Consider the following 900,479-nt stretch of genomic DNA (forward strand, 5'->3'; position numbering starts at 1 on the left):
TGCCATTGAAGTCCTGGCCCACGGACACGCCCGTCAGGCGCAGGTCGCCGGCCAGGTTGACCTGGACGTCATCGAAGCTGCGCAAGTCGCGCATGCCGCGCAGATCCATCATGCCGGCGTCCAGCACCAGGCGATGCCCGCGCTTGAGCCAGTCCGGCGCCACCATGCCGACCTGCACCACGCTGTCGGATCCCAGCGGCGGCGCATAGGCCGCGTGATTCAGGAACAGGTACGGGGCCGACAGGGCCACCACGCTGCCCTCGGGCGCGCTCTGGCTCAACATCAGCGGACCCGACAGGCGCAGGCTCTGGGGCATGGCCAGCGTCAGGCCGCTGTCGGCCCTTACCGACGCGAACAACGCCAGGTTGCCGAAGCCGCCGGCCTGGACCTGGTCCACGCCCAGGCCGCCAGCGCCATAGCGCAGGTCGGCGCCAGACTCGCCCGGACGCAGGCCGGCGGGCAGCAGCGAGGCCCCCTTCTGCCGCGACAGCGTCAGGACGCGCGGGGTCAACACCGCGGCCTCGGCCAGGTTCCTCTGGTAGAAAGCCGGCGCCAGCGCCACGCCCAGCGTTCCGCCCACCGCGCCGGGCCCGCCCGCCATGGCGCGCAGGTCGCCGTCCAGGTACAGGCTGTTGGCCGACGCCAGCACGATGTTGCCGCCGTTGTAGGCCAGCAGCGTGGCGCCGCGCCCGGGCAGGTCCACCAGCGCCTGCGCGCCCGACGCGTCCAGCAGCGAGCCGGGGCGCAGGATCAGGTGCCGGTCCATCGGCCGGCGCGGGGCGTAGGCATCGGCCTCCCAGTCCAGCATGCCGCCGATCTCGATGCTGCCGCCCGCGCGCGCCACGCCATAGCGGCGGCCGTCGGTGGCCAGCGCGACATGGCTGTCGCCGGCCACGTCCAGCACCGCGCGCTCGCCAATCCACACCGAGCGGCCGTTGGCCTGGGGCGTGTAGTTCTGCTGCGAGTCCACCCGAGTGTCCAGGATAGAGATCAGGCCGCCGGGCGCCACCAGGCGGCCCAGCACCGTGATCTGGTCGCCGCCGGCAAGGCGGATCGACTGGCCTGGATCCACCGCCACCCGCGCGCCCGCGCCGATCTCCAGCACGCCGCCAAGGGTGTCGCGGTCCGAGCGCAGCGCCAGGCTGGCGCCGCCACGCTGGGTCAGCCTGCCGCGCTTGGGATCTTCCGTGTACAGCGGCGGGGTCCACAGCAACAGGGCCTCGGCCGGATCGGTGCCCGTGAGCGGCAGCGCGCCGCCTTCCCGGCGCATGCGCCATACCGGCATGGCGACGGCGATATCCGCGCCATCGGCGACCCGCAGGCCGCCATGGCCGTTGAGGTCATAGCTGGCAAAGCCGGCCTGGAACAAGGACGGATCCAGCCGCACCGCATCGGCCGCCAGGCCATCGGCGGGGCCGCCCAGCACGAGGGCGCCGCCGCTGGCCAGGCTGAACGCGCCGCCGCCGCTCACGCCGTAACCGCGCACCGCGCCGGCCAGCGCCACCTTGCCGCCGGAGGCCGGCTGCGTGCTGACGGCGTTGGCTTCCAGCGTCACGCTGCCGCCGCGCCCGCCTTGCAACGCGCCGCTGGTCAGCAACGCCGCGCCCGACGACACATCGATCAGGCTGCCCGCCGCCAGCGCCACGTCGCCCGTGCCGCGCAGCGACACGCGGCCGCCGTCGATGAGGGCCAGGCCGCGCTGCGCGGAAGGATCTTCCTTCAGGTTGCTCCACACGCCGCGCGCATCCAGCACGACGTCGCCCGCCACGCGCAGCGCGGCCTTGGCATTATTGGTCGGCAGCAGCGAAACATCTTCGAGCCGGCCGGCCGTGCCCGGCTGGCGCAGCGTGTTGCCCGCCTGGATCAGGCCGCCGCGGCTGACCAGATCCGCATTGATGTCGACAGTGGGCGCGTAGAGCGTGATCTCGCCGCCGTCGGCGCTGCGCAAGCCGGCATCCACGCGGATGGCCCGTGTGGCGGCCAGGCGGATGGCGCCCAGGCTGAAGCCGTTCAGGCGATCGGCATCCAGGAACACCTTGCCCTTCAGGTCGGCGGGCAGCGCATCGCCCAGGTCCAGGCCGGCGGAGCGGCCCGCCAGATCCCGGCCCACCACCACTTCGGCGGCCGCGCCGCCGGCGCCCAGTTGATAGCGCAGGAAGTTGCCGGCGGTGTCGTAGAACGGCTTGTAGGTGCCCACCACGAACTGCGCCGCGCGCGCCGCGTTGCGGTGCGACTGGCTGTAGCCGTCCTGGCCGGTCACCGGCGCGCGCGTCTGGCGGTCGCCCTGATAGGTGTCGCTGATGACGTCGCCGTCGAGCACCGCGTTGCGGGTCGAGACCACCAGCGCGCCGGCGTCGCGGCCCACGGTGTAGCCCGATTCGTAGCGCGTCGGCGGCGCGATCAGCGGGTTGTAGAAGCGCCGCGTGGCGTTCTCGCCCCAGCGCCGCGACACCGCCTCGTAGCCCCGGTACAGGCCGGTGTACAGCAGGTCGCCCGGCGCGCGGTCGGCCAGGTACAGGCGGCCGTCCTCGCCGCGCAGCCAGCTCTGGCGGATCTCGCCGCTCTGCACGTCGAGCGTGCCGCCCGACAGGTTGATGGCCGAGCCGGCCTGCGTCACCACCTCGGCGCCATCGAAGCGCACCACGCCGCCCTGCGCCAGCCAGTGGCTCACCGGCACGCCGAGCGTGCCCAGGTAACCGCCCACTTCCAGCAGCCCGCCGGCCGTGTACCAGCGGTCGGCATCGTTGCCGCCGCTGCCCGCCGCCAGGCGCACCAGGTCGCGGCGATCGAGCCACACCTCGCTGTTGTTCAGCAGCTTGCTGTCGCGGTTGATCGGGGCGTCGCGCTGTTCGTTGCCCTGTAGGTTGATCTTGAGGTTGTTGGACTCCATCGACACGATCACGCCGACCGCGCCGCCCACGTCGATGCGCGCGCCGTCGCGCACCAGCGCGCGGCCATCGGCCTTGACCGCCACCTGCCCGCCCGTGGCCAGCGACAGCGAACCGCCCTGGAAGTCCACCGTGCCCTGGCTGCTGATGCGCAGCAGCGACAGGTCGCGGCGGAATTCGTCGCCGGGGATCAGCGCGGTGTTGCCGCCCACGGCCGGCTGCAGCAGGCTGGCGCGCTGGCCGTCCAGCGCGGTCGTCAGGCTGGCGTCCACCAGGATGGCGCTGACCGCGCCCTCGGCCAGCGTCACCGCCGCGCCGTTGCCGCGCGCGTCCAGATGAATGGTGCCGCGCGCATCCACCGAGGTGGTCGACACCAGCACGCCGGCCTGCTCCACGCGCTGCGCGGTCAGGGTCACATCGCCCTGCGGCGCCTGGATCAGCCCCGTGTTGCGCACCAGGCCGGCGCCGGCCGCCTGCGCCTCGTTGCCGCGCGTGGTGGAGGCGATGTTGCTGTCCGAGCCCTGGCCGCGGCGGATGATGAAGCTGTCGCCCGCCGCCAACAGCGCCTGGCCCTGCGGCGTGCTGATCTCGCCGGCGTTGCGGACTTCCTTGCCGGCCAGCAGCACGTAGCCGCCGCCGCGCGTGGCGCTGCCGGGCGTGGCCGTGGTCAGACGCGCGCCGGCCTGCACCTCGATCTTGCCGAGCGCGTCCTTGAAAGTGGGAATGGTGCCGTCGGCGTCGGCGTAGATGCCGCGTTCGCGGAACTGCGCGTCGCTCATGGTGGCGGCGGCCACCACCAGGTTGCGCGCGTTGACCTGGCTGGTGCCGCTGAAGATCACGCCGTTCTGGTTGACCACCATCACCGTGCCGTCGGCCTGGATCGCGCCCTGGATCTGGCTGGGCCGGGCCACCGCGCCCACCACCCGGTTCAGCACCGCGTCATCGGCGCCCTGCTTGAACCGCAGCGTGGTGTTGCGGCCGACGTTGAACGTGTCCCAGTTCAGGATGGCGCGCGATTGGGTCTGCTCGATCGTCACCAGCTGTCGGCCGCCGTCGGTGCCTGTGGTCGGCTTGTTGGCGCCTTCCCACTTGGCCTGCGCGCCCTCCGCGATCCACAGGCCGCCGCGCGCCAGTCCATCCGGCACGTCCGTGCCGTTGGCGGCCGCCGCCGCGCGCGCCGCCGCCTGCGCCGCCTGCTGCGCGGCCACCGCCGCCGCGGTGCGGTTCAGGTTGTCCAGCGAGCGCTGCAGCTGCTGGCGCGATTGCGCCTGCTGGCGGGCGCTGTTGCCAATGCCGGCCAGGCTGCCGTCGGGCATGCGGCCGGTGCGCTGCGCGGTCGATTGCACCGCGCCCTTGTCGGCGAACCAGCCGGGACTGAAGGCGCGCGGCTGGGCCTGCGCCGCGCCGCTCCAGCCGCCCGCCACCAGCAGCACCGCCAACGCCTGCGTCACCGGCGTCAGGCGCCAGGCGGGACGGCGCGAACGCCGCGGGGAACTGCGGGGGGCTAGGGCGTGACTACGGCTGGGCATGACGGCTTTTCCTTCCTGGAATCGGATCTGGCATCTGCAGCGCCAGGACCGGTTCGCCGGGAAAAACGGCGACGCGGACCGGGCGATTCTGCGCATGGGTGCCTAGACCGCTTCAAGCGTCATCGACTGCGCCTTTTCACAAAAAATTCATATTTCAAGTTTGGGACAACGCGCGCGACGGCGTTCAGCTCAGCAGCACAATGCCACCCGGCAGCGACGTGACCTGGGCGCCATAGGCATCGCGGATCAACAGCGCCGCGTCGGCCAGCTGATCCAGCGAAAAGCGCGCCTGCACCAGGCTGCCCGCCAGCCGGTCGCTCACCAGCACGATGCGGCCGGGGCGGTAGCGGTTGATCTCGTCGACCACCTGCGCCAGCGGCACGTTGTTGAATTGCAGCACGCCGCGGCGCCAGGCCGTGACCTGCTCGGGGTCGACCCGGCGCGGCCCGCTGGCGCCGCCCGCGCCCAGCACCACCTGCTGCGCGGCGGTCAATTCCATGGCGTCCTGGCGCAGACTGACGCGGGCGCTGCCCTCCAGGCAGGTCACCCGCACCTGCCCGTCGGTGTAACGCACGTTGACGCAGCCCGAAGCGGTGCTGACGCGGCCGGCCCCCGCCGTCAGGCTGACCGGCTGGCCGGAAGTCAGCAGCTCGACTTCGCCGGCCAGCAGATCGATCTGCTGCGCCGACCCGCTGCGCGACAGGTTGATGCGGGTCTGGGTATTCAGCTGCACGCTGGCGTCGCCCGCCAGCGCCACGCGGCGCTGCTCGCCGGTGCCGCTGCGCACATCCGCGGTCAATTCATCCACCGCCGGCCACAGGCCCAGCGGCGGCTTGAACGCCAGCCACGCGCCGCAGGCCGCCACCGCGCCGCCCAGGAAGGCGCGCCGCGCCGGCCGCGCGACGCGGGCGCGGCGCGCCTGCGCGGCCTGCAACTGGCGCGCCGCTGGCGCCAGCTGCTGCCAGGCGCCGCGGGTTTCCTGGAAGATGCGCGCGTGCTCGGCGCTCTGCGCGCACCAGCGGCGGAAGGCCTCGCCATCGGCCACGCTGGCCTGGCCCGAGGCCAGGCGCACGACCCATGCCTGGGCCTCGCGCTTGAGCGCGGCCGCGGGGTCGCCGCCGGGGCGGGAGCGTCTGAAAAGGGTCGTCATGGAACTAAGACGTTTCCCGGGCCTGGGGACCGTAGCGCTGGACATACTTTTTTTCCAATTTCCCGCAACAGTGCTCCAGCCCCGCGCGCAGTTCCTTTTCCACGGTCCGCACCGAAATGCCGAAACGCTCGGCGATCTCGCGGTGCGGCACCTCGTCGACCCGCGCCGCGATCACGATCGCCTGGCGCCGGCGCGGCAGCTCGGCCAGCGCCGCCTCCAGCGCCGCCAGCTGCTCGCGGCCCTCGGCCACCTGGGCCGGGCCGGCGGCCTCGTCGGCCATGTCGTACAGCTCCTCGATCTCGGCCATCGACAGGATGCGGGCATTGGCGCGGCGCTGGTCCTCGGCAACGTTCGCGGCGATCTTGAACAGATAGGCGGCCGGATACTCGACCGGTGCGCTCTCGGCCAGGCTGTCGACCCGCAGCCAGGCTTCCTGCATGGCGTCGTTGGCCAGGTCTTCCGACCCCAGCCGGATGCGCAGGCGCTTGCGGAATTCCTGGTACTTGGACAGGAACAGGTTGCGCAGGGCGTCGCCGGTCATGGACATGCGCGTCAGCCCGCGGCGCCGGCCAGCCGGCAATCGGTGCGCGGGTCCGGGCGCGGCGCCAGCACGATGGTCACCGGCTGCGGCAGGTCGGCCGGCGGTGGCGCGTCCATGATGAGTCCGGACAGCACCCCGGCCAGCGCCTCGTCGCGGCGCGCGTCGCCGGTGCCCGACAGCACCCGCGCCTGGCGCACCACGCCGTTGCGGCCGATCCACAGCTGCAGCGAGGCGCGGTAGCGGCCGAACTGCGCGCCGGTCCATTGGCACAGCGCCCGCGTCACGGTGTTCTGCAATACGCCGGCATAGCGCGTCACCGCGGCGGGCGACGGCGCGGCGCCCGCCGCGCGCGGCGCGGGCGCGCTCGCGGCCGACTCCACCAGCGTGAAGGCCGACGCGCTGGCATAGCGCGCCTGCAGCCCGGTGCCCGCCAGCAACTGGCGCAAGGCCTCGCGCGGCGCCAGCCGGCCGCGCACCGCGCTGCCCTGGCGGCCGGCCGTCAGGCGGCTGGTCACCAGCACCGCCATGCCGGTCGCCTGGGTGTACGCGGCCAGGGCCGCGTCCAGCGGCTGCGCGGCGATGTCGAACGCGATCGAAGCGCCGTCCGCGGCGCGCTGCTGCGCCAGCGCCGCCGGCGGCAGCACCGCCAGTCCAAGCGCGAACCAGCAGGCGAACGCCCAAGCGGCCCCAGGCGCCTGCGTGACTGTCATAACACCCCGATGTCTCTAAGATGGCGTGGCGACTGCGCCCCGGTGGTGGCCGGAGGCAGGGCGGAAGCGGCATGGTAGCGAGCGGATATGACGGTCGGGTGACGCGCTCGTGACAGTTGCCGGCCATCGGGCAGGCAACCGTCACGCACGCGTCACGCCCCCCCGGCGCGGCTCACATCGCCAGCTTGCCCCGCTCCTGCGCGCTCAGTTGCCGCATCTCGCTGTCGTCCAGCGCGCCGGCGCCCAGCACCTGCACGGCGCTGGCCGCGTCATAGCGGTTCGCGGCCGCGGTCGGCCCCGGCGGCGGCGCCATGCTGGCGCCGGCCACCGGCTCCTCGCCATACCCCAGGATCTGCACGCTGATCACCGACGGCTGGTTCTGCCGCGCCTGGCTCTGGGCGCGCTGCGCCGACTCCTGCGCCGCCCCCACCGCCGAGGCCGCCGCGGCGCTGGCCGAGGACATCGCGCCGGTATTGACCGACGCCGTCACCGGCACCCCCTTGCTCTCGCCCTGGGCCTGGATGTTGGCGGCGTTCACCACCTGCAAGGCCGCGATGTTGACGTTGCCCGACACCCGGATGCCGGCTTCGCCCGCGTCGATGGTGCCCAACGGCGCATACAGATCGACGTCGCCGGCCGGCACCTCCGGCAGCGGCGCCAGCGTCGCGATGCCCGCGCCGGTGCCGGGCGCATTGGGCGACAGCGTCACATTGCCGACCGTGTCGTAGACGCGCTTGGGCGGGGCGTACAGCACGGTCGTCTTGGCGCCACGGCCGGCGTTGATGTCGCCTTGCGCCGACCAGGCGGTGATGCCGCCGCCGAAAGTGGTCATGACCCGGCTCTGCCCCAGCAGGATGCTGCCCAGCGCGTAGAGCTGGATGCTGCCCTCGCCCTGGGTGATGATGCCGGCGCTGGCCGGCGGCGCGGCCCCTTCCAGGCCGAACACCTGCTGCCCGCCCGGCGTCAGCAACTGGATGTCGCCGCCGAAAGTGCTGCGGATGCCGGCGCCGCCATACAGCGTGATATCGCCCTGGTAGGCCCCGGGCGCGGTGTCCGGGAACAGCGCGGCAATGGCCTGGCGGCCGCGCAGGTAGCTGCCGTAGCGGGCGCTGGACTTGTCGTTGTATTCGCGGCCGCCGGCGCGCAGCTCGGCAAAGTACACCTGGCGCGCGAAGAGGTTGCGCTGCTCGGCGGGCAGCGCGTTGAAATAGGCGCGCGCGTCGTCCACGCTGCCGGCGAAATCATGGTGCTGCGTCAACCACAGCAACAGTTCCGCCTGATAGGTCTTGAACGCCACGCCCTGGTCCGTCAGCGGCCGGCCCGGATCCGCGGCCCGCGTATCCAGGTAACGCGCCAGGAATCCCGCATAGTCCGGCCCGGCCGCGCCGACGCCCGCCAGCACGGCGATCGATGCGCCGGGACGGCGGTCGCCGGGCATCACCGCGCCCAGGCTGGTGATCGAGGCCTGGTCGGCCATGAGCACCTGCCGGCCCGCAGACACTTCCAGCGCGCCGGGGCCGGCCACCTGGAACGAGCTGTAGAGAATGTCGCGGCCGGCGGACACCCGGGAAACCTCGCGCGCATCGCGGTGCAGGAACAGGTTGCCGCTCGATCCCACCCACGCGCCCCCGCCGCTGCCCAGGTTGTAGCCGTTGCTCGACGGCACGTCGAGCTGCACGCCCGGCCCGGTGCCCGACGCGACGATATCGCGCCCGGCCATCATCCAGACCGGCCCCGCCGCCTCAAACCAGGTCTGGCCCTGGCTGTCGCCCTTGAGCACGGTCAGCGTTTCACCGCTGCGCAACCCGACGATGTCGCCATCGCGGGCATACAGCCGGGTCACCGCGCCCGAGCCTGCTGCGCTTGCGGTCGGCGTGCCGAAATAGAACAGCGGGAAATGCAGATCGCGCTCCAGGAGGCCGCCGATCGAGCCCCGGTTGCTCAGGACAGGCGCCTGGCTGGCCTGCGAGGCATAGCCGGCAAAGGCGGGCGTGCGAACACTGGCCACGCTGGCGGGATCGGCGCCCGAGCGATTGATGGCGTAACCGCCCGCGTAGATCGAGTCGCCCGCCAGCAATTCCAGCAGCCCGCGCGCGCCCGGCGCCAACGTCAACGAATACGGCAGGCTGGTGTCTTCCGTGTTCAGATAGCCCGCCGACACCCCCGCATAGATACTGCCATCGTAGGCCGTCGCGCGCAGGATCGACGGATAGAGATAGCGCGCGTCCGACGCCGAGGTATTTAGCCCGGTCTGCAACGCCATGCCCTTGGCGCTGTGCGACGTCTGCCGGCTGGGCGTCAGGTTGCCGCCCGCGCTCGACAGGGTGATCGCGGTGTTGTCGGTCCAGAGCGAGAACCAGGTAGTGCCGCCTCCCGTCACCTGCGTGCCGTCGCGCAGCCGGAACGGCGTGCTGTTCGGCACGGCCACGCGGCCCGGATCGCTGGCCCCGCCAACCACCAGATCGCCGCGTGTATCCAGGCGGATCACCGCGTCGCCAGGGATCAGCGCCAGGCCGCCCGTAGCGCTGGCCAGGGTGGCGGTGTAGGGATCGTAGCCGCGGCTGTCCTTGGCGTCCTGCAGCGATGCATTATTGCCGTATTGCAGATCCAGGCCGCCGACCGCGCCGCCCGTCAGCCTGACGTTGCCGCGCAGGTTGATCAGGGCGCCCTGCAGGTCGATCGCGGGATCGCCGTAGTACGGCGTCGCCCCCCCGGTGGACGACACCCGTCCGCGCGCGCTCTGCGTCGGATTGAGGGCGCCGCCGATGCGCATGTCGATATCGCCGCCGCCCGTCAGCACCACGCTGCCATCGGCCGCGACGCGGCCGGTGCCGCCCACGGCGACGACCAGCCCCTGGCCGCGCGGATAGGCGATCGATCCGCGCGACTCGATGTTGCCAGCATCGCCGTCCGTGCGCACGCTGACGTTGCCGCCGCCCAGCGCGCCGAAGCCGGTGAAGCCCACCAGCACGGGCGTCGAATCCTTGAACTCGGGCCGCGCCGGCGCATAGCTGCCGAAGTTGATCCACCATGCCGTGGGCGTGTCGCCGCCATTGGCGCTGCCGCTGCCCTGGCGCCAGAGCCAGTTGCCGATGCCGACACTGGGGTCGATCACGCGCCCGTCGTAGTTGCCGGCCACGGTCTTGCCCCAGACGTCCCCGCGCAGCGCGCCGCCAGCGTACAGGCTGAAGTTGCCGCCCGCTTCGGGATACCAGGCCTGATAGCCGGCGCCAGCGGCGACAAAGGGTTCGTAGTTGCTGGCGTAGGCGTCACCCAGCACTGTGCTGCCGTAGCGGCCGCGCGGCAGCTGGTAGGCCGGCGCCACGTTGGCCGATTGCGTGCCGGCCGTGTAGACGCCATAGGCCGACATCAGGTTGATGTCGCCGCCGGCAGCCAGGTCCAGGTCGCCGGTGCCGGTGCGCAGCACGCTGAAGTTCTGCGTGTGCGTGGCGACGGTGGTGGTCTGCTTGTTCTCGACGCACTGGTCCGGGAATGCCTCGCAGGTCGCCAGGTCCGCGTCGGCCACCGGCGAACCTTCGGGCTGGCCCCACCAGTTGTCCTTGGCCCAGACCCAGCGCGGCGGCGGCAGGCACAGGCCCTCCACCACGTCGCACAGCCACAGCATGTCGTCCGGCACCGGCTTGCCGGGCTCGAAGCCCGACGATGCCCCGTCCGGCCCCCACACCAGGCCGGCCCCCTTCACCAGGGTGGCGTTGTAATGCGTGTCGGCCAGCGTCAGCTTGCCCGCGCCCGGCCCGGGCAGCACCTGGCGCCGGTCGGCCGCGTCCAGGTCCGCGCCCGCCGTCAGCTGCACGGACCACGACTGGCTGCCGGCGGGCAGCATCCTGGCCAGCGCCCAGTTGCGCCGCTGGTCCGCCGCGGTGCCCGGCCGCAGCTCCACGTAATCCGTGCCCTCCGGGAACACCAGCTTGGTCTGCGAGGGAATCAACGCCCCCTGCTGCAGCGTGATGGTGCCCGCCATCAGCAACACGTTGGCCTCGTAGGCCTGGGTGGTGTACCGATTCGGCAGGGCCACGTTGGCCGGCCAGGTGAATGCTTTCAGGGCCGTGCCACGGGTCAGCAAGGTGCCGGGGCCCAGGCGGGTCTGCGCCGGCAGGTCGAGCGCGTGCTCCAGGACCGTGCCCGCGGCGTACAGCAGTTGCCCGCCGGCGTCGCGCACGTCGCCCGACAGCACCGTACCGGCGGCCAGCGACAGCGGCTGGTCCAGCACCGCTTCCACGGGCAGCCGGGTGCCGGCCGCCAGCGTGGTGGCCTGCAGCGGCAAAGGGTAGTTCAGGGTCTTGCCGCCCGGGAACTCCGTGCCGTCGGCCAGTTGCACCCCGCCGCGCGGCAGCACCACGTCGCCGCCGAAGGGCTGCGCGCCGGGGGTCAGGACCCAGCCGCTCTCATCGTCCGGCGATGCCGGCGGCGGCGCGAAGCCGTCGTTGATGCTGCCGTAGACGTCCAGGTTGCCCTTGGCCCGCAGGATCAGCGCGCCCGCCTCGCCCGAGCCGTAGGCCGAGGTCATCTGCGATCGCGGATTCAGGCTGGCGTAGCGATAGCGCGACAGGTCCAGGTCGCCCTGCACCACCAGGTCGCCGTCGGCGGTGCGGCTGACGATTTCCACGCCGGGACGCAGATGGAACACGTCGCGGTAGGTCGCGTTGTTCAGGCCCGCCAGCTTGCCGTTCAGCAGATTGCCGTTGAGCAGGGCAAGGCGGATGAATTCCCGGCTGTCCGCGTGCTTGGCCTCCAGGTAGGCCTGGTCGATGATCTGGTATTCACGGCCGCCGGCGCGATCGGCCGGATCGCCCGGGCGGGCGTCGTCATAGCGCTGCATGGCGGTCAGGTTGATGGCCTTGGCGCCGTCGATCGTGAGCGGGCCGCGCGCGTCGATGGCGATGTCGCCGTAGGTCGCGGCCGACCCCGGCGCCCCGTCGCCGTTGAGCCCGGCATTGCCGGCGGCGTCGATGCGCGGCGCCATGAGATCCAGCGTGCCGCGCGCCGCGCCATCGTGCTGTCCGGCGGCGGCGCCCTGCGTGGCCCCGGTGCCATGGCGCAGGTCGATGCGGGCGCCGCCCGCCAGCGTCAGCACGCCCTGGCCCGAGCTCAACTCGACCACCGCGCGGTTGGGCGCGTCAATGATCCTGCCGTAGCTGTCCACCCGCAATACCGTGCCGTGCGCGTCCAGCACCGCGCTGGATGCCAGCGTCAGGCCATCGCGCGCCGCCAGCCGGATGCGGCCGACCCGTTCGCCGCTGGCATCGACCCGGCCGACCACGGTCAGGCTGCCGCCGTCGATCGACAGGTTGATATCGTTGGCCCGCAGCGCGTCGCCCAGCGTCAGGCTGCCCTGCTTGACCTGGAAGCTGCGCGCCCCCGTCACGCCGCCCTCGTTCAGGCGGTGGTTCAGGGCCTCGAAGTCGGCGTTCAGATTGCCGGGCGCGCCGAGGCGCTGCGCGCGGACCTCGACACTGCCCGCCCGATACGGCACCTCGGTGCCGCCCGCGTCGTAACGACCCGAGCTGCTGCCCAGGATGCGGCCCAGCAAGGCCACCTGGCCATCGGCGGCCGCCAGCGCCACCGCGCGCAGGTTGCCCGCGTCGTTGTCGCGCGCCGACAGGTCGATCAGCGACCCGTTCTCCTGGCGGATGCCGCCCTGGCTGCTTTCCAGCACCAGGTCGCCACCCCAGCTGTAGCGCAGCACGTCATTGAACGCGATGGCGCGACCGGCCAGGTCGAGCTTCGATCCGTCCGCCAGCAGCACGCTGTCGCGGCCCTGCAGCGTCAGCTTGCCGCTGGGCAGCGCGATCACGCCGTCGACCCGGACATTGGCGCCGGCCAGGCTCAGCTCCGCGCCCAGCGCCTGCACCGTGTCCTGCGCCGCGGGCGCCCCCACGGCGGCCAGCACACGCACGTCGCCGCCCGCCGTGATGCGGTTGACCGAGCCCGCCGCGCCGGTCAGCAAGGCGGTGTTGAGCGTGAGATTGCCGCCGCTGTAGGCATAGCCGCTGCCGCTGGTATAGGCGCCTTGCGATTGGTACACCGCCAGACTGCCGCGATGGTTCGCGGTGATGCGGTCGCTGGCGTTCAGCGTGACGCCGGCAAAGCCCAGCGCCAAGCGGGCGTTGTCATCCAGGCCATTCGGTTGCGCGCCCTGGCCGTAGCCGAACTCGATGCGCTCGGCCTCGATCCGCAGCGCCCCCCGGCCGGTGCCGGCCCCGCCCGCCGCGACCGCGCCGGGTGCCTGCACCGCGCCGTTCCAGACCAGATTGCGGGCGTAGATCGACGCCACGTCGCCGGCCTCGCCATAGCCATAGAGGGCCGGCGTGCCCAGCGCCAGCGTCGCCATGCGGTAGTCGCCGGTGACCGGGTCGCGCGTGTCCAGCGCCACGGTGCCGTAGAAATTCACGGCTTCGCGCGCCGTCAGCGTCAGCATCTCGAGCGCCGGGGCCCCGGCGCTGGCATCGCCGCGCAACAGGCGCGCCAGGATGGCCTGGTTCAGCGTCAGGCCGCTGGGCAGCACGCCGCGCGCGGCGGCCTGCCGCAGCGCTTCGGTAGTGCCGACATTGACGGTGCCGACGGCCAGCGCCAGGTTACGGGTGCCGTAGCGCGCCTGTTCGCCCAGATCGAACACGCCATTGGTGGCGACGGCGATGGTGCCCTCGGAATACAGCCGCGTCACCGCCTCGCAGGCGCCGGTCGCGCAGGTGCCGATGCGGATCGCGCCCGTGACCGTGCTGTCGGGGGCCAGCACATCCAGGCGGCCATTGGATAGCGCCAGCAGGCCGGCGCTGCCGGGCTGGAAGGCAAAGCCGCCGGTCGAGTCCACCGACGGCGCGCCGCGTCCGAGCGTGGAAATGCCCGCGCCCGCCTCGATCTCGATCACCCGTGACGAGATCAGCACCTCCGGCGCCGCCAACTGGGCGCCGGACCGCATCACCACCTCGTTGGCGCCGCCCTGGAAGGTATAGAAGCGCCCGCCCTGCCCGTACAGCACCACCGGCAGCGCGCCGATCACCAGGCGGCTGGCGCCCAGCGCGGCCAAGGCGTCGGCATGCACCGACGCGCCGCCAAAGCCGGCGGTCGGCGCCTGGCCCGCCGCCAGGATTTCGATACTTGAACTGCCGCCATTGAGCGCCGCGGTGCCGCCGAAACCGCCCGGCGCCCCATTGAAATTGGCCAGCCCCTCGAAGCGCAACGCCTGCCCGTCCTGCGAACCGGCATGGATCGCCAGGCGCAGGGTGCGCGCATCGGCCGGCAGCATGGCGCGCGGCACGCCGCGCGTCGTCGCGTCGGCCCGCACGAAACTGGCATAGCTCATTTCGTTGTACTGCGAATAGGTGCGCAGCACGTTCGCGGGCGTCAGGATCACCTGGCTCGCCAGGCGGTCCGCCGCGCCGGCCCCGGCGGTGGACAGTACGCCGCTGGCGGCCCACGACAGGTTGCGCATCCGCAGCGGCGCGATGGCCGCGCCGGCCGCCGCCTGGCCGTTGATCTCGACCCGAAAAGCGCCGGGCAGCAAGGCGTAGGTGGAAGGCATCAAGGTATAGGTGCCGGCCGGCAGGCCGGGAACGCCGTCGCCCAGCGTGATCTGCCGCCCCACGCCCGGCGTCGACGCGCCGGCCTCGCCGCCCGCCGGCGCATAGCCCGGCTGCGCGCCGGGCACGATGGCGTACACCGGATTGGTGGCCAGCCCCGGCAGCGTGAAGCCGCCCTTGGGATCGTTGCGCACCAGCGGAAAGTAGCGCGCGTCGGTCGAACCGCCACGGCCGGACACGAACCCCGCGCCGGTCAGTTCGCCGCCGCCCGACAGGTCCAGCAAGGACCCCGGCAGCGCGTCCACGTCGCGGAACCCCAGCGTGATGCCGGTGCGCAGCGACGCGCCCTGGCCCTGGCCGACCGCGCCGCCGGCGCCCGGCAAGGCCACCTCGGCGCCCTGGAATTTGTACGACACGCCATCGGTGGTGCCGCCATACGGCATCCACAGGCCGGCGCCGCTGACGGACGTGACGCTGCCGGGCAGCAAGGTCAGGCGCTGCGCGCCGACCGCTGAACTCAGGTCGCCCAGCACGATCGTGCCCAGCGGCGCGCGCAGCACGCCGCCCTGCTCCACGCTGGCCGCGGCCAGGCGCAAGGTGCCGAAGGCCGAATACGGCACGGCCGGCAGCGCGGCGCCCGCGTCGCCCGCGCGGCCCACCCGCAGCGTGCGGGTCGGATCGAAAACGTTGACGCCGGACTGCGGATTGCGGGTATAGCCGGCCAGCAGTTCGGCCTCGGCCCCCGTGACCGGATACAGCTGCGCGGCGGTCAGGTCGAGGTCGCCCCGGGTCCACAGGCGCGTGCGCGGCTGGTCGTCGTTGTGCCGCAGGAAGCGCAGGTCGCCGCCGCTGTTCAGCGCCACCCGGTCAAAGCCGCTGCGCGCCACGGTCAACAGGCCGCCCACGCTGCGGTTGATGCTGCCCTGGGTGCCGAACGACAGGCTGTTGCCCACCTCCAGCAGACTGCCGGCGCGCACCGTGAACACCCCCGCCCCCACATCGGGCGCATCGCCGAACAGCACCCGCGGCCGCAGCATGCCATTGGTGGCGAAGTACGTGCCCGGGCCGGACAGCCGCACATAGGGCGCCGCCAGGTTGACCCGGGTCCGCGCGGCGGCGTCCGGCGCCAGCGAATAGGCGCTGGCGTACAGCCGCATGCTGCCCGCCACCGCCACATCGACCGCGCCGTCGAACGACATCAGGCCGTTGGCCAACAGCCCCAGGTGATCGAAGCCGCCCGCGGCCGTCAGGCGCGCGGCGTCCAGCCTTGTCTGCCCGTAGCGCAGGCCGTCGGCCGCCGCGCCCGGCGTCAGGGCCGTATCCAGCAGGCCGCCCGCGCCCGGCGCCAGCACCAGCTCGCGCGGCACCTGCACCGGCATGCCGGCGACGCCATCGCCCCAGATGCGGTAGAGCGGCGTCTCCAGCGCGACATCGAGCGTGCCGCCCATGGCGCTGGCGCCGCCGGCGCGCGCGATGAAGGCGCCGTCCAGGTGCAGGCCGTTATACGAGCTGAGCGAAATGCGGCCGCCGTCACGCGCCAGCCGCAGCGGGCCGACCCCGTTGATGTCCACGTCCACGCCGGCGCCCGAGGCATCCAGCACCGCGCCCGGCCGCACGATCACGTAGGCGTCCGACGAGGTCGCGGTGGCGCGCGCATGGTCGATTTCGCCGCCGATCACGATCACGCCGCCCGCATCCGCCACGCCGTAGCGGCGGCCCTGCTCATCGATGCCGGACTGCGCCCGGCCGGCCACGTCCAGCACCGCCCGCTCGCCGATCCAGATCGAACGGTTGTGCAGCTGGCCATCCGCGGTCTCGACCGAGTCGGCGACATCGATGTCGCCCAGGCGCAATTGCCGGATGTCGATCTTGCCGCCCGCGGCCGTCAGCCCGCCCAGCACCGTGATCTGGCCGGCGCCGCGCAACGTGATGGCCTGGCCCGGGTCCACCGCCACCTGGGCCCCCTGGCCGATCAGCAGCGTCGTATCGCTGTCCGTGCCGACCGGGCCGAGCGTGCGCCCGCTCTGCAGCGACAGACTGGCGCCGCGCCGCCGCGTCGCCGTCCCCGCCACCGCGTCATGCAGATAGACGGGCGGCAGCCAGGCTTGCAGCGCCGTGGCGGCCTCGGCGCCGGTGGGCATGCCGCCCGCCTGCGCGACCGGCCGGTATACCGGCATCGACACCTCGATGCGGGCGCCGTCGGCCACGGTCACGCCACGGCTGCCGATGATCTCGTAGCGCGCAAAGCCGCGCTGGAAGAACGGCGCTGTCAACGCCAGCACGTCGGCGCCGGCCTGCGCCGGCGTCGCGCCCAGCGCCACCTTGCCCGCCGTCACCGCCAGGGTGCCGCCGCCGTCCACGCCGTAGCCGCGCAGTTCGGCGCCCAGGTCCAGGCGTCCCATGGCGGCGCCGCTCATCACCGTTTCGATCGTGACGTTGCCGCCCTTACCGCCGGTCAGCTTGCCCTTGGCGCGCAACGCCGCGCCCGAGCCGACGTCGATCACGCTGCCGCTCTCCAGCAGGATGTCGCCGCTGCCGCGCAGCGACACGCTGCCGCCATTCAGGTAGGGCATGGCGCCGGTCAGACCCGGCGCCAGCGCCAGGTTGGTCCACAGGCCCGACGTATCCAGCCGCCCGCCCGCGCCCAGCGTCAGGCGGTCGGACGCCGTGGCGCCGATGGAGGTATCGAGCATGCCCGACGAGGTCACCTGATTGAGCACATTGCCCAGGCGGATACTGCCGCCGCGCGCGCTCAGCGCGCCGTCCACCGTCACGCGGTTCGCGTACAGCGTGATCTCGCCGCCCGGCGCCACCGCCAGATCGGACTGCGCGGCGATGTCCTGGGCGGCGATGCGAACGGCGCCCAACCCGAAGCCGTTCAAGCGGGCGGTATCCAGCAACAGCGCGCCGCCTCGATCGGCGGGCAGCGCGTCGCCCAGCTCCAGGCCGGCGGCAATGGCCGCCACGCGCTCCGACAACACCACCTGCCGCACCGTGTCCTCGCTGCGGCCCAGCGCGTACTGCACCGCGCCGGTCGTCTTGTTGTAGTACGGCGTATAAGTGCCGACCACCAGTTGCGCGCCACGCGCCGCGGCCCGCTGCGATTGCTGGTAGCCGTCCAGGCCGGACTGCGGGGCGGCATTCTGGCGATCCCCCTGGAAGGTCGTGCCGATCAACTCCCCTTCCAGCACCGCGGCGCGGGTGCCGATCAGCAGTCGGCCCGCATCACGGCCCACGGTATAGCCGGTCTCGAAGCGTTCGAGCGGCGCAATCAGCGGGTTGTAGAAACGGCGCGTCTGGCCCCAACGCTCGCTGCGCGCCTCGTAGCCCTGGTACAGCCCGGTGTAGGCCAGGTCGCCCGGCGCGCGCGAGGCCTCGTACAGCTTGCCGTCCACGCCGCGCAGCCAGCTCTGGCGGATCATGCCGTCCTGCACGTCGAGCGTGCCGCCGGACAGGTTGATCTGCGAGCCGGCGCGCGTCACCACGTCGCCGCCGGTGAATTCGACATTGCCGCCCTGCGCCATCCATTCGTTGACCGCATGCCCCTGCGTGCCCAGATAGCCGCTGACCTCCAGCAGCCCGCCAGCCGTGTACCAGCGGTCGGTGGCGTAGCCATTGGTGCCGGCCGGCACCAGCACCAGGTCGCGGATATCCACCCACAGGTCATTGCTGTTGAGCTTGCCGCTTTCACGGTTGACCGGCGCGTCGCGCTGCTCGTTGCCCTGTACGTTGATCTTGAGGTTGTTGTTTTCCATGGCGACCGGCACGCCCACCGCGCCCGCCACGTCCAGGATGGCGCCGTCGCGCAGCAGGCTGCGCCGCGCCGCCTGCACGGCGATCTGGCCGCCGGTGGCCAGCGTGATGGAACCCGACGCGAAATCCACCGTGCCGCTGCTGCTGACCTCCACCCGCGACAGCTCGCGCCGGTCGGCGCCGGCCGACAGCCACGGCGAAGACGTCGTCGCCGCCGGCGGCGCGCGCAGGCCGTCGCGCTGGCTGTCCAGCGCCAGGGCGCCGCTGTGGTCCAGCAGGATCGCGGCGACGCTGCCTTCGGCCAGGGTGATCCTGCCGTCCGCGCCGGCGGCGGTCAGGTGCAGGGTGCCGCGCGTATCCACCGACGTGCTCGACAGCAGCACCCCGCGCTGCGTCACGTCGCCGCCGGTCAAGGTCACGTCGCCCATGGCGGCCTGGATCAGGCCGCTGTTCTCGACCCGCCCGGGCACGCCCGCCGGCGTGACCTCGTTGCCCTTGGTGGTCGACAGCAGGTTGCCCGCCGTGCCCTGGCCGCGCTTGATGACGAAACTGTCGCCAGCCGCCAGCAACGCCTGTCCGCCCGGCGTGTCGATCGTGCCGGCATTGGCCGCTTCCTTGCCCAGCAGCAGCACGTAGCCGCCGCCCGAGGTCGAGGTGGTGGACGCGGCGGTCGCGATGCGCGCGCCGGCCTGCACCTCGACGCGGCCCAGGGCGCCCAGGAACGTCGGCTGGGCGCCATTGTCGGCATACAGGCCCTTGTCGCGGAACTGCGCATCCGTGATGGTGGCGGCCGCGACCACCAGGTTGCGGGCGTTGACCTGGCTGGTGCCGCTGAAGATCACCCCGTTCTGGTTGACCACCATCACCGTGCCGTCGGCCTGGATCGCGCCCTGGATCTGGCTGGGCCGGGCCGCCGCGCCCACCACCCGGTTCAGCACCGCGTCGGCGGCGCCCTGCTTGAACCGCAGCGTGGTGTTGCGGCCAACGTTGAAGGTGTCCCAGTTCAGGATGGCGCGCGATTGGGTCTGCTCGATCGTCACCAGCTGTCGGCCGCCGTCAGTGCCTGTGGTCGGCTTGTTGGCGCCTTCCCACTTGGCCTGCGCGCCCTCCGCGATCCACAGGCCGCCGCGCGCCAGTCCATCCGGCACGTCCGTGCCGTTGGCGGCCGCGGCCGCGCGCGCCGCCGCCTGCGCCGCCTGCTGCGCGGCCACCGCCGCGGCGGTGCGGTTCAGGTTGTCCAGCGAGCGCTGCAGCTGCTGGCGCGATTGCGCCTGCTGGCGGGCGCTGTTGCCAATGCCGGCCAGGCTGCCGTCGGGCATGCGGCCGGTGCGCTGCGCGGTGGACTGCACCGCGTTCTTGTCGGCGAACCAGCCGGGGCTGAAGGCCCGCGCCTGGGCCTGCGCCGTGCCGCTCCAGCCGCCGGCGATCAGCAGCACCGCCAGCGCCTGGCGCAGCGGCGTCGGGCGCCAGTCCGGACGGCGGCGCCCCGTCTTGCGCGCCATGAATGCCTTACCGCCGCGTTGCGCCAACCGTGCCTGCATGATCGTCTTTCCTTATTCCAATCGCGGTGTTCGCCACCTAGAACAAGACAGACGGATGGAAAAATGCCGACCAGAACCCTGTCATAAATAATTCACGAACCCCGCCGGGCCGCGGCGCCAGCCGGCTCAGGACAGCAGCACCACGCCGCCCGGCAGCCGGGTCACCTCGGCCCCATAGGCGTCGCGGATCAGCTGCTCGGCGTCCGCCACCTGCGCCAGCGCGAAGCGCGCCTGCACCCGGCGTTGGCCAAGCTGCCTGTTGAGCAACACCAGCCGGCCGCGCCGATAGCGGTTCAACTCGTCCACGACGTCCGCCAGCGGCACCCGGTCGAACACCAGCCAGCCGCGCCGCCAGGCGGTCACGGCTTCGGTATTCACCTTCGCCGGCGGCATCACCCGGCGGTCGTCGTAGCGCAGCTCCTGGCCGGCGCCGACCTCGTAGGTGCCCTGCGCGTGCGCCAGTTGCACGCTGCCGGCCAGGCAACACAGGCTGGCCTCGCCGCCCAGATAGCGCAGGTTGAACAGCGCCTCGCGCGCCGAGACCCGTCCCGCCCCCGCCACCACCTGCGCCACCGGCGCCGGCAGCGCGGGATTCGCATCGGCCTGCCGGCCGACGCGGACCTCGGCCTCGCCCGCGGCCAGCTCGATCACCGCGCCCGCCGAAGCCGCCGCCGACCGCACATTGATGCGCGTCTGCGTGTTCAGTTCCAGTTCCAGCGCATCCCCCAGCGCCACCCGGCGCTGCTCGCCGGTCGCCGTGCGGTAATCGGCGCCCAGCTCGTCCAGCCCGGGCCACAGCCCCAACGGCGGCCGCCACGCCAGATAGGCGGCCGATGCCGCCACCGCGCCGCCCAGGAACGCGCGCCGGCCCGACCGCGACGGACGCCGCGTCGTGGCCCTCGCCGCCGCTTCTTCGCGCACCGCCGGCCCCAGCGCCTGCCACAGCTGCTTCTGTTCGGCGAAGGCGGCCTCGTGCCCCGGGTCCGCTCGCAGCCAGGCGCGGAACGCCTCCGCATCCGCTTCGGTGGCGTCGCCCGAGGTCAGCGTCAGCAACCAATGGCGCGCATCGTGGTCGTGCGACGCCCGTCCGCGCCCGCGCCTTCCCGGCAGCATCATCAGCGCCATGATTCGTCTTCCTCGCCCGCGCCCCGCGCGGGTCCTTCCTGCGCTTGCAGCGCCTTGCCGCAATGGGCCAAGGCGCGCTTGAGCTCCTTGGATACGATGCGCTCGGACACGCCGTAGCGCCGGGCGATCTCGGCATGCGGCACATCGTGCACCCGGGCGGCCAGCAGCATCTGCTGGGTCCGCTCCGGCAGCTGCCGCAGGGCGCGGCGAAACGCATCGATCTGGCTGCGGCCCTGCGCGATGCGCGCGGGGTCCTCCGTCTCGTCCGTCGCGCCGACCAGCTCGATGATCTCCACCCCCGTCAACAGGCGCGAATCGCGGCGGCGCTGATCCTCGGCGATGTTCACCGCCACGCGGAACAGATAGGCCGCCGGCTGCTGGATCGACGAGCTCGATGGCATGTCGTTCACTTTCAGGAAGGCTTCCTGCATGGCGTCGTGCGCCAGGTCGTCCGACCCCAGGCGGCGCTTGAGCTGGCTGCGAAAATCGTTGTAGCGCTCCAGGAACAAGGCGCGCAGGGAACCCGCCGGCTTGTCATCCCGCATGGCTTGCCCCTCGCAGCGCGGCGCAATCATCCGCATCGCTCGCCTGCAGCAGGATCGTCACCGGCTGCGCCATGCCGCCCGGCAGCGGTCCGGCCGTCACGCCGCGCAACGCGACCTCCAGCCGCCGATTCAGCGGCGCCGATCCGGTATCCGATACCCAATCCACGCGGTCGACGCGCCAGGCCTTGTCGAACCACAGCTTGACCAGGGCGCGATAGCGGCCCGGCTCGGCGCCCTGCCCTTTGCACAGCGCCCGCTTGAGCGCGCCTTGCAGCGCGGCCGCGTACGGCGTGTCGCGCAGCCGCGCCGCGGCAGCCGACCGCGCGGCCGCCGGCTCGCGCGGCGCCGCCACCAGCGTGAACGAATCCGCGCTGGCGTAGCGGATCGCCAATGGCGATCCCGCCAGCAGCTTGCGCAAGGCGTCCCCGGGGGTATAGGTGCCGACCACCGCGGGCGCATGGCGGCCGGCGGTCAGGGCGCTGTCGACCAGCACCGTCAGGCCGCTGTCCAGGCTGTATTGCGCCAACGCCTGGTCCAGCGGCTGCGCGGCAATCGCGAACGCCATCTCGCGCGGCGGCGCCTCGGCGCGGCTCGCGCCGGCCAACGCCCACACCCCCAACGCCAGGCAGGCGTGCCGCATCCAGCCCCTGCCCGGCGGACAGGCGAAGGTCATCGACGCCAACATGGAGGAAAAATGCCAGGCATGGCCATTGTCGCGGGCGCCCGCGCACCCGTCTCGTAGGAAAGGCGCCATGCTAGGACGCGCGAATGACGCAATCGTGACACGCCACATCCGCGTCACGGCAGGCCGCCACGCAATCGTCACCTGCGCGGCGTCATCCGTCCCTATACTGACGGCATGGCGGCCCCAGGCCGCCGGGCCTTTTCAAAGGAGCCCGCATGCGCACACATCGCCCCTCTTCGCGCCACGCCAGCCTGCTGTTGCTGGCGGCGCTGGCGGCAACGCCCCTGCTGGCGGGCGCCCAGGCGACGCCCACGCCGGCGCCCCCGGCCGCCCAGCCGGCAGCCAAGCCCGCCGCCCGGGCCTGCATCGACACCGAGGTCAACGGCTACCATGCCCTGTCGTATGACTGCCTGAACCAGAAAATGGCGCCCGACGCCGCGCCCAAGCCGCCGCCCACGCTCGGCTCGGAAGCGATCACGCAGCGGCCGCCCAACCAGATGGGCCTGCCCACGCCCGCCACCATCGGCAACCGCATGGGCAACACCTTCGGCACCTCGGCCTACCCGCAGCGACCCGCGCCGTAACGGGCGCGCGCCGTCACGCGTGCATGCCACGGCGCTGTTCGAGCCGTGGCGGCGATTGTCCAGCGGGCTTCAGGCGGTGCGGCTGATGAAATAGATCTTCTTGACGAACTGGTCCACTTCCCAGCGGCCGGTATAGCCCTCCGGCATCACGAAGGCCTCGCCCACGGTCAGTTCATGCACGGTGCCGTCCGGATCGACCAGGCGCGCCGCGCCTTCGACGATGTAGCCGAACTCGATGTAGCCGGTGGTGTTGGACTGGAAACTGCCGGCGGTGCTTTCCCACACGCCGGCCTCGGCGCGGCCGCCATTGCCTTCGAAGGCGGTCACGGTGCGGAACGCCGCGTCGCCCGAAATGGGACGCTTGGGCTTGCCCGGCACCGGATTCTTCATGGGGCCGGCATCGATGCGGACCAGCCGCGATTGATCATGCTTCACTGCATTTTCCTTGGAATCAATGCGCCGCCACCACCAGCACCTCGGCCGCGCCGCGGCTGACCGTGCGCATGCGATGCGGCAGTTCGGAATCGAAATAGAGGGAATCGCCGGCGTCCAGGCGGAACGCGCGTTCGCCCACCTGGACCTCGATGGCGCCTTTGAGCACCAGCAGGAATTCCTCGCCGGGATGCGGAAAGACCGCGGCGGCGTCGGGAAATTCACGCGGCGGGTGCACGATGAAGGGTTCCATGGCCTTGACCTTGCGGCGCCCGGCCAGCGACTCGTAGTGGTATTCGTTGCCCAGGTCGCGCCGTTGCAGCGCCTCGCGATCGGCCACACGCACCAGGCTGACGACCTCGTCCTGCGCCGCGCCGTCGCCGCCCACCAGTTGCGACACGCCCACGCCATAGGCCTCGGCCAGCCGCAGCACGGTCGAGATCGAAGGCTCGCTCAGGCCCCGCTCCAGTTTGGAGAGGTAGCTTTTGGTCAGGCCCGTGCGCTCGCCCAGCTGTTCCAGGGACAGGGATTGCTGGCGGCGCAGCGCGCGCAGGCGGTGAGGCAGGTCGATCATGGGCGGAAAAGGTCGCGATAACGACCGATAAGCATGCCCGAAAGCCGCCCCCGCGTCGAGCCGGCCCGCCCGCCATGCCCTTGGCCCCGTCCATTCGGCGGGCCCTCGCCGCAAGCCCCGCCGCCTTCGGCGGCCGCGGCAGTCGCTAACCCAGCACGTCCGGATGCTGGCGCAGCGCGCGCCGCGCGTAATACGAAAAGCCCACCTGCGAGCGCTTGGGCGTCAGGATCCAGTCGTGCGCCTCATGCCCCAGCGCCGGCGGAATCGGCTGGATCTTGCCGGCCGCCATCGCCAGCAGCTGCATGCGGGCGGCGCGCTCGAACTGCAGCGCCAGCACGCAGGCCTCTTCCACCGTGCCCGCGGCCACCAGCATGCCGTGGTGCGACAGCAGGATGGCGCGCTTGTCGCCCAGCGCCGCCGAGATGATCTCGCCTTCCTCGTTGCCCACCGGCACGCCCGGCCAGTCCTTCAGGAACGCCACGTCGCCGTACAGCGGGCAGTTGTCCATGTGCGAGACCTCCAGCGGCACCTCCAGCATCGACAGCGAAGCCGCGTGCAGCGGGTGCGTATGGATGATGCAGTTGACGTCCGGCCGCGCCCGGTAGATCCAGGAATGGAAGCGGTTGGCCGGATTGGGCATGCCGCCGCCTTCCTGCACCCGCAGGTCTTCGTCCACCAGCAGCAGATTGCCGGCCGTGATCTCGTCGAACCCCAGCCCCAACCGCTGCGTGTAGTAGCGGTTGGGTTCCGGCGCCCGCGCCGTGATCTGGCCCGCCAGGCCCGAATCGTGCCCGCCGTCGAACAGGATGCGGCAGGTCAGCGCCAGGCGCTCGCGCAGCGTCCAGTCGGGCGTGTCGAACTGGCGCTGCATCTCGGCCTTGGCGCGCGCGATCAGTTCATCCTTGCCCAAGTGCATCGTATCGGCCATCTTTGACTCCTCGCTATGCCGTTTCCAACAACGGCGTAAAGCCCGGCAGGGCGCGCATGCGCGCCAGCCAGGCGTGGATGTGGGTAAAGGCGGACAGGTCGTAGCCGCCCTGCTCCGCCATGCTGGTGTAGGGATAGAGCGCGATGTCGGCGATGGTCGGCGCCTCGCCCACCAGGAAGGCGCGGCCCGCCAGATGCGCCTCCATCCAGGCCGCCGCGCGCATGCCGATGCGGCGCCACTCCACCATCGCCGGGTCATCCACCCGCGCCGTGCCGCGCAGGTGGATCAGCAGCCGCGGCTGCGCGAAGGCGTGCATGTGCTGGGTCTGCTCGAAACTCAGCCAGCTGGCCACCTGCGCCTGCGCCAGCCGCCCCTCGGGCAGCCACGGCGTGCCCCGGCCCAGATACCACAGGATCGCCTGCGACTCCGCCAGCCACACGCCTTCGGGCGTGCGCAGCGCGGGCACCTGGCGCCACGGATTGATGCGGCCGAAGGCCTCGGTCTCCAGGTCGCCCTGCACGATGTCGAAGGTGCGGCGCGTCAGCGCCAGCCCCATGTAGCCGCAGGCCAGCCGGATCTTCCAGGCATTGCCCGAACGCAGCGTGTCGGCCAGTTCCAGCGGCTGTCCCGCCAGGGGATGCGTCGTCATGCTCAATCCATCCTGATATCGGCGCGCTTGACGATCTCGGCCCACTTCTTCTTTTCGGCCGCGATGAAGCGCTGGTACTCGTCCGGCGCGCCGGTATGGAGCTGCGTGCCCTGCGCCGCCAGCCGCGTCTTCAGTTCGGGCGAGGCCAGCGTCTGGCGCAGCGCCGCGTTGAGTTTTTCCAACACTGCCGGCGGCGTGCCGGCCGGCGCGAAGAACGCATTCCAGGAACTGATCTGCAGCCCGGCGTCGCCGGCCTCCCCCGCGGCCGGCACCTGCGGCGCCGACGGCAGGCGCTGGTCCGCCGCCACCGCCAGCGCGCGCAGCTTGCCCGAAGCCACGTGCGGCATGATCACCGGACTGGCGTCCATCACCACGTCCACCTGGCCGCCGATGGCCGCGTTGACCGCCTCGCTGCCGCTCTTGAACGGCACGTGCACGATGTCCACGCCCGCCGTCAGTTTCAACAGCTCCAGCCCCAGGTGCGGCGAACTGGCCGTGCCCGCCGAACCGAAATTCAGCTTGGCCGGATGCGCCTTGGCGTACGCCACGAAGTCCGCGAAATTCGCCGCCGGCAGATCGCCGCGCACCGCCAGCAGATAGGGCGAGCCGGACACCAGCCCGACCGGCGCGAACTTGTCGGGGTCATAGCTGAGCTTGGCGTAGATCAGCGGGTTCACCACCTGCGTGCCCACCGTGCCCATGAAAATCGTATACCCGTCGGCCGGCGCCGTCGCCGCCACCTGCGCCGCGATCACGCCACCGGCGCCGGGCCGGTTTTCCACCACGACGCTCTGGCCGAGCGCGTCGCCCATGCCCTTGCCCACCTGGCGCGCCACGATGTCGGTGATGCCGCCGGCGCCGAACGGCACCACCAGCCGGATCGGATGATCCGGAAACGCGGCCTGCGCGCCGCTGCTTGCGGCCAGCGCCAGGGCGGCGGCCATGATGATGCGCTTCATAGGATTCCCCTTGTGTCCGCCGCTGGATCGCGGCTATGACACAAAGTGTCCTATAGAGGATTGATTTTCCGCAAGAGGAATATGACTGGGGGAATCCCTGAGGGGCGGGAATAACGTTCGCTTATTTTGAAGTTCGCCTCATGGCTCTGGCCGGCCATGCCGGCCATTGCGCGAACCGTTCGGGAGACACCTGATGCCGAATTGGCGCGATGCGCCCAAGCCAGAACAACCGCGGTGTCGAACCTCAACCCGCTTGCACGTTGGCGGAACTACCGGTTATGGCACCTTGCTTGAGCCGTCCTGGCACGGACTGGAATAAGCGCATCGATCCCCTTGCCGCCTGCCGACGCTGGAGAGGTTTTTGCGCGACGCGCGCGTAGAGACGCAATGGTGTCGTCTTGCGTGGCGAACAATCGCCGTCAGGCATGCCTGCGGACTTGGCTGCGGACTTGGCGCGGCCAGGGCCGCTAAGCGGCCCGCAGCGCGGCGGCCTCGGCGGGATTCCAGCGCCGGCCCGGCACCGCCGCCAGCAGCGCCCGGGTGTAGGCGTGCGCGGGCTGGCCGAACACCTCGGCGCACGGGCCCTCCTCCACCACCTTGCCGTCCTTCATGACGGCCACGTGGTCGCACACCTGCGCCGCGACGCGCAGATCGTGGGTAATGAACAGGATCGACAGCCCCAATTGCGCGCGCAGGCGGCCCAGCAGGGCCAGCACCTGGGCCTGCACCGACACGTCCAACGCCGACACCGGCTCGTCGGCGACCAGCACCCGCGGCCGCATTGCCAGCGCCCTTGCCAGTCCCACCCGCTGGCGCTGGCCGCCCGAGAACTCGTGGGGATAGCGGTTCACCGCATCCGGCGACAGACCCACCAGTTCGAAAAGCTCGCGCGCCTGTGCCCACGCCTCGCGCCGCGGCATGCCATGCACGATAGGCCCGCGCGCGACGATCTCGCCCACGCGCTGGCGCGGGTTGAGCGAACCGTAAGGATCCTGGAACACCATCTGCACCCGCCGCGCGTGGGCGCGCCGCGCGCCGGCGCCCTTGAACACCAGCGGCTCGCCGCCCAGCGCAATGGCGCCCGAATCCGGCGGCAACAATCCCAGCAAGGTGCGCGCCAGCGTGGATTTGCCGGAGCCGCTTTCGCCGACGATGCCGAGCGTGTCACCTTCGCGCAGGGTCAGCGAGACACCGTCCAAGGCATGCGTGACGCGCCCCGGCCGGCCAAACCAGCCGCGCTTGCGATAGACCTTCGATAGCGCCGAGGTGGTGAGGATGGCCGGCGCCTTCGCCTCGGCTTGCGGCCGCGCGGGCGCTGGCGTCAGGGGCGGCACCGCCGCGATCAATGCCCGCGTGTAGGGATGGCGAGGATGCCGAAGCACCTCGTCGGCCAGTCCGCTTTCGACCAGTTCGCCGCGCTGCATGACAGCGACGCGGTCGGCGATCTCGGCCACCACGCCGAAGTCATGCGTGATGAAAAGCACCGCGGTGCCCTTGCGCCGCTGCAGGTCGTGTATAAGGCGCAGGATCTGCGCCTGCGTGGTGACATCGAGCGCGGTGGTCGGCTCATCGGCAATCAGCAGCGCCGGCTCCAGCGCGAGCGCCATGGCGATCATGGCGCGCTGGCGCTGGCCCCCGGACAATTCATGCGGATAGGCGCTCAGGGCCCGCGCCGGATCGGGCAGGCGCACCGAGTCCAGCAACGCCAGCGTGCGCTGGCGGATCTCGCCGCCAGCCAGGCGCGTATGGGTGCGGAACACCTCGCCGATCTGATCGCCGATGGTGCGCAGCGGATTGAGCGCGGTCATCGGCTCCTGGAAAATCATGCCGATACGCTGGCCGCGCAACCCGCGCATCGCCGCGGGCGACAGCCGCAGCAGATCCTCGCCCTCCCAAAGCACCTGCCCGCTGCTGGCGCGCACGCCCTGCGGCAGCAGGCCCAGGATGGCGCCCGCGGTCAGCGACTTGCCCGAACCGCTCTCACCCACGACGCAGACGATCTCGCCCGGTTTGATGGACAGCGACAGATCATGGATGGCGTGGCGCCGGTCGGCGCCCGCCGGCAGATCGACAGTAAGGTTCTGGATGCGCAATAGTTCGGTCATGGGGCCGATGCTAAGCCCGCGCGGCGTCCCGGGTAACGACAGATCGGCGATTAGCAAATCACCGATTGCCGGGTTGCCGGCCATTTCGCCGGCTGGCGCGGAATCCGCATATCGACATGCGAAAAACGTCCTTCTGGCCACCGCCCGGACTGCTTAGGATCGACGTTTTGCAAAGCGCGCCCAGCGGCGCCCCGCGTGACCTCCCCGCTTTCTTCTCTCCAGTCCACATGTCCCTCTCCCCCCCTGAGTCCGCCTCGACGGCGCCGGTGCGCGTTGCCGTCGACGTAGGCGGCACCTTTACCGATATCGTCCTCGAACAAGAACCGCGGCGCTGGTCCGCCAAGCTGCTGACCACGCCCGACGCGCCCGAGACGGCCGTGCTGCAAGGCATCGAAGAACTGCTGGGCGAGGCGGGCCTGGCGTGGCCCCAGGTGGATCTGTTGATCCTGGGCACCACGCTGGCCACCAACGCGTTGATCGAGCGCAAGGGCGCCCGCACCGCGCTGCTGACAACGGCGGGCTTTCGCGACCTGGTCGAGATCGGCCTGGAAGACCGCTTTGCCCAGTACGATATTTTCCTGGACAAGCCGGAACCCCTGGTGCCGCGCCCCTGGCGCTACGGCGTCACCGAACGCGTCGACGCCCACGGCCAGGTGCTGACGCCGCTGGACGAGGCGCAGGTGGTATCCCTGGCCGGCGAGCTGGTCCGCGCCGGCATCGAAAGCGTGGCGGTGTGCCTGCTGCACAGCTACGCCCACCCGGGCCACGAGCGCCGCATCCGCGAACTGCTGAAGCAACACGCGCCACGGCTGTGGGTGTCGCTGTCCTCGGACGTCTGCGCCGAGATCCGCGAGTACCCGCGCCTGTCCACCGTCAGCGCCAATGCCTACGTGCAGCCGCAGGTGTCGGGCTATCTGCGCCGCCTCGACCAGGCCGCGCGCCAGCGCGGTCTGCGCGACGAACCGTTCCTGATGACCTCGGGCGGCGCCATCGCCACGCTGCAGACCGGCATCGATGAACCCGTGCGGCTGGTCGAATCGGGTCCGGCGGGCGGCGCGATCCTGGCCCAGCACATCGCCGAACAGACGGGCGCGGCGCGCGCGCTGTCGTTCGACATGGGCGGCACCACCGCCAAGATCTGCTACATCGACGACTTCGAGCCACAGGTCAGCCGCAGCTTCGAATTCGGCCGCGTGCACCGCCACTTGAAAGGCTCGGGCCTGCCGATCCGCATCCCGGTGATCGAGATGGTGGAGATCGGCGCCGGCGGCGGCTCGATCGCGCGCGTCAACCACCTGGGCGTGGTGCAGGTCGGCCCGGACAGCGCCGGCTCGTCGCCCGGACCCGCCGCCTATGGCAACGGCGGCGAGCTGCCGACCGTCACCGACGCCCATGCCCTGATCGGCACCGTCACGCCGGAACGCTTTGCCGTCGGCAAGGTCAGCCTGCAACCCGAACGCGCGCGCCATGCCATCGAGACCCATCTGGCGCGCCCTGCCGGGCTGGAAGCGCCGCAGGCCGCCCAGGCCATCATCGAGGTGGTCAGCGAGAACATGGCCAACGCCGCGCGCGTGCATGCCTCCGAGTTGGGCAAGGCGGCCGAGGAACACACCCTGATCGCCTTCGGCGGCGCCGCGCCGCTGCATGCCGCCGGCCTGGCGCGCAAGCTCGGCATCGGCCGCGTCATCATCCCGGAATCGGCCGGCGTGGGATCGGCCGTGGGTTTCCTGTGGGCGCCGATCGCCTACCAGGCGGTACGCAGCTTCCACCAACGGCTGGCGGACGTCGACCACGCGGCGGTACAGCGCCTGCTGGACGAACTGACGGCCAGCGTGGACACCGTGGTGCGGCGCGCCGCGCCCGCCGCGCCGCTGCATCACAAGCGCGTGGTGTTCATGCGCTACAGCGGCCAGGGTCACGAGATTGCCGTGGACCTGCCGGACGGCCCCTTCGACGCCGCCGCCAGCGCCCGACTGGGCGCGGCCTTCGCCGAGCGCTACGCCCAGCTATACGGCCGCAGTCTGCCGCACGTGGCGCCCGAAACCGTCAGCTGGTCGGTGGCGGCGCAGGCCGGCGAGCGCCGCGCGCGGCCGCGCGACCACATCGCCAGCGGACCGGCCACGGCGGCGCGCCAGGCGGGCACGCGCAAGCTGTACGACTTCGACCGCAATGACTGGATCGAGGTGCCGACCTACGAGCGCCAGGCGCTCGACGCCGAGCAGAAGCTGACCGGCCCCGCCCTCGTCGTGGAAGACGAGACCACCACTTTCGTGCCCGCGGGCTTCGAGGCGCGGCGCAGCCGCCTGGGTTCGCTGGTGCTGGACGACATCAAGGCGGCCGCCGCGCGCGCCGCAAAGGACCCCGCATGAGCACCGCGCAACACACGCCCCAGCAACGCATCCGCTTTCAACTGGCCTGGAACCGGCTGCTGTCGGTGGTGGAGGAACAGGCCCAGGTGCTGATCCGCTCGGCCTTCGGCACCGCCACGCGCGAAGCCGGCGACCTGTCGGCGGGCGTGTTCCTGCCCGACGGCCGCATGATCGCGCAGGCCGTCACCGGCACGCCCGGCCACGTCAACGCCATGGCCGAATCGGTCAAGCACTTTCTCAAGGTGTTCCCGGCGGAAACGCTGAAAGACGGCGACGTGCTGCTGACCAACGACCCGTGGAAAGGCACCGGCCACCTGTTCGACATGACCATGGTGTCGCCGGTGTTCCATGACGGCGCCCTGGTGGCGCTGTTCGCCTCGACCCTGCACGTGATCGACATCGGCGGCATCGGCAGCAGCGCCGACGGCCTGGAGGTCTATCACGAAGGCCTGTTCCTGCCGATCCTGCGCTTCTTCCACCAGCACCAGGTGGACCCGGGCGTGCTGGCCATCATCCGCGCCAACGTGCGCGAGCCGGAACAGGTCGAAGGCGACCTGTACGCGCTGGTGGCCTGCAACGACATCGGCGGGCGCCGCCTGAAGTCGTTGCTGGCCGAGTTCCAGCTGGCGGACCTGGAATCGCTCGGCGGCTACATCATCGAACAATCGGCGCAGGCCATGCGGCAGGCCATCGCCGAATGGCCGCAAGGCACCTGGCACAACACCCTGGTGATCGACGGCTATGACGCGCCCATCACGCTGCAGACCAGTGTGACCGTGGCGGCGGGAAAGATCCTGGTGGATTTCACCGGCAGCTCGCCCAGCGTGGCGCGCGGCATCAACGTGGTCAAGGCGTACACCGATGCCTATACCTCGTTCGGCATCCGCTGCCTGATCGGCGCGGACGTGCCCAACAACGCCGGCTCGCTGTCGCTGGTGGAGGTGGCGGCGCCGGAAGGCTCGATCCTCAACGCCCGCTTTCCGGCCGCGGTAACGGCGCGCCACATCATCGGCCAGCTGCTGCCCGACGCCGTGTTCGGCGCGCTGCGCCAGGCGCGGCCCGACCAGGTGCCGGCCGAGGGCGCCTCGTCGCTGTGGAACCTGCATCTGGTCGGCGGCGAACCGCTGGCCGGCGCCACGCAGGAGGAACAGCAGGCGCTGCTGGCCGGACCGCGCTTTAACGCGGTCAGCTTTTCCACCGGCGGCACCGGCGCGCGCCCCGGCAAGGACGGCTTGTCCGTCACCTCGTACCCCAGCGGCGTGCGCAACGTCTCGCTGGAAATCCTGGAAAGCGCCAATCCGCTGGTGTTCGAACAGAAGGAATACCGCGCCGATTCCGGCGGTCCGGGCACGGTGCGCGGCGGCCTGGGCCAGACCATCGTGGTGCGCCACGCCGATCCACACGCGGCCATGATCATCGCCGCCGCCTTCGACCGCGTGGTGCATCCGGCCCGCGGCGCGCTGGGCGGGCAGGCCGGCGCCGGCGGCGCGCTGGGGCTGGCCAGCGGCCCGAGCCTGCGCGCCAAGGGCCGCCAGCTGGTGCCGGCCGGCGAACGCCTGGTGGTGCACACCCCGGGCGGCGGCGGACTGGGCGACCCGGCCCGCCGCGACGCCGCGCGCGTCGAGCGCGACGTGCGCTACGGCCTGGTCAGCGCGGAGCAGGCCGGCAGCGCCTACCGGCACGACGGCGCGCCCGCCTGACCGCTCTATTTTCCTGGATCGCCCCGGGCGCGGCCCGGGGCTCATCTCATCCCCTGTTTTCGCGACGATTATGAAGCCAACCCGCCGTTCCTTTCTCAGCCTGACCCTTGCCGGCCTGCTGCTGGCCGCCAGTCCGTATACCCACGCGGAACCCACCCGTGGCGGCACGCTGACGCTGCTGCTGCCGTCCGAGCCCACCGCGCTGGTCACCGTGGGCAACGTCGCCACGCCGATCCTGAGCGTCAGTGCCAAGGTCACCGAAGGCCTGCTCAAGTACGACTACGACCTGACCCCCGAACCGCAGCTGGCCACCGCCTGGACTGTCAGCCCCGATGGCACCGTGTACACCTTCACGCTGCGCCAGGGCGTCAAATGGCATGACGGCAAGCCGTTCACGTCCGCCGATGTCGCCTTTTCGATCGACCTGCTCAAGAAGATCCACCCGCGCGGCCGCAACACCTTCGCCAACGTCACCGCCATCGAAACGCCGGACGACCACACCGTAGTGCTGCGCCTGTCCAAACCGGCGCCCTACCTGATCCGCGCCTTCGTCGCGACCGAAACGCCGATCATCCCCAAGCACATCTACGAAGGCACCGATCCGCTGACCAACCCGGCCACCTCGGCGCCGATCGGCACCGGCCCGTACAAGTTCAAGGAATGGGTGCGCGGCAGTCACATCGTCTACGAGCGCAACCCGGATTACTGGGACAAGCCCAAGCCCTACATCGATCGCCTGATCGTGCGCATCGTGGCCGACCCGGCCGCGGCCGCCATCGCCTTCGAGACCGGCACAGCCGACCTGGGCTACCGCACGCCCGTGCCGCTGGCCGACCTGGCGCGCCTGAAGGCCGTGCCGTCGCTGCGCTTCGAGACCAAGGGCAACAGCTACTCGTACAACGTCACGCGCCTGGAATTCAACCTGGACGATCCGCATTTCAAGAATGAGAAGGTGCGCCAGGCGGTGGCCCACGCCATCGACCGCAACGTCATCCTGAAGGTGGTGAACTACGGCGTCGGCCAGGTGGCGTATTCGCCCATCGCGCCGGGCCTGAAGACCTACAACGACCCGACGCCCACGCCCTACCCCTTCGACCTGAAGCGCGCCAACGCGCTGCTGGACGAGGCCGGCTATCCCAAGGGCGCCGATGGCGTGCGCTTTCGCGTGCCGCTGGACTACAACCCGATCGGCGCCGATGGCCCGCGCCTGGCCGATTACCTGCGCACCACCCTGGCGCGCGTCGGCATCGCGGTGACCGTGCGGGCCCAGGACGCCTCGGCCTTCATCAAGCGCGTCTACACCGACCGCGACTTCGCCTTCACCACCAATGGCGCCAGCAACCTGTTCGACCCCACGGTCGGCGTGCAGCGGCTGTACTGGTCGAAGAACTTCATCAAGGGCGTGCCGTTCTCCAACGGCACGCACTACCAGAATCCGCGGGTCGACCAATTGTTGGAAGACGCGGCGGTCGAGAACGACCCGGCCCGCCGCGTGCAGCTGTTCAAGGAGTTCCAGCAGATCGTGGCGCGCGAGGTGCCCGACCTGAACCTGTACCAGCCGGAGTTCATCACCATCGCCAACCAGCGCGTGCACGATCACTCGCTGACCGCCGACGGCGTCGAGTCCAACCTGGCCGACGTCTATCTGCAACCATGACGGCGCATCGTTCGCTGAGCGTGGTGGGACGCTCGCTGCTGCAGGCGGTGCCGACCGTCATCGGCGTGGTGCTGCTGAGCTTCTTCCTGCTGAAGGCGGTGCCGGGCGACGCGGCCGACGTCATCGCGGCCGAGTCCGGCTCGGCCACCGAGGCCAGCATGGCCGCGTTGCGCAGCCACTTCGGACTGGACCAGCCGGTGCTACGGCAATTGGGCACCTACCTGCGCGACCTGGCCACGCTCAACCTGGGCGTGTCGCCGCGCTACAACCTGCCGGTGTCCGAGCTGATCTTCAGCCGCCTGGGCAACACCGTGCTGCTGATGGGCAGCGCGCTGGCCTGCGCGCTGGCGGCCGGCATCGCGCTGGGCGCGGTCATGGCCAGCTTCGCTGGCCGCTGGCTCGACCGCGTCCTGTCGCTGGCGGCGCTGCTGCTGTATTCCACGCCCGGCTTCTGGCTTGGGCTGATGGCCATCATCCTGCTGTCCGTCAAGCTGGGCTGGCTACCACCCGGCGGCGTGTCCACCATCGGCTCCGCCGCCACCGGCTGGGCGCATGTGCTGGACGTGGCGCGCCACCTGGTGCTGCCGACATTGGCGCTGACCGGTTTTTACGTGGCCATCTTCGCCCGCCTGACGCGCGCCTCCATGCTGGAAGTGAACCGCCAGGATTTCGTGCGCACCGCCCACGCCAAGGGCCTGACGCCGCGCGCGGTGGCGCTGCGCCACGTGTTGCGCAACGCGCTCATCCCCGTCACCACCGTGGCGGGCCTGAATGTCGGCACCCTGCTGGGCGGCGCCGTGGTGGTGGAAACGGTATTCAGCTGGCCAGGCCTGGGCCGCCTTGCCTATGAATCCGTGATGGCGCGCGATTACGTGGTGCTGCTGGGCATCCTGGTGCTGTCCTCGCTGCTGGTGATCCTGGCCAATATCGTGGTCGACCTGCTGCAAAGCGTGCTCGACCCGCGCATCCGCGCGCACTGAAAACCCTTTACCCGAACCCCATGACCGCTCACTCCGCTTCCGCGCCCGCGCCGGCCGCGGCGCCGTCACCGACGCGCCGCGGCGCGCTGGGCCAATTGCTGGGCAACCCAGCCGCCGTGGCCGGCGCGTTGCTGCTGCTCTTCATCCTGCTGGCCGCGCTGGCCGCGCCGTGGCTGTTCCCGCACGACCCGCTCGACATGGTGGGGCCGCCCATCCTGTGGCCAGGGCAGGATCCCGGCTTCTGGCTGGGCACCGACACCATGGGCCGCGACGTGGCCGCCGGGCTGGCGCACGGCGCGCGGGTGTCGTTGACCGTGGGCGTGACCGCCGCATTGCTCAGCCTCCTGATCGGCATCGCGGTCGGCGCGGCGGCCGGCTACTTCGGCGGATGGGTCGACGTGGCCCTGATGCGCGTGACCGAACTGCTGCAGACCATCCCCGCCTTCCTGTTGGTGGTGGTCATCGTGGCGATCGCCCGGCCTTCAGTGACGGTGATCGCCCTGTCCATCGGCGTCGCGTCCTGGCCCGTGGTGGCGCGACTGGTCCGCGCCGAATTCCGCACCCTGCGCGAGTCGGAGTTCGTGCAGGCCGCCCGCACCCTGGGCTATGGCCACGCCCGTATCGCGCTGCTGGAGATCCTGCCCAACGCCTTGCCGCCGGTCATCGTCACCACCTCGGTCCTGGTGGCCAACGCCATCCTGATGGAATCGGCGCTGTCCTTCATGAACATGGGCGATCCCAATGCCGTCTCCTGGGGCAGCATGATCGGCGATGCGCGCGAAATGCTGCGCACCGCATGGTATCTGGCGGCCCTGCCCGGGGTGTCGATCATCTTGACGGTTCTATCGCTGAACCTGCTCGGCGATGCGCTGAACGACGCATTCAACCCCAGGCTGTCGCGCTGAGCCGGCGCCAGGTCGGCGCGCCGTTGTCAGGCACGGGCGAAGGCGATGAGCCCCTGGCATGGCTTTGCACGCTCGCGCCTGCGCGTCGACGACGCCCGGGCGCGGCTTCGCCGCTCCCGTGTATACCCGCCTTTGCGCAAGCGACGCCGATCACCCCCAACTGATCGCGATGATTCCGACCAACACCACCAGCGCGCCCGCGATACGGCGGGCAAGATGGTTTTCGCGGAAAAGCCAGTACGCGAGCAACGCGCCGACAATGATCGATGACTCGCGCAAGGGCGCGACAAGCGCCACCGGCGCGCGCTGCATGGCGGTGAGAACAAGCAGGTAGGCCAGCGGGGAAAACACGGCCACGATGAGGATCGGCACGCGATCGACGCGCAGGGCGGCGGCAATCCGATGGCGGCGGCGCAGCGCAAGCGGGGTCAGCGCCAGGCCCTGCAGCAACAGCGTGCCGGCGTAGTAGCTCACGGGCGCCAAGTGCCACGAGGTCATCGAATAGCTGTCCCACAGCGTGTAGCTGGCGATGGCGGCGCCGGTCGCGGTGCCCCACAGCAAGCCCGGCAAGGGGCGCTGGCGCTGGCCGCTGAACGGATTGCCGGTGACGACGAGGATGCCCGCGACGATGAGAAGCGCGCCCAGCACGGCAACCGTATCGATCCGCTCCCCCAGCAGGAACACGGCGAACAACATCGTGAGCATCGGCCCCGTGCCGCGGGCGACCGGATAGACGACGCCCAGCTCGGCGCGGTCGTATCCGGCCTGCAGGGTCAGGGAGTAGGCGATGTGCAACGCCGCCGAGACGGCCGCGCCCGCCGCGAGCCGCCCATCGAAGGCCTGCTGGCCCGACGCCATGAGGACGAGCGCGATCGGAAGGCACCACAGCGCCGACACGCAGGTATAGGCCCAGACGAACAGCAAGGTGTCCCCCCGCTTGTACTTCGAGGCCAGGTTCCAGGCCGCGTGGGCCATTGCCGCGACAAGAACCATTGCGACAACGGCGGGCGGCATCAGGAGAGATCGGGCAGGTCGATGCCCGCGCGCTCTGCCTTGCGGCTGCGCTGCGGGTCGCGCAGGGCCAGGGCGGCCACCAGCGCGTCGATGACGACCAGCTGAGCCAACCGGCTGCCCGCCGCGGCCATCTGCGCCGGCAGGGGCGCGCCGCCGACGACCAGCGCAATATCGGCCAGGTTCGCCAACGGCGTGCCGTACTGGTTGGTGATGGCGATGAGCGCGGCCCCGGCGGAGGTCGCCGCATCGGCGATGGCAAGCGTGGTCTCGGTGCGCCCGGTCGAGCTGACCGCGATCACCGCATCGCCCGGGCCGAGCAGACGCGTCGCGATCATGGCCGACAGGTGGTCCTGGATACCGAGGGTCATCACGCCAACCGCGCGCAGCCGGAACACGGCATCGGCGGCGACCGTCGCGGACGGGCCTGCCCCGAATGCGAGCACCTGCCGCGCGGACAGGATCTTGCCGACCGCCGTGTCGAATGCGGCGAGGTCAAGGGCGCCGCCCAGCGCCGTCAGGGCGTCGGCGCCCGCGCGGATGGAAGTCTGCAGCACGGCGGCCGACGGCGCGTCCGCGGCCAGCGCTTCAGGCGGCGCGAAGAACCGGGTCGTGCCGCGCGCGCGAGCGATCTCCAGCTTGAGCTCAGTGAACCCGCCGAAACCAATGGCGCGCGCGGCGCGGACCACGCTCGGCGGCGACACGCCGGCACGGGCGGCCACCTGCGCCGCCGTGCTGGCGCCGACGAACAAGGGATCGGCAAGCAGAAGCGCGACCACCTTCGCCTCGCTGGCGGCAAGATCGCCACTGCGGGCCTGAATCGCGCCGATCCATTGCCCGAGCCGCCCCTCGCTTTCTGAAATTTCATTACCGTTAATTGATTTCATGTGTAATATATTACGTAACCACCCCCGAACACGCAAGCCCGCGCGCGCAGCCGCTCCGCCACGCCGCCATTGAAGGCCCCTCCATGGATACAGAAAACCTTGCGTCCGTTGCTGTTGTCGGCCCGGGCGCCATCGGCACCACGATCGCCGCGGCGCTGCATGAAGCCGGCCGCGCGCCGCTGCTGTGCGGCCGCACGCCGCGCGATCATCTGGCGTTGCAGGCCGGCGACCGCCGCATCACCGTTCCCGGTCCCGTACTGGCGGATCCCGCGCGGCTTGAACGCACGGTCGATCTCGTGTTTCTCGCGGTCAAGGCAACGCAGACCGAGGCCGCCGCGCCCTGGCTCGCCGCGCTGTCCGGGCCACGCACCATCGTGTGCGCGCTGCAGAATGGCGTCGAGCAGGTGGAACGGGTGAGCCCGCATTGCCCCGGCGGGCGGGTCGTGCCCGCCATCGTCTGGTTTCCCGCGCAAGCGCAACCCGACGGGTCGGTGCGACTGCGCGGCGAGGCGCGCCTGAGCGTGCCGGACCTCCCCGAGTCCCGGGTGATCGTCGAGGCGCTGCACGGCACCCGCTGTCTGGTCGAGCGGGCCGCGGATTTCAGATCCCTGGCGTGGCGCAAGCTGCTGCAGAACGCGGCGGCGGGGCTGATGGCGCTTACCCAGCGCCGCTCGGGCATGTACGCCCGGGCCGACATCGCGGCGCTCACCCTGCGCTATCTGCGGGAGTGCCTGAGCGTGGCGCGCGCCGAGGGCGCCGCGCTGGGCGACGAGGTGCCGCGGGCGATCCTCGACAAATTCCTGGCGTCGCCCGCCGACATGGGCACCTCGATCCTGGCGGATCGCGAAGCCGGCCGGCCGCTCGAATGGGACATCCGCAATGGCGTGGTGGCCCGTCGCGGCCGGGCCCACGGCATTCCCACCCCCATCAGCGACGTCGTCGTGGCGCTCCTGGCGGCGGCCAGCGACGGCCCGGGCTGACCCTCCCGCCACGCGCCCATGGCCGACGCGCCGCATGAGCGCCACCGGCCGCCGCGCCGAATCAGCGCGCCTGGACCTGGGCGCCGCCCTTCGGCTCTCGCGCGCCATGGCCGAACTTGTCGCGGTAGGCGGCGGGACTGGTCAGCACGATGCGCCGGAAATGCCTGCGCATCGACTCCTCGGATCCGAAGCCGGCCAACTCGGCGATGCGGCCGATCGGCAGGGGCGTCTGCGCTTCAAGCATCTCGCGCGCCGCGGCCACGCGTTCGCGCACCAGCCATTCATACGGCGCCATGCCGGTGGCCTCGTGAAATTGCCGTTGCAGCGTGCGCGGACTCATCGCCGCCCGCTCCGCCAGCGCGTGCAACGTGTGCGGCAGCGCGGCATGCTGGCGCATCCAGTCCATCAGCCTGGCCAGGCGCCCGCTGTCGTCCGGCGGCATGGGACGCGGCACGAACTGCGCCTGGCCGCCCTCGCGGTGCGGCGCCACGACGAGCCTTTGCGCGACCCGGTTGGCCACGGCGCCGCCGTAGTCGCGCCGCACCAGGTGCAACAACATGTCCAGCCCCGCGGCGGAACCCGCCGAAGTGATGATCTGCCCTTCGTCGACATAGAGCGCGTCCGGCTCGACACGCACGCGCGGATAGCGCTGTTGCAGCTTTTCGGCGTAGCGCCAATGCGTGGTCACCGTCTTGCCGTCCAGCACGCCGGCCGCCGCCAGCACGAATACGCCGGAGCAGATGGAGCAAAGCCGGGCCCCGCGCCGGTAGGCCTGGCGGATCTTCTTGAGCAATGCCTCGGGCGGCGCTTCGTCCGGGTCGCGCCAACCCGGCACCACGATCGTATCCGCGCGATCGAGCCGCCTGAGCGCGTAGGGCGCAACCACCGTGATGCCGCCCGCGGCGCGCAACGGGCCGGGCTCGCTCGCGCAGACCGCGAAACGATACCAATCCACGCCCAGCTCCGGACGTTCGAGCGCGAAGAGTTCGGTCACGCAGCCGAATTCGAAGGTGCAGAGCCGGTCGTAGGCCAGTGCGACCACGAGATGGTTTTCCATGGCGTAATGTTACCGGTATTTGTCGATTACGCCACTTACCGGCATCGCCGCCCGAGGCCAGAATGACATGCCTGGATCTGCTCCAGACACTTACTTCACCGCACGAACCGCTCAGGGTTGAAACATGCCGACCACCAATGCCGTTAACACCATCCCCGCCGCCGACGCCGCGACCGCGCTCGGCCATTTCCACGCCGCGCTGCAATTCGAAACCGACTGTTCCGATGTGGCCAGCGCGCTCGCGACAGGCACGCCCGGTTTTGTCCTGCTGGATGTGCGCAGCCCCGCGCTGTACGCGCAGGGCCACGTGCCGGGCGCGCGCAACCTGCCCCACGGCAAGATCGTCGAGTCGAAACTGGCGGACTATCCCGCCGATACGCTGTTCGTCACGTACTGCGCGGGCCCGCACTGCAATGGGGCGACGCGCGGCGCGTTGCGCCTGGCGCAACTGGGGCGGCCGGTGAAGGTCATGATCGGCGGGGTGACCGGATGGCGGGATGAAGGCTTCAGTCTCGCCACCTCCGCCGCCTGACACACAGCGGCTGGCGAGGTCACAGTTCGTTCAAGGACTTGGCGCGCAAATGCTGCGCCAGGAAATCCAGCAGCGACCGCACCTTGCCGGCCATGAGCCGCTGGTGGGTCATCAACGCGAACACCGGCCGTGGCGGGGTTTCCGATTCCGGCAACAGCACTAGCAGGCGGCCGGCCGCGACGTGATCGGCGATGGCCCAGGCGGGCGCATGGACGATGCCGGCGCCGGCCGCGGCGGCCGTGACCACGCCGTCAACGGTATTCGAGCGCATGCGAGTGGGCACCCGCACGACGGTGGGCCTGCCCTCGTGCATCAGGGTCCAGGCGTCGTCGGTCGCCAGATGGCTGTACACCAGGCCGTCATGCTGCGCGAGATCGCGCAGGCCGCGAGGCGTGCCACGCCGCGCCAGGTAGTCGGGCGCGGCGCTCAATACCCAGCGGATGGATCCCAGACGCCGGGCGACGAGGCTGGAGCTGGGTTGCTCGCCCACCAGCACCGCGAGATCGATGCCTTCCTCCAGCAGGTTGACGGGCCGGTCCAGCAAGTGCAGGTCGAGCGTGACCTTGGGATGCAGCACCAGGAACTTCGCCAGCAACGGCTGCAGGTGCACGCGCCCATACAGCGTCGGCGCCGTGACGCGCAGCCGCCCCGAGGGCTCGGCGGCATCGACCCGCATGCTGCTTTCCAGTTCGTCCATCTCGGCCAGCAGGCGCTTGGCCTCGGCGTAATAACGCTGGCCGGCCTCGGTGAGCCGCAGGACCCGGGTCGAGCGCACCAGCAGCCGGGTGCCGAGGCGTTCCTCCAGCGCGCTGATGTGGCGGCTGACCGAGGCCAGGGAGACCCCGCTGACGCGCGACGCGCCACTGAGACTGCCCTGGTCCACCGCCGCCACCAGCAGCGCCATGCCTTCCGATCGGTTCACCCTGCCCTCGCTTTGCGGCCCTTTCCGCCGCGAATCCTAGCGGCTCCAGTATTTCATATCTGCAAGGCTGCTTTACGGATTTTGCTATTCACCGCAAGAATCGCCGCTTCCATACTGGGGGCCGTTTTTTCAACCGCATGCCGCGATGTCCCTGCCTGCCACGCCCCCCTCCTCTACCCTGTCCCCTGCCGCGCGCCGCTACGCGATGCTGGCCGTGTCGCTATCGATCTCCATGGCGACGCTCGATACCTCGATGACGAATACGGCGCTGCCATCGATGGCGTCGCAGCTCGGCGTGAGCGCGTCCGATGTGATCGGGGTGGTCACCATCTATCAACTGGTCATGGTGGCGACGATGCTGCCGCTGGCCGCGCTGGCGGGAAAGATCGGGCACCGCCGGGTGTTCCTGCCGGCGCTGTGGCTGTTCCTGGCCGCCTCGGTCTGGTGCGGCGCGGCGCAATCGCTGTGGTCGCTGGAGGCGGCGCGCGCGGCGCAGGGCCTGGCCGCCGCGGCGCTGATGGGCTGCAACATGGCGCTAGTGAGCGCAATCTACCGCAAGGAGGAGCTGGGCCGCGGCATGGGCCTGAACGCCATGATCGCGGCGGCGTCGCTGGCCGGCGGACCGGTGCTGGCGTCGGCGATGCTGACCGTGCTTAGCTGGCACTGGCTGTTCTACGTGAATGTGCCCTTCTGCCTGGTGGCGCTGGCGCTGGCCGGCAGGCATCTGCCGCGCGCGCCGGGCGATGGCAAAGCGCTGGATGCCGGCGCGGCGCTGTTATGCGCGCTGGCGTTCGGGCTGGCCGTGCTGGGCCTGGAACGCGCGGCCCAGCCGGATTGGGGCACGGCCCTGGTCTGGGCGTTCGGCGCGCTGAGCTGGGCGCTGCTGCTGCGCCGCGAACGCCTGAGCCCGCACGCCATCGTGCCGCTGGACCTGCTGCGCCTGCCGCCGTTCTCGCTGGCCGTGCTGGTCTGCGTGCTGGCCTTCGCGGCACAGGGCGCGGCCATGGTGGCGCTGCCCTTCCTGCTGAACCTGACGCTGGGGCGCGACATCGCCGACGTGGGCATGCTGATCGCGCCCTGGCCGGTGATGGGCGCCTGCCTGGCGCCGTTCTCGGGCAAATGGTCGGACCGCATGTCCGCCAGCCTGCTCGGCGCGATCGGGCTGGCGCTGCTGGCGGCGGGCCTGCTGGCCGTAAGCCGACTGCCGGCCGGGGCGCCGATGTGGGCGGTGATGCTGCCCATGGCGCTCTGCGGCACGGGCTTCGGGCTGTTCCTGTCGCCCAACCAGCGCTTCATCATGTTCAGCGTGCCGGCCCACCGCGCCAGCGTGGCCAGCGGCCTGTCGGGCTTGGCGCGGCTGCTGGGCCAGACGATGGGCGCGGCCTTCGTGGCGGCATGCTTTGTCTTCAGCCCCCGCGGCGGCGCCACCTGGGCCTTGTGGGTGGCGGTGGCGTTCGCGTTGCTGGGGTGCGTGGCGAGCGCCGCGCTGGAGCATCTGGCGCGACGGGGCCGGCAGGCCTTGGCGAGAGTGTCGGGCGGCGACGCGCGGGCGCAATAGAATCGCTCGCACGGCGGCGGCCGGCGCTTGACAATCCTTGACGGTTCCGCGCTGGCGACACATTGCGACACACTGTAATCTTTTTCGACACAGATTGTGTCAGTCAGGCATGGGCCGGACTGCATGGGTTCAACGTCTCCGCCTGTCTATGCCCGTCACCCTGCTTGAATGGTCCGTGCCCGCCGCGATCCTGATGTGCGCCGCGGGTCTTTGCGCCGCGCGTTTCGCCGGCTTCGACACGCTCCCGTGGGGCGGCGCCCTGGCCTGCCTGGGCGCGGGCTACGCCATCATGCTGGTGCAGGCCAGCGCGCTTTCCCCATACAAGCAGGTCGTCGAAGACGCCTTCATCCTGGGCGGCGTCATCCTTGCCTGTCGCGCGCTGCAAGGCCGCCACCGCAGCCGGATTCCGCCCTATTTCGATATTGCGGTGCTGCTTGCCTCGACGGCAATGGTAGTGGTTTCGGTCGTGCTGTTCGCCAGCGCGAGGCTGGAGTCATTCTTCGTGCAGGCCTGTTGCGCGCTCGTGAGCTGGCGGACCATGCTGTCGTTCGCCAGGCAGGCCGTGAGCAAGTCGGACAGGCTGCTCGCCGCCGCCTTCCTCTTCATCGCGCTGGTGTTGACGGGCCAGTGCCTCCTGTACATCGCCGCCCCCACGCCCGCGCTCGCGGCGGGTGAATGGAGAACGTCCGTCTGGGGCATCCTGATCCAGTACACCGGATTGCTCGGCAGCATCGTGCTGACCTTCGCGGTCTTCATCACGACGAGCTACGACGCCATAGAGAAATACCGTCGCCATGCCCATACCGACGCCTTGACGGGCCTGCTGAACCGGCAGGGACTCGACAGTCTGCTGGCTGGCGCATCCGGGCGCCACCCGCATGCAGCGATGCCGACCGCGCTGATCATGGCGGACATCGACAACTTCAAGCGCATCAACGATGCGTTTGGCCACCCGTTTGGCGACAGGGTGCTGGCGCGATTCGGCGCCCTGCTCCGGGCGCGGGCGCCCGCCCCCGTTCACGCCGCCCGATTGGGAGGAGAGGAGTTCCTGTTGCTGCTGCCCGGCGCGGATCTGGAACGCGCCACCGCGATCGCCGAGCAAATTCGCGCGGACTTCGCCGCGCAGCGCTGGGCGCCGCACGCGCCCGACGCGTGTTTCACGGCGAGCATGGGGGTGACGCTGATACAGGCGAGCGAGTCGTTCACGAGCGCGCTCGAGCGCGCGGACCACCTGCTCTACACGGCCAAGCGCCGAGGCCGCAATGGCACGGTCGCGGGTCACGCGCCAGCCGGCGACGCGCACGGCCTGGCCGCCTTTGGCGGCGCGCGGGCCGGCGACGATTACTGTGCACACGCATGAAATCCCCGCCATTGTCCAGGGCAGGGAAATACCTATTAAAAAAGCGCTGCCGCGTGTCGTATCGCTCGCGTGCGGCTCGCATCTACCTCAGGAGGGGCATCGTGGTCGAAGAACATCGCCATCGCTCGGGATGGCCGAAATGGATAATCCTGGCCGCATCCGCGGCCAGCTTCGCGCCGCTCGCCGGCGCGCAAACGGTCTCCGGTACTGGCGACGTGCAGCCAGGGCCAGTGGCATCACCGGACTGGGTCGTGGGCGGAGACCTCATCGTCGGAGACGCCGCCGCCGGCACGCTGACCATCAGCAATGGCGGGTCGGTGCGGAACGATTGGGCCTTCATCGGCAACCTCAACGGCGGCGTGGGCACCCTGACCGTGACGGGCGTCGACGGCAGCGGAAATGCGTCCCGCTGGACCAGCCTCGGCCCCGTCTATATCGGGGCCGATCCGGGCAGCGACGGCACCCTGCGCATCCTGAACGGCGGCGTGGCGCAAAGCGAATCGGGCACTCTTGGCGCAAGTGCCGGCAGCGTCGGCACCGTTGTCGTATCCGGGCCGGGGGCGAACTGGAATCTCAATACGGTCAATGCCTTCCTGATCGGCTCGGACGGCAAGGGCACGCTGCAGATCGACAATGGCGGCGCCGTGCGCAGCGGCCAGGGGGTCATCGGCTGGAACGCCGGCAGCGAAGGACACGTTACGGTATCGGGCAGCGCGTCAGCCTGGAACCCGTTCAACAATATCTACGTGGGCTTCAACGGTACCGGCGAACTGCTTGTCCAGGATGGCGCCACCGTGCACACCGAGGCGACGACCGCGCCCGGCGCCCCGGCATCGATCTACATCGGCCAGAACGCGGGCGGCGCCGGCACGGTCACCGTATCGAGCACGACAGGCGCCATCTCGACCCTCTCGGCCTCCGACCGCATCAATGTCGGCTGGGCGGGCACGGGAGCGCTCACCGTGGCAAAAGGCGGCCTGGCCATCGCGGCCACCGATACGTGGGTGGCGATTGACGGCACATCCACCGGCACGCTGAACCTGAACGGCGATGCCAGCGGCCGTGGCGTGCTGGAGACCGGCTCGGTCATCAAGGGCGCGGGCAACGTCAACGTCAATCTGGACGGCGGCATCCTGCGCGCCAACCGGGACGAGGCCAATTTTCTGAACGGGTTTGCCACGCAGGCGGTGGCTGCCGGGGGCGCCTGGTTCGATACGAATGGCCGCGAGGTCGGCGTGAGCACGGCGTTCTCGGGCACGTCCGTCTTCAACAAGCTGGGGGCCGGCAGGCTGACGTTGTCGGGCAACAGCGCCGCCTTCACTGGCAACACCGAAGTGCAGGCCGGCACCCTGCAGGTCGATGGCGTCCTGGGCGGGCCGGTGGCGGTGCTGGCCGGCGCGCGGCTGACCGGGACAGGACGCGTCGGCGCGACGACCAACAAGGGCACCATCGCACCGGGCCCGCGCAGCGGTTTCGGCGCCCTGACGATTGCCGGCGACTACGCCGCGCAGGGCGGCAACCTGGAAATCCGCACCCGGCTGGGCGGCGATGACTCGCCGACCGACAAGCTGGTGATCACCGGCGCCACCACGGGCAGCACGCCCGTCACGGTGACGAACATCGGCGGCGCCGGCGCGCAGACCCAGCGTGGCATCCAGGTCGTGCAGGTCAACGGCCTTTCCTCGGGCCAATTCAATCTTGCCAACGGCGACTACGTGATCGGCGGCCGCCCGGCGCTGGTGGCCGGCGCCTACGGCTATGTGCTGCAGCAGGACTCGGGCGACGGCAGCTGGTATCTGCGGTCGGCCCTGACTGACCCGGGATCGCCGCAAACCGGCGGCGGCTCGCCGCCCGCCACGCCGGGCCCGCTGTACCAGCCCGGCGTGCCGGTGTATGAAGCCTACGCCAACACGCTGATGCAACTGAGCAAGCTGCCCACGCTGCGCCAGCGGGTCGGCGATCGTCGCTACGATCCGCAGGGCGCCGGGCGCAACGGCGCGTGGGCCCGCATGGAAGGCTCGACGAGCCGGCTCGATCCCGCCGTGTCCACCACCGGCCAGCGCCAGGACATCGACGACTGGAAGATGCAGATCGGCGTTGACCGCATCCTGGCCGGCCAACAGGACGGTTCGCGCCTGGTGGGCGGGCTGGCCCTGCACTATGGCGCCTCCGATACCCGTGTGTCGTCGGTGTACGGCAACGGCTCCATCGACACCACCCGCTACGGCCTGACGCCCACGCTCACCTGGTATGGCAGCGACGGCGTCTATGTTGACGCCCAGGCGCAGGCGACCTGGTTCGACAGCGACCTGAAATCCCGCCTCGCGGGCAAACTCAAGGATGGCGGCAAGGCCAGCAGCTATGGGTTCGGCATCGAAGCGGGCAAGGCGTACGGGCTGCGCGAAGGGCTGGCCCTGGTCCCGCAGGCCCAGGTGACGTACGTCTCGACACGCTTCGACCGCTTCAATGACAGATTCGGCGCGCGCGTCGAAAGCGACAAGGGCGACAGCCTGCAAGGCCGTTTCGGCGTCGCGCTGGACTACCGGAGCAATGGCCAAGGGGCGGGCGTCGACCGCCAGTCGAACGTCTATGGCGTGCTCAACCTCAAGCACGAGTTCCTGGACGGCTCGCGCATACAGGTCGCGGATGTGCCGATCGTCAGCCGCATGTCGCGCACCTGGGGCAATCTCGGCGTAGGCGCCGATTACGCTTGGGCCAAGCGGTACGCCGTTTATGGCCAGGTCGACGCGGACGCGGACTTCTCGGGCAGCTACGTCGTCACAGGCACGGTGGGTTTCAGAATGACGTTCTAGGTGTCTCAATGGAGCAGCGCGGCGGCGCTCACCATGGGCAGCGATACCGCCGGGCACGCCAATTGCTGGTTGCGGCATCCGTTCATGCCGCCTGCCACCCATGCCCGACATCGCGTCCTCCCCCCTGCCGACGTTCTCTCTCGACCGCCTGCGAGCCCTCCTGGTCGACATCGGACCAGACGTTGAACCGGCGGGCGTGCTGTGCGCCCTGGTGCGCGCCGGTTGCGACCGCCTGCCCCTGCCCGGCCATGGCGAGACCCTGACGCGATGGCGCGCGCTCGCCGCGGTGGCGGCCGTCGACCTGTCGCTGGCCAAGTGCTTCGAAGGCCACACCGATGCCCTGGCGATTCTGGCGGAACTGCACGGGCCGGCCGCGCCGGCGGGCAGCATCTGGGGCGTCTGGTGCGCGGAGCCGCCACGCCAGCGTCTGACCCTGACGCCCACGGCCGATGGCGGTGTGACGCTGCAAGGCACCAAGGCATGGTGTTCGGGCGCCAACGGCGCCAGCCATGCCATCGTCAGCGGCTGGACGCCGGCCGGCGCGCCGTGGCTGGCCGCGGTGGCGCTGGCGCAACCGGGCGTGGCGATCCGGCCCGGCGGCTGGGCCGCCCCCGCCATGCGCGGCAGCGGCACGGCCAGCGTCGCGTTCGACCAGGTCGGGGCGCTGCCGGTAGGGGCGCCCGGCGCCTACGTGGACCGGCCCGGTTTCCTGCACGGGGGCGCTGGCGTCGCCGCCTGCTGGTACGGCGGCCTGGCGCGCATCTTCCAGCGCCTGCAGGCCGGTGCCGGCGACACGCCCGGCAATCCCTTTCGCCTCGCGCATCTGGGCGCGGCCGATGTGGCGCTCGGCCAGGCCCGCTGGGCCTTGCACGCGGCGGCCGCGGCCATCGATGCCGACCCGAGCCATGACTGCAGGCTGGAAACCGCCCGCGCCCGGCTGGCGGTCGAGGCCGCGGCCGAAGACATCCTGGGGCGCGCGGCGCGCGCGCTCGGCGCCGGCCCGCTGTGCCAGGACCGGGCCTTCGCCCAGGCCATGGCCGACCTGCCGCTCTACATCCGCCAGAGCCACGCCGAACGCGACCAGGCCGCCCACGGCGCGGTGGTGGCCGGCGCGGGGGAATCGGCATGGACGCTCTAGCCCGCCATTTCGACGCCCTGTACCGTGCCAGCGACGACCCCTGGCACGTGCGCGATGCGTGGTACGAATGCCGCAAGCGCGCGCTGCTGCTGGCAAGCCTGCGGCTGGCCCGCTACGACCACGCGCTGGAGACGGGCTGCGGCAACGGCGGCATGACGGGCGCGCTGGCGGCGCGCTGCCGGCGCGTGACCGCGGTCGACCTTTCCCCGGCCGCCATCCGCCGCTGCCGCGCCCACCTGGCAAGCCAACGGGCGAGCGGCGTGCAAGCGCTGGCGTTGCGGCTGCCGGACGCCTGGCCCGCCGTTCCGCCCGGCGGCTTTGACCTGGTGGTGGTGTCGGAAATGGCCTATTACCTGGACGACGACGCGCTGGCGCGCTTCCTGGCCCGCGTCCGCGCCAGCCTGCGGCGCGGCGGCGAACTGGTGGCCTGCCACTGGCGCGGCGCCTTCAACGACCGCCGGCAGGACACCGAGGCGCTGCACGCCGCGCTGGGCGCCTTGCCCGGCCTGGCGCCGCTCCTGACACATCAGGAACCCGAGTTCCGGCTCGATGCCTGGGCCCTGGCCCCCGACACGGAAAACACCGCCCCATGATCGGCATCTGCATCCCCGCCCACAATGAAGAACGCCACATCGCCGCCTGCCTGCGCGCGGTCACCCTGGCCGCGCGCCATCCCTTGCTGGGGGACGAGCCGGTGCGCATCGTCGTGGTGCTGGACCATTGCCGCGACGCCACCGCCCGGCTGGCGGCCGCCTGGCCGGTGCAGCGCCTGGCCATCCGCGCGCGCAACGTCGGCATCGCCCGCGCCACGGGATCGCAGTTCCTGCTGGATGCCGGGGCGCGCTGGCTGTCGTACACCGACGCCGACACCATTGTTTCGCCGCGCTGGCTGGTGGACCAGCTGTCGCTGAACGCGGAAGTGGTGTGCGGCACGGTCGGCGTCGCCGGCTGGGCCGCGCACGGCCGCAATGCCGGCGCGGCGCACAGCCACTTCGTCTCCCGCTACCAGGACCGGGACGGTCACCGCCATGTCCATGGCGCCAACCTGGGCATCGCCGCCCACGCCTACCGCCGCAGCGGCGGCTTCGCGCCCCTGCCTTGCAGCGAGGACCAGGCCCTGGTCGACCGGATGGCGCAGGCGGGGTTCACGATCGCCTGGACCGCCCGGCCGCGCGTCATCACCAGCGCCCGGCCCTATTCCCGGGTGGAAGGCGGCTTCGCCACGGCGCTGCGCGCGGCGGCGGCGGGCGTGCCTGACTGCCCTGTCCCGCCCCCGGCGCCGCCAGGCTGAAATCAACCGCGCGGCGTGTTGCGCCCAGGCCGTTGCCGGTCCTCAATCGGCAGCGGGCAACCCGTACCTGGCCCGCGCTTCACGCTGGTACTTTTCGCGGATCGCGGCCAGGCGCTCCAGTTCGGCGGGATCATTGACCGTGGCCATCATCCGCACCCACTTGCCGCTCTCCTGCGAGTACTGGTAGGTGTTCAAGCCGTATTCCTTCAGAATGGCCTGCGGGTCCTTGCCCGCCCGCACGCCCGCGCTCATGTCCGCCTGCAGGCGCGCATAGTCGTCATAGGTAGCCAGCTTGCCCTCCACCTTGGGTTGTTCGGCGGCGTTGGCGAACCGTCCCACGGCCGGTTTGGCGAAGACTTCGCCGTAACGCATGAACGTGGGCGAACCGGGATCGCGCCGCTTCAGTTCCTCGACGAAGGCGGCATCGGCCTGCTTCCACTGGCCTTCGTCCACCTTCAGTATCTTAAGCACGCCGTCCAGGGGCTGATTGTTGGCCAGGCGGGCATTGCCCGCGGCCCACTCTTCGAAGGTGATGCCGTTGACCGGCGCGGGCAGTCCCTCCTGGGCCTGCGCGTGCATGGCCAGCAAGAGCAAGGCCGCGGCGACGGCTTGGCGGAACGGGTGTGCGTGCATGGCGGGTGAACCTCATGGGGAAGTGGGCGAACGGGTCTCCAGCGCGCCGGGACCCGCCCGCCGCGCGGCCAAGGCAGTGTCGACCAATCGCCGAAAAGCCGTCAACCAGATGCGCCATGACCAAGCGCAACAGATCTCTCAAGACGCAACCGGCAGCGCATCGCGCGCGCCTGCCTTACGGCAGGTTCTCGCGCAGGATCACCTGGCTGCGGTTCATCTCCACCCCGCTCATGGGGCTGCGCTTGTCGCGCACGTTGCAGAAGATGCGCACGCAGCTCATCAGCGCCTCGACCGGGCTCTGCGTGATGACGGCGTCCATGGTGCCGTCGATCAGCAGCGCCCGCGTGTCGGGCGTCAGGCCGTGGCCGATGAACACCACCCGGTGCTGCAGGCCGGCCTCTTTCAGCGCCCGCGCCACGCCGTCGGAGGCGCCGCCGATGTTGTAGATGCCGGCCAGTTGCGGGTATTGCTCCAGCAGCTGGCGCGTCTGCTCGTAATTGCGCTGCGCGTCGTCGTAGCCTTCGCGCAGGTCCACCACCTGCATGGCCTGGAACTGCTCGGCGTACAGCTGCAGGAAGCCGCCCTCGCGCTCCTCGTGGGCGCGGTAGTGGCGCGAACCGGCGATCAGCGCCACGTGCGCGGCGCGCGGGCCGATGAAGCGCGCGAGCAGGTAGCCGGCGGTGCGGCCGGCGGCGCGGTTGTCCAGGCCCACGTAGGCCACGCGGGCGCTGTTGGCCAGGTCGGAGATCAGCGTCACGGTCGGCACGCCCTGCTGCGCCAGCGCGTTGACGGCCTCGCGCACCACCGGATGCTCCAGCGCCATGAAGGCGATGCCGTCGGCGCGCTTGCCGTGATGCAGCAGCGCCTGCGCCAGGGCCTCGGGGTTGAAGCTCTCGACGTAATCCACCTGGCAGCGCGCGTTGAGCGGCGCGAAGTGCTCGTGCGCGTAGCTCACACTGTCGCCCAGCATGCGCAGGAAGCGATTGCTGCCGCGCGGCAGCAGGATCACCAGCCGCATAGGCTCGGGCGCCATCGCGGCGAACAGATCCGCCTCGGGCAGGTAGTCGAGCTCGGCGGCGGCCTTGAGCACGCGCTGCGCGGTGCTGCCACGCACGCCGGGGCGCCGGTTCAGCACGCGGTCGGCCGTGGCGGTGGATACGCCGGCCAGCGCCGCGACCTCGGCCAGGGTTGCCAGCTTGCGTTCGCGAGTGGGCTTGTTCACATCAAAAACCATCATTGTTGGGGTTTGACGATGCGGGCGCCGGTTCACTATTGTCCTTCATGCCTCAGCGCGATGGACTTCTGCGGCACCTCAAAAAACATCATAACCAAGATTCTGGAGACAACCATGAAGCTGCTCACCCGCCGCAGTGCCTTGCGCCGCCTGTGCGCCCTTCCCGCCGCGGCCGCCCTGGGCGGCGGGTTCCCGTTGATCGCCCGCGCCGCGGACTATTCCCTCAAGTACGGCAACAACCTGCCCGTCTCGCACCCGCTGAACATCCGCGCCCAGGAAGCCGCCGACCGCATCCTCAAGGAAAGCAACGGCCGCGTCGACATCAAGATCTTCCCCAACAACCAGCTGGGCGGCGACACCGACATGCTGGCCCAGGTGCGGTCGGGCGGCATCGACTTCTTCACGCCATCGGCGCTGGTGATCGCCACGCTGGTGCCGGTGGCCGCCATCAACGCCGTCGGCTTCGCCTTCAAGGACTATGGCCAGGTCTGGGGCGCCATGGACGGCGCGCTCGGCGCCCACGTGCGCGCCGCCATCGCGCAGCGCCGCCTGTATGCCTTCGAGAAGATGTGGGACAACGGCTTTCGCCAGACCACCAGCAGCAAGGCGCCGGTGACCCGCGCCGCCGACATGGACGGCCTGAAGATCCGCGTGCCGGTCAGCCCGCTGCCCATCTCGATGTTCAAGGGCCTGGGCGCGGCGCCGGCCAGCCTGCAGTTCAGCGAGGTCTATTCCTCGCTGCAGACCAAGGTGGTGGACGCGCAGGAAAACCCGCTGCCCATCATCCAGGTGGCCAAGCTGTACGAGGTGCAGAAGTACTGCTCGCTGACCAACCACATCTGGGACGGCTACTGGTTCATCGCCAACGGCCGCATGTGGGAAGGCCTGCCGCAGGACCTGAAAACGGTGGTGGCGCGCGGCATCAACGAGGCCGGCCTGGCGCAGCGCGAGGACATCAAGAAGCTCAATGCGTCGGTGCAGGCCGACCTGGAAGCCAAGGGCCTGACGTTCAACCAGCCCGGCGCCGACAGCTTCCGCGACCAGCTGCGCAAGGCCGGTTTCTACAGCGAATGGCGGCAGCGTTTCGGCCAGGAGGCCTGGGGCCTGCTGGAGCAGGCCGTCGGCAAGCTCGCCTGAGGCCGCGCCCATGTCCTCGCTCTCTTCTTCCCACGCCGCCGCGCCCGCGCTGCCGGCCCATCCGCTGCGACGCGCCGGCGATGCGCTGGACGCGGCGCTGGGCGGCCTGGTCGAGCTGGCGGCCGCCGCCATCGTGCTGATCGAGATCCTGGTGCTGTTCGCCGGCGTGGTGGCGCGCTACGTGTTCCACAGCCCGCTGGTGTGGTCCGATGAGCTGGCGTCCATCCTGTTCCTGTGGCTGTCGATGCTGGGCGCCGTGGTGGCGCTGCGCCGCGGCGAGCACATGCGCATGACGGCGCTGGTCAACCACATCGGCCCGGCGCGGCGCGCGCAGCTGGAGGCCGGCGCGCTGGCCGCCTCGCTCGCCTTCCTGTTCCTGATCCTGGCGCCGGCCATCGAATACGCGCACGAAGAACACTTCATCATCACGCCCGCGCTGGAGCTGAGCAACGCCTGGCGCGCCGCCGCCATTCCGGTCGGCATGGGCCTGATGGCGGTGGTGGCGCTGCTGCGGCTGCTGCGCACCCAGACCGTGCCGCACCTGCTGCTGGCGCTGGCCGGCGCGGCGGCGATGGTCGCGGCGTTCTGGCTGGCGCAGCCGCTGTTCACGGGACTGGGCAAGCTCAACCTGGTGATCTTCTTCGTCGGCATCGTCGCGGCCACCGTGTTCGCGGGCGTGCCGATCGCGTTCTCGTTCGCGCTGGCGACGTTCTCCTACCTGGCGCTGACCACCAACACGCCGATGCTGGTGATGGTGGGCCGCCTGGACGAAGGCATGTCGCACCTGATGCTGCTGGCGGTGCCGCTGTTCATCTTCCTGGGTTCGCTGATCGAGATGACCGGCATGGCGCGCGCCATGATCCAGTTCCTGGCCAGCCTGCTGGGCCACGTGCGCGGCGGCCTGTCGTACGTGCTGATCGGGGCGATGTACCTGGTGTCGGGCATCTCCGGCTCGAAGATCGCCGACATGGCGGCGATCGCGCCGGTGCTGTTTCCCGAGATGCGCAAGCGCGGCGCCAAGCCGGGCGACCTGGTGGCGCTGCTGTCGGCCACCGGCGCGCAGACCGAGACCATTCCGCCGTCGATCGTGCTGATCACCATCGGCTCGGTCACCGGCGTGTCCATCGCCGCCCTCTTCACCGGCGGCCTGCTGCCGGCCGTGGTGCTGGGGCTGGCGCTGTGCTCGGTGGTGTGGTGGCGCTACCGCAAGGAAGACCTGAGCCTGGCGCAGCGCTTCGCGCCGCGCGAGATCGGCCGCTTCTTCGTCATCGCCCTGCCGGCCGTGGCGCTGCCCTTCGTGATCCGCGCCGCGGTGGTCGAGGGCGTGGCCACCGCCACCGAGGTCTCCACCATCGGCATTGTCTATTCGGCGGTGGTGGGCGCGCTGATCTACCGGCGCTTCGACCTGGCGCGGCTCAAGCCCATGCTGATCGAGACCGCCTCGCTGTCCGGCGCCATCATGCTGATCGTCGGCTGCGCCACCGCCATGGCCTGGGCCCTGACGCAATCGGGCTTCTCCGGCGACCTGGCGCGGCTGATGGCCGGCATGCCTGGCGGCAGCTACGGTTTCCTGGCCGTGTCGATCGTGGCCTTCATCATCCTGGGCAGCGTGCTGGAGGGGATTCCCGCCATCGTGCTGTTCGGGCCGCTGCTGTTTCCGGTGGCGGCGCAGGCCGGCGTGCACGAGGTGCATTACGCCATGGTGGTCATCTTCGCCATGGGCATCGGCCTGTTCGCGCCGCCCTTCGGCGTCGGCTACTACGGCGCCTGCGCCATCAGCCGGGTCGATCCCGACGAGGGCATCCGTCCGATCTGGGGCTATATCGCCGCGCTGCTGGTCGGGCTGGTCATCGTTGCCGCCTTCCCCTGGATTTCCATCGGTTTTCTCAAATCCGCGTCCTGAACGCCGCGCGGCCCATCGCGGGCCGCGCCCCCGTCACTTCCTACACAAGAATCCATCATGAGTCGTTTCCTGGGCGAGATCCGCCAACTCGGTTATGTGGTGCCCGACATCGAGGCCGCCATGGACTACTGGAGCCGCACGCTGGGCGTGGGCCCCTGGTTCTACAACCCCAAGGTGCCCATCGTGAACTACCGCTATGACGGCGCGCCCTACGAGCCGCACAACTCGGTGGCGCTGGCCAATTCGGGCTTCGTGCAGGTCGAACTGATCCAGACCCGCAACGACGTGCCGTCGATGTACCGCGACTTCCTGCGGGCCGGCCGCACCGGACTGCAGCACGTGGCCTACTGGACCCAGGACTACGACGCCGACCTGGCGCGCCTGCTGGCGCAAGGCTTCGTGCCGAAGATGCAGGGCGAGGTCGGCGAGAACGGCCGCTTCATCTACTTCGACACCGAATACCACCCCGGCACCGTCATCGAGCTGTCCGAGGTGGCCGGCCCCAAGGGCCGCCTGTTCGACCTGATCCGCGACAGCGCGCGCGACTGGGACGGCCGCGATCCGGTGCGCCCCTTTCCCGATCTGGCACGGCTTTGAAACCGGGCCCCGGAACCCATCCATGAACACCCAAGTCATCCGCGCCACCTACCTGATCGAAACCCCGCTGGACCCGGCGCGCGTCGCCGAGGTGATGGCGGGCGAGCAGTCCTGCGGCACCTTCACCCGCGTCGAGGGCGAGACCGACGAACTGCGGGCGCGCGCCCGCGCCCAGGTCGAATCGGTGCAGGAACTCGAATCCACCGGCAACGCCAGCCTGCCCAATGCCTGGCTGGCGCGCCAGCCGGGCGGCCTGCCGGCCACGCTGCGCCGCGCCCGCGTGCGCATCGCCTTTCCGGTCGCCAACATCGGCCCCAACCTGCCGACCCTGGCCGCCACGGTCGGCGGCAACCTGTACGACCTGGGCGAAGTGACCGGCCTGCGGCTGGAACGGCTGGAACTGCCCGCCGACTACCGCGCCCAGTTCGACATGCCCCACGTCGGCGTCGCCGGCACCCGCCAGCTGACCGGCGTGGACCGCGGCGCGCTGGTGGGCACCATCATCAAGCCCAACGTCGGGCTCTCGCCCGAGCAGACCGCGCACCTGGTGGCGCGGCTGTGCGCGGCGGGCGTGGACTTCATCAAGGACGACGAAGTCTGCGCCAACCCCGCCCATGCGCCGCTGGCGCAGCGCGTGGCCGCCGTCATGGCGGTGGTGCGGGCGCACCGCGAACGCACGGGGCGCCAGGTCATGGTGGCCTTCAACATCACCGACGAAACCGACGCCATGCGGCGCCACGCCGACCTGATCGAGCGCGAGCAAGGCAGCTGCGTGATGGCCAGCCTGAACTGGTGCGGGTATTCCGCCATCCAGACCCTGCGCCGCCACACGCCGCTGGCGCTGCACGGCCATCGCAACGGCTACGGCGCGCTGTCGCGCCACCCCTTGCTCGGCATCGGCTTCCAGGCCTACCAGACGCTGTGGCGGCTGGCCGGCGTCGACCACATGCACGTGCACGGCCTGCAAGGCAAGTTCTCGCAGCCCGACGCCGAGGTAGTGGAGAGCGCCCGCGACTGCCTGGCGCCGCTCACCCCCGGCATCGACGACGCGGTGATGCCGGCGTTCTCGTCCGGCCAGTGGGCCGGCACGGTGCCCGCCACCTGGGCCGCGGTGCGCACCGACGACCTGCTGTTCATGTCCGGCGGCGGCATCCTGGCGCATCCGGACGGCCCGGCGGCTGGCGTGCGGAGCATCCGCCAGGCGTGGCAGGCGGCGCGCGCCGGCCAGGACCTGGCCGCCTTTGCCGCCGAGGCCCCCGAGCTGCGGCGCGCGCTGGAACACTTCGGATCGCGCGCATGACGGAGGGCCCCGCCCGCGCGCCGCGCGTCGCCTGGTATGGCGACGACTTCACCGGCGCCACCGATACCCTGGCGCACGTGGCGCTGGCCGGCTGGCGCAGCCTGCTGTTCCTGGGCGTGCCGACACCGCGGCAGCTGGAGCGCGCCGGCCCGCTGGACGCCATCGGCATCGCCGGCGCGGTTCGCGGCATGGCGCCCGACGCGATGACGGCGGAGCTGCGCATGGCTGGCCGCTTCCTGGCCGCCACCGGCGCCCGCATCCTGCACTACAAGTGCTGCTCCACCTTCGACAGCGCGCCACACGTAGGCAGTATCGGCGCGGCCGTGACCGAGCTGCGACGCCACGTGCTCAACCCGCTCGTCCCCATCATCGGCGGCCAGCCCGGCATCGGACGCTATTGCAGCTTCGGCAACCTGTTCGCGCGCGCCGGCGCCGCGCCCGAGATCCACCGCATCGACCGGCACCCGGTGATGCGCGCGCACCCGGTCACCCCCATGGCCGAGGCCGACCTGCGGCGCCACCTGGCTTCGCAAGGGCTGGCCAACATTGCCTCGCTGCCGCACACCGGCTATCCGCCGCTGCGCGCGGCCGACGAATGGATCGACGCGATTCTCGACACGGCCGACGGCCCCTTGCTGCTGGACCTGGTCGACGATGAGCAACTGCCGCTGATCGGCCGGCTGCTGTGGCGCGCCGCGTCGGTGCTGCCGCTGCTGGCGGTCGGCCCCAGCAGCGTGCAGCAGGCGCTGACGCGCGCCGCCGGACTCGGCCCGGCGCAGTCCCCGCCCGCGCTGGCGCCCGCCGAGGGCCCGGTGCTGGTGGTGGCCGGCAGCCTGTCGCCGGTCACGGCCCGCCAGATCGCCGCCTGCCAGCGCTATGCGCGGCAGCCCTTGAACGTGGCCCGCCTGCTGGGCGACGCCGCCTATGTCCACGCCTGCATCCAGGACGCGGCCGCGGCGCTGGCCCAGGGGCGCAATGTGCTGATGCACACCGATGCCCCGGACCAGGCCCCGTCGTCGGACCGGACCGCCGCCACCGCCCGCGCCACCGGACAACTGGTGGCCGGCATCGTCCATGCGAGCGCGGCCCTCGGCCGCAAGCTCTCGCGCCTGGGGATCGCCGGCGGCGACACTTCCAGCCAGGCTGCCCTGGCGCTGGGATTGTGGGGCCTGGGCTTTCACGGCACGCTGGCGCCCGGCGTCACCGTCAGCGTGGCGCGCGGCGACGATCCGCTCACCGATGGCCTGCAGCTGATGCTCAAGGGCGGGCAGATGGGCGGCGACGCGCTGTTCGACGATCTGGTGCGTGGCGTCTGAAGCGGGCTGACGGCGTCAGTACGGCGCATCGATGGCGCGCGTGACGCGGCATGGCCCCGCGTGTGGCGACTACGCCGCGCTGGGCTCGCGCGTCTTGGCGACCGCGACCGACAGCGTGGCCGGCAGCGCCACGCCGTTCTTGACGGCCAGGATCTCGGCCATGATGCTGACGGCGATCTCGGCCGGCGTGCGGCTGCCGATGAAAAGGCCGACCGGCGCCCGCAGGCGCCGCAGCGATTCCTCGGTTTCGTCGAAGTGCTCGATCAGCCGCTGGCGGCGCAGGTCGGTATTGCGCCGCGAACCGATCGCGCCGACATAGAACGCCGGGCTGTGCAGCGCTTCCAGCAGGGCCAGGTCGTCCAGCTTGGGATCGTGGCTCAGCGCCACGATGCAGGTGCGCGTGTCCGGCCGCAAGGCGCGCACGGCATCGTCGGGCATCTCGGTGGTCAGGTGCGCGCCGGGCACCGACCAGGCGCCCAGGTGCTCCACGCGCGGATCGCACAGCGTGACCGCGAAATCGTTGAACAGCGCCATGGTCGCCACATACTCGGCCAGCGCGCCGGCGCCGATGAGCAGCATGCGGTACTGCGGCCCCAGCGTGCTGGACAGCGTGGCGCCGTCGAAACGCAGGGCTTGCGGGGCGTCGGCCGGCGCCTGCCGCACCGCGCCCGTCGCACAGTCGACCGTGCGCTGCATCAACTGCCCCGCTTCCAGCTGCCGCACCAGGGCGTCCAGCGCGGCCAGGTCGGGATCGAACTCCAGCAGCAGTTCCAGGGTGCCGCCGCACGGCAGGCCGAAGCGGTGCGCATCGTCGGCATGGACGCCGTAGCGCACCAGCTCGGGCGCCGAACGCGGCATGCCGGCGCCGCCATGGGCGCGGGTATAGCGCAGCACCAGGTCGTCCTCGATACAGCCGCCCGAGACCGAGCCGACGCAGCGGCCGTCCTCGCGCAAGGCCATCATCGAGCCTGCCGGCCGCGGCGACGAACCCCAGGTGCGCGCCACGGTGGCCAGCAGCACCCGCTCCCCCGCCGCCGCCCAATCGCGCGCGGCGCGCAGTACGCGTACGTCCACACTTTCCATTCACCCCCCTCCCGGCGACCGCATCATGCCCATCCCGCGGGCTTCAGGCAACGCTGCGCACCGGCAGGCTGCGCACCCGCTTGCCGGTGGCGGCGAAAATGGCGTTGCACAGCGCCGGCGCCACCGGCGGCACCGGCGGCTCGCCCACGCCTCCCGGCGGCAGGGCGTGGTCGTCATTGACCAGGTGCGTGCGGATCACGCGCGGCGAGGCGTTGTGGCGCAGCACTTCGTAGTCATAGAAATTGTTCTGCCTGACGCGCCCCTTCTCGAAGGTGATCTCGCCCAGCAGCGCCAGGCTCAGGCCCATGATGGCGCCGCCTTCCATCTGCGCGCGGATGCGCTCGGGGTTGATCTGCGGGCCGCAGTCCATGGCCATGTCCACGGCCAGCACCCGCACCTCGCCCTTCTCGTCCACCGCCACCTCGACCACGGTGGCCGTGTAGCTCATGAAGCTGTAGCAGAACGCCAGGCCCAGCCCGTGGCCCTTGGGCATTTCGCGGCCCCACCTGGCGCCACTGGCGGCCGCCTCGATCACGCCGCGCAGGCGGCCGGTGTCGTAGGGATAGCGCTCGGGCGATTCGCTGTAGTTCCAGGTGTCCGCCAGCGTGCCCGGATCGATGCGGCGGGCCGGGCCGATCAGGTCCAGCGCATATTGCTTGTGGTCCTGGCCGGCGCGATGCGCCAGCTCGGCGATGAAGCACTGCGCCGCGAAGGCATGCGGAATGTTGGCCACCGAACGGAACCAGCCGATGCGGGCGTGGGCGGCGACCTCGGCCGTTTCGACCCGCACGTTCGGGATCACGTAGGGCATGTTGATGGCGGACATGGCCGATTCGAACAACTGCTCGCCCTTGGCGCCCTCGGTGAACAGCGAGGCGATGGTCGGCGCGGCGCTGCGGTGCAGCCACGACTGCACCTTGCCGTCCTGGCCCACCACGGCCTCCAGGTGTTCGGCCGACACGGTATGCAGATAGTCGTGGTGGATGTCGTCCTCGCGCGTCCACACCAGCTTGACCGGCGTGCCGGCGGGCATGGCCTGGGCCACGATGGCGGCCTCGTCGACATAGTCCGGCTTGGACTTGCGGCCGAAGCCGCCGCCCAGCAACAACACGTGGACCTTGACGTTTTCGGGTTTCAGCTTGAGGCGGTTGGCCACCGCCTCCTGCGCCGCGGCGGGATTCTGCACCGAGGTCCAGACCTCGGCCCCGCCGTCCTGGATGCGGACCGTCGCCACCGGCGTCTCCATCGACGCGTGGGCCAGGTGCGGGACGTGGTATTCGGCCGAGAAACGTCCGGCCTCGCCGGCCTTGGCCCAGGCCTGCGGCGTATCGCCCTGGTCGCGCACCACCTTGCCCGGCTTGCGGCTGGCCGCCGTCAGCGTCTCGCGGTAGGCGGCGGAGTCATAGTCCGCGTTCGGGCCGTCGTCCCACTCGATCTGCAGGGCGGCGCGGCCCTGCATCGCGGCCCAGGTATTGCTGGCCACCACCGCCACGCCCCCCAGCGGCTGAAACGCGGGCGCGCCGGCCATGGCGGGAATGTCCACCACCTTCAGCACGCCCGGCACGGCCAGCGCCTTGGCGCTGTCCACCCGGCGCGGCTTGCCGCCCACCACCGGCGGACGCGCCACCACGGCATAGACCATGCCCGGCAGCCGCATGTCCATGCCGTAGATGGCCTGGCCCTTGCCGATGGCCTCCAGGTCGACCAGGCGCACCTGCTCCTTGCCGATGTAGCGGAACTCGGCGCGCGTCTTGAGCTTGAGCGCGTCGCCCTTGGGCACCGGCAGCTTGGCGGCGTCGGCCGCCAGCTCGCCGTAGCCCAGCTTGCGGTCGGTGGGCACGTGGACCACCTGGTGCTGCGTGGCGCGCACCTCCGCCACGGGCACCGCCCAGCGCGCGGCCGCCGCCGCTTCCAGCATCTGGCGGGCCGCGGCGCCCACGCGCCGCATCGGCATCAGGAAGTGGCGCATGCTGCGCGAGCCGTCCACGTTCTGGTTGCCATAGCGCGCCTCGTCGGCATCGGCCTGCACCACCCGCACCCGGTCCCAGGCGGCCTCCATCTCGTCGGCCACCACCATCGGCAGGCTGGTGCGCACCCCGGTGCCCATCTCGGCGCGGTGCGCGATGATGGTCACCGCGCCGTCCGCCGCGATCGAGACAAACGCCAGCGGATCGTCCACCGTGCCGCCCGGCATGGAATCGGCGCCATACTTCCTGGGCGCGTCGGCCGCCCACACCGCGCTGACCAGGCCATTGCCCGTCACCGCCAGCGTCAGCGCGCCCAGGCCGCCCTTGAGGAACCCGCGCCGCGAGGCCTGCATCGTGGTCGTCATCATTTGCCTCCCTGGGCCAGCTGGGCCGCCGCCTGCTTGATGGCGGCGCGGATTCGGGGATAGGTGCCGCAGCGGCAGATGTTGCCGCTCATGGCTTCGTCGATCTGCTGTTCGGTGGGCGCTGGCGTGGTCTTGAGCAAGCCCACCGCCGTCATGATCTGGCCGGCCTGGCAATAGCCGCACTGCGCCACGTTGTTTTCCACCCAGGCGCGCTGCACGCTGCGGCCGACCGGGTCGGCCTCCATGCCCTCGATGGTGCCGATCGCCCGGCCCGCCGCGGCGGACACGGGCGTCACACAGGCGCGCGTCGGCTGCCCGTCCAGGTGGGTGGTACAGGCGCCGCACAGCGCCATGCCGCAGCCGAACTTGGTGCCGGTCATGCCGAGCTCATCGCGCAGCACCCACAGCAAGGGCATGTCGTCGGGAACGGAGACTTCCTTGGTCTGGCCGTTGACTTGCAATCGTGTCATGGCGAACTCCTCGTGGGTGGGGCGCGGGGCGGGGGGACGGCGGTCAGCCGTTCAAGGTGGCGTTGTCGATGACGAAACGGTACTTGACGTCGCCCTTGAGCATGCGCTCGTAGGCGGCGTTGATCTCGTCGGCGCGGACCATCTCGATGTCGGCGACGATGCCGTGTTCCGCGCAGAAGTCGAGCATTTCCTGGGTCTCCGGAATGCCGCCGATCATGGAACCGGCGAGCGAGCGGCGCTTCATGATGAAGTTGAAGACGTTGGGCGACGAATGCGGCGTGGCCGGCGCGCCCACCAGCGTCATGGTGCCGTCGCGCTTGAGCAGCGCCAGGAAGGCATCCAGGTCGTGCGGCGCGGCCACGGTGTTCAGAATGAAGTCGAAACTTTGCAGGTGCGCCGCCATGTCGTCAGCGTTGCGCGACACCACCACCTCGTCGGCGCCCAGCTCGCGGGCGGCCGCGCGCTTGCCATCGGAAGTCGTGAACGCCACCACGTGAGCGCCCATGGCATGGGCCAGCTTGATGCCCATGTGTCCCAGCCCGCCCACGCCGACCACGCCCACCTTCTTGCCCGGCCCCGCGTTCCAGTGGCGCAGCGGCGAATAGGTGGTGATGCCGGCGCACAGCAGCGGCGCCACGGCGGCCAGTTGCTCGGCGGGGTGGCGGATGCGCAGCACATAGCGCTCGTGCACGACGATCTTCTGCGAATAGCCGCCCAGGGTCCAGCCCGGCTCGTCGGCCGTGGGGCCGTTGTAGGTGCCGACCATGGCGTCGCAGTAATTCTCCAGGCCGTCGGCGCATTCAGCGCAATGCCCGCAGCTGTCGACGATGCAGCCCACGCCCACCAGGTCGCCCGGCTTGAAGCCCTGCACGTGCGCGCCAACGGCGGCGACCCGCCCGACGATCTCGTGGCCGGGGACACAGGGGTATTGGGTGCCTTCCCATTCCGAACGCACCTGGTGCAGGTCGGAATGGCAGATGCCGCAGAAAGCGATGTCGATCTGGACATCGTGCGCGCCCGTGGCGCGGCGGGTGATTTGCAGCGATTCGAGGGGCTGATCGCTGGCATGGGCGCCGTAGGCTTTAACAAGCATTGCAGACTCCGTGTGCTTGGCCAAAAAAGGCATTTTCCGCAATCGCGGCATGACTCCGGTAGCGCATTTCGCTGGATTTCTTGCCTGATCCTCTGGAACAACAACCGCTCTGGTATGCAAGGCCGCGGCCTGCGGGTACAGTGCCCCCGGAGGCTACCGATCCATGACACGCAACCCCGATGCGGCGGCGCACCACGCCCTTTCGTACCAGGCCCTGGCACGCGCCATCGACGCCCGCACCCATGGCACGGGCGACTTCGACACCGCCATTCCCGGCCTGGGCTTCTTCCGGCGCGAGGCCGTCTCGCGCGCCTGCAGCTGCCTGGTCGAACCCAGCCTGGTGCTGGTGGTGCAAGGCGCCAAGCAGATGTGGGTGGGCGGCGAGGCGTTTGCTTACGATACCTCACGCTTCCTCATTACGTCACTGGATTTGCCGGCCGACTCGGAAGTCACGCTGGCCAGCCCGGAACAGCCCTGCCTGGGCCTGGCCCTGAAGCTGGACCTGCGCGTGCTGGCCGAACTGATCGCGCAGGGCGGCATGCTGGCTCCGCGCGAGCGGGCGCTGGGCGTCGGCGCGGGCATCGGCACGGTCACCCCCGCCCTGCTGGCGCCGTTCGAGCGCCTGCTGGCCCTGCTGGACGAACCCGACGCGATCGAGGTGCTGGCGCCGCTGGTGCTGCGCGAACTGCATTTCCGACTGCTGCAAAGCGACCAGGCGGCCAAGCTGCGCCAGATCACCGCCGTCGACGGCCAGGGCCAGCGCATCGCGCGGGCCATCGAATGGCTCAAGCAGCACTACGCCCGGCCCTTGCGGGTGGAAGAACTGGCCGCGCGCGTGCAGATGAGTCCGCCGACGTTCCACCATCATTTCCGCCAGCTCACCGCCATGAGCCCCTTGCAGTACCAGAAATGGCTGCGGCTGAACGAGGCGCGGCGGCTGATGCTGAGCGACTACCTGGACGTGGCCAGCGCCGCGTTCAAGGTGGGCTATGAAAGCCCGTCGCAATTCAGCCGCGAATACAGCCGCCTGTACGGCGCGCCGCCCAAGCGCGACATCGCGGCATTGCGCGGGCAGGCCGATCTGGCGCGACAGGAATGAGCGTTCGAGGACCGATCGCGCTAGCATGAAGGTTCCGCAAGCCTTGCACTGACCGGAGCCATCATGGAAAAAGCCAAATGGGATTTCCAGATCGAACGCCCCTGGGAAGACCACGGCGTCTGGCGCATCGCGTACCTGCTCATCTCGCCTGTCGCCGGCACGCCGGACGAACGCATCACGCTCGACGAGCACTTCGCTTCCGCCCAGGTCGCCATCGACGAAGCCACGCGGCTGGCGCAGATCCACGCCGCCGACCTGAGCGGCGGCACCGCCACCTTCGAAGCGCCGACCGACGCCGAGGTGCCGTTCGGCAAGCACCCGCGCTTCTAGCGCCGCCGGCCGGGAGCGGCGCTTGCTGGTGACGGGTCCTGGCCAATCGCGGCCCCCGCCACCAGGAGCCATCATGTCCCCCTCGCGCATTCCCGACCCCGTCTCTTCGCCGCCCGCCGGTCCCAGCGACTCCTCGGACTCCCCCAGCGACCTGCCCGCGTCCGCGCCATCGACCGACAGCGACGCGCAAGGCACCGGCGCGCGGCCCGCGGCCGATCCCCTGGCCTCCGAGGACACCGGCCGCGACATCGCCCCCGACGAGGTCGTGGACGAGAGCGAAGCCGGCCTGGCGCATACGCGGCCCGATGCCGTCCGCAACGGCGGCCGGCCCGACGCGACGCCCGCCTCCCAGACTCCATCGGACGACGCATAAGCGGCCCCTGCGGAGGCGGCGCGCCGCCTCCACACGTCCGATTTCTCCGCCGACGGGCCGCGCGGCAGGCAACAAAACCTGGCACTTGCAACAGAGCGTGGCGCCGGCGCCAACGCTCGCCCCGTCGCGCGTATGCTCATGGCGGCACCACCAAAAAGCGATAAACCGGCAGGGGACATGCCTCTTTTCCATTCCGATGGCGGACATGCCATGGCCCTTGCGCATCCGGAGAGGAGAAGACAGTTGGCAAACACCCCCAATACCGAACTGAAGGGCGGGCTCAAGTCCCGCCATCTCACGATGATGTCCATCGCCGGCGTGATCGGCGCGGCGCTGTTCGTGGGGTCCGGCAAGCAGATCGCCCTGGCCGGCCCCGCCGTCATCCTGGCCTACATCGGCGGCGGCATCCTGGTCATCCTGGCCATGCGCATGCTGGGCGAGATGGCCGTGGCGCAGCCGGACACCGGCTCGTTCTCGACCTACGCCGACCGCGCCATCGGGCGCTGGGCGGGCTTTACCATCGGCTGGCTCTACTGGTACTTCTGGGCCCTGCTGATGGGCTGGGAAGCCTACGTCGCCGGGCAGATTCTGCACGGCTGGTTCCCGATGGTGCCGGCCTGGGGCTATGCGCTGCTGGTGACGGTGTCGCTGCTGATCGTCAACTTCCTGAACGTGCGCAACTACGGCGAATTCGAATTCTGGTTCGCGCTCATCAAGGTGGTGGCCATCGTGCTGTTCCTGGTGATGGGCAGCCTGGCGCTGGCGCACCTGTGGCCGTGGGGCGCCGCCAACGGCTGGGATCACCTGACCAGCCAGGGCTTCATGCCCAACGGCCCGAAGGCCGTGGTGGTGGCGCTGCTGGGCGTGATGTTCGCCTTCATCGGCGCCGAGATCGTCACCGTGGCCGCCGCCGAATCGGCCGACCCGGGCCGCGAAATCATCAAGACCACGCGCTCGGTGGTGTGGCGCATCTGCCTGTTCTACGTGGGCTCGATCTTCATCGTGGTCTGCCTGGTGCCGTACAACGCGCCCGGGCTGACACAGCCGACCCAGGGCACCTACAACGTCGCGCTCGACGCGCTCGGCATTCCGCATGCGCAGCTGATCGTCAACTTCATCGTGCTCACTTCGGTGTGCAGCTGCTTCAATTCGGCGCTGTACACCGCCTCGCGCATGCTCTATTCGCTGGCCAGGCGCGGCGACGCCCACCGCGTCATGCAGATCACCGGGCGCAAGACCGGCACGCCCTATGTCGGCGTCATCATCTCCAGCCTGTTCGCCTTCGCCGCCGTCTGGATGATGGCGACCTCGAAAATGGACGTCTATGACGTACTGATGCAGGCCACCGGCACCATCGCGCTGTTCGTCTACCTGGCGATCGCCTTCTCGCAACTGCGCATGCGGCAGCGCCTGCAGGCGCGCGGGGTGCGGCTGGAATTCAGGATGTGGCTGTTCCCGTGGCTGACGTATGCGGTGATCGTCTGCATCATCGCCGCCCTGGTCACCATGGTGATCGAAGGCACCTATCGCAACGAGGTGGTCTACACCTCGATCCTGGCCGGCGTCATCGTCGCCATGGGCATCGTGGCGCAGGTGTTCGGCATCGGCACGCGCGCCCGGGGCGAGGCGGAACTGGCGCCGGCGGGAGCCGAGTAAGCGGCAAGTCCGTACCCGAGGCCCGGCCCCGGTCAACGCGACCGGGCGCCGAGGCCGCCTACCCGCCCGAAGCCGGCTTGAAATCCAACGCCTTCATGGCCGCGCCAAGCGCCTGCGGGGCGTAGTCGTCCCACGGCGAGTCGCCGACAGCCAAGCGCTCATGGATGTTGGCGATGGTCCACTGGTCGCTGGCCCGGACCTCGTCCAGTTCCTCCCACGCCAGCGGCACCGACACCCCCATCCCCGGCCGCGCGCGCGCCGACCAGGCCGCCACCGTGGTAGCGCCGAAGCCATTGCGCAGGTAATCGGCGAAGATCCGGCCAACCCGGTTCTTCGGACCGCTCTTGGCCACGAACACCTGCGGCAGCGTGCGCGCCAGATGCTGGACGATAGCCTGCGAGAACGCCTTGACCGTGTCCCAGTCGTATTGCCGGCGCAGCGGCACCACCACGTGCAGGCCCTTGCCGCCGCTGGTCTTGAGCCAGGCCCGCAGGCCGATCTCGGTCAGCAGCACGCGCAGCAATTGCGCGCCCCGCCGCACCGCGTCCCAGGTAACGCCCTCGCCCGGGTCCAGGTCGAACACCATGCGGTCGGGCTTGCCGATGGCGCGCTTGACCGCATTCCAGGTATGGAACTCCACCACGTTCATCTGCGCGGCCGACATGATCGCCTGTGGCGTCGGCAGTTCCATCAAGGGCGGGTGGTCCGGATCCAGGGCCTGCGGCAATGCCTTCACGCCCGGCATCGGCGCCTCCAGGTGCTTCTGGAAGAAGAACTCGCCCTTGATGCCCGCCGGCGCGCGCAGGAACGATACCGGGCGGTCCTTCAGGTGGCGCAGCAGCAGCGGCGCCACCAGGCCGTAGTAGCGGGCCAGGTCCAGCTTGGTCAGGCCGGTGGACGGGTCGATGACGCGTTCGGGATGGGTCAGCTTGCCGGCGGCGGTGGCCGTCCTTGCGCGCTGGGCCGATGTGGCGGCCATGGTCTTGCGGGCCGTCTTGCCAGCCGCCGTTCCGGTCCCTTTGCCGGCCGCCGCGCCTGTCGCATTCTTCGCGGCTGTCGCGCTGCGCTTGCGGGCCGCCTTGCCCGCGGTGTTGCCGCGGCCATGCCGCGCCCCGGCGTCCCGCGTCGTCTCCGCGTCCATCGCCACCTCCCTGGTAATCGCCCGCGCCGGCTTGTCGGTGCGCAGCCCACGGAACACGGGATGGCGCACGTGGCCCGATTCCGTCCATTCCCCGAACGACACTTCCGCCACCAGCTCGGGCCGCACCCAGTGCGTGCCGCGACCGATGCCACGGGCGTCGACACTGGCCCGGCGTGTTTCCAGCGCCGCCAACCGGTCCCGCAGCGCGGCCAGTCCGGCGTCGTCGAAGCCGGTGCCCACCTTGCCGGCGTACACCAGCTCGCCGGCCTCGTCGTGATAGGCCAGCAGCAGCGCGCCCAGCCCCACCCGCGCCCCCTTGGGATCGGTGTAGCCGACCACGACAAACTCCTGCCGCCGCGCGCACTTGAGCTTGATCCAGCTGTCGCTGCGCCGCGATACGTACGGCGACGACAGGCGCTTGGCGATGATGCCTTCCAGCCCCATCTTGCAGGCCGATGCCACCAGGTCGGCCGGGGCCGCGTCGAACGCGTCGCTGAAACGCAGCGGGTCGCCCCCCGCGGCTTCCATCACCCGCGCCAGCACCGCGCGGCGCACCCGCAGCGGTTCGCCGCGCAGGTCGCGGCCGGTCACGTAAGGCAGGTCGAACACATAGAACAGGATGCCGCTGGTGCGCTCGCCGTCGAAGGCGTTCTGCAAGGCCTGGAAGCTGGGCGCGCCGTTGTCGGCCAGCATCACGATCTCGCCGTCGAGCCATGCGGTTTCCAACGGCATGCGCCGCAGCGCCGCCGCCAGGTGCGGCAGCTTCGGCGCCCAGTCGTGGCCGTTGCGCGTGTACAGGCGCACCTCGCCGTGGTCCAGCCGCGCCAGCAACCGGTAGCCGTCGAACTTCATCTCGTACAGCCAGTCATCCCGCGCCTGGGACGGCACGCCTTCCACCAGCGTGGCCAGCTGTGGCTTGAGTTGCCGCGGCAGGTCGGCCGGCTCGCCCGGCAGCTGGCCGGATGGCGGCGGATCGTCGGGCGGCGCCATCGCGGATGGGGCGGCGGCGGGCACGGGGCGCCCGCCAGCGGGTGGCGACGCCACGCTGTCGGGCTGCTCGTCCACCACGCTGAACTCGCTTTCGGCGCGGGCGTAGTCGTCGCGGTCCTTCACCAGCAGCCAGGGCGGCTGCTTCTCGGATCCCCGCCCCTTCATGCGGATCAGCGCCCAGCGCCCGCGCAGCTTGACGCCATGCAGGTCGAACTTGAGGTGGCCGCGCTCGTAGCCCTCGGCCGGATCGCCCACCGGCGACCAGGTGCCGCGATCCCAGATGATGACCTTGCCGGCGCCGTACTGGCCCTTCGGAATCTCGCCCTCGAAGCGGTTGTAGGCGATGGGATGGTCCTCCACCTGCACCGCCATGCGCTTGACCGACGGGTCGTAGCTGGGTCCCTTGGGCACGGCCCAGCTCTTCATGGCCCCGTCCAGTTCCAGCCGGAAGTCGTAGTGCAGGTGGCTGGCCCAGTGCTTCTGGATCACGAAGGCGCGCGCGGCCTCGTTGGCCTCGCCGCCGCCCGCCGGCTCCGAGGTCACCTTGAAGTCGCGCTTGGCGCGGTACTTCGCCAGGGTATCGGCCATGGTCACGCCGCCTTGCGGGTCTTGGCCGGGGCGCCAGCCTTGCCTGCCGCTTTGCCGGCCGCCTTGCCGCTGGCCGCCTTCGTGGTTGTCTTCGGGGTCGACTTGGAAGTCGCCTTGTTGGCGGATTTGGTGGCGGATTTGGTGGCGGACTTGGTGGCGGACTTGGCGGCCCCCTTCCTGGCAGTCTTCTTCGCCGCCGTCCGCGCCCCCGCCCCGTCCGACGCCTTGCCCGACGCGCGCCCCTTCAGGCTGCGCTGCAGCAATTCGGTCAGGTCGATGACGTTATCGGCATAGGCCGGCGACTCCTCTCGCGGCTCGATCACCGTCTCGGTCTTGCCCGCCTTGACCTTGCGCGCCACCAGGTCCATGACGGCGGCCTTGAACTCATCCTTGTACTGCTCCGGATCCCAATGGCCGGACATGTCGTCGACCAGCATCCGCGCCATCTTCAGTTCGCTGGCGCTGGGCGCCGTGGCCTTGGCGCCGGACTTGGGCAGGTCCAGGTCATCGGCGGCCTTGACCTCGTCGCCCCAGCGCATCAGGTTGAGCACCAGCGCATCGCCCGCCGGGATCAGCGCCGCCAGGTGCTGTTTGGTCTGGATCACCACCCGGGCAATGCCGATCTTGCCGGTCTTGGCCAGCGTATCGCGCAGCAAGGCGTAGACCTTCTGGCCCTTGTCGATCGGCGCCAGGTAGTAGGGCCGCTCCAGATAGACGAACGGCACCTCGCCGGCCTCGACGAACTGCTGGATCTCGATGGTCTGGGTGGTGCGCGGGTAGGCGTCGGCGATCTCTTCGGGCGAGATGATGACGTACTGGCCGTCCTCGTATTCCACGCCCTTGACGATGTTGTCCTTGTCGATCTCCTTGCCGGTGCGCTTGTTGATGCGCTTGTAGCCGACCGGGTCCATCGAGCGCTTGTCGAGCCAGTCGAAATCCACGCCGGATTCGGTGGTGGCCGTGTGCAGGCCCACGGGAATATGCACCAGCCCGAACGAGATCGCGCCTTTCCAGATGGTTCGCGTCGCCATGATGCCGCTCTCCTTCGGGGCGCCGCCGCCGCCCCGTCCAGTGGTTGGATTGACCGCCTGGCGCTATTGTCGCAGCGCTTGGCGCGCGCGCCAACGCCGGCATGATCCGGCCCGCCAGCAATTGCCATGCCTGGCGTCACGGTGGTCGAGCGGCGGCCTGGCACGGCGATTGCTGCCAGCCCCGCTACTGCCCGGCGGAGTCGCAGGATGAACAGCATCGAACGCGTGGCCCGATTCATGCAGGAACATCAATTGACCCTTGTGACGGCCGAGTCCTGCACCGCCGGCCTCGTCGCCGCCACCCTGGCCGACGTTCCTGGCGCCGGCGAGTTGCTCGACTGCGCCTTCGTGGTGTATTCAGTGGCGGCCAAGCGGCGCTGCCTGGGCGTGCCGCAATCGATCCTGGCGCGCCACAATCTCACCAGCGAGGCCGTGGCGCGCGCCATGGCGCTGGGGGCTGCCGCCAAAAGTCCGGCCAACGTCGCCGTCGCCAACACGGGCGTCACCGATGCCACCGACGATCGCATCGCGCCCGGCACCCAATGCTACGCCTGGGTCTTCAAGCAAGGCGGCGCCGATGCCCATCCTGTCATCTACACCGCCACGCGGCAATTCAGCGGCAGCCGCAATCGCATCCGCCAGGCCAGCGCCGAATTCGCCCTGCAAGGCATCGTCGATTGCTTCCTGCGCCACCGGCCAGCCGCCGCCGGCTGACCCGCGCCCCGCTCGACCCCGCATCGCGCGCGGGCCGCGCGGACACGGCCGCCTAGGAAGGCGAGCGATCGTCGTCGCGGGTCGCGCGCAGCTTCTTCCACAAGGTGGTGCGCGAAATGCCAAGCCGTTTGGCGGCGCTGCCCAGGTGACCGCCGGATTCGGCGATGGCCTGCTGGATCGCGCGCTGTTCGGCATGGGTGCGCCGGGTCGCCAGGTCCGGCGCGCCGCCGAGCTTGCGCTCGGGGAACAGATCGCCGGCGGACAACTCGGGGCCGTCGGCCAGCACCACCGCCCGCGCGATGCGGTTGCGCATCTCGCGGATATTGCCAGGCCAATCATGCTCGTCCAACGCCCGCAGCGCGTCGGCCGCCAGCCGCGCCCCGTTCGGAGGGGCCAGCTCGGCGAGCAGGCGGACGGCCAGCGCGGCAATGGCTGTTGGCCGCTCGCGCAGCGGCGGCAGCGCCAGACGGGCCACCGCCAGCCGGTAGTACAGATCCGGCCGCAAACGGCCCTCGGCGACCTCGGTGTCCAACGTACTGCAGGTGCTGGCCATGACGCGGCAACGGGTCCGCAGGCTGTCGGTCTGGCCCAACGGCCGGTATTCGCCGTTCTCCAGCACCCGCAGCAGCGCGGACTGCGTCTTGGGCGCCAGCTCGGCCACCTCGTCCAGATACAAGGTGCCCGCCTGCGCCTGCGAAAACAGCCCCTCGCGCGCCGTGTTGGCGCCGCTGAACGCGCCCTTGGCATGGCCGAACAGCAGACTCTCGGCAAGATCGGGCGGCAGCGACGCGCAATTGACAGCCACGAACGGCCCCGCCGCGAACGGCGAGCGCGCGTGCGCATAGCGCGCGGCCCGGTCCTTGCCGGTGCCGGTCTCGCCTTCCAGCAGCAGCGGCAAATCGCTCGCGGCCAGCCGTTCCAGATCGTGCGCCAACGGGCTGGCCGGTTCGTCCAGCGCGAACGGGTTTTCATGAACCTCGCGCGCCGCGCCCGCCGGTTGCGCGGCGATCACCGCGCGCATCCGCGCCACCAGCGCATCGGTATCGTAGGGCTTGGTCAGATAGTCATTGGCGCCCGCCGCCACCAGCCGCACCGCCTGGGCGATCTCGCCATAGGCGGTGGCGAACACCACGGTCGCCTGCGCCAGATAGGGAATCAGCCGGCGGTAGAGATCCTCGCCCGAGCCGTCGGGCAAGCGGATATCGGCCAGCACGAAGGCAGGCCGCTGGCGCGAGCGGCGAAACCATTCCACCGCCTGCGCGCAGCTCTGCACCCATTGCGCCGACAGCCCTTCCAGCCGCAAACGCTGCAACAGCGCGCCGCCCAGCACCGGATCGTCCTCGATCAACAATACCTGTGTCTCGTTCACTACGGTTTCCCCTCGGGCGGCAAGGGAATGCGGACGGATATCCGCGTTCCCGGGTCCAGGCCGCGGACGCGCAAGCGACCGTGCAAGGCCCCCACCAATTCGGCGACGATGCCCAGCCCCATGCCGTCGCCGCCGCGCGGACCGCCGGCCAGGGCCGCGCGCGCATCCGGCGGCAACCCGGCGCCGTCGTCCATCACATGCAGCGCCAGCGCGCGCCGGCGCACACGGGCCGCGATGCGCACATGCCCGCCGGGCGGCGACGCCTGCACCGCGTTCAGCACCAGGTTCAGCAGCACCTGGCGCACCGGCCCGGCCGGCCAAGGCAGCGCATCGTCATGCATCCCGGCGCACGTTAAAGACACCCGAACGCCGCCCTTGGCCGCCTGCGACCGGACCATCAGGCGGATGTCCTCGATGTCCTCGCGGCGCAGCCGGGCCGTGCCCGGCCGGAAGGTGCGCAGGCTGGCATCGACCACCGCCTGCAGTGCCTCGACGCCACGGTCGATGAAGCCGAGCGATTCCTGCCGCACCTCGGCGCGGTCGCCGAACTGCCGCAGGGTCTGCACCGCGGTGCGCAGGCCGCCCAGCGGATTGCGCACCTCGTGCGCCAGCGCCGCCGACATACGGCCCAGCATGGCCTCGCGTTCGATGTGCGCATGGCGTTGCTCGAAGGCCTCGCGTTCACGCACGCTGGCCACCATCCAATTGTAGGCCGCAAGCAGTTCCTGCAATTCCGGGTCGCCGGTGCGCACCGTCATCTCTCGCGGCCGGTCTTCGCGCCCGGCGCGCAGCGCTTCGGTCAGCGAGATGATGGGACGCTGCAGGCGGCGCGCCATGCCGTAGCACAGCATGGCCCCCAGCAGGCTGATGGCCAGCCCCACCAACCCCAGCTCGAGCGCCAGTTCGCGCCGCTGCAGCAGGAACTCGCTGACGTCCAGGTTGGCGATCAGGGTACCCAGTTGTGGCTGTTCGCTGTCGAGCAGCCGCCAGGTCCAGACGCCCTCGGAGCGCAGGCTGACCAGGCTGCCGGAGGGCTCGCGCAGGATCGCCAGCGGCACCGGCTCGACCTCGGGATAGCGCGCCACATGCGCCAGCAGTCGATGGTCGGCGGTGACCACCGCCAGCGTGCGGTCAACCACCCCCAGGTGCGTGTCGAGCGCGCGATTGAGCACCTCGGTCATCTGCGCGCCGTCGTTCGCGCGCACCGCGGGCAGGATGGCGGCCGACAGTCCGTCCAGGTAGACCTGGCCGAGATTGGAAACCTGGCTGTCGAACTGGCGCGACAGGCCGTGCAGCGCCAGCGAGATCAGCGCGGCCGAGATGACCAGGAACAACAGGGAGACCGCGAGCGGGATCCGCGCGGTGAGCGGCAAGCGAAGCATGATCGACGGCGCAGACAGCAAAACGTGATTATGCCGTGGTCAGTCGGGCCCACCAATTTGCAAGATTTCGAAAGCGCCGCGAGCGCGGGCAAGAATCATGCCGGGCGGTGATCCAGGCCATTTTTCGACGCGGATTGTTCACTTTCGTGAACATGAAGAATGAACGTTGTTAAGCCTTGCTTACGCCCCATGGCGGCGCGGCGGCCGGCCTTCTGGTTATCCCGTAATCCGGGCGCCGCCGCGCGAAAGCAAAATGCAAGGCGCCGTTCTTAAAGTCCCCGCTCCCCGGGTCATGCGCACGCACGGCCCGCGGTCTTGTCATCAACAAAAAACGGGGAGCACGCCATGGGCAGCACCATATTCTCTAGAAAGCGCGATCTGTGGGGAGGCGCGTTCATCGCCCTCTGCGGCGCGCTGACCCTCTTCGAGGCCACCACCTACAACATTGGCGAACTGGCGCGCATGGGGCCGGGCTATTTTCCGATGCTGGTGGGCTGCTTCCTGGTTGCCCTGGGCATCCTGATCCCGCTCAGTCCCGACCCCGACGAAATCCAGGAAGAACAGCTTGAAGAGCTATTGCCGCAACCCACGCGGCGCGAGCGCCTGCGCGGCATGGCCTGCATCGCCGCCGGGATCGCGCTGTTCATCGTGATCGGCCAGTATCTGGGCTTCCTGCCGGCCACCTTCGCGCTGGTGTTTGTGTCGGCGCTGGGCGACACCTCGAACACATACAAATCCGCCGCGATTCTCGCCGCCGCGATGACGCTGTTCGGCGCGGTCGTTTTCTCGTGGGCGCTGCAGCTGCAGTTCCCGATGCTGCGCTGGGGGTGATCCATGGAACTCTTCGATAACGTTTTGCACGGGTTCTCCGTCGCCTTCCAGTGGGACAACCTGCTCTGGTCGATCTTCGGCGTCTTCATGGGCAACATGATCGGCGTGCTGCCCGGCATGGGCGTGCTGGCCGCGATCTCCATCCTGCTGCCGCTCACCTACGCCATGACGCCGGTCGCCGCCCTGATGATGCTGGCCGGCATCTACTACGGCGCCCAATACGGCGGCGGCATCACCTGCATCCTGCTCAACCTGCCGGGCACGCCGTCCCATGCCGTCACCTGCCTGGACGGCAATCCCCTGGCGCGGCGCGGCAAGTCCGGCTCGGCGCTGTTCATGCTGGTGCTGGCCTCGTTCATCGGCGCGAGCGTCGGCATCATCATCATGATCCTGTTCTCGCCGGTGCTGGTGGAGGTGGCCTTCCAGTTCGGCCCGGCCGAGTATTTCTCGATGATGATGCTGGGGCTGTTCGCCGGCGCCACCCTGGCCAAGGGCTCGGCCATCAAGGGCGTGGCCATGGTGTTCCTGGGGCTGCTGATCGGCGTGGTCGGCACCGACGTCAACACCGGCACCATCCGCTACGCCTTCGGCGTGATCGAACTGAGCGACGGCGTGCAACTGGTGGCGCTGGCGATGGGCCTGTTCGGCCTGGCGGACTTCTTCGCCAACGTCAACCGCATCGGCAAGGCGACCACCGTAGGCAGCGCCACCAAGATGTCCGTGCGGCCCGAGCCGGGCGACATCAAGCAGTCGGCGATGCCGATCGCGCGGGGCAGCGCCATCGGCGCGATCCTGGGCATCCTGCCGGGCACCGGCGCGACCATCGCGTCGTTCATGTCGTATGCCGTCGAAAAGCGCGTGTCCAAGACGCCCAACCGCTTCGGCCATGGCGCCATCGAAGGCATCGCCGGCCCCGAAGCGGCCAATAACTCGGCGGCGCAGACCAGCTTCATCCCGACCATGAGCCTGGGCATTCCCGGCGACTCGGTCATGGCGCTGATGCTGGGCGCGCTGATCATCCATGGCATCCAGCCCGGCCCGCAGATGGTGACCGAGCATGCCGACCTGTTCTGGGGCCTGATCGCCAGCTTCTGGATCGGCAACGTCATGCTGGTCATCATGAACCTGCCCCTGATCGGGATGTGGGCCAAGCTGCTCAAGGTGCCCTACAAGTATCTCTTCCCGTCGGCGCTGTTCTTCGTCTGCGTGGGGGTGTACAGCACCAACAACAGCCTGTTCGACGTCGGCATGGTGCTGGTGCTGGGCATGGTCGGCTATCTGTTCCTGAAGCTGCATTTCTCGCCCGCGCCGCTGCTGCTCGGCTTCGTGCTGGGGCCGATGGTCGAAGAGAACTTCCGCCGCGCCCTGCTGCTGTCGCGCGGCCAGATGAGCATCTTCATCGACCGCCCGATCAGCGCCGCCTTCGTCTACGCGATCCTGGCGCTGGCCTTGTGGCTGGTCTACTCGACCGTGCGCAACCGCTACAAGGTCCGTGAGATGGAACAGGCCCGAACCTGACAAACCGCATGACATGGGGCCGCCATCCGGCGGCCCCGACGCATCACCAGGAGTACGCCATGAGACTGCACGACGGTCCCCAAGGCGCCGCGCCCACGTCGCCGATTGCGCGCGGCCTGTCTTTCGTGGAATTGATGGAATTGCTCGAGTTCAGCCGGCTGCGCTTCGAGGCGCCCGCGGCGGGCGCCAGCGCCACCCTCATCGGCACGCAGGAGTGGCACCTCGGCATCGACGCCGACGGCCTCCCCCCCTCCGACATCTATATCTGCTCGACGCTGGAAGCCTTGCGCGATGCCGTGTTGCCGCCGGCGGACGCGGAGCTGCGGATCGACACGCCGTCGCTCGACTTCATCCGCCTCATGGCCACGGCGCGCGCGCGGGCAACCCCGCTGCCCCAGCCGTGCCTGCGCGTGGACTTGCAGGCGTTGATCCGCCGGGTGCTGGTCGCCGCCGAAGCGCCGGCCCATTTGTACGACCTGGTCCGCCAGGTCGTCATGGCGCGCCTGTGGATCGACGTCGCGCGGGTATGAACCCTCTTTCAAGGAATCCCGGGCGTGACAGACAACCCGATTGAGATCATTGCCGCGATCGTATTCGCGATCGCCCTGCTGCATACCTTCTCCGCGCCGCTGTTCCTGCGACTGGCGCACCGCAGCAAGCGCCATCATGGCTTGCTGCACCTGCTCGGCGAGGTCGAAGTGGTGTTCGGCTTCTGGGCCGCCGTCCTGCTGGTCCTGATGGCCCTGGGCGCCTCCGGCGCCAGCGCCCTCGAATACGCCGAATCGCGCAACTACACCGAACCGGCCTTCGTCTTCGTGGTCATGGTCATCGCCGCCTCGCTGCCCGTCCTCACGGCGGTCATGCGGCTGGTGGACCGCCTCGCCAGGTGGATGCCGATCGCCGACCGGACCGCCAAGGCATGGCTGTGCCTGGCCCTGGTGCCGCTGGCTGGCTCGCTGATCACGGAACCGGCCGCCATGACCATCGCGGCGATGATGCTGGCGCCGCAGGTCTTTCACCGCGCCATGCCGGAGCGGCTGAAATATCTGGCGCTGGGCGTGCTCTTCGTGAATATCTCGATCGGCGGCACCCTGACCTCGTACGCGGCGCCGCCCGTGCTGATGGTCGCCGCGACCTGGGGCTGGGACAGCGCCTTCATGCTCAAGATGTTCGGCTGGAAGGCCGCGCTGGCGGTGCTGATCAATGCCACCGCGGTCACCTGGCTGCTGCGGCCGCACCTGCGCTCCGGCGATGTCATGGCCGTCGGCAACAGCGCCACGCCGATGTCGTCCACCGTCATCGCGGCGCACCTGCTGTTCCTGGCGTCGGTCGTCCTGTTCGCCCACCATCCGATCATCTTCCTCGGGCTGTTCCTGTTCTTCCTGGGTTATACCCAGGCCTACCCCGCGCACCAGAGCCGGCTGATCATCAAGGAAGCCTTGCTGGTCGGCTTCTTCCTGGCCGGGCTGGTGGTGCTGGGCGGCATGCAGCAATGGTGGCTGCAACCCATCGTCAGCGGACTTGAACCGCGCGTGCTGTTCTTCGGCGCCCTGGCCCTGACCGCCGTCACCGACAATGCCGCCCTGACCTACCTGGGGTCGTTGATCGACGGCATTCCGGCGCAGGCGCAGTACATGCTGGTGGCGGGCGCGGTCGCCGGCGGCGGCCTGACGGTGATCGCCAACGCGCCCAACCCCGCCGGGGTCGCCCTGCTGCGCGGCGGGTTCGACAACGGCGCGGTCAGCATGCCCGGGCTGCTGGCCGGCGCACTGGCGCCGACCCTGGTGGCCGCGTCGCTCTTGTTCCTGCTATGACCCGCCCCCTGGCGGACTGACCGGCGCCAGGGCATCAAGAGGCCGCAGCCGCAAAGTGGCTATATCAAATAACCCGGATTGGCTATTTTTCACCAATCCAATTTTCCCTAGCATGGCCGGGTTCCCTGTCAACCTCGAGCACATCCATGCCAGAACTGACCCCGGCGCTGCGCCAGCGCATCCTCCAAGCCGTGGACGCGGGCTTCGCGGCCCAGACCGAACTGACCGCGCAACTGGTGCGCCTGCCGTCGCAGCGCGGCGAAGAAACCACCGCGCAGGATTTCATGGCGGCGCGCTACGCCGAACGCGGCTACGCCGTGGACCGCTGGCGCATCGACGTCGAGGCCATCCGCCACCTGCCCGGCTTTTCGCCGGTGGCGGTGTCCTATGACAACGCCTACAACGTGGTCGGCGCGCACCGCGCCCGCAGCCTGAAAGGCCGCTCGCTGATCCTGAACGGTCACATCGACGTGGTGCCGGTCGGCCCGCTGGCGCAATGGAGCCGCGACCCGTACGACCCCGCCATCGTCGACGGCTGGATGCACGGCCGCGGCGCGGGCGATATGAAATCCGGCCTGGTCGCCTGCCTGTCGGCCATGGACGCGCTCGCCGCGATCGGCCTGGCGCCGGCCGGCGACGTGTTCCTGCAGTCGGTGGTGGAAGAGGAATGCACCGGCAACGGCGCCCTGGCCTGCCTGGCGCGCGGCTATCGCGCCGACGCCGCCTTCATCCCGGAACCGCTGCTGCCCATGCTGATGCGCGCCCAGGTCGGGCCGATGTGGTTCCAGGTGCAGGTCGAAGGCGACCCCCAGCACGCCTCGGCCGCTTTCACCGGCGCGGGCGCCAACGCCATCCAGAAGGCGATCTTCCTGATCCAGGCGCTGGACGAGCTGGAAACGCGCTGGAACGCCAACAAGTGCGACCACCGCCACTTCTGCGACCACCCTCACCCCATCCGCTTCAACCTCGGCAAGATCGCTGGCGGCGACTGGCCGTCCAGCGTGCCGGCCTGGTGCACCTTCGACATGCGCGTGGCGGTCTATCCGGGCCAGAGCCTGGAAGCCGCGCGCGCCGAGATCGAGGCCTTCGTGGCCCAGGCCGCGGCGCGCGATCCGTTCCTGGCCAAGCATCCGCCCAAGGTGGTCTACCACGGCTTCATGGCCGAGGGCTACGAACTGCGGAACGCCGACGAGGCCGAGGCCGCGCTGCGCGCCGCGCACGAGCAGGTGTTCGGCGAACCGCTGCGCGAATACGCCACGTCGGCCGCCACCGACGCCCGCTTCTACGGCCTGTACGCCGACACCCCGGCCATCGTCTACGGCCCGGAATGCCGCATGCCGCACGGTTACGACGAAGCGGTCAACCTGGAATCGGTGCGCAAGGTCACCCAGACCATCGCCCTGTTCATCGCCGAGTGGTGCGGCCTGGAAGAGCGTCAGGCATGAGCGGCGGCAACCTTCCCAGCGCCGGCCAGGCGCTGTTCGCGGCCGAGCCGCCCAAGCTGTCCCTGTCACAGGCCGAGGCCCTGGCGCAACACCACTACGGCTTGCTGGCCCAGGCCACGCTGCTGTCGAGCGAGCGCGACCAGAACTTCCTGCTGCGCGACGCCGCCGGCGGCGCCTACGTGCTCAAGGCCACCCACCCGGCCGAGGACCCGGCGGTCACCGACTTCCACACCCAGGCGCAACTGCGCCTCATGCGGGCCGGCGGCGAGCCGCCGGTGCCGCGCCTGGTCCCGGGCCTGCAAGGCGACTACGTGCACTGGCACGACGCCGGCGACGGCGCGCGCCGGGCATTGCGGCTGATGACCTTCGTGCAGGGCGTGCCGCTGCACCAGGTGGCGCGCAGTCCGGCGCAGTACCGCGCGCTGGGCCGGGCCCTGGCGCAGTTCGACCTGGCCCTGGCCGGCTTCGACCACGCCATGGCCGACCACGAACTGCTGTGGGACCTGCAGCACGCCGACCGCATCGCCGACCTGCTGCCGAAGATTCCCGAGGCGGACCGCCGCCGGCTGGCCGAGCGCCAGCTCGAACGCTTCGCCAATGACCTGCGGCCGCGCCTGGGCGGGCTGCGGCGCCAGGTCATCCACAACGATCTCAACCCCTACAACGTGATGGTGGCGCGCGACGATCCCGAACAGATCGCGGCGCTGCTCGACTTCGGCGACATGGTGCGCGCGCCGCTGGCGCAGGACCTGGCCGTGGCCGCCGCCTATCTGCTCGACGACGCGCCCGACCCGCTGTCGGCGGGCCTGCGCCAGTGCCTGGCCAGCTACCACCAGACGCTGCCGCTGACCGACACCGAAATCGCGCTGCTGCCCGACCTGATCGCCACGCGCCTGTTGATCACGGTGGCCATCACCGGCTGGCGCGCGCAGCAGCACCCCGAAAACCGCCAGTACATCCTGCGCAACAACGGCCTGGCCTGGACCGGCCTGGCGCGCCTGGACGCCCTGCCCCGACAGCAGGCCAGCGACATCCTGCTGGCCGCCAGCCAGACCCCGATGGAGACTCTTGTATGAGCCGAGACCAAGCCATGCTCAACGCCTTCGACCCCGCCGCGGCCGACGCGCTGCCGCCGGCCGAACGCGAGCTGATCGCCCGCCGCCAGCGCGTACTGGGGCCGGCCTACCGCCTGTTCTACGACCAGCCGCTGCACATCGTGCGCGGCGAAGGCGTGTGGCTCTACGGCGCCGACGGCGAGCGCTACCTGGACGCCTACAACAACGTGGCCTCGGTGGGCCACAGCCATCCGCGCGTGGTGCGCGCCATCGCCGAGCAGGCGGCGGTGCTGAACACCCACACCCGCTACCTGCACGACGGCGTGCTGGACTACGCCGAGCGCCTGCTGGCGACGTTCCCGCAACCGCTGTCGCAGGTCATCTTCACCTGCACCGGCAGCGAGGCCAACGACCTGGCGCTGCGCGTGGCGCGCAGCCACACCGGCGGCACCGGCGTCATCGTCACGCAGCTGGCGTACCACGGCGTCACCGCCGCGGTGGCCGCCGTGTCGCCGTCTCTCGGCCAGGCCGTGCCGCTGGGCGTGGACACCCGCGCCGTGGCCGCGCCCGACAGCTACCGCCACGACCCGGCCACCCTCGGACAATGGTTCGGCCAGCAGGTGCAGGCCGCCATCGACGACCTGCGGCGCCACGGCATCAAGCCGGCCGCGCTGCTGGTGGACACGATCCTGTCCAGCGACGGCGTCTACAGCGACCCGGCCGGCTTCCTGGCGCCGGCGGCGCAGGCCATCCGCGACGCCGGCGGCCTGTTCATCGCCGATGAAGTGCAGGCCGGCTTCGCCCGCACCGGCTCGTGCATGTGGGGCTTCCAGCGCCACGATCTCGTGCCGGACATCGTCACCATGGGCAAGCCGATGGGCAACGGCCACCCCATCGCCGCCATGGTCTCGCGCCCCGACATCCTGGAACGCTTTGGCCGCGAGGCGCGCTACTTCAATACCTTCGGCGGCAATCCGGTGGCCTGCGCCGCGGCCCAGGCCACGCTCTCGGTGATCGAGGACGAAGGCCTGCAGGCCAACGCCGCCCGCACCGGCCAGTACCTGCGCGACGGTTTCCGCGCGCTGGCCGAGCGCCACGCGCTCATCGGCGACGTGCGCGGCGATGGCCTCTTCATCGGCGTCGAACTGGTGCGGGACCGCGCCGCGAAGACGCCCGCCAGGGAAGAGACGCACCGCTTCGTCAACCTGATGCGCCAGCGCCGCGTGCTGCTCAGCGCCACCGGCCTGCACGGCAACGTGCTCAAGCTGCGGCCGCAGCTGCCGTTCGCGCGGGAACACGCCGACCTGCTGCTGGCGGCGGCGGATGAGACCCTGGCGCAACTGTAGGCGGCAGAACGGCGCGGCGCGCGTCCTCTACGCTGGCTCCAGTCACCACAACGGGGGCCGCGGGAGGCGGCGGGCCACCCCGTGATTCGCTGCCGAGTTGCATCATCGGGCGTCACCGCGGCGACCGGCCGCCTGGACGCAACGACAAGGCTCAACGACGCGCCCGGCGCGCGGGCCGGTTCTCCCCGGCCCGCCCCAGCGCCCGCGCAAAGCGCGCCACCCCGTCGTCGATGCGCTCGCATGGCACGCCGCCATATCCCAGCACCACCGCGGGCGACGCCACGCTGGCGGCATCCGGCAGGTAATGCGGCTGCCCCAGCACGATGCCCTCGTCGCGGGCGGCCTCGGCCAGGCGCGGCACCGACACCTTGCGATCGAGCCGCGCATACACATGCAGGCCGGCCCGCGCCTGCGACAACCGCACCTGATCGCCGACGCGCGCCGCCAGCGCGTCGCGCAGCACGATCTGGCGCTGCGCGTACTCGGTGCGCATGCGCTTGATGTTGTGCGAGAAATGGCCGTCCGCCATGAAATCCGCCAGCGCCGCCTGCAGATGCAACTGCCCCGGCCGATAGATGCTGGCGCAGGCCCGCGAGAACGACTCGGCCACCTGCGGCGGCACCACCATGTAGCTCATGCGCAGGCCGGCGAACATGGTCTTGCTGAAGGTGCCCAGGTAGATCACGCGGCCGTCGGCGTCCAGGCCCTGCAGCGACGGGATCGGCGCGCCGTCGTAGCGGAACTCGCTGTCGTAGTCGTCCTCCAGCACCCACAGGCCGCGCGCCCGCGCCGCCTGCAGCAGCTCCAGGCGCCGCGCCAGCGGCATCACCACGCCGGTCGGGTACTGATGCGACGGACTCGTGATCAACAGCCGCGCCCGGCGCGGCAGCTTGCTGGCCGCCAGGTCCAGGCCCTGGTCATCGAGCACGGCGGCATGCGCGCGCACGCCGGCCGCCGCCAGCACCGGCGGAAAGGCCCAGTGGCAGGGACTTTCCACCAGCGCGGCGTCGCCCCACTCTGTCAGCATACGGGCGCACAGATCAATCGACTGGTGCGTGCCCGCCGTGACGATGACCTGCTCCGGCTCGCACACCACCGCGCGCGCCAACCGCAGGTAGCTGGCGATGGCCTCGCGCAGCGGCAGGAAACCCGCGCCGTCCTTGGCGTAGCCCGACAGCGCCAGGTTCGACTTGCCCAGGTGGCGCGACACCAGCCGGCGCCACAGGTGGAACGGAAACAGGCTGGCGTCGGCCACGCCCGGCACGAACGCGCCGGTGTGCTGGCCCAGCCCCGCCGCGCCGCCGGCGATGCCTTCGCCGCGCGTGGACAGGCCCGGCACGTGGCGCTGCACGTGTTCGGGCGAGGCCGGCGGCAGCAGCGGCCGGTCCACGGTCTTCTCGACGAAGGTGCCGCTGCCGCCGCGCGCGCTCAGGTAGTTCTCGGCGATCAGCCGCTCGTAGGCCAGCGTCACCGTGATGCGTGAAATGCCCAGCTCCTGCGCCAGCACGCGCGACGACGGCAGGCGCTGCCCCGCCACCAGCGTGTGGTCCAGCACCCCGCGCCGCACGATGTCGTAGATCTGCTTTTGCAGCGGGTCGGCCGACTCGCGCGAGAGCGCGCCGGAAAGCAGGTCGGCGAGCAGGACTTCCTTCATGAAGTGGACCTATCTCTGATTGGATTGTGGCTATACAAGATATAGCCAGTAGTTGCTATCGTCAACGCCGTATCCAATGCGGCGCCACCGTGGAAAGCCGCGACAAACAAGGGGAATTCCATGCAAGACCAGAATGGCCGCAGACAGCCGGTCAGGGCGGCGGCCGCCGCATTCTTCGGCACCATGATCGAGTGGTACGACTTCTACTGTTATGCCACGGCGGCCGCCCTGGTGTTCGGCGACGTGTTCTTCGCCACCAACGATCCCTTCATGGGCACGCTGGCCTCGCTCGGCACCTTCGCCATCGGCTTTTTCGCGCGGCCGGTGGGCGCGGTGCTGTTCGGCCATCTCGGCGACCGCGTCGGCCGCAAGCAGAGCCTGGTCATCACGCTGCTGCTGATGGGCGTGGCCACCACGCTGATCGGCCTGCTGCCGTCATACCATTCGATCGGCCTGGCCGCCGTGGTGCTGCTGGTCGCGCTGCGGCTGGTGCAGGGCATCGCGGTGGGCGGCGAATGGGGCGGCGCGGTGCTGATCGCGGCCGAACACGCGCCGCCCAAGTGGCGCACCTTCCTGGCCTCGGCGCCGCAGTACGGCAGCCCCATCGGCCTGATCCTGGCCACCGGCGTGTTCCGCCTGGTGTCGGACCTGCCCAAAGAGGACTTCCTGTCGTGGGGCTGGCGCCTGCCCTTCATCATCAGCGGCGTGCTGGTGCTGGTGGCCTTCGTCATCCGCCGCGGCGTCAACGAAAGTCCCGAACTGGAAGCGCGCCTGAAGGAAAAGAAAAAGGAAAGCACCGCTCCCATCAGCATGGTGCTGCGCGAACGCAAGCGCGCGCTGCTGCTGGGCATCGGCCTGTGCCTGCTGGGCATCTCGGGGTTCTACTTCGTCACCACCCTGATGATCACCTACACCACCACCTACCTGAAGATCACGCGCAGCCAGATCCTGGACGTGGTGACCTGGGCCGGCGTGGTCGAGCTGATCAGCTTCCCGATCGCCTCGTACATCGCCACCCGCGTCGGCGAGCGCCGCTTCCTGATCTGGGTCACCGCGCTGTCGACGCTGTGGGCCGTGCCGATGATGATGCTGATCCTGACCGGCGACATCCAGAACATCGCCATCGGCATCCTCACCGCCATCTTCCTGATCGGCGCCTACTACGCGGTGCTGGCGCCCTACCTGCCGCTGGCCTTCCCGGTGGAGATGCGCTACACCGGCATCTCGCTCAGCTTCCAGCTGTGCGGCGCGATCTTCGGCGGCACCACGCCGCTGGTGGGCCTGTGGGTGGCGCATACCTTCGGCCTGACCTGGCAGCCGATGGCGCTGATGTTCGCCATCATTGCCGGCGCCAACCTGCTGTGCGCGATCTACCTGCCCACGCCGGAGCGCGAGGCCGCCCGCCAGCGCGGCGGCGCGCTGGGCGCCGGTCAGCATAGCCGCGCGCTGTAGCGGCGGCGCCGGCCGGGGCGGCAGCCCGCGCGCCCCGGCCGGCTTTACAAGAATTATTCTTATTTGCAATAATCGGCGGCTTCGTCCCTTCCACGTTGCCCCCGCATGCGCCGGACCCGCCCCGCCGAACATGGTTGGCTCGCCTACTATCGCGAGCTGCTGGGCACATGGAAGCGCAAGGGCCACGCCAGCGGCGACGTCGAGGACACCGCCCACGACGCCATCGCCAACATGCTGGAAGGCGACGTCTCGGCCATCCGCAATCCGCGCGCCTACCTGCACCGCAGCATCTACCACGGCCTGGCCAACCAGTATCACCAGCAGGTGCGCAGCGCCGCCGTGCCGCTGCACGACCTGGACGAAGACGAACACCCCGCGCAGGACAGCCCCGAGGCCGGCGCGCGCACCGCGCAACTGTCGCGCGCGCTGCGGCAGGCGCTGGACGAACTGCCCGAGCCCTGCGCCGCGGTCTTCGCCTGGCACCGCCTGGAAGGCTGGACCGTGCCGGAAATCGCCAGCCACATGGGCCTGTCGGTCAGCAGCGTGGAAAAATACCTGACCCGTACCATGCGCCACCTGCACACCCGGCTGCACGCTTATTCGCCATGACATCCGTTCCCAACCTGCCGAGCGATCCCCTGGACGCCGCCGCGTACTGGTTCGCGCGCGACCGCGGCGGCCTGATGACGGCCGGCGAACGGCGCCAGTTCGAGGCCTGGCGCCAGGCCGACGCCGCGCACGAACGCGCCTACCAGGAGATGCTGCAGGTGTGGGGCTTGACCCAGGCCGTGCCCGACCGCGACCTGCGCGCCCTGCTCTCGCGCCGGCCGGCGCCGCCCCCGCCATCGCCGCAACGCCGCCGGCTGACGTGGGGCCTGGCCGCCACCGCCTGCGCCGCCGCCGGCGCCGGTCTGGCCTGGCCGCTCTGGGGGCCGGCGCCGACGCTGTTCGAACAGGCCTACGCCACCGCCCGCGGCGAGCGCCGCCGGGTGGCCTTGCAGGACGACTCGGTCCTGACGCTGAACACCGCCACCCAGGCCGACGTGCGCTACACCCGCGACGAACGGCACGTGGCGCTGCACGCCGGCGAGATCCTGTTCGAGGTGTCGCCGGACAAGGCGCGGCCCTTCGTCGTCGACACCGACCTGGGCCGCGTGCGCGTCACCGGCACCCGCTTCAACGTGCGCTATGACCGCCAGCGGCTGGCGGTGGCGGTCGAATCCGGCTCGGTCGAGGTTGCCACCGGCGCCTGGTGGCGGCGCGAACGGGTGCTGCTGGCCGCCGGCCAGGGCGTCAGCCTGACCCACGCGGGCGACGCCTTGCGGGCCGAAGCCGTGGACGTGGCCACGCTCACCGCCTGGCGGCAGGGCAAGGCGGTCTTCGACAACGTGCCGTTGGCGCAGGTGGTGGACGAGATCAACCGCTACCGCGAACAGCCCATCCGGGTCGCCGCCGCGCTGCGCGGCATCCGCATCGCCGGCGTGTTCGACGTCGACGACACCCGCGGGTTCCTGGCCGCCCTGCCCGCCCTGATCCCCGTGCGCGTGACGCCGCGCGCCGACGGCGGCAGCGACATCATCGCCCGCTGACCCGGCGCCGCGTCTTCCGTCCAGGCCGCCCTCCGCGCCCCGCCCCCGCATTTCCGCTTTCCGCCCTCGCCAGCGCCGCGCGGCGACCGCCACCGCGCCGCTTGCAACGCCGCCCCCTCGCGCCGCCCGGCCGGCCCGGCCGGAGATACATCTTGTTTCCATTTTGGGTTGAGAATCATTACGGGGTTCGGCGTCCGATCCGCTCTTAGCAGGTAAGCGGAGGCTGTCGCCCCGCATGAACCCGCCGGCCGGTTTCCTAGCGGAAACCGCCGCCCCGATCGAGCGCCATCGTGACCCAGATTTCCGCCAGGCCCACCCGCCTCCCGCGCCCCCGCGCCACGCCGCTGCATGCCGCCCTCGGCACCCTGACCCTTGCCCTCGCCGTCGCCCTGGGCGCCGCGCCGTCCGCCGCCCACGCGCAAGCCGCCGCCGTCAAGATCAACCTGCCCGCCCAGTCGCTGGCGCAGGCGCTGCTGCAACTGGGCCGCCAGACCAATCTGCAGGTCTACTACCTGCCCGAAGCGGTGCAGGACCGGCGCGCGCCCGCCATCAGTGGCACCCTGACACCGCAACAGGCGCTGGACCGCCTGCTGGCCGGCACGGGCCTGGTCGCGCGCATCACCGGCAACACCGCGGTGGTGCAGCCGCCCGCCGCCGACACCGCCACGCTGCCCACCGTCTCGGTCTATGGCGACACCCGGGGCGACGCGATCGAAGGCCTGGTGGCGCGCCGCAGCCGCACCGGCACCAAGACCGACACCGCGCTCAACGAGATCCCGCAGACCATCAACGTGGTCACCGCGCAGCAGCTGGAGATGACCGGCGCCACCGACATCAACCAGGCGCTGCACTACGTGCCCGGCTTCTCCAGCTATGGCTCGGACAACCGTTCCGACTGGTATTCGGCCCTGCGCGGCTTCACCCCCACCGCCTACGTCGACGGCCTGCAGGTGCCCAACACGCTCAACCTGGCCAGCTGGCGCGTCGATCCCTACCTGATCGACAGCATCACCGTGCTGCGCGGCCCGACCTCGGTGCTGTACGGCCAGGGCGACCCCGGCGCCATCGTCGACGTGCAGAGCAAGCTGGCCAACGGCGAGCGCATCCGCGAAATCGAGACCCAGGTCGGCAACTACGCCCGCAAGCAGCTCAGTTTCGACCTCGGCGACAGCCTCAACGAGGACGGCACGCTGTCGTACCGCATCCTGGGCGTGGGCCGCGACGGCAACGCCCAGACCGGCCCCAACAAGGACCAGCGCGTGGTGTTCGCGCCGTCGCTGCGCTGGCAGCCCAGCGCAGCCACCAGCCTGACGCTGTCGGCCACCTACCTGGAAGACTGGGGCGACATCAACACCAATTTCCTGCCCGCCCAGGGCACGGTGCTGTCCAATCCCAATGGCCGCATTTCGCGCGACGTCTATACCGGCGAACCGGACTTCAACGACTATCACAAGAAGCAATGGTCGGTCGGCTACGCGCTGGAACACAAACTGGATTCGGTCTGGACCCTGCGCCAGAACACGCGCCTGATGCACCTGCAGCTGAATAACCGTTCGGTCTGGGGCGGCGGCCTGGATGACAGCGACCCGACCCAGGCCACGATCACGCGCTATGCCGGCCGCTTCCAATTCAACTACAGCCGTTTCGACATCGACAACCAGGCCGAGGCCAGATTCCGCACCGGCGCGCTCGAACACACGCTGCTGACCGGCCTGGAATACAGCCGCCAGTCCACCATCGACAGCGAATGGATGGCGCTGGCGCCGTCGCTCAACGTCTACCACCCGGTCTACACGCCGATCAACCGCTCGATCTTCTACGGCCCCAACGCCTTCCCGCGCACCGACACCTATACCGTCATGAACACGGTGGGCCTGTACGCGCAGGACCAGATCAAGTGGGACCGCTGGGTGCTGACGCTGGGCGGCCGCAAGGACTGGGCCCGCACCCGCCAGAACGACCGCGAGGCCGACACCCGCGCCGCGCAGCTGGACCAGGCCGTCACCGGCCGCGTCGGCCTGACCTATCTTGGCGATTACGGCCTGTCGCCCTACGTCAGCTATTCGACCTCGTTCAACCCGGTCTCCAACACCCGCCTGGCCGACGGCAACTGGGCCAAGCCGACCCAGGGCAAACAGATCGAGGCCGGCCTGCGCTGGCAACCCGACGGCAAGAACCTGACGCTGAACGCCGCCATTTACCAGATCAAGCAGACCGACGTCGTCACCAACAACCCGAACGACCCGACCAACAGCAGCTACGTGCAGACCGGCGCGGTGCGCTCGCAGGGCGTCGAGCTGAGCGCCGTGGGCAAGATCACGCCCGAACTGTCCATCGTCGGCGCCTACGTGTTCCAGAACGTCAAGATCACCAAGGCCAACGACGAGACCCAGGGCAAGTGGCCGGTGGACATCCCGCGTCCGCGCCAGATGGCCTCGCTGTGGGCCGACTGGACCTGGCGCACCGGGCCGCTGGAAGGCTTCGGCGCCGGCGCGGGCGTGCGCTACCAGAGCTCGGCCGCGGGCGCGGCCGACAACTCGCTGAAGATCCCCAGCTACACCGTCTACGACGCCGGCCTGCACTACGAAATGCCGAACTGGCGTTTCGCCCTGAACGCCGCCAACCTGTTCGACAAGCGTTATGTCAGCGGCTGCCAGTCGTACGGCGTGTGCATGTACGGCAACGGCCGCACGGTAGTGGCGTCGGTGAAGTACTACTGGTAAAAAACGGGCGTCCCGAGGCCGGGACGCCCGCCTGCCTGCGAGCGCGGCGCCTAGACCAGCAACAACGCGCCGCCGCTTCCCGCGACGATGCCCAGCCCCGCCAGGGCATAACTGTCGCGGCGCTCACACCCGGCGCGATGCGTGCCGATCGCCGCGTGCAGGCACACGGCGCCAAGAATGGCCAGGGCGATTCCAATTCCGAACATGAGGTCTTCCTTGATATATCAAGCGGAATGGCCGGCGGCCGATCCGTTGGCGATGGACCGGCGCGGCGGGGTTCGGTTCCCGCGACCGAAAAACGTCAAAACCGCGTCCGCAGCGTCAGGTTGAAACTGCGTCCCGGCTGCAGCAATGGATTCTGGTCCGTCATGGCGTAATTCACGTTCGAGGCCGTGGCCGCGCTACGGTAGGCGCGGTTGAACAGATTGCTGACGCCCAGCACGGCCTGGGTATTGCCGGCCCGCGGCAATCCGAGCTTATCCAGCTGGAGTTGCGCGTACAGGTTGACCACGCCGAAGCCGGCGGCCGGATATTCCTTGCGCTCGTCGTAGCGGCTCTGCCCCTTGGCCCACTGCAATTCCCCGCTCAGGGCGTAGGCCTCGTTCGGCCCCACATACTGCACCCCCATCAAGCCGCTGAGCGCAGCGATGGACGGCAACGGCCGGTTCGTCACCCGGTTGGTGGCGTGCAGATAGCTGGCGCTGCCATACAGGTTGAGCGCGCGGGTCACTTGCCAGCGCCAGTCGCTTTCGAATCCCTGCACGCGCGCCTTGCCCACGTTCGCGCGCTGCGTCGCCGGCAGCCCCAGATACATCGTGTCGACGCTTTCGATGAAATCGCGAAAGTCGCTGCGGAATGCCGTCAGGCCAACCGTGGCATCGTCGAAATGCAGGCGCGTCCCGGCATCCACGTTAACGCCGCGCTCAGGCTTGAGCTGGGGATTGGGAAAGGTGTAGCTGGTGCCCGTGAAGCCGGCATCGAACATGTCGAAAATCCATGGCATGCGGAATGAATTGCCAACGGTGCCGAGCAATTCGATCACCTCCGTGGCCCGGTATGACAGGCCCAGGCTACCGGTAGTCGCCGTTTGCTGATTGTTCTGCGCGGCCCGGAAGGCCGGCAGCAGATCGGGCGATGGCAACGGGCTCAGGCCGACGTCGGAACGGTACCAGTCGAAGCGGCCGCCAGCGCTCACCGTCCATTTTGGCGCGGGATTCCATTCGTTGCTCAGGAACAGGCCAATGTTGGTCTGGTAACGGGTCGGTCCGCTGCGGATCCAGTCGCCACGGTTGGTGGTGGTGCCGCCGTCGGGCTGGCGCACCGTCGTCCAGGTGCGCAGCTTCTGGCCCGGCCAGGTTTCATGCATGAAGTCCATGCCAAGCGTGGTGGCGACCTTGGCCCACGGGATGGTCGCCGCGAAATTGCCGCCGTAGACCAGCGGTCCGATGACATGACGGCGCACATCGACCACGCGCGCCGCATTGACCTCGTTGTGGGCCGCCAGGGTGGTGTCGAATTCGTTGACGTAAAGACTGGCCCGCAACTCGCTGATCAGGCCATCGAACTCGCCGCGATAGCCCAGCTTGCCCTGCTTGACGGCCAGCGGATCGCGGTGGCTGCTGGCCAGCGGATACGGCGGCACCGCGCCGGCGGCATCGTCGTTCACGTGCGCCATGCGGCCACTGATCTCGATGCGCTGGCGCGCGTCGGGCATGTAGCCCAGCACGATGCCGCCGCCCGCGCCGCGAAAGCCGCTGTTGGGCACTTCTTCGGCGGCGCTGCGGAAATTGCTGGCGCGCCGGCCGGTGGCATACACGCGCAGGTCGAAGCCGTCGCCGGCGGCTTCGAGCGCGGCGTTGGCCTGCAGCGCGTTGGCGTTGCTGCGCCACGAGGCCGACACCTCGCCGCCATTGAGCTGGAATGCATGATCCAGATTGCCGTGGGCGCGCCGGGTGACGAAGTTGATCAGGCCGCCCAGCCCATCGCTGCCGAAGCGCGCCGAATCCGGCCCCCGCACCACCTCGACCTGCTCCAGCTCGGTCGGGCTGATCAGCATGAATTGCAGGGTATTGCGGCCACGGAAGCGATTACCGTCGATGAAGACAGGCACCCGCATGTCATTGGTATTCATGCCGCGCAGGAATACCGTGCCGGCAATGCCGCCCGTGTGGTTGATGGTGGCGTTGGGAATCCGGCTCAATAGCTCCAGGGTGCTGATGGGGCTGAGCCGGTCGATGTCCTGGCGGTCGACCACCGACACCGATTGCGTCACCGCATGGTCCAGCGTCGCCGGCGGCGGCGTGGCGCCGATGGCGTGCAGGCGGCCGTCGTCCGCGCCGTCGCCGGCCGTGACGCGGATGGCCGGCAACTGCGCGGGTTCGGCGGCCACGGCGGGCGCGCCAAGGGTGGTGGCCGCGAGCAGGAAAGCGCGGACGAAGGGCGAAGGCGGAAAGGGATGAGTCATACAGGAAGGCAAAGGCAAAGCCCGAAGGCCGGAGAAACACCGCCGTGCGCGGCGGCGATGAAAGCCGGCGCGCGGGGCAACAGGGCCCCGCGCGCCAGGCTCAGAACCGCGTCCGCAACGTCACATTGACGCTGCGCCCCGGCTGCAGCAACGGATTCAGGCCCGTCATGGGGTAATTGACATTCGACGCCGTGGCGGCGGTGCGATACGCGCGGTCGAACAGGTTGTTGATGCTGAACACCGCCTGGGTATTGCCCACCTTCGGCAAGCCCAGCCGGTCCAGCTGCAATTGCGCGGACAGGTTGACCACGCCAAAGCCGGCCGCCGGGTATTCCTTGCGGTCGTCATAACGGCCCTGCCCCTTGGCCCACTGCAATTCGGCACCGAAGGCATAGGCGTCATTCGGGCCGACATACTGCACCCCCATCAGGCCGCTGAGCGTGGCGATGGAGGGCAACGGCCGGTGGGTGATGCGGTTGGTGGCATGCAGGTAGCCCGCGCTGCCATACAGGTTGAGCGCGCGCGTCACCTGCCAGCGCCAGTCGCTTTCCAGGCCCTGCACCCGGACCTTGCCCACATTCGCCTTTTGCGTGGCGGGCAGGCCGTTGTACTGGGTGTTGACGTTCTCGATGAAGTCACGGAAATCGCTGCGGAACGCGGTCAGGCCAACGCTGGCATCCTCGAAATGCAGGCGGGTCCCCACATCGACGTTGATGCCGCGCTCGGGTTTGAGCTGGGGGTTGGGGAAGGAATAGCTGGCGCCCGTGAAGCCGGCGTCGAACATGTCGAAGATCCACGGCATGCGGAACGAATTGCCGACGCTGCCCAGCAGTTCGATCACCTGGGTGGCGCGGTACGACAGTCCCAGACTGCCCGTGGTGGCGGTCTGCTGGTTGTTCCGCGCCGCGCGGAAAGCCGGCAGCAGATCGGGCGACGGCAAGGGGTCAAGGTCGACATCGGAACGGTACCAATCCAGGCGACCGCCGGCGGTCAACGTCCATTTCGGCGAAATGGTCCACTCATTGCTGAGGAATGCGCCGATATTGGTCTGGTAGCGGGCCGGTCCGCTGGGAACCCAAGCACCGCGATTGACGATCGTGCCGCCGTCGGGCTGACGCGCTGTTACCTGCGTTCGCCGCCCCTGGCCGGGCCAGTTTTCATGCATGAAATCCATGCCGACCGTGGTGGCGACAGTGGCCCACGGAAGCGTTGCCGCGAGACTTCCCCCGTAGGCCAGTGGCCCTGGCACGTGGCGCTGCACATCCAGCACGCGATTTGGATTGGCCTGGTTGTGCACCACCAGCGTGGTGTCGAATTCGTTGACGTAGACGCTGGCGCGCAATTCGCTGATCGCGCCGTCGAACTCGCCCCGATAGGCCAGCCTTCCCTGCTTGACGTTCAGGGGATTGCTGCGGGTGGTGGCCAGCGGATAGGGCGGCACCGTGCCGGCCCAGCCTTCGTTGACGTGCGCCATGCGGCCGCTGATCTCGACGCGCTGGCGCGCATCGGGCATGTAGCCCAGCACGATGCCGCCGCCCGCGCTGCGGAAATCACTGTTCGGCACTGCGCCCTCGGCGCTGTGGAAGTTGCCGGCGCGCCGCCCGGTGGCATAGACGCGCAGGTCGAAGCCATCGCCGGCCGCCTCCAGCGCCGCGTTGGCCTGCCTGCCGTTGCCATTGCTCTGCCAGGTGGTCGACACCTCGCCGCCATCCACGGTGAACCCGTGCTCCAGGTTGCCATGGGCGCGCTTGGTGACGAAGTTGATCAAGCCCCCCAGCCCATCGCTGCCAAAGCGCGCCGAATCAGGCCCCCGCACCACCTCGACCGCTTCCAGCTCGGTGGGGCTGATGAGCATGAACTGCAATTTGTTGCGGCCGCGAAAGCGATCGCCGTCGATGAACACAGGCACCCGCATATCGAGCGTGTCCATGCCGCGCAGGAACAGGGTGCCGCCAATGCCGCCGCCCAGATTGATGGTGGCGTTCGGAATCCTGCCCAGCAGCTCCAGCGTGCTGATGGCGCTGAGCCGGTCGAGGTCCTGGCGATCCACCACCGACACCGATTGCGTGACTGTATGGTCGAGCGTCGCCGGCGGCGGCGTGGCGCCAATGGCATGCAGGCGGCCGTCGTCGACGGCGGCGTCTTCGGCCGTGACGCGAATGGCGGGAAGCTGCGCGGCGGTCTCGGCGGCCATGGCGGGCGCGCCGAGGCTGGCGGCGGCCAGCAGGATGGCGCGGACGAAGGGCGAGGACGGGAAGGAATGAGTCATACGAAAAAAACGCAATAGCCCGGAGGCGGGAAGGAAGCCGCCTCAGGCGGCGGGCGTGGAGTCTTTCAGCCACGGCAGGAAGCCGCGCAGGAAGCGGCTGGTGGCCGGCATGAAATAGCTGCCGTGGTGGTACATCGGATCGAGCGAGGTGACGATCAGCCGGCCCGCGGTGCTGCACCGGTCCTCGTACAGCACCGATCCGGCGCCGACCTTGTCGACCAGCGAGACCGCGCCGGGCGGCGGCGCATAGGTGCCATGCTGGTGCCAGGTGACGTCGGCCAGCGTCAGGTAGCGAAACAGCGAATGGTCGGGCGCCGCCAGCCGCAGGCCGGGATCGGCCCCCGGCGTCTTCCACCACCAGAAATTCACTTCGCAATCGGTCCAGCGCACGCCATCCAGCCAGCGGTGCGAGCCGGTCTCGCCCATCGCCACCAGCGTCTTGCCCGCGGCCAGGAAGCGGGCCAGGCGCGCCCGCTGCGCCACCAGCAGCTCGGGGTTGATGCGGCACGACACGATCAAGGCGTCGCAGCCCTCCAGGGCGGCGTCATCCAGTTCCGGCAGGTAGATCACCCGGTCGATGTACGCCGCCAGTTCCGGCGTGCGGAAGGTGCGATGGTGGTAGTAGGTGCCGGCGTCCAGCGCGGCGATCACCGGCGCGCGCCGGTTCGAAACGGAATGGGCGTCGTGGATCATGCCGCCTCCCCGCGCAGCCAGTCGACCAGTTGCGGCACGATGCGGCGGGTGCTGTCCTCGCTGCCCGCATACATCCACATGTCGTTGCCGGAATGCGTGAACAGGCGGCCGCCGCCGGGCAAGGACAGCACCCAGTCCACCGGCACCGCGTCCGGCCCCAGCGTATGCAGCACGCTGGCGCCGGCCGGCGGCGGATTGCCGCCGCGCGCGTAGAAGCCGGCCACGCCGCGGCGGAAGGTCAGGTGTTCGGGATCGACGCCATCGAAAACGGGATGCGCCTGGGCGCGGTGCAGCCGCAGTCCCTCGATGCCGCGCGCCGGGCCCGGCACGAACGGCGCCAGCCAGCGCAGGAAGGGATAGGCCACGTGGCCGTTGAACACCATCGTGCCACCGGCCAGCAGCCACGCCTCCAGCCGCGCCTGCTGCGACAGCAGATAGCGCTGGTCGGTATTGGCCGGCACCAGCAGGGCCCGTACCGCCGCCAGTTCCAGACGATGCAGGGCGTACAGGGGTTCGGCGACGGCCGGCGGCGCATCGCCGCCGGTCAACGCGGCGGGACCGTCGCCGGTCCAGTGATTCAAATAGACGATGGTGTTCATCGGATTCAATGGAAAAGAGGAATCACGCCCGGCACCTCGCGGCGGTCGGCGGTGATGGTGGTTACCCGCACCGGCAATCCATACAGCCGGCTCAGGCGTTCGTCGGTGCACATCTGCCCGGTGGGCCCGGCCTCGCAGGCGTCGGGATGCATCAACAGGGTCTGGTCGGCGATGTGCTGCGCGTGCTGCGGCTGGTGGGTCGAGAACACCACCGTCATGCCCTCGCCCGCCAGCCGCCGCAGCAGCGTCAGGATCACGTCCTGGTTGCGCAGGTCGAGCGCCGCGCTGGGCTCGTCCAGCACGATGATGGGGCTGGCGCTGGCCATGGCCCGCGCGATGCAGGCCAACTGCTGTTCGCCGCCGCTGAGCGCGTGGAACGGCCGCGCCGCCAGATGCTCCAGCCGCACGGCGCGCAGGCACTCGCGGGCGATGTCGCGGTCGCCCGGGCCGGGCGAGGCCCACCAGCGCAGGTGCCGCACGCGGCCCATGGTCACCATGGCCAGCACGTCGTAGGCGAACAGCGAATCGGTGCGCTGCGGCACATAGGCGGCGTGGCCGCGCAGGCGCACCGCGCCAGCGGCCGGCGGCTGCACCCCCAGCAACGTCTTGAGCAAAGTGGTCTTGCCCCGGCCGTTCGGCCCCAGCACGGCCAGCACGCTGCCGGCCGGCACGCGCAGCGACAGGTCGGACAGCAGCAGGCGGCCGCCGGCCTGCACGGCAAGGCGATCCAGTTCAAGCATGGCCCGCCTCCCGGCCCTGCGTGCGGCGCAACAGCCACGCGAACAGGGGCGCGCCGACCAGCGCGGTGATCACGCCCAGCGGAATCTCGGCGCTGGTGGCGCTGCGGGCCACGGTATCGACCCACACCATGTAGGTGCCGCCAAGCAAGGCGCTGGCGGGCAGCAGCACGCGGTGATCGGGGCCGACCAGCATGCGCGCAATGTGCGGCACCACCAGCCCGACCCAGCCCACCGTGCCCGACACCGCCACGCTGGCCGACACCACCAGCGTGGCGCAGCCCAGCAGCATCCAGCGCAGCGGCTCGACCGCCAGCCCCATGGCGCTGGCCTGCTCGTCCCCCAGCGACAGCACGTTGATGCGGAACCGCAGCGCGAACAACAGCCCCATGCCCGCCGCGATGGGCGCCACCGCCGCCCCCAGCTTGACGTAGGACGCCGTGGCGAAGCTGCCCATCAGCCAGAACACGATCGCCGGCAGGCTGTCGTAGGGATCGGCGAAATAGGTGGCCAGCGAGATCAGCGCGGAAAAGAACGCACTGGTGACCACGCCCGCCAGCACCAGCATCAGAATGGTGGTGCGCCCCCGCGAACGGCCCAGCAGGTAGACGATGGCCACCGCCAGCAGGCCGCCCGCGAAAGCGAATCCCAACGTCGCCCACAGCGACGAGAACAGCAGGATCGCCGCGCACCCGCCAAACGCGGCGCCGGACGAAATGCCGAGGATCTGCGGCCCGACCAGGGGGTTGCGGAAGGCGCCCTGCAAGGCCGCGCCGCACAGCGCCAGGCTGGAGCCGGCCAGCAGCGCCAGCAGCACCCGCGGCAGGCGCACCAGCAATACCACCCGGCGCTCGGCGTCGGCGACGGCCGGCAGCCAGGATGCCAGGCCGTCGGGCAGCGCCCATCCGGCCAGCGCGGCGCCCACGTGAGAGGCCGGCAAGGCATAACGCCCCACGCACAACGCGGCCAGGGCCGACAGCGGCGCCGCGGCGATCATCAGCCACCAGGGCCAGGCGCGCCGCCGATCGTCGCCCCGCGCGGGATTCCGTTCAGCGCAGGCGGTCATAGCCGGCGGCTCCCTGGTTCAAGCGCATGCGCAGCACCTTGTCGATATCGGCCGCGTCGATGTCATAGCCGTACAGCCAGGCGTAGGCCTGCGCGATGCGCTCGCGCAGCGGCCAGTCGAATCGCTTCGGATGCAACAACTGGCTCAGCCACTGCCAGTACAACGGCGATTCCTGGCTGGGGGGATCCCAGATATAGCCGCCGGCCGGAATCATGTAGACGCGATGGCTGCGCACGGCCGGAATATCCGCGAACAGCGGATCGGCATAGATCATGGCGGGCGTCAGGCCCGACTCGAAGTTGTTCAGCAGGATCACATCGGGCGCCCAGGCCATGATCTGCTCGATGCCGACCGATTGGCCGGTGCCGACCACCGCCGCGGCCACGTTGCGCCCGCCAGTCAGCTGGATGTCGTCATCGAAACTGCTGCCCGCGCCCGACGTGCGCAATTGCGGCCGGTAGCGCGACAGGTACAGCACGCCCGGCCGCTCGTCGGCGCGCAGGCCGCCGGTGACGCGAAGGATCTGCGCGCGCACCTCGTCGCGCCACGCCAGCAGCCGGGCGGCTTGCGCATCCCGCCCGAGCGAATGCCCCATCAGCCGGATCCATTCGCGGGTGCGCACGTCGGTGCCGTACAGCAGCGCCGCCACCGGCAGGCCGGCGTTGCGCAGCGGCGCGATCAGGTCGTCGCCCATGTGACCCCACTGCCACACCATGTCGGGACGGATCTGCAGCAGGGTTTCCACGTTCGGCACGAAGCCCGACCGGGTAATGTCCGAGCGCACGCTTTCCATGTGCGGGAACAGGCGCGACGGCACCGGGTCCGCCATGCGCGCAAAGGAGTCGGGATGCATGCCCGCCAGGTGGCGCGACGAACCGCCGTCCAATGACATCAACAGCGTGCCGCCCGGCATCGGCAGCGAGACCGCGCGCGTCGAAGGCGCGGCCTGCGTGACCGGGTTGCCGAGCATGTCGGTAAAGCGCACGGGACCCTGCGCCGCCGCGCCAGACGACCATGACAACGCCGCCGACAAGGCGCTCAAGGCAATGGGAGAATTTATAAGACGGCGCGGTTGCGGCGCGGTCCAGGCCTTGTATTTTTTCACGGGGAGGGCATCTTGAACAGGAATCATTTTCGATTCGAATTCTAGGTATCCACCTCCGCCGATCAAATGACTATTGTCAATTCGTCTCAGTCGCTTCTGCTCGCCGCGTTGCGGCGCCATCCCTGGTTCGAGGGCATCGCCGACGCCGCGCTCGGCGCGCTGGCGGCGCGCGCCCATTGGCTGCGCTTCGAGGCGGGTGATACGCTGTTTTCCGAAGGCCAGCCGGCAACCGCGTGCCTGCTGGTGTGCGAGGGGCTGGTCCAGGGCCTGCGCTACACCGCCGATGGCGATGACAAGGTATTTGGCGAAGTCGGCCCGGGCGGCTGGCTGTCGGTGCTGGCCATGTTCGAGCCGACGCCGCGCCACCTGCATCATGTCCGCGCCCGCCGCGACGGCAATGGTTGCCTGCTGCATCAAGGCGCCTTCCTGCAGCTGTGTCGCGACGACGGCCGCTTCGCCTGCCGCGTCGCCGCCCACGGCGCCGCGCTGGTGCGGCATCACACCGACCGGATCGACTGGCTCACCTCCAGTTCGGCGCAGGAACGCCTGGCCGAATACGTGCTGCGCGCCGGCAAGCCTCAGGCCGGCCAGCCGCTGACCCTGCCGCTCAGCCACTCGCAGATCGCCGTCAAGCTCGGCATGCGGGCCGAGACCCTCAGCCGCATCTTCTCCAAGTGGCGCCGCGAAGGCATCATCGCCAGCCGCGCCGGCACGCTCTACGTGCTGCGGCTCGCGCCGCTCGAACAACTGGCGTCCGGATGCTGAAACGCCGCGTGTCCCGACGGACGCGCGGCGTTCATGCATGACCGCCCGATGTCACGTCCCCGGGCGGTCACAGCCCTCATTTCACGCTCGCCACCGCGTCCAGGATCACCCGCGCCACGGCGTCCGGCTGCGATTGCTGCGGCACGTGGCTGGTCTGCAGGTCGGTGACCTTGGCGCCGATGCGCTTGGCCATCTGGTGTTGCAGCGCCGGCAGGATCATGCGGTCGTGGTTGCTGACGACGAACCACGACGGCTTGGTCTTCCACGCGGCGGTCGACACCGCTTCGCCAAAGGCGCTGGCCTTGATCGGGCCCTGCGTGGCCGCCATCACCCGGGCCTGCGCGGCCGGCACATCCTGCGCGAAATCGCGCGCCAGGCCGGCGGGCGACAGGCTCAGCCAGCCGTGGCTGTCGGCGCCGATGCTGTCCGAACCCGGCGCCTTGGGCGTGCCCTCGGTCAGCGTCGCCACCGACTGGCCGGCATCGGGCGCGAAGGCGGCCACGTAGACCAGGCTGGCGACCTTGGGGTGGTTGCCGGCCTCGGTGATCACCGTGCCGCCCCACGAATGGCCGACCAGCACCACCTTGCCGGGCTGGTTGTCGATGGCGCGGTTGGCCGCGGCCACGTCGCCGGCCAGCGATTCCAGCGGGTTCTGCACCGCCTGCACCTGCACGCCCTTGGCCTGCAACAGGGCGACCACCTTGGCCCAGTCCGAGCCGTCGGCGAAGGCGCCATGCACGATGACGACGGACGGCCGCGCGGCGGCCGGTTCGGCGGCGAACGACTGCGAAACGGGCGCGGCGAACAGGCCGGCGACCAGGAGGGAGGCTGCGATAATATGGCGCTTCATGACGATTCCTTTTTCGGGGTCCAGCGCCGACGTGGCGCTTGGTTGACGCCAGTGTCGTTTTCCCGCCCGTCGCGCGGTATCGGATGATTGACCGATGCGCCGGTTCTCGCCTTCCCGCCCTCTCCTGCCGCCCCCATTCATCGCCCCGCCTGCCCCCATGATCGCCGATAGCGCCATAGAACTGACCGACGCCGTGCTGGCCATGGCCTTCATCGGCGACCTCAGCATGGGCCGCGCCACCGACCATTCGCGCCGCACCGCCTGCCTGGCGGGCCTGCTGGCCGCCGCGCACGGCCTGGATGCGGCCGGCCAGGACCACGCCCGCGCGGTGGCGCTGCTGCGCTGGTCCGGCTGCACCGCCAACGCCGGCGGCTTCGCCGAACTGCTGGGCGACGACATCGCCTCGCGCGAGGCCATGATGGCGCAGACCCTGCCGCCGCTGGACGCGCGCACGCAGTCGCTGATCGTGCCGCTGGCGCTGATCCATTGCGAGATCTCCGGCGACGTTGCCGTCAGCCTGGGCATGCCCGACGCGGTCGTGACCGGTCTGCGCCACGCCTTCGAGCGCCACGATGGCAAGGGCATGCCGCAGGCGCTGGACGGCGGCGCCGTCTCGCCGCTGGCGTTCATCGTCAACGCCGCCAGCGACCTGGAGATCCTCAGCCGCGCCCATGGCCGCGACAGCGCGCTGGACTTCCTGCGCCAGCAGGCCGGCGCCAAGTATCCCGCCGACATCGCCGCGCTGGCCGCGCGCCACGGCCCGGCCTGGCTCGACCGGATCGACGCCGATCCGCCCGACGGCGCCGACTGGAACCTGGCCGGCGGCCGCCCCGGCGCGCCCGCCGCGCTGACGCTGCTGGCCGACGTGGCCGAACTCAAGCTGCCCTGGCTGGCCGGCTATTCGCGCCGGGTGGCGGCGCTGGCGGTGGCCACCGCCGCGCGGCTCGACCTGGACGCGGCGACGCAGGCGCAATTGCAGGCCGCCGCGCTGGTCCACGGCATCGGCCGCGCCGCGCTGCCGAACCGCCTGTGGAACACCGCCGGCAAGCTGTCGCCGGACCAGTGGGAGCAGGTGCGCCTGATGCCCTACTGGACCGCGCGCGCGGCGCGCCAGATCAAGGGCCTGAGCGAGGCCGCCGAACTGGCCTCGTATGCCTACGAACGGCTGGATGGCAGCGGCTATTTCCGCGGCGCGGCGGGCGCGGCATTGGCCCTGCCGCAACGCGTGCTGGCCGCCTGTGTAACCTTGCAGGCGCTGCGCGAGGACCGTCCCTGGCGTCCCGCGCTTGCGCTGACGGACGCGGCGCGGCAACTGCGCCAGGAGGCCGCCGCCGGCCGCTACGATGCCGACGTGGCCGAGGCCGCCATCGCCGCGGCGGGCGGCGAAACCGCCGCCCCGCGCCGCGCCGTCTCGGCGCTGTCGCAGCGCGAACTGGAAGTGCTGCGGCAGATCAGCCTGGGGGCCAGCAACAAGGAAGCGGCGCGCGCGCTGAACATCAGCCCCAGCACGGTGCGCACCCACGTCGAAAGCGTGTTCCGCAAGCTGGAATGCTCGACCCGCGCGGCCGCTACACTCAAGGCGCTGACCTCGGGCCTGCTGTAGCGGGCGCCGCGCGACAGGCGCCGCCGCCCGACACGCCCGGGCGCGGATTCGCCCGACAGGGGCCGTGATCCGGCCAAACCCCTGCGCCCCACGCCACCGCCTCAACGATCGGCGATCGCCCGCAGCGCCCGATAGGTCTCGCGCTCGTCCTGGTTCTCGCCGTAGTCGCTGAGCTTGACGATCACCACGCGCCGGCCGGGATGCACGTACAGGTACTGGCCATGGATGCCGACGGCCGCGAAGTCCGGCCCGCCCGTGGGCTCAAGTTGCCACCATTGCGCGGCGTAGCCCCAGCCGTCGACCGGATGCGGGGCGGGACGCGCGATGCGCGCCACCCAGGCGGCCGGGAGCAGGCCTGCGCCCTGCCCGGACTCAAGCACGCGCTGCCCGACCCGCGCGAAGTCGCGCGCCGTGGCGTTCAGGCAGCAGAACGCCTTCTCGATGCCGCCGGGCCGGTCCAGGTTCCAGGTGGCGGCGGACTCCGCGCCCATCGGCCCCCACAGCCGCTCGGCGAGCAGGTCGGCCAGGGGCTTGCCGGTCACGCGCGTCAGCGCCATGCCCAGCAGCTGGGTGTCGACGCTGCGGTAGTCGCCCGCGCTGCCCGGCGTGAAATGCATGCGCCGGTGGTCGTGCACAAACCCGGCCAGATCGCGCGTCAGATACATGCGCGCGGTGCCGGTGAAAGGCCAGTAGGCCCGGTAATTCTCCGACACGTCGATGCCCGAGGCCATGTCCAGCAGATGCCCGAGCGTGACGCGGTCGTAATCGCCCGCGCCCGCCAGCTCGGGCAGCAGCGCGGCCAGGCGGTCGTCCTCGCGCAGCTCGCCGCGCGCGATCGCCTGGCCCACCAGCAGCGACACCACCGACTTGGCCATCGACCACGACGACTGCGGGTCGCTGGCGCGCACGCCCGGCCGGTACCACTCGTACTCCAGCCTGCCGTCGCGCAGCACCACCAGCGCATTGGTGGCGGTGCTTTGCAGGAACCGCTCGAACGGAATTTCGGCGCCTTTCCACGGCACCGTGGCGGGCGGTGGCCAGGCGCTGGCCGCCAGCACGGATGGCGTGGCCGCGGCCGGCACGACCCGCGCCGGCAACAGGTCGCCGCGGCGCGACGGCGCCGACGCCTCCAGCCGCCACAGCGTGTGCGGCGGCGGGATCTCCATCACGGCCGTGGCCGCATAGGCGGCGGCCGTCAGCGCGGCCAGCCCCAGGGCCAGCCGCACGGCGGCGCGGCCCGCGCGGCGGGCGCGCGGGCACGTGGTGCGGGAGGTCGGGTCCATTGCCATGGCGCGGATCATGCCAAGTCCGCGCCGAATGCACAACCCGCATCGCGCGCTCGTCATCCGCGCGCGACGCCGGCGGCGCGGACAAGGAGATTCAAGTCGCAATGTATCCGCCCGCCCGCGCCGTACATTGCGACACCCCCCACCCCGCCGGGCTGGCTACAACGGCGCCACACCCCGTCACTTCCCTTTCCCGGAGACCCGCCATGCCCGACCCCATCGACACCCGCCGCCGCCGCCTGCTCGGCACCACCTCGGCCCTGGCCGGCGCCAGCCTTCTGAACCTGGGCCTGGGCGCCAGCGCGCGCGCCCAGGGCGCCGCGCCAATCGCCCCCCGCGCCACCGGCACGGCCAGCTTCAGCGCCATCCGCCAGATCCGCGCCGGCGATTTGGACATCGGCTACGTCGACGCCGGCCCGGCCAACGGCCCGGTCGCCATCCTGCTGCACGGCTGGCCCTACGACATCCACAGCTTCATCGACGTGGCGCCGCGCCTGACCGCCGCCGGCTACCGCGTCATCGTGCCGTATCTGCGCGGCTACGGCTCGACCCGCTTCCTGTCGGCCGATACCGCGCGCAACGGCGAACAGGCGGTGGTGGCGGTCGACATCATCGCCCTGATGGACGCCCTGAAGATCGGCAAGGCCGTCATCGCCGGCTTCGACTGGGGCGCGCGCACCGCCAACATCATGGCCGCGCTCTGGCCCGAACGCTGCCAGGCGCTGGTGTCGGTCAGCGGCTACCTGATCGGCAGCCAGGAAGGCAACCGCAAGCCGCTGCCGCCGCAGGCCGAGTTCCAGTGGTGGTACCAGTTCTACTTCGCCACCGAACGCGGCGCGGCCGGCTACGCCGCCAACGTCGACGCCTTCAACAAACTGATCTGGCAACTGGCCTCGCCGCAATGGCGCTTCGACGACGCCACCTACGCGCGCAGCGCCCGCGCCTTCGCCAACCCCGACCACGTCGCCATCGTCATCCACAACTACCGCTGGCGCCTCGGGCTGGCCCAGGGCGAGGCGCGCTACGACGACCTGGAGCGGCGCCTGGCCGTGGCGCCGAAGATCGCAGTGCCCACCATCACGCTGGAAAGCGACGCCAACGGCGCGCCGCACCCCGCGCCCGCCGCCTATGCCGGCCAGTTCAGCGGCAAGTACCGTCACGTCGACGTGACCGGCGGCATCGGCCACAACCTGCCGCAGGAAGCGCCCGAGGCCTTCGCCGACGCGGTGCTGCAGGTGACGCGGCTGTGAATTTCAAAATCACTATCGTGATTCGAATGTGATAGCGCCGTGATACCGCGATACCGCCCGGCGCGTCCCTGCGCCGGGCGCAACGCCGCGTGTCCGCCGGACAACAACCGGCGGACGCGGCGTTGACAGCCTCATCATCGTTGCCTTAGGATGCGCCCTTGCTTTTCAACAACCCCTTTTCTTCCGGGTGCCAACGTGTCTGCCATTCGTCAATTCGCCTAAACGCCGACGACTACCTCCCGGTAATCGCGGTCAGCCTGCCCATTCACGCGGCTCGACCTTCCCGGTCTTGAGCACGACCCGCGGCAGGCGCGGTTCCGGAACGCGCAACACATCCCCCCTCGCTTCCCTGCCCCGCAAGACCGCGTCGTCGGCTTCCCCACTTTTCCTGGAGAAGACCCATGACGCCGGATTTCCGCGCCTGCGCGCAATCCCTTGAACTGTTCCGCTATCCCCGCACCCCGCACCTGGAAGGCTCGCGGCTGCAGGAGGGCGACCACGGCCACGACCACGTGCCTTACCGCGACCTGCGCGGCCTGCGCCTGGTGGTGGAAGAGAAACTCGATGGCGCCAACACCGGCATCAGTTTCAGCCCCGCGGGCGACCTGCTGCTGCAATCGCGCGGCCACTACCTGGTGGGCGGCGGACGCGAACGCCAATTCAACTTCATCAAGGCCTGGGCCCAGGCCCACGCCGGCTGGCTGCTGCAACGGCTGGAAGACCGCTACGTGATGTACGGCGAAACGCTATCGAAAAAGCACTCGGTGTTCTACGACGCGCTGCCGCACCACTTCTTCGAGTTCGACGTGCTCGACCGCCGCACCGGCGCCTTCCTGTCCACCGAGGCGCGGCGCGAACTGCTGGCCGGCGGCCCGGTGCTGTCGGTGCCAGTGCTGTACGACGGCCTGGCGCCCGCGCGCCTGGCCGACCTGAAGGCCCTGCTGCGGCCCTCGCTGGCCAAGACGGCGCGGTGGCGCGATGCGTTCGAGGCCACCGTGCGGCGCGAGGGCCTGGACCTGGCGCTGGCCTGGCGGCAATGCGACAAGTCGGACCTGTCGGAAGGCCTGTACATCAAGGTGGAGGCCGACGGCAGGACGCTGGGCCGATACAAATGGGTGCGCGCCGACTTCGTCCAGGCCATCCTGGCCGCCGACAAGCACCATTCCGAGCAGCCCTACGTCCCCAACCAGCTCGCGCCCGGCGTCGACCTGTACGCCCCGCGTCCGCGGGTCGATTGGGACACGCTGCGCGGCGACAAGGAGGCATCATGAACTTCGAACAATTGCGGGCCCTGGCGCCCGCCGCCGGCCAGGCGCCGGACTTCGCCGCCTGTCTGGCGGCCTTTCCGGCGCTGGAGCTGGCCAAGACCACGCCGCAGGACCCGCGCTACCACGGCGAGGGCGACGTCTGGACCCACACCCGCATGGTGGTCGAGGCCCTGCTGGCGCTGCCCGATTACCAGGCCGCCAGCCGCGCCGACCAGGAAATCGTGTTCCTGGCGGCGCTGCTGCACGACATCGCCAAGCACGCCACCACGGTGATCGACCCGGCCAGCGGCGCGATTTCTCAACCCGGCCATTCCGCCCGGGGCGCGATCGACGCGCGCATCGCGCTGTGGGACGCCGGCGTGCCCTTCGCCGTGCGCGAGGCCATCTGCCGCCTGATCGCCGTGCACCAGGTGCCGTTCTTCGCGCTGTCCGGTTCCCGTCGCGGCAAATCGGTGGAATTCATCGTGCGCGAGCTGTCGTGGCAACTGAGCATTCCGCTGCTGGCGATGCTGGCCGAGGCCGACATGCGCGGCCGCATCTGCCGCGACCAGCAGCAGGTGCTGGACAACATCGCGCTGTTCCGCGAGGCCGCGCGCGAGGAGGACTGCTATGGCCAGCCGCGGCGCTTCGCCGACGCGCACACCGCCGTCAGCTACTTTCGCGGCGCCGACGTGCATCCGGACTACGCCCTGTTCCAGGAGCCCGGCTCGCGCGTCATCGTCATGTCGGGCCTGCCGGCCAGCGGCAAGAACAGCTGGGTGGCGACGCATCACCCCGACCTGCCGGTCGTGTCGTTCGACGACGCGCGCGAGGCGCTCGGCCTGGCGCATGGCAAGAACGAAGGCAAGGTGGCGCACCTGGCGATCGACCGCGCCAAGGCCTTGCTGCGCGCGCGCCGGCCTTTCGTCTGGAACGCCACCAACCTCAGCCAGTTGATGCGCAAGAAAACGCTGGACCTGCTGTACGCCTACCACGCCGAGGTCGAGCTGGTGTACCTGGAGCAGCCGCGCGCCGAACTGCTCCGGCGCAACGCCCGGCGCGACACGTCGCTGCCAAACAAGACCCTGCTGGGCATGCTGCACCGTTGGGACCTGCCGCTGCCGACGGAAGCGCATCGGGTGGTGTACGCGGTGTAGGCGCGGCCCGGCATCCGCGGCGTTCCACGCAGGGGGGGGGGGGGGGGGGGGGGGGGGGGGCCAAGCGCGACCGGCAAGTCCCCTACGCCTGCTCCGGCAGATAACCGCTATACCCCATCAGCGTCGACAGCCGCTGGGCGACGTTGGCGACGATCTCCTGCACCTGGGCGATGCTGGGCGATTCCTTGCGGTCGATGCGCTCGATGTGGGGCACGTTGATGGCGGCGATGACCTGGTTGCCCACACCCATCACCGGATAGGCGACGTTGGTGATGCCGCGGATCTGGCGGCTGGCCATGCAGGCGCAGCCGTTCTTGCGCACCTCCGCCAGGATCGGGAACAGTTCGCCCGGGTCGGACTCCAGCTCGCCTTCCACCTTGATGTGGGCGGCCAGCATGCGGGTGCGCTCGACCTCGTCGCGGAATGCCAGCAACACGTGGCCCGAGGACGTGTCGGTCAGGCCCATCATCACGCCCACCTTCAGGCCGAACGACCAGCGCTCGGGGCTGTCGACCTGCGCGATCACCACCACCCGGCCGGCCTGGTAGACCGCCAGGTGGCACGACTGGCGCGCGCGGTTGGCCAGTTCGCGCAGCAGCGGCAGCGCCACGCTCACCAGCGATTTCAGCGGCTGCTGGCGGTGCGCCAGCTCGAACATCTTCAGCGTCAGCGTGTAGCGGTCGTTGTCGTCGACCTGCACGAAGCCGCGCCGCTGCAGCGTCACCGCCATGCGGAAGATCTCGCTGACGCTGCGGCCAATCTTCTGCGCCAGCTCGGCCAGCGTGTAGCCGGCCGGGCTGGCGGCCAGCGCCTCCAGGATGTCCAGCCCCTTTTCCAGGGCGGGCGCGGCGTAGCGTTGCGCGCCCGGCGCGTCGGCGGCGTCGGCCTCGGTCGGCGTGGAATCGGCGGGGGAAATCTTGGAAGCGGTCATGGCGTCGGCGTTGGAGTGAAACCCGATTTTATTCGGCCCGGCTCCAGGCCCGCAGGGCCTGCCGCTGTTCGCCCAGGCCGGCGATGCCCAGGCGCATCTCGTCGCCCGCCTTCAGGTAGACCGGCGGCTTCTGGCCCAGGCCCACGCCCGGCGGCGTGCCGGTGCTGATGATATCGCCCGGCATCAGCGACATGAAGCGGCTGATGTAGCTGACCAGCGTCTTCACGCCGAACACCATGGTGCGGGTGCTGCCGTTCTGGAAGCGATGGCCGTTCACTTCCAGCCACATGTCCAGGTTCTGCGGATCGGCGACCTCGTCGCGCGTCACCAGCCACGGGCCGACCGGCGCGAAGGTGTCGCAGCCCTTGCCCTTGTCCCACTGGCCGCCGCGCTCGATCTGGTATTCGCGCTCGGACACGTCGTTGACCACGGTGTAGCCGGCCACGTACTCCATGGCCTCGCTTTCTTCCACGTACGAGGCCTTCTTGCCGATGACCACGCCCAGCTCCACTTCCCAGTCGGTCTTGACCGAGCCGCGCGGGATGATCACCGGGTCGTTCGGGCCGCTCAGCGACGAGCTGGGCTTGAGGAACAGGACCGGTTCGGCCGGCACCGGCAGGCCGGACTCGGCGGCGTGGTCGGCGTAGTTCAGGCCGACGCAGACGATCTTGCCAACGCCGTTGACCGGGCAGCCGTAGCGCACCGCGCCGTCCACGCGCGGCAGGCTGGCGGGGTCGAGCTTGGCCAATCTGGCCAGCATCGCCGGGGCGATGGCGGCGGTGTCGATGTCGGCCACCACGCCCGACAGGTCGCGCAGCGCGCCCTGGGCATCGATCAGGCCGGGTTTTTCCTGGCCGGGCTGGCCGTAGCGTACGAGTTTCATGCGGAATCCTTGAAAGGGAACAAAGCGGAGCGGCGGCTCAGTTGGACCAGCCGCCGTCGATAACCTGGATGGTACCGGTAGTGAAAGCCGATTCGTCGCTGGCCAGGTAGACCGCCAGCGCGGCCACCTCCTCCACCCGGCCGACGCGGCCGATGGGCTGGCGCGCCACGAAGGCGGCGCGCACCGCGGCTTCGTCGCTGCCCTGCTGGCGCGCCTGCGCGGCGATGCGCTCGCGCAGCGAGGGCGACTCGACCGTGCCGGGGCAGATCGCGTTGCAGCGGATGCCGCGCGCCACGAAGTCCGCCGCCACCGCCTTGCTCAGCCCGATCACGGCGGCCTTGGAGGCGCCATAGACGAAGCGGCTGGGCACGCCCTTCACGCTGGAGGCGGCCGAGGCCATGTTGATGATCGAGCCGCCGCGTTCCAGCATCAGCGGCAGATAGGCGCGGATGGTGCGGTACATGGCCTTGACGTTCAGGTCCATGCTGAAGTCCCAGTCGGCCTCGTCGCAGTCCAGCACGGTGCCGGCGTGGACGAAGCCGGCGCAATTGAACAGCACGTCGACCGCGCCGGTCTCGCGCGCGCAGTCGGCCACGGCGGCGCCGTCGCGCACGTTCAGCACGCGGGTGCGCAATCCGTCCAGGCCGGCCTCGCGCGCCTCCTTCGCCAGGTCGGCCAGCGCCGCCTCGTTGATATCGGTGGCCCAGACCTGGGCGCCCTCGCGCGCCATGGCCAGGGCGCTGGCGCGGCCGATGCCGTTGCCGGCCGCCGTGACCAGCGCCCGCTTGTCCTGCAAACGTAGGGTCATGTCTCTTCCCGTGGGTGGATAGGCCTGGAGTGCCGGCCGGATGGCCGCCTTCATTTGCCTTATGAAAATCAAATTTCATTCATAAAAACAAATATACGGGATTTATGGCGCACCGCAAGCCAGCGGCATGCCGAACAACTCAGTAATTACCCGAATTTGAACCCTTTTTCCCTCACCCAAGGGCAAACGCGTGTTGACCACGAATATGAAACTTGCTTTTATATGCGAAACATCAACACATAAAAATCATGACGAGACAAGCCACCCTGGACCCTCAGCTCCTGCTGATCTCCCCCGAAGACAACTGCCTGATCGTGCGTCGCGCCCTGCCCGCCGGGACCCGCGTGCAGCTCGAAGACGGCAGCGCCGTCATCGCCGCGCCGCTGGGCCTGGGCCACAAGCTGGCGCGCCACGCCATGCCGGCCGGCGAAAAGATCCTGAAGTACGGCGCCATCATCGGCAGCCTGACCACCGCCGTCGCGGCCGGGGACCACATCCACACCCACAACCTCGACAGCGACTACACCCCCACCTACACGTTGGAAGAAGGCCGCGCCTTCACCGACCGGCACTGAGGTTTCCGCCATGACCGATCTGTCCCAGCCCTTGCAGGGCTATCCGCGCGCCGACGGCCGCAAAGGCATCCGCAACGTGGTCGTCGTCGCCTACCTGGTCGAATGCGCCCATCACGTGGCACGCGAGATCGCGCTGGATTTCCGCGACCTGGCCGGCGACGTGCAGGTACACCTGGTGGGTTTTCCCGGCTGCTACCCCAACGCCTATGCCGAACGCATGATGACGGCCATCGCCACCCACCCCAACGTCGGCGCCGCGCTGCTGGTGTCGCTGGGCTGTGAAAGCATGAACAAGCGCAAGCTGGAAGCGGCCATCGCCGACTCCGGCCGTCCGGTGCAGACGCTGACCATCCAGCAGCGCGGCGGCACCCGCAGCACCGTGGCGGAAGGCCGCGCCTGGGTGCGCGGCGCTGTCGCGCAACTGGCGCAACAGGCGCGCGTGCCCATGGGCATCGACGAACTGGTGATCGGCACCATCTGCGGCGGCTCGGACGGCACCAGCGGCATCACCGCCAACCCGGCGGTGGGCCGCGCCTTCGACATGCTGATCGCGCAGGACGCCACCTGTATCTTCGAGGAGACGGGCGAACTGGTCGGCTGCGAATTCCACATGCGGCGCCGCGCCGCCACGCCCGAGCTGGGCGAGGAGATCGTGGCCTGCGTCAACAAGGCGGCGCGCTACTACAGCATCATGGGCCACGGCAGCTTCGCGCCCGGCAACGCCGACGGCGGCCTCTCGACCATCGAGGAAAAATCGCTCGGCGCCTACGCCAAGAGCGGCGCCTCGCCCATCGACGGCATCATCAAGCCGGGCGATGTGCCGCCCTTCGGCGGCCTGTACTTGCTGGACGTGGTGCCCGACGGCGAGCCGCGCTTCGGCTTTCCCAACATCAGCGACAACGCCGAGATCGTCGAACTGATCGCCTGCGGCTCGCACGTGATCCTGTTCACCACCGGACGCGGCTCGGTGGTGGGCTCGGCCGTCTCCCCGGTCATCAAGGTCTGCGCCAACCCCGACACCTATCGCGCCCTGGGCGAAGACATGGACGTGGACGCCGGCCGCATCCTGGAGGGCCGCGGCTCGCTGCAGGAGGTGGCCGAGGAGATCCACGCCCAGGTCCGCGCGGTCGCCAACGGCGCGCCCAGCAAGTCCGAGGACCTGGGCCACCGCGAATTCATCCTCACCTACAAGGCATTCGAGCCGATCGGCCCGTCCTGCCTGCCCTTGAGCCGCGCGGCCTGAACCGGCCCCAGGGAGCGAGACGGTGAACTACACGTTTGATTTCGCCTCGGTGCTTGAACAGTGGCCCCTGCTTGCGCAGGGCGCGTGGGTCACGGTCAAGCTGTCGTTCTGCGCCACCGTGCTGGGCTTCATCCTCGGCACGCTGTGCGCGCTGGCGCGCAACAGCCGCATGGGCTGGCTGCGCGCCGTCGCCGGCGGCTATGTGGAACTGATCCGCAACACGCCGCTGCTGATCCAGGCCTATTTCCTCATCTTCGGCCTGTCCAGCGCCGGCCTCACCATGCCGATCATGGCGGGCGCGGTGCTGGCGCTGGTGATCAACATCGGCGCCTACACCTGCGAGATCGTGCGCGCCGGCATCGAATCAATCCCCAAGGACCAGCTCGAGGCCGGCGAGTGCCTGGCGCTGTCGCGGCTGCAGGTGTTCTGGCACGTGGTGCTGCGTCCCGCGGTCGAGCGCGTCTATCCGTCGCTGACCAGCCAGTTCGTGCTGCTGATGCTGGCCTCCAGCATCATGTCGGCGGTGGGTGCCGAGGAACTGCTGGGCGTGGCCAACCGCATCCAGTCGGACACCTACCGCAACTTCGAGGTCTTCATCTTGCTGTGGGGCGTGTACCTGGCGCTGTCGTGGCTGATGCGGCTGGGGTTCTGGCTGCTGGCCCAGATCGTGTTCCCGCGCCGGCGCAAGCTCGGCACGCCGCTGTAGGGGACGCGCCATGGCTTTCTTCATTCCCGAACAACACGCCTGGTATCTGGTGGAAGGCGCCTGGGGCACCGTCAAGCTGTCGGCCTGGACCTTCGCCGGTGGCGGCCTGGCCGGCCTGCTGCTGGCGCTGGCCCGCGTCTCGCCGCGCCGCGCCCTGCGCGCGGCCGCCGCCGGCTACATCCAGGTGATCCAGGGCACGCCGCTGCTGGTGCTGATGGGCCTGTGCTTCTTCGGCCCCAGCCTGTTCGGCCTGGGCGAGCTGTCGGCGCTGGCGGCGGCCGGCCTGGCCATGACGATCTACTCCAGCGCCTTCCTGGGCGAGATCTGGCGCGGCTGCATCCAGGCGGTGCCGAAGAACCAGTGGGAAGCGGCCGAATGCCTGGGCCTGTCGCGGCTGCAGCGCATGGCCAAGGTGGTGCTGCCGCAGGCGCTGCGCATCGCCACCCCGCCCACGGTCGGCTTCCTGGTGCAGATCATCAAGAACACCTCGATCGCCTCGCTGGTGATCGGCTATCCGGAGCTGGCCTACAACGCCAAGATCCTCAACAACTCGACCTTCCAGCCCTTCGTCTATTTCGGCTGCGCCGCCGTCCTGTACTTCCTCATGTGCTACCCGCTGTCGCGCTGGAGCCGTTCCTTGGAAAGGAGACTCAATGCATCCCGTCGTTGAACTGGACCAGGTCCACAAGCGCTTCGGCGGCACCCACGTGCTGCGCGGCGTGTCGTTTTCCGTCAACCGCGGCGAGGTCGCGGCCATCATCGGCAAGAGCGGCTCGGGCAAGAGCACCGCGCTGCGCTGCATGGACCGGCTCGAGACCACCGACGCCGGCACCATCCGCGTCTGCGGCCACGCGCTGCACGACAGCGACGGGCTGGACCTGCGCGCGCTGCGCAAGGACGTCGGCATCGTGTTCCAGAGCTACAACCTGTTCCCGCACATGACGGCGCTGCAGAACATCACGCTGGCGCCGCGCTCGGTCAAGGGCGTCAAGCCGGCCCAGGCGCGCGAACAGGCGATGCAGGCGCTGGCGCACGTCGGCCTGGCCGACAAGGCCGACGCCTATCCCGAGCAACTGTCGGGGGGCCAGCAGCAGCGCGTGGCCATCGCCCGCTCGCTGGCGATGCAGCCCAAGGTGATGCTGTTCGACGAAGTGACCTCGGCGCTCGACCCGGAACTGACCGGCGAAGTGCTCAAGGTGATGGAAAGCCTCGCCGCCGACGGCATGACCATGATCCTGGTCACGCACGAGATGGCGTTCGCGCGCGAAGTGGCCGACAAGGTCATCTTCATGCACCAGGGACAGGTCTGGGAGCAGGGGCCGGCCAGCATGCTGTCGGCCCCCGCCACGCCGGAACTGCGGCAGTTCCTGGGCAGCGGACTGTAGGGCCGCCGGCCCCGCCCCCTGCCCCGATGACAACGACAATGGAGACAACCCGCATGAACAAGTCCGTATTCCCGCCGCGGCTGCGCGCCGCTTTCGCCGGCCTGGCCCTGATCGGCGGCCTGGCCCTGTCCGGCGCCGCCCACGCCGACCAGCTCGACGACATCATGAAGGCCGGCAAGCTGCGCGTGGCCATCGACCTGGGCGTGCCGCCCTACGGCATGAAGGACGCCGCGCTCAACCCCACCGGCTCCGACGTCGAGACCGCGCGCCTGCTGGCCAAAAGCCTGGGCGTGACGCTGGAGATCGTGCCCACCACCGGCGCCAACCGCGTGCCGTTCCTGCAGACCGGCAAGGCCGACATCGTCATCTCCAGCATGTCGGTCACGCCCGAGCGCCAGAAGGTCATCGACTTCTCCACGCCCTACGCCGCCATCCTGGCGGTGGTCGGCGCGCCCAGGGACATGAAGCTGACCAGCGCGGCCGACCTGTCCAACAAGAAGGTCATCGCCACCCGCGGCACCACCAACGACACCGAGCTGACCCGGATCGCCCCCAAGGACGCGCAGATCATCCGCTTCGACGACGACGCCACCTCGATCACCGCGGTGGTCAGCGGCCAGGCCGACATCTTCGCCACCGCGCCGGCCCTGCTGCGCACCATCAACGAAAAAGCGCCGGCCAAGCAGATGGAATCGAAGTTCGTGATGCGCCTGAACATGCTGGCCATCGGCCTGCGCAAGAACGAGCCGGCACTCAAGGACAAGCTGGACGGCTGGGTGCGCGCCAATCTCAAGAGCGGCGAGCTCAACACCATCTACAAGCAGTTCCACGGCGTCGACCTGCCGCAGGAAGTCGGCAAGGCCGGCGGCTGATCCAGGAGACCCCATGGCCCGCATCGCTTCCGTCGAGATCCTGCAGGTCGACCTGCAGCCCAAGGTCCGGCGCACCGACGCCGTGCAGAGCTTCGAGCGCCAGGAAACGCCGATCGTGCGCATCACCGACACCGATGGCGTCACCGGCACCGGCTACAGCTACACCATCGGCACCGGCGGTTCGTCCGTGATCCGGCTGCTGGACGACCACCTGGCGCCGCTGCTGCTGGGGCGCGAGGCTGACGACATCGAACAGCTCTGGCGCGACCTGATGTACCGCGTGCACGCCACCACCGTGGGAGCGCTCACCTCGATCGCGCTGGCCGCCATCGACACCGCGCTTTGGGACCTGCGCGCGCGCCGCGCCGGGCTGCCACTGCACCGGCTGGCGGGCGGCGCCAAGTCGGACATCCCGCTCTACACCACCGAGGGCGGCTGGCTGCACCTGCCTCCCTCGCAACTGGTGGAAGAGGCGCTCAAGGCGCGCGAGGCTGGCTTCGGCGGCGCGAAGATCAAGGTCGGCCGGCCGCACGTGGCCGAGGACGTGGCGCGGCTGTCCGCGGTGCGCGCCGCCGTCGGCGCGGACTGGGACATCATGACCGACGCCAACCAGGGTTTCTCGCTACCCGAAGCGATCCGCCGCGCGCGCTGCTTCGAGCCGCTGGACCTGGCCTGGTTCGAGGAGCCCATCCACGCCGACGACGTGCAGGCCCATCGCCGCCTGAGCCAGTCCACCACCCTGCCCGTCGCCGTGGGCGAATCGCTCTACAGCCTGTCGCAATTCAAGGACTACCTTCAGGGCGAGGCCTGCTCCATCGTGCAGGTGGACGTGGGCCGCATCGGCGGCATCACGCCGTGGCTCAAGGTGGCGCACATGGCCGAAGCCTACAACGTGCCGGTGTGCCCGCACTTCCTGATGGAGATCCACGTGGCGCTGTGCTGCGCGGTGCCCAACAGCCGCTGGCTGGAATACATCCCGCAACTGGACATGGTGACCGAGCACGGCATGCGCATCGAGAACGGCCGCGCCATTGCGTCCGAAGATCCGGGCCTGGGCATCGCCTGGGACTGGGACCGCCTCGGCAAGCTGACGCTGCACCGCAGCCGCCACGGCTGAGGGCGCGCGGCGGACGGCGGCCGCCCCGCAAACCGCGCCGGCCCGCGAACCCGGCGCGGGCTTCTCCTTCGAGGTCGCCCTCCATCACGCCGCCGCAACATCCTCCAGGATCATCTCGGCGCCGCGCTCGGCCACCATCATCACCGCCGCCTGGGTGTTGCCCGACACCATCTTCGGCATCACCGAGGCATCCACCACCCGCAGGCCGTCAATGCCGTTGACCCGCAAGCGCGGATCGGTGACCGCGCCGCCATCCGAGCCCATGCGGCAGGTGCCGATCGGGTGATAGATGGTCTGGCCGTTGCGGCGCGCGAAATCCAGCCACTGCGCGTCGCTGTCCACGTCTGGCCCCGGACTCATCTCGCGCTCGATATAGCGCTGCAGAGCCGGCTGCTGCACGATGCGCCGCGCCACCCGCATGCCGCCCACCAGGCTGTCGCGATCGATCTGCGCGGACAGGAAGTTGGGACGGATCGACGGCGCGGCGAAGGGATCGGGCGACTTGATATGAATGGAACCCGTCGACTCCGGCCGCAGTTGCGCCACGCCGATGGTCATGCCCGGCTCGCGGTCGAGGATGCGCTCGGCCGCGTTGGCGTAGCTGGCATGCACGAAGAAATACTGCACATCGGCCGCCGGCAGGTCCGGCGCGCTCTTGACGAAGCCGTGCACCAGCCCCGTGCCCAGCGTCAGGATGCCCTTGCGGCGGGTGTAGTAGCGCGCCACCTGCCGCGCCAGGCGCCAGCCGCGCGACATCTCGTTGAGCGTCACGGTGTTCCGGACCCGCCAGTTCATGCGCGTGGCGAAGTGGTCGATGTAGTTCTCGCCCACCCGCGGCTGCGCGTGCACCAGCGGGATGCCGAAGGACTGCAGCAGCGCGGGATTGCCCACGCCCGACAGCTCCAGCAGTTGCGGCGACTGCACCGCGCCCAGGCACAGCAGCGTCTCACGCCGCGCGCGCACGGTGAACTCCTGGCCGTTCTTGCGATAGGCCACGCCGACACAACGCTTGCCCTCGAACAGCAGCCGCGTCACGTGCGCGCCGCACTCCACCGTCAGGTTCTTGCGGCCGGCGGCCGGTTTCAGATAGCCGTCAACCACGCTCCAGCGGCGCCCGTGGTGTTGTACCACCTGGTAGTAGCCGACCCCGTCCTGGCTGCCGGCGTTGTAGTCGGGGTTGAGCGGCAGCCCGTCTTCCTGCGCCGCGCGCAGGAAGGCGTCGGACAGCGGAAAGCGCTCGGCCACTTCCTCCACGTGCATCGGGCCGTCCTTGCCGCGGGTCTCGCCGCCGGGCGGATAGCACTCGATCTTGCGGAACACGCGTTGCGCCGTGACCGCGCCCCAGCCGCTGGCGCCGGCCGCCTCCCAGCCGTCGTAGTCCTGCGGCCGGCCGCGCACGTAGATCATCCCGTTGATCAGCGTCGAACCGCCCAGGCCCTTGCCGCGCGGCACGGCGATGGTGCGGCCATGGACGTTGTCCTCCGGCTCGGTGGCGAAGCGCCAGTTGTAGTCCGGGTTCACCAGCAGCTTGGAAAAGCCCGCCGGGATCGAGATCCACATGCTGCGCGCCTCGTGCCCGGCTTCCAGCATCAGCACCCGGTGGCGGCCGTCGGCCGTCAGGCGGTTGGCCAGGATGCAGCCGGCGGTGCCGCCGCCCGCGATAATGAAGTCGTAGTCGCCCATCGTCTCGTCCGTCGCGCCTCAGCGTTGCGCGGCCGGCGCCACGCCCATCATTTCCGCCATCAGCTCGATCTGCCCGGCCAGCATCGGCGCGCCGTAATGCACCTTGCAGCCGCGCGCCCGCGCCGCCACCAGCAGCGGCGTGTCGGCCGGCTGCATGATGACCTCGCACACCAGCTGGTCCGGCGTCAGCCGCGCCGCGTCCAGCGGCAGCGCGTCGTCCGGCTTCATGCCGAGCGAGGTGCCGTTGACCACCAGGTCATGGCCGGACGGATCGGCCGTGCCGACCGTGATGTCGGCCCCGGGATGCAGCGACAGGATGCGCGCCTTCAGGTCCTCGGCCTTGGCCGGCGTGCGGTTGGCAATCGTCAGCCGCGACACGCCCGCCTGCACCAGCGCGAAGCCGATGGCGTTGGCCGCGCCGCCAGCGCCGGCCAGATAGGCGCGCTTGCCCTCGGGCGCCACGCCGTGCGTGCGCAGGCCGCGCACGAAGCCCTCGCCGTCCAGCATGTGCGCCACCAGGCGGCCGTCGGCCTCGCGCCGCACCACGTTGGCCGCGCCGATCTTGCGCGCCACCGGCGTGGCCTCGTCGGCCAGGGCCAGGATCGCCGCCTTGTGCGGCATGGTGACGATCAGCCCGCCCAGGTTCTCCAGCCGGCGCAGTCCGGCCACCACCTCGGCCAGGTTGTCGGGCCGCGCATGGAACGGCACGCAGACGCCGTCAAAGCCGATGCGGGCGAAATGCTCGTTCAGGCGCTGCGGGGTTTTGACGTGGTAGATCGGGTCGGCCAGGATGCCGAACAGGCGGGTGTTGCCGCTGATTTCCTTCATTGCTCTGTCTCCTTGTCGGGGCGCCGGTGGCCGGCGCCCGTGAATGCTGGCACGCCCTATCGCGCGATGAGTTCGCGCGCCACCGCCTCGATGCCGGCGCCGTCGAGCTGGTAGTGCGCGTACAGCGTGGTGGGCGGCGCGATCAGGCTGTACTCGTCGTAGATGCCATGGCGCCGCAGCCGCGTGCCGCTGCCGGCATCGGCCAGCACCTCGGCCACCGCCGAGCCCAGGCCGCCCATCACATTGTGTTCCTCCACCGTCAGCAGCGCGCGCGCCTGGCCGGCCGCCGCCAGCACCGCCTCGCGGTCCAGCGGCTTGATGGTGGGCATGTCGATCACCCCCACCGACAGGCCGTCCTCGCGCATGCGGGCGGCCGCTTCCAGCGCCGCGTGCAGCGTGATGCCGCAGGCGATGATGTTCAGGTCGCTGCCGGCCGAATGGACGATGGCGCGGCCGAACGCGAACGGCGCGCCGTCCTCGTACACCTGCGGGTCGCGGCCACGGCCGATGCGGAAGTAGATTGGCTCGGGCCAGTCCACCGAGGCCTTGATGGCGGCGGCCAGCTGCGGCCCGTCGGCCGGCGACACCACGGTCAGGCCGGCGATGGCGCGCATGGTGGAAATGTCCTCGGTGGCGTGGTGCGAGGTGCCATAGAAACCCAGGCTGATGCCGGTGTGATGGCCGATCAGCCGCACCGGCAATTTGGTGTAGGCCACGTCCATGCGGATCTGTTCGCAACACAGCAGGCCCAGGAACGAGGCAAAGGTCGCCACGAACGGCATCGCGCCGGTGGTGGCCAACCCGGCCGCCGCCGACACCATGTTCTGCTCGGAAATGCCGAACTGCACGTAGCGCTCGGGATAGGCCGAGGCGAAGCGGTTCAGGCCGTTGGAATACTGCAGGTCGGCCGAGCCGGCCACCACCGGATGCCCGGCCCGCGCCAGGTCGATCAGCGCGTCGGAAAGATACGACAGCCCGGGGTTCACCGCGTTCAGCGCGCGGTACTGCCAGGAATCGGGGGAAAGCGTCTGTGCCTGTGCCATTCAGATCTCGCGGGTCATGATTTCGTCGATGGCGGCCTGCGCGTCCTGCGGCGCCAGGTAGCCCAGATGCCAGCCGGGTTCGGTTTCCATATAGGAAACGCCCTTGCCCTTGATGGTTTTGGCGATGACGCAGGCCGGCCGCGCGCGCGCCTCGTCCGCGCGCAACCGCCGCAGCAGCGCGGTCAGCGCCACCAGGTCATGGCCGTCGACCTCGTGCACCTCCCAGCCAAAGGCCTGCCACTTGTCGCGCAGCGATTCCACGCCGATCACGTCGTCGACCTTGCCGTCGAGCTGGTAGCCATTGCGGTCGATGATGGCCACCAGGCGCGACAGCTTATGGTGCGCGGCGAACAACGCGGCCTCCCACACCTGCCCTTCCTGCATCTCGCCATCGCCCAGCATCACGAACACGTTGAAATCGCGCTGGCTCATGCGGCCGCCCAGCGCCATGCCGGCGCCGTTCGAGAGCGCATGGCCGATGGAGCCGGAACTGAAATCGACGCCCGGCACCTTGGTCATGTCGGGGTGGTCGCCCAGCGGGCTGCCCAGGCGGGTGTAGCCGTCCAGCAGTTCATGCGGAATGAAGCCGTGGTCGGCCAGCACCGGGAACAGGCCCACGGCCGCATGGCCCTTGCCCATCAGGAAGCGGTCGCGATCGGGCCAGGCCGGCTCGCCCGGCCGCAGCCGCATCACGTCGTAATACAGGGCGGCAAAGATCTCGGCGCACGAAAAGACCGAGCTGTAGTGCCCGACCTTGGCGATCTCGATCAGCCGGATGGTCTCCAACCGGATGTGGCGGGCCTTTTCCCGCAGCATCCGGACCTCGTCTTCGCTTGGGTCTCCCCGGTCCTGGCGCATGGCGTCTCCTTCGCTTATCAGAATATATGATATATAATATACCCATCGCGCTTGAATTGGCCAGGGCGGGATAGAATTCAGCCGGGCGCCGTTTCACGGCCTCCGCCATTCCATCGAACCCAAGCCTCGACCGTCATGCCCAGCCTTAAACCGGTAAAAAAAGAGAACCTCTCCGTCAAGGTCTACAACGAGATCCGTAACGCCCTGATCAACGGGCAGTACGAACCCGGAGAGCGCCTCATCATTGGCGAGCTGGCCCAGGAAATGGGCGTCTCGATCACGCCCGTGCGCGAGGCCATCTTCCGCCTCATCAGCGAGCAGGGCCTGGAAATGCAGGCCGCCACCGCGGTCTACGTGCCCTATGTCAACTCGGAAAAGCTGCGCGAGATCCAACAGATCCGCTTCCACCTGGAAGGCATGGGCGCGGCCGAGGCCGCCAGGAACATCACGCGCAAGCAGTTGGACAACCTGATCGCGCTGCAGAAGGACTTCATCTCCTGCACCTCGACCGACCCCAAGCGCGCCAGCTACCTGAACCGCAAGTTCCACTTCGGCATCCTGGAAGCCAGTAACAAGCCCATCCTGCGCAACACCGTGGAATCGTTCTGGGTCATCACCGGCCCGATCCTCAAGGTGTTCCACATCAAGACGGCGGGGCTGGACTACTCCCAGGATGAACACCGCCACGAGGCCGTGCTGGCCGCGCTGGAGGCGCGCGACCCCGAAGCCGCCACCAAGGCGATCCAGGCCGACCTGGTGTGGGGCGGCAAGATCATGATCGACTGGCTGGTCGAACGCGAAAAAGAACTCGACTACCGCCCGCCCGGGCCTCGCAAATAGGAAGACTCGATGCTGAAGATTTTCGGCGCTCCCGGCCGCTACATCCAGGGAGCCGGCGCGCTCGACGCGCTGGGCGGATACGCCGCCCTGTTCGGCCGCCGCGCCGCCCTGGTCATCGACCGCTACGTGCAGGGCGTGCTGGGCCCGAGAATCGAGGCATTGTGCGGCGCCCACGGCGTGGCGCTGACGGCCCTGCCGGTCGAGGGCGACATCACGCCCGAATCGATCGCGGCGCTGCGCGCGCAGGCCGCGGCCGCCGGCGTCGACATGGTGATCGCGGTGGGCGGCGGCAAGGCGCTGGACGCCGGCAAGGCGGTGGCCAAGGCCGAGCACTGCCACCTGGTCACGGTGCCGACGGTGGCCTCCAACGACGCCCCCACCAGCAAGAACTACGTGCTGTACGACGCCCATCACAACCTCCTGGCGGTCGAGCACATGCTGTTCAACCCCACCATCGTGCTGGTCGACACCGCCGTCATCGCCACCGCGCCCGCGGCGTTCTTCCGCGCCGGCCTGGGTGACGCCATCTCCAAGAAATTCGAAGCCGAACAATGCGCCCGCAACGGCGGACGCAACATGTACGACGGCGTCCCGCCGCTGACCGCCCAGCTGATCGCCGACGGTTGCCTGCGCACGCTGCTGGCCGACGGCGCCGACGCGCTGGCCGTGGCCGGCAGCGGCCAGCCCACGCCCGCCTTCGAGCGGGTGGTGGAAGCGATGATCCTGATGAGCGGCCTGGGCTTCGAGAGCGGCGGCCTGTCGATCGCCCACGCCCTGACGCGCGGCCTGCCGAAGATCGCCGGCCTGGCCAGCGCGCCGCACGGCCTGCAGGTGGCCGTCGGCCTGCTGGTGCAGCTCGACCTGGAGGCGCGCCAGGACGGCATGCTGGCCACGCTGACACAGTGGTACGAACAGGTGGGACTGCCCACCACGCTGGCGGCGCTGGGCGCGGCCGCGCCGTCCGACGCCGAACTGGCGCGCGCGGCCGAGCTGACGCTGGCCGCGCGCCATGCCGCCAATTTCGATCGTCCGCTGGACATCAAGACCCTCGTCGCCGCCTTGCGCCGCCACGCCTGATGCCCCGCCGCTCGCGCTGGCGGCGTCCCGCGGGCGGCGCCCGCGAGCGCCGCGACCCGCATCCGGCGGGCCGCGCGCCGCCCCATCGGCGGGGGCATCAATCCGGCGGCGGCGCGCACGCCCTTGCCCGGCCTGGCGTCAGAACGCCACGTTGTCGCCGCCCTTCAGGCCCAGCTTGGCGCGCGTATCGGCGGGCGTGGCCACTTCCAGGTTGAGCGCCTCCAGGATGGTGCGGATGCGCTCGACCTGCGACCGGTTCGACTCGGCCAGTTGGCCCGGCCCGATCCACAGCGAATCCTCCAGTCCCACCCGCACGTTCGAGCCCATGGCCGCGCCGATGGTGGCCAGCGGCATCTGGTTGCGGCCGGCGCCCAGGATCGACCATTCGTATTCGTTGCCGAACAGGCGGTCGGCGGTGCGCTTCATGTGCATCAGGTCTTCGGGGTGCGGGCCGATGCCGCCCAGGATGCCGAACACCGACTGGATGAACGGCGGCGACTTCACCAGGCCGCGGTCGACGAAATGCGCCAGGTTGTACAGGTGGCTGATGTCGTAGCACTCGAACTCGAAGCGGGTGCCGTTGGCGTTGCCCAGCTCCAGGATCGACTCGATGTCCTGGTAGGTGTTGCGGAAGATCAGCGAACGGCTGTTCTCCAGGTGCTCGCGCTCCCACTCATGCTTGAAGTCCTGGAAGCGGCCCAGCATCGGGAACAGGCCGAAGTTCATCGAGCCCATGTTCAGCGACGCCAGCTCCGGCTTGAAGGTGGTGGCCGGCCGCATGCGTTCCTGCACCGTCATGTGCGGACTGCCGCCGGTGGTGATGTTGATGATGGCGTCGGTCTCGGCCTTGATGCGCTTGAGGAACGGCTCGAACAGCGCCGGGTCCTGCGACGGCTTGCCGGTTTCCGGGTCGCGCGCGTGCAGGTGCAGCACGGCGGCGCCGGCGCGGGCCGCGCCGATGGCGGCCTCGGCGATCTCGTCGGCCGTCACCGGCAGGTGCGGCGACATGCTGGGGGTATGGATGGCGCCCGTCACGGCGCAGGTGATCACGACCTTCTGTTTCGGCTTAGCCATTTTCGTCTCCGTTGTCTTGCTGTTGCTTGTGGCGCATCAGGCGCATCAGTTGTTCGTCGCGCCAGTAGCGGCGCGTCGTCAGGTCTTCGGCGGGCAGCAGGCCGCGCCGCTCGGCCGCCAGGGCCTCGACCAGCGCGCCGTCCCAGGGCACGGGTTCGCGCTGGCTGGCGCCGATGGATTGGTACAGCCCGCCGTAGCGCGCGCAGTAGTCGGCAAGGCCGCCGGGCGCGTTCAGGTCGATGGTCTCGAACGGCCCCATGAACGACCAGCGCAGGCCCAGGCCGTCCTTGACCGTGGTGTCGATGTCCTCGGCGCTGGCGATGCCGGCGGCGGCCAGGCGGAAGGCCTCGTGCAGCAGCGCGCCCTGCAGGCGGTTGAGGATGAAGCCCTCGATCTCGCGCCGCATCGTCACCGGCTTCTGGCCGATATCCAGCATGATGTCGCGCGCCGCCTGCATGGCGGCCTCGCTGGTCCAGGGCGCCGGGCACAGCTCCACCACCGGGATCAGGTACGGCGGATTGACCGGATGCGCCACCAGGCAGCGCGCCCGGCCGGGCAGGTCTTCGGTGAATTCGCTGGCGGGAATGCTGGACGTGGAACTGCCGATGATGGCGTCGGGATCGGCCGCCGCGTCCAGTCGCGCGAACAGCTCGCGCTTCAGATCCCGCCGCTCGGGCGAGTTCTCCTGGATGTAGCGGGCGCCGGCCAGCGCCTCGGGCAGGCTGGCGGCCACTTCGATGCGGGCGGCGGCCGCCGCCGCGTCGCGCAGCAGGCCGTGCGCCTGCAATGCATCGAGCTGGCGCCGGATCAGCGCGCCGGCCTCGGCCAGCATGGCGGCGTCGACGTCGTACAGCCGCACCTGCCAGCCCTGGCGCGCGAACACGATGGCCCAGGCCTGGCCGATCAGGCCGGTGCCGATGATGGCGGCATGGCGCCGCCGCGGATCGGCCGCCATCAGTAGAGCTTCTGCGTGAAGCCGTCCACCACGATGGCCTGCCCCGTGACGCTGCGGGCGGCCTCGCTGGCGTTGAACAGCACCATGTTGGCGATGTCGCGCGCGGTGACCATGCGGCCCAGCGCCGCCTGGTTCTCGTAGAGCGCGGCGATTTCCTCGACCGGCTTGTCCAGGGTCCTGGCCTTGGCCTCGATCACGGCGCGGATGCGCGGCCCTTCGACCGCGCCCGGAAGGATGGCGTTGACGCGGATGCCGTGGCCGCCCAGCTCGATCGCCAGCGACTTGGTGAAGCCGATCACCGCCCACTTGGACGCGGAATAGACCGAGCGCCCGGCAAAGCCCAGGTGGCCCGCGGCCGAAGACAGGTTGATCATGACGCCGGCGCGCGACTGCTTGAGCAGCGGGATGGCCTGGCGCGCGCACAGGAACTGGCCGGTGATGTTGACCGCCAGGGTGCGGTCCCAGTCGGCCTTGGACAAGGTCTCGACGAAACCGGTGGGGCCGGCCACGCCGGCGTTGTTGACCAGGATGTCCAGGCCGCCCAACTGCTGGCGCACGGCGTCGAACAGGGCGGCCACGCTGTCTTCATCCGACACGTCGGCATGCACCGCGCGCACGCCGGGCAATTCGGCCGGCAGCGCGGCCAGCCGCTCGCGGTTGACATCGCACACCAGCACCGACGCCCCGGCCCGGTGGAACACCTGGGCCATTTCCAGACCCAGCCCATCGGCGCCGGCGGTGATGAGTACTTTTTTTCCGGCGAAATCCACTTCCTCGAACATGCTCTTTGTCTCCTGGATTCTTATGCTCGAACGCCTTTTGATCATATAGGATATATGATTTAAAGGGGAATTTTCTTGCCATCAGAGCAGCCATGAAAAGGTCCGAGAAACAGCGCCCGGACAGCGGAATTTGACCTGCCACGCAGGCGAAAACCGCCCGCAAACGCTTTATTCATGCGGCTTGAGGGAAATCCCCGATTCAGCCGGCCAAGTCCGGCACTAGAATCCAGGACGAGGTTCTCACACCCCGCCGGCGCATATATCATATATTCAAAAACAGACGGACGACTCAGACAACAGTCCGCATCCAAACCCACAAAGGAGCGTAGACAGTGTTCAAGATCAAACAATTCGCCATCGCGCTGGGCCTGTGCGGCGTCATGGCCAGCGGCACCGCGGCGGCCGACATCAAGGTGGGCGCCCTCTTCCCGTTCAGCGGCGCGCTGGCGTTGCTGGGGCAGGAGAGCTATCGCGGCCTGGAACTGGCCGTCAACGAAATCAATGCCGCCGGCGGGATCAACGGCGAGAAGATCCAGATCATCAAGGCCGACGCGGTCGATCCGACCCAGGCGGTGTCCGAGACCAAGCGATTGATCTCATCGAACGTGGTCGGCGTGTTCGGCAGCTACGCCTCGGGCATCTCGTACGCGGCCTCGCCCGTGACCGAGCTGGCCGGCGTGCCCTACTTCGAGCTGGGCGCCACCGCCCACAAGATCACCACGCGCGGCTACAAGTACCTGTTCCGCAGCAACCCCAACACCGCGCTGTACGGCGTGTCGGTGGTCAACGCGCTGCACGACATCATCGGGCCGGGCATGGGCCTGAACCCGAAGGAAGTGCGCATCGGCATCATCCACGAGGACGGCCCCTACGGCACCGACGTGGCCGCCACCGAGAAAAAGCGCGCCCAGGAACTGGGCTACACCGTGGCCGAGGTGCTGCCGTACTCGGCCAAGACGGTCGACCTGTCCTCGCTGATCCTGCGCCTGAAGGGCGCCAAGGTCGACGTGGTGCTGCAGACCGCCTACCAGAACGACGCCATCCTGTACTTCAGCCAGGCGCGCGCCGCCGGCTTCAAGCCCAAGGTGGTGATCGGCGCCGGTGGCGGCTATTCGCTGGCCGACACCGCCAAGGCCGTGGGCGCCGACATGAACGGCGTGTTCGACCTGGACTTCCCGCAGGCGTCCATCAATCCGGCCGGCGCGCCCGGCCTGGACAAGTTCCTGGAAGCCTACAAGACCACCTACAAGAGCGACCCGCAGTCCGGCCACAGCCTGACCAACTATGTCGGCGCCAAGGCCTTCTTCGAAGCCATCGCCAACGCCAAGTCGACCGACAAGGACAAGATTCGCGCGGCCGTGCTGGCGTACAAGAAGCCGGCCGGCCAGACCGCCAACGGCTGGGCCTTCGACTTCGGCGAGGACGGCCAGAACAACGCCTCGACCTTCTACGTGATGCAGTGGCAGGATGGCAAGCTGGTCACCATCGCGCCTGACAACCTCGCGCTGGGCAAGCCCGTCTTCAAGAAATAGAACGCCGGGGCCGCCATCGGGCAGGCCCGGCACGGCAAGCCAGCAAACCGGACGCTCGGGGGCGTCCGGCGTTTCACTGGGGCCCGCGGCCCCGGCCCCGCCGGCGACGGCGCGCGGCCGGGACGCGCCCCGTTCCAAGAGGTTGCACCATGGATATCTTCATTCAACTGGTCATCAACGGCCTGTTGCTGGGCGGCGCCTATACCATCATCAGCCTGGGGCTGACGCTGATCTTCGGCGTGGTCCGCGTCGTCAACTTCGCGCATGGCGAATTCCTGATGATCGGCATGTACGCGGTCTACCTGATCGCGGCGCAGTTCGGCGTGCACCCGTACATCGGCCTGGTGCCGGTGGCGGTCATCCTGTTCGCGCTGGGCGCGCTGACGCAGAAGGGCATCATCCAGCCGCTGCTCAACGCCGACCAGCACATCCAGATCTTCGCCACGGTGGGCGTGTCCACCATCCTGCTGAACCTGGCGCTGGTGATCTTCGGCGCCAACGTGTTCCGCGCCCCGGTGCAGCTGGGCACCAGCACCCTGGACGTCGGCAACTACTCCATGGTCACCGGCCAGCTGGTGACCTTCGTGGTCGGCCTGAGCCTGGCCGTGCTGTTGCACCTGTTCATGCACCGCACCTACCTGGGCCGCGCGCTGCGGGCGGTGGCGCAGCACCGCTACGCCGCCACGCTGATGGGGGTGAACGTCAACAACGTCTACGCCATCGCCTTCGGCCTGGGCACCGCCTTCGTCGGCATCGCCGCGGGCCTCCTGGCGCCGCAGTATCCGGTGTTCCCGACGGTGGGCACGTACTTCGTGCTGACCGCCTTCGTGATCGTGGTGCTGGGCGGCCTGGGCAGCCTGTACGGCGCGGTGGCCGGGTCCATGATCATCGGCATCGTCGATACGCTGGCCGGCTATTACATCGCCCCCGACCTCAAAGAGGTCGTCTATTTCGGGATCTTCCTCTTGATCCTTGTCCTGCGTCCGACCGGCCTGTTCGGCGTCGGCACAGAGTGATCAGAGCCACAAGGAGCGAGACGTGTTTCCCGACTTTCGAAGCCCCAAAGCCTACGTCAGCCTGATTCTGCTGATCGTCATGTTCATCGTGCCCGTCGTCACGGGCACGCCGTTCTGGACCAACCTGTTCGTCCTGCTGTTCGTCTTTTCCGCGCTGTCGGTGGCCTGGAACATCGTCGGCGGCTACGCCGGCCAGTTGTCGCTGGGCCACGCGGTGTTCTACGGCATCGGCGGCTACACCGCCACCCTGCTGACGCAGAACTTCGGCATCTCGCCGTGGTTCGGCATGCTGGCGGGCGCGGCCATCTCGGCGGCCGTGGCCATCATCATCAGCTATCCCACGCTGCGGCTGCGCGGGCCGTTCTTCGCGCTGGCCACCATCGCCATCCTGGAAGTGGTGCGGCTGCTGGTGATCCACGAGGAAAGCTGGACCGGCGGCTCCAGCGGCATCAGCCTGCCGCTGAACATCGGCTGGGCCTGGATCGTGTTCCGCGAGAAGATCAACTACGTGATCATCGCCTTCGGCCTGTTCCTGCTGGTGACCTGGGTGTCCTGGTACATCCGCAAGTCGCGCATCGGCCATTACCTGATCGCCATCCGCGAGCGCGAGGACGCGGCGCTGGCGGTGGGCATCCACACGGTGCGCGTCAAGATCATCGCCGCGGTGGTGTCGGCCATGCTGACCAGCGTGATCGGCACCTTCCACATCACCTACCTGACCTTCGTCGATCCCAGTTCGGCATTCTCGCTGGAACTGTCGATCCAGGTGGCGATGTTCGCGCTGATCGGCGGCCTGGGCACGGTGGCCGGCCCCATCGCCGGCACTTTCCTGGTGCTGCCGATCGCCGAGCTGGCGCGCGGCTGGCTGTCCAGCGTGGGCAACGGCATGCACGGGCTGATCTACGGCCTGATCCTGGTGGCGGTGGTGCTGACCATCCCGCGCGGCCTGGCCGGCGCTTTCGGTCCGGCCATCGAGCGCGCCCTGGCGCGGCTGCCCTACCTGGGCACGCCGCGCGCCCGGCGCCAACTGGTCGAACCGGCCCGTCCGACCGACGCGGCGCGGCGCGAGCAGCCGGTGCTCAAGGCCGAGAACCTGTTCAAGAGCTTCGGCGGCCTGCGCGCCACCAACGACGTGTCGCTGACGCTGAACCAGTACGAGATCCTGGGCATGATCGGCCCCAACGGTGCCGGCAAGACCACGGTGTTCAACCTGCTGTCCGGCTTCCTGTCGCCCGACAAGGGCGCGGTGTCGATGATCGACGCCAAGGGCAACTGGGTCTCGTGCAGCACGCCGGACGAGTTCGCGCACCAGGGCCTGGGCCGCACCTTCCAGATCGCCAAGCCGTTCACCGGCCTGACGGTATTGGAGAACATCATGCTGGGCGCCTTCATCCGCACCGCCGACCGCGAGGAGGCCGAGCAGATCGCGCTCAAGGTGGCCGAGGAAACCGACCTGCTCAAGTACCTGAACACCGAGGCCCGCAGCCTGACGGTGGGCGGCATGAAGCGGCTGGAGATCGCCCGCGCGCTGGCGATCCGGCCGCGCATCCTGCTGCTGGACGAGGTGATGGCGGGGCTGAACCCCACCGACATCGAGAAGTCGATCAAGATGATCCGCCGCATCCGCGATTCGGGCGTGTCGGTGCTGCTGATCGAGCACATGATGCAGGCCACCATGGCACTGTCTGACCGCATCATCGTGCTGAACGAAGGCGCGGTGCTGGTGAGCGGCGCCCCCAAGGACGTGGTCGAGAACCCCGCCGTCATCGAGGCCTATTTGGGCAAGGAGTACCAGGATGCTTAAGGTTTCGGATCTGTCGTCGGGCTACGGCAAGAGCCAGGTGCTCAACGGCCTGAACTTCGAGGTCAATGCCGGCGAGATCGTGACGCTGATCGGCGCCAACGGCGCCGGCAAGACCACCACCCTGAAGACGCTGTGCGGCGTGGTTCCCGCCACCGCCGGCCGGGTCGAGTTCGAGGGCCGCGACCTGACCAACCGCACGCCCTACGACATCGTCGACGCCGGGATCACCATGATTCCCGAAGGCCGCCAGCTGTTCCCGCACTTCACGGTGCGCGACAACCTGCTGATGGGCTCGTACAAGCGCGCCGCCCGCCCCATCGTGCAGCGCAAGCTGGAGGAAGTGCTGCGGATCTTCCCGCGGGTGCGCGAGCGCCTGGGGCAGTATGCCGGCTCGCTGTCCGGCGGCGAGCAGCAGATGGTGGCGATCGCGCGCGGCATGATGGCCGACCCCAAGCTGCTGGTGTTCGACGAGCCCTCGCTGGGCCTGTCGCCGCTGCTGGTGCAGCAGATGTTCGACATCATCCGCGACGTCACGTCCCACGGCGTCACGGTGCTGCTGGTGGAGCAGAACGTGTTCCGCACCCTGCGCCTGGCCGACCGCGGCTACGTGCTGGAGAACGGCGCCATCGTGCGCACCGGCACCGGCGCCGAGCTGCTGGCCGATCCCCATGTCAAGAAGGCCTATCTGGGCCACTGAAATCCGAAGGACCGCATTCATGTCTCTACGCTGCACATTCATCGACCACGGCACCGGCGGCGCGCCCGATTGCCTGCGCCTGGCCGAACGCGAGATGGCCGCGCCCGCCGGCCGCCAGGTGCTGATCGAGGTGGCCTACGCCGGCGTCAACCGCCCCGACGTGCTGCAACGCTCGGGCTCGTATCCGCCGCCGCCCGGCGCCTCGCCCTACCTGGGACTGGAGGTCGCCGGCACCATCGTCGCCGTCGGTCCCGACGCCACGCGCTGGCAGGTCGGCGACCAGGTCTGCGCGCTGACGCCCGGCGGCGGCTACGCGCAGTACTGCCTGGCCGACGAGCGTCACTGCCTGCCGGTGCCGCGCGGCCTGGACCTGCTGTCCGCCGCCGCCATCCCGGAGAACTACTTCACCGTCTGGACCAACGTGTTCGAACGCGCCCGCCTCGCGGCCGGCGAGAAGTTCCTGGTGCACGGCGGCTCCAGCGGCATCGGCCTGACCGCGATCCAGCTGGCGCGCGCCTTCGGCGCCGAGGTCTGGACCACGGTGGGCAACCAGGAAAAGGCCGAGGCCTGCCTGAAGGCCGGCGCGCAGCACGCGCTGATCTACCGCGACACCGACTTCGAGGCCGACATCCGCGAGGCCACCGGCGGCCAGGGCGTGGACGTGATCCTGGACATGGTCGGCGGCGCCTATATCAACAAGAACCTCCGCCTGCTGGCGGTGAATGGCCGGCTGGTGCAGATCGCCTTCCTGGAAGGCAGCAAGGCCGAAATCGACGCCCTGCCCATCATGACCAAGCGACTGTCGTTCACCGGCTCCACCCTGCGTCCGCGTTCCGACGAAGACAAAGGCGCCATCGCCCAGGCGTTGGCCGACAAGGTGCTGCCGCTGATGGAACAGGGGCGCTGCCTGCCGCTGATCCACCAGGTGTTCCCGCTGGAAGAAGCGGCCCAGGCCCACGCGCTGATGGAAAGCAGCCGGCACATCGGCAAGATCATGTTGAAGGTGCGGGCATGAGCGCGCGCTTCCAGGATCAGGTCATCATCGTCACCGGCGCGGTCGGCGGCATCGGTTCGGCCATCGTCGAGGGCTTCCTGGCCGAAGGCGGCAAGGTCGGGCTGATCGACTTCAATTCGCAGGGCGGCCAGGCCTACGAGAAGGAACTGAAAAAGCGCGGCCATGCCGTGACCTTCGTGCACGCCGACGTCTCGCACTTCGACCAGTGCCAGGCTGCGTATGACCGCATCACCCGCGACCTCGGCCCGGCCACCATCCTGGTCAACAACGTCGGCATCTCGCCCAAGACCGACGGCCGCGCGCTGAAGGTGTGGGAAATGACGCCGGGTGAATGGGACAAGGTGGTGGCGGTCAACCTGAACAGCGTGTTCTACATGACCCACCTGGCCACGCCGCACATGGTGCGCCAGCGCCAGGGGCGCGTGATCAACATGTCGTCGGTGGCGGGCAAGGCTTATTGCGACATCGTCGCCGCGCACTACGCCGCCACCAAGGCGGCGCTGCTGGGGCTGACGCGCCACTGGGCCGCGGAACTGGGCGAGCACGACGTCACCGTCAACGGCCTGGCGCCGGGGCGCATCAGCACGCCGTTGTTGAAGAGCGTGCCCAAGGAGATCAACGACGCCGTGGCCGAGGTTACCGCGCTGCGCCGGCTCGGCACGCCCGAGGAAGTGGCCGACGCCTGCCTGTTCTTCGCCTCGGACCAGGCGCGGTTCGTGACCGGGCAGGTGCTGGACGTGGCGGGCGGCTGGTTGATGACCTGACCGCGGCACGGCCAGCCCGCGTCCTGGCGGGCGAGCCGCGGCGCGGCGGACTTCGTGCGAACCCGCGCGAACGCCGTGCGGGTAGGCGGACAGGCGCGCATCACATACCCGATCACGATGCCCGCCCGGCAGCGGGCGGGATGGCGATCAGAAGTCCATGCTGGCGCTCAGCGAGAAGGTGCGCGGGCCGCCCAGCACCAGGTAACCGTTGCCCGGGTAGCCGCCCACCGAGGCCCAGTAGTTGCGGTTGGCGATGTTCTCGACGCGGGCGCGCAGCGTCACCACGTGGCCGTCCACGTCCATCATGTAGCGCAGGCCGGCATCGAAGCGGGTCCAGCCGGGCACCTTGAGGGTGTTGGCGTCATCCGCGTAGGAGGCGCCGGTGTAGACCACGCGGCCGTCCACGGCCAGGCCCTGCACGCCGGGGATGTCCCATTCCGCGCCCAGGTTGGCCTGGAAGCGCGGCACGCCGATGACGCGGTTGCCGTCGATGGCGCTATTGCCGGTGGAACGCTGCTTGGCGTCCAGGAAGGTCAGGCCGCCCAGCACGCGCACGCGGTCGATCGGCTCGCCGAACACGGTCAGCTCGATGCCCTGGTGGCGGTCCTTGCCGGAGGCGGTGAACCGATTGGACGCGTCGTAGGCCGCGCGCGGCTTGTCGGTGGAGAACAGCGCCAGGCCCGCGCCCAGGCCGCCGCCGTCGTACTTGACGCCGATTTCCTTTTGCTTGGAAACGTAAGGCTGCAGGCTCTCGCCGCCGTTGGGCACGGGCTTGCCGTTGGCCGTCTGCGGCGCCGTATCGCCAGCCACCAGGGCTTCGATGTAGTTGGCGTACAGCGACACGCTCGGCGTCACCTTGAAGACGATGCCGGCGGCGGGCGAATTGCGGCTGGCGTCATAGGCGCCGTTTTCCGTGCCGGTGTTGTAGGCGTAGCTGCGCGAGGACAGGCGCTGGTGGCGGATGCCCAGCGTCAGCAGCACCTTGTCGTCCAGGAACGACATCGTGTCGCCCAGCGCATAGCTGCTCATGCGGGTGCGCCCCTGCAACGCCGGATCGTCCAGGTCGTTGCCGAACAGCGCCTTGGAACTGTAGGCCGGGCGGTCGTAGCTGACCGGATCGTAGATATTCGTGGAGAACGTGTTCAGGTAGTCCATGACATACGCGTTCTTCTTCTTGAGATCGAAGAAGGACGCGGACGCGACGAACTCGTGGCCGACCGGACCGGTGCGCACCTTGGCGCGCAGGCCCAGTTCGCCGGTGTTGACACTGTCCTTGCGGGTATTGTCGAAGCGGTAGAAGTTGCCATCGCCGGTGCTGCCGTTGGTGACGGTGACGTTGGCGAGCGAGTTGGCTTCGTCGCTGCGGCGCATGCCGAAGGCGGCCCAGCCGGTCAGCTTGTCGCTGAAGTCATGCTCGGCGCGCACGGTGCCGAACACGTCGCGCTCGTTCGAGTATGACCAGGGCTGGGCATAGTTGGAGCTGGCGTCCGGCGCGTCCGGCACGCTGGTCACGCCGCGCAGCGTCACGTTCGGACGCGCGCGCTTGAGCTTGTTCTCCTGCCAGCCGATATCCGCCGACAACCGCGTGTCGGCCGAACGCCAGTCCAGGCCCAGCGACACCAGGCTGGTGCGCGAGTGCTCGTCGTCGATGGCGGTGTCGCCGCTGCGGTTGGCCACGTTCAGGCGGATGCCGGTGCTGTCGCCAGGGCCGAAGCGGCGCGCGATGTCGGTGGAGACCGAGAACTGGCCGCCGCTGGAGATGCCGGTGGTGAAACGCGTGAGCGGATCGTTCGGGGCGCGCTTGGGCACCAGGTTGACCGTGCCGCCAATGCCGTCGCCGCCGGGCGAGGCGCCCGTCAGGAAGGTCGACGCGCCGCGCAGCACTTCGACGCGCTCGAACAGTTCCGTGGCGATGTACTGGCGCGGCAGCAGGCTGTACAGGCCGTTGTAGGCCACATCATCCGAACTGAGGATGAAGCCGCGGATGAAGTACGACTCCTGGAAATTGCCGAAGCCGCGCGCCACGCGCACGCCCGGATCGTTCTGCAGCACGTCGCCGACGCTGCGCGCCTGCTTGTCCTGGATCAGCTCGTTGGTATAGCTGGTGATGCTGAACGGCGTGCTCATGATGTCCTGCGTGCCCAGCACGCCGACGCGGCCGCCGCGGGCCACCTGGCCGCCCGCGTAGGGCTGGGCCAGGCCGCCGGCCGACGCGTCGGCGCTGGCCTCGACCTTGATCGCTTCCATCGAAACGACGGAGCCGTCGGCGGCGGGCGCGGCGGATTGGGCGTGGACCAGCGCGGTGTACGGCAGGGCCGCAACCACGCATGCAAGAGTTCGTATTTTCATATCGGGAATCGGTAGGCGGGCGCTTCGCGGGAAGCGGGGATCGCAACAATCCCGATGGGGGTCACGCGGGATAACGGCTTGCCACTCGAACGGCCGCAGCGCCAGCCATGCCGGTCTTGTGGAGTCCGTTCACAAAGGGAGATTGAGATCGTGCGGGGTTGATTCTATATAAAACGAAATCATTCTCATTGCGTCCCTTAATATAGATGACAGCTTTGTTGCCCGTTTACAACGATTGGTTTCCGATAACCGTCCGCGACGCCCGCTTGCGCCCGGCCCGCGGGGTCTCGTCAACCCGGCAGGTCCGCCGCGTCGCGCAGTCGGCCGAATTCCCCGGCTTCGTAGGCCGCCATGGTCTGTCCGAGGGCCCGCGCGTCCGCCATGACCAACGGCCCGCGCTGGATCACGGGCTCGTCGATGGCCCGCCCCGCCACCAGCAGGAAGTGGCCCGGCGCTCCGGCGGCCAGCAATTGCAGCAGCCCATCGCGATCCGCCGTGGCCGTCAGCGCCGCCCCCGGCGGCAGGATGGCAAAGTCGGGATCGGCGGGGCGCCTGTCCGCCACCGCCCCCCGGCCGCGCGGCCGGAACGGCGCCATCGGGCGCGTCCCGAGATCCGCCGGCGGGCGCGCCGGCGCCGTGATCTGGTGGCGGGCCCGCACCCCCAGTTCGCCGTGGACCGCGTATAGCCAGGCGTTCCAGCCGGCCGGCAGCATCACCAGCCGCGACGCCCCCGGGCGCAGCCAGCCATCCAGGATCAACAACGGCTCGGGGGTGGCCAGCGGCGCCTCCCAGCCATCGTAGCGGCCCGACACCACCCGCACGCGGCCGGCGTCACCCTGCAGGACCGGCATCTCCCAGGCGCGCAGCAGCGAGGCCTCGGGCGGCAGCGACTTGAGCCGCTGCGGCAGGTTGACGTACAACCGCACCCCGTTCAGGCGCGACTCTCCCACGGGCTGCTGGTCGTGAATCACGCCGTGTCCGGCCACGGTCCAATGCAGGTCGCCGGCCCGGATCTCATGGTCGTTGTCCAGGCTGTCGCGGCTGCGCAGGGCGCCGTGGCTGTCTTCCAGCAATAGCGTCACGGCCGACATGCCGGCGTGAGGGTGCGGCGCGAAGCTAGGGCCGGTCATAACGAAATGCTCCGCCAGCACCAGCGGCGACATGCCGCGCGGAAAATCGGGTTGGCGGAATTGCCGGAACGAACAGGCGTCGCCCGCGGGCTCGAACGGTTTGGCCACGGGCGGACTGAGGCGGATGGTCAAGGAGCTGCTGCCTGGATTTTTGGGTGGCGCAGAGCTTATGGGTTCCGCGTCCGACACAGTAGATGCCAATTTCAGGAATAATTGTCCTGCCGCACAGGACAATTCCCCAACCTGGCCCATGCACTCCTATATCCATCATCTCGACGACCTGCTGCTTTTCACCGAAGTGGTGGAAAAAGGTGGTTTCTCCGCCGCCGCCCGCGTGCTCAATATGCAACGCTCCAAACTCAGCCGGCGCGTGGCCGAACTGGAGACGCGGCTGGGCCTGCGGTTGCTGCAACGCAACACCCGCCGCGTCTCGCTCACGCCCATGGGCGAGCAGATCTACGTGCATGCGCTGGCGATGGCGCGCGAGGCCCGCAGCGCTTTCGACCTGGCGGCGGCGATGGGCGACACGCCCAGCGGCCTGCTGCGCATGACGGCGCCCTCCGCCCTGGCCGTGACCCTGCTTGGCGAATTGGTGTCGCGCTTCTGCCTGAAGCACCCGGGCGTGCGGGTATTGCTGGACACCCGCGACCAGATCATCGACCTGGTGGGCGAAGGCTACGACCTGGCCTTCCGCGCCCAGGGCGCCTCGCTCACCGATTCGAGGCTGGTGGCGCGCGAGCTCGCGCCGGTGCCGCTGATCCTGGTGGCGGCCCCGGAGATGGCCCGCGCCGCGCCGCGCCATCCGCGCGAACTGAGCGCGCTGCCGCTGCTGGCCCATGCCACCCAGGACAGCCCGCAAAGCTGGCATTTCACCGGCCCCGCGGGTGAAGCCGAGTCGATCGAATTCCGCCCCCGCTGCCTCAGCACCAACCTGGCGGCGCTGCGCGAGATGGCGCGCGCCGGCCTGGGCGTGGCGCTGCTGCCCCACTATCTGTGCGCCGGTTCCCTGGCCAGGGGCCACCTGGCGCAGCTGCTGCCCGCCTGGCGCGCCGCCCCGGCGCGCATCTACGCGGTCATGCCCGCCCGGCGCGGCGCGCCGCTGGCCCTGCGCCGTTTCCTGGATTTCGCGGCGGCGGAAATGCCGGCCTTGCTGGCCTGACGCGTGGCGCCTGGGTCACCAGGCCCTGCGCCTGGAAGCGGTCGCGGAAATCCGCCTGGCGCATCACCGCGGCCACGGCCTCGCGCAGCCTGTCCGCCTCGGCCCCGGGCGTGTCGCGCGGCACGGCCCAGCCTCCCGCCGCCATGCGCTTGTAGGACTTCTTTGTTAAAAAACGGGGGACTTGCAGGGACGACGCGGCTGCCGCACAGTAGGGGTTTGCGCGACCGGCGCGCAACCCGCAGGCCGGCGCGGGCGGGAACTTTGACGCGCCCCTCAAGTCTTATATAAGATACAAGACACAGACCGAACCCGCGCCGCTGTCGCCCGGAATGACAAACGCGCCGAAACGCCTGAAAATGCCGGCTTTACGCGGGCAAAACCACGGAGTCCATCATGCCGCACAACACCCTCGACACACTCAAGAATTTCAAGATCGGCAACAAGTCCTGTCAGTACTATTCGCTGCCGGCGCTGGGCAAGGCGCTGGGCGTGGATGTGCAGCGGCTGCCGGTCTCCATCCGCATCGTGCTGGAATCCGTGCTGCGCAATTGCGATGGCAAGAAGGTGACCGAGGAACACGTGCGCCAGCTCGCCAACTGGCAGGCCAACGCCAAGCGCGAGGATGAAATCCCGTTCGTGGTGGCGCGCGTGGTGCTGCAGGACTTCACCGGCGTGCCGTTGCTGGCGGACATCGCCGCCATGCGCTCGGTGGCCGACAAGATGGGCAAGAGCCCCAAGAGCATCGAGCCGCTGGTGCCGGTGGACCTGGTGGTGGACCACTCGGTCATGATCGACTACTTCGGCACCAAGAATGCGCTGGACCTGAACATGAAGCTGGAATTCAAGCGCAACCAGGAGCGCTACCAGTTCATGAAGTGGGGCATGCAGGCCTTTGACACCTTCGGCGTGGTGCCCCCGGGCTTCGGCATCGTCCACCAGGTGAACCTGGAATACCTGGCGCGCGGCGTGCACCAGGACAAGAAGAACAATATCTACTACCCCGATTCGCTGGTGGGCACCGACAGCCACACCACCATGATCAACGGCATCGGCGTGGTCGGCTGGGGCGTGGGCGGCATCGAGGCCGAGGCCGGCATGCTGGGCCAGCCGGTGTACTTCCTGACCCCCGACGTGGTGGGCGTGGAACTCAAGGGCAAGCTGCGCGGCGGCGTCACCGCCACCGACCTGGTGCTGACCATCACCGAAATGCTGCGCCGTGAAAAAGTGGTCGGCAAGTTCGTCGAGTTCTGTGGCGAGGGCACGGCCAGCCTGTCCGTGGCCGAACGCGCCACCATCGGCAACATGGCGCCCGAGTATGGCGCCACCATGGGCTTCTTCCCGGTCGACGGCCGCACCATCGACTACTTCCGCGGCACCGGCCGCACCGAAGACGAAATCGCCGCGTTCGAGGCCTACTTCAAGGCCCAGGACATGTTCGGCGTGCCCGCCGCCCAGGACATCAACTACACCAAGCTGCTGACGCTGGACCTGTCCACCGTCGCGCCGTCGCTGGCCGGCCCCAAGCGCCCCCAGGACCGCATCGAGATCGGCAACGTCAAGAGCACCTTCATCGACCTGTTCTCCAAGCCGGTCGCCGAGAACGGCTTCAACCAGCCGGCCGAAAAGCTGCAGCAGACCTTCACCACCAGCACCGGCACCAAGGTCAAGAACGGCGACATCCTGATCGCCGCCATCACCTCCTGCACCAACACCTCCAACCCCAGCGTGCTGCTGGCGGCGGGCCTGCTGGCCAAGAAGGCCGTGGAAGCCGGCCTGAAGGTGCCCAAGCACATCAAGACCTCGCTGGCCCCTGGATCGCGCGTGGTCACCGAATACCTGACCAAGACTGGCCTGCTGCCCTATCTGGAGAAGCTGGGCTTCGACGTGGCCGCCTACGGCTGCACCACCTGCATCGGCAACGCCGGCGACCTGACGCCCGACCTGAACGAGGTCATCACCAGCAATGACCTGGTGTGCTCGGCGGTGCTGTCCGGCAACCGCAACTTCGAGGCGCGCATCCACCCGAACATCAAGGCCAACTTCCTGGCCTCGCCGCCGCTGGTGGTGGCCTACGCGCTGGCCGGCACCGTGACGCGCGACCTGATGACCGAACCGGTCGGCCGCGGCAAGAACGGCGACATCTGGCTGGGCGACATCTGGCCGACCACCGAGGAAGTCGAGGCGCTGCTCAAGTACGCGCTGGACCCGAAGGCCTTCGAGGCCAACTATGGCCAGGTCAAGAGCAACCCCGGCAAGCTGTGGGAGAACATCAAGGGCGTCACGGGCGAGACCTACAACTGGCCCGATTCCACCTACATCGCCGAGCCGCCGTTCTTCGAAGGCTTCGGCATGACGCCGGGCGCGATGCCGACCGTCAAGAACGCCCGCGCGCTGGGCGTGTTCGGCGACTCGGTCACCACCGACCACATCTCGCCGGCCGGCTCCATCAAAGAAACCTCGCCCGCGGGCAAGTGGCTCAAGGAACACGGCGTGATGAAGGCCGATTTCAACAGCTACGGCTCGCGCCGCGGCAACCATGAAATCATGATGCGCGGCACCTTCGCCAACGTGCGCATCAAGAACCTGATGATCCCGGCGCGCCCGGACGGCAGCCGCTTCGAAGGCGGCGAAACCCTGTTCCAGCCCACCGGCGAACAGATGTCGATCTACGACGCGGCCATGAAGTACGTGGCGGCCGGCACGCCCACCGTGGTGTTCGGCGGCGAAGAGTACGGCACCGGCTCGTCGCGCGACTGGGCCGCCAAGGGCACCCAGCTGCTGGGCGTCAAGGCCGTCATCACGCGCAGCTTCGAGCGCATCCACCGCAGCAACCTGGTGGGCATGGGCGTGCTGCCGCTGCAGTTCAAGGGCAACGACAGCGTGCAGTCGCTGGGCATCACCGGCGAGGAAACCTACGACATCTCGGGCCTGGAAAACGGCATCAAGCCGATGCAGGACGTGACGCTGACGATCACCCGCAAGGATGGTTCGAAGCAGGACGTGACGCTGCTGCTGCGCATCGACACCCCGATCGAGGTCGACTACTACCAGCACGGCGGCATCCTGCCCTTCGTGCTGCGCCAGCTGCTGGCCGCGTAACGCGCGGGCCGCAAAGGCAAAGCCCCTGGAACCGCGAGGTTCCAGGGGCTTTTTTTCAGGGCCGCGCGCCGCCTGCCATCGCGGCGCGTGGCAGGCTCACCGCATCATTGCGCGACCAGTTCGACCCGGCGGTTCTTGGCGCGGCCGGCCTCGGCGTCGTTGGCGGCCACCGGCGCCAGCGACGCCACGCCCCGCGCCGACAGGCGCGCGGCCGGAATCTTGTAGCCCGACTCCAGCGCCTTGACCACGGCGTCGGCGCGCTTTTGCGACAGGTCCAGGTTGCCGGCCAGCGTGCCCTGGTTGTCGGTGTGGCCGACCACGTAGACCTTCAGCTTCGGGTTGGCGTTGAGCAGCTTGCCCATCTCGTCGAGCGCGGCCTTGGACTCGGGCTTGACCTCGGCCTTGTCGGTATCGAAGTAGACGCCGTAGACCGCGACCCGACCGGATTCGGCCAGCGATTTCTGCATGGCGGCCATGTCCAGCACCTTGACCTGCCCGGTCTGCATGGGCTTGGTCTCGATCACCTGCTGGAACACCGGCGTGATGTTGTTGGAGGTGTCGTCCATCACGTCCAGGAACACGTAGATGTCGCCGGTGGGCGCCTCTTTCTTGGCCAGCACCGCGTAGTACTTGCCGCCGAACGCCGCGTCGCCCTGCCCCGGCTGGCTGACCTTGCCGCTGTTCAGGACGAACGACTGGAAGTCGCCGCCGCACTGCTCGTCGCCCTTGCATTCGAACAGGGTCTTGAAGCCGCCGGCCTGCAGCGCGCCCTGGTAGTTGCGATAGACCTCCAGCGCCGACTTCTTGCCATCGATGCGATAGGCGATGCGCGTCAGCTTGCCTTCCAGCGTCATGCCCTTGGCCTCGCTTTCGCGGGTGATGGGCTGGTTGGGCATCACGGCTTCGTCGTAGTCCTTGAATTCGTAGGCACGGATCTCGGCGCCCTCGAAACGCGTCAGGGCGGGATGGTCGCGGGAACCCTTGACGTCTTCGGCCCAGGCGGACGAAGCCGCCGCCAGCGTGGCGGCGACGATGGCCAGACTCGCGGATTTCACGATATGCGCATTCACGATCTCTACACTCCCGACCGGCGGCGCCGGCATGCGTCCAGAACAAGGAAACGCCCGCGATGCGGGCGGCAGCCATTATGCATAGACGCAGCGGTGGTTGGAACCGCATGGGGTAACCAAACGTTGACGGCGGTAAGCGGCGTCAACAGGCCTCAGTTGAACGCATAGGCGTCCATCGCCAGCGCGCCGTACGAGATCTCGTCCGTCAGGCGGGTGGCCTGGCCGCCGCCCGCGCCCAGCGCCACGTAGAGCGGCATCAGGTGGTCGTCGTGCGGATGGGCCTGCGCCGCGCCCGGCGCGCGCGCCTGCCAATCGAGCAGCGCCGGCACGTCGTTGGCGGCCAGGTGTTCGGCATACCACGCCTGGAACGCCGGCACGTAAGGCGCCGGCGGCGCGTCCTGCGGCATGCGCACGTCGCGCAGGTTGTGCGTCAGCGACCCCGAGCCGATGATCAGCACGTCCTCGTCGCGCAGCGGCGCCAGGGCGCGGCCTAGTTCCAGCTGGCCGGCGGCGTCGCGGCCCATGTCCAGCGACAGTTGCACCACCGGCACGTCGACCTCGGGATAGAGGTAGCGCAGCGGCACCCAGGCGCCGTGGTCCAGCGGGCGGCGCGGATCGCGGTCGGCGGCAATGCCGGCCTCGGCCAGCAGGGCCTGCGTGCGCGCGGCCAGCTCGGGCGAGCCGGGCGCGGCGTATTGCAGCGTGTAGAGCTCGGGCGGGAAGCCGCCGAAGTCGTGCCAGGCCACCTGCTGGTCGCGGGTGGACAGGGCCAGGCCGTGGCCCATCCAGTGCGGCGACACCACCAAAATGGCGCGCGGTTTGCGGCCCAGGGACTGGCTCCAGGCGGCCAGCGCGGGGCCGGTGGAACCGGGTTCGACGGCCAGCATGGGGGAACCGTGGGAAACGAAAAGCGTAGGCCAGCGCATGGCGATGACTCCAGGAAAGCTTGATGATGGGTCCATTGTCGGTCGAATCCAATCAGCAATAAATCCCCTAAACAGGCACGATCTGTTGCCAGAACGGCACCAATCCCCGGCCAAGGCGGGGGCTCCGCCTGGCCGCCCTGCACGCCCTTGTCCCGCTCGATTCGCGGGCGCCAGAGCGCCACGGCGACCAGCGCCGTGGCGGGCGTTAAACTACGTCGTTACACACTTACTGGACGCCCTCCGAAGTCATGGCCCGAACCCGCAGCCAATCCGCTCCCCGCTTGACCCGCGACGCCACCCGCCTCATCACGCTTGCCCAATCGCTCAACCGCTCGGGCAGCCGCGTCGAAGACGTGTACTGGGAGAATCAGCTTGGCGAAGCGATTCCGAAACTGCTCAAGGCAGGCCAGGATGCCCCGCTGGAAGCCGCGCTGGACCATCTCGCCCAGGGCGACGTGGGCGCCTACGAAATCCTGATCGAACAGGCCGAGACGCTGTCCGAGTCGATGAAGATCGACAAGAACGGCGTGCGCCACGACGTCCTGCTGATCGTCGCGCCCGTGGTCGCCTGGACCCGCTACGCGATTCCCACCGGCCCGGTCCCGGCCGCCGCCCAGCAGGCGCTGCTGGCGCAGCTGCATGGCCATGTGCTGTCGAGCCAGGCCCGCAGCGCGCTGATGCCCTACCTGGTCAGCGTCGACCAGATGCCGCGCACGTTCTCGGAAACCTGGCAATGGCTGCAACGGCTGGGCACGCAGGCGCTGGGCGCCGAGACCACCAAGCCGGCGCTGAACACCGAGGCCGAAACCGCCAACATGCTGGCCGACACGCGCTATATCGTGGCGGCCGTGGCGGTGCCCGAGTTCGCGCCCGTGTTCCGCTGGCAGGAGCAGATCGGCGAAGCCGAGGCCAGCCGCGACGCCTGCCTGGCGCAATGGGCCGCGCAGGCCCAGCCGACGCTGGCCGGCCTGCTGCCGGGCTGCGGCTTCGAAGCCCTGCTGCCCGACGCCTACTACGTCAGCAACCGCGAGGCCGACCGCCGCGTGCGGCCGCTGTCGCTGCGCGCCGCCATCAGCTGGCTCGAAGGCGCGGTCAGCCTGGAAGCCTCGCAACTGCGCGCCGTGGTGGCCGGCTGCGGCGAAAGCCGCGTCGACGAATACCGCGTCAGCTTCACCGCGCGCAACAGCAACGACGTCTACTACGGCTGCGTCTGGCCGCTGTACGGCCGTGAAGAAGACCTGCCGGCCGACGAGGGCCAGCCCGACGTGGTCGACGAGATCGCGGCGCTGCTCAAGGAATACGGCGTGAGCGACGTGCGCCGCATTCCCGGCGTGCTGCCCCCGGAATACTGCGAGGATTGCGGCGCGCCCTACTTCCCCAACCCGCTGGGCGAACTGGTGCACGCCGAACTGCCCGAGGACGCCGAGGCCGCGCCCGCCAAGTTCCACTGAGCCGCGTCGATGCAAGCGGACCTCTTCTGCCGCGTGGTCGACAACTACGGCGACATCGGCGTCTGCTGGCGCCTGGCGCGGCGGCTGGCGCACGGCCATGGCTGGGACGTGCGCCTGTGGGTCGACGACCTTTCCAGCTTCGCGCGCATCCAGCCCGGCATCGACGCCGGCGCCGCGCGCCAGGTCTGCCAGGAAGTGGATATCGTGCACTGGTCGGCCGCGCCCGATCCGGCGCTGGCCGCGCGCGACGTGGTGATCGAGGCCTTCGCCTGCGATCCGCCCGAGGCCTTCCTGGCCAGCATGCGCCAGCGCCACCCGGTCTGGATCAACCTGGAATACCTGAGCGCCGAGGCCTGGGTGGAAAGCTGCCACGGCCTGCCGTCGCAGCGGCCCGACGGGCTGGTCAAACATTTCTTTTTCCCCGGCTTCACGTCGGCCACCGGCGGCCTGCTGCGCGAAACCGGCCTGTCGGCCGAACGCGACGCCTTCCAGGCGGATCGCGACGCGCAGGAGGCATTCCTGCGCGGCCTGGGCGTGGCGGACAGCCTGCTGTCGCTTCGCCGCAACGGCGCCCGCACGGTGTCCCTGTTTTGCTACCCGAGCGCCCCAGTCGACGCACTGGCCCGCGCGCTGGCGGCGACCCCTGGCGCCACCCTGCTGCTGGTGCCGGAAGGCGTCGCCCCCCGGCTGGAAGCGGCCTGCGCCGTGCCCGGCGGCCCGGCCGTGGCGCGCCTGCCGTTCGTGGCCCAGCCTGACTTCGACCGCATCCTGTGGTGCGCCGACCTGAACTTCGTGCGCGGCGAGGACTCGTTCGTGCGCGCGGCATGGGCGGCGCGGCCGCTGGCCTGGCAGATCTACCCGCAGGACGAGAATATCCACCTGGAAAAACTCGACGCCTGGCTGGCGCGCTATCCGGCCCCGGAACCGGCCGCGGATCTCATCCGCGCCTGGAATCAGGAGGATGCGGGCGCCGCCGCCGAGGCCGCGCTGGCGGCGGCCCTGCGACCCGGCCCCTGGCAGGCCTGGAACCAGGCGGCCCGCGACTGGGACGCGGCGCAGGCCGCCCGGCCCGACCTGGCGGAGAATCTGGCTGGTTTTTGCGCAGAGTTGGCCAAGAAACGCTAGAATAGAGAGTTTTCTGAGTCGCCCTGGATTGTCGGCGCCTCAACTATGACGCCTCCCGGGGTGTGCATGAAGCCAGATGCGCGGGCTCGTTCTGACGGGTTCCGCGCGAATCTCCAGGCTGATGTCGATGGGCCTCGCGGCCCGTCGCCAGGCGCCTTCGGCGGCTTTCTGCAAGCACGGCGAGTGCACCCTTTCCCCCCGGAGTTTTATCGATGAAAACCGCTCAGGAATTGCGAGTCGGCAACGTGGTCATGGTCGGCAAGGATCCCCTCGTGGTCCAGAAGGCCGAATACAACAAGTCCGGCCGTAACGCCGCCGTCGTCAAGCTGAAGTTCAAGAACCTCTTGACCGCCTCGGCCAGCGAATCGGTCTACAAGGCCGACGAAAAGTTCGAAGTCGTGCAACTGGATCGCAAGGAGTGCACGTACTCCTACTTCGGCGACCCGATGTACGTCTTCATGGACGAAGAGTACAACCAGTACGAAATCGAAGCCGAAAGCATGGGCGACGCGCTGAACTACCTGGAAGAAGCGATGCCCGTGGAAGTGGTCTTCTACGACGGCCGCGCCATCTCGGTGGAACTGCCCACGACCATCGTGCGCGAAATCACCTACACCGAACCGGCCGTCCGCGGCGACACGTCGGGCAAGGTGACCAAGCCCGCCAAGATCAACACCGGCTACGAACTGAACGTGCCGCTGTTCTGCGCCATCGGCGACAAGATCGAAATCGACACGCGCACCAACGAATACCGCAGCCGCGTCAACAACTGATCCGGCGGCAGGTACGAAAAAGCGCCAGCCCTTCGGGGTCTGGCGCTTTTTTTTGCCTGGCGCGGCGGACAAGGCCGGCCGCGGCTATTGCAGGCGCTCGTCGTCCAGGAAGTCGGGCACGGCCATGACGTCGATGCCATCCTCGGCCAGGGCCTCGCGCTCTTCGCGCGTGGCGGTGCCGCGGATGGGGCGGTCGTCGGCGTCGCCCTCGTGGATGCGGCGCGCTTCCTCGGCGAAGCGCGCGCCGACGTTTTCGGTATTGCGCAGCAGCGCGCGCACCTGGCGCATCACCACCGCCTGCAGCGCCGACATCTTCTCGGCGTCGGTGGCGCCGGCCGGCGCCGCCGACGGCACCGCGGGCGCGTGCAGGTGCGCCACGTTCAGGCGCGGCGCCGACAGGCGCTTGGTGATGCTGGCCGAGCCGCAGACCGGGCACGACACCAGTCCACGCGCCTGTTGCGCGTCATAGTCTTCGTGCGAGCCGAACCAGCCTTCGAAGATGTGGCCGTGCTCGCACTGGAGGTCGAAAACTTTGAGAGCCATGATGGGAATATGGGGGCTGGCATCCAGAATACAAGAAAGCGCGCACGCGCCGCCGGATACCGGGCCGCGAACGGGGTTTTCGGCCGATTCCGGGCGGTTTGGCGGCATTCGCGCCACACACCGGCGGCGGCTTCCGCCCCGCGCCCAACGAAAAGCGGGCCCGGGGGCCCGCTAGCTGGCGTGCGAGGCGCTTACTTGCCGCGCCTGGGCGTGGCCGGCGCCTGGCCGATCTGCGCCTGCTGCGCCTGCAAGGCGTCGATCTGGCGTTGCAGGTCGCGCAGTTGCTGGCGCACGTCCTTCTGCTGGTCGGCCAGCGCGGTGGCTTCCTGGCGCGACTGCTCCTGGCGCGCGGCGACCTGCTCTTCCTGCTGCATGCGCAGGGTGCGGTCGGCCTGCAGCGTGCTCAGTTCAGCGCTGCGGCTGGCCAGCAGCTTCTCGGCGTGGGTGTATTCGGCCTGCAGCTTGATGCGCTTGATGTCCACTTCGGCCAGGTCGGCCGACTGGGCCGCAAAGGCGCGGTAGGTGGCCTCGGCCTGCTTGTCCGACTTGGTCTTGAGCACCCGCCAGAAATCCTTCTGCTGGAACAGGGCCACGTAGTAGGTCAGATCGTCCGGCTTGAACAGCAGGCTGGCGCCGTACGTGCCGTTGTAGCTCGTACGCAGCTCGGAAACCTGGCGGTTCTGGATCAATCCCTGCAGCTCGGCCACCGTCGACGACGGGCGCGCGGCGGGCGCCGGCGCGGGCGGAGTCACCGGCGTGGAGGCAGCCTGCTTGTCCTCGACCTGCTGCACCGTGGGGCGCGGGGGCTCGGATTGCGCGCTGGCGCAGGCCGCCAGGCCGGACAGGGCCGTACCCAACAGCGCCATGCGCGCGGCGGCACGGATAAAGTGGACGTTCATGCCTTCCCCAAAAAAATCGTTGCGGAACTATAGCAATTTATTTCGCTCGCGGCTGACGCGCTTACATAGCACAGCGCGATACTGTCGCGCGCTAAGGGCCATTCCCTATTGCGCCACGCCGGGCCCACGGCAGAAGGCCTCATGAGGCCTCCACGATGCCATCGGCGGTTTCGCCCTGGCCGCCGCCCAGGTGCAGCTTGCGCATCTTTTCCCACAGCACCTTGCGGCTGATGCCCAGGGTGTTGGCGGTGTCCTGGCGGCGCCAGCCATTGACGTCCAGCGCCGCCAGGATACGGGCCCGTTCGGCGCGCTCGGCGTCGGTGAAGACTGGCGGTTCACACTGGCTGCTGGCGCCGGCCGCGGCCAGCGCGCCTGGCGCCCGCAGCGGCTCGGCCAACTGGTCGAAAATGCGCTCGATGCGCGGCTGGTCCCAGGCCTGGAACTGGCGACGCACGATGGCCACGCGTTCGGCCACGTTGGACAATTCGCGCACGTTGCCGGCATAGCGGGTGCGCGCCACCCGCTCGACCAGCCAGCCCGGCGGCTCGCCCTCGGCGCCCAGCCGTTCGAGCAGCGCGCGGAAGATCGCCGCCTTCTCCTCGGGGCCGCGCTGCTCCAGGTTGGGAATGCGCAGCTCGATCACCGCCAGCCGGTAGTACAGGTCGGCACGGAACTCGTCCTGGCCCACCAGCACCCGCAGATCCTTGTTGGTGGCCGCGACCAGGCGGAAATCGACCGGCACCTCGACGGTCGAGCCCAACCGCGTGACCGCGCTCTGCTCCAGCACCCGCAGCAGCTTGACCTGCTGGTAGAGCGGCAGGTCGCCGATTTCATCCAGGAACAACGTGCCGCCGCTGGCCTGCTCGAAGTAGCCCTTGTGCGCCCCCACCGCTCCTGTGAAGGCGCCCTTGGCATGGCCGAAGAAGTGCGCTTCGAACAGGCCCTCGGGGATGGCGCCGCAATTGACCGCCACGAACGGCCCGTCCGACCAGGCGGCGCGGTCGTGCAGCAGGCGCGCGATGCGTTCCTTGCCCACGCCGGTCTCGCCGTGGATCAGCACGTTGCTGCGGCAGTCGGCGAACATCTCGGCCTCGGCCAGCAGCGCCCGCATCGGTTCGGACACCGCGATCAGCGGCTGTTCGCGGCGCGGCGCGCCGCGGCTGAACTGGTCCAGCGTGCCGAGCAATTCGAACAACAGCTTGCGCAGGTCCGACGTGGTGAAGGCCAGCGGCAGTGTGTAGGAGTATTCGGGCGGGTAATAGCGCGGATCGCGGCCGCGCGCCTCGGCCGCCACCCAGATCACCGGCATGGCCTGCCCCGACAGCCAGTCGTAGCCGCTGAAACGGTTGTCGCCCATGACCGAGACCGAAACCAGCGCCACGGCCGGGCGCGACGGATCGCGCGGCGGGGGAAACGCGGTGCCGGCATCGGCCCGCACCAGCGAGACGTCCATGCCGGCCAGGCAGCGCTCGGCGCGGCTGGCGATGTCGGAGGTGCCCTCCCAGACATAGACGTCGAATTCTTCGCGCGAGAATTTCTGGGTCATGGCGACCACCGCGCCGGCCAGGGTTGGGCAGGAATCAAGGGCTTCATCATCAATACACCAGACGGGGCTTGCCGCAGTCCACCGACAGCAGCGATACATCGGTTTGGCCGACGCTCAGGCCAAGCAGGTCCAGCAACTGCTGCAGCAGGGTCGATAGCATGCCCAGCAGCGGCTGCAGCAGCGTCACCACGATCGACAGCACGCCGCCCACCTGGTTGCCGCCGCTCAGCGCCAGCGTGGACACCGCGTTGACGCGGCATTGGCGGATGGCGTCCGGCGTAATCGCCAGCAGACAGGTCACGTCGCTCAGCGGCGCCAGCAACAGCGAATTGAGGAGGTTGCCGACCAGCTGCAGCGTGCCGCCCAGCACCCCGGTCAGGCCGCCGGTGGACATGCGCTGGCCCAGCTGGTTGAGCGCGGTCGAGGACCACTGCATGTCGTTGACCACCTGCGAAATGGACTTGCCGGGATTGCTGCCCCCGCCGCCGACCAGGGTGGTGGCCAGCGAGGCGCGCTGTTCCGGCGTCAGCGGCGTGCCGGTGCCGATCAGGTCGCCCAGGATGCCGCCGACCACGGCGTCGGCCAGGTTCGAGGCCAGCGCGCCCAGGTTGATCGAGGTGGCGTTGACGGTGGCGGTGGAATTGGGCGACGGCGGTTCGGTCAGCGTGACCGACACGGGCGCGGTCGAATTGAAAATCGGCAGCGTGACCTTGCTGGTGAGCGGCAGGATGCCGAGCACGTTCAGCACCTGGTAGCGCTGGATCGCCGCGAACGAACTCGGCTGGCAACTGTTGGTGATGGACAGGAAATTGGCCTGCACGTTGTCGACGGCCGACGACATGCCGGGAAAGCGTCCCAGGCAGATGTTGGCGACGGACGAAGTCACGTCGATGGTGGCCTGCGACTCGGTCAGCGGCGCCTGGCACAGCTTGGAAACGGTGCCGGTCGATTGCGCCACGTCGATGATGATGGGCAGGTCGATCTTGGTGCCCAGCGTGTTGGCCAGCAGCGGCCCGACCAGCGGGATGTTGCTGGTGTTGGCCCGCAGATAGACGCGGATGCCGGCGCTGGTGGCCTGCGTGCCGACGCCGCCCACGCCGATGGAGGGCGGCTCGACGATGCGCACCTGCGACTGCACGCCCAGCAGCGGCACGTTCAGGCCCAGGTTCACCAGGTTCTGGCCGTTGGCGATGACCAGCGCGGTTTCCAGCACATTGAGCGCGTTGATGTTGGCCTGCAGCGCCGAATTGATGTCGCCGCTGATCACGTTCAGGTCGAGCACGCCGCCGTCGCCGAACAGCTTGACCGGCAGGTTCACCGGCATCACGTTCAACACCACGTTGATGGCGTTGGTCAGCAGCCCGAGGCTGGCGCCGGCGGTGTCGCCGGCCTTGTTCATGACCGTCAGGGTGGCCTGCAGCAGCTGGCCCAGCGTCAGGTTGTTGAGCGCGGCCAGCTGCGCCGGCGTGCCCACGCCGGTGGCCACCGACACCGGCAGGCCCAACGCTTCCAGCAGGCCGGACGGCGTGATGTTGACGCTCGCCAGGCCGGCGGCGTCGAGAATGTCCAGCTGCGCCGGCGTGGCGCCGACGGTGGCCAGCAATTGCGACAGCAGGCCGCCCTTCTGCAAACGCAGCAGGCGCGAGCCGACCGTGAACACGGCCACCGGCTGGGTGTTGGCCGCCACGGAGATGGTCTGCACCGGCGTGCCGCCCACGATGAACGCCGGCAGCAGGCTGCTCAGGGTCTTGTTGAGCGTGATGCGCAGCGCGTTCGGCACCTGCCCGCTGCTCGGATCGAACAGGTACATGCCGCTGGCGTCGGGGCGCGAGGTGTCCCAGAGCTTGCACTCGACCGTCACGTCGCCGGCGGCGAAGGTGTCCAGGATGTTGGGCACGTTGGCCAGCACCGCGGCCTGTCCGGCGGCCTGGGCCCGGGCGCAATCGGCGGGCGCGCCCATCCCCAGCACCTGCACCGCCGACAGCGCGGCCAGGTCCGTGGCCTTCTGCATCTCGCGCTTCATATAGTAGGCATAGCCCAGCTGGGCCACGCCCAGCAGCACCAGGCCGACGATGACCGCGAAAACGATGGCCACCGTCATGCTGCCTCGCTGCCGCGGGCAGATTGCAGAACGGGAATGCGTGGCTGGCATGATCGCGGCTCCGTGACTCGATGAGACAGGTCCTGCCCAATCAATTCGTGTTGTTGGTCTGCACCCGCTTGTCGAACCATTCGGGGATCGGCCGGGTGAAGCTGTCGATGTAGCGGTTCCAGGCGGCGGTGGATGCCGCGCCCAGCACCGGCAGCGCCGCGCCCGCGCGGCGGCCGTCGGCCTGGGCGGCCAGCAGGCCGCGCGTGATGTCGCCGAATTCCTCCCGGGCCTGCTCGGGCTGCGCGGCCGCCTGGGGCGCCGGCTGCGGCATGGGCGTCTGTACCTGCTGAACCACTGGCCGCGCCGGCATCTGCGCGGCCGGCGCGGCCGCTGGCGCGGTGGCGGGCACCGGCGCGGCCTGGGCCACGCCGCCCCCGCTCATGGCGCCGGTCAGGGGCGTATTCGATTGCGCCTGGCTGGCCCAGGGCGCGGCCCCGGCCAGGATCAGCAGCAGGGAAAGCGAAGCGTAGGAAGCGGTTCGAGACATGGTCGGGGTTCCTGGTTAGCGCACGATCGGGCCGTTGCCCAGTCTGTCCATCAAGGGGCTCATGACCGGCATCACGATGCCCTCGCCCCGCGACACGCGGGTGCTCGACGCGTCGGCCGCGGTGGCCCCGGCGCTCGCCGAGGTGACCGCCGGGGCGGAGGCCTGGCTGCGGATCTCGGTGGCCAGGCGCAGCACCTGGCCGCGCGCCTCGTCGCCGAGCTTGGCGCGGTCCATCACGTTCTGGGCCCGCACCGGTTCGCCTTCGACCAGCAGCAGCAGGGCCAGGTTGGCCAGCACCTTGGCGCTTTCCGGCGCCAGCTCGGCGGCCTGGCCCAGCGGCACGCGCGCGCCGGCCGGATCGCCGGCGCGCAGGCGCGCATAGCCCAGGTCGCCCAGGATGCGCGGGTCCATCGGCGACAGCTTGGCGGCGCGCGCGAAGTAGTCGGCGGCCTGGTCGAACTGGCCGCGCGAGCCGGCGATCAATCCCAGCCCGTGCCAGCCATCGGCCGCTTGCGCGGTGCCGATCAGGGCGCGGTAGGCCTGCTCGCTGGAGGCGGTCTGGCCCGTCTGGCGCAGCGCCTCGGCGCGCAGTACCGCGATACGCGGATCGTTGCCGAACTTCTGCTGGAATGCCTCGATATAGGCCAGCGAGGCGAAGTAGCGCTCCTGCCGCTGCGACTCGGCAATCATCGACAGCATCATGTCCGGCTCGGTCGGCTTGCGCCGGTTCTCGGCTTCGTCCTCGCGCTGGCGCATCAACGCCTGCTCCTGCTGCTGTTGCTGGATCAGCTGCCAGGCGGTCTCGGCGTTGTTGGTCTGGCACCCGGCCAACGTCCCGGCGCCCGCGGCCACCGCCGCCACCAGGGTCCAACGCCACGCGCACCGCGCATTTCCCATACCGCCCGCCATCACATGCCCCCCATGCGCGACAAACCGCGCAATACCGCCACGAAGCCCGCGCCGCCTGTCACGATCAACAGCGCCGGCAAAAGGGTCACGATCATGACCGCCGTCATCTTGACGGTGGTCTTGCCCACTTTTTCCTTCAGCTCCAGGCGGCGCTTCTCGCGCAGGCGTTCGCCAAAGCGGTTCAGCGGCTCCTGCACCGCGCCGCCGTGCTGGTCGACCTGCGCGATCAGCCGGCAGATGGCCGACAGGTCGTCGTTGTCGAAGCCGGCCGCCAGCCGCGCCAGCGATTGCTCGCGGGTGCGGCCGCGCACATAGAGTTCGGACGCCAGCCGCAGCTCGTACGCCAGCACCGGCAGCACCTGGTCGAATTCCTTGGTCAGCACCTGCAGGCTCTGGTCGATCGACAGGCCGACCCCTTGCAGCAGGCGCAGCAGGTCGATCAGCAGCGGCAGTTCGTTGGCGGCCTGCTTGCGGCGCCGCGACAGGCGCCGGCGCACGAACCACTTGGGCAGCATGTAGCCGATGGCGAAACCGAAAAACGCCGCCACGAACAGGCCCAGCGACGAACCGCCGACCTTGCGTCCCAGGTCCAGCGCCACCGCCGCCGCCGGCAGCAGCAGCGCCAGGGTGAAGCGCGCCACGATGAAGCGCAGCCGCGCCGTGGCCGGATTCTGGTAGCCCGCCATGTCGACCAGCTTGCGGTCCTCGCCCGCCAGCAGGGCCTCGGCGAAACGGCCTTCGCTCAGGCGCTTGCCGAACGAATCGGCGGCGCGCGTGGCCGCGGCCAGGCGCCCCTGCATGCCCTCGGCCGGCGGCGCGGCCGCGGCCTGCGCCTTGGCGCGCCCCTCGCGCGTGGCCAGGGCCTGGTCCACCACCTGGCGGCTGCGGTCCTGCCCGCGCAGGCGCCGGGTCATGCTCAGGCCCACCACCAGCATGGCGGCGGCGACCAGCATCAGCGCCACCGCCAGCACCGTCGAGACATTCCAGGATTCGATCGCTTGCATGCGCGGCGCCCTTAAATGGCCTTGGCCATGCGGTACAGGATGTACGAGCCGCCCAGCTGCAGGCAGACCGCCGTCATCAGCATCTTGAAGCCCAGCGGATCGACCCACAGTCCCATGAACAGGTCATTGTTGGCCACCATGATGAAGCCGGCGATGCCCAGCGGCAACAGCGCCAGGATCCAGGCCGACAGCCGGATCTCGGCCGAACTGGCCGATAGCTCGGCGCGCGCCTGGCCGATGTCGCGCATGAATGCGGCCATGCGCTCGAGCACCTGGTCGCTGCGGCCGCCAAAGCGCAGCGCCACGGAAACCACCGCCGCCACCATATAAAGCTCTTTCATGTCGTACTGGCGCGAAACCTGCACCAGCGCCGCGTCCAGTTCCTTGGCCGAACGGCTCAGCGCGGCCGCGGTCTCGACCACTTCGCGCAGCGGCTCGTCGGTGGCGGCGGCCGCGGTCTGGAAGGCGGAAGCCATGCTGTTGCCGATGGTGACCAGGCGCACGATGTTGTCCAGGAACGCCGGCAGTTGCGACACGCGCCGCCGCTGGCGCCGGTCGGCCCGCAGCCACAGCAGGAAATAAGCGAACACGGACAGCAGCACCAGCGCCACCAGGGCCGACAGCCAGCCCAGAAAGGCCCAGGCCAGCAGCGCGCCCGCCACGATGGGCAGGATCAGCCGGGCGTAGAAACCGGGACTCTGGCGCACGCCGCCCTGCAACAGCAGCATGTCCCAGCGCGAAAAGCCGCTGCGCAAGGCGCGCGCGCCCTGCGCGAACGGCAGCTTGCCGCTGACCGGCGCGCCGCGGCTGCGGCGCAACTGGTCTTCGAGGAAAGCGGAACTGGCGGCCCGCCGCTGGCCGCTATTGGCGTGCCGCCACAGCAGCACCGCCGCCAAGGCCAGCACCAGCGCCAGGCCACCGATCACCCCGGCTTGCAGCATCAGCGCCTCCTGCTCCAGAAGCCGCCGCCCTCCGACTCGGGCGGCGTGTTGTCGGCGGGACGTTGTTCGTTGCGCATCTTGGCCAGCTTGGGCGTGTGCGGATGGATGCCGAGCCAGTTCCAGCGGTCCTTTTCCTCGCCCTCGGGGGTGGCGAAGGTCTCATGGCGGTACAGTTCCTGGGTCGAGATCACGCTGTCGCCCATGCCGGTGACCTCGGTCACCGACAGCACCCGGCGCTTGCCGTTGGACAGGCGGCCGATCTGCACGATGAAGTCGAGCGCGCTGGCGATCTGGCGCCGCAGGCTGTCCTCGCTGCCCTGGAAGCCGGCAAACCCCGCCAGCATCTCGATCCGGTACAGGCATTCGCGCGGCGAGTTGGCGTGGATCGTGGCCATGGAGCCTTCGTGGCCGGTGTTCATGGCCTGCAGCATGTCCATCACCTCGGCGCCGCGCACTTCGCCCACCACCACGCGGTCCGGGCGCATCCGCAGGCTGTTGCGGATCAGTTCGCGGATGCTGACCGCGCCGCTGCCGTCAAAGCCGCCCTGGCGCGATTCCAGCCGCACCACGTGCGGATGGTTCAGCGACAACTCGGCCGTGTCCTCCACCGTCACCACGCGCTCGGTCTCCGGAATGAAGAAGGCCAGCGCGTTCAACAGCGAGGTCTTGCCGGAACTGGTGCCGCCGGACACCAGGATGTTGCAGCGGTTCTTCACCGCTTCGTGCAGCAGGCGGTAAATCTCCTCGTCGAAGGTGCCCAGCGTCAGCAGGTCGGCCGGCTTGAGCGGATCCTGGCGGAACTTGCGGATCGACACCATCGGGCCGTCGACCGCCAGCGGCTCGATCACCACGTTCAGGCGGCCGCCATCGGGCAGGCGCGCGTCGACCATGGGGCTGGACTCGTCCAGCCGGCGGCCGATCGGCGCCAGGATGCGGCGCACGATGCGCAGCACGTGCTGGTTGTCGGTGAAGCGCAGCGTCTCGCGCGCCAGCACGCCGCGGCGCGACACGAACACGTTGTCGTAGCCGTTGATCAGGATGTCCTCGACCGCGGGGTCGGCCAGCAGGTCCTCCAGCGGCCCCAGGCCGGCCAGTTCCTTGGTCAGCGCCTCGGCGATCTGGCGCATCTCGCCTTCGTTGATCGGCACGCGCCGCAGGCGCACGAAGCTGGCCACCTCGATGTCGACGAATTCCTGGATCGCCGAGCGCGCCCAGCGGCCGAATTCCGCCCCCAGCTCCTCGATGCGCGAGAGCAGGTGCTCGTAGGCCGCCGTCTTCACTTCCTGGAAGCGGTTGGACGACGCGAAACCCTTGTCGCCATCGCCGCCGAATTCTATGGTCGCTGTCATGATCATGTGGGATCCCGCCGCCTTGCGTTACTCGACCACCATGCGGCGGTGCACGCCGGGCAGCCAGGTGGCCAGCCAGCTTGCCCGCCCGCCGGGCGTGTTTTCTTCCGCGCTCAATTTCTCGGCCAGCGCCTGTACCGCGCGCACATAGACGTCGCGCTCGGCCTCCTCGTGCAGCAGGTGGCCCTGGTTGGTGCAGACCATCAGCGCCAGCGTGCGGTCCGGCAGCGTGCCCACCAGGTCGAGCTGGAAGCGCTCGGCGATCTGCTGGGCCGTCATGCCGTAGCGTTCGTCGTAGCGGTTAACGATCAGGCCCAGACTGCGGCGGTCCACATGCAACTGCTCCAGTTCCTGCAACAGCCCGGCCAGCGACACCAGCGCGCCCACGCTCTGGTCGGTGACGATCCAGTTCTGCTGCGAGGCGCGCGCCAGGCCGGCCACGAATTCGGGATTGGTGAACCCGCCCGAGTCGGCCACCACCACGCCGAAGTGCTGGCGCATGCGTTCGAACACCAGCAGCGAATCGGATTGCGACACGTCGCGCATCTGGCCCAGGTCGCGCGGCAGCGCCAGTACGCTCAGGCCATTCGCGGTATGCGACATGGCCGAACTCAACAAGGTCGAATCGAGACGGCGCAGATTGCGCGCGGCCTCGGCGAAATCGAAATCGCCGCCGATGTTCAGGTACAACTGGCAATCGCCCACCGGCCAGCCCAGATCCATCAGCGCCACCCGGCTGCCCAGGGGCAGGTGGCTGCCGCTGTCCGCGGCCGGCTTGGCGCTCTTGGCGCCCGAGGCCGCGGCGCGCGCGCCATGCTGCTGCTTCAACCGATCCTGCACCATGCCGGCCAGGTGCACCGCCAGCGTGCTGGTGCCCACGCCCGGCCGCGCGCCCAGCAGCAGCACGCTGCGGCGCGAGCCGTCCATGCGGCCGCCGCCGGCCGGCACGTCCAGCAGGCGCTGCACCACGTCCTTGACTTCCTGCGGCGCCACGGTCGGATCGACGAAGTCGCTGACCCCCGCGCGCAGCGCGGCGATGGCGCCTTCCGGCTGGCTCAGCAGGCCCACCGCGACGCGCGGGATCGTCGGCGCGATGCGCGCCAGCAGACGCGCCAGTTCGGCCGACTTGAACAGCTTGCCAGGTTCGTCCTCGCTCAAGGTGAAGTCCAGGAACACCACCTGCGGCTCGATTTCGGACAGGCGCCTGCCCAGTTCCTCGACGCCCGGGACTTCCTGGGTCAACAAGCCCATGTCGCCCAGCGCCTGCCCGAGCTGCGCGGCGACGCCGTCGCCCTTGGAACAAAACAGAAACCGATTGCCGTTCTGCAAGCCAACCCACTCCCTGGCATGTGTCTTCATATCGCTCACCGTGAGAAACCCGGCATTTGCTGCCCGCCTACTGGGCCCATCAGGTAATAACCCCAAGCATTGAACGCGGTGTCGGTCGCTTCCTGTTTGGCCCCCGGCAGCGGCAGGGTCACGCCGCGCGCAATGGGCCGCACCAGGCGCGGCGTCACCACGATCACCAACTCGGTGTCCTCCTGGGTGTAATCGACACTACGGAAAAACGAACCGATGATGGGCAGGTCGCCCAGCATGGGTACCTTGTTGACCAGCGCCTTGGTCTGGCGCGACACCAGGCCGCTGACGACGAAGCTCTCGCCGTCGCCCAGTTCCACCGTGGTGTCGGCGCGGCGCGTGCGCAGCGCCGGGATCAGCGTGGTCGAATTGGTGCCATTCGAGATCGCGATGGCGTTGCTGTAGTCGAGCTCGCTGGCCTCCGGCGCCACCTTCAACGCGATGCGCTCGCGCGACAGCACCGTGGGGGTGACCGTCAGGCCGATGCCGAACGGCTTGAACGTCACCGTGGTCGTGCCCAGGCCGCCGGCCTCGGGAATCGGCAGTTCGCCGCCGGCCAGGAAACTGGCGCTCTGTCCGGTCAGGGCCACCAGCGTGGGCTCGGCCAGCACGCGCGCCATGCCATTGTTCTGCAGCAGCCGCAGGCGCGCGCTGAAGTCATTGGAGTCGTAGAACAGCGAGAAGCCCGAGGCCAGGGCCGCGGTCTTGCTGAACCCCAGCGGCGCCGGGAAGCCGTCGGGCGTGATGGAGTTGGTGCCGCCCCACGGCCCGCTGCGGCCGGCGAAGCTGATGCCGGCCTGCTTCATGACCGAGCGCGACACCTCGACCACCTTGACCTCGACCTGCACCACGCCGCCGGTGCCGGCGGTCGACACGTCGACCACGTTCTTGTCGCCCACCACCGCGCCGGCCGCGGCCACCGAGGCCTGGTGCGACAACGGTGAATCGGCCTGGCCCGAGACCACCGCGCGGTCGCCCGCCACGTCGACGTTGGCGCCGCCGCTCATGCCGCGCCCGGCCATCACCTGCTGGACGTTGCCCGCCACCCGCACGTTCCACAGCTGCGGCGCGGCATTGGCGCCGGTCCAGACCTGCAATTGCGTGGTGCCGGGCTTCTTGCCGTACAGCAGCAGCGAGGCCTGCCGCTTGCCGGAAGCCGGCAGCACCTTGACGTCGGCCACGTCCGGATCGCCAATGGCGATGCGCGCCGGCGCGCCATCCAGCATGAGCGTCTGCTGGCCTTTGACCGCCACGGCGATGTCGCGGGCGGGCGCGGGCGCGCCCGGCGCGGTCTGCAAGGCGGTCTGCGCCAGGCCGGCCGCGCCGTGGGTCATTGCCGCTGCGGCCGACAGGACGCAGATCAGGGTGGTGCGCTGAAATCTCTTCATTTGCTGGATCTGGTTGACAGGTAAGGTCCAGCCGCGGGCGGCACCAGGCCACGCGCAGCCACGTTTCAATAGCGCACGCGCTCGGATTTGTCTCCTCGCAGTATTTCCACCGTGCGGCCGCCCGCGCCGCCGGCGGCGCGGGCCGGCGCGGGCCTGGCCGCGGGTGTCGGGGCATCCAGCTGCGCCAGGCTGTCGCCGGCGTAGGCGCGGTTCGGGCCGCTTTGCAGTTGTTCGCGCTGTTCCGGCGTCAGGTCGGCGCGCGCCGGCAGCACGGCGCTGCGCTGCGCGAACAGCTGGGTATCCGGCTTGCCCTCGTCGCCCACCGGCCGCAGCGCCAGTTGCAGGCGCCCAGAACGGCTGGCCAGCACCAGTTCATTGACCTGCTCGACCGGCACCGCCAGCACCGCGGTGCGGGCCGGCTGCCCGGGCGGGCCGGGCAGCGTGGACTTTTCCTCGGGACCGTCGACCGAGGCCGCGCCATACGCCAGCACGCGCACCTGCGATTGCAGCAGCCGGGCCTGTCCGCCCTGGATCTCGACGCCCTTCTCCAGCAGGAAGAACACATCCACCAGGTCTCCCGGCGCGATGCGGTTGCCGCCGCCCACCACCTCGTCAACGGCGATCGCCAGCGCGCGCTCGCCCGGCTTGAGCTGGCGCGCCAGGCCCTGCGCCAGCATGCTGGGCAGCAGCGGGTCGCCCGCGGCCACGTCGACCCGCGTGTAGGCGCCCTGCAGCGGCGTGGTCGCGCTGTAGCTGCCCGACAGCGCCACCTGCCACTGATCCACCCTGAGCATCTTGTCGCTGTCGATGCGCGTGCCGGCAGGGATCGCCGCGGCCGCCACCACCACCGGATAGCGCTTGACCGGCGTCTCGGCCGGCGGGGTCGCCGTGGCCGCCACCGGACCGGCCGGCGCCGCCGGCGGCGCCGACGGTTCCGACGCCAGGCGCCAGGCCACGAACGCCAGCACAATGCCCGCCGCCAACAACACGCCCGCGATGATCTTGCTCAGACTGCTCATGGTGTCCCTTGGGAGATTTGCACGATGGCTTTGGACGACAGCCGGGTCGGAATCCAGTTCTTGTCGGTCCCCGGCAACATGGCGATGAACGCCTGGAAGGTCGAGAGCACCGGCCAGGCCTGCACGTTGAAAGTCATGGCGACCGTGCTGCACTGAGCCGTCTGTCCGCCCGAGCCGCTCCACGCGCACGGCGCGCTGGTGGCGGCGCAGGCCACCGCCGAGCCGCTGCCGAACACGCTCATGGCCGCCGAGCAGGCCGCGCCGGGCACATCCGCCTTGCCGGAAAAGCGCGCGTAGACCGCGGCCCGCGCCCCTTCCGAGGCGGCCGAGGCCAGTTGCTGCTGCATCCAGAACAGCACGCCGTAGCCCACCACCGCGCAGACGAACATCAGCAGCATCGTCACCATCAACGAGAACTCGAGCGTGGCGATGCCGCGCTGGCCGTCTGCGCGGCGGCGGCCGGTGGCGGCATCGAAGGCGGCGCGCTCGTTCATGTCAGGGGCTCCCGTCCAGCGCGTTGCCCAGATGGACCGTGGCGCGCGCGCTCAACACGCTGGTGGGCGGCATCAGCGCCTGCGCCAGGAACGGAAAATTCGGGATCAGCGGGTTGGCGCCGTAGGGATAGCTGACCGTCACCTCGATCTGGTCGGCGCTCAGCGGCAAGCCGCTGCAGGCCCCGCCCGCGGTGCTGCTGAGCGTGCCGCTGGCGCCGCACACCGCCACCGCCACGGCGGCCGATGACATGGTGGTGATCCAGCCGGAGCGGTCCAGCGCGATATCACGGCCGGCATTGGCGCGCACGGTCAGCGAGGCGGCGCCCGGCTGCCATTGCAGGACCTTGCGGGCGCCGTCCTGCGCGGCCAGCGTGACGGAGTGCTGCGCGGTGAACACCAGGGCATACGTCAGGATCGCGTAGAACACCAGGAAAAACACCACGAATACCAGTCCGAATTCAAGGGAATAAACACCACGCTGAGCGCGGCCGCGCCCAGGTAGGCGCCGTAGGGGATCTGGCGAGCCCGAAGCGGCAGCGCCCGGCTTCGGGAAATGAACAGGTAGAGCAGCGCGTGCAGGCCGGCCAGCAGGCTGGCGGCCACCAGCGTCATGACCAGGGGCGCAAAACCCAACAGCAGCCCGAGGATGGCGATCGCCTTGACGTCGCCCGCGCCCATCAGACGCCGCGTCCAGAGGGGAAAGAATGGCAATGCCAGCGCGAAGCCGGCCAGGGCCATGGACCAACCGGCCCAACGCGGCGGGTAGCCCCATGCGGGCGCCAGCCAGGCCGCCAGCAGCCACAGCGCCTGTCCCGCGAATCCCGCGACGATGAGCGTGTTGGGTACGCGGCGATAGCGCAGATCGGTGTATATCAACACCAGATTCCAGCATGCGAACAACAGCCACCACAGCGCTTCCCCTGGATACAAGGCAGGACCTTCTGACGGTTTCGGATTCAACCTGGCAAGACATCCCCGCGCGCGATCCGGCGCGCCACGCCGTCAATCCGCAACCGCCCGAAGTCGCTGCGCGGGAAATGTGGTCAATAAGGGCTCCGCGCCCGGCGGAGCGGCAGGCCCGACCGTTCGACCCGCCCTGGCCGAAGCCAGGCGCGCCGAAGCGGCCGGGGCCTTCGGCTTCACTTGGACGCGTTGGCGAGCTTGGCCTGTAGCGACGTGAACAGGCCGCTGAGCGCGCCCGTGAATGTCGCCAACGCCGCTACCAGCGCCACCGCAATGGTGCCCGCGATCAGCCCGTATTCCAGGGCGGTGATACCTTCTTCTTCGTTCCAGAACTGCGCAAGTTTCGCTTTCATATCGAGCTCCTGAGGTCTCGCTTGATAATCGAGCCATGCCATCGAGATGGCGCTGGCCCCCTAAGCCCGGTGCTGCCGGCGCGTTGGCGTGTTCCACACCCCGCGCCCTCCGGGTACCGCAACAGACGCTAACTCGGCCCCAGGGTGGATCCGGGCGCCCTGCCCGGCTCCACCATGGGAGCCGATTCAATGATCGAGTCGATGCGCTGCGCCAGGCGCGCGCGGAACCGGCGCGACGCGCGCTGCAAATGCCAGCGCATCACCAGCAGCATGACGGCCGACAGCGCGAACGCGATGTACGGCAGCATCACCCCGCCGATCTGCATGCTGGAAAAATCCCTCGGCGTGGTGCAGACCACCGTTCCGGCCGCCGCGCCCGTGTAATGCATGCCGCACACGGCGATCGCCATCAAAATGGCCGCCGCGACGCGCTGTAGCTCATTGCGCGTATTGAAAGCGAGCCACAATGCGGCTGACGCGGCAATTACCGCTATCAATACCGATAAAACAACCATCGGCAGATTCCAGATAAATACGGCCGGCATGCGCATGGCGCTGATGCCGACATAATGCATCGCCGCTACGCCCAGACCCGCGGCCAGGCCACCCACCAGGCAGCGCATAAATGTGAAGCGCTCGCGGCCCACATACCAGAAGGCCCACCCGGAAAAACCCGCCGCCACCAGGAAGCTGATCGCCGTCAATCCAATCTGGTAACCCACGCTGAACGGCAATTCCTGTGCCTGCATGCCGATGAAATGCATGCTCCAGATCCCGACGCCGCCCATCGCCAGGGCGCCGATAAGGATGTAACCGATGCGGATCTCGCCGTCCTGCATTTCGGTACGGATGCCGACCGCCGCCAGCAGCGCGACATAGGAGCCCAAGGCCGCCATCAGGAACGACAGCGCGACCAGGCCGCCATGGAACGAGAGCGGGACGATATCGCCGGGGTTCATTCGCGGCCCCTGTGGGTGGGCCGCCGGCGAGCTGGCGCGGCCGGCGTGCGGGCAACGATTCCGTTGCGGTCATCCTGGTCCATCTGCGGACTCCCGAGAGCCTGTAAACCCGATGTGTTTTGAAACGTTTATATAGTCTTATCTATTAACAATTAATACACATCAGGGTTTATACCAGTATTCGCAACACTGCGACAGCTTACTTGTAACGAATACCCGGAAATTCGCCACCTTCATTTTCCGGAATACCGGTAAACCCTGTACCGCGCATTGCCAGGATTGCGTTTCATTGCCGTCTGTTGTTATATCCACGTTTCCAGGCAGTCACATGAAATAATTTGTCATTACCCAGATGCGCTGGCAACATACCGCCTGAGCGGCGCGCGACCCGTTTTATCCATATAGCGACCCCGTATATTTAAAGCCTTTATTCAGGCCATTTACCGGACACCTGTTTAAAACGGCCTTGGCGGCAAACGAGAGACAACACGGCATGAGACGTACGCTTCCTGCAAGTCCGCTTTCCCTCGCCCTGATCTGCACGCTGGCCGCCCTGGGCACTGCCCATGCCGATGGCCCGTTGCGTGGCAATCCCGTCGACGCCATGCCCCAGATAGAACGGCCGCCCACCGCCACCCAGCCGCCCCCGGTGGTCCAGGCGCAGACCCCGGAACAACTGGCCCTGCAGGCGCGCCTGGCGCAGCGCATCGTGCCGCGCAACTTCGACGTCACTGGCGTGCACGAAATGCCGTTCGAGGAGGTGGCCAACCTGCTCTCGCCGCTGTCCGGCAAGGAGATCAGCCTGGGCGAACTGGTGCAGCAGGTCGACAAGATCACGCAGCTGTACCGCGACCGCGGCTACCCGCTGTCGTTCGCGCTGGTGCAGAACCAGAGCTTCGCCAACGGCCTGGTGGTGGTCACCGTGGTGGAAGGCTATATCGGCACGGTGCGCATCGAAGGCGACATTGGCAACGCCCAGGACAGGCTGGAATCGCTGGCCGAGCCGCTCAAAGAAGAAAAGCCGCTCAAGCAGGCCACGCTGGAACGCGTGCTGAACCTGATGCGCACGGTGCCCGGGGTGAAATTCACGCCGTCGCTGGACCTGCCGCGGCGCGCCGACGGCGCCACCGAACTGGTGCTGGCGGCGTCGCGCCAGCCGGTCAGCCTGACCGGCGGCGTGGCGGACCTGGGCACCGGCATGCAGCCGCTGGTGAACCTGGCCACCAACAGCCTCACGCCGCTGGGAGAACAGGTCAAGCTGACGGCCTCGGTGCCGTTCAACACCGACGACGTCAAATACGTATCGGGCGAAATCCGCGTACCGCTGGGCAACGACGGCCTGGCCGTCAAGATCGACGGCTACCACTACGACGCGCGGCCCAAGGACGACGCCATCGACTACCTGGGCTTCAACCGCCGGGTCAAGAACGACCGCATCGGCATCGGTGTCAGCTATCCGTTCCTGCTCAACAACACCCGCTCGCTGACCGGCACGCTGGGCGTGTACGCCGCCAATTCCAAGGACCGCTACGAGGCCAAGGAATCCGACCGCTGGCTGCAGCAGGACGCGCAGGTACGCGCCGCCAATCTCGAAATGCGCTACATCCAGGTGTCGGAATCGGCGACCTCGGACGTGACGCTGGCGGTCGCCAAGGGCTTCAACACCGCTGGCGCCAAGAAGGAGATCAACACCAACTATGGCTACTCGGCGGTGCCGATCCTGGACCTGGACTTCACCCGCTACAACCTGAATGCCAAGCAGACCTTCGCCCTGCCGGCGCAGTTCGGCCTGACCCTGTCCGGCGCCGCGCAGTATTCAAGCAATATCCTGCCGTCCTCGGAACAGGTGTCGTATGGCAGCTGGCGGTATGCGATGGGTTATCCGCAAGGCGAGCAGAGCGGCGACAAGGGCGTCGGGGTTTCCGCTGAGGTCAATCGCCGTTTCGGCATCGGCTGGCAGTATCTGACCAACGTGCAGCCGTATGCGCTGATCGACTATGCCCGCACCTGGTACAACAATTCCGGCCTGCAGCAATTGAATCAGCGCCACCTGTCATCGGTGGCGCTGGGACTGCGATTTACCGACGACAAGTACTACCTGTTTGATTTCAACGTGGCCAAGCCGATTGGTTCGGCCACCGTCAACGACAACCGCAACGTGCGCTTCAACGCCAATTACTCGTTGTATTACGACGCGTTCTGATCCGCGGCGATATCCCGCGCCATGCCCTCGCGCCTGTTTCGACAGGCGCTTTTTCTTGCCCGTTCCATACACCGCGTTACGTAACGCGGCCCGTAACGTAACGGCTGATACGGGCTCGAACGTAACATTCGCAGGCGGCGCGTCATCGTAAAAATGGGGGATTCCCAATATTGGTACAAACCCTCTGTTTTTCTTTCAAGTCATTGATTTACATGAACTTTATTTTATTAGAAGAGAGACCAAACAGGGCCTGACATCGCGTTCGAAAAATATTGGCACGGTTTATGCATGTAGGGATGTATCGGGCAGTTTCCACGCCTGACACTTCCCCCCACAGGAGCTCGCCATGAATGCCAAGATTGAAACGCAGCGCGTACAACGTATTCTGACCTCCACCGTCATGGCGGCCGCGCTGATGAGCGCGCTGGCCGCATGCGGCGGGGGTGGCGGCGGCCACAAGAGTTCGGCCGCCCTGCCCGGCACGGATATTCCGACCAACCCCGGCGGTCCGAACAATCCCGGTAATCCCAATAATCCGAACAACCCCAACAATCCGAACAATCCGGTCACGACGGGCTTGCTGCAAACCACGTTGGGTAATACCGGCAACGCCGTCGACAACACGCTGCCCCTGAACCTGGGCACCACGCTGGGCGGCGTCGGCAAGGCGCTGGATCCCACCGTCAAGCCGGTGGTCGATACGGTGGTCGGCCTGACCCAGCAAGTGGGCGCCACCACCGGCCTGGGCCAACCCGTGGACGGCACGGTCAAGCAAGTGGGCGGCCTGGTCGAAGGCCTGGGCACCACGGTCAAGGGCACCGGCCTGCCCGGCGGCCTGAGCAGCGGCGTCGGCGGCCTGGTGGAAGGCCTGGGCAAGACGGTGGCCAGCACCGGCGGCCTGTTGAACGCCGATCCCAAGAACCCGCAGCCGCTGACCACGATCCTGGGCAACGCCACCAACGCGGTGGGCGCCTTGACCGGCGGCCTGTCCGGCCAGGGCGGCCTGCTGAACCCCGTCACCCAGCTGGTCGGCGGCGTGACTGGCGGCGTGCTGGGCGGACCGTCCAAGCCTTTGCTCGAACCGGCCCTGGGCAACGTCGGCAAGACCGTCGACAACGTATTGCCGCTGGGCCTGCAGCCGACCCTCGGCGGCATCGGCGCGGCGCTCGATCCGACGGCCAGCCCGCTGGCCGGCACGGTGGTCGGCCTGACGCAGCAGGTGGGCGCCACCACCAAGCTGGGCGCGCCGGTCGCCGGCCTGCTCAACACGCTGGGCGGCACCGTCAGCAACCTGGGCGGCCAACTGCCTGGCGGCAACGTGGCCGGCCTGAACGGCGTGCTGCAGGGCCTGGGCGGCGCGGTCAGCAGCGCTGGCGGCCTGTTGAATGCCACGCCGGGCAACACCAACCCGCTCGGCAACACCCTGGCCAATGCCACCGGCGCGGTGGCGTCCCTGACCAGCGGCCTGGGCCTGGGCGGCGCGGTGGGCGGCAACAACGGCGGCCTGCTCAGCCCCATCACCGGCATCCTGGGCGGCGTGACCGGCGGCGCCACGGGCGGCAACGGCGGCCTGCTGGCCCCGGTGACCGGCCTGCTTGGCGGCGTGACCGGTAACCTCGGCGGCGCCACGGGCGGCGCGGCCAACGGCGGTCTGCTGGGTGGCCTGCTCGGCGGCGTGACCGGCGCCACCGGTGGCGGCACGGCCGGCGGCACCACGGGTAACAACGGGGGGCTGCTGGGCGGCCTGCTCGGCGGCCTGACGGGCGGCGTCACGGCCAGCGCCGGTGCCAGCACCGGAGCGGGCGCGGGAGCCAGCGCGGGCGCCGGCGCCGGCACGTCGGGCACGGCCAGCAACGGCGGCCTGCTCGGTGGCCTGCTGGGCGGCGTGACGGCCGGCGTCAGCGGCGGCACCAGCGCCAACGGCTCGACCAACGGCGGCCTGCTCGGCGGCCTGCTGGGCGGCCTGTCGGCCAAGAAGTAATCAACCGGATCCGTGAGGGAGCGACGCCATGCTGCAACAAGAAACCATCGTCCACCACGAGCATGTGACCGTGATGCCTGAATCTCGCAATAATGATCTGCGGCCCGGAATGCTTGACGACATCGCCCTGATGCTGGGCCGGCAGTTCGCCGTGTACAACGCGGCGTGCCAGTCGGCCCTGGCGGAGAAACTGGGTATCCCCCTGGCGGATCTGAAAGCGCTGGAACTGGTGATGGAGTTCGATGCCCTCCCCACCGGCCAGCTGGCCCAGCTGATGGGCATCAGCTCCGGCGGCGCCACCGCCCTGATCAACCGGCTGGAAGCGGCCGGATATGTGCAACGGGGCCGCCACCCGCTGGACCGCCGCATGATCGTGATCCGGCCGGTCGAGGAGCAATGCCAGCAACTGGCCCAGGAACGCCAGTGGGTGGCCGAGGCGGTGGTGTTGATGGCCCGGCGCTACGACGCTGGCGAGCTGGAGGTGGTGCATGCCTTCCTGGCGCAATGCGTGCGCGCCCTGAGGCACGACACGCTGGTCTGGCTGGAAACCCGCAACGCCCACGACTGAGCGCCCGCGCGACAGGCACGCCGCGCCCCGATCCGCGAGGATCCGGGCGCGGTTTTCATTGGGGCGCGCCGAATTGCAGCCGCGGCACCGCGTCGAGCAGCCGGCGCGTCATGTCCTGGCGCGGCGCGTGCAACACCGCATCGGCCTCGCCCAACTCGACGATGCGGCCGCCGTCCATCACCGCGATGCGGTCGGCCAGGTACTCGACCACGCCGAAGTTGTGCGTGATGAACAGGTAGGCGATGCCGAGCTCGTCCTGCAGCTCGCGCAGCAGATCCAGGATCTGCGCCTGCACCGATACGTCCAGCGCCGAGGTCGGCTCGTCGCAGATCAGCACCTTGGGCTCGACCGCCAACGCGCGCGCAATGGCGATGCGCTGGCGCTGGCCGCCCGAAAACTCGTGCGGATAGCGCGCCAGCGTGTTGGCCGGCAGGCCGACGCGCTCGACCAGCCGCGCGGCGCGGTCGCGGCGCTCCTGCGCGCCCATGCCGCGGCGCAGCGATTCCAGGCCCTCGTCGAGAATGTCGCCGACCCGCATGCGCGGATCGAGCGAGGCGTAGGGATCCTGGAACACGATCTGGATGTCCTGGCGCAAGCGCTGCAGCCGGGCCCGATCGGCGGTCAGCAGATCCTGCCCCTGCAGCATCGCGCGCCCCGAAATGCGGGCGCCGTCGATCAGGCGTAGCAGCGCCTTGCCGGTGGTGGTCTTGCCGCAACCGGACTCGCCCAACAGCGCCAGGGTTTCGCCGGCGCGCAGGCTGAAGGTCACGCCGTCGACGGCCTTGACCCACGAGGCCACCCGCCGCAGGGGGCCCTTGCGCACGGGGTAGTGCACCTTCAGGTCCTGCACGTCCAGCACCACGCCGGGCTCGCGCGGCCGGCGCCTGGCGCCTTCCGCTCCCTGGGCGGCGCGGCCGCCCTCGCTGAGCGGCGCGCCGCGCTTCTCGAAGGTGGGAATGGCGTCGAACAACTGGCGCGCGTAAGGGTGCTTGGGCGCGCGGAAGAATTCCTCGGCGCTGGCGCTTTCGACGATCTCGCCGCCGCGCATCAGGGCCACGTGGTGGGCGACGTTGCGCACCACCGCCAGGTCATGGGTGATGAGCAGCACCGCCATGCCGATCTCGCGCTGGATGTCGGCCAGCAGGTCCAGCACCTGTGCCTGCACGGTGACGTCGAGCGCGGTGGTGGGCTCGTCGGCGATCAGCAGCAAGGGCTCCGCCGCCAGCGCAATGGCGATCATGACGCGCTGCTTCTGCCCGCCGGAGAACTGGAATGGGTAATCGTCCACGCGCCGCTCGGGCTCGGGGATGCCGACCCGCCGCAGCCAGTCGATGGCGCGCGCCCGCGCCGCGGCGCCGCGCAGCGGCGTGTGCGCCACCAGCGTCTCGATGATCTGGTCGCCGACCCGCATGACCGGGTTCAGGCTGGTGGACGGTTCCTGGAAGATGATGCCGATGCGGCCGCCGCGCACGCCGCGCATGGCGCTCTCGGGCAGGCGGTTGAGGTCTTCGCCATCCAGGTCGATCTGGCCGCCGACGATGCGCCCGGCATCCGGCAGCAGGCGCAGCAGCGCCAGCGCGGTCATGCTCTTGCCGCAGCCGGACTCGCCCACCAGGGCGAAGGTCTCGCGCTGCGAAATCGCCAGTTGCAGGCGCTTGACCGCGTGCGTGATGCCGCTGTCGCCGGCAATGTCCACGTCCAGGCCCTGCACGGCCAGCAAGGGCGAGTCCTGGCGGAGGTCCTGGCTCATGGCGTGTCTCCCGGCTTGGCCGCGCGGGCATCGGCCGCCAGCGCGGCGCCCGGACGGCGGCCGAACCAGCCCGTGCCGGGCACGCGGCCCGGCTTGTAGCGGCGGGTGCGCGGGTCGAAGGCGTCGCGCACCGCATCGGCGAACAGGTTGGCGGCCAGCACCAGCGCCAGCATGAAGAGAAACGCGGTCATCAGGTTCCACCAGATCATGGGGTCGCGCGACATTTCGAGGCGGGCGCCATCGATCATCGAGCCGAACGAATTCATGCTGGGATCGACGCCGATGCCCAGGTACGACAGCACCGCCTCGTACAGCACCAGCCCGGAGAATTCCAGCACCACGGTGATCAGCACCAGGTGGGCGACGTTGGGCAGCAGGTGGCGCGTCATGATGCGCCAGTGCGATACGCCGAAGGCGCGCGCGGCCTGCACGTATTCCAGCTCGCGCAGCTTGAGGGTCTCGGCGCGCAGCAGGCGGCACAGGCCGGCCCAGCCGGTGAAGCCGAGGATCATGCACAACAGGAACAGGCGCAGGTCGGCGCGCGCCGCCGAGGTGTCGAACAGGTCGGCGTGGTTGTCGATATAGACCTGCATCATCAGGGCGCAGGCGGCCACCAGCAGCACGCCCGGGATCGAGGTGATGGTGGTGTAGAGATACTGGATGGCGTCGTCCACCCTGCCCTTGAAATAGCCGGCCGCGATGCCGAAGATGATGGCCGGCGGCAGCATGGCGAGCGTGGTCAGGCTGCCGATGACGAGCGCGGTGCGGATGCTCTTGAGCGCCTGCCACAGCACGTCGTTGCCGATGCGGTCGGTGCCCAGGGCGTGGTAGCCGCTGGACAGCCCGGCCAGCGCCCCCGCCACCAGGCACAGCAGGGTGAAGGTGATGGCCATGGCGCGCCACGGCACCTCGGCGCGCCCGCCCAGAAGAGCCTCTACCGCGGCCGATGCGCCGCCGCGCCGCGCCAGGCAGGCGAACAGCAGGCCGGCGCCGACCAACGACACGGCCAGCCCCGCCGCGAGCCCCAGGCCGAGGCGGTAAGAGACGTCGCCCAGGTGGTCACGATCAGGATCGGCCAGGTGCGTGCCAGCCGCCCGCAGCCGCGGGAAGTCGCGCACCGGCTTGTCGTCGACCAGCAGGGTCTCCTTGGTGAACTGGCGCACCGCCAGCGGGCTGGAATAGGTCTTCTCGGGCTGGGTCAGCACGCTGCCGCCCAGCAGGCCGTCCAGCGCCGACTTGACCGCCGGCGCGTAGACCGGGGCGGCGTCGGCCGCCGCGCCCGGCGCGGGCGGCAACTGCGGCCGGTAGTGGACGGAATCGAGCAGGCCGACCAGCGCGAACGCCGCCAGCACCACGGCCGAGCACATCGCCGGCGTGTCGCGCGCCACCCGCGCCCAGGTCGCGCGCAGGTTCGGGCTGCGCCGCACGTGCCAGGCATAGGCCAGCGCGCCCAGCACCATGAGCCACAGCGCGATGTCGGTCCAGAGGAATACGAACTTGGGCATGGCGGCTACTCGAAACGGACGCGGGGGTCAGCCAGCGTGTAGGAAATGTCGGCCAGGATCAGCCCCACGATGTACAGCGACGCGCCCAGGAACACCATGGCGCGCACGATGGAGAAATCCTGCGCGTTGATGGCGTCGATGGTGTAGCTGCCCAGGCCCGGGATGCCGAAGAACGACTCGGCGATCAGGCTGCCCATGAACAGCAGCGGCAAGGCCGCGACGGTGCTGGTCAGGATCGGCAGCATGGCATTGCGCAGCACGTGGCGCAGCAGCACCACGCGCTCGGCCAGCCCCTTGGCGCGGGCGGTGCGCACGTAGTCCTTGCCGATTTCCTCCAGGAACAGGGTGCGGTAGAAGCGCGCCTCGGGGCCCAGCCGCGAGACGATCGCCACCAGCACCGGCAGGGCCAGGAACTTGACCATGTCCAGCCCGCCCTCGAAGCCGGAGAACGGCACCAGCCGCAGCAGCTTGGCGAACATCCACTGGCCGGCGATGATGTAGAACAGGCTGGAGATCGACAGCAATATCACGCACAGCACCACGCCCCAGAAATCCAGCCGGGTGGCGCGGAAATACACCAGCGTCAATGAAAACACGATGCTGGCGAACAACCCCAGGAAGAAGGTCGGCACCGCCAGCGCCAGGCTCGGGCCCATGCGGGTCTGGATCTCGCGGCCGATGTCGCGGCCGCCGTCGGACGCGCCGAAGTCCATCGCCAGGAGCGGCACCGAGCGCTGGTAGAACACGGTGTCGGTCAGTTGCGCCGTGCCCTTGGCCTGGCCGTTGTAGAACAGCGGTTTGTCGTAGCCGTGCTCGACCTTCCATTTCTCGACCGCGTCCTGGCTGATGCGCTGCCCGCCGATGGCCAGGCGCGCCATGTCGTCGGGCGTGTTGACGGCGAAAAACAGGATGAAGGTGAAGAGGTTCACGCCGATCAGAATCAGCACGCCGTACAGCAGCCGGCGGATGACGTAGCCGATCATGATTGATGCTCCTTGCGGGAAGCCTGGGCGAAGGCGGTCTGCCGCTCGCGCCGCTTGAGCGCCACGTACGACGGCCAGATCGCCAGCGCGATCAGCAGCGCGAACAGGCCCACCGGCCACCAGATGGGGGAATTCCACTCGTCGATCTTGCGTTCGCGCAGGACCGGGTCGATCTTCATGTACTGCAGCGTGTTGCGCACCATCTGGGTCGGCTTGGCGTTGCCGACCCACTGCTGATAGGCGCCGCCGGACATCGGGAAGTAGCCGAACATCCACGGCGCGTCGCGCTGCACGATGGCGACCATGCGCTGGATCAGGGCTTCCTTTTCGGGGCCGTCGTCCAGGAATTTCATCTGCTCGAACAGCTTGTCGTATTCGGGGCTGTCGTAGTTGGCGGCGTTCTCGCCGCCGCCCTTGGCCTTGGCGTTGGGGCCGTACAGCAGGAACAGGAAGTTCTCGGCGTCGGGGTAGTCGGCGTTCCAGCCCCACAGGAAGATCTGCGCCGACCCGCGCCGCATCTTGTCCTGGAAGCGGTTGTAGTCGGTCGAGCGCACGTCCATCTGCACGCCGAGCTTGGCCATCTGCCGCCGCATCCAGTCGAACTGCGGGTTGGAACCGCCGCCCGTCATGGAGTCGTAGTACAGCACCAGCGGCGCGCCGGTCACGGCGTTGCGGCCGTCGGGGTAGCCGGCCTCGGCCAGCAGCTTGCGCGCCACCTCGATCGGCTTGCGCACCGGCTTGCCATCGACCAGGTCGTAGACCACCGGGTTCACGCCCTCGGGCGGTTCGCGGTAGCCCAGCACGCCGGGCGGCACCGGGCCGTAGGCCACCGAGGCCTGGCTGTTCTCGAACACCGCCACGTATTCTTCCCAGTCGAAGGCGATGCTGATGGCCTGGCGCAGCTTGCGGTTCTTCTCGGCCTGCTCGGGCGTGTCGCCCTTGCCCACCACCGGATCGAGCCAGTTGAAGCCCATGTACCAGTTGGCGGTCTCGACCGTGGTGGGCAGGCGGATGCCGTGCTCGGCGTACTTGCGCGCCTTGTCCTGGCTGTCGCCGGCGGCCACCAGCATGGCCACGCCGTACTCGCCGCGCTCGATCTGCGGCACGTCGTAATAGCCCTGCATGAACTTGCCGGTCAGCGGAATGGCTTCCTTCTCGACGCTGAAGACGGCGCGGTCGATGAAGGGTGTGGGCTTGCCGCAATCGTCCAGCAGGCCGGCCGCGCGGTCGCCCGGCTCGCCTTCGCAGGGATAGGGCTCGCCGTGGAAGTTGGGATTGCGCGCCAGCACGTGGCGGCGGTTCTGCAGCGACTCGGCCAGCATGTAGGGGCCGGTGCCGACCGGCCAGGTGTTGAGCGACAGGTCGTGCTCGGCCATGCCGGGCTGGTTGTAGAAGCGGTCGGCCTCCCAGGGCACGGGCGCGGTGAAGGTCATGGCCAGCCAGTACTTGAACTGCGGGTACTTGCCGTTGACGCGGATGCGCAGCGTGTGCGGGTCGAGCGCCTGCACGCCGGTGAAGCCGTCGGCCTCGCGCAGGTCCAGCCACGAGGCGCCCGCCCCGCCCGGCAGATCGCGGCGCAGCGCCTTGTCGCGCTCGCGCAGGCGGTCGCCATATTCCTTGAGGCCGCTGACGTATTCGGCCATCAGCGAATAGATGGGCGACACCACGCGCGGGCTGGCCAGGCGGCGGAAGGCGTAGACGTAATCGTCGGCGGTGAGTTCGCGGGTGCCGGTGCGCGGGAAATCGGAGATGGCGTACTTGTCGGCCAGGTCCTCCGGCGCGATCGGGAAGTAGTCGTAGCTGCCATCGGTCTTGCGGGCGAAGGCCGGGTGCGGCGCGAAACGCATGCCGGGCTTGATCTTGATGTCGTAGACGCTTTCGGCGATCTGCTCGCCCGGCGCGTCGGCCGGCAGCACCTTGCCCTGCGCATCCAGGTAGACCGGCGGGTCGATCGAGGCCGCGGCGCGCGGGATCAGTTCGTAGGGCCGCTTGAGGTAGTGGTAGCCATACAGCGTCTCATAGATGTTGTAGGTATAAGGCGTTTCATCGCCGGAATAAGAACTGGCCGGATCCAGGTACTTGGGGGAGCGCTTGACGAAGGCGGAATAAAGCGTGTTCTGGCTTTCGGCGCCCGCCGGATAGGGGCTGTTGATGGGACTGCCCTCCCGGGAGCAGCCCGCCAACGCCAGCAACAGCATCATGGCCGCCGCCCAGAGCCGCATCAAAGCACGCATGGAAACCTTTCCTTCTATTCAGTGCGACAGAGAATAGCAAAGGTGCATCCGCCCCAGTACCCTGGCATCCCCCTAGGGAACTTGCCGGGGCGGATCCCCGCGCACAGCAGGACGGATTACCCTCGCCGGCCCGCGGCGATCAGCCGCACTGGCGCTGGCGCCAGCAGTCGTAGCGCCACTTCCAGGGCTGCATCGGGTCCTTGCCGGCCCACAGGCCGCGGCCGGCGGCCTTGGCCTGGCGCTGCAGGTCGGGCATGGCCTTGTCGTGCAGGTAATCGCCCTGGCGCGCGGTGTAGGCCCAGGCGTAGCCAGCCTCGACCTGCAGCCGGTTGGCCGAGCGGCCGTCTTCCAGGATCAGCGCGCAGACGTCGCGGCCATACTGGTCCTTTTCGTAGCACTGGGCGGTCAGGGTCTTGCCGGCCACCAGGCTGGCCAGGTGCTGGCGCGCGGCCTCGGCGTAGGGCTGCCCGGGCTGGTCGGCGCCATGGCCTTCTTCGGGCGCGTCGATGCTGTCCATGCGGATGCGGCGCTGGCCGTCGGGCGCGCGCAGCGTCACGGTGTCGCCGTCCGCCACGTTGACGATCATGCCGGTCAGGGTATAGCTGCCGGCGGGGACGCCGCCGGCCAGGGCCGCGCCGGCCTTGCCGGGCGACGCCGGCGCGCCCGCACCGGGACGTTCGGCGGGGCGTTCGCCCCCCTGCCGGGAAGGCTGCAGCCAGTTGACGATGGCGCCCGCCGCCGCCAGGATCAGGGCGACGATGAGGGCGGTCAGCTTGCTGCCGCCGCGAAAGGGGGAATTGCCGCGCACGGGCCGGGCTCCTGAGGGGAAAACGCAGGCAGTTTGCCACAGCCGCGCCGGCGCCGCGCGGCAAAGTGCGTCGCCGTCGTCACACTGCCGGCGGGCGTTGCGCTACAGCCAGCCCGACTTGCGGAAACGCCAGTACAGGAACGAACAGACCGACGCGATCACGCCCAGCGTGACCGGATAGCCGAACGGCGATTCCAGCTCGGGCATGAACTTGAAGTTCATGCCATAGATGCCGGCAATGGCCGTGGGCACCGCCAGGATGGCGGCCCAGGAGGCCAGCTTGCGGGTGGTGTCGTTCTGCGCCGCCTGGCCGATCATCAGGCTGGCTTCGAACGCGAAGGCCAGCGACTCGCGCAGCGCATTGAACAGTTCGTCGACCCGCAGCACGCGGTCGGCCACCTCGCCGAAATACGGCCGGGCGTGCTCATCGACCGCCGACATCTCGACCCGCGCCAGGCGGCGGCAGATCTCGGCCAGCGGCGACACCACGGTGTGGATGCGCAGGAGGTCGCGGCGCTGGCGGTACAGCCTGCGGATGTCGGCGTCCTTGGCGCCGCGGATCAGCAGCTTCTGCTCGGCGCCCTCGACCACCGATTCGATCTTGCCGGCCGCCACCACGTAGCGGTCCACCAGCCAGTCCAGCAGTTCGGAGGCGACGTAGTCGCTGCCGCGCTTGAGCAGGTCGGGCGAGGACTCCAGCCGTTCGCGCAAGGGGCTGTGGCCGGCGGTGGCGCCGCGCCGCACCGTGACCAGAAAGCCCTCGCCGATCAGGAACTGGGTCTCGCCGAAGATGGGCCGCTCGGCCTCGACCTCGACGGTGATGACGACGATCAGCACCATGTTGCCGTAGTCGATGATCTTGGGCCGGCGGTGCGACTCCAGCATCTCTTCCTGGTTCTTGTCGCAGGCGCCCAGCTGGTTGACGACGTCGGCCAGCCGTTCGGGGCTGGGATTGCGCAGGCCGATCCACACCATGCCGTGCTTGGGATCGACGTGCTTGCCCACCTCCTCGATGGGCACCTCGTGGTCGCGCCGGCCGTTCACATAGGCGATGGAGGCCACGACTTCGCCCTGGGGCGGCGCGGCGACGGCGGCGGTTGCTTCGGTAGACATAGACATCCTTTGGCGATGCGAGCCCTGCGGGTGCAGCGTATATCCAGCGTATCGGCCGATGATAGCCCACCGGCGCCGCCGCGCGGCGGCGTGCGCGCGGGGTCCGAGCCCCGGCGAACGCGCCCTACGCGAACAGGTTGCGCACGCGCTTGGCCACGTCCACGCTCGGCGCCTGCGGCGCCTTGGCCTCGCGCGCCGGCAGGTCCGGCAGCTTGGGCAGGTGGTCGAACAGCGGCAGCATGGCGTTGGTGATGTAGCGGGTGCGCGAGCCGTAGACGTGGCGGTCGCCCATGCCGGTCTGCTGGTGCACGTAGAAGCGCTGCGGCACGATCAGTTGCAGGCGTTCCTTGGCGCGCGTCATGGCCACGTACAGCAGACGCCTTTCTTCCTCGATCTCTTCGGCGGTGCCGGTGCTCATGTCGGACGGGATACAGCCGTCGACCACGTTCAGCACATAGACCGCCTTCCATTCCTGGCCCTTGGCCGAGTGGATGGTGGACAGGATCATGTAGTCCTCGTCGCGCGAGGGCGCGCCGGATTCGTCGCTGGTGGCGTCGGGCGGGTCCAGCGTCAGTTCGGTCAGGAAGCGCTCGCGCGACGGGTAGCCGGCGGCAATGCGCACCAGTTGGTCCAGGTCGGTCTTGCGCACGCGCGCATCGTCGTACAGCCGTTCGAGCTGGCCGGCGTACCAGCGCAGCGCCAGGTCGACGTCGGCCGGCCAGCGCAGCTTGGGGTCGGCCAGGGCCGCGTAGGTGTCGGCGAACGCGCCCCACTCCGCCTGCGCCGCCGCGCCCGGCTTGAACTCGCGCAGCGCGCGCAGCGGCTCGGCCGATTGCGCCATGGCGTCCATCAGCTTGCCGGCGGTGGCCGGGCCGATGCCGGGCAGCAGTTGCGCCACGCGGAACCCCGCCATGCGCCCGCGCGGGTTCTCGGCCCAGCGCAGCAGCGACAGCAGGTCCTTGACGTGCGCCGCCTCCAGAAAGCGCAGGCCGCCGAACTTGACGAAAGGAATGTTGCGCCGGGTCAGTTCCAGTTCCAGCGCGGCGCTGTGGCTGGAGGTGCGGAACAGCGCCGCCTGCGACTTGAGCGTGGCGCCGCCCTCGCGCTGCGCCAGCACCTGGTCGGCCACCCAGCGGGCCTGGCCGGCCTCGTCGCTGACGGTGACCAGCTCGGGCAGCTGCGACGATGGCCGGTCGCTCCAGAGATCCTTGGCATAGCGCTCGGCCGCCAGGCCGATGACGGCGTTGGAGGCGTTCAGGATGGGCTGGGTCGAGCGGTAGTTGCGGTCCAGCGTGATGACCCGCGCCGGCCGCGGGAACTGCGCCGGAAAGTCGAGGATGTTGCGCACCGTGGCGGCGCGGAACGAATAGATCGACTGGGCGTCGTCGCCCACCACGGTCAGGCCGCGGCCGTCGGGCTTCATGGCCAGCAGGATGGCGGCCTGCAGCCGGTTGGTGTCCTGGTATTCGTCCACCAGCACATGGTCGAAGCGCGCGCCGACGTCGGCGGCGATGGCCGCGTCGCCCATCATCTCGGCCCAGTACAGCAGCAGGTCGTCGTAGTCGAGCACCTGCTGGTCCTGCTTGGCGGCGACGTAGGCGCGGAACAGGTTCTTGAGTTCGTCCTCCCATTGCGCGCACCACGGGAAGGTGGCGTGCAGCACGTCGGCCACCGGCGTCTGGCTGTTGACCACGCGCGAGTAGATCGCCAGGCAGGTGCCCTTGAGCGGAAAGCGCGACTTGGTGGACGACAGGCCCAGTTCGTGCCGCACCATGCCCATCAGGTCCTCGGCGTCGCCGCGGTCGTGAATGGTGAAGGCTTCGGACAGGCCGATGCGCTGGGCGCAGTCGCGCAGCAGGCGCGCGCCGATGGCGTGGAAGGTGCCGGCCCACGGCAGCGACGGCGCCTGCTGGGTGCCGCGCAGGTTCATGACCCGCTGCAGCACGCTGCCGACGCGGCGCTCCATTTCCTGGGCGGCGCGGCGCGAGAAGGTCAGCAGCAGCATGCGCTGCGGATCGGCGCCGTTCAGGATCAGGTGGGCAACGCGGTGCGCCAGGGTGTTGGTCTTGCCCGAGCCGGCGCCGGCGATCACCAGCAGCGGGCCCTCGTCGCCCGCGCCGCCGACGCCGAATTCGGCGGCCTCGCGCTGGGCGGGGTTGAGGTCGGCCAGGGGATCGGGACGGCTGGACGGGTGGGCGGAATTCTGGTCGGACATGGGGCGTGGAATGGTCGGCGGCGGGCGCGGTCGGCGCGGCCCGATACCTGGGGATATATCCAGGTATCATAACCGCATCGCCCCCCGCTCCCGATACGCCTGTTTTCGCCATGCGCCTGCTTGCCGGCACCGCTTCCTGGACCGATCCCACGCTGCTGGCGTGCGGCCGCTTCTACCCGCGCGAGGCGCACGACGCCCAATCCCGGCTGCGCTTCTACGCCACCCGCTTCGGGCTGGCCGAGGTCGATTCCAGCTACTACGCCCTGCCCAGCGCCGACAACGCCTACCTGTGGGCGCAGCGCACGCCCGACGATTTCGTCTTCAATATCAAGGCCTACCGCCTCTTCACCGGCCACCAGACGCCGCTGGCCTCGCTGCCCGCCGACATCCGCCGCGAGCTGGCCGACTGGCCCGAACCCGTCATCTACCACCACGCCATGCCCGACGACCTGCGCGACGAGCTCTGGCGCCGCTACACGCTGGCGCTGGAACCCCTGCGCATGGCCGGCAAGCTGGGCGCGGTGCACTTCCAGTTCCCGCCCTGGATACGGCGCGACGCGCGCGGCCACGCCCTGGTGGCCGAATGCGCGCGGCGCCTGCCGGAACACCTGCTGTCGGTCGAGTTCCGCCATCGCGGCTGGTTCGAATCAGCCGCCGCCACGGACGCCACGCTGGCGTTCGAACGGGAACTGGGCGTGGTCCACACGGTGGTGGACGCGCCTCAGGGCTTCGACAACAGCGTGCCGCCGGTGTGGGCCTGCACCCACCCCGACCTGACGCTGCTGCGCCTGCACGGGCGCAACGCGGCCACCTGGAACGCCAACGGCGCCGCCTCGTCCGGGCGTTTCCAGTATGAATACTCCGAGGCCGAGCTGGCCGAACTGGCGCGCCGCTTCCAGGAGCTGGCCCGCCAGAGCGGGCAGGCGCACGCGGTGTTCAACACCAACTTCGAGGACCAGGGCATGCGCAACGCCGCGGCCTTCGCGGCGGCGCTGGGCGGTGGACAGGACCGCCCGGGTTGAGGCGTTCGGGCCGGGGGATCGCGGCGCTCGGACCGGGGGATCGCGGCGCTCGGGCCGGGGGATCGCGGCGCTCAGGCGGCAGGCGCCGGCATCCCGCCAGCGGCCGTCAAGGCCCGTGCCGCGCGGCCAGCCTTGACCGCCCGCGTCAGGCCGGCTGCGCGGCGACCGCCGGCGCGGCCGGCGTCGTGCGCGCCACCTCGGCCAGGCTTTCCAGCAGCACCTCGAACTTGCGCGCGATGTCGTGCTCAGGCACACAGGCATAACCCAGCAGCAGGCCGGGCCGGCGGCCTTCGGCGCCGACGTAGTAGCGCGACAGCGGGCGCGTCAGTACGCCCTTGCGGCGGGCCACTTCGACCACCCGCAGGTCGTCCATATGCGGCGGCAAAGTCAGCACCAGGTGCAGGCCGGCCAGGCTGGCGTCGCGATGCAGCCACTCGGGCCCCAGGCGCCGTTCGATCAGGTTGACCAGCATGGCGCGGCGCCGGCCATACAGCATGCGCATGCGGCGGATGTGGGCGGCGTAGTGGCCCTCGGCGATAAAGGTGGCCAGCGCCGCGTGCGTCATCAGGTGGCCTTCGCGGTAGAGCTCGGCGTGGGCCGCCTGGAACGCCGCGGTCAGCGGCTTGGGCAGCACCAGGTAGCCGACCCGCAGGCCCGGATACAGCGTCTTGCTGAAGGTGCCCATGTAGATCACGGGCGCGTCCGGCTCCAGGCCCAGCAGCGAGGCAATGGGCCGGCCCGAGAAACGGAATTCGCTGTCGTAGTCGTCCTCGATGATCCAGCTGCCATGCTGGCGCGCCACCGCCAGCAGCTGGCGGCGCCGCGCCAGCGACATCACCGGCCCCAGCGGATACTGGTGCGACGGCGTCACGAAGATGAAGCGCGGCGGCGCCACGGCGGGCGCGGCATCCGGATCCGGCAGCCGCATGCCTTCCTCGTCGACCGGCAGGTGCACCGTGCGCAATCCATTGGCCTGCAGCACCGTGCGCGCCCCCCAGTAGCCCGGGTCCTCGACCCAGGCGGTCTCGCCCGCTTCGCCCAGGATGCGGGTGGCCAGGTCAATGGCCTGGTGCGAGCCTTCGGTGATGAGGATCTGGTCGGGGTCGCAGTCGATCGAGCGCGTCAGCGCCAGGTGCTGGGCCAGCGCCTCGCGCAGCGCCGGCAGGCCGCCGCCATAGGCATAGGTCAGCAGATCGGGGGTGGGGTTGCGCCAGAGCGCGGAAAAGATGCGGCCGAACTTCTTGTGCGGGAATTCGGTCAGGTCGGGCACCCCCGGCATGAAGGCGCCCCATTGGTAGGGCGAGGCCGACACGCCGTCGACAATGGCCGCGCCCCGGGCCGACAGCGCCGGACGCTGCTGCGGCGGCGGCGCGCGGCGCGACTGGCGCCCGCTGGCCAGGTAGGAGTCGGGCTGCGAGGCATTGACGAAGGTGCCATTGCCCTGCAGGCTGCGGGTATAGCCTTCGGCCAGCAACTGGCCGTAGACGTGCACCACGGTGTTGCGCGCGATGCCGAGTTCGGCCGCCAGGTCGCGCGAGGCCGGCAGGCGCGAGTCGGCGGCAATCGAACCATCCAGGATGGCCTCGCGGATACCATGGTACAGCCGCTTGTTCATCGGCCCGCCCGCGGCATCGGCCAGGCGCAGCTGCAGCAAGTCTCCAACGATGGACCGCAATTGGTTCTACCTGATTTATAAAAGTGGTTCCCACCAATGGGGCCATAGTAGCATTAAAGTAAGGGTTTACCGCCCACTTGCCATCCGAGGCTGAGATGAAGAATCAGGATTTGAATACCCGCCGTTCCCTGGCCACGCCGCGCGGCGTCGGCGTCATGTGCGACTTCTATGCCGTGCGCGCCGAGAACGCCACGCTGTGGGACGCCAACGGCAAGGAATACATCGACTTCGCGGGCGGCATCGCGGTGCTGAACACCGGCCACCTGCACCCCAAGATCAAGGCCGCCGTCAGCGCCCAGCTCGACAACTTCACCCACACGGCCTACCAGATCGTGCCGTACGAAGGCTACGTCTCGCTGGCCGAGCGCATCAACCGCCTGGCCCCGATCGACGGACTGAAGAAGTCCGCCTTCTTCACCACCGGCGTCGAAGCCGTTGAAAACGCCATCAAGATCGCACGCTCGGCCACCGGCCGTTCGGGCGTCATCGCCTTCTCGGGCTCGTTCCACGGCCGCACCATGCTGGGCATGGCGCTGACCGGCAAGGTCGCCCCCTACAAGCTGTCGTTCGGCCCGATGCCGGGCGACATCTACCACGTGCCGTTCCCCAACGGCACGCAGTCCATCACCGTGGCCGACTCGCTCAAGGCGCTGGACCTGCTGTTCAAGGTCGACATCGATCCCAAGCGCGTCGCCGCGATCATCATCGAACCGGTGCAGGGCGAAGGCGGCTTCAACATCACCCCGCCCGAACTGATGGTGGCCCTGCGCAAGCTCTGCGACGAACACGGCATCCTGCTGATCGCCGACGAAGTGCAGACCGGCTTCGGCCGCACCGGCAAGCTGTTCGCCATGGAGCACCACTCGGTGCAGGCCGACCTGATCACCATGGCCAAGAGCCTGGGCGGCGGCTTCCCGATCTCGGGCGTGGTCGGCCGCGCCGACGTCATGGACGGCCCGGCCGCGGGCGGCCTGGGCGGCACTTATGCCGGCAACCCGCTGGCGGTGGCCGCGGCCCACGCCGTGCTGGACGTGATCGCCGAGGAAAAGCTGTGCGAACGCGCGGTGCAACTGGGCGACAAGCTGCGCGCCCACCTCGAGGGCCTGCGCGCCAAGGTGCCGGGCATCGCCGACGTGCGCGGCCTGGGTTCGATGGTGGCGCTGGAACTGAACGACGCCAACGGCAAGCCCGACGCCGAGGCGGTCAAGAAGGTGCAGGCCCGCGCCATCGAGCAAGGCCTGATCTTGCTAAGCTGCGGTGTGTACGGCAACGTCCTGCGCTTCCTGTACCCCTTGACCATCCCCGACGCCCAGTTCGATCGCGCGCTGGCCATCCTGTCCGAGGCCCTGGCCGCCTGAGGCCGCGAAACCCGATCATCCGGTTTTTCGGCTGGCAGGCATGACGATTGCGGGCGTGGCGAGCATTCCCGGCGGATTCCGCCCGGGGATGCGCGCCGCGCCCGCGTCCGCTTTGCCGGCCGTGTTCCCTTTGAGGAGACTATTGCAATGACTTCTTTGACCCATCCCCTGTCGCGCCCCGAACTGCTGCGCGACGCCTGCTACATCGACGGCAAGTGGGTATCCGCTGGCAACGGCCCGTCGATCCCCGTGGACAACCCCTCCACCGGCAAGACCATCGTGTCGGTGCCCAAGCTGGGCCGCAAGGAGACCGAGCAGGCCATCGCCAGCGCCCAGGCCGCCCTGCCCGCCTGGAGCGCCAAGACCGGCAAGGAACGCGCCGCGATCCTGCTGAAATGGGCCCAGCTGATGATGCAGAACCAGCAGGACCTGGCCGCCATCATGACCTCGGAACAGGGCAAGCCCGTGACCGAGGCCGCCGGTGAAATCGCCTACGCCGCCTCGTTCCTGGAGTGGTTCGCCGAGGAAGCCAAGCGCATCGACGGCGACGTGCTGCAAAGCCCCAAGGCCGGCCAGCGCCTGCTGGCGCTCAAGCAGCCGATCGGCGTCACCGCCGCCATCACGCCGTGGAACTTCCCCGCCGCCATGATCACCCGCAAGGTCGGCCCGGCCCTGGCCGCCGGCTGCACCATGGTGGTCAAGCCGGCCCAGCAGACGCCGCTGACCGCGCTGGCGCTGGCGGTGCTGGCCGAGGAAGCCGGCGTGCCGGCCGGTGTGTTCCACGTCATCACCGGCAGCTCGCGCGACATCGGCGCGGCGCTGTGCGAAAGCGAGGTGGTGCGCAAGCTGAGCTTCACCGGCTCGACCGAAGTCGGCCGCACGCTGATGGAGCAATGCGCCCCCACCATCAAGAAGCTGTCGCTGGAACTGGGCGGCAACGCGCCCTTCATCGTGTTCGACGACGCCGACCTGGACCGCGCGGTCGACGGCATCCTGGCCTCGAAGTACCGCAACGCCGGCCAGACCTGCGTCTGCGCCAACCGCATCTACGTGCAGGCCGGCGTGTACGAGGAAGTCGCCAAGCGCCTGGTGGCCAAGGTCAACGCCATGAAGGTCGGCGACGGCTTCGAGGACGGCGTGACGCAAGGCCCGCTGATCGACGCCAACGCCATCGAGAAGGTGCAGGAGCACATTGCCGACGCCACCGCGCACGGCGCCAAGGTCATCGCCGGCGGCAAGCCGCACGCGCTCGGCGGCACGTTCTTCGAGCCGACCGTGGTGCGCGACGTGACCCAGTCGATGCGCTTCGCGACCGAGGAAACCTTCGGCCCGGTGGCGCCGCTGTTCCGCTTCGAGTCCGAGGAAGAAGTCATCGGCATGGCCAACGACACCATCTTCGGCCTGGCCGCCTACTTCTTCACCCGCGACTACGCCCGCATCTGGCGCGTGTCGGAGGCGCTGGAATACGGCATCGTCGGCATCAACACCGGCCTGATCTCCAACGAAGTCGGCCCCTTCGGCGGCGTCAAGCAGTCCGGCCTGGGCCGCGAAGGCTCGAAGTACGGCATCGAGGAATACCTCGAGATCAAGTACCTCTGCGTCGACCTGGGCGCCTGAGCGCGTCCCGCCTCCCCCGGGCGCCCGCCCGGGGGAAGATAAACGGGGCTCCGGTCCCGTTTATCCCCAGGAATTGTGGACAACCTGGCAGATAACTCCTGCACAGGTGCAAAATCCCCTTTAAGTTCATGCGGTTATAAATCGCGATCAAATGCCGCCCAGGCGTGATAGATTTGCGCGTTCCCTGGACGAGCGACCATGAGCAGAACCTTTACCCGTGACGACACCCGCAAGCTGGCCGGCATCCTGGCCGAAGCCGCGCAGGCGGAGGTCATGCCGCGCTTTCGCAACCTGCCCGAAGGCAGCGTGCGCGACAAGAGCTCGCCGCGTGACCTGGTGACCGACGCCGACGAGGCCGCCGAGCGCCTGATCGCCGCGCGCCTGGCCAAGCTGCATCCGGGCGCGGTGCTGATCGGCGAGGAAGCCTCGACCCGCAACCCCGCCCTGCTGAACATGCTGGTGGACGCCGAGCTGGCGTTCCTGATCGACCCGATCGACGGCACCCGCAACTACGTCGCCGGCCTGCCGCTGTTCGGCATGATGATCGCGGCCTGCCATCGCGGCGACGTGATCGCTGGCGTGATCTACGACCCGGTCAACCGCGACAGCGCGCTGGCGGTGCGTGGCGAAGGCGCCTGGATGGAGTACGAGAACGGCAAGCAGGCGCCGCTGGCCGTGGCCTCCCCCGCGCCGCCCGAGGACATGGACGGCCTGATTTCCACCGGCGCCCTGCCCGAGCCGCTGCGCACCACGGTCAACGGCAACCTGTCGCGCCTGGGCAGCACCGCCAGCCTGCGCTGCGCCGCCCACGAATACCGCATGCTGGCGGCCGGCCACAGCCACGTCGCGCTGTACAACCAGTTGACCGCCTGGGACCACGCGGCCGGCTGGCTGCTGCACCGCGAAGCCGGCGGCTACGCGGCGCGCTTCGATGGCTCGCCCTACAAGCCCACCCACCGCAGCGGCGGCCTGCTGTACGCCCCCGATGCCGGCAGCTGGCACGCGGCGCGCAAGGCCCTGCTGGGCGACGCCATTGCCGACGCCGAAGGTTGAAATACCGGGACCAGATGACCACACAGGGGTCGAAAATAGCCCCAACTTGCTCGCAAAATCGGGGTAATCCCTAGGAATTATCCACAGTATCTGTGGACAACCCTTTGGAAAGGTCTGTAACGGCGCAAAAAAATCCTTACAGGGCGGGCACTTGGTTAAACCGGTCAAAAACCGGCCGCTGTCCGTCCCGCTTTTACGCCGCCGTCAGCGCTTCCAGCGCCACCGCGCTGGGCAGCTCGATCTTGAGTGTCAACAGGTTGTCGGCCCGGGTGCGGCCCAGGTTGATGGCCGCTATCGGCATGCCGTTGCGGGAGGCCGCCGTGACAAAGCGGTAGCCCGAATAGACCATCAGCGACGAGCCCACCACCAGCACCGCGTCGGCCGCCATCAGGCCGGCATTGGCGCGGTCGACCCGCTCGCGCGGCACGGTCTCGCCGAAGAACACCACATCAGGCTTGACGATGCCGCCGCAGACCGGACAGGGCGGCACCTGGAACGACGCGAAGTCCACGCCCTCCAGGTCGGCGTCGCCGTCGGGCGCGTCATCGGCCTCGAAGGCGATCCAGCCGGGGTTGTATTGGTGCAGCGTGTCCTGCCAGGCATCGCGGCGGCCGCGCCAGTCGCAGTTCATGCAGCGCACCTGGTCGAGCCGGCCATGCAGGTCGACCACGTCGCGGCTACCGGCGGCTTCGTGCAGGCCGTCGACGTTCTGCGTCACCAGGACCGACACCCGGCCGCGCTGCTGCAATTGCGCCAGCGCGCGGTGCGAGGCGTTGGGTTGCACCTGGCCGAAACGGCGCCAGCCCACCATGCTGCGGGCCCAGTAGCGGGCGCGCGCGTATTCGCCGCCCATGAAAGTCTGCAGCGTCATCGGCGGCGAGCGTTTCCATTCGCCGTCGGTGTCGCGGTAGTCGGGGATGCCGGAATCGGTGCTGACGCCCGCCCCGGTCAGCACGAACAGCCGCGGGTGGCGGTCGACGAAGCCGCGCAGCGCGGCCAGATCCGAAACACGTGTGTCCATCCAGGCTCCCGTATCGAGGCGCGGGCGAGCAGGCCGCCCGGGCCGGACGCGGGCGGCATCGAAGCCGCCCACCGCACCGCGGACCTCAGCCGCCCAGGCCGCAATCCGGCGTGTCGCTGACCAGGCTGGCCTGGGTCACGTTGCTGCCCGGCGGCACGCTGCGCGTGAGCCAGACGTTGCCGCCGATGGTCGAGCCCTTGCCGATGGTGACGCGACCCAGGATGGTGGCGCCCGCGTAGATGACCACATCATCTTCGATCAGCGGATGGCGCGCCAGGCCTTTCTTGAGTTCGCCGTTCTCGCCCGGCGGGAAGCGCTTGGCGCCCAGCGTGACCATCTGGTAGAGCCGCACGCGGTCGCCGATGATGGCGGTTTCGCCGATCACCACGCCGGTGCCGTGGTCGATGAAGAAGCTGCGGCCGATGGTGGCGCCGGGATGGATGTCGATGCCGGTGTCGGCGTGGGCGATCTCGGCCACGATGCGCGCCAGCATCGGCACGCCCAGGCGGTACAGCACGTTGGCCAGGCGATGGTGGATCATGGCGGCCACGCCGGGATAGCACAGCAGCACTTCGTCGACGCTGTGCGCGGCCGGGTCGCCCTGGTAGGCGGCGGTCACGTCCAGGTCGAGCGCGGCGCGCACGCGCGGCAGCTCGGCGCCGAACTGGCGCACGATCTCGATGGCGCGCGGCTGCGAATCGGCCAGCAGCGCCGGATCGTCGCGGCTGACGTATTGCAGCTCCAGGTTGACCTGGTGCAGCAGCGCGTCCAGCGCCGCGCCGATGGTGTGGCCGACGTAGAAGTCCTCGACCTCTTCGCGCAGGTCGATGGGGCCCAGCCGCATCGGGAACAAGGCGCCACAGAGGTCCTTGATGATCTGGCGCAGCGCCTCCTGCGACGGGAACTCGCGCAGGCCGGCGTCTTCGCGCAGGCGGCCGCGCGGGCCGCGCCAGGCCACGCGCGCCTGGCGCAGGCCCGAGACGATGCTGTCCAGGTTCCAGTGGGCGGTGGGAAGGTAGGCCGGGCCGCTCATCGGGACAGCCCCTGCGGGATGCCGGCCGGGCCGGCGAACGGATGAGAATCGAGCATGACAGTGCCTCGGTGACGGTGCATCGCGCGTGACGGCGGGGCCGCACGGCGATGCTGCTTCGCAATATTTCCGTCAACTGTAACCGCTCGGCCCGCTTCGCGGAACCCATCCGACACGCCGTTGGGGTTATGGCGCCGCGGACTCCGGGTCATAGCCATGCGGATTGCCCTGTTGCCAGCGCCAGCCATCGGCGCACATGGCATCCACGCCACGCGTGCTGCGCCAGCCCAACAGCGAGGCGGCCAGGGCCGGATCGGCCCACATCCGCTCGATATCGCCGGGACGCCGCGGCCGGGTGCGCAGCGGGATGCGGCACTGGTTGACCCGCTCGAAGGCGCGCACCAGCTCCAGCACGCTGGTGCCCTGCCCGGTGCCCAGGTTGACCGCCACGAAGCCCGGGTGGCCGGCCGCATAGGCCAGGGCCTGCACATGGCCCTGCGCCAGGTCCATGACGTGCAGATAATCGCGCACGCCGGTGCCGTCCGCGGTGGCGTAGTCATCGCCGAACACGTTCAGGAACGGCTGCCGCCCCACCGCCACCTGCGTGATATAGGGAAACAGGTTGTTGGGCACGTCGCGGGGGCTTTCGCCGATCTGGCCGCTGGGATGCGCCCCGATCGGATTGAAGTAGCGCAGCGTCACCGCGCCGAACGCCGGCTCGGCCGCGCACAGGTCGCGCAGCATCTGCTCGACCATCAGCTTGCTGCGGCCGTACGGGTTGGCCGGCGCCAGCGGATGCGCCTCGGTGAACGGCAGCGAGCGCGGCTCGCCATAGACGGTGGCCGACGAGCTGAACACCAGCCGCGTCACGCCCTCGTCGCGCATGGCGCGCAGCAACGCCACCGATCCGGCCACATTGTTGTCGTAGTACTTGAGCGGATCGGCCACCGATTCGCCGACCGCCTTGCAGCCGGCCAGGTGCAGCACCGCCTGCACCGGGTCGCCGCGCCGCGCCTCGCGCGCCAGCAGCGCCTGCACCAGCCCGGTCTGGCGGATGTCGCCCTCGACCAGCGGGATCGGCGCGCCGCACAGGCGCTCGACCCGCCGCACCGCCTCGGCGCTGCCGTTGCTGAAGTTGTCCAGCACCAGCGGCCGCTGGCCCGCCGCCAGCATCGCCACCAGAGTGTGGGCGCCAATGTAGCCGGCGCCCCCGGTGACCAGCACCCGCATGTCCGTCATGCCCGCTCTCCGTCAAAGGTGCGCCGCCACGCCCGGCACCCAGGCATGGCGCGGCCGCGGCGCCTGGGCATGGCCGCGATAGCGGTCGATCCAGTACGAGGTGGAAGCGTCGTGGCCCCAATCGACCACGCCGGCCGACACCGGCACCGCCAGCTCGCGCTCGATGCCGCTCGCCAGCCGCTTGCCCAGTTCCACGCCCCATTGGTCGAAGGGATTGACGCCCCACACCACGCTCTGCACGAACACCTTGTGCTCGTACAGCGCCAGCAGCGCGCCGAGGGCGCGCGGATCGAGCTGGCGCAGCACGATCAGCGTGGACGGCCGGCCGCCGGGATGCACCATGTGGTGCGCCAGGCTCAGCGCCTTGTCGGGATCGTCGATGTGGGCCACGTCCAGCAGCGCCTGCTCCAGGCTCTTGCCGCGCATCAGCGCCTGGCGCTGCGCCAGGCAGTTGGCCAGCAGCATGCGGTGGGCGTCGGGACTGTCGGGGTGGCCCTGCAGGCTGGCGATGAAATCGACGGGCGCGCCCTGGGCGCTCTGGTGCAGCCACTGGAAGAAAGTGTGCTGGCCGTCCGTGCCCGGCATGCCCCAGATGATCGGCGCGGTGGGCACGTCGACCTCGGCGCCATCGCCGCCGACGCGCTTGCCCAGAGATTCCATCTCCAGCTGCTGCAGATAGGTCACCAGGTGCAGCAGCCGCGCGCTGTAGGCCGCGATGTTGAGCGAACCGTGGCCAAGCACGCTGCAATTGACCAGCCCGGCCAGCGCCAGCTGCACCGGCGCATTGGCCGCCAGCGGCGCCTGCTGGAAGTGCTGGTCCATGGCCTCGGCGCCGGCGCGCATGCCGATCAGCACGTCGGCGCCGACGGTCAGCGCGATAGACAGCCCGGCCACCGACCAGACCGAATAGCGCCCGCCGACCCAGTCGCACATGCGGAACACCTGGCTCGACGGCACGCCCAGCGCGCGCGCCGCCGGCACGTTGGCGGTGACCGCCGCCAGGTGTTCGGACGGATCGGCCACGCCGCCCTGCTTGAGCCAGGCGATGGCGGCGCGGGCGTTGTGCAGGGTCTCGGCGGTGGTGAAGGATTTGGACGACACCACCACCAGGCAGCGGCGCGGGTCCAGCCCGGCCACCGCATCATGGAAGGCGTGGCCGTCGATGTTGGAGACAAAGCGGATCTGGCGGCGCTGCCCGGCGCCGCCGAAGGCCTGGATCGCCAGGCGCGGCCCCCAGTCGCTGCCGCCGATGCCGATGTGCAGCACCGCGGAAAAATCGGCGCTCTGATCGATGCGCCGCACGAAGTCGGTCATGCGCGCGTACTCGCAGACCGAGTCCTCGTCCTGCCCGTCCGGCTGTTCGCGGGTGCGGCCGGCGCGCAGCGCCGTGTGCCAGGCGGGCTTGCCTTCGGTCCAGTTGACCGGTCCGCCGCCGAACAGCGCCTGGCGCGCGGCATCCAGCCCGCGCGCGCGCAGCAAGGCCTGCGCCGCGGCGTCCAGCGCGCCGGACTGCCGCTGCATCGTCAGGTCCACGCACAAGCCGGCCGCCTCGATCACCTTCAGCGTGCTCCCGTCCAGCGCGGCGCCGCGCGCCGCCTGCGCGAATGCCTGCCATTCGGCGCTGGCGGCCAGGCTGTCCGCTTCTGCCCCGGCCCGGGCCTCTCTCGCAAAATTCGCCTTTCCCATCGCGTGATGCTCCTTAGAACGGTAAACGGATATGAGGGGCAACGCGCCGGAACGCATTGCGGAAGTCCTCCTCGATGCGGGCCAATGCGGCCACGGTGTCTCCTTCGAAACGCAGCACCACCGTCGGCGTGGTGTTGGACGGCCGCGCCAGGCCGAAGCCATCGGCGTAGTCGACCCGCACCCCGTCCAGGTCGTTGATGGACAGGGCGCCGGGGAACTGCCCGTGCTCGCGCAGCGCCGCGACCAACGCGAACTGTTCGCCCTCGGTGGTTTCCAGCTTGATTTCGGGGGTGGCGCAGGACTGCGGCAGGCTTTCCAGCAGCGCCGACGGATCGGGCGCCGCCGACAGGATCTCCAGCAGCCGCGCGGCCGCGTAGATGCCGTCGTCAAAGCCATACCAGCGCTCCTTGAAGAACACATGGCCGCTCATCTCGCCGGCCAGCAGCGCGCCGGTCTCGCGCATCTTGGCCTTGATCAGCGAGTGTCCCGTCTTCCACATGGTCGGCTTGCCGCCGGCCTCGGCGATGGCGCGCGCCACGTGGCGGCTGCACTTGACGTCGTAAAGGACCTCGGCGCCAGGGTTGCGCGCCAGCACGTCGCGCGCGAACAGGATCAATTGGCGGTCGGGCCAGATGATCTGGCCGGACTTGGTGACCACGCCCAGCCGGTCGCCGTCGCCGTCGAACGCCAGCCCCACCTCGCAATCGGAATAGCGCAGGCAATAGATCAGGTCCTGCAGGTTCTGCGGATCGGCGGGGTCGGGATGATGGCCCGGGAACGAGCCGTCCACCTCGCAGAACAGTTCCGTGACCTCGCAGCCGAGCGCCCGGAACAACGCCGGCGCCACCGCGCCGGCCACGCCGCTGCCGCAGTCGATGGCGATCTTCATCGGCCGCGCCATGCGGATGTCGCCCACCAGCCGCGCGGCGTAGCAGGGCTGGATCTGCATCTGGGTACGGCCGCCGGCCACGCTGGCCGACTCGATCGGCAGGCGCATCGCGTCGCGCAGCGCGGTGATGCCTTCGCCGTACAGCGAGGCGCCGTCCATCACGATCTTGAAGCCGTTGTGGGTCGGCGGGTTGTGGCTGCCGGTCACGGCGATGCCGGCGCCGGTGTCCATCAGCCAGGTGGCGAAGTACACCATCGGCGTGGTGGCCATGCCGATGTCGATGACGTGCAACCCGGCCGAGCGCAGGCCGGCCTGCAGCGCCGCCGCCAGCTCCACGCTGCTCAGGCGCCCGTCGCGCCCCACCACCATGGCGCGCGCGCCCAGTTCCAGCGCCCGCGCGCCCGCCGCCATGCCCAGGCTGTGGGCGAAGCGCGCGTCGATTTCCTCGGGCACCGTGCCGCGTATGTCGTACGCCTTGAAGACCGCATCCAGGATCTGCGGGGGTTCCCAGCCAAACGTTCCATGCATGCCAGTTCTCCGCGGGGTTTACTTGGGGCCGTTCTGCTTGAAGTCACCGTAATAGGCCGCCCGCGAATAGCGGTATCCGCCATATTTGGAACGGAACCCGAAGCGCTCGGGCATCAGCTTGAGACCGTTGAACAGCACCCCATCCACCGGCGCGCCCGCCTGGATCAGGCGCTTGGCGGTCTCGCGGATCTCGCCCACCGTGTTCATGCCCGACCGCACCACCACCATCACCGCCGCGGCATGCGTGCCGACCACCGCCGCGTCGGGCGAGGACAGCACCGGCGCCGTATCCAGGATGACCATGTCGTACTGGCTGGCCAGCTCGCGCAGGGTCTGGCCGAAGATCGGCGAGGCCAGCAGCTCCGATGGATCGAAGCTCACCGCGCCGGTGGCGATGAAGTCCACGCCCTCGGAGACGCTGTGCTTGCGCACCCGCTCCAGCGGCAGCGTGCCCGACAGCACCTCGAACAGGCCGTCTTCCTTGGGCACGCCGAAATAGCGATTGAGCTGGCCCTTGCGGAAATCGGCGTCGATCAGCAGCACGCGCTTGCCGACCCCGCCCTGGATGAAGGCGAAGTTGGCCGACAGGAACGACTTGCCGACGCCGGCCACCGGCCCGGTGAACATGACCATGTTGTTGGCCGACTGGCGCAGCGAGGCCTGCAACACGTTGCGGAACGACCGCAGGCTTTCGATCGGTGGCGCGTTGCTCTGGCTCTGCGCCAGCAATGCCGGCACGGTGGCGTTCTTGCGCCGGCTGCGGCGCCACAGCTTGTCCTGCAGATCGCTGTGGGGAATCGCGGCCAGCACCGGCAGGCCGGTGTAGCGCTCGACATCGTCCGGCTCGGACAGGCCGCCGAACAGCGCGTTGCGCACGAAGGCGCACAGCACGCCGATGATCAGGCCGATGGCCGTGACCACGGCGATGATGATGGCGGCCTTGGGACGCACCGGCTTGTCCGGCTGCACCGCGGCGTCCAGGATGCGCACGTTGCCGACCTTGCCGGCACGGATCAGGCGCAGTTGCTGGGCGTTGTTCAACAGGCCCGTGTAAAGCTCGGTGTTGACGCGCACGTCGCGCACCAGCCGCACCACGTCCTGTTCCAGGTCGGGCAGCTGCTTGATGTTGTTGCCGATGCGGTTGACATCGCCGGTCAGCGAGGCGATCTGGCGGTCGATGGCGACAATGCTCGGATGGGTCGGCGCGAACCGGGTGATCAGTTCCTGGCGCTTGGCGCGCAGCTCCATCACCTTGGTCTGGGCGTCCACCGACTGCGCCAGGATCAGCTTGGCTTCCTCGCTCAGATCGATGGTGCCGCGCTTGTTGCGCAGCGAGTTGTACTTGGTCTCGGCCGCGTCCAGTTCGCGCTTGAGTTGCGGCAGCTGCTCGTCCAGGAACGCCAGCGATTTCTCCGCCTGGGCCGACTTGCGATTGACGTTCTGCTGCACGTATTCCTGGCCGATCTGGTTCAGCACCGCGGTGGTCAGCGCCGGATCATTGCCCTCCAGCGTCACGCCGATCACGCCCGAAGTGCGCCCGCGTTCGAAGATCCCCAGGCGCGATTGCACGTCCTCGATCGCCGCCAGGCGCGAGGTGCGCGACACCGTGAATTCGGTGCCGGGCCGGCCGCTGAGCGCGTCGATGTGCACGTCCAGCGCGCCGCCGCCCGGCAGCACGAAATGCTCGGGCTTGCCGACCGTGCCCTTGAACGTGGCGCCGGTGATCTTATCGTTCAGGGTGTAGGCGCCTTCGCCCAGGGTGGTGATGCGAAAGGGCTTGCCCAGCCATTCATTGGGCACGTCCAGCTGCGAGATCGAGATCGACTCGCCGCCCCAGGCGTAACCGCCGCGCGGCAGCCCGGACGGGTACGGCAGGCTTTCGTAGTGCCGCGCCAGCCATTCGCCGACCACCGGGAAATAGCGCGGCTTGGCATGGATGTACAGCATGAACTTGTCGACGGCCGGTCCCACCACCATGCGCGAGCGCAGCACTTCCATCTCGCCGGAGGTCTCGGCCTTGGTGTCGAAGATGGCCGAGACGTCGCCCAGCAGGCTGCGGCTCTGGCCCTGCGGCAGTTCCTCCTCCACCTGGACGATGATGTCGGCCGAATAGACCGAAGGGGTGACCATGACATAGACCACCGCGCCCAACAGCGCGATCAGCGTGATGGCGATGATCAGCCAACGGTTGGAGAAAATGGCGTCCACGTGCGAGGACAGCGGGGTTTCCTGCTGGCGAGCCGGGACGGAGGGCTCGAACGATTCGATGGGCAACGACATGCAGCTCTCCAAGATTAGGCGCCGCCGCGGTCGCGGCGCCCCCAAAGGCGTGGGCCGGATCCCGGCCCCGCGCCCAGCGGCGCGGGGCGGGCCCCGAGGGTCGATTACTTGATTGAATGCACGGTCTGTACCGTTTGCGCGCTCGGGAACAGGTTGCTGATGAAGCGGTTCCACCGCACCAGCGCCGCCGTATCCACGAAGACGACGTCCTTGGGTTGCAACTCGAACTTCTCCGCCACCGCATAAGCCTGCGGCGAAGCGGCATTCAGATGGAACACCAGCGGCGTCGCCTGCTCGGTACTGCGCACCACAAACACCTGCGACGAGTCCGCGGTCAGCTGGTTGGGGCCTCCCGCCACGCCCAGCGCTTCGTTCAACGTCAACCTGCCGTCCCGCATCACGATCGAGGCCGGCGTGGTCACCTCCCCGGTCACGAACACCTTGCTTTCGTCGCGCGGCGTCACCCTGACGATGTCGCCCGACTTCAGCATCACCTGGTTCAGATCCTGGCCGCGGTCGATCAGCGCGGGCAGATTCACGCGCGTCTTCCTGCCTTCGCGGATGACATAGACGCTGCTGCGGTCACCGGTGGGCAGCACCCCGCCCGCGCGGTTGATCGCTTCCAGCAGCGTCATGGGAATGTCGTTGATCGCGACGGTACCCGGCGTCTTCACCTCGCCTTCGACGTAGACCCGCTTGCTGCGGTAGCCCAGCACGCGCACCGTGATCTGCGGATCCTGGATGTATTTACCCGAACTGTTGACTATGAGATTGCGCGCCTGAAGTTCCGTCAACCCCGCCACTTTCAGCAGTCCCGTATAGGGAAATTGGATATATCCGGAGGATGAGACCGTATACCCCGGAATGCCCGAGGCGGTATCCCCGAAGGCTAGTTCGGTCACCCCCGTGCCGATGGCGTAGGTTTGCGTCGGAAGCACGAGCTCGGGGTGGTCCCAGACCACGATAGAAAGAATGTCCCCGGGACCGATGCGATACGGCTCGGCCTTGTCGACCAGGCGCGATACCCCGTCGTTGTCCAGCAGCGCCTGGCGCGCGCGGTTGTCCTCCAGCACCAGGCTGGGCGTGATTTCCTTGATCTGCGCCACCGAATTCGGATCGAGCGGATCGACCAGGTGCTTGGCATCAAAGGTCATGCCGGGAGAAAGGGCGCAAGCGCCCAGCGAGGACACGAGCGCGATGGCAGCGATGGCTCGGCTCAACGTTCCGAAAAATGTCGTCATGGCAAATCCACTGTGAATGACTTCGTTGCTTGGAAAGGAGCCCGATGCGTAACGGGTTGCGACATTCCACTCCCTTTTCAAGCCCCCGCACATTCGACGGATGCCTTAAGCCTTCTCCTACATCGTTTGGAGGTTTCGGGTGCGCCGGGCACTCAATAAGATTTGGACGGTAGCCACATGCCTTGCGGCGGTGCAGCGTTTTTTTTCGCGGCCCCCAGGGCGCCTCCCCGAAGAACGAAGGAGTGCGCGATGGACCCGTCCCTCACGGACACGTCAAGCAGGTCGAACCGATCCAGCTATCTGTACCGGCTGCTGGACGCGGCGATCGTCGTTATCTGCGGCCTGGCCGTCACCGAGCTGAAGTTCGCGGATGAGGCGATGGCCGATCCGCCGCAGATCCATCTGTTCCTGATCTATCTGTGCGGCCTGGGCGTCATCGCGCTGTTTCCGGCGTTCAGCCTGTATGTGTCATGGCGCGGCCGCCGGCTGGCGGACCTGATCGTGCGCAGCCTGGCGGCATGGTCGCTGGTCTTCGCGCTGGGGATCCTGGTCAGCTTTCTCATGCACCAGAGCGCGTCGGTATCGCGCCTGTGGGCGGCGACCTGGTATGGCTGCGCGGCCCTGGCGCTGGCCGGCGTCAGGCTGGCCGTGTACGCGGTGCTGGGCGCGGCGCGGGATCGCGGCCTGAACCGCAAGCGCGTGCTGCTGGTCGGCTTCGGCGCGCTCGGCCATGACCTGTGGCGGCGCGTCGAACGCTACCGCGAAGCGGGTTATGAGGTCGCCGGCATCTACGCCGAGCCGCACGAGAACCTGCCGCCGCAAGTGCGGCGCCTGCACGACCTGGACAAGCTGCACGCCTTTGTGCGCGAGCACACCGTGCGCGAAGTCTGGATCGTGTTGCCGATGGAGGCCGGCCAGGAATTGCGCGAGGTCCTCTACCACCTGCGCAACGACCTGGTGGACATCCGCTGGATTCCCGACGTGATGTCGATCCAGCTGCTGGGCCACCGCATCGGCGAATTCCTCGGACTGCCCGCGATCCAGCTGAACAGCCTGCCCGCGGCGGGCGTGCGCGGCTGGGCCAAGGAAGCCTTCGACCGCAGCTTCGCGCTGTGCGCCCTCATCGGCCTGTCGCCGCTGATGTTGACCGTGGCCTGCCTGGTCAAGCTGACCTCGCGCGGGCCGGTGCTGTTCACCCAGCCGCGCCTGGGCGTGGACGGCAAGGTGTTCCACGTCTACAAGTTCCGCACCATGACCGTGCACCAGGAGCACGGCGTGGTCACGCAGGCCACCCGCAACGATGCGCGCGTCACCCGCATCGGCGGCTTCCTGCGCCGCACCAGCCTGGACGAGCTGCCGCAATTCCTGAACGTCCTGCGCGGCGACATGTCGGTGGTCGGCCCGCGCCCGCATGCGCTGGAGCACAACGAACTGTACAAGGACCTGGTGCAGCGCTACATGATGCGGCACCGCGTCAAGCCGGGCATCACCGGCTGGGCCCAGGTCAACGGCTTGCGCGGCCAGACCGACACGCTGCGCAAGATGAGCGACCGCGTCGAGCATGACATCTACTACATCCAGCACTGGACGTTCCGGATGGACCTGATGATCATCGCCCGCACGGCGATCTCCGGATGGACGGGGCGAAATGTCTATTGAACCGCTGGGCTGGCCCCTGATCGTCCCGTCGCGCGCGCGCCCGGCGCCCGCCCCCGCCGCGCCGCCGCCCGGCCTGCTGGCCGAGGATGACTTCCGCCGAGCGGTGGAGATGCTGCCGCTGGTGTCCATCGACCTGCTGTTGCGCGATGCCGACGGCCGCTACCTGACCGGCCTGCGCAGCAACCCGCCGGCCCAGGGCAGCTGGTTCGTGCCGGGCGGCCGCATCCGCAAGAACGAGCCCCTGTCGCGCGCGCTGCAGCGCATCGCCCGCGAGGAACTGGGCCTGACGCTGCCGCCACAGGCCTGGCGCCCGCGCGGCGTGTACGAACACTTCTACGGCACCAATTTCGCCGGCGAGACCGGCCGCTCGACCCATTACATCGTCCTCGCCTACGAGGCCGAGTTCACGCTGGACACCGCCAGCCTGCCGCTGGGCCAGCACCGCCGCTACCGCTGGCAGCCCGCGGCGGCCATCGCCGCCGACCCCGGCGCCCATCCGTACACCCAGGCCTACTTCAAGGAGTCAGCGCCATGACCAACCCCCATCCTCCGTACCGGGCCGTGATCCTTTGCGGCGGCTCCGGCTCGCGCCTGTGGCCGCTGTCGCGCGAGCTGCTGCCCAAGCAGTTCATCCGTTTGACCGATGACCGCAGCCTGCTGCAGAACACCCTGCTGCGGCTGGACTCGGCCGGCGCCCAGGCCCGCCCCATGCTGGTGTGCAACGACGCGCACCGCTACATCGCCGCCGAACAGGCGCAGGAGCTGGGCATCCAGGACGCCGAGATCGTGCTGGAACCGTTCGCCCGCAACACCGCCCCGGCCATCGCCGCCGCCACGCTGCGCGCCATGCGCGACGGCGAGGACCCGGTGATGCTGATCATGCCGTCCGACCACGTGCTGGAAGACGGCCCGGTGCTGGCCGCCGCGTTCGCCCAGGCCTACCAAGCCGCGCGCCAGGGCGCCCTGGTGACCTTCGGCATCACCCCCACGGCGCCGCTCAGCGGCTACGGCTACATCCAGGCGGCCGAACCCGGCGCCATGGCGCCCGCCCGCAAGGTGCGGCGTTTCGTCGAAAAGCCCTCGCCCGAAGTGGCGCAGCGCTTCATCGAGGACGGCAGCTACTACTGGAACAGCGGCATGTTCGCCTTCCAGGCCTCGGTCTTCCTGGCGGAACTGGAACGGCTGGCGCCACGCATCCTGGAACAGGTGCGCGCGGCGGTGGCCGCCGGCCATGGCGAGCCGGCGCTGTTCCAGCTGGACGGCCCGGCCTTCGAGGCCTGCCCCAGCGACTCGATGGACTACGCCATCATGGAGCGCACCGACAGCGCCGTGGTGATCCCCCTGGCCGCGCCGTGGAGCGACGTCGGCGCGTGGGACGCGGTCTGGGGCATCGCCCGCAAATCGGCCGAAGGCAACTCCACCAGCGGCGACGTAATGGTCGAGGACTCGCGCAACTGCCTGATCCATTCGACCAGCCGGCTGGTGGCCTCGGTCGGGCTGGACGACATCGTGGTGATCGAGACCGCCGACGCCGTGCTGGTAGCGCACAAGACCCGCTCGCAGGACGTCAAGCGGCTGGTGGAGGCGTTCAAGGTGCAGCATCGCAGCGAACTGAATCACCACCGCGAGGTGCAGCGTCCCTGGGGCTCGTACGACTCGGTTGGCCAGGGCCCGCGCTACCAGGTCAAGCGCATCACCGTGAAGCCGGGCGCGCGCCTGTCGTCGCAGATGCACCACCACCGGGCCGAGCACTGGGTGGTGGTATCGGGCACGGCGCGCATCTACAACGGCGACAAGCAATACCTGCTGACCGAGAACCAATCGACCTACATCCCCCTGGGGGAAGTCCACAGCCTGGAGAACCCCGGCAAGATCCCGCTGGAAATCATCGAGGTGCAGTCCGGCGCCTATCTGGGCGAGGATGACATCGTCCGCTTCCAGGACATGTACGGCCGTGTCTGACCCCCGGCGCGCGGCCTCATCCTTTTGGCGGCCGGGCCTGGCCCGGATATGCCTGCCGCTGGCGGCGCTGTTCTTCGTCACCCTGGTGACGGTGGGCAACCTGCCGGGGCTGGCCGCCGAGATGTCCGACGCGTTCGGCGACAAGCGCCTGCACCTGGCGGCCTACGCCTTCCTGACCGTGCTGGTCTACCTCTCGGTGCAGCGGCGGCCAGGGTTGACGGCGCTGCTGGCCGTCTCCGCCCTGGGTGCGCTGGACGAAGGCATCCAGTCCTTTTTTGCCTATCGACAGGCCGAACTCTTAGACCTTTTGGCCGATATCTCCGCGGCGGGTGCGACAGTAATCTCGTTGAACATCGGTTCCGCAGCCTTCGGCTCTTTTCGTGCAGTGACTAAGTCTTAAGGATAAAACCATGCCAAAACGGGCACTGATTACCGGCGTCACCGGCCAGGACGGCGCATACCTGGCCGAATTCCTGCTGGCCAAGGGCTATGAAGTCCATGGCATCAAGCGGCGCGCGTCGCTCTTCAATACCGCGCGCATCGACCACCTGTACCAGGATCCGCATGACCAGCCGCGCAACTTCGTGCTGCACCACGGCGACATGACCGACTCCTGCAGCCTGATCCGCATCGTGCAATCGGTGCAGCCCGACGAGATCTACAACCTGGCGGCGCAAAGCCACGTCGGGGTGTCGTTCGAGGAGCCGGAATACACCGCCAACGCCGACGGCCTGGGCACCCTGCGCCTGCTGGAAGCCATCCGCATCCTCAAGCTGGAGGACAAGGCCCGCTTCTACCAGGCCTCGACCTCGGAGCTGTACGGTCTGGTGCAGGAGACCCCACAGAAGGAAACCACGCCGTTCTATCCGCGCAGCCCCTACGCCGCGGCCAAGCTGTACGCCTACTGGATCAGCGTGAACTACCGCGAGGCCTACGGCATGTACGCCTGCAACGGCATCCTGTTCAACCACGAATCGCCCAAGCGCGGCGAGACCTTCGTGACGCGCAAGATCACCCGCGGCCTGGCGCGCATCGTGCTGGGACTGCAGGAATGCCTGTATCTGGGCAACCTGTCGGCGCTGCGCGACTGGGGCCACGCGCGCGACTATGTCGAAATGCAGTGGCTCATGCTGCAGCAGGACACGCCGGAGGACTACGTCATCGCCACCGGCATGCAATACAGCGTGCGCGAGTTCATCAATACCGCCGCGCGCGAGCTGGGCATCCTGCTTGCCTGGGAGGGCGAAGGTCTGGAAGAGACCGCCACCGTGCTGTTCAGCCCGGTGCACGACATCAAGCCCGGCCAGGTCATCGTGCGGGTCGACCCGCGCTACTTCCGCCCCACCGAGGTCGAAACCCTGCTGGGCGACCCGACCAAGGCGCGCGAAAAACTCGGCTGGTCGCCGCGCACCAGCTTCGCCCAGCTGGTCAAGGAAATGGTGGAGAGCGACCTGAAGGACGCCCGGCGCGATGCGCTGGTGGAACAGAACGGCTACGAAATCTACGCCTACAAGGAGTAGTCCGCCATGAGCAATCCGGACCAACGCGTGTTCGTGGCGGGCCATCGCGGCATGGTGGGCGCCGCGCTGGTGCGCGAGCTGCAGGAGCGCGGCTACCGCGACATCATCACGCGCAGCCATAGCGAACTGGACCTGGAAAACCAGAACCAGGTGCACCGCTTCTTCTCGACCACGCCGGTCGACGTGGTGTACCTGGCCGCCGCCAAGGTCGGCGGCATCCTGGCCAACCAGAACCATCCGGTGGACTTCCTCTACCGCAACCTGATGATCCAGTGCAACGTGATCCGCGCCGCCTACGCGGCCGGCGTGCGCAAGCTGCTGTTCCTGGGGTCGTCCTGCATCTATCCGCGCGAGGCGCCGCAGCCGATCCGCGAGGACGCGCTGCTGACCGGGCCGCTGGAGGCCACCAACGAACCTTACGCCATCGCCAAGATCGCCGGTCTGAAGCTGTGCGAGGCCTACCAGCGGCAATATGGCGCGCGCTTCATCTGCGCCATGCCGACCAACCTGTACGGTCCGCACGACAACTACGACCTGCACAGCAGCCACGTGCTGCCGGCGCTGATCCGCAAGTTCCACGAGGGCCGCGAGGCGGGCCAGGACAGCGTCACGCTGTGGGGCACCGGCAAGCCGCTGCGCGAGTTCCTGTACGTGGACGACCTGGCGCGGGCCTGCGTAATGCTGATGGAGACGCCGGCGGCCGACGGCATCTACAACATCGGCGCCGGCGAGGACCTGTCGATCGCCGAGCTGGCGCGGGTGGTGGCGCAGGTGGTGGGCTACCAGGGCAACATCGTCTACGACGCCAGCAAGCCCGACGGCACGCCGCGCAAGCTGATGGATTCGGCGCGGGTGCGCGCGCTGGGCTGGAAGCCGGAGATTTCCCTGACTCATGGCGTGACGCTGGCCTATAGCCATTTCCTGCGCGAGCAGGCGCGCCAACCGCTGCCCGTGGCCTGAGGCTCCTTTCAGTGTGAACAGGCCCTAACCACGCCTATCGAAAACAGGCATTCCGATGTACCGACTCATCAGAAAGCACGTCGCCGGCAATGCCTCGTTCTGGGGGCTGGTGGAATATGGCATCGGTCCCGTCGCGGCGCTGGTGGCGCTGCCCATCCTGTTCCGCCAGCTGGGCACGGTGGGCTTCGGCCAGTACTCGATGATCATCGCGCTGGCCGGCTTCGGCAACGCCGCCAACCTGGGGGCCGCCGTCACCGCCACCAAGCTGGTGTCCGAGCGCATGCACGAGCCCGGCGACGCCTATCGCGCGGCCGGCGTGGCCATGTCGCTGATCGGCTGCGCGCTGGGCGTGGTGACGCTGGTGGCGGCGCTGCTGTGGCTGGGCGTGTGGTGGGGCTGGCCCGCCGCCACCTTCGGCGGCGTGGCCGTCACCCTGCTGGCCATGCCGGCGCTGGCCGTCTACCTGACTCAGCAATACGACCAATTGATGTCCGGCTGCCTCAAGGGCCGCGAGGATTTCCGCGCCACCGCGCTGTGCGAACTGGTCAGCCGGAGCGGCACCATGGCCCTGGCCTGCGCCACCGCCTGGCTGACGGCCTCGCCCACCTGGACCGGCCTGGCCCAGGCGCTCGGCCTGCTGCTGGCCGGCTCGGTCAAGATGCGCGTATTTGCGCGCCGCTACGGCCACGTGCTGGTGCGCCCGGTGCGCGACCGCGGCGCCATGCTGGACGCGTTCCGGTTCTCGCGCTGGTCCTGGCTCAACAGCCTGAGCGCGCTGGCGTTCGGCTCGGTCGACCGGGTGCTGGTGGGCAGCCTGATGGGGCCGGCGGCGCTGGCCATCTATACCGTCGGCGTGCAGGTGGGCCAGATGATCCACACCGCCTCGGTGGCGATCTTCCAGAAGGCCATGCCGCGCGTCAGCCGGCTGAGCGCCGCGCCGCCGCATCCGGGCGCGGCCGAGGAAGAGATCCGCCGCCTGATGCTGTGGAACCTGCTGCTGTCGGCGGGCGCCACGCTGGCGGTGCTGGCGGTCAGCCAGCCGCTGCTGGACCTGCTGCTGGGGCATGCCGTGGCCGAGGGCCACCTGGGCACCTTCCGCCTGCTGATCATTGCCTCCGGCCTGCTGTCCTTGAACGCGGCCGCGCATTTCTCGCTGCTCGGACTGGGCAATTCCCGGGCGGTGGCGATCCTGAACGGCCTGGGCGGCCTGGCCATGCTGTGCGTCATGGCCGCCCTGGTGCACGCGGCGGGCGAACACGCCGCGGCCTGGGGCCGCATGGCCTACGCGGCGATCACGCTGGCCGGCGTGGCGCTCGCCATCCGTCAATCCCGGCCCGACTACCCGGGCGCCCTGCCTGCGGCCACCCGGTAGCCATCATGCTGAGGTCCTATATGCGCAAGCGCCACAATGAGTACTCGCGTCAGCTCATCGATTTCGTCAGCGAGCTGCGTCCCCCCGCGCCCATCGCCGGCGGCCTGCTGCCCAAGCTGACCATCGTGACGCCCTCGTACAACCAGGCGCGGTTCCTGGAGCGCACCATTGTGTCGGTGCTGAACCAGGGCTACCCGCGGCTCGAGTACATCATCATCGACGGCGGCTCGACCGACGGCAGCGTCGATATCATCCGCAAGTACGAACGCTACCTGACCTACTGGGAAAGCGCGCCGGACCGCGGCCAGTCGCACGCCATCAACAAAGGCTTCGAGCGCGCCACCGGCGACTACGTCGGCTGGCAGAATTCCGACGACCTGTACTACCCGGGCGCCCTGCGCAAGCTGGGCGCGGCCGCGGCCCGGGGCCGGGCGCCCATCGTCAGCGGCAACCTGTTCGTGGCCGACGCCGACAACCACATCTTCCGCAAGATCCACTACACCCCGGTCAACCGCGGCACGCTCACGGTGGTCAAGGCCTCGATCCCGAACCAGTCTGCCATCTTCCGCCGCGACCTGCTGCGCAAACACGGACTGCTGCAGGAAAGCATGCGCTACTGCATGGACCTGGAACTGTGGAGCCGGCTGCTGCGCGAGGGCAGGAACCTGATCGTGCCGGACGCCATGGGCGTGTACACCGCCCATGACGAAACCAAGACCGCCCTGATGCAGGACGTGCTGCTGGAGGAACGCGAACAGATCGTCGACCGCATCCGCCGCACCGAACCCGGCATGGGCAAACTGTTCGGCCTGTCGTGCCGGGCCTCGCAGGTGGCCGCGCATGCGCGCCAGGGCGACCTGTCGTATCTGGTCGAAAAGCTCGCCATCAAGCTGTTCGGGCGCGACGACTGGGCCGCGCACTGACCCCCCAATCCCCAGCCATGGAGCCGCCATGCATCCGCACCGCCGCCTTTCCACGCTGCACCTGCTGGGGCTGTTCGCGTTCACCGCGCTGGCCCTGAACGACGACCGTTTCATCCTGGGGGTCGGCAGCTTCAAGCTGTCGCCCTTCGATGTGCTGTTCGTGGCCATCCTGGTGGTCAAGGCGCTGCGGCTGGCCGATCCGGCCGCGTACGCGCTGCCGCGCGGCGCGCTCGGCATGCTGCTGGGCCTGCAGGTGCTGTCGGTGATCTATCTGCTGCTGGTGTCGCTGCATCATCCCGGCATCGAAACCGGCGACGTGGCGCGCGACCTGCGCATCGTCTTCTACTTCCTGAGCGTGCCGTTCCTTTGCTACAAGGACATCGACAGTCCGGCCGCCTACGCGGTGCTGCAGAAGTACATCGTGGCGGCCTGCCTGGCCGTGGCCACGCTGATGCTGCTGGAGCAACTGCAGGGCTTCAGCATTTCCAATCCGCTGCGCAATGTGCGCCTCGGGGTGTGGGCGATTCCGTTCGGCGTGGTGTCGCTGCTGTACTTCCGCAGGACGCTCAACGTGTCCGGGCCCAAGGCCTACGCGCTGACGGTCTACATGCTGCTGGCGCTGGTGTTCTCGCTGAACCGCAGCCAGTACCTGCAGTTGATGGTGGCGGTGCTGCTGGCGATGATGCTGGGCGCGGGTCCCGACATCCGCCGCCGGGTGGTGCTGATCTTCGCGCCCGCGGCCGTGGCCGGGGTGCTGGTGTTCGCCAGCATCGGCTACCTGGACGTGCTGACCAACCGCATTTTCAGCGTCGAGCGGCTCGACGAGGACTCCAGCTACGGCGCCCGCATCCAGGAGATGCAGGGGCAGATGGACTCGTTCGCCGAGAGCCCGGTCTTCGGCAAGGGCGCGGGCTTTCGCAGCTGGGTGATGGGCGAGAACGGCTTCGAGCTGAGCACCTTCGCGCACAACTCCTGGGCCTTCTACCTGATGAAGTTCGGCATCGTCGGCACCGTCATGATCATGTTGCCGCCGCTGCTGATCCTGCTGCTGTCGCTGGGCCGACGCTACGCCCATCCCGGGCTGGAACTGCACCGGCGCTACCTGATCGCCACCGCGCCGATCTACATCTTCGTCGACTCGCTTTCGGGCGGCCTGGCCTACGCGCCCAAGACCGCCTTCACCGGATTTCTGCTGTGCTATTGCCTGTCGCTGCTCCGCAATGCCCGGGCCATGCCCGCGCCTCAGCCCGCGCCCGCGGCTCCCAGCTCCCGTCCGGACGCCATGCGCCGGACGCCACCGCGAGTACTGCCCCATGCCTGATGTCCTGTTCGTCGCCCCCGACCTGCATGGCGGCGTCGGAAGATGTGTCGCCTTCATCGCCGACGCCCTGCCCCGGCGGGGCGTGGACGCCGGGCTGTTCCTGCTGCGTTCACGCAACCGCGAATACCCGATCGCCAACCCGCGCGTGACGCGGGCGCTGCCGGTGTTGGAATCGCCGGCGGCGCTGCGCCTGATGCTGCCGCTGGCGTTCGCGCGCCTGGTGGCGCAGATCCGCCGCGACCGCCCGGCCATCGTCTGCTCGCACGGGCTGTTGTGCAACATGCTGGTGGTGCTGGCCAAGAAGGCGCTGCGCGGCGACTTCGCCATTGTGGCGTTCGAGCACAGCAGCCCCGCCATCCACTACGGCGCCTCGCGCATGCGCGGCCTGAAATGCTGGCTGGTGAGCCAGACCTACCGCCGCCACGACGCCGTCGTCGGCGTCTCGCGCGGCGTCAAGGAGGACCTGGTCAGCATGTTCCCGCCGCTGCGCGGCAAGGTGCGCACCATCTACAACGGCGTGCCGCTGGACGACGTGCGCGAGCAGAGCGCCGCGGCTTCGCGGCCCGCGCCGGCCGACGCCGGCGCGCCCTATCACGTGGTCGCGGTGGGCCGCCTGGAGGCCGTCAAGGACTACGCCACGCTGATCGACGCCGCCGCGCTGCTGGACGATCCGGGCATCCACTTCACCATCCTGGGCGAAGGTTCGGAGCACGGCGCGCTGCAAAGGCGCATCGACGCGCGGCCCTCGCGCAGCCCGGTCACCCTGGCCGGCCACATCGACAACCCGTTTCCGGTGATCGCCAGCGCCGGCGCCTTCGCCCTGACTTCGGTGCGCGAGAGCTTCGGCAACGTGCTGGTCGAGGCCCTGTGCCTGGGGGTGCCGGTCATTTCCACCGATTGTCCGCACGGCCCGGCCGAAATCCTCGACGCGGGCCGCTACGGACTGCTGGTGCCGGTGGGCGATGCGGCGGCGCTGGCCGCCGCGGTGCGCCGGCTGGCCTACGACGGCGACATGCGCGAACGGCTCGCGGCCGACGGCCCCGGGCGCGCCGACGCCTTTTCACTGGAGCGGCACTGCCGCGACGTCATCGATTTGTTCCAGCCGCTGATGCGGCGCGGCGCATCCTGAACAGGAAAGCATCATGTCCAAGATACCGGTATCCGTCGTCGTCATGACGAAGAACGAGGAACGCAATATCGCCAAATGCCTGAAGGCGCTGGCCGAGTTCGACGAGGTCTTCGTGGTCGACTCCAACAGCACCGACGCCACTTGCGCCATGGCCGCGGCGCTCGGCGCCAAGGTCAGCAATTTCAACTGGAACGGCAAATATCCAAAGAAAAAGCAGTGGTGCCTGGAACAGTTGCCGTTCACGCATCCGGTGGTGCTGTATGTCGACGCCGACGAGGAAATGACGCCGGAACTGGCCGCCGAGATCCGCGCGGCGCTGCCGCGCTTTGCCGCCGGCGCCGGCGGCGCCTTCGTGCCGTTCGACTATGTGTTCTGCGGCCGCAAGCTGCGCCACGGCCACCGCGTCTACAAGCTGGCGCTGCTGGCGCGCGATCAGTCGCGCTTCCTGGACTACGACGATCTGGACGTGGCCCACATGTGGGAGGTCGAGGGCCACTACCAGCCGCAGGTCAAAGGCGAAACCTTCGCGCTGCGGGCGCGCATGGTGCACAACGACCACGATTCGCTCTACCACTACTTCGACAAGCACAACCGCTATTCCGACTGGGAAGCCAACCTGCGCATCAAGGGCCTGATGAACGATCCGCGCGAGGCCAACGTCGGCGCGCGCGCGCTGCTCAAGCGGCTGTTCCAGGCGCTGCCGTTCAAGGCGCCGATCTCGTTCCTGCATTCCTATCTGCTGCGCCTGGGCTTTCTCGATGGCCGCGCCGGCTTCGATTACGCGGTGGCCCGCGCCATGTACTACTGGCAGATCCGCATCAAGACCGAGGAAATCCGCCAGGCCCGCCTGGCCGTCGATCCGGCGCAAGGCGATGCGCTCAGCGGAGCCGCCAAATGAGCGCGCTGCAGCGGTTGGACCAGTTCACCCTGGCGCCGGGCCAGCGCGGCCGTTCGGCGCTGACGGTGCAGTTGTGGTGGCTGGTGCAGGGCTCGCTGTTCCGCTGGTCGCCGCAAGTGGCCTACGGCCTGCGGCGCTGGCTGCTGCGCTGCTTCGGCGCGCAGGTCGGACGCAAGGTGCTGATACGCCCCAGCGCCACCATCACCTATCCCTGGAAGGTGACGATCGGCGACTACGCCTGGATCGGCGACGACGCCGTGGTCTACAGCCTGGGGCCCATCCATATCGGCGCGCATGCCGTGGTGTCGCAGCGCAGCTACCTGTGCGCGGCCGACCATGACGCCGCGCAGCCGGACTTCCCGCTGCGCGAGCGCGCCGTGCGCATCGAGGACGGCGCCTGGGTCGCCACCGATGTCTTCATCGGCCCCGGCGTCACCGTCGGCCGCGAGGCCGTGGTCGGCGCGCGCAGCTCCGTGTTCCGCAGCCTGCCGCCCGCCATGGTGTGCCACGGCAATCCCTGCCGCCCCATCCGCCCGCGCGTGGCGCCGCCGGCATGAAGATCCTCCTGTACGGCATCAACTACGCGCCGGAGCTGACCGGCATCGGCAAATACAGCGCGGAACTGGCCGAATGGCTGGCCGCGCGCGGCCACCAGGTCAGCGTCGTCACCGCGCCGCCCTATTATCCGCAATGGCGCGTGCACGATGGCTATCGCGCCGGCCGCTACCAGCGCGAAACGCGCGCCGGTGTCGACGTGCGGCGCGCCCCGCTGTGGGTGCCGGCCCGGCCCGGCGGCGCCAAGCGCCTGCTGCACCTGGCCAGCTTCGCGCTTTCCAGCCTGCCGTCGCTGCTGCGCGCGGCGGCCGGCCGGCCCGACGTGATCGTGGTGGTCGAGCCCGCCCTGTTCTGCGCGCCGGCCGCCTGGCTGGCCGCGCGGCTGTGCGGCGCGCGCGCCTGGCTGCACATCCAGGACTACGAAGTGGATGCGGCGTTCGACCTGGGCCTGCTCAAGGGCGCCTGGCTGCGCGCGGCCGTGCGGCGCGCCGAGCGCTGGCTGATGCGGCGTTTCGACCGCGTCTCGACGATCTCCGGCCGCATGCTGGACCTGGCCTTGTACAAGGGCGTGGATCCGGCGCGCGCGGTGCTGCTGCCCAACTGGATCGATGTCGAGGCCATCGCGCCCGGCCGCGACGGCGACCTGCGCGCCGAACTCGGCATTCCCGCCGGCGCGGTGGTGGCGCTGTATTCGGGCAACATGGGCGGCAAGCAGGGCCTGCAGACGCTGGCCGAGGTGGCCCGCCTGCTGGAACAGGAGGAATCGCTGTGGTTCGTGTTCTGCGGCCAGGGCCCCGAACGCGCGCCGCTGCAGGCGCAGTGCCAGGGGTTGGCGCGGGTGCGCTTTCTGGACCTGCAGCCCGCCGCGCGGCTGGGCGCGCTGTTGAACACCGCCGACATCCACCTGCTGCCGCAGCGCGCCGGCGCCGCCGACCTGGTCATGCCGTCCAAGCTGACCGGCATGCTGGCCAGCGGCCGCCCGGTGGTGTGCGGCGCCGCGCGCGGCACCGAACTGGCCGGCGTGGTGGCGCGCTGCGGCCTGGTGACGCCGCCCGAGGACGCCGCCGCCATGGCCGAGGCGGTGCGCAAGCTGGCCCACCATGGCGAGATCCGGGAAACATTGGGCGCCGCGGCGCGTCGCCATGCGCTCGACCACCTGCACGTGGACGCGGTGCTGGCCGCCGCCGAGCGCGAATTCGCCGCCGTCGCGGGCGCGCCCGCGCCGCGCGCAACGCGGACCACCGAAGCCGCCAGCCGCGACGCCGGCCATTAGGCTCGATCGCCCGGATTCTGCCCCGGCGCCCTCGGCGCCACGCGCTGGCCACGGGGCGGCGGGTCGCGCCCGCTACACGCTGTCGTCGCCCTTGCCTGCGGCGGCGGCCGGCGTGGCGCCGCGCACCAGCCCCATCTGCACCGCGATATAGGCCGCCTCGGCCTGATTGCGCGCGTTCAGCTTCCAATACAGGGTGCGCGCGTGGCTCTTCACCGTGGCCACCGATATCCCCACCTGCTGGCCGATCTCGCGCATGGTCTTGCCCTGCACCAGCAACTGCAGGATCTCCTCCTGCCGCTGCGTCAGCTCGCGCAGCTCCGGCAACGACGCCTGTGACGTCGACAGGGGCCTGGGCTGCGGTTGCGGATAGCACTCACCGCCCGCCAGCACCAGGCTGACGGCGGCGGCCAGGGCGTCCGGGCTGGATGCCTTGGGCAGGTAGCCGGCCACGCCGGCGCGCGCGCAGGCCGCCATCACGTTCTGGTCCAGCACCGAGTACAGCGCCAGCACCAGGCGCGGCATGAACAGCGCCATCGCCTGCGACAGCAGGCCGATGTCGGCCTCGGCGGCGCCGCTGCACCCCACCACCAGCAACTCAACGGGGCGATTGAGGGAACCCGGCATGTTCACGAGATGTGCGGGCGAGATCGCCAGAATGTCCTCTGCGTTCCGTACCCGCTCCAGCACATGCTGGATGGCGACACGAAGCAGGGCGTAGTCTTCGATTAGAACGGTTGTCATCCCGGAGGGAACCTTGTGACGCAGGGTCCAGACACGGTTCCCATGGCACGGCTGCGCACGGCGGCAATGGCGGTTCCAGCGCCTCGCCAGGCTCACGGGAATCTCGTCCACTACGTGGCATCGCTCTGGCGCGCTTGGTGATTCGCCATCTCAACCCATGCTTGTGGACACGACCCATGCTATCAGCGGCTACCTTCGCTGAATCTCGTTCAGGAGGATGATTGGAGGAGGAATGCTGCGGCACGGCGACCGTCGATGCTGCAGTGTGTATGACCTAGGAGGGATGGCGGGGTGCGCCAGCCCCGCCCTTAACCCAGCTTGCGGCCGTACAGTTGTCCGGCGTCGGCGTCGCGGCCGTTCGGCTCGTGCCATTCCAGCGTGGCGCCCCGTTGCAGCGCCGCGTAAACGGCCTCGCCCTTGTTCTTGACGTGCAGGCGCTGGTAGAGCGTGCAGGCATGCGTCTTGGCCGTTGCGACCGAGATGTTCAGCATCCGGCTGACCGTCTTGATGGGATAGCCGCGCGCCAGCAGCACCAGCACTTCGTATTGCCGCGGTGTGATCTGCAGCAACTGGGCGCCGGCGCTGACCGGCATGGCGCCCTTGCCCGCGCCATCGTCCAGGTCGCGCACCGGCAAGGCGCAGCTTGCCTGCGCCGGCGCCTGCAAGGCCTGTTCGCTGGGAAAGCACTGCCCGCCCGCCATGACCAGGCGGATCGCCGCTTCCAGGATTTCGACCGACGCCGTCTTCATCAGGCAGCCGTAGACGCTGGCGCCGGGCAGGCCCTGCACCGGCATGGGCAACGGCATGACATCCGTCAGCAGCAGGATGCGCTTCGGACTCAGCTCGCGCTGGATCTCGTGCAACGTGCTCCAGGCTTCCTCGCTATCCACGGGCAAGCCGTAGATGAGCAGATCGGCGCCCGCATGCCCGCCACTGGCCTTGGAGACATCGGCCAGCCCCATCCCCTCGATTTCCCACACATCGTCCAACTTGCTCAGAATCTGCCACAACCCCAGCCGCAGGAGCGGATGGGCTTCAATCAGGACCATCTTGGCCATGGTGTCCTCCCGGTTTTTCAACAGGCCTAGAAGGGATCTTCGCTGTGCTGAAGACTATTTTTTTCCAGCCCTCGCGGGGGTGGTCCGCAATATCCCGGAATATCTAATGACGCTGCACCGGGCCATTTGGGCTGGGAGACTTTCGTAGCCAACATAACGGATGGCATGAACCCATCTTATGGTTCGGAATTGGCAAAATCAAGACGTTGCGTGGCGATATAATCCGACAAAAACAGAAATCATTCGTTAGCCTTAATCACCATCGTAAATCCGGATGAGAGCGGGCCATCATCCATTCATCCGCTAGGGTTTTTACCAGGATCTCCCCGCTCCGATCGTACCCCCACCGCACGGCGCAAGAGCGTGGCACCGGCCGCAAGGGCCGTGTTCAGACTGCTGAAAGGTTAGGTCGCGCCTGGCCGCGGGGGCTGTCACGGATCGCACGGATAGGCCGGATTGGCGCAAAGGCTTGTCTATATGTTTCCATCGACACATTAAGCCCGGGCCGGGAAATCGCAATCGAAATATAGGTAACATTTTTATTTTCAATCACTGCGGCGTCATTTACTCCATATAGGCGAAGTCGAATACCGTATGCCCACCCTGGTGATGCCAATGGTGCATTGAAGCATGACGTTTTCTCAGGAAACTGGCGTAGTGGATTTCGCCATCCGTCTCCACATAGGTGGAGGGCGACAATTCCTCGATGCGGTTGAGCGAGACGCCCTTGCCGTAGTGGCAGAAGCCTTGGTACTGCGCGCAGCGGATCACCTCTCCCGCAGGCGAGACAACGATTCCGGCGTTGCGGGCCCGCATCGGATTGCGCACGATGGGGTTGCAGGCATGTGGCGTCCATTGGGTCGAGCGCGGCGAATCGGCGAAAAAGGCAAACAATTCATCGCAATGATTCTGGCCATCCGTTCGGTCGATATTGGTTAATAGCCACCAATATTCTCCACGCTTGAATATAATGGTATCGACCGCGGAAACATCGGTCATCAGGGTCATGTCCAATTCCCATTTCAACGGAAATTCGGTGCATTTCCATAATTCTATGCTGCGATTTCCGCAGGTTTCCGGGACCATGTAGGTCACGCCCTCGTATTCAAAGATATACGGAAACGATAAATGATAGGGCAGGTTCAAGGCCGTCCCCAACAGGCGGAAAGCCCCGTCCTTGTAGGTTGCGACCGAGATCGTGCCCTTGCGCGAATTAAAATCGTAGTCTTCGAAAAATATATATGGATTTTTGTCTCGCGTATATACAAAGGGGTCGGCGAAGAATCGCCCCTTGGGTGGCTGCAATACCATCGCTTCCGATACCACCGCCTGCTGCCGGACCGACGGAAACATACCGATCCGCCATCGCACATTGCGTCCCATGACGCGCCGCACAATCAAATCCGTCATTAACCACGCCTGGCGCGCAATATAGGCGGCGCTGTCCCATTCGACCGGATCATCGCGGCGCTGGCCGCTCAGGATCTGCATGCCGGGCGGCGCCACGCCCGGCCGCGCGCGCGCCAGCGCCAGCAGCGCGTCGTAGACCATGAAATTGCCCAGGCTGAACGCCCGCGTCTGGTTCTTCAGCCAGAACACCTCGGTGTTGAAACTGCGCTGGTCCAGCAGCGTATCCTCATCTTCGCCCGCGCCCAGCCGCCACAGCTTGACGGTGGTGTGGTCCTCGCGCTGGTAGACCTCCCAGAATCCAGCGTAGCGGCTGGTGGCGACGGCGATGTCGGAGTACCCCACGTGCCAAACCCCCAGCCTCGCCCAATCCGCCATGCGCGCACGCAACGGCGGTAGTGGCGGCAGCGCGCCCAGCACGAGCACCAGGTCCAGGCCGAGCGCCGCCACGCCGTCGTCGCGGCCGGCGTCGCGCGGATCGTCCGGCAACGTCAGGACTGGCGTCGAAGGCGGCAGACCGTCGCGCATGTCGCGGCAAGCCAGCATCTGCCGCTGGCGCGCCGGCAGCAGGCGCGACTCCAGCCGCGACAGCGTGCCGAACAGTGCTTTCGTGCCCAGGCGGGGCTCGGGAACGGTTTTTTCCATCACCAGCAACGCCGCCAGGTCGTAGTCCTGGCTGCGCGCGAGCCACTCGGCCATGTCGTGGATCCACCCCGGCTGGTCGGTGCCATCCAGCAACAGCCCCACTCTGTAGGTCTTCATATCTCCTGCTCCTGTGTCTGGGCGAATTGGCCGCGGCACCGGAACGGCGATCGGGCTCGCCAGGCGCATCCACGGTGCCACGCTTTCAAGTCCTCGCGCTGATACTGCGGCGTTTTGGCTTGGTCTTCCAGACGGCTTTCAACCTAGGGCGCTCGTCCGAGGACAAACGGCGCAGCGCCGTTTGGGCGAGACCCACGCTTCTTCCTCGGCCAACCGCACGGGCCCTCGTGCAAAGGAACGAGGCGGTCATCCGGACCGTCTCGGGATTCATGCGTACCAGCTAGGGATAACCACTATCGCATCCTGGCACCGGCTCACGCATACTGTTTTCAAACGAACGTTTGAATTCAACCTAATGCAAGAACTCAGATCCTCCAGCACCCGCGAATCGATCCTGGACACCGCCGAAGCCCTGTTTGCGCAACAGGGCCACGACGGCACGTCCATGCGCCAGATCACGGGCGCGGCGGGCGTCAATCTGGCGTCGGTCAACTATCACTTCGGCTCCAAGGAATCGCTGGTCCAGGCCGTGCTCAAGCGGCGCCTGGAAGTCCTGAATCGCGAACGACTGCGCCTGCTCGACGAGCTCGAGGCCCAGGCCCAAGGCAAGCCGCTCAAGCCGTCGCAGATCGTCGACGCCTTCTTCGGCACGCTATTGCGGCTGGCGGCCGATCCGGAGCAGGCGGGAAGCACCTTCCTGCCGCTGCTCGAACGCACCATGACCGACCCGGCCGGCTTCATCCGCGCCCTGTTCGCCGAGGAATACGCCGACGTGCTCGAGCGCTATCGCAATGCCTTGTTCGCCGCCCTGCCCGACGTGCCGCGCGCCGAAATCGTGTGGCGTTTCCAGTTCATGCTCGGCGCCACCTCCTACGCCATCATCGGCACCGACCTGTTGCGCTCGGTGACCGGCTGGACGCTGGACGAGTCCGAGCAACCCGACAACCCCGAGCTGCTGCTGCCCCGCCTGATGAGCTTCCTGCTCGGCGGCCTGCGCGCTCCCCTACCGCAGCACCCCGTCACCTAGGGCCCCAGGGTCGGCGCGGCGCGGCGGTTCCAGAGAATTCAAAAAAGGAGACTAGGAAATGAACGCAGTCATCGTCGCGCTGATCGTCATCGCGCTGCTGGCCGCCGTCCTGCTGGGCGTGCGCCCGCTCAGGCGGGCCTTGCTGTCGGCGCCGATCTTCAATCTCTACCGCAAGGTGCTGCCGCAGATGTCGGACACCGAGCGCGACGCCCTGGAGGCCGGCACGGTCTGGTGGGAAGGCGAGCTGTTCCGCGGCCGGCCCGACTGGAAGCGCATGCTGGCCTACCCGCGCCCTCGCCTGACCGACGAGGAACAGCACTTCCTGGACCACCAGGCCGAAGAGGCCTGCCGCATGGTCAACGACTGGAACATCACGCAGGAACGCTTCGACCTGCCCGCCGAGGTCTGGGACTATCTCAAGCGCAGCGGCTTCCTGGGCATGATCATCCCCAAGGAATACGGCGGCCTGGCCTTCTCGGCCTACGCCCACTCCGAGATCGTGACCAAGCTGTCGACGCGCTCGTCGGCGCTGGCGGTGTCGGTGATGGTGCCCAACTCGCTCGGCCCGGCCGAGCTGCTGCTGCACTACGGCACCGATGAACAGAAGAACCACTACCTGCCGCGCCTGGCGCGCGGCGAGGAAGTGCCGGCCTTCGCGCTGACCAGCCCGTGGGCCGGTTCCGACGCCGCCGCCATCCCCGACAGCGGCATCGTCTGCAAGGGCGAATGGCAGGGCCGCGAAGTGATCGGCATGCGCGTCAGCTGGGACAAGCGCTACATCACGCTGGCGCCGGTCTGCACGCTGCTGGGCCTGGCCTTCCGCCTGTACGACCCGGACGGCCTGCTGGGCGGCAAGAAAGACCTGGGCATCACCTGCGCGCTGGTGCCGCACGACCATCCCGGCGTGGACACCGGCCGCCGCCACTTCCCGCTGAATGCGATGTTCATGAACGGCCCGACCCGCGGCCACGACGTCTTCATGCCGCTGGACTTCATCATCGGCGGCCCGGCCATGGCCGGCCAGGGCTGGCGCATGCTGATGGAATGCCTGGCGGCCGGCCGCTCGATCTCGCTGCCATCGTCCAACACCGGCATGTCCAAGCTGACCGCGCGCGCCGTCGGCGGCTACGCCCGCGTGCGCAGCCAGTTCCGCACCCCGGTCGGCAAGTTCGAAGGAGTCGAGGAGGCGCTGGCCCGCATCGGCGGCCACACCTACATGATGGACGCCGCGCGCAGCATGACCGCCGGCGCCGTCGACCTGGGAGAAAAGCCCTCGGTGGTATCGGCCATCGTCAAGTACCACGTCACCGAGCGCGCGCGCCAGGTCGTCAACGACGGCATGGACGTGATCGGCGGCAAGGGCATCTGCCTGGGACCGTCCAACTTCCTGGGCCGCGCCTACCAGCAGATTCCCATCGGCATCACCGTGGAAGGCGCCAACATCCTGACCCGCAGCCTGATCATCTTCGGCCAGGGCGCGATCCGCTGCCATCCCTACGTGCTGGCCGAGATGCGCGCGGCGCAGTCGTCCGACCGCAGGCAGGGCCTGATCGATTTCGACCAGGCCTTCTGGGGCCACGTCGGCTTTGTCGCGCGCAACAAGCTGCGCGCGCTGGGCACCGCCCTGACCGGCGGACGCTTCATCGGCATCGACGCCGACGTCGCGCCCGAAATGAAGCGCTACTACCAGTTGCTGAGCCGCTATTCGGCCGCTTTCGCGCTGCTGGCCGACACCTCGATGCTGGTGCTGGGCGGCAGCCTCAAGCGCCGCGAACGCCTGTCGGCGCGCCTGGGCGACATCCTGTCGCAGATGTACCTGGCCAGCGCCGCGCTCAAGCGCTTCGAGGACGAGGGCCGCCAGGGCGCCGACGCGCCGCTGGTGCACTGGTCGGTGCAGGACGCGCTGTTCCGCCTGCAGGACGCCATCGACGGCGTGCTGGAAAACTATCCCAACCGCGTGGTGGCGTGGAGCCTGCGCCGCATCGTCTTCCCTTGGGGCCGGCCGCAGTCGCTGCCGTCCGACCAACTGGGCCAGGACGTGGCGCGGCTGCTGATCAACCCGGGCGCGACCCGCGACCGCCTGACCGCCGGCTGCCACCTGCCCGCCACCGCCGACGAACCGGTCGGCGCGATCGAGCTGGCGCTGGCCGCCACGCTGGAGGCCGAGCCGATCGAATCGAAGATCCGCGAGTTCGAGAAGCGCGGCACACTCGAAGGCAATCCGCAGGCCAACGTGCGCGACCTGGCCGACGCCGTCTTTGCCGCCGGCGGCATCACCGCCGAAGAATATGCGGTGGTCAAGCGCCGCAATACCTTGCGCGATACCGTGGTGAAAGTGGATGATTTCCCCTTTGACCTCGGCGCCACCGGCGCGGTCAAGCCGGTCAGCGAACGCAAGGCAGCCTGAGGCCCGTCCACACACCAAGGAGATCGGATGGCATTCAAACCGGTATACGTGGTCGACGGTGCCCGCACGCCCTTCCTGAAGGCGCGTTCGGGCCCCGGCCCGTTCGCGGCCGGCGACCTGGCCGTGCAGGCCGGGCGCGGCCTGTTGCTGCGCCAACCCTACGCCCCCACCGACCTGGACGAAGTCATCGTCGGCTGCGCCGCGCCGTCGGCCGACGAGGTCAACATCGGCCGCGTGATCGCGCTGCGCCTGGGGTGCGGCAACAAGGTGCCCGGCTGGACGGTGATGCGCAACTGCGCCTCGGGCATGCAGGCGCTGGATTCCGCCATCGCCAACATCCAGACCGGCCGCTCGCAGCTGGTGCTGGCCGGCGGCACGGACGCCCTGTCGCGCGCGCCGGTGCTGTTCTCGGACGACATGGTGCGCTGGCTGGCCAACTGGTACGCGGCCCGCGGCGTCGGCGCCAAGCTCGCCACGCTCGGCCGCCTGCGCCTGCGCCACCTGGCGCCGGTCATCGGCCTGCTCAAGGGCCTGACCGACCCGGTGGTGGGCCTGTCGATGGGCCAGACCGCCGAGAACGTCGCCACCCGCTTCGGCATCAGCCGCCAGGCCATGGACGCCTATTCGGCGCAGAGCCACGCGCGCGCGCTGGCCGGGCGCGCCAACGGCGCCTTCACCGAGATCACGCCGCTGATCGACACGCAGGGCAAGCTGTACCCGGACGACGACGGCGTGCGCGAGGACTCCACGCCTGAAAAGCTGGCCAAGCTCAAGCCGGTGTTCGACAAGCCCTGGGGCAACATCACCGCCGGCAACAGCTCGCAGGTCACCGACGGCGCGGCGATGCTGGTGATGGCCTCCGAGGAAGCGGTGCGGCGCTGGAACCTGCGGCCGCTGGGCCGCATCATCGACAGCCAGTGGGCCGGCCTCGATCCGGCCATGATGGGCCTGGGGCCGGTGCATGCCGCCACCCCGATCCTGCAACGCCACGGACTCGGCCTCAATGACCTGGACTTGTGGGAGATCAACGAAGCCTTCGCCGCCCAGGTGCTGGGCTGCCTGGCGGCCTGGCGGGACGAGGCCTATTGCCAGGAACACTTCGGCACGCCCGCATGGGGCGAGCTCGATCCGGCGCGCCTGAACGTGGACGGCGGCGCCATCGCCATCGGCCATCCGGTGGGCGCATCGGGCGCCCGCATCGTGCTGCACCTGCTGGAGGCGCTCAAGCGTCGCGGCGCGCGCCGCGGCATGGCCGCCATCTGCATCGGCGGCGGCCTGGGTGGCGCCATGCTGGTCGAAACCCTGGAGGACCGCCCATGAACACGCTGGAGACGCTCTCGCACTGGCGCCTGGAGCGCGACGCCGACGGCCTGGCGTGGCTGACGTTCGACCGCGCCGCCAGCGCCGTCAACGCGCTGTCCGCCGACACCATGGCGGAACTGGCGACGGTGCTGGACGCGCTCGACGCGCAGCCGCCCAAGGGCCTGGTGATCCGCTCGGGCAAGCCGACCGGCTTCATCGTCGGCGCCGACGTCAACGAATTCGCCGAACTGAACACGCCGGAACAGGGCCGCGCCCTGGTGGCGCGCGGCTGGAACCTGTTCAACCGCCTGGCGGCGGTGCGCTATCCGACGCTGGCGCTGATCCAGGGCCACTGCCTGGGCGGCGGCCTGGAACTGGCGCTGGCCTGCCGCTACCGGCTGGTGGAGGACGCGCCCGGCGCCTCGCTGGCGCTGCCGGAAGTGATGCTGGGCATCTTTCCCGGCTGGGGCGGCATGCTGCGCCTGCCCGCCGTCATCGGCGCGCCGGCCGCGCTCGACATGATGCTGACCGGCCGCGGCGCCGACGCGCGCCGCGCGGCCGCGCTGGGCCTGGTGGACGCGCGCGTGCCAACCCGCCTGCTGCAGGCGGCGGCGCGCGGCATGGTGCTGTCGGGCAAGCCGCCGCGCCGCGCGCGCGGCCTGGGCGCATGGCTGAACCGCTGGCCGCTCAAGGCGGTGGCCGCCAAGCGCGCCCGCAAGCAGGTCGCCGCCAAGGATCCGCTGGGCCACTACCCGGCCGCGCCCGCCATCATCGAACTCTGGGAAAGGCACGGCGGCAACGCCTTGCAGGCGCCGGCGCTGATCGATGCCATCATCGCCTCGGACACCGCCCGCAACCTGCTGCGCGTGTTCCGGCTGCAGGAGCGACTGAAGGCCAACGGCCGCCAGCCCGGCATCGCGCCGGTGCGCCACGTGCACGTGGTCGGCGCGGGTGTGATGGGCGGCGACATCGCCGCCTGGTGCGCGCTCAAGGGCCTGACCGTGACGCTGCAGGACCAGGACATGGCCCGCATCGCGCCCGCCATCAAGCGCGCCGCGACGCTGTTCTCGCGCCGCCTGAAGGATCGCCGCGCGGCGCGGGCCGCCTTCGACCGGCTGATGCCCGACCCCGCCGGCGGCGGCGTGCCGCTGGCCGACGTGGTGATCGAGGCCATCAGCGAGAACCCGGAGGCCAAGCGCGGGCTGTACCAATCGCTGGAGCCGCGCATGAAGGCCGACGCGCTGCTGGCCACCAACACCTCCAGCCTGTCGCTGGAAACGCTGAGCGCCGGGCTGGCCCGCCCCGAACGGCTGATCGGCATCCACTTCTTCAACCCCGTGGCCAAGATGCCGCTGGTGGAAGTCGTGCATGCGGACGGCACTGCCGCGCAAACGCTGGCGCGCGCCAACGCCTTTGTAGGACAGATTGGAAAATTGGCCTTGCCCGTGCGTAGCGCCCCCGGTTTTCTGGTCAATGCGGTGCTGGCACCGTATATGCTTCAGGCCATGCGAAATATCGACGACGGTCTATCGCCCGCCGCCGTGGACGCGGCCATGGTGGCATTCGGCATGCCGATGGGCCCGCTCGAGCTGGCCGACACCGTCGGCCTGGACATCGCCCGCGCGGCGGGGCAGGAACTGGCTGGCGGCGCCGAGCCGCCGCGCTGCCTGGCCGAGAAGCTGGCGCGCGGCGACCTGGGCAAGAAGAGCGGCCGCGGCTTCTACACCTGGCGCGACGGCAAACCGGTCAAGGACGGCCAGGGCGGCGCGCAGGCGCCGGCCGGCCTGGCCGAGCGCCTGATCCAGCCTTTGGTCGATGCCACCCGCGAGCGGGTCGAGGCCGGCGTGGTGGCCGACGCCGACCTGGCCGACGCCGGCGTGATTTTCGGAACCGGGTTCGCGCCGTTCACGGGCGGACCCCTGCATTACCAGAGCAGTCGCAGTGCCTAGCGCAGTAACGCGTCAACAAACCAAACCGGCCTGGACCCCCTTGAGCCGGATAGACCGGGACGACGAGACCGGCAGTGCCATAGAGACATACCTATCCAACATGAGGAGGCAGTACCATGAGCAGACGTTCATTGTCCCTGAGCACCCTGTCCGCCATTGTGGTCGGCCTGGGCGCCACCAGCGCCGCCCACGGCGCCGGCTTTCAGCTCCTTGAGCAGAATGCCAGCGGCCTGGGCAACGCCTACGCGGGCTCGGCGGCAAATCCGGAAAACGCCAGCATCATCTACTACAACCCGGCGGGCATGACCTACCTGCCGGGCATCAATGTCTCGGGTGGCGTCAATCTGATCAAGCCCTCGTTCAAGTTCTCGGACAACGGCAACAGCCGCAATCCGACGGCGCTGGGCGGCACCCGCCCCACCGGCGGCGACGGCGGCGATGCCGGCAACCTGGGCGTCGTGCCCAACCTGTACGGCTCGTGGCAACTGAGCGACCAGTGGTTCATCGGCCTGGGCATCGGCGCGCCGTTCGGCCTGATGACCGAATACGACAAGGGCTGGGAAGGCCAATACCACTCGAACAAGTTCGAGATCAAGACCATCAACATCAACCCGTCGATCGCCTACAAGGTCAACGACAAGTTCTCGATGGGCTTCGGCGTCAACTGGCAGCACATCGACGCCACCTACAAGAAGAAGACCGTGGTGCCCGTGGCCCTGCCCGGCGGCCGCACCGTCTTCACCAACGGCGACGCCGACCTCAACCTGAAGGGCGACGCCTGGGGCTGGAACGTGGGCTTCATGCTGCAACCCACCGAAGACACCCGCATCGGCCTGTCGTACCGCTCCAAGATCAAGCACACCGCCAAGGGCGACACCGATATCGACAACATCGGCCCAACCCGCCAGTCGGTCTCGTTCGACGCCAAGGCCTCGGTCGACCTGCCCGACACCCTGATCCTGAGCGCCACCCACCAGCTCAACGAGAAGTGGGAACTGCTGGGCGACATCTCCTGGACCGGCTGGAGCAGCATCCCCGACCTGAAGATCCGCAACTCCGGCACCGGCGCGCGCGATGACGACCTGCCGCTGAACTTCCGCGACACGTGGCGCATCGCCGTGGGCACGTCCTACAAGTTCGCGCCCGACTGGAAGTGGAAGTTCGGCCTGGCCTACGACCAGTCGCCGGTCCACAAGGCCGAGGACCGTCCGACCTCGCTGCCCGACAACGACCGCTACTGGTTCTCGACGGGCGTGCAATGGCAGGCCACCAAGAGCACCACGCTCGATCTGGGCTATACCTATCTCTACCTGCGCAAGACGGACATCGACACCACGTCCGGCAACCAGCTGACCAAGGGCCGCGTCGCGGGCACCTATGACAGCAGCGGCCACATCTTCGGCCTGCAACTGTCGTCCCGCTTCTAGCCCTGCCGGGGCGGATGACGGGCCGGCCCCGTCTTCCGCCCGCATTTTCAGGAGACTTCCTTGAGCAAGTTCGTCGTCAAACACGTCGCCGTGCTGGGTGCCGGCGTCATGGGCGCGCAGATCGCCGCCCACCTGGCCAACGCCGGCGTGCCCGTCACGCTGTTCGACCTTGCCGCGCCCGAAGGCGACCGCAACGGCATCGTCAAGAAAGCCCTGGCCGGCCTGAAGAAGCTGGAGCCCGCGCCGCTGGCCAGCCCCGCCCGCCTGGCCCTGATCACCCCGGCCAACTACGACGACCATATCGAACAGCTGCGCGGCTGCGACCTGATCATCGAAGCCATCGCCGAGCGCATGGACTGGAAGACCGCGCTGTACGAGCGCATCGCGCCGCACGTCGCGCCCGGCGCCATCATCGCCTCCAATACCTCCGGCCTGTCGATCGACGCGCTGGCCAACGCCCTGCCGGCCGCGCTGCGCGACCGCTTCTGCGGCATCCATTTCTTCAATCCGCCGCGCTACATGCGCCTGGTGGAAATCATCGCCACCGCGCACACCCAGGCGCCGGTGCTGGACCAGCTCGAAACCTGGCTGACCTCCACGCTGGGCAAGGGCGTGATCCGCGCGCTCGACACGCCCAACTTCGTGGCCAACCGCATCGGCGTGTTCTCGATCCTGGCCGCCATGCACCACACTCAGCGCCTGGGCCTGGGCTTCGACGAGGTCGACGCCCTCACCGGCCCCAAGATCGGCCGTCCCAAGAGCGCCACCTACCGCACCGCCGACGTGGTCGGCCTGGACACGCTGGCCCACGTGGTCGGCACCATGGACAAGAACCTGCCGGACGATCCCTGGCACCGCTATTTCACGCTGCCCGCCTGGCTGTCGGCCCTGATCGCCAAGGGCGCGCTGGGCCAGAAAAGCGGCGCCGGCGTCTACCGCAAGGCGGGCCGCGAAATCCAGGTGCTGGACCTGCAGGCCCAGGACTACCGCCCCAGCGCCGGCAAGCTCGCCGACGAGGTCGCCGCGCTCCTGAAAGAACGCGATCCGGCCAAGCGCTTCGCCGCGCTGCGCGCCAGCGACCATCCGCAGGCCCAGTTCCTGTGGAGCCTGTTCCGCGACATCTTCCACTACAGCGCGGTGCAGCTCGGCCAGGTGGCCGACAACGCCCGCGACCTGGACCTGGCCATGCGCTGGGGCTTCGGCTGGGCCCAGGGCCCGTTCGAGACCTGGCAGGCCGCCGGCTGGCAGGCCATCGCCCGCGCCGTGGCCGAGGACATCGCCGCCGGCCGCGCCATGAGCGACGCGCCGCTGCCCGCCTGGGCCCTGGAGCCCGAGCGCCAGGGGGTACACACGCCCGCGGGCTCGTATTCCGCGCGCAGCGGCAAGCTGCATCCACGTTCGGCGCTGCCGGTCTACCAGCGCCAGCTGTTCCCCGAGCGCGTGTTCGGCGAAGGCCCCGACGACCGCGGCACCACGGTCTGGGAAAACGAAGGCGTGCGCCTGTGGAACCTGCCCGAGGTCGACGCCGGCATCGCCATCCTGTCGGTCACGTCCAAGAACCACACGCTGGGCGCCGAGGTGCTCGAAGGCATCCTGCAGGCCGTGGCCCGCGCCGAGCGGGACTTCGACGGGCTGGTGATCTGGCATGACGCGCCGTTCGCCGTGGGCGCCAACCTGCAACAGGTGTCGGAAGCCTGCGCCGCCGGCCAGTGGGACATGCTGGAAGCCACCGTCGAAAAATTCCAGCGCACCTCGCAGTCCTTCAAGTACGCGCAGATCCCCACCGTGGCGGCCGTGCAGGGCATGGCGCTGGGCGGCGGCTGCGAATTCCTGATGCACGCCTCGCACCGCGTGCTGGCGCTGGAAAGCTACATCGGCCTGGTCGAGGCCGGCGTCGGCCTGATCCCGGCCGGCGGCGGCAGCAAGGAATTCGCCGGCCGCGCCGCGGCGCTGGCGGCAAAGACCGCCACGCCCGGCGAGGTGTTCCCCTTCCTGCAGCCGGTGTTCCAGACCATCGCCATGGCGCGGGTCGCCAAGAGCGCCATCGAGGCTGTCGACCTGGGCTTCGCGCGCGAACAGGACATCGTGCTGTTCCATCCTGGCGAGCTGCTGTTCGTGGCCATCGGCCAGGCGCGCGCCGCCGCCACCGCCGGCTACGTGCCGCCGCCGCGCCTGCAGGGCGTGCCGGTGGCCGGCCGCAACGGCATCGCCAACTTCGAGATGGTGCTGGTCAACATGCGCGAGGGCGGCACGATCAGCGCCCACGACTACCGCGTGGCCCGCAGCGCCGCGGTGGCGCTGTGCGGCGGCGAGGTCGAGACGGGCGCCAAGGTCGACGAGGAATGGCTCCTGGCGGTCGAGCGCAAGGAGTTCGTGGCGCTGCTGCGCACGCCCGAGACCCAGGCGCGCATCCGCCACACCCTGGACACGGGCAAGCCACTGCGGAACTGATAGTCCCCCCCCCGAAGCGCCTGCGGCGCTTCCCCCCCAGGGGGACGCCGGTGGCGGACCGGCGAAGCCGGATCCGCGCGGCCCCGCTTGTGGGGGACCGTGGTGTGCATAGAGGGTGATCGTTATGGATACGAGGAAATGATATGAGCAAGCAGATTCAAGAGGCTTACATCGTTGCGGCGACGCGGCTGCCGGTGGGCAAGCGCAATGGGGTGTATGCCACCACCCGGCCCGACGACATGCTGGCGGCGGCGCTGCAGGGCGTGTTGAAGCAGACGCCGTGGCTCGATCCGGCGCGCATCGACGATGTCATCACCGGCTGCGCCATGCCGGAAGCCGAACAGGGCATGAACGTGGCGCGCATCGGCCTGCTGCTGGCCGGCCTGCCGCAGAGCGTGGCCGGCGTCACCGTCAACCGCTTCTGCGCCTCCGGGCTGCAGGCGGTGGCCGACGCCGCCGCGCGCATCCGCAGCGGCGAGGTCGACATCATGATCGGCTCGGGCACCGAGTCCATGAGCGCCATGCCGCAGATCATGGGCAACAAGGTGTCGCTCAACCCGGCCATCTTCTCGCACCCCGAGAACGTCGGCATGGCCTTCGGCATGGGCCTGACCGGCGAGAAAGTGGCCGAGCAATGGAAAGTATCGCGCGAAGACCAGGACGCCTTCGCGCTGGCCTCGCAGCAGAAGGCCAACGCCGCCATCGCCGCCGGCCACTTCCGCGCCGAGACCACGCCGTTCGAGGTGGTGACGCGACTGCCTGGCGGATCCAAGGGCGAGGTGCGCGAGACCCGGCGCCTGGTCGAAGTCGATGAAGGCCCGCGCCCCGACAGCAGCGCCGAGGGACTGGCGCGGCTCAAGCCCGTATTCGCCGCGCGCGGCAGCGTCACCGCCGGCAACAGCTCGCAGATGTCCGACGGCGCCGCCGCGGTGGTGCTGGTGTCCGAGCGGGTGCTGCGCGAATTCAACCTCAGCCCGCTCGCGCGCTTCGTCAGCTACTCGGTGGCCGGCGTGCCGCCGGAAGTCATGGGCATCGGCCCCATGGCCGCCATTCCCAAGGTGCTGGCGCGCGCCGGCATCGCCCAGGACGACCTGGACTGGATCGAACTGAATGAGGCCTTCGCCGCGCAATCGCTGGCGGTGATCCGCGAACTCAAGCTCGATCCGTCCAAGATCAACCCGCTGGGCGGCGCCATCGCGCTGGGCCATCCGCTGGGCGCGACCGGCGCGATCCGCACCGCCACGCTGATGCACGGCTTGCGCCGCACCGGCGGCAAGTACGGCATGGTGACGATGTGCATCGGCACCGGCATGGGCGCGGCCGGCCTGTTCGAAGCCATGTAACCGAGGCTATGTAAAGCGGTGAAGCCCTATTGGTTCAAACGCCTGTCGCCGGCCTGGCGCGCGCGCCTGATGCGGGTGGGATTCAACCTGCACCCGGCGTTCCGCGCCACCGGCGGCCGGGTGTTGCACGTGTCGCACGATTTCCAGCACATCCGCATCAAGCTGCCCTTGCTGCGGCGCACGCGCAACATCGTGGGCTCGATGTACGGCGGCTCGCTGTTCGCGGTGACCGACGGCGCCCATCCCACCATGCTGATGGCGGCGCTGGGCGCGGACCACATCGTGTGGGACAAGGCGGCATCCATCCGCTACCGCAAGCCCGCCTATACCACGCTGTATGTGGACTTCCGGCTGCCGCCGGGAGAAATCGCGGACATACGCAGGATTCTTGCGCGTGACCACGAGACCACCCGGACCTACACCGTGGAATTGAAGGACAAGGACGGCGTCGTCTATGCCGTCGTGGAACGCACGATCTACATCGCCGACAAGAAGTACTACAAGCAGAAAACGACTGGAGGAGACCCATGCGTGACATCATCCCCGGAGGGCGCGCCGCCGCCCTGAGCCTGGTCCTGGCCGCCTGCCTGACGGCCGCCCCCGCGCTGGCCGCCGACATGGACGTGGCCGGCGTGCGCCTCCCCGCGCAGTTGTCCGAAGGCGGCCACGCGCTGGTGCTGAACGGCGCCGGCCTGCGCACCAAGTTCGTGGTCAAGGTGTATGTGGCGGCGCTGTATGCCAGCGCCAGGAGCCAGGACGCCGCGACCCTGATCAACAGCAACGACCCGCGCCGCATGCGGCTGCAACTCTTGCGGGATGTCGATAGCAAGAGCCTGGACGCGGCGCTGCAGGAAGGATTGCGCGACAATACGCCCAAACAGGAACTCGCCGCGCTGCAACCGTCCGCCGCGCGCCTGTCGGCGCTGATGGCCGAGATCGGCTCGGCCCGCGAAGGCGACGTGATCGACCTGGACTTCGACGCCCGCGGCGTGACCATCACCGATAACGGCAAGCAGCGCGGCCGCATCGACGACCCGGCCTTCGGCCGCGCGCTGCTGCGGGTCTGGCTGGGCAACGATCCGGCCCAGTCCTCCCTGAAAAAAGCCCTGTTGGGAGCCCCTTGAAGATGGAACGAATCTGGCAGAAAAGCTACCCTCCGGGCATCCCCAAGGACATCGAACTGGACAGCGCCACCACGCTGGTCTCGATCGCGCGGGACAGTTGCCGGCGTTTCGCCGACAAGCCGGCGTACCTGAGCATGGGCAAGACCATGACCTACGCCGAACTCGACCGCCTGACGCGCGACTTCGCCGCGTGGCTCCACGCCAACGGCCTGCGCAAGGGCGATCGGGTGGCGCTGATGATGCCAAACCTGCTGCAGTACCCGGTGTGCCTGTTCGGCACCCTGCGCGCCGGCTGCACCGTGGTCAACTGCAATCCGCTCTACACCGCGCACGAACTGGCGCACCAGCTGGCCGACGCCGGCGCGCGCGCCATCGTGGTGGCCGACAACTTCGCCGCCACGCTGCAAAAGGCGCTGCCCGACACCCCGGTCGAGAAAGTGCTGGTGACCTCGATCGGTGAACTGCTCAGCCCGCTCAAGGGCCGCCTGGTCGACTTCGTGGTGCGGCGGGTCAAGCGCATGGTGCCGGCCTGGTCGATCCCCACCGCCATCCGCCTGGGCGCGGCGTTGCGGGAAGGGCGCGACCTGCCGTTCGAGGAGGTCGCCCTGACCCAGGACGACCTGGCCTGCCTGCAATACACCGGCGGCACCACCGGCGTGGCCAAGGCCGCCATGCTGACCCACGGCAACCTGGCCGCCAACGTGACCCAGGCCCACGCCTGGATCAAGCCGCTGGTCAAGGAAGGCGAGGAGTGCATCGTCACGGCGCTGCCGCTCTACCATATCTTCGCGCTCACGGCGAACTGCCTGGCCTTCATGAAGATCGGCGCCAGCAGCCTGCTGATCATCAACCCGCGCGACATTGGCGGGCTGATCAAGGAAATGGCCAAGGTGCCCTTCAGCGCCTTCACCGGCGTCAACACCTTGTTCAACGCCCTGCTCAACCACCCGGACTTCGCCAAACTGGATTTCTCGCGCCTGCGGCTGACCATGGGCGGCGGCATGGCGGTGCAGCGCGCCGTGGCCGAACGCTGGCTGGCCGTCACCGGCCGCTCGCTGGCGCAGGCCTATGGCCTGACCGAGACCTCGCCGGCGGTGACCATCAATCCGCTCGACGTGCAGGTCTTCACCGGCTCGATCGGCCTGCCGGTGCCGTCGACCGACCTGTCTATCCGCGACGACGACGGGCGCGAGCTGGGCGTGGGCGAACGCGGCGAGATCTGCGTGCGCGGCCCGCAGGTGACGCAGGGCTACTGGAACCGGCCCGACGAGACCGCGCTGGTGATGACGCCCGACGGCTACCTGCGCACCGGCGACATCGGTTATGTCGACGAGGCCGGCTACGTCTTCCTGGTCGACCGCAAGAAGGACATGATCCTGGTGTCCGGCTTCAACGTCTATCCCAACGAGGTCGAGGACGCGGCGGCGCTGCATCCAGGCGTGCGCGAGGTGGCCGCCATCGGCGTGCCCGATGAACGCTCGGGCGAAGCGGTCAAGCTGTATGTGATCCGCAAGGATCCCAACCTGGACGCCGAAACGCTGATCGCGCATTGCCGCACCCAGCTCACCGGCTACAAGGTGCCGCGCTACGTCGAGTTCCGCGACGATCTGCCGCGCACCAACGTCGGCAAGATCCTGCGGCGCGAACTCAAGCCGGCCGCCGCGGCGCCGCAGAAGGACACCGCGGGCGCCTGATGCCGACACGGGCGCGGCGACGGGCGATCCGCCCGCGCCGCCGCCCAGGGTCTTTCACCACTGCCCGAAGAACACCCCGGCGCGCTTGTGCGCGTTGGTGCCCTGCTCCACCGCCGCGTCGCTCAGGGTGGTGCGGCGCTTGCCACGCAGCATCCAATCCAGCAGGCGCTCGCGCAGTTGCGACCGCACCGCCGCATGCGCGGCGCTGGCGCCCAGGTCCTGGAACTCGTCGGGATCGGCCTGCAGGTCGTACAGCTGCTCGGGTTCGTCCAGCCAGTACACGTAGCGCCAGCGGTCGGTGCGCACCGACCAGGCGCGCGCATTCTGCGGCGTCTTGCCGCGCAGGATGCGCGCCTGGCGGAAGCTGTAGTCCAGCTCCGAAAACACGCAGTCACGCCAGGGATCCTCGGCGCCACGGCCGTGCAGCACGGTCTGCAATTCGCGCCCTTCGAGCCGGTGCCACGGGCGCGGCGCCTGCAGCGCGCGCAGCACCGTCGGCACCAGATCCACGCTTTCCACCATGTCCGCCAGCGCCTGGCCGCGCGTCGCATCGGCCTCGGCCGACGGGTCCATCACGATGAACGGCACGCGCTGCACGGTGTCGTAGAACAGTTCCTTCTCGCCCAGCCAGTGGTCGCCCAGGAAGTCGCCGTGATCCGCCGTGAACACGATCAGCGTGTTGCGCATCAGGCCCGCGCCTTCCATGTAGTCGAACAGCCGCCCCAGGTGGTCGTCGAGCTGGCGGATCAGGCCCTGGTAGGCCGGACGCACCACGCGCACGCATTCATCGGTCGAGAAGCTGACGCTTTCCTCGTGCTGGCGGTAGGCCGCCACCACCGGATGCGCGCCGGCCAGTTCCTCGCGGTTGCGCCGCACCGGCAGGCACTGGTCGGCCGTGTAGCGCTGATGGTAGGGCGCCGGCGCCATGTAGGGCCAGTGCGGCTTGACGTAGCTCAGGTGCAGCACCCAGGGCTGGCCGCCGCGCTGCTGCATGAAGCGCAGCGCCTGGTCGGTCATGTAGGCGGTTTCGGAATGCGGCTCGGCCACCCGCGACGGCAGGTGCACGTTGCGCATGTTCCAGCCGCTGACCACCTGGCCGTGCGCATCGACGCCGGCGATGACGTAGTCGGTCCAGGGGTCGGCGCTGTCGTAGCCCTGGCTGCGCAGGAACGCGGGGTAGCCGCTTTCCTTGCCCGGTTCGTGGTGGCCGTCGTAGCGATCGACCTCGATGAAGCCACCGCGCGACAGCAGCGCGCCCAGCTCGGAGCCGCCGTCGATCGACAGGCGCTCCATGCCGGCGCGGTCGGGAATGACGTGGGTCTTGCCCGCCAGCGCCAGGTCGCGCCCCTGTCCCGCCAGGTACTCGCCCAGCGTGATCTCGTTGACCGACAGCGGCACCCGGTTCCAGGTGGCGCCGTGGCGCGACGGATAGCGCCCCGTGTAATAGCTCATGCGCGACGGGCCGCACACGCCGGAATTGACGAAGGCGCGGTCGAAGCGCGCGCCGCGCGCGGCCAGCGCGTCCAGGCTGGGCGTCTGCAAATAGGGATGGCCATAGCAGCTCAGGTGATCCGCCCGCAGCTGGTCGGCCATGATGAACAACACATTCTGCACCGTGCTCATCGTCGCCCGCCTATTGCGTGGCCGTGAAGCCGGACGCCTTCACCGCCGGCTCCCATTGGGCCCGGTAGGCGTCCAGCTCGCGCCCGGTGGCGGCGGCATCCGCCGTCACCGGCTCCAGATACGACTCGCGCACCGCCTGCTGCATGGCCGGCTCGCGCATCACCGCGGCGATGTCCTCGCCCAGCCGGGCGGCCTTGGCCGGCGCCATCGCCGACGAGGCGAAGAACGCGTTCCAGCCGTCGGCCGCCAGGTCCACGCCGGCCTCGCGGAAGGTCGGCACCTCCGCCAGCAGCGGATCGCGCGCCTCGCCCGAGGTCGCCAGGATGCGGATCTTGCCGGCGCGGTGCTGCGGCAGCAGCGTGTCCAGCGTGTCGACCGCCTGCGGCAGCACGCCGCCGATCAGTTCGGAGATCAGCGGCGCCGAGCCGCGATACCCCACCACCTCGGGCTCCTGGCCGATCTGGCGGCCCAGCATCAGCGCGAAGAAGTGCGGCAGGCTGCCGGTGGCCGGCACGCCCACCGAGAACTGGCGCGGGTTATCGCGCAGCCATTGGCGCAGCCCCGCCACGTCGCGGATGGGCGAATTGGCCGCCACCGCCAATGCGAACTTGTAGCGGCTGACCAGCGACACCGGCTGGAAATCGCGGCGGGCGTCGTAGCCGGGTTCGGCGTAGACCAGCGGCGCCACCACCATCACCGCCGGATTGGCCAGCATCAGCACGTTCTGCCGCGTCGCCAGCGCATGCAGGCCCTGGGCCGCGATGCGGCCGCCGGCCCCGGTCTTGTTTTCGACCACCACGGTCACGCCCAGCCGGTCCTTCAGGCGGTCGGCCACCAGCCGCGCGATGCGGTCGGAACTGCCGCCCGGCGGATAGCCCACCACGATGGTCAGGGCGCCGTCCAGCGGCGCCTGCTGGGCACAGGCAGGCGCGGCCGAAGCCGCCGCGAGCGCCGCGAACGCGGCGCAGGATATCCAATTACGCACGGTAGTCTCCCTGGTGACAACGGCCCGCTGTCGGTTATGTTTGCGCATGCCGGGCCTGGGCCTGGATAGGCGAGACGACTGTAGCGCCGTGAAGATTGCTTGATCTAATCCAGTACTTGCCATAACGATATGAACTGCCAATACTCGCCATAACGATATGCGCCACGCCATGGACGCGGCGCGCCGTTGGCAGGAGACGACCATGCCCCCGCAAGATCCCGTCGAACACCCCCTGGCCGGAATGCTGATGTACCAGCTGTACCAGGCCTGGGCGCAGTCCAACCCCGTCTTCGTGCGGCTGTGCGAAGGCCGCTTCGGCATCACCCGGCGCGAATGGCGCCTGCTGGCCTGCGCGGTCGAGGGCGGCATCATGACCTCGGCCGAACTGGCCGCGGCCGCCAGGCTCGACCTGGCGCGCACCTCGCGCACCCTTGGGTCCCTGTGCGAGAAAGGCTGGCTGCGGCGCCTGCCCGACAGCGCCGACCGGCGCGTGGTGCGCATCGAGGCCACCGACGAGGGCCTGGACCGCTACCACGCCCTGCTGCCGGAGGTCATGCGCCTGAACGACCTGCTGGTGCAGGACCTGGATGCCGCCGAGGTCGCCCTGCTGCGCGACCTGCTGACCCGCATCGCCGGGCGCGGCCAGCGCATGGCGCGGGACAACCTCATCACCGACAAGGCCAGCCGGCGCGAGGGCGGAACGCGGCGCGCGCAATACGGATGACGGCGCGCAGCCCCTTTATTTTTAAGGGGTTACCCTGATACGCTTGGGCGGCCTCCTTCTACGGACCTGCCATGCCCGGCGCAAAATCGAATCCCGTCTTCCGCTACTTCGAAAACCTGATCGACCCGTTCCGCGACGCCCCCGACATCACCCCGCCGGGTCGCGTGCTGCGCTTCTACGCCTACTACCTGTGGCAGGTCTGGCCGATCTTCGCCATCCTGCTGCTGGTCGGCCTGGGCGGCGCGTTGGTGGAGGTGGCGCTGTTCAGTTTCCTGGCCGACCTGGTCGACATGGCGCAGCACACCCCGCCGGCGGACTTCTTCCGCGAGCACGCCTACACGCTGGTGTGGATGGCGTTCGTGGTGATGGTGCTGCGGCCGCTGTCGATCGCGCTGCACGACCTGCTGTCGCACCAGACCATTTCGCCCAGCCTGACCACGCTGGTGCGCTGGCAGAACCACCGCTACGTGCTGAACCAGGGGCTGGCGTTCTTCCACAACGACTTCGCCGGCCGCGTCGCCAACCGCGTGCTGCAGACCGGCAATTCGCTGCGCGATTCGGCGGTGCAGTCGGTGGATGCGCTGTGGCACGTCATCCTGTACGCGGCCAGCGCGCTGTACCTGTTCGCCGAGGCCGACTGGCGCCTGGTGATTCCCCTGGTGCTGTGGATCGCCATCTATTGCGGCATGCTGGCGTACTTCGTGCCGCGCATGCAATCGCGCGCCGTCATCGCCTCGGAGGCGCGCTCCCGGCTGATGGGCCGCATCGTCGACGGCTACACCAACATCTCCACGCTCAAGCTGTTCGCCCACGCCCGCCGCGAGGAAGACTACGCGCGCCAGGCCATGACCGAACAGACCGAAAAGCAGCGCCTGTCGACCCGCGTCATCACCGCCATGGACGTGTCCATCAACACCCTCAACGGCATCCTGATCGCCAGCACCGCCGGGCTGGCGCTGTGGCTGTGGAGCATCGGCAGCATCAGCCTGGGCGCGATCACGCTGGCGCTGGGCCTGGTGATCCGCATCAACAACATGTCCGCCTGGATCATGTGGGAAGTGAACGGCATCTCGGAGAACGTCGGCATCGTGCAGGACGGCCTGGCCACGATCTCGCAGCCGCGCCAGGTCGTGGACCGCCCCGACGCGGTGCCCTTGCGCATCACGCGCGGCGAGGTGCGCTTCGAGGACATGTCGTTCCATTACGGCAGCGGCCGCCAGATCATCCCGCACCTGGACCTGACCGTGCATGCGGGCGAAAAGATCGGCCTGATCGGCCCGTCGGGCGCCGGCAAGTCGACCCTGGTCAACGTGCTGCTGCGGCTGTATGACGTGGAAGGCGGCCGCATCCTGATCGACGGCCAGGACATCGCCGGCGTCACCCAGGAAAGCCTGCGCTCGCAGATCGGCGTGGTCACCCAGGACACCTCGCTGCTGCACCGCTCGATCCGCGACAACCTGCTGTACGGCCGGCCCGACGCCACCGAGGCGCAACTGCGCGACGCCATCGACCGCGCCCGCGCCGCCGAATTCATCGACGCCCTGGTCGACGGCGACGGCCGCCGCGGCCTGGACGCCCACGTCGGCGAGCGCGGCGTCAAGCTGTCGGGCGGCCAGCGCCAGCGCATCGCCATCGCCCGCGTGCTGCTCAAGGACGCGCCCATCCTGATCCTGGACGAAGCCACCTCGGCGCTCGATTCCGAAGTCGAGGCCGCGATCCAGGAAAGCCTGGAGGCGCTGATGCGGGGCAAGACCGTCATCGCCATCGCGCACCGCCTGTCCACCATTGCCCGCATGGACCGGCTGGTGGTGCTGGACGGCGGCCGCATCGTCGAATCCGGCACCCACGCCAGCCTGATCGCCCAGGGCGGGCTGTACGCGCGGCTGTGGAGCCACCAGACCGGCGGTTTCGTCGGACTGGACTAAGGCGGCGGGCGGGCGTCGCGCCGCCGCCACACGGGAAGATCCTGTACGTACATGCTGTACGTACAGGTGTACACTGGCGGCTTTCAACCCCCTGACAGACGCACGCATGAACGTCTGCGCCGCGAGAAAATCCCCCTGGAGACTCCGATTGTGACGACCGCAACCCCCCGTTCGCCCTTCTTTGGCACGATGCAGAAAATCCCCGGCGGCCTGATGCTGGTACCGCTGATCCTGGGTTCGCTGCTCGGCACCTTCGCGCCCGACGCGCTGGCCATCGGCGGCTTCACCACCGCCCTGTTCAAGAACAGCGCCCTGCCGCTGATCGCGCTGCTGATCTTCGCCACCGGCACCCACGTCAATGCGCGCACCGGCGGCCCGATCCTGGCCACCGCCGGCACCATCCTGCTGATGAAAACGCTGGTTCCGGCCACCCTCATCATCATCCTGGGCAGCTACGTCGGCCTGGACGGCGTGCTGGGCGTGTCGATCCTGGCCATGCTGGCCGCCTTCGACAACAGCAACGGCGGCCTGTGGCTGGCCTACACCGGCCAGTACGGCGACGCCCGCGACCGCGGCGCCTACGTTGCCAGCGCGGTCAACGACGGCCCCTTCTTCAGCCTGCTGTTCCTGGGCGCCTCGGGTCTGGCCGACATCCCCATGATCGCCCTGGTGGCGGCGCTGGTGCCGTTCCTGCTGGGCGTGGTGGTCGGCAACCTCGATCCCAAGTGGCGCGACGTGCTCAAGCCCGTGCCCAACATCGTCATCCCCTTCTTCGCCTTCGCGCTGGGCACCGGCATCAACCTGGGCGCGGTCGTCAATGGCGGCATCACCGGCCTGATCCTGGGCCTGATCATCAGCCCGATCACCGGCGGCCTGGTCTACCTGGGCTATCGCCTGATCCTGCGCCGCGGCGGCAAGAGCGGCCTGGGCTTCGCGGCCGGCACCACCGCCGGCAACGCCATCGCCACGCCCGCCGTGGTCGCGGCCGCCGATCCCAACTTCCAGCAGTACGTCTCGACCGCCACCGCGCAGGTCGCCGCGTGTGTGCTGATCAGTTCGATCCTGGCCCCGGTGCTGGCTTCGTACTTCCTCAAGCGCGCCGGTGAACTCAAGTCCGAGGACGCCGCCGACGACGCGGCGGCGGGCGGCTACCGCGAGGCGCGCGGGGAGGCCCTTTGAATCCCGCCATCGCCATCGTCGCCGACGACCTGACCGGCTCCGGCGACACCGCCGTGCAGTTCGTGCGGGCCGGCTGGACCACCCGCCTGTCGATCGACGGCGCGCACGAGGCGCTGGCCGCGCCGGCCGCCGACGACGTCGACGTGCTGGCGGTCACCACCCACAGCCGCGCCCTGCCCGCCGCGCAGGCGTACGCGGTGATCCGGCGCAACGTCGAGCGGCTGCGCGCCGCCGGCGTCGCCCGCCTGTACAAGAAAGTGGACTCGACGCTGCGCGGCGCCTTCAAGGCCGAGATCGACGCGGCGCGCGCGGCCTGGGGCGATGACGCCATCGCGGTGGTATGTCCGGCCTTCCCGGCCACCGGCCGCACCGTGGAAGACGGCGTGCTCATGGTGAACGGCCAGCCCGTCACCGCCACCTCGGCCGCCACCGATCCGGTCACGCCCGTGACCGAAAGCCATATCCCGACCCTGCTGGGCTGCGCCCACGTCGCGGCCAAGGCGGGTGAATCGCCCGAATCGCTGGCCGCGCGCATCGCGCAGGCCGGCGCCACCGTGGTGGTGGATGCACGCGACGACGCCGACCTGGAACGGCTGGCGCGCGCCATCGGCATCCTCGGGCCGCGCGCCCTGCCGGTGGGCGCGGGCGGCCTGGCCGTGCCGCTGGCCCGTGTCTGGGCCGGCGCCGACCAGACCGCCCCGGTGGTCGTGGTGGTGACCTCGCAACACAGCGCCGCCCGCGCGCAGGCCACCGCGCTGCAAGCCGCCGGCGCGCGCACCTGGGCGCCTTCGCTGGCGGACCTGGCCGATGACGCGGCCTGGCGCAACTGGTGCGAGCCGCTGCTGCGCGCCCACGCGCAGGCCGGCGCCGATGCCGCCGGCACCCTGCTGTTGCTGGCCCCGGCCGGCCAGCGCGAAGGACTGGATTCCGACACCGTGGCGCAGCGCCTGGGCGCGCTGGCGGCGCAGGCCATCGGCGCCTCGCGCGCCGCCGGCGTGGTCGCCACTGGCGGCGACGGCGCGCGCCAGGTGCTGCTGGCGCTGGGCGCCGGCGGCATCGCCCTGGTGGATGAAGTGATCGGCGGCGTGCCCCTGGGCACGCTGACCGGCGGCACGGCCGACGGCCTGCCCGTGGTGACCAAGGCCGGCGGCTTTGGCGCCGAAGACGTACTGGTTCGCGCCGTGCGCGCGATCCGCGACAGGAGATTCAAGCGATGACACAAACCCCCGCTCCCAAGCTGCCGCTCTTGGCCGTCACCCTCGGCGACGTGGCCGGCATCGGGCCGGAAATCACGGCCAAGATGCTGATGGGCCATGACGAACTGCGCCAGAAGGCGCGCCTGGTCGTGGTCGGCGACGTCGACGTGATGGTCAACGCCGTGCGCGGCCTGGGCGGCGATCCCGCCATCGTGCGCCGCGTCGAGCGTCCGGCCGACGCCACCAACGCCCCCGGCATCATCGAAGTGTTGCAGGCCGGCCCCTCGCTGGGCCACGTCAAGCTGGGCGAGATCAGCGCCGACGCCGGCGACGGCTCGGTGCGCTTCGTCACCACCGCCTGCGCCCTGGCGCGCGCCGGCGAGGTCGACGGCATCGTCACCGCGCCGCTGAACAAGGCCGCCATGCACGCCGCCGGCCACAAGTGGCCCGGCCACACCGAACTGCTGGCGCACGAATTCGGCGTCAAGACCTTCTCGCTGGTGCTGTCCGCCGGCGATCTCTACATCTTCCACGCCACCACCCACGTGTCGCTGCGCCAGGCCATCGAAGACCTGACGCCGGCGCGCATGCGCGCGGTGCTGCGCCTGGCCGGCTCGTTCGCCAAGGCCCTGGGCCGCGGCGACCGTCCGGTGGCGGTGTCGGGCCTGAACCCGCACGCCGGCGAGAACGGCATCTTCGGCACCGAAGACGCCGACATCCTGGCGCCCGCCGTGGCCGAGGCCAACGCCGCCGGCATCCTGGCGGCCGGCCCGATCCCGGCCGACGCGCTGTTCCCGCAAGCCGTGCGCGGCAAGTGGCAGTTCGTGATCGCCTGTTATCACGACCAGGGCCACGCCCCCTTCAAGGCCGTCTATGGCGATGACGGCGTTAACATCACCGTCGGCCTGCCGGTGGTGCGCGTGTCGGTCGATCACGGCACCGCGTTCGACATCGCGGGCCAGGGCATCGCCCGCGAAGACAGTCTGATCCTGGCCGCCGAGCGCGCCGCGCATCTGGCCCCGGGCTGGACGCATGTATGGGAAACTGCGCGGGCTCAAACAGGAGGTTGATTCCATGGCGCCCGCCAACGCTGAAGACTTGCCCGCGCTGGACCGTTCCGGCGACGTGCCGCTGCACGCCCAGGTGGCGGCATTGCTACGCGGCTACATCCGCACCCGCAAGCTCGGCGCCGGCGCCCTGCTGCCCAGCGAGGCGGCGCTGTGCGAGCACTTCGGCGTGGCCCGCAGCGTGGTGCGGCAGGCCCTCTCGGCCCTGGCCGCCGAAGGCCTGATCCAGCGCGAGGCCGGACGCCCGGCGGTGGTGGCCGCGCCGCGCGAACACCGCCGCCTGGTGCAACGCTCCACCGGCCTGTACGAACAGTTCGCGCAATCGGGCGTGACGCTCAAGACCCGCGTGCTCGATCTCGCGCCCAGCGAGCCGCCCAAGGCCGTGGCCGAGTTCTTCGGCACCCAGGACCTGCTGTTGCTGGAGCGGCTGCGCCACGTCGCCGACGCGCCGCTGGCCTACGTGCGCACCTGGCTGCCCGCCGCCGCCGTGCCCGGGCTGCGCGCCGAGGAACTCACCGACGCTTCGCTGCACGGCGTGCTGACGCGGCGCTTCGGCCTGCATCCCGGCGCGGGACGCAACCAGATCCGCGCGGTGGCGGCGGATGCCGCCCTGGCCGGCCTGCTGCAAGTGCCGGCGGGCACGCCGCTGCTGATGCTGGAAGGCCAGGGCATGGACCAGCACGGCCGCCCGCTGGAGTGGTTCAGCACCTGGCATCGCGCCGAACAACTGGTGTTCGACGTCGACGTCAGCGTCGGCCACGAAAGCGTGCAGCCGCGCCTGCGCGGCACGTCGGGCACCGCCGCGGCCGCCGTCGAACCGGCTGTCGCCGGCCACGATCCTTTGGCGCGCGCCCAGGCGCTGGTGGCAGAGCTTTCCGCCGAACTGGCGCGCCTGCGCGCCGGCAACCACGACTGAGCCCACGCGGCGCGCATCCGGCCGGCGCCGGGCCTGAACGCCCTTTCCAACGGGCGGGAGCCGCACGCGCCCTAGCGCAGCGTCACCGCCGCGTCACGCTCGAACTCCCCATCGGGATCCAGCTCGCGCAAGGCGCGCCGCTCGGCCTCGGTCGGCGGCGGCGTCGGCCCGGCGCCCTCGGCATCGAAATCGAAACCGGTGCGCTCGCGCACTTCCGCCAGGCTGGACTCGGGATGCCAGGATTGCAGCGCCAGCCGGCCGTCGCGCTTGACGAACACCGCGATCGGCGTCGCCACGCCGGCAAAGCCGCCGCCCGCGGTCACGAAATCCAGCTCCCGCACGAACACCCGGCGCGAATGCTCGGTGCGCCAGGTGCAGGTGCGCCGCGCCGTGGGCATCATCACCGCCCCGCCGCCGCCGCCCGGCAGGCGCACCTTGGGCGCATGCCAGTCACCGATGCAGGAGTTGTTGGCGCGGCCGGCGCCGTCGATCTGCGCCGCGCCCAGGAACGCCAGGTCCATGCGGCCGCGCGTGCACAGGTCGTAGAAGTCCTCGTTGGCGAAGATCGAGGCGCTGTGCTCGGCCAGCACCGGATCGGAGCTGGACAGCGGGATGTGCGATGGACGCGGGTCGACCCCGCCCGCCACGTTGATATAGACGTAGTCCCAGTCGTAGGCGCGCTTGGCCAGCAGGCAGGCCAGCATGGGCGGGGTCGAATTGACGCCGCTGAAGGTGATCTCGTCGGGCCGGATGAAGCGCGCCAGATTGGTGACGATGTACGAGAACCCCGACCATTGCTCAGCCATTCGCCGCTCCCGCTTCCGGCGCGGCGGCCAGGTGGGCCGCCAGGTCGCCGTTCTTGTCCATATAGGCCTCGACCGCCGGATAGTCGATGGCATAGTCCGGCCAGCACGAACCCGGCCAGGCCGAGCGCGGCAGCACCGTATAGGCCTGCACCATGAAATACGGCACCAGCGTGGCCTCGGGCTGCGCCTCGAACACGGCGCTGTCCACCCGTTTCTCGGCCACCACCAGCACGCTGCCGGCGGCGCGCGACATGATGCGGTCCCAGTGCGCCGTGCCATGCACCCGCACATTGCCGCGCGCGTCCACTTCCGAGGCCTGGATCACCGCGAAGTCCGGCCGCACCGCCGGGATCACCCAGGTGCGCTCGCCGCTGCCGTAGGGATCCTCCAGGCACTTCCAGCCGTTCAGGGTCGGCAGGGCGCTGCCGTGCAGGCCGCCGCAGGGCTGGAACGGCACGCCGTAGGCGGCGGCCCGCAGGCCCGCCGTCAGGCTGTTGCAGGCATGTTCCTCCAGCTCGACCTCGCCGCGCTCGATGGCCTTGCGATACCACGGCGCCAGGCCGAAATTGCCTTCCATCGCCACGATGCCGGCGCGCACGCGCCGCAGCGCGCCCGCGCGGCACAGAATGTCCACGTCGTAGCCCGGCGACTGCTTGACCAGCTCCAGGTCGCGCCGCCCCTGGCGGATCAGTTCGCGCACGAAGGCGAACGGCCCCCGGTGCAGGAAGCTGCCTCCCAGCGCGATCGACGCGCCGTCCGGCACCAGCGCCGCCAGCTCGGCCAGCGAACACTGCTTGTGCGTTTGATTGAATCCCGAACCCATGCTGCCTCCTCGATTTCCGTCTCGTCGTGCCGGCCGGGCGGGCGGCGTCAGCGCGCCTGCAGGTAGGCCGCCACCCGCGCCTTCAGGCCGGGCTCGGCGGCCGATCGCACCAGCCGCGCCAGGTCGATGTCGGGCTGTTCCGCCGACAGGGCCGCGTACAGCTGCGCGCGGGCGGCGCCGGTCAGGGCGCCGGCGGCCTGGGCGGCCTGGCGCTCGAGGTCGGGCCAGCTGTCCGGCGCCGCCAGGTGGCTGACGAAGCCGTCGCGATGGGCCTGGCCCGCGTCGAATACGCTGGCCTGTTCCAGAATGGCGCGGGCGCGCTCGGCGCCCACCAGCGCGGCGAAGCGGCGCGTGCCCAGCACCAGTCCGAATTTCAGGCCGGGCATGCGGAAGGCCGCGTCGGGCGCGGCCACGCGCCATTTGCAGGCGCCGAACAGATCGACGCCGGCGCCGAAGTTGCGGCCGTGCGCCAACCCCACCGTCAGGCAGGGCGAGGCCGCCACCCGTTGCAGCAGCGTCTCGATGCGCACGAAGCGCAGCAGCAGGTCGCCCTCGCTCTGCGCCTCCCAATCGCCGAAATCGAAACCCGCGCTGAAGTTGCGGCCCTCGCCGCGCAACACGATGACCTCGGCGCCCTGCGCCGGGGCCGCGTCGACCGCCGCGATCAGCGCCTCGACCAGCTCGGCCGACAATGCATTCATCTTCTCCGGACGCGTCAGCGTCAGGACCTGCGCCGGACCGCGCCGCTCGACCCGCAACGCCGCGCTCATGCGCCTTTCCCCTTGCTGCGCAGCGGCCCCAGCACGGCCTCGTTGTGCTCGCCCAGCGCGGGCGGCGGGCGGCGCAGCGCGGTGGTCTGGCCGTCGAAACGCACCGGCAGCCCGAAGGTGCGCGTCCGCACGCCATTGGGCAATTCGAGCGGCTGCACCCAGCCCATGTGCTCGACCTGCGGATCCGCCAACACCTCGGAATAGGTATTGATGGGCGCGCACGGCACGCCGGCCGCGCGAAAGCGCGCCAGCCACGTGAGGGCATCGTCGGCGGCGAAGATCGCTTCCAGGATCTCGCGCAGCGCATCCTGGTTGCGGGCGCGCGCGCTGGTGTCGGTAAAACGGGGATCCGCCAGCAGGTCCTCGCGGCCCACTGTCACGCACACGCCCTTCCACAAGGCGTTGTTGCCCGCAGCCATGCCGAAATAGCCATCCTTGCACCGGAACGCCTGGTAAGGCGCGTTGCGCGGGTGGGCCGAACCGAGCTTGACCGGGTCGCGCCCGCTGCCGAAGAACTCCGAGGTCTGCAACGCCGCGATGCCGAGGGTGGCGCCCAGCATCGGCACGTCGATGTGGGTGCCCTGGCCGCTGGCCTGCGCGGCGCGCAGGGCCGAGGCGATGGCGAAGGCGCCATACAGGCCGGCCGAGAAATCGGCCACCGGCACGCCGCACTTGACCGGTTCGCCGCCAGCCTCGCCGGTCACGCTCATCAGCCCGCTCATGGCCTGGATGGTCAGGTCGAAGCCGCCCTCCTGCGCGCGCGGCCCGGACTGGCCATAGGCCGAGATGGAGCAATACACCAGGCGCGGATTGGCCTCGCGCAATGCCGCATAGCCCAACCCCAGGCGATCCATCACGCCAGGCCGATTGTTCTCGATCAGCACGTCGACGCCGGCGGCCAGCTCGCGCGCCAGCGCCAGGTCGGCCGGATCCTTCAGGTTCAGCGTGACCGAGCGCTTGTTGCGGTTGAGCGAAGCGAAGTTCTCGCTATAGCCCTGGCTCAAGGGCGGCCAGCTGCGCAGCGTGTCGCCCCCTTCCGGGTTTTCCAGCTTGATCACGTCGGCGCCCATGTCCGCCAGCAGCATGCCGCAGAACGGCCCCGCCGCGACGTTGCAGATCTCGAGCACGGTGATGCCGGCCAATGCCGAGCCAGGAGTCATGTCGACCTCTCGTTATACGGAATCAATATATGGGACAAGAAAAAGAATCCAAGCGTGCCGCCTGGGCCGTGTCATCCTGGGGGATGCAGCGGGCCGTCATGCGCCTTGCTTGGCTCTGTTGGCGAACCCCGCTGGCAGGGTGCGATCGCCGCCCAGCATAGCATCGGGCGGAATCCTCGGTAAATCATTAATTGAAATTTGAATCCCAATATTCAGGATTCAGGAACATCCCGTGGCGGACACCGCAGCGCTCATTCGCCCAGGAAGCCGCGCCGGTAGCCCATGCCCCGCGAAATGGCCTGGGCACAGGCGGCCACGTCCGGCGCCAGTTGCTTCATGCGGGCCGCCCCCAGGCGGTCCAGCGGTCCGGAAATGCCAACCGCCGCCACCGGTTGGTCCAGGCTGTTGAACAAGGCCACCGCCAGTCCGCCCACGCCCTCGCGCCACTCGCCGCGATTGATCGCGTAGCCGGCGCGCGCCACCTTGCGCAGTTCATCCTTGAGCAGGGCCATCGACACCAGCGTCGCCGGCGTGTGCCGCGCCAGCTTGTCCGCATAACGCTCGACATAGCCGTCGGCCTGGTACGCCAGCAGCGCCTTGCCGGTGGCCACGGCATAGGCCGGCGCGCGCCCGCCCACCATGGAATAGGCGCGGATCGGCTGCGGACTGTCGATCTTGTCGACGTAGACCACGTCGAAACCATCCAGCACCGACAAGTGCACCGTTTCGCCGGTCTGGTCGGCCAGCGTGCGCATGAACGGCGCGGCCAGCTTGCGCAGGTCCAGCTGGCCGAGCTGGCGCGCCGCCAGCTCGAACAGTCGCACCGCGCCGCGATAGCCGCCGCCATCCTCGTCGCGGATGACATAGCCGGCATGGATCAGGGTTTGCAGCGTGCGATGGGTATTGCTGCGCGTCAGCCCGACCCGGGCCGCCAGCGCATCGATGGTGCGCGGCGGATTATCGACGTCGGTGACCGCCTCCAGCACCATCAGCCCCTTGAGCAGTGTCTTGTCCATTATTCTGGATTTTCCCAATATTTAGGACGCGAACATAGCACGCCGCAAGCGCGGCGAACAGGCTTGGCCGCGCCAGGCTGGCCGCGTAAAGCCGGCCCGCGCCACACGGCGACCGGGCGCGGCCGCGCCTCAGGCGGCCGGGGCCGGCAGCGCCGCGCGCACGGCGGCCGAACGGTCCCACAGGTTCGGCACGCTGGCCGCCGAATAGCCCGACACGAACGGCTTGGCCTGCCCCGTGGCGGGGTCGTAGACATGGCGCGACACGGCGCCGATATTGCCGCCATACATGTGCACGCTGATCGACACCTTGTCTTCGAACGCGTTGGACACGCGATGGATGTCGCCCTCTTGCGGCGACAGGCGCTCGACGTCGCCGGGGCGCAGAGTCTCGGGCGCGCCGCGCGCCACCAGCCGGCCGTCGGCCTCGCGCGCATAGCGCTGGTTCACTTCCGCGCCGCGCAGCATCCCGACGTATCCCCAAACCTCGTGGTCATGCACGGGCGTCAGTTGTCCCGGCCCCCAGACAAAACTGACGATCGAAAAACGCTCCAGCGGATCGCAATGCAACAGGTATTGCTGGTAATACTGCGGATGCGGCACGGTACAGGCCTCGGGCAGCCAATCGTCATGGGCGATCAATGCGGCGAACGCGGCCTGCAGCTCGGGCGACTGCGCCAGCCCGGCGGGCGTGGCCAGGCGGGTCGCGGTGGCGATGAAATGGCGCAGACGGTCCAGGCCGGCGGGGGCTTCGGGCATTGCATGTCTCCGGATCGGGCACGGTCCGGAACGGGCCATGCCAGTGAATATCCCAATTGGGCTTTCCAGTATCCACGATTCGGGACGCTTGCCGCAACGGCCGCCGGCGCGCGCCGCGCTTGACAGCCCCGGGGCCGCGCGTGCAGCGTATCGGACTTGCTCATTACCGGCCTTACGGCATGGATACCCTGACTCCTTCCATCCCGCCCGCGCTGCCCGACGCCCTGGCGCGGGCGCGGCGCGTGGTCGTCTTCACCGGCGCCGGCGTATCCGCCGAAAGCGGCATCAGCACTTTCCGCGATCCGCTGACCGGCCTGTGGTCGCGCTTCGATGCGCGAGCCCTGGCCACGCCGGAGGCCTTCGCGGCGCAGCCAGACCTGGTATGGGGCTGGTACGAATGGCGCCGCGCCCACGTCGCGCGCGCCGAACCCAATGCGGCCCACCGCGCCATCGCCGCCCTGGCGCGGCGCGTTCCCGGCCTGGCGCTGATCACGCAAAACGTCGACAACCTGCACGAGCGCGCCGGCAGCGACAACGTGATCCATCTGCACGGCAGCCTGCACGCGCCGCGCTGCAGCGCCTGCGGCCAGGCCGCGGCGTTCGCCTCCCCGCCGCAGGCCGAACCCGCCGAAGGCCGCGCCATCGCGCCACCGGCCTGCGTCCATTGCGGCGCGCCGATACGCCCCGGCGTCGTCTGGTTCGGCGAAAGCCTGCCGGCCAGCGCCTGGCAACAGGCACTCGACGCCGCCGGCGACTGCGACCTGTTCCTGAGCATCGGCACCTCGGCGCTGGTCTATCCCGCGGCCGAATTGCCGTTGCGCGCCTTGCGCGCCGGCGCCACCGTGGCGCAGGTCAACCCCGCCGCCACGCCGCTCGATGCGCACGCCCACTTCAACCTGCGCGGCGCGGCCGCCGAGGTCATGCCTCGCCTGCTGGCGGCGGCCGGCTTCTGACGCAAGCGCCGTCCGCGCCGACGGCGCCCGCGCGGCCAGCCCGCCCTGTTGCGCCCCCGCTCACCATTTGCAGCCATCCCCGCGCAACGCGTCGGCCAGCAACAGCGGCGCCGCCAGCAATCCCATGTGCGCATGCGCCTCCCGGCAAGGCGGCCGCGCGCTTTGCGCGATGCCCCTGGCCAACGCCGACGGTTCCGCCGCCGCCTTGGGCGCGAGGTTCACGCGAGGCTCGCCGCGCGCATGCGGCGCGCCCTGCGCCGCGGCATCCTCGGCGCGCCAGCGGAAATCTCGCGCGGGCGCGACGGACGGCGCGGACGGCAATGTGGCGGACGATCCCGGCGATATTGCCGGCATGGCGGTGGTTGGCCGCGGCGGCGGCGCCGGCGTCGACGTGGCGCCAGGCCTTGCCCGCGGCCCGGCCGATCGCGCCGCGCCGGACGACGGCACGACGGGCGCGGCGGCAGGCGGCGCCGACATGGACGATGCCGGCGATGCTCGCGCCGCTGGCGGCGCGGACAATCCGGGCCCGGCCGACGACGCCGGCGCGGACGAACGCGCCGGCGCACTGGCCAACGACGGTGACAGCAGGTCCACGAAAAGCGCGTCCCGACGCGCGAGCGGCGGCGGCCCCTGCGGCGCGGGCGCGCGCCAGGCCAACCAGGCCAGCGCCACGTGCAGGGCGCAAGACAGCCCCGCCGCCCACCACGCGATGGCGCGGCGTCGCCCCACGGTCGGCGGCATCCGCGCGGCGCCCGCCCCGAAAGAAAGCATCACGACGATTCCAGCATCGAATGCGCCATTCTGCGGTTTCGCGCGGTGCCAAAGCCGGTGCTGGCGTGAAGATTTGTGAAGATGTTCGGGGGCGAACAGGACTACCATCAACGTATGTCCGCGATGCAGGGGAAACCCCAAATCTCATCGCGCACGCAGAGGGATACAGTGGTAGCAAGCCATTGCAGGCATGGAGATCATCATTCCGTTTTCCTGGAGACTTCCCGACGTGTTCGTGCGTTCGCCCGACGGTGTGCTGCATCGGGTGGTGCGCCACGCCACGACCACGGAAACCATCGCCAAACTTGAGAGCATTCCCAGCAATACCCACCTGGATTGCGAATGCATGCTCGACAACGGCGAAGCGCTGTCCTGGGTCGGCGGAAACCTGTACCGCCAGGTCAACGGAGGAACGATCTTCACCGCCGAACCCGGCTCCGCGCCCCCCGTGGCGGATGCCCGCAAGAACGCCAAGGCCCGCAACACCCTGCGTGACGCCTACCGCCCCCAGCCCGCGCGCCATCCGCCCGCGGTTTCGAAAAACGTCGTACCATCAGCTGTAGCAAGTCTAAAAACCGGCAACGATTGGAGCCTGATACGCGCCTGGCGCGAGCACCTGAACATCAGCACCGCTGACATGGCTGCCCGCCTGGGAGTGGATCACTCCATCTACATCGAATTGGAACGGCCTCGCCCGCGGCCCCGCCAGATCATCCTGGACCGCATTTCGGAAGCCCTGGGAGTCTCGCCCGACCAGCTCGATGATGCATCGTTAGGAGGACACTTTCATTGACGCCGGGCCCTCGCGGCCCGACCCGGTGGACGTGTTCGAACAACTTTGGCGCCGCGCTGAGAACGGCCCGCGCATGAGAGGTATCCAAAATGCTCGGTACCGCAAGACGATTGACCGATGTCCTGGCCACGGCCCCCGACGGCACGCTGTATCGTATCGAACGATTCGTGTCGGACCCTGACGCCTATTCCGCGCTGGGCACATCCCGCTTCGATCCCCGGACGCACTGCGTCTGCCGCACCAGTTCCGGCGAGAAGGTCGCCTGGCTGGGCGGCCAGGCCTACCAACTGCTCAAGAACGGCCTGAACCTGACGGCGGTGGACCGACGACGTGGCTGACGCCCCTCACCCCCGCCCCGCCTTCCCCGCGAACCGCGCCACGACGAAGTCCACGAACGTCGTGAGCTTGGGCAACGCCTGCCTGTCTTTCGGATACAGCAGCGTGACCGGCCGCGCCGCCGGCCAGTAGGGCCGCAGGATCGGCGCCAGCCGGCCGGCGCGCACGTCTTCGGCCAGCAACAACTCGGGCTGCAGCACGATGCCGAAGCCGGCCAGTGCCGCCTGCCTGAGCGCCTGGCCATTGTTGGCGATAAAACGGCTGGCCGGCGGATAGTCGGCCTGCGCGCCCTCGCCGTCGCCATCGCCTTCGCCCAGGCGCCAGCCGGTGCGGCGGCTCCAATGCGAGAAATCCAGGCACTGGTGGCGGGCCAGGTCGGCCGGCGTCTCGGGCGTGCCATGGCGCGCGAGATAGGTCGGCGCCGCGCAGATGATCATCTGATAGCTGCCGATGCGGCGCGCGACCAGGCTGGAGTCGCGCGGCTCGCCGATGCGCACCGCCAGGTCGTAACGCGAGGCCACCAGGTCTTCGACCACGTCGCTCAGCGCCAGCTCCACGCTCACGTCCGGATAGCGGTCGAGGTAGTCGGCAATTGCCGGCGCCAGCGCGAACGAGCCGAATGAGACCGTCGACGTGATGCGCAGGGTGCCGCGCGGCGCCACCCGCAGCGCCTCGGCGCCCTGTTCGGCTTCGCGGATGTCCGCCAGGATCGTCTTGCAGCGCGTGTAGTAGGCCTGGCCCGCCTCGGTCAGGCTCTGGCGCCGCGTGGTGCGGTTCATCAACCGCAGCCCCAGCCGCGCCTCCAGGCCCTTGATGTGCTTGGCCGCCATGGCCGCCGACATCTCGTGGCGCGCGGCCGCCGCCGTCAAGCTTCCCAGCTCGACCACCGCCACAAAGATCTCCATGCTGAGCAGACGATCCATGAATTACGCACCCTGGGTATGAAGTGTTCCAACCATTCCTGGATTTTTCCACAGGAATGGAAACCGCAGAATGCTTTCATGCGCGGGCGCCCCGTCCGCGCCCCAAAATGAACAGCGGAACTCCCCATGAAGATCCTTCTTATCGGCGCCAGCGGCACCATCGGCCGCGCCGTGGCCCACGAACTCGGCCAGCGCCACGACATCATCGCCGTCGGCAAGACCCAGGGCCAGCACCAGGTCGATATCACCCGCAGTGACAGCATCCGCGCCCTGTTCGAGCGCGTCGGCAAGGTCGACGCCATCGTCTCCACCGCAGGCGCCCTGCATTTCGGTCCGCTGGCGCAGATGACCGCCGAGCAATTCAGGATCGGCCTGCACGACAAGCTGCTGGGCCAGGTCGACCTGGCGCTCATCGGCCAGCATTATCTCAACCAGGGCGGCTCGATCACCCTGACCAGCGGCATCGTCAGCGACGAACCGATACCCTTCGGCGCCAACGCCTCCGCCGTCAACTCGGCCATCGACGGCTTCGTGCGCGGCGCCGCCGTGGAACTGCGGGACGCGCGCATCAATTCGGTCAGCCCGACCGTGCTGCGCGAATCCTGGGACAGCTACGGCCCCTACTTCCCGGGTTTTGAAGCCGCCCCCGCGGCGCGCGTGGCGCTGGCCTACAGCCGCAGCGTGGAGGGCGCGCAGACCGGCCGCGTGTACCGCGTCTGGTGACTCCCGCCTCGCTCGCCCCTCACCCGGCCAGGTCGCGGTTATAGGTCAGGAATACCCGGTCCCGTTCCCATCCCAGCGATTCGTACAGCGCCTGGGCCGGCAGATTGGTGCGGGCGGTGGTCAGGTCCATGCGCGCAGCGCCGGCCGCGCGCGCATGCGCCTCGGCCCGTTGCAACAGGGCGCGCCCGACGCCGCGCGTGCGCGCCGCCGGCGTCACGAACAGGTCGTACAGCACGAGGATCGGCGCGGCCAGCACCGAGCAGAACGAGGGGTAGAGCTGGCAGAAGCCCAGCACCGCGCCATCCTCGGCGTCCGTGGCCAGCAGGATCACCGATTCGGCCCGCTCCAGGCGCGCCCGCACAAACGCCAGCGCGGCCCCGGGATCAGCCGGCTGCGCGTAGAACTGGCGGTAGGCGTCGAACAGCGGTGCGACGCGGGGCGCATCGGCCATGTCGGCGAGTCGGATATCGATGGCATTCATGATCGCGGCGCAAAGGGCCGACTGTACACTCGACCCGATTCCGGGAGAACCCCTCATGCGCCGTCTCGTCATCCTCGCCAGCCTGGCCGCCGCCGTCTCGGCCAGCGCCTGTTCATCGCAACGCGCCTACGACGCCGGACAGGCCTGGCAACGCAATGAATGCGGCAAGATCCCCGACATGCAGGAACGCCAGCGCTGCATGAACGCGGCCTCGACCTCCTACGACGACTATCGGCGCCAGCGCCAGGACATCCAGAAGTAAGCGGCGTTCCGACCCGGCCGTCAACATCGCCATTCCGGTTCGCGTGCGCTGCCGACCGTGCGCACCGGCCGCGCAAACGAAAACGGCCTGGCGAAAATCGCCAGGCCGTTGCCAGAATGCTTGATGCGCTGCCGCCAGCCGCCGCGGCCAACCCGATGTCAGCCGCCCTTGTTGCCGCCCTTAATGGCCGCCCTTATTGCCGCTTTTCTTGCCAGCGTTGTCTTGCGGACCGTGCGTGCCAGCGTTGCCTGGTCGATGTCGTCTTGCCGGCGTTGTATTGCCGACATTATTGTCGCCAAGCGGCGCCGACGGATCGGCGCACTTCGAATGAGGTGGCGCGCCCGGCAGGATTCGAACCTACGACCCCCTGGTTCGTAGCCAGGTACTCTATCCAGCTGAGCTACGGGCGCGCTAAAGAGGCGTGTTTATAGCATGAAGCCGGGCGGGTCCGCAAATCGAAGCGCCGCCATGCCCGCACGCCCTTGCGCCGGATCAAATCCCGCGCCCGCATCGCGCGCTACGCTGAATGCGATACAGCCGGCGCAGTGACAGCGGTACGCCGCCACGCGGCGCGCGGCATACCCTGAAACGGCGCCCGCGCAGTCCCATGACGCACCTTCCAAGATGCTCGCGCGCGCCCTGGAGGCAACGGCATGGCCAAGAAGTTTCCCCTGCATCCGAAGCACCCCGAACGCATCTGCTGGGGCTGCGACCGCTACTGTCCCACCGACGCGCTGGCCTGTGGCAACGGCTCGGATCGCACCATGCACCCGGCGGAATTGTTGGGCGACGATTGGCATACCGTGGGCAACTGGGGCCTGGATGACGACGAAGACAAAGGGGCCGGCGCCGGAACCGGCGCGGCGGCAACGCATGGAGCCACGATGCGCTGAGGTGTCGGATCCGGGCGCCGTGCGCGAAGGCGGCGGCCAAAGCATGCCCCCGATCGGCGGGCAACGCATCCCCTCGGCATTCCGGATTCAGCATTCCGGATTCAGCATTCCGGATTCGGCATTCCGGGTCTGACATTCCGGGTCCGACATTCCGGGCCTGACATTCAGGGGCCAACATTTGGCCATGCCTCGGCGCCGCGGCGCGGATGGCGAAAGCCTGCGCCCCGCGCACCCGGTAAACACCTCAAGAATCCGCAAAACGGATCCGCACACCGCTTCCGCAAGCCGCGGTGCAACGAGCGGGTGCAACGAGCGGATGCAACGAGCGGATGCAACGAGCGGATGCAACGAGCGGGTGCAATGAGCGGATGCGACGAGCGGGTGCAATGAATGGGTGCAACAAATCTGGCGCAACATCCGAACCGACCAAACAAAAAGGCCTTCGATCCGAGATCAAAGGCCTTTCCATTTGTACTGCTTGCAACGATGCCGCGCATCGTTTTTTACCAAGCCAATCACCTGATCATCATCAAGCAAATTGGCGCGCCCGGCAGGATTCGAACCTACGACCCCCTGGTTCGTAGCCAGGTACTCTATCCAGCTGAGCTACGGGCGCTCCGGTAAAGAGGCAAGATTATATCAGAATAATTTTGCCGCGGCACTGCACTTGCCTTCTCTTTTTTCCCGTTATCGATTCTTTTCGTACTGATCACCGACCAGCCGCGAGCAAAACCACAAGGAAAATCATTGGCGCGCCCGGCAGGATTCGAACCTACGACCCCCTGGTTCGTAGCCAGGTACTCTATCCAGCTGAGCTACGGGCGCGCGAAAAAGCAAGCCTTGAATCATAGCGTTGTTTCGCAAACCGCGCAAGTCGGCTGCCCCCCCATTCAGTCAGCTCGGCCCCCTGTCAATGGCATTGCCAACGCCTCTCATTATCATCGCCCTCACGGCGCACAAAGACTGCCGCGGTCACGGGGAATCGACGGCCGCTAGACCGCGACGCCCAGCATGCGCAGATAGGCGTCGGCGACGCCGCGCGCGAACGCCGTGGAGTCCGAAAGTTTCGACAGGATCGCGTCGTCGGTCGCGCAGTGCACGCCGGCGTAGATCAGCAACGCCATCATGCGCGGATTGTCGACCCGCCAGGCGCCGGCCGCGGCGCCGGCCCGCAGGATGCCCTGCAATTGCCGGATCACCTCGTTCTCGGTATGGCCCTCGCGCGCATGATGATGTGGATGGGTGAAAACGATGTCGTGCACGCGGTAGGTCCGCAGGTACGTCGCCACATTGGCCTGGACCCAGGCGCGCAGGCGTCCCACCCAATCGTCCTTGGGACACGCATCAACCGCGCGTTCCAGTTGTTCGACGAACTCACGCACGTAGCGCTCGCCCAGCGCCGCCAGCATTTCCTGCTTGGACGGAAAGTACACGTAGAACGTGCCCTTGGCCACGCCAGCCGCTTCCGTGATGTCGCTGATGGTCGTGGCGTCGACGCCTTTCTCCAGGAACAGCGCCTGCGCGGCGCCCATCAACTCGTCCAGGCGCACCTCGGGCGGCTTGGTGCGGGACGTGGCCGCCTTGCGCGCGGATTCGGTTGCGGGGTTGTCGGTCATTGCTTTCACTCGGATTTCACCCAGGGCACCAGTCTAAGGGAATTTTGCGCGGGCCCGCCCGGCGTACAGCTTTCTGACAGCGGATGGTCACACCGATAGCACGTTGCCTCTCTAGCCTGACGCGTCGTGAATGCCGGCTGTCATCCGGCGACTCCGCGGCGCAATGACAGGGCGCCGCCCCTTTCGCAAGGTCTCTCACCATGTCTGAAAAAGAAAAAGGCGCGATCGCGCAGGAAGCCGCGACGCCCGCGACCACCGAACCCAGGAATACCGATGCGCCCGTGCGCGCCACCCGCCGCGGCTTCCTGACGGGCATCGCCGCGCTGGGAGCCAGTGCGGCCGCCCTGGGCGCGCTGGCCGGCTGTTCCAGCGACGACGGCGACGATGACACGCCGCCCGCCACGCCGCCCACGCAACCCCCGGCGCCGGATCTCACCACGCAGCTGCGCAACCACGTCAAGACCGTGGTGGTGATCTTCGCCGAGAACCGCAGTTTCAATAATCTGTTCGCCAACTTTCCCGGCGTGGAAAAGCCGCTGTCGGCCCTCACCGCCGCCGACTACACGCAGAAGGATCGCGACGGCACTACCTTGTCGGTACTGCCGCCGGTGTGGGGCGGCATGGTGCCCACCTCGCAACAGGCCAACCACGTCACTTATCAGGTGGCCGAGAACGCGCCCTACATGAACAACCTGCCCAACGCGCCGTTCGACCTGCGCGGACCGCAGGGCGAGCCGTTGCCGCAAGGGGTGGTCACGCGCGACCTGTGGCACGTGTTCTATCAGAACCAGATGCAGATCAACGGCGGCAAGAACGACCGCTTCGTCGCCTGGGCCGACTCCGGCGCGCTGGTGATGGGCCGCTACAGCGACTCCGCCTACAACCTGCGCCTGTGGAAGCTGGCCGAGGAATTCGTGCTGTGCGACAACTTCTTCCAGGGCGCGTTCGGGGGCTCGTTCCTGAACCACCAATACCTGGTCGCGGCCAGGCCGCCTTTTTACCCGGACCTGGCCAACGCGTCGATCAACGTCCGCGGACAGATCGCACAATTGCAAAGCGCCGACCCGGCCGACCCCAACCTGCAACCCAAGGCCACCTCGCCGGCCAGCGCCCTGACCGGCGCGCCGCAGTTCGGCGCCAGCGCGCTGACGCCGGACGGCTTTGGCGTGAACACCATGGGCCCGCCGTACTGGCCCGCATTCTCGCGCGATGCCGCCAACCCCACCCAGGCCGACCCGGCCTCGGTCTTCATGGTGCCGCAGACCCACGCCAACATCGGCGACCTCATGAGCGCCAAGGGCCTGGACTGGGCCTGGTACGCGGGCGGCTGGCAGGCCGCGGTGGATTCGACGGCCAACAGCGGCTTTCCGTCGTCGCCCAATTTCCAGGCGCACCACCAGCCCTTCAACTATTTCCAGAGCACCGGCCCCGGCACCGCCGCGCGCGCCGCGCACCTGCGCGACGGCGGCCTGGGCGACCTGTCGTCGACCAATACGTTCCTGGCCGACGCCGAAGCCGGCAAGCTGCCGCCGCTGACGTTCTACAAGCCACAGGGCAACCTCAACATGCACGCGGGCTACGCCGACGTGGATTCGGGCGACCGTCACATCGCCCACATCGTCGACAGCCTGCGCAAGAGCGCGCAGTGGCAGAACATGGTGGTGGTGATCACCGTGGATGAAAACGGCGGCTGGTGGGACCACGTGGCGCCGCCCAAGGGCGACCGCTGGGGCCCTGGCACGCGCATCCCCACGCTGGTGGTGTCGCCCTTCGCCAAAAAAGGCACCGTCGACCACACCGTCTACGATACCGGTTCGATCCTGCGCCTCATCACGCGCGTGTTCGACCTGCCGACCCTGGACGGCCTGAAGACCCGCGACGACGCGATGAAGGCGCGCGGCCAGCAGCCCATGGGCGACCTGACCAACGCGCTGTCCTTCCCCGCCTGAGTCCACGCGCGGCCCACGTCGGCGCGGGCCGCGCCCTTTCCCCGGTATCGCGCAGCCGTTTGCCGCCAAGGCGGCGACGGCGGATCGGCCCTTGTCGCGCGCCGCCCCGGCATGGGGCCGCATGCCGGGATTCCTCCCAAGGCGTCCGGACCGGGCGCGAACCGCCGCGACATGCGAGAATCCCCCATTGCTCCCCGGGGATGGCTCCGCCTTGAAACACCTGCTGGTCGGCCTGGACAGGCTGGACGATTTCGACGACATCATCGACGTGCGCTCGCCGCTCGAATATGCCGACGACCATATTCCCGGCGCCCTGAACGCGCCGGTGTTCAGCAACGAAGAACGCGCCCTGGTCGGCACGCGCTATCGAGAGGCGCCGTTCGAGGCCACCCGCCTGGGCGCCGCCATCGCCGCCCGCAATATCGCCCGCCACCTGGACACCACCTTCGCCGCGCGCCCGCAGGGCTGGCGCCCGTTGATCTATTGCTGGCGCGGCGGCAAGCGCTCCGGGTCCATGACGGTGATGTTCAACATGATCGGCTGGCGCGCGCGCCAGCTCGACGGCGGCTACAAGACCTATCGGCGCGCCACGCTCGATATCCTGGACACGCTGCCGACGGCGCTGCGCTTCGTGGTGCTGACCGGCCCCACCGGCAGCGGCAAGACGCGGCTGCTCAACGCCCTGGCGCAAGCCGGCGCGCAAACGCTCGACCTGGAAGCGCTGGCCGCGCATCGCGGCTCGCTGCTGGGCGCGTGGCCGGGCCAGGCGCAACCGACGCAGAAGCGCTTCGATACGCTGCTGGCGGCGCGGCTGCGCGAGCTCGACGCCGCCCGGCCGGTCTTCGTCGAGGCCGAGAGCCGCAAGATCGGCGCGGTGGCCCTGCCCGCCACGCTGCTGGAGGCGGTGCATCGGGGCGCCTGCGTCGCGGTGACAGCCAGCCGGGAAGACCGCGCCGTCTTTCTGCGGCAGGACTATGCACAGCTGTTCGACGATCCCGCGGGCTTGAAATCCCAACTGCTGCGGCTGGTCGGCCTGCACAGCCGCGACACGGTGGCTGGCTGGCTACGCATGATCGACGAGGGTCGCCGCGACGACCTGGCGCGCGCCTTGATCGACCAGCATTACGACCCCGCCTATACGCGCAGCAGCCAGGCGCACTTCACGCGGTTGCCGCAGGCGCTGCCGGTGGTGTTCCGGCCCAATGACGCCGACGTGGTGGCCCAGGCGCGGGCCTTGCTGGCCGCGCTGGCCTAGTTTTCCCGTGTGGGGGCTGCCCGCACGCGCCCCCATCCTGACGCCACGGCGTCGTTGCAAGCGCTCGCGCAAGGCGCGGCGGTCGCCACGGCTTGCACGCGGCCTTGAACTCGCCGAACGAATCCCGCCAGACGCCTGCATCCCCGGGATAGCAAGCCAGGCGCGGACAAGGTCGGGCCTCGCCCGCCGTGGCGGATCGGCGGCAGCGGCCAGCCGGCCCGGACAACGCTCAGTGCCAAGCACAGAATCCGCTCGCTCGTAGCAGGAATTTTCTGAAAATCCCTCGATAAAACCCGCCAATCCGGTGCGGCCCGCCCGCCGCCAGGGTCTTGTTACGTTTCCTTCGAATCAATACGGCGCATCTAAGAATCGTCTTATTTTTTCGCTCCCCCCGCGAACGCACCATGAAAGCTACTGCCACGTAATCGCCTTTGTCCGATACGCACCAGTACGCTTCAGCGGCTCCTGCTTTTTTTCGGTCTGGTTCTGTTCGATGTGTCTGGGTATGCCAAGGCCAAGGGCCAAGGAGCCACCCATGCACTGTTCCCTCAACCCGATCATGCTCGGGCTGCTGGCCATCACCCTGCCGGCCTTCGCCAACCCCGCGCAGGCCGCCGAGCTCGGCCAGGTCATCATCAACGATCCGTCGGGCAGCATTGCCCGCGCACTCGACAACGGCGACACCCTGACCTACGCCGGCAGCGGCGCCGCCCTCGATGTCTCAGTCGCCGGCAACAGCGTGCGCGGCGACCGCGTAACGATCACCGCGGGCTCGGCCACCACCGCCAACACCCTTGGCGTGCGCGCCAGCGCCGGCGGCAGCGTGACGTTGACCGACAGCGTCATCAAGACCGTCGGCGCCGGCCAGAATGCCCACGCGCTGACGGCCACCGGCGCCGGCAGCCTGATCACCGTCGGCGGTAGCGATATTGCCACCCTGGGCACGTACTCGCACGGCGCGTATGCGCAGTCCGGCGGCCGCATCGACCTCAATGGCGGCAGCATCACCACCGCCAACGGCGGCAGCCGCGGCCTGACCGCGACGGGCGCCGGCTCGACCATCGTCGCCCGCGACGTGACCATCGGCACCAACGCCTACAACGCCACCGGCGCCGCCGCCGAAACCGGCGCCAGCGTCACCGTGCAGGACGGCAGGATCACCACCACCGGAAACTACAGCGATGGCGTCAGCGTCAGCGGCGCCAACGCCGTGGTGACGCTGTACAACACCGAGGTCAACGCCGCCAGCGGCGTGGGCGCGCGCGTCGAGGGCGGCCGCTTCGAGATGGACGGCGGCAGCCTGACCACGGGCGGCTCCGCGGTCATGCTCAGCTCCGGCAGCGGTGCGCCCTCTGCGGCCAGGATCCGCAACGCCAGCCTGACCGCCACCGGCGACCACAGCTATGGCATCAACATCAACGCCAAGGACACTTCCGCCGAGATCGAAAACGTCTCGATCTCGGCGCTGGGCGTCTACGGCACCGGCGTCTGGCTGCCGTCCACCGGCACGCGCTTCTCGGCCACCGGCTTCGACATCGCCTCGGCCCACGTGGGCGTGGACAACCGCGCCGGCCAGGTCACGCTGGTCGACGGCCGCATCAAGACCCGCGACGCCAATGCCCACGGCCTGTACCTGTCGCGTGAATACGGCAGCTCGGCCACCATCAAGGCCACGCGGGTCTCCATCGACACCGCCGGCAATGGCGCCGTGGGCGCGCTGGCGCGGCTGGGCGGCGCCGCCATCGAGCTGGACGGCGTCACGATCAACACGCTTGGCGCCACCGCCTATGGCCTGTTCGCCAGCGGTTCGGGCGCCAGCCTGTCGGCGCGCAACTCCCAGGTCAACACCAGCGGCGCGGGCGCCAGCGGCCTGTCCGTCAGCAACCGCGCGGCCGTCACGCTGGACAGCACCGGCCTGGCCATGACCGGCGCCGGCGCCAATGGCATCTGGAGCTACCTCACCGGCGCCGGCCTGAGCAATACCGTCACCTTCCGCAATGGCAGCCGCATCGACACCCAGGACGGCGTCGGCCTGCTCGCCTCGGGCGGCGGCCACACCTTCCTGGTCTCGGACTCGGACATCACCGCGCGCGCTGGCGGCGACATCGACAGCGGCGTGCTGCTGCATTCCCGCGCCGTCACGGTCACCAGCGGCGGCGTGTCCACCGTCATCGAGAGCGAGCAGGTCACGCTGGACGCAAGCAACGCCCGGCTCACCGGCGACGTGCTGGCCGACAGCGGCAGCGTCGATGTCTCGCTCAAGAACGGCTCGGTGCTCACCGGCGCCGTCATACAGCGCGGCACGGGCCTCGCCAATGGCCTGACCGTGGACAACACCAGCGCCTGGAACGTGCGCGGCGATTCCAGCCTGGGCACGCTGACCAACGCCGGCACGGTGGCCTTCACGTCGCCGGCCGGCGCCAGCGGTTTCAAGACCCTGACCGTCAACAACTACATCGGCGGCGGCACGCTGGTGCTCAACACCCGCCTGGGCGACGACGCCTCGCCCACCGACAAGCTGGTCATCGATGGCGGCACCACCTCGGGCAATACCGCGCTGCGCGTCGTCAATGCCGGCGGCAGCGGCGGCCAGACCACCTACGGCATCCGCGTGGTCGAAACCATCAACGGCGGCACCACCACGGCCGACGCGTTCCACCTGGACAGCGGCTCCACCGGCTACCGCGCCAGCGCCAACACCGTCTCGCTCAATGGCTACGACTACAGCCTGGTGCGTGGCGGCAACGGCGGCGTGGCGCCCGATTGGTACCTGACCTCGGACTACACGCCGCCCGTTAACCCGCCCGACCCGGGGGATCCGGCCAAACCGACCGATCCCGGCGATCCGGCGTGGCCCGTGGCCCCGCCCGATCCCGTGCTGCCAGGCGGCGGCTTCAAGAACGTATCGCCCGAAAGCGGCGCCTACGCCGGCAACCGCCTGGCCGCCATGCGTCTGTTCACCCACAGCCTGCACGACCGCGTGCCGGCCTATGCCGACGACGACGCCGACGCGCGCCGCGGCCGCGGTCTGTGGGCCCGCGCGCAGGGCCGCCACGACAGCGGCCTGCGCATGTCCGAGGGCCGTGTCGATGTCGACACCGACAGCGCGATGCTGCAGTTGGGCGGCGACCTGCTCAAGGCCCCGCTTGGCCGCGAGGGCGCGGTGTATACCGGCCTGATGGGCGGTTATGGCGACGCGCGCAGCCGCTCGGTATCCACCCTGATCCAGCCCGGCAGCGGCCAGCGTACCCATGCCCGCGCCCGCGGCAAGGTCTCGGGCTATTCCGCCGGCATCTATGGCACGTTCTACCAGAACGACGCCACCCGCCTGGGCGCGTATGCGGACACCTGGGTGCAGTACGGCCGCTACACCAACCAGATCAGCAGCGAACTGGGCTCGGTGCGCTATCGCGCCAACGTCTGGAGCGCTTCGCTCGAAGCCGGCTATGCCCTCAAGCCGTTCGCCGCCGGCTCGGCCCTGGAAACCCTGGTGGTGGAACCGAACGCCCAACTGGTCTACAGCCGCTACGACGCGCGCGACGCCACGCTGCAAGGCACCCGCATGCGCAGCGGCAACGACGGCGCCTGGCAGTCGCGCGTCGGCGTGCGGCTCTATCCGCAGGCCGCCCCCGCGGCGGCCGGCAAGCCCGCGGTGCGCCCCTTCCTGGAAACCAACTGGCTGCACGACAACGCCAACCCGGCGGTGCGCATGGGCAGCACCACGCTGCAGGCAAAACCGGCGCGCAACGCCTTCGAACTGAAGCTGGGCGCGGAAGGCCGCGTGGGCAAGGCGACGCAGGTGTCGGGCCATGTCTTCGGCGTGGCCGGCAGCGGCAGCCAGCATGGCTACGGCGGCATGATCAACGTCAGCTACCGCTGGTAAGGCAAGGCGCCGCGCCCGATGCCAGCCCAGGCCATCCCGCCCGGCCCCGCGCCGGCGCGGCCCGCCTCAGATCTCGGCCAACGTCCTGCGCAACTCGGCCTGCAAGGCCGTGAGCAGGGTCCTGGCCGTGTCGCTCAGGCCATCGGCGGCCAGCCGTTCCTCGGCCTGCTCGGCCTGCTGGTACAGGTCCATCGCCTGCACCGCGGCGAAGCCGCCGCGCATGCGGTGCAGCACCGAGCGCAGGTCGCGCAGGTCGCCACCGGCGTGGGCCTGCTCCAGCCGCGCCAGGTCCTGGGTCATGGTCTGCAGGAAGACGTCGCGATACTTGCCGACGATCGGCGGCGCGCCCCGCGCCGGCGCGGCATTGACAGGCACGGCGGGCGCGGCGGGCCCTTCGCCCGCTGCCACCGTCGCCGCGCGGCCGGTGCGATGCGCGCGCAGCTGGTTCCACAGCAGGCTGAGCTTGATCGGCTTGACCAGCCAGCTGCTCATGCCGGCCGCCTTGCAGCGCGCCTCCTCGTCCTTGAGCGCATTGGCCGTGACGCCGATGATGGGCACCGTCACGCCCTGCGCCCGCAATGCGCCGGCCAGTTCGTAGCCGTTCATGCGCGGCATGTTGACGTCCGTCAGCACCACGTCGAACGGACCGATGTTCCATTGCGCCAGGGCCTCGGCGCCATCGGGCGCCAGCGTCACCTGGCAGCCCAGCTGTTCCAGCTGGTCGCACATCGTGACCTGGTTGATCGGGTTGTCCTCGGCCACCAGGATGCGCAGGTTGAGCGGCGCGTAATGCGGCGCCACGGTTTCCTTGGCGGTGTCGACATCGCCGCTGGCCCAGCGCTCGAGCGCGAAGCCGATGCTGGTGAGATAGTGGCGGTCGGCGCGGTACAGCGCGGCGCCGCGCACGTCGCGCCCGCCCGCCGACACCACCGGCCCCTGCCATTCGGTCGGCGCCGCCGCGTCGCCGGCGATATGCACGTCGACCAGCACGCCGTCGCCCGCCTCTTCCGGCGTCAGGGTCGCCGGCGCGATGCTGGCCTGGGCGCCCCAATAGATCAGCCACTGGCAGATGTTGTCGCTCAGTTCCTTGCGCGCGCTGCGCACGTAGACGCGCAGCCCCTCCAGCCGCGGCGACGGCCCGGGCGGCGGCTCGGCCGTGTCCAGGTCGATGGCGATCGAGAAACTGCTGCCCAGGCCCAATTCACTGGTCACTTGGATGGTACTCCCCATCAATTCCGCAAGACGGGCGCAGATCGACAGGCCGATGCCTGCCCCCCGCACCAGATGCGATCGGCTATCGATCTGATAGAACGGTTCGAACAGGCTCGCCTGGTTCTCGGCGCTGATGCCGACGCCGCTGTCGACCACCTGGAAATGCAGGCGGGTGCGCGCATCCGGCAGGGCCTCGGCCCGCAGGCGCGCCACCACGTGGCCGGAATCGGTGAACTTGATGGCGTTGTTGACCAGGTTGTTCAGGACCTGCCGGATGCGCCCGCCGTCGCCCACCACCCAGGCGGGCGTCGAGGTGTCGACGCAGCTGTAGATGACGAGCCCCTTCTGCTCGGCCATGCCGGCGTACGAGGCAATGCAGTTCTCGACCAGCTCGCGCGGATCGAAGCCGTCCATTTCGAGGGCCAGCTGGCCGGACTCGATCTTGGTGATGTCGAGGATGTCGCTGATCAACTGCTGCAGGATCACCGAGGAATCCTGGATGCGGTCGACATGGCGGCGCTGTTCGTCGTCCAGGTGGGTCAGGGACAGCACCTCGAGCGTGCCGAGCACGCCATACAGCGGGGTGCGGATCTCGTGGCTCATGGTGGCCAGGAAGGTGGACTTGGCCTCGTTGGCGCGGTCGGCCTGCTGCTTGGCCTGCGCCAGCGTGCGTTCCATCTCGGCGCGCGCGCTGATGTCGGCGAAGGCGCACAGCACCACGTCCTGCTTCTTGTAGCGGGTCGGCGCGAAGGCGACGAACAGCGGCCGGCCCTCGTGGGTGCGGAAGGTCTCGATGGTGCCGGGCCGGGTCGCGCCCAGCACCTGGCGCAACAGCTTGTTGGCCTCGGGCGAGTCGTGCGGTTGTTCGCCCACGCCGATGCCGAGCCATTGGCTCGCCAGCGCGTTGCTGAACACCACGCGCCCCTCCAGCCGCGACAGCACGCACAGCGCGACCGGCGCCGTGTCGAGCACGGTGCGGTTGAATTCCTCGCTTTCGACCATGTCCAGGTGGGCGACCTCGGCGGGATGGATCACGCGCCGGTTGTACCAGAGCAGGTAGCCGGCGCCGGCCGCCAGGCCCAGCGCGAGCATCAGCAGCACCGTCAGCGGCAGCCACATGTTGGCGCGAAAGAAGCTGCCGTAGTTGAGCTTGTAGTAGCCCGTCCAGGTGCCGCTTTTGTCGGCGATGCGCAGCACCAGGCCGTCGCCGCCGAAATGAAAGCCCGCCTGCGCGACCTGCGGCGGCGCGCCTTCGCCGAACAGGATGGCCTTGCCCTGGTGCTGCAGCCAGAACTGGTCGTACAGGGGCATGTTCAGGACCCGCTCGGAGATGCTGACGCGGCCGCGGTTCAAGAGCGACACGGCGTAGACGTTGCGGCGCGTGGCGATGGTGCCATCGCGCGCGTTCAGCGGCAGCATCACCGGCAGCATGCCGATGATGTCGTCGGGCAGGTCGGCGTCGCGTAGCCACGTCACGCGCGGGCCCTCGCTGCCGGAACGGTCCTCGGGATCGGTGCCGCCGGCGGCCTGCTGCACCGCCTGGACCACCGCCAGGAAGGTGTGGCGGGTCAGCGGCTCGTAGCCGGACACCGTGGAAATCGCCGGCACGCTCAGGCTGATCTGCTGGCTCGGGGAAATGATGAAAAGCGGCGCCGCCGGATACACCGAGGCCGCCCAGCGCGTGGAATAGAAGTCCGACAGGTAGCCGCCGATGCCGGTGAATACGCCGTTGCTCACCGGGCAGGCGTCGGGGCTCTGGCACAGCAGCGAGAACGGCATGGCGGCGATCGCGTGCTGGCCATCGAAGAAAGCCCAGGAAGCGCGGTCGAAACCGCTGGTCTCGCGGACCGGCGTGGGCGCCACCAGCCGCAGGCCGTCGGGATTCAGGCCCTGCGCGTACAGCCCCTGCAGCACGGTCTCGTGGGCATGGATGTAGCCGACCAGCACGGTAAAATCGACGCGCAGCTTCTCCTCTTCCTGCTGCAGGATGCGCTGACCGCCCCAATAGAGCACGCCGCCCAGCGCCAGCAGCAATGGCAGGGCGCCGAACAGCGCGATGTTCAAACGACGGGACGCTCGGATGACCTTGATGAGCGGCGTATCCAGTTTCATAGGTGCTTCAGTGCCCATGGGCGCCATGTCGCCGGCGTGCCGCCGGTCTTTCCGCGGGGGTGGCGCGCGGTTCGCCCTGGCTCGGTTCGTTGGCCAGCAATTCGTTGAACGCCGCCAGGTCCACGGCCGCCGAGATCAGGAAGCCTTGCACGCAGTCACAGCCGATGCGGCGCAGGAACTGCAGGTCTTCCATGGTTTCGACGCCTTCGGCCGTGACCTGCAGCCCCAGCTGCCGCCCCAACTGCACCGACGACACCAGCGCGGCCGCGCGGACCTCGTCCTTGGTGACGCCGTGCACGAAGGCGCGGTCGATCTTCAATTCCGTGAACGGCGTGGAGATGAGGCTGTACATCGAACTATAGCCCTTGCCAAAATCGTCCTGCGACAGACCGAACCCCTTCAGCCGCAGCCGGCTGGCGCCCATGTAGTAATTGCCAGGCACCACCGTCACGTCGTCTTCCAGGAGTTCGAATGTTACGTCCTCGGCGGGAATGCCGCTATTGGTGACCAGGTGATGCAGTTCGTCCGGCAGCTGCGGGCGGTCCAGCAGGCTGACGGGCAGGTTGATGGAGACCGGCACGCGAAAGCCGCGCTGGCGCCAGGCACGGTAGGCGGCCAGGCTGTCCTCCAGCATGCGCGTCAGCAGCTCGTAGTCCAGGCCGTACTCGCGCAACGTGCGCAGGAACGAGCCCGGCATCATCAGGCCCAGCCCCCGGTGCTTCCAGCGCACCAGCGCCTCGGCGCCCACGATGGCGCCCGAGGCCAGCGACTTCTTGGGCTGGAACCAGGCCTGGATGCTGCCGTCGCGCAGGGCGCATTCGACGCTGGCGCGATCCAGCAGGTCGCCGGTGTCGCCAGGGCTGGCCAGCGCCCCCGGCGCCTCGGCCGGCGGGCGGCGCTGCAGGCGCTCGGCCAGGCCCGCGATCTGCTCGCCGGTGATGGGCTTGACGAAGGTGCCGAGCATCGAGAAGCCGTTCTCCTTGGCCATCAGGCCGACGCTGTTGGCCATGCGGCGCGAACACGCGGTGACCACGGCCAATATCGGCCGCAGGTTCAGGCGGGCGAGTTCGTGGATGAACTGGACGCCGTCCATGCCCGGCATGCGGATGTCCATGAGCACCAGGTGGTAGCCCTCGGCGCGGATGCGGTCGAGCGCCTCGTCGGCGCTTTCCACCGTATCCACGTGACCGAAGCCGGCCTGCCGCAGCAGGTCCCGCAGGTGCAGGCATTGCAAGGCGTGGTCGTCCAGGACCAGCACTTTGTAGTCTGAAAGCTGTTTCACGTCATATCCTTTGCGACGCCGTGCAGGGTCTGGGCCAGGACCATGAACGGCAAGGGCTTGCACAGCACCTGGTTCATGCCCGCGGCCACCCCGCGCTGCGCGATCTCGGCGGCCGAACTGGAGGTCAGGCCGATGATGGGGCCGGCGTGGCCGCCGTCCCGCAGGGCCCGCGTCAGCTCATAGCCATTGACGACAGGCATGTTCAGGTCGGTCAGGACCAGGTCGAACGGCTGGCCGCGCCACAGCCGCAGCGCCTCGTCGCCGTTGCTGGCCAGGGTCGCGACGCAGCCCAGGTGTTCCAGCTGCTCGCGCAGGATCAGCTGGTTGATGACGTTGTCCTCGACCACCAGCACCCGCAGGCCCAGCGACCGTTGCGCGCCGCCGTCGGCGCCCAGCGCGCCGCGCTCGACCCCATCCTGCGCCATCTGCACCGCGCGGCAGATGCTGACGGGATTGAAGGCGCTGGCCACGCCGCCAACGGCGTTGGTCATGAAGGCGCCCTGGTGGGCGCCGGGCGCCAGCACCCGCACGCGCCGATGCGGCCAGCGCGGCTCCGGCGTCGACGGCGGCCAGGTCTGCACCAGCACCGCGCCGGCCGGCTCGGCGTCATCGGCGGGCTTGCGGTACGGTAATGCGATCGCGCCGCAGGCATTCAGCCAGCCGCGCACGTTGTCGATCACCTCGGGCACCGCGCCATCCACGTACACCGGCCGCGGCTGCAGCGTCACTGGCGCGGCGCCGTCCGCGTCGTCGGCCGCCAGCGAGAGGCAGAACGAGATGCTGGTGCCCAGCCCTTCCTCGCTGACCACCGCCAGCGTGCCGCCCATCAGGTCGGACAGGCGCCGGCAGATCGTCAGCCCCAGGCCCGTGCCCGCGACGTCGTTGTCCTGGCCCGCCGGCGCGCGGAAGTAAGGCTCGAACAGGCGCGCGCGATGGCTTTCGCGGATCCCCGGGCCGGTATCGGCCACCTGGAAACGCAGGCGCACCCGCCCCGGGCCGTCGTCCGTGGCGCTGGCGCGCAGCACGACCCGGCCGGCCTCGGTGAACTTGACGGCGTTGCTGACCAGGTTGTTGAGGATCTGCAGGATGCGGATGGCGTCGCCCTGCACCGCCATCGGCATGCCGACCTCGGTGACCGCGTAGACGTCCAGCCCCTTGGCGCGGGCCCGCGCCGCGTAGTTCGCCACCACCTGTTCGACCAGGTCGGCCGGCGAGAAAGCGCCGATGTCGAGCTCCTCGCGGCCGGCCTCGATGCGCGACAGGTCGAGCGTGCCGTTGATGGTGCGCAGCAGGGTCGAGGACGATTGCTGGATGGTGCCGAGGTATTGCTCCTGCTGGCCGGTCAGGCCGGTCAGCGCCAGCAGTTCCAGCGTGCCGAGGATGCCGTACAGCGGCGTGCGGATCTCGTGGCTGATGGTGGCGAAGAACATGGCCTTGGACTCGCTGGCGCGGTCGGTGGCCTGCTTGGCCTGGCGCAGCGCGCGTTCGACGTTCTTCTGGGCGGTGATGTCGCTGATGCCGCACAGCACCACGTCCTCGGACTGGTAGGTGGTGGCGGCGCAGGCCACGTAGGCGCTGCGGCCATCGGCCAGCGTGTATTCCTGCCCGCCGGTCTCCGCGCCCGCGCGCAGCAGGGCTTCACGCCAGTGGTCCTGCTCGCCCAGCCACTGGCGCGCGGCCGCGTTGGACAGCAGCACGGCGCCGTCGGTGCGCCGCAGCAGGCACAGCCCGACCGGGGCCACTTCGACGATCTTGCGGTTCAGCGCCACGCTGTCGACCAGGGCTTCGTACTGCCGCAGCGCCGGCCGCACCAGCCGGTTGCGGATGTGGCGCACCGCCAGCAGCACGACCAGGATCAGCGCGACCGCCACCGCGCCGGCGGCCCAGAACGACGCGGCGCCGTCTTCGAGCAGATCGCCGATGGGCACGTAGTAGGCCAGCCGCCAGCCGGCCTCGCCGACCGACTTGACCAGCACCAGCGTCTGCGGCCACCAGCTGTCGCCGCGCAGATGAAAGGAATCGCGCGACAGGTAGGCAGGGGTTTCGTCGACCCGCGACGGCAGCCTGCCGCCGTGCAGCGCCATGGCGCCCGAGCCGTCGTACAGCGCATAGCCGGCGCCATCGCTGGCGCATTCGGCTTCGACCATGCTGGCCAGGCCGCCCACCTCGAGGCCGACCCAGGTGCGTTCCTCGCCCGCCACGTCGGCCGGGGCGTAGAGGAACAGCCGGTTGGCCTCGTCCATCGGCGGACGCAGCCAGACGATCGGCGTGCGGCCATCGGGGCCAGGCCGCGCGCTGTGCAGGCGCAGGGTTTGCGCCAGCCAGCGCGCGGTTTCCGTGGACATGGGCTCGGCGCCGCCATCGGATCGGACAGGCAGGCGCGTGACGGCGTCGCCGCCGGGCGCGGCGTAGACGATGTGGGCGCGCAGCTGCGCCACGTTGGCGCGGTCGCGCGGTGTGAGGATCAGCGCCCATTCATAGGCGCCGGCGGCATCGACCAGCGGCGTGACGCTGATCTGGCCGGTGGCGCCGAAGGTCTTGGGGGTGCGGGCGACCGGCATGTGATCGGTGTTGCGCACCGCCGAGGCCGCCACCGACCGCAGCAGCGCTTCGCGCTGGTCGAAATACAGCTGGGCGTTGTAGGCGCCGGCGTTCATGCGGCGGCGGTATTTCGAGACCTCGCCGGTGAACGACCAATAGGCGTAGAGCGCCGTTCCCACCAGGATGCATGCCGCGAGCGCCACGGCAAACATATGCAGCAGAAGCATAGGCAGCCCGGGGGCCGCCGCCGTCAATGCTTCCCGGGAACGGGGATTTACGATCATGCGGCTATCGTAGATTTCCGCCCTCGCGGCCAAACCAAGAATATTCTCAAAGCGCGGGGGAGACGAGCTGCGGGCGCGGGCGTCGCGCCGAGTTGGCCGCGCGCGAAGTCACGCTCGAGGGCGCGTGGCGCCGCCCCGCCCCTGCGCCGCGACGCCGGACTCCTCGTCGCGCCGGCGCCACACGGCGGCGGCACGCCATATGTAACCAAATCAAATAATTCAATTCGGAGCGGCGTCAGCCTTGCCCGAGCCGCGCAAACGCCGCCGCCCGCCATGGCCCGCCATCGCCCTATGACGGGGCCGCGTTTTTCCCGAACCCTGCCCCATGGGAACCCCGGAAAAACCGTTTCAGCGCGTCCACATGGGCGTCCCCAGGGTGTGGAATGCACGCCACACCCCCTCTCGCCATCTCCCCGGGGCGCTGGCATGATGCGGCGCGTAGGGCACCTGTCAAGCATCTGAATAAGGAAAACAAACGTGCGATTCAGTTTTTTCAAGGCCCTGCTGGCCTGCCTGTGCGGCGCCGTGTTGAGCGCCTGCACCACCTGGGACGTGGCGATGATGCGCCACAAGGGCAAGCCCGTGAATGACATCGTGGTCGACTGGGGCGTGCCCGACCGCGTCTATGCCAGCGAAGACCTGCCGATCGGACAACTGGTCTACATGTGGCAGACCTCGGGCGAAGTCTCCTGGGATGAGGCCGTCGGCTCCTTCTACGTGCCTCCGCCCGGCGGCGTCAGCTATGGCTTCGGCTCCAACACCGGCACCATCTACCAGCGACGCACGGGCGTCGCCAGCTGCTACACCATGCTTCACGTCGACGAAAAGGGCATCGTCGTCGGCGGCGAACTGGTCAACAACGGCACGACCTGCAAGATGTGGTGATGGCCGCGCGCCCGGCATCGCGCATGCGCGCCGCCAGCCAGCCTCCCATCGGACAACCCGCAAGAGAATTCCTGATGATGAACATGAAAGCCACTTTCGCCTCCCTGCTCGCGCTGGCCTTGCTGTCCGGCCAGGCCTTCGGCGCCGAGAAGAAGCCCACCGCCGGCGACATCTCCCGCGCCATCGCCTACGCCGACGTCATGCGCGCGTTCGCCTACGCCAAGCAGGCCAATCAATTCAAGGAACGCTACGACAAGATCGGCCCCGGCCAGGATGGCCTGGAAGCCATGACCCACGCGGCCAATCTCATGACCCTGGCCAACCAGGCGATGCGCGCGGCCTGCGCGCGCGAGCCGCACTACGTGGAAAAGGGTATCGAGGCCTTCCGCTGCAGCAAGATCAAGTAGACGGCCCGACCCGGCAGGGTCGAGGCCGCGCACCAGGCCCCGAACCAGGGCTGCCGCGGATCAAGGCAAGCAAGCGAGGCCGACGACCGGCAGGCTCGCCATAGAACCCCGCAGAACTCACGTTCCGCGGGTTTTTTTGCGCCTGGACAGGACGGACGGCATCGTCGCGATGCGACGGGTGCGTGCGCGAACGCGATCTTTGTGTCCTACCTTTCATGCATAGCGGTTCTATGTCGTCGTCTTTGGAAATATAGTCGAGCCAAAATCTTCGGCAGCGTTCCTCCTCATGTCCTCCCGCCTTCTGCCCGGCGCCCGATGGGCGAGCGTGGCGATCTTCTTCGCCAGTGTGTTTTCCGTAGTGCCCGGCACGGTTCATGGCGCGCCTGACGCACTGCTCATCAGCACCCAGGGCGCCAACGGCGCGCCCGCCTGTATGCTCTGCCACGGCGCCCACGGAGAAGGCAATCCGGTCTCCGGCTTTCCGCGATTGGCAGGCGCTGGCGCGGCCTATCTGCAGGAACAGCTTGAGGCCATCGCCAACGGCTCGCGCGTCAGTCCCGTCATGACAGCCATCGCCAAGACACTGGAACCGGCGCAACGCGAGGCCATGGCGCAGTTCTACGCCGCGCTGCCCTCCCCCCTGGACACCGACCGCCTGGCCGCCACGGCGCTGCAGTCTCCCAAGCCCGCCGACGTGGGCGCCTGGCTCGCCATTCGTGGCGCCTGGGACAGGAACATACCCGCCTGCAACCAGTGCCACGGCCCCGGCGGCATCGGGGTGGGCGATCATTTCCCAAGCCTGGCGGGCCAGCCCGCCACCTACCTCGCCGAACAGTTGCGCCTCTGGCGTGAAAACCAACGTCCGCCCGGCCCGCTGGGCTTGATGGCGGCGGTCGCCACGCGCCTGACAGACGCCGAGATCACCGCGGTGTCCGCCTACTACGCCGGCCTGCCCAGGACCGCCGACCCGCTCGCCACGCAAGCCGGCACCGCCGCGAAGGCCAAGCCATGATCCCGCCCTCCGCCCGTCTGCGCCCGCTGCAGGTTGCCGTCCTTGCGCTGCTGGTCATCAGCGCGATCGTCCTGGCCACCGCGATTCGCAACGGGCGCCCGACGTTTCCCACGACGGCCCCTCCTCGCCCGCCAGCCGATGCGCCCGCCGATCGGACGTCAATCCTTGGTCCTGCGGCCGCCGCGCCGCGGCCCGATACCCGCCCCGCTTTCACGCCGCCATCGGCCGCCTCACTGCCGGACACGGCATTCGGCAAGACCGTGCGCCAAGGCGAGCAGATCTTCCTACATACGCCGCAGAACGCTCCCCAGTTCGCGGGCAACAACCTGAATTGCTCCAGCTGCCACCTGGACGCCGGCCGCCGCCCCGACGCCGCGCCCATGTGGGCAGCCTACGTGATGTATCCGGCCTATCGCGCCAAGAACGGCCACGTCAATACGCTCGCCGAACGATTGCAGGGTTGTTTCCGTTTCAGCATGAACGGCAAGCCACCCGCGGCCGACGATCCGGTCCTGGTCGCCCTGCAGACCTACATGTTCTGGCTCGCCGACAAGGCACCCACCGGCGTGCCGCTCAAGGGCCACGGCTATCCGAAGCTGGCGGCGCCGCCGCAGAAGGCCGACTACCTGCGGGGCAGCCAGGTCTACGCCCGGAACTGCGCCGTCTGCCATGGCGACGAAGGCCAGGGTCAGAAGAATGGCGAACACTGGGTCTTCCCGGCCTTGTGGGGGACCGATTCCTTCAACTGGGGCGCCGGCATGCATCAGATCAAGAACGCCGCCGGCTTCATCAAGGCCAACATGCCATTGGGCCGCGGCGGCCTGCTGAGCGACCAGGAAGCCTGGGACGTGGCCTACTTCATGAACGCGCATGAACGTCCGCAAGATCCGCGCTACACCGAATCCGTGGCCAAGACCCGCGCCAAATACCACGATTCCGAGGATTCGCTGTACGGCCTCGAAATCAATGGCCACCTGCTTGGCAGCGAGGCGCCGCAGTCCGGAGGCAGGCTGGCGCAGGGCGCCGGGCGCTGAGGCCGGATTTCATCGGCCCATGACGACGGCTTGCGAACCAAACCGTCACGCCATGCGGCACCGATCGATTTTCGCGCAGCCCCCGAGCCTGTCCGACGCCGATCGGCAGCTGCGCCGGCACGCGTTGCTGCGTCTGTCGCTGGCGTGGCTGGCGATGATGCAGGTGATGATGTTCGCCTGGCCGGGCTACCTGCGCCATGACGGCATCCCCAGGGACGCCCTGGAAACGCTGGACTGGGCCATCGTGCTGATGAACTGGGCCAGCCTGGCCCTGACCGTGCCGGTGGTGCTGTATTCGGCCTGGCCGATCTGGCGCCACGCCGGCGCCAACCTGCGTTACGGCCGCGCCGGCATGGACGTGCCGGTGGCGCTGGGCATCGTGGCCGCCTTCATTCCCAGCGTGCATGCCACCTGCACCGGCCACGGCGAGGTGTATTTCGATTCGGTCACCATGTTCGTCGCCTTCCTGCTGACGGCGCGCTACCTGGAACTGTGCGCCCGGCAGTCGTTCGGCGGCTCGACGGGCGGCCAACGGCATGCCCGGGTCGAGGCGCAACGCCTGCTGCTGGGCGCCGGCGCCGACCGGCTGGCTTCGCGCTTCGTCATGGCGCAGGTGGCGTTGGCGCTGGCCGCGGCGGCCGCCTGGGCCTATATCGATCCGACCCGCAGCCTTCCCGTCATGGTGGCGCTGCTGGTGATGAGTTGTCCCTGCGCCATGTCGATGGCGGTGCCCACCGCCATGGCGTCGGCCCATTCGGCGCTGGCGGCCCATCCGTCGATGTCCGACGCGGCGCTGGACACGCTGCTGGCCCAGGCGCAGCGCAAGGCGCGCCAGAGCCTGCATGGCTCGCTGGCCTGGCATCTGTTGATGACGCCGCTGGCGCTGGTCGGCTGGGTCACGCCCTGGCTGGCGGCGATCGCCATGCTGGTGTCGTCGTTGGCGGTGGCATGCAACGCGTGGCGGTGGGCCCGCCGCGATTGGTCCGCTGATCTGGCATGCGCCGAAGCGCCGGGGTCCGCCCCATGATCATTCTCTACCTGCTGCTGCCGCTGTCCCTGCTGTTCGTGCTGGTCATCGGCGTGTCATTGTGGTGGGCCGTTTTCAATGGCCAATATGACGATACCGACAACGCCGGCGCCGCCATCCTGCGCGACGACGACAGCGGACCGACGGTTCGCGGATGATTCGGATCGAATCCCATATTCATATCGACCCTCATCATTGAAACTGGAGGCTGTTGTTTTGAAAAAGGGGCGGTAATGGACCATTACACCGCCATCGCGAGCAAGTCCGACACCTTCAACTACCGTATCGTCCGGCAGTTCGCATTGGTCACCGTGTTCTGGGGCATCGTCGGCATGACCGTGGGCGTTTTTCTCGCCGCGCAGCTGATCTGGCCTCAGTTGAATTTCGACACCGCCTGGCTCAGCTACGGCCGCCTGCGTCCGCTGCACACCAACGCCGTGATCTTCGCCTTCGGCGGCAGCGCGCTGTTCGCGACCTCGTACTACGTGGTCCAGCGCACCTGTCAGGCCCGCCTTTTCTGTGACTGGCTGGCCGCCTTCACGTTCTGGGGCTGGCAGGTCGTCATCGTCGGCGCTGTCATCACCTTGCCGCTGGGCTACACCAGCAGCAAGGAATACGCCGAACTCGAATGGCCCATCGACATCCTGATCACGCTGGTCTGGGTGGCCTATGCCATCGTGTTCTTCGGCACCATCATCAAGCGCCGCGCCAAGCACATCTACGTGGCCAACTGGTTCTTCGGCTCGTACATCCTCACCATCGCCATCCTGCACATCTTCAACAACATCGAGATGCCGGTGACGCTGTGGAAGTCCTACTCGGCCTACGCCGGCGTGCAGGACGCCATGGTGCAGTGGTGGTACGGCCACAACGCGGTCGGCTTCTTCCTGACCACCAGCTTCCTGGGCATGATGTATTACTTCGTGCCCAAGCAGGCCGGCCGTCCGATCTATTCGTACCGCCTGTCCATCGTCCACTTCTGGGCGCTGGCCTTCACCTACATGTGGGCCGGTCCGCACCACCTGCTGTACACCTCGCTGCCCGACTGGACCCAGTCGCTGGGCATGACGTTCTCGCTGATCCTGCTGGCGCCGTCGTGGGGCGGCATGATCAACGGCATCATGACGCTGCAGGGCGCCTGGTACAAGCTGCGCACCGATCCGATCCTGAAGTTCATGGTGACCGCGCTGTCGTTCTACGGCATGGCCACGTTCGAAGGCTCGATGATGGCGATCCGCACCGTGAACGCGCTGTCGCACTACACCGACTGGACCATCGGCCACGTGCACTCGGGCGCGCTGGGCTGGGTCGCGATGATCTCGTTCGGCTCGCTCTACTACCTGATCCCGCGCCTGTATGGCCGCGAAAAGATGTACAGCGTCAAGGCTATCGAACTGCACTTCTGGATCGCCACCATCGGCGTGGTGCTGTACATCGCCGCGATGTGGATCGCCGGGGTGCAGCAGGGCCTGATGTGGCGCGACACGGCGGCCGACGGCACGCTGGTGTACAGCTTCGTCGAAGAGCTCAAGACCCGGGTGCCGTATTACCTGATCCGGCTGCTGGGCGGCACGCTCTACTTGTCGGGTATCTGGATCATGGCCTGGAACGTATGGAAGACGGTGAGCGGCGCGAAGGCGGTCAACCCCGCCATTCCGCCGGACACCGCCCACGCCGTCGGCGCACCGGCCACCGCTTGACGAGGACATCATGGCCGACAAGCAACAAGGATTTTTCTCCCACCAGACGCTCGAAAAGAACATCGGCTGGATGATCATCGCCAGCATCCTGGTGGTGTCCTTCGCCGGGCTGGTGCAGATCGTGCCGCTGTTTTTCCAACACAGCACCACGCAGCCGGTGGCAGGGGTCGAACCCTACAGCCCGCTGCGCCTGATGGGGCGCGACGTCTACATCCGCGAAGGCTGTGTGGGCTGCCACTCGCAGCAGATTCGTGTATTGGCGGCCGAAGTGCAACGTTACGGCCCCTACTCGCTGGCCGCGGAGTCCATGTACGACCATCCCTTCCTGTGGGGTTCCAAGCGCACCGGCCCGGATCTGGCGCGCGTGGGCGAACGCTACTCCGACGAGTGGCATCGCATCCACCTTCGCAACCCGCGCCTGGTGGTGCCCGAGTCCAACATGCCGGCCTATCCATGGCTGGAAAAGACGGTGATCACCGGCCAGAACGTCGAGCAGCGCATGCGCGCGCTGCGGGCCCTGGGCGTACCGTATACCGACGAAGAGATCGCCGCCGCGCCCAAGGCCATCGAAGGCAAGACCGAAGAGGACGCGCTGGTAGCCTACCTGCAAGGGCTAGGCGTAGGCGTGCGCAAGGCGCAGCAGGCCAGGAAGGCGGAAGATGCCAGGAAGGCCGAGGAATCCAGGAAGGCGGAAGAGGCCAAGAAGGCCGAAGAAGCCAGGCAGGCGGCGCAGCCCGCCGCCTCGGGAGGTTGATCATGGCCTACGTAAGCGCAATCGTCACCGCGATCTCGATGGCAACCTTCCTCGGCATCGTCTGGTGGGCCTGCTCGCGCGGCCGCCAGGGCGCCAACAACGAATCGGCGATGCTGCCGTTCGCGCTGCCCGATGAATTCGGGCCGGCACAACAAGACGGAGCGGATCGGCCATGAGCGATTTCGTCAGCGGCTTCTGGGGCTACTTCATCTCCATCGTCGCGGTCGGCGGCGTGGTGTTCTGCGTGACGCTGCTGTACTCGCAACGCCGCTGGCTCGGCGCCAAGCCGGCCGGCGGCCAGGCGGACGACACCGGCCATGTCTGGGATGGCGACCTGACCGAACTGAACAACCCGGTGCCGGGCTGGTGGACCTGGATGTTCTTGTTGGCGTGCGCGGTCGCGCTGGGCTACCTGTTCTTGATGCCGGGCCTGGGAACATACCAAGGCCTGCTGGGCTACAGCAGCGCCGACGAAGTGGCGCGGCAGCAGGCCAGGATGGCCGAGGCCGTGCGCCCGATCTACGCGCGCTTCGAGACCATGACCGTGCCGCAGATCGCCGCGGACCCGGGCGCCCGGGAGATCGGCCAGCGCCTGTTCCTGAACACCTGCGCGCAATGCCACGGTTCCGACGCCAAGGGCGGGCCCAGCTTTCCCAACCTGGCCGACAAGGACTGGCTGTATGGCGGCTCGCCCGACACCATCATGCAGACCATCACTTATGGCCGCGTCGGCGTGATGCCGGCCTGGAAAGCCGCCATCGCCCCCAAGGCTGCCGGCGACATCGCGCAATACGTGCGGTCGCTGTCGGGGCTGGACGCGGATCCGGAGCGGGTATTGCGTGGCCAGCGCGGCTATCAGACCTACTGCATTGCCTGTCACGGTGTCGATGGCAAGGGCAACCAGGTCCTGGGCGCGCCGAATCTGACCGACGAAGTCTGGCTTTACGGCAGTTCGGAAGCGTCCATCGTCAAGACCATCCTGGATGGGCGCGAAAATCACATGCCGGCGCACGGCGACATCCTGACGCCGGTGCAGATCAAGCTCCTGACGGCCTGGGTCTGGGGCCTGTCGAACAAGCCCGACGCGCAGGCGCGGCCGGCCCCGCCGGCCGGCCCGGCCGACTAGGCCTCGCCCCATGGATGATGGGTCAACCTCAAGCGTCAGCAGTCCGCCTGGCGGCGACCCGCCACCCTGGCGGCCGCACGTGCGGCCGCCGCGTCCGGGCCAGGAAACGCTGGAGCAGACCCTGGCCGGCGTGCGCGGCAAGATCTACCCGCGCTCGGTCAGCGGCATCTTCGCGCGCTGGCGCATCGCCTTCGTCTTCCTCACCCAACTGATCTTCTACGGCCTGCCGTGGCTGCAATGGAACGGCCGCCAGGCGGTGCTGTTCGACCTGGGCGCGCGCAAGTTCTACCTGTTCGGCCTGGTGCTGTGGCCGCAGGACGTGGTCTACCTGGCGGTGCTGCTGGTGATCTCGGCGCTGGCGCTGTTCCTGTTCACCGCGGTGGCCGGGCGGCTGTTCTGCGGCTACGCCTGTCCGCAGACGGTCTACACCGAGATCTTCATGTGGATCGAGCGCAAGGTCGAAGGCGACCGCGTCGCCCGCATCCGCCTGGATGAATCGCCCTGGACCTGGCGCAAGGCGCGCCTGAAGGTCACCAAGCACTTCCTGTGGATCGCGCTGGCCTGGTGGACCGGCTCGACCTTCATCGGCTACTTCGCGCCGATCCGCGAGCTGGGCCACGAGCTGTTCACGCTGCAGCTGGGCCCGGGGCAATGGTTCTGGATGGTGCTCTACGGGTTCGCCACCTGGGGCAACGCCGGCTTCATGCGCGAGTCGGTCTGCAAGTACATGTGCCCGTACGCGCGCTTCCAGAGCGTGATGGTCGATCCCGATACCTTCGTCGTGACCTATGACAAACGTCGCGGCGATCCGCGCGGCGGCCGTTCGCGCAAGGTCGATCACAAGGCCGCGGGGTTGGGCGACTGCGTCGATTGCAGCCTGTGCGTGCAGGTCTGTCCGACCGGCATCGACATCCGCGAGGGCCTGCAATACATGTGCATTGGCTGCGGCGCCTGTATCGATGCCTGCGAGCAGGTGATGGACAAGATGCAGTATCCGTCCGGGCTGATCCGCTACACGTCCGAGCGCGCCATGCTGGACGGGCTGTCGACACAAAGCGCGCGTTCGCACCTGCTGCGCCCGCGCGTGCTGATCTACGGCACGCTGATCCTGGGGCTGGCGGTGGCGTTCGTGACCTCGCTGGCGATGCGCAACCCGCTGCGGGTGGACGTGATCCGCGATCGCGGCGCGCTGGGTCGAGAGGTGGCCGGCGGCATGATCGAGAACGTGTATCGGCTGCAGATCATCAACACCTCGGACTCGCCGCTGCGCTTGCGGCTGTCGGCCGAGGGGCTGCCCGGCCTGGCGGTGCGCGCCGGGCAGGGCGAGTCGGACGTGGTGCAGGTCGAGGCGGCGGCCAACAAGCTGGTGCCGATGGTGATCCGCGCGCCGGCCGGGGCCGAGCCGGGCGCGCACCCGATCACGCTGCGGGCCCGTGCCCGCGATCAGGAAAACCGGTCGATCGAGACCGATGAACCCGCAAGTTTCTACGTGCCCGAGTGAATCTGGAAAAGGATACCGACGATGAATACCGCCCCTGTTGCCGCGCCACCGATGGTCAAGCCCTGGTACCGCGAACCCTGGCCGTGGTTCCTGATGGCCGGGCCGTTCCTGGCGGTGATCGGTTGCGCCATCACGATCTACCTTGCCTTTACGTACTTCGGCAACCAGCCGATCCAGGAAGGCGTGGTCACGCGCGGGTTGGTGATCGAGCAGGTCGATGCGGTATCCTCGCCGCCGGCGTCGGACAGTCTGTAGATCTTCGGGCCGGGCCGAACGCGCGCCGCCGTATGTACCCGCAGAGGTATCCGCGAAGATGCCCAAGAACAGGAATGCCCAAGAAAAAACCCGCAGAACTTGCGTTCTGCGGGTTTTTTACCTGCCTGGCATGCCAGGCAGGGAATCTGGCGGAGATGGTGGGATTCGAACCCACGATGCAGTTTTTAGCCACATACTCCCTTAGCAGGGGAGCCCCTTCAGCCTCTCGGGCACATCTCCGAAGAGAACGAGATTCTAGCACGACTTTTTACACTATTGCCCGCAACCAAGGCGCGGCAGGGAAAAAATCGTGCTGTGTCCGTTCGCTCAGACCTTGGTGGCGGGCGCCTGGTCCAGGCCGAAGGCCTTGTGCAGCGCGCGCACGCCCAGTTCCATGTACTTGTCGTCGATGATCACCGAGGTCTTGATTTCGCTGGTGCTGATCATCTGGATGTTGATGCCCTCTTGCGACAGCGTCTGGAACATCAGGCTGGCCACGCCAACGTGCGAGCGCATGCCGATGCCGACGATGGAAACCTTGGCGACCTTCTCGTCGGTCGAGAGCTCGCGCGCGCCCACGGCGGGGATCACTTCGCGCTTGAGCAGGTCGACGGCGCGGGCGAACTCGTTGCGGTTCACGGTGAACGAGAAATCGGTCGTGCCGGCCACGGACTGGTTCTGCACGATCATGTCGACGTCGATGTTGGCGGCGGCGACCGGGCCCAGGATCGAGAAGGCGATGCCGGGTTTGTCGGGAACACCCAGCAGGGTGATTTTGGCTTCGTCGCGGCTGAAGGCGATGCCGGAGACAACGGCGGCTTCCATTTTTTCGTCTTCCTCAAAAGTAATCAGCGTGCCCGAACACATTTCTTCGTCGAGCGGGATGAGCGGGTCGGTCAGCGAGGACAGCACCCGCGTCGGCACACGGTATTTGCCGGCGAATTCGACCGAGCGGATCTGCAGGACCTTGGAGCCCAGCGAGGCCATTTCCAGCATTTCCTCGAAGGAAACGACGGCCATGCGGCGCGCTTCGGGCACCACCCGCGGATCGGTCGTGTAGACGCCATCCACATCGGTGTAGATCAGGCATTCATCGGCCTTGAGCGCCGCCGCCACGGCCACGGCCGAGGTGTCGGAGCCGCCGCGGCCCAGGGTGGTGATGTGGCCGTCAGGGTCCACGCCCTGGAAGCCGGTGACGATGACCACGCGGCCGGCGTCCAGGTCGGCGCGGATGCGGGCGTCGTCGATCGACGTGATGCGGGCCTTGGTGAACGACGAATCGGTGCGCACCGGCACCTGCCAGCCCGCGTAGCTGCGGGCGGCGACGCCTTCGGCTTGCAGCGCGATGGCCAACAGGCCGCTGCTGGCCTGCTCGCCGGTGGCGGCGATCATGTCGAGCTCGCGCGCGTCGGGTTGGGGCGTAATCTCGCGCGCCAGGCCCAGCAGGCGATTGGTTTCGCCTGCCATGGCCGACGGCACCACGACAACCTGGTGGCCGGCAGCGTGCCACTTCGCGACGCGTCGCGCCACGTTCCTGATGCGCTCGACCGAGCCCATCGAAGTACCGCCATATTTATGAACGATCAGGGACATCTCGTACTCTGGCTGGGGACCCGCCGCAAGAGTGTTGACGGGCAAAACCTCATATTCTATCCCGACGGTAAAAATTTGCGCAGGCCATGGAATTTTCTTTCCAGGGAACGGTCGTTTTTTCCGGAAAAATGTCGTTCTGGCCAGAATTCGACGGCGTCAGCCGCGGATTTCACTGCGCGCGGCGCCTGCCGGCACCGGGCGCCCCCACCTTTGCGCTAACGTGACGCCGGCGGTTGCGGATCCGGCCGCGGCTCGATCCAGACCCGCCCGCGATGGCAGCGCACCACGTGGCCGGCCTGTTCGACCCGCAACTGGCGGTCGTGCCCCAGGCTGTGCAGGCCGCGCAGCTGGCGCAACAGGTCGTTCAGGCGCGCCTCGGTCGGCATGCGGGCGCCCTGTTGCGCCATCCAGTGGCGCAGCACGTGCGCCTGGCGCGCCGGCGACAGTCGCCGCCAGGCCGCCAGCGAGAAGCTGGCGCCGTCCGCGCTCGGCTCCAGCGCGGCGAAATCCTCGCGCGCCACCTCGTCCAGGATCTCGTTGGCTTCGGCCATGTGCCGGGCGTGACGCGCGACGATGGCGCGCCAGCCGGGCCAGCGCGCATCCAGCACCGGCGCCAGCAATTCGCGCAGCGCGGCGCGGGTGTAGCGCGGATCGGCGTTGGTCGGGTCCTGCACCGCGTGCCAGCCGGTGGCGTCGGCAAACTGCCGCGCGGCCTGCAGGATCGTCGCCCGGTCCTGCTCCAGCCACGGTCGCAGATAGGTCAGGCCGTCACGCGATGTGAGCGGCGCCATGGCCGCCATGCCGGCCAGCCCGGTGCCGCGCAGCAGGCGCAGCAGCACGGTCTCGGCCTGGTCATTGCGATGGTGCGCCAGCAGGACCACGCCAATGCCCTCCTCGGCCGCCAGCCGCGCCAGCGCGGCATAGCGGGCGTCGCGCGCGGCGGCCTCGATGCCCTTGCCGCCGGCCGCGTCGACCTCGACGCGGGCCTGCCGCAGCGGCAATTCCAGCAGCCCGGCCAGCGCCTCGACCTGATCGCGCCAGCCATCGGCGGCGGCTTGCAGGCCGTGATGCACGTGCAGCAGCGCCACGCCGGCGCCCCGTTCCCGCGCCACGGCGGCGGCATGGACCGCCAGCATGGCCGAGTCGGCGCCGCCGCTGACAGCCACGGCGAAACGCCCTGGCGGCCGCGGCAGGGCTTGCAGGGCGCGGCGCAGGGCCGCGATCAGGTCGGGCGAGACGGGATGGGGGGAAGGCGTCCCCGCGGCAGTCGAGTCGGACGCGGGGCGGGAAGTCATGGCGGCGGGCGCGGGCCGGAAGCGGCCGCGGCGCCGGCCAAGGCCGGCGCGCGCGCTTCGCTCAGGCGCGCACTTCCTGGAAGGCGCCGTAGGACAGCAGGCGTTGCACCCGCTGTTCCACCAGTTGCTCGGGTGTCATGCCCTGCAGCTGGCGCAGGGCATCGCCCAGCGCGCGGCGCAGCAGGCGCGCCATGACGCGCGGGTCGCGGTGCGCGCCGCCCACGGGTTCATTGATGACGCGGTCGACCAGGCCCAGGTCCTTCAGGCGCGGGGCGATGATGGCCAGCGCCTCGGCGGCCTCGGGCGCCTTGTCGGCGCTGCGCCACAGGATCGAGGCGCAGCCCTCGGGCGAAATCACCGCGTAGGTGGCGTACTGCAGCATCAGCACGGTGTTGCCCACGGCGATCGCCAGCGCGCCGCCCGAGCCGCCTTCGCCGATGATGGTGACGATCACAGGCACCTTCAGTTCGGCCATGGCGTACAGGTTGTGGCCGATGGCCTCGGACTGGCCGCGTTCCTCGGCGCCGATGCCGGGATAGGCGCCCGGGGTGTCGACGAAGGTGAACACGGGAATGCCGAACTTTTCGGCCAGGCGCATCAGGCGCAGGGCCTTGCGGTAGCCTTCCGGACGCGGCATGCCGAAGTTGCGCGCCGCGCGTTCCTTGGTGTCGCGGCCCTTCTGGTGGCCGATCACCATGCAGGGCGTGCCATTGAAGCGCGCCAGGCCGCCCACGATGGACTGGTCATCGGCGTACATGCGGTCGCCGTGCAGCTCGTGGAAGTCGGTGAAGATCTCGCGCACGTAGTCCAGCGTGTAGGGGCGCTGGGGGTGGCGCGCGACCAGCGCCGTCTGCCAAGGCGTGAGCTTGGCGTAGATTTCCTTGGCCAGCGACTGGCTCTTCTGCTGCAGACGTCCGATCTCGTCGGAGATGTCCACCGCCGAATCGGCCTGCACATAGCGCAGCTGCTCGATCTTGTTCTCAAGCTCGGCGAGCGGCTGTTCAAATTCCAGAAATGTATTGCGCATGTAGTGTGGTTCCGTAGATGGGCGACCTGGATTGCGTCAGTATTGGACCGGCGTCGGTTCCAGACTGCGCCACAGATACCAGGTTGCCACGGTACGCCAGGGTTGCCACGCCAACGAGACTTCGCGAGCCTCGAAGCGCGAGACAGGCTCGCCGCTGAAATAGTGTAGCGAGATTGCCTTGAGCAACCCAGGATCATCCAGCGGCAGAACATCGGGCCGCTGCAGATTGAAAATCAAAAACATCTCCGCCGTCCAGCGTCCGATGCCGCGGATGGCGGTCAATTCCGAAATGACGGCCTCGTCGTCCATGGCCGCCCATTTTTCGGGGTGCACCCGGCGTTCGCCGAAATGCACCGCCAGATCCAGCACGTATTCGGCCTTGCGCTGCGACAGGCCGGCCGCGCGCAGGCCTTCCAGGCCGACGCGCAGCACCGCCACCGGCGTGGGACGCTTGCCGGCGGCTTCCAGGAACTTGTCCCAGACGGCGTCGGCCGCCTTGGCCGAGACCTGCTGGCCGATGATGGCGCGGGCCAGCGTCACGAACGGCGTACCGCGCGACGTCAGCCAGACCTCGGGGTGCTGGGGAATGATCTTTTTCAGAATGCGGTCGCGCCGCATCAGGTGGGCGACGGCGGCTTCCCAATAATCCGGCTTGGGAATCTCGGTATCTACGGGGGACATGGCGGGCGTATCCAGGGGGTTCACGCCCGACGCCACTGCGTCAGGCCGCCCGGCTTGTCATCGAGCTCGATACCGGCTTCGCGCAGCTCGGCGCGGATGCGATCGGCCTGGGCGAAGTCGCGCGCGGCCTTGGCGGCGGCGCGGGCGTCGATCCGGGCCTGGATCGCGGCGGCGTCCAGTTCGGGGCGCGCGCCCTGCCCCATGCCGGCAGCCGAATAACGCGTGGCCGACTGGAAGTAGGTCGCCGGATCCTGCTGGAGCAGGCCCAGCAGGCCGCCCAGGGCCTTGAGCTGGCCGGCGCTGCGGGCGCTCTTGCCGCGATTGGCCTCGGAGGCCAGTTCGAACAGGGCCGCCACGGCGCCCGAGCTGTTGAAATCGTCGTCCATGGCGGCCTTGAAGGCCTGCGCCTGCGGCTCGTTCCAGTCGATGCCCTGGTCGTCGGCCGGCACGTTCTGCAGCGCCTGGTACAGGCGGTCGAGCGCGTTCTGGGCGTCGACCAGGTTGTCGGGCGTGTAGTTCTGCGGGCTGCGGTAGTGGTTGCGCACGATGAAGAAGCGCACCATCTCCGCCTCGCGCACGTTGACGCGGTAATGGGCCGCGTCGGCGGCCGGTTCGCCCTGGGCGATGGTCTGGCGGATGGTGCGGAAGTTGCCGAGCGACTTGGACATCTTGTCCGAATCGACCATCAGCGGGCCGCAATGCATCCAGATGTTGGCCAGCACGCCGCCGAAGGCGCCCTCGGTCTGGGCGATCTCGTTCTCGTGGTGCGGGAATTTCAGGTCGGGGCCGCCGCCATGGATGTCCAGCGGCAGGCCGAGCAGCGACTTGCTCATGGCCGAGCACTCGATGTGCCAGCCCGGACGGCCCAGCCCATAGGGCGATTCCCACTTGGTGTCGGCCGGTTCTTCTTCCTTGGCCGACTTCCACAGCACGAAGTCGAGCGGGTCGCGCTTGGCCGAGCCCACCGCCACGCGCTCGCCAGCGCGCAGGTCGTCCAGGGTCTTGCCGGACAGCTTGCCGTAGCCTTCGAAACCGCGCACGGCGTAGTTCACGTCGCCGTCGTCGGCCTGGTAGGCCAGGCCCTTCTGCTCGAGCTTGCCGATGATGTCCAGCATCTCGCCCACGTACTCGGTGGCGCGCGGCTCGCGGTCGGGCGTTTCGACGCCCAGCGCGCGTTCGTCGGCGTGCATGGCGTCGATGTAGAACTCGGTGACTTCGCCGATGCGGCGGCCGGTCTCGACCGCGCGGCGGATGATCTTGTCGTCGATGTCGGTGATATTGCGCACGTAGTCGACCGCCAGGCCGCTGGCGCGCAGCCAGCGCTGCACCACGTCGAAGGACACCAGCATGCGGGCGTGTCCCAGGTGGCAGAAGTCGTACACGGTCATGCCACACACGTACATGCGCACCTGGCCGGCCTGGGCCGGTTTGAACGGTTCTTTGGTACGCGATAACGTGTTGTAGATTTGCAGCATGGCGCTTGTGATGGTCCTGTTCTTTCCGTGGCGGCCGCGGAAACGTTGCGCCCGAAGGACGATACCTTCGAGGCTTGCCGTCCGACCGGGTGGTTCGGGCTATGCCCGGGTTCGCGTCATCCAGTTTGCGTGGATCCAGGAACCCCTCCCCGGCGTCCAAATTTCACCAGCAGGCTAGCCCTCGGGGCTTCCAACATGGGCTTCCCTGAGGCTTCCCTCAGGCGGCCCAAATGGACTGCCCAAATGGGCGTCCCAAATGGGCTTCCCAAATGGGCTTCCCAAACGGGCTTCCCAAACAGGCCTCCCCCACGGGCACCCGATGGTTTTACCCACTGGCTTCACCTATTGTCGAGCCAAAAACTCAACCAAGGCTAAAATGGCGGTCGTCAAGTATAGCAAGCGGCCCGGCCGCGCGCGTCAGCGCCGGCCGGCCACGACTTTTAACGGATGCCCACGTGACTATCAAGCCGCGTTTTTGCGTCACCCTGCTCGCCCTGGCACTGGCCGGTTCGCCGCTGGCCGGCGCCCATGCCCAGTCCATGGCCGGCGGTTCGGGCGAGAACCCGAATGCCAATCGCACCACCCTGGACCCGATTCCGCCCGAGGGCGGCTGGGACGGCCTGTCCAACGTGCTCAAGTCGATGCAGCCCAGCGTGGACACCCGCCTGCAACCGTCCGCCTCGCAGATCACCACGCACATCGAACGCCTGCTGAACCGCGGCGAGAACGCCGAAGCCCTGGCGATGATCGAAAAGCGCGAGGCCGAGATCAAGGACCAGCGCGGCACCGACGTGCAGCTGATGTTCCAGCATGCGCGCGCCCTGGCCCAGCTCGACCGCAAGGCCGAGGCCATCGACATCTACACCGAGATGACGACCCGCTTCCCCGAGCTGCCGGAACCTTGGAACAACCTGGCGGCTCTATATGCCAGCCGGGGCGAACTTGAAAAAGCGCAGGACGCCCTGCAAATGGCCCTGCGCGCGGACCCGGGCTACGCCGCCGCGCGCGCCAACCTGGGCGACCTGCAACTGCTGCAGGCCCTGCGCACCTACAAGCAGGCCGCCAAGGAAGGCGTGCCCGGCATGCAGGACAAGGCCCGCGAAGTCGAAACCATGCTGAAGGATAAGCAACGCAAATGATGTCCCGCTACTCCCCTCTTCACCTGCTGCGCCTGACGGCGTGCTCGTTCGCGCTGGCGTTTGCCCCGGCGCTCGTCAGCGCCGCGCCCGCGGCCGCCCCCTCCAACTCCACCTCTGAAGGCACAAAAGCCATGAGCACCAATCCCCGCGTCAAGCTTCACACCAACCAAGGCGACATGGTCATCACCCTGGACGCCGCCAAGGCGCCCAAGACCGTCGAGAACTTCCTGACCTACGTCAAGGAAGGCTTCTACAACGGCACGGTGTTTCATCGCGTGATCGACGGCTTCATGATCCAGGGCGGCGGTTTCGAGCCCGGCATGAAGCAGAAGCAGACCCATGCCCCGATCGAGAACGAGGCCAACAACGGCCTGAAGAACGACAAGTACACCCTGGCCATGGCCCGCACCAGCGACCCGCACTCGGCCACCGCCCAGTTCTTCATCAACGTCGCCAACAACGACTTCCTGAACTTCACCGCGCCCACGCCGAACGGCTGGGGCTACGCCGTGTTCGGCAGCGTCACCGAAGGCACCGACGTGGTCGACAAGATCAAGGGCGTGAAGACCGGCAACAAGGGCTTCCACCAGAACGTGCCGAACGAAGACGTGATCATCGAGAAGGCCGAAGTTCTTGAATAAGATCGCCCTGTCCGGCCCGATCTGGCTGGCCTCCGACCTGCACCTGGGACCGGCCACGCCGGCCACGGCGGAGGCCTTCCTGGCCTTCCTGCAGGCGGCCGAGGAAGAAGCCGCCGCCCTGCTGCTGCCGGGCGACATCTTCGACGCCTGGATCGGCGACGACGTGATCCGCGCCGCGCCGCCGTGGCTCGCCACGGCGCTGACCGCGCTGCGGACCACCGCCAGCCGCATTCCGCTGTGGCTGGGCCGCGGCAACCGCGACTTTCTCATCGGCGAGGAACTGGCCGGCGCCGTCGGCGCCCGGCTGCTGCCCGAGCCGGCGCTGTTGCAGACCGACCATGGCGATGTGCTGCTGACCCACGGCGACGAGTTCTGTACCGACGACGCGGCCTACCAGCAGTTCCGCCAGATGGTGCGCAACCCGCAATGGCAGGCCGCGTTCCTGGCCAAGACCATCCCCGAGCGGCTGGCGATGGCGCAGCAGGCGCGTGGCGAAAGCCAGATGGCCAACCAGAGCAAGTCCATGGAGATCATGGATGTCAATGCCGGCGCCGTCGAGCAGGCCTTCCGCGACAGCGGCGTGGCCCTGATGGTGCACGGCCACACGCACCGCCCCGCCCGCCACGTGCTGGAGGTCGACGGCGTGAAGCGCGAGCGCTGGGTACTGCCCGACTGGGACTGTGACCACGCCTCGCCGCCGCGCGGCGGCTGGCTGGTCATCGACCGTGACGGGCTGCAGTTCTACGACCTGGAAACCGCCGCCTAGGCGATACGCCCATCCTGTCCGAGCAAAGCAAAGGGCCGCGTCACCTACGCGGCCCTTTCTGTTTGCCCCCCGGCTTGCGGGGCGCGGGCGTCAGCGCGTGAAGATCCAGGCCGCCACGATCGCGCCGAACACGATCCGGTACCAGGCGAACACGCGATAGGTGTGGTTGGCCACGAAGCGCAACACCGCGCGCACCACCACCATGGCGCTGAGGAATGCCGCGATGAAGCCCACGGCGATACCGGACAGGTCGTGCTGGGTCAGCAGGTCCATGTTCTTGTACATGTCGTACACGGCCGCGCCCAGCATGGTCGGCATGGCCAGGAAGAACGAGAACTCGGTGGCCGTCTTGCGCTGGATGCCAGCGATCATGCCGCCGATGATGGTGGCGCCGGAGCGCGAGGTGCCGGGGATCATGGCCAGGCATTGCGCCACGCCCACACCCAGCGCCTGCTTCCAGGTGATCTGTTCCAGGGTGCGGGCGGTGGCGCGCTCGTCCGAGGCGGTGTCGTCGGCCGCGCCCGGCACATCGCCGGGGGTATGGCGGGTGCGGCGTTCCACGTACAGCATGATCAGGCCGCCCAGCACCAGCGTCACCACCACCACGCTGGGGTGGTAGAACACCTGCTTGATGGACTTGATGAAGATGGCGCCGATGACCGCCGCCGGCAGGAAGGCGATCAGCAGGTTGCGGGTGAAGGCCACTTCGCTCGGCACGCCGGTGAGGGTGCCGCGGATCAGCTGCAGCAGCCGCGCGCGGAAAATCCACATCACCGCCAGGATCGAGCCCAGCTGGATCACCACCTCGAACACCTTGCCCTGACTGGATTCGAAGTTGAGCCAGTCGCCGATCAGGATCAGGTGGCCGGTGCTGGACACCGGGATGAACTCGGTCAGCCCCTCGACGATGCCGAGGATGAAGGCCTTGATGAGATAGAGCGTGGTATCAGTCACGATGGCAAGGGTTCCTTGAAGGCATCTAGTCGTTGGTCAGCGTGGCGTCTTCGTCCAGCGGCTCGGGCACGCGCTTCTCGACGCGCACCAGGGCAATGCGGCGGCCGTCCATTTCCAGCACCTCGAAGCGGAAATGGTCGTGGTGGAATTCGTATTCGCAGACGTCGCCCGGCTTGGGCAGGTGGCCGAAGCGCGACAGCAGGTAGCCGGCCAGGGTGGAGAAGTCCTGCGCGTCGTCGACCAGGCCTTCGGTTTCCAGCACCTGCTCGACGTGGTGCAGGTCGGCCGCGCCGTCGATCTTCCAGGTGTTGGGACCGTCGGCGACGATGTCGGGCAGTTCGTCCTCGTCCGGGAATTCGCCGGCGATGGCCTCGAACACGTCGATCGGCGTCACCAGGCCCTCGATGGCGCCGAACTCGTCCGCCACCAGCACCAGCTGGCCGCGCGAGCGCTTGAGGGTGTCCATCAGGCGCAGGATGCCGATGGACTCGTGCACGATGATCGGGTCGCGCAGGCGGTTGCGGCGCACCCGGCCCTCGGTGATCAGGTCGGCCACCAGGTCCTTGGCGCGGGCGATGCCCAGCACCTCGTCGAGCGAGCCGCGGCAGACCGGGAAGAAGCTGTGCGGCGCCTCGGTGATCTGGCGCCGGATGGTCTCGGGATCGTCGTCGATGTTGATCCACGACACGTCGGTGCGCGGCGTCATGATCGAGCGGATCGAGCGTTCGGCCAGCGTCAGCACGCCGCTGACCATGTTGCGCTCCTCGACGCCGAAGGCCGGGATGGCAGGGCCGTCGGCGCTGGGCAGGTCGGGCTCGTCGGCCGGCGGGCGCTTGCCCAGCATGCGCAGCACCGCCGAGGCGGTGCGTTCGCGCATGGGCCGGCGCGCGTCCAGCTTGAGCAGGTTGCGGCGCGCCACCTGGTTCAGGGCCTCGATCGCCACCGAGAAGCCGATGGCGGCGTACAGGTAGCCCTTGGGCACCTTGAAGCCGAAGGCCTCGGCCAGCAGCGAGAAGCCGATCATGAGCAGGAAGCCCAGGCACAGCACCACCACCGTCGGATGGGCGTTGACAAAGCGCGTCAGCGGCTTGGAGGCCAGCAGCATGATGCCGATGGCGATGACCACGGCGATCATCATGATGGCCAGGTGGTCCACCATGCCGACCGCGGTGATGACCGAGTCCAGCGAGAACACCGCGTCCAGCACCACGATCTGCGTCACGATGACCCAGAAGCTGGCGTACACGCGCGGCCCCGAGGAGCCGCCATGCTGCCCCCCCTCGAGCCGCTCGTGCAACTCCATGGTGCCCTTGAACAGCAGGAAGAAACCGCCAGCCATCAGGATCAGGTCGCGCCCCGAGGGCGACAGCGGTCCGATCGAAAACAGGGGGGTGGTCAGGGTGACCAGCCACGACATGACCGACAGCAGGCCAAGCCGCATGACAAGCGCCAGGCTCAGGCCAAGGATGCGCGCGCGGTCGCGTTGCGACGGCGGCAGCTTGTCCGCCAGAATGGCGATGAAAATCAGGTTATCGATTCCCAGGACGATCTCAAGGACGACCAGGGTAAGCAAGCCGACCCACGCAGCGGGGTCCAGCAGCCACTCCATCAGGAGCTCCAGAAGTTACACGACCGGTAATCGTACCCGGAAAACGCGTGACACGCCGGTGACACGGGTCGTGCGGATGGCTTACGGAACTGTCCGGAGGCTTGCCGCGCGCGGGTCCGCGCAAGTGACACGCGCAAAAAAAGCCGGCCACGGGGGCCGGCTTCGGGAGCGCGTCGGGATCGCGCCAGGGCGTCAGGCCGCCGGCGTCGGGTTCAGCGCCGACAGCATCTGCGTGAAGATCTTCGGGCTGGCGGCCAGCACGTTGCCGGAGTCCATCCAGCCTTGCTCGCCGTCGAAGTCGGCGACCAGGCCGCCGGCTTCCAGCACCATCAGGCTGCCGGCCGCCAGGTCCCAGGGCTTCAGCCCCACGCCGCAGAAGCCGTCCAGGCGACCGCAGGCGACATAGGCCAGGTCCAGCACGGTGGCGCCCAGGCGGCGCACGCCGGTGCTGCCTTCGGCCATGGCGCGGAAACGCTGCGAGCCTTGTTCAAGGTCGCCCGAGTTGGGCCAGTGCGCGCCCAGCAGGGCCTCGTGGTAGCGGGTGCGGCCCGAGACGCGCACGCGGCGGTCGTTCAGGAAGGTGCCGCTGCCACGGCTGGCGGTGAACAGTTCGTTGCGCGAGGGATCATAGATGACCGCCTGCGTGACCTGGCCGCGCTGGGTCAGCGCGATCGACACGGCGTAGTTGGGCAGGCCGTGGATGAAGTTGGTGGTGCCGTCCAGCGGATCGATGATCCACTGGAATTCGGCCTGGTCGGGGCCCTGCAAGCCGAATTCCTCGCCCAGGACGGCATGGTCCGGATAGGCGGCGCGCAGCGTCTCGACGATGGACTCCTCGGCGGCGCGATCGACTTCCGTGACATAATCGCGCGGCCCCTTGCGAGCCACGCTGAGTCGTTCCAAATCCATGCTGGCACGGTTGATGATGGTGCCGGCACGCCGGGCCGCCTTGATGGCGATGTTGAGCATCGGGTGCATAAAATTCCGTACGTATGCGGTGGGTAGGCCGCTAGCCACCCCCCCGGATCCGCCGCCCCCGACAGGGGGAAACCGGCTCAAAAAACCAGGAAGGCACTAAGCCAAACGTGCCATTTTAAATGACTCAAGCATTTTCACGCGTTCGCTTCATCATGGTGAACCCCAGCCACCCCGGAAACGTCGGTTCGGCGGCCCGCGCGATCAAGACCATGGGCTTCTCCGAACTGGTGCTGGTGGGCCCCAAATTCGCCGATGTCACCAGCCAGCCGGAGGCCGTGGCCCTGGCCAGCGGCGCCCTGGACGTGCTGGAAAACGCGCGCATCTACGATACCCTGGAAGAGGCGCTGGCGCCCGTGACCCTGGCGTTCGCCCTGACCGCGCGGGTGCGCGACCTCGGCCCCCCGCCCTGCGACATCCGCCAGGCCGCCGACCTGGCCTGCGCCCATCTGGCCGAAACCGCCGAGGGCTGCACCGCCATCGTGCTGGGCACCGAGCGCGCCGGTCTCACCAATGACCAGATCGGACTGTGCCACCGCATCTGCCACATTCCGGCCAACCCCGAGTACAGCTCGCTGAACGTCGCCCAGGCGCTGCAACTGGCGGCCTGGGAGCTGCGCTACGCGCTGCTGGTGGACCAGGGCGCCCCGTTGCTGCCGGCCTCGACCGCGCAGGCGCCCTCGCGCGGCGCCGAGCCGGCCTCGGGCGAGGCGGTGCAGGCCTTCCTGGCGCACTGGGAAGAAGCGCTGGTGGGCGTGCGGTTCCTGGACCCGGCCCATCCCAAGAAGCTGCTGCCGCGCATGCGGCACCTGTTTTCCAGGGTCGCCCTGACCCGCGACGAGGTCGACATGATGCGCGGGGTCTGCACCGCCATGCTGGCCACGGCCCGCCGCGACGGCGACGCAAAAAAATAGGGACGGGCATCGGCCCGTCCCCTGTCATCGGCCGCCGGCGGTTGGCCCGCCGGGGCACGAAGCGCGCGATCAGTCGACCTTGGCGCCCGACGCCTTCACCACCGGCGCCCAGCCTTCCACTTCCGACTTGATGAACTGGCCGAACTCGGCCGGCGTGGTCTTGACGCCCACGGCGCCCAGCTTTTCGAAGCTGGTCTGCACTTCGGGCTTGTCCAGCGCCTTGACCATGGCGGCGTTGAGCTTGTTGACCACCTCGGGCGGCGTGCCGGCCGGGGCGATCAGGCCGAACCACGACGACACGTCGAAGTTGGCGAAGCCCGCTTCCTTCATGGTGGGCAGGTCCGGCGCGCTCTTGGAGCGCTCGGCCGTGGTCACCGCCAGCGCGCGCAGCTTGCCCGACTGGGCGTGCGGCCAGGCCGACGGCATGTTGTCGAACATGAACTGCACCTGGCCGCCGATCAGGTCGGTGATGGCCGGGGCGCTGCCCTTGTAGGGCACGTGCAGCACGTCGATGCCGGCCTGCATCTTGAACAGCTCGCCGGCCATGTGGATCGAGGTGCCGCTGCCGGACGAGGCAAACGCCAGCTTGCCCGGGTTTTTCTTGGCGTAGTCGACCAGTTCCTGCACCGTCTTGACCGGCACCTGCGGGTTGACCACCAGGATGTTCGGCACCTTGGCGCCCAGCGCCACGGGAGTGAAGTCCTTCGTCAGGTCGAACGTGACATTCTTGTACAGCGTCTGGTTGATGGCGCTGGTGACCGCCACGAACAGCAGCGTGTAGCCGTCCGGCGCGGCGCGCTGCACCTGGTCGGTGGCGATGTTGCTGCCGGCGCCCGGCTTGTTCTCGACCACGAACGACTGGCCCAGGGCCTCGGTCAGCTCCTTGGCCATGATGCGGGCGATCACATCGGTGGTGCCGCCGGCGGAAAAGCCGACCACGATGCGGACAGGTTTATCGGGATAGGCGGCCTGGGCGGAACCCATGGCGAAAGCGCTTGCGGCGGTAGCCAGTAGCGTGGCGGCAAGACGCCGCAGTCCAGGCTTTTGACCGGTCATCATATAGTCTCCGTGCTGATACTGTCCATTACATGGACGATTTGAATTATTGGATGCTGCATTCTGAGCTATACACGAGCGGAGCATCAAGGTAGAGTCCACGCTACGGACTATGGTTTTCCCTTGACCATTCCGCAATAACCCCCAAGATTTCAGAGAGTTGCATGCAAGACAGCGATGCCGCGGCCGCAGGCCCCCGCACATTGCGGCGCGGATTGGCCGTTCTGGCCGCCCTGCGAGACCAGGGGCCCGACGGGCTCAGCGTGACCGATATCGCCCGCCTGACGGGCATCCAGCGTCCCACCATCTATCGCCTGCTGGCGGCCCTGCTCGACGCGGGCCTGGTGCTGCCGGTGACGGGCACCAAGAAATACCGCGCCCAGCTGGCGGTGGACCCCGACACCCGCTCGCGCGATCCGCGCGTGCGCCAGCTGCTGCCGGTGCTGCGGCGCCTGGCCGACCGCACCGGCGACGCCGTGTTCCTGGTGGTGCGCGACGAGGACGATTCCATCAGCCTGCATCGCGAGATCGGCAGCTACCCGGTGCAGATCCTGGCCACCTACGCCGGCAAGCGCCAGCCGCTGGGCGTGGGTTCGGGCGGCATGGCATTGCTGGCGGCGCTGCCCGACGACGTGGCGCGCGGCATCGTCGAACGCAACTCCAGCCGGCTCGACGAATACGGCGGCATGACGCCGCAGGAAATGTTCCGCCTGATCGAGAACACCCGCGCGCGCGGCTATTCGGTGGTGGGCAACCACGCCGTGCGCGGCGCGCTGGGCGTGGGCTGCGCCCTGCTCGACAACCATGGCGCGCCGCTGCTCGCGGTCAGCGTGACGGCCATCATCGACCGCATGCCCGCCCAGCGCCAGCGCGAGATCGCCGGCTGGATCAAGGCCGAACTGGCGCGGCTCGCGGTGCAGGCCTGAGCCCGCCACGCGGCCCTCGCCGCGCCATGCGAAAAGGGCGTCCCGCCATTGGCCGGGACGCCCTTTTTTATTGCCGGCCGTACCCTCAGGCCGCGGCGCCAGCCTTGGGCTCGCTGGCCTTGGGATTCTGGATCTCGCGCAGCGGGATCGGCGCCTGGAAGCCCGCGGCCTCCAGCGACAGGCGGATGTCCTGGTACAGGCCCCAGCGCAGGTCCCAGTACTTGGCCGCCTCGGCCCATACGCGCACGTTCACGACCACGCCGCTTTCCTTGTAGTCGACCACCTTCACCAGCGGCTGCGGCTCCTTCAGCGCGTTGGGATTGGCCGCGACGATGTCCTGCAGCTTGGCCAGCACCGCGTTCAGGTCGTCGCCATAGCGCACCGGCACGGGAATATCCAGGCGGCGCGTCTTGTTGCGGCTGTAGTTGGTGATGGTGGCGTTCCAGACCGTGCTGTTGGGCAGCGTCAGGTGGATGCCGTCGACCTGGACCAGCCGCGTCAGGAACAGGCCGACCTCTTCGACCGTGCCTTCCGCGCCCGTGCTCAGGCCGACGTATTCGCCGGCGCGTACCGGACGCAGGATCAGCAGCATGATGCCGGCCGCGATGTTCTGCAGCGTGCCCTGCAGCGCCAGGCCGACGGCCAGGCCGGCGGCGCCGAGCACGGCGATCAGGCTGGCGGTCTGCACCCCGAAGCGTGCCAGCACCGCGATCAGCGTGAAGATGCGCACCGTCCAGACCACGGTGCTGTAGAACATCGGCACGATGGTCGGATCGATCTTGCTGGAACGGGTGGCGATGCGCCGCACCCAGCGGCCCAGCAAGGCCGAGACCCACCAGCCGATGACCAGGATCAGCAAGGCCACGAGCAGATTGATGCCCAGGTCCACCAGCCTGGGGGCCCAGGCATTGAATTCCTTCAACGCGTCTTCCATCGTTGTCGCTCCCTCATGCAAAAAAGACAGCCGAAAACTTTATCAGATGCGCCTTGCGGAAAGGGCCGTCGCGCCCTGCCGGTGTGTCAAGCTTTGTAAGGCGCCAGGCTCGCCGCGGCTGGCCATCGCATGCGGCGCCTCGCCCGGGCGGGCGCGGCGGTGGCCGCCTCAAGCGGCCGCGACCTTGCGGAAATGGTTGTCCCAGGAACGCTCGCGCGACGGCGCCAGCACCGGCCGCTCGCCGCCCGCCGCATCGGTGCGCACCATGGCGCCCAGGCCGCTGCTGACCAGAAAGCCCGCGTTCGCTGCCGGCGCCACGCCGCAGCCATCGGCCAGGCGGGTCTCGCCCAGGCAGCGGCCGCTGGTGGCATCCCAGTACAACACCCGCCCGCCCACCGGGCTGGACGTGGCGATCACGGCGCCAGCCGCGTCCGCCGCCACCGAGCCGATGTAGTTGCGCATCGCGCGCAACGTGTCCGCCGGCCCGCTGAACAGCACCGGCTGCGCGCCGCGCCGGTGGCGCCCCACCAGCGCCGGACGGTCGCCGGCCGGTCCCATGTATTGGCAGCCGAACCAAACGCTGCCATCGCCCGCCAGCGCGAGATGGCGGATCGACAGGCGATGCAGCTCGGGCGCCAGTTCGACCCGCTCCAGCAGCGCGCCGCTGGCGGCGTCCAGGTACGCCAGCGACGGCCGCATGGTGTCCAGGTTCAGTTCGAGCTTGCCGTAGTCCGGATGGGTCAGAATGCCGCCGTTGGCCACGCACAGCGTCTTGCCGTCGGGCATCAACAGCACTTCGTGCGGCCCGATGCCGCCGCTGTCGTACTCGCCGATGCGGCGGTAGCCGCCGCCCGGCGTGGCATCGTAGATGCCGAGCACGCCACGGCCGCCGTCGAAATCGTTCTCGGTCGCGGCCAACAGCCGGCCGCCGTCGAAATAGGCGCCGTGGCCGAAGAAATGGCGGTCTTCCGGCAAGGGCAGTTCGAGCGGCGGGCGGGCGCCGCGCAGGTCGAACGCCAGCGCGAAGAAGCCCGGCTGGCGGCCGAACACCACGGCGCGTTCGGCGGGCGCGTCGATCGCGAAACTGTGGCCGCGCGCGGGCATCGGCACCACGTGCCGGTCCTGCCCGGCGCCATCGAGCACCACCGTCTCGTCGCGGCCGCCGCGCTGCCGCGCCGCCAGATAGCGCGCCTGCGCATCGTCGCCGGGAGCGGCCAGCGCTGGCCGCGGCCAACCGAGAGCCGCGCCCAGCGCGCCGCCCGCGCCCCAGGCCAGGAAATCGCGCCGCGCGGGGCGCGCCGGCCCATTGCCGGCCGGCGCATCGCCCGCAATGCCGGTCAGCATGCGGTCGCGCTCAGTCGCCATCGAGCGCATTGAAGCCGATGGTCACGCCCAGCGCCGGCGCCAGGTCCTGGTCAACGATGGCCTTGGCGTTCTTCAGTGTCAACGCCGCCAGGCCCAGCAGGCGGCGCCCTTCGGCATCGCCCAGCGCCCGCTCCAGCGGCGCCGGCGCCTCGCGCAGCGCGCGCGCCGCGTTGCCCACTTCGGCCAGCACCGCGCCCGCCATCCAGTCCTCGCCCTTGGGCAAGGCATAGCCGCCCGCCTGATAGAACGCCGCCAGGCCCTCCAGGCCGGCGGCCAGCGTGCGCGTCGACAGCCCGCTGCGCCAGAACGCGGCGCGCCGGGGCCGGGCGCCGTCGGCCGAATCGCCCAGCACCGGCAGCAGCTTCACGTCGCGCGCGAACTGCAGCCCGGTGGACAGCGCCTTCATGGCTTCGGCCGCCACCTCCTGCGGATCGCGGTACAGATCATTGCCCGCCCGCGGCTGCGCGAACTGGCGGCCAAAGTCGGCCTTGGCATCCCAGGCCTGCGCCACGTCGCGCGAGATCGCGGCGACGTTGCCCGACACGGCCCGGGCGTAGCCGCAAGCGTAGGCAAAGGTGGGCGTGCCTTGCTGCGCCAGCAACGCCGGCTCTCCATACAGCACGAATTCCAATGCCGGCAGCCCCTGCACCGCGACGCTGCGGCCGGCCAGCGCGCCCGGCTTGAGCAGGTCGGCATCCTGCGCCGCGATCACGGCCTGCACCTGGCGCGGCATCACGCCGCGCGTGTCGGGCCAGAACGCCAGGCGCTCGTAGCGGTTGGCCTGAACCAACGGCCCGAAGCGCAGCGGTTCGAGCCGCGCCCACGCCAGCGCCAGGTCGGCAAATGCCGCTTGCACCCGCTTGGCGCCAGCCGCATCCGGCTTGCCGCACCACTGGCCGAGCGCGTCGTCCAGATCGGTCGCGGCGGCGACCATGCCGGCGGCGGCCGGCCGCGCGTAGCCGTGCGCCAGGCGCTCGCCCAGGTCGGCGGGCAATTCGGCGCCGGCGGCCAGCGGCCAGGCCAGCGCCAGCGCGGCGGCCAGGGCCGGCGCGCGCCAGCGTGCAACGAGGATAGCCATCACAGCGACTCCAGGAAACGGATCAGGTCGGCGCGTTCTTCGGGCGTCATCGCCACCACGCGGTCGCGCGCCGGCTGGCCCGCGCCGCCATGCCACAGCACCGCCTCCAGCAGCGTGCGGGCGCGGCCGTCGTGCAGCCAGGTGGCGGTGGGATTGACGGTCCTGGTCAGGCCGATGCCCCACAGCGGCGGGGTGCGCCATTCGCGGCCGTTGGCGGAACCATCGGACACGCCGTCGGCCAGGTCATCGCCCATGTCGTGCACCAGCATGTCGGTGTACGGCCAGATCAGCTGGAAGCGATGCTCGGCCTGCTTCGCGTTGCGGCTGGTGACGTACTTGGGCACGTGGCAGGCCACGCAGTTGGCCTCGTAGAACAGTTTCTTGCCGGCCAGCACGCGGGCGTCGTCGGCATCGCGCCGCTGCGGCACCGCCAGGTTGGTCGAGTAGGTGGTGACGAAGTCCATCAGCTTGGCTGGCACTTCCTCCGGCCCGAAGCGCGGCTGCGCGCCGTGCGGCATCTGCAGGCACTGGGGCTGCGCCGGCGTACAGTCGCCGTAGTGGTTGGGGAACAGCGGCGTCGACAGCCCCATGTCGTTGGAGAACGCGGCGGCGCTCTGTTGCTCCACGGTGGGCTGGCCGGCCTTCAGGTTGAAGCGGCCCAGCGCGCGCTGGCCGGTGCGCGCGTCGGTGACCCAGTTGGCCTTGCCGACGATGCCATCGCGCTTGTCGGCGCCGATGTTGGCGAGGATGTCGGCCTCGTGGATCGATTCCAGCAGGCCCAGGCCGATCATCGGCGGCGCCAGCCGCGGCGAGATCTGCGTGTCCTTGCGCATCGGGCCGTAGCCCAGGTTGTCGATGCGGTAGGCCGGCTTCATCAGCGTGGCGGTCTCGCCGCCATTGAGCTTGATGGTGACCGGGGTGTATTCGATTTCCATGCGGCCTTCGGCCGGCAGGCCGGCCACCGCGAAGTTCTGCAACTGCACGCCATAGACGGGCTCGGGCAGCAGCGCGATCTCGCCCGGCGCCAGGCGCGGATGGCCGCGGTCCGGGCCTTCGGGCACCGCCAGGCGCAGCAGCAATGCCACGGCGTCGGGACGCTCCAGCGGATCGAAGCCCGGCACCGAGCCGCGCCCGTCCTTGGTATGACAGGCCTGGCAGGACCGCGCGTTGAACAGCGGACCGAGGCCGTCGGAGGCCTGCGTGGAGGCCGGCGCGGAGACCCAGTCCTTGCGGAACAGGCCGTTCCCGACCTGGAATTCCTGGCGCCGCTCGAAGCTCATGTTGGCCGACGGCTGCGAAAAAATGTCGGCGTTAATGAGCTTGTTGGTGGTGGTGGCGCCCGCCTGCATGGTCTCGAAGGTTTCGGCCTTGGAGAAATCACGGGTCGGCGCGGTGATGGCGAGCACCCGCTTGAGGTCCTCGGCGCTCAGGTCGTCGCGCCCGGCGGGCGCGGTGGGAGCAGTGGGCGCGGTGGGAGCAGTGGGCGCGGTGGGAGCGGCGGCGACGCCGGCATGGGCCGACGCCGCCAGTACGGCGGCGAATACGAGCTTCACTTGAATACGGCGTCGGGTTTGTCCAGGCTGTCGGAACCTTCGATGGCGACCTTGCCCAGGTCCAGCAGCGCGATCACGCGCTCCAGGCTGCGGGTCTGGTCGACCAGGCGGTCGATGGCGGCCTGCACCACCGCGTTGCCTTCCTTGTTGCCGTCCGCGATCATCTGGTCGTAGGTCTCGACCGTCTCGGCGCGGGTCTTCATGGCCTGCATCGCGGCCACGGTGGCGTCCAGCTTGGCGCGCACTTCGGCGTCCAGCTTGGGATCGCGCGCCTTGACCAGTTCCGACAGGCTGGCGCCCGCCACCTGCTTGCCGTCGACGCGGGTGTACGTGCCCAGGTAGACGTTGCGGATGCCGATCTGGTTGTAGAAGTGCGAGTTGTGGGTGTTGTCCGAGAAGCAGTCATGCTCTTCCTCGGGATCGTGCAGCATCAGGCCGAGCTTCATGCGCTCGCCGGCCAGTTCGCCGTACGACAGGCTGCCCACGCCGGTCAGCATCGCCACCAGGCCGGCCTTGGGATCTTCTTCCACGGCCTTGCGCGCGGCGCCGTCCTTCTTCCAGTTGCCGACCATCTCTTCCAGGTCGGTCACCAGCAGGTCGGTCACGGCCTTCAGGTAGGCGATGCGGCGTTCGCAGTTGCCGCCGGTGCACTGCTTGACGTCGTAGTCGGTGTGCGGACGGTTGCCCGCGTGGCGTTCCTGCGGCGTGCCCTTGCGGTCGGCCGGCGCCGGGCCGGTGCCGTTCAGGTCCTGGCCCCACAGCAGGAATTCGATGGCGTGGTAGCCGGTGGCCACGTTGGCCTCGTTGCCATCGGCCTCGTGCAGCACCTCGGACAGCAGCTTGGGCGTGATCTCGCTGACATCGACGGTCTTGCCGCCCACCGAGATCCTGGAATTGGCGATGACGTTGACCGCGTAGTAGGCGTTCTCGTCGTTCTCGGTGCCATAGGAGGCGTCGACGTAGTCGATCAGGCCTTCATCCAGCGGCCAGGCATTCACGCGCCCTTCCCAGTCATCGACGATCGGGTTGCCGAAGCGGAACGCCTCGGTCTGCTGGTACGGCACGCGCGCGTCCAGCCAGGCCTGGCGGGCGGCCTTGAGCGTGTCCGCGCTGGGCCTGGCGACCAGGGCGTTGATGGCTTCGCGCAGCGTCTTGGCGGAGGTCAGCGCGTCTTCATAGCCGGCCAGCGCCAGGTCCGAATAATTCGTCACCACGGCCTTGGGCTGCGTGGCGGCGTGAACCGCCCCCCCGAATGCCGCGACGGCCAGCGCCGCCCCCAACAACAACTTGCGCATCACTTTCTCCCGTAACTTGGACGAAATCCGCCCCGCGGCGGCTCCGTCCACACTTGAATTTTGTGGATGCGAGTGTAAACAATTTTCGTTTGTTATTCAGAATAAAGTCAGCTACCTGACGTTTTTCCGAATAAAAAGGCATGAAAACGCGCCCCGCCCCGCCGCTTCCCGGCCTCGCGGCCGCAGCGGCCATCAGACAGCCGCGCGCGGAACGGACGCAAAAAAGCCCGGGCAAGCCCGGGCGCAGGCGGGGGAAGCCGGCCTGGCCGGCCCCGCGTTCAGCGTTGCAGCGGCGCCTTGGCGGTCTCCCTGGCGGCCAGCACCGAGATGGCGGTCACGACCAGCGCGGCGGCCACGTACAGCGACACCGCCACGGTCGAACTCCACGACTTGAACAGGCTGGCGATGATCAGCGGCGCGAAGCCCCCGCCGACGATGCCGGCCAGCGTGTAGGCCAGCGACGACCCGGCGTAGCGCACCCGCCCCGGGAACTGCTCGGTGATGAAGGCGGCCTGCGGGCCGTACATCATCGCGTGGATCAGCAGGCCCACCACCACGGCGGCGCAGATCGCGATGGGATGCGCGGTGTCCATCAGCGTGAAGAACACGAAGGCCCAGATCATGCCCAGCAGCGCGCCGGCCACGTACACCGGACGGCGCCCGATCTTGTCCGACAGATGACCGCACAGCGGCACGGCGATGGCGTTGAGCGCCGCGCCCAGCATGGTCGCGCCCAGCGCCAGCGGCCGCGACAGGTGCAGCACGGTGGTCACGTAGGTCAGCGTGAACACCACCACCAGCGCGTACAGCACGTCCGAACCGATGCGCGAGCCGCCGGCCACCAGCAGCTGGCGCCAGTGCTGCACCAGCACTTCCTTGATCGGGGTGCTGGCGGTTTCGCGCTTCTGTTCCATTTCCAGGAACACCGGCGTTTCCTCGACGCCGCGGCGCAGCCACAGGCCGAACAGCACCAGCGCCACGCTCGACATGAACGGCACGCGCCAGCCCCAGGCCTGGAATTCCTCGGGCGTGAGCCACAGCGAGATCAGCGCGATGAAGCCGGTGCCGATCAGCGTGCCGCACGACGGCCCGACCTGCGTGAAGGACGCATTGCGGCCGCGCTGGTCGGGCTTGCCGTGTTCCATCGACAGCAGCACCGCGCCGGCCCATTCGCCGCCCAGCGCCACGCCCTGGATGAAGCGCAGCGCCACCAATGCCACCGGCGCCCACACGCCCCAGCTGGCATAGGTGGGCAGCATGCCCATCAGGCCGGTCGACACGCCCATGATCACCAGCGTGGCAACCAGCACGAACTTGCGCCCCAGGCGGTCGCCCAGGTGGCCGAAGACGAAGCCGCCCAGCGGCCGCGAGACGTAGCCCACGGCATAGGTCGAGAACGCCAGGATGGTGCCCGTCAGCGGGTCGAACGACGGGAAGAAGATGGCGTTGAACACCAGCGCCGCCATCAGGTTGTAGATCGTGAAGTCGTACCACTCCAGCGTGGTGCCGACGGAGCTGGCCATGGCCAGCTTCTTCATCTTGTCCGGCGACGCGCCGCCGTGGGCGGCCGCCGGCGCGCGCAAGGTGTTTTCAGCCATTGTGATTCCCCATGTTCGTGATGTGTGTGGACGGCGCCGCCGCGTCAACGCAGGTCGGCGGCCGCCAGCTTCCAGCCCAGTTCGAGTTGCCAGGCATCGCTGGCGCGGATGCCGAAGGCGCCGGCGGCCTGTTCGGCCAGGGCCTGCGCGGCGCCGGCCGAGCTGGCCTCGATCACGAACAGCGGATCCAGGCGGCGGTTCTCGCTGGATTCTCGCGGCAAGGGGCCGCTCAAGGCCGCGTCCGGCGCCAACAAATAGGACTGAACGAAACCATCGACCTGCGCCAGCGCCGCGCCGGTGTCAGCGGCCCGCGCCGCCAGCGCCCCGGCATCGCCGCCGAACACCAGCGGCAGCACGGCAATGTGGCTGCCGCTGCCGAAGCCGGTCACGGCCTGCACCGCGCAGACGCGCCGCATCGGGTCGCGCATGCGGTCCAGGTTGGCCACCGACCACGGCGTCTGGCGCTCGAAGGCGGCGCGGTAATCGGCGGTGGTGAACGCGCCCAGCGATTCCGTGCGGTACAGCCCCAGGTACTTGCGGCCGCCGGACCGCGAGAAATAGCGCGCGCCCGACAGGAAGCCGGGGATGCGCACCCGCTCTTCGACGTGCTCGCGGTCGTACCAGCGGTTGAAGTCGGTTTCGAAGGCGGGATCGACGTCGCAGGCGACGAACAGCATGCCGTGGGGCGCGGACGGAGTGGAGGCTTGGCTCATGAAAGAAAAAATCCCTTCGATAACGGAAGGGACTCATCTTCGGCCGGCGGGGCCAACTCCGACAAACGAGTAATTTTTCGCGCCGGCAACAGAATTACTGAAAGCCGACCTAGGGATAACGCTATTGCGCGGATGCGAATTTGGGCGGCGCGACCGATGCGGTGTACTGATCCGAGGCGCGGCAGGCCAGCTCGGCCACCAGCCGGATCGCATCCGAACCGGCGCCCTCCAGGTAGCTCACCACCAGCAACTGCGGCGGCACCGGCACGTCGCAGCGGATCATCTGCACCTCGCCGCGCGCCACGTATTCGTAGATCGGCGGCAGCGGCACCAGGGCGCGGCCAAAGCCGCTGCGCACCAGCCGCGCCAGCGCCGAGATCGAGCTGACGCAATGCACCTTGCCCAAGGGCAGGCCGGCTTCGCGGAACAGCCCTTTCAGGGCCTCATGCGGCTGCGAGCCGGGGCTCATGGTCAGCACCGGCTCGCTCAGCAATTGCTGCACCGTCAGCGTCTCTTCGTCGCCGGCCGGCCCGACCCAACCCATCTCCATCGGCAGGCAAGGCGTGCTGATGACGCCGGTATCGGTCAGCAGGTCGGTCTGGAAGGCAATGTCCAGCGTGCCTTCGCGCAGGCCGCGGTGCAGCGCGCGGGTGGTCTCCGAGGTCAGCTGCACCTCGATGCCCGGATAGGTGGAACGCAGGTTGGTCAAAAAGCCGATCAGCCAGGTGTGCACCACCGTCTCGATGGCGCCGATGCGCACCAGGCCGAACACCTCGTCGCCGGTGCGGCCCAGCGACAGGATCTGCTGGCGCAGTTGCATCAGCCGCTCGCCATAGTCCAGCAGGCGCGTGCCCACCGCCGTCAGCCGCAGCTCCTTGGCGTCGCGCTCGAACAGGCGCGCGCCGATGTCCTCCTCGAGCGAGGCGATGCGGTTGGCCACCGCGGCCTGCGTGATGTGCAGGCGGTCGCTGGCCGCGCGAAAACTGCCCAGCCGGGCGGACCACAGGAAAGCTTCGACAAAACGGGTATTCATATCCACGCCACGGCGCGCCCGATGACGCGCCCTTCCGATAACGGCGGGGCGGCAGCCCCGGCCTGTGCACATCCTAACGCCTGGCGACCCGGCCGCGCCACGACGCAACGCACGCTCCCTGGCGGTGCCGCATGCACCAGCTTGGTTCACGCGAGGCGCCAGGATCGCCCCATCATGGCGAAAAACCGGGTCCGCGAAGGTTGGCACGGGTCTTGCTTGAAGGACTGGTATGCAAGCTTGTCTACAAGCGCCCATTCTTTTCCCGACCAGGAGTCCCGCATGACCGACCGCCCCGCGCCCTTCGCTTTCAACGCCACCCGCCGCCGGCTGATGCAGGGCGCCGCGCTGGGCGCCGCCGCGCTGGCCGCGCCCGCCCTGGTGCGCGCGCAATCGGGCCCGGTCATCCGCATCGGCTACTGGCCGGTCGCGGCCGGCCTGCCGTTCTATGCCGCCATCGAAAAGGGCTACTTCAAGGAAGCCGGCCTGAACGTCGAGGCGCTCAAGTTCGCCGGCGCGCAGCAGGTCATGGAAGCCATGCTGGCGGGCCGCGCCGACGGCAGCGCCAACGGCACCGGCTCGGCCAACCTGGCCATCGGCGAGATCGCCTCGCCCGGCCTGTTCAAGATATTCGCCTCCAATCCCAGCAACGCCAAGAACGTGCTGGACGAGTTCATCGTCGCGAAAGACAGTCCCATCCAATCCATCGCAGACCTCAAGGGGAAAAAGGTCGGTTCTGGACCCGGCATCCAGAATGCCACGCTGGCCAAAGCAGTGCTGGAGCGCGCCGGCGCAACCGGGGCGACCGTGGTCGAGCTGGCGATCAGCCAGCACGTCGCCGCGGTCGCCGCCGGCCAGTTGGACGCGTGCTACACGCTTGAGCCCACCGGCACGGTCGGGCGCCTGAACGGCACCACCCGCGTGCTCGAGGCGGGCGTGATCGCCAAATACGTGCTGGGCGATCCGATGGCGCCGTGGTTCGGCGGCTCGGCCTCGCTGACCACCGCGTTCCTGAAGAAGCATCCCGAGGAGAGCAAGAAATTCATCGCCGCCTACGCCCGCGGCATCGAGCTGATCCGCACCAAGCCCGACGAGGCGCGCCCCTTCATGAAGGGCTACACCGCCATCGAAGGCCCCATGACCGAAGCCGTGCCGCTGGCCGCGTACACGCTCTACAACGAGTTCACCCCCAGCGACATTCAGTACTTCCAGAAATTCTTCGACCTGTTCGCCGACAAGGGCATCTTCGCGCAGAAGGTGGACGTGGCCTCGATGCTGTACAAGGGCTGAGCCATGGACGCGATCAACGCCAACCGCGCCAGCGCGGCCCCGGCCGGCAGCGCCAGCCACGCGGCCGTCGCGTCGGCGGCCGCCCTGCCTGCCGCCGGGTCGCCGGGCAAAACCGCCCCCGCCTCGCGCCCGCCGCGCACCTGGACCGCCGCGCGCCTGCTGCCGCTGATCGGCCCGCTGGCGCTGTACGTGGTGTGGGACCTGGTGGTGCGCCTGCAGCTGGTCAGCCCGGTGCTGCTGCCCACGCCCGGCGCCACGCTGGTGGCCCTGGCCAAGGGCATGGCCGGCGGCCCGCTGCTGGGCGACTTCCTGGCCTCGGTCAGCCGCACGCTGCAGGCCTTCGTCATCGCCGGCGTGATCGGCGTGCCGCTGGGCGTGCTGCTGGGCAGCAATGAAAAAGCCTACCGCAGCGTCGAATTCCTGGTGGACTTCTTCCGCTCGACGCCGTCGTCGGCGCTGATCCCGCTGTTCCTGATGATCTTCGGCGTGACCGACATGAACAAGATCGCCATCGCCGCCTTCGCCGCGGTGCTGGTGATCCTGTTCAACAGCGCCTACGGCGTCATCAATGCGCGCAAGCAGCGCGTGATGGCGGCGCGGGTGATGGGCGCCTCGCGCTGGCAGATCTTCAAGGACGTGCTGATCTGGGAAAGCCTGCAGCCCACCTTCGTCGGCCTGCGCAGCGGCGTGTCGATGGCGCTGGTCATCGTGATCGTGGCCGAGATGTTCATCGGCTCGGACAGCGGACTCGGCAACCGCATCATCAACGCCCAGCAGGTGCTGAACGTGCGCGACATGTACGCCTCGATCCTGGCCGCCGGCGCGCTCGGCTACGTCCTCAACATCCTCTTCCTGGTGCTGGAAAAGCGCGTGGTCCACTGGAGTGGCCGATAATCATGTCCACCGTCATCAACCCCGTCATCGCCCCCTCCCCCACGCCCGCGCCGTTCCGGCCGGGTCCGGCCGGCACCCACATCACCATCCGCGGCCTGACCAAGTATTTCGCCGGCTGGCCGCTGTACGAGGACTTCAACCTCGACATCCCCAAGGGCAAGATCGTCTCGGTGTTCGGCCCCAACGGCTGCGGCAAATCGACCTTGATCAACATGATCGCGGGCCTGATCCCCATCGATGCCGGCGAGATCCTGTTCGACGGCAAGTCGCTGGCCCAGACCAAGATCGGCTACGTCTTCCAGAACTACCGCGAGGCCATGTTCCCGTGGCTGCGCACCATCGACAACATCGCCTACCCGCTGCGCCTTGAAGGCCGCGGCAAAGCCGAGGTGGACGCGCGCGTGGAAGAGCTGGTGGCCTCGTTCGACGTCAAGTTCGACCTCAAGCGCTATCCCTACGAGCTGTCGGGCGGCCAGCAGCAGACGGCCTCCATCATGCGCGCGCTGGCCCCCGGACCGGAAGTGCTGTTCCTGGACGAGCCGTTCTCGGCGCTGGATTTCGAGATGACGCTGTTCATCCGCGAAAAGCTGCAGGAGGTCTTCATGCAGACCGGCACCACCATGCTGCTGGTGTCGCACGACCTGGAGGAAGCCGTGTACCTGGCCGACCAGGTGCTGCTGCTGACCAAGCGCCCCACCCGCGTGGCCGAGATCCTGGACTACGGCGACGCCCGGCCGCGCACGGTCGAGACGCTGTCCGAGCCCAGCTTCATCGGCATGAAGAAACTGAGCCTGGAGATCTTCCAGCGCGAAGTCCGCAAATAGCCCGTCTTTTCCTTCCGATCCACCGGAGTCCGCCATGACCCAGGAAACCATCGACCAATACGTACGCAGCGCGCTGGCGCTGGCCGGCTATGCCCTGCGCGAACCGGCCGCGGCCGAAGTGGCGCGGCAGTTCACGCGCATCCACGACATCGCTTCGAGCTTCATCGACGAGGCCCTGCCGGTGGAGCTGGAATCGGCCTCGGTGTTCCGCCCGTGAACGGCGCCGTCCTCGATCTGGCTCGGCAGATCCGCACTGGCGAGCGCAGCGCCGGCGCGGTGCTGGAAGCCACGCTGGCGCGCATCCGCGCCGCCGATGCGCGCTACAACTGCTTCACCGCCATCACCGAAACCCGCGCGCGCCAGGAAGCCGCCGCCATCGACGCGCGGCGGGCCCGCGGCGAATCCCTGCCGCCGCTGGCCGGCGTGCCGTACGCGGTCAAGAACCTGTTCGACACCGCCGAAGAGGTGACGCTGGCCGGCGGCCGCGTCAACGCCGCCAATCCGCCCGCGCCGCGCGACGCTACCCTGGTGGCGCGGCTGCGCGATGCCGGCGCCGTGCTGGTGGGCGCGCTCAACATGGACGAACACGCCTACGGCTTCACCACCGAGAACTCGCACTACGGCGCCAGCCGCAACCCGCACGATCCCGCCCGCATCGCCGGCGGTTCCTCGGGCGGCAGCGCGGCGGCGGTGGCCGGCGGCCTGGTGCCGCTGACGCTGGGCTCGGACACCAACGGCTCGATCCGCGTGCCGGCCTCGCTGTGCGGCGTGTTCGGCCTGAAGCCGACCTTCGGCCGCCTGCCGCGCACCGGCTCGTTCCCGTTCGTCGGCAGCCTCGACCACCTGGGCCCGTTCGCGGCCGATACGGCCAGCCTGGCCGCGGTCTACGATGCGCTGCAAGGCGCTGACGATGAAGATGCCGCCTGCGCCCAACGGCCCGTCGAACCCGCGCTGGCGGATCTGGGCTCGGACCGGCCGTTGCGCGTGGCCGTGCTGGGCGGCTACTTCGCGCACTGGGCCGGCGCCGAGGCGCGCCAGGCCGTGCAACTGGCCGCGCACGCGCTGGCGGCCACGCAGGTCGTCGAACTGGCCAGCGCCGAACAGGCGCGCGCCGCCGCGTTCGTCATCACCGCGGCCGAGGGCGGCGCCCTGCATCGCCGCCGCCTGGTCACGCACTATGACTACTACGAGCCGCATTCGCGTGATCGCCTGGTCGCCGGCAGCCTGGTGCCCGCCGCCTGGGTGCAGCAGGCCCAGCGGGTGCGCCACCGCGTCTACCGCGAGGCCATGGCGCTGTTCGCGCGCTACGACGTGCTGATCGCCCCGGCCACGCCGGTACCCGCCACCGCCATCGGCACCGAGACCCTGGCCCTGGCCGGCCAGTCACTGCCCGCCCGCGCCAGCATGGGCCTGCTGACACAGCCGATCTCCTGCCTTGGCCTGCCGGTGTGCGCCGCGCCCACCTGGCCGGGCATCGGCGCCGACGCGCACCTGCCATTGGGCGTCCAATTGATCGCCGCGCCGTGGCGCGAGGCCGATTGCCTGCTGGCCGCGCGGCGGCTGGAACAGGCGGGCGTTGCCACCGTTCGTCCCCTCTCCTGACCCGCCAACCGAGGCCGTCCATGGATTCCGCATTCGCCGTCATCGACACGCCCCGCAGCCTGGCCGATTCCGCCTACGGCACGCTCAAGCGCGACATCCTGGATTTCCGCCTGGCGCCGGGCGACCGCTTCACCGAGACCGAAATCGCCGACCGCCTGCGGGTCAGCCGCACGCCGGTGCGCGAAGCCCTGTTCCGCCTGGAACGCGAGGGCTACCTGGAGGTGCGCCAGCGCAATGGCTGGCTGGTCAAGCCGCTGGACTTCGACACGCTCGATCACTTCTATGAACTGCGCAGCGTGCTGGAGATCGCGGCGGTGCGCGCGCTGTGCGCGCCGGGCCAGGTGCCCGATCCGCTGCGCGCGCTGCAGCCGCTGGCGGATACGTGGCTGGTGGACAGCGCCCATTATTCCGGCGATGGCGAGTGGCTGGCGGACCTGGACGAGCGCTTCCATGCGGACCTGGTGGCCGCCGCCGGCAATCCTGAAATCGCGCGCGTGCACCGCGCCGCCACCGAGCGCATCCGCATCGTGCGGCGGCTGGACTTCACCCAGCCCGACCGCATCGCCCATACCTACGCCGAACATGGCGCCATCCTCGACGCCATCCTGGCCCGCGACGCCGAACGCGCGACGGCTTTGCTTGCGGCGCATATCGGCGACAGCCAGGCCGCCGTGCGCAAGATCACGCTACACCGGCTGTATGCCACGCGCCGCGCGCAGGCGGCGTGATGGCGCAGGCGCGATACGCGGCCGCGTCAGTGCGGCCGCAGCCAGCGCTCCAGCCGGCGCGTGACGAACGGAATGCAGACAAACACCATCACCGGCGTCATCGTCACGCTGGTGATCAGCGCGCGCCAGAACACCGGCAGCGCGCTCAGGTGTTCGCTCACCAGCAAGGTGAACGCCAGCAGCACCGGGAAGTACGCCAGCCAGATGCTCACGGCCTGCTTCCAGCGCGGCGGCGCGCCGGCGTTGCCCTGCGGACCGAACCAGCTGTCCATGCCGCTGACGCGGCGCGCATGGCTGGCCCGCACCAGCGCGGCGCCGCGTTCGAGCCACATCCGGCGCGGCAGCGATTGCTCCCAGCGATTGAGGCTGGCCTCGTCGTTGAAGCGCAGCACGATCTGATACTGATCGCCGCCCTCGGGCGGCTGCAGCACGCCCGAGCCGAGAAAACCGGGAAAGCCGGCGGCGAGGATCTCGCCCTGGCGCATCCAGGACAGGAAATCGCTATAGCGTTCGGGCGTGATGTGCCGAGTGACCAGCATGGTGACCGGGGCGGGAACGGCGGAACGGGACATGGTGAAACTCCTGGAGCGGCGTGCAGCGCGTTATGTGGTGTAAACCCTAGCAAGCGGCGTGCCAGCCTTGCACCGCAGCATCCCCCCGCGCACAGGGCGATCCGCCTATGCCACGGCGGAATTTGCGCACCGCAACACACCCCATATTGGTGATTACCCTGAATCAAGCACCATGGTGGTGCAATCAACACGGAGCACATCCTCACATGGACATCAACCTGCCCGCCGTCGTCGCCGAGGTCACCGTGGCCTTCGCGCGCTATGAAGCCGCCCTGGTCAACAACCAGGTCGACGTGCTCGACGAGCTGTTCTGGGACAGCCCCCATACGCTGCGCTATGGCGCCGGCGAGAACCTCTACGGCTATGACGCCATCCGCGCCTTCCGCGCCGGTCGTTCGCCGCAAGGCCTGGCGCGCCGCGTGCTGCGCACCGCCATCACCACCTATGGCCACGACTTCGCCACCACCAACATCGAATTCCAGCGCGACGGCAGCGACCGTATTGGTCGCCAGAGCCAGACCTGGATGCGCACGCCGCAAGGCTGGCGCGTGGTGTCGGCGCACGTCAGCCTGATGAGCGCGTAACGCGTCCGCGCCGCCCGCGGGACCGGGCCGGGCCGCCGCGTCCTGACACAAGTCAACACCGTCCATAACCTTATGGGTTCGCCGCCATTGAGCCGTCATGAGGACAGGTCTACACTGGGCTTTCCCCCGACCCAGGAGCCCCGCCTCATGAGCACCTACAAGATCGCCGTCTTCGTCGGCAGCCTGCGCGCCGCATCGATCAACCTGCGCCTGGCGCGCGCACTGGAAAAACTGGTTCCCGCGGACTTCAAGTTCGACTACGTCAGCCTGGGCGACGTGCCGCTGTACAACCAGGACAACGAGAACAACCTGCCCGCGCCCGCGGCCAAGCTCAAGCAGCAGATCCTCGATGCCCAGGGCATCCTGTTCGTCTCGCCCGAGCACAACCGCTCGGTGCCCGCCGCCATCAAGAACGCGATCGACTGGGGCACCCGTCCGTGGGGCCAGAATTCATGGGCCGGCAAGGCCGTGGGTATCCTGGGCACCTCGCCCAGCGCCGCCGGCACCGCCCTCATGCAGCAGCACCTGCGCAACATCCTGGCCGCCGAAGGCGCCAACGCCCTGACCACGCCGGAAGTCTTCCTGCAGTACACCGATGGCCTGGTCGACGACCAGTACAACATCACCAACGAAGGCACGCGCAAGTTCCTGCAAGGCTGGATCGACCGCTACGTCGACTGGGTCAAGAAGTTCAACGCCTGATTGCCGCCGCTGCCGGGCCAAGGGCGCCTGCCCGCCCCGGCAACCGATCGCCCGTCTACCTCCGGGCGATCACGCCCCCCGCCAAGCCGGGGGGCTTTTTTTGTGGATAAAGCGCCCCCGCTCCCAAATACTTCCCTTCGCCTCGCCTCGGCAGGCAACAAGCCCGCCTCGCGCGGGCCCCCCTGCCCACCACAACACCGCCCCAAAAAAATAGCCACCCGGCCGTCCGCAGGCCAGGCAGCCCCCTCGGGGGGCAGCAAGCGCACGCCGTGCGCGCCGTGCGGGGGCCAACAATATCCCCGCCAACTGTGGAGAAGCTTGAGGACAGCTGTGGGGCAGGTGCGAAAAAGCCTGTCATGCCAGGCACTTGCAAGTGTCGATCAAAAAATGCGCAATCGACCGTTTGGCCGATCTCCGGAGCACTTATCCACCGCCTGAAGGACGAATCCCGCGCCTGGCGCCAGCACACGCGCCAACACGGGCATTTGTCCCAGCATTCTGTGGACAAGCATGAGGACAGAATGAGGGCAGCTCGGCTTTTCCCTTGCACATCAAGCACCTGCGAGGGGTGATCAAGAAAGGCCCAGCGCGGCCCGAAAAGGTGCCGGGTTGTCCCCGGGAAATGTGGATAAGGCTGAGGACAGCCTGCGGGCAGCCACGAAAATCCCTTTGCCGCCAAGGCCTTGCTGCGAGCGGGCAATAAACGCCCAGGGCCGCTCCCGCCGTACGACCGCGACCGCCGCCGCGCGATGGATGCGGCGCGCGGCCGGATTTGTCCCCACGGAATGTGGACAAACCTCTGAACAGTCTCATGACAAGCTGAAAAAAAGCTTATCCGGCAAGCACTTGCAGTCAGCGCTCAAAAAAGGAGCAGCCGCGCGGACGCGCCCGCGACCTGCACGCCCCCCTGTGCGGCGGGGACCGCGCCCCGGCGACGCGCTAGACGTCGCCATCCTCCAGCCGCATGCCGATCTTCAGGCCGACCTGCCAGTGCGCCACCTTGCCGTCCTTGATGTGGCCGCGCACCTCGGTGACCTCGAACCAATCCAGGTGGCGTAGCGTTTCGGACGCGCGTTCGATGGCCTTGCTGATCGCATCGTCGGTGGACTTGGTGGACGAGCCCACCAGTTCGATCTGCTTGTAGACATGATTCGACATGGCTTGTCTCCTTTGAGGGGGAAGCGTTGCGAATCGTCGGCCGCGCGCGGGGTTCCGGCGCTTACGACCGGCAATCCATTCGAACACACAGGATACCGCGTGGGGCATAGAGTGGTGTTACGAGTTCCGTCGGCGCGGCCTCGCCCACGTCGCGGTCTCGCTTCTGAAACGCAAGCCAGGAGGTTGTCATGCCTGAACGGAAAACGCTGCAACGCGCCGCGCGCGACAAGAAGCAAGGCAAGTCCCCATCCACCCAAGCGGGCGAATTCGTGCGCGAGGAAATCGACCACGTGCGCGAAGGCAAGCACGGCGTGCGCTCGACCAAGCAGGCCATCGCCATCGGCCTGTCGAAGGCGCGCCGCGCCGGCGTCGACCTGCCCTCGCCCAAGAAGGCCGGCGCGGCCACCCGCCGCAAGGCCAAGCAGGACAGCGAGGCGGCGCACGACGGCCACGCGAAATCCGCCACGCGCGCCCGCGCCACCACCCGCGCCCTCAAGCGTGAAAGCGCCAAGCCGGCGTCCAAGTCCGCCCTGGCGCGCCATGCGTCCAAGACGGCCAGCCGGCGCACGGCGGCGGATCGTTCGGCCGCCGCGAAAAAGGCCGCCGCCACCAAGGGCGCGGCGGGACGCTCGGCCGCCGCCAAGAAAGCCGCGCGCACCCGCGCCGCCAACCGCGCCGCCGCCCATCACTGAGCGGCGCGGCGGTCACGGCGTGGCGCCGGCCTCGAACTCCCGCAGGCGCGCCTGCAGGAATTCACGCAGGCGCTTGACCGCGGGCGACAGCAGCATGCGGTGCACGCACAGCAGGTACAGCGGCGACGGTTCGCCGATGTAGTCGGGCAAGGCCTGCACCAGCCGCCCGGCGCGCAGATCGGCCAGCACGTCGTAGCGCGACTTGTAGGCCACGCCGTGGCCGGCCAGCGCCCAGCGCCGCACCAGGTCGCCGTCGTCGCCAACGCGGTCGCCCTTGACCGGCACGGTCACCGTGTCGCCCTCGTGCTCGAAGGCCCAGCGGTCGTGCAGGGACTCGCCCAGCACGAAGCACAGGCAGTTATGGCGGCGCAGGTCGGCGGGGGTGCGCGGCATGCCGTGGCGCGCGAAATAGGCCGGCGCGGCGCACACGACGCGGCGGTTGTGCTCGCCCAGCGGCAGCGCCACCAGGCCCGAATCGCCGGGCGTGCCGTAGCGCAGCGCGATATCGACCGGCTGCCGGTACAGGTCGGCCAGACGGTCGCTGATGCGCACCTGGAAGTTCACGCGCGGATGGCGCTGCTGGAATTCGTCCAGCCAGGGCAGCAGCACATGGCGGCCCAGGTCCGACGGAATCGACACCGACAGCGTGCCGGAGATCGCCGTCTTGTCGCGCGCCAGCGCGCTCTGGCCGGCCTGCAGGCTCGACAGCGCGGCGCGCGCGTATTCCAGGTAGCGCTCGCCGTCGCCGGTCAGCCGCAGGCTGCGCGTCGATCGCACGAACAGGCGGGTTTCGAGCGACAGTTCGAGCCGCTTGAGCGCGGCGCTGGCCACCGCCGGTGTCAGGTCCAGCTCGCGCGCGGCAGCCGAAAAACTGCCGTGATCCGCCGCCGCCACAAAGATGCGCAGGTCTTCAAACCGAACCATGAAGGGCTCATTTTCAAAAAATTATTGAAACTGAGTCCGATGCTAGCCGGTTTTTCCGCATTCGCCACTGGGTAATGATGGCGTCACCCCCACGCTTTTGGAGTCCCCCATGAAAATCGAACTCGACGGCAAGAAGGCCCTGGTCACCGGCTCGTCCGGCGGCATCGGACTGGCCATCGCCCAAGGCCTGGCCGAGGCCGGCGCCCAGGTCGTGCTGCACGGCCGCAACACCGACAAGCTCAAGCAGGCCGCCGACGCCGTCGCGCGCCAGCATCCGGGCGCCCAGGTCCACACCGTGCAGGCCGACCTGTCCACCGCCGACGGCGCCGCCTCGATCTGCGCCGCCCATCCCGACGTCGACATCCTGGTCAACAACGCCGGCTACTTCGCGCCCAAGTCCTTCACCGAGATCACCGACGACGACTGGCGCTACATGCTCGACACCAACGTCATGAGCGGCGTGCGCCTGTCGCGCTATTACCTGCCGCGCATGCTGGCCGCCGACTGGGGCCGCATCGTCTTCATCTCCAGCGAATCGGCGCTGCACATTCCCGCCGAGATGATCCACTACGGCGTCAGCAAGACCGCGATGCTGGGCGTCTCGCGCGGCCTGGCCGAGCTGACCGCAGGCAGCGGCGTGACCGTCAACGCCGTGCTGCCCGGCCCGACGCGCTCCGAAGGCGTGGTCGACTTCTTCGCCGAAATGGCCAGGGAACAAGGCCTGCCGCAAGAACAGATGGAACGCGACTTCATCGCCCAGCATCGTCCCAGCTCGCTGCTGCGCCGGCTGGCGACGGTGGAGGAAGTGGCCAACATGGTCGTCTACACCTGCTCGCGCCAGTCCTCGGCCACCAACGGCGCCGCCCTGCGCGTCGACGGCGGCGTGGTCCGCACCATCGCCTGATCCCTTTTTCCCGTCCAGAGATCCCCCATGAAAGCCATCGCCTACTTCCAGAACCTGCCCGCCACCGATCCGCAATCGCTGCAGGACATCACCGCGCCCGAGCCCGTGCCCGGCGACCACGACCTGCTGGTCGAAGTCAAAGCCATTTCCGTCAACCCGGTGGACGTGAAGATCCGCGCCAACCGCAAGCCGAAGGACGGCCAGCCCGAGATCATCGGCTGGGACGCCGCCGGCATCGTGCGCGCCGTGGGCGCCAAGACCAGCCTGTTCTCGCCCGGCGACCGCGTCTGGTACGCCGGCGCCCTGACCCGCCCCGGCGCCAACAGCGAACTGCACGTGGTCGACGAGCGCATCGTCGGCCGCATGCCGCAGAGCCTGGATTTCGCCCAGGCCGCCGCGCTGCCGCTGACCACCATCACCGCGTGGGAACTGCTGTTCGACCGCCTGCGCGTGCTGGACAACGCCGCGCCCAGCCAGGGCTCCCTGTTGGTGGTCGGCGCGGCCGGCGGCGTCGGTTCGATCCTGGTGCAGCTGGCGCGCCAGTTGACCGGCCTGACCATCATCGGCACCGCCTCGCGGCCCGAGACCCAGGCCTGGGTCACCGAGCTGGGCGCCCATCACGTCATCGACCACACCCGCCCGCTGGCCGAGGAACTCAAGCGCATCGGCCATCCGCAGGTCAGCTTCATCGCCGGCCTGACCCAGACCGACCAGCATTTCCCGCAGCTGGCCGAAGCCATCGCGCCGCAGGGCAGGATCGCGCTGATCGACGACCCGTCGGCCATCGACGTGCGCCTGCTCAAGGGCAAGTCGGCCTCGCTGCACTGGGAATTCATGTTCGCCCGGCCGCTGCACAACACGCCCGACCTGATCGCCCAGCACGAGCTGTTGAACCAGGCCGCGCGGCTGATCGACAACGGCACCCTGCGCACCACGCTGGGCGAGCACTACGGTCGCATCAACGCCGAAAACCTGCGCCGCGCCCACGCCTTCATCGAGAGCGGCAAGGCGCGCGGCAAGGTGGTGCTGGAAGGCTTCTGATCCGCCCGGCCCGTCCCGACGAAAAAAATGGGACGGGCGTCTCGCATTCGCCCGGAGAAAGAGGTAAAACCTCGACTGCGCGCCGCGGGCCTGCCGCCCGCCGCCGCGCCTTCGGGAGTTGGCTCTGATTTCTCACCTGTTCGACCAAGCGCGGGAACCCATGCTCTGGGGCATGGTGGCGGTCGCCCTGCTGATGCTGCGGCTGGTGCCGCTGCAGGGCTGGAAAGCCGTCATCGTGGCGGGCATCACCGCCGGGCTGGTGTTCGACACCATCCAGTTCCGGGTCGGCCCGCCGCGTCTGTGGGACGCCCTGGTAATGGGTTCGATCCTGGCCGCCCTGCTGGTGGCCACGGCGCAGGAACTGCTGGTGCTGGTGCTGCGGCGCCTGCGCGCGGCGCGTTCGCGGGCGCGCGCCTGACCCCGCCCCGAGCCGCCGACACATCCTGTCGGCGCCGCCGCGCGTTTCTTCACACAGCCCGATCAAATAGCGCGAAACCTGGCGCGCCGTCGGCTCAGGCGGCGGGCAGCCCGGGCAACACCAGGTCATCGACCTGGTAGGTGTGGAATTCGCTGGTCGATACCGCGTCGAGCTTGCGGAATTTCTCCACGAACACCGGATCGGAAAAGAATTCGTCGACCTTTCCCGCCCCCGAGATCGCCTCGATGTTCACCACCGTCTTGCCGTCCGTGCTTTTGGCCAGGTTGCTCCACAGGAACCCCGGCTTGGTGCGCGCGACATAATGCACCACTTCCTGGATCGCCTGGAAGGCGTCCTCCTGCCGGCCCGGATGGGCATGAATCACGTTGACGATGAATACCGTGCCATCCGGCGCGGGCTTGAAGGTGGCTGAAACGGGAAAGGCCATGTCGGCTCCTGTGGTGAAAGACAGGCAACACTATGGCCCGGCGCGACGCCGCGAAAAAGAGGCCGGCGGGCGCGAGACTACGGACATTGCCGTCCGCAATCGCGCGCCCTCCCGGCCCGGACCCGGATCAGGCCTGCCCGTCGCGCCGGGCGCGGGCGTGCGGATCGCGGATCTCGTCTTCCAGTTGCGCGATCAGCCAGTCGAACCAGCCGTTTTCGGTGCGCGCATAGACCGCCGCGGCCGGAATCTTGCCTTCGCGCCAGCCCGGCTGGTGCGTGTCCATCCAGGCCGACAGGCTTTTGTGCGGGGCCAGCAGGCCCGACAGCCACGACCAGACATAGTCGGGCACGTTGCGCCGGAATCCCTTGGCGCAAGCGTAGATCGTCGGCTCCAGCGGCAGGTTGCCCGAACGGGCCAGCCTGGCCTGCACCCGGCGCAGCGTTTCGGCGGCCGCCTGCAATTGTTCGGTGCTGAGCTTTTTCACGTAACGACTCCTGGATTGGGTTTTTGCCGGATTATCGCCGGAGCGTCCGGTCGTTGCCAGCGGCATCGCCGCGCGCCATCAACGCACGCCACGCGGCGCTTGCAGCGCCAGCAGCATCGACGCGCTGAAACGCTCGCCCGGCGCCAGCACACGCAGGCCGGTGCGCGTCTCGCCCGCCGCCGCCAGGTTGAAGGCGTCGGCCACATTGGTGACCGGCTCCACGCACAGGAAATCCGCTCCCGGCGCGGTGTAGACCACCAGGTGCGCGAAAGCCGGATCAGCGTGCAGCGCCAGTTCATGGCCATCCGGCCAGTGCAGCGTGGCGCGGCCGCCCCATTGCGACAGATAGGTATCGCAGCCCTCGGCCGACTGGCCCATCTCGCGCACGTGGGCGGTCTGGCTGGCGCCGGGCAGGCCATCGGCATCGGTCGGCCAGATGCGTCGCGCATGCAAGGCAACGCGCGTCGCGGTGAAATACGGGTGAATGCCGCAGCCGAATGGCATCGCAGCGTCGCTGTGGTTGATCATCACGAGCGTGAGCGACAGGCCGCGCGAATCCAGCCGGTAGCGCTGCACGCATTCATACGGCCACGGCCAGCCCAGCACGCCGGCAGGCTGCCGCAGCACCAGATCCACGGCATCGTCGGCCAGGTGCCGCACCTCCCAGGGTTGGTACAGGCCGCCGCCGTGGATCGCCTGCGGCCGTCCCGGCAAGGATTGCAGCGCATGCCGCGCGCCGCCGAAAGTGAACACCCCGCCGCGCACCCGGTTCGAGTACGGCGCCAGCGGATAGGAACCGGCGCGCGGCCATTGCGCCAGCGGCCAATCCGTCTCGGCCAGCGGCACGATCCAGTCGTGCGCATCGGTCGACAGGCGCGTCAGGCGCCCGCCGCCGCCGGGCGCGAACTCGGCGCGGTGCGGGCCGTGGGCGATGGTTACGCGTTCGCTGGCATCCAGCGTTGCGGGAAAGGGCAAATCAGGCATCGGGCGCTCCCGCGGCGCTGCGAACGGCCGCGTGGCGCCATTGTGCATGGCGCGGTCCGGCGCCAGCAAGCCGGACGCGCCGCCTCCCCCTTCAGGCCACGGCCGCCGGCAACGCGGCCGGCAGGCAATTGAGCCCGCGCAGCGTCGCCGCGACCGCCTCGTCCAGCGGCGTATGCGGTTCGGCGCCCAGCACGCCGACCAGGTGCGCGTTGTCCATGCGCAGCGGCTGACGCCACAGGTAACGCATCTCCAGCAGCTCGCGCACGGTCTCCGAAAAAGGCGCCGCCAGCCGCAGTAATCCCCATGGAAACGCGGCCACGCGCGGTTCGAGGCCGTGACGGCGCGCCACCCGCGCGATCGCCGCCGTCATCCCTGTGCCGTCTGGATCCCAATGCCCCGCCATATGCAGGGCGGTGAACGGCGCCAGCGCCTCGCGCCGCGCCAGCAGCTCGACCAGCGCCCGGCCCACGTCCGGCAGATAGCTCCACTGATGCCCCACGCCCGGCTCCCCCGGGTTGCTGATGCGCCGCAACGGCCGCCCCGGCTTGACCAGTCCTTGCGAGAACCAGTTGTTGCCGGCGCGCGGGCCGAAGAAATCACCCGCGCGCAGCACCAGCGCGCGCGCGCCGCGTTCGCTGGCCGCCCGCAGGCGGCGTTCGAGCTCCACCCGGATCGCGCCCTTGCGCGTCAGCGGATGCTGCGGCGAACTCTCGCGCAGCACCGTAAACGCATCGGGCCCGTAGTTGTAGATCGTGCCCGGCAGCACGATCGTCGCGCCCTGGGCGGTCGCCACCGCAATGGTGTTGTCGATCATCGGCAACACCAGTTCGCCCCAGCGGCGATAGCCCGGCGGATTGACGGCATGCACGATCACCTCGCACCCCAGCGCCGCCCGCGCCACGTCCTGGCGATTCATGGCATCGCCGCGCAGCCACGTCATGCCGTCGCGCCGCGCCGTTTCCGTCGCCAACCCGCGCGCCAACGCGCGCACGCCCCAACCGGCGTCGCGCAGCTGACGCGCCGCCTCGCCGCCAACGCCGCCCGTGGCGCCCAGCACCAGCGCGGCGCCCGGCCGGCTCGATTCGATCATCGTCATGGTCATCTCCCGTGAATCCATGGCGACCATTCTGGCGCGGCGGCCATACGAAATAAATTGCCGAACTTCGCCCTGCCGCTATACATTTCTGCATGACCAAACCGATCGGCTGGGAACTCTATCGCAGCTTTCTCGCCGTGCTCGCCGAGGGCTCCCTGTCCGGCGCGGCACGGGCGCTGGGCATCACCCAGCCCACCGTGGGCCGTCACATCGCGGCGCTCGAACGGGCCCTGGGCCAAGTCCTGTTCACCCGCTCGCCGACCGGCCTGCTGGCCACCGACGCCGCCTTGGCGCTGCGCGGCTACGCCGAAGCCATGCACAGCCACGCCGCGGCCCTGGAACGCGCGGCCGCCGCGCAGGGCCCGGGTGTCTCCGGCACCGTGCGGATCTCGGCCAGCGAGGTCATCGGCATCGAGGTGCTGCCCCCGGTGCTGGCGCGCCTGCGCCGCGACCACCCGCGCCTGACCCTCGAACTGGCCCCCACCAACCGCGTGCAGAACCTGCTGCTGCGCGAAGCCGACATCGCCGTGCGCATGGCGCCGCCGAAGCAGGAACAACTGATCGCGCGCCCGGTCGGCCATGTGGACATCGGCCTGTACGCGCGCAAGGACTACCTGCGCCACCGCGGCACGCCCGCCACGCTGGCCGACCTGGCCGGCCACACGCTCATCGGCTATGACACCGAAACCCCCTTCCTGCGCGGCGCCGGCAAACGCCTGGCGGTCCCCTGGAGCCGCGACAGCTTCGCCCTGCGGGCCGACAGCGACCTGGCGCAACTGGCCCTGATCCGCGCCGGCGCGGGCATCGGCTTCTGCCAGGTGGCGCTGGCCCGCCGCGACCGGCGACTGGCGCCGGTGCTGCCCGACCATGTGTCATTCCAGCTCGAAACCTGGATCACCATGCACGAAGACCTGCGCGCCAGCCCGCGTTGCAAAGCGGTGTTCGACGCGCTGGTGCAATGCCTGCTGGCCCATACGGGGGCAACGCGCTAGCGCCGGCGGCCCGGCTCCCGGCGGTGCGACATGCGGTCGGGATTCGGTCCGATGTTCGGATATACTGTTTATCCATACAGCAATCCGACCGCAAGGGCGCCCCACCCCATGACCAGTCTGATCAATTCCCCACCCAGCCGCAGCATCTGGCTCAGCGCCTTCCCGCGCCTGGCCGGCGTCAAGAATGGCGACTACCTGCCCTTGCGGCGGCTGCAGGAAGCCACCGGCCTGGACGGCGGCCAGAAACTGCGCGACGTGCTGGCCGCCGCCGAGCGCGAAGGGCTGCTGCTGATCGATCGCGGCGCCACGCCCGCCAGTTACCGCGCCACGTACGCACTCGAACGCCAGGTCACGCTGTTCGCGGCCGACTGACGAGCCGTCCGCGGCGATAGAGTGCTAACGATCCCTTGCAATGCTGTTACATCTCGGGAAATAGAATTTCCCGGAATGCACCCTACGGAGAAAAACATGCAAGAAGACACCGCCAAGCCCGAACCCACCCGCCGCCGCTGGCCCTTCGGCTACGGCCAGGAAGGCTGAACCGCTTTTCTCTTTCCCGGGGCATGCAAGCGCAGCCCATCCGCTCGGGCGCCGTCCCGATACACCGACCATGCCCCTGCTCAATCTGGTTGACGCAGCCAGCCGCCTGCCCGACGCCTGGAAATCCGAGGTGCTCGCCCGAACGGGCGGCAGCAACATCAAAGTCCTGCGGATGGATGGCCAGCCCTCCCCCGCCGAAACCCACGACTACGACGAGGCCCTGATCGTCATCAGCGGCGCCCTGCGCCTGTCGGTGCGGGACGAAGTGATCGAGGTCGCGGCCGGCGGCATGTACCTGGCGCCGGCCGGCGTGCCGCACGCCGTCGTCGCGGGCAGCCATGGCGTGCTGATGATCGTCGATCCGGTCGGCAGCTGAGGCCGCGACGGATATGACGCTCGCTGACTGCGAGCGGGAAAGCGGCGGCGCCTGTGAGGTATTCTTCTCCGTTTGCAGCATGCCGGCACGGGTCCAATCGCCCGCCGCCGCCCCCTTTCCCCGAGCCTTCGCCATGCCTCTGGACACCGCCCATCTCGTTACCGACGCCGCCGCCCTGCAAGCCCTGTATGGCGAACCGGGCGAAGCTTCGCTGAAAAAAGAAGTGGGCCACGTCCATCCGCACTACCGCGCCTTCATCGAGGCCGCCCCGTTCGCGGCGCTGGCCACCTCCGGCCCGGACGGCCTGGATGTGTCGCCGCGCGGCGACCCCGCCGGCTTCGTCGTGGTCGAGGATGAAAAGACCCTGCTGCTGCCGGACCGGCGCGGCAACAACCGCATCGACAGCCTGCGCAACATCCTGGCCGAGCCGCGCGTGGCGCTGCTGTTCCTGATTCCCGGCGTCAACGAAACGCTGCGCGTGAACGGCACCGCGCGCATCAGCGTCGACCCGGCGCTGCTGCAACGGTTCGAGATGGACGGCAAGCAGCCGCGCTCGGTCCTGATCGTCGACGTACAGAAAGTGTTCTTCCAATGCTCGCGCGCCCTGTTGCGCTCGCGGCTGTGGGATCCCGCCACCCAGATCCCGCGCACGGCGCTGCCCAGCGTCGGCCGCATGCTGTCCGACCTGACCGCTGGCACCTTCGATGGCGTGGCTTACGACCGGGACCTGCCGGCGCGCGTGGCCAGCACGTTGTACTGAGCGCCAGGCCCCCATGAGCCTCTTCGGGGTCTTCGTCCTGCTCCATGGGATCGTCCTGCTGCCCTTTCTGCCCTGACGATTCCTCGCCAGTCGAAGCGTCCGCCTCAGAGTCGCCCTATTGAGAGCGCAGCCCTGTCACAGTGTCTGGGCGGGAATCGCTTCGATCCGGTCCATGGCGCCCTGGACGCCGGCGGCGCAGGCCTCGGGACCAAATGCAAGGCCTTCAGCGATGACCAGCTCAAGGTCGTTGATGCCCATGAGAGCAAAGATGTCGCGCAGATAGGTCTCGGCATGTTCCCGCCCGGCAAACGGCGTGCCGTCGGCATAGAGCCCCCCCCCGAGCGATGGCGACGACCACGCGCTTTCCGCCCGCGTATCCGATCGGACCCGTCGCGCCGTAGTTGAAGGTCTTGCCGGCCACGACCACGCGGTCAATCCATGCCTTGAGCGAGCTGGGAATCGAGTAGTTATAGAACGCCACGCCAATGACGACGATGTCTGCCGCCAGAAACTCCGCGAGCGCTTCGGCGCTCGCAGCCGCATCGGCCTGCTGAGCAGCCGTGAGGGTCGAGACGTCGGCCGACTGGAACGATGCGAACACCGGCTCGGTCAGGTGCGGCAAGGGATGGGCGGCCAGATCACGATAAGTGACGTCAAGGCCGCTGTCGCTGTCCTTGAAACGGGCAACGATGGCAGCGGACAGACGCCGGCTCACCGAGTTCAGGGTCTGGATGCTGGTGTCGATGTGAAGCAGTCGGGACATGAGGTTCTTTCTCAGGGTAAAGGCACAGGCCGGGCACGATTGACCTAGCGCTGATGCGGTATGAGCAGCCAGATATAAGCCATGAATTTGTAATGTTATATCATTTATATATGGCAGATGAATGTCCGTCCGACGAGTCGCCCCGTCCCTACCGTATCCAGCCCGCCAAAGCGCGGTCCACGGTCAACATGGGGAGGCGTAGACGGCCAAGACAAGCAACGGTCACGCCGGATGGAATGCCGGCACCCCGAGTCCGCTGAAAAGCGGGTTTCGGCCAGCGCTGCGGGTCAGCGCTTACCGAAGCCATCCAACGCTCGGGATGCCCTCATGGATCGCGAGGCGCAACGGGGATATGCGATGTGCGCGAGCAGCCAGTAGTATCCTTTGGGCCAGAAGTCACAGAAATTCAAAGTGGCGCGTTTCCAGCACTCTAAAGGAAGAGGACATAGTGACCGAACCGCAAATTTTGTGGGAACCCGAGAATGCCGCACCATTAAATGAAATTCGTATATGCCTAGAGCCTTTTGTACGAAATCGAGGGGGTGTGACAATCATGGAAAACGGGACCCTCTTGTTCCTAAAAAAAGCGGATGACGATGTGGAAAACGCCCGTTTAGCTTTGGAGGAGGCTCGGTTTCTGGTTGACTTCCGTGTCAAACGCTTACCTGATGGCAACCACCTTGTGGCACTTCATGGTGCGGTGGCGGTTTTTGTTGGTGGTGGGGAGTTTCAAGCTCGCCAAGAAGAAATCTCGTCGAGGATCGAAGAACTGAAGTTCCCCAGTGAAGAGCTCTTTGTGCCTGAAGGATGGAGCGAAGACGACTTTTTGATTGGCCTTTACGGCCGAGCCAAGCTTCACCGCGACATCAGGAATAGAAAGTTCTACGCGCGGCTCGATTGAGTGCGGCTGGCCGTCTAACCGGTCACAGTCTTTTTATCCTGCCTTTGACACTGGATGCGGAGCCATTCATGACTGACCGACCGTCACGCCCCCCCCCGATGTAAAGCCATCTGCAACGTGTTGCATGTTGTCGGCAGGCTCCCATCGTCGATTAAGCGAGTTTCGGCCAGCGCTGCGGGTCAGCGCTTACCGAAACCGTGCTGCGAGCCGGATTTACACCGCCAGAAGACACAACAGGAATCGGCGCCGAATCGCGACCGTCCGGTGGACGCTAGGGTGCCGCGCCGATCTTTTCCCGCTCGAAGCCAGTCAGCGCAGCACAATGTTCAGGTAACCCAAACCGCCAGACACGTTGAACAACCGGCAAACTTTTTTCGCCATCATCGAATAGTCCGACGTAGCATTGCATCCCGTCGACACTTTGCGTTGCCACTACTGTCTGGTGCCTTGCATTTGGAACCATGGAGATCGTGATACGACATTGCTCGACCTTTGGGCCTTGCTTTCGACCGACGAGCAAATCCAGCGTGAATAGCTTCCCGCGTTGAACCGAAAAGCTCACCTTCCCTCGGGGTTCCAAAGCTATCTTGGGCTCGGCTTCAGAGGTAGCAAAATGCTTCCCCGAACAATCGTTGTTATCTGCAAATGCGATTGCCCCCAAGTAGTCGGAAGCTTCATTGCGCACCTCGACGACTGAGGTCTGGTCTATTGGTCCGACGTACTGTGGCCAGGGACTATATTGAACGTTCGAACAAGCCGCCAACAAAAAAACCGCAGGCACCACAGCAATCCGACAGAGCATCCTCAAGGCAGCCTCCTAAATCCTAAACCCATTTTTTTCGGGTGCGATTCTAGCTTGCCAGGGATGCCGCGCACATCCGGCGGCTCACATCCGCATCAAAGTCACAGTCATCTTCTCAAGCCCCGGCTCATGCCCCGCGTGCAAGGTCTCTCGTACAGGGAAGACAGGCTAAAACGCCTATCTAAATTCCCACGTAGGGGCATCGTCCCTGCCGTGAGACCGCCCCTGCACGCCACCGGGCGACAACAGGAACGAAAGATGCCCGACCTGCGCATTATCGCCATCGCAGCCTTGATGCTGTTCTTGCTCAAGAACTGCTCTTAATGTCTGCCGTCCGCCCTGGCGACGTAAAAGGCCAGGTCCCACCCGTCGCCTCACTTCACGGAATCACCATGCTCAAGTTCATCGAAGCCCTGCTCGACATCCTCGCGCCCATTCTCAGCGTGCTGGACCGCAACGGAAAGCTGTAATTCCCTCGATATTGGAAGAACACAACCATGGAAGAAGTGACCATTCACGAAGCCGGCGCCCTGCTCGCCGCTACCGGCCGCATCATGATGCGCCAGGGCGTGCATTTCGACGTTCTGGTCGGTGACTGCCGCGATGATTGCAGCGATGCCGACTTACTGGAAATCATGGGTAATGCCGGCGTGCCGGAAGAGCGGGCGCGCCAACTGCTCCGCATGGACCTCAGCGACGTGATCGCTGATCTGCACTTCGGCACCTGACAGCCCCGGCTCATGCCCAGCGCGCAGCGCAGACCATCAGCGTTACGAGACCGACGCCAGGCATTGCTTGCCAAGCTCTTCCATCCGCTTGGCGACGGCCTGGAGCGATTGCCATTCGATAGGAAGCTCGCAGAACCAGCGAAAGCTGACAACGTTGAAACCGCTAGCGAATTCCAGAGAATAGGTCTCGCCGTCGACGCCCGCGACGACAGGCGACACTACTTGCACGGATGCCTTCGCCAATAGTTCGTATAGCTCAAGCCCGGAAGCAACCTCAAGGTCGATAGTTGGGAAGGCCTTTCCCGGCGTGCCCCATGGATCGGGCTGCATCCAATCACCGATTAGAAGTTGCGCTGAAACCCGGCAAACGGATGGATGTGTGACACATGGTCCCATGAGCTGGGCAGCGACTCCTTCGCCCATCGCACGATTCACGGAGAAATTAAGCCACCAGTTTTCAGGATGTGCCATTTGAGAGCGCTATCGATATCAGTTGCGCTCGATGATACCCCCCAATCACTACCAAGGAACGCCCTAATGATCAAGTTCATCGAAGCCCTGCTCGACATCCTCGCGCCCATTCTCAGCGTCCTGTGACCTGCCCCCAGACTTAGTACGGCACCGACATAGAGTTCAGGGTTAAAAACCGTTGTTGCCGATGCGCCTGAGCAAACTGCTCCGGCGTTAAGTATCCCAGCGCGCTATGCGGGCGTTCGGTGTTGTACTCGACGCGCCAGGCTTCGATCAAGGATTTGGCTTGGCGCAGCGACAAAAACCAATGCTCATTCAGGCATTCATCGCGGAATTTTCCGTTGAAGCTCTCGATGTATGCATTCTCCACGGGCTTGCCTGGTCTGATGAACGACAGTTTCACGCCGACCTGATAGGCCCAAGCCTCCAAGGCCCTGCCGGCAAACTCCGGGCCGTTGTCCACGGTGATGGATTTGGGCAGCCCACGCAGTTCCGCAAGCCGTTGCAGCACCTGTGCCACCCGCAATCCCGGCAGTGATGTATCGACCTCGATGGCAAGACACTCGCGCGTGTAGTCATCGACGATATTCAAGCACCGGAACCTGCGGCCATAGGCCAGACCGTCGGACACGAAGTCCATCGACCAGCTCTGATTCGGCGCCGTCGCAACGGGATGAACTACCCGTTCTGCGGGAGCGGTGCGCTTGCGGCGACGCTTTCGAACGCTCAAGCCGGCTTGGCTGTAAAGCCGCCAGACCCGCTTGTGATTCGTCTGCCAGCCTTCACGGCGCAGCAGAATATGGATGCGCCGATAGCCGTAGCGTCGTTTGAGCGCTGCCATCTCCTTCATGCGCTCGGTCAGTGCCACATCGCCCGTACGCTTACTTTCATAAGCGAATAGCGACCGGGAAATGCCTACCAGCCCGCAGGCCCCGGGTGATACCCATGCCGCGCTCGGTCATCAACGTTCTGACCGCTTCGCGTTTGGCCTGCGGGCTTGCTACTTTCGGCTCAAAAGGTCCTGAAGCGCAGCCTTGTCCAGCATCGATTCAGCCAACAGCTTCTTGAGCTTGTTGTTCTCTTGCTCCAGCTCCTTCAGTCGCTGGGCGTCCGAGACGCTCATACCGCCGAACTTCGCCTTCCAGTTGTAGTAGGTGGCCTCCGAGATCCCGTGCTTGCGGCACAGCTCGGCTACCTTGGCGCCTGCCTCGGCCTCCTTCAGCACTCCGATGATCTGTTCTTCCGTAAATCGCTTCTTCATTGCCGTTCCTTTGTGAACGGACTCTACATCGATTTCGTACTAACCACGGGGAGCAGGTCAATGGGATCGCACACCGCCTCTTCCCGGATTCGGTCGACTCACCCCGAAGTCATATTGCGACGCCAAAAAGTTGGTTTCGGCCTAAGTGTAACCAACCGCTGCAAGTAGGTTTCGGCGAGCGCTGCGAGTCAGCACTCGCCGAAAACCAGACCGTGCACAGGAGCGCCATCAAAGGGGGCAGGAGCGCAAAGGTAGATGCCGGTGATCCGCCGTCGGCTAAAAACCGCCGCTGACTCGTATCAAAAAGTCCCGTTATCAGGTTTGACGTGCAGTCAAAAACCCACCACAAATGAAGGAGGAGAAAACGGGGGGTAGCCCCGCATGGTGCAGAGCAAAAGTAACGCCCAGACAAAAGAGAGCGCGATAGCGACATAGATAGGAACTCTACTGACCGAATATCGTTTCATGACTAGAAATCCAGTAAGACAGAATCCCCTTCTGCTGAGTCGATCTTTCACCATCTTTCCATAGATATGATCGTCATCATGAAATAGATGGAAGAGCTTGCCCGTACGAGCCTCAGGAATTGAAAGGTGCTTATTCAACTCCTTGTCAATATCCTGAAGTACCGCCTCCCAGTACTCTTGCCAGAACTTTGCTCCTGCCGCCATTCTTACTTGGTAAAAGGACACTGCAAAGCCCGCTAAGCAGACGAGAAAGCTAACCACCGGCTTAGTATGACTCGATTGAATCATGCCAGCCAATAGAACACCTTGAAAGATCATGAAGAAGTTGTTCCGTTGAACAAGCTGAGAAATCTCAAAGTTACGCGTCTCAAGTGCAACCGTAAAAAGGCCCTTCAATGCAGCGCCATCCACCTTTCCCGATACATCACGTTCTTCATCAGCCATTCTCATTCCTCTTTATTTTCGTTTTCTGACGTAATAAGTACCGCAAGGCTTGCAATTAGACGACAGAATGGACGGGGCGAAAAATTTTTTGCTCCTGCATAGTTTTATCGGGATCCCTTAGTGTCTAAGGGGCCGCGCGCCCCTTAGGCTCGTAACCGGCACTGGGGTTGTGCAGGAGCGCCGGGCGAGCCGCATTTCGAAACCATGCTCCATGTCTTAAAGCCCCGGCTCATGCCCCGCGTGTGGGGTATAGCCAGTCTCACCCGGTGACGAGAGTGCTAGACCGAGCCCGGGGGAGTGCCATTGGCATACCCGCAAATGTCCTTAGCGATCAAGGTCGATTGCCAATTACCCCGTTGATCGACCTCGCCGTATTGCCGAGCATCAAGGTCAAAGGCAAAAAGATAGCCCGCTAGGTCATCGCCTAGCAGGACAACTCCGGGAAGGTGATGTTCGTCACCGAAGATTTCTTCCGGGCCGACAGGCCCGCTATACAACATCCGGCCGCTTGGCGTCGTGCCCCACCCCTGGAGCGTCAGATAGTCCAAGTAGTCCTGTGGCAATGCCGGAAAGTCTCGTTGAAGTGCCGCCAGTTCGACGGCGCTAAGTTTTACCTGTGCTTCGCTCATAAGGATACGTCACCTAGTGGACCGATTCGTGGGCATGTTACTCCGCGACCAAGATCCAAAGAAACGCCTTTAGATCCTCCCATCAACTCCCCAGCCATTGGAGTCATTCATGCTTGCTGCACTCATACGCTTCATCGAAGAACTGATCGACGTTGCCAACTTCGGCCGCGACGTAAGCAAGTAGTTATAAGGCCGAGTAAACACGTCGAAATAGCCTCTTGGAGTGCGCCTCCCGAGCGTCCTCATCGCTTCACTTTCGCCCAATTGCAGGGTGCAAGGCACGAGCCAGCGACCTCCGAATACGCCACCCCTTGTACGTAGGCGCCCAGTTAACCGCAGCGATCCGAAGCAGATGAAGTTCGCCTTCTATCGCCTTGATGGCCTGATGAAGATGCACTTGGTCATTCGCTTCATGCTTCGCGACGATTGTCGCAGCCAAGCTCCGACGCTGAAGGATTCGACTCAATTGGTCGGCGATCGAAATTGCGTGTGCCAGAGTTTTCCCATTAGGAAAGGCATAGAACGGGGCTTCCTGCAGCTGGGCTAAAAGGAAGTGAGGCTGATCGTGAACGTCATTGGCGTACGCATCCGTCCGTCCTTCCTTGATGTATGCGACCAAGCGATCAGCAATCAATGCGAAGCTCGCAACGGTCCGATACAACCCATCGTCAACCTCTTCTTCCCTCGACGCAACTTGCCCCTGAACTTGAAGCCACAACAAGATCGTTGTGATTCCAAATGTACCCACCGCGATCAATCCCTGCATCCAACTTGCAAGCTGATTTTCCTTAGAACGCATTGAGTCCGCGGCAAGCTGAAGGATCAGGGTTCCATACGCGGCCACGCATGCTAGTACTGACACAACGACTAAGCAAAGCACTCCCCGCTGAATCCATTGCCTGACGCGCCGAGGTTGGCGAACAAAAACCTCATCGCCAGTTGGGCAACGATCAAAATCTTCGGCATTACGTTTCACGGCAGGTTCTCCCCATTGACTTGGCGAGATGATATTGAATAAGCCCGCACGCCGCAGCTAATTCGACATTTAGCTGGCCTTCACGGCGCCTATCGCGCAAATCCACATGACCTATATCGAAAGCCTCGCCTGGAGCCTGGGCCTGTTCGCGTTCGCGCGGCTGGTGCTGGCCCCTCTCGGCGACTACTTTTCACGCCGCTACGTCGCGGCCGATCCCTGGAGCGCCACCCAATGAACACAATCAGCGCAAGCGCGCCCCCGGCACGCATCCGCCCCCTGCGCATCGCCGCCAAGGCAGCCCGAAAACTTGGCGACCTGATTGCACCGCGGGACCATGCCGGCAAAGGCAACTGGAGCAATGACGCGGATATCCCGCCCCTGGTGGCTTGGTTCGCAGGGATTGGGTTTGTGGCGTTCTTCCTCTTTGCGCCCAAGGTGCTGGGCTGGCTGCTGCGCACCATTGTGTGAACGGAAACTAGCCCTTCGGCCGAATGATTCGAATTTGCCCGTGTTCGGCGTACACGGATTGCGCTTCAACAATTAGGCCGTGCGCCCAGCTGAGTTGATTTTTCCAGTAGTCGATCAGCACATTGCTTTCGGGGCACCCTTCCAAGACAGTTTCTAACCGCCTCTTAAGGCCTCCCTGGACCGAACGAATAAGCGCCATCGCGACATACGTCTTTTCAGCAGCATTGTCAGGCAATGGACTCAACACACTGGTCTCATTCGCGGAAAAAAAGTCGGTATTGAGGCTGTGTACGTTGCCTGCGACCACCCCCAGGAATTGCTTAAGGTCGGTCTCATTTCCCCTACGTTGCGCCTCAGATATAGACGCAAGTGCCGTATTCAATTCAAGCCGCAGTTCCTCGAGGTACACGGCGATTCCCGAGGCTCGGACTCTCGCAGCAAGTAGCCGCTCCGCATCTCTCTGACGCCGATCCGAAAGCGCCAGCCACAACGCTGTCGCTGTCGCTCCCGCGGTGGCAATTGCAGACGCCCAAGCCGCTCCCACCGTTTGTAAATCGACCCACACGCTCATTTCGCTCCCCCTGTCGCGCTAATCGCATTTTTCAAGCGCGAATCGTATCCCACCCCCTTCGGAGTGTCAGCCATGACCGAATCCACGGCCCCTGTGTCGTTCCGCCAAAAGATCCTGTCCAAGGAAATCAAGCGCGCCCATGCTATGCAGGTGCGCTATGAAGATATCTACGTCGAACCCGACTTCAACCTGCGCACCCCGCTGGAACTGCTGGAAGGTGAAGAACTCGACAACGCGCTGGCCGACGACCAGGCGCTGTTTGAACACATCATGGCCGGCGGCAAACTCCCACCGCTTGAAGTTCGACCGCGCGCTGAGGCCGGCGTCTGGCTTGTTGACGGCCACCGCCGGCACGAACAAATCGGGCGCGCCATCTCCGCCGGGGCGCCGCTCCAGGATGAGGATGGAATCGTCTGGGTCGATGTGGTCGCCTTCGTGGGCAACGATGCCGACCGAACCGCCCGCATCATTAGCAGCGCCAAGGGCCGGCACCTTCGCCCCCTGGAAGTCGCTTTCGGCTACGCCAAGCTGGAGAGCTTCAAGTGGGACAACGACCGCATCGCCCGCCTCGACAACGTGTCGCCGCAGTGGGTCGCCAAGATGCTCTCTCTGGCCCATGCCAACAGCGACGTACACGCCCTGGTTCGTTCTGGTGCGGTCAAGGCATCCACGGCAATCGACGCAATCACAAAGCACGGCGAAAACGCTGGCCCCTTCCTGCTGGGCCAGTTGGACAAAGCCAGGGCAGCCGGCAAGTCCAAGGTGACGCCCAGCACCATCCACGGCCGCGCCCTGCCCCGCAAAGTCGTCTCCCCGCTCATCAGTGGCGTGGACTCCTTCATCAAGGGTCTGGATGTCAACCAGCGCGCAATCCTTATCGACATACAGGAAGGGCGCGTAGCCACAGAAACCATCACCATACCGGCCGCCGCGTTGCTCGATCTGTTCCAGGCCCACAGCGCCGTTGAAACGGTCCGCGCCAAGCACGCTGAAAAGCAGCGCCAGCAAGCCGTAACGGTCGCCGGTCAATTCGAAACGCCGCCGTCCACGAAGTTCAAATAATGGCCGAGACGCTTTCATTGCAGTCCGTTCGCAATCCTCAGATCAAGGTCTTTTCGCCATTCAGTGGTTTGATCTAACGAGTCTTTCAGCATGACGGACACGCGATCAATACCAGGCATTAAATCCCCTGGGCCGTAATGATGATGGCGTGATGATGCCCGGTTCAAGAGGGAATTGACCCATCCCAAAGCATCATCAATCGCCAAATAAAAGCGGTGGCCTAGGCGGGACGTAAGCCTGGATCGTCCATCCTTAATCTTGTCGCGTACTGACGAGAGTTCGCCCTTCCAGACCGCGAGATCGGCATCTGACATTTGCCCGCCAGACTTGAAGACCATCGAGTAGTAGTCAATCAAATGCAGCAGCTCTCGCAGCCACATTTGCACCAGCTCGGCTTCCATGTGCTCAGCTAGCAAGGCCTGGGTCCTCAGTTGGCGCTGCGCTTTCGCTGTCTGCACCACTTGGTATCCAAGGGTTCCGACCGTACCGATCGCGGCAATCACTGTCCCTATCGCCGTGACTGCGTCCGACCACTTCACCGGGTCATAAGTCGCTGCGAAGCCTAGACCGCCCATCAAACCCACAAAGACCGCCCCAGCGATCCATAGCGTGTGCAACACGGATTTCTCCTCTAATTGATTTTGGGGACGGATGTTAATCGCTACTACGCCGAGCGCAAAATGATTACTACATTTCCCTCCCCCGAAGATCTTGGCCTCTCACCACTGCACGTTGTATCCGTATCGGGAGGAAAAGACAGCACCGCCACCCTACTGCTGGCCTTGGAACTGCACGGGCAGGAGAATGTCCGCGCTGTGTTTGCCGATAATGGCAACGAGCATGAACTGACCTATGACTACGTCCGGTATCTGGAAGCGGCTGTAGATATTCCGATCAAGTGGGTTCGGCGAGACTTCACCGAGCTGTGGTGGCCGCGCCGGGACTACGTGCGCGATGTGTGGCCCACCAAGGGGGTCGCGCAGGAGGTCGTAGATCGCGCCCTACGAGTGTTCGAGCGTGGCCCTACAGGAATCCCTTTCCTCGACCTCTGCATCATCAAGGCCCGCTTTCCGAGCCGCATGGCGCAGTTCTGCACCCACGAACTGAAGATCGTCCCAATCACCGAATATCTGGTGGATCTGCACGACTCCACCGGGCGCCAAGTCTGGTCCTGGCAAGGAGTCCGGATCGAGGAAAGCGCGGCCCGTCGCAACAAGCTGCAGGGGACGGGTGCATGCGTGCTCAGCTATAGCGAGATGGGCGGAGGCATCCACCACTATCGACCGATCCTCCGCTGGCCCTGGCAGGCCGTATTCGAAGCTCACGATGCCAAGGGCGTCCAACCGAACCCGCTGTATCGACAGGGGCGGCAGCGTGTCGGCTGCCTCTGTGTCAACTCGGGAAAGGACGAAATCCTGGCCTGGTCTCGCCGGGACATTACCCACATCGAGCGAATCGACGAATGGGAGGACATTGTTTCCGAGGTCAGCAAGCGCTCGAACGCCACCTTCTTCCCTGCCCCTGGCGACAACGACACCGCCCGAGAACGGGGCGGGATCTGGCAGAAGGTCGAGTGGGCGCGGACCAGTCGCGGCGGCCGGCAATTCTCCCTTCTTACTGATCTGGCCGAGCCGACAGCCTGCTCGTCGGAATACGGACTTTGCGAATAGGAATCCCATGACCAACCATAACAACGCCGCCCAGGCGGCCAACGAAAACCCGCTCAGCGATGAGTATGTCAATGAGATCATCCAGCGACACGGCTACGACAGCCCCGAGGCTGTCATGGCCCGCTTGGCGCAGTGGATTGGCCTTCACGGCGGCGAGAACGGCGTCACGCTGCTCATGTACGAAGCGCACAAGGCGCTGTCCAAGCTGCGCGGACCCGTAGGCCGGGAGGCGCAGCCGGCGGCCTACTTGACCTTGGACGAGGAAGGCTCGCCCACCATGCTGTTCTTCGATGTGGTCGAGGCGCGCAGCTACTGCGCACTCGGCGAAGAGCCGGAGCCGCTATACCGGTGCCCCGCTCCCGCTGCTGGCGATGCGCTAACCGCTGCCGCGCGCGATGTGCTGGCTGAGCGCCAGCGCCAGATCAGCGCCGAAGGCTGGACGCCGGAACAGGATGACCGATATACCCACGGCGACATGGCGAGCGCAGCAGCCTGCTACGCCAACCAGGGCCGCTACCACTTCCCCGAGCCGGGCAAGCCTGGACCGAACTGGCCCTGGGCCGCCGAATGGTGGAAGCCCTCGACGTATCGCCGCAATCTGGAGAAGGCCGGCGCACTGATCCTGGCCGAGATTGAACGCCTGGACCGCGCCGCCGCTATCACCGCACACAAAAGGGATGAGTAATGCGACGATTCCTTGTCAGCTGCTAGGTGCTGCCCCTGGCGACCCTTGTCTAAGCTGCCTTCAGCATCACCGCCTCGATCCAGCAGGCGCCGATCAAAGCTGGCCTCGGCCTGGCGCCCTGATATGTGCCTGCCGCCTTACCTGGCACACCTAGTGCAAGAGCTGTATTCTCACCTGCCCAGTGGAAGGACACCGGTCGGAGGTAAATGATGCAAAAGACAGTTAATGCTGGTTCCCTTGTGGGAGCCGAACCGCTTCGGATGTATGAGGCAGGCCTGCGCGTGGTGTGCCCCGTGTGCTCTGCAACGCTTCAGTCTATCCCCGCGGGAGTGACGCCAGGGCACGCCATATCCGGCCTCGTGTGTCCGACAGACCAACAGCACTATTTGCTGTATGGGGAAAGCGAGTCCGCCATGAAGAACATGCGCGCATTTCTGAAGGACCTTGCAGCAAAGGGTAAGTGATTCCGTTTTTCCATAATTGTGAACTCCATAGGCGCAACGGCCCATCTCCGCCTCAATCTGATCGGAACGCACTCGACAAGGCTGAATCCGGCCTTCCGGCCGCGATACGGCCGCTTCGGAGGCTTCGCAGCACCGTGGCCTGCCGGGTTTAGTCGTCCCGCCCGGCTGTGGCTTCGACGTGTTCCGGCAGATGCGCAGTTCGCCGAACGGTAAATACCGTTCTCACGCCCCCAATGCCCGCCCCACGCAGGCCACCGACAAGGATCAAACATGAGCGCCCTTTACCTACTCGCCCTGCCCGCGGCCATCGCTGTCGGCGCCGTCGCCGGCCTGGTGCTGTCTCCGCACCACACAAGGCGGCCCAGGGGCTGCCGCTGAGGGCAGCCGCCCCACCTTCACGAACACCCGCAAAGCCCGCACCTCGCGGGCTTTGCTTTGGAGGCGATATGCTGACACTTACCGAAAAGGAAATCGGCGAGATCACGGCTCGCCAGCGACGCCCGGCCCAGATGAAAGTCCTTAAGGCCCTAGGAATCCGCTACCAGGTCCGCCCAGATGGCTCCCTTCTCGTCTACCGCCGATATGTGGACAAGGGTCAGACCGATACAATCCCACCTCGGGAACCGCAAATGAGGCTGAGAAATGGGCCGACCCCGCAAATCTGACAAGCACTTGCCGCCGTGTGTCTACGAGAAGCACGGCGCGTACTACTACGTCAAGGCAGGGAAGTGGACGCGCCTGGCAGCCGATCTACCAACGGCTTTGGCGGAGTACGCCCGACGCTTCGACAATCCGCGTGGGGGCATGCCTGAGCTTGTAGAGAAGGTGCTAACCCACGTCTCGCCCAAGCTGTCTAAGAACACGATCCATCAGTACAAAATCGCGGCAGCGAGAATCAAGGATGCGTTTGCCGAGTTTGCCCCGGACCAAATACGCCCAAAGCATGTGGCCGCCCTGAAAATGGACATGGCCGACACCCCCAACATGGCAAACCGTGTGCTGTCATTCCTGAAAACGGTATTTGCGCACGCGGTTGAGTGGCAATTGGTCGATAGCAACCCATGTGTCGGTATTAGACGCCATGCCGAAGGCAAACGGCAGCGCTACATTACAGACGACGAGTACGCCGCCATTTACGCGAAGGCAAATCCCAGAATGCAGGTCATCATGGATTTGCTGTACCTTACAGGCCAACGCGTGGGGGACGTATTGGCGATCAAGCGCTCTGACATGAACGACGACGGTATCGCCTTTGATCAAGAGAAGACCGGAGCCAAGCTTCTAGTCCGCTGGACTCCCGAGCTACGAGATGCAATCGCGCGCGCCAATGCCCTAAATGGTAACGTTCTGGGCCAAACCCTGTTTCGCACCAGATCGCATGGCAAAAGTGCGCCTTCGTATGGCACCACCCGAGATAGGTGGCGTGAAGCTGTTGAAGCAGCTGGCGTCGAAGATGCCAACATCCACGACCTGCGGGCAAAGTCTTTGACTGATGCGAAGCGCCAAGGGAAGGACGCTCAGATGCTGGCTGGCCATACATCTCCGGCGATGACCGACCGATACATCCGGCTGCGTGAAATGCCTATTGTTGAAGGCCCAACGTTCAGCCGCCAAGCAAAGAAATCCGCCTGAGTTTTAGACTGTCTAATATAAGCATGTCGCAAGTCATTGATTCACAACATACTCCAATGATGCATAGGTACTCTTCATAGGGAATTTCCGGAGGTTTAAGGTGAACCTACGCCAAAATCTACGCTCACAAGCGGAATGGGGGTGACATACAGTAAAGTCTCGATATATTAGGAGACTTCGAATATGTCGCTTGCGGATCAGGCTGATCTTATAAAGTATCTCAACGCAACCCGAGCCAGGCAAAATTCGTTTTCGTTTGGCACGGTACGCGCAATCTTGAATGAAAAGTTCGGTGTCCCTACCGCTCAAGGTTGGGATCTTCTAATTCAGCGCTACCAAGCAATATCTCCGACCCACAAAGATCTTCAACCAGCTTTGGCCGGCGCCAAGGAAGCGCACAAAGCATCGATTCTTTATGGAAATCGAGCGTTGACTATCTTTGAGGTGCCTCACTCCGTCGCTGGTGTGATGCTTCGCACGTGCCAGAAGCTGGTCAACACTCAAAGCGTATTTGCAGCTTCCTATCCGTTCCCGGTTGACCGATCTACGCTTGAGCGGAGTAGTTGGAACGCTGAATTCGTCAAATTCGTGCGAAACACCGAAGACAATAGCGTTCGCCTCATAGCGTGTTCCAAGCGGGCGTATCGAGAACGAAAGACCATCGATGTAGGGTCGCTAACAGCCGCCGCATCGCAAGCCCTCGGATCATATGACGAGGTGATCGGAGTTACGTCTGGCTACGTGCAGGCCTATGACTCGGTTGTGATTCGACCCAGCGGTCGGATCGAGATCCATATCGACATGTGTTGCCCGATGCCACTCGCCGAAAGCGACATTATTCAATTCATGAAGTACTACATTGATGTATTGAACACGGCATTCCCCCCGCCTCCCAACCAACAAAAGCATCTATACCGTCCTCTGAATCTGTTCGGACTAGTACAGGCTTTCTACGATGACAATGACGGGAAGGTACGAAACCTGGGACACGCGACTGGAACCAACTCTGTAAAGCAAGAACGGATGCGAAACCGAAAGGATGATCTGCGACTAGAGCCGTTCCATCGAAAGGGCCTAGCGGCTATCGAGTCGACAGACCTATACTCCATTGAAAAAACATGGGGCGGGGAGCTAAGCTCAGTGTTCCCCTCCGTCACCCTTCCGGGCAAGTTCTCAATGGCAGGCGACATAGACGCGCGGATCGACTATGCCATTGTTGGAAACTGCTCGGGAAAAATCGACTTCGACCAAACAGTCGCGCGATTGCGCGAAACGTAATGAACCCTGCCGATGCCGAGGCCAGAATACGAGAGGATCTCGACTCGAATGTCGAGATCCTCTCCGCTTGCCTGTCCATCTTGAGTAGCATCACCCACGCTCAAGCGTGCGACCTGCGCAGGATCAGCTTCGCGGCTATCGGCAGGATGGCGGGACTTCAAAGCACCGAGGATAGTCTGCCGGTCATCACATACCTTACCGGCGATAGGCTTCCGATTCTTGAAGCTCAATTCTCATACATTGCCGACGACGAGGAAGAAATTATCCCCAATGAGGTAGTTCGCAACGTGATGGCAGGGGCGGACTTCTATTCACCTTGGACAGGTGAAGTAGTGCCGAATGCTCTCGATCATATTTACACCCACTTTGTTATCTCCGACAAAGCCAAGCAACTCATCGGTGCGGCGCGATGAGCATGGAGAATCTTCCTCTATCGAGTTTGAGGCTCCTGCCTGGAGGCAACAGACTGCTGGTACGTCTAACTGCTGATACCTACGATAGCTTTGTCAACGTGCTCCACGAAGATCTAGATGCTTGTTTCGAGCACTTGGAAGCGAACCGTGAGCTTCGGCAATCTGATAGCGAAGACCGCCTCACCGTAGAGATAGTGGGACAGCTGAAACAGCTGTTGGCTTACACCGTCACTCACGAATCGAAGGTCGGCGGCCACGTCGACATTCTCGTTTCTCGTCTGGGCTTTAGCTGGTTTGGTGAAGCGAAGATTCATTCTTCGTACAAGGTTCTGTACAAGGGATTCCAACAGTTGTGCACGCGATATGTGCCAGGGACTGCTAACGCCAATCGAGGCGGTGTCATCGTATATGTCAAGAAGGGAAATTGCGCTCGCGTAATGGCCAATTGGAGAGAGCGATTACAGGCACGACGCCCCGCGCTCGTCACTTCCCCCTGCGCGTCGCCGCGAGCCGACCACGCCTTTCACTCGCAACACAATCATGAAGGTTCGGGATCAGTCGTCTACGTTCGGCACATGGGAGTGGCTTTACATTTCTCGCCTCAAGACCGGGATATAGACTCCGAGTGACGGACTGCCCCCCGTTCCCCTGGTTAGGAGCGCACCATGTGCGGTCGCATCGTCCAGAAGTCCGGGCCGCTCGATTACGTCGAGCGCATCTTTCCCAACCCCCGCCGCGTCTTCGATGACCCGGCCGGCCCCCGCTACAACATCCCACCAGGCACGCGCCCCATAGCAATGCACAGGCTCGCGGGCGACTTCGAACTGGAGCGGCTGCCCTGGGGCTGGCGCCCCCACAATTCCAAGTACCTCATGTCAAATGCGAGGCTCGACAAGATCCTCGCCAACGCTTGGCCGTGGAAGCTGCTGACGGCCCGTGGCCGTATCCTGGTGCCGGCGGATGGCTGGTATGAATGGAAGCCCCTCGCCGATGGACCGAAGCCGCCCAAGCAGCCGTACTACATCCACGCCACCGACGATGCGCCCCTGTTCTTCGCCGGCCTGAGCAACTGGCGGCCGGAAGCGGAAAAGGACGAGGCCCACGGTTTCGCCATCGTCACCAACGACGCCGCTGGCGGCATGATCGACGTTCACGACCGCCGGCCAGTCGCGCTGCCCGCCGACCTGGCCATCCACTGGATGGACCCGGAATTTCCCACCACGCAGGCGGTTCAGCTGCTGGAGCATGGTCTCCCGGAAACAGCCTTTACCTGGCACCCCGTGCGGCAAGAGGTCGGGAACTCAAAATACCAACTGCCCGACGCCATTGAGCCTGTGCCGCCTATGCCGCAGGCTTGACCTTGTCGTACAGAGTGATCGCAGCAGCCAGGGACGGCTCCATGCCGTGGCGCGTGCCGTTCACCGCCCAGACCTCGTACTGCCAGCGGTTCTGCGCGAACACCTTGCAGATCGTCCAGCCTCCTGGCCCCGCCCAGTAGTACTCATCCCTCTGCTGCCAGTCCGTCACATCCGCCATGTTCCGTCCCCTAAAGGGCAAAATCGGGGCCTAATTGCACCGCTTTGAGGGCGAATTATACTGGATATATGTACAGTATTTTCGAGCAGATCGTGCAATTTCAGTGCAGCGTCCTACGCACACACCACCTCGGCGAACGCCGCCGCGACAACGATCCAGGCCAGCCCGTCGTGGGCACGGTCCGGATGTACTCCATGCTTCACAAAGGCCTGAATCGGCATGTCCCGCGCATGACTATGGATGCGCTAGCGAAGTTCGGCGCCACGGTACCTAGCGCCATCCCCGATCTACTGGAACCCCAACTCCTAACCTTCGCGTCAGACCGCGGCATGATGGTGGTCGGCTTTGAGGAAATCGCCGGCGTGCGCTACTACCAGGGCTGGTGGATGCAATGGGTCAACGAGTAGAACCTCGACGACCCTTGCAGAGTTTCGCCCAGGTCGCATTGCGATCCAGGATCTGGCGCGTGATCGGCCGCGGCGTCTGATCAACCTGCGCGGCCGAATCGAAGTAGATCGGCCGCGCGTGATCGCAATATTCAATCCCCACCCTGGCCGGAACGGCGCACCCAGTCAGACTTGAGCCGATCAGAAACGGCGTCATCGTCCATACGGGCCACTTCATCCTCCACATTGCGCACCTCCTGGCGGGCTTTCGCCGCCTGTTCGTTGATTCGGTCGTTACGCTCCTGGCGCTCATCCGCCCGGCCTGCGCTGCGCCCGCGCAGGTAGACCAACACGACCGCGACAACCGCCGCCGCCGCGGCGACGAAGTAGCCCCATATCCGTTGAATGAATGCGGGCATGGTCAGACCTCCACGACGGTCATGGCCTGGGCATACAGCGCCGGCCAGGATTTCGGATGCGGCTTTCCGGGCCGCCAGGTGCGCAGATACAGCGACCATCCCGCGTCAGCGTCGCCAATAGCCGGCAGCGCCTTGGGATCGGTCCACAGCAGCAGCCGCGCCACTCCGGCCGCCAGCACGTCGTCATACTCCAGCGCCGAGTAGATCGCGTCCGGGTCACAAGCCACACTGCGGGCCTTGCACAAGGCCGCCAAGTGGCCCTTGCTCGCCGCGTGCAGGAACACGCCCCACACGCCGCCACGGCTCGCGCGGGTGCCCTTCTCGAACTGCCAGAACCCCCGCGCCGGCCCGCCGATCTGCTGGCGGTGCGTGAATCGACTTTCCTGCAGGCCAATCGCCAGCAGCATGACGCGCGCCGCCGGCGTGTCCATGCGCGTCGGCAGCAGCGCGAGCGCAGGGCTGACGGCGGTATCGATGATCTTCTTCAGATCCATGGCTCAGCCCTCCCCGCCCGACCGCAGGCCCAGGAGCTTGGCCCGTACCTCGGCGAGCCACTGCAAAAGCCCCTTTTGCCGCATGCTCGCCATCCAGCGCATGTAGGCGCCCAACACCCACCAGGCCGGCAAGCCGGCCAGCAACATGCTCGGCCCCAGCACATAGAACTTGGCCAGCAGCGCGTCGTCGCTGCCGGCGCCGTGCTGCGCCAGCCACGTCATGGCCTCCATCAACCCGGGCTTCCAGGCGATGACCGCCCCGGCCAGCGCAGGGCCGAACATGAACGAACATGCGACCGTGCAGATGGTGCGTACCGTGAACTCGCGGCCGGTACGCGGGGGCATGATGAGTAGCCCCAGAATCGCTGCGATTGCCGCCGGCACACCGTAGGCCATGGCGACCTTCACCGCCGCCAGCCCTCCCAGACCTTCCAGGCCCTTCAGGGCCGCCAAGCCACCCAATCCCGTGGAACTCGGTTCCATAATTTCCCTGCTCCTGTTGACGGTGTGCATGATTGCCTCTCCCGTATGGACGAAAAAAAGCCCGCCGAAGCGGGCACACAACCTTTAGGGGATTGCCTGACGTTATGCCTTCAAGGCGGCCGCCAAGCGAAAAAGATCATCCAGCTTGGCCTGAGAAAGCCCCAGCACGTCCGCCGAGGCGTTGAGCATGGCACTAGACCGCTCGAAGACCTGCAACTGTTCCCAGGCGCGACGGTAGTACGCCGGGGTGGTCGACTCATTCAACAATTCTTCGAACGCATCCAACAACGTCCATCCGGGGCTTCCTTCCCTGGCAAAGCGGGTCATGAGCATTGCTTCCCGCCCCTGGTAACGCGAAACTGATGCGGGCACTTCGGGAAGAACTTCCACCCATTCCCCGCCTTCCGCGGCAATGAACCCGTCTCCCGGCCGTTCACCTTTCATCTCGATCCAACCGCTGGGGCATTCGCCCCCAACCTGTTGTAGACCGTCACCAACCATCGCATAAATGTGCATGTGGATTACCCCTTGCATTTCCAGACCAGAACACGACTCTGCACCGGACTCAACAACGTGCCGGCGGTGGCTTGTCCAGCCCCGTCGGGGCTTGCCGTAATTCCACGCACCCCGGTCCGCACAATGATGTTCCCGCGGTCCAATTGGCTGGCGCGCGTTCCGTAGGACTCGGACGGCTGGGTAAACCAGCCAGTACTACTCCACCCATCAGAGAACTTCAGCTGGGCTTCGCAAATAACAAAGGAGCCGGGAAACGGATTCGCCAGCACGTACCTGGTGTTGACCGCAACCGACGCCGGCGCAGCTTCGGTTCCGCCATTGGGATAAATGATCGTGAATGCGAGCTGCGTTTGAAGCGCGGCATTGAGCGCAGCATAGTCGGTTGCCAACTGAGCCGCGTCCGCAGCACCGGGATTGGTGACGGTGCCGAACGCCTGGATGGTCCAGACGCCAGAGACGCTTAGTGGGCGCGTCTCGCCTGCGGTACGGGCGACCCGGGATGCATCAAAGCTGAAGCTATACGATGAGCCGGACGCGCCAGACCCATACACCCCAACCCCACCATGAGATATTTGCAGTGCCCCCTCTCCGGCAGCCATCGCCCCGGGCATGACCGAATACAGCACCCGGCCGGTGATATTCTGCAACGCATCGCGCTGGAGAAGCCCGTTGACCCCGCTCGACAATGCCCCATCACCGCGCTGGAACACGGCCCCGATGGCGCCTGAGGATTGCCCATTGAAATCCGGTAGGCGGATGGTGCTGGAACCGTCGCCGACTGTGTAGCTGCCGCGCTTGAGCGGGTCTGCTAGCCAGTCCGCCTCGGTCACTACCGGCACCTTGCCAGTCGTCACCATGGCCGCCAAGTCGGGAAAGGTGGCCCGGCTGACGGTCTGACCGTCCGCAGGGATCTGGCCGGCCGGGATGGACGAGCGCAGCGGCCACCAAGCCACCGCCCCCACCGGGACATCGGAGTGAACACGATAACGCCCCGTCGCCCCGTCCCACTCAGCATTACCCTGGCCGACGATGTAGATGGGGCCCACGTTCTGCGGTGGCACGTTGGCAGGCATGTAGACGGGGAGACCTGCCCCAATAGCGGCCAGTTGGGCATAGTGCTTCGCCGAGAAGCCGTCTCCCTCCACTGGCGCGCCCATCTTCGTAGCCCACTGCTGCGCCAGCTGCGCGCTTGCGCCGGCCTCGCCTGCCTTCTGGGCTGCCGCCTGCCGCGAGAGATCCGCATTCACGGCGGATTGGTTCGCTTGGCCCTTGCTCTCGGCAGCCGCATCCCGGCTCAGTGCCGCTGCGGCAGCATCCTGATCAACAGTCGCCGCCGCCTCGTTCACGTGCTCCTGCAAAGCGTTGGCCTCGATGGCGAATCGCGGCAACGCAGCCATAAAGGCGTCCGCCCGCTCCGGAAAATTCTCCGGATCGCTTCGACTGGGCGGGGTAGGCAAGCTCGTAATTGCCATATCAAGTAAGTCCTTCAATTTCGAGGTTGCAGAACTTCACCATCGGATATGCGATATCGATGGAAAAGTCCCGATAAAAGCCGTAGACCGTCAAGGGGCCATAGCCCTCGGCGTCCGTGCCGATCCAAACGCAGGGAGTGGCGCGCAGGCCGGACAGCAGTCGATAGACCGCCGCAAAGCGCGCTCCCTCAAGCCATAGACGCTGCGACATGCGGCGCGAGAATCGGCGCTTGCGAAACGTAGTCACGCCGGTCTCCGACGTTTCTTTGCGGCTGTAGTCGACAATGCCCGCGCTGCCGCCGTATTCCGCCTCGCCGATGAAATAGGCGGTCCCGCACACCATGGCCCCGCACGCGGCCTGCGCCTGCGGAGCGAAGATGGAAACGTCCAGGTGCAGGCTGCCATAGGCCGGCAAGTCGGTAAGGACAAGCTCCGTCAGAGGCGAGAACGGCTCGAAGAAGTACTCGTACCAGTTGGTCACTATCGACCCTTCCAGCACGCGTTCGGTGTCGTAGAGAACCGGCCCATCCAAACCGTCGCGCCCGATGACACGAACCCTCGTTCCGATGAGTTCCAACAGTGCCAGGCTATTGACCAGGCCAGGCCGCACCACCACACGCAGCGGGCTGTCGCCAATCGTCTGCGTGCTGACCTCGCTATCGAACATCGCCCATCGGTTGGTAGGCCCGGCCAGCGCCCAGTACAGCGGCGCCGCCCCCGGCGTGTTGCCTTTGTTCGGCGTCTGGACGCACTCGTACACCTTGGACTCGTACACCACCCGCTGCCCCATCGTGTAATCGGTCGTGGGGCTGTAGGCGGGGTACTCTTCTTCGGAGACGCTGGACGAAACCAACTGATCGCGGCCTATGGAAACAGGCTTGATTACTTTCATCCGTTCGTGACCTCCACACGTAGAGCCTCAACACCATCCGGCCGGACAACCAGCCCATCGGCCTCGATGCGGTCCAACTGCCGCGCCGTTTTGCCAGTATTGCTGGCCGTCGCCCGCGCTTCGATGCGCAAGTTCTCGACCTCTTCCCGCAGGCGCTGTTGCTCTTGCAGGAGAGCCCGCAGCAGCACCAGCACCTGGCTGTCGTCGCCGCCCGCCAGGATGGCGCGCGTCTGATCGGCGTTGAAGATCCGAGACGGCCCGGTAACCTCCAACTCCGGCCCGTTCTCGCCAACCAACCGCAGGCCGCCAGTGTGGAAACCACCTTTGGCAAATGCGGCAACAGCCCGGCCGGTCAAGGCATTTACCACTTGCCGCAATCCGTTCACCGTCGCATCGCGTGCGGCGTTGATCGCGTTGGTCAACACCTGATCACCCGACAGCGCGGACTTCTCCAGTTCCAGCAGCTTGGCGTCGATCTCGGCCAGCAAGTCCAGGCTTTGCTTCTGGTAGTCCTTCGGCGCCACAGCATCCATGCGCCCTGCCACCGCCTCGGCGCGAGCCAAGGCTGTGGCGATGAACGCCTGATACTGCTCATCCGAAGAAAACGCCCCCTTCGCTGCCTCCAGCATGGGCAGCATCAGGTTGTTCAACTCGTCGGCATAGCCGGCAAGTTCCTCCCCATCCGCACCCATGGCCTTGGCATACGCCTTGGCATAGTCCGCTTGCAAGTTGGCGAACTGATCTTCCGGCGACAACTGGCTGACGCGGTAGTCCTTCACCGTCTTGCGCAGGCCCTTGGCTCCCTCCGCGAGCAAGTTCGCCAGCGCCTTCTGGGCTTCGTAATACCGCAGCGTCTCCGCGCGAAGCTCGCCCAGCTTGCCCACCGACTTGCTGGCATCCAGGGCGAACTTCTGCAAGGCATCCGCGTAGGCCGTCTGCTCCGTGCGCGCCTTGTTCGCGGCTTCGGTCGCCACGGCTTGAGCGCTGGCGGCCTCGGTCACGGCCGAGGCATAGGCGGCCTGTAGCCGGCTTACCTCTGCGGCACTGGGCGCCGCAGCTGCGGCAGCCTGGGCGGCCGCCAGCGCGGCCTGGGCCTGCGCAAGCGCCTGCTGGGCGGCCGGAAGCTGCGCCTGGGCCACCGAACGCGCCGCGTCCAGTTCCTTCCAGTTCTTTTTCTTGTACGGAACCGTCTTGGGCGCGTAGATATCCCAGTTCAGCTTGTCCAGCCACGCCTGGGCGTCACTGGCCCGCTGCTGGGCCGCGTCAAGATTGCCGGTCGCGGTATCGTGAGATGCCTTGACCGAGTTGTAAGACTGCTCCGCAGCATTTCGCGCGCTCAGCTTCTGGGCCAGAACCGAATCGGCGTAGTTCAATTGCGCGCCGGCCGCCACCAGCCCAGCGTTGCTGAGCAAGGCGGTAGCGATTTCCTGTATTCCCTTTCGGATCGCCTCGGGCGACATGGCCCCGGGGTCCAGCACCTGCTGTGCAGCCTGACGAACCGCGATTCGCTCATTGGCGATGCTGTCCAGCAGCGACCGCATGCGGGTGGCCAACTGCTCAAAGGCGGCGGTCAGGGTAGCCACGAATACGTCGGTATCTACCTTTTCCAGCGCCCCGGCCAGCCCCTCAAAGTCGATGACCGTTCCGCCGATGGTGCTCCGCAATACCTCCATCTGGTCCACCAGCGACAAACTGGCTTCCTGCGCCCCCGAAAGAGAGCCGTCCAAACGAGTGTTGGATACACTGAAATCGAGCAAGCCCGAGTCCAGATCCAGGAAGAGGCGCGATATCTGCCCCGTCGACGTGCCGACCTGGGTCAGCGAGTCGGCGAGCAACATCGCCTTCAGCGCCGCCCCGTCCAAGGCGCCAGCGAGCGCACCACGGCCCGTGAACGCCTCCAGCAGCTTGCCGGAGGCCTCCTGGCCCCGGCGCGTGGTGGCCTCCATGACCGCGGCGAACTCCGGCGCGATAGCCAGGAGCGCCACGTAGGCTTTGCGGCCGGCATCGGTCGTCAGATCGAGCGCCGACACCATCCCGCGCAGTTCCTCCATGGTATTGGGCAGGGCCATGTTGACGCCCTTCAGTGAATCGGCCATATCGGCCAGGCTCAACTTCGCCCGCTCAGCCTCCGAGTAGTACAGCTGGTAATACTGGGCGGTCGCCTGGCTCATCGCGTCGATACTGCCGAAGGCATCCACCAACTTGGAAGCGGTGGCCGCGCCAGAAACCGACACGTCGTAGAGCTTCAAGTCCAGCAATTTGAGCGCACGATTCGCCGCCCCCAGGTTTGCCCCCAGGCGCTGCAACGTGGCCGAGGCGGTCTCGTTCTCCTTGGAAAAGTCGGCGATGTTCGGCACCAGCGAGCGGACCATGTTCTCGCCGATGTTCGCCAGCGCCTCATCCAGAAGCTTCTGGTTTTCCTCCTGGTCCTTGGTCAGTTTGATCCGGAACTGATCGCTGTAGGTGGCAAGCGACGATGCCGACACCCCGACCGCTTCCGCAAGCCCGGCCGCGTTCGTCTTCATCTGCTCGAACGCGGCGCCAACGTCGCTGAGAAAGTCGTTGTCCAGCGCGCCAATCTGCGTCCCGGTGCGGTTGCTGCGGAACCATCCTCCCTTTTGCTTCCAGGGCGTGCTGGTATACCCGTTGAAGCCGAGCGAGTTGAAATCGCCCACCATGGTGGTATCGCCATACTGCTTGGGGCCTCGGCCAAAGGCGCGCGCGATGATCGCCGAGCCGGAGAGCATGGAAGCCCACTCCCCGCTCACCCCTACAGCGCGCAACGCCTTATCCGTCCACAGCGACGGGCCGGTAATGGGGTTGTACTTGGCAATCGGCGCCATGGTGCCGTTGCCAGGATCCCAACCCGCTCGGAACAGCGAGCGATTGACCATCATCCCCGCGGCGATCCAGCCTGCTACTGGGATCGCGCTCGCCATCATGGACCCTGCAGCAGCAGCCGAACTACCGGCGGTCGTGGGGCCGGCAAGGCCGGCCGCCAAGCTCGCCCCCTGGCCTGTCATCCCCAGGGCGAAGTGCTGCGCCGCCGAGGATCCAATTGCGCTGCCGATTGACGAAATGCCCGAGGCCAGCGTGGCAGTGAAGCCCCCCGTCAGAGCGCTATAGGCGGTGCGGGCCACACTCAAGGCGTTCATCAAGCTCAGGCCACCGCCGACCGCGCCTTGAGCGCCCGCCGCACCGCCCAAGACTCCACCGCCCGCATTGCCGCCCATGACGCCGGCCAGGTTGCCGACGATGGTCGCCACGAACGGCTGCGCGAACATCCGATAGATCTGGTCGGCAACTGTGGTCTTGAACGTCGTGACAAGCGACTTCGTGAACGACTTCCAACCGTCCTTGCCATTGTTCATCATGTCGGCAAAGCCCTGGCGGAACACGTCGCCGTACTTGTCCACGGTGCGCTCCCAGTCGCGCGCCATTTCGTCCGTGGCCTTCTTCTGGGCGTCCTTGATATCCTTCTGCCGGATCGCCGCGCCCAGGCGCTTGCGCGCATCGATTTCCTTCTCGATGAGTTCGACTTCCCGCTCGGAGCCGTCAAACCCTTGGAGCGCGGCCTTACGTTCCTCCAGGCGCGCGATCGTCAGCTGCTCCAGCGCGGCTTTGCTCAGGCCATAGGTGGCGACCTGGTCTTCAACGCTTTGCGCTTCTTGGGCAATCTTGGCTACGCCGTCCTCCAGGCTGGCGAAGTACTTCTCGCGGGATTCCTGAAAAGCCTTCGTCTCCGCGTTGGCACGCATCAACGCCCCCGCCTCGGTCGCCAGCGCCTTGGTACGCTCCAGGCTGGCCCGTACGTGGGACTTGAGGGTGCCCTTGAGCAGTTCGCCGATTTCCGCCGAACGCCGCTCGTACTCGTTCAGCTTGCTCGTGTGCAAGCCGCGCTGGTCCAGTTCGACCGCCAGCGCCTTCTCTTCCGCGATCCGGGCGCGCAGCCGGGCAATTTCCGACTCGGCGCCGGACGGCCCCTTGCCTGCATCCTTATCCTCAAACTGCTTGTCGATATCGGCCAGCTTGATCTTGTGGGCGGCGTAGACCTTGCGATACTCGTCCGTTCCTTCCTTCAGGCCCTCCACCGCCTTGCGGAATGCCGCCGCCTCCTTCTCGATGGCGCGCTGGCGCTGTTGCGGCTTCGTATTGCGGCTGTCGTCGTCCAGATAGTCGGCGCGAAACTGCGTCTGGTCCAGCGCCTTGCGGCGGTCCCGCTCGGCTTGCGCCTTGCCCTGGGCCTCGAAATACTCGCGCTCCAGCCGTTCCTGTTCGGTCGCGGCCGCCTTGATAAGTTCGGCCATGTTGCCGGTGGCGCCACCGCGCGCCAGCCGGGCCTGGAGCTTGCTTTCCAGCGCCTGGACGGTAGCCGCCTGCTTGGTGATGCGCTCTTCGAGCGTGCCGGCGCGGCCGATATCGAGCATCGCGTCCCAGGCGCCTCGCGCGGTGTCGCTCACCCCTTTCCAGGCGCGCTCCAGCACCCCGAGATTCTGGGACAACTTCGGTGCGCGGTCGTTGAGCGCATCGGCATAGGCACGCTGGGCCACGCTCGCCGCCTCGGCGGTCTTGCCCTGCCGCTCCAGCGCGCGGATCTGCTCATACGTCGTCGCGGTCAGAAAGTTCATACCCTCATTGAGCTTGAGGGCCGCTTCCAGCGGCGATTTCCCAAGCTCGACGAAGTTCTGCACCGTATCCGCCACGGCGGCGCCCGTAACCTTCTCCCAGCGCACCGCAGCCGCGGTGAATTGCTCCATGTTCTCGGCGCCGACCTTTGCCGAACTGGCAAAGAGGTTGAGCGCATCGGCCGCCTTGCCCTGCGTGCCCACCACATCGCCCACTCGGCGGGCCATGTCCTGCAGCTGGCCGGCCGTCACGCCCGCCACCCCGCCCGTTTGAATGACGGTCCGGTTAAATGCCTGGGATTCGTCTACCCCTTTCAGGTAGGCCGCCCCCAGGAAGGCCACCGCACCGGCGGCCAGCGTGAACGGATTGACCAAGCCGGCGATGTAGCTGCCCATCGCTCGCGCTGCGGGGCCAAGGCCACCAAACATGTCCTTCAGCTGGCCGCCCTGCTGCATCAGCACCGTCATGGGACGCTGGCCGCCCTGCAACGACACGATAATGTCGGTGAACTGGGCAGGCAGCCCGCGCATTGCCGCAGCGGTGGCCTTGGCCGACATTCCCATTTGCTCGACTGCCGGCGCGGTGCCCTGGATCGCGGCCTTGGCCTCGGCCTGCTTGCGCGTCACAGCCTCCAGCTGGTCCAGATAGGGCTTCAGCTGATTGGCGTCGATGCCGCGCTGCTTCGCCAGTTCCACATAATAGGAGGCTGTCCCGCGCGCACCCGCGCCGGTCACGGCGATCTGGCGCTCAATCTGGTTCACCAGACTTTGCGTGGCGCGTTCCAGCTTGCGGCCTGCCTGCGTGCCCTCTTCGGCCGCCTTGGTCATCCCTTGCGACGCATCACGCCCCAACGCCGCGAGGGACTTCTTGGCTTTGCCGGTTTCTTGCGTCACCTCGGCCATGGCCGCAGTCAGTCCGGACGCGTCACCATCAACCCGGATAACACTTCTGGTCAACTCATCAGTCATGACACGTTCCAAAAAGGAAGCCGCCCATGGGCGGCTACTTGCGGTTTATTTCCTGCATAGCCGCGTCCTCAAGGACGCGGATCTGGTCTTCCAGCTCGTCGCATCGCTCGGCAGACAAGCCAAGCCGGTCAAGCCTGCGATAAAGGACGCCATAGTCCAGGCCGGTCACGCCGGCAAAGCTGACGCGCCACTGGGTACGCAGCGAGGCGAATATCTCGAACGCCTGCTGGTTCTCGGGCCATATTTCGACTGGCGGCGCCTCTACGTCTTCGGCCGTGAGCCCGAACGCCTCCAGTTCCTTCGCATTTGGCGTCCGGCGGTAGAGCGCCGCCCCCAGCGCGATCAGTTTCCCAGGCGCGCCTTGACGATTTCATCCATGTACGCGGTGAAGATGGCGCGGGCCGCACCGACGTAGTTCTCGACCAGCTGGCCCACGTTGTCCTTGTCGAACGGTTCTTCCAGTTCCCAGCCGCTGGCGATAGCAAGCACCAGGTCGGTGTCATCCATGTCCTTGGCGCGTTCCAGGAACTCGGTGAATTCCTCCTTGCCGCGGTGCTTGAAGGTGAATTCCACATCCGCGAACGCGCCGCCCGGAATGGGCATCGGCACCTTGTGCTTAAAGGTCGGGTTGGGAACGAGGGTGAACTTGATCTTTGCCATGAGAGATTCCGAGAAATGGAGAATTGGGAGAAAAGGGCCGCCCGTCAAAGGGCGGCCCGTTGGCTGCCGCTTGGCCAGCCGTGGAAATTACGCGGCGTAGCGAACAGGCCGCGACAGCAGCGAGAACGTGGCCTGCACGCCCATCACTTCGCCCTTGTTCATGGTCGGCGTCTCGTTGAACGACACATAGCCGTTGTAGAGCAGCACCGAACCGTTGGGGAATGCGACGCGCAGCGCGCGCACTTCGCGCAGTTCGGCGGCGGCCTGGAGCGCCTTGTAGCCGGGCAGCGTCGGATCATCGGCGATGGTGATCGCCAGCGACTGCGCGCTCGCCTGCGTCGGGATCTGGGACTCGAAGTCGTTTTCCATGAAACTGAAAGTGGCGAACTGCATTTCCCCGCCCGACGTGGTCGTTTCCAGGACCTGCGTGATCTGGGTAAACGCGGTGATCTCGCGGATGGAACCGCCGCCGGTGCCGGCCGGGAACTGGATCGGCGAGAGGGTGTTCATCCCCTCCAGAGCGAACGTGCCGGCGGCGGCGTCTGCGACGCGCACGATGCGCTCGTTCAGCCTTTGCCAGCCGGACTTCAGTTCGACCAAGGCGCCGTTGGCCAGGCCATGGGCCGCGCTGGAGGCGACGGCGGGATTGGCGTTGGTAATCGCCGTGATGGTTTTCGAATTGGCGTACCCCGTCGCAAGCGACAGGATGACACCGTTCGGCAGAGAAACGGCCATGTCTAGGCTCCTTGCAATGAACGAAAAAATGCCCGCATTTGCGGGCTGTAGGTTTTGCCCAAAGAGGGCGGACGACGAAAATGGATAAGACGGCCTGCTATGGCTCGACGATCTGGCTTTCCAGTTCAAGGGCGACCGTCACGCCAGCTAGGTCGGTGGCGCTGCCAACCGAGAGGGAACGGCTTGAGGCACGGGCAACGAAGAAATGCGCGCCCACTCGCGGCAGCGTGATGCGGTAGCTGTAGGGTCTATCCAGACCCGCAGCCTGCCGCAGCATGGCTTGTCCTGGGTCGACCAGGCGCAGAAGCTCCAATTGCAGCGTCTGGGGCGCCCGCGCCACCCGGCGCTGGAACGGGGCGGCGCTTCCCAGGGCATGGAAGGCGGCAGTCTGGTACTGAAGCACAAGCGAGCCAGCGACCCGGACGCCGCGAATGGGTGTGAACGCCAGCGAATCAAACGCGCCTGGCCCCACGACTCGCGGAACATCGGCACATAGCGCAACGCTCGCGCCGGCGATAACAATGGGAGTGGTCATGGTGAGTACCAGATGCTGAAGTCCTGCATGGCGCCCTTGAAGCCGGTTTCCTGGTCCCGCAGAGATACTGGCGCCCCTTGAGGCAATCCGAAGTACGGCGAGCCGCACAACGCGGTCTGCACCTCGGCGATAAGCTCCGACGCCTGCGCCCTACCCTTCGCCCATACGGTGATCTGCATGCGGGCGTTCTGCTTGTCCGGCAGCGCGCCATCCATGAACACCGTGGATGCGCCCCCGACCTGCTGGAACGTGGCAAAAGGCATCGGCGTATCGCCTGAGGCCGTGTCGGGATATACCCGTCCTTCGAAGATCGGCACCAACGCCTGGAGCATCAACGATTCAACCATTCTGAATCTCCCGTACCTTCTCGGCCAGCCGCCGACGGCCGGCCTGCGCGGCAGCCTTGAGCTTCGCATCTACGGAAGACCGCAGGTAAGACTGGGCGGGGACGAACACAGGCACCTTGAGCGGCTTGTTCTTCAGCGTGATCCATCCACCATCGTCCAACTGAACCACGGCATGGCGTCGCCAGTGCCCATATTCGACCAGCCACCAATGAGGCGCCTTCGTGACGTTGACGCCCACCAGGTAGGTTTTCCGATCCGGCGTCGACCGCTTGTCGTCGAACCAGCGATAAATGGCGGACTGGAGTTTGCCGAGACGATGCGGCACGCGCAGCCGGATTTCGTCATATAGGACGAGGGCCATTGCATGCGCGGCTGGGCGCAATGCCTCTTCCTTGATTCGGTCAAAGAAGGCGCCCACCTGGGCCTCTATGTCTCCCTCCATGGTGAAAGAAACCGAGTTTGCGCGAAAGAGCTTGGCTTTCCTCATGGCATCACCTCGCGTCCGGTCAGCTTTCGACACACCAGATCCGTGTGCTCGCGCCGCTCTTCGTCCGGCAACACAGCATCAACTTCGTACACGTCATCCCCGTGGCGGACTCGCATTCCTGCCACTACCGAACGACGATACGGGATGCGGATACTTGCCTTAGTAATCTCCTGCTCCGCTCCTGCCTTGATCGCGGTAATTCCTGACACGTACTTGATCGAGGCCCACGCCTTGCCAGCCTCCCGCCAAGTATCCGCAAGGTCATTGGCGGCGTCCCTATCGCCCGTGCGCTCCAGAATTTCGACGCGCCGATTGCGCTTTCCTGCCTTGAACATAGCCAACTCCTTAGTCGGGCCACCAGCGATACGGATCCGCAAGCTCGTCAAAGCCCTGCGGAATGTTCGCCAGAGACAGATCGGACGTGGCCTCTCGGTTGGGGTTCCAGTGCCCAATCAACAGCAGCAAGGCCAGCTCGATATCGGCATCTAGCAAAACTGCATTTGACGGGGCCGGATCCGGTAGATCCTCCGCCTTCCGGAAAAGCTTGCGTCCCGTCTTGTGTTCGAAGCGACGAACCGCCGCCCCCAGGAAACGCAGCAGCACCGAATCGTCCGCGTCCTCCGGGTCGATGTTTAGGTGGCTGCGGATATCGGACAATTCCAGCATTTGGCTACGCGGGCCGGTTACCCGGCCCGCCCCTCGATTAGCCGCCCGAGCCCGGCTTGCCTTGCAGCGCCTTGATCGCCGCGGTGTCTTGCAGCACGCACCCGAAGCGATGGAAGGCCAGGAAGCCGGTCTGGTCGTACTCGGCGTAACGCTCCACCAGGCGCTTGAGGACCATGTAGCGCACACGGCGCAAGATGAACTGATCGAAGTCGCCAGCGAACATGAACTTCGCGCCCGCCGCAACCGCCGGGATGGCCTGGTCGATGACGTATTGGTACTTCAGCAGCCGCGCCGGGGCGCCGGCGTCCAGTCCCGGGATCCACAGCGGGCGGCCGTTGCCGTCTTCCATTTCTTCCAGGATTTGCAGCGTGGCGTCGTTGAAGGCCAGGCGGAACTTCGGCGCGTTGCGATAGGCGGGATCGATGGAGTGGATGAGACCGTTCACTTCCTTCCAGGTGAAGGTGCTGGCCGAGGCGGTCTGCTTGCCCACGGCTGCGGATGCGGCCAGGCCCTTGGGTTGCGCGGGCGAGCCGGTGCCCGTACCCATTACGATCAGACGGGACTCGGCGCGACCGATACGCGAACCGACACGCCCGGCCAGGAAGTTCTCCATGTCGATGCCGGTGTCGGCCAGCAGCTCGTTGGAGATGCGAATGACCTTGGAGGTCAGCTTGTGCGCGCCCAGGGCGTCCATGCCGAATTCCACGTCCTTTTCGCCCGCATCGGTGTTCTCGCCGATCAGTTCCCCTTCGTCCTCGGTGCCATTGCTGGTGGGCCACTCGATGGGGCCACCGCCGTCCGTGGTCAGGATCTGCGCGACGCTGGCGATGCCGCCGTACTGCTTCATCGACTCGACCACCTTCGCCCAGAAGGTCGTCGGCACGGTATAGCCGCCCTTTTCAGCCGGGGACACGCCTTGCGCTCGGACTTCCGCGAGCAGCTTGCGTTCTTCGGGTGTCAGGTCGCCGGCGCCGTGACGCAGGAACTTCACGAACGCCTGGGAACGCTGTTCCTCGGGGCTCTTCTTGTCGGCAGCAGTGGCGGCAGCGGCGGCCAGCGCGGTCGCGTTGTCGTCAACGAAGCGCTGCTCGTCGGCGCGCAGTTCTTCTTCGCGCCCGATCTGCTCGTCCAGCTTCTTGAGGTCGGCCTTCATGGCGTCCCACTTCGTGCGCTGCTCGTCGCCCCAGGTGTTCTCGCCCTGGGCATCGTGGTAGGTGCGCATTTCGCTGGCGACTTGCGCACGCTTTTTCTTCAGTTCAGCAAGGGTCATCGTTGACTCCGTTCAGATTGACATAAGTTCAAGGAAGCGTTCGCGTGCGCGACGCTCATTAACAGCCTTGGCCGCCAGTTCCTGGATGCCTTCGGCTTTCTTCTTCCAGCTGTCCAGCGAGCGCTGGGCAGCATGGCTATCGCCATAAGCCGGATACGTCACCGGCGAGACGTCGCGCAGTTCGGCCAGCTTGTGGATGGTTCGCACCACGAATTCGCCCTCGCGGCGCCATTCGTCACCGTCCGCCGCGACGCGGAACCCGAAACTCGATCCAGTCACGTCGCCACGCTTGAGCGGGGTCAGCACCAGATCGCGGACCATCTGCGTATCGGGCGGGTCGATCGTGTAGGCCAAGCCGCGCGAGTCGATTTCAAGGCGCAGCGTGTTGCTGCGGGTTCGCCCGAGGACAAAATTGGGATCGTGGTTAAACAGTGCCCGCACGTCGTCACCCAGCACGTCGTCGAACGCGCCCGGCGCGATTTCCTCAACGAAGGAACCGAACAGCAACGCGCTGCGAGTGTTGAATACCGCCGCGTAGCCCGTGATCTGCGGGCGTTCCGCCTCGCCTTCGACGGACATGCGCAGCTCGCACGGCTGGTTGCCCAGCGTGCGCATTTCAAGGTCTTTCATGGCTTTTCCCTATTGGCTATTGGCCGGCGCCTTGCCTACTTCGGCCGCCGGCTTTGCGTTGACGCTGACCAGCATTTCAGACAACCCGTCACGCGGGCTGAAGTCTTCCAAGGTGCGCACTTCGTTGCGGTCCATCCAGCCATCGGTGATGGCGTAGTGATAGAACTCGGCCCGTTCCTTGGGGGTGCCGCGCAGCAGGCCCGCCAAGTTGAGCTTCACGTAGTAGCCGGCGCGCCGCTCTGCCGCGGTGAACAGCTTGCAGTTAAGTTCCTGCTCCCAGTTCACTGCCCAGGGCATCATCGAGTACCGCACAAAGCGGATGCTCTGCTCGGTAATGTTCGAATTGGTGGCGCGCTCCAGGTCGTTAATCATGTCCGCGGGGACGTTGTAGATGGCCGCAATTTCCGTGCGGTTCATCTTGCGCGTCTCCAGGAACTGGGCCGCCTCGGGGGGGATGGTCAGCGCGCGGTAGTCCAGATCCGCAGGCAGCAGGAGTGTTTTGTTCTCGGACTGGATGAGGCGCGCAACCGCCTTGTTCCAGAAGTCCCGCAGCCGGTTCCAGGAATCGGTTTTCAGGTCTCCCTTGACCGTCAAAATGCCAGTTGGGCGGCCGCCTCCCTCGAAAAACTCCCGGCCGTAGCGCTGTGCGGCCAGACCAAGGCCCAGCATCTCCGCGTGCTGCTGGATAATTCCCTTACCCAGCCGCCCGGTCGAGCCCAAGGCGCGGACATGCACCATATCGTCCGGATGCACGGCCAGGGGCGTGCCGTCTTCGTCCTGCGTGCTGTAGATCCAGCGGCCGGCCGGCTTGATCAGTGTTGTGGTCCATGGCGTACAAAACTCCAGGCTGCGCAATTCCCCCGATCGACTACGAACGATGCGGGTGTAGCCGTTGCCCCAGCCCAGCACATGGTGCTGCTTGGTCTCGCGCCACTTGTAGCTGGTCTGAAAGTCGTTGGGTTTGGCGTGGATGAGGTCGAATGCGGGATGGTCCGTGGCCAGACTGATGTTTTCACCCTGCTTGCGCAGCACAGCCGCCGGCAACTGCGCCACATTGCTCGATAGCACATAGTGACAGGCGTACACCGCCGACAGGCTCAAAGCGGCCTCGGGCGTCACCGAGATACGCTTACCCTCGCCGTGCAGGTACTCTTGCAGGTTCTGGCCCGTCAAGGGTACAGAAGGGCTCTCGATGCTGCGGCCTTCAAATAGGGACGAGAGGATCATCCGCGCCTCCCAGCCGCTGCCCGCAAGGCAAATGCCAGCAGTAACGCGCCGCCCACGATCAGCGACGGCCCGGTGCCATATTGGACGTACACCCCGGCCGCCAAACAGCCCAGCCCAGCAACGCCGGCTGCGTCAATCAGCAGATTTTTCATTTCACATCACCAGAATGTCGTCGTCGGTCAAGTGGTCCAGTACGGACCCGTTACGCTCAGCGAGCATTGCCCGACCGATTGCCATGATCAGCGCCACAGCGCCGTCGATCTTGTTGTCGTTGCCCTGTTTGATGGGTCGGACCACGTCGTCATTGCCCGGCAGGTGCTTGCCGATGACGTTGCTGATACACCAGGTCATGATCGGATTGCCGTCGTGATGGAATCGGCCCGACTGAATCGCGGCCTCTAGTTCCTTCATCGGATCACTCATGTTGGTGTAGTTCTGCACCACCGTAATGGGCGTTAAGCCCTCGTCATCCAAGTGGTGCGACAGATTCGTCGCCCCACTCGGGTCGATGGGAGATTCCAAAACTGGGTTTAGGCGGTTTGCGTCCTCGGCCTCGGCAAGAATCTCCCGATAGTCAATTTCTGCCCCTTCGGATGTGTGAAGATGCCCCGTATTCACCCACTTCTGGAAGCGCTCCGCCATGCGCTTGTTATCGGTGTCGTTCACCGTGTCCTCTGGCACCCAGAACCGTGGCGCGACACAGTAGTAATGGCGCCTTCCATCAACATCGCGGTAGAAAACGCGCGCCATGCTGTTCATATCCAGCTTTCGGGCCAGATCGAACGCCAGAATGCAGCTTTGCCCCTCAAATTGCTCCAGCGTGAGGGTTTCGTCCTTGCATGCTTCCCACTGCTGGAGGTTGAAATAGCCCGCCTTGGCGGTCACCCAGAGGTTGAGGTGCTTTGTTTTGAAGGTGTTGGTAAAGCGCGCCTGCTTGATCGCGCGTTGCTGCTGGCTGATAAGGTAATCAGCGTAGACCGACACCCCCATATTGGGGTTCGCCTTCGCCAAGACCTTGGGGTCCGTCCAGTCGTCCCCCTCGTCCAGCGTCCAGATCCACCCGAAAAGCTCATCGTTGGGCACCAGGCCCTCAAGCATCTCGATCACTTCGCGGCGCTTGTCGTAGCATGGGCCCTCGATGTTCGCACCGGCCGTGGTGATGATGAACATCAGCGGGTGGCGGCGGGCGCCCATGCCGGTAAGCATGGTTTCATACAGGGCGGCGCTATCGTGTTCGTGGTACTCGTCGACGATTGAGCAGGAAGGCGACGCGCCGTCGCCCGGATTGCCGATGATCGGCTCAAATCGGCTGCCGTCTTCCGGCCTGGCGAGCGCCTGGGCGTTTACTTCAATGCCCATATGCTCGACGAGCATAGGCGAGCGCTGCACCATCAAGCGCGCGGGCCGGAACACCTCCCACGCCTGCTTTTCGGTGGTCGCGCCCGAGTACACCTCGGCGCCGAACTCGTCATCGGCCACGAACATCGAGATTCCGACACCCGCGGCGATTACGCTTTTACCGTTCTTGCGCGGCACCTCCCAGTACGACTCGCGAAAGCGGCGCAAACCTCCTTTTTTCTTCACCCACCCGAACGTCACGCCCAGGCCGAACTTCTGCCACGGCTCCAGCGTCACAAGCTGACGCTTGAACGCCCATTCCCCCTTGGTATGGGGCATTAGTTCGATGAGATTTAGCTTTTTTTCGGCCTCTGCGGCATTGAATCGGTACGGATACTTGGCCGACTTACTCGCGGCCAGGTCATCAAGGTGACGTTGGCAGGCCAGGACAACGTAGCGGCAGGCCGGAACCTTGCCTTTCACTACGTCCTTTGCGAACTTCAGCGCCTGCGCCACCCGTGGGTACTGGGGCGCGGCCATCTATCAGCCTCCGCCCAGCAGCGCGGCGAAGGGATTCCCCTTGCCGGCCTTCTTCGGCCCTTGCAAACGCTGCCGGCTGGACGGGTCGAGCCCGAGAAATGCGCCATAGGTCGCCATCTGCTTCAACGCTTCATTGGCAACAGTTGCCGCGGGGTTCTTCAGCGGTCCTCCCTGCGAGCCGGCCACCACGATTCCATTCTTCTGGATGTCCTCTTCAGCCCGGCGGAACCGCCCATAGGCTGCGCAATAGGCTTCCAGGTTTTGGATATCGGTGGCCTGCAGGATTTTCTCCCGGCACAACAGCGGCGCCAGGTGTTCCCACAGATCTCGCCCGTGTCCCTGCAACCATTCAGGCGCGAAGATGTTTGTTATCTCGCCATATGACGGCGCGTCATTATTTATCGCACGCTTTCCCGGATTGCCCGCCGCCAGCTTCTTTGCCGCCGGCTTCGGCTTGCGCCCGGAGCGCCCAGCAACTCCTGGCATGGCCTACTCCATTGATCAAAAAGTGCGCAAATTGCGCTATTCGCTAAATTTCATTTTTCGCGGGCGTAAAAAAAAGACGGAACGGGCGGTACTGGCGGCCTTCGGCCCAGAGATCGACCCTCCCCCCCTCCCATTAAGCCTCGACCAGCACCGCAGACCGCCGCAGCAGCCCGCCAGCCGACGATCCGGAACGCCCTAGAGTCACGACCACCGCTTCGCCCTTGCGCGCGCCCTGCCGCTTTCCTTGGCTGTCTTGCGCTTGTGACACTCCACGTTGATCGCACACAGGTTGTGTGGCTCGTCGGTGCCGCCCTCGGCCTTCGGTATTCGGTGATCCACTTCGGTGGCCGGCAACACGCGGCCGGTACGCCGGCATTCCTCGCATTGGCACAAGTAACGGTCACGCTTGAGGATCAGCACTCGAAGCCTGTCCCAGTCGGAGCCGTAGCCGCGCTGGTGCCTGTTGCCACGTTCGCGGTCAGGCCGCCACCCAATGGCCTCGCTCGCATGCTTGTCGCAGAAACCCGGATTGCGCACCAAGGCTGCGCACCCTCTGTGACGGCATGGGAAGGATGATCGGCGGGTCAATTTCTTAGGTGTCCAGTGGGGTATGTCCGCAGTCCAGCCGCAGGGCAGTCCCGGTAAAATGTCGTCAATCCCTGGCGTCCGCCGGGGTTAACCGCACTGGAGGTGAATCATGGCCAAGATCTTGGCCGCGATATTGGCCCCCGGTTTCAATCCCTTGAGAAAGCGCTAAGGGAGCCCACCATTGAACCAGCGGTCCTCTATGACGAAAGAGGCAAAAAATGGAAGCATGGGCCATCCGTGGGCATTTGATGCTCGCTCAGTCGCCATACAGGTCGTAAGACGCTGATCGGTGCCGCCGGCAGAGGGCGTATTGCTTCGTCGTTAGACGCCCAAAGCCACTGAAGCCCTGTGCATTGGCACAGGGCTTCTTTCGTCCAGAGAACCAAACAAAAAACCCGCCGGCTTTCGCTTGGCGGGTTTTGTGGGCGCACTTACTCAAATTGAGTAATTAGGGCGAAATTTAGCAGACAAAATTTAATCGCGCAAGAACTTCAGTCGCAAAGACCTTTCGCAATCAGGAGGTCCGCAGCGAATTCCGTTGCTATCGCCTCTACTCCCTTCTTGCCCTGGCCGCGCTCCCCGTCTTTCTGCTTGGTGGTGCGCGTGCCATACAGCCAGAGTTTGATCTTGCCGTTGTGGTTGGTGGCAGTGGCAGCACTCACGCCCGCACGGTCCGCTGCGTCCGACAGCTTCACGTCCTTGCCAAAGTACCGGGCCACGATGGCGTCGCGCAGGACACGGGGCGTAGGATGCGCCGACAACGCATCACAAGCAGCCGCGTCCGATATCTGGCGGATCGCGGCCAACCAATCGTGACGGTCCACGGTTCCCTGGCAGCACTTGCATCTATCCGTGCGAGGCGCAAAGCGCGCGACCAGAATCGCACGGTACAAGGCTGGCATCGGTTCCAGCGTCCGGAACACAAAGGCGGCCTGGCCTGCGCCATCGGTCCCGCCAAGGCCCTTGCCACCATCTGTCGGAGCCTGTGCCATACGGGCCATCATGGGCTTGTCATAGACCTGATCCGAATGGTTGAAGGCAAAGGTCAAAGCGGCGTGCGCGGTTGCGAACAGCCGGCTGGGCTTGACCTCGACCACCGGAGTGGAGGGCAAGCGAGAGAGGGTCAGGGCAGTCATCAGTAAATCTCCGGGGAATAAGGTACTTTCGGATTGAGGTAGCTCAGCAACACGTCGCGCGCTTCATCAAAGCTGCGGCAAACCTCGACGCGGTAGCCAGCGCGGCGAAGAAACGCAATCCAGTCCTTCTGGAGTGGGCTTACGCGGCCATTCTGAGTTTTCATTTCGATCCACAGTCCATGGCAGCCAAAGCGCGGCACCGGCAGGCACAGGTCCGGCACGCCGGGCTTAACGCCCTGCCCCTGCAATTTCGCGGCAACCGCCGCATGACGCTGGCCGCCATTGGGAACGTGGAATAGGCGGGCCAACTCCGGGTGCACCTTGACCTGGCGCTTGGCCCACGTAATCAACTGGGCCTGGATAACGTCTTCACTGATTGCGGGTTTGACTTTGACGCCGGTCTTGGTGGCGGCCAGTTGGTAGCGCGGCCAGCGGCTCATACTTGTGCCCCCTGGCCCTTCAATGCCAGTTCCATGTCATTCCCCTACAGGTTCACGCCGAAGTCAGCACGCAACCGCGCCCTCTGCTCTTCGGTCAGGTTGACGTGCTGCAACACGCGCAGCTTGAAATCGGGTGCCAACTCGCCGGGCTGCTGAGACAACCCAAGCGCATTGCCCTTCGACAAGATTCCGGACCACGAACGCAACCAGTCCAGCGAATCGACCGCTGACGCGCCCCCGGCCGCGTTTGCCTCGGCCTTAGCCTTGTCCATCCACGACGCCCGGAATCCAGCCCAGGAGTTCTCGGCTGAGATGCGAACGGCCTCGGCCACCGGCAGGCCCGCCTTCTCCGCCTCCAGAACAACCAGGTCCCAGGCGGTGCGCGTCAGCGGCTGCTTTTTGTCCTTGCGGACTTTCAGCCAGTCTTGGGCATGCTGACGTTCAACGCCTTCGGCAACCAGGTCCTTCACCCCCAGGGTGTCGCCCGACTTCAAGCCGCCCTCACTTTTGGTCGTGGACTTCTTCCCCAGGGTTTCCGACACATCGGGCGCACTCGCGCCCCCCTGACGGTTCCTTGATGGTTCTTCTTTGGGTTCTATGACGGTTCTGGGTGCGGCATTTGCGGGGGTGGGGTGCGGCTGCTGCGGGGGTGGGGGTGCAGCTGCTGCGGGGGTGGGGTGCGAATCCTGCGGGGGTGCGGAATCTGCGGGGGTGCGAATGCTGCGGGGGTGCATATCCTGCGGGGGTGCGAATTTCGCGGGGGTCACGGTATAGACCGTGGACCGCCCCGTCCGGCCCGAGGCTGTGATGGCGCCATGCTTGATCAGCCACTTAATGGCGTCCTGCACGGTGCGCTCGCCAGCGCAGGTTCGCATCACGATGTACGCAATCCACGGCCAGCACACGCCCTCGTCGTTCGCGTTGTCCGCCATGCTCATCAGCACAGCCTTCTGCACCGCAGTCTTGGTCTGGATCGGCCAGCAGGCCGACATAACGATGGTGCTCATAGGGTCGCTGCCCCTCCATACAAATGCTGATATCCAATCTCGGCCTCGATGGGCCACAGGCCAAGCACGATCAGCGACAGGCGCGTCCGCTCGAAACCTGCTTCCCACAACGCGACCTTCTCGTCGTAGGTCGCACCCGTGGTGTTCTGGTCGATATAGGCGTGGCATGCGACGCAGCCCCAGGCGGCGGCCCAGTCGTGCGCCTTCAGCCACCCGGCCTTGCCGTGCCGCGCCTGGTTGGAATGGCAAGCTACAGTCGTCTCCGTGCCCCCGATGCAAACGTCCGGGATCTGGAGCAGGCAGGGTTTGCCGCGGGCCAGATCCAGCAAGGCCCGGTTGCGGTACATGGTCTTGGTGGTCCGCGGCATGCTGCGGCGGACCGGCATGCGCTTGCCGCTGGACTTCAGGGCGGCGCCTTGGCGCATGGGCTTGCCACGCCTCATGGGCGTCTTCTGGCGCAGTGGAGTCTTGCGGCTCAACGACATTCCGCCGCCTCCGGCTGCCTCACGCGCCACCAGTGCGGAAACGTCCAGGCGTTCGAATGGCGTTTCACCAGGCCGGCGCGCACAGCGTCAAACAGGAACGATTCCACCGCGGCCACAGCCGCCTCTTCACGCGAGACGCGCAGCCACGGGCTTACCGCCACCAGTGCCGGCACCACCATGGCACGCAACGCGACCACGTCGACCTGGCGCCGCGTGTCGATGATGGCCTGCCGCACCGCCTGCACCGTCTCAAGCGGGACGCGGTAGCCCTTGAACATGTGAAGGCAGTTACGCATCGAGACCGCTCCAACGACGGAACGGCTTGCGAATGACAGCGTGGAACATGTCGGCGGCCAGGGCGTGGTGGTCCAGCTGGGAGCGGCTGGTGACGCCGCACATGTCGCGCACGTATTGCGCAGCGTGCTGCTCACGGCTCACGCCCAGAGGGGCGGCGCCGATGCGAGTTTCCACCCAGTCCTGGAATGGATCGCTCTGGCACCACATGGCTGCCAGCCGAGACAGCGCCGCCCCCTTGCCAGCCGCAGGCGCGCGCACTGCGCGCACCGGGCGCCCCGAATCTCCACGCGTCAGCATCCCGCCCTCGCCTTGTCGTCTGCCGCTCGCTGGACGTTGCGCATCAGGCGCTGGGCTTTCTCCACGATCTTGCGGCATTCGGTCACGATGGCCGAGGCGTCAGCGGCGCAGATGGCGCCATCGGCCAACGCCTCGATGGCCACAGCCGACAACTCGCCGTTGAGGTGCGACATTTCCATGACCTTCTGGCGGGCGGCATCCACCTCGTTCGCGTGCTGCGGCGCCGGCGGCAAGATGTTGGCGGCCACGCCGTGGCGCAGCGCCAGGGCCAGAAGCCAATCCCGGGCGTAGTCCGCCCCACCCTGCTTCTCCAGCATCCACTCGGTGGCGAGTTCGAACAGGTCCAGGGACATGGATTGGCCCTTCACCTTGCGCAGCTTCTGGCGCAGGGTTTCTGCGTGCATCGACACGCCGCGGCGGTTCGTCATGAACGCGGCGAGTTCTTCCACGCCCCCGGGCGTCTTCTGAACGCTGATGTACAGCGCGTCATGCGGGTCAATCTGGGTATAACGATGGGTCATCAGGTCTTACCTTGAAATCCGGGTGCGATCAGGGTTTCGGGGTAATGCCCCCTACCCTACGATGTGCGACATGAAGAACAAACTTCAAACGTCCAGCGGCCCAATCTGGACCTTGTCGCTTTGCTTGGCCGGCAACACCGGCTGCGGTGCCGGCTGGGCCGGCGTCGCCGCGCTATTCATGCGCTCCCTCCTGAATATGGGCGGTCGGCCCCTTAGAATGGCTGCTCTCACACAAGACATTCGCCCCAAGGCGGAGGGGGCCGACCATGAAAAGAGATATGGACTTGATTCGTCGAATCGCTTTGGAAACAGCGGATCTGCCGTATGGCCATTCGCTCCACGCCCTCGACGGAGTCAGCAAAGAGGCTTTTGGCCAGCATGTCGTTTGGATGCAAGAAGCCGGGCTCGTCAAAGCTGCGGTGCAGGAGTACATGAGCAACGATCCGCCAACAGCCCGAGTGTTGAGACTCACCTGGGATGGGTGCGAATTCGCAGACGCCGTGCGCAGCGACACGCTGTGGAAGAAGGCCAAAGACACCGTCATAAAGCCGGCCTCATCCTTTACCTTCGGCGTGATACGAGACTTCCTTCGCCAGGAGATCCTCCAAGGCTTGCCTACCCTGCGGGGACTGAGCTAGCAGGTCATGAAGATCGCACCCGGCGGCCAATAACGCCCTTTGCTCAGCGGTGCGCATCGCAAAGCGACCAGACTCTTTGGGGAGTGCATCGGTCATCGCGGCAAGACTGCGACCGAAACGCGGCATGCCGCCCTGCTCCATCCAGTGAGCCGCCAAACACAGGAGCGCTGTCATCAGCGCCCCCTGATCCCCTAACGCGATCTTGCTCGCTGTGTCAGGCCCCATCCCTACCAGGCCGAAGTGGGAGCTATGCATGAGTTCCCTCAACTCGATCAGCTTCATCATCAGAGTCATTGGCCAACTCGAAGTCTGATGCCACTCGGGGATCAGCTCTCCCATAGATCTCTTCGTAACTCACTGCTTGCCCCAAAGACGCAGCAAATCGAATAAGGCGGACAGCCACCGCCGGCGAAACCGTTTGCCCCTTCTCATAGTGAGAGATGTTTCCCTGGGTCACGTCGATAGCCCGAGCCAACGCGGTTTGCGTCAGCCCTAAGTTCCGTCGAATTCTGAGAAATCTGTTCATCCCAGGAATATTAGTCGGACTGCTTATATTTTTCAACAGTCCGACTAATTGCTGATAATTAGTAGTCCTAATATCGTTAGCCGATGCCCGCCCTTCCCCTCACCCCCGCACAACGTCAAGACGCTCAACGGCTCAAGGCGCGATACGACCTTTGGAAGACTGCCCGCAAAACCGAGGGGGAGATGGCATCCCAAGAAGTGCTGGCCGGCATGTTGGGCTTCAGCAGCCAAAGCTCCGTTAGTCAATACTTGAACGGCAAGATCCCGCTCAATGTGCACGCGTTGGTCAAATTTGCGGATCTATTCGGTTGTGACGTCAGCGACATCAGCCCAGACTTGGCGCGTGATCTGAGGAAGTTAACAGCGCCTGCCCAGTCCGACTCGCCCCCATTAGTGGACAGTGAACTGGCGACGCGCCTCGTTGCGATCCGCCGTGTGATCTTCAAAGTTTCGGCGGGCCTGGCTGGCTTCTCTGTGGAATTTCCGGACAATGGAGATGGGCTACCCCTATACCTACAGCGCGCATGGCTTGAGAAGAAGCATATAGATCCTTCCTCCCTCTATGCATGCCGGGTTTCTGGCGCAAGCATGCAACCACGCATTGACGACGGGGATGTGATCCTCATCAACGCGGGCAACGTTCGGCGCCAAGAAGGCGCGGTGTATGCCGTGAATCATCACGGCGAATTCTCTGTCAAGCGGCTTCACCAAGACCGGAAACAGTGGTGGCTTGTGTCGGACAATCCGGACCAAGTAGCTTATCCGCCCGAGCAATGCGATGACGGCACCTACTTGCTCGGCCGCGTCGTCTATCGATTTAGCGATCAGATCTGAAGGATGGTGTGAAACAGGATCGGCGCGGCCTGCACGTAACTCAATATGTACGCGACTTCAAATTGTATCGAGACTCATAAGGGGCGATATGGCGAAGAACGAATCCGAAGTGCACGGCGCGACTCTCGCGCACATCTATGGGGTGACGAGCATCCTCTGCGGAGTGATCGGGCTTTTACTCTCGCTGAGAGACTGGAGCAGCGTGCATCAGTGGCTGCTAGTAGCGAGCGGCTGGCTAGTCGCCTCATTTTTGGCCTGGTTTCTCGTTCGCAGCTCGGACAAGCTCACAAACATCATTGAGAAGCACGACACGCGTACTTCGGAAGCAGCGCTCCAAATCGGCCAACTGGAAGAGCGCGTAACGGATCTCCAAAAGGAGATCGATCGTCGTCACGCCACGTTGGACTACCTGAGTTCGCTGTTAATAACCGGCACAGCGATTCCAAGACGCTCCCGCAACCAAGAAGACTCCCACACGGAGGATGCATGATGTCAGTCAACTTCGAGGATTACCTCTATTACCCGGCGCTGCGCACGAGAGGCGCCGAGCTGCGAGGCTTGGCGATGCTCGATGAGGCCCGCAAGGCGCAGATCATTCCGCTTATCACCCTTGGAAAGTGGCCTAAGAGCGACGATTTCGCGCGATCCTTAGAGAAGGCCCAAGAGGCCATGAGCAACAACGCGTTTTTCCTCGACTTGCCCGACGATCCCCGCCACCACAGCGCAACCAGCCTTTCCCTTGCCGACCCCAGCAGCAATTTTGCAGCTTGGCGAGAGTTCACCGCACCGCACGAGAACATCATCCCGGTGGTACAGACCTCCCAAGGGAATAGGCGTCAGATCGTCCAACAGGCAATGGCGCTTGAACAAGCACATGGAAGCCTCGGGTTTCGAATTCGCGACTTCCAAAGGGACACCCCGTTGGTGATAGCGGCACTCAGCGCGTTAGACAATGTCCACAACGCGCTCGTTTTCGTCGACGCACAGTACATCCGTTCGGCAGTCCCCGCATACATCGCTGCGGTGACTGCTGCGATAAATGCAGTACGCACGGAGGTTCCCGAAACCCTCATTTCCGTACTTTCTACGAGCTTTCCGTCAGCGCGGACTCAGTTCTTCGACCCCTCCCGAGAACGTGGCACCATCCCGATCTTAGACCGCGAATTACACGAAAGTGTCGGCGGCAACAATGTTGCGATCTACGGCGACTACGGCTCGATTCACGCTGTTATTTACGACGACCAGCCGATCATGAAATGGTCTCCAACCATCGACTATGCGTTGGAATATGATTGGGTCTTTGAGCGACGCCCCGGGGTTCAGAACAATAGCTTGGGCTACCAGCATGCAGCGCAGGCGCTATTGAATCGCTTCCCTCATATCGAAAACTCCGAGGTCTGGGGAGACGAAAAGATCCGCGAAGCCGCGCAGGGAAATCCTCACGGCAGCGCTCCTCAGAGCTGGATATCAGTCCGGGTCAATCTTCATCTGGCGAAGCAGATCGACTTCTCCTATCAGTCGGCTGAAGAAGAAGACGACTTCGATCTGTAGCGACTACCGAGTGGTTTTCAGGCGGGGGATAGCCGTCATCGCCCCCCCCGCCGCCGCAGCGAGCCGTAGATACTCCTGCACGCGTAATCGATGCAATTCCACCGGGTCTGCTGCGACCCGACGCGCTGCTTTTGCCTGTCGAATCCGCGATGCTCTTTGCGGGGACTTCAAGTATCTGAGCGCGGCATTTCGAACCTCTGCTATGGGCAAAGCCACCGCAGCATCCAGCAAATGTTCCCGCCGTCGGCCGCTTGGTTTCACACCGAACTTCGTAAGCAGTTCAGTTAGGACCTTCACGGGCAGATAGCTCAGCCAAGCCTCTAGGCTTAATGGAGCGCAGGGCGCGGCTTCACGCAATGTCTCAAACCCCGTCTCTCTCGCTTCCCAGACCCCGACCGACTCGGCTGCGATCTTCAACACAGCCGCAGTATGCCGGGCCGCGCAAACAACCGTCACTCGTTCAAAGTGCTGCAAGTAGGTTGCGATCTGCCCGGGAAGACGGTCCAGTTTATCCCGCTCTCCCTTAATCTCAAAGGCCGAGAGATGACCGTTCACCAACACCACATCAGCCCGACGCGCGAATTGAGCCACACAAAGTTCACTTAACAAGCGGGCACGCGTCCCCTCCTCGGCAGCGCGGAGGTGCTGAGTGAGGAGACGTTTGATTTGCTTTTCTCCTAGGGCAGCTACCATGATCAGTCGTGCAAACGCATAGAGGGCGGCTGCAATTGTAGCCAATGCAGAGGGCCGGGCGGTGGGCCCGTAACAACTTGTCTATGACAACCGAAAAATCAGTCCGACTATTGACCAATAATAGCAGTCCGACTAATATTTAAAGACGGCCGGTTCTCCGGCTGGCTCTTTAACAACCGAGGCCGCCCGCCCCCGAGAGGGAGGATGGGCGAAACGGGATCACCCAGGCTTACAGCCTGGCTCCTGTGTGCTTGGCGTGAAGTCCAGCCAGGCAACGCCCAGCCGGGCGTGGCGACGATAACCCCGGCAATCGCTCAATCTTCACGCGCTTGGATTTGGCCAACACACCCATTGCAGGCGCGGGTTCACCATGCGTTGGCGCCTTTTAGATCCTTCTCGCAGACTTCCGTCACCTCCCAAGCTATGGCCTGAAACCGCACCGTTCCTGCATCCGTTTGATTTGGATGGAGACCATAGCTCTTAGCCACAAAGCTAGCTGGGATATTGCTTACTTCGCGCCAATCTCGTATCGCCTCTGAGAATGCTGCCATGTGAGTTGGACGTTCGCGGTCAAAGGTAATGCGCGTCTCAGTGAGATTAGCTCTCAAGCCAATGTTCTTTTTTGAAGACTTTGTGAAGGGCGGCAAATCAAGCACTGAGGTGAGCTTGGTCGCGCTTCCTGCGAGCAAGAAGATGCAGCGGGCGGCCGGATTCTGTCGTTTAACCAGCACCAGTCTGATCAAGTCTTGCGAAATGCTCTCTGATTTGCAGTGTGCCGAATCAGCCCACTTCGACTCGACCGCGACCTGAACTGTGTTCACGACTTCATTTTCTTTGCGTAAGCAGAGGGCATAGTCCAACCGGCGCAAATTCCCTAGAGCCGTGTGTCGCACCTCCGCGTGTGCCCTAGCCCCTTCGACCTCGATGGGAAACGAACTTAGAACGTTCCCAACCGCAGCTTTAAGCGTCGATTCGGAAAACAAGCCTCCTCGATAGCAAGCGAACTCGAAGTGGAGCCAACTTCCCACTGCCTCGGATATGCGTCGAGCATCAGTAATCGCCACTTCTATCACCCAACGGGAAAAGCACTGAGTATAGGTCCGGAAGCCCTGAGGCGCGCCCTGTGCACGAAACGCACCCGCTGCCCGCAAGCCCCGACTCAACCACTACGGAGCAATGCCATGCTCGATTTCCTCATCCGATTCATCGAAGAACTGATCGACGTTGCCAACTTCGGCCGCGACGTAAGCAAGTAGCACCGCAAGCCATGCCCAGCACGTCGGGGCGGCGCCGGGAAGCCGGCCAGCGTGGATTTCGGCCAGCGCTGCGGGTCAGCACTTACCGAAGCCGGCCAATGCTCAGGGACGGCCCATTGCCCCTACGGAGACGGGGACTCATCCGTCGACAATTGCCATATTGAGCTACGGGCTCGGCGAAGCTCGACGGAATATTTCTCGCACAACGAACGGACAGAAGCCTCGTCAAGCTCCTGATCTGTAGAGGAAATCGAACCGCCGCAGGTCAGGAACAGGTACAGCGCAACCAGCTCTTCCAACCTCGATGACTCGGACTGCACGGTGAATATTGCGCCATCTGCCTGGCTACCCTGTATCTCCACGCAGGGATCCTCGCTCTCACGATCTTTCACGTAGAGGTAGGTCCACGAGCGGCTGCTCACGGGGAACGAATCACCGTCGGTATCAACATCCCGCCCAGGGCCGTAAAGCAAGTCCAGAAAACACCTGAAGTCGGGTCGATCCCTGACAACGGTCACTGTGTACATGCGTTCCTCACGATCTAGCTTGTTTGCCCGCTTAGTGTGGAAAGTGGGCAGTCATCATCGCCAGCGAATGTCATCGCCAATTGAGTAACAGCGCTCTACGGTGCCCCGACCTCCACTCATAGCTGTGCCAGTGCGCCATTCTTTCATTCTCAACAGCCCGGCTCATGCCCCGGGTGCGGGGTATCGGCAGCCCCTCATACGGAGACTAGGCCTCACGCCGAGGCGGCTTTGGCATGTTCTTAAGGCGATGAACAATTCGGCCAATGAAGGCACGCTGACCTTCGTATGAAATCACAGATTTATACGTGCAAAGGCCATAAAAGAACACGCCCGCGCAAACCCAGAGAAGGTAGGTTAGTGGTATTGCCACTCGTCCCACCCCGCCGGCGCCATATGTGGCTATACCGCACCAAATCGACTGGTCCTCTTTCCAAGCAGAGCAACTCGCCAGCGTGAACTCGGCCCAAGAAATCGGATAGTCAAACATCCAATCAGCAGTCACACACAAACCGATGGCGAGCAAAATCGCAACGCCCATCACGAAAAAGCCAAGTTTTTGGCCTGCATTCATTTTCGTCACGCCCATGGATCTAGACGCATTATGTTACATCAACCGCCCGACGGGTTTCGTCGATCCTCGGCAAGAACATAGGACTTCATATGCTCGCTGCTCTCATCCGCTTTCTGGAAGAACTGATTGATATCGCCAACTTCGGAAATCACGTAACTAAGGGACGTTGATAGCGCTGCGCTAGAGCATCGGACAGAGGCTGACCATCCTTACGAACGATGATAGAGGATGTTCGCCAACACGCCGGCTAGGATCACTTGGTGTGTAGGCTCCATATCGTCGTAGTGGAGTTGCTTATGCTGAATCGCAGCCCTTATCCGACCAGCTGCGGCCGTGACTAAATCGGCCTCGCGATCAAACTTGAACCCACCGCGTTCGAGCAAGGACAGATAGCTATTTTTGCTTAGCTGCGCGCCATCTTTATCAACCCAGACCCTATCCATTTTCCGCACCTTCCACGCAGTATGGTCCCGAACGTATTCAGCCAATCGATCCTCCGAATCGTGATATCGCTTAGGCGGCTCTATGGTCGCAAGTTCGTCTACTAGATCATTGAAAAGGGCTACACAGCTACCTTCCTCCGCCACATACCGTCCGGTACTCCGATCTATGAATGGATCCCAATTCGGCCAAACGTGAGACAAAGGACGAAACACGTCATGCTCCAAAAGATCGCTAGGCTCAAGAAACACAAGGACTGGGTTCATAGAAGTAGCTCTACGTGAAGAAAATCGGCGTTAAGTCTAGGAAGATTAACCGAATGAGCCCCCCTTTCTTTTGGGCTTCTTAGGCTGCGCCCTCCGAAGCCAGCCCACCACTGCCCACACCGCGCAAATCCCCATGCCCTCAACTATCCCCGCCATCTGGCGGGGCCTGGCCCTGCTCGCCCTGGTGGCGGTGGCCCTGGTCCCCATCGGCAACTACTTCATCCGCCGCTATGTCGCGGCCGCCCCCTGGAGCGCCACCCAATGAACACCATCAGCGCAAGCGCGCCCCCGGCCTGCATCCGCCCCTTGACACTCATCAGCAGGGCAGTTCGCAAGCTGGCCGATTTCATCGCCCCCAGCGACCACGTAGGAAGAGGATACTGGGACAACAACAGCCGCATCCCAATCCTCGCGTGGTTCGGCGCCGTAGCGTTCGCCTTCATCTTCCTCGTCGTGCTGCCCTGGCTGGGGCGTGGCGCAGGGTTCTGACCATGAACGGCATCGACTTCATAGTGCGTGACCATGCCCCCTCCCCCGCTACTTTTAGAGCTTGTCGAAGTTGACGCGCCGCAAAGACGTCCGTGTCCACTTGGCCAGTTCGACGCGTGCAGAGGAAACCACCGCTAAAGCAACTTTAATGTGGCTGGCCCATCTTTTAACAAGACGCATTCGGTCTGCTGGCGAGGTAAAGCGGTTATGCATCGCATCGCGCCACAGCACAACGCTTGCCCTCGTATGGCTCAACCGCGCCAACCCTGCGGCAATGTCGTCGGCACATTTATCGGGTAGAGCTTCGATCAATAGCAATTGCTCCAGCGCAACGCCGAGGTCAATGCTCCGAAGCTGATTAGTCAACTCGTGGAACGTTTCCGGCTCGATGTCGATTGAGGCATAAGTCTGCAGGCCTGAAAGCACAAATTCGATCTCGTCCTCAATCATTCGAAGGCGAGGTTCCAACGCAGCCGCGGCCAACGCCGCCAAACGATGGTTGCGATCTTGCTGATCGCGTTGCACTCGCTCTTGCTTCTCTTTTTCCCGATTCGCTGAATGGCGAGCCTGCCAGAGCGCTACGCCAACCGCGGCAATAGTCGCACCAACAGTTCCAATAGCCGTCATCACATCCAGGATTCTGACGTTCGCCAGAGCTTCAGGTCGATCGCGCCAAATCCATCCAAGCGCAAACCCGGCTATGAGCATCGCTATTGCGACGGATAGCCAGAAAGCCGTTTGACGCCAGTCTTCAGAGAAAACTTCCCTCACCCCGAATTTCCGCATAGATACCTCGCATCAGCCGCAATTTGGCGAGGCGATCGTACCTCACCCCCAACGGAGTGTCAGCATGACCAATCCCCCCGCATCGTTCAAATCCATGATCAACGCCGGCACGCTCAAACGCGCCGATGCGATGAAAGCCCGCTACAGGGATATCCATGTAAAACCCGATTTCAACCTGCGGGATCGGGACAGCTTCTACGAGACGGCTGTCGAAGAACTCACCGGCTACATCATGAGCGGCGGCCAGCTTCCCGCGCTGGAGGTGGCCCCGCTCCCCGATGGGTCCGGCGTCGAACTGATCGACGGCCACCGCCGGCACGACGGATACGGCCGAGCCATCGCGCGCGGCTTCCCTATTGAATGGGTTCCCATCGTCGCGTTCCAAGGGAACGAAATCGACCGGCAGGCGCGGATCTTCACCAGCAACAAGAATGCCCCGCTGCGCCCTCTGGAGGCCGCTCGCGGCTTCAAGCGCTTCCGCGGCGCCGGCCTGGACAGCGCCGAAATCGCCGCCATCGTCCATTGCAGCCGCACCCATGTCGAAAACTACCTTGTCCTGGCTGATGCCGAACGGGATGTGCAAGAGCTTGTCCGCTCCAGCCAAGTGGCCGCAGACGTGGCAATCGAAGCGGTGCGAAAGCTGGGTGCCAAGGCTGGCGAGTACCTGGCCGGCAAGGTCGACCAGGCGAAGGCCGCCGGCAAGGCCAAGGTGACTGCAAGCACCATCCACGGCCGCGCCCTACCCCGCAAGGTCGTCTCCCCGCTCATCAGCGGCGTGGACGCCTTCATCCAACGCCTGGACGCCAACCAGCGCGCAACCCTCCTGGATATCAAGGAAGGCCGCGTTGCAGACGAAACCATCACCATCCCCGCCGCCGCCCTGGTCGATCTATTCCAGGCACACAGCGCCGTCGAAGCCATCCGAGCCAAGCAAGCCGAAAAACAACGCCGCGCCGCCGACTCCGCTGCCCCCCCGTCGCAGATCTTCATACCTGAAGATCAGCCGCGCGAATAGTCAAACAAGCCCGCTCCGAAAACGCTACCGCAGGCTAGATGCGCACCCAGTCGGCCAGGTCATAGGGGATATCCAAATCCCCCGTGTCTGTTCCGTCGGGCAACGACGGAACATGCCCCCCGGATAAGTCGTCCGCGGCGGCTTCCGCCGAATGGTAACTCCCATACGACTCACCGTCGTGCCATATAACCCACCGGCTTCCGTCGGTCAAAAGATGAAAGACTCCTTTCTCTGTCTCGTATGCATATCCCCGCATAACCACCTCCCAATTTTTCTGCGCAATTCGCGCTAGCCAGCGCGGAAGTTGATTGATGGAAAACACAACATCACATAGGGCTATTGGCACCGATCAGTTTATGGGAAGCAAATCGCCATATCCCCATAACACTGATCCAACGACTGTCAACAAGATTGACAGGCGGTTCAACCACCTGAAATCGCCTGCGAAAGCATGATAGATCGCAACTAGTTCCTGGTTACCAAACACTCCTCCCGAGGGCAACAAGTGGTCGGCGGCTTTGTTGGCTAGAACCTGGGCAAGCAGCGCAAGCGATACCGTTACCGCCGCACTCCTCTGCAGCCAAGCAGCTACCGGGATGCCATCCGGCTTCCAAAGCCATCCGAGTGCAGAAAACACCGGGGCGGCAATCGCTATGAGTAACAACAGCCAACTGCCACGCAAGTACCGCCTCACCCGTTCCCGCGACCAGTTCGATGACATATGCCTCTCCCATGACGGCGAAATGTTATCGCACCGCCTCCACGTCCATCATGAAAGAGAATCGACGAATCGCCACCCTGACAGCTCCGCTGGATCGGCATGCCACGCCCCAGGCCAGAGCCGCGCCGGCGCGCATCAGTTTTCCCTCACACCTGCGCCTGATGTGGCGTGGCGGTGAGGTACGGGCCTGGCTGAATCGGCACCAGGGCATCACGCCCCCGCAAACGACCGCCAACGACAGCTTGGAACGCTACCAGCAGAGGAAGGCTGAGCAAGCCCTGGCCTGCGCGCCCTGCACCTGCCCCAGCGGTGACGGCTCCCTGCGCCATCCGTGCCCGGCACATCCTCAGACCAACGAGGGACGAGCGTGAGTGCCATTTACCTACTCGCCCTGCCGGCGGCCATCGCTGTCGGCGCCGTCGCCGGCCTGGTGCTGTCTCCGCATCGCACCAAGCGCCCAGGCGGCTATCGCTAAACGCTCACCCCAATCTACTGACCACATGAACGGCGTCCACTGAAAAGCGGCCGCCGTTCTCTGTTGGAGAAACGAAACATGGAGCTTCGAATTGAGCCTGTGTACGTCGACCTGCCCACGGCGGCGTCTATCACCACCCTCGCGGAATCGACCATTCAAAGCATGGTCACCAAGGGAGAATTCCCCGCCCCCCGCGAGTTGTCCGGCCGGCGTGTCGGCTACCTCTACTCGGAAATCATGGACTGGGCGCTCAGCCGCCCCCGATCCGAACTGCTACCCCCGAAGAATACCGGGGCCCGCAAGAGTAAGATCGCCGAAGCCAGTTAGGCACGACCAGCGGCCAAGTCTTCCAGATACGTCGACAGGCGGCCGAGCCAATCGCGCCTTTCCTTGTCGTATGCGTGCCGGTTGTATACCCCCTCCACGCCAGGCAGCATATGCCCCAATATCACCTCGCCCACCTCACGCGGGCACCCCAGCGAGGCCAGAAACGTGCGCGACGTGCGCCGCAAGTCGTGAGGCGACCAGTGGGTTACGGTCAAGCGGACGCGCTTCCTGTGCGGCGCCGTTTCGCTATAGGGCTGGTGGTAGTAAACCCGCGTCTGCACTGACTTTTGCTCCCAGTGGCCGGATTTTCCGTAGGACGGGAACAAGTAGCCGTTCCCGTAAGCGGCTTTCCGACGCCTGACCACCTGCTCGGCGCGGCCAACCAGCGGGACGCGGAAATCCGTCGCCTCTGCCCGCTTCGCATTCTTCGTTTTTTCTTTTGACACGGTCCACCACAGACCGTCCGCCTCTTCCGAGACTTCCTCGGCCTCCATCGCACCGATTTCGGCCCCTCTGGCGCAAGTCCAGAGATATAGCGTCAAGAAATCCTCCACGTCGCGCGAAAAGTTGGGCAACCAAGGGATCAATTCCCCCGCCTCTGCCGGCGACAGCACGCGCTTCTTGACGCCACTCTTCTTGCCGTTAATCGCCTTCCCTTTCGATTTCAGCTTTCCCCGCAAAATCGCCCTCCACCAGTTCGGCACAGTTTCGGGCAGCTTGCCTGCGTCGTGGCAATAGTCCCAGGCCGCCCCCAGTTCGCGCCGCAGTATCTGGGCCTGCACTGGGATGTGGGCGAATGATTCGATCAGAGCGAAAGCGTCTGCCCGCGTGACGGACTCGGCGGGCATGTTGGCAAGCGGGCCCAACATCGTTCGGAAAGTTCGCGCGATCTCAACCTGCCCCTTCAGGCTCCGATGCTGCTTGATATGCCCGGCGTGGTACAGGTCGCAGGCGCCTTTCACCGTCAACGCCCCCCTTGCCTTCTCCTGGGCCGCCACTGCTGCCGCCTTGGCGGCCTGGCGCTGCTGCTTGGCTTCGACCACCACGTCGACGCCAGCCTCGCGCTGCTGGCGTAACTTTTCCCACTCAACAACAGCCGCAGCAATTGACATGGCCGGCCAGCGCCCCAGTTTCTTCTGGCGCATCTTGTCGTTCACCGGACTCTTGTATCTGTAGACCCAGGTTCTCGTGGTCGCGGTGGCCTCCAGGCGGAGCCCGGGGTAGCCATCAATGGTAAGGTGTCGGCCTGGTTCAAGCAGCTTGGCGGCGCGGGCGTCGAATTGCATAGGGCTGTGGGTTCTCTGGCGTAACTTTTGCGAGGATCCTATCCCAAGCGGCGTAACTTCTCAATTCGACCCCTTCAAAACCTACGCCAAACCGGCAAGTGTTGGCGGGTTTTGATGGGCGTTGCTGGGCCATATAGGCAACACGACTCACCCAACTTTCCCCGTGTAAATGCAAGTAGCACAAGGCAAAATGCCCAAATCGCAGGCTGAAATGGACGATCAGCTTTCCGGCCACACCCCCATGATGCAGCAATACCTCCGCCTGAAGGCGGAGGCCGGCCCCCTGCTGCTGTTCTACCGCATGGGCGACTTCTATGAAATGTTCTATGAAGACGCGGAACGCGGGGCGCGCCTGCTCAACCTGACGCTGACCAAGCGCGGCTCCTCCAACGGCACGCCGATCCCCATGGCCGGGCTGCCGGTGCACGCGATGGAGCAGTACCTGGCGCGGCTGGTGGCGATGGGCGAATCCGTCGCCATCTGCGAACAGATCGGCGATCCCGCGGCCTCCAAGGGCCCGGTCGAGCGCCGCATCGTGCGCATCGTCACCCCCGGCACGCTGACCGACGACGCGCTGCTGCCGGCCAAGGCCGACCGCGCGCTGGCCGCGGTGTTCGTCACCGGCAACGCGCGCGCGCCGCGCGCCGGGCTGGCCTGGCTGAATCTGGCCAGCGGCGACTTCCGCGTCACCGAATGCGCGCCGGCGCAGCTCGAATCCGAGCTGCACCGCATCGCGCCGGCCGAGATCGTCTGCGCCGACAGCGCCGAATTCGACTTCCCGTTCGAAGGCGCCCGTTCGCGCGTGCCCGACTGGCACTTCGAAAGCGACGGCGCCCGCGCGCACCTGCTGGCGCATTTCAAGACCGACACGCTGGCCGGCTTCGACATCGAAGACATGCCGGCCGGCATCTGCGCCGCCGGCGCGCTGCTGCGCTATGCCGCCCGCACCCAGTCGCAGGCGCTGGCGCACGTGCAGAGCCTGTCGGCCGAGCGCCCCGGCCAGTTCGTGCTGCTCGACCCGGTCACGCGCCGCAACCTTGAACTGACGCAGACGCTGTCGGGCGAGGATTCGCCCACGCTGTTCTCGCTGCTGGACGGCTGCCGCACGCCGATGGGCAGCCGCCTGCTGCGCCGCTGGCTGCACCATCCGCTGCGCGAGAACGAACAGGCCCACGCCCGCCAGCATGCCATCTCGACGCTGCTGGCCGGGCGCATGGACGTCGAACAGACCTTCGGCTCGGCGGGCCTGCTGGAGACGCTGCGCGGCGCGCTCAACGCCTTCCCCGACATCGAACGCATCGCCGCGCGGCTGGCGCTGCGCTCGGTGCGCCCGCGCGAACTGGCCAGCCTGCGCGACGCGCTGCAAGCCCTGCCGGCGCTGCGCGACCTGGTCGCGCCGATGGCCGCCTCGCCGCGCCTGAACGACCTGGTCTCGCATCTGTCGGTGGACCCGGCGCTGGCCGCCCTGCTGATGCGCGCCATCGCCCCCGAACCGGCCGTGGCGATCCGCGACGGCGGCGTGCTGGCCGCCGGCTTTGACGCCGAACTCGACGAACTGCGCGCCCTGGCCGCCGACGGCGGCGACTTCCTGGTGCAGCTGGAAGCGCGCGAACGCGAGCGCACCGGCATCAGCAACCTGCGCGTCGAATTCAACCGCGTGCACGGCTTCTACATCGAAGTCACCAAGGGCCAGACCGCCAAGGTGCCCGAAGACTACCGCCGCCGCCAGACGCTCAAGAACGCCGAACGCTACATCACCCCGGAACTCAAGACCTGGGAAGACAAGGTGCTGTCGGCGCAGGACCGCTCGCTGGCGCGCGAGAAGTGGCTGTTCGAGCAACTGCTGGACGTGCTGGCCGAACACGTGCGCCCGCTGTCCGACTGCGCCGGCGCGCTGGCCGAACTCGACACGCTGGCGGCATTGGCCGACCACGCGCGGCGCCACGACTGGATCGCCCCCGAACTGTCCGAGCAGGCCGACATCGACATCGACGCCGGCCGCCATCCGGTGGTCGAACAGGCCATCGAACGCTTCACGCCCAACGGCTGCCGCCTCGATCCCGCGCGCCGCATGCTGCTCATCACCGGCCCCAACATGGGCGGTAAATCGACCTACATGCGGCAGGTGGCATTGATCGTGCTGCTGGCGCGCATCGGCAGCTTCGTGCCGGCGGCGCGCGCCCGCATCGGCCGCATCGACCGCATCTTCACCCGCATCGGCGCCGCCGACGACCTGGCCGGCGGACGCTCGACCTTCATGATGGAGATGACCGAGGCCGCCGCCATTCTCGCGGCCAGCACGCCCAACAGCCTGGTGCTGATGGACGAGATCGGCCGCGGCACCTCCACCTACGACGGCCTGGCGCTGGCCTGGGCCATCGCCTGCCGCCTGCTGGCGCACAACCGCGCCCTGACGCTGTTCGCCACCCACTACTTCGAACTGACGCGCCTGCCGGCCGAACAACCCGCTTCGGCCAACGTGCACCTGGCCGCGGCCGAGTCGGCCGGCGGCATCGTGTTCCTGCACGAAGTGCGCGAAGGCCCGGCCAGCCGCAGCTACGGGATCCAGGTGGCGCAACGCGCCGGCGTGCCCGCCGCCGTGATCCGCCAGGCCACGCGCGAACTCGAACGGCTCGAAGCGCAAGGCGCGCCCACGCCGCAGCTCGGCCTGTTCTCGGCCGCGGCCGAGGCCGACGCGCAGGCCTACGCCGAGGCCGACCGCGCCGACGCCATCGAGGCGCTGGACACGCTGCGCGAGGAACTCGCCGGCATCGACCCCGACAGCCTGACCCCGCGCGAAGCGCTGGACGCCCTCTACCGCCTGAAGAAGCACCTGCAATGAACCTCGACCATCCCCTGCCGCTGTTGGGCAACCAGAGCCCCAACGACTTCATGCGCCGCTACTGGCAGAAGAAGCCGTTGCTGATCCGCCAGGCCATCCCCGACTTCAAGCCGCCGGTGACCATCGCCGCGATCAAGAAGCTGGCGCGCCGCGACGACGTCGAATCGCGCCTGATCTGGCGCGAGAATGGCGAATGGCAGATGGAGAACGGCCCCTTCGCCCGCCTGCCCAAGGACAACGAAGGCGACTGGACCCTGCTGGTGCAAAGCGTCGACCTGCACAGCGACGCCGCGGCCGAACTGATGCAGCAGTTCCGCTTCATCCCCGACGCGCGGCTCGATGACGTGATGATCAGCATCGCCAGCCACGGCGGCGGCGTCGGCCCGCACTTCGACAGCTACGACGTGTTCCTGCTGCAGGCGGCCGGCGAGCGCGAATGGCGCTACGGCCGCCAGAAAGACCTGTCGCTCGAACCCGGCCTGCCGCTCAAGATCCTCAGCCATTTCCAGCCCGAGGAACAGGCCGTGCTGGCGCCGGGCGACATGCTCTACCTGCCGCCGCAGGCCGCGCACGACGGCATCGCCGCCGGCGACGGCTGCATGACCATCTCCATCGGTTTCCGCGCCCCCACGCAGGCCACGCTGGCGCGCGGCCTGCTCGAGGCCGCCGCCGACCAGGTGATGGCGCGCGTCGGCCTGCTGGGCGGTCCCTACGGCGAGCCGGCGCTGCCCGGCCCCAAGCTGTCGGCTGTCTACCGTGATCCGGCCCAGGCCGCCGTGACCACGCCGGCGCAGGTGCCGGATGCGCTGGTGCAGGCCACGCTCGACACCGTCAGCAAGCTGCGTTTCGACGACGCGCTGGCCTCGCGCTTCCTGGGCTGCTGGCTGACCGAGCCCAGCAATCTCAGCGTGTTCGACGGCCCCGAAGGCCTGGACGTGGACCTGGAAGAAGACTGGCCCGCCAGCGGCAGGCTGGTGCTGGACCGCCGCAGCCGCATGCTCTATCGCGGCAAGCAGCTTTTCATCAACGGCGAAACCGCCATGACGCCGGCCGCGCCCGCGCTCTGCAAGCTGGCCGACGCGCGCAGCCTGGACTGCGCCGATCCGTCCTGCGCCCGCCTGTCCGACGAAGCCCGCTCATGCCTGGCGGACTGGCTGGATTCCGGCTGGATCCATTACGTCGCCTCGTAGTATCCGGAAACCTGCGCGTATCCGTCTTGCACAGAACGCAATGAGGTCTATGCGCAGGGTCACATAAAGCAAGACATCACACCGCGCGGAAAGGTTTGTTGCCGTTGGGATGCGACCTTTTTAACTTTCACACTCGCATCGCTTACGGCTTCCTGTAGCCTGGATTCTGGTTTCCCCTGACGGGGTTTCAAGAGTCGTCATCTACAGGAGTCTAAAAATGATGAGCAAAACCTTGATTATTGCCTCGGTGCTGGCGGTCTCGCTCAGCGCGTGCAACAAGAAGGAAGATGCCCCGGCGCCCGCGAACAACCCCACGCCGGGCGCCACCGCCCCGGCGCCCTCGAGCACGCCGCCGGCCACCTCGCCGGCCCCGGCCCCGACGCCTGGCACCACGCCTGGCGGCGGTTCGAACACCCCGGGCGGCTCGACCACCCCCGCGTCCTGATCAGCGAACACCCCCCGCGCTGATCACGGCAAGCAGAAACCCCGGCCCCGCGCCGGGGTTTTTGTTTGCGCGCCGCCGGGCGCCGTTCCCGCGCGTGCCGCCGCCGCGACATACCCGAACCCCCGCGCGCAAAGAAAAAGGCCCGCGAAGGGCCTTTTCCGGAGCCGTGCGGGCGCCGTGGCGCCCGCCGGGATACGCAGCAATTACATCTTGTCCTTCAGCACGCTCAGCAGGCGCTGGGCGGTGGCGCTGTTGTCGCGTTCGCCCTTGGCGTCCAGCACCGTCACGTTGGTCTGGTCGCCGCTGGCGCTCAGGTGGATGCGGTACTGCGGCGCCTCGGCCTTCTTGTCGCCCGAGAACATGCGGCTGAAGAAGCCCGGCTGGTCGATCTTCTCGCCAGTGTCGGTGTCGAAGTAGCGCACGTAGTAGTCGCCGGCGGAACGGTCGCGGTCCTCGACCGAGAAGCCGCCGCCGTCCAGCGCCACGCCGACACGGCGCCAGGCGCGGTCGAACGATTCGCTGACGATCAGCTGCGCGCCCTGGGTTCGGACATCCTGCTGCACCGCCGGCTTCTGCGGCGCGGCCTCGGCCTGCTGCACCAGCTTGCGGGCGTTGTCGACGTCGGTGCCCAGGTAGACCATCATGCGCGCCAGCATGGCGGCGTTCAGGCCCGGATCTTCCTTGCCGTTCTGCCACTGCACTTGCGAGCCGTCGCCGCCGACGCGCTTTTCGAGCATCTGGCGGTGGCTGACGTAGATCTCGGTGTGGCCGTTGACGCGTTCAACGCGGGTGCGGAATTTCTCGCGCTCGCCGCTGTCCCAGGCCGACTCCAGCACCGCGCCCAGGGCCTGGCGCAGCCAGCTTTCCGGGATCTTGGCGCGGTTTTCCGCCCAGTCGGTCTCGATCAGGCCGGCGGCCGGATTGTTGCTGGCGACGGTGAAGCCGTTTTCGGTCCAGAAGTCGACCAGGCGCGGGAACACGTCCTCGGGCGCGCGGTCGACCACCAGCCAGCGCAGGTCGCCATCGCGTTCGACGCGCATGTCCTGGCGGTTGGGCAGCACGTTGCTGGCCTTGGGCGCGGAGGCCTGGGCCTGGCCCTGCTGCTGGAACTGCGAATAGGTGGTCGAGCCCGACGTCGGCGCGCGATAGCGCGGATCGCTGGCGGCCTGGGTCAGGTCGGGCGGGATGCTGAGCGGTTCGCCACGTTGCGTGACGGCGCTCTTGTAATTGACGGACTCTTCATTGCCCAGGAATTGGTTGACCTCGCTGCAGCCGGCCAACAACACCAGAGACATCAATGCCGACAGACCGGCATGACGCTTGTTCATACGTATCCTCACGATATTTAGAGCAGGCCCGTTTCCTGGAGCGCGCGACGCACCGTTTCGTGGTGCGATGCGCCCAGTTCCACCAGCGGCAAGCGGTAGCCCAGCGCGGTGCGGCCCATTTCGGCCAACGCCCACTTGACGGGAATAGGATTGGCTTCAACGAACAAAGCCTTGTTCAGACGGGCCAGGTGCGCATTAAGTTCACGCACCTTCGGCACATTGCCCGCCAGGGCGGCGGCGCACAAGTCACGCATGAGCTTGGGCGCGACGTTGGCGGTCACGGAAATATTGCCGCGCGCGCCCAGCAGGATCAGGGCGGCGGCGGTGGGGTCATCGCCGCTGAACACCTGGAAGCTGGCCGGCGCCTCGCGCAACAGCAGGCCGCCGCGGGCGATGTCGCCGGTGGCGTCCTTGATGCCGATGATGCCCGGCACCTGGGCCAGGCGCAGCACCGTGTCGTTGCTCATGTCGGCAACGGTGCGGCCCGGCACGTTGTACAGGATGGTCGGCAGATCGACGGCTTCCGCGATGGCGCGGAAGTGACGGTACAGGCCTTCCTGCGACGGCTTGTTGTAGTACGGCACCACCGACAGGCCGGCCTGCGCGCCCACCGCCTTGGCGTGGCGCGTGAGGTGGATGGCTTCGTCGGTGGAGTTGGCGCCCACCCCGGCGATGACCGGGATGCGGCCCGCGGCATGCTCGACCGCGACGCGGATCAGTTCCGCGTGTTCTTCCATGGAGACCGTCGGCGATTCCCCGGTGGTGCCCACCACCACCAGTGCATCGGTTCCTTCCTGGATGTGCCAGTCGATCAGCGACCGATAGGCCGCGTAGTCCAGGCTGCCGTCGGGCTGCATCGGGGTGACGAGGGCCACCATGCTGCCCTGGAAATTAACGCCTGCGGCGGTTGCAGGGGATGCCATAAATGAGGGGCTCCAAAGCCCCACGGCGGGATGCCCCAGGGCCAGAATCAATGAAACCGCTGAGTTTAACGGATATTGGCCAAAATCCTAGAGGAACCACTGAACGATCGTCGTTCCCAAAGCCAATACCGGACGCATCAATATCCACAGCACGTCGGTCACCAGCAGCACCACCACGATCACCAGCCCATACGGCTCGATTTTCGAGTATTGCCAGGCCAGGCGGTTGGGCAGCAGGCTGAAAAGGATGCGTCCCCCATCCAGCGGCGGAATCGGCAGCAGGTTCAGCGCCATCAGCACCAGGTTGACCTGCACGCCGGCCATCGCCATTTCGAACCAGAAGCTCTCCTGCATGCCGGTTTCCAGGAACAGGCGCAGCGAAAACACCCACAGGATGGCCATCAGCAGGTTGGCGGCGGGCCCGGCCAGCGCCACCCACAGCATGTCCTTCTTGGGACGGCGCAGGCGGCCGAAATCCACCGGCACCGGCTTGGCCCAGCCGAACAGCATGCCCGGGCTGCCCAGCAGCTTGGAGGTCAGCAGGATCACCACCGGCACCAGCAGCGTGCCGATCGGGTCGATGTGGCGCGCCGGGTTCAGGCTGATGCGGCCCGCCTGGTAGGCCGTCGGATCGCCGAACATGCGCGCGACGTAGCCGTGCGCGGCCTCGTGCAGGGTGATGGCGAAGATTACCGGTATCGCGTAGACCGCGATCGTCTGGATGATGTCATTCATGGCGAAGCGGATTGTAGAGGAGCCGCGTGACGAACAGTGCGGCCAGATGCAAAGCGGCGCCATGCCTGCCGCGCGGCGGCGGCGGCCGGCATGGCGCCGCCGCATGAACGCGCGATCGGCCGTTTCAGGCCGCCAGGCCCAGCGTGGCCGGATCGCCGCGCCCCACCCGCACCACCACCGGCTCGGCGCTGGTCAGGTCGATCACGGTGGTCGGCGAATGCGGGCAGGCGCCGGCGTCGATGATGGCGGCCAGGTCGTGGTCGTAGCGCTCGCGGATGTCCTCGGCGTCGTTCAGGGCGTCGTCCTCCCCCTTCGGGATGAGGGTGGTGGACAGCAGCGGCGCGCCCATCTGTTCCAGCAGGCCCAGCATGACGGCGTGATCCGGCACGCGGATGCCGATGGTCTTGCGCGATGGATGCGAAACGCGTCGCGGCACTTCCTTGGTGGCTTCCAGGATGAAGGTCCACGGCCCCGGCGTGGCGGCCTTGAGCAGGCGGTACTGGCGGTTGTCGACGCGGGCGAAGTGGCCGATCTCGGCCAGGTCGCGGCACAGCAGCGTGAGGTGATGGCGTTCGTCCAGGCCGCGCAGGCGGCGCAGGCCGTCGGCCGCGTTCTTGTCGTCCAGGCGCGCGACCACCGCGTAGCTGGAGTCGGTGGGCACCGCCACCAGGCCCCCGTCGTTCAGCCATTGGGCGGCCTGCTTGAGCAGGCGCGGTTGGGGATTCGCGGGGTGGATATCTAAATGGAGAGCCATGGGTTTATCCTAACACTCTTGAAGGCCGCTTCACCATTGGCGGCCCTGGCAACACATGGCGGCCTTGCCGGCCCGCCCGGAGACACAGTATGCGCCTGGACGATTCCCGCGAAAGCGACAACGTGGAAGACCGCCGCGCCAGCGGGCCGCGCATCGGCGGCCGTGGCACCATCGGCATCGGCACCATCGTGCTGGCCCTGGTGGCCATGTATTTCGGCGTCGACCCCAGCGTGGTGCTGCAGATGGCCGAGGGCCCGCCCGCCCAGCAGCAACAGGGCCCGGCCGCGCGGCCGCCCGCCAACGACCCGCAGGCGCGCTTCGTCTCCAAGGTGCTGGGCGAAACCGAGGACACCTGGAGCGCCATCTTCCAGAAAGACCTGAACCGCCAGTACGTGCCGCCCAAGCTGGTGCTGTTCCGCGGCGCCACGCCCACGGCCTGTGGCACCGGCCAGGCGGCCATGGGTCCGTTCTACTGCCCGGGCGACAGCAAGGTCTACATCGACCTGGCCTTCTTCGACGAGCTGCAGAACCGCTTCAAGGCGCCCGGCGATTTCGCCCAGGCCTACGTCATCGCGCACGAGGTCGGCCACCACGTGCAGCACCTGCTGGGCATCTCCGACCAGGTCGACAACCTGCGCCGGCGCAACCCGTCGCAGGCCAACGCGCTGTCGGTACGCATGGAACTGCAGGCCGACTGCTTCGCCGGCCTGTGGGCGCAGCGCGCCAACGCCGCCCGCAACATCCTCGAAAGCGGCGACGTCGAGGAAGCGCTGGCCGCCGCCACCGCCATCGGCGACGACCGGCTGCAGAAGCAGAGCCAGGGCTACGTGGTGCCGGACGCCTTCACCCACGGCTCGTCGGCGCAGCGCGTGCGCTGGTTCAAGCGCGGCCTGGACAGCGGCGACCTCAAGCAATGCGATACTTTCGCCGCCAGCTCGCTGTAGGCCGGCATGCCGGCCGCCGCGCCGCCAAGCCTGTATATTCATACAGCCTCGGACCCGACGCCGTCTTCATCTTGTAAGATTACGCCCCCGCGCCCATCAGGCGGCGCGGGCCAGAGCCCCCGCGAGGGGGCTTTTCCGCTGGGCGGCCCGGCGGTGCATTCCCAGACTCTAGATCCGTTCCATGGCCAACAAGTTCGAACCGTTAATCACCCCTGACGAGGTGCAAGAGATCCTTGCGGAGCCCAAGGAAACCGTCAAGCCGGTCGCCTGGATCCCCAAGCCGGCCGCGATCACCCCGCTGTGGATGGAATTCGCCAGCCCGTGCCGCGTCAAGGGTGAAGTGCGCGACGACGTGATTTTCCGCGCCACCTACCGCGGCGCCCGCACCGACGTGCACGGCCAGGCCACCATCTTCCTGGCCGAGGCGTTCTGTGCCAGCCTGTTCGTCGGCCCGCACCGCGTCTTCGGCGTCGACACCGACGACTCCTTCCACACCAGCCTGGTGGGCGAAGGCCGCCCGCAATATCGCAAGCCGCTGGCGGACCGCAGCCACGAACACCTCTGGGTGGACGAAGGCGAAGGCTACGCCGAACCCGTCGTGCCCGCCCTGCACACCATCGCCGAGCTGATGCAGTATTTCCTGCCGAGGGCCAACCTGACCCTGACCGGCGGTTTCGCGCATCCCCTCAAGGGCCGACAAATCGAACTGATCCTATGAGCAATTTCCTGGAAGCCTCCGGCTGGACCGTCCTGCCGGCGGGCGAACACGCCATCCGCGCGATCTCGCCGATGACGCTGGGCCTGGACGGCCAGCACGCGGCATTTTTCATCGCCCATCCGGACGACGCCACGTTCTACCTCACCGACGCCTGTGAAACGGCGATGCACGCCTCCAGCTACGGCATCGAGCTGGCGGCCAAGCGCATCGACATCCTCAACGAAACGCCGGGCGTGAGCCTGGCGCACTTCGACAAGTCGGGCGCCATCGTCGCCTCCGGCCCCAACGAACAGCTGCAGGAAGCGCTGTGGGATGCGGTCAAGCTGGCCATGGCGCTGTCGTTCCAGTGCGCCAAGTGGATGCCGCGCTTCAGCCAGCTGCGCTTTCGCGCCCAGGTCGGCCGCGCGCTGGCGGCCGGCGTCGGCCCCAACCGCATGGTCAAGGGCGCGCGCGCCAAGGGCAGCAGCGGCCATACCGCCGACTTCGCGTTCGCCGTGCGCGCCGCCGGCAGCACCGCGCTGACCTACATCGAACCGATCGCCCTGAAGGCCGGCAAGAAAATGGACTGGACGCAGGTCTACCAGACCCACGGCAAGATGTCGGACGTGAAAATGGCCGATGCGCGCAACTCGCGCATGGTGATCCTGGAAGACGGCGCCTCGGCCGAGGAACTGAAGAAGGCCGTGGCCATCCTCGAACAGTCGGCCAGCGTGCTGACGCTGGCCAAGACGCGCGACTGGAAGGCGGTATTCGCCGCCGAATAGGGTAGGGTCAGGACGCCATGTGGGTCAGGCCGTCGACGATCTCGCGGCCATGCAGGATGGCCGCATGCACCGCTTCGCGCGGACTGTAGACGAAGCCGCCCTCGGCAAAGCGTGGCACGGGGTATTCGTCGCCGCCTTCCTGCACGGCGCCCGCCTGGACCACCATGATCGATGCGATGAAAACGGGGCCGCTGGGCAGCGCCTGGACTTCAGCGCCGTCGCCCCGGGACACCTTGGCGGTAAGCCGGTATCCCTTGTAGATCAAGTTGTTCTGATGCACTTCGGATGCCCTCTTTCTGCGACCCAGCATACCGCGCCTGTTCATGACAGTTCGGATATGTTTTGTAACGCCGGCTGCCGATAGAAACATTGTTGCGACGCGGAAATTGCGTCCCCGTTTCCGTGGCGGGTCCGGCCAAGGCATCCACAGGCAGGCACGGCGCGGCTTGCGGCCGCATGACAGGGTCCTGCGCTGCGCGCCGCGCTGATCCGTCCCGGGGATTTCCCCTAGGGCTGTTGCGAAAGCGCACTTTCGGCCACTTGCATGGCCGTGACGCGCAGATAGTCCGGCAGCGTCCAGCCGCGGCCCAGCAGGAACATGCGGGTATGCAGGTCGTCCAGCACCGCCGCCGTCACGGCCGGGCCGAGATAGGTCAGCCGCTTGCGCCGCAGGTCGACATAGCCCAGCGTGTAGTCACGCGCCAGGCCCAGCCACAGGCGATGGGCGCCGACCGACTGGCGCGCCCCGCTCATGATGCACAGGCCCGCCTCCAGCCCCCAGCGATACACCGCCGTGGCCAGCCCCATGCGCTGGTAGGGCGCGGCGTACTTCGAATGCGGCGCGCGCACATAGGGATCGGCGCGCCGGCCCACTTCGATCAGGCGGTTGAACACCGTATAGCCCGCCAGCCGGCCGCGCCGCACATCCACCACATACACGTAATACTCGCCATCGGCTTCGCGGTAGCGAAGCACCAGGCCAGGGATCTCGGTTTGAACCTCCGGCAAGCCATGCAGGCGATCCAAGGGTCGATTCATGCGGTCGTGGATGGCATCGAGTTCGGCTTCCACTTCGCGCGGGCCGTGGTTGACATCGATGCGCAGCTCCGTCACGCCAGGCAAGGCGCGACGGAAAACGTGCAGGGCCAGCGTAGGCAAGGCCACCTCCTGTACAGGGCAAATGCCCGATGAAAAAAAATGTGCGCGCTCGCGCGGCCTGCCGGCCCGCGCGAGCGCGAAAGCGAATTCGAGGGGATGCGCATGAAGCCGGGGAACCCCGGCCGAAAAACGCTAGGCGGCGTGGCCGCCCTTCAGGTTCCAGTCCACCGCGTCGGCGGCCGCCTCCCCGGGCATGCCGAAAAATGCGGGGAACTGCCGCGCGCCCTTGCGGGTGATGGACAGCGCGCGCGAATCCAGGTCCTTGTCGACCCAGCCGCGTTGCAATAGCGCCTCCAGCAAGGCGGCGCCCAGCGCGCCGCCCAGGTGCGAGCGGCGCTCGCTCCAGTCCAGGCACGGGCAGGCGAAACGGCGGCGGCGCTGGCGCGCCTGCGTCACGTCCACCCCCACCTGCGCCAGCGAGGCTTCGCCCAGGGGCGTCAACACGTAATCGCGGCCATCGGCCGCCAGCCACTGGCGCGCCAGCATCGCGTCGTGGACGCGCACCGCCAGCGTGCCGGCCATGTGGTCGTAGCAGGTACGCGCTTCGCGCAGGGCCGACGGCGTGTTGGGCTTGAACGGCGCGCGTTCGGCGCCCGCCACCACCAGCAGCGCCTCCAGCGCCCGCGCCACTTCGGCATTGGCCAGCCGGTAATAGCGATGCTTGCCCTGCGCCGCCTGCTCCACCAGGCCCTGCTCGCGCAACCGCTGGAAATGGCTGCTGGCCGTGGATGCGCCGATGTCGGCGGCCGCCGCCAGCTCGGTGGCGGTGCGGGCACGGCCATCGAGCAGCAGGCACAGCATGCGGGCCCGCGCCGGATCGGCGATGGCGCCGGCGACGGCCGAGAGGTTGATGTCGGCGAACTCGGATTCCATGATTCGGCCCAGGCCAAAGTGTTGGATACGGGCTCAAGCATACTGCGACTCATCGCAACAGGACAGCCCGTTTCCATCATGCCCAACCCTTCGCGTTTCTTCGGCTGGAAGGTCCTCCACGCCACCTTCGTGCTGGCCATCTTCGGCTGGGGCGTGGGTTTCTACGGACCGCCCGTATTCCTGCACGCGGTGGTGCAGCGCACGGGCTGGAGCGTGACGCTGGTGTCGGCGGCCGTCACGCTGCACTTCCTGTGCGGCACGCTGATCGTGGCCAACCTGCCGCGCCTGTACCGGCGCTGGGGCGTGCCGGGCGTGACGCTGGCCGGCGCAGTGGCGCTGGCGCTGGGCGTCTGCGGCTGGGCGCGCGCGGCCGAACCGTGGCAGCTGTATGCGGCCGCGCTGTTATCCGGCATGGGCTGGGTGACGCTGGGCGCGGCGGCGGTCAATGCCTTGATCTCGCCCTGGTTCGTCAGGCGCCGGCCAGCCGCGCTGGGCATGGCCTACAACGGCGCCAGCGTCGGCGGCATCCTGTTCTCCCCGCTCTGGGTGTTCCTGATTGCCAGCTACGGCTTCGCGCGGGCGGCCGCATGGGTCGGCCTGGCAATGGTGATCGTGATCGCGCTGCTGGCGCGCCAGGTGTTCGCCGTCACGCCGCGGCAGCTGGGCCAGCATCCCGACGGCATGCCGCCGGGCGCGCCGGCGCAGGCGGACGCCGCGACCTGGCCGCGCGTCTCGCGGCTGTGGCGCGACCGCGCTTTCCTGTCGCTGGGCGCGGGCATGGCGCTGGGGCTGTTCGCGCAGATCGGCCTGATCGCGCACTTGCTGTCGCTGCTGGCGCCGCTGCTGGGCGCGCAGACCGCCGGCATCGCCATGGGGCTGGCCACCGCCAGCGCCATCGCCGGCCGCAGCCTGGTGGGCTGGCTGATGCCGCCCGCGGCCGACCGCCGCCTGGTGGCCTGCCTGTCGTATGGCGCGCAGATCGCAGGCTCGCTGGTGCTGATGCTGGCGGCGGGCCACGCCTGGGCCGTATGGCTGGGGGTGCTGCTGTTCGGCGCCGGCATCGGCAACGCCACCTCGCTGCCGCCGCTGATCGCGCAGGCCGAATTCGCGCGCGAGGACGCGGCGCGGGTGGTGCCGTTGATCGTGGCCCTGTCGCAAGGCGCCTATGCCTTCGCGCCCGCCGTATTCGGCGTGCTGCGCACGTTCTCCGGCCAGGGGCCGCATCCGCTGTTCTGGTTCCTGGCGGCGGCGGCCGGGCTGCAGGCAGCGGCCATCGCCTGCCTGGCATGGGGCCGCGGCGCCGCGCACCGGCGGCGCCTGCAGGTGGCCGGCGCGGCCTGATCGGCCGCGCCATCCGGATCGCTCAAACCCTGTCGCTCAAGCCGTATCGCTCAAGCCGTATCGCTCAAGCCACGTCGCTCAAGCCACGCCGCTCAACCGACGTGACGCGGCCGACGTGCCGGGACGGGCCCGGCTCAATCCAGCCCGCCGCGGCGCGCCACCAGGCCGGCCATCACGACATCGCCCTGTTCGCCGGCCAGGCCGGCCGCCACGCCCTGGCGGTCGGCCGCGTTGCGGTTCTGGCTGACCTTCCACTTGCCTTCGATGCGCGTGATGGCGATTTCCACGCCGACAATGGCGCGCATCTGCGCCGCAATGAAATCCTCGGGCGCGTCCTCGACCCGCCAGGGCTGCGCGCGCGCCTTCTCCTGCGCATCGGTCAGCGCGCCGATCTGCGCCCGCACCCAGGCCGGGTCGTCATGCACCGTGGGCGTGCCCCAGACGTGGACGGCCACGAAGTTCCAGGTCGGCACCACCTTGTGGGTCTCGGCCTTGGTGGCGTACCAGGAGGGCGTGATGTAGGCCTGCGCGCCATGGAACACCAGCAGGCATTCGGCGCCGGCGGCCAGCTCCTTCCATTGCGGGTTGGCGCGCGCCATGTGCAGCCGCAGCACGCCTCGCGGCCCCTCCGGATAGAGCAGACAGGGAATGTGGTTGGCCATCAGTCCGCCCTCCCCGCCGGTCATGAGCACCCCGAGGGGATGCGCGCGGATGAAATCGTGCTGGACCTCCAGCGAGTCTTCACGGAAAGCGGACGGCAGGTACATGGCGAATGGCGTGGATGACGGGAAAAGCACACCATAGCGCCGCCCTGGCCCCATTGCCAGAGCCAGATGACCATCGAATCATGGGGCCACGGGAGCGCCCCCCGGAACCGGCCGGACGGCCGCCCTTGCGCGCGCGGCCGGCGTTCAGGCCAGCGGCTTGACCAACAGCACCGTGGTGAAGCCGCTATCCCATTCCTCGTCGGGATAGGTGTCGACCTCGGCATAGCCGTGCTTGCCGTAGAACGCGCGGCTCTGCGTATTGAAGGTATCGGTCTCCAGCCGCGCCTCGGCATGCCCGTCGGCGCGCATGCCGGCTTCGGCCACGGCCAGCAGCGCCGCGCCCACGCCGCGGCGCTGCAGATCCGGATGCACGTGCAGCGCCCAGATGAAGTTCTGCTCCCAGTCGACCATGCCGGCCACGCGGCCTTCGACCTCGCACACGTGAAAGCGCGCGCCGCGCTCGGCGACATAGCGGGGGATCTTGCCGCTGTCCAGGAAGTACCGGTATTTTTCCGGCGTCATCTGGGGCTGCCAGGTGCCTTCGTAGGTGCGCGTCAGCACGTCTTCAAGCGCCGCCGCGTCATCGGGGCGCGCCGTCCGGATCATCAGGGGGTTCGTGGATTGCTTCATGCGCGGCAGTGTAGCAACCGCGCCGCGGCCCTATCGTCGGACGCGCTCGTAGGCCAGCTTCATGCGCTCGCGCGCCGCGGTTTCATGCGCATAGGCGCGGTCATAAGTGGCCAGGCAATCCGGCGTGGGATCGGGCCACTTGATCGCGGCGATGGCGCTGGTCAGTTCATCGCGCGCGCGCTGCCATTCCTTGACGGCGGCATACCATTCCTTGGTCGTGTCCATAGCTTCCTCCCTATGTGCACGAGTCCCATCGTAGTCCCGCCATCGCCGCTTGCAATAGAGACTTTCGCCGATGCAAACGGATGAGCCCGGATGCCATCCGGATGAGGCCCGCGGGCGGAGGCGCGGCGCGGGCGCGGTAGAATTCCGCTATCCGCGCTCGGCACAGGCACCGCCACGCGGGTAGCGGCAGGCGTCGCGGCATGCGCGGCGCGCCAACCGGGTATATTGCGCCTCCGCGCCAGCCCGTGCGCCCGGCCCGCGATCCGCATCGCGGTCCCCTCGACAACCCCTCACGAAATCCGCTCCCATCAATCAGTGAACGCGCCGCCGTCGCGGCGGTCGTATAGCAGCCGGCCGATGCCGCGCTTGCCGATTTACCTCATCACGATGCGATGAATATTGACGTCAACCCTCACTTACTCACGGCCACAGCAAATGCTACTGTTCCGCCTGTGCAAGGAGTACAAGCAATGGATCAGAAAACGAAGCCCTGGGCCTTTCCCAAACCCCATCCGGAAAACACCCCGCGGGGCGAACGAAACAAACAGGAGTTCGACACGCCGCCGGTGAGCGAAACGCCCGCGGCCAAGCCGCGCGGCAAGAAAAGCGCCACCACGGCCGCCGCCGCCAAATCATGACGCGTCATTGACGGCCCTGCGCCCATGCGCCCGCCCGCCGCCGCGCCGCTTCCCGCCGCCTTCGCGCGGCCGGTCCGTGGCCCGCGAGTCCTGAATCCGCCGCGCGCCCAGGGGCGCCGGCCGCATCAATCATGAACGCGTTCATGAATCCGGCGCTGCAGGGCGCCGGCCGCATCACCGGCGTGTTCTTCCATCCGGCCGGCGACCTCGTCGCCGTGGCCTCGGCCTTTCCCCTGCTCATCAACCCGCCCGCGCGCGCCGCCCATGGCGGCGCCGCGCTGCGCTATCGCGTCGGCTTGTACCGCCGCGGCGAACCCGCGCCGTTCGCGGCCTGCGACGCGCCGCGCCTGCCCATCAACGACGTCGCCTTCCATCCGGACCAGCCCGTCATCGCCATCGGCGCGGGCAGCTATGACGGCGGCTATATGTTCGAAGGCGAGCTGATCGCCTGGAACTGGGACAGCGGCGCCTGCCATCGCCCCTTCCTCAACGTGCCCGAAGTGGTGCGGTGCCGCTACCTGCAAGACGGCCGCATCGAGGCCTGGGTCCGCCCCTGGGACGAATCGTGGGACGAACAGGACGACGATGTGCCCGCCGCGTCCGAAACACTGCTGCGCGTCGAGACCGCCGCCGGCGTGGCCACGCCGGAACTGGACCCCGCCACCGCCACCCTCGACCACGCCACGCCGCCCGATGTCGGCGACGCCGCCAAGCGCCTGGCCGACTGGCTGGGCCTGCCCGACCTGGGGCTGCGCGGCGCCATCTGGGACCTGGCGTGGCTCGACGCCGACACGCTCGCCGCGGTCCACGACGCCTGCCTGCTCGACCGCTACCGCGCCGACGGCGCGTTGCTCGCGCGTCACGACGGCGGCGGCCGCGGCGCCGAGATCCTGCGCGCCACGCCGCTCGTCGTGCACGCCATCGCCCCGCCCGATCCCGCCGACCGCTTCCGCCGCGACTCGCGCCTGTACGCGCTGCGCGACGGCGCGCTGACGGCGCTGCGCGACGAGGATGGCCAATACACCTTCTGCGCCAGCGCCGACGGTCGCCTGCTGGGCCGCCGCGACCGCATCGATGCGCGCCGCCGCACGGCCGGCGACGTGCTGCTGGACCCCACCCTGACCGGAGAACGACGCCTCGATCTCGGCCACTACGACTGCTTCAACCACTACATCGGCATCAACGGCGCGCCCGATCTTTTCTCGCTGCAAGGCACGCCGCCCGGCTCGCACGAAGGCAAGCACCTGTGCCGGGTCCACGCCGATGGTCGCCTCGAACGCCTGTGGCCATTGCTCAAGCCGGACGGCACGCCCGCCAGCCACGCCATGGAATGCCGTGGCGCCTACGTCGATGACGCCCTCGGCGCCAGCGTGGTGATCGCCGGCAAGCACTACTCGCCCACGGTCGGCAACGCCTATCGCGGCTTCATCTACCGCAAGTCGCTGGCGCGCGGCCAGGAACGCTGGCGTCATGCCACCCCGGCCTCGGCCAGCGCCATCATCGTGGCCGACGGCCTGGTGCTGGCGGCTTTCCTCGACGGCACCCTGATGCTGATCGACGCCGCCAGCGGCGACCTGCTGCTGGCGTCCCGGGTCCGCATCGGCGGCGTCGCCACCGTGCTCTACGCGCTCGCCGCGCGCGGCGGCAGACTGGCCGTCGGCGCCATCGACGGCCGCATCGCGCTGGTCGATCTGGCCGCGCTGGCGGGCATGCGCCCGACCCGTGGCGGCATCGATCTGGCATGATGGGGCCATCGCGGGCATCGTCGCCCGCTCCCCTTGAACCGATCGCCCACGCCCATGCACTACACCCAGGACCCCGCCACTCCGCCCGCCCCCACCGTCGGCTTCGACGACTTCATGAAGGTCGACATCCGCGTCGGCACCATCATTGCCGCCGACCCGTTCCCCGAGGCGCGCAAGCCCGCCTACAAGCTGACCATCGATTTCGGCGCCGGCGTCGGCGTCAAGAAAAGCTCGGCGCAGATCACCGGCCGCTACACGCTTGAGGAACTGCCGGGCAAGCGCATCCTGGGCATCGTCAATTTCCCGCCGCGCCAGGTCGGCCCGGTGCGCTCCGAAGTGCTGGTGCTGGGGCTGGCCGACGCCAACGACCACACCATCCTGGTGACGCCCGAGCACGACGTCCCCAACGGCGCCCGGCTGACCTGAACCCGCCGTGTCACACCGGCGCCATGCGCCGTTTGGTACACTGCAAGCCTCCTTGGGGAGTAGCCTCTTCCGGCCCCGTCCGGAAGCGCCCGCGTCAACACTCTTGGCCCACCTGGCCATGGCGCGCGCGACCGACACGGTCAGGCGAGACCACGGACTGATCCATAGCTCACGACCGGGCGATATGGACGGTCTGTGTGTTTCGCCCGGTCGGAGCCTCTCCCGCATGAACGCCCTCTCCACACTCGTCCTGGCTTTCGCCATGTCCACCGACGCCTTCGCCGCCGCGGTCGGCAAGGGCGCCGCCCTGCACAAGCCCCGCCTCTCCGAAGCCCTGCGCACCGGCGTGATATTCGGCGTGATCGAAGCCATCACGCCCGTGATCGGCTGGGCGCTCGGGTCCGTGGCCGCCCGCTACGTGCAGGAGTGGGATCACTGGATCGCCTTCGTCATGCTCTGTATCCTGGGCGGCATGATGATCCGCAACGGCTGGCGCGCGGACCATGACGAAGCCGCGCCGCCGGTCGCCCGCCATTCCTTCTGGCTGCTGGCCGTCACCGGTTTCGCCACCAGCATCGACGCCATGGCGGTCGGCGTCAGCCTGGCCTTCATCGACAACAACATCGCCGTCACCGCGCTGGCCATCGGCCTGGCCACCATGCTGATGGTGACCCTGGGCGTGATGGTGGGCCGCCTGATCGGCAACGTCGCCGGCAAGCGCGCCGAAGTGCTGGGGGGCCTGGCGCTGATCGGCATCGGCGCCACCATCCTGTACGAGCACCTGAAGGCGGCGTGACCGCGCGCGCCGGCTCGCGCATCGCGCGGCCCGGCGCAGTTCGTGAATCTCCGTCAATGTCGGACGCATTGACCGCTTTGACGCCTCGCGTTCGGGCTATCCTCACAGGCCTGTCGCGGCGGATACGCATAAATTTTCCCTGGCCGGCAGATACACGGCGCCGCGGCTCCGCCCGCGCGGCGCATCCGGAACGCCGCGCGCATGGAGGGAAAAAAATGGCGGTCAAGCATTACCGCGACTGCAACGTCCTCGACGCCGCCCGTGATCGCATCCGCCTGGTGTTCCAGCACTTCGAACGCGTCTGCGTGGCGTTCTCCGGCGGCAAGGACAGCTCCGTCACCCTGCACCTGGCGCTGGAGGTCGCGCGCGAAATGGGACGCGGCCCGGTCCACGCGGTATTCATCGACCTCGAAGGCCAGTACCAGGCCACCATCGCCCACGTCACCGAGATGTTCAACCGGCCCGACGTGCGGCCCTGGTGGATCTGCCTGCCCATCAACCTGCGCAATGCCTCCAGCCTGCGCGAACCCTACTGGTGCGCCTGGGAACCGGGCCGCGAGGCCGACTGGATCCGCCCGCTGCCACGGCATCCCGCCGTGATCAGCGATCCCGGCTATTTCCCGTTCTACCGCCATCGCATGGAATTCGAGGAGTTCGTGCCCGAATTCAACCAATGGCTGTCGCGCGACGCGTCCACCGCGTTCCTGGTGGGCATCCGCTCCGACGAATCGCTCAACCGTTACCTGGCGGTCAAGCGCCGCAGCAAGAAATGCGCCTGGACCCCGCCCGGCGCGCACAAGGCCCTGGCCTGGAGCACCCGCGACAAGCAGAGCGACAGGGCCGTCACATTCTTTCCGATCTACGACTGGAAGTTCGAAGACCTCTGGCGCTACACAGGCGAGCACCGCCATCCTTACAACCGGCTCTACGACCAGATGCTGCGCGCTGGCGTGGCGTACTCGCAGATGCGCATCTGCCAACCCTATGGCGATGACCAGCGCAAGGGGCTGGACCTGTTCCACAAGCTCGAGCCGGCCACCTGGTTCCGCGCCGTCAAGCGCGTCGAAGGCGCCAACTATGCCGCACGCTACTGCCGCCAGCGCTTTCTCGGCTATCGCGGCGGCCTCGGCCTGCCGCCCACCTTCAGTTCCTGGCGCCAGTACAGCCAGTTTCTGCTCGACAGCATGCCCGACACGCTGCGCCAGGTATACGCGCGCCGCATCGACGTCTTCATCGCCTGGTGGGAACAACACGGCCAACCGCTGGCCCAGTGGCCCGATGCCGGCATTCCCGATCTCGAAAACCGCAAGGCGCAGCCATCCTGGCGGCGCATCGGCCTGTCGCTGCTCAAGCAGGACATGGCCCGTTCACTGTCGTTCGGGCCCGCGCGGCGCGACATCGACATCGTGCTTGCCCCGGCCCAGCGGACATCCCCATGACCGCCCTGAACCAATACGACTTCCTGCGTCTGAACTCCTACGACGACGAGGCCGCATTCTTTGCCCAGATGGGGCGCTTTTTCGCCAGCGCCACGGTGCGCCGCGACTGCGGCGGCTACCCCTTGAACGACAGCGCGCGCCACCGCTGGTTCGTGGTGCGCCGGCGCGGCCAGCAGCGCCTGCTCGGCTTCGTCGGTATCGAATTGCAGACCGGCGCGGTCCGCATCCGCGACGGCTACATCCGCCCCGAAGCGCGCCAGCACGGCCTGTTCCGAGAGTTGCGGCGCCAGGTGCTCGAATTCATCGACGAACGCAACCAGCCCTGCACATTGCGCGTGCCGCACAACTGCGCGGCGCTGCTGCTGCCGTACGGCTTCCAGATCCAAACCACCCGGGGCAACTGGGTCACCATGAAAAGGAACACGCATGCCACACGTAGCGGATCTGGAGAACCGGGCCAAGGCCTTGTTCGAGGAACTGCGCACCCTGCCTCTGGCTTCGCGCATCGACGCCATCAACCGGATCCGGCGATGCCTGCATGAGCACAGCCCGTTCGCGGCCGAGCCAGTAGATTGCGTACAGTGGATTCCCGGCTACCAGGTCGAGGCCAACGACTACAACCCCAACAGCGTCGCGCCGCCCGAAATGCGGCTGCTGGAACTGTCGATCCTGGCCGACGGCTATACCCAGCCCATCGTCGCCCACCGTGCGGCGGCGGATCGCTACGTGGTGGTCGACGGCTTTCACCGCCAGCGCGTCGGCAAGAAGAAAGGCCCGATCCAGGCGCGCGTGCACGGCTACCTGCCGCTGGTGACGATCCGGCCCGGCCGCGACGCGGCCGCCGACCGCATCGCCGCCACCATCCGCCACAACCGCGCCCGCGGCGTGCACGGCGTGATGCCCATGACCGAGATCGTGGTGCGCCTGCTGCGAGCCGGCTGGAGCGACGCCGACGTGGCCCGCCAACTCGGCATGGACGAGGACGAAGTGCTGCGCTTCAAACAGGTGTCGGGCCTGCCCGAGCTGTTCCAGGACCATGGGTACTCGCGCTCCTGGGAATAGCGGCGGCCAGCGGCAGGCTCAGGCGCGCGCACAATCCGCCGCCCGATGCTGGCGCCAGCACCAGCAGGCCGCCATGGCGCGCCGCGATGGTGCCCACGATCGACAAGCCCAGGCCAGCGCCCTCGACCTGGCGCTGGCCGCGCCAGAACGGCTCGGCCGCCTGCGCGCATTGCGCCGGCGTCAGCCCGGGACCATGGTCGCGCACCGCCACCACCAGCTGGTCGGTGACGATCGCCACGTCCACCTCGACCGGCATCTCCTGTGGCGAATACTTCAGCGCATTGTCCACCAGGTTGCGCACCGCGCAATCCAGCAGGGTGTCCGGCAGGGCCGCCAGCGGCCCCGCATCGGGCAAACGCCAGCGCACCCGCGCGGGTTTGCGGCCGGCCACCCGCTCCAGCACCGCCACCGCGTCGCAGGCGCACAATTGGCCAGCGTCATCGCCATCGGCGCGGGCCAGCATCAGCAATTGTTCGATCAGCCGCTCCAGGCGCTCGGTGCCCGCCAATGCATACGTGATCGCCTGACGGCTGGCGCCGTCCTGCGCCGCCGGCAGGCGCTGCAACACCTGCAGATGGGTTTTGATCGCGGTGACTGGCGACCGCATCTCGTGCGCCGCGTGATCCGAGAAATGCCGTTCGCGCCGCAGCATCTCCTGCATGTGCCGCGACAGGTGCGCCAAGGTGCGCGCGCCACCGAACCAGGGCAGCATGCGGCCGGCCAGCAGCCCGGCCGCAACGCCCGCCACCCAGACCACGGCCAGCAGCGCCAGGCGCCCGTGCACGCTCATGGCCGCGGCATTCCGAGCCGGTAACCCCAGCCGCGCACGGTTTCGATGAGATCGGCGCCGAGCTTGCGGCGCAGCTTGTGAATGTGCACGTTGACGGCGTTGCTCTCGACCCGGTCGTCGAAGCCGTACAGGCTGTCGCGCAACTGATCCATGGTGAGAATCTGCCCGGGATGCTGCAACAGCGTCGTGAGCAAGGCCAGTTCGCGCCGCTGCAATGTGACGCGGGCGCCGTCCAGCAGCACTTCGCCACGGGACGGGAACAGCGTCAGGCGCCCGTGGTCGATGCGGTCGGCGCTGTACCCGGCGGCGCGCCGTATCACCGCCTGCAGGCGCGCGCCCAGCTCGTCCAGGTCAAATGGCTTGGGCAGGTAGTCGTCGGCGCCGGCGCGCAACGCGTCGACGCGGTGGAACACCCCCGACCGTGCGCTCAGCACCAGAACCGGCAGGCTCTGGCGCCGCGCGCGCCACTTCGCCAGCAACGTCATGCCGTCGCCGTCGGGCAGGCACAGATCCAGCACACAGGCGCTGACATGGGACGTCCGCACCGCCAGGTCGGCCTGGCGCAGGGTGCCGACCGCGTCGACCACGAACCCCTGCAGCCCCAGACCGGCCTGGATCGCCAAGGCAATCGAGGCATCATCCTCGACCAACAAAATGCGCATCGCAGACTCCCTGTTCCCGCACGTTATACTTATTCGAAGTAATAAGTTAATTTCTAAAAGTAATTAACAAAGATGACCGCAACCCTGCTCGGACTGTGCATTGGCGTCTCCTTGGGCCTGACAGGCGCGGGAGGCGGCATCCTGGCCGTGCCCGCGCTGATGTTCGGGCTGGGCCTGACGCTGCCCCAGGCGGCGCCGGTAGCGCTGATCGCCGTGGGTATCGCCTCGGCGGTCGGCGCTGTGCAGGGCTTGCTGCGCGGTCTGGTTCGCTACAAGGCCGCCATGCTGATGGCGGCGATGGGCGCACTGACCGCCCCTCTGGGATTGTCGCTGGCGCGCCACCTGCCGGCGCACAGGCTTAGTCTGATTTTTGCCGGCGTCATGCTGCTGGTGGCGGTACGCATGGCGCAGCAGTCGCGCCGCCGCGCGCCGATCGCTGGAGCGCCCGACGCCCCGCCAAAGGCCTGCCGCCTGTCGCCCGAGACCGGCCGCTTCGTCTGGACCCGCCTCACCGCCGCCACACTGGGCGGCATCGGCGCCGTCTCCGGCATCTGCACCGGCATGCTGGGCGTGGGCGGCGGCTTCATCATCGTGCCGGCGCTGACGCACTTCAGCGATGCACGCATGATCAGCATCGTCTCGACGTCGCTCATGGTCATCGCGCTGGTTTCCGCCGCCACGGTCGGTTCGGCGCTGCTGCATGGCCTGACGCTGACGGCGGCGCAATGGGTCTTCGTGGCCGCAGCGGTCGCCGGCATGGCGATCGGCCGCGCGCTGGCGCCGCGCCTGCCGCAGGCGGTGTTGCAACGGACGTTCGCGGCCGTGTGCGTGGCGGTGGCCGCCGTGCTTGCCTGGCGCGCGTGAACCGCCCCGGGTTCAGGGCGCCAGCCGTCGAGGCGGTGCGCGCCCTTCGCATCTGATTCGCGTTAACGAACAGATAATCGCCGTCATGCAGGATGCCTGGCATGACGAAAAACTCCCATATCTATCCGCATGCCCGGCGGGTTCTGATTGACCTGCCTCCGCCCGCGCCAGCGGGCGTGGTTGCATCGCCGGCGCAGATGCCGGCCTTTTCGCCAACATCCGGCTCCCTGGCTTTCGTTACGCCGCGCGCCCCTGTCAGGTTCGCGGGTCGCGCGGCGGCCACGCCCGTTTCCCATTGCTGACGCCCATGCCTCGCAGTGCCCCGCGACCGCCCTAGATCGCGCGATGGCTGCGTGCCCGCAGCGGCGACCGGCCCCGGATTTCTCCGCCCGGCTCCTTCGATTTCTTCAACCGCACGACCAGTGCAGACCATCCCCAACGGGTATCACATAAGGACGATCCATGTTTAAGAAGACACTCCTCGCCACCGCGACCAGCGCCGCCCTGCTCGGCCCGCTGGCGGCATTCGCCGCCGGTGACACGGGCCAAGGTTCCATCACCTTCACCGGTTCGGTTCTCGAAGCGCCTTGCTCCATCGCGGCCACCGACGCCAACATGGCCGTCGAGCTGGGGCAAGTCTCCAATAAGGTTCTGAGCGGCACGGGCAAGCACGGCACCTCGGTGCCGATCGAGATCCACTTGATCGGTTGCAACTTCGGCACGCCGACAGCGGGCGCGACCAATCCCGCCGGCTCGAAGATCGAAATCGTTTTCCCCGGGCAGACAGGGACCACCGGCATGATCCCCAATACCATGGGTAGCGCCCAGAACGTCGCCATCCAACTGTTGGCGGCCAACGGCACCTCGCCCGTCAACTTCGATGTGGCTGGCGCCGGCACGCAAATGTCCAAAGGCGACAATCTGCTGAGCTTCTTCGCCCGCATCGCCAACGACGGCGCCGCGCAAGCCGTGGCGGGCACGGTCAAGTCCAAGGTGACCTACATGCTGGACTACAAGTGAACGGTTGATCTCCACCGTTCCGCGCGCCCGCCCCCCGCCGCCGTCCTGGCGGCGGGAGGGGGGCGGGCGCGCGAGCAATACCCCACCGAGGCGGCCGCTCAGCGCCGCCGCATTGACGCCGAGGCAGTCCGGCACCCCTTCTGGCCGGCGACTCGGCAATAGATATCATGACCCTGGCCCGTTTGGCATCCCTCGTGGCGATCAGTACCTTTGCATGCGCGGCACAAGCGACGGAATTCAGCACCGGCTTTGTCAATACCAAAGACAAGAACAACATCGATCTTTCGATCTTCAGCCGCGATGGCTACATCGCGCCCGGCACCTACCTGCTCGACATCTACCAGGATCAGCGGCTGGTCCAGGGCCAGACCCTGGTCAGGTCGGTGCCCGTGATCGGCGATGGCACCGTCTTCTGTGTCACCCCCGAAATGGTCGACATGCTCAACCTGAAGGACGACATCCGCGCGCGCCTGGCCCATGTCGACGCGGCCGAGGGCGGCCCCTGCGTCGACCTGAACACCCCCGACAGCCGGGTCGTCTACAACGCCGAACGCCAGAGTCTGACCTTGACGGTGCCGCAGGCTTGGCTGCAATACCAGGACCCGGACTGGGTGCCGCCCGCGCGCTGGAGCAATGGCGTGAACGGCGTGATCCTGGACTACAACCTGCTGGCCAATCGCTACATGCCTCAGCAGGGTGCGCGCACGACGAGCTACACCCTGTATGGCACCGCTGGCCTGAATCTGGGCGCGTGGCGGCTGCGCAGCGACTACCAATACAACCGTTACGACGGCGCCGGCCAGTCGCAGGCGCGCTTCAGCCTGCCGCAAACCTACCTGTTTCGCGCCTTACCGCAGTGGCGTTCGAAACTGACGCTGGGCCAGACTTACCTGTCGTCCGCCATTTTCGACCCTTTCCGCTTCGCGGGCGTGACGCTGGCCAGCGATGAACGCATGCTGCCCCCATCGCTGCAGGGATACGCGCCGCAGATCGCCGGCATCGCCAACAGCAACGCCCAGGTGACGGTCAGCCAGAACGGCCGCCTGCTCTACCAGACCCGGGTGTCACCCGGCCCCTTCGTGCTGGAGGCGCTGAGCCAGAACATCAGCGGCAGCCTGGACGTGACAGTGCAGGAAAGCGACGGCAGCAAGCGTAGCTGGCAGGTCAACACCGCCAGCGTGCCGTTCATGACGCGCAAGGACAACCTGCGTTACCAACTGTCTTGGGGGCGCCCGCTGTTCGGCGGCGACAGCGGCAACCACCTGGCCAAGCCCCAATTCGTGATGGGCGAAGCCGCCTGGGGCGCGTTCAACAACACCTCGCTGTATGGCGGACTGATCATCACCAATGACAACTACCGGGCGCTGGCGCTGGGCGCCGGGCAGAACCTGGGCAGATGGGGCGCGCTGTCGGCCGACGTCACGCGCTCGGATGCGCGCCTGCCGTATTCCTCGGCGCCGCGGCGCACGGGCTACAGCTACAGGGTCAACTACGCCAAGAACTTCGACGAACTGGGCAGCACGCTGGCCTTCATGGGCTACCGCTTCTCGGGGCGGCACTTCCTGCCCATGCGCGAATTCATCGTTCGCTCGGCGTTGCACGGCGGCGATTTCCGCGATGAAAAGCAAAGCTATACGGTTTCCTACAGCCAGTACATCCAGCCGCTGCAGCTGAGCGTTTCCGTGTCGCTGAGCCGGCTCAATTACTGGAACGACACCAAGGCCAACAACCACTACATGCTGTCGTTCAACAAGAATGCGAGTTTCGGGCCGCTGCGCAACGTCGGCCTGTCGCTATCGCTGGCGCGCACCCAGAGCTTCTACGGCCCGGCCCAGAACCAGATCTTCGCCAGCCTCAGCATCCCGCTGGGCGACACGCGTCAACTGAGCTATGGCTACCAGAATAGCGGCGGTGGCAGCATGCAACAGAACGTCGGCTACACCGACTTCAGCACCCCAGGCACCACCTGGAACCTGAGCGCCAGCGACGACCACGGCAACGACACGCGCCGCCAGAGCATGAGCGGCAACATCCAGAGCCGCACGGCCTACGGCCGCGCCGCGGGCGATTTCACCTGGCAGCCGGGCCAGTACCGCAGCGTGGGCCTGAACTGGTACGGCTCGCTGACGTCGACCCCCGAGGGTGCGGCCTTCGGCCCCCCCGCGGCCGGCAACGAGCCGCGCATGATGATCGACACCGACGGCATCGCCGGCGTGCAGATCGAGAACGGCGATGCCATCACCAACCGCTTCGGCATCGCCGTCGTCAATGGTGTGTCGAGCTACCGGGAGAGCTATCTGGCGGTGGACGTCAACGCGCTGCCCGAGGGGGTCGACGTGGCCGACGCGATGATCAACCAGGTGCTGACCGAAGGCGCCATAGGCTACACCCGCGTCAGCGCCATTCATGGCGAGCAGATGCTGGGGCGCGTCGAGCTGCCCGGCGGCAGCCATCCGCCCCTGGGGGCGCTCGTGCTGTCCACCCGCACCGGCAAGACCGCCGGGATGGTGGCCGACGGCGGACTGGTGTACCTCAACGTGGCCCCCGACGACCGCCAGGCGCTGACCGTCACATGGGGCGGCACCACCGAATGCCACCTGACGCTGCCGACCGCGGCGGCGCTCGACCAGGGGCCGCAACCCCTGCCCTGCCAATGAGACGCCCCTCGGGGCGCCCGACTTTTTGAGAAGAGCACACGTGAAACGCAAACATCTTATGAGCCTGCTACTGGGCGCCGCCCTGGCCTGGGGGCCGAGCGCCCAGGCCGCCATCAACGTGGACCGTACCCGCATCATCATGGGTGGCAACCAGAAGTCGGTATCGGTCATCCTGAGCAACGAGAGCCATGACACGCCCTATCTGGCGCAGGCCTGGGTCGAGGACGCCGACGGCAACACGATCAGCGACCTGGTGGCGCTGCCGCCCTTGCAGCGCATCGACGGCGGCAAGAAGGCCCAGGTGCGCATCGCGCGCGCCAACGACGGCCTGGCCGCGAGTCTGCCGCAAGACCGCGAGACCCTGTTCTATTTCAACGTGCGCGAGATTCCGCCGGAGCCGCCCAAGACCGACGCCAACATCCTGCAGCTGACCATGCAAAGCCGGCTGAAGCTCTTCCTGCGCCCGGCCAAGCTGGTCGAGCGGGGCGAGGCGGAGCCGGAAAAGAGCCTGCAGATACAAGCCGGCGGCCAGCAGCTGACACTGAAGAATCCCTCCCCCTACTACACCACGGTGATCTGGATAGGCCAGGACCGCAAGCAGCCCCTGCCCGGCTTTGGAACGCCCATCATGCTAGCGCCATTCGCCGAGCAGACGCTGAAGTTGCAACTGCCCGCGGACGCCAGCCAGATGATGCTGGGCAATGTGGATGACTATGGCGGCCTGCGCATGAGCCGATATCGCTGCGCGGCGGGCAAATGCGTGTTCGAGGAGCGGGTGAATGAATAAGCCATGCGGCGGACCCGCGCCACCGTTATCGCCGGTTCGCGCGAAAGCGGACCATCAAAAACCTTCCGAAGCAGGATTTCGCCATGGAATCGGGCAAAGCATGCGCGCCGTCCCCCCCTGAGACAAGGCTTCCCTTTTGTTCACGGCTCCTCGCCTTTTTACAGAGGCCAGCTTTCCACCCACGTACGGGAACAAGAGCCGGCCGCCGTCATGGCGGCCAGCAGCGCGAGGAAAACATCGCGCCAGTGGCGACGCGCTCGGGATGACAGGTGGGCCAGGCCAGGACCTAATCGACGCATGGATTTCCTCGCGCGAGCCACGGTATGCGCGTCAGGCCAACCCGCCCCCCATCATCCGTCCGCCCTGTTGGCCGCGATGGCCAAGCGTTGCTCCATCCTTGCCAGCGCCGACAGCGCCGCCACGATTTCGCGGGGCAGCGCCGAACCGGGCAGGCACATGTCGGCGTCCGCCAACAACAATTTGCTGCGCTCGGCCGAACCGGGCCGGTCGGTCACGATGGCAATGACGCCCGACAATTGCGGACAATGCGGTACCGCGAAAAACCGCTGCAGCCACAACGAACGCCCCTCCACCAGCAAATAGTGCCGGCCCGGCGCGCCGCTGCGCGCATACAGGCTGGCCTGGGTATCGGCATACAGGCTGAGGGAGGCGATCGACTCGCGCAGGTTGTCCGCGAGCCGCGCCGCGCGATCGATGTATTGCGCATGTATGTGCAGATGATGCAGAAAGGCGAAATGGGGCACGGCACGGAATGGATGAACAGGGCGTTGCATTCTAGAAAGCGCCGGCAGGCCAATGAATCAGACAGTTCCTAAAAACGGGCAAGCACCCGAACGCCGCACGTGCCGATCGAGATTCGGAAACGTCTGATACCCAACCCACGGCTGGACTTCTCTAATGGCGGATTGCCTGCCGCCGACGCCGGCCGCCCCGGCGCCGCGCCCGGCCGCGCGCGTGGCGGAAAACCGCGAGCCTTGGAGAATCAACCATGCTGTCCTATCGCGTCTTGATCGTCGATGACCAGCTATTGCAGCGCGAGTACCTGAGAAGCCTGTTTCTCCAGGCCGGCGTCGCGCACGTCGAAACCGCCGAGAACGGCTGTCATGCCCTGCGCCTGCTGGAACAGCAGCGCTACGATCTGGTGCTGAGCGATCTGCTCATGCCCGAGCTGGATGGCGTGCAACTGATCCAGCGCCTGTCCGCCTACGAGGCGCCCCCCCTGCTGGCGGTGATCAGTTCGTCCCCCAAGCGCCTGATCGCGGGCGCCAGCCTGGTGGCCAAGACGCTGGGCATGCGCGTTATCGACCAACTGTCCAAGCCGGCGCAGCCGCAGGCCATCATCGCGCTGGTCGCCAAACTGAAGGCCGCGTCGCGCCTGAAGGCCGAATCGTTGGTATCGGGGCAATCGTTCGACCGTGCCGCGCTGCAACATGCGTTGCGCTCCGGCGAGGTCCGGGCCTGGTTCCAGCCCAAGATGCGCATCGCCGACGGTTCGGTCACCGCCGCCGAGGCGCTGGTGCGATGGGTCCGGCCCGATGGCAGTGTGTTGCTGCCAGGCCAATTCCTGCCCGCGCTGATACTGGACGAGCTGGAAGACGACCTGCTATTGTCGATGCTCGCGCAGACTATCGCGGCGCAGCACGCCTGGCAGCAGCACGACTTCCGGGTGGAGGTGTCCGTGAACCTGCCTACGCACCTGCTGCAGGACGCGGCCCTGCCGGATCGCCTCTACGACCACGTCATGCGCCTGGGCGGCAACCCGCAGGACATCTGCTTTGAACTGACCGAGGGTACGACCACGGATGCGATAAGCGATTATTATGCCGGCGCGTGCCGCCTGCGCATGAAGGGGTTCGGCCTGGCCCAGGACGATTCGGGCCAGGGCTACAGCTCGGTGTTCAACCTGGTGTCCACCCCCTTCACCGAACTAAAGATCGACCGCTCGTTGATCAGCCGCTGCGTGGCCGACGATGGCGCGCAGGCCGCGGTCGAGAGCATCGTGTCGCTGGGGCGGCGGCTCTCGCTCAATGTGGTGGCCGAAGGCGTCGAGACCTGGGAACAACTCGCGCTGCTCAAGAAAATGCAATGCGATACCGCGCAGGGATTCCTGATCTCGCGCGCTTTGACGCCGGAATTGCTGCTGGCGTTCCTGAAGCGGAATCCGGCGCTTGCGCCGTGACACGCAAGATGCCCCGACACAGCCGCATTGCCTCCATCGGCGACCTGGCCCGCGTATCGCTGCGAGTGCAGGCGCTGTTCATCGTGACGCTGAGCCTGGCCATCGTCATGGTGATTCTGTGCTACTGGGTAGTAACCAGCCTGGTCAGCCTGGCCAGCAATGACGCTCGAGCCCATTTCCGCCAGTTGGCGCTGAACCTGCATGGCCAGGAATCGTTCCTGGCGCGCGCCACGCACAACGAGGCCACGCGGCTCGGCCTGGCGGTGCCCTCCGGCAGCCCGGCTTCGTTCGAACTGATCGACAGCGACGACATCACCAATACCTACGAAGGCCAGCGCGAGAGCCTGGCGATGCCGTACATCATCAAGGTCGGCCGCGCCCAGACGCCGGCGGGCGGCGACCACAGTCGCCGACTGCAGACCGCCGCCGCCGCGCTCTCGTCGCTGTTCGGCACCTATCGCAACGCCTGGCAGCAGCCTGGCATGCAAGCGTTCCTGCTGGACCTGAACAGCGTGACCAGCATTTCAGTGCCCTGCTCCGAAGATTCCATGACCGACGACGTGCACCGCTGGTGGCGCTGTCCGCTGTCGGCGAACCGCATCCGTGAACTGCTCTACACGCAGACGCCGCGCCCCAGCCCGGACGGCGCGCAATGGCTGGAGGTGAATCTGCCGGGCGCCGGCGAGGGCCGTATCGGCTATGTCGTCTATGCGCCGATCGAACTGCCGGACGCTCTGTGGATACCGGAAACGCCAAAGCGCCAACTGGTGCTCGCGACATTCACCGAAATGCGCGATGTGCTGGCCCAGGACTCCGACTACGGCCGGGTCTACTTTCAGCATCTCGCCATCGCGCCGGGCTTGACTCCCCCGCACGCGCCGTCCCAGGAGCATGGCGCCCTGGAGACCGTCCAGAGCGACGTGCGTTTCGCCCTGGATGGCGTCTACATCCAGACCTGGTGCGAGGACGGCTGGCACGGCACCTACCTGGTGCCCTACCAGCAGTTTTTCCAGGCAGCCGGATGGCAATTGACCTCTTTCGGCCTGTTGATCCTGCTGTGCGTGGGCGGCAGCCCGGCGCTGTACCGGCGCCATCGCAACCTGATCGTGCGGCCGGCCCAGGCCAGCCACCAGCGGGTCGTGGAAAGCGAATCCTTCAACCGCGCGGTGATCGACGCCGCGCGCGTGGCGGTGTGCGCCCTGCGCTTGTCCGATCACCAGATCGTCGCCAAGAATCAGCTGGCCGACGCCTGGCTGGGCGACGCCGACACCATCCGGCGGCTGACGCTGGCCGCCCACGACGCGGCCGGCGCGGGCAACGCCGAGGACGTCCAGATCAATGGCCGCCATCTCAGCGTCAGCGCGTCGCGGGTGACGTATCAGGGCGACGAGGTGATCCTGGCCACCTTCAGCGACATCAGCGACCACAAGCGGGTTCAGGAAGCGCTGGCACAGGCCAAGCGCGCCGCCGATGACGCCAACGCCGGCAAGACCGTATTCCTGGCCACCATGAGTCATGAGATCCGCACGCCGCTGTATGGCACGCTGGGCACGGTCGAGCTGCTGGGCCTGACACAGCTGACCAATCTGCAGCGCGCCTACCTGCGCACCATCCAGAGTTCATCGGCCGGCCTGCTCAATGTGATCAACGACATTCTGGACGTGTCCAAGATCGAGTCGCGCCAGATGACGCTCAAAGACAATCGGCTGGATCCGGCGGCGCTGACCGAAGAGACCCTGCAGGCCTACGCCGCCACCGCGGATGCCAAGGGCCTGCAGTTCTTCGCGACCATCGCCACCAACGTGCCGGTATCGGCCCATGGCGATGCCCTGCGCATCCGCCAGGTGCTGAACAATCTCATCAGCAACGCCATCAAGTTCACCGAAGCCGGCTGGGTCCGCGTCGACCTGACGGTGGCGGACCAGGGCGAAGGCCAGGCCATGATGGAATGGCGCATCGCCGATACGGGGCTGGGCATTGCGGCGGACCAGCAGCCCATGCTGTTCCAACCCTTCTACCAGGCCTACGGCACGGGGCACGCCGCGCCCGGCACCGGATTGGGGCTGTATATCTGCCACAGCCTGTGCGAACTGATGCAAGGCAGCATCACACTGGACAGCAGCCCGGGGCGCGGCAGCACCTTCATCTTCCGCCTGCCCTTGCGCATCGACGCTGATGCGACGCGCCTGGCCGGCGTCGAGATAGCCCCCGCCCCGCCCGTGTGGGTGCGCGCGCCAATGGCCGACCTGGCGCAGGACACCTGCGCCTGGCTGGCCCTGGCCGGCGCCAGCGCCCGGGCCATCCAGGGCGGCGCCCTGCCCGCCAAGCGCGATGGCATCCTGGTGGAACTGCTGCCGGAGCGGCTGCCGCCGATCGAATGGAATGGCGCGCGCGTGTCCTGCATCCCGGACGGTCCGGACAAGCCGCAATGGAGTCTGTCGGAAATCCACGTAACCAGCCATATGCGCCACAGCATCGTCGAAGCGGTCGCCATGGCGCAACACGGCCGGTCGCTTGCTTCCGACGACGCCGATGCCGATGCCGACGACGCCGACGGCACTGACACCCGGGCCGCGGCGGAATACCGGCCTGACGCCGGCCTGCGCCGCCTTGGCCTGCGGGTGCTGGTGGCCGAGGACAACCCCGTCAACCGTACCCTGCTGGTGCGGCAGCTGGAGGAATTGGGCTGCGAAGTCACGCTGTGCGTTGACGGCGTCGAAACCCTGGCGCGCTGGAACGCCGACGAATTCGATGTGCTGATCACGGACATGAACATGCCGCTGATGAACGGTTACGAGCTGGTGCGCGCCCTGCGCGCGCGCAGCACCAATGCGCCGATCATCGGCCTGACCGCCAATGCGCTGCAGGCGCAGCGGGAGGCGGGCCTGGCGGCCGGCCTGAATGCCTGGATCGTCAAGCCGGTGGACCTGCGCACATTGCACGATGCGCTCAGCACCGCCTGCGCGCGCATCATCAGCGCCAAGTTCACCGTGCCCCCCCAGGCCAGCCTGGAACGCGAAAAGTCCAAGGAGTTCTACGAAACGCAGTTGCGGGCGGCCTTCAATACCACCATGCGCGAGGACATGGCGTCGATGCGGGAGGCGCTGGCCGCCCGCGACCCGGCCGCCGCCGTATCCACGCTGCACCGCATGCGCGGCTCGCTGGTGGTGGTCAATGCGGACGAGACGGCGCGCTTCTGTGGCGTGCTGGAACAGAAGATCGCCGCGGAAGGCCTGACGCCAGTACTGGAAAACGCCGTCCGGAGCACACTGGCGCAGCTGACCGAAAAGTTCAAGGAGCTATGATCCTCCCGAGCCGGACCAGACCGGCGGCCAGATGGCCGCGCGCCTCACACAAGGAGCGATAAACAATGACACGAATCCTGCTGGCCGATGATCACCAGGTGGTGATCCTGGGCGTGCGCAATGTCCTGGAACGCGCGCCCCATTATCAGATCGTGGGCGAAGCGACCAACGCCGCCGAGCTGATCCGCAAGACCCGCGAGCTTGCGCCGGACGTCATCGTGACGGACTACAACATGCCTTCCGACGACGGCTATGGCGACGGCCTGGCGTTGGTGCAGTACCTGCGCCGCAACTTTCCGGCGGTGCGCATCCTGATTCATACGATGATCACCTCGCCAGTGATCGTCGCCAGCCTGTACGAAGAAGGCGTCAGCGGCGTGGTGTTCAAAAGCCGGGACCTGACGGAGATTCTTACCGCGCTGGGCGCGCTGGAGCGCCACCAGGTGTACCGCAGCGGGCCGCAACCCGTGTCCGGCAATGGGCTGCGCGGCGAGGCCCAGGACGCGGCGGCGCGCATTGCGCGCCTGTCGCCCAAGGAGCTGGAGGTGCTGCGGCATTTCCTGGCAGGCACATCGGTGGGCGAGATCGCGCGCATCATGAATCGCAGCGTCAAGACGACCAGCACGCACAAGATCGCGGCCATGCGCAAACTTGAAGTGGAGACCGACCACGAACTGGTCATGTTCGGCGTCAATCACGACCTCTTCAAATGACGCGGTGGTGCTGTCGTCGGGCGCTGACGGTCATTCGCACCGGATGCGCCCGCATCATCACGATGGAGCTTTAGTATGTCTTGTGATTTGCCCCGCCGCGCGTTCCTCGGCCTTGCCCTGGCGGCAACGGCCGCCTCCCTGCCGCTGGCCACGGCCCGCGCCAGCACGCCAGTCCGGCTGACCGTCATGGCCTACGGCGTGGACGCGTTCGACGATAAGTACCAGCGGACCGTCATTCGCCCGTTCCAAGCGCAATATCCCAACATCCAGGTGAGCTACTACGCGGTGCGCGATTCGCGCAACGCCCTGTCGGTTCTGCGGTCGCAGCGCCTTTCGCCGCAGATCGACGTGGTGATCCTGGACCCGCCGAACGCGCGCCTGGCGCAGCGCGAGAAGTTGATCGAACCGATGGATCCAAAGCTGGTGCCCAATGCCGCCGACCTCGGCGCGTTGGGCCGGGAGCTGGGCTTCTGGGCGCTGCCTGCCATGTACGACTCGATGACGCTGGTGTATGCCAAGTCGGCCTTTACCCAACCGCCCAAGAGCTGGCGGGAACTGTGGGATCCGAAGTATGCCGGCAAGGTCGCCATCGCCACCAGCCCGGCCGTCAACGGCAGCATGATCGCCATGACGATGCTGGCCAACCGCCTGGCTGGCGCGCCAGATGGCGGCGGCAACTTCGATGCCGGCTTCGCCTATCTCGAAAAACTCCGCCCCAACGTGGGGACGTGGAACCCCCGGCCCAACCAGTACTGGCTGGTGGGGCAGAACCAGATGCTGCTGGCCGTTGGGTGGAACTCGCGCAGCCAGAGCCAGCTGGATTCACAGCCGGGCTATGCATCCACCGTGCCCGCGGAAGGCACGATCGCGGTGCCGATCCTGATCGCGCGTGTCGCCGACCGCCCCAATGCCCAGGCCGCCCAGGCCTTCATCAATTATTCGCTGGGGCCACAGGCGCAACAGGCTTTCTCGGAAGCGATGTATTACGCGCCGTCTAACCGCAAGGCCAGGATCGGCGAGGCGGCCCGCGCGCGCATTCCTCTGTTGTCCACGGGCACGGCGGCCAAGCTGATTCCGGTGGACTGGGCCGGATTCACGCCGCAGCATTTTGCCGCGATGCGCGAGGCGTGGCTGACGCGCATCATGCAGGCGCCGCGCCCGGGAAATTAGCCCCTCGCGACGCGGTTTCAAGGGATTACCAGAACTGTCTGATAGTGCACTGCGGTATCGGGTTGCTACCTTAGATTCCGTGACGAACGCGCCTGGATATCACGGCCAGCGCAGGCGGACACGACCTTCGACCCGTACCCCATTTTGGCTTTCAGACAGATATGAAACACCACACCAGCAAGCTTTTCGCCGCCCTCGTGGCCTGCGCCGCCAGCACCGGCGCCCTGGCCCAGACCGCGCCCGCCGCCGCGCCCAGCTTCAAGATCAGCGTCACCGGCACGATTGCCCCGGGCAGTTGCACGCCGAGTTCCGGCGACCTGACCTTCGACATGAAAAGCATCAACCCGAAGTCGTTGAACAACGACAAGGTCTCGATGCTCAGCGGCATCACCAACAAGGTCAAGATCACCTGCACCGCCGACACCGCGATCGCGCTGAACGTGACCGGCTACACCAAGGCCTCCAAGGCATACGGCGCCAACATGGAGAACCACCCGGCCGGCACGTCGACCTACGAAGACTCGCTGTATGACCTGGTCAACCCGGCCGACGGCAACAGCCGCGTCGGTGTCTACGCCATGCAGTTCCGCAACTTCGTGTACACCGGCGGCGGCACCGGCGCCGTCGCCAGCAAGGCCGAAATCATCAAGAGCGACGACAAGAACTCGTGGAGCAACAACACTTCCAATCTGAACGGCTGGAACACGGCGCAGCTCAAGAAAGACGGCAGCAATTACGTGTCCTTCGCCGACCCCAAGGCCAATACCACGCCGGTGCTGGCCAGCACCTTCGAAGGCGAGCTGATGCTGGCCCCGCTCATCCTGGCCAAGAAGGACCTGAAGCTGACCGGCGACCTCAAGTTCGAAGGCGGCGCGACCATCACGCTGAACTACCTCTGATCCACGCGTCAGGCGTGACGCACGCTTCGATATACCGAGAGCCACAATGAAACACTCCCACACCCGCAAGATCCTGTTCGCGGTGCTGGCTTGCGCCGGCGGCGCGGCGGCATCGGCGCAGAACGCCCCGACCGCGGCCTCCGCGCCGTCGACACTGAACGTCGCCGTCGGCGGCGTCATCTCTCCGGGAAGCTGCACCCCGACGTCCGGCGCGATCGCCTTCGATATGAAGAAGATCAATCCGGCTTCGCTGAAGGACAAGGCGGAGACGCCGTTGGCGCCTATCGTCCAACCGTTGTCGATCAAGTGCGATGGCGGCGACGCCGCGGTCGCCTTGTCCGTCGCCGGCACGGTCAAAGCGCCCACGCCGTCCGACGCCGCCCTCGAGCACAAGGCCACCGGCATCCAGGCGGAAGCCAAGAAGGGCTACATCTATGACCTGGTCGATGCGGCCACCTCGACCACCCGCATCGGCCGTTACGTGTTCCAGTTCCGCAACTTCCAATACACCACCGCGGCGGCTAATGGGAAGCAAGCCAAGGCGCTGGTGGTGACCAGCAGCGACCGGGCCGCATGGGCCAATGCCGCGGACACCGCCGCCAACGCCGCGCAACTGAAGTCGGATGGCACGACGTACGTGACATTCGCGGACCCCGCCACGCCCACCGTTCCGGTTTCGGCTTCGCTGTTCAACGGCGACATCGTGATCGGCGCCGTCATCCAGCCGAAGTCCGAACTGACGATCAACACCGATCTGACGTTCCGCGGCGAGACCACCATCACGCTCAGCTACCTGTGATCCACGCGCCTGCCGGTACGCTCGCCGCCCCGGCAGGCTGATGGCCAAAACACGATGAAACTCCGATATCTCCTGGCCTGCGCCGCCGCGGCCACGCCCCTGGTCGCCCTGGCGCAGAGCACTGCGCTGAACGTTGCCGTGCAGGGTTCGATCAAGCCCAGCGCGTGTACCTTCCAGATTGCCGAGCAAGGCACCTTCAACTATGGCAAGGTGAAGCTCAAGGACCTGAACAAGGACACCTACACGCAATTGCCGATCATCGACCGGGAGCTGCGCATCTCGTGCGAATCGCAGACCAAGGTCGCGCTGACCATCAGCGACAGCAATCCCGGCCTGGTGGCGTTCAAGGAGGACATGGTGTTCTTCGGCGGGCGGGGCAAGAGCTGGTCGCCCAGCCGCCAGTACGGGCTGCGCAATGACTCGGGGCGCAGCATCGGCTCCTGGGCGCTGCAACTGGTGCCCGGCTTCAAGGTGGACCAGCAGGACACGCAGTCGATCTACAGCGGCGACGGCGGCAAGTCCTGGGACCCCTCCGTCGGCAATTTCTTCCACGACGACGGCAGCCTTGAAACCTGGAGCATGCCCGGTCCGCGCGAGCCGGCCTTCGGCCGCGAATTCGTGGGCACCGTGCGCATCCAGGTGGCCCTGGATCGTAGCGCCCAGCTGGGCGCGGCGACCGAGGTGCCCTTCACTGGCGGCGCGGTCATAACGCTCGTCTATCTCTAGCGGCCGCGGCCGCCTCGCGCCGGGAGTTCCGGCTGATCATGAAGCCTTACCTGCATTCCCTTAGCGCCCTGCTGGGCGCCCTGCTCAGCGCGGCGAGCCTTGCCGCGCCACCCGCGCCGCAGGCCAATAGCTGCCGCATCCAATTGGGCGGCGGGGCAACGGTGGACTATGGCAAGATCAAGCGCAGCCTGTTGCGCGCCGCCGAAGCCGCGCCATTGCCCGCGCAGCAACGTAGCGTCACGGTGAGCTGCGAGCAGCCGGCGGCACTCGCGCTGCGTCAATCCGCTGTCGACGGCTCGGTCAGCAGCGCGGCGGGCGGCAGGCTCGGCCTGGCGGGCGAGACCGGCCACGGCATCGGCCTGGCATCCGGCAAGCCCCTGGGCGCGTTCGCGCTGCGCTGGCGGCGCGACGCCGCCACCATCGACGGCGCGCCGGCGCGCCTGATCGTCTCGTCCGATGGCGGCGCGACGTGGCGCGAGCTGGAGTCCGACACGGTCATCAGCGCCGCCGACCTGATCGCCTGGGCGAGCGGCGCGCAACGCCGCCCGGCCAGCGGCCGCACCCTGACGGCAGGCGTGCGGATCGAAACGGCCATCGCGCCGACATCCACGTTGTACCTGGGCCGCGAGGTCCAGCTCGACGGCTCGATAAGCCTGTCGGCCGTTTTCCCGTAGGCCCTCTTCCGATGGCCCTTTCCCGCAGGCCGCGACCGGCCGGCGTCAACACGTCTTTTGATTGCTGATATGAAATCCTTCCTGACTTGCGTTCCCCTGGCCTGCGCCCTGCTGGCCAGCCCCGCCGGCGCCGCCGGCGTCGTGCCGGAAAGCTCGGTGCTCATCGTCGATGAAGCCACCGGCGAGGGCACCATGACCGTGCAGAACACCGACGCCGCGCCGGTATTGCTTTACACCACCATCGAGAATACCGCCGAGGATACCGAGGAATTGGTGGTGGCCACCCCGCCCATGGCGCGACTGGAAGCGGGCCAATCGCAACTGGTGCGCTTCATGCTGACCAAGAAGGGCCCGCTGGCCACGCAACGCCTCAAGCGCGTGGCGTTCGAAGGCATCCCGTTCGCGCGGGGCGCCGACAACCAGGTGCAGACCACCTTTCGCCAGAATATCCCGATGATCATCCAGCCGCGCGCGCTGGAAAAACTGAAGGACCCGTGGACGCGCCTGACCAGCAGCGTGGATGGCGACAAGTTGCGCCTGTGCAATGACAGCGGCTATGTGGTACGGCTGGCGCAGCAGGCGCGGCTGGAAAGCGCCAACGTCAACCTGCCTCTGCCCAAGACCTACCTGCTGCCTGGAGAGCGCTTCGAGCTGCCGCTGGCCGGCAAGCACGCGGCCGCCAGCGGCACCGTGACGATCTGGCCCGCCACGGTCTACGGCTATGCCGCGGGCAGCTATGGCATCCCGTTGTCGAACGCCTGCAAATCGACACCTTCAAGATGAATCGGCTCAAGAACGCGGCGGCGGGCCTGGCCGCCTGTATCTGCATGGCGCTCCCGGCCGCCGCGTTCGCGCAGCAATTCGATCCCCAGACCCTGCAACGCTTGGGCATTTCCCCCGAAGCGGCCGCCTACTTCAGCAAAACGGCGCGTTTCCTGCCTGGCACCAGCCGCGTGCGCCTGAGAGTCAACGGCATCGATCAGGGCACGATGGACGTGCGCTTCAATGAAGAAGGCACACTGTGCTTCACGCCCGAGCTGCTGCGACGCGTCGGCCTGAAGGTGCCGGACGGCACGTCCGAGGAAAGCTGCCAGGATTATCGCAAGGCCTATCCCGAAACCGACATCACCCAGTTGCCGAACCAGTCGCAGGTCGACATCGTCACGCCGCTGTCGGCCCGCGCCCCCGCCGAAGAGGCAGTCCAGGGCCAGTATGTCTCAGGCGGCACCGCCGCGTTGATCAATTACAACCTGAGCGGCTCGCGCAGCGGCGGCGGCGATTCCGGTTACCAGTACCTGCGCGCCTATAGCGAAACGGGCCTGAACGTCGCCGACTGGATCCTGCGCAGCCGACAGGACTATTACTCGCAGGGCGGCCGCGCCACGTTCACCCAGGGCGACACGTATGCGCAGCACGCCGTGCCGAGCCTGCGCGCCACCTTCCAGGCTGGCCAGATCTCGCCCGCCGGCTCGCTGTTCGCGGTCGGCACGCTGCGCGGCGCGCAGCTGTTTCCCGAATATGCGTTGCGACAGACGCAGGCGTCGGGCGTCGGCTTCAACGGCATCGCCAGCGGCCCGAGCCGGATCGAAGTGCGGCAGATGGGCACACTGATCCTGATGACGCAGGTGCCGGCCGGCGCCTACACCATCAGCGACGTGCCCATCATCAGTGGCAATTCCGATCTGGACGTGCAGGTGATTTCCACCAGCGGCGAGCGACAGCAATTCATCGTGCCGGCGGCATCGTTCGGCGCGGTGCGCAACGCCACGGCACAGGGGCTTTCGGTCGCCATTGGCCGCTACCAGGCCTACCGCAACAGCGATAGCGAAACGCCCCTGGTCGCCACCGCCAGCAACGGCTGGACGCTCGGGCGCCGCGCCAGCCTGAATGCCGGCGCATTGGTGTCCCCCTCCTACCGCGCCCTGGCCGCCACCCTCACCGCTTCGCCCAGTGAAGCCATCAATGGCTCGATCGGCATCCGCGCCTCCAGCGCGACGGCGACCGGACAAAAGCTCCAGGGCCAGCAGATCACATCGACCCTGTCGGTGTCCCCCCTGGATAGACTGTCCACCAATTTCTCGGCGACCTGGCAGACCGAGGGGTACCGAGACCTGGCGCAAGTGCTGCAACGCGTGGAGGACCCGCGCGCCGGGGCCCGCGCGAGCCAGACCTACACCGCTGGCGTCTCCTGGTTCCAGCCCACGCTGGGCGCGCTGTCCGCCACCTATGCCGCGAGCCGGCTGAGCGGGCTGGATGCCACCCGCCAACGCGCCACGTTGTCATGGAACCGCAGCTTCGGGCGCACATCGGTGACGCTGTCGGCGGCGAAGGACCTCAGCGCCGACACCCGGGCGCGCTCGGACAACCAGTACTTTCTGACGCTCAGTTTTCCGCTGGGCAGCGCCAGCGCCGGCGTCTATGTCAGCAAGGCGGGCGATAGCAGCGCGGTCGGCGCCAGCTATTCGGAAACCGTCAATCCGCAGCTCAGCTACAACCTGAGTTCGAGCATGGCCAATCCGGGCCGCGCCGTGAACTCGTCCATCGCCATCGACGCGCTGCCGCGCTATGCCCGCGTCAACCTGTCGGCCAACCGGGATGCACAGGGCAGTCTGTCGACGAACTGGGGCGTCCAGGGGTCAGTGGTGGCGGGCGGCGGCGCGGTCGCGTTCTCGCCATACGAAGTCGGCGACACGTTCGGCATCGCCAAGGTCGGCGATCTGGCTGGGGTGCAGATCCAGACCCCAGCGGGTCCGGCGTGGACCGATGCATGGGGCCACGCCGTGATCCCGGGGCTGCCGGCCTATAGCGAAAGTTCGGTCGAGATCAACACCGCCAGCCTCCCGCGCAACGCCAACCTGCCCAACGGCGTCCAGTCGGTGAAGCCGGCGCGCGGCGCGGTTCAGGTGGTGGACTTCAACCTGCGGCAGGTGCAGCGTTATCTGTTGTCGGCGGTATCGGAGGCCGACCGGCAGCCTCTGGCCGAACGCCTGGCGGTGATGGACGGTCGCGGCAACCTGGTCACGCTGGTCGGCCGGCACGGCCAGATCTTCCTGGACGACGCCTATGCGGCGCCGCTGCAGGTTGCGTTGAAGGACGGCGGCAAGTGTTTCCTGGATTTCCAGCCTAGCGACAAGCCGGATCCGGATCGGCCTTATGAGGATGCGCAGGCAGTGTGCCGCGCGGCGCCGCCTGCGGCATCATAGGCGAGCCCGCCAGCGTCAGGCACGCAGCCACCGGCTCCAGCACCGCCTGCGTGCCGAGCTTGAAGCGCCGCACCTGCTGGGCCAGCCGGCCGGCCTGCTCGCGCATGGTGCGGCCGGCCGAGTCGGCCTGGCGCGAGCCGTCCTCGACGCGGCTGACGGATTCGTTGATCAGCGCGTTGATCTCCTTGGCCGCGACCGCGGAACGTTGCGCCAACGTACGCACCTCGCCGGCCACCACGGCGAAACCGCGCCCTTGCTCGCCGGCGCGCGCCGCCTCGACGGCGGCATTCAGCGCCAGGATGTTGGTCTGGAAAGCGATGCTGTCTATGACATTGGTGATGTCGGCGATGCGGCGCGAACTGTCAGCGATGGCGTCCATGGTCCGCACTCCCCCATCGACTTCTTCGCCGCCGCGCGTGGCCACGCTGGAGGCGCGGGTGACCAGCAGTTCCGCCTCGCGGGCGTGGTTGGCGTTTTGCTGCACCGTGCTGGTGAGCTGCTCCATGGAGGCCGCGGTCTGCTCCAGCGAGGCGGCCTGCGCCTCGGTGCGTTGCGACAGGTCGGCGTTGCCCTGCGCGATTTCGGAAGACGCCGCGGCGATGCCTTCGCAGCCATCACGCACATCGCGCACGATACGCGCCAGGCCGTCGTTCATGCCCTTGAGGGCGCCCATCAGGTCGCCGGTCTCGTCGCGGGTCGTGATGCGAATGTCGTTCGTGAGATCACCGGCGGCTACCTGGCGCGCGGCGCGCACCGCCTGGCCCAGCGGGCCGACGATGCCACGCGTCATCAACCAACCCAACAGCACGCCAAGCGCCACGCCCGCGATCGACAGCGCGACCATGATGCCGCGGATGCGCGCATACAGTTCCGTGCCTTCCCGCACCGATTGCGCCGTGGCGGTCTCCTTATTGCGGGCCAGCTTGGCCATGAGCTCATCGAGGAGTTCGGAGGACGCGATCACGTTCTTCTCGATCTCGACGGCGCGGGGATCCTTCCGCATCAGGGGCAACGCACGGGCGGCGGCGAGGAAGGCCTCGGCGTCGCGCTGGATATCCATGGCCCGCACCGCCGCGTCGAACTGCTGGCGGATGGCTTCGCGCTCGCGCTCGGTGGACGCCGCCAGATAGCTGTTGCGGGCGCGGCCGGCGTACACCAGTTGCAGGTTGGCGTCCTTCATTTCAGACAACCCGCGCAACTCGACCTCACATGGTAGGACCGCACGAAAACTAGGGATAACCCTAGGAACGAACGATTTTTCCGACTGTTCCCCCTGCTGGTTCAAGCAACGGCTGAAACCCCTCATAAATTTCAGTAATCAGCCATCTGCCCGTCACGGTTGGCGCTCGGCTGTCCGGCGGTCCGACAACATGCCCGCACGCCGCCCGCCAGGCATCCGCTAATGCCCGGTTAATGCACGACACCCAACATTCGGCATCGATCAAACCGGGCATGGCCGCCCCTCATCTCGCGCCGGCGCGCTGTCCTCGGGGCCGGAAGCCCCCACCAATATGGAGATTGCCTCGTGCGCCAACGCCGATCCGTGCCGATCGCTTTCGGACGCGCCCTGCCGATCCTGACGCTGGCCATCCTGGCCGCGTGCGCCGGAGGAAGCGGCGGCGGCGGCAATGCAGGGGCAGTCCTGCCGGCCCTGGGGAACAGCGGTGGGGCCGGCGGCAAGGACGACCGGGGCGGCATGGCGCTTCCCGATGCCGGGGCTGGCCTGGGGGGCAGCGGACCAGCCGTGGTTCCGGTCGAGCCTGCGGACCCTGTTGTGCCGGCCGATTCCACTGCGCCTGCCGATAGTGCGCGGCCTGGGTATCCCGCGCCGCCTTCCGATACTGCGCGGCCAGCCGATCCAGAGCCGCCTGCCGATCTTGTGCTGCCCGCCGAGCCCTCGCAGCCGGCCGATCCTCCGCAGCCGGCCGATCCTCCGCAGCCGGCCGATCCTCCGCAGCCGGCCGATTCCACGCAACCTGCCGATCCCGCGCCGCCCGCCGATTCCGCGCCGCCTGCCGATTCCGCGCCGCCTGCCGATCCCGCGCCGCCCGCCGATTCCGCGTCGCCTGCCGATCCCGCGCCACCCGCCGATCCCGCACCGCCCGCCGATCCCGCGCCGCCCGCCGATCCCGCACCGCCCGCCGATCCCGCGCCACCCGCCGATCCCGCGCCGCCCGCCGATCCCTCGCCGCCCGCCGATCCCTCGCCACCCGCCGATCCCGCGCCGCCCGCCGATCCCTCGCCGCCCGCCGATCCCGCGCCGCCCGCCGATCCCGGCGCCGCCATCGAGCCCGTCGGCGACACGGGCGTTCCCGGCTGGCGACCGACCTCGCCCGCGCCGACCCCGCCCGTCGCGGCGGCCTTCGATGGCGCCGGCGTGAACATCGGAGTGATCGACAATGGCTTCGAAGCCGATCCGACCACGGACCACCACAAGCTGGCGATCCGGGACGTGCTGCGCGAGGTGATCGCCCCCGAAGACGCCGAAGCCACCAACGAGGACGGCGATATCGCCACCCATGGCGCCATCGTCAGCCGCATCATCGGCGGCCGGATCGTGGCCGACGACCCCTTTGCCAAGGGCGCGGCCACGGGCATCAACCTGTATCAGGCAAACCAGGCCACCGAATTCTCGAACCAGACCCTGCGCAAGCTGCTGTCGGCCTTGGACGCGCGGGGGGTCAAGATCGTCAACAATTCCTGGTCCTTCGCCCCTGGCCCCGATTACGCCTTGCCCGACGGCGATGAAACCCAGCCCGATTCCTCGACCGTCCAGGGCTTCTTCCCGCTCCTGCGCGAAGCGGTGAACGACAACGGCCAACTGCTGATCTGGGCCAACGGCAACGAAGCCAGGTCCGATCCCTATCTACTCGCCGGCGCCCCCTCACTGGAGCCCGCGCTGGAACGTGGCTGGCTGACCGTGACCCAACTACTGGCCAACGGCGATCTCGCTCGCTGGTCCAACGCTTGCGGCATCGCCGCGAACTGGTGCCTCAGCGCGCGATCGCCGGACGATGACACGCTTAGGGGGACATCGTTCACCGCTCCCGTGGTGACCGCCGCGGCGGCATTGGTATCACAGGCCTATCCCTGGATGGACAACAGCGCCCTGCGCCAGACCCTGCTGTCGACGGCTGACGACATGGGCGACCGGAGCCGATTCGGCTGGGGCCGCTTGAACAGGGATCGCGCGGTGCGCGGCCCCGCCCTGTTCGACACGCGCCTGACGCTGGGCGGGGATTTCGTGGCGGACTTCGATGGGATGCGCTCGGCGTTCTTCAACGACATCGGTGGCGATGCCGGCCTCGACAAGCGGGGCACCGGGGCGCTGGTGCTATGGGGCAGGAACGACTATGCCGGCGCCACGACAATCACCAGCGGCACGGTGGAGCTGTACGGCAGCGTGGCAAGCGACATCGCGATCCATGCCGATGGCGCGCTGATCGCCGACGGCGGCGTGGCGGGGCGTTCCGTGGCCAACAGCGGCACACTGCTGGCCAACGGCAACGGCCTGCACATCGGCGGCGACTACACGGCCACGCGGCCCGAGGCCCGCATGATGGCGCAGCTCGGCACGGCCGTGACCGTCGACGGCACCGCCGCGCTGGGCGATTCCACGCTGGTGGTCACCAAGCCCGACGATGCCTACGTGGTGATGTCGCGCGAACCCGTGCTCAAGGCCGGCCAGGTGGTCGGCCGCTTCGGCACGGTCGAGACGGACGCGGGCCTGCTGTACACGGTCAGCCCCGACTACTCGGCGACCCGGGTCGACCTGAACGTCACGCGCGGCAACGTGGCGGCCGTGGCGCGCGGCCTGTACGCCGGCCAGACCGCCCGGCTGGACGCCGCGCGGGCGGTCGAGACCGCCTTCCAGGCCGCCGACGCGAAAGTGCTCGGCGCCGGCGCCAATGTCAGCGACGCGTTCGTCGCGGGCGCGGCCAGGCTGCAAGCCGTCGGCAGCGCGCCGGCGCTGGCCGCCGCGCTCGACAGCGTCAGCGGGCAGATCCACGCCTCGTCGCAGGCGCTGGCATTCCAGCAATCCGAGACCGTCAATCGCGCCCTGTCCGACCGCATCGACGGCTTGTCGCCGGCGGGCACGCCAAGCGGCGGCTGGGTCCACATGACCGGCGGCACCGGCCGGTTGCGCCAGTCCGGCTATGCCAGCGCCGACACACGCCAGTACGGCGGTCAGGCCGGCTTCGACCACGCCGTCGCGGACAACGCGATACTGGGGGTGGCGCTGGCGTGGTCCGACGCCAAGGCCGCCTTCGACAGCCATGGCGGCCGCGCCAGGAGCCAGAGCACGGGGCTGTCGCTGTACGGACGCATCGGCGCCGCCGACGGGCCCTATCTGGCGGCGCGCGCTGGTCATGAATGGATCCACGCCGACATCAGGCGCGAGGTCCTGGTCGGCAACGCCGATCATCTGGAAAGTGGCCGCGGCGATGGCCTGACCTCGCTGTACGCCGAAGCCGGCCATGTGTTCGCCAAAGACGGCGGCCGCATCGCGCCGTTCGCGGGCCTGTCACATGACCGTCTGCGGCGCGGCCCGATCGACGAAGGCGAACAGCCCTTCGCTCTCCGGGCCAGCAGGCGTTCCTATCACCAGACAGCCGCCCTGCTCGGCCTGCGCTTGCATGCCGCGCCCCTGGCCTGGGCCGGCGGACTCACCACCTTCAGCGCCTACGGGGCCTATCGCTACGGCAACCCGACACGGCTGGACTTCACGGCGGCCTTCGCTGGCGCCCCCGATGCCAGCTTCAGGGTCGAAGGCATCGGGCTACCCCGCCATGCGGGTTGGGTCGGCTTGGGCGCCGGCACACACGTGGGCGACGCAATGTCGTGGTTCGTCAACGGCAATGTGCGATTCGGCCATGGCGGCGTGGCCAGCAATGGAGTGTCGGCAGGCTTGCGTTATCGGTTCCCATGATTCCAGGACGGTGTATCGACGCGCCGGCGTCCATGAAGGCCGCCGCGCCTATCAATCTTTGCGCATCACTCATGCGCCATCGTTATGGCCTGCAACCCGCATGGCTGCCTCATGGGAAAAAATCTCCATTCAAAACAGACTCTTAGGGAAACAATGTAGATCCGGCGCAGGCGCCACCACAGGCATCGTCCCTGGGTTCCCCTATCGCCCGCCAGCGGGCAATCTAGGCGGTTTGATTCCAAGAGGCCCGCACGCGAGGCCTCGATCCCCCTACGAGGAGCTTTCCTGTGAGCAAAACTTCCACCCGCCGCAAGCTTGGCCTGGCGGTCGCGCAGATGGGCCCGGTGCACCTGGCCGACGACCGGGCCGCCGTGGTCAAGCGGCTGGTCGCCATGATGCGCGAGGCGGCCTCGCGCGGCAGCGAATTCGTGGTCTTTCCCGAACTGGCGCTGACCACGTTCTTCCCGCGCTACTGGATGAGCGAAGCCGAGGCGGTCGAGCGCTTCTTCGAGCGCAGCATGCCCAACGCCGACGTCCAGCCGCTGTACGACACCGCGCGCGACCTTGGCATCGGCTTCTATCTGGGTTATGCCGAGATCACGCCGGACGGCCGCCGCTTCAATACGGCCGTGCTGGTCGACCGGACCGCGCGCGTCATCGGCAAGTACCGCAAGATCCACCTGCCCGGCCACGACGACCACAAGGTCGACGCGCCCTTCCAGCACCTGGAGAAAAAATTCTTCGAAGTGGGCGACCTGGGTTTTGGCGTGTGGGACATGGAAGGCACCCACGTCGGCATGTGCCTGTGCAACGATCGTCGCTGGCCGGAGACCTATCGCGTGATGTCGCTGCAGAGCGCCGAACTGATCGTGCTGGGCTACAACACGCCCTCGCTCAACATCCACTGGAACGAGCCGGCGCACTGGCGCACCAGCACGCACGAGATCGTGCTGCAGGCCAGCGCCTACCAGAACGCCGTCTGGATCGGCGCGGCCGGCAAATGCGGCTCGGAAGACGGACACCACATGATCGGCAGCTCGATGATCGTGGCACCTTCCGGCGAGATCGTGGCGCGTTCGACCTACGAGGAAGACGAGGTCATCACGGCCCATATCGACCTGGCCATGGGCCAGACCTTCCGCGAGCACGTGTTCAATTTCGCCAAGCACCGCAGCCCGCACCACTACCGGCTGATCGTGGAGCGCACCGGCGCCGGCGAGCCGCTGCCGACGCGGCAGCCTGACGCGGATTAGCGACTACTGCCCGCCGGGGCGCGTACACTGGTCCATTACAGACCGGACGCGCCCCGAGCCGTCGCGAGACACGGGCCGGCTCGCACACGGGAACCCGCCATGACGACGAACTACACGCAGACGTTCATCACCGCCTCGCCCGACAGCACGGCCACGGCGGGAACCGTGCCGCCCAAGGCTGGCTCCATCGCGCAACTGCAGCACGCGCTGCTGACGCAACGGCCCTACCACTACACCAGCGACGATCTGCTGTTCGAGGTCCACGCCCTGCGGCACGGCATCGCGCCGCGCGACCGGGCGCAGGCTCGCGAAGCGTTCTTCGCCCGCCCGCAGGCCTGCCTGCGCGCCTCGCCGCTGGTCAAGCAATTCGGCTGGGGCATCCATCATGACGCCGATGCCCGCATCGCCGCCTACGGCGTGGAAACGCCGGCCTACCGGAAACTGAGCGCCGCCGCCGGCGTGAAGGTGGTGGCGGGCATGCGCAGCCGCAGGGCATGAGTTCCCGCAGTGCGGCCGACGCTGTCGAGGGCCCGGCGCACGGATCGCGCCAATATCAGACCAACACCAATACTTCAGGCGCGCATCGCGCCAGCGGCCGCCCCTAGAATCTCGGAGGTCTGGATTTCGAAGGGGATTGCTGGACGAACCGGGTCGCGGCCCCTTGGCGGGACGCGACCGGCAACGCCAGGCATGGGTATGCGCATCCTAGTCGTTGAAGATCCGCCCGATTGGGCGGACACGGTATCGCGGCACATCGCCGAACTCGGTCACGCGGTGCGGACATGCGCGGGCCAACGCGAAGCGCTCGACCACATCCGGCGCAGTCCGCCGGAGATCCTGGTCACCGGCGCTTCGCTGCCCGATGGCGACATGCTCGGGCACATCGCCGCGCTGCGCCGCGCCCTGCCCGCCATGGGCATCATCGTCCTGACCGGCAGCGTGCGCATGCACGCGCAGCTGCAGGGCATGAGCGATGGCGCCGACCACTACCTGATCAAGCCGGTGCAGTTGCCCGTGCTGGCCGTCACGCTGACCGCGCTGGAACGCCGCCTGCTCACCGGCGCGCAGGCGCAGGCCGACAAGCCGCGCTGGACGCTGGACGTGGCTTCGCGCGAGCTGCGTTCCACCGAGGGCGACCAGGTCGCGCTGACGGCCAAGGAGTCCATCGTGCTGGCCTCGCTGATCCAAAGCCCGAAATTCCCGGTCAGCCACAAGCGCATGTCGCAGTTGCTGGGCTATCCCGAAGTCATCTACGACCAGCATCGGGTCAATGCCCTGCTCTACCGCGTGCGCAAGAAACTGTCCGCCATCCGCGGCACCCCGATGCTGATCCGCAACATCTATTCCGAAGGCTCCCTGCTGGTCCTGCGCGACGTCACGGTCGGCATCGCCATGCCGGGCTGAAACGCCGGCGATGCGCGCCGGGCATGCGCGCCGGGCATGCGCGTCGGGCATGCGCGCCGGGCATGCGCGCCGGGCATGCGCGCCGGATATGCGTTGCTGGATATGCGTTGCTGGATATGCGTGTTGGATATGCGTGTTGGATATGCGTGCCGGATACGCGCGCCGGATATGCGTGCCGGATATGCACGCCGCGCAGAGGCGCGACCGCGTGTTTCCATGCGGACCGGTCACCCCGCGACACGCGCGATCATTTGTGATTTTTCGACCTGGCAGACTCGCCTACACTGAACAGGTCTTTCAACTTTCCCCAAGAGAGAAAAGACAAGAAAGCCCCGCCAGTTACAAGCCGGCGGGGCTTTCTCTTTGCGCGCGAAAACTACACCATGTTTCATTAATTGCGAATAAAAACTCACAAAAAATCATAAACCCCGGAATTGGGTGCTCTCCAACTAAATATCGTTTCTCCTGCTGTCGTAGTCCTGGCAACGGACGAGCCCGCATCCCGCGTTGCCGGTTCGTCACGTGCATCCCGGGCGGCGTAGCCGCCCTGTTTGATCAAGCCACTCTTTCCAGGAGCAAACACATGGCTGCAGTCATCAATACCAATTACTTGTCGCTGGTTGCGCAGAACAACCTGAACAAGTCCCAGTCCGCCCTGGGCACCGCCATCGAGCGCCTGTCGTCGGGCGTGCGCATCAACAGCGCCAAGGACGACGCCGCCGGCATGGCCATCGCCAACCGCTTCACCGCCAACGTCCGGGGCCTGACCCAGGCCTCGCGCAATGCCAACGACGGTATCTCGCTGGCGCAGACCACCGAAGGCGCGTCCGCCGAGATCACCACTCACCTGCAGCGCGTGCGCGAACTGACGGTGCAAGCCGCCAACGGCAGCTATTCGCCGGAACAGCTCGACTCCATCCAGGACGAAATCAACCAGCGCCTGTCGGACATCGACCGTATTTCGCAACAGACCGACTTCAACGGCGTGAAGGTACTGTCGGCCAGCGCCAAGCCCCTGACGCTGCAGGTCGGCGCCAATGACGGCGAGACCATCACCCTGAACCTGTCGGAAATCAGCGCCAAGACGCTGGGCCTGAACGGCTTCAACGTCAATGGCAAGGGCATCATCGATAACGACAAGGCCACGGTAACCAACCTGCTGGCCGCGGGCGCCCCCGCGCCCGCCGCCGCCACGCCGAACGATTACGTCGTGACCACCACGTTCGCCAAGGTCAGCGCCGAACAGGCTTTCGCCAAGCTGCAAAACGGCAACACTGTTACGGTGGCGGCGGCTGCGGGTAACACCACCTACACGTACGATGCCGCCAACGACAACTTCACGTTCGACAACAAGACCGCCACCGCCACGTTTGCCACGCTGGTTACAGCGCTGACCCCTGCCACCGGCAGTGTCACCGCCACCTACACGAACAAGGGCAACGCGAGCACGACCTTCGAGGTCGACTCTGCTGGCAACGTCACCATTGGCGGCAAGGCAGCCTTCCTTACCACCACCAACGAACTCACTACCAACAATCCCACCGGCGCTGTACCCGCTGCCACGCTCAACGGCATTCTGACCGCAACCGCCAAGGCGGCTGTCAACGACGCTTCCGTATCCATCGGCGGCAAGATCTACAACAGCAGCGGCACCGCGGGCGAAGTTCGATACGTCGACACCAAGAGCAAGGATGAGGTCCTGGCGGCTTTGAAGGCGGGCCCCGCCAATAGCAACGTCGTCCTGGGAGACGGCTTCGCCACCGCCACGCTGGCGTTCACCAACGGTCAATCGACCGACACGTACGTCGATGACGCAGGCGACTTCACCACGATCGCCGGCGGTACGTACACGACGACCTACACCGTCGACCCCAATAACGGCACCATCACGGTCAAAGACGGCACCGGTACGGGCGCGTATGCACCCAGGAAAGGCGCCACCGTCTACGTGAGCGCCGCGGGCAAGCTGACCACGGAAACAACTAGCCAGGGTGACAGGACCACGGATCCGCTCAAGACCTTGGACGCGGCCTTCAATGTGCTGAACAAGCTGACCGGCGAAATGGGCGCCGTGCAGAACCGCCTGGAATCGACCATCAACAATCTGGACAACGTGGTCAACAACCTGTCCAACGCGCGCTCGCGCATCCAGGACGCCGACTACGCCACGGAAGTGTCGAACATGTCGCGCGCCCAGATCCTGCAACAGGCCGGCACGTCGGTCCTGGCCCAGGCCAACCAGGTGCCGCAGACGGTGCTGTCGCTGCTGCGTTGATCGTTTCGTAGCTTGACGGCCTCGGCCCCCGGACCTCGCGCAAGCGGGATCCGGGGGCCGATTCGCATGACGGCGGTCCGTTGCACGGCCGTGCGGCCATGGCGTGCGCTCAGGCGCCGGCCAGGGCCAGCGCGGCGGGCGCGTGACGCTGTGGCACCGCGACCGTCCCGGGCGCGGGCGCGGCCTGCAACCGGAACAGCTCCACCGCCCGCAGCAATTGCGCCGCCTGTGCTTGCTGCGAGGTCGAAGCGCTGGCCGCCTGGGCCACCTCGGACGCGGTTTGCCGGACGAGTTCGTCCATATTGGCCACCGCCAGGTTCACCGCATCGATGTCGGCGCTCTGGGTCTGGCCGGCCTCGCCGATCTCTCCCACTACCCGCGCGGCCTGATCGATGCTGGACACCACTTCGCGGATCACGCCGGCCGCGTGATCGGCCTGGCGAAAGCCATCGCTGGTTTTTTGCAGGGAATCGGCAATCAGCGCGCGGATATCGCGCGCCGCGCTGGCGCTGCGTTGCGCCAGCGCGCGGACCTCGGTGGCGACCACGGCGAAGCCACGGCCGCTTTCGCCGGCGCGCGCCGCTTCCACGGCCGCGTTCAGGGCCAGGATGTTGGTCTGGAAGGCAATGCTGTCGATCAGCCCGATGATCTCCGCGATCTTGCGCGCCTGTTGCTGGATCTCGCCCATGACCGTCGCCACGCCGGCCACGGCCGCGCTGCCGGTATCGACCGTCTGGCGCGCCTGCTCGGTCAGTTGCCGCGCCTGCAGCGCGCGCGCCGCGTTGTCGTGGACGTTGGCCGCCAGGTCGCGCATCGACGCGGCGGTCTGCGCCAGCGACTCGGCCTGGGTGCGGGCATGCCCGTCGAGCTGCTGATTGCCTTGCGCCATCTCGCGCGCGGCCGCCGACAATGCCGTCGCCGTGGCGCGCACTTCACTCATGGTCCGATGCACGGCGTCCATGGTGCGCTGGAAACTCTGGCCCAGCACGCTATCCATGTGCATGCCGCCGAAGCGCAGGTCGAACACGCCGCTCTCGCGCCCGATGTGGGCGCTCAGGCGCGCCAGTTCCTCGGCGGCGATGGCGGCGCGCTCCATCTTCCACGCGAGCCAGCCCAACGCCGCGGCCTGCACCACCACATAGGCAGCGTGCAGCAGCACCATGCCCAGGCCGGGTTCGGTGAAACAGATGGCGCCATAGCCCCACTGTTGCAGGTAATTGAAGGACAGGTGGTGCAGCGCAATGACCACGGCGGCGCACAGAATGACGCGCCAGTCCCGGTAGGCCAGCAACAGCGAGAGCAGCACGAAGATGCCGAAGTGGATCTCGGCCTGCCCGGACAGCAAGTGGATATGGAGCGCGGCCAGCACCATCAGCGCACAGGCCACCGCCAGCCGCGTGACCACGCGCCCGGGCCGCCACAGGATCAACAGCGACGGGATACCCGCCGCCAGCAGTCCCACGACGATGGCGGCGTACCAGCGGCCGTACTGCGGCGCCATGCCCAGGCCAACCAGAAACAACAGCCACAGCAGCGGCAACATCGCACGATCGGTACGTCGATACGAATCCAGCAACAAGCCGCGCGCGGTGGGCATGATCGGGTCCTTGAAATGGAAGATGCGCCATGACCGGCGCAGGTCCTATTCTGCGGGGACAATATCAATTTGTGAATATTTATTTCATATCGTTTTCCCTTCTTGGGCGCAAGCCGGTGCGGACTCGCGCGACTCGCGAAACTCGCGCGGTTCACACGATTCGCACCGTTCGCACGATTCACACGGTTCGCACGATTCACATTCGCACCGACTCGCCTGATTCGCCTGATTCGCCTGATTCGCCTGATTCGCCTGATTCGCCTGATTCGCCTGATTCGCCTGACTCGCCTGAATCGCCGGACTCGCCTGAATCGCCGGACTCGCCCGACTCACCGGACTCGCCTGATTCGCCTGATTCGCCTGACTCGCCCGACTCGCGCCGCCGCCCCCGCCCCACGTGAAAACCCTGCCCTCGCCAAGGCGTCGAAGCGCTTTTCGCAATTTAGTTAACATGTTAAAAAACACTCGCTGTCCGGTATCACCTCGCCATACGTAGCGTTCTTCCACGTTCGACAAGCACAGAGAGACAACGAGGTTTCCCATGCATATTCTTGCGAAGCGCCTGCTGGCGCTGGCGGCCCTGTCGCTGGCCGCCGCGGCCCAGGCCCAATCCTGGCCAACCCAACCCATCCGCTGGATCGTGCCCTATCCGGCCGGCGGCGGCACCGACGTGCTGGCCCGCACGGTCGTCAGCGGGCTCGAAAAGCCGCTGGGGCAGACCCTGGTGGTCGAGAACCGCCCCGGCGCGGCCACCATCGTGGGCGCCACCGCGGTGGCCGAATCGGCGCCGTCCGGCTATGTGGTCGGCTCGGTCGACATCGCCACCCTGGCCTTCAACCCGGCCCTGTACGCCAGCCTGAGCTACGACCCCGCGAAGTTCACCTACATCGGCGGCCTGGCCAGGTTTCCGATGATGCTGGCGGTCAGCGCGAATTCGCCCTACAAGACGCTGGACGAGGTATTGCAGGCGGCCAGGAAGCAGCCCGGCAAGCTCACCGCCTCGTCGGCCGGCAGCGGCACGCCGCACCACCTGGCGCTGGAACTGTTCAAGCAACGCACCGGCGCCGACATCCTGCACGTGCCCTACAAGGGCGCGGCGCCGGCCATCCAGGACCTGCTGGGCAATCAGGTGGACCTGATGTTCGTCGACCTCACCAGCGCGCTGCCGAACATCAAGGCGGGCAAGCTGCGCATCCTGGCGACGGCCACGCCGCAGCGGCTCAAGGAACTGCCGGACGTGCCGACCATGGCCGAACAGGGCGTGAACGACTACACCGTCTATTCCTGGCAGGGCGTGGTCGGCCCGCGCGGCCTGCCCGAAGCCGTCACCAAAAAACTGTCCGCCGAACTGCTGGCCGCGATCCGCACGCCCGCCATGTCGCAGAAGATGGCCGATATCGGCGTGCAGCCCATGCCGATGTCCGCGGAGGAATTCAGGGCCTATGCCGAGCAGGAGCGGCGGGACTGGGCCGAAGTGATCCGCAAGGCCGGCATCAAGCGGGAGTAAAGCGCGGGGCGGACCGGCCGCCGCGCGCTTGCCGCCCCATGCGCGGCAACCGCGCGCCCGGCTCGGGCGCATGGAACGATCCCGCCGGCGCCAGCGGCTCTACAATGCCGCTACCTTTTCGGGAGTCTTTCCATGCTCGGTGTCACCGACTATGGCGCCTTCGTGCTCGCCTTCATCATGCTGTTGATCATCCCGGGGCCGGGCAATTTCGCCCTGCTCACCGCCACCGGCAAGGGCGGCATCAAGGCGGGCCTGGCCGCGACCTGCGGGGTGATCCTGGGCGACCAGGTATTGATGTGGCTGGCAGTGGCCGGCGTGTCGGCCCTGCTGGCGGCCTACCCCACCGCGTTCCATATCGTGCAGTGGGCGGGCGCCGCGTACCTGGCGTGGCTGGGGCTGCAGATGATGCGCAGCAAGCCTGGCGCCGCGCCGCGCCCGAGCCGCATGGACAACGGCCATTACCTGCGCCAGACCGCGATGATCACGCTGCTGAACCCCAAGGCGATCATGTTCTACATGGCGTTCTTTCCGCTGTTCATCGATCCGGTCAGGCACCAGGGGCTGGTGACCTTCGCCTTCATGGCCGTCACCGTGGCGGCGCTGACGTTTCTCTATGGCCTGGCGGCGGTGCTGCTGACGCATCAGCTGGCCGAGCGCATGCGCGCCAACCCGCGCGTGGCCAATCTGCTGGAGCGATTGGCCGGCGTGTTTTTGCTGGGATTCGCGGTGAAGCTGGCGGCGATACGGTAGGTTGTCACTTTTTTCGGCCGATTCATCAGCCAGCTACGCCGCCTTGCGCCTGTCCTGGGTGAGATGCATATCGATGTGAATATCGGCGAAAGGGCATATGAGCCCCCCCCCCTCGTCTTGTTCCAGGAGCCCAAGGGCAACGAGGGCATGGGCATCCTGGTGAACGCGCTTTACATCGCGGCCCAGGCGGCGAGCTAGTTCTCGCACGCCAACCCGACCCGCGCCCAGCATTTCCCGCACCATGTTCCAACGCAGTTCCGTCAGCTGACCAAAGAAAGCAGCGGCGGACTCAAAGTTAAGCCGCTCCCCCTGATACTCGCCTGACCGCGCCCCGGCAACGGCGCGCTTGCCAACGCCTGCCAGAAAGGCGCGCCAATCTTGAATGATAGTGACAGTCAAGGTTCGCTTCATATGCTGCCTCTCCATTTCGTGACCTCCACAACGAAGTCCTCCAGCAACTGCGCTATGCCCCGGAACTCATAAGGAAGCTCTCGTTCTTCCTGGTGCATGTGATCACCCTTGCCACGTTCGTTATCGAAACCTACGATCCGCTTGCCATCACGGGCATACACCAACCGATACTTGAAACCATGGGTGGTCGGAGGAACTGGCCGCGGCACCTTCCAGATAACGATTTGCAGAATGCCGCCTTCGGCATCGACGCTCTTTTCGCTGATGATCAGGGTAGCGCGCATGTTGTCAATTGTGCCAACGAAAATTGGTGTTGTCAAAATTGACAACACCATGAAAATCAGGCCGGGAATCGCCAATCCCGCGCAGGTTGGCGGGTGGCGGCAGGCATTGTGGTCTTACTTCCGGGTCTGCCCGGAGGCCGAAGGGCGCACTGGCGCTGCGCTAGAGATAAGGCGTCGCCAGCCAGATCACCTTGTTGCGCAGCCGCTTGGCGAACGGCGCCTGCTGCAATTCGTCGAGCGTCTGCCGGCGGGCATTGGCCACCAGCGCATCGATGCGGGCGCCGATCCAACATGCCACCTGCGGGTCGTAGATTTCGGTATCCAGCTCGAAGTTCAGCCGCAGGCTGCGAGGGTCCAGGTTGGACGAACCGACATAAGCCCAGCCGTCATCCACCGTCATCAGCTTGGAATGGTCGAACGCCCCGCGAGAGCGCCAGACGCGGCAGCCGGTGCGCACCACCTGGTCCAGTTGCGCCGTCATGGCGTAGTCGACCAGCCGCAGGTTGTTCTTGCCCGGGATAACGATGTCGACGATCACGCCACGCCGCGCCGCCGTCGCCAGCGCGCCGATAAGCGGCTGGTCCGGCAGGAAATAGGGAGACTGGATGCGCACGTGGCGCTGCGCCACCGCCAGCGCGCCCAGGATGATGCTGTGCGCGCTGCCCATGGCCCGGTCCGGCCCCGACGGCACGCAGCGCATGGGCACCACGCCATGCGGCGGCTGCGCCTGCGGATCGAACCACGGCTGCGCCGGCAGCGACTCGTGGGTGGTGAAGTTCCAATCGTGCGCGAACACCGACATCAGCTGCGTCACGATGGGGCCTTCCACCCGGAAATGCGTATCGACGTTGGTCGCCGCGCCCGACAGCGCCGTCACGAAGGCCGCCCGCACGTTCATGCCGCCGGTGAAACCGATGCGCCCGTCCACCACCAGCACTTTGCGGTGGCTGCGCAGATTGGCATAGGGCATGCGCAGCACGCCCAGCGGATTGGTCATGAAGCGCGCCACCGGCACGCCGCCGCGCGCCAGCATGCGCACGATCGGCGGCCGCGAATACTTGGCGCCGATCGCATCGATCAGCACCCGCACCTGCACGCCGCGCCCGTGCGCCTCGATCAGCGCCTGCGCCATCTCGCGGCCGATTGCGTCGTTGTCGAAGATGTAGCTCTGCATCGCCACCGCGTGACGCGCCTCGCGGATCGCCTGCAGCATCGCCGGATAGGCTTCGTCGCCGCCAGCCAGCGGCCGCACCGCGTTGCCGCCCAGCAGCCGGAAGCGGCTGACCTGGTCGCCCAGCACCTTCAGCGACGCGAACTGCGGCCCCGAGATCGGCGCCACGTCCACGCTGGGCGTTTCCACCAGCGCCGCGTCCACCAGCATCGCCTCGTCGCGCTGCTGCGACAGCCGCGTCTTGCGGATCCGGTTGATTCCGGCCACGAAATAGGCCGCGGCCCCGAACAACGGCGAGAACAGCGTCAGGCCGACCCAGCCGATGGCCGAGCGTACGTCCTGCTTGGTCATGGCCGCGTGCACCGCCGCCCCGGCGCCCGCCACCACGCTGACGCCGAACACCATGTGCGGCCAATAAGCGATCAGTAATTCGTGTATGCGATCCATGGCAACGGCGCGACGCGGGCCTCCAGAGCGTGATTCGAGCGCCAAGGATAGCAAGGCCGGCGGGCCTGGCAAGAGGACGGAAATGTCCTGGGTGACCCGGCCATGTCCGCGGTTTTACACGGCCCGAAAAAACATGCTAGAATTCGGCCTCTTTGCAGTTGAGCACGAAATGTTGTGTGCCATTTAACAGCAAGGAAACCAGTGGTGGCTGTAGCTCAGTTGGTAGAGTCCCGGATTGTGATTCCGGTTGTCGTGGGTTCGAGTCCCATCAGCCACCCCACCGAATTTTCCAGAAAACAGCCGCTCCTTGAGCGGCTGTTTTTTTTCGCCTGCTTTTTCGGCTGCGTTTTTTAGCGAACTCGGGTTGGCGAACTTGGCCCTTCGCTACTTCACATTGCCATCCAGAAACGCACGGATCACCCCGCCGATCTCCACCCCATGCGTTTCCAGCGCCAGGTGCCCGGTGTCGTAGAACCGCACCTGCGCGCCAGGGATATCCCGCTTCCAGGCCTGGGCGCCGGCGGGCAGGAAGAACGGATCGTTCTTGCCCCACACGGCCAGCAGCGGCGGCCGATGCTCGCGGAAGTAGGCCTGGAACCGCGGATACCGCGCCACGTTGGAGGCGTAGTCCAGCAGCAGGTCGAGCTGGACCTCGGCGTTGCCGGGCCGGGACACCAGCTGGCTTTCCAGCGCGATCGCATCGGGCGCGACCAGGGTCTTGTCCGGCACGCCTTCAAGGTATTGCCAGGCGATGGAAGCCGGCGTGGCGAATTCGCGCAGCGCGTCGCGATTGGCCTGTGACGGCTCGTTCCAATAGCGCTGGATCGGCGCCCACCCCTGTCCCAACCCCTCTTCGTACGCATTGCCGTTCTGCGAAATGATGGCGGTGATGCGGGACGGCTGCGTCGCCGCGATACGCCAGCCCACCGGCGCGCCGTAGTCGAACACCTGCATGGCGAAGCGTTCCAGCTTCAGTTGGCGGGTGAACTGGTCGATGGTCCTGGCGAGCTGGTCGAACGTGTACGCATACTGGCCGCGGGCGGGCGCCTCGGTGAAGCCGAAGCCGGGCAGGTCCGGGGCGATGACGTGATACTTGTCCGCGAGCATCGGGATGAGATTGCGATACATGAACGACGAGGCCGCATAGCCGTGCAGCAGCAGCACCGCCGGCGCGCCGCGTTGGCCCGCCTCGCGGTAGAACACGTTCACGTCGCCCACCTGTTCGAAACGGTGCCGGACCTGCAGGCCCGCCGCCTGTCCGTCGCCCGTCTGCTCCGCTGCGCCCGACCCGCCCGCGCCCGCCACGTTTTCCGAAGCCATGATGACACTCCTTAGTAACCGTTAAATTGAATTTAAAAGGTTACTTTGGTGCAAAGTAACTGGTCAACGAATTTTTTATAGGTTACATTGGTCGCATGCCGGAAACTCCAAAATCCCCCAAGGCTCCGCTGTTCGTCGGCGATGACCTCGCGCTCGACTTCATCAATAGTGCGTATGGCGTCGGCGCGGCGCGCCACGACTGCTTTACCGACGATGACGCCGTGTTGGCATGGCTGCAGTTGGCCGGCGCGCAGCCCGCCGACGCCGGCGCGGCGCCTGCCGGCCTGAAGGCATTGGCCGTGAAGTTGCGCGACAACGCGCGATCACTGTTGGATGCGGCGCGCCAGCAAGGCAGCGCGGATGCCTCGGTCGTCAATCATGTGCTGCAGGCCGGCCGCGCCTCGGAGGCGTTGCAGTGGGATGAGGCCACCCAGGCGTTCAAGGTGGTCAGGGTGCGCCGCCGCGACGATGCCGCGAGTTTTCTGGAACCCATCGCGCAAGCGGTGGCCAGGCTGCTGACCGACACGCCGTTGGCGCTTGTCCGGCAATGCGAGGCCCACGACTGCACACTGATGTTCCACGACAAGACGAAGTCTCATCGGCGCCGCTGGTGCAGCATGGCGCTGTGCGGCAATCGGATGAAGGTGGCGGCCTTCCGCTCGCGGCAGAAGGCGGAGTGAATGAGGGGCGGCGCGCCCAGGCGATAGGGCCGCCCCCGCCCGCTCAACCGTCCGAAGTCGGCACCGCGGCCTGGCGCACGGCGAAGACGGCGCTGGCCTTGAGCACCAGGCGCTGGTCTACCTTGAGGTGGCAAGTGGCGTAGATCAGGCGCTTGCCGCGCTTGTCGATGGTGACGTGGGCTTCGAGCCAATCGCCGGGCATGACGGCGTTGAGGTATTCGACCGACATCTGCGCGGTGACGACCGACGCCTGGCACTGGTGGGCAATGACGTAGCCGAGGGCGCTGTCGGCCAGCGTCGCGAGCAGGCCGCCATGGGCCATGCCGTGCATGTTGCCGTGGGCCGCGCCGACGCGCATGGCCAGCACGTCGTCGGCCTCGCGCCGGTAAAAACCGCCCAGGTCCGCCAGGTGACGCATGAACTGGCTGCTGGGGTGCCAGGGCGCGAAGCCGGCGGGAATGGTGTCTGTCATGAGGATGAGGTATGTCTGCTGCGCAATGTCCCACGGTAGCGCAAAGCGGGCGGCGCCCGCCAGCGCGGGGCGGCGGCGACCGGTGAGCGGACAATTTCAGCGGCGACTGGCGCCACCGTCGCGCCGGCGCTACATTCTGCCCATGCAATCGTCCGTTTCACCGCCCCGCGCATGAACCGCATCAAGACCTACGGCATGGCCGAGCGCGCGGATTATTTCGACTTCGATATCCGTGCGCAGCAGGTGCGCGAGCCGCTGGAGCAGCCGCACCGGCACGAGTATTTCCAGATCCAGGTGAACCTGGAGGGCGATACGCGCCAGACCATCAGCGGCACCACGCGGCCGTTCCCGCGCGGCGGGCTGAGTTTCGTGCTGCCGTACCGCGTGCACCTGGTGCCGCATCCGCCGGGCGCGCGCTACGTCATCATCAATTTCGCCCAGCGGTTCCTGTGGCCGGAGCTGGCGGTGGATGCGCTGGACCTGGAGGATGTGCCGGTGTCGCAGGCGCCGGCGCTGGCGCCGTTCCTGTTCCAGGAATACCTGGATTTCGAGCTGGACGCGCAGGGACTGGCCGAGGCCGAGGGGTTGATCGCGCGCCTGATGGAACAGAACCGGCGGCGCGGCTTCGGTTCGTCCACGGCGATCCGCGGGCTGCTGCTGCAATTGATCGGGCTGGTGTGCGGCCGCTACGAGGCCGACCTGCTGCACCTGGCGCGGCATCACGCCGGCAGCAGCCGGCGCGAAAGCGTGCGGCGGGTGCTGGCGCACATCGGCGCGCACCTGGCCGAGAACCTGACGCTGAACGATGCGGCGGCGGCGGCGTTCCTGTCGCCCAATTACCTGGCGCACCTGCTCAAGAAAGAGACCGGCAAGACCTTCACCGAGCTGGTGGCCGAGCGCCGCATGGCGCTGGCGCGCGACCTGCTGGCGCACACGGCGTGCAGCGTGGCGCAGGTGGCGCATGCGGCGGGGTTCGCGGACGAGGCGTATTTCTCGCGCCGCTTCCGCCAGCTGGAAGGCGTCAGCCCGACCGGCTACCGCGAGCGCCTGCGCGGCGGCGAGGCGCAGGCGCGGTGAGGCGGAGGCGCGGGTGGGCCGATGCACTGTGAAGCCGAGGCACGGTGAGGCCTAGCCAATGTGAGGCCGATGCACAGTGAGGCCGAGGTACTGTGAGGCCGAGGTACTGTGAAGCCGATGCACGGTGAAGCCTGGGCACGGTGAGGCCGCCGGCGGTAAGGTCGACCCGCTCTGAAGCCCCCACCCTGGCGACAGCCCGCCACAAGGCGCGGAGAAGGACACGACAAGACGCGCGGCCAAATGCGCGGAATCGTCCACGGATTGCGTAATCGTCTCCAGGCCGAGCGGGCGAGGCGGACCTAAGCTGGCGGCAACCCTCGCAACCTTCAGGAGACCCGCGATGACCCAGGCCGTCCAAACCCCGTTTGCCGTGGCGCAGACCACCGTGCCGATCGCCGGCAGCGCGCTGCGCTTTCCGGTGCGCCGCATCTATTGCATCGGACGCAACTACGCGGCCCACGCCATCGAGATGGGGTCGGACCCGAGCCGCGAACCGCCGTTCTTCTTCCAGAAGCCGACGGACGCGATCCAGGTGGTGCCGCCGGACACGGTGACCGACCATCCCTACCCGCCGCTGACGCAGAATTACCACTACGAGGTGGAGCTGGTGGCGGCGCTGTCCCAGGGCGGCCGCGACATTCCTCTGGACAAGGCGCTGGACTGCGTCTACGGCTACGCGCCGGGACTGGACATGACGCGGCGCGACCTGCAACGCGGCATGGGCGACCAGAAGAAGCCGTGGGAGATCGGCAAGAGCTTCGACCACGCGGCGCCGATCGGCCCGATCCATCCGGTAGCCCAGACCGGTCACTACAAGGAAGGCGACATCTGGCTGGCGGTCAACGGCGAGCGCAAGCAGCAGGCCACGCTGTCGCACATGATCTGGTCGGTGGCCGAGCAGATCTCGCGGCTGTCGCAGGCGTTCGAACTGTTTCCCGGCGACCTGATCTATTCGGGCACGCCGGAGAACGTCGGCCCGGTAGTGCGCGGCGATGTGATCGTGGCGCACGTGGACGGCCTGCCGGAACTGAGCATCCGCATCGTGTGATGCGCGGCGCAGGCTGGCCCTGCCGCCCTCCCCGACGCCAGCCTGGTCTTGGCGCCTCGCCGCCCGGCATGCGGCGGGGCGCCGTAAGGCCATCCGGCAAGGGATCGCGGCGCCGCGCCCCACGGCGGTGCGGCGTCCGGGTCCTCGCGGATCTGAGAGTAAGATTTATGCCATAACAAACAGCCCGTGTGGCAGGAGCAGTGGAAGATGGCAAAAATCGGTATGGTGGGCATCGGCCTGATGGGCCATGGCATCGCAAGCAATCTGGTCAAGCATGGTCACGCGCTGACGGTGCTGGAACATCCGGGCAACCAGCCGCTGGACGCGCTGAAGGCGGCGGGCGCCACCAGTTGCGCCGACGGCGCGACGCTGGCGGCGCAGTCCGACGTGATCATCCTGTGCGTCACGGGCAGTCCGCAGGTCGAGGCGGTGCTGCTGTCGCCCGGCGGCGTGCTGGAAGGCCTGCGGCCCGGCACGGTGATCATCGATTGCTCGACGGCGATCCCCTCCTCCACCGTCAAGGTGGCCGAGGCCGTCACCGAGAAGGGCGGCCGTTTCCTCGACGCCCCCATGACGCGCACGCCGAAGGAAGCCGCCGAAGGCCGCCTGAACCTGCTGGTGGGCGGCGACAAGTCCCTGTTCGATGAATGCAAACCGATCCTGGCGTGCTTTGCCGAGAATATCGCGCACGCCGGTCCGGTGGGCGCGGGCCACCGCATGAAGCTGCTGCACAACTACGTGTCGCTGGGCGCGATCGCGCTGCTGTCGGAAGCGGCCGCCTGCGCGCTGCGCGCCGACATCGACCCGGCGGTGTTCGCCGAGGTGCTGACCAAGGGCGGCGGCGGCGGCGTGGCGCTGGAGCGCCTCAAGCCGTATCTGCTGGAACAGGACCCATCGTCGCTGCGCTTTTTCATGTCGAATGCGCAGAAGGATCTTTCCTACTACAACACCATGGCGGCCGAGACTGGCGCGGTGCGCGAGATCGGCGCGGCCGTGCTGCACACCTATGACCAGGCGGTCAGCCAGGGCGGCGGCGAGCGCTACGTGCCCGAGCTGGTGTCGCTGCTGAAGGACCGCTGAGCCGGATGGCGCGGCGCGGGCTCAGCGCCCGCCCGCCGCCATCGCCGGCACGGCGCGCAAGGCGCCGCGCCGCGGCAGTTGCAGGGAAATGGCCGCGGCCAGCAGCAGCAAGGCGCCGGCCGCGCCGAACGCCACCCAATGGGTATGGAAGGTCTCGAAGGCCCAGCCGCCCAACCATGAACTGATCATGCCGCCGACCTGGTGGCCCAGGTAGGTCAGCCCGTACAGCACGCCCACCAGGCGCACGCCGTAGACGTCGGCCAGGATGGCCGACGACAGCGCGATGCTGCCGGCCCAGACCACGCCGCCGATGGTGGCGGCGGCATACAGTTCCCAATGCGCGCCGACCATCACCAGCGCGAAGAATCCCAGCCCGCGCACCAGATAGATGACGGCCAGGATGTTGCGCCGCTCGACCTGATCCGACATGCGGCCCAGCACCAGCGTGCTGAAGATCGCCACCAGGCCGATCAGGCCGATGCCCAGCGAACTGGTGGTGGCGTCAAAGCCATGGTCCATCAGCATCGGCATGCCGTGGGTGCCCAGCAGGTTCATGCTGAAGCCACAGGCGAACAGGCCCAGCGCCACCTGCCAGAATGGCAGCGTGCGCACGGCGTCCTTGACGCGCGGCTCGGGGCCCTTGGCGGCGGGCCTGGCGCCGGATTTCTTTTCCACGATCTGGTGCGGCAACAGGTCGGTGTGCTCGGGCGCCTGGTCGCGCATCACGAACAGCGCCATCGGCACGGTCAGCAGCGCGAACAGCACGGCGAATGCCAGCAGGGTTTCTTGCCAGCCGACAGCGCCGATGGCGAAAGTGAGCGTGGGCGTCATCAGGGCGATGCCCGCCATGGACCCGGTGGACAGGAAGAACAGCGCCATGCCGCGCTGGCGCGTGAACCAGCGGCTGATGACGGGAGTGAGCGCCACCGGGCTGGTGAAGGCCAGGCCGATCGACAGGGCCACGCCGAAGGCCAGCAGGAATTCGATGGGGCCGCGCGCGAATACGGTCCAGATCGACGAGGCCACCACGATGGCGGTGCCGGTGAGCAGCACGAAGCGGGTGCCGCGGGTGCTGACCAGGTAGCCGGCCAGCGGCATGCCCAGACCGTAGCAAAGCATGCCGACCGCCACGATGCCCGACAGCAGGCTGCGCGAGAAACCCAGGCCGTCGGCCATGGGCAGGAAAAACGGGCCAATGCCCATGCGCAGGCCCACCGTGAGCAGCGTCAGCACGGTGGCCGCCCCGACAATGTTCCAGCCGAAATACCAGCCGCCCGATGCTTGCTTCTCCACTTGCCTGTCTCCTTGTGTGTTCTTGTCGCGCCGGGGCGCTTCGGTACACGGGCATCGGGGATGCGAGGAGACGGAAGCCGGCCGCCGGACGCGCCATATTACTCCCGGCTATATGCGGGCGGCGCGGCGGCGGTGGGCGAATGCGGCCCGCGCAACCTCGGCGCCAGCCTGGTGGTGGATCCGCTGGGCGTGGCGATCGCGCAGGCGGGCGAACAGGAGGCGCTGGTGTTCGCCGACCTGGATCCGGCGCGCATCGCGCATGCGCGCGACGTGCTGCCGGTGCTGAAGAACCGCCGCTTCGCGCGGCCCGAACTGGCCTGAGCCGCCAGTTGGCGTGCCACCGTCCGGCGGCGGGCTATCTCAACACGTTGCGCACGAAGCGCAGCGGCGTGTCGGCGTCGTTGCGATAGGAATACGGCTGGGCGCTGCTGTAGATAGCGAAGTCGTTGGCCCGCACCTGCTGCACGGCGCCCGAAAGCTCCAGCAGCAGCGTGCCCTCGATGACGTAGATCATTTCGTGCCAGCCTTGCGGGTCGGGCTCGGCCACGTAGGTCTCGCCCGGTCCCAGCGACCAGATCCACAGCTGCGCCTCGCAACTGGCGGGCGCCGCGCCCAGCAGCACGGCCTGGCTGCCGGGGCGCTTGCCGCGCCAGGCGCGGGCCTCGATGCGGCGCCGTTCGCGCGCCGGATCGCTGACCAGGTCGACAAACCCCACATCCAGCGCCTGCGCCAGCTTGTCCAGGCTGGACAGGCTGATGTTGGCGTTGCCCGCTTCCAGGCCGGCGATCATGCGGCGGCTGATGCCGGACGCATCGGCCAGCGCCGACTGGCTCAGGCCGGCCAGCTTGCGCAGGCGTTTCAGATTGGCCCCCACGTGCGTGAGGACATCACTGTCGGAATTGGTAATGTGCAGTATATTGCTCAAATTAGTGACACCTGAAGTCCGCCGTGAAATCCGAATCGATGTTTGCCCTGTCGCGCCAGGAAATCGCCCTGGTGCTGGTCACCATGCTGTGGGGAAGCACTTTCCTCATTATCCATATCGCCATGCAGCATAGCGGACCGCTGTTCTTCGTGGGCGTGCGGTTCACCCTGGCGGGGGTGGGGTCGATGCTGCTGTTCCGCCGGCACATGGCGGGGCTGACGCGGCGCGAGACCGGGGCGGGGGTGGCGATCGGCTGCGCCCTGTTCCTGGGGTATTACCTGCAGACCTACGGCCTGCGCACCATCACCAGCAGCCAGTCGGCCTTCATCACCGCGCTGTACGTGCCGATCGTGCCGTTGCTGCAATGGGCGGTGCTCAAGCGCCCGCCGGGCCTGATGAGCTGGGTCGGCGTGGCGCTGGCGTTCACCGGGCTGGTGCTGCTGGCGGGGCCCGAGGCGGGCGCGCTGCATTTCAGTCCGGGCGAGGTCGCGACGCTGGCGGGCGCGGCGGCGATTGCCGCCGAGATCATCCTGATCGGCCATTTCGCAAGCTCGGTGGACAGCCGCCGTGTCACGGCGGTGCAGTTGCTGACGGCGGGGCTGGTGTCGTTCGCGCTGATGCCGCTGCTGGGCGAGCCCGTGCCGGCGTTCTCGTGGCGATGGGCCGGCGGGGCGATCGGGCTGGGCCTGGCCAGCGCGGTGATCCAGTTGACCATGAACTGGGCGCAGAAGTCGGTGTCGCCGACCCGCGCCACGGTGATCTATGCCGGCGAGCCGGTGTGGGGCGGCATCGTCGGCCGGCTGGCCGGGGAACGCCTGCCGGGCGTGGCGCTGGTGGGCGCGGCGCTGATCGTGGCCGGGGTCCTGGCCAGCGAGATCAAGTTCAAGCGCAAACCGAAGCCGCTGCCGCGCGAGGCCTGACCGCCGGACCTCAGTTTGCCCGTTCGAGGAAGGCCTGCAACGCCGGCACTGTGTTCAGCACGTGCTGGCGCATCGCCGCCTCGCAGCGGTCGGCGTCGCCGGTGAGCAGCGCGTCGATCAGTTCCTGGTGCGATTCGCGCACCCGCAGCACGCGTCCCGGCTGGGCGGCCCACAGGCGCATGTAGGGCTCGACCACCGAGTGCAGTTCGGAGATCTGCCGCAACAGGCGCGGCTGCTGGCAGAAACTGCAAAGGTATTCGTGGAAGTCGCGATGGGCGCTGGTCCAGTCCAGGTAATCGCCGGAGCCCTGTTCGAGCTGGTCCAGCATGTTGGCCAGGCGGCGGATATGTTCGGCGCTCATGTGACGCACGGCGTTGCGCACGGCCAGCCCTTCGAGCACCGAGCGCATTTCGAAGACTTCGCGCATTTCCTGCTGGTTCAGGCCGCGCACCACGGCGCCGCGATTGGCGCGGATCTCGACCAGGCCCTCGGAGGCGAGCCGGCGCAGCGCGCCGCGCACCGGCATGCGGCTGGTGCCGATTTCGCTGGCGATGACCTCGGGCACCAGGCGGTGGCCGGGCGGGTAGTTGCCCAGCCGGATTTCGCGCTGCAGGTGCTGGTAGGCCTCTTCTTCGGCGCTGACGGCTGTCTTCTGAAACTGCAGCATTCTCGTCCCCGGGGTTTTCAAAGCCGCCATGATAGATAAACGCAAAAATAACACAAATTGGATCCAGTGATCCATGGATGCAAATACCTATATTCGGATCGCCGGCGCTCGCGTCAAATCCGTGACTGGCGCGCCGACCTTGCGCGTCCGCCGGGACCGCAACGGGCGACAGACCCGCCTGGCGCTCCATCGATACAACGCATTCAAGGGGAATCCATGCCTTTCCGTCTCATCCGCGCCCTGGCGGGCGCCGCCGCCGTGGCCTTCGCCGCGCAAGCCGGCGCCCAGGCCACCGATTGGCCGCAGCATCCGGTGCGCATCGTGGTGCCGTTCCAGGCCGGTTCGGCCACCGACCTGATTTCGCGCCAGCTGGGCGCGGCGCTGTCGACCGAACTGGGCCAGCCCTTCGTGGTGGAGGCCCGCCCGGGCGCGGCCGCCGCGATCGGCAGCGCCTCGGTGGCGCGCTCGGCGCCCGATGGCTACACACTGCTGATGGGCGGCCCGGCCGCCGTCGTCACCAACCGCTTCCTGCAAAAGCGCCTGGCCTACGATCCGGACAAGTTCGAGCTGGTGTCGATGGTGGCGTATACGCCCAACATCCTGCTGGCCAACCCGCAGCAGCCGTTCAAGACCCTGCCCGAGATGATCGCGTACGCCCGCGCCAACCCCGGCAAGCTGACCTACGCCTCGTTCGGCACCGGCACCACCTCGCACATGGCGGGCGAAATGCTCAAGTCGGTGGCCGGCATCGACATCCTGCACGTGCCCTACAAGGGCGCCGGCGAAGCCATTCCGGCGCTGCTGAGCGGCCAGGTGACGATGTACTTCGACACCATCATGACCGGTCTGCCGCAGGTCAAGAGCGGCGCGCTGCTGGCGCTGGGCATGTCCAATTCGCAGCGCTCGTCGCTGGCGCCGGACATCCCCACCATCGCCGAACAGGGCTATGCCGGCTACGACATCGCCCCCTGGTACGGGCTGGTGGCGCCGGAAGGCACGCCCGCGCCGATCCTGGACAAGCTGAACCGCGCCGTCAACAAGGTGCTGGCCGATCCCGCCTTGCGCGGTAAGCTGGCCGAAGCCGGCGCCGAGCCGCGCGGCGGCAGCCGCGAGGAATTCGCCGCCTTCATCAAGGCCGAGATTCCGCGCACCAAGCAGCTGATCGACCAGGCCGGCATCACCCCGCAGTAATTTTCCACAGAGTCTCCACGCCACCATGTCTTCTTCCTTCGATTGGTCTTTTCCGTACGCTTCCCGAAAAATGCCGGTGCTGGCCGCCAACGCGGTCGCGACCAGCCAGCCGCTGGCGGCGCAGGCCGGGCTGCGCATGCTGCTGGCCGGCGGCAACGCCGTGGACAGCGCCATCGCCACCGCCATCGCGCTGACCGTGGTCGAGCCCGTGATGAACGGCATCGGCGGCGACATGTTCGCGCTGGTGTGGCACGAAGGAAGACTGCATGGCCTGAACTCCAGCGGCTGCTCGCCGGCGGCGTGGACGCCGGCGTACTTCGCCGGCCGCGAGACGATGCCGGGCACCGGCTGGGGCACGGTCACCGTGCCCGGCCAGGTGGCGGGCTGGAAGGCGCTGTCGGACCGCTTCGGCAAGCTGCCGTTCGCGCAGTTGTTCGAGCCCGCCATCGCCTACGCCGAGAACGGCTTCGCGGTCAGCCCGACGATCGCGCGCCAATGGGCCAACCAGGCGTCCAAGCTGGCGCAGGAGCCGGGCTTCGCGCAGGCCTTCCTGCCGCAAGGCCGCGCGCCGCAGGCGGGTGAATGGTGGCGTTTTCCGGACCAGGCGCGCACCCTGCGCGAGATCGCCGAGAGCGGCGGCGACAGCTTCTACCGCGGCGCGCTGGCCAACAGGATCGCCGATTTCGCCGCCCGCACCGGCGGCGCGCTGAGCGCGGCCGACCTGGACCAGCATCGCCCCGAGTGGGTCGAGCCGATCTCGCAATCGTTCCGCGGCTACCAACTGCATGAAATCCCGCCCAGCGGCCAGGGCATCTCGGCGCTGATGGCGCTGGGCATGCTGGAACAGTTCGACCTGGAATCGATGGGCCGCGACAGCGCCGATTACTACCACGTCAGCATCGAGGCCATGAAGCTGGCCTTCGCCGACCTGCATCACCACGTGGCCGACCCGCGCCACATGCGCACCGACGCCCGCGCCCTGCTCGACCCGGCCTACCTGGCCGAGCGCGCGCGGCTGATCTCGATGGATCGCGCCGCCGTGCCGGTGGCCGGCACGCCCGCCACCGGCGGCACGGTCTACCTGACCGCCGCCGACGCGGCCGGCACCATGGTGTCGTTCATCCAGTCCAACTACCACGGCTTCGGTTCGGGCGTGGTGGTGCCGGGCACCGGCATCAGCCTGCACAACCGCGGCCTGAACTTCGTGCTGACGCCCGGCCACGTCAATCAGGTGGCGCCGCGCAAGAAGCCGATGCACACCATCATCCCGGCCTTCGTCACCCGCGGCGGCGAGCCGGTGATGTCGTTCGGCGTGATGGGCGGCTCGATGCAGGCGCAGGGTCACCTGCAGATGATGACGCGGCTGGCGGCCTTCGGCCAGAATCCCCAGGCCATGAGCGACGCGCCGCGCTTCCGCGTGGAAAAGGGTCCGGTGGTGAACGTCGAATCGCACCTGCCCGCCGACGTGGTCGACGCGCTGCGCCAGCGCGGCCACAACGTGGCGGTGGCGCCGGTCGACAGCCTGGAGTTCGGTTCGGCGCAACTGATCCGCCGGCTGCCGCAGGGCGGATATGTGGCGGCGTCCGATTCTCGCCGCGACGGTCAGGCGGTCGGTTTTTAGGCGCGCCGGGCGCGGCGGCGGAACACGCCGCCGGAAAGGGGCTTGATCGGTCATATGGGCGACGCCGGGCGCGGCGATACTGCCGTGCAGACTCAGCAAGGCCCCCCATGAACCGAATCCTGTCCGCCGCGGCCCTGGCCGCCTCCCTGGCGATCCCGTCCGCCCTGCCCTGCCGCGCGCTGGCCGCGCTGCCGATGGCCGTGGACGGCCAGCCGTTGCCCTCGCTGGCGCCGATGCTCGAACGCGTGACGCCGGCGGTGGTCAACATTTCCGCCCAGGGCGACGGCGGGCAGACGCCCGCCTTCGGCCCGGCCCGCGCCGGCGGACGCCAGAGCATCGGCTCGGGCGTGATCGTCGACGCGGCCCAGGGCAACATCCTGACCAATCACCATGTGGTGCGCGGCGCCACCTCCATCCGCGTGTCGCTGCAGGACGGCCGCAGCTTCACCGCGACGGTGGTCGGCAGCGATCCGGACACCGACCTGGCGGTGCTGCGCATTCCGCCCGACAGGCTGCAGGCCCTGACCCTGTCCGATTCCAGCGACCTGCGGGTGGGCGATTTCGTGGTCGCCATCGGCGATCCCTACGGCCTGGGGCAATCGGCCTCGTCGGGCATTGTGTCAGCGCTGGAGCGCTCAAGCCTGCGCGCGGCCGGCTACCAGAACTTCATCCAGACCGACGCTTCCATCAATCCGGGCAACTCGGGCGGCGCGCTGGTCAACCTGAATGGCGAGCTGGTCGGCATCAACACCATGATCTACACGCCCTCGGGCGGCAACGTCGGCATCGGTTTCGCGATTCCGTCGAACCTGGCGGGCGAGGTCATGCGCCAACTGCTGCAGCACGGCCAGGTGCAGCGCGGCGGCCTGGGGCTGGACACCATCGACGTCACGCCGCGCAACGCGCGCCAGCTGGGCATGGCGCCCAACGCCACGGGGGTGGTGGTGGCGCGCGTGGCGGACGGCTCGCCGGCGCAACAGGCGGGGGTGCAGGCGCGCGACCTGATCGTGGCGCTGGATGGCAAGCCGATCGGCAGCAGCGCCCAACTGCGCAACGCCGAGGGACTGCTGCCGGTGGGTAAACAGGTGCGGCTGACGCTGTCGCGCGGCGGCCAGCGCTCGGAGGTGACGCTGCGCATCGAACCCGAGAAGAACGAGCGGCTGCACGGCGGTTCGCTGGACGCGCGCCTGAACGGCGTGGAATTCGCCGAGATCGGCCGCGAACAGCGCCTGAAGGGCAACGATGGCGTGGCGGTCAGCGCCACCTATCCCGAGCGCGGCGCGGTGGCGGCGCGGATGCAGCGCGGCGACGTCATCATCGGCGTCAACCAGCGCCCGGTCAGCCGGCTGGCCGACCTGCGCAGCCTGCTGGCCGGCGCCGCGCCGGGGCAGCCGCTGCTGCTGACGCTGGTGCGCGGCCGGGCGATGTATACCTTGCAGATCCAGTAGGCGCGTCGAACCGGTCGTCTGGAAGGCGGCGGCGCGGGCGCCTGACGGCTCGCCCCGCCGGGCCCGCGGCGCGCCGAACCGGCGATAATGCTTCCCGCCCTGGATTCTCGCCGTCGCCGCCCATGTCCTTTCCCGCTCCCTCCCTCGCCCTCTGGGGCATTTCCGCCCTGGCGATCGTCGGCATCCTGCTGCGCCCCTGGAAGCTGCCCGAATACGTCTGGGCCGGCGGCGCCGCGCTGCTGCTGACGGCGACCGGGCTGATCCCGTGGCAGGCGGCGCTGGGCGCGGTCGGCAAGGGGCTGGACGTGTACCTGTTCCTGATCGGCATGATGGTGCTGGCCGAGCTGGCGCGCCAGCAGGGGCTGTTCGACTGGCTGGCGATGGTGGCGGCGCGCCATGCGCGCGGGTCGGCGCGGCGGCTGTTCGACCTGGTGTTCCTGGTGGGTATCCTGGTCACCGTCTTCCTGTCGAACGACGCCACCGCCGTGGTGCTGACACCGGCGGTGTACGCCGCGGCGCGGGCCGCCGGCGCGCGGCCGCTGCCCTACCTGTTCATCTGCGCATTCATCGCCAACGCCGCCAGCTTCGTGCTGCCGATCTCCAACCCCGCCAACCTGGTGGTGTACGGCAGCCAGATGCCGCCGCTGCTGGACTGGCTGCAACGCTTCACCCTGCCGTCGCTGGCGGCCATCGGCCTGACCTATCTGGCCCTGCGCTTCAGCCAGCGCGAGGCGCTGCGCCAGCCGTTGCGCACCGACATCGTGCCGCAACCGCTGGCCACGGGCGCGCGCCTGACCGGCATCGGCATCCTGCTGACGGCGGCGGTGCTGATGCTGGCCTCGGCGCTGCACGCCGACCTGGGCCTGCCGACCTTCATCGCCGGGCTGGCCACCGCCGGCCTGATCCACCTGAAGCAGCGGCTCAGTCCGCTGCCGGTGCTGCGCCACGTGGCCTGGGGCGTGCTGCCGATGGTGGCCGGCCTGTTCGTGCTGGTCGAGGGCCTGGCGCTCAGCGGCGCCATCGACGCGCTGGCGCGGGCATTGCTGCGGCTGGCAGGCGACTCGGCCGGCGGCGCGCTGTGGGGCGCGGGCATCGTGGCGGCATTGGCCAGCAATGTCATCAACAACCTGCCGGCCGGCCTGATCGCCGGCTCGGTCGGCCAGATCGCCGACCTGCCGGCGCAGACCGCCGGCGCGCTGCTGATCGGCGTGGACCTGGGCCCCAACCTGTCGATCACCGGTTCGCTGGCGACGCTGCTGTGGCTGATCGCCGTGCGGCGCGAGGGCCAGCACGTCGGCGCGCTGCGCTTTCTCAAGCTGGGCGCGTGGGTGATGCCGCCGGCGCTGTTGGGCGCGCTGCTGATGCTGGCGCTGGCCGGCGGCTGACAGCGCGCGGCGGCGCCGCGCGCCGCTCCCGCGTGCCCTCGCCCGCCCTCTGGCGTACCCAGCGGCGCTCCGTCGCGACGGCGGCGCCGCGCGCAGGGGTCAAGACTGGGGCTGGGCCAGCAGCCGCTGGATCTCGGCCTCGGTCTCGGCATAGCGCCCCTCGCCGAAGTGGCGGTAGACGATGTTGCCGCCCTTGTCGATCAGGTAGAACGCGGGCCAGTACTGGTTGCGGTAGGCGTCCCAGGTCTTGTACTGGTTGTCCTGCGCCACCGGATATTCGATGCCGAAACGCTTGATGGCGTCCGCCACGTTCCGGGTGGTGCGCTCGAACGGGAATTCCGGCGTGTGCACGCCGACCACGACCAGGCCCTGGTCCTTGTACTTCTGGTTCCATTGCTTCACGTACGGCAGGGTATTGATGCAATTGATGCAGGTGTAGGTCCAGAAATCGACCAGCACGACCTTGCCGCGCAGGCCGGCCAAGGTAAGCGGCTCGCTGTTGAGCCAGGTCTGGATGCCGGTGAATTCCGGCGCGGGAGCCGGCGCGGGCGCGGCGGCGTGCGCGGCGGCGCCGACCAGCAGGCCGGCCAGGACCAGTTTGGCGGAGATGAGGGCCCGGCGGGCCGGCAGACGGATGGATGACATGGTGCGCTCCTTCAGGTTGCGTGTAAGCGGGTCACGGAAAGCGGTTACGGAAAGCGGTTACGGAAAAGCGAGTCAGGCAAGGCAGGTCAGGCAAGCCCGGGTGGGAACGACGGCTCAGGAAAACAGGCGGCTGATCCAGGCATAGGCCAGCACGTCGTACTGGAAATGGATGGCGACGGCCGAAGCCACCAGCAGCACGCCAAAGGCGCGCTGCAGGCACACGGCGTGGCGGGCGATGGCGCCGACCCGGCGCGCGGCGAAGCCGCCGCCGTAGGCGATGGCCAGCATCGGGATGCCCGCGCCCAGCCCGTAGACGAGCAGCAGCAGGCTGGAATGGGCCAGGTTGTCGGCGCGCGCGGCCAGGATCAGGATCGAGGCCAGCACCGGGCCGGCGCAGGGAGTCCAGACGGCCCCCAGCGACATGCCCAGCAGGAAGCCGCCGGCATTGCCCGAACCGCCTTTGTCGCCCAGGCCGATCACCCCTTGCAGCGGACCGCTCAAGCGCGCCGCGAGCCAGTCGTAGGGCCGCGGCCAGATGCGCGCCAGGCCGAACAGCGCCAGCGCCGCCACCGACACCGAACGCACCGCCTCGTGGGCCGACTCGACCGCGCCCGACAACAGGCTGAGCGCGATGCCCAGCCCGGAAAACGCCGCCACGAAGCCCAGCACAATGAACAGGGGACGCAGCCGGCCGCCGCGCTCGACCGCGCTGCCCAGCAGGATGGGCAGCAGCGGCAGCACGCAGGGCGAGGCCACCGTCAGCATGCCGGCGGCCAGGGCAAGGGGGGTGTCGATGAAGGTGGTCATGGCGCGGCGGTCCGTTTGTGTCTCGATGACCGCATTGGACGCGCGCCGGGTATCCGTCCTGTGCCCGGAAAGCGGGTTTTTACCCGGCTTTTGTATCGTGTCCGGCCCCGCATACACTACGACACACTTGGCGGCGCGAGCGGCGCTATAACCTGCCGGACACCCGTTGCCGGAGCCCGCGCATGAACACCATTCCCCTTCCCCGCCCCCGCCTTTCCTGGCGGCGCCTGCTGGCCGTGCTGGCGCTGCTGGCCGGGGGCCTGGGCGCCGAGGCCGTCCAGCCCGGCCCCTGCCAGCTGATCGTCAACAGCCAGGCGCGCCGCCGCGCGCAGCCCGCTGAGTAGAATGCGCCATGGACAATCCAGACCACATCCTGATCGTCGACGACGACCGCGAAATCCGCGAACTGGCCGGCAACTTCCTCAAGAAGAACGGCCTGAACGTCACCCTGGCCGCCGACGGCCGGCAGATGCGCACGCTGCTCGAAACGCTGACCGTCGACCTGATCGTGCTGGACATCATGATGCCCGGCGACGACGGCCTGGTGCTGTGCCGCGAACTGCGCGCCGGCAAGCACCGGCGCACCCCGATCCTGCTGCTGACCGCGCGCGACGAAGACATGGACCGCGTGCTGGGACTGGAGATGGGCGCCGACGACTACCTGGTCAAGCCGTTCGTGGCGCGCGAGCTGCTGGCGCGGATCAAGGCGATCCTGCGCCGCACCCGCATGCTGCCGCCCAACTTCCAGGTCACCGAGCCGGGCCGCGCCGTGCGTTTCGGCGACTGGACGCTGGACACCACCGCGCGCCACCTGGTCGACGCCGAAGGCACCATCGTGTCGCTCAGCGGCGCCGAGTACCGGCTGCTGCGCGTGTTCCTGGACCACCCGCAGCGGGTGCTGAACCGCGACCAGCTGCTGAACCTGACGCAGGGCCGCGACGCCGATTTCTTCGGCCGCTCGATCGACCTGCTGGTCAGCCGACTGCGCCAGCGGCTGCGCGAGGACGCGCGCGAGCCGATGTACATCAAGACCGTGCGCAGCGAAGGCTATGTGTTCGCCGCGCAGGTCGACGTGTCCGAGGCAACGTAGATGGCCACGCTGGTTCCGGCGCTGCGCCGCTGGCCGCGCACCCTGGCGAGCCGGCTGTTCCTGATCTTCCTGGTGGGCCTGGTGCTGGCGCACGGGCTGTCGTTCGGGCTGCAGTTCTACGAACGCTATCAATCGGCCAAGAGCGTCATGCTCGACAACCTGGAGCGCGACGTGGTGGTGGCGCTGGCGATCCTGAACCGCCTGCCGGCCGACGAACGCGCGGCCTGGCTGCCGCGCCTGAGCGGCAACAACCGTCAATACCTGCTCGGCCCCGGTGACATCGACCGCCCGCTGCAAACGCCCGCCGCCGAGGCGGTGCGCGACTCGATCCAGGCGGCGCTGGGCAACGCCTACCCGCTGGCGTTCGGCACCGTCGGCGACGATCCCAAGCACATCCAGGCGCGCGCCACGCTGGCCGATGGCCAGGCGGTCACGCTCGACATCCACATGACCGTGATGCCGCTGGCGATGTGGCTGCCGGTGGTGCTGCTGGCGCAACTGGCGCTGCTGATCCTGTGCGCCTGGCTGGCGGTGCGGCTGGCGATCCGCCCGCTGACGCGGCTGGCCGGCGCGGCCGACGCGATGAGCCCCGACCGCCGCAGCACGCGCCTGGCCGAGGACGGGCCGGCCGAAGTGGCGCAGGCCTCGGCCGCCTTCAACGCCATGCAGGACCGCATCGCCGCGCACCTGGCCGAGCGCATGCAGATCCTGGGCGCGATTTCGCACGACCTGCAGACGCCGATCACGCGCATGAAGCTGCGCTCGGAATTCATGGACGATTCGGCCGACCGCGACAAGCTGGCGCATGACCTGCAAGAAGTCGAACAATTGGTGCGCGACGGCCTGGCCTACGCGCGCAGCGCCGGCGCGGCCACCGAGCCGCCGGCGCGCATCGACCTGGACGCGTTCCTGGACAGCCTGGTGTGCGACTACACCGACATCGGCAAGCCGGTGACGCTGCAAGGACACTGCCCCGGTCCCTGGCAGACACGCCCGCGCGCGCTGCGGCGCATCCTCGGCAACCTGATCGACAACGCGCTGAAATTCGGCGGCGCCGCCGAGGTCGAGGTCGGCGCGGCCGAAGATGGCCGCGGCGTGTCGATCCGCGTGCTGGACCGCGGCCCCGGCATTCCCGAGCAGGAATTGCAGGCGGTGCTGCAGCCGTTCTACCGGCTGGAAGGCTCGCGCAACCGCGACAGCGGCGGCACCGGCCTGGGCCTGGCCATCGCGCGGCAACTGGCCGATGTGATCGACGGCGAACTGCGGCTGCGCAACCGCGAGGGCGGCGGGCTGGAGGCGCAAGTGCTGTTGCGGCCCGGCGCCTGAGCCCGGGCGCCGGACGGCGCATCGACGCGCCCTGCGCCCGCCCGCCCCAATTCCCGGCTGCACGAAAAACGCCCCGCGATGTGTCATCGCGGGGCGTTGCGCTTGGCGTTGGGGGATTCAGACGATCGCCAGTTCCACATCGATGTTGCCCCGGATCGCCCCCGAGTAGGGGCAGGTCTGGTGCGCGGTGTCGACCAGTTGGCGCCGCTGTTCGTCCGACAGTCCCGGCAGCGAAATGTTCAGCCTGACCGCCAGCGCGTAGCGCGCGCCGCCGTCGGTCTTGCCCAGCGAGACCTCGGCATCGACCGCCACGTCGCGCGGCACGGCGATGCCGAGCTTGGCGCCGGCCAGTTGCATGGCGCCGATGAAGCAGGCGGAATAGCCGATGCCGAACAGTTGCTCGGGGTTGGTGCCGGGCCGCCCCGAGCCCGGCGGGCTGAGCGGCAGCAACAGCGCGCCGTCGTCGCTGCGGCCGGCGCCGTCGCGGCCCCCGGTGGTGTGGGTGTGGGCGGTGTACAGCACGGTTTCCAGCGCTTGGGACATGATGGCTCCTGGTATCGGAATTGAGGAACCCGCATTGCACCAAGGCGCTGTATCCCGCCTGTGTCGCAAGACCGCCGCTTTTGCGTCGTACTGTATCCCGCGTCCGTGCCGGCGGCGGCGCGCGCCTCAGGCCGGCGCGGCAGGCGCGGCGGCGTCGTCCGGCGCCAGCAGCGTGAAGGCGTCCGGTCCCGCCCGCCGCGCCATCGCGTCGAGGATGCGCTGGACCAGTTCGGGCACCAGCGGGTGCGGCGGCTGGCCGGCCAGCGTGGCCATGCCCACGCAGTAGTCGATGCGCGGCCGGAACGGCCGGCAGGCGATGCCCATGTCCAGGCACAGGCGCGCGAACAGGCCGTTGACGATCGACACGCCGATGCCCTGCGCGGCCAGGCGGCAGGCCATTTCCACCGAATGCACCTCGGCCTTGATCTGCGGCATCATGCGGCCCTGGCGGAACGCCTGGTCGATCTGCAGGCGCAGCGATCGCTGCCGGCCCAGCAGCACCAGGTCGACGCCGATCAGGTCGGCCGGGCCGATCTCGTCCAGCGCCTCCAACGGATGGCCGGGCGGCATGATGCAGACCGCCTCGGTCGCCAGCCGCCGCATCATGGACAGGCCCGAATTCATGGGCGGCGAACGCACCAGCGCCAGATCGGCCTCGCGCCCCAGCACCGCCACTTCGCTGGTTTCGTAGGTGCCCACCAGCACTTCCAGCGCGACGTCGGGATGGTCGGCCAGGAACGACTCGACCACGGCGGGCATGACCGACTGCGCCACCGTGCTGGGCAACTGCACGCGGATCAGCGTGCGACGCTGTCCGCCCAGCCGCAACTGATTGACGTGGCGCTGTAGCGACTCGGCGTCCGAGATCATGTTCTGCACGTCGGGCAGCAGCGATTCGGCCTCGGCGGTGGGATGCAGGCGGCCCTTGCGGCGCACGAACAGCGGCACGCCCAGGTCGGTCTCGAACTGGCTCAGCAGGCGGCTGACGGCCGGCTGCGACGAGCCCAGCCGCTGTGCGGCCTCGATGGTCGAGCCGGTGGTCATGAAGGCGAGAAACGCCTCTAGCTGCTTGAAGTTCATCCTGTCCCGCAAGGTCCGAAATGCCGGCCCCGCGCGGCGAATCGACGCGCGGGGCCTAGGGTTAACACCAAATTTCTCGTCATTCACATAGCCATATGCCGCCTTCGCATACGGTTGCCAGCCGGGCGCGATGGATCGAACATTCCGCCCATCCGGATTCTCGCCATTCACGAATCCGCAATCAATACGCGATATCGCCGATATTGTCCGGCAAGGAGCCCCATCGATGCGCGCCGTTCCGTTCCCCGCTTCCTGTCGCCGCGAGGCGCCATGACCGCGTTCATTATCCGCCGGCTGTGCCAGAGCCTGGTGATCCTGGCGCTGACCTCGCTGATCGTGTTCGCCGGCGTCTACGCCATCGGCGACCCGATCGAGATCCTGGTGCCGGCCGACGCCACGCAGTCCGAGATCGCGCAGGCGGTGCGGTCGCTGGGCCTGGACCTGCCGCTGTACCAGCAGTACCTGAAGTTCGTCGGCAACGCGCTGCACGGCGACCTGGGCAACTCGTTCGTCTTCAACCAGCCCGCCATCCAGTTGATCCTGCAACGCCTGCCGGCCACGCTGGAGCTGGCCTGCGTGGCGCTGCTGCTGGCCCTGGCCATCGGCCTGCCGCTGGGCCTGGTGGCCGGCCTGAAGCCGGATTCGGCGCTGGATCGCGGCATCATGACCGGCTCGATCCTGGGGTTCAGCCTGCCCAACTTCTGGCAGGGCATCATGCTAGTGCTGATCTTCTCGGTGACGCTGGGCTGGCTGCCGTCCACCGGCCGCGGCCCCACCGGCGAGATCCTCGGCATCTCCACCAGCCTGGCGTCGTGGGACGGCATCCGCCACCTGATCCTGCCGGCGCTGAACCTGGCGCTGTTCAAGATCGCGCTGATCGTGCGCCTGACCCGCAGCGGTGTGCGCGAGACGATGCCGCTGGACTACGTGAAATTCGCCCGCGCCAAGGGCCTGCGCGAATCGCGCGTGATCTATATGCACGTGCTCAAGAACATCCTGATCCCGATCGTCACGGTGGTCGGCATGGAGTTCGGCTCGCTGATCGCCTTCGCCACCGTCACCGAGACCATCTTCGCCTGGCCCGGCGTGGGCAAGCTCATCATCGACAGCATCATGAAGCTGGACCGCCCGGTGGTGGTTGCCTACCTGCTGATCGTGGTCACCATGTTCATCGTGCTCAACCTGCTGGTGGACATCATCTATTCCGTGCTGGATCCCCGTGTCCGCGTGGGAGCCTCCGAATGACATTGCTTGCGAAAAAATGGCTGCCCGGCCGCGACACCACTTTCGGCCAGGCGCTGCACGGCGTGCTGGACAGCCGCCCCGCGACGCTGGCCGCGATCATCTTCCTGCTGCTGGTGCTGGCCGCGCTGCTGGCGCCGTGGATCGCGCCGCAGAACCCGTATGACCTGGCCGCCATCACCATCCTGGACGGCCGCATGCCGCCGGGCAGCCAGGGCATCTATGGCGACATCTACTGGGCCGGCACCGACGCCCAGGGCCGCGACATGCTATCGGCCATGATGTATGGCCTGCGCACCAGCCTTTCCGTGGGCGTGCTGAGCGGCCTGTTCGCCATGGCCGTGGGCACGGTGCTGGGCCTGACGGCGGCGTACTTCGGCGGCCGCATCGACGCGCTGATCATGCGCCTGGTGGACCTGATGCTGGGCTTTCCCACCATCCTGGTGGCGCTGATGATGCTGGCCATCCTGGGCCAGGGCGTGGACAAGGTGATCCTGGCGCTGGTGGTGGTGCAGTGGGCTTACTTCGCCCGCGCGGTGCGCGCCACCGCGGTGGTCGAGCGCCGCAAGGAATACATGGAGGCGGCGCTGTGCCTGGGGCTGAGCCACCGGCGCGCGCTGTTCAGCCAGCTGCTGCCGAACTGCATCCCGCCGGTCATCGTCATCGCCATGATCCAGACCGCCAACGCCATCGCCGCCGAAGCCACGCTCAGCTTCCTGGGCATCGGCCTGCCGGTCACCGAGCCGTCGCTGGGCCTCTTGATCGCCAACGGCTACCAGCAGATGCTGGCCGGCCTGTACTGGATCAGCGTATTCCCCGGCGTGCTGCTGCTGACCGTGGTTTTCACCATGAACATCGTCGGCGACCGCGTCCGCGAGGCGCTCAATCCGCGCCTGCAGAAATAGGAAGCGCCATGCAATCGGCAACCCCCACCCTTTCCGTGCGCAACCTGCGCACCTGGTTCCACACCCGCGCCGGCCTGGTGCGGGCGGTGGACGACGTCAGCTTCGATGTCCATCCCGGCGAGATCCTCGGCCTGGTCGGCGAGTCCGGCTCGGGCAAGTCCATCACCGGCTTTTCCATCCTGGGCCTGATCGACCCGCCCGGGCGCATCGACGGCGGCCAGATCCTGTTCAAGGGCACCGACCTGGCGACGCTGTCGCGCGAGGAACTGCGCCAGCTGCGCGGCAACCGCATCGCCATGGTGTTCCAGGACCCGATGATGACGCTGAACCCGGTGTTCCGCATCGAGACCCAGATGGTCGAGACGGTGCTGAGCCACGAGCGCTGCAGCCGCAAGGCGGCCTGGGACCGGGCCCGCGACACGCTGGCCGCGGTCGGCATTCCGTCGCCGGCCGAACGCCTGAAGGCCTACCCGCACCAACTGTCGGGCGGCATGCGTCAGCGTGTGGCGATCGCCATCGCCATGCTGCACAAGCCCGATCTGATCATCGCCGACGAACCGACCACCGCGCTGGACGTCACCATCCAGGCGCAGATCCTGGCCGAAATGCAGAAGCTGTGCGCCGAGACCGGCACCGCCATGGTGTGGGTCAGCCACGACCTGGCGGTGGTGGCGGGCCTGGCCGACCGCGTCTGTGTGATGTACGCCGGCCGCGTGGTCGAGTCCGGCAGCACCGACGACATCCTCGACCGTCCGCGCCACCCGTACACCATCGGCCTGATCGGCTCGGTGCCCAGCAACGAGCACACCGGCGACCGCCTGTACCAGATCCCCGGCATGGCGCCGTCGCCGCTGGCGCTGCCGGCCGGCTGCGCCTTCAACCCGCGCTGCGGCCACGCCACCGAGCGCTGCCGCGCCGAGCAGCCGCCGCTGGAGACCACGGGCGTCCGTGGCCTGCGCTGCTTCCATCCTCAGACTGGAGTGCTTTCGTGAGCCCGACGATCCTGATGCAGGCCAACCAGGTGTCACGCCTGTTCGTGAAGCGGCCCGACTACGCCGAACGCCTGGCCGGCCTGCTGGGCGCCAAGGTGGCCTCGCACACCGTGCACGCGGTCGACCGCGTCGACCTGACCATCCACCAGGGCGAAGTGGTCGGCCTGGTGGGCGAATCCGGCTGCGGCAAGTCGACGCTGGGCCGGGTGCTGGCGGGCATCCTGCCGGCCACCTCGGGCAGCATCCAGACGCCCGCCGGCGAGCTGTCCACCCTGACCGGCCGCGCCGCGCACGCGCAGCGCATGGCCACGCAGATGATCTTCCAGGACCCGATGTCCTCGCTCAATCCGCGCAAGCGGGTGCGCGACATCATCGGCGAGGCGCCGCTGGCCAACGGCATCATCGCGCGCCGCGACTACGACGACTACGTGGTGCAGGTGATGCGGCGCGTGGGGCTGGACCCCGACTACCGCAACCGCTTTCCGCACCAGTTCTCGGGCGGGCAGCGCCAGCGCGTGGGCATCGGCCGGGCGCTGGCGGTCAAGCCGGGCTTCCTGATCTGCGACGAGTCGATCGCGGCGCTGGACGTGTCGATCCAGGCGCAGATCCTGAACCTCTTCATGGACCTGCGGCAAGACCTGGGCCTGACCTATCTCTTCATCAGCCACGACCTGGGCGTGGTGCGGCGCATCAGCGACCGCACCGTCATCATGTACCTGGGCCGCGTGGTCGAATCGGGCCCCACCGCCGAGGTGTTCGCCGCGCCGCGCCATCCCTACACCCAGGCCCTGCTGCAGGAAGTGCCGCGGCTGTCGAACCGCAAGCGGCGCTTCAACGCCATCCAGGGCGAGATCCCGTCGCCGCTGAACCCGCCGGCCGGCTGCCATTTCCATCCGCGCTGCCCGCAGGCCATGGCGCGCTGCAAGACCGAGCAGCCCTTGCTGCGCGTCACGGCCGACGGCCATCAGGCGGCCTGTCACCTGCTCGATGGCGCCGCGCCCCTCCAAGGAACTCCCGCCGCATGAACCGCTTTTCCACTCCGATCCGCCGCGGCGTCGCCGCGCTGGCCCTGCTGACGCTGCTGGCCGGCGCCGCGCCCGCCCTGGCGCGGCCGCTGTTGACTATCGGCCATTCCAGCGAGCCATCGTCGATGGACCCGCTGTTCTCGCGCACCGGCAACAACCAGGCCGCCGCCGAGAACATCTTCGAGCGGCTGGTGTCGACCGACGAGAACATGCAGATGCGGCCGGGCCTGGCGCTGTCGTGGCGAGTAGTTACGCCCGATACCTGGGAGATCAAGCTGCGACCCGGCGTGCGCTTCCATGACGGCACGCCGTTCAGCGCCGACGACGTGGTCTTTTCATTGGCGCGCGCGCCCAAGGTGCCGAACAGCCCGGCGCCCTTCAGCGGCGCGGTGCGCTCGATCGCCGCGGTCGAGGTGGTCGATGCGCTGACGCTGCGCATCCGCACCAAGGAACCCACGCCCGACTTCATGGAGCAGATCGGGCTGGTGTACATCCTGTCGCGCCACGCGGCGCAGGACAAGCGCTCGGAAGACTTCAACAGCGGCGTGGCGGCCATCGGCACCGGCCCCTACAAGTTCGTGCGCTGGCAGCCGGGCGACAGCCTGGAGCTGGCGCGCAACGACGACTACTGGGGCGCGCGGCCGGACTTCGAGCGCGTGGTGATCCGCTACATCGCCAACGACGCGGCGCGCATCTCGGCGCTGCTGTCGGGCACGGTCGACCTGATCGACAGCGTGCCGCCGACCGACGCCAAGACGCTCACGGGCAAGGCCGGCTACACGCTTTATCGCTCGCCGTCGGCGCGCCTGATCTACCTGGCGCTGGACTCGGCGCGCGATGTCAGCCCGTTCGTCACCGACGCGCAGGGCAAGCCGATGACGGTGAACCCGCTCAAGGACGTGCGGGTGCGCCAGGCGATCTCCAAGATGTTCATGCGCGGCCCGATCACCGAGCGGCTGCTCAGCGGCGCCGGCGTGCCGGCCGGACAGATGGTCCCGGAGGGCCTGGGCGGCTACAGCCCCAACCTGCCGGCGCCCGCCTACGACCTGGCGGGCGCGCGCGCCCTGTTGGCCGAGGCTGGCTATCCGCACGGCTTCGGCCTGACCCTGCATTCATCGAACGACCGCTTCGCCGGCGACAGCGACCTGGCCCAGGCGCTGGCGCAGATGATGGCGCGCGCCGGCCTGCGCATCAACGGCGTGGTGACCCAGCCCTACAACGTCTACGCCGGCGCCAGCGGCAAGCAGCAGTACAGCGCCTTCATCTTCTCGTACGGCAACAGCACCGGCGATTCGTCCAATGGCCTGACCAACGTGCTGGCCACCTACGACAAGGCCGCCGGCACCGGCGCCTTCAACCGCGCGCGCTATTCCAACCCGGCCGTGGACCGCCTGCTGGCGCGGGCCGCGGTGGAGTTCGACCCGGCGCAGCGCGACGCCCTGCTGCGCCAGGCGGCGGAAACCGCCTTCAACGACGTCGGCATCGTGCCGCTGTATTTCCCGGTGGCCTTCTGGGCCGCGCGCGACGGCACCGTGATGCGCGCCAACAAGCTCGAACGCACCTCAATGCTGTACATACAGGAAGCAAAATGACCGCCCCCGAAGTTTCTCCCGCCGTGCTGCTGGCGGACCAGATGGTGCGCATGCGCGATGGTGTGCGCCTGGCCACCGACGTGCACCTGCCGCCCGGCTATCGCCCCGGCCAGGACGCGCCGCTGCCCGTGATCCTGGAGCGCACGCCCTACGGCAAGGCCGAGGTGTCGCGCTCGGAACAGATCGACGGCCGGCTCGGCGTGCCGCGACCCGAGGTGGCGCGCTATTTCACCGCGCGCGGCTTTGCCGTGGTGTTCCAGGACTGCCGCGGCCGCTACGGCTCGGAAGGCCACTTCACCAAGTACCTTTCGGAAGGCCCGGACGGCTTCGACACGCTGGCCTGGATCCTGCAGCAGCCGTGGAGCAACGGCCGCATCGGCACCATGGGCCTGTCGTATGCCGCGCACACGCAGATGGCGCTGGCCTGCCTGAACCCGCCGGGCCTGGCCTGCATGGTGCTGGACTCGGGCGGCTTTTCCAACGGCTACCAGTGCGGCATCCGCCAGTCGGGCGCGTTCGAGCTGAAGCAGGCCACCTGGGCCTACAAGCAGGCCAAGCTGAGCCCGGCCGCGCGGCAGGACCCGCTGGTGCTGGCCGCGCTTGAAGCCGAGGACATCCGCCAGTGGTTCACGCGCATGCCGTGGCGTCCCGGCCATTCGCCGCTGGCCAGCGTGCCCGAGTACGAGGACTACCTGTTCGAGCAATGGCGCGCCGACACCTTCGACGAATCCTGGCGCCAGCTGGGCATCTACGCCCAGGGCTACTACGACGCGATTCCCGACATCCCAGTGGCGCTGATGTCCAGCTGGTACGACGCCTACGTGCGCACCACCCTGGAGAACTACGCCGGCCTGACCCAGGGCCGGCGGTCGCCGGTGCGGCTCATCATGGGCCCCTGGCTGCATGGCGACCGCAACACCACCCACAGCGGCGACGCCGAATTCGGTCCGCGCGCGGCCTTCGACGGCAACCTCGCGCGGCACTGGCTGGACTTCCGGCTGGCGTGGTTCCAGCGCTGGCTGCAGGACGCGCCGGCGGGCGCCGCGCCGGACCCGGTCGCGCGCCTGTTCCTGATGGGCGGCGGCAGCGGCGCGCGCGACGCGCAGGGCCGCTTCGACCACGGCGGCGCGTGGATCCAGGCCGACGCCTGGCCGGTGCCGCAGGCCCGCGCCACCGCCTTCTACCTGCACGCCGACGGCCGCCTGGACCAACGCGCGCCGACGGGCGAGGCGGACCGGCTGCGCTACCAGTACGACCCGCGCAATCCCGTGCCGACGATCGGCGGCGCGCTGACCTCGGGCCAGCCGGTGTTCGAGGGCGGCGGCTTCGACCAGCGCGAGGACGCGCGCTTCTTCGGCGTGCGCCAGCCCGGCCTGCCGCTGGCCGCGCGCGACGACGTGCTGGTGTTCCAGACCGAGCCGCTGCCAGAGGATCTGGCGGTGGCCGGGCCGGTGACGGTCCGGCTGCACATTTCGTCGGACTGCCCCGACACCGACTTCACCGCCAAGCTGATCGACGTCTACCCGCCCAGCGCCGACTACCCGCAGGGCTATGCGCTGAACCTGACCGACGGCATCTTCCGCTGCCGCTTCCACGAGACCTGGGACGAGGCGCGGCCGCTGGCGCCGGGCAAGGTCTACGAGATCACCATCGAGCCGTTCGCCACCTGCAACCTGTTCCAGCGCGGGCACCGCATCCGCCTGGACATCTCCAGCAGCAACTTCCCGAAGTACGACGTCAACCCGAACAGCGGCGAAACCGCCGCCGACGCGCGCGAGAAGCGCATTGCGCTGAACACAGTGCATCTGTCGGCCGCCCATCCGTCCAGCGTCACGCTGTGCATGGCCGCGCCACGGGACCTGACGCCGCTGCCCGCGCACGGGGCCGTGACATGACCCGCTAGCGCCCGCGCCGACACCTCCGCTTGCTTCATCCTTTGCCGCCGGCGAGCCGGCGGCAGGGGCTTCTTTTGTCCAACGCCATACCAATCGAGGGGATCACACCATGAAAAGAATCATCCGCCACCGCAGCACCCTGGGCGCCGCCCTGGCCCTGAGCTGCCTGAATCCGGCGCAGGCGGCCGAGACCAGCAGCGTGACGCTGTACGGGATCGTCGACCTGGGCACCACCTATGAACGCAAGGACGGCCAGTCCAGCCTGCGGCAAAAGAGCGGCAACCAGTCGGGCTCGCGCTGGGGCCTGCGTGGCTCGGAGGACCTGGGCAACGGCTACAACGCCGTGTTCCGCCTGGAAAGCGGCTTCAACGCCAACAACGGCACCCAGGCGCAGGGCCGCCTGTTCGGCCGCTGGGCCTATGTGGGTCTGGCCGGCGGCTTCGGCGAAGTGCGGCTGGGACGCCAGTGGGTCTATGGCTTCGAGTGGGCCGGCGTCGGCTCGCCGTTCGGCACCGGCTGGGGCCAGTCGTCCAACAACGCCAGCCTGGGCTACAACGACGGCGACTTCGGCGCCGGCGGCCGCGTCAACAACGCCGTGTTCTACGCCACGCCGCGCCTGGGCGGCTGGCAGGCGGGCCTGGGCTACAGCTTCGAGGCGCACGACGGCGAGGCCTTCGCCACCAACGCCCATGACCGCGTGCTGACCGCCGGCCTGCGCTACAACGGCGGTCCGGTGGCGGCGGCGCTGACCTACGAACGGCTCAACCCGAATTCGCAACTGCCGAACAAGAAGACCGCGGGCAACCTGCAGTTGGCGGGCTCGTACGATTTCGAGTGGATCAAGCTGCACGGCACCTACGGCAACCTGCGCAACGCCAACACCGGCCCGTCCGCGGGCTACGACCGCGTCAATTCGTACATCGCCGGCGTCAGCGTGCCGACCGGCAAGGTGGGCACGCTGATGGCGTCGTACCAGCGCGCCACGGGGTCCGACATCACCGGCTGGGCCCTGGGCTACCAGTATGACCTGTCCCGGCGCACCAACCTGTACGCCTACGTCAACCGCCTGGATATCCGCGAATCGCACACGCTGCAGACGTCGGTCGGCATCCGTCACATGTTCTGACGCGGCGGCGCGGCCCCCCCCGCGCTTGGCCGCCGGGCGCGCGCCCTCGGGGCTCACAGGAAAGCGCGCGTGCCCCACCAGCCGGGCAACAGCAGCGCAGCCGCCCACAGGAAGGCCGAGGCCCAATTGGCGATCTGGAATGCGGCGGGGCGCATGCCGCAGATGCCGGCGATCATCGGCACGGTGGCGCGCAGCGGACCGAAGAAGCGGCACAGCACGATGCTGAGCACGCCCCACTTCTGGATGAACAGGGTGCTGCGATGCAGGAGCGCGGGGCGTTTGCGCAGGGGCCTGGACCGCATCAGGCCGGGTCCGAACCACACGCCGCACGCGTACTGCACCCAGTCGCCGAGCGCGGCGCCCACCGCGATCGCCAGCCAGACCGGCACGAAAGCGCTGTCGCCCAGCCCCAGGATCGCGCCGATCGACAGCAGCAGCGCCGTGCCGGGAATCACCAGCGCCACCAGCGGCAGCGACTTCAGGAACGCGAACGCGAAGCCCAGCGGCGCCAGCCAATCGGCGTGGGTCCGGGCGAAATCGACCAGGGTTTCCTGCAGCGAGTGGAAAGTCTCGAACAACATGCGGCGTCAGCACCAGGCAGGCATCAGGGCCATATTACGGCCTGGGGCTCAGACGATCACATCGCGCAGGCCGCGCGGGCGCCGGCGCACCAGGCCAGCCAGCCGCTCCAGCGCCTGCGCCAGGGCGGCGCGCTCGGGAATGCTGCCCAGCGAGATGCGGATGGCGTTGGGCGCTCCCATGCCCAGGTGGAAGGCTTCCGAGGAAGTCACGCTCAGGCCTTCGTCGCGCGCGACCCGCTCCAGGTCGACGGCGGTCCAGCGGTCGGGCAGGGGCTGCCACAGATGGATGCCCGCCTCCGCTTCGGGAAACGGCCCCGGCAGCAACCGGCGCGCCAGTTGCTGGCGCGCCTGGGCCTCGGCGCGTACGCCGTCCAGGATCTGCCGCGCCGTGCCGCTGGCGATCCATTGCGTGGTCAGCACCCCCATCAGCGGCGCGGCCATCACGGCGAACGAACGCATCGCCGCCAGCACGTTGCGGCGGCTGTCCTGGTCGGGACTCAGCACGAACGCGGTGCGCAGCCCCGGCGTCAGCGTCTTGGCCAGCGTGGCGATGTAGAACACCGAGGCCGGCGCCAGGCTGGCCAGCGCCGGCGGCGCGCCGTCCAGGAACAGCGAATAGGGATCATCCTCGATGATGCGGGCGCCACAGGCCACGGCCGCGCGCACCAGGTCGCGGCGGCGCGCCGCGCTCATGGTGTGGGCGGTGGGGTTCTGCAACGTGGGATTCAGGTAGACCAGCCGGCCGCCCTCGCGGCAGGCGCGCTCCAGGCCGGCGGGGGTCATGCCGTCGGCATCGGTCTCGGCCACCAGCACGCGGCGGCCCAGTTGCCGCGCGGCGGTCAGGAGACCCGGGTACACCAGCGGCTCGGCGACGATGCCGTCGCCCGGCTGGCTGTAGGCCAGCATCACCGCGGCCAGCGCGGCCTGCGCGCCGGGACACACCAGCACGCGGTCCGGATCGACCCGCTCGACCGACTGCGACAGCCATTGCGCCCCGGCCTCGCGCTCGGCGGGACCGCCGCCGGCCTGGTGGTAGGTCATCATCACGCCGACGTCATGACGCTCCATGGCCTTGGCCAAACCGCGCCGCAGCAGGTCCTGCAGATCGCAGCCCAGCGGCAGCGGCGGCATGTTCATGCCCAGGTCCAGCATCTGTTGCAGCGGCTGTTCCGCCGGCCGCGCGATGAAGGTGCCCAGCGGCCCGCGCGCCTCGATCAGGCCGCGTTCGCCGGCCTCGGCGTAGGCGCGCGTCACCGTGGTCAGGTCCACGCCCAGGTGCTGGGCCAGCCGCCGCTGCGGCGGCAGGCGATCGCCCGGCTGCATGCGGTTGGCGGCCACGGCGCCTTCGATGAAATCGGCGATCTGGCGATAGCGCGGGCCACCGCCACGCACGAAGCGCAAGGGCCAGGACGCAGACATGTCGTCGTGATGCATGGAGTTTATGGCGGCAACATGCCGCAATGCATGGGTCGGGTGAATCGAGCAGTATGGCAACAAACTCGATTTCAGTCCATACATCGAGGATCTTGTACGGGCTTTCGCGGGCCCTCCCGCTCGTCACGACGCCGTCGGCGAACTGGCGCCACCCATCCCTGCCGCGGGCGGAGATTGCGGCAAGGCCTGCGCCGGCCACACGCCAGCCCTGCGCCGGCCGCACGCCCGGCGCGGGTGGCCGGCCGGCTTGCGCGGCATAATCGGGCTGAACAAGATCATGCGCCCGCTCTTCTCCATCCCATGCGACCCGACCTGAACCTGCTGTACGCGCTGCAAGCCCTGCTGGAGGAAGGCAGCGTGGTCGGCGCCGCGCGCCGCATGAACCTGAGCGCGCCAGCCATGAGCCGCACCCTGGCCCGCATCCGCGAAACCACCGGCGACCCGATCTTCGTGCAGTCCGGCCGCACGCTGGTGCCGACGCCGCGCGCCATGCAATTGCGCGACCAGATCCGCGACGCGATCGAGCAGGCCTGCGGCGCGCTCGCGCCCGGCGAGCAGGTCGATCTGAAGCGTCTGGACACGCGCTTCAATGTGCGCGCCAACGACATCTTCATCGGCATCTACGCGGGCCGCCTGCTGGATGCGCTGCAGAACGACATGCCGCGCGCCACGCTGCGCTTCATGCCCGAGGAAGACGATATCGACGACGAGTCGCTGCGCGCCGGCCGCGTCGACCTGTTCATCAGCGCCGCGCGTCCGCTGGGCCACGAGATCCGCGTGCAGCCGCTGTTCACGACCCGCATGGTCGGCGTGGCCTGTGAAGACCATCCCTTGTTCAAGGACGAGATCAGCGCGCGGCGCGTGGCGCGCTGGGGCCACATCAGCGTCTCGCGCCGCGGCAAGACGCAAGGCCCGATCGACGACGCGCTGGCGCAACAGGGCCTGGACCGGCAGGTCACCCTGACCGTGCCCACGCCCAGCGCGGCGCTGCTGGCCCTGCACGGCTCCGACCTGATCCTGCCGCTGCCCGAACAACTGGCACGCGCCGCCGCCCGCATGGGCATGCGGATCCGCCTGTTCGATCTGCCGCTGGCGCTGGAACCGGTGCTCATCACGCAGGCCTGGCACCCGCGCTACCAGCACGCTCCCGCGCACCAGTGGCTGCGCCGCACCATCCGCGCCCTGACCGAGGACGCGCGCGACGCCGACGAATTGCCGCGCTGACCGCGCCGCGCGCCGACCGTGCGCGCCACGCACGCCTGACGTGCGAACTCTCGACTTCTCCGCGCCCGGAGCCGCTCCTAGACTGGCTTATCGCAAGCATTCCGGAGCGCACCGTCCATGTCCCAAGCCCCGTCCGCCGTCGCGGACGCCCCGTCCTCCCGGCACGGTCGCGCGCTGGCCCTGCTGGCGCGGCTGGACCTGATCACTCCCCGCGGCGCCTACATCGCCCGCTCGACCGCCGCCGCCCTGCTGGCGCTGGGCGTGGCCTACCTGCTGGAACTGGAGATGCCGTTCTCGGCCGCCTCCACCGTGCTGCTGGTGATCAATCCGGTGCAGGGCGCCGTCATCGGCAAGGGCGCCTGGCGCATCATCGGCACACTGGTCGGCATGCTGGCGGCCGTGGCATTGATGGCCGTGGCCGGCCAGATGCCGCTGCTGTTCATCCTGGGCTTCGGCGCCTGGCTCGGGCTGTGCGTCGGCGCCATGACGCTGCTGCGCCATTTCCGCGCGTCGGGCGCGGTGGTGGCCGGCTACACCATCGGCCTGGCCACCTACGGCGCCATGGGCCACCCCGAGCACACCTTCGAGCACGTCATGGGACGCGGCGCCACCGTGATGGTCGGCGCCGTCTGCCTGGGCCTGGTCAGCAGCCTGTTCAGCGCCCGCACCCTGCGCGCCCGGCTGCATGCGCAATACCAGCGGCTGGCCGCCGGCGTGGCCGGCGCGATCGCGCGCCAGCAGCACGCCGCGCCCGTCGAGGCGCAATCCGCACGGCAGGACGTGATCGCCGAGGTATACGGCGTGGACGACGTGCTGGCCGCCGGCAAGGCCGAGTCCGAAGACCTGGCGCAACGCGCCGCCGCCATCCGCAACGGCATGGCGGCGCTGTTCGGGGCTTTGGTGGGCGGCGCCGCGCCGACCGGCGACCACGCGCGCTGCCCGGCCCTGGCGGCGTTGCGGACGCCGTTGCAACAGGCCTGGGACGGGGTGGCCCAGGCGTTGCGGCAGGGCGACGCGGCGCGCGCGGCGGGCCTGCTGCGCCAGGCCCGCCGGCAATTGGCGGAACCGCTGCCCATCCCCGATCGCGCGGACGCGCGACACGAGGCCGCGCTGCTGATCGCCGCCGACCGGCTGCGCGAACAAGTGGACGCCTACCTGGTGGCGCTGGACGGCCTGGCGGCCCTGTCGACGCCGCGGGCGCCGGCGGCGGGCGCGCCCGTACGCTTCCATCGTGACTATGCCGGCGCGCTGCGCAACGGCCTGCGCTCGATGAGCGCCATCGTGCTTGCCGGCCTGTTCTGGCTGTACACCGGCTGGCCGCAAGGCGACATGATGCTGCTGGTGCTGGGGCCCTACTGCGCGCTGCTGGCCACCGCCGGCGACCCGCCGGCCGGCGCCCGCGCCTTTCTCCGCGGCACACTGTACGCGGTGCCGGCCGCCTGGCTCTGCGCCTTCGGCGTGCTGCCGCGCCTGGACGGCTTCCCGCTGCTGGCGCTGACGCTGGCGCTGTTCTGGCTGCCGGGCATCTATGCCACCAGCGCCCCCGCGACGGCGTTGACGGGGCTGGCCTACCTGGTGGCCTTCAACACGCTGGCCGCGGCCGACAACCCCATGCACTACGCGCTGCAAGACTTCGCCAATTACGCCGTGGCGTGGGTGCTGGCGACCGCCTTCGCGTTGCTGTGCTTCCGCCTGATCCTGCCGCGCGATGCCCATCGCGACGCGCTGCGCCTGCGCCACGCCATCCGCGACGACGCGCTGGCGCTGCTGCGCGGCAAACGGCCCGGCCAGCGCGGCTGGCAGCAACGCCAGCAACATCGCCTGGCGCAGTTGGGCGCCATGCTCAAGGGCCGGCCCGAGACCCTGACCGTCGCCCTGGCGCAAAGCCTGGCGGCGATCCATCTCGGCCGAGAAGTGCTGCGCGTCCAGCGGCTGCTGGCGAGCCGCGCGCTGCCCGCCGACGGCGCCCGCCTGGCGCAGCGGGCGCTGGAGCGCCTGGCCCAAGGCGACGCGCCGGCCACGCGGCGGGCCTTGCATGCGCGCCGCGCCGCCCGCCAGTTGGCCCGGCTGCTGGCGCGCCAGCCGGCGACGCCGCCCGCGCAACGCCAGGCCGCGCAGAAGGCCATGGCCGCCTTCGCCGACATCCACTGGCTGATCCAGGACCATGCCGGCTATTTCAATGCCCAACCGTTCCCGGAGCTATCCCGTGCTGAGTGAATTCGCCATTGCCGGCATCTATGTGCCGCCATTCTTCCTCTATGCCTGCGCCACCGTGCCGCTGTACTGGCTGCTGCGCGTCGTGATGGCGCGCAGCGGACTGCTGCGGCGGGTCTGGCACCCCGCCCTGTTCGAGTTCGCCGTGTCGCTGGCGCTGGTGTCCCTGCTGATCCTGACCCTTTGATTGCCGTATGCCCATGTCTCCGATATTGAAGAAAACCACGCGCGTGGCCCTGACGCTGGCCACGCTGACCGCCGCCGGCCTGCTGGCGGCCGCCCTCTGGAATGCCTATGTGCTGGCGCCCTGGACCCGCGACGGACGCGTCAGCGCCCACGTGGTGCGCGTCGCGCCCGAAGTCTCAGGCACGGTGTCCGAGGTGGCCGTCGACGACAACCAGCCAGTCAAGCGCGGCGACGTGCTCTACCGCATCGACCCCAGCCGCTTCGAACTGGCGCTGGAACAGGCCCGCGCGCAAGCGGCCGCCGCCGACGAGACCCTGCGCCAACGCCAGGACGAAGCGCGACGCCGCAGCGGCCTGGACGACCTGGTGTCGCGCGAGGACATCCAGCGCGCCGGCCGCGCCGTCGCCATCGCCCAGGCCGAGGCACGCCGCGCGCGGGCCGCGCTGGAGGTGGCCGAGCTGGACCTGGCGCGCAGCGTGCTGCGCTCGCCGGTGGACGGCTTCGTCACCCGGCTGCGTCTGCGCGCCGGCGACTACGCGCTGGCGGGCCAGCCCGGCATCGCCGTGCTGGACGCCCACAGCTTCTGGGTCACCGGCTACTTCGAGGAGACCAAGCTGCGCAGGATCCGCCCCGGCGCCCCCGCGCGCATCAAGCTGATGGGCTTCGAGCCGCTGCTCGATGGCCGCGTCGCCTCCATCGGGCACGGCATCGCCGACGACAACGACGGCCAGGACGAGCACGGGCTGCCGGCGGTCAAGGCGAGCTTCAGTTGGGTACGCCTGGCGCAGCGCATCCCGGTGCGCATCGAGATCGACGCGCTGCCCGACGGCGTGCGGCTGGCGGCTGGCATGACGTGCAGCGTCGACATCGGCCAGCCCGGCGAGACACACGTGGCGCGCGGCCGCCTGGCCGGCTGGCTGCGCGACCTGATGTAGGAGGCCAGCCATGCGGATCCCCCACTCGCCCCCGGCGGCGGCGCCCGTCGCCCCCCGCCGCCGCGCGCCGCGCGGCCCCCTCCTGGCCCTGGCCACGGCCCTCGCGCTCGCCGGCTGCGCCGCCGTCGGCCCCGACTATCGACCGGAGACCCCGTCCCATCCCCAGGACTGGTCGGAAGCCCTGCCGGACGCCGCGGCCACCGACCCTGCCACGCTGACGCAATGGTGGCAGGCCTTCAACGACCCGTTGCTGGACCTGCTGCAAGAGCAGGCCCTGGCACGCAACCAGGACCTGGCCATCGCCCGCCTGCGACTGGCGCAGGCGCGCGCCGAACGCGACCAGGTCGCCAGCCGCCTGGGGCCCTCGGTCGGCGCGCAGGCCAATGCCACCGCCTCGCGCTCGCCGCGGGCGCTGGACTACCCGCCCGGCATCGGCGAATCGCGCGCCTACACCCTTGGCCTGGATGCCAGTTGGGAAATGGACGTCTTCGGCGGCCGCCACCGCGCGCTCGAACGCGCCGACGCCGAGGTGCAGGCCATCGCCCAGGACGGCCACGCGGTACGCGTCAGTCTGCTGGCCGAACTGGCCGCCGACTATGCCGCGCTGCGCGCCACGCAGGCGCGTGGCGCGATCGCCCGCGACAACATCGCCACGCTGGTGGCGGCCGAGCGGCTGGCGCAACGCGCCGCGCGCCACGGGCTCGGCACCCCCGCCGAAGTGGCCCAGGCGCGCGCCGAACGCGAGGCGGCCGAGGCCCGCGTACCCGAGCTGGAGGGGGACGCCGCCCGCCTGGCACATGCCATCGGGGTGCTGGCGGGCGGCTTTCCCGCCGAGCTGAAGCAACGTTTGATGGCCGCCGGCCAGCCGCTGCTGGTGCCGCCGGCCCTGCCGGCCGCCCTGCCGTCCGAGGTGATCCGCAACCGGCCCGACATCCGCGCCGCCGAACGCCGGCTGGCGGCCGCCACGGCCGGGGTCGGCGTGGCCACGGCCGACCGTTTTCCGACCTTCGTCATTCCGCTCGGCCTGGGCAGCGCCGCCAGCCTGCTGCACAACCTGTTCAGCGATGCCAGCGTGCTGTGGTCGCTTGGCGTCGGCGCCAGCCAGTCGGTCTATGACGGCGGCCAGGCGGCGGCCGGCGTGCGCGCCGCCGAGGCCCGGGCGCAGGCGAGCCGGCTGGCCTACGCGCGCAGCCTGCAGCGCGCCTTCCAGGACGTCGAGGACGCGCTGGCCGGCCTGAACGCCGAACAGGCGCGCCAGCGGGCGCTGGCCGCGGCCGTGCATGACAGCCAGGATGCGCTCGACCGCGCGACGCGGCTGTACCGCAACGGCCTGAGCGGCTATCTGAACGTGCTGACCGCGCAACGCACCACCTACCAGGCGCGCGACGCCCTGGCGCTGAGCCAGTTGGCGCGCGTGCGCCACGCCATCGGCCTGTACAAGGCGCTTGGCGCCGGCCTGCCGCCCGCGACACCGGACTCTTCCCCCTCGCCCCCCACCAGGAGCCCCTCATGAGCCTGCTTTCGGTCCCCTTCCGCATCCACGACGTCCGGCGCTTTCCGCTCTGTCTGTTCGACCCGACCCATGCCCAGCCCGGCTACGCCGCGCAATGGCAGACGGAAATGGAGGCGCTGCTGGCCGCCGGCCAGCCATTCACCATTGCCTACATCGAACTGGACCCGGCCGAAACGCACGAAGACCGCAAGCAGCGCGGCCTCTGGCTCAAACACAACAAGGCGCGGCTGGGCCTGTTGTGCCGGGCCCAGATCAGCGTCGAGCCGGACGCCGCCCGGCGCGCCGAGGCCAGCCGCCAAGGCGCGCTCGCCGCCAAGGCCTTTGGCATTCCGCACGAAGCCGTGGCCACGCTGGAAGAGGCGGTGGCGCTGACGCGCCGCCTGACCCGGCCCCTGCCGCCGCATCCGCGGGACGGCATGCGCGGCTGGGAGAACATCAGTTGAACGCGGCGCGCGGGCCATGCGGCCGGGGCGCCCGTCTCCGCCGCACGGCCATCCCCTCTCCCGGCGCCGCAGATATGTATTTCTATTAAGCCGCGCCGACCCAATCTTCACATTCTTTAAATCTATCGAAGAAAATTTCGCCGCCTCCTCCTTTAGATTTCGTAGCCAATACATAGGCTACCCCGGAGAGGTCGCGTGTCGGACATTGTTGTCTACGTCAGAAGCCAGCCCCAGTTGGGCGACCAGATCGTCGCCTTCGCCACGCTGTACCAACTCAAGGCATGGTGGCCCGACAAGCGGGTCAAGGTGGTGGCGCGCGACGATGTCGGCCACATCTATCGCGGCCTGCCCTGGGTCGACGAATTCCTGCGCGCGCGCACCCTGCGCGATTACCTCGGCAGCCTGTCACGCCACACCCGGGTTTCGGTCAGCCTGCACCACAGCAGCGAGCGCTTCGGCCTGATCAATCTGCTGCGGCTGCCGGCCATCCGCCTGGGCTTTCGCAATGCCCGCTTCAGCGACCTGGTGTGGACCCATTGCCATCGCAAGGACGAGGCCGAATACATCGGCCTGGCCAACCTGCGCCTGCTGGCTGCATACCGCCCGCTGAACGCCGAGGAAACGGCGCGCCGCTGCTTCACCGAACTGGCCCGGACGCACCGCCACACCACGCTCGGCGCCGACGTGGTGTTTGTTCCCGGTGGCGGCTCGGGCCCGTTCAAGCGCTGGAGCCTGGCGCATTACCTGCGGCTGGCCGACCGGCTCAAGCCGCTGCTGGGCGCCGACACCCGCTACACCTTCGTGCTGGGGCGGCAGGAAGCGCGCGAACGCGCCGAGCTGGACGCCTTGCGCCGCGCCGATGTCGAGGTGGCCTATTGCCGCCCGCTATCCGAGCTGAGCGCGATCATGCTGCGCGCGCGGCTGGTGGTCGCCAACGACTGCGGCCCGTCGCATGTGGCGCAGGCCGCCGGCGTGCCGTACGTCGGCGTCTTCAACCAGCCCAACCCCGAGTGGTTCTGGCGCCGACGCGGCGCCGCCGACGTGGTGCCCCGGCATCCGCCCGACGGCATCAATTCGATCACCCCGGACCAGGTCCTGCACGCCTGCGAGCAGGTTCTGGCGCACGCGCCCCTGGCGCGCGCCTGACGCAATCGGGCCGATCCCTTCCTTTATTCAGGCCATGCGAATCCTGCACACTCTCGGCGAAAAAAGCCTGGGCGGACTCGAATTCCGCACACTCGACCAGGCCGGCTGGCTGGCGCGCCACGGCCATGACGCGGCCATCGCCGCGCCCGCGCGCAGCGCCATCAACCTGGCGGCGCGCCAGCGCGGCATCGCCACCATCGACATCGACTTCGACGCCCCCTACTCGCCGCTCACCGTACTGCGGCTGCGCCGCGCGGTGCGGCGGCTGCACATCGATGTCATCGACAGCCACAGCCGCGCCGACGGCAAGACCGCCGCGCTATGCCGCGACCTGTGCGCCGTGGTGCGCACACGCCACTTCGCCAAGCCCATGCCCACCAGCGCGCGCCGCCGCCTGGAATGGAAGCTGGGTTGCGATCAGGTCATCGCCACCAGCGCGGCCGGCCGCGACGCGCTGGTCGATGCCGGGCTCGCGCCCGCCGACCGCATCAGTGTGGTGGGGGAATGGGCCGGCGAGGATTTCTTCCGCGCCGCCGACAAATCCAGCGTGCGCCGCCTGGTGCGGCGCGAACTGACGCTGGCCCCGGACGCCTGCGTGATCTCGACCATCGGCATGCTGCGCCCCGAAAAGCGCCAGGCCGACCTGTTGCGCGTGGTGCAGCGGCTGCGCCGCCAGGGGGTGCCGGCCGCCGCCCTGGTGGTGGGCATGGCCACCGCCACCACCCAGTCCTATGCGGACGCGCTACGCAATCTGGCGCTGCAGCTGGGCATCGCCGGGCATGTGGTGTTCACCGGTCACCGCGGCGATGTGGCCGACATGATGCACGCTTCCGACGTGGTGCTGGTGCCTTCCGCCACCGAAGCGTGGTCGCGCGTGGTGCCGGAGTCGTTCGCGGTGCGTTGCCCGGTGGTGGCCAGCAATGTCGGCGGGCTGCCCGAGCTCGTCCGGCCCGGCGCCACCGGCTGGCTGGCCGAACCCGGCGACATCGACGGCTTCGCCGACCGCATCACGCGGATCCGCAACGACCCCGCCGCCACCGCCGCCGCCGTGGCCCACGCGCGCGACTATGCCGAATCGCACTTGCGCCTGGCGGGCCAGATGCACCGCACCCTGGAGGTCTACGCCCGCGCCATGGCGAGGAGCACGGGCGGCGTCCGATAAGGCGGCCAGCATTGGCCGAAAAGACTGCCACCCCATCGCGTTCAGCGCGCGGTTTGCGCCGGCCGTTCGTCTTCCATGACCAAGCGCGCCATATCGACCAGATCGTCGGCAGCTGAGTCGCCCCGCTGCCGAACACCTCATCCCCTCATGCGTTCACAGGCCTGTGCACACGCGCGGCAAGTGTCCGCGCATGCACGCATCCCCTCGATGGCGTCACAACTGGCCGCGCAGGCCCGGCATGCGGAGGCGCAGACATTACATACCTGCGCATGGTTTTCGGCGCCCAACAGCATCATGTGCGCCGATGTCCGACACATTTCCGCGCAAGCCATCATGCGGCGGAAATGGCCCGGCTCGACGTGTTGTCCTCCCGCCGCCGCAATCGGCCCATCCCGCCCTGTACAGCATCGCCGCGCCGTCGTCACCCCCTGAGCATGGGCGCTGATCGCAGGCGCTAGATGAAACCGGCCGCCCGGAACATGCGGTGGCGGATGTTCTCGGGACAGTCCGGCCCGAACACATGCAGGTTGACCCGGGGCGCGGCCCGTTGCAGGCAGCGGTGCTGATGCCACGAAGGCTCGCGGATCACCAGCACGTAGCCGATGGCCTCCAGCGCCGGCACATAGGCGGGCTCGTCGGCCGGATCGGCCAGCGCCACATCGATGTCCACCACCGGCTTGGCCGGCAGGCCCGGCACCGCCGTCGAGCCGACATGGTCGATGCGCAGCAGCGCCGCGCCGAGCGCGGCGCCGATATCCGCGGCCAGCCGCGCGTAAAGGGCCGGCCACTCGGGGTCGTACGGCGCGACCCGCACGGGCTCCGGCGCCGGCCTGCCGCGCACCCACGGATCCTCGTCCGGATCCGAGTCGTAGTGCCGCATGATGTCCTGGGGAGTGGGCATGGTCTGTCCTGATGAAGCCAGCCCGTATTGTAGAAAAGGCGCTCAGGGCGCGGGCGGCGGCAGCGCCCCGATCCACGCCGCCATGTCCGCCGCCACCTCGCCCATGCGCGGCGTGCCGTCGGGCTCGCGCAGGCCATGATCCAATCCGGGATAGGCGCGATACTCGATATTGCCGCGGCCGGCGCGCCGCAGCGCATCGACCATCCGCGCCACCGAGTCCGGCGACACCGACGTGTCCGCGCCTGCCTGGATCACCAGCAACGGCGTGCGCACCTGCTCCAGCAGCGCCCGCTGATCCAGCGCCAGCGCCTGGCGCCACCATTCGTGGCCATGATTGCTCGCGACCAGGTCGGACGACGGCGTCTCGCTCACGTAGCGGGCGAAGCCACGCAATCCCTCGATGGATTGCGCCTTCTCGGACGCTGGCGCATCGCCCGTCGCAATGCCGTGCAGCACGTCCTCCAGGAACCAGCGCCCGCCGCCATTGAAGGCGATGCTGGCATCCACCAGGCCGCCCCGGGCGGCCAGCAGGTTCGCCACCACCGCGCCTTCGCTGCCGCCCACGGCCACTACCCGGCGATACCCCTCCTGCCGGCGCAACAGGCCGATGACGGCCGCGTAATCGCGCACGCGCTGATCAAAGTTGTCGTGCCGCAGATATGCGGGCGGGCAGTCGGCCCTTTCGCTGCCGTCGTCGTCCCGGTACGGCAGGGAGACCTCGATGCCGTACTTGTCGACCGTGAGCAGGTCCGCGCCTGGCAGGGCATGCCGCAGGTACCGGTGGATGGCGCGATTGTGCGCCACGCTGTTGCAGTCGGAGCCCTGCGCCACCACCAGCAGGCTGTCGGCGGCCCGCGCCGGGTCGTGCCGCTGCAGGTAGTAGACGATGGCCGAACCATCCGGCCGCGGCAGGAGATACTGCCAGGTCGGTTGGGCCTGCGCGGGCAACCAGGCGAGCAGCGCGCAGAGGCTCGGCAACAGGGAGCGAAACATGGAATGCAGGGGAATGATTATCTCAGGCGGTCCAGGTGCCCGTCCGCCGTCCATCCGTTGCCGGTGACGCTGACCCGGAAATCATAAGTACGGCCGGCCACCACATCCAGGTCGAGATACTGGATCGGCTCGCCCACGTTCATCATCTGCAGGCCGACCCGGTGCGCTCCCGCGGGAACCTGCAATTCCAGCACGCGGTTGGAATCGAGACTGGCGATATAGCGGCCGTCCACATAGATGACCGCGTTGAGGGCGGAACCGGCAATGCCGCCGTCGCGCACGATACGCACCACGCCCTTGTCGGCGCCCGCCACCAGATAAGCGGGTTCCATCACCGTCGACGCCTTGGCGCGCGGCGCGGTTTCGATATCCACCGGTATCGAACCGCAACCAGCCAGCGCGACCACGATCATTCCCATCAACACCTTGCGCATCTTCCCTCCTGGTCCGTTTGCGCGCCGACTATACCGTAGTCAGGCGTGCAGACATTCACCAGGGCGCCCGCGCGGAGCCGGGTACGCCGGCCCGGCCCCCCTCCTGTTCAGACGGGATCGGCCACGAAGGCAGCGGCATGCGCCGCTAGCGGCCGGCGGCGATACCGATAATGGGAGCAACAGCGTTGCGGTGCTTGGTAAAGCACGCGGAGCGCGGACGGGAGCGGCGCGCCGGTGGCCACGAGGATGCGGCTTACGGCGCCCGTCATCGTCTAGGCTGACCGGCGGCGGACGCGGGGACTGGCGATGCCATGCCGCGCCAGCATTGCGCCAGCGGTCAGCAATTGCCCTTCTTGGCCTGGCCTGGCGGGCAGAATCCGCCGCCGCCACCCCGGTGCGGATCCACCACCACGGCGCCGTCTGGCGTGTACACCGCACAGCCGGCCAGCAAAGACGCCAGCACCGCCAAGGCACAGATGATTTTCATGGCAACCACTCAGGAATGAAGATGCGCGCAGTGTATGGCCCTTCCCTGAAACAAGGCCGTAGCGGTGGTTACGGGCTGTACACCGCGCGCAGCCATGGGCCGCCGCGCCGCGCATGCGAGGCGCGCCCGGCCGCCAACGAGGACGGGCCGCTGGGGCCGCCAGGGTCAGCGTCGACAGACCAACATCGCGAGGCCGACCATGCCTGCGAATGTGCCGCCAATGAAAAAAGCGGCACGTTCGGTGCGCGCCGAATCCAGTAAATACAAAATACACAGGAACGCGAGCAAGAATACGGCCGACACGCCCAATAGAAAGGGGCGCCAGTTTTTTCTTGCCGCGCTGATCATCTTGCTCAGGGCAAATCTATGTCTGCTCATGGGCGTCCGCGAGGAATAAAGGCCGGGCTTTTATTCTGCCAAATATTCCATCAACGGAAAAGACCATTCCACAGGCTCAACTAATAGATATTCTCATCATTGCGAGCGAACACTTGGAACGAGTCTCAAATCAAGACAATCCAGCCCAATCAAAGGGAATGCGTGAGCCGAACCGCACGGTCAGCGCGTGCGGCACATGGATTGATCAGCGCCCTTCGACCAGCCGCCGCACCTCGCCAAACACTTCTTCCGCGAGCCTCGCCGGCACCCCCCAGTAGTCGAATATGCCGCCATCCGAATGATTTTGCCCGCACGTGACAAATACGCCTGTGCCAAACCGATTCTTTAAATGCGTCGCCAGCCACCCCACGAAGCCGCTGTTGTCCGCGCCCGGCGGAAAATGGAATCGAAAGAGCCCGAATGGTTCTTCATGCGTCCCATCGCTGGGAATAAGCTGGCTCCACACATTGTCGTCCCGCACCAGCGCAAGCGCATCTTCGCGGACAGCCCCGGGAAAATCATCCAGAGGAAATTCAGTGAACGCATAGGTGCCCGGATATATGCGCAATCGCGCCTCGGTGATGACGCGTCGGAGGCGTTGCTCGGTCTGCTCGGAAGTTTCGCGGGAGATATTGACCATGGCTGTTCAAGACGTTGGATGGGTAATGGGCTAAAGCCCGGGTTTACCATGCACACCACTGCGTGCCATGGAAATCCCCCACGAGCCGTAAGTGAACCGGAATTAACCAGGCCCGTGCCAATCCTCCTTGCCAGATCTGGATATCGCCGCCCACACCCCACTCAAGAAAGCGACCGAATTCGACGCCCCCCCCGCCACGTCGCGGCCGAATGAAGATTCCAAGACGTTCAAACCCGCGCAGGACACGCCTCAGTAATGCCTGATCGCCGCGGACCGAAAAGCCACGGGTAGCGCATGGACGTCCACGCCGACCCGGAGTCACCCTGACGGCGCACCGGGCGACTTGCGCGTGCCGCTCGCGCTGGCCGGCCTCTTCCATGCCCGCCAGCGTGTTCTTGCGGCGGCAGGGCCCTGGAGGCGCTATCGAGCCCGGGCCCACGCGTCCCACCGAGGACGCGCCAACGCGGTCTGCAGTCATTCACATCTGGCCGACCTGGCACGGCATGCGCGGGGTGCGGGTCGATCGCCCCAATAGGACGGCCGCTCCCCAGGCGGCCGCCAAAGTTGAGATATTCAACGCGATTTTTCGAGCGGCGCATTGCTGTCCGGCTCAGGGGGCAGTCCAGCCTGTCGACGTTGCAGCGGCCCGCGACCGTACGCATCCTTGCCTTGCTCGCGTCTATGACCGCCGGCTGGGTAACCCGACCCCGTATCCGGGTCGGGATTGGCTGAATCCCGTCCGGGACGATCGACCTGCGGCTGACCGTTATGCCGTTCGCTCGTCGACTCTGCATGAAAGGGTGATTTGGACATGAGGCCTCCTCTTAATATTGATCGCGATCCGTCAGCATGCTGCCGTCGCCCAGCTCCGTGCCTGTCACCGGGTCGACGGCGGGATCCGATGCCGTACGGGCGACCATGGCTTGCAGCGCCTTCGTTTCATCCTCGGCAAGACCTACCGACGCCAGCCCGTCTCCATCAATGGCGCATTGCTCGTCGCGGTCGGAAACATAGTTGAAATGCTCATCGCTATTCCACGACCCGCGCGTATCGCCCTCTCCCTGCGACATGTTGAAGTAGACGTTGGCAAAGCGCGGATCGCCTGGCAGCTTTCCGGGCGGGAAGTTCGGCTCCATTGAATACAGCGCCTTCTCGAACGAGCGCTGATGCGACACTTCACGCGTCATCAGAAAGCCCAGCGCCTCCTTGACGCCGGGATCGTCAGTGGCATTGATCAGTCGCTCGTAGATGATCTTGGCCCGCGCCTCGGCGGCGATGTTCGAACGCAGATCCGCGGAGGGGTCTCCGATGGTATCGATATACCCGGCGTTCCAAAGCTGACCGCCGGAATTGACCAGCGCGGGCCCGCCACCGAAGAGCACTTGCGTCACATGTGAGTCATTGCCCGGCCCGTTCAAGCGCCGGTAGATATCGGCCTCCGATTCCGTGGCTTCTGCAAGCACGCCCTTGGCTCCCTTGTTAAGCATGGCCACCAACGTACCTATCACTTCGAGGTGACTCAGCTCCTCGGTGGCGATATCCAGCAGCATGTCCTTTCGCCCCGGATCGTCCTCCGCTAGCGCCTGAGTGAAATACCTACACGCCGCCGCCAGCTCTCCCTGGGGGCCGCCGAACTGCTCCAACAACAGGTTGGCCAGCCCGGGATTGGTCTGCGCGACGCGCACGGTGTACTGCAAGCGTTTGTTGTGAGCAAACATGGTCATCTCCCGTTTCGCCGGCCGTCATTGGCCGGTGGGATCCGCAAGCAATTGCCATGCCGAAGCGCGCAGGGATCCCCGCACCCGTTGCGGTACCCTACGGCTTGTCAATCGCCGTCCGAAGGGAACCTTGATGCGCTTTCGTCCTGCAAGTCTTTCAGACATCCCCCGCCTGGGGCAGCTCGCGCTCGCGTCGAAGGGGCATTGGGGTTACTCAGCGCGGCAACTGGAACAGTGGCGCGAAGATCTGACCCCGCGTGAATCCTGGCTTGACACGGGTCCCTTCGTCGTGGCCGAGAACGACGCCGGTGTGATCGGCTTTTACACGCTGGCGGCTGCCGGCAACGGCGCGTGGGCGCTGGAAAATCTGTGGCTCGACCCGAAATGGATTGGCCAGGGGTTTGGCCGCGCCTTGTTCGCCCATGCAGTGGAAACCGCTGGGCAACGCGGTGCGACGGTCTTGACGATCGACGCGGAACCTCATGCGGAAGCTTTCTACCTCGCACAGGGAGCGAGGCGGACAAAGATCATTCCCGCGCCAATAGACGGGGATCCTCACCGCATGAGGCCGCAACTGGAATTAGCGATGGGCCAGACGCCTGCCAATGCGGGAAACTCCCGCCGCTCCATGCTTAGCTAGTCCGCTCCAAGCCTCGCTGGCCCATGGCGCACCTTTGGCGCAGCGTTCCCTGTCCCAGATCCCGTGGCGCAAGTCTTCCCCCCAGCCTTGGCCGCTTGACGCTCAGCGGAGATTGGTGATCACGCTACTTGCGGTATCAAAGAGTTTTGCCTGGACCGCGTTAACGGCTTCCATTGCCTCTGCCAATTTGGCAGACATTTCCCGCAGACGCACACTCTCTTTTGTCTGCAGCGCAACCAACCTGTTGATTTCATCGTCAAGCTCCAACAACCGGCCTTGAGATGCCTGCGACAGTGAGACGTCGCCAACCAACGAGGCCTTTTCCTGCCCCAACAGGCGAAGCTGGTCGTTCAGCCCCTGGACGATGCCAGCTTGTTGCCGGACCTTATCCTGGAGCATCAGATATCGCTCCAGCCGCACCGCTGCTTCGAGATCGCGGGTCTGAACCTGGGTTGATGAAGCGCTCACGGCGAGAGCGGCAGGGCGCGCTTCTAGAGAGGGAGACATTGACATTAGGGGCATCCTTACGCGTCACGTCTCTGTGGGTGACGACCGCAAGCAAAAAGTTCCAGGCTTCAAGGACGAGCCGCACAGTGGTGTCCCAGGGTGGCCCTGTTCACGGCAGAGACTGGAGGCCCGCCGCCCCCCCAACCCGTCACCCGCAAGCGCAGGGGCGAAGGCCGCGGGAGCGAGGGCGCCGATGACCGCTGCGTCATGAGCAGAGCCTAGGGCGATGGAGTGGACCACGGGAAGCCGAACCCGCGCAGGCGGATGGGAAGGTCGCGGCCCTACCGCTCGGGCCAGGCAGCGGAAATGTAAAAACCCGCCAATGCACGTTTGGCGGGTTTTCCGGGAGATGCGGCCGACTAGAGGGTTGGCTTGGGTATCGGCGTGTCACCGGGAATCAGCTTGGCCCCCTTGGGCCTTTTCGGGCAGCCACCCGAGGAAAACCAGCGGGTGATGATGTGATCTTCCACGAGAAACCGCTGATCGCATCTGGAATACTCGGGAACGTAATTCCAAGTCGTGGAGTCGCTGGTATTCGTGACCCATGCATAGCCGTAGGAAACGATCTTGGCCCGGCCGTTAGACAGGACCTGGCTGGACTGCGGAGGTCCCCAGGACATGTATAGATCATCCTCCGACGCCCCAACCCACGAAGCCGTCACGTCGCTGGTCGTCTGATAGCGCTGGTTCATGACCAGGTTCGACAAGGGCGATCCGGCGCAACCTTGAAGCAATACCGCCGACAAAATCAGAGCTGCGTACTTCATTCGTCTCATCTCAATTCGTTCACCGCCAGGAGTCCCCGGATGTCGGCCGCGGCAAGGGCAAGGGTGCGGTCGCTTCAACCGGCTCCAGAACGAAGGCGACAAAGTGCTGCGGCCGGGAAGCCGGAATATAGCCGAAGGTCAAACCAGCTGCACAGCGTGATCTTGCCGCTGTTAACGTTCCGACGCCGGCCAGATTATTCTAATAATTGCCATGCCGGCGCCAACCAAACACGCGTAAATCATTGATTCCACGAAAATTCCTGGCGCGGCAGGAGGGGCTCGAACCCCCGACCCCGGGCTTAGAAGGCCCGTAAAGAAAGGAGATATCCACCTGATTTAATTGGTTTTTTTACGTGCTGCGTTAGAACCAACCTAGAGAACAGACTACGTGTTTATGCGGGTCTCCGGGCATCGGTTCTAACGCGAACTACCATGCGTGCAGCGGCACCAGCAACAGCCTGCGTGCAGTCCTACATGTCAATCCAGAGGTGCCGAAAGCGCCATGAGCGGCATAGACTGACCGCTATGGAAGCTTGGCCCTTCGACACCATCACCCCTCAGGACTGGGAAGCCCTGACGCCCGAAGAAAAAGCCATGTTGGAGGCACTGACCGCCGCCTATCTGGCCGAAATTGAGCGCAGGCGACACCTACCGGCCGCCCAACCTGATCCCGGCCGCTGATCCTATACTGACCCTTCCCCCCTGGTCAGGAGTGCGTCATGTGCGGTCGCATCGTCCAGAAGTCCGGGCCGCTCGATTACGTCGAGCGCATCTTTCCCAACCCTCGCCGGGTCTTCGATGACCCGGCCGGCCCCCGCTACAACATCCCGCCAGGGACGCGGCCCATGGCAATGCATCGGCTCGCGGGCGACTTCGAACTGGAGCGGCTGCCCTGGGGCTGGCGCCCCCACAATTCCAAGTACCTCATGTCAAACGCGAGACTGGACAAGATCCTCGCCAACGCTTGGCCGTGGAAGCTGCTGACGGCCCATGGACGTATCCTGGTGCCGGCGGATGGCTGGTACGAATGGAAGGCCCTCGGCGATGGAGCGAAGGTGCCCAAGCAGCCGTACTACATACACGCCGCCGACGGTGGCCCCCTGTTCTTTGCCGGCCTGAGCAACTGGCGGCCGGGCGCCGAGAAGGACGAGACCCACGGCTTCGCCATCGTGACCAATGACGCCGCGGGCGGCATGGTCGACGTACACGACCGCCGGCCGGTGGCGCTGCCTCCTGATCTGGCGCTGCAATGGATCGACCCCGACCTAACCGCCATGCAGGTGGTTCCACTGCTCTCTCAAGGACTGCCCGAAGCCGCCTTTACTTGGAATCCTGTGCGCCAGGAGGTGGGGAACTCTAAGTACCAACTACCCGACGCTATCGAACCTGTGCCACCTATGGCGTCGGCTTGACCTTGTCGTAGAGCGTGATCGCGGCAGCGAGGGATGGCTCCATACCGTGGCGTGTACCGTTCGCCGCCCAGACCTCGTACTGCCACCGGTTCTGCGCGAACACCCGGCAGATAGTCCAGCCACCAAGCCCCGCCCAGTAGTTCTCGTCCCTCTGCTGCCAGTCCGTCACGTCCGCCATGCTCCATCCCCTAACGGCCGAAATCGGGGCCTAATTGCACCAATCTCAGACCAAATTATACTGTACAAACATACAGTATTTTTGAGCAAGATCGTGCAATTCCAGTGCTGCGTCCTACGCACCCACCACCTCGGCGAACGCCGCCGCGACAACGATCCAGGCCAGCCCGTCGTGGGCACGGTCCGGATGTACTCCATGCTTCACAAAGGCCTGAATCGGCATGTTCCGCGCATGACTATGGACGCGCTGGCGAAGTTCGGCGCCACTGTGCCTAGCGCCATCCCCGATCTACTTGAACCTCAACTCCTGACCTTCGCGTCAGACCGCGGCATGATGGTCGTCGGCTTCGAAGAAATAGCAGGCGTGCGCTACTACCAAGGCTGGTGGATGCAATGGACCATTGAGCGAGCTTGACGCCACCACGAAGCCAATGGCCGTGATAGATTTATTACGCTCGCAACGCCCATGCCGGCCGCCGCAGCGCATTCGCCCCAGGCCCCTCACGGGTTGGGGCGTTTTCGTCTAAGCTGGCGCCAGGCTGCGGGATGATAAGGTGGGGCAGTGGGTGCGGTCGTAGAGCCGCTTCCAGGCCCCGCATAGACCTGTGACGCCGAACTTCGTGCAAGCACAGTATCCCGCTGTAACCAAACACGAAAATTGCATCTTTATGACTTGATACGGTAGCAGGCCACCTATGCTGCCGGCGATGATCGGAGAAGAGACTTAGCGATGATTCCAAGCTTCAACATTTCCGGTGTGCTCCCTCCCTTTACGGGTGACGTTCCGGGCAACCGCGCGCAGATGTCTCCCTATAAAAGCTCCGTTCTCGACTTGGCAGTTCATTTAGGTACGTCCCTAGAAAGAGTCGAGCTATTGCTGGGCCTCTTAGACTATCGAACAGCTTTAAAAAGGGCCGGGGTGTCATCCGGATTCCAATGGATCGACGGGAGTTTTGTCGAGAACGTTGAGGTCACGCGCGGCCGCGCACCCGCAGACGTCGACGTCGTGACGTTTGGCAGGTTGCCTGGAACTGCGCAAGATTTTTTGGGGAGCTATTCCCACTTGCTGGATCCGCGGCAAACTAAGCAGACGTTCAAATGCGACGCGTATTTCGTGGACTTGAGCAAGGATTCGACTAAACTTGTGGATGACACTCGGTATTGGTTCGGCTTGTTCTCGCATCAGAGGGAGACGAGCCTTTGGAAAGGAATGCTCCAGATCGGGCTGGACGAAGATGACCTCGACGCCACCCTACACCTCGAAGCGCAACGTGACGCGCTGCGTGCGGAAGCCTAGGAGACCTCGATGCTAAAGAATCTGGAAATTTCATCATTGAAAGCGGATCTGGCAAACGTGGAATCCTTGCTTGCTACTCGGCAGCAAGACGACGATCCCATTGGCTGGTACCAATTCTCCCAGCGAAAAAGCCAGCTGCAAGAAGCTATTCAGGCTCTAGCAGCGCAGGACTGCAATCACGCCGCGATCGCTCTCTATTTTGGGGGCAAGCCAGTTGTTGGTTCTCGCGGAATTGATGCCACCTTCGCTGGGCGTGCGATCGACACGTTTCAAGCTATCGTCGCCAAGCGCTACGCGACTGCTGCCGAAGGAAAGGTGCTAAAGGACCGCGGCCGGGTACCAAAGAAACCTGATGCGTCATTGCTTGTCACGGAGGTTGCTCGCGGTTCATTCGGTTTCGTCCTCGAAGAAGCCGCAAAAATTGAACAGGAGCAGCTTCTAGACACTCCTTTGAAGCGCTCAGTAGAAGAGGTCACCACCCTGATTCGTGACCTCGTGAAGAACGACATTGAGGACGCTGCTGAGTTTTTGGATGAGCGGATTCTCATCTCGCTTCGTGAGTTCTTTGCGTTGTTGGATGAATCCGGCGCTACGATGCGTATCGTTGAAGGAGACACGGACTTTCAACTTGATCGCGAAGACATCAGCATCGCCCGGGAAAAGACTGACACGCTGGCCCTGGAAGAGTCTCAGCGCTGGGAATACGGTGTTTTGTACATCACTCCTGATAGTCAACGATTCGAATTGGAGGTCGCCCCCCCGGGTCAAGTTGTAAAGGGCCGGGTAGATCGCGACCTGCTCGCTCGCCTGAGACTGAACCAAGACCAAGAGCTACGGAAATTTCTCGGCGCGAAAGTTCGAGCAAATTTGGCGGTCAAGGACGTGAGATCCGTAGGAAGACAGGTTCGCTCAACGTTCACCTTAATGGATATTCAGGCCACCTAGCAGGGCAATGCCACCTCCGGGTGGCTTTTTCATCTCGGCCACGCCTCAATCGTAGCCCGATGACGCGCCGCACACTGCCCATACTGCACCGCCAGCGCCATGTAGCTGCGCGCGAAGTCGTCCCAGCTATCGCTGGTCACCTCGGGCACCGACGGGCACGGCTGGGCCAGGTTGGCCGGCAGTATTGGCCAGGCGGCCGGCTTCGTTGATGTGCTGCAGCCGGCCAGCGTCAATACGACAGCCAGCAGGCAAAGGGCTTTGGACTTCAACACGGGTGTACCTCTCGATGACCTTGGGCTCAGCGGCGCGCAGCTCGGCTACGCTCGCCTCGAAGGTGGTGGCGATGCCGGCCAGCCGGCCGGTCTGGGCCTTGAATTCGTTCAGCTCGGCCATGGTGTGGTCCGCGTTGGCCTCGGCGATGCCGTCGTGGTAGCGGCTGGATCCGTACAGCGCCACGCCCGCGCCCAGCACCATCACCACCGCCGCGCCGCCGATCCAGGGCACCGCCATGCGCAGGAAAGGGTTCATGGCCGCACCTGCGCGACGGCCTGGCGGTAGAGATCCGGCCAACTATCCGGCTTGGGCTTGCCCGGCCGCCAGGTGCGCAGGTACAGCGACCACGCCGCGTCCGAGTCGCCAACGGCCGGCAGCGCATTCGGATCGGTCCAGAGCAGCAGGCGCGCCACGCCGGCCGCCAGCACGTCGTTGTACTCCAACGCCGCATAGATCGAGTCCGGGTCGCAAGCCACGCTGCGCGCCTTGCACAGCGCAGTCAGATGCCCCTTACTGGCGGCGTGCAGGAACACACCCCACACTCCACCGCGGCTCACGCGCGTCCCCTTTTCAAACTGCCAGAAGCCCCGCGCAGGGCCGCCGATTTGCTGGCGGTGCGTGAATCGACTTTCCTGCAGGCCGATTGCCAGCAGCATTGCACGCGCCGCCTGCGTATCCATGGCGGCCGGCAGCAGCGTCAGCGCAGGCGTGATCGCGCTTTCGCTGATCGTCTTGAGGTCCATGGTCATTCCTCCCCACCCCGACGGCACCAAGGAAGGCGCGCCATCAATTCATCAATCCAAGCCATCAGCCCAATCTCCTTAATGCGTGCCATCCAGCGCATGTACCCGCCTAGCACCCACCAAGCCGGCAGGCCAGCCAGCAACGAACAAGGCCCGAGCACGTACATCTTTGCGAGAAATTCGTCATCGCCGCCTATGTTGTGCGCCAGCCAGGCCAGCGACTCGGTAAGCGCTGGGAACCACGCCAGCACTGCCGCCGCCACGGCAGGGCCGAACGCAAATGAGCAAATCACCGTCGATACAGTGCGCACCACGAATTCCCGCCGCGTCCTGGGCGGCAGGATCAGCAGCCCCAGCAAGGCGGCTAGCGCCGCAAATGCACCGTGCGCCGCCGCAACTTTCAGCGCAGCAGCGGCGGCCGCGGCTCCAGCTCCCGCCCCCGCCGCTACCCCCGAACTTGGTTCCATGTCACTACTCCTTTGATGGGTTCGCATTGCTGCTCCCGTTGTATGTGCGAAAAAAAGCCCGCCGAGGCGGGCTGTGTACTGGAATGTGACGCTCTCAAGCGAAGGCGTCGGTAACATCAAAAATCAAGGGGTCGACCGAAGGCCCAATCCACTCTCCGTTGTGGGTTCCGACATACGGCGTGTAGTTGAATGCGAGGCCGGCAGTATTTCCCCAGGGGTACTCACCACTCTGTCCGCCTCTTGGCGCTCGTGTAACTAGTGTGGTGCCGTTCATTGACGCCGCCGAACACCCCGTCCACATTGGCGAGATTGATCCAACACCATAGACAGTGATGTTCAATCGGCTGTTGACGGGAATCGCCGCGTACGACCGCCCAGCTACGACCGCCCCTGGGCGTACCAGCTTGGCCGCGGGCTGCGCGCTGGAGAACGCCAGCTCGCCGCTCGGCGTGTACATGACCAAACCCGCGCCGCCAGCGACCATTACGCTTGGAGGGCCCAGATCAAAATACGAAACACTTATCTGTTTTTGCGTTGGGTCATTGCTGCAACCGCGGATGTACGCGTTGCCATTCACATCCTGAACACCTACGGCCGGGTACGGCCCCTGAAAGGCACGCAGTACGGCGCCAGGTGTCAACGGAACAACTCCGCTCGTCCAGTAAAGTGGATTTCGATACCTGTTCATAGCAACGATGCCAAGCGTGGCGGAACCGCTACCCAACACCACCAGTTGCCGGTATGCGCTGTCAAACGTCAGCACACCGGCCTCGTTGTACGTAACAAGCCTGGCCATCATGTCCTCGTATACACAATGATGCGGCTGGGGATGTACCAAGGGTTTCCCTTACCGAACCAATCGGGCCAACTCCACGAAACCGAGTTAGCGCCTGTAGTGGCATAGGCCACGAAAGGTATTCCAGTGATACCCCCATTAAAAGTTGGCCACAACGGCAACACGGCAGCCTGCAAAATGGCCCCTGAGATGTCGTAAGACTTCGTTCCGGGAACGCCATCTTTAGCGAGAAACGTATCTAGCAGAAGCCCGTGATAGCCGTTGGAATCGAACTGCAAACGCCCGCTGGGCGTCCATGATCTAAGACCGGCGGCCATCAGACATTGATCCCCATCGCGATTGCCAACTGGCCGTTCGGGTAGTAGATCTTCGTATCACCCGGCGTTTCCACACGCCTTCCTCCCGCCCCGGTGCCGTTGTTCTCCATGGTTCCATCCTTGCTCCATCTCCAGCCAGACACGCCCGGGACATAGTTGTTAGACTGGATGTACTCGCCGATCTTGGCGCTGGTGATGGTGCCGTCTTGGATGAACGCCGATCGGATAAACGTCTGTCCGTTCTGGATGACGAACGGCGCGGAGATCGCGCCATTTTCCAGATTGATGAGCGCCAGCCGATCCGCGAGAAACAGCACTTCGGTCTGCATGCCGTCCGGCGTTTTTTCCACCCCAACACCCATGCCAGCGCCGTAATACTTGCCGTCCTTCGTGACGCCGGCCTTAATGCCAATCATCGCGTCAAGATCGTTCTTGATTTCGAAGATCTCGGTAGCAGCACCGCCCCCTGATTCAATTTCCTTCACCAGCTCCGGGGCGAGCATGCCTTTCCCGATCTGGCCGCCTATCTGCCCCAGGATCGGATCAGCGTCCGAACTGGCTTGCCCCCGGACGCCTGCACCTGTCGGAAACCAATCTCCTGCCACGCCGTTCCTGTCGATAAGACGCGCCCAGAACCACAGCTCATTGCCTGCACTCAGCCCCATCAAGGTATGCGTGTTTTGCGGATAGGCGAACACGCCGAGGGGAATCGCGGCCTCAAAGCTGGAAGTCTGCGAGTAGTACAGCTCCGTCCGCTCGATGATCGAAGGCCCATGCGGCAATCCCCAGTTCAACTGGATACCAAACAGCAGACCGCGCGCCACCAGGCTAGTTACCACCGGCGGCGGCGCGATGATGCCGTCAAGCTGAACCAGCGAAGAAGTGGCCCAGATAGAGGCAACCTCTATCGCATTCAGCGCTCGCACGCGGAACGTGAATGCGCCGGCATAGATGTTCGGCACCTCCACCCGCGTATATCCGGTACGCGGCAAACTGATCCAATCGGAATTGTCACGGCGCCACTGCACTTCATAGGACACGGCACCGTCAGCAGCCTCCCATTCAAAGACTGCCGTGTGATTGGCGATACCTTGACTAAGGATGTAGTACGAATCGACTTTCAAGCCCACAGGCGGCACTTGCACGCCAGGCGGCGTTACCGAGATCGGCAGCCGGTCCAACCTGGTTCCGTGGTCAACGCTACTGAACTTACCGGCCTCATGCTGAACCGCCGAAACTTCAGCCTCCAATCCGCCTTTGCGCTCAATGCGCAGAACCCGGAACGTCTGCGCGGACAGCGCTTCAGATTCCAAGGTCCAAATGCATTCGGCTTCCGGCACCTCCGAAAATGGCGGCTGCACAACGATGTGCATAGCCGTGCCCGGCACACTCGCCATATCGGCGGTTAACCTGGTCGAATCAAAACTGCATTTCCCGCTGTCCAGCGTCAACGGCTCGCCCAGCGCCGACGAAACCAAACGGGTTTCGGATCGACCGCTGGGCAGGTTCACGGTTACACGGTCGCCGGCCCTAACGCCCAGCTCGGCATCGACTACGATCCACCGCGCGGTAGCCTCGCGGATGCGCCCACCGATCCGCCGGCCGGCCAGGTGCGGGTCAGCAATGCGAATGATGCTGCCGGGTTGAATATGGCAATGATCCAGGCCAATAGTGAACGTGACACCGCGCGTCTCAATCTGGGACGTAAGCAGCAACCATTTGCCGACGCGGTTGGCCTGTCCCCGCGACGTACAACCAAATGCCGTTACCTCAAGTTGGCTAATGCCATACCGGGCTATTCCCTCGCTGCTCTCGACGTACTCGACTTTCTGGCGCCCCATGTCCGACAGGTCGCACCACGAAACCAAGGCGCTTGTGTATCGGGTGTTGAGGGCAGACCCGGTATAGCTGAAATTTCCACCTATGACGTTGGCGGCAGTAAACGTATACACCGGGTCGCCCGGCATGTCCGCCACAGCAAACACCGTCGAATTCGCCCAATAAGCCATGCCGCGGAAGATCGATGCGAAGTCCTGCACCACCCGGTAGGCGTCGGCCGCTTGCTGAAGATAGGCATTGCACGCGAAACGCGGCTCTTTACCACCGAACCCATCATCCACCAGCTCGTCGCAATAACGACCAATCTCATACAGCCCCCACTTATCCAGCCAGCCCGCCGGGATGCGTTCGCCCAAGCCGTAGCGGTCATTGCTCACCAGGTCGAAGAACACCCAGGCGGGGTTGTTCGTCCATGTCAGCTTGAACGTGCCATCCCAGACGCCGGTATAGCTGCGGGTGTCCGGGTCGTAGTTCACGGGCACACGGATAATTCTCCCCTTCAAGTCATAGGCCCGCGTGGGGACGCTCTGAAACTGCGAAGCGTCCACTTTGAGCCCGACCACCGCCGACATGGGATAACGCAATTTAGCGTCGATGATTTCGGTTACTGCGTCCACCATCGTCCGGTCGGCAATCGTGCTGCTGGACGCATTGACGGTAAGCCGCCGAACGCGAATGCTCCAGCCTTGGCGCGCCCCCTGGGGCAGCTCGATACGATGCGATCGCGCATAGCGCTGCGTCGTCTTGCCATCGAATGCGCTGGCTATCACTTCTCGGTAGGCCGCGCCGTCGCGGCTTACATCAATCGCGTATTCGACGCGGTAGCCGCTGATATCTCCTGTCGATGTGTCGGCCTTACTCAGCCCCTCCACAGCCAGCGTCACCCGCACCGCCGACAACTGGCGATTGGTGAACAGATGCACCCAAGGCTGCGATGCCTTCAATTCTGTATTGATGCCGATGGTATTCTCAGAAGCCGGGAAGCCTGGCAACGGGTCTTGCCATTGCGTCCCAGGGCGAAAGTCCACTGACACGCCAGAAAAATTCAGCGTGCCGTCTTCATTGGCTACAGGGGTGCCGTTCAAGTACACGTCCCGCAACTCGCCACCCGGACCATGCGCGGGGCCGAAGATTTCGCCCTCGCTCACCAAATCAATGACACGCGCATAGGCGATGCTGTGAAGGCTGTCCAGCGACTCAGTGGGGGTATGGCCGCCGCCGCCGCCCTTTCCGCCCCCATGGCCGATAATTGGCGCAGCTCGACCCGCCCAGCGGCGGCCATAAAAAAAAGCACCCGAAGGTGCCTGCTGCTTTCTGCGATGCCGTTGCTTCATACCTGATCTTCCGAAAAAATCCCCGCCGAGATAACTGCGCTCCCGACGATCATCCGCCCATACAGAAGCGGGACCGGGTGGCCCTGCGCCGAGGTATTGACAGGCCCGTTAAAGTTGTACGAAGCGCCGTTTTCCGGCCTGTCCCTGACGCTCAACTGGCGTTGCTGGGGCGAAAGCATCTGGACCACACCGCCGAACGCCAGGGATGCGCCCATCGTGGCGGCATAGCCCGCCCACCCATTGGCAGCAAAGGCCGCCGAAAAACCGCCAGTTGCATACGCGGCAACAGCTATCAGCGCTACACCTAGCACTGTCTGAAAAAGCCCCGCCCGCTTGGCGCCCGTTGCCACAGGGGCAATGCGGATATCGTCATCCCCCGCAGGGTGCGAAAGCTCATCCTCTGGGATGTTCCTACGGCCGACGAAGCAGGCATAGGAGACGCCTTTACTAGCGCTGCATGCCATGGCAACTTGAAAGCCCGGAATCAGCACACAAAGCGCGCGGACGGCTTCCGCAGTGCTGCTAACTGCCAGCCGATGCATCCGGCCGAACTCCGCCCCCAGTCGACCATATAGCCGGATTGTTCGTAGTGTCTCGCTCATCTCTTACCCCTGATAGCGCAGCAGTAGGCGCGTGGCCTCGCGCCAGTAGCCGCCGTACACCACCCGCTCAGATAGTCGTCCGTATAAGTGGTGCAGCATCGCGTCAGGAACCGGCAACAGGCCAGGCGCTTCCTTGAGGCCTTCGGCACCCAGAAATACCCCTGCGTGGTTGGCGCGGTCCGAGCGAACCTGCATCAGAATCACGTCACCGGCCGTCATGTCCTCGCCGACCTGCAACGGGCGAAAGCCCGCCTCGGCGTAGTGGTCCATATACAAATCGCCCTGCCGTCCCGGCTCCCACCAGCCCTCTAACCGGGCAAAGTCGGGCAGCTCGATATTGCGCTCGCGCTTGTACCAATCGCGCACCAGGGAATAGCAGTCCAGCACGCCATGAGCAAACTGCCGCCCCACCAGCGGCGCCACGAAGCCGACCGGCGTAAAGCCCCGCACCTCGCCCGCGACTACTGCCCCCGCGTCGTCCTTGGACACCGCGACGATGTACCACGGGAGGCCCGTCGCCTCGCAGGCAACCCGGTCCGCCTCGCTCGGTGCCGGCGTCTCGTCCGGATGCGAATGCACAACCGCCACAACCCGGCCGGCGTCCTCGGCCGCCGCATAGTCGTCAGGCGCCAGTACGAAATGATCGGCGCTCGCCGCTGCATTACGGCACGGCATATAAACCTCGCGCCGCCCCACCATAACCACCAGGCCGCAGCACTCGCGCGGGTACTCGGCTACAGCATGGTCACGGATGGCCTGCATCGTTCGCTTGAGCATGTCTATCCCCTAACCAAATCGGCGGCCGGAAAGCCGCCGAACGAAATGGGTTCGTACTCGCCGAATCGCTTCTTGCAATCCGACAGCAAACCCGAGCACCTGTCTCGCGCTGGATCGGTCACAGGGTTGCCTTCAAGGTCGAACATCAGATTGCCCGTGTAGCCGCAGTACGGGCCGCGATAACCGCCTTTTCGCAGCCAACCGCACACGCCCGCGATGATCGGTCGGCCTGGCAGCTTCTGACCGTCAACATCCAACGCGCTCGATAGGGCGAACTCCACAACCTCGGCTGTCTCGGCCGTCTTCTGCTGCACAATCCAAACCTCTGGCCGCAGTTCCTCCGCCGGGTTGGCGTTCTCGTTGCCATCCACGAAATTGCGAGCATCCAGATAACGTCCAAGCGTGCGCCGTACACGTACCCATGCGCCCACAAAGTCGTCCAGCTCAATGCATAGTGCTGAAATCACGCCGACTATCGGCTCGCCGTCCACGCCGGCGCCGATGTTGCCTACCGTCAGAGTCGGGGTGGGCTGCTGGCCTTCGCCCACCTGTTCAAACCCTGCGGCGGCAATTGCCCAAGGCTCGTATCGGTTTCCCTGCCACCAAATGGGGCCAACCTGCGTATAGCCATGGAAACGCTGTAGCGTCCCACCGATTGGCGTTGCGTCCAACTCGAAAAGCTCCACTAACTCGCCGACTTCCAGTTTCTGCACATCGGCATATATCCGCATGCCCATCTCCTAGGCTCTCAATACTGCAGCCAGCTCAAACAGGTCTAGGCGCTGGTCCTGGGTCATGCCCAATGCGTCCGCAGCGGCACGGATCGTGGCGCTCTCCACCTCGAATTCCACCAACTCATCCCATGCGCGTCGGTAATACTCTGGCGTGGTTGGTCTTTTCAACAGTTCGTCGAATGCATCGAACAGCGTCCACGCCGGAGCGCCATCCCTGGCCCATGGGGTTAGACGCATCGCCTCGCGTAGCTGGTAGCGGGTGACTGGGGGGGGCTGGCTTCGGGAAAGATTCGGAGCGGGCATATCTGCAATGTCCGCCGGCACCAGAGACTCTGGTAGCGCAAGGCGCTCGCCGCCGGCCGTGTAGAAGGCGTAAGCGCCCGACGTGTCATCGACAATCACATCGTCATCCACTTGCCAGTACTGCCCGGTTTCGGTGTCTTTGAAGGTCTGCATTAGCGGTACTCTTTCCATAAGTCGAAGGTCAAACCAGTACCGAACGCATAACCCATATATTGCACGCCCGGCGGGATGATTGCCGAGACTGTGAGATAGTTGGCCACTCCCGCCCCCAGAGGGACGTGGCATATGTCAGTAGCTTTGAAGGGGTTGCCCAATTGCAGAGACAGGTGTCCCGTGGAACCGGTAGATTGAGTAACGCACCGCACATACGCCACGATGGGCCGTCCTGTACTGTTAACGTAACTAACGTTGATGGCGCGGGAACCCGTGACATCAACAAGCGCCTGATCCGGACCCATCGTCCTAGCAGCTTCGGCAACTTGCTGCCATTGCCCCCAAGTGGTAAGAGTTAACTTGCTACGCCACCACCGAGCCGGCTTAGCGTCAAGAAGGAAAAATTCCTGGAACAGTTGGCCATCAAAGAGTTCGCGCACCCGTAATAGTCCCTCACCCCGTAGCGCAGGCGGGCTGTTTGGTACGGGCAACGAGACGTAGTAATCATCGGTCCAAATGAGGTCATTAAAATCGGTTTCGAGATACGCTCGCGTCGCGGGATAGCTGCTATAGCCCTCCGGAATTCGACCATCTGAATCCAGCGGCGCAACGCCACCTATCTCCCCTTTCTGCGATAGCGGCACGTAGCCACCTTCCAGCGCCGGCAGATGGGCGGCAGGCACCTTGCCCTGGTCATCCAGCGGCGCCACGCCGCCGGCCATGCCCTTCTCAGCCGCTGGAATATCGCCATCGGCCTTCGCCTTGGCCTCTGCGGCCACCTCAGCAGCACTCGCCGCGGTCGATTCAACGGCATCCACGCCTTGCTTCACCTTGGTGAAGTTGTCGTTTACCTTGCCCATGCCATCGCGCAGCGCGTCCCCGGTGCCGTCGTCGGCATGCTGCCCAATACGGATTTGCTCAAGTTCCTGCATACCCTCTATGCCCCAAAAAACTGCTGGAAAGTCACCGATAGCGAGAACATCTCGCCCCCCAGTGCCACGGCGTCGTACTCGGACGCCCGATATCTGCCCTCGTTGCCCAGCGGCGGCGTCCACAGGAAACTGCGGTAGCCCGCATGCCGGTCCAGAAACGCGATGATTTCGCCTATCAGGGCCTCTGTGCCCACGAACTCCAGCGGCCAGGATTGAACCTTGTTGTTGATGCCGTCTGCGGCGGCCTGCGTGTACCCGTCGCCGAACTTCGCTTCCAGCGTCCGAAGCTTGACTTGCCCGCGCGGGTTCACCCGAGGCGACCATTCGAAAGTGTCTTTTTCCATATCTCCCCCTACGGATTACGGCCGTTCTTGGCGTTCCAAAGCGCACCCGCGCTACGGAATGACTTATTGATTTCGGCCGGAACGAACCTCCGCACGTAGGCCTGCACCACAGACGCCAAGCCCTGTTCCAGACCCTCAGCACCTTCGGATGAGCTGCTGCTGGTGTCGCCGCGCCGGTCAACGTTGATGGTTATCTGCGTGGCCCCGCCGAGTGCGCCGGCCCCGGACACGCTAGGGAACTCGGCACGGACGCCCAGCGAGCCGTCAGGGCCGCGATGAAGCGGCATGATGGCCTCTGGGCCAGCCTCCCCCATTACCCCCGCCGGGAAGGCGATAGGACTGTCTACGACGCCGTTTGTGAACGCTCCGCCCTTTGCATACTTGGGCATTGCCCAGCTCGCTGTAGCCGGCAAGCTGCTGGCGCCCTCGCCTGCCATAGCGCCCATGGCGCCGCCAATCATGCCGACCAGGCCGCCAATCTGGTTTGTTTGGCCGAAGTTCCCGAACAGCGCTTCGCCCAGTTTGGCCGCGGCGGCCTGGGTAGTCATGCGGGCCAGCATGTCGAAGAAGGCATTGGCGATGCCTTCGAATTTCCCTGTCACCGCCTGATATAGACCGTCGCCCAGATAGCTTTGGATATTCCGCGCGCCTTGTAGCGCAAACTGGGTAAGGTCGTTCAGCCCTTCGCCCGTCAACTTACCCAACGCCCGGTTGTACTGATCTGCGCTGATTTCGTTCTTGTCGAAGGCGTCAGCCAGCAGGCCCAATTTCTCCAGCGTCTCGTCGGCCTCGGTACGCCCGGTAACCTGCCCTATGTAGGCCTTCCGCGCAGCGGCATTGCGGGTAAGGTCAAGCTCCTTGGCGCGGCCTACCAAGGCCTTCTTGATGTTCTCATCAAGCGCCGCATAAGCGCCGTTCTGGGTTTCCCAGAGAACGCGCTCGGCCTCGGTCTTGGCGTCGATCAGGGCAATCTCTTTGCCCATTTCGGCGATTTGCTTGGACGCATCAGCATTGCGGCGCGCTACAGCCTCGGCATTCAACAGCTCGACAATCTCGGCCCGGTGCTTGCCGTTCTGCCGGATTACTTCGTCCTCGATGCGCTTGGCTTGGGTCGCCTGCTCAACAGCAGCCCCGCCCTTGAGGTAGGCTGCAGCCAATTCGTTCTGCGCAGCCGCCTCGGCCTGGCGTTCCTTTACCCACCGCTTCCAAGAGTCGCCAGAGGACCGCGCCGACTTGCTCGGCAAGGCGTTCTTGCCGATGGCGGAAATCTGGTCTTCTGTGCGCTGTATGCCAGCGGTCAACGCAGTCTGACGCGCGGCAGCTCCGGCCGCAGCAACCATCCGGTTTAACTCTTCCGGGGACAAGGCAAGCTTGCCTCGGGCAATCTCCGATTGAAGCCGCGCCGCCTCCTGCGCCGACGCGATGATTGCCCGCTGCTGGGCCTCCACCTTTACCAGCTCCAGAAGGGTCGCTTTAGCGCCCGCAATTGCCTTACCGTCCTTGTCCTCGGTGGCCTTTTGCAGCTTCTGCGCGGCCTCGGCCTGGCCGGCGACAGCGCCGGCAAGTACAGCCTGCGCCTGGCTCGCCCCGTCGGCCTTGGCCTTGTACTCGCCTGCCTGTTGCGCAGTCAGCCCGATAAGGTCGCGCGCGGTGGTCAGATTCTTGAGGTACTTATCCCACTCTGCGCCCGCCATGCCGCCGACAGCCGAAGTGATCGCTGCGCCCATCGCCCGGGCACCGCTAGCCACCTTGGCCTGTTCTTCATTGAATCTGCCCAGCTTGGCGGACGCCTCGTCAACTTGCTTGCGCGCCTGCAAGACACTATCGACAACTTCCATCATAGAGGCGCGCATGTGGGAGGAGGGGCCGACCACAGCCCCCAACCCATTCACCAAGCCTACAAGTTTGGATTGAAGTTCATCGAATGGCAGATTCGAATCAGCCAGCGCTGACAATTCTTCCCTGAAGCTTTCGAAGGCTGGGCCTGCCCCCGCCATCTGAGACACCCTACCCAGTTCATGGAAGCCCTTGGCAATTCTCTTGCGGGCCGCTTCAAGCTCCTTCTCCTGCTTCTTTATGGCGCTTTCCCGCTGCACCGCGTTCAATTCCTTGAACTTGGCGATAACATCGTCCATCGGCCCTTTCATGGCTACCAATTCGGCTGCGGCCGATTTGGTGTTGTCACGAAACAGAAGCCAACCGGCAGCGGCGCTGGCCGCCAGGCCAATCAACCCGGCCGGGCCGCCCAGCAAGCTCAACAGGCCGGACCCTGCAATCCGCGCCACGCTGGTAACCGCCGCGTAGTTCCTTTGCGCCGCGGCGGCCGCATTGGTTGTCGCTGTTACCGCCATGTTGGCCTCAGCGACTTGAATTTTCGCCTTCGTCTCAAGCGCTGTTCCGCGCGCGACGTCCAGTGCCTCCACGGCATACGCTGCGGATGCCTTGGCCCTCATCAGCTCCGCTTGCGTAACCTGCACCTGTGCCCGCGCGTGGGCGATAAGCTCCTTTCGATTGGCAATAACAGCGGCAGTGGCCTTGCCCGCCTCGATGCCCATAGCGCCGAGAGTCTTTGCGAAGTAGCCTACGCCAGCCACGGCCCCGGCCTTCATCACAAGCCCGATGTTGTCCGAAAGCACATTCATGCCATCGGTCAAATACGCGGTAACGCCCCGCGCCTGGTTCACTTCCCCGACATAGCGCCGAATCTCGTTCGTAAGGCGCGTAAAGGCGTCCGCCACCGTTACCGGCATGGCGTCAGCCTCTTGCCCCATCTTCTTGATCTGGCTCGACACCTTTATCAGCTCGGCCGTGGTCAGCTTGCCATCTGCGACCATCTGCCGAAGTTGAGCATTCGTCACGCCCAAGGACTCGGCCAAGGCCTGTTGCAGCCGTGGCGCCGCGGTTATCAGGCTGTCGAACTGCTCCATCGACATCTTGCCGGTCTGGATTGCCTTTGATAGCGCGTTTACTGCCGTTGCAGCCTTCTCCGACGACGCCGAACTGACCGTTAGGCCATACGAAAAGGCTTCCACCAGGTCTAGCGTCTGTTCGGACGTGTAGCCCAACTGCGCCAACGACTCGTTGGAGCGGATGAACAGCTCGGCGGTCTGGCCGTACTCCTTGTACACCCGACCGCTGATCGTCATAAGGCGATCTTGGGCGCTGTTGAATGCATCCTGATCGCTGGTAGCGATCTTCAGCCGCGAACTGATCTGCCCCCACTCGTCGGCGTACTGAAGCAGCTTTACGCCGGCGAATGCGCTCGCCGCTGCGCGGGCGTACTCTTGGATAGCCGATGTGGCCCCCGCAAGCTCGGTAATCTGCATGCGGATGGCGGCGGCATTGCGTTGATAGGCCGCGTCGGCGCGGCGGGCGCCATTCTCTACCGTCTTGAAATACTCGCCGCCCATGCGCGATGCGCGATTCATTTCGCGCTGATAGGCGCCAGTATCCGCCGTCACTGCGACAACGATTTCGCGTAACTTCTTCGCCATGGGATACCCACAAAGAAAAGGCCCGCGCTTGGCGGGCCTGGAATGCTAAGAAACGGCCTCTTTGGCCTTGGAAAGTAGAAACGCCTTTAACGCGCTTTCACCGGCATCTGTCGCTGGTTCCCGCGTACCACCGCCACCCCAACGGATCAGCATGTCCAAGGGTTGCACCTTGGCGCCTGCGGTTTGTGCCACTGTCGCCGCCAGGGCGGCATGCAGTAGGTCTACCCGCTCATCGCCAAGCGGCGATAGGCGGTCAAACTCTCGCCACAGTGAAAGCTCGTAGGTATCTATGCCGTCCAGCACTTCGCCCAGGGTGCGCCCCAGGCGAAGCGCCAGCGACATCAAGAAACGTAGGTCTGGCGCTTCCTCGAAGGCTTTTTTGCACGGTCCTGCGCCCCCTCGCCAATGTTGCCCAGCTCGATGGCCTTGGCGACCAGACGGCCATGGACAGGGCCGAAGGCGGCCACGACGATGCCCACGTCTTCGTCGCCAAACACACGCATCGTCCCCTCGTCGGTTTGCTCAAATAGAGTGCGCACCAGCAGGCTGGCCGAGGCGCGTGTGTAGTCCACGCCTGGCGCATCAAGCTTGGCGCGGATAGCGTCCTGATCCTCACCAGGATTAACGCCGGCAGCCTCCCAGATGGCGCGGATGTGAAAGAGATGATCGCCAGGGCTGGGCGCTCGCACAATGACCTTAGCGCCCTCCCATTCCGGCACCGTAACTACTTCGTGCTGAAAGCCGGCCAGCGGGTCTGAAGCCCGGCCGCGCAACGTCCGTGCGAGATTCTTCAAAAATCCGGTCATGGCTTACTTACTCCCACCGGTCGGCGGTTGGGTCGGCGCTTCGGTCATCTTCACGGCTCCGGTTACCCGGACGTTGAACGTAGCCGAAATGATGTTGTCCAGTTGGCCTTGCCATTGGTACTGCGTCACCAGGCCCAGGAACTCGAACTTGGATCCGTCCGCGAAGGTCACCCGGAAGGCGCGGGTTTTCTTGTCGCTCCGGGCACTCACCAGCGCGGCTTGGGCAGGATCGCCGGACTTCCAGTTACCCGACATGCTGAAGGTGCCGTTGTCGTCCAGGCCCAAGGCGTATTCCTTGGCGGTGGACTTTAGTACCGTCACGTCGATTTCGGTCGTTTGGCCGCCCTGAAAATTTGGGTCTTTGATCGTCACGGCCAGGTCAGCATAGGTCGTGCCGGCGGCGCTCAGGTCCTCCGTTGCCGTGGTGGACACCTCCAACTGCGTGCCCTGGGTACGGGTGTATTGGGATACGTTGCTCGATGCCATTGATGGCTCCATAAAAAAAGCCCGCCGAAGCGGGCCGATCTACTGCCGCGGCTGCGGTCAGCGGATGAAAAAGAACTCCATGGCGGCGCCATGTAGCCTGGTCGTGGTTTCGTCGTCCTCGGCGGGTACGTCGTCGGCGCCTGTGCATGCGAAGTCTTGGCCGGCAGGAGACAGCAGTGCAAAAGCCGTTTCCATGATTTCGGCGGCCTCTTTTGGCGTGCCGGCCCAGGCGTTCACCTGAACCGCGGCCGTAAGGGCTCCGCTCGGCCCGGCCATGGTCCAGTCGCGCGCACCGCTGAACCGCCTATAGGTAACGTAGGGGGGACTTGTCCCCGAAGGGGCAACACCGGGGAAAACACGCCCACCGGCCAATCCCTTGATGCGTGCTAATACCAGCGGTTCGATCATCGCGCCCCCGTTAGCACCCGGTCGATGCCCGCCGCGATTTCCGCCTCGGTTGCAGTGACGATTTCACCCTCGGCAGCGTCGAACGCCGGCCGAAAGAATGGCTCTGCCGCCATGTTCCTCGTGCCGAGTTCGACCATGCGTCCCACCATGGCGGCATTCTTCTTTTGCCCCTCATAGATATAGGTACGCTTGCTAAGGGTCACGGTCACAGTAGCCTGCCGGGAAGCTGCCGGCGAACGCTCGGCAACCAACACAATGCCGCGCGCCATCTTGCCCAAACGCTTCGGCGCCCGTGCCTTGATAGCGCGTTGTGCCACCTTTGCCCCTGCCCGTGCGCCCTTGCGCAACGCCGGCCCCCGTTCTGCGCGTTCCAACGCTTGAAAGTCGCCGGCCAGAAGATCGGCCCCACGCACCACAACTTTAGGCATCGACGCCCCCAATAGCGCAAACTAGATCAACGTGCCGGCGTCGTGTCTCGTCCGGCAGGACAGCTTTAATTGCGAACACCTCATCGCCGTGACGTACCCGCATCGCGGCAGTGATTCCCCTTCGGTATCCGATTCGGATGCTCACAGCCGATTCGGACACCTCCTTTCCTGCGGCAACAAACGACTTTCCGTTGAGGTATCTGATGTTCGCCCAGATGCCTGAGACATGCGGAATCCAAGTTTGCGATTCATGCCCCCAATCGTCCCGACCTGGCTCGCGCATCTCGATCTCGATGCGGCTAAGCCGCTTGCCAGCATTCATTCGCTCCACCATCTATAGGGATTCGCAAGCTCGTAAAAGCCCTGCGGTGTGATTGCCAGCTTCAGGTCCGTAGATGCTTCACGGTTGACGTTCCAGTGGCCGATCAGAAGCAGCAGCGCCAGGGCGATATCATCGTCCAGGAACACCGCGTTCTCCGGCGTTGGATTCGGTGCGCTTTCAGCGTCTTTAAACAGCCGCCGCCCTGTCCTGGCTTCAAAGCGTCGTACTGCCGCGCCTAGATATCGCGTCAACAGTGCATCGCTCGTCTCGGCCTCATCAATGCGCAACTGCTCCCGGATCTCTTTCAGTTCCAGCATTGCCCAATACGGGCCGGTTTCCCGGCCCGCCTCCCTTTCGATTAGCCCCCGGCGGCCGGCTTGCCTTGCAGCGCTTTGATAGCGGCTGTGTCCTGCAGAACGCAGCCGAAACGGGCGAACACCAGGAAGCCGGTTTGATCGAACTCGGCGTAGCGCTCGACCAGACGCTTGAGGGTCATATAGCGCACGTCGCGCACAATGAATTCGTTGAAATCGCCGGCGTACATGAACTTCTTGCCAGCGCCCATATCCGAAATCGCCTGATCCACCACGTACTGGTACTTCAAGATGCGAGCCGGGGCGGCGGCATCGATGCCGGGAATCCAAAGGGGACGCCCCTGCCCGTCTTCCATTTCCTCGATGACCTGAAGCGTGGAATCATTGAACGCCAAGCGGAACTTGGGCGCATTGCGATAGGCCGGGTCGATGGAGTGAATCAGGCCATTGATTTCCTTCCAATTCAGCTTGGCAGCGTCGGCGGTCGTCTTGCCTACGGCTGCCGAAGCCTCAAGGCCCTTGGGCTGCGCTGGCGAGCCCCCTTTCGCGGCTGCACCGGTCCCCTGCACAATCAAACGGGCACGGGCGCGACCGATGCGACTACCCGCGCGACCCGCCACATAGGCCTCCATGTCGATACCGCTGTCGGCCAAAAGTTCGTTGGAGACACGGATTACTTTGGAGGTCAGTTTGTGGGCGCCCATGGAGTCCATACCGAACTCCACATCCTTCTCGCCGGCATCGGTGTTTTCGCCGATCAATTCGCCCTCATCCTCTGCCCCGTTGCTGGTCGGCCATTCAATGACGTTACCGCCAGCGGTTACCAGCGACTGCGCCACCGATGCGATGCCGCCGAAGGCCTTCAACGACTCCTGCACGCGAGCGATAAAGGTGGTTGGGACGGTATATCCGCCCTTCACCTTATCGCCCACAGCCTGGGCACGCATTTCCGCAAGGATGCTCCGTTCTTCCGGCGTCAATTCGCTGGCGCCGTGGCGCAAGAACTTGTCGAAGGCAGCGCTCCGCCTCTCGTCCGGGGAGGCATCGCCCGCAGCCGCGGCCGCCTTCGCGGCGAGATCGCCGCCGTTGTTTTCGACGTAGCGCTGCTCGGCGTCGCGCAAGTCTTCTTCTCGCGCGATCTTTTCGTCCAGGCCTTGAAGGTCGGCTTTCATCGCGTCCCAGCGGGTACGCTGCTCGTCGCCCCATGCGGCCTCGCCCTGGGCATCATGGTATGCGCGCATTTCGGTAGCGACTTGCGCACGCTTTTTCTTCAGTTCTGCAAGGGTCATTGTGGACTCCGTTTAGATAATTGACATCAATTCAAGAAAGCGTTCGCGTGCGCGACGCTCGTTTACAGCCTTGGCCGCCAGTTCCTGGATGCCCTCGGCTTTCTTCTTCCAGCTACCCAGCGAGCGCTGGGCGGCGTGGCTATCTCCATAGGCCGGATATGTCACTGGCGACACGTCTCGCAGCCCGGCCAGCCTATGGATCGTTCGCACAACAATTTCTCCCTCGCGTCGCCATTCGTCGCCATCGGCTGCAACGCGAAAACCAAAGCTCGACCCGGTTACATCGCCACGCTTCAATGGCGTCAACACCAGGTCGCGCACCGTCTGCGTGTCCGGCGGGTCGATCATGTAGGCCAGGCCACGAGAATCGATTTCAAGGCGCAGCGTGTTGCTACGGGTGCGACCTAGAACGAAATTCGGGTCGTGGTTGAACAACGCCCGCACGTCATCGCCCAGCACATCGTCAAAGGCTCCCGGCGCGATTTCCTCGACGAAGGAACCAAAAAGCAAGGCGCTTCGGGTGTTGAAAACCGACGCATAGCCGATGATCTGCGGGTGCTGTACTTCGCCATCGACGGACATGCGTAGCTCGCACGGCTGGTTTTCCAGCGTGCGCAATTCGAATTCATTCATGGGGCTTTTCCTATTGGCTATCTGCCGGCGACTCTGCTGGCGGCCCAGTCAGCGACTGGCCGACTTCTTCAGCCGGCTTTGCGTTGACGCTGACCAGCATCTTGGACAGGCCATCGCGCGGGCTAATGTCTTCGAGTACGCGCACCTCGTTGCGGTCCATCCACCCGTCTGTAATGGCGTAGTGATAGAACTCCGCCCGCTCTTTCGGGGTGCCGCGCAGCAGGCCTGCGAGATTCAACTTCACGTAGTACCCGGCTCGCCGCTCGGAGGCGGTGAACAGCTTGCAGTTAAGTTCCTGCTCCCAGTTCACCGCCCACGGCATCATCGAGTACCGCACGAAGCGGATGCTCTGCTCGGTGATGTTCGAATTTGTGGCGCGCTCAAGGTCGTTGATCATGTCCGCCGGGACGTTGTAGATGGCCGCAATTTCTGTGCGGTTCATCTTGCGCGTTTCGAGAAACTGCGCCGCCTCTGGCGGAATCGTCAACGCGCGATAGTCCAGGTCAGCCGGCAATAGAAGCGTCTTGTTCTCGGACTGAATAAGGCGCGATACCGCCCGTGTCCAGAAATCTCGCAGACGGTTCCAAGACGTATCTTTGAGGTCGCCCTTGACGGTCAAGATGCCAGTTGGACGCCCCCCGCCTTCGAAAAAATCTCGCCCGTAGCGTTGGGCAGCCAAACCGAGGCCCAGCATCTCCGCATGCTGCTGGATGATGCTTGTACCCATGCGCCCTCTAGAACCCAGGGCACGCACATGCACCATATCGTCGGGGTGTACGGCCAGAGGCTGACCGTCCTCATCCTGCGTGCTGTATATCCATCGGCCCGCCGGCTTGACCAACGTAGTGGTCCACGGCGTGCAAAATTCCAGGCTACGCAACTCGCCCGACCGGCTCCGCATGATCCGGGTGTAGCCGTTGCCCCATCCCAGGACATGATGCTGCTTGGTCTCGCGCCATTTGTAGCTGGTCTGAAAGTCGTTCGGCTTGGAGTGGACCAGGTCAAAGGCGGGATGATCCGTTGCCGGCGTGATCTTCTCGCCCTGCTTGCGCAGCACCACTGCCGGCAGTTGGGCCACGTTGCTCGACAGCACGTAGTGGCACGCATACACAGCAGACAGACTCAACGCACCTTCGGGCGTAACGGAGATGCGCGAGCCTTCTCCGTGTAGATACTCCTGAAGATTCTGGCCCGTCAGAGGAATCGAAGGGCTTTCAATGCTGCGCGCTTCGAACAAGGACGATAGGATCATTTTCGCCCCCTCGCCGCAGCGCGCAACGCGAACGCCAATAGCAAAGCGCCCGACACAATCAACGACGGACCCGTACCGAATTGCACGTACACTCCGGCCGCCAAGCAGCCCAGCCCAGCGAGGCCAGCCGCATCAATCAGCAAATTTTTCATCTCACATAACCAGAATGTCGTCGTCGGTCAGACGGTCCAGAACGGACCCGCTCCGCTCGGCAAGCATTGCCCGCCCGATCCCCATAATCAGCGCCACAGCGCCGTCGATTTTGTTGTCGTTGCCCTGTTTGATGGGGCGCACGATGTCGTCATTACCCGGCAGGTTCTTGCCAATGACGTTGCTGATACACCAGGTCATGATCGGATTGCCGTCGTGATGGAATCGGCCCGACTGAATCGCGGCCTCCAATTCCTTCATGGGATCGCTCATGTTTGAGTAGTTCTGCACTACCGTGATGGGCGTTAGCCCTTCATCGTCCAGGTGATGCGATAGGTTAGTGGCGCCACTTGGGTCGATCGGAGATTCCAAAACGGGGTTTAGCCGGTTGGCTTCCTCCGCCTCAGCAAGAATTTCCCGATAGTCAATCTCGGCGCCTTCAGACGTGTGCAAGTGACCCGTGTTTACCCACTTCTGGAAGCGCTCGGCCATGCGCCGGTTGTCGGTGTCGGCAACCGTGTCTTCCGGCACCCAGAAACGGGGCGCAACGCTGTAGTAGTGGCGCTTTCCGTCGATATCTCGGTAGAAGACACGCGCCATGCTGTTCATGTCCAGCTTGCGCGCCAGGTCGAACGCCAGAATGCAGCTTTGCCCCTCGAATTGCTCCAGCGTTAGGGTTTCGTCCTTGCACGCTTCCCACTGCTGGATGTTGAAATAGCCCGCCTTGGCAGTCACCCACAGGTTTAGGTGCTTCGTTTTGAAGGTGTTGGTAAACCTCGCCTGCTTGATGGCGCGTTGCTGCTGGCTGGCCAGGTAATCGGCGTAGACCGAGACACCCATATTGGGGTTGGCCTTCGCCAACACTTTCGGGTCCGTCCAGTCGTCCCCCTCATCCAGCGTCCAAATCCAACCGAAAAGCTCATCGTCGGGCACTAGGCCCTCAAGCATCTCGATCACTTCGCGGCGCTTGTCGTAGCAGGGCCCTTCGATATTGGAGCCGGCCGTGGTGATGATGAACATCAAGGGATGGCGTCGCGCTCCCATGCCGGTGAGCATGGTTTCGTATAAGGCGGCGCTGTCGTGTTCGTGGTATTCATCCACAATCGAACACGACGGCGACGCGCCGTCGCCAGGGTTGCCGATAACCGGTTCGAACCGGCTCCCATCCTCCGGCATGGCGAGTGCCTGGGCGTTCACCTCGATTCCCATATGCTCAACGAGCATTGGCGAGCGCTGGACCATGAGCCGAGCCGGCCGGAAGACTTCCCACGCTTGCTTTTCGGTGGTCGCCCCCGAGTAGACCTCGGCGCCGAACTCGTCATCGGCCACGAACATCGAAATGCCAACGCCCGCGGCGATCACGCTTTTGCCGTTCTTGCGCGGCACCTCCCAATACGACTCACGAAAGCGGCGCAAACCGCCTTTTTTCCGGACCCATCCGAAAGTCACGGCAAGACCGAACTTTTGCCAGGGCTCAAGCGTTACCAACTGCCGTTTGAATGCCCATTCCCCCTTGGTATGGGGCAGCAGTTCAATAAGGTTTAGCTTCTTCTCCGCCTCGGCGGCGTTGAAGCGGTAGGGATACTTTGCCGACTTGCTGGTCGCCAGGTCGTCAAGGTGTCGCTGACACGCCAGTACGACATACCGGCATGCCGGAATCTTGCCCTTGACTACATCCTTTGCGAACTTCAGCGCCTGCGCGACCCGGGGATACTGGGGCGCGGCCATGCATCAGCCTCCACCCAGGAGCTTGGCGAAAGGGTTCCCCGCGCCAGGCTTCTTTGGCCCCTGCATACGTTGGCGGCTGGACGGGTCCAGGCCCAGGAATGACCCGTATGTGGCCATCTGCTTCAACGCTTCATTGGCGACGGTCGCTGCAGGATTTTTCAGCGGCCCGCCTTGCGAGCCGGCGACTACGATCCCATTGGCCTGAATATCCTCTTCTGCCTTGCGGAAACGCCCATAGGCGGCGCAGTAGGCTTCCAGGTTCTGGATATCGGTCGCCTGCAGGATCTTTTCTCGGCACAGCAGCGGCGCCAGATGTTCCCACAAGTCGCGCCCGTGCCCCTGCAACCATTCCGGCGCAAAGACGTTCGTGATTTCCCCGTATGACGGGGTGTCTTTATTGATTGCGCGTTTTCCGGGGTTGCCCGCGGCCAGCTTCTTTTCCGCTGGTTTCGGCTTGCGCCCGGAGCGTCCCGCTACTCCTGCCATAGCCTGCTCCATTGGTGAAAAAGTGCGCACATGGCGCAGCACCGCTGAATTTGATATTTCGCGGGCGTAAAAAAACGATGAGGGGTGCGGTACTGGCGACGACCGGCGCATAGATTTGCCCTCCCCCTCCTATCGAGTGCGGCCCTACACCTCAGACCGCCGCAGCAGGCCGCCGGCCGACGATCCGGGACGCCCTAGGGTCAGTTCTACCGCTTCGCTCTAGCGCGCGCCCTGCCGCTTTCCTTGGCTGTCTTGCGCTTGTGACATTCCACGTTGACCGCACACAGGTTGTGCGGCTCGTCGGCGCCGCCCTCTGCCTTCGGTTTTCGGTGGTCGACCTCCGTGGCAGGCACTACACGGCCGATGCGCTTGCATTCCTCGCACCGGCATAGGTAGCGGTCTCGCTTCAGGATTAGTAATCGAAGCCTGCTCCAGTCGGAGCCGTAGCCGCGCTGATGCCGGTTGCCTCGCTCGCGGTCAGGCTTCCAGCCGACCGCATCGCCTGCATGTTTCTCGCAGTAGCCTGGCGTGCGCACCAAGGCCGCACAGCCCCGATGGCGGCACGGCAGCATCGTTCGTCGCGCCATCCACATCCCCAATGATCTTGCCGGGTCCCACCAGCTACACACCGCCCGGCGCGATGATCCCTACCCTACGCGATATTCCCCGCGCGCGGCGCTCGCTGGTAGGGGAAAAAGCAAAAGCCCCGCCGGGATCCCGGTCGGGGCTTAGATCAAAGTGGGAGGCAAACCCACGCAGCCTTAGACGAATAGTGTGACCGAATTCAGCGCAGTCTGGTTGCTATTGGCCGACTATAGGTGAAGGCAAGAAGTGTTCCCGGTCGTCCACAAGAAATACGAAGCTATCCAACTTAACTCTCGGAGCAGTGGGATATCGTCCTGGATCAAGCAGCCTAGATGCCAACCTCTTAGCAGATTTGGCAAATCGCTTTTCCGCAATAATCACTAAAAGCCCTGTGACCACCTTGGAGTTATCTGCTGCCAAACTCTCCGCGGCCTTGATTAGGTCCGCCACGTCTTGGTTGATCTTAGCGTGGCTGACTGCGGGAGAATACTGCATGGCCTCAAGAACCACAGGCCTTTCGTTCAAGCCGGCCAAGCCATCGACGATCATTCCTTTGACGGCCATGTCACGCCGAATTGGACCGTAGAGCGTCTCCAAATGAGCGAATGCGGCCTCCCGATCACGGTGACGCAATAGCATCACATTAGTGATCGCAAACGTCTTAGCCGGATCCTCCATTAGAGCGTCTTTCGCTGCTGTGCTGAACCAGTCTTGCCAAATGTGTGTGTGATCGACCTTAGCATTAGCCGTGCCCGGTGGGTCAGATGGCTGATCACCACTTCCAGGCTGCACATGCGATATGTCGGAGGTTATCTCCTCTGGTGAACGCTCTAACTGCGCCCCCTCCAGTTCAGTCGCTGCAGCCTCTTCAATGTCCTGCATGGACTTGTAAGCCACCTCGGCCCTGCTCGCAGGCCGAATCAAGTCCATAAAGTTCTTTTCGTCGTTGTAATCTCCCGGACCATACAGCGCATCTCGCTTAGTGTGCAGCGTATAAAAGAACAAGGCGACCAAGCCAGTGGGAAAGAACATCAAGAACCACACATAGGTGCCCTGTACTGCTGGCTCCAACATCGGGAGAACTACCGTGCCACTCACCTCCGCTATCACTGCAAACATCGCAATGATGGTCAATGGGTTTCGGATATGGGCAATTTTGGCGACGGCTGACATGTTTTCCCCTAAAGCTAAGCGAGATAATAGTCAGTATCAAGACAAAAAGTAACTCCCATCTCAAGCCACCTGCTGAATGTAAAAAACCCGCCTAGAATGCTCCGGGCGGGTTTATCGCGCTGCAGGCGGTTTCTGCCCACGACACACGAACTATAAAGCGACGCGACCAATACCGCAAGACCTTGGTGCGACACTTGACGCGCATCGAATCAGGCCGCGACGGCGGAAGACTGACATAAGTTCGGCCTTAGCTTCTTGATATGCTGCGTGCTGCTGCTCGGGCGTCAGACGTGGGTTGCTAAATACGCAGGCGCCGGCGGCCTTATTTCCTGCATGTATGCCAATAGCGGCGCGCAGTTGCCACCCTAGCGAATCTATGCAGACATCAACTTGCTCGGCTTGCGCGGTGGCCAGCCTCTTGTCAATTTCGTCCGCGTCGCTGTAAGCGATTTCCGACACGCCTCGGGCGTAAACCGACACGCGGCCCGCCCCCAGGTTCGGCCGATACGCCCTCGCCCACCTGTACCACACCATCACCAGCGCCTCAATTTGTTCCGATTCTTCGCGCGTCATAACCTGCTCCTTGCCAAACCACACCGCCCCGAACGGGTCGTTTCGAATTTCTTTCCAGTTCACCCAGGCCCAGCGCCTGATCTGCTGATCCTGCTTTCGCTCCAGCACCAGGGCCGGGTCATCGCGCTCCCACCGTCGAAGCCACCCCATCAGATGATTCCCGGTGAGCAAGTGATTTTCGGATCGAGATAGCCCACAAGTACTTCCCGCGCTTCATCAAAGCTGCGGCAAACCTCAACGCGGTAGCCTGCGCAGCGAAGAAACGCAATCCAGTCCTTCTGGTGCGGGCTTACGCGGCCTGCCTGAGTTTTCATCTCGATCCACAGTCCATGGCAGCCGAAGCGCGGCACCGGTAGGCACAAGTCCGGCACCCCGGGTTTGACGCCCTGCCCTTGCAACTTCGCGGCAACCGCCGCATGACGCTGGCCGCCGTTGGGAACGTGGAATAGGCGAGTCAACTCCGGGTACACCTTGACCTGGCGTTTCGCCCATGAGATCACCTGGGCCTGGATAACGTCCTCACTGATTGCGGGCTTGACTTTGACGCCGTTCTTGGTGGCGGTCATTTGATAGCGCGGCCAGCGGCTCATGCCTGCGCCCCCAAGTCAGTACCCAGCCGCAGCGCGTTGTGCGCCATCGCCACGACGCCCGGGGAGTAGCGCCGGCCCTTCGGGTTCTGCGTCTCGGCGATGATGCGCTTCCATCCGCGCAATGGGTCCCGCCCGGATTGGTCCATGATTCCCGTCGCGCCGATCTTGCGCATCTGCTCTTGTGCCTGGGCGCGGCTTGCGGCCGTCAAGGGCGGGGCGGGCAAAGCCCTGACGATGGCTGGGACCGGCTTCCACTCCCCACGGGCCAGCACCTCATTCAACGTCCGATCCCACCGCGCCTTCATCGTGGCGTATGAGCAATGCTGCATGTCGTGCGCCCCCACTTCCACCGCCGCCCAGAAAATCGCCGGGTGCGGCCAATGGCCCTGTTCGCCGTTGTGACGTGCGACCATCCCCGCTGCCGCCTTGTGGAAAGCCACCTCGGGCTCCAGATCCGGCCGGCAGGCCCGGATGAACTCCCCGACGCTGGGCGGCCATTCAGGCGACATGCGCCGGCAGGCCCGCAGCCCTTCGGCAACATCCTGAGGCGTCAACCGCTCTTCATCGAACGCTTCCGCCCACGCCTCTTTCCAGTTCTCGATGCTCTGCATGTCCGGGAAGTCCTTCAGCCAGCGCCCGCCATAAGTCCCGGAGAGCCGGTTCCACAGGTGGTCGATCAGCGAAATACCTTCCAGCTTCGCCATCGGCACCGCCCACATGGACCGATTAGCCGTCGATTGTGAAACCGTCGTCATAGGCCTTCGCTCCGGAGGTTCGATTGCGGTTTACGTGTGCTGTGGGGTTGAACTTGCCCGGCCGGGGCGAAGCGCCGACCACTGCGCCATTCGGCGCGAACATCCCTTGCCAGCTTTTTCCGATGGCGTGGGCAATGACCGTCTCCGGCGTGTGCCCCTGCTGGCGAAAGCCCGCCAGGTCGATGACTTGCTGCTTGGCCGCCTCTTCGGTCAGCGGCTTGCGGATCTGCACGCGGTGGCGCACCCAGCGCCCCCACAGTTCCGGATCGAGCCAGTCCGGCAACTCCAGGCTCATCGGATCAAACCCCGGCGGGCGCTTGCGCGCGCCTTTGACGGTTCTTGATGGTTCTGACGGTTCTATGACGGTTATATGCGGGTGCAACCCGTTGCACCCTTTCATGTCGTGGTTTGCACCCTTTAGGTCGTCAGTTGCACCCTTTATGTCGTGGTTTGCACCCTTTAGGTCGTCAGGAAAGGGTGCAGATTTTTCGTTTGGCCCCTTCTCCTGGGCGTCGGGAAAGGGTGCAAATTTTTCGTTTGCCTCTTTTTCACTCTCTTGAGCAGGCGGAATGGGTTCCCGACCGGCCAGCCATTCCGGCGATATCCGATACTCGGATGCCCGATTGCGGCCACCGTTACCCGAGTTCACCGGGATGAGCCAGCCCGCCTTGCGCATGTTCTTCAGTTGATACTGCACGGCGCGCACCGACTGGCGAGTCTTCTCGGCCAGCGTTTCCACATAGGGAAAGATGTGCGTGCCATCGTCGTGGGCATGGTCCGCCAAGGCAAGGGCAAGCAGCAACTCGCCCCCACCGTTGCGGTAGCGCTCAAATACAGCGCCAAACACCTTTGCGCTCATTGCGCACCTCCGTACAAAAGTTGATATCCGCGCTCGGCCTCTTCAGGCCATTTGCCCATGGCGATGATCCGCAGCCGAGTCAGACGCAGGGCGGGCACGAAATAGGACAGCTTCAATTCGTATGAAGCCTTGGATTGATCCAGGAAGTAGTGGCAGCCACCGCAGGCGTGCGCAGTGGCCCAGTCATGCGCCTTGATCCCCTTCCCCTTCCCGTCGCGGATCTGGTTGGAATGGGCAGCAACCGTGCTTTCAGTGCCGCCCCAGCAGTACCCGGGCACCCACACAAGGCACTCTTGGCCCTCGGCGAGCGCCAGCAGCGCCGGATTGCGGTAAACGGTCTTGGGCGGCTTCTTGCCCCTCTTGCGAGCCTTCATCGCAGCTCGGGGCGGCGGCATCGGCCTGGCGCGCATCATCGGCACTGTGCTGCGTTTCAGCGGCGTCTTCCGCCGCAATCGCGTCTTGCGTATCAACGGCATGCCGCCCCCTGCCGCTTCCGGACACGCGCCCAGTGCACGAACTTCCAGCCGTTCATGTGGCGCTTGACCAGGCCGGCTTTCGCAGCATCAAACAGAAAGGAATCAACGGCAGCCGCCGCAGCATGCTCCCGCGTGCCGCTGGCCCACGGGTTGACTGCGATGAGGTCTGCCAGCACCAGCGCGCGCAAGGCGGTCACATCAACCCTGCGCCGCGTGTCGATGATGGCCTGGCGCACTACCTCGACCGTCTCCGGCGGCACCCGGTAGCCCTTGAACATGTGCAAGCAGCTACGCATAGAGGCCACTCCACTTCAGGAACGGCTTGCGCACCTTCTCATGGAACAGGGTCGCGGCTGTTGCGTTGTGGTCCAACTGGGCGCGGCTGTCGATCCCGCAGGCGTTGCGCACGAAATGCGCCGCGTGCTGGTTGGGACTCACGCCCGGCGGGGCGGCGCCGATACGGGATTCAACCCACTTCTGAAACTTCGCGTTGCCGCACATCATGGCCGCTACGCGAGACAGCGCCGCCCCCTTGCCTGCCGCTGGCGCGCGTACTGCGCGCGCCGGGCGCCCTGAATCGCTGCGCGTCAGCGTCCTACTTTTTGCCGTTGTCGCGCTATGCATGCGCTCATTCCTCAAGAGGCTGCTTCAAGAGCAAATACAGTCGGCACTTGCGGTTTTGAAAACCGATGCGTCGGCAATGCCTCCAGGTCTCGCGCATTGACCTGAAACACGTTGCTTATTTCTTTCTTAGAGAATGGAAGCGGCGACGGCGACCGGGCCGAAGACGAGAACGCGACGCCCAATCCGGATTGCCGAACACCCGGACGCACAAGGACGAACTCCATCAAACCTCCAGGCATGGTGCGTAGAGGTACGGCGATAAGTTCGCCCTCGGCCAGAAATCGCCCCCCCTCTTCCAGCACGATTGGGGGTTGGGGTTTGAATTCATGCATGTGGGTGCCCTCCTCCCAGGTGCTGTGCCGCGCCGGGCACTTGCTTACCCAGGCGAAGAGCAGCGCCTCGGACCCGGTCAATCCGCGCTTGGTCCAACTCCGTAGGCCACAGCGAAACCGCACCCCGTGTTATGCCCAGCGCGCGGGCCAAGGCCGCGCCGCTCCCAAACGCCTTGATGGCATCTTGCTTAGTCATGCCTCAAGCACTCCGCTTCAGGTTAGTCAACTAAGCAAATAATATGACAAGTTACCTAAACGCTCAAGCGGTTAATCTGCTAAACATGAACACACTGCAAGATCGAATCCGGGAAGCGGCTGCCGAGGCCCGCATATCGCAATCAGAATTGGCCCGCCGCCTTGGCCTTACACGCGGGGCGGTGTCCTTCTGGTTCACTGGAACGACCAAGGAACTGGCCGGCGACAACCTGGTGGCCGCAGCCCAGGTGCTGGGAGTCAACCCGACCTGGCTGGGCACCGGCAGGGGGCCGAAGTCCCCGGATTCGGTCCCACTTTCTCCCGCTTTCGATAGCAACGTGGCGCCGTCGTCCGTAGGCTCTCGGCGCGTGCCGCTCATCAATTACGTCCAGGCGGGCGAATTGACCGAGATCGGCGCCGCTTTCTCGGGAGAAGCCTTGGAGTACCTACTTACGGACATGCACCTGTCGAATCACGCCTTTGCGCTTGAGATCGCAGGGCTGTCCATGTCCCCGGAGTTCAAGCCCGGGGACCGCATCATTGTGGATCAGGAGGTCTGCCCCCAACCCGGCGACTTCGTGGTGGCGCGCAATGGCGGCTTCGAGGCCACATTCAAGAAGTACCGCCCACGCGGCATAGATGAACAGGGCAACGAGGTTTTCGAGCTGGTGCCACTCAACGATGACTTCCCCACTCTCTACAGCGCACGCGAGCCGCTCATCATCATTGGCACCATGATGGAACACCGCCGCTACTACCGCCGTGGCTAGCCCCCCCTCCCGCCCCACCCAAGCCGCCTCTAGGCGGTTTTTTCGTCCGACTAACCTGCTAAACATAAGACGAATAGTAGACTTGACTACAAAGGCGAGCGATATGTATAGTTCATTCAACATCGCGACACCGCTCTTTAACAACCGAGGCCGCCCGCCCCCGAGAGGGAGGACGGGCGAAACAGGATCACCCAGGCATACAGCCTGGCCCCTGTGTGCTTGGCGCGAAGTACAGCCAAGCAACGCCCAGCCGGGCGTGGCGACGATAACCCCGGCCGCTTTCGCCAAACCCAGGTAGCAGCGTTTTGACGACCGCGCTGTCCGCGTGCAGGAAGCGCTTCGGCCACCGACGAAGCCATAGTGATTACGCCTAACCCTCGCCGATGCAACCGGCTATCATGCAGCTTTGTCAGAATCCTACTGTTGCCCCTTCAGAGAGCGCTTAAGTGACTGCGGAAATACATGACTACGTTTCAGTTTCTGAAAAATTGCAGAATTTCGGCCTTTCGGCGCCGACGGGCCTAGCCATTCTCCCGGAAAACCTAGCCACGGCAACGTTGGTTGGCGAATTGCGCCAGCAGGTTGAATCCGACACGGTTCGAACTCTATGGAAGGAACATGGGATTCCCCACGTCGAACTATTCCACCAGGACAATCAGCCTCCCTATCTTCAACAGTACAGCTTTGAGTGGTTCGGCCCGACGCTATTCATATCCGCGGGCCTGCTATCGCAGAATCCCAACGTATTGTCCGTAACGTTGGGGATCATCACCAACTACCTCTACGACTTTTTCAAAGGGGCTAAAGATAGCCAAGCTTCGCTCAACATAATCTATGAGAACGCAGATGGATCGTGTAAAAAAATTCGCTATAGGGGCCCCCCTGCTGGCCTAAACGCCGTCGCCGAGATTGTCAGCAAGCTAGGGAAGAGCGATGAAGAATGAGCTTGAGACGAAGCCGCTGAAGATGAGCCTCGAGCAAGTGCTAAAGGCATTCAACGCCGCGATTGAAGAAGCAGAGATTTTCCTTTCCCCCGCGCGGTCAAGCAGATTGCAATTCGAACATTGCTTGAGCCTGGACTCGCTGTTACACCAAGCGACTCACCTTAAGCACCAGGCAATCGATCGCTGTAACGACCACGATGCCAACGCTTTTCTAGGGCTCGAATGCGCAATAGGTGCTGTACGGGCAGAGCTGATTATGTGGATTCTGCTAAAGCGGGACATGCCGAACGAGGCTTGGAATCGACTGATCGCGGCTCAAATGGCGTGTCTAGACGCAAGCCGCGCTCATGTCATCTTCGGCCACTGCATCCAAGGTTTTGAGCGATTAGTGGAGCTCGAAAGGAGCTTATTTCCACCTCAGGTTTTCGTAAGCGCCGGCTTCATATCAGACAAGCTCGATTGCTCCATCTGTGGAGCACGCTATTCAACCTGCAAACATTTGCGCGGGAAACCTTACATGGGGCAATTCTGTGAAGTGGTCCACAGTGATATCAGAGCCGACCATGTCGCCGTGGTCAAAACTCCCGCTGACAAACGCTGCCGCGTTGTCTCATTCAAAGTTAAAGAAGGTCACCGAGACAGGCTTTCATGGGAGATTTCACCGTACAAGAACGGTGAGGTGTTCAAAGATGATGATGCGCTGCAAGCGCAATCGATATTGCTATCAACCGACCGCTATCCATACCTGGCTTCGACATCAGAAGTCCTTAGCCCGACGTGACGGCAAACCCGAATCAGCCCCCATAAGTGTCTTCCTCAATCTTCTCCCTCAGCGATTCAGCGTAGGTGAAGGCCCGCCAACTACCATCTCCTCGCTCAAGCACGACGAACCCTAGGGTGTCTCGATACATCGTCCCAGACCGAGACGTGTAATCAATCAACAATGAGTGTTCTCCAGCCACCCTAGGCGAAATAACGTCGTCAGTGATTTCCACTGAGCCACTCGCCGGAATCATCTCCAGATAGTGATCGAAATCCAGCTCGTCCGAGACCAACCGGACGACAACGTTTTGCGCAATGTCGCCGTGATTGCAAATCGCCAATCCATAGACGAATTGGGTACCTTGATCGATTGGTAATGGCTCCACAATAAGATTGGGCCGGAACCTATTTTCGGTCGCTGCTTGCTGAAGCTCATACATCCTCATATGCGCGGCGACCTGCGCTTGTGTCGCTGCGACCAGACGACTCTGCTCCTCCGCTGATCGGTGCAGTTCTTTGGCCTGATTTCTGAGAGCCTCTGAACTCATCCTCAACTCTTGACCCTGTTGAAAGTAGCCCAATATCAACCACCACAGGGCTAAGGGCCCCGCGACTCCAGCGAGGAAATCACCTACTTCGTTGAGCCCCATACCAATGAGGCTGTCCCACTTTGTCCTCCCCAGCAGGAATACAGCAACCAAGTACAGCGCTGTAATTGACACCCCGATCCACGTCAGCCTCTTATTCATTGCCTTCTCCCCAATTGCGGGAAATTCTAGTGAGAGCCAATTGACAGCGCAATTCTTCGCAGCATTTTCCTATGTCTTCCTCGCGAGGCATAGGCACGCGCTCTTGCCTGGTGCCTCCTGAAGATTTCCCCATGCTCGCTGCCCTTATACGGTTCCTGCAAGAACCTGATAGAGATTGCCAACTTCGGCCGCGACGTTAGCACTTAGCACCGCAAACCATGCCCCGCGCACCGGGGCGGCTTCGGAGAGCGGGCAGGTGTCAGAACGACACCGCCCCATCGCCGGCTCTAGATCGCCTGTCACGCATTACCAGCGACCCTCCGAAATTTGTCTCAACCGCTGTTCCTCGAAGTTGCCAACGAAGCCGTCCGGCAAGTGCTTCGAAAGGGTACTTAAGCTCTTACATACCTGACGTAACTCTTCAATAGCGCATTTGAGATCCTCCTCAATAAAGACAAACCCTGTACCGTCGGCATGATTTGCGGAGGTCGCCGCATTGAGTCCATCAGCAATTCTCAACACACGCCCAAAGATGTCGGCCAAGGCGTAGCTCTCAGTCGCCGGAAGACGATAGAAGCGACCTTCTAGTCGTGAACACACAGGAAGCTGGGCCAGGACTATCCAGTGCCCAAATTGAGCTTTCTCCCTTGGCGTCAAGCAATCACGACCGTGGGCTCTGCGGAGAAAATTCTTAAGGACAAAGTAAACGTTGGCTGTTTCCTTTGAAAACAGACGCAACTCGGGAGTAATTTGCGCGCGAAGGACTACCGCCTCGGCTTGGTCTAGAAGATGTTGGCGCGACCGATCCTTCACAGCAAAAAACAGTGCGGTTATCACTGCGCCTACAGTCCCTATGGCCGTTGCGACGTCCCACCAGTTCTTCGCATTGGTAGCGACTACCCAGCCGCCTATGGTCGCAAATATCCACCCAGCTACGGCGCCGCATATCAATCCGGCACCAACGCCACATTGCCATTCTTTTCCGTACTTCATTTGCCACCCTTTTCTAAAGTCGCCGCGACATCCTATCGCACGCCCGCAAGCTCCTCAGTACGCGCACAACCATCCCCGCCCTCCGGACGGGCCTGGCGCTGCTCGCCCTAGTGGCGCTGGCGCTGGCGCTGGCGCTGGTCCCATCGGAAACTACTTTATCCGCCCCTATGTCGCGGCCGCCCCCGGAGCGCCACCCAATGAACACCATCAGCGCAAGCGCGCGCCCAGCGCGCATCCGCCCCCTGCGCATCATCGCCCAGGCCGCCCGCAAGCCGGGCGACTAGATCTCGCCCCGTGACCACGCCGGCAAAGGCAATTGGAGCCAAGACGCTGATATCCCCTGGTGGGCTTGGCCCGTCGGTGCGGCATTTACATCATTCTTTCTAATTGGACCGTTGGCGATTGGGCGCCTATTGCGCTTAGTGCTCTGACTGCCCAGCTCCAGAACCGGCTAACGCCAGTGTTCCGCCTGCCCGCATATTGCCCGAACCGCCACAAAATCCTTGGCGACGGTCTCTAGCAATCGCAATGTTGAGGGGAATTTCTCCGGCGTAACTTGGAATGCGAGTGTTTCGACCAAGAGTTCCAGCGATGCCAAGCCGCGAGTTAGGAGTTCTGCGCAGCGGCCTGGAGCCACAACCAACGCCAGAACCTCCTCTCTCGCAACACTATTTACGACAGCACGAAATTGTTCTCTACATTTCGAGCGGTAGTCATCAATGCCCAAAGCGGAGCACTCGCTCTCAGCCCATATATTGCGGTGGCTCTCCACGAAAGCACGCCCTGACGATAACTTGGCAAACATCGAAACCGCAGCAAGCTTCGCCCTGTTGACGGCTTCCCTTCGTTGCCTAGCTTCGATCCGAAGCGAAGACCAGACTGCCCATACCACCGTTCCGACGGTGCCGAACGCCGTCATCAAATCCCACCATTTTGCCTCTGCGGAAACGTCCGTCTTAGAAGCGAAGACAAACCCCACAATGACGCCCAACAGCCCCAGTCCCGCACCAATCAGCATTCCTCTCATGCCCGCTCCTCTGGATTTTTCGGGGCATCGTATCCCAACCCTCCCAAGGTGTCAGCCGCCCCGCCGGCCTGCTCGCCCCCTTTTGTCCACTCACTTCAATCGGAATAGACCATGGCAAAAAAATCGAAAGACGTTTATGGCGCTGAAGGCCAAAGCAACCTGCTCAACTTCGACCCAGCCAAGCTGACCCTCGTGACCGACGAAAACAGCCCGCTCTACGACGCGCGTGTCCATCTGCCGGTGGACGAAGCGCTCGCCCGCAATATCGACTACCAGGGCGTGCTGGAACCCATAGCAGTCTCCAAAAACCCCGAGACCGGCGAAACAGAGGTGGTATTCGGGCGCCAGCGCGTCAAGGCGGCCCGACTCGCCAACGAATGGCGGCGCCACCGCGGCGAGCCCGAACGACAAATTCCGGCAGTCGTGTACGCCGGGAAGCGGCAATCGGCTCTGGACGCCATCGCCAGCGAGAACGAGGCCCGCACGGCCGACAGTCCGCTCGGCCGCGCCGAGAAAATGCGCCGGCACCTGGCACTGGGCAAAGGTGAAGACCAGATTGCCGTCATCTACAACTGCAGCGTCGCCACGGTACGCGACACGCTGGCCCTCCTGGATAGCCCCAAGGTCGTGCAGGATGCCATCGAGGCCGGACAAATCACCCTTACCCATGCCAAAGCCCTGGCGAAACTCAAGCCCGAAGAGCAACGGGCGAAGGTGGCCGACCTGGTAGCCGCTGGCAAGAACGCCAAACCCCACCAGCGTAGCCGCCAGCAAGCCGCCGTCATGGGCGAGCGCCCCCGGGTGAAGTCCCGCAAACAGATCCTGGCCGCGTTGGAACAGGCGCAGGGAGAGTACGCCACGGCCCTGCGTTGGGTAATCGGGGAGGAAGGCGGCCCCATCGGAAACAACGATCGCAACAAAGGCAGTGACGACTAAAAAGGCAGGAAGCCTTCTAGATAGCGCCGGACGTCTGACGCCTGCTTGGAATATCGGATAGCTTGATTAGGTGTGAGTTCCACATTATCGGTATGAGCCACAATATTTCTCATTCGATACAGTTCAAGCAGCATCTCCGAGATCTGCAAAGAAAACTCCCCCGAGTTCTTCAATGCGCTGAGAATGTCCGAGACTGCGACGCGGCGCTTATATTTATCGCGGGGAAATTTCCTGACATAAAGAGCTCGCAATAGAACCTCGATAGTTCGCCACTCTTCCATTACGGTGCCGACTGGATTAGCCCGCACGACAATGCTCTCCAGGATATCCGGAGGACCGGCGGGAACGGGCGCATCCTTCGGCCCGGCCTGAGACTCATGCTTTTGCGCTGAGCTCTCAGACTACCCTGAACTCTCCGAAACAGATTGCGCAGCCTGCGTTCTTTCCGCCTCTAGCCTCTCAAGCTTATCTTCAAATTGCGCAGCTATTCCCGCCCCGGAAAATGACTTCAACCGCCCGAGAAGACTCTTTGCTTCCGAGCGAAACATAACAGCTACAGCAACCAACGCCGCAGGCCAAGCGATCGCGCCTAGTAGACCTGCCGTCGTTTTCCAATTTTCCGCTAGAAACTCAGGAAAGTTCATCTTCGCCTCGTTTTTTTTGGTACGGAATCGTAGCGCACAGTGCTATCCCGATCCAACTTAATTAGCGCTGCTAAGCCACCCGCAATAGCTTCGCCCCCCTATTCCAATATCGATAAAAACCCAAATGCGCTTCCTATCCGTTTGCTCCGGCATTGAGGCGGCAAGCGTGGCATGGAGCCCGCTCGGCTGGAAAGCCGTCGCCTTCAGCGAAATTGAGCCGTTCCCCTGCGCTGTCCTCGCCCACCACTACCCCGATACGCCCAACTGGGGCGATATGACCAAATACAAGGAATGGCCTGATGCCTCTATTGACCTTCTTTGCGGCGGAACCCCATGCCAATCTTTCAGCGTCGCAGGACTCCGAAAAGGACTGGATGACCCGCGTGGCGACCTCATGCTTACCTTTGGTGCCATTGCTGCAAAGTACCGCCCCAAGTGGTTGGTATGGGAGAACGTCCCCGGTGTCTTGTCGAGCAACGAAGGCAGGGACTTTGGAACCTTCCTCGGGATGCTGGGCCAACTCGGGTATGGGTACGCCTACCGAGTTCTTGACGCTCAATACTTTGGAGTACCCCAGCGGCGCCGTCGTGTCTTCGTTGTCGGATATCTTGGAGACTGGCGAAGTGCCGCAGCGGTTCTATTTGAGCGCTACAGCTTGTCGGGGAATCCTGCGCCGAGCCGCGAGGCGGGGAAAGTCCCTTCCCCGACCCTTAGCGCACGCGCTCAAGGCGGTGGCGGACTCGGGACCGACTTCGACTGCGACGGCGGCCTCGTCGCCTGCACCCTGCAAGGCAACGCCCGAGCCGCAGGAAGCGCCACGCAGCAGGATGCGCACGCTGGCTTGCTCGTGGCGAAGTGCCTCACCACGGGCTCGTATGGCACTTCCCGGTTCGACCCATCATCGGAAACCTTGATCGCGCACAGCCTGCGTGGCGAAGGTTTCGACGCGAGCGAGGACGGCACCGGCCGGGGTACGCCTCTCGTCGCCCTCCCCTTCGACACCACGCAAATCACCAGCGCCCAAAACGGCAGCAACCAGAAGCCGGGAGATCCTTGCCACCCTCTGGCCGCCGGGGCGCACGCACCCGCCATCGCACAAGCCGTTACCACTCTGGCCATACGCGGCCGTGGCGACTCCCACCAGCTCGAAACCAGGTCCGACGGCACTGCAAATGCTCTCCTGACCCCGAACGGCGGCCGCGCCGGCATAGGCGTCGGAGCCATCCACTACGGCATGCAAGTCCGCCGCCTCACTCCAGAGGAATGCGAAGCTCTCCAAGCCTTCCCGCGGGGCTACACGCGCATACCAGGCTGGGGCGGTTGGAGGAACATGGACGCCAACGAGACGCCTGAACAGTGCATGGCGGAAGGCCTGCTAGTACGGCGTGCAAAAAGCAGCGGAAAATGGCGCGTGCGGGATTCTGATGGGCCTCGCTACAAGGCACTGGGCAATAGCTGGTGCGTTACCAACGTCCGTTGGTTAGGCGAACGTATTGACCTGGTCAATGCGCTGTTGGAGGTGGCCCGGTTATCCAGGCCATAAGCAGCGCAATGTGCCATTTCCATAAGCCACCCGTCCTAGCATTTTGAGCGGCTGATATGCAAGATTACACCCGAATCAATCGGACGCTTTGACCTTCGCGTCCGCCTGCCACGGGTTTACCGTCTGCTCATCGCTGCAATAGCAGAGATATCGGGATTGGCGTCCCGGACAGAACAGGCGGATGAACCGCCACAGAAGTTTTGTGGCGTCTTTTTTTGTCCGCAGCATGGCAAGTCCTCTTTGGGCGGGCCGTGTGGGGAGCCGCAAGGCTCACCGGTCCTGTTCCCGGCACGCCAACCTGCACGGTTCCGCCCGCCCGATTGGCGTCGGGTAGGCGGTTTTCCACCGCTTGAACAGAAAGGGTGCTCACCAATGGCCCAATCTCAAGGCGCGCTTGCGCTCAGCCAGTCCCCTTACACCTTCGAAGGTCACCCCGTGCGCATCTTCGTGCGCGACGGCGAGCCGTGGTTCGCCGCTGCCGACGTTTGCAGGGTACTGAAACTCACGAACTCCCGAATGGCTCTCAAGGCGTTGGATGACGATGAAAAGGGTGTAAGTTCAACTGACACCCTTGGCGGCCCCCAAACCGTCGCCATCATTTCCAGGCCCGGTCTAGACACTCTGGTTCTGCGTTGCCGGGATGCGATCAAGCCAGGAACACTGCCGCACCGTTTCCGCCGCTGGGTCACGCACGAAGTGCTGCCCAGCATCCGCAGGACGGGCATGTACGCCGCCCCCGCCCGCGTCACCCTGGCCCAGACCATGGCCGCCGAGGTGGCCGCTATCGCCTACCGCACCGTGCTTCAAGCCGTGCTGGCCGGCGCCGAGGATATCGAAGGTAGCCGCTGGACGTTCGGCCTGCGTCAAGCGCCATCGGGGCGCGGGGAACAAGGCTACGAGCCTTGGGCCTCTGCCCTGCCACGGGGCGCCATCATCGGCACCCTGGACCGCCTGGCAGAAATGATCGCGACGCCCAACGGCTTGACGCCCACTGACGCCGACCTGGTGAAGCTCGGCCGCGCTTGCCTCGATCGGCTGAACCAGCACATTTCACACCGCGCCCAGCGGTAAACCCCACACCACCCTATGCCCTACCCGCCCAAATGGCGCGGGCGGGGCTTCTATTGCCCAATGCGAGGGAAACATGTCCATGCCGAACAGCGCCGCCCAGGCGCCTCCTCCAATGATGACCGTGCGCCCCAGTCATCACCGCCACCCCGAAAGCCCGCCCCATGCGGGCTTTGCTTTGGAGACCTGAATGGAAGAGTACCTATCAGCGTCTGAACTCGCTGCGCTTGTTGAATGCAAGCCGAATCAGAAAAAGATGATGGAGCGTTGGCTCACGCGAAACGGCTGGCCCTTCGTCATTGGCAATACCGGTATCCCGCGAGTCATGCGGGCGTACCGAGACCGGAAATTAGGAATATCCGATGGCAACCAGAAAGCCCGCCTCTCGCAAGGGCCGAACCGCGACGCCTTTGCCCACCTGGGAGAAAACACGCATTCAAAGACTGTACAAGCGCGTCGGCGCGCAGCGTATTAGCTGGATCTACAAACATGTTGACGGGAGGTCGCAAACCCTCGCTTCCAGCGAAATCGGAGACCGCGAAGGCAGGTTCGACGCCGAGCGCAAGGCGATGCGCGAGGCCATAGAAATCCAGCAGGGAGTTGTGGTTGCCAACTCGGTAGGCGAAATGATTGAGCGCTTTGAACTGCTGGTGGACCCGGTCTACTACGCGGACCAATCGAAGGACGGCAGGAAAATCCGAAAGGCGATGTACTCCAACCTCACCAGCTTTTTCGGGCGAATGGACCCTTCCCAGCTTACAACGCAACATGGCTATCAGTACCTGGAAGACCGCGCCAGCAGCGGCGCCCCCATCAAGGCAAACAAGGAAATCAGCCAGTTTTCTGTCATCTGCCACTATGGTGTCCGCTGGGGCCTGCTCGCGGCTAACCCCTTCATCAACATGATGAAGAACCGCAGCAACACGGAATCGAAGGCTGTACCGCGCCGGTTGATCCTGCGCTTCTACCTGTGGAGCTTGAAGCAGAGGCAGAACTACCGCACGATGGGTTGCGCTGCGATGTTCACCTATCTCACCGGATTTCGCTCATCAGAAACCCGCCCCTTCCTGAAATCGGGTTTGCACAAGGATGCGGTGCGCGTCGTGGCAACGAAGCGGCGAAAGGGTGAAGTGGTAACCGAGAAAGAGCGCCTTTGGTCCAAGCGGCTCCACTGCGTAGTCCGCCGAGCCCTGGAACGCGAGGACGCGGGCAGCAGCCCGTACCTGTTCGCGCCCACACGCCGGGCCAAGAGCTACACGCGCTGGGGTTGGGCTTCCAGTTGGAAGGACGCCATGCTGGCCTGGATCAGCACCTATGACGACAAGGTGGAAGAATCGACGCTGACCAGCCACCCCATGTACTTCAACCTACAGGATATCCGGCCGGCGGCAATCACTGCGAAGCTTCAAAATCGAGACGCCGACGCATACGACTTTGCAGCCCACGCGAACCCCGCGACGACCCATCGACACTACGACCGCCGACGCATAAAAACGGCTTCGGCAACCGAGTGAAATTCTAACGCGGGCTTTTTTGTTCTAACGCTTAACATCGCAGCGTTTTTGAAGAGGCCCTAAGCTATTGTAATTATTAGGCTTTCTGGCGCGGCAGGAGGGGCTCGAACCCCCGACCCCGGGCTTAGAAGGCCCGTGCTCTATCCAGCTGAGCTACTGCCGCGCGGCGTGTGGCTGCCCGGAAGATGTCCGGGCGGCGCATTTTACCCTGTTGCGGACGGGACGTGGCGGCGCCCTCCCGCGCGCCCAGGCTTATCAGCGGGAAGAACCGCTCATTCCTCGCCCAGGTCGGCGTGGGTGGACACCCACAGCACCAGCGCGTCCTGTTTGCTCAGGCTGATCACCCGGTGGCCCATGCGGCTGTCGATGTAGAAGCTCTCGCCCGCCTTCAGCCGCGCCGGCTCGTAGAACTCGGTATACAGCTCGACCTCGCCTTCCAGCACGTAGACGAATTCCTCCCCGCCGTGGCGGCTCCAGTCCTGGAATTCGTCGAACGAGCGCGCCTTGACGCGGGTGTGGAACGGCATCATGCGCTTGTGCGACAGCGCGGTGCATAGCAGGCGGTGGTCGTAATACGGGGTTTCGTACTGGCGGCCCTCGCCCTGGCGGCTGAGGCTGCGGCGGCCGGTGCCCATGTGCGCGTCGGACGCGGTGAACAGTTCGGCCACGTCCAGTTCCAGGCCGGCGGCGATCTTGATCAGGTTGTCATAGGTGGGCGACAGCAAGCCGTTCTCGATTTTCGAGAGCGTGGAGGTGGACACGCCGGTGGCCTGCGCCGCCTGCTTGAGCGTCCAATCGCGCGCCTGGCGCAGGGCTCGCAGCCGTTGTGCCAACACGCTCTGTTTGTTGCCTTGCATCTGTACACCCTGTCATGCCCGCGACTGCCGCTCCCGCCACCAATCGCGCGCCTGGTAAGACCAATATGTGAGTTGAACCGCCGCCGTGCCCAGCGCCCCGCCGTTCCACGCCAGTCCGAAGGGCTCGAACAGCCGGTAACGCTGGCTGTCGCCGGAGATCCCTTCGGCCACGACACGGCCGCCGATGGCGGTGGTGTTCATGCCGTGCCCGCCAAAGGCCGTGCAATACCAGACGTCGGGCGCCAGCCTGCCGATCTGCGGCATCAGGTGCCGCGCGTAGGCCATGCGCCCGGACCACGCGGTCTCGACGCGCAGCCCCTGCAACTGGGGATAGACGCTGAGCAATTCGCGGCGCAGGGACTCGGCCAGGTCGGGCGGATCGTCGCCACGGGTGGTGATTCTACTGCCCCAGCCGATGCGTCCGCCCTCCAGCACCCGGTAGTAGTTGCCGGCGCGGCGGTCGTCGCCGATGGCGGCCTGGGTGCGGATGGCCTCGCGCACCCGTTCGCCCAGCGGTTCGGTCAGCATGATGTAGGTGGCGATCGGCAGCATGGCCCGCCGCAACGCCGGCACCACCCCATCGGTATAGCCGCCGGTGGCCAGCACCACGGTGCGCGCGTCGACCTGCCCGGCGGCGGTCCGCAATTGCTTGGCGGCCCCTTCCAGGCGAGCCTGGGTGACCGCGGAATCCTCGTGGATGCGCACCCCCAGCCGCGCGCACTCGCGCGCCAGGGCGCGGGCGTAGTTCAGCGGATGGAAGTGGAACGAGGACAGATCCTCGATGCCCTGGAAGTAGACGTCGGATACCAGCCGCTCGCGCACCTCGGCGCGGTTCAATAGCCGCACGTCGCGGCCGAAGTCGCGCCACTGGTCCTCGCAATAACGCCGCAGCGCGTCGCTGGCCTCGTAGCGCACTACCCGCAGGCGGCCGTCGACCTTGTGGGCGTCATCGATGCGCAGGTCGCGGATGTTGTCGCGGATGATCTCCACGCCCTCCATCGACAGCCGGTACAGTTGGCGGTAGTGATCCTCGTCGACGTGCTTGCGGATGGCGTCGGCGCCCGCCGAGAACGCCGGCGACACCGAGCCGCCATTGCGGCCCGAGGCGCCCCAGGCGACGCGGCGCCCCTCCAGCAGCGTCACGGCGCGGCCGCGGCGGGCCAGTTCCAGCGCGGTGGTCAGGCCGGCCAGCCCGCCGCCGACGACGCAGACGTCGGTCTCGGCCGCGCCCGCCAGCGGCGGGTAGCAGGTCTGCGCATCGCCCAGCGTGCGCTTGTAGTAGGTGTCGATGTACTCGGTAGCCATGGTCGTGGGTCAGGGCCCGTGCGGGACTCTCGTCGATGTGGGCGGGCCTAGTTCAGCCCGGCGCCCTGCAGCCCGCCGGTCAGGCGCTTCTCCAGCCAGGTGGCCAGGCGCAGCAGCGGGTAGCAGTACAGGAAATAGATGGCGGCGATCATGCCGTAGATGAACAGCGATTTCGCCGGGAAGGTGATGATGAAGACCTCGCCCTGCCGCGTCAGCTCGGTGATGCCGACCACCGACAGGATGGCGGTGCTCTTGATCAGCATGACGTAGACGCCGCTCATGGGCTGCACGATCAGGCGCATGGCCTGCGGCAGGATCACCAGCCGCAGGATCTGCAGCGGCCGCAGGCCCAGCGTCATGGCGCCCTCGGTCTGGCCGCGCGGCACGGCGCGGATGGCGCCGGTGACGATCTCTGCCACGTAGCACGAGGTGTAGACCGACAGCGACACGAACGCTGCCGTGCCCGAGTCCCAGTGCAGCAGCTCGATGCCGGTGCTGGGCAGCACGAAATAGAAGATATAGAGCTGCACCAGGAACGGCGTGCCGCGCAGCACGTGGATGTACAGCCCCAGCAGTTGATGCAGGCCACGGATGCGGTAGCTGCGGATCACGCCGATCACGAAGCCCAGCAGCGAGCCGGCAATGATCGCCAGGAACGAGATCTTGAGCGTCTCCCAGAAGCCCTTGAGCAGGAACGGCAGCACGACGCCGGCGGTGGACAGGTAGGAATCCAGCATGCTTACCTCGCGTTCCAGGCCGGACCGGCCAGCCACAGGCTCACGCCGCGTGACAGCATCAGCATCACCGCGTAGATCAGCAGGTAGCCGGCGGCAATGGTCAGGAAGCTCTCGGTGGGCACGATGCGGTCGCTGTTCATCTGCACGCCCGCGGCCACCAGTTCGAACACCGTGATCAGCGACAGCAGCGAGGTGTCCTTGATCAACACCGCGGTCTGCCCCAGCAGCGGCGGCAGCGTGTTGGCGAAGGCCTGCGGCAGCACCACGTAGCGCAGGCGCTGGTGGTAGTTCATGCCGCAGGCCTTGGCGCCTTCGATCTGGCCGCGCGGCACCGACTCGATGCCGACGCGGATGATCTCGCTCATGTAGGCGGCGTGGTGCAGCGTCATCGCCAGGATGCCCAGCAGCATCTCGCTCCAGCCCTTGGCGCCGGGGACCAGCATCGGCACCGCGTAATACACCAGGTAGATCTGCACCAGCAGCGGGGTCGAGCGGATGAACTGCACGTAGCCCGCCACCGGCCGCCAGACCGCGGCGCGCGGCGACATGCGCGCCAGCGCCAGCGGAATGCCGGCCAGCACCGACAGCACCAGGCTGGCGCCGGCCGCGATCAGGGTGTTGGCCAGCCCGGTGGCGAACTGGCCCGTGTACTGGCTGACGATGCGCCAGTTGTAGTAGTCGATCAGCCAGTCCATGCGGATCCTGTCGGTCAGTGGTGGGAAGCGCGCGCGATCAGTGGTCTTTCTTCCAGTCGGTCGAATACCAGTACTTGACCTGTTCCGGCAATGTGTTGTCGGCGGTCTTGAGCGTCTGCCAGTTGTCGAGCCAGAACTTCAGGCGGAAGGCATTGGGGCCGACGGCGAAGGCCAGCGGTTCGCGCACCATGATGCCGTCCAGCACCCGCAGGTTGCCGAAGTCGACCAGGAACTGGTTGGCGGTGGACAGGGACATGATGCCGGCGTCCAGGCGGCCGGTGGACAGCGCCTGGCCGACCGGCGCGCTGCCGCCGGAGAATTCCTTGAGGGTGGCCTTGGGCAGCATCTTCTTGCCAACCTCGGCATAGGTGCTGGCGCCCAGCGCGCCGACGGTCACGCCGTCCTTGTCCAGTTCCGCGTACGACTTGTAGGGCGAATCCTTGGGCACCACGGCCACGGTGTCGGCGTAGAACATGGGCGCCGAGAACAGCACCTGGGCGGCGCGCTGCGGCGTCGGCGTCATGTCGGCCGCCACCATGTCGGCCTTGCCGGACAGCAGCGCCGGGATCAGGCCCTTCCACTCGTAGTCCTGCAGCACCAGCTTGACGCCCAGGTCGTCGGCCATGCGCTTGGCCACTTCGACCGCCAGGCCGGTGCGCTTGCCGCTCTTGTCCATGAAGCTCATCAGCGGGCCGGAGGTCTGCACCGCCACCCGCAGTTCACCGCGCTTGATGATGTCCGACAGTTCGTCGGCGCGGGCGGGCTGCGCCATCGCGGTAACGGCCAGCGCGACGCCGGCGGCGCCCAGCCATTGTTTGATTTTCAGCATTTGCTTCCCCTTCAAGATGGATGACATGTGTCGTTCCGGGCGTACACCTGGTGCCGGCGGCGCCCGGTCAGGCCGGGCCGGCCCTGCTTGCTGCTTGTTGCTTGCTGCGGTTGCTGCCTGATGCGGATGCGGTGTGCTGCGTGAAGCTCGTTGCGTGATGCTCGTTGCGTGGCGCTCGTTGCGTGATGCGAAGACTGCGTGATGCGAAGACTGCGTGTGGCGGAGACTGCGTGTGGCGGAGACTACTTAATGCGGAAACTGCGCGATGCAAAAATGCGTGCGGCAATGGCGCCGGGGCCGGACGGCCCGCTACAGGATCTTTTCCAGGAAAGCCCGGGTACGCGCCTCTTTCGGCTGCCCGAAGACTTCAGCCGGCGTGCCGGACTCGACCACGCGGCCGGCGTCCATGAACAGGGCGCGGTCGCCCACGTCGCGGGCAAAGCCCATCTCGTGCGTCACCACCGCCATGGTCATGCCGTCGCGCGCCAGCGCGCGCATCAATTCCAGGATGCCGCCAACGGTTTCCGGGTCGAGCGCCGAGGTGGCTTCGTCGAACAGCATCAGTTTCGGGTCCATCGCCAGGGCGCGGGCGATCGCCACGCGCTGCTGCTGGCCGCCGGACAACTGGCTGGGATAGCGCGGGCCAAAGTCGGCCATGCCGACCCGGTCCAGCAGTTCCAGCGCGTAGCGCTCGGCCTGGGCGCGGTCGCGGCCGCGCACCACGCGTTGCGGCAGGGCCACGTTGTCGAGCGCGGTGCGATGCTGGAACAGGTTGAAGTGCTGGAACACCATGCCGACCTCGGTGCGCCAGCGGTTGACGTCGGTGGCCGGGTCGGTCAGCGAGACGCCATCGACGCGGATGGTGCCGCTGTCGATGCGCTCCAGCCCGTTGAGGGTGCGCAGGAAGGTGCTCTTGCCCGAGCCCGACGGCCCCACCACCACCAGCACCTCGCCACGCTCCAGGCGGCAGTCGATGCCCGCCAGCGCCAGATGGTCGGGCTGGCCTTCGCGCTGGTAGGTCTTGGTGACCGACTCGACTAGCAGCAGGGGTTCTGACACGCGCATCGCCTTCAAAAAAGGTTTCGCATTTCGCGCTGGAGTTTCGTATAGTAAATTTATTTCCAGAATCGCCACTTAGGCATAACCCTTAAGCGAAGGCTCGCCCCTTCGCCGGCATCTCCAAGGAACCGGTATGGACACGCCCCAAGACATCCTGCGCGCACTCGGCCTCAACCCCGCGACCCTGACCGGCGGCACGCTCGTCGCCCGCAGCCCGATCGACGGCGCCGAGCTGGCCCAGGTCCACGAGCACACGGTGGCGCAGGCCCACGCGGCCATCACCCGCGCCCGCCAGGCCAGCCTGGCCTGGCGCGACGTGCCGGCGCCGCGCCGCGGCGAGCTGCTGCGCCTGTTCGGCGAAGTGCTGCGCCAGCACAAGCGCGAACTGGGCCGCCTGGTCAGCCTGGAAGCCGGCAAGATCCTGGCCGAGGGCGAAGGCGAGGTCCAGGAAATGATCGACATCTGCGACTTCGCCGTGGGCCTGTCGCGCCAGTTGTACGGCCTGACCATCGCCTCCGAGCGCCCCGGCCACCGCATGATGGAAACCTGGCATCCGCTGGGCGTGGTGGGCGTCATCAGCGCCTTCAACTTCCCGGTGGCGGTGTGGTCGTGGAACGCCGCGCTGGCGCTGGTGTGCGGCAACGCGGTGGTCTGGAAGCCGTCGGAAAAGACGCCGTTGACGGCCCTGGCCTGCCAGGCGCTGTTCGCGCAGGCGCTGCAGCGCTTCGGCGACGCGCCGGCCGGCCTGTCGGAAGTGCTGATCGGCGGCCGCGACATCGGCGAGGCGCTGGTGGATTCGCACACCGTGGCGCTGGTGTCGGCCACCGGCTCGACCCGCATGGGCCGCCAGGTGGGTCCGCGCGTGGCGCAGCGCTTCGGCCGCGTGCTGCTGGAACTGGGCGGCAACAACGCCATCATCGTCGGCCCCACCGCCGACCTGGACATGGCCGCGCGCGGCATCGTCTTCGGCGCCATCGGCACCGCCGGCCAGCGCTGCACCACCACGCGCCGCCTGATCGTGCACGAAAGCGTGGCCGACGATCTGCTGCAGCGCCTGCACAAGGCCTATGCCAGCGCGCCCATCGGCAACCCGCTGGACGGCAAGAACCTGGTCGGCCCGCTGATCGACCGCGCCTCGTTCGACGCCATGCAGGCCGCGCTCAAGGCCGCCGGCGAACAGGGCGGCAAGGTCACGGGCGGCGAACGCGTGCTGGCCGACCAGTACCCGGACGCCTGGTACGTGCGCCCCGCCATCGCCGAGATGCCCGGCCAGACCGACGTGGTCTGCCACGAGACCTTCGCGCCGATCCTGTACGTGATGCGCTACAGCGACTTCAACCAGGCGCTGGCGCTACAGAACGGCGTGCCGCAGGGCCTGTCGTCGGCCATCTTCACCAACGACCTGCGCGAAGCCGAGACCTTCCTGTCGGCCGCGGGTTCCGACTGCGGCATCGCCAACGTCAACATCGGCACCTCGGGCGCCGAAATCGGCGGCGCCTTCGGCGGGGAAAAGGAAACCGGCGGCGGCCGCGAGTCGGGCTCGGACGCCTGGCGCAATTACATGCGCCGCGCCACCAACACCATCAACTACTCGCGCAACCTGCCGCTGGCGCAGGGCATCAAGTTCGGCGAATAAACCGCACGCCATGGGACAAGAGGCCCCGCGCATCGTCGCTGATGCGCGGGGCCGCTTGCCTTGCGGGGCGCCGCGATCGGCCAGTCGCGGGCGCCGGCGTGCGCGCCAGCCCCGCCGGATGCACACCGCGGCGCGTCCACGCTGCCGCGACCCTGTTGCAAGTCCTACATCCGATAAGCCCGACTTACAAAATGTAGGCCCGGCCGATGCTACATTGCAGCGTCACAGATACCACCCGCCTCCCATGACTCCGTCCCGACGCATCGCCCTTCCCCTGCGCACCCTGACCGCCGCCCTGGCGCTGGGCCTGGCCGGCACCGCCGCCGCCGGCGTGTCCTACCGGCTTGACCGTCCTTCGGCCGCGCCCGGCGACACCGTGACCATCGAAGCGGTGTATTTCAATGAAGGCAATGCCCGCGCCACCTGGGAGGCCCCGCCAGAGCTGGTGCTGCAATGGCGCGGCCAGGACGGCCAGATCGTGCGCAGCCTGGCCAAGCTCCAGGGCGACAAGGCCAATTACAGCGTGCCGGTCAACAATTTCGCGCGGATGGCGTGGACGGCCGTCGTGCCCGCCACGGCGCGCGGCTTGCAGGCGATCGCCATCGAAGGCCAGCCGGCGATGATGGCGCTGGACGCCACCGGCCGCGACAGCGGCACGCTGGCCAGCACGCCCGCGCAAGGCCCCGTGGTCGATCCGCGCACCGGCCAGCCCGTGCCGCCGGCAGTGGTCACCGCGGCCGGCGCGTCGCCCGAGGGCGGACCGGCGCCGGACACCGTGGCCGTCTCGTCCTACCAGCAGTCAGCCTTCGATCATTTCCGCAGCGCGATCTCGGAATACAAGCCGGTGTACTTCGACATCGGCACCCGCGGCCAGACCACCGCGCGCTTCCAGATCAGCGCCAAGTACCGCCTGTTCAGCCCGTCCGGCAACCGCCCGGCGACCTGGGGCGAGAATTTCTACCTGGGCTACACCCAGACCTCGCTGTGGGACCTGCAGGGCGATTCCATGCCCTTCATCGACACCACCTTCAACCCCAGCCTGTTCTGGCTGTCGGACAACATGTGGCAGTCGGCCAACCAGAGCTGGCGACTGGGCATGAACACCGGCGTCGAACACAACTCCAACGGCAAGGCCGGCGACGACTCGCGCTCGGTCAACGACGCCTACATCCAGCCGCAGTTCAACTACCGCTTCGACGGCGGCAGCACGCTGACCTTCGCGCCCAAGGTCAAGGCCTATTTCGGCGTGGCCAGCGAGAACTCTGACTACGCCGACTACGCCGGCCGCGTCGACTGGAACCTGCGCTGGGCGCAGGACAACGGCGCGGTGGTCTCGGCCATGTACCGCCAGGGCGACCAGCGCCGCCGCACCACCCAGCTCGACTTCGCCTGGCCGCTGCAGCGCACCTGGCTCAACATGAACGGCTACCTGCACCTGCAGTACTTCAACGGCTACGGCGAAACGCTGCTGGGCTACAACCAGCGCAACGAATCGCAGTTCCGCATCGGCCTGTCGCTGGTGCCTTGACGCCCGCGCCCGTCCCCGGCCGGGCGCCTTAGCGCGCCCAGCGCAGCACCAGCGGATCCAGCCGCCGCGCCACGTCCAGCAGGCCCTGCCGCACTTCCGGCCGCATGGCAGGGAACGGATGGCGCGGCGCGTCGCAGGCGATCACGCCGCCGGCCTTCATCAGCGCCTTGGCGGTCAGGATGCCGCCCTGGCGGTTCTCGTAGTTGATGAGCGGCAGCCAGCGCTCATACAGGCGGTAGGCGTCGTCGGCGCGGCCTGCGCGATGCGCCTCGATGATCGGCCGGATGCCATCGGCGAAGCCGCCGCCCGTCATGGAGCCGGTGGCGCCGGCGTCCAGGTCCGGCAGCAGCGTGATGGCCTCTTCGCCATCCCACGGCCCTTCCACCGCCGCGCCGCCCAGCGCGATCAGGTCGCGCAGCTTGCTGGCCGCGCCGGCGGTCTCGATCTTGAAGTACGACACCTGCGCGATCTCGCGCGCCATGCGCGCCAGCAGCGCGGCGGGCAGCGGCGTGCCAGCGACGGGCGCGTCCTGGATCATGATGGGGATGTCGATGGCGTCCGACACCTGCTGGAAGAACCCGACCACCTGCTCCTCGGCAACGCGGATGGTGGCCCCGTGGTACGGCGGCATGATCATCACCATGGCCGCGCCCTGCGCCTGCACCCGGCGGCTGCGCGCCGCGCACACCTGGGTGCCGTAGTGCGTGGTGGTGACGATCACCGGCACCCGGCCGGCCACGTGCTCCAGCAACGTGCGCGTCAGCACCTCGCGCTCGTCGTCCGACAGCGAGAACTGCTCGGAGAAGTTGGCCAGGATGCACAGGCCGTCCACGCCGCTGTCGATCATGAAATCGACGGCGCGCTTCTGGCCCGCCAGGTCCAGCTCGCCCGCTTCGGTGAAGATGGTGGGCACCACCGGAAAGATGCCGCGATAGCGCGGCGCCGGCACAGTCGTCGTGGTCATGGCGCTCACTCGATGATGTTGAAGTCTTTCAGGTATTCGGTCTTCAGGCTCAGGCCCAGGCCCGGCTGGTTGTCGTCCAGGTCGATGAAGCCTTCCCTGGCCACCGGCTCGCCGTCGAAGATGTAGTAGAAGAGTTCGTTGCCCACTTCCACGTCGAACATCGGAAAATACTCGCTCATGGGCGAGGCCAGCGTGCTCATGGTCAGGTGGTAGTTGTGCATCTGGCCGGCGTGCGGGATGACCGGGACGCTGTAGGCCTCGCACAAGGCATTGATCTTGTGCGCGGCGGTGATGCCGCCGACGCGGTTGGTGTCGTACTGCACCACCGACACCGCCTTGCGGTCCAGCAGCTGCTTGAAACCGTACAGCGAGAACTCGTGCTCGCCGCCCGAGATGGGGATGGACGTCAGCTGATTCAGCTCCGCATAGCCGTCGATGTCGTCGGCGATGACCGGTTCCTCCAGCCAGCGCGGCTCGAACTTCTCCAGCTTGGGCAGCATGCGCTTGGCGTATTCCAGGTTCCAGCCCATGTAGCATTCGAGCATCAGGTCGGTGTCGTAGCCGATCACCTCGCGCACCGCCTCGACCGATTTCAGGTTCTCCGACACGCCGCGCTGCAGGTGCGCCGGGCCGTAGCCGAAGCGCATCTTGAACGCCGTGAAGCCCTGGTCCAGATAGGTCTGGGCCTCTTCCTGCATGGCCTTGAGATCAGTGCGGTAGAGCTTGGAGTAGTAGACCGGAATCTTCTCCTTGGTGCGCCCGCCCAGCAGCTTGAAGACCGGCTTGCCGACCGACTTGCCCAGGATGTCCCAGATCGCCAGGTCCACGCCCGAGATCGCCGCCATCGTCACGCCCTTGCGGCCCCAGGCATGGGTGGCGCGGTACATGCGCTGCCACAGGTATTCGTAGTCCCACGGGTCCTGGCCGATCACCAGCGGCGCCAGGTACTGGTCGATGATGGCCTTGGCCACCCGCGGCGCCAGCGCCACGTTGCCCAGCCCGACGATGCCGTCGTCGGTCTCGACCTCGACCACGGTCCAGCCATGGAAGCGGAAGGTGCTCATGGTTTCCTGCGGCGAATACAGCGGGTCCATGGCGTTGGAGCAGAAGTTGCCTTGCGGCGGCACGGTCTTGCCGGTCCATTCAAAGACGCGCGCGCGGACGGATTTGATCTTCATGGGGATTCCTGCAAAAAAGGATCGAACGATGCGATGAATCGGAAAGCACGGCCGCCTCAGGCCGCCGCGCACGCGGCGCGGTGCGACAGGCCCATGCGGCAGGCGATGCGGAAGGCCTGCCAGGTGGCGTCGACGCTGGCGCGCCCCTGGCCGGCGATGTCGTAGGCGGTGCCGTGGGCCGGCGTGGTGATCGGGATCGGCAGGCCGCCCTGTACCGTCACGCCGCGCGAGAAGCCCAGCAGCTTGATCGCGATCTGGCCCTGGTCGTGGTACATGGTGACGATGGCCTGGAACTCGCCCGCCTGCGCCTTCAGGAAGATGGTGTCGGCCGGGAACGGGCCCTGCACCGGCAGCCCTTCCTGGTTCAGCTGGCGCACGGCCGGGGCGATGATGTCGACCTCTTCGCGCCCGCAGGTGCCGCCATCGCCGCCATGCGGATTGAACGCCGCCACCGCCACCCGCGGCGCGGCCACGCCGTTGGCCTGCAGCGACTGGTAGATCAGCCGCGTGGCGGCCTTGATACCGTCGATGCTGAGCGCGGCAGCAGCGTCCTTGAGCGGAATGTGCGAGGACACGCGCGAGGTCCACAGCTCGCCCAGCGTGTTGAACTCGCAGAAGTAGCCCGTCACGCCCAGGTACTGCGCGAAGTGGTGCAGCTCGTCGTCGTGGCGCAGCCCGCCCTGCTTCATCGCGTGCTTGTTCAGCGGCGCGAAGCAGATGGCGTCGATGTGGCCGGCCAGCGCCGCGTCCATGCAGGCGTCCAGCACCCGCAGCACCGAGGCGCCGCCGGGGGCCTGCGCCTGGCCCGGCTTGACGTCCTCGCGCCGCACGGTGTCCATCGCCAGCCACGCCGGCACGCCGGTGTCCGGCCGCGTCCGCACGGCGTCGAAGCCGGCCACGGCCTGCGTGGCCACCTGCACCCCGGCCACCCGCTGGCCTTCGCGCCACAACCATTCATCACCCACCAGCACGATGTTGGCCAGTTGCGCCGCCTCGGGCCGCGCCAGCAGGCGCGCGATCAGTTCGGGGCCGATGCCGGCAGGATCGCCCAGCGTCAGGGCGATGACGGGTTTGGCGGCGTTGCGGTCGTTGCTCATGCTGTGCTTCATTCCACGGAGATATGGTTCTTCTTGATGATGCCGGCGTAGCGCTGGTTCTCGGCCTGGTGGAACTGCGCGAATTGCGCCTGGCTCATCGGATTGATGTCGGCGCCGATCGCCTGCAGGCGCGTCTGGGTCTCGGGCATGGCCAATACCGCATTGACCGAGTCATGCACGCGCTGCTGCACCGCCGCCGGCGTGCCGCTGGGCATGTAGATGCCGTACCAGGCGCTCATCTCGACGCCGCTGACGCCGGCCTCGGCCATGGTCGGCACATCGGGCAGCTGCGGGTTGCGCCTGGCGCTCAGCACCGCCAGCGCGCGCACCTTGCCGCTCTTGATGTGCGGGATGACGGAGGACGCGGTCTCGAAGGCGATCTGCACCTGGCCGCCCATCAGGTCGACCATGGCCGGGCCGCTGCCGCGATAGGGAATGTGCGTCATCTGCACGCCAGTGACGTCCTTGAACAGTTCGGCGGCGATGTGCTGGGTGCTGCCCGAGCCGCTGCTGGCGAAGTTGTATTCGCCCGGCTTGCGCTTGAGCAGTGCGATCAGCTCCTGCACCGATTGCGCCGGCAACTGGTTGTTGACCACCAGGATGTTCGGCACCGCGCCCACGAACACCACCGGCGTCAGGTCGCGGTCGTTGTCGTAGCCCAGCTTGAGCAGGTGCGGCGCGATCGCATGCGCGGTGGACACGCCCATCACCATGGTGTGGCCGTCGCCCGACTTGGCCGCCAGGTCCGCCGCCAGCGTGTTGGACGCGCCCGGCTTGTTCTCCACCACCACGGTCTGCTTGAGCATCGGCCCAAGCTTGTCGGCCACGGCGCGCGCCATGGCGTCGGTGCCGCCGCCGGGGGCCGACCCCACCAGCAGGCGCAGCGGCCGGGTCGGCCAGTCGGCGCTCTGCGCCGGGGCGGATGCGGCGGCGGACAGGCACAGCACGCCCGCCGCCAATGCGGCATAAAGCCGAGTCTTCATGGTTGTCTCCTTGGGGGCTTATGGCCCGTAGCGGGCTTTGTTATGCCTGCATCTTAGAAACAACCGCTGTTTCCGTAAAATGAAACTTTTGCACCAACCGTTCACTACAGGCGATCAATCATGGAACGCGTCCCGAACGTCCCCGCGCTGCTGTCGCGCCTGCGCATGCGGCAGATCGTGCTGCTGCTGGCCATCGAGGAACGCGGCACCCTGCGCGCCGCCGCCGCCCAGCTCAACATGACCCAGTCCGCCGCCAGCAAGATGCTGCACGAACTGGAACTGGCCATCGGCCAGCCGCTGTTCGAACGGGTCGGCCGCGGCCTGGCGCTGACCGCCGCCGGGGAATGCGTGATGGGGTATTTCCGCGGCATGCGCGGCACGGTCTCGTCGCTGGCGCGCGAGCTGGAGGAATTGCGCCTGGGCAGCGCCGGCAAACTCTTCATCGGCAGCATCATGGCCGCCTCGCCGGGCCACCTGACCGACGCCCTGCTGCGCCTGAAACAGACCTATCCGCTACTGGCCGTGGAGATCTCCACCGGCACCAGCGACCTGCTGATCGAACGGCTGAACGAAGGCAAGCTCGACGTCGTCATCGGCCGCATGCTGACCCTGTCCGAGCGCCATTACGTTTTCCGCCCCATCGGCGACGAGGCCTTGTCCGTCATCGCCGCCATCGACCATCCCCTGACGCGCCGCAAGCGCATCAGCTTCGACGCGCTGCAGGCCTACCCCTGGATCCTGCAGCCCCACGGCAGCCCCATGCGCGACGTCCTGGAACAGGAATTCCGCGCCCACGACACCGCCCTGCCCAAGGGCCTGATCGAGTCCGCCTCGATCCTCACCACCACCAACCTGGCCATGAAGTCCGACATGCTCGGCGTCATCCCCGACTCCGTCGCCAGCCGCTACGCCCGCCACGGCCTGCTCGCCATCATCCCCTACCAACTCCAGCACACCCTGACCGCTTTCGGCAGCATCATCCCCAAGGACCGCCCGCTAAGCGCGCCGGCCCGACACTTCGTGGACCTGCTGCACGACACGGAATAAACGCACAAGGCACCCAGGGCAAATACCACCAGCCCCGGCGCAGGGCGCGCGCGCCGCCCACGCCCCAACACCGCCCCGACGCAAGACCCCGCGTAAGCCCCAAAAGGCCGCCCGCGCGGCCGACCTGGGGCGGGCCTCGCAACCCTCTCCATGCCCCCACCGTTCTGACAACGCGACGCTCCAAGACGCTCGCAGCCCCTCGCGGCGGGCGAGTCGGTGGCGGGCAACCTCGATGCGCCCGAGGGAATCCGTAGGAGTCGCCGAAGGCGAGGACGAGGATGACAACGGGGCAGTCCGGAGCGAACGCTCCGGACCGCAATCGTGGGCGCCCGCCACCGACTCGCCCGCCGCGAGGGGCGACCTACGAAGCGAATCCCCAACAACGCCCCCACGAAGCACCCAAAAAGACCCGCCTAAAGATCCGGATCTTCCTCCACCTTAGGCATCAAATAAGCCGTCAACGCACTCGACGCCCCCGCCATCCCCCAAAGCAAAAAGAACGACACCGTATAAAACCCCACCCGCCCCGTCGGCACATACCCGAACACCGCCACGTCCAACGGATCGATCAGCGCAAAGACAATCGCGCTGCCCACGGCCGCCGCCAGGAACGACGGCCACAGTATCCACATCAGCGATCTCAACCCCATGGCGCGCCTCCGGGAATCATCAACGGACGCCGATCGCGGGCGGCGGCGTCGGCACCGTGTCCGCCGGCTCGATCACCAGGCCGCGCTTGACCACGCCTTCCTGGATCGGCTGATTGGCGAACTGCGTATAGGCCAGGTAGATCGTGATGGCGCAACCGACCACCGCCAGGAACGGCCCCGCCATCAGGAACCAGGGCCAGAATTCGCGGTACCAGGGTTTCACCGGCATCGGCGCGGCTACATGGGCAGTATTCATCGTCGGCATCCTTTATTCGGAATCACTCGGGGACATAAAAACTCGCGGCTTCATCGGTCTCGATCGGCCGGTTTTCCTGATCGTGGGCGCGGGCCCGCAACGTGATCGGATGGGCGCCCGGCTCGGCGCCGGCCGGGGCGCGGATCACCATCGGCACCAGCTTGTTGGCCGCCGGCTCCACGTCCACCACGTCCGACTCGCTTTGCCCGGCGCGCACCGCCAACCCAGGCATGCCGTCGGCCGACAGCCGCAGCCGCAGCGGCGAATCCGAGGTGTTGATGATCTGCAGCCGGTACACGTTCTCGATCATGCCGCCCGCCACCTCTCGACCCAGCGCGCCGCGATCGCGGATCACGTCCACCCGCAGCGGGTTGCGCATCGCCAGCGAGGTCACGAACGCCACCGCCAGCACCAGGATCAGCGAGCCATAGATCAGCACCCGCGGCCGCAACAGGTGCGAGCGCGCGCTTTGTGTCGACAGCCCGTCCAGCATGGCGCGCTCGGACGTGTAGCGGATCAGCCCGGACGGATACTGCATCTTGTCCATCACCTGCTCGCAGGCATCGATACAGGCGCCGCAGCCAATGCACATGTATTGCAGGCCCTCGCGGATGTCGATTCCGGTCGGACAGACCTGCACGCACAGGCTGCAATCGACACAGTCGCCCAGCCCCGCGGCCTTGTGGTCGACCTTGCGCGAACGGCCGCCGCGCGGATCGCCGCGACGTTTGTCATAGGTCACGACGAAGGTATCGGGATCGACCATCACGCTCTGGAAGCGCGCGTACGGGCACATGTACTTGCAGACCGACTCGCGCATGAAACCGGCGTTGCCCCAGGTGGCGAAGCCGTAGAACACCATCCAGAACCACTGCCACGGCCCCAGTTGCAGCGTGAACAGCTCGTGGCCCAGCTCGCGGATCGGCGCGAAGTAGCCGATGAAGGTGGAGCCCGTCCACCAGGCCAGCGCGATCCACAGGAAGTGCTTGGTGACCTTCAGGCGCGCCTTGCGCCAGGTCCAGGGCGATTCATCCAGGCGGATGCGGGCGACGCGGTCGCCTTCGACCTTGCGCTCGATCCACATGAAGATCTCGGTGTAGACCGTCTGCGGACAGGCGTAGCCGCAGAACAGCCGCCCGGCCACCGCGGTGAACAGGAACAGCGCCAGCGCCGAGATCACCAGCAGCACCGCCAGGTAGACCACGTCCTGCGGCCACAGCACCAGGCCGAACAGGTAGAACTTGCGCGCGCCCAGGTCGAACAGCACCGCCTGGCGGCCGTTCCATTGCAGCCACGGCAGGCCGTAGAAGATCAGTTGGGTGAGGAAGACGAAGGCGATGCGCCAGCGCGCGAAGATGCCGCTGACCGAGCGCGGATAGATCTTGCTGCGCACGCCGGCCAGGGTCTGCTCCAGCGTTTCCTGGCCCGGACGCGGCGGCCGCACGTGCGGCCGCCAGGGTGGCGGGTCGCCGCCAGGCGGACTGCTGACGCTTGCGGTTGACCCATCATCCATGTGCTGCTCCGTGCGGTAAGTCCATGCGATATGGGGGCTGCCGTCGCGGCGTGCCCCCACCTATGTGGCGACGCCTAGTTGGCCGAGGCGGCGGCCGAGGCTGGTTGCGGTTGCGCGTCCGGCTTGTTCGACAGGCCCCAGACCCATGCCGTCAGGATCTTGATCTGTTCCGGGGTCAGAATGTCGCCGTGCGCCGGCATGCGGTTCTCGCGCCCATCCAGGATGGTCTTGACGATGGTGGCTTCCGAACTGCCATAGAGCCAGACGTCATCGGTCAGGTTGGGCGCGCCCAGCGCCTGGTTGCCCTTGCCGTCGACACCATGACAGGCCACGCAGAAATTGGCGAACTCGCGCTTGCCGCGGAACACCCGGACCGGGTCGGCCGTCAGGCCCGACAGCGAACGCACGTACTGCGCGATGTCGCCGGCGGTCTTGGGGTCGATGGCCGACTTCCAGGGCGGCATCACGCCGATGCGGCCATTGGTGATGGTCTGCATGATGGCCTCGGGCGAGCCGCCGTGCAGCCAGTCGCTGTCGGTCAGGTTGGGGAAGCTGGGGCCGCCTTTGGCGTCCGAACCATGGCACTGCGAGCAGGTGTTCAGGAACAGGCGCTGGCCGATTTCACGGGCGCCCGGATCCGCGGCGATCTGCGGCACCGTCATGGTCTCGAAACGCGCATAGATCGGGCGCACGGCCTCGGCCATTTTGGCCTGTTGCTGCGCCACCTCGTTGGCACTGCTGTAGCCCAATTGGCCCTTGTACGACCCCAGGCCCGGCATGAAGAACAGGTAGCCCAGCGCGAAGGCGCAGGCCAGCAGGTACATCCAGGTCCACCAGCCGGGCACCGGGTTGTTCAGTTCGGTGAGGTCGCCGTCCCAGACGTGGCCCGTGTCCTCGACCTGGCCGTTGGCCGGCTTGGTACTGAGCCAGCGGCGCTGCGTGTACAGCAGCCACACACACCACACCACGCCGCCGACGGCGACGATCGAGATGAAATACCCCCAGAAGCCATTGACGAAATCGCTCATGACCGATCCGCTCCATCTTGTTGTGCCGGCCCGAACTCATCGGGCAGCGCGAACGGCAGCATGGCCGATTCGCTGTTGGCATGCTGGCGGCCGCGCGAGCAGGCCCACCAGACGATGCCGAAAAAGGTTGCCATCGAAATGGCGGTGACGATTGCGCTCAGCAAAGCCATGATCAACCTCCCGACGCCGCGGGTTGCGTAGCGGCGGCCGCCGGCTGCGCGGCCTTGCGGGCTTCCTCGGCCTTCTTGGCCTCTTCCGCCTTTTTGGCCTGCTGCGCCTTGCGCACGCCCACGCCCAGCCCCTGCAGGTAAGCCACCAGCGCGTCCTCTTCGGTCTTGCCCTCGATGGCCTTGGGCGCCGCGGCGATCTCTTCGTCGGTGTACGGCACGCCCAGGGCCCGCAGCGCGCGCATGCGCTGGTCGACGTTCTGGCCGGTGATCACGGTCTTCTCCAGCCACGGATAGGCCGGCATGTTGGACTCGGGCACCACCTGGCGCGGGTTGCGCAGGTGGATGCGGTGCCAGTCGTCGGAATAGCGCTCGCCCACGCGCGCCAGGTCCGGACCGGTGCGCTTGGAGCCCCACAGGAAGGGATGGTCGAACACCGACTCCGAGGCCAGCGAGTACGAGCCGTAGCGCTGCACTTCGGCGGCCAGCAGGCGCACCTGCTGCGAGTGGCAGCCGACACAGCCTTCGCGGATGTAGACGTCGCGCCCCATCAGGCGCAGCGGGCTGTAGGGTTCGACCCCCGCCACCGGCTGCGTGGTGCTGTGCTGGAAGAACAGCGGCACGATCTGCACCAGCCCGGCGAAGGACACCACCAGGATGCTGGCGATGATCATCCAGCCGATGTTCTTCTCGAGCGTCTGGTGAGAGAAAAAGCCTTGTTGCTTGTTGGCCATGATGTCCTCGTCAAACGGTGGCCGGCGCGGGCGCGGCGACAGCCGGCGCGCGGGTGGTGTGGGGATCGTCCTGCGGGATGGCGGGGTTGACCGCCTGCGCGCCGCGCACCGTCTTCCACACGTTCCAGGCCATGACCAGCACGCCCGACAGGAACAGCGCCCCGCCCAGCAGACGGATCAGGTAGTACGGCACCCGCGTCTTGAGCTCTTCGACGAAGCTGTAGACCAGCGTGCCGTCGGCGGCGGTGTCGCGCCACATCAGGCCCTGCTGCACCCCGGCGATCCACATCGCGGCGATGTACAGCACCACGCCGATGGTGGCGATCCAGAAGTGCAGCTCGATGGCCTTGACGCTGTACATCTTCTCGCGGCCATACAGGCGCGGGATCAGGTAGTAGAGCGAGCCGAACGAGATCATCGCGACCCAGCCCAGGGCGCCGGAGTGCACGTGGCCGATGGTCCAGTCGGTGTAGTGCGACAGGGCGTTCACGGTGCGGATCGACATCATCGAGCCTTCGAACGTGGCCATGCCGTAGAACGACAGCGCGGTCACCATGAACTTCAGGATCGGATCGGTGCGCAGCTTGTACCAGGCGCCCTGCAGCGTCATGATGCCGTTGATCATGCCGCCCCACGACGGCGCCAGCAGGATCAGCGAGAACGTCATGCCCAGCGACTGGGTCCAGTCGGGCAGCGAGGTGTACAGCAGGTGGTGCGGACCGGCCCACATGTAGGTGAAGGCCAGCGCCCAGAAGTGGACGATGGACAGGCGGTACGAATAGATCGGACGGCCGGCCTGCTTGGGCACGAAGTAATACATCATGCCCAGGAAGCTGGTGGTCAGGAAGAAGCCCACCGCGTTGTGGCCGTACCACCACTGCACCATGGCGTCCTGCACACCGGCGTAGGCCGAGTAGGACTTCCACAGCGTCACCGGCATCTCGATGTTGTTGAAGATGTGCAGGATGGCGATGGTGAGGATGTACGAGCCGAAGAACCAGTTGGCCACGTAGATGTGCTTGGAGCGGCGCTTGATGATGGTGCCGAAGAACACGATGGCATAGGCCACCCAGACCAGCGTGATCAGGATGTCGATGGGCCATTCGAGTTCGGCGTATTCCTTGCTGCTGGTGTAGCCCAGCGGCAGGGTGATGGCGGCGGCCACGATGACCGCCTGCCAGCCCCAGAACGTGAACGCGGCCAGCTTGTCACAGAAAATGCGGGTCTGACAGGTGCGCTGGACCACGTAGTACGAGGTTGCGAACAGCGCGCTGCCGCCGAAGGCGAAGATCACGGCGTTGGTGTGCAGCGGACGCAGGCGGCCGTAGCTGAGCCAGGCGGTGTCGAAATTCAACTGAGGCCAAATCAGCTGCGCGGCGAGAAAAACGCCCACAGCCATGCCGACAATGCCCCAGACCACGGTCATGAGCGCGAACTGCCTCACGATCCTGTAGTTGAAGGTGTCGGCCTTGCTTGCGATTGCGGCGCAATCGTTCATCACCCTTCCCCCAAACAAAAAGAAACAAGTAGCTCCAGGTTTCAATGATGGGGGGTCGCGGGTAAAGCGGGGTTGATGTGCGTCAAACCCCATTGCTCGCGCAGGGGAACCCGCGGCGCGGCGGCAACGTCGATGGCGCGGACGGCGGCCAAGGCCAGGCGGGCGGCCAGCGAACGGCCGCCGCGAGACGCCTGGAGGGATCGCGCGATCCTAGCCGCGCGAAGCCGGCCCGCTATCGTCGTCGCGCAGGATGGCGGTGCCAGCGTTGTCGGTGTCGTCGTATTGGCCGTTGAACACGGCCCACCACAGCGACACGCCGATCGCCAGCACGAACAGCAGCGACAGGGGCAGCAACAGGTAGAGGATGGTCATGGCGCGGCTTCCAGCGCGCCCTCGGGCGCCGGGCTGCCGGACCAATCGCGGCGCGACAGCCGCCACGAGTTGTAGGCCACCGCCAGCGACGACAGCAGCATGGTGATGGCCGCCAGCCAGGGCGTGACCCAGCCGACCAGCGCCAGCGGCGTCATCAGCAGGTGCCAGGCCAGCGAACCATGCAGGTTCTGGCGCGCCTTGCGTTGCGCCTCGGCCAGCAGCGCGTCCAGCGCCGCGTCGGGCATGGACGGATGCGCCGCCAGCGCCGCATGGGCCGACGCCATGGCGGTGGGCACCGCCATCGACATGGCACAGGGACAGCTCATCACCAGCAGCGCCACCATCACCGGGATGCTGTGGGCCGGGTCGATCCAGGCCCAGACCGCCGCCGCGCCCAGCGCCAGCGCCACCTGCGCCATGACGAAGCGCGAAGCCAGGCGGTCGGCGCCGGCGCCCAGCAGTTGGCGTTGCGCCTCGACCTGGGCGTGGCGCTGGCCGCCGGCGCTGCCGCCGAACGACTGCCGGGCGCACAGTTCCAGGTAGCGCGCCGTCAGCAGGAAGGCCACGAACATGGTGACCGAATCGAAATAGACCTCGCCGTGGCCGGTGTAGGTGGCATGCACGCTGGGAATGAAGGCGGCCACGATGCCCAGCGCCACCGGCACGTCCATGCCGGCGCGGCCGTGGCGCAGGTTGGCGCCGGCGTGGCGCCAGATCGGCCAGGCCGAATACAGCACCACCGGCACCGTCAGGGCCAGGCTGGCCCAGTTCATCAGCACGATGGCCCAGTCGAGCGTATCAAGGGCGTCCTTGGGGATGCCCTCGTGGCGCAGATAGCCCGGCCAGGCGAACATCATCACCTGCATCATCGCCAGCCACGCCAGCGACAGGCGCACCAGCGCATGCCGGCGCTGCTGGCGCTCGGCGTCGGACAGGGATGGCGGGACGGCGAAGATGGATTTTGCTCGCATGCGCCGATGCTACCCAGCGCCGCCGGCGCTCGCCTTGACCTGGATCAAGGCACGCCGGGCGATTTGCCCGGGCACGGCGCGCGGCGGCCTTGCAGAATTGCCGTCCCACAAGCACGGGCGCGGCATTGCCAGAGGATCCGCGAAAGCTCCTCTGGCCCGCGGGGCCGCCCGCTGGCGCCGGCGTTCAGGGCCGTTGGGCGCGCAGCACGGCGATCACCGCCCGCATCAGCGTGTCCAGCTCGTCCGGGGCGATGGTCAGCGCCGGCGTCAAATACACCACATTGCCGAACGGCCGCACCCAGACGCCGGCCTCGACCAGGCGGCGCTTCAGGGCCTCGCGGTCGTCGATGCGGTCCAGCTCGACCACGCCGATCGCGCCCAGCACCCGCACGTCGCGCACCCAGGCCACCTCGCGGCACGGCGCCAGCCCCGCCGCCAGGGCGGTCGACAGCGCCCGCGCCTGCGCCAGGCGCGGCTCGCTCTCGAACAGGTCGAGCGACGCATTGGCGGCGGCGCAGGCCAGGGCGTTGCCCATGAAGGTCGGGCCGTGCATCAGGGCGTGCGAGGGATCGTCCGACCAGAAGGCGTCGAACACCCGGCTGCTGGCCACCGTGGCGGCCAGCGGCAGCGTGCCGCCGGTCAGCGCCTTGGACAGCGTGATGATGTCGGGGCGGATGCCGGCCTGCTCGAACGCGAACAGGGTGCCGGTGCGGCCGAAGCCGGTGAAGATCTCGTCGAAGATCAGCAGCAGGCCATGGCGGTCGGCCAGCCGGCGCAGCCGCCGCAGCACCTCGGGGTCGTGCAGCAGCATGCCGCCGGCGCCCTGCACCAGCGGTTCGACCAGGATGCCGGCCAGTTGCGGGCCGCGCGTCTCCAGGAAGGCGTCGAGCCGGGCCATGGCGGCGTCGTCGCGCGGCAGGTCGACAATGTCGTGCTCGGCCAGCATGCCGCGGAACAGGCTGTGCATGCCCTCGTCGGGGTCGCACACCGCCATGGTGCCGAAGGTGTCGCCGTGGTAGCCGCCGCGAAAGGCCAGGAAGCGGCTGCGGCCGCGCTCGCCCTGGTTGAGCCAGAACTGCACCGCCATCTTCATGGCGACTTCCACCGCCACCGAGCCGGAGTCCGTATAGAACACGCGGTCCAGCCCCGGCCCCAGCAGGGCCGCCAGGCGCCGCGCCAGGGTCAGCGCGGGTTCATGGGTCAGGCCGCCGAACATGACGTGCGGCATGGCGTCCAGCTGCGCCCGCACCGCCTGGGCGATATGCGGGTGGTTGTAGCCGTGGCAGGCGGTCCACCAGGACGCCACGCCGTCGATCAATTGGCGGCCGTCGGCCAGCTCCAGGCGGCTGCCGTGGCTGCGCACCACCGGCAACGGCGGCGTCGCGGTCTTCATCTGGGCGTAGGGCTGCCAGATATGCGGCTGGCCCCGGGCCACCCAGTCAGGCGTCTGCATGTTTCACCTCCACTACAATGGCTCGCATTCTACGGCCGGGGGCCTGACGGCGCTGTTAACGGCCGCGGCCCGACCGCGGGACGCCCCCGCCGCCGGCCGCCGCAGGAAATCGTGATGTCCAAGCTGGATCCCCTCTTTTCTTCCGAACTGGCGCAAGCCGAATCGCGCCGCGTGCGCCGCCGGCTGCGCACCGCCGCCGCCGCGCCCGCCGGCCGCATCGCGCTGGACGGCGTCCCGGCGCTGAACTTCTCCAGCAACGACTACCTGGGCCTGTCCAAGCACCCGCTGCTGATCGACCGGGCGCGCGAATGGGCCGCCCGCCACGGCGCCGGCGCGCAGGCCTCGCGGCTGGTGTGCGGCAATCTCGACCTGCACGAGCAGGTCGAGGCCAAGCTGGCCCGCCTGAAGGGCACCGAGGCCGCGCTGCTGCTGGCCTCCGGCTGGCAGGCCAACGCCGCCGTGCTGCCGGCGCTGCTGCGCGCGGCCGCCGGCCAGGGCGAGGTGCAGGTCTACGCCGACAAGCTCAACCACGCCAGCCTGCACCACGGCTGCCAGGCGGCGGGCGTGCGGCAGATCCGCTTCCGCCACAATGACCTGGACCACCTGGAAGCCTTGCTGGCGGCGCGCGCCGACCCGTCAGCGCCGCCCGCCGCGCGCTTCATCATCACCGAAAGCGTCTTCAGCATGGACGGCGACCGCACCGACGTGGCGCGGCTGGCGGCGCTGGCCGAGCGCTACCAGGCCTTCGTCTACCTGGACGAAGCCCACGCCACCGGCGTGCTGGGACCGGGCGGCATGGGGCTGGCGGGGCTGGCGCCGGGCGGCATCGACCTGGCCATGGGCACCTTCAGCAAGGCGCTGGGCGGCTTCGGCGCCTACGTGGCCGGCTCGCGCGCGCTCTGCGACTACCTGGTCAACGCCTGTTCGGGTTTCATCTACACCACCGCCCTGCCGCCTGCCGTGCTGGGCGCGATGGACGCCGCGCTCGACCTGGTGCCGACGCTGGACGCCGAACGCGCCCGACTGGCCGCCTCGGGCGAACGCCTGCGCGCCGCGCTCCGCGGCCTGGGCGTGGACAGCGGCGACTCGTCCACCCAGATCGTGCCCGCCATCGTCGGCGACGAGGCCCGCGCCCTGGCGCTGGCGGCGGCGCTGGAACAACGCGGTCTGCTGGCCGTGGCGATCCGCCCGCCCACCGTGCCGGCCGGCACCAGCCGCCTGCGCATCGCCCTGAGCGCGGCGCACCGCGACGCCGATGTCGACCAACTGATCGACGGCCTGACGGCCGCGCTCGCCTGATGCCGGCCGCCGCTCCTGTCCGCCCCACCCTGCTGTTCGTGCATGGCTGGACCTTCGACGCCGCATTCTGGGGGCCGCTGGCCGCCGCGCTGGCCGACTGGCCGCAGGCCATGGCCGACGCCGGCTATTTCGGTCCGGCCCATACGCCCGCGCCCGCCGGCCCGGTGCTGGCCATCGGCCACTCGCTGGGCGCGCTGCGGCTGCTGGGCGAACCGCCGCCCGGCTGCCTGGGCCTGGTGGCGATCAACGGCTTTGCCCGCTTCGGCGCGGCCGCCGACTTCCCCGAAGGCGTGCCGGCGCGCATGCTGGACCGCATGTTGAACCGCCTGGCGGCGCAGCCCGAAACCGTGCTGCGCGATTTCCGCCAGCGCTGCGGCGACACCAGCGCCATCGGCGTCCCCCAGGTCGAACCGCTGGCGCGCGACCTGCGGTTCCTGCGCGACGCCGATCAGCGCGCCGCGCTGGCGGCGCTGCCGGTGCCGCTGCTGGCGCTGGCGGGCGCGGCCGACCCGATCGCCACCGCGCCGCTGACGACGGCGGGCTTCGGCGCCGCCATCGAGATCCACTGGCGCGAGCACGGCGGCCACCTGCTGCCGCTGACCGACACCGACTGGTGCGCGCGGCGCATCCGCGCCTTCCTGGCCCGCGTGGCGCCCGCCGCATGAGCGCCCACCTGCGCAATGCCCGGGTCGGCGCGCGCTTCGGCGCCGCCGCCGCGCACTACGACGACCATGCCCCCGCCCAGCGCATCACCGCCGGACGGCTGGCCGACGCGATCGGCCGGCTGCCGCTGCCGCCGCATCCGCGCATCCTGGAGATCGGCTGCGGCACCGGCCTGCTGACGCGGGCGCTGGCCGCCCGGCTGGGGCCGGCGGACTGGACCGTGACCGACATCTCGCCCGCCATGCTGGCGCGGGCGCGACAAGGTCCGGCGCTACCCGGCACCGCCCGCTACCAGGTGCTGGACGGCGAGCACCCCCGGGACCTGCCGGGCGGGTATGACCTGATCTGCTCCAGCCTGGCGGTGCAGTGGTTCGCCGACCTGAACGGCGGCCTGGGCCGCCTGGCCGGCCTGCTCGCGCCCGGCGGTCACCTGGCGGTGGCGACGCTGGCCGAAGGCACGTTCGAGGAATGGCGCGCCGCCCATGACGCCGTCGGCCTGGTCGCCGCCACGCCACGCTATCCGCCGAGCGGCGCCATCCGTCCGGCCATGGCCGATCTGGCCGGTGGCGTGCACAGTGAACGGCTGATACAAGATCATCCTGACGGCCTGCATTTCCTGAAGGCGCTCAAGGGCATCGGCGCCACCACGCCCGCGCCCGGCACGGCGCCGCTGGGCCCGGCCGCATTGCGGCGGGTGCTGGCGCAGTTCGACCAACAAGGCGCCACGGTGACCTATCACCTGGCCTATGGAATCTGGAAGAAACATGACTGACTCCCGCGCCCACGGCGTATTCGTCACCGGCACCGACACCGGCATCGGCAAGACCCTGGTCTCGGCCATCCTGGCGCGCGCCTGGCAGGCCGACTACTGGAAGCCGGTGCAGACCGGCGTGGCCGAGGAACCGGGTGACACCGAGACTGTCGCGCGCCTGGCGCAGTTGCCGCCCGAGCGCCTGCACCTGCCGGCCTACGTGCTGCAGGCGCCGCTGTCGCCGTGGGCCGCCGCGCCGCTGGAAGACGCGGTGATCGACGCCACCGCCATCGTGCCGCCCGCCACGACCGCGCCCCTGATCGTCGAAGGGGCCGGCGGCCTGTACGTGCCGATCGACGACAGCCACATGATGATCGACCTGATCGCGCGCCTGGGCATGCCGGTGGTGCTGGCCGCGCGCAGCGGCCTGGGCACCATCAACCACACGCTGCTCAGCCTGGAGGCGCTGCGCCGCCGCGCCATCCCGGTGCTGGGCGTGATCATGAGCGGCCCGCTGTCGGCCGGCAACCGCGAGGCGATCGAACGCTTCGGCAATGTGCGCGTGCTGGCCGAGATCCCCCCGCAGGACCGCGTCGACGCGGCCGCCGTCGAGGCGCTGGCGCGCGCCGTGCCGCCGCTGGCGGAATGCCTGGCGGCGATGCGCGCCGCCGGTTGACGGCAACGGACTGACCGCAGCGCCGCGCTCAGTCCCCGGCGGCGGTCCGCAGGAAGCGCTCAATGGCCGCCGCCAGCGCCAGCGGCGTTTCATTCATCGGATAGTGCCCGGCATTGGCCAGCACCTCGATCGTCGTGCGCGGATAGCGCCGCGCATAGGTCGCGGCCATCAGCGTCGGCGTGAACACGGGATCGTGCTCGCCCACCAGGGCCAGCACCGGATGGCGGCCATCGATGCGGTCGCTGAAATCGGTGCCGACCCACGCGGACAGGTACGCGGCGAACGCGGCCGCCGACGAATGCGCGGCGGAATAGTCGGCCTTCCACGCCACCCATGCCGACGGCAGGCGCCCGCCGGTGCTGCGGTCGATGATGGCGCGGCGCGCGGCCAGGTCCGCGGCCGCGCCGTCGAACAGCGCGCGCGTGGCCGGCGCCATGGTCACGCCACCGCACGGCACCGGGGCCACCGCCACCAGCGCGCGCACCCGCTCGGGCGCCAGCGCCGCGACCCGCTCGATCGCCATGCCGCCCATCGAATGGCCCACCAGGCTGAAGCGCTCGAACCCCAACGCGTCGGCCAGCGCCAGCGCGTCGGCGGCAATCTCGTCGATCGAATGTTCGCCCGCCGCCTCGCGCATGCCGCCGTAGCCGCGGTAGTCCATGAAGACGTAGCTGAAGTCCGCGCCCGACAGCCAGGGTTCGATCGGTTCGAAGGCGCGCGCGTCGCCGAACCAGCCGTGCAGCACGATGACAGGATGCGGGCCGTGGCCCACGCGATGGAAAGTGTTGGCCATGTCGGCTCCTGGGATCTGGCGATGCGCCGCCGGGGCGGCGGACGCGATTGGCAATGCCGACATCCTAGGCCCGGCAAAGCCGGCCCGCCTTCGATATCGGGTCATCCGCTGTAGAATCCAGGCCATGCGCAATACCCTGGTCGACCCCTACGAGGACATTCCGCGCGATGTGGTGGTGACGGCCTGCGACTACCCGGCCGGCCTGACCTTCCCGCTGCACGCCCACCGCCGCGGCCAGTTCGCCTACGCCGTGCGCGGCGCCATCAGCGTGGCCACGCCGACGGGCCGCTGGCTGGTGCCGCCGCAACGCGCCTGCTGGGTGCCGGCGGGCATGGATCACCAAATGACCATGAGCGGCGCGGTGACCATGCTTAACACCTTTCTCACCGCGCGCGTCGCGCAGGCCCTGGGCCTGCCCGCCGAATGCCGGGTCCACGCCGTCTCGCCGCTGCTGCGCCACCTGCTCGATGAAGCCATCGACCTGCCCGCGCTCTACGACCTGGACGGCCGCGCCGGCAAGCTGATGGCGCTGCTGGCGGCCGAAATCGCCGCCATGCCAGCGCTGTCGCTGCACGCGCCGCTGCCCGCCGACCCGCGCCTGGCGCGCGCCTGCCGCGCGCTATGGGCGGCGCCGTCGATCACGACGGACCTTGACACGATGGCGGCCGCGGCCGGCATGAGCCGGCGCACCTTCACCCGCCAGTTCCGCGCCGAAACCGGCATCAGCTTCGGCGCCTGGCGCCAGCAGGCCTGTCTGCTGGCCGCCATCGAGCGCCTGAGCCAGGGCCAGCCCGTCACCCGCGTCGCGCTGGACCTGGGCTACGCCAGCGCGAGCGCCTTCACCAGCGCGTTCCGGCGCGCGCTGGGCCAGGCGCCCAGTGCCTACCTGGCCTCGAACGGCCGCGCCGCCTGAAACAACCGGGGCCGTCCCACTCAGGTCTCGTAGGCGATGCGGTAGCCGTCACCCTGGCGCGCGATACGGGCAAAGCCGGGTTCGCCAAGATGCATGCCGGCGATCAGGAGCCCGTCCGCGCTGACGATGTCCAGCAGCGCCGAGCGCGTGTCGGCGGCCAGGGTCGGATCCTGGTCGAAGGCGATCGACACATCGGGGCGCGCGATCTGGATCTGCGGAAAATGCACGATGTCCCCCCAGACCAGCACACTCCGTCCGTCGGACTCGATACGGAAGCCGGAATGCCCGGCGGTATGCCCTGGCAGGGGCACCGCGTCGATGCCGGGCAGGACCTCGCGGCCCGTGAACGTGCGCATCCTGGCTCGATACGCGCCGAACACCTTGCGGGCGAACTGGAAGTTGCCGCGTGCGCGCTCGCTGGCCCGCGCGAGATTGCCATCGTCTTGCCAGAACGCCACCTCCCGCGCATGCACAACCAGCTCGGCCCGCGCAAAGACTTCCCGCCCCGCGGCATCCAGCAATCCGCCAATGTGATCGGGATGCGCGTGGGTCAGCAGCACCGTATCGACGTCGCCGGGTTGCACGCCGGCCAGTGCCAGGTTGGCCAGGAGCTTGCCGCCCCATTGCTTGAATCCGCCCGCGCCCGCATCGATCAGCAGCGTGCGGCCCCTGCCCCGGACCAGATAGCCATTGATATGGATGGCGCCGGGGTCGGAGACGCCCGCGTCGCGCTGCAGCCTGGCGGCATCCTCCGGGTCGATGTTGGAGAGCGATTCAAGGGCGGCGGACAGGTATCCGTCACTGATGGCGGTGATCGAAAACTCACCGATCCGCAGGCTTGGCAAGGTCATGGGTTGCATGGCGATCCTCCAGAATGCTCAATGGCGCGCATGGATGGCTCCTGCCGCATGGCCGAAGCAGCGGATGCGCGCGGTCAGCCCCGTGATGCGCAGGATGGTCTCATCCAACCCCGCCATGAAGGCCTCCATCACGGCGGGCGGGCGGAACGGTTCGAGCCGGAATTGGACTTCCGCGAACGCCGGAAGTCCGCGCCCGGGGTGCACCGCCAGGTTGATGATGTGCACGTTCTCCAGCGCCGCGCCGAGCACGTCAACGCACAGCGCTGTGCATGCCTCGGCCAACTCCGCCAGATCGCGGTCGGCCGGCATGCATGGCGCCGCGAAGAAAAATGTCACGTTGGGCATCGCGGCGCTACTTCGACGCATCGCGGCCGGTCCCGCGCGCATTCGTCAGCTGTGCCGTCATCGGCGCATAGCGATGCACGCCGGACGGCAATGCGGGGGCTTCGATATTCGCGCCACGCGGGCACTTCGCCAGCCACCGGTGGCCGGGCGATTTGTCCAGCGCCACGGCGCGCATGGCGGCGGGCGTCAGGCCCAGCGCGACCAGCGGCTCGGCGCCGACGTCACTCACCAGCAGGGTTTCGTCCGCGGCAATGGCGGGGGCTTGCGCCAGGCCGGCATAGAGATTGCGGTGCCAGTCCGTGATGTGCGGCTGCCAGCGGGCGAAGTTGCCGCCGCCCTTCTGCCGATACTCCTCGCCGAGCAACACCTCGAGCCCGGCGATCGAATGGACGGCGAGGTAGGTCGGGCAACCCGGGCTCAGCGCCTGAAAGCGCTGCGAGGTCTGGAAACCGCTCACGGAAATGAGCGCGGGCAGCTTTTTCAGGCTGTAGAAATCATTCCAGGCCCCTTCGCTGGCGGGGTCCGAGAAACTGCATTCGACGGTGTAGATCATGGGTTCGGTCGCGGCCGGCCATGTTTCGTGGCCGGCGCCTTGATTGAGGTTTCATCATGGTAGGGCCGGAAAAAGACGCCATAAAACGATTTTTCGGTATGCTTCAGTGAGCAAACATCAAGGCAAACCGGAACTCGCCCCATGCGCCGCAGGATTCCCAGCAATACTTCCTTAATGGCCTTCGAGGCGGCCGCCCGCCATGGCAGCTTCGCCCGCGCGGCCGACGAACTGGCCGTCACCGAGGGCGCCATCAGCCGCCAGATCGGCCGACTGGAAGCCTTTCTCGGCGTTCCATTGTTCGAGCGGATCGGTAACCGCGTCCGGCTGCTGCCCAACGGCGCGCGCTACGCCGACCAGGTGCGCGAACTGCTCAACCGGCTGGATCGGGACAGCCAGTACCTGATCGGGCAACGGCAGGACAGCGCCAACCTTGACATCGCCACGGTGCCCACCTTCGCCATGCGTTGGTTGATTCCCCGCCTGCCGCGATTCCAGCGGCGGCACCCGAACATCGCCGTGCATCTGGCCGAGCGCCTGGAGCCGTTTGCCCTGGCCGGCAGCGGGTTCGACGCCGCCATCCATTTCGCGCATCCGGCCTGGACTGGAATGCATACGCAGCATTTGCTCGACGAAGTGCTGATCCCCGTGTGCCATCCCGCGCTGGTGGAAGGCGACGCCGGTCCGATGGCCCTGGACGCCCTGCCGCGACTGCACCGGCGGCAGAATCCGGACGCCTGGCAGCGGTATGCGCGGGAAACCGGCATCCCCCTGGCCAACGCGGCGCTGGGCGTGCGCTATGACCTGCATGCCATGCTGATCGAAGCGGCATTGGCCGGCCTGGGCGTGGCGCTGGTGCCGCGCCTCTACGTGGAAACCGAAATCGCCATGGGCCGGCTGGTAGCGCCATGGCCCCAGGCAAAAACCGTCTCCAAGGCCTTCTGTCTGGTGCTCCCCGAACCGTTCACCCTGAGCCCGCCCCCTATCCAGGCGTTCACCGAATGGCTAAAGGAAGAAGCGGGTAACGCGGCGGCAGCCGGGCCGTAGGACGCCACTCCCATCGCGCGACGGCGCCCGCCCAAAAAAAAGAGGGTGCCCGAAGGCACCCTGAATCCACCCTACAACAGCACTACAACTGCAACTGCATAATCAATCCCGTCCGGCTCAGGCGGCCTTCTGCTCCTTGCCGTGCTCGAACTGCGCCTCTTCGGTCGAACCGGTCAGCGCGGTGGTCGAGGACTGGCCGCCCTCGATGGTCTGGGTCACGGCGTCGAAATAGCCGGTGCCCACTTCGCGCTGATGCTTGACCGCGGTGAAGCCCAGGTCGGCGGCGGCGAATTCCTTCTGCTGCAATTCGACGAAGGCGCTCATCTGGCGGCGGGCGTAGCCGTGGGCCAATTCGAACATGCCGTAGTTCAGCGCGTGGAAGCCGGCCAGCGTGATGAACTGGAACTTGTAGCCCATGGCGCCCAGCTCGCGCTGGAACTTGGCGATGGTGGCGTCGTCCAGGTTCTTCTTCCAGTTGAACGACGGCGAGCAGTTGTACGCCAGCAGCTTGCCGGGGAACTGGCGATGGATCGCGTCGGCGAACTTGCGGGCGTATTCCAGATTGGGCGTGGACGTTTCGCACCAGATCAGGTCGGCGTACGGCGCGTAGGCCAGGCCGCGCGAGATCGCCTGGTCAATGCCGGCGCGGGTGCGGAAAAAGCCTTCCACCGTGCGCTCGCCAGTGATGAAAGGACGGTCGTTCTCGTCCACGTCGCTGGTCACCAGGTCGGCGGCATCGGCGTCGGTGCGGGCCAGCAGCACGGTGGGCGTGCCCATCACGTCGGCCGCCAGGCGCGCCGAGACCAGCTTGGCCACGGCTTCGCGGGTCGGCACCAGCACCTTGCCGCCCATGTGGCCGCACTTCTTCACGGACGCCAGCTGGTCCTCGAAGTGCACGCCCGAGGCGCCGGCCTCGATCATGGCCTTCATCAGCTCGAAGGCGTTCAGCACGCCGCCGAAACCGGCCTCGGCATCGGCCACGATGGGCGCGAAGAAATCGATGTAGCCCTCGTCGCCCGGGTTCTTGCCTTCCATCCACTGAATCTGGTCGCAGCGGGTCAGCGAGTTATTGATGCGGCGCACGACCTGCGGCACCGAGTTGGCGGGGTACAGCGACTGGTCGGGGTACATCTCGCCGGCCAGGTTGGCGTCGCCGGCCACCTGCCAGCCCGACAGGTAGATGGCCTTGAGGCCGGCCTTGACCTGCTGCATGGCCTGGTTGCCGGTCAGGGCGCCCAGCGAATTGACGAAAGGCTCGCTGTGCAGTTGCTCCCACAGGCGGGTCGCGCCGCGGCGGGCCAGGGTGTGCTCGACGGCGATCGAGCCGCGCAGGCGGATGACATCCTCGGCGCTGTAGTCGCGCTTGATGCCCTGCCAGCGGCTGTTCTCGGCCCAGTCTTTCTGCAGATTGCGGATTTCGGTTTCGCGGTGGCTCATGGTCATGCTCCTTGGTCTATGGCTGAAAAGGCAAGAAAACTTCGGGGTTGCATTGCGTGAATCGTTGGAGAAAGTCTATGCCTGTGCTGCGGAGCAATGTGGCCGCGCCTCTTATATAAGAGGAAAAATATTATTTATATAAATCAATGAGTTATTTCATTCATTCCGCATTACGGAACGCAATTGTCATCCGTGAAATGGCCTCGCGCGGCGGCGCAGCACGGACTTTCACATGCCGGGAGCAGCGTTTCATGATGCGAAAAATGAAGCGTTCGCAACCGCCTACAATGCGGTCATCTCCACGTTTTCCGACGACCTTTCCATGACGCTGTCTCACGGCCCGCTGGGCCAGAGCGTGACCTACGTCTCGCAATACGACCCCTCGCTGCTGTTCCCCATCGCCCGCGCCCACAACCGCGAGGCGCTCAACCTGGCGAGCGGCCCGCTGCCGTTCACCGGCGTCGACCTGTGGAACGCCTACGAGCTGTCCTGGCTCGACGCCAAGGGCAAGCCGCGGGTGGCGATGGCCACGTTCTCGGTGCCGGCCGACAGTCCCAACATCATCGAGTCCAAGTCGTTCAAGCTGTACCTGAATTCGTTCAACCAGACCCGGCTGGTCAACTCGGCCGCCCTGCGCGGCCGCCTGGAGCGCGACCTGAGCGCCGCCGCCGGCGCCCCCGTGGGGCTGGACTTCATCCTGCCGCAGCGCTTTGGCGAACTGCGCATGGGCGAATTGGACGGTATCTATATAGACAAGCTCGACATCGAGATCGACACCTACGAGCCGGCGCCCGAGCTGCTGCGCACGCGCGCCGGCGAGGTGGTCGAGGAAACCCTGTGCTCGCGCCTGCTCAAATCCAACTGCCCGGTGACCGGCCAGCCCGACTGGGCCAGCGTGCAGGTCCGCTACCGCGGCAAGCCGATAGACCGCGAGTCGCTGCTGCGCTACGTGATCTCGTTCCGTCAGCACGCCGAGTTCCACGAGCACTGCGTGGAACGCATCTTCACCGACATCATGCAGGCCTGCGCGCCGGAGCAGCTGACGGTCTATGCGCGCTACACGCGGCGCGGCGGGCTGGACATCAACCCGTGGCGCAGCAACGTCGAGACGGCGCCGCCGGCCGACGTGCGCACGGTGCGCCAGTAAAAACGGTCGTCGTCCGCCCCGACGCGAACGACGCCCTTCACAGGCGGCGCCCCCGACGGCGCCGCCCCCCTCCCTACTTCACGAACGGCGCCGGCCGCGGCGTGTCGTCCGCCGACGGCGGCAGCAGCGGGTACTGGATCGCCGGCTGGTCGCCCGTCAGCGTCTTCAGGAACGCCACGATCTGCGCGTTCTCGTCCGGCGTGAAGGTGCGGCCCAATTGCAGGCGGCCCATCACGTCCACCGCCTGCGTCAAGGTGGCGGCCTCGCCGTCATGGAAGTACGGATAGGTCAGCGCCACGTTGCGCAGCGTCGGCACCTTGAAGTTGAAGCGATCGGCGTCCTTGCCCGTGACGGCGGCGCGGCCCTCGGCCTTGTTGTCGGTCTGGTACGGCGCCACCAGCCCCATCTTCTGGAACGAGTTGCCGCCCACCGCCACGCCGTTGTGGCACGCCACGCAGCCGCTGTTCTTGAACAACGTGTAGCCGGCCAGTTCCTGGACGGTCAGCGCCTTGTCGTCGCCCTTGAGCCACTGGTCGAAGCGCGAGTTCGGCGTCACCAGCGTTTCCTCGAAGGCGGCCAGCGCGCCCGTCACCTCGTCAATGGTGATGCCGTCCTTGCCGAACACCTGCTTGAACTCGGCGCGGTAGCCCGGAATGGAATTGAGCACCTGCACCGCCAGTTCATGGGTGGAGGCCATTTCCATCGGATTGGCGATCGGGCCGCCGGCCTGCTCGCGCAGGTCCTTGGCGCGGCCGTCCCAGAACTGGGCGATGTTCAGGCTGGAATTGAGCACCGTGGGCGAGTTGATCGAACCCTGCTGCCACTTGTGGCCGATCGACGCCTTCAGGTTGTCCGAGCCGCCCATGCCCAGGTTGTGGCAGGAATTACAGGAGATCGCGCCCGAGCGCGACAGGCGCGGGTCGAAGAACAGCTTCTTGCCCAGTTCCACTTTGGCCGGGACCTTGACCACCGCCGCCTCGATCGGCTGGATCGGTTCCTGGCGAGGCGCACCCGACGCCTGGCCCGCCCATAGCGCAATGACGACACCCGCCGCGAGCATCGCGTGCTTCTTTCTCATGGCTTTCTCCTGTTGAAATAACCTTATCGTTCGCAAGGTCATTACAGCGGAGCGGGCCGGCGGGCGGCTTGCGATGCGTCAAGGGCGCCAGCGCGCCGTCTCGCCCCGCCAAGGCCGCTTGACCTGACGCAATCCGAACACGCCGACCTGTCGCCGCCCCATGCCCCGCCGCGGACGCGTGCATCGAGCGCGGACATCGAGCGCGGACATCGATTCGCGGCCTCGATTAGCGGCCTCGATTAGCGGCCTCGATTAGCGGCCTAGATTGGCGGCCTAGAGGCCGCCTCGATAGGCGGCCCCGATTGGCTGCCTCGATCCGCCTGGCCAGCGCGCCGCGCGGGCCGATCGCGTCAGTCGTTCGCGTCAAGCTGGCGCAGATGCGCCTCCAGGAAATCCACGCACACGCGCACCTTGGCCGAAGCGTTCAGCCGCGCCGGATACACGGCCCAGATATTGGCCTCCTGGCGGTATTGCGGCAGCACCGGCACCAGCTTGCCGGCGGCGATCAGCGGCCCCACATCCCAGGCCGAGCGCAGAATGATGCCGCGGCCGTCCACCGCCCACTGCACCACCATCTCGCCATTGTTGGCCGACAGCGGTCCGCGCACCTTGACGGTGTGCTCGCGCTCGCCGCGCCGCATGCGCCAGACGCCGAAGGGATGGTCGCGCTCCTTGATCACCAGGCAATCGTGCGCCGCCAGGTCGTCCAGCTTGCGCGGCACGCCGCGTTCGGCCAGGTAAGACGGCGCGGCGCACAGCAGCCGGTGGTTGGCGGCAAGCTTGCGCGCGATCACGTGCGGCGCGATATCGTCGCCGACCCGCACGTCCAGGTCGTAGCCCTCGGCGGCCACGTCGACCAGCCGGTCGAACACCTCGAAGCGCACCTGCACCTGGGGATGGCGCGACACAAACGCCGACAGCGCCGGCGCCACCACTCGCCGCCCAAAGCCAAAACTGCTGCAGATGCGCAGCAGCCCGCGCGGTTCGCGGCGCGTGACGCCGACCTCTTCGACCAGGTGCTCGACGTCGTCCAGAATGCGCTGGGCCCAGTGGTAGACACGCTCGCCCGCTTCGCTGACGACCACGCGCCGCGTGGTGCGATGGAACAGCGGCGTGCCCAGGCTGGCTTCGAGCAGCCGGATGCGCTTGGTGACGTAGGCCGCCGACATGCCCAGGTCTTCAGCAGCCCGGGAAAAGCTGGAGGCGCGCACCACCGCGTTGAACACGCGCAGGTCGGCGGGCAGCAGGTCATTATTCATGATTCGTGCATATTCATTTCACGCGATGGATCATTGTAGATGGACTGTAGGCGCGCCTACCATGGCTGCCATTGCCTGCAACGCGCCCGATGGCGCGGCGCGGTGCGTTCTTTCCTATTCCCTTTTCAGGTCGCTCTCCATGTCCCACGTTCACAAAATCGCAGCCATCGCCGGCGACGGCATCGGCAATGAAGTCCTGCCCGAAGGCCTGCGCGCCGTCGAGGCCGCCGCCCGCCGCTTCGGCCTGACGCTGCAGATCGACACCTTCCCCTGGGCCAACTGCGAGTACTACGCGCAGCACGGCGAGATGATGCCGCCCGACTGGAAGGAACAATTGCAGGGCTACGACGCCATCTACTTCGGCGCGGTCGGCTGGCCCGCCACGGTGCCGGACCACGTGTCGCTGTGGGGCTCGCTGTTGAAATTCCGCCGCGAGTTCGACCAGTACATCAACCTGCGGCCGGTCCGCCTGTTCGAGGGCGTGCCCTGCCCGCTGGCCGGCCAGCGCCCGGGCGACATCGATTTCTTCATCGTGCGCGAGAACACCGAGGGCGAGTACACCAACCTGGGCGGGCGCCTGTTCTCCGGCACCGAGCGCGAGATCGTGATCCAGGAATCGGTCTTCACCCGCCACGGCACCGACCGCGTCATGCGCTACGCCTTCGAGCTGGCCAACCGCCGCCAGCGCAAGCAGCTCACCATCGCCACCAAGAGCAACGGCATCGCCATCAGCATGCCGTGGTGGGACGAGCGCGCCGACGCCGTCGGCCAGCAGTATCCGGACGTCAAGACCGACAAGCAGCACATCGACATCCTGGCCGCGCGCTTCGTGCTGCAGCCGCAGCGCTTCGACGTGGTGGTGGCCTCCAATCTGTTCGGCGACATCCTGTCGGACCTGGGCCCGGCCTGCACCGGCACCATCGGCATCGCGCCCTCGGCCAATCTGAATCCGGAGCGCGCCTTCCCCTCGCTGTTCGAGCCGGTGCACGGCTCGGCGCCGGACATCTACGGCAAGGGCATCGCCAACCCGATCGCCATGATCTGGTCGGGCGCGCTGATGCTGCAGTTCCTGGGCAGCCAGGACGCGCACGACGCCATCCTGGCGGCCATCGAGCACTGCCTGAAGGACGGCCCGCGCACGCCCGACCTGGGCGGCAAGGCCCGCACCGAAGACATCGGCCGCGCCATCGCCGCCCATATCGAGGCACAAGGCTGATCCCGGGCGCGACAAACGCCCTCTCCCCCCGGGAGCGACGGCGAATCCGCCGTCCCCCAAAGCAGAACGCCGCCCGAGGGCGGCGTTCTGCTTGCGGCCATGGCGCGCGGCGGGCGTGTCAGGAACGCGCCGGCACCGCGGCGGCGGGATCCGCCCGGCGCGCCTGCACCGCGATCCACTGCGCCAGCAGCGCGGCGGCGGTGAATGCCACGCCCGCGCCGATCCACGGCCCCTGGCGCAACCCCGCGTCCAACAGCAGGCCGAAGGCCAGCGGCCCCAGCGCCGAGCCGACGTCCATGCCGGAATACACCAGGCCATAGACCGAGCCGGTCGAGCCCTTGGGCGTCACCCGCCGGATCAGCATGTCGCGCGACGGCGCGGCCACGCCCGAGCAGAAACCGGCCAGCGCCACCACCGGCGCGGCGAACAGCGCCGGCACCAGGCCCAGGGCCAGCACCACCAGCGTCAGGCCGGCCAGGATCAGCGCCACCATCACCGTGCGTTCGGTGCGCGGGTTGGCCGACACCAGGAAGCCGCCGGCCGCCATGCCCGCCGCCGACGCCACCATGTAGCCGGACAGCGCCGAGCTGGCCGCCACCTTGGACAGGTCGTACAGCTGGCCCAGCAGCGGAATGGTGTAGTTCTGCACCGACGACAGCGCGATCGAGGTGCAGGCGAAGAACAGGAACGCGCCCCACAGCGCCGGCTTGGACAGCAGCGTGGCCAGGGTCGTCAACACGCTTTCCTGCGGCTTGGGCGCGGCGCGCGCGCCGGCCTTGGCGTCGTCCGCCTGGGCCGGTTCCGCGCCGCCCAGCAGGTTGCGGCCGAGCACGGTCAGCAGCAGCACGAAGGCCACCAGCGCGGCCGCGCTGTAGGCCGCCACGCGCCAGTTCGCCAGCAGCGTGATCGAGGTCATGAACACGGGCGTGAGCGCCCAGCCCAGGTTGCCGGTCAGGCCATGGGCCGAAAAGGCGTGGCCCAGGCGCGGCGCCGTGACGCGGTGGTTGATGATGGAATAGTCGGCCGGGTGGAACACCGAATTGCCGATGCCGCCGACCACGGCCGCCGCCATCAGCATGGGGTAGCCGGTGGCCGAGCCGATCAGCAGCCCCGACAGCACGAAACAGGCCAGGCCGAACCACAGCACCGGCCGCGCGCCGATGCGGTCCACCACGAAGCCGGACGAGGCCTGGCCAATGCCCGAGACCACGTAGAAGGTCGACACCAGAAGGCCAAGGCGGGCGAAGTCCAGCCCGAACTCGTTGCCAAGCGACACGTACAGCGACGGCAGGACCAGTTGGAAGAAATGCGACGAGGCGTGGGCCACGCCGATCAGGAGGATGATCTGCCAGTCGCGCCGGCGGACGGCGGCGTCCGAGGCCAGGGGGGATGCAGCGGTAGTCATTGCGCAAGGCCGCGGGCAGCGGCGAAAGGCGACCGCCTGGGGCGGCGCGCGGGTTGTCTCCAGCAACGTCCGGCCGGGCCGGCGTTGTCCCTGTGGCGAATGCGGCGCGCGGCCGGGCCGGTCGCGGTCCACGCCCCGCCGGCTTCGCTCTTGGTCTGTCCTGGCGGCCCCGCACGCAAGCCGGGCCGCCGTGATGGTTACTGCGCTTTCTCGCGGATCGCGGGCCAGGCGCGCTGCAGGTAATACAGCATCGACCAGACCGTCAGCACCGCGGCAACGATGATCAGCACGTCGCCCAGCAGCTTGCTGGACACGCCGTAGATCGGCTGGTTGTACAGCAGGCACGGAATCGCCACCATCTGCGCGGCGGTCTTGAACTTGCCCAGCCGGTGCACCGCCACGCTGGCGCTGGCGCCGATCTTGGCCATCCATTCACGCAGCGCCGAAATGGTGATTTCGCGGCCGATGATGATGAGCGAAATGAAGGCATCGACGCGGCTCAGGTCCAGCAGCACGATCAGCGCGGCGCAGACCATCAGCTTGTCGGCCACCGGATCCAGGAACGCCCCGAACGCCGAGGTCTGGTTCCAGCGGCGCGCCAGCCAGCCATCGAACCAGTCGGTCAGGGCGGCGATGATGAAGGCCCAGGCGGCGAACGTGTCGCGCACCGGCACGGACAACCAGCTTTCAGGCAGGTAGAACAGCCCGACTACCAGCGGGATCATGGCGATACGCAGCCACGTCAGGATGATGGGTACGTTAATTGGCATAGTGTCCGTATGCTACATCAGCCGGGTTGCACTGGCTGTCTCGGGGCCGCCGGGCGGCCACGAACCGGCCATCCGGGCCCTATCCGCGCAGCGCCTCATAGATCCGTTCGGCCAATTCCTCGGAAATGCCGTCCACCGACGCCAAGTCCTCGATGCTGGCCGAGGCCACCCCCGAAAATCCGCCAAAGCGGGCCAGCAGACGCTGCCGCCGGCGTGCCCCGACCCCTTCGATCTCCTCCAGCCGCGACACGTTGCGGGTCTTGGCGCGGCGCGCGCGCATGCCGGTGATGGCGAAACGGTGGGCCTCGTCGCGCACCTGGGCGATCAGCATCAGGGCGGCCGATTCGCCGCCCAGCGCCACCGGCGGGCGGCCATCGGCAAATACCAGGGTTTCCAGGCCGACCTTGCGCCCTTCCCCCTTGGCCACGCCCACCAGCGCCTGGATGTCCAGGCCCAGCTCGGCGAACACCTGGCGCGCCACCTCGACCTGGCCCTTGCCGCCGTCGATCAGCACCAGCCCGGGCATCTGCGCCTCGCCGTCGGCCACCTTGGCGAAGCGCCGCGTCAGCACCTGGCGCATGGCGGCGTAGTCGTCGCCCGGGGTAATGCCGGCGATGTTGTAACGGCGGTATAGCGAGGGCTGCATGTCGTGGTGCTCGAACACCACGCAGGAGGCCTGGGTGGCCTCGCCGGCGGTATGGCTGATGTCGAAGCACTCGATGCGCAGCGCGTCCAGCGCCGCCTCGTCGGTATCCAGGTCCAGCGCCTCGGCCAGCGCCAGGGTGCGGGCGGCGCGGGCGCCGGATTCGGTCAGGGCGCGGGCCAATGCCATCTCGGCGTTCTTGAGCGCCTGCTCCAGCCAGGCGCGGCGCGCGCCCTGCGGCCGGGTCAGCACGCGCGACGGGCGGCCCCCGGCCTGCTCCACCAGCAGGTCGATCAGGCCGGCGTCGGGCAGCGCGTGCGAACAGACCAGCACCGGCGGCAGCGCGTTGTCGGTGTAGTGCTGCGCCACGAAGGCTTCCAGCACCTGCGGCGCGGCCTCGCCTTCGGCGTGGGTCGGGAAGAACGGCTTGTCGCCCAGGTGGCGCCCGCCCCGCACCATGGCCAGGTTGACGCAGACCTTGCCGCCGGCAATGGCGACCGCGACGATGTCGGTGTCCTCGCCGCTGACGTTCTCCATGGTCTGCTGGTGCAGCACCCGCGCCAGCGAGCCCATCTGGTCGCGCAGCGCGGCGGCCTCCTCGAAGCGCAGCGCCTCGGCGGCCTCCAGCATGCGGGCCTCGATCTCGCCCATCACGTCCTTGGCCTCGCCGTTCAAGAAGCGCACCGCGCGCTGCACGTCCGAAGCGTAGTCCTGCGCCTGGATGGCGCCGACACAGGGCGCCGAACAGCGCCCGATCTGATGCAGCAGACAGGGCCGCGAACGGTTGGCGAAGACGGTGTCCTCACAGGTGCGCAGGCGGAACACCTTCTGCAGGATCTGGATGGTCTCGCGCACCGCCCAGGCGTTGGGGAACGGGCCGAAGTATTGGCCGCGCTTGTTGGTGGCGCCGCGGTAATAGGCGATGCGCGGCCAGTCGTGGCCGGTGATCAGCAGGTACGGGTAGGACTTGTCGTCGCGGAACAGGATGTTGTAGCGCGGCTTCAGGCTCTTGATGAGGTTGTTTTCCAGGATCAGCGCTTCGGCCTCGGAGCGCGTGACGGTGACCTCCAGCCGCGCCACCTTCGCCACCATCTGGGCGATGCGCGGGCTGGACAGGTTCTTCTGGAAATACGACGAGACGCGCTTTTTCAGGTCGCGCGCCTTGCCGACATACATGACCTCGCCGGCCGCATCCAGGTGCCGGTAGACACCCGGCAGATGCGGCAGGTCAGCCAGGAACGATTTGAGATTGAAGTCGTCGGGCATTCTGGTAACGGCTTTCGGCCTGCAGGGAATCCCAGTCGAGCGCGTCGAAACGCGGCATCAACCGGCGGATGCGGGCCACGGACTCGGGCGCGTGGTCGAATTCGAGCCGCGCCAGCAGCTCGTCGGCCAGGTCGGGCCGGTTGCACACCAGCACCATGTCGCAGCCGGCGCCGAGCGCGGCCTGGGCGCGCGCCAGGATATCGCCGGCGACGGACGCGCCTTCCATGGTCAGGTCATCCGAGAACACCACGCCATCGTAGCCCAGGCGGGTGCGCAGGATGTCCTGCACCCAGCGCCTGGAGAAGCCGGCCGGATGTTTGTCGACCTTGGGGTAGATCACGTGCGCCGGCATCACCGACGGCAGCACCGCGTCGCCCAGCCAGGCGTAGGGCGCGGCGTCGTCCTTGAGGATGCGTTCGAGCGGACGCGGATCGACCGGGATCTCGTGGTGCGAATCCGCGCCGACGAAGCCGTGTCCCGGGAAATGCTTGCCGCAGGCCGACATGCCGGCCAGCGCCAGGCCCTGGATCAACGCGCGCGACAGCATCGTCACCACCCGCGCGTCATGATGGAAAGCGCGGTTGCCGATCACCTTGCTGACGCCGTAGTCCAGGTCCAGCACCGGCGTGAAGCTCATGTCCACGCCGCAGGCGCGCAGCTCGGCGGCCAGCACGTAGCCGGCCTCGGTCGCCAGGCGCATGGCGGTCAGCGGATCGCGGTCCCACAGCGCGCCCAGGTCGCGCATCGCCGGCAGCGGCGTGAAGCCGTCCTCGCGGAAGCGCTGCACCCGGCCACCCTCGTGGTCGACCAGGATCAGCAGGCGCTCCTTGCGCGCCTTGTGGATCTGGCGGGTCAGCTCGGTCAGCTGGCGGCGGTTCTCGAAATTGCGCGCGAACAGGATGACGCCGCCCACCAGCGGGTGGCGCAGGCGTTTCTTTTCTTCCTTGGTCAGCACGGTGCCAGCCACATCGACCATCACGGGACCGGGCGGCAGCGCCCGGGATTTCTTCTTGGCCATCGGCGTGTCCTTCTGTGTTGCAAGCCGGCCCGCGGGCGTCAGGGCTTGCGTTCGACCACCACGTAGGCGGCGGCCATGTCGGATTCATCGGTAATGGAAACGTGCGCGGCGCCAAAGCGCTGCACGTACCATTCCAGCAGTTCAGGGGCGATCACCAGCACCGGCCGGCCGCCGGGCGCGTTCAGCGTCTGCACCCGGCGCCAGGTCATGGGCATGCGCATGCCCAGCCCGACCGCCTTGGAAAACGCTTCCTTGGCGGCAAAGCGCGTCGCCAGGAAACGCACGCCGCGCACCGGGTCGCGGGCGCGGCGGGCATGGAACTTGGCCAGTTCCTCGGGCCCCAGGATCTTCTCGGCGAAACGGTCGCCGTGGCGCGCCAGCGCGCGCTCGATGCGATCGATGCGCAGCAGGTCCATGCCGATGCCGCCGATGGCGGCCGGCGCGGGGACGGCGAGAGGGGCTTCGGGCTGGGACATCGCTGCGGCGCCGTTCAAGGGGATCGGGCCCGGGCTCAACGGCCGCGCAGCGCTTCCAGGCGGGCCTGCACCATCAGCGCCTTCATGTCGCGCACGGCCTTTTCCCAGCCGTCGAACACCGCCTGCGCCACGATGGCATGGCCGATGTTCAGTTCGGAAATGCCGTCCAGCGCCGCCACCGGCTTGACGTTGCCATAGTGCAGTCCATGGCCGGCGTTGACGCGCAGGCCATGGCGCAGCCCTTCGGCCACCGCCGCGCGGATGCGCTCCAGCTCGGCCAGGGCGGCGTCGCCCTCGGCTTCGGCATAGGCGCCGGTGTGCAGTTCGATGACCGGCGCGCCCGCGCGGGCGGCGGCGGCGATCTGCGCCGGATCGGGATCGATGAACAGCGACACGCGGATGCCGGTCTCGGTCAGCAGGCCGACCGCGTCCGTCACCGCCGACAGCGCGCCGGCCACTTCCAGCCCGCCTTCGGTGGTCAGTTCGGTGCGTTTTTCCGGCACCAGGCAGACGTCATTGGGCTTGACCGCGCAGGCGATCTCCAGCATCTCGGGCGTAACCGCGCATTCCAGGTTCATGCGCGTGCGCAATTGCGGCCGGATCGCGTAGACGTCGGCGTCCTGGATGTGGCGGCGGTCTTCGCGCAAATGCAGCGTGATCAGGTCGGCGCCGGCGTCCTCGGCGCGCAGCGCCGCGGCCACCGGGTCCGGATAGGTCGTGTGACGCTGTTGCCGCAGGGTCGCGACGTGATCGATGTTTACACCAAGTTCTATCATTGCACTTTCGTTGTTTCTTCCCAGCCGCCGCCCAACGCCTTGTAGAGTTCCACACGGTTGATCAGCGCGGCCAGGCCGGTCTGCACCAGCGCCAGCTGGGCATTGAAAAAGTCCACTTGCGCGGTCTGCACCTGCAGGTAGCTGTCGATGCCATTGGTATAACGCAGGTTCGACAGCTCCAGGGTGCGCGCCGACGAATCCTGCAACGCGCGCTGGGCGTCCAGCTGCGCGCCATAGGTAGCCTCGCCCGCCAGCGCGTCCGAGACCTCGCGGAACGCCTGCTGGATGGTCTGCTCGTACTGCGCCACGGCGATATTGTCGCGCGCCTTGGCCAGGTTCAAGCCTTCGCGGATGCTGCCGCCGGCGAACAGCGGCGTGGTGATCGACGGCGAGAAGCTCCAGTAGCCCTGGCCGCCCTTGAACAGGGTATCCAGCGACGGGCTGGCCACGCCGAACAGGCCGGTCAGCGAGATGGTCGGGAAGAACGCCGCGCGCGCCGCGCCAATGTTGGCGTTGGCCGACTTCAGGTTGTTCTCGGCGGCCAGGATGTCCGGACGACGCTCCAGCAGGTCGGACGGCAATCCGGCCGGCACCGTGGCCAGCAACTGGTCGCGGCCGAACGTGGCCGGCGGCGGCAGGTCCTCGGGCAGCGGCGTGCCCAGCAGCAGCACCAGCGCATTGACGGCCTGGGCCTGGGCCCGGGCCAGTTGCGCCAGGTCGGCCGATGCCGTGTCCAGCAGCGACTTGGACTGGTTCAGGTCCAGTTCGGACGCCACGCCGCCGTCGAAGCGGCGCTTGACCAGGTTGTACGACTCCTGGCGCGAGGCCAGCGTGCGCTGGGTCAGTTCCAGCTGCACCTGGGCGGCGCGCAGGTTGAAGTACGACTGCGCCACCGCGCCGATCAGCGTGATGTGGGTGCTCTTTTGCGCCTGCTCGGTCGACAGGTACTGCTGGTACGCCGCTTCCGACAGGCTGCGCAGGCGGCCGAACAGGTCGATCTCGAACGTGGTCAGGCCGATGCCGGCCTGGTACGAACTGCTGATCGAACCGGCGCCCGGCTGGCGCATGTTCTCGGGCAAGCGCTGGCGCTGGCCCTGGATGCCGGCGCCGATGCTGGGCCATTGCGCGCCGCGCTGCACGCCGTACTGGGCGCGCGCCTCTTCGACGCGCTGCACCGCCACGCGCAGGTCGCGGTTGTTGACCAGCGCCAGTTCGATCAGGCGCTGCAGGCGCGGATCGCGGAAGAAATCGCGCCAGCCCAGGTCGGCTGCCGGCGTGCCGGCCTGCGGCGCCACCGCCGCCGCGGGCTGCGTGCCCAGCGACATGGGCGTGGCGTACGCGCCGTACTGCACCTTGGGCTGATCCGGCCAGTTGCCGGAAACCGGCGCGTCGGGACGCTTATAGTCGGGCGCCAGCGAGCAGCCGGCCAACGCCACCGCCACGAAGGCGGACAAGGCGGTCTGTTTGAACATCAGGGCGCTCATTCCTTGCCCTCCTGGCCACCGTTGGGTTGTGCGGGAGCGTCCGGCGGGGTCTGCCCCGCGGCCGCCTTCTTGGCCGCCTGCTCTTCCTCGAAGGCGCGCAGCTCGGCGCCCAGCAGGCGCGGCTTGGTCTTGAACAGGCCCAGCACCACCACGAAGAAGGTCGGCACGAAAATCACCGCGAACGGCGTGGCGGCCAGCATGCCACCCAGCACGCCCAGGCCCACCGCGCGCTGGCTGGCGGCGCCGGCACCGGTGGCCATGGCCAGCGGCACCACGCCCAGGATGAAGGCCAGCGAGGTCATCAGGATCGGCCGGAACCGCAGGCGCGCGGCTTCCACCGCCGCTTCATATAGCCCCATGCCGCGCGCGTACTGGTCCTTGGCGAATTCCACGATCAGGATGGCGTTCTTGGCCGCCAGCCCGATCACGGTCACCATGCCCACCTGGAAGTACACGTCGTTGGACATGCCCAGCGCGCTGACCAGCGCCACCGCGCCCAGCATGCCCAGCGGCACCACCAGCATCACGGAGATCGGAATGGCCCAGCTTTCGTACAGCGCGGCCAGCACCAGGAACACCACCAGCAGCGACAGGCCCATCAGGATCGGGGCCTGGTTGCCGGCCTGGCGTTCCTGGTAGGACAGCCCGGTCCATTCGTAGCCGAAGCCCTGCGGCAACTGGCCCACCAGCTTCTGCATTTCCTCCATGGCCTGGCCGGTGGTGTAACCGGCCGCGGCGCTGCCGCCGATCCGCATCGATTCGTAGCTGTTGTAGCGCACCACCTGCACCGGGCCTTGCGACCACTTGGCGGTGACGAACGACGACAGCGGCACCATGCCACCCTGGGTGTTGCGGGCGTTCAGCTTGAGCACGTCGGACAGCTGCATGCGGTACGGCGCATCCGCCTGCACCCAGATGTTCTGCATCCGGCCCAGGTTGGGGAACTTGCTCAGGTAGGCTGAACCGACGGCGGTGGAGATCAGCGAGGCGGCCTCGTCGAAATTCACCCCCAGCGCGGCGGCCTTGTCGCGGTCGATGTCCAGCGTCAGTTGCGTGCCGGCCGACAGGCCGGTGATGCGCACCTGCGACAGCACCGGGCTCTTCATGGCCATGCCCATCAGTTGCCCGGTGGCCGCGGCCAGCGCCTCGGTGCCGGCCGCGCCGCGGTCCTGCAGGCGCAGGTCGAAACCGGTGGCGTTGCCCAGCGACGAGATGGCTGGCGGCACGAGCGTGAACACCTGGGCGTCGTGGATGCCCATGAGCTGCTTCTGGAATGCATTGAACGCAATCGCGCCGGCCGAATCGCCCTTGCCCTTGCGGTCCTTGAAGTCCTTGAGCGTGGTGAAAGCGATGGCCGCGTTCAGGCCGTTACCGTTGAAGCTGAAGCCCTGCACGGTAATGATGTTCTCGACCGCGGGGATCTGGCGGAAATAGGCCTCGACCTCCTCGATCACCTCCACCGTGCGGTTGGCGCTGGCGCCCGTGGGCAGCTCGATGTTGCTGATGACGTAGCCCTGGTCTTCTTCCGGCAGGAACGAAGACGGCAGGCGCAGGTACAGCCAGCCCAGCAGGATCACCAGCACCAGGAACGCCAGCATCATGCGGCCGCCCTTGTGCAGGATGCGCGAGACCCAGTTCTGGTAGCCATGCGTGGTGGCGTCGAACTTGCGGTTGAACCAGCCGAAGAAGCCCTTTTTGTCGTTGTGGTGTCCCTTGGGCACCGGCTTGAGGATGGTCGCGCACAGCGCCGGCGTGAAGGTCAGCGCCAGCAGCGCCGAGAAGAAGATCGACACGGCCATGGCCACCGAGAACTGGCGGTAGATCACGCCCACCGACCCGCTCATGAAGGCCAGCGGCAGGAACACCGTCACCAGCACCAGCGTGATGCCGATGATGGCGCCGCTGATCTGCGGCATGGCCTTCTTGGTGGCTTCCTTGGGCGGCAGGCCTTCGGTCGCCATGATCCGCTCGACGTTCTCGACCACCACGATGGCGTCGTCCACCAGAATACCGATGGCCAGCACCATGGCGAACATGGTCAGCACGTTGATCGAGAAGCCCAGCCCCAGCATGACCGCGAACGACCCCAGCATGGCCACCGGCACCACCAGCGCCGGGATCAGGGTATATCGCACGTTCTGCAGGAACAGGTACATCACCAGGAACACCAGCACCATGGCTTCGGCCAGGGTGTGCAGCACCTGCTCGATCGAGACCTTGACGTACGGCGCGGTGTCGTAGGGGATGGCGTAGGTGATGTTGCCGGGGAAGTACTTGGACAGCTGATCCATCTGCTGACGCACGCCCTGGGCGGTGGCCAGCGCGTTGGCGTCAGGCGACAGCACGATGGCGAAGGCCGCCGTCGGCTTGCCGTTCAGGCGCGCGCCGAACTGGTAGTTGTCGGCGCCGACCTCGATGCGGGCGACGTCGCGCAGCAGCACCTTGGAGCCGTCGGTGTTGGCGCGCAGCACGATCTTGCCGAAACCTTCCACCGTGCTGAGCTGGCCGTTGGCCACCACCGTGGCGGTGATGCGCTGCGATTCGGGGTTGGGCGGCGCGCCGATGCTGCCGCCGGACACCAGCACGTTCTGCGACGAGATGGCCTGGTTGACCTCGGCCATGCTCAGGCTGAAGCCCACCAGCTTGGCCGGATCGACCCAGATGCGCATGGCGCGCGGCGCCGCGAACAGCTGGAACTGGCCCACGCCCGACACCCGCGACACCGGGTTCTGGACGTTGCGGGTGATGTAGTCGGCCAGCGCCGTCTGGTCGAGCGAGCCGTCGGTGGACGACAGCGTCACGATCATCAGGAAGCCGGTGCTGGTCTGCTCGTACTTCAGGCCCTGCTGCTGCACGGCGGCGGGCAACTGGGCGATCACGTTGGACACGCGGTTCTGCACGTCCACCTGCGCCAGGTCGGGATCGCGCCCGGGCGCGAAGGTGGCGGTGATGGTCGAGGTGCCGTAGGAATCGCTGACCGACTCGTAGTAGATCAGGCCCTTGGCGCCGTTGAGCTTGTCCTCGATGATACTGGTGACCGATTCGGCCACTTCCTTGGCCGACGCGCCCGGATAGGTCGCGGTGATGGTGATGGCCGGCGGCGCCACGTCGGGGTACTGCGACACCGGCATGTTCGGGATGGCCAGTATCCCCGCCAACAGGATGAACAGGGCGACTACCCAGGCGAAGATTGGTCGATCAATGAAAAATTGCGGCATGTGGGCTGACTCTGAAAGCGATGCTCACCAAAGAGGAACGCAGCGCGTTGCGCTGCGAGCCGCTTACGATTTCTGCGGGGCCTGTTGCGCCGGCTGGGCCGGCTTGGCGCCCGGATCCGCGGGCTTGGCGCCGGGCTGCGCCGGCTGCCCGCCCGCGGCGGGCGCGCCGCCCGCCTTGTTCCAGGGGCTGGCCTGCACCGGCGCGCCGGGTCGGATCTTCTGGAAGCCTTCGACCACGACCACGTCGCCAGCCTTCAGGCCGCTGGTGATGATCCAGTCGTTCTTGATGGCCCCGCCGGTGGTGACGGGCAACTGTTCGATCTTGTTGTCCTTGACCAGCATCAGGCTCTGCGAACCGTCGGCCGTGCGCTGCAGCGCCTGCTGCGGCACCAGCAGGGCCTGGTCGTCCACGCCCTGCTCCAGGCGCACGCGCACGTACATGCCGGGCAGCAGGATGCCGTCGGGGTTCGGCACCTCGGCGCGCAGGTTGACCTGACCGGTGCTGGGATCGACGGTGATGCCGGTGAACAGCAGCTTGCCGGGGCGGTCGTACTCGGTGCCGTCCTCGAGCACCACGGTGGCGCGCGCGGCGTCCTTGCCCACCTGCTGCAGCTTGCCGCTGGCGAAGGCGCGGCGCAATGCGGCGAGGTCGGAGGTGGACTGGGTGAAGTCGACGTAGATCGGGTCGAGCTGCTGCACGGTGGCCATCTGCGTGGCCGAGGTGGCCTCGACCAGCGCGCCTTCGGTCACCAGCGGCTTGCCGATGCGGCCCGTGATGGGCGAAACGACGTCGGTGTAGCCGAGGTTGATCGAGGCGTTGTCCTGCGTCGCCTTGGCGGCGGCCACGGTGGCCTCGGCCTGGCGGTACGCCGCCACGGCGTTGTCGTATTCCTGCTTGCTGACGGCGTTGGCCTTGACCAGCGGCGCGTAGCGATCGGCCAGCAGCTTGGCGCTGAACAGATTGGCCTGCGCCTGCTTGAGCTGCGCGGTGGCCTGGTCGTAGGCGGCCTTGTAGGGCGCCGGATCGATCTTGAACAGCAGCTGGTTTTCCTTGACGTCACCCCCTTGCTCGAAGGTGATCTTCTGCACGATGCCGGTGACCCGCGAGCGGATCTGGGCGTCGCGCACCGCGTCGACGCGGCCGGGCAGTTCGGAAACGATGGGGGTGCGCTGCGGCTGCACCGTGATGACGCTGACCTGGGGCATGCCAGGGTTCATTTGCGGTTTTTCACCGCAGCCCGCCAACAACAGCGCGAGGACACCACCGGAAAGAGCCAGACCTGAGACACGTTTAGGCGAAAACCGCATTGAAACCCCCGCGAAGTTAACCGCGTCAAGCGACCGCAACAATGTAACGGCGTCTGCCGACTGCCGAGTCCGGTTGCCGAAGGGCGGTCGCGGGCTTGCGCGGCCGTGTCCGACCGCCGTATTTGACCGCAATAAACGTTTGCGATCAAAGCAACACCCTGCGCCCCGCCAATGACACGTGAATAGCCCGTTAATGTAACTCAGTTATTGGGGAAATCACGGATTTTCACGGGCTCGCGCGGCGTTGCGGAGGGGAAGAAAACAACGCCGATCAGACGTCGGCCACTTCTTGCAGGTTGCCCAGGAACACATAGCCCACGCCGTGCACGGTATGCAGCGGCAGGCGCCCGCCCGCCTGGCGCACCTTGCGCCGCAGGCGGCAGATCGCCACGTTCAGCGCACGCAGATTGGTGCTCTGGCGCGGCAGCATCAGTTCCTCGCGCAGCAGCGCCAGCTCTTCGCGCAGCAGTTCCTTGCGGGGGTTGCGCAGCAGGCACTGGAAGCAGGCGCGCTCGACTTCGGTCAGGTCCAGCCGGGTGCCCTGTGGCGTCAGCAGGGTCCAGCCATGGTAGAGCAGGCTCCACCAGCCATCCAGGCGCACCGGGAAGGGTCCGCCGGCCCGCTCGGCGGTTGCGGCCACCTGGGGATCGCCCGGCGGCATCGTCGCGGCGGCGGGTCCGGACGGCGTGGATTGCGGGGCGTACGGGGCGGAATACGGGGCGGGCTGGCTCATGCGGTGTCTCCATCGGGCCGGGCCACCGGAATGACGGTGGCCCGGCGCCGAAACAAGGTTTCAAGTCTTGCCGAAAGACTACCGTTCTTGACGCCGTTATGCGGCGCCCCGCCCCGGGAATCAGACACGTCCTAGTCAATCCGTGCCTGGATCAAGACGTATGCGTGCCGTTGCGATGGATGTCGTGCGTGACAAAACAACTGTCCTGGGTGGGACGCGCCAGGATGCCGGGCTTGGCCAGCGTCTGGCGGATATCGGCCAGGCCCGATTCCCAGTGCTCGCGCATGGCCTCGGTGCCGAATTCATAGTCCTTGGAGAAACGCTCGCGATGCTTGGACTCGTAGATCAGGTTGATGATGTTGGTGGCCGGCGTCTTGGCCAGACGACGGATCTCGGCCAGCTCGGGCGCGCCGCGTTCCTTTTCGGGCAGGCGCTCGAGCAGTTGCTGCAAGCCATGGCGCAGCTTCAGCACCCGCCGCAGCTGGTCCGTGACCATGCGGGTCCGGCTGGAATACTGGATGTCCTTCTGGCGCTCGGCCACCTCTTCGAGCGTGGTCGGCAGGCCGCCCCGGGCGGGCCACAGGTCCACCTGGAACGCCAGCGTGTCGCGCATGGTGTCGCTGGTCAGCACCTGGGCCAGCGGCGTGTTGGAAACAACGCCGCCATCCCAGTAATGCTCGCCGTCGATCTCGACCGACGGGAAACCGGGCGGCAAGGCGCCCGAGGCCATGATGTGCTCGGGGCCGAGTGTATGCGTCCGGCTGTCGAAATAGGCGAAGTTGCCGCTGCGCACGTTGACCACGCCGAAGCTGGCGCGCACCGCGCCCGAATTGAGCAGGTCGAAATCGATGTACTGGCGCAGCGTCGCGGCCAGCGGCGTGGTGTCGTAGAAACTGGTGGAAGCCGCGCCCTTGCCATGCATCCAGTACGGCGGCGGAAAGCGCGGCTTGAAGAAACCCGGCTGGCCCGAGAACAGCGCCTGGAAGGCCGACAGCTGGCCATTCATGGCCGGCGAGCCGAAACCGAATGGAATCCCCTCGAACATGCCGGCCAGGGTGTCGCCCCAGGGCACCGAGGCGAACCCCGCCGGCCGGCAGATGCTTTCCCAGAACCCGCGCAACCGCTCGACCCGCTCGTCCTCGGGCGAGCCGGCGATGATGGCCGCGTTGATCGATCCGATGGAGATGCCGGAAATCCAGTTGGGTCGGATCCCCGCCTCGTGCAGCCCCTGGTACACCCCGGCCTGGTAGGATCCCAGGGCGCCCCCGCCCTGCAGCACCAGGGCCACGGTTTCATAGGACGGCGTCGCGCCGGTGTCGGGGGATGCGGCCTTGCGGCGAGTACTCATGCGGCGGTTCCTTGGGATACTAGGGCTTGGTCTTGTCCGGCCCCTGCGGCGCGGCCACGCCGGCGCGGAACGGATACTTGGCGAAGATGTCGGCCACGGCCTTGTCGATGCTCTGCGGCGAGGTCGCCATTTCGGGGTTCCGTACCTCGCCGACGGCCACGCCTTCCCACACCATCTGCTTGCGGCGCGCGTCCACCAAATCGATGTTGAGGGTGCCTTCGGTGTACTGGTAGACGGTGTCGCCCCAGCCGTAGCCGGGCCAGCCGCCGTAGAAGCCGGCGCGGTAGCCGTAGTACGGCCCCATGGCCGGCGGCGCCTCGGTCACCTGGGTCTTTTGCTGCAGCTTGCCATTGAAATTGACCAGCAGGTCGGGATTGGCGGCGTCGTAGACATAGCCGCGCATTTCCATCTGGCCACGGGTGGCGTCCTTGAGCCGCTCGGTCAGCAGGGTGCTGTAGCCCGCCTTGTCGGTGCCCAACGGCGACATGTAGCCAAAGGTGCGGTACCGCGAGAAGTCGGCCTGGCGATCGTAGTCGCCCTTGACGGTGGGTCCGGAGGCGCAGGCCGCCAACAGTGTCGCCATGGAACCCGATGCCAGCATTTTCAGCGCTTTCATGTCGATCTCCAAGAAGGCGGGGCCGCGAGCCGGCCCCCGATGTCAACATCCATCAACACACCCTGAGCGCGTTCATAGTGCCGCGAAGCGGATAAAGTTTCAACAGCATCTCATTCTCATCGGATATATCTCAAAGGACGGCGGACCTGGCTCCATTACACTCGGGGTTGCTTCCAGACCCTGACCACACCTGATACCGATGTTGGAACTCGACGGCTCGATTTGGTTTCGTTCCGGCGCCCAGAACTGGGGCGGCAGGAACCGCATAGACCTGCTGGCGCAGATCGACGCCACCGGCTCGATCACGGCCGCCGCGCGCGCGGTTGGCATGAGCTACAAGGGCGCCTGGGATGCCATCGACGCCATGAACAACCTGGCCGGCGAACCGCTGGTGCTGCGGGCGGCCGGCGGCAAGGGCGGCGGCGGCACGCGCCTGACCGACCGCGCCCGCGGCCTGATCGCGACCTTCCGGGCGCTGGAAGCCGAGCACCGCAGATTCATGGAAAACCTGGCGCGCGCCGGCCTGGATGCCAGCGGCGACATTGACCTGATGAGGCGATTCATGCTGAAAACCAGCGCGCGCAACAAGCTCATGGGCACCGTGATGGAAGTCCGTCCCGGGGCCGTCAACGACGAAATCCGGCTGCGCATCGCTGGCGGCCAGGTCATCACCGCCACCATCACGCGCGAAAGCACGCAGGAACTGGAGCTGGCTCCCGGCAAGGAAGCGCTGGCGCTGGTCAAGGCCTCGTCGGTCATCGTCGGCGCGCCAGGCGCCGGCCTGCGCCTGTCGGCCCGCAATCAGCTGGCGGGCACCATCACGGCGGTGCGCACCGGCGCGGTCAACAGCGAGATCCTGATCGGGCTGGAAGGCGGCGCCACGCTGGCCGCCATCGTCACCAACGATAGCGCGCAGGACCTGGGGTTGGGCGAAGGCGCGCCCGCAGTCGCCATTTTCAAGGCGTCAAGCGTGATCCTGGGCGTGCTGGACTGACCGCGCGCCCGCCGGGCGGACACCCGCCCCCGAGCGGCCGCCCTGGCGGGGCGGCTATGACATCCACGCGCGGCACGCCGCCCCTGTCCGTCAGAGCCCGACATCCTCATCGCGGCGGCGCACCTTGCCGTCGCGCAGCTCGAACACTTCATCGGCCAGCGCCTCGACGTCGGCCGGGTCGTGCGTGATCAGCAGCATCGGCACGTCCAGCTGGCGCTGCAACGTATCCAGTTCCTGGCGCATCTTGCCGCGCAGTTGCGAGTCGAGCGCCGAAAATGGTTCGTCCAGCAGCAGAATCTCCGGCTTGAGCATCAGCGCGCGCGCCAGGGCCACGCGCTGCTTCTGGCCGCCCGAGATCTCGTGCGGATAGCTGCCCAGGATCGCGCCCAGCTCGAAGGCGTCGACCCAGCGCCGCGCCTCGGCCGACACGGCCCGCCGCGGCGGATTGAGCCAGCCGCGGCGCGAGCCGAAGGCGATGTTCTGCGCCACCGTCAGATGCGGGAACAATGCGTAGTCCTGGAACAGGTAGGCCACGCGGCGGGCCTGCGGCGCGACGCTCAGGCGCGCGTCGGAATCGAACAGCACCCGGCCGTTGATCTCGATGCGGCCGGCGTCCGGCCGCAGCAGGCCGGCCACCGCCCGCAACGTCAGGCTCTTGCCGGCGCCCGACGGGCCGAACAGCGCGATGCGCTTGGACTTGGACGAGAACGCCACGTCCAGGGAAAAGTGACGCTCACCCGACACCATGTTCTTGCGTATGCGCAGATCCACGCTCATCGCCCGCCTCCGCGCCGGCTGGAACGGATCGGCACCAGCCTGCCCGCCGCCAGCAGCACCACGATGCAGGTGATGGACGTGACCAGCACCAGGAAATTTGCGGTGGCGTCGTCGCCCGCCTGCACCGCCTCGTAGATGGCGACCGACAGCGTCTGGGTGCGGCCCGGCAGGTTGCCGGCGATCATCAGGGTGGCGCCGAACTCGCCCAGCGCGCGGGCGAAGGCCAGCAGCACGCCGGCCACGATGCCGCGCGCCGCCAGCGGCAAGGTCACGCGAAAGAACACGCCGACCTCGCGCACGCCCAGCACGCGGGCCGCGCTTTCCAATTGGGGATCGACGTTTTCGAAGGCGGCGCGGGCCGACTTGAACACCAGCGGAAAGGCCACCACCGAAGCGGCGATGACCGCGCCCTGCCAGGTGAACACCAGTTCAATGCCCAGCGCCGCCAGCTTCTCGCCCAGCACGCCGCGCCGTCCCAGCAGCACCAGCAGGTAATAACCCAGCACCGTGGGCGGCAGCACCAGCGGCAGGGTCAGGACGGCATCCAGCAGGTCGCGGCCCGGCCAGCGCCAGCGCGACAGGCCATAGGCGGCCGCGGTGCCGGCCACGGCGGCCAGCAGCGTTGCCCAGCCCGCCACTTTCAGGGTAAGCAGCAGGGGCACCCATACCGGATCACTCATCACAGACCGCGTGGGCTACCCGCCCGCGTCCTCAAGGCTTCTGGAAGCCGTAGCGTGACAGGATTTCCTGTCCGGCGGGCGACATCACGTAGGCCACGAAGCGCTTGGCTTCCTGGGCGGCGGCATCGCGCGCCGTCACGGCGATGGGATAGGTGACCGGTGTCTGCGACGGCACGCGCACCGCCACCTTGACCTTGTCCGGCATGATTGCCGCGTCGGTGGCGAACACGAAGCCCGCGTCCACTTCGCCGCGCGACACGTAGTCCAGGCTCTGGCGCACGTTCTGCGCCAGCACGCTCTTGGCCTGCACCGCGTCCCACAGGCCGGCGGCCTGCAGCGCGCCCTGCGTGTAGCGGCCCACCGGCACCGAGGCCGGGTTGCCGTAGGCGATGCGCTTGATGTCGTCGCGCGTCAGGTCCTTGAGCGCGGTGATGTTGGCCTTGCTGTCGGCCGGCACGATCAGCACGACCTGGTTGGCGGCGAAATCCACCCGCGATTCGGGCTTGACGGCCTTTTCCTCGACGGCCTTGTCCATCGCCTTCTGGTCGGCGGACGCGAACACGTCGGCGGGCGCGCCCTTGACGATCTGCTGCAGCAGCACGTCGGAAGCGCCGAAGTTCAGGATGACCTTGGTGCCGGCATGCTCCTTCTCGTACGCCTGGGCCACGTCCTTGAACGCGTTGGTCAGGCTGGCGGCGGCGGACACGACCAGGTCGCCGGCGTGAGCGCTGGGGGCCCAGGCGGCGGCGAGGGCCAGCGACAGCGCCAGGACCGGGTGTTTGCGGAACATGTATCTCTCCTCGGACAAGATCAATCTCGGTGACGAAATATATATAGGTATATAACGCTCGTCAATTTGTGCCCGGGGCCGACTTGCGCCCGATCAACGAAAGGAGGAAATCGACCCGGAACCCGCTCAGCCGCGGTCGACCGTGGTGACTCGCACCGTGTCGGGGGCCAGCGCGGCCCGCAGCCGCTCGAGCGCCAGTTCGGGCCGGGCGGCCCCGCACATGAAGATGTCCAGCGCCGCGAACCGGTGCTCCGGCCAGGAATGCACGCTGATGTGCGATTCGCTCAGCATGACCACGCCCGTCACGCCCGCGCCTTCGCCGAAATGATGGAAATGCGCGCCAAGCACGCGCGCGCCGGCGGCCTCGGCGGCTCGCAGCAGCTCGCGCTCGAGCGCCTGGGCGTCGGCCAGCAGGCCGGCGTCCACGCCACGGAAGTCGGCCAGGATGTGGCGGCCGGGCGTCGCGTGCGGCGTCACTTGTGCGATCCGCCCGACGACCAGCCCGAGCTGCCCGACGATCCGCCGCCCCAACTGCTGCTGCTGCCGCCGCTGCCACCGCTGGTGAAGCGGGCGCCGGGCGAGCTGGCGCCGGTGGCTGCGATGACCACGATCAGGGCGTAGATGGCGTAGAAGAACTTGCCCATGCCTCAGTCGTCCTTTGCCGACATCTTGTCCGCGAGGCTGGCCGGCAGCCACAGGAAGGCCAGGCCGATCAGGATCGGCAGGATGCGGCCGCTGAAGATGTTGCCCAAGTTGAGGAATCCCATGGCGATGGTGGCGAACCAGGCCCATTTGCGATAACCGCCCAGCGAGGCCGAGCGCGGCATCGCCTTCTGCCTGGCCAGTTCGGGATTGTCGAACCACTGGGCCAGTTGCGCCGGCGCCACCGGCGCGACGGCCGACCAGCCCACCTCGGCCGGCCCCTGTTCGCGGGTGAGCTTGAGGTTGCCGGCCTTGTAGTCGGTGATCCTGGTGCTGTCGCCGACCCTGACGCGCCAGTTGAAGGCGCCCAGCGCCAGGTCGACGCGCGAGGTGTAGTCGTACAGCTTCTGGTACAGCTTGGAGCGCCAGCGCACGCTGGTGGCGTTGTTGTAGCTGGGCCAGGTATCGCAGACCTGCACGCGCTCCCAGCCCTCGTCCGTCTCCACCAGCCAGATGAAGCCCTTGGCGGGGTTGAACAACAGGTATTCGATCCAGTCCGAGGGCTCTTCGGGGTCCGGATCGGCGCATTTCATCAGGCCGATCAGGGTGTAGGCGGCGCCATCGATCTTGGCGGTGGCGCCCAGCGCCAGCGTGGTCTTGATGGCGTTGATCTTGCGCGCCTTGCCGATGACTTCGGCGGTCTCGCCGGCGCAGTCGACCGTGGCCGCGCACGACGGGCACACCACCTGCGTCGCCATGGCGGCGACGAAGCTGATCGGCGCGCCGCAGCTGGGGCAGTCCAGCGCCTTGATCTGGCCGCGGAAGCGCCCGGCGGTTTCCTCGACCTGTTCGTTCGAACGCAGCGTCGCCGCCTGCATGCCCGCCAGGTCGAAGGCCTTGCCGATGTAGAGCTCGGGTTCGGGGCCATCGGAGAAGTCCAGCGTCAGGAACGCGTCCAGGCTGCGGAAATCGGCCACCTTGGCTTCCCAGCCATCGCCCGGCACGAACGGCAGCTCCCCCTGCGCGCCGCCAGCGCGGCAGCGCCGCACGTCGGAAGCCGTGAAGCGCTGGCCATCCAGCTTCATGTCGTCGCCGGGCGAGATGTCGGCGAAGGCCGGCAGGCCCTGCACCGTCTTGACCTTGCGGCGGCGGGTAATGGCGTATTGGCCGGAGGCGTCCGACAGCCAGCCGTCCGAGCCGTCATCGAACCACAGGTACCACTCGTTCCAGAAGCCGTCCTCGTAGCGCAGCTGGATGCGGCCGATCAGGTCGAAGCGCTTGCCCTCGAACTGGCCGGCGGCGCCCAGGCACAGCGGCGAATAGTCTTCCAGGACATCGGCGGTCTCGCCGATGCGCTTGACCGATTCGGCGTCCTTGAGCAGCGTGCTGCGGCAGGCGCCGCAGACCGCCATGACCGATGCCGTGGAAGTGAACTTGACGGGTGCTCCGCACTGCGGACACAGGACCTGCTGCATGGGCGGGCGGCGTTCAGCTGGTGAGTTTCTTCAGGACTTCGGCCTTGGCCGCGTCGTAGTCGGCCGGCGTGATCAGGCCCTTGTCGAGCAGGTCCTTGAGCTGCTGCAGGCGCTGCACCGGGTCGGCGCCCGAAGCGGCCGCCGCGCCCGCCGCCGTGCCAGCCGCCGCCTGGGCGCCGGCCGCCGGTTGCCCCGCGGCCACGCCCAGTCCGGCCGCCATGGTCTGGCCCAGCGCCGCGCCGGCCGCCAAGCCCGCGCCGATGCCGGCGATGCCGCCTTCGTTCTGCGCCGCCAGCGGGATCGAGGTGGCGGTCTGGTACTGGGTGAACTTGCCCAGGTCGCCCGCCATGCCCATCGAGATCCGCGTGTCCAGCGCCTTCTGCAGTTCTTCCGGCAGCGACACGTTCTCGACCGTGAAGTTGTCGAGCTTGACGCCATAGCGCTCGAACACCGGGCCGAGCTGTTCGCCGATGCTCTGCGACATCAGGCCCTGGTTGCCGGCGATGTCCAGGAACGGCACCTTGGAGCCGCCCAGCGCGGTGGTCATGGCCGCGACCACCATGTTGCGCAACTGCGCTTCCAGGTCATCGACGGTGTAGACGTCGCGCGTGCCGCTGATCTCGCGGTAGAACTTGGCCGGATCGGTGATCTGGTACGAATACACGCCGAAGGCGCGCAGCCGCACCATGCCGAATTCGCTGTCGCGCAGCGTCACCGGCTGCGCCGTGCCCCAGCGCCGGCCCAGTTGCAGGCGGGTGCTGAAGAAGATCACGTCCGACTTGAAGGGCGACTCGAACAGCTTGTCCCAGTTCTTCAGGTACGTCAGCACCGGCAGCGTCTGGGTGGTCAGCTTGTACATGCCGGGGCCGAACACGTCGGCCACCTTGCCTTCGTTGACGAACACCGCCATCTGCGACTCGCGCACGGTCAGGCTGGCGCCGTACTGGATTTCGAAATCCTGCATCGGGTGGCGCCAGGCCAGCACGCCGTCGCCGTCCTCGTTCCATTGCAGGATGTCGATGAACTGTTTGCGGATAAATGAACCGAGACTCATGGCTAGTTCTCCTGTGTCAGAGATGGGTCGACGCGCGGGCCGCTCAGGTCAGGCAGGCGGCGTTGACCACGCCGGCGGCCAGCGAGATCGAACCGATCAGGCCGCCCATGGCGATGTTGTTTTCCTCGATGGCCTCGTGCAGGCCCTGGATGGCGCGCGACACGACGGCATAGACGACCAGTTGCACCACCATGGCGGCCACGCCCCAGACCAGGAACATGACGAAGCTCGCATGGATGGCGATGCTGGAGCAGAGCGTGAACGAAAAACCGACCAGCGCGCCGCTGTATGAGAGCACCGCGGCAATGTTGCCCTGGCGGATCAGTTCGAATTCCTTGTAGCGCGTCACCGTGGTGTAGACGGCGGTGAAAATGCCCAGCATGACCAGCGCCGAAACAATGTAGATCAGATAGGTCACCGCCGGATGCATCGCTTCTCCCATAATCGCCCCTCCAGGCCCTGATTGCGCGCAGTATATACGCCGCCTTCGATATACTGCGAACGCATTTTTCGAGTCGGAACCCTCATGCGCGACCGCGTCCTCATTCTGTCGGTATTGATCGTCGCTTCCTGCGGCCTGGGCTACGAGCTCATCAGCAGCGCGCTGGCCAGCTATCTGCTGGGCGATTCCATCCTCCAGTTCTCGTCCGTCATCGGCTGCTATCTGTTCGCGATGGGCATCGGATCGTGGTTGTCAAAATATGTAAGAGACGACGACGTTTTGAATCGATTCATCGACGTCGAACTGGCCGTCGCCTTGTTGGGCGGGGTTTCCGCCGCGGTCCTGTTCCTGGTGTTCGCCTGGCTGTCGGCGCCGTTTCGCGCGGCGCTGTACGCGGGCGTCTTCATCATCGGACTGATGGTCGGCATGGAGATCCCGCTGGTGATGCGCGTCTTCAACCAGCGCAAGGCCGAGTTCCGCGAGATCGTCAGCCGCGTGCTGACTTTCGATTATCTCGGCGCGCTGGCCGTGTCGCTGATCTTTCCGCTGCTGCTGGCGCCCAAGCTGGGCCTGCTGCGCACCAGTTTCCTGTTCGGCATGCTCAACGCCGGCGTGGCGCTGTGGACCACCTGGCTGTTCCGCGGCGAGATCCGGCGCCCTGCCGAACGTGCCATACGCGGCGGCGTGGTGCTGGGGCTGCTGGCGCTGGGCTTCCTGTTTTCCGGCCAGATGACGGCCTGGGCCGAGAAGGGCCTGTACGGCGACGACGTGGTGCACGCCGAGACCACGCCCTACCAGCGCCTGATCGTGACGCGCTGGCACGACGACCTGCGGCTGTACATCAACGGCAACCTGCAATTCTCGTCACGCGACGAACACCGCTACCACGAGTCGTTGGTGATCCCGGGCCTGCAGGCCCTGCCCTGGGCCCGCAACGTGCTGGTGCTGGGCGGCGGCGACGGCCTGGCGGTGCGCGAGATCCTCAAATTCAAGCACGTTGAGCACGTCACGCTGGTGGACCTGGACCCGGCCATGACCGGCCTGTTCTCGCGCTCCGAACCGCTGACGAAACTGAACCAGGGCTCGCTGACCGATCCGCGCGTCACCGTCATCAACGACGACGCCGGCCGCTGGCTCGAAAGCCACGCCGAGGTCTACGACTTCATCGTGGTGGACTTTCCGGATCCGTCCAACTTCGGCCTGGGCCGGCTGTACTCGGTGCCGGTCTACCACCTGATGGCGCGGCACCTGGCCGAGAACGGCTACATGGTGATCCAGTCGACCTCGCCCTACTTCGCGCCGCGCTCGTTCTGGAGCGTGGATGCCACGCTCAAGGAAGCCGGCCTGAACACCTGGCCGTACCACGCCTACGTGCCGTCGTTCGGCGACTGGGGCTTCATCCTGGCCGGCAAGCGCCGCGACTACACGCCGCCGGACGCCGTCACCGTGCCGACCCGCTACCTCGATCCGGCCACGCTGCGCGAGCTGTTCCACTTTCCCGCCGACATGCCGGCGCTGGCCATGCCGCCGAACCGCCTGAACGAACAATCGCTCGTGCGTTACTTCGACGAGGACTGGCGCAAGGTCATCCGCTGATGCGGCGCCGCACCTTCCTGCTGGGCGTCGCCACCGCCGCCGCCGCCGGCACGGCGGGCTACTACCGCTCGCGCGTGGTCGAGACCACGCCCGAGGTGCGCTACCCGGGCATGCAGGCCGGCCATGCGCTGCGCGATGGCGCGGCGCTGCCGCCAGCGTCCGGCGCCCGGCGCTGCCAGGTGGCGATCCTGGGGTCCGGCGTGGCCGGCCTGTCGTGCGCCTGGAAACTAGCGCGCGAAGGCTTCACCGATTTCGTCGTGGTCCAAGGCCCCGAGTACGGCGGCAACGCCGCCGCCGGCGCCCGCGACGGGCTCGACTACCCGCTCGGCGCGCACTACCTGCCGCTGCCGTCGATGCAGTCCACCCACGTGCGCGAGATGCTGGCCGATTTCGGCATCGCCGAGCGCGACGCCTTCGGCGAGCGGCCCTATTACGACGAGGCCATCCTGGCGCACTCGCCGCAGGAACGGCTGCTGCGCGACGGCCGCTGGGAAGACGGTCTCTTGCCGATGCACGGGCTGCCCGAGGCCGATCTCGAACAGCACCGCAAGTTCCTGGCGCTGGTGGACCGGCTGCACGGCGCGATCGGCAACGACGGCCGCAAGGTCTTCTGCATCCCGATCGTGCTGTCCTCGCGCGACCCTGTCTGGCGCGCGCTGGACGCGCTCACATTCAAGCAGTGGCTGGACCGCGAAGGCTACACCTCCCCCGCCCTGCACTGGTACCTGAACTACTGCTGCCGCGACGACTACGGCGCGCCCTACGACCGGGTCTCGGCCTGGGCCGGGCTGCACTACTTCGCCAGCCGCGACGGCCATGCCGCCAACGCCGCCGAGGGCGCGGTGCTGACCTGGCCCGGCGGCCTGGCGCCGCTGGTGCAACGGCTGCGCAACGCCATCAGCGCCCGTCTCGGCCATGAGGGCTGGCTGCTGCCCGGGACCGCCGCGCGGTTGCAGGAAAGCGCGGCCGGCCCGCGCATCGATTGCCTGGCGCCGGGGCCCGCCGCCCGCGTCTTTACGCTGCAAGCGCAACGCGCGGTCTGCGCCATGCCGCTGTTCGTGGCCCAGCGCCTGCTGCCCGACATCCGCGCCTACGGTTACGATCCGGCCGCGCACGCGTCGCCGCACGCGCCCTGGCTGGTGTCGAACTTCGTCATGGACGGCTATCCGCGCGAAGCGCCGGGCGAACCGCTATCGTGGGACAACGTGGTCTACCAGGGCCAGGCCCTGGGCTACGTGGTCTCGACCCACCAATTGCTGCGCGTGGCGCGTTCGCCGCGCACGGTGTTCACCGCCTACCATGCCCTCAGCAACCAGACGCCACAGGCCGCGCGGCAATGGCTCGCCGAGGCCCGCCCCGAGGCGCTGCGCGACGAGGCCGCCGCCGACCTGGTCGCCGCCTATGGCGACGAGTTCTGGCGTCGCGCCCGGCAGTTGGAGATCACGGTGCGCGGCCATGCCATGGCCTCGCCCTATTGCGGCTATCTATCGAACGCCGGCCTGGCGGCGTTGCGCGAGGTGGACGGCCCGGTGCTGTTCGCCCATGCCGACCTGTCCGGCTACTCGGTGTTCGAAGAAGCCGCGTGGTGGGGCGTGGCGGCGGCCGGCCGCATCCTGGGGCAGCGGCCGCCCGCCTGACCGGCGCCGGCACACCCGCCTGGCGGCCGCCCGGCGCGGCGTCGCAATCATGGATTGCCCGCTCTCGCTGGCGCCTGCCCGCTACCCTACAATCGTCCGCTCACCTCCCTTGGTTCCATACCGACTCAAGCAGCGACAGCGACGATGGGAAAGCAAGTCATAGTGCTCGGCGCCGGCATCGTCGGCGTCTGCTGCGCGCTGGAACTGCAGCGGCGCGGCATGCAGGTCACCCTGGTCGACCGCCAGGATCCCGGCCGGGAGACCTCATCCGGCAACGCCGGCGTCCTGGCCCGCAGCTCCCTCATGCCCTTCAACCATCCCGGCCTGTGGCGCCAGTTGCCCCGGCTGCTGCGCAACGACACCGTCCAATTCCGCTACCGCGCCGCGTACCTGGCCCGCAACCTGGGCTGGGCGGCGGGCTTCCTGGCGCGCGCCCGGCCGTCGGTGTTCGGCGAAACAACGGCGGCGCTCGACGGCCTGATCCGGCGCTCCGCCGTCGAACACCTGCGCCTGCTCGAGGCGGCCGGCGCGCGCCACCGCCTGCGCGACAGCGGCTGGATCTTCCTGTTCCGCAGCGAACAGGCGTGGCAGGGCGGCGCCCTGGCGCGCGAGGCCTACGCCCGCCACCAGGTGCCGACCCAGGCGCTGGCCCCCGCCGAACTGGCGCAACTGGAGCCGGCCCTGGCGCCGATCTTCCCGCGCGCGCTGTGGATCCAGGGCTCCTATTCGGTGGACGATCCCGGCGCCGTGACCACGGCCTACGCCGACCTGTTCCAGCGCTCGGGCGGCGTCTTCCGCACACTGCGGGCCGCCGCCATCCGCCGCGATGGCGGACGTGGCTGGATCGTGCAAGGCGACGCCGGCACGGAAACGCTGACGGCGCCCGACCTGGTGGTGGCGCTGGGCCCGTGGTCCAAGGCCCTGCTCAAGACCACCGGCATCGACCTGCCGCTGGCGTTCGAGCGCGGCTATCACATGCATTACGGCGCCGCCGGCGGCCCGGCGCTGGGCCGCCCCATCTACGACACCGGCGGCGGCTACGTGCTGTCGCCGATGGCGCGCGGCCTGCGGCTGACCACCGGCGTCGAGCTGGACGACTGCGACGCGCCTGCCCGTCCCATCCAGTTGGACCTGGCGGAAACCCGGGCGCGCGAGGCCATCGACCTGGGCGAGCGGCTGGACCCGCGGGCCTGGCTCGGCCGCCGTCCGACGCTGCCGGACAGCCGCCCGATGATCGGCCAGGCGCCGCGCCATCCCGGCCTGTGGCTGGCGCTGGGCCACCAGCACATCGGTTTCAGCACGGCGCCCGGCACCGCGCAGATACTAGGGGAATTGATGACCGACGGCGACGCCACCGGCCGCCACGACGCCTTCCGTCCGGGACGATTCCTCTAGGGCGTATCGACATTCACGGGAGCCCCGCGTGGCCACGAACGATGCAACCCTCCCGGCCGCGCCCGCGGCCCCAGGCGCCTTTCTCGGCCTGCTGATGCTGGACACGCGCTTTCCGCGCCCGCCCGGCGACGTCGGCAACCCCGAGACCTACGCCCGCGCCGGCATCCCGGCGCGCTTCGTCACGGTGCCGGGCGCCTCGCCGCGCAAGATCGTGCAGGAAGCCGACCCGGCCTTCCTGCGGCCGTTCATCGATGCCGCCGTGGGTCTGGCGCGCGACGGCGCGGCGCTGATCTCCACCAGTTGCGGTTTCCTGGCGCGCTACCAGGACGCCTTGCAGGCCGCCGTGCCGGTGCCAGTCGTGTCGTCCAGCCTGCTGCAATGCCATGGCCTGGCGCGGGTGGGCATCGTCACCTTCGATGCGGCCTCGCTCGATCGCGCCTTGCTGGATGCGGCCGGCGTGCCCGCCAACGCCGTGGTCGAAGGCCTGGCGCCCGGCTGCGAGATGCAGGCGCGCATCCTGGAAAACGCGCCGGACATGGATCTGGCGCGGGTCGAACACGACGTGGTCGAGGCGGCCGAACGGCTGGCGCGGCGCGCCCCGGACCTGACCGACATCGTGCTCGAATGCACCAACATGCCGCCCTACCGCGAGGCCGTGGCGCGCGCCACCGGCCTGCCAGTGCACGACATCGAGACGCTGCTGCTGCGCAGCTGGCGCGCGCTGGCGGCCTGACCGCCAATCCGCGCGAGCGCCGCGCGCCGGCATGAAAAAACCCGGCGTGATCCCGAGGGATCCGCGCCGGGTCTTGCGCCTGTCGGCGCCCGGAGCGTCCGTTCAGCCCAGCAGCAAGGCGTCGTCCGACAGCTTCTCGCCGCGCACGCGCTCGAACATGGCCAGCAGGTCGGGCACGTCCATGCCGCGGCGTTCATCGCCGGACACGTCCAGCACCACCTGGCCCTGGTGCAGCATGACGGTGCGGTCGCCCACGTCCAGCGCCTGGCGCATGCTGTGCGTGACCATCATGGTGGTCAGCTTGCTTTCGGCCACGATGCGCGCCGTCAGTTGCAGCACGAAGTCGGCGGTGCGCGGGTCGAGCGCGGCGGTGTGTTCGTCCAGCAGCAGGATGCGCGACGGCTGCAGCGCCGCCATCAGCAGGCTCACGGCCTGGCGCTGGCCGCCCGAGAGCAGGCCGATGCGGTCGGTCAGGCGGTTTTCCAGGCCCAGGCCGAGCGTGGCCAGGCGTTCGCGGAAACCTTCCTTCATCGAGGCCTTGACCGCGCGGCCATAGCCGCGGCGCGCGCCGCGCAACTGCGCCAGCGCCATGTTCTCTTCGATGGTCAGGTCTTCGCAGGTGCCGGCCATCGGATCCTGGAACACGCGCGCCACGCGCGAGGCGCGGGCCCAGACCGGCTGGCGCGTGACGTCGGCGCCGTCGATCTCGATGCGGCCGGAATCGACCGGCAGGTCGCCCGACACGGCATTCAGGAAGGTCGACTTGCCGGCGCCGTTGGAACCGATGACGGTGACGAACTGGCCCGACGGGATGTCCAGCGACAGCCCGCGCAGCGCCCGCGTCTCGATCGGCGTGCCGGCGTTGAAAGTGATCTTGAGGTCTTTTGCGGACAACATATCAGCGCCCCTTCTTGCCGACCAGCCGGCGCTTGAGCATGGGAATGACCAGGGCGATCGTGACCAGCACCGCGGTGACGAGGTTCAGGTCCTGCGCCTTCAGGCCGATGAAATCGCTGTTCAGCGCCAGCGCGATGAAGAAGCGGTAGACGATGGCGCCGATGATGACGGCCAGCGTGGCCAGCACCAGCTTGCGCGACGGCAGGATGCTTTCGCCGACGATCACCGCGGCCAGGCCGATGACGATGGTGCCGATGCCCATGGAGATGTCGGAACCGCCCTGGGTCTGCGCGAACAGCGCGCCCGCCATGGCGACCAGCGCGTTCGACAGCGCCATGCCGCCCAGGATCATGCGGCCGGTGTTCACGCCCTGCGCGCGGGCCATGCGGCCGTTCGAGCCGGTGGCGCGCACCGCCAGGCCGGTCTGGGTGGCGAAGAACCAGTCCAGCGCCAGCTTGGCCAGGATCACGATGACCACCAGGATCAGCGGCCGCGCCACGTAGTCCGACAGCCAGCCCGGCTGCAGGATGGTGAAGACGGTGGGTTCGGTGATGAGCGGCACGTTGGGCTTGCCCATGATGCGCAGGTTCACGGAATACAGCGCGATCATCATCAGGATGCTGGCCAGCAGATCCATGATCTTGAGCTTGACGTTGAGCCAGCCGGTGACCAGCCCGGCGGCGGCGCCGGCGAAGGTGGCGGCGATGGTGGCCACGAACGGGTCGGTGCCCGAGGCGATCAGCGTGGCACAGACGGCGCCGCCCAGCGGGAAACTGCCATCAACGGTCAGGTCCGGAAAGCGCAGCAGGCGAAAGGAGATAAATACGCCCAAGGCCACCAGGCTGAAGATCAGGCCGATCTCCAGTGCGCCTAACAACGAGAACAATGACATGGGTCAAATCCAATCAGGTAGGGAACGAGCATATTAGAGATTAGGAACGTCCAACTTCTTGCGTTTCGGGATCAGTTTTACCCGAGCTTTCGCAATAAACGTTTCCTGCCGTGCGATTTTCTCTCGATTCCTGCCAAGGCGTTGCCGGGCTTGGCGGCCAGGGCCGCAAGCGGGCTGCTTGAGGGACGCTCCGGGGAGCAAAACGCGGCATGTGGTCCGTGACCAACCTGCCGTTCAAGGCCAACGCCATCGCGCCGGGCCGCGCGCACCTTGTGGATGCTGCCGCCCTGTGGACCCCGCTTACCGGCGCGGGGCAAACACAAGAAAACAAGATAAAACAAAACCCCGCTCATGCCGGGTAGGCACGGGCGGGGCCGAACGACTTGCGCTTTACTTTACCACCACCGCGGCCGACTTAATGATCGCGTCGGACAGCGTCACGCCTTGCTTGGCGGCGGCGCCCGGGTTCACGTAGAGCTCCAGCTTGGAGATGGTTTCGGACGGAATCGCGCCGGGCTTCTCGCCCTTGAGGATGCGCACCACGACCTTGCCGGTCTGCACGCCCAGGTCACGGTAATTGATGCCCAGGGCGGCGATGCCGCCGCGCTTGACGCTGTCGGTGTCCGAGGCGATCAGCGGGATCTTGGCGTCGTTGCCGACCTTCACCAGCGACTCGTAGGCCGAGACCACGTTGTTGTCGGTGTTGGTGTAGATGACGTCGACCTTGCCGATCAGGCTGCGCGCGGCGGACGCCACGTCGACCGAACGCGGGGCGGCGGCTTCGACCAGGCTCATGCCCGACTTGGGCAGGATTTCCTGCAGTTTCTTGACCACCACGACCGAGTTGGCCTCGCCCGGGTTGTAGACCATGCCAACGCGCTTGGCGTTGGGCACGATCTTCTTGATCAGCTCGACCTGCTTGTCCAGCGCCAGCAGGTCCGACACGCCGGTGACGTTGGTGCCCGAGGCGTCCATGCTGGCGACCAGTTGGGCGGCGACCGGGTCGGTCACGGCGGAATACACCACCGGCACGTCCTTGGTGGCGGCCACGACGGCCTGGGCCGACGGGGTGGCGATGGCGACGATGGCGTCGGGCTTGTCGCCGACGAACTTGCGCGCGATCTGGGCGGCGGTGCCGGTGTTGCCCTGGGCGCTCTGGTACTGCCACTTCAGGTTCTTGCCCGGCTCGTAGCCGGCTTGCTTGAGGGCGTCCTGCACCCCGTCACGCACGGCGTCCAGCGCCGGGTGCTCGACGATGGCGGTGACCGCCACCGACTTCTGCTGCGCCGCCACCGGCGCGGCGATCGCCATCGCCAGCGCCATTGCGCCAACCGTCAGAAAATGTTTTTTTCCGATCAGCATAGGTAAGCTCCTTGAACCCTTGGTGTTTGTTCATTATTACGGCTGTTCCGCGGGCTTCCCCACGGTCCGGACAGCCGTAAAGCCGTATAGTCTAACGTGTCGCAACACAAATTCACTTGGGGGGAATCCCTGAAATGGTGCATGCGTGGCGCGGCTGCCCCATGCCGGGGCGGGCGGCGCCAATATACTAAAAGCGCCGCGCCCGCGCGACACGACATCCGCGACATCCAAAGGGCCACATCATGATCAAACGCGCATTGGGCCGCTCCGGCCTGCAGATCCCCCCCCTCACCTTCGGCGGCAACGTCTTCGGCTGGACCGTCGACGAGGCCGGCACGTTCTCGCTGCTGGACGCGCTGGTTGACGCCGGCCTGAATTTCATCGACACCGCCGACGTCTATTCGCGCTGGGTGCCGGGCAACCAGGGCGGTGAATCCGAAACCCTGATCGGCAAGTGGCTCAAGCGCTCGGGCAAGCGCGACCGCGTGCTGATCGCCACCAAGGTCGGCATGGAGATGGGCCCGGACGCCAAGGGCCTGGCGCCGGCCTACATCCGGCGCGCGCTGGACGCGTCGCTGGCGCGGCTGCAGACCGACCACGTCGACCTGTACCAGTCACACAAGGACGACCCCGACACGCCGCTGACCGACACGCTGGGCGAATACGCCAAGCTGATCGAGGCCGGCAAGGTGCGCGCCATCGGCGCCTCCAACTACACCGCGGTGCGGCTGTCCGAAGCGCTGATCGCCAGCGAACGCCACAACCTGCCGCGCTATGAGAGCATCCAGCCGGAATACAACCTGTACAGCCGCGAACCGTTCGAGGGGCACCTGCAGGCGCTGGTCAAGGCGCAGGACCTGGGCACCATCAACTATTACGCGCTGGCCAGCGGCTTTCTCAGCGGCAAGTACCGCGGCCCGGCCGACGTCGGCAAGAGCGCGCGCGGCAAGAAGATCGTCGACACTTACCTGAACGACCGCGGCTACCGCATCCTCAAGGCGCTGGATGAAGTCGCCGAGGACGCCAACTGTACGCCCGCCCAGGCCGCGCTGGCCTGGCAGATCGCGCAGCCCGGCATCACCTCGCCGATCGTCAGCGCCACGTCGCTGGCGCAGCTGGACGAACTGGTCAAGGCCGCCAGCCTGACGCTGACGCGCGACCAGCTGGCCAGGCTCAGCCTGGCCAGCGACTGGCGCTGACGCGCGCCCGCGCCCACGCCCACGCCCACGCCGCGGGCGTCAATCCAGCTTGACGCCCGAGTCCGACACCACCTTGGCCCAGCGCGACACCTCGCTGTCGACGAACTTGCCGAAGGCCGGCCCGGTCAGGGTCGGAATGGCGGTGCCGTTGCTCTCCCAGGTCTCCTTGATCTTCGGCGTGTTCAGGGCCTTGGTGATTTCCGCCGTCATGCGGTCCACCGCCTCCTGCGGCGTGCCCGCGGGCGCCCAGATCGCGTACCAGGTCGACACCACGTAGTTCGGCACCCCGGCCTCGGCCGCGGTCGGCACGTCCGGCAGCGACGGCGAGCGCTTGTCGGCGGCCACCGCCAGCGGCTTGATCGCGCCCGAGCGGATATGGCCCGATGACGAACCCAGGCCGTCGAACGCCAGGTCCACCTGTCCGCCGATCAACGCGGTCAGCATCGGCCCGGCGCCCTGGTACGGCACGTCGACCAGCTTGATGCCGGTCTGCATGGCGAACAGTTCGCCGGCCAGGTGGTGGGTGCTGCCCTTGCCGGCCGTGCCGAAGTTGATGTCGCCGGGATGCTGCTTGGCGTAGGCGATGAATTCCTGCAGCGTCTTGACGGGCAGCTTGGTGGCATTGATGACCACCACCTGCGGCGGCTGCGCCACCAGCGCCACCGGCACGAAGTCCTTCTGGATGTTGTAGTTCAGGCTCTTGTACAGCGACGGCGCCAGCGCATGGTGCGCGCCGCCCATGAAGAAGGTGTAGCCGTCCGGCCGCGCCTTGGCGGCCACGCCCGCGCCGACGGTGCCGCCGGCGCCGCCCTTGTTGTCGATCACCACCGACTGGCCCAGTTGCATCGTCAACTGCTGGGCCAGGGGCCGGGCGAAGGTATCGGTGCCGCCCCCGGCGGGAAAGGGCACGATGAGCGTGATGGGCCGTTCCGGCCAGGACGCGGCGCTGGCGGTGCCGGCGAAACCGGCGGCCAGCGTGGCCAGCAGGGTCGCGGCGAACATGCGGTATTTCATATTGTCTCCTCTTGCTGCAGCGTGGGGACGGCGCGTTTCCCGCGTCTCGTCTCTTGTGTTCTTGGGTTGGGATGCTGCCTGGTTCGGGAATCGTTCTGGAAAGGGGTCGGGCTCCTTGGAAAAAAATGGCCGGTCTGCGTGGACCGGCCTGGCATGACGACGCTACAGTGCCTGATAGGTTTCGCGCAGCACGTTCTTCTGCACCTTGCCCATGGTGTTGCGCGGCAGCTGGTCAACGATGTGCACGCGCTTGGGCACCTTGAAGTTGGCGATGCGCGCCTTCAGCTCGGCCTGCATCGCGGCGGCGTCCAGCGTGGCGCCGTCCTTGGGCACCACCACCGCCACCACCGCTTCGCCGAAATCGGCATGCGGCACGCCGATGACGGCCGATTCGGCCACGCCCGGCATGTCGTCGATCAGCGTCTCGATCTCTTTCGGATAGACGTTGAAGCCGCCGGAGATGATCAGGTCCTTGCTGCGGCCGACGATCGACAGATAGTCGGCAGGCACGTCGCGGCCAGCGGATTCGCCGCCCCAGCGGCCCACGTCGCCGGTCTTGAACCAGCCATCCTGGGTGAATTCCTCGCGCGTCTTTTCCGGCATGCGCCAGTAGCCCGAGAACACGTTGGGTCCGCGCACCTGCACGTTGCCGATCTCGCCCGGCGCCAGCGCGATGCCGGCATCGTCCACCACCCGCACCTGCACGCCCGGCAACGCCCGGCCCACCGTGCCGGCCAGGCGTTCGCCATCGGCCGCGTCATACGGATTGGAGGTCAGCATGACGGTCTCGCTCATGCCGTAGCGTTCCAGGATGGCGTGGCCGCTGCGCTCGCGGAAATCGTTGAAGGTCTCGGACAGCAGCGGCGCCGAGCCCGAGATGAACAGGCGCATGTTGGCGCACACGTCGCGATTGAAGCGCTTGTCGGCCAGCAGCCGCACGTAGTAGGTCGGCACGCCCATCATTACCGTGCTCTGCGGCAGGTAGCGCAGCGCCTGGTCGGCGTCCAGCTTGGGCAGCCAGATCATCTTCGCACCCGCCAGCAGCGCGCCGTGCGAGGCCACGAACAGGCCGTGCACATGGAAGATCGGCAGCATGTGCAGCAGCACGTCGTCCGAGCGCCAGCCCCAGTACTTGTGCAGCACTTGCGCGTTGGACGCCAGGTTGCCATGCGACAGCATCGCCCCCTTGCTGCGGCCGGTGGTGCCGGACGTGTAGAGGATGGCGGCCAGGTCGTCCGGCTTGCGCTTGACGGTCCTGAAGGTCTGCGACAGGCCGCCGGCGGCTTCCAGCAGCGTGCCGGTGCGGTCTTCGTCGAGCGTGTACACATGCGCGCAGCCGGCCTTGTCGGCGGCGCGCTGGACCCAGTCGCGGTTCTTGCTGGCGCAGACCACCACGGCCGGCTCGGCGTTGCCCAGGAAATACTCGATTTCAGCTTCGCGATAGGCGGTATTCAGCGGCAGGTACACCAGGCCGGCGCGCAGCGTGGCCAGGTACAGCAACAGGGCTTCGGGCGATTTCTCGACCTGCACCGCGACCCGCGCGCCCTCGGGCAGCTTGAGCGAGGCCAGCAGGTTGGCCAGGCAGGCCGTGGCGCGGTCGATGTCGTCCCAGGTGTAGGCCAGCTCGGGGGTTTCGAGCGCGACCTGTTTGCGATCGGCGGGGAATCCGCCCTCCAGCACAGCGTATAGATTGGCGTTGCTCACCGTTTTCAGTCTCCGGAGAAGTGGGGGTCTACGCCGGCCAGGAAAGCGCGCACGCCCTCCTTGTGGTCCCGGCTCTCGGCGTAGGAGAAATAATCCTGGTATTCGGCTTCGGTCAAGGCGCCGCCCTGCGCCAGGCGCGCCGACAGGCGCTTGTTGATGCGGGCGGCCAGCGGCGCGCCCTGGCAGATGCGTTCGGCGCTGCGCCGGGCCTGCGCGGCCACCTCGGCATCGGCCACGATGCGCGTCAGCAATCCCAGGTCGCGCGCCTCGGCGGCGCCGAACACGCGGCCTTCGAGCAGGATGGCCAGCGTCGCGGCGCGGCCGGCCAATGCCAGCAGGCCGCGCATCTCGTCGGGCGCCATGGGAAAGCCCAGCCGGTTGATCGGCACGCCAAAGCGCGCCGATTCGCCGGCGATGCGCAGGTCGCACTGGCAGGCGATCTCCAGCCCGCCGCCGACGCACACGCCTTCGATCTGCGCCACCACCGGCTGCGGGCATTGCGCCACGGCCATCAATGCGGGCGCCAGTATCTCGCGGTGATAGCGCTGCACGCCCGCGGCATCGGCGCGCTCGGCCGGAAACTCGCGGATGTCCGCGCCCGCGGCGAAATTGCCGCCCTCGCCGCGCACGATCACGCAGCGCAGCGCGTCGTCGGCGGCGATGCGCGTGAAGACATCGCGCAGTTCGCGCCACATGCCCACGGTGATGGCGTTCAGACGCCCCGGGTGCGACAGCGTCACCCAGGCCAGTTGCCCGTCGCGTTGCAGCAGCACACGGCCTGCCGTGTTGTCCGTCATGTCCCCTCGCTGGTTATCGTTTTTTTTTTGTGTGACGACGCGCCGCCGCTCAGGCCGCGCGTCCCACGCCGCGGCTCACTTGCGGCTTGCCTTCATGCAGGCGCGCCAGGTTGCCGTCCAGTTCATCCAGGTCGTACAGGTAATTGACCATCAGGCCGCAGGACTGCTTGAGTCCCTTGGCCGACGTGTCCGCCGCCCAGTTCAGGCGCTCGATGCGCGCGCCGTTGCCCAGGTGGAAGCGAGCCACCGCGTCCAGCGGCAAGCCGTTCTTCATCGCCTGCAGGTAGTGCGCGGCCAGGCGGAACGCGGCGCGCTTGACCACGTCGGACGTCTTCCTGCCCTGTGCCGCGCGCGTCAGCCGCGCCACCCAGCGCCGGCCGTCGGGCACGCCGGCGCGCTGGCGCGCCTGGGCGCGCGACTTGTCCTCGCGCAGGACCGCCTCGACCGCGTCGGCGTCGAGCTTGCCGAGCCAGTCGGCGAAGCCGGGAATCGGCGACAGGGTGGCGAACGACTTGAGCTTGGGCAGTTCCTCCAGCAATTGCTCGACCACGCGCTTGAGCAGGAAATTGCCGAAACTGATGCCCTTCAGGCCCGGCTGGGTGTTGGATATGGAATAGAAAATCGCCCAGCGCGCCTTGTCCAGGTCCTGCCGTGGCGCGGCGCTGTCCAGCAGCGCCTGCACGTTGTCGGCCATGCTGCCGGCAAAGGCCACCTCGACGAAGATCAGCGGCACGTCGGGCAACTGCGGATGGAAATAGGCGTAGCAGCGGCGATCCGGCGCCACGCGGTGGCGCAGGTCGTCCCACGACTGGATCTCGTGCACGGCCTCGTAGATGATCAGTTTTTCCAGCAGCGAGGCGGGCGAGTCCCAGGTCAGCGGCCGCAGTTCCAGCAGGCCGACGTCGAACCAGGCCGACAGCAGGCCTTCGAGATCCTTGTCCAGCGCCTGGATGCCGGCGACCTGCTTGCGCCAGCGCAGCATGTCGGCGCGCAGCTCGACCAGGAAGCGCAGGCCCATCGGTTGCGCGTTGAAGCGCTTGAACAGGCGTGCGCCCTCGGCGGCATCGCCCGCGAAGGTGCCGCGCACCTGCGCCAGGGCGGCCAGCATCAGGCGCCGGTCCTTGCCGTCGGCGGCGCTATAGCGCTCGCACCAGCGCCGCGCCAGCTTGTTGGCGGCCACGTCGGTCAGGCGCGCCTCGAACAGCCGCCGCACTTCGGATTCACTGGGCAGGCGGCCACGTTCCCACAACCGGCCCAGGCGGGTGATCAGGCTTTCGCCGGCCTCGGCGGCGTCCGTGTCGACCGGTTCGGCGTCAGGCGTGCGTGCGCCGCGCGCGGGCGCGAGATTGGCGGGTGCGTTCATGGGCGGTTTCCTCGGCTGCGGGAAGATCGGAAAGCGGTGGCGCGTCGTCGGCGGCGGCCAATGCGCGCAGCACCTCGAGCTGGCGCATCAGGTGATGACGCGCCAGCGCCTCGGCGCGTTCGGGCTCGCGGGCCCGGAGGGCCTCGAAGATGGCCAGGTGCTCGGCACAGGACTCCTGGATGCGGCCGGGCCAGGCCAGGCTGCGGTGGCGCGACAGGCTCAGCACCTTGCGCAGATTGCCCACCATGTCGACCAGCCACTGGTTGCCGGCCAGCGCCTGCACCGCCTCGTGGATCAGGTAATTGGTCTGGTAATAGGCGTCGATGCGGCCGGCGGCGGCATGGCCGGCCAGCGCCTCGTGCAACGGCGCCAGCGCCGCCAACTGCGCGTCCGACGCCTTGCACGCGGCTTCATGGGCGCAGCGGCCTTCCAGCATGGCCATCAACGGAAAGATGTCTTCCAGGTCCTGCGCCGACAATTCATTGACGAAGCAGCCGCGGCGCGGCTCCAGCCGCACCAGGCCCTCGGTGGCCAGCACCTTCAACGCCTCGCGCAGCGGCGTGCGCGAGATGCCCAGTTCGCCCGCCAGGCGCAGTTCGTCGATCCACTCGCCGTTGCGCAGCGCGCGCGCGTGGATCATGCCGCGCAGGCGATCCGCGACTTCCAGGTACAGGGCTTGCCGGACGATGGGTGAGGTCATGGGCAGACGGCCTGACGGCGCCGTAATTCATAATTATGAATAAGGCCATCATATCTCCGGTCTGTGGAAGCGGACCAGTCCGATGTTGTAAGGACTTGCCCTAACCCGTACCTAAAAATGCAGAACGCCGTCAACCGCGTGACGGGTCAGCGCACGCGCCCAGCGGCGCGCCGGCAGGCCATACTGGGATTCGACCACCTCGGCCCGCGCCAGCAGCTCGGCCGGCGTGACCGCCAGGCGCGGACCGGAAAACGCCAGCACGATCTGGTTGCCGGCATCGATCTCGGGCAGCAGCACGATGCGATCGTCGAAGGCCTTGGCCAGATTGTCGATGTTCTTGCCGAAACTTTCGTGACGGCCGAACAGGTTCACCGCCACCACCCCGACCTCTCCCAGCACGCGGCGGCAATCACGGTAGAACTTGACGCTGTCGCGCACCGGCCCCTGCGCCGAGGCGTCATACAGGTCGACCATCAGCACGGGACAGCGGCCGGCGTTGAGCGGATCCGCGGCCCATTCGGCGGCGTCGGCGTGCTCGACCCGCAGGCGGTTCTCGCCCGGCAGGCGGAAGAACATGTGGCAGGCGGCGGTGACGCGCGGATTCCATTCCACCGCCAGCAGCGGCGCGCGCGTCTGCCTGGCGCAGAAGCGCGCCAGCGAGCCAGCGCCCAGGCCGAACATGCCGATGGCCTCGTCCTTGGGCGGTTCCAGGAACAGCAGCCAGGCCATCATCTGGCTGGTGTATTCCAGCACCAGCTCCGCCGGGTTCTTGATGCGCATGGCGCCCTGGACCCATTCGGTGTTGAAGTGCAGATAACGCACGCCGTCCAATTCCGACAGGGTCGGCTGGTCGAGTTCGGAGGGGAATTTGGATTTGTACATGGGCGCGATTGTAGGCCCGGCGCGCACAGCCGTCGGCGCCACGCCGCCATGCGACCGGAATGCGGGCCGGCGCGGGCGGACCGTCGCGGCCCGCCCCGGGATACCGATGCGCGGTCAACGCCGCACCGGCGAAGCGTCGCTCAGATGCGCTCGAAGATCGCCGCGATGCCCTGGCCGCCGCCGATGCACATGGTCACCAGCGCGTAGCGGCCTTGCACGCGCTGCAATTCGTGCAGCGCCTTGACCGTGATGATGGCGCCGGTGGCGCCAATCGGGTGGCCCAGGCCGATGCCGCTGCCGTTGGGGTTGACCTTGGCCGGGTCCAGCTTCAGTTCGCGGGTCACGGCGCACGCCTGCGCGGCGAAGGCCTCGTTGGCCTCGATCACGTCCAGCTGGTCCACGGTCAGGCCGGCGCGCTTGAGCGCGGCCTGCGTGGCCGGCACCGGGCCGATGCCCATGATGGTCGGGTCGACGCCGGCGTGCGCGTAGGCCACCAGGCGCGCCAGCGGCTTGACGCCGCGCTTGGCCGCCACCGAGGCGTTCATCAGCACCAGCGCGCCGGCGCCGTCGTTCAGCCCCGAGGCATTGCCGGCGGTGACGGTGCCGTTTTCCTTCTGGAACACCGGCTTGAGCGCGGCCAGGCTGTCGGCCGTGACGTCGCGACGCACGTGCTCGTCGGTGTCGAACACCACTTCGCCCTTGCGCGTCTTCTGCACGATCGGCACGATCTGGTCGCGGAAGTAGCCGGCCTCGATGGCGTTGGCGGCGCGACGATGCGATTCGGCGGCCAGCGCGTCCTGGTCCTGACGGCTGATGCCGAACTGGGCGGCGACGTTCTCGGCGGTCACGCCCATGTGCATGCGGCCGAACGGATCGGACAGCGCGCCGGTCATCATGTCCTGCATGATGCTGTCGCCCATGCGCGCGCCCCAGCGCTGCGCCGGCGCGATGTAGGGCGCGCGGCTCATGCTCTCGGCGCCCGCGCCGATGGCGATGTCGGCATCGCCCAGCAGGATGGTCTGCGCCGCCGACACGATGGCCTGCAGGCCCGAACCGCACAGGCGGTTGACGTTGAAGGCGGGGGTTTCCTTGGCGATGCCCGCGTTCATGGCGGCCACGCGCGACAGGTACATGTCGCGCGGTTCGGTGTTGATGACGTGGCCGACGGCGACATGGCCCACTTCGTCGCCCTTGACGGCGGCGCGTTCCAGCGCGGCCTTGATGACGGCGGCGCCCAGATCGCAGGGCGGCACGTCCTTCAGCGCGCCGCCGAAATCGCCGATGGCGGTGCGGACGGCGGATGCGACGATGACTTCGTTCATGATGTGTTTCCTCCTGGTGATCCTTTCATCATACTCGCGCCGCCGCGCGCTCCCGGTCCGATATCGGATCCTTATCGGCAGGCAAGAATTTACTATTGGACAGCCCGCGCGCGGCTCGCGGATAGTGGCCAGCGGCGCGCCGCCCCGGCGCCCGCCAGACCGGACCCGCCATGATCGAAACGCTGGAACTGACCGCCATCCCCCCGCAGGACGAGGCGCTGCGCGCCGACGTACGCGCCTTCCTGGCCGACGCGCTGGACGGGCTGGAACCCGATGAACGCGCCCGCTCCTGGATGGGTTACGACGCCGGTTTCAGCCGCCAGCTGGCCGAACGCGGCTGGCTCGGCCTGACGCTGCCGCGCGAATACGGCGGCGCCGGGCGCGGCCATTTCGCGCGCTTCGTGCTGTCCGAGGAATTGCTGGGTGCGGGCGCACCGGTGTCGGCGCACTGGATCGCCGACCGCCAGAGCGCGCCGCTGATCCTCAAGCTCGGCACGCCGGCGCAGAAGGCCTTCTACCTGCCGCGCATCTGCCGCGCCGAGGCCTTCTTCTGCATCGGCATGAGCGAGCCCGGCTCGGGCTCCGACCTGGCCAGCATCCGCACCCGCGCCGAGCCCGTGGCGGGTGGCTGGCGCCTGAACGGCAGCAAGGTCTGGACCACCAATGCGCACCGCTCGCACTACATGCTCGCGCTGGCCCGCACCTCCGGCACGCCGGAGGACCGTCACCAGGGCCTGTCGCAGCTCATCGTCGACCTGTCGCTGCCGGGCGTGTCCATCCGGCCGATCAAGGATCTGGCCGGCGACGCGCATTTCTCCGAAGTGTTCTTCGACAACGTCGAGCTGGCGCCGGACGCGCTCATCGGTCAGGAGGGCGCGGGCTGGGCCCAGGTCAACGCCGAACTGGCGTTCGAGCGCAGCGGGCCGGAACGCCTGTATTCCTCCATCTCGCTGTTGCAGTGCTGGCTGGCGCACGGCCGCGCCGGCGACGGGCTGGACGCCGCCGACCAGGCCCTGCTGGGCGCCCTCCTGGCGCAGATGGCGGTGCTGCGCGCCCTGTCGCTGGCGGTCGCCGGCAAGCTGGCGGCGGGCCAGAGTCCGGCCATCGAGGCGGCCCTGGTGAAGGACCTGGGCACGGAACTGGAGCAGGACATCCCGCGACTGATCGCCGACGCGCTGGGCCGCCGGCCCGAGCGCCCGCCCCCCTTGCCGCTGCTGCGCACCCTGGCCTACCTGGAACAGGTGGCCCCGACTTTCTCGCTGCGCGGTGGCACCCGCGAAATCCTGCGCGGCATCATCGCGCGCGGCCTCGGCCTTCGATAGGAACCCATCATGGAATCGATGCTTGGCGATGCCGCCAACCGCCTGTTCGCGCAGACCTGCACGCCCGACGTGATCCGCCAGGCCGAACAGGGCCAGCCGCCGGCGCAAGCCTGGCAGGCCTGCGAAGACGCCGGATTCGCCGACGCGCTGGTGCCGGAATCCCGAGGCGGCGCCGGGCTGGCGCTGGCCGACGCGCTGCCGCTGGCCACCGCCGCCGGCCGCCACCTGTGCCCCTACCCCATCGTCGATACGCTGCTGGCGCGCGCCTGGCTGGCACACGCCGGTCATGCGCCCGCCCCCGGCGCGATCGCGCTGGCGCCGCATGGCTGGCAAGCATCCGGGCGCCAGGCAGCGGGCGCCAACGTGCCCTGGATCCGCGGCGCCGACGCGGTGCTGGCGCGCATCGGCGAACAGACCTGGCTGCTGCCGGTCCGCGCCGCAACCATTGAATCCAGCGGCGTGCACGGCAGCCTGGACGCGCCGGCGCGCTGGTCGCTGGAGGACGGCGAGCGCATCGACGCCGGCGCCGGCCTGCCGGCCCTGGACGAACTGGCGGCCACCGCCTGCGCCGGCCTGATCGCCGGCGCCATGGACCGGGTGCTGGCCATGACACTGGACCATGCCAACCAGCGCCAGCAATTCGGCAAGCCGATTGGCCGTTTCCAGGCCGTGCAGCAACAGATCAGCGTCATGGCCGAACAGGTCTGGGCCGCGCGCATGGCGGCGCAACTGGCCTTCCAGGGCCGCGACGGCCTGCCACGGCCCTTGCTCGCCGCGCTCGGCAAGGCCCGCGCCAGCCTGGCGGTGGCGCGCGTGGCCGACATCGCCCATGCGGTGCACGGCGCCATCGGCATCACCGAGGAATACGACCTGCAGCTGTACACGCGCCGGCTGCGCGAATGGCGGCTGGCGGCCGGCTCGGAATCGCACTGGCACGCGCGCATCGGCGCGCATGCGCTGGCCGACGGCGGCGACGCGGTGTCCTACCTGCGCACCGCGCTGTTCGATCGCGAGACCGCCTGAGGCGGCGCCGCTCAGTCCATTTGCGCCAGCATGCTGTCGCGCAGGCGCAGCACCGAGGCACAGGACGTATCGCGGTGCGTCACCAGCGACAGCGACAACGCGGCGCGCGCCTCGGCATCGGCCAGCGGCACGAATGCCACCAGCGGCGTGCTGTAGGCGCGCGTCACGCCCGGCACCAGCGCCAGCCCCATGCCGCTGGCCACCAGGCTGACCAGCGTCTGCACCTGGATCGCTTCCTGGCTGATGCGCGGCGAAAAGCCGGCCTTGCGGCACAGCGCCTGCGCCACGCCGTGCAGGCCCGGCACCTTGGCCGGCGAATACATCACGAAACGCTCGCCGCGGGCGCGGGACAGTTCGACCGGCGCGGCGCCGGCCAGCGGATGCCCCGCGGGCACCGCCAGGATCAGGTCGTCGTGCTCGACCACCCAGGAATCCAGCGCCGGATCCTCCGCCAGCGGACCGCGCACCAGGCCGGCATCGATATCGTTGGCGCGCAGCATCGCCGCCAGGCCCACGGTGCTGTCCTCGCGCAGCTCCAATTGCACGTCCGGATACTGCGCGCGGAAGGCCGGCAGGCAGCGCGGCAGCAGCGTGTAGGTGGCCGAGCCGACGAAACCCAGCCGCAGCGTGCCCCACTCGCCCAGCGCCACGCGGCGCGCGGCCTGGCGCGCCTGCTCGGTATGGAACAGCGCGCGGCGGGCGTCGGCCATCAGCGCCTCGCCGGCCGGCGTCAGCGTCACGCCCTTGGCGCCGCGCGCCAGCAGCGGCACGCCGACCGCGTGCTCCAGTTTCTGGATCGACACCGACAGCGCGGGCTGCGCGATATGCAGCGCGTCGGCGGCGCGGCGATAGCTGCCCAGTTCGGCGATGGTGACGAACTGGCGCAGTTGCCGTAGATCGATAGCCATAACGGATTCCATATCAAGCAATACCGAAGCCATATTAGACGGGTATCAACCGCGCCGATAGGATTCCCGCCATGAGCTCCGCTACCCTCCCCCAAGCCGCCGCCCTGGGCGGCCTGCGCGTGCTGGACCTGACGTCCGTGGTGTTCGGTCCCTACGCCTCGCAGATCCTGGCCGACTACGGCGCCGACGTCGTCAAGATCGAGGCGCCCGCCGGCGACTCCACCCGCAACACCGGCCCGGCCCAGGAACCCGGCCTGGCCGCCATCTTCCTGGGCCTGAACCGCAACAAGCGCAGCGTGGTGCTGGACCTGAAACAGGCCGCCGCGCGCCAGGCGCTGCTGACGCTGGTGGACGGCGCCGACGTACTGATGCACAGCATGCGGCCGGCCAAGATGGCCGCGCTGGGCCTGGATCCCGCAACGCTCTGCACCCGTAACCCGCGCCTGGTGTATGCCGGCCTGTATGGCTTCGGCGCCGGCGGCGCCTACGACGGCAGGCCGGCCTACGACGACATCATCCAGGGCCTGTCGGGCTTTGCCGACCTGGCCGACCGCCAGACCGGGACGCCGCGCTACCTGCCAACGGTCGCGGCCGACAAGACCTGCGGACTGATCGCCGCGCACGCCATCCTGGCCGCGCTGTTCCAGCGCGAACGCACCGGCCAGGGCCAGCAACTCGAAGTGCCGATGTTCGAAAGCATGGCCTCGTACGTGCTGGTCGAGCACTACTACGGCCGGCACCTGGCGGACACGCCCGGCGAGGCCGGCTACCCCCGGGTGCTGACGCCGTGGCGGCGGCCCTGCCGCACCGCCGACGGCCACGTCTGCCTGATGCCATACACCGATGCCCATTGGCGCAGCTTTTTCCAGGCCGCCGGCCGCCCCGACCTGGCCGCGGACCCGCGCTTTGCCGACATCGCCGCGCGCACCCGCCACATCGAAACGCTCTACGAGCTGCAGGCCGGCATCGTCGCGGCGCATGACACCGCCTACTGGCTGGCGCTGTGCGAAAGGCTGGAGATCCCGGCAGCCCGCGTCAACCGCCTGCAGGACCTGGAGACCGATCCGCACCTGCGCAGCGTGGACTTCTTCCAGCCCCTGCAAAGCGCCGCCGGCAGCCGGTATCGCTTCCCGCGCAACCCCGTGCGGCTGCAGCGTTCGCAGGTGCCGCCCGCGATGCCGCCGCGCCTGGGGGAACACACCCGCGAGGTGCTGGCGCAAGCCGGCCTGGCTGGCGCCGCCATCGACGCGTTGCTGCAAACCGGCGCCGCCCGGCAAGCCGACGCCCCTCCCGCTTCCACCAAGGACTCCGCATGACCCAAGACCGCTCCGCCCCCACCCCGCTCGGCCAGGGCTATTACTGGCAGGACCTCGCCGTCGGCCAGCGCTTTCGCACCTTCCGCCGCACGGTCACCGAAACCGACATCGTCAACTTCATCAGCGCCACCGGCATGCTGGAGACGATCTTCATCGATGCCACCTATGCGCATGGCGCGATCCAGGGCCGTCCCGCGCCGGGCGCGCTAACGTACGGCCTGATCGAGGGCCTGATCATGCAGGGCATGGTGCAGGGCACCGGCCTGGCGCTGCTGGAAGTGCACAAGAAAATGCTGGCGCCGGTGGTGGCCGGCGACACCATCTGGGCCGACATCGAAGTCACCGGCGTGCGCCCGACCTCGGCGCACAACCGCGCCGTGGTCACCTCCGCCATCGAGGTTTTCAACCAGCACGGCAAACCCGTAATGGCCTACACCGCGACGCGCATGCTGGCCGGCCGGCCGGACTGACGCGGCGCGCGGCGGACAAGCGTCCCATCCAGAGGACGCTGCCGCCACGGGGCTTCGGTCCCGCCCACCAAAGCAAGGAGACAAACCATGAAACGCGCATTGCTCGCGGCCGGCCTGGCCGCGCTGACATTCATCGGCGCCCCCACCGCCCGGGCCGCCTGGCCCGAACGCCCCATCACGATGGTGGTGCCCTTCCCGCCGGGCGGCCCCACCGACCTGGTGGCGCGGGTGCTGGCCAAGCAACTGACCGACCAGTTGGGCCAGACCGTGGTGGTGGAAAACAAGGGCGGCGCCAATGGCAACATCGGCATGCAGTATGCGGCCGCCGCCAAGCCCGATGGCTACACCGTGCTCTACAACACCTCGTCGATCGCGCTCAGCCCTAACCTGTACCGCGCGCTGGCGTTCGACCCGGTCAGGGACTTCGCGCCAGTGTCGTCCACGGCGGTGATCCCGCTGGTGCTGCTGGTGCATCCCTCGGTGCCGGCGCGGGACGCGCGCGGCTTCGTCGACTACGCGCGCCAGCATCCGGGCAAGCTGTCGTACGGTTCGGCCGGCGCCGGCAATGTCACGCACCTGGGCGCGCTGTTGCTGTTGCGTTCGTTGGACATCGACGCGGTGCACGTGCCCTATCGCGGCAGCGCGCCGGCCATGACCGATCTGGTCGGCGGCCAGGTGCAGCTCATGACCAACACGCTGAACGACTCGCTGGGTTTCATCCGCGAGGGCAAGCTGCGCGCCCTGGCAGTCACCAGCCGCGAACGCAGCGCGCAATTGCCCGAGGTGCCCACGGTGGCGGAGACCGTGGCGCCGGGCTTCGAAATGGGCGCCTGGCAAGGCGTGGTGGTCCCCGCCGGCACGCCGCAACCGGTGATTCAGAAGCTCAATGCCGAGATCCGCCGCGCCCTGCAATCGGACGAGATGCAAAAACAGCTCAAGGCGCAGGGCGCCCAGGCCCTGGGCTCGACCCCGCAGGCGTACGGCGCCTACATCCAGAGCGAGATCCAGCGCTGGGGCGCGGTGATCAAGGAAGCGGGCGTCAAGCTCGACTAGGCGCGGGCGCGCAAGCCGCGCCGCCGCGCGCCACCGCCCGCTTTTCCCCAGCCGCCACCCTGGCGCGGCGGTCCGGCATCGACCTCTCCTGACGGCAAAAACGCGCTTGCAAAAATGGGATTGCCCCCGGGCAATCCCTAGTCCCAGTCATAATTGACAGCGCTGTCATTTTTGCAGACACTAGCTTCGCCGGTACCCGCCGGCCCACAAAAAGCAAGCCGCAACGGCCTCAGGCACGGGCGGCGTCAGGAGACAAAGACATGGCAACACCTCCCTGCTTCACGGCAGCGGCAGGCACCGGCGTGCACCTCCGGCCTCCGCGCTTCCCATTTCACTCGTCGCGGCCATCGCGCCTGCTGTCCTGCCTGCTGGGGGCCAGCCTGCTGTCGGTCGCGGCCTCGGCCCAGGCCTACGACCTGCAGACCAGCCCCTACCTCTTCGGCGACTGGGGCGGCCTGCGCACCCGCCTGGCCGAACGTGGCGTCACCCTGAACCTGGGCTACACCGGCGAAGCCGCGCACAATTTCAGCGGCGGCCAGGACAAGCTGACCCGCTACACCGACCAATGGGTGTTCGGCGCCACCGTGGACCTGGACAAGCTGCTCGGCTGGCACGGCGGCACCTTCCAGATGACCATCACCGACCGCAACGGCCGCAACCTGGGCGCCGACGCCGGCATCGGCAACAACATGCTGATCCAGGAGGTCTACGGCCGCGGCCAGACCTGGCACATGACGCAGTTCTGGCTCAATCAATCGTTCCTGGACGACCGGGTGCAATGGAAGATCGGCCGGCTCACCGTCGGCGAGGATTTCGCCAGCTTCTCGTGCGACTTCCAGAACCTGACCTTCTGCGGCGCGCAGCCCGGCAACCTGGTCGGCAGCTACTGGGTCAACTGGCCCACCAGCCAATGGGCCACCCGCCTGAAGGTCAGCACGTCCGAGCGGACCTACGTGCAGGCCGGCGTCTACCAGGTCAACCCCAACTACGTCGACGACGGCTACGCGCGCCGCCACGGCCTGTCGCTGGACAATCCCAACGGCACCACCGGCGCCCTGATCCCGGTCGAAGTCGGCTGGCTGCCGGCCTGGAACGGCCTGCCCGGTTCGTACAAGTTCGGCGCCTGGTACAACACCTCGAACGGCAAGGACCTGTACCAGGACGTCAACCACGCCCCGCGCGGCGAAACCGGCCTGGCGCCGCGCGAGCGCAACGGCCAGTACGGGATCTACATCAACTTCGAGCAACAGGTCAGCGGCACCGCCGGCGGCCGCGGCGCTTCGGTGTTCCTGAACGTCTCGCAGGCCGATCGCGACACGGCGGCGCAGGACCACCAGATCGCGCTCGGGCTGCAATACAAGGGGCCGTTCGCCCAGGCCCGCGACGTCATCGGCGTGGCCGTCGGCGCAACCCACAACAATGGCCGCTACGCCGACTACGTGCGCCAGCAGGACCAGCGCCTGGGCACCAGCACCAAGGTTGGAGACGGCTACGAATACGTGGCCGAGGCGTATTACAGCTGGTCACCGATCCCCTCCATTTACCTGCGCCCCAATCTGCAGTACATCAGGCATCCTGGGGGCACCAGCGCCAACCACGACGCCTTCATCGTAGGCCTGAAGACCGGCATCACATTCTGAGCGCATCGCGCCACAAGGAGACTGACATGACCCCAATCCTGCGCCGCCTGCTGGCCTGCGCGCTGGCGTTGCCCGCCGCGCTGTTCGCCGCCCACGCCGCCCATGCCAGCAAGGAGGCTCCGGTGATCGGCTTTTCCATCGACGACCTGCGGGTCGAGCGCTGGACCCGCGATCGCAATTATTTCGTCGAGGCCGCCACCGCGCTGGGCGCCAAGGTCAACGTGCAATCGGCCAACGCCAGCGAATCGCGCCAGATCGCCCAGGTCGAAAACCTGATCGCCGAGGGCGTGGACGCGCTGGTGATCGTGCCGTTCAATTCCAAGGTGCTGGGCAGCGCCATCGCCAAGGCCCAACGCAACGGCATCAAGGTCATCGCCTACGACCGCCTCATCCTGGGCGCGCCGCTGGATGGCTACGTGTCGTTCGACAACGTCAAGGTCGGCGAAATGCAGGCCCAGGGCATGGTCGATGCCGTGCCCAAGGGCCGCTACTACCTGCTGGGCGGCGCCGCCACCGACAACAACTCGCGCATGTTCCGCGAAGGCCAGATGAACGTGCTCAAGCCGCTGGTCGCCAAGGGCGATATCACCATCGTGGGCGAGCAGTGGACGCCCGAATGGGACCCGTCCAAGGCGCAGAGCATCATCGAGAACGCGCTGAACGCGAACAACAACGACATCCAGGCCATCGTCGCCTCCAACGACGGCACCGCCGGCGGCGCCATCCAGGCCCTGGCCAGCCAGAAGCTGGCGGGCAAGGTGGCGGTATCGGGCCAGGACGCCGACCTGGCGGGTGTGCGCCGCGTCGCCGCCGGCACGCAGACCATGACGGTGTACAAGCCGATCAAGGCCATCGCCGAAGCGGCCGCGCACATGGCGGTCGACCTGGTGCAAGGCAAGACGCCCGCCTTCAACGCCAAGCTCGACAACGGCAAGGGCGAGGTCAATTCCCTGCTGATCAAGCCCACGCTGGTGACGCGCGACAATCTGGACATCCTGGTCAAGGACGGGTTCTATACGGCTGACCAGATCGCGGGCAAATAGCCGGGAGACGCGTCATGGACCAGCGACAGCCGCTGTTTGAAATGCGTGACATCGTCAAGGAATTCTCGGGCGTGCGCGCGCTCTCGGGCATCAGCCTGGGCGTGCGGCCCGGCGAATGCCTGGGTCTGTGCGGCGAGAACGGCGCCGGCAAATCGACCCTGATGAAGGTGTTGTCCGGCGTCTATCCCCATGGCAGCTACGGCGGCCGGATACTTTGGGAGGGCCGCGAACTGCGCGCCCGCTCGACCCGCGACAGCGAACGCGCCGGCATCGTCATCCTGCACCAGGAACTGATGCTGGTGCAGCAACTCAGCGTCACCGAGAACATCTTCCTGGGCAACGAACTGCGGCTGCCGGGCGGCCGCATGGACTACCCCGCCATGCACCGGCGCGCCGCCGAGCTGCTGGCGCGCCTGAAGCTCACCGACGTCAACGTCGCCGCGCCCGTCATGAACTACGGCAACGGCCACCAGCAACTGTTCGAGATCGCCAAGGCGCTCGCCAAAGAGGCCCGGCTGCTGATTTTCGACGAGCCGACCTCCTCGCTCAGCGCCAAGGAGATCGACGTGCTGCTGTCCATCATCGACGACCTCAAGCGCGCCGGCGTCGCCTGCATCTACATCTCGCACAAGCTCGACGAGGTCAAGCGCGTCTGCGACACCATCACGGTGATCCGCGACGGCCAGCACATCGCCACCCGCGCGGCGGACACGCTGGACGAAGACGGCATCATCGGCCTGATGGTCGGCCGCGCGCTCGAATCGCGCTTTCCGCGCACCGAACGCCAACCCGGCGCGGTCATGCTGGAAGCGCGCGGCGTGACCTGCTGGGACGTGACCAACCCGCGGCGCAAGCGCGTCGACGACGCCTCCCTGCAGGTGCGCGCCGGCGAGATCCTCGGCATCGCCGGACTGGTGGGCGCGGGCCGCACCGAATTCGTGTCGGCGATCTACGGCGCCTACGCCGGCCGCAGCGCCGCCCAGGTGTGGGTGGCGGGCCAGCCGGCGCGCATCGCGTCCCCCGCCGACGCCATCGCGCTCGGCCTGTGCCTGGTGCCCGAGGATCGCAAGCGCCACGGCATCGTGCCGCTGATGAGCGTGGCTGAGAACATCACGCTGGCCAGCCTGGCCGACCACGCTCGCGCCGCGCGGGTGGACGGCGATTCCGAGCTGGCGACCGTCGAACGCGAGATCGCCCGCCTGCGCATCAAGACCGCCAGCCCGGGCCTGCCGGTGGCCAGCCTGTCCGGCGGCAACCAGCAGAAAGTCGTGCTGGCCAAGATGGCGCTGAAGCACCCCAAGGTGCTGATCCTGGACGAACCGACGCGCGGCGTGGACATCGGCGCCAAGTACGACATCTACAAGATGATCTTCGATCTGGCCGATCGCGGCGTGGCCATCATCATGGTGTCGTCGGAACTGCCCGAGATCCTCGGCATGAGCGATCGCGTGCTGGTCATGAACGCCGGCCGCATCACGGGCGACTTCCCGATCCAGGGCCTGACGCAGGAACGCGTGCTGGCCGCCGCCCTCCAATCCGAACCGTCGCGGCACGCCGCCTGAACGCCATGACCCAGATGCTCGCTTCCTCATCCTCCGAACCCCGGCCGCGCGGCGGCCATCCGCCGCTGCGGCAACTGTTCGCGCGCCACAAGCTGCTGGCCATGCTGCTTGCGCTCGGCCTGATCTGGCTGTTCTTCTGGCACCAGACCCACGGCAGCTTCCTGCGTCCCAACAGCATTTCCAACCTGCTGCTGCAGATGTCGGTCACCGGCATGCTGGCCTGCGGCATGGTGCTGGTCATCATCGCCGGCGAGATCGACCTCTCGGTGGGCTCGCTGCTCGGCCTGCTGGGCGGCCTGGTCGCCATCCTGACCGTCAACCTCGGCTGGAACACCTGGCTGTCGGTGGCCGTGGTGCTGGCGGCCGGCGCGGGGCTCGGGCTGGTCAACGGCTGCCTGACCACGCGGCTGCGGGTGCCGTCCTTCATCGTCGGCCTGGGCGGCATGCTGGCCTATCGCGGCCTGCTGCAATTGAGCACCGACAGCGTCACCATCGCCCCCGTGCCCGACGATCTGGGCGCCATCGCCCAGGCCTTCGTGCCGCCCGCGTTGTCGTGGGCCATCGCCGCCTTGATCATCGCGCTGGCCTGCGGCCTGACGCTGGCGCGGCGCCGCCGCCATCGCCGGCTGGGGCTGGAGGTGACGCCGCGCTGGATCGACGGCCTGAAGATCGGCGCCATCGCCGCCGCGGCCGCCGGCTTCGTGCTGGTGCTGAACCAGGCCCACGGCGTGCCGCTGCCGGTGCTGATCCTGCTGGCGCTGCTGGGCGTGTTCTCGTGGATCACCACCCAGACCGTGTTCGGCCGTCACGTCTACGCGGTCGGCGGCAACGTCGAGGCCAGCCGCCTGTCCGGCGTCAACGTCAAGCGCGTCAAGCTGATGGTGTTCATGCTGATGGGGCTGATGTGCGCCTTCGCCGGCATCGTCACCACGGCGCGCTCGGCGGCCGGTTCGCCGTCGGCCGGCGTGGGCGGCGAACTCGACGCCATCGCCGCCTGCTTCATCGGCGGCACCTCCATGCGCGGCGGCTCCGGCACCGTCTACGGCGCGCTGATCGGCGCATTGGTCATGGCCAGCCTGGACAACGGCATGCAGCAGATGAATGTCGACACCTCCTGGCAGATGATCGTCAAGGGCGCCGTGCTGGTGCTGGCAGTGTGGATCGACGTGGCGACGAGGTCCGAACGTGCATAGCCCGCCCCTATTCGACGCGCCCGGCAGCTGCGTGCTGGCCGTCGGCACCTATACCGAGATCCTGCCTCACGTGCAGGGACGCGGCCGCGGCATCCACCTGCTGGCGTTCGACGGCGCGACCGCCTCGTTCCACGAACGGCAGGTGCTGGCCGGCCCGGTCAACCCCTCATACCTGTGCGCGGCCGCGGGGCGGCTCTACAGCGTCAGCGAGCGGGAACAGGACGCGGTCCTGGAAATCTTCGCCATCGAGGACGGCGCCGCCGCGCTGCGCGCCGTCGGCCGCGTCGCGGTGCCCGGCGCCGCGCCCTGCCACGTCAGCGTCAACCTGCCCGCGCGGCAGCTATACGTGTCGAACTACGGCTCGGGCGAGCTGCTGTGCTTCGCGCTGGACGCCGACGGCCTGCCGCTGGGCGCGCCGCAGGTGATCGCGCGCCGCGGCGCCGGCCCGCGCGCGGACCGCCAGGAAGGGCCGCACGTGCACTATGCCGCCGCCACCGGCGACGGCGCCTGGGTCTACCTGTGCGACCTGGGCACGGACACCATCGCCCGCCACCAGGTACGGCCCGATGGCCTGGCCCCCGCGCCGGCGCGGGAACTGCGCGCGCGGCCCGGCGCCGGGCCGCGCCACCTGGTCCTCACGGCCGATGGCACGCTGGCGGCGGTGGCCGAGGAACTCTCGAATACCGTGGCCGTGTATGCGCTTGACGAGCCGGCGGGAGAACGCGCCCGCGCCAGCACCCTGCCGCGCGACTGGCGCGGCGCCAACACCGCCTCCGCCATCCGCCTGCATCCCAATGGCGAACTGCTCTATGCCGCCAACCGTGGCCACGACAGCATCGCGGTCTACCGCCTGCGCCACGCCGCTCCCTGGCTCGATCCCGTCGGTTTCATCGAGGTCGGCGGCCGCGCCCCGCGCGACATCGCGCTCACTCCCGACGGCGCGTTCCTGCTGGCCGCGTCCCAGGACGACCACTTCATCCGCGCGTGGCGCATCGACCCGGCCACGGGCCTGGCGCACGCGCAGGGCGAGCCCTATCCCCTGGCCTCGCCCGCCTGCCTTTGCCCCTTGCCTTGAACCGGAAGCTTTCACCGTGACCTCTCCCCTGCCCCCCGCCCGCATTGTCGTCACCGGCGCCACCGGCCAGCTCGGCCGCAAGGCGCTCGCCATCCTGGCGCGCCAGCCCTGGTGCGAGCACCTGATCGGCATCGACCTGCAGGCGGACGACACCGTCTTCAGTCCGGAAGTGCGCGAACGCCTGACGCTGGTCGCCGCCGACCTGGAGCGCCCCGCCCCCGCCTGGACCCGCCATTTCGAGGGCGTCGATGCCGTGCTGCACCTGGCGGCCCGGCACTCCACCCCCGACGCCAGCTGGGAAGAAGCGCTGGGTTCGTACAACATGACACTCAACGTCCTGACCACGGCCGCCACGCATGGCGCGCGACGATTGGTGTTCGCGTCCTCCAACCACGCCATGGGCGGCTACAAGGACCCGCCACTGGCCGCCGCCATGGGCCCGGGCAAGCTGACCGCCAGCACCGAACCGGCCCCCGGCACGCGCTGGTTCGATGGCGAGCGCGAGGTGCATTCGCTGGCCTACGGCACCTCGAAGGTCATGGGAGAACGCCTGTGCCGCGCCTATGCCGCCGTCACACAAGGCCGGCTGTCCACCGTGATCGCGCGCATCGGCTGGATCCTGCCGGACGACAACGACCCGCGCGACATGACTTACTCCGGCGTGGCCCACCGGCGGGCGCCCGAACCGGATGCGCACGACGAACCGGCGCGCCGCGCGCTGGCGTGGTTCCACGACATGTGGTTATCAAACGGGGATCTCGAACGCCTGCTGGTCGCCTCGCTGACGGCGGACGCGGCCGACTGGCCCGGCGCCAGCGTCACGGTCAACGGGGTGTCCGCCAACCGGGGCAGCGCCTGGGACGTGACGGAGGGGCGCGCCAGTCTCGGCTACGACCCGCGCGACGACGTGCGCCGCCATCTGGGATAGCGGCCGGGGAGGTTCAGGCCGGCGCGCGGGTCGAATCGCGCAGCACGATCTCGTACCCCAGGGTCCGGACCCTCGCCTGCGGCTCGCGCGAAGCCAGCTGCTCGACCGCCGCGTAGGCCATGTCGCGGATCGGCTGGCGCAGGGTGGTCAGCTTGGGCCAGGTCTGGCGCGACAGCGGCGTGTCGTCGTAGCCCGCCACCGACAGCTCCTGCGGCACCTTGATGCCGCGCGCGTGCGCCGCGTACAGCACGCCGGCCGCCATGTCGTCGTTGGCCGCGAAGATCGCGCTGGGGCGGTCGGCGCGATCGAGCAACCGTTCGCCGCAACGCACGCCGGAATCGAAGGAGTGCAGTCCCTGCTCCACCAGGTCCGCGTCATACGCCAGGTTGCGCTCGGCCAGCGCGTCGCGATAGCCCTGCAAGCGGCCGCCGACGGCGCCATGGTCGGGATGCCCGGCCACGAAGCCGATGCGGCGGTGGCCCAGGTCCAGCAGGTAGCGCGTCATGTCGCGCGCCGCCGAGCGGTCATCGGTGCTGACCTCCAGCCCCCTGGCGCTGGGCGAACTGGGCGCCAGCCGCACGAACGGCACGTCGCTCCGGTCGAGCGCGTCGATCAGGGCGCGCACGTCCGACAACGGCGGCGTCAGCACCAGGCCGGCACAGGCGTGCTGGCGCGCCGACTGTTCGATCTGCGCGGCCAGGTCGGGCGCGCGGTAGTCGCAGGGGTGCAGCAGCAGGCTGTAGAAATAGCGCTTGCAGGCGTCGAGCGCGCCTTGCTGGATGTTGATCAGGTAGTTGTCGCTGGGATTGTCGTAGACCAGCATGATCAGGTCCGAGCGCTTGCTGGCCAGGCGGCGGGCGGAAGGGTTGGGCTGGTATTTCAGCAGCGCGATCGCCGCCATCACTTTGGCGCGGGTCTTCTCGCTGGTGTTGGGCTCGTTGTTCAACACGCGCGAAACGGTCTTGATGGACACGCCCGCCTCGGCCGCCACGTCGTCGACGGTGACGGAACCCTTTTCCTTGCCGGTCGCCATGCTCCGGTCTCAGCGGCCGGCGGCCTTGGCGCTCAGGCCGTTGGCCACGCCCATGTCGGTCTTGGGCACGTCGCGGATCAACACCCGGACGTCTTCACCCGAAATGCCGATGCTGGCGCACACGGCCTGGTTCAGCGCCGCGATCAGCGCCGATTTCTTGGCCTCGTCACGCCCCTCGATCAGGGCCGCGTCGACGCGCGCCATGGGCTTGCCGATCTGGCCGGCCACGATCACGTGTTCGGCGGGGATTTCCTGCAACACGATGCGCACGCTGGACAGCGGCGCGGCGATGCTCTCGACCACCGCCTGCGATGCCGCCTTCAGCAGCGCGGTCTTCTGGGCGGCCGAATGGCCCTGCATGATCTGGACATTCAAGATGGGCATGACGGGTTCCGATATTCCGAATAGTGGCGAACCGGCGATCATTGCCGGCCAGCCATCATATCCGGACTGGCCCCGGGCGCAAGCCTGCCGCCCGGGAACCGGGCCGCGGCGACGGGTCGCCCCGCCGCCGCGCGGCTTGCGCCGTCAGGCCGCCTCGCCCCGTTGCGCGGGCTGCGGCTGGCCTTGCTGTTCGGCCTCGGCCGGGTCGGCGCCATCGGCGGCCGGCGCGGAGTCGGAAGCCTCCGTTGCGGGCGCGGTCTCGGCCAGCACCGGCGTCACCAGCTCGACCACCTTCTTGCGCGACAGCATGCCGATGAACTCATCGTTCTCGCCCGTCACCGCCACCGGCTGGTCGCTATGCACCAGCTGCGCCAGCACCTCGCCCAGGCCGGCCGTGGCCGGCACCGAGGCCAGGTCCTCGACGAAGCGCGACACGTCGCGTCCGCCCTCGCGAACCGCCTGCTCGGCCGCTTCCAGCGTCAGCACGCCGGCCAGCCGCTTGCCGTCCAGCACCGGCGCGTACTCGTAGTTCAACGCGCGCATGCGATCCACCGCGTGGGCCGGACGCGACCGCATGGTCAGCGTCAGGCGCGCCGGGTTCACGGCATGGGTCGCGTTCAGCACCTTGGTGCGGTTCACGTCCTGCAGGAACGACTGCACGTAATCGTTGGCCGGGTTCAACAGGATGTCTTCCGGCGTGCCTTCCTGCACCAGTTCGCCGTCCTTCAGGATGGCGATGCGGTTGCCCAGGCGCAGCGCCTCGTCCAGGTCATGGGTGATGAAGACGATGGTCTTGTTGAGCTTGGATTGCAGCTGCAGCAGCTGGTCCTGCATCTCGCGGCGGATCAGCGGATCGAGCGCCGAGAAGGCCTCGTCCATCAGCAGAATCTCGGCGTCGGTCGCCAGCGCGCGCGCCAGGCCGACGCGCTGCTGCATGCCGCCCGACAACTGGTGCGGATACTGCTGCTCGAACCCCGACAGGCCGACCTGCTCCAGCCATTCGCGGGCGCGCTGCTCGCGCTCGGCGCGGCCCACGCCCTGCACGGCCAGGCCGTAGGCGGCGTTGTCCAGCACGGTGCGGTGCGGGAACAGGCCGAAGCGCTGGAACACCATGCTCATCTTCTTCTGGCGGAAGGTTTCCAGGTCGCGCTTGTTCAGGCTGACCACGTCGACGCCGTCGACCAGGATGTGGCCGGCGCTGGGCTCGATCAGGCGATTGAAGTGGCGGATCAGCGTCGACTTGCCGGACCCCGACAGGCCCATGATGACGTAGATGCTGCCCTCTTCGATCGACAGGCTGATGTCGCGCAGGCCCAGCGTGTGGCCGCTTTCGGCCAGCAGCGCTTCCTTGCTCATGCCACCCTGCGCGGCTTCCAGCCACTTCTTCGGATGCGGCCCGAAAATCTTGTAGATGTTCTTGACTTCGATCTTGCTCATCGCTGGCCTCCCATGCGCATGCGCTGTCCATACGATTGCGTGATCCGGTCGAACAGCACGGCCAGCACCACGATGCCCAGGCCCGCCAGCAGGCCGCGGCCCACTTCCAGGCGGTTGATGCCGAGCAGCACTTCATACCCCAGGCCGCGCGCGCCGATCATGGAGGCGATCACCACCATCGACAGCGCCATCATGGTGGTCTGGTTGATGCCGGCCATGATGTTGGGCAGCGCCAGCGGCAGCTGTACGCCGAACAGCTGCTGGCGCGGATTGGCGCCGAACGCGCGCGACGCTTCCAGCACCTCGCGGTCGACCAGGCGGATGCCCAGGTCGGTCAGGCGGATCAGCGGCGGCACGGCGTAGATCACGGTGGCGATGATGGCCGGGATCTTGCCCAGGCCGAACAGCATCACCACCGGAATCAGGTACACGAAGCTGGGCATGGTCTGCATCACGTCCAGCACCGGCAGCATGATCGAACGCAGCCAGTTGACGCGCGCCATCAGCACGCCCAGCGGAATACCAATAATCACCGACAGCCCGGCCGCCATGATCATCAGCGCCAGCGTCTGCATGCCGGCGTCCCACAGGCCGAGCACGCCGATCACGCACAGCAGCGCGCCCATGGCCAGGCTCAGGCCGATGCGGCGGCTGACCAGCCAGGCGATGACGATGGTCACGCCGACCACGGCCCACCAGGGCGAGCTGCGCAGCACCTGCTCCAGCCACACCAGGGCGTGCAGCACGGGCTGGGACAGCGTCTCCAGGGTGTCGGCGTAATTGGTGACCAGATGATCGACGAACCCGTCGATGGCCCCGCGCACCTGACGCGCGGGAATGATTTCAGGAAACATGTTTTTGACTCCATTTCAGCGCGTTCGCCACGCGCCGCGCCGTGCGCCAGCACGGCATCCGGCACGCTGGCCGGGGCGGCGCCCCTTGCGGGGAACCGTCATCGGCGAGGGCGAAACACGCTTACAGTCCGGCGCGGGAGCAACACCTCCCGCGCATGCCCGCCTGGCGGGCAGTCCGCCTGCCGGAGGGCTTTTTCCCCTTGGGGTCATCCCAAGGGGGAAAAGTCCAAGCCGGCGGGTCGTCCCGGCAGGCCGGAACGGCCCGCCGCCGGAAAGGCGGCGCGGGTTACAGCGCGCTTTGCACGCGCCCGGCGACGTCGGCGGGGACCCACTTGGTCCAGACGTCGGGCTTGTTCTTCAGGAACCACTTGGCCACGGCGCCGGACTCGTCGCCGGTTTCCTCCATATGGGCCAGGGTCTCGTTCATCACGGGCAGCGGCACCGAGACCTTCGACAGGAACTCGGTCAGCACCGGCGCTTCCTGCGAGAACTTGGTGTTCACCGCGGTGAAGACGGGATTGTCGGGATAGGCGCTGGCCTCGGGCTTGGCGCACTTGGGCGACGTCAGGCACTTGTGCTTGTCGGCGTCGTAGGGCGGCATTTCCAGCTTGACCAGGTCCATGGCGCCGACCAGCGGCGTGGGCGACCAGTAGTAGAAGACCACGTTCTGCTTGCGCTTGTAGGCCGACATCAGGGCCGCCTTCTGCGCCGCGCCGGTGCCCGGCGAGTACAGCGTGTAGGTGTCGTCCAGCTTGAGGGCGTGGAACAGGTTGGTGCTGGTGACTTCGCAACCCCAGCCGGCCGGGCAGCCGTAGAAACGGCCCTTGCCGGGTTCCTCGGGGTCCTTGAACTTGTCCTTGAACTTCGGCAGGTCGGCCGCGGACTTCAGCTCGGGCAGGCGCTCGGCGGTGTAGCGCGGGATGTACCAGGCCTCGCCGCCCATGTAGAGATCGCCGATCCGCTTGACGCGGCCGGTCTTTTCGGCGCGTTCCCAGGGGTCGGCGACGCTGTTCAGCCAGATCTCGGTGTTGATGTCCAGGTCACCGCGCTCGAGCGCGGCCAGGGCGGGCAGGGTCTCGGTGGGCAGGGTTTCGGTCTTGCAACCGTAGCCCTTTTCCATGATGAAACGCTCGACATCGACCAGGACCAAATTGGATTCCCAGTTCATGGCGCCGAAGTTGATCGGACGCTTGAGTTCGCATTGCGGCGCATCGGCGGCTTGGGCCGAACCGGCGAAGGCGAACAAGACGGCCGCGGCGGCCAGGGTCTTGACGGGGGTGAAACGCATTGGCTTTTGCCTCCATAGGTTCAGGGACACGACGGCGCTGGTCCGGCCGTGCCATGGAGCTAAGGGGGTTGTGCGGAAGACGGGCAGAACCGCCAATACAAACCGACACTAGCAACAAGAAAATCCGCGGGGTGCGGGGTCTTGCAAGACAGGAGCCTCAAAAACGGAGTTTTCGAGAACCCACAGATAGTGAACAAACTGAAAGAAGAAGGCAGCATCTTAACCGAAATTGATGCATGACCCAAGCCCTGGCCTGAACAAAACAGATACATTCAGACAGTAAAACGTCCGGACAAACCCTGATTCCCAGGAGACGATTTCCCGTTTTTCCCAGGGGAATCCCCCCTCGAAAACACAGATACATTTAGTTAATATTTTGTTCGTATAAATACAACTGCCGCCCCAAAATCGCCGCTTTAGCGGGCTTCGCCCGCGTCGTCGCGGTACATGTAATCGCGTCGCCAGGGGTAGGCCAGGTCCGGGGGGTTGTCCAGTTCGTCTGCCCGCCCGGTGGCCGGATGCTGGCCCAGCACCTGGTGCAAGGCAATCCAGCCATGCTCGAACCCCATGGCGCAGCCGGCCAGGTACAGCCGATAGGCGCGCAGCGACCGCGCGCCCTGTTCGCCGCCGAGTATCTGCGCGGCCTCCGGCAGGCGCGCCTCGAGCGCATCGCTCCAGGCCCACAGCGTGCGCGCGTAGTGCGGCCGCAGATTCTCGACGTCGACTTCCTCCAGGCCGCCGTTGGTCATGGCCTCCATGACCACGCTGATGTGGGTCAGTTCGCCGCCGGGGAAGATGTATTTCTCGATGAATTCGCCCATGCCGCTGCCCAGTTCGGCGTTGTAAACGCCGGCCGCGGTGATGCCATGGTTCATGATCAGGCCGCCGGGTTTGAGCAGCCGCCGCAGCTTGGCGAAATAGCCCTCCAGCTGGGCCCGGCCGACGTGCTCGAACATGCCGACCGAGGCAATCTTGTCGAACGGCGTGGCCTCGTCGAGCTTGCGGTAATCCAGCAGCTCCATGCGCACGCGGCCACCCAGCCCCTTTTCCTGGATCAGCTTGGTGACATGCGCGTGCTGGTTGCGCGACAGCGTGATGCCGGTGGCATCGACGCCGTAGTGCTCGGCCGCCCACAGCAGCAGGCCGCCCCAGCCCGCGCCCACGTCGAGAAAGCGTTCGCCAGGCCGCAGCCGCAGCTTGCGGCATATATGGTCGAGCTTGGCCTCCTGCGCCTGCGCCAGGGTCATGCCGGGTTCACGGTAATAGGCGCAGGAATAGACCCGGCGCGGATCCAGCCACAACGCGTAGAAGTCGTCGGACAGGTCGTAATGGAATTCGATCTGGCGGGCATCGCGCTCCACCGAGTGGCGCCACACGGACATCACTTTGCGCACCAGCTCGGTCAGCCAGCCGCCGCGCGCCGCGTCCACCGGCGAACCCGGCAGCAGCGCCGAGGCCGCCGCCATCACGTCCCGCATCGAGCCTTCGATGTCGATGCGGCCCTCGACGTAATCCTGGCCCAGTACGCCGACCGCGCCTTCGGCCAGGTGGGCCAGGGCGGTCTTGTCATGCGTCACGAAGCGCACCTTGGGATCCGGCGGCCCCATCACGGTGCCGTCAGGCAACACCAGCTGGACGGTCACGGGCAAAGCCTGGAGCTTGCGTTCCACCACAGACAACAAAGGATTCACGACCTCTCCTCTGAAATACGTACGGACACGACAGACTGTATCGGAAATCGGTTGAAATTTGCGTGTAAGGTGCTCCGTGATACAGTCATCGGCTTGGTGCAAAACACGCAATAAAGCGCGTCGCACCCTGTCCCTCGCGCGAGCCTTCTCGCGATCCACATGCCCCCTACCCTTTCCTCACGCGGCGCCCTGCCGGGCTGGCTCATTCTCATGGGCGCCCTGACGGCGATCGGCCCCTTTGCCATCGACATGTACCTGCCGGCGTTCCCGACGATCGCCGCCAACCTCGGCGTGCCGCGCGGCGACGTCGAACGCACCCTGGCCGCCTATCTGATCGGCCTGGCCCTGGCGCAGGTGTTCTACGGCCCGATGGCCGACCGCTACGGCCGCAAGCCGCCGCTGATGGTCGGCCTGGCGCTCTTCATGGTGGCATCGCTGGGATGCGCGCTGGCCGGCTCGGTCGAGGCGCTGACCGGCTGGCGCGTGGTGCAGGCCATGGGCGGCGCGGCCGGCATCGTGATTCCGCGCGCCGTCATCCGCGACCACTACGAGACCCACGAAGCGGCGCGCGCCATGTCGCTGCTGATGCTGATCATGGGGCTGGCTCCCATCCTCGCGCCGCTGGCGGGCGGGCAGCTGCTGGGCTTCGCCAGCTGGCGCAGCCTGTTCTGGGTGATGCTGGCCGGCGGCGCCATGCTGATGACGGCGGTCATCCTGATCATGAAGGAATCGCTGGCGCCCGAACGCGTCGTGCCGCTGCGCCTGCGCACCATCGTGCAGAACTACCGCGCCCTGTTCGCGCATCGCGGGTTCATGGCGCACAGCCTGGCCGGCGGTTTCGGCCAGGCCGGCATGTTCGCCTACATCATCGGTTCGCCCCGGGTGTTCATCGAGCTGTACGGGGTCGACCCCAAGTACTACGGCCTGCTGTTCGGCACCAACGCGCTGTCGCTCATCATCTGCTCGCAGATCAGTGCCCGCCTGCTGCGCAGTCACACGCCGCGCCAATTGCAGCGCCGCGCCCTGACCTCGCTGGCCTGCGCCAGCCTGGCGGCGGTGGCATTGACGCTGGCAGGCTGGATGACGCTGCCGCTGCTGATGGCTTGCCTGATCTGCTACATGGGCAGCCAGGGATTCGTGAATCCCAACTCGGCGGCGCTGGCGCTGTCCGACCAGGGCAAGCGGCTGGGCGCGGCCTCGGCCCTGTTGGGGACGCTTCAGTTGTCCTGCGGCGCGCTGGCCGGCTTCGCCGTCAGCGCCTGGCAGACCGACAGCGCCCTGCCCCTGACGACCACGCTGGCGACCTGCGCCTGCCTGTCGTGGCTGTCGGGCCGCGTGGCGCAATCGCACCCGGCCTGAAGCCGGGGACGCAAGGCGCCGGGCGAGGCGGCAGCCTCGCACCGGACGTCAGCCGGCCAAGCCAGCCCGCCGGCGCGCGCCGTCCGGACGCGCCCATCGCGGCAGGAACGCCACGCTTTTCCACGCGCCGCGCCCTGGTACTTGATTTATCTCGATTTTTCGTATTAGAATCTACGTCTTCACATGAAGTTTCCCGTGCTGGACTACTATGCTTTGTAGTTCAACACTCTGACCCCCAAGCGCATTTTTGCGGATGGCAGGCAGCGGGTATAAGCACTGGGCGGGATCCCAGGGGTTGAAATCGGTAGTCTTGATGACGCGGCATTTCAACACGCAGGTTCCCCCCTCATCCACTAAGACTGGGTGGCCGGCAAGATGGCAAGAACCTCGGGCAAGTCCCGGCGGCAAGCCTCTCACAGCCCGGCGGCTGAAACCCTGTCTACCCCCCCGGTGATGCGCAAGAATAAATGAGGTGCATCCATGGCACGCGTATGCCAAGTGACCGGCAAAGGCCCGATGGTGGGCAACAACGTTTCGCACGCGAACAACAAGACCAAGCGTCGCTTCCTGCCCAACCTGCAATCGCGCCGGTTCTGGGTTGAAAGCGAAAACCGCTGGGTGCGCCTGCGCGTCTCGGCCAAAGCCATCCGCACGATCGACAAGAACGGCATCGACGCCGTGCTGGCCGAAATGCGTGCCCGCGGCGAACTGGCCTAATCGGCCCCCCGCCAATCTGACATACTAGGAGCACGACATGGCCAAAGGTATCCGCGAAAAGATCAAGCTCGAGTCGACTGCCGGCACGGGTCATTTCTACACGACCACCAAGAACAAGCGCAACATGCCCGAGAAGATGCTGATCAAGAAGTTTGATCCGGTCGCTCGCAAGCACGTTGACTACAAGGAAACCAAGCTGAAGTAATTCAGCCGGTATCCGGAAAGCCGAAAAAGGCCCTGCATCGCAGGGCCTTTTTCTTTGGCCGAGCGCAACGGGGGAATCAGGTCGCCACGCCGTTTTCCCTGGCGCGAGGGCGCCGCGCATGCTTCAATTGGGCCGAAACTGCAATCGTGCCCTACATGAGCCCGGCTTCGATCGGGCTCTCTTGCCAGCGATACCCGCCATGCTCCGTCCTTGCCTGACCCTGCTGCGCCGCGCGCTCGCGCCCGCGCTCCTGGCCCTGGCGCTGACCCCGGTCGCGTCCGCCAAAGACACCAAAGAGCCGATCCGCATCGGCGAAATCAACAGCTACAAGGCGATTCCGGCCTTCCTGGGCCCGTACAAGAAAGGTTGGCAACTGGCGCTGGAGGAGGTCAACGCCTCGGGCGGGGTGCTGGGACGCAAGCTCGAAGTATTTTCGCGCGACGACAACGGCAATCCCGGCGACTCCGTGCGCGCCGCGCAGGAACTGCTGGCGCGCGAAAAAGTGGATCTGCTGTTCGGCGGTTTCCTCTCCAACACCGGCCTGGCGCTGACCGATTTCGCCAAGCAGCAGCAGGTGTTCTTCCTGGCCGCCGAACCACTGACCGACAAGATCACCTGGCAGGAAGGCAACCGCTACACGTACCGCCTGCGGCCGTCCACCTGGATGCACGTGGCCGCGCTGGCGCCCAAGGCGCTGGCGCTGCGCAAGAAGCGCTGGGCCATCGTCTACCCCAACTACGAGTACGGGCAGTCCGCCGTGGCCACCTTCAAGGCCATGATGAAGTCGTTCCAGTCGGACGTGGAATTCGTCGCCGAGCAGGCCGTGCCGCTGGGCAAGGTCGATGCCGGCGCGGTGGTGCAGGCCCTGGCGGACGCCAAGCCCGACGCCATCTTCAACGTGCTGTTCGCCGCCGACCTGACCCGCTTCGTGCGCGAAGGCAACACCCGCGGCCTGTTCGAAAACCGCGCCGTGGTCTCGGTGCTATCCGGGGAACCGGAATACCTGGAGCCGCTGGGCGCCGACACGCCTTCGGGCTGGATCGTCACCGGCTACCCCTGGTATGCCATCGACACGCCGGCCAACAAGACCTTCGTCGAGGCCTATCGCAAGCGCTACAACGAGACGCCCAAGGTCGGCTCGGTGGTGGGCTACGCCTCGCTGATGTCGATCGCACAGGGCCTGAAGGCCGCCGGCGAGGTCGACACCGAGAAACTGGTCGACGCCTTCGCCGGGCTGAAGGTGGACACGCCCTACGGCCCGATCCAGTACCGCAAGATCGACCATCAATCCACCATGGGCGTGTACATCGGCGTCACCGCGGTCGAGGACGGCAAGGGCATCATGAAGGACTTCGCCTACATCGACGGCGCCCGCCTGCAGCCGCCCGACGAGCAGGTTCGCAAGATGCGACCGCGCTGATGAGCCTGTCCGGGCTGCTGTCGCAGCTGCTCAATGGCCTGGCCGACGCCAGCGCGCTATTCCTGGTGGCGGCCGGCCTGTCGCTGATCTTCGGCGTCACGCGGGTGGTGAACTTCGCCCACGGCTCCTTCTACATGCTGGGCATCTACCTGGCCTGGACCTTCACCCGCCACTTCGACAATGGCGCCGGCTACTGGGCCGGCCTGCTGCTGGCCGCGCTGGTCACCGGGCTGATCGGCGCCGCCGCCGAGCTGCTGGTGCTCAAGCGCCTGTATCGCGCGCCTGAACTATTCCAGTTGCTGGCGACCTTCGCGCTGGTGCTGATCATCGGCGACGCCGCGCTGGCCATCTGGGGCGCGGAAGACCTGTTCGCGCCCCGCGTGCCCGGCCTGGCCGGCGCGGTCGAGATCCTGGGGCGGCGCTTTCCGCAATACGACCTGCTGCTGATCGGCGCCGGCCCCGTGGTGCTGGGTTTGCTGTGGCTGCTGCTCAAGCGCACGCGCTGGGGCCGCCTGCTGCGCGCCGCCGCCGAAAACCGCGACATGCTGGCCGCGCTTGGCGTCAACCAGGCCTGGCTGTTCACCTCGGCCTTCACGCTGGGCGCCTTCCTGGCCGGACTGGGCGGCGCGCTGGCCGCGCCGCGCGTGCCCGCCACCCTCGGGCTGGACCTGGAGATCATCGCCAGCGCCTTCGTGGTGGTGGTGGTCGGCGGCCTGGGCTCGATCCCCGGCGCCTTCCTGGCGGCGCTGCTGATCTGCTCCGTCAAGGCGCTGTTCGTGTTCATCGGCCAGGCGCATATCGGCCCCTGGACCTTCAACCTGTCGAAACTCACCCTGATGGCCGAATTCGCCGTCATGGCGGTGGTGCTGGTGGCGCGCCCCTGGGGCCTGCTGGGACAACCGCCGGCGCCGTCCTCGCAGACACCCGCCGCCGAGCCGTCCATCGCCCCGGCGGGCCCGCGCCTGCGGCGGGCTTACGGTGTGCTGCTGGCCCTGCTGGCGCTGGCTCCCCTGGCAACCGCGCACGCGCCTTACCTGGGCATCCTGCTGACCGAGATCCTGATCGCCGCCCTGTTCGCCGCCAGCCTGCACTTCCTGACCGGCCTGGCGGGCATGACCACCTTCGGCCATGCGGCCTGGTTCGGCCTGGGCGCCTATGGCGCCGCGTTGCTGCTGAAGCTGGCGGCGCTGCCGATGGAGGCGGCGCTGCTGCTGGGGCCATTCGCGGCGGCGCTCGGCGCGCTGGTGTTCGGCTGGTTCTGCGTGCGCCTGTCCGGCGTCTACCTGGCGATGCTGACGCTGGCGGTGGCGCAGATCCTCTGGGCGCTGGCCTATCAGTGGGACGACGTGACCGGCGGCAGCAATGGCCTGATCGGGCTGTGGCCATCGAGCTGGCTGGCGCGCGGCCCCTGGTTCTACTACCTGACGCTGGCGCTGTGCGCGCTCGGCATCGCCTGGCTGCGGCGCCTGGCTTTCTCGCCGCTGGGCTACGCGCTGCGCGGCGCGCGCGATTCCGTCCTGCGGGCCGAGGCGCTGGGCATGGACACGCGCCGCATCCAGTGGGCCGGTTTCGTGGCGGCATCGCTGGCGGCCGGCCTGGCCGGATCGCTGTACGCGTTTTCGAAGGGCAGCATCGCGCCCGACGTGCTCGCCGTCAGCCGCTCGGTCGACGGCCTGGTGATGGTGCTGCTTGGCGGCCTGCAGACGCTGGCCGGCCCCCTGGTCGGCGCGGCGGCCTACACCTGGCTGCAGGACGCGGCGGCACGCAGCACCGAATACTGGCACGCCGTGCTGGGCCTGGCCATCCTGGCGCTGGTCATGTTGTTTCCCGCCGGCCTGGCGGGCGCGGCGGCCCGCCTGCAACGGAGGCGATCATGACGGCCGCCCTGCCCTTGCTGCGGGTCGATGGACTACGCAAATCCTTCGGCGGCATCGACGCCCTGGCGGACGTCTCGTTCCAGCTGGAAGCGGGCCGCATGCTGGCGCTGATCGGCCCGAACGGCGCCGGCAAATCCACCTGCTTCAACGTGCTTGGCGGGCAGTTGCGGCCGGACGCCGGCTCGGTGCGGCTGGACGGCCGCGAACTCGTCGGCCTGTCGGCCGGCAGGATCTGCCGCCTGGGCGTGGGACGCACCTTCCAGACCGCCGCCACCTTCCGCTCGATGACGGCGCTTGAAAATGTGCAGACCGCCCTGCTGTCGCGCGACCGCCTGCTGTTCCGCCCCTGGCGCCGCGCCGAGTCGCACCGCGTCAACGAGGCGCTGGCGCTGCTGGAGCAGGTGCAGATGGCCGGCCAGGCCCGCGCCCATTGCGGCGCCCTGGCCTATGGCGAGGTCAAGCGGGTGGAACTGGCGATGGCGCTGGCGCACCGTCCGCGGCTGCTGCTGATGGACGAACCCACCGCCGGCATGGCCACCAACGAACGCCATGCCCTCATGCGCCTGACACGCGAACTGGCCGATACACAGCGCATGGCCGTGCTGTTCACCGAGCACAGCCTGGACGTCGTTTTCAAGCATGCCGACCATATCGCCGTGCTGGTGCGCGGCAGCCTGCTGGCCGAAGGCCCGCCCGACCGCATCGCGGCCGACTCGCGCGTCCAGGCCGCCTACCTGGGCGCCGACGCGCCCCTGGCCTGAACGGCGCTCAAGCGTCTGCCTGCGGGCTTTCCGGCTGGCATTCCCAGAACACCTTGGCGCGGCAACTGGCGCAGATGCCGCGATCCAGGCGGGCGTAGATGGCATGCAACGCCGTGGCCTTGTCGGGAAACACGTGATCCTCGCCCAGCCGCTCCAGGAAGCCCGTGCGGCGCCACATCGCCAGCACTTCCGGCCGCGGCCGGTGGAAATACAGATCCCCGCCCATCGCGCGGCGCGCGGCCAGCTCGTCTTCCCAGACCTGGGCGCCGGCCAGGTCGATGAAATTCATGCTCTTGGCCATCACCAGCAGATGGCGCGGCGCATCGGGCCCGGCGCGCAGTTCCTGCAAGCGCTGCGCCACGTGCGCGGCGGCGCCGAAGTAGACCGACCCCTCCATGCGCAGCAGCTTGAGCTGGGGGCACTCCGGCAGCGCCTCGGGCTGCCTCTCCAGCACCACGAAGCGGCGCTCCAGCCCGCGCGAATCGAAGCCCATGGTGCGCATCGCCGGCCGCGAGGTGCGGTGCAGGTACACCATCAGCGACAGCACGGTGCCCAGCAGGATCGCGACTTCCATGCGGAGGGTCACGGTGGCCGCCAGCGTGGCGGCGGCGATGGCGCTTTCGCCACGCTGGGTACGCATCAATTGCCGCCAGCGCGGCGCGTCCAGCAGCGTCCAGGCCACCAGCAACAACAGCCCGGCAATGGCCGCGTGCGGGATCCGCGCCAGCAACGGTCCGCTCAGCGCCACCAGCGCCATCAGCAACAAGGCCGAGAACACCGCCGCCAGCGGCGTCTTCGCGCCCGCCTCGTAATTGGGAATGGAACGGTTGAGCGAACCGCAGGACAGATAACAGGAAAAGAAGCCGCCGACCACGTTCGACAGCCCCTGTCCGACAAATTCACGATTGGCGTCGATGCGCTGGCCCGAGCGCGAGGCCACCGCCTTGGCAATCGAAATGGACTGCGCCAGCGCCACGATGGTCAGCGCGAACGCGAGGCTGAGCAGATCGGGCAAGACGCGCCAGTCCACGCTTGGAATATGGAACGGCGGCCACGGCTGCGCCAGATCGCCCAACAGCGGCACGGCGGCCGCGCCCCAGCCCGGCGCCAGGGCATTGAACCCGGCCGCGGCCAACGCCCCCGCCGCCAGCCCCGCCAGCATGTACGGCTTGCGCTTGTCGAACCGCTTGAGCAACAGCGCCACCGCGATCGTCACCGCCGTAACCAGCAACGCGCCCGATTGCACCCGATCCAGGCCGGCGGCCAGGCCGAGCAGCAAGGCGCCCGCGCCGTGCGCCCCCGGCGCCGGCAAGCCGAGCGCATCCTTCAAGGCATGGATCGCGATCAGCAGGGCCGCGCCGCTGGTGAAGCCGAACAGCGCCGACGGCGAGATGAAATGCGCCAGCGACCCCAGGCGCAGGGCACCGACCAGCCACTGCATGAGGCCGACCAGCACCGTCACCGCCAGGGCCAGCTCGATGTAGCCGGGGCTGCCCGCCGCCGCCAGCGGCGTCAGCACCGCGAACAGCGCCAGCGAATTGGCGTTGGTGGGACCGGACATGACATGCCGGCTGGAGCCGAACAGCGCCGCCACGATACAGGGCACGATGGCCGAATACAGGCCATACTGCGCCGGCAGGCCGGCCAGCGTGGCGAACGCCACGCCCTGTGGCAGCACCAGCAAGGCCCCGAGCAATCCCGCCGCCAGGTCGGCGCGCAGCGTCGCGGGGCCAACTTCCGGCACCCAATCGCCAAACACCCGCGCCAGCCACGCCTTGCTTCCCGCCGCCATCATTCCCCGTCCTTGTATTCTTTTCGATGCCGGGCGCGTTCAGCGCAGGAACCTGCGCTCCAGTTCGCGCATCCCCTTGTCGCCCTGCAAGTCGATGATATCGCGCACCGTGGGCAGGCCGGCATCCACGCCATGGATGCCGCCCTCGGCGCGGATGCGGGCGAAGACCTCGCGCATCGCGCCCACGGCGGCGCGGATCGCGTGATTGCCGTAGATCACCAGCCCCACCTTGCCCAGCGCCTGGATGTCGGCCTCGCGCAACTGCGGATAGGCGGTTGGCACCAGCACCAGCGGCACGCGGCCGGACCAGGCCGCGATGAAGGCCAACACCTCATCCGGCGTGGTCTGCTTGGAATGGATCAGGATGGCATCGGCGCCGGCAGCCTCGTAGGCGGCCGCGCGCGCCAGCGCCTCGGCCTGGCCGAGCCCCGCGATCAGCGCCTCGGTGCGGGCAATGACGCAGAAATCCGGATCACGGCGCGCGGCGCAGGCGGCCTCGATCTTGCCCTGGAACTCGGCGACACGCACCAGTTCCTGGCGGCCGTCGGCGCGCAGGCTGGTGTCCTTGGGAAAGGTCTTGTCCTCCATCACCACGGCCGACACGCCGGCCGCCTCGTACTGGGGCACGGTGTAAGCGACATTGATGGCATTGCCGAAACCCGTATCGATATCGGCGATGACCGGCACGTCAACGGTGGCAGCGATGGCCCGCATCATCTCCAGGTGCTGGCCGGCCGACAGGATGTTGGCATCCGGTAGCGCGTAACTGGCCGACAGTTCGAACCCGCTGCCCCAGATCGCATCGAAGCCCGCCTCGGCCGCCAGCCGGGCCGACAGCGGATTGTGCGCCGACATGGCGTGCATCAGGGAGGGGGCCTGCAATTTCTGGCGAAAGCGCGCGTGACGGTGCATGGCATGAAGGTCTGGTGACCCGGCGCGAAGGGCTCCGGCTGGGGTCATTTAACACTAAAAGCGGGCCCTGCCCACGCCGGGATCTCAACCCGACTCAAGCGGTCCCGCCACCGCGCCGCGCCTTCATCGCCCTGCTGATCGCGGCCAGCGCGTCATCGGCCACCAGGCGCGCGGCCAGCGGCAGCAGTTCATCTTCTTCGCGCCGGATATGCTCGGCATAGGCCTTCGCGAACGCCTCCACCCGCACCGCCGGCAGTTCGGCGGGACGGCCCGCGGCAACCGCTTCCAGGATCTGCCGCAGCGGCGTCCACAGCGCCGCTAGCCGCGCATGATCGGCCACCAGCCCATCCACCAGCGCATGCAGGCAAACGGCATCCGAACCGGCCATGGATTCGATCAGGGCCGGGAACAGGTCCTCCTCCTCGTCCTCATGGTGGTGCCGCGCGGCGGTCTCGAAATAGCGCACGACGGCCGCGGCGGCGACCTGGGCCGCGGCGTCGCTGCCGTGCGCGGGCAAGTGCGCGGCCAGCCGCCGCAGGGTGTCGCACTGGCGCGCAATGCGGCCGTGGCAGGCCGACAACAGGCCCAACGGATCATCAGGGGTCGGCGCCGCCGCCGGCCCGCCGGGAAAACTCACGGCCATGCACACCTCCCTCAGCCCGAATGCCCGCGCCACCACAGGCGAATCGAATCCCAGGCACGTCCGGCCAGGCCGGCCTCATCCACCGGCTCGAGCGCCACCACCGGAAACTGCATGGCGGGCTTGCCGTCGACCATCACGCGCAGCGAACCGACCGTGGCCTGGGCCGCAATCGGCGCCACCAGCGGGTCCTGCGGCGTCCATATCGGCTCGACCTTGGCGCCCGCCGGCACGGTGACGTAGGCGTCCCGCGCAAAACCGGCCTTGAGCGTGTCGGCCTGGCCTTTCCAGACCTCGGGCGTGGCCACCGCCTGGCCCTTTGCGTAGAGCTTGATGGTATTGAACCCCTGGAAGCCCCATTCCAGCAATTCGCGGCTCTCCTGTGTGCGCAGCTTGTCCGACGCGGTGCCCACCACCACCGTGATCAGGCGTCGCTGCTCCTTGCCGTTGGGCCGGTGCGCGGTGGCCACGATGCAGTATCCGGCCGCGTCGGTATGGCCGGTCTTCAGGCCGTCGACGCTCGGATCGAGCCACAGCAACCGGTTGCGGTTGGGTTGCGTGATGTTGTTATAGGTGAAGGTCTTGGCCGAATCGTAGGTCTTGTACAGCTCGGGGTAATCGCGGATGAAGCGCGTGGCCAGGATCGACAGGTCGCTGACCGTGGAATACGTGCCCGGATCCGGCAGCCCGTGGGGACTGGCGAAGTGCGTGCCATGCAGGCCGAGTTGCACGGCGGTGTCATTCATGCGGGCCACGAACGCCTCGACGCTGCCCGACACCGCCTCGGCGAGCGCGATCGCCGCGTCATTGCCGGACTGGATCATCAGGCCGCGCAGCAGCTGGTCCACCGACACCTTGGAGCCCGGCTCCAGGAACATCTTGGAGCTGCCGGGCGGCACTTTCCAGGCGCGCGTCGAGATGGTGACCTTCTGGTCCGGCGACAGCTCCTTGTTGTGGATGGCGCCGAACACCACGTACGCCGTCATGATCTTGGTCAGGGAGGCCGGCTCGATCCGGACGGTGGCCGCGTGCGACGCGATCACCTGGCCGCTGGTCTCATCCAGCAGCAGCCAGGCCTTGGCCGACAGGTCGGGCTGAGGCATCGTTTGCGCCAGGGCGCCTGACATACACGCGGTCGCAACGAGCAGGCTCGCCGCCAACTTCTTCATCAACATAAGGGACTTCACTTCCATGCGGGGTAAGGATGGCACGCGGGCCAGCGCATGCAGGCAGCCCGCGGCCGCCTGCATGCGCTGGCCGACGCGCGGCGCGAAGCATTGGAACACGCCGGCCCGGGATGGTTCAAAAGCCCCTTGCAAAAGCACTTTCGCGCAACGCGCGACGTCGCTGCGCACGGCATTCGCGGCACTGAAAAAATCGCAGCGATTGTCACTGCATTTTGCAGAACCCCTTGCAGAAGGGGTTTTTCTGCCTGGAAAACAACAAAGAATGCGCAAAAGGCCTTGCGAAAGCGGCTACAACCGCCACTCTTCCGCTATCATCGGGCGCGTAGCGTTAAACGCCGATACCCGGCGCGCGCTGCCCCAATGTCCTCAACATACGGATTTTGACCATGGCCACGAAAGCTAAAGCTCCTGCCAAGAAAGTCACCAAGCCCGCCGCCAAGGCGCCCGCAAAGAAGGCTACCGCCGCCAAACCCGCTGTGAAGCCGGCAGCCAAGAAGGTCGTCGCCGCCAAGAAGGTCGCTGCCGCCCCCAAGGCTATCAAGGCTGCTCTGAACAAGACCCAGCTGATCGCCTACATCGTCGAGCAGTCCGGCGTTGAAGCCAAGGCGGTCAAGGCCGTCCTGGCCAGCCTGGAAACCTCGGTGCTGAGCTCCGTGGACAAGAAGGGCGCCGGCGAATTCACGCTGCCGGGCCTGTTCAAGGTTGCCGTGCAGAAGGTTCCCGCCAAGGCCAAGCGCTTCGGCAAGGATCCTTTCACCGGTGAAGAGCGCTGGTTCCCCGCCAAGCCGGCTTCGGTCAAGGTGAAGGTTCGCCCGCTCAAGAAGCTGAAGGACGCCGCGCAGTAATTCCGCACGGTTATCCGGTCAAGCCGGAAAGGGCCTGCCCCGCATGGGGCGGGCCCTTTCTTTTTTCGCGCCCATGTTTTCTCCCGCGGTCCGCCCCATCCCATCGCGCGCGCCTTGCGGGATTTCAGGCCGGCCTGCTAGAATTTATCTTTACGTAAAGATACTTCATATAAAAACATCATGAACGATCTGGTCGACCTGGTGCTGTCGCAGTGGGAGCGGGAATGCCCCAACCTGGACATCTCGCCGATGAGCGTCCTCAGCCGCGTGTTCCGCTTCCACGCCTTCGCCGCGCGCGACGTCGGCCAGGCATTCAAGCGCCACCACCTGCACCAGGGCGAATTCGACGTGCTCGCCACCCTGTACCGCAGCGGCGCGCCGCACGCCATGAATCCGCAGAAGCTGGTCGCCGCGCTGCTGTTGACCTCCGGCGCCATGACCAACCGGCTGGACCGCCTGGAACAGGCCGGCCTGCTGGCACGCACGCCCAACCCCGAGGACCGCCGCGGCGTCATCGTGGCGCTGACCGCCGAGGGCCTGCGCGTCATCAAGCAGGTGCTCAAGGACTACCTGCGCGAACTCGAAGCGCTGCTCGCCCCCCTCAACGCCGCCGAGCGCCGCCAGATGGCCGGCCTGCTGAAGAAACTGCTGATCCCGCACGACCAGGAAACGCCCGGCGGCATCGCCGCCTGAGCCTTCCCCCCGCCACTCCCGACTCCCGCCCCACATGAACGCCGCTCCCGCCCAACCCGCCCCGCTCACCGCGCCCGTCATCCTGCTGATGTCCGTGGCCACCGGCCTGGCGGTCGCCAGCAACTATTACGCGCAGCCGCTGCTGCACACCATCAGCCAGCAGTTCTCGCTGTCCAACGCCACCGCCGGCAGCATCGTCATGATCGCGCAACTGAGCTACGCGCTTGGCCTGATCCTGCTGGTGCCGCTGGGGGATCTGTTCGAACGCCGCGGCCTGATCGTGCTGATGACCCTGCTGTCGTCCGGCGGCCTGCTGCTGTCGGCCTTCGCCCGCAACATCCAGATGCTGATGCTGGGCACCGCGGTGACCGGCATGCTGTCGGTGGTGGCGCAGGTGCTGGTGCCGTTCGCGGCCACCCTGGCGGCGCCGCACGAGCGCGGCAAGGCGGTCGGCACGGTCATGAGCGGCCTGCTGCTGGGCATCCTGCTGGCCCGCACCGCGGCCGGCGTACTGGCCGACCTGGGCAGCTGGCGCACGGTCTACTGGGTCGCCGCGATCCTGATGCTGGGCATGTCCGCCGCGCTCTGGAAGGTGCTGCCGCGCCACAAGAGCCAGGCCGCGATGAGCTATCCGCGCCTGCTCGGCTCGATCTTCCGCCTGTTCGCCGAGGAGCCCCTGCTGCGCGGCCGCTCGCTGCTCGGCGGCCTGCTGTTCGCGGCCTTCAGCATGCTGTGGACGCCGCTGACCTTCCTGCTGTCGGGCCCGGACTACGGCTTCAACAACACCACCATCGGCCTGTTCGGGCTGGCCGGCGCGGCCGGCGCCTATGCCGCCAACCGCTTCGGCAGACTGGCCGACCGCGGCCTGGGCAACCAGGCCACCCGCATCGGCCTGCTGCTGCTGCTGGCGTCGTGGGGCCTGATGGCCTTCGGCCAGGCCTCGGTCATCGCGCTGCTGGCCGGCATCCTGATCCAGGACCTGGCGATCCAGGGCGTCCACGTCACCAATACCAGTTCGCTGTACCGTAGCCGGCCCGAGGCCCGCAGCCGCCTGACGGCCGGTTACATGACCAGCTATTTCATCGGCGGGGCCACCGGATCGCTGGTATCGTCCTGGCTGTACTCCCATTACGGCTGGCCCGGCGTGGTCACCGCGGGCGCGGTTCTGGCGGCCATAACCCTGGCCTACGGCATGCTGGGGGCCAGCGCCCGCATCCCGGAAACCGCCCCGCCCCCTATCCGCGCCTAGCACCTCCTATAATCAGGGGTTTTGGCCGCCCCCGCGCCTGGCGCGCGGGGGCGGTTCACCCATTTTTCGCCATCGCGCACGAGCCCATGCAGGAACGTTACCTCCCCACTACCGTCGAAGCGGCCGCCCACCAAGACTGGCAGGCCCGCGACGCCTATCTGGTCCATGAACACGCGAAGAACCCGGACGGCTCCGAGAAGCCGAAGTTCTACGCCTGCTCGATGCTGCCCTATCCCAGCGGCAAGCTGCACATGGGCCACGTGCGCAACTACACCATCAACGACATGATGGCGCGCCAGCTGCGCATGCGGGGCTACAACGTGCTGATGCCGATGGGCTGGGACGCCTTTGGCATGCCGGCCGAGAACGCCGCCATCAAGTCCAAGGTGCCGCCGGCCAAATGGACCTACGACAACATCGCCTACATGAAGAAGCAGATGAAGGCGATGGGCCTGGCGATCGACTGGTCGCGCGAGATGTGCGCCTGCGATCCCGAGTACTACAAGTGGAACCAGTGGCTGTTCCTGAAGATGCTCGAAAAGGGCGTCGCCTACCGCAAGACCCAGGTCGTGAACTGGGATCCGGTCGACCAGACCGTGCTGGCCAACGAACAGGTCATCGACGGCCGCGGCTGGCGCTCGGGCGCCCCGGTCGAAAAGCGCGAGATCCCGGGTTACTACCTGCGCATCACCGATTACGCCGACGAACTGCTGGGCGCGGTGCAGAACGATCTGCCCGGCTGGCCCGAGCGCGTGCGCCTGATGCAGGAAAACTGGATCGGCAAGTCCGAGGGCCTGCGCTTCGCCTTCCCGCACCAGATCGCCGGCCAGGACGGCCAGTTGATCCAGGACGGCAAGCTGTACGTCTTCACCACCCGCGCCGACACCATCATGGGCGTGACCTTCTGCGCCGTGGCGCCGGAACATCCCCTGGCCACCCACGCCGCGCAGTCGAACCCGGCCCTGGCCGCCTTCATCGAACAGTGCAAGCTGGGCGGCACCACCGAGGCCGAACTGGCCACGCGTGAAAAGGAAGGCCTGCCCACCGGCCTGTTCGTGACCCACCCGATCACCGGCGACCAGGTCGAAGTCTGGGTCGGCAACTACGTGCTCATGACCTACGGCGACGGCGCCGTGATGGGCGTGCCCGCCCACGACGAACGCGACTTCGCCTTCGCCAAGAAGTATGACCTGCCGATCCGCCAGGTCGTGGACGTGGCCGGCAAGGCCTACTCCACCGACGCCTGGCAGGAATGGTACGGCGACAAGCAGAGCGGCCGCACCATCAACTCGGGCAAGTACGACGGCCTGTCGCACAAGGAAGCCGTGGACGCCATCGCCGCCGACCTCGGGGCACGAGGCCTGGGCGAAAAGCAGACCACCTGGCGCCTGCGCGACTGGGGCATCTCGCGCCAGCGCTACTGGGGCACCCCGATCCCCATCATCCACTGCGCGGATTGCGGCCCGGTGCCGGTCCCCGAGAAGGACCTGCCGGTGGTGCTGCCGGACGACCTGATCCCGGACGGCAGCGGCAACCCGCTGGCCAAGAACGAAGCCTTCCTGTCGTGCGCCTGCCCCAGCTGCGGCAAGCCGGCGCGCCGCGAGACGGACACGATGGACACCTTCGTGGATTCGTCCTGGTACTTCATGCGCTACACCTCGCCGGGCAACAACACTGCCATGGTCGACGCGCGCAATGACTACTGGATGCCGATGGACCAGTACATCGGCGGCATCGAGCACGCGGTCCTGCACCTGCTGTACGCGCGCTTCTGGACCAAGGTCATGCGCGACATGGGCCTGCTCAACTTCGACGAGCCCTTCACCAAGCTGCTGTGCCAGGGCATGGTGCTGAACCACATCTACTCGCGCAAGAACGCCCAGGGCGGCATCGAGTATTTCTGGCCCGAGGAAGTCGAGAACGTCTACGACGCGCGCGGCGCCATCGTCGGCGCCAAGCTCAAGTCCGACGGTTCGGACGTGACCTACGGCGGCGTGGGCACGATGTCCAAGTCCAAGAACAACGGCGTCGATCCGCAATCGCTGATCGACACGCTGGGCGCAGACACCGCGCGCCTGTTCGTCATGTTCGCCAGCCCGCCCGAGCAGACGCTCGAATGGTCCGATTCCGGCGTCGAAGGCTCGAACCGCTTCCTGCGCCGCCTGTGGTCGATCAGCTACGCGCAGCGCGACACCGTCGCCCGCGGCCTGGCCGCCGGCGCCGACTGGACCGATGCGCCCGCCGCCGTCAAGGATCTGCGCCGCGAGGTCTACAACCTGCTCAAGCAGGCCGACTACGACTACCAGCGCATCCAGTACAACACCGTCGTGTCGGCGTGCATGAAGATGCTCAACGCCATCGATGACGCCAAGCTGCCGGAAGGCAAGCACGCCGACGCCGCCTACGCCGAAACGCTGGGCGTGCTGCTGCGCGTGCTGTATCCGGTGGTGCCGCACATCACCTGGCACCTGTGGCGCGACCTCGGCTACGCGCACGAGCTGGGCGACCTGCTCGACGCGCCGTGGCCGCACGTCGACGAGGCCGCGCTGGTGGCGGACGAAATCGAACTGATGCTGCAGGTCAACGGCAAGCTGCGCGGCTCGATCCGCGTCGCCGCCAAGGCCGCCAAGGAAGACATCGAAAAACTCGCCGCCGCCCAGGATGAAGTCGCCCGCTACCTGGAAGGCCGCCCGCCCAAGCGGGTCATCGTGGTTCCGGGCAAACTGGTCAACGTCGTAGGCTGATGAGGTCAAGCATGTACTTCGCCGGGCAACACACGCAATCCCCCCGCCAATCCTGGCTGCTGCGCGGCGCCTGCCTGGCGCTGTTCATGCTGATTTCGGCTTGCGGCTTCACGCTGCGCGGCGTTACGCCGCTGCCGTTCGAAACGCTGTATGTCGGCATTGCCGACAACACCCAGTTCGGCGCCGACGTGCGGCGCGCGCTGCGCGCGGCCTCGCCCGACACCAAGCTGGTTGCCTCGCCCAAGGATGCGCAGGCGATCCTGCAGGAAGTCTCCAACACGCGCGCCCTGCGCGAGGTGTCGCTGAACGCCCAGGGCCGTGTCGAGGAATACGAACTCGGCATCAATTACACCTTCCGCCTGATCGATGCGAAGGGCCGCGCCCTGATCCCGGACACGACCCTGTCGATCTACCGCGAAATGCCCTACGACGACCAGATCGTCCAGGCCAAGCAAGGACAGATCGAAACGCTTTACATCGCCATGCAGCGTGATCTGGTTTCGCGCTTGCTCCGCCGCATGACGGCCCCGGAAGTGCGCAAGGCCTTCGAAAACCGCGAACAGCGGGCGGAAGACGGCGAGACGCCGCTATACGATCCCACCGCTCCGCAGCCTCGCCGCACGCCGACGCCGTGGCAGACGCCGTCCACCACCGACCCGGCCTACACGCGCTGACCGATGGCACAAGTCCTGGACGCGGATCGCCTGGCCGATCACCTGCAGCGGGCCGGCAACCGCCTGGCCCCGCTGTATACGGTGTCCGGTGACGAGCCCCTCCTGGTCACCGAGGCCGTGGATGCGCTGCGCGCCGCCGGGCGCGGCGCCGGTTATACCGAACGCCTGTCGATGGTGATGGACGCGCGCAGCGACTGGAGCGCGGTCATCGCCGCAACCCAGAGCGTGTCGCTGTTCGGCGATCGCCGCATCCTCGAACTCAAGATTCCGACCGGCAAGCCCGGCAAGTCCGGCGCCGATACCTTGGCGCGCCTGGCCGAGCAGGCCGAAAAGCAGGCGGACAACCCGGATACCCTGATCCTGGTGGCGCTGCCGCGCCTGGACAAGGCCACCCGCGAAAGCCGCTGGATGCAGGCCCTGGGCCGTGCCGGCACGATGGTCGACATCCCCAGCATCGAACGCGGCCGCCTGCCCGCCTGGGTCGGCCAGCGCCTGGCGCGCCAGAACCAGCGCACCGACAACGCCACCCTGCAATGGATGGCCGACAAGGTCGAAGGCAACCTGCTGGCCGCCCACCAGGAAATCCAGAAACTGGGGCTGCTTTATCCCGAAGGCCAGTTGGCGCCGGAAGACGTCGAGCGCGCCGTGCTCAACGTGGCCCGCTACGATGTATTCGGCCTGCGCGATGCCATGCTGGCCGGCGATATCGCCCGCACCATCCGCATGATCGACGGCCTGCGCGCCGAAGGCGAGGCCCTGCCGCTGGTGCTGTGGGCGGTGGGCGAGGAAATCCGTCTGCTGGCGCGCGTGGCCGAGGCCCGCAGCCTGGGACAGGACGCCAACGGCCTGATGCGCAGGCTGCGCATTTTCGGGGCGCACGAACGCCTGGCGCTACAGGCGCTCGGCCGGGTCCGCCCCGACGTCTGGCCTGCCGCGGTGCAACACGCCCACGAGGTCGACCGTCTCATCAAGGGCCTGTCGGTGCCGGGGCGGCTATCCGACCCCTGGGAAGAAATGACCCGCCTGGCCTTGCGCGTGGCCGCCGCCGGCAACCGACCGTGAAGGCGGCCCCGGCCGCCACCCCTTCGTCTCCCCCGGCCCCCTGGCCGGATAAACTATCCCTATCCGCAAGCGGCGCCCTGGCCGCCCTCTTTACTATGAACGACGCCGTCATGTCCTCGTCCTCTATCGAACAAGCCATGCTGACCCTGGGCGAGAATGCGCGCCGGGCCTCGCGCGCCATGATGCGCGCCAACAGCGCCGCCAAGAACCAGGCCCTGCTGGCCATGGCCGAAGCGCTGGCCGCCAACCAGGCCGAATTGCTGGCCGCCAACGCCAAGGACGTGGCCGCCGCGCGCGCCAATGGCCTGGAACCGGCCCTGCTCGACCGCCTGACCCTGTCGGAGAAGACGCTGGCGCACATGGCCGAGGGCCTGCGCCAGATCGCCGCCCTGCCCGACCCGATCGGCAGTGTCACCGCCACTACAGTGCGTCCCAATGGCATGCGCGTGGCGCAGATGCGCGTGCCGCTGGGCGTGATCGGCATCATTTATGAATCCCGCCCCAACGTCACCATCGACGCGGCGGCGCTGTGCCTGAAATCGGGCAACGCCGCCATCCTGCGCGGCGGCAGCGAGGCCTTGCACTCCAACGTGGCGCTGGGCCGCATTGTCCAGCTCGGCCTGGCCGCCGCCGGCCTGCCGCAGGACGCGGTCCAGGTGGTCGCCACGGCCGACCGCGCCGCGGTCGGCAAGCTCATCACCATGACCGAGCACATCGACGTCATCGTGCCGCGCGGCGGCAAGGGCCTGATCGCCCGACTGTCGCAGGAAGCGCGCGTGCCGCTGATCAAGCACCTGGACGGCAACTGCCACATCTACATCGATGCGGCGGCCGACCCGGACAAGGCCCACGCCATCGCCTTCAACGCCAAGACCTACCGCTACGGCATCTGCGGCGCCATGGAAACCCTGCTGGTGGACGCGGTGGCCGCCGTCTCGATCCTGCCGAGCCTGGCCGCGGCGCTGACCGAACACGGCGTCGAACTGCGCGGCTGCCCGCGCACCCTGGCGCTGCTGCCGCACGCCAAGCCGGCCACTGATGAAGACTGGGCCACCGAATACCTGGGCCCGATCCTGGCGATCCGCATCGTCGACTCGCTCGACGACGCCATCGAGCACATTGCGCGCTGGGGCTCCGGCCACACCGACGCGATCGTCACCGAAGACCTGTCGGCGGCGCAACGCTTCCAGCGCGAGGTTGACTCCAGCTCGGTCTATGTCAACCTGCCCACCTGCTTCGCGGACGGCTTCGAATACGGCCTGGGCGCCGAGATCGGCATCTCCACCAATCGCCTGCACGCCCGTGGCCCCGTCGGCCTGGAAGGCCTGACCACCCTCAAATGGGTCCTGACCGGCGAAGGCCAGACCCGCGGCTGAACGCCTCTCCTTACCACCCTTAGTTCGCGGCGCTGCCGCGCGTTACCGGAATTTTCATGCACTCACCCGCCATGGCCATGGCCTTCAGCCTTTTCGTGCTGTGCTTCATCACCTGCTCGCTGAGCGGCCTGGTGCTGTTCTTCTTCAAGAGCAAGCAGATCAACGCCGCGCTCAAGCATCCCTATCTTCAGCACCGTCCCTTCGAACAATATCCGCTGGCGATCAAGGCTGCCATCATGCTGGATTATTTCTTCCGCCTGATGTTCCCCGGCACCCGTTTCTGGCTGATCGGCAACGCCAACGACCTGCTGGGCCATGTCGATCCCAAGAAGACGCCGCTGGCCCTGAAATGGCCGATCGTCGGCTTCTGGGGCTCGTGCTGGCTGGGCCTGATCGCCATGATCGTCCTGTGGACCCTGCTGTTCATGGGAATGTGACGCGCATGCGGCTCCAGATCGAAGACTATCCCGGCTGCACCGAAGCGGCCCGCATCCTGATCGCCGCGCGCGAAGCCGGCATCGCCGGTCCGCGCCTGCCGGCAGACTGTCGCCCGCAGACCCAGGGCCAGGCCCTGGCGGTACAGCAGCGCACCGCGCGGTTGCTGCGCGAGACGCGCCAGGACGCCATCGCGGCCTGGAAAAGCGCCTTGCCGTCGCCTGAAAAAACCGTGGTGGCGCCGATCTATGCCTCGTCCGTGGCGCATGGCGATGTCGTCCCCGCCCGCGCGCCGGTGGTACGCATCGAACCTGAAATCGCGTTCGAACTGGCATGCGACCTGCCCACGCGGGACGAACCCTATACCCCTGCCGAGATCGACGCCGCCATCGGCTCGGCCCGCCTGGCCTTGGAGATCCTGGGCTGCCGCTACGCCGCGCCGGAACACGCCAGCCTGCCGGAACTGCTGGCCGACCACATGTTCAACGCCGGCCTGGTGCTGGGACCGCGCATCGCCTCACCCGACGCCGCCCCCGCCAGCATGACCCTTACCCTGTCGGTCGACGGCGCCGAAGTCGAGCAGCACGCCGGCATCCATCCGAACAATCATGCAAAGGCCGGCCTGTACTGGCTCGCCAATTTCCTGCGCGAACAGGGCCTGGGCCTGAGCGCCGGCCAGCACGTCATCACCGGCTCCTACGCCGGTTTCCTGGATGTGCCCGCCAACCGCGACATCGCACTCGCCTACGGCGACCTCGGCGTCTTGAAACTGCGTTTCACTGCCGGGTAAGCTGGTAGCCGCTACCCACCACGGCTTCAACCATGCTGACCCTGCGCCCCTTCTCGACCACGGACTACGCCCAGCTCGCCAGCTGGTTCAAGAGCCTCGCCGAGGTCGTGCAATGGGGCGGATCGCACGTGGCCTATCCGCTCGAAACGGCCGACATGGACGCGATGCTGCGCGAAGGCCAGGCGCAGCCGCCGACACGCCGTTGCTGGATGGCCTGTCGCGACGGCCAGTCAATCGGCCACGCGCAACTGGCGTACGACTGGCGCGATGGCAACGCCCGCCTGGGCCGTGTCGCCATTGCCCCCGAGGCGCGCGGCCAGGGCCTGGCCCGGCCAATGGTGGCCCTGATGATCCGCGAAGCCTTCGGCACGCCAGGCATTGAACGGCTGGAGTTGAACGTGTACATGTTCAATACCCCCGCCATTCGTACCTACCAAGCCCTGGGTTTCACCCTGGAAGGGGTACGACGCTCGTCCACCCGCGCCGGCAATGACCGCTGGGACACCGGCATGATGGGCTTGCTGCGATCCGAATGGCAGGCGGCGCCACGTTGAGCCGCCGTGCCGACCGGCGCTCCCGGCGGCGGGAAGCGGCGGCGCCACCGGCCAGGGTCAACGCGCCGCCGGCTCCGCCAGCGTGACCATCGGCCCGGCCGCCTCGATGGCCTCCCCGGCGGCCAGGCACAGGTCTTCGCGATAGCGTCCCGCCACCACCTGCACTCCCACCGGCCGGTCACCGGCGCTGCCCATGGCCACCGACAACCCCGGCAGGCCCATGAAGGGCAGCCCGATCTGCGTCATCTGCGCGCGCCAGACCCGTTCATAGGCGGCATCGCCCCGCAGATCGAGATTGTCGGTGAAAGGCAGCTCGGCCGACACCGGCAGCAACAGCACCGGATATTGCGCCAGGAACAACTCCCACAGGCGCGTCAGCGTCGCGCGTCGCGTCAGCACCGCCGAGAACTTCGCCATGTCCATGTCCGCCACGCGCGCGCGCTGGCCTTCGAGCGCCGTCAACGCGCCACGGTCGCCTTCCTTGCGTGCCGCCTCGACCATGCCCTCGTAGCCATCGGCCATCCACATGCGGATCTGCAGGTCCGCGGCTTCGCGCAACGGCGGCACCTGGTCGACCGTGTCCACCGCCCAGCCGGCTTCGCTCAGGCGCCGGGCGGCGTCCTGCAATGCCTTGACCACCGCGGGTTCGGTATCCATGCCATCCGGGCTCAGGCACAGCGCCGCCCGGCGCGGCGCCGCGGGTCCGGTCAGCGGCGCGGGGACCCACCATGGATCGCGCGGATCGGGCGCCGCCATCGCGGCCAGCCCCAATCGCAGATCGGCGATGCTGCGGGCCAAGGGTCCGGAAACCGCCGTGATCTGCCCCCCGATGGTGCGCTCGGGCAAGGCCGCGTTGAAGGCGGCCACCCGGCCCAGCGACGGCCGCAGGCCATGCACGCCGCAGGCATAGGCGGGATAGCGGATGGAGCCGGCGATGTCGGTGCCGTGGGCCAGGTGTCCGATGCCTGCCGCCACCGCAGACGCCGCGCCACCGGACGAGCCCCCCGGGGTCAGGGAGGGATTCCGAGGATTGAGGGTGTCGCCGTGCAGCCGGTTGCCGGTGAACCAGCGCAACGAAAACGCCGGCGTATTGGTACGTCCGATAATCACCGCGCCGGCGCGGCGCAGATTGTCGACCACCGGATTGTTGACGCTGGCGACCACGTCCTTCTGCAGCGTCACGCCGTTGGTGGTGGCGTAGCCCGCCTGGTCGACGTTGACCTTGACGGTCACCGGCACGCCAGCCAACGCCCCCGGATCTTCTCCCCGGGCCAGGGCGCGGTCGACCTCGGCGGCCTGGGCCAGCGCGTCGTCGGGACGGTGATCGACCACGGCGTTGATCAGCGGATTCACGGCCTGCAGGCGCGCCAGCGCGCTTTGCGTGGCCTCGACTGCGGAAACATCACGCCGGCGGATGCGGGCGGCAAGCTCTACTGCGGACAAACGCCAAAGTTCGGACAAACGACACTCCTGTTTCGACGACATGGAAGGCGGGCGGCGCAATGCCGCCGGACCGTCAAACCTTAGCGCCCCTCGCCCCTGCCCACAAGCCACGGTTTACCGCAGGTCAGCCGGCTTCGAACACGGCAATGATGGCGTCCGCCACCGCGCGCACCCGCGCCGTACGGTTCAGGTCGCCGTGCATCACCAGCCACAGGTCATAAGGTTCGCTGCGGTTCGGCCAGATCCGCACCAGGTCCGGATACTGCGGCGCCATATGGATCGGCAATTCACCAATGCCCAGGCCCGCGGCCACCGCTTCGATAATCAGCATTCCCGAATTCAGCTCCACCGCGATGCGGCCATTACCCGTCGGCTCGCCACAAAAGGTATCGGACCAGCCCGGCAGCACCGCTTGCTGATATGTCACCAGCGTATGGCCGGCGAACGCGGTGCCGGGACGCGGCTCGCCATGCGCCGCAATGTAGGACTTCGACGCATAGAGTCCGACCTCGCGCCGCGCCAGGTGGCGGTGAATCAGGTCGGGACTGTCCGGCTTGACATTGCGGATGGCCAGATCGGCCTCGCGCCGTGTCAGGTTGCTCAATTGGATCGACGTCGACAGCGCCACCCGGATATCGGGATGCTGGGCATGCAGGCGACGAATGGCCTCCATGATGAAATAGCTGGCGACCGTTTCGGAGGTCGCCAGCCGCACCACGCCCGAGAGCCGGTGATCCAGCCCCTGCATCTGCCGCTGCAACTGGTCGGCCGCCTGTTCCATGCGCTCGGCGGCGGCAAAGGCCTGTTCGCCCGCCGCAGTCGGCACATACCCCGACGGCGTCCGCAGGAACAGGCGCGCATCCAGCGACGTTTCCAACGCCGCCAGGCGGCGCCCGGCGGTGGCCTGGTCGATCTGCAACAGCGCGGCCGCGCCGCGCAGGGTGCCATTGCGATAGATCGCCAGGAAGATCCGTGCATTGTCCCAATCCATGACCCCAGCCTGCTCCCGTCGAGAATATCCACATGATGCGATTTTGCATCACAAGGAAGCGATTATTCCCCTTTTTTGCATCAGGGAAAGCGCCTAATCTGTGCGCCTCGGAAAGCCCCGGAAGTCCCCGCCATGCGCACCGCCTGCTCTGCCCCCTCCGTTCTGCCCCTGCCCGCCAACGCCTCCCCCCGGCCCGCGGCCACTGGATTGCTCCCCCTGGTCACGCTGGCGATCGGTTTCGTCATGGCGATGCTGGACGTCACCGTGGTCAATGTCGCCCTGCCCAGCATTGCGCAGCAATTCACCGTGCCGCTCACCGATCTCGTCTGGATCGTCGATGGCTACACCCTGACCTTCGCCGCGCTGCTGCTAGTGGCAGGCGCCCTGGCCGATCGCTACGGCGCCAAGACCATCTACCTGTGCGGCCTCGGCGTCTTCACACTGGCGTCGCTGCTGTGCGGCATCGCGCCGAATGGCGACCTCCTCATCGCCGCCCGCATGCTGCAGGGGCTGGGCGCCGCGCTCTTCATGCCCAGTTCGCTCAGCCTGCTGACCCATGCCTACGAGGACGAGCAGGTGCGCAACCGGATGCTGGCCGCATGGTCGGCCATCGTGGCGGTGGCCGGCGCCGCGGGCCCGCTGCTGGGCGGCGTACTGATCCATCAGTTCGGCTGGCGCGGCATATTTCTCATCAACCTGCCGCTGGGCCTGGCCGGCCTCTGGCTGGCACGGCAACGCATCCAGGCCGCGCCGAAACGCCCGCGCGCCCTGAACCCGATCAGCCACCTGCTCGGGGTCATCGCGCTGGCATCACTGTGCTTCATCCTGATCCAGGGCAACACCTACGGCTGGTCGTCTGCGCCCATTCTGGCGGCGGTGGCCTTGTGCGTCCTGGCCACCGTGGCGCTGGTGCGCCGTGAACGGCGACACGCCGAGCCGATCCTGCCGCGCGCACTGTTCCAGACCACCCAGTTCGCGGCGGCCAACGGCGTGGGGTTCCTGATCAACCTCGCCGCCTATGGACAGCTGTTCCTGCTCAGCCTGTTCCTGCAGCAGGCGCGCGGCGCCGACGCCCTGGAGACCGGCATCCAGCTGGTGCCCATGCTGGCGGTTTTTTCCATCGGCAACCTGCTATCCAGCCGCGTATCGGCGCGCTGGAACGTTTCGACCGCGTTGCTGGGCGGCATCTCGCTGGCGGCCGCGATGAGCGCGGTCGGCCTCTTCACGTTCGCTCCCGACATGCCCTACTGGCCCTTCGCCATGGTCGTGGCGCTCGCAAATCTGGGCGTGGGCGTCGCCGTGCCCGCCATGACGAGCGTCGTCATGCAGGTGTCGGGCAGGCACCATGCCAACAGCGCCGCGGCCGCGCTGAACGCCAACCGCCAATCGGGGGCCCTGGTGGGCGTGGCACTGATGGGCACCATCCTGCACCTGTTGCCGGACTGGCATGCAAGCCTGCCCGCCGCCTACGCCATCATCGCCGGCGGCTACCTGGGCGCCGGGTTGCTGGTGTGGCGTCATCTACGGGGCACGCGCAACGCGTAGCGCGCGCCTCGCTCAGGCCGGGCCCAGGATCGCCACGCCGCGCCCGGCGAAGAACCGGTCAAAGTCGGCGAGCGACACGCTGGCATCGGCCTGCGCGCCGGACTCCCCGGACGGATTGTGAAAAACCACGTGTTGCGGCGTGGCCCGGGTCACCAGCACCAGGTGGCCGCCCTTGGCGGGCGGCTCGCGGTCCGGCCAGCGGATCCACGGATGCACGGACGCCATGAAGTACTTTGCCTGCGTCATCAAGTCCGGCAGCGCTTCGGCGCGCAGGCCGACCCGCACTTCGGCACGCATGTCGAACTCCTGCGCGACGAAGCGCACGAACGGGGCGTAGATCAGCCCCTTGATGACGCCATCCTCGGCCAGCGTGTAGGCGCCATACGGCAGACTCCGGCGCATCAGGGCCAAGGTCGGATGGACCTCGCCGGACTCCGCCGCCAGCACCATCTTCAGGCAAGCCATGCCACAGACATGACTGGCCCAGCGCGCGTATTCGTCGACATCCCGCGCCCCGGATGCGCGCCACGCCGGATCGTCCTCCAGGCGCAACTCCTTGCGGATGATCGCGCCCGCCAGATCGGCTGATTCCCATTGGCAGAAATACGGTACCGCGGCGCGAGAGCCGGAGCGGGAGGCATTCATGTTGCGCGTCATGTGAAGAAGGAAGTACGGCGGGTGCCGGCATGGAGCGCATCTTGCCGCTCAACGGCGCGCGTGGCAACCCGATCGTCTTTGCTTCACAATGGACCTTCCCTTCGACCCATCCGGAGCGCCGCATGACCGACACGTCCCCCTTCCCCGCCATCCGCCGCGTCGCCATCGTCGGCGCCGGCACCATCGGTGCCAGCTGGGCCGCACTGTTCCTGGCGCACGGACTCGACGTCGTGGTCTGCGATCCCGCGGACGATGCCGAGCCGTTGACGCGCGCGCGCGTTGCCGCGGCCTGGCCAGTGCTGGCGGAACTGGGACGCGTCGCCGCGGGGGCCTCACCCGACGGGCTGCGCTTCGAATCCGACCTGGCCATTGCGTTGCGCGACGTGGACTTCGTCCAGGAGAATGCGCCCGAGCGCGAAGATTTCAAGACCGACCTGTTCGTGCGCATGGACGCATTGCTGCCGCCCCACGCCATCGTCGCCTCCAGCTCATCCGGACTCATCATGAGCCGCCTGCAAGCGCGGTGCGAACATGCCTCGCGCTTCGTCATCGGCCACCCGTTCAACCCGCCGCACCTGATCCCGCTGGTGGAAGTGGTGGGCGGCAGGCAGACCTCCGCCGCCACCATCGACCGCTGCATCGACTTCTATCGCCAGTTGGGCAAGTACCCGATCCGCGTCAACAAGGAAGTCCCCGGCCACATTGCCAACCGCCTGCAGGCCGCGCTGTGGCGCGAGGCTATCCATCTGGCCGCCGAGAACGTCGCCAGCGTGGCCGACATCGACGCCGCCGTATCGCAAGGGCCCGGCCTGCGCTGGGCTTTGTTCGGCCCGCACATGACGTTCAACCTGGGCGGCGGCGCCGGCGGCATGGCGCATTTCATGAAACACCTGCTGGGACCGGTGCAGACCTGGTGGGATGACCTGGGCACCCCCGAGGTCACGCCTGAACTGCAGCGCCGGCTGATCGAGGGCGTCAACGCCGAGGCCGGCACGCGCAGCATCGCCGACCTGGTCGAAACACGCGATGCGCAACTGACCGCGCTGCTGAAAGCGCTGCAGCGCTGACCTTCCCGGAATGCAATCCTCGGGCCTCGCTCCAGCGGGTTCACTCGACCCTCGCCGAAGCACCGTCGCGGCGCCGACGGCCGCGGGTCGCGCCACTGGTATCCTATGAAGGATGCCCGTCCCCCTGGGGCGCCCAATTTCACGCAGGAATTCCCATGGTCTCCGTCATCCACGACACCCAGCACTCCCGCTTCACAACCACGGTCGATGGCGTTCTGTGCGTGCTGGACTACCATCTGCGCGACGGCGTAATGACCATCACCCACACCGGCGTTCCAGGCCAGGTGGGCGGTCGCGGCATCGCCGCCGAACTCACCCGTGTCGCACTGGATTCCGCGCGCGCCCAGGGATGGAAGGTGCGGCCACAGTGCTCCTACGCCGACGTCTACATGCGCCGCCATCCTGAATACAGCGACCTGCTCGCCTGAAGCCCGCCGTGACCACGCCCGACCCGATCGCCTGTCCCTGTGGCTCGGCCAAGTCGTACACCGCCTGCTGCGGCCGCTGGCACGCCGGCCCCTTGGCGCTGCAGGCCCCCACCGCGCAAGACCTGATGCGCTCGCGCTACAGCGCTTTCGTGCTGGACAGGCTCGCCTACCTGCTCGACACCTGGCATCCCAGCACTCGCCCCGCGTCGCTTGAACCCAACCCGCCAGGCCTCAAATGGCTGGGCCTGACCGTCAAGCAGGCTCGCGATCAGGACGCCGACCACGCCACGGTCGAATTCGTCGCGCGCAGCCGCCTCGCCGGACGCGCCAGCAGAATGCATGAAGTCAGCCGCTTCGTGCGTGAAGCCGGTCGCTGGTATTACGTGGATGGCGATCTAAGCTGATGGCGCCAGGCCGGGCGAGGCATTGTCGTCCTGGCCCACTGCCCGCTTCAATACCGCCACCAGGTTAGCCACCGCATCGCCGGCGGCGAGGCGCGCTTCGCCCACGATCGCCAGTTCGGTATTCGGCGCTGGCGCCAACCCCTGCGCGACGCCGAGTATTCCGTGCTCCGGCAGCCGCGCGAACGCCGGCAGCAGTGAAATACCCAGCCCCGCGCTGACCGCCGCCTGCACGCCCGCCAGGCTCTGGCTGTGATACGCGGCGCGCCACGGCCGTCCGGCGCTCTCCAGCGCATAGATCATGCGCTTGCGGTAAATGCATCCGTGCGGGAACAGCACCAGCGGCACCGGCCCCGCCTGCTGCAACAGACGCTTGTCGCCCGCCCAGACGAGGCGTTCAGGCCACGCCGCCAGGCACGGCCCCTCGCCGGGCTCGCGCTTGATCAGCGCCAAGTCCAATTCCCCCGCCGCCAATCGGGCCTTCAGATCCGTGCTCATCCCGCTGCCGGTTTCCAGGCGGATATCCGGATGGCTGGCAGCGAACCCCGCCAGCAATGCCGCGAGGCGCGACACGTCGAAGTCCTCGGGAATTCCCAAGCGGATCGCCTGCACGCGGCGCGGCGCGGACAACACCAGCTCCGCCTCGTCCGCCATCGCCAGCAACTTGCGCGCGTATGCCAGCATCAGCTCGCCATCCGCCGTGGCCGCCACCTGATTGCCCGCGCGGTCGCGCAGCAGCAGTGTCTTGCCGACCGCCTGTTCCAGCTTGCGCACCTGCTGGCTCACGGTGGACTGCGTGCGATGCACGCGGCCGGCGGCTCGCGTGAAGCTGCCTTCGTCCGCGACGCACACAAGGGTCTTGAGCAATTCCAGGTCGAGCATGGGCTATCCGATGGGCGAGAGAGGGCTGAAGGATTCACGCCATGGGATATTCGTGATTCCACTGACCTGAGTACTTTTATTAATTTTACAACTCATGGGGCCCCACCTAAGCTGACCTTTCCCGACCGGCTTTTCAAAAGGAGAATCCCATGCCCCTGGACCACCTGCCCCGCCCACGATGGCTGACCTTCGATTGCTACGGCACCCTCATTCAGTGGGACGAAGGACTACAGGCCGCGGTAGCGCGTATCCTCGCCGCCAACCCCCAACGCCATGCGCCGACACCCGCGCACTTCCTGCACGTCTATGACGAGCACGAACATCGCCTGGAACGCACGCCGCCCCACATGTCCTTCGCCGACATCTCCCGGGAATCCCTGCGCCTGACCATGCGCGACCTCGACCTGGCGTACCGGCCCGATGACGCCGCATTGCTCACGGACAGCATTTCCGCCATGCCACCGTTTCCCGAAGTGGTCGATACACTGGCCGCGCTCAAGCGCGCCGGATTCCGCCTGTGCATCATCTCCAACACCGATGACGGCATCATCGCCGGCAACGTGGCGCAATTGGGTGGCCATATCGACCGCGTCATCACCGCCGAGCAAGCTGGCGCCTACAAGCCGTCGCGGCGGATCTTCGCGCATGCCCACGACAGCCTTGGCGTCACGCCCGATGAAGTGGTGCACATCTGCGCCAGTCCTCACCTGGACCATGCGGCCGCGCGCGATATCGGCTTTCGCTGCGTCTGGATCGATCGTGGCACCGGCCGCCAACCCTTGCCAGACTATCGCCCCGACGCTACTGTATCGACTCTGGATAAAGTCCCCGGCCTGTTCCAACAGGCCGGCTGGATGTAAGGCCGCATGGCCGGCGACACATTCCATCGCCGTCCGGAGCACGCACAAAGCGGCGATCATCCGCGCGCCTTTACGGCGAGCCACTCAACGCACCACTTCCCTGTCGACCAACATTTCGGGCTGCCCATGAACAAAGATCCTCACTTCGCCGATGCGCTGTTCCATGCCGAACGCGTTGCTGGTCTGCGCGCCGACCTGGCACTGGCCCTGCGCGCCGCCGCGGCCCACGGACTGGGCGAAGGGGTATGCAACCACTTCAGCGTGGCGCTACCGGGGGACACTGATCACTTCCTGCTGAATCCCCGCGGGCTGATGTGGCACGAAGTGCAGGCGGAAGATATCGTGCTGGTCGACGCGCAAGGCCGCAAACTGGCCGGCCGTCACGAGGTCGAGCCCACTGCAATGTTCATCCATGCCGCGATCCACCGCATCGCCGGCAAGGCCTGTGTGCTGCACACGCATATGCCTTACGCCACGGCCCTGACGCTCACGGCAGATCGCACGCTGGACACCACGTTGTCGCAGAACGCCATGCGCTTTCATGGCCGGATCGCCGTGGATGGCGAATACAACGGCCTCGCCCTGGACGCCAGCGAAGGCGAACGCATCGCCCGCGCCATGCAGGGCGCCGATATCGCCTTCCTGGGCAATCATGGCGTGGTGGTATGTGGCGAGCGTCTCGACTACGCCTACGACGACCTGTTCTTTCTCGAGCGCGCCTGTACCGCGCAGGTACTGGCGCAGTCCACGGGACGGCCGCTGGTGCCTGTCGCTCCCGGACTCGCCGCCAAGGTCGCCGCCCAGATCCAGAGCGAACGCCTGCAATCGGAGCTGTTCTTCGCCGCTCTCAGGCGTCAACTGCCGGAGACGGCACGACACCAGCCAGGCTGAAGCGGGCGGACCACGGGCGGGGTCACGCGCTTCCAATGCAAGGCCGCCCTGCCATGGGTCTATTCAAGGCCATAAAGAAAAACCCCGCAGGCGTCAGCCTGCGGGGTTTTCTTTTTGAATAACTGCCTGATACTGACCTACTTTCACAGACGTCCGTCCACTATCATCGGCGCGAAGGCGTTTCACTGTCCTGTTCGGGATGGGAAGGAGTGGTACCACCTTGCTATGGGTATCAGGCTTGACCTGCCGAGCATTCCGCCCCAAGGGCGAACGCTCCAATCCTGGGTACTGCATGGCCAGCTTCATGCGCGATGATCAGAGCTTGGCTCAATGATCATGCCGCACGCATAAACGGGCTTTTCACAAAGACAAAACCCCACAGGCGCGAGCCTATGGGGTTTTGAGCAATAAAAGCCTGACGATGACCTACTTTCACAGACGTCCGTCCACTATCATCGGCGCAAAGGCGTTTCACTGTCCTGTTCGGGATGGGAAGGAGTGGTACCACCTTGCTATGGTCGTCAGGCGTAACTGGTTGAGAGATTGTCTTTGAGGGACAACCGCTCCAATCTTGGAAGAAGCGCAACGTGTGGGGGATCAGAGACTGGCTCGATGATCCCGCACAGTGGGTGTAATTGGTGTTGGCTGGCTGCTGACGGGGCAGCCAGATTTTGTATTGAACGACACTTGGAACGCTATATCACCAGGTCATAACCATCAGTGTTATAGGATCAAGCCTCACGAGCAATTAGTATCGGTTAGCTTAACGCATTACTGCGCTTCCACACCCGACCTATCAACGTCCTGGTCTCGAACGACTCTTTAGGGGGATCAAGTCCCCGGGATACCTAATCTTCAGACGAGTTTCCCGCTTAGATGCCTTCAGCGGTTATCTCTTCCGTACTTAGCTACCCGGCAATGCCATTGGCATGACAACCGGTACACCAGAGGTACGTCCACTCCGGTCCTCTCGTACTAGGAGCAGGCTCCGTCAAGTATCCAACGCCCACGGCAGATAGGGACCAAACTGTCTCACGACGTTTTAAACCCAGCTCACGTACCTCTTTAAATGGCGAACAGCCATACCCTTGGGACCGGCTACAGCCCCAGGATGAGATGAGCCGACATCGAGGTGCCAAACACCGCCGTCGATATGAACTCTTGGGCGGTATCAGCCTGTTATCCCCAGAGTACCTTTTATCCGTTGAGCGATGGCCCTTCCATTCAGAACCACCGGATCACTATGTCCTGCTTTCGCACCTGTTCGACTTGTCAGTCTCACAGTCAAGCACGCTTATGCCATTGCACTATCAGCACGATTTCCGACCGTACCTAGCGTACCTTCGAACTCCTCCGTTACACTTTGGGAGGAGACCGCCCCAGTCAAACTGCCCACCATGCACTGTCCCCGATCCGGATAACGGACCAAGGTTAGAACCGCAAACAAACCAGGGTGGTATTTCAAGGATGGCTCCACGTGATCTAGCGACCACGCTTCAAAGCCTCCCACCTATCCTACACAGGCCGGTTCACAGTCCAATGCAAAGCTACAGTAAAGGTTCATGGGGTCTTTCCGTCTAGCCGCGGGTAGATTGCATCATCACAAACACTTCAACTTCGCTGAGTCTCAGGAGGAGACAGTGTGGCCATCGTTACGCCATTCGTGCAGGTCGGAACTTACCCGACAAGGAATTTCGCTACCTTAGGACCGTTATAGTTACGGCCGCCGTTTACCGGGGCTTCGATCAAGAGCTTGCACCCCATCACTTAACCTTCCGGCACCGGGCAGGCGTCACACCCTATACGTCGACTTTCGTCTTTGCAGAGTGCTGTGTTTTTAATAAACAGTCGCAGCCACCGATTCTCTGCGACCCCATCATGCTAAGCGCGCAGGCGCTTCACACTACCGGGGTATACCTTCTCCCGAAGTTACGGTATCAATTTGCCGAGTTCCTTCTCCTGAGTTCTCTCAAGCGCCTTGGAATATTCATCCCGTCCACCTGTGTCGGTTTGCGGTACGGTCTCGTACAGCTGAAGCTTAGAGGCTTTTCTTGGAACCACTTCCAATCACTTCGCAAGCAATGCTCGCTCGTGCCGTACCCTTGATTTACGCGCCCGGATTTGCCTAAGCGCCATCTTCGATACGTCAACAGGGACATCCAACACCCTGATGATCTTCCGCGATCCGTCCCCCCATCGCACTGTACGACGGTGCTGGAATATTAACCAGCTTCCCATCAGCTACGCATCTCTGCCTCGCCTTAGGGGCCGACTCACCCTGCGCCGATGAACGTTGCGCAGGAAACCTTGGACTTACGGCGAGGGGGCTTTTCACCCCCTTTATCGCTACTCATGTCAGCATTCGCACTTCTGATACCTCCAGCAGCCTTTACAAGCCACCTTCGCAGGCTTACAGAACGCTCTCCTACCGCGTGCACAAAGTGCACACCCGCAGCTTCGGTTTATCGCTTAGCCCCGTTACATCTTCCGCGCAGGACGACTCGATCAGTGAGCTATTACGCTTTCTTTAAAGGATGGCTGCTTCTAAGCCAACCTCCTGACTGTCTATGCCTTCCCACTTCGTTTCCCACTTAGCGATAATTTGGGACCTTAGCTGGCGGTCTGGGTTGTTTCCCTCTTGAGTCCGGACGTTAGCACCCGGTGCTCTGTCTCCCAAGCTGTACTTGCGGGTATTCGGAGTTTGCCATAGTTTGGTAAGTCGCCATGACCCCCTAGCTATAACAGTGCTCTACCCCCCGCAGTAATACTTGAGGCACTACCTAAATAGTTTTCGGAGAGAACCAGCTATTTCCAGATTTGTTTAGCCTTTCACCCCTATCCACAGCTCATCCCCTAATTTTTCAACATTAGTGGGTTCGGTCCTCCAGCACGTGTTACCGTGCCTTCAACCTGGCCATGGATAGATCATCTGGTTTCGGGTCTACACCCAGCGACTGAATCGCCCTATTCGGACTCGCTTTCGCTACGGCTTCCCTATTCGGTTAACCTTGCCACTGAATGTAAGTCGCTGACCCATTATACAAAAGGTACGCAGTCACCCCACAAGGAGGCTCCTACTGTTTGTATGCATACGGTTTCAGGATCTATTTCACTCCCCTTCCGGGGTTCTTTTCGCCTTTCCCTCACGGTACTGGTTCACTATCGGTCGATCACGAGTATTTAGCCTTGGAGGATGGTCCCCCCATCTTCAAACAGGATTTCACGTGTCCCGCCCTACTTTTCTCACGCTTAGTTCCACACACAAAATTTCGTCTACAGGGCTATCACCTGCTACGGCCGGACTTTCCATTCCGTTCGACTATCTTGCATGCTAAAACGTGAAGGCTCTTCCGATTTCGCTCGCCACTACTTTCGGAATCTCGGTTGATTTCTTTTCCTCGAGCTACTGAGATGTTTCAGTTCACCCGGTTCGCTTCCACTGACCTATGTATTCAGTCAGGGATACTCCTTACGGAGTGGGTTTCCCCATTCGGACATCTGCGGATCAAAGCTTGTTTGCCAGCTCCCCGCAGCTTTTCGCAGGCTACTACGTCCTTCATCGCCTGTGATCGCCAAGGCATCCACCATATGCACTTAGTCGCTTGATCCTATAACGCTGTAGGCTATAGGACCTGAGTATTAGCGTTTGTGCCGTTCATAAGTTTCAAAGCAGTCTGAGGTTATTCACCCCAGTCTTGAGAACTTGGAACAAAATTAATGCAATCACAACCCGTACCCATCTTCATCAGCAAGCTGATTACTCGATGAGCACATTTCGTTGTGCTTCTTCCAGATTGTTAAAGAACGAATATAGCTGTCAGGTAAAACCTAACTCATAAGACCGGGCAGACATTATCCGCACGACGCTATGAGTTAGCCTCTACATCCCACCAGGCACAGGTCTTGGTGGAGGTGAACGGGATCGAACCGATGACATCCTGCTTGCAAAGCAGGCGCTCTCCCAGCTGAGCTACACCCCCATATCCACAGCATCTCTACCTGCGAATACTTGGTGGGTCTGGTTGGATTCGAACCAACGACCCCCGCCTTATCAAGACGGTGCTCTAACCGACTGAGCTACAGACCCAAAACCTTCTCGGATCAGTAGTCAGAAGTCATGGACACAGGGAGGAGTCCCTCTACCCAAGCCCACAACCGATCCCAGCTATATCAAACAACCGATAAGAGTGGACGCTTAACACGAGCACTAAGCTCTGAAAGGAGGTGATCCAGCCGCACCTTCCGATACGGCTACCTTGTTACGACTTCACCCCAGTCATGAATCCTACCGTGGTAATCGCCCCCCTTGCGGTTAGGCTAACTACTTCTGGTAAAACCCACTCCCATGGTGTGACGGGCGGTGTGTACAAGACCCGGGAACGTATTCACCGCGACATGCTGATCCGCGATTACTAGCGATTCCGACTTCACGCAGTCGAGTTGCAGACTGCGATCCGGACTACGATCGGGTTTCTGGGATTGGCTCCCCCTCGCGGGTTGGCGACCCTCTGTCCCGACCATTGTATGACGTGTGAAGCCCTACCCATAAGGGCCATGAGGACTTGACGTCATCCCCACCTTCCTCCGGTTTGTCACCGGCAGTCTCATTAGAGTGCCCTTTCGTAGCAACTAATGACAAGGGTTGCGCTCGTTGCGGGACTTAACCCAACATCTCACGACACGAGCTGACGACAGCCATGCAGCACCTGTGTTCCGGTTCTCTTGCGAGCACTGCCAAATCTCTTCGGCATTCCAGACATGTCAAGGGTAGGTAAGGTTTTTCGCGTTGCATCGAATTAATCCACATCATCCACCGCTTGTGCGGGTCCCCGTCAATTCCTTTGAGTTTTAATCTTGCGACCGTACTCCCCAGGCGGTCAACTTCACGCGTTAGCTGCGCTACCAAGGCCCGAAGGCCCCAACAGCTAGTTGACATCGTTTAGGGCGTGGACTACCAGGGTATCTAATCCTGTTTGCTCCCCACGCTTTCGTGCATGAGCGTCAGTGTTATCCCAGGAGGCTGCCTTCGCCATCGGTGTTCCTCCGCATATCTACGCATTTCACTGCTACACGCGGAATTCCACCTCCCTCTGACACACTCTAGCCCGGTAGTTAAAAATGCAGTTCCAAAGTTAAGCTCTGGGATTTCACATCTTTCTTTCCGAACCGCCTGCGCACGCTTTACGCCCAGTAATTCCGATTAACGCTTGCACCCTACGTATTACCGCGGCTGCTGGCACGTAGTTAGCCGGTGCTTATTCTGCAGGTACCGTCAGTTTCGCGGGGTATTAACCCACGACGTTTCTTTCCTGCCAAAAGTGCTTTACAACCCGAAGGCCTTCATCGCACACGCGGGATGGCTGGATCAGGGTTTCCCCCATTGTCCAAAATTCCCCACTGCTGCCTCCCGTAGGAGTCTGGGCCGTGTCTCAGTCCCAGTGTGGCTGGTCGTCCTCTCAAACCAGCTACGGATCGTCGCCTTGGTGAGCCGTTACCCCACCAACTAGCTAATCCGATATCGGCCGCTCCAATAGTGCAAGGTCTTGCGATCCCCTGCTTTCCCCCGTAGGGCGTATGCGGTATTAGCTACGCTTTCGCGTAGTTATCCCCCGCTACTGGGCACGTTCCGATACATTACTCACCCGTTCGCCACTCGCCACCAGACCGAAGTCCGTGCTGCCGTTCGACTTGCATGTGTAAGGCATCCCGCTAGCGTTCAATCTGAGCCAGGATCAAACTCTTCAGTTTAATCTCTGTATTTGTTTCGTATTTCTTAGTTCCGAAGAACCGAGTCATACGTCGCTACTCAAAGGAAGTGAGGTATGTGCTTAGACTTGACATCTAAGGTACTTCACTTCTAGTGAGCACTTGATTTCATTGTGCTTGTGACAGGTTTTAAAAACCAGTCACTGTGCACTCGCATCAAGCGCCCACACTTATCGGTTGTTTAATTGTTAAAGAGCGGTACTGCTAAATTCTGTACTACCAAACTACTTACTACATCTTCTGCTTTTTTCGGCGATTTCGCTTTCGCGTCGATCGCTGTGTCAGCAGCAGAGAAACGAGATTATGAAGAAGTTTTTATCGTTTGTCAAGTCAGCGTTGCTTGCTTCACTTCGCTGCCTTGCCTACGACCTCTTCAGGCCTCACCAGGCTCGCGCCCGGCTTTCTCTTTAGCAGCTATCGAAATAGCAGGGTTAACCCTAAGTTTTCGGTAACTGCCAAGCCTGAAACTATAACACAACTTTTGCAGATTATGCAACCGGCTTTTGCCTAATTTGCATCCTATCTTGCAACCCCGCCGCTTCGTGAATCGCTTCACTTCGCAGCAGCCCCAGATCGCTCCAGAGGTTGGTTACCGCCCAGTCGGCTTGCAACGCCATTCAGACCACCCTATCGGGTAAACCCTGATTCGCCGTCACCAGCCAAGCCCAAGACTATAGCACAATTTTTGCAGATCGTGCAACTGGCTTCTGCCTGATTTGCACCGACTTACGCAAAATTCGCTGACCGCCGGTTCGAGAGAATCATCACTGACTCACCGCCTTGCTGCCTTGCGGCAGATTCGTCGCCGTAGCGCCAAATCCGTTGCACTTGCCTGGCTTCGCGGCTCACAAAACTGCGTGAACTGCGAAGGAGCGAGACTATAGCACAGATTTTTGGCTTGTCACGCCGGGATGACAGCCATTTTGCAGAAAGATGATGTTTGCCCCCACGGCGCAGCAAGGGTCGCCACGGCAAGGTCCCCGTGCCAAGTCAGGTTCGTTGCGGGACCGACTGAACGAGGGGCGACGGACTATAGGGGACGGGAGCCATGGATGGGCAGGGAGATCCGGAAGCCAGGAAGCCATGAAGGTGCCTCACCATGCGGGCCCGGCAATCCCCGCCATCCGAACGCCGCGCCTCTCTATATATACGGAGGCAGCACAAAGTCCGCGCCTCTTCTACCTCAGGGAGGCTGACCCCTTCGCTCCGCCAGCCCTATGCGCAAGAGTGAAAGCGCTTGCACCGGGTAGTCATGCTTTCGAGTCAGCTGCGTCGTACAGCCGCGAAGAATTGGAGAGTGATTCCGTTCTTTCAACGAAGTCGCCCCCCGGCAGCGTCCATCTCTATATCTATAGGAAGTCGATCCCCGGCAGCGCCCCTCTCTATCTCTATATATAGGCACAGCATAAGCGGCCAGGCCTGTCATCGCGGAGAGCACTTCTTGCCCTGCCCTCACCAGCGCAGGGTGTCGATACGGGTGATGCGCCTGAGCGACTGCTCGAGGGTGGCCCGACTCACTACCCATTCCGGCGCGCCCACGTCCTTGAGCATATGGGCGTCCATCTCGTCCGCCAGGTTACGCAGGATTCTGTCGGCGCGCCAAGTGCGATAGGCGCGCCACAGACGGCCGATGAAACCGCCCGAGGGCCGGGTCGGACGATCGGCGGTGACGGACAACTGGGGAGCCACCCCCATAGGCGCGGCCGCGCGGATTGCCGGGAAAACCGGCTGCGAAACGTCGAGCCCATGGGCCCGCGTCGGGGCCGGGCTGGCGCTACCGCACGGGGGGGCTGTCTGGATACGGGTTTGGGCGGACATGGATGGACTCCTGGATTTGCTCCGTTTTGGTAAGCGTAGTCGCCCAAATAACCGCTGAAAATCGAATTGTTTTACCCATCATGGTCAGTTAATCTAACCAAATAAGCTAATCGTCCCGGCAGCCATATCGTCGGCGATACCGCGACGAATCGCGCTCTTACAGCCCTTGCCTTTCACCGACCCATGCGCCTGCCCCTGAACACCCTGCCCGCCTTCCGCGCCGTCGCCGAATTGCAGAACCTGCGCGCGGCGGCCGACCGCCTGCACTTGACTCATAGCGCGGTCAGCCAGCAGATCAAGGGATTGGAAGAACAGTTGGGTTTCCCGCTGTTCGAACGCAGCGGGCGCGGCATCGTGCTCAACCCGGCCGGGGCGGCGCTGTTATGCAGCGTACAGAGCGCCATGGCGCTGCTGGACGAGGGCCTCATGGCAGCCTCGGCCGCCGCCCGCGGCAGCGCGCAGCGGCTGCGCGTGTCGGTGCTGCCATCGTTCGCACAGCGCTGGCTGCTGCCACGCATGGCCCGCTGGCACAAACGCCACCCAGAACTCTCACTGGAAATCGAGACCTCGCAACAAGTGGTGGACTTGCTGCGGGACGGCTTTCATGCGGCCTTGCGGTTTGGCCGTGGCCCCTGGCCCGGCGTGGAGTCGGAACCGCTGTTCGATATGCCCTTGCCGCTGATCGCGCTGGCCTCGCCGGAAACCGCCGCGGCGCTGCCCGACCACACCCCCGAGACGCTGGCGCGGCAGCCGCTGCTGGGCGAACGCGACATGTGGCAGCATTGGTTCAATGCCGCGGGCCTGAGCGTGCCGATCACCCCGGTGGCGACGTTCAATGATGCCGGCATGATGCTGCAGGCGGCGGAACAGGGATTGGGAATCACGCTGGGGCGGGAACTGCTGGCGGCGGACGCGATCCGCGCGGGCCGGCTGGTGCAGGTTTCGCCCGTGACCGTGCACTATGAGCAGGCCCAGACCTATCACCTGGTCTATCGGCCCAGCTTGCGCGAGTGGGCGCCGCTGGTCGCCCTGAAGCAGTGGTTGCGCGACGAACTGGAACGATCGAGCAAGGGACTGGTGACCGCCGAGCACCACGCCCATGTCCGCCCTACACCCGAAGCGAACGCTTGACGGGGCGGCGCCGGCCCCGCGAGGCCGGCATGGGCACTATCGTCAGGCGACCTTGCGAGCGACGGGCGAGGCCGCTCGCATGCTGTCGGTCTCGTTGAAGCGCTGGTGCCAGGAGAAGGCTTCTTCCAAGAGGTGCGGGGTCTGGCCGCCCCGCTCGCAGGCGCGGTCAAAGTAATCCTGCAGCGCGTCGCGGTACGACGGATGCACGCAATGCCGGATGATGGCGCGGGCGCGCTCGCGCGGCGCCAAGCCACGCAGGTCGGCCAGGCCGCATTCGGTGACCAGCACGTCGACATCGTGCTCGGTATGGTCGACATGCGAGACCATCGGGACGACGCTGGAGATATCGCCATTCTTGGCCATGGACTTGGACACGAAGATCGCCAGATGGGCATTGCGGGCGAAGTCGCCGGAACCGCCAATGCCGTTCATCATGTGGGTGCCGCCGACATGGGTCGAGTTGACGTTGCCGTAGATGTCGAACTCCAGCGCGGTATTGATGGCGATGATGCCCAGGCGGCGCACGATTTCGGGCGCGTTGCTGATCTCTTGCGGACGCAGCACGATGCGTTCGCGATAGTGCTCGATGTTGGCCAGGATCTTTTCATACACGGGCTTGGAAACCGTGATGGATGAGGCCGAGGCAAAGGCCAGCTTGCCCTGGTCGAGCAGTTCGATCGCGCTGTCCTGCAGTACCTCCGAGTACATGGTCAAGGCGTCGAAATCCGAGGCCTCGAAGCCGTGCAGCACGGCGTTGGCAATGGTGCCGATGCCGGCCTGCAGCGGCAGCAGCGAGTTGGTCAGGCGGCCGGCGTCGACCTCCGCGCGCAGGAAGTTATTGATGTGCGCCGCGATGGCGTTGGTCTCGGCATCCGGCGGCAGCGCATTGGACGGGCTGTCCGGCTCCTGCGTAATGACGATGGCGGCGATCCTGTCCGGGTCGACCTGGATGAACGGCTGGCCGATGCGCTGGTCGGCCGACATCAGCGCCATGGGCTGGCGCCGCGGGCGGTCGGTGGGCACGTAGATGTCGTGCAGCCCTTCGATGGCGGCAGGCACGCTCAGATTCAGTTCGATGATGACGCGTTGCGCCTGCTGCGCGAACGAGGCGGAATTGCCCACCGACATGGTGGGCACGATCGCGCCGCTCTCGGTGATGGCGGCGGCTTCGATGATGGCCACGTCGACCGGGCCGATGTGGCCGGCGCGCAGTTGCTCGGCGGTTTCCGACAGATGCTGGTCAATGAAGGCGATCTCGCCCTGATTGATCTTGCGGCGCAGGGTGGTATCGACCTGGAATGGCAGGCGGCGCGCCAGGACGTTGGCCTGCGCCAGCATCTTGTCGGTGTCGTGCCCGAGCGAGGCGCCGGTGATCAATGTGATGGACAACGGTTCGCGCTCGGCGCGCGCGGCCAGCGCGGCGGGCACCGATTTGCAGTCGCCGGCGCGGGTGAAGCCGCTCATGCCGACGGTCATGCCGTCCCGCACCAGCAAGGCCGCCTGATCGGCGGTCGTGATCTTGGCGCGCAGCCCGGGATGGCGGATACGGTCGGTGTGCATGGTGTCTCCAGATTCTAAAAAGCCGACGGCTCGCGGCCGGATGCGACGACCAGTCCGTTCGCATCCAGGCACCGTCTAGCGCGGCGTTTCCTGACGCCCGAAGCCCCCGACGGGTCGGCTTTCGGACGAATTTTCCGCAGTATAGGAAGCGGCAGCCAAATCTCGTAATGACTTAAAATCATCCAATCCAGTCGTTTTTTTCATTGATTGGAGGTTCCGCGCTTTGCGCAGGAGATGAGTCGTGGATGTGCGCGCCTTGCGGTATTTCGTCGAAACAGTCCGGCATGCCAGCTTCACGCAGGCGGCCAAGGCTTTGTTCGTGACCCAGTCCACGGTCAGCAAGATGATCCGCCAGCTGGAAGAGGAGGCGGGCACGCCGCTGCTGGTGCGCGACGGCCATACGGCGCGGCCCACCGACACCGGCCGCGTGATGTACCAGCGTGGCCTGCAGGTATTGGAGACCATGCGCCAGCTGAGCGAGGAACTGCGCCAGACCGCCGAGTTGCAGCGCGGCTCGCTGGAAGTCGGCATTCCGCCCATGATCAACCTGCTGTTTACGCCTGTGGTCAAGCGCTTTCGAGAACAGCATCCGGGCATCCACCTGACGTTGCGCGAAGGCACCGGCCGCACGGTGGAGGACCTGGTCGCCGGCGGCGAACTGGAGGTGGGCGCCACTATCCTGCCGCTCGCCGCCGACAGCGGCCTGGCTGCGCAGGCGTTTGGCAGCTATCCGATCTGGGTGATCGGGCCGCCGGACGCGGCCTGGGCCGGCAAGACCTCGCTGCCGCTGAGCGCGCTGCGCGATACCCGCCTGCTGATCCCCACGGACGATTTCGCCATGACGCGGCGGCTACGCCAGGCCTTTGCCGACGCCGGCCTGCAGCCCGGCATCGCAGCCCAGAGCGCGCACTGGGATTTCCTGGTGGCGATGGCATCGGCAGGCCTGGGCGCGGCGTTGCTGCCCGAACCGCTGATGCGGCGCATGAAGACCCGCGGCCTGAGCACCGCGAAACTGGCCAAGTCCGGCCTGCAATGGGAAGTCGGGCACATCTGGCAGCAATCGGGTTACTTGTCGTACGCCGCCCGCGCCTGGCTCGAGGTGTGCGATGAGGTATTGGGAGGCCCACGATCGGCCGCCGCCCGCAAGCGCGCCGGACGCCCTTGAAACACCCGTCCGCCCGGCCTCCAGGCGCGCCGCCGGACGGAGAAAGACCGGCACGAATCCGGCCCCGTTTTCCTGGAAACCAACGGCCGTCGGATCGATCGCCTGCCGCCTCGCTTCTAAGGGGGACGCAGCGGAGTTTTTGTTGCAACGGACCCGTCAACGGCTTGTTATGCTGCCGCCTCGATGCGAGTCTGTCGCCCCCAAGAAACATGATCCCGAATCCGCAACACCCGCTTTTGCGCGCCCTGCCGCGCACCCGCTCTTTGGCGACGCTGATCGCCGCCCTGCTGCTGGCGCTGTGCCTGGCGCCGGCGTTCGCCGCCGCCCCCACCTCGCCCGCCGAGATCGACACCATGCTGGCCGGCGCGCGCAAGCAGCTCGACGACATCCGCAAGCGCGTGCCGGACGAAACCGACGACGCCGACCTGCTCAAGCAACGCGGCGACGTGCTCGATATCCAGTCCAAGGCGGATGCCACCGCCGACGCGCTCGCGCCGCAACTGGCCAGCGTCACGGCGCGCCTGAGCGAGCTGGGCACGCCGCCGGAAGGCGTCAAGGAAGCCGCCGACGTGGCCGCGCAACGCATGCAGCTGGAAAAGAGCAGCCGCGCGCTGGACGCCCAGATCAAGCTGGCGCGGCTGCTGTCGGTCGACGCCGGCCAGACGGCTGAGCAGATTTCCGGCCTGCGCCGCACGCAATTCCAGGCCCGGCTGGGCGAGCGGCGCGACTCTTTCCTGTCGAGCCAGTTCTGGGCCGAATTCCGCGAGGAGTTTCCTGGCGATCTCGAACGGCTGGTAGCGTTGCGCGACGACTTGGCCACCGCAGTCGGACAGACGCCCAAATGGGGCTGGCTGCTGCTGGCCGCGGCGGCGGCGCTGGCGATCGCCCTGCGCGTCTGGATCGGCCGGATGCTGCTACGGCTGACGGCCACGCGCGTGCCGCCGGGACGCCTGCGCCGCTCGTTCCTGGCGGTGGCGTTCCTGACCCTGGCCGTCGCCACGCCGGGAATCATTGCGCTGCTGATCCACGTCGGCCTGGACTGGAACTCACAGCTATCGGAAAGCACCAGCGCGCTGCTGGCCAATCTGGTCGCGACGGTCTGTTTTGGCGGCTATGTGTCGGGCCTGGGATACGCGCTGCTGTCGGCCAAGCGGCCGTCTTGGCGCCTGCCCCCGATCTCCGACAAGGTCGCGTATCGCCTGCGCTGGCTGCCCGGCGTCCTGGGCGTGATCGTCGTGCTGATCTGGCTGGCCGAGCGACTGCCCGTGCTGCTGAACGCCAGCCTGACCACCACCATCACGCTGACCGGCATCGTGGCGGTGTTCGTGATGGTGACGATGGCGGTGGCGCTGTCGATCGGCCGCCGGCTGCGGCGCAAGGCGCTGCGGGAAGATGGCCCGCCCCCACCCTTCTGGACATCGCTGCTGCTGACCGCGACCGGCACGGTGCTGGTGATCAGTCTGGCCAGCCTGCTGGCGGGGTACGTGGCGTTCGGCAGTTTCCTGACCAAGCAGGTGCTGTGGGTCGTGATCATCCTGGCGTCGGCCTACCTGCTATCCGTGCTGATCGAAGACGGCTTCAGCACCCTGCTGGGCACCTCGCACCGGGAAGACAGCGACGGCCCCAGCCTGCGCGACCAGGCCGCCGTGCTGCTGTCCGGCGTGGGCCGCGTGGCGGTGGGCCTGCTGGCCCTGATCCTGCTGCTGGCGCCCTTCGGCGAAGGGCCGATGGATCTGTTGCAGCGCTTCGACCAACTGCGCAAGGGCTTGGCCATCGGCGAGGCCCAGATCCGGCCGGGCGCCGTGCTGCAGGCGCTGCTGGTGCTGGGACTGTCGCTGCTGGGCGTGAAGATGCTCAAGCGCTGGCTGTCGAACCGTTACCTGCCCACCACCGAACTGGATCCGGGCATGCAGCTGTCGGCGGCGACGCTGTTCGGCTACGCCGGCTTCGTGTTGGCGGTGGCGCTGTCGCTGTCGGCCGCGGGCATCGGCCTGGAACGGGTCGCGTGGATCGCCAGCGCGCTGTCCGTGGGTATCGGTTTCGGCCTGCAGGCGGTGGTGCAGAACTTCGTGTCGGGCCTGATCCTGCTGGCCGAGCGTCCGGTCAAGGTGGGCGACTGGGTATCGCTGGGAGGCGTCGAAGGCGACATCCTGCGCATCAACGTGCGGGCCACGGAGATCCAGATGGGAGACCGCTCGACGGTGATCGTGCCGAACTCGGAATTCGTGACCAAGACGGTACGCAACGTCACGCGCTCGAATCCGCTGGGGCTGGTGCAGATCAAACTGCCGTTGCCGCTGTCAACCGATGCGCAGCGGGTGCGCGAACTGATCCTGCAGGCCTTCACCGATCATGAAGACGTGCTGGACACGCCGGCGCCCAACGTGTTTTTGGATGGCATCGAAGGCGGCAACCTGATGTTCAACGCCAAAGGCTATGTTTCGTCCCCGCGCGCGGCCTATGGCGTGCGCAGCGCGCTGCTGTTCACGTTGCTGCAGCGGTTGCACGAGGCCGGTCTGGAAGTCTCGTCGCCGCCCACGATGCTGCTGGCATCGGCTCCGCAGACCGCCCCCCTGCCGCGTCCCGATGCCACCGAGGAGCCGGGCGCCGCGGCCCGGCCCGCCGCCACGCCCTGACTGCCGGAAACCGCGATCGTCGCGCACGATCGTCAGCCCGGAGAATAGAAGTCCACCAACCCCTGCCGGTCCATGCGCGGATTGCGCAACGGCGGGGAGTTCGCCATGGTGTTCTGCACCGACATGACCGGATAGGTCTGCGCGACGGGGCCGGGGCCCGCGGACGGCGCCGGCGCGTACAGCGCCTGGGTCGGCGCGGGCGCGGGCGCGGCCTGGGCGACGTTGGGCGTGGGATTCTCGAAGCGGTGGTCCGCCGTCGTCAGCGAGGGATTGGTGCAAAGGCCCTGGGCGGTCAACGCGGCCTTGGTGCGGTCATCGGTCTGGCACAGGATATCGACCGCCGCCGTCTCCAGCCGACGCGAGCGATCCGGGTCCTTGGTGGAGGCCGCCGCCTGCATGGTGCGCTCGAAGTTGCGGCGCAGGCTGCACTTCTGATCCTCGACCGGGAAAGCCACGTTCATGCCGAACCCGACCACCGATCCCCCGCCGCCGGCCGACACCATGCAGCTGTCGGAGGAGAACGAACCATAGAAGCTCTGCGCGCCGATCGGCGGCGCGGTGCGCAGGGTGCTCGAACCGCTGTTGTTGGAATTGAACGTGACGCCCTGGTTGTTGCCGGCGTTGGTCGAGCCCGATGACGCCGAGGTGGTCGAGGAAGAAGTGCTGGTCTGGGCCCCGGCGGAAAAGGCCACCAGCGACAGGGATAAGGCAAGCGCAAGGGTTTTCATGATGTCCTCTCGACCGGACGGCCGAAGCCGTCCGGATTGCGTGCTGCTCAGTGACCAAAACCACCCACCGGACCGACGCCGTGGATCGATGCGGTCGCCCCGATCGCGCCGGCATTGAACGTCCCCGTCGCCGTCGCGTTGGTGGTAGTGCTGCCGAACGTGGCGCCACCGTTGGCAATGCTGTCGCCGACCATGATCGGGGCATTACCTTGGATGTGGCCGTAGGTCTCGCTGGTGGCGTACTGCCGCGTGCTGGTGACCGCGGTGGTTCCATCCGGGCTGAAGGATCCGCCGGCGGTGGCAACGCCTCCGGTTTCACCGAACGACGTCTGGCTCGACGAGCCATAGCCGTTGATCTGGGTCGAGACCACGGAAGTGCCCGTGGAGACCGACGACACCGTGCCCGTGATGGTGCCGACATGGCCAGACGCGGAAATGCTGGGCTGGCCCGGTCCGCTCGCATAAGCGGCCGAAACCGCGACGAGGGACAACGTTGCGACTGCTGCGAGCTTTTTCATTTGAGCTCCTCCTGATCCGCCCCAGGCGGATGGACAGGTGCCGGTGGCCGACCGGCGCGGACCTTTACCCCCCGGGCGCAGTACGCCTATATGGCAACGCCGCGCTTGGGACTTTTGTATTGGTACGGAATGATTGCGCCGTCCTAAGGACGTCGGTATCGGTTAAACGGGCGACCGGTCCCATGAGACTGAGGAAGAAGACGTAAAAGATGGCGTGGAATCTGCGAACACCGCCGCGCGGGCCATGCATATGGCGGATACGTGGCGCCCCGGCGGCCTGGATGCTGCGGCGCATCTCAGCTCATTGGATGGGAAGTCGCGGGACGTACTCGCACGATTTCCCTAGCGCGCACGGCGACGGTCGCGACGAGAATATTCTTTAGGCTTACTGTCAGGATGAGCGCGAGACCGCCGCGCTCAACGTGGACGACGGGCCGCCAGGTGGTCGAACAGGCGGGCGGATTCGCGTCGCGCCAGCGCCAGGTCCACCGCGATGAGCAGCAGCAGCACGCCACCTTCGGCCAGTTCGAGCCACGCGGAAAGATGGTAGCCGGCCAGTAGCGCGATGCCCGCTACCGCGGCCAGCCAGCAAGGCCAGGCCGGCGCCAGCGCCGCCGGCGGCTCGGCCGGCGCCCGGCGCAGGACCAGCCACGCCATGAGCGGCAGGGCCAGCATGGACACCGGAATGTAGATCGCAATGGCCGACAGCACCGCCGCCACGCTGAACAGGGTTTGCGACGCCAGGGCCATGGCGGCCAGCGTCGCGACGCCCGCGTACCAGAGCAGGCGGGCGGCGATAAAGCGCGGCAGGGTGAGGACGGATCGGTTCATGGGCGCGGGATTTTGCGCCATACTACTTCGCCCGGCCGGCTCCTGCCCGGCCCTTTTATCCGGAGACACCATCATGATCCAGGAGATTGCCAGCATCCACGTGCGCGAAGGACAGGAGGCCCTGTTCGAAGCCGGCGTGGCCCAGGCCAGGCCGCTGTTCCTGCGCGCCCGCGGCTGCCACGGCATGGAGCTGTATCGCAGCATCGAACAGCCGCAACGCTACACGCTGGTGGTGGACTGGGAAACCGTCGAAAACCATATGGTGGATTTCCGGGAATCTGCCGATTTTCAGGAGTGGCGCAAACTGGTGGCGGGATTCTTCGTCGAACCGCCCCAGGTGCATCACGAACAAAAGGTGATCTGAGGCTCAGGCCTCGTCCGGCGGATCGTCGTATTTGCGCGCGCTGCCGCGAAAACGGTCCGCGGGATACTTCAACGCGTTCCTGGCCATCTTGGCCTGGACCGCGGCGGCAATGTCCACGCCTAGCTGGTCCGCCAGCGCCACCAGGTACATCTGCACGTCCGCGATCTCGTCGGCCACGTGCGCCCGCAATGTGGCCGGCGGCTGGCGCGATTCCTCTTCGGTCAGCCACTGGAACAGCGCCAGCAGCTCGCCCGCTTCGCCCGACAGCGCCATCGCCAGGTTCTTGGGTGAATGAAACCGTTGCCAATCGCGCTCGGCGGTGAATTCCCGCAGCGCCAGCCGGATCTGTTCCAGGTCGGACATGATTGCTCCGTTGCGTGCCGGCGCGGCCTCAGGCGGGCGCCAGCCTTGAACCCGCCGCCAGCGCCACGGCGACCGTGGTGCGCACGTCGGCAAGGGCCCGGTGAGTGGGTTCCGACGCGCCAACATGCCGCGCCAGCACGTCCAGCTTGTGCGACGGCAGTTCCGGCCAGGCCCGCCGCGCCAGCGCCAGCGTGCAGTGCGTGGCGTTGGCAAAGGGCATGCCGGTCTCGAGCGCGGCGGCGCCGAGGAAACGGCGGTCGAACGAAGCGTTGTGGAAGAACACCGGCAGGTCTTCGACGAAATCCAGGAAAGCCGCGAACGCCTGCGCCACGGGCACGCCCCGGCGATCGACCTCGGCCTGGGTGATGCCGGTCAGGCGGGTGATGAAGGGCGGCACCACGGCGCGCGTGCGCACCACCTGGGTGTACTCGCGCCGCGCCGCGTCGCCCGGCTCGACCCGCACCGCCGCGAATTCCAGGATTTCGCAGGAGGCGGTGGACAACCCGGTGGTTTCCAGGTCGGCCACGACGAACGGGCCGCGCAAGGCGTCCAGGGCCGCCGACAGCGCCGCGGATGGTTTGGCCGCGCCGCCCGCGCCCGCGCCGGCACCGGCCGGACGGGTCCTGCGGTAATAAAAGGCCATGGACTACACCGTCGGCCGGAGCGGCGCGAAGCGCGGCGAACCGTCGGCCAATTGGCCAAAGAAGAGATCGGCGGGACGTACCCACAAACCGCGCGTGTGCGGCCACAGGTGCTCGTACACCACCATGGATTCCTCGGTCTCGGAATGGCGGGCCGTATCGATATAGCGATACAGGCCGCCCTTGTAATGACGGTGGGTGGCAAGCGCCAGGGCTTCGGATTCGGTCATGAGGAAGTACCGCGGAAAAACACGGCCCGGGTGGGAAAGCTCCCGCCCGGGCCGACGGGTTCGGACAAGACCGTATTTATAGCGCACCCGGGCCGCAGCCGCCCGGCCCTTCAATAGCGCACGTACTCCAGCACCGGCTTGGGCGGCATCGGCGTATTGGCCGCCGGGCGCGCGCGCACCGACGGGGTCACCGGCTTGACCGCTGGCCGCAGCACCGCCCCGCCATGCAACTCATGGGCGGACTGCAACGCGGCAGCGGCTTCGGCCGTCATCTGGGTGATGTCTTCGGTGACCTCGGCCAGTTTGGCGGATTGCGCCAGTGACACCTGCACCACTTCGCCCATGATCTCGGTGACCCGGCGCGAAGAAGCCACGATGTCCTCCATCGTGGCGCCGGCGGACTGAACCTGGCCCGCGCCGCTCTCGATCTGCTCGACCGAGGTGGTGATCAGGCCTTTGATTTCCTTGGCCGCGGCCGCGCTGTTCTGCGCCAGGCTGCGCACTTCCGCCGCCACCACCGCGAACCCCTTGCCATGCGCCCCGGCGCGCGCGGCCTCGACCGCGGCATTCAAGGCCAGGATATTGGTCTGGAACGCGATGCCGTCCATCACGCCGATGATTTCGGAAATACGCTTGGAGCTGTCGGTAATCGCGCCCATGGTCCGCACCACCCCGGCCACGGTCTTGCCGCCCTGCTCGGCGACGCGGCAGGCATCCAGCGCCAGGGTATTGGCCTGACCGGCGCGCTCCGCGTTTTCGGTCAATCCCTGCACCGCCACCCGCAGCGTCTGCGCGGCGGTAAAACGCTTGGTGATGTCAGTGGCGAATTTCACCACTTTGAATGGCCTGCCCTCAGCATCGAAAATCGGGTTGTAGCTGGCCTCAATCCACACATGGCGGCCATTCTTGCCGATCCGCAGGTATTGACCGGTATCGTGCCGGCCACTGCGCAGTTTGCGCCAGAATTCCGCATAGGCCGCGCTGCGCGCCTCTTCTGGCAGCACGAACATGCTGTGGTGGCGGCCGAGGATTTCCTCCGCGCGATATCCGACCGCGTTCAGAAAGAGATCGTTGGCGCGGATGATGGTGCCGTCCAACTCGAATTCGATAATCGCCTGAACTTTGGAAATAGCTTCGAGCTGGCCCTCGGTATCCGCCTGGCGCTGCTGCTGCTCTGTAATATCGGTGGCGTACTTGACCACTTTGAAAGGGCGGCCGTGCTTGTCGAAAATCGGGTTATAGCTGGCCTGCAGCCAGACATCGCCGCCGTCTCTGCGGATGCGGCGATAACGCCCGGTGTCGTGCGCGCCCTGGCCCAGCCTGTCCCAGAAAGCCAGGTACTCGGCGGATTCCCGTTCGTCGGGCACCACGAACATACGGTGATGCTGCCCCAGGACTTCGTCCAGCTCATAGCCCATGGTGTCGAGAAAATTCTGGTTGGCCATCAGCACGTGGCCTTCGAGATCGAATTCGATCACCGCCTGTGCCTTGTGAATGGCCGCTATCTGCCCGTATAGATCCGCTTTCCGCATGCCGCGCTCGGCACGCAGCAGCCGTTTGAGGGTAAGCCATTGCATGTTGACGTCTCCCGCAGGAAATGGGACGAGTTTGCTGAAAACCGATGAAGGAACCAGTTGGCTTATCTGAAGCAGACTGCTGGCGCGTCCCGGGAATCAGGCCGTGCACGCCGCGCCGCGTGCACGCGCTTGCCTGCGAGTCCGTCGCCAACGTGGCGACGGCAGGTCGGTGATTACAAAAAAAGGAAGAATGTATCCAGTCGAAAATATTTAATCCTAAAAATGAGGCGTTCTCAATATATTCATCAGCGACTTGTCAAAAAAAAACCGACGGCCGCCATCTCACTGGGTTTCACGATTAACCCGGGCCGCCATCGCGGTATTAATCAGGGTTAATACGAATCCGCCCCCGTATTTTCAGATGGATTTCAGAATCGGTACCCGCCAATAATGGGGCCAACCTTGACGACGACCCATCCAAGCCAGACCAAAGCTGGCGCACACGCAGGCTCCGCGGATTCGATGGAGAATCGGAATCGTCAGTTATTCCGCGTCCAGCTCTCGATAATGGCGGAATATGCCTTCGCCGAACGGCAGGCGCCGGCCACTGCTGAAATACGCCTGCAGGGCCGGCAGTTCGGCGACGCGCCGATGCAAGGCCATGACCTTGGGGAATCTGGCCGCCTGCGTTCCCATGCGGCGCGGGAAGGCATAAAGCAGGCCGTCGACCAGATGGAACAGCGACAGGTCGGCATAACTCCAGCGCTTGCCACCGGCGAGCCAGGCGTCCTGCCCGGCCAGCACCCGCTCGAAGTAGCCCAGGAACTTCGGAATGCGTGCTTCGCGAAAATCGCGGGCGCGCCGCGCCGCCTCTTCTTTCTGGTCTTCGTAATAGTCACTCGACGAGATCGGATGATGGGTATCGTGCGCCTCGGCCACCATATCGGCGATGGTCAGCTGCAATTGATTCACCCACAGGCGTCCTTCGACACTGGCCGGCGCCAGGCCGTGCTTTTCACCGAGATACAGCAGGATATTGGCGGTTTGCGCCAGGGTCATTTTCCCGGCCACCAGATAAGGCGGCGCAAACGGCGGATGCTTGCGGTCGGACAGCATGTCCTTGACCAGCGCGTCTTCGTCCATGCCCGGCTCGCGCGCGCGTTCGCGATAGGGAATCCCCCCGGCCTCCAGCGCCAGGCGCACGAATTCCCCGCGTCCGGGTATGCCGTCCCAATACCAAAGGTCGTATGTCATGCCGCTCTCCTTGCGGGCGCAAGGCTACGCGGGAAAGACGCTGATCTCGCCTTCGTGCCGCGCGGCCTGCCGCCCGTGGCTTTGTTGAAACTGGCGTGGGGATTGCCCGAAATGCGCGCGGAAGTCGCGTGAAAAATGCGCGCCGTCGGCAAATCCGCAATCCAGCGCGATTTGCGTGATGCTGCAGGCATTATTAAGCAACAACCAACTGCCATATTCCAGTCGCAGTTGCCGCTGGAATGCCATTGGCGACATCCCGGTGGCCTGGCGGAAGGCCCGTTCCAATTGGCGCCGGCCCACGCCGACATACCGCGCAATGGCGTCCAGCGGCGGCGGATTGTCGATGCGCTGCTCGATGAAATGCGCCGCCTGGCGCACCCGCAGATCCTGGATGCCGGACAGGTCGGTGCGGAAATGCGCCTGCGGCACGCGGCCCGGCCGCGCGCCCTGCAGCATCATGTGACGCATGGCCTGCTGGGCCTTGTCGCGGCCGCAGTGGCGCGCCACCAGATACAGGCCCAGGTCGATGGCGGCGGTGGAGCCGGCGCAGGAAATCAGGTCGCCTTCATCGACGAACAGGCGGTCGACCACCGCGCGGGTCGCGGGAAAGCGCTCGCGGAAGGTTTCCAGCACATTCCAGTGCACGCACACCGTGCGCGGCCCGATCACGTCGGCCTGCGCCAGCGCGAAGGTGCCGGTGCAGATGCCCAGCAGCCGCACCCGCAGCGCCGCCGCCCGCCGCAACCAATCGCGCAGCGGTCCGGGCATGCGCCCGCTGGAATAGTCGTTGCCGCCGCAGATGGCGATGTAGTCGAACTGCGCCGGGTCGTCGGGCAGGCCGGCCTCCACCTCGATAGTCAGGCCGGCGCTGGAGCAGCGCGGCTTGCCGTCCCAGCTCATCACCCGCCACGCGGTGTGGATCTGGCGGCTGCGGCCGCCATGGTCGCCGGCCAGCCGCAACACGTCGACGAAACCGGCGAACGCCGCCAGCGTGAACTGGTCCAGCAGCACGATGCCGATGGTCAGGGCGGGTTTTCCCTGAGGCAGGTGTGCTTCGCCGTCTTCATAGGAGAGCGGCAAGGACGGGGGTGGCGCGGCGACGGACATGACGCAATTATTCAAATTTATGTCCCGCGCCTTCAAGCTCGTTTTCCCGAGCATCGCCCAAGATGCGCCTGTGGTACTTGAGTCAATGAATCGCGGATCGACAAATCTACAAGGGGAATCCGACATGGCAACAAACACCCGCAGCGCGCTGGGCGCGGCGGCGCTCGGCGCGGGGCTGCTCATGGCTTCGCACGCGGCGCTGGCGCAGCAGCAGAAAATCACCGTCGCCTGGTACGGCGGCAACTGGGGCGAGGCGTTCCGCGCCTGCGTGGCCGAGCCCTTCACCAAAGCCACCGGCGTCACCGTGGTGCCGGAAGTCGGCACCTCCACCACCACGCTGGCCAAGCTGCAGCAGCAGAAGGGCGCGCCGACCATCGACGTGGCCTGGATGGACGGCGGCATCAGCGAGCTGGCGCAGCAGGCCGGCGTGCTGGACGCGCTGGACGCCAGCGCCATTCCCAACCTGAAGAACGTCATCGAGCAGGGCGTGTACCGCGACGGCAATGCCGCCTTCGCGGTCAGCACCGGCTATTACTCGCTCGGCATCACCTACAGCACCAAGGAAGTGACACAGCCGCCGACCAGCTGGAAGGACCTGTGGAAGCCCGAGTATGCCGGCGCGGTGGCGGTGCCCTCGCCCGCCAACTCGTCAGGCGTGCCGTTCATCTTCTTCCTGGCGCGGGTGTGGGCGATCGACCCGTCGAACCTGGCGCCGCTCTATGCCAAGCTGGCCTCGCTGGACACCGCGCTGTTCTTCGACAGCTCGGGCGCGGCCACCAACGCCTTCCAGAGCGGCGAAGCGGTGATCGGCGCGCATTTCAACGTCGGCGCCTGGGACCTGATCGACAAGGGCCTGCCCATCGGCTTCACCGTGCCCAAGGAAGGCGTTTGGGCCACCGACGCCCGCCTGCATCTGGTCAAGGGCGCGCCCAACAAGGCCGCGGCACAGAAGTTCATCGACACCGCATTGACGCCGGACGCGGCCGCCTGCCTGGCGACCAGGCTGTACCTGGGCCCGGCGGTCAAGGACGTGCAGGTCTCCAAGGACGTGGCCCGCAAGCTGCCCTGGGGCGCGGAGGGTTCGGTCAAGAACCTGAGCCTGTTCGACTGGAACATCATCAACGCCCGCCGCGCCGAGGTCACCGACGCGTGGAACCGGCAGGTCGCCCGCAAGCGCTGAGCAAGGTTCGCTTCCCATGTCTGCTTTGCTCACCATCGAAGGCGTGTCGATGCGCTTCGGCGCCTACCAGGCGCTGGATCGCATCGACCTGGCGATCCAGCAGGGAGAGTTCGTGGCGCTGCTGGGCCCCAGCGGCTGCGGCAAGACCACGCTGCTCAAGTCGATCGCCGGTTTCCTGCAGCCGGAATCGGGCCGCATCCTGATCGACGGCCAGGACGTCAGCCGCCTGCCGGCGCATCGCCGCCCGCTCAATACCGTGTTCCAGAACTATGCGCTGTTCCCGCACATGACGGTGCTGGAGAACGTCGCCTATGGTCCGCGGCGCCAGGGAGCCTCGAAGGCGCAGGCGGCGGAACGCGCCCGGGATGCGCTGGACATGGTCGGCCTGGCCGACTTCGGCCCGCGCTATCCCCGCGAAATGTCGGGCGGCCAGCAGCAGCGCGTGGCGCTGGCGCGCGCCATCGTCAACCAGCCCAAGCTGCTGTTGCTGGACGAGCCGCTGTCCGCGCTGGACCTGAAGCTGCGCAAGCGCATGCAGCTCGAACTCAAGCATCTGCAGGCCCGCCTGGGCATCGCCTTCATCTTCGTGACGCATGACCAGGAAGAAGCGATGACCATGGCGGACCGCGTCGTGGTCATGCACGCCGGCCGCATCGAACAGGTCGGCGCCGGCACCGACATCTACCGCCAGCCGGCCACGCGCTTCGTCGCCGAGTTCATCGGCGATGCCAACTTCATCGCCTATACGGTGGCCGATGACGGCGCCTTGATGCTGGATGCCCAGCGCCTGCGCGTACCGCTCGCCCAACGTCCGGCGACGGCGCGCGGCCTGGCCGTGCTGCGGCCCGAGGACCTGAAGCTGTGCGAGCGCGCCGACGCCATGCTGACCGGCACCGTGAGCGACGTGATCAATGTGGGCAGCCACAGCATGATCCACGTCGACATCGGCGGCCAGACCCTGGTGGCGCGCCACGGCGGTCTCGCGCCCGGCGGCCTGCATGCCGGCGGCGAGGTGACGCTGGCGTTCGCGCCCGTACACCTGCACCTGATCGGCGGCCAGCCATGACGCGGCGCGCCTGGCTCTCCCCCGGCCTGCTGCTGGCGGCCCCGGTGCTGTTCTTCGCGGCCTTCTTCCTGGCGCCGCTGGCGGTGGTGGCGCTGGCCAGCGCTACGGGCGGGCCGGACGGCCTGACGCCGACGCTCGCGCAGTACACGAAGGTGCTGGCCGACCAGTACCACTGGGACGTGATCCTGGTGACATTCCGCCTGGCCCTGTTCACCACCGTCGCCTGCCTGGTGCTGGGCTATCCGCTGGCCTGGTACCTGGTGCGCGTGGTGCGCTGGCAGGCCTGGCGCCGCGCCTGTGTGATCCTGCTGGTGGTGCCGCTGTTCACCAGCAACATCGTGCGCGCCTTCGGCTGGATGGTGCTGCTGGGACGCAACGGCCTGGTCAACCAGGGCCTGATGGCGACCGGCGCGGTGGACCGGCCGATGCGCTTCATCGGCACCGAGCTGGGCATTCTGATCGGCATGGTCTACGTGCTGCTGCCGTTCGTGGTGCTGGCGGTCGGCAATGCGCTGGCGCGGGTCGATCCGGCCTGCGAGCAGGCCTCGGCCGACCTGGGCGCGAGCCCGGCCTCGACCTTCCTGCACGTGACCTGGCCGCTGACGCTGCCCGGCGTGGTGTCGGGCGCCATCATCGTCTTCACGCTGGCGGTCAGCGCCTACGTGACGCCGGCGCTGCTGTCGGGCGGCCGCGTCACGGTGCTGTCGATGCTGATCTTCCAGCAATACAGCACGGTGTTCGATTTCCATTACGGCGGCGCGCTGAGCATGGTGCTGCTGGTCTTCACCCTGATCCTGGTGGCGCTGGCCAATCGCGCCGCCACCTTGCCGGGAGCCGCGCGATGATCGCCCGCCACCTGATCCGCCTGACCGCGCTGGCCGTGCTGGCCTACCTGGCGCTGCCGCTCGTGGTGATCCTGGGCGCGTCGTTCACCGCCACGCCGTACCTGGCGTTCCCGCCGCAAGGCTGGACGCTGGAGTGGTACCGCACCTTGCTGGTCGAGGCCGGCTATGTGGCCGCGTTCACCACCAGCACGGTGCTGGCGCTGGCCGCCACGGTGGCGGCGGTGCTGCTGACGGTGCCGGCGGCGCTGGCGCTGGCGCGCTACGCGTTTCCGGGCAAGGCCGCGCTGACCTCGGTGCTGATGTCGCCGCTGGTGCTGCCGCACATCGTGCTGGGCGCCGCGCTGCTGCAGTTCGGCGCGTACTTCGGCCTGACCCGCAGCTTCCTGTTGCTCCTGATCGGCCACGTTGTGATCATCGCGCCGTTCGTGCTGCGCTCCACCCTGACGCTGTTGACGCCGGAACAGCGCGCGCTGGAGGAAGCCTCGGCCGACCTGGGCGCCAACCCCTGGACCACATTCTTCCTGGTGGTGCTGCCGCAGATCCGTCCGGGCATCGTGACCGGTTCGATCTTCGCCTTCATCTCGTCATGGATCAATGTGGAGCTGTCGATTTTCAACACCACGGCGGACCTGAACACCATCCCCGTGAAGCTTTTCAACTACGTGCAATACACGATTGATCCGACCATCGCAGCCGTATCGGGCGCCACGATCGTGGCTGCGGTCATCGCCATCGTGATCCTGGATTTGACCGTCGGGCTGGACATGCTGTCCGAACGCGGCAAATAACTTTCCTCTTCCCCCTATCTACCGCCTGGAGTCACTGTCATGCGCAAGCAAGACGCGTTCGATGTCATCTATACCCATACGGAAGGCGAGCCCCTGTGTATCGTCCACAGCGGCATTCCGTACCCCGCCGGTTCCACCATCCTGGAAAAGCGCGCGTTCCTGGAGCAGCACTACGACTGGCTGCGCAAGGCGCTGATGCGCGAGCCGCGCGGCCACAAGGACATGTTCGGCGTGTTCCTCACGCCGCCGTCCAGCCCCGAGTACGACGCCGGCCTGATCTACATCGACGGCACCGAGTATTCGCACATGTGCGGCCACGGCACCATCGCGGTCAGCATGGCCATGGTGGCCAACGGCCTGGTGCCGCGCGGCAAGGACGGCATCACCCGCATCCGCTTCGAGACCACCGCCGGCCTGGTGGTGTCGGAAGTGGCCTCGGAAGGCGACAACGTGCTGTGGACGCGCTTCGAGAACGTGCCGGCCTACGTCGCCGCGCAGGACATTCCGGTGGAACTGCCGGGCTACGGCAAGCTGTCGGCCGACATCGTCTGGGGCGGCAACTACTTCGGCATCGTCGACCTGTCGAACTGCGACCTGCGCATCTCGCCGGACAACGGCACCGAGCTGTCTCGCATGGGCCTGATCGTGCGCGACCAGCTCAATGCCCGCCAGCGCATCCAGCATCCGACCGAAGCGCACATCAACAACCTGAACTTCATTACGTTCTGGCACCAGCCCACGATCGAGGGCGCGTTCTACAAGAACGTGCACGTGTTCAGCGCCGGCCAGCTCGACCGCTCGCCCGGCGGCACCGGCACCAGCGCGATGATGGCCATGTTCGAAGCGCGCGGCAAGATGGGCCTGAACCAGCCGATCAAGTCCGAAGGCCTGCTGGGCAGCGGCACCTTCGAGGGCTGCCTGCTGGGCGAGGTCGACCTGAACGGCACCCGCGCGGTGCGGCCGACGGTGAAGGGCACGGCCAGCATCCTGGGCACGGCGCGCTGGGTCATCGACAAGAACGATCCGGTGGGCGCCGGGTTCCTGATCCGCTGAGGATACGGGGCGGCCGGCGCGGGCCGGCCGCTCACCGCACGGTCGTTGAAAGATAGGACCAGAGGAGTGGCTCAAAGGCCTTGTGGTATCAGGCCTTCAGCGCGGCGCCCGCCGGCACCACGGACAGCCGCATGCCCACGGCATGCAGCACGGCCAGCAATGTCTTGAGCGTTGGATTTCCCTGAGGCGAAAGCGCGCGGTACAGGGCCTCCCGCGAGATGCCCGCCGCCGCCGCGACGGCGGCGACGCCGCCATAGGCTTCCGCCACGTCGCGCAACGCCAGCAAGCCGGCGGCGCGATGATCCGGATGGTCCAGTTCTTCCAGCGCCGCCTTCAGGTATTCGACCGCGAAATCGTGGTCCGCTCGCAATTCAGCGATGGTCTCCGCGGCATGGGAAACCGATGCGATGTCAGTGTGGCGATTGTTCATGCCTGCCTCTGCTTCCAGTCCGCCCAATAACGCCAGGCCAGTTCGATGTCGTGCCGCTGCGTGGCTTTCGCTCCCCCAGCCAGCAACACGATCAAATGAGCGCCATGCCTGCCGGCATAGACGCGATAACCCGGACCGATATCCAGACGAAACTCGATAACCCCCTGGCCGACGGCCCGCCAATCGCCCAGAAGCCCGGCGCCGATCCGCTTCAGGCGCACTTCGATCCACGCCCGCAACTTGGCGTCACCGAGTTCGCGCAACCACACGCCGAATGGCGATATGCCTTGCACAGTCACGTAGCGCCGCAACTCAATTGTCGCAACGGCCATGATGTAGCTTATAAATTACAGAAAAATTCCCAGGCAGGCAATCGGCTTTGACCATGAACGGAAAATATCGGAATCAAATGACATGGCGCGATGATCCCGCCCTCGGCCCCGTCCACGCTATTGTGGCTGACCGCAACGGTGAGGCACGCGAACTTGCGGCAATCCCGTCGCCGGGCTTAGGATGGAGCTACGGCCAGACCGTGCGCCGGCGCAAGGCATCCGGCGCGGGCTCGGGCCAGCGCTTGAACCTTGCCAGCGATTCGGGAGCACATCGTGAAGAAAGTTGCTGAGATTCTGAGGGAAAAGGCCAACCCGCCCGTCGTGACCGTCTCGCCGGACTCGTCCGTGTATGACGCCATCAAGACCATGGCCGAACGCAGCATCGGCGCCGTGGTGGTGGCGGACGGCGACGAGGTGCTGGGCATGCTCACCGAGCGCGACTACGCCCGTAAGATCGTGCTGCAGGATCGCTCGTCGCGCACCACCAAGGTTCGCGAGATCATGACCGATTCGGTCTTCTACGTGCGCCCGGAAGACACACGTGAACACTGCATGGCCCTGATGACCGAGCGCCACTTCCGCCACCTTCCCGTCATCCAGGACAAGAAACTGGTGGGTCTGGTGTCCATCGGCGACCTGGTCAAGGACGTCATGAGCGAACAGAAGTTCATCATCACCGAACTCGAGCGCTACATCTCGGGCGAACACGGCTGAGCGCCCGCGGCAGCGGCGGAGGATCCCTCGCGGCTAACCCGCCGCGAGGAGCCGCGACGCCGGCACCACCAGGCCCAGCCCGGCCGCCAGCAGCAGCACGAACACCATCCGCTTGACAGTCTTCATCGACCCGGCGGTGGCATAGCGGCGCGCCACCCACGTCACCCCGATCACCACGGGCAGCGCCTGCAGGCTCAGCCAGAACGAGCTCGCCATGAAGGCGCCCTGGCCCGTCACGAGCGCCAGGCGCACCACGGCATTCAGCGAAAACAGCACCAACAGGCTGTTGCGGATGGAAGCCAGCGGCAGCGGCTGACGGTACAGGTGATAGACCATGGGGGGACCGGCGCTCGAAAACAAGCCGCCCAGCACGCCCGAAACCCCGCCGAAGAACAGGAACGACGCGCGCGACGACAGGCGCGCCAGGGGCTGGGTACGCGCCACCAGCAACACGGCGCAGGCCATGATGGTGACGCCCAGCAGCAATTGCAGCAACACCGCCATGGCGCCGCTGATCCAGGCGAGTGCGGTCACGCCGACGGCCACGCCGGCAAGGCTGCTGACCAGCGCCGGCGCCATCAACGGCCAGTTGACCTGCGGCTTGGCGCGGGCCAGCGTCACGGCGGCGTTCACCAGCGACAGGACGCTGACCACATTGGCCACCTCCGGCACGGACGCCAGTTGGAACACGCCCGACAGGCCCAGCAGCACCAGTCCGAAGGCGAAGCCGGTCATGGTCTGGGCGTAGGTTGCCAGCGCCACGCAGGCGAGAAACAACAGGTGTTGGAGAATGCTCATGCTGGGGGAGAGCCTGACCTGCCTCGGCTCGGCCCCGCCGCGAAAGATCGCGGCCTGAAGCGGAACGACTGGGGAACGGCGTATTCAAGAGGGGCATTCGACGCCGGCGATGATAGCACCGGGCCAGGGGCCGTCCGGGCATTTCGCCTACATTTTGTAATAATCAGATGCGCTCATGCACCCCGCCGCCCGCGCCCGGCCGCTATCCTTGCGGCCCAGTAAGCCCGCCGCGCCCGGCTCGGCCGCGCCATCCCGGCGCCGCCCCGGACGCGGTCCGCCTGTCTCCACGCATGACGCCCAAACAGACCACGATCAACACGGTGACGCTGACCTGCTCGACTTGCGGCAGCGCCCAGTTCACCAAGCTCGACACCAACGAGTACCAGTGCAGCCATTGCCACGCGGTCACCCTGGTCGAAGACAACGTCGCCCAGCGCCTGGAGAAGATCCTGCGCGGAATGCAGCAACCGGCGCCCGCCGCCAGGCTGCAACCGGCCGCGGTGGCCGCGATCGTGCTGGCGGTGCTCGCCGCGATCCTGGTGCCGCTCGCGGCTTCCTTGTTCAACACTGGCTCCTCGACCCGCTCGCCTTCGCGCGCGGCGCCCCCGCCCATCGATGCCGCGCTGGTCAAGCTGACGGATGTGCAGGAAGTTCGCGCACGCGGCCGCAACCAGCTGGTGATGCTGATGCGCAACGAGACCGGCAAGAAGATCGACGCGCCGCGCGTCACCGCCACGTTCTACCAGGGCGAGCTGACCCTGTCCTCTTCCTCGGGTTCGCCGATGGCGCGCACCCTGCTGCCTGGTGAATACACGCCGGTGACGATTTCCCTGCCCGATACCGCCTACAGCCGCTACACCCTGAAGCCGGCCACGCCGTCGCTGGCGCACAGCAGCGCCCGCGAGGTCGCCGCCGACAAGTTGCAGTTGGTACGCAACGACGGCGCCTACCGCCTGGTGGGCCTGCTGCGCAACAAGGGCAGTGTCGCCGCCAGCAGCACCCAGGTGACGGTGATGCTGTACGACGAGGACGGCAAGCTGATCGGCACCGGCAATGGCTACGGTTCGGCCAGTCCGCTCGCCCCCGGCGCGCTGACCTCGTTCGATGTGCGCTGCGACATGCTGGCCGAAGGCAAGGTCGGATCCTACGATTACATGGTGCAAAGTGAAGGCTGACCGTTCCCCCGCGCGGCCCCTGTCGCGGCCTGCCCGGGCCGGGCTGGTGCTGATTATCGTCGCCGCTGGCGGCTACGCCCTGGCCAAGTACAACGGCCTGCTGCCCTGGGACGCGCCCAAGACCGTCCAGGCCGCGCCGGCGCCCGCCGCCTCGGCGCCGGTTTCCCCAGACCCCGCCAGCCGCATCGTGCGTGTCAGCCCCGCCAATCCCCGCATCATCGACGACGTGCGATTGACCACGGCCGAACTGCTCGATCCGGACTTCGCCCTCTTCGATCCGGCGGCGCTGACCTTATCCCCGCCGCGCCGCCTGCTGGACGAGATCGAGCGCCCGCTGCTGCTGGCCGAGGTGGTCAACCGCAGCGACAAATATGTGGCGCTGTCGCCCGGCATGGAAATCTCCGTGTTCGACGGCTCGCGCCCCCTGCGGCTACGTCAGGAATGGTCGCTGCCGGCCATGCTGTACCCTGGCGAGCGCATTCCGGTGCTGCTGAACGGCGAGAACTTCGAACGCTATTCCGAAGTCAAGACCAGCTGGAAGCCCGCCAAGCGCGCGGCCCTGCCCGGCACCCGGCCGGCGCTGGACATCAGCGTCGAAAATACCGAGGCCGGCATCGGCACCGGCACGCTGAATTTCACCTACCGCTACCGCTACAAGTACGTTACGGTGCATGGCCGGGTACGCAACAACGACAGCGCCGAAATCGACAACGTGAAGGTCTGGGTCAGCCTCTACGACGCCCAGGACAAGCTGACCGGCGCGCGCTACTCGGAGCTGCGCCTGCCCAAGCTCAAGCCGGGTGAAAGCGCCCCGTTCCAGCTGGACGTCAAGCAGTACGGCGCCAACTTCGCCCGCGTGGGCGTGGTGTACGACGCCAAGGCCAACTGATCCCGCGCCCGGCGGTCCGCCCGACCGCCCGCCAGAGCCTTCTCATTTATCAGCACGGGCTTGCGCCACCCGAGCGCAAGCGCAAGCACAGACTTGGGGCTGGCAGCCGCGCTCGCGGCTGCCGCCGCCGCAGTCTCGCTTCGGCGTGCCCATCCCTGAATCGCCCCCGTTTTCTGCCCTGATGGGCCGCCCCGCGCCACGCCGCCCACGCCCGGCGTGGCCCGCAGGCAACGGCTATCGACTCAAGTCTTATATAAGATATAAGACATTTGCTTGCGCCCCCCTCTTCCCTCTACAATTCCGGCGACAACCCTTCTTCCAACCCGACTTTGAGCAGGCCTCACATGCTGGATACTTACCGCCAACACGTTGCCGAACGCGCGGCCCTGGGGATCCCCCCGCTGCCCCTGACGGCAAAACAAACCGCTGAACTGATCGAACTGCTGAAGAACCCGCCCGCGGGCGAAGAGCAGAACCTGGTCGATCTGCTGACCCACCGTGTTCCGGCCGGCGTGGACGATGCCGCCAAGGTCAAGGCCTCGTACCTGGCCGCCGTGGCCCTGGGCACCGAAGCTTGTGCCCTGATCAGCCGCGCCAAGGCGACCGAACTGCTCGGCACCATGCTGGGCGGCTACAACATTGGCCCGCTGGTCCAACTGCTCGACGACAAGGAAATCGGCACCATCGCCGCCGACGCCCTGAAAAAGACCCTGCTGATGTTCGACGCCTTCCATGACGTGAAGGAAAAGGCCGACAAGGGCAACGCCAACGCCAAGTCCGTGCTGCAGAGCTGGGCCGACGCCGAATGGTTCACCAGCCGTCCGGAACTGCCCGAAAGCCTGACCATCACGGTCTTCAAGGTGCCCGGCGAAACCAACACCGACGACCTGTCGCCGGCCCCGGACGCCACCACCCGCCCCGACATCCCGATGCACGCCCTGGCGATGCTCAAGAACAAGCGCGACGGCGCCGCGTTCGAACCGGAAGAAGACGGCAAGCGCGGTCCCGTGAAGTTCATCGAGTCGCTCAAGGACAAGGGTCACCTGGTCGCCTACGTCGGCGACGTGGTCGGCACCGGCTCCTCGCGCAAGTCGGCCACCAACTCGGTGCTGTGGTTCACCGGCGAAGACATCCCCTTCGTGCCGAACAAGCGTTTCGGCGGCGTGTGCCTGGGCAACAAGATCGCCCCGATCTTCTACAACACCATGGAAGACGCCGGCGCCCTGCCGATCGAACTCGACGTTTCCAAGATGGAAATGGGCGACGTGGTCGAGCTGCGCCCCTATGAAGGCAAGGCGATCAAGAATGGCGAAGTCATCGCCGAATTCGAAGTCAAATCCGACGTGCTGTTCGACGAAGTGCGCGCCGGCGGCCGCATTCCGCTGATCATCGGCCGCGGCCTGACCGCCAAGGCGCGCGAAGCGCTGGGCCTGCCGCCGTCGACGCTGTTCCGCCTGCCCAAGGACCCGGCCGACACCGGCAAGGGCTTCTCGCTGGCCCAAAAGATGGTCGGTCGCGCCTGCGGCCTGCCGGAAGGCCGCGGCATCCGCCCGGGCACCTACTGCGAACCGAAGATGACCTCGGTCGGCAGCCAGGACACCACCGGCCCCATGACCCGCGACGAACTCAAGGACCTGGCCTGCCTGGGCTTCTCGGCCGACCTGGTGATGCAGTCGTTCTGCCACACCGCCGCCTACCCCAAGCCCGTGGACGTCAAGACGCACCACACGCTGCCCGAGTTCATCAGCACCCGCGGCGGCGTCTCGCTGCGTCCGGGCGACGGCGTGATCCACTCGTGGCTGAACCGCATGCTGTTGCCCGACACCGTCGGCACCGGCGGCGACTCGCACACCCGCTTCCCGATCGGCATTTCGTTCCCGGCCGGCTCGGGCCTGGTCGCCTTCGCCGCCGCCACCGGCGTGATGCCGCTGGACATGCCGGAATCGGTGCTGGTCCGCTTCAAGGGCAAGCTGCAGCCCGGCGTCACCCTGCGTGACCTGGTCAACGCCATTCCGCTGTACGCCATCAAGCAGGGCCTGCTGACGGTCGCCAAGCAAGGCAAGAAGAACATCTTCTCCGGCCGCATCCTGGAAATCGAAGGCCTGCCCGACCTGAAGGTCGAGCAAGCCTTCGAACTGTCGGACGCCTCGGCCGAGCGTTCGGCCGCCGGCTGCTCGGTGCGCCTGAACAAGGAACCGATCATCGAGTACATCAACAGCAACATCGTGATGCTCAAGTGGATGATCGCCAACGGCTACGAAGACGAGCGCACGCTGGGTCGCCGCATCAAGGCGATGGAAGCGTGGCTGGCCAATCCCCAGTTGCTGGAACCGGACGCCGACGCCGAGTACGCCGCCGTCATTGAAATCGACCTGGCCGACGTGCACGAGCCCATCGTGGCCTGCCCGAACGACCCGGACGACGTCAAGACGCTGTCGGAAGTCGCCGGCGCCAAGATCGACGAAGTGTTCATCGGCAGCTGCATGACCAACATCGGCCACTTCCGCGCGGCGTCCAAGCTGCTCGAAGGCAAGCGCGACATCCCGGTCAAGCTGTGGGTGGCCCCGCCCACCAAGATGGATGCCACGCAACTGACCGAGGAAGGCCACTACGGCGTGTTCGGCACGGCCGGCGCCCGTACCGAAATGCCGGGCTGCTCGCTGTGCATGGGTAACCAGGCGCAGGTCCGCGAAGGCGCGACGGTGATGTCCACCAGCACCCGCAACTTCCCGAACCGCCTGGGCAAGAACACCAACGTGTACCTGGGTTCGGCCGAACTGGCCGCGATCTGCTCGAAGCTGGGCCGCATCCCGACCAAGGACGAGTACATGGCCGACATGGGCGTCATCAACAAGAGCGGCGACCAGATCTACCAGTACCTGAACTTCGACAAGATCGCCGACTACAAGGACGTGGCGGACGTGATCGAGGTGTAACCTCGCCACGCAGGCACCCCTGTGACACGGCCCCGGAGCGATCCGGGGCCGTTTTCATTTGGGGCGCCAAAGTGGCAAACCGCCCGAGAGATCTCCGGCCTGAGCGGCGCGATGCGAATAAAAAAATCGGGGGCGGAACTTTCCCATCGATACGTTTTCATACAATCACTGCGAATCGTGACACGCAAAACGTAACCGCCGCCCGCCGGCGCCTGGAGAAGACCACCAATGACACGGCTCTTGATGCCGCTGCCGCTGCTGGCCGCGCTTGCCGGCTGCGCCACCGCCCCGCCGTCGAATCCGGAGAACATCTGCGCCATCTTCCGCGAGAAGCCGGACTGGCACGACGCCGCGCTCAAGGTGCAGAAGAAATGGGGCGCGCCGGTGCCGGTGCCGATGGCGATGATGTACCAGGAGTCCAGCTTCAAGCAGGACGCGGTGCCGCCGCGCTACTACTTCCTGGGCATCATCCCGTGGGGCCGCGTCAGTTCCGCCTATGGCTACGCCCAGGCCAAGGACGAGACCTGGGACGACTACAAGAAGGATGCCGGCGGCTGGGGCTCCAGCCGTGACAATTTCGCTGACGCACTGGATTTCATGGGCTGGTACATGAACAAGACCCAGCGCCTGAACGGCATCTCCAAGTCCGACGCCTATGGCCAGTACCTGAACTACCACGAAGGCTGGACCGGATACCGCAATCGGAGCTACGACCGCAAGGCATGGCTGAAGACGGTGTCAAGGAAAGTGCAGGCGCGCGCCGACAAATTCGCCAGCCAGTACAAGAGCTGCGAGAAGGACCTGACGCGAGGCGGCTGGTTCTTCTGAACCGCCGGGCCGGGCGCGAGGCAAGGCGGCGAGCCGCCCTGCCCCAGCGGCCGGCGCCGCCGGGCCGCGCCTCAGGCCTGCACGCCCAGCCGATAGACGACCGTATCCAGCCGGCGCACGCCGCGTTCGGCGAACTTGGGTTCCTTGGCCAGGATGTCGCGGCGATCGATGATCACCGCGGGCGCGACGCCGCTGAACAGCGTCCGCATCTCACTGTCCAATACCGCGAAGGGCGGCCCGTCCATCTCTTCCTGCGGATAATCGAGGGTGATCAGCAGGCCGCGATAACCGGGGGCAAGTTGCCCGTAGACGTGGCGTACGTACTCGCCCCGCATCTCCCTGGGCAGCGCGACCAGCGCCGCGCGGTCGTAGGCGCCGACGCAATGCGACAGCAGCGGCGCATCGAGCTTGAAGATGTCGCCGCGGATGATTTCGATATTGCCCGCCACATAGTGGCTGCCGTAGGCACTTTCGTGAATCAAGGGCTTGAGTTCGTTCTCGACGAAGAACTGCTCGACCGCCAGTTGCGACAGTTCCACGCCCAGCACCTGGAAGCCTTGCGCCGCCAGCCAGACCATGTCCAGCGACTTGCCGCACAAGGGCACAAGCACCTTGCCGCCCGCGGGCACCGAGAGTGTCGGCCAGTATTTCTGCAGCAGCGGCGTCACTCGTGTTTGATGAAAATGCGTGCGCCCGTCGCGCCAGCGTTCCAACCAGAATTCCGCGTCCATGTTTGTTCTTATCCTCCGGAAAATAGCGAATCGCGTGATTCGCGGCAGCGCCGCGCGCCGGTGCGCGGCCTGGCAATCACCTCTTTGATGCTACCTGTCCGCGACCGGAACCACCCTGCGAACAAGCGCCAGAAAGGCGTGCTTACCGCTGCCCGGCGGCGGCAGCGCCCCGGTCGGGCGCCGGTTTTCTCATTGTAGTGATCCTGGCAATTTCGGCAGCGGGCCCGCGCCTGCCAGCGCCGGGCGATCGCGCCTACCTAGGGTTTGCTCCAGGTCGCCGAGCGCATCCAGCCAGAGGGCTGTCCCGTATGTGCAGGCGACGGCCAACCAAAAAGGAGATCGTCATGAAATTGCTAGCTTCGATTGCCATCGCCAGCTCCGCCTTGACCCTGGCACCCACCTATGCGGCCGACGTGATGGTCGGGGGCCAACCGATGATGCCCGCCAAGACCATCGTCGCAAACGCGGTCAACTCCGCCGACCACACCACCCTGGTGGCCGCCGTCAAGGCCGCCGGCCTGGTGGACACGCTGCAGGGCAAGGGTCCGTTCACGGTGTTCGCCCCCACCAACGCCGCCTTCGCCAAGCTGCCGGCCGGCACGGTCGACACCCTGGTCAAGCCCGAGAACAAGGCCACCCTGACCAAGATCCTGACCTACCACGTCGTGCCGGGCAAGCTGGACTTCGACGCGCTGGCCGCCAAGGCCAGAAAGGGCGGCGTCACCGAGCTGACCACCGCCAGCGGCGGCAAGCTTTGGGTGATGATGAACGGCAAGCACAACCTCATCGTCAAGGACGAGAAAGGCGGCGTCGCCAACATCAGCACCTACGACGTCTACCAGTCCAACGGCGTGATCCACGTGATCGACAACGTGCTCATGCCCAAATGAGCCTATCTCCCCCTCCGCTGCCGCGAGGTGCGGCCAGGAAGGGAGCCACGGGACGGCCCGGCCTCATCGCCGGGCCGTCCGGTCGTGGCGAACGCCGGCGCGATTTCGGGATATCGTAAGGGGCCCAGGCCCCATTTTCCCGTCCCTCATGATCGCAACGCCGCATCGTCCTTTTCGATTGTCGCCAGGAAGGCGGCACGCCGCGGCATGGCGGGTGGCCGGGCGCCCCGGCAGGTATTTACACGCCCTGATCGGCTGCCTGCTGGCCGCCCTGCTGCTGGCGGGCCACGCCGCCGCCCGCGCGCAAGCGCAGCCGCCGCTGGAATTCGACAACGCCTACCAGGCCGAATTGGCCGCCGAGAGCGCCGCCTTGCGCGCCCGCATCCAGCAATGGCCCGCGCCGCTGCGGGAAATGAACCAGCAGATCTCCGCCGCGCTGCGCGGCAACGACCCGGCGCAGGCGCAGCGCATCGCCGAAGCCCTGTCGCAACGCGATCCCGGCAATGCCGACGTCAGGAACTTCCTGGGCAAGCTGCAAACGGTCAACGGCCAACCCGCCGCGGCGCTGGAACGGTTCGACGAAGCGATCAGGCTGGACCCGGACAACCGCTGGTTCTACGTGAACAAGGCCGGCGTCCAGGCCGAGCTGCGGGACCTGCCCAGCGCGCTGGCCACGGCGCGGAGCCTGACGCAGCGCTATCCGCAATGGAGCATCGGCCTGAACCTGGAAGCCGCCTTGCTGGACGGCCTGGGCCGCACGGCCGACGCCCTCAAGACATACGAGCGGGCCGTGGCGGCGGCGCCGCCCAGCGCCCAGATACTGACCAACCAGGGCATGCTGCAACGGCGGCTGGGCCGCCAGGCGGACGCGCGCGCCAGCTACGAGGCGGCGCTGCGGCTGCAACCCGGCTATTCCCGCGCGGCCGCCGAGCTGGCATCGCTGCCGCGCTAGCGCCGCTTCTTTCGACGTTTCTCGCTCCGCCTTGCCGTGACGCGCAAGCCATCCGCCGCCAAAGGAGTCCCCCCATGTCTCGCACACCGCCCGCCCTGCCGCGCTCCGCGCAGCCTGTTCTCGTCTCCCCGCCCCGGCGCGCGCTGACGCTGGCAATGGCGGCCTTGGCCTGCGCGCCGCTGCGCATCGCGTCAGCGGCGGGCCCTGCCGCGCCGAATGAGCGCGATGCCATCATCCGCCAGGTCTTCCGGGCGGATCCGGCGAGCCTTCGCTACGGCGCGGACCACGCCAGGCTGATGCGCGGACTGGGCGTGATCTGGATTCCCGTGGAGTCCGGCGCGCCCGGCATCGAGTTCGAACGGCCGTTGAGCGACAAGGACACGATCGCCGCGGCGATGGCATTGCTGGGCACGTCCGATCGAAGCCTGGCGACGCGCCGCCTGGCGCAAGTGTGCCGGCTGGTGCCGGCCTATGTGCGCGACATCAGCCGCCTGCCCCCCGGCCGCTATACGCTGCCGCCGCAACGGCGCGAAGCCTTCGACTTCCCCGACAGTGGCGTCGATGCGCAGGGCCGCTTCGAACTGCGGCGCGAGCACCTGACGCTGCTGCGCGCGGCGAACTGGCGCGAGGCCGGTCCGGGCGAGCTGGACGCGGTGCTGCGCGAGGGCGACGCCTTCTGGCCGATGCCCTTCATCGACGGCAAGCGCCCGTATGGGGACAGCAGCCACTACCAAATCGACATGGCCCGGCTGCTTGGCGCCCCCTATCCGAAGGGCGCCGATGGCCGTGCCATCACCGATCCCGCCAAGGATGCGCGCCTGGAAAAGCTACATTGGCAGACGGCGGCGGCGCTGCAGGTCTTGCTGGCCAACGCCAAGACCTGAGCCGCGCGCGGTCGCCGGCGTGCGCTAGGGACGCGCGAAGAAATGGCGGATGTCGTCGGCCACCGGCACCGCCGCCAGCACCATCAGGAACAACGCCAGCGGCACGGTCGAACCGAAGCCGTAGTGGAAGAAGGAATAGGCGCCCGTCACGCCGCCAGCGAAAAACAGCGTGACCATCGTGCTCAGCACGATCAGCTTGCCGCGGTCGGCCCGCACCGGGGCCGCGCCGGCCTTGTCCTCGTGCGCCAGGTTCCAGTAGAACAGCTTGCCCAGTTCAATGCCGATGTCGGTGACCATGCCGGTCACGTGGGTCGTGCGGATCTCGGACTTGGACACCTTGGTGATCATCGCGTTCTGCAGGCCCATGATGTAGCACAGCAGCATCACGGTGCCGGGCACGTAGAACCAGCGCAGGTTCTCGAGGTTCGCCCCCAGCAGGCCGAAGGCCAGCAGCAGCACCGCCTCGAGCATCAGCGGCAGGGCGAACTCGCTGGCCAGGTGCGTGCGCCGGCCGAAATTGATCAGCGAGGCCGAGGTGGCCGCCCCCGCCACGAACGACAGCAGCGCGGCCATTCCTTGCACCACCACGGCCAGGCCGCCCAGCACCATGTGATCGGCGATCATCGACACGATGCCCGACATGTGCGAGGTGTACTGCTGCACGGCCAGGAAGCCGCCCGCGTTGACGGCGCCGGCGATGAAGGTCAGGAAATACGCCAGCCGCCGGTTGGCCTGGGGCGTACGGCTGACCGCCGTGAGTTGGCGCAGGAAGGGGATGGCCACGGCGACGCGTCAATGCACGCGGAAAGGGGCGTCGTCCATGGAACCACTCCCTTTCTCGACGCCGCGCCTGGCGCCGCCACCATCGAACGACGGCGTGGCCGCCGCCGTGGCCGTGTCGGCCAACGCGACCCTCATAATCACCGCCCGGCCGGCGGCGCGCGCGTGGCGCTTCATAACGGGGACTCCCGGGAAAAGAGCGGCGCGGCCGGCGAACGGGCCGCGCCCGGTTCCTGGATTCTACTCGCCCCGCCGGCGGAACATGGCGCTGCCGCCCTTTCCCGGTCCAACTCCGCTCACGCGGCGTTCGACTCCCGCAACTGCTGCCGGCGGAACTCGCCCTGGCGCGTGAACATCCATCCCGGATACTCGGGCGGCAAGGCGCTCACCTGATCCAACGCCGCCAGCTCTTGCGCCGTCAGTCGGATATCCGTGGCCGCCAGATTGTCATCGAGCTGCTCGACCCGCGTGGCGCCGATGATGACGCTGGTGACCGCCCGCTGGTGCAGCAGCCATGCCAGCGCCACTTGCGCCACCGATACGCCGCGCGCCTCGGCCACCTGGCGCAAGACGTCGATGCTGTCGAAGGCACGCTCGCGGTCGACGGGCGGAAAGTCAAACTGCGCGCGGCGGTCGCCGGCGGCCGCCTGGCCATCGCGGCTGTACTTGCCACTGAGCAGGCCGCCCGCCAACGGGCTCCACACCATCAGGCCGACTCCCTCGCTTTGCAGCATGGGCACGATCTCGCGCTCCAGGTCGCGGCCGGCGACGGTGTAGTAGGCCTGCAGGGATTCGAAGCGGGCCAGGCCCAGGCGCTCGGCAATGCCGAGCGCCTTCATGATCTGCCAGGCCGCCCAGTTGGACACGCCGACGTAGCGCACGTGGCCATGCTGCACCAGGTTGTCGAGCGCCCGTACGGTCTCCTCGATGGGCGTGGCCGGATCGAAACCGTGAATCTGGTAGAGGTCGATATGGTCCAGTTGCAGGCGGGCCAGGCTTTTCTTGACGCTCTCCATGATATGGAAACGCGAATTGCCGCGTGCGTTCACGCCCGGGCCGGTCTGGCCGAACACCTTGGTGGCGATGACCACGTCGTCGCGCGCGACCTTCAGGTCGCGCAACGCCTGCCCCGTGATGATCTCGGAACGACCTTCTGAATACACGTCGGCCGTGTCGATGAAGTTGACGCCGGCCTCCAGCGCGCGGCCCACCAGCCGGTTGGCGTCCTCCTGCTGCAGGGCGCCGATCTTGCTCCACAGCTCGCCTTCGCCGCCGAAGGTCATCGTGCCCAGGCACAGTTCTGAAACGAACAGGCCGGTGTTGCCGAATTTCTTGTACCGCATGATTGCACTCCTTCCAGGGCACGGCGCGCCGCCGGCCCGGGATGGGACGGCACCGGCGCACGTCCGGGGTGGAAACAGTATGCGGTGCCGGGGCGGCCGCGGGCGATGCTCGATCCTGCCCTTTTTTTGCCTGATTCTCCGGGCCGCCCGCGCCCGGCGGGACATGCGCCCGATCCTCCATATTTTTTGCCCATTTCTCCGCGCCCGGCTTCGAGACCGAACGCATGCCACTAGTTGGGTCTACACTCGACATCGCCTGATCCTCCGGCGTCCCGCCCGCCCCGCGCGTGCGCAGGCGCCTTGCCCGGAGCCCCGCACATGCCTTCCGCCCCCACCCATATCTCCGCCCCGTCAACGGCCGCATTCGAGCCCGCCCGGCACGAATTGCTGTGCCTGCTCGAACGCATGACTGGCTCGCTCGAGGGTTCACTCGACACCCCCATCGAGGGCCTGTACCTGCACCGCATCTCCCAGCCGACCGGCCCCAAGCCGGCCCTGCAGAAGGCGGCGCTGGCGGTCATCGCGCAAGGATCCAAGCGCGTGCTGATCGGCGACGAAGCCTATGAGTACGATCCGTTCCACTACCTGATCTCGTCCGTCGATCTGCCGGTGGTGGCCAAGGTCTCGGTCGCCAGCCCCTCCCTGCCTTACCTGGGCTTGCGGCTGGATCTGAACCCGGAGGAAATCACCGCGCTCATCAGCGATGAAAACCTGCCGCCGCTGCTGCCGGCCGAAGCCTCGCGCGCCATGTGCGTCAATCCACTCGGCGGCACGCTGCTGGACGTGATGCTGCGCCTGCTGCGGCTGCTCGAGACGCCGCGTGACATCCCCATCCTGGCGCCCATGGTCAAGCGCGAGCTGCTGTATCGCCTGCTGATGAACGGCCAGGGCATGGTGCTGCGCCAGACCGTGCTGCAGGACAGCCAGCTAAACCGCGTGGCCAAGGCGATCCGCATCCTGCGCGACAACTACGCGCTGCCGCTGCGGGTCGAGGAGATCGCCCGCGACGTGCACATGAGCGTGTCGTCGCTGCATCATCATTTCAAGCAGGCTACCGCCATGAGCCCGCTGCAGTACCAGAAGCACCTGCGGCTGCAGGAAGCGCGCCGCCTGATGCTGACCGATGACGCGGGCGTGGCGCTGGCCGCGCACGCGGTGGGCTATGAAAGCTCGTCGCAATTCAGCCGCGAGTACAGCCGCCTGTTCGGCTTCCCGCCCCTGCGCGACAAACAGCGCTGGAAGGACGAAGCGCTGGCCGCCACCTGATTCTTCGGCGGGGCCGCCGCCATCGCATGGCGACGACCGGGCGGGCCGCCATCGGCGATAAATTGGAGCCCCCTCCGCAAAGGCCGCCGCGTCACGCCGTCCGCGATGCGAACATCAGCACAGCACAGATGGCAGCCCCTCAAAAAAAATCCGACCGGCCTGCATCCGAATCGGTCTCTCGCGTGTAGTACCTGCAACGGCGCGCATTCCGCGTGTCGTTGCAGACAGATCCCCTCTACCCGCAGGAGACCGCTCATGAATACTCGCCTCCCCCTCCGCCGTCCTGGCGCCGGCCTGTTCGCCACCGCCATCCTGGCCGCGTGCGGCACGCTTGGCGCCTTCCAGGCCATGGCGTACTCGCAGGACGCGCTGCCCGCCGAAGTCCGTGTACCCAATGGCCACAAAGTAGCCTGGGAAACCGTGGGCAAGGGTGAAATCACCTACGAATGCCGCGCCAAGGCCGACGCGAAAGACCAGGCTGAATGGGTCTTCGCCGGTCCCAAGGCCGTCCTGAACGACCGCCAGGGCAAGCAGGTCGGCACGTACTACGGCCCTCCCGCCACGTGGGAAGCGGCGGACGGCTCCAAGCTGACCGGCACCCAGGTCGCCGTGGCGCCCGCCGGCGCGGGCAACTTGCCCTATCAATTGGTCAAGGCCAATCCCGCCATGGGCGCGGGCGCCTTGACGGGCGTGGCCTATATCCAGCGCACGGCACTCAAGGGCGGCGTGGCGCCGCAGACGCCGTGCACGACCGCGACCCTGGGCCAGCGCAGCCAGGTCGCCTACCAGGCCGACTACATTTTCTGGAAGGCGGACTGACACGGCGGGGCTTGGCGGGCGGGCAGACTCCGGTAATATGCTGTCACCCGCCCGGGCCAAGCCCGGGTCCGTACCCACCGTCGCCAGGCCCGCGCACATGCCGCAACGCCCCGCCCCGGATTTCGATTACGAAGCGGCTCTCAAGGAGTGCGCCGCGGGCCGCCGCGCGGCGCTCGAGGCCCTGTATCGGCAAGAAGGGCCGCGCCTGCTGGGCGTGGCCCAGCGCATCCTGCGCGACCGCGCCCGCGCCGAAGACATCGTGCACGACGCCTTCGTCAATATCTGGAAGCAGGCCGCTGGCTTCGATGCCACGCGGGGCTCGGCGCGCGGCTGGCTCTACCGCATCGCCCGCAACCTCGCCCTGAACGCCGTGCGTGACAGCCGCCACGAAACCGGCATGGACGACGACACCGCGGCGGCCCTGGATATCCGTGACTCGATGCAGGCGTGGCATGACACCCACGACGCCTTCGAATGGCGTGACAGCGCCGGCCGCATCGGCCCCTGCCTCGAACAATTGGAGCCGGTGCGTCGCAACTGCCTGCTGCACGCCTACGTCGAGGGCCTGTCGCAAAGCGAGATCGCGCAACGTATCGGCGCCCCCCTGGGCACCGTCAAAGCCTGGATCAAGCGCAGCCTCAAAGCGCTGAAGGAATGTCTGGCATGAGCGCCCTGCCCACGACACCCGAAGGCCTGGACGAACTGGCGGGGGAATACGTGCTGGGCACCTTGCCCGGCGCCCGCCGGCGCGAAGTCGAGGCCCGCCTGGAGCACGACGCCGCGCTGCGCGCCGCGGTCGACCGCTGGGAAGCGCGGCTGCTGCCGCTGGCCGACCTGGCCACGCCGATCGACCCCTCGCCCGGTCTCTGGCCGCGCATCGCGGCCACGCTGGACGCGGGCCAGGCCGTGCCCGCTCGCGAGCCCCGGCGAAAGCGCGCCGCGCTCTGGGATAGCCTGCCGTTCTGGCGCGGCGCGGCCGTCTGCGGCCTGGCCGCGGCGCTGACCCTGGCGGTTGCCCTGTCGCTGCGCCCGGTGTCGACGCCCGCGGCCACGCAATACATGGTGGTGCTGGTGGCGCCGCAGTCGCAGGCGCCGGGTTGGGTGATACAGGCCCAGGCCGGCAGGCACGACGTGCAGCTCGTCCCGATTGCCGCGGTACAGGTGCCGCCGGACCGCGCCCTGGAATTCTGGACCAAGGCGGACGGTTGGTCCGCGCCCGTGTCCCTGGGCCTGGTCAAGCCCGGCGAACCGGTGCGAATCCCGCTGGATGCCTTGCCGCCGCTGGAGCCCAATCAGCTGTTCGAACTGACGCTGGAGCCTGCCACCGGGTCTCCCATCGGCAGGCCCACCGGACCGATCCAGTTCATCGGCCGCGCGGTCAAGATGATGTAGCGCCGGACGGCCTACTTCTTGCGGAAGGGGTAGGCCTGCTGCGCCAGGAACGTGCCGGGCATGTCGTTATCGAGAATGCCGTAGTTCTCCGGCAGGCGCTTGCCCGTGCCGCGCACCGCCGTGCCGAACAGGTAGTCGATGAACGACAGGTGCGCCGCATAGTTCTTGTCGATCGCCTCGGTGTCGGACGAGTGATGCCAGTGGTGGAAGTCCGGCGTCACGATGATGTAGCGCAGCCAGCCCCACGGCAGCTTGACGTTGGAATGGATCAGCACCGCCTGGAAACCGACGATGATGATGTAGGCATCCAGCACCGGCTTGGAAAAGCCCAGCGCGAACAGCACGCCCAGCACCGCCACCCGCGTGATCAGCAGTTCGACGATGTGCAGGCGCGAACCGGCCAGCCAGTCGAGCGTGCGGGTGCTGTGGTGCACCGCGTGGATGCGCCACAGGAACGGCACCTCGTGATACGCCCGATGCGCGGCGTACTGCACCAGGTCCGCCACCAGCACCGCCACGAACAACTCCACCAGGTAAGGCAGCGACTGGATCGCCTGCTGCAGCGGTTCGTACGCGGCCCACGAGAACAAGCGGTGCACGAAGAAGTTGATGCACAGCAGCACCGCGCCCACCGACAGGTGGTTGAACAGGAAGTGCTTCATGTCCACCTGCCATTCGCCGCGGAACACCGGCTGGCCCGGATACAGCGGAAACAGCTTTTCGAAGATGATGAACACGGTGCTGGAGGCCAGCAGGTCGAGGATGAACCAGTCCAGCCCCAGGTAGGGATGATGGCCGGTGTTGGAAGTGGTCACCACCACCTGGCTGCCGCCGGCGGCGACCGCGCCGCACACCAGCACGAACGCGGCGATGTTGAGCCAGCGCTGGCGGCCGAACACGATGTTGGTCAGGGCAATGGTGCCGGACGCCAGCAAGGCGGCGAACAGCAACGTGCGCATCGCGTCGACGGTGTAGAAGGTGCGCAATTCGGGCGTCGTCAGATACGCCGGAAAGTGAAACGCCAGCACGCCCAGCACCGACAGGATGGCGAGGAATAGCGCAATCACGCCGGTGATCATCCCGGTGCCCGGGTGGATCCGGCCGTCCTGCTGGAACAACGCCAGGACTCGGCGATAAATGGGCGCGCGCTGATTCATGTCACTTTTATGGCAGACCACGGGGAAGCGAGTGTATCCCCGGCCCCAAACGGCCCATGTAAATAAACGTGAAAAGATAAGACCAAGCAACTCCCCCCATGGCGCCCCTCTTGCCACGCCTTTGCGTGGCATCAAATCGGCCCCGCGGCGCGCTGCCCGGCGGGTTGACTTTGGCGGGCCATTGGGCTGTCATGGAACCGACAGCTCATTAACGGGCCGGTTCGCCGGCCCCGCGCAGCCCCCCCTTCAACCGGATCACGCAAGAGGCCGTCATGTTTCCTGAGTACCGCCAACTGATTACCCGCCTGAAAGCCGAGAATGGTCATTTCTCGGCACTGTTCCAGCGTCACAACGACCTGGACCAGGAGATCAAGAACATGGAGGCGGGCATCGTGCCGGCCTCTGACACCAGCGTCGAAGTCCTTAAAAAGGAAAAGCTCCTGCTCAAGGACAAGCTGTACAGCCTGCTGCGGGCGGCGGACCAGAACGCCGGCTAGCCTGGCTTCACGGACCTCCCTGGCATAAGGCGCCCCTCTCCGGGCGCTTTTTTGTTGTTCGTGCCTTCGCGCCCTCGGGACTGCGAACACGCCACTCTTTCATTCAGAAAATGGTAAGCTACTCGCCGCTCAGGCCGGCCTTGCCCATGCCGCTGGGCGCTGATGTTCAGCAGTAAGACAAACAAGTGGACGCGTTGTATGCCGAAATGAGCAGATTGGGGCGAGTTTGCTAAAATGCGACAACAATTTTCAATTGAAACATTATTATGCCGCATTTTCAGGGCGTACGGCTGCCCGCGCTATTCCGGTATTCTTTCGATCCTGGCAATGGCAAAGCTTCTCGACTTGTAGACGTGGGGCTGGCCAGTGCGATTCCATCTCACATGTTCGAAGCTGTTGGACCCTATGAGCTGGCCATACTTAAACCCTCTGACATCATGAACCGGTTGGGGGCTGCCGGCTGGCGCCTATGCTTGGACCTGTCCGGCAACATCCAGGCGCACCAGCACGACAAGCGCCTGGACATCAAGCTGGGGGCAACCACTCCCTATGGCGTGATCTCGGACGAGGATTTCCTCTACGCCGAGACCATAGTGCTGTTATCCCAAAGCGAGACATCCTGATGTGTGCTAGCGGCCAGGGGCGGTTGCGCATCATGCATTCCGAGGCGGCGACAACCTTCGGCGGCCAGGAAAACCGTATTTTCCAGGAAATGATGGCATTGCGCGAACGCGGCCATACGCTCGAAGCGATCTGCCAACCCGGAAGCAAGCTGTCGGCGAGCCTGCAGGCTGAGGGGTTTCGCGTGCATGAATTCCTGATGGACGGTGTATCGAACTACACCCGAGCGGTGTACGGCATCCGCAGCATCCTGGCGCGCGGCAAATTCGACGTCCTCAATACCCATAGCCGGCGCGACACCGTGATCGCGGCGATGGCCGGCCGACTTGCAGGTACGCCGCTGATCGTACGCACCCGTCACCTGGCCAAACGGCCCGGATCGCTATGGAGCTACACTCGACTTCCGCACCGGGTGGTGGCGGTCAGCGACTATGTCGCGAGCCAGATGCTCGAGCGCGGCGTGCCGCAAAGCCATGTCATGACGGTGTCCGATGCGATTCCCATCGCGCCGAACGACGGGCGCTCCAGCCTGCGCGAAGAGCTAGGGATTTCCCGTGACGCCATCGTCATCGTCTGCGTCGCGCACCTGCGGCCGCAGAAAGGTCAGGGCCTGCTGCTGTCCGCGGCGGCACCGCTTATAAACGGCCCGGCGGATATCCATTTGGTTTTTGCGGGCGAAGGATCGCAGCTCAATGCCCTCAAAGATACGGCTCGCCGACTCGCTTGCGAAACGCGCATTCACTTTCTCGGCCGACGCACCGATATCGGCAATGTGCTGGCCGCCAGCGACATCTTCGCGCTGGCCACCCAGTTTGAGGCCTTGGGCACTTCATTCATCGAAGCGGCTGCCTGCGGATTGCCCATCGTCGGCACGCACGTTGGGGGTGTCCCCGAAGTCGTGAAGCACGGCGAGACCGGCCTGCTTGTGCCCTATGGCGATGCCGGCGCCTTGCGTGCTTCCCTGGAAACCCTGGCCGCCGACGCGTCCTTGCGACAGCGCATGGGCGCAGCCGGTGCAGCCTATGTGCGCGGCGAGAAAAAATTCTCGCTCGCTGGCATGGCGGAAGGCATGGAGCATGCCTACCTGACGTGGTTGAAAAGATAGGCCTCCAAAACGCATTTCGACAGCGCGGCGCCAGCCGACCTGGCGAAATCCGCCCAATCAGATTGCTGCGACCTTCCGCAATACTCTGACCGTCGTCCGCAGTCCCGCAAGGTCGCTAGGCCTGGCTCACCTGGAGCGTCCAGGCGCGAGGTGTGAAAGCGACCCTGGGTGCTCACCTGCTGGCTGGAGGCCAAGTCCACAGGGCTACCCCGATGGACAAGCAGATTGAGCCAAGTGTGGAAGGGGCTTGCTGACATTAACCTGAATAAATAAAATTCCGGTATACCGCCCTGGCGGCCGCGTGAACAGGATACAAAGGTGTTGGACAGAAATTTCAAACCCGGCGAGGCCGTATCGCCGGTGACCGGCTGGGCCATGATGCCCCTGGTGGAACACGATTCCCTGCTGCTGCGGCTGGATTTCCTGACCGATCCGTCGCCCGCCGCGGCCGCGCGCAACGGGCGCGGCCGCGTCTATGCCGTTACCTCGGAACAGCTGCAACAATTGTTGAATTCGCTGCAGGCCCAGCTCGACAAGCTGCAACCGGTAGCCGCCGGACCGCGCCATTGATCGAGGCGGCGTGCCGCGATCACGCCCAAAAATTCAGAAACTCTAAAGATAGATTAGTATCTTTAGATTCTCTAATTATCCCGTAGCCGCTAGTCTGTCGCCCTTGATTCAAGGCACGACATGAGCAGCGCATACTTCCCCGGATTTTTACTCGGCCTCAGCCTGATCCTCGCGATCGGCGCGCAAAACGCCTTTGTCCTGCGCCAGGGCTTGCGCCAGGAGCACGTCTTCGCGGTGTGCCTGGTGTGCGCGCTGTCGGACGCGCTGCTGATCTCCGCCGGCGTGGCCGGCTTCGGCCTGGCCTCCGATGCCATGCCCTGGCTGGAACCGGTGCTGCGCTATGGCGGCGCGCTGTTCCTGCTGGCCTATGCGGCGCGCAGCCTGCGCTCCGCGCTGCGCAACCACGGCAGCCTGACGCCGTCGTCACGCCAGGCCACCGGACTGGGCGCCACCCTGCTCACCTGCCTGGCTTTCACCTGGCTCAACCCGCACGTCTATCTGGACACGGTCGTGTTGCTGGGATCGATCTCCAGTCAATACGAAGGCCGCAAGCTCGCCTTCGCCTTGGGCGCCATGACCGCCTCGTTCGCGTTCTTCTTCACCCTGGGATTCGGTGCCCGCCTGCTGCGCCCGGTCTTCGCCAGCCAGACCGCCTGGCGGGTGCTGGACGTCCTGGTCGGCCTGGCCATGCTGGCGATCGCGCTCAAGCTGCTGTGGCCTTGACCCTGATCGCGGCCCGTCCGCCTATCCGCCCTGCCCGGCCTTTTTGACGGCGGCCGGGATATTGCGGAACGTGACGCCCAAGCGATTGAAGGCATTCATCAGCCCGATCGCATAGGTCAGGTCCGCCAGCTCCTTGTCATTAAATTCGGCCGCCGCGGCCTGGTAGTCCGCGTCCGGCACGCCGGTGTCGGCGACCCGCGTCACGCATTCGGCCCAGGCCAGCGCGGCCTGCTCGCGGCCGCTGAACAAGGGGCCGGCCTCGCGCCACACCGGCACCAGAACCAGTTTGTCCACCGCCACGCCCTGCCTGAGCAGGTCGCGGCTGTGCATGTCGATACAATAGGCGCAGCCGTTGATCTGCGAGACCCGCAGGTACACCAGGTTGACCAGCGCTTCGGGCAGGCCGCATTGGCGCAGATAGGCATATACGGTGCCAAAGGCCTTATAGCCCTCGGGGGCGGCTTGGGCGTAGTCGAGACGATGGCTCATGATGGATCCTGATTGCTGTCTGTCGAAGGCCTCATGCTGCGCCCTCGCGGCGCTTTCCGGTAGATCCAAGAATCAGGTTCCGGCTTGGGCCATGTCAGTCGATGTCCGGATGCCGGTCCGCCAACCGCTGTCGCTTCTGCTTCAGCGTCTCCAGCTTCTCTTCCAGTTCCGCGATCTCGGCGTCCACGTCCTGCACGCTTTGCTCGATCTGATCATAGGCCTGCTGCAACAGCGCTTTCACCTCGCCCTTGTTCGCGGCGTTCGGGGTATCGCCGCGCAGCGGCCGGTTGGCCGTCTCGGGCATGAATACGGCCGTGATCAGGCCCACGACGGCGGCGGCCATCAGGTAGTACGCCGGCATCATCAGGTTGCCGGACTCCTCGACGATCCAGGCGGCAACGGTCGGCGTCAGGCCGGCAATGATGATGGCCACGTTGAAGGACGCCGCCAGGGCGCTGTAGCGGATACGCGTGGGAAACAGGGCCGGCAGGGTCGCCGCCATCACGCCGATCATGCAGTTCAGCACGATCGCGATCAGCAGCAGGCCCAGGAAGATGAGTCCGATGTTGTCGCTGCCCAGCAGCAGGAAGGACGGAATGGCCACCACCATCAACCCCAGGCAGCCGCTGATGAAGAATGGCTTGCGGCCGATCTTGTCGCTGACGAACCCCACCCCGGGCTGCACGAACAGCATGCCCACCATCACCACCACCACGATCAGCACGCCGTGCTGTTCCGGGTAGTGCAGGCTGCCCGACAGATAGGTCGGCATGTAGGTCAGCAACATGTAATAGGTGATGTTGGTCGTCAGCACCATGCCGATGCAGACCAGGAGTGCCTTGCGGTATTTGGCGAAGATCTCGCGCACCGAGACCTTCGGCCGTTCCTGCACCGCATCACGGTCGTCCTGCTCCATCTTCTCGAGCTGTTGCGTGAAGGCCGGCGTTTCTTCCGCGGCGTGGCGCAGGTAAAGGCCCAGCAAGCCCAGCGGACCGGCAATGAAGAAGGGCGCGCGCCAGCCCCAATCCAGGAAGGCCGCTTCCGACATCGCCGCCTGCAGCATCAGCACCATGCCCGCGCCCAGCACGAAGCCCGCGATCGACCCGAAGTCGAGCCAGCTGCCGAGGAAACCCCGTTGACGATCGGGGGCATACTCGGCGACGAAAATCGCGGCGCCGGTGTATTCGCCGCCCACCGAAAAGCCCTGTGCCAGCTTGCAGAGCAACAGCAACAGCGGGGCCCACAGGCCGATGGACTCGTAGGACGGAATCAGCCCGATGCAGAACGTGCTGATGGCCATGATGATGATGGTCAGCGACAGCACCTTCTGCCGGCCGAACTTGTCGCCCATCACGCCGAAGAACACGCCGCCCAGCGGCCGCACCAGGAACGGCACGGAAAACGTGCCCAGCGCCGCGATCGTCTGCACGGCCGGCGACGCATCCGGGAAGAACACCTTGCCCAGCGCGAAGGCAACGAAACCGTAGACGCCGAAATCGAACCACTCCATCGCATTGCCCAGCGCGGCGGCCGTCACCGCCTTCTTGAGCTTGGTGTTGTCGATGACGGTGACATCGCCGCTGCGCCAGGGGCGCACGGTTTCCTGCGTGGAAGCGTTCGAAGATTCAGCCATGGCAGCACCGCGGATTCAATGTGACCCCGAAATTCTACCGACGCCCGACCGCTATCCACCCATCAAAATGTGACTTATGCATCCAGGTTTGAGGATGGCCGCGCGCATCATGCTGATACGGCCACTCACCGCGCGGCGCCACGATACCGCGCCGGATCCGATATGAAATGGCAAAAAAAAACCCTCCCACGCGGCGCGTGAGAGGGTTTTTTTACCGTGAATCCTCCACAGGCCCGCCCATTGCGGGTGGGAATGCGGAGACCGCAGGCTTCACTTGAATATGGTCGGGGCGGCGGGATTCGAACTCGCGACCCTCTGCTCCCAAATTAGAAACGCACGAACGCCAGCGAACGCCAGCGAACGAATAACCAACTGATTCATAAGGCTTTATCAAAATTTCCTTGTTCGTCGACGTTCGCTAATGTACGCTGACAGCCGCAAAAATGTTGTCCCATATGTTGTCCCATATGGCGCTTGAGACAGAAGAACGGAGAGATTCGAGGAAATATGACGAGATACCCAAAACGCGGAAAAGGTGCGCGGTGGACCGTCAAAGAACTGGAAGCGGTGCCGGCGGAATGGGCCGGTGATCACCTGGCCGATGGAGACGGCCTGACTGGGGAGATCCGCATTCAGCGCGGCACGATGGCCGTGGTGTGGCGATACGCCTATCGCATGGGCGACAAGGTAAAGAGATTCTACTGCGGCTCATGGCCGGAACGCACTCTCGACGAGATCCGCTCCGCCAGGAACAAAGCGCGGGCGGACATTAAGGCCGGCCGCAATCCGTCGGCCGTCCGCGACTTGGAGAAAGCCCAGGTGCGGGAAGCTATGGCAGCGGAATCTGCCGCGGTATCCGCCGCTGAAGAAGAGGCCACAACCGATGCCCTTTCGTTCCAAGAGATGTATAAAAGCTGGCTGGAATCGGGAGTGAAGCGAGCAGATGGCAACACCGAAGTGAAGCGCATCGTTGAGAAAGACGTGCTTCCCTTGATCGGCGATACTCCCGTGCGATCAATTCGCGAGAAGGATATTGAGCGAGTGATCCGCTCGATTGTCGGCCGCGGCTGCAATCGGCTTGCCGAAGTGACCTACCAAATACTGGGTCAGATGTTCCATTGGGCAGAAAAGCGCCAACCATGGCGAAAGCTGCTTTCGGAAGGAAATCCGGTTGAGCTGGTTGAACTTGGGGTGCTCCTGGCGGACGATTACGACCCGGATAACGCGCGCGAACGGGTTCTACCTCCCATTGAGATTGTCGAACTCCAAACTCGATACCGCGAGTTGGAGGAGCAGTATCTCGCTTCGGATGACAAGCGAAAGAGGAAGCCTCCATCCAAGGCGTTGCAGGCAGTTTCCTGGATCTGTTTGAGCACGCTATGCCGGATTGGGGAATTGCACCTAACTGAAATTACGCATCTCGATCTCCGAGAAGGTACGTGGTTCATTCCCAAGGCGAACGTCAAGGGTAGAAAATCACAGAAGCGCGACCACCTGGTCTTTCTGTCACCCTTCGCAGTCAAGCATTTCGAGACCCTTGTCAGCCTGGCAGGATCGTCCCGCTGGCTGCTACCTTCGCGCGACAACGATGACGCGGGGGTAGACCAACCGATGTACAAGCAGGCCTTTACTAAGCAAATCAAGGATCGGCAAGCCATGTTCAACGGAAAGCCCAAAGCGCGTCGCGCTTCGGACAATTCCCTGGTACTCGGCAAAGGCCAAAACGGCAATTGGACGCCTCATGATTTACGGCGAACGGGGTCGACCATCATGGAGTCACTGGGAATCGATCCAAACATCATCGACCGCTGCCAAAATCACGTCATTCACACGGGCAAAAACCGTGTCAGACGGCACTACCAACTCTACGACTACGCCGACGAGAAGCAAGCAGCATGGGCGAAGCTCGGCGAATATTTGGAAAGACTGCTGTCGGGAGCCCTGGCGCCGGCCGAGCTTCAAAAGCGGCTAACCGCCAAGCAGCTACTCGCAGCGTAAAAAAAAACCGAAGACCGTTCGGTCTTCGGTTGTTGGACGCATGCGCGCAAGTCTAGATCCAGCCCATCTTCGCCATAGAGTGGCCGCTACCCGCCGCCACGATCACGTGGTCGACCAGTGAGACATTCACCAGAGCAACGGCTTCCTTCAAGCGCCGCGTAACCTCAACGTCCGCCTTGCTTGGCTGCGACGAGCCCGAAGGATGGTTGTGGGCAATCAAGATGGAGTGCGCGTTGTGCCGAATTGCCGCCTTGACGACCTCACGTGGATACACGCTGGTCTCCGACAGCGTGCCTCTAAACATTTCCTCGAAGGCGATCATTCTCAATTGCGCATCGAGGAACATTACGCCGAACACCTCGACGTCCGACAGCGCCAGCCGCGTCACGATATAGTCGATGGCGGCGGATGGCTTGGCCACTGGCAAGCGGCTACCCAGCGCCCCCTCCAATTGCTGCGCGGCCGCACGTAACAGCTCTTCCGGGCTTGCGACTCGATAAAGGCCGCCCGCCTCGCGTACCACTGGTGCGTCTTGGACATCTTCCTGCACCCGCCTTTCTCCTGCCCACGCACTACTGAAACTTAGTTGCATTGCTCTCTCCAAAAGCGAGGGTCGCCAACCAACCCATTGGCGATCGGTCGTCAACAAAGGAAGGTGTCGAATCTGGCGTCACCATGCGCTGTTGGCTGTGGTCAATGGTCAGTGGTCAATGGTCATTATCTGGAGCCCACAAGAAGCCAGTGTCCATGCCGGACTGACCTCACGCATGCGCATCCCACTGCTTGACGATGAGAAAAGCCTCGCCAACTTCGCGCTAGTCCGGGAATGTCGGCTGCTTCTCGACCATCTCACCTTCCATCGGTCCGACTGGGGACCCGCGCAAAAGTGCCTACCGTTGCCCCCCTTTGCGCCACGAGCGTGCCCGTGCGCGCGCCGGACCGAAAAGGCCCGTCATCAACGGCTGCCCGCGCCCAAGAAGCAGAAAATCACTTGTATCGCGCCAATGTCTAGTGAAGCGCGAAAGCGGTCGTCTGCATTTTTTCGCAGAGACAGTTGATACCAAGAATGCTCACTGAGTTGAGTACTGCTAAGCTATGTTCTTAGCATTTTGTTGCAATTAAGAAATGCGCGCGATTGTGAACCGGTGACGGTATCCGAAGCCCGCGTTCCTGAATGACGTAAGAGAACGGGTTTCTGGGTATGCCCCTATTCCATGCAATTGAGGATGACATGGCCCAAACAGCACGAATTCATAGAATAACTATTCAACGCTTCAGGGGCATCCACTCCCTAACATGGCTGCCTGCGAAAGGAATGAACGTCATCCTGGGTGGGGGTGACGTCGGAAAAACGACCATCCTCGAAGCGATTGCGTTGCTGCTTTCGCCATCGAACACAGCGGTCATCTCTGAGGCCGATTATTGGGCGCGCGACAGCGCGCAGGAATTCGTCATCGAAGCCGTCATGACCCTACCCGATACGACCGGCATCGGCTCGCAGAGTACTTTTGCGTGGCCGTGGGCGTGGAACGGGCAGGATGCGATACCTCCATCAGCCGACGAAGAAGGCCCTGCCGCCCCGATCGAGCCGGTATATCGCGTGCGGGTACGGGGTACCGCGGAATTGGAACTCGCATGGGAGGTCATGCAACCCGACGACGAATCGGCCCATTTTTCGTCAGCCGTTCGCCGGCGTATCGGCATGGTTCGAATGAGCGCGGATGAGCGCAATGATCGCGATCTGCGCCTTGTCTATGGCTCGGCGCTGGATCGGTTGTTGGCCGATAGCGCATTGCGGGCACGTATCGGCAAGGAGGTCGCAGGGCTCAATTTGCACGATTCGCTCAATGACAAGGGCAAGGAGGCGATTGAATCGCTGGATGCGCGCATGGCAGGTGCCGCGCTTCCCAGCAATTTGAAACTCGGTCTTACGACCAGCCAGGGCTTGTCCATCGGCGCGCTCATCGGGCTAGTGGCGACCGAGAATGGGGTGGCGTTGCCCCTGAACAGTTGGGGTGCTGGCACCAGACGTATGGCTGCACTCGAAATCGCATCGTCAACGGACAAGGAAGCAAGCGTTACCCTGATCGATGAGATTGAGCGCGGGCTGGAGCCATACCGTCTGCGCAAGCTCATCAATATCCTGGCCAACCAACACGGACAGATTTTCCTCACGACGCATAGCCCTATCGCCATTTCGTGTGCCGAGCACGCGGACCTCTGGTATTTGGACAGCGCGGGCGCCATCGGGGCGCTGCCTCGGGACAAGATCGGGCCACAGCAAAAACGCGATCCTGAAACATTTCTGGCGCGTGTGGCCGTCATTGCAGAAGGGCCCACTGAAGTCGGCTTTTTACAGTACCTATTAGAGAGGGCCTTTAAGGGCAACCCGCTCGATCACGGGGTGCGAGTCTGCGATGGTCAGGGAAACAATGCGACCTTGGATCTGTTGGAGACGCTCGCGTCTTCCGGTTTGCTATTTGCCGGCCTGGCTGACGACGAAGGTACGGCTCCTGAGCGGTGGAAGAAGCTGAAGGACAAGCTCAAAGAACGATTGCATCAGTGGTCCAAGGGCTGCACCGAGGATCATGTGATCGGGGCCATTCCCGAAAAAAATCTTCTCGCACTGCTGAAGGATGCAGAAGGCGAACTGGATGGCTATCGCCTTCGGACCTTAGCGGAGCGCCTGGGACTTCAGGACAAGAGCATCGAGGCGATAGATACGGCGCTGAAAGCCTCCGGAAAAACGTGGCGCACTTTGATTATTGCAGCCGCCAGCGGCAGCAAGGATGGCGCGCCCACAGGTCAAGAAAAGGCTTGGAAGAAGCATTCCCAGCAATGGTTCAAGTCCACTGCTGGTGGACAGGAGTTGGCCCAGAAAATGGTGGCGTTAGGCGCTTGGCCGGAAATGCAGCCGCAGTTGCTTCCGTTGATCAACGCGGTACTGACAGCCGTGGGCCACAAGACCTTGAAAGTGCTCGATCTATGAGCGACCACGCCGTTGCCAAGCTTCTCCGCTCACCCGAGCGGCTAGTCATCGTTGAAGCTGCGGCGGGCTGCGGCAAGACATACCAGGCCGCTGCGTACGCGCAGGAGGTGGTAGGTATGATCGGTGATGGCCGCTTGTTGATCCTGACGCACACCCACGCCGCTTGCTCTGTCTTCGCAGAACGCACGAAGAAAGCCGGGTCGCGCGTCGAAATCAAGACCATCGATGCCTTGATTGCGCAGATCGCGCTGGCGTACCACAAGCCACTTGGTCTTCCGCGCGATCTAACCTCATGGGCTTGGCAGGATGGCGGGCGTGGCTTTGAGATCATGGCAACCAAAGTCGCCGGATTTCTGCGCCATCAGCCAATGGTGGCTCGTGCACTAGCCCAGCGCTACCCAGTCATCGTGTGCGATGAACACCAGGACACTAGTGTCGATCAGCACAGTGTTGTCATGTCTTTACTGTCCGCTGGAGCAACTGTCCGGATCTTTGGTGATCCCATGCAACGGATTTACGGCGCCAAGACCGACAAAGCCGCTCGCGACGATCGTGCCCGCTGGGACGTTCTGAAGGCGCAGGGAGCAGGCGAGAAGCTGATCACCCCTCACCGCTGGAATACCGGTTGTCCTCTGTTGGGGGCTTGGGTAATCGAGGCGCGGGAGAGCTTGGAGCGCGGAACTCCAATAGACTTGACCGGAGCGCTACCTCCATCAGTTAGGGTGCTTGTCGGAAACAACACGGCGCAGATGCGTACGGGCTACCAACTGTCCAAGGAGCATCGAGTACCAATCGACAAGATGCTGAAAAGTAGCTCGCAGCTTATGGTTCTCGCATCGCAGAACGATTTGGTGTCGGCTCTTAGGGCCTTTTGGTTTCGGACAGTGCCGATCTGGGAAGGGCATACGCGTGATGCGCTAGGGACGCTCGTACAGACACTGCGCACCAGTCATGGCGATCCGGAAACGGTGGCGCAGGGTCTCATTTCCTTCATGGGAAGCGTCGCAGCGGGATTCAGCTCGTCCAGCCACGGGGACCGACTTTTGCAGGAAGTTCGTACCGGGGCGGCGCGCCCCACCACGGGCAAGCCGGCCAACATCCAGGCCGTCGCACGATGCCTCATGAACAATCCCTCGCATACGGGCGTGTCGAACGCACTCACAAAAATTGTTGCGCTGGTGAAGGATAACGCCGCGGGCTTTGACACCGTGAAGATCGATCACTGGTCCGAACTGCGGGATGCCGTGCGCATCGGCCAGTTTGCAGATCCGGACGAAGGATTTGCGGAGGTCTCGCGTATGCGCTCCCATTCCCGTCCTTCATTACCCCCAAAGGTGCTAAGCAGCATTCACAAGGCGAAGGGCCTGGAGTGCGACCACGCGATGCTGATGGCCTGCGACAAGGCGCGGTTCACATCGACCCTATACGCCAAGTCCAAGATGTATGTAGCCTTGAGCAGGGCAAAAAAGTCGCTCACATTGGTGGTTTCGACATCCAATCCGAGTCCCCTTTTCAAGCTCCGTTGACGGGCGCGGACCTGCTAGGTTCTTCGATGATCCTTGCCGCCCTGTGCCGTTGAATGACATTTGTCCGAAATTCTCACGACTGGCATATATTGACCACTAAAGGCCAATGACCAATACGCATTGGGCTATAGATGGTTCGAATTGCACACCACAGACCGATTTAGATTTGCGAAGTAAGAGATGCGTTCAGTTCAATCGTCCGGTGTCGATGGCTCACAGGGGAAGCAGTCTCGCGCGTGCTCCCAGTCTTTAGGCGGCTCGGTAATGAGGCCTAATGAGTCTGGACCGATCGCATCCAACTTGGCCCGGGCGCCGTTGATCAGATGCATGGTCTCATCCACGAATGATTTGAGGGACTCGAATTCGCAGGCAATGCGCAAAAAACGCTGCTCGCTGACCCGATAGGCACCCTTCATAAGATCGGCCGGGTCGTAGCACATTTGAAGAGCATGGTCGCCGTCCATCAGCACAATAACGTGCATTCCCTTGCTGGCGAAAAGGGACTTTACGATGGCCATATCCACCAGCACCACGATCGTCACCAGGCCTTGCATGAAAAGCCAGGAGTTGGCTGGAGACAGAGAAAGCGTGAAAGGATAAGCTGGCAGCCAGTTGGGGCTGGGGGTGAGCTGGACCGCCAGCATTTGCGGTTGGGAATAGGACGCTACCGCTGCGGCCAGCCTCTCCTCTAGATCGGCCGCCGGCCGACAAGCGATGTAGCGCAAGCCAAGTTCGGGCGCAACACTAGCCATGCCGTCATCAAAAGCTCGCGTCACGCAGGCGTTGATATCCTTGTGATAACGGGTGGAGGTCAGGTCCAGGGCGATGCGCTTGAAATTTATAAGTCCGCGAAAACTCGACGCCCCATCATTGGCGTAGAAGTCGCCAAGCTCCTGGAGTTGGCTGTGCTGCCGCTGAGCCCGCGGCCCCCGCGCGCGGGATGACTTGAACTCCACGGGTACCGGGTCCTCCCCCGCAAGCGCACAGACATCGCCGTGTCGGATGATGTTGGTCAGATCGCACAGTACGACCGGCACACCCATTCGAATGCCTAGGCACAGCGCCCGATACTCCAGGCGCAAGCCTGCCTTCCCGGAGATTGTTCCGGCATCTTGTTTGATGCGGTGCTCGCTGTCATAGAGTAGATGTTTCAACGCCTGTTGTGACTGATATACCGATGCAATGCCATCCCCAAAACAGCGCCAGAGGAACATAAGCTGGCGTATCTCTCTGATGCGGCTGTCGATAGCCGCGATGCCCGCCCTGAGCAGCCTCGCCTCGTCTTTTGGTAGTCGACTTGATGCCATCATTCGCTTGCCTTTGCTTCGAGCTAGCCTCAAGCGCGAGACGCGCCGTTCGCACTGCGCAATACGGCGGATCAACATGCGCTGTAGCGCGAGCACGGCAGCCAGTCGCTTAGGATCTGCTTGGATGGCATTCAACAGGAGACATGCTTCCGCCAGTCTGGCTCGCTCATGCGGAAATCTCATGGGGCCCACTCCCAGAGCTGCCTCTGTTTCCAAAAAAGTTGGGTTCTGCACTGCTTGGCGCCAGAAGTCCGTCATCAATGCTCCCGGGATTTCAGTTACAGCATGATAAGCCGACTGGTCAAGAGAACTCGCGGACGCGGGTTGGCAGTCGTAACTCAGTCCCCGTGTAACCGGCCGGCCGGGCCATTTTTCCGTGGCATACCCACCTCTTTGCCGCGCTGATTGCTTTCGCGGCGTTACCGTACATACATGAAGGAATGTACGGTACGCGATTTCGAGCGGTACGGCCGTACCTCCCCGCACGTGAATCCAAAGCGCTCGGCGGCGGCAGAAAACCTCTTCCCGGTCGGCATCCCGCCACCGGCTTTCCGCGGCGCCGTTTCTGCTTGCGCCATATCCACGGCGCTGCGGACGCAGAAGCGCCGGCACGATAAGCAGGAATGACGACGGCCTTGCAAAATAAGGTGGCATACATGAGGTTTATTTGCACCCACCTCAAAATGAGTTCGTGCTAGGGTTTCGTCTTCATAGACATCATGCGAGGACGACAACCGTGACCCAGCTCCTTCCCCATACCAAAAGGAAGCCATATCACCCCGTGGTGATCAATATCCTGAAGAAGCGGTCGGCGCGGGTCGTGCTTGACGCACCGTGCGGCCACGGCTGGCTGGGCAACGAACTACCTCGTGTTGAACCGGCCGCGCTTATCGACGGTCTTGGCCTTTGGGAGTATCCGGACGCTGTGCCTGCCTACAGGTGCGTCCAAGAGCACGACCTGGATGAGCCGCTGCCGGCTGCGCTCCAGGGGTATGACGCCGTAGTCTGCGGCGAAGCAATACACCTGCTGAAGAGCCCCGGAACGGCTCTGGCCGGCTTTAGGGCAGCGCTGCGGCCTGGCGGTACCCTTGTCATCACCACGCCCAACACTTGGCACGCCCGATCGCGAGGCCAATTTTTTCTGCGGGGGTTCCATTCAGGCTTTAGCCCCATGTACGGAAAAAGGCGCGGCGAATACATCACCTATTTCCCCTTCTCGTTCCCACAGCTGCACTTGATCCTGACTCAAAGCGGCTTCCGCAATGTGCAACTGCATGACGTGGACGAGCCAAAGCCGAAACGACCGCTCGAACGGCTGCTAGGATGGCCAGGCGAAGTGTATTGCCGACGAAAAGCGGCGGCGGCCGATACCGCGGAGGAGCGCGATTACTGGACTCAGGCTGGCAGCAAGCAATCGCTCTATGGACGCTGGCTGGTTGTCACCGCGCAACGATAACAACCGTGGCTGGACAGCAGCGGGCCCAGCCCGCCTCTACGAAGCCGAGCGCTCCGGAACCTCGACTGTTCCCGGCTCCAAGCCGCGAGCCATATCGAAGAAGTCGAGCTCCGTGTAAATCATTGTGGACCTGATATCGCGCTGGCGGAGCAGCTTCTGTACAAATCTCACGTCTCGACCCGCCAGCAGTTGCGTCTTCCCGAATGTATGGCGTAGCCAATGAGTGGACGCACGCCGCAACAACTCGGCGTCGGCAGTATTTCCTAATCCATCAAGATACTCTGCACACTCGGCGAACTCCTTCTTCACGATGTCCCAGAGCGTCGCTCGACGCCGTACCTCGCCCCACTGAAGCGCACCTCGACGCCCTCGGACCGATGGTCGAACGCCATTGTCCGACCGGCGCGTTCGCCCAGACAACACGAGCGCTGTCGCCTCGCCAGGTTGCGGTGCGGGCGGCAGTCCGAAGGCTTGCCTATACGCTGCAAGCTGCTCGATGAGAGCATAGGGCACCGGCACGCGGTCGACGTATCCTCCTTTGCCATGACGCACAAGAAGCGACCAGTACGTTTTCATGGATCGAGGATCGGACATGAGCTCGAAGTCCCCCATATTCGCCAGCACGACCTCCGAGGCACGCAAGCCGACCCCTTCGATAAGCTGGATCAAAAATCGGTTTCTGGCATACGTTAGTCGTGCCACGAGGGTTACATAATCCCGCTTATCCATGAGCCCGATGACTGTGTCTATTAGGTCAGGCGGAACCGCGTGGCGTGTCGGGGCTGCACGCTGTGCACCGCCGCCCAGTCCAGCCATCGGATTCTGCTTCACATGACCGGTCTGGAACCAGAACACGAAGAGCGCATGCAACACCTTCTGCGCATGCGACACCGACGTCGGCCCTAAAGGCTTTCGAAAGGGCGTCCATGCACTGTCGTGCTGAGGCAAACGGCGACGGGAGATGTGCTGGGATGCACGAGTCCGGAGGAAATCGAGGTATGCCAGCACATCCTGAAGCGTCCAATGGCTGGGCTGAACCACCCTGAACTTCTCGCAGTACCATTTCAGCCGACCCATCTCGGAACGATAGGAGCTCAACGTACGGGGACTCACTGGCGGGTTGCGCGCTTTCAGAGTCGCGAGCCAGACCTCAGCTGCCGCCCAGTCGTCGGTCACCAGACCCAGGACAGAGCGACCATCCGAGCCCCCAACAACAATATCTGCGCTCATTCGGCAGCCCTCCCACTGGTGGCCGCACGACGATAGGCTTCAAGCATTTCGCGCTCCTTCACTCTTTTGGCCTGCACTGACTCCAGTGTTTCCTTCAGCAGGCGAGCCTCTCCTCTGGACTGCTCAATTGCGTAGAGCGCGAACAACCTGTTCCCTTCTGAAAATCGCGCATTCTGGGCCAATGCCGCCCCAAGCTCGCCGTTCCTCATGAGCAGCTGATCGGCAATTTCCCTGACCGCGAGCAGCGCTACCTCGGCTGCGCGTCGCTCCTGGACTGCGATCGCCAACTCTGACCTCATCCGTGCGCAGTCCGCCTCCAAGTGCTGTATACGCGCTCGTTGGTGAGACAGTTGTACCGCGAGCGCGGATATAGCCGGATCTCGTGCTTCGCCTGTATCGTGACGTACAACACGAGCGGCATAGGGCCGCGCATCGGCTTGGCCCTCAGTGGCAACAAGGCCTGAGTATCCACTTGCGATCTCGCTTTCCACCTTCAGCTTGGCTGCGTGTACCGTCGATTGCGAGGGAGAAAACGGGGCACCGAATGCCTTTAGCATCGATCGGTAAGTGCCAGCGCCATGCAGGCGGCCAGTGGCGCTGTAGGCCAATCTTATGAATGCGACCAGGTAGGCCTCGTTTCCCTGCACCTGCGCATCGGGCAGTAGCCCGAGGCCCGAGGTAATGGCGCGAACCTGTTCATCTGAAAGCAGCGACTCTCTCCGACCGGACATTTTTCTAGCCAAACATGTTGCCCATTTGCGCTAGCGCCGCACGCTCGGCGTCGGACAGCACGTCGCCTTCGTTCGGGTCTATGCGCTCGGACTCGCCAGCGCCTCCTTGTTCCGAACCCACCGAGTCCTTCGCAGGCACCGCCGCCTCCGGTGCGACGGATACTGGGGGGGCAGCGATGGAGCGAGACTCCGGCACCGCTGGCATCGGCCTAGCCGGCGGTTGCGTCTCGCCAGCGGAGAAAGAACCTGTCGCCGCCCCCTTCTCCGCCGGCGGAAAAGCGGCACCGACTTCCGTGCCCGACCTAAGCGCCTCGATGTCAAACGCCGGCGTTCCCAGCGCCTGCGGCGGTCGGGGTGCCGGCCGTCGCGTCTCGGCTTGCAGACCGCCAGGCCCGCTTAGGGCAGCCTGCACGGCGGCATCCAGCGTACCCTGTTCGAGATGGTGCAGGAACCATTGATACAACACCCCTCGAATGAGCGGCGTCTCCTGCCGGTAGGGCAACGCCGCCAGAAAGCGCAGCATGCCCGGGCATTGCGTTTCCCTCACGATAAGCGGCATGCGCCGCTCAGTCTCGTCCGGATCGTAGATCTTCTGGTGACGCGGCATAGTCAAGCCGCCTTGACAGACGTCCGAGCCGCGCTTTGCTGCTTCAGCTGACCGACAGCAAATCGGCAGAAGCCGTTGGCAACAGCCATCCGAGGCTCCTCCAGCAGGATCGTGTGCGGCCATTTCTCGCTCAGCGTTTCCGCCAGGAATACGGCGCCGCCCCCCGCCAGCAACACCCCGTCCAGCGTGGATACCTCGCGCGACAGGAGCGTATCCGCTTCTGCAAGGATAAGCTGCGCAACAGGACGGACCGCCTCAGCCACATCCTTCGTGACGTCGACCTTCTGTCCGAAGTGTTTCACGGAGCCGGCGATCAACGCGGCATGGCATTCCCGATCACCAACGCGAATTCCCCGGTCGGCCAGTATTGCCGCCAGCCGCTTGACCGACGATCCCATGCCATCGCAGCTGCCGAAAGCTCCCGCGATATGGCGGCCATTTCGAACGAGCAAAAAGTCCGTCGTGAAATGTCCGATCTCGATGACGGCCCAGGACAGCGGCTGACCGTCGTCACCCGAGAAGCGTTCCTTCACAGGGACGCCGCTCTGATTGAGGACATGTTGGAAATAGGCGCCGGCGGGCTGGGGGATTACTTTGACGTCGGTGGCAGCGACCGATTTAGTGATCTCGGCCAGCTTGTCCTTCTGATGGTCAAACACGTTGGAGGGGGATCCGATCACGATGTACGCGTCCTCAAGACCCTTCACGCCTCTGGCCTTCAGCCGGGCCAGGGCGGAGGCTACAAGTGCCTTGTAGCCAGGCTTCTCGATCCAATCGTCGTCCATTCCGATGTTCGTTCCGCGGCCGCCTTGAAGACGAGCAGTCTCGCCAGTGAAGTAGGTCCGCCCTTCGACAGCGACCGTCTCATTCGCGGCTTCGGCAGCCGTAGCCTCGTCGGCGATGTGGAATGCTTCGCACACATCAGACGGGAAGAGGAACCGATCAAACAGGCCGGAGGCGTGAGAAACAACCTTGACCGCGCTGCGGCCGATGTCCAATCCAATGCAAGTACGGTTCATGCGCAAAAATCCCTCAGGTGGCATTGATCAATGGGCAGTACACACTGCACCAATGAGCGAATCCTAGGCATCGATGCAAGCGGCTACAAGAGCGCGCGCCAAAAAAGCGATTTGAGCATCGGAATGGATTGCACAATCCAAAACGATTGCCGCCTCGCGATGGCAAGCAGCGACTCGCGTCGGCACCGATGAAATTGCGAATTGCGTCCTCCACCGCCTCATGATTACCACCCTTTCTCCACTTGGAAGCCGTCGCATTGCGACAAAACCTACTTTGGAGAGAGTTATGGACTTGGTGAAAAGCGTCAGCATTGGCAATCTATTGAACCAGCGAGAGGCAGTTCTGCAACGTCTGCGCTCAGCTCGCGATCTGATCGAAGAGGCACGCAAGATCGCGAGCGCTGCGCATCTAGGCTGCGTCGAGGACATGTTCTCGCCAGGCCGCTATGGTTTCGCGGGCAATTTCCTAACGGGTGACTTCGGGAATGTTGAACGATGGATCGATAAGGCAGGGTGGGAGTACCTGATGGCGGAAAGCGGAATCCGCACTTTTATGGACTCCGCAACCCGCCAGCGGTGGGCCGAGGCGATGAACAAAGAGGAGATCCCTCCTCTCACCGTGGATGTCATCGCCTCCACCTTCGGGCAGCTGTACGAAAATCGGCAACAGATGTTCGAGAATGGCGTGGTCGAGATATTCCGGCGGCTGAGCTGGAACTACAAGACCAACGAGCCATTCAAGTTTGGGCGACGAATCGTCTTAAGCTACATCCTTCAGTCTGATCGTTGGGGTGGCGCATATCCTCGGAACTGCGATCAGCTCGATGACCTGGAACGTGCGCTCTATGTTTTGGACGGCAAGCCAGAGCCCGACCACCGGCAGTCGATCGGCACTATCGTTCGAAGCAAGATCTACGGAAAGGAATGGAGTGCGGAAACCGACTACTTCGCACTTCGCTGGTACAAGAAAGGATCGGCTCATGTCACTTTCAAGCGACCAGACTTGATTGGCAAGCTGAATTCAATTCTTGCGGCGCGCTATCCGAACGCCTTGGCGTCCGACACGCGCTGACACACCAACCCACGGCCTCGCCGTGGGTTTTTTTTCGGCAAAAAAAAACCCGAACCGAATGGTTCGGGCGTTTTAGGCTTGCCTCCGGCTATCGCGCGCCGTTAGCCGCGGCCGAGCGCTTTCGTTCCTTCAGCGTGCTGCACGATGGCCGCAGATCACTACCACGATGCAAGTCGGGGTCGGCGTTATACACCTGGTACGGCGCCTGGCCAAACACTCCCGCCGGCATTTTTGCCACTACAACCTGGTCGCCGACATCGATGCAGTTAATGCGCAGCATCATTTCCAAATACTCTCCCGGGACCGGTACCTCAGCAACCGTCTTGCCAGCATCGGCCACCACAATCACGGGCGGCGCTCCACGTGTGCTTGCGGTGATCAGATCGGCGATGATGCCTACTGCCCCCAGGGCCAGCGAGCCCTGGCCCACCGACATTCCAGCATAGGCGGTCGCAGCTGCTCCAATACCGGCGTCACCGACCATATCACCAGCAGCTCTCGCAAGGCTGGTGACAGTGCCATCCTTCTCGGTCACGCGAATGTCGACCATGGTTCCCTTAGCAACCACAGGCGCCCCGGCGACATACTCCTTGCCGTCCTTCACCTGCACACTGGTGTTGGCGCATCCGACGAGTGTCAACCCCAGGAAAAACGAGAAAATAAACCGCTTCATAGCTCCTCCGAAAGTATGTCAAATCGTATCAAACTTTTCAGTACAGCAACCGATTGACATACGGTCGTTTACATTTGATGGTGGCTTAGGGAGCAACACCCAGGGCCTTCTTGCAGTCGCCGTCTGGCATACGGGTCCAATCTCCGCCGACCGCCTCCAGCGCTTTACGGCAACCGGCGGCGACCGCATCTTCCGTCCAGGTCCCGGACTTCGCCTTGTTCAGGTCGAACTCGGCGTATTGCGTTTCCACCGCGGCCATGACGTCTACCAAGAACTCGGACAGGTCGATCTGAGAAAAGTCGATTTTCTCCAGCTCGGCCGGCGTGAACCCATCGCAGGTCGGATCCTTTTCGTCGCCCCAGCCTTTCCCTAGCTGCGCCCGCCCCTGTTCATTGATGATCCGAGCAAGTTTGGAGTTGTAGCAGCAGTAAGACTGCTTGCGCGTCGCGCAGGCGCCCAGCACCTTTTTGGAGCACCAAGAACCAATTCGGTCAGTACAAAGCCCCGCGTCGCGTTTCAACGCCAGTTCCATCTCCTTCTGATCGCAGCTCATGACTTCCATGACGAACTGCATGGCGATGGCGAATGCAAGCGCATAGGGGTTGAAATACAACGCCGGGAAACCCGTGCCGGCGCCGCCGGCGAGCAGATAGCCCTGAGTGCCCAAGAACGCTCCTGTACCTCCGATGGAGACCCCGTACATCCCAAAGCTGGGGCCACTGCCTAGCCAGTTGGCAATGCCCTCAGATGCGGCCTGGCTCGTATTGGTGACCATCGAGCCCATACCGCTTGAGAGCCAGCCTACCGCGTCCGATGAGCCATACAGCATGTCGAAAACATACTTCGAGCCCGATCGAAGCGCAGCGCCACCGGCGGCGGAGAACAGTTCAGTGGCGAAAGCGTTGTTCGACTTTGCGCCGCCCTTCTTCGTACAACAGTTCTTGAGACCGAACCCTCGCGCTGAGCGACACGACTCGCCCACGCCGCCGAAGATATCAAGGCCGTCGGGGTTATAGACACCAATTTGGCGCGCGATTTCCATGTCAGCTACGACTTGTGCGAAATCGCCGTCCGGTTCCCACCCCGACTCGAAGCAGATGCCGCCAATGCAGATCGTGTTATCGCCGCAGTATTCGTACTCGCGCTGCTGACCCCGCTTTACCAAGCACCGATACTCCATCTCGTATTCCACGCATCCGATGCCTGGCAAGTCCGTGATGCACTGACGCGTGTATGCTGTGCACTCAGACCTGTCGCGCAATGGTTGGCACGTATCGGCAATGTTGTCGGTGATGCACGTGTAGTCCCGCTGCCATTTCCAGCATCCACCGACCTCGGCTAAAGTCACCTCATAGCTGTTGATCACCTTGGAAGGCGAAGTGTCCACGCACACTCGACGGTTGAGCTCGCAGCTCTTCACGCCTGTCTGGCCCGCTTCTTTGCTTGGATCGACGCAAGCGTCGATCCAACCGTCGGGGCTGCATACCGATACGCCGTCCTTGGTCATGTAGCTGACGCACTGCCGCTCTGGGATGGTGTTACCTGGGCAAGAAGAAATGGGCGGACTGGCGGCCGCCGACGCAGCCATGGCAGTCGCCTTCGCCCGCATGGCCATCGGATAACATGCCTCCACCATTCCATCGGCGGTACAAACCGTCTGGCCCTGCTCGTTGGTCGTCGTTGCTTGACACCGCGACTCCCAGACTTCACCGACCTCGCATCTCAACGGGACTGTCGGGTGATCGAAGGGATGTTTGGCGGCCGTCGCGGCCGCCGGCAACAGCACCATGCATGCCGCGGCAATCCATACGGTCGAAATCAGACGCATAGAAGCCTCACTTCACTGCTGCGGCAAGGGCCGAGCAGTTGTTGTTCCACTGGACGGAAACTCGGCGCTCCGGCACGCAGAAGTTGTACTGAGAGTAATCATGGATGTCGGGATACCCCGCGCCGCCCCTGATGTGATAGTTGTTGAAGCGGAATGTGCACTGGTCAATGACCTGTGAATAAACGACAAACCACTCGCCGCAATTGCCGTTTGCACCGCACCGATACCCCTGCGTCATCGCCGTCTGAGCGCCGTAAATCGAGATGCGCTCGGTCTTCGTCCCAAAGTCGGTGACTTCGCACGGATAGTCCATGCCGGCATCTCCGCCGCTGTTGCACGTCTCCCAGTGCGTCCCGATCGGAACGTGGTAGCCCGTCACATCAGCCCAACCCTGCTTCGGATTGACGGTTATCGTCCAATCGGGGGCCTTCGAATTTGCCACCACTCGGACATACTCCGCATCCGGCAGTACCTGGTCATAGTAGATCTGGACCGTGGGTTCCTCGGTGCATGACTTCTCCGCGATCACGTTGGCTTCTGTGCAATTCTCTGTCGCGTATTCGTCGGGCTCCGTCACCACGCGCGTTTCGCAACCCTTTCCAGTCGAGTCGTCCGAGATGGGAGGCGGCCCGAAGTTGCACACCGGATCTAATGGATCATTGCAAGGCTCGACAGTTACGCGTCCGCGATACTCGCCGGCGAGAAAGTTGATTCCCTCGCACTCTTGGTCAAACACCTTCACTTGATCGGATACAGCTTTCTGTCGTTGCTCAGCACTCATTCGATCCCATTGGCCCGGAGCAAGATATGCCTTGGCACTCTCCACTGGATCGAACCCTTCTCGGTCACATGTTCCCCCCGAATACGTCTTGCTCTGGGTGATGCGCCCGACGCCAATGTTCATCATGTCGCCATAGCCTCCCTGGTAGTCGCTCTGCTGCTTGACGTCCTTCTTCGTGAATGGCAGCTGCGAAGCGGTTTCCTCGCTAATCGACGACGTTCCCTCCTGTTGCCGTTGCGCTTTTCCGAACGCAACGCCTGCGTCATGAGCGGCTTGTCCGATCTGAGCATGCGCACCGCAGCTGGCCGCGACCAAGCACGCACCCAGCACAACCTTTCGCATAACGGCCTTTGCTTCCATCACTTCCCCCCGATCGACGAGCTCATGAACGGGCCGCTCTCCATACCCCTGGGCCCATCGAGGGGAGGCTCGCCGTCAGCGCATATGTTCAGTTGAATGCTCGGTAATTGCACATCGACGAGAGTCCCGGCCAAGGTCGGGACGCCACCTTGCCGAATGTCTACCTGGAGCCGTGCACACCCCTCCTGCGCCAACGGACGGACTACCCGGACTTGCACATTGACCGGCTGCGTTGAACGTGTCGCCGCCTTGATGGCAGCAGCGTGCGGGCCGCCCAGTTCGCCAAGAACCTCACCGCTTGGCGCCTTCAAAGCGGAAATCAATAGTTCGGTATCGAGGCCCGGCAATACCTGCTGACTCAACACGGGCGCGTGTACCGCGACGAACGCGGACAACACGAAGGCTCGCGCACAAGTCTTCATCGCTGACCTCCCGGCGGTGCCGCGGCTTCCCTCTGCTTCAAGATCGCCGAGCGCCACGTCCTGGCCGCGTCCGCCACTGCCGGCGATGAGCTACGCCGCTGCATGACATCGAGCGCTGCGACGATGGACAGATCGCCTTCCACCTTACCGTACAGGCTGCGAGGTGAGCAGGAGGACGAAGCGCCTTCAGGGCAGCCCTCCTCCAGTGCGGAGGCTGCCCCAGTGAGCACGACAGTCGGCACGGCAGTCACATTAAACATAGAAAACAGATTGGGATTGATCTCCCATGTGGCGCCTGCGGGATTCACGCTGGCCGCCGCTGTCTGCGTCGCGGAGAGTCGGCTTTCCTTCATGCCCCGCAGCACGAGTGTCGCTCCCGCTTCCTTTGCCTGGGCAGCGAGATTCTCCAAAACGCTTTCGGGCATCGAGAACGACACAAAGACAATGAGGGCATTCTCGGGCACAGCACCATGGCCGCCTTCACCTTGTGCCATTCCCATCGCCCTGCCTTGGGCCCGTTCGAAATCTGCGATAGCTTTGTCGAGGCCCTGCACTCGCGCCCGCGCCTCCTCCACATCGGATCGGTAACGCTGACGTTCAGCTGCCGACGCAGGAGCATCGAAATTCTTCAAAGATGGTGCGAGCTTGGTCCCTTCCTGTCGAAGTGCTTCTTGCGTAGCGCGACGGAAGCTCTCTGTTGTGGCATTCATATCTGCCGCACCCGGCATTTCAAGTTGAATCGCCGGCATATCCTCTGGAACCGAGCCCAGAACCTGCGCTCCTGCGCCTACGTGCAGCGATAGGGCTATAGCCAGGCCGGCACGCGGCGCGAATTTGTGTCCAATCACTTTTTGACTCGCTCAAGAAAAATCGAATAGGTATGGCGGATCAGCCCTGCGCATCACGGCCAGGCGCCCGAGCAGCAGTCCCGTTTCCGAAAAATTCCATAACCGAAATCTCGGTACTTCCCGCTGGGCACTTCGACCCCCTCCTCGGCGAGGAGCGTGGATCGCCCGATGGGGCCGCAGCAAGTGCCATCGATCTTTTTCGTTTGGGGCACAGGCCATAGTCTCTGGAACTTGTATTGGCGCTTATCCATGATTGGCTGCCAGTACCCGGCCTGCGAGCAGGAAGCGTCCTCGCCATAGTGCGCAGCCATGGATTTGAACTCGTGCTGCCATGCCAGCATTCGGGTGCTCAACAGCCGCGACGTCGCGTCGTTGCTGACGTGCGGATAGACCCAGCCGGTATAGGGATATATGCTGCCCCATGCGCCAGCAGTCCAGAAAAGCTCCGGTCTCGGAAAGTCCACCAGTGCGGCGACCGCATCAACTGTGCCAGCGGCTATACCCGCCATATTCGCTACAGCGAAGGAGATCGGATTCATCGTGGTCGAAAGCTCCCAGTCGTCATAGGCTGGGTCCACTTCTGCCGGCCACGCCGGGCTGATGCTTCCTTTGGTGAGGCACCCCGCGTCAAGTAGGACATCGAGCACGTACATTAGCGGGTTGGTGTAGCCATGCACCCAACGGAACGTCGAGCGCGACAAGGGGCCGATTCCCGCGGTTTCCTTGTGGCTGGTCATACCAACTTTGTTGTCGTTGATGCCCGCGTTCAGTCTTACTCCTCCGAGCAGAGGAAAACACCAAGGAACGGTGGTGACGTCGGTCATGTAGACCATCTCCCAGAACGACGTGGGAACTCCCACCTGAGGCGGACTCTTGCAGAAGCAGAACGCGTTGTTGAAGCCCGTGTCGAAATCCTCACCGCCGCGCTTGAGAAGGTCCTGCCCAAAGAGCCGAATCGGGTACACGCACGACCAGCAGTAGGCGGTAATCGGATTTGGAAACTCCCCTTCGCAGGTCAGAGAGTCCGCGTTGGCGGACAAGGCGCTACAAGCGAGGGCTACCGCGAAAACGGCTCGCCTGAACGCCCTTCGGAATTGGCTACTCATTTGCCCACCTCATCGGCCTCGTCGGGCGGCATCCCGATTTCTCGAATCTCCAGCACCTTTCCTTGCTGCGACACCAATGCGGGAACGCGGTCGATTCCAAACCGCGTCGTGACAGCGCCGCCCAAATCGAAGTAGACGCGCGTACCCCATTTGCGCATCAGCTCCATGTACGAGCCCCCCACAAGAATCACCTTGTCAGCGGGCGCGGCATCGCGGTGAATACGCGCGAGCTCCACTTGCCGATCGTCCCGTGCGTCTATGAAAAGAAGCCGCTTGGACCACGTCGCGAAATCCAGCGGATTCACCGAGACGCCTGCCGGCACCATGATGGCCCCGTTCTCGTCGTAGACGGTTTCGGTGAATGTCTTCGTCGGATCGAATGTGCGCACTCGATCTTCGGCCGCCGTGGAGATGCCCGGGATTGGAGCCGGGTTCTCGATGCTATCGATGTACTCGTCTCGATACTGCTCTTGGCGCCGCTTCAACTCGCCAGTCCTTTCCATTTCGCGGAGCTTGTCTTTCATCTGCTCGACCCCGTCCTGCTCCTCGATTTCCCATGATCGGCCGTAGTTTCCGAGGTCGTCGGCAAATGCACTGCAAGCCATCGATAGCGTGAGAAGAGCCGCAATTGCATTTAGCGCTGGTGAACGCCGTCCCGGCGCCCCGATTCCGCTTAGTGCTGCGCTTTTGTGATCCATAACGGTCAGCTGCCTGTTAAAGGTTTTGTCGCGCTTCATCTTGAAGGCGGTCCACAGCTCTGCGTTATACCATTCTGAACGTTTTTATTGCACCTACCAATGTTGATTTTTGATCGCGCTGCGTTTTGAAGAATGACACCGCTGAATGAATGCCACCTGTCACTACTGGGTCGTATAGGGCGTACCTCGCCCACCCAGTACGGGAGAGTCGGCATGTCACAATCGAAATTGGTTCACAACGCGGTAAAAGGTCTGTTCACGCAGGCGCTGCCCGGCTTGGTTCAACAGGCCAGCAGCGACCCGCATTTGATGGACGACGCGATCGAGCTCGCTTTAATGCAGCTCGGTTATGTGGACATGGTGTCTGTGTTCACTTACGCGACGGCGTACGTCATGACGGAGGTCGAACCGTCCGACGTGTATCACCGCATTGCTGCGGAGTACCGGGACGAAGACGCTATGCGCGTCCTCGATCTCCACGTCAACCTGCTCCGGTTCGGAGATGCTCTTTCTTTTCAGGGTCGCCTGGTACACGCGCAGGGGGACTGGGAGGCGGTTGAAGGAATTCCGCTTCAACCGCACCTGGGGGTTTGGCTGAACAGGGCGAAGAACCTGCTTCTTTCTTACTCTGAAGGACGCCTCCAGCTCTTGCTTGCTCCACTGTCGCCCTATCTCGACCTGGTGGTGGACACGTACAAGAGCCATCTTGTGGCCCAAGCAGAGACCTTGCAATGAGAGCGATAGATCTATTCCATCGCCCCACCAATCGTCCTCGCGAGGTGATCATCGACGATCGCGGCTTTGTTCTTCCGATCAGCCGCACTCGGCGTCTTGTCGCCCGAGAGCGTCCAGATTGGGTACACGTTATGCACTCCGAGGACGACGCGAATTACATCGACAGCCTCGCACGGCTCATTCGCGAGAGTGCTTCAATCGCACGGAACTCTGCATCTTCGGGCACCGCTCAGTGCTCCGCGACGCAGTACGAGTTGGATCTCCATTGATCCCGCTAGTTGAGGCCTCTTCATTACGAAGAGGCCTCTTTTTTTTGGTCCGGCAGGCGTACGACTGTAGAGCCCGACAATCATTAACTCGATTGAGACTCCAGTGCGGCATCTCGATCATCGGCCGCCGCACCCTCGAAATCCGCAATGTATCGGACCACGAACTCGGCAGCGGAGGAAACCGTGGACAGCTTTGTCGCCACGACACGTTGCTCCACATCCCGCGGCACTTCTCCCTCCAAGTACCGGCGATCCACAGATACAACGATGTAGGCACTGCCTAGCCATCGAATCTCCAGCCTCGACCGCCATTCTAGGACGCCAAGCGAGCCGTCCAAGCGAAGCGTGTTCGCCTGCCATCTGGATCCGAACTCACGAGAAGTGAGGACCAGCCCCCCTACCTTTATCCGTGCTAGTCGAAAAGCGGCCAGGGCCCATGCGTCGCTCTCGGTCGCGCAGGGGCCGGCAATAGTCAGCCCGAAGCTACCAATATCCCTTACCCTATGCGCATAGAAACCAAATCCTTGCCCTGGAGTCGATATCGGATTTACCGCAACTCTGCACGTGCCCCGCAACTCCGCTATTGCCTGCGTTTGTGCGATCGTCAACTTTGCGAGCGGCGCGTCCCCGCCAAATAGCAGTTCACATTCTTCTGTCATCTTAAAATCGGATCGTTTCCGTTCGGACCTGTTTTGAATCGGTTAGTGCGTCTCGTCGGCACCGCTTCGTCTGGCAGAGACCCATCAGGCCATCCCAGCGTGTCTAACGTAGGCCACGCCAACTGGACACACACGCGCAGGTCGGCAATCCGCATGGCCTCGTTCCGCGTCACTGGTCGACACAGCTCACCCATGATCTGTGCGTACGCCAGGATCAGCCGCATTGCTTTCTCCGAGTGAACCCTTCGGAGCCGGGCGATAATGTCCTCAGAATGACGCGTGCTCTTGATCAGCCACGCCGAGTACAGGAAAACAGCACGGTCTTCAGACAGTGGGTAGGCCATGCAGCAACTTCTGTCCCAGGGTCACCATCTCACGTCTTCCGACAGACGTAATCATGGTCTGAAAAACCATTTTCCGTTCGGACTGCAAGTAACGCTCCACGCGCCAGAACCATCCCCGGTGAAAGCCCTCCTCGGTAGGCCTGTTGTGACGGTATGGATCGGCGGATTCCATGAGAAGGCCGTGCGCTCTTAGCGTTGCAAACAACTCAAGTTGCTTCATCTGAAGCTCCGCCGCCACTTCCGCCACGGTAAAGCAATCCCGCTGCTCTTTTGGTGTGCGATCTCGCCGTCGCTTCCATTCTGCGACGGCTGATTCGGTCCAGTAGCGCGTTCCCTTTGCTTGATGCGTCGGCGCCGGAAAAGTTTCGTCCCGAAGTGCGTCTCCAAGCTCTTTGGCTTGGAGACCTGTCGCCTCGCAGACTTCTTGTTTTGAAAGTAGACGCTCCATCTGAATCACCCTCAGGAGAACTGCCACCATGCGCAACCGCCAACCGCGCGCATAAGTTGGCGCGAGGAGCCCTGTACCACGATCACACCACTTCGCGTGATGAATGTGCGTCCTTTCGCGTAAGGCAACCAGAGAACCGGACGCGCATGACATGCGTCCGCGACCCCGACAACCTGCGCGATAGGATTTCGCTCAAAAAACCTGCCCGACGCGCGACGCACCTCAGGCCTACCGAAAATGCGTAGCAACCATGACGTGCGCCGAATGCTCTCGTATGACTTCACTTCCACGACCCACCGTTGGCCATGCGCATCGGTAAGAAGAATATCTGCATCGCCGTGGCCCGGGACGGGGACGTTCTTTGTCAGCGTCCAGCCAAGTGGCAACCTGATGGTGAGCCTGCGCGCGGCTGCCCGTTCGATTCTGCGGCCTCGCCAGCTGTAGTACCTACGTCGCACCGCGCGTACGATGACGACATAGCAGCAGACCAGAGCGGCAAAAGCCGCGAGAGCAGCCCAGGGGCCCGCCGGCAGGAGCTCAGTCATCGTGTTCCGCCATATTCCGCAGACCTCCAGCCGCTATCGGGCCCCGCATTGCTGATCGGACCGAAGCGCTCAACCTGGTGGGGTCGATCACGGTCGCTCTATTGAATATGGCTGCCCCGTAGATGTCAGCCAAAGCCCGAACTTCAGCCGAAAGCGTAACGCCGTCCGATTCGCCGGCTTCCCGCCACGCATTGATCACCGCTTCCAGTTCACTGATTCCAATCGAGCGCATCATCGCCTCTGCTAGTGGAGCTTGGACCCACTTGTAATTCGTTCCCATGAAGGGGAAAAGATCGTCTTAACTTCCACCTCCTGAAGCTGGTACTTTTCCGCAATGGCGTCTATCGCAGCTTGGTGGCCTGCAAATACTCTTGCGCGCAGCCGAAACAACGCTTCGCGCGAAAGCAGCCCGGCCTTTTCTAGCGCGTCGGTGTAACCCTCCAACTGATATGTCGAGCAAATCACCCCATGCACGTTCTCCTCCTTTCCCTGCTCCGCCTGAGCTTCGTAGGCGTTCAGCCACGACAAGGCAAGTGAGATCGCAGCTTTGCAGGTCTCCCCCAAGGGTTCCTGCGCGATTGGATAGAAAGCATCTTTGACGCGTCGAATCGCGGTAGCGAGGTCGGCCTCGGGTGGTCCCATCACCGCTTTCGCACATATGCCAGTCTTGCTCATTTTTCGGCTTTCCCAGCCCGAATACGACATGCAAGAGAGGGATGAAGAAGCACTTCACGCGCTCGCTCTGCCGCATACCTCACCTGCGCGGTAAGTTGCAAAGGCCGCGTCGACGGCTCGATGAGCCGCCCAGGAGTCACGACAAGCTGAGCTCCCTCTTTTTGATCAGGCATCCTATTCTCCTTCTGTCCGTCAGCACGACTCGCCAGTTACCGTGAACTTCCACCAGCCAAGGCTTTTCTCTGCGCCGCCCAACCAATCCACGACTAGCCCCTCCCGACCGAGCGCCCCCCGGTCCAACCGGCTCGCGGCAGTCTGCAACGGGTAAAGGCCAAGCTGTCGGGATGCAGTGGCACTAAGATCCTGATCGTCCACGTGCCAACAGAAGCCCTCCGCATTTGCGAGCACGATGGCCTGCGCTGCATCATCACTCGTGATGGGTAGCAGCTGTTCACTGCATGCAGGCCAGAGCCTGCGAAGAAGGTCACGGGAGACGATTGGGAGCAGCGAGCCGCTTCGAGCCATGAGTCTCATTGTCCGGAGCCTCCAGTCAGTGCCCGCAAGCGACGAAGCTCCGAGCTCAGCACCGCAAGAGCCGCGTACTTATCTGGCACCGACTGGGGAACCAAGAAAGTGGTTGCCACCAGTTCATCGGCGGCAAACTCGGCCATCGCGACTTCTCTCGACGCGAAAGTACCTTTCTGGATGTTCGCAGCCACCGGGGAGTTTTCGAGCGCCCGAACCTCCCGGGCTAGTATCGAAAGGGCGCGGTACTTTTCACCTCCGCCGCCGAGTGCGTCAGTCCCGCCACCGACGGGAGGAAGTTGCTCGGCAAGCTCAAGTGCACGCTCAACCGACATTCCAAGCAAGTGACAAACGAGGTTGGTCTCTGCTTTCGAAGCCCTCGGGGTAAGCGCTCGGCGAGGGCTAAGCACTTCCGAGCTCCCCAATCGGAACGCAGAACCCAGCCGCTTCGGCTTGAGCAGCGTGAGCACGCAAAATGGCCACTTCAACCGTCCCCCCCTTCCCGTACGCGGGATATTGGTTGTTGTCTCCAGCCAGATTGACCGGCCGAACCTCCCACTCTCCGCTCTCCATAGGCGCCAGAGTGACCCCACCCTGGAACCCGGCAAGAAAGGCGAGTGCCGCCAACACCTCGCAATCGGAGGTCTGCTGCCCTCCCGCCCGCCCGCATGTTGTGCGTTGGCTTTCCATGGTCATATGAGCGTCCTTTACCGCTATTGGCCCGAGCAGGTCACTACCGCGGCGCTGAGGATATGCGCGTCGGCGAAACGCTTGGTGAACGTCAGGCGCTCATGCTTGCCTTCGCGGCCCGTTTCCCCGTGGAACACTGCGACGGCCTCCCGGCGGAGATGGCAATTGTCCGGTTGGGTGGCCTGAGTTCCGTAACCCACGAACACGGCACGGCGTCCCGAAGGCAATGTGATTGGCAATTCAGCGTTCATAGCTCTCTCCAGTGCTGACAAAAAAACTGCTTTTCCGGTGCCGCAGCCGCGGGCGACGGCACGAAAAAAGCAGCTTTACTGTGCGGCCTTCACCCGGTTGCTCGCGTTTAGCCACGCGTCGAGGTCGGCCGGAGCCAAGGCGCCTGGCTTCGTGGATCCGTCCATTCCGATGAGATACGGGGTGCCCTGGATGTTCAACTTGCGCCCCAGTTCCACGTTGCGCGCCACGGGGTTGTCGCACTGACCGGCGTTGTCAGGCTGAGCGCCACGAGCCATGTAGGCGTCATAGGCCGCCCCGCGCTCGGACTCTCCAGCACACCAGATCTTCCGGGCCACGAGGTTCGCATTGGGGTGAAGGGAGTCCAGGGGAAACAGGAAGGTGTAGATGGTGACGTTTCCAACCTGGGCGAACGCCTGTTCCAGGCGCTGGCAGTACGGGCAATCCGGATCGGTGAACAGTGCGACCTTTCTCTCGCCCTTCCCGATCACGCGAGCGAACGCATCCTGCATCGGCAGCGTATCCATCGCCACCTTCGTCAGCTCAGCCCGACGGGGCGACGTGAGATCTGCACGGCCCACCATGTCGTAGAGATTCCCGAAAAGGAAGTAGCGGCCGGTCTGCTCCACGTACACGAGATTCTTGCCCCACACGACCTCGAATATTCCGGGCACGGGTGATTCCGTCACAGTGCCGAGCGGGGAACCCGGGTACTTGGCTTCCAGCGTCGCGCGCACCTGGTCAGCGGCGGGCGACGCAGCTGCGGCGCCCCCGAGTAGAGAAGCAACGAGCGTGATGCTCGCGCGAAGTCCAAATCGTTTTCCCACGTCCTGTTCCTATGGAGTAATAGACATTTAGCAATATTATTGCGATGAGCGCATTTTATCCATACCCCATGATGTCAATTTTTGCATGCCACCGGACGATGTGCGTCACCTCGCCGCAATAGGTCATTACTCGCCACGGCGAGCACATAGGAGTGGGAATCATGAGTGAAACAGTCGATTTCGACGGACTTAAGCAAAAGCTCCCTGTTGCCGCGTTCTTTGAACAGGTAATGGGACTGAAGGCGAAAGCGATGCACTCGGACTCCATTAGGTTCTCCGGGTGCCCTGCTTGCGGTCTGGGACCTCCAGAGTCGGTGAGGACGAGTGTCAAAACAACCGGTGGAAAAACCCGTTGGCATTGCTTTCGCTGTGAAGAGGGCGGCGACGTCATCGACGCCGCGGCCTTCTATTGGCAGCTTGAGGTGCCCGAAGCGGCGCGGCGACTCGCGGGTGGACTACCTTCGATGGGTAGCACCATTCGAAAGTGGCACATCCGCGCAACCGAGGCCAAATCCAAGGAGACTCCACGCGATGAAGCCGCCTTGCGCGAGGTATTCGCGCATATTCGGGGGAGCAAGTTGCCTCCGGACGGTCGAGTGATGGAGTACCTTGCCGGCCGCGGCATCACCGCTGATGTAGCAAAGGAAGCGATCAAGCGAGGTGTGCTGGCCACGTTGCCGGGTAATCCGGCACGTGCAAAGGAATGGCTGTTCGACGTTGTCGGGCACGAACTCCTGGTCAAGAGCGGAATGTTGAGACCTGATTCCAAGGTCCCAGCAATCTGCTATCGGCCGCTGGCCTGCTTCACCCATAACGCGCGTTCCGCTGAGTTCCGATTGATTCGGAAGCCCCAGAGCGCAGAGGAGGTGAAGCTGCTTTTCTACGGCCCCATGTTTCCCTACTTTTGGGCGAACGAAGGCTCGAACGACTACACCATCGTTGAGGGTCCAATCGACTTGCTGTCGTCGATTGTTTTGGGCACGAAGAAGAACGTAATCGGCGTTCCTGGCGCGGGCCGTTGGCGTCCTGAGTGGTTCAAGAACCTTTCGGGGAAGTCAGTCCTTCTGGCTGTCGACGGTGATGAAGCTGGCCAGCGTGCTGTGCATAAGGCCAACGGCCTTCTGAAGGTCATGACCGACGTCGGGGCCAACGTGAGCGTGCTCACTTATCCCGAACCGTTCACGTCGGTCACACCGGAAGAAGACTGGGATGTAAATGGCTTTCTCCAATGGAAGTTGTCTCAGCTGCAACAGCAGCAAAGGAACTCATCATGCGGCGAACCCAGTACCCGATAGTGAGCAACATGCCAGCCGACTATGCCAAATTCCGATTTGACGTTAGGGTTGGCTATGCGGTCTACGTGCGGAAAGACCATCAGGCCGCAATCGCCTTCTCAGGGCGAAAGAGAAAGCCTGACTTTCACCGCGCGTACCAAAGCGCCGAAGCAATGCGTCTTGACGTCGACGCCTATGTCGAGGAAATGGAACGCAAGGCAAAGGTTGCCGCCGCAAAGCTGGAGCATGCGACTTCGAACCAAGTCGGAGACATCTACCAGGCTGTTTGGGGAAGATCGACGAAAGACGTGGATTACTACCAGGTAGTGTCCATATCGGGAAAGTCGCTTTTGTGGCTTCGACCGCTGATCAAACGCCCAGGCAAACGAGGCACACATCCTTGGGTGCCTGTTCCTGGCATGTACACTGCGCCCCCAGTACGGAGGCGTGTAAGTACTGACGGGAGGGTAAAGATCGACGACGTGACCATCGCGCACAAGCTTTGGCCGGCAGATAAGCCCCGATCCTCCGTAGTTCCGAGACCGGTGCTGTATCGCGTATAAGCCAGCAAACCCTATTCCTTTTGGAATAGGGTTTTTTTTTACCCGGGCCTACCCACTCACCGCGCGGGAAGATCAGAAGAGGCGATACCTCGTCCTTTTAGCGGTGCCAACGCATCCGCCAGCTTCCGATCGAACCGTTCGGCGCCAAGGCGGAGCTCGCAGAGGACCTCTTCCAGTAGCAGGCCAAACTCGTCGACCTCCGGATGCGGTTCCTGCCAAGGCTCTTCATGGTCGTCGTGGTCGATATCACCACATCCCAACGGGCAGCAGTTCGGATCAATTCCGTGTGTGCAATAGCCACACTCAGCCAGTTCAATTTGAACCTGTGCCAACTCCCCCGCCGCGAGGTAGCCGAAAGGCACGGCAACAGAAATCGCGAGCGACTTCATCTCGCCAGGAAGCCCAACAATGTGCTCTTCGACGGCGGCACTGAATCGTTGCTGGTACAGGTCATAGCTCAGTCCGCATCCGGCATGGGCCATCGCCTGGAGTGATTCACAACGCGCCTCCCATGTCGCGACGTCGAAGTTGACCATGTCCGTCATTGCGCCCCCTGACCGGCAATTCGACTTTCCGCCTCGAAAGCAAGGGCCCGCAGAGCGGCATGCTCCAGGTCTGAGTACGTGAGCTCTATCCCCATAAAGAGCGATCGAGTCGCGCCGCTCTGCGCCCCCAGGTCATGAAATACATCCCCAGGCCCGCGCATCGCAGCATCGCGAACCGCTAGACTAAACCCGTCGGCGCACTCTTCAAGCAGGCGGAGCCGGTCAAGGCTCGCCTGTTTAATCTCGCCGTCCAGAAGCATGAAAAAGTAGCCCTTTCCGCCCGTGCGAGCGAGACGCCCCCGCAACTGGTGCAGCTGTGTGACGCCGAATCGTTCGGGATGAACCACGACCATACAAACCAGCGACGGCAGCGTCACCCCGACTTCAATTAGCGTTGTACTGACGAGCAGATCGATCTCTTTCTCTCTCATCCGTTTGAGAACCTCATCTTTCTCCTCGTCCTTCATTCTCCCGTGCACGAATCCAACGCGGTCGCTGAAATGTGCGGGAAACCGACGAAACGCCGAGGTGCCGCTTGCCTGGTCGTCGTCTCCGTCCACCAATGGGTAGATCAACGCAGCCTGGCCGCCCTTCGCAATCAAGTCCTTCACAAACGCTGATAGCTGTTGGGCCTTTTCCCTATCCACCAATCGCGTCCGGACAAGCTTGGTGACTGGAACCTCTCGCAACTCCGACACGTCCATCCCGGCCAACCCTACCAGCGCCACGGTGCGAGGAATCGCCGTCGCAGTGACTTCCAGTAGATTCGTGGACGGACCGACCAAGGCTGCACGCTGAGCCGTCGAGAACTTCTGCTGTTCGTCAACAATCACGAGGTCGAACGCTCTGCCGCCCTTCTTTGCCCACGAGATGATCGCGGTCGTCCCAATCACCAACGCGTCATCTACGTCCTTGGGCTTGGCGCCAGCGATCATGCACACCGCCTTAATGTGCGGAAAGAATGCAACGCACTCGGAGTGGACCTGGGCGGCCAAAGGGCGACTCGGACACACTATTGCCACGCGGGCGCCAACCTCGCTGGCAGCTGCGGCGATAACCAGATACACCGCAGTCTTGCCTGTCCCAACATCACCCGACAGCAGCCGTGCCATGGCCAGGTTCGAACTCAAATCGTCCATGATGTGCTTTACCGCCCGCCGCTGGTCCTTCGTCATAGGATAGGGCACCATCTTTATCAACTCGGCCAGTCTTTCCACAGTCAAGACAATTCGAGATTTCGGCTGATTGGTGCGTTCACGGTTCGCGCCAACCTTCCAGGCAATCGCGGCGAGCGATAAGGCACGGGCTGCGGCCAACGATTGGGTGGCGTCGGCGAGGGAATCGGGCCAGTGTAGTTGCCTGATCAGACTCTCCGCAGGCATGTCAATCGTCGCCCGTATGGCGTCGGCATCCATGCCTGTTCGCTGCGACAGAAGGGCGACCGCCCCCGGGATCCCGTCTGGGCCAACGCTATGCACCGCTAACCGGATCTTGTCACCTCCTAACACCCCCTGCTTTCCTCGATAGAACGGCCGTACGCCCCCTCTTGCGTCCGCAGCGATAAAAGACGGATTGACCATGGAAGCGCGCCCGTGCGACGACCTCAGTACACCTGCAACGAAGATATCGTCGCCCGGCATCACTGTCCGCCAATTCGCCATATCACCGTAGCAGTGGAAATCTGCCTCGCTACCGGCCGAGTCCGAAGCCCTTACGAACACTCGCCCAGCTTCCATGCTTTCCCGGTCGACCGGCCGCCCGCTCTGGGTCATGAAGACAATGGAAATGCAGGCCACCAAGACATATGACTCGCTGCCTTGGTTTGCCACGGGCAAGATGGTGGATGGCTGCCTGTAGTCGTGATATCCCGCCGGCGCGATGAGCAATGCTGCTTCTCGGGAATCGACCCCGGCTTTGGCCAAAGACTTCCAGAGAGCGTCAATGTGATTAACCGCAGTCGCGTTCATTCGGCCTCCTGTGTGGTTGAGCGTTTGCCCGCTTCGACGGCCGCCTTTTTGCGATGCTGCTGGGCTTCCAGGGCCTGCATCACGACTCGGCTCATCTCCGCCGACGCTGTCGGATCAAGCGCGGCCAGGCCAAGCGGGCGACGCCCAGGCTTAGATGCGCCACCTTTCTTGGGCTTCCCTGACGCCTCTTCTTCGGCGACAAACTGGAGCAACGCCTCTTCCTCCGCCTCCTCTTCGAGGTCGGCCATGGCATCGGCGAGCGCTCGCTGCGCGTCGCGATCACTTGGCCGCGCGTTCCCGGATTCGGACTCCTGCGGCGGTGTCAATTGGTCAGGTGCGCCATCCTCTGCTGGGCAGTCAGCGCTCAGGCCAGTCGGTGCCCCGAACGCAGCGGCGTTCTTCTCCTGGATCCAGGATTCCGATGGCGGCACAGGCAGGTGGTAGAACGACGCGGCCTTTATCACAGCTGTGGCGACGTGGTCGGCTAAGTAGGTCAATCGTCCCAGCTCGGCCATCGTCGGTGGCGGCGAATGCATGACAATGGCCGGCGCGAAATCTGTAATGTGCTTTGTTGTCTTCCCGTGGTAGAGCCCAACGCTATACATTGGGAGGTGCGGCGAGAAGGACACGCTCCGATGCTCGGCATACAAAAGGCCACGGTCACAGAGGGCGGCCAGGATCGCGCAAGTGATTTTGTACCGATCAGGCCCGCTAGAGATGGTCTCACCAAGCTTTTTGAGAACCAGATTCCGCAAGTCATGTTCGCGGATGAAGATCTTTCCCTCGTGTTTCTGGCCAATCCGTACGGATGCATCTTTCTCCGGGTCTCCCGTGCCGTTGATTCGACCCGGCTCGCAAAGAACAGAGACCAGCGCCTCCCATACTTGGTCCGCGTCATAATCGTCGACCTCTTGATCTTGGCTTGCGCTGACGCCGGTCTCTTCGGCGCCCACGGCCCGATCGGCAGCTACCAGAATTCCCATTAGCGCGGCAGCACGGTCATCGACCGGAAGACCGTACTTGTCGATAGGAAAGTCACTCGGATGATGGTAATGAGCCAGCGCAACGCTCAGCGCCTCGCGATCGTGGTCTGGCAGTTCCCAGTACTCCGGCATCCTGGACAGTAACCGCGGTGCAAGCACGTCATGCACCACGCCTTTGTCATCATCATGGCTGGTGTTTCCAGCTTCCTCCGCGTTGGCGACGATATCGCCTTTCGCAGAGACTCGGTACACGAGAAGCTTGCCGATGTCATGCGCCATTCCTATAACAGCGATGAGCGGGTCTTGCGGCAAGAGCTTGTAGGCGGGATCTTTCTTATCCAAGACTTTGAACGTCTTTCGACGACGCGCTTTTACATACACGCCGGAATACTCGAAGCCTGGCGCGAGTTCCAACGCCTTTACGGCTACTGCCGCGCAATGCTCGTGCAGCCGCCTGGATGCATGTCCGCCACGTCGATGCGATGCTGGGTAGTGCTTGTGCGCGCAGTATGTGTCCCATACCGCCAAAAGGAGGTTATGGTGTGCCGGCCAGGTGGCTTTCGCCTGCACCATCCACACATCCAGTGCCGGAGGCAGTGCCAACCGTTCTTTTCGCGGGTCTCGGATTCTCGGTAGAGCATTGAAAGAGGTTGGGACTTCACCAATCGAGCACTCAATTCCCAATAGTGCCGTGGGCTGGATACGAGACCGGGCCAGCTCCCGCTGGACGAAAATTACGGCGGCGACAGTCGCCGACGACGCGAGGATGACCAGCAGCGAAGTGCGCCAGTCAAATTCCTCTGTGGCGAGGTAGGAAAGCACTCCCAGGGGGTTGTCTCCGAACTCGACGATGGTGAGCAGGACCCACCAGAACAGGGTTACGCGCGCAATGCGCAAAGGTAGTTTGTTATTTGCGCCAAGGGCCATAGCCTCAACTCCCCTTTTTGCTTAGGTCCCCGGGTTCCAAAGTGCGGGAGAAGTCAAACGGCGTGTACTTCGCCCTGCCCAGTAGCCATCTGCGCGCGAATCTGACCGCCTTGAAATGCTCATGATCTGGCAGCCCAAATTGCTTCGCCAACTCGCTGGCCTGGTCCTCATTGGCGATCCCTTTACCGACTTGTCCAATGATCCAGTACCCGGCCGCCATAGCGTTATCAGGCTTCGTGCCAACGCCTCTCTGGTACAGGTACACAAGCGCATCAATCGCATCCGGATAGTTCATGGAGGCAGCCTTGCGCATCGCAATGAAGCCCTGTTTCTCACGGCCAGTGTCCAGAAGCAGACGAGCATGCAGGTATGTCCCGTACGAGCTCTTCCATTTCGCCGCGCGCTCCGACCATTCCAGTGCCTCGGCCGTGCGCCCTTGCGAAAACAACAGACTCGCAGCCATCGCGGCCGCGGGGCCGATCCCGTCAGCTTGTTGATAGGCCGTCAGCGCTTCGCGCGGATCCGCTGGCACGCCGCGCCCTTCCTTGAGCAGGACACCGAGGTTGTAGGCCGCAAGCGGCACCTTCTTCTTGGCTTCCAAGAAATAGGAGGCCGCACGTGCGCTGTCACGGGGCACACCGATACCGTTGTCGAAGGCGTATCCGAGGATTGCCTTGGCTTCCGGATTGCCACGCCGAGCCATAAGACCAAGGCGGTCCAGCGCCTCCCGGTCGCCCGACATGTGCGCGGACCAAAGCTTGGCCGCGTCTCCCCTCGCCCCAAGTCCGTCATTGCCTATGCGAAACGCGCTTTTCACGCCGTCCGTCAGCGCCTCCATCACCCCACTGGAGGCATGAACTGACGCCGGTGCCGATAAGCAGACCGTCACCAGGGCCATTGCAGCGAGTTTCTCTTTTCGGCACGACATTCAGGCTCTCACGCAGACGATTTTGACCCTGGCGATGTTAACATTTAGAGGTGTCAACTATCTGATTTATATAAATCTTATGATAAAAAATCGATCAGATCTCAACCCGATTGGTCGCGGGGAAGACCTCCGGTTGCTCTGCCGCCAGTACGTCCAACATCGAGGAACCGAGCAAGAAAAGCAGCTTTCTGACCAAATCGCGCGGCTCGTTCTGACCAACCCAGACATCCGGGCGATCGCCTGGAGCGCACTGCGGCGCTACGGGCACCTGGGAAGCGACCGACTGGAAGAGCTGTTGAGTGAACTCGCGGCGGTCGTCGTAATCCGGCTTCTACCTCGAATGCGGGATCCCGATGCCATATGGGGCGCGCTCAAGGGCTGCGCACGCAATCTCGTTCTTGACTACACGCGCAATCCCTACGATTCCGAGCTACCCTTCACTGCGGACCTGGACGACCCCAAGGTTGGGGCCGCGCTTGTCCCTGTAGAATCGGATACTCTCCGCCTCGATACGACCATGATGGCCAAGAAAGCCCACGCACAACTTGCCGCAGCGCTGGCGGCGCCTCCAACTCGCGAAGATTGGATCCCGGTGCCAATTCCACCGCTGGACGGACAACTGCCCGGGGCGCCCGTCCCCCTGGCCGAGCTATCCACGCTGCCGGCAAAGCCGACACGCGCCCCCCGGACCGCAAAAATCGCGTCCGCGGGACAGCTTGAGCTGCGCGAAATTAAGACCAAGCTCCAAATGACGATTCCCGAGCTGGCGGCAGCACTGAGCAGCAATCCCAATACCCTCAGCGCGTACATGAAGGGCATCGCCCCTCTGCCGGACGAAGTGCTGGAGCGTGCACGACTGTTGTTCCGCGCAAAGTTCGACCAGGTCAAGCAACAGAACGACCGCTGGAAACAGATCGCCGGCAAGAGCGGCAGCATGGCGAAGATGATCGCCGAATGGAAGGAGCGCGCAGGCGTTCGGACGAACCGTGAGCTCGCCCAGATACTCGACGTGTCCGAAACCACCATCACGCGTTGGAGCCAGGACCTCAACATTCCTCCGCCCCACCGTATGCGCAAGTACGATGGGCTTGTCGACGCCGCCGGCGGCAAGGCTGCGAAGACCTAGGGGTGCACCCCGCCCCTAGTCAGGCCGCTGCGCTCCAGCACCCCCTCCATCTCGACCAACCGTCCCAACTCTTGAAGCTTGGATGTCGGGGCAAACACCACGCTGTTACCGTCCCCGATTGCCCCACCGGTTGCTGAGATCGAGAGGAGCCCGGTTCGAAGCAAAGCGCCCCTGACCGCTTCAAAGTCGCCCCACCGGGCCGTGTCTGCCCCATAAATGTCGTGGTATACCGCCGCCCCCAACTTGACTAGACGTGCCGTGCGCAAATCGGCGGGCATGTGTCGCAAATACCCCGCTAGGACGACAATCTCCTCTGTCGTCAATCCGGCCAGAATGTCTGCCCATCGATAAAATTCGTCCGCATAAACCGCCTGACGAATGAGCTGGCCAGCAAAGACAGCAGCAAGTAGCCGGAGATTGGTCCTCCCGACCCCTTCATGAACCGCGCGGGAGTAGCGCATCATGATGGCCGCAGGCTCCTCCAGTGGAAAATCTTGAGGGAGGCGGTATCCCCCTCTAATCTCCTCCAGCATGATCCGGGTCGCCTCTTCCGCACGACGTTTAAAGCGGGCTTCCAGCGCTTGTTTAGCAACCGCGCCCAATATCGAGCCACCCGGCACACCGAAGCTGCTCAGCGTGTCCCCGACAGCAGCTGCGACGTACTCCGCGAAGCTCACGACTTGGCGAGAAGCAGCGGGTTCGGGTCCGTTGGCTGGGGTCGCAGAGACCCGCACCGGTCTCGTCAGCTTCATCAAATGTCTCCTTCGACTGTCCCAAATTTCATCTCATGCTGAATTGGGACAATTTGCCAATGTTGTAGGAAACTCAACTCGTCTGGGATTTCTCCGCCATTCATGGCGTCCTTGTAGCGTTCAAACGTGGGCGGCAGGGCGACGACGACCTGGAAATCCTCTGCCGCTAAGGTTCGCAGTAGCGTTTCGAAGCCGTACTCCGGCAAGTTGTAGACAAGGTCTGCATCGATGAGCAGAAGCGTTAGCCTGTGCCGGCATGTAGCGCGCGCTTTCGCTATCAAAAGGTCCAAGAGGAAGCAGTTCGTCTCGCTGCCTGAGAGAGTTTCGATACTACGATAGTCGTCCTCTTCCATCTTGCACCAGACTTTAAGGAACGGTTCGTCGTTGTCCCTCAGCTTCGGTACCAACTCTGGATTCGCATCCTCTTCATCGCCGTCCGCCCAGTCGTCCTCGTCTTCGCTTGAAACCTCCATAGCTTGGCGACACTGGAAAGGTACGGGCAGCATCGGCCCCATGTCGTTGTCCAGCAGCATAAGGATCGCCGCACGGTCAATGCCCAGGACGCTGGCCAACATATCAACATCGTCTTGCCCTTCCCTTGGTTGCAGCCCGTAAGGCCAGGTCGGGGAGCAAATTACTTCCAAGTCTCCTGGAGGAAGAAGCATGCTCGTATCGCCGTCGAACCGTGTCATGCGACCGCCCGCCACGTCGACTCTGACCTCCTTGCGCAGAGTATCGGCGGTTGAATAAAGGACCGAAATCCGGCTGCTTACTTCCGCTTGTCTAGCAGGAACGGATTTGCCCTTCAAGCGCCACGCATACCTCTCATCACTCACGCACGCTGCGGCTTCCATCAACAGCGTTTTTCCGCCGCCGTTGCGGCCCACCAAAAGCGAGTTTCGAGACAAAACGATCTTCGGTCCGGGGCTGTCTCCTGAAAACTTCTTGTATTCGATGCTCTCCACCCAACCGAGCGGTGAAGGCTGGTCCGTCATTTGTTTGTACGCACGCGCTTCGGCCAGCGCCTTCCAGGCGAAGAGCTTCACGGCGGGGTAGTCGGCCCCCTTCTTCTTATCGATTAGATTTCCGTGATAGGCACAACACCAAATGCCGTTGTGTGCGCTTCCTAGAAACGCCTTATCTTTTCCGCCCTGACCACGGGGCCCGCCCGGCGATGCGCTGTAGATATGGCACGCGATGCCCATGTTGGCCACCCCGTCGAGCTGATAGTACGGGCCCGCCGTTGGATTCGTACACCGCGGCACAGAACACCTACCGCCCGCCTGGCGGTACAAATCGTCTTTCACGGTTGGCGAAAACTCTATTCGCTTGCTCACAGTTGCCTTGGCATTGACGTCCTTCGCAGCACTCTGTTTCGGCGGGTTCCCTCGACTCGGCTTGCGAAGCTTCGGAGCTGATTTTGTAGATCTAGTCGTCATGAAGGTGCACGTGGGTTCCAGCTAATCTAGAGAAGGCGCCCCTAGCTTTGAGCATCGGCTCCCAAAAACTATTTTTAATTACATTATGATAATCTAAGAAATATAAGGGACTGGCCGCGCCAGTATTTGCCTTCGCGAGGTCCATTAACGCCGGCACCGCGCACGAAGGACTCGTTCGAATGGAGTTGAGCAGATGGACGAAACTCGGTTGCAGCTATGGGGGATCCCCTTTTTACAGGTTCAGCATGTGGATGCGCGGCACAAGAATTTGAGGACACCTATCGAAGCCACTGACGAATCGGATCTGGGCACAAGCTACGGAAACAAGCTCTGGTTCTACGAAAGCCTCAAGGGCCTCGCAAGACTGGACGCCCATCTCGTTAACGCCGATCGCCACATGCTGGGCCTGAAGGAGCTGGGCCCCGAGTACGCCGATGCTCGAACGGACCAGATCACGCTTTCAGGCCTGTGGCTAATGGGCAGTTATGAGTGGCTGCGTACGTTCAAAGCCCGTTTGGTAGAAGCAAAGCACCCTGAAAAGAAGCAATTCATTCAGTTGTGCGATAAATTCGGTTCTGTTCGTATTCCCTTAGCCAAATTTGAGCCTCAGGGGGCTCACCGCAACAAAAAAGTCGGCGGCTACTCGATTGCCAGGCCAGGCGTTTCTCGCAGTGGCACAGGCTGGGTCGTCGACAAAGGCGTGTTCGTATCTCGTCTGGAGCTGTCGAATCAGCTCATCACCGCGCTTACGGAGTTCGACCCGTTCCCCGGCGTCGAACCCTTGATTCCGATGCGAGCCAGCAAGCCTCTGGACCTTCCTGAATTTCTGTGCGACGAACCTTGGCCACACATTGCCTGAACCGGCAACATACCGACCGCATTCGCGAAGACGCTCGCTGATGAGGCCATGCTTGCATTCGTACTGCTCTCACCAAAAGGAAAAGCCCACTCATCTAGTGATGAGTGGGCCAAGTATTAACATTCGTAAGACCCTAGGTCCTAGAACGGAATGTCATCGTCCATATCCGCCAGCGAGCCGCCGGTAGATTGAGGAGGTGGCGCGGCCGAGCGCGGATTGCGTTGCTGCGGAGGCGCGGAACCAGGCTGCTCTTCGCCCCCGCTTTCGCCGCCCCCTCGTCCACCCAACATCTGCATTTGATCGCCGACGACTTCAGTGCTGTACCTGTCCGCCCCCGTGTCCTTGTCCTGCCATTTCCGCGTCTTGAGTCGGCCCTCAATGTAGACCTGCCGGCCTTTCTTGAGATACTCGCCTGCGACCTCCGCGAGGCGGTTGTACAGAACGACTCGATGCCACTCCGTCTCCTCGCGGCGTTCCCCGGAGGACTTGTCTTTCCACTGCGACGTCGTCGCGATAGACAGATTGCAGATTGCGGCGCCGTCCGGCGAGTAGCGCACCTCGGGATCTCGCCCCAGGTTCCCAACCAAAATCACTTTGTTGACCGATGCCATTTTGATTTCTCCTTCGGAAAATGACAGATTTCGCTAGATCGGCAAGGCGGAAGAGCCTTGTCTTATCCGATCAACGGCAGGTTGACGACATCCACCGGTGGCTGGCAGCCGACTAAGTAGCAAGGTGGCGGATATGCGAATGCCGCCCTAGCACCGCAGGAATAATGGTCAACAGGCGGGCCGACTTCGGCTCAATGATGGCAACGTTGTTGTCGTTGCCGCTGACCGCCAGCAACGCTCCGCCCCCAAGGAATGTGCATCCCCGCGGATCCGGCACGCCGAAGCGAAGGGATGACCGAACCTCGGGCCTGTCCCAGCCATCCCACTTCATCCACAAGGTCTGCGATGCGGCGAACGTCGCGACCGAAAGGCCGAGCGACTCGCTCCTCGCAAAGCTTTGGCCACGTCGCTGCATAGTTGCCAAGGTGTCGAACTTGGTCGTCACCCCCTTCAAGCGATCCACGCGGTACACGGGCAACGGCAACTCGAAGAGTCCGCTTTCGAGTTCTACCGGCAGGAGCGAGGCACTGTCACGGACCTGCGCCAGCGCGGGCGTAACTTGGTTAGCCTGAAAGCACGAGAGCCGCTGAGCTTGCATCTGCATGACCAGCGCCGCCCCCTCGCCGTCAGGACAAAGGTGCGTGGCCACGCCGTCCGTGGGAAGCGCCCAGTTGCTTTCGACGGCCAACGTGCGTTTGTTGAGGAACGCCACGCTCGGCGCCGCCACATCGAACAGGAGATTGCATGCGCTACTCGCCGAACCGGCATTCGCCCCCTGAGGTCGATTCCCATAGTGGGCAACGGCGATCCAATCGCCGCAGTCGACCACGTCATGCGGGCGTATGCTGCCCGTAGCAACGCGTGTGATTTCCTTCCCAGTGGCGTCCAGGTACAGCAACCATCCCCCCTCGATCGGGGACGTCGAGGATTCAGCGGCGATAAGCGCTCCCGCGCCGTAGGCTAATCCATGGCCGCGGAACGTCACTCCTGCGTATCGTCGCGACTCCCGGCGCGTGAAGTCGTTCGAGAAGACCTCGATCAACTCCCGGGCCTCATGGCCGATCGCGAAAATGGTCCCCTCGGGATTGCTCGCCGGCACGACCAGGTCATGGAGGTTCGGAGAGTCGGACGGAACATAAACAGGATCTTCCCCGTTCACTCCGAGGACTGCAATCACGCCGCTCGCGGCGCCGACAGCGGCGGGCGGAAGCGGCGCGGTACTGTAGGAAAGGACACAAATGCGACCATCCGGCAGTCCATCCGCAACGCGGGGCGCAATCTGCGCCGCATTGGCTCTGCCGAACGCAGGAAGACCTGCGACCAGTGAAGCGCCGAGCATCTTACTCATGGCGTGTCGACGGCCGGCGAGCGCGGGCCCCTGGCGGCGGCTCATGCTTGTTGCTCGGGCGCTTCAGACATCGTCGACACGAGTTCCCTCGGCAGGTATTCCGTGAGCCAGGGATATAGCCCGGGCTCACCGATCAATCCGGAATCGAAGTCAAGGCGCTCGATGTCGCCGATCGCCTTGATGATGGGCACGCGACGCACGTCGGGCTCTGCGTCTGCGTCCGGCGCCGGCGTGGTCTTCACCTTCACGTACAGCTCACCCATGGCGTGGATGGCCAAGGGCCCGTTGCGCTTGGCTTTACGAATGGCCGTATAAAACGGCCCCGCTTGGCGGCCATAGATGCGTATCGGAATGCACTTATCAGCATTTTCGAATTGCCGCAGCAGCAGCACGAGCTTGTCGCCGGTGGGCTCCTGGGTTTCCGGATGGGGCTCGCCTCGTTCGAATTCCATGGCGTGCACGAAGCCCGCCAGCCGGATGACGTTCGATCGCTTACGCTGCGCGCGATCGATTTTGTATGTGAAGGCGTCCTGGCGCCCGGGTTCGGCACCGGCCGCGTTGAGGATGGCGCCGTTCATGCGCTTCGCATAGTCGCGCAAGTCATCCCCACGCAGGTCGCGAACGCTCGGTGCCTGGAAGTGCAGGGCCTTCAAGGTGAGGCTGTATTCGCCATCAATGAGGTCGGAGCGTACCAGCGCTGTGACGGCAATCACGTCGCCTGGCTTGAAGTACTTCGGCAGACCCACACCCTTGGTCACGTCAAACTCGAACGAGACGCGATAGTGCGGGCTTTTGTTGGAGATCAGGATCTCGCACCGGCCCGCCTCACGGTCGGCGGAGAAAAGCTCTCCGACCAGCCAGACGGCGTTCATCATCCCGTTCGTGTACGCGAACGAGCGCGGAGATACTGCGGCTTCGGCAGAAAGCATGTGGGCTCCTTTCTTTGCTCGGTTCCAAGTTAAACATTGCGCGGTGCCACAATACGCGCTGTTTTTATTTCATACAATGAGGAACGAACAAAAACGACTTTTAGGGCCCAAAAATTTGGTTTAGACGCTTGACTGATGCACAATGCGTGTCAATTAGCCCTGATGATATTTATTTCATCGATCGGAGACTGCGCATGGCACGCAAGGACCAAAATGCCCAATTCGAACTACCCGCCTCGTCTGGCACCAAAAGGCCGCAGCGTGGCCGCCCCCGGCGCTCTTCCGCCGACGATCCTCCCCGGTCCACGGGACCGGACCATTGGCCAGGGGTACCTCTCGTACAGCGGATCCGCGAAAAGCTTGCAGATCCGCGCTGCGAACTGAATCTCACCACCCTGGCGAGTCGACTGGGCCTCACACAAGGCGCTCTGACTGCGATTCTCACCGGCCAGCGGGCGACCCTTTCTCTCGTCCGCGATAAGGAACGGGGCGCCTGGCTGGCAGCTTGGCTTGGCATCCCTCAGTTCTGGCTGCGCGTGCTCGCCGGCGACATCGAGCATTCAGAACTGCGGTGTCAGATCGGGTTGGATGAGCAGCTGTGGCTCACCGCCCAGAAACTACAGGCCGACCCGAAATGGGTGGGATACGCGCCCCCGTCCAAGCAGTATTGGGATTCGCTCCCGCTCGCTCAACGTCTCTTGGTGGTGGAGCTGTACGAGTGGGGATGCACGATGGAGCGCAAACTCCTGATGGCCGACGCAGGCATCGCGCCTGCCCACCCGGCAAAGACAAAGCAAGGCAAGTCCGACCGCGAGCCCGTAGTTCAGGAACTCTGAGGCCGTGCGAACCGCTGTAGGGGGGGCAGTCGGGGCCGCCCCGCTCCCCTCCTGCGGCGAACATTGCCAATACGGTCATGCTAGCGATTGTTGCTCCCCTTGAGCGCCAACGTCGCCGTCGTTCTCCGCCCCCGCAGTCGGCTGTTTGCGCGAACGCTTCTCCATGGCTTCCGTGACTTGCAAGTGCGTCTCGCGGAATGCCTCAAGCGCCGATTTGCTGATTTTCACCGTGACCAGGTCGGCTTCATCTTCCAAACCCGGAATTTCGGCGGTCTCGCCCGGCAGGAACCCTTGAAGATACGGCGCGACCTTCGTCATTGCGTCGTAGAGGTTCGGCACGTATCGCGGAGGGACCTTGGGCCCGGTCGAAAGAACCTTGCGGGTCACCCTCGTTTGACCCATGGAATCCGCGATCTTGAGCCCCTCCAGGAGGCGCTCCTCCGCTTTGTCGCCATGTGACTTGAGGAACTGGACCGCCACGGCGGCCGACACCTTGTCCTCGATCACCATCTGTCGGATTCGGCTCGGGGCGCCCATCAGCGAGAGCAAATCATTGACGTACTGCTCGCTGTAGCCAAAACGACGGGCAATTTCGGATACCGACACCTGATATCCAATCATCCGCTTCATCAAAATGCCCAGCTCATAGGGTGCGAGCGGCGTGCCCTCTTGGGCATTAGCTTGAGCCACGGTGAGGTCAACCATGGTCGTGCCCTTGGGCAGCACGATCATGGGAATACGCTCGATCTTCGCTCCGTGCTCCCGCGCCCATCCGGTCGCATGATATCGGGTATGCCCCTCGGTCAGGTAGAGCACGTCCAAGCCACCTTCGCGCGCGACATAGCCCTGGACGGGCTTGTCCGGCGCATAGCCGTTGGCGAGGATCAGGCCACCGATGTACGCGACCCGCTTCCGCCATTTTTCGTTGTTGATGCGGGGCTGCCATCCAGGAATCAGGCGGATCTGCTCATACGGCACGTTCCAGAGGTCCGAGCTCTTCGCGCCCGCGGCGTCCATGCTCGCTTTCACATTGCCCCGCACGAGTTCGCGCTCGACGGTCGTCGGCGGAAGTTGGTCATCGAGCACTTGGTCATTCATGGCGTTCTCCTTGGCCTACGTTAGGCGCTGATGCAGACAGCCTCCATAACTGATGGGCCCGCTGCGGATGGGTTGGCGATGCGCCCCGAAGGCGAGCAAAGCTACTTTTTGGGCAATTATAAATCGCTGCTTTATTTGACGTAAAGTATCAATTAATATTGCCGATACTAAAAGATGTATCCGCGCCCCCGATTGAAGCGGTATGACCAATAAAAAACGCCCCGAACCGTGGGGCGGCCGGGGCGTCAGTCTCGTCGAGTGAAGCGACTTGGAGAGAGTCGTTGTCGATGCACAACGAGCGATGCATCGAGTGGAATTAAAGCATAGCTAAATTTGCTCCGTAAGGGGCGAGACCGCCAAATTTTGCGACACGACCATGCCAACCGAATTCTTCGAGCCGTCCGCGGATGGCCCAACCGCTGAGGCGTACGGCGAACTGTACGTTGCGTTCGAACACTTCAACCGGGCCATGTTCGACGCGCAGCTTCCGCCGTGCCTGATTACGCTGCAACGGCGCAAAGGCACCTATGGCTACTTCTCGAAAGGCCGATTCGTACGACGCGGCACGGGCGACATGGTCGATGAAATCGCATTGAACCCAGCGTACTTCGCAAGCCAGACCATCAAGAACACCCTCTCCACCCTGGTCCACGAACAAGTCCACCAGTGGCAGCGCCATTTCGGCAGCTTCAGCCGCCGCGGATACCACAACAAGGAATGGGCAGACAAGATGGAATCCATCGGACTGATCCCCTCCGATACGGGCAAGCCCGGCGGCCGCAAAACGGGACAGCAGATGGATCACTACATCGAGCCTGGCGGCGTTTTCGATTTGGCATGCGACTCGCTGCTCACCCGCGAATTCACGCTTTCCTGGCTCGACCGCTTTCCTGCTGAGCGGCTGCCCGTCGCCCCCATGCCTATCACGGCCGCACCGCCAGCCGCTCCAGATGCTCTGACGCCAGCGCCAGTGCCCGCTTCTACGGCATACCTTGGACTGGGCCGGGCCGAATCTGTGCTGGCGCTGCCGACTGGCGACCCGGTCAATCGGTCCAACCGCGTGAAATACCGATGCGCGACCTGCCTGGCGCAAGTGTGGGGAAAACCGAATCTCAAGCTCCGATGCGGGGTCTCCATGTGCCGCAATGCCCCCTTCGAGGAGTGCGGTGCAATTACGCAATGCCCATAGCACATAACGCCAATCCCATCACTCAAAGCGCCTTACTGACATTCAACAGTAGACCTCCCAGAGGACTCTCTCATGAGCACCGAACCCACCACCCCTAAGCAGTTCACCGTCCGCGAACTCCAAGCCATCCTCAACGATTGCGATCCAGACGCGACGGTGGATTTGACCCTGCCGGGCTTCATCGACGCGAGCGATAAGCAAATAGTTGAAGATCCTGATCTGGCAAGCGATGCGTACGGCTTCGTGCCGCAGGTTGAGGTGTTCTACAAAACGGGCAAAGATATGCCCTATGAGCACTTTTTCGGCGACGACGGCGCCCCCCGTCCGGGCGTAAAGCCTAATGCAGTGTCCATCGCCATCTCCCGGGACGAAATCGAAAAACTGTACCGAGACCGCAAGCGTGCCATCGAGCTGGACGCTCTCAGGTTGGAGCCGGAGCCAGCCACCGCCGACGCCGACACCGTTATCGTGGACGTGCGACTCTCGCGAGAGCTTCACACCAACATCCGTCAATTGTTGGGCCAGCTAAATGGCTCGCGCCAAGTCAAGATCGAGCAAGCCTGCACGCATGGCCTACTAACCGTTGCAGGTGCGCTGGCAATGCTTGCGGAAGACCTCGGCATGGTTCGGAGCCGGCCCGGTTCCTGGGAAGGCTCAAACATGGCCCAGGTGCTCGCTTCGCACGGCTACGACAATTGAGCGGCGTACTAACCGGCTCGCCCGCGCATTCACGCCTGCCCCGCAGGCCTGCCTTCGTGGAGTACTGGCCGCGCCCCTATCGGTCGAGGGCAAAAAAAAACCCTCGAACGAATCGAGGGTTTTCCGGGCGACGTGTCACGCTGCGTGGTGACCCGACTCGCGCTGTTTCTCACGGTCAGTCTTCACGACGTTGTTGGCGACGAACAGGCCGAAACCAACAACGACGGCGAGGACGCCAAGCATTACAGCGGTTCCGAGGTCCATATCAGTCTCCTTGCTTCGTGCCGTAGAACAAACTGGCCAGGGCCAATGATAGCACCATCCCAAGGGACAGCCCAACCAACTTCACGTACAACACCCATGTTGCCGCACCCCAGTTTGTTTCAAACGCCACAGTAGCGGCACCGACACAACTGGCGATCGCAACACCCACAAAGAACTGGCCGAAGGCCTCTCTTTGCTTGCCTACGGGGTAGGTCAACGAGCGCCAAAGAGGACCAAACAGGTTCCTTTTCAGGTTGCCGAACATCTCCCGCGTGGGCGGGTGGTAGAACTCCGCCACTAGCCACATTAGGGCCAGGGGGCTGAGAATCAAAAACGCAATAAGCATCACCCCTCCTAGATACAGATAGTAACAGCCGGCGCTAGCACGAGGCCCGTGCGGTGCCGGAATCTCTCTCAGTAGCCCCAGGTCGTCTTCATGCCCCGGTGGCTGGCGCTCGGCAATAAAAAACCCGGTTCCAGAGTGGAACCGGGTTGGGGTTAGTCAATCGCCTGGAGGATCTCGCGTGCCTCAGCATGGCCGCACGCGAAATCTCGCAGGGCCATGTACAGGTCGAGATGGTTTTCCTGTTGGCTTTGGCACGCAAGCGCGTAGAAGCCAAAAAGGCACGCAATGATGCCCGCCGCCTCCACCGATACCTCGCCGCTATAGCCGTTCATCGCCTGCACGACGCGAACGCGCTCCTTCTGCATGGAGGGCACCATGAAGAAGCCCCCATTCGACAGCTCGAAAAACTCCCAATAGCCGCCGCGGTAGTCGCTGCACAGCGTTTCCATGTGGTTGTACACCTGCGCCTCGCCGATCATGAGGTACCGGAGGCCAGGCCCAAAGTACTTGGGTAGGATCGATAGGCGACGTTCCCCAGACACCTTGGTCGCCTGGATGACGTCCGTACCTTCTTCAACTGCTGCATTCATGCTCTCTCTCCAAAAGGTCCGGCGGAATGCCGGTTTGCCGAATGAAGGGATGTGGTCTGCATTCAAGGGTGGAGCCGCCGCCCATGGCTAATCCGCCCCCTAACAAACGCCTCGACGCGAGCGTCCCGGATGTACTGTATATTTATACAGTAATGGAGATCATAGTATGCCCCCCGACAAATACCCGCCACCTCTGACGTTCGCCCAACTCCGGGCCTTCTTCGATAGCGCTCCGACAGAAGCCGCACGGGCGTATTGTTGGGAGATTGCGCGGCTTCACGCCCAGCTCCTGGAGGCCTTCCGGGTCTATGAGTACTGCCAGGAGAAGTGGCAAGAGGCAGTGCGCAACGGCGATCAGATGGAAGTGATGCCGGGCTCGCTGCTGCTGATGGAGCACAAATCAGCGTTACTGCGGGAACCGTGCGTACAGGCCCGACTTGATGAGCAGTGGAAAGACCGGGACAAGCCGTTCACGAGGTACTACCCGGTCAGAGATTTGGACCAGCGGCCGGACCGCGCCTGACACCTATCCAGCGGTTTCGGGTTGCAGGCACATCGAGTTCTTCCGGCCCGCGATTAGGATTGTGATTTTCGGCCTGCCGCTGCGAGCGCTTCGAGTCCAAATTGCACCAGATAGGGTGCCGGCTTTCCGTCGTCCTCGGCCAAGTAGTAGCGCATCATCCGCACAGACACCCCGAGCCGTCGCGCTGCCTCCTGTTGGCTCAGGCCCGCCTCGTCCAACAATTGCCGCAAATAGTTGGGATCCGGATTGTGCCGCTCCAAGTTCGGGGGTGACACCAGCACGGCATCGTTAGCTTGCTTCATACACTTTTCCTCGCAATATCACAGGCCGGGATGGGCAAATGCTTGCCGCCCGCTCTACCTTCAGTCTTCTATGCCGCAGCCGCCCAAGCAAGCCATCAATGCCGCGAGCAATCCGGCCAACTCGCCCGCCATTAGAGCAAAGCTCGTGTCGAACGTCTCCTCCTCATCCCGCACGTCACTGGGCAAGTCCTTTTGAAGTACGTCCAAGAACCGCAGGCGGCGCAGGGTCAGATCCTCGGTCAACGTGAACGAGATTTTATCGGCCCACGTCAGCGCGAGCCGGGTGCATTGCTTGCCCTGCTCGATGTGTCGTCTAGCGTCGACGGTCTCAATCGAATGCCGCACCCAGCGAATGGCGCCATGGCCACGTCCCCGCGATCGCAGCTCTGCGTCCTGGTCAATCGAGAATCCCTCGGATGCCTCGCCGTCAAGAACCCACTGCGTCATTACGCGGCCGGGCGCGGTCTGCACTTGCAACGGCTCGACCGAAAACGGGTCGACAGTCTTGCTGAGTAGCGACAACACCTCATCCGCGCGCTTCGATGAAGCGGTATCGACGACTATCCAGCCATTGTCACGATCAATCCACACATTGGTATCCCGCATCTGAAGGAACGCCTTTGGCAGGAGCTCCTCCAGCACACGATCCTTGATGTCTTTCAGCTGCCTCCGGCCTGGCTTGTAGCCCTGGCGGTGCTCGATCAATGCTGCGACCTCCTTTACACGCTGCCTCACTACGGCAGCAGGCAGGAGACGCCTGGCCGTTCTCATACGAATAAGCCAATGGGGCCCCACCTCACGCACGCATGTGTTGCCCACACCGGCGGGAAGCCAACCCCGCCCTTCTCGCCCGCTTTCCGGCATCGCGAAAGCCAAGCGTCCGAGCTGCTCCTCCAACGCTTCGGACGAGCTGGCAATGTCTTCCTGCGATCGGTAGAGATGGGCATTTTTGAAGAACGTGCGGCTCATCGAACGCGTCCGGGCTGCGATGCATGCTGAGTCGACCTCGTATCGCGCCAAATTGCGCCGACATACCAGAAGAGCGATGGCCCGCGCCCCCATAACCGGCCGGAGGCGCGGCTGCGCTGTCGCGATTTAGCCGCACAGACTCCGACGCCATGGAGTTCTGCCACCCTCGCCATCCATCCAAGCATGCGCCCAGGCCTGTCGTGCTCCCGGTATGCCACGTACATGGACTCCACTCCCGAGCGCTTCCACGCCACCAACAGCTCCGACAACTGGTCGTATGTCGATCGCGGAACGAAGCGGAAACGACGCGCTTCAACCTCGCGCATGCAATGGTCGAGCGACACGTGAAGCGCCCCTCGCAGCCGTCCGATCGACGCCGCATCGCAATCGCCATATATCAACCGCAAACTCCACATCAGAGCGAAGCCCTCGATGCGGGACAAGCGCTTTGTCGACGTCAGAACCTGCGATTGGCCTACGCCAATCAACTCCACCGCATGAATGAAATCGAAGGAGGTCCAACTTGCTTTGGTGAGTTTCACGCTTTTTCCTCCACGCACATAAAACAGCAGGTTTCGCCGGGGATGGCGCACGCGGCCCCTCAAACAGGCGAGACCCGGCAAAGAAAGGGTTGTTCCGGCCACTGAAGCGGCTCAGACCAGGGAGGCCAGCCTTCGACCAGCGCCCCCCGTGTATTTGCTCAGGCAGCCCTCCGGAGCGCGGATATCGCTTCGAACGCCATCGGCGGCGGGTTCGCATTGCCCAGCATGTGCAAGGCCACCGCTTGATTCGCTGGAAGGATGTAATCCTTCCTGAAGCCCATAGCCGCTCTGTTCTCGGCAATCGTGAGCATGCGCATCCTGTCCCCGTCCACGACCGCCCAGCGTGCGCGGGTGGTAACGGTGCCCAAGGGGCGATCGAGCGCGCGCCCGGTCAATCCCGACCCGGAACCGTAGTAGGGCATCACGAATCGCTCGCCAAAAGCGCGTCTCGCGTTACGAACTCGGTCGAGAGTCTTTTCTGACCGGCCAGGACGCTGCACGAGTGACCAGTTTCCCGCCGCGAAGTCGATCACTTCACCGATCGCACGATGCTCGCGTTTCGGGGAGTCCAGCTGGATGGGATGTCGGCTGCGCGTCCCCACGATCAAAAGGCGCTTTCGATGCTGCGGCACACCGCAGTCCGCGGCGTCCCAAATCATCGGTGACAGCGTATAGCCCAGTGCGGCCATAGCGGCGCACCATGCGGGATACAGAGCCCATTGTGCAAAGGCCGGCACGTTCTCCACCAGAACGAAAGGCGGCCTATGGCATTCGACGGCCGACACTACTGCCCATGCTGTGGCTCGCGCCGCGTCGTGATGTGGCTTGTCCTTGCCCCGTGCAGGTGTGTGCCCCGTGCACGCGGGCGAGGCCATGAAAAGGTCGTGCGCCGGAGCCTTGGTCCAGTCGGCCTGGTGAACGTCCTGGCAGATATGCGCTGCGTCCGGGTGATTGGCTGCATGAGTATCCACAGCGGAACGCCAGTGGTTGGCGCACCACGTGACCTTGATGCCAGCCATCCGCGCCCCCTCCGTGTTTCCGCCCATTCCTGCGAAGCAATCGATCGCGGTCTCCATGATCGTCACCTCAAACAGCGACACGCACGGAACGCACGGCATAGCCCGCAGCCTGGACCACTTCGCGGGCGCGTTCAGCGTCCTCAGCGGCCGCGTCGACCCAGATGCGATGACCGACCTCCACCCGAAAGAGTCCCTTGGAATCCGGCTCGCCAATTCGCGCCGCACAACCCGCGAACTCGGTCACCTTCTCGAACGGAAACAGCTGAAAAAAGGGGTCCGCCAAGGCACTGTCGCGATAGGCCATGACAGACTTCACTTGGTCGGTGTTCAAGCCCACCTCGGCCTGCAAGAACTGCGACATCTCCTCGTCGCTCGAAACGTCGTTATTGCAGAGTTGATCGTTCACCCATTGGCGCTGCACGTTCAGCAGGGAATCTAGGCAAGCAGGGATGGTCGTTGCGGATTCAAGCATTACTCTCTCCAGGGTCGCGGCACAGACTTTACATTCTTCGTGCCTTTATTTAAATCACCCAGGAATTATATAGGCAACAATTGCCTATCAAGACCATAGCCTGTAACAGGCATTGCGCGGCAATAGGGTCATCGCGAGCACTGTGTACCGAAATCGTTTACGCGTATGCGGCCCAATCAGCACACCGGAAGATGCGCAAGGTGCCATGCACAATCCCCGCCGCCTCGCAGGCCGCGATATACGCCTCCTGAGCCTGTTCAAGAAAATCGGCCCTGTAGACCACTTCGCGGCTCGGGGTGCCACCCGGACCAAGGTCGACGACCTTGAACCGGCAGGTGTGGCGCAGCCAGCCATTGGTGAGCGCCCCCGCGAAGTGAACCGGGCCCAACTTGCGGTCACCCATGCCGCCCTCCATCCCCTTCCGCAGCTATGACGTACTCCAGGGCAGCTGTCGGTGGTGCATCGATGATGTCCTCCAGCCAGAGGTTCTGTTCAACGTACTCCAGCGCTCCACGTAGCGAAGCGAAATCCAGAACGCTGTCATCAGCTCCATACACGAGACGGGCAAGCCGCGCACGCCCGCTCTTCGGGGCATAACGCAGTTCCCACGCGCACGCCTCGGGCTGCGGGTGGCTCACCGAGAATCGCACCCACCCTCCCTTTATGCGCTTCATGGCGGGCGCGAAGTAATTGATAGCCTGTTCCACGCGCTCAATGGCCCCTTGCTGTGCACGGTTCAGCCCGAAGCTAAGGACGAGTTGTTTTGTGTCACTCCAAGTCCCGAAGACATGTAGTCCCCACGACTCTGCGATGGCGCTGAGTGCCTTGTAGAAGACCATGCCGCCTGTTCCATCCGACCTCATAAGCTCGGCCAGATCCGGCGTACTGCCCCATTGCCGCAGCTGCACCCACGCGATTTCTTCCTGCAACGCACGAACCACCTCGCTCGCTCGATCCTCTTTCCGCTGGGCTTGTGTCGCTTCCTTCTTTGCTATGGCCAGCTTCAGTTCCGCCTGCGCCAGACGCCGCCGAAGCGCAGACATCGAACTATCCAAACTCGTTTGCAAATCGCTCTCCCAAAGTGTTGATTCCGAAAGGCGGCGAAGCGCCCCCAGTTCTCCGACATCCCAGCTTTACGCGGCTAGTCCTGCACAGGACGCCATTGGATTTCCGAGATCGGATCGTCTCCGCGCAGGAGAGCCCGCGCGTCCCGCAGCTTTGCAAGGATCGCCCCAGTGTTGTCGTTCTCATCACGCACAAAGGCAACGCTATTGAGCAAATCGATAGCTGCGCTTATGGCGTTGTCCACCGTTACATCAGAGCGTTTACGGACATCCGAATACGCGTGAGGCGCACCGCTCATAATCTCGGCCACTGCCCTTCCTGCACCGTTGTGCTTCGGTCCATAGCCTTGTTCGCGTGCAATTCGCAGGGCGGCAGGCGCAGCCAGCACGCGCGCTGCGAGCTCGAAGCTGCTGTCGGCATGCCGCAGGTCACCAGCGAGCAACAGGAGCGCTCGTTCGTCGGTGAGGTTGAATCCGTCCGCGACCCATTCGGGGGCCACATCAAAACGGACGATCCAGGTATATGGTTTGATCTTGTTCATGTATGAAGCTCCTGAGCTAAGCCGAAGGCTGGGAAGCGCGATAGTCGGCCCAATCCTGATACTCGCCGGTGGGCAACTCATCGGTGACGTCGCGATCGGCCCACGCCTCGAACGCCGCGCGGCTGACGATGGGGTATCGACTGCCGCGCCGCACGGCAGGCCCGTCGTACTGCACTTGCCCAACGGATCCGATCCACTGAACCGTGCGATCGTTTACCAGTCCGCCACTCTCGGCGGGCCGCTTTGCGCGGTAGGTGCGCCCAACTCTTACGTCCATGGTCATTCCTTCTCTGTCAGGCCAGGTTGTCCAGGCCCGGGGGCCCTTTGCATGGCAACCTTGCGGTCGTAATGTCCGGCCAACTCGCCACAATGGCCGTGCCAGGAAGACTCGCCTTCGCTGGCAGCATTGCGCAGATGATGAGCCGCTTCTTTCCATTCACCGGCCGCGACGGCCTTCCATACCAACTTCATTCGCGTGATCTGGTCGTCGGGGCAGGACATCAAAAGCTCGTATGCGGTAGACACGGCCTTTCCTTTAAAGCTGAGCTTGACGACGAGGCGACGGGACGGGCACGAGCGAGCCGAAGTCGTCCATGATCCCAGGCAGACAATCGCCTTGAGTTTCCCGGGACACTGTCGCCCATGCCAGCCAATACCGGCGATCGCGATTGAGACGGTCGCCGAACATCCCGCCGGGCACGTCCTCGCGGTAGGTGCCGCCTATACGGTCCTCGGTCTCGATCCTGCTCCCTCCATCGTCCTGCTGCTCACCTTCGTCCTCTACCAACAATGACCAGCCGTCCATGTCAAACGAAAGCTCCACGCGCTCGCCATGCTGATTTTGGACGCCCACGAAGGTATGCATTTTGATGAGCGCCTCTACATCCTCGTCCGGGATGTTCGCGCTTTGGTACATCAGTCCGTCTGGATAACGGGTGGTCTGTACCACTACCGGCTCCCCATCGACGAACCAGCGACCGTTACTGCCTTTTTCAATCACCATGATTTTTCCTTTCTGCCAATACCGCTAGAAGCGATCACAAACACCTTGGCGCCCGAAGGCCGTGCTATTTGTCGTAAACGCTACTCAGGTGGCCCGCGTACTCGCGCATGTTCTGCGCGAGCAGACGACGGCCGTCGTCGTCTCCACGGGGGGAGGACGCATCGGCGCACATCGCGCACGCCAGCGCGAAAGCACTGACCGCATCCGCCGCCGCATCGAGCTTCTTGACAGCGACTAAGGCCGCCTTCTTGCGCGCCGTGACGGCGCGGCCTTCGGCTTTGTCTGAGTTCATAGTCAGCCCTGCGGATTTCGGATGTTGCTGCGAATGGAGTCATAGACCCCGACGACGAGCTCGGCGCGGAAAGCCTTGGCGCGATCGCTCTGGCCGTCGCGCAGCTCCTCTAGAAGCGCGCTGGTGTGATCTCGCCACGCGACCACGCCCGCACGGATGTACGCCTCTTGCTCCGCAGCGCTCATCGCGTCCGGGATCTCTCCGCTTTCCCTATGGCGAGCGTGACTTGCGCGGAGGAAAGCCACAAGGTGATGAAGGGCGTTCGCATCGAGGCCAAACTGCGACGCCATCTTCTGGACTTCTGCGTTCCGGTCCATCAGGCTTCCTCTCGTTCGTCGTAGGCTGCGCGCAGCGCGTCGTAGCAAACAGCGAACCGGGACGCGGCACGACCGCATGCGTCCGGAAACTCTTCCCCGCTTGCCACACGCTCGATCAGCTCGGGCAGCGCGGCGTCCAAGCCGCCGCCCATGGCGGTTCCCGGGAGCGGCAAGCCGCAGCTGGCAGCGTATTCATGAGCCGGCATGCGCGCGACCACCGGAAACTCAGCCGCCCCCCACTGGCGCGGGTCGTTATCCGAAGCGAACTTATCGGCTTGGCTCTTCGTAGCGAAACCATCGCGGACCTTTGCAACATTGACCGGCGGGAGGCTGCCGACCTGGCGGGTATGCGCCGGGACGGTCACCACAAACACGGGCTTGTTTCGCATCTTGCGAAGTGTCGAGATAAGGATCATGGCGGATGCTCCTGTGGGCGGGATGCCAGCGGGCGACCTACAGGCAACCCGCCGAAAAATTAACATTTGACGATGGTTTATTTAAACCTCCCAAACATTATATAGGCATCTATTGCCTACCATGACCGCAAAGTGTTACTTACCCCGGCACGCGGTCGCAGCTGGCCGCTGCCTTTCCTTTTGCGCGGTGCCGTACCCGTGGCGACCATGGGGCGAATTTGCTCGTGGGCACGTTAGGGCGCACACGTACCCACCGGGCAAGAGGAAAAGGGGGTCGACGGCGGCAGGCTCGGTCGGGGGCACCTCCGCCCCCGCGCCATCACATCAAGCAGAGCAAGAGATCAGAGTTTTGCTCTTCTTCCTTGCGCGGCGCTGCGCAATCCTCGCGCGTGGCATCCTCCCCTTGGCGCGGAGAATCCTCTTCCTCCTCGTCGAAGTCGCCCTCTTCATCGTCGTCCGGATAGTCCTCACCGTCGTCCTCGTCGGATGCGCTCTCGGCGATAGCACGCGCAAGGCTGTAGGAGCCGGTGTCGTCAAAGAAGACCAAAGCTCCGTCGAGAACGCATTTGACGCCCCTTACGCTGACGACAAGGCCCCGCCGGTCTCCCCGCTCCAGCGCCCCAGAATCCCAGGCACGGCATTGCTCCTCATAGGTGAAGGTCTCGCCTTGCCATTGCGACAGCGGCACGAAGGACCATCCCTCGCATTCGCTGTATTCCCCGCAGTGGAACATCCCGTCGTTGACGTACCCTCGCCCGCCGTAATTGAAGGTTGCCACGCCCGCCGGCCCCTTAGGGCTGTAGGCGATCTTGTCCGCGCTATACGCGGGGGCCCATATCTGCATGGGCACTTTGTGGCGTTGCAGGTGGTCGCGGTAGCTATCAAGGAAGACCAAAGAGCGTCCCATGTGGAACACCAGTTCATGGCGAGTCTCGCCCCAGCGGGTCAGCACAAGGCTGCCGAATCCGTCGCAATGCAACGCCGTGGTGCTGTAGTGCCTTGCAAAGCGGCTTTTCGCGCACTGGCGGGGGTGCGCTCCCGGCTGCGCCATCACCGCGCGACAATGCTCTTCGAAGGTGGCTATCGCATCTTCTGCCGCGTCCAGGGGAATTGCGGGCGAGCGATCACGGCACAGGAGGCCGAACACAGCGTCTTCGCGGCGAAGCTCGCTTAGCAGGCACTCCACCCCTTCTGCGTACATTGCGCGGACCGCCTGAGGAATGTCATCGAACCCCTGCGCGACGACCTGCTCCAGCCGGACAATCGCGTCTTCCAGGGGCAGAACTTCCCCCAGCCACGTTCCGGGAGCGGCTGCGCGAAAGACTTCTTCGGCAGCACCAAGATCAAAACCCAATTGCGACATATGACCTCCAGGTGAGTTGCATCTGTTCGGCGTAGCACGCCGGTACAGTGAAATGATATAGGCAATGGTTGCCTACCTGGATACTCGTTTGTTTCGCTGCGCTTGGGCAATGTGCATAGCGCAAAGCGCATGTCGGTTTGCGCTGTGAATTGGCCCGCCGCTATGTACTAGGCCGGGATAGGAATGCATCCAGCGCTTGCACTGCGTTGACGGCAATGCCGCGATGGATTCGTCCGTCGTTCATACGAGCCGCGATCGCCTTCGCCATGTCCCGCGCGAACCGGGTGGCATAGGGAGGCGACACTTCACGCGGTCGGCAGACGCATTCATCGGTCACGTCGAATGCATACGAGCGCCCGGCGCATTGCACGATGTAGGCCAGCTGGGTGCCCGTACTGAGAATGTGGCGGCGCACGCGCAGCGCCTCCACCCGCGCGTCATCGAGAGAACATGCCTTTGCCATGATTCTTCCCACCGCATGAGCACTCGCAGCGCATGACCTTTCCTCGGGCGGTCATGCACCGCGCATCGCACTCATGGCGCGACGGGAAAGCCTTGTATTCGATCATGCGGGTTACCGGCAGCGGGTCACCGCCCCCGGCGACGGCATATGCAACCCGCATCGAAAAGCCGTCATAACGGATTCCCTTGACGCCCGGAAACTTGGCAGCGAACTCGGCATTGGGCATGCCGAACATTCCGCGTCCTTGCAACGCGACAGTATCTGCGCCGTGGTCGTAGAAATACCTGATATTGGCCATGAAAACACCCTCGCTATATATAGGCAACTATTGCCTATTATGAGGATCCTCATGGCCATTGTCCGCCAGCGCTTGTAACTACGCCCCTCGCGCGGGGAGACGCGTGAGCATGAGGGCATATACCCTCTGCTGGACCATCCTGGACACCGAAGCGCCCCCCGGCGCGAATCGACCAGACTCTTCTTTTGCCCAGGCCTTGATCTTCGCTCTCGCCGCGGCCTCGGTGCCAACTAAGCGGACAAGAACGTCAAAAAGCAGTTTGTCCATGGACACAAAGCTTGGCCTGGTGCCAGCGCTGCCGCCCCCTGCGGCCACCGCAGCTGTGCGCGGGTACTTGATGCGCACGAAGCCTTCCGTCTCCTGTGCTGTCGTCGCGCTCATCAATGCCCTCCATTTCCAGTATTGACGCCCGCTCGTTCGAGATGGGCGCGAGCCTGCGCCAGGCTAGCACTCGCTTGATCGAGCGTTTGCCCGGGGTTTGAAGCAGAGGATTTGATCGGGGCTTTGGAACGGGCTTGAAGGAGCCCGTCGAGCTCCTCAAACAGGCTGCCCTGGCGCGGATTAGCGACCGCCCAGTTCACCGTGTGCATGGCACGCGTGATCGCAACGTAGACCAGCCTGCGCGCTTCGTCTCGCTGCGATTGATCGTAGTCACCCAATCCCGCCAGCTTGTACAACTGGGTGCGAATGGGATGCGGAGCAGGAGCGGAAACGTCGCCCAGTATCGCGGCATGCTCGGCCTCCAGGCCCTTGGCGCCATGAATGGTGAGGTACTGGCAACGTGGGGTGCGGGGCTTGACTTCATCGAGGACTGTATTCGTTCTCGCCATCACCATACCGTCCGCACCCAGCCCAGCGAGAGCGCGATAATCCGCGGCGTCGTCGACCTTTGTCATGCTCACGGGCATGCCAAAGTCTTTGGCCGGGCCTTTGGCGACCGCCGGCGGCTTGCGAAGTTTGTAAGCAACGCGCTCAAGCATCATCTCGGCAGTCTGAACGATTTCAGAGGATGAACGATAGTTCGCCAACAAGACAAGCTGGCTCGGCTCGAACCCTGGCGAGAAGTACTTTGCGAAGTCGATGAAGAAGTTGGGCGACGCTCCACGCCAGCCATAAATCGATTGGTAGTCATCGCCCACGACCATAAACGAGCTGGGCAGCTTCGGATTCGAACTCCGGTCGGCCGCCAGCTGTCGATCGCGGAGAGCGCGGATCCACTTCACGAAATTCAAGGAGATGTCCTGAAACTCGTCGATCAAAAGATGACGGGAGTTACGCAAGGCGTCCGCTGGCAGCCGCGCCATGCCTGCGGCGCCCCCAAGCTGCGCAAACACCTCGCCCGTCGTCGTCATGCCGTTCGCATGAACTTCCTCCGTAAACGCGGGCCAGAAACGGGCCAGCCCGTCCACGAACAGCCTGTCCACGCCTTTGAGCGCGGGCGCAATTTTGACGCAGGTCTTTGCGACATCGAGCCCGAGGCATTGAATGAACTGAGCCTCTGCCCAGAATGCCTCCAACACCCAGCGAGGGTGGAACTCCCCTTCAAGCTGCACCTGAAACTGTGGGAAGCCGTGGAACGCTCCTAAGGCGTATCGGACTTGCTCGGCAAGGTGCGCCAGCTGAGCGGGCTCTGAGATCCAGATTATGGGCATCGTCGCCGGGATATCTTGCAGATATCCAACCTTAAAAGCGGAAGTCACGGCCATGGCCATCGTGTCGCCCCCGGTTGAGAATCGTCGGGGCGGCTTAAGCTCAGCCACTTCTCGTGGTATCCCGAGAATTACGCGCGGGGCCGGCTGGCCTGGGGCCGCCAGGCTGGGCACCGTCGCGTTGGAGTACCAGGGGCCTACGGCCGGATTTGCTCGGGCATATGCTGGGTTTCTACCCAAGTAAAACGGTTCGACCTTGAACGCAATTCCGCTTGCATCGAGCTCGGAGCGGTATTTCTCGCACCATAGTTCGTAAATTTCTTGCGTCCGGGCCTCATCGCGCGCTTGGTTGAGCTTGACACGCGGCACCCGCTTTTCAGCCTCCCCGGCTCTGGGCTGTGCGAACAGAAAGGCCCTTTCAAGCCCGATGACCGCCTGTTTGAAGGCCGGGTCGGCACCCAGCAACTTGCCGCCCACCTCACGCAAAATCTCGGGCAAAACCGGCAGTTCATCGAGCTTGGCAATTGGTGCGAACGGCGTATCTGGCGAGTCCTCTTCATCATCAGTTGGCGCCCCCGGTTCGCCGGCGTCGTCCAGCATGTGCGGGTCTTTGACGGGGGATTTTTTCGGAATCCGGTCCGCGGTGTTGACGTTCAGGCCTGCCGCCCGCGCCTGGCGGAACGCGAGCGAGTGAAAGGTGCGTACCCTCGCTTCGATCAGCCGCTTGCTGATGGTTGGCTCGAAAAGCTGGGCATTAGAAAGCAGCTTTTTGATGAAATCGTCTCGCGACTTGTTCGTGAACGTGACGACCGTGATCTCGTCCCAGGCCGCCCCCAGGTAATAGCGAAGCACGATGACGCGTAGCGCAAGCGTCGTCGACTTCCCAGAGCCAGCCCCGGCCGCCACGCGCACGCATGTCGATGGCGTAAGGATCATCTTCCATTGCTCATCCGAGGGGAGGGCTCGGCCTGCTCGTTCGAGTCGGTGACTGAGTTCAGCCCGTATTTCGCGCTGCCTTTCGGCTGCCAACAAGCTCGGGGGTGGCGGAGGAGGAGGAGGAGGCACCACAGGAGCGACGATCGGCGTAGGCGACTGTGCGCCCCGCTCCCCTCCCAAACTCCCCGCCAAAGGTTGCGCTCGCGGCGCAGTTCGCTTTTCGACCCGCTGAGGCGCTTTCCGGGTGCGATCCTTCCAGAAGTACGCGCCCCCGGCGCAAATAGCCACAAGGGCAAGCGCAGCTGCGCTGAGTTCCAACCAAATCAACATTGCCTCCTGTAAACCCGGCGGGTTATTGCTGGGTTGTTTTGATGTCCAAATGGGCCGCCTCGCCCACGTCCGATCCTTCAGGCGCTACGCGCGCCCCCTCGTAAAAAACCCGGTGGGTTTTGTTTGGGTTTCACCCGGGTATCCGTCTGGATACCTACTCCAAACCCGCAGGAACACCGGCTTCCCGCATTCCAATCACTACCTCCTCCAGCCTTGCGTAAAAAACCCAGTGGGTTTCGAAAACTATCCCAGCGGCTTTCACGAATGCGCCAGAGGCCAATCAAGCGCCCTCATCCATGCCTCTTCCCGCTTCAAATACCCGATCAAAAACCCAGCAAAAACCCAGCCGGTTTGTCCTGGGATAGCGGCAGGTTCAATCCGGGTTTTTGCTGAAATCCGAGCTCGAACCCGAGGCAAAGCTCCCAATCCCATTACCAATCCCAATCCCATATCTTGACTGGCTACGCCAGTGTCAACGCCGCTTCGCGCCGTCGACCTGCCCGTGATGCTGGTGGACCGCCAAACCCCGAGCCCCCTCCGCTCAAACGCCCGCCAAAGCGGATATCGCAAGCTTGGTGGGGCGTTCCGCGCACGCCCAAGGGGTTGCATACCCCCTTCCCCGACGACGCCTTAAATCGATTTCGATGCACAAACAATTGTCGCCAACCCGCGCAAGTGCAAAACAGGGAGCACCGGGCAAAAAAAGCAGGTCCAGGGCCGAGAGAAATCTTTTCCCCTTGCCGGGCAAGGGAAACCTGACTACAGGACGCCAAGAAGCGCATTTGCACAATGAGGTAGGTTGGCCCGGGGTAGGTATAACCTATTATCCCTATGAGGCCAAGACGAGCAGACAAGAACCAGCTTTTGGAATGTGCAATCCAAAATGGGAACTTCTAGGGAAGACGGGAGAGGAGCAAGGGGCGGAAGGTATCGCCACTGCCGAGGCACGATCCAATCCAGCAACAGCGTATCCCACGTGCAGCGGGACGCATGCCCTGGGATGCCACTGTGACGCATAGCCGCCTGAAAGCCGTTAACAGACGACAGTGATCAATGGTGGATAGCCAGATGACTGCTGGCACAGCATAACGTATAGGGCCGCCAAGCTGAAGGGGAAGCCAAGGCCCTTGGCTAGGCCAGTAGAGCCGTGACAGTAGGCTGTGGCCAAGCAGCGGTGTCCGCCTGCACCTGCCTACCCCCATCAAAGCGCTGCGCCGCTGAGTGGTGCCTTTGTGTGGGGGTATGGGTAGCTCTAGCGATCAGCATATGGGTAGAGAATGCCTGCGCTGTGTGTATGGACGTCGCGTAGTTGGGAGTCAGCGTAGCCAGGCATCCGTACGTGCGCATGCTCTCCGCGGCAGAGACCACTGAAGAATCGCCCATAAGAGCCAAGGCCCTTTGACCGCCTCGCAGAGGCGGGCATTTGCCAGGGAATTTGCTAGGGGATTTGAAGTGGTGAAAGCTGGAGAGAACTCAGGCGCCGTTGACCAGCACGACGAGGGCAAGCCCGGCCAGCTACTGATGCGCCGCTGGCATCACCTCAGGCCTAGCCCTTTGACTGGGGATTTGCTGCGGGACGCTGGATCTTATCCAGCATGGACTCCATTTCGTCGAGCCAATGCAATGTGGCTGGCAACAACCCGCCAACCCCAGAGGAGAAACGTTGCAGCAATGTTCCGATCCTCGCGCGCTTGTCGAGTAATCGATCGACCTCCTGACATACCTTGGACACCGCTTCTGAATTGGCCTCGAAGTCCTTGGACCGGCGCCGGCTTCGGGAAGCAGTCCCTTTCCGCAACGCGACCGACCACCAAACGCTCTCGTTGTTCTTGCGCAGCCATTTAACAACCTGGGGCGTCAACGTCCTTCTATCCTCGCCCTCCCCCCTGACACCCACGAGTCGCCATTCGACGCGAAGCTTCCCGGGCAACGCCGGCTGCAAGGCGTCCAGCAGTTGGTCCAGCCTGCGCAGGGCATCATCTATGCGGACGATCACTTGTCTCATGTCTTCGACCCGCTGCGCAGCGTTGTCGGCGGCTGTTCGGTACGTATTCATCTGACGGACCCTCGGGTCCCTACTAGGTTAAGCAAACTGTGACCCCCTCGTTCCCGTACTAGGACCTTTCCCAAGCAATATTTAGCCATCCTCACCGGGGTGTTGGGAACCCCCGGACCCGAAATTCCGGCCGCGAATTTGCCGCAGGAAATTCCCATTGCAGTATGACTAATGACCATTGGCCAATGTGATCGTCACCTCATGACTCGGCCTCAGCAGAACCCGACGGTCAACACCGCCAAAGGGGTGTCCCCCCCTCCTGCTTCACCGGCGGGACGGGGTCCCCCCCGGGGTTAACGACGCCATGATTACGCCCGAAACTCCCGCTCTCGGGCCACTGCGCTTGGCGCCCCGAGAGCGGCGCTCTAGGGAACTCAGACGCTCCACCGCGAGATGTCTTCGACTTGGCTGGGATCGGATTCCAACCCAACCCATTTTGTCGAGGTATCACTCATGTTCAAAACGTCCGTTTGCTCTTATCCGGACAGAGGAAGCTACGGCAATAGCCGTTATCGCGGAAACTGCTCAGGACACGTCATCAAGGATTTCGTTGAAACTTACCTTCCAAGGCTGGACGGACTGTTTGCCGATCCGAGCATCGGCAGCGGCACGAGCGCGCACGTGGCTGCCGAGTTGCGCGTGCGCTTTAAGGGCACCGACCTGCATCAAGGCTTTGATCTGCTCCGGGACGACTTCCGCGCCTTTCTGGGCGAAGATGCGGCAGCAGTGTGGTGGCATCCTCCGTACTGGGACATGATCCACTACAGCGGCTCGCAGTGGGGGAATGTGCCACACCCTAGCGATATGAGCCGAATGACTTTGCCGGATTTCACCGAAGCCCTGGCGGTATCGTTGATGAACATCCACGACGCATGCGCTCCAAATGGACACTACGGCGTGCTGATGGGAAATCTACGGCGAGAGGGACGCTACTACAACCTATCCTCGCTCGTTGAACGCATCGCACCAGGCCGGCTAGTGGACGAGATCATTAAGCTCCAGCACCAATGCAGCAGCGACCGAAAACACTACGCGAATTCCTTCGTGCGGATCAGCCACGAAAAACTGTTGGTGTTTAGGAAAGCCGGCGGCCGTGCGTTCAGTATGCTCGTCCGTATTCAACGACGGGTCGACAACATCGTTGCTGCGACGTGGCGATCCGCGGTCCGGCGCGCGCTCCACGGTCGCTCGCCCGTCCCACTGGATCAGATCTACGCGGCCATGGAGCCCTATGCGATGTCCCGCCAGAATGTCCACTGGAAGGCGAAGGTGCGCCAAGTTCTCCAGGACGAACGGTTTTTCGTCCGCGTCTCCCTCGGCGTATATCAGCTCGCCTAAATGGCAAATGCCTACTGACACTTGTCAGTAGGCATTTTTTTTGTCCGTACCGGACCACAAAGGAACTACGAGCAAACTTACCTGAAAATATCGGCAGCGATAAGGTCGTCAACGAGCTTGTCGCCCGTCATGTGACGCAAGTCAGGAGGAAGAAGCCCCTCCGCTCGATCAGACTCAGGCGCACGAGCTGCGGCATCCCCTGCTCCAATGATGAGGTAGCCTACTTCGCCAGTTCCCAGGTCACTGTTCGGAAGGGGGACGACTGATACAGTCGCGTGCCGGCTTTCAAGGTCAGCCACCAATCGGTGCACCTCGCGCGCGACACCCTCCAACGTCGCACCGTTCCGCACGACGTATTTCAGCACGGTAGCCACATGGGCCTCCTAACAGAATTTTCACCGATTGTAGACCTTGCTGGCCGCTGGGCACACCAACAACTGTAACCCCGCTGCCACCTTCAGATGCCGATCACATAGGACCACTAGGATATCGCCGATGTAACATTCGACAATACAGGAGAGCCCAATGAGCGCGACAAAGGACGTGAGCATAGAGCGAGAGATCGACCCCCAGCGGGAGTTTGCCTTGGACGGATCCTTCGCTTCGTCCGAAGCCGAGGGATTCCATCACGGTTCAGTGACTGAAGTGGGCGCGGAGTCTGCGTTTGGCGGCAAGGCGCGTGCATCAACGCGGGCGTCAAAAGAACCGGAGGATGACGAGAGCGCACTCGCTCGGGCCCGCGCCCGAGAAGACCTCGTCGACGAAGCCAGGTCGTCCCTTGCTAAGAAGTACACCGCCGAGGCGAACAAACTGGTCGAGGAAGGCCAGAAGCACCGCGCAGACGCATCTCGTCTTGTAGCAGAAGTTCCACGCATCGCCGCGGAGACCCAAAGGCTGCACGCTGATGCACAGCGGTTACATGCAGAGACCGCGAACACGAAGGTCGATACCTTGCAAAAGAAGTTTGGCATGGTAGTAGGACTCGTGCTTGTCGCAGTTTTTCTTGTCATTCTCGTCACCACCGCGCTTGGCCGCGACAAAGATATCGCAGCCAAGACTGGTCAGTTTCGAAGCGACGCGCAAGACAGCCGAAAGGCATTTCAAGAGGATCTTGCTAAACGCATGAGGCAATAAGCAGCACATACCGACATCCCCTGGATGTCGGTTTTTTTTTACCCACGCTCTCGAAGTGAACGCAACGGAGGCAAAAAAAAGCCCCGCAGTTTGCGGGGCATGCTTACCGCGGTGGGTCAGTCGCGTTTGGGTCGAATATTACGACCTTGCTGACCGTCAAACAGCCGGCCTCCAGGCGCATCCTGTCTACTGGGCGAGCTACCTTCGGCATCCTGCGGATCAGAGGACCAGACAACCTCGCTTCTTTCGAACGATCGAGGCGCCGCAGCGGCCGCGCCAGCGCCCAGCCCACCACCGATTTCTGTTCCGGCAGTGAGATTACGTGCCATGGGCACTTGGCCTCCCCCCCCTTCGGAGGCCGACGATGGTCCCATTGTCGTCGTCTGAATTGGAGTGGCGCTGGCTGGAGCAGTCGGACGATCACCCGCGATAGGCGCAGCGTCCCCACGAAGCTGCCCATCGGCCACCGGCACCGCTGCCGGCGTCTGTGCGGGACTGGCGCTGGACGGACCATTCTGACGATCACCCGCGATGGGCGCAGCGTCCCCACGAAGCTGCCCATCGGCCACCGGCACCGCTGCCGGCGTCTGTACGGGACTGGCGCTGGACGGACCATTCTGACGATCACCCGCGATAGGCGCAGCGTCCCCACGAAGCTGCCCATCGGCCACCGGCACCGCTACCGGCATCTGAACGGGACTGGCGCTGGACGGACCATTCTGACGATCACCCGCGATAGGCGTGGCGTCCCCACGAAGCTGGCCGTCCACTGGCGGCGCATCAGCGAATGCCCGGCCCGAAAGGTATGCTTGAGCTCGTGCGACTGGATCGGAAGCAGGAACCCCCGAAAGAGTTTCAATGACCCGCCCCGTCAGGTCAACATCCGCTGCACGAGACCCGGGCGCCGCGTTCTGGCCTTCATACCGAGCGTGGTTAGCTTCCTCCAGCGTCTCACCGCGTCTCACGATAGTCGATCCTTGATTCGAACTTTGCAGCTGTTGTCGCAACTGGTCCCCGGTCATCGTGTCAGGCACTCCGGCGCTCCGGTAGCTGGCGTCGCCGCCAGGCCCAACGCGGCCGGTTACGTCAGGCGGGGCGAGCGCCTGCACGTCACCTGAGACGCCTCGCAACGCACCGGCATCGAAACCAGCGCCGATCCCAGTCGCACCTGCAATCACGTCGACCGCGCGGACGTACCCGCCCTGGTCATACTGCCGCAGCGTCTCCAGCTTTGCCCATTCCTCGGAGCCGGCACGATTGGAACCAGCCTGGTCGGTGAGTTGCCTATAGGTGGTGTTGGTCACCGACTGAAGCTCTGGACGAGCCTCAACCAGCTTGTTATGCAGGTCATCGATAGTTGACTTGACCGGGGCATACGAATCGTTCCTCTCCAGCAAATGCCCGTTCTGGCTGAGGCTCAACGTGAAGCCCGCACCGATTCGACTGCCAGCGGACTCCGTGCGCGCATAAGTCTCCATTTCAGAGCGCGCGCGTGACACGGTCTCAGTCACCGATCCGGTGGCCGACCTCACATCGCTTGATTCCCAGCCGTCGCTTCTTTGCACTTGATGAGCCGCGTCCGACAATGCTCCCATTCGTATCGTCGTGGCGGATGAATTTGCGGCCATGGCCGCGCGGTTTATTTTCTCCGACTCTTGCTGCGTGATAGTCTCGGTGTGCCGCTTCCCATCCGAATCGGTCCAGCTGACCGATCGACCTGCGCTCACACCGCCAACCATCGGAGCGCTGAATCCCAGCTTTCCGTCCACGCTGGTTCCAATGCTCTTGCTTTGCTCACGGAAGATCGCATCTGCCTTCTGCTCCGTCATCCCGCTCTCGATGAGTCGCTGCTTGAACGTCTGCTGAGCGGCCATCTGTGCGCTTTCCTCACCCGTGGCAACTGTGTCCCGTACAGCAGTCGATGTACTGCTGCCTGACTTGAGCCCGAAAGCAGTCGAGTGGACCTGGGCCATCGCATCAGCAACTGACGCTTGCGCCTGCTGAGTCTGCTGCCACGTACTCTGCTGCATGGCCGAAAGGTCGTTACCGACCTGAATCTGTCGGTCCGCCGCATAGGACGAAGCGCCGCCGGCGTGCATATTCTGTGTGTACGCCGGCGTCACTTGAATGGGAGCGGAGTTCTTAACGGAGTCGGGCGCAACCTTATCCTCGGACACGTAGTCCCGCCCGGACATGCGTTGGGCCATACCGGCCATTGCATACGGGGAGCCATAGATGATCGCCATCGTCAGCAACGGAACAGCCGCCATTAGATCGGAGGCATATGCAAGGTTGGTGCTCAACGTGTCGTACATCACCGCATCGAAATTCTGCAACGTTAACGCGTTGAGCGCGTACTGGCCCATCTTCTCGACCACGGTGAGCTGGATGAACCCATTAATCACGGCCGCGAACGGTAGCCAGCTGAAGACCCATGCACCGAACTGCATGAACTTCGCCATTGCTCCAAAACAACGGGCGCCCGCAATCAAGCCGTACAGGAAAACAATGACACCGAACGCGTAGTACAGCATCTGCATATACGTCATGCCGGTGAACATCGTCTTCTGAAAGCCGCTACCAGCCGCCGTCGCGTCCACCTTGTACTTCTCCATGGCGTCGCTTTGCATCATGGTGCACTCATTGAATGCAGATGGGCTTGTGGCAGCAAGGCGGCATCGATATGTGTCTGCGGTTGCATTGCGAAGCAGCGCGTTCAGCATAAACTGTTGCGCCGATTGGCCCCATCCTGCCCCAAGCTGCATCAGGGCGTTGTAGCTGTTCTCCACGTCCGCAACCGTATACGAAGATTGCCCGCCCGCTCCCAAACCGACCTTGGCAGTCTTCATGTTCTGATTAATGAGGGTGTTCAGAGGAGACGTGGATAGATTGGCATTGGCGAAAAGCAAATCGACGCGCGATCGCAGTGCTTCTGCCGCCTCAATGCACGACATTGCAACGCCAGCTTCGATATTTCCAGTGCCGTCGTAGTTGATGTATCCGATCAGCACGCCACCACGTTTGGAGTTGTCCAAGAGATAGTTGAAATAGTCGGGAACCTGCTCCGTCTCTGTGCTGTTGACGGCAGAGTTTGGCGAACAATAAAGCACGAAATTCTTCCAGGTCGCGACCATCGCCGGGTCGGCCTTCTCCAAACCGCCACGCATGGTGAAGAGCAGCGCAAGCGGGGTAACGAAGCCATTCTGCGCGACAGTCATGTAGCTACCGCTCACCGTCGAGAACGAGGTATCCACGGTCTCCAGGACGCCGTAGCTAAGCTGACTGTAGAGTGCCGCCGGAATGCCAAGCACCGCGGGCACGTTATCAACCGCACGAATACTGCCGTCATACACATTTACCAGCTGGTTGCGGATCGGCAATCCGGCAGCGGTTAGCGCCAACACGATGATCACAGCGCTCTCGAAGATGCTGTGCCCTCGATTGACAGTGCTTGGCATGTACTGGTTCATGTGGAACCAGGCACCAGAGGCGATCGCGAGCAACCCGCCAAGCACCGCTGCGCCGGTAATGAGGCCTGTATCGTTGAACGCCATGGCCACGCCATTGAGCGTGGCATAGAACATATCGAGCGGGCCGGTCAGGTAGGTAGTAAAGGTCGCCATAGTTCTCAATCCGCTTGGACGTCGTTCTTCGAAACGGCGCGCTTCACTGATGCCCCAAACCTCAGCCGCCGGAACAAGAGCGACGCGACGAGCACAGTTGAAAGCGACGTGTACACAATGAGCCAGACGGCCAGTGCGATAAAGCCAGCGAAGCCCGCCCACGGCAATACGCCTACCTTTCCTCCGGAAAGAGCGAACATTACGCAGCAAAAGATGCACGTCGCGACAGCAATGACGCCGGGCACTGGCGGGAGTACGACTGTCAGCACCCGAATCAGCCAATCGCTTGTCGCCGGCGCGTTCACGGCGATATCGAGGGAATTCCGCGGGATCATCGATAGTTCCTGAAAATGGCCGGATTGAACTTGACCAAGATGTCCGAGTACTCCTTCGCCTTCATCACTCGGTCCCACTGGATAGCATTTTCCTCGCGCATCTGACGGACTTGGTCGCTCAGTAACCGTTCGCGAGCCTCGATCACTGGCGGCATTGTCGTTTGGTCCTTACCCGAGAATGCTTGGCGGATGGCGCGCAACGCAGCGTCCCCATACGAAATCGTTATTTCGTTCACGATCAATGGCTCAAGTTGCTTTGCGACTTGAGTCATTGATGCCGTGTTCTGTTGGGTTGCGACCAGAAGGCCTAGGAGAGGCGCCGATACCGCGTTCAGTAGAGCTCGCTGCTGCGCCGTGAATCCGCACTCGTTCCGCGTGCTTTCGCAACTGTTGATCTTCGCGATAATGGAATCCGCATACACCTGGTCCTTCGCGCCAAGCGTTGAACCGTACAGCAGCTTCGCGACGTGTTCTTTCACTCCCGTGAAAGACGATGGAACCGCTTCAAGCGTCACCGTGGTGCACGGCCCATCTGGAACCCGGTCAGCCGTGCTGTCGTTGTATCCACTAGCTGGACAACGCAGCATTTCCAGCCGGCTCGCTTGGCCCTCCTTGGCTCCATCACGGATGTTGTAAAGGTCGACGGTGCCCGCCCGAACCTGGCCAATGGATTTTGCGCTATCGCTGTCAGAGGAGTCTGCGCCGACAACGACAGTACCGGAAAGCGACATGACGAATTCCTTCGACGCCTTTCGCGTGGACTCGCCCGTCAACAGATTGCCGAACTCGTCTGCCGCGCCAGAGTTACCCAGCGCTTTCCACACGAGATTTCCGGTCTCCGTAATGGCGTTCTTGTCCGCGGCCTCCTTCGACTGGCGATTCGCGCTGCTGAAAAAGCCTTTGACCGAATCGGTGATGCTCGCCACCCGGTCGACAAAGCCTCCGCTTCCTTCCGAGTTTTCCGCGGAGAGCGACTCCTCTGAAGCAAACAACGCCTGCTTTCCCCAGTTCACGACGGTGTGGGCAAGAGCGCAGGTATTGCGAAGGTTCTGCATCAAGCTTTGCAATATCGACTGAAAGTCGCCCATGATCTTGCCGAGCGCAGGGTTGATATAGTCGATCGCCGCCTTGAATGCCACGCCGATTGCGTTCGCCGCGATTTGCCGAAGAAGGGCTTGCAGCTGTTCGCTATTGATGAACGAGAACGAGCCACCATAGAGATCTATGCCACCACATCCAGCAGCGAGCCTCGGCGGGTCAAACGCGATAAGGTTTATCGGACGAACCGGAGTTCGCACACCGATTCCCCCACCGACAAAGCCATTGCGTAGCTGGCTGTTAAACGACCCAGGTGCGGTCGCATTCGCAAACATGCCATCCAGCTCAGAGCTCAGCGAGGCCGCCTTTAGCTCCGGTGACAAGCTTAAAGCGACGGCTAGTGCCGTAAGAACGACGGACCTTCGCATGTGAAGTCTCAACCTCATAGTGTTTTCCTTTTAGTACTGGCCCGACAGCCGCTCTTTCAAATAGCGCACCCACTCACCTGGGTCGTCGCCCGCTCCCGCCTTCATGTCCTCGGTACTGAGCACACCGCGATCGAACACGCGTAGCTTCTTCAGGATTTCTTCTGGTAGCAGCCCGTTGTAGTCGGCAGCGACGATGAGACGGTCACGAAGCTGATCCTGAGACATCATCCCTTGCGACAGGATGTAGTAGTTGTCCGGTGGGACCACGAACACCGTAGTGGGAGTGAGCCGCAGACCTAGCCGCTGCGCCTGGCCACCATTCGGGACAAACTCATCCTGTCCAAGCCCGGGGACCGCCTCGCCGTTCATCGAAATGAATTTGGTTAGGAAACCGAATTCGCGGGCAAGATCCCTCACAGCCGAGACCTGCGGCGGACAAAAGGCGCACGTCGAGTCGAAGAACACCCAGAGGCCACCGATCTTGCTGAGATGCTCCATCGCCTCGGTTTGGCCTTCCCCTCGATATCGCAGGAAATCTTTCTTCGCAAAGCTGGACAGTGGAACGCGATTGTTTTCGTCTAGATACGGATCGTTTGCCACAACCATCTGAACCTGGTTTGCATACCGTTGCGCTTTGTCCATCGCCACCCGTTGAGCGTATAGATATGCCTCCACGTTTTCCTTTGTTGGGTCGTCAATTGCTCGACCTAGAAGCACCGGCATCTGCTTCTGTAACCACTCTACGGAAAAAGGCTCCACCTCCTGCCGCCTGTAGGATGGAGGCTCAACAGCCTTGGGCGATTTGGGATCGGCTGGTGGCGTGGTTGCCTGCTGCTTTACCTGGTTCTCGTCTACAGGTTCGGGCTCCAACTCCGGATCTTGGTACCAAAACCAACCTTCGCCCTTGCGGTCATAAAAGCTTGTATTTTGTGCAGCCGCCGCGGTCGGCAAGATCGCAGCGCACAACCACAGCCCGGCAAATATCTTGAGAATCGGATTTGCACACATCTAACGGTGTCCCACAAATGATTTATTTAAATCATACTTTTTTGATTTAAAAAAGGGGCCATGCCTGTCCAATAATTTGGTCTTGGTCGAGGAATCCCCAGTACCGGCCATCGTAGGATCCGGGCATGGTGCCGAGCAGCAGCACCTTGCCCCCTGGAACCGTTGCATCTCCCTGCATGCGTAACCCACTTACGTCGACCCGACTGGACAGGCCTAGCGGGCCCCAGAATTTCCCGTTGATGGAGATGCCCGAATCGTCCACGCGAACCCTATCACCTGGCAGCGCGGCCACGATCTTAATGATCCGCTGTCCATCCAAGGCATGGCCCATCAGTCCACCATTGGCGATGTACTCGACGTACATGCCGCGAGTAAGCCCGCCTTCGGGACGCCCAAGCCTTACAAAGTAGAAGGTGTGAGGTAGGCAGCGGTTCTCCTCCACCTGCACGTCCAGAGCAAAGTGCATCTTCTGGCGCAATGCGTCGGTGATTACCGGACGGGCCGAGAGCGCCAGCACGGCGCCCACCAGCGTTAACAATATTGCCGTCCGGTTCTTGCTCAGCTGGCGGCAGTTGGCCGCGATTCTTCGCCAGGAGCTTTGCAGGTAAGTCATCTACTTCTCTGCCCCCAAGCCCAGGCGTTCGGCCACGACTGTGGTGACATCCCCCAGGGGCGGGACAGCGAGTGCAGCATTTTTGTTCAGCACAAGAATTCCTGCACCTTCATAGTCGCGCAGGACGCGAGCTAATTGCGCCGCGAAATCTTGAGCGACATCGACCGGAGAGTTCACCTCCCCGGCAAGCGACGCCCTCTCATAGAATCGCTCAGCTAACCCTGCCGCATCGAGCACTACGACGGGCGTGCCACCGCCCATTTCTTGAGACGTAGCGGTCGATCGTGTCCTTTGCGGGGAATCCGACTCAGCACTCAGCGGGCCGTCCGAGTCAAGGTTCCATGCCGCAAGAGTTGACGCAATTACCACCGCGACGAACACCGCGATCGCAAATTCCGGCTTTATGGCCTTAGGCCGCACCAGCCACAATCCCAATAAACACAGCAACGCCGCGCCGGCGGCCACGTACAAAAACGAGAACAAATTCATTCCGATCACCTTGCAAAAGAAGAGTTGTCTTGGCTCAGCCCATAGTGAGAGTGGGTTCGTGACGGGAAACCACACCGCGCGCCTCTTCGTCGAGGAATCTGCGGATAGCAGCGTCAGCCGAAACACCCTGATCGATCATGCGAAGGATCTCCGTCCGTTCCCTTCCGCTGGTGGAGAACATCACATTCGAATAGCGGCTTCGCACGAGTCGGTAGATCTCGTATGCGGAGTCGACTTTGAACATGAACTCGGAGTAGACGTTGTCCACTTTGTGAATCGAGTTGATCTGCTCCGCGCCATAGGCGTCGATTGAAAAGTGGTCTTGATTAAGTGCCTTCTGCACCTGATCCGGCTTCTGCTTGAGAATCGCATGCCACGCCGTGTTCTGGAGGATCGAGTCTCCGCGGGGAGATTTGCCGATATCCAGCAGACCCTGGGTCACGCAAGCGATTGCGCCAAGGTCTTTACGCGCGCGGGCGTAGGACTCGTCAATGCCCTCCGCCATGATCGGATTCAGCAGCCATTGTTTCGCCTCTTCCACCAGCAAGAGATTTCGAATGCCCTGGGTTTTCAACTTCTGTCGGCTGCGCGCGATCGCGGCAAACATCTGAAGCACAACCACGTCCCGCAGATGAGGAAGAAGCTTCAGGTCACCCATCTCCAGAATGATGAGTTGGGCGTCCATGTTGATGTTGAAGGGCTTGTTGAACCAATGGGCAAACTGGCCCGAGGCAAACGGGTATAGCTGCTTACCAATCGTCCGCGACAACTCGTCAGGCTGCGTCAACAGAAAATTGGCGACATCCTCGGGAATAGCCTCGTTCGTGTTGTTCATGTACGCAGCCGTAATCGCGCGTTCCAGAATCGGACGCTTCACGTCGTCCAGCCCATCATTTGGCGCGGCCATCTTCGTGAAGATCGTCGAGAGCAGCGACATCTCTTCTTGAAGCCCCCCCATTGGAATTGATGTGAAAGGATTCAGCGACAGAAAGCTTTCCTTGGAGAAGGTGATGACCTGGCATTTATCGGGGCCCAGCGACCGACCAAGCTTCTCGTAGGATCGGCCGTCATCGATAATCCACACCTTCACCCCTGAGGCCAGCATGTCGGAGACGACCGCCTGCACCCAAAAGGACTTCCCACTGCCAGATTCGGCATACACGAGGCCGTTTGCATTACCGGGTGTAGCCAGCGGGTCTATCATCGCGGCTTCGCCACGTCGTGTTAGAACTAGGGTTCCTGACGAGGTCCGACTCCCCGTTCCGTCGCCATAGATCGGCAAAAATCGCACGGCTTGCGGAACAGACATGGAGCGCAGGCGGAAGGAACGGTGCAACCCGCCTTCACTCCCATTCAATGGGAGGGCCTGCTCGAATACGGTGCGCAGGATTCGCTTGTCCTCTCGGATATCGAACTTCTTTCCTTTACCGCCGATTGCACGGTAGTAAGTGCACAAGCTTTCGCTGTACGAGCGAAGTCGGTCCTTGCTCTTCGAATAGATGACAAGCGCCATGGACACTTGCACGCCAATTTCACCGCGGCCGTTCAACGCGTGGACGAGCGTGTCGATACGCTTTTTCTTATAGCCAATAACGGGCCAGAGCTTGATCGTCGGCCCGTACGCCTGGTTGTTGATCACCGTCGACATCAAGCCGACCTTACGCTTAAGCGCCTGCTGATCGGGGTAAAGCATGACGAAGGACAGGTAGAAGGGCTCCTGGATCTGATTGGTGAGCCCCTTGGCGTCGCCTATCACCTCATTCATGATCCATGAGTGCGCACGCTGGGGGAAGTTGTTCACGCTGAGCACCTTGGCGAAATGCTGCCCGTCATTGAACGATATCGACGCGTGATCTTGGGAATAGTCGACCGAGAACGAGTTGGGAAGAATCTGCTCGTTGAGTGGACGTTCTTCGTCCAACGGGGCGACACAATCATCGTCTGAAGCCCAGGGGTTGTGGACCTTCTTAACGATTCGCCGATACCCCGCCTCGTCGAGCAGACGAAAATGAAAGCCTGCGGTCTTCAGGCGGTCAAACAGCCCTGTGACGTGCTCGGTCGCGGGTGCGAGATCGTCGGCCGCGACGTCAGCCGCGGTCACTGGCACTTTAATTCCCACAAAAAGCCGTTTTTTGTGGACCCGAACTCCATTCGTCGGAATGAGCGGCTGCGTGGTCCCTGACGCGATGTATTCGGCATGCTCGCGAGCCATCGAGGCCAATATGCCGCCAGCACCGGCCTTTCCTGAGAGGTAGCCCTCCACAATGGCATCGATGTCGGGATCGGCGAGGATACCCCAATGAATGATGGACCCCGCGGGAAGGTTCGCAGACAAGGATACTGAAAGGCGCTCAACGAACTGGTTGTCGGTTCCCACCACCGGCGAGGTGACACCCACCGCGCCAATGAAACGCTCCTTCAACCGTTTGGATTCGAAGTAGAGGATATTGGAGGAGTCATCCCACGCAGTGACCGTGATGTTCTCGGCGGGATGGTTTTTCTTGAGCTTGCTCATTATCTGGCGTCCGGGGTGGGGATGATTGCGATCGCGAGGCTGCCGACTAGCGGGCATGCCAAGCTCAGCGAAGGGTGCACAGCAAAACTAAGGCAGCGGGTCCGGGCATCGAGCCGGACGTCGCTGCCTTCCTGCATTTGCTACTTGGTAGAGCAGATAGAGGGGTCAGTTCGCCTCTGCGCAGGCACCCCTAGAGGGTGAGGCCGGGAATCCCGGTAGTTACGACGTGCGCGACGACCTCGGGCAACCCGGACGCACGCGCCTTCACGACAGCATCGACGAACGGACCGATAAGGAACGCCACGCCCACGCCGATCGCGGCGGGCTTGAAAGTCATCATGACCGCCGTGGCCACAAGCCCGAACAGGACCGATACGAGGCCAATGGCCAGGCCAAGCGAGCCGTTGTACTCGTCTTCCAGGAAGTCGTTGAATTCGGTCAACGCGTCGCCGCCGCCACCAGCATGTGCTGATGCCAGCGACACAATGGCGATAATGATGAAGGCGGCGACCATGAGCAGCCATTTCGGAGGGTTCTGAATCGCACTCTCGCTGGAACCGGAAGCCATCGGCTTGAGGGAGATTTCCATGTTTTATTCCTTTAGTTTCTATCCTTGGTTGGTGAGATTTTCGTTCGCTACGGGTTGGTGATTTGTGGCATTCCTCCCATGTCCTTAATGCTGTTTTCCCTGGTGCTTGTTGCAGAGGAGTCGGCGGGTTCCTGAGATCCGCCGGAGCGCGGCACACGCGGCGAACCGACAGCCTTCGCACCCGCCGGCCGCACCATCTTCGCCGGCGCCAGAATTCCTCGATTAACGAAACCAGCCGCCCCCATAGCCCAGCGGCGGGGCTGGACTTCGGTGAAGACGTACGAGGGGTAATGCAGGTCGTCACGTGCGTCGATCCACGGTGCCACCCAAATGCGCATCACCACGGCGGGCTCGCGAACGGGCTTACCGTAGATGTCGCTTCCAGCGCCCGGGCCAGCCCCGGCACCGACGGCCGTGACAAGGTCATAGGAGCCTGCAACCGTAGCTCCTTGCGTCCGCTGCCGATCGCTCTTGCCAGCCGGAAAGCTTCCGATCTGCACATTGCCCGCGACCGCCCCGGATTCAACGTCCTTCATGGTCACCCCGAAGGGCAAATCGCTCTCCCTCAGAGGCATCGGTTGATCGGTCGACTTGATGACGGCCATCGGCGTTTTGCACGTAATTCCGTCTTGCAGCGAATCCGGATTGTTCGGATCCATGCACGTGAACGAAGAGCGGCCGCCCGCGGGATCCAAGATCGACGCGCAACCGCTGAGGGCCACGGTTAACGAACACACCAATAGGAGCTTCTTCATTTCAGTACAAATCCTTTCTTAAGTGCCACGGTCACCTTCCTGCCGGCGTCAACTTCGAGCACCGGCATCATTTGGTCAGCCAACTTCAGGTAGTACTCGCTCACGCTCTTGGCGGCGTCGGAGAGGCCTGTTGCAAGCCCGGTCTTTCCGATCGTGCTGGCGTCGACGGACTGAGTCTGGACGCTTCCCGAAGGGTTGAGATCCAAGCCCTGTACGCGGGTCGGCTTTAACGCGTCGCCGAATCCGGACAGCACGCCGGCCATCAACGTCTTTGCGATCAGCTGCCCCTGCTTGGAAACGAGCCGTCCCCGCACACCCACGCGCCCGTCTTCCCCTAGCACAAACCCATCCAGCGGAGCCTCTACGACGCGAGGCTCTTTGGTCGGATCGTCATTGGGAATGATGCAAGCGATACTCTCGGTGCGCAGCTGGGCACGCTCATCGGAAAGTCCCCCGTAGCCTGCGACCAGCACGCGGCAATCATTCAGCGACTGCGACGTATGTCCATTGGGCATTGACGAAATGCCCTTAACGCGGAGGATTCCGGGTACCGCGTTCACTTTTGCCTTGGCGGACTGGTCCGTCGGAGCGTCCATACCCGTGATGAGGTGCCCTTCAAACACCGTGGTCATCGGGACGTATTCACCAGGAGCCTCGGAATCTGTCCGTGGCTCTTCGGGCTTTGGCGTGGCGTTCTCGGTAACCCGGATGCGAATGGCCTTCACCTCCGGACTGGCCGTGGGTGCGGCCATCGGAGCTCCGGAAGGCAAAGAAGAGGCCGGGGCATTCGGAAGCTGATATCCCGCACCCAACTCCCTCTTCCCTTCCAGCGAGTCTAGGCGTGTGCTCAGCTTCTGGACCTCAGAAAGAATGTCCTTGGACACGCCGTCCGCGCCTGGCGCCGATTTGATCTTGTCAATCGCGTCCTCCAAACGACCGAGGATTTGCTTCCGGGCCTCTCGCTCCTGCTTGATCTGGTCTCCAAGATCCTTCAACTGCTTTGATTGCGCCGTGAGGTCGCCAGCGAGCATCTCGACCGTGCGATCCTTCGGCTTTGGCAGCAGCATGTTTGCCGACACCGGGGGCTCGGGATTCTTCGGGACGCGCTTCTTGGGCGCGGGCTTCAGAAGAATGAAGAGCAGCACCACGACGACGATGAAGCTGACGCCGACGATCCCCAGACGAACACCCGAGCCTTGCTCGTTCCACCAGTCCTTCAGACCTTTCTTCTCGCTCATTGCGCTCCTCCCTGCCCCGTGGCGGACTTGTCCGCGACCACGAAGAGATCGGTCTCCGCTCCACCTCCCACGACGGAGGTTGGGAAGAATGCAACCCCGCGAACACCTTCCGCCCAGAAGGAGGGCTCTTGCAACTCCACCGTCCGATCAGCCGGTCCAGATACCCGGTACCGGTATATGTCGTAGTGCGCCCCAGAATGCCGCGACAGGGGCCGGATGCTCACCTCACCGATAGCTGCAACCGCAGAAGGCATGTATCCCTCAGCGTAGCCCTGCAATCGCCCTCCCGACGCAAGGGTCCGCAACGCGTAGACAAGTTGATCGGTGTACACATCAGACTTTGCACGCGCATCGAATCCGGACGTCGATGAACCACCAGCGTTAGACCCGCCGTTCAACTGAAGAGGAATCACCTGGTTGGGTATCGATTTCGGAATGAGGAGAAGCGAGATGACGGGATCCCCCGGCTGGTCGCCCGTGATGTAAATCGCCTGCGCATCAGTCGCGCCATTGGCGTGCACGTACACAGACGAGCCGTTGGCCGTGATAACCATCTCCCCAAGTTGAGGCTTTTTGTCTTCGCCGCTCGTAGCGTCGATTACCTTCGCTCGCGCAAAAGGCGTCGCGATGCGGTTCATGTACGTGGCCGAGATGTCGACAGGCACGGTCTCCTCCCCCGTCACAGGGACCACGTTGCTCCGCTGGACGGCTTCGCCAGGCATGGTGCCGACACCAGGCATAGCCTGGCGTTGCACGGGAGTCTGTCCTGGGGGGGGCAACTTGTACTGGTCCACCGCGAAGGCGTTCGACGCGGCGCATGACGCCAGAAGTAGGCTATAAACGACTCGCTTCACTTACTCTCTCCTTGCTCATTGTTCTGACGCCGCTCGTCGCTCATCAGATCTCTGGTTTCGACGCTGCCGCCGGCCGCGCCGAAGCGAACAGCGTCGTCGAACCAAGGATCCTTTGCGGCGTCTTCCGCACGTTGATCCGCCGCGTGCTCAGCCGCCTCGCGCTCCAACGCGCGACGGTTTCTTGATTGCCAATGCTGGCTTTTCTCTTGCTTGCCTGGGTAGTGATCGAACTTGGAGATCTGCGGCCAGCCGTTCTCGATGGCGACTTGGATTTCGTAAACGTACGGAGTTCCTTTCCCGATCGGGCCGGCCGTAGTCGTAGACTGGAGCTCGCCCTTGATGAATACCGTCTTGGTGCGCGCCTCGTAGTCCATTCCGGTCGCAGTGAACGTCACGCTGCCTCCGCGGTCCTTGAACACAGGATCCATCGCAAGCGCGAAGAGTCGGCGCCTGACTTCCGGATAAATCGCCGGCGACGTGATGAGCCCCATCGCGTCTGCCACAAACGTCACGTTCTTGGGGCTCACGTTCCCCGTAAGGGTCGCCGCAGTTAATGCAACGCTGATCAGGTAGTCCTTGGACGCACTATCCGCACTGATCTCTGCCTCTACTGTCATGCGAGGCGGCACCAGGCGAGTCACGACGTCCTTCTTCAGCCAGCCGTACAGCGCTCCCAAGGTGACCACGCTCTCAATCAGAAGAATCACGAGCAAAAACTGGACGCTTCGCTCGGCGCTTCGCCAGGACTTCGTCAGAAAGTTGAGCTTCATGACCACAGCACCCCATGCTTCGCGTTCCGATACAGCTTGTTGATACCCGCCCAACCTGCTGCAAATACGATGTGTGGGATAGCTCCCATCATCTCGTTCTGCTTCCAGCGGCGCATCCGCGCTGTGAACCAAAGTCCGATGGCGGCGCCAACGAACGGCCACATGCCGCGAGCGATGTAGCCGCCCAGGAAGCACAACATCAAGACCAGGAACTCGTCCATTTCCCATAGAAGAAATGAAGGCATGTCGTCCGTGTGCGCAGGAATATCAATTTCGTCGATCATTGGTTGCACTCCTTGTTGTTCGAAGCAGGAACAATCCTTCCGCCCACGACTTGCGCTCCAGGCACGTGGCATGCGGCAGATCCTGGCGAGACGGCCCCAGGGGATGGTTGTGGTTGACGGGCCGCGGATTCCGCAATGCCTGGATTGCTACGCGGCGTAGCTCCCACCGCCTTAGCTCCGCGCCTAAGTTGAGCCGGTCGATCGCCGCTGACCAAGATCTCCACCCGGCGGTTCAGACTCTGATCCGCGAAGCTCACCGGTAGCCTCTTTCCGTACCAGCGCGCTTCGATTGATTTGGCGGGCACACCAGCGACCTCCAGCGCGCGTTTCACCCCCTCCGCCCTGCGCTTCGACAGGGCGAGGTTGTAGGCGTCAGTACCACGCTCGTCCGCATGCCCCACCACCAGATACGAGACTCCCTGCCCTGCAACTTGCGCGGCAACCAGCGCCGCAGCGTTCGTGGACGCCGACTCCGACAAATCGAAATCGAATCGAACGACTTGGCTCAATATGAGTCTCGGATCCTTCCGGTAACTCGTATCGATCCACGTTCCGGGACGGTACGTAGACGGCCCTTGAACCGACCACACCGGTTTGAGCTTCTCTGGTCCCACCCGTTTCGGTGTCGCGACCGCATGCTCAGAGTGCTCAGGGACGGTTACGAGGGCGGACGTCTCGGGCACGATCCACTCGCGCATATCGAACTGACCCTGGCTCTCAGGTGCAGCCGCCATGCTCGACGTCACAACAAGAGCACTTCCTACCAAGCCAATAAAACGCCGCATTCGGACGCCTCCCACTATTTGCATTGCGTGGTATTTTAGCGATGAATGTTTATATCTCAACCTGTGAATGTTGATTTTTTGGGCGTCGGGCCACGCGCCCCAGGGAGCTAGGAGGAAATGAAAGGAATAGGCTTTTTTGGAAATCGCTTGGGCGGGGCGGCCGACACCCTAGCCTTAGCGGCAATTTCGTCGTCAGTGTTGACCACGTCCCCGTTCTTCAGCGGCCTGCCTACTGTGCCCTCATACGCTCTTGCTGGGCTAGGTGCTGCATGGGTGGCCGGACGCTGCATGCACGGCTTGGCTGGCATGCATCTATTCCGCTCAAAGCTCAATATCCGTTCCAGCGACCTGCTCTCAAACGATGGCATGCTGATCGGGTATACGACTGATCGCGGGCGTGCCGTTCGGCTCCCAGACGAAGCGCTGCCGTACCACGGCATGGTCGCGGGGCGAAGCGGCTATGGAAAAACGACTTTTGCCCGGCTGATGATGCTGCAACAGATCATCCGCGGTGGCGGGTTGCTCATGATCGACGCCAAGCTCGACAGCGACGACATGTCGTGGGTTGCGCAAGTCGCCCGCTGGGCCGGACGATACCAAGACATGCAGTTCATAAACCTCGGAGATCCCGCCAACAGCAACAGCTACAACTCCGTTCTTGAAGGCGACCCGGACGAGGTCGCCGACAGAATATTGACGAGCCTCCCCGCTCCAGAAGTGGCCCCGGCCGCGGAGCACTATCGTCAGTCCGCAAAGCAGGCCCTCGGGGCGATCGTCGGAGGAGTCCAGGCGCTTGGACTGGCATACAACTGCATTGATCTCTCCATACTGCTACACAACGAGCGCGCACTATCCGAGCTAGAGGAGCGCCTTCGCTCCGTGCTGCCTCACCATCCCGCAACGAAGAATCTTTCGCTTTGGATTGAGCAGTACCGAGGTGGTTTCGGGAACGACACGGGACCGGCCTCAGCCAGGATCAACATGAAGCGTCTGAAAGAGACCCTAGGCGGCATCGCCGGGCGGTTGCATGCGTTCGGCACTGGGACCTTCGGCGAAGTCGGGTCGTCGTACAGCCCGGACGTGCGTCTGTTCGACAGCATGATGTCGAACAAGATTACATACGTCTCTTTGCCAACGATGGGGAAGGACGAATCCGCCCGAAATTTTGCGAAGATGCTCCTGGCAGATCTTCGATCCGCTATCGCGCGGATACAGCAGCTACCGAAGTCGCACCGATCGCGTATCCCATATCTCGCCCTGCTGGACGAGTTCGGCGCCTACGCGTTGATGGCGATGAATCGAGTATTTGAGCAGGCAAGAAGTGCCGGAATTTCGGTGTGGGCGATGTTCCAAAGTATCGCCAACCTCGATGCCGTGTCACCAGATTTTCGCGACATGCTGGAAGAAAACACCGATACAAAGCTGTTCTTCAAGCTCGCGAGCCCGAAGACAACTGAGGAGGCAGCCAAGATGATCGGCAAAGGGACATTCTCCAAGACGACCATCAGCGCCACCAGCCGTGCGTCCGAGTCGACGCCAAAAATCACGCCCGCGCCGGAAGGCGGGCTCAGCACTGATGCGGGATACGCGATCGCAGAGTCAGAGGAGGAGCAGTACCGCGTCACTGAAGATGACCTGAAGAAGGTCGACCGTGGTGAGTGCATCATGCTCTATCAAGGGTGCGAGCTATTCAACCTGCGGATACCAAACATCACGATCTCGAAATGGCTATCGTCCAAGGCAGTTCCTATCCGCGTCAATCGCACCAAACGTAAACAAGTAAAAGGCTGCGACTATTTCAAGAATGCGGACCGGTATCTGACCGCAGCAAAGGCTGCCAGAGCTTGAAGCACGCCCGAACCTCTATCACCGCTATGCACGCTATGGACAACAAAGGTTATGGTCGAACAAATTCAATTTTGGGGCTTGATAGCTCTCGTGATAGTGCTTGGCCTACTTCTGGCGAGCTGGACGAGGGCGATTTTGATCTACCTGTTTACGGATCTGGTATCACCTGGCCTGACGGCGGTGGCGAAGCCAGTTCTACTTTGGATCGCCTACTTGCTCAAGACAATTTGGCTGGACCATTGGGTGATCATCCAGAATTTGCTGAAGCCACACTCCGCGATCTTCCCTTCCCTATCTGCAAGAAGGAAGCACCCAGTCGAGAAGTCATAGCCAAGCTGACGGTCGATGACTTTGAGGAAGGTCCGGAACGATGGGCGCTTCTGGCAATCAAAACGGCCGTACAGCTTCTGTTGAACAGTCGTGCGAAAGATCGGGACATCATGAACGCCGGCCGTTGGCTCCTGGGATTCGATGATGGTCCTCTCTCGTTCGAGAACTGCTGCCGCGTTCACGGGGCCCGACCGGGCGTCGTACAGCTACGTCTGCAATTCGAACTGTGGAAGCGGTGGCACGTATTTTCAGAGCCTATTCAACTTGGTCTATTTTCTTTGCCGGAGGAGGTTGCAGACTCCATTCGCATGCGCGGCGGCCGCGCCGCAGTGAACGTAGCTGAGCGGATATGGCAGCAGCCGGGCATTATGACGTTGGACGCCGTGCGAGATCAGGACGAGTGCGCCGCACTTGAAAGGCTCGATGAGGCTTCTCTCGCATCCCAACAGGGAGACAACTGGTATCTCACCGGACGCAACCCCTCGGCAAAAGGAAGGCGGGACAGCAGCTGGTCCGACCTATTCCCGTGGTGACGACTAGTTGTCGAACGATCGTCAGAGGTGGGCTGCGTGCTCGGCGGACGTGGTGCTACGGCGAGAGCGACGAAGAAGAGGCCCTGTACGGGCCTATTTTATTGAGCGCGAGAACCTCAGGCGGGAATGAGGTAGTCGTTTCGAGAGGTACCGCCGAGTTCGGCGGCGACGAGCCAGCGCGGAGCCCGCCCACGCCCCGACCAGGTTTCACCGGTGTCAGGGTGGCGATACTTGGGCGCCACCATTCTTTTGCCCGGAGCCGACTTGGACTGTGACTTAATGCCGGCTGCGCGCGCTTCCTTCAGGTCCTTCAGGGTGATCCCGTTTTTTTCGAGTTGGGCCAGAATCTGGCGGATAACCACGGCCCGCTTCTGAGCTCGCAGATCGTCGAGCTGTCGGTTCACCCGCTTGATACGATCCTCCAAGGCGTTTTCGTTTCGCATAATTCTCTCCCTCAGTTCTGTGTGTGAATGACAATCTGCTTTGCCGTCAGCGCTCCACTTGGCCGCGGCATCGCCGCTTTCCTTCGGGTGGATTCCGGTTCTCCAGCGAGCACCTCTTCCAGCGCCTTCTTGACCCTAGCGATGTACCAGTGTTGGCCCTTCTCATTGGGGGACCCATAGTGGCCGACAGCCTTCCATGTGTTGCCATGGCGGGCAATTTCGTCTGCGTAGATCCACGCACCAATGTGGATGTTCAGGCATGGCTCCCAAAGGTGCTCACGTGTGATTCCGTAGCGAGGCAGCCGTTTCTCGATCCACCAGCTGTTTATTTGCATCACCCCGACGTCTTCGCTGCCGTCTCGGTTCAAGGTGTCGTTCAAGGCGTTCGCTTTCCACCTTGACTCATGCCACGCTATCGCACGCAACATGATTTCACTGACCCCGTAGCGTTCCGCTGCCTCCCGAAAGCAAAGCGTGCCCTTCGCAATTGGGCTCGACATCGAGGCCGGCGAGACGACCATCAATGACAATAGCAATAGCGAGGCAGCGGTTCTCATGCGTGCCCCATCGCCCGCGACACCAGTCCGCTGCACAGTTGGAGAAACAAGGCTTCGTCGCCTTGCACTCCGTCAGGCGTCAGAACGAACTTCCCGGCGATAGCGACTGTTGGCGTTGCGTCCACGGCGTATGCGATCATCGACCGGGGAAGCTCTGCGACCTCCGCCGGCGACAGACTCTCCCAGGCCTCCTCGAACGCCAGCACGCTCCCCCCCGCCGCGTTCACGATGCCACGCCAGGTCTCAGGAGCTCGCGGCGAGCGGCCTTCGCCTTGGATCGCGCGGTAGGCTGCATCTTCGAATCTCGCCACCGCAGGCCCCAACGCCTTGTGCGCGGCCAAATACCCTGCGGCTTCATGAATTCCCGTGCCATCGGCAAGCAGAATCGGTACGAACTCATATCGCCAAGGGGCTGGGAGACTCTTGGCCCACTGACGCAGTGGCGTGTGGAATGTGCGGCAAAAGGGGCAGCTAAATGAGAAAAATATGCGCACCACTCGCTGGTCCGCCTCAACCTCGGCAACCTCTCGGTATGGCATTGGCGGGGTATATGGCTGTCCCTTTCCGTCACCACCCATTGCCATGGAGGGTTGAGCCTTCGCCACCACGTGCAGGGCGCTAGTTGTGGCTAATGCCAGCACGGCGGTAATGCAGGAACGCCTCATCTTGAATTTGCTCATTGCTTAGTAGTCCTTGGTCAATGCACATAGCGAAAAGCGATTGCCGTCGCTCGCCTCGTTTCCACTCTTCGATCACGTGTTGTACTGGTTGTTCTGCCAGGATCCCGTTGTCTATGAAGTATCCGAGGAGGTCCACCGCTTCCTTTGTTCGGCCTAAGCATTCGATGACCTGGAGGCGCGTCGCCGCTCCAGTCGAAATGAGCGCTTCCCACAGTTCAAGGATGCGATGTTCTTCAATGGCCGCGCGAGCCATCGTCTCCACCGCTTGATACGCCTGCGCGGGAGTTATCACACCGGAAGCGATCAATCTCTTGTCGAGCCTCTGCCGCTCAAACGTAGGCCACAGCGCCGGGTTCAGGAGGGACTGAATGGCGCTGAGCGTGGTTTTCCCTTCCCGCGCGAGGCGGACGCCCGCCTCCGCGAGAGTTTCGAATTGAGGTTGATAGCTCGCCGCTTCGTACAGTTCTTTGGCGTCTCCGCCGGCCAGAATCACCCGTCGCACGCGATCATCGATCTGGATAACCTCAAAGATCGGCATCTTGGTTTCCGACATGTCGTGGTCGCTCACAATGACCGGGAACTTGTCGTCCGGGTGATAGGCTCCGACGGCCTTCAACCACGCTTTGCTGGATTCGTTGGGTGCAACCCATTCGACCGTCGCCTCGGCGGGGATGGTCCTAACGAGGCGAGGCGCAATAATGAGTCGCAGCGTCTTCGCAATCAAGTCCCGGGGCATCTTCAGTTCGAGCAAACGCTCAATCACCAGCGCACTCGTATCCGAATGCGTGGTTGTCCAGAGCTGGCACCCGGTGTTCGCGTTACGGCCCAACGCCTCAGCGGTCTCTTCGTCCCGAGTCTCACCGATCATGATGCGGTGGGCACGCTGTCGAAGGAATGCCCTGGCTAGCATGGGATATGTGACCTTTCCCGGCACCAGCTCACATTGGTCTATGCCAGGCGTAGGTATCTCCACAGGTTCTTCTGCCGTCTTGACGTTCTCTCCCCTGTCGCGCAACTCGACCATGTATGCCATGAGCTGCGTCGTTTTGCCGCTTCCCATGGGGCCCGACACCACTACCGTTCCCGCGCGTACTGCGAGTGCCTGGTCGATTACGCGTCGGACTGCTAAGGGCATGTATATGTCACGGTAGGCAAGCCGTTGTGCTTGTTCCCGAGCGAGCCGAAATACGGCCGTTGAGCCGACGATGGTGTGAAGGAAGCTGGCACGGAGACTCAGTTTGAGCCCATCTTCCGGATAGCGAAGATGAATCGCGCCATCCATCGGTATGAACTGTTCGGACAAGTCCATGCTTGCACGTGCGCGAAGCTTTTCCTCGACATGCTTGACAAGATCTCCTTCGTACTCCGGCTCAAGCCAGCTGATTAGACGAACCCCCGAGTCAGCAACTTCAACCGGGCGCATGGCGCCATGGACGAAGCGAAGTTGAATGTCGGTCATGCCCTCCAATGCCGCTCGACGAAAGAGTTCGTTCAGGAAGTCGGCGGCCGGCTTGTCTTCCGGGCCCATGTAGATAAATTGATCGCGCTGACGGCCGAGTCTACTCATCGCTTCGTCCGCCTTATAGGAAGTTCTTGCACGTAAGACTGGGCCCGTAGAGCACGGCGCTTGCGTAGGTTTGCGCGCCGGAATCCACCTTTATGCTCAGCTCCAGGAGCGATAGACGTAGCTCGGTGTGCTCCGGTCCAGCAAACAGGTTGCTGGCGATAAAGCGCGTCGCGTCCATCGTCAGCCGAATCGGTAGTGCTAGCCGGTCCATCCGCTCGCACGGCTCGGTCGCCACCAGCGAGTAGCCCAGCCAAGCGATTGTCCCGAGAAATACGGCGGTGCCGAAAAACGCCTTGAATAGCATGACATCTCCATTGTCTATGCTTCGATTATATTTATGGCGCTTTTTATTTCATACCTAACAATGTGCACTTTTTGGCTTGTGGTTGGCTTTTTTGCGTCCTATGTGTCTGCATGCCTGTGAGGCAGCCTGTCGAAGCCTTTCCGCGCACGCTGCCCGCGGGATTCAACGGCAGAATCTAGGGGCGGCGCACCGTGGTAATCGTGAAACTTCGTCGCCATCCCCTTGTAAGCCAGCAGCACCTTTGCCAGCTTTCCGCCTCTATGCTTCAGGATATGGAGCTCTGCACAACCCGGATACGGAGTATCCGGGTCATCTTGCTCGGGTCTGTATATCCCCATCACAACGTCAGCATCCGCCTCGATGGACCCTGAGTCCTTAAAGTCGGCGAGCAGTGGACGTTTGTTGGTTCTTCGATCGATTTCGCGGTTCAACTGGGACAGGAGCAAGATAGATATGCCAAGCTCCTTTGCGAGGCTCTTGAGACCGCGCGTGATAGTTTCAATCTGGCTGTGGCGTTTCTCTTCAGTCCCGACCATAAGCTGGAGGTAATCGACGATCAAGACGCGCAGGCCTGATTTGCGCTTCAAAGTTCTCGCCTTGGACGCTACATCGAGAAGCGTCAAGCCTGAGGTTTCGTCGATGAACAGCGTGGCTGTGGCCGCAACCTGTCCCGCTGTGACGAGTCTCGCCCAGAAGTCACTTTGCACTGCTTCTGGATTGTCCGCCTGGAGCGCATCGATCGAAATATCGGACCATTGAGCCAAGGTACGCCCGGTGAGCTCCTCTTCGGGCATTTCTTGCGACAGATACGCCGTCGGGACTTGCTCGGCAGCCAGGTGACTTCCAACCGTGCCGGCCAATGCCGATTTCCCCATTGCCGGGCGACCGCCCAGGACGTACAACCGCCCCGGCAACAGTCCGCCGTGCAGCGCCTTGTCCAGATCGGTCAGCCCTGTAGAGACGACGTCTCGGGCTATGCCTCCCGAAATTCTCTGGTCCAGCTGTTCAATGAAGCGTGCCGCTGCGGCAGCGATGGGCACAGCGTCCCGCTTGACCGTTTGCTCCCCCAGACCGCCGATCAATTTCTGTGCATGGTCGAGGAGTTGGTGAACGTTCCGGCCAGCTGGTTCGGATACAGAAGCTTGGATCTCCGACGTCACGAAGATCAGCTGTCGGAGCAGGGCCTGTTCGACCACAATCTCCGCGTACCGAATTGCGTTTGTGGCGCTGGCGCACTCCGCGGCAAGCGAGTTGAGATAGGGTAGCCCGCCGGCGCGGGGTGCTTCGTTGCGCTCGCACAAGAGATCGTGCACGGTGATCACGTCAGCCAATTGCCCCCGACAAATCAGGGAAGCGATTGCGCTGAAGATCAGGGCATTGCCATGGGCGCCAAAGTGCGAAGCGCCAATCCTCACCGGCGCGATGCGGTCGAAGGTGTCATTGTTAACAAGCAGGGCTCCGAGCAAAGCTCGCTCCGCCGTGCCAGCCCGAGCGTGCAGTGGGCTATCACCCTTCGGAATTGTGCGGCGCATTTCTTCTGGAACTACTCGAACGAAACAAACTTGCCGCCGTTCTCACGCAGCCGCGACGCAATACGATCGCCGACGGCACGCAAAAAAGTGGCTTTTCTAAGGTGAGTGGTGATGACTGTGGGCTTTACCTCTTCGAAGCGGCGTTCGATGAGTTCAAAGATCGCATGTCGACCCGCCTCATCCCAGGGGTGCGAGAGCAGCCCATCCAACACGAGTAGGTCGGGATTGGCTAGCTCGGCGAGGGCATCCTCCCCGTACTCGACGACGGCAGCGATAGCCCTACGGGCGCGTATAAGCCGGCCGGTGCTACCGCTTGCGATAACCGCGAACAGCATCGCCGTCGCCAGGTGCGTTTTGCCCTTCTGAGGCCCCCCCAACACCATGGAAACGCCGTCATAGCGCGCGACGTTGAAATGCTTGCTGTAACTCTCGCAAGCCAGTTTTCTCGCTTTATGTTCTTCGCTGTACGCGTGGAAGGTATCGAAGGTGCAAGACTTGTACCTTGTGGGTACGTGCGCCTTCGCCAGCACCTCGTCGCCGGATAGGCATGGAAGCGGCTCTGCATCGTGCTTCTGGCCACTTTCACCCTGAAACAACAGGCGCCGCAGCTCGTTAGACAACATCACTTGATCTCCTTTGCTGACCCGCTGCTTTATTGCAGAAGGTGACAAAGTTTCGTAATTATTTCTTTCTATGTGTGTAACTTCGTGGCTAAACATTGCCGTCGTAACAAATTTGGCGCCGTTTTGTAAAATCTACTCGCGGTGATAGTGGTTTTCGACGCACTTCCGAAATCCGTCGGGGGAGATGAGAAAGTCCAGACTGGCGACGAATGGTGGTCGTCCTGGCTCTGACGGTGGCGCCTGCCCCGTCAAGAATTCGGACTCGCTGCATATCTCGAAGAATGTGTGCCATGCGTCCAGGCCCTGCTGCATTGTGTGATAGCCAAACGGAGGCACGTCCAGCCTCGCAGCCTGCTTCCAGCGTGCTGCGAGGAGCTTTCGGCGGCTGTCATCAAGCACTTTGATCCTGGGGTTGAGGGGCATTCGGTCGTGATAAATCTCTACGAGCCGCTCGTGGGGGCACGGCGGCAGTCCCTCAACCTGCGCAGATTCCAAGCCATCGCCCGGACGAGAGCCAGAACCTAGCGCTAACCCGCCAATAACCCGCTGGGTTTCGTCCGGGCTTCCCGTATCGGGTCTTTCGTCGCCTCCAGGTAGCTCCTGAGGCGGCACCGACTTTCGCGGACGGCCACCCTTTTTCCCGTTCTCGCGGGACTGCTGTCGCCGCTTATTGCCCGCGGCGATCTCTTCCTCGCAGCGCTTATGCCACCACCCGCTTTCCGTCTGAACGAAAAACTCCCTCAGCACCACACCCACGGCCTTGCGCTCGTCGTCACTCCGCGCGAGCAATTTGCGGCAGAGGTCGGCCTCGTCTAAAGGCAGCGCCTTCTCGATGGTGTAGTAGTGGTCAAGCAAACGGCGGTACGCCCCTTCTTCCAAAAGAGTCAGGTGCCGCGTGTCCTTGACGTGGTCGCCGATGTTATGGGGGTAGAAGTGCATCGCAGTCTTGTCCGGTCAGACATTGAGCGGCACGGATTGCAGAAGATGGCATTTCATGGGCGAGCACGCAGCGCGTCGAGTAGCGCGGCTCGTCGCTCCGCGCCGGCGAACTCAGCCGGGTTTTGAATGTATCGGACGATGAGCGCGTCACGCTCTGAGATGAGGCCTTCCTGAATGAGCCCCTCCAAAGAAACGCGACTCTCGCTATTTATCTCCACTAAAATGCCTCGCCGAAGAGGCATCGCCGTGTCCCCCTTTAACCAAAGGCTGGATTGGGGCGGGGTTACCTCAGCAAGCCGCGCCAGCGCTGCGACTATGCCAGCCGTCCGCCCGCCGATAGCGACGGAAGAGTTGATTCGGTCGGCTTCGACTATTGTTGCTCTTGTCGAGGTCGCGAGCTTATTGGAAGTAGCCATGGGCGCGAATTCGGTTAAGTAAAGGTTTGCGAATATTAAGCGATACTTTATGGAAGGTAAACCCCGATGACACAAAAGACAAAGAGGCCTGAAGGCTCCACGTCTCCGCAGCTGTCACAGATGCAACGCGACTTTGTCGCAAAGCTGGATTTTCAGATGCAGTCGAATGGCGTCTCAGCCGCCGCATTAGCCGAACGGCTAGGCGTCAGCACGCCTGCCGTCTACGGATGGAGAAACAATGGCCGGTTCGACCGCGAACATGCGGTGGCTCTAGCCCAAGTCTTTGGTACCTCCATCGCTTATTGGCTCTCTCCCGAGATTCCCGTCGCCGCCCCTACTGACCTTTCGGCCCTTGCGGGATCGGACGCAGAGACCATCGACATTCCTTTCCTTGGAGCGCGGCTGAATTACGGAGCTATGTTGCCGCCAACGGCATGCGCAATCCGCCACCTGCGGGTTAGCCGGGCCTGGCTCAACGGTCGCCTTCCTCTGGACGCGAACCTAACTACTGTGGGGTTTGTGTACATAGAAGGGGCGTTCATGGAACCTACGTTCCGTCAGGGCGATATCGCGTTCGTGCAGAGCGATGTGAGGGAAGTCAATGCGGACGGCCTGTATCTCATCCGGCAGGGAGAGCAGGTTGACCTTCGCTTCGTCCAACGTCTTCCAGGCGGGGGGCTTCGGCTATCTACCGAGAGCACAAAGGTCGCCCCGATCGATGTGCCGGTTCAGGACCTTGACGATTTCGTTCAGGTAGTCGCACGCGTTCCTTTCACCTGGGCCGAGCGACTCGCATGACCTCCGAAATTTAATCAACACTTGACACTTAATAAAGCAACACTTATCTTTATGCCAACCTACTAGCCGGGTCGACGCCACACGTCGCCGCGTCGGAGGCGACGAACTCGCCTCTCTTACCTCGGGCAGAAGCAAAGGACGGCATATGGATGCGCGCGAGATCGACACCAACGAATTCGCTCAGGAACCGAGCGAGCAACTTCTAGAATTGCCTGCGGTCATCAAGGCCACGGGCATCAAAAAGACCAAGATTTACGAGGGAATCAAGGACGGGACGTTCCCGGCTCCTGCGAAGGTGGGGCGCGCATCGCGATGGCCCGCATCGGAGGTCCAGGCGTGGGTCCGCGAACAAAAGAATGCCCGCACCACTGCCCCCCCCAGGGAACGACCTCTCAGGTACAACCGGAGTGTGCAGCACGCATAGTCCCGGCGTCTGGATGCGCGCATCAGCGGATCAGTAGGCACCCAGTATTTTCGAAGCCAGCCGACGTAGCTGCACCATTCTTCGAACAGCACAAAAAGCCGAGCACTATGCTCGGCTTTTTTTCGTCGAATTCCTTCACCCCTGCCCTTTCGCGCCTCTCTCCAGCAACCAGCGAAACGCTTAGCCGCGCGAGTCTCCTAGGTGGCACAACGTCGCGCCTGGAGCGCGTCTGAATTGCGGCCCCACTCAGCTTTGGCTTTGTTGTCCCATATGTTGTCCCATAAGCCAAGCAAAGAAAAAGGGTTAGCTCAACGACATTGAGCTAACCCTTTGATTTTATTGGTCGGGGCGGTGGGATTCGAACTCACGACCCTCTGCTCCCAAAGCAGATGCGCTACCAGGCTGCGCTACGCCCCGAGGGTCGCAACTATACCAGATACCGGCGCCCCGCCGTTCGCTGCCGATGCCGCCCGGCGTTTCCAGGCCATGCCCGGCGATCCCCTGATTGACACCTATATAGTTGAAGCATAAATTAATTCGACATATCAAATAACGACATTCATCGGGAATCCAATGGCAAATGCCTCCTCTGCGTCCGCCTGGGCCACGCCCACGCGGACCACCTACACGGTGCTGTTCGTCTGCTGGCTGGCGATCCTGTTCGAGGGGTACGACGTCGGCGTCATGGGCGCGGTGCTCCCCGCCCTGGCGGACGACAAGAACTGGAACCTGACGCCGATCGAACTCGGCATGTTGGGCAGCTACGCGCTGGCGGGCATGTTCGTCGGCTCATTCGCCGTCGGCACGCTGTCCGACCTGCTGGGCCGCCGGCGCATGTTGCTGGCCTGCGTGACGCTGTTCTCGCTGACCATGATCGGCGCGGCCTGGGCGCCGACGCCGACCTGGTTCGCCACCTTCCGCTTCATCGGCGGCCTGGGACTGGGCGGGGTCATTCCGGTGGCGGCGGCGCTGACGATCGAGTATTCCCCGCCCGCCAAACGGGGCTTCAACTACGGCGTGATGTATTCCGGCTATTCGCTCGGCATCCTGTGCTCCGCCGCGGTGGCCATGGCGGTGCTGCAGCACTGGGGCTGGCGCGCGGTGATCCTGGTGGGCGCGGCGCCGCTGCTGCTGGTGCCGGTGCTGGCGCGCCTGCTGCCTGAATCGCTCGAATACCTGCTGGCCAAGGGCGACGAGGCCGGCGCCCGCGCCATGGCGCAGCGCCTGGGCATTGCCTCGCTGCAAGCGTTCCGCCCGCGCGAAGTGACAGGCGAAAAAGCCACGTGGCGCGACGTCATGGCCGCGGTATTCGCGCCGCGCCACCTGCGCGCCACGCTGTGCTTCTGGGGCGCGCTGTTCCTGGGCATGATGCTGGTGTATGGCCTTAACACCTGGCTGCCGCAGATCATGCGCAAGAACGGCTACGACCTGGGCTCGAGCATCTCGTTCCTGCTGGTCTTCAGCCTGGCCTCGGCCATCGGCGGCCTGGTGCTGGGCCAGTTCGCCGACAAGAGCGAGCCGCGCAAGATCGTGGAGCTGTTCTACCTGGTGGGCGCGATCGGCATCTACTGCCTCACCTACAACAATCCGCTGGCGGTCAATTACCTGTGGGTGGCGCTGGCCGGCATTGGCAGCATTTCGTCGTCGCTGATCCTGACCGGCTACCTGGCCGGCTACTACCCGGCGCACGCGCGCGGCGCGGCCACCGGCTGGGCGCTGTCGTTCGCTCGCATCGGCGCCATGAGCGGCCCCATCGTCGGCGGCTATCTGGCGGGATTGAAGTTGCCGCTGGCGTGGAACTTCATCGCGTTCTCGTGCGCGGCGGTGCTGGCGGCGGTGTTCGTGATCCTGATCCCGGGCCGCTACGCGGGCGGCGCGTCGTCGCGGCCGGCCGCCGGCACGCGGCCCGTGGGGCAGCAGCAGTCCTGACACGCACAGTGTCCGGCGCCGCGGCGCTCGCCGCGGAATCGGACTGGCGGAAACGACAACGGCGCACCCGAAGGTGCGCCGTTGTTTCATGCGGGATCCAAGGCGGATCGCGCAGTCTGCCCGACAGGCAACCGTTTCGATGGACGCTCAGCCGAAACGGCCGGTGATGTAGTCCTCGGTTTCCTTGCGCGACGGCTTCACGAAGATCTGGTCGGTCTGGCCGAATTCCATCAGCTCGCCCAGGTACATGTAGGCGGTGAAATCCGAACAGCGGGCGGCCTGCTGCATGTTGTGGGTCACGATGACGACGGTGTAGTCGTTCTTCAGCTCGGCGATCAGTTCCTCGATCTTGGCGGTCGAGATCGGATCCAGCGCCGAACACGGCTCGTCCAGCAGCAGCACTTCCGGCTTGATGGCCACGCCGCGCGCGATGCACAGGCGCTGTTGCTGGCCGCCCGACAGGCTGTTGCCGCTCTGGTGCAGCTTGTCCTTCACTTCGTTCCACAGCGCGGCCTTGCTCAGCGCCCATTCCACGCGCTCGTCCATCTCGCCCTTGGACAGGCGCTCGAACAGGCGCACGCCGAAGGCGATGTTGTCGTAGATGCTCATGGGGAAAGGCGTGGGCTTCTGGAACACCATGCCGACCTTGGCGCGGATCAGCGAGATGTCCGTCTTGGCGGTCAGCAGGTTTTCGCCGTCCAGGATGATCTCGCCCTCGGCGCGCTGGCCCGGATACAGCTCGAACATGCGGTTGAAGGTGCGCAGCAGCGTCGACTTGCCGCAGCCCGACGGGCCGATGAAGGCGGTGACCTTCTTCTCCTGGATCGACATGTTCACATTGCGGATCGCATGGAACTTGCCGTAGTAGAAGTTCAGGTTCTTGACCTCGATCTTGTTCTTGACGGCGGTAGCGGTGTTTTCCATTTGGTTTCCCTAGGTCCGGCGCGGCAAGCGCGCCGGCAAAGCGATCTTTATTTGCGGAACATGTTGCGGGCAATGATGTTGATGCCCAGCACCAGCAGCGTAATCAGGGTGGCGCCGGCCCACGCCAGGTCGTTCCAGTCCTTGAAGGGGCTGGCGGCGTATTGGTAGATCACGACCGGCAGGTTGGCCATCGGGCCGTTCATGTTGGTCGACATGAACTGGTTCGACAGCGCGGTGAACAGCAGCGGCGCGGTTTCGCCCGAGATACGGGCAATCGCCAGCAGCACGCCGGTGATGATGCCGGTCTTGGCGGCGCGATAGCACACCAGGGTGATCATGCGCCACTTGGGGCAGCCCAGCGCGGCCGCGGCTTCGCGCAGGCTGTTGGGCACCAGCAGCAGCATGTTGTCGGTGGTGCGCACCACCACCGGGATCACCAGGATCGACAGCGCGATGGCGCCGGCCCAGCCCGAGTAGTGCCCGACCTGCGCCACGTACACGGCGTAGATGAACAGACCGATGATGATGGACGGCGCCGACAGCAGCACGTCGTTCAGGAAGCGCGTGGCCGGCGCCAGCCAGCCGCGCTGGCCGTATTCGGCCAGGTAGGTGCCGGCCAGGATGCCCACCGGCGTGCCGATCAGCGTGCCCACGCCCGCCATCATCACGCTGCCGAAGATGGCGTTGACCAGGCCGCCGGACTGCCCCGGCGGCGGCGTGATTTCGGTGAAGAGCGTGTACGACAGCGCCGGCGCGCCCTTGAACAGCAGGGTCTGGATGATCCAGAACAGCCAGAACAGTCCGAACACCAGCGTGGCCAGCGAGATGGTCAGCATGATGCGGTTGACCACTCGGCGCCGGCGATACACGCCGTTCTGCATATTGAGTACGGAGACAGCCATGATCTTTTCCTTGTGGGCCGGGGTCAGGATTTCTTGCCTTCACCGGCCGACAGGCGGACCAGCAGCATCTTCGCCAGGGCCAGCACGATCGTGGTGATCAGGAACAGGATCAGGCCCAGTTCCAGCAGCGCCGACTTCTGGATGCCACCCGCCTCGTTGAATTCGTTGGCCAGCGCCGAGGCGATCGAGTTGCCCGGCGAGAACAGCGAACCGGACCACTTGAAGGCGTTGCCGATCACGAAGGTCACCGCCATGGTCTCGCCCAGCGCGCGCCCCAGGCCCAGCATGATGCCGCCGATGACGCCGGACTTGGTGAAGGGCAGCACCACGCGCCACATCACTTCCCAGGTCGTGCTGCCCAGGCCGTAGGCCGATTCCTTCAGCATCGCCGGCACCAGTTCGAACACGTCGCGCATCACCGCGGCGATGAACGGGATGATCATGATCGACAGGATCAGGCCGGCGGTGAAGATACCGATGCCGAAGGGCGGCCCGGCGAACATGCCGCCAATGATGGGCACGCTGCCCAGCGTGGCAATCAGGAACGGCTGCACGTACTGCTGGAACACCGGCACGAAGACGAACAGGCCCCACATGCCGTAGATGATCGACGGAATCGCCGCCAGCATCTCGACCGCGGTGCCCAGCGGGCGGCGCAGCCAGGTCGGCGACAGTTCGGTCAGGAAGATGGCGATGCCGAACGACACCGGCACCGCGATGATCAGGGCGATGGCCGACGTCAGCAGCGTGCCGATGATCGGCACCACCGCGCCGTAGTTCTGCTTGACCGGATCCCAGTCGTTCAGCCACAGGAACGACAGGCCGTACTTGGCCAGCGATTCGCGGCTGCCGTAGATCAGGGATACCAGGATCGCCGCCAGCAGGATGAACACCAGGAAGGCGAACAGGCGGGTCAGGTTCTTGAACAGCGCATCCATCAGCGCGTTTTTATTTTGCTTCATAGGCGAAGGCGTGCCGGTAGTCACGGAGTCCGCCACGCTGGGCGAAAGCGGCACACTATTATCCATTACCGCGCTCATGGATGGACTTTCCTTAGGAAACCTTGGGGGAAACTACGATTGGGCCCCGGGGGGACCCGCCCCGCCATCCGGCAAGCCGGACAGCAGGGCAGTTGGCCGATGCTGGCGCGCGGCCGGGCCGCCGCGCCAGGCACCCGCTTTTACTTCCAGACCGGCTTGCCGTCGGCGGACTTGACTTCGCCCCAGGCGGCGCGGATTTCCTTGGTCACGGCTTCCGGCAGCGGCACGTAGTCCATGGCTTCAGCCGACTTGGCGCCGTTCTTGAAGGCCCAGTCGAAGAAGTCCAGGACGGCCTTGCCCTGCACCGGCTTGTCTTGCGACTTGTGGACCAGGATGAAGGTGGCGGCGGTGACGGGCCACGAATCGGCGCCCGGCTCGTCCGTCAGCACCACGCCCATGCCAGGCGCGCTCTTCCAGTCGGCGTTGGCGGCGGCGGCGGCGAAGGCCTTCTGTTCCGGCTGGACGAACTTGCCGTCCTTGTTCTGCAGCTGCGTCCAGGCCAGCTTGTTCTGCTTGGCGTAGGCGTATTCGACGTAGCCGATCGAGTTCTTCAGCTGGCCGACGTAAGCGGCGACGCCTTCGTTACCCTTGCCACCCTGACCCACGGGCCACTTGACGGCCTTGCCTTCGCCGACCTGTTCCTTCCACTCCGGCGACACCTTGGACAGGTAGTTGGTCCAGCCGAAGGTGGTGCCCGAGCCATCCGAACGGTGCACGACGATGATGTCGGCCGACGGCAGCTTCAGGTCGGGGTTCAGCGCCTTGATGGCGGCGTCGTCCCACTTCTTGACCTTGCCCAGGAAGATGTCGCCCAGGACCTTGCCCGACAGCTTCAGCTTGCCCGGCTCGATGCCGTCGATGTTCACCACGGCCACGGTACCGCCGATGACGGCCGGGAACTGCAGCAGACCGTTCTTTTCCAGGTCAGCGGCCTTCATGGGATCGTCCGAAGCGCCGAAATCGACGGTCTTGGCGATGATCTGTTGCTGACCGCCGCCCGAGCCGATCGACTGGTAGTTCACGGCATTGTTGGTGGCAGCCTTGTAGTCCGACGCCCACTTGGCGTAGATCGGGTACGGGAACGAAGCGCCGGCGCCGGTCACGTCGGCGGCCTGCACGGAGAAAACAGCGGCGCTCAGCGCGACGCCCAGGGAAACTTGTTTGAAGACACGTTTGAACATCTTGGTTCCTTCTGTGCTCGTTGGAGGAGTCTTTGGCAGGCTTTCTACTGCCCGTCTTTCAGCGACCCTCGCATGTTAGAAGTCCAACGTGACAGGATAGTGACAGTCATAAACCCCCCCCCGGAGCGCTGCGCGCTTCCCCCCCAGGGGGGCGCCGGTGGCGGACCGGCGGAGCCGGATCCGCGCGGCCTGGCTTGGGAGGGTGGTGCCGTGGGTGGTGGTTTTCTGACGGTGATGGGGGTTGGGGACGGATGGTTGGGCTCAGGGGGGAGCCCGCGTCGAGCGCTTGGCTTTGTTCGGCGGATCTGGGGGACGGATAGAAAAGGCCCCGCTGGGCGGGGCCTTTTCCGGTTCCGCGTCGCCTACCGCGGAAGGGGAAAGGACGGCGAGGCTATACGCCCAGCTTCTGCATCAGGTACTGGTGCAGGTTGAAGGGCTCGCGGCGGCTGCGCACGCGGGTGTAGTCACCGTCGGCCTGCTGCTGCCACGCCAGCTGGTTGTCACGCAGGGCGAAGGTGAAGGCTTCGTCGATGACGCGCTTCTTGAGGGTCTTGTCGTAGATCGGGAAGGCGATTTCCACGCGGCGGAAGAAATTGCGGTCCATCCAGTCGGCCGAGGACAGGTACACCGTCTCGGCGCCTTCGGCGTAGAAATAGAACACGCGCGAATGCTCCAGGAAGCGGCCCACGATGGAGCGCACCCGGATGTTCTCGGACAGTCCCGGCACGCCGGCGCGCAGCGCGCAGACGCCGCGCACGATCAGGTCGATTTTCACGCCGGCCTGGCTGGCCTTGTAGAGTTCCTCGATGATCTGCTCTTCCAGCAGCGAGTTCATCTTGGCCATGATGCGCGCGCGCTTGCCGGCCTTGGCGGCGCGAGCCTCGGCGCGGATCAGCGCCACCATGCCTTCATGCATCGTGAAAGGCGACTGCATCAGCGACTTGAGCGCGCGCCGCGCGCCCAGGCCGGTCAACTGCGCGAACACCTTGTCCATGTCCTCGCACAGCTTGGGATCGGCGGTCAGCAGGCCGAAATCGGTGTACAGCCGCGCAGTGCGGGGGTGGTAGTTGCCGGTGCCCAGGTGGGCATAGCGGCGCAGGCGGCCCTTTTCGCGCCGCAGCACCACCGCCATCTTGGCGTGGGTCTTGTGCGCCACGACGCCATAGACCACGTGCGCTCCCACCTCTTCCAGCTTGGAGGCCCAGTTGATGTTGGTCTGCTCGTCAAAGCGCGCCATCAGCTCCACCACCACCGTCACTTCCTTGCCGGCGCGCGCCGCGGCCAGCAGGATCTTCATCAGCTCGGAATCCTCGCCGGTGCGGTAGATGGTCTGCTTGATGGCCATCACGTCCGGATCCAGCGCGGCGGCGGTCAGGAAGTCGATGACGGGCTGAAACGACTGGTACGGATGGTGCAGCAGGCGGTCCTGCTCGGCCACGGCCTCGAACAGCTCGGACGGCTTGTCGCCGACGCGGTCGAACGGCGCCGGCACCGGCGCGCGGTAATCGGGGAACAGCAGGTCGGGCCGGTTGGGCGAATTGCACAGCTGCATCAGGCGCGACAGGTTCACCGGGCCCGGCACGCGGTAGGTGTCCTCGGCCTTGAGCGAGAACTCGCGCTGCAGGAAGGTTTCCAGCTCGACCGGCGTCAGCTTGTCGATCTCCAGGCGCACGGCGGCGCCGAAGTTGCGCTGCGACAGCTCGCCCTGCAGGGCGTGGCGCAGGTTGGTGACTTCTTCCTCGTCCACGAACAGGTCGCTGTTGCGCGTCACCCGCCACTGGTAGCAGCCCAGCATCTCCAGGCCCGGGAACAGCTCGCCGACGAAGGCGCGCAGCAGCGAGGTCAGCAGGATATAACCTTCCGGATGGCCGGACAGCTCCGGCGGCATCTTGATCAGGCGCGGCAGCGCGCGCGGCGCCTGCACCACGGCGATCGAGGCCTGGCGGCCGAAGGCGTCGGCGCCCGACAGCGACACGATGAAGTTCAGGCTCTTGTTGTAGACCCGCGGAAACGGGTGCGCCGGGTCCAGCCCGATCGGCGTCAGCAGCGGCATCACGTCGCGGTTGAAGACCTCGCGCGCCCATTCCTGCTGCTCGGCGTTCCATTCCGACGCATGGTGCAGCGCGATACCCTCCGCCTGCAGCGCCGGCAGGATGGCGTCGTTGAGCAGCGCGTACTGGCGTCCCACCAGCTCATGCACCGCTTGCTGGACGTTCTCGAAAGCCTGGTCGGGCGTCATGCCGTCCGGCCCCACCAGGTTGGGCGACTGGCGCTGCTGCTCTTTCAGGCTGGAGATCCGGATCTCGAAAAATTCATCCAGGTTGGAACTGACGATACACACGTAACGCAGCCGTTCGAGCAAGGGGGTGCTCGGGTTTTCCGCCATCGCCAGCACGCGTTCATTGAATTTGAGCAGCGACAACTCGCGATTCAGGAGCAGGGGCTCGGCGGGCGGGCGTGTGGTCATACCGGATTCCATACGTAAGGAAAGCGTGGAGTTTTACTTCAAAAGAGTGACGGTTCTATGACACTGCGCCAAATGCGTAGCGTACGACAAAACCGGGACGCATGGAGCATGGTCTCCCGCACCCAACCCTCTGTTCCATAAGCGAAAACCCGCAAGGGACGGCGCTGTCACATGGGGTCTCTATAATCAGGCCACCTCACAGCCAATATTACGAGCCGCATGGATCAACTTCTGGCCGCCGTGGACCTCGGGTCCAACAGCTTCCGCCTCTCCATCGGACGCATCGTTCAGCAGGACGGTACGCCCCAGATCTACCAGATCGATCGCCTCAAGGAAACCGTCCGCCTCGCCGCCGGGCTGGATGCCGAAAAACGCCTGGGCGATGACGCCATCGAGCGCGCCATCGCCGTCCTGGAACGATTCGGCGACCGCCTGCGCAGTTTCCACCCCAACCGCGTGCGCGCGGTGGCGACCAACACCTTCCGGGTCGCGCGCAATACCCGCGACTTCCTGCCCCGGGCCGAAGCCGCACTGGGCTTTCCGATCGAAGTCATCGCCGGCCGCGAAGAGGCCCGCCTGATCTTCTCGGGCGTGGTCCACACCCTGCCCCCCTCCCCCAACAAACGCCTGGTGATCGACATCGGCGGCGGCTCCACCGAAGTCATCATCGGCAAGGGCCATGAGCCCGGCCTGATGTCCTCGCTCTACATGGGCTGCGTCAGCTACAGCCGCCAGTTCTTCTCGGACGGCATCGTCGATGCCCACCAGATGAAGCAGGCCGAGCTGGCCGCCCGGCGCGAGATCGAGGTCATCGCCAAGCAGTATCGCAAGGCCGGCTGGAAGGAAGCCTACGGCTCGTCCGGCACGGCCAAGGCGTTGTTCGCCATCCTCACGGAAGGCGGCATGTCGGACCGCGGCATCACCCGCGCCGGCCTGAGCAAGCTGAAAGACCGCATCGTGCGCGCCGGCCGCGTCATCCCGTCCGAACTGCCCGGCATCAAGGTCGAGCGCGCCGACGTGCTGCCCGGCGGGCTGGCCATCATGAGCGCGCTGTTCGACGAACTCGGCATCGATGTCATGCACACCGGTGACGGCGCGCTGCGCCTGGGCGTGCTGTACGACCTGCTGGGCCGCGACGACGAACACGACAAGCGCGATGAATCGGTGCGCCAGTTCATGAAGCGCTACCACGTCGACGTCAACCAGGCGCGCCGTGTGCACCATGCGGCGCTCAGCCTGTTCGACGCGATGATGCCGGAAGGCGCGGAGCGCGCCGAACTGCGCGCCGCCCTGGGCTGGGCCGCCGACCTGCACGAAGTGGGCCTGTCGATCGCTCACAACGCCTATCACAAGCACACCGCCTACGTGCTCGAGAACGCCGACATGCCAGGCTTCTCGCGCGCCGACCAGCAACTGCTGGCGCTGCTGGCGCTGGGACACCAGGGCAAGCTGAGCAAGCTGGAACCCCTGGTGCGCAACCGCGCCCAGTGGATGGCCATCCTCAGCCTGCGGCTGGCGGTGCTGCTGTTCCGCCGCCGCGGCGAGATCGAACCCCTGCCCCTGACCGCCTCCATGCGCAACGATTCGATCGTGGTGCGCGTGAACCGCGACTGGCTCGCGCAACACCCGCTCAGCGACTTCACGCTGCGCGCGGAAGAAGCGGAGTGGTCGAAGGTCGGATTCTCGTTCGAGCTGCTCGAGTTCTGAAAACAACAAGGCCCCGGGATCCGGGGCCTTGTGCCGTGCGACGGCGAACGCTAGAACGGCGACAGGTCGGTCTGGCGGTCGAGCTGCTTGAGCTCCAGACGGAAAGGCCGCGTGGCCCGCCGTATCAGTTTGATCTTCATACGGCGGAACAGGCGGCGCATGATCAGCGCTGACCGGTGGCGGCGGGTTGATCCAGGCCGAAATGGCGGCGGTAGCGCTCGTCCATGCCGTCCATCTTCAGCAGCACCGGAAAATCGGCCGCATTGAAATCGGGATCCCAGGCCGGTTCGCCGCAAACGGTGGCGCCCAGCTTCAGATATCCCTTGATCAGCGGCGGCACGCGCGCCGGCAAGGTGCTGTTGAGCTTTTCCACCGGATAGCGATGCAACGGCGTGACCCGCGGCTCGCCGTCCCCGGGAATCAGCTTGGACACGGTGCGCCACACTTCGGCCGCCGTGACGCCATCGTCGCGCAGGCTCACGCTGGCGCAGCCCAGCACGTACTGATAACCGCCGCGGCGCAGGTATTCCGCCAGGCCCGACCACAGCAGCATGATGACGGCGCCATTGCGGTAGTCGGCGTGGGTGCAGGATCGTCCCACTTCCACCAGCTCGTCGCGGATGGCGCCCAGGCCGGACAGGTCGAATTCGGATTGCGAGTAGTAACCGCCGGCCTCGCGCGCCTTTTCGGGCGTGAGGATCCGGTAGGTGCCCACGACACGGCCGGTATCGAGCTCGCGCACCATCAGGTGCTCGCAGAAGGGATCGAAGCGGTCGTGCTCGATTCCGTCCTGGGCATCCGGGAAGACCGCACCCATGTCTTCGGTGAAGACGTCGTAGCGCAGGCGCTGGATCTGTTCAATTTCCTCGGCCGTGCGCGCCAGGCCGACCACCAGCACCCTCGCGGCGGGGCCGGTCCACGGTTCTGCGGCATTACGGCTTGGGTTGATGCGTGCTAGTTCCAGCATTGCGCGAAGCTCCTAGAGAGTCCAGTCAGTGTGGACGCCCTGTATGTCAAAGACTTGACCAATATGTTACGTGACTATGAAGTTTAGTTCGGTGCAATGCGGCCCAATTCCTGCAAAGCTCGACAAAACTTTACAAAACAATACGCAATGTTCACAAACAATGGCCATTCATCGCAAAACAATGAATGGCCATGTTCGATCGGGGCAAAAAAGACGTTATCCCAAGCTGGCCGCCAGCTTCTCGGCAGAGGAGACGGCCAGGGCCTCGTCCTCGGCCTCGACCATCAGGCGCAGCTTGGGTTCGGTGCCGGACGCGCGGATCAGGATGCGGCCACGGCCGCCCAACTCGGCTTCCACGGCCTTGCGCGCGGCGCTCAGGCCGGGATGGGTCTTCCAGTCCTGGCCCGGTGCCAGGGGCACGTTGATCATCTTCTGCGGATACATGCGCAGGTCCTTGACCCACTCGGCCATCGTGGTCTGGTTGCGGCGCAGCGCGGTCAGCACCTGCAGCGCGGCCACGATGCCGTCGCCGGTCGAGTGGCAGTCCAGGCACAGCAGGTGGCCGGAGCTTTCGCCGCCGTACAGCCAGCCACGCTCCTGCATCAGTTCGAGTACGTAGCGGTCACCCACATTGGCGCGTTCGAAGCCCACGCCCAGGCGCTGCAGCTCCCGCTCGAAACCGAAGTTGGTCATCAGCGTGCCCACCACGCCATCGACCTTGCCGCGCTGCATGCGCTCGCGCAGGATGGCGTAGAGCAGTTCGTCGCCGTTGTAGATGCGGCCGTCGCCGTCCACCACCTGCAGGCGGTCGGCATCGCCGTCCAGGGCGACGCCCAGCTGCGCGCCACGCGCCTTCACTTCCTTGGCCAGCAGCTCCGGATGCAGCGCGCCAACACCCTTGTTGATGTTGAAGCCATCCGGGTGCACGCCGATGGCATGCACTTCGGCGCCCAGCTCACGGAACACGTGCGGCGCGATGTTGTAGGCGGCGCCATGGGCGGCATCCACCACGATCGTCATGCCGTTCAGGTCCAGATCGTTGGGGAAGGTGCTCTTGCAGAATTCGATGTAGCGGCCCTGCGAATCCGACATGCGGCGCGCGCGGCCCAGTCCTTCGGAGCTGACGCAGCCCAGCGGCTCGTCCAGGGCGGCCTCGATGGCGGCCTCGATCTCGTCGGGCAGTTTCATGCCCTGGGCCGAGAAGAACTTGATGCCGTTGTCCTGGTAGGGATTGTGCGAGGCGCTGATCACGATGCCGGCGACCAGGCGCAGCGCGCGGGTCAGGTAGGCCACCGCGGGCGTGGGAATCGGCCCGGCCAGCAGCACGTCGATGCCCGCGGCCGACAGGCCGGCTTCCAGCGCCGATTCCAGCATGTAGCCCGAAATGCGGGTGTCCTTGCCGATCACGACCTGCGGCCGGCTGCCGCCGCGCGCCGCGTGTTCATGGGCCAGCACGCGGCCGGCGGCATAGCCCAGGCGCAGGGCGAATTCGGCGTTGATCACCGCGCCGCCGACTTCGCCGCGCACCCCATCGGTACCAAAATACTTGCGTCGAATCATGAAGTGATTGCTCCTTGTTCAGCCGCCTGCCAGACCTTGAGCGCGTCGACCGTGGCCGCCACATCGTGCACCCGCACGATGGAAGCGCCACGGGCCACACAGGCCAGGGCAGCGGCAATGCTGCCGGGCAGCCGGTCGCCGACCGGCCGGCCGGTGGCCTGGCCGATCATGTTCTTGCGCGACAGGCCGATCAGCAATGGATAACCGCCGCTGCGCAGGCTGGACAGCCGGCGCAGCAATTGGAAGTTCTGGTCGGCGGTCTTGCCGAACCCGAAACCGGGGTCCAGCACGATGCGTCGGGGGTCGACCCAGGCGGCGCGCAGCTTTTGCGCCCGCGATCCCAGGAAGAGCCCGATTTCGCCGATCAGGTCGGAATATTCGGGCGGCGTCGCCTGCATGGTGCGCGGCTCGCCCTTCATGTGCATCACGCACAGCCCGCAGCGCGACTGCGCCACCGCCTCGATGGCGCCGGGCTGCCGGAAGCCATAGATGTCGTTGATCATGTCGGCGCCAGCGTCGAGCACCGCGCGCATGACTTCGGGTTTGAAGGTGTCGATCGACAAGGGCACGCCGCAGTCGCGCAGCGCCTCGATCACCGGCAGCAGCCGGTCGAGTTCGTCGGCGACCGACACCGGATCCGCGCCGGGGCGCGTGGACTCGCCGCCCAGGTCGAGGATGTGGGCGCCTTCCTGGATCAGCTGACGCGCATGCGCCACCGCGGAATCGGTATCGTCATGCTGGCCGCCATCGGAAAAAGAATCCGGCGTGACGTTGACGATACCCATGACAAGCGGGCGCTCGAGATCAAACTCGAAGCGCCCGCAAAGGAAGTTATTCGCCATAAATCAGGACGAAAGACCTCAGACCGCGGCTGCCGTATTGCCGCCGGCAGCCAGGCCGGTCGGCGGCGTGTCCGACGTGTCCGACGGACCTTGCGGCGTCTTCGGGGGACGCGGCGGGCGGCCCTCGATGATGTCGTTGATCTGGTCGGCGTCGATGGTTTCCCATTCGAGCAGCGCGGCGGTCATGGCTTCGACCTTGTCGCGGTTGTCTTCCAGGATCTTGCGCGCGACGCCGTATTGCTCGTCGATGATGCGGCGGATCTCGGAGTCCACCTTCTGCATGGTGGCTTCGGACATGTGCGTGGTCTTGGTGACGCTGCGGCCCAGGAACACCTCGCCTTCGTTCTCGGCGTAGACCATCGGACCCAGCTCGTCGGTCATGCCGTAGCGCGTGACGATGTCGCGGGCGATGGCCGTGGCGCGTTCGAAGTCGTTCGAGGCGCCGGTGGTCATCTGGTTCATGAAGATCTCTTCGGCGATGCGGCCGCCGAACAGCACGGCGATGGTCGACAGCAGGCGGCTCTTATCCATGCTGTAGCGATCGCTTTCCGGCAACTGCATCGTCACGCCCAGCGCACGTCCGCGCGGGATGATGGTGACCTTGTGGACCGGGTCGGTCTTGGGCAGCATGCGCGCCACGATGGCATGGCCGGATTCGTGGTACGCGGTGTTCTTGCGTTCCTCTTCGGGCATGACGATCGAGCGGCGCTCGGCGCCCATGATGATCTTGTCCTTGGCCTTCTCGAAGTCCGACATATCGACCGTGCGGCCGTTGCGGCGCGCGGCGAACAGCGCGGCTTCGTTGACCAGGTTGGCCAGGTCGGCGCCGGAGAAGCCCGGGCAGCCGCGCGCCAGGATGGTCGCGTCGACGTTGGGCGACAGCGGCACCTTGCGCATGTGGACCTTCAGGATCTGCTCGCGGCCGCGGATGTCGGGCAGCGGCACCACGACCTGGCGGTCAAAGCGGCCCGGACGCAGCAGCGCCGGATCCAGCACGTCGGGACGGTTGGTGGCGGCGATCACGATGACGCCCTGGCCCGACTCGAAGCCGTCCATTTCCACCAGCATCTGGTTCAGCGTCTGCTCGCGTTCGTCGTTGCCGCCGCCCAGGCCGGCGCCGCGCTGGCGACCGACGGCGTCGATTTCGTCGATGAAGATGATGCAGGGCGCGTGCTTCTTGGCGTTCTCGAACATGTCGCGCACGCGGGCCGCGCCCACGCCGACGAACATTTCAACGAAGTCCGAACCGGAGATGCTGAAGAACGGCACCTTGGCTTCGCCAGCGATGGCCTTGGCCAGCAGCGTCTTGCCGGTGCCGGGCGAGCCGACCATCAGCACGCCGCGCGGGATGCGGCCGCCCAGCTTCTGGAACTTGCTGGGGTCGCGCAGGAAGTCGACCAGTTCCTGGACGTCTTCCTTGGCCTCATCGCAGCCGGCGACGTCGGCGAAGGTGATCTGGTTGGTGTTCTCGTCGAGCATGCGGGCGCGCGACTTGCCGAAGCTGAACGCGCCGCCCCTGCCACCGCCCTGCATCTGGCGCATGAAGAACACCCACACGCCGATCAGCAGCAGCATGGGGAACCAGGACACGAAGATGCTCATGAGCAGCGACTGCTCTTCGCGCGGCTTGCCCGACACCTGCACGCCATACTTGAGCAGGTCGGAAACCATCCAGAGGTCGCCCGGCGAGGTCAGCGTGTAGGCGCGGCCCGCGTCCGGCGTGACGTAGAGCACGTCGCCGCCAGGGCCACCTTGCACGTCCACCTTGCGGATACGGCCCGCCTTGGCGTCGTCCATGAACTGCGTGTAGGTCACGCCGTCCTGGGTCTGCGCGCGTCCGTCGAACTGCTTGAAGACCGTGAATAGCACCAGGGCTATCACCATCCAGACGGCGACTTTCGAAAATGAATTATTCAAGGTCGATCTCCTGCTTTCGATTCCGACCGGCGACCGCGCACCCGCATATGGCACAGTCACAAGTATGTCAATAGCCCATTCTACCCTGTCGGACCGGGTTGCGTCCTGGGAAGGGGCGGGGCCGCTAAGTTACGTCTGATTCGTGATTTTGCTGGTCTTTGTCTCGGCAGGCCGGCCGTCGTCGGACCGGTAGGTTCTTGTGACACCGGGGCAGGTGCCCCGGCGCGGGTTATTTCAGATCGCGGGCAACCAGAAAGGTTTCGGAGGACTTGTCCCGCGATGCCTTCGGCTTGCGCTCGACCACCCGCTTGAAGTGCTGTTTGTAGGACTCCACGATCTGCGAAAAGCCGGTCCCGTGGAATGCCTTGACGATCAGCGCCCCGTTGGGCTTGAGGTGGGCGAGGGAAAACTCCATCGCCAGCTCGCACACGTGCTGGATGCGCGCGGCGTCGGCGATACCCACGCCTGACAAGTTGGGGGCCATGTCGGAGATTACAAGGTCCACCGCGCGCGATCCGACCATGTCTTCCAGTTGTTTCAAAATGTCATCCTCGCGGAAGTCGCCCTGGATGAATTCGACGCCCGCCACGGGCTCCATGGGCAGCATGTCCAGGGCGATGATGCGCCCGTCCACCACGCCGCCCGGACCCGCCAGGCGCTCGCGCGCCACCTGCGACCAGCTGCCGGGGGCCGAGCCCAGGTCGACGACCAGGTCGCCACGCCGCAGCAGCTTCTCGGTGTCGAGAATCTCGATCAGCTTGAAAGCGGCGCGGGCCCGGTAGCCCTTCTGTTGCGCCATCTTCACATAGGGATCGTTGATGTGCTGGTGAATCCAGTCTTTGGAGAATTTATTCTTGGCCATTACCGTACAATTCCACGCATGCCTATATTAGAACTTACCTCTCGTGAGCGCAGCGACCTTCGGTCCGCCGCTCACCCTCTGCGCCCCGTCGTCCTGATCGGCGACAACGGCCTGACCGAAGCCGTGCTCAAGGAAATCGACCTGGCACTCACTTCCCACGGCCTGATCAAGGTCCGGGCCGGCGGCGACGATCGCGAGGCCCGCGAGGCCATGCTCTCGACCATCTGCGACACCCTGTCCTGCGCCCCGGTGCACCACCTGGGCAAGACCCTGATCCTGTTCCGCCCGCTGGCCGGCAACATCAAGCCGCCCGTGCTGGCTGCCCTTGAGCCGGAACGTCCCGCCAAGCGCCGCGCCTCCGAGCCGCATACGCCCAAGAAGCTGGCCGCCGAAGGCAAGACCCTGGCCAAGCGTCCGCGCCGTTCCGAAACGGAAGAGCCCAAGCCGAAAACCCGATTCGTGCCGCAGGACCAGCTCAACAAGAACGGCAAGCCGATGCGTCCCAGCAACAAGAAGACCGCCTCCGGCAGCCACGGCATCCCGCGCCGCGCCGGCAGCGCGCTGAGCCTGCGCGCCGGGGCACGCAGCGGCACCAGCCGCAAGTCGTCGCCCAAAAGGTAGTCCGGACAGTTCCGCCGGGCACAAAAACGGGCGCTTTACGCGCCCGATCCACCATAGCGTTCCGCAGTGTTGCCGTACCGGATACCCGGCGCGGGCTAGGGTGTTTTGCTGATTTTACCGCTCAGAGCCAGCGTCAGATGTAACGCACGCTCAGTACTTCATATTCGCGAACGCCGGCCGGGGCCTTGACCTCGACCACATCGCCTTCGCTCTTGCCGATCAGCGCGCGGGCCACGGGGCTCGACACGGAGATCAGGTTCGACTTGATGTCGGCTTCGACGTCGCCGACGATCTGGTACGTCACGCGATCGCCCGAATCCAGGTCTTCGATGTCGACGGTGGCACCGAACACGGCGCGACCTTCGGCCTCGAGCGAGGTCGGATCGATCAGGTGGGCATTGGAAAGCGTGCCCTCGAGCTCGGCGATCCGGCCTTCGATGAAACCCTGGCGCTCGCGAGCCGCATCGTACTCGGCGTTCTCCGACAGATCGCCCTGCGCGCGCGCTTCGGCGATAGCGTTGATGACGGCGGGACGTTCCACGGTTTTCAGCCGCTGGAGCTCTTCTTGCAAGCGCTCGGCCCCGCGCACGGTCAAAGGAATGGCAGACATGTCGTTTCCCAAACAAAAGTAGAAAACGCCCCCGACGGAGCGTTCTCGGTGTGAAGGTCTTGGACCTGACGCATGGGCGCCGTCGGAAGCGGACTCGTGACGGGCATCGCCAGGAACGGAACGGCCAGGGGCGGGCAAAGCTGAACCCGATGGATCCCCTTGCGCCCGCTCGGGCCGGCCCGCCGGACGAATGCGGCAAGCTGCGACCAAAACAAAACCCCGGCTCGGGTCGGAACCGGGGCAATCAAGATCATATTGTGGTCAAAGTCCGCCGGAATTGCAAGCCACCGGAGAAACCGGCGTTTTCGGCGCATTTCGCCGCCGTAACCCGCTAGAACCCGTCGTTTGCGCGCCCCCGCCCGGCGTTGCATAAAAGATACTCGACGGTAGGGATAAACCCGGTCACGGGGGATTATCCAGGGGGCACATGTAAAAACGGCAGGTCGTATTCAATAAAAAAGGTATAACCGACAAACTGGCCCATTAATAACAATTAAATACATGCCGGTATGCACCGGCATTTTCTGTTTTTAGCGAGGGGATGCGCGGGCCGGCCATTTTCCGGCCACCGCGTATCGCGATTGATTGTGCGTGTTGCAGGTTTGGCGGGCGCATCGCAGTCATCCGGCTCGACGTCCGTCCCTCTGTCGCAGCGCCCGCGGGCAAGGGTCCGCGCCTGTGGCGGAGCGCGTTCAAGACCGGGAGATCCCATGCTGGAAAAACTGAAAGTCCGTACGGGCATGATGCTGGTGCTGGCCTGTTTTGTCATTACCCTGGCACTGGCCTGCGGTTTGAGCTGGATGAATGCCGAAAACAGCGTCCGGGAAATCGAGGACCTGAATAATGTGGCCGTGCATCAGGTCGATCCGCTTTATGAATCCAATGCCGCGCTGCTGCATACCCGGCTGTCGCTGGGCACGGGCATCGCCGACCTGCAGGCCGGCGCCAACGATCAGGCGGCCAGCGCGCAAGCCGCGGCCGCCGAGCAGCTGAAACTGGCCCGCGAGCGCTTCGACCGCTACATGGCGGTGCCCAAGAGCGAGCGCGGCCAGGAGCTGGCGAGGGTCCTGCAGGGCCGCTTCACCGCCTACGCCGCCGCGCTGGACGAACTGGGCGCGGCGCTCAAGGAGCGCTCGGTGGCGCGCTACCAGCAGAACGAAGCGCGGGTGCGCCAGGCCGATGCCGACTTCGCCAAGGACATGCAGGTGTTCCTGGCGCGAGTCCAGGAACGCAGCGACAGCGTGCTGGAGCGCTCGCAGACCACCTATTCGACCGCCCGCATCTCGGCCATCACGCTGCTGTCGGTGGCGCTGCTGCTGGCGGTGGCGTGCTGGGCCTTCATCCGCCGCGGCGTGCTGCTGCCGCTGCAGGACGCGGGCCGGCATTTCGACCGCATTGCCGCCGGCGACCTGACGCAGCGCGTGGAGACGCGCTCCAATAACGAGATCGGCACGCTGTTCTCGGCGGTACGGCGCATGCAGGAGGGCCTGACCCGCACGGTGACCACGGTGCGCCAGGGCGTCGACGAAATCAACGTCGGCGCGGCCGAGATCGCGGCCGGCAACGCCAATCTGTCGACCCGCACCGAGGAACAGGCGGCCGCGCTCGAAGAGACCGCCTCGACCATGGAAGAGCTGGCCGCCACGGTCAAGCAGAACGCGGAGAACGCCGCCCAGGCCAATCAGCTGGCGGCGGTGAGCATGGAGGTGGCGCAGCGCGGCGGCCACACCGTCGGCCAGGTGGTGGCCACCATGCAAGGCATTTCGGACAGTTCGCGCCGAATCGCCGAGATTGTCTCGGTGATCGACGGCATCGCCTTCCAGACCAACATCCTGGCGTTGAACGCCGCTGTGGAGGCGGCCCGGGCCGGCGAACAGGGCAAGGGCTTCGCCGTGGTGGCCGGCGAGGTGCGCACGCTGGCGCAGCGCGCCGCGCAGGCGGCCAAAGAGATCAAGGCGCTGATCGAAACCTCGGTCGATACGGTCGCGGCCGGCTCATCGCAGGTCGCGGCCGCCGGACAGACCATGGACGAAATCGTGACCTCGGTGCAGCGCGTGGCCGACATCATGGGTGAAATCTCGGCGGCCTCGGCGCAACAGGCCGGCGGCATCGACCAGGTCAGCCTGGCGGTGTCGCAGATGGACGAGGTAACGCAGCAGAACGCCGCGCTGGTGGAACAGGCCTCGGCGGCCGCGTCGGCGATGGAGGATCAGGCCCGGCGCCTGGCGGAGGCGACCGCGGTCTTCAAGACCCAGTCGGGCCAGGTGATCGAGGCCGCCCCGGTGCAGGTGGGCGGCCGGACGCCGGCATCACGGCTGTCGCGGTCCTGAGCGGCGCCGGCCTGTCGCGACCGGCCAGCGGAGCGGCCGCCTCGCGGCCGGCCGACGCGGGCCGGGCGCGGCGCCCGAGGGACGGGCGCCTGGCAGGACAACCGCCCCGCCCTATTTCTTGCGGCGCAGCAACGCGTACAGGATGATCGCGCCGAAGGTTGCGGTGCCGATGCCGCCCAGCGTGAAGTTGCCCAGCTTGACGGTGAAGTCGCCCGCGCCCAGCACCAGCGTGACCGCGGCCACGATCAGGTTGCGGTTGTCGCTGAAGTCGACCTGATTGACGACCCAGATGCGGGCCCCGGCAATGGCGATCAGGCCGAAGACCACCACCGACATGCCGCCCAGCACAGGCGCGGGAATGGTCTGGATCAGCGCGCCGAACTTGGGCGAGAAGCCCAGCACGATGGCGATCAGCGCGGCGATCACGAACACCAGCGTCGAATAGATGCGGGTCACCGCCATCACGCCGATGTTCTCGGCGTAGGTGGTGACGCCGGTGCCGCCCACCGCGCCCGAGACCATGGTGGCCACGCCGTCGCCGACGAAGGCGCGGCCCAGGTAGCGGTCCAGGTCCTGGCCGGTCATGGCGCTGACCGCCTTGACGTGGCCCAGGTTCTCGGCGACCAGGATGATGGCCACCGGCACGATCAGGCCCATGGCTTCGGCCTTGAAGACCGGCGCGGCGAAGTGCGGCAGGCCGAACCAGGCGGCGGCCGACACGGCCGAGAAATCCATCGGCTTGCCCAGGCCCATGCCGTTGGCGAAGATCGCATACACCACGCAGGCCAGGATCAGGCCGACCAGGATCAGCAGGCGCTGCACCATGCCCTTGGTGTAGACGGCGATGCCTCCCACGCACAGGATGGTGACGATCGCCATGGCGCTGTCGAAGCCCGAGGCGCCCATGGCGCCCTTGGCGGCGATGGGCGCCAGGTTCAGGCCGATCACCGCGACCACCGCGCCGGTCACCACCGGCGGCATCAGGGTGTCGATCCAGTTGGCGCCGCCGCCGGCGCGGCCATTGGCGATCCAGACCAGGACACCGATCAGGGTGTAGGCCAGGCCGCAGGCAATGATGGCGCCCAGCGCCACGCCGATGTTGGCGTTGGCCCCGCCGCCGGCATAGCCGGTGACGGCGATGACGCCGCCGATGAAGGCGAAGCTGGAGCCCAGGTAGCTGGGCACGCGGCCGCCCACGAACAGGAAGAAGATCAGGGTGCCGATGCCCGACATCAGGATGGCGACGTTGGGGTCGAAGCCCATGAGCAGCGGCGCCAGCACGGTGGAGCCGAACATCGCCACCACGTGCTGGGCGCCCATGGCCACGTTCTTGGGCCAGGACAGCCGTTCGTCGGGCGCAATGATGACGCCGGGCTCGGCGTCGTCCGCCAGGCGCCAGCGCGGAAAATAGGAATTGGACATGGAATCCCCGGGAGTGATTGGTGTGAGCGGGCGCCAGTGTAAAGGGGGCCGGGAAGGGGCGGCAACTTAAGTTCCTGGCCGGAATGCCGTACTAGTGGAAACCCCCATTCAATCCTTCGCCCCCCCGGAGACCTCCATGGCCATCGATTCCATCAGCGGCACCTCGCGCATCGGCAGCATGGCCGACCTGTGGGCGCAGAAGATCCAGGCCAACAAGGAAGCCAAGGACGCCAAGGCCGGCGACCCGGGCGTCAGCGTCACGCCAGACGGCAAGATCCGCGTCAACAGCGCGGGCGCCAAGAAGGTGGGCCAGGCCGAGGAAACCGAATCGTCCGGAAACGACGACTATTACACCCAGGTGATCAAGGAACTGCAACGCCAGCTCAAGCGCGTCATGGAGCAGATCGCACGCGTGCGCGACAGCAATGCGTCGGCGGAACAGAAAGCCACCCAGCTGCAGGCGTTGAACGGACAGGCGCAGCAGATCATGGGCCAGATCCAGAAGGTGATGACCGAGAAGATCAAGGCGATGGCCAAGGCCAACGGCGGCGTCTCGGCCACGGCCTAGCTTCCTTCCCGCGGGTTCTCCCGAATGCCCGCCACACTGATGGCGCGCATCAAAATTTGTGATTGGACTGGCGGCGCACGCAGCCGCTAAGGTCTCCGGACAAATCGAAAAACCACGGAGACAAACCATGCATGCAATGCGCACAGCCCTTGCAGGGGCGCTGCTGGCCGCCTGCGCCGCCCCCGCCCTGGCGGGCACCGTCACGGTGATCACGTCGTTCCCGAAAGATTTGACCCAGGCCTACAAGACCGCGTTCGAGAAGGCCAACCCCGGCATCACGCTGGAAATCCTCAACAAGAACACCGTGTCCGGCATCGCCTACGTGCGCGAGACGCCGGCCGGCCAGCGCCCGGAAGTGTTCTGGGCCAGCGCCCCGGACGCCTTCGAGGTGCTGGGCCGCGACAAGCTGCTGGCCAAGTCCTCGGACGTCGCCAACAAGGACGTGCCGGACAAGATCGGCAACTATCCCATCAACGACCCGGGCGGCATGTACCTGGGCCAGGCGCTGGCCGGCTACGGCATCGTCTACAACACGCGCTACATCGCGGCGCACAAGATCCCCGCGCCGGTCGAATGGAAGGACCTGCTGGCGCCGCACTGGTTCGGCCACGTCGGCATCACCTCGCCCTCGCGCTCGGGCACCATGCACCTGACGGTCGAGACCATCCTGCAGGGCGAAGGCTGGGACGACGGCTGGAACACCCTGCTGCGCATGTCGGGCAACAGCAGCGCCGTCACCGAGCGTTCGTTCGGCGTGCCGGACGGCGTCAACAACGGCCAGTTCGGCGCGGGTCCGGTGATCGACTTCTTCGGCCTGTCGAGCAAATACTCGAAGTTCCCGGTGGAATTCGTCTATCCCTCCGAGACCGCCATCGTGCCGGCCAACATCGCGCTGATCGACGGCGCCAAGAACACCGAGGAAGGCAAGAAGTTCATCGCCTTCACGCTCAGCCAGGCGGGCCAGGAACTGCTGCTGGAGCCGAAGATATCGCGCCTGCCGGTGCTGCCGTATTCGGCGCTGGGCGGCAAGGTGCCGCAGGGTTATCCGGATCCGGCCGAGATCGCGCGCCGCAGCAAGGTGCAGTTCAACGCCGACCTGTCGCAGACGCGCTATTACGTGGTGCAGTCGCTGTACGACCAGACCGTCACGTTCCGCCTGAAGGAACTGCAGGCGGCGACCAAGGCGATCTACGACGCCGAGGCCAAGCTCGGCGACAAGGGCAAGAGCGGCAAGCCGGCCGAACTGCTGGCGCAGGCCCGCAAGCTGGCCTGGGCGCCGCTGGTGGACGGCAAGCAGGCCGCCGATCCCGAGTTCCTGAAGATCTTCAGCGGCAACAAGAAGGACGCCGCGGTCAACCAGCAGATCACCAAGCTGGAAGGCGAATGGAACGGCACGGCCAAGAGCAATTATGAGCAGGCCGTGAAGCTGGCGCGGGAAGCCGCGGCGCTCTGAGCCCGGCTCGCGCCGGACGGGGGGCTCGCCCCGTCCGGCCGCCGCCCCGCCGCGGGCGGCCTGTCTTGAACCATTACGGGAATCTCGATGAATCTTCCGGGCCATTCACGCCTGCCCGCCGGCCCCGTGCTGGCCGCGCTCCTGGTGCTGGGTTTCCTGGCGCTGTTCCTGGCCGTGCCGGTGGGCACGGTGTTCTACAGCGCCTTCGTCAACGCCGACGGCGGCTTCACCATCGGCCACTTCGGCGCGTTCTTCAACCAGCCGCTGATGCTGGAGGCGTTCTTCAACAGCCTCTACGTGGCGGGCTGGTCGGCGCTGCTGGCCTCGCTGATCGCGGTGCCGCTGGCGTACTTCACGGTGCGCTTTGATTTCCGCGGCGCGCTCATCATCCAGACGCTGGGGGTGCTGCCGCTGATCATGCCGCCCTTCGTCGGCGCGGTGGCGATGCAGCTCATCTTCGGCCGCTCGGGCAGCGTCAACCTGCTGCTGAACGACTGGTTCGGCTTCACCATCCCGTTCATGGAGGGCCTGAACGGCGTCATCTTCGTCGAGGCGCTGCACTACTTCCCGTTCATCCTGATGAACCTGGTGGTGGCGCTGCGCAACATCGACGGCGCCATGGAGGAAGCGGCCTTCAACCTGGGCGCGCGCGGTTTCCGGCTATTCCGCCGCGTGATCTTCCCGCTGGCGCTGCCGGGCTACGTGGCCGGCACCTCGCTGGTGTTCGTCAAGGTGTTCGACGACCTCGGCACGCCGCTGGTGCTGGGCACCACCAACATGCTGGCGCCGCAGGCCTACCTGCGCATCACCCAGGTGGGGCTGGAGGATCCGCTGGGCTACGTCATCAGCGTCATCATGATCGCCTTCTCGATCCTGGCGCTGTGGCTGTCGGCGCGGGTGCTCAAGGGCCGCGACTACTCCACGCTGCAAAAGGGCGGCAACTCGATCCAGAAGCGCAAGCTGCGCCCGGCCGAAAGCGTGCTGGCCTATGGCTGGATCATCCTGGTGCTGCTGCTGGTGTTGTCGCCGCACATGGGCGTGCTGCTGCTGTCCCTGGCGAGCGTCTGGAGCTTCGCGCCGCTGCCGGACGGCTACACGCTGGCGCACTACAGCGCGGTGTTCAGCGAATCGCAGGGCATGATCGCCAACACCCTGCTCTATTGCGGCCTGGCGGCGGGCGTGGACGTGATCCTGGGCACCGCCATCGCCTACCTGATGCTGCGCACCCGGCTGCCGGCGCGCCAGTGGCTGGACTTCCTGGCCTCGGCGGCGCTGGCGATCCCGGGCATCGTGCTGGCGATCGGATTGCTGCGCACGTTCCGCGGGGTGGAGATCCCGGGCACCGGCACGCTGCTGACCTCGTCGTGGATCATCATCATGATCGCGTACTCGGTGCGGCGGCTGCCCTACGCCTTGCGCTCGTGCGTGGCCGCGCTGCAGCAGATCAACGTATCGCTGGAGGAAGCGGCACAATCGCTGGGCGCGACCCGGATGCGCACCATCCGGCGCGTGGTGGTGCCATTGATGGCCGGGGGCATGCTGGCCGGCTTCGTGACCAGCTTCGTGACGGCGGCGGTGGAGCTGTCGGCCACCATCATGCTGGTCACCAAGGACAGCCAGGCGCCGATGAGCTATGGCATCTATCTGTACATGCAGAGCGCGGCCGGCCGGGGTCCGGGCGCCGCGCTGGGCGTGCTGGCGGTGGCCGCGGTCGCGGTCGGCACGTATGTCTCGCACCTGCTGGTGGAACGCGCCCAGGCGCGCCAGCGCCCGGCGCGTCACGACGAGACGGCCTGAATCAAGGGGAATCGACATGAAGAAAGTCAGCGTTGAATGCCGCAACATCCGGCTGTCGTATGGCAAGACGGAAGTGCTCAAGGACGTCAACATCCACATCGAACCGGGCGAGTTCTTCGCCCTGCTGGGGCCGTCGGGCTCGGGCAAGTCCACCCTGCTGCGCCTGATCGCGGGCTTCAACCGGCAGGACGCCGGCCAGTTGCTGGTGGATGGCAAGGACATCAGCGCCATCCCGCCATGGGACCGCAATATCGGCATGGTGTTCCAGAACTACGCGCTGTGGCCGCACATGACGGTGTGGGACAACGTGGCGTTCGGGCTGGTCGAGCGCAAGCTGCCGCGCGAGCAGATCCGCGCCAAGGTCGAGGCCGCGCTGGAGCTGGTGGGGCTGTCGCAGTACGCACGCCGGCGCCCCAACCAGTTGTCCGGCGGCCAGCAGCAGCGCGTGGCGCTGGCGCGCACCATCGTGATCGAGCCGCAGGTGCTGCTACTGGACGAACCGCTGTCCAACCTGGACAAGAAGCTGCGGGTGCAGATGCGCCAGGACCTGCTGAGCCTGCAGCGGCGGCTGGGCATCACCACCATCTTCGTCACCCATGACCAGGAAGAAGCCATGACCACCGCCGACCGCATGGCGGTGCTCGACCACGGCGTGGTGCAGCAGATCGGCGCGCCCAGCACGCTGTTCGACTATCCGGTGAACCGCTTCGTGGCCAACTTCGTCGGCACCATGAACGTGCTGGAGGGCGAGGTGCGCGAGCGCACCAGCGGCAGCGTGGTGCTGGCGGTGGAAGGCGTGGGCGACCTGCACCTGCCACTGGCGGCCGAAGCGCCGGCGGCGCAGCGGCTGGCGGCGAGCTTCCGGCCGCACACGGTGCAGATCGAGATGGCCGACGGACTGGGCGACGCGCGCTACGTGTGGCTGCCGGGCGTGGTGGAAAGCAGCGAGTTCCTGGGCGAATTCACCCGCTACCAGGTGCAGATCGGCGAACAGCGCCTGACGGCCGACCAGTCGCACCTGGCGGGACTGTCGCCGTTCCCGGTGGGCGCGCCGGTGTCGATCGGGTTGGAGCCGACGCAAGTACGGCTGCTTGCCGCCTGAGCCCGCTTCCCCTACAAAGGCGGCATGGAAATCTATCAGATCCGCGCCTTCGTCACGGTTGCCCGCCTGGGCAACCTGACGCGGGCCGCCGAAGCGCTGTCGCTGACCCAGCCTGCCGTCACCGCGCAGATCAAGGCGCTGGAACAGAGCCTGGGCGTGGCGCTGTTCGACCGCAGCGGCGGACGCCTGGCGCTGGCCAAGGCCGGCGAGATGCTGCTGCCCACCGCCGAATCGCTGCTGGTGCTGGGCGCGCAATTCAAATCGGAGGCCCAACAGCTGCAGGGCAGCCTGCAAGGCGTGGTGGAACTGGGCCTGCCCAGCGAAAAGCCCGACTTCCTGCGGCTGGGCGAGCTGGCGGCGGCCATCACGCAACGGCTGCCCCTGATCGAGTTGAAGACGCAGATCCAGCCCACCGCCGTGCTGGCCGAGCAGGTCAGCACCGGCCGGCTGCCGGCGGCGCTGACCATTGCCGCGCACCCGCCGCGCGGCGTGCTGTGGCTGCCGCTGCGCAGCGTGCGCTACCGCATCGCGCTGCCGACCGAACACGCCGCCGTGCTCAAGCGCGGCGGCTGGCGCGAGGTGGCACAATTGCCGTGGCTGGACGGCCCCGCCGGCAGCCACACCCACCTGCTGTTGCGCGACATGTTCGAGCGCCACGGCCTGTCGCCACGCATCGCCATGCAGAACGACGACCAGGCCAACCTGGAGGCGCTGGTGCGGGCCGGCGCCGGTTGCGCGCTGCTGCGCGAGGAGACCGCGCTGGCCGGCGCGGCCTCGGGCGATTTCATGGTGTGGGGCCAGGCGCGCGCCGACGCCACGCTCGGCTTCATCCTGCCCTACGAACGCGCTAGCGAGCCCGCGCTGGTCGCGTTAAGCTCGGTGATTCAAGCCATCTGGAAGCCGCGCGCGCCCGTCGCGCCCGAGCCGCTCTGAGCCGGGTCGGTCCGCCACCCGCGCCCTTCCCCACCCTATCGACACCGCAATGACTGAAATCTGGTTCATCCGCCACGGCGAAACCGACTGGAACCGCCAGCGCCGCCTGCAGGGCTGGCAAGACATCCCCTTGAACGAATTCGGCCGCAACCAGGCCGGCCTGCTGGCCTCGCGCCTGCGCGAAGACGCGCGCAACACGCCGATCGACGCCATCTACAGCAGCGACCTGCAGCGCGCCCACGCCACCGCCACGCCGGTATCGGAACAACTGGACCTGCGCGTGCGGATCGAGCCCGGCATCCGCGAGCGCGGCTTCGGCGTGCTCGAAGGGCTGGACCTGGACCGCATCGATGTGCTGGCGCCGGAAGCGGCGGCCGCCTGGCGCAGCCGCGATCCGCTGCGCCCGCTGGACGGCGGCGAGACGCTGGGCCAGTTCCAGTCGCGCGTCATTGCGACGGTCGACGACGTGGCCAGCCGCCACATCGGCGAGCGCATCCTGATGTTCACCCACGGCGGCGTGCTGGACATCATCTGGCGCCATGCCAGCGGCGTGCCGCTGAACGCGCCGCGCGACGCGGCGCTGCTGAACGTCAGCATCAACCGCGTCGGCGTGCGCGGCCGGCAGTGGGAAGTGCTGGATTGGGGCGACGTGGGCCACGTGGACACTGAAGTCGGCAACGACGTCGTGCCGTGATGACCGGCGTCCGGCGCAAGCCGGACGCCCGAGCTGCTGCCGCCCGGCCTGCGCCCGCCGGCGTTCGCTCTCTACACCGCCGGCGGCCCCCCCCCGGCACGCGGGCTCAGCCCGCCGTATCCGCCTTGCGCGGCTTGCGCGGCGCGTTGCGCGCCAGCCGGTCGTAGAGCGCGTTGGGCAGCAGGCGCATCAGTTTCGCCACCACGCCCATCTGCCACGGGATCACCGTGTACGACGTGCCGCGCCCGATGGCCGCATGGGCGCGCTGCGCGAACGTGTCGGCCTCCATCAGGAACGGCATCTTGTACGGATTGTGGGCCGTCATCGCGGTCTTGATGTAGCCCGGCGCGATGGTGACGACGCGGATGCCGTCGCCCCATAGCTCCAACCGCAGGCTCTCGCAGTAGGTCACCACCGCCGACTTGGAGGCGCTGTAGGCGCCCGCCCCGGGCAAGCCGCGCACGCCGGCGACACTGGCGATGCCGACCAGCCGGCCGCCACCGGCGGCGCGCATCGGCTCGACGAACGGCTCGAAGGTCGCCACGGTCGCCAGCAGGTTGGTGTCGACGATGGCCTTGAAGACCTCGTAGTCCTCGTGCTGCCCGGTCAGCGTGCCGGCGCTGATGCCGGCGCTGGCGATGACCACATCCACCCGCCCCTGGCAGAACGCAATGAAATCCTGCGCCGCCGCGTGCAGCGCCTGGCGGTCGCGCACGTCCACCGCGTAGCAGCGGTGCTGGCCGGGCAGGCTGGCGGCCAGTTCCCGCAGCGCGTCCTCGCGCCGGCCCAGCAGGCCGAGCGTGGCGCCGGCGGCGGCATAGCGCCGCGCCAGGGCGCGGCCCAGTCCGCTGCTGGCGCCGGTAATGAATACTCTGTCCATGGAGGCTCGCCCCGGGTCGGATGAAAAAAGGCGGAGCCTCTCGCAAGAGAGGCTCCGCCCGCTATGCTACAGGAAGGTCGGCGCGAGTCTTACAGGAAGATCAGCGCGAAAATCGCCGCCACCAGCGCCCACTTGGACAGGTAGTACAGCGGCTTGCTCTTTTTCTTGAGCGCCTTGCCGAAGCGGCGCACGGCATACACCGCGCCGAAGATGCGGTTGATGCCGCCAGTGGCGTCGCCTTCCTGGTTGGGCGCGGCGGCCGCGCGCAACAGGAAGCCCCCGACCACGCGGTTGAACGCCTGGGCCCAGCGGTAACGCATGGGGCGCTCGACGTCGGCGAACAGGATGATCCGGTTCTGGTCGGTCTTGTTTTCGGCGTAATGGATGAAGGTCTCGTCGAACACGACCGCCTCGCCGTCGCGCCAGTAGTATTCCTGGCCGTCGACGTTGATGTAGCAGTCGGGGCTGTTCGGCGTGATCAGGCCCATGTGGAAACGCAGCGAACCGGCGTACGGATCACGATGGCGCGGCAGGCGGCTGCCCGGGGGCAGCGAGGCGAACATCGCGGCCTTGATGGTCGGGATGCCCGCCAGCAGCTTGGTCGTGACCGGACAGAGGGCCTCGGCCGACGGATGGTCGGCGTCGTACCACTTCAGGTAGAAGCGCTTCCAGCCCGTCTTGAAGAACGAGTTGAAGCCTGCATCGTTGTACTTGTCCGACGCCTTGATGTGACCGTCCCCGTACAGATTGACAGCCTCGGCGCGGATTTCCTCGCAGCGGTCCAGCAAGACCTTCAGTTCCGGGAACTGGTCCAGGTCGAGATAGGGCTTGTTGGGCACGCTGGAGAACGCGTACATGAAACAGTTCAGCGGGGCGGTGAACGTGGAATGATCCAACGCCTGCCGCGAGAACTTGTGTCGGACGCGGCCACGGTAGTGAACTACCGTGGCGCATACGATGAATAACGCCAGAATGAACCACTTCATTCTTTTGTCCTCAATTCACTTGCGACGCGCCCTCCGCGCGTCCAAGCGCTATTTGTCCAACAACGACGCGTGGAGTTCCTGCAGCGGATACACCTGCAGGCCGAGGCCTTGACGCAGGTACTGCATGCCCTCGACCGCGGCACGCGCACCGGCGATGGTGGTGAAGAAGGTCACGCGCGCGGCCAGCGCCTGCGTACGGATGGTACGCGAGTCGGCGATGGCGTTGCGGCGCTCTTCGACGGTGTTGATGACCAGCGCGATCTCGCCGTTCTTGACCATGTCGACGATGTGCGGACGGCCTTCCGTGACCTTGTTGACCAGTTGCACGGGAATGCCCGCCGCTTCGATCTCGGCCGCGGTGCCGCGCGTGGCCACCAGCTTGAAGCCCAGGGCGTGCAGGCCGCGCGCCACTTCCACGGCGCGGGGCTTGTCCTGGTTCTTGACGCTGATGAAGGCCGTGCCGGATTCCGGCAGGCGCACACCGGCGGCCAGCTGCGACTTGACGAAGGCTTCGCCGAAGCTGGTGCCCACGCCCATGACTTCGCCGGTCGACTTCATTTCCGGGCCGAGGATGGTGTCCACGCCCGGGAACTTCACGAACGGGAACACGGCTTCCTTGACCGAGAAGTAAGGCGGCACGACTTCGCGCGTGATGCCCTGGGCCGCCAGCGTCTGGCCGGCCATGGCGCGCGCGGCGATCTTGGCCAGTTGCAGGCCGGTGGCCTTGGACACGTAGGGCACCGTGCGCGAAGCGCGCGGGTTCACTTCCAGCACGTAGACGTCGCCGCCCTGGATGGCGAACTGCACGTTCATCAGGCCGCTGACGTTCAGGGCCTTGGCCATCATGCCGGTCTGGCGCTTGATCTCGGCGATGACGTCGGCCGACAGCGAGTACGGCGGCAGGCTGCAGGCGGAGTCGCCCGAGTGCACGCCGGCCTGCTCGATGTGTTCCATGACGCCGCCGATGAAGACGGTTTCGCCGTCGGCCAGGCAGTCCACGTCGACTTCGGTGGCGTTGTTCAGGAAGCGGTCCAGCAGCACGGGCGAGTCATTGCTGACCTTCACGGCCTCGCGCATGTAGCGTTCGAGGTCCTGCTGCTCGTGCACGATTTCCATGGCGCGGCCGCCCAGCACGTAGCTGGGACGCACCACCAGGGGGTAGCCGATCTCGGCGGCGTGGGCCAGGGCCTCGCCTTCGGTGCGGGCCGTGCGGTTGGGCGGCTGGCGCAGGCCGAGCTTGTTCAGCAGCTTCTGGAAACGCTCGCGGTCTTCGGCGATGTCGATGGATTCCGGGCTGGTGCCGATGATCGGCACGCCGTTGGCTTCCAGCGCGCGCGCCAGCTTCAGCGGGGTCTGGCCGCCGTACTGGACGATCATGCCGACCGGGTTTTCCTTGTGGACGATTTCCAGCACGTCTTCCAGCGTCAACGGCTCGAAGTACAGGCGATCGGACGTGTCGTAGTCGGTGGAGACGGTTTCCGGGTTGCAGTTGACCATGATGGTCTCGTACCCGTCGTCACGCAGCGCCAGCGCGGCGTGCACGCAGCAGTAGTCGAACTCGATGCCCTGGCCGATGCGGTTCGGGCCACCGCCCAGCACCACGATCTTCTTGCGGTCGGTGGGCGCGGCTTCGCACTCTTCCTCGTAGGTCGAGTACATGTAGGCCGTGCGGGTGGCGAACTCGGCGGCGCAGGTGTCCACGCGCTTGTAGACCGGGCGCACGTTCAGCTGGTGACGCAGCTTGCGCACTTCGGATTCGACCGTGTCCAGCAGGAACGCCAGGCGGCGGTCGGAGAAACCGCGGCGCTTCAGTTCCCACAGGGTGGCGTGGTCCAGGTCGGACAGCGTCTTCTGTTCGAGCGCCAGCTCGATGTCGACGATTTCCTTGATCTGCGACAGGAACCAGGGGTCGATGTGCGTGATGTTGTGCACTTCGTCCAGCGTGAAGCCCTGCGCGAAGGCGTCGCCCACGTACCAGATGCGTTCCGGACCGGGTTCGCCCAGCTCGACCTGCAGCTTCTCGCGGTCGGTGGTCTTCTGGTTCAGGCCGTCGACGCCGACTTCCAGGCCGCGCAGCGCCTTCTGGAACGATTCCTGGAAGGTGCGGCCGATGGCCATGACTTCACCCACGGACTTCATCTGGGTGGTCAGGCGCGCGTCGGCGGTGGGGAATTTCTCGAAGGCGAAACGCGGCACCTTGGTGACCACGTAGTCGATCGACGGCTCGAACGAGGCGGGCGTGGCGCCGCCGGTGATTTCGTTCTTGAGCTCGTCCAGCGTGTAGCCCACGGCCAGGCGCGCGGCGACCTTGGCGATGGGGAAACCGGTGGCCTTGGACGCCAGCGCCGACGAACGCGACACGCGCGGGTTCATCTCGATGACGATCATGCGGCCGTTCTTGGGGTTGACCGCGAACTGCACGTTCGAGCCGCCCGTGTCCACGCCGATCTCGCGCAACACCGCGATCGATGCATTACGCATGATCTGGTATTCCTTGTCGGTCAGCGTCTGGGCCGGCGCCACGGTGATGGAGTCACCGGTGTGCACGCCCATGGGGTCCAGGTTCTCGATGGAGCAGACGATGATGCAGTTGTCCGCCTTGTCGCGGACCACTTCCATCTCGAATTCCTTCCAGCCCAGCAGCGACTCTTCGATCAGCAGCTCGCTGGTGGGCGAGGCTTCCAGGCCGCGGCGGCAGATGGTTTCGAATTCTTCGGCGTTGTAGGCGATGCCGCCGCCCGAGCCGCCCATGGTGAAGCTGGGGCGGATCACGGCGGGGAAGCCGGAGGTGCCGACTTCGGCGGCGATGCGGCGCTGCACTTCCCAGGCTTCGTCCATGCTGTGGGCGACGCCCGACTTGGCCGATTCCAGGCCGATGTCGGTCATGGCCTGCTTGAACTTCTGGCGGTCCTCGGCCTTTTCGATGGCGTGCTCGTTGGCGCCGATCAGTTCGACGTTGTGCTTTTTCAGCACGCCGTGGTGGGCCAGGTCGAGCGCGCAGTTCAGCGCGGTCTGGCCGCCCATGGTGGGCAGCAGCGCATCGGGCTTTTCACGCTCGATGATCTTTTCGACGGCCTGCCAGGTGATGGGCTCGATGTAGGTGACGTCGGCCGTTTCCGGGTCCGTCATGATCGTGGCGGGGTTGCTGTTCACCAGGATGGTGCGGTAACCCTCGGCCTTGAGCGCCTTGCACGCTTGCGCGCCGGAATAGTCGAATTCGCAGGCCTGCCCGATGATGATGGGGCCGGCGCCGATGATGAGAATGCTTTTTAGGTCTGTACGCTTGGGCATGATGCAATCTTTACTTTTGGCCGGACATCAGGCTGATGAACTTGTCGAACAGCTCCAGGATGTCGTGCGGACCGGGGCTGGCTTCGGGATGGCCCTGGAAGCAGAAGGCCGGACGGTCGGTGAGCTCGAAGCCCTGCAGCGTGCCGTCGAACAGCGAGACGTGCGTGACGCGCGCATTGGCCGGCAGGCTGGCCGCATCGACCGCGAAACCGTGGTTCTGGCTGGTGATGAAGACGCGCTTGGAGGCCAGGTCCTGCACCGGGTGGTTGGCGCCGTGGTGGCCGGTCTTCATCTTGAGCGTCTTGCCGCCGACGGCCAGGCCCATGATCTGGTGGCCCAGGCAGATGCCGAACACCGGCAGCTTCTTGTCCAGGAACACGCGGGTGGCGTCGATGGCGTAGTCGCAGGGCTCGGGGTCGCCGGGGCCGTTGGACAGGAACACGCCGTCGGGGTTGAGCTTGAGGACGTCCTCGGCGCTGGTCTGGGCCGGCACCAGCGTCAGGCGGCAGCCACGGTCGGCCAGCAGGCGCAGGATGTTGGACTTGATGCCGAAGTCGTAGGCGACGACATGGAATTTGGACTGGTCGGGCTGGGTGTAGCCTTCGCCCAGTTGCCAGGTGCCCTGGGTCCAGGTGGTGCTGTCCTTGATGGACACGACCTTGGCCAGGTCCTGGCCGGCCATGCCGGCAAAGCCACGGGCCAGTTCGACGGCGCGGTCGGCGTCCGAACCAACGAAGATGCAGGCGCCCTGGGCGCCCTTTTCACGCAGGATGCGGGTCAGCTTGCGGGTGTCGATGCCGGAAATGGCGACGATGCCCTGCTCGGACAGGTACTCGGGCAGCGATTGCGTGGAACGGAAGTTCGACACGCGGGCGGGACAGTCGCGCACCACCAGGCCGGCGGCGTAGACGCGATTGGCTTCGACGTCCTCGGCGTTGACGCCGGTGTTGCCGATATGCGGATAGGTCAGCGTGACGATCTGGCCGCTATAGCTGGGATCGGTGAGAATTTCCTGGTACCCGGTCATCGCGGTGTTGAACACCACTTCGGCAACGGTATGCCCAGGCGCACCGATCGACACGCCTCGAAAAATGGTACCGTCCGCCAGAGCCAGAATTGCAGGAGGGAAGCGGTTGATCCCCTCGGGAAAGAGTTGCGGCAGCACAGTAAACCCCGGTTTTAGAATCGATAATCAAACCTTGGAATTATACCTTGAGCGGGCGTTTTTCCCGGGGAACCGCGCCAAATAAGGCTGAGATCGGAGATTTCGGCCGCCGCGCCAGGCCGATCACGGCCCGCCGCCGGCCTACCAACGGTGACAGCGCCGTCGGCGGCTCGGTGATACGCTAAAGCACCTTCAACCCTGATGCTGCGAGCCGTATTGTCCATGTCCAGCCAACTTGACGCCCTGCGCAATCACACCACCGTCGTCGCCGACACCGGCGATTTCGAAGCGATGAAGGCGCTGCGTCCCACCGACGCCACCACAAATCCGTCCCTTATTTTGAAGGCCGTGCAGCAGGACGCCTACCGCCCGCTGCTGGAAAAGACCGCGCGCGACCACTGCGGCGCCCCCACGCCCGAATTGATGGATCGCCTGCTGGTCGCCTTTGGCCGCGCCATCCTGGACATCGTGCCCGGCCGCGTCTCGACCGAAGTGGACGCGCGCCTGTCGTTCGACACCCGCGCCACCATCGAGCGCGCCCGCGCCCTGATCGCCCTGTACGAAGCCGCCGGCGTGCCGCGCGAACGGGTGCTGATCAAGATCGCATCCACCTGGGAAGGCATCCAGGCGGCCCGCGCGCTGCAGGCCGAGGGCGTGCGCTGCAACCTGACGCTGCTGTTCTCGCTGCCGCAGGCGGTGGCCTGCGCCGATGCCCAGGTGCAGTTGATCTCGCCGTTCGTCGGCCGCATCTACGACTGGCACAAGAAGGCCGCGGGCGCCAATTGGGTCGAAGCCGACCACGCCGGCGCGCGCGACCCCGGCGTGCAGTCGGTGACCCGCATCTACCAGTACTACAAGCGTTTCGGCATCGCCACCGAGATCATGGGCGCCAGCTTCCGCAACGTCGGCCAGATCCTGGCCCTGTCGGGCTGCGACCTGCTGACCATCAGCCCCGAGCTGCTGACCCAGCTGTCGCAGACCGAGGGCGACGCGCCGGCGCAACTGCGCGCCGACGCGGTAACCGGCGATATCGCCCGCATCGCCTCGGATGAAGTGGCGTTCCGCACCCAGCTCAATGACGACGCCATGGCCAGCGACAAACTGGCAGAAGGCATCCGCGCCTTCGTGGCCGACGCCATCAAGCTGGACGCGCTGATCGAGGCGCAGCGCGCCTGACGTTTCCGCCCGGCCGCGCGGCCGTCAACGGTGATCGTGCGAATGCACCTGCAGCGCTTCCAGGAAGCGCGACACCATGTTGTAGGCGGCCACGGTGGCGGTGAGTTCGACGATCAGCTTTTCGGACCCCATGGCGGCGCGCGCCGCCTGGAACACCGGCTCGGGCACCTGCACCTGGCGCGTCATGGCGTCGGTGTAGGCCAGCACGGCACGTTCGCGCTCACTGAAGAGGGACGAGGTCTCCCAATCGGACAAGGCGTCCAGCTGGGCTTGCGACACGCCCTCTTTCAGCGCGATCGGCGCATGCTGGTCGGCCTCGTAGGGCGCGCCGTTGATCGCCGCCACTCGCATGATCACCAATTCGCGGAGGTCGCCCGGCAGGGTCGACAACTGCCGGATCGAGGTCAGGTAGTTGAGCCAGCCGCCGGCCACGGCCGGGCTGTGCAGCAACATCTGGTACAAGTGCAGCACGCTGCCGCGTTCGGCGACGATGCGCTCGACCAGGGGTCGCGCTTCGGGATGGGACAGATCGGCGTAGGGAAGACGCGCCATGAAAACTCCGGAATAATCCGGCCGCTTGCGCCAAACGGCCAGGGGGATGGTGGACGCCCAAAAGACGAGGCGGCGCGCGCCAAAATCCCCGACGCTGCATATGCACACATTCGCAAGAACTTTGACATAATGACAACACATTGCGCACCTCCAGGACAAGCCTAGAATGAATGCGCCCACCCAGTCGCACCCGCCTGTCACGCTCGCGAACTGCGACAGCGAACCGATTCACGTCCCGGGCGCGATCCAGCCCCTGGGCGCGTTGCTCGCCTTCGATGCCGCGGGCGTGTTGCGCTACGCCAGCGAAAACGCGCCGCAGGTGCTCGGGATGCCGGTCGCATTGGGCTATCGCTGCGATCCGGCTTCGCTGCCGCCGGGCCTGGCGCGGAACCTGCCGGGCTGGCTGTCCCAGGACGATCCTGTCTTCGATCCGCTCAGCATCTCGCTGGACGGGCACGCCTACGACGTCATCGCCCACCGCAACACCGACGACCTGACGCTGATCGAACTCGAACGCCGCGGCAACGACGCCGGCATCGCCGATCCGGCGCTGATCTACCGCAGCATCGAGCGCGTGCGGGCGCAGCGCGACATCGCCGGCCTGCTGGAGCGCGCCGTGCAGGAGGTGCAACGCGCCACCGGCTTCGACCGCGTCATGGCCTATCGCTTCCATCCCGACGACAGCGGCGAGATCGTGGCCGAGCGGCGCGGCGATCCCGCGCTCGAAGACTGGGTCGGGCGCCGCTATCCCGCCGGCGACATTCCGGCCCAGGCGCGCCGCCTGTACACCGTGAATACCTTGCGCCAGATCGCCGACGGCCAGTACCAGCCGGTGCGGGTGCTGGCGCAGGACGGCATCGAGGCGCCGCTCGACATGAGCTTCTCGGTGCTGCGCAGCGTATCGCCGGTCCATCTGGAATACATGGCCAACATGGGCGTGCGCGCCACTATGAGCCTGTCGCTGGTGATCGGCGGCAGGCTCTGGGGCATGATCGCCTGCCACCACCATTCGCCGCGCCTCGTACCCTACCCGGCCCGGCTGGCCTGCGAGGCCCTGGCGCAGGTGCTGTCCGCGGCGCTGGCGACCATCGAGGGCAACGACCGCGCCGCGCAGACACGGCGCAATGCCGCGCTGGTCAGCCGGCTGACCGAGCGTGCGTCGGATTCCGAAAACATCCACCAGGCCCTTTCCGGCGGCCCGGAAACGCCCGCCTCGCTGATCGCCAACGACGCCGCGCTGTGCCTGTGGGGCAACAGCGTCACGGTGTTCGGAGGCATCGCGCCGCGCGGCGAACTTGCCGGCATCCTGTGCGCGCTGGACCAGAGCGGGCAACGTGTGGTCCACACCAACCACATCGCGCGCGACTATCCCGAGCTGCAGACCGACCTGGTGCCCTACGCGGGCCTGCTGGCGTGCAAGTTCGACCCGATGAACAACGGCTGGCTGATCTGGTTGCGGCGCGAACAGATCGAGACCGTGGTGTGGGGCGGCAAACCCGAAAAGCAATACGCGGTGGGCAACCTGGGGCCGCGCCTGACCCCGCGCGGCTCGTTCGACGCCTGGCGCGAGGTCATGCGCGACACCAGCCCGCCCTGGCTGCCGGCCGAACTCGAGGCGGCCGACAACCTGCGCGACGAGCTGTCGCACATCGCCACCAGCCGCGCCGCCGACGTCGACCGCGCCCGCACCGCGCTGCTGGCGATGCTGGGCCATGACCTGCGCGATCCGCTGCAATCGATTTCCATGGCGGCCACGCTGCTTTCGCGGACCGACGCCGGCGCCCGCATGGGCGAGCGCATCCGCTATTCCAGCGGACGCATGCAGCGCCTGATCTCGCAGGTGCTGGATCTTTCGCGGCTGCAGGGTGGCATGGGGCTCGGCATCGAAAAGCGCGAATGCCGCCTGTCCGACCTTTTGAACGGCCTGATCGAGGAAAAGCGCCAAGCCTATCCCGGCCTGCTCATCGAGCCGGACGTGCACCCCGACCTGGTGCTGACGGCCGACACCGACCGCATCGCCCAGGTGGTCACCAACCTGATGAGCAACGCCCGCCAGCATGGCGCGCCGCGCATGCCGATCCACGTCAGCGCGATGCCGCGTGGCGACGCCATCGAACTCACCGTGGCCAACCATGGCGCGCCAATCCCCGACGAGGTCATGGCGCACCTGTTCTCGCCCTTCAAGCCCGAATCCCTGGGCCAATCGCGCAACCGCAACGGCCTCGGGCTCGGCCTGTACATCGCCGAGCAGGTGGTGCGCGACCACCAGGGCGAGATCGCCGTCGACTGCCGCGACGGTCTGGTCATTTTCACCGTTACCCTGCCGCGCGACCAGGATGCGCCGCAGGTCCCCGAATCTGGAGACACCCCTTGAACGACGAGCGTGCCCTACGCGTCCTGCTGGTTGACGACAATGAAATGGGCTCGGAACTGCTGGCCGAATTCCTGGCGCTGTCCGGCCTGGAGGCGCGCTGCGCGGGTACCGGCGAAGACGCGCTGCGGCAGGCCGCCACGTTCGCCCCCGAAGCAGTGCTGGTTGACATCCTGCTTCCCGACATGGACGGCTACGAGCTGGCCCGCCGGCTGCGCGAACGCAATGTGTCATCGCGCATTTACGCCCTGAGCGGCCTGGCGCGGCATGAACGGCACGAAGACGCCTCCGCCCTGTTCGATGGCTGGATCGAAAAGCCCGCCGACCCCGATGCGCTGCTGACCGTGCTGCGCCAGGCGGGCTGACACCGCCATGCAAGTCGATATTTCCGCCCAGGCGCTGGCCGCGCAAGGCGTAAGGCTGAAGGTGCTGGCGCAGATATTCCCGGTGCTGCGCCACGAGGCCATCGCGCCGCTATCGAATGCCACCTTGGCGGCGGCCATGCTGAGTCACGCGCCGGAAGGCGCGGATGCCGAGGCCCGGCAGCAGCGCTGCGAACGGCTGGCCGGAGACCTCAACGACATGCTGGAAGACAGCGTCAGCGTGATCCGCGACCTGGACCAGTGGTTCAGCGACAACGGCGCGACGCTGCCGCTGGCGACGCTGCTCAAGGAATGCCGCAAGCTGCTGTTCTCGCAATTGATGTGGTCCAAGCGCCGGGTCCGCTGGCCCGAGGACCCGGGCGCGCTCGAACTGCCCGCTTTCAGCAGTCGTTATCTGCTCATGGCCTGGCTGCTGTGCCTGGTGGCCTGGCTGCCCGAAGGCGCCGAAGTGGAGCTCGACACGGCCGACCCATCGGCATGGCATGCCCGCTTCAACATGCCCGCGCAGGCGCCGGACGGACCCGCGCTGTTCGACACGCGCGACATCGAATGGCTGGCCGCCGATTCAGGCTGGCGCTTCGAGCGGCAGCCACAGAGCTGGTCGTTGCACCGCGCCGCCTCCGGCAAGGAACCCGCATGATCTCCCCGGTGCACCAATTCCTGCGTGATGGCACCCGCGACCGCCACGAGGCCCTGGATCAGGGGCTGGCGCTGGCCGATGGCAACGTCAGTCCGGCCCGCTATGTGGCGTATCTTCGCGCCATGCTGGGCTGGCTTGAACCGGTGGAAAACCGGCTGTGGCAACTGGACTGGCCCGCCGCGCTGCGGGCCGAAGAGCGGGACGGCAAGAGCGCGCTGATCCGCGCCGACCTGCGCGCGGCGGGCGACAGCGCGCCGGTTCCGCAATGCCCCGATGCGCCGCGCCCGCGGGCGGCCGACGCCTACGCACTGGGCGTGGCCTACGTGGTCGAGGGTTCGCAACTGGGCGGACGCTTCCTGGCCAAGCGGCTCGAAGCCGCCGATCCGCCGTTGCCGCTGCGCTACCTGCGCGGCTATGGCGATGAGGTCGGGCCACTGTGGAAGGGTTTCCTGCAACACCTGGACGTGGCGGCGCAAGGACAGGAAGCGCAGGCGCTGAAAGGCGCGCGCGACGCGTTCGACAGCCTCGCCGCCTGGCTGCGGGACCAGGGCGCCCTGCAGAGCCCGGGCCAGCGATAGCCGCCGGGCCGCGCCACCGCGCGGCTCCAGGACGGCCAGCGGGTCAGATCTTCTCGGTCTCGCCCGACTTCGGCTGCCACTTCATCAAACGTTTTTCACCGATCCCGACGATGTAATCCAGCACCAGCGCGAACGCGGTCAGCACCACGATGCCGGCAAACACCGTGTTGACGTCGAAGGTGCCCTCGGCCTGCAGGATCAGGTAGCCGACGCCGCTGGCCGAGCCCAGGTATTCGCCCACGACCGCGCCGACGAAGGCCAGGCCCACCGAGGTGTGCAGACTGGAGAACACCCAGCTGGTGGCCGACGGCAGGTAGACGTGGCGCAGTAGCTGGCGGCGGCGCGCGCCCAGCATGCGGGCGTTGTCCAGCAGCGTCGGGCTGACTTCGCGCACGCCCTGGTAGACGTTGAAGAAGACGATGAAGAACACCAGCGTCACCGCCAGCGCCACCTTGGACCAGATGCCGAGCCCGAACCACATGCCGAAGATCGGCGCCAGGATCACGCGCGGCATCGAGTTGGCCGCCTTGATGTAGGGATCGAGGATCGCGCTGGCGCGCGGCGACAGGCCCAGCCACAGGCCGAAGGCCAGGCCGGCGATGGTGCCGATGAAAAAGGCCAGCACGGTTTCGGTCAGCGTGACCCACAGGTGGGTGTAGATGTCGGCATTGGTGACGAACCAGGCCCAGATGCGGCCCCACACCTTGAGGGGCTCGCCGAAGAAGAACGCCACCTTGGAATCGCGCGAGGCGAAATGCCACACGCCCAGGATGACGACGAGCAGCAGCAACTGCCAGAAGCGCAGGCTGGCGGAACCCGGTTTGAACGACTTGGACATGGTCAGGGCCTGTTCGATGGGAAGCGGGCGCGGCCTGGATCAGGCAGGGGCCTCAGGCCCGCTTCTGTTGTTGGGCATAGCCCTTGAGCACTTCCTCGCGCAGCACGGCCCAGATGGCCGCGTGCAATTCGACGAAGCGCAGGTTGTTGCGCACTTCGGCCACGTCGCGCGGACGCGGCAGGTCGATGGCGAACTCGCCGATGGGATGCGTGCCCGGCCCGGCCGACAGCACCACCACGCGGTCGCTCATGGCGATGGCTTCGTCCAGGTCATGGGTGATGAACAGCACCGCCTTGCGCTTGGCCATCCACAGGTCCAGCACCTCGTTTTCCATCAGCTGGCGCGTCTGGATGTCGAGCGCCGAGAACGGCTCGTCCATGAGGATGATGTCAGGGTCACGGATCAGCGTCTGCGCCAGCATGGCGCGCTTGCGCATGCCGCCCGACATCTGGTGCGGATAGCGGCTCTCGAAGCCGCCCAGGCCGACGCGGCGCATCCAGTCGCGGCCGCGCTCGAGCGCCTCGTCGCGCGGCACGCCGGCGAAATCCAGCCCGGCCACTACGTTGTCGAGCGCGCTGCGCCAGGGCAGCAGCGCCTCGCCCTGGAACATGTAGCCGGCGCGCGAATTGATGCCCGACAGCGGCTGGCCGAAGACCTTTACCTGGCCCGACGACGGCGCCAGCAGGCCGGCGCTGACGTTGAGCAGGGTGGACTTGCCGCAGCCCGTGGGGCCCACCACCGACACGAACTCGCCCGGCGCGATGGCCAGGCTCGTGTCGCTGACGGCGGTGTAGCGCTGCGAGCGGTCGTCGCGGGAGACGAAGGTGCAGCTGATGTTTTCCAGCGATAGCGCGGCGTCAGCCATTGGGGTACTTCTCGTTGGCGCGGCGGGCGAAATCGTTGGTCCAGACCTTGGACGGATCGATCTTGGCGCCGTCGAAATCCGCCTGGTACGCGGCCAGGGCCTTGAGCGCGGTGGCGGCGCCGTCCTCGGGGATCATGCCGTCGGGCGACAGGCCCTCGAGGCTCTTGCCGATGGCGGCCTTGTACACCGCCGGGTCACCCAGCAGGTAGGTTTCCGGCACGACCTTGGCGATCTCGTCGGGGCCGGCCTTCTGGATCCACTTGTCGGCGCGCACCATGGCGTTGGTGAGCGCCTGCACGGTATTGGGATTGGCGTCGATGAACGCCTGCGGCGCGTACAGGCAGCCGGCCGGCATGTTGCCGCCGAAGATGTCCTGCGTGTCCTTGAGCGTGCGGGTGTCGACGATGATCTGGATGTCGCCCGGCATTTCCAGCATCGACACCACGGGGTCGGTGTTGGAGATGGCGTCGATCTGGCCGCTGCGCAGCGCGGTCACCGCGCCGGCGCCGGCGCCCACGCCGATGATGGAAACGTCGGAAGCCTTCAGGCCGTGCTTGGCCAGGAAGAAGCTGACCACCATGTTGGTGGACGAGCCCGGCGCCGTCACGCCGATCTTCTTGCCCTTGAGGTCGGCCGGGCCCTTGTAGTTGGGCAGGTTCTTCTTGGAGACGCCCACGCCGATCATCGGCGCGCGGCCCTGCAGCACGAAGGCGCGGTAGGCCTGGCCCTTCGATTGCATGGCAAGGGTGTGCTCGAACGCGCCCGAGACCACGTCGGCGCTGCCGCCCACCACGGCCTGCAGCGCCTTGGAGCCGCCGGCAAAGTCGGCGATGGAGACGTCCAGACCCTCGTCCTTGAAGTAACCGCGCGCCTCGGCGATGGACAGCGGCAGGTAGTAGATCAGGGGCTTGCCGCCCACGGCGATCTGGACCTTGGTCTTCTCCAGCTTCTGGGCGCGCACGATGGCGGGGGCCATGCCCATGACGCCGGCGGCGCCGGCCATCTTGAGCAGATCACGGCGTGTGACTGACATGTGTTGTCTCCTTGGGTGCGGGGATACCGATAGCGCCGGTCTGCGCCAGCTTGTCGATAGCCGCTGAATCATACCCCAGCGATTTCAGGACTTCCTCGGTATGTTCCCCTAATGACGGACCGATCCAGCGGGTCCCGCCCGGGGTTTCCGAGAGCTTGGGCACCACCGCCGGCAGCTTGACCGGACTGCCGTCGGCGAAGTGGTGCTGTTCGATCATGCGGCGCGCCAGGAACTGCGGATCGCTGAACATGTCGGCCACGCTGTAGATCTTGCCGACCGGCACGTCGGCCGCCTTCAGGGTGTTGAGCGCTTCCTCGATGCCGCGGCCGTCGCACCATTGCTGGATGGCGCCATCGATCTCGGCGACCCGGCGGGCGCGGCCATCGTTGCGCACCAGGTCCGGGTCCGAGGCCAGGTCGTCGCGGCCGATGGCCAGCATCAGGCGGTGGAAGATCGCGTCGCCATTGCCGGCGATGACGATGTTCTGGCCGTCGCGCGTGGTGTAGGTGTTGGACGGCACGATGCCGGGCAGCGCGCCGCCGGTGCGTTCGCGCACCACCCCGGCCACGTCGTACTCGGGCACCAGGCTTTCCATCATGTTGAACACGGCCTCGTACAAGGCCACGTCGACCATCTGGCCCTGCCCCGCCTGGCACCCTTCGCCCTGCACGCCGTTCCAGCGCCCGCCGGTGGCGTCGCGGTGGCGCAGCGCCATCATGGCGCCGATCACGCCATGCAGCGCGGCGATTGAATCGCCGATCGAGATGCCGACCCGCAGCGGCGGCCGGTCGGGATGCCCGGACACGTAGCGCAGGCCGCCCATGGATTCGCCGATGGCGCCGAAGCCCGGCTGATCCTTCATCGGGCCGGTCTGGCCGTAGCCGGACAGGCGCACCATGATGAGGGCGGGGTTGATGGCGCGCAGCTGCTCGAAGCCCAGGCCCCACTTCTCCAGCACGCCGGGGCGATAGTTCTCGACCACCACGTCGGCGTCCAGCGCCAGTTTGCGGGCGATTTCGCGGGCCTCGGGATGCTTGAGATTGAGGGCAATGGATTGCTTGTTGCGGGCCTGCACGGTCCACCACAGCGAATTGCCTTCATGCAGGTGGCGCCAGCTGCGGATGGGGTCGCCCCCGCCCGTGCCGTCGGGGCCGTGCGGCGTTTCCACCTTGATGACGTCGGCGCCGAATTCGCCGAAGATGCGCGCGGCGAACGGGCCGGCGATGAGCGTGCCGAGTTCCAGGACCTTCAGGCCGGTCAGGGCTGACATGTTGGTTGTCTTCCTCTCGTGGAGGCCGCGCCGCGCGGGCGGGCCGTTTTTCCAATGCCCGCCGGTACATTGCCGGCGCGCTATTGTGGGGGCGTGTCAGGTGGTCTTGCGCTCCATCAGCGCCCAGGCGATGGTGCCGGCGTCCACGTATTCCAGCTCGCTGCCGGCCGGCACGCCGCGCGCCAGGCGCGTGACGCGCAGGCCGCGTTCACCCAGGGCCTCGCCCAGAAAATGCGCGGTGGTCTCGCCTTCGGCGGTGAAGTTGGTGGCCAGGATCACCTCCTGCACCACGCCGTCGGTGGCGCGGCGGATGACGCGGTCGAAATCCAGCTCGCGCGGGCCGATGCCCTCGAGCGGCGCCACCCGCCCCATCAACACGTAGTACAGGCCGCGGTAGCCGTGGCTGGACTCGATCATGTTCTGGTCGGCCGGCGTCTCGACGATGCACAGCAGGGAAGGATCACGCTTGGGATTGGCGCAGGTGGCGCACACATCCTCTTCGGCGAAGCTGTTGCAACGCGAGCAGTGGCGCAGGTCGCGCACCGCCCCCGCCAACGCGCGTCCGAGCATGTCGGCGCCCTGGGGGTCGTGCTGCAGCAGGTGATAGGCCATGCGTCGCGCGGAACGCACACCCACGCCGGGCAGGCGCCGCAGCGCCTCGATCAGCGAGACCAGCGGTTCGGGTTCGGGCAGTAGAGGGTCCATGACACGACGGCAACTTGCGGACGGCAAAGGCCGCGCCGCCCGGGGCGGCGGCGGCCGGAACGTTCGATCAGAACGGCAGCTTCATGCCCGGGGGCAGCGGCATGCCGGCGGTGACGGACGCCATCTTTTCCTGCGAGGTGGCTTCGGCCTTGCGCAGCGCGTCGTTGAAGGCGGCGGCGACCAGGTCTTCCAGCATGTCCTTGTCGTCGGCCAGCAGCGACGGATCGATTTCGACGCGCTTGACGTCGTGGCGGCAGGTCATGGTGACCTTGACCAGGCCGCCGCCGGAGGCGCCTTCGACCTGGATCTCGGCCAGCGCGTCCTGCGCCTTCTTCATGTTTTCCTGCATCTGCTGCGCCTGGCGCATCAGGCCGGCCAGTTGTCCTTTCATCATGATGGAGCTTCCTTGAACGAGGGAATGTAGGGATTGGCCGGCGCGTTACGCGGCGGCGGAGGGAGAGTCGACGTGGCGGATCGAACCGGCCACGACATGGGCGCCGAAGTCCGCCACCAGCGCCTGCACGAAGGGATCGACGGCGACCGCGTCCTCGGCGGCCTGCTGGCGCGCCGCGCGCTCGGCCTGGGCCACGGCGTGGGCCGTGGCTTCACCGACCGCGCCGACGTCCACGTCCAGCCGGATACCCTGGCCGAAGTGTTCGCACAGCACCGTCTGCAGGCGCACGCGGCTTTCGCTTTCCGCCAGTGTCTTGACGGCCACGCGCAGGATGATGGCATCGCCCTGCACGCCGGCCCATTCACTCTGGCGCGCCAGCTCGGCGGCCAGGCCGGTGACCGGCAGGCGCGCGGCCAGCTCGGGCCACGCGGCGGAGGTCATGTCGGCCAGGCGCGCGCGCGACTGGCGCTTGCGAGCGGAAGCCGGGCCTTCGCGTCGGGCGGGAGCCGCCGGCGGGGCGGGCGCGGCCGAGGGCGCGCTGGCCAGCGTTTCGAAATCGTCGTCGGGGTCGGACGTGAAACCGCCGTCGGACGCGAAGCCAGCATCAGGCACGAAGCCGCCTTCGGCCTCGAACGGGATTTCTTCGTCGACCCAGGACGGCGGACCGTCGTCATCGGCGGCCGGCGCGACCGCGGCGGCCGCGGGCGTCACGGCCAGCGGGGCCGACTTGGCGGGCGCCGGGGTGGCGGAGGCGTCCGTGGCTGGGGCATCCGCGACGGCGGGCGCGGCACCGGGCGATGCCGTGGCCGGCACGCTCGGCGCGGCGGTATTCATGGGGGACGACGGCTGGGCAGCGGCGTCGACGGCCGCCTGGGCGGAACCGGCGGCGGTCGGCGCATCTTCCCAAGGCGGCACGCTGGCAGCGGCCGGCTGGGCGGGCGTGGCGACGGGTGCGGCAACCGGCGCTGCAACAGGCGGCGTGGCCACCGCCGTGGGCGCAACAGCCGCGGGCGCGGCAGCCGGCGCGGCGTTCGCTTGCGGCACGCTGGCGGGGGAGGACGGCGCGGGGGCTGTCGCCACGGGGGCCGGCGCGGGCGCGACCGGTTGCGCCACGGGTACAACGCGTTCCCCCACCGGCGCGGCGGCGACCGGCGCCGCTTGCGGCGGCTGCGCGGTGGCCACGGCGGGCTCGGCCGTCTGGCGGGCCGGCGTGGCGGGCGCTTCGATGGCGGTCTGCGGACCGGCGTCACCGTTGAGCGCCAGCATGCGCAGGCAGGCCATGATGAAACCGGCGTACTCGTCCGGCGCCAGCGTCAGTTCGCCGCGGCTGTGCACCGCCACCGAGTAGAACAGTTGCACAGCGTCGGGATGCAGGGTCTGCGCCAGGCGGGCGATGTCGGCCGCCAGCGGATCCTCGGCCGGCATCACGCCGGACACGCGCTGCTCGATGGCGACGCGCGACAGCAGCACCGCCAGGTCGGCCAGCGCGCCGGCGTACGACAGGCCGCGCGTGGCGAGTTCGTCGGCCACCGCCAGCACGCCCTTGGCGTCGCCCGTGGACAAAGCGTCCAGCAGGCGCACCAGGTGGCGCTGGTCGATGGTGCCGAGCATGCCGCGCACGGCGTCCTCGGTGAGATTGCCGGCGCTATAGGCGATGGCCTGGTCGGTCAGCGACAGCGCGTCGCGCATCGAACCCGACGCGGCCTGGCCGATCAGGCGCAGGGCCGGCACTTCGAAGCCGACCTGCTCCTCGCCCAGCACCGCCTGCAGGTGGCCCACGATGGAGTCGGCCGGCATCTGCTTCAGATTGAATTGCAGGCAGCGCGACAGCACCGTGACCGGGATCTTCTGCGGGTCGGTGGTGGCCAGGATGAATTTGACGTGCGGCGGCGGCTCTTCCAGCGTCTTGAGCATCGCGTTGAACGCGTGCCCGGTGAGCATGTGCACTTCGTCGATCATGTAGACCTTGAAGCGGCCCGCGCCCGGCGCGTAGACGGCCTGCTCCAGCAACTGGGTCATTTCCTCGACGCCGCGGTTGGAGGCCGCGTCCAGTTCGAGGTAGTCGACGAAACGGCCGGCATCGATCTCGGTGCAGGCGCGACAGACGCCGCAGGGCTTGGAAGTGATGCCGGTTTCGCAGTTGAGCGATTTGGCCAGGATGCGCGACAGCGTGGTCTTGCCGACGCCGCGGGTGCCGGTGAACAGCCAGGCGTGGTGCAGGCGCTGGGTGTCGAGCGCATGCGTCAGCGCGCGCACCACGTGATCCTGTCCCACGAGGGTATCGAACGATCGCGGCCGCCACTTGCGGGCCAGTACCAGATAAGTCATGGCGGGATTGTAGAGCCTTTGCAAGAGCCTATGCGATTGCCGGCGCGAAATGCAAAGGGGACGGAATCATCTTCCAGGGAAATCCCCTTGGAAAACAACCCCGTCCCCTTTGCGAAAACCGGTTGGCGAGCCTTACTCCGGCACTGACCCTAAACGACTATGGCTGCTTCGTTCCCGACCTGACCAGGTTCACCGTCGAACCATGCGAAGGGGCCCGCCAAGCAAGATTCTAGCAGAGCTTCGCGTTGCTCGCTCGGCTAGCCTCTTGCTTGGCGGGCCCCGGGGGGCTGTATGTGCGCCCCCTCCCCGGCCCTCCCCCCGAGGGGGAGGGGGAGAAGACGTTGCTTCGCTTGTCTTGGCGGCTCGCTTCGCTTTGCCTGGCTGGCTGGCTCGCTTGCTTTGGCTTGGCTTGGTTTGCCTTGTCTGGCGTTGCCTGGCTCTGCCTTGGCTTGCCTTGCCTTTACTTTGCTTGGCTCGCTTCGCTTTGCCTGGCTCTGCCCTGGCTTACCTCTACTTCTTTACTTCGCTTGGCTCGCTTCGCTTTGCCTGGCTCTGCCCTGGCTTGCCTTGCTTTTACTTCGCTTGGCTTGCTCCGCTTTGCCTGCCTCGCTTGCTTTGGCTTGGCTTGCCCTGGTTGGGCAGGGGGGCTGCTACAGGTCTATCCAGGCGCGGGCGCGGGGGAAGTAGAGGGCGGCGCGGGCTTTGCGGCCGTCCAGGGCGGTGACTTGGGCGCAGTAGCGCAGGAGTTGGTCGCCGTGGCGTTGGCGCATGCGCTGGGCGAAGGCGGCGGGGGATTCGTTGGGTTGGGGGCGGCCTGTTTTGTAGTCGACGATGAGCCAGCCGTCTTCGGTGCTGAGGGCCAGGTCGATGACGGAGACCTTGCCGGCGGCGTCGATGAGGGGCCATTCGCGGCGGGCGCCGGATTGGGAGAGGAGCCAGAGGCCGCGGTCGTCGGCCAGGGTGGACTGGAGGGTGTCCAGGACGGCCTCGGCGGCGGCGTCGGCCTGGCTGGCGGGGATGCCGGCGCGGGTCAGTTGGCGGCGCATGGCGGGCAGGCGCTGGGCCAGGGCGTCGGCCGGCCAGGCCGCGATGCCGTCCTGGCCGATGCGGGCCAGCCAGGCGTGGGCCAGGGTGCCGATGGCGGCGTCGTAGCCGGATTCGAGTTGCCAGGCCGGATGCTCGGCGCTGTCGCCCCAGGCGCCGCGCGCGGCGGCGGCGAAGCCGGGGCTGATGGCGACGTCGGCCTGCCGCGCCAATTGCGCCAGGCCGTCACGGTGCAGCCGGCGCAGCGGTTCGCCTTGCCACTCGGGCGCGTCGGCCACTGGCTCGGCCGTGTCGCCATCGGCGGCCGGCGGCACCGGTGTCGCCAAGCAGGGCCAGAGGCGGCCCAGCAGGCTCGCGGAGGATGGCGTCTTGGGCTGGCCGCTGGCCTCGTCGACGCTGACGTGGCCGACCAGATGCAGGCGCTTGCGGGCGCGGGTGGCGGCGACGTACAGCAGGCGGTCGATCTCATAGGAGGCGCGGCGGGCCTCGCGCGCGCCCAGGTAGCGCGACACGGGATCGGCCTCGGTTTCGGCGCGCGGCTTGACCGGGCCGAACAGCACGCGGCCGCCGCTTTGCTCGAACCGCACCAGCGGCGGCTGGTCGCCGCGCGGCGCGCGATGCAGGCCGTACAGGATCACGGTCTCGAACTGCAGGCCCTTGGACTTGTGCATGGTCATGATCTCGACCGCGGCCTCTTCGTCGGCGGCGTCGGGCGCGGCGAACAGGCGGGCGATGCCGGTATCCAGCGCGGCCGCGTCGATGGCCCCGTGCGGCGCCAGGCGCTCGACCAGCTGGAACAGGCTTTCGGCGTCGTTGGCGACCGACGGGCCGCTGTAGAGCGCCGGCCCGCCCAGGCGGCGCCACAGCGTCTCGACCCAGGCCGCGAACGGCATCGCGCCCGAGGCGTTGCGCGTATCCAGCAATATCGCCGCCACCTGCCGCAGGCGCGCGTATTCCTCGGGGCGCAGCACGGCCTCGGCCGAACGCGGGGTATCGGCGCCGCTGAACGAAGGCTCGCCATCGCTGGCCGCGATCGGCATCAACGCCGGATCAGCGCGCGAGGCATCAGGCGCCGCATCGTCGAACAAAGCCCCTTGCGCCGGGTGCTCGGTGTCGTCGAACAGCGATCCCTGCCGCGCCGCCGCGGCGGTGGCCACGGGCGCCGCCACGGCCTTCGCCGGCGCCGGGCGCAACAGGCGCTCCAGCAGCACCGGCACCGGCGTCACGTGATCGGCGCCGAACAGGCGCTGCAGCGATTCCAGCGTCAGGCCGCAGAACGGCGCGCGCAGCACCGACAGCCACGCCAGCCGGTCGCCCGGATGCGACAGCGCCCGCACCAGTTGCACCAGGTCCGCCACCACCGGCCGCAGCGCCAGCGGCACCAGGTCCACCGCGCGACAGCGGATGCCTTCCTGCGCCAGCCGGCGCGTCAGGTTGCCCAGGTGGCTGCGGGCCCGCACCAGGATGGCGACCGGGTGCTTGCTGCCCGCGTGTTCGGCCAGCGCCTGCCGCACCAGGCCGACGGCGATGTCCTCGGCCTGTTCCTCGGCCGGCGCGGCGCCGGCGCGCGACCAGGCGGGATGGAAGCGCACCGCCGGATCCGGCAAGGCCTCGTGAAAAGCCGTGGACGGGCTGTACTTGATGGCGCCCGCGGCGGCGTCGCTGCGCTTGGGCAAGAGTTGCGCGAACGACTGGTTGACCCAGTCGACGATGCCGGCCTGCGAGCGGAAATTGTCGGTCAGGTTGAGGAAACCCGGTTGCAGTTCGCCCACGCCCGTTTGCGCGACTTCGAGGAACAGCCCCACCTCCGCCTTGCGGAAACGGTAGATCGACTGCATCGGATCGCCCACCAGGAACAGGCTGCGGCCGTCGCCCTCCTGCCAGCCGGAGGTCAACGTTTTCAACAGATCGAGCTGCGTCTGGCTGGTGTCCTGGAATTCGTCGATCAGCAGGTGGCGGATGGACGCGTCGAGCTTGAGCAGCAGCTCGCCCGGATCGTCGGCGCTGCCCAGCGCCGAGGCGGCGCGCTGCGAGATCTCGATGAAATCGACCTCGCCGGTGTCGGCAAAGCGCAGGCGCAATTGCGCCACCGCCAGCGCCAGCGTCATCAACTGCGCGCCCAGCACTTCCCATTGGGCATCGCTCAAGCGCGGCGCGGGGATATCGCGCACGGCGGCCAGGCGCCGCACCCACGGCGCGTCGCCATCGGCGCTCTCGAGCCAGGCGACGAAGGGTTCTTTATGCGCGCACTTGGGCGGAAAACCGAGTGTCTTGGTGACGGTCTTGCGCAGCGAACCATTGCCGGTGAGCAGCAGATGCGCAACGGCGCGCCACTGGTCCAGTACCTCGGCGTCGGCCGGCAGTTCCTCGGTCCAGTCGAGCAAGGCCGCCAGGCGGTCGTCCTCGCCGCCGTCCTGCAATTGCGCCGCGGCCAGCCGCGCCGGGCCGGACAGCGCGTCGGCCCAGCCGTAGGGCATGGCCTCGCACAGCGCGTCCAGGTCCTCGCCGATGGCCTCGGCCAGGGTTTGCTCCAGCGCCTCGCGGTCGGAGCCATGGCGCAGCAGCGGCAGCCACTGGTCGCGCTGACCGAGCATGTCGGCGATGGCGTCCTTGGCCGCCTGCACGTCCACGTCCATGTGCTGCAGCAGGATGCGAACCGCGTCGTAGTCGTCCGCCAGGTCGAGCGTGGCGCGCGCCGCCGCTTCGTAGTGGGCGCGGGCGTCGTCGGTGATTTCGGGCATGCCGCCCAGTTCGGATAGCCACGGCATGCTGCGGACCAGGCCGGCGCAGAACGAGTCGATGGTGCGGATCGCCAGCCGCGCCGGATGCTCCAGCAGGTGCCATTCCAGTTCGGCGTTGCGCGCCAGCGCGGCGCGCGCCAGTTCCCAACTGCGGCGTTCGTGGGCGGCCTCCGGCGGCGCGTCCAGGCCGCGGCGCAACTTGCTCAACACGCGCGCATGCATCTCCGACGCCGCCTTGCGCGTGAAGGTGATGGCGACGATTTCCTCGGGGCGGTTGACGGTGGCCAGCAGCGCCAGGATGCGGTCGGTCAGCAGTTCGGTCTTGCCGGAGCCGGCGGGCGCCTGCACCAGGAAAGAGCGTGCGGGGTCCAGCGCCGCCGCGCGCGCGGCATGGTCCTGGGGCTGGCGTTCCATATCGGCCATGGCTCAGGCGTCCTCGTCATCCAGGTGCAGGCGCAGGAAAGGCAGCGCGTCGCAGTATTTCAGGTCGTCGCGGCGGTAAGCGACGTTGGCGGCATGGCCCGCCACGTATTCATCGGCCAGCGACTCGATCGCGGCGCGCCAGCGCTGGCGGATCTCGGGCCAGGACAGGCCGTCGAAGTACTTGCTCTCGGCCGCCAGTGTCACGCCTTCCATGCCCAGGTCTTCGTCGGCCAGGCCCTGCGCCGCCACCTGGCGCGCATGGATCTGGGCCAGCACCAGGCCGGCCACTTCGCCGCCGGCGGCATCGGCCAGCACCGAGGCGTAGAACGGCAACTGCACGTTCACCGGACGGCTGCGCGACCAATCGGGCTCGGGCTTGCCGGCGGCCACGCCGGTCTTGTAGTCGACGATGACGTTGCGGCCGTCGGCCAGCGTGTCGATGCGGTCCAGCCGCAGCTTCAGGTGCAGCGGGCCATGGCGCCATTCATGGTTCTTCTCGACCTGCGCCACCGCGAAAGGCAAGCGCTGGGCTTCCATGTCCAGCCACGACGCCAGCACCGTCAGTGCGCGGGCGCATTCCAGCGCCTTCAGCGCCGGCGCATACTGCTGCAGTTCTTCCTCGGCGGCCTGCCCCACCGCCTGCTCCAGCAAGGCGGGCAGGCGGCCGCCGGCCAGCGTGTCATGCAAGGCCTCCTGGTCGGGCAGCATGCCCCACACCAGTTCCAACGCCTTGTGCAGGAATTGGCCGCGCACGTTCACCGTGGCCGCGTCGGCATAGGCCGCGAGTTCGCGCCCGCCCAGCCGGTGGCGCACGAACGCCCACAGGGGGTTGCGCGCCTGCGTGTCCAATACATCCAGCCCGCCGCCGCGATGGTCGTGGGAGGTCAGGGGCGGCCCTTGCGCGTCGTCCAGGGTTTCCTGCGGCAAGGCGGCCACGGCGGCGGCCGGCGCCGGCCGCCAATCGGTCAGGGCAGCTTCGGCGATCAGCGGCGACGGCCGCAACTCGCGTTCGCCATCCATATGCGCGTGGCTGACGATGACCTCCGGCGCGCAGCGGCACAGCGCCGCGTAGATGCCCTCGGCCCACTCGCGTTCGCGCTCGGGCGTGGCGCGCGGCGCCTTGGCCTGGCGCAGCACCGCCAGCGGCAGCAGCGGGTTCGGCTTGGGCGAGGCCGGCAGCACATCGTCGGTCAGGCCCAGCATCCACACGCCGTCCCAGAAACCGCCTTCGGCTTCCAGCAGGCCCAGCACATCCAGGCGCGCCAGCGGGTCGCGCTGCGGCTGGAACGCGGCCGAGCGCGCCACGCTCTGGAGCAGGTTGACCGCCGCCACGCCGCCCAGCTTGCCGGCGGCCGGCGCCAGCGCCGAGAAGCCGCCCAACGCCTCGCCGAACGCGCCCAGCACCTGATAGCCGACGCTGTCCAGCGCGCCCTCGCCGGGAAAGCCGAGCGCCGTCAGCGCCGCCTTCATGCGCAACATCCAGACATCGCTAGTGGCGCGCGCGCCCCCCTTGGTCCAGATCTCCATGGCCTGGTCCCAGGCCTGCGCCAGCGGCGGCAACTGCGACAGTTGCTTGCGCCATTCCGTCGCGGACAGGCGGATCTGGCCGCGACGGCGCCAGCGCGCATCGAGCGCGGCCATGCCGGCGCGGTCGCTGACGTCGCCCGCGCAGTGGCCCGCCAGCAGCGCCGCGCCCAGCACTTCGACGCCGCAGCCCTTGCCGGCCGCGCATTCGGCCAGCGCGCGCAGCCACGCCAACGCGGCGCGCGCCAGCGGCCATTCGTCCAGCGGACGGCCGACCGCCACGTTGAAGGCGAACGCCGGCGCGCCGTCATGGCCAGCCAGCGCCTGACTGATGATGCGCCGCGCGAACGGCGATTCGGCTTCGAGCTGGGGCGAGACGATGGCGTAGCGGCCGCTGGGATGACGCTTGAGCTGGCTGGCGGCCCACTCGGCCGCCGCGCGCCATTCTGCGCCCTGGTCCGGCGCCTCGTAGCGGCGCGGCGCGGCGGGCGCGCGCTGCGTGTCGCGCCATTGCGCAATCAGGCAGCCCTGTTCCTCGAACGCCCGCAGCAGGCGCCGGAAGCGTGGCGACATGTCGGTGAACCCGGCCAGCACCAGATGGCCCGGCACGGTCAGCCGGCCGTCCTCGAGCGCCCGCAACACGCGAGCATAGCCCTGGTTGGCGTCCTCGGCGTCGATGGCGGCCAGGGCCTGGCGGTAACGTTCGCGCCAGCGCGCGAAACCGCGGTATTCGTCGGTGTCGGCGCCGGACGGCACGCGCAGCGCCCACTCGTCCATGAGCTGGTCCGCGTCCATCGACAGGCGCGCGGCCTGGCTCGCGTCCAGCAGCACGCGCTCGGCCTCCTCGGCGCGGATGGCCTCGGTCCAGACCAGCTGGGTAGCGAAGCCGTCAAGCCGGTAGGCTGGCACGTCGTCATCGGTCTCGAACGCCAGCTCATTGGCGGATTCGGCCAGCCAGGCGGACAACGGCAGGATGCGCGGCAATTCGCTGACCTGGCGCTCCTGGCGCAGCAACCCGGCCAGCTCGAGCGTGAGCCGGCGCGACAGGCGGTTGTTGACTGTCAGCACCAGCATGTCGGCGGCAGGCATGTCGCCGATGGCGGACAGGCTCAGGTCGGGGTAGGAAAGCGGGTCGTCCTGCATGGGCGGCGTGAAAACGCGGTACGGAAGCACGGCGTGGAATCGATTACCGCCGTAGGATACCGCGCCCTCGCCCCACCCGCGCGGCTAGAAACCACACAGCGACGCCAGGTTTTCCCAATGGATCTGCATGTCGGGCTGGGTATAGCCCCAGAAGGCCAGGCCCAGCACCAGGGCCAGCGCCCCCCAGCCCGCCAGTCGCCAGACGCGATGGCGGCGGGCGGGCGATGCGGAGGGCGAGTCGGTCATCAGGGTCACCCGCGTATCAGGCGGTCGCCGGCTGCGCCAGCGGCTGCTCGCGCACCGGCAGGCACAGCAGCGCGGCGGCCACCGCCAGCGCCACGCCCAGCCACCAGACCAGGTCGTAGTTGCCGGTCTTGGCATAGGCATAACCGCCCAGCCACACGCCGATGAAACTGCCAACCTGGTGTCCCAAAAAGACGATGCCCGACAGGGTCGCGGCATAACGCAGGCCATAGATCTGGCCGATCAGCCCCTGCGTCAGCGGCACCGTGCCCAGCCAGAACAGGCCCATCCAGGCCGCGAACGCATACAGCACCCACGGCGACAGCGGCATCCACAACAGCAGCAGGATGCCGAAGGCGCGCATGCCGTAGACCACCGCCAGCAAGCGCTTCTTGCTGTACCGGCCGCCGAGCTTGCCGGCGTAGAAGGACCCCAGCACGTTGAACAGCCCGATCAGCGCGATCGCGGTGGCGCCCTGCCCCGGCGTCAGGCCGCCGTCGGTGACGTAGGCCGGCAGGTGCAGGGTGATGAACGCGGTGTGGAAGCCGCAGACGAAATAGCTCCAGAACAGGAAATGGAACGACGGATGCCGCACCGCCTGCCGCACCGCCGCCGTCAGCGACTGCTGCGGCCCGCCGTGGGCCTGCGGGCGGCCGCGCAGGTAATAGGCCAGCGGCGCCGCGCAAGCGACGAACAGCGACAGCACCCACAACGCGCCCGGCCAGTCCAGGCCGGTAATCAGCGCCTGCCCGGTCGGCACCACGGCGAACTGACCAAGCGAGCCGCCGGCGCTGGCGATGCCCATGGCGGTGCTGCGGTATGCCGGCGGCACGGCGCGCGCCACCACCGGCAGGATCACCGGAAACGTGGTGCCGGCCTGGCCCAGGCCGACCAGCAGGCCGGCGCTCAGGTACAGCGTGGTTTCGTCGGTGGCGAAGCGGGTGCCGATCATGCCCAGCATGTACAGCGCCGCGCCCAGCGCGATGGTGCGGCCGGAGCCATAGCGGTCGGCCAGGATGCCCATGAAAATGCAGGCCACGCCCCAGACAAGATTCTGCAGCGCGAAGGCCATGGAAAACACTTCGCGGCTCCAGCCATGGGCCAGGCCCATCGGCTGCATGAACAGGCCAAAGGTGGCGCGCACGCCCATGGCCAGCAGCACCACCAGGGTACCCAGAATGATGGTGCGCACGTAACGCGTATCGGTAGTGCTCGACATGATTGTTCTTATTGATGGAGAAAGGCGTCCCCTCCTCGGGACGGCCGGGCCGTGGGCCAGACGCGCACATCATAAACAAATAACCCGGAGCCACCGGCAATACCCGTGTCGCCGCATCGCGTATCACGCCAGGGCTTGCGCCACACCCAACAATATAGTTGATTTTATCAACCAATTATTCCAGAATGGGATTTTTCCCATCCTGATCAGCCATGACTCTGCAAACTCCGCTGACCCGCCTGCTGGGCACGCGCTATCCGATCATCCAGGGCGGCATGAGCTGGGCCTCGTCGAACGCGGCGCTGGCGCTGGCCGTATCGCGCGCTGGCGGGCTCGGCGTGATCGCCGCCGGCCCCATGTATCCCGAGGCGCTGCGGGCCGCCATCCGTGCGGTACGCGCCGGCACCGACGCGCCGTACGCCGTCAACATCCCGCTCTACAACAAGCGAGCGCAGGAACACATGGACATCGCCCTGGCCGAAGGCGTGCCGGTCATCATCGCCTCGCAGGGCGGCCCCCAGAAACACATTGGGCGCGCGCGCGACGCTGGCGCAAAATGGTTGCAGGTGATCGCCAGTCCGGAGCATGCCGCCAAGGCCGAAGCGGCCGGCGTGGACGCGGTGATCGCGGTCGGCCTGGAAGCCGGCGGCCACCCAGGCCCCGACGAGATCGGCTTGCAGGTGTTGCTGCGCGCGGTGGTGCGACGCGTGTCGGTGCCGGTGGTGGCGGCCGGCGGCATTGCCGACGGTGCCGGCATCGCGGCCGCGCTATGCCTGGGCGCGGCCGGCGCGCAGCTGGGCACGCGCTTCCTGCTGACGCCCGAGGCGGGCGTATGCGACGCCTATAAGGACGCGGTGCTGGCGGCGGGCGTGGCCGACACCACGCTGGTGGGACGCGGCCGTTCGCCGGTGAGAATGTTGCGCAACGCCTTCGCCCGCGACTATCTCGCGGCCGAACACGGCGGCGATCAGGCCATGCTGGAGACCCTGTTCGCCGGCAGTTCCTTGAAGCAGGCCGCCTTCGACGGCGACGTGCAGGGCGGCAAGGTCGAGGCTGGCCAGAGCGCGGGCCTGATCGACAGCCTGCAGCCGGCGGGCGCGGTGGTCGAGCAACTGGTGGCGCAAACGCGCGAAGCGCTCAGGCGCGCGGCGCTGCTGGCGGAGTGAAGCGCGGATCGAGCCCCACATCCGCACGAAGGTCGCCGCGGTTTCAGCCCTGCCCCGGTATCGCCCGGGCGGCGGCGGGATTCACGCGCCGGCTTCCCAGGGATTGACGATGACCACGCCACAACCCGAAAAATCAGACACGTTCCGGGTGACCAGCGTCATGCCGTGCACCAGGGCGGTGGCGGCAATGAACGCATCCCGCTCGGGACGCATATCCGGCACGTGCAACCTGGCGCAGCGCAATGCCACCGCCCCATCGAGCGGCAACGTCCTGTCGGAGAACTCCGGCAGGACGTGATCACGCATCCACTCGCGCAACCGCGCGCCTTGCCCGACATCGCGTCGCTCCATGCGCAGAATGCCGATCTCCAGCTCCATGAGCGTTATCGCGGAAACGTAGAAATTCGCCGCATCCTCATCCGAGAGCCAGGCAGTCACGTTCTTGTCGGCCTTGCCGTCGCCCACCTTGCGCAGTTCGGAAAGCACGTTGGTATCCAGCAGGAACATCACGCGACGTCCGCCGGGCGAGGCAGCTCGCGTGAGCGGGGAGCATCGAGTTCGATGTCGGCAAGGCCGGGCATCGACAGCGCGCTGACGATACTTCGCTTTTTGCCGACCAGGCGCCAGTAGTCCTCGATGGCGAGCAGGACATGGGACGGCTTGCCTCGATCCGTGATGAACACGGGCCCCTTGAGGGCCGCCTTCTTCGCCTTGGTCACGTCCTGATTGAGTTCGCGGCTGGAAAGTGTGGTGATGGACATCGCGCATCCTTTGATCCTTGCTTAATACGTAGTAACGTTACTACATTAAAAGTGGCGGGACAACCCCCGGCAGCCGAGGCCGCCCAGGAATTCTCCCGCGCGTCAGGATCAGCCAAGGGCCACCACGCGCCCTCGCATCCAGCCAGAATCGTCCTATTTCTTCATCAACCCCGCCGCCTGCACCAGCTTGCGCATGGCGGCCTGGTCTTTCTCCACGAAGGCCGTGGCTTCCTGCGGCGTCATGTTCCACAGGTCCACCCCCTGCGCCTGCATCAGCTTGCTGTATTCCGGATTGGCGTTGACCTTGGCCACCGCGTCGTTCAGGCGCTGCAAGATCTCCGGCGGCGTGCCCTTGGGCGCGGCCAGGCTGTACCAGGAGGCGGACTCCGCGCCCTTCACGCCGGATTCGGCCAGTGTCGGCACGTCGGGCAGCAACGGCGAGCGGTGGTCGTTGGCGTAGGCCAGCGCCTTGAGCCGGCCGCTGCGGATGAATTGCAGGCTGGCGGCCAGGTTCAGCACCGCCATGTCCACCTGCCCGCCCACCAGATCGTTGATGGCGGGCGCCGCGCCGCTGTAGGGGATATGGACGATGTCCACGCCGGCGCGTTCGCGAAACAGCTCGGCGCCCAGGTGCGGCGAGCTGCCGGGCCCGGCCGAGGCATAGTTGATGCGGCCCGGCTCCTTGCGCGCCATCGCGATCAACTGCTCGACGCTGTCGGCCTTGAGCGTGGGCCGCACCACCAGCATGTTGGGCTGGTTGGCGACGATCGAGACAAAGGCGAAGTCCTTGATGCCGTCGTACGGCGTCTGCTGCATCAGCGGCGTCACCACGTGGGCGGCCGACGTGCCGAGCAGCAATGTGTAGCCGTCCGGCTTGGCGCGCGCCACGAAGTTGGCGCCGATGGCCGCGCCGCCGCCGGCCTTGTTCTCGACGATGATGGTCTTGCCCAACTGCTTTTCCAGCTCGCGCGCCAGCGCCCGCCCCAGCACGTCGGCGGGACCGCCGGCGGCATACGGGTTGACCAGCGTGATCGGCTGCGAGGGATAGGAATCGGCGGCGACGGCAGGGGCGCACAACGCGCCGGCCACCGCCGCGCCGCACAGCAGGCGCTTCAGAGTCTTCATGGTTTGTCTCCTGGGATATTGTGTTTTATGTGTGGTGCGGGGAAAGGCCCCGGGGCTCATGGCCCCGATGGCTAGATCGCGCCCTGCGCGCGTAACGCCTCGATCTGCGCTGGCGACAGGCCCAGCCGGCCGGCCAGCACGCTGTCGGTGTGCTCGCCCAGCAAGGGCGGGCGCTCCAGCCTCGGATCATCGAAACCGTCGAACTTGAACGGCACCGGCACCGCGCCGAAGCGGCCGATGGACGGATGCTCGTAGCTGGCCACCATGCCGCGCGCGAGCACGTGCTCGTTGTGCAGGATCTCCTCAACATCCAGGATCGGGCCGGCCGGCACGCCGCGCGCATCGCAGCGGCGGCACAGTTCGTCGCGCGTCAGCCGCGCGGCGGCCGCCGACAGGCCGGCCATGACTTCGTCGCGGCGCGCCACGCGCACGGCGTTGCGCGCCAGCTCCGGATCGTCGGCCCATTGCGGCAGCTCGAGCGCCTCGCACAGCGGCTTCCAGTGCTGGTCGCTGCCAGTGATCTGCACCCAGCGGCCGTCGCCGCACTCGAACGCGGCGGACGGCACCCGGCCGGGATGCTCCGTGCCCAGCCGCGGCGGCACTTCGCCCAGCGCGAAATAGCGCGCCGCCGCCAGCGACAGCAGGCCCACCTGGCCGTCCAGCATGGAGAAGTCGATATGGCAGCCCTGCCCCGAGCGCGCCCGTCCCACCAGCGCCGACAGGATGCCGATGGCGGCCCACAGGCCCGAGGTCAGGTCGCTGACCGGCAGGCCCGGCTTGACCGGACCGCCGCCCCGCTCGCCGGTCAGGCTCATGATCCCGCCCATGGCCTGGAACACGGTGTCATAGCCCTTGCGCGGCGCGTACGGTCCGGTCATGCCGAACCCGGTGCACGAGAAATAGATCAGGCCGGGGTTGTCCGGCGCGATGTGCTCGCGGTCCAGGCCGTACTTGGCAAGCGTGCCGACCGGGAAGTTCTCGACCACCACGTCGCAGGTCTGCGCCAATCGCCGGATCAGCGCCTGCCCCTCGGGATGACGGAAGTTCACCGTGATCGACTGCTTGCTGCGGTTGAAGGCCAGGTAGTATGCCGACTCGGTGCCGCCCTCGCCTTGCACCTTGGGTTCAAAGCCGCGCGTCTCGTCGCCGCCTCCGGGCTGCTCGACCTTGATGACCTCGGCGCCCAGCTCGGCCAGGATCATCGAGGCGAACGGGCACGCCAGCACGCGCGACAGGTCCAGGATGGTGACGCCTTCAAGCGGCCTCATCGCGCCGCTCCCTGGCGAAAACCCCGCATGATGACGTTGGCGTCGCGGCCCACGCCCAGCGCCTCGCCCAGCCCGAGGTCGGCCGCGCGGTGGAAGGCGCGCTTGGTCAGCCCCATCGCGGCCGGTTCCCAGCCGGCCAGGCGCTGCGCCATCGCCAGCGCCTGGTCCAGCACCTGCGCGGCGGGCGCGACGCGGTTGGCGATGCCCAGCTGTAAGGCGCGCGCGCCGTCGATCGGCTCGGCCATCGCCACCAGCTCGAAGGCATGCTTGCGGCCGACCTGGCGCACCAGGTTGGCCATGACCACCGCGGCCACGATGCCGTGGCGCAGTTCCGGATAGCCGAAGCGCACGTCCTCGGCCATCACCGTCAGGTCGCAGGCCAGCGCCAGCCCCGCGCCGCCGCCAAGCGCGTTGCCATGGACCGCGCCGATCACGGGTTTAACCATGCGCGAGAACACCAGGTGCAGGTCGGTCGTCAGGTCGGCGCGGCGCAGCACCGCGTCCGGCTGTTCCGGCGTCAGGGCCGAGAACTCGCCGGTGTCGGCGCCCGCGCAGAACGACTTGCCATTGCCCGTCAGCACCACCGCGCGCACCGCGTCGTCGCGATCGGCCTGGCGCAGCGCGTCCATCAGCATCGTCGTCAACGCGGTGTTCAGCGCGTTGTGCTTTTCCGGACGGTTCAGGCGCAGCAGCCGTACCGCGCCCAGGTCTTCAATGATCAGTTCCGACATCACGGATATCCTCTTCCAATGGCGACAAGCAAATTGATTGATTAAATCAACAATAGGGGTAAAAAAAGGCGCGGACGCGCCCCCGCGCGTTCAGCGCGGCTGCACGCCGCGGCCGCGACGCGCCGGCACCTCCGCCTTGCATTCATTCAGCATCTCCAGCGCGTGTGCCGTCAGCTTGTCCAGCATGCGCTCCATGGCCTCGCGCTCGGCCTCCGACAGCACCGACAGCATGTCCTCATTGCGCTCGATCGCGGCCGGGAAGATCTCTTCGTACAGGGCGCGGCCGGTGCGCGTCAGGTCCAGGCTGACGCCGCGGCCGTCCTGGCTGTCGGCGCTGCGCTGGATCAGGCCGCGCTCGATCAGTTCGGACACGGTGCGACTGGCCTGGCTCTTGTCGATGTTGGCCTCGCGCGCCACCGCGTTCAGCGACATGTCCGGCGCCGCGCCCAGCAGCGCGATGATGCGCCACTCGCGCGGGCCCACGCCATAGCGGCTTTCGTTCAGGCCGGCGGCGATGCGGCTGGACACGTAGGCCAGCCGGTTCAGGCGGTACGAGAACAGTTCCTTCAACGCCCGGGGTGCGGGACGCGCGGCGGTGGCTGACTTGGATGCGGTTCGGGTGGCCATGGGCGGACTCTTCAGATGCGGAAAAAAACGGCGTGCGCGCGCGTCGCGCGCCGCTGCCCGCATGATATACAAACGCGGCCGGCGATCCTCATGCGGCCGCCTCCCGCGCGACGCCGAGCAGCGGGTTCAAGCCGCTTTGCGCCACGCGGCTGTGCAGCGCGCGCCCCAGCACCGCCTCGCAATGCCGCGACACCGCGTCCATCGCCGCCAGATCCAGGCCGGTGCGCACGCCCATGGACTCGAACAGGTTGACCAGGTCTTCCGTCGCCACGTTGCCGGTATGACCGCCGCCGTAGCGCACCTTGGCCGGATGGCCGCCGACGCCGCCGAAAGCGCAATCGAAGTGCCTCACGCCCGCCTCCAGCGCGGCCACGTAGTTCACCAGGCCGGTGGCGCGCGTGTCGTGGAAATGCGCCACCGGCGTCACCCCGGGCACCTCGCGCGCCATCCGGCCATACAGGTCGCGCACCGAGGCCGGCGTGGCCATGCCGGTGGTGTCGCCCAGCGTCACCATGCCCACGCCCAGCGCGGCGAAGCGCCGCGCGTCGGCCATGACCACGTCGGGGTCGACCGCGCCTTCGAAGGGACAGCCGAAGGCCACCGAAATCGTGCCGATCAGGCGAAAACGGCCGTTCGCCAACCGCGCCATCTCGGCAATGTTGTCCCACTGGGCGGCGCGTTCGCGCTTCAGGTTGCGCGTCGAATGCGATTCGCTGGCCGAGACCAGCAGGCTGATCTCGTTGGCGCCGATACCGGCATCCATATCAACCAGCGCGCGCTCGACGGCGCGCGCGTTGGCGCAGGTGGCCTTGTACCAGACGCCCGCGCGCCGCGGCAGCGCCGCCAGCAGGTCGGTGGCGTCGGCGAATTGCGGCACGACCTTGGGATTGGAATACGAGGTCGCCTCGATCCGTTCAAAGCCCAGCGCCGCGAAACGGTCGATCAGGTCGGCCTTGATCGCCGTGCCGATGAAGTCGGGCTCATGCTGCAGCCCATCGCGCGCGAAGCATTCGCACAGCACCACGTCGCGCGCGCTCATGCCTGTTGCTCCAGTCCGAACAGCGCCAGCGCGTGGGCGCGCAGCTTGTTCTTCTGCACCTTGGAACTGCCCGTCATGCCGATGTGCTCGAAGCTGTCGACGATCTCGACATAGCGCGGCACCTTGAAGTTGGCGCAGCGCGCCTTGCACCAGGCCGTCAGTTCCTCGGCCGTGCAGTCCTGCCCGTCCTTGAGCAGCACGAACGCCGCCGGCACTTCGCCCAGGCGCGCATCGGGCACGCCGACCACCTGCGCCATGCGCACGGCGGGGTGGCCGTGCAGGGTCTCTTCCACCTCCGCCGGCGCGACGTTCTCGCCGCCCACGCGGAACATGTCCTTCAGGCGGCCCACCATGCGCAACCGGCCCGCCGCGTCCATTTCGCCCAGGTCGCCCGTGCTGAGCCAGCCGTCCGCGCCCAGCGCGCGGGCGGTGGCCTCGGGCATGTTGTAGTAGCCCTTCATCACGCTCCAGCCGCGCGCCTGGATCTCGCCCTGCATGCCGGCCGGCAATGGCTCGCCCGTGCCCGGGTCCACCACCCGCACCTGCATGCCGGGATGCGGCAGCGCCCAGCCCATGGCGCGCAGTTCAAAGGGATCATCGTGCGCCGACAGCGTGATGTTGGGCGAGGCTTCGGACTGGCCGTAGGCATTGCAGATGCCCGGCACCCCCATCACGTCGCGGATCTTCTGCATCACCTGCGGGCCGGCCGCCGCCCAGCCGCCGCGCAGATGGATGCGCGCGCGGTCGAAATCGGGATGGCCCATCAGCATGAGAAAGATGGTGTCGTTGCCGGATGTCAGGGTGCAGCGCTCTTCGTCGAGCATGCGCAAGGCGTCGGCCACGTCGAACTTGGGCAGGGTCAGCAGGCAGCAGCCGCTCATCAGGCTGACCAGGATCGACAGCGTGGTGCCGGCCACATGGAAGTAAGGACGGATGCTGAAATAGCGATCGTCCGGCCGCACGCCGATGCGCTGCGCCGCGGCCCAGGCATTGGTCAGCATGTTGGCGTGCGTCAGCATCACGCCCTTGGGAAACGACGTGGTGCCCGAGGTGTACTGGATCAGCAGGACGTCCTCCGGAGCCACCGCATCCATGCAGGCCCGCAGCGCCGCATCGTCGACGGCCTCCCCCGCCCGCAGGAAGTCCGCCCAGGCGCGCGCGCCGCGCGGGCAGCGCTCGCCCAGCACCACCACCTGCCGCAGCAGCGGCAGCGCCGCGCCCGGCAGGGCCTGGTCCAGCGCCGGTTCCACCTGCGTCAGCAGATCGAGGAAATCGATGCCCAGGAAGGTATCCGCCGTCAGCAGCACTTTGACGTCGGCCTGCTTCAGGCAGAACGCCAGTTCATCGGTCTTGAAGCGCGTGTTGACGGGCACCGTCACCGCGCCGAGCAGCGCGCAGGCGTAAAACACCTGCACCCAGGTGCCACCGTTGCCCAGCAGCACGCCGACATGGTCGCCATGGCGCACGCCGGCCGCATGCAGGCCACGGGCGATGCGTTGCGCGCCGTCTTGCAGCGCCGCCCAGGTGTGACGCTCGCCAGGCGCGACGAAGGCCTCGGCCGCGCCGCGCTCGGCCACCTGGCGCGCCAGCGCCTGCGACAGAATCGTGGGGCCGATCATGCCTTGTCTCCCGCCGCGCCGAAGCCGGCGATGGCCTGCTTCCAATCGGTGCCGCGCAGGTTTTCCTCGATGGCCAGCAATTCGATCGCCATCGCGCCTTCGCGCGTGGTCGCCAATCCCTGATCGATGCTGCGCTTGGTCAGCCGGACGGTGAGCGGCGCGGCGCGAGCGATGGCCGCCGCCATCTGCGTGGCTTCACCCGCCAAGGCCTCGGGCGCGTACACCTGATTGACCAGGCCAATCTCGCGCGCCTCGGCCGCGTCGAAACGGCGGCCGGTGAACAGCAGTTCCTTGGCCTTGCGCGCGCCGGCCACGCGCGGCAGCCGCTGCGTGGCGCCGACCGTGCCCCAACCCACTTCCGGATAGCAGAACGTCGCGTCGGACGAGGCCAGCACAAAGTCGCAAGCCGCGGCGATCTCGCAACCGGAACCGAACGCCGCCCCCTGCACCACCGCGATCACCGGCTGCGGCATGCGTTCGATGGCGGCATAGGCGGCAAAACCCTGCACCCGGCGCGCCGTCATTTCCGCGTTGGACATGCTCTTACGCTCCTTGAGGTCGGCGCCGGCGCAGAATGCCGCGCCGGCGGCGGCGATCAGCACCACATGCGCGTCCGGATTGTCAGCCAATTGCTGCATAGCCTGCACCAACTCGGCGCACATGAGGGAATTGAGCGCGTTGCGGCTGTCGGGCCGGTTCAGCGTCACCGTGGCGACACGGTCCTGCACGTCCAGCAGGATCGTGTGGAAAGTCGGGGTCATGCCTGCTCCTGGATGTTCTAGGTATGGGGCCGGGGTCCGCGCAAGGCGCGGCGCCCCTGGCCATGCCAGGCAATATAGGGCATATAGTTGATTTAATCCACTAATTTTCGGTTGTTATCCAATGGTGTTACACTTGCGCCCCTGGTCTTTCCCTGGAATATCAAGGCACTAGACGCCCCGCCGGGCCTGTGCGATTCGCAGGAGAGGCCACGCCGCCCGTCTCGCCGTAGTTAAATGGATATAACCGGCCCCTCCTAAGGGTCAATTGGTGGTTCGATTCCACCCGGCGAGGCCACCCATCCCCCGGCCTCGGCTTTCCAGGCCATCGCAAGAAAACTCCCCGCTTTCAGCCAGATGAGGGTTAATCCGGGCTACGCTCACGCGCGGCGCGCCGGTAGCGTCTCGGGACGCGTTTGGTGACCAATACGCCATCCGTCAATACGGCCCCAATAATTTTTTGGGCGAAGATAGCGAATCGCCTTGCGCGCCACTTGAAATTACTGTTTAAATTCGACGCGTAAGCCTCTAATTCATCTGGACTTTTCCCGAACCGTCGCAAGCTCGACCGGGGAAATAATTCTTCACAGCCTGATAAGCCTGCTTAAACCATGGCATTTAACTGGAAACGTGCAATTGCGAACGCGATAGCGCCGGCGGCGCTGGCGATGTGCGCGCTCCTGCCCTCTGCCGCCTTCGCCGCGAAGACCACCGACCCTTGCAAGACCAACGCCAAGTCGGCCGCTTGCAAGGCGCAACAAGCCAAGAAAGCCCCCGCGCCCGCCAAGAAGGCTGGCCCCCCCAAACAGAGCGCGGCCAAAGGCGCGCCCAAGGCCGCCGCCGGCAAGCAAGCCGCGCCGAAGTCGGCCGCCGCAAAATCCACGCCCAAGGGCGCCTCGGGCAAACAGGCCGCGGCCAAGGGCGCGCCCAAGCAGGTTGCGGGCAAGAAAGCGCCGCCCAAGGGCGGCAAGCAGGCCGTCGCCCAACAAGGGACATCCAAGAAGGGCGCCGCCGGCAAGAACGGCAAGCCGAACAAGCCGTCGCGCGCACAGCGCACGGCTGCCGCCGCGGCCGCGGCGGCCATGCCGCCGCCCGCCGTGTCGGTGCGCGCCGAGGCCGCCGCGCTGCGCTCCAGCACCGCGTACGTGCAGGATCTGGCCACCTCCACCGTGATCTTCGCCAAGAACGAGAACGTGGTGCGCCCCATCGCCTCGATTTCCAAGCTGATGACGGCGGTGGTGGTGGTGGACGCCAACCAGCCGATGGATGAAATGCTCGAGATCACCGATGAAGACATCGACGGCCTCAAGCACACCACCTCGCGCCTGCGCGTGGGCACCAAGCTGTCGCGCGGCGACATGCTGCACCTGGCGCTGATGTCGTCCGAAAACCGCGCCGCCAACGCGCTGGGTCGCCATTACCCGGGCGGCCTGCCCGCGTTCGTGGCCGCCATGAACGCCAAGGCACAGTCGCTGGGCATGACCAGCACGCATTTCATCGAGCCCACCGGCCTGTCCAGCGACAACGTGTCGTCGCCGCACGACCTGGCCCGCCTGCTGCGCGCCGCCTCGCAGCGCCCGCTGATCCACCGCTACTCCACCGATACCGAGTACGACGTCGAGATCAACAACCGCACGCAGACGTTCCGCAACACCAACCTGCTGGTGCGCAAGCCTGACTGGGACATCAAGGTGTCCAAGACCGGCTACATCAACGAAGCCGGCGAATGCCTGGTGATGCTGGCGCGCATCAATGGCCGCGACCTGGCAATCGTGCTGCTGGACTCGCAGGGCAAGCTGTCGCGCATCGGCGATGCCGTGCGCATCCGCCGCATCGTGCAAAGCGAAGTGGCCATGGCCTCGGCCCAGCCGGGCGGCTGATCCAGGCGCCCTCCGGCCACGAAAAAGCCCGATCGTCGATCGGGCTTTTTTACGTCTGGCGGCAGGGCTGAATACGGGCGGAAGCAGGCCGCGAGTGGCGTGCCCCGGTGCCGCCGACGCGGCGCTACGCCGCCACCGGACGCTTGGACCGCAATGGCTGCGGGTCGTACATCGACGGCGGCAGCCCTTCCAGCACCGCCCGCGGATTGAGCGACCGGATCGGCACCGCGGCATCGGCCGGGATGCGGCCTTCGGCCTGCAGCAACTGATAGCGCAGGCAGCACACGCGCAGGAACGAGGTGAAGTTGGCGGCCTCGCCGCGGTATTCCACCAACTCGTCGTAAAGGCGCTCGATCAGCTGCGTCACCCGCATGCCGTCGCGCGCCGCGATTTCCTCCAGCACCTGCCAGAACAGTTGTTCCAGCCGCAGGCTGGTGGCCGCCCCGTGCAGGCGCAGGGAGCGGGTTTCGGGCGCGTAGGACTGTTCGCTCGCGCGGATGAAGATTTCACACATGGGAGCTCCTGGGGCGGACACGAGGCTTGCGGGCCACTGTACGACGATAGCCGCCAGCCCGGCAAGACGCCTCTGCAGCGGGGCGATCCCCCAGGCAATGCCCCTCTGTCCCGGGGTATTCCCGCCCATTCTGCAACGATAAGTTTCTTTCGTCCGGCTCGTCCGGAAGCCGTTGATATAAATCAAGGTCTCGGACGCGTCCCCATCCGAGCATGCTAAGACTGATCTGACTTCGGAGGTAGCAATGAACAAGACCATGAAGGCCGCCGTGGCTCGCGCATTCGGCAAACCCCTGGAAATCGAAGAAGTCGACGTGCCGCGCCCCGGCGCCGGCGAACTGCTGGTGAAGATCGAGGCCTGCGGCGTATGCCACACCGACCTGCACGCGGTCGAGGGCGACTGGCCGGTCAAGCCCAATCCTCCCTTCATCCCCGGCCACGAGGGCGTGGGCCACGTCGTGGCGGTGGGCGAAGGCGTGACGCACGTCAAGGAAGGCGACCGCGTCGGTATCCCGTGGCTGTATTCCGCCTGCGGTCATTGCGAGCATTGCCTGGGCGGCTGGGAGACGCTGTGCGAGCAACAGCAGAACGCCGGCTACTCGGTCAACGGCGGCTTCGCCGAATACGCCCTGGCCGCTGCCGACTACGTGGGCCTGCTGCCGAAGAACGTCGGCTTCGTCGACATCGCCCCGGTGCTGTGCGCCGGCGTCACGGTCTACAAGGGCCTGAAGATGACCGACACGCGGCCGGGCAACTGGGTGGTGATCTCCGGCATCGGCGGCCTGGGCCACATGGCGGTGCAGTATGCGCGCGCCATGGGCCTGAACGTGGCGGCGGTGGACATCGACGACGACAAGCTGGCCTTTGCCAAGCGCCTCGGCGCGGAAGTGGTCGTGAATGCCAAGACCACCGACCCGGCGGCCTATCTGAAAAAGGAAATCGGCGGCGCCCACGGCGCGCTGATCACGGCGGTCTCGCCCAAGGCCTTCGAGCAGGCGCTGGGCATGGTGCGCCGCGGCGGCACGGTGGCGCTCAACGGCCTGCCGCCGGGCGACTTCCCGCTGTCGATCTTCGACATGGTGCTCAACGGCGTGACGGTGCGCGGTTCGATCGTGGGGTCGCGCCTGGACCTGCAGGAGTCGCTGCAGTTCGCCGAGGAAGGCAAGGTGCATGCCACAGTGGCCACCGAGAAGCTGGAGAACATCAACAGCGTGTTCGACCGCATGCGTCGCGGCCAGATCGAGGGCCGCATCGTGCTCGACATGGCGGCTTGATCCACGCGCCGTGTCATGCAGCAAGGCGCCTGCCGCGGCAGGCGCCTTTTTTTGTGGCGGCACGGAACGCCCCCATGGCGTGGCAACGCCGCGCTTTCAGGGGCATGCGGCGCCGGCGCGCGCGTGGCAGCGCCCACGGGCGCTCGCCGCGCGGCCCAGGCTCAGTGCGTGATTCTGGTCCCAAGCACGGCCAGGAACTGCGCCAGCCACGCCGGATGCGCCGGCCAGGCCGGCGCCGTCACCAGGTTGCCGTCGGTGTAGGCCTGGTCGATGCCGATCTCGGCGTAGGTGCCGCCGGCCAGCCGCACTTCCGGCGCGCACGCGGGGTAGGCCGAGCAGGTGCGGCCTTCCAGGATGCCGGCGGCCGCCAGCAGCTGGGCGCCGTGGCAGACGGCGGCGATCGGCTTTTTGGCCTGATCGAAGGCGCGCACGATCTCCAGCACCTTTTCGTTCAGGCGCAGGTATTCCGGCGCGCGGCCGCCGGGGATCACCAGGCCGTCGTACGAGCCGGCCTCGACGCGCTCGAAATCGTAGTTCAGCGCGAAGTTGTGGCCGCGCTTCTCGCTGTAGGTCTGCGCGCCTTCGAAATCGTGGATGGCGGTGGCGATGCTCTCGCCGGACTTCTTGCCAGGGCAGACCGCGTGCACCGTATGGCCCACCGCCAGCAGCGTCTGGAACGGCACCATGGTTTCGTAGTCTTCGGCGTAGTCGCCGACCAGCATCAACAGTCTCTTGCTCATGATTGTCTCCTGGGGATGGGGGATCGCCGACTGAAGCGCCCGAGGGCCGGGCGGCCGGTTCTTGATGTTCTGCGGTCCATTGTGCTCCTACCCGCGCAGGCGAGGGTGGTAACGGGATACCACGCCAAGGTGGATGCCCCGAAGCGGGACCGCGCCCGCCCCCGACATGCATGCGCGGCCGCGCGCGGCGCCGGGCAATGGCAGGCGCCCTACTCCAGCGCCACCGTCACCGGCTTGGCGCCCAGGAGGCTCACCAGCACGTTCGGATCGATACCCACCAGGTAGCCGCGGCGGCCGCCATTGATGTAGACGACCGGGTATTGCAGCACCTCGGCCTCGACCCACACCGGCATCTTCTTGCGCGTGCCGAACGGCGAGGTGCCGCCCACTTGATAGCCGGAATGGCGCTGCGCGACCTCGGGCTTGCAGGGCTCGACCTTCTTCAGCCCGGCCTGGCGCGCCAGATTCTTGGTGGAGACTTCCCGGTCGCCGTGCATCACCACGATCAGCGGCTTGGCCGATTCGTCTTCCATCACCAGCGTCTTGACCACCGCGTGCGGATCCAGCCCCAACTGGCGCGCGGCCTCGCCGGCGCCGCCATGATCGACGTAGTCGTAGGTGTGCTCGGTGTACGCCACCTTGTGCTGCTTGAGGAACTGGGTGGCGGGCGTTTCGGAAACGTGGCGGGCTTTGCTCATGGCATTGCTGTGGAAAGGCGAAGGCAAAAGTGTAGGCACGCGGACGGCGGCGCGCAAACGCTGGCGTCAACCGCGCGGATGATGCGTGGCGTGCAGCGCCTTCAGGCGTTCGCGCGCCACGTGGGTGTAGATCTGGGTGGTGGAGATGTCCGCGTGGCCCAGCAGCATCTGCACCACGCGCAGGTCGGCGCCGTGGTTCAGCAGATGGGTGGCGAAGGCGTGGCGCAGCACGTGCGGCGACAGCGGCGCGTGCACGCCGGCCAGCACCGCGTATTTCTTGACCAGTTGCCAGAACGCCTGGCGCGACATGGCCTCGGCCCGGCCGGTGATGAAAAGCGCGTCGCTGACGCGGCCGGCGGCCAGCTCGGGGCGCGCGGTCTTCAGATACTGGTCAATCCAGTGCGCCGCCTCTGCGCCCAGCGGCACCAGGCGGTCCTTGCCGCCCTTGCCCTGCACCACGCGCACCACGCCCTCGTTCAGGCTGACGTCCAGTGCCCGCACCCCGACCAGTTCCGACACGCGCAGGCCGGTGGCGTACAGCGTTTCCAGCATGGCGCGGTCGCGCAGGCCGCGCGGCTGGCCCAGGTCGGGCGCGCGCAGCAGGGCATCCACCTGCTGCTCGGACAGCGTCTTGGGCAGGCGCGGCGGCTGCTTGGCGGCGACCAGCGTCAGACAGGGATCCTGCGCCGCGCGGTGCTCGCGCAGCGCCCAGGCGTAGAAGCGCCGCAGCGCGGCCAGGCGGCGGTTGGCGGTGGTGGCGCGGGTTTCCTCGTGGCGGAAGGCGAACCAGGCCTCGATGTCGGCCTTGCCGGCCTCGGCCAGCGCCTTGGCGGGACCGGCGGGCAGCGCCTGGGCCGAAGCCGCCTCGCCGTGGCGGTCGGCCATCTCGCGGGCGTAGGCCTCGGGGTCTTCGAGCCAGCGCGCGAAGCCGGTCAGGTCGCGCCGGTAGGCGGCCAGGGTGTTGGCCGACAGGCCGTCCTCGAGCCAGACGGCGTCGATGAAGGCGTCGATATCGGCCTGGGAAGCGAGCGGTCGGCGGGAATCGGACATGGAACGGAAATCAAGGCATCAAGAGAGGTGCCCGGCGGCGGACAGCGCCGGCGCAGGCGCGCGCAACCTTGCGGCGTACGCCGGCCACGCCAGGGGGATGGGCCACATTCTACGGCGACGCTTGCGCCATGCCCTCAGCGCCCCGCCACCGCCGCGGCGGCCGACTTGAGCCAGGTCTCGAACAGCTTCAGCGCCTCGGAACGCTCGCTGCGCTGCGGATAGCCGAAGTAGTAGCCCTGGCTGACCGTCAGCGACTGCGCCACCGGCATCGCCAGCGTGCCCTGGTCCAGCGCCGGCTGCGCCAGGAACCGCGGCATCAGGCCCACGCCCAGCCCGGCCTGCACCGCCGCCATCACCATGGTGAACAATTCGTAGCGCGGACCGCCCGCCGCCTGGGGGCCATACAGGTAATTGTTGGCGCCGTACCATTGGCGCCAGGCGTCGGGGCGGGAACTCAGATGCAGATGGGTCATGCCGGCCAGCGCGCCGGCGCCGGCGCCGGCCTCGGTGACGCGGGCGGCCAGTTCGGGCGCGCAGACCGGCACCAGCTCGCGCTCCGGAAACAGCAGCACGCCCTGGGTGCCGGGCCACAGCGTGTCGCCGTGGTACAGCGCGCCGTCGAACGGCTGGTCCTTGAATTGGAACGGCAGCGTGCGCACCGACAGGCTGACGGTGATGTCCGGCTGCTCGCGCTGGAAATCCGCCAGCCGCGGGATCAGCCAGGTGGTGGCCAGTGTCGGCACCACGGCGATGTGGATACTGCGGCCCATGCCGGTGCGGCTCACCAGGCCGAAGGTGTCCTTCTCGATCTGGTCCAGGTGATGGCGGATGCGTCCCGCATATTCCGCGCCATGGTCGGTCAGCACGATGCGGCGCCGCACCCGTGTGAACAACTGCACGCCCAGCCGCGCCTCCAGGCTGGCGACCTGGCGGTAGACCGCGCTGTGGGTCAGGGACAGCTCTTCGGCCGCCCGGGAAAAACTGCCCAGGCGGGCCGAGGCCTCGAAGGCCTGCAGGGCGCTGAGGTTGGGAATGCCGTTTCTCATGGAGCGGGAACCGCCAGGAAGGAACCGAAGATCGCCGGAAACACCCGCCGCGCCTGCCGCGGCGCAACATCCGGGTCGTGCCGGCGGGTCACTAGATTGTGCAATTTTATCAATTGCGTTGTGCGATCAAGGAACATTATGCTCGGGTGTCTTAATCTCGGCTCATCCTGACACCCACCATGTCCCAGCAAGCATCCCGCCTCGGCGGCCACATCCTCGTCGACCAGCTCGTCGCCCAGGGCGTCAAACACGTTTTCTGCGTTCCCGGCGAGAGCTACCTGGCGGTGCTGGATGGCCTGCACGACGCCGACATCAAGGTCACTGTCTGCCGCCAGGAAGGCGGCGCGGCCATGATGGCCGACGCCCATGGCAAGCTGACCGGCGAACCCGGCATCTGCATGGTGACCCGCGGTCCTGGCGCCTCCAACGCGCTGGCCGGCGTGCACATCGCCAAGCAGGACTCGACCCCGATGATCCTGTTCGTCGGCCAGATCGAGCGCGGCATGCGCGAGCGCGAGGCTTTCCAGGAAATGGACTACCGCGCCGTGTTCGGCACGCAGGCCAAGTGGGTCACGGAAATCGACCAGGTCGAACGCATTCCCGAACTGATCTCGCGCGCCTTCCACATCGCCACCTCGGGCCGCCCCGGCCCGGTGGTGATCGCGCTGCCCGAGGACATGCTGGTGGAGGCCGCGCAGGTGGCCGACGCGCCGCGCTACGAGGTCATCGACTCCGCCCCCACCGCCGGCCAGCTGGCCGACCTGGAGCAACTGCTGGCCCAGGCCAGGAACCCCGTCGCCATCCTCGGCGGCACGCGCTGGGACGCGCGCGCGGTGCAGCAGTTCGCCGATTTCGCGCAGCGCCACGCGCTGCCCACGGCGGTGTCGTTCCGCCGCCAGATGCTGTTCCCGGCCGACCATCCGTGTTTCATCGGCGACGTCGGCTTGGGCATCAACCCCGCCCTGCTCAAGCGCGTGGCCGACGCCGACCTGGTGCTGCTGGTCGGCGGCCGCATGTCGGAAAACCCCAGCCAGGCCTACACGCTGCTGGACATCCCGGTGCCCAAGCAGAAGCTGGTGCACGTGCATCCGGACGCCGCCGAACTGGGTCGCGTCTATCGCCCCACGCTGGCCATCAACACCTCGCCCGCCGCCTTCGCCCAGGCGCTGGCCGGCCTGAAGGCCCCCGCCCAGCCGGCCTGGGCCGAAGGCACGCAGGCCATGCGCGAGTCGTACCTGAAGTGGAGCGACCCCACCACCGTGACCACCCCGGGCGCGCTGCAGCTGGGCCAGGTCATGGCCTACCTGGAAAAGACCCTGCCGGCCGACGCCATCATGACCAACGGCGCCGGCAACTACGCCACCTGGCTGCATCGCTTCCACCGCTTCACCCGCTTCGGCACGCAGCTGGCGCCGACCTCGGGCTCGATGGGCTATGGCCTGCCGGCGGCCGTCGGCGCCAAGCGCGTCTGGCCCGACAAGACCGTGGTCTGCTTTGCCGGCGACGGCTGCTTCCTGATGCATGGCCAGGAGTTCGCCACCGCCGTGCAGTACGACCTGCCCATCATCGTGGTGCTGGTCGACAACGGCATGTACGGCACCATCCGCATGCACCAGGAAAAGCACTACCCCGGCCGCATTTCCGCCACCGAACTGAAGAACCCGGACTTCGCCGACTACGCCCGCGCCTTCGGCGGCCACGGCGAACGCGTCGAGACCACCGAGCAGTTCGGCCCTGCCTTCGAGCGCGCGCTGGCCAGCGGCAAGCCGGCCATCCTGCACTGCTTCATCGACCCGCAGACCATTACGCCGTCGACCACGCTGGACAAGATCCGCGACGCGGCGCTCAAGGCCCGGCACTGATACCCGAGAGGCGGCGGCAACCCCACGGCGACGCGCCCGCGCGCGTCGCGTAAACCCCGGGTTGCCGCGCCAATTATTTTAGGTTTAAACTTTCCAGATTCCGAAAACGGAAATCCATAGCGGAGACCCAGCATGTCCTCGAATCCCTCGTTCCATTGGCAAGATCCCCTGTTGCTGGACCAGCAGCTCACCGAAGAAGAACGCATGGTGCGCGACGCCGCCCACGCCTACTCGCAGGACAAGCTGGCCCCGCGCGTGCTGAATGCCTTCCGCAACGAAAAGACCGATCCGGAGATCTTCTCGGAAATGGGTGAGCTGGGCCTGCTGGGCGCCACCATCCCCGCCGAATACGGCGGCGCCGGCCTGAACTACGTCAGCTACGGCCTGATCGCCCGTGAAGTCGAGCGCATCGACTCCGGCTACCGCTCGATGATGAGCGTGCAGTCGTCGCTGGTGATGGTGCCCATCAACGAGTTCGGCAGCGAAGCGCAGAAGCAGAAGTACCTGCCCAAGCTGGCCCGCGGCGAGTGGATCGGCTGCTTCGGCCTGACCGAACCCAACCACGGCTCCGACCCCGGCGGCATGGAAACGCGCGCGGTCAAGACCGCCGACGGCTACAAGCTGACCGGCAACAAGATGTGGATCACCAACTCCCCGATCGCCGATGTGTTCGTGGTGTGGGCCAAGTGCGTCGGCGGCGAGTTCGACGGCAAGATCCGCGGCTTCATCCTGGAAAAGGGCACCAAGGGCCTGACCGCCCCCGCCATCCACGGCAAGGTCGGCCTGCGCGCCTCGATCACCGGCGAAATCGTCATGGACGAAGTGGAAGTGTCCGCCGACCAGATGATGCCCGGCGTGTCCGGCCTGAAGGGCCCGTTCACCTGCCTGAACTCGGCCCGCTACGGCATCGCCTGGGGCGCGGTCGGCGCCGCCGAAGCCTGCTGGCACACCGCCCGCCAGTACACCCTGGACCGCAAGCAGTTCGGCCGCCCGCTGGCCGCCAACCAGTTGATCCAGAAGAAGCTGGCCGACATGCAGACCGAAATCACGCTGGCGCTGCAAGGCTGCCTGCGCCTGGGCCGCATGAAGGACGAAGGCACCGCCGCGGTCGAGATCACCTCGATCATGAAGCGCAATTCGTGCGGCAAGGCGCTGGACATCGCCCGCCTGGCCCGCGACATGCTGGGCGGCAACGGCATCTCCGACGAGTTCGGCGTGGCCCGCCACCTGGTGAACCTGGAAGTGGTCAACACCTACGAAGGCACCCACGACGTGCACGCCCTGATCCTGGGCCGCGCGCAGACCGGCATCCAGGCTTTCTATTGATTTGCAGTTCGCCGCGCGGACGGAGCCCGGCTCTGCTCCCGACGCGCGGTTCGCCAGCGTGGCGAAGACTGTGCGCCCCTTTCGAGGGGCGTTTTTTTTTGCGTGCCGCATCGCGAAAACACGAGGCGGCAATACAACGACGCCAAACATTTATTGATAACGATTTGTGTTAGCAATAATATTTCCGATTTTTGCATCGGAGACCCATCTTGGCCCGCCCTTCCTCTTCCCGCGGGAAGAATCGCCCCGGCATTGCCCCCCTGTTCAACCCCGCCGTCCTCGCCGCGGCGCTGGGCCTGGCGCCCGCCTGCGGCGCGCAGGCGCAACAAGGCGATACCGTGCAACTGCCAGCGGTGACGGTGAACGCCGCGCCGGTCGACGATACGCTGATCCACCTCGATCGCCCGGTCAACGGCGGCGCGCTCGGTAGCCGCACGCAGCTGGAAACCCCCTTCTCCACCACCGTGGTCACGGCCGCCGACATGGAAGCGCGGCAAGTTGCCAAGCTAGGCGACGTGTTCGCGCTGGACGCCTCGGTCTCCGACAACAGCTCGGCCAACGGCGCCTGGGCCAGCTACCTGACGGTGCGCGGCCTGCCGCTGGACTGGCAGAACTCCTACCGCATCGACGGCAAGCCGTTCCTGAGCTACGTGACGACGCTGCCCTACGAGCATTTCGAGCAGATCGACCTGCTCAAGGGCGCCTCGGGCTTCATGTACGGCTTCGGCACGCCCGGCGGCCTGGTCAACTACGTGACCAAAAAGCCGACCGACGAGCCCGTGCGCGCCATCGACCTCGGCTATGGGTCCAAGGGCCTGCTGCGCGAACACGTGGACCTGGGCGGCCGGGCCGGCGCCAGCGGCGCCTTCGGCTACCGCCTGAACGCCACGCACGAGGAAGGCACGACCTACAACGATGGCTCGCTCTACCGCGACTCCGTGTCGCTGGCGCTGGATGCGCGCCTGAGCGAACGCCTGACCTGGGACTTCCAGTCGATCTACCAGGACCGCAAGGCGGTCGGCATCGAGCCCACCATCACCACCAGCAGCATGACCGGCGGCAAGCTGCCGGGCACGGTGCGCAACAGCGACGCCCTGGTGGGCGAAGGCCCCTATGCCAACAACCACTTCCGCTTCTACGCCACCGGCCTGAAGTACCAGCTGAACGACGCCTGGACCTTCAGCACCAACTACAGCTATAGCTCCACCCGCACGCGGCGCAACGAGTCCGTGCTGACCCTGCGCAACGGCGCCGGCGACTACGACGACTACCGTTCCGACTACGGCGAGGCCTACCAGTACAACCAGTGGCAGGGCATGGCCGAGGGCAAATTCAACACCGGCTCGCTACGTCATCACGTCGTGCTGGGCGCCTCGTGGCAGAAGCAGAAGAACGACTACAGCTCCAACGGCGTCTACCAGCTGATGGGCACCGGCAACCTGCGCAGCCAGAACACCAACACCTACTACAGCGACGGCAGCCTGCGCCTGTACCGCGCCGCCGAGATCACGCAGAAGGCGCTGTTCGCCAGCGACACGGTCGATCTGACGGACCGCTGGTCGGTGCTGGGCGGCGTGCGCTACACCAACTACGAGCAGGCCGGCTTCGACACGACCGGCGCGCGCACCTCGCGCTACGAGAAGAACGGCGTGCCCACGCCGACGGTCGCGCTGATGTTCAAGATCACGCCGCAGACCATGGCCTACGCGAGCTATATGGAATCGCTGGAGCCCGGCTCCGCCGTCGGCACGCAGTACGCCAACTACGGCGCCCTGCTCGACCCGCTAAAGAGCAAACAGTACGAACTTGGCGTCAAGACCGAGCAGGAAGACTGGGCCGCGTCGGCCGCGCTGTTCCGTATCGAGAAGAAGGCCGAATACTCGAATGCCGACCGCGTCCTGGTGCAGGACGGCAAGTCGATCTACCAGGGACTGGAACTGGCCGGTTCCGCCCGCATCGCGACCCACTGGAACGTCGGCGGCAGCCTGATGCTGCTGGATTCCGAATACCGCCAGGGCGTCGGCTTCACCGGCAACCGCGTGGCCGGCGCGCCGAAGTTCGTGGCGGCGGCGCAGGTGGCATACTCGGTGCCGCAACTTCCCGGCCTGAAACTGCGCGCGGACGTCAAATACACCGGCAAGACCATGCTCGACCCCGGCAACGTGATCGACGTGCCGGGCTACGCCATCGTCAACATCGGCGCCACCTACGACACGCGTATCTACGGCTACGAGACCACCTTCCGCGCCGGCATCAACAACCTGGCGGACAAGCGCTACTGGCTGTACCAGAGCCCCAACTACGTGAAAGCGGGCGACCCGCGCACCTATGGGCTGAGCGCCAGCCTGAAGTTCTAGGAACTTAGGGTTATCAGGAACTAGCCGGGCCCGGGCCCTTGCCGTACGCTGTGCGGCATTGGCCTGGTGCCGGCCCGCTGTATCCGCCTGCCCGACCCCGGATTTTTCGTCACGACCAGGAGTCGCGCATGCAAGGCAGTCCCTCGTTCCGCCTGTGGGCGGGCATCGCCATCGCTTTTGCAAGTCACGGCGCATTCGCCGCCACTACCCTCACCATGACCACCGAGTACCCGGCCACTTCGATGCCGGGACAAGGCGTGTCCACCTTCGCCGACCTGGTGCGCGGCAAGAGCGGCGGCCAGGTGTTGATCGACGCCAGCTTCGACGCCGCGCGCGGCATCAAGTCCGGCGACATGATCGACGCAGTGCAAGCGCGCAAGGTCGATGCCGGCGACGCCTTCGCCGGCGCGCTGGCGACCAAGTATCCGATTTTCGGCGTGTCCTCGCTGCCGTTCCTGGCCGACTCGCTGGCCAAGGCGCGCGCGCTGAACAAATCGGCCCGCCCGGCCTACGAGAAACTGCTGGCCGCGCATGGCCAGAAGCTGCTCTACACCACGCCCTGGCCGGCCTCGGGCATCTGGTCCAAGGACAAGGTGGACAGCGTCGCCGCGCTGAAGGCGCTGAGCATCCGCACCTATGACGCGACCTCGCAGGACGTGATGCAGAAGGCCGGGGCGCGCGCGCAGAACATCTCGTTCGCCGACGCCATGCCGCGCATCGCCTCGGGCGAGGTCAACGCGGTGCTGTCCTCGGGCGACGGCGGCGCCGGCCGCAAGCTGTGGGAACACCTGCCGCGCTTCGCCGAGATCAACTACGCCATGCCGATCTCGGTGGCGACGATGAACCTGCAGGCCTATCAGGCGCTGGACGCGAAGTCGCGCAAGGCGATCGACCAGGCCGCCGCGCAGACCGAGGCCGAGCAGTGGAAGCGCATCGAAGGCCGGCTGCAGCAGAACTACGCCAACATGCGCAAGAACGGCGTGACGATCGACACCGCCGTGCCGATGCCGGTGCGCCAGGCGCTGAAGAACGCGGCGGCGGATTCGGTGAAGCAGTGGGAGGCGGCGGCGGGGCCGGAGGGCGCGACGATCCTGAAGGCGATGCGGCGGCCCTAGTAAGACTGACCGGCTTCGGCGTCGTTAAAGGTCTGCATTATCGGTACTCCCGCCAAGTGTTTAGTCTGGCATTGGTGACACTGACTCGATATGTAGAACCGGCTGGAACTACGATTTGGTGTGCGAGGGTTGCACCGCTGATGGGGTAGTGGGCCAGACCAGCCGGAAATTCGTCGACAGCGATAAAACTATAGCCGCCCGCCTCGGTGGAGACGCAATGGACCTGAACGAGAATCGGCTTACCCGTCGTGTTCGTGTAAATCACGTCGAAAGACCGTGCAGCGGTAACGTTTTGCCAGGTCTGGCCGATTCCCAGCAACTGGTCTCGTACTGACTGAAAAACAGCGTTTAGGGCCGCATAATCGCTCGCCAACTGCGCAGCATCCGCGGTCCCCGGGTTGGTAATAGCGCCGAAGGCTTGGATGGTCCAGACACCGGAAACGAACGTCGGATGCGCTTCTGCGCCGCCTTCGCTTGTGGTGTTGCGGTTGAACTGCGGAGTGGACGTATTGGGTGCGCCCAAGAAGGAGCTAGTGCCACCCACTTCGCCATAGAAAAGCTGTGGCGTCTGGAAACCGTGCTGGTGAGCCTTGTTCTGGCTTGGCTTCAACATACCGTTCAAAAGCGCACCATCACCGCGCATGAACGGCGCGCCAATCGACCCGGCGGACTTCCCGTTGTAGTCGGGCATTCGGATGGTGGTCGAACCGTCTCCGAGCGTGAAGCTACCCCGCTTGAGCGGGTCGGCCAGCCAATCGGCTTCCAGCACCACCGGCAGTGCACCCGCTGCCACCATGGCGGCGAGGTCGGGGAAAGTGGTGCGGCTGATCGTCTGCCCATCCGCAGGAATCTGGCCAGCGGGGATAGACGTACGCAGCGGCCACCATGCAACCGAACCCACGGGCGGACCGCAGGGAATCGGTGGCAACTGATCGGTCGGCACCCTGCCCGCCTCGTCCAACGTGGCTACACCGCCGGCCTGTCCTTTTTCCACGAGCGGTACGGCATCCTGTACCGCGGGCAGTTGCGCGGCGGGGACACGGCCTTCCTCGTCCAGTGTCGGCACGCCGCCAGGACGGCCCTTGTCGGCGGCGGGGATTAGCGCTGGCAGTTGGCCTGGAACGATCCGACCGTCGGACGCCAAGGTAGCCACTCCATTGGGCCGGGCTTTTTCGGCGGCAGGGATCAGGTCGGGCAATTGCACCGGCGCGACCTTGCCGTCCGCGGACAGCGTGGCGACACCGTTCGGCTGGCCTTTTTCCGCGAGGGGCACGGCGGGTACCGGAATCGGCAGGTGATCGACAGGCACGCGGCCATCGTCGTCAAGCGGCGCCACGCCTCCGGGCGCCGACTTCTGCGACAGCGGCACGGCCGGCGGGGGCAGGTGCGCGGCAGGTACCTTGCCTGTCGCGTCCAGCGGCGTCACGCCACCCGCCACACCTTTTTCGGCGGTGGGCAGGGCGGCGTCTGCTTTGCGTTGGGCCGCGGCGGCAGACACTTCGACCGCGTCCACGCCGGCGCGGATCTTGGTGAAATTCTCGTTCGCGAGGGTCATCGCGTCACGCAGCGTATCGCCAGTCTGGTCGTTCGGCGCGTGGCCGATGTTGATGGGCTTGAGGAGTTGCATGGGAAAATCCTGGGTCTGATACTGCGTCACAGAGTAAATAGCGCCCGCGCGTATCCGCAGCGGGCCGGCGTCACATCGCGTTGGCGACGACGCGCGGCCTGCGGACAGTGCTCGCAACATTGGTCGAAAACTGTCGTCATATCCGCCCCTTCAGTTTCCAGACCTTGAGACGAAAGTACGCATTGGTTTGGTTGGTGGGCATCGAGCCAACGTAAGATCCACCAGATAGCCCTTGATTGATGGTGGCCGTGCCGGTCTTGCCGGAAACCACGACAATTTTGTCGGTCTGAATGTTGTGAGACGCCCTTATTCCCCATGCAAAATATGGATCACTGCTACTACGATCCAGCATGCAATACCAGCCCGGGTTGAACCACTGTTGATCGATCCGGTGTTCTGCCTCGACGGCGACCGCGAAGCCAGGGAACGGGTTGTCAATCACCAACTGAGTGTTGGCATTGATGATGCCAGGCGTCGACGCGGATCCGCCGGGATACAGCACGGCAAAATCAATGTCTGACTGGAAGGTCGCTTGCAGCATCGCCAGATCGCTCGCCAACCGGGCAGCGTCCACACTGCCCGGGTTCGTGACAGTGCCAAATGCCTGGATCGTCCAAACGCCGGAAACGTTGGTGGCGCGGGTCTCGGATGCCGTTCGCGTCACCGCGGCACTGTCAAAGCGAATGACATCGCCGACGGTGTTGTATTCGTATCCCGGCGCGGAACCCGAGGCAAGCACCCCCTGCTGGGAGTTCCAGAACGGACCGGACGCAGGCCCACGCACGACGCCATAGGTCATGGGAAGTTGCCCGGCAATAGGTTGCATCGCATCGCGCTGTATCAGCCCATTCGTTCCCCCCGACAGCGCACCGTCACCGCGAAGAAACAGCGCGCCGATGGAGCCTGCGGATCGCCCATTCAGGTCCGGAACGCGGATAGTCGCTCCGCCATCGCCGACAGTGAAGCTCCCGCGCTTGAGCGGATCGGCCAGCCAGTCGGCTTCCGGCACCACCGGCAGCCTACCCGAGACCACCATGGCGGTGAGGTCGGGGAAAGTGGCGCGACTGACGATCTGCCCATCAGCCGGAATCTGGCCGGCGGGAATGGATGCGCGCAGCGGCCACCATGCTATGGAACCCACAGGAGGGCCAGCCGGAAGCGGGGGAATTTGCTCGACGGGCACTTTCCCCCCACCATCCAGCGTCGCAACGCCGCCCGCTGCCCCCTTTTCCGACAAGGCTATCGCGGAGAGTTGCGTGGCAGGCACGCGACCGTCGGCACCTAGCGTCGCCACGCCGCCTGGGCGTCCTTTATCTGCCATGGGAACGAGCGCAGGTAATTGGTTTTCCACGATCCTGCCATCCTCGGCCAGGGTCGCCACCCCGTTGGGCCGCGCCTTCTCGGCGGCAGGGATCAGATCCGGCAATTGGGTCGGCGCGATCCTGCCATCGGCAGCCAAAGTGGCTACACCGCCAGGCTGCCCTTTCTCGGCCAGCGGCACCGTGGGCGGCAGGTGATCGACCGGCACCCGGCCATCGTCTCCCAGCGGCGCCACGCCGCCCGGCGCGGATTTCTGCGACAACGGAATCGCGGGCGGCGGCAGGTGCGCGGCCGGCACCTTGCCAGCCGCGTCCAAAGGCGTCACGCCGCCCGCGGCGCCCTTTTCCAGTGCGGGCACGGCGGCGTCGGCCTTGCGCTGAGCGGCGGCGGCGGACACTTCGACCGCTTCCACGCCGACACGGGTCTTGGCGAAGTTCTCATTCACCAGCGCCATGGCGTCGCGCAGCGTATCGCCGGTCTGGTCGTTCGGCGCATGGCCGACGTTGATGGGTTTCAGGGATTGCATGAGGGGCCTCGATGAAAACGATGTGGGTGTCACAAGAAAAAAGGCCCACCGGCAATTGCCGGTGGGCCAGGATGTGAGCGGACCAATGCAAAAAGCCCGCTCGGATCACCGGGCGGGCTAGGGGAATCGCTGGACGCAATGGCCCCACGACGGAATCATCTTACGGCTGCGCGGCCTCGCGGACAAGGCAACTGCGACATGGGCCCCGGAGGGGCCGGGCTCGGCGGCGCTTGATGCCCCAGGCGCCCGGCTCCGGGCAGGGTTCAATCCGCCGACAGATCGAACAAGCTGGTCGCGTCCAATTCCAGCACGCCCTCGTCATGCTGGTTGATCACCGTCCAGGCCCAGGTGATGATGCCCAGGTCGGGACGCGAAGACGAAGTGCGCACGCCCTGCACCCGCGCTTCCAGGCGCAGCTGGTCGCCAGGACGCACCGGCGTGCGCCAGCGAACTTCGCCCAGGCCGGGCGAGCCGAAGGACTCGGAATCGTGCAGCGCGGCGTCCACCGCCATGCGCATGGCCAGGGCGCAGGTATGCCAGCCGCTGGCGATGAGGCCGCCCCAGCGGCCCTCGGCGGCCCGCTTCAGATCGGTGTGGAACCACTGCGGGTCGTACTTGCGGGCGAACTCGAGGATTTCGGCTTCCGTGATGGTGACCGGACCGGCCTTGATCAGCATGCCGTCCTTGAAATCAGCGAACTTCATTGGTGGACTTCCCCTCGCATGGATGACCCCTGGAGGGCTTGCCGGAAGCCGGCCGCCCGTTCAATAGGTCTCGAAGTGCAGCCGCCCCTCGCGGCGCAACACATCGTGCAGGATAGTCCAATCCTGTCCCGCTTGCACCGTCACCTCGCGCAAGGCGTCCAGCACGCCGACTTCCATGCCCTTCAGGCCGCAGACGTAGATGCAGGTGTTGCGATCGGCGAGCAGTTCGCGCACGGCCGCGGCGCGTTCGCGGATCAGGTCCTGCACGTAGCGCTTGGGCTGACCGGCCTCGCGCGACAGCGCCAGGTTGATGTCGATGAAGTCGCGCGGCAGTTTCATCAACGGGCCGAAGTACGGCAGCTCGCGTTCGGTGCGGGCGCCGAAAAACAGCATCAGGCGGCCATTCTCCCCCGTTTCGATGCGGCGCCGGTAGCGCTCTGTCATGGCGCGCATCGGCGCCGAACCGGTGCCGGTGCAGATCATGATGAGGTTGGCGCGCGGGTGGTTCGGCATCAGGAAGGTATGGCCGAACGGACCGATCACCTGCACGGTGTCGTTCTTGGCCAGGTCGCACAGGTAGTTGGAGCAGACGCCGTTCACCGACTGGCCCTGGTGGTCCTCGGTGACGCGTTTCACGGTCAACGACAGGTTGTTGTAGCCGGCGCGTTCGCCGTCGCGCGGACTGGCCAGCGAGTACTGGCGCGCGTGGTGCGGCCGGCCCTGGGCGTCGGTGCCGGGCGGCAGGATGCCGATCGACTGGCCCTCCAGCACCGGGAACGGCAGCTCGCCGAAGTCCAGCACGATGTGATGGATGTCGCTGTCGGTGTCGGCGCCGGTGACGCGGTAGTTGCCGACCACGGTGGCGGTCACCGGAGTCTTGTGGGTGTAGAGATTGACGTAGGGATGCGCGGCGGACCACGGCGGCACGCTGGCGCCGGGCGCGGCGGATGGCATGACTGCCACGGCGGCAGCCGACGGCGGTTCGACGGCCGCGTCCGCAGCCGGTTGCGCGACGGCCGCGGCTTCCGGCAGCGGCTGCTCGCGCGGCAGTTCATCCCATCCCAGCTGGTCCTGCAACGAGTAGGCCTCGGCGCGCACCACCAGCCGCCAGTTGTCGATCGAGCCGGTCGGGCACGGCGGCACGCAGGCCATGCAGCCGTTGCAGATGTCCGGGTCGACCACGTAGTTGTTGCTGTCGTGCGTGATCGCGTCGATCGGACAGGTTTCTTCGCAGGTGTTGCAGCGGATGCAGATCTCGGGATCGATCAGGTGCTGCTTCAGGACTTCCATGGGCAGGGCGGCGTTCATCGCGGTCATCCGAATGCGCGGCGCGGCGGCGCATGGCGCCGCCACGGGGCCTTAGTTGAAACGAACGTACTCGAAGTTCACGGGCTGGCGGTTGATGCCCATGACCGGCGGCGCGATCCAGTTGGCGAACTTGCCGGGCTCGGTCACGCGGCCCATCAGCGAGGCGACGAACTCACGGTCCTCCGGCGTGGGCAGCCATTGGTGGCGGTGCGCCTGCCATTGCGCCTCGGACAGGATCTCGCCCTCGGGCGACATGCGGATGCCGGCCAGCGTGCCGATCTGGCGGTTGAAGGCCTTGTGCGGCACCTGCAGGCGGAAGGCGATGCCGCTCTTTTCGATGACCTTGTTCCAGCGGCCGATGCCGGCCACCGAGTCGCGGATGAAGTCGTCGCGCAGCACTTCGTTGAGCGCGTTCAGCATCGGCACCTCGATCTCGCGCAGCCTGCCGTTGTCGACCGACAGCACGCGGTAGGTGTCGTTCTTGAGCTGGTGGTCGTCGTTGCGCTTGCTCTCTTCGTAGCGGCCCTTCAGGCCCGAGCCGTAGAAGATGGCGGCGTTGGACGACTGGTCGGCGCCGAACAGGTCGATGGTGACGCTGTAGTGGAAGTTGAGGTAGCGCTGGATCGTCGGCAGGTCGATGACGCCGGCGGCGCGCACGGCGGCGGGGTCGTCGGTCTTCAACTGGTTCATCACTTCGCAGGTGCGCTGGATCACGCGCGAGATGCCGGATTCGCCCACGAACATGTGGTGCGCTTCCTCGGTGAGCATGAACTTGGTGGTGCGGGCCAGCGGGTCGAAGCTGGACTCGGCCAGCGCGCACAGCTGGAACTTGCCGTCGCGGTCGGTGAAGTAGGTGAACATGTAGAACGCCAGCCAGTCCGGCGTCTTCTCGTTGAAGGCGCCGAGGATGCGCGGGTTGTCCGAATCGCCGGAGGTGCGCTGCAGCAGCGCGTCGGCCTCTTCGCGGCCGTCGCGGCCGAAGTAGCGGTGCAGCAGGTAGACCATGGCCCACAGGTGGCGGCCTTCCTCGACGTTGATCTGGAACAGATTGCGCAGGTCGTACTGCGACGGCGCCGTCAGGCCCAGGTGGCGCTGCTGCTCGATCGACGCCGGCTCGGTGTCGCCCTGCGTGACGATGATGCGGCGCAGGTTGGCGCGGTGTTCGCCCGGCACGTCCTGCCAGACGTCGCGGCCCATGTTCTCGCCGAAATGGATCTTGCGCTGGCCGTCCTGCGGCGCCAGGAAAATGCCCCAGCGGTAGTCGGGCATGCGCACGTGGTTGAAGTGGGCCCAGCCGTCGGGCTCGACGCTCACGGCGGTGCGCAGGTAGACATCGAAGCCGTGCGAGCCGTCCGGCCCCATGTCCTGCCACCATTGCAGGTAGTTGGGCTGCCAGTGTTCCAGCGCGCGCTGCAGGGTGCGGTCGCCGGACAGGTTGACGTTATTGGGGATCTTGTCGCTGTAGTTGATGCCTGACATTGTCTCTGCTCCTGGATGGACGGCCGCGTCGGGGCGGCGTCGGGTCTTGGGGCGGCGGCCACGCTGCGCGGGCCGGCGCCGTGTATGGGGACTTGCTGCGCGGGCCGCGTTAGACGCGGTTCCAGTCGAATGTCGCCTGCTCGCCCTTGCCGTAGAGTTTGAGCGCGCCCTTCTCGCCCGCCGCGTTGGGGCGGTTGAAGATCCAGTTCTGCCAGGCGGTCAGGCGGCCGAAGATGCGCGTTTCCATGGTTTCGCGGCCGCCGAAGCGCAGGTTGGCTTCCAGGCCGGTAAGCGCGTCGGGCGACAGCGCGCGGCGCTCTTCGAGCATCATGCGCACCTCGTCGTCCCAGTCGATGCTGTCGGGCGCGTAGGTCACCAGCCCCAGCGCCAGCGCGTCGCGCGCGGCCAGCGGCTGGCCGGCGCGTGCCCGCACCGCTTCGAGCGGCGCGGTTTCCTCGTGGAAGCGGCGTTGCAGGCGGCTCTGGCCGTTGACCATCGGGTAGGCACCGAAGTTGGCCTCGCCCACGATCAGCCGGGCCGCGTCGTGTTCTTCGCCGTCGCTGTCCAGCATGTAGCAGCGGTCGGCGGCCAGCGCCAGTTCCAGCAGCGTGCCGGCAAAGCACGAACCCGGTTCGACCAGCGCGAACAGGCTGCGGGAGGTCACGTCCAGGCGCGCCAGCGTGCGGCGCAGCAGGCCGGCGGTTTCGCGCACGAACCAGTGATCGGCGTGGCGTTGCAGCGCGGCGTCGGCGGCCAGCACGGCCTGCGCGTCGCCCTCGGTCTTGAAGATCCAGGTGCCGATGTCGAGTTCATTGGTGCGCAGCGACAGGATGGCGTCGTCCAGTTCGCGCGCCATCTGCAGCGGCCACCAGGCCGCGCCGGCGGCAACGATGTCGGCCAGTTCCGATTCCACCGGGCCTTGCGGCGCGCGCACCGTCCAGGTGGCCTGGCGCTTGGCGCGATCCAGTTGCACGTCGACGTAGCGGTAGGACAAGGCATCGGCGCCTTCCTCGCGCGCCAGCGGCGTCAGCGCCACGCCCGCCTCGCCGGCGGGGCGGCTGCTGCCCTCGGCCAGCGCCAGCGCGCGCTCGCGCACCGCGGCCTCGAACTGCGCCGGCTTGACCACGTCGTCGACCAGGCGCCAGTCCTTGGCGCGCTGGCCGCGCACGCCTTCGACCAGGGTGCAGAAGATGTCGGCGTGATCGTGGCGCACGCGGCGCTTGTCGGTGACGCGGGTCAGGCCGCCGGTGCCCGGCAGCACGCCCAGCAGCGGCACTTCGGGCAACGCGACCGAGGACGAGCGGTCGTCGATCAGCAGGATCTCGTCGCAGGCCAGGGCCAGCTCGTAGCCGCCGCCGGCGCAGGCGCCGTTGAGCGCGGCGATGAATTTCAGGCCGCCGTGGCGGCTGGAGTCCTCGATGCCGTTGCGGGTTTCGTTGGTGAACTTGCAGAAGTTCACCTTCCAGGCGTGCGAGGACAGGCCCAGCATGAAGATGTTGGCGCCCGAACAGAAGATGCGGTCTTTCATGCTGGTGACGACCACGCTGCGCACCTCGGGATGCTCGAAGCGGATGCGCTGCAGCGCGTCGTGCAGCTCGATGTCCACGCCCAGGTCGTAGGAATTGAGCTTGAGCTTGTAGCCCGGACGCAGGCCGCCGTCCTCGGCCACGTCCATCGCCAACGTGGCGACGGGGCCATCGAACGACAGTCGCCAATGGCGATACTGGGAGGGATCGGTCCGAAAGTCGACCTTGTTGGCGGCGCTGCTCATTGCTTGTCTCCTGATGCCCTAGCCAGATAGGAAAAATACTGCACGACATGAATTATTATGCAGATTAATGCAGGCAAAAATCAGCGTCAAGCAAAAGATGCACAAAAGTGCAGGTCGTTGGAAACACGTCGAGGCGTACGCCACTGAAGCCCCCATCCTTGGACGGACAGGCCGACGTCCGCGCCCCGCCAAACAAAAGGCCGCCCCAACGGGCGGCCCTGGCGGTCGGCGAAAGACGCGGGCGCTACAGCGGCAGGCCGCAGGCCTTGCGCACCTGGGTACGCAGGCCGGCGAAGCTCTCCTGCACGTCCAGGTGGCTGGTGACCCAGGTCAGGTCGGCCTTGGCGTAGAACGCCTCGCGCCCGGCCAGGATGCGCTTCAGGTCGGCCATGGCTTCGTTGTTGCCGGACATCGGCCGGAAGTCCCCCTGCGCCATCACCCGGCCCATGTGCTCCTCGGGCGTGGCGCGCAACCAGACCGTGTAGCAGTGCGCCAGCAGCAGGTTGAGCGTGGCCGGCTCGGACACCAGGCCGCCGGGGGTGGCCAGCACCATTTCCGGATAGATCTGCACCGCCTCTTCCAGCGCGCGCCGCTCGTAGCGCCGATAGGCGTTCGGGCCGTACAGGTTGTGGATTTCCAGGATGCTGCAGCCGGCCACGCGCTCGATCTCGCGGTTCAGCTCGACGAACGGGTAGCCCAGGTCATCGGCCAGCATCTGGCCCAGCGTCGACTTGCCCGCGCCGCGCAGGCCGATCAGCGCGATGCGCTGCGTGCGGTTGGGGCGCTGCGCGCCGGCGCCCACGCCGAACAGCTGGGTCAGCGCCTCGCGGGCGCGCTGCAGATCGGACTCGGTGCGGCCGCTGAGCAGCTCGCGGATCAGCAGCCAGTCGGGCGATTCGGTGGTGACATCCCCCACCAGCTCGGCCAGCGCGCAGTTGAAGGCCTTGGCGATCTGCAGCAGCACCAGGATCGAGGCATTGCCCACGCCGTGCTCGAGATTGGCCAGATGCCGCTCGGACACGCCGGTCACCTGCGACAACCCCTTGCGCGTCATGCCGCGGATGGCCCGCAGGCGGCGCACCCGCTCGCCCAGCGCCACCAGGAAGGCTTCCCGCCTGGGTTCGGTTGGCGCCGCGTCTTCTAGCGCTTGGTTCATGGTGTAGCTGACTCCGCAAAAACCCTGATAACACCCGATTTATGCACTATAGTGCTTGACCCGCATCAATGGAAGCACTATTTTTCCTCAAACAGCTTCAACAGCATGTCAGGTGCGACAAAACAGCACTGGATTGCATCCGCCGCTGAAGCGCCGACAGTGTATAGGAGGAGACCGGGTGAGCACGCCAGAACGATTCCACGCGCTGATGCGCCAGGTGACGGACCTGATGGCCGGCCAGGCGCTCGACGGCGCCCTGCAGCAGCGCCTGAACCAGCAGGCCGGCCCCGACAGCGCGTTGTACGCCGACATCTTCGCCGCCTGTAGGCAGGGCGTGGCCGACGGCTGGATGTGCAACCGAGAAGGCGGCGGCATCCGCTACGGCCGCGTCATCAAGCCGGCCGAGGACCTGGGCGGCTGCTCGGTGGACGTGGTCGACATGGACGATCTGGCCGGCCCGCACCACGCGCATCCCAACGGCGAAGTCGACATGATCATGCCGCTGACCGACGCAGCGCGCTTCGACGGCCACGGCGCCGGCTGGCTGGTCTATGGCCCCGGCAGCGCCCACCGCCCCACCGTGACGCAGGGCCGCGCGCTGGTGCTGTACCTGCTGCCCGGCGGCGCCATCGAGTTCACCCGCGCATGAATCCGCGCCCCGCTTCCCCACAGCGCCCCGGCCGCGCCCCGCGTGGCCGGCCGGCTGCCGGCGCGGGCTGACCCGCGCCTCATGCCCTGTCCCCGGTCACGACAAGCCGCCAGACGCTTGCGGACCGCCGGACAGGCCGCCCCGCCCGCCAGGACACCAGGAGACAACCGTGAATGCCTGCCCCGCCGAACTGAACTTCGCCAGCCACCTGGCCGCCTTGAACGCGCCGCGCGCCGCCAAGCTGGCCTACATCGACGACACCCGCCAGCTCACCTACGGCGAACTGGCCGAACACGTGGCGCGCATGGCGGGCGCACTGCGCCAGTTGGGCCTGCGGCGCGAAGAACGCATCCTGCTGCTGATGCAGGACACGGCGGACTGGCCGGTGGTGTTCCTGGGCGCGCTCCACGCCGGCGTCGTGCCCGTGGCCGTGAACACCCTGCTGACGCCGGACGACTACGCCTACATCCTCAACCACAGCCGCGTGCGCGCCGCGTTCGTCTCCGAGAGCCTGCTGCCGACCTTGCAGGCCGCGCTGGCGCAGGCGCCCGGCGAGGTCGAACACCTGGTGGTGTCACGCCCCGCGGCGGCGCTGCCTGCCGGCGCGCACGAACTCGACGCGCTGCTGGCCGCCGCCCCGCTGGCGCCGGCCGCGCGCACGCTGTCCGATGAGATCGCCTTCTGGCTGTATTCGTCGGGCTCCACCGGCAAGCCCAAGGGCGTGGTCCACACCCATGGCAACCTGTGGCACACCGCCGAGCTCTACGCCAAGCCGGTGCTGGGCATCCGCGAGGACGATATTGCGTTCTCGGCCGCCAAGCTGTTCTTCGCCTACGGGCTGGGCAACGGCCTGACCTTTCCGCTGTCGGTGGGCGCCACCGTCGTGCTGATGGCCGAGCGGCCCACGCCGCAGGCCGTATTCCAGCGCCTGGTGCGGCACCGTCCGACCGTGTTCTACGGCGTGCCGACGCTGTACGCCAGCATGCTGGCCGCGCCCGACCTGCCGCCGCGCGAACAGGTGGCGATGCGCATCTGCACCTCGGCCGGCGAAGCCCTGCCGCGCGACATCGGCGAACGCTTCCAGCGCCATTTCGGCTGTGACATCCTGGACGGCATCGGCTCGACCGAGATGCTGCACATTTTCCTGTCGAACCGCGCCGGGCAGTTGCGCTACGGCACCACCGGCAAGCCGGTGCCCGGCTACGAGGTGCAACTGCGCGACGACAACGGCGCGCCGGTGGCCGCTGGCGCGATTGGCGACCTGTACATCAAGGGCCCGAGCGCGGCGCTGATGTACTGGAACAACCGCGACAAGACGCGCCAGTGCTTCCTGGGCGATTGGCTCAAGAGCGGCGACAAGTACATCTGCGACGCCGACGGCTACTACACCTATGCCGGCCGCAGCGACGACATGATCAAAGTCAGCGGCCAGTACGTGTCGCCGGTGGAAGTGGAGAACGTGCTGGTGCAGCACGAGGCGGTGCTCGAAGCCGCCGTGATCGGCGTGCCGGACCACGACGGACTGGTCAAGACCAAGGCCTACGTGGTGCTGCGGCCGGGCTACGCGCCGGACGCGAACACCGGCGCCGACCTGCAGCGCTACGTCAAGCAGCACCTGGCGCCCTTCAAGTATCCGCGCCAGATCGACTTCACCGACGAACTGCCCAAGACCGCCACCGGCAAGATCCAGCGATTCCGCCTGCGGCAGTTGGAACAGGTCACGCCATGAGCGCCGTGCCCGCCCCCGAGCCCACCGCCCTGGCCGACGTGCGCGCGGCGGGACGCGACCTGCGCCTGGAATACCAGTGGATCGCGGCCGCGCGCCGGGATGCGCCGCTGCTGGTGTTCCTGCACGAAGGACTGGGGTCCGTGTCGATGTGGAAGGACTGGCCGCGGCAGGCCTGCGCCGCCGCCGGCTGCCGCGGGCTGGTCTATTCGCGCCACGGCTACGGCCGCTCCACGCCGCTGGCCTCGGGCGAAAAGCGCCCGGTCGACTTCATGCACCGCGAGGCCGCCGACGTACTGCCCGCGCTGCTCGCCGCGCTTGGCATCGACGCCAGCCGCGACCGGCCCATCCTGTTCGGCCACAGCGATGGCGGCTCCATCGCGCTGCTCTACGCCGCCCTGCATCCCGGCGCAGTCGCGGGCGTCGCGGTGGCGGCGCCGCACATCTTCGTCGAGGACCGCACCGTGGCGCATATCGAACAGGCGCGCCAGGCCTACCGCGACACCGACCTGCGCGCGCGGCTGGCGCGCCATCACGATGACGTCGATTCGGCCTTCAGTGGCTGGAACGACGTCTGGCTGGACCCCGCCTTCCGGCGCTGGAACATCGAGGATCACCTGCCCACCATCGCCTGCCCCGTGCTGGCGATGCAGGGCGTGGACGATGAATACGGCACGCTCGAACAGATACGCGGCATCCGCCGCGCCGCGCCGCAGACACGGCTGCTGGAGATTCCCGACTGCCGCCATTCGCCGCACAAGGACCAGCCCGCCATCGTTATCCAGGCCATCGCCGGCTTCGTCGGCGCGCTGGACCAACCCGGCCGCCCCAGCGGCAGCCCATGACAAGCACGGAGACACCACCATGACCCACGCCCTGACCCGGGCCGCGCTGAGCGCGGCGCTGATGCTGGCCGCAAGCGGCGCCCTGGCCGCCGACAAGCTCAAAGTCGGCTTCATGCTGCCCTACAGCGGCACCTACGCCGCGCTCGGCACCGCCATCGAGAACGGCTTCAAGCTGTATGTGGCCGAACAGGGCGGCAAGCTCGGCGGGCGCGAGATCGAATACTTCAAGGTGGACGACGAGTCCAACCCGTCCAAGGCCGCCGAGAACGCCAACCGCCTCATCAAGCGCGACCAGGTCGATGTGCTGATCGGCACCGTGCACTCGGGCGTGGCGATGGCGCTGGCCAAGGCCGCCAAGGACGCCGACACCACGCTCATCGTGACGAACGCCGGCGCCAACGCCATCACCGGCCCGCTGTGCGGCCCCGGCATTTTCCGCACCTCGTTCACCAACTGGCAGCCGGCCTACGCCATGGGCCCGGTGGCGAAGGCGCGCGGCCACAAGACGGCGGTGACCATCACCTGGAAGTACGCGGCCGGCGACGAGGCCATCGGTGGTTTCAAGGAAGGCTTCGAGCAGGCCGGCGGCAAGGTGGTCAAGGAACTGAGCCTGCCCTTCCCCAACGTCGAATTCCAGTCGCTCCTGACCGAGATCGCCGCGCTCAAGCCCGACATGGTGTTCACCTTCTTCGCCGGCGGCGGCGCGGTCAAGTTCGTGCAGGACTATCACGCGGCTGGCCTGGACAAGACCATCCCGCTGTACGGCTCGGGCTTTCTCACCGACGGCACGCTGCAAGCGCAGGGCGCGTCGGCGCAGGGGCTGCTGACCACCCTGCACTACGCCGACGGCCTGAACACGCCGCGCGACAACGCCTTCCGCGCCGACTACGGCAAAGCCTACAACATGCAGCCCGACGTGTACGCGGTGCAAGGCTACGACGCCGCGCAACTGATGCAGTCGGGGCTGGCGGCAGTCAAGGGCGACTTCGGCAAGAAGGCGGAATTCCGCGAGGCCATGCGCGGCGCCACGGTCGACAGCCCGCGCGGCGCGTTCACGCTGTCCAAGGCCGGCAACCCGGTGCAGGACATCTACCTGCGCCGCGTCGACGGCCTGGAAAACAAGGTGGTGGACGTGGCCGTGCGCAAGCTGGCCGACCCGGCCCGCGGCTGCAAGCTCTAGGACTGGAGAGTCCCCATGGACCTCGGCATCCTGCTCATCCAGAGCCTGAACGCCTTCCAGTACGGCCTGTTGCTGTTCCTGGTGGCCAGCGGGCTCACGCTGATCTTCGGCATCATGGGGATCATCAACCTGGCGCACGGCAGCTTCTACATGATCGGCGCCTACATGGCGTTCGCGCTGGGGCCGGCGGTGGATCGCTGGCTCGGCGGCGGCTTCGTCGCCACCCTGGCGGTGTGCGTGCTGGCCGCGGCCGCGCTCGGCTATCTGCTGGAGGCGGCGTTCTTCAGCTACCTGTACCGCCGCAACCACCTGCAGCAGGTGCTGATGACCTACGGCCTGATCCTGGTGTTCGAGGAACTGCGCAGCATCCTGGTGGGCAACGACGTGCACGGCGTGCCGCTGCCGTCCTGGCTGCAGGGCAGCATCGCGCTGGGCGACGTGATGACCTATCCGGTGTACCGGCTGTTCATCTCGGCGGTGGGCATCGCGGTGGCGCTGCTGCTGTACTGGGTCATCGCGCGCACGCGGCTCGGCATGATGCTGCGCGCCGGCGCCAGCAACCGCGAGATGACCGGGTCGCTGGGCATCGACGTCAACAAGCTGTACCGGCTGGTGTTCGCCGCCGGCGTGGCGCTGGCGGCGCTGGCCGGCAGCATCGCCGCGCCGGTGTCGTCGGTGTATCCGGGCATGGGCAACGGCGTGCTCATCATCTGCTTCGTGGTGGTGGTGATCGGCGGCATCGGTTCGATCCGCGGCGCGTTCCTGGCGGCGATGCTGGTGGGCGTGGTCGAGACCTTCGGCCAGGTGCTGTTCCCCGCCGCCGCGGGCGTGCTGGTGTACGTGCTGATGGCCGCGATTCTGCTGTGCAAGCCCGAAGGGCTGTTCAAACAGGGCTGACCATGAATGTGAATCGACTCCTGCCTGTCGCGACCCTGCTGGCGCTGGCCGCCTTCGCCTGGAGCGGCAGCGACTACTACACCGGCCTGGCCGTGAAGATCATGATCTACGCGGTGTTCGCGCTCAGCCTGCAGTTGCTGGTGGGCGGCGCGGGGCTGGTCAGCCTGGGGCACGCGGCGTTCTTCGGCATCGGCGCCTATGCCGCCGCGCTGCTATCGCCGCAGTCGGAGGCGGCCAGCCTTTGGTGGCTGTTGCCGGCGGCGCTGCTGGCGGCCGCCGCCTACGCCGCGCTGACCGGCGCGCTGGCGCTGCGCACGCGCGGCGTGTACTTCATCATGGTGACGCTGGCCTTCGCGCAGATGGCCTACTACGTGTTCCATGACACCAAGGTCGGCGGCGGCAGCGACGGCATCTACCTGTACTTCCGGCCGCAGGCCAATATCGCAGGCTGGCTGCCATTCGACCTGGACCAGGGCAATACCTATTATTTCTTCGTGCTGGCCTGTCTGGCGCTGACCTGGGGCTTCCTCGCCCTGCTGCGGCGCTCGCCGTTCGGCGCGGCGCTGGCCGGCATCCGCATCAACGAACAGCGCATGCGGGCGGCCGGCTATTCGACCTATCCGTACAAGCTGGCGGCGTATGTGATCGGCGCCGCGCTGGCGGGCCTGGCCGGCTTTCTGTTCGCGCTCAAGGATGGCTTCGTCACGCCCGAGCTGCTGGCCTGGGAACAATCGGGGCTGGTGCTGCTGATGGTGATCCTGGGCGGCATGGGCAGCCTGGGCGGCGCGGTGCTGGGCACGGCCGCGCTAGTGCTGTTGCAGGAACTGTTCCAGTCGCAGGCGCTGTTCGGCGACTACGCGCGCCACTGGCACTTGCCGCTGGGCCTGGCCATCATCGCGCTGGTCGCGCTGCTGCCCGACGGGCTGGCCGGCCTGCCGGCGCAATGGCGCCGGCGCCGCGCCCGCCACGCCCCCAACACGCCGGCCTCGCCCGCCGCCAAACCGCTGGCCCTGCCGATCCAAGGAGAGCCCCATGCCTGATCCCCTGCTGACCGCCAACGCGGTCACCCGGCGCTTCGGCGGCCTGACCGCCGTCAACGGCGTATCGCTGGCATTGCAACGCGGCGAAGTGCATGCCGTCATCGGCACCAATGGCGCGGGCAAGTCGACCCTCATCAACATCCTGTCCGGCGAACTGGCGCCCAGCAGCGGCCAGGTGTCGCTGGGCGGGCGCGACATCACCGCCTGGGACCAGCCTGAGCGCGCCCGCGCCGGCCTGGGCCGCAGCTACCAGCGCTCGACCCTGTTCCCGGAACTGAGCGTGTTCGAAAACTGCCGGCTGGCGGCGCAGGCGCGGCGCCAGCGCTTCTGGCACTGGTGGCGGCCGGCCTCGGCCTGCGCGGTCAGCGCCGACCTGGCCGCGCAGGCGCTGGAGCGCACCGGCCTGGCGGCCGACGCCATACAACCGGCGGGGCTGCTGCCGCATGGCCGCAAGCGGCAGCTCGAGATCGCCATGTGCCTGGCCGGCGAACCGCAGGTGCTGCTGCTGGACGAACCGCTGGCCGGCATGGGCCCGGAGGAAACCGACCGCATCCTGGCGCTGCTGCGGACGCTCAAGGCCAACCACGCCATCCTGCTGGTCGAGCACGACATGGACGCGGTGTTCCGCATCGCCGACACCATCACCGTGATGGTCAACGGCAGCAGCATCGCCAGCGGCGACCCGGCGCGGATCCGCGCCAATGCCGAGGTGCGCACCGCCTACCTGGGCGAAGACCTGGACGGAGACTTCACATGCGCGCACTGATCGAAGCCGACGGCCTGCATGTGTACTACGGCGCCAGCCACGTGCTGCGCGGCGTCGGCCTGCGCATCGGGGCGGGCGAGTCCGTGGGACTGGTGGGCCGCAACGGCATGGGCAAGACCACGCTGATCCGCAGCCTGGTGGGCCAGGTGCGCAGCGCCCAGGGCCGCGTGGCGGTGCGCGGCGCCGACTGCACCCGCGCCCGGCCGCACGCCATCGCGCGGATGGGCGTGGCCTACGTACCCGAAGGCCGCGGCATCTTCCCCAACCTGAGCGTTCGCGAGAACCTGCTGGTGGCGGCGCGCGCCGGCGAACAGGGACGGCGCGACTGGACCTATGCGCGGGTGCTGGAGACTTTTCCGCGCCTGACGGAACGGCTGGGCCATGGCGGCCAGCAGCTGTCGGGCGGCGAACAGCAGATGCTGGCGATCGGCCGGGCGCTGATGACCAACCCCGACCTGCTGATCCTGGACGAAGCCACCGAAGGCCTGGCGCCGCTGATCGTGGCCGAGATCTGGAAGATCATCCGGCAGATCCGCGCCACCGGCATGTCGACGCTGATCGTCGACCGCAACTACCGCGCGGTGCTGGCGCACACCGACCGCTGCCTGGTGATGGAAAAGGGATTGATCGTGCAGGACGGCGACAGCGCGGCGCTGGCCGCCGCGCCCGAACAGCTGACTCGCTACCTGGGGGTCTGATTACCCCGCGCCGCCTGCTCGCGACGCGGGGCGGGCGCGTCAGATCAGCGCTTCGATCAGGAACGGGCCGCGGCGCTTCAGGCCGTCCTGCAAGGCGCGGGCGAAGCCTTCCACGGTATCGACGCTAACCGCCTCCACGCCCATGCCGCGCGCCAGGTGCGTCCAGTCCAGATACGGTTCTTCCAGGTCGAGCATGCGGCGCGCGTTGCGGCCCGGCTCCTGCACGCCCACGTTCTTCATTTCGCCGTGCAGCGTGGCGTAGGAGCGGTTGGCCAGGATCACCGTCAGGCAGTCCAGGTTCTCGCGCGCCTGCGTCCACAGCGCCTGCAAGGTGTACATGCCGCTGCCGTCCGCCTGCAGGGTGATGACCTTGCGGTCCGGGCAGGCCACCGCCGCGCCGGCCGCCAGCGGCAGGCCGATGCCGATGGCGCCGCCTGTCAGCATCAGCCAGTCATGCGGCGCGCTGCTGGCGCTGTAGATCGGGAATTCGCGGCCCTGGGTGATGGACTCGTCGCAGACGATGGCATTCTCGGGCAAGTGGTGCGCCACCAGGATGTTGACGGCGGCGCCGGTCAGCTTGCCGCTGGCCGGCACCTCGTAGGCCGGCGCGGGCGCCGCCAGGCGCGGCGCGTCGGCGGCGATGCCGAGTTCGTCGGCCAGCCATTCCAGCGCATGCGCCAGGTCCTGCTCGACGGTGGCCAGCACGATCTTCTCGCAATCCTCTGGCGCCAGCAGGCTGGGCTTGCCGGGATAGGCGAAAAAGCCCACCGGGGCCTTGGCGCCGACCAGCACCAGGTGGCGCACGTCCTTGAGCTTGGCCACCGCCAGGTCGATCGGGTACGGCAGGCGGTCGACCGGCGTGCGGTCGCCGCCGCGCTCGACGCGGCGGTTGGAGGTCTCGGACATGAGCCGCACGCCGGTGGCGCGGGCGATGCGGCCGGCGGCCTTGAGCGCGCGTTCGCGCAGCGCGGTGCTGCCCAGCAGCAGCGTGGTGGTTTCGCCGGAGCGGATCGCCTTGGCGGCGGCGCGCACCGCCTCGATGGTGGTGTGCGGCACGGCCTCGTCGACCACCTTGGCCACCGCGGTGTCGGCCGGCAGCTCGGTCCAGGCGGAGTTGGCCGGCAGGATCAGGGTGGCGATGTTGCCCGGATGGCGGCGCGCCACGGCAATGGCCTCGGCGGCGTCGGCCGACATCGATTCGGCCGACATGCCGCGCTTGACCCAGTGCGACATGGGCCGCGCCACGCCTTCGACGTCGCTGGTCAGCGGCGCGTCGTACTGCACGTGGTAGGTGGCGTGATCGCCGACGATGTTGACCATCGGCGTGCGCGCGCGCTTGGCGTTGTGCAGGTTGGCCAGACCGTTGCCCAGGCCCGGCCCCAGGTGCAGCAGCGTCGCCGCCGGCCTGTCGGCCATGCGCGCGTAGCCATCGGCGGCGCCCGTCACCACGCCTTCGAACAGGCCCAGCACGCAGCGCATCTTCGGTTTGCGATCCAGCGCCGCGACGAAGTGCATCTCGGACGTGCCCGGGTTGGCAAAGCAGACGTCCACATCATTGGCCAGAAGGGTATCGCAAAGACTATCAGCGCCGTTCATCGTGTTTCCCTGGTTGTTTTGTATCGGGCGGGCGCAAGCGGCTGCGCGCCCTTCCCCGGCAATCATAGGGAGGGTAACGCAAACCGGCTAGAGCCATTTGCGGCGCCCGGCATGGAACCATTTCGGGGGTTCCGGCAGCCGGAATTTCCAGGGCGGCCGCGGCGCCGGCAAGCGCCGGAAACAAAACGGCCCGCGCAAGGCGGGCCGTTCGTGCTCAGGTCACCGCGATCAGCGGATCGGCCACGGGTACATCGCGCCGCCCTTGCTCCACAGCGCGTTGGTGCCGCGTTGCAGGCCCAGCTTGCTGTCCTTGCCGACGTTGCGCTCGAACACTTCGCTGTAGTTGCCCACGGCCTTGATGGCGTTGTAGGCCCACTTCTCGTCCAGGCCCATGTTCTTGCCGGCGCCCGGCGTCACGCCCAGGATGCGCGAGATGTTGGGGTTGTTGCTCTTGAGCATCTCGTCCACGTTCTTCTGCGTGATGCCGTATTCCTCGGCTTCCAGCAGCGCGAACAGCGTCCAGCGGACGATGCCCAGCCAGTTCTCGTCGCCCTGGCGCACCATGGGGCCGAGCGGCTCCTTGGAGAAGCGTTCCGGCAGGATCTCGTAGTCGTCCGGTTTGGCGACCTGCGTGGCGCGCACGGCGGCCAGCTGCGAGGCGTCGTCGGTGAAGGCGTCGCAACGGCCCGACTCGAAGGCGCGCACGACTTCGGTGACCTTGTCGATCACGACCGGCTTGAATTCGATGTTGTTGGCGCGGAACCAGTCAGCCAGGTTCAGTTCGGTGGTGGTGCCCGGCTGCACGCAGACGGTGGCGCCGTTCAGTTCCTTGGCGCTTTTCACGCCCAGCTTCTTGTTCACCAGGATGCCCTGGCCGTCATAGAAGCTGGCGGCCACGGCCGACAGGCCCAGCGAGGTGTCGCGGGTCTGCGTCAGCGTGACGGTGCGCAGCAGCACGTCGACTTCGCCCGATTGCAGCGCGGTGAAGCGTTGCTGGGTCGACAGCGCGGTGCCCTTGAATTTGGTCGGGTCGCCAAACACGGCGGCGGCGACGGCGCGGCAGATGTCCACGTCCATGCCTTCCCATTCCCCCTTGCTGTTGGTGGCCGAGAAGCCCGAGACGCCGTCGGTCAGGCCGCACTGCACGTACCCCTTCTTCTTGACCGCATCCAGCGTGGGGCCGGCCACCGCCGCCTGGGATGCGCACGCCAGGGCAAGCGCGCCGGCAGCAAACGAAATCAACCGCTTCATTATTGCTTCTCCTGAATTAGATGCCCGCGCCGGCCTGTAGGCCTGCCGCGGCTGAAACCAAGCCCATGCTTTGCGGGCCGGCCGCCAGATTACGCCATGTCCACGGCGTGAACAACGCGCGCGAGCCTAGAGGAAACCCGAGTAGCAAGCGGTAGCGGAAATGCACTCGAAGTCCGGTGATCGAACTTTATTGACAGGTCCGCGCGGCGGTCGGGCGACCCCTGCGTGCCATACTTTTTTCGCGTCCTGTCCGCTGGACGGCGCACTCACCAACTCACAGAAAAACCGGCCGCGCCACAACAAAAACCCGGGACGCACACGGGCACACGGCCGACTCATGGAGGAGACAAATCCATGGCACTTGCAAGGAAACCGCAGCCCGGCAGCCTCGCGGCAAGGCACCGCCGCAACGCCCTCAAGACCCTGCTCTGCACCGCCCTGGCCGCCACCGGCCTGGCCGCCGGCCCCGCCCACGCGCAGGACTGGCCCAGCAAACCCATCAAGATCATCGTGCCCTATACCCCGGGCGGTTCTACCGACATCGTCACGCGCATCGTGGTCGAAAAGCTCGGCCCGCGCCTGAAGCAGACCATCATTGTCGAGAACCGCCCCGGCGCCAACAGCAGCGTGGGCTCGGCGATCGCGGCCAAGGCCGACCCGGACGGCTACACCTTCCTGTCGATCCTGCCGGCCTACATCATCAACTTCCATCTCTACAAACTGGGCTACAAGCCGGACGACCTGGTTCCCGTGGCACAGATGGCCGACCTGCCGCTGTTCCTGTTCGTGGCGCAGGACCTGCCTGTCAACAGCGTCGCCGAACTGGTGGAATACGCCCGCAAGCATCCCGACAAGCTCACCTACGCCTCCAGCGGCAACGGCTCCAGCGCGCACCTGACCGGCGCCGATTTCGCGCTGCGCAACAACATCACCATGACGCACGTGGCCTACAAGGGCAGCGCGCCGATCCTCACCGACCTGCTGGGCGGCCGGGTGTCGATGGTGTTCGACCCGATCCTGGTGCCGATGCAGTACGTCAAGCAGAACCGCCTGAAGGCGCTGGGCTTCACCGGCCGGCAGCGCTGGCCGACCGAGCCGTCGATACCCACCATGGAGGAAGCCGGCATGCCGGGCTTCGTCACCGGTTCGTGGGCCGGCCTGATGGCGCCGGCCAACACGCCCAAGCCGATCATCGAACGCATGGCGCGCGAGATCAGCGAGATCGTGCAGGAGCCAGACGTGCGCCAGAAATTCCTGGACGCCGGCTTCCTGCCGGCCAGCGGCACCTCGGCCCAGTTCGCCGAACTGATGAAGCAGGACTCGGCGCGCTATGCGGGAATCATCAAGCAGGCCCGCATCACCGTGGACTGATGGCCGCGGGGCGCGCCGGCAACCCGCGCCCCGCCTGATACGAAGGCAACCATGATCGACAAGTTCATCGACACCCCTGCCGCCGCCGTGGCCGACATCCACGACGGCGCCACCGTGCTGGTCAGCGGCTTCGGCGGCGCCGGCATGCCCACCGAACTGCTGCACGCCCTGATCGACCAGGGCGCACGCGAACTCACCGTGGTCAGCAACAACGCCGGCAACCACGAGACCGGCCTGGCCGCGCTGATCAAGGCCGGCCGCGTGCGCAAGGTGATCTGCTCGTTTCCCAAGGCCTCGCATTCGTGGGTCTTCGACGACCTGTACCGGCGCGGCGCCATCGAACTGGAATGCGTGCCGCAGGGCACCATCGCCGAACGGCTGCGCGCCGCCGGCGCCGGCCTGGGCGGCTTCTTCACCCCCACGGCCTATGGCACCGAACTGGCCGCCGGCAAGGAAACCCGCATCATCGACGGCCGCGGCCATGTCTTCGAAACCCCGTTGCACGGCGACTTCGCGCTGGTCAAGGCCGACCTGGCCGACCGCTGGGGCAATCTCACCTACCGCAAGAGCGCCCGCAACTTCGGCCCCATCATGTGCATGGCCGCGAAAACCACCATCGTGCAGGTGCGCGCCAAGGTGGCGTTGGGCGAGCTGTCGCCCGAGGCCGTGGTGACGCCGGGCATCTTCGTCAAGCGCGTCACCCAGGTGGCGCACTCCGCGTTCTCCAGTTGAAGGATTCCCCATGCCCACTCCCCTGACCCGCGAAGCCATGGCGCGGCGCCTGGCGCAAGACATTCCCGACGGCAGCTACGTCAACCTGGGCATCGGCATGCCGGTGCTGGTGGCCGCGCACCTGCCCGCCGGCCGCGAGATCGTGCTGCACAGCGAAAACGGCATTCTCGGCATGGGCCCGCCGCCGGCCGAGGACGACATCGACCTGGACCTCATCAACGCCGGCAAGCAGCCGGTGACGCTGCTCGACGGCGGCGCCTACTTCCACCATGCCGACTCCTTCGCCATGATGCGCGGCGGCCACCTGGACATCTGCGTCATGGGCGGCATGCAGGTCGCGGCCAACGGCGACCTGGCCAACTGGTCGCTCAACAAGCCCGGCGAGGCGCCGGCCGTGGGCGGCGCCATGGACCTGGCGGTGGGCGCGCGCAGCGTCTACATCCTGATGGAGCACAACAGCAAGGACGGCTCGCCCAAGATCGTCGAGCGCTGCGCCTATCCGCTGACCGGCGCCGGCGTGGTCGACCGCATCTACACCGACCTGGCCGTGATCGACGTGACGCCCGACGGCCTGTGGGTCCGGGATATGATCGACGGCATGACATTGACAGCGCTACAGGCACGCACCGGCGCGCCGCTGCGCGCAGGCTGATGCTGCCCCACCTTCCCCCGCCCGGCTACGCCGCGCCCCTCGCTCCCGAGGATCACCCTGATCAGTTGCGCGGCGATCCCGACTACATGCTGACGCTGGCGCGCGGCCTGCACGTGATCCGCGCCTTCGGCACCCGTCGCCATCCGCAGACCGCGGCCGAACTGGCGCGCCGCGCCGGCCTGCCGCGCGCGGTGGTGCAACGCTGCCTGCACACGCTGATCCTGTTGGGCATCGCCGAACAGCATGGCCGCCAGTACATCCTGACGCCGCGCATCCTGGGGCTGGGCTATGCCTACTTCTCGTCCACGCCATTCGTCTCGCTGGCGCAGCCGGTGCTGGAGGAACTGAGCGCCAGCGTCAACGAGACCTGCGCGCTGGCCATCATGGAAGGGCACGAAATGCTCTACCTGGCGCGCTCGGAAGTGAACCGGCTGCTGGCCACCTCGATGGGGCTGGGCAGCCGGCTGCCGGCCTACTGCACGTCGATCGGCCGCGTGCTGCTGGCGCAGTTGTCCGAGCCGGCGCTGGCGCGCTACTTCGCCGCCATCGAACTGCAGCCCTACACCGAGTTCACCATCACCACCGAGGCGCGCCTGCGGGCCGAGCTGGCGCGCATCCGCGAGCAGGACTACGCGGTGGTCGACCAGGAACTCGAATTGAATGTGCGCGCCATCTCGGTGCCGGTGCGCTCGGCCAGCGGCAAGGCCTGCGGCGCGGTCAACGTCAGCGTCAAGGCGGCGCGGGTGCCGCTGGAGCGATTGACGGGGGAATTCCTGGCGCCGATGCGCCAGGCGGTGGCCAGGATCGGGGAATTCCTGGCGGCCTGAGCGGCCGCCCCCCCTACAAGTCGGTGGTGTCGAGCGTGAACGCGGCGGCGGCGCGGCCGATGCGGTCGTTGACCGCGTGCCACGCCTCGCTGTCCGGCGGCGCCTGCACGATGATGCGCGCGAAGCCCTGGCCGTCCAGGTCGCGCAGCAAGGCATACAGCGCCTGGGCGTAGCGCGCCGGATCGGCCGGCACCTGTTGCCACTGGATGCGCGCATCGACGGCCGCCGGCGGCGGCGTGTACGCCACCACCACGACCTTGCCCGGCGGCAGGCCGCGGCCTTGCAGCGCGGCTTGCAGGCGCGCGTCGGACGCCAGTTCCAGCGCCGTGCGCGGCGCATAGTGCGCCTTCAGCGTGCCCGAGGCGCGCGGCGCGGCGGCGTCGGGCGCGAACACCTGCACGCCCAGCACGGCCTCGATCTGGGCGGCGCTGATGTGGCCGGGGCGCAGCAGCACCGGGCCGGCGCCGCGGTCCAGCCGCGACAGGTCCAGGATGGTCGATTCGATGCCGACCTCCGAGGCGCCGCCTTCCAGCACCGGCATGCCGGCCGCGACCTCGTCGGGAAATTCGCTGCGGACGTGGTCGGCGCGGGTGGGAGAGACCTGGCCGAACTTGTTGGCCGACGGCGCGGCCACGCCGCCCTGCCCGTTCGGCTTGCCGGCCGCGAACGCCGCCAGCAGCGCCTGCGCCACCGGATGCGAGGGGCAGCGGATGCCGATGCTGTCCTGGCCGCCGCTGACGGTGTCGGCGATGTGCGGCGCGCGCTTGAGGATCAGCGTCAGCGGACCGGGCCAGAAGGCGTCGATCAGCAGGCGCGCCTCGGTCGGCACCTCGGCCGCCCAGTACGACAGGTCGCCCTGCGGCGCGATGTGCACGATCACCGGGTGGTTCGACGGCCGGCCCTTGGCGGCGTAGATCCGGCCCACGGCCTGCGGGTTCTCGGCGTCCGCGCCCAGGCCGTAGACGGTTTCGGTCGGGAACGCGACCAGCTCGCCGGCCAGCAGGCGCCGGGCGGCGGCGGCGATGTCCGCGGCGCTGGCGGAGTCGGGCGAAGCGGACATGGCGTTACTCGGGCGCCTGCATGCCCAGCGCGGCGGCGACGCGCGCCGCGTCGGCCTGGGCCTGCTGCAGCGTCGGCGCGACGATGGTGACGTGGCCCATCTTGCGGCCGCGGCGCGCCTCGCGCTTGCCGTACAGGTGCAGCTTGGCCGTGGGCACCGCCAGCGCGGCGGCCCAGTCGGGCTCGCGCTGCGCGTCGCCGGTGGCCGACGGATACCAGATGTCGCCCAGCAGGTTCAGCATCACGGCGGGCGCCAGCAGGTCGGTGCCGCCCAGCGGCAGGCCGGCCATGGCGCGCGCCTGCTGCTCGAACTGGCTGGTGAGGCAGGCGTCCATGGTGTAGTGGCCGCTGTTGTGCGGACGCGGTGCGATCTCGTTGACGATCAGGCTGCCGTCCTTGAGCACGAAGAATTCCACGCACAGCACGCCGTGGTAGCCCAGGCCCTGCGCGATGGCCTGCGCGGCCGCGGTGGCCTGCGCCTGGCGTTCGGCGTGGGCAGCGTCGAGCTTGACCGGCGCCGCTGTCGACACGGCCAGGATGCCGTCGCGATGCACGTTGCGCGCCACCGGGAACACCACGCTGGCGCCGTCGAAACCGCGCGCGATCACGACCGAAATCTCGTAGTCCAGCGGCATCAGCGCCTCCAGCACGCAGGCCACGCCGCCAAACTCGGCGAACGCGGCCAGCGCGGCCTCGCGCGAATCGATGCGGGCCTGGCCCTTGCCGTCGTAACCCAGGCGCGCGACCTTGAGGATGCCGGGGAACAGGCTGTCGGGCGCGGCGCGCAGGTCGGCCTCGCTGCGGATGGCGGCGTGCGGCGCGACGGGGATGCCCTGGCTGGCGATGAAGGCCTTCTCGGCGATGCGGTCCTGCACGATGGCGACCGCGTCGGCGGCCGGGCTGACGCGGCAGCGGGCCGCCAGCGCGCGCAGGCTGTCGGCCGGCACGTTCTCGAATTCAGTGGTGACGGCCTGACAGGTCTGCGCCAGGCGCGCCAAACCGTCTTCGTCGTCATAGGCGGCCTGGATGTGCAGGTCCGCCACCATGCCCGCCGGGCATTCGGCGGCCGGGTCCAGCACCGCGACCTTGTAGCCCAGGCTTTGCGCCGCGTGACAGAACATGCGGCCCAGTTGGCCGCCGCCCAGCAGGCCGAGCCAGCCGCCGGGGGCAATGGTGAAAGCAGTCGATTGCGTCATGGGGATCAGGCCTCGGGCGGAACCTTCATGTCGCGCGCCGCCTGCGTCTGGCGCGCGCGGAATGCCACCAGCTTCTTGCGCAGGCCGGCATCGGTGCCCGCCAGCGTGGCGATCAGGTGCAGCGCGGCGTTGGCGGCGCCGGCCTCGCCGATGGCGAAGGTCGCCACCGGCACGCCCTTGGGCATCTGCACGATGGACAGCAGCGAATCCTCGCCGCGCAGGTACTTGGACGGCACCGGCACGCCGAACACCGGCACGTCGGTCAGGGCCGCCATCATGCCCGGCAGGTGGGCCGCGCCGCCGGCGCCGGCGATGATGCCGCGCAGGCCGCGATCAAACGCGGCGGCGCCATACTCGGCCATGTCCTGCGGCATGCGGTGCGCGGAAATCACGCGCGCCTCGTACGGCACGCCGAAGTCTTCGAGCATGGTGACGGCGTGCTTCATGACCTCCCAATCGCTGGAGGAACCCATAATCACGCCCACCACGGGGGTGGCCTGCGCCGCTGCGGAAGTCTTGGCTGTCATAACCGGTGTCGAGTCGTTGAAAGGCCGCGGCGGTGCCGCGAAACCCGGTATTTTACCCGGCGCCGGCGCCACCCCTATGGCGTATCGCCCGAACCCAGCCAGAGATAGCCGGTGGGATTGTCCGGGCAGGGCCCGAAACCGCATTGCAGCGTGGTGCTGCCCAGGTTGGCGAGCACCAGGATGGAAAACAGGGCCATGATGATCACACCCAGCACCGACACCGGCCGCTTGAGCATATTGTCGCCCCATTTGCGATCCACCGACAGCATCAGCACGCAGAACACGATCAGGACGCAGAAGGCGATAAAAGCCCAGGTGTAGAAGTGCAGGCCCAGGAACGGCGTGCCATAGCCCGGGTCGCCCGGCGCGATGTGCAGCAGCACCTGGCGGCCCGCCGCCACCATGCCGCCGAGCGAGGCGGCAATCGTCATGGCGTAGTGCATGGGCGACGGGCCCAGCCGCAGGTTCAGCAGCAACCCCACCCCGGCCAGCATGAAGGCCACGCGCTGCAGCAGGCAGAGCGGGCAAGGCGGCTCGTCGTAGGCGAATTGCCAGGCGAAGGCCAGTCCCAGGATCGCGGTCACGCCCAGCAGGGCCAGCGCATTAAGCACGCGCGAGCCGCGCGCGGGATTGCGGGAAAATATCATGTCGGCGGGCCTACAGCGACAGCGCCAGCGGGCTGGTCATGTGGAACTGGCACCAGGCGGCGAACACGCCCAGGGTGATCAGCCAGAAGGCGACGCAGGGACGGCGCTTGCCCAGCAGACCGAACCACACGGCGACCAGGCCGGTCAGGAAAGGCAACATCATGATCATGCGCGGCTCCTTTCTTCGTCCGGTGGGCGATGCGCCCGGGCGGCGGCAGCGGGCCGCGTCCGGCAAGTTGGCGGAAAGGAGGCCACGCGGGCGCGCCGCCGGCCTCCGGATGCAGGTTGCCGGCGAGTATAGCGTAACAATACGCAATAATTTTTACGGAAAAGCAGGGATTTCCCTGACCGTCCGGCCGGCGCGGACAAAAAAAAACCGCCCGGTTCACGGGCGGCTCTTGGGGGCGCGGCGCGCGCGTCAGGCGACCAGGCGGTCGAGCGCTTCGCGGTACTTGGCGGCGGTCTTTTCCAGCACGTCCTGGGGCAGGCGCGGCGCGGGCGGGGTCTTGTCCCAGGTCTGGGTCTCGAGCCAGTCGCGCACGAACTGCTTGTCGAAGGAAGGCGGGCTGATGCCCACGCGGTAACCGTCGGCCGGCCAGAAGCGCGAGGAATCGGGCGTCAACACTTCGTCCATCAGGTACAGCGTGCCGTCGTCGTCCAGGCCGAACTCGAACTTGGTGTCGGCGATGATGATGCCCTTGGTGGCGGCGAATTTGGCGGCCTCGGCATACAGCTTGAGCGTGACGTCGCGGATGCGCTCGGCCATCTCCTGGCCGACTTCCTTGACCACGTGGGCAAAATCGACGTTTTCGTCGTGCATGCCGAACTCGGCCTTGGCGGCCGGCGTGAAGATCGGCTCGGGCAACTGGCTGGCCTGCTGCAGGCCGGCGGGCAGCTTGATGCCGCAGACGGCGCCGGTGGCCTGGTAGTCCTTCCAGCCGGAACCGATCAGGTAACCGCGGGCCACCGCTTCCACCAGGATCGGCTTGAGGCGCTTGACCACCACGGCGCGGCCGCGCACCTGGTCGACTTCATCGGGCGCCACCACATCTTCGGGCTTGATGCCAGTGGAGTGGTTCGGCAGGATGTGGGCCAGCTTCTGCAGCCAGAACTCGGTCAGTTCGGTCAGCACCTGCCCCTTGCCGGGGATGGGATCGTCGAGGATGACGTCGAACGCCGAGATGCGGTCCGACGCGACGATCAGCAACTTGTCGTCGCCCACCGCGTACATGTCGCGGACCTTACCGCGGCCCAGCAGCGGCAAGGACTTGATGCTGGATTGATGCAAAGCAGAAGTCACGGAAAAATGGCCTATGGCAAAAATGGGGGTCGCGCAAAGCGCATAGGTTACTGCAAATAGCCCCGTCTTGCCGCGCGGCGGGCCCCGGGTTAGTCTGGCCGGATTCCAAAAAATGCGCCGGCCGCGCACCGCGTCACGGCGCCCCCTTTTCACCTGGAGGAGACACAGTCGTATGCAGGATGCAACCCAGAAACGCCCGCCCCACGCCGACGCGCAGGTCCACCTGACCGGCGGCTGCCAATGCGGCGCGGTGCGCTACGCGGTGACCGAAGAGCCGATCATGGCGGCCACCTGTCATTGCCGCGATTGCCAGTATTCCAGCGGCGGCGCGCCGGCCCACGCGCTGATCCTGCCGGCCGGCTCGGTCACCCTGCTGCGCGGCAAGGCGCGCGAGCACCGCTACCAGGGCGATTCCGGCCACACCGTCATGCGCAGCTTCTGTGCCGACTGTGGCACGCCGCTGTTCGGCGGCTCCGACGGCATGGGCTACGAGGTGGTGCGGGCTGGCTCGCTGGACGACCCCGAGGCCTTCCATACCCGCGTCACCATGTGGACGGACTCGGCCCCATCCTGGCATCACGTGGACAGGACCGTGCCGCATTTCCCGCGCAACGCGCCGCCCGCCTGACAGGGGCGGCGCGCAAAGAAAAAGGCGGGCCTCGCGGGCCCGCCTTTTTGCTGCCCGCCCCCATGCAAGGGAGGCGGCCGACGACTTACTGCACCACCTGGGCCAGCTTGCCCGAGGCGTACTGGGCGGCGATTTCGGTCAGCGGCAGGGCCTTGATCTTGCTGGCGTTGCCGGCGGTGCCGAACTCGGTGTAGCGAGCCACACAGATCGCCTTGGCGGCGGCGCGGGCCGGCTTCAGGTATTCGCGGGGGTCGAACTTCTCGGGGTTCTCGGCGAAGAAGCGGCGGATGGCGCCGGTCATGGCCAGACGGATATCGGTGTCGATATTGATCTTGCGCACGCCGTACTTGATGGCTTCCTGGATTTCCTCGACCGGCACGCCGTAGGTTTCCTTCATGTTGCCGCCGAATTCACGGATCTCGGCCAGCAGTTCCTGCGGCACGCTGGAGCTGCCGTGCATCACCAGGTGGGTGTTGGGCAGGCGGGCGTGGATTTCCTTGATGCGGGCGATCGACAGGATGTCGCCGGTGGGCTTGCGCGTGAACTTGTAGGCGCCGTGGCTGGTGCCGATGGCGATGGCCAGGGCGTCCAGCTGGGTGCGGCGCACGAAGTCGGCGGCCTGCTCCGGGTCGGTCAGCAGCTGGTCCATGGTCAGCTTGCCATCGGCGCCGTGGCCGTCTTCCTTGTCGCCTTCCATGGTTTCGAGCGAGCCCAGGCAGCCCAGTTCGCCTTCGACCGTCACGCCCAGCTTGTGGGCCACGTCCACCACCTTCTTGGTGACGTCGACGTTGTAGTCGTAGTCGGCGATGGTCTTGCCGTCTTCCTTGAGCGAGCCGTCCATCATGACGCTGGAGAAGCCCAGGTCGATGGCGCCCTGGCAGACCTTGGGCGACTGGCCGTGGTCCTGGTGCATGACCACGGGGATGTGCGGGTAGGACTCCACGGCGGCCTGGATCAGGTGCTTCAGGAAGCCTTCGCCGGCGTACTTGCGGGCGCCGGCCGAGGCCTGCATGATCACCGGGCTGTCGGTCTCCGCCGCGGCTTCCATGATGGCCTGGACCTGTTCCAGGTTATTGACGTTGAATGCCGGAATGCCGTAGCCGTGCTCGGCGGCGTGGTCGAGCAACTGGCGCATGGAGACTAGGGCCATGTGTGGTCCTCCTTAGGTACTGTCGATTGAAAGATGGTTGAAATCAAGCGGGATGGGGGGATTTTACGGGGGATTCAGAGAAAGGTCTTGAAACGGCCGGTATCCCTATCCACCAGGACTAAACCGGCCGCCCGAGCCGCGCGCGGGCCGCGTCCGCCATCCGGCCGGAATCGCCCCGGGACGCGGCCGGACAGCGCCGCTCAGGGCCGTCCCGCGTGCGGCACGTCCACCTCGGTCACCAGGATCCGCCCTTCCGGCTTGGCGCGGCGGTTGGCCTCGATGAAGTCGGGCGCGGCCGCCATGAACAGCGTTCTACCGTCCGGCCCGCCCAGGGCGGCGGCGAAGATGCCTAGTTCGCCGGTATCGATCTGTTCCAAAATCCTGCCGCCGCGCGCCACCCGCACAATGCGCTTGCCGATGGCGTCGGCCACCCACAGCGCGCCCTCGGCGTCCAGCGCGCCGCCGTCCGGGCCGATGGCCGAGGCCGCGATCAGCACTGACAGGTCGTCGGAATCCGGCAAGGCGCCAAAGTGGGCCCAGTCGCGCCGCGGCCCCAGCGCGCCGTCCGCCAGGATATCGAATTCCGAGATCCGGTTGCCGAAGGTCTCGTTGACGATCAGGGTCTTGCCGTCCGGCGTGATGAAGGAGCCGTTGGGGAACCACAATCCGTCCGCCACCACCTGCGCCACTCCGTCCGGGTCCACCCGCACCAGGGTGGTGGTGGCGAAAGGCGCGCCGGCCATCAGGTCGAAACCGAAATTGCCGACGTAGGCGCGGCCCTGGGCATCGACCACCAGGTCGTTGATGGGGCCGCCGGTCAATGCCGACAGGTCCGCGTGGGGCACCAGCCGGCCGTCCGCCTCGCGCCGCAGCAGCTTGCGGTCTTTCATGGAAGAGATCAGCAGCCGCCCGTCGGGCAGCCAGCCCAGGCCGGAAGGCTGTTCCAGCACCCGGCAGATCACCTCGGCCCGCCCTTGCAGGTCGACGGCGATCACCTTGCCCGTGTAGAAATCGGATGCCCACAGGCGTCCTTCATGCCAGCGCAGGCCTTCCAGGTAGGTATACCCCGACACCAGCACGGACAATTCGCGTTTCGGCATAGCTCTGTCTCCTATAGGGGGCGGGCCTGTATGGCCCTTTTTTTGTGTCGCCGGGCGGCGCGCAGCGCCCCAGGCCGGACCATTTTGTCATGACCCGGCAGCCGTGGCAGTCAGGTATGACCCGTCCCCAACCTGACAACTAACTGTCAGGTTCGCGGCGTTAACATCGCGCCCCAAGGGTTAACCCGCGCCGCTCCGGGTCCCTTCCGGCATATCCGTCATTGGACCGTTTCGCCCCGCCCCATGCCGGCGGGTAAGGCCTGTACGGCCGACCGACCAGGTCCCTGTTTTCCTGTTTTTGAAGATGAATACTAAGAAGCTGACGCGTTACATCGGCATTGCCATGGTGCTGGGCGTCGTGGTGGGCTATTTCTGCAACAAGTACGCGCAGAACGCGCAAGAGGCCAAGGACATCGCCTCGTACTTCAGCCTCATCACCGACATCTTCCTGCGCATGATCAAGATGATCATCGCGCCCCTGGTATTCGCCACCCTGGTGTCCGGCCTGGCCAGCATGAGCGACGCCAGCGCCGTCGGCCGCATCGGCCTGCGCGCCATGTTCTGGTTCATCGCCGCCTCGGCCATCTCGCTGCTGCTGGGCCTGGCGCTGGTCAACATCTTCCAGCCCGGCGCGCACCTGAACCTGGCGCTGCCCGACGCGGCCGCCACGGCGGGCCTGAAGACCGGCGACTTCACCCTCAAGGCCTTCATCGCGCATGTGTTCCCCAAGAGCATCGCCGAAGCCATGGCCAACAACGAGATCCTGCAGATCCTGGTGTTCTCGCTGTTCTTCGGCGCGGCGCTGTCGTTCATCCGCGGCAAGGGCCACAACACCATCTACACCATGATCGACGAGCTGGCCAAGATCATGTTCCGCGTCACCGACTACGTGATGCGCTTCGCGCCGCTGGGCGTGTTCGCCGCCATGGCCGCCGCCATCACCACCGAGGGCCTGGGCGTGCTGCTCAGCTACGGCAAGCTGATCGGCGAGTTCTACCTGGGCCTGGCGCTGCTGTGGGCCATCCTGTTCGGCGTCGGCTACCTGTTCCTGGGCAAGTCCACTTTCCGCCTGGGCGGCCTGATCAAGGAGCCGACCCTGCTGGCCTTCTCGACCGCCAGCAGCGAATCGGCCTACCCCAAGACCATCGAGGCGCTGGAGCGTTTCGGCGTGTCCAAGCGCATCTCGGGCTTCGTGCTGCCGCTGGGCTACTCGTTCAACCTGGACGGCTCGATGATGTACCAGTCGTTCGCGGTGCTGTTCATCGCCCAGGCCTACAACATCGAGATGAGCTTCTCGCAGCAGCTGACGCTGCTGCTGGTGCTGATGGTGACCAGCAAGGGCATGGCCGGCGTGGCGCGCGCTTCGCTGGTGGTGGTGGCGGCGACGCTGCCGATGTTCCACCTGCCCGAGGCCGGCCTGCTGCTGATCATGGGCATCGACCAGTTCTTCGACATGGGCCGCACCGCCACCAACGTGGTCGGCAACAGCCTGGCCACCGCCGTCATCGCCAAGATGGAAGGCAAGGAAGAGGACCTGGCGCCAAACGCCGAGTCCGCGCCGGCCACGCAGACGGCGACGCGCGACGCCTGAACGCGGCGCGACCGCGCCAGGGCGTTGTCCGGTAGTACGGCAAAGGCCCCGCAGGTGATGCGGGGCCTTTTTTCATGCGGCGGCCGGCCTTGACCGGCGCACACGCCCGGCGCAACATGGAAGCCCTTCGGCACCCCTTAAGGGCACCGCGCCAAGGCGGTGCTCATTGCATATGCCATGAAATCGCCACGCCCGCGCCACGCGCTCGCGGCGGCCGTCCTGATGGCCGTCCTGCCCAGCGCCCACGCCTGGACCCGCATTGCCTGCGACCTGTCCGGCACCGTTGCCAACCCACCCGTGCAGATGCGCCAGTACCGTACCGACGGCACCGAGGTCTCGCATCTGTTGTTCCGGCTGAATGTGAAGGCGGCCGATATCCCCGAGGGCGCGCGCGCCGATACCGACTGCACCGAATTCGTCGACCGCCAGATCGACGTGGCGCTGGACGGCGCCGACATGGCCGCCGTGCGCAAGGGCAAGGCGCTGAAACTGCGCTATCGCTATGACGAGTCGCTGGGCGAGGCCCGCGCGACCCGCTTCGAACTGGCCCGCTGAACGCGCGGCCGCCCCGGGAGGCGGCGCGGCAGGAAGGCTCAGTCGTTGACCGAGCACGACACCGGGGCGCCGTCCTCGAATTCGACGTCGTAGGTGTGGACGGGGTCCCACGGCAGCGTGAACCACAGCTCGTAACCATCGCCGTCCTCGTCGAACAGCCACAGCGCGCGCAGCACGGCCTTCTCGGCCATGGCTTCGGCGGTTTCCTCGCGCAACAGCTGGTCGTCCTCGATGCCGAGCTTCTTGTAGTGCTCGTACGAGTAGTTGTCGAGCAGGAAATCGGCCGCGGCCAGGATCTGCTCGTCGAGATTGCCGATGATGGCCTTGACCACCTTGGAAGCCGCGCCATCCGGCTCTTCGCCGTCGGTCTGGACCATGACGTGGATCGGCGGGCGGCCCTCGCCCACGGGCACGTTTTCCGCGGCCCAGAGATCGGGTTCTTCGGGGTCCTGGGTGAAATTGAATCGTGCCATCGTGCGCTCCGGAAAATAAGGGAGACGGGCCGCGCAAGCCGCGGCCACCTCGTCGTTACCCATTTAACCAGATGCGCGTGTCCGCCGCTTGTCCGGCGACAAGGTTTGTCGCCGGGCGCCGTCAGACCCGTTCGAGGGGCAGATGCGGCGGCGCCGGCAACGCCACCCGGATGGCATCCCCGGCCCGCACCGCGCCGCCGGCCAGCACGATGCACATGACCCCGGCCTTGCGGATCAGGCCGCCAGCGGCGTCGCGCCCGAGCACGGCGGCGGTCAGCCCCTTCTGGTAGTGGTCCAGTTGCGAACAAGGGTTGCGCAGGCCAGTGACCTGCACCACCGCCTGCGGCCCGATGTGCAGGCACGCGCCGCGCGGCAGGCCCAGCAGATCGATGCCGCGGGTGGTGATGTTCTCGCCCATCGTCCCTTCGGCCACATTGAAGCCGGCCGCCTGCAGTTCGTCGTGCAGTTCGCCATGAATCAGGTGCACCTGGCGCAGGTTGGGCTGGGTCGGATCGACCTTGACGCGCGAACGATGCCTGACCGTCACGCCGGCATGGGCATCGCCCTCCACGCCCTCGCCCTGCCGCAGCACGATGGCCGGGCGCACCTGCTTGGAAAAGCCGTGCGCCGCGCTGGCGGCCACGGCGGTCACGATCGCCCCCATGCTTTGCTCCCGCCGGATCAAGCCGCCACCAGGCCGCGCGCTTCGGCGGCAGGCGCCGGCAGGCGGGCGGACGGATAGTGGGTCGAGAACACCAGCCGGCCGGCGCTCCAGGTGTAGCTGATGAGCGGCAACGCGCCGACCTGCGCCACCGCCACCAGGTCGGCGCGCAGTCCCACCGCGATGCGGCCGCGATCCGACAGGCCGCAGGCATCGGCCGGATTGGCGGTGACCAGCGCCAGCGCCTGCGGCAGCGTCAGGTCGGTCTGCGCCGCCACAGCGAAGGCCGCGGCGATCAGCGTCGAGGGCTGGTAGTCCGAGCACAGGCAGCTCGCCACGCCGGCGCGGATCGCGTCGATGGCGCGCATCGAGCCGCTCTGGCTCTTGCCGCGCAGCACGTTGGGCGCGCCCAGGATGGTGGGCAGGCCGCAGGAGACGGCGGCGCGGGCGGTGTGCAGCGTGATCGGGAATTCGCTCATCGCCACGCCCAGGTTGCGCATGGTGGCGATGCGATGGATCGAATCGTCGTCATGGCTGGCGGTCGGGATGCCCAGGCCGCGCGCGTGCGCCAGCAGGGTCTCGACCCGCTGCACCGCGCCATCCTTGGCGCGGGCCTTGGCCTGCGCGGCCGCTTCGGCCTGCTCGCGGCTCATGGCGTGGTTGCCGATCATGTATTGCAGGTACGACTCCAGCGTCTTGAACTGGCCCTGGCCGGGCGAGTGGTCCATCACCGACAGCAGGTCCACCGCGCCTTCGTCCATCAGCTGTCGCAGCACCGGCACCGAGGTCGCGTCGGTGATTTCGTAGCGGCAGTGCACGCGGTTGTCGACCAGGCTGTGCTGGCGGAAGGCGCGCACGCCGCGTACCACCTGGGCGGCGGTCTCGTTGTTGCGCACGCCCAGGTCGCTGTTGGCGAACGACAGCGCATGGTAGGGCGTGGTGATGCCGGCCGCGGCGTTGCGACGGTCCACCTGGGCCACCGCGAAGTCCAGCGGGAACAGCACCTTCGAGCGCGGCTCGGCTTCCTTTTCGATGGCGTCGCAATGCAGGTCGACCAGCCCCGGCACCAGCGTCAGGCCGCGCAGGTCGATCTCGTGGGCGGCGCGGGCGCCGTCGGGCGCGATGGCGGCGATGACGCCGTCCTCGATCAGGACGGCGCTGTCTTCCAGCACGCGGTCCGGCAGCACGACGCGGGCGTGGGTCAGGTAGGTGCTGGTCATGCTCACTCCAGTTCGACGGCGGTCTGCGCGGGGCGCAAGGCCAGGATTCGGGACGCCACGGCGTCGCGCACTTCGGCGTCGTGGAAAATGCCCAGGAGGCAACGGCCGGCGGCGCGCGCCTCATGGATCAGCGCCATCACCACCGCGCGGTTGTCCGGGTCCAGCGACGCCGTCGGCTCGTCCAGCAGCAGGATGGGATGCCGGGCGATGAAGCCGCGGGCGATGTTGACGCGCTGCTGTTCGCCGCCCGAGAAGGTGGCGGGCGCCAGTCCCCACAGGCGCTGCGGCACGTTCAGGCGCCGCAGCATGGCGCCGGCGCGCTCGCGGGCCTCGTCCGGCTCGACGCCGGCCATGCGCAGCGGCTCGGCCACCACGTCCAGCGCCGACACGCGCGGGATCACCCGCAGGAACTGGCTGACGTAGCCAATGACGTCGCGCCGCAGCGCCAGGATGCGCTGCTCGGGCGCGCCGACCAGTTCGACCCAGTCATCGCCGGCGCGCACGCGGATGCTGCCTTCGGTGGCCAGGTAATTGCCGTACAGGCAGCGCAGCAAGGTGCTCTTGCCGGTGCCCGACGGGCCGGCCAGCACCAGGCAGTCGCCGGCGGCGGCGTCGAAATCGACCGCTTCCAGCACCGGCAGGCGGATGCCGCCCTGGTTATGCAAGGTGAACATCTTTCCGAGGCCCCGCACCTCGATCATGGGTTTCGCGACAGTCATGGTCAGCTCTGCAAAATGGAAGACACCAGCAACTGGGTGTAGGGATGCTGCGGATCGTCGAGGATCTGGTCGGTCAGGCCGCTTTCGACCACCTCGCCGCCGCGCATCACCAGGGTGCGGTGCGCCAGCAGGCGCGCCACCGCCAGATCATGGGTGACGACGATGGCGGCCAGGCCCAGGTCGGTCACCAGCTGACGCAGCAGGTCCAGCAGGCGCGCCTGCACCGAGACGTCGAGCGACGCGGTCGGCTCGTCCATGAACACCAGGCGCGGATGGGTCACCAGGTTGCGGGCAATCTGCAGGCGCTGCTGCATGCCGCCGGAGAAAGAAGCCGGCGCGTCATCCAGGCGGCCGACGTCGATCTCCATCTTCCGCAGCCAGCTGCCCGCGGCCTGGCGCAACTCGCCGTAGTGGCGGTCGCCCACCGCCATCAGGCGCTCGGCGATGTTGGCGCCGGCGCTGACCTGCATGCGCAGGCCGTCGCGGGCGTTCTGGCGCACGAATCCCCAGTCGGTGCGGGCCAGCAGCCGCAGGCGCGCGCCGGACAGCGCGGCCAGGTCGGTGAAACCCTGGTCGCGGGTGTCGTACCAGACGCTGCCGGCGTCGGGCGCGGTCTGGTACGACACCGCCGACAGCAACGTGCTCTTGCCGGAACCGGATTCGCCCACCACGCACAGCACTTCGCCGGGGAACAGATCGAAACTGACGTTGCGGCAACCGTGCACGCCGTCCCAGGTGCGCGTCATGCCGCGCACGGAAAGCAAGGGTTGGGCGTTCATGCGGTGGCTTCCTTTTCGGCTTGCGCGGCCTGGCGGTCGTTGCAGTATTCGGTATCGGAGCAGACGAAGCGGCGGGTGCCGGCATCGTCCAGGATGATCTCGTCGAGGAAGCTGTCGCGCGAGCCGCACACGTCGCAGCATTCCGACCACTTCTCCACGGTGAAGGGATGGTCCTCGAAGTCCAGGCTCTTGACCCGGGTGTAAGGCGGCACCGCATAGACCCGCTTCTCGCGGCCGGCGCCGAACAGCATCAGCGCCGGGCTGTTGTCCAGCTTGGGGTTGTCGAACTTCGGGATCGGCGACGGCCGCATCATGTAGCGGTCATTGACGATCACGGGATAGTCGTAGGTGGTGGCGATGTGGCCATGCTGGGCGATGTCCTCGTACAGCTTGACGTGCATGCCGCCATATTCGGCCAGCGCGTGCATGGTGCGGGTCTCGGTCTCGCTCGGCTCGAGCCAGCGCAGCGGCTCGGGGATCGGCACCTGGAACACCATGATCTGGTCGGCCCGCAGCGGCGTTTCCGGAATGCGGTGGCGCGTCTGCACGATGCTGGCGTCGCGGGTCGATTCGGTCGTGGCCACGCCGGTCACCCGGCCGAAGAAGCGGCGAATGTTGATGGCGTTGGTGGTGTCGTCCGAGCCCTGGTCGATCACCTTGAGCACGTCGCCCGGGCCGATGATCGACGCGGTCACCTGGATGCCGCCCGTGCCCCAGCCATAGGGCAGCGGCATCTCGCGGCTGCCGAACGGCACCTGGTAGCCGGGAATCGCCACCGCCTTGAGCAGCGCGCGGCGCAGCATGCGCTTGGTGGACTCGTCCAGGTAGGCGAAGTTGTAGTGCTCGTCGCGTTCGACCGCGGCGCCGGGAGTGGGGGAAGTCGTCATGAGGAAATGGCCTCGTCCAGCTGGCGGGTGTTCTCGGGGGCCGGCGCGGCGCGCTCGGCGCGCAGGCGGCGCAGCAGTTCCAGGTTGGCCTGGAAGTCCACGTAGTGCGGCAGCTTCAAGTGCTGCACGAAGCCGGAGGCCTCGACGTTGTCGCTGTGGTACAGCACGAACTCATGGTCATTGGCAGGCGAGTCGGCGCGTTCGCCGAGTTCCTGCGCCTTCAGGGCGCGGTCCACCAGCGCCATCGACATGGCCTTGCGCTCGCCATAGCCGAAGGTCAGGCCATAGCCGCGGGTGAACTTGGGGCCTTCCTCGGCGTTGCCGGCGAACTGGCTCACCATCTGGCATTCGGTGATCTCGATCTCGCCCACCGTGACGGCGAAACCCAGTTCCTCGATGTGCATCTCGACTTCCACGAAACCGTAGCGGATCTCGGCGGCGAACGGGTGCGTGTTGCCGTAGCCGCGCTGCGTGGAATAGCCCATCGACAAGAGGAAGCCCTCGTCGGCGCGCGCCAGATTCTGCAGGCGAGCGGCGCGCGAGGCCGGGAAGTCCAGCGGCTGGCGCGTCAGGTCGAACGGCTCGGGATCGCCCTCGGGCACCGCCTCGGCGTCGATCAGGTCGTCGTGCGCCAGCAGGTCGGTGACGCGCGGCATGGCGCTGTCCAGCGGCTCGCCGCCCGCCGGCAGGGCGTCGGCCTCGCGCTCGGCCTCCAGCGAGAAGTCCAGCAGGCGCTGGGTGTAGTCGTAGGTCGGCCCGAGGATCTGGCCGCCGGGCACGTCCTTGAAGGTGGACGAGATGCGGCGCTGCAGGCGCATGGCGCCGGTGTCGATCGGCTGGGTGTAGCCGTAGCGCGACAGCGTGGTGCGGTAGGCGCGCAGCAGGAACACCGCTTCGATCACGTCGCCGGCGGCCTGCTTGAGCGCCAGCGCCGCCAGTTGCGGATCGTAGAGCGAGCCTTCGGCCATCACGCGCGACACCGCCAGCGGCATCTGTTCGCGGATCTGGTCCAGGCTCAGTTCGGGCAGGGCCCGGTCGCCGCGCCGATAGTCGTCCAGCATGCGGTAGGAATTGAGGATGGCGCGTTCGCCCCCTTTGACGGCTACATACATGTCAGCTCTCCACGCGCGTGCCGCGAGGCAGCGCGCACAGTTGCCGCCCGTGCGTCAGGAACACGTCGACGCCCAGCGGAAAACGTTGATGGTTGATGCGCCAGTCGCGCCAGAAGCCGTCCGGCAGGCCGGCGGCGCGCAGCGCCTGGCGGCTCTGGATGCCGGGGCCGGTCAGCGTGACCTCGGCGCCGGCGTCCAGCGACGCGACCTCGATCAGCAGCGTGGTGGACAGGTCCGGATAGGCCGGGTCGCCGGGATGGCACGACGCTAGCGTGGGCGCGCTGGCGCCCGCCGGCACCGCCGCGAATCGCGCCAGGGAGGCCGACGGCACCATTGGGCAGGCGCAATGGAAACGCAGGAAGTCGAGCACGCCGGCGTCCAGGCCCTGCGGCAGCCACAGCGGCGTGTCCACGTCCACCAGCGTCAGCAGCAGCGCGGTCAGCGCCGGCGACAGGCCG

General features: G+C 66.5%; 842 protein-coding genes, 10 tRNA genes, 4 rRNA genes, 1 other RNA gene, 4 pseudogenes and 1 riboswitch (2 of these 862 running past the window's edge). Of the genes and pseudogenes, 372 read left to right on the forward strand and 489 right to left on the reverse strand.

Features of this window, described 5'->3' with window-relative positions; all coding sequences use genetic code 11:
- The 8 genes from ABFG95_RS04515 to ABFG95_RS04550 all read right to left on the reverse strand — a co-directional run.
- A protein-coding gene (locus ABFG95_RS04515) for a filamentous haemagglutinin family protein (RefSeq protein ID WP_348995509.1) crosses the window boundary here: on the reverse strand, window positions 1-4,417 show its 5' end (the start). It extends 8,276 nt beyond the left edge of the window; only the first 4,417 of its 12,693 coding nucleotides appear in the window; it begins with the start codon at window positions 4,415-4,417; the stop codon falls past the left edge of the window.
- A 184-nt stretch (window positions 4,418-4,601) separates the two neighbouring features.
- Window positions 4,602-5,567: a FecR domain-containing protein gene (locus tag ABFG95_RS04520; protein ID WP_068979958.1), complete on the reverse strand. Its 966-nt coding sequence runs from the start codon at window positions 5,565-5,567 to the stop codon at window positions 4,602-4,604.
- Between the two features lie 4 nt (window positions 5,568-5,571).
- A complete protein-coding gene (locus tag ABFG95_RS04525) occupies window positions 5,572-6,108 on the reverse strand; it encodes an RNA polymerase sigma factor (protein WP_238922739.1) in 537 nt (178 codons plus the stop codon).
- A gap of 11 nt (window positions 6,109-6,119) precedes the next feature.
- The gene (locus ABFG95_RS04530; RefSeq protein ID WP_348995510.1) at window positions 6,120-6,818 is read right to left on the reverse strand and encodes an STN domain-containing protein; all 699 of its coding nucleotides are present in this window, start codon (window positions 6,816-6,818) and stop codon (window positions 6,120-6,122) included.
- A 172-nt stretch (window positions 6,819-6,990) separates the two neighbouring features.
- A complete protein-coding gene (locus ABFG95_RS04535; RefSeq protein ID WP_348995511.1) occupies window positions 6,991-19,653 on the reverse strand; it encodes a filamentous haemagglutinin family protein in 12,663 nt (4,220 codons plus the stop codon).
- A gap of 126 nt (window positions 19,654-19,779) precedes the next feature.
- A complete protein-coding gene (locus tag ABFG95_RS04540) occupies window positions 19,780-20,778 on the reverse strand; it encodes a FecR domain-containing protein (RefSeq protein ID WP_348995512.1) in 999 nt (332 codons plus the stop codon).
- Window positions 20,769-21,323, reverse strand: a complete 555-nt coding sequence (locus ABFG95_RS04545) for an RNA polymerase sigma factor (protein ID WP_068979954.1) — start codon at window positions 21,321-21,323, stop codon at window positions 20,769-20,771. The genes ABFG95_RS04540 and ABFG95_RS04545 overlap by 10 nt, the downstream gene beginning before the upstream one ends.
- Entirely contained in the window at window positions 21,313-22,008 is a 696-nt protein-coding gene (locus tag ABFG95_RS04550; RefSeq protein ID WP_348995513.1) for an STN domain-containing protein, read from the reverse strand. Before ABFG95_RS04550 ends, ABFG95_RS04545 begins: the two co-directional genes overlap by 11 nt.
- Before the next feature lie 215 nt (window positions 22,009-22,223).
- Between ABFG95_RS04550 and ABFG95_RS04555 the strand changes: the two genes are divergently transcribed.
- A complete protein-coding gene (locus ABFG95_RS04555) occupies window positions 22,224-22,592 on the forward strand; it encodes a hypothetical protein (RefSeq protein WP_175146416.1) in 369 nt (122 codons plus the stop codon).
- Between the two features lie 69 nt (window positions 22,593-22,661).
- On the opposite strand, the gene ABFG95_RS04560 is transcribed toward ABFG95_RS04555, so the two are convergent.
- The 6 genes from ABFG95_RS04560 to ABFG95_RS04585 all read right to left on the reverse strand — a co-directional run bounded on the left by ABFG95_RS04560 (window position 22,662) and on the right by ABFG95_RS04585 (window position 28,239).
- Window positions 22,662-22,982 carry a cupin domain-containing protein gene (locus ABFG95_RS04560; RefSeq protein WP_211485551.1) on the reverse strand — a complete coding sequence of 107 codons (321 nt, stop codon included), beginning with the start codon at window positions 22,980-22,982 and terminating at the stop codon, window positions 22,662-22,664.
- 61 nt (window positions 22,983-23,043) lie between these two features.
- A complete protein-coding gene (locus ABFG95_RS04565; protein WP_054417394.1) occupies window positions 23,044-23,598 on the reverse strand; it encodes an XRE family transcriptional regulator in 555 nt (184 codons plus the stop codon).
- Between the two features lie 145 nt (window positions 23,599-23,743).
- Window positions 23,744-24,526 (reverse strand): aldolase, encoded by a 783-nt coding sequence (locus tag ABFG95_RS04570; protein ID WP_063570255.1) that lies wholly within the window; start codon window positions 24,524-24,526, stop codon window positions 23,744-23,746.
- A 13-nt stretch (window positions 24,527-24,539) separates the two neighbouring features.
- Window positions 24,540-25,175, reverse strand: coding sequence for a glutathione S-transferase family protein (locus ABFG95_RS04575; RefSeq protein WP_063570254.1), 636 nt, complete (start codon window positions 25,173-25,175; stop codon window positions 24,540-24,542).
- 2 nt (window positions 25,176-25,177) lie between these two features.
- Window positions 25,178-26,134: a tripartite tricarboxylate transporter substrate binding protein gene (locus tag ABFG95_RS04580; RefSeq protein WP_348995514.1), complete on the reverse strand. Its 957-nt coding sequence runs from the start codon at window positions 26,132-26,134 to the stop codon at window positions 25,178-25,180.
- Window positions 26,135-26,601: 467 nt separating this feature from the next.
- Window positions 26,602-28,239, reverse strand: a complete 1,638-nt coding sequence (locus ABFG95_RS04585; protein ID WP_278989585.1) for an ABC transporter ATP-binding protein — start codon at window positions 28,237-28,239, stop codon at window positions 26,602-26,604.
- A gap of 227 nt (window positions 28,240-28,466) precedes the next feature.
- Here ABFG95_RS04585 and ABFG95_RS04590 point away from each other — a divergent pair, with 227 nt between their 5' ends.
- From ABFG95_RS04590 to ABFG95_RS04610, 5 genes are all read left to right on the forward strand, one after another.
- Window positions 28,467-30,608, forward strand: a complete 2,142-nt coding sequence (locus tag ABFG95_RS04590) for a hydantoinase/oxoprolinase family protein (RefSeq protein WP_348995515.1) — start codon at window positions 28,467-28,469, stop codon at window positions 30,606-30,608.
- Window positions 30,605-32,308, forward strand: a complete 1,704-nt coding sequence (locus tag ABFG95_RS04595) for a hydantoinase B/oxoprolinase family protein (protein ID WP_054495475.1) — start codon at window positions 30,605-30,607, stop codon at window positions 32,306-32,308. Before ABFG95_RS04590 ends, ABFG95_RS04595 begins: the two co-directional genes overlap by 4 nt.
- Before the next feature lie 70 nt (window positions 32,309-32,378).
- The gene (locus ABFG95_RS04600; protein WP_068979947.1) at window positions 32,379-33,965 is read left to right on the forward strand and encodes an ABC transporter substrate-binding protein; all 1,587 of its coding nucleotides are present in this window, start codon (window positions 32,379-32,381) and stop codon (window positions 33,963-33,965) included.
- On the forward strand, window positions 33,962-34,945 hold the full coding sequence (locus tag ABFG95_RS04605) for an ABC transporter permease (RefSeq protein ID WP_054417387.1): 984 nt from the start codon (window positions 33,962-33,964) through the stop codon (window positions 34,943-34,945). Before ABFG95_RS04600 ends, ABFG95_RS04605 begins: the two co-directional genes overlap by 4 nt.
- A 20-nt stretch (window positions 34,946-34,965) precedes the next feature.
- The gene (locus tag ABFG95_RS04610) at window positions 34,966-35,850 is read left to right on the forward strand and encodes an ABC transporter permease (protein WP_054417386.1); all 885 of its coding nucleotides are present in this window, start codon (window positions 34,966-34,968) and stop codon (window positions 35,848-35,850) included.
- Window positions 35,851-36,000: 150 nt separating this feature from the next.
- On the opposite strand, the gene ABFG95_RS04615 is transcribed toward ABFG95_RS04610, so the two are convergent.
- The gene (locus ABFG95_RS04615; protein WP_348995516.1) at window positions 36,001-36,864 is read right to left on the reverse strand and encodes a DMT family transporter; all 864 of its coding nucleotides are present in this window, start codon (window positions 36,862-36,864) and stop codon (window positions 36,001-36,003) included.
- Window positions 36,864-37,748, reverse strand: a complete 885-nt coding sequence (locus tag ABFG95_RS04620; RefSeq protein WP_348995517.1) for a MurR/RpiR family transcriptional regulator — start codon at window positions 37,746-37,748, stop codon at window positions 36,864-36,866. The genes ABFG95_RS04615 and ABFG95_RS04620 overlap by 1 nt, the downstream gene beginning before the upstream one ends.
- Window positions 37,749-37,831: 83 nt before the next feature.
- Here ABFG95_RS04620 and ABFG95_RS04625 point away from each other — a divergent pair, with 83 nt between their 5' ends.
- Window positions 37,832-38,728 (forward strand): oxidoreductase, encoded by an 897-nt coding sequence (locus tag ABFG95_RS04625; RefSeq protein ID WP_059271713.1) that lies wholly within the window; start codon window positions 37,832-37,834, stop codon window positions 38,726-38,728.
- 61 nt (window positions 38,729-38,789) lie between these two features.
- Here the strand turns inward: ABFG95_RS04625 and ftrA are convergent, their stop codons facing one another.
- Window positions 38,790-39,785, reverse strand: coding sequence for a transcriptional regulator FtrA (gene ftrA / locus ABFG95_RS04630; protein WP_348995518.1), 996 nt, complete (start codon window positions 39,783-39,785; stop codon window positions 38,790-38,792).
- Window positions 39,786-39,909: 124 nt separating this feature from the next.
- Between ftrA and ABFG95_RS04635 the strand changes: the two genes are divergently transcribed.
- Entirely contained in the window at window positions 39,910-40,317 is a 408-nt protein-coding gene (locus ABFG95_RS04635; protein WP_348995519.1) for a rhodanese-like domain-containing protein, read from the forward strand.
- A gap of 19 nt (window positions 40,318-40,336) precedes the next feature.
- Here ABFG95_RS04635 and ABFG95_RS04640 read toward each other — a convergent pair whose 3' ends face one another.
- On the reverse strand, window positions 40,337-41,239 hold the full coding sequence (locus ABFG95_RS04640; protein ID WP_063582650.1) for a LysR family transcriptional regulator: 903 nt from the start codon (window positions 41,237-41,239) through the stop codon (window positions 40,337-40,339).
- Between the two features lie 145 nt (window positions 41,240-41,384).
- Between ABFG95_RS04640 and ABFG95_RS04645 the strand changes: the two genes are divergently transcribed.
- The 6 genes from ABFG95_RS04645 (at window position 41,385) to ABFG95_RS04670 (ending at window position 49,399) form a co-directional block, all read left to right on the forward strand.
- A complete protein-coding gene (locus ABFG95_RS04645; RefSeq protein ID WP_236747402.1) occupies window positions 41,385-42,797 on the forward strand; it encodes an MFS transporter in 1,413 nt (470 codons plus the stop codon).
- Window positions 42,798-42,945: 148 nt separating this feature from the next.
- Window positions 42,946-44,157 (forward strand): GGDEF domain-containing protein, encoded by a 1,212-nt coding sequence (locus ABFG95_RS04650; RefSeq protein WP_238908561.1) that lies wholly within the window; start codon window positions 42,946-42,948, stop codon window positions 44,155-44,157.
- Between the two features lie 101 nt (window positions 44,158-44,258).
- Window positions 44,259-46,970, forward strand: a complete 2,712-nt coding sequence (locus ABFG95_RS04655) for an autotransporter outer membrane beta-barrel domain-containing protein (protein WP_238908560.1) — start codon at window positions 44,259-44,261, stop codon at window positions 46,968-46,970.
- A gap of 100 nt (window positions 46,971-47,070) precedes the next feature.
- Window positions 47,071-48,108: an acyl-CoA dehydrogenase family protein gene (locus ABFG95_RS04660; RefSeq protein WP_238908558.1), complete on the forward strand. Its 1,038-nt coding sequence runs from the start codon at window positions 47,071-47,073 to the stop codon at window positions 48,106-48,108.
- Complete coding sequence (locus ABFG95_RS04665) at window positions 48,096-48,701, forward strand: class I SAM-dependent methyltransferase (protein ID WP_348995520.1); 606 nt, start codon at window positions 48,096-48,098, stop codon at window positions 48,699-48,701. The genes ABFG95_RS04660 and ABFG95_RS04665 overlap by 13 nt, the downstream gene beginning before the upstream one ends.
- Complete coding sequence (locus ABFG95_RS04670; protein ID WP_054417374.1) at window positions 48,698-49,399, forward strand: glycosyltransferase family A protein; 702 nt, start codon at window positions 48,698-48,700, stop codon at window positions 49,397-49,399. The genes ABFG95_RS04665 and ABFG95_RS04670 overlap by 4 nt, the downstream gene beginning before the upstream one ends.
- 42 nt (window positions 49,400-49,441) lie before the next feature.
- Here ABFG95_RS04670 and ABFG95_RS04675 read toward each other — a convergent pair whose 3' ends face one another.
- Both ABFG95_RS04675 and ABFG95_RS04680 read right to left on the reverse strand, forming a co-directional pair.
- Window positions 49,442-50,032, reverse strand: coding sequence for a hypothetical protein (locus ABFG95_RS04675; protein ID WP_348995521.1), 591 nt, complete (start codon window positions 50,030-50,032; stop codon window positions 49,442-49,444).
- A 175-nt stretch (window positions 50,033-50,207) separates the two neighbouring features.
- Entirely contained in the window at window positions 50,208-51,269 is a 1,062-nt protein-coding gene (locus tag ABFG95_RS04680; protein WP_059271729.1) for a LacI family DNA-binding transcriptional regulator, read from the reverse strand.
- Window positions 51,270-51,380: 111 nt separating this feature from the next.
- Between ABFG95_RS04680 and ABFG95_RS04685 the strand changes: the two genes are divergently transcribed.
- Genes ABFG95_RS04685 through ABFG95_RS04705 form a run of 5 tightly spaced genes read left to right on the forward strand, consistent with a single transcriptional unit; the run spans window position 51,381 to window position 57,519 of the window.
- The gene (locus ABFG95_RS04685; protein WP_063582641.1) at window positions 51,381-52,403 is read left to right on the forward strand and encodes a TRAP transporter substrate-binding protein; all 1,023 of its coding nucleotides are present in this window, start codon (window positions 51,381-51,383) and stop codon (window positions 52,401-52,403) included.
- Between the two features lie 10 nt (window positions 52,404-52,413).
- Window positions 52,414-54,306: a TRAP transporter large permease subunit gene (locus ABFG95_RS04690; RefSeq protein WP_348995522.1), complete on the forward strand. Its 1,893-nt coding sequence runs from the start codon at window positions 52,414-52,416 to the stop codon at window positions 54,304-54,306.
- Window positions 54,307-54,363: 57 nt separating this feature from the next.
- Window positions 54,364-54,903, forward strand: coding sequence for a VOC family protein (locus ABFG95_RS04695; RefSeq protein WP_054417369.1), 540 nt, complete (start codon window positions 54,364-54,366; stop codon window positions 54,901-54,903).
- Between the two features lie 22 nt (window positions 54,904-54,925).
- Window positions 54,926-56,203, forward strand: a complete 1,278-nt coding sequence (locus tag ABFG95_RS04700; protein WP_348995523.1) for a ribulose-bisphosphate carboxylase large subunit family protein — start codon at window positions 54,926-54,928, stop codon at window positions 56,201-56,203.
- Entirely contained in the window at window positions 56,200-57,519 is a 1,320-nt protein-coding gene (locus ABFG95_RS04705) for a four-carbon acid sugar kinase family protein (RefSeq protein ID WP_348995524.1), read from the forward strand. The genes ABFG95_RS04700 and ABFG95_RS04705 overlap by 4 nt, the downstream gene beginning before the upstream one ends.
- Before the next feature lie 69 nt (window positions 57,520-57,588).
- Here ABFG95_RS04705 and ABFG95_RS04710 read toward each other — a convergent pair whose 3' ends face one another.
- Genes ABFG95_RS04710 through ABFG95_RS04725 form a run of 4 tightly spaced genes read right to left on the reverse strand, consistent with a single transcriptional unit; the run spans window position 57,589 to window position 62,497 of the window.
- Window positions 57,589-58,602 carry an XdhC family protein gene (locus ABFG95_RS04710; protein WP_054417366.1) on the reverse strand — a complete coding sequence of 338 codons (1,014 nt, stop codon included), beginning with the start codon at window positions 58,600-58,602 and terminating at the stop codon, window positions 57,589-57,591.
- Window positions 58,603-58,645: 43 nt separating this feature from the next.
- Complete coding sequence (locus tag ABFG95_RS04715; RefSeq protein WP_348996035.1) at window positions 58,646-60,934, reverse strand: molybdopterin cofactor-binding domain-containing protein; 2,289 nt, start codon at window positions 60,932-60,934, stop codon at window positions 58,646-58,648.
- On the reverse strand, window positions 60,934-61,404 hold the full coding sequence (locus ABFG95_RS04720) for a (2Fe-2S)-binding protein (RefSeq protein ID WP_054417364.1): 471 nt from the start codon (window positions 61,402-61,404) through the stop codon (window positions 60,934-60,936). Before ABFG95_RS04720 ends, ABFG95_RS04715 begins: the two co-directional genes overlap by 1 nt.
- A 43-nt stretch (window positions 61,405-61,447) precedes the next feature.
- On the reverse strand, window positions 61,448-62,497 hold the full coding sequence (locus tag ABFG95_RS04725) for an NAD(P)-dependent alcohol dehydrogenase (RefSeq protein ID WP_348995525.1): 1,050 nt from the start codon (window positions 62,495-62,497) through the stop codon (window positions 61,448-61,450).
- A 163-nt stretch (window positions 62,498-62,660) separates the two neighbouring features.
- Between ABFG95_RS04725 and ABFG95_RS04730 the strand changes: the two genes are divergently transcribed.
- The 4 genes from ABFG95_RS04730 (at window position 62,661) to ABFG95_RS04745 (ending at window position 65,955) form a co-directional block, all read left to right on the forward strand.
- Complete coding sequence (locus ABFG95_RS04730) at window positions 62,661-63,596, forward strand: AraC family transcriptional regulator (RefSeq protein ID WP_278992840.1); 936 nt, start codon at window positions 62,661-62,663, stop codon at window positions 63,594-63,596.
- 63 nt (window positions 63,597-63,659) lie between these two features.
- The gene (locus ABFG95_RS04735) at window positions 63,660-63,926 is read left to right on the forward strand and encodes a hypothetical protein (RefSeq protein WP_054417361.1); all 267 of its coding nucleotides are present in this window, start codon (window positions 63,660-63,662) and stop codon (window positions 63,924-63,926) included.
- A 73-nt stretch (window positions 63,927-63,999) separates the two neighbouring features.
- Window positions 64,000-64,299, forward strand: a complete 300-nt coding sequence (locus ABFG95_RS04740) for a MatE family transporter (RefSeq protein WP_278992839.1) — start codon at window positions 64,000-64,002, stop codon at window positions 64,297-64,299.
- Between the two features lie 300 nt (window positions 64,300-64,599).
- On the forward strand, window positions 64,600-65,955 hold the full coding sequence (locus ABFG95_RS04745; RefSeq protein WP_198512760.1) for an amino acid permease: 1,356 nt from the start codon (window positions 64,600-64,602) through the stop codon (window positions 65,953-65,955).
- Between the two features lie 58 nt (window positions 65,956-66,013).
- On the opposite strand, the gene ligD is transcribed toward ABFG95_RS04745, so the two are convergent.
- Together ligD and ABFG95_RS04755 are read right to left on the reverse strand one after the other, a co-directional pair.
- Window positions 66,014-68,674, reverse strand: a complete 2,661-nt coding sequence (gene ligD / locus ABFG95_RS04750) for a DNA ligase D (RefSeq protein ID WP_278992838.1) — start codon at window positions 68,672-68,674, stop codon at window positions 66,014-66,016.
- A gap of 2 nt (window positions 68,675-68,676) precedes the next feature.
- A complete protein-coding gene (locus tag ABFG95_RS04755; RefSeq protein ID WP_278992837.1) occupies window positions 68,677-69,705 on the reverse strand; it encodes a Ku protein in 1,029 nt (342 codons plus the stop codon).
- A gap of 207 nt (window positions 69,706-69,912) precedes the next feature.
- Between ABFG95_RS04755 and ABFG95_RS04760 the strand changes: the two genes are divergently transcribed.
- A complete protein-coding gene (locus ABFG95_RS04760; RefSeq protein WP_054417356.1) occupies window positions 69,913-70,419 on the forward strand; it encodes a nicotinamide-nucleotide amidohydrolase family protein in 507 nt (168 codons plus the stop codon).
- A 52-nt stretch (window positions 70,420-70,471) separates the two neighbouring features.
- Here the strand turns inward: ABFG95_RS04760 and ABFG95_RS04765 are convergent, their stop codons facing one another.
- Complete coding sequence (locus tag ABFG95_RS04765) at window positions 70,472-71,788, reverse strand: sigma-54 dependent transcriptional regulator (protein WP_059271752.1); 1,317 nt, start codon at window positions 71,786-71,788, stop codon at window positions 70,472-70,474.
- Window positions 71,788-73,170, reverse strand: coding sequence for a HAMP domain-containing sensor histidine kinase (locus ABFG95_RS04770; RefSeq protein WP_068952528.1), 1,383 nt, complete (start codon window positions 73,168-73,170; stop codon window positions 71,788-71,790). Before ABFG95_RS04770 ends, ABFG95_RS04765 begins: the two co-directional genes overlap by 1 nt.
- Before the next feature lie 345 nt (window positions 73,171-73,515).
- Between ABFG95_RS04770 and ABFG95_RS04775 the strand changes: the two genes are divergently transcribed.
- From ABFG95_RS04775 to ABFG95_RS04805, 7 genes are all read left to right on the forward strand, one after another.
- Entirely contained in the window at window positions 73,516-74,001 is a 486-nt protein-coding gene (locus ABFG95_RS04775) for a tripartite tricarboxylate transporter TctB family protein (RefSeq protein ID WP_278992836.1), read from the forward strand.
- A gap of 3 nt (window positions 74,002-74,004) precedes the next feature.
- Window positions 74,005-75,519: a tripartite tricarboxylate transporter permease gene (locus ABFG95_RS04780; protein ID WP_059271754.1), complete on the forward strand. Its 1,515-nt coding sequence runs from the start codon at window positions 74,005-74,007 to the stop codon at window positions 75,517-75,519.
- A 59-nt stretch (window positions 75,520-75,578) separates the two neighbouring features.
- The gene (locus tag ABFG95_RS04785; RefSeq protein ID WP_059271756.1) at window positions 75,579-76,049 is read left to right on the forward strand and encodes a hypothetical protein; all 471 of its coding nucleotides are present in this window, start codon (window positions 75,579-75,581) and stop codon (window positions 76,047-76,049) included.
- A 24-nt stretch (window positions 76,050-76,073) separates the two neighbouring features.
- Window positions 76,074-77,333, forward strand: a complete 1,260-nt coding sequence (locus tag ABFG95_RS04790) for a putative Na+/H+ antiporter (RefSeq protein WP_238922761.1) — start codon at window positions 76,074-76,076, stop codon at window positions 77,331-77,333.
- Window positions 77,334-77,479: 146 nt separating this feature from the next.
- Complete coding sequence (locus tag ABFG95_RS04795) at window positions 77,480-78,778, forward strand: ArgE/DapE family deacylase (protein ID WP_278992835.1); 1,299 nt, start codon at window positions 77,480-77,482, stop codon at window positions 78,776-78,778.
- A complete protein-coding gene (locus tag ABFG95_RS04800; protein ID WP_238908525.1) occupies window positions 78,775-79,854 on the forward strand; it encodes a phosphotransferase in 1,080 nt (359 codons plus the stop codon). Before ABFG95_RS04795 ends, ABFG95_RS04800 begins: the two co-directional genes overlap by 4 nt.
- Window positions 79,851-81,179 carry an aspartate aminotransferase family protein gene (locus tag ABFG95_RS04805; RefSeq protein ID WP_068979931.1) on the forward strand — a complete coding sequence of 443 codons (1,329 nt, stop codon included), beginning with the start codon at window positions 79,851-79,853 and terminating at the stop codon, window positions 81,177-81,179. Before ABFG95_RS04800 ends, ABFG95_RS04805 begins: the two co-directional genes overlap by 4 nt.
- 151 nt (window positions 81,180-81,330) lie before the next feature.
- Here ABFG95_RS04805 and ABFG95_RS04810 read toward each other — a convergent pair whose 3' ends face one another.
- The gene (locus ABFG95_RS04810; RefSeq protein WP_238908519.1) at window positions 81,331-82,833 is read right to left on the reverse strand and encodes a PLP-dependent aminotransferase family protein; all 1,503 of its coding nucleotides are present in this window, start codon (window positions 82,831-82,833) and stop codon (window positions 81,331-81,333) included.
- Window positions 82,834-82,953: 120 nt separating this feature from the next.
- Here ABFG95_RS04810 and ABFG95_RS04815 point away from each other — a divergent pair, with 120 nt between their 5' ends.
- The 4 genes from ABFG95_RS04815 to ABFG95_RS04830 all read left to right on the forward strand — a co-directional run bounded on the left by ABFG95_RS04815 (window position 82,954) and on the right by ABFG95_RS04830 (window position 88,597).
- Window positions 82,954-84,285, forward strand: a complete 1,332-nt coding sequence (locus ABFG95_RS04815) for an MFS transporter (RefSeq protein ID WP_038504076.1) — start codon at window positions 82,954-82,956, stop codon at window positions 84,283-84,285.
- Window positions 84,286-84,390: 105 nt separating this feature from the next.
- Complete coding sequence (locus ABFG95_RS04820; protein ID WP_006384744.1) at window positions 84,391-84,894, forward strand: sigma-70 family RNA polymerase sigma factor; 504 nt, start codon at window positions 84,391-84,393, stop codon at window positions 84,892-84,894.
- Complete coding sequence (locus ABFG95_RS04825; protein ID WP_348995526.1) at window positions 84,891-85,874, forward strand: FecR domain-containing protein; 984 nt, start codon at window positions 84,891-84,893, stop codon at window positions 85,872-85,874. The genes ABFG95_RS04820 and ABFG95_RS04825 overlap by 4 nt, the downstream gene beginning before the upstream one ends.
- A gap of 290 nt (window positions 85,875-86,164) precedes the next feature.
- The gene (locus ABFG95_RS04830; RefSeq protein WP_232063846.1) at window positions 86,165-88,597 is read left to right on the forward strand and encodes a TonB-dependent siderophore receptor; all 2,433 of its coding nucleotides are present in this window, start codon (window positions 86,165-86,167) and stop codon (window positions 88,595-88,597) included.
- Between the two features lie 50 nt (window positions 88,598-88,647).
- Here ABFG95_RS04830 and ABFG95_RS04835 read toward each other — a convergent pair whose 3' ends face one another.
- From ABFG95_RS04835 to ABFG95_RS04870, 8 genes are all read right to left on the reverse strand, one after another.
- Complete coding sequence (locus ABFG95_RS04835; protein ID WP_156350986.1) at window positions 88,648-88,803, reverse strand: hypothetical protein; 156 nt, start codon at window positions 88,801-88,803, stop codon at window positions 88,648-88,650.
- Window positions 88,804-88,898: 95 nt separating this feature from the next.
- A complete protein-coding gene (locus ABFG95_RS04840; RefSeq protein ID WP_278993016.1) occupies window positions 88,899-91,061 on the reverse strand; it encodes a TonB-dependent receptor in 2,163 nt (720 codons plus the stop codon).
- Window positions 91,062-91,161: 100 nt separating this feature from the next.
- Window positions 91,162-93,330 (reverse strand): TonB-dependent receptor, encoded by a 2,169-nt coding sequence (locus tag ABFG95_RS04845; RefSeq protein WP_278993014.1) that lies wholly within the window; start codon window positions 93,328-93,330, stop codon window positions 91,162-91,164.
- A gap of 42 nt (window positions 93,331-93,372) precedes the next feature.
- Window positions 93,373-94,023 carry a hypothetical protein gene (locus ABFG95_RS04850; protein ID WP_059271778.1) on the reverse strand — a complete coding sequence of 217 codons (651 nt, stop codon included), beginning with the start codon at window positions 94,021-94,023 and terminating at the stop codon, window positions 93,373-93,375.
- Window positions 94,020-94,622 carry a hypothetical protein gene (locus ABFG95_RS04855; protein WP_278993011.1) on the reverse strand — a complete coding sequence of 201 codons (603 nt, stop codon included), beginning with the start codon at window positions 94,620-94,622 and terminating at the stop codon, window positions 94,020-94,022. The genes ABFG95_RS04850 and ABFG95_RS04855 overlap by 4 nt, the downstream gene beginning before the upstream one ends.
- A gap of 5 nt (window positions 94,623-94,627) precedes the next feature.
- Window positions 94,628-95,362: an ABC transporter ATP-binding protein gene (locus tag ABFG95_RS04860; RefSeq protein WP_059271782.1), complete on the reverse strand. Its 735-nt coding sequence runs from the start codon at window positions 95,360-95,362 to the stop codon at window positions 94,628-94,630.
- Complete coding sequence (locus ABFG95_RS04865; protein WP_230846638.1) at window positions 95,355-96,425, reverse strand: iron ABC transporter permease; 1,071 nt, start codon at window positions 96,423-96,425, stop codon at window positions 95,355-95,357. The genes ABFG95_RS04860 and ABFG95_RS04865 overlap by 8 nt, the downstream gene beginning before the upstream one ends.
- Window positions 96,409-97,530 carry an ABC transporter substrate-binding protein gene (locus ABFG95_RS04870; RefSeq protein WP_348995527.1) on the reverse strand — a complete coding sequence of 374 codons (1,122 nt, stop codon included), beginning with the start codon at window positions 97,528-97,530 and terminating at the stop codon, window positions 96,409-96,411. Before ABFG95_RS04870 ends, ABFG95_RS04865 begins: the two co-directional genes overlap by 17 nt.
- Window positions 97,531-97,596: 66 nt before the next feature.
- Between ABFG95_RS04870 and ABFG95_RS04875 the strand changes: the two genes are divergently transcribed.
- Window positions 97,597-98,295: a Crp/Fnr family transcriptional regulator gene (locus ABFG95_RS04875; protein WP_059271784.1), complete on the forward strand. Its 699-nt coding sequence runs from the start codon at window positions 97,597-97,599 to the stop codon at window positions 98,293-98,295.
- Window positions 98,296-98,371: 76 nt separating this feature from the next.
- On the opposite strand, the gene ABFG95_RS04880 is transcribed toward ABFG95_RS04875, so the two are convergent.
- Window positions 98,372-99,145 carry an alpha/beta hydrolase gene (locus ABFG95_RS04880; protein WP_054417340.1) on the reverse strand — a complete coding sequence of 258 codons (774 nt, stop codon included), beginning with the start codon at window positions 99,143-99,145 and terminating at the stop codon, window positions 98,372-98,374.
- Between the two features lie 157 nt (window positions 99,146-99,302).
- On the opposite strand from ABFG95_RS04880, the gene ABFG95_RS04885 reads away from it, so the two are divergent.
- Window positions 99,303-100,748: an HD domain-containing phosphohydrolase gene (locus ABFG95_RS04885; protein WP_278993005.1), complete on the forward strand. Its 1,446-nt coding sequence runs from the start codon at window positions 99,303-99,305 to the stop codon at window positions 100,746-100,748.
- A gap of 101 nt (window positions 100,749-100,849) precedes the next feature.
- Here ABFG95_RS04885 and ABFG95_RS04890 read toward each other — a convergent pair whose 3' ends face one another.
- The gene (locus ABFG95_RS04890) at window positions 100,850-102,031 is read right to left on the reverse strand and encodes a serine hydrolase (RefSeq protein WP_348995528.1); all 1,182 of its coding nucleotides are present in this window, start codon (window positions 102,029-102,031) and stop codon (window positions 100,850-100,852) included.
- 209 nt (window positions 102,032-102,240) lie between these two features.
- Between ABFG95_RS04890 and ABFG95_RS04895 the strand changes: the two genes are divergently transcribed.
- The 3 genes from ABFG95_RS04895 to ABFG95_RS04905 all read left to right on the forward strand — a co-directional run bounded on the left by ABFG95_RS04895 (window position 102,241) and on the right by ABFG95_RS04905 (window position 105,688).
- Window positions 102,241-103,284: an alpha/beta hydrolase gene (locus tag ABFG95_RS04895; RefSeq protein WP_278993001.1), complete on the forward strand. Its 1,044-nt coding sequence runs from the start codon at window positions 102,241-102,243 to the stop codon at window positions 103,282-103,284.
- 401 nt (window positions 103,285-103,685) lie between these two features.
- Complete coding sequence (locus tag ABFG95_RS04900) at window positions 103,686-104,555, forward strand: RNA ligase family protein (protein ID WP_024069770.1); 870 nt, start codon at window positions 103,686-103,688, stop codon at window positions 104,553-104,555.
- Entirely contained in the window at window positions 104,552-105,688 is a 1,137-nt protein-coding gene (locus ABFG95_RS04905; protein WP_278992998.1) for an AAA family ATPase, read from the forward strand. Before ABFG95_RS04900 ends, ABFG95_RS04905 begins: the two co-directional genes overlap by 4 nt.
- A gap of 82 nt (window positions 105,689-105,770) precedes the next feature.
- Here the strand turns inward: ABFG95_RS04905 and ABFG95_RS04910 are convergent, their stop codons facing one another.
- From ABFG95_RS04910 to ABFG95_RS04920, 3 genes are read right to left on the reverse strand one after another with little or no spacing between them, the layout of a single operon-like run.
- Window positions 105,771-106,619: an IclR family transcriptional regulator gene (locus ABFG95_RS04910; protein WP_059271794.1), complete on the reverse strand. Its 849-nt coding sequence runs from the start codon at window positions 106,617-106,619 to the stop codon at window positions 105,771-105,773.
- Between the two features lie 28 nt (window positions 106,620-106,647).
- Entirely contained in the window at window positions 106,648-107,502 is an 855-nt protein-coding gene (locus ABFG95_RS04915; protein ID WP_278989831.1) for a fumarylacetoacetate hydrolase family protein, read from the reverse strand.
- Between the two features lie 37 nt (window positions 107,503-107,539).
- Window positions 107,540-108,310 carry an SDR family oxidoreductase gene (locus tag ABFG95_RS04920; protein WP_278989829.1) on the reverse strand — a complete coding sequence of 257 codons (771 nt, stop codon included), beginning with the start codon at window positions 108,308-108,310 and terminating at the stop codon, window positions 107,540-107,542.
- A gap of 248 nt (window positions 108,311-108,558) precedes the next feature.
- On the opposite strand from ABFG95_RS04920, the gene ABFG95_RS04925 reads away from it, so the two are divergent.
- Genes ABFG95_RS04925 through ABFG95_RS04955 form a run of 7 tightly spaced genes read left to right on the forward strand, consistent with a single transcriptional unit; the run spans window position 108,559 to window position 114,208 of the window.
- On the forward strand, window positions 108,559-108,885 hold the full coding sequence (locus tag ABFG95_RS04925; RefSeq protein WP_045953271.1) for a UxaA family hydrolase: 327 nt from the start codon (window positions 108,559-108,561) through the stop codon (window positions 108,883-108,885).
- Window positions 108,886-108,895: 10 nt separating this feature from the next.
- A complete protein-coding gene (locus ABFG95_RS04930; RefSeq protein ID WP_020928762.1) occupies window positions 108,896-110,128 on the forward strand; it encodes a UxaA family hydrolase in 1,233 nt (410 codons plus the stop codon).
- A gap of 22 nt (window positions 110,129-110,150) precedes the next feature.
- Window positions 110,151-110,834, forward strand: coding sequence for an amino acid ABC transporter permease (locus ABFG95_RS04935; RefSeq protein WP_278989828.1), 684 nt, complete (start codon window positions 110,151-110,153; stop codon window positions 110,832-110,834).
- 10 nt (window positions 110,835-110,844) lie between these two features.
- Entirely contained in the window at window positions 110,845-111,504 is a 660-nt protein-coding gene (locus ABFG95_RS04940; RefSeq protein ID WP_020928764.1) for an amino acid ABC transporter permease, read from the forward strand.
- Complete coding sequence (locus ABFG95_RS04945) at window positions 111,488-112,219, forward strand: amino acid ABC transporter ATP-binding protein (protein ID WP_175146372.1); 732 nt, start codon at window positions 111,488-111,490, stop codon at window positions 112,217-112,219. The genes ABFG95_RS04940 and ABFG95_RS04945 overlap by 17 nt, the downstream gene beginning before the upstream one ends.
- A 53-nt stretch (window positions 112,220-112,272) precedes the next feature.
- Window positions 112,273-113,091 carry a transporter substrate-binding domain-containing protein gene (locus ABFG95_RS04950; RefSeq protein ID WP_278989825.1) on the forward strand — a complete coding sequence of 273 codons (819 nt, stop codon included), beginning with the start codon at window positions 112,273-112,275 and terminating at the stop codon, window positions 113,089-113,091.
- A 13-nt stretch (window positions 113,092-113,104) separates the two neighbouring features.
- Entirely contained in the window at window positions 113,105-114,208 is a 1,104-nt protein-coding gene (locus ABFG95_RS04955) for a mandelate racemase/muconate lactonizing enzyme family protein (RefSeq protein ID WP_278989823.1), read from the forward strand.
- Between the two features lie 84 nt (window positions 114,209-114,292).
- Here ABFG95_RS04955 and ABFG95_RS04960 read toward each other — a convergent pair whose 3' ends face one another.
- The 4 genes from ABFG95_RS04960 to ABFG95_RS04975 are packed head-to-tail and all read right to left on the reverse strand — an operon-like array spanning window position 114,293 to window position 118,578.
- Window positions 114,293-115,891, reverse strand: coding sequence for a GMC family oxidoreductase N-terminal domain-containing protein (locus ABFG95_RS04960; protein WP_238908498.1), 1,599 nt, complete (start codon window positions 115,889-115,891; stop codon window positions 114,293-114,295).
- A gap of 18 nt (window positions 115,892-115,909) precedes the next feature.
- Window positions 115,910-116,719, reverse strand: coding sequence for a shikimate dehydrogenase (locus ABFG95_RS04965; RefSeq protein ID WP_238908496.1), 810 nt, complete (start codon window positions 116,717-116,719; stop codon window positions 115,910-115,912).
- Window positions 116,720-116,775: 56 nt separating this feature from the next.
- Complete coding sequence (locus tag ABFG95_RS04970; RefSeq protein ID WP_238908494.1) at window positions 116,776-117,762, reverse strand: transketolase C-terminal domain-containing protein; 987 nt, start codon at window positions 117,760-117,762, stop codon at window positions 116,776-116,778.
- Window positions 117,763-118,578: a transketolase gene (locus ABFG95_RS04975; protein WP_108913907.1), complete on the reverse strand. Its 816-nt coding sequence runs from the start codon at window positions 118,576-118,578 to the stop codon at window positions 117,763-117,765.
- A 177-nt stretch (window positions 118,579-118,755) separates the two neighbouring features.
- Between ABFG95_RS04975 and ABFG95_RS04980 the strand changes: the two genes are divergently transcribed.
- Together ABFG95_RS04980 and ABFG95_RS04985 are read left to right on the forward strand one after the other, a co-directional pair.
- Window positions 118,756-119,460, forward strand: coding sequence for a GntR family transcriptional regulator (locus ABFG95_RS04980; RefSeq protein ID WP_006387160.1), 705 nt, complete (start codon window positions 118,756-118,758; stop codon window positions 119,458-119,460).
- Between the two features lie 9 nt (window positions 119,461-119,469).
- Entirely contained in the window at window positions 119,470-120,537 is a 1,068-nt protein-coding gene (locus ABFG95_RS04985) for a glycerol dehydrogenase (RefSeq protein WP_054517095.1), read from the forward strand.
- A 138-nt stretch (window positions 120,538-120,675) separates the two neighbouring features.
- Here the strand turns inward: ABFG95_RS04985 and ABFG95_RS04990 are convergent, their stop codons facing one another.
- The 3 genes from ABFG95_RS04990 to ABFG95_RS05000 are packed head-to-tail and all read right to left on the reverse strand — an operon-like array spanning window position 120,676 to window position 123,348.
- Window positions 120,676-121,611, reverse strand: coding sequence for a 3-keto-5-aminohexanoate cleavage protein (locus tag ABFG95_RS04990; RefSeq protein ID WP_054417316.1), 936 nt, complete (start codon window positions 121,609-121,611; stop codon window positions 120,676-120,678).
- Complete coding sequence (locus ABFG95_RS04995; protein ID WP_175146573.1) at window positions 121,604-122,566, reverse strand: 3-hydroxyacyl-CoA dehydrogenase; 963 nt, start codon at window positions 122,564-122,566, stop codon at window positions 121,604-121,606. The genes ABFG95_RS04990 and ABFG95_RS04995 overlap by 8 nt, the downstream gene beginning before the upstream one ends.
- On the reverse strand, window positions 122,566-123,348 hold the full coding sequence (locus ABFG95_RS05000) for an SDR family oxidoreductase (RefSeq protein ID WP_026383327.1): 783 nt from the start codon (window positions 123,346-123,348) through the stop codon (window positions 122,566-122,568). Before ABFG95_RS05000 ends, ABFG95_RS04995 begins: the two co-directional genes overlap by 1 nt.
- Window positions 123,349-123,680: 332 nt before the next feature.
- On the opposite strand from ABFG95_RS05000, the gene ABFG95_RS05005 reads away from it, so the two are divergent.
- The 6 genes from ABFG95_RS05005 (at window position 123,681) to ABFG95_RS05030 (ending at window position 130,176) form a co-directional block, all read left to right on the forward strand.
- A complete protein-coding gene (locus ABFG95_RS05005) occupies window positions 123,681-124,880 on the forward strand; it encodes an ABC transporter substrate-binding protein (protein WP_049073025.1) in 1,200 nt (399 codons plus the stop codon).
- Window positions 124,881-125,029: 149 nt separating this feature from the next.
- Window positions 125,030-125,896, forward strand: coding sequence for a branched-chain amino acid ABC transporter permease (locus ABFG95_RS05010; RefSeq protein WP_006387153.1), 867 nt, complete (start codon window positions 125,030-125,032; stop codon window positions 125,894-125,896).
- Between the two features lie 22 nt (window positions 125,897-125,918).
- Window positions 125,919-127,700, forward strand: a complete 1,782-nt coding sequence (locus ABFG95_RS05015) for a branched-chain amino acid ABC transporter ATP-binding protein/permease (RefSeq protein WP_175146574.1) — start codon at window positions 125,919-125,921, stop codon at window positions 127,698-127,700.
- The gene (locus tag ABFG95_RS05020) at window positions 127,693-128,397 is read left to right on the forward strand and encodes an ABC transporter ATP-binding protein (protein ID WP_049073023.1); all 705 of its coding nucleotides are present in this window, start codon (window positions 127,693-127,695) and stop codon (window positions 128,395-128,397) included. Before ABFG95_RS05015 ends, ABFG95_RS05020 begins: the two co-directional genes overlap by 8 nt.
- Before the next feature lie 19 nt (window positions 128,398-128,416).
- Window positions 128,417-129,412: an NAD(P)H-quinone oxidoreductase gene (locus tag ABFG95_RS05025; protein ID WP_278989813.1), complete on the forward strand. Its 996-nt coding sequence runs from the start codon at window positions 128,417-128,419 to the stop codon at window positions 129,410-129,412.
- Window positions 129,409-130,176: an SDR family NAD(P)-dependent oxidoreductase gene (locus ABFG95_RS05030; RefSeq protein ID WP_049073021.1), complete on the forward strand. Its 768-nt coding sequence runs from the start codon at window positions 129,409-129,411 to the stop codon at window positions 130,174-130,176. The genes ABFG95_RS05025 and ABFG95_RS05030 overlap by 4 nt, the downstream gene beginning before the upstream one ends.
- 147 nt (window positions 130,177-130,323) lie before the next feature.
- On the opposite strand, the gene ABFG95_RS05035 is transcribed toward ABFG95_RS05030, so the two are convergent.
- Together ABFG95_RS05035 and ABFG95_RS05040 are read right to left on the reverse strand one after the other, a co-directional pair.
- Window positions 130,324-132,525 carry a TonB-dependent receptor gene (locus ABFG95_RS05035; protein ID WP_278989811.1) on the reverse strand — a complete coding sequence of 734 codons (2,202 nt, stop codon included), beginning with the start codon at window positions 132,523-132,525 and terminating at the stop codon, window positions 130,324-130,326.
- A gap of 290 nt (window positions 132,526-132,815) precedes the next feature.
- Complete coding sequence (locus ABFG95_RS05040; protein ID WP_175146577.1) at window positions 132,816-133,787, reverse strand: pirin family protein; 972 nt, start codon at window positions 133,785-133,787, stop codon at window positions 132,816-132,818.
- Between the two features lie 118 nt (window positions 133,788-133,905).
- Between ABFG95_RS05040 and ABFG95_RS05045 the strand changes: the two genes are divergently transcribed.
- Window positions 133,906-134,814: a LysR substrate-binding domain-containing protein gene (locus ABFG95_RS05045; protein WP_348995529.1), complete on the forward strand. Its 909-nt coding sequence runs from the start codon at window positions 133,906-133,908 to the stop codon at window positions 134,812-134,814.
- 393 nt (window positions 134,815-135,207) lie between these two features.
- A complete protein-coding gene (acnA, locus tag ABFG95_RS05050; protein WP_063582602.1) occupies window positions 135,208-137,913 on the forward strand; it encodes an aconitate hydratase AcnA in 2,706 nt (901 codons plus the stop codon).
- 104 nt (window positions 137,914-138,017) lie between these two features.
- Here acnA and ABFG95_RS05055 read toward each other — a convergent pair whose 3' ends face one another.
- Window positions 138,018-139,016 carry an OmpA family protein gene (locus tag ABFG95_RS05055; protein ID WP_059271828.1) on the reverse strand — a complete coding sequence of 333 codons (999 nt, stop codon included), beginning with the start codon at window positions 139,014-139,016 and terminating at the stop codon, window positions 138,018-138,020.
- 119 nt (window positions 139,017-139,135) lie between these two features.
- Complete coding sequence (locus tag ABFG95_RS05060) at window positions 139,136-139,909, reverse strand: class III extradiol ring-cleavage dioxygenase (RefSeq protein ID WP_081330473.1); 774 nt, start codon at window positions 139,907-139,909, stop codon at window positions 139,136-139,138.
- Between the two features lie 248 nt (window positions 139,910-140,157).
- Between ABFG95_RS05060 and ABFG95_RS05065 the strand changes: the two genes are divergently transcribed.
- The 3 genes from ABFG95_RS05065 (at window position 140,158) to efp (ending at window position 143,258) form a co-directional block, all read left to right on the forward strand.
- Window positions 140,158-141,360, forward strand: a complete 1,203-nt coding sequence (locus ABFG95_RS05065; protein ID WP_059271832.1) for a DUF2863 family protein — start codon at window positions 140,158-140,160, stop codon at window positions 141,358-141,360.
- A gap of 9 nt (window positions 141,361-141,369) precedes the next feature.
- Window positions 141,370-142,485 carry an elongation factor P maturation arginine rhamnosyltransferase EarP gene (gene earP / locus ABFG95_RS05070; protein ID WP_278989808.1) on the forward strand — a complete coding sequence of 372 codons (1,116 nt, stop codon included), beginning with the start codon at window positions 141,370-141,372 and terminating at the stop codon, window positions 142,483-142,485.
- 212 nt (window positions 142,486-142,697) lie between these two features.
- Window positions 142,698-143,258, forward strand: coding sequence for an elongation factor P (efp, locus tag ABFG95_RS05075; RefSeq protein ID WP_006220534.1), 561 nt, complete (start codon window positions 142,698-142,700; stop codon window positions 143,256-143,258).
- 84 nt (window positions 143,259-143,342) lie between these two features.
- Here efp and ABFG95_RS05080 read toward each other — a convergent pair whose 3' ends face one another.
- The 17 genes from ABFG95_RS05080 to ABFG95_RS05160 all read right to left on the reverse strand — a co-directional run bounded on the left by ABFG95_RS05080 (window position 143,343) and on the right by ABFG95_RS05160 (window position 159,623).
- Entirely contained in the window at window positions 143,343-143,801 is a 459-nt protein-coding gene (locus ABFG95_RS05080) for a DUF1178 family protein (protein WP_175146581.1), read from the reverse strand.
- A 191-nt stretch (window positions 143,802-143,992) separates the two neighbouring features.
- Window positions 143,993-144,700, reverse strand: coding sequence for a DUF2968 domain-containing protein (locus tag ABFG95_RS05085; protein WP_049073011.1), 708 nt, complete (start codon window positions 144,698-144,700; stop codon window positions 143,993-143,995).
- A 139-nt stretch (window positions 144,701-144,839) separates the two neighbouring features.
- Complete coding sequence (locus ABFG95_RS05090) at window positions 144,840-146,246, reverse strand: sigma-54 dependent transcriptional regulator (protein ID WP_049073010.1); 1,407 nt, start codon at window positions 146,244-146,246, stop codon at window positions 144,840-144,842.
- A 49-nt stretch (window positions 146,247-146,295) separates the two neighbouring features.
- Window positions 146,296-148,398, reverse strand: coding sequence for a pilus assembly protein TadG-related protein (locus tag ABFG95_RS05095; RefSeq protein WP_049073009.1), 2,103 nt, complete (start codon window positions 148,396-148,398; stop codon window positions 146,296-146,298).
- A 40-nt stretch (window positions 148,399-148,438) separates the two neighbouring features.
- On the reverse strand, window positions 148,439-148,885 hold the full coding sequence (locus ABFG95_RS05100; protein ID WP_054417302.1) for a DUF3613 domain-containing protein: 447 nt from the start codon (window positions 148,883-148,885) through the stop codon (window positions 148,439-148,441).
- Window positions 148,886-148,900: 15 nt separating this feature from the next.
- Window positions 148,901-149,782, reverse strand: coding sequence for a tetratricopeptide repeat protein (locus ABFG95_RS05105; protein WP_348995530.1), 882 nt, complete (start codon window positions 149,780-149,782; stop codon window positions 148,901-148,903).
- Window positions 149,783-149,793: 11 nt separating this feature from the next.
- Window positions 149,794-150,798: a type II secretion system F family protein gene (locus ABFG95_RS05110; protein WP_049073006.1), complete on the reverse strand. Its 1,005-nt coding sequence runs from the start codon at window positions 150,796-150,798 to the stop codon at window positions 149,794-149,796.
- 11 nt (window positions 150,799-150,809) lie between these two features.
- A complete protein-coding gene (locus tag ABFG95_RS05115; RefSeq protein WP_049073005.1) occupies window positions 150,810-151,739 on the reverse strand; it encodes a type II secretion system F family protein in 930 nt (309 codons plus the stop codon).
- Window positions 151,739-153,094, reverse strand: a complete 1,356-nt coding sequence (locus ABFG95_RS05120; RefSeq protein ID WP_054417300.1) for a CpaF family protein — start codon at window positions 153,092-153,094, stop codon at window positions 151,739-151,741. Before ABFG95_RS05120 ends, ABFG95_RS05115 begins: the two co-directional genes overlap by 1 nt.
- Before the next feature lie 21 nt (window positions 153,095-153,115).
- On the reverse strand, window positions 153,116-154,456 hold the full coding sequence (locus tag ABFG95_RS05125; protein WP_049073003.1) for a MinD/ParA family protein: 1,341 nt from the start codon (window positions 154,454-154,456) through the stop codon (window positions 153,116-153,118).
- The gene (locus tag ABFG95_RS05130) at window positions 154,453-155,781 is read right to left on the reverse strand and encodes a pilus assembly protein N-terminal domain-containing protein (protein ID WP_049073002.1); all 1,329 of its coding nucleotides are present in this window, start codon (window positions 155,779-155,781) and stop codon (window positions 154,453-154,455) included. Before ABFG95_RS05130 ends, ABFG95_RS05125 begins: the two co-directional genes overlap by 4 nt.
- A gap of 119 nt (window positions 155,782-155,900) precedes the next feature.
- Window positions 155,901-156,854 carry a Flp pilus assembly protein CpaB gene (gene cpaB, locus ABFG95_RS05135; RefSeq protein WP_068980672.1) on the reverse strand — a complete coding sequence of 318 codons (954 nt, stop codon included), beginning with the start codon at window positions 156,852-156,854 and terminating at the stop codon, window positions 155,901-155,903.
- Window positions 156,851-157,348: a TadE family protein gene (locus ABFG95_RS05140; protein ID WP_049073000.1), complete on the reverse strand. Its 498-nt coding sequence runs from the start codon at window positions 157,346-157,348 to the stop codon at window positions 156,851-156,853. Before ABFG95_RS05140 ends, cpaB begins: the two co-directional genes overlap by 4 nt.
- 1 nt (window position 157,349) lies before the next feature.
- On the reverse strand, window positions 157,350-157,790 hold the full coding sequence (locus ABFG95_RS05145) for a TadE family protein (protein ID WP_254597136.1): 441 nt from the start codon (window positions 157,788-157,790) through the stop codon (window positions 157,350-157,352).
- A complete protein-coding gene (locus tag ABFG95_RS05150) occupies window positions 157,757-158,260 on the reverse strand; it encodes a prepilin peptidase (protein WP_080977560.1) in 504 nt (167 codons plus the stop codon). Before ABFG95_RS05150 ends, ABFG95_RS05145 begins: the two co-directional genes overlap by 34 nt.
- 227 nt (window positions 158,261-158,487) lie before the next feature.
- Entirely contained in the window at window positions 158,488-158,664 is a 177-nt protein-coding gene (locus ABFG95_RS05155) for a Flp family type IVb pilin (RefSeq protein ID WP_049072998.1), read from the reverse strand.
- A 128-nt stretch (window positions 158,665-158,792) separates the two neighbouring features.
- On the reverse strand, window positions 158,793-159,623 hold the full coding sequence (locus ABFG95_RS05160; protein WP_278989799.1) for an MHYT domain-containing protein: 831 nt from the start codon (window positions 159,621-159,623) through the stop codon (window positions 158,793-158,795).
- A 493-nt stretch (window positions 159,624-160,116) separates the two neighbouring features.
- On the opposite strand from ABFG95_RS05160, the gene ABFG95_RS05165 reads away from it, so the two are divergent.
- The 3 genes from ABFG95_RS05165 (at window position 160,117) to ABFG95_RS05175 (ending at window position 164,375) form a co-directional block, all read left to right on the forward strand.
- The gene (locus ABFG95_RS05165; protein ID WP_049072996.1) at window positions 160,117-161,826 is read left to right on the forward strand and encodes a POTRA domain-containing protein; all 1,710 of its coding nucleotides are present in this window, start codon (window positions 160,117-160,119) and stop codon (window positions 161,824-161,826) included.
- Between the two features lie 346 nt (window positions 161,827-162,172).
- Complete coding sequence (locus ABFG95_RS05170; RefSeq protein ID WP_278989797.1) at window positions 162,173-163,807, forward strand: collagen-like triple helix repeat-containing protein; 1,635 nt, start codon at window positions 162,173-162,175, stop codon at window positions 163,805-163,807.
- Between the two features lie 28 nt (window positions 163,808-163,835).
- The gene (locus tag ABFG95_RS05175; RefSeq protein ID WP_053085997.1) at window positions 163,836-164,375 is read left to right on the forward strand and encodes a MarR family transcriptional regulator; all 540 of its coding nucleotides are present in this window, start codon (window positions 163,836-163,838) and stop codon (window positions 164,373-164,375) included.
- Window positions 164,376-164,430: 55 nt separating this feature from the next.
- On the opposite strand, the gene ABFG95_RS05180 is transcribed toward ABFG95_RS05175, so the two are convergent.
- From ABFG95_RS05180 to ABFG95_RS05210, 7 genes are all read right to left on the reverse strand, one after another.
- A complete protein-coding gene (locus ABFG95_RS05180; RefSeq protein WP_278989795.1) occupies window positions 164,431-166,125 on the reverse strand; it encodes a dipeptide ABC transporter ATP-binding protein in 1,695 nt (564 codons plus the stop codon).
- Window positions 166,122-167,630, reverse strand: a complete 1,509-nt coding sequence (locus ABFG95_RS05185) for an ABC transporter permease (RefSeq protein WP_278989793.1) — start codon at window positions 167,628-167,630, stop codon at window positions 166,122-166,124. Before ABFG95_RS05185 ends, ABFG95_RS05180 begins: the two co-directional genes overlap by 4 nt.
- Before the next feature lie 5 nt (window positions 167,631-167,635).
- Entirely contained in the window at window positions 167,636-168,613 is a 978-nt protein-coding gene (locus ABFG95_RS05190) for an ABC transporter permease (RefSeq protein WP_049072992.1), read from the reverse strand.
- Window positions 168,610-170,847, reverse strand: a complete 2,238-nt coding sequence (locus ABFG95_RS05195; RefSeq protein ID WP_336725231.1) for an ABC transporter substrate-binding protein — start codon at window positions 170,845-170,847, stop codon at window positions 168,610-168,612. Before ABFG95_RS05195 ends, ABFG95_RS05190 begins: the two co-directional genes overlap by 4 nt.
- 139 nt (window positions 170,848-170,986) lie before the next feature.
- Window positions 170,987-171,655 carry a thermonuclease family protein gene (locus ABFG95_RS05200; RefSeq protein ID WP_049072990.1) on the reverse strand — a complete coding sequence of 223 codons (669 nt, stop codon included), beginning with the start codon at window positions 171,653-171,655 and terminating at the stop codon, window positions 170,987-170,989.
- Window positions 171,656-171,757: 102 nt separating this feature from the next.
- Complete coding sequence (locus tag ABFG95_RS05205; RefSeq protein ID WP_054417291.1) at window positions 171,758-172,768, reverse strand: magnesium and cobalt transport protein CorA; 1,011 nt, start codon at window positions 172,766-172,768, stop codon at window positions 171,758-171,760.
- A gap of 124 nt (window positions 172,769-172,892) precedes the next feature.
- Window positions 172,893-174,983 carry an ATP-dependent helicase gene (locus ABFG95_RS05210; protein ID WP_348995531.1) on the reverse strand — a complete coding sequence of 697 codons (2,091 nt, stop codon included), beginning with the start codon at window positions 174,981-174,983 and terminating at the stop codon, window positions 172,893-172,895.
- A 110-nt stretch (window positions 174,984-175,093) separates the two neighbouring features.
- On the opposite strand from ABFG95_RS05210, the gene ABFG95_RS05215 reads away from it, so the two are divergent.
- Window positions 175,094-176,005: a DUF72 domain-containing protein gene (locus ABFG95_RS05215; RefSeq protein WP_348995532.1), complete on the forward strand. Its 912-nt coding sequence runs from the start codon at window positions 175,094-175,096 to the stop codon at window positions 176,003-176,005.
- Window positions 176,006-176,150: 145 nt separating this feature from the next.
- On the opposite strand, the gene ABFG95_RS05220 is transcribed toward ABFG95_RS05215, so the two are convergent.
- Window positions 176,151-177,620: a PLP-dependent aminotransferase family protein gene (locus tag ABFG95_RS05220; RefSeq protein ID WP_049077654.1), complete on the reverse strand. Its 1,470-nt coding sequence runs from the start codon at window positions 177,618-177,620 to the stop codon at window positions 176,151-176,153.
- A 155-nt stretch (window positions 177,621-177,775) separates the two neighbouring features.
- Between ABFG95_RS05220 and gabT the strand changes: the two genes are divergently transcribed.
- From gabT to ABFG95_RS05235, 3 genes are all read left to right on the forward strand, one after another.
- The gene (gabT, locus tag ABFG95_RS05225; protein ID WP_348995534.1) at window positions 177,776-179,038 is read left to right on the forward strand and encodes a 4-aminobutyrate--2-oxoglutarate transaminase; all 1,263 of its coding nucleotides are present in this window, start codon (window positions 177,776-177,778) and stop codon (window positions 179,036-179,038) included.
- A gap of 147 nt (window positions 179,039-179,185) precedes the next feature.
- On the forward strand, window positions 179,186-180,655 hold the full coding sequence (locus ABFG95_RS05230; protein ID WP_049072985.1) for an NAD-dependent succinate-semialdehyde dehydrogenase: 1,470 nt from the start codon (window positions 179,186-179,188) through the stop codon (window positions 180,653-180,655).
- A gap of 198 nt (window positions 180,656-180,853) precedes the next feature.
- Window positions 180,854-181,708, forward strand: coding sequence for an inositol monophosphatase family protein (locus ABFG95_RS05235; RefSeq protein WP_049072984.1), 855 nt, complete (start codon window positions 180,854-180,856; stop codon window positions 181,706-181,708).
- Between the two features lie 193 nt (window positions 181,709-181,901).
- Here ABFG95_RS05235 and ABFG95_RS05240 read toward each other — a convergent pair whose 3' ends face one another.
- From ABFG95_RS05240 to ABFG95_RS05270, 7 genes are all read right to left on the reverse strand, one after another.
- The gene (locus ABFG95_RS05240; protein WP_049072983.1) at window positions 181,902-182,729 is read right to left on the reverse strand and encodes an NAD-dependent protein deacetylase; all 828 of its coding nucleotides are present in this window, start codon (window positions 182,727-182,729) and stop codon (window positions 181,902-181,904) included.
- An 85-nt stretch (window positions 182,730-182,814) separates the two neighbouring features.
- The gene (gene epsC, locus ABFG95_RS05245; protein WP_049072982.1) at window positions 182,815-183,762 is read right to left on the reverse strand and encodes a serine O-acetyltransferase EpsC; all 948 of its coding nucleotides are present in this window, start codon (window positions 183,760-183,762) and stop codon (window positions 182,815-182,817) included.
- A 183-nt stretch (window positions 183,763-183,945) separates the two neighbouring features.
- Window positions 183,946-184,998, reverse strand: a complete 1,053-nt coding sequence (galE, locus tag ABFG95_RS05250; RefSeq protein WP_054417286.1) for a UDP-glucose 4-epimerase GalE — start codon at window positions 184,996-184,998, stop codon at window positions 183,946-183,948.
- A 12-nt stretch (window positions 184,999-185,010) separates the two neighbouring features.
- On the reverse strand, window positions 185,011-186,684 hold the full coding sequence (gene pgi / locus ABFG95_RS05255) for a glucose-6-phosphate isomerase (protein WP_049072980.1): 1,674 nt from the start codon (window positions 186,682-186,684) through the stop codon (window positions 185,011-185,013).
- 13 nt (window positions 186,685-186,697) lie between these two features.
- The gene (locus tag ABFG95_RS05260; protein WP_348995535.1) at window positions 186,698-188,101 is read right to left on the reverse strand and encodes a phosphomannomutase/phosphoglucomutase; all 1,404 of its coding nucleotides are present in this window, start codon (window positions 188,099-188,101) and stop codon (window positions 186,698-186,700) included.
- A gap of 18 nt (window positions 188,102-188,119) precedes the next feature.
- Window positions 188,120-190,381, reverse strand: a complete 2,262-nt coding sequence (locus ABFG95_RS05265) for a GNVR domain-containing protein (protein ID WP_059271861.1) — start codon at window positions 190,379-190,381, stop codon at window positions 188,120-188,122.
- Between the two features lie 104 nt (window positions 190,382-190,485).
- Window positions 190,486-191,622 (reverse strand): polysaccharide biosynthesis/export family protein, encoded by a 1,137-nt coding sequence (locus ABFG95_RS05270; protein ID WP_049072977.1) that lies wholly within the window; start codon window positions 191,620-191,622, stop codon window positions 190,486-190,488.
- A 249-nt stretch (window positions 191,623-191,871) separates the two neighbouring features.
- Here ABFG95_RS05270 and ABFG95_RS05275 point away from each other — a divergent pair, with 249 nt between their 5' ends.
- Genes ABFG95_RS05275 through ABFG95_RS05335 form a run of 13 tightly spaced genes read left to right on the forward strand, consistent with a single transcriptional unit; the run spans window position 191,872 to window position 205,194 of the window.
- A complete protein-coding gene (locus tag ABFG95_RS05275; RefSeq protein WP_059271864.1) occupies window positions 191,872-193,281 on the forward strand; it encodes an undecaprenyl-phosphate glucose phosphotransferase in 1,410 nt (469 codons plus the stop codon).
- Window positions 193,271-193,816 carry an NUDIX domain-containing protein gene (locus tag ABFG95_RS05280; RefSeq protein ID WP_236749462.1) on the forward strand — a complete coding sequence of 182 codons (546 nt, stop codon included), beginning with the start codon at window positions 193,271-193,273 and terminating at the stop codon, window positions 193,814-193,816. Before ABFG95_RS05275 ends, ABFG95_RS05280 begins: the two co-directional genes overlap by 11 nt.
- A complete protein-coding gene (locus ABFG95_RS05285; protein ID WP_049072975.1) occupies window positions 193,813-195,243 on the forward strand; it encodes a mannose-1-phosphate guanylyltransferase/mannose-6-phosphate isomerase in 1,431 nt (476 codons plus the stop codon). The genes ABFG95_RS05280 and ABFG95_RS05285 overlap by 4 nt, the downstream gene beginning before the upstream one ends.
- Window positions 195,236-195,643, forward strand: coding sequence for a VanZ family protein (locus ABFG95_RS05290; protein WP_175146593.1), 408 nt, complete (start codon window positions 195,236-195,238; stop codon window positions 195,641-195,643). The genes ABFG95_RS05285 and ABFG95_RS05290 overlap by 8 nt, the downstream gene beginning before the upstream one ends.
- Window positions 195,644-195,653: 10 nt before the next feature.
- Window positions 195,654-196,763, forward strand: a complete 1,110-nt coding sequence (gmd, locus tag ABFG95_RS05295; protein ID WP_006387741.1) for a GDP-mannose 4,6-dehydratase — start codon at window positions 195,654-195,656, stop codon at window positions 196,761-196,763.
- A gap of 6 nt (window positions 196,764-196,769) precedes the next feature.
- Window positions 196,770-197,723, forward strand: a complete 954-nt coding sequence (locus ABFG95_RS05300) for a GDP-L-fucose synthase (RefSeq protein ID WP_348995536.1) — start codon at window positions 196,770-196,772, stop codon at window positions 197,721-197,723.
- A 55-nt stretch (window positions 197,724-197,778) separates the two neighbouring features.
- Window positions 197,779-199,095 carry an oligosaccharide flippase family protein gene (locus ABFG95_RS05305; RefSeq protein WP_348995537.1) on the forward strand — a complete coding sequence of 439 codons (1,317 nt, stop codon included), beginning with the start codon at window positions 197,779-197,781 and terminating at the stop codon, window positions 199,093-199,095.
- Window positions 199,096-199,100: 5 nt separating this feature from the next.
- Entirely contained in the window at window positions 199,101-200,018 is a 918-nt protein-coding gene (locus tag ABFG95_RS05310; protein WP_231891702.1) for a glycosyltransferase family 2 protein, read from the forward strand.
- Between the two features lie 28 nt (window positions 200,019-200,046).
- Window positions 200,047-201,339 (forward strand): O-antigen ligase family protein, encoded by a 1,293-nt coding sequence (locus ABFG95_RS05315; protein ID WP_348995538.1) that lies wholly within the window; start codon window positions 200,047-200,049, stop codon window positions 201,337-201,339.
- Window positions 201,332-202,468, forward strand: coding sequence for a glycosyltransferase (locus ABFG95_RS05320; RefSeq protein ID WP_068952795.1), 1,137 nt, complete (start codon window positions 201,332-201,334; stop codon window positions 202,466-202,468). Before ABFG95_RS05315 ends, ABFG95_RS05320 begins: the two co-directional genes overlap by 8 nt.
- Before the next feature lie 13 nt (window positions 202,469-202,481).
- The gene (locus ABFG95_RS05325; RefSeq protein ID WP_080977378.1) at window positions 202,482-203,366 is read left to right on the forward strand and encodes a glycosyltransferase family 2 protein; all 885 of its coding nucleotides are present in this window, start codon (window positions 202,482-202,484) and stop codon (window positions 203,364-203,366) included.
- Window positions 203,363-203,923 (forward strand): putative colanic acid biosynthesis acetyltransferase, encoded by a 561-nt coding sequence (locus tag ABFG95_RS05330; protein WP_054417277.1) that lies wholly within the window; start codon window positions 203,363-203,365, stop codon window positions 203,921-203,923. The genes ABFG95_RS05325 and ABFG95_RS05330 overlap by 4 nt, the downstream gene beginning before the upstream one ends.
- Window positions 203,920-205,194, forward strand: coding sequence for a glycosyltransferase WbuB (locus tag ABFG95_RS05335; protein WP_054417276.1), 1,275 nt, complete (start codon window positions 203,920-203,922; stop codon window positions 205,192-205,194). The genes ABFG95_RS05330 and ABFG95_RS05335 overlap by 4 nt, the downstream gene beginning before the upstream one ends.
- A gap of 72 nt (window positions 205,195-205,266) precedes the next feature.
- Here ABFG95_RS05335 and ABFG95_RS05340 read toward each other — a convergent pair whose 3' ends face one another.
- The 3 genes from ABFG95_RS05340 to ABFG95_RS05350 all read right to left on the reverse strand — a co-directional run bounded on the left by ABFG95_RS05340 (window position 205,267) and on the right by ABFG95_RS05350 (window position 209,162).
- Window positions 205,267-205,935, reverse strand: a complete 669-nt coding sequence (locus ABFG95_RS05340; RefSeq protein ID WP_049072966.1) for a response regulator transcription factor — start codon at window positions 205,933-205,935, stop codon at window positions 205,267-205,269.
- Between the two features lie 308 nt (window positions 205,936-206,243).
- Complete coding sequence (locus ABFG95_RS05345; protein ID WP_348995539.1) at window positions 206,244-206,993, reverse strand: response regulator transcription factor; 750 nt, start codon at window positions 206,991-206,993, stop codon at window positions 206,244-206,246.
- Window positions 206,994-207,557: 564 nt separating this feature from the next.
- Window positions 207,558-209,162, reverse strand: a complete 1,605-nt coding sequence (locus ABFG95_RS05350) for a hypothetical protein (RefSeq protein ID WP_175146596.1) — start codon at window positions 209,160-209,162, stop codon at window positions 207,558-207,560.
- A 355-nt stretch (window positions 209,163-209,517) separates the two neighbouring features.
- On the opposite strand from ABFG95_RS05350, the gene ABFG95_RS05355 reads away from it, so the two are divergent.
- From ABFG95_RS05355 to ABFG95_RS05400, 10 genes are all read left to right on the forward strand, one after another.
- Window positions 209,518-210,189, forward strand: coding sequence for a TetR family transcriptional regulator (locus tag ABFG95_RS05355; RefSeq protein ID WP_049072963.1), 672 nt, complete (start codon window positions 209,518-209,520; stop codon window positions 210,187-210,189).
- A 58-nt stretch (window positions 210,190-210,247) separates the two neighbouring features.
- Complete coding sequence (locus ABFG95_RS05360) at window positions 210,248-212,596, forward strand: acyl-CoA dehydrogenase (protein WP_348995541.1); 2,349 nt, start codon at window positions 210,248-210,250, stop codon at window positions 212,594-212,596.
- Window positions 212,597-212,623: 27 nt separating this feature from the next.
- Window positions 212,624-213,916, forward strand: coding sequence for an acetyl-CoA C-acetyltransferase (locus ABFG95_RS05365; RefSeq protein WP_348995542.1), 1,293 nt, complete (start codon window positions 212,624-212,626; stop codon window positions 213,914-213,916).
- Window positions 213,913-215,847: a 3-hydroxyacyl-CoA dehydrogenase NAD-binding domain-containing protein gene (locus tag ABFG95_RS05370; protein ID WP_348995543.1), complete on the forward strand. Its 1,935-nt coding sequence runs from the start codon at window positions 213,913-213,915 to the stop codon at window positions 215,845-215,847. The genes ABFG95_RS05365 and ABFG95_RS05370 overlap by 4 nt, the downstream gene beginning before the upstream one ends.
- Before the next feature lie 116 nt (window positions 215,848-215,963).
- Entirely contained in the window at window positions 215,964-217,274 is a 1,311-nt protein-coding gene (locus tag ABFG95_RS05375; RefSeq protein ID WP_175147138.1) for an outer membrane protein transport protein, read from the forward strand.
- 60 nt (window positions 217,275-217,334) lie between these two features.
- Window positions 217,335-219,725: a 3-hydroxyacyl-CoA dehydrogenase/enoyl-CoA hydratase family protein gene (locus tag ABFG95_RS05380; RefSeq protein WP_348995544.1), complete on the forward strand. Its 2,391-nt coding sequence runs from the start codon at window positions 217,335-217,337 to the stop codon at window positions 219,723-219,725.
- A 143-nt stretch (window positions 219,726-219,868) separates the two neighbouring features.
- A complete protein-coding gene (locus tag ABFG95_RS05385; protein ID WP_059271886.1) occupies window positions 219,869-221,068 on the forward strand; it encodes an acetyl-CoA C-acyltransferase in 1,200 nt (399 codons plus the stop codon).
- An 18-nt stretch (window positions 221,069-221,086) separates the two neighbouring features.
- Window positions 221,087-221,635 carry a DUF4442 domain-containing protein gene (locus tag ABFG95_RS05390; RefSeq protein ID WP_054417268.1) on the forward strand — a complete coding sequence of 183 codons (549 nt, stop codon included), beginning with the start codon at window positions 221,087-221,089 and terminating at the stop codon, window positions 221,633-221,635.
- Window positions 221,596-222,192, forward strand: coding sequence for a chalcone isomerase family protein (locus tag ABFG95_RS05395; protein WP_049072955.1), 597 nt, complete (start codon window positions 221,596-221,598; stop codon window positions 222,190-222,192). The genes ABFG95_RS05390 and ABFG95_RS05395 overlap by 40 nt, the downstream gene beginning before the upstream one ends.
- A gap of 2 nt (window positions 222,193-222,194) precedes the next feature.
- Window positions 222,195-223,886: an AMP-binding protein gene (locus ABFG95_RS05400; protein WP_059271890.1), complete on the forward strand. Its 1,692-nt coding sequence runs from the start codon at window positions 222,195-222,197 to the stop codon at window positions 223,884-223,886.
- A gap of 54 nt (window positions 223,887-223,940) precedes the next feature.
- On the opposite strand, the gene ABFG95_RS05405 is transcribed toward ABFG95_RS05400, so the two are convergent.
- Together ABFG95_RS05405 and ABFG95_RS05410 are read right to left on the reverse strand one after the other, a co-directional pair.
- On the reverse strand, window positions 223,941-225,509 hold the full coding sequence (locus ABFG95_RS05405) for a sulfatase-like hydrolase/transferase (protein WP_348995545.1): 1,569 nt from the start codon (window positions 225,507-225,509) through the stop codon (window positions 223,941-223,943).
- A 10-nt stretch (window positions 225,510-225,519) separates the two neighbouring features.
- The gene (locus ABFG95_RS05410) at window positions 225,520-226,494 is read right to left on the reverse strand and encodes a Bug family tripartite tricarboxylate transporter substrate binding protein (RefSeq protein WP_238908412.1); all 975 of its coding nucleotides are present in this window, start codon (window positions 226,492-226,494) and stop codon (window positions 225,520-225,522) included.
- A gap of 202 nt (window positions 226,495-226,696) precedes the next feature.
- On the opposite strand from ABFG95_RS05410, the gene ABFG95_RS05415 reads away from it, so the two are divergent.
- The 6 genes from ABFG95_RS05415 (at window position 226,697) to ABFG95_RS05440 (ending at window position 233,501) form a co-directional block, all read left to right on the forward strand.
- Window positions 226,697-227,218, forward strand: coding sequence for a MarR family transcriptional regulator (locus ABFG95_RS05415; RefSeq protein WP_054417333.1), 522 nt, complete (start codon window positions 226,697-226,699; stop codon window positions 227,216-227,218).
- A gap of 71 nt (window positions 227,219-227,289) precedes the next feature.
- Window positions 227,290-229,143, forward strand: coding sequence for an ABC transporter ATP-binding protein (locus tag ABFG95_RS05420; RefSeq protein WP_059271896.1), 1,854 nt, complete (start codon window positions 227,290-227,292; stop codon window positions 229,141-229,143).
- 150 nt (window positions 229,144-229,293) lie between these two features.
- On the forward strand, window positions 229,294-230,322 hold the full coding sequence (locus ABFG95_RS05425) for a 2-keto-3-deoxygluconate permease (protein WP_080977377.1): 1,029 nt from the start codon (window positions 229,294-229,296) through the stop codon (window positions 230,320-230,322).
- The gene (gene dtnK, locus ABFG95_RS05430; RefSeq protein ID WP_348995546.1) at window positions 230,319-231,539 is read left to right on the forward strand and encodes a D-threonate kinase; all 1,221 of its coding nucleotides are present in this window, start codon (window positions 230,319-230,321) and stop codon (window positions 231,537-231,539) included. Before ABFG95_RS05425 ends, dtnK begins: the two co-directional genes overlap by 4 nt.
- Window positions 231,536-232,588 carry a 4-hydroxythreonine-4-phosphate dehydrogenase PdxA gene (gene pdxA, locus ABFG95_RS05435; protein WP_063585149.1) on the forward strand — a complete coding sequence of 351 codons (1,053 nt, stop codon included), beginning with the start codon at window positions 231,536-231,538 and terminating at the stop codon, window positions 232,586-232,588. Before dtnK ends, pdxA begins: the two co-directional genes overlap by 4 nt.
- A gap of 4 nt (window positions 232,589-232,592) precedes the next feature.
- Window positions 232,593-233,501, forward strand: a complete 909-nt coding sequence (locus ABFG95_RS05440; protein ID WP_348995547.1) for a GntR family transcriptional regulator — start codon at window positions 232,593-232,595, stop codon at window positions 233,499-233,501.
- Window positions 233,502-233,572: 71 nt separating this feature from the next.
- Here ABFG95_RS05440 and ABFG95_RS05445 read toward each other — a convergent pair whose 3' ends face one another.
- The 6 genes from ABFG95_RS05445 to ABFG95_RS05470 all read right to left on the reverse strand — a co-directional run bounded on the left by ABFG95_RS05445 (window position 233,573) and on the right by ABFG95_RS05470 (window position 238,832).
- Window positions 233,573-234,307 (reverse strand): CoA-transferase, encoded by a 735-nt coding sequence (locus ABFG95_RS05445; RefSeq protein WP_054503082.1) that lies wholly within the window; start codon window positions 234,305-234,307, stop codon window positions 233,573-233,575.
- A complete protein-coding gene (locus tag ABFG95_RS05450) occupies window positions 234,300-235,130 on the reverse strand; it encodes a CoA transferase (RefSeq protein ID WP_049072945.1) in 831 nt (276 codons plus the stop codon). The genes ABFG95_RS05445 and ABFG95_RS05450 overlap by 8 nt, the downstream gene beginning before the upstream one ends.
- Window positions 235,131-235,177: 47 nt before the next feature.
- Window positions 235,178-235,900, reverse strand: a complete 723-nt coding sequence (locus ABFG95_RS05455) for an enoyl-CoA hydratase/isomerase family protein (RefSeq protein ID WP_068952816.1) — start codon at window positions 235,898-235,900, stop codon at window positions 235,178-235,180.
- Entirely contained in the window at window positions 235,897-237,060 is a 1,164-nt protein-coding gene (locus ABFG95_RS05460; protein ID WP_348995548.1) for a CoA transferase, read from the reverse strand. The genes ABFG95_RS05455 and ABFG95_RS05460 overlap by 4 nt, the downstream gene beginning before the upstream one ends.
- 251 nt (window positions 237,061-237,311) lie before the next feature.
- Window positions 237,312-238,076 (reverse strand): IclR family transcriptional regulator, encoded by a 765-nt coding sequence (locus ABFG95_RS05465; RefSeq protein ID WP_054417258.1) that lies wholly within the window; start codon window positions 238,074-238,076, stop codon window positions 237,312-237,314.
- A gap of 129 nt (window positions 238,077-238,205) precedes the next feature.
- Window positions 238,206-238,832: a cysteine dioxygenase gene (locus ABFG95_RS05470; RefSeq protein ID WP_348995549.1), complete on the reverse strand. Its 627-nt coding sequence runs from the start codon at window positions 238,830-238,832 to the stop codon at window positions 238,206-238,208.
- 179 nt (window positions 238,833-239,011) lie between these two features.
- Between ABFG95_RS05470 and ABFG95_RS05475 the strand changes: the two genes are divergently transcribed.
- The 4 genes from ABFG95_RS05475 (at window position 239,012) to ABFG95_RS05490 (ending at window position 241,687) form a co-directional block, all read left to right on the forward strand.
- Window positions 239,012-239,785: an NAD-dependent deacylase gene (locus ABFG95_RS05475; protein WP_348995550.1), complete on the forward strand. Its 774-nt coding sequence runs from the start codon at window positions 239,012-239,014 to the stop codon at window positions 239,783-239,785.
- Window positions 239,786-239,954: 169 nt separating this feature from the next.
- Window positions 239,955-240,635: a hypothetical protein gene (locus ABFG95_RS05480; protein ID WP_348995551.1), complete on the forward strand. Its 681-nt coding sequence runs from the start codon at window positions 239,955-239,957 to the stop codon at window positions 240,633-240,635.
- 111 nt (window positions 240,636-240,746) lie between these two features.
- The gene (locus ABFG95_RS05485) at window positions 240,747-241,349 is read left to right on the forward strand and encodes a helix-turn-helix transcriptional regulator (RefSeq protein ID WP_049072937.1); all 603 of its coding nucleotides are present in this window, start codon (window positions 240,747-240,749) and stop codon (window positions 241,347-241,349) included.
- An 89-nt stretch (window positions 241,350-241,438) separates the two neighbouring features.
- A complete protein-coding gene (locus ABFG95_RS05490) occupies window positions 241,439-241,687 on the forward strand; it encodes a hypothetical protein (RefSeq protein ID WP_171905026.1) in 249 nt (82 codons plus the stop codon).
- 6 nt (window positions 241,688-241,693) lie between these two features.
- On the opposite strand, the gene ABFG95_RS05495 is transcribed toward ABFG95_RS05490, so the two are convergent.
- Window positions 241,694-242,608: a LysR family transcriptional regulator gene (locus tag ABFG95_RS05495; protein ID WP_054417252.1), complete on the reverse strand. Its 915-nt coding sequence runs from the start codon at window positions 242,606-242,608 to the stop codon at window positions 241,694-241,696.
- Between the two features lie 126 nt (window positions 242,609-242,734).
- Between ABFG95_RS05495 and ABFG95_RS05500 the strand changes: the two genes are divergently transcribed.
- On the forward strand, window positions 242,735-243,331 hold the full coding sequence (locus ABFG95_RS05500; RefSeq protein ID WP_049072934.1) for a short chain dehydrogenase: 597 nt from the start codon (window positions 242,735-242,737) through the stop codon (window positions 243,329-243,331).
- Between the two features lie 19 nt (window positions 243,332-243,350).
- Here the strand turns inward: ABFG95_RS05500 and ABFG95_RS05505 are convergent, their stop codons facing one another.
- A complete protein-coding gene (locus ABFG95_RS05505) occupies window positions 243,351-243,812 on the reverse strand; it encodes a GNAT family N-acetyltransferase (protein ID WP_100502693.1) in 462 nt (153 codons plus the stop codon).
- 55 nt (window positions 243,813-243,867) lie between these two features.
- On the opposite strand from ABFG95_RS05505, the gene ABFG95_RS05510 reads away from it, so the two are divergent.
- Window positions 243,868-244,074: a hypothetical protein gene (locus ABFG95_RS05510; RefSeq protein ID WP_348995552.1), complete on the forward strand. Its 207-nt coding sequence runs from the start codon at window positions 243,868-243,870 to the stop codon at window positions 244,072-244,074.
- A 333-nt stretch (window positions 244,075-244,407) separates the two neighbouring features.
- On the opposite strand, the gene ABFG95_RS05515 is transcribed toward ABFG95_RS05510, so the two are convergent.
- Window positions 244,408-244,484: transfer RNA gene (locus ABFG95_RS05515), tRNA-Arg, on the reverse strand.
- Window positions 244,485-244,727: 243 nt separating this feature from the next.
- Between ABFG95_RS05515 and ABFG95_RS05520 the strand changes: the two genes are divergently transcribed.
- Entirely contained in the window at window positions 244,728-244,967 is a 240-nt protein-coding gene (locus tag ABFG95_RS05520) for a DUF3079 domain-containing protein (protein ID WP_348995553.1), read from the forward strand.
- Between the two features lie 539 nt (window positions 244,968-245,506).
- Here the strand turns inward: ABFG95_RS05520 and ABFG95_RS05525 are convergent.
- From ABFG95_RS05525 to ABFG95_RS05535, 3 genes are all read right to left on the reverse strand, one after another.
- Window positions 245,507-245,583, reverse strand: a tRNA-Arg gene (locus ABFG95_RS05525).
- A gap of 132 nt (window positions 245,584-245,715) precedes the next feature.
- Window positions 245,716-245,792: transfer RNA gene (locus tag ABFG95_RS05530), tRNA-Arg, on the reverse strand.
- Window positions 245,793-245,959: 167 nt separating this feature from the next.
- The gene (locus tag ABFG95_RS05535) at window positions 245,960-246,583 is read right to left on the reverse strand and encodes a TetR/AcrR family transcriptional regulator (RefSeq protein ID WP_175147096.1); all 624 of its coding nucleotides are present in this window, start codon (window positions 246,581-246,583) and stop codon (window positions 245,960-245,962) included.
- A 200-nt stretch (window positions 246,584-246,783) separates the two neighbouring features.
- Between ABFG95_RS05535 and acpA the strand changes: the two genes are divergently transcribed.
- The 3 genes from acpA to ABFG95_RS05550 all read left to right on the forward strand — a co-directional run bounded on the left by acpA (window position 246,784) and on the right by ABFG95_RS05550 (window position 253,670).
- Window positions 246,784-248,532, forward strand: a complete 1,749-nt coding sequence (gene acpA, locus ABFG95_RS05540; protein WP_217482433.1) for an acid phosphatase — start codon at window positions 246,784-246,786, stop codon at window positions 248,530-248,532.
- Between the two features lie 211 nt (window positions 248,533-248,743).
- A complete protein-coding gene (gene mnmH, locus ABFG95_RS05545) occupies window positions 248,744-249,787 on the forward strand; it encodes a tRNA 2-selenouridine(34) synthase MnmH (protein WP_278989736.1) in 1,044 nt (347 codons plus the stop codon).
- Window positions 249,788-250,322: 535 nt separating this feature from the next.
- Window positions 250,323-253,670: an autotransporter outer membrane beta-barrel domain-containing protein gene (locus tag ABFG95_RS05550; protein ID WP_278989735.1), complete on the forward strand. Its 3,348-nt coding sequence runs from the start codon at window positions 250,323-250,325 to the stop codon at window positions 253,668-253,670.
- 66 nt (window positions 253,671-253,736) lie between these two features.
- Here the strand turns inward: ABFG95_RS05550 and ABFG95_RS05555 are convergent, their stop codons facing one another.
- Genes ABFG95_RS05555 through ABFG95_RS05565 form a run of 3 tightly spaced genes read right to left on the reverse strand, consistent with a single transcriptional unit; the run spans window position 253,737 to window position 261,044 of the window.
- Window positions 253,737-256,994, reverse strand: coding sequence for a hybrid sensor histidine kinase/response regulator (locus ABFG95_RS05555; protein WP_278989734.1), 3,258 nt, complete (start codon window positions 256,992-256,994; stop codon window positions 253,737-253,739).
- A gap of 7 nt (window positions 256,995-257,001) precedes the next feature.
- Window positions 257,002-258,276, reverse strand: coding sequence for an EAL domain-containing protein (locus ABFG95_RS05560; protein WP_336725030.1), 1,275 nt, complete (start codon window positions 258,274-258,276; stop codon window positions 257,002-257,004).
- The gene (locus tag ABFG95_RS05565; RefSeq protein ID WP_348995554.1) at window positions 258,273-261,044 is read right to left on the reverse strand and encodes an ATP-binding protein; all 2,772 of its coding nucleotides are present in this window, start codon (window positions 261,042-261,044) and stop codon (window positions 258,273-258,275) included. Before ABFG95_RS05565 ends, ABFG95_RS05560 begins: the two co-directional genes overlap by 4 nt.
- A 534-nt stretch (window positions 261,045-261,578) precedes the next feature.
- Between ABFG95_RS05565 and ABFG95_RS05570 the strand changes: the two genes are divergently transcribed.
- The 12 genes from ABFG95_RS05570 to ABFG95_RS05625 all read left to right on the forward strand — a co-directional run bounded on the left by ABFG95_RS05570 (window position 261,579) and on the right by ABFG95_RS05625 (window position 270,802).
- Window positions 261,579-261,986, forward strand: coding sequence for a hypothetical protein (locus tag ABFG95_RS05570; protein WP_049072923.1), 408 nt, complete (start codon window positions 261,579-261,581; stop codon window positions 261,984-261,986).
- A 74-nt stretch (window positions 261,987-262,060) separates the two neighbouring features.
- Entirely contained in the window at window positions 262,061-262,393 is a 333-nt protein-coding gene (locus ABFG95_RS05575) for a hypothetical protein (RefSeq protein ID WP_348995555.1), read from the forward strand.
- Window positions 262,394-262,679: 286 nt separating this feature from the next.
- Entirely contained in the window at window positions 262,680-263,405 is a 726-nt protein-coding gene (locus ABFG95_RS05580) for a c-type cytochrome (protein WP_278989729.1), read from the forward strand.
- Entirely contained in the window at window positions 263,402-264,439 is a 1,038-nt protein-coding gene (locus tag ABFG95_RS05585; RefSeq protein WP_348995556.1) for a c-type cytochrome, read from the forward strand. Before ABFG95_RS05580 ends, ABFG95_RS05585 begins: the two co-directional genes overlap by 4 nt.
- A 52-nt stretch (window positions 264,440-264,491) precedes the next feature.
- Window positions 264,492-265,466, forward strand: a complete 975-nt coding sequence (locus tag ABFG95_RS05590; RefSeq protein WP_278989725.1) for a hypothetical protein — start codon at window positions 264,492-264,494, stop codon at window positions 265,464-265,466.
- Complete coding sequence (ccoS, locus tag ABFG95_RS05595) at window positions 265,463-265,624, forward strand: cbb3-type cytochrome oxidase assembly protein CcoS (RefSeq protein ID WP_045953287.1); 162 nt, start codon at window positions 265,463-265,465, stop codon at window positions 265,622-265,624. Before ABFG95_RS05590 ends, ccoS (ABFG95_RS05595) begins: the two co-directional genes overlap by 4 nt.
- Before the next feature lie 75 nt (window positions 265,625-265,699).
- Window positions 265,700-267,166 (forward strand): cytochrome-c oxidase, cbb3-type subunit I, encoded by a 1,467-nt coding sequence (gene ccoN, locus ABFG95_RS05600; protein WP_175147103.1) that lies wholly within the window; start codon window positions 265,700-265,702, stop codon window positions 267,164-267,166.
- Between the two features lie 10 nt (window positions 267,167-267,176).
- Window positions 267,177-267,920 carry a cytochrome-c oxidase, cbb3-type subunit II gene (gene ccoO, locus ABFG95_RS05605; RefSeq protein ID WP_175147104.1) on the forward strand — a complete coding sequence of 248 codons (744 nt, stop codon included), beginning with the start codon at window positions 267,177-267,179 and terminating at the stop codon, window positions 267,918-267,920.
- Entirely contained in the window at window positions 267,920-268,096 is a 177-nt protein-coding gene (locus ABFG95_RS05610) for a CcoQ/FixQ family Cbb3-type cytochrome c oxidase assembly chaperone (protein ID WP_175147109.1), read from the forward strand. Before ccoO (ABFG95_RS05605) ends, ABFG95_RS05610 begins: the two co-directional genes overlap by 1 nt.
- Entirely contained in the window at window positions 268,093-269,046 is a 954-nt protein-coding gene (gene ccoP, locus ABFG95_RS05615; RefSeq protein WP_175147105.1) for a cytochrome-c oxidase, cbb3-type subunit III, read from the forward strand. The genes ABFG95_RS05610 and ccoP (ABFG95_RS05615) overlap by 4 nt, the downstream gene beginning before the upstream one ends.
- A gap of 10 nt (window positions 269,047-269,056) precedes the next feature.
- Window positions 269,057-270,547 (forward strand): cytochrome c oxidase accessory protein CcoG, encoded by a 1,491-nt coding sequence (gene ccoG / locus ABFG95_RS05620; protein WP_348995557.1) that lies wholly within the window; start codon window positions 269,057-269,059, stop codon window positions 270,545-270,547.
- A gap of 21 nt (window positions 270,548-270,568) precedes the next feature.
- Window positions 270,569-270,802: a hypothetical protein gene (locus ABFG95_RS05625; RefSeq protein ID WP_068953584.1), complete on the forward strand. Its 234-nt coding sequence runs from the start codon at window positions 270,569-270,571 to the stop codon at window positions 270,800-270,802.
- 147 nt (window positions 270,803-270,949) lie between these two features.
- On the opposite strand, the gene ABFG95_RS05630 is transcribed toward ABFG95_RS05625, so the two are convergent.
- The 6 genes from ABFG95_RS05630 to cysS form a co-directional block, all read right to left on the reverse strand.
- Window positions 270,950-271,042, reverse strand: a tRNA-Ser gene (locus ABFG95_RS05630).
- 87 nt (window positions 271,043-271,129) lie between these two features.
- Entirely contained in the window at window positions 271,130-272,395 is a 1,266-nt protein-coding gene (locus ABFG95_RS05635; protein ID WP_049072922.1) for an aspartate kinase, read from the reverse strand.
- A 215-nt stretch (window positions 272,396-272,610) separates the two neighbouring features.
- Complete coding sequence (gene tilS / locus ABFG95_RS05640) at window positions 272,611-273,609, reverse strand: tRNA lysidine(34) synthetase TilS (protein ID WP_348996036.1); 999 nt, start codon at window positions 273,607-273,609, stop codon at window positions 272,611-272,613.
- A 142-nt stretch (window positions 273,610-273,751) separates the two neighbouring features.
- On the reverse strand, window positions 273,752-274,717 hold the full coding sequence (locus tag ABFG95_RS05645; protein WP_049072921.1) for an acetyl-CoA carboxylase carboxyltransferase subunit alpha: 966 nt from the start codon (window positions 274,715-274,717) through the stop codon (window positions 273,752-273,754).
- Between the two features lie 36 nt (window positions 274,718-274,753).
- A complete protein-coding gene (locus ABFG95_RS05650) occupies window positions 274,754-275,398 on the reverse strand; it encodes a DNA-3-methyladenine glycosylase (RefSeq protein ID WP_006386554.1) in 645 nt (214 codons plus the stop codon).
- Between the two features lie 20 nt (window positions 275,399-275,418).
- Window positions 275,419-276,873, reverse strand: a complete 1,455-nt coding sequence (gene cysS, locus ABFG95_RS05655) for a cysteine--tRNA ligase (RefSeq protein ID WP_059271932.1) — start codon at window positions 276,871-276,873, stop codon at window positions 275,419-275,421.
- A gap of 455 nt (window positions 276,874-277,328) precedes the next feature.
- Here cysS and ABFG95_RS05660 point away from each other — a divergent pair, with 455 nt between their 5' ends.
- The 3 genes from ABFG95_RS05660 to ABFG95_RS05670 all read left to right on the forward strand — a co-directional run bounded on the left by ABFG95_RS05660 (window position 277,329) and on the right by ABFG95_RS05670 (window position 279,419).
- A complete protein-coding gene (locus tag ABFG95_RS05660) occupies window positions 277,329-278,012 on the forward strand; it encodes a tetratricopeptide repeat protein (RefSeq protein WP_049072919.1) in 684 nt (227 codons plus the stop codon).
- Window positions 278,013-278,143: 131 nt separating this feature from the next.
- Window positions 278,144-278,653, forward strand: coding sequence for a peptidylprolyl isomerase (locus ABFG95_RS05665; RefSeq protein ID WP_049072918.1), 510 nt, complete (start codon window positions 278,144-278,146; stop codon window positions 278,651-278,653).
- Window positions 278,646-279,419, forward strand: coding sequence for a UDP-2,3-diacylglucosamine diphosphatase (locus ABFG95_RS05670; RefSeq protein WP_059271935.1), 774 nt, complete (start codon window positions 278,646-278,648; stop codon window positions 279,417-279,419). The genes ABFG95_RS05665 and ABFG95_RS05670 overlap by 8 nt, the downstream gene beginning before the upstream one ends.
- A gap of 90 nt (window positions 279,420-279,509) precedes the next feature.
- Here ABFG95_RS05670 and ABFG95_RS05675 read toward each other — a convergent pair whose 3' ends face one another.
- From ABFG95_RS05675 to ABFG95_RS05685, 3 genes are all read right to left on the reverse strand, one after another.
- Complete coding sequence (locus ABFG95_RS05675; protein WP_049072916.1) at window positions 279,510-280,373, reverse strand: undecaprenyl-diphosphate phosphatase; 864 nt, start codon at window positions 280,371-280,373, stop codon at window positions 279,510-279,512.
- Between the two features lie 25 nt (window positions 280,374-280,398).
- The gene (locus ABFG95_RS05680) at window positions 280,399-281,982 is read right to left on the reverse strand and encodes a TerC family protein (protein ID WP_059271936.1); all 1,584 of its coding nucleotides are present in this window, start codon (window positions 281,980-281,982) and stop codon (window positions 280,399-280,401) included.
- Window positions 281,983-282,174: 192 nt separating this feature from the next.
- Window positions 282,175-282,960 (reverse strand): inositol monophosphatase family protein, encoded by a 786-nt coding sequence (locus ABFG95_RS05685; protein ID WP_049072914.1) that lies wholly within the window; start codon window positions 282,958-282,960, stop codon window positions 282,175-282,177.
- Between the two features lie 119 nt (window positions 282,961-283,079).
- Here ABFG95_RS05685 and ABFG95_RS05690 point away from each other — a divergent pair, with 119 nt between their 5' ends.
- Window positions 283,080-283,871 (forward strand): RNA methyltransferase, encoded by a 792-nt coding sequence (locus tag ABFG95_RS05690; protein ID WP_116791917.1) that lies wholly within the window; start codon window positions 283,080-283,082, stop codon window positions 283,869-283,871.
- Between the two features lie 69 nt (window positions 283,872-283,940).
- Here ABFG95_RS05690 and ABFG95_RS05695 read toward each other — a convergent pair whose 3' ends face one another.
- On the reverse strand, window positions 283,941-284,930 hold the full coding sequence (locus ABFG95_RS05695; RefSeq protein ID WP_054417222.1) for a tripartite tricarboxylate transporter substrate binding protein: 990 nt from the start codon (window positions 284,928-284,930) through the stop codon (window positions 283,941-283,943).
- Between the two features lie 161 nt (window positions 284,931-285,091).
- On the opposite strand from ABFG95_RS05695, the gene ABFG95_RS05700 reads away from it, so the two are divergent.
- Window positions 285,092-285,853 (forward strand): IclR family transcriptional regulator C-terminal domain-containing protein, encoded by a 762-nt coding sequence (locus ABFG95_RS05700; RefSeq protein ID WP_006386534.1) that lies wholly within the window; start codon window positions 285,092-285,094, stop codon window positions 285,851-285,853.
- Window positions 285,854-285,938: 85 nt separating this feature from the next.
- On the opposite strand, the gene ABFG95_RS05705 is transcribed toward ABFG95_RS05700, so the two are convergent.
- The 8 genes from ABFG95_RS05705 to ABFG95_RS05740 all read right to left on the reverse strand — a co-directional run bounded on the left by ABFG95_RS05705 (window position 285,939) and on the right by ABFG95_RS05740 (window position 295,422).
- A complete protein-coding gene (locus ABFG95_RS05705; protein WP_049072910.1) occupies window positions 285,939-286,787 on the reverse strand; it encodes a mechanosensitive ion channel domain-containing protein in 849 nt (282 codons plus the stop codon).
- A gap of 168 nt (window positions 286,788-286,955) precedes the next feature.
- Complete coding sequence (locus ABFG95_RS05710) at window positions 286,956-288,131, reverse strand: DUF1513 domain-containing protein (RefSeq protein ID WP_348995558.1); 1,176 nt, start codon at window positions 288,129-288,131, stop codon at window positions 286,956-286,958.
- Window positions 288,132-288,141: 10 nt separating this feature from the next.
- Window positions 288,142-289,230 carry an imelysin family protein gene (locus ABFG95_RS05715; RefSeq protein ID WP_278992745.1) on the reverse strand — a complete coding sequence of 363 codons (1,089 nt, stop codon included), beginning with the start codon at window positions 289,228-289,230 and terminating at the stop codon, window positions 288,142-288,144.
- On the reverse strand, window positions 289,230-290,783 hold the full coding sequence (locus ABFG95_RS05720; protein ID WP_278992746.1) for a di-heme oxidoredictase family protein: 1,554 nt from the start codon (window positions 290,781-290,783) through the stop codon (window positions 289,230-289,232). Before ABFG95_RS05720 ends, ABFG95_RS05715 begins: the two co-directional genes overlap by 1 nt.
- Window positions 290,780-292,078, reverse strand: coding sequence for an imelysin family protein (locus ABFG95_RS05725; RefSeq protein ID WP_175146122.1), 1,299 nt, complete (start codon window positions 292,076-292,078; stop codon window positions 290,780-290,782). The genes ABFG95_RS05720 and ABFG95_RS05725 overlap by 4 nt, the downstream gene beginning before the upstream one ends.
- 278 nt (window positions 292,079-292,356) lie before the next feature.
- Entirely contained in the window at window positions 292,357-293,676 is a 1,320-nt protein-coding gene (locus ABFG95_RS05730; protein ID WP_278992748.1) for an MFS transporter, read from the reverse strand.
- Between the two features lie 44 nt (window positions 293,677-293,720).
- A complete protein-coding gene (locus ABFG95_RS05735) occupies window positions 293,721-294,389 on the reverse strand; it encodes a DUF4286 family protein (protein WP_278992749.1) in 669 nt (222 codons plus the stop codon).
- Window positions 294,390-294,510: 121 nt separating this feature from the next.
- Window positions 294,511-295,422, reverse strand: a complete 912-nt coding sequence (locus ABFG95_RS05740; RefSeq protein WP_059271950.1) for a LysR family transcriptional regulator — start codon at window positions 295,420-295,422, stop codon at window positions 294,511-294,513.
- A gap of 279 nt (window positions 295,423-295,701) precedes the next feature.
- On the opposite strand from ABFG95_RS05740, the gene ABFG95_RS05745 reads away from it, so the two are divergent.
- Genes ABFG95_RS05745 through ABFG95_RS05770 form a run of 6 tightly spaced genes read left to right on the forward strand, consistent with a single transcriptional unit; the run spans window position 295,702 to window position 300,757 of the window.
- Window positions 295,702-296,709 carry an ABC transporter substrate-binding protein gene (locus ABFG95_RS05745; protein WP_049072904.1) on the forward strand — a complete coding sequence of 336 codons (1,008 nt, stop codon included), beginning with the start codon at window positions 295,702-295,704 and terminating at the stop codon, window positions 296,707-296,709.
- 3 nt (window positions 296,710-296,712) lie between these two features.
- Entirely contained in the window at window positions 296,713-297,603 is an 891-nt protein-coding gene (locus ABFG95_RS05750) for an ABC transporter permease (RefSeq protein WP_227740159.1), read from the forward strand.
- Between the two features lie 2 nt (window positions 297,604-297,605).
- Window positions 297,606-298,427 carry an ABC transporter ATP-binding protein gene (locus ABFG95_RS05755; RefSeq protein ID WP_348995559.1) on the forward strand — a complete coding sequence of 274 codons (822 nt, stop codon included), beginning with the start codon at window positions 297,606-297,608 and terminating at the stop codon, window positions 298,425-298,427.
- 34 nt (window positions 298,428-298,461) lie between these two features.
- A complete protein-coding gene (locus ABFG95_RS05760) occupies window positions 298,462-298,644 on the forward strand; it encodes a DUF4089 domain-containing protein (RefSeq protein WP_063580350.1) in 183 nt (60 codons plus the stop codon).
- Window positions 298,641-300,029: an AtzE family amidohydrolase gene (locus ABFG95_RS05765; protein WP_175146118.1), complete on the forward strand. Its 1,389-nt coding sequence runs from the start codon at window positions 298,641-298,643 to the stop codon at window positions 300,027-300,029. Before ABFG95_RS05760 ends, ABFG95_RS05765 begins: the two co-directional genes overlap by 4 nt.
- Before the next feature lie 20 nt (window positions 300,030-300,049).
- Window positions 300,050-300,757 carry a GntR family transcriptional regulator gene (locus ABFG95_RS05770; RefSeq protein ID WP_024069876.1) on the forward strand — a complete coding sequence of 236 codons (708 nt, stop codon included), beginning with the start codon at window positions 300,050-300,052 and terminating at the stop codon, window positions 300,755-300,757.
- A gap of 26 nt (window positions 300,758-300,783) precedes the next feature.
- On the opposite strand, the gene ABFG95_RS05775 is transcribed toward ABFG95_RS05770, so the two are convergent.
- Window positions 300,784-301,329 carry an antibiotic biosynthesis monooxygenase gene (locus tag ABFG95_RS05775; protein WP_068952923.1) on the reverse strand — a complete coding sequence of 182 codons (546 nt, stop codon included), beginning with the start codon at window positions 301,327-301,329 and terminating at the stop codon, window positions 300,784-300,786.
- Window positions 301,330-301,535: 206 nt separating this feature from the next.
- Between ABFG95_RS05775 and hpxZ the strand changes: the two genes are divergently transcribed.
- Together hpxZ and ABFG95_RS05785 are read left to right on the forward strand one after the other, a co-directional pair.
- Window positions 301,536-301,913 (forward strand): oxalurate catabolism protein HpxZ, encoded by a 378-nt coding sequence (gene hpxZ / locus ABFG95_RS05780; RefSeq protein ID WP_059271958.1) that lies wholly within the window; start codon window positions 301,536-301,538, stop codon window positions 301,911-301,913.
- Window positions 301,914-302,060: 147 nt separating this feature from the next.
- Complete coding sequence (locus tag ABFG95_RS05785) at window positions 302,061-302,615, forward strand: NAD(P)H-dependent oxidoreductase (protein ID WP_049072898.1); 555 nt, start codon at window positions 302,061-302,063, stop codon at window positions 302,613-302,615.
- 939 nt (window positions 302,616-303,554) lie between these two features.
- On the opposite strand, the gene ABFG95_RS05790 is transcribed toward ABFG95_RS05785, so the two are convergent.
- Window positions 303,555-303,773, reverse strand: a complete 219-nt coding sequence (locus ABFG95_RS05790; protein WP_006386517.1) for a dodecin — start codon at window positions 303,771-303,773, stop codon at window positions 303,555-303,557.
- 188 nt (window positions 303,774-303,961) lie between these two features.
- Here ABFG95_RS05790 and ABFG95_RS05795 point away from each other — a divergent pair, with 188 nt between their 5' ends.
- On the forward strand, window positions 303,962-304,465 hold the full coding sequence (locus tag ABFG95_RS05795; RefSeq protein ID WP_348995560.1) for a DUF6496 domain-containing protein: 504 nt from the start codon (window positions 303,962-303,964) through the stop codon (window positions 304,463-304,465).
- A gap of 12 nt (window positions 304,466-304,477) precedes the next feature.
- On the opposite strand, the gene ABFG95_RS05800 is transcribed toward ABFG95_RS05795, so the two are convergent.
- The gene (locus ABFG95_RS05800) at window positions 304,478-305,389 is read right to left on the reverse strand and encodes a LysR family transcriptional regulator (RefSeq protein ID WP_336724811.1); all 912 of its coding nucleotides are present in this window, start codon (window positions 305,387-305,389) and stop codon (window positions 304,478-304,480) included.
- Between the two features lie 109 nt (window positions 305,390-305,498).
- On the opposite strand from ABFG95_RS05800, the gene ABFG95_RS05805 reads away from it, so the two are divergent.
- From ABFG95_RS05805 to ABFG95_RS05815, 3 genes are all read left to right on the forward strand, one after another.
- Window positions 305,499-306,293, forward strand: coding sequence for an SDR family oxidoreductase (locus ABFG95_RS05805; RefSeq protein WP_348995561.1), 795 nt, complete (start codon window positions 305,499-305,501; stop codon window positions 306,291-306,293).
- Window positions 306,294-306,320: 27 nt separating this feature from the next.
- Window positions 306,321-307,334: a zinc-binding alcohol dehydrogenase family protein gene (locus ABFG95_RS05810; RefSeq protein WP_068981362.1), complete on the forward strand. Its 1,014-nt coding sequence runs from the start codon at window positions 306,321-306,323 to the stop codon at window positions 307,332-307,334.
- A gap of 160 nt (window positions 307,335-307,494) precedes the next feature.
- Window positions 307,495-307,752: a hypothetical protein gene (locus ABFG95_RS05815; protein ID WP_059271970.1), complete on the forward strand. Its 258-nt coding sequence runs from the start codon at window positions 307,495-307,497 to the stop codon at window positions 307,750-307,752.
- Between the two features lie 94 nt (window positions 307,753-307,846).
- Here ABFG95_RS05815 and ABFG95_RS05820 read toward each other — a convergent pair whose 3' ends face one another.
- The 4 genes from ABFG95_RS05820 to ABFG95_RS05835 all read right to left on the reverse strand — a co-directional run bounded on the left by ABFG95_RS05820 (window position 307,847) and on the right by ABFG95_RS05835 (window position 310,770).
- On the reverse strand, window positions 307,847-308,200 hold the full coding sequence (locus tag ABFG95_RS05820; RefSeq protein ID WP_063579912.1) for an antibiotic biosynthesis monooxygenase: 354 nt from the start codon (window positions 308,198-308,200) through the stop codon (window positions 307,847-307,849).
- Window positions 308,201-308,327: 127 nt separating this feature from the next.
- Window positions 308,328-308,684 carry a hypothetical protein gene (locus ABFG95_RS05825; RefSeq protein WP_049072891.1) on the reverse strand — a complete coding sequence of 119 codons (357 nt, stop codon included), beginning with the start codon at window positions 308,682-308,684 and terminating at the stop codon, window positions 308,328-308,330.
- A gap of 78 nt (window positions 308,685-308,762) precedes the next feature.
- Entirely contained in the window at window positions 308,763-309,668 is a 906-nt protein-coding gene (locus tag ABFG95_RS05830; RefSeq protein ID WP_348995562.1) for an aldose 1-epimerase, read from the reverse strand.
- Between the two features lie 91 nt (window positions 309,669-309,759).
- The gene (locus tag ABFG95_RS05835) at window positions 309,760-310,770 is read right to left on the reverse strand and encodes an NAD-dependent epimerase/dehydratase family protein (RefSeq protein WP_348995563.1); all 1,011 of its coding nucleotides are present in this window, start codon (window positions 310,768-310,770) and stop codon (window positions 309,760-309,762) included.
- Between the two features lie 86 nt (window positions 310,771-310,856).
- On the opposite strand from ABFG95_RS05835, the gene ABFG95_RS05840 reads away from it, so the two are divergent.
- The 4 genes from ABFG95_RS05840 (at window position 310,857) to ABFG95_RS05855 (ending at window position 313,432) form a co-directional block, all read left to right on the forward strand.
- Window positions 310,857-311,756 carry a LysR family transcriptional regulator gene (locus tag ABFG95_RS05840; protein WP_348995564.1) on the forward strand — a complete coding sequence of 300 codons (900 nt, stop codon included), beginning with the start codon at window positions 310,857-310,859 and terminating at the stop codon, window positions 311,754-311,756.
- A gap of 108 nt (window positions 311,757-311,864) precedes the next feature.
- Complete coding sequence (locus ABFG95_RS05845) at window positions 311,865-312,128, forward strand: hypothetical protein (RefSeq protein ID WP_063579915.1); 264 nt, start codon at window positions 311,865-311,867, stop codon at window positions 312,126-312,128.
- A gap of 238 nt (window positions 312,129-312,366) precedes the next feature.
- Window positions 312,367-312,672: a cupin domain-containing protein gene (locus tag ABFG95_RS05850; protein WP_049072887.1), complete on the forward strand. Its 306-nt coding sequence runs from the start codon at window positions 312,367-312,369 to the stop codon at window positions 312,670-312,672.
- 133 nt (window positions 312,673-312,805) lie between these two features.
- Window positions 312,806-313,432, forward strand: a complete 627-nt coding sequence (locus ABFG95_RS05855; protein WP_059271980.1) for a pyridoxamine 5'-phosphate oxidase family protein — start codon at window positions 312,806-312,808, stop codon at window positions 313,430-313,432.
- A gap of 135 nt (window positions 313,433-313,567) precedes the next feature.
- Here ABFG95_RS05855 and ABFG95_RS05860 read toward each other — a convergent pair whose 3' ends face one another.
- Complete coding sequence (locus ABFG95_RS05860) at window positions 313,568-313,690, reverse strand: hypothetical protein (RefSeq protein WP_318658342.1); 123 nt, start codon at window positions 313,688-313,690, stop codon at window positions 313,568-313,570.
- Window positions 313,671-314,195, reverse strand: a complete 525-nt coding sequence (locus tag ABFG95_RS05865) for an NAD(P)H-dependent oxidoreductase (protein ID WP_341461523.1) — start codon at window positions 314,193-314,195, stop codon at window positions 313,671-313,673. The genes ABFG95_RS05860 and ABFG95_RS05865 overlap by 20 nt, the downstream gene beginning before the upstream one ends.
- Before the next feature lie 448 nt (window positions 314,196-314,643).
- Between ABFG95_RS05865 and ABFG95_RS05870 the strand changes: the two genes are divergently transcribed.
- From ABFG95_RS05870 to ABFG95_RS05880, 3 genes are all read left to right on the forward strand, one after another.
- Window positions 314,644-315,096 carry a hypothetical protein gene (locus ABFG95_RS05870; protein ID WP_348995565.1) on the forward strand — a complete coding sequence of 151 codons (453 nt, stop codon included), beginning with the start codon at window positions 314,644-314,646 and terminating at the stop codon, window positions 315,094-315,096.
- 1,125 nt (window positions 315,097-316,221) lie between these two features.
- Window positions 316,222-316,368, forward strand: a complete 147-nt coding sequence (locus ABFG95_RS05875; protein WP_278992660.1) for a hypothetical protein — start codon at window positions 316,222-316,224, stop codon at window positions 316,366-316,368.
- Window positions 316,369-316,395: 27 nt separating this feature from the next.
- Complete coding sequence (locus tag ABFG95_RS05880) at window positions 316,396-316,626, forward strand: hypothetical protein (RefSeq protein WP_063588853.1); 231 nt, start codon at window positions 316,396-316,398, stop codon at window positions 316,624-316,626.
- Between the two features lie 42 nt (window positions 316,627-316,668).
- Here ABFG95_RS05880 and ABFG95_RS05885 read toward each other — a convergent pair whose 3' ends face one another.
- The 5 genes and pseudogenes from ABFG95_RS05885 to ABFG95_RS05905 form a co-directional block, all read right to left on the reverse strand.
- Window positions 316,669-317,097, reverse strand: coding sequence for a hypothetical protein (locus ABFG95_RS05885; RefSeq protein ID WP_263900424.1), 429 nt, complete (start codon window positions 317,095-317,097; stop codon window positions 316,669-316,671).
- A 139-nt stretch (window positions 317,098-317,236) separates the two neighbouring features.
- Window positions 317,237-318,358 (reverse strand): annotated as a pseudogene (locus ABFG95_RS05890) (IS3 family transposase).
- Window positions 318,359-318,690: 332 nt separating this feature from the next.
- On the reverse strand, window positions 318,691-319,269 hold the full coding sequence (locus ABFG95_RS05895; protein WP_278992661.1) for a hypothetical protein: 579 nt from the start codon (window positions 319,267-319,269) through the stop codon (window positions 318,691-318,693).
- A gap of 278 nt (window positions 319,270-319,547) precedes the next feature.
- Entirely contained in the window at window positions 319,548-319,898 is a 351-nt protein-coding gene (locus ABFG95_RS05900) for a hypothetical protein (RefSeq protein WP_278992662.1), read from the reverse strand.
- 250 nt (window positions 319,899-320,148) lie between these two features.
- A complete protein-coding gene (locus ABFG95_RS05905; protein WP_278992663.1) occupies window positions 320,149-320,874 on the reverse strand; it encodes a hypothetical protein in 726 nt (241 codons plus the stop codon).
- Between the two features lie 106 nt (window positions 320,875-320,980).
- On the opposite strand from ABFG95_RS05905, the gene ABFG95_RS05910 reads away from it, so the two are divergent.
- Both ABFG95_RS05910 and ABFG95_RS05915 read left to right on the forward strand, forming a co-directional pair.
- Window positions 320,981-321,109, forward strand: a complete 129-nt coding sequence (locus tag ABFG95_RS05910; RefSeq protein ID WP_278992664.1) for a hypothetical protein — start codon at window positions 320,981-320,983, stop codon at window positions 321,107-321,109.
- A complete protein-coding gene (locus ABFG95_RS05915; RefSeq protein ID WP_278992665.1) occupies window positions 321,106-321,342 on the forward strand; it encodes a hypothetical protein in 237 nt (78 codons plus the stop codon). Before ABFG95_RS05910 ends, ABFG95_RS05915 begins: the two co-directional genes overlap by 4 nt.
- Before the next feature lie 7 nt (window positions 321,343-321,349).
- On the opposite strand, the gene ABFG95_RS05920 is transcribed toward ABFG95_RS05915, so the two are convergent.
- On the reverse strand, window positions 321,350-321,913 hold the full coding sequence (locus tag ABFG95_RS05920; protein WP_278992666.1) for a hypothetical protein: 564 nt from the start codon (window positions 321,911-321,913) through the stop codon (window positions 321,350-321,352).
- A 72-nt stretch (window positions 321,914-321,985) separates the two neighbouring features.
- Here ABFG95_RS05920 and ABFG95_RS05925 point away from each other — a divergent pair, with 72 nt between their 5' ends.
- A complete protein-coding gene (locus tag ABFG95_RS05925) occupies window positions 321,986-322,975 on the forward strand; it encodes a ParB/Srx family N-terminal domain-containing protein (protein ID WP_278992667.1) in 990 nt (329 codons plus the stop codon).
- Window positions 322,976-322,989: 14 nt separating this feature from the next.
- Here ABFG95_RS05925 and ABFG95_RS05930 read toward each other — a convergent pair whose 3' ends face one another.
- Entirely contained in the window at window positions 322,990-323,595 is a 606-nt protein-coding gene (locus ABFG95_RS05930; RefSeq protein WP_278992668.1) for a hypothetical protein, read from the reverse strand.
- Window positions 323,596-323,655: 60 nt separating this feature from the next.
- Here ABFG95_RS05930 and ABFG95_RS05935 point away from each other — a divergent pair, with 60 nt between their 5' ends.
- The 7 genes from ABFG95_RS05935 to ABFG95_RS05965 all read left to right on the forward strand — a co-directional run bounded on the left by ABFG95_RS05935 (window position 323,656) and on the right by ABFG95_RS05965 (window position 330,475).
- Window positions 323,656-324,645, forward strand: a complete 990-nt coding sequence (locus ABFG95_RS05935; protein ID WP_278992669.1) for a phosphoadenosine phosphosulfate reductase family protein — start codon at window positions 323,656-323,658, stop codon at window positions 324,643-324,645.
- Window positions 324,646-324,652: 7 nt separating this feature from the next.
- Window positions 324,653-325,330 (forward strand): hypothetical protein, encoded by a 678-nt coding sequence (locus ABFG95_RS05940; protein WP_278992670.1) that lies wholly within the window; start codon window positions 324,653-324,655, stop codon window positions 325,328-325,330.
- Between the two features lie 910 nt (window positions 325,331-326,240).
- Window positions 326,241-326,459 carry a DUF4224 domain-containing protein gene (locus tag ABFG95_RS05945; protein ID WP_278992671.1) on the forward strand — a complete coding sequence of 73 codons (219 nt, stop codon included), beginning with the start codon at window positions 326,241-326,243 and terminating at the stop codon, window positions 326,457-326,459.
- A 139-nt stretch (window positions 326,460-326,598) separates the two neighbouring features.
- Complete coding sequence (locus tag ABFG95_RS05950) at window positions 326,599-327,426, forward strand: tyrosine-type recombinase/integrase (RefSeq protein WP_348995566.1); 828 nt, start codon at window positions 326,599-326,601, stop codon at window positions 327,424-327,426.
- A 183-nt stretch (window positions 327,427-327,609) separates the two neighbouring features.
- Complete coding sequence (locus ABFG95_RS05955; RefSeq protein WP_348995567.1) at window positions 327,610-328,704, forward strand: hypothetical protein; 1,095 nt, start codon at window positions 327,610-327,612, stop codon at window positions 328,702-328,704.
- Window positions 328,704-329,117 (forward strand): hypothetical protein, encoded by a 414-nt coding sequence (locus ABFG95_RS05960; protein ID WP_348995568.1) that lies wholly within the window; start codon window positions 328,704-328,706, stop codon window positions 329,115-329,117. The genes ABFG95_RS05955 and ABFG95_RS05960 overlap by 1 nt, the downstream gene beginning before the upstream one ends.
- A 665-nt stretch (window positions 329,118-329,782) precedes the next feature.
- Entirely contained in the window at window positions 329,783-330,475 is a 693-nt protein-coding gene (locus ABFG95_RS05965) for an SOS response-associated peptidase (protein ID WP_348995569.1), read from the forward strand.
- Here the strand turns inward: ABFG95_RS05965 and ABFG95_RS05970 are convergent.
- On the reverse strand, window positions 330,459-330,653 hold the full coding sequence (locus ABFG95_RS05970) for a hypothetical protein (RefSeq protein ID WP_263899084.1): 195 nt from the start codon (window positions 330,651-330,653) through the stop codon (window positions 330,459-330,461). The two genes, ABFG95_RS05965 and ABFG95_RS05970, sit on opposite strands and share 17 nt — an antisense overlap.
- A gap of 236 nt (window positions 330,654-330,889) precedes the next feature.
- Between ABFG95_RS05970 and ABFG95_RS05975 the strand changes: the two genes are divergently transcribed.
- Window positions 330,890-331,060, forward strand: coding sequence for a hypothetical protein (locus ABFG95_RS05975; protein WP_238910296.1), 171 nt, complete (start codon window positions 330,890-330,892; stop codon window positions 331,058-331,060).
- A gap of 131 nt (window positions 331,061-331,191) precedes the next feature.
- On the opposite strand, the gene ABFG95_RS05980 is transcribed toward ABFG95_RS05975, so the two are convergent.
- The 29 genes from ABFG95_RS05980 to ABFG95_RS06120 all read right to left on the reverse strand — a co-directional run bounded on the left by ABFG95_RS05980 (window position 331,192) and on the right by ABFG95_RS06120 (window position 354,601).
- Window positions 331,192-331,458 (reverse strand): hypothetical protein, encoded by a 267-nt coding sequence (locus ABFG95_RS05980; protein ID WP_348995570.1) that lies wholly within the window; start codon window positions 331,456-331,458, stop codon window positions 331,192-331,194.
- A 2-nt stretch (window positions 331,459-331,460) separates the two neighbouring features.
- Window positions 331,461-331,952, reverse strand: a complete 492-nt coding sequence (locus ABFG95_RS05985; RefSeq protein WP_348995571.1) for a hypothetical protein — start codon at window positions 331,950-331,952, stop codon at window positions 331,461-331,463.
- Window positions 331,953-331,955: 3 nt separating this feature from the next.
- Window positions 331,956-332,465, reverse strand: coding sequence for a hypothetical protein (locus ABFG95_RS05990; RefSeq protein ID WP_223308629.1), 510 nt, complete (start codon window positions 332,463-332,465; stop codon window positions 331,956-331,958).
- A 72-nt stretch (window positions 332,466-332,537) separates the two neighbouring features.
- Window positions 332,538-332,951 carry a hypothetical protein gene (locus ABFG95_RS05995; RefSeq protein ID WP_348995572.1) on the reverse strand — a complete coding sequence of 138 codons (414 nt, stop codon included), beginning with the start codon at window positions 332,949-332,951 and terminating at the stop codon, window positions 332,538-332,540.
- Window positions 332,952-332,956: 5 nt separating this feature from the next.
- Window positions 332,957-334,423: a phage tail protein gene (locus ABFG95_RS06000; protein ID WP_348995573.1), complete on the reverse strand. Its 1,467-nt coding sequence runs from the start codon at window positions 334,421-334,423 to the stop codon at window positions 332,957-332,959.
- Between the two features lies 1 nt (window position 334,424).
- Window positions 334,425-335,315: a hypothetical protein gene (locus tag ABFG95_RS06005; protein ID WP_348995574.1), complete on the reverse strand. Its 891-nt coding sequence runs from the start codon at window positions 335,313-335,315 to the stop codon at window positions 334,425-334,427.
- Window positions 335,312-340,909: a phage tail length tape measure family protein gene (locus ABFG95_RS06010; protein WP_348995575.1), complete on the reverse strand. Its 5,598-nt coding sequence runs from the start codon at window positions 340,907-340,909 to the stop codon at window positions 335,312-335,314. The genes ABFG95_RS06005 and ABFG95_RS06010 overlap by 4 nt, the downstream gene beginning before the upstream one ends.
- Before the next feature lie 34 nt (window positions 340,910-340,943).
- A complete protein-coding gene (locus ABFG95_RS06015; RefSeq protein ID WP_348996037.1) occupies window positions 340,944-341,255 on the reverse strand; it encodes a DUF1799 domain-containing protein in 312 nt (103 codons plus the stop codon).
- A complete protein-coding gene (locus ABFG95_RS06020; RefSeq protein WP_068951791.1) occupies window positions 341,252-341,569 on the reverse strand; it encodes a phage tail assembly chaperone in 318 nt (105 codons plus the stop codon). Before ABFG95_RS06020 ends, ABFG95_RS06015 begins: the two co-directional genes overlap by 4 nt.
- Window positions 341,570-341,656: 87 nt before the next feature.
- Complete coding sequence (locus ABFG95_RS06025) at window positions 341,657-342,304, reverse strand: phage tail protein (RefSeq protein ID WP_348995576.1); 648 nt, start codon at window positions 342,302-342,304, stop codon at window positions 341,657-341,659.
- 97 nt (window positions 342,305-342,401) lie between these two features.
- On the reverse strand, window positions 342,402-342,839 hold the full coding sequence (locus ABFG95_RS06030) for a hypothetical protein (protein ID WP_348995577.1): 438 nt from the start codon (window positions 342,837-342,839) through the stop codon (window positions 342,402-342,404).
- Window positions 342,836-343,186: a DUF3168 domain-containing protein gene (locus ABFG95_RS06035; RefSeq protein ID WP_348995578.1), complete on the reverse strand. Its 351-nt coding sequence runs from the start codon at window positions 343,184-343,186 to the stop codon at window positions 342,836-342,838. The genes ABFG95_RS06030 and ABFG95_RS06035 overlap by 4 nt, the downstream gene beginning before the upstream one ends.
- Complete coding sequence (locus tag ABFG95_RS06040) at window positions 343,179-343,673, reverse strand: HK97 gp10 family phage protein (protein WP_263899096.1); 495 nt, start codon at window positions 343,671-343,673, stop codon at window positions 343,179-343,181. Before ABFG95_RS06040 ends, ABFG95_RS06035 begins: the two co-directional genes overlap by 8 nt.
- A complete protein-coding gene (locus ABFG95_RS06045; RefSeq protein ID WP_348995579.1) occupies window positions 343,670-344,008 on the reverse strand; it encodes a phage head closure protein in 339 nt (112 codons plus the stop codon). Before ABFG95_RS06045 ends, ABFG95_RS06040 begins: the two co-directional genes overlap by 4 nt.
- Window positions 344,009-344,018: 10 nt before the next feature.
- On the reverse strand, window positions 344,019-344,339 hold the full coding sequence (locus tag ABFG95_RS06050; protein ID WP_144654678.1) for a head-tail connector protein: 321 nt from the start codon (window positions 344,337-344,339) through the stop codon (window positions 344,019-344,021).
- 37 nt (window positions 344,340-344,376) lie between these two features.
- The gene (locus ABFG95_RS06055) at window positions 344,377-345,609 is read right to left on the reverse strand and encodes a phage major capsid protein (protein WP_348995580.1); all 1,233 of its coding nucleotides are present in this window, start codon (window positions 345,607-345,609) and stop codon (window positions 344,377-344,379) included.
- Window positions 345,610-345,621: 12 nt separating this feature from the next.
- Entirely contained in the window at window positions 345,622-346,239 is a 618-nt protein-coding gene (locus ABFG95_RS06060; RefSeq protein ID WP_348995581.1) for an HK97 family phage prohead protease, read from the reverse strand.
- 9 nt (window positions 346,240-346,248) lie between these two features.
- Window positions 346,249-347,466: a phage portal protein gene (locus ABFG95_RS06065; RefSeq protein WP_047991480.1), complete on the reverse strand. Its 1,218-nt coding sequence runs from the start codon at window positions 347,464-347,466 to the stop codon at window positions 346,249-346,251.
- Window positions 347,463-347,618 carry a hypothetical protein gene (locus ABFG95_RS06070; RefSeq protein ID WP_162838313.1) on the reverse strand — a complete coding sequence of 52 codons (156 nt, stop codon included), beginning with the start codon at window positions 347,616-347,618 and terminating at the stop codon, window positions 347,463-347,465. The genes ABFG95_RS06065 and ABFG95_RS06070 overlap by 4 nt, the downstream gene beginning before the upstream one ends.
- 1 nt (window position 347,619) lies before the next feature.
- Window positions 347,620-349,344, reverse strand: a complete 1,725-nt coding sequence (locus tag ABFG95_RS06075) for a terminase large subunit (protein WP_348995582.1) — start codon at window positions 349,342-349,344, stop codon at window positions 347,620-347,622.
- Window positions 349,345-349,347: 3 nt separating this feature from the next.
- Window positions 349,348-349,830, reverse strand: a complete 483-nt coding sequence (locus ABFG95_RS06080; protein ID WP_313036713.1) for a phage terminase small subunit P27 family — start codon at window positions 349,828-349,830, stop codon at window positions 349,348-349,350.
- Between the two features lie 201 nt (window positions 349,831-350,031).
- On the reverse strand, window positions 350,032-350,367 hold the full coding sequence (locus ABFG95_RS06085; RefSeq protein WP_348996038.1) for an HNH endonuclease signature motif containing protein: 336 nt from the start codon (window positions 350,365-350,367) through the stop codon (window positions 350,032-350,034).
- Between the two features lie 542 nt (window positions 350,368-350,909).
- The gene (locus ABFG95_RS06090; RefSeq protein WP_348995583.1) at window positions 350,910-351,554 is read right to left on the reverse strand and encodes a hypothetical protein; all 645 of its coding nucleotides are present in this window, start codon (window positions 351,552-351,554) and stop codon (window positions 350,910-350,912) included.
- The gene (locus ABFG95_RS06095) at window positions 351,554-351,994 is read right to left on the reverse strand and encodes a VRR-NUC domain-containing protein (protein ID WP_348995584.1); all 441 of its coding nucleotides are present in this window, start codon (window positions 351,992-351,994) and stop codon (window positions 351,554-351,556) included. Before ABFG95_RS06095 ends, ABFG95_RS06090 begins: the two co-directional genes overlap by 1 nt.
- Before the next feature lie 44 nt (window positions 351,995-352,038).
- Entirely contained in the window at window positions 352,039-353,001 is a 963-nt protein-coding gene (locus ABFG95_RS06100) for a helix-turn-helix domain-containing protein (protein ID WP_348995585.1), read from the reverse strand.
- The gene (locus ABFG95_RS06105; protein WP_348995586.1) at window positions 352,998-353,486 is read right to left on the reverse strand and encodes a nuclease domain-containing protein; all 489 of its coding nucleotides are present in this window, start codon (window positions 353,484-353,486) and stop codon (window positions 352,998-353,000) included. The genes ABFG95_RS06100 and ABFG95_RS06105 overlap by 4 nt, the downstream gene beginning before the upstream one ends.
- Complete coding sequence (locus tag ABFG95_RS06110; RefSeq protein ID WP_348995587.1) at window positions 353,477-353,782, reverse strand: hypothetical protein; 306 nt, start codon at window positions 353,780-353,782, stop codon at window positions 353,477-353,479. Before ABFG95_RS06110 ends, ABFG95_RS06105 begins: the two co-directional genes overlap by 10 nt.
- A complete protein-coding gene (locus ABFG95_RS06115; RefSeq protein ID WP_313036797.1) occupies window positions 353,775-354,080 on the reverse strand; it encodes a hypothetical protein in 306 nt (101 codons plus the stop codon). Before ABFG95_RS06115 ends, ABFG95_RS06110 begins: the two co-directional genes overlap by 8 nt.
- On the reverse strand, window positions 354,074-354,601 hold the full coding sequence (locus tag ABFG95_RS06120) for a phage regulatory CII family protein (RefSeq protein ID WP_348995588.1): 528 nt from the start codon (window positions 354,599-354,601) through the stop codon (window positions 354,074-354,076). The genes ABFG95_RS06115 and ABFG95_RS06120 overlap by 7 nt, the downstream gene beginning before the upstream one ends.
- A 278-nt stretch (window positions 354,602-354,879) precedes the next feature.
- Between ABFG95_RS06120 and ABFG95_RS06125 the strand changes: the two genes are divergently transcribed.
- Window positions 354,880-355,239: a DUF2513 domain-containing protein gene (locus ABFG95_RS06125; protein ID WP_348995589.1), complete on the forward strand. Its 360-nt coding sequence runs from the start codon at window positions 354,880-354,882 to the stop codon at window positions 355,237-355,239.
- A 247-nt stretch (window positions 355,240-355,486) separates the two neighbouring features.
- Here the strand turns inward: ABFG95_RS06125 and ABFG95_RS06130 are convergent, their stop codons facing one another.
- Complete coding sequence (locus tag ABFG95_RS06130; protein WP_348995590.1) at window positions 355,487-355,765, reverse strand: helix-turn-helix domain-containing protein; 279 nt, start codon at window positions 355,763-355,765, stop codon at window positions 355,487-355,489.
- 182 nt (window positions 355,766-355,947) lie between these two features.
- Between ABFG95_RS06130 and ABFG95_RS06135 the strand changes: the two genes are divergently transcribed.
- The 3 genes from ABFG95_RS06135 (at window position 355,948) to ABFG95_RS06145 (ending at window position 358,149) form a co-directional block, all read left to right on the forward strand.
- Window positions 355,948-356,598, forward strand: a complete 651-nt coding sequence (locus tag ABFG95_RS06135; RefSeq protein WP_269875849.1) for an XRE family transcriptional regulator — start codon at window positions 355,948-355,950, stop codon at window positions 356,596-356,598.
- 88 nt (window positions 356,599-356,686) lie between these two features.
- On the forward strand, window positions 356,687-357,088 hold the full coding sequence (locus tag ABFG95_RS06140) for a hypothetical protein (RefSeq protein ID WP_348995591.1): 402 nt from the start codon (window positions 356,687-356,689) through the stop codon (window positions 357,086-357,088).
- Window positions 357,085-358,149, forward strand: a complete 1,065-nt coding sequence (locus tag ABFG95_RS06145) for a beta family protein (protein WP_348995592.1) — start codon at window positions 357,085-357,087, stop codon at window positions 358,147-358,149. Before ABFG95_RS06140 ends, ABFG95_RS06145 begins: the two co-directional genes overlap by 4 nt.
- Window positions 358,150-358,152: 3 nt before the next feature.
- On the opposite strand, the gene ABFG95_RS06150 is transcribed toward ABFG95_RS06145, so the two are convergent.
- The 4 genes from ABFG95_RS06150 to ABFG95_RS06165 form a co-directional block, all read right to left on the reverse strand.
- The gene (locus ABFG95_RS06150; RefSeq protein WP_348995593.1) at window positions 358,153-358,842 is read right to left on the reverse strand and encodes a sce7726 family protein; all 690 of its coding nucleotides are present in this window, start codon (window positions 358,840-358,842) and stop codon (window positions 358,153-358,155) included.
- Window positions 358,843-359,207: 365 nt separating this feature from the next.
- Window positions 359,208-359,663 carry a hypothetical protein gene (locus tag ABFG95_RS06155; protein ID WP_348995594.1) on the reverse strand — a complete coding sequence of 152 codons (456 nt, stop codon included), beginning with the start codon at window positions 359,661-359,663 and terminating at the stop codon, window positions 359,208-359,210.
- A gap of 1,167 nt (window positions 359,664-360,830) precedes the next feature.
- The gene (locus ABFG95_RS06160; RefSeq protein ID WP_348995595.1) at window positions 360,831-361,211 is read right to left on the reverse strand and encodes a hypothetical protein; all 381 of its coding nucleotides are present in this window, start codon (window positions 361,209-361,211) and stop codon (window positions 360,831-360,833) included.
- A 194-nt stretch (window positions 361,212-361,405) separates the two neighbouring features.
- Window positions 361,406-361,684, reverse strand: coding sequence for a hypothetical protein (locus tag ABFG95_RS06165; protein ID WP_348995596.1), 279 nt, complete (start codon window positions 361,682-361,684; stop codon window positions 361,406-361,408).
- A gap of 352 nt (window positions 361,685-362,036) precedes the next feature.
- Here ABFG95_RS06165 and ABFG95_RS06170 point away from each other — a divergent pair, with 352 nt between their 5' ends.
- A complete protein-coding gene (locus ABFG95_RS06170; protein WP_348995597.1) occupies window positions 362,037-362,168 on the forward strand; it encodes a hypothetical protein in 132 nt (43 codons plus the stop codon).
- The gene (locus ABFG95_RS06175; RefSeq protein ID WP_348995598.1) at window positions 362,165-362,392 is read left to right on the forward strand and encodes a hypothetical protein; all 228 of its coding nucleotides are present in this window, start codon (window positions 362,165-362,167) and stop codon (window positions 362,390-362,392) included. Before ABFG95_RS06170 ends, ABFG95_RS06175 begins: the two co-directional genes overlap by 4 nt.
- A 54-nt stretch (window positions 362,393-362,446) precedes the next feature.
- Here the strand turns inward: ABFG95_RS06175 and ABFG95_RS06180 are convergent, their stop codons facing one another.
- Window positions 362,447-363,163, reverse strand: a complete 717-nt coding sequence (locus ABFG95_RS06180) for a hypothetical protein (RefSeq protein WP_348995599.1) — start codon at window positions 363,161-363,163, stop codon at window positions 362,447-362,449.
- A 79-nt stretch (window positions 363,164-363,242) separates the two neighbouring features.
- Here ABFG95_RS06180 and ABFG95_RS06185 point away from each other — a divergent pair, with 79 nt between their 5' ends.
- Both ABFG95_RS06185 and ABFG95_RS06190 read left to right on the forward strand, forming a co-directional pair.
- Window positions 363,243-364,193 (forward strand): hypothetical protein, encoded by a 951-nt coding sequence (locus ABFG95_RS06185; protein WP_348995600.1) that lies wholly within the window; start codon window positions 363,243-363,245, stop codon window positions 364,191-364,193.
- A 1,274-nt stretch (window positions 364,194-365,467) separates the two neighbouring features.
- Window positions 365,468-365,716 carry an AlpA family phage regulatory protein gene (locus tag ABFG95_RS06190; RefSeq protein ID WP_336724640.1) on the forward strand — a complete coding sequence of 83 codons (249 nt, stop codon included), beginning with the start codon at window positions 365,468-365,470 and terminating at the stop codon, window positions 365,714-365,716.
- On the opposite strand, the gene ABFG95_RS06195 is transcribed toward ABFG95_RS06190, so the two are convergent.
- Complete coding sequence (locus tag ABFG95_RS06195) at window positions 365,713-367,002, reverse strand: integrase family protein (protein WP_348995601.1); 1,290 nt, start codon at window positions 367,000-367,002, stop codon at window positions 365,713-365,715. The two genes, ABFG95_RS06190 and ABFG95_RS06195, sit on opposite strands and share 4 nt — an antisense overlap.
- Window positions 367,003-367,243: 241 nt before the next feature.
- Here ABFG95_RS06195 and mutS point away from each other — a divergent pair, with 241 nt between their 5' ends.
- From mutS to ABFG95_RS06210, 3 genes are all read left to right on the forward strand, one after another.
- Window positions 367,244-369,844, forward strand: a complete 2,601-nt coding sequence (gene mutS / locus ABFG95_RS06200; protein ID WP_068951865.1) for a DNA mismatch repair protein MutS — start codon at window positions 367,244-367,246, stop codon at window positions 369,842-369,844.
- A complete protein-coding gene (locus ABFG95_RS06205) occupies window positions 369,841-371,034 on the forward strand; it encodes a cupin domain-containing protein (RefSeq protein WP_278992168.1) in 1,194 nt (397 codons plus the stop codon). The genes mutS and ABFG95_RS06205 overlap by 4 nt, the downstream gene beginning before the upstream one ends.
- 217 nt (window positions 371,035-371,251) lie before the next feature.
- On the forward strand, window positions 371,252-371,479 hold the full coding sequence (locus tag ABFG95_RS06210) for an endopeptidase (RefSeq protein ID WP_081273424.1): 228 nt from the start codon (window positions 371,252-371,254) through the stop codon (window positions 371,477-371,479).
- 203 nt (window positions 371,480-371,682) lie between these two features.
- Here the strand turns inward: ABFG95_RS06210 and bamC are convergent, their stop codons facing one another.
- The 4 genes from bamC to ABFG95_RS06230 form a co-directional block, all read right to left on the reverse strand.
- On the reverse strand, window positions 371,683-372,807 hold the full coding sequence (gene bamC, locus ABFG95_RS06215; protein ID WP_049072883.1) for an outer membrane protein assembly factor BamC: 1,125 nt from the start codon (window positions 372,805-372,807) through the stop codon (window positions 371,683-371,685).
- A gap of 17 nt (window positions 372,808-372,824) precedes the next feature.
- Window positions 372,825-373,730 carry a 4-hydroxy-tetrahydrodipicolinate synthase gene (gene dapA / locus ABFG95_RS06220; RefSeq protein WP_054417738.1) on the reverse strand — a complete coding sequence of 302 codons (906 nt, stop codon included), beginning with the start codon at window positions 373,728-373,730 and terminating at the stop codon, window positions 372,825-372,827.
- Between the two features lie 87 nt (window positions 373,731-373,817).
- Entirely contained in the window at window positions 373,818-374,465 is a 648-nt protein-coding gene (locus ABFG95_RS06225) for a site-2 protease family protein (protein ID WP_049072881.1), read from the reverse strand.
- 124 nt (window positions 374,466-374,589) lie between these two features.
- Window positions 374,590-375,219 (reverse strand): L-threonylcarbamoyladenylate synthase, encoded by a 630-nt coding sequence (locus ABFG95_RS06230; RefSeq protein WP_348995602.1) that lies wholly within the window; start codon window positions 375,217-375,219, stop codon window positions 374,590-374,592.
- Window positions 375,220-375,308: 89 nt separating this feature from the next.
- Here ABFG95_RS06230 and ABFG95_RS06235 point away from each other — a divergent pair, with 89 nt between their 5' ends.
- The 3 genes from ABFG95_RS06235 (at window position 375,309) to ABFG95_RS06245 (ending at window position 377,645) form a co-directional block, all read left to right on the forward strand.
- Window positions 375,309-376,163 (forward strand): neutral zinc metallopeptidase, encoded by an 855-nt coding sequence (locus ABFG95_RS06235; RefSeq protein ID WP_049072879.1) that lies wholly within the window; start codon window positions 375,309-375,311, stop codon window positions 376,161-376,163.
- A gap of 181 nt (window positions 376,164-376,344) precedes the next feature.
- On the forward strand, window positions 376,345-376,881 hold the full coding sequence (locus ABFG95_RS06240) for a hypothetical protein (RefSeq protein WP_049072878.1): 537 nt from the start codon (window positions 376,345-376,347) through the stop codon (window positions 376,879-376,881).
- On the forward strand, window positions 376,878-377,645 hold the full coding sequence (locus ABFG95_RS06245) for a DUF1828 domain-containing protein (RefSeq protein WP_348995603.1): 768 nt from the start codon (window positions 376,878-376,880) through the stop codon (window positions 377,643-377,645). Before ABFG95_RS06240 ends, ABFG95_RS06245 begins: the two co-directional genes overlap by 4 nt.
- A 7-nt stretch (window positions 377,646-377,652) precedes the next feature.
- Here the strand turns inward: ABFG95_RS06245 and ABFG95_RS06250 are convergent, their stop codons facing one another.
- The 3 genes from ABFG95_RS06250 to ABFG95_RS06260 all read right to left on the reverse strand — a co-directional run bounded on the left by ABFG95_RS06250 (window position 377,653) and on the right by ABFG95_RS06260 (window position 379,676).
- Complete coding sequence (locus tag ABFG95_RS06250; RefSeq protein WP_080977371.1) at window positions 377,653-377,925, reverse strand: hypothetical protein; 273 nt, start codon at window positions 377,923-377,925, stop codon at window positions 377,653-377,655.
- A 227-nt stretch (window positions 377,926-378,152) separates the two neighbouring features.
- Window positions 378,153-378,803: a hypothetical protein gene (locus ABFG95_RS06255; RefSeq protein ID WP_054417736.1), complete on the reverse strand. Its 651-nt coding sequence runs from the start codon at window positions 378,801-378,803 to the stop codon at window positions 378,153-378,155.
- 132 nt (window positions 378,804-378,935) lie between these two features.
- Window positions 378,936-379,676, reverse strand: coding sequence for a winged helix-turn-helix domain-containing protein (locus tag ABFG95_RS06260; RefSeq protein ID WP_049072874.1), 741 nt, complete (start codon window positions 379,674-379,676; stop codon window positions 378,936-378,938).
- A gap of 78 nt (window positions 379,677-379,754) precedes the next feature.
- Here ABFG95_RS06260 and ABFG95_RS06265 point away from each other — a divergent pair, with 78 nt between their 5' ends.
- On the forward strand, window positions 379,755-381,017 hold the full coding sequence (locus ABFG95_RS06265; RefSeq protein WP_348995604.1) for an MFS transporter: 1,263 nt from the start codon (window positions 379,755-379,757) through the stop codon (window positions 381,015-381,017).
- A gap of 134 nt (window positions 381,018-381,151) precedes the next feature.
- Here the strand turns inward: ABFG95_RS06265 and ABFG95_RS06270 are convergent, their stop codons facing one another.
- From ABFG95_RS06270 to ABFG95_RS06280, 3 genes are all read right to left on the reverse strand, one after another.
- Window positions 381,152-381,784, reverse strand: a complete 633-nt coding sequence (locus tag ABFG95_RS06270; RefSeq protein ID WP_049072872.1) for an FMN-binding negative transcriptional regulator — start codon at window positions 381,782-381,784, stop codon at window positions 381,152-381,154.
- A 144-nt stretch (window positions 381,785-381,928) separates the two neighbouring features.
- Window positions 381,929-382,414, reverse strand: a complete 486-nt coding sequence (locus ABFG95_RS06275) for a GNAT family N-acetyltransferase (RefSeq protein ID WP_049072871.1) — start codon at window positions 382,412-382,414, stop codon at window positions 381,929-381,931.
- Window positions 382,415-382,444: 30 nt separating this feature from the next.
- Window positions 382,445-382,639 carry a hypothetical protein gene (locus tag ABFG95_RS06280; protein ID WP_049072870.1) on the reverse strand — a complete coding sequence of 65 codons (195 nt, stop codon included), beginning with the start codon at window positions 382,637-382,639 and terminating at the stop codon, window positions 382,445-382,447.
- A gap of 392 nt (window positions 382,640-383,031) precedes the next feature.
- Here ABFG95_RS06280 and ABFG95_RS06285 point away from each other — a divergent pair, with 392 nt between their 5' ends.
- From ABFG95_RS06285 to ABFG95_RS06315, 7 genes are all read left to right on the forward strand, one after another.
- Window positions 383,032-383,277: a hypothetical protein gene (locus ABFG95_RS06285; protein WP_139122249.1), complete on the forward strand. Its 246-nt coding sequence runs from the start codon at window positions 383,032-383,034 to the stop codon at window positions 383,275-383,277.
- Window positions 383,278-383,408: 131 nt separating this feature from the next.
- The gene (locus tag ABFG95_RS06290; protein WP_348995605.1) at window positions 383,409-385,022 is read left to right on the forward strand and encodes a PQQ-binding-like beta-propeller repeat protein; all 1,614 of its coding nucleotides are present in this window, start codon (window positions 383,409-383,411) and stop codon (window positions 385,020-385,022) included.
- A gap of 54 nt (window positions 385,023-385,076) precedes the next feature.
- Window positions 385,077-385,448, forward strand: coding sequence for a tRNA-binding protein (locus ABFG95_RS06295; RefSeq protein ID WP_049072868.1), 372 nt, complete (start codon window positions 385,077-385,079; stop codon window positions 385,446-385,448).
- A gap of 42 nt (window positions 385,449-385,490) precedes the next feature.
- Window positions 385,491-385,669: riboswitch (yybP-ykoY riboswitch) on the forward strand.
- Between the two features lie 5 nt (window positions 385,670-385,674).
- Window positions 385,675-386,244 carry a manganese efflux pump MntP gene (gene mntP / locus ABFG95_RS06300; protein ID WP_054417730.1) on the forward strand — a complete coding sequence of 190 codons (570 nt, stop codon included), beginning with the start codon at window positions 385,675-385,677 and terminating at the stop codon, window positions 386,242-386,244.
- A gap of 215 nt (window positions 386,245-386,459) precedes the next feature.
- Complete coding sequence (locus ABFG95_RS06305) at window positions 386,460-387,683, forward strand: DUF3440 domain-containing protein (protein WP_336724593.1); 1,224 nt, start codon at window positions 386,460-386,462, stop codon at window positions 387,681-387,683.
- Entirely contained in the window at window positions 387,680-388,225 is a 546-nt protein-coding gene (locus tag ABFG95_RS06310; protein WP_175146107.1) for an N-acetyltransferase, read from the forward strand. Before ABFG95_RS06305 ends, ABFG95_RS06310 begins: the two co-directional genes overlap by 4 nt.
- A complete protein-coding gene (locus ABFG95_RS06315) occupies window positions 388,110-388,745 on the forward strand; it encodes a ParB N-terminal domain-containing protein (protein WP_175146106.1) in 636 nt (211 codons plus the stop codon). The genes ABFG95_RS06310 and ABFG95_RS06315 overlap by 116 nt, the downstream gene beginning before the upstream one ends.
- Here ABFG95_RS06315 and ABFG95_RS06320 read toward each other — a convergent pair.
- Both ABFG95_RS06320 and ABFG95_RS06325 read right to left on the reverse strand, forming a co-directional pair.
- On the reverse strand, window positions 388,681-389,535 hold the full coding sequence (locus ABFG95_RS06320) for a HAMP domain-containing sensor histidine kinase (protein ID WP_175146105.1): 855 nt from the start codon (window positions 389,533-389,535) through the stop codon (window positions 388,681-388,683). The genes ABFG95_RS06315 and ABFG95_RS06320 overlap by 65 nt on opposite strands.
- Window positions 389,532-390,197 carry a response regulator gene (locus ABFG95_RS06325; protein WP_175146104.1) on the reverse strand — a complete coding sequence of 222 codons (666 nt, stop codon included), beginning with the start codon at window positions 390,195-390,197 and terminating at the stop codon, window positions 389,532-389,534. Before ABFG95_RS06325 ends, ABFG95_RS06320 begins: the two co-directional genes overlap by 4 nt.
- A gap of 72 nt (window positions 390,198-390,269) precedes the next feature.
- On the opposite strand from ABFG95_RS06325, the gene ABFG95_RS06330 reads away from it, so the two are divergent.
- The 4 genes from ABFG95_RS06330 (at window position 390,270) to ABFG95_RS06345 (ending at window position 395,525) form a co-directional block, all read left to right on the forward strand.
- Window positions 390,270-391,061, forward strand: coding sequence for a sulfite exporter TauE/SafE family protein (locus ABFG95_RS06330; protein WP_336724587.1), 792 nt, complete (start codon window positions 390,270-390,272; stop codon window positions 391,059-391,061).
- 462 nt (window positions 391,062-391,523) lie between these two features.
- The gene (locus ABFG95_RS06335) at window positions 391,524-392,081 is read left to right on the forward strand and encodes a fimbrial protein (protein ID WP_175146102.1); all 558 of its coding nucleotides are present in this window, start codon (window positions 391,524-391,526) and stop codon (window positions 392,079-392,081) included.
- A 167-nt stretch (window positions 392,082-392,248) separates the two neighbouring features.
- The gene (locus tag ABFG95_RS06340) at window positions 392,249-394,738 is read left to right on the forward strand and encodes a fimbria/pilus outer membrane usher protein (protein WP_348995606.1); all 2,490 of its coding nucleotides are present in this window, start codon (window positions 392,249-392,251) and stop codon (window positions 394,736-394,738) included.
- A 58-nt stretch (window positions 394,739-394,796) separates the two neighbouring features.
- Window positions 394,797-395,525 carry a fimbria/pilus periplasmic chaperone gene (locus ABFG95_RS06345; RefSeq protein ID WP_348995607.1) on the forward strand — a complete coding sequence of 243 codons (729 nt, stop codon included), beginning with the start codon at window positions 394,797-394,799 and terminating at the stop codon, window positions 395,523-395,525.
- 350 nt (window positions 395,526-395,875) lie between these two features.
- Here ABFG95_RS06345 and ABFG95_RS06350 read toward each other — a convergent pair whose 3' ends face one another.
- Entirely contained in the window at window positions 395,876-396,319 is a 444-nt protein-coding gene (locus ABFG95_RS06350; RefSeq protein ID WP_156515875.1) for a hypothetical protein, read from the reverse strand.
- Between the two features lie 215 nt (window positions 396,320-396,534).
- Here ABFG95_RS06350 and ABFG95_RS06355 point away from each other — a divergent pair, with 215 nt between their 5' ends.
- From ABFG95_RS06355 to ABFG95_RS06400, 10 genes are all read left to right on the forward strand, one after another.
- A complete protein-coding gene (locus ABFG95_RS06355; protein WP_049072857.1) occupies window positions 396,535-397,725 on the forward strand; it encodes an EAL domain-containing protein in 1,191 nt (396 codons plus the stop codon).
- Window positions 397,726-397,733: 8 nt separating this feature from the next.
- On the forward strand, window positions 397,734-401,030 hold the full coding sequence (locus ABFG95_RS06360; protein WP_348995608.1) for an ATP-binding protein: 3,297 nt from the start codon (window positions 397,734-397,736) through the stop codon (window positions 401,028-401,030).
- 65 nt (window positions 401,031-401,095) lie between these two features.
- Window positions 401,096-401,743: a response regulator transcription factor gene (locus ABFG95_RS06365; protein WP_049072855.1), complete on the forward strand. Its 648-nt coding sequence runs from the start codon at window positions 401,096-401,098 to the stop codon at window positions 401,741-401,743.
- Between the two features lie 75 nt (window positions 401,744-401,818).
- Window positions 401,819-402,913, forward strand: a complete 1,095-nt coding sequence (locus ABFG95_RS06370; RefSeq protein ID WP_169536106.1) for an extracellular solute-binding protein — start codon at window positions 401,819-401,821, stop codon at window positions 402,911-402,913.
- Between the two features lie 161 nt (window positions 402,914-403,074).
- Complete coding sequence (locus ABFG95_RS06375) at window positions 403,075-403,812, forward strand: hypothetical protein (RefSeq protein WP_175146097.1); 738 nt, start codon at window positions 403,075-403,077, stop codon at window positions 403,810-403,812.
- Between the two features lie 46 nt (window positions 403,813-403,858).
- Window positions 403,859-404,611, forward strand: a complete 753-nt coding sequence (locus ABFG95_RS06380; RefSeq protein ID WP_175146096.1) for a hypothetical protein — start codon at window positions 403,859-403,861, stop codon at window positions 404,609-404,611.
- A gap of 54 nt (window positions 404,612-404,665) precedes the next feature.
- Window positions 404,666-405,337 carry a DUF1120 domain-containing protein gene (locus ABFG95_RS06385; RefSeq protein WP_278992196.1) on the forward strand — a complete coding sequence of 224 codons (672 nt, stop codon included), beginning with the start codon at window positions 404,666-404,668 and terminating at the stop codon, window positions 405,335-405,337.
- Between the two features lie 38 nt (window positions 405,338-405,375).
- Window positions 405,376-406,011 carry a DUF1120 domain-containing protein gene (locus tag ABFG95_RS06390; RefSeq protein WP_175146094.1) on the forward strand — a complete coding sequence of 212 codons (636 nt, stop codon included), beginning with the start codon at window positions 405,376-405,378 and terminating at the stop codon, window positions 406,009-406,011.
- Window positions 406,012-406,080: 69 nt separating this feature from the next.
- Window positions 406,081-406,794: a fimbria/pilus chaperone family protein gene (locus tag ABFG95_RS06395; RefSeq protein WP_049072849.1), complete on the forward strand. Its 714-nt coding sequence runs from the start codon at window positions 406,081-406,083 to the stop codon at window positions 406,792-406,794.
- Window positions 406,791-409,214 (forward strand): fimbria/pilus outer membrane usher protein, encoded by a 2,424-nt coding sequence (locus ABFG95_RS06400; RefSeq protein WP_336724564.1) that lies wholly within the window; start codon window positions 406,791-406,793, stop codon window positions 409,212-409,214. Before ABFG95_RS06395 ends, ABFG95_RS06400 begins: the two co-directional genes overlap by 4 nt.
- A 55-nt stretch (window positions 409,215-409,269) precedes the next feature.
- Here the strand turns inward: ABFG95_RS06400 and ABFG95_RS06405 are convergent.
- A pseudogene (locus tag ABFG95_RS06405) lies at window positions 409,270-410,421 on the reverse strand (methyl-accepting chemotaxis protein); the annotation flags it as partial.
- 672 nt (window positions 410,422-411,093) lie between these two features.
- Here ABFG95_RS06405 and ABFG95_RS06410 point away from each other — a divergent pair.
- The 5 genes from ABFG95_RS06410 (at window position 411,094) to ABFG95_RS06430 (ending at window position 419,076) form a co-directional block, all read left to right on the forward strand.
- Window positions 411,094-414,144, forward strand: a complete 3,051-nt coding sequence (locus ABFG95_RS06410) for an autotransporter domain-containing protein (protein ID WP_348995609.1) — start codon at window positions 411,094-411,096, stop codon at window positions 414,142-414,144.
- A gap of 287 nt (window positions 414,145-414,431) precedes the next feature.
- Entirely contained in the window at window positions 414,432-415,397 is a 966-nt protein-coding gene (locus tag ABFG95_RS06415) for an N-carbamoyl-D-amino-acid hydrolase (RefSeq protein WP_348995610.1), read from the forward strand.
- A 99-nt stretch (window positions 415,398-415,496) separates the two neighbouring features.
- A complete protein-coding gene (locus ABFG95_RS06420; protein WP_049072846.1) occupies window positions 415,497-415,895 on the forward strand; it encodes a DUF6157 family protein in 399 nt (132 codons plus the stop codon).
- 198 nt (window positions 415,896-416,093) lie between these two features.
- The gene (locus tag ABFG95_RS06425) at window positions 416,094-416,801 is read left to right on the forward strand and encodes a response regulator transcription factor (RefSeq protein ID WP_049072845.1); all 708 of its coding nucleotides are present in this window, start codon (window positions 416,094-416,096) and stop codon (window positions 416,799-416,801) included.
- A gap of 583 nt (window positions 416,802-417,384) precedes the next feature.
- Window positions 417,385-419,076 carry a flagellin gene (locus ABFG95_RS06430; RefSeq protein ID WP_348995611.1) on the forward strand — a complete coding sequence of 564 codons (1,692 nt, stop codon included), beginning with the start codon at window positions 417,385-417,387 and terminating at the stop codon, window positions 419,074-419,076.
- Window positions 419,077-419,185: 109 nt separating this feature from the next.
- Here the strand turns inward: ABFG95_RS06430 and ABFG95_RS06435 are convergent, their stop codons facing one another.
- Window positions 419,186-420,673 carry a methyl-accepting chemotaxis protein gene (locus tag ABFG95_RS06435; RefSeq protein WP_348995612.1) on the reverse strand — a complete coding sequence of 496 codons (1,488 nt, stop codon included), beginning with the start codon at window positions 420,671-420,673 and terminating at the stop codon, window positions 419,186-419,188.
- 541 nt (window positions 420,674-421,214) lie between these two features.
- Between ABFG95_RS06435 and ABFG95_RS06440 the strand changes: the two genes are divergently transcribed.
- Complete coding sequence (locus ABFG95_RS06440) at window positions 421,215-422,180, forward strand: tripartite tricarboxylate transporter substrate binding protein (protein WP_348995613.1); 966 nt, start codon at window positions 421,215-421,217, stop codon at window positions 422,178-422,180.
- A 132-nt stretch (window positions 422,181-422,312) separates the two neighbouring features.
- Window positions 422,313-422,930 carry a LysE family transporter gene (locus tag ABFG95_RS06445; protein WP_278992604.1) on the forward strand — a complete coding sequence of 206 codons (618 nt, stop codon included), beginning with the start codon at window positions 422,313-422,315 and terminating at the stop codon, window positions 422,928-422,930.
- Window positions 422,931-422,963: 33 nt separating this feature from the next.
- On the opposite strand, the gene ABFG95_RS06450 is transcribed toward ABFG95_RS06445, so the two are convergent.
- The 3 genes from ABFG95_RS06450 to ABFG95_RS06460 all read right to left on the reverse strand — a co-directional run bounded on the left by ABFG95_RS06450 (window position 422,964) and on the right by ABFG95_RS06460 (window position 425,243).
- A complete protein-coding gene (locus ABFG95_RS06450; protein WP_348995614.1) occupies window positions 422,964-423,341 on the reverse strand; it encodes a hypothetical protein in 378 nt (125 codons plus the stop codon).
- Window positions 423,338-423,625 carry a DUF6516 family protein gene (locus ABFG95_RS06455; protein WP_175146086.1) on the reverse strand — a complete coding sequence of 96 codons (288 nt, stop codon included), beginning with the start codon at window positions 423,623-423,625 and terminating at the stop codon, window positions 423,338-423,340. Before ABFG95_RS06455 ends, ABFG95_RS06450 begins: the two co-directional genes overlap by 4 nt.
- A gap of 160 nt (window positions 423,626-423,785) precedes the next feature.
- Complete coding sequence (locus tag ABFG95_RS06460; RefSeq protein ID WP_063584372.1) at window positions 423,786-425,243, reverse strand: phospholipase D-like domain-containing protein; 1,458 nt, start codon at window positions 425,241-425,243, stop codon at window positions 423,786-423,788.
- Between the two features lie 204 nt (window positions 425,244-425,447).
- Between ABFG95_RS06460 and ABFG95_RS06465 the strand changes: the two genes are divergently transcribed.
- A tRNA-His gene (locus ABFG95_RS06465) sits at window positions 425,448-425,523 on the forward strand.
- A gap of 104 nt (window positions 425,524-425,627) precedes the next feature.
- Here the strand turns inward: ABFG95_RS06465 and ABFG95_RS06470 are convergent.
- On the reverse strand, window positions 425,628-426,563 hold the full coding sequence (locus tag ABFG95_RS06470; protein WP_348995615.1) for an alpha/beta hydrolase: 936 nt from the start codon (window positions 426,561-426,563) through the stop codon (window positions 425,628-425,630).
- 95 nt (window positions 426,564-426,658) lie between these two features.
- Between ABFG95_RS06470 and ABFG95_RS06475 the strand changes: the two genes are divergently transcribed.
- Complete coding sequence (locus ABFG95_RS06475; RefSeq protein WP_169537394.1) at window positions 426,659-427,243, forward strand: CGNR zinc finger domain-containing protein; 585 nt, start codon at window positions 426,659-426,661, stop codon at window positions 427,241-427,243.
- Window positions 427,244-427,286: 43 nt separating this feature from the next.
- Here ABFG95_RS06475 and ABFG95_RS06480 read toward each other — a convergent pair whose 3' ends face one another.
- Window positions 427,287-427,715: a PaaI family thioesterase gene (locus ABFG95_RS06480; RefSeq protein ID WP_049072835.1), complete on the reverse strand. Its 429-nt coding sequence runs from the start codon at window positions 427,713-427,715 to the stop codon at window positions 427,287-427,289.
- Between the two features lie 171 nt (window positions 427,716-427,886).
- Between ABFG95_RS06480 and ABFG95_RS06485 the strand changes: the two genes are divergently transcribed.
- The 3 genes from ABFG95_RS06485 to ABFG95_RS06495 all read left to right on the forward strand — a co-directional run bounded on the left by ABFG95_RS06485 (window position 427,887) and on the right by ABFG95_RS06495 (window position 430,920).
- Window positions 427,887-428,792 (forward strand): AraC family transcriptional regulator, encoded by a 906-nt coding sequence (locus ABFG95_RS06485; RefSeq protein WP_348995616.1) that lies wholly within the window; start codon window positions 427,887-427,889, stop codon window positions 428,790-428,792.
- Between the two features lie 340 nt (window positions 428,793-429,132).
- Window positions 429,133-429,840 (forward strand): fumarylacetoacetate hydrolase family protein, encoded by a 708-nt coding sequence (locus ABFG95_RS06490; protein WP_348995617.1) that lies wholly within the window; start codon window positions 429,133-429,135, stop codon window positions 429,838-429,840.
- A gap of 207 nt (window positions 429,841-430,047) precedes the next feature.
- A complete protein-coding gene (locus ABFG95_RS06495; RefSeq protein WP_312485325.1) occupies window positions 430,048-430,920 on the forward strand; it encodes an NAD(P)-dependent oxidoreductase in 873 nt (290 codons plus the stop codon).
- Window positions 430,921-430,941: 21 nt separating this feature from the next.
- Here the strand turns inward: ABFG95_RS06495 and ABFG95_RS06500 are convergent, their stop codons facing one another.
- The gene (locus tag ABFG95_RS06500; RefSeq protein WP_054417706.1) at window positions 430,942-432,213 is read right to left on the reverse strand and encodes an MFS transporter; all 1,272 of its coding nucleotides are present in this window, start codon (window positions 432,211-432,213) and stop codon (window positions 430,942-430,944) included.
- 126 nt (window positions 432,214-432,339) lie between these two features.
- Here ABFG95_RS06500 and ABFG95_RS06505 point away from each other — a divergent pair.
- Window positions 432,340-432,534 (forward strand): annotated as a pseudogene (locus tag ABFG95_RS06505) (hydrolase); the annotation flags it as partial.
- Window positions 432,535-432,568: 34 nt separating this feature from the next.
- On the opposite strand, the gene ABFG95_RS06510 reads toward ABFG95_RS06505, so the two are convergent.
- Window positions 432,569-433,138: an XRE family transcriptional regulator gene (locus ABFG95_RS06510; RefSeq protein ID WP_063580397.1), complete on the reverse strand. Its 570-nt coding sequence runs from the start codon at window positions 433,136-433,138 to the stop codon at window positions 432,569-432,571.
- Window positions 433,139-433,176: 38 nt separating this feature from the next.
- Here ABFG95_RS06510 and ABFG95_RS06515 point away from each other — a divergent pair, with 38 nt between their 5' ends.
- A complete protein-coding gene (locus tag ABFG95_RS06515; RefSeq protein WP_054503311.1) occupies window positions 433,177-434,058 on the forward strand; it encodes a DMT family transporter in 882 nt (293 codons plus the stop codon).
- A gap of 10 nt (window positions 434,059-434,068) precedes the next feature.
- On the opposite strand, the gene ABFG95_RS06520 is transcribed toward ABFG95_RS06515, so the two are convergent.
- Window positions 434,069-434,725, reverse strand: a complete 657-nt coding sequence (locus ABFG95_RS06520; RefSeq protein WP_049072824.1) for a GntR family transcriptional regulator — start codon at window positions 434,723-434,725, stop codon at window positions 434,069-434,071.
- Between the two features lie 216 nt (window positions 434,726-434,941).
- Between ABFG95_RS06520 and ABFG95_RS06525 the strand changes: the two genes are divergently transcribed.
- The 4 genes from ABFG95_RS06525 to ABFG95_RS06540 all read left to right on the forward strand — a co-directional run bounded on the left by ABFG95_RS06525 (window position 434,942) and on the right by ABFG95_RS06540 (window position 440,370).
- The gene (locus ABFG95_RS06525; protein WP_049072823.1) at window positions 434,942-435,916 is read left to right on the forward strand and encodes a tripartite tricarboxylate transporter substrate binding protein; all 975 of its coding nucleotides are present in this window, start codon (window positions 434,942-434,944) and stop codon (window positions 435,914-435,916) included.
- A gap of 25 nt (window positions 435,917-435,941) precedes the next feature.
- On the forward strand, window positions 435,942-437,537 hold the full coding sequence (gene ggt / locus ABFG95_RS06530; protein WP_348995618.1) for a gamma-glutamyltransferase: 1,596 nt from the start codon (window positions 435,942-435,944) through the stop codon (window positions 437,535-437,537).
- Window positions 437,538-437,644: 107 nt separating this feature from the next.
- Complete coding sequence (locus ABFG95_RS06535; RefSeq protein ID WP_348995619.1) at window positions 437,645-438,985, forward strand: trypsin-like peptidase domain-containing protein; 1,341 nt, start codon at window positions 437,645-437,647, stop codon at window positions 438,983-438,985.
- Between the two features lie 122 nt (window positions 438,986-439,107).
- A complete protein-coding gene (locus ABFG95_RS06540; RefSeq protein WP_348995620.1) occupies window positions 439,108-440,370 on the forward strand; it encodes an arsenic transporter in 1,263 nt (420 codons plus the stop codon).
- A gap of 99 nt (window positions 440,371-440,469) precedes the next feature.
- Here ABFG95_RS06540 and ABFG95_RS06545 read toward each other — a convergent pair whose 3' ends face one another.
- Together ABFG95_RS06545 and ABFG95_RS06550 are read right to left on the reverse strand one after the other, a co-directional pair.
- Window positions 440,470-441,015: a thioredoxin family protein gene (locus ABFG95_RS06545; RefSeq protein WP_336724504.1), complete on the reverse strand. Its 546-nt coding sequence runs from the start codon at window positions 441,013-441,015 to the stop codon at window positions 440,470-440,472.
- Between the two features lie 114 nt (window positions 441,016-441,129).
- Entirely contained in the window at window positions 441,130-441,822 is a 693-nt protein-coding gene (locus ABFG95_RS06550; RefSeq protein WP_348995621.1) for a cytochrome c biogenesis CcdA family protein, read from the reverse strand.
- Between the two features lie 182 nt (window positions 441,823-442,004).
- On the opposite strand from ABFG95_RS06550, the gene ABFG95_RS06555 reads away from it, so the two are divergent.
- The 3 genes from ABFG95_RS06555 to ABFG95_RS06565 are packed head-to-tail and all read left to right on the forward strand — an operon-like array spanning window position 442,005 to window position 444,238.
- Window positions 442,005-442,166 (forward strand): hypothetical protein, encoded by a 162-nt coding sequence (locus ABFG95_RS06555; protein WP_157810455.1) that lies wholly within the window; start codon window positions 442,005-442,007, stop codon window positions 442,164-442,166.
- Window positions 442,167-442,174: 8 nt separating this feature from the next.
- On the forward strand, window positions 442,175-442,912 hold the full coding sequence (locus tag ABFG95_RS06560; protein WP_049072819.1) for a response regulator: 738 nt from the start codon (window positions 442,175-442,177) through the stop codon (window positions 442,910-442,912).
- Window positions 442,913-444,238, forward strand: a complete 1,326-nt coding sequence (locus ABFG95_RS06565; RefSeq protein ID WP_348995622.1) for an ATP-binding protein — start codon at window positions 442,913-442,915, stop codon at window positions 444,236-444,238.
- A 117-nt stretch (window positions 444,239-444,355) separates the two neighbouring features.
- Here ABFG95_RS06565 and ABFG95_RS06570 read toward each other — a convergent pair whose 3' ends face one another.
- Together ABFG95_RS06570 and ABFG95_RS06575 are read right to left on the reverse strand one after the other, a co-directional pair.
- Window positions 444,356-444,781: an organic hydroperoxide resistance protein gene (locus ABFG95_RS06570; RefSeq protein ID WP_049072817.1), complete on the reverse strand. Its 426-nt coding sequence runs from the start codon at window positions 444,779-444,781 to the stop codon at window positions 444,356-444,358.
- 126 nt (window positions 444,782-444,907) lie between these two features.
- Complete coding sequence (locus tag ABFG95_RS06575; protein WP_049072816.1) at window positions 444,908-445,861, reverse strand: LysR family transcriptional regulator; 954 nt, start codon at window positions 445,859-445,861, stop codon at window positions 444,908-444,910.
- A gap of 270 nt (window positions 445,862-446,131) precedes the next feature.
- Here ABFG95_RS06575 and ABFG95_RS06580 point away from each other — a divergent pair, with 270 nt between their 5' ends.
- From ABFG95_RS06580 to ABFG95_RS06610, 7 genes are all read left to right on the forward strand, one after another.
- On the forward strand, window positions 446,132-447,106 hold the full coding sequence (locus tag ABFG95_RS06580) for an ABC transporter permease (protein WP_348995623.1): 975 nt from the start codon (window positions 446,132-446,134) through the stop codon (window positions 447,104-447,106).
- Window positions 447,103-448,008: an ABC transporter permease gene (locus tag ABFG95_RS06585; protein ID WP_049072815.1), complete on the forward strand. Its 906-nt coding sequence runs from the start codon at window positions 447,103-447,105 to the stop codon at window positions 448,006-448,008. Before ABFG95_RS06580 ends, ABFG95_RS06585 begins: the two co-directional genes overlap by 4 nt.
- An 8-nt stretch (window positions 448,009-448,016) precedes the next feature.
- Window positions 448,017-449,000 (forward strand): ABC transporter ATP-binding protein, encoded by a 984-nt coding sequence (locus ABFG95_RS06590; protein WP_049072814.1) that lies wholly within the window; start codon window positions 448,017-448,019, stop codon window positions 448,998-449,000.
- A 14-nt stretch (window positions 449,001-449,014) separates the two neighbouring features.
- Complete coding sequence (locus ABFG95_RS06595) at window positions 449,015-450,025, forward strand: ABC transporter ATP-binding protein (protein WP_049077628.1); 1,011 nt, start codon at window positions 449,015-449,017, stop codon at window positions 450,023-450,025.
- Window positions 450,022-451,617: an ABC transporter substrate-binding protein gene (locus tag ABFG95_RS06600; protein WP_100504623.1), complete on the forward strand. Its 1,596-nt coding sequence runs from the start codon at window positions 450,022-450,024 to the stop codon at window positions 451,615-451,617. Before ABFG95_RS06595 ends, ABFG95_RS06600 begins: the two co-directional genes overlap by 4 nt.
- Entirely contained in the window at window positions 451,614-453,512 is a 1,899-nt protein-coding gene (locus ABFG95_RS06605) for a CocE/NonD family hydrolase (protein ID WP_348995624.1), read from the forward strand. Before ABFG95_RS06600 ends, ABFG95_RS06605 begins: the two co-directional genes overlap by 4 nt.
- A 109-nt stretch (window positions 453,513-453,621) precedes the next feature.
- Window positions 453,622-454,638 carry a porin gene (locus ABFG95_RS06610; protein ID WP_348995625.1) on the forward strand — a complete coding sequence of 339 codons (1,017 nt, stop codon included), beginning with the start codon at window positions 453,622-453,624 and terminating at the stop codon, window positions 454,636-454,638.
- Window positions 454,639-454,691: 53 nt separating this feature from the next.
- On the opposite strand, the gene ABFG95_RS06615 is transcribed toward ABFG95_RS06610, so the two are convergent.
- Complete coding sequence (locus tag ABFG95_RS06615; RefSeq protein ID WP_063569071.1) at window positions 454,692-455,219, reverse strand: DedA family protein; 528 nt, start codon at window positions 455,217-455,219, stop codon at window positions 454,692-454,694.
- 48 nt (window positions 455,220-455,267) lie between these two features.
- A complete protein-coding gene (locus tag ABFG95_RS06620) occupies window positions 455,268-456,638 on the reverse strand; it encodes a PLP-dependent aminotransferase family protein (RefSeq protein WP_238908878.1) in 1,371 nt (456 codons plus the stop codon).
- Between the two features lie 315 nt (window positions 456,639-456,953).
- Here ABFG95_RS06620 and ABFG95_RS06625 point away from each other — a divergent pair, with 315 nt between their 5' ends.
- From ABFG95_RS06625 to ABFG95_RS06660, 8 genes are all read left to right on the forward strand, one after another.
- The gene (locus tag ABFG95_RS06625; protein WP_049072807.1) at window positions 456,954-457,877 is read left to right on the forward strand and encodes a LysR family transcriptional regulator; all 924 of its coding nucleotides are present in this window, start codon (window positions 456,954-456,956) and stop codon (window positions 457,875-457,877) included.
- A gap of 117 nt (window positions 457,878-457,994) precedes the next feature.
- Window positions 457,995-460,094 carry an FUSC family protein gene (locus ABFG95_RS06630; RefSeq protein WP_348995626.1) on the forward strand — a complete coding sequence of 700 codons (2,100 nt, stop codon included), beginning with the start codon at window positions 457,995-457,997 and terminating at the stop codon, window positions 460,092-460,094.
- Window positions 460,084-460,278 (forward strand): DUF1656 domain-containing protein, encoded by a 195-nt coding sequence (locus tag ABFG95_RS06635; protein WP_049072805.1) that lies wholly within the window; start codon window positions 460,084-460,086, stop codon window positions 460,276-460,278. Before ABFG95_RS06630 ends, ABFG95_RS06635 begins: the two co-directional genes overlap by 11 nt.
- A 13-nt stretch (window positions 460,279-460,291) precedes the next feature.
- Window positions 460,292-461,212: an HlyD family secretion protein gene (locus ABFG95_RS06640; RefSeq protein WP_049077622.1), complete on the forward strand. Its 921-nt coding sequence runs from the start codon at window positions 460,292-460,294 to the stop codon at window positions 461,210-461,212.
- A 10-nt stretch (window positions 461,213-461,222) separates the two neighbouring features.
- Window positions 461,223-462,725: an efflux transporter outer membrane subunit gene (locus tag ABFG95_RS06645; RefSeq protein WP_348995627.1), complete on the forward strand. Its 1,503-nt coding sequence runs from the start codon at window positions 461,223-461,225 to the stop codon at window positions 462,723-462,725.
- Window positions 462,722-463,168 carry a hypothetical protein gene (locus ABFG95_RS06650; RefSeq protein WP_049072804.1) on the forward strand — a complete coding sequence of 149 codons (447 nt, stop codon included), beginning with the start codon at window positions 462,722-462,724 and terminating at the stop codon, window positions 463,166-463,168. Before ABFG95_RS06645 ends, ABFG95_RS06650 begins: the two co-directional genes overlap by 4 nt.
- 195 nt (window positions 463,169-463,363) lie before the next feature.
- Complete coding sequence (locus ABFG95_RS06655) at window positions 463,364-464,314, forward strand: glycosyltransferase family 9 protein (RefSeq protein WP_068981428.1); 951 nt, start codon at window positions 463,364-463,366, stop codon at window positions 464,312-464,314.
- Between the two features lie 34 nt (window positions 464,315-464,348).
- Window positions 464,349-465,476: a glycosyltransferase family 4 protein gene (locus ABFG95_RS06660; protein ID WP_063588888.1), complete on the forward strand. Its 1,128-nt coding sequence runs from the start codon at window positions 464,349-464,351 to the stop codon at window positions 465,474-465,476.
- Window positions 465,477-465,613: 137 nt separating this feature from the next.
- Here the strand turns inward: ABFG95_RS06660 and ABFG95_RS06665 are convergent, their stop codons facing one another.
- The 7 genes from ABFG95_RS06665 to ABFG95_RS06695 all read right to left on the reverse strand — a co-directional run bounded on the left by ABFG95_RS06665 (window position 465,614) and on the right by ABFG95_RS06695 (window position 471,027).
- Window positions 465,614-465,811 (reverse strand): four-helix bundle copper-binding protein, encoded by a 198-nt coding sequence (locus ABFG95_RS06665; protein ID WP_348995628.1) that lies wholly within the window; start codon window positions 465,809-465,811, stop codon window positions 465,614-465,616.
- Between the two features lie 119 nt (window positions 465,812-465,930).
- A complete protein-coding gene (locus ABFG95_RS06670; RefSeq protein ID WP_348995629.1) occupies window positions 465,931-466,377 on the reverse strand; it encodes a GrpB family protein in 447 nt (148 codons plus the stop codon).
- Window positions 466,378-466,419: 42 nt separating this feature from the next.
- Complete coding sequence (locus ABFG95_RS06675) at window positions 466,420-467,370, reverse strand: prolyl oligopeptidase family serine peptidase (protein ID WP_348995630.1); 951 nt, start codon at window positions 467,368-467,370, stop codon at window positions 466,420-466,422.
- A gap of 17 nt (window positions 467,371-467,387) precedes the next feature.
- Entirely contained in the window at window positions 467,388-467,804 is a 417-nt protein-coding gene (locus ABFG95_RS06680; protein ID WP_063584346.1) for a hypothetical protein, read from the reverse strand.
- A 337-nt stretch (window positions 467,805-468,141) separates the two neighbouring features.
- Window positions 468,142-468,291: a hypothetical protein gene (locus ABFG95_RS06685; RefSeq protein WP_167352796.1), complete on the reverse strand. Its 150-nt coding sequence runs from the start codon at window positions 468,289-468,291 to the stop codon at window positions 468,142-468,144.
- A 583-nt stretch (window positions 468,292-468,874) separates the two neighbouring features.
- Window positions 468,875-469,309: a DUF6196 family protein gene (locus ABFG95_RS06690; protein WP_068953158.1), complete on the reverse strand. Its 435-nt coding sequence runs from the start codon at window positions 469,307-469,309 to the stop codon at window positions 468,875-468,877.
- Window positions 469,310-470,133: 824 nt separating this feature from the next.
- Window positions 470,134-471,027: a manganese catalase family protein gene (locus tag ABFG95_RS06695; RefSeq protein ID WP_049077618.1), complete on the reverse strand. Its 894-nt coding sequence runs from the start codon at window positions 471,025-471,027 to the stop codon at window positions 470,134-470,136.
- On the opposite strand from ABFG95_RS06695, the gene ABFG95_RS06700 reads away from it, so the two are divergent.
- The gene (locus ABFG95_RS06700) at window positions 471,026-471,667 is read left to right on the forward strand and encodes a GNAT family N-acetyltransferase (protein ID WP_175147116.1); all 642 of its coding nucleotides are present in this window, start codon (window positions 471,026-471,028) and stop codon (window positions 471,665-471,667) included. The genes ABFG95_RS06695 and ABFG95_RS06700 overlap by 2 nt on opposite strands.
- Window positions 471,668-471,769: 102 nt before the next feature.
- On the opposite strand, the gene ABFG95_RS06705 is transcribed toward ABFG95_RS06700, so the two are convergent.
- The gene (locus ABFG95_RS06705; protein ID WP_144419105.1) at window positions 471,770-472,180 is read right to left on the reverse strand and encodes a hypothetical protein; all 411 of its coding nucleotides are present in this window, start codon (window positions 472,178-472,180) and stop codon (window positions 471,770-471,772) included.
- Window positions 472,181-472,533: 353 nt separating this feature from the next.
- Window positions 472,534-472,941 (reverse strand): hypothetical protein, encoded by a 408-nt coding sequence (locus ABFG95_RS06710; RefSeq protein ID WP_049072795.1) that lies wholly within the window; start codon window positions 472,939-472,941, stop codon window positions 472,534-472,536.
- A 525-nt stretch (window positions 472,942-473,466) separates the two neighbouring features.
- Between ABFG95_RS06710 and ABFG95_RS06715 the strand changes: the two genes are divergently transcribed.
- Together ABFG95_RS06715 and ABFG95_RS06720 are read left to right on the forward strand one after the other, a co-directional pair.
- Entirely contained in the window at window positions 473,467-473,622 is a 156-nt protein-coding gene (locus tag ABFG95_RS06715; RefSeq protein ID WP_348995631.1) for a hypothetical protein, read from the forward strand.
- Between the two features lie 38 nt (window positions 473,623-473,660).
- Window positions 473,661-474,353, forward strand: a complete 693-nt coding sequence (locus ABFG95_RS06720; protein ID WP_348995632.1) for an SOS response-associated peptidase — start codon at window positions 473,661-473,663, stop codon at window positions 474,351-474,353.
- Here ABFG95_RS06720 and ABFG95_RS06725 read toward each other — a convergent pair.
- On the reverse strand, window positions 474,337-474,531 hold the full coding sequence (locus tag ABFG95_RS06725; RefSeq protein ID WP_348995633.1) for a hypothetical protein: 195 nt from the start codon (window positions 474,529-474,531) through the stop codon (window positions 474,337-474,339). The genes ABFG95_RS06720 and ABFG95_RS06725 overlap by 17 nt on opposite strands.
- A gap of 81 nt (window positions 474,532-474,612) precedes the next feature.
- Here ABFG95_RS06725 and ABFG95_RS06730 point away from each other — a divergent pair, with 81 nt between their 5' ends.
- The 3 genes from ABFG95_RS06730 (at window position 474,613) to ABFG95_RS06740 (ending at window position 476,772) form a co-directional block, all read left to right on the forward strand.
- On the forward strand, window positions 474,613-474,945 hold the full coding sequence (locus ABFG95_RS06730) for a hypothetical protein (RefSeq protein WP_348995634.1): 333 nt from the start codon (window positions 474,613-474,615) through the stop codon (window positions 474,943-474,945).
- Between the two features lie 315 nt (window positions 474,946-475,260).
- On the forward strand, window positions 475,261-475,827 hold the full coding sequence (locus ABFG95_RS06735) for a hypothetical protein (protein ID WP_348995635.1): 567 nt from the start codon (window positions 475,261-475,263) through the stop codon (window positions 475,825-475,827).
- Between the two features lie 9 nt (window positions 475,828-475,836).
- Window positions 475,837-476,772 (forward strand): hypothetical protein, encoded by a 936-nt coding sequence (locus tag ABFG95_RS06740; RefSeq protein ID WP_348995636.1) that lies wholly within the window; start codon window positions 475,837-475,839, stop codon window positions 476,770-476,772.
- 126 nt (window positions 476,773-476,898) lie between these two features.
- Here ABFG95_RS06740 and ABFG95_RS06745 read toward each other — a convergent pair whose 3' ends face one another.
- The 35 genes from ABFG95_RS06745 to ABFG95_RS06915 all read right to left on the reverse strand — a co-directional run bounded on the left by ABFG95_RS06745 (window position 476,899) and on the right by ABFG95_RS06915 (window position 504,345).
- Window positions 476,899-477,300 (reverse strand): hypothetical protein, encoded by a 402-nt coding sequence (locus ABFG95_RS06745; RefSeq protein ID WP_348995637.1) that lies wholly within the window; start codon window positions 477,298-477,300, stop codon window positions 476,899-476,901.
- Window positions 477,297-477,788: a hypothetical protein gene (locus ABFG95_RS06750; RefSeq protein ID WP_348995638.1), complete on the reverse strand. Its 492-nt coding sequence runs from the start codon at window positions 477,786-477,788 to the stop codon at window positions 477,297-477,299. The genes ABFG95_RS06745 and ABFG95_RS06750 overlap by 4 nt, the downstream gene beginning before the upstream one ends.
- Before the next feature lie 2 nt (window positions 477,789-477,790).
- Window positions 477,791-478,255, reverse strand: a complete 465-nt coding sequence (locus tag ABFG95_RS06755) for a hypothetical protein (RefSeq protein WP_348995639.1) — start codon at window positions 478,253-478,255, stop codon at window positions 477,791-477,793.
- Window positions 478,256-478,349: 94 nt separating this feature from the next.
- Entirely contained in the window at window positions 478,350-479,054 is a 705-nt protein-coding gene (locus ABFG95_RS06760) for a hypothetical protein (protein ID WP_348995640.1), read from the reverse strand.
- Window positions 479,055-479,367: 313 nt separating this feature from the next.
- Window positions 479,368-482,541: a phage tail protein gene (locus ABFG95_RS06765; protein WP_348995641.1), complete on the reverse strand. Its 3,174-nt coding sequence runs from the start codon at window positions 482,539-482,541 to the stop codon at window positions 479,368-479,370.
- Window positions 482,538-483,143, reverse strand: coding sequence for a tail assembly protein (locus ABFG95_RS06770; protein WP_348995642.1), 606 nt, complete (start codon window positions 483,141-483,143; stop codon window positions 482,538-482,540). The genes ABFG95_RS06765 and ABFG95_RS06770 overlap by 4 nt, the downstream gene beginning before the upstream one ends.
- Before the next feature lie 3 nt (window positions 483,144-483,146).
- The gene (locus ABFG95_RS06775; RefSeq protein ID WP_348995643.1) at window positions 483,147-483,920 is read right to left on the reverse strand and encodes a C40 family peptidase; all 774 of its coding nucleotides are present in this window, start codon (window positions 483,918-483,920) and stop codon (window positions 483,147-483,149) included.
- A gap of 2 nt (window positions 483,921-483,922) precedes the next feature.
- Window positions 483,923-484,651: a phage minor tail protein L gene (locus ABFG95_RS06780; RefSeq protein WP_348995644.1), complete on the reverse strand. Its 729-nt coding sequence runs from the start codon at window positions 484,649-484,651 to the stop codon at window positions 483,923-483,925.
- A 9-nt stretch (window positions 484,652-484,660) separates the two neighbouring features.
- Window positions 484,661-485,110, reverse strand: coding sequence for a hypothetical protein (locus tag ABFG95_RS06785; RefSeq protein WP_348995645.1), 450 nt, complete (start codon window positions 485,108-485,110; stop codon window positions 484,661-484,663).
- Entirely contained in the window at window positions 485,110-486,042 is a 933-nt protein-coding gene (locus ABFG95_RS06790; protein WP_348995646.1) for a hypothetical protein, read from the reverse strand. The genes ABFG95_RS06785 and ABFG95_RS06790 overlap by 1 nt, the downstream gene beginning before the upstream one ends.
- A 5-nt stretch (window positions 486,043-486,047) precedes the next feature.
- Entirely contained in the window at window positions 486,048-486,386 is a 339-nt protein-coding gene (locus tag ABFG95_RS06795; protein ID WP_348995647.1) for a phage tail protein, read from the reverse strand.
- An 8-nt stretch (window positions 486,387-486,394) separates the two neighbouring features.
- Window positions 486,395-489,880 carry a tape measure protein gene (locus tag ABFG95_RS06800; RefSeq protein ID WP_348995648.1) on the reverse strand — a complete coding sequence of 1,162 codons (3,486 nt, stop codon included), beginning with the start codon at window positions 489,878-489,880 and terminating at the stop codon, window positions 486,395-486,397.
- A gap of 45 nt (window positions 489,881-489,925) precedes the next feature.
- A complete protein-coding gene (locus ABFG95_RS06805; protein WP_348995649.1) occupies window positions 489,926-490,222 on the reverse strand; it encodes a phage tail protein in 297 nt (98 codons plus the stop codon).
- On the reverse strand, window positions 490,222-490,686 hold the full coding sequence (locus ABFG95_RS06810; RefSeq protein WP_313657439.1) for a phage tail assembly chaperone: 465 nt from the start codon (window positions 490,684-490,686) through the stop codon (window positions 490,222-490,224). Before ABFG95_RS06810 ends, ABFG95_RS06805 begins: the two co-directional genes overlap by 1 nt.
- 3 nt (window positions 490,687-490,689) lie before the next feature.
- Window positions 490,690-491,172: a phage tail tube protein gene (locus ABFG95_RS06815; RefSeq protein WP_313657438.1), complete on the reverse strand. Its 483-nt coding sequence runs from the start codon at window positions 491,170-491,172 to the stop codon at window positions 490,690-490,692.
- Between the two features lie 57 nt (window positions 491,173-491,229).
- Window positions 491,230-491,580 (reverse strand): DUF3168 domain-containing protein, encoded by a 351-nt coding sequence (locus tag ABFG95_RS06820; RefSeq protein WP_348995650.1) that lies wholly within the window; start codon window positions 491,578-491,580, stop codon window positions 491,230-491,232.
- Window positions 491,577-492,008 carry an HK97-gp10 family putative phage morphogenesis protein gene (locus ABFG95_RS06825; protein ID WP_313657436.1) on the reverse strand — a complete coding sequence of 144 codons (432 nt, stop codon included), beginning with the start codon at window positions 492,006-492,008 and terminating at the stop codon, window positions 491,577-491,579. The genes ABFG95_RS06820 and ABFG95_RS06825 overlap by 4 nt, the downstream gene beginning before the upstream one ends.
- Window positions 492,001-492,330, reverse strand: coding sequence for a phage head closure protein (locus tag ABFG95_RS06830; RefSeq protein WP_348995651.1), 330 nt, complete (start codon window positions 492,328-492,330; stop codon window positions 492,001-492,003). The genes ABFG95_RS06825 and ABFG95_RS06830 overlap by 8 nt, the downstream gene beginning before the upstream one ends.
- The gene (locus ABFG95_RS06835; protein ID WP_348995652.1) at window positions 492,327-492,647 is read right to left on the reverse strand and encodes a head-tail connector protein; all 321 of its coding nucleotides are present in this window, start codon (window positions 492,645-492,647) and stop codon (window positions 492,327-492,329) included. Before ABFG95_RS06835 ends, ABFG95_RS06830 begins: the two co-directional genes overlap by 4 nt.
- 41 nt (window positions 492,648-492,688) lie before the next feature.
- Window positions 492,689-493,933: a phage major capsid protein gene (locus tag ABFG95_RS06840; RefSeq protein WP_348995653.1), complete on the reverse strand. Its 1,245-nt coding sequence runs from the start codon at window positions 493,931-493,933 to the stop codon at window positions 492,689-492,691.
- A gap of 12 nt (window positions 493,934-493,945) precedes the next feature.
- On the reverse strand, window positions 493,946-494,566 hold the full coding sequence (locus tag ABFG95_RS06845; protein ID WP_348995654.1) for an HK97 family phage prohead protease: 621 nt from the start codon (window positions 494,564-494,566) through the stop codon (window positions 493,946-493,948).
- Between the two features lie 10 nt (window positions 494,567-494,576).
- Entirely contained in the window at window positions 494,577-495,818 is a 1,242-nt protein-coding gene (locus tag ABFG95_RS06850) for a phage portal protein (protein WP_348995655.1), read from the reverse strand.
- A 153-nt stretch (window positions 495,819-495,971) separates the two neighbouring features.
- The gene (locus ABFG95_RS06855) at window positions 495,972-497,696 is read right to left on the reverse strand and encodes a terminase large subunit (protein WP_348995656.1); all 1,725 of its coding nucleotides are present in this window, start codon (window positions 497,694-497,696) and stop codon (window positions 495,972-495,974) included.
- Between the two features lie 3 nt (window positions 497,697-497,699).
- Entirely contained in the window at window positions 497,700-498,182 is a 483-nt protein-coding gene (locus ABFG95_RS06860) for a phage terminase small subunit P27 family (RefSeq protein ID WP_313657429.1), read from the reverse strand.
- A 206-nt stretch (window positions 498,183-498,388) separates the two neighbouring features.
- Window positions 498,389-498,775: an HNH endonuclease signature motif containing protein gene (locus ABFG95_RS06865; RefSeq protein WP_348995657.1), complete on the reverse strand. Its 387-nt coding sequence runs from the start codon at window positions 498,773-498,775 to the stop codon at window positions 498,389-498,391.
- A 208-nt stretch (window positions 498,776-498,983) separates the two neighbouring features.
- Window positions 498,984-499,940: a hypothetical protein gene (locus ABFG95_RS06870; protein WP_348995658.1), complete on the reverse strand. Its 957-nt coding sequence runs from the start codon at window positions 499,938-499,940 to the stop codon at window positions 498,984-498,986.
- A gap of 150 nt (window positions 499,941-500,090) precedes the next feature.
- Window positions 500,091-500,684, reverse strand: a complete 594-nt coding sequence (locus ABFG95_RS06875) for a hypothetical protein (protein WP_348995659.1) — start codon at window positions 500,682-500,684, stop codon at window positions 500,091-500,093.
- On the reverse strand, window positions 500,663-501,103 hold the full coding sequence (locus ABFG95_RS06880) for a VRR-NUC domain-containing protein (RefSeq protein WP_348995660.1): 441 nt from the start codon (window positions 501,101-501,103) through the stop codon (window positions 500,663-500,665). Before ABFG95_RS06880 ends, ABFG95_RS06875 begins: the two co-directional genes overlap by 22 nt.
- Window positions 501,100-501,858, reverse strand: coding sequence for a replication protein P (locus ABFG95_RS06885; RefSeq protein ID WP_348995661.1), 759 nt, complete (start codon window positions 501,856-501,858; stop codon window positions 501,100-501,102). Before ABFG95_RS06885 ends, ABFG95_RS06880 begins: the two co-directional genes overlap by 4 nt.
- A complete protein-coding gene (locus ABFG95_RS06890; RefSeq protein ID WP_348995662.1) occupies window positions 501,830-502,717 on the reverse strand; it encodes a helix-turn-helix domain-containing protein in 888 nt (295 codons plus the stop codon). The genes ABFG95_RS06885 and ABFG95_RS06890 overlap by 29 nt, the downstream gene beginning before the upstream one ends.
- Window positions 502,714-503,193, reverse strand: coding sequence for a nuclease domain-containing protein (locus ABFG95_RS06895; protein WP_348995663.1), 480 nt, complete (start codon window positions 503,191-503,193; stop codon window positions 502,714-502,716). The genes ABFG95_RS06890 and ABFG95_RS06895 overlap by 4 nt, the downstream gene beginning before the upstream one ends.
- Entirely contained in the window at window positions 503,184-503,471 is a 288-nt protein-coding gene (locus ABFG95_RS06900) for a hypothetical protein (protein WP_348995664.1), read from the reverse strand. The genes ABFG95_RS06895 and ABFG95_RS06900 overlap by 10 nt, the downstream gene beginning before the upstream one ends.
- A gap of 10 nt (window positions 503,472-503,481) precedes the next feature.
- A complete protein-coding gene (locus ABFG95_RS06905) occupies window positions 503,482-503,817 on the reverse strand; it encodes a hypothetical protein (RefSeq protein ID WP_348995665.1) in 336 nt (111 codons plus the stop codon).
- An 11-nt stretch (window positions 503,818-503,828) separates the two neighbouring features.
- A complete protein-coding gene (locus ABFG95_RS06910; RefSeq protein ID WP_348995666.1) occupies window positions 503,829-504,149 on the reverse strand; it encodes a hypothetical protein in 321 nt (106 codons plus the stop codon).
- On the reverse strand, window positions 504,142-504,345 hold the full coding sequence (locus tag ABFG95_RS06915; protein ID WP_348995667.1) for a Cro/CI family transcriptional regulator: 204 nt from the start codon (window positions 504,343-504,345) through the stop codon (window positions 504,142-504,144). The genes ABFG95_RS06910 and ABFG95_RS06915 overlap by 8 nt, the downstream gene beginning before the upstream one ends.
- An 85-nt stretch (window positions 504,346-504,430) precedes the next feature.
- On the opposite strand from ABFG95_RS06915, the gene ABFG95_RS06920 reads away from it, so the two are divergent.
- From ABFG95_RS06920 to ABFG95_RS06930, 3 genes are all read left to right on the forward strand, one after another.
- Window positions 504,431-505,114, forward strand: a complete 684-nt coding sequence (locus tag ABFG95_RS06920; protein ID WP_348995668.1) for an XRE family transcriptional regulator — start codon at window positions 504,431-504,433, stop codon at window positions 505,112-505,114.
- Between the two features lie 446 nt (window positions 505,115-505,560).
- Complete coding sequence (locus tag ABFG95_RS06925) at window positions 505,561-506,058, forward strand: hypothetical protein (protein ID WP_348995669.1); 498 nt, start codon at window positions 505,561-505,563, stop codon at window positions 506,056-506,058.
- A complete protein-coding gene (locus ABFG95_RS06930; protein ID WP_348995670.1) occupies window positions 506,048-506,839 on the forward strand; it encodes a hypothetical protein in 792 nt (263 codons plus the stop codon). The genes ABFG95_RS06925 and ABFG95_RS06930 overlap by 11 nt, the downstream gene beginning before the upstream one ends.
- A 13-nt stretch (window positions 506,840-506,852) precedes the next feature.
- On the opposite strand, the gene ABFG95_RS06935 is transcribed toward ABFG95_RS06930, so the two are convergent.
- The 3 genes from ABFG95_RS06935 to ABFG95_RS06945 form a co-directional block, all read right to left on the reverse strand.
- Window positions 506,853-507,569 carry a hypothetical protein gene (locus tag ABFG95_RS06935; protein ID WP_348995671.1) on the reverse strand — a complete coding sequence of 239 codons (717 nt, stop codon included), beginning with the start codon at window positions 507,567-507,569 and terminating at the stop codon, window positions 506,853-506,855.
- 306 nt (window positions 507,570-507,875) lie between these two features.
- The gene (locus ABFG95_RS06940) at window positions 507,876-508,562 is read right to left on the reverse strand and encodes a hypothetical protein (protein WP_348995672.1); all 687 of its coding nucleotides are present in this window, start codon (window positions 508,560-508,562) and stop codon (window positions 507,876-507,878) included.
- 451 nt (window positions 508,563-509,013) lie between these two features.
- Window positions 509,014-509,589 carry a hypothetical protein gene (locus tag ABFG95_RS06945; protein WP_348995673.1) on the reverse strand — a complete coding sequence of 192 codons (576 nt, stop codon included), beginning with the start codon at window positions 509,587-509,589 and terminating at the stop codon, window positions 509,014-509,016.
- Between the two features lie 111 nt (window positions 509,590-509,700).
- Between ABFG95_RS06945 and ABFG95_RS06950 the strand changes: the two genes are divergently transcribed.
- From ABFG95_RS06950 to ABFG95_RS06965, 4 genes are all read left to right on the forward strand, one after another.
- Complete coding sequence (locus tag ABFG95_RS06950; RefSeq protein ID WP_348995674.1) at window positions 509,701-510,525, forward strand: ParB/RepB/Spo0J family partition protein; 825 nt, start codon at window positions 509,701-509,703, stop codon at window positions 510,523-510,525.
- Between the two features lie 768 nt (window positions 510,526-511,293).
- Window positions 511,294-512,712, forward strand: a complete 1,419-nt coding sequence (locus tag ABFG95_RS06955) for a DNA cytosine methyltransferase (protein WP_348995675.1) — start codon at window positions 511,294-511,296, stop codon at window positions 512,710-512,712.
- 372 nt (window positions 512,713-513,084) lie between these two features.
- Window positions 513,085-513,783 (forward strand): BRO family protein, encoded by a 699-nt coding sequence (locus ABFG95_RS06960; RefSeq protein WP_348995676.1) that lies wholly within the window; start codon window positions 513,085-513,087, stop codon window positions 513,781-513,783.
- 359 nt (window positions 513,784-514,142) lie between these two features.
- Window positions 514,143-515,294, forward strand: a complete 1,152-nt coding sequence (locus tag ABFG95_RS06965; protein WP_348995677.1) for a hypothetical protein — start codon at window positions 514,143-514,145, stop codon at window positions 515,292-515,294.
- 86 nt (window positions 515,295-515,380) lie between these two features.
- Here ABFG95_RS06965 and ABFG95_RS06970 read toward each other — a convergent pair.
- The 7 genes from ABFG95_RS06970 to ABFG95_RS07000 form a co-directional block, all read right to left on the reverse strand.
- A tRNA-Arg gene (locus tag ABFG95_RS06970) sits at window positions 515,381-515,457 on the reverse strand.
- Between the two features lie 109 nt (window positions 515,458-515,566).
- Window positions 515,567-516,151: an XRE family transcriptional regulator gene (locus tag ABFG95_RS06975; protein ID WP_049072794.1), complete on the reverse strand. Its 585-nt coding sequence runs from the start codon at window positions 516,149-516,151 to the stop codon at window positions 515,567-515,569.
- A 12-nt stretch (window positions 516,152-516,163) separates the two neighbouring features.
- Entirely contained in the window at window positions 516,164-517,456 is a 1,293-nt protein-coding gene (locus ABFG95_RS06980) for an FAD-dependent oxidoreductase (RefSeq protein ID WP_348995678.1), read from the reverse strand.
- A 47-nt stretch (window positions 517,457-517,503) separates the two neighbouring features.
- The gene (locus ABFG95_RS06985) at window positions 517,504-518,193 is read right to left on the reverse strand and encodes an amino acid ABC transporter permease (protein WP_049072792.1); all 690 of its coding nucleotides are present in this window, start codon (window positions 518,191-518,193) and stop codon (window positions 517,504-517,506) included.
- 2 nt (window positions 518,194-518,195) lie between these two features.
- Window positions 518,196-518,888 carry an amino acid ABC transporter permease gene (locus tag ABFG95_RS06990; protein ID WP_006390517.1) on the reverse strand — a complete coding sequence of 231 codons (693 nt, stop codon included), beginning with the start codon at window positions 518,886-518,888 and terminating at the stop codon, window positions 518,196-518,198.
- A 37-nt stretch (window positions 518,889-518,925) separates the two neighbouring features.
- On the reverse strand, window positions 518,926-519,717 hold the full coding sequence (locus ABFG95_RS06995; protein WP_049072791.1) for an ABC transporter substrate-binding protein: 792 nt from the start codon (window positions 519,715-519,717) through the stop codon (window positions 518,926-518,928).
- A 309-nt stretch (window positions 519,718-520,026) separates the two neighbouring features.
- Window positions 520,027-520,782 carry an amino acid ABC transporter ATP-binding protein gene (locus tag ABFG95_RS07000; protein WP_054503318.1) on the reverse strand — a complete coding sequence of 252 codons (756 nt, stop codon included), beginning with the start codon at window positions 520,780-520,782 and terminating at the stop codon, window positions 520,027-520,029.
- Window positions 520,783-520,909: 127 nt separating this feature from the next.
- Here ABFG95_RS07000 and ABFG95_RS07005 point away from each other — a divergent pair, with 127 nt between their 5' ends.
- Entirely contained in the window at window positions 520,910-522,412 is a 1,503-nt protein-coding gene (locus tag ABFG95_RS07005) for an aldehyde dehydrogenase family protein (protein WP_054503198.1), read from the forward strand.
- Window positions 522,413-522,656: 244 nt separating this feature from the next.
- Window positions 522,657-523,940 carry a phospholipase A gene (locus ABFG95_RS07010; RefSeq protein ID WP_068953147.1) on the forward strand — a complete coding sequence of 428 codons (1,284 nt, stop codon included), beginning with the start codon at window positions 522,657-522,659 and terminating at the stop codon, window positions 523,938-523,940.
- A gap of 28 nt (window positions 523,941-523,968) precedes the next feature.
- On the opposite strand, the gene ABFG95_RS07015 is transcribed toward ABFG95_RS07010, so the two are convergent.
- The 4 genes from ABFG95_RS07015 to ABFG95_RS07030 are packed head-to-tail and all read right to left on the reverse strand — an operon-like array spanning window position 523,969 to window position 528,162.
- On the reverse strand, window positions 523,969-524,904 hold the full coding sequence (locus ABFG95_RS07015) for a dihydrodipicolinate synthase family protein (RefSeq protein WP_278992238.1): 936 nt from the start codon (window positions 524,902-524,904) through the stop codon (window positions 523,969-523,971).
- A gap of 5 nt (window positions 524,905-524,909) precedes the next feature.
- Window positions 524,910-526,082 (reverse strand): L-rhamnonate dehydratase, encoded by a 1,173-nt coding sequence (locus ABFG95_RS07020; protein ID WP_278992240.1) that lies wholly within the window; start codon window positions 526,080-526,082, stop codon window positions 524,910-524,912.
- Window positions 526,083-526,138: 56 nt separating this feature from the next.
- Window positions 526,139-527,179 carry a 4-hydroxythreonine-4-phosphate dehydrogenase PdxA gene (locus ABFG95_RS07025; protein WP_238908891.1) on the reverse strand — a complete coding sequence of 347 codons (1,041 nt, stop codon included), beginning with the start codon at window positions 527,177-527,179 and terminating at the stop codon, window positions 526,139-526,141.
- Between the two features lie 8 nt (window positions 527,180-527,187).
- Window positions 527,188-528,162 carry a tripartite tricarboxylate transporter substrate binding protein gene (locus tag ABFG95_RS07030; RefSeq protein WP_278992241.1) on the reverse strand — a complete coding sequence of 325 codons (975 nt, stop codon included), beginning with the start codon at window positions 528,160-528,162 and terminating at the stop codon, window positions 527,188-527,190.
- 120 nt (window positions 528,163-528,282) lie between these two features.
- Between ABFG95_RS07030 and ABFG95_RS07035 the strand changes: the two genes are divergently transcribed.
- Complete coding sequence (locus ABFG95_RS07035) at window positions 528,283-529,209, forward strand: LysR family transcriptional regulator (RefSeq protein WP_068981435.1); 927 nt, start codon at window positions 528,283-528,285, stop codon at window positions 529,207-529,209.
- A gap of 413 nt (window positions 529,210-529,622) precedes the next feature.
- Here ABFG95_RS07035 and ABFG95_RS07040 read toward each other — a convergent pair whose 3' ends face one another.
- The 10 genes from ABFG95_RS07040 to ABFG95_RS07085 form a co-directional block, all read right to left on the reverse strand.
- Entirely contained in the window at window positions 529,623-529,859 is a 237-nt protein-coding gene (locus ABFG95_RS07040) for a hypothetical protein (protein WP_026383281.1), read from the reverse strand.
- 19 nt (window positions 529,860-529,878) lie between these two features.
- On the reverse strand, window positions 529,879-530,115 hold the full coding sequence (locus tag ABFG95_RS07045) for a FixH family protein (protein ID WP_054417678.1): 237 nt from the start codon (window positions 530,113-530,115) through the stop codon (window positions 529,879-529,881).
- Between the two features lie 22 nt (window positions 530,116-530,137).
- Complete coding sequence (gene ccoG, locus ABFG95_RS07050; RefSeq protein WP_049072782.1) at window positions 530,138-531,628, reverse strand: cytochrome c oxidase accessory protein CcoG; 1,491 nt, start codon at window positions 531,626-531,628, stop codon at window positions 530,138-530,140.
- Window positions 531,629-531,702: 74 nt separating this feature from the next.
- Window positions 531,703-532,656: a cytochrome-c oxidase, cbb3-type subunit III gene (gene ccoP / locus ABFG95_RS07055; RefSeq protein WP_059272109.1), complete on the reverse strand. Its 954-nt coding sequence runs from the start codon at window positions 532,654-532,656 to the stop codon at window positions 531,703-531,705.
- Entirely contained in the window at window positions 532,653-532,829 is a 177-nt protein-coding gene (locus ABFG95_RS07060; RefSeq protein WP_080977556.1) for a cytochrome oxidase, read from the reverse strand. The genes ccoP (ABFG95_RS07055) and ABFG95_RS07060 overlap by 4 nt, the downstream gene beginning before the upstream one ends.
- Entirely contained in the window at window positions 532,829-533,557 is a 729-nt protein-coding gene (gene ccoO, locus ABFG95_RS07065) for a cytochrome-c oxidase, cbb3-type subunit II (protein WP_063581321.1), read from the reverse strand. Before ccoO (ABFG95_RS07065) ends, ABFG95_RS07060 begins: the two co-directional genes overlap by 1 nt.
- A gap of 10 nt (window positions 533,558-533,567) precedes the next feature.
- Window positions 533,568-535,055, reverse strand: a complete 1,488-nt coding sequence (gene ccoN / locus ABFG95_RS07070) for a cytochrome-c oxidase, cbb3-type subunit I (RefSeq protein ID WP_049072779.1) — start codon at window positions 535,053-535,055, stop codon at window positions 533,568-533,570.
- A 210-nt stretch (window positions 535,056-535,265) separates the two neighbouring features.
- Window positions 535,266-535,427, reverse strand: a complete 162-nt coding sequence (gene ccoS, locus ABFG95_RS07075; RefSeq protein ID WP_006390533.1) for a cbb3-type cytochrome oxidase assembly protein CcoS — start codon at window positions 535,425-535,427, stop codon at window positions 535,266-535,268.
- Window positions 535,424-536,398 (reverse strand): hypothetical protein, encoded by a 975-nt coding sequence (locus tag ABFG95_RS07080; RefSeq protein ID WP_348995679.1) that lies wholly within the window; start codon window positions 536,396-536,398, stop codon window positions 535,424-535,426. Before ABFG95_RS07080 ends, ccoS (ABFG95_RS07075) begins: the two co-directional genes overlap by 4 nt.
- Window positions 536,399-536,582: 184 nt before the next feature.
- The gene (locus tag ABFG95_RS07085; RefSeq protein WP_348995680.1) at window positions 536,583-537,851 is read right to left on the reverse strand and encodes an adenosylmethionine--8-amino-7-oxononanoate transaminase; all 1,269 of its coding nucleotides are present in this window, start codon (window positions 537,849-537,851) and stop codon (window positions 536,583-536,585) included.
- Window positions 537,852-537,965: 114 nt separating this feature from the next.
- On the opposite strand from ABFG95_RS07085, the gene bioF reads away from it, so the two are divergent.
- The 3 genes and pseudogenes from bioF to bioD all read left to right on the forward strand — a co-directional run bounded on the left by bioF (window position 537,966) and on the right by bioD (window position 541,240).
- Entirely contained in the window at window positions 537,966-539,150 is a 1,185-nt protein-coding gene (gene bioF, locus ABFG95_RS07090) for an 8-amino-7-oxononanoate synthase (RefSeq protein ID WP_336724362.1), read from the forward strand.
- The gene (locus ABFG95_RS07095) at window positions 539,150-539,815 is read left to right on the forward strand and encodes an alpha/beta hydrolase (RefSeq protein ID WP_348995681.1); all 666 of its coding nucleotides are present in this window, start codon (window positions 539,150-539,152) and stop codon (window positions 539,813-539,815) included. Before bioF ends, ABFG95_RS07095 begins: the two co-directional genes overlap by 1 nt.
- Window positions 539,812-541,240, forward strand: a pseudogene (gene bioD, locus ABFG95_RS07100) (dethiobiotin synthase). Before ABFG95_RS07095 ends, bioD begins: the two are co-directional and overlap by 4 nt.
- A gap of 28 nt (window positions 541,241-541,268) precedes the next feature.
- Here bioD and ABFG95_RS07105 read toward each other — a convergent pair.
- Window positions 541,269-542,033 (reverse strand): alpha/beta hydrolase, encoded by a 765-nt coding sequence (locus ABFG95_RS07105; protein WP_348995682.1) that lies wholly within the window; start codon window positions 542,031-542,033, stop codon window positions 541,269-541,271.
- Window positions 542,034-542,157: 124 nt separating this feature from the next.
- On the opposite strand from ABFG95_RS07105, the gene ABFG95_RS07110 reads away from it, so the two are divergent.
- Entirely contained in the window at window positions 542,158-542,946 is a 789-nt protein-coding gene (locus ABFG95_RS07110; RefSeq protein ID WP_348995683.1) for a helix-turn-helix transcriptional regulator, read from the forward strand.
- 20 nt (window positions 542,947-542,966) lie between these two features.
- On the opposite strand, the gene ABFG95_RS07115 is transcribed toward ABFG95_RS07110, so the two are convergent.
- From ABFG95_RS07115 to ABFG95_RS07125, 3 genes are read right to left on the reverse strand one after another with little or no spacing between them, the layout of a single operon-like run.
- The gene (locus tag ABFG95_RS07115; protein ID WP_348995684.1) at window positions 542,967-543,806 is read right to left on the reverse strand and encodes an MBL fold metallo-hydrolase; all 840 of its coding nucleotides are present in this window, start codon (window positions 543,804-543,806) and stop codon (window positions 542,967-542,969) included.
- Between the two features lie 18 nt (window positions 543,807-543,824).
- Window positions 543,825-544,151 carry a hypothetical protein gene (locus ABFG95_RS07120; protein ID WP_312485404.1) on the reverse strand — a complete coding sequence of 109 codons (327 nt, stop codon included), beginning with the start codon at window positions 544,149-544,151 and terminating at the stop codon, window positions 543,825-543,827.
- A 7-nt stretch (window positions 544,152-544,158) separates the two neighbouring features.
- Window positions 544,159-544,704 carry a sugar ABC transporter gene (locus ABFG95_RS07125; protein ID WP_348995685.1) on the reverse strand — a complete coding sequence of 182 codons (546 nt, stop codon included), beginning with the start codon at window positions 544,702-544,704 and terminating at the stop codon, window positions 544,159-544,161.
- A gap of 141 nt (window positions 544,705-544,845) precedes the next feature.
- Here ABFG95_RS07125 and ABFG95_RS07130 point away from each other — a divergent pair, with 141 nt between their 5' ends.
- Window positions 544,846-545,748 carry a LysR substrate-binding domain-containing protein gene (locus ABFG95_RS07130; protein ID WP_348995686.1) on the forward strand — a complete coding sequence of 301 codons (903 nt, stop codon included), beginning with the start codon at window positions 544,846-544,848 and terminating at the stop codon, window positions 545,746-545,748.
- A gap of 117 nt (window positions 545,749-545,865) precedes the next feature.
- Here ABFG95_RS07130 and aceA read toward each other — a convergent pair whose 3' ends face one another.
- Window positions 545,866-547,185 (reverse strand): isocitrate lyase, encoded by a 1,320-nt coding sequence (gene aceA, locus ABFG95_RS07135; RefSeq protein ID WP_020929020.1) that lies wholly within the window; start codon window positions 547,183-547,185, stop codon window positions 545,866-545,868.
- A 322-nt stretch (window positions 547,186-547,507) separates the two neighbouring features.
- Between aceA and queF the strand changes: the two genes are divergently transcribed.
- The gene (gene queF / locus ABFG95_RS07140) at window positions 547,508-548,332 is read left to right on the forward strand and encodes an NADPH-dependent 7-cyano-7-deazaguanine reductase QueF (RefSeq protein ID WP_059273064.1); all 825 of its coding nucleotides are present in this window, start codon (window positions 547,508-547,510) and stop codon (window positions 548,330-548,332) included.
- A gap of 73 nt (window positions 548,333-548,405) precedes the next feature.
- On the opposite strand, the gene ABFG95_RS07145 is transcribed toward queF, so the two are convergent.
- Window positions 548,406-549,410 (reverse strand): cytochrome-c peroxidase, encoded by a 1,005-nt coding sequence (locus ABFG95_RS07145; RefSeq protein ID WP_348995687.1) that lies wholly within the window; start codon window positions 549,408-549,410, stop codon window positions 548,406-548,408.
- Between the two features lie 350 nt (window positions 549,411-549,760).
- Window positions 549,761-550,669, reverse strand: a complete 909-nt coding sequence (locus ABFG95_RS07150) for a LysR substrate-binding domain-containing protein (RefSeq protein WP_049072764.1) — start codon at window positions 550,667-550,669, stop codon at window positions 549,761-549,763.
- Between the two features lie 139 nt (window positions 550,670-550,808).
- Between ABFG95_RS07150 and ABFG95_RS07155 the strand changes: the two genes are divergently transcribed.
- Complete coding sequence (locus ABFG95_RS07155) at window positions 550,809-551,885, forward strand: tartrate dehydrogenase (RefSeq protein WP_054416395.1); 1,077 nt, start codon at window positions 550,809-550,811, stop codon at window positions 551,883-551,885.
- Window positions 551,886-552,003: 118 nt separating this feature from the next.
- Here ABFG95_RS07155 and ABFG95_RS07160 read toward each other — a convergent pair whose 3' ends face one another.
- From ABFG95_RS07160 to ABFG95_RS07215, 12 genes are all read right to left on the reverse strand, one after another.
- The gene (locus ABFG95_RS07160; protein WP_068980053.1) at window positions 552,004-553,290 is read right to left on the reverse strand and encodes an MFS transporter; all 1,287 of its coding nucleotides are present in this window, start codon (window positions 553,288-553,290) and stop codon (window positions 552,004-552,006) included.
- A gap of 197 nt (window positions 553,291-553,487) precedes the next feature.
- Window positions 553,488-554,060, reverse strand: coding sequence for a CDP-diacylglycerol--glycerol-3-phosphate 3-phosphatidyltransferase (gene pgsA / locus ABFG95_RS07165; protein ID WP_049072759.1), 573 nt, complete (start codon window positions 554,058-554,060; stop codon window positions 553,488-553,490).
- Between the two features lie 79 nt (window positions 554,061-554,139).
- A complete protein-coding gene (uvrC, locus tag ABFG95_RS07170) occupies window positions 554,140-555,969 on the reverse strand; it encodes an excinuclease ABC subunit UvrC (protein WP_049072758.1) in 1,830 nt (609 codons plus the stop codon).
- Window positions 555,932-556,987, reverse strand: coding sequence for a beta-N-acetylhexosaminidase (nagZ, locus tag ABFG95_RS07175; RefSeq protein ID WP_049072757.1), 1,056 nt, complete (start codon window positions 556,985-556,987; stop codon window positions 555,932-555,934). The genes uvrC and nagZ overlap by 38 nt, the downstream gene beginning before the upstream one ends.
- A gap of 38 nt (window positions 556,988-557,025) precedes the next feature.
- On the reverse strand, window positions 557,026-557,463 hold the full coding sequence (acpS, locus tag ABFG95_RS07180) for a holo-ACP synthase (protein ID WP_049072756.1): 438 nt from the start codon (window positions 557,461-557,463) through the stop codon (window positions 557,026-557,028).
- 35 nt (window positions 557,464-557,498) lie between these two features.
- Entirely contained in the window at window positions 557,499-558,239 is a 741-nt protein-coding gene (gene pdxJ, locus ABFG95_RS07185; protein ID WP_054416393.1) for a pyridoxine 5'-phosphate synthase, read from the reverse strand.
- Window positions 558,236-559,723, reverse strand: a complete 1,488-nt coding sequence (locus tag ABFG95_RS07190; RefSeq protein ID WP_059272139.1) for an efflux transporter outer membrane subunit — start codon at window positions 559,721-559,723, stop codon at window positions 558,236-558,238. The genes pdxJ and ABFG95_RS07190 overlap by 4 nt, the downstream gene beginning before the upstream one ends.
- Window positions 559,720-562,941 (reverse strand): efflux RND transporter permease subunit, encoded by a 3,222-nt coding sequence (locus tag ABFG95_RS07195; protein ID WP_278991913.1) that lies wholly within the window; start codon window positions 562,939-562,941, stop codon window positions 559,720-559,722. Before ABFG95_RS07195 ends, ABFG95_RS07190 begins: the two co-directional genes overlap by 4 nt.
- 63 nt (window positions 562,942-563,004) lie before the next feature.
- Entirely contained in the window at window positions 563,005-564,249 is a 1,245-nt protein-coding gene (locus ABFG95_RS07200) for an efflux RND transporter periplasmic adaptor subunit (protein ID WP_049072751.1), read from the reverse strand.
- A 271-nt stretch (window positions 564,250-564,520) separates the two neighbouring features.
- Window positions 564,521-564,910 carry a helix-turn-helix domain-containing protein gene (locus tag ABFG95_RS07205; RefSeq protein ID WP_059273065.1) on the reverse strand — a complete coding sequence of 130 codons (390 nt, stop codon included), beginning with the start codon at window positions 564,908-564,910 and terminating at the stop codon, window positions 564,521-564,523.
- Between the two features lie 223 nt (window positions 564,911-565,133).
- Window positions 565,134-566,330, reverse strand: a complete 1,197-nt coding sequence (locus ABFG95_RS07210) for a patatin-like phospholipase family protein (RefSeq protein WP_175146264.1) — start codon at window positions 566,328-566,330, stop codon at window positions 565,134-565,136.
- Between the two features lie 19 nt (window positions 566,331-566,349).
- A complete protein-coding gene (locus tag ABFG95_RS07215; protein ID WP_175146265.1) occupies window positions 566,350-566,946 on the reverse strand; it encodes a DUF4136 domain-containing protein in 597 nt (198 codons plus the stop codon).
- A 199-nt stretch (window positions 566,947-567,145) separates the two neighbouring features.
- Between ABFG95_RS07215 and ABFG95_RS07220 the strand changes: the two genes are divergently transcribed.
- Entirely contained in the window at window positions 567,146-567,940 is a 795-nt protein-coding gene (locus ABFG95_RS07220) for a TOBE domain-containing protein (RefSeq protein WP_049072749.1), read from the forward strand.
- A gap of 90 nt (window positions 567,941-568,030) precedes the next feature.
- Here the strand turns inward: ABFG95_RS07220 and ABFG95_RS07225 are convergent, their stop codons facing one another.
- The 8 genes from ABFG95_RS07225 to ABFG95_RS07260 form a co-directional block, all read right to left on the reverse strand.
- On the reverse strand, window positions 568,031-568,717 hold the full coding sequence (locus tag ABFG95_RS07225) for an ATP-binding cassette domain-containing protein (protein ID WP_059272141.1): 687 nt from the start codon (window positions 568,715-568,717) through the stop codon (window positions 568,031-568,033).
- Complete coding sequence (modB, locus tag ABFG95_RS07230; RefSeq protein ID WP_175146267.1) at window positions 568,714-569,397, reverse strand: molybdate ABC transporter permease subunit; 684 nt, start codon at window positions 569,395-569,397, stop codon at window positions 568,714-568,716. Before modB ends, ABFG95_RS07225 begins: the two co-directional genes overlap by 4 nt.
- A 31-nt stretch (window positions 569,398-569,428) precedes the next feature.
- Window positions 569,429-570,187: a molybdate ABC transporter substrate-binding protein gene (gene modA / locus ABFG95_RS07235; protein WP_348995688.1), complete on the reverse strand. Its 759-nt coding sequence runs from the start codon at window positions 570,185-570,187 to the stop codon at window positions 569,429-569,431.
- Window positions 570,188-570,313: 126 nt separating this feature from the next.
- A complete protein-coding gene (gene speD / locus ABFG95_RS07240) occupies window positions 570,314-570,664 on the reverse strand; it encodes an adenosylmethionine decarboxylase (RefSeq protein ID WP_059272148.1) in 351 nt (116 codons plus the stop codon).
- Entirely contained in the window at window positions 570,661-570,831 is a 171-nt protein-coding gene (locus ABFG95_RS07245; RefSeq protein ID WP_162876642.1) for a hypothetical protein, read from the reverse strand. The genes speD and ABFG95_RS07245 overlap by 4 nt, the downstream gene beginning before the upstream one ends.
- Before the next feature lie 3 nt (window positions 570,832-570,834).
- A complete protein-coding gene (locus tag ABFG95_RS07250; protein WP_348995689.1) occupies window positions 570,835-572,304 on the reverse strand; it encodes a DUF4178 domain-containing protein in 1,470 nt (489 codons plus the stop codon).
- Window positions 572,305-572,317: 13 nt separating this feature from the next.
- On the reverse strand, window positions 572,318-573,358 hold the full coding sequence (locus ABFG95_RS07255) for an SPFH domain-containing protein (RefSeq protein WP_049072741.1): 1,041 nt from the start codon (window positions 573,356-573,358) through the stop codon (window positions 572,318-572,320).
- Between the two features lie 43 nt (window positions 573,359-573,401).
- Window positions 573,402-573,788, reverse strand: a complete 387-nt coding sequence (locus ABFG95_RS07260) for a DUF350 domain-containing protein (RefSeq protein ID WP_049072739.1) — start codon at window positions 573,786-573,788, stop codon at window positions 573,402-573,404.
- Between the two features lie 96 nt (window positions 573,789-573,884).
- On the opposite strand from ABFG95_RS07260, the gene ABFG95_RS07265 reads away from it, so the two are divergent.
- The 4 genes from ABFG95_RS07265 to ABFG95_RS07280 all read left to right on the forward strand — a co-directional run bounded on the left by ABFG95_RS07265 (window position 573,885) and on the right by ABFG95_RS07280 (window position 579,161).
- Entirely contained in the window at window positions 573,885-575,396 is a 1,512-nt protein-coding gene (locus ABFG95_RS07265) for a polyamine aminopropyltransferase (RefSeq protein ID WP_054416382.1), read from the forward strand.
- A complete protein-coding gene (locus tag ABFG95_RS07270; RefSeq protein WP_278991907.1) occupies window positions 575,396-577,033 on the forward strand; it encodes an NAD(P)/FAD-dependent oxidoreductase in 1,638 nt (545 codons plus the stop codon). Before ABFG95_RS07265 ends, ABFG95_RS07270 begins: the two co-directional genes overlap by 1 nt.
- A gap of 144 nt (window positions 577,034-577,177) precedes the next feature.
- Entirely contained in the window at window positions 577,178-578,428 is a 1,251-nt protein-coding gene (locus ABFG95_RS07275) for an FAD-binding oxidoreductase (RefSeq protein WP_175203300.1), read from the forward strand.
- A gap of 28 nt (window positions 578,429-578,456) precedes the next feature.
- Window positions 578,457-579,161 carry an aspartate/glutamate racemase family protein gene (locus ABFG95_RS07280; RefSeq protein WP_348995690.1) on the forward strand — a complete coding sequence of 235 codons (705 nt, stop codon included), beginning with the start codon at window positions 578,457-578,459 and terminating at the stop codon, window positions 579,159-579,161.
- Between the two features lie 102 nt (window positions 579,162-579,263).
- Here the strand turns inward: ABFG95_RS07280 and ABFG95_RS07285 are convergent, their stop codons facing one another.
- Together ABFG95_RS07285 and ABFG95_RS07290 are read right to left on the reverse strand one after the other, a co-directional pair.
- A complete protein-coding gene (locus tag ABFG95_RS07285) occupies window positions 579,264-580,058 on the reverse strand; it encodes an ABC transporter ATP-binding protein (RefSeq protein ID WP_026384195.1) in 795 nt (264 codons plus the stop codon).
- 1 nt (window position 580,059) lies between these two features.
- Window positions 580,060-580,950: an ABC transporter permease gene (locus ABFG95_RS07290; protein ID WP_049072730.1), complete on the reverse strand. Its 891-nt coding sequence runs from the start codon at window positions 580,948-580,950 to the stop codon at window positions 580,060-580,062.
- A gap of 209 nt (window positions 580,951-581,159) precedes the next feature.
- Between ABFG95_RS07290 and ABFG95_RS07295 the strand changes: the two genes are divergently transcribed.
- Window positions 581,160-581,312: a hypothetical protein gene (locus tag ABFG95_RS07295; RefSeq protein ID WP_348995691.1), complete on the forward strand. Its 153-nt coding sequence runs from the start codon at window positions 581,160-581,162 to the stop codon at window positions 581,310-581,312.
- A gap of 28 nt (window positions 581,313-581,340) precedes the next feature.
- Here the strand turns inward: ABFG95_RS07295 and ABFG95_RS07300 are convergent, their stop codons facing one another.
- On the reverse strand, window positions 581,341-582,312 hold the full coding sequence (locus ABFG95_RS07300) for an ABC transporter substrate-binding protein (RefSeq protein WP_049072728.1): 972 nt from the start codon (window positions 582,310-582,312) through the stop codon (window positions 581,341-581,343).
- Between the two features lie 242 nt (window positions 582,313-582,554).
- Here ABFG95_RS07300 and ABFG95_RS07305 point away from each other — a divergent pair, with 242 nt between their 5' ends.
- Window positions 582,555-583,511, forward strand: a complete 957-nt coding sequence (locus ABFG95_RS07305) for an aldo/keto reductase (RefSeq protein ID WP_059272160.1) — start codon at window positions 582,555-582,557, stop codon at window positions 583,509-583,511.
- Between the two features lie 39 nt (window positions 583,512-583,550).
- On the opposite strand, the gene ABFG95_RS07310 is transcribed toward ABFG95_RS07305, so the two are convergent.
- The 7 genes from ABFG95_RS07310 to bktB form a co-directional block, all read right to left on the reverse strand.
- A complete protein-coding gene (locus ABFG95_RS07310) occupies window positions 583,551-584,525 on the reverse strand; it encodes a tripartite tricarboxylate transporter substrate binding protein (protein ID WP_049072725.1) in 975 nt (324 codons plus the stop codon).
- Window positions 584,526-584,687: 162 nt separating this feature from the next.
- Complete coding sequence (locus ABFG95_RS07315) at window positions 584,688-586,229, reverse strand: malonyl-CoA synthase (protein ID WP_348995693.1); 1,542 nt, start codon at window positions 586,227-586,229, stop codon at window positions 584,688-584,690.
- 5 nt (window positions 586,230-586,234) lie between these two features.
- Window positions 586,235-587,026 (reverse strand): enoyl-CoA hydratase/isomerase family protein, encoded by a 792-nt coding sequence (locus tag ABFG95_RS07320; protein WP_175146273.1) that lies wholly within the window; start codon window positions 587,024-587,026, stop codon window positions 586,235-586,237.
- Window positions 587,027-587,075: 49 nt separating this feature from the next.
- Entirely contained in the window at window positions 587,076-588,389 is a 1,314-nt protein-coding gene (locus tag ABFG95_RS07325; protein ID WP_049072720.1) for a malonyl-CoA decarboxylase family protein, read from the reverse strand.
- Complete coding sequence (locus tag ABFG95_RS07330; RefSeq protein WP_054416374.1) at window positions 588,340-589,089, reverse strand: GntR family transcriptional regulator; 750 nt, start codon at window positions 589,087-589,089, stop codon at window positions 588,340-588,342. The genes ABFG95_RS07325 and ABFG95_RS07330 overlap by 50 nt, the downstream gene beginning before the upstream one ends.
- A gap of 111 nt (window positions 589,090-589,200) precedes the next feature.
- Window positions 589,201-589,971 (reverse strand): spermidine synthase, encoded by a 771-nt coding sequence (locus ABFG95_RS07335; RefSeq protein ID WP_049072718.1) that lies wholly within the window; start codon window positions 589,969-589,971, stop codon window positions 589,201-589,203.
- A gap of 140 nt (window positions 589,972-590,111) precedes the next feature.
- Entirely contained in the window at window positions 590,112-591,293 is a 1,182-nt protein-coding gene (gene bktB / locus ABFG95_RS07340; RefSeq protein WP_049072717.1) for a beta-ketothiolase BktB, read from the reverse strand.
- Between the two features lie 170 nt (window positions 591,294-591,463).
- On the opposite strand from bktB, the gene ABFG95_RS07345 reads away from it, so the two are divergent.
- A complete protein-coding gene (locus ABFG95_RS07345) occupies window positions 591,464-592,615 on the forward strand; it encodes an acyl-CoA dehydrogenase family protein (RefSeq protein WP_348995694.1) in 1,152 nt (383 codons plus the stop codon).
- A gap of 9 nt (window positions 592,616-592,624) precedes the next feature.
- Window positions 592,625-593,638, forward strand: a complete 1,014-nt coding sequence (locus tag ABFG95_RS07350) for an acyl-CoA dehydrogenase family protein (protein WP_175146274.1) — start codon at window positions 592,625-592,627, stop codon at window positions 593,636-593,638.
- An 11-nt stretch (window positions 593,639-593,649) separates the two neighbouring features.
- On the opposite strand, the gene ABFG95_RS07355 is transcribed toward ABFG95_RS07350, so the two are convergent.
- Window positions 593,650-594,546: a LysR family transcriptional regulator gene (locus ABFG95_RS07355; RefSeq protein WP_235432755.1), complete on the reverse strand. Its 897-nt coding sequence runs from the start codon at window positions 594,544-594,546 to the stop codon at window positions 593,650-593,652.
- A 71-nt stretch (window positions 594,547-594,617) separates the two neighbouring features.
- Here ABFG95_RS07355 and ABFG95_RS07360 point away from each other — a divergent pair, with 71 nt between their 5' ends.
- The 9 genes from ABFG95_RS07360 (at window position 594,618) to ABFG95_RS07400 (ending at window position 604,826) form a co-directional block, all read left to right on the forward strand.
- Complete coding sequence (locus tag ABFG95_RS07360) at window positions 594,618-595,862, forward strand: CoA transferase (RefSeq protein ID WP_348995695.1); 1,245 nt, start codon at window positions 594,618-594,620, stop codon at window positions 595,860-595,862.
- Window positions 595,859-596,332 carry a MaoC family dehydratase gene (locus tag ABFG95_RS07365; protein ID WP_054416369.1) on the forward strand — a complete coding sequence of 158 codons (474 nt, stop codon included), beginning with the start codon at window positions 595,859-595,861 and terminating at the stop codon, window positions 596,330-596,332. The genes ABFG95_RS07360 and ABFG95_RS07365 overlap by 4 nt, the downstream gene beginning before the upstream one ends.
- A gap of 87 nt (window positions 596,333-596,419) precedes the next feature.
- On the forward strand, window positions 596,420-597,385 hold the full coding sequence (locus ABFG95_RS07370) for a tripartite tricarboxylate transporter substrate binding protein (RefSeq protein ID WP_054416368.1): 966 nt from the start codon (window positions 596,420-596,422) through the stop codon (window positions 597,383-597,385).
- Between the two features lie 260 nt (window positions 597,386-597,645).
- Window positions 597,646-599,025, forward strand: a complete 1,380-nt coding sequence (locus tag ABFG95_RS07375; protein ID WP_348995697.1) for a carbohydrate porin — start codon at window positions 597,646-597,648, stop codon at window positions 599,023-599,025.
- 26 nt (window positions 599,026-599,051) lie between these two features.
- Window positions 599,052-600,068 carry a D-xylose ABC transporter substrate-binding protein gene (xylF, locus tag ABFG95_RS07380; protein ID WP_049072708.1) on the forward strand — a complete coding sequence of 339 codons (1,017 nt, stop codon included), beginning with the start codon at window positions 599,052-599,054 and terminating at the stop codon, window positions 600,066-600,068.
- Window positions 600,069-600,082: 14 nt separating this feature from the next.
- Window positions 600,083-601,630, forward strand: coding sequence for a xylose ABC transporter ATP-binding protein (locus ABFG95_RS07385; RefSeq protein WP_068950416.1), 1,548 nt, complete (start codon window positions 600,083-600,085; stop codon window positions 601,628-601,630).
- Window positions 601,631-601,644: 14 nt separating this feature from the next.
- Window positions 601,645-602,823 carry a sugar ABC transporter permease gene (locus ABFG95_RS07390; RefSeq protein WP_278991740.1) on the forward strand — a complete coding sequence of 393 codons (1,179 nt, stop codon included), beginning with the start codon at window positions 601,645-601,647 and terminating at the stop codon, window positions 602,821-602,823.
- Window positions 602,816-603,898 (forward strand): lactonase family protein, encoded by a 1,083-nt coding sequence (locus tag ABFG95_RS07395; RefSeq protein WP_175146280.1) that lies wholly within the window; start codon window positions 602,816-602,818, stop codon window positions 603,896-603,898. Before ABFG95_RS07390 ends, ABFG95_RS07395 begins: the two co-directional genes overlap by 8 nt.
- A 16-nt stretch (window positions 603,899-603,914) precedes the next feature.
- Window positions 603,915-604,826 (forward strand): NAD(P)-dependent oxidoreductase, encoded by a 912-nt coding sequence (locus ABFG95_RS07400; protein ID WP_348995698.1) that lies wholly within the window; start codon window positions 603,915-603,917, stop codon window positions 604,824-604,826.
- A gap of 13 nt (window positions 604,827-604,839) precedes the next feature.
- Here ABFG95_RS07400 and ABFG95_RS07405 read toward each other — a convergent pair whose 3' ends face one another.
- The 6 genes from ABFG95_RS07405 to ABFG95_RS07430 form a co-directional block, all read right to left on the reverse strand.
- A complete protein-coding gene (locus tag ABFG95_RS07405) occupies window positions 604,840-605,859 on the reverse strand; it encodes a LacI family DNA-binding transcriptional regulator (protein WP_059272183.1) in 1,020 nt (339 codons plus the stop codon).
- A 9-nt stretch (window positions 605,860-605,868) separates the two neighbouring features.
- Window positions 605,869-606,243, reverse strand: a complete 375-nt coding sequence (locus tag ABFG95_RS07410) for a tautomerase family protein (RefSeq protein WP_049072702.1) — start codon at window positions 606,241-606,243, stop codon at window positions 605,869-605,871.
- Window positions 606,244-606,387: 144 nt separating this feature from the next.
- A complete protein-coding gene (locus ABFG95_RS07415) occupies window positions 606,388-607,680 on the reverse strand; it encodes a glycine betaine/L-proline ABC transporter ATP-binding protein (RefSeq protein WP_336724249.1) in 1,293 nt (430 codons plus the stop codon).
- Window positions 607,677-608,534 carry a proline/glycine betaine ABC transporter permease gene (locus ABFG95_RS07420; protein ID WP_049072699.1) on the reverse strand — a complete coding sequence of 286 codons (858 nt, stop codon included), beginning with the start codon at window positions 608,532-608,534 and terminating at the stop codon, window positions 607,677-607,679. Before ABFG95_RS07420 ends, ABFG95_RS07415 begins: the two co-directional genes overlap by 4 nt.
- 286 nt (window positions 608,535-608,820) lie before the next feature.
- The gene (locus ABFG95_RS07425; RefSeq protein ID WP_049072697.1) at window positions 608,821-609,822 is read right to left on the reverse strand and encodes an ABC transporter substrate-binding protein; all 1,002 of its coding nucleotides are present in this window, start codon (window positions 609,820-609,822) and stop codon (window positions 608,821-608,823) included.
- A 416-nt stretch (window positions 609,823-610,238) separates the two neighbouring features.
- A complete protein-coding gene (locus tag ABFG95_RS07430; RefSeq protein ID WP_141702415.1) occupies window positions 610,239-611,513 on the reverse strand; it encodes a class I SAM-dependent methyltransferase in 1,275 nt (424 codons plus the stop codon).
- A 210-nt stretch (window positions 611,514-611,723) separates the two neighbouring features.
- Between ABFG95_RS07430 and ABFG95_RS07435 the strand changes: the two genes are divergently transcribed.
- From ABFG95_RS07435 to ABFG95_RS07460, 6 genes are all read left to right on the forward strand, one after another.
- Complete coding sequence (locus tag ABFG95_RS07435) at window positions 611,724-612,872, forward strand: Bcr/CflA family multidrug efflux MFS transporter (RefSeq protein WP_063581285.1); 1,149 nt, start codon at window positions 611,724-611,726, stop codon at window positions 612,870-612,872.
- 480 nt (window positions 612,873-613,352) lie between these two features.
- Window positions 613,353-613,589, forward strand: coding sequence for a 50S ribosomal protein L28 (rpmB, locus tag ABFG95_RS07440; RefSeq protein ID WP_006385639.1), 237 nt, complete (start codon window positions 613,353-613,355; stop codon window positions 613,587-613,589).
- A gap of 37 nt (window positions 613,590-613,626) precedes the next feature.
- Window positions 613,627-613,794, forward strand: coding sequence for a 50S ribosomal protein L33 (gene rpmG / locus ABFG95_RS07445; protein WP_003810296.1), 168 nt, complete (start codon window positions 613,627-613,629; stop codon window positions 613,792-613,794).
- Between the two features lie 199 nt (window positions 613,795-613,993).
- Complete coding sequence (locus ABFG95_RS07450; RefSeq protein WP_080977360.1) at window positions 613,994-615,214, forward strand: ABC transporter substrate-binding protein; 1,221 nt, start codon at window positions 613,994-613,996, stop codon at window positions 615,212-615,214.
- Window positions 615,214-617,091, forward strand: coding sequence for an ABC transporter permease (locus tag ABFG95_RS07455; protein ID WP_348995699.1), 1,878 nt, complete (start codon window positions 615,214-615,216; stop codon window positions 617,089-617,091). The genes ABFG95_RS07450 and ABFG95_RS07455 overlap by 1 nt, the downstream gene beginning before the upstream one ends.
- On the forward strand, window positions 617,088-617,852 hold the full coding sequence (locus ABFG95_RS07460) for an ABC transporter ATP-binding protein (RefSeq protein WP_348995700.1): 765 nt from the start codon (window positions 617,088-617,090) through the stop codon (window positions 617,850-617,852). The genes ABFG95_RS07455 and ABFG95_RS07460 overlap by 4 nt, the downstream gene beginning before the upstream one ends.
- Window positions 617,853-617,859: 7 nt before the next feature.
- Here the strand turns inward: ABFG95_RS07460 and ABFG95_RS07465 are convergent, their stop codons facing one another.
- The 4 genes from ABFG95_RS07465 to ABFG95_RS07480 all read right to left on the reverse strand — a co-directional run bounded on the left by ABFG95_RS07465 (window position 617,860) and on the right by ABFG95_RS07480 (window position 622,371).
- Window positions 617,860-619,644, reverse strand: a complete 1,785-nt coding sequence (locus tag ABFG95_RS07465) for a SulP family inorganic anion transporter (protein WP_348996039.1) — start codon at window positions 619,642-619,644, stop codon at window positions 617,860-617,862.
- 39 nt (window positions 619,645-619,683) lie between these two features.
- On the reverse strand, window positions 619,684-620,556 hold the full coding sequence (locus tag ABFG95_RS07470) for a phosphonopyruvate hydrolase (protein ID WP_348995702.1): 873 nt from the start codon (window positions 620,554-620,556) through the stop codon (window positions 619,684-619,686).
- A 94-nt stretch (window positions 620,557-620,650) separates the two neighbouring features.
- Window positions 620,651-621,199: a hemerythrin domain-containing protein gene (locus ABFG95_RS07475; RefSeq protein WP_059272196.1), complete on the reverse strand. Its 549-nt coding sequence runs from the start codon at window positions 621,197-621,199 to the stop codon at window positions 620,651-620,653.
- 11 nt (window positions 621,200-621,210) lie between these two features.
- Window positions 621,211-622,371 carry a D-alanyl-D-alanine carboxypeptidase family protein gene (locus tag ABFG95_RS07480; RefSeq protein WP_081330321.1) on the reverse strand — a complete coding sequence of 387 codons (1,161 nt, stop codon included), beginning with the start codon at window positions 622,369-622,371 and terminating at the stop codon, window positions 621,211-621,213.
- Window positions 622,372-622,444: 73 nt separating this feature from the next.
- On the opposite strand from ABFG95_RS07480, the gene ABFG95_RS07485 reads away from it, so the two are divergent.
- The 11 genes from ABFG95_RS07485 (at window position 622,445) to ABFG95_RS07535 (ending at window position 632,805) form a co-directional block, all read left to right on the forward strand.
- Window positions 622,445-622,786 (forward strand): hypothetical protein, encoded by a 342-nt coding sequence (locus ABFG95_RS07485; protein ID WP_141702414.1) that lies wholly within the window; start codon window positions 622,445-622,447, stop codon window positions 622,784-622,786.
- On the forward strand, window positions 622,770-623,228 hold the full coding sequence (locus ABFG95_RS07490) for an HU family DNA-binding protein (RefSeq protein WP_049072689.1): 459 nt from the start codon (window positions 622,770-622,772) through the stop codon (window positions 623,226-623,228). Before ABFG95_RS07485 ends, ABFG95_RS07490 begins: the two co-directional genes overlap by 17 nt.
- Window positions 623,229-623,408: 180 nt before the next feature.
- A complete protein-coding gene (locus ABFG95_RS07495; protein WP_049072687.1) occupies window positions 623,409-623,921 on the forward strand; it encodes a MarR family transcriptional regulator in 513 nt (170 codons plus the stop codon).
- 34 nt (window positions 623,922-623,955) lie between these two features.
- Window positions 623,956-625,170 (forward strand): MFS transporter, encoded by a 1,215-nt coding sequence (locus tag ABFG95_RS07500; RefSeq protein ID WP_054416356.1) that lies wholly within the window; start codon window positions 623,956-623,958, stop codon window positions 625,168-625,170.
- 86 nt (window positions 625,171-625,256) lie between these two features.
- Complete coding sequence (gene leuS, locus ABFG95_RS07505; protein ID WP_049072685.1) at window positions 625,257-627,914, forward strand: leucine--tRNA ligase; 2,658 nt, start codon at window positions 625,257-625,259, stop codon at window positions 627,912-627,914.
- Between the two features lie 11 nt (window positions 627,915-627,925).
- Window positions 627,926-628,588, forward strand: a complete 663-nt coding sequence (lptE, locus tag ABFG95_RS07510) for an LPS assembly lipoprotein LptE (protein ID WP_049072684.1) — start codon at window positions 627,926-627,928, stop codon at window positions 628,586-628,588.
- 3 nt (window positions 628,589-628,591) lie between these two features.
- Complete coding sequence (holA, locus tag ABFG95_RS07515; RefSeq protein ID WP_049072683.1) at window positions 628,592-629,650, forward strand: DNA polymerase III subunit delta; 1,059 nt, start codon at window positions 628,592-628,594, stop codon at window positions 629,648-629,650.
- Between the two features lie 110 nt (window positions 629,651-629,760).
- Window positions 629,761-631,026, forward strand: a complete 1,266-nt coding sequence (locus ABFG95_RS07520) for a glutamate-5-semialdehyde dehydrogenase (RefSeq protein WP_232732946.1) — start codon at window positions 629,761-629,763, stop codon at window positions 631,024-631,026.
- A 56-nt stretch (window positions 631,027-631,082) separates the two neighbouring features.
- On the forward strand, window positions 631,083-631,463 hold the full coding sequence (locus ABFG95_RS07525; RefSeq protein WP_169536588.1) for a hypothetical protein: 381 nt from the start codon (window positions 631,083-631,085) through the stop codon (window positions 631,461-631,463).
- Window positions 631,464-631,468: 5 nt separating this feature from the next.
- Window positions 631,469-632,251: a fumarylacetoacetate hydrolase family protein gene (locus ABFG95_RS07530; protein ID WP_068956766.1), complete on the forward strand. Its 783-nt coding sequence runs from the start codon at window positions 631,469-631,471 to the stop codon at window positions 632,249-632,251.
- 32 nt (window positions 632,252-632,283) lie between these two features.
- A complete protein-coding gene (locus tag ABFG95_RS07535; protein WP_054416352.1) occupies window positions 632,284-632,805 on the forward strand; it encodes a GNAT family protein in 522 nt (173 codons plus the stop codon).
- Window positions 632,806-632,862: 57 nt separating this feature from the next.
- Here the strand turns inward: ABFG95_RS07535 and ABFG95_RS07540 are convergent, their stop codons facing one another.
- Both ABFG95_RS07540 and ABFG95_RS07545 read right to left on the reverse strand, forming a co-directional pair.
- Window positions 632,863-634,266: an amidase family protein gene (locus ABFG95_RS07540; protein WP_348995703.1), complete on the reverse strand. Its 1,404-nt coding sequence runs from the start codon at window positions 634,264-634,266 to the stop codon at window positions 632,863-632,865.
- Window positions 634,267-634,372: 106 nt separating this feature from the next.
- The gene (locus ABFG95_RS07545) at window positions 634,373-635,239 is read right to left on the reverse strand and encodes a LysR family transcriptional regulator (RefSeq protein WP_049072676.1); all 867 of its coding nucleotides are present in this window, start codon (window positions 635,237-635,239) and stop codon (window positions 634,373-634,375) included.
- A gap of 132 nt (window positions 635,240-635,371) precedes the next feature.
- On the opposite strand from ABFG95_RS07545, the gene ABFG95_RS07550 reads away from it, so the two are divergent.
- Entirely contained in the window at window positions 635,372-636,784 is a 1,413-nt protein-coding gene (locus tag ABFG95_RS07550) for an MFS transporter (protein ID WP_348995704.1), read from the forward strand.
- Between the two features lie 12 nt (window positions 636,785-636,796).
- Here the strand turns inward: ABFG95_RS07550 and ABFG95_RS07555 are convergent, their stop codons facing one another.
- Entirely contained in the window at window positions 636,797-637,441 is a 645-nt protein-coding gene (locus ABFG95_RS07555; RefSeq protein ID WP_238908924.1) for a hypothetical protein, read from the reverse strand.
- Window positions 637,442-637,563: 122 nt separating this feature from the next.
- Between ABFG95_RS07555 and ABFG95_RS07560 the strand changes: the two genes are divergently transcribed.
- The 3 genes from ABFG95_RS07560 to ABFG95_RS07570 all read left to right on the forward strand — a co-directional run bounded on the left by ABFG95_RS07560 (window position 637,564) and on the right by ABFG95_RS07570 (window position 639,340).
- Complete coding sequence (locus ABFG95_RS07560) at window positions 637,564-638,508, forward strand: 3-hydroxyacyl-CoA dehydrogenase NAD-binding domain-containing protein (protein ID WP_348995705.1); 945 nt, start codon at window positions 637,564-637,566, stop codon at window positions 638,506-638,508.
- 155 nt (window positions 638,509-638,663) lie between these two features.
- Window positions 638,664-638,936, forward strand: a complete 273-nt coding sequence (locus tag ABFG95_RS07565) for a GNAT family N-acetyltransferase (RefSeq protein WP_049072674.1) — start codon at window positions 638,664-638,666, stop codon at window positions 638,934-638,936.
- 8 nt (window positions 638,937-638,944) lie between these two features.
- Window positions 638,945-639,340 (forward strand): YchJ family metal-binding protein, encoded by a 396-nt coding sequence (locus ABFG95_RS07570; RefSeq protein WP_049072673.1) that lies wholly within the window; start codon window positions 638,945-638,947, stop codon window positions 639,338-639,340.
- Here ABFG95_RS07570 and ABFG95_RS07575 read toward each other — a convergent pair.
- Window positions 639,332-640,219 (reverse strand): LysR substrate-binding domain-containing protein, encoded by an 888-nt coding sequence (locus ABFG95_RS07575; RefSeq protein ID WP_063582964.1) that lies wholly within the window; start codon window positions 640,217-640,219, stop codon window positions 639,332-639,334. The two genes, ABFG95_RS07570 and ABFG95_RS07575, sit on opposite strands and share 9 nt — an antisense overlap.
- 149 nt (window positions 640,220-640,368) lie before the next feature.
- Between ABFG95_RS07575 and ABFG95_RS07580 the strand changes: the two genes are divergently transcribed.
- Together ABFG95_RS07580 and ABFG95_RS07585 are read left to right on the forward strand one after the other, a co-directional pair.
- Complete coding sequence (locus ABFG95_RS07580) at window positions 640,369-641,079, forward strand: haloacid dehalogenase type II (RefSeq protein ID WP_169536583.1); 711 nt, start codon at window positions 640,369-640,371, stop codon at window positions 641,077-641,079.
- A gap of 126 nt (window positions 641,080-641,205) precedes the next feature.
- Entirely contained in the window at window positions 641,206-641,970 is a 765-nt protein-coding gene (locus ABFG95_RS07585; RefSeq protein WP_175203320.1) for an aldolase, read from the forward strand.
- Window positions 641,971-642,094: 124 nt separating this feature from the next.
- Here the strand turns inward: ABFG95_RS07585 and rrf (ABFG95_RS07590) are convergent.
- The 7 genes from rrf (ABFG95_RS07590) to ABFG95_RS07620 form a co-directional block, all read right to left on the reverse strand.
- Window positions 642,095-642,207, reverse strand: a 5S ribosomal RNA gene (gene rrf, locus ABFG95_RS07590).
- 176 nt (window positions 642,208-642,383) lie between these two features.
- Window positions 642,384-642,496, reverse strand: a 5S ribosomal RNA gene (rrf, locus tag ABFG95_RS07595).
- Window positions 642,497-642,697: 201 nt separating this feature from the next.
- Window positions 642,698-645,578: ribosomal RNA gene (locus tag ABFG95_RS07600) — 23S ribosomal RNA — on the reverse strand.
- A 296-nt stretch (window positions 645,579-645,874) separates the two neighbouring features.
- Window positions 645,875-645,950 (reverse strand) — tRNA-Ala (locus tag ABFG95_RS07605).
- Window positions 645,951-645,980: 30 nt separating this feature from the next.
- Window positions 645,981-646,057, reverse strand: a tRNA-Ile gene (locus ABFG95_RS07610).
- 130 nt (window positions 646,058-646,187) lie between these two features.
- Window positions 646,188-647,718: ribosomal RNA gene (locus ABFG95_RS07615) — 16S ribosomal RNA — on the reverse strand.
- Together the 16S, 23S and 5S rRNA genes with 2 tRNA genes alongside form the textbook arrangement of a ribosomal RNA operon.
- 1,470 nt (window positions 647,719-649,188) lie before the next feature.
- Window positions 649,189-649,554, reverse strand: a complete 366-nt coding sequence (locus ABFG95_RS07620; protein WP_348995706.1) for a hypothetical protein — start codon at window positions 649,552-649,554, stop codon at window positions 649,189-649,191.
- Window positions 649,555-649,737: 183 nt separating this feature from the next.
- Here ABFG95_RS07620 and ABFG95_RS07625 point away from each other — a divergent pair, with 183 nt between their 5' ends.
- Window positions 649,738-650,685 (forward strand): LysR substrate-binding domain-containing protein, encoded by a 948-nt coding sequence (locus ABFG95_RS07625; protein WP_059272219.1) that lies wholly within the window; start codon window positions 649,738-649,740, stop codon window positions 650,683-650,685.
- Between the two features lie 42 nt (window positions 650,686-650,727).
- On the opposite strand, the gene ABFG95_RS07630 is transcribed toward ABFG95_RS07625, so the two are convergent.
- Window positions 650,728-652,245, reverse strand: coding sequence for an acetyl-CoA hydrolase/transferase family protein (locus ABFG95_RS07630; RefSeq protein WP_348995707.1), 1,518 nt, complete (start codon window positions 652,243-652,245; stop codon window positions 650,728-650,730).
- A 241-nt stretch (window positions 652,246-652,486) separates the two neighbouring features.
- On the opposite strand from ABFG95_RS07630, the gene ABFG95_RS07635 reads away from it, so the two are divergent.
- Together ABFG95_RS07635 and ABFG95_RS07640 are read left to right on the forward strand one after the other, a co-directional pair.
- Window positions 652,487-653,410: a LysR family transcriptional regulator gene (locus ABFG95_RS07635; protein WP_049075299.1), complete on the forward strand. Its 924-nt coding sequence runs from the start codon at window positions 652,487-652,489 to the stop codon at window positions 653,408-653,410.
- Between the two features lie 209 nt (window positions 653,411-653,619).
- Window positions 653,620-656,046 carry a DUF3772 domain-containing protein gene (locus ABFG95_RS07640; RefSeq protein ID WP_278992801.1) on the forward strand — a complete coding sequence of 809 codons (2,427 nt, stop codon included), beginning with the start codon at window positions 653,620-653,622 and terminating at the stop codon, window positions 656,044-656,046.
- A 32-nt stretch (window positions 656,047-656,078) separates the two neighbouring features.
- On the opposite strand, the gene ABFG95_RS07645 is transcribed toward ABFG95_RS07640, so the two are convergent.
- The 3 genes from ABFG95_RS07645 to ABFG95_RS07655 all read right to left on the reverse strand — a co-directional run bounded on the left by ABFG95_RS07645 (window position 656,079) and on the right by ABFG95_RS07655 (window position 658,123).
- A complete protein-coding gene (locus tag ABFG95_RS07645; RefSeq protein WP_059272222.1) occupies window positions 656,079-656,774 on the reverse strand; it encodes a hypothetical protein in 696 nt (231 codons plus the stop codon).
- 47 nt (window positions 656,775-656,821) lie between these two features.
- Entirely contained in the window at window positions 656,822-657,292 is a 471-nt protein-coding gene (locus tag ABFG95_RS07650; RefSeq protein WP_049075302.1) for a hypothetical protein, read from the reverse strand.
- 417 nt (window positions 657,293-657,709) lie between these two features.
- Window positions 657,710-658,123, reverse strand: coding sequence for a hypothetical protein (locus ABFG95_RS07655; protein WP_348995708.1), 414 nt, complete (start codon window positions 658,121-658,123; stop codon window positions 657,710-657,712).
- A gap of 73 nt (window positions 658,124-658,196) precedes the next feature.
- Here ABFG95_RS07655 and ABFG95_RS07660 point away from each other — a divergent pair, with 73 nt between their 5' ends.
- A complete protein-coding gene (locus ABFG95_RS07660) occupies window positions 658,197-658,487 on the forward strand; it encodes an antibiotic biosynthesis monooxygenase family protein (RefSeq protein ID WP_049075303.1) in 291 nt (96 codons plus the stop codon).
- A 3-nt stretch (window positions 658,488-658,490) separates the two neighbouring features.
- On the opposite strand, the gene ABFG95_RS07665 is transcribed toward ABFG95_RS07660, so the two are convergent.
- The 6 genes from ABFG95_RS07665 to ABFG95_RS07690 form a co-directional block, all read right to left on the reverse strand.
- Window positions 658,491-658,850, reverse strand: a complete 360-nt coding sequence (locus tag ABFG95_RS07665) for a nucleotide pyrophosphohydrolase (RefSeq protein ID WP_059272226.1) — start codon at window positions 658,848-658,850, stop codon at window positions 658,491-658,493.
- A 28-nt stretch (window positions 658,851-658,878) separates the two neighbouring features.
- A complete protein-coding gene (locus tag ABFG95_RS07670; RefSeq protein WP_081335607.1) occupies window positions 658,879-659,493 on the reverse strand; it encodes a 3'-5' exonuclease in 615 nt (204 codons plus the stop codon).
- A gap of 3 nt (window positions 659,494-659,496) precedes the next feature.
- Window positions 659,497-659,721 (reverse strand): DUF1653 domain-containing protein, encoded by a 225-nt coding sequence (locus tag ABFG95_RS07675; protein ID WP_049075305.1) that lies wholly within the window; start codon window positions 659,719-659,721, stop codon window positions 659,497-659,499.
- A 110-nt stretch (window positions 659,722-659,831) separates the two neighbouring features.
- Window positions 659,832-661,298 carry a methyl-accepting chemotaxis protein gene (locus tag ABFG95_RS07680; RefSeq protein ID WP_278992798.1) on the reverse strand — a complete coding sequence of 489 codons (1,467 nt, stop codon included), beginning with the start codon at window positions 661,296-661,298 and terminating at the stop codon, window positions 659,832-659,834.
- Between the two features lie 483 nt (window positions 661,299-661,781).
- On the reverse strand, window positions 661,782-662,492 hold the full coding sequence (locus tag ABFG95_RS07685; protein ID WP_348995709.1) for a glutathione S-transferase: 711 nt from the start codon (window positions 662,490-662,492) through the stop codon (window positions 661,782-661,784).
- A gap of 24 nt (window positions 662,493-662,516) precedes the next feature.
- Window positions 662,517-663,599 carry a GlxA family transcriptional regulator gene (locus ABFG95_RS07690; protein ID WP_063582382.1) on the reverse strand — a complete coding sequence of 361 codons (1,083 nt, stop codon included), beginning with the start codon at window positions 663,597-663,599 and terminating at the stop codon, window positions 662,517-662,519.
- A 124-nt stretch (window positions 663,600-663,723) separates the two neighbouring features.
- Between ABFG95_RS07690 and ABFG95_RS07695 the strand changes: the two genes are divergently transcribed.
- Genes ABFG95_RS07695 through ABFG95_RS07715 form a run of 5 tightly spaced genes read left to right on the forward strand, consistent with a single transcriptional unit; the run spans window position 663,724 to window position 668,531 of the window.
- Window positions 663,724-664,779 (forward strand): ABC transporter substrate-binding protein, encoded by a 1,056-nt coding sequence (locus ABFG95_RS07695; protein WP_059272230.1) that lies wholly within the window; start codon window positions 663,724-663,726, stop codon window positions 664,777-664,779.
- 16 nt (window positions 664,780-664,795) lie between these two features.
- Window positions 664,796-665,845: an ABC transporter ATP-binding protein gene (locus ABFG95_RS07700; RefSeq protein WP_278992796.1), complete on the forward strand. Its 1,050-nt coding sequence runs from the start codon at window positions 664,796-664,798 to the stop codon at window positions 665,843-665,845.
- Window positions 665,842-666,690 (forward strand): ABC transporter permease, encoded by an 849-nt coding sequence (locus ABFG95_RS07705; protein WP_175146983.1) that lies wholly within the window; start codon window positions 665,842-665,844, stop codon window positions 666,688-666,690. The genes ABFG95_RS07700 and ABFG95_RS07705 overlap by 4 nt, the downstream gene beginning before the upstream one ends.
- The gene (locus ABFG95_RS07710; RefSeq protein ID WP_278992795.1) at window positions 666,687-667,478 is read left to right on the forward strand and encodes an ABC transporter permease; all 792 of its coding nucleotides are present in this window, start codon (window positions 666,687-666,689) and stop codon (window positions 667,476-667,478) included. Before ABFG95_RS07705 ends, ABFG95_RS07710 begins: the two co-directional genes overlap by 4 nt.
- 39 nt (window positions 667,479-667,517) lie before the next feature.
- Window positions 667,518-668,531, forward strand: coding sequence for a proline racemase family protein (locus ABFG95_RS07715; RefSeq protein WP_054418649.1), 1,014 nt, complete (start codon window positions 667,518-667,520; stop codon window positions 668,529-668,531).
- An 88-nt stretch (window positions 668,532-668,619) separates the two neighbouring features.
- Here ABFG95_RS07715 and ABFG95_RS07720 read toward each other — a convergent pair whose 3' ends face one another.
- Window positions 668,620-668,961: an addiction module antidote protein gene (locus ABFG95_RS07720; protein ID WP_059272236.1), complete on the reverse strand. Its 342-nt coding sequence runs from the start codon at window positions 668,959-668,961 to the stop codon at window positions 668,620-668,622.
- A complete protein-coding gene (locus tag ABFG95_RS07725) occupies window positions 668,958-669,293 on the reverse strand; it encodes a type II toxin-antitoxin system RelE/ParE family toxin (RefSeq protein ID WP_278992793.1) in 336 nt (111 codons plus the stop codon). Before ABFG95_RS07725 ends, ABFG95_RS07720 begins: the two co-directional genes overlap by 4 nt.
- Window positions 669,294-669,566: 273 nt before the next feature.
- On the opposite strand from ABFG95_RS07725, the gene ABFG95_RS07730 reads away from it, so the two are divergent.
- On the forward strand, window positions 669,567-670,007 hold the full coding sequence (locus ABFG95_RS07730) for a CBS domain-containing protein (RefSeq protein ID WP_054418651.1): 441 nt from the start codon (window positions 669,567-669,569) through the stop codon (window positions 670,005-670,007).
- A 33-nt stretch (window positions 670,008-670,040) separates the two neighbouring features.
- On the opposite strand, the gene ABFG95_RS07735 is transcribed toward ABFG95_RS07730, so the two are convergent.
- On the reverse strand, window positions 670,041-670,805 hold the full coding sequence (locus ABFG95_RS07735; RefSeq protein WP_054501153.1) for a TSUP family transporter: 765 nt from the start codon (window positions 670,803-670,805) through the stop codon (window positions 670,041-670,043).
- A 290-nt stretch (window positions 670,806-671,095) separates the two neighbouring features.
- Between ABFG95_RS07735 and ABFG95_RS07740 the strand changes: the two genes are divergently transcribed.
- The 4 genes from ABFG95_RS07740 to ABFG95_RS07755 all read left to right on the forward strand — a co-directional run bounded on the left by ABFG95_RS07740 (window position 671,096) and on the right by ABFG95_RS07755 (window position 676,633).
- Window positions 671,096-671,980, forward strand: a complete 885-nt coding sequence (locus ABFG95_RS07740) for an FxLYD domain-containing protein (RefSeq protein WP_348995710.1) — start codon at window positions 671,096-671,098, stop codon at window positions 671,978-671,980.
- Window positions 671,981-672,026: 46 nt separating this feature from the next.
- Entirely contained in the window at window positions 672,027-672,869 is an 843-nt protein-coding gene (locus ABFG95_RS07745) for an FxLYD domain-containing protein (protein ID WP_232732917.1), read from the forward strand.
- A gap of 344 nt (window positions 672,870-673,213) precedes the next feature.
- Complete coding sequence (acnB, locus tag ABFG95_RS07750) at window positions 673,214-675,805, forward strand: bifunctional aconitate hydratase 2/2-methylisocitrate dehydratase (protein WP_049075327.1); 2,592 nt, start codon at window positions 673,214-673,216, stop codon at window positions 675,803-675,805.
- Between the two features lie 228 nt (window positions 675,806-676,033).
- Entirely contained in the window at window positions 676,034-676,633 is a 600-nt protein-coding gene (locus ABFG95_RS07755; RefSeq protein ID WP_049075332.1) for a lipoprotein, read from the forward strand.
- Window positions 676,634-676,704: 71 nt separating this feature from the next.
- Here ABFG95_RS07755 and ABFG95_RS07760 read toward each other — a convergent pair whose 3' ends face one another.
- Complete coding sequence (locus ABFG95_RS07760) at window positions 676,705-677,364, reverse strand: thiopurine S-methyltransferase (protein ID WP_348995711.1); 660 nt, start codon at window positions 677,362-677,364, stop codon at window positions 676,705-676,707.
- Between the two features lie 344 nt (window positions 677,365-677,708).
- Here ABFG95_RS07760 and ABFG95_RS07765 point away from each other — a divergent pair, with 344 nt between their 5' ends.
- The 3 genes from ABFG95_RS07765 to ABFG95_RS07775 all read left to right on the forward strand — a co-directional run bounded on the left by ABFG95_RS07765 (window position 677,709) and on the right by ABFG95_RS07775 (window position 680,090).
- Window positions 677,709-678,254, forward strand: a complete 546-nt coding sequence (locus tag ABFG95_RS07765; protein WP_049075338.1) for a fasciclin domain-containing protein — start codon at window positions 677,709-677,711, stop codon at window positions 678,252-678,254.
- Between the two features lie 214 nt (window positions 678,255-678,468).
- Complete coding sequence (locus ABFG95_RS07770) at window positions 678,469-679,206, forward strand: tetratricopeptide repeat protein (protein WP_348995712.1); 738 nt, start codon at window positions 678,469-678,471, stop codon at window positions 679,204-679,206.
- Window positions 679,207-679,280: 74 nt separating this feature from the next.
- On the forward strand, window positions 679,281-680,090 hold the full coding sequence (locus ABFG95_RS07775) for a hypothetical protein (protein WP_053086019.1): 810 nt from the start codon (window positions 679,281-679,283) through the stop codon (window positions 680,088-680,090).
- 24 nt (window positions 680,091-680,114) lie between these two features.
- Here the strand turns inward: ABFG95_RS07775 and ABFG95_RS07780 are convergent, their stop codons facing one another.
- The 3 genes from ABFG95_RS07780 to ABFG95_RS07790 form a co-directional block, all read right to left on the reverse strand.
- Window positions 680,115-680,873, reverse strand: a complete 759-nt coding sequence (locus tag ABFG95_RS07780) for a YoaK family protein (RefSeq protein ID WP_049075341.1) — start codon at window positions 680,871-680,873, stop codon at window positions 680,115-680,117.
- Between the two features lie 9 nt (window positions 680,874-680,882).
- On the reverse strand, window positions 680,883-681,047 hold the full coding sequence (locus ABFG95_RS07785) for a hypothetical protein (protein ID WP_175146989.1): 165 nt from the start codon (window positions 681,045-681,047) through the stop codon (window positions 680,883-680,885).
- A gap of 119 nt (window positions 681,048-681,166) precedes the next feature.
- Window positions 681,167-682,213 (reverse strand): aldo/keto reductase, encoded by a 1,047-nt coding sequence (locus ABFG95_RS07790; protein ID WP_348995713.1) that lies wholly within the window; start codon window positions 682,211-682,213, stop codon window positions 681,167-681,169.
- A gap of 318 nt (window positions 682,214-682,531) precedes the next feature.
- On the opposite strand from ABFG95_RS07790, the gene ABFG95_RS07795 reads away from it, so the two are divergent.
- The 4 genes from ABFG95_RS07795 (at window position 682,532) to ABFG95_RS07810 (ending at window position 685,690) form a co-directional block, all read left to right on the forward strand.
- Window positions 682,532-683,479 carry an AraC family transcriptional regulator gene (locus tag ABFG95_RS07795; RefSeq protein ID WP_348995714.1) on the forward strand — a complete coding sequence of 316 codons (948 nt, stop codon included), beginning with the start codon at window positions 682,532-682,534 and terminating at the stop codon, window positions 683,477-683,479.
- A gap of 255 nt (window positions 683,480-683,734) precedes the next feature.
- Window positions 683,735-684,298, forward strand: coding sequence for a DUF3455 domain-containing protein (locus ABFG95_RS07800; protein ID WP_049075351.1), 564 nt, complete (start codon window positions 683,735-683,737; stop codon window positions 684,296-684,298).
- Between the two features lie 97 nt (window positions 684,299-684,395).
- Window positions 684,396-684,965 (forward strand): sigma-70 family RNA polymerase sigma factor, encoded by a 570-nt coding sequence (locus tag ABFG95_RS07805; RefSeq protein WP_049075353.1) that lies wholly within the window; start codon window positions 684,396-684,398, stop codon window positions 684,963-684,965.
- Window positions 684,953-685,690: an anti-sigma factor gene (locus ABFG95_RS07810; protein WP_068949898.1), complete on the forward strand. Its 738-nt coding sequence runs from the start codon at window positions 684,953-684,955 to the stop codon at window positions 685,688-685,690. Before ABFG95_RS07805 ends, ABFG95_RS07810 begins: the two co-directional genes overlap by 13 nt.
- A gap of 11 nt (window positions 685,691-685,701) precedes the next feature.
- Here the strand turns inward: ABFG95_RS07810 and ABFG95_RS07815 are convergent, their stop codons facing one another.
- Window positions 685,702-686,847: a sterol desaturase family protein gene (locus tag ABFG95_RS07815; RefSeq protein WP_049075355.1), complete on the reverse strand. Its 1,146-nt coding sequence runs from the start codon at window positions 686,845-686,847 to the stop codon at window positions 685,702-685,704.
- 272 nt (window positions 686,848-687,119) lie between these two features.
- Between ABFG95_RS07815 and ABFG95_RS07820 the strand changes: the two genes are divergently transcribed.
- From ABFG95_RS07820 to ABFG95_RS07840, 5 genes are all read left to right on the forward strand, one after another.
- Complete coding sequence (locus tag ABFG95_RS07820) at window positions 687,120-687,344, forward strand: DUF465 domain-containing protein (RefSeq protein ID WP_049075356.1); 225 nt, start codon at window positions 687,120-687,122, stop codon at window positions 687,342-687,344.
- A 266-nt stretch (window positions 687,345-687,610) separates the two neighbouring features.
- Entirely contained in the window at window positions 687,611-687,967 is a 357-nt protein-coding gene (locus ABFG95_RS07825; protein WP_157810497.1) for a hypothetical protein, read from the forward strand.
- Window positions 687,968-687,999: 32 nt separating this feature from the next.
- Window positions 688,000-689,070: a glycosyltransferase family 4 protein gene (locus ABFG95_RS07830; RefSeq protein WP_254601288.1), complete on the forward strand. Its 1,071-nt coding sequence runs from the start codon at window positions 688,000-688,002 to the stop codon at window positions 689,068-689,070.
- Window positions 689,071-689,388: 318 nt separating this feature from the next.
- Window positions 689,389-689,640, forward strand: coding sequence for a hypothetical protein (locus ABFG95_RS07835; protein ID WP_278992844.1), 252 nt, complete (start codon window positions 689,389-689,391; stop codon window positions 689,638-689,640).
- Between the two features lie 120 nt (window positions 689,641-689,760).
- Entirely contained in the window at window positions 689,761-690,363 is a 603-nt protein-coding gene (locus ABFG95_RS07840) for a LysE/ArgO family amino acid transporter (protein ID WP_068949897.1), read from the forward strand.
- Between the two features lie 21 nt (window positions 690,364-690,384).
- On the opposite strand, the gene ABFG95_RS07845 is transcribed toward ABFG95_RS07840, so the two are convergent.
- Window positions 690,385-690,852, reverse strand: a complete 468-nt coding sequence (locus ABFG95_RS07845; protein WP_059272252.1) for a carboxymuconolactone decarboxylase family protein — start codon at window positions 690,850-690,852, stop codon at window positions 690,385-690,387.
- A 94-nt stretch (window positions 690,853-690,946) separates the two neighbouring features.
- Entirely contained in the window at window positions 690,947-692,485 is a 1,539-nt protein-coding gene (proP, locus tag ABFG95_RS07850; RefSeq protein ID WP_063582370.1) for a glycine betaine/L-proline transporter ProP, read from the reverse strand.
- A gap of 507 nt (window positions 692,486-692,992) precedes the next feature.
- Here proP and ABFG95_RS07855 point away from each other — a divergent pair.
- Complete coding sequence (locus tag ABFG95_RS07855) at window positions 692,993-694,483, forward strand: tyrosine-type recombinase/integrase (protein WP_348995715.1); 1,491 nt, start codon at window positions 692,993-692,995, stop codon at window positions 694,481-694,483.
- 52 nt (window positions 694,484-694,535) lie between these two features.
- On the opposite strand, the gene ABFG95_RS07860 is transcribed toward ABFG95_RS07855, so the two are convergent.
- Window positions 694,536-695,075 (reverse strand): JAB domain-containing protein, encoded by a 540-nt coding sequence (locus tag ABFG95_RS07860; protein ID WP_348995716.1) that lies wholly within the window; start codon window positions 695,073-695,075, stop codon window positions 694,536-694,538.
- A gap of 723 nt (window positions 695,076-695,798) precedes the next feature.
- On the opposite strand from ABFG95_RS07860, the gene ABFG95_RS07865 reads away from it, so the two are divergent.
- A complete protein-coding gene (locus tag ABFG95_RS07865) occupies window positions 695,799-697,472 on the forward strand; it encodes an AAA family ATPase (RefSeq protein ID WP_348995717.1) in 1,674 nt (557 codons plus the stop codon).
- Entirely contained in the window at window positions 697,469-698,998 is a 1,530-nt protein-coding gene (locus ABFG95_RS07870) for a UvrD-helicase domain-containing protein (RefSeq protein ID WP_348995718.1), read from the forward strand. Before ABFG95_RS07865 ends, ABFG95_RS07870 begins: the two co-directional genes overlap by 4 nt.
- A gap of 191 nt (window positions 698,999-699,189) precedes the next feature.
- Here the strand turns inward: ABFG95_RS07870 and ABFG95_RS07875 are convergent, their stop codons facing one another.
- Window positions 699,190-700,563: a hypothetical protein gene (locus tag ABFG95_RS07875; protein WP_348995719.1), complete on the reverse strand. Its 1,374-nt coding sequence runs from the start codon at window positions 700,561-700,563 to the stop codon at window positions 699,190-699,192.
- Window positions 700,564-701,041: 478 nt separating this feature from the next.
- Here ABFG95_RS07875 and ABFG95_RS07880 point away from each other — a divergent pair, with 478 nt between their 5' ends.
- Entirely contained in the window at window positions 701,042-701,761 is a 720-nt protein-coding gene (locus tag ABFG95_RS07880) for a class I SAM-dependent methyltransferase (protein WP_231952190.1), read from the forward strand.
- A 36-nt stretch (window positions 701,762-701,797) separates the two neighbouring features.
- On the opposite strand, the gene ABFG95_RS07885 is transcribed toward ABFG95_RS07880, so the two are convergent.
- The 4 genes from ABFG95_RS07885 to ABFG95_RS07900 are packed head-to-tail and all read right to left on the reverse strand — an operon-like array spanning window position 701,798 to window position 705,348.
- A complete protein-coding gene (locus ABFG95_RS07885; RefSeq protein ID WP_348995720.1) occupies window positions 701,798-702,991 on the reverse strand; it encodes a tyrosine-type recombinase/integrase in 1,194 nt (397 codons plus the stop codon).
- A complete protein-coding gene (locus tag ABFG95_RS07890) occupies window positions 702,988-703,734 on the reverse strand; it encodes a hypothetical protein (RefSeq protein WP_348995721.1) in 747 nt (248 codons plus the stop codon). The genes ABFG95_RS07885 and ABFG95_RS07890 overlap by 4 nt, the downstream gene beginning before the upstream one ends.
- Complete coding sequence (locus tag ABFG95_RS07895; RefSeq protein WP_348995722.1) at window positions 703,727-704,329, reverse strand: hypothetical protein; 603 nt, start codon at window positions 704,327-704,329, stop codon at window positions 703,727-703,729. Before ABFG95_RS07895 ends, ABFG95_RS07890 begins: the two co-directional genes overlap by 8 nt.
- 2 nt (window positions 704,330-704,331) lie before the next feature.
- Window positions 704,332-705,348, reverse strand: a complete 1,017-nt coding sequence (locus ABFG95_RS07900) for a ParM/StbA family protein (protein ID WP_076515702.1) — start codon at window positions 705,346-705,348, stop codon at window positions 704,332-704,334.
- Between the two features lie 286 nt (window positions 705,349-705,634).
- On the opposite strand from ABFG95_RS07900, the gene ABFG95_RS07905 reads away from it, so the two are divergent.
- A complete protein-coding gene (locus ABFG95_RS07905) occupies window positions 705,635-706,420 on the forward strand; it encodes a DUF4942 domain-containing protein (RefSeq protein ID WP_348995723.1) in 786 nt (261 codons plus the stop codon).
- Between the two features lie 88 nt (window positions 706,421-706,508).
- On the opposite strand, the gene ABFG95_RS07910 is transcribed toward ABFG95_RS07905, so the two are convergent.
- The 6 genes from ABFG95_RS07910 to traW form a co-directional block, all read right to left on the reverse strand.
- Window positions 706,509-707,093: a hypothetical protein gene (locus tag ABFG95_RS07910; protein WP_348995724.1), complete on the reverse strand. Its 585-nt coding sequence runs from the start codon at window positions 707,091-707,093 to the stop codon at window positions 706,509-706,511.
- Between the two features lie 85 nt (window positions 707,094-707,178).
- Entirely contained in the window at window positions 707,179-708,921 is a 1,743-nt protein-coding gene (gene traN / locus ABFG95_RS07915) for a conjugal transfer protein TraN (protein WP_348995725.1), read from the reverse strand.
- 7 nt (window positions 708,922-708,928) lie between these two features.
- Complete coding sequence (locus ABFG95_RS07920; RefSeq protein ID WP_054470990.1) at window positions 708,929-710,062, reverse strand: hypothetical protein; 1,134 nt, start codon at window positions 710,060-710,062, stop codon at window positions 708,929-708,931.
- 418 nt (window positions 710,063-710,480) lie between these two features.
- On the reverse strand, window positions 710,481-711,233 hold the full coding sequence (gene trbC, locus ABFG95_RS07925) for a type-F conjugative transfer system pilin assembly protein TrbC (RefSeq protein WP_082370912.1): 753 nt from the start codon (window positions 711,231-711,233) through the stop codon (window positions 710,481-710,483).
- Window positions 711,234-711,385: 152 nt separating this feature from the next.
- On the reverse strand, window positions 711,386-712,438 hold the full coding sequence (locus tag ABFG95_RS07930) for a TraU family protein (RefSeq protein WP_054470987.1): 1,053 nt from the start codon (window positions 712,436-712,438) through the stop codon (window positions 711,386-711,388).
- Window positions 712,435-713,175, reverse strand: coding sequence for a type-F conjugative transfer system protein TraW (gene traW, locus ABFG95_RS07935; RefSeq protein WP_279996616.1), 741 nt, complete (start codon window positions 713,173-713,175; stop codon window positions 712,435-712,437). The genes ABFG95_RS07930 and traW overlap by 4 nt, the downstream gene beginning before the upstream one ends.
- A gap of 174 nt (window positions 713,176-713,349) precedes the next feature.
- On the opposite strand from traW, the gene ABFG95_RS07940 reads away from it, so the two are divergent.
- Complete coding sequence (locus tag ABFG95_RS07940) at window positions 713,350-713,871, forward strand: hypothetical protein (RefSeq protein WP_054470986.1); 522 nt, start codon at window positions 713,350-713,352, stop codon at window positions 713,869-713,871.
- A gap of 1,252 nt (window positions 713,872-715,123) precedes the next feature.
- On the opposite strand, the gene ABFG95_RS07945 is transcribed toward ABFG95_RS07940, so the two are convergent.
- The 4 genes from ABFG95_RS07945 to ABFG95_RS07960 all read right to left on the reverse strand — a co-directional run bounded on the left by ABFG95_RS07945 (window position 715,124) and on the right by ABFG95_RS07960 (window position 719,102).
- Complete coding sequence (locus tag ABFG95_RS07945) at window positions 715,124-715,621, reverse strand: phage antirepressor KilAC domain-containing protein (RefSeq protein WP_241137963.1); 498 nt, start codon at window positions 715,619-715,621, stop codon at window positions 715,124-715,126.
- 758 nt (window positions 715,622-716,379) lie between these two features.
- The gene (locus ABFG95_RS07950) at window positions 716,380-716,811 is read right to left on the reverse strand and encodes a hypothetical protein (protein WP_348995726.1); all 432 of its coding nucleotides are present in this window, start codon (window positions 716,809-716,811) and stop codon (window positions 716,380-716,382) included.
- A gap of 1,238 nt (window positions 716,812-718,049) precedes the next feature.
- Window positions 718,050-718,277 (reverse strand): hypothetical protein, encoded by a 228-nt coding sequence (locus ABFG95_RS07955; RefSeq protein ID WP_279968386.1) that lies wholly within the window; start codon window positions 718,275-718,277, stop codon window positions 718,050-718,052.
- Between the two features lie 75 nt (window positions 718,278-718,352).
- A complete protein-coding gene (locus ABFG95_RS07960) occupies window positions 718,353-719,102 on the reverse strand; it encodes a DsbC family protein (RefSeq protein WP_076515731.1) in 750 nt (249 codons plus the stop codon).
- A gap of 161 nt (window positions 719,103-719,263) precedes the next feature.
- Here ABFG95_RS07960 and ABFG95_RS07965 point away from each other — a divergent pair, with 161 nt between their 5' ends.
- Window positions 719,264-720,397 carry a toprim domain-containing protein gene (locus ABFG95_RS07965; protein ID WP_076515734.1) on the forward strand — a complete coding sequence of 378 codons (1,134 nt, stop codon included), beginning with the start codon at window positions 719,264-719,266 and terminating at the stop codon, window positions 720,395-720,397.
- 598 nt (window positions 720,398-720,995) lie between these two features.
- On the opposite strand, the gene ABFG95_RS07970 is transcribed toward ABFG95_RS07965, so the two are convergent.
- From ABFG95_RS07970 to ABFG95_RS07985, 4 genes are read right to left on the reverse strand one after another with little or no spacing between them, the layout of a single operon-like run.
- Window positions 720,996-721,484: a hypothetical protein gene (locus ABFG95_RS07970; protein WP_279968384.1), complete on the reverse strand. Its 489-nt coding sequence runs from the start codon at window positions 721,482-721,484 to the stop codon at window positions 720,996-720,998.
- On the reverse strand, window positions 721,481-723,451 hold the full coding sequence (locus ABFG95_RS07975) for a DEAD/DEAH box helicase (RefSeq protein WP_092578925.1): 1,971 nt from the start codon (window positions 723,449-723,451) through the stop codon (window positions 721,481-721,483). Before ABFG95_RS07975 ends, ABFG95_RS07970 begins: the two co-directional genes overlap by 4 nt.
- Window positions 723,448-725,361, reverse strand: coding sequence for a hypothetical protein (locus ABFG95_RS07980; protein ID WP_279968382.1), 1,914 nt, complete (start codon window positions 725,359-725,361; stop codon window positions 723,448-723,450). The genes ABFG95_RS07975 and ABFG95_RS07980 overlap by 4 nt, the downstream gene beginning before the upstream one ends.
- 4 nt (window positions 725,362-725,365) lie before the next feature.
- Window positions 725,366-726,259, reverse strand: coding sequence for an SEL1-like repeat protein (locus ABFG95_RS07985; protein ID WP_076515741.1), 894 nt, complete (start codon window positions 726,257-726,259; stop codon window positions 725,366-725,368).
- 52 nt (window positions 726,260-726,311) lie between these two features.
- Between ABFG95_RS07985 and ABFG95_RS07990 the strand changes: the two genes are divergently transcribed.
- On the forward strand, window positions 726,312-727,415 hold the full coding sequence (locus ABFG95_RS07990; protein ID WP_348995727.1) for a hypothetical protein: 1,104 nt from the start codon (window positions 726,312-726,314) through the stop codon (window positions 727,413-727,415).
- Here the strand turns inward: ABFG95_RS07990 and ABFG95_RS07995 are convergent.
- Both ABFG95_RS07995 and ABFG95_RS08000 read right to left on the reverse strand, forming a co-directional pair.
- Window positions 727,412-728,167 (reverse strand): hypothetical protein, encoded by a 756-nt coding sequence (locus ABFG95_RS07995; protein ID WP_348995728.1) that lies wholly within the window; start codon window positions 728,165-728,167, stop codon window positions 727,412-727,414. The genes ABFG95_RS07990 and ABFG95_RS07995 overlap by 4 nt on opposite strands.
- On the reverse strand, window positions 728,167-729,606 hold the full coding sequence (locus tag ABFG95_RS08000; protein WP_348995729.1) for a hypothetical protein: 1,440 nt from the start codon (window positions 729,604-729,606) through the stop codon (window positions 728,167-728,169). The genes ABFG95_RS07995 and ABFG95_RS08000 overlap by 1 nt, the downstream gene beginning before the upstream one ends.
- A gap of 193 nt (window positions 729,607-729,799) precedes the next feature.
- Between ABFG95_RS08000 and ABFG95_RS08005 the strand changes: the two genes are divergently transcribed.
- Window positions 729,800-730,465 carry a hypothetical protein gene (locus tag ABFG95_RS08005; RefSeq protein ID WP_348995730.1) on the forward strand — a complete coding sequence of 222 codons (666 nt, stop codon included), beginning with the start codon at window positions 729,800-729,802 and terminating at the stop codon, window positions 730,463-730,465.
- Window positions 730,466-730,605: 140 nt separating this feature from the next.
- On the opposite strand, the gene ssb is transcribed toward ABFG95_RS08005, so the two are convergent.
- The 3 genes from ssb to ABFG95_RS08020 all read right to left on the reverse strand — a co-directional run bounded on the left by ssb (window position 730,606) and on the right by ABFG95_RS08020 (window position 733,353).
- The gene (gene ssb, locus ABFG95_RS08010; protein ID WP_348995731.1) at window positions 730,606-731,076 is read right to left on the reverse strand and encodes a single-stranded DNA-binding protein; all 471 of its coding nucleotides are present in this window, start codon (window positions 731,074-731,076) and stop codon (window positions 730,606-730,608) included.
- A gap of 112 nt (window positions 731,077-731,188) precedes the next feature.
- Window positions 731,189-732,424 (reverse strand): hypothetical protein, encoded by a 1,236-nt coding sequence (locus ABFG95_RS08015; protein ID WP_348995732.1) that lies wholly within the window; start codon window positions 732,422-732,424, stop codon window positions 731,189-731,191.
- Between the two features lie 41 nt (window positions 732,425-732,465).
- The gene (locus ABFG95_RS08020) at window positions 732,466-733,353 is read right to left on the reverse strand and encodes a hypothetical protein (protein ID WP_279972485.1); all 888 of its coding nucleotides are present in this window, start codon (window positions 733,351-733,353) and stop codon (window positions 732,466-732,468) included.
- 194 nt (window positions 733,354-733,547) lie between these two features.
- Here ABFG95_RS08020 and ABFG95_RS08025 point away from each other — a divergent pair, with 194 nt between their 5' ends.
- Window positions 733,548-734,189, forward strand: a complete 642-nt coding sequence (locus ABFG95_RS08025; RefSeq protein WP_348995734.1) for a hypothetical protein — start codon at window positions 733,548-733,550, stop codon at window positions 734,187-734,189.
- 75 nt (window positions 734,190-734,264) lie between these two features.
- Here the strand turns inward: ABFG95_RS08025 and ABFG95_RS08030 are convergent, their stop codons facing one another.
- Window positions 734,265-735,287 carry a hypothetical protein gene (locus tag ABFG95_RS08030; RefSeq protein ID WP_348995735.1) on the reverse strand — a complete coding sequence of 341 codons (1,023 nt, stop codon included), beginning with the start codon at window positions 735,285-735,287 and terminating at the stop codon, window positions 734,265-734,267.
- A gap of 376 nt (window positions 735,288-735,663) precedes the next feature.
- Between ABFG95_RS08030 and ABFG95_RS08035 the strand changes: the two genes are divergently transcribed.
- Both ABFG95_RS08035 and ABFG95_RS08040 read left to right on the forward strand, forming a co-directional pair.
- On the forward strand, window positions 735,664-736,476 hold the full coding sequence (locus ABFG95_RS08035) for a SprT-like domain-containing protein (protein ID WP_348995736.1): 813 nt from the start codon (window positions 735,664-735,666) through the stop codon (window positions 736,474-736,476).
- 72 nt (window positions 736,477-736,548) lie between these two features.
- A complete protein-coding gene (locus ABFG95_RS08040; protein ID WP_279972479.1) occupies window positions 736,549-737,175 on the forward strand; it encodes a hypothetical protein in 627 nt (208 codons plus the stop codon).
- 135 nt (window positions 737,176-737,310) lie between these two features.
- Here the strand turns inward: ABFG95_RS08040 and ABFG95_RS08045 are convergent, their stop codons facing one another.
- The 3 genes from ABFG95_RS08045 to ABFG95_RS08055 all read right to left on the reverse strand — a co-directional run bounded on the left by ABFG95_RS08045 (window position 737,311) and on the right by ABFG95_RS08055 (window position 738,375).
- Window positions 737,311-737,439, reverse strand: a complete 129-nt coding sequence (locus ABFG95_RS08045; protein ID WP_278044438.1) for a hypothetical protein — start codon at window positions 737,437-737,439, stop codon at window positions 737,311-737,313.
- Window position 737,440: 1 nt separating this feature from the next.
- Window positions 737,441-737,785 (reverse strand): hypothetical protein, encoded by a 345-nt coding sequence (locus tag ABFG95_RS08050; protein WP_054470961.1) that lies wholly within the window; start codon window positions 737,783-737,785, stop codon window positions 737,441-737,443.
- Between the two features lie 152 nt (window positions 737,786-737,937).
- Window positions 737,938-738,375, reverse strand: a complete 438-nt coding sequence (locus ABFG95_RS08055; protein WP_082370906.1) for an antirestriction protein — start codon at window positions 738,373-738,375, stop codon at window positions 737,938-737,940.
- A 166-nt stretch (window positions 738,376-738,541) separates the two neighbouring features.
- Here ABFG95_RS08055 and ABFG95_RS08060 point away from each other — a divergent pair, with 166 nt between their 5' ends.
- Entirely contained in the window at window positions 738,542-738,898 is a 357-nt protein-coding gene (locus ABFG95_RS08060) for a hypothetical protein (protein WP_054470960.1), read from the forward strand.
- A gap of 53 nt (window positions 738,899-738,951) precedes the next feature.
- Here the strand turns inward: ABFG95_RS08060 and ABFG95_RS08065 are convergent, their stop codons facing one another.
- From ABFG95_RS08065 to ABFG95_RS08150, 18 genes are all read right to left on the reverse strand, one after another.
- Entirely contained in the window at window positions 738,952-739,200 is a 249-nt protein-coding gene (locus tag ABFG95_RS08065; RefSeq protein ID WP_054470959.1) for a helix-turn-helix domain-containing protein, read from the reverse strand.
- A gap of 60 nt (window positions 739,201-739,260) precedes the next feature.
- The gene (locus ABFG95_RS08070) at window positions 739,261-740,169 is read right to left on the reverse strand and encodes a recombination-associated protein RdgC (protein WP_348995737.1); all 909 of its coding nucleotides are present in this window, start codon (window positions 740,167-740,169) and stop codon (window positions 739,261-739,263) included.
- A complete protein-coding gene (locus ABFG95_RS08075) occupies window positions 740,166-740,711 on the reverse strand; it encodes a hypothetical protein (protein ID WP_054470957.1) in 546 nt (181 codons plus the stop codon). The genes ABFG95_RS08070 and ABFG95_RS08075 overlap by 4 nt, the downstream gene beginning before the upstream one ends.
- Window positions 740,712-740,869: 158 nt before the next feature.
- Complete coding sequence (locus ABFG95_RS08080) at window positions 740,870-741,787, reverse strand: DNA cytosine methyltransferase (RefSeq protein ID WP_076521750.1); 918 nt, start codon at window positions 741,785-741,787, stop codon at window positions 740,870-740,872.
- Between the two features lie 10 nt (window positions 741,788-741,797).
- Window positions 741,798-742,202, reverse strand: a complete 405-nt coding sequence (locus ABFG95_RS08085) for a hypothetical protein (protein WP_092578894.1) — start codon at window positions 742,200-742,202, stop codon at window positions 741,798-741,800.
- 157 nt (window positions 742,203-742,359) lie between these two features.
- Window positions 742,360-742,605 (reverse strand): hypothetical protein, encoded by a 246-nt coding sequence (locus ABFG95_RS08090; protein WP_139208512.1) that lies wholly within the window; start codon window positions 742,603-742,605, stop codon window positions 742,360-742,362.
- Window positions 742,598-743,245, reverse strand: coding sequence for a hypothetical protein (locus tag ABFG95_RS08095; RefSeq protein ID WP_054470954.1), 648 nt, complete (start codon window positions 743,243-743,245; stop codon window positions 742,598-742,600). The genes ABFG95_RS08090 and ABFG95_RS08095 overlap by 8 nt, the downstream gene beginning before the upstream one ends.
- Window positions 743,246-743,343: 98 nt before the next feature.
- The gene (locus ABFG95_RS08100; RefSeq protein ID WP_092578888.1) at window positions 743,344-743,808 is read right to left on the reverse strand and encodes a hypothetical protein; all 465 of its coding nucleotides are present in this window, start codon (window positions 743,806-743,808) and stop codon (window positions 743,344-743,346) included.
- A gap of 16 nt (window positions 743,809-743,824) precedes the next feature.
- The gene (locus ABFG95_RS08105; protein WP_348995738.1) at window positions 743,825-744,091 is read right to left on the reverse strand and encodes a hypothetical protein; all 267 of its coding nucleotides are present in this window, start codon (window positions 744,089-744,091) and stop codon (window positions 743,825-743,827) included.
- Window positions 744,088-744,333, reverse strand: coding sequence for a hypothetical protein (locus ABFG95_RS08110; RefSeq protein WP_348995739.1), 246 nt, complete (start codon window positions 744,331-744,333; stop codon window positions 744,088-744,090). The genes ABFG95_RS08105 and ABFG95_RS08110 overlap by 4 nt, the downstream gene beginning before the upstream one ends.
- 10 nt (window positions 744,334-744,343) lie before the next feature.
- Window positions 744,344-744,811, reverse strand: coding sequence for a hypothetical protein (locus ABFG95_RS08115; protein WP_092578884.1), 468 nt, complete (start codon window positions 744,809-744,811; stop codon window positions 744,344-744,346).
- Window positions 744,812-744,875: 64 nt separating this feature from the next.
- The gene (locus ABFG95_RS08120) at window positions 744,876-745,103 is read right to left on the reverse strand and encodes a hypothetical protein (protein ID WP_348995740.1); all 228 of its coding nucleotides are present in this window, start codon (window positions 745,101-745,103) and stop codon (window positions 744,876-744,878) included.
- A gap of 2 nt (window positions 745,104-745,105) precedes the next feature.
- Entirely contained in the window at window positions 745,106-745,420 is a 315-nt protein-coding gene (locus ABFG95_RS08125) for a hypothetical protein (RefSeq protein WP_092578880.1), read from the reverse strand.
- A complete protein-coding gene (locus tag ABFG95_RS08130; RefSeq protein ID WP_348995741.1) occupies window positions 745,420-745,836 on the reverse strand; it encodes a hypothetical protein in 417 nt (138 codons plus the stop codon). Before ABFG95_RS08130 ends, ABFG95_RS08125 begins: the two co-directional genes overlap by 1 nt.
- 319 nt (window positions 745,837-746,155) lie before the next feature.
- Complete coding sequence (locus ABFG95_RS08135) at window positions 746,156-747,199, reverse strand: hypothetical protein (protein ID WP_076515799.1); 1,044 nt, start codon at window positions 747,197-747,199, stop codon at window positions 746,156-746,158.
- Window positions 747,200-747,636: 437 nt separating this feature from the next.
- A complete protein-coding gene (locus tag ABFG95_RS08140; RefSeq protein ID WP_054470945.1) occupies window positions 747,637-747,960 on the reverse strand; it encodes a hypothetical protein in 324 nt (107 codons plus the stop codon).
- A 380-nt stretch (window positions 747,961-748,340) separates the two neighbouring features.
- On the reverse strand, window positions 748,341-750,875 hold the full coding sequence (locus tag ABFG95_RS08145; protein WP_348995742.1) for a UvrD-helicase domain-containing protein: 2,535 nt from the start codon (window positions 750,873-750,875) through the stop codon (window positions 748,341-748,343).
- 1,546 nt (window positions 750,876-752,421) lie between these two features.
- Window positions 752,422-752,931 (reverse strand): hypothetical protein, encoded by a 510-nt coding sequence (locus tag ABFG95_RS08150; protein ID WP_279972458.1) that lies wholly within the window; start codon window positions 752,929-752,931, stop codon window positions 752,422-752,424.
- 453 nt (window positions 752,932-753,384) lie between these two features.
- Here ABFG95_RS08150 and ABFG95_RS08155 point away from each other — a divergent pair, with 453 nt between their 5' ends.
- Together ABFG95_RS08155 and ABFG95_RS08160 are read left to right on the forward strand one after the other, a co-directional pair.
- Window positions 753,385-754,269 carry a DNA adenine modification methylase gene (locus ABFG95_RS08155; RefSeq protein WP_348995743.1) on the forward strand — a complete coding sequence of 295 codons (885 nt, stop codon included), beginning with the start codon at window positions 753,385-753,387 and terminating at the stop codon, window positions 754,267-754,269.
- A 525-nt stretch (window positions 754,270-754,794) separates the two neighbouring features.
- Window positions 754,795-755,403 carry a hypothetical protein gene (locus ABFG95_RS08160; RefSeq protein WP_054470939.1) on the forward strand — a complete coding sequence of 203 codons (609 nt, stop codon included), beginning with the start codon at window positions 754,795-754,797 and terminating at the stop codon, window positions 755,401-755,403.
- 116 nt (window positions 755,404-755,519) lie between these two features.
- On the opposite strand, the gene ABFG95_RS08165 is transcribed toward ABFG95_RS08160, so the two are convergent.
- The 12 genes from ABFG95_RS08165 to traL form a co-directional block, all read right to left on the reverse strand.
- Window positions 755,520-759,026 (reverse strand): conjugal transfer protein TraG N-terminal domain-containing protein, encoded by a 3,507-nt coding sequence (locus tag ABFG95_RS08165; protein WP_348995744.1) that lies wholly within the window; start codon window positions 759,024-759,026, stop codon window positions 755,520-755,522.
- Window positions 759,027-759,357: 331 nt separating this feature from the next.
- A complete protein-coding gene (locus tag ABFG95_RS08170) occupies window positions 759,358-760,827 on the reverse strand; it encodes a conjugal transfer protein TraH (protein WP_279968339.1) in 1,470 nt (489 codons plus the stop codon).
- Between the two features lie 30 nt (window positions 760,828-760,857).
- On the reverse strand, window positions 760,858-761,835 hold the full coding sequence (gene traF, locus ABFG95_RS08175) for a conjugal transfer protein TraF (protein ID WP_076515809.1): 978 nt from the start codon (window positions 761,833-761,835) through the stop codon (window positions 760,858-760,860).
- 46 nt (window positions 761,836-761,881) lie between these two features.
- Window positions 761,882-762,448 carry a S26 family signal peptidase gene (locus ABFG95_RS08180; protein WP_348995745.1) on the reverse strand — a complete coding sequence of 189 codons (567 nt, stop codon included), beginning with the start codon at window positions 762,446-762,448 and terminating at the stop codon, window positions 761,882-761,884.
- The gene (locus ABFG95_RS08185; RefSeq protein WP_279968336.1) at window positions 762,449-762,937 is read right to left on the reverse strand and encodes a hypothetical protein; all 489 of its coding nucleotides are present in this window, start codon (window positions 762,935-762,937) and stop codon (window positions 762,449-762,451) included. It lies immediately after the preceding gene.
- 34 nt (window positions 762,938-762,971) lie between these two features.
- The gene (locus ABFG95_RS08190) at window positions 762,972-765,452 is read right to left on the reverse strand and encodes a TraC family protein (protein ID WP_279996643.1); all 2,481 of its coding nucleotides are present in this window, start codon (window positions 765,450-765,452) and stop codon (window positions 762,972-762,974) included.
- A 190-nt stretch (window positions 765,453-765,642) separates the two neighbouring features.
- Window positions 765,643-766,041 (reverse strand): hypothetical protein, encoded by a 399-nt coding sequence (locus tag ABFG95_RS08195; RefSeq protein WP_054470931.1) that lies wholly within the window; start codon window positions 766,039-766,041, stop codon window positions 765,643-765,645.
- A 47-nt stretch (window positions 766,042-766,088) separates the two neighbouring features.
- Complete coding sequence (locus tag ABFG95_RS08200; RefSeq protein WP_279996644.1) at window positions 766,089-766,796, reverse strand: TraV family lipoprotein; 708 nt, start codon at window positions 766,794-766,796, stop codon at window positions 766,089-766,091.
- Complete coding sequence (locus tag ABFG95_RS08205) at window positions 766,793-768,034, reverse strand: TraB/VirB10 family protein (protein WP_279968335.1); 1,242 nt, start codon at window positions 768,032-768,034, stop codon at window positions 766,793-766,795. Before ABFG95_RS08205 ends, ABFG95_RS08200 begins: the two co-directional genes overlap by 4 nt.
- Complete coding sequence (locus tag ABFG95_RS08210; protein WP_054470928.1) at window positions 768,031-768,888, reverse strand: type-F conjugative transfer system secretin TraK; 858 nt, start codon at window positions 768,886-768,888, stop codon at window positions 768,031-768,033. Before ABFG95_RS08210 ends, ABFG95_RS08205 begins: the two co-directional genes overlap by 4 nt.
- A complete protein-coding gene (locus tag ABFG95_RS08215) occupies window positions 768,885-769,658 on the reverse strand; it encodes a TraE/TraK family type IV conjugative transfer system protein (RefSeq protein WP_054470927.1) in 774 nt (257 codons plus the stop codon). The genes ABFG95_RS08210 and ABFG95_RS08215 overlap by 4 nt, the downstream gene beginning before the upstream one ends.
- A complete protein-coding gene (traL, locus tag ABFG95_RS08220; RefSeq protein ID WP_054470926.1) occupies window positions 769,655-769,942 on the reverse strand; it encodes a type IV conjugative transfer system protein TraL in 288 nt (95 codons plus the stop codon). Before traL ends, ABFG95_RS08215 begins: the two co-directional genes overlap by 4 nt.
- Window positions 769,943-771,033: 1,091 nt before the next feature.
- Here traL and ABFG95_RS08225 point away from each other — a divergent pair.
- Entirely contained in the window at window positions 771,034-772,575 is a 1,542-nt protein-coding gene (locus tag ABFG95_RS08225) for a TraM recognition domain-containing protein (RefSeq protein ID WP_165601246.1), read from the forward strand.
- Window positions 772,576-772,610: 35 nt separating this feature from the next.
- Window positions 772,611-773,438, forward strand: a complete 828-nt coding sequence (locus tag ABFG95_RS08230) for a hypothetical protein (RefSeq protein WP_131727038.1) — start codon at window positions 772,611-772,613, stop codon at window positions 773,436-773,438.
- Between the two features lie 116 nt (window positions 773,439-773,554).
- Here the strand turns inward: ABFG95_RS08230 and ABFG95_RS08235 are convergent, their stop codons facing one another.
- The 8 genes from ABFG95_RS08235 to ABFG95_RS08270 form a co-directional block, all read right to left on the reverse strand.
- Window positions 773,555-773,881, reverse strand: a complete 327-nt coding sequence (locus tag ABFG95_RS08235; protein WP_348995746.1) for an H-NS histone family protein — start codon at window positions 773,879-773,881, stop codon at window positions 773,555-773,557.
- Window positions 773,882-773,892: 11 nt separating this feature from the next.
- The gene (locus ABFG95_RS08240; protein ID WP_348995747.1) at window positions 773,893-774,438 is read right to left on the reverse strand and encodes a lytic transglycosylase domain-containing protein; all 546 of its coding nucleotides are present in this window, start codon (window positions 774,436-774,438) and stop codon (window positions 773,893-773,895) included.
- Entirely contained in the window at window positions 774,435-775,118 is a 684-nt protein-coding gene (locus tag ABFG95_RS08245) for a hypothetical protein (protein WP_348995748.1), read from the reverse strand. The genes ABFG95_RS08240 and ABFG95_RS08245 overlap by 4 nt, the downstream gene beginning before the upstream one ends.
- A complete protein-coding gene (locus ABFG95_RS08250; protein ID WP_092578860.1) occupies window positions 775,057-776,685 on the reverse strand; it encodes an ATPase, T2SS/T4P/T4SS family in 1,629 nt (542 codons plus the stop codon). Before ABFG95_RS08250 ends, ABFG95_RS08245 begins: the two co-directional genes overlap by 62 nt.
- 13 nt (window positions 776,686-776,698) lie before the next feature.
- A complete protein-coding gene (locus ABFG95_RS08255; RefSeq protein WP_054470919.1) occupies window positions 776,699-776,989 on the reverse strand; it encodes a hypothetical protein in 291 nt (96 codons plus the stop codon).
- Window positions 776,990-777,087: 98 nt separating this feature from the next.
- On the reverse strand, window positions 777,088-778,521 hold the full coding sequence (locus ABFG95_RS08260; RefSeq protein ID WP_348995749.1) for a replicative DNA helicase: 1,434 nt from the start codon (window positions 778,519-778,521) through the stop codon (window positions 777,088-777,090).
- Between the two features lie 11 nt (window positions 778,522-778,532).
- Window positions 778,533-779,144 carry an ATP-binding protein gene (locus ABFG95_RS08265; RefSeq protein ID WP_054470917.1) on the reverse strand — a complete coding sequence of 204 codons (612 nt, stop codon included), beginning with the start codon at window positions 779,142-779,144 and terminating at the stop codon, window positions 778,533-778,535.
- 132 nt (window positions 779,145-779,276) lie between these two features.
- Window positions 779,277-780,083, reverse strand: a complete 807-nt coding sequence (locus ABFG95_RS08270) for a YdaU family protein (RefSeq protein ID WP_348995750.1) — start codon at window positions 780,081-780,083, stop codon at window positions 779,277-779,279.
- A 536-nt stretch (window positions 780,084-780,619) separates the two neighbouring features.
- On the opposite strand from ABFG95_RS08270, the gene ABFG95_RS08275 reads away from it, so the two are divergent.
- Window positions 780,620-781,297: a S24 family peptidase gene (locus tag ABFG95_RS08275; RefSeq protein WP_348995751.1), complete on the forward strand. Its 678-nt coding sequence runs from the start codon at window positions 780,620-780,622 to the stop codon at window positions 781,295-781,297.
- 145 nt (window positions 781,298-781,442) lie between these two features.
- Window positions 781,443-781,721, forward strand: a complete 279-nt coding sequence (locus ABFG95_RS08280; protein WP_348995752.1) for an AlpA family phage regulatory protein — start codon at window positions 781,443-781,445, stop codon at window positions 781,719-781,721.
- Between the two features lie 340 nt (window positions 781,722-782,061).
- Here the strand turns inward: ABFG95_RS08280 and ABFG95_RS08285 are convergent.
- Window positions 782,062-782,138: transfer RNA gene (locus tag ABFG95_RS08285), tRNA-Pro, on the reverse strand.
- Window positions 782,139-782,294: 156 nt separating this feature from the next.
- On the opposite strand from ABFG95_RS08285, the gene ABFG95_RS08290 reads away from it, so the two are divergent.
- Window positions 782,295-783,650 (forward strand): aromatic acid/H+ symport family MFS transporter, encoded by a 1,356-nt coding sequence (locus tag ABFG95_RS08290; RefSeq protein WP_278992843.1) that lies wholly within the window; start codon window positions 782,295-782,297, stop codon window positions 783,648-783,650.
- Window positions 783,651-783,797: 147 nt separating this feature from the next.
- On the opposite strand, the gene pstB is transcribed toward ABFG95_RS08290, so the two are convergent.
- The 5 genes from pstB to ppk1 form a co-directional block, all read right to left on the reverse strand.
- Window positions 783,798-784,574: a phosphate ABC transporter ATP-binding protein PstB gene (gene pstB / locus ABFG95_RS08295; RefSeq protein WP_006385463.1), complete on the reverse strand. Its 777-nt coding sequence runs from the start codon at window positions 784,572-784,574 to the stop codon at window positions 783,798-783,800.
- A gap of 47 nt (window positions 784,575-784,621) precedes the next feature.
- Window positions 784,622-785,476, reverse strand: a complete 855-nt coding sequence (gene pstA / locus ABFG95_RS08300; protein WP_080977466.1) for a phosphate ABC transporter permease PstA — start codon at window positions 785,474-785,476, stop codon at window positions 784,622-784,624.
- A gap of 23 nt (window positions 785,477-785,499) precedes the next feature.
- Entirely contained in the window at window positions 785,500-786,516 is a 1,017-nt protein-coding gene (pstC, locus tag ABFG95_RS08305) for a phosphate ABC transporter permease subunit PstC (protein ID WP_049075365.1), read from the reverse strand.
- 140 nt (window positions 786,517-786,656) lie between these two features.
- On the reverse strand, window positions 786,657-787,697 hold the full coding sequence (gene pstS / locus ABFG95_RS08310) for a phosphate ABC transporter substrate-binding protein PstS (protein WP_278992842.1): 1,041 nt from the start codon (window positions 787,695-787,697) through the stop codon (window positions 786,657-786,659).
- A gap of 391 nt (window positions 787,698-788,088) precedes the next feature.
- Complete coding sequence (ppk1, locus tag ABFG95_RS08315; RefSeq protein ID WP_049075370.1) at window positions 788,089-790,164, reverse strand: polyphosphate kinase 1; 2,076 nt, start codon at window positions 790,162-790,164, stop codon at window positions 788,089-788,091.
- A 219-nt stretch (window positions 790,165-790,383) separates the two neighbouring features.
- On the opposite strand from ppk1, the gene ppx reads away from it, so the two are divergent.
- Window positions 790,384-791,871 (forward strand): exopolyphosphatase, encoded by a 1,488-nt coding sequence (gene ppx / locus ABFG95_RS08320; protein ID WP_049075372.1) that lies wholly within the window; start codon window positions 790,384-790,386, stop codon window positions 791,869-791,871.
- 163 nt (window positions 791,872-792,034) lie between these two features.
- Here the strand turns inward: ppx and ABFG95_RS08325 are convergent, their stop codons facing one another.
- The 5 genes from ABFG95_RS08325 to ABFG95_RS08345 all read right to left on the reverse strand — a co-directional run bounded on the left by ABFG95_RS08325 (window position 792,035) and on the right by ABFG95_RS08345 (window position 798,019).
- On the reverse strand, window positions 792,035-792,838 hold the full coding sequence (locus ABFG95_RS08325) for a GNAT family N-acyltransferase (RefSeq protein WP_049075374.1): 804 nt from the start codon (window positions 792,836-792,838) through the stop codon (window positions 792,035-792,037).
- Window positions 792,839-793,054: 216 nt separating this feature from the next.
- Window positions 793,055-794,398, reverse strand: a complete 1,344-nt coding sequence (gene glmM, locus ABFG95_RS08330) for a phosphoglucosamine mutase (protein WP_059272256.1) — start codon at window positions 794,396-794,398, stop codon at window positions 793,055-793,057.
- Window positions 794,395-795,240, reverse strand: a complete 846-nt coding sequence (folP, locus tag ABFG95_RS08335; RefSeq protein WP_054418683.1) for a dihydropteroate synthase — start codon at window positions 795,238-795,240, stop codon at window positions 794,395-794,397. The genes glmM and folP overlap by 4 nt, the downstream gene beginning before the upstream one ends.
- Before the next feature lie 18 nt (window positions 795,241-795,258).
- On the reverse strand, window positions 795,259-797,157 hold the full coding sequence (gene ftsH / locus ABFG95_RS08340; protein WP_049075378.1) for an ATP-dependent zinc metalloprotease FtsH: 1,899 nt from the start codon (window positions 797,155-797,157) through the stop codon (window positions 795,259-795,261).
- A 229-nt stretch (window positions 797,158-797,386) separates the two neighbouring features.
- Window positions 797,387-798,019: an RlmE family RNA methyltransferase gene (locus tag ABFG95_RS08345; RefSeq protein WP_006385473.1), complete on the reverse strand. Its 633-nt coding sequence runs from the start codon at window positions 798,017-798,019 to the stop codon at window positions 797,387-797,389.
- A gap of 18 nt (window positions 798,020-798,037) precedes the next feature.
- On the opposite strand from ABFG95_RS08345, the gene ABFG95_RS08350 reads away from it, so the two are divergent.
- Window positions 798,038-798,640 (forward strand): YhbY family RNA-binding protein, encoded by a 603-nt coding sequence (locus tag ABFG95_RS08350; RefSeq protein ID WP_049075379.1) that lies wholly within the window; start codon window positions 798,038-798,040, stop codon window positions 798,638-798,640.
- Window positions 798,641-798,773: 133 nt separating this feature from the next.
- On the opposite strand, the gene greA is transcribed toward ABFG95_RS08350, so the two are convergent.
- Window positions 798,774-799,250 carry a transcription elongation factor GreA gene (gene greA, locus ABFG95_RS08355; RefSeq protein ID WP_006385475.1) on the reverse strand — a complete coding sequence of 159 codons (477 nt, stop codon included), beginning with the start codon at window positions 799,248-799,250 and terminating at the stop codon, window positions 798,774-798,776.
- Window positions 799,251-799,960: 710 nt separating this feature from the next.
- On the opposite strand from greA, the gene ABFG95_RS08360 reads away from it, so the two are divergent.
- A complete protein-coding gene (locus ABFG95_RS08360; protein WP_059272258.1) occupies window positions 799,961-801,580 on the forward strand; it encodes a methyl-accepting chemotaxis protein in 1,620 nt (539 codons plus the stop codon).
- 111 nt (window positions 801,581-801,691) lie between these two features.
- On the opposite strand, the gene ABFG95_RS08365 is transcribed toward ABFG95_RS08360, so the two are convergent.
- On the reverse strand, window positions 801,692-803,002 hold the full coding sequence (locus ABFG95_RS08365; protein ID WP_024070092.1) for a solute carrier family 23 protein: 1,311 nt from the start codon (window positions 803,000-803,002) through the stop codon (window positions 801,692-801,694).
- Between the two features lie 136 nt (window positions 803,003-803,138).
- Between ABFG95_RS08365 and ABFG95_RS08370 the strand changes: the two genes are divergently transcribed.
- The 6 genes from ABFG95_RS08370 to ABFG95_RS08395 all read left to right on the forward strand — a co-directional run bounded on the left by ABFG95_RS08370 (window position 803,139) and on the right by ABFG95_RS08395 (window position 809,549).
- Complete coding sequence (locus tag ABFG95_RS08370; protein ID WP_054418690.1) at window positions 803,139-803,570, forward strand: FlxA-like family protein; 432 nt, start codon at window positions 803,139-803,141, stop codon at window positions 803,568-803,570.
- 127 nt (window positions 803,571-803,697) lie between these two features.
- Window positions 803,698-805,023, forward strand: coding sequence for an extracellular solute-binding protein (locus ABFG95_RS08375; protein WP_049075384.1), 1,326 nt, complete (start codon window positions 803,698-803,700; stop codon window positions 805,021-805,023).
- 87 nt (window positions 805,024-805,110) lie between these two features.
- A complete protein-coding gene (locus ABFG95_RS08380) occupies window positions 805,111-806,820 on the forward strand; it encodes an iron ABC transporter permease (RefSeq protein ID WP_054418694.1) in 1,710 nt (569 codons plus the stop codon).
- A 16-nt stretch (window positions 806,821-806,836) separates the two neighbouring features.
- A complete protein-coding gene (locus ABFG95_RS08385) occupies window positions 806,837-807,922 on the forward strand; it encodes an ABC transporter ATP-binding protein (RefSeq protein WP_006385482.1) in 1,086 nt (361 codons plus the stop codon).
- Between the two features lie 24 nt (window positions 807,923-807,946).
- Window positions 807,947-808,855: a LysR family transcriptional regulator gene (locus tag ABFG95_RS08390; RefSeq protein WP_006385483.1), complete on the forward strand. Its 909-nt coding sequence runs from the start codon at window positions 807,947-807,949 to the stop codon at window positions 808,853-808,855.
- A gap of 49 nt (window positions 808,856-808,904) precedes the next feature.
- Entirely contained in the window at window positions 808,905-809,549 is a 645-nt protein-coding gene (locus ABFG95_RS08395) for a histidine phosphatase family protein (RefSeq protein ID WP_054418700.1), read from the forward strand.
- Window positions 809,550-809,655: 106 nt separating this feature from the next.
- Here ABFG95_RS08395 and ABFG95_RS08400 read toward each other — a convergent pair whose 3' ends face one another.
- The 4 genes from ABFG95_RS08400 to carA form a co-directional block, all read right to left on the reverse strand.
- On the reverse strand, window positions 809,656-810,429 hold the full coding sequence (locus ABFG95_RS08400) for an SDR family oxidoreductase (RefSeq protein ID WP_278992640.1): 774 nt from the start codon (window positions 810,427-810,429) through the stop codon (window positions 809,656-809,658).
- A gap of 89 nt (window positions 810,430-810,518) precedes the next feature.
- Window positions 810,519-811,415 carry a lipid A hydroxylase LpxO gene (gene lpxO, locus ABFG95_RS08405; protein WP_059272267.1) on the reverse strand — a complete coding sequence of 299 codons (897 nt, stop codon included), beginning with the start codon at window positions 811,413-811,415 and terminating at the stop codon, window positions 810,519-810,521.
- A gap of 48 nt (window positions 811,416-811,463) precedes the next feature.
- Window positions 811,464-814,706 (reverse strand): carbamoyl-phosphate synthase large subunit, encoded by a 3,243-nt coding sequence (gene carB, locus ABFG95_RS08410; protein ID WP_049075393.1) that lies wholly within the window; start codon window positions 814,704-814,706, stop codon window positions 811,464-811,466.
- Between the two features lie 10 nt (window positions 814,707-814,716).
- Window positions 814,717-815,871 carry a glutamine-hydrolyzing carbamoyl-phosphate synthase small subunit gene (carA, locus tag ABFG95_RS08415; RefSeq protein ID WP_049075395.1) on the reverse strand — a complete coding sequence of 385 codons (1,155 nt, stop codon included), beginning with the start codon at window positions 815,869-815,871 and terminating at the stop codon, window positions 814,717-814,719.
- 222 nt (window positions 815,872-816,093) lie between these two features.
- Here carA and tal point away from each other — a divergent pair, with 222 nt between their 5' ends.
- Window positions 816,094-817,047, forward strand: coding sequence for a transaldolase (gene tal, locus ABFG95_RS08420; protein ID WP_278992641.1), 954 nt, complete (start codon window positions 816,094-816,096; stop codon window positions 817,045-817,047).
- Between the two features lie 24 nt (window positions 817,048-817,071).
- Here the strand turns inward: tal and ABFG95_RS08425 are convergent, their stop codons facing one another.
- Complete coding sequence (locus ABFG95_RS08425) at window positions 817,072-817,599, reverse strand: carboxymuconolactone decarboxylase family protein (protein WP_059272269.1); 528 nt, start codon at window positions 817,597-817,599, stop codon at window positions 817,072-817,074.
- Between the two features lie 166 nt (window positions 817,600-817,765).
- On the opposite strand from ABFG95_RS08425, the gene ABFG95_RS08430 reads away from it, so the two are divergent.
- Genes ABFG95_RS08430 through ABFG95_RS08445 form a run of 4 tightly spaced genes read left to right on the forward strand, consistent with a single transcriptional unit; the run spans window position 817,766 to window position 821,571 of the window.
- Window positions 817,766-819,973, forward strand: coding sequence for an ATP-binding protein (locus ABFG95_RS08430; RefSeq protein ID WP_059272271.1), 2,208 nt, complete (start codon window positions 817,766-817,768; stop codon window positions 819,971-819,973).
- Window positions 819,970-820,335 carry a response regulator gene (locus tag ABFG95_RS08435; protein WP_020926775.1) on the forward strand — a complete coding sequence of 122 codons (366 nt, stop codon included), beginning with the start codon at window positions 819,970-819,972 and terminating at the stop codon, window positions 820,333-820,335. Before ABFG95_RS08430 ends, ABFG95_RS08435 begins: the two co-directional genes overlap by 4 nt.
- A 7-nt stretch (window positions 820,336-820,342) precedes the next feature.
- Window positions 820,343-820,993, forward strand: coding sequence for a hypothetical protein (locus ABFG95_RS08440; RefSeq protein ID WP_278992642.1), 651 nt, complete (start codon window positions 820,343-820,345; stop codon window positions 820,991-820,993).
- On the forward strand, window positions 820,990-821,571 hold the full coding sequence (locus tag ABFG95_RS08445; RefSeq protein WP_278992643.1) for a biliverdin-producing heme oxygenase: 582 nt from the start codon (window positions 820,990-820,992) through the stop codon (window positions 821,569-821,571). The genes ABFG95_RS08440 and ABFG95_RS08445 overlap by 4 nt, the downstream gene beginning before the upstream one ends.
- 43 nt (window positions 821,572-821,614) lie before the next feature.
- Here ABFG95_RS08445 and ABFG95_RS08450 read toward each other — a convergent pair whose 3' ends face one another.
- The 12 genes from ABFG95_RS08450 to ABFG95_RS08505 all read right to left on the reverse strand — a co-directional run bounded on the left by ABFG95_RS08450 (window position 821,615) and on the right by ABFG95_RS08505 (window position 837,341).
- Window positions 821,615-822,409 carry an ABC transporter permease gene (locus ABFG95_RS08450; protein WP_049075402.1) on the reverse strand — a complete coding sequence of 265 codons (795 nt, stop codon included), beginning with the start codon at window positions 822,407-822,409 and terminating at the stop codon, window positions 821,615-821,617.
- Between the two features lie 52 nt (window positions 822,410-822,461).
- Complete coding sequence (locus ABFG95_RS08455; RefSeq protein WP_049075403.1) at window positions 822,462-823,274, reverse strand: ABC transporter ATP-binding protein; 813 nt, start codon at window positions 823,272-823,274, stop codon at window positions 822,462-822,464.
- Window positions 823,267-824,307, reverse strand: a complete 1,041-nt coding sequence (locus ABFG95_RS08460; RefSeq protein WP_049075404.1) for an ABC transporter substrate-binding protein — start codon at window positions 824,305-824,307, stop codon at window positions 823,267-823,269. The genes ABFG95_RS08455 and ABFG95_RS08460 overlap by 8 nt, the downstream gene beginning before the upstream one ends.
- Entirely contained in the window at window positions 824,288-825,577 is a 1,290-nt protein-coding gene (locus ABFG95_RS08465) for a CoA transferase (protein WP_049075405.1), read from the reverse strand. Before ABFG95_RS08465 ends, ABFG95_RS08460 begins: the two co-directional genes overlap by 20 nt.
- 96 nt (window positions 825,578-825,673) lie before the next feature.
- Window positions 825,674-826,282: a recombination mediator RecR gene (gene recR, locus ABFG95_RS08470; protein WP_006385499.1), complete on the reverse strand. Its 609-nt coding sequence runs from the start codon at window positions 826,280-826,282 to the stop codon at window positions 825,674-825,676.
- A gap of 67 nt (window positions 826,283-826,349) precedes the next feature.
- Window positions 826,350-826,676, reverse strand: coding sequence for a YbaB/EbfC family nucleoid-associated protein (locus ABFG95_RS08475; protein ID WP_006385500.1), 327 nt, complete (start codon window positions 826,674-826,676; stop codon window positions 826,350-826,352).
- 45 nt (window positions 826,677-826,721) lie between these two features.
- Window positions 826,722-829,004: a DNA polymerase III subunit gamma/tau gene (dnaX, locus tag ABFG95_RS08480; protein WP_278992644.1), complete on the reverse strand. Its 2,283-nt coding sequence runs from the start codon at window positions 829,002-829,004 to the stop codon at window positions 826,722-826,724.
- A gap of 121 nt (window positions 829,005-829,125) precedes the next feature.
- Window positions 829,126-829,223, reverse strand: an RNA gene (gene ffs, locus ABFG95_RS08485) — signal recognition particle sRNA small type.
- A 431-nt stretch (window positions 829,224-829,654) separates the two neighbouring features.
- Window positions 829,655-833,212: a UvrD-helicase domain-containing protein gene (locus tag ABFG95_RS08490; protein ID WP_278991250.1), complete on the reverse strand. Its 3,558-nt coding sequence runs from the start codon at window positions 833,210-833,212 to the stop codon at window positions 829,655-829,657.
- A gap of 3 nt (window positions 833,213-833,215) precedes the next feature.
- Complete coding sequence (locus tag ABFG95_RS08495; protein ID WP_348996040.1) at window positions 833,216-835,879, reverse strand: PD-(D/E)XK nuclease family protein; 2,664 nt, start codon at window positions 835,877-835,879, stop codon at window positions 833,216-833,218.
- Between the two features lie 84 nt (window positions 835,880-835,963).
- Window positions 835,964-836,125, reverse strand: a complete 162-nt coding sequence (locus ABFG95_RS08500; RefSeq protein ID WP_167385865.1) for a hypothetical protein — start codon at window positions 836,123-836,125, stop codon at window positions 835,964-835,966.
- A gap of 16 nt (window positions 836,126-836,141) precedes the next feature.
- Window positions 836,142-837,341, reverse strand: coding sequence for an MFS transporter (locus ABFG95_RS08505; RefSeq protein WP_068957736.1), 1,200 nt, complete (start codon window positions 837,339-837,341; stop codon window positions 836,142-836,144).
- A 212-nt stretch (window positions 837,342-837,553) separates the two neighbouring features.
- Between ABFG95_RS08505 and ABFG95_RS08510 the strand changes: the two genes are divergently transcribed.
- Window positions 837,554-838,507, forward strand: a complete 954-nt coding sequence (locus ABFG95_RS08510; protein ID WP_054417200.1) for a nitronate monooxygenase — start codon at window positions 837,554-837,556, stop codon at window positions 838,505-838,507.
- Window positions 838,508-838,588: 81 nt separating this feature from the next.
- Here ABFG95_RS08510 and ABFG95_RS08515 read toward each other — a convergent pair whose 3' ends face one another.
- From ABFG95_RS08515 to ABFG95_RS08555, 9 genes are all read right to left on the reverse strand, one after another.
- Entirely contained in the window at window positions 838,589-839,017 is a 429-nt protein-coding gene (locus ABFG95_RS08515; RefSeq protein WP_197487190.1) for a type II toxin-antitoxin system VapC family toxin, read from the reverse strand.
- Window positions 839,014-839,268, reverse strand: coding sequence for a type II toxin-antitoxin system Phd/YefM family antitoxin (locus ABFG95_RS08520; RefSeq protein WP_049075417.1), 255 nt, complete (start codon window positions 839,266-839,268; stop codon window positions 839,014-839,016). Before ABFG95_RS08520 ends, ABFG95_RS08515 begins: the two co-directional genes overlap by 4 nt.
- 153 nt (window positions 839,269-839,421) lie before the next feature.
- Window positions 839,422-840,393, reverse strand: coding sequence for a tripartite tricarboxylate transporter substrate binding protein (locus ABFG95_RS08525; protein WP_049075421.1), 972 nt, complete (start codon window positions 840,391-840,393; stop codon window positions 839,422-839,424).
- Window positions 840,394-840,464: 71 nt separating this feature from the next.
- On the reverse strand, window positions 840,465-841,661 hold the full coding sequence (locus tag ABFG95_RS08530; protein ID WP_348995753.1) for a CaiB/BaiF CoA-transferase family protein: 1,197 nt from the start codon (window positions 841,659-841,661) through the stop codon (window positions 840,465-840,467).
- A complete protein-coding gene (locus tag ABFG95_RS08535; RefSeq protein ID WP_348995754.1) occupies window positions 841,658-842,392 on the reverse strand; it encodes an enoyl-CoA hydratase/isomerase family protein in 735 nt (244 codons plus the stop codon). The genes ABFG95_RS08530 and ABFG95_RS08535 overlap by 4 nt, the downstream gene beginning before the upstream one ends.
- Before the next feature lie 90 nt (window positions 842,393-842,482).
- On the reverse strand, window positions 842,483-843,019 hold the full coding sequence (locus ABFG95_RS08540) for a MarR family winged helix-turn-helix transcriptional regulator (protein ID WP_068952171.1): 537 nt from the start codon (window positions 843,017-843,019) through the stop codon (window positions 842,483-842,485).
- An 88-nt stretch (window positions 843,020-843,107) separates the two neighbouring features.
- Window positions 843,108-844,058, reverse strand: a complete 951-nt coding sequence (locus tag ABFG95_RS08545) for a hydroxymethylglutaryl-CoA lyase (protein WP_348995755.1) — start codon at window positions 844,056-844,058, stop codon at window positions 843,108-843,110.
- Window positions 844,055-845,677 (reverse strand): AMP-binding protein, encoded by a 1,623-nt coding sequence (locus ABFG95_RS08550; protein ID WP_348995756.1) that lies wholly within the window; start codon window positions 845,675-845,677, stop codon window positions 844,055-844,057. The genes ABFG95_RS08545 and ABFG95_RS08550 overlap by 4 nt, the downstream gene beginning before the upstream one ends.
- Window positions 845,674-846,438 carry an enoyl-CoA hydratase/isomerase family protein gene (locus ABFG95_RS08555; protein ID WP_054417193.1) on the reverse strand — a complete coding sequence of 255 codons (765 nt, stop codon included), beginning with the start codon at window positions 846,436-846,438 and terminating at the stop codon, window positions 845,674-845,676. Before ABFG95_RS08555 ends, ABFG95_RS08550 begins: the two co-directional genes overlap by 4 nt.
- A gap of 220 nt (window positions 846,439-846,658) precedes the next feature.
- Here ABFG95_RS08555 and ABFG95_RS08560 point away from each other — a divergent pair.
- Together ABFG95_RS08560 and pbpG are read left to right on the forward strand one after the other, a co-directional pair.
- Window positions 846,659-846,733: transfer RNA gene (locus ABFG95_RS08560), tRNA-Arg, on the forward strand.
- A 313-nt stretch (window positions 846,734-847,046) separates the two neighbouring features.
- Window positions 847,047-848,315: a D-alanyl-D-alanine endopeptidase gene (gene pbpG, locus ABFG95_RS08565; RefSeq protein WP_238909363.1), complete on the forward strand. Its 1,269-nt coding sequence runs from the start codon at window positions 847,047-847,049 to the stop codon at window positions 848,313-848,315.
- 124 nt (window positions 848,316-848,439) lie between these two features.
- Here the strand turns inward: pbpG and ABFG95_RS08570 are convergent, their stop codons facing one another.
- On the reverse strand, window positions 848,440-848,829 hold the full coding sequence (locus ABFG95_RS08570; RefSeq protein WP_049075427.1) for a ribbon-helix-helix domain-containing protein: 390 nt from the start codon (window positions 848,827-848,829) through the stop codon (window positions 848,440-848,442).
- Window positions 848,830-849,073: 244 nt separating this feature from the next.
- Here ABFG95_RS08570 and adhP point away from each other — a divergent pair, with 244 nt between their 5' ends.
- Window positions 849,074-850,102, forward strand: a complete 1,029-nt coding sequence (gene adhP / locus ABFG95_RS08575) for an alcohol dehydrogenase AdhP (RefSeq protein WP_049075429.1) — start codon at window positions 849,074-849,076, stop codon at window positions 850,100-850,102.
- A gap of 161 nt (window positions 850,103-850,263) precedes the next feature.
- On the opposite strand, the gene ABFG95_RS08580 is transcribed toward adhP, so the two are convergent.
- From ABFG95_RS08580 to ABFG95_RS08595, 4 genes are all read right to left on the reverse strand, one after another.
- Window positions 850,264-850,842, reverse strand: coding sequence for a DJ-1/PfpI family protein (locus tag ABFG95_RS08580; RefSeq protein ID WP_059272295.1), 579 nt, complete (start codon window positions 850,840-850,842; stop codon window positions 850,264-850,266).
- A gap of 209 nt (window positions 850,843-851,051) precedes the next feature.
- Entirely contained in the window at window positions 851,052-851,540 is a 489-nt protein-coding gene (ybaK, locus tag ABFG95_RS08585) for a Cys-tRNA(Pro) deacylase (RefSeq protein WP_054501069.1), read from the reverse strand.
- Window positions 851,541-851,606: 66 nt separating this feature from the next.
- A complete protein-coding gene (gene xerD, locus ABFG95_RS08590) occupies window positions 851,607-852,590 on the reverse strand; it encodes a site-specific tyrosine recombinase XerD (protein WP_348995757.1) in 984 nt (327 codons plus the stop codon).
- 134 nt (window positions 852,591-852,724) lie between these two features.
- Entirely contained in the window at window positions 852,725-853,636 is a 912-nt protein-coding gene (locus ABFG95_RS08595) for a LysR substrate-binding domain-containing protein (RefSeq protein ID WP_049075438.1), read from the reverse strand.
- Window positions 853,637-853,815: 179 nt separating this feature from the next.
- On the opposite strand from ABFG95_RS08595, the gene ABFG95_RS08600 reads away from it, so the two are divergent.
- The 4 genes from ABFG95_RS08600 to ABFG95_RS08615 all read left to right on the forward strand — a co-directional run bounded on the left by ABFG95_RS08600 (window position 853,816) and on the right by ABFG95_RS08615 (window position 860,296).
- A complete protein-coding gene (locus ABFG95_RS08600) occupies window positions 853,816-855,498 on the forward strand; it encodes a thiamine pyrophosphate-binding protein (RefSeq protein WP_348995758.1) in 1,683 nt (560 codons plus the stop codon).
- Window positions 855,499-855,630: 132 nt separating this feature from the next.
- Window positions 855,631-856,824 carry an acyl-CoA dehydrogenase gene (locus tag ABFG95_RS08605; RefSeq protein ID WP_020926750.1) on the forward strand — a complete coding sequence of 398 codons (1,194 nt, stop codon included), beginning with the start codon at window positions 855,631-855,633 and terminating at the stop codon, window positions 856,822-856,824.
- Window positions 856,825-857,033: 209 nt separating this feature from the next.
- Window positions 857,034-859,181, forward strand: coding sequence for a TonB-dependent receptor (locus ABFG95_RS08610; RefSeq protein ID WP_348995759.1), 2,148 nt, complete (start codon window positions 857,034-857,036; stop codon window positions 859,179-859,181).
- Window positions 859,182-859,309: 128 nt separating this feature from the next.
- Window positions 859,310-860,296: a TRAP transporter substrate-binding protein gene (locus tag ABFG95_RS08615; RefSeq protein ID WP_348995760.1), complete on the forward strand. Its 987-nt coding sequence runs from the start codon at window positions 859,310-859,312 to the stop codon at window positions 860,294-860,296.
- A 37-nt stretch (window positions 860,297-860,333) separates the two neighbouring features.
- On the opposite strand, the gene ABFG95_RS08620 is transcribed toward ABFG95_RS08615, so the two are convergent.
- From ABFG95_RS08620 to ABFG95_RS08650, 7 genes are all read right to left on the reverse strand, one after another.
- Complete coding sequence (locus ABFG95_RS08620; RefSeq protein WP_348995761.1) at window positions 860,334-861,923, reverse strand: phage tail protein; 1,590 nt, start codon at window positions 861,921-861,923, stop codon at window positions 860,334-860,336.
- Between the two features lie 136 nt (window positions 861,924-862,059).
- Window positions 862,060-863,769, reverse strand: coding sequence for a phage tail protein (locus tag ABFG95_RS08625; RefSeq protein WP_336730688.1), 1,710 nt, complete (start codon window positions 863,767-863,769; stop codon window positions 862,060-862,062).
- Between the two features lie 263 nt (window positions 863,770-864,032).
- Window positions 864,033-864,473 carry a MaoC family dehydratase gene (locus ABFG95_RS08630; protein WP_348995762.1) on the reverse strand — a complete coding sequence of 147 codons (441 nt, stop codon included), beginning with the start codon at window positions 864,471-864,473 and terminating at the stop codon, window positions 864,033-864,035.
- 60 nt (window positions 864,474-864,533) lie between these two features.
- Window positions 864,534-865,781, reverse strand: a complete 1,248-nt coding sequence (boxA, locus tag ABFG95_RS08635) for a benzoyl-CoA 2,3-epoxidase subunit BoxA (protein ID WP_336730689.1) — start codon at window positions 865,779-865,781, stop codon at window positions 864,534-864,536.
- A 51-nt stretch (window positions 865,782-865,832) separates the two neighbouring features.
- Window positions 865,833-867,260 carry a benzoyl-CoA 2,3-epoxidase subunit BoxB gene (gene boxB, locus ABFG95_RS08640; RefSeq protein ID WP_049075447.1) on the reverse strand — a complete coding sequence of 476 codons (1,428 nt, stop codon included), beginning with the start codon at window positions 867,258-867,260 and terminating at the stop codon, window positions 865,833-865,835.
- A gap of 109 nt (window positions 867,261-867,369) precedes the next feature.
- Complete coding sequence (boxC, locus tag ABFG95_RS08645) at window positions 867,370-869,031, reverse strand: 2,3-epoxybenzoyl-CoA dihydrolase (protein ID WP_348995763.1); 1,662 nt, start codon at window positions 869,029-869,031, stop codon at window positions 867,370-867,372.
- A gap of 244 nt (window positions 869,032-869,275) precedes the next feature.
- Window positions 869,276-870,187 (reverse strand): helix-turn-helix transcriptional regulator, encoded by a 912-nt coding sequence (locus tag ABFG95_RS08650; protein WP_054501062.1) that lies wholly within the window; start codon window positions 870,185-870,187, stop codon window positions 869,276-869,278.
- A gap of 178 nt (window positions 870,188-870,365) precedes the next feature.
- Between ABFG95_RS08650 and ABFG95_RS08655 the strand changes: the two genes are divergently transcribed.
- The 8 genes from ABFG95_RS08655 to ABFG95_RS08690 all read left to right on the forward strand — a co-directional run bounded on the left by ABFG95_RS08655 (window position 870,366) and on the right by ABFG95_RS08690 (window position 877,988).
- The gene (locus ABFG95_RS08655) at window positions 870,366-870,836 is read left to right on the forward strand and encodes a DUF4863 family protein (RefSeq protein WP_020926744.1); all 471 of its coding nucleotides are present in this window, start codon (window positions 870,366-870,368) and stop codon (window positions 870,834-870,836) included.
- Between the two features lie 169 nt (window positions 870,837-871,005).
- A complete protein-coding gene (locus tag ABFG95_RS08660; protein ID WP_175203757.1) occupies window positions 871,006-872,565 on the forward strand; it encodes a benzoate-CoA ligase family protein in 1,560 nt (519 codons plus the stop codon).
- Complete coding sequence (locus tag ABFG95_RS08665) at window positions 872,562-873,407, forward strand: alpha/beta hydrolase (RefSeq protein ID WP_348995764.1); 846 nt, start codon at window positions 872,562-872,564, stop codon at window positions 873,405-873,407. Before ABFG95_RS08660 ends, ABFG95_RS08665 begins: the two co-directional genes overlap by 4 nt.
- Before the next feature lie 19 nt (window positions 873,408-873,426).
- Complete coding sequence (locus tag ABFG95_RS08670; RefSeq protein WP_049075455.1) at window positions 873,427-874,587, forward strand: ABC transporter substrate-binding protein; 1,161 nt, start codon at window positions 873,427-873,429, stop codon at window positions 874,585-874,587.
- A gap of 15 nt (window positions 874,588-874,602) precedes the next feature.
- Window positions 874,603-875,484, forward strand: a complete 882-nt coding sequence (locus ABFG95_RS08675; protein ID WP_006385541.1) for a branched-chain amino acid ABC transporter permease — start codon at window positions 874,603-874,605, stop codon at window positions 875,482-875,484.
- Between the two features lie 2 nt (window positions 875,485-875,486).
- Window positions 875,487-876,524 (forward strand): branched-chain amino acid ABC transporter permease, encoded by a 1,038-nt coding sequence (locus ABFG95_RS08680; RefSeq protein ID WP_068980120.1) that lies wholly within the window; start codon window positions 875,487-875,489, stop codon window positions 876,522-876,524.
- Entirely contained in the window at window positions 876,517-877,290 is a 774-nt protein-coding gene (locus ABFG95_RS08685; RefSeq protein WP_348995765.1) for an ABC transporter ATP-binding protein, read from the forward strand. The genes ABFG95_RS08680 and ABFG95_RS08685 overlap by 8 nt, the downstream gene beginning before the upstream one ends.
- Window positions 877,278-877,988 carry an ABC transporter ATP-binding protein gene (locus tag ABFG95_RS08690; RefSeq protein ID WP_059272322.1) on the forward strand — a complete coding sequence of 237 codons (711 nt, stop codon included), beginning with the start codon at window positions 877,278-877,280 and terminating at the stop codon, window positions 877,986-877,988. The genes ABFG95_RS08685 and ABFG95_RS08690 overlap by 13 nt, the downstream gene beginning before the upstream one ends.
- Before the next feature lie 39 nt (window positions 877,989-878,027).
- Here ABFG95_RS08690 and ABFG95_RS08695 read toward each other — a convergent pair whose 3' ends face one another.
- A complete protein-coding gene (locus ABFG95_RS08695; protein ID WP_100504199.1) occupies window positions 878,028-879,584 on the reverse strand; it encodes an acetolactate synthase large subunit in 1,557 nt (518 codons plus the stop codon).
- Between the two features lie 228 nt (window positions 879,585-879,812).
- Window positions 879,813-880,835, reverse strand: coding sequence for an amino acid ABC transporter substrate-binding protein (locus tag ABFG95_RS08700; RefSeq protein ID WP_006385546.1), 1,023 nt, complete (start codon window positions 880,833-880,835; stop codon window positions 879,813-879,815).
- 354 nt (window positions 880,836-881,189) lie between these two features.
- On the opposite strand from ABFG95_RS08700, the gene ABFG95_RS08705 reads away from it, so the two are divergent.
- Genes ABFG95_RS08705 through ABFG95_RS08720 form a run of 4 tightly spaced genes read left to right on the forward strand, consistent with a single transcriptional unit; the run spans window position 881,190 to window position 884,417 of the window.
- Window positions 881,190-882,206 (forward strand): tripartite tricarboxylate transporter substrate binding protein, encoded by a 1,017-nt coding sequence (locus ABFG95_RS08705; protein WP_049075468.1) that lies wholly within the window; start codon window positions 881,190-881,192, stop codon window positions 882,204-882,206.
- Window positions 882,207-882,257: 51 nt separating this feature from the next.
- A complete protein-coding gene (locus ABFG95_RS08710; protein ID WP_049075470.1) occupies window positions 882,258-882,938 on the forward strand; it encodes a 3-oxoacid CoA-transferase subunit A in 681 nt (226 codons plus the stop codon).
- A gap of 10 nt (window positions 882,939-882,948) precedes the next feature.
- On the forward strand, window positions 882,949-883,590 hold the full coding sequence (locus tag ABFG95_RS08715) for a 3-oxoacid CoA-transferase subunit B (protein WP_054417171.1): 642 nt from the start codon (window positions 882,949-882,951) through the stop codon (window positions 883,588-883,590).
- Window positions 883,590-884,417, forward strand: coding sequence for an IclR family transcriptional regulator C-terminal domain-containing protein (locus ABFG95_RS08720; protein ID WP_049075473.1), 828 nt, complete (start codon window positions 883,590-883,592; stop codon window positions 884,415-884,417). Before ABFG95_RS08715 ends, ABFG95_RS08720 begins: the two co-directional genes overlap by 1 nt.
- A gap of 13 nt (window positions 884,418-884,430) precedes the next feature.
- Here ABFG95_RS08720 and ABFG95_RS08725 read toward each other — a convergent pair whose 3' ends face one another.
- The 6 genes from ABFG95_RS08725 to ABFG95_RS08750 form a co-directional block, all read right to left on the reverse strand.
- Window positions 884,431-885,477: an L-threonylcarbamoyladenylate synthase gene (locus tag ABFG95_RS08725; RefSeq protein ID WP_059272335.1), complete on the reverse strand. Its 1,047-nt coding sequence runs from the start codon at window positions 885,475-885,477 to the stop codon at window positions 884,431-884,433.
- A 4-nt stretch (window positions 885,478-885,481) separates the two neighbouring features.
- Window positions 885,482-886,672 carry a 5-(carboxyamino)imidazole ribonucleotide synthase gene (locus ABFG95_RS08730; RefSeq protein ID WP_175203766.1) on the reverse strand — a complete coding sequence of 397 codons (1,191 nt, stop codon included), beginning with the start codon at window positions 886,670-886,672 and terminating at the stop codon, window positions 885,482-885,484.
- Window positions 886,673-886,677: 5 nt separating this feature from the next.
- The gene (gene purE, locus ABFG95_RS08735; RefSeq protein WP_049075481.1) at window positions 886,678-887,199 is read right to left on the reverse strand and encodes a 5-(carboxyamino)imidazole ribonucleotide mutase; all 522 of its coding nucleotides are present in this window, start codon (window positions 887,197-887,199) and stop codon (window positions 886,678-886,680) included.
- Window positions 887,200-887,273: 74 nt separating this feature from the next.
- The gene (locus tag ABFG95_RS08740) at window positions 887,274-887,846 is read right to left on the reverse strand and encodes a disulfide bond formation protein B (protein ID WP_348995766.1); all 573 of its coding nucleotides are present in this window, start codon (window positions 887,844-887,846) and stop codon (window positions 887,274-887,276) included.
- Between the two features lie 10 nt (window positions 887,847-887,856).
- Window positions 887,857-888,015 carry a DUF5993 family protein gene (locus ABFG95_RS08745; RefSeq protein ID WP_006390808.1) on the reverse strand — a complete coding sequence of 53 codons (159 nt, stop codon included), beginning with the start codon at window positions 888,013-888,015 and terminating at the stop codon, window positions 887,857-887,859.
- A 249-nt stretch (window positions 888,016-888,264) separates the two neighbouring features.
- Window positions 888,265-889,146, reverse strand: a complete 882-nt coding sequence (locus tag ABFG95_RS08750) for a phosphoribosylaminoimidazolesuccinocarboxamide synthase (RefSeq protein ID WP_049075485.1) — start codon at window positions 889,144-889,146, stop codon at window positions 888,265-888,267.
- 172 nt (window positions 889,147-889,318) lie between these two features.
- Between ABFG95_RS08750 and ABFG95_RS08755 the strand changes: the two genes are divergently transcribed.
- Window positions 889,319-889,774, forward strand: coding sequence for a GFA family protein (locus ABFG95_RS08755; RefSeq protein WP_020926728.1), 456 nt, complete (start codon window positions 889,319-889,321; stop codon window positions 889,772-889,774).
- 85 nt (window positions 889,775-889,859) lie between these two features.
- Here ABFG95_RS08755 and fba read toward each other — a convergent pair whose 3' ends face one another.
- A complete protein-coding gene (fba, locus tag ABFG95_RS08760) occupies window positions 889,860-890,924 on the reverse strand; it encodes a class II fructose-bisphosphate aldolase (RefSeq protein WP_068980116.1) in 1,065 nt (354 codons plus the stop codon).
- Between the two features lie 200 nt (window positions 890,925-891,124).
- Entirely contained in the window at window positions 891,125-892,024 is a 900-nt protein-coding gene (locus ABFG95_RS08765) for an SMP-30/gluconolactonase/LRE family protein (RefSeq protein ID WP_278991291.1), read from the reverse strand.
- A gap of 304 nt (window positions 892,025-892,328) precedes the next feature.
- Here ABFG95_RS08765 and ABFG95_RS08770 point away from each other — a divergent pair, with 304 nt between their 5' ends.
- Window positions 892,329-893,615, forward strand: coding sequence for a dicarboxylate/amino acid:cation symporter (locus ABFG95_RS08770; protein ID WP_049075495.1), 1,287 nt, complete (start codon window positions 892,329-892,331; stop codon window positions 893,613-893,615).
- A 177-nt stretch (window positions 893,616-893,792) separates the two neighbouring features.
- Window positions 893,793-894,170, forward strand: coding sequence for a hypothetical protein (locus ABFG95_RS08775; protein ID WP_049075497.1), 378 nt, complete (start codon window positions 893,793-893,795; stop codon window positions 894,168-894,170).
- A gap of 38 nt (window positions 894,171-894,208) precedes the next feature.
- Here ABFG95_RS08775 and ABFG95_RS08780 read toward each other — a convergent pair whose 3' ends face one another.
- The 8 genes from ABFG95_RS08780 to phnH form a co-directional block, all read right to left on the reverse strand.
- Window positions 894,209-894,643, reverse strand: coding sequence for a hypothetical protein (locus tag ABFG95_RS08780; protein WP_049075499.1), 435 nt, complete (start codon window positions 894,641-894,643; stop codon window positions 894,209-894,211).
- Window positions 894,644-894,764: 121 nt separating this feature from the next.
- Complete coding sequence (locus ABFG95_RS08785) at window positions 894,765-895,307, reverse strand: MOSC domain-containing protein (RefSeq protein WP_348995767.1); 543 nt, start codon at window positions 895,305-895,307, stop codon at window positions 894,765-894,767.
- 17 nt (window positions 895,308-895,324) lie between these two features.
- Window positions 895,325-896,524, reverse strand: coding sequence for an alpha-D-ribose 1-methylphosphonate 5-triphosphate diphosphatase (locus ABFG95_RS08790; protein WP_348995768.1), 1,200 nt, complete (start codon window positions 896,522-896,524; stop codon window positions 895,325-895,327).
- Window positions 896,525-896,526: 2 nt separating this feature from the next.
- Entirely contained in the window at window positions 896,527-897,243 is a 717-nt protein-coding gene (phnL, locus tag ABFG95_RS08795) for a phosphonate C-P lyase system protein PhnL (RefSeq protein WP_169536226.1), read from the reverse strand.
- 2 nt (window positions 897,244-897,245) lie between these two features.
- On the reverse strand, window positions 897,246-898,022 hold the full coding sequence (gene phnK, locus ABFG95_RS08800) for a phosphonate C-P lyase system protein PhnK (protein WP_049075507.1): 777 nt from the start codon (window positions 898,020-898,022) through the stop codon (window positions 897,246-897,248).
- Window positions 898,019-898,909 (reverse strand): alpha-D-ribose 1-methylphosphonate 5-phosphate C-P-lyase PhnJ, encoded by an 891-nt coding sequence (locus tag ABFG95_RS08805; RefSeq protein ID WP_063585252.1) that lies wholly within the window; start codon window positions 898,907-898,909, stop codon window positions 898,019-898,021. Before ABFG95_RS08805 ends, phnK begins: the two co-directional genes overlap by 4 nt.
- Window positions 898,906-900,021 carry a carbon-phosphorus lyase complex subunit PhnI gene (locus ABFG95_RS08810; protein ID WP_049075513.1) on the reverse strand — a complete coding sequence of 372 codons (1,116 nt, stop codon included), beginning with the start codon at window positions 900,019-900,021 and terminating at the stop codon, window positions 898,906-898,908. The genes ABFG95_RS08805 and ABFG95_RS08810 overlap by 4 nt, the downstream gene beginning before the upstream one ends.
- A gap of 1 nt (window position 900,022) precedes the next feature.
- Window positions 900,023-900,479 carry the 3' portion of a phosphonate C-P lyase system protein PhnH gene (phnH, locus tag ABFG95_RS08815; RefSeq protein ID WP_059272366.1) on the reverse strand. Its footprint extends 161 nt past the window's final position, so 457 of the gene's 618 nt are visible here — the last part of the coding sequence; its start codon lies off the right edge, out of view; its stop codon occupies window positions 900,023-900,025.

Source organism: Achromobacter sp. HNDS-1 (assembly GCF_040084795.1).
GTDB lineage: Bacteria > Pseudomonadota > Gammaproteobacteria > Burkholderiales > Burkholderiaceae_B > Achromobacter > Achromobacter ruhlandii.

Bases quoted from the DNA above. Each gene is read 5' to 3' on its own strand.
- ABFG95_RS07310 (WP_049072725.1), bottom strand. From the start codon at position 584,525: ATGAAATACCGCATGTTCGCCGCGACCCTGCTGGCCACGCTGGCCGCC.
- ABFG95_RS08540 (WP_068952171.1), bottom strand. From the start codon at position 843,019: ATGGCCACCCGAACCGCATCCAAGTCAGCCACCGCCGCGCGTCCCGCA.
- ABFG95_RS06325 (WP_175146104.1), bottom strand. From the start codon at position 390,197: ATGCGCATTTTGTTGGTCGAGGATGATGCCTCGATTGCCTTGGCGATC.
- ABFG95_RS05840 (WP_348995564.1), top strand. From the start codon at position 310,857: ATGACCAAACCGATCGGCTGGGAACTCTATCGCAGCTTTCTCGCCGTG.
- ABFG95_RS05275 (WP_059271864.1), top strand. From the start codon at position 191,872: ATGGACCCGTCCCTCACGGACACGTCAAGCAGGTCGAACCGATCCAGC.
- ABFG95_RS07160 (WP_068980053.1), bottom strand. From the start codon at position 553,290: ATGACTACCGCTGCATCCCCCCTGGCCTCGGACGCCGCCGTCCGCCGG.
- ABFG95_RS04650 (WP_238908561.1), top strand. From the start codon at position 42,946: ATGCCCGTCACCCTGCTTGAATGGTCCGTGCCCGCCGCGATCCTGATG.
- ABFG95_RS07085 (WP_348995680.1), bottom strand. From the start codon at position 537,851: ATGCAGACGCCTGACTGGGTGGCCCGGGGCCAGCCGCATATCTGGCAG.
- ABFG95_RS05795 (WP_348995560.1), top strand. From the start codon at position 303,962: ATGCCTGAACGGAAAACGCTGCAACGCGCCGCGCGCGACAAGAAGCAA.
- ABFG95_RS05715 (WP_278992745.1), bottom strand. From the start codon at position 289,230: ATGGCTATCCTCGTTGCACGCTGGCGCGCGCCGGCCCTGGCCGCCGCG.
- ABFG95_RS04975 (WP_108913907.1), bottom strand. From the start codon at position 118,578: ATGCTGCGGGAAAAGGCCCGCCACATCCGGTTGGAGACCATCCGGCTG.
- ABFG95_RS06535 (WP_348995619.1), top strand. From the start codon at position 437,645: ATGAACCGAATCCTGTCCGCCGCGGCCCTGGCCGCCTCCCTGGCGATC.
- ABFG95_RS06475 (WP_169537394.1), top strand. From the start codon at position 426,659: ATGCCGGAAACTCCAAAATCCCCCAAGGCTCCGCTGTTCGTCGGCGAT.
- ABFG95_RS06570 (WP_049072817.1), bottom strand. From the start codon at position 444,781: ATGTCCCAAGCGCTGGAAACCGTGCTGTACACCGCCCACACCCACACC.
- ABFG95_RS06225 (WP_049072881.1), bottom strand. From the start codon at position 374,465: ATGAATGACATCATCCAGACGATCGCGGTCTACGCGATACCGGTAATC.
- ABFG95_RS04835 (WP_156350986.1), bottom strand. From the start codon at position 88,803: ATGTTCGGAATTGGAATCGCCCTGGCCATTCTTGGCGCCGTGTGCCTG.
- ABFG95_RS07985 (WP_076515741.1), bottom strand. From the start codon at position 726,259: ATGGCCCTGGTGACGGTCTGCTTATCGGCACCGGCGTCAGTTCATGCC.
- ABFG95_RS05945 (WP_278992671.1), top strand. From the start codon at position 326,241: ATGCTGACACTTACCGAAAAGGAAATCGGCGAGATCACGGCTCGCCAG.
- ABFG95_RS06185 (WP_348995600.1), top strand. From the start codon at position 363,243: ATGACCAATCCCCCCGCATCGTTCAAATCCATGATCAACGCCGGCACG.
- ABFG95_RS05950 (WP_348995566.1), top strand. From the start codon at position 326,599: ATGCCTGAGCTTGTAGAGAAGGTGCTAACCCACGTCTCGCCCAAGCTG.
- ABFG95_RS08395 (WP_054418700.1), top strand. From the start codon at position 808,905: ATGACTGAAATCTGGTTCATCCGCCACGGCGAAACCGACTGGAACCGC.
- ABFG95_RS04855 (WP_278993011.1), bottom strand. From the start codon at position 94,622: ATGAACACCATCGTCTATTTGAATCACTGGACCGGCGACGGTCCCGCC.
- ccoN (WP_175147103.1), top strand. From the start codon at position 265,700: ATGGACCATTACACCGCCATCGCGAGCAAGTCCGACACCTTCAACTAC.
- ABFG95_RS08205 (WP_279968335.1), bottom strand. From the start codon at position 768,034: ATGAGCGAGAAGAAAGGTCTGAAGGACTGGTGGAACGAGCAAGGCTCG.
- ABFG95_RS06010 (WP_348995575.1), bottom strand. From the start codon at position 340,909: ATGACTGATGAGTTGACCAGAAGTGTTATCCGGGTTGATGGTGACGCG.
- ABFG95_RS08605 (WP_020926750.1), top strand. From the start codon at position 855,631: ATGTCCTCGAATCCCTCGTTCCATTGGCAAGATCCCCTGTTGCTGGAC.
- ABFG95_RS06650 (WP_049072804.1), top strand. From the start codon at position 462,722: ATGAGCCTGCTTTCGGTCCCCTTCCGCATCCACGACGTCCGGCGCTTT.
- ABFG95_RS05215 (WP_348995532.1), top strand. From the start codon at position 175,094: ATGCGCCTGCTTGCCGGCACCGCTTCCTGGACCGATCCCACGCTGCTG.
- ABFG95_RS07815 (WP_049075355.1), bottom strand. From the start codon at position 686,847: ATGAATCAGCGCGCGCCCATTTATCGCCGAGTCCTGGCGTTGTTCCAG.
- ABFG95_RS08030 (WP_348995735.1), bottom strand. From the start codon at position 735,287: ATGAATGACCAAGTGCTCGATGACCAACTTCCGCCGACGACCGTCGAG.
- ABFG95_RS05450 (WP_049072945.1), bottom strand. From the start codon at position 235,130: ATGGGTTCGGGATTCAATCAAACGCACAAGCAGTGTTCGCTGGCCGAG.
- ABFG95_RS04825 (WP_348995526.1), top strand. From the start codon at position 84,891: ATGACATCCGTTCCCAACCTGCCGAGCGATCCCCTGGACGCCGCCGCG.
- ABFG95_RS05260 (WP_348995535.1), bottom strand. From the start codon at position 188,101: ATGCATGGAACGTTTGGCTGGGAACCCCCGCAGATCCTGGATGCGGTC.
- ABFG95_RS06485 (WP_348995616.1), top strand. From the start codon at position 427,887: ATGAACCGCATCAAGACCTACGGCATGGCCGAGCGCGCGGATTATTTC.
- ABFG95_RS06855 (WP_348995656.1), bottom strand. From the start codon at position 497,696: ATGGCCGCGCCCCAGTATCCCCGGGTCGCGCAGGCGCTGAAGTTCGCA.
- ABFG95_RS07250 (WP_348995689.1), bottom strand. From the start codon at position 572,304: ATGCAGCAGGTCCTGTGTCCGCAGTGCGGAGCACCCGTCAAGTTCACT.
- pstA (WP_080977466.1), bottom strand. From the start codon at position 785,476: ATGGCTGTCTCCGTACTCAATATGCAGAACGGCGTGTATCGCCGGCGC.
- ABFG95_RS04735 (WP_054417361.1), top strand. From the start codon at position 63,660: ATGGAAAAAGCCAAATGGGATTTCCAGATCGAACGCCCCTGGGAAGAC.
- ABFG95_RS04880 (WP_054417340.1), bottom strand. From the start codon at position 99,145: ATGAAGCGCCATATTATCGCAGCCTCCCTCCTGGTCGCCGGCCTGTTC.
- ABFG95_RS06715 (WP_348995631.1), top strand. From the start codon at position 473,467: ATGGAAGCTTGGCCCTTCGACACCATCACCCCTCAGGACTGGGAAGCC.
- ABFG95_RS06340 (WP_348995606.1), top strand. From the start codon at position 392,249: ATGACCCTGGCCCGTTTGGCATCCCTCGTGGCGATCAGTACCTTTGCA.
- ABFG95_RS05055 (WP_059271828.1), bottom strand. From the start codon at position 139,016: ATGCCGGCGCCGCCGGTCGGGAGTGTAGAGATCGTGAATGCGCATATC.
- ABFG95_RS08500 (WP_167385865.1), bottom strand. From the start codon at position 836,125: ATGACCGACTCGCCCTCCGCATCGCCCGCCCGCCGCCATCGCGTCTGG.
- ABFG95_RS08000 (WP_348995729.1), bottom strand. From the start codon at position 729,606: ATGACGACTAGATCTACAAAATCAGCTCCGAAGCTTCGCAAGCCGAGT.
- ABFG95_RS05625 (WP_068953584.1), top strand. From the start codon at position 270,569: ATGAATACCGCCCCTGTTGCCGCGCCACCGATGGTCAAGCCCTGGTAC.
- ABFG95_RS04755 (WP_278992837.1), bottom strand. From the start codon at position 69,705: ATGGCGACGCGAACCATCTGGAAAGGCGCGATCTCGTTCGGGCTGGTG.
- ABFG95_RS07955 (WP_279968386.1), bottom strand. From the start codon at position 718,277: ATGAACGCTGAATTGCCAATCACATTGCCTTCGGGACGCCGTGCCGTG.
- ABFG95_RS06615 (WP_063569071.1), bottom strand. From the start codon at position 455,219: ATGTTGTTCGAGACTTTCCACTCGCTGCAGGAAACCCTGGTCGATTTC.
- ABFG95_RS07220 (WP_049072749.1), top strand. From the start codon at position 567,146: ATGTTGGAACTCGACGGCTCGATTTGGTTTCGTTCCGGCGCCCAGAAC.
- ABFG95_RS07305 (WP_059272160.1), top strand. From the start codon at position 582,555: ATGATCAAACGCGCATTGGGCCGCTCCGGCCTGCAGATCCCCCCCCTC.
- mutS (WP_068951865.1), top strand. From the start codon at position 367,244: ATGATGCAGCAATACCTCCGCCTGAAGGCGGAGGCCGGCCCCCTGCTG.
- ABFG95_RS05330 (WP_054417277.1), top strand. From the start codon at position 203,363: ATGAGCGCGCTGCAGCGGTTGGACCAGTTCACCCTGGCGCCGGGCCAG.
- ABFG95_RS06390 (WP_175146094.1), top strand. From the start codon at position 405,376: ATGAAGCCTTACCTGCATTCCCTTAGCGCCCTGCTGGGCGCCCTGCTC.
- ABFG95_RS08365 (WP_024070092.1), bottom strand. From the start codon at position 803,002: ATGTCCAATTCCTATTTTCCGCGCTGGCGCCTGGCGGACGACGCCGAG.
- ABFG95_RS08060 (WP_054470960.1), top strand. From the start codon at position 738,542: ATGCCCCCCGACAAATACCCGCCACCTCTGACGTTCGCCCAACTCCGG.
- ABFG95_RS04730 (WP_278992840.1), top strand. From the start codon at position 62,661: ATGACACGCAACCCCGATGCGGCGGCGCACCACGCCCTTTCGTACCAG.
- ABFG95_RS07705 (WP_175146983.1), top strand. From the start codon at position 665,842: ATGACGCGGCGCGCCTGGCTCTCCCCCGGCCTGCTGCTGGCGGCCCCG.
- ABFG95_RS06645 (WP_348995627.1), top strand. From the start codon at position 461,223: ATGCGGATCCCCCACTCGCCCCCGGCGGCGGCGCCCGTCGCCCCCCGC.
- ABFG95_RS07210 (WP_175146264.1), bottom strand. From the start codon at position 566,330: ATGAGTACTCGCCGCAAGGCCGCATCCCCCGACACCGGCGCGACGCCG.
- ABFG95_RS05205 (WP_054417291.1), bottom strand. From the start codon at position 172,768: ATGTCTACCGAAGCAACCGCCGCCGTCGCCGCGCCGCCCCAGGGCGAA.
- ABFG95_RS05740 (WP_059271950.1), bottom strand. From the start codon at position 295,422: ATGAATACCCGTTTTGTCGAAGCTTTCCTGTGGTCCGCCCGGCTGGGC.
- ABFG95_RS06490 (WP_348995617.1), top strand. From the start codon at position 429,133: ATGACCCAGGCCGTCCAAACCCCGTTTGCCGTGGCGCAGACCACCGTG.
- epsC (WP_049072982.1), bottom strand. From the start codon at position 183,762: ATGAGCGGCCCGGCCTACCTTCCCACCGCCCACTGGAACCTGGACAGC.
- ABFG95_RS06315 (WP_175146106.1), top strand. From the start codon at position 388,110: ATGCCACACGTAGCGGATCTGGAGAACCGGGCCAAGGCCTTGTTCGAG.
- ABFG95_RS06135 (WP_269875849.1), top strand. From the start codon at position 355,948: ATGGCATCCCAAGAAGTGCTGGCCGGCATGTTGGGCTTCAGCAGCCAA.
- ABFG95_RS04810 (WP_238908519.1), bottom strand. From the start codon at position 82,833: ATGAAGGAAGTCCTGCTCGCCGACCTGCTTTCCGGCGCGCTCTCGCGC.
- ABFG95_RS06140 (WP_348995591.1), top strand. From the start codon at position 356,687: ATGGCGAAGAACGAATCCGAAGTGCACGGCGCGACTCTCGCGCACATC.
- ABFG95_RS04950 (WP_278989825.1), top strand. From the start codon at position 112,273: ATGAACAAGTCCGTATTCCCGCCGCGGCTGCGCGCCGCTTTCGCCGGC.
- ABFG95_RS05710 (WP_348995558.1), bottom strand. From the start codon at position 288,131: ATGCTGACCGGCATTGCGGGCGATGCGCCGGCCGGCAATGGGCCGGCG.
- ABFG95_RS05300 (WP_348995536.1), top strand. From the start codon at position 196,770: ATGAGCAATCCGGACCAACGCGTGTTCGTGGCGGGCCATCGCGGCATG.
- ABFG95_RS06590 (WP_049072814.1), top strand. From the start codon at position 448,017: ATGCAATCGGCAACCCCCACCCTTTCCGTGCGCAACCTGCGCACCTGG.
- ABFG95_RS05575 (WP_348995555.1), top strand. From the start codon at position 262,061: ATGATGAACATGAAAGCCACTTTCGCCTCCCTGCTCGCGCTGGCCTTG.
- ABFG95_RS06955 (WP_348995675.1), top strand. From the start codon at position 511,294: ATGCGCTTCCTATCCGTTTGCTCCGGCATTGAGGCGGCAAGCGTGGCA.
- ABFG95_RS05165 (WP_049072996.1), top strand. From the start codon at position 160,117: ATGAGACGTACGCTTCCTGCAAGTCCGCTTTCCCTCGCCCTGATCTGC.
- ABFG95_RS06125 (WP_348995589.1), top strand. From the start codon at position 354,880: ATGGACTTGATTCGTCGAATCGCTTTGGAAACAGCGGATCTGCCGTAT.
- ABFG95_RS07275 (WP_175203300.1), top strand. From the start codon at position 577,178: ATGGGAAAGCAAGTCATAGTGCTCGGCGCCGGCATCGTCGGCGTCTGC.
- ccoG (WP_348995557.1), top strand. From the start codon at position 269,057: ATGGATGATGGGTCAACCTCAAGCGTCAGCAGTCCGCCTGGCGGCGAC.
- ABFG95_RS08265 (WP_054470917.1), bottom strand. From the start codon at position 779,144: ATGTTGTCTAACGAGCTGCGGCGCCTGTTGTTTCAGGGTGAAAGTGGC.
- ABFG95_RS04930 (WP_020928762.1), top strand. From the start codon at position 108,896: ATGACCGATCTGTCCCAGCCCTTGCAGGGCTATCCGCGCGCCGACGGC.
- ABFG95_RS07040 (WP_026383281.1), bottom strand. From the start codon at position 529,859: ATGGGGTTGAGATCGCTGATGTGGATACTGTGGCCGTCGTTCCTGGCG.
- ABFG95_RS08140 (WP_054470945.1), bottom strand. From the start codon at position 747,960: ATGGCCAATATCAGGTATTTCTACGACCACGGCGCAGATACTGTCGCG.
- efp (WP_006220534.1), top strand. From the start codon at position 142,698: ATGAAAACCGCTCAGGAATTGCGAGTCGGCAACGTGGTCATGGTCGGC.
- ABFG95_RS08390 (WP_006385483.1), top strand. From the start codon at position 807,947: ATGGAAATCTATCAGATCCGCGCCTTCGTCACGGTTGCCCGCCTGGGC.
- ABFG95_RS08260 (WP_348995749.1), bottom strand. From the start codon at position 778,521: ATGCGCCGCACAATTCCGAAGGGTGATAGCCCACTGCACGCTCGGGCT.
- ABFG95_RS06075 (WP_348995582.1), bottom strand. From the start codon at position 349,344: ATGGCCGCGCCCCAGTACCCACGGGTGGCGCAGGCGCTGAAGTTCGCA.
- ABFG95_RS07405 (WP_059272183.1), bottom strand. From the start codon at position 605,859: ATGGCGACCGGCAAGGAAAAGGGTTCCGTCACCGTCGACGACGTGGCG.
- ABFG95_RS08200 (WP_279996644.1), bottom strand. From the start codon at position 766,796: ATGAAGAAGCTCCTATTGGTGTGTTCGTTAACCGTGGCCCTCAGCGGT.
- ABFG95_RS08535 (WP_348995754.1), bottom strand. From the start codon at position 842,392: ATGTCGGAACTGATCATTGAAGACCTGGGCGCGGTACGGCTGCTGCGC.
- ABFG95_RS04610 (WP_054417386.1), top strand. From the start codon at position 34,966: ATGACCGCTCACTCCGCTTCCGCGCCCGCGCCGGCCGCGGCGCCGTCA.
- ABFG95_RS04700 (WP_348995523.1), top strand. From the start codon at position 54,926: ATGAACACCCAAGTCATCCGCGCCACCTACCTGATCGAAACCCCGCTG.
- ABFG95_RS06345 (WP_348995607.1), top strand. From the start codon at position 394,797: ATGAGCCTGCTACTGGGCGCCGCCCTGGCCTGGGGGCCGAGCGCCCAG.
- ABFG95_RS07195 (WP_278991913.1), bottom strand. From the start codon at position 562,941: ATGCCGCAATTTTTCATTGATCGACCAATCTTCGCCTGGGTAGTCGCC.
- ABFG95_RS06750 (WP_348995638.1), bottom strand. From the start codon at position 477,788: ATGGACCTCAAGACGATCAGCGAAAGCGCGATCACGCCTGCGCTGACG.
- ABFG95_RS05265 (WP_059271861.1), bottom strand. From the start codon at position 190,381: ATGTCGTTGCCCATCGAATCGTTCGAGCCCTCCGTCCCGGCTCGCCAG.
- ABFG95_RS05880 (WP_063588853.1), top strand. From the start codon at position 316,396: ATGGAAGAAGTGACCATTCACGAAGCCGGCGCCCTGCTCGCCGCTACC.
- nagZ (WP_049072757.1), bottom strand. From the start codon at position 556,987: ATGGCCAAGAAGAAATCCCGGGCGCTGCCGCCCGGTCCCGTGATGGTC.
- ABFG95_RS08325 (WP_049075374.1), bottom strand. From the start codon at position 792,838: ATGCTGGAACTAGCACGCATCAACCCAAGCCGTAATGCCGCAGAACCG.
- ABFG95_RS07420 (WP_049072699.1), bottom strand. From the start codon at position 608,534: ATGTTTCCTGAAATCATTCCCGCGCGTCAGGTGCGCGGGGCCATCGAC.
- ABFG95_RS05855 (WP_059271980.1), top strand. From the start codon at position 312,806: ATGCCTCTGGACACCGCCCATCTCGTTACCGACGCCGCCGCCCTGCAA.
- ABFG95_RS07460 (WP_348995700.1), top strand. From the start codon at position 617,088: ATGACGGCCGCCCTGCCCTTGCTGCGGGTCGATGGACTACGCAAATCC.
- ABFG95_RS07470 (WP_348995702.1), bottom strand. From the start codon at position 620,556: ATGCACCGTCACGCGCGCTTTCGCCAGAAATTGCAGGCCCCCTCCCTG.
- ABFG95_RS07200 (WP_049072751.1), bottom strand. From the start codon at position 564,249: ATGCGGTTTTCGCCTAAACGTGTCTCAGGTCTGGCTCTTTCCGGTGGT.
- ABFG95_RS08245 (WP_348995748.1), bottom strand. From the start codon at position 775,118: ATGAGCAAATTCAAGATGAGGCGTTCCTGCATTACCGCCGTGCTGGCA.
- ABFG95_RS06240 (WP_049072878.1), top strand. From the start codon at position 376,345: ATGGCCAACAAGTTCGAACCGTTAATCACCCCTGACGAGGTGCAAGAG.
- ABFG95_RS08455 (WP_049075403.1), bottom strand. From the start codon at position 823,274: ATGGCTGACGCCGCGCTATCGCTGGAAAACATCAGCTGCACCTTCGTC.
- ABFG95_RS08145 (WP_348995742.1), bottom strand. From the start codon at position 750,875: ATGTTGATTTGGTTGGAACTCAGCGCAGCTGCGCTTGCCCTTGTGGCT.
- ABFG95_RS04865 (WP_230846638.1), bottom strand. From the start codon at position 96,425: ATGACCGCCTGCGCTGAACGGAATCCCGCGCGGGGCGACGATCGGCGG.
- ABFG95_RS07490 (WP_049072689.1), top strand. From the start codon at position 622,770: ATGGCCACGAAAGCTAAAGCTCCTGCCAAGAAAGTCACCAAGCCCGCC.
- earP (WP_278989808.1), top strand. From the start codon at position 141,370: ATGCAAGCGGACCTCTTCTGCCGCGTGGTCGACAACTACGGCGACATC.
- ABFG95_RS08190 (WP_279996643.1), bottom strand. From the start codon at position 765,452: ATGAGCAAGCTCAAGAAAAACCATCCCGCCGAGAACATCACGGTCACT.
- ABFG95_RS06625 (WP_049072807.1), top strand. From the start codon at position 456,954: ATGCGACCCGACCTGAACCTGCTGTACGCGCTGCAAGCCCTGCTGGAG.
- ABFG95_RS08150 (WP_279972458.1), bottom strand. From the start codon at position 752,931: ATGAATACGTACCGAACAGCCGCCGACAACGCTGCGCAGCGGGTCGAA.
- ABFG95_RS08620 (WP_348995761.1), bottom strand. From the start codon at position 861,923: ATGCAACTCCTCAAGCCCATCAACATCGGCCACGCGCCGAACGACCAG.
- ABFG95_RS07535 (WP_054416352.1), top strand. From the start codon at position 632,284: ATGCTGACCCTGCGCCCCTTCTCGACCACGGACTACGCCCAGCTCGCC.
- galE (WP_054417286.1), bottom strand. From the start codon at position 184,998: ATGACGGACATGCGGGTGCTGGTCACCGGGGGCGCCGGCTACATTGGC.
- ccoS (WP_006390533.1), bottom strand. From the start codon at position 535,427: ATGACCATCCTCTACCTGTTGCTGCCCCTGTCGCTGCTGTTCGTGCTG.
- ABFG95_RS05360 (WP_348995541.1), top strand. From the start codon at position 210,248: ATGAACGCAGTCATCGTCGCGCTGATCGTCATCGCGCTGCTGGCCGCC.
- ABFG95_RS07585 (WP_175203320.1), top strand. From the start codon at position 641,206: ATGAACAAAGATCCTCACTTCGCCGATGCGCTGTTCCATGCCGAACGC.
- ABFG95_RS06745 (WP_348995637.1), bottom strand. From the start codon at position 477,300: ATGAACCCTTTCCTGCGCATGGCGGTGCCCTGGATCGGCGGCGCGGCG.
- ABFG95_RS08440 (WP_278992642.1), top strand. From the start codon at position 820,343: ATGCAAGTCGATATTTCCGCCCAGGCGCTGGCCGCGCAAGGCGTAAGG.
- ABFG95_RS05170 (WP_278989797.1), top strand. From the start codon at position 162,173: ATGAATGCCAAGATTGAAACGCAGCGCGTACAACGTATTCTGACCTCC.
- purE (WP_049075481.1), bottom strand. From the start codon at position 887,199: ATGACAGCCAAGACTTCCGCAGCGGCGCAGGCCACCCCCGTGGTGGGC.
- ABFG95_RS06050 (WP_144654678.1), bottom strand. From the start codon at position 344,339: ATGCTGGAATTGTCCGATATCCGCAGCCACCTAAACATCGACCCGGAG.
- ABFG95_RS06295 (WP_049072868.1), top strand. From the start codon at position 385,077: ATGCACTACACCCAGGACCCCGCCACTCCGCCCGCCCCCACCGTCGGC.
- ABFG95_RS08065 (WP_054470959.1), bottom strand. From the start codon at position 739,200: ATGAAGCAAGCTAACGATGCCGTGCTGGTGTCACCCCCGAACTTGGAG.
- ABFG95_RS07000 (WP_054503318.1), bottom strand. From the start codon at position 520,782: ATGCGCGTGTCAGAACCCCTGCTGCTAGTCGAGTCGGTCACCAAGACC.
- ABFG95_RS06425 (WP_049072845.1), top strand. From the start codon at position 416,094: ATGCGCATCCTAGTCGTTGAAGATCCGCCCGATTGGGCGGACACGGTA.
- ABFG95_RS05185 (WP_278989793.1), bottom strand. From the start codon at position 167,630: ATGCCCAAGTTCGTATTCCTCTGGACCGACATCGCGCTGTGGCTCATG.
- ABFG95_RS06120 (WP_348995588.1), bottom strand. From the start codon at position 354,601: ATGACCCATCGTTATACCCAGATTGACCCGCATGACGCGCTGTACATC.
- ABFG95_RS07525 (WP_169536588.1), top strand. From the start codon at position 631,083: ATGCACTCACCCGCCATGGCCATGGCCTTCAGCCTTTTCGTGCTGTGC.
- ABFG95_RS05860 (WP_318658342.1), bottom strand. From the start codon at position 313,690: ATGGGCATCAACGACCTTGAGCTGGTCATCGCTGAAGGCCTTGCATTT.
- acpS (WP_049072756.1), bottom strand. From the start codon at position 557,463: ATGTCCCAGCCCGAAGCCCCTCTCGCCGTCCCCGCGCCGGCCGCCATC.
- ABFG95_RS06080 (WP_313036713.1), bottom strand. From the start codon at position 349,830: ATGCCAGGAGTTGCTGGGCGCTCCGGGCGCAAGCCGAAGCCGGCGGCA.
- ABFG95_RS04560 (WP_211485551.1), bottom strand. From the start codon at position 22,982: ATGAAGAATCCGGTGCCGGGCAAGCCCAAGCGTCCCATTTCGGGCGAC.
- ABFG95_RS07575 (WP_063582964.1), bottom strand. From the start codon at position 640,219: ATGCTCGACCTGGAATTGCTCAAGACCCTTGTGTGCGTCGCGGACGAA.
- ABFG95_RS08015 (WP_348995732.1), bottom strand. From the start codon at position 732,424: ATGAGTAAGATGCTCGGCGCTTCACTGGTCGCAGGTCTTCCTGCGTTC.
- ABFG95_RS06595 (WP_049077628.1), top strand. From the start codon at position 449,015: ATGCAGGCCAACCAGGTGTCACGCCTGTTCGTGAAGCGGCCCGACTAC.
- ABFG95_RS07920 (WP_054470990.1), bottom strand. From the start codon at position 710,062: ATGGAAGCAAAGGCCGTTATGCGAAAGGTTGTGCTGGGTGCGTGCTTG.
- ABFG95_RS07350 (WP_175146274.1), top strand. From the start codon at position 592,625: ATGGAATCGATGCTTGGCGATGCCGCCAACCGCCTGTTCGCGCAGACC.
- ABFG95_RS06775 (WP_348995643.1), bottom strand. From the start codon at position 483,920: ATGCTCAAGCGAACGATGCAGGCCATCCGTGACCATGCTGTAGCCGAG.
- ABFG95_RS05970 (WP_263899084.1), bottom strand. From the start codon at position 330,653: ATGGCGGATGTGACGGACTGGCAGCAGAGGGATGAGTACTACTGGGCG.
- ABFG95_RS06665 (WP_348995628.1), bottom strand. From the start codon at position 465,811: ATGATGGCTTGCGCGGAAATGTGTCGGACATCGGCGCACATGATGCTG.
- ABFG95_RS06685 (WP_167352796.1), bottom strand. From the start codon at position 468,291: ATGAAAATCATCTGTGCCTTGGCGGTGCTGGCGTCTTTGCTGGCCGGC.
- ABFG95_RS04875 (WP_059271784.1), top strand. From the start codon at position 97,597: ATGACTATTGTCAATTCGTCTCAGTCGCTTCTGCTCGCCGCGTTGCGG.
- ABFG95_RS06195 (WP_348995601.1), bottom strand. From the start codon at position 367,002: ATGCAATTCGACGCCCGCGCCGCCAAGCTGCTTGAACCAGGCCGACAC.
- ABFG95_RS08430 (WP_059272271.1), top strand. From the start codon at position 817,766: ATGAATGCGCCCACCCAGTCGCACCCGCCTGTCACGCTCGCGAACTGC.
- ABFG95_RS05350 (WP_175146596.1), bottom strand. From the start codon at position 209,162: ATGAAGACCTACAGAGTGGGGCTGTTGCTGGATGGCACCGACCAGCCG.
- ABFG95_RS07155 (WP_054416395.1), top strand. From the start codon at position 550,809: ATGTCCCACGTTCACAAAATCGCAGCCATCGCCGGCGACGGCATCGGC.
- ABFG95_RS04740 (WP_278992839.1), top strand. From the start codon at position 64,000: ATGTCCCCCTCGCGCATTCCCGACCCCGTCTCTTCGCCGCCCGCCGGT.
- ABFG95_RS08280 (WP_348995752.1), top strand. From the start codon at position 781,443: ATGGATGCGCGCGAGATCGACACCAACGAATTCGCTCAGGAACCGAGC.
- ABFG95_RS05700 (WP_006386534.1), top strand. From the start codon at position 285,092: ATGCAAGACAGCGATGCCGCGGCCGCAGGCCCCCGCACATTGCGGCGC.
- ABFG95_RS07620 (WP_348995706.1), bottom strand. From the start codon at position 649,554: ATGTCCGCCCAAACCCGTATCCAGACAGCCCCCCCGTGCGGTAGCGCC.
- ABFG95_RS04660 (WP_238908558.1), top strand. From the start codon at position 47,071: ATGCCCGACATCGCGTCCTCCCCCCTGCCGACGTTCTCTCTCGACCGC.
- ABFG95_RS04615 (WP_348995516.1), bottom strand. From the start codon at position 36,864: ATGCCGCCCGCCGTTGTCGCAATGGTTCTTGTCGCGGCAATGGCCCAC.
- xylF (WP_049072708.1), top strand. From the start codon at position 599,052: ATGACCCCAATCCTGCGCCGCCTGCTGGCCTGCGCGCTGGCGTTGCCC.
- ABFG95_RS08350 (WP_049075379.1), top strand. From the start codon at position 798,038: ATGCCTATATTAGAACTTACCTCTCGTGAGCGCAGCGACCTTCGGTCC.
- ABFG95_RS06320 (WP_175146105.1), bottom strand. From the start codon at position 389,535: ATGAGCGTGCACGGGCGCCTGGCGCTGCTGGCCGTGGTCTGGGTGGCG.
- ABFG95_RS07785 (WP_175146989.1), bottom strand. From the start codon at position 681,047: ATGAAGCGCCACGCGCGCGCCGCCGGCCGGGCGGTGATTATGAGGGTC.
- ABFG95_RS06820 (WP_348995650.1), bottom strand. From the start codon at position 491,580: ATGATCGAACCGCTGGTATTAGCACGCATCAAGGGATTGGCCGGTGGG.
- ABFG95_RS07020 (WP_278992240.1), bottom strand. From the start codon at position 526,082: ATGAAGATCAAATCCGTCCGCGCGCGCGTCTTTGAATGGACCGGCAAG.
- ABFG95_RS05645 (WP_049072921.1), bottom strand. From the start codon at position 274,717: ATGCGCAATACATTTCTGGAATTTGAACAGCCGCTCGCCGAGCTTGAG.
- ABFG95_RS07560 (WP_348995705.1), top strand. From the start codon at position 637,564: ATGACCGACACGTCCCCCTTCCCCGCCATCCGCCGCGTCGCCATCGTC.
- ABFG95_RS06815 (WP_313657438.1), bottom strand. From the start codon at position 491,172: ATGGCATCGAGCAACGTATCCCAATACACCCGTACCCAGGGCACGCAG.
- ABFG95_RS06905 (WP_348995665.1), bottom strand. From the start codon at position 503,817: ATGCATAGCGCGACAACGGCAAAAAGTAGGACGCTGACGCGCAGCGAT.
- ABFG95_RS04715 (WP_348996035.1), bottom strand. From the start codon at position 60,934: ATGACGACCACGATGCAGGCCTCGCGGCGCGGGTTCCTCAAGGGCGGC.
- ABFG95_RS08375 (WP_049075384.1), top strand. From the start codon at position 803,698: ATGCATGCAATGCGCACAGCCCTTGCAGGGGCGCTGCTGGCCGCCTGC.
- ABFG95_RS06045 (WP_348995579.1), bottom strand. From the start codon at position 344,008: ATGTTCAAGGCAGGAAAGCGCAATCGGCGCGTCGAAATTCTGGAGCGC.
- ABFG95_RS08115 (WP_092578884.1), bottom strand. From the start codon at position 744,811: ATGGTGATTGAAAAAGGCAGTAACGGTCGCTGGTTCGTCGATGGGGAG.
- ABFG95_RS08165 (WP_348995744.1), bottom strand. From the start codon at position 759,026: ATGGCGACCTTTACTACCTACCTGACCGGCCCGCTCGATATGTTCTAT.
- ABFG95_RS07800 (WP_049075351.1), top strand. From the start codon at position 683,735: ATGAATACTCGCCTCCCCCTCCGCCGTCCTGGCGCCGGCCTGTTCGCC.
- ABFG95_RS08495 (WP_348996040.1), bottom strand. From the start codon at position 835,879: ATGCAGGACGACCCGCTTTCCTACCCCGACCTGAGCCTGTCCGCCATC.
- ABFG95_RS04745 (WP_198512760.1), top strand. From the start codon at position 64,600: ATGATGTCCATCGCCGGCGTGATCGGCGCGGCGCTGTTCGTGGGGTCC.
- aceA (WP_020929020.1), bottom strand. From the start codon at position 547,185: ATGAGCCACCGCGAAACCGAAATCCGCAATCTGCAGAAAGACTGGGCC.
- ABFG95_RS05920 (WP_278992666.1), bottom strand. From the start codon at position 321,913: ATGAGCGTGTGGGTCGATTTACAAACGGTGGGAGCGGCTTGGGCGTCT.
- ABFG95_RS06760 (WP_348995640.1), bottom strand. From the start codon at position 479,054: ATGATGGCCAGGCTTGTTACGTACAACGAGGCCGGTGTGCTGACGTTT.
- ABFG95_RS08270 (WP_348995750.1), bottom strand. From the start codon at position 780,083: ATGCACTTCTACCCCCATAACATCGGCGACCACGTCAAGGACACGCGG.
- ABFG95_RS08105 (WP_348995738.1), bottom strand. From the start codon at position 744,091: ATGACCATGGACGTAAGAGTTGGGCGCACCTACCGCGCAAAGCGGCCC.
- ABFG95_RS07130 (WP_348995686.1), top strand. From the start codon at position 544,846: ATGCGCCGCAGGATTCCCAGCAATACTTCCTTAATGGCCTTCGAGGCG.
- ABFG95_RS07035 (WP_068981435.1), top strand. From the start codon at position 528,283: ATGGAACGCGTCCCGAACGTCCCCGCGCTGCTGTCGCGCCTGCGCATG.
- ABFG95_RS07555 (WP_238908924.1), bottom strand. From the start codon at position 637,441: ATGACGCGCAACATGAATGCCTCCCGCTCCGGCTCTCGCGCCGCGGTA.
- ABFG95_RS06705 (WP_144419105.1), bottom strand. From the start codon at position 472,180: ATGTCAATGTCTCCCTCTCTAGAAGCGCGCCCTGCCGCTCTCGCCGTG.
- ABFG95_RS06845 (WP_348995654.1), bottom strand. From the start codon at position 494,566: ATGAATGAATTCGAATTGCGCACGCTGGAAAACCAGCCGTGCGAGCTA.
- ABFG95_RS08720 (WP_049075473.1), top strand. From the start codon at position 883,590: ATGCTGCCCCACCTTCCCCCGCCCGGCTACGCCGCGCCCCTCGCTCCC.
- ABFG95_RS07945 (WP_241137963.1), bottom strand. From the start codon at position 715,621: ATGGTGGCAGTTCTCCTGAGGGTGATTCAGATGGAGCGTCTACTTTCA.
- proP (WP_063582370.1), bottom strand. From the start codon at position 692,485: ATGGCTGAATCTTCGAACGCTTCCACGCAGGAAACCGTGCGCCCCTGG.
- ABFG95_RS05235 (WP_049072984.1), top strand. From the start codon at position 180,854: ATGAGCAGAACCTTTACCCGTGACGACACCCGCAAGCTGGCCGGCATC.
- ABFG95_RS07765 (WP_049075338.1), top strand. From the start codon at position 677,709: ATGAAATTGCTAGCTTCGATTGCCATCGCCAGCTCCGCCTTGACCCTG.
- ABFG95_RS06565 (WP_348995622.1), top strand. From the start codon at position 442,913: ATGGCCACGCTGGTTCCGGCGCTGCGCCGCTGGCCGCGCACCCTGGCG.
- pstB (WP_006385463.1), bottom strand. From the start codon at position 784,574: ATGGAAAACACCGCTACCGCCGTCAAGAACAAGATCGAGGTCAAGAAC.
- gmd (WP_006387741.1), top strand. From the start codon at position 195,654: ATGCCAAAACGGGCACTGATTACCGGCGTCACCGGCCAGGACGGCGCA.
- ABFG95_RS07205 (WP_059273065.1), bottom strand. From the start codon at position 564,910: ATGCCGCCGGGCGATCCCCAGGTGGCCGCAACCGCCGAGCGGGCCGGC.
- ABFG95_RS04665 (WP_348995520.1), top strand. From the start codon at position 48,096: ATGGACGCTCTAGCCCGCCATTTCGACGCCCTGTACCGTGCCAGCGAC.
- ABFG95_RS08460 (WP_049075404.1), bottom strand. From the start codon at position 824,307: ATGTCAGTCACACGCCGTGATCTGCTCAAGATGGCCGGCGCCGCCGGC.
- ABFG95_RS05940 (WP_278992670.1), top strand. From the start codon at position 324,653: ATGACCAACCATAACAACGCCGCCCAGGCGGCCAACGAAAACCCGCTC.
- ABFG95_RS06780 (WP_348995644.1), bottom strand. From the start codon at position 484,651: ATGCGGATATATGCCGATGTGCAGAAACTGGAAGTCGGCGAGTTAGTG.
- ABFG95_RS05180 (WP_278989795.1), bottom strand. From the start codon at position 166,125: ATGAGCCAGGACCTCCGCCAGGACTCGCCCTTGCTGGCCGTGCAGGGC.
- ABFG95_RS05190 (WP_049072992.1), bottom strand. From the start codon at position 168,613: ATGATCGGCTACGTCATCCGCCGGCTGCTGTACGGCGTGCTGATTCTG.
- ABFG95_RS06870 (WP_348995658.1), bottom strand. From the start codon at position 499,940: ATGTCAGCCGTCGCCAAAATTGCCCATATCCGAAACCCATTGACCATC.
- bamC (WP_049072883.1), bottom strand. From the start codon at position 372,807: ATGAACAAGCGTCATGCCGGTCTGTCGGCATTGATGTCTCTGGTGTTG.
- ABFG95_RS06885 (WP_348995661.1), bottom strand. From the start codon at position 501,858: ATGACGACGGTTTCACAATCGACGGCTAATCGGTCCATGTGGGCGGTG.
- ABFG95_RS07520 (WP_232732946.1), top strand. From the start codon at position 629,761: ATGTCCTCGTCCTCTATCGAACAAGCCATGCTGACCCTGGGCGAGAAT.
- ABFG95_RS05690 (WP_116791917.1), top strand. From the start codon at position 283,080: ATGACTCAAGCATTTTCACGCGTTCGCTTCATCATGGTGAACCCCAGC.
- ABFG95_RS06585 (WP_049072815.1), top strand. From the start codon at position 447,103: ATGACATTGCTTGCGAAAAAATGGCTGCCCGGCCGCGACACCACTTTC.
- ABFG95_RS05635 (WP_049072922.1), bottom strand. From the start codon at position 272,395: ATGTCCCTGATCGTTCATAAATATGGCGGTACTTCGATGGGCTCGGTC.
- ABFG95_RS07365 (WP_054416369.1), top strand. From the start codon at position 595,859: ATGACCCAAGACCGCTCCGCCCCCACCCCGCTCGGCCAGGGCTATTAC.
- ABFG95_RS07805 (WP_049075353.1), top strand. From the start codon at position 684,396: ATGCCGCAACGCCCCGCCCCGGATTTCGATTACGAAGCGGCTCTCAAG.
- queF (WP_059273064.1), top strand. From the start codon at position 547,508: ATGACGCTGTCTCACGGCCCGCTGGGCCAGAGCGTGACCTACGTCTCG.
- ABFG95_RS04905 (WP_278992998.1), top strand. From the start codon at position 104,552: ATGAACTTCGAACAATTGCGGGCCCTGGCGCCCGCCGCCGGCCAGGCG.
- ABFG95_RS04815 (WP_038504076.1), top strand. From the start codon at position 82,954: ATGCAAGACCAGAATGGCCGCAGACAGCCGGTCAGGGCGGCGGCCGCC.
- ABFG95_RS04995 (WP_175146573.1), bottom strand. From the start codon at position 122,566: ATGGCGGCCGATCCGCGGCGGCGCCATGCCGCCATCATCGGCACCGGC.
- ABFG95_RS07665 (WP_059272226.1), bottom strand. From the start codon at position 658,850: ATGTCCGACCTGGAACAGATCCGGCTGGCGCTGCGGGAATTCACCGCC.
- ABFG95_RS07295 (WP_348995691.1), top strand. From the start codon at position 581,160: ATGTGGTCCGTGACCAACCTGCCGTTCAAGGCCAACGCCATCGCGCCG.
- ABFG95_RS05280 (WP_236749462.1), top strand. From the start codon at position 193,271: ATGTCTATTGAACCGCTGGGCTGGCCCCTGATCGTCCCGTCGCGCGCG.
- ABFG95_RS08290 (WP_278992843.1), top strand. From the start codon at position 782,295: ATGGCAAATGCCTCCTCTGCGTCCGCCTGGGCCACGCCCACGCGGACC.
- ABFG95_RS05475 (WP_348995550.1), top strand. From the start codon at position 239,012: ATGGATACCCTGACTCCTTCCATCCCGCCCGCGCTGCCCGACGCCCTG.
- ABFG95_RS07900 (WP_076515702.1), bottom strand. From the start codon at position 705,348: ATGAACCGTACTTGCATTGGATTGGACATCGGCCGCAGCGCGGTCAAG.
- ABFG95_RS06030 (WP_348995577.1), bottom strand. From the start codon at position 342,839: ATGACCACTCCCATTGTTATCGCCGGCGCGAGCGTTGCGCTATGTGCC.
- ABFG95_RS08725 (WP_059272335.1), bottom strand. From the start codon at position 885,477: ATGTCCGCTTCGCCCGACTCCGCCAGCGCCGCGGACATCGCCGCCGCC.
- ABFG95_RS07700 (WP_278992796.1), top strand. From the start codon at position 664,796: ATGTCTGCTTTGCTCACCATCGAAGGCGTGTCGATGCGCTTCGGCGCC.
- ABFG95_RS08045 (WP_278044438.1), bottom strand. From the start codon at position 737,439: ATGGACCTCGGAACCGCTGTAATGCTTGGCGTCCTCGCCGTCGTTGTT.
- ABFG95_RS05520 (WP_348995553.1), top strand. From the start codon at position 244,728: ATGGCCAAGAAGTTTCCCCTGCATCCGAAGCACCCCGAACGCATCTGC.
- ABFG95_RS04710 (WP_054417366.1), bottom strand. From the start codon at position 58,602: ATGGAAAGTGTGGACGTACGCGTACTGCGCGCCGCGCGCGATTGGGCG.
- ABFG95_RS06710 (WP_049072795.1), bottom strand. From the start codon at position 472,941: ATGAAGTACGCAGCTCTGATTTTGTCGGCGGTATTGCTTCAAGGTTGC.
- ABFG95_RS06515 (WP_054503311.1), top strand. From the start codon at position 433,177: ATGTTTGCCCTGTCGCGCCAGGAAATCGCCCTGGTGCTGGTCACCATG.
- ABFG95_RS07910 (WP_348995724.1), bottom strand. From the start codon at position 707,093: ATGAAGCGGTTTATTTTCTCGTTTTTCCTGGGGTTGACACTCGTCGGA.
- ABFG95_RS04705 (WP_348995524.1), top strand. From the start codon at position 56,200: ATGACGGAGGGCCCCGCCCGCGCGCCGCGCGTCGCCTGGTATGGCGAC.
- ABFG95_RS06940 (WP_348995672.1), bottom strand. From the start codon at position 508,562: ATGAAGTACGGAAAAGAATGGCAATGTGGCGTTGGTGCCGGATTGATA.
- ABFG95_RS06025 (WP_348995576.1), bottom strand. From the start codon at position 342,304: ATGGCCGTTTCTCTGCCGAACGGTGTCATCCTGTCGCTTGCGACGGGG.
- ABFG95_RS05725 (WP_175146122.1), bottom strand. From the start codon at position 292,078: ATGCGCAAGTTGTTGTTGGGGGCGGCGCTGGCCGTCGCGGCATTCGGG.
- ppx (WP_049075372.1), top strand. From the start codon at position 790,384: ATGGATCAACTTCTGGCCGCCGTGGACCTCGGGTCCAACAGCTTCCGC.
- ABFG95_RS07840 (WP_068949897.1), top strand. From the start codon at position 689,761: ATGAGCAGCGCATACTTCCCCGGATTTTTACTCGGCCTCAGCCTGATC.
- ABFG95_RS07345 (WP_348995694.1), top strand. From the start codon at position 591,464: ATGATCGAAACGCTGGAACTGACCGCCATCCCCCCGCAGGACGAGGCG.
- ABFG95_RS07360 (WP_348995695.1), top strand. From the start codon at position 594,618: ATGAGCTCCGCTACCCTCCCCCAAGCCGCCGCCCTGGGCGGCCTGCGC.
- xerD (WP_348995757.1), bottom strand. From the start codon at position 852,590: ATGTCCGATTCCCGCCGACCGCTCGCTTCCCAGGCCGATATCGACGCC.
- ABFG95_RS06365 (WP_049072855.1), top strand. From the start codon at position 401,096: ATGACACGAATCCTGCTGGCCGATGATCACCAGGTGGTGATCCTGGGC.
- ABFG95_RS07670 (WP_081335607.1), bottom strand. From the start codon at position 659,493: ATGGCCTTTTATTACCGCAGGACCCGTCCGGCCGGTGCCGGCGCGGGC.
- ABFG95_RS04690 (WP_348995522.1), top strand. From the start codon at position 52,414: ATGTCCTCGCTCTCTTCTTCCCACGCCGCCGCGCCCGCGCTGCCGGCC.
- ABFG95_RS08775 (WP_049075497.1), top strand. From the start codon at position 893,793: ATGAAATCGCCACGCCCGCGCCACGCGCTCGCGGCGGCCGTCCTGATG.
- ABFG95_RS07270 (WP_278991907.1), top strand. From the start codon at position 575,396: ATGCGGCGCCGCACCTTCCTGCTGGGCGTCGCCACCGCCGCCGCCGCC.
- ABFG95_RS07245 (WP_162876642.1), bottom strand. From the start codon at position 570,831: ATGGGCAAGTTCTTCTACGCCATCTACGCCCTGATCGTGGTCATCGCA.
- ABFG95_RS04675 (WP_348995521.1), bottom strand. From the start codon at position 50,032: ATGCACGCACACCCGTTCCGCCAAGCCGTCGCCGCGGCCTTGCTCTTG.
- ABFG95_RS08215 (WP_054470927.1), bottom strand. From the start codon at position 769,658: ATGAAGCTCAACTTTCTGACGAAGTCCTGGCGAAGCGCCGAGCGAAGC.
- ABFG95_RS05465 (WP_054417258.1), bottom strand. From the start codon at position 238,076: ATGGACAAGACACTGCTCAAGGGGCTGATGGTGCTGGAGGCGGTCACC.
- ABFG95_RS04525 (WP_238922739.1), bottom strand. From the start codon at position 6,108: ATGACCGGCGACGCCCTGCGCAACCTGTTCCTGTCCAAGTACCAGGAA.
- ABFG95_RS05000 (WP_026383327.1), bottom strand. From the start codon at position 123,348: ATGTTCGAGGAAGTGGATTTCGCCGGAAAAAAAGTACTCATCACCGCC.
- acnA (WP_063582602.1), top strand. From the start codon at position 135,208: ATGCCGCACAACACCCTCGACACACTCAAGAATTTCAAGATCGGCAAC.
- ABFG95_RS07435 (WP_063581285.1), top strand. From the start codon at position 611,724: ATGGGCGCCCTGACGGCGATCGGCCCCTTTGCCATCGACATGTACCTG.
- ABFG95_RS07105 (WP_348995682.1), bottom strand. From the start codon at position 542,033: ATGGCCAACACTTTCCATCGCGTGGGCCACGGCCCGCATCCTGTCATC.
- ABFG95_RS06850 (WP_348995655.1), bottom strand. From the start codon at position 495,818: ATGATCCTATCGTCCTTGTTCGAAGCGCGCAGCATTGAAAGCCCTTCG.
- uvrC (WP_049072758.1), bottom strand. From the start codon at position 555,969: ATGCCCGACGACTTCAATCTCAAATCGTTCCTGGCTGACCTGCCGCAT.
- ABFG95_RS07740 (WP_348995710.1), top strand. From the start codon at position 671,096: ATGACGCCCAAACAGACCACGATCAACACGGTGACGCTGACCTGCTCG.
- ABFG95_RS05935 (WP_278992669.1), top strand. From the start codon at position 323,656: ATGATTACTACATTTCCCTCCCCCGAAGATCTTGGCCTCTCACCACTG.
- ABFG95_RS08785 (WP_348995767.1), bottom strand. From the start codon at position 895,307: ATGGGGGCGATCGTGACCGCCGTGGCCGCCAGCGCGGCGCACGGCTTT.
- ABFG95_RS07865 (WP_348995717.1), top strand. From the start codon at position 695,799: ATGAACGTCATCCTGGGTGGGGGTGACGTCGGAAAAACGACCATCCTC.
- ABFG95_RS06810 (WP_313657439.1), bottom strand. From the start codon at position 490,686: ATGACCGGATTTTTGAAGAATCTCGCACGGACGTTGCGCGGCCGGGCT.
- ABFG95_RS05555 (WP_278989734.1), bottom strand. From the start codon at position 256,994: ATGAAACTGGATACGCCGCTCATCAAGGTCATCCGAGCGTCCCGTCGT.
- ABFG95_RS05460 (WP_348995548.1), bottom strand. From the start codon at position 237,060: ATGACTCCTGGCTCGGCATTGGCCGGCATCACCGTGCTCGAGATCTGC.
- ABFG95_RS07530 (WP_068956766.1), top strand. From the start codon at position 631,469: ATGCGGCTCCAGATCGAAGACTATCCCGGCTGCACCGAAGCGGCCCGC.
- ABFG95_RS05345 (WP_348995539.1), bottom strand. From the start codon at position 206,993: ATGGCCAAGATGGTCCTGATTGAAGCCCATCCGCTCCTGCGGCTGGGG.
- ABFG95_RS07695 (WP_059272230.1), top strand. From the start codon at position 663,724: ATGGCAACAAACACCCGCAGCGCGCTGGGCGCGGCGGCGCTCGGCGCG.
- ABFG95_RS06495 (WP_312485325.1), top strand. From the start codon at position 430,048: ATGGCAAAAATCGGTATGGTGGGCATCGGCCTGATGGGCCATGGCATC.
- ABFG95_RS05785 (WP_049072898.1), top strand. From the start codon at position 302,061: ATGAGCACCTACAAGATCGCCGTCTTCGTCGGCAGCCTGCGCGCCGCA.
- ABFG95_RS05320 (WP_068952795.1), top strand. From the start codon at position 201,332: ATGCCTGATGTCCTGTTCGTCGCCCCCGACCTGCATGGCGGCGTCGGA.
- leuS (WP_049072685.1), top strand. From the start codon at position 625,257: ATGCAGGAACGTTACCTCCCCACTACCGTCGAAGCGGCCGCCCACCAA.
- ABFG95_RS06915 (WP_348995667.1), bottom strand. From the start codon at position 504,345: ATGACTAAGCAAGATGCCATCAAGGCGTTTGGGAGCGGCGCGGCCTTG.
- ABFG95_RS06100 (WP_348995585.1), bottom strand. From the start codon at position 353,001: ATGAGCACCATCGTTATGTCGGCCTGCTGGCCGATCCAGACCAAGACT.
- ABFG95_RS06385 (WP_278992196.1), top strand. From the start codon at position 404,666: ATGAAACTCCGATATCTCCTGGCCTGCGCCGCCGCGGCCACGCCCCTG.
- ABFG95_RS05650 (WP_006386554.1), bottom strand. From the start codon at position 275,398: ATGTCCCCCGTAGATACCGAGATTCCCAAGCCGGATTATTGGGAAGCC.
- ABFG95_RS04840 (WP_278993016.1), bottom strand. From the start codon at position 91,061: ATGACTCATCCCTTTCCGCCTTCGCCCTTCGTCCGCGCTTTCCTGCTC.
- ABFG95_RS06555 (WP_157810455.1), top strand. From the start codon at position 442,005: ATGAACACCATTCCCCTTCCCCGCCCCCGCCTTTCCTGGCGGCGCCTG.
- ABFG95_RS05850 (WP_049072887.1), top strand. From the start codon at position 312,367: ATGCCCCTGCTCAATCTGGTTGACGCAGCCAGCCGCCTGCCCGACGCC.
- ABFG95_RS07630 (WP_348995707.1), bottom strand. From the start codon at position 652,245: ATGCACACCGACCGTATCCGCCATCCCGGGCTGCGCGCCAAGATCACG.
- ABFG95_RS04635 (WP_348995519.1), top strand. From the start codon at position 39,910: ATGCCGACCACCAATGCCGTTAACACCATCCCCGCCGCCGACGCCGCG.
- ABFG95_RS05565 (WP_348995554.1), bottom strand. From the start codon at position 261,044: ATGCTTCTGCTGCATATGTTTGCCGTGGCGCTCGCGGCATGCATCCTG.
- ABFG95_RS08755 (WP_020926728.1), top strand. From the start codon at position 889,319: ATGCAGGATGCAACCCAGAAACGCCCGCCCCACGCCGACGCGCAGGTC.
- ABFG95_RS06145 (WP_348995592.1), top strand. From the start codon at position 357,085: ATGATGTCAGTCAACTTCGAGGATTACCTCTATTACCCGGCGCTGCGC.
- ABFG95_RS06275 (WP_049072871.1), bottom strand. From the start codon at position 382,414: ATGAAGCAATCCACGAACCCCCTGATGATCCGGACGGCGCGCCCCGAT.
- ABFG95_RS05680 (WP_059271936.1), bottom strand. From the start codon at position 281,982: ATGGAGTGGCTGCTGGACCCCGCTGCGTGGGTCGGCTTGCTTACCCTG.
- ABFG95_RS05220 (WP_049077654.1), bottom strand. From the start codon at position 177,620: ATGAACAAGCGGCTGTACCATGGTATCCGCGAGGCCATCCTGGATGGT.
- traL (WP_054470926.1), bottom strand. From the start codon at position 769,942: ATGATCGACGAAATTGATATTCCTGCGCACACGGACGACATGCCTTCA.
- ABFG95_RS08095 (WP_054470954.1), bottom strand. From the start codon at position 743,245: ATGTCTGCGCTTCGGCGGCGTCTGGCGCAGGCGGAACTGAAGCTGGCC.
- ABFG95_RS06630 (WP_348995626.1), top strand. From the start codon at position 457,995: ATGTCCCAAGCCCCGTCCGCCGTCGCGGACGCCCCGTCCTCCCGGCAC.
- ppk1 (WP_049075370.1), bottom strand. From the start codon at position 790,164: ATGACCACACGCCCGCCCGCCGAGCCCCTGCTCCTGAATCGCGAGTTG.
- ABFG95_RS04645 (WP_236747402.1), top strand. From the start codon at position 41,385: ATGTCCCTGCCTGCCACGCCCCCCTCCTCTACCCTGTCCCCTGCCGCG.
- ABFG95_RS08465 (WP_049075405.1), bottom strand. From the start codon at position 825,577: ATGTCAGCCCTGACCGGCCTGAAGGTCCTGGAACTCGGCACGCTCATC.
- ABFG95_RS08025 (WP_348995734.1), top strand. From the start codon at position 733,548: ATGGCACGCAAGGACCAAAATGCCCAATTCGAACTACCCGCCTCGTCT.
- ABFG95_RS07125 (WP_348995685.1), bottom strand. From the start codon at position 544,704: ATGATCTACACCGTCGAATGCAGTTTCTCGGACCCCGCCAGCGAAGGG.
- ABFG95_RS05270 (WP_049072977.1), bottom strand. From the start codon at position 191,622: ATGACGACATTTTTCGGAACGTTGAGCCGAGCCATCGCTGCCATCGCG.
- ABFG95_RS06935 (WP_348995671.1), bottom strand. From the start codon at position 507,569: ATGAATAAGAGGCTGACGTGGATCGGGGTGTCAATTACAGCGCTGTAC.
- ABFG95_RS07500 (WP_054416356.1), top strand. From the start codon at position 623,956: ATGAACGCCGCTCCCGCCCAACCCGCCCCGCTCACCGCGCCCGTCATC.
- ABFG95_RS05480 (WP_348995551.1), top strand. From the start codon at position 239,955: ATGCCCCTGGCCAACGCCGACGGTTCCGCCGCCGCCTTGGGCGCGAGG.
- ABFG95_RS05980 (WP_348995570.1), bottom strand. From the start codon at position 331,458: ATGCCCGCATTCATTCAACGGATATGGGGCTACTTCGTCGCCGCGGCG.
- ABFG95_RS05550 (WP_278989735.1), top strand. From the start codon at position 250,323: ATGCACTGTTCCCTCAACCCGATCATGCTCGGGCTGCTGGCCATCACC.
- ABFG95_RS04770 (WP_068952528.1), bottom strand. From the start codon at position 73,170: ATGCTTCGCTTGCCGCTCACCGCGCGGATCCCGCTCGCGGTCTCCCTG.
- ABFG95_RS08680 (WP_068980120.1), top strand. From the start codon at position 875,487: ATGAATGTGAATCGACTCCTGCCTGTCGCGACCCTGCTGGCGCTGGCC.
- ABFG95_RS08650 (WP_054501062.1), bottom strand. From the start codon at position 870,187: ATGAACCAAGCGCTAGAAGACGCGGCGCCAACCGAACCCAGGCGGGAA.
- ABFG95_RS04860 (WP_059271782.1), bottom strand. From the start codon at position 95,362: ATGCTTGAACTGGATCGCCTTGCCGTGCAGGCCGGCGGCCGCCTGCTG.
- ABFG95_RS05325 (WP_080977378.1), top strand. From the start codon at position 202,482: ATGTCCAAGATACCGGTATCCGTCGTCGTCATGACGAAGAACGAGGAA.
- ABFG95_RS05955 (WP_348995567.1), top strand. From the start codon at position 327,610: ATGTCGCTTGCGGATCAGGCTGATCTTATAAAGTATCTCAACGCAACC.
- ABFG95_RS06700 (WP_175147116.1), top strand. From the start codon at position 471,026: ATGGTCATCTCCCGTTTCGCCGGCCGTCATTGGCCGGTGGGATCCGCA.
- ABFG95_RS04530 (WP_348995510.1), bottom strand. From the start codon at position 6,818: ATGACAGTCACGCAGGCGCCTGGGGCCGCTTGGGCGTTCGCCTGCTGG.
- ABFG95_RS05895 (WP_278992661.1), bottom strand. From the start codon at position 319,269: ATGGCTGATGAAGAACGTGATGTATCGGGAAAGGTGGATGGCGCTGCA.
- ABFG95_RS06160 (WP_348995595.1), bottom strand. From the start codon at position 361,211: ATGGGCGTGACGAAAATGAATGCAGGCCAAAAACTTGGCTTTTTCGTG.
- ABFG95_RS06805 (WP_348995649.1), bottom strand. From the start codon at position 490,222: ATGTCGCTGGCGCTTCGCCTGGGGCGCACCCTGGGCGAAGTGCTGGAC.
- ABFG95_RS05065 (WP_059271832.1), top strand. From the start codon at position 140,158: ATGGCCCGAACCCGCAGCCAATCCGCTCCCCGCTTGACCCGCGACGCC.
- ABFG95_RS06400 (WP_336724564.1), top strand. From the start codon at position 406,791: ATGAATCGGCTCAAGAACGCGGCGGCGGGCCTGGCCGCCTGTATCTGC.
- ABFG95_RS06960 (WP_348995676.1), top strand. From the start codon at position 513,085: ATGGCCCAATCTCAAGGCGCGCTTGCGCTCAGCCAGTCCCCTTACACC.
- ABFG95_RS04545 (WP_068979954.1), bottom strand. From the start codon at position 21,323: ATGCGGGATGACAAGCCGGCGGGTTCCCTGCGCGCCTTGTTCCTGGAG.
- ABFG95_RS07855 (WP_348995715.1), top strand. From the start codon at position 692,993: ATGACGAGATACCCAAAACGCGGAAAAGGTGCGCGGTGGACCGTCAAA.
- ABFG95_RS06840 (WP_348995653.1), bottom strand. From the start codon at position 493,933: ATGACCCTTGCAGAACTGAAGAAAAAGCGTGCGCAAGTCGCTACCGAA.
- ABFG95_RS06770 (WP_348995642.1), bottom strand. From the start codon at position 483,143: ATGAGCGAGACACTACGAACAATCCGGCTATATGGTCGACTGGGGGCG.
- ABFG95_RS07265 (WP_054416382.1), top strand. From the start codon at position 573,885: ATGCGCGACCGCGTCCTCATTCTGTCGGTATTGATCGTCGCTTCCTGC.
- ABFG95_RS04565 (WP_054417394.1), bottom strand. From the start codon at position 23,598: ATGATCGACCTGCCTCACCGCCTGCGCGCGCTGCGCCGCCAGCAATCC.
- ABFG95_RS05310 (WP_231891702.1), top strand. From the start codon at position 199,101: ATGCTGAGGTCCTATATGCGCAAGCGCCACAATGAGTACTCGCGTCAG.
- ABFG95_RS04775 (WP_278992836.1), top strand. From the start codon at position 73,516: ATGGGCAGCACCATATTCTCTAGAAAGCGCGATCTGTGGGGAGGCGCG.
- ABFG95_RS06560 (WP_049072819.1), top strand. From the start codon at position 442,175: ATGGACAATCCAGACCACATCCTGATCGTCGACGACGACCGCGAAATC.
- ABFG95_RS04885 (WP_278993005.1), top strand. From the start codon at position 99,303: ATGATCGCCGATAGCGCCATAGAACTGACCGACGCCGTGCTGGCCATG.
- ABFG95_RS06370 (WP_169536106.1), top strand. From the start codon at position 401,819: ATGTCTTGTGATTTGCCCCGCCGCGCGTTCCTCGGCCTTGCCCTGGCG.
- ABFG95_RS08425 (WP_059272269.1), bottom strand. From the start codon at position 817,599: ATGGCGCGTCTTCCCTACGCCGATCTGTCCCATCCCGAAGCGCGACCC.
- ABFG95_RS05910 (WP_278992664.1), top strand. From the start codon at position 320,981: ATGACCTATATCGAAAGCCTCGCCTGGAGCCTGGGCCTGTTCGCGTTC.
- ABFG95_RS07975 (WP_092578925.1), bottom strand. From the start codon at position 723,451: ATGAACGCGACTGCGGTTAATCACATTGACGCTCTCTGGAAGTCTTTG.
- ABFG95_RS07650 (WP_049075302.1), bottom strand. From the start codon at position 657,292: ATGAAAAAGCTCGCAGCAGTCGCAACGTTGTCCCTCGTCGCGGTTTCG.
- ABFG95_RS07825 (WP_157810497.1), top strand. From the start codon at position 687,611: ATGCCGCATTTTCAGGGCGTACGGCTGCCCGCGCTATTCCGGTATTCT.
- ABFG95_RS05585 (WP_348995556.1), top strand. From the start codon at position 263,402: ATGATCCCGCCCTCCGCCCGTCTGCGCCCGCTGCAGGTTGCCGTCCTT.
- ABFG95_RS05115 (WP_049073005.1), bottom strand. From the start codon at position 151,739: ATGCTGCAAGCCGGGGTGATCGGTGGCCTGGCGCTGGTGCTGGCCTTG.
- ABFG95_RS07370 (WP_054416368.1), top strand. From the start codon at position 596,420: ATGAAACGCGCATTGCTCGCGGCCGGCCTGGCCGCGCTGACATTCATC.
- ABFG95_RS04910 (WP_059271794.1), bottom strand. From the start codon at position 106,619: ATGACCGCTTCCAAGATTTCCCCCGCCGATTCCACGCCGACCGAGGCC.
- ABFG95_RS06830 (WP_348995651.1), bottom strand. From the start codon at position 492,330: ATGAATGCTGGCAAGCGGCTTAGCCGCATCGAGATCGAGATGCGCGAG.
- ABFG95_RS05965 (WP_348995569.1), top strand. From the start codon at position 329,783: ATGTGCGGTCGCATCGTCCAGAAGTCCGGGCCGCTCGATTACGTCGAG.
- ABFG95_RS06640 (WP_049077622.1), top strand. From the start codon at position 460,292: ATGTCTCCGATATTGAAGAAAACCACGCGCGTGGCCCTGACGCTGGCC.
- ABFG95_RS04575 (WP_063570254.1), bottom strand. From the start codon at position 25,175: ATGACGACGCATCCCCTGGCGGGACAGCCGCTGGAACTGGCCGACACG.
- ABFG95_RS06675 (WP_348995630.1), bottom strand. From the start codon at position 467,370: ATGTTTCGCTCCCTGTTGCCGAGCCTCTGCGCGCTGCTCGCCTGGTTG.
- ABFG95_RS07550 (WP_348995704.1), top strand. From the start codon at position 635,372: ATGCGCACCGCCTGCTCTGCCCCCTCCGTTCTGCCCCTGCCCGCCAAC.
- ABFG95_RS05095 (WP_049073009.1), bottom strand. From the start codon at position 148,398: ATGCCAGCCACGCATTCCCGTTCTGCAATCTGCCCGCGGCAGCGAGGC.
- ABFG95_RS07760 (WP_348995711.1), bottom strand. From the start codon at position 677,364: ATGGACGCGGAATTCTGGTTGGAACGCTGGCGCGACGGGCGCACGCAT.
- ABFG95_RS07480 (WP_081330321.1), bottom strand. From the start codon at position 622,371: ATGTTGATGAAGAAGTTGGCGGCGAGCCTGCTCGTTGCGACCGCGTGT.
- ABFG95_RS06995 (WP_049072791.1), bottom strand. From the start codon at position 519,717: ATGCTGAAAATCAAACAATGGCTGGGCGCCGCCGGCGTCGCGCTGGCC.
- tal (WP_278992641.1), top strand. From the start codon at position 816,094: ATGTCCAGCCAACTTGACGCCCTGCGCAATCACACCACCGTCGTCGCC.
- ABFG95_RS07330 (WP_054416374.1), bottom strand. From the start codon at position 589,089: ATGACCTCACCCATCGTCCGGCAAGCCCTGTACCTGGAAGTCGCGGAT.
- ABFG95_RS05305 (WP_348995537.1), top strand. From the start codon at position 197,779: ATGTACCGACTCATCAGAAAGCACGTCGCCGGCAATGCCTCGTTCTGG.
- ABFG95_RS05130 (WP_049073002.1), bottom strand. From the start codon at position 155,781: ATGACCCACGGCGCGGCCGGCCTGGCGCAGACCGCCTTGCAGACCGCG.
- ABFG95_RS05990 (WP_223308629.1), bottom strand. From the start codon at position 332,465: ATGCACACCGTCAACAGGAGCAGGGAAATTATGGAACCGAGTTCCACG.
- ABFG95_RS04800 (WP_238908525.1), top strand. From the start codon at position 78,775: ATGAGCGGCGGCAACCTTCCCAGCGCCGGCCAGGCGCTGTTCGCGGCC.
- ABFG95_RS08665 (WP_348995764.1), top strand. From the start codon at position 872,562: ATGAGCGCCGTGCCCGCCCCCGAGCCCACCGCCCTGGCCGACGTGCGC.
- acpA (WP_217482433.1), top strand. From the start codon at position 246,784: ATGTCTGAAAAAGAAAAAGGCGCGATCGCGCAGGAAGCCGCGACGCCC.
- ABFG95_RS08085 (WP_092578894.1), bottom strand. From the start codon at position 742,202: ATGCTTGAATCCGCAACGACCATCCCTGCTTGCCTAGATTCCCTGCTG.
- ABFG95_RS05845 (WP_063579915.1), top strand. From the start codon at position 311,865: ATGACCAGTCTGATCAATTCCCCACCCAGCCGCAGCATCTGGCTCAGC.
- pstS (WP_278992842.1), bottom strand. From the start codon at position 787,697: ATGTTCAAACGTGTCTTCAAACAAGTTTCCCTGGGCGTCGCGCTGAGC.
- ABFG95_RS07010 (WP_068953147.1), top strand. From the start codon at position 522,657: ATGACTCCGTCCCGACGCATCGCCCTTCCCCTGCGCACCCTGACCGCC.
- ABFG95_RS04785 (WP_059271756.1), top strand. From the start codon at position 75,579: ATGAGACTGCACGACGGTCCCCAAGGCGCCGCGCCCACGTCGCCGATT.
- ABFG95_RS07190 (WP_059272139.1), bottom strand. From the start codon at position 559,723: ATGAGCGCCCTGATGTTCAAACAGACCGCCTTGTCCGCCTTCGTGGCG.
- ABFG95_RS07120 (WP_312485404.1), bottom strand. From the start codon at position 544,151: ATGCCCAACGTGACATTTTTCTTCGCGGCGCCATGCATGCCGGCCGAC.
- boxB (WP_049075447.1), bottom strand. From the start codon at position 867,260: ATGTCAGGCATCAACTACAGCGACAAGATCCCCAATAACGTCAACCTG.
- ABFG95_RS05705 (WP_049072910.1), bottom strand. From the start codon at position 286,787: ATGGAAGACGCGTTGAAGGAATTCAATGCCTGGGCCCCCAGGCTGGTG.
- ABFG95_RS05415 (WP_054417333.1), top strand. From the start codon at position 226,697: ATGCCCCCGCAAGATCCCGTCGAACACCCCCTGGCCGGAATGCTGATG.
- ABFG95_RS04550 (WP_348995513.1), bottom strand. From the start codon at position 22,008: ATGTTGGCGTCGATGACCTTCGCCTGTCCGCCGGGCAGGGGCTGGATG.
- ABFG95_RS05695 (WP_054417222.1), bottom strand. From the start codon at position 284,930: ATGATGACCGGTCAAAAGCCTGGACTGCGGCGTCTTGCCGCCACGCTA.
- ABFG95_RS06375 (WP_175146097.1), top strand. From the start codon at position 403,075: ATGAAACACCACACCAGCAAGCTTTTCGCCGCCCTCGTGGCCTGCGCC.
- ABFG95_RS05590 (WP_278989725.1), top strand. From the start codon at position 264,492: ATGCGGCACCGATCGATTTTCGCGCAGCCCCCGAGCCTGTCCGACGCC.
- ABFG95_RS05800 (WP_336724811.1), bottom strand. From the start codon at position 305,389: ATGGTTCGGTTTGAAGACCTGCGCATCTTTGTGGCGGCGGCGGATCAC.
- ABFG95_RS08005 (WP_348995730.1), top strand. From the start codon at position 729,800: ATGGACGAAACTCGGTTGCAGCTATGGGGGATCCCCTTTTTACAGGTT.
- ABFG95_RS06355 (WP_049072857.1), top strand. From the start codon at position 396,535: ATGCTGTCCTATCGCGTCTTGATCGTCGATGACCAGCTATTGCAGCGC.
- ABFG95_RS06610 (WP_348995625.1), top strand. From the start codon at position 453,622: ATGAAAAGAATCATCCGCCACCGCAGCACCCTGGGCGCCGCCCTGGCC.
- ABFG95_RS07225 (WP_059272141.1), bottom strand. From the start codon at position 568,717: ATGAGCGTGGATCTGCGCATACGCAAGAACATGGTGTCGGGTGAGCGT.
- ABFG95_RS08055 (WP_082370906.1), bottom strand. From the start codon at position 738,375: ATGAATGCAGCAGTTGAAGAAGGTACGGACGTCATCCAGGCGACCAAG.
- ABFG95_RS04805 (WP_068979931.1), top strand. From the start codon at position 79,851: ATGAGCCGAGACCAAGCCATGCTCAACGCCTTCGACCCCGCCGCGGCC.
- traN (WP_348995725.1), bottom strand. From the start codon at position 708,921: ATGCGTCTGATTTCGACCGTATGGATTGCCGCGGCATGCATGGTGCTG.
- ABFG95_RS05665 (WP_049072918.1), top strand. From the start codon at position 278,144: ATGAGCACCAATCCCCGCGTCAAGCTTCACACCAACCAAGGCGACATG.
- ABFG95_RS06945 (WP_348995673.1), bottom strand. From the start codon at position 509,589: ATGAGAGGAATGCTGATTGGTGCGGGACTGGGGCTGTTGGGCGTCATT.
- ABFG95_RS06060 (WP_348995581.1), bottom strand. From the start codon at position 346,239: ATGAAAGACCTTGAAATGCGCACGCTGGGCAACCAGCCGTGCGAGCTG.
- ABFG95_RS05030 (WP_049073021.1), top strand. From the start codon at position 129,409: ATGAGCGCGCGCTTCCAGGATCAGGTCATCATCGTCACCGGCGCGGTC.
- ABFG95_RS08035 (WP_348995736.1), top strand. From the start codon at position 735,664: ATGCCAACCGAATTCTTCGAGCCGTCCGCGGATGGCCCAACCGCTGAG.
- ABFG95_RS05835 (WP_348995563.1), bottom strand. From the start codon at position 310,770: ATGACCATGACGATGATCGAATCGAGCCGGCCGGGCGCCGCGCTGGTG.
- ABFG95_RS05110 (WP_049073006.1), bottom strand. From the start codon at position 150,798: ATGCAAGCGATCGAATCCTGGAATGTCTCGACGGTGCTGGCGGTGGCG.
- ABFG95_RS05730 (WP_278992748.1), bottom strand. From the start codon at position 293,676: ATGGCTGAAAACACCTTGCGCGCGCCGGCGGCCGCCCACGGCGGCGCG.
- ABFG95_RS08380 (WP_054418694.1), top strand. From the start codon at position 805,111: ATGAATCTTCCGGGCCATTCACGCCTGCCCGCCGGCCCCGTGCTGGCC.
- ABFG95_RS06435 (WP_348995612.1), bottom strand. From the start codon at position 420,673: ATGCCCACCGCGCGCGGCTTGTTGCTGGATTCGTATCGACGTACCGAT.
- ABFG95_RS05535 (WP_175147096.1), bottom strand. From the start codon at position 246,583: ATGACCGACAACCCCGCAACCGAATCCGCGCGCAAGGCGGCCACGTCC.
- ABFG95_RS08595 (WP_049075438.1), bottom strand. From the start codon at position 853,636: ATGAGAAACGGCATTCCCAACCTCAGCGCCCTGCAGGCCTTCGAGGCC.
- ABFG95_RS04555 (WP_175146416.1), top strand. From the start codon at position 22,224: ATGCGCACACATCGCCCCTCTTCGCGCCACGCCAGCCTGCTGTTGCTG.
- ABFG95_RS05370 (WP_348995543.1), top strand. From the start codon at position 213,913: ATGAACACGCTGGAGACGCTCTCGCACTGGCGCCTGGAGCGCGACGCC.
- ABFG95_RS05120 (WP_054417300.1), bottom strand. From the start codon at position 153,094: ATGATCATGACAGCGACCATAGAATTCGGCGGCGATGGCGACAAGGGT.
- ABFG95_RS08675 (WP_006385541.1), top strand. From the start codon at position 874,603: ATGGACCTCGGCATCCTGCTCATCCAGAGCCTGAACGCCTTCCAGTAC.
- ABFG95_RS07970 (WP_279968384.1), bottom strand. From the start codon at position 721,484: ATGACGGACATGGTCAACTTCGACGTCGCGACATGGGAGGCGCGTTGT.
- ABFG95_RS08745 (WP_006390808.1), bottom strand. From the start codon at position 888,015: ATGATCATGATGTTGCCTTTCCTGACCGGCCTGGTCGCCGTGTGGTTC.
- ABFG95_RS07255 (WP_049072741.1), bottom strand. From the start codon at position 573,358: ATGAGTCTCGGTTCATTTATCCGCAAACAGTTCATCGACATCCTGCAA.
- ABFG95_RS07820 (WP_049075356.1), top strand. From the start codon at position 687,120: ATGTTTCCTGAGTACCGCCAACTGATTACCCGCCTGAAAGCCGAGAAT.
- pgi (WP_049072980.1), bottom strand. From the start codon at position 186,684: ATGGGAAAGGCGAATTTTGCGAGAGAGGCCCGGGCCGGGGCAGAAGCG.
- ABFG95_RS06985 (WP_049072792.1), bottom strand. From the start codon at position 518,193: ATGCTGGATTCCTACCTGTCCACCGCCGGCGTCGTGCTGCCGTTCCTG.
- ABFG95_RS07495 (WP_049072687.1), top strand. From the start codon at position 623,409: ATGAACGATCTGGTCGACCTGGTGCTGTCGCAGTGGGAGCGGGAATGC.
- ABFG95_RS05485 (WP_049072937.1), top strand. From the start codon at position 240,747: ATGGAGATCATCATTCCGTTTTCCTGGAGACTTCCCGACGTGTTCGTG.
- ABFG95_RS08185 (WP_279968336.1), bottom strand. From the start codon at position 762,937: ATGAATTTGTTCTCGTTTTTGTACGTGGCCGCCGGCGCGGCGTTGCTG.
- ABFG95_RS07015 (WP_278992238.1), bottom strand. From the start codon at position 524,904: ATGACCACGACGACTGTGCCGGCGCCGCGCTATCGCGGCATCTTTCCG.
- ABFG95_RS04965 (WP_238908496.1), bottom strand. From the start codon at position 116,719: ATGAAGGAAATCAGCGGCAACACCCGCCTGTTCGGCATCCTGGCCGAC.
- ABFG95_RS05285 (WP_049072975.1), top strand. From the start codon at position 193,813: ATGACCAACCCCCATCCTCCGTACCGGGCCGTGATCCTTTGCGGCGGC.
- ABFG95_RS06540 (WP_348995620.1), top strand. From the start codon at position 439,108: ATGTCCTTTCCCGCTCCCTCCCTCGCCCTCTGGGGCATTTCCGCCCTG.
- ABFG95_RS06545 (WP_336724504.1), bottom strand. From the start codon at position 441,015: ATGTCATCCATCCGTCTGCCGGCCCGCCGGGCCCTCATCTCCGCCAAA.
- ABFG95_RS07625 (WP_059272219.1), top strand. From the start codon at position 649,738: ATGCGCCTGCCCCTGAACACCCTGCCCGCCTTCCGCGCCGTCGCCGAA.
- ABFG95_RS05745 (WP_049072904.1), top strand. From the start codon at position 295,702: ATGACCGACCGCCCCGCGCCCTTCGCTTTCAACGCCACCCGCCGCCGG.
- ABFG95_RS05985 (WP_348995571.1), bottom strand. From the start codon at position 331,952: ATGGATCTGAAGAAGATCATCGATACCGCCGTCAGCCCTGCGCTCGCG.
- ABFG95_RS08255 (WP_054470919.1), bottom strand. From the start codon at position 776,989: ATGCTATTCAAGGCGTTTTTCGGCACCGCCGTATTTCTCGGGACAATC.
- ABFG95_RS04895 (WP_278993001.1), top strand. From the start codon at position 102,241: ATGCCCGACCCCATCGACACCCGCCGCCGCCGCCTGCTCGGCACCACC.
- ABFG95_RS06975 (WP_049072794.1), bottom strand. From the start codon at position 516,151: ATGCAAGGCAACAAACAGAGCGTGTTGGCACAACGGCTGCGAGCCCTG.
- ABFG95_RS06335 (WP_175146102.1), top strand. From the start codon at position 391,524: ATGTTTAAGAAGACACTCCTCGCCACCGCGACCAGCGCCGCCCTGCTC.
- ABFG95_RS07115 (WP_348995684.1), bottom strand. From the start codon at position 543,806: ATGCAACCCATGACCTTGCCAAGCCTGCGGATCGGTGAGTTTTCGATC.
- ABFG95_RS07110 (WP_348995683.1), top strand. From the start codon at position 542,158: ATGCGCAATACCCTGGTCGACCCCTACGAGGACATTCCGCGCGATGTG.
- ABFG95_RS06055 (WP_348995580.1), bottom strand. From the start codon at position 345,609: ATGACCCTTGCTGAACTGAAGAAAAAGCGTGCGCAAGTCGCCAGCGAA.
- ABFG95_RS07475 (WP_059272196.1), bottom strand. From the start codon at position 621,199: ATGGCCGTGAGTTTTCCCGGCGGGCCGGCGGCGGCGCCGACCCCTGAT.
- ABFG95_RS08450 (WP_049075402.1), bottom strand. From the start codon at position 822,409: ATGTCCAAGTCGTTCAAACCGGGTTCCGCCAGCCTGCGCTTCTGGCAG.
- ABFG95_RS08685 (WP_348995765.1), top strand. From the start codon at position 876,517: ATGCCTGATCCCCTGCTGACCGCCAACGCGGTCACCCGGCGCTTCGGC.
- ABFG95_RS04695 (WP_054417369.1), top strand. From the start codon at position 54,364: ATGAGTCGTTTCCTGGGCGAGATCCGCCAACTCGGTTATGTGGTGCCC.
- ABFG95_RS08170 (WP_279968339.1), bottom strand. From the start codon at position 760,827: ATGCGAAGGTCCGTCGTTCTTACGGCACTAGCCGTCGCTTTAAGCTTG.
- ABFG95_RS04820 (WP_006384744.1), top strand. From the start codon at position 84,391: ATGCGCCGGACCCGCCCCGCCGAACATGGTTGGCTCGCCTACTATCGC.
- ABFG95_RS05400 (WP_059271890.1), top strand. From the start codon at position 222,195: ATGGAACGAATCTGGCAGAAAAGCTACCCTCCGGGCATCCCCAAGGAC.
- ABFG95_RS06900 (WP_348995664.1), bottom strand. From the start codon at position 503,471: ATGTTCAAGGGCTACCGGGTGCCGCCGGAGACGGTCGAGGTAGTGCGC.
- ABFG95_RS08475 (WP_006385500.1), bottom strand. From the start codon at position 826,676: ATGATGAAAGGACAACTGGCCGGCCTGATGCGCCAGGCGCAGCAGATG.
- ABFG95_RS06695 (WP_049077618.1), bottom strand. From the start codon at position 471,027: ATGTTTGCTCACAACAAACGCTTGCAGTACACCGTGCGCGTCGCGCAG.
- ABFG95_RS05045 (WP_348995529.1), top strand. From the start codon at position 133,906: ATGCACTCCTATATCCATCATCTCGACGACCTGCTGCTTTTCACCGAA.
- ABFG95_RS06020 (WP_068951791.1), bottom strand. From the start codon at position 341,569: ATGGCAAAGATCAAGTTCACCCTCGTTCCCAACCCGACCTTTAAGCAC.
- ABFG95_RS08790 (WP_348995768.1), bottom strand. From the start codon at position 896,524: ATGACCAGCACCTACCTGACCCACGCCCGCGTCGTGCTGCCGGACCGC.
- ABFG95_RS06580 (WP_348995623.1), top strand. From the start codon at position 446,132: ATGACCGCGTTCATTATCCGCCGGCTGTGCCAGAGCCTGGTGATCCTG.
- ABFG95_RS07950 (WP_348995726.1), bottom strand. From the start codon at position 716,811: ATGAGCAAGACTGGCATATGTGCGAAAGCGGTGATGGGACCACCCGAG.
- ABFG95_RS06305 (WP_336724593.1), top strand. From the start codon at position 386,460: ATGGCGGTCAAGCATTACCGCGACTGCAACGTCCTCGACGCCGCCCGT.
- ABFG95_RS08530 (WP_348995753.1), bottom strand. From the start codon at position 841,661: ATGAGGCCGCTTGAAGGCGTCACCATCCTGGACCTGTCGCGCGTGCTG.
- ABFG95_RS06150 (WP_348995593.1), bottom strand. From the start codon at position 358,842: ATGGTAGCTGCCCTAGGAGAAAAGCAAATCAAACGTCTCCTCACTCAG.
- ABFG95_RS06395 (WP_049072849.1), top strand. From the start codon at position 406,081: ATGAAATCCTTCCTGACTTGCGTTCCCCTGGCCTGCGCCCTGCTGGCC.
- ABFG95_RS05025 (WP_278989813.1), top strand. From the start codon at position 128,417: ATGTCTCTACGCTGCACATTCATCGACCACGGCACCGGCGGCGCGCCC.
- ABFG95_RS08125 (WP_092578880.1), bottom strand. From the start codon at position 745,420: ATGGACCGGAACGCAGAAGTCCAGAAGATGGCGTCGCAGTTTGGCCTC.
- ABFG95_RS05195 (WP_336725231.1), bottom strand. From the start codon at position 170,847: ATGCGTGCTTTGATGCGGCTCTGGGCGGCGGCCATGATGCTGTTGCTG.
- ABFG95_RS06230 (WP_348995602.1), bottom strand. From the start codon at position 375,219: ATGGCTCTCCATTTAGATATCCACCCCGCGAATCCCCAACCGCGCCTG.
- pdxA (WP_063585149.1), top strand. From the start codon at position 231,536: ATGACACAAACCCCCGCTCCCAAGCTGCCGCTCTTGGCCGTCACCCTC.
- ABFG95_RS07810 (WP_068949898.1), top strand. From the start codon at position 684,953: ATGTCTGGCATGAGCGCCCTGCCCACGACACCCGAAGGCCTGGACGAA.
- ABFG95_RS05995 (WP_348995572.1), bottom strand. From the start codon at position 332,951: ATGCACATTTATGCGATGGTTGGTGACGGTCTACAACAGGTTGGGGGC.
- ABFG95_RS07875 (WP_348995719.1), bottom strand. From the start codon at position 700,563: ATGACGGACTTCTGGCGCCAAGCAGTGCAGAACCCAACTTTTTTGGAA.
- ABFG95_RS06920 (WP_348995668.1), top strand. From the start codon at position 504,431: ATGAACACACTGCAAGATCGAATCCGGGAAGCGGCTGCCGAGGCCCGC.
- greA (WP_006385475.1), bottom strand. From the start codon at position 799,250: ATGTCTGCCATTCCTTTGACCGTGCGCGGGGCCGAGCGCTTGCAAGAA.
- ABFG95_RS06360 (WP_348995608.1), top strand. From the start codon at position 397,734: ATGCCCCGACACAGCCGCATTGCCTCCATCGGCGACCTGGCCCGCGTA.
- ABFG95_RS08130 (WP_348995741.1), bottom strand. From the start codon at position 745,836: ATGATCCTTATCTCGACACTTCGCAAGATGCGAAACAAGCCCGTGTTT.
- ABFG95_RS07260 (WP_049072739.1), bottom strand. From the start codon at position 573,788: ATGCATCCGGCGGTGACCTATCTGATCTACATTGTTTCGGCGCTGGTC.
- ABFG95_RS06065 (WP_047991480.1), bottom strand. From the start codon at position 347,466: ATGATCCTCTCGTCCCTATTTGAAGGCCGCAGCATCGAGAGCCCTTCT.
- ABFG95_RS05240 (WP_049072983.1), bottom strand. From the start codon at position 182,729: ATGGACACACGTGTTTCGGATCTGGCCGCGCTGCGCGGCTTCGTCGAC.
- ABFG95_RS08370 (WP_054418690.1), top strand. From the start codon at position 803,139: ATGGCCATCGATTCCATCAGCGGCACCTCGCGCATCGGCAGCATGGCC.
- ABFG95_RS04685 (WP_063582641.1), top strand. From the start codon at position 51,381: ATGAAGCTGCTCACCCGCCGCAGTGCCTTGCGCCGCCTGTGCGCCCTT.
- ABFG95_RS05355 (WP_049072963.1), top strand. From the start codon at position 209,518: ATGCAAGAACTCAGATCCTCCAGCACCCGCGAATCGATCCTGGACACC.
- ABFG95_RS07640 (WP_278992801.1), top strand. From the start codon at position 653,620: ATGATCCCGAATCCGCAACACCCGCTTTTGCGCGCCCTGCCGCGCACC.
- ABFG95_RS08770 (WP_049075495.1), top strand. From the start codon at position 892,329: ATGAATACTAAGAAGCTGACGCGTTACATCGGCATTGCCATGGTGCTG.
- ABFG95_RS06690 (WP_068953158.1), bottom strand. From the start codon at position 469,309: ATGGTCAATATCTCCCGCGAAACTTCCGAGCAGACCGAGCAACGCCTC.
- ABFG95_RS07390 (WP_278991740.1), top strand. From the start codon at position 601,645: ATGCTCGCTTCCTCATCCTCCGAACCCCGGCCGCGCGGCGGCCATCCG.
- ccoN (WP_049072779.1), bottom strand. From the start codon at position 535,055: ATGAACGATTGCGCCGCAATCGCAAGCAAGGCCGACACCTTCAACTAC.
- ABFG95_RS04625 (WP_059271713.1), top strand. From the start codon at position 37,832: ATGGATACAGAAAACCTTGCGTCCGTTGCTGTTGTCGGCCCGGGCGCC.
- ABFG95_RS05385 (WP_059271886.1), top strand. From the start codon at position 219,869: ATGAGCAAGCAGATTCAAGAGGCTTACATCGTTGCGGCGACGCGGCTG.
- ABFG95_RS06130 (WP_348995590.1), bottom strand. From the start codon at position 355,765: ATGAACAGATTTCTCAGAATTCGACGGAACTTAGGGCTGACGCAAACC.
- pstC (WP_049075365.1), bottom strand. From the start codon at position 786,516: ATGAGCGCGGTAATGGATAATAGTGTGCCGCTTTCGCCCAGCGTGGCG.
- ABFG95_RS05375 (WP_175147138.1), top strand. From the start codon at position 215,964: ATGAGCAGACGTTCATTGTCCCTGAGCACCCTGTCCGCCATTGTGGTC.
- ABFG95_RS04680 (WP_059271729.1), bottom strand. From the start codon at position 51,269: ATGATGGTTTTTGATGTGAACAAGCCCACTCGCGAACGCAAGCTGGCA.
- cpaB (WP_068980672.1), bottom strand. From the start codon at position 156,854: ATGAGCAGTCTGAGCAAGATCATCGCGGGCGTGTTGTTGGCGGCGGGC.
- ABFG95_RS04980 (WP_006387160.1), top strand. From the start codon at position 118,756: ATGCCCAGCCTTAAACCGGTAAAAAAAGAGAACCTCTCCGTCAAGGTC.
- traF (WP_076515809.1), bottom strand. From the start codon at position 761,835: ATGTGTGCAAATCCGATTCTCAAGATATTTGCCGGGCTGTGGTTGTGC.
- ABFG95_RS05155 (WP_049072998.1), bottom strand. From the start codon at position 158,664: ATGAAAGCGAAACTTGCGCAGTTCTGGAACGAAGAAGAAGGTATCACC.
- ABFG95_RS06725 (WP_348995633.1), bottom strand. From the start codon at position 474,531: ATGGCGGACGTGACGGACTGGCAGCAGAGGGACGAGAACTACTGGGCG.
- ABFG95_RS08505 (WP_068957736.1), bottom strand. From the start codon at position 837,341: ATGTCGAGCACTACCGATACGCGTTACGTGCGCACCATCATTCTGGGT.
- ABFG95_RS07045 (WP_054417678.1), bottom strand. From the start codon at position 530,115: ATGAATACTGCCCATGTAGCCGCGCCGATGCCGGTGAAACCCTGGTAC.
- ABFG95_RS08695 (WP_100504199.1), bottom strand. From the start codon at position 879,584: ATGAACGGCGCTGATAGTCTTTGCGATACCCTTCTGGCCAATGATGTG.
- ABFG95_RS08225 (WP_165601246.1), top strand. From the start codon at position 771,034: ATGCATCTATTCCGCTCAAAGCTCAATATCCGTTCCAGCGACCTGCTC.
- ABFG95_RS04620 (WP_348995517.1), bottom strand. From the start codon at position 37,748: ATGAAATCAATTAACGGTAATGAAATTTCAGAAAGCGAGGGGCGGCTC.
- ABFG95_RS06290 (WP_348995605.1), top strand. From the start codon at position 383,409: ATGAACGCGTTCATGAATCCGGCGCTGCAGGGCGCCGGCCGCATCACC.
- ABFG95_RS07655 (WP_348995708.1), bottom strand. From the start codon at position 658,123: ATGAACCGATCCGTCCTCACCCTGCCGCGCTTTATCGCCGCCCGCCTG.
- ABFG95_RS05505 (WP_100502693.1), bottom strand. From the start codon at position 243,812: ATGAATGCCATCGATATCCGACTCGCCGACATGGCCGATGCGCCCCGC.
- ABFG95_RS08525 (WP_049075421.1), bottom strand. From the start codon at position 840,393: ATGAAGACTCTGAAGCGCCTGCTGTGCGGCGCGGCGGTGGCCGGCGCG.
- folP (WP_054418683.1), bottom strand. From the start codon at position 795,240: ATGGCGAATAACTTCCTTTGCGGGCGCTTCGAGTTTGATCTCGAGCGC.
- ABFG95_RS06720 (WP_348995632.1), top strand. From the start codon at position 473,661: ATGTGCGGTCGCATCGTCCAGAAGTCCGGGCCGCTCGATTACGTCGAG.
- ABFG95_RS04945 (WP_175146372.1), top strand. From the start codon at position 111,488: ATGCATCCCGTCGTTGAACTGGACCAGGTCCACAAGCGCTTCGGCGGC.
- ABFG95_RS07720 (WP_059272236.1), bottom strand. From the start codon at position 668,961: ATGAACAATCGCCACACTGACATCGCATCGGTTTCCCATGCCGCGGAG.
- ccoO (WP_063581321.1), bottom strand. From the start codon at position 533,557: ATGGCCAACAAGCAACAAGGCTTTTTCTCTCACCAGACGCTCGAGAAG.
- ABFG95_RS07025 (WP_238908891.1), bottom strand. From the start codon at position 527,179: ATGAGCAACGACCGCAACGCCGCCAAACCCGTCATCGCCCTGACGCTG.
- ABFG95_RS07755 (WP_049075332.1), top strand. From the start codon at position 676,034: ATGACACGGCTCTTGATGCCGCTGCCGCTGCTGGCCGCGCTTGCCGGC.
- ABFG95_RS07285 (WP_026384195.1), bottom strand. From the start codon at position 580,058: ATGTTGTCCGCAAAAGACCTCAAGATCACTTTCAACGCCGGCACGCCG.
- ABFG95_RS05830 (WP_348995562.1), bottom strand. From the start codon at position 309,668: ATGCCTGATTTGCCCTTTCCCGCAACGCTGGATGCCAGCGAACGCGTA.
- ABFG95_RS05440 (WP_348995547.1), top strand. From the start codon at position 232,593: ATGGCGCCCGCCAACGCTGAAGACTTGCCCGCGCTGGACCGTTCCGGC.
- ABFG95_RS04760 (WP_054417356.1), top strand. From the start codon at position 69,913: ATGAACAGCATCGAACGCGTGGCCCGATTCATGCAGGAACATCAATTG.
- ABFG95_RS08700 (WP_006385546.1), bottom strand. From the start codon at position 880,835: ATGAAGCGGTTGATTTCGTTTGCTGCCGGCGCGCTTGCCCTGGCGTGC.
- ABFG95_RS06865 (WP_348995657.1), bottom strand. From the start codon at position 498,775: ATGTGGATGGCGCGACGAACGATGCTGCCGTGCCGCCATCGGGGCTGT.
- ABFG95_RS06210 (WP_081273424.1), top strand. From the start codon at position 371,252: ATGATGAGCAAAACCTTGATTATTGCCTCGGTGCTGGCGGTCTCGCTC.
- ABFG95_RS05335 (WP_054417276.1), top strand. From the start codon at position 203,920: ATGAAGATCCTCCTGTACGGCATCAACTACGCGCCGGAGCTGACCGGC.
- ABFG95_RS08250 (WP_092578860.1), bottom strand. From the start codon at position 776,685: ATGAGTAGACTCGGCCGTCAGCGCGATCAATTTATCTACATGGGCCCG.
- ABFG95_RS07930 (WP_054470987.1), bottom strand. From the start codon at position 712,438: ATGAGTAGCCAATTCCGAAGGGCGTTCAGGCGAGCCGTTTTCGCGGTA.
- ABFG95_RS08080 (WP_076521750.1), bottom strand. From the start codon at position 741,787: ATGGAGACCGCGATCGATTGCTTCGCAGGAATGGGCGGAAACACGGAG.
- ABFG95_RS07545 (WP_049072676.1), bottom strand. From the start codon at position 635,239: ATGGATTGGGACAATGCACGGATCTTCCTGGCGATCTATCGCAATGGC.
- ABFG95_RS04540 (WP_348995512.1), bottom strand. From the start codon at position 20,778: ATGGCGCTGATGATGCTGCCGGGAAGGCGCGGGCGCGGACGGGCGTCG.
- ABFG95_RS06910 (WP_348995666.1), bottom strand. From the start codon at position 504,149: ATGCATGAATTCAAACCCCAACCCCCAATCGTGCTGGAAGAGGGGGGG.
- ABFG95_RS04725 (WP_348995525.1), bottom strand. From the start codon at position 62,497: ATGCTTGTTAAAGCCTACGGCGCCCATGCCAGCGATCAGCCCCTCGAA.
- ABFG95_RS05885 (WP_263900424.1), bottom strand. From the start codon at position 317,097: ATGGCACATCCTGAAAACTGGTGGCTTAATTTCTCCGTGAATCGTGCG.
- ABFG95_RS05770 (WP_024069876.1), top strand. From the start codon at position 300,050: ATGGATTCCGCATTCGCCGTCATCGACACGCCCCGCAGCCTGGCCGAT.
- ABFG95_RS07325 (WP_049072720.1), bottom strand. From the start codon at position 588,389: ATGAACGCACCCGCCAATCTCGCGCCCGCGCGCGGCGCACGCACGCCT.
- ABFG95_RS05140 (WP_049073000.1), bottom strand. From the start codon at position 157,348: ATGAACGAGCGCGCCGCCTTCGATGCCGCCACCGGCCGCCGCCGCGCA.
- ABFG95_RS06755 (WP_348995639.1), bottom strand. From the start codon at position 478,255: ATGGAACCAAGTTCGGGGGTAGCGGCGGGGGCGGGAGCTGGAGCCGCG.
- hpxZ (WP_059271958.1), top strand. From the start codon at position 301,536: ATGGACATCAACCTGCCCGCCGTCGTCGCCGAGGTCACCGTGGCCTTC.
- ABFG95_RS07905 (WP_348995723.1), top strand. From the start codon at position 705,635: ATGGACTTGGTGAAAAGCGTCAGCATTGGCAATCTATTGAACCAGCGA.
- ABFG95_RS07215 (WP_175146265.1), bottom strand. From the start codon at position 566,946: ATGAAAGCGCTGAAAATGCTGGCATCGGGTTCCATGGCGACACTGTTG.
- ABFG95_RS08810 (WP_049075513.1), bottom strand. From the start codon at position 900,021: ATGTATGTAGCCGTCAAAGGGGGCGAACGCGCCATCCTCAATTCCTAC.
- ABFG95_RS04780 (WP_059271754.1), top strand. From the start codon at position 74,005: ATGGAACTCTTCGATAACGTTTTGCACGGGTTCTCCGTCGCCTTCCAG.
- ABFG95_RS08100 (WP_092578888.1), bottom strand. From the start codon at position 743,808: ATGAACAAGATCAAACCATATACCTGGATCGTCCGTTTTGATGTGGCC.
- ABFG95_RS06115 (WP_313036797.1), bottom strand. From the start codon at position 354,080: ATGCTGACGCGTGGAGATTCGGGGCGCCCGGTGCGCGCAGTGCGCGCG.
- ABFG95_RS04795 (WP_278992835.1), top strand. From the start codon at position 77,480: ATGCCAGAACTGACCCCGGCGCTGCGCCAGCGCATCCTCCAAGCCGTG.
- ABFG95_RS06860 (WP_313657429.1), bottom strand. From the start codon at position 498,182: ATGGCAGGAGTAGCGGGACGCTCCGGGCGCAAGCCGAAACCAGCGGAA.
- ABFG95_RS07335 (WP_049072718.1), bottom strand. From the start codon at position 589,971: ATGTACAAATCCAAATTCCCCTCCGAACTCGACCAGCCGACCCTGTCG.
- ABFG95_RS06090 (WP_348995583.1), bottom strand. From the start codon at position 351,554: ATGACTGCCCTGACCCTCTCTCGCTTGCCCTCCACTCCGGTGGTCGAG.
- ABFG95_RS07645 (WP_059272222.1), bottom strand. From the start codon at position 656,774: ATGAAAACCCTTGCGCTTGCCTTATCCCTGTCGCTGGTGGCCTTTTCC.
- ABFG95_RS05685 (WP_049072914.1), bottom strand. From the start codon at position 282,960: ATGCACCCGATGCTCAACATCGCCATCAAGGCGGCCCGGCGTGCCGGC.
- ABFG95_RS07690 (WP_063582382.1), bottom strand. From the start codon at position 663,599: ATGTCCGTCGCCGCGCCACCCCCGTCCTTGCCGCTCTCCTATGAAGAC.
- ABFG95_RS06000 (WP_348995573.1), bottom strand. From the start codon at position 334,423: ATGGCAATTACGAGCTTGCCTACCCCGCCCAGTCGAAGCGATCCGGAG.
- holA (WP_049072683.1), top strand. From the start codon at position 628,592: ATGGCACAAGTCCTGGACGCGGATCGCCTGGCCGATCACCTGCAGCGG.
- ABFG95_RS06035 (WP_348995578.1), bottom strand. From the start codon at position 343,186: ATGGTTGAATCGTTGATGCTCCAGGCGTTGGTGCCGATCTTCGAAGGA.
- ABFG95_RS06110 (WP_348995587.1), bottom strand. From the start codon at position 353,782: ATGCGTAACTGCCTTCACATGTTCAAGGGCTACCGCGTCCCGCTTGAG.
- ABFG95_RS05735 (WP_278992749.1), bottom strand. From the start codon at position 294,389: ATGAGCCAAGCCTCCACTCCGTCCGCGCCCCACGGCATGCTGTTCGTC.
- ABFG95_RS06930 (WP_348995670.1), top strand. From the start codon at position 506,048: ATGAAGAATGAGCTTGAGACGAAGCCGCTGAAGATGAGCCTCGAGCAA.
- ABFG95_RS05010 (WP_006387153.1), top strand. From the start codon at position 125,030: ATGGATATCTTCATTCAACTGGTCATCAACGGCCTGTTGCTGGGCGGC.
- ABFG95_RS07030 (WP_278992241.1), bottom strand. From the start codon at position 528,162: ATGAAGACTCGGCTTTATGCCGCATTGGCGGCGGGCGTGCTGTGCCTG.
- ABFG95_RS04845 (WP_278993014.1), bottom strand. From the start codon at position 93,330: ATGACTCATTCCTTCCCGTCCTCGCCCTTCGTCCGCGCCATCCTGCTG.
- rpmG (WP_003810296.1), top strand. From the start codon at position 613,627: ATGGCCAAAGGTATCCGCGAAAAGATCAAGCTCGAGTCGACTGCCGGC.
- dnaX (WP_278992644.1), bottom strand. From the start codon at position 829,004: ATGACTTATCTGGTACTGGCCCGCAAGTGGCGGCCGCGATCGTTCGAT.
- ABFG95_RS07455 (WP_348995699.1), top strand. From the start codon at position 615,214: ATGAGCCTGTCCGGGCTGCTGTCGCAGCTGCTCAATGGCCTGGCCGAC.
- ABFG95_RS06965 (WP_348995677.1), top strand. From the start codon at position 514,143: ATGGCAACCAGAAAGCCCGCCTCTCGCAAGGGCCGAACCGCGACGCCT.
- ABFG95_RS07145 (WP_348995687.1), bottom strand. From the start codon at position 549,410: ATGAGAAAGAAGCACGCGATGCTCGCGGCGGGTGTCGTCATTGCGCTA.
- ABFG95_RS07965 (WP_076515734.1), top strand. From the start codon at position 719,264: ATGAGTGAAACAGTCGATTTCGACGGACTTAAGCAAAAGCTCCCTGTT.
- ABFG95_RS07565 (WP_049072674.1), top strand. From the start codon at position 638,664: ATGGTCTCCGTCATCCACGACACCCAGCACTCCCGCTTCACAACCACG.
- ABFG95_RS08180 (WP_348995745.1), bottom strand. From the start codon at position 762,448: ATGACTTACCTGCAAAGCTCCTGGCGAAGAATCGCGGCCAACTGCCGC.
- ABFG95_RS07735 (WP_054501153.1), bottom strand. From the start codon at position 670,805: ATGAGCATTCTCCAACACCTGTTGTTTCTCGCCTGCGTGGCGCTGGCA.
- ABFG95_RS08740 (WP_348995766.1), bottom strand. From the start codon at position 887,846: ATGATATTTTCCCGCAATCCCGCGCGCGGCTCGCGCGTGCTTAATGCG.
- ABFG95_RS07715 (WP_054418649.1), top strand. From the start codon at position 667,518: ATGCGCAAGCAAGACGCGTTCGATGTCATCTATACCCATACGGAAGGC.
- ABFG95_RS07725 (WP_278992793.1), bottom strand. From the start codon at position 669,293: ATGGCCGTTGCGACAATTGAGTTGCGGCGCTACGTGACTGTGCAAGGC.
- ABFG95_RS08580 (WP_059272295.1), bottom strand. From the start codon at position 850,842: ATGAGCAAGAGACTGTTGATGCTGGTCGGCGACTACGCCGAAGACTAC.
- ABFG95_RS07660 (WP_049075303.1), top strand. From the start codon at position 658,197: ATGATCCAGGAGATTGCCAGCATCCACGTGCGCGAAGGACAGGAGGCC.
- ABFG95_RS07320 (WP_175146273.1), bottom strand. From the start codon at position 587,026: ATGACGGACAACACGGCAGGCCGTGTGCTGCTGCAACGCGACGGGCAA.
- ABFG95_RS06380 (WP_175146096.1), top strand. From the start codon at position 403,859: ATGAAACACTCCCACACCCGCAAGATCCTGTTCGCGGTGCTGGCTTGC.
- ABFG95_RS06740 (WP_348995636.1), top strand. From the start codon at position 475,837: ATGCTAAAGAATCTGGAAATTTCATCATTGAAAGCGGATCTGGCAAAC.
- ABFG95_RS06735 (WP_348995635.1), top strand. From the start codon at position 475,261: ATGATTCCAAGCTTCAACATTTCCGGTGTGCTCCCTCCCTTTACGGGT.
- ABFG95_RS07845 (WP_059272252.1), bottom strand. From the start codon at position 690,852: ATGAGCCATCGTCTCGACTACGCCCAAGCCGCCCCCGAGGGCTATAAG.
- ABFG95_RS05960 (WP_348995568.1), top strand. From the start codon at position 328,704: ATGAACCCTGCCGATGCCGAGGCCAGAATACGAGAGGATCTCGACTCG.
- ABFG95_RS05470 (WP_348995549.1), bottom strand. From the start codon at position 238,832: ATGCCCGAAGCCCCCGCCGGCCTGGACCGTCTGCGCCATTTCATCGCC.
- ABFG95_RS08805 (WP_063585252.1), bottom strand. From the start codon at position 898,909: ATGACGACTTCCCCCACTCCCGGCGCCGCGGTCGAACGCGACGAGCAC.
- ABFG95_RS08780 (WP_049075499.1), bottom strand. From the start codon at position 894,643: ATGGCACGATTCAATTTCACCCAGGACCCCGAAGAACCCGATCTCTGG.
- ABFG95_RS06095 (WP_348995584.1), bottom strand. From the start codon at position 351,994: ATGAGCCGCTGGCCGCGCTACCAACTGGCCGCCACCAAGACCGGCGTC.
- ABFG95_RS06265 (WP_348995604.1), top strand. From the start codon at position 379,755: ATGCCCAACCCTTCGCGTTTCTTCGGCTGGAAGGTCCTCCACGCCACC.
- ABFG95_RS06550 (WP_348995621.1), bottom strand. From the start codon at position 441,822: ATGACCACCTTCATCGACACCCCCCTTGCCCTGGCCGCCGGCATGCTG.
- ABFG95_RS06470 (WP_348995615.1), bottom strand. From the start codon at position 426,563: ATGGCTTCGGAAAACGTGGCGGGCGCGGGCGGGTCGGGCGCAGCGGAG.
- ABFG95_RS06990 (WP_006390517.1), bottom strand. From the start codon at position 518,888: ATGGACTGGCTGATCGACTACTACAACTGGCGCATCGTCAGCCAGTAC.
- ABFG95_RS06285 (WP_139122249.1), top strand. From the start codon at position 383,032: ATGAATATTGACGTCAACCCTCACTTACTCACGGCCACAGCAAATGCT.
- ABFG95_RS06660 (WP_063588888.1), top strand. From the start codon at position 464,349: ATGCGAATCCTGCACACTCTCGGCGAAAAAAGCCTGGGCGGACTCGAA.
- ABFG95_RS07375 (WP_348995697.1), top strand. From the start codon at position 597,646: ATGGCAACACCTCCCTGCTTCACGGCAGCGGCAGGCACCGGCGTGCAC.
- ABFG95_RS07150 (WP_049072764.1), bottom strand. From the start codon at position 550,669: ATGAATAATGACCTGCTGCCCGCCGACCTGCGCGTGTTCAACGCGGTG.
- ABFG95_RS04920 (WP_278989829.1), bottom strand. From the start codon at position 108,310: ATGACCCTACGTTTGCAGGACAAGCGGGCGCTGGTCACGGCGGCCGGC.
- ABFG95_RS05820 (WP_063579912.1), bottom strand. From the start codon at position 308,200: ATGGCCTTTCCCGTTTCAGCCACCTTCAAGCCCGCGCCGGATGGCACG.
- ABFG95_RS08070 (WP_348995737.1), bottom strand. From the start codon at position 740,169: ATGAGCCGCACGTTCTTCAAAAATGCCCATCTCTACCGATCGCAGGAA.
- ABFG95_RS07940 (WP_054470986.1), top strand. From the start codon at position 713,350: ATGTCACAATCGAAATTGGTTCACAACGCGGTAAAAGGTCTGTTCACG.
- ABFG95_RS07775 (WP_053086019.1), top strand. From the start codon at position 679,281: ATGTCTCGCACACCGCCCGCCCTGCCGCGCTCCGCGCAGCCTGTTCTC.
- ABFG95_RS05875 (WP_278992660.1), top strand. From the start codon at position 316,222: ATGTCTGCCGTCCGCCCTGGCGACGTAAAAGGCCAGGTCCCACCCGTC.
- ABFG95_RS04720 (WP_054417364.1), bottom strand. From the start codon at position 61,404: ATGACACGATTGCAAGTCAACGGCCAGACCAAGGAAGTCTCCGTTCCC.
- ABFG95_RS06175 (WP_348995598.1), top strand. From the start codon at position 362,165: ATGAACACCATCAGCGCAAGCGCGCCCCCGGCCTGCATCCGCCCCTTG.
- recR (WP_006385499.1), bottom strand. From the start codon at position 826,282: ATGGACCCTCTACTGCCCGAACCCGAACCGCTGGTCTCGCTGATCGAG.
- ABFG95_RS05790 (WP_006386517.1), bottom strand. From the start codon at position 303,773: ATGTCGAATCATGTCTACAAGCAGATCGAACTGGTGGGCTCGTCCACC.
- ABFG95_RS07995 (WP_348995728.1), bottom strand. From the start codon at position 728,167: ATGAAGCTGACGAGACCGGTGCGGGTCTCTGCGACCCCAGCCAACGGA.
- ABFG95_RS06205 (WP_278992168.1), top strand. From the start codon at position 369,841: ATGAACCTCGACCATCCCCTGCCGCTGTTGGGCAACCAGAGCCCCAAC.
- ABFG95_RS06105 (WP_348995586.1), bottom strand. From the start codon at position 353,486: ATGTCGTTGAGCCGCAAGACTCCACTGCGCCAGAAGACGCCCATGAGG.
- bktB (WP_049072717.1), bottom strand. From the start codon at position 591,293: ATGAACGAAGTCATCGTCGCATCCGCCGTCCGCACCGCCATCGGCGAT.
- ABFG95_RS07095 (WP_348995681.1), top strand. From the start codon at position 539,150: ATGCCGGCCGCCGCTCCTGTCCGCCCCACCCTGCTGTTCGTGCATGGC.
- ABFG95_RS07080 (WP_348995679.1), bottom strand. From the start codon at position 536,398: ATGCGAGCAAAATCCATCTTCGCCGTCCCGCCATCCCTGTCCGACGCC.
- ABFG95_RS05340 (WP_049072966.1), bottom strand. From the start codon at position 205,935: ATGACAACCGTTCTAATCGAAGACTACGCCCTGCTTCGTGTCGCCATC.
- ABFG95_RS08400 (WP_278992640.1), bottom strand. From the start codon at position 810,429: ATGGACAGAGTATTCATTACCGGCGCCAGCAGCGGACTGGGCCGCGCC.
- ABFG95_RS05105 (WP_348995530.1), bottom strand. From the start codon at position 149,782: ATGGGAAATGCGCGGTGCGCGTGGCGTTGGACCCTGGTGGCGGCGGTG.
- ABFG95_RS05810 (WP_068981362.1), top strand. From the start codon at position 306,321: ATGAAAGCCATCGCCTACTTCCAGAACCTGCCCGCCACCGATCCGCAA.
- ABFG95_RS05455 (WP_068952816.1), bottom strand. From the start codon at position 235,900: ATGAGCGCGGCGTTGCGGGTCGAGCGGCGCGGTCCGGCGCAGGTCCTG.
- ABFG95_RS06835 (WP_348995652.1), bottom strand. From the start codon at position 492,647: ATGCTGGAACTGAAAGAGATCCGGGAGCAGTTGCGCATTGATGAGGCC.
- ccoP (WP_175147105.1), top strand. From the start codon at position 268,093: ATGAGCGATTTCGTCAGCGGCTTCTGGGGCTACTTCATCTCCATCGTC.
- ABFG95_RS08765 (WP_278991291.1), bottom strand. From the start codon at position 892,024: ATGCCGAAACGCGAATTGTCCGTGCTGGTGTCGGGGTATACCTACCTG.
- ABFG95_RS06235 (WP_049072879.1), top strand. From the start codon at position 375,309: ATGCGCCTGGACGATTCCCGCGAAAGCGACAACGTGGAAGACCGCCGC.
- ABFG95_RS08160 (WP_054470939.1), top strand. From the start codon at position 754,795: ATGAGCGCGACAAAGGACGTGAGCATAGAGCGAGAGATCGACCCCCAG.
- ABFG95_RS07685 (WP_348995709.1), bottom strand. From the start codon at position 662,492: ATGACATACGACCTTTGGTATTGGGACGGCATACCCGGACGCGGGGAA.
- ABFG95_RS07425 (WP_049072697.1), bottom strand. From the start codon at position 609,822: ATGCGTTTCACCCCCGTCAAGACCCTGGCCGCCGCGGCCGTCTTGTTC.
- ABFG95_RS08715 (WP_054417171.1), top strand. From the start codon at position 882,949: ATGCCCACTCCCCTGACCCGCGAAGCCATGGCGCGGCGCCTGGCGCAA.
- modA (WP_348995688.1), bottom strand. From the start codon at position 570,187: ATGTTCCGCAAACACCCGGTCCTGGCGCTGTCGCTGGCCCTCGCCGCC.
- rpmB (WP_006385639.1), top strand. From the start codon at position 613,353: ATGGCACGCGTATGCCAAGTGACCGGCAAAGGCCCGATGGTGGGCAAC.
- ABFG95_RS07290 (WP_049072730.1), bottom strand. From the start codon at position 580,950: ATGTCATTGTTCTCGTTGTTAGGCGCACTGGAGATCGGCCTGATCTTC.
- ABFG95_RS06260 (WP_049072874.1), bottom strand. From the start codon at position 379,676: ATGGAATCCGAGTTCGCCGACATCAACCTCTCGGCCGTCGCCGGCGCC.
- ABFG95_RS07485 (WP_141702414.1), top strand. From the start codon at position 622,445: ATGCGCTGGCCGACGCGCGGCGCGAAGCATTGGAACACGCCGGCCCGG.
- phnK (WP_049075507.1), bottom strand. From the start codon at position 898,022: ATGAACGCCCAACCCTTGCTTTCCGTGCGCGGCATGACGCGCACCTGG.
- ABFG95_RS05315 (WP_348995538.1), top strand. From the start codon at position 200,047: ATGCATCCGCACCGCCGCCTTTCCACGCTGCACCTGCTGGGGCTGTTC.
- fba (WP_068980116.1), bottom strand. From the start codon at position 890,924: ATGGCCCTAGTCTCCATGCGCCAGTTGCTCGACCACGCCGCCGAGCAC.
- ABFG95_RS05865 (WP_341461523.1), bottom strand. From the start codon at position 314,195: ATGTCCCGACTGCTTCACATCGACACCAGCATCCAGACCCTGAACTCG.
- ABFG95_RS04940 (WP_020928764.1), top strand. From the start codon at position 110,845: ATGGCTTTCTTCATTCCCGAACAACACGCCTGGTATCTGGTGGAAGGC.
- ABFG95_RS05495 (WP_054417252.1), bottom strand. From the start codon at position 242,608: ATGGATCGTCTGCTCAGCATGGAGATCTTTGTGGCGGTGGTCGAGCTG.
- ABFG95_RS08360 (WP_059272258.1), top strand. From the start codon at position 799,961: ATGCTGGAAAAACTGAAAGTCCGTACGGGCATGATGCTGGTGCTGGCC.
- dapA (WP_054417738.1), bottom strand. From the start codon at position 373,730: ATGGCATCCCCTGCAACCGCCGCAGGCGTTAATTTCCAGGGCAGCATG.
- ABFG95_RS08020 (WP_279972485.1), bottom strand. From the start codon at position 733,353: ATGCTTTCTGCCGAAGCCGCAGTATCTCCGCGCTCGTTCGCGTACACG.
- ABFG95_RS05775 (WP_068952923.1), bottom strand. From the start codon at position 301,329: ATGTCCCGTTCCGCCGTTCCCGCCCCGGTCACCATGCTGGTCACTCGG.
- ABFG95_RS07710 (WP_278992795.1), top strand. From the start codon at position 666,687: ATGATCGCCCGCCACCTGATCCGCCTGACCGCGCTGGCCGTGCTGGCC.
- ABFG95_RS05490 (WP_171905026.1), top strand. From the start codon at position 241,439: ATGCTCGGTACCGCAAGACGATTGACCGATGTCCTGGCCACGGCCCCC.
- ABFG95_RS04955 (WP_278989823.1), top strand. From the start codon at position 113,105: ATGGCCCGCATCGCTTCCGTCGAGATCCTGCAGGTCGACCTGCAGCCC.
- ABFG95_RS07450 (WP_080977360.1), top strand. From the start codon at position 613,994: ATGCTCCGTCCTTGCCTGACCCTGCTGCGCCGCGCGCTCGCGCCCGCG.
- ABFG95_RS08625 (WP_336730688.1), bottom strand. From the start codon at position 863,769: ATGCAATCCCTGAAACCCATCAACGTCGGCCATGCGCCGAACGACCAG.
- ABFG95_RS05420 (WP_059271896.1), top strand. From the start codon at position 227,290: ATGCCCGGCGCAAAATCGAATCCCGTCTTCCGCTACTTCGAAAACCTG.
- ccoO (WP_175147104.1), top strand. From the start codon at position 267,177: ATGGCCGACAAGCAACAAGGATTTTTCTCCCACCAGACGCTCGAAAAG.
- ABFG95_RS06825 (WP_313657436.1), bottom strand. From the start codon at position 492,008: ATGCCTAAAGTTGTGGTGCGTGGGGCCGATCTTCTGGCCGGCGACTTT.
- ABFG95_RS08730 (WP_175203766.1), bottom strand. From the start codon at position 886,672: ATGACGCAATCGACTGCTTTCACCATTGCCCCCGGCGGCTGGCTCGGC.
- ABFG95_RS06245 (WP_348995603.1), top strand. From the start codon at position 376,878: ATGAGCAATTTCCTGGAAGCCTCCGGCTGGACCGTCCTGCCGGCGGGC.
- bioF (WP_336724362.1), top strand. From the start codon at position 537,966: ATGTCCAAGCTGGATCCCCTCTTTTCTTCCGAACTGGCGCAAGCCGAA.
- ABFG95_RS07580 (WP_169536583.1), top strand. From the start codon at position 640,369: ATGCCCCTGGACCACCTGCCCCGCCCACGATGGCTGACCTTCGATTGC.
- ABFG95_RS04605 (WP_054417387.1), top strand. From the start codon at position 33,962: ATGACGGCGCATCGTTCGCTGAGCGTGGTGGGACGCTCGCTGCTGCAG.
- trbC (WP_082370912.1), bottom strand. From the start codon at position 711,233: ATGCCGGCGATTCAACTTGAAATGCCGGGTGCGGCAGATATGAATGCC.
- ABFG95_RS05080 (WP_175146581.1), bottom strand. From the start codon at position 143,801: ATGGCTCTCAAAGTTTTCGACCTCCAGTGCGAGCACGGCCACATCTTC.
- ABFG95_RS04670 (WP_054417374.1), top strand. From the start codon at position 48,698: ATGATCGGCATCTGCATCCCCGCCCACAATGAAGAACGCCACATCGCC.
- ABFG95_RS06575 (WP_049072816.1), bottom strand. From the start codon at position 445,861: ATGAACTTCAAGCAGCTAGAGGCGTTTCTCGCCTTCATGACCACCGGC.
- traW (WP_279996616.1), bottom strand. From the start codon at position 713,175: ATGAAGCGCGACAAAACCTTTAACAGGCAGCTGACCGTTATGGATCAC.
- ABFG95_RS06480 (WP_049072835.1), bottom strand. From the start codon at position 427,715: ATGACAGACACCATTCCCGCCGGCTTCGCGCCCTGGCACCCCAGCAGC.
- carB (WP_049075393.1), bottom strand. From the start codon at position 814,706: ATGCCCAAGCGTACAGACCTAAAAAGCATTCTCATCATCGGCGCCGGC.
- ABFG95_RS07410 (WP_049072702.1), bottom strand. From the start codon at position 606,243: ATGCCCATCTTGAATGTCCAGATCATGCAGGGCCATTCGGCCGCCCAG.
- ABFG95_RS07300 (WP_049072728.1), bottom strand. From the start codon at position 582,312: ATGCTGATCGGAAAAAAACATTTTCTGACGGTTGGCGCAATGGCGCTG.
- ABFG95_RS08345 (WP_006385473.1), bottom strand. From the start codon at position 798,019: ATGGCCAAGAATAAATTCTCCAAAGACTGGATTCACCAGCACATCAAC.
- ABFG95_RS06980 (WP_348995678.1), bottom strand. From the start codon at position 517,456: ATGGCTACCGAGTACATCGACACCTACTACAAGCGCACGCTGGGCGAT.
- ABFG95_RS08705 (WP_049075468.1), top strand. From the start codon at position 881,190: ATGGCACTTGCAAGGAAACCGCAGCCCGGCAGCCTCGCGGCAAGGCAC.
- ABFG95_RS06190 (WP_336724640.1), top strand. From the start codon at position 365,468: ATGGAGCTTCGAATTGAGCCTGTGTACGTCGACCTGCCCACGGCGGCG.
- ABFG95_RS08040 (WP_279972479.1), top strand. From the start codon at position 736,549: ATGAGCACCGAACCCACCACCCCTAAGCAGTTCACCGTCCGCGAACTC.
- gabT (WP_348995534.1), top strand. From the start codon at position 177,776: ATGAAGAATCAGGATTTGAATACCCGCCGTTCCCTGGCCACGCCGCGC.
- pbpG (WP_238909363.1), top strand. From the start codon at position 847,047: ATGGCATTTAACTGGAAACGTGCAATTGCGAACGCGATAGCGCCGGCG.
- ABFG95_RS06170 (WP_348995597.1), top strand. From the start codon at position 362,037: ATGCCCTCAACTATCCCCGCCATCTGGCGGGGCCTGGCCCTGCTCGCC.
- ABFG95_RS04890 (WP_348995528.1), bottom strand. From the start codon at position 102,031: ATGGACCCGACCTCCCGCACCACGTGCCCGCGCGCCCGCCGCGCGGGC.
- ABFG95_RS05230 (WP_049072985.1), top strand. From the start codon at position 179,186: ATGACTTCTTTGACCCATCCCCTGTCGCGCCCCGAACTGCTGCGCGAC.
- ABFG95_RS06890 (WP_348995662.1), bottom strand. From the start codon at position 502,717: ATGAGCGCAAAGGTGTTTGGCGCTGTATTTGAGCGCTACCGCAACGGT.
- ABFG95_RS06520 (WP_049072824.1), bottom strand. From the start codon at position 434,725: ATGCTGCAGTTTCAGAAGACAGCCGTCAGCGCCGAAGAAGAGGCCTAC.
- ligD (WP_278992838.1), bottom strand. From the start codon at position 68,674: ATGGCCGATACCCTGGCGAAGTACCGCGCCAAGCGCGACTTCAAGGTG.
- ABFG95_RS07895 (WP_348995722.1), bottom strand. From the start codon at position 704,329: ATGCCGCGTCACCAGAAGATCTACGATCCGGACGAGACTGAGCGGCGC.
- ABFG95_RS04520 (WP_068979958.1), bottom strand. From the start codon at position 5,567: ATGACGACCCTTTTCAGACGCTCCCGCCCCGGCGGCGACCCCGCGGCC.
- ABFG95_RS08090 (WP_139208512.1), bottom strand. From the start codon at position 742,605: ATGGGTGACCGCAAGTTGGGCCCGGTTCACTTCGCGGGGGCGCTCACC.
- ABFG95_RS07675 (WP_049075305.1), bottom strand. From the start codon at position 659,721: ATGACCGAATCCGAAGCCCTGGCGCTTGCCACCCACCGTCATTACAAG.
- ABFG95_RS04585 (WP_278989585.1), bottom strand. From the start codon at position 28,239: ATGACCGAACTATTGCGCATCCAGAACCTTACTGTCGATCTGCCGGCG.
- ybaK (WP_054501069.1), bottom strand. From the start codon at position 851,540: ATGAGCAAAGCCCGCCACGTTTCCGAAACGCCCGCCACCCAGTTCCTC.
- ABFG95_RS06270 (WP_049072872.1), bottom strand. From the start codon at position 381,784: ATGTACCTGCCGTCCGCTTTCCGTGAAGACTCGCTGGAGGTCCAGCAC.
- mntP (WP_054417730.1), top strand. From the start codon at position 385,675: ATGAACGCCCTCTCCACACTCGTCCTGGCTTTCGCCATGTCCACCGAC.
- adhP (WP_049075429.1), top strand. From the start codon at position 849,074: ATGAACAAGACCATGAAGGCCGCCGTGGCTCGCGCATTCGGCAAACCC.
- ABFG95_RS06005 (WP_348995574.1), bottom strand. From the start codon at position 335,315: ATGAAAGTAATCAAGCCTGTTTCCATAGGCCGCGATCAGTTGGTTTCG.
- ABFG95_RS08050 (WP_054470961.1), bottom strand. From the start codon at position 737,785: ATGCTTATTGCGTTTTTGATTCTCAGCCCCCTGGCCCTAATGTGGCTA.
- ABFG95_RS05760 (WP_063580350.1), top strand. From the start codon at position 298,462: ATGACCCAGGAAACCATCGACCAATACGTACGCAGCGCGCTGGCGCTG.
- ABFG95_RS06040 (WP_263899096.1), bottom strand. From the start codon at position 343,673: ATGAGGAAAGCCAAGCTCTTTCGCGCAAACTCGGTTTCTTTCACCATG.
- ABFG95_RS05175 (WP_053085997.1), top strand. From the start codon at position 163,836: ATGCTGCAACAAGAAACCATCGTCCACCACGAGCATGTGACCGTGATG.
- ccoP (WP_059272109.1), bottom strand. From the start codon at position 532,656: ATGAGCGATTTCGTCAATGGCTTCTGGGGGTATTTCATCTCGATCGTC.
- ABFG95_RS08230 (WP_131727038.1), top strand. From the start codon at position 772,611: ATGGACAACAAAGGTTATGGTCGAACAAATTCAATTTTGGGGCTTGAT.
- modB (WP_175146267.1), bottom strand. From the start codon at position 569,397: ATGAGTGATCCGGTATGGGTGCCCCTGCTGCTTACCCTGAAAGTGGCG.
- ABFG95_RS04595 (WP_054495475.1), top strand. From the start codon at position 30,605: ATGAGCACCGCGCAACACACGCCCCAGCAACGCATCCGCTTTCAACTG.
- ABFG95_RS06785 (WP_348995645.1), bottom strand. From the start codon at position 485,110: ATGCAGACCTTCAAAGACACCGAAACCGGGCAGTACTGGCAAGTGGAT.
- ABFG95_RS08510 (WP_054417200.1), top strand. From the start codon at position 837,554: ATGACTCTGCAAACTCCGCTGACCCGCCTGCTGGGCACGCGCTATCCG.
- ABFG95_RS08520 (WP_049075417.1), bottom strand. From the start codon at position 839,268: ATGTCCATCACCACACTTTCCAGCCGCGAACTCAATCAGGACGTGACC.
- ABFG95_RS06280 (WP_049072870.1), bottom strand. From the start codon at position 382,639: ATGGACACGACCAAGGAATGGTATGCCGCCGTCAAGGAATGGCAGCGC.
- ABFG95_RS05500 (WP_049072934.1), top strand. From the start codon at position 242,735: ATGAAGATCCTTCTTATCGGCGCCAGCGGCACCATCGGCCGCGCCGTG.
- ABFG95_RS08490 (WP_278991250.1), bottom strand. From the start codon at position 833,212: ATGGCCGATATGGAACGCCAGCCCCAGGACCATGCCGCGCGCGCGGCG.
- ABFG95_RS05395 (WP_049072955.1), top strand. From the start codon at position 221,596: ATGCGTGACATCATCCCCGGAGGGCGCGCCGCCGCCCTGAGCCTGGTC.
- ABFG95_RS05405 (WP_348995545.1), bottom strand. From the start codon at position 225,509: ATGAGCACGGTGCAGAATGTGTTGTTCATCATGGCCGACCAGCTGCGG.
- ABFG95_RS08195 (WP_054470931.1), bottom strand. From the start codon at position 766,041: ATGGAAATCTCCCTCAAGCCGATGGCTTCCGGTTCCAGCGAGAGTGCG.
- glmM (WP_059272256.1), bottom strand. From the start codon at position 794,398: ATGATTCGACGCAAGTATTTTGGTACCGATGGGGTGCGCGGCGAAGTC.
- pgsA (WP_049072759.1), bottom strand. From the start codon at position 554,060: ATGCCAATTAACGTACCCATCATCCTGACGTGGCTGCGTATCGCCATG.
- ggt (WP_348995618.1), top strand. From the start codon at position 435,942: ATGTCTTCTTCCTTCGATTGGTCTTTTCCGTACGCTTCCCGAAAAATG.
- ABFG95_RS07465 (WP_348996039.1), bottom strand. From the start codon at position 619,644: ATGGCGGCGGGAAGCAAGGCGTGGCTGGCGCGGGTGTTTGGCGATTGG.
- ABFG95_RS07885 (WP_348995720.1), bottom strand. From the start codon at position 702,991: ATGAGCGCAGATATTGTTGTTGGGGGCTCGGATGGTCGCTCTGTCCTG.
- ABFG95_RS08385 (WP_006385482.1), top strand. From the start codon at position 806,837: ATGAAGAAAGTCAGCGTTGAATGCCGCAACATCCGGCTGTCGTATGGC.
- ABFG95_RS08545 (WP_348995755.1), bottom strand. From the start codon at position 844,058: ATGAGCGCGCGCGACGTGGTGCTGTGCGAATGCTTCGCGCGCGATGGG.
- ABFG95_RS06680 (WP_063584346.1), bottom strand. From the start codon at position 467,804: ATGCGCAAGGTGTTGATGGGAATGATCGTGGTCGCGCTGGCTGGTTGC.
- ABFG95_RS07680 (WP_278992798.1), bottom strand. From the start codon at position 661,298: ATGCAATGGCTTACCCTCAAACGGCTGCTGCGTGCCGAGCGCGGCATG.
- ABFG95_RS06420 (WP_049072846.1), top strand. From the start codon at position 415,497: ATGACGACGAACTACACGCAGACGTTCATCACCGCCTCGCCCGACAGC.
- ABFG95_RS05900 (WP_278992662.1), bottom strand. From the start codon at position 319,898: ATGAGCGAAGCACAGGTAAAACTTAGCGCCGTCGAACTGGCGGCACTT.
- ABFG95_RS05915 (WP_278992665.1), top strand. From the start codon at position 321,106: ATGAACACAATCAGCGCAAGCGCGCCCCCGGCACGCATCCGCCCCCTG.
- ABFG95_RS08120 (WP_348995740.1), bottom strand. From the start codon at position 745,103: ATGAACTCAGACAAAGCCGAAGGCCGCGCCGTCACGGCGCGCAAGAAG.
- ABFG95_RS07385 (WP_068950416.1), top strand. From the start codon at position 600,083: ATGGACCAGCGACAGCCGCTGTTTGAAATGCGTGACATCGTCAAGGAA.
- ccoG (WP_049072782.1), bottom strand. From the start codon at position 531,628: ATGGATGATGGGTCAACCGCAAGCGTCAGCAGTCCGCCTGGCGGCGAC.
- ABFG95_RS06895 (WP_348995663.1), bottom strand. From the start codon at position 503,193: ATGCCGTTGATACGCAAGACGCGATTGCGGCGGAAGACGCCGCTGAAA.
- ABFG95_RS07830 (WP_254601288.1), top strand. From the start codon at position 688,000: ATGCATTCCGAGGCGGCGACAACCTTCGGCGGCCAGGAAAACCGTATT.
- acnB (WP_049075327.1), top strand. From the start codon at position 673,214: ATGCTGGATACTTACCGCCAACACGTTGCCGAACGCGCGGCCCTGGGG.
- ABFG95_RS05020 (WP_049073023.1), top strand. From the start codon at position 127,693: ATGCTTAAGGTTTCGGATCTGTCGTCGGGCTACGGCAAGAGCCAGGTG.
- ssb (WP_348995731.1), bottom strand. From the start codon at position 731,076: ATGGCATCGGTCAACAAAGTGATTTTGGTTGGGAACCTGGGGCGAGAT.
- ABFG95_RS08615 (WP_348995760.1), top strand. From the start codon at position 859,310: ATGCAAGGCAGTCCCTCGTTCCGCCTGTGGGCGGGCATCGCCATCGCT.
- ABFG95_RS08275 (WP_348995751.1), top strand. From the start codon at position 780,620: ATGCAACGCGACTTTGTCGCAAAGCTGGATTTTCAGATGCAGTCGAAT.
- ABFG95_RS04960 (WP_238908498.1), bottom strand. From the start codon at position 115,891: ATGGGCGACTACGACTTCATTATCGCGGGCGGCGGCACCGCCGGCTGC.
- ABFG95_RS06600 (WP_100504623.1), top strand. From the start codon at position 450,022: ATGAACCGCTTTTCCACTCCGATCCGCCGCGGCGTCGCCGCGCTGGCC.
- ABFG95_RS05750 (WP_227740159.1), top strand. From the start codon at position 296,713: ATGGACGCGATCAACGCCAACCGCGCCAGCGCGGCCCCGGCCGGCAGC.
- ABFG95_RS06460 (WP_063584372.1), bottom strand. From the start codon at position 425,243: ATGGATCGCATACACGAATTACTGATCGCTTATTGGCCGCACATGGTG.
- ABFG95_RS04570 (WP_063570255.1), bottom strand. From the start codon at position 24,526: ATGGCCGATACGATGCACTTGGGCAAGGATGAACTGATCGCGCGCGCC.
- ABFG95_RS07005 (WP_054503198.1), top strand. From the start codon at position 520,910: ATGGACACGCCCCAAGACATCCTGCGCGCACTCGGCCTCAACCCCGCG.
- ABFG95_RS06455 (WP_175146086.1), bottom strand. From the start codon at position 423,625: ATGCGCGCTACCCTGATCATCAGCGAAAAGAGCGTCGATGCCGAAGGC.
- ABFG95_RS08670 (WP_049075455.1), top strand. From the start codon at position 873,427: ATGACCCACGCCCTGACCCGGGCCGCGCTGAGCGCGGCGCTGATGCTG.
- ABFG95_RS05035 (WP_278989811.1), bottom strand. From the start codon at position 132,525: ATGAAAATACGAACTCTTGCATGCGTGGTTGCGGCCCTGCCGTACACC.
- ABFG95_RS06525 (WP_049072823.1), top strand. From the start codon at position 434,942: ATGCCTTTCCGTCTCATCCGCGCCCTGGCGGGCGCCGCCGCCGTGGCC.
- ABFG95_RS06950 (WP_348995674.1), top strand. From the start codon at position 509,701: ATGGCAAAAAAATCGAAAGACGTTTATGGCGCTGAAGGCCAAAGCAAC.
- ABFG95_RS05755 (WP_348995559.1), top strand. From the start codon at position 297,606: ATGTCCACCGTCATCAACCCCGTCATCGCCCCCTCCCCCACGCCCGCG.
- ABFG95_RS08445 (WP_278992643.1), top strand. From the start codon at position 820,990: ATGATCTCCCCGGTGCACCAATTCCTGCGTGATGGCACCCGCGACCGC.
- ABFG95_RS07355 (WP_235432755.1), bottom strand. From the start codon at position 594,546: ATGGCTATCGATCTACGGCAACTGCGCCAGTTCGTCACCATCGCCGAA.
- cysS (WP_059271932.1), bottom strand. From the start codon at position 276,873: ATGCTGCAAATCTACAACACGTTATCGCGTACCAAAGAACCGTTCAAA.
- ABFG95_RS07980 (WP_279968382.1), bottom strand. From the start codon at position 725,361: ATGGCCCTTGGCGCAAATAACAAACTACCTTTGCGCATTGCGCGCGTA.
- ABFG95_RS04985 (WP_054517095.1), top strand. From the start codon at position 119,470: ATGCTGAAGATTTTCGGCGCTCCCGGCCGCTACATCCAGGGAGCCGGC.
- ABFG95_RS07860 (WP_348995716.1), bottom strand. From the start codon at position 695,075: ATGCAACTAAGTTTCAGTAGTGCGTGGGCAGGAGAAAGGCGGGTGCAG.
- ABFG95_RS08690 (WP_059272322.1), top strand. From the start codon at position 877,278: ATGCGCGCACTGATCGAAGCCGACGGCCTGCATGTGTACTACGGCGCC.
- ABFG95_RS06765 (WP_348995641.1), bottom strand. From the start codon at position 482,541: ATGAAGCAACGGCATCGCAGAAAGCAGCAGGCACCTTCGGGTGCTTTT.
- lpxO (WP_059272267.1), bottom strand. From the start codon at position 811,415: ATGAAGTGGTTCATTCTGGCGTTATTCATCGTATGCGCCACGGTAGTT.
- ABFG95_RS08240 (WP_348995747.1), bottom strand. From the start codon at position 774,438: ATGAGAACCGCTGCCTCGCTATTGCTATTGTCATTGATGGTCGTCTCG.
- ABFG95_RS05925 (WP_278992667.1), top strand. From the start codon at position 321,986: ATGACCGAATCCACGGCCCCTGTGTCGTTCCGCCAAAAGATCCTGTCC.
- ABFG95_RS04900 (WP_024069770.1), top strand. From the start codon at position 103,686: ATGACGCCGGATTTCCGCGCCTGCGCGCAATCCCTTGAACTGTTCCGC.
- ABFG95_RS08570 (WP_049075427.1), bottom strand. From the start codon at position 848,829: ATGTGTGAAATCTTCATCCGCGCGAGCGAACAGTCCTACGCGCCCGAA.
- phnL (WP_169536226.1), bottom strand. From the start codon at position 897,243: ATGACTGTCGCGAAACCCATGATCGAGGTGCGGGGCCTCGGAAAGATG.
- ccoS (WP_045953287.1), top strand. From the start codon at position 265,463: ATGATCATTCTCTACCTGCTGCTGCCGCTGTCCCTGCTGTTCGTGCTG.
- ABFG95_RS08235 (WP_348995746.1), bottom strand. From the start codon at position 773,881: ATGCGAAACGAAAACGCCTTGGAGGATCGTATCAAGCGGGTGAACCGA.
- ABFG95_RS06440 (WP_348995613.1), top strand. From the start codon at position 421,215: ATGCATATTCTTGCGAAGCGCCTGCTGGCGCTGGCGGCCCTGTCGCTG.
- ABFG95_RS04535 (WP_348995511.1), bottom strand. From the start codon at position 19,653: ATGCAGGCACGGTTGGCGCAACGCGGCGGTAAGGCATTCATGGCGCGC.
- ABFG95_RS06670 (WP_348995629.1), bottom strand. From the start codon at position 466,377: ATGCCCACTCCCCAGGACATCATGCGGCACTACGACTCGGATCCGGAC.
- ABFG95_RS06795 (WP_348995647.1), bottom strand. From the start codon at position 486,386: ATGGAAAAAGACACTTTCGAATGGTCGCCTCGGGTGAACCCGCGCGGG.
- ABFG95_RS06430 (WP_348995611.1), top strand. From the start codon at position 417,385: ATGGCTGCAGTCATCAATACCAATTACTTGTCGCTGGTTGCGCAGAAC.
- ABFG95_RS08630 (WP_348995762.1), bottom strand. From the start codon at position 864,473: ATGAAGTTCGCTGATTTCAAGGACGGCATGCTGATCAAGGCCGGTCCG.
- ABFG95_RS06790 (WP_348995646.1), bottom strand. From the start codon at position 486,042: ATGCAGGAACTTGAGCAAATCCGTATTGGGCAGCATGCCGACGACGGC.
- pdxJ (WP_054416393.1), bottom strand. From the start codon at position 558,239: ATGATAGAACTTGGTGTAAACATCGATCACGTCGCGACCCTGCGGCAA.
- ABFG95_RS04990 (WP_054417316.1), bottom strand. From the start codon at position 121,611: ATGGCTAAGCCGAAACAGAAGGTCGTGATCACCTGCGCCGTGACGGGC.
- ABFG95_RS04590 (WP_348995515.1), top strand. From the start codon at position 28,467: ATGTCCCTCTCCCCCCCTGAGTCCGCCTCGACGGCGCCGGTGCGCGTT.
- ABFG95_RS05100 (WP_054417302.1), bottom strand. From the start codon at position 148,885: ATGTCTCGAACCGCTTCCTACGCTTCGCTTTCCCTGCTGCTGATCCTG.
- ABFG95_RS08710 (WP_049075470.1), top strand. From the start codon at position 882,258: ATGATCGACAAGTTCATCGACACCCCTGCCGCCGCCGTGGCCGACATC.
- ABFG95_RS05365 (WP_348995542.1), top strand. From the start codon at position 212,624: ATGGCATTCAAACCGGTATACGTGGTCGACGGTGCCCGCACGCCCTTC.
- ABFG95_RS06800 (WP_348995648.1), bottom strand. From the start codon at position 489,880: ATGGCGAAGAAGTTACGCGAAATCGTTGTCGCAGTGACGGCGGATACT.
- ABFG95_RS05090 (WP_049073010.1), bottom strand. From the start codon at position 146,246: ATGACCCAGAAATTCTCGCGCGAAGAATTCGACGTCTATGTCTGGGAG.
- ABFG95_RS05160 (WP_278989799.1), bottom strand. From the start codon at position 159,623: ATGAACCCCGGCGATATCGTCCCGCTCTCGTTCCATGGCGGCCTGGTC.
- ABFG95_RS06605 (WP_348995624.1), top strand. From the start codon at position 451,614: ATGACCGCCCCCGAAGTTTCTCCCGCCGTGCTGCTGGCGGACCAGATG.
- ABFG95_RS05210 (WP_348995531.1), bottom strand. From the start codon at position 174,983: ATGTCCGACCAGAATTCCGCCCACCCGTCCAGCCGTCCCGATCCCCTG.
- ABFG95_RS05580 (WP_278989729.1), top strand. From the start codon at position 262,680: ATGTCCTCCCGCCTTCTGCCCGGCGCCCGATGGGCGAGCGTGGCGATC.
- ABFG95_RS08555 (WP_054417193.1), bottom strand. From the start codon at position 846,438: ATGACCCCGACTTTCCACACGATCCTGCTGGACGTGCAGGACCGTGTC.
- ABFG95_RS06350 (WP_156515875.1), bottom strand. From the start codon at position 396,319: ATGCAACGCCCTGTTCATCCATTCCGTGCCGTGCCCCATTTCGCCTTT.
- ABFG95_RS08600 (WP_348995758.1), top strand. From the start codon at position 853,816: ATGTCCCAGCAAGCATCCCGCCTCGGCGGCCACATCCTCGTCGACCAG.
- ftrA (WP_348995518.1), bottom strand. From the start codon at position 39,785: ATGGAAAACCATCTCGTGGTCGCACTGGCCTACGACCGGCTCTGCACC.
- ABFG95_RS07790 (WP_348995713.1), bottom strand. From the start codon at position 682,213: ATGCGGTACAAGAAATTCGGCAACACCGGCCTGTTCGTTTCAGAACTG.
- ABFG95_RS04580 (WP_348995514.1), bottom strand. From the start codon at position 26,134: ATGAAGCGCATCATCATGGCCGCCGCCCTGGCGCTGGCCGCAAGCAGC.
- ABFG95_RS07870 (WP_348995718.1), top strand. From the start codon at position 697,469: ATGAGCGACCACGCCGTTGCCAAGCTTCTCCGCTCACCCGAGCGGCTA.
- lptE (WP_049072684.1), top strand. From the start codon at position 627,926: ATGTACTTCGCCGGGCAACACACGCAATCCCCCCGCCAATCCTGGCTG.
- ABFG95_RS06450 (WP_348995614.1), bottom strand. From the start codon at position 423,341: ATGAAGCGAACCTTGACTGTCACTATCATTCAAGATTGGCGCGCCTTT.
- ABFG95_RS06310 (WP_175146107.1), top strand. From the start codon at position 387,680: ATGACCGCCCTGAACCAATACGACTTCCTGCGTCTGAACTCCTACGAC.
- boxC (WP_348995763.1), bottom strand. From the start codon at position 869,031: ATGAGCAGCGCCGCCAACAAGGTCGACTTTCGGACCGATCCCTCCCAG.
- ABFG95_RS06445 (WP_278992604.1), top strand. From the start codon at position 422,313: ATGCTCGGTGTCACCGACTATGGCGCCTTCGTGCTCGCCTTCATCATG.
- ABFG95_RS04600 (WP_068979947.1), top strand. From the start codon at position 32,379: ATGAAGCCAACCCGCCGTTCCTTTCTCAGCCTGACCCTTGCCGGCCTG.
- boxA (WP_336730689.1), bottom strand. From the start codon at position 865,781: ATGAACGCCGCCCTGCCCATGGAAGTCCTGAAGCAGCACCTGATCGAT.
- ABFG95_RS05510 (WP_348995552.1), top strand. From the start codon at position 243,868: ATGCGCCGTCTCGTCATCCTCGCCAGCCTGGCCGCCGCCGTCTCGGCC.
- ABFG95_RS06070 (WP_162838313.1), bottom strand. From the start codon at position 347,618: ATGAAAAATCTGCTGATTGACGCAGCCGGCGTTGCTGGGCTGGGCTGT.
- ABFG95_RS05085 (WP_049073011.1), bottom strand. From the start codon at position 144,700: ATGAACGTCCACTTTATCCGTGCCGCCGCGCGCATGGCGCTGTTGGGT.
- ABFG95_RS08155 (WP_348995743.1), top strand. From the start codon at position 753,385: ATGTTCAAAACGTCCGTTTGCTCTTATCCGGACAGAGGAAGCTACGGC.
- ABFG95_RS04970 (WP_238908494.1), bottom strand. From the start codon at position 117,762: ATGGCACAGGCACAGACGCTTTCCCCCGATTCCTGGCAGTACCGCGCG.
- ABFG95_RS04925 (WP_045953271.1), top strand. From the start codon at position 108,559: ATGACGAGACAAGCCACCCTGGACCCTCAGCTCCTGCTGATCTCCCCC.
- ABFG95_RS06880 (WP_348995660.1), bottom strand. From the start codon at position 501,103: ATGAGCCGCTGGCCGCGCTATCAAATGACCGCCACCAAGAACGGCGTC.
- ABFG95_RS06620 (WP_238908878.1), bottom strand. From the start codon at position 456,638: ATGTCTGCGTCCTGGCCCTTGCGCTTCGTGCGTGGCGGTGGCCCGCGC.
- ABFG95_RS05060 (WP_081330473.1), bottom strand. From the start codon at position 139,909: ATGCGCTGGCCTACGCTTTTCGTTTCCCACGGTTCCCCCATGCTGGCC.
- ABFG95_RS04915 (WP_278989831.1), bottom strand. From the start codon at position 107,502: ATGAAACTCGTACGCTACGGCCAGCCCGGCCAGGAAAAACCCGGCCTG.
- ABFG95_RS07795 (WP_348995714.1), top strand. From the start codon at position 682,532: ATGCCTTCCGCCCCCACCCATATCTCCGCCCCGTCAACGGCCGCATTC.
- ABFG95_RS08135 (WP_076515799.1), bottom strand. From the start codon at position 747,199: ATGTCGCAATTGGGTTTTGATCTTGGTGCTGCCGAAGAAGTCTTTCGC.
- ABFG95_RS05975 (WP_238910296.1), top strand. From the start codon at position 330,890: ATGGATGCGCTAGCGAAGTTCGGCGCCACGGTACCTAGCGCCATCCCC.
- ABFG95_RS05805 (WP_348995561.1), top strand. From the start codon at position 305,499: ATGAAAATCGAACTCGACGGCAAGAAGGCCCTGGTCACCGGCTCGTCC.
- ABFG95_RS07415 (WP_336724249.1), bottom strand. From the start codon at position 607,680: ATGAGCAAGATCGAAGTCAAGAACATCTACAAGATTTTCGGGCCGCAT.
- ABFG95_RS05445 (WP_054503082.1), bottom strand. From the start codon at position 234,307: ATGGCTGAGCAATGGTCGGGGTTCTCGTACATCGTCACCAATCTGGCG.
- ABFG95_RS08550 (WP_348995756.1), bottom strand. From the start codon at position 845,677: ATGATCGGCCCCACGATTCTGTCGCAGGCGCTGGCGCGCCAGGTGGCC.
- ABFG95_RS04850 (WP_059271778.1), bottom strand. From the start codon at position 94,023: ATGATCCACGACGCCCATTCCGTTTCGAACCGGCGCGCGCCGGTGATC.
- ABFG95_RS05815 (WP_059271970.1), top strand. From the start codon at position 307,495: ATGCTCTGGGGCATGGTGGCGGTCGCCCTGCTGATGCTGCGGCTGGTG.
- ABFG95_RS06330 (WP_336724587.1), top strand. From the start codon at position 390,270: ATGACCGCAACCCTGCTCGGACTGTGCATTGGCGTCTCCTTGGGCCTG.